The 922,746-nt window shown below is 59.3% G+C and carries 832 protein-coding genes, 17 tRNA genes, 3 rRNA genes, 1 other RNA gene, 3 pseudogenes and 1 riboswitch (2 of these 857 cut by a window edge); of the genes and pseudogenes, 482 read left to right on the top strand and 374 right to left on the bottom strand.

Annotation, left to right across the window (positions count from 1 at the left end):
• The 4 genes in view from UL81_RS08590 to UL81_RS08575 are tightly spaced (at most 28 nt apart) and all read left to right on the top strand, a layout consistent with a single transcriptional unit that may run on beyond the window.
• On the top strand, positions 1–8 hold the final stretch of the coding sequence (locus UL81_RS08590; RefSeq protein ID WP_035107366.1) for a ComEC/Rec2 family competence protein. The gene continues 1,411 nt to the left of window position 1, outside the view; 8 of the gene's 1,419 nt are visible here — the last part of the coding sequence; its start codon lies beyond the left edge, outside the window; the stop codon is at positions 6–8.
• Between the two features lies 1 nt (position 9).
• Positions 10–978, top strand: coding sequence for a DNA polymerase III subunit delta (gene holA, locus UL81_RS08585; protein WP_035107365.1), 969 nt, complete (start codon positions 10–12; stop codon positions 976–978).
• Positions 979–988: 10 nt separating this feature from the next.
• Positions 989–1,369: an ankyrin repeat domain-containing protein gene (locus UL81_RS08580; protein WP_035107364.1), complete on the top strand. Its 381-nt coding sequence runs from the start codon at positions 989–991 to the stop codon at positions 1,367–1,369.
• A 28-nt stretch (positions 1,370–1,397) separates the two neighbouring features.
• A complete protein-coding gene (locus UL81_RS08575) occupies positions 1,398–2,039 on the top strand; it encodes a LysE family translocator (protein WP_035107363.1) in 642 nt (213 codons plus the stop codon).
• On the opposite strand, the gene UL81_RS08570 is transcribed toward UL81_RS08575, so the two are convergent.
• The 3 genes from UL81_RS08570 to UL81_RS08560 all read right to left on the bottom strand — a co-directional run bounded on the left by UL81_RS08570 (position 2,010) and on the right by UL81_RS08560 (position 4,526).
• A complete protein-coding gene (locus UL81_RS08570) occupies positions 2,010–3,326 on the bottom strand; it encodes a type II restriction enzyme (protein ID WP_046453489.1) in 1,317 nt (438 codons plus the stop codon). The genes UL81_RS08575 and UL81_RS08570 overlap by 30 nt on opposite strands.
• Complete coding sequence (locus UL81_RS08565) at positions 3,316–4,146, bottom strand: DNA adenine methylase (protein ID WP_046453488.1); 831 nt, start codon at positions 4,144–4,146, stop codon at positions 3,316–3,318. Before UL81_RS08565 ends, UL81_RS08570 begins: the two co-directional genes overlap by 11 nt.
• A gap of 98 nt (positions 4,147–4,244) precedes the next feature.
• The gene (locus UL81_RS08560; RefSeq protein WP_035107361.1) at positions 4,245–4,526 is read right to left on the bottom strand and encodes a hypothetical protein; all 282 of its coding nucleotides are present in this window, start codon (positions 4,524–4,526) and stop codon (positions 4,245–4,247) included.
• 138 nt (positions 4,527–4,664) lie between these two features.
• Here UL81_RS08560 and UL81_RS08555 point away from each other — a divergent pair, with 138 nt between their 5' ends.
• Entirely contained in the window at positions 4,665–4,880 is a 216-nt protein-coding gene (locus UL81_RS08555) for a hypothetical protein (RefSeq protein ID WP_035107358.1), read from the top strand.
• Between the two features lie 80 nt (positions 4,881–4,960).
• On the opposite strand, the gene rpsT is transcribed toward UL81_RS08555, so the two are convergent.
• Complete coding sequence (gene rpsT / locus UL81_RS08550) at positions 4,961–5,224, bottom strand: 30S ribosomal protein S20 (protein ID WP_035107356.1); 264 nt, start codon at positions 5,222–5,224, stop codon at positions 4,961–4,963.
• A gap of 195 nt (positions 5,225–5,419) precedes the next feature.
• A complete protein-coding gene (locus UL81_RS08545) occupies positions 5,420–5,965 on the bottom strand; it encodes a type II toxin-antitoxin system PemK/MazF family toxin (protein ID WP_035107354.1) in 546 nt (181 codons plus the stop codon).
• 18 nt (positions 5,966–5,983) lie between these two features.
• On the opposite strand from UL81_RS08545, the gene lepA reads away from it, so the two are divergent.
• From lepA to UL81_RS12060, 5 genes are all read left to right on the top strand, one after another.
• Positions 5,984–7,834, top strand: a complete 1,851-nt coding sequence (lepA, locus tag UL81_RS08540; protein ID WP_035107353.1) for a translation elongation factor 4 — start codon at positions 5,984–5,986, stop codon at positions 7,832–7,834.
• 73 nt (positions 7,835–7,907) lie between these two features.
• A complete protein-coding gene (locus tag UL81_RS08535) occupies positions 7,908–9,257 on the top strand; it encodes a M20 metallopeptidase family protein (protein WP_035107351.1) in 1,350 nt (449 codons plus the stop codon).
• A 106-nt stretch (positions 9,258–9,363) separates the two neighbouring features.
• Positions 9,364–10,545 carry a histidine kinase gene (locus UL81_RS11675; protein WP_035107350.1) on the top strand — a complete coding sequence of 394 codons (1,182 nt, stop codon included), beginning with the start codon at positions 9,364–9,366 and terminating at the stop codon, positions 10,543–10,545.
• On the top strand, positions 10,546–11,043 hold the full coding sequence (locus UL81_RS08525; RefSeq protein ID WP_236684460.1) for a response regulator: 498 nt from the start codon (positions 10,546–10,548) through the stop codon (positions 11,041–11,043). It begins immediately after the preceding gene.
• Positions 11,040–11,219 carry a response regulator transcription factor gene (locus tag UL81_RS12060; protein ID WP_236684459.1) on the top strand — a complete coding sequence of 60 codons (180 nt, stop codon included), beginning with the start codon at positions 11,040–11,042 and terminating at the stop codon, positions 11,217–11,219. Before UL81_RS08525 ends, UL81_RS12060 begins: the two co-directional genes overlap by 4 nt.
• Here UL81_RS12060 and UL81_RS08520 read toward each other — a convergent pair.
• Together UL81_RS08520 and UL81_RS08515 are read right to left on the bottom strand one after the other, a co-directional pair.
• Complete coding sequence (locus UL81_RS08520) at positions 11,216–11,581, bottom strand: hypothetical protein (RefSeq protein WP_035107347.1); 366 nt, start codon at positions 11,579–11,581, stop codon at positions 11,216–11,218. The genes UL81_RS12060 and UL81_RS08520 overlap by 4 nt on opposite strands.
• Before the next feature lie 11 nt (positions 11,582–11,592).
• Positions 11,593–13,446, bottom strand: coding sequence for a BCCT family transporter (locus tag UL81_RS08515; RefSeq protein ID WP_046453487.1), 1,854 nt, complete (start codon positions 13,444–13,446; stop codon positions 11,593–11,595).
• 186 nt (positions 13,447–13,632) lie between these two features.
• Between UL81_RS08515 and UL81_RS08510 the strand changes: the two genes are divergently transcribed.
• Positions 13,633–15,063, top strand: a complete 1,431-nt coding sequence (locus tag UL81_RS08510) for a YeeE/YedE thiosulfate transporter family protein (protein WP_035107345.1) — start codon at positions 13,633–13,635, stop codon at positions 15,061–15,063.
• Between the two features lie 210 nt (positions 15,064–15,273).
• Here UL81_RS08510 and UL81_RS08505 read toward each other — a convergent pair whose 3' ends face one another.
• The 10 genes from UL81_RS08505 to UL81_RS08460 all read right to left on the bottom strand — a co-directional run bounded on the left by UL81_RS08505 (position 15,274) and on the right by UL81_RS08460 (position 28,752).
• Positions 15,274–16,956 carry an FUSC family protein gene (locus UL81_RS08505; protein ID WP_035107342.1) on the bottom strand — a complete coding sequence of 561 codons (1,683 nt, stop codon included), beginning with the start codon at positions 16,954–16,956 and terminating at the stop codon, positions 15,274–15,276.
• Positions 16,957–17,041: 85 nt separating this feature from the next.
• Positions 17,042–18,475, bottom strand: a complete 1,434-nt coding sequence (locus tag UL81_RS08500; RefSeq protein WP_035107340.1) for an ATP-binding cassette domain-containing protein — start codon at positions 18,473–18,475, stop codon at positions 17,042–17,044.
• A complete protein-coding gene (locus UL81_RS08495; protein ID WP_035107338.1) occupies positions 18,472–19,308 on the bottom strand; it encodes an ABC transporter permease in 837 nt (278 codons plus the stop codon). The genes UL81_RS08500 and UL81_RS08495 overlap by 4 nt, the downstream gene beginning before the upstream one ends.
• The gene (locus tag UL81_RS08490) at positions 19,305–20,249 is read right to left on the bottom strand and encodes an ABC transporter permease (RefSeq protein WP_035107337.1); all 945 of its coding nucleotides are present in this window, start codon (positions 20,247–20,249) and stop codon (positions 19,305–19,307) included. Before UL81_RS08490 ends, UL81_RS08495 begins: the two co-directional genes overlap by 4 nt.
• Before the next feature lie 2 nt (positions 20,250–20,251).
• Positions 20,252–21,760 carry an ABC transporter substrate-binding protein gene (locus tag UL81_RS08485; protein WP_035107335.1) on the bottom strand — a complete coding sequence of 503 codons (1,509 nt, stop codon included), beginning with the start codon at positions 21,758–21,760 and terminating at the stop codon, positions 20,252–20,254.
• A 44-nt stretch (positions 21,761–21,804) separates the two neighbouring features.
• The gene (locus tag UL81_RS08480; protein ID WP_046453486.1) at positions 21,805–22,566 is read right to left on the bottom strand and encodes a GntR family transcriptional regulator; all 762 of its coding nucleotides are present in this window, start codon (positions 22,564–22,566) and stop codon (positions 21,805–21,807) included.
• A 275-nt stretch (positions 22,567–22,841) separates the two neighbouring features.
• On the bottom strand, positions 22,842–23,840 hold the full coding sequence (locus tag UL81_RS08475; protein WP_035107333.1) for an LLM class flavin-dependent oxidoreductase: 999 nt from the start codon (positions 23,838–23,840) through the stop codon (positions 22,842–22,844).
• Between the two features lie 204 nt (positions 23,841–24,044).
• Positions 24,045–25,472: a branched-chain amino acid transport system II carrier protein gene (gene brnQ, locus UL81_RS08470; RefSeq protein ID WP_035107331.1), complete on the bottom strand. Its 1,428-nt coding sequence runs from the start codon at positions 25,470–25,472 to the stop codon at positions 24,045–24,047.
• Between the two features lie 214 nt (positions 25,473–25,686).
• Positions 25,687–26,808 carry a MalY/PatB family protein gene (locus UL81_RS08465; RefSeq protein ID WP_035107434.1) on the bottom strand — a complete coding sequence of 374 codons (1,122 nt, stop codon included), beginning with the start codon at positions 26,806–26,808 and terminating at the stop codon, positions 25,687–25,689.
• A 51-nt stretch (positions 26,809–26,859) separates the two neighbouring features.
• A complete protein-coding gene (locus UL81_RS08460) occupies positions 26,860–28,752 on the bottom strand; it encodes an ABC transporter ATP-binding protein (protein WP_035107431.1) in 1,893 nt (630 codons plus the stop codon).
• Positions 28,753–28,927: 175 nt separating this feature from the next.
• Between UL81_RS08460 and UL81_RS08455 the strand changes: the two genes are divergently transcribed.
• Together UL81_RS08455 and idi are read left to right on the top strand one after the other, a co-directional pair.
• Positions 28,928–29,476, top strand: coding sequence for a hypothetical protein (locus UL81_RS08455; RefSeq protein ID WP_035107328.1), 549 nt, complete (start codon positions 28,928–28,930; stop codon positions 29,474–29,476).
• On the top strand, positions 29,473–30,042 hold the full coding sequence (gene idi / locus UL81_RS08450) for an isopentenyl-diphosphate Delta-isomerase (RefSeq protein WP_046453484.1): 570 nt from the start codon (positions 29,473–29,475) through the stop codon (positions 30,040–30,042). Before UL81_RS08455 ends, idi begins: the two co-directional genes overlap by 4 nt.
• A gap of 54 nt (positions 30,043–30,096) precedes the next feature.
• Here idi and UL81_RS08445 read toward each other — a convergent pair whose 3' ends face one another.
• Positions 30,097–31,365, bottom strand: coding sequence for a carboxylesterase family protein (locus UL81_RS08445; RefSeq protein ID WP_035107324.1), 1,269 nt, complete (start codon positions 31,363–31,365; stop codon positions 30,097–30,099).
• A 53-nt stretch (positions 31,366–31,418) separates the two neighbouring features.
• Between UL81_RS08445 and UL81_RS08440 the strand changes: the two genes are divergently transcribed.
• Positions 31,419–31,628: a hypothetical protein gene (locus UL81_RS08440; RefSeq protein ID WP_035107323.1), complete on the top strand. Its 210-nt coding sequence runs from the start codon at positions 31,419–31,421 to the stop codon at positions 31,626–31,628.
• Between the two features lie 178 nt (positions 31,629–31,806).
• On the opposite strand, the gene malQ is transcribed toward UL81_RS08440, so the two are convergent.
• A complete protein-coding gene (gene malQ / locus UL81_RS08435) occupies positions 31,807–33,882 on the bottom strand; it encodes a 4-alpha-glucanotransferase (RefSeq protein WP_236684458.1) in 2,076 nt (691 codons plus the stop codon).
• A gap of 94 nt (positions 33,883–33,976) precedes the next feature.
• Here malQ and UL81_RS08430 point away from each other — a divergent pair, with 94 nt between their 5' ends.
• Positions 33,977–35,818: an AMP-dependent synthetase/ligase gene (locus UL81_RS08430; protein ID WP_035107321.1), complete on the top strand. Its 1,842-nt coding sequence runs from the start codon at positions 33,977–33,979 to the stop codon at positions 35,816–35,818.
• A 187-nt stretch (positions 35,819–36,005) separates the two neighbouring features.
• Entirely contained in the window at positions 36,006–36,692 is a 687-nt protein-coding gene (locus UL81_RS08425; RefSeq protein ID WP_035107320.1) for a hypothetical protein, read from the top strand.
• A gap of 260 nt (positions 36,693–36,952) precedes the next feature.
• On the opposite strand, the gene UL81_RS08420 is transcribed toward UL81_RS08425, so the two are convergent.
• Both UL81_RS08420 and UL81_RS08415 read right to left on the bottom strand, forming a co-directional pair.
• Complete coding sequence (locus tag UL81_RS08420; RefSeq protein ID WP_035107319.1) at positions 36,953–38,020, bottom strand: CNNM domain-containing protein; 1,068 nt, start codon at positions 38,018–38,020, stop codon at positions 36,953–36,955.
• Complete coding sequence (locus tag UL81_RS08415) at positions 38,020–39,408, bottom strand: hemolysin family protein (protein ID WP_035107318.1); 1,389 nt, start codon at positions 39,406–39,408, stop codon at positions 38,020–38,022. The genes UL81_RS08420 and UL81_RS08415 overlap by 1 nt, the downstream gene beginning before the upstream one ends.
• Positions 39,409–39,555: 147 nt before the next feature.
• On the opposite strand from UL81_RS08415, the gene hemW reads away from it, so the two are divergent.
• The 10 genes from hemW (at position 39,556) to UL81_RS08365 (ending at position 49,135) form a co-directional block, all read left to right on the top strand.
• A complete protein-coding gene (gene hemW, locus UL81_RS08410) occupies positions 39,556–40,695 on the top strand; it encodes a radical SAM family heme chaperone HemW (protein ID WP_035107317.1) in 1,140 nt (379 codons plus the stop codon).
• Between the two features lie 31 nt (positions 40,696–40,726).
• Positions 40,727–41,755 (top strand): heat-inducible transcriptional repressor HrcA, encoded by a 1,029-nt coding sequence (gene hrcA / locus UL81_RS08405; RefSeq protein WP_035107316.1) that lies wholly within the window; start codon positions 40,727–40,729, stop codon positions 41,753–41,755.
• An 84-nt stretch (positions 41,756–41,839) separates the two neighbouring features.
• Positions 41,840–42,985 carry a molecular chaperone DnaJ gene (gene dnaJ / locus UL81_RS08400; RefSeq protein ID WP_035107315.1) on the top strand — a complete coding sequence of 382 codons (1,146 nt, stop codon included), beginning with the start codon at positions 41,840–41,842 and terminating at the stop codon, positions 42,983–42,985.
• Entirely contained in the window at positions 42,986–43,726 is a 741-nt protein-coding gene (locus tag UL81_RS08395; protein WP_035107314.1) for a 16S rRNA (uracil(1498)-N(3))-methyltransferase, read from the top strand. It begins immediately after the preceding gene.
• A 9-nt stretch (positions 43,727–43,735) separates the two neighbouring features.
• Entirely contained in the window at positions 43,736–44,722 is a 987-nt protein-coding gene (locus tag UL81_RS08390; protein WP_046453697.1) for a PhoH family protein, read from the top strand.
• A 2-nt stretch (positions 44,723–44,724) separates the two neighbouring features.
• Positions 44,725–45,330 carry an rRNA maturation RNase YbeY gene (gene ybeY, locus UL81_RS08385; protein WP_035107312.1) on the top strand — a complete coding sequence of 202 codons (606 nt, stop codon included), beginning with the start codon at positions 44,725–44,727 and terminating at the stop codon, positions 45,328–45,330.
• 45 nt (positions 45,331–45,375) lie between these two features.
• Positions 45,376–46,224: a pyridoxal kinase PdxY gene (pdxY, locus tag UL81_RS08380; RefSeq protein WP_035107310.1), complete on the top strand. Its 849-nt coding sequence runs from the start codon at positions 45,376–45,378 to the stop codon at positions 46,222–46,224.
• Complete coding sequence (gene pdxY / locus UL81_RS08375) at positions 46,224–47,060, top strand: pyridoxal kinase PdxY (protein ID WP_035107309.1); 837 nt, start codon at positions 46,224–46,226, stop codon at positions 47,058–47,060. Before pdxY (UL81_RS08380) ends, pdxY (UL81_RS08375) begins: the two co-directional genes overlap by 1 nt.
• 180 nt (positions 47,061–47,240) lie before the next feature.
• A complete protein-coding gene (locus tag UL81_RS08370; protein WP_046453482.1) occupies positions 47,241–48,155 on the top strand; it encodes a DUF559 domain-containing protein in 915 nt (304 codons plus the stop codon).
• 71 nt (positions 48,156–48,226) lie between these two features.
• A complete protein-coding gene (locus UL81_RS08365) occupies positions 48,227–49,135 on the top strand; it encodes an IS982 family transposase (RefSeq protein WP_035105500.1) in 909 nt (302 codons plus the stop codon).
• Between the two features lie 29 nt (positions 49,136–49,164).
• On the opposite strand, the gene UL81_RS11810 is transcribed toward UL81_RS08365, so the two are convergent.
• A complete protein-coding gene (locus UL81_RS11810; protein ID WP_144407176.1) occupies positions 49,165–49,380 on the bottom strand; it encodes a hypothetical protein in 216 nt (71 codons plus the stop codon).
• Positions 49,381–49,477: 97 nt separating this feature from the next.
• On the opposite strand from UL81_RS11810, the gene UL81_RS08360 reads away from it, so the two are divergent.
• The 5 genes from UL81_RS08360 to UL81_RS08340 all read left to right on the top strand — a co-directional run bounded on the left by UL81_RS08360 (position 49,478) and on the right by UL81_RS08340 (position 53,374).
• Positions 49,478–49,666: a hypothetical protein gene (locus UL81_RS08360; protein WP_035105410.1), complete on the top strand. Its 189-nt coding sequence runs from the start codon at positions 49,478–49,480 to the stop codon at positions 49,664–49,666.
• 141 nt (positions 49,667–49,807) lie between these two features.
• A complete protein-coding gene (locus UL81_RS08355; RefSeq protein WP_035105408.1) occupies positions 49,808–50,827 on the top strand; it encodes a formamidase in 1,020 nt (339 codons plus the stop codon).
• 72 nt (positions 50,828–50,899) lie between these two features.
• Positions 50,900–51,889 (top strand): GTPase Era, encoded by a 990-nt coding sequence (era, locus tag UL81_RS08350; protein WP_046453481.1) that lies wholly within the window; start codon positions 50,900–50,902, stop codon positions 51,887–51,889.
• Between the two features lie 3 nt (positions 51,890–51,892).
• Positions 51,893–52,612 carry a DNA repair protein RecO gene (gene recO / locus UL81_RS08345; protein WP_046453480.1) on the top strand — a complete coding sequence of 240 codons (720 nt, stop codon included), beginning with the start codon at positions 51,893–51,895 and terminating at the stop codon, positions 52,610–52,612.
• 9 nt (positions 52,613–52,621) lie between these two features.
• On the top strand, positions 52,622–53,374 hold the full coding sequence (locus UL81_RS08340; RefSeq protein ID WP_081961412.1) for an isoprenyl transferase: 753 nt from the start codon (positions 52,622–52,624) through the stop codon (positions 53,372–53,374).
• On the opposite strand, the gene UL81_RS08335 is transcribed toward UL81_RS08340, so the two are convergent.
• Positions 53,367–53,780: a Fur family transcriptional regulator gene (locus tag UL81_RS08335; RefSeq protein WP_035105406.1), complete on the bottom strand. Its 414-nt coding sequence runs from the start codon at positions 53,778–53,780 to the stop codon at positions 53,367–53,369. The two genes, UL81_RS08340 and UL81_RS08335, sit on opposite strands and share 8 nt — an antisense overlap.
• A gap of 44 nt (positions 53,781–53,824) precedes the next feature.
• Positions 53,825–54,142, bottom strand: a complete 318-nt coding sequence (locus UL81_RS08330) for an ArsR/SmtB family transcription factor (RefSeq protein WP_035105404.1) — start codon at positions 54,140–54,142, stop codon at positions 53,825–53,827.
• 308 nt (positions 54,143–54,450) lie between these two features.
• Between UL81_RS08330 and UL81_RS08325 the strand changes: the two genes are divergently transcribed.
• From UL81_RS08325 to UL81_RS08315, 3 genes are read left to right on the top strand one after another with little or no spacing between them, the layout of a single operon-like run.
• Positions 54,451–55,830 carry a glycine--tRNA ligase gene (locus tag UL81_RS08325; RefSeq protein WP_035105403.1) on the top strand — a complete coding sequence of 460 codons (1,380 nt, stop codon included), beginning with the start codon at positions 54,451–54,453 and terminating at the stop codon, positions 55,828–55,830.
• Between the two features lie 2 nt (positions 55,831–55,832).
• Positions 55,833–56,342: a hypothetical protein gene (locus tag UL81_RS08320; protein ID WP_035105401.1), complete on the top strand. Its 510-nt coding sequence runs from the start codon at positions 55,833–55,835 to the stop codon at positions 56,340–56,342.
• Positions 56,343–56,386: 44 nt separating this feature from the next.
• Positions 56,387–56,860, top strand: a complete 474-nt coding sequence (locus UL81_RS08315) for a hypothetical protein (RefSeq protein WP_052097722.1) — start codon at positions 56,387–56,389, stop codon at positions 56,858–56,860.
• Positions 56,861–56,863: 3 nt separating this feature from the next.
• Here the strand turns inward: UL81_RS08315 and UL81_RS08310 are convergent, their stop codons facing one another.
• The gene (locus UL81_RS08310; RefSeq protein ID WP_035105399.1) at positions 56,864–58,882 is read right to left on the bottom strand and encodes a TPM domain-containing protein; all 2,019 of its coding nucleotides are present in this window, start codon (positions 58,880–58,882) and stop codon (positions 56,864–56,866) included.
• Positions 58,883–58,933: 51 nt separating this feature from the next.
• Here UL81_RS08310 and UL81_RS08305 point away from each other — a divergent pair, with 51 nt between their 5' ends.
• Together UL81_RS08305 and UL81_RS08300 are read left to right on the top strand one after the other, a co-directional pair.
• Positions 58,934–59,527, top strand: a complete 594-nt coding sequence (locus UL81_RS08305) for a YdcF family protein (RefSeq protein WP_035105397.1) — start codon at positions 58,934–58,936, stop codon at positions 59,525–59,527.
• A gap of 362 nt (positions 59,528–59,889) precedes the next feature.
• On the top strand, positions 59,890–61,173 hold the full coding sequence (locus UL81_RS08300; RefSeq protein ID WP_046453696.1) for a deoxyguanosinetriphosphate triphosphohydrolase: 1,284 nt from the start codon (positions 59,890–59,892) through the stop codon (positions 61,171–61,173).
• 10 nt (positions 61,174–61,183) lie between these two features.
• On the opposite strand, the gene UL81_RS08295 is transcribed toward UL81_RS08300, so the two are convergent.
• Positions 61,184–61,441 (bottom strand): hypothetical protein, encoded by a 258-nt coding sequence (locus tag UL81_RS08295; protein WP_035105395.1) that lies wholly within the window; start codon positions 61,439–61,441, stop codon positions 61,184–61,186.
• Positions 61,431–61,892: a ribonuclease domain-containing protein gene (locus UL81_RS08290; RefSeq protein ID WP_035105393.1), complete on the bottom strand. Its 462-nt coding sequence runs from the start codon at positions 61,890–61,892 to the stop codon at positions 61,431–61,433. The genes UL81_RS08295 and UL81_RS08290 overlap by 11 nt, the downstream gene beginning before the upstream one ends.
• Positions 61,893–62,001: 109 nt before the next feature.
• Here UL81_RS08290 and dnaG point away from each other — a divergent pair, with 109 nt between their 5' ends.
• A complete protein-coding gene (gene dnaG, locus UL81_RS08285; protein ID WP_035105391.1) occupies positions 62,002–63,924 on the top strand; it encodes a DNA primase in 1,923 nt (640 codons plus the stop codon).
• 20 nt (positions 63,925–63,944) lie between these two features.
• Here the strand turns inward: dnaG and UL81_RS08280 are convergent, their stop codons facing one another.
• Positions 63,945–64,214: a hypothetical protein gene (locus tag UL81_RS08280; RefSeq protein ID WP_035105389.1), complete on the bottom strand. Its 270-nt coding sequence runs from the start codon at positions 64,212–64,214 to the stop codon at positions 63,945–63,947.
• A 226-nt stretch (positions 64,215–64,440) separates the two neighbouring features.
• On the opposite strand from UL81_RS08280, the gene wecB reads away from it, so the two are divergent.
• Positions 64,441–65,592: a non-hydrolyzing UDP-N-acetylglucosamine 2-epimerase gene (wecB, locus tag UL81_RS08275; protein ID WP_035105387.1), complete on the top strand. Its 1,152-nt coding sequence runs from the start codon at positions 64,441–64,443 to the stop codon at positions 65,590–65,592.
• Positions 65,593–65,668: 76 nt separating this feature from the next.
• Here wecB and UL81_RS08270 read toward each other — a convergent pair.
• A tRNA-Asn gene (locus UL81_RS08270) sits at positions 65,669–65,741 on the bottom strand.
• Positions 65,742–66,588: 847 nt separating this feature from the next.
• Between UL81_RS08270 and UL81_RS11515 the strand changes: the two genes are divergently transcribed.
• The 13 genes from UL81_RS11515 to UL81_RS08200 all read left to right on the top strand — a co-directional run bounded on the left by UL81_RS11515 (position 66,589) and on the right by UL81_RS08200 (position 79,703).
• Complete coding sequence (locus tag UL81_RS11515; protein WP_052097721.1) at positions 66,589–67,362, top strand: CatB-related O-acetyltransferase; 774 nt, start codon at positions 66,589–66,591, stop codon at positions 67,360–67,362.
• A 44-nt stretch (positions 67,363–67,406) separates the two neighbouring features.
• Positions 67,407–67,480: transfer RNA gene (locus tag UL81_RS08255), tRNA-Ile, on the top strand.
• A 136-nt stretch (positions 67,481–67,616) separates the two neighbouring features.
• Positions 67,617–68,186 carry a Panacea domain-containing protein gene (locus UL81_RS08250; RefSeq protein ID WP_035105386.1) on the top strand — a complete coding sequence of 190 codons (570 nt, stop codon included), beginning with the start codon at positions 67,617–67,619 and terminating at the stop codon, positions 68,184–68,186.
• A gap of 106 nt (positions 68,187–68,292) precedes the next feature.
• Complete coding sequence (gene uriT, locus UL81_RS08245; RefSeq protein WP_035105385.1) at positions 68,293–69,714, top strand: uridine transporter UriT; 1,422 nt, start codon at positions 68,293–68,295, stop codon at positions 69,712–69,714.
• A 3-nt stretch (positions 69,715–69,717) separates the two neighbouring features.
• Positions 69,718–70,656 carry a uridine-preferring nucleoside hydrolase UriH gene (gene uriH / locus UL81_RS08240; RefSeq protein WP_035105383.1) on the top strand — a complete coding sequence of 313 codons (939 nt, stop codon included), beginning with the start codon at positions 69,718–69,720 and terminating at the stop codon, positions 70,654–70,656.
• A gap of 24 nt (positions 70,657–70,680) precedes the next feature.
• Positions 70,681–71,622, top strand: coding sequence for a sugar-binding transcriptional regulator (locus tag UL81_RS08235; protein WP_035105381.1), 942 nt, complete (start codon positions 70,681–70,683; stop codon positions 71,620–71,622).
• 133 nt (positions 71,623–71,755) lie between these two features.
• Entirely contained in the window at positions 71,756–72,481 is a 726-nt protein-coding gene (gene deoD / locus UL81_RS08230; RefSeq protein WP_035105379.1) for a purine-nucleoside phosphorylase, read from the top strand.
• Positions 72,482–72,496: 15 nt separating this feature from the next.
• Positions 72,497–73,852 carry an MFS transporter gene (locus UL81_RS08225; protein WP_046453477.1) on the top strand — a complete coding sequence of 452 codons (1,356 nt, stop codon included), beginning with the start codon at positions 72,497–72,499 and terminating at the stop codon, positions 73,850–73,852.
• Positions 73,853–73,859: 7 nt separating this feature from the next.
• Positions 73,860–74,495, top strand: coding sequence for a deoxyribose-phosphate aldolase (gene deoC / locus UL81_RS08220; protein ID WP_035105377.1), 636 nt, complete (start codon positions 73,860–73,862; stop codon positions 74,493–74,495).
• Positions 74,492–76,063, top strand: coding sequence for a phospho-sugar mutase (locus UL81_RS08215; RefSeq protein WP_035105375.1), 1,572 nt, complete (start codon positions 74,492–74,494; stop codon positions 76,061–76,063). The genes deoC and UL81_RS08215 overlap by 4 nt, the downstream gene beginning before the upstream one ends.
• 48 nt (positions 76,064–76,111) lie before the next feature.
• Positions 76,112–77,545, top strand: a complete 1,434-nt coding sequence (locus UL81_RS08210; protein WP_046453476.1) for a mechanosensitive ion channel family protein — start codon at positions 76,112–76,114, stop codon at positions 77,543–77,545.
• Between the two features lie 169 nt (positions 77,546–77,714).
• A complete protein-coding gene (locus tag UL81_RS08205) occupies positions 77,715–78,674 on the top strand; it encodes an HNH endonuclease signature motif containing protein (protein WP_035105374.1) in 960 nt (319 codons plus the stop codon).
• Positions 78,675–78,902: 228 nt separating this feature from the next.
• A complete protein-coding gene (locus tag UL81_RS08200) occupies positions 78,903–79,703 on the top strand; it encodes a serine hydrolase domain-containing protein (RefSeq protein WP_046453475.1) in 801 nt (266 codons plus the stop codon).
• On the opposite strand, the gene UL81_RS08195 is transcribed toward UL81_RS08200, so the two are convergent.
• Entirely contained in the window at positions 79,700–80,614 is a 915-nt protein-coding gene (locus UL81_RS08195) for an alpha/beta hydrolase family esterase (protein WP_035105372.1), read from the bottom strand. The two genes, UL81_RS08200 and UL81_RS08195, sit on opposite strands and share 4 nt — an antisense overlap.
• Before the next feature lie 193 nt (positions 80,615–80,807).
• Here UL81_RS08195 and UL81_RS08190 point away from each other — a divergent pair, with 193 nt between their 5' ends.
• Entirely contained in the window at positions 80,808–81,155 is a 348-nt protein-coding gene (locus UL81_RS08190) for a hypothetical protein (protein ID WP_052097720.1), read from the top strand.
• Here the strand turns inward: UL81_RS08190 and UL81_RS08185 are convergent.
• On the bottom strand, positions 81,133–81,423 hold the full coding sequence (locus tag UL81_RS08185; protein ID WP_035105370.1) for an acyl carrier protein: 291 nt from the start codon (positions 81,421–81,423) through the stop codon (positions 81,133–81,135). The genes UL81_RS08190 and UL81_RS08185 overlap by 23 nt on opposite strands.
• A 27-nt stretch (positions 81,424–81,450) precedes the next feature.
• Between UL81_RS08185 and UL81_RS08180 the strand changes: the two genes are divergently transcribed.
• Positions 81,451–82,452, top strand: a complete 1,002-nt coding sequence (locus UL81_RS08180; protein ID WP_035105369.1) for an alpha/beta fold hydrolase — start codon at positions 81,451–81,453, stop codon at positions 82,450–82,452.
• Here UL81_RS08180 and aceE read toward each other — a convergent pair.
• Positions 82,439–85,189, bottom strand: coding sequence for a pyruvate dehydrogenase (acetyl-transferring), homodimeric type (aceE, locus tag UL81_RS08175; RefSeq protein WP_046453474.1), 2,751 nt, complete (start codon positions 85,187–85,189; stop codon positions 82,439–82,441). The two genes, UL81_RS08180 and aceE, sit on opposite strands and share 14 nt — an antisense overlap.
• 220 nt (positions 85,190–85,409) lie before the next feature.
• Between aceE and UL81_RS08170 the strand changes: the two genes are divergently transcribed.
• Both UL81_RS08170 and UL81_RS08165 read left to right on the top strand, forming a co-directional pair.
• Positions 85,410–85,808 (top strand): DUF3052 domain-containing protein, encoded by a 399-nt coding sequence (locus tag UL81_RS08170; RefSeq protein WP_035105367.1) that lies wholly within the window; start codon positions 85,410–85,412, stop codon positions 85,806–85,808.
• Positions 85,809–85,870: 62 nt separating this feature from the next.
• A tRNA-Val gene (locus UL81_RS08165) sits at positions 85,871–85,943 on the top strand.
• A gap of 51 nt (positions 85,944–85,994) precedes the next feature.
• On the opposite strand, the gene UL81_RS08160 is transcribed toward UL81_RS08165, so the two are convergent.
• The 3 genes from UL81_RS08160 to UL81_RS08150 are packed head-to-tail and all read right to left on the bottom strand — an operon-like array spanning position 85,995 to position 87,983.
• On the bottom strand, positions 85,995–86,489 hold the full coding sequence (locus UL81_RS08160; protein ID WP_046453473.1) for a TspO/MBR family protein: 495 nt from the start codon (positions 86,487–86,489) through the stop codon (positions 85,995–85,997).
• 21 nt (positions 86,490–86,510) lie between these two features.
• Complete coding sequence (locus UL81_RS08155; protein WP_035105365.1) at positions 86,511–87,485, bottom strand: SURF1 family cytochrome oxidase biogenesis protein; 975 nt, start codon at positions 87,483–87,485, stop codon at positions 86,511–86,513.
• Positions 87,486–87,494: 9 nt separating this feature from the next.
• Entirely contained in the window at positions 87,495–87,983 is a 489-nt protein-coding gene (locus tag UL81_RS08150; RefSeq protein WP_035105363.1) for a low molecular weight protein-tyrosine-phosphatase, read from the bottom strand.
• 82 nt (positions 87,984–88,065) lie between these two features.
• Here UL81_RS08150 and UL81_RS08145 point away from each other — a divergent pair, with 82 nt between their 5' ends.
• The 4 genes from UL81_RS08145 (at position 88,066) to rnpB (ending at position 91,469) form a co-directional block, all read left to right on the top strand.
• Positions 88,066–89,205: a Nif3-like dinuclear metal center hexameric protein gene (locus UL81_RS08145; protein ID WP_035105361.1), complete on the top strand. Its 1,140-nt coding sequence runs from the start codon at positions 88,066–88,068 to the stop codon at positions 89,203–89,205.
• A complete protein-coding gene (locus UL81_RS08140) occupies positions 89,206–89,901 on the top strand; it encodes a zinc ribbon domain-containing protein (protein WP_035105359.1) in 696 nt (231 codons plus the stop codon).
• Positions 89,901–91,073 carry a bifunctional RNase H/acid phosphatase gene (locus UL81_RS08135; RefSeq protein ID WP_035105356.1) on the top strand — a complete coding sequence of 391 codons (1,173 nt, stop codon included), beginning with the start codon at positions 89,901–89,903 and terminating at the stop codon, positions 91,071–91,073. Before UL81_RS08140 ends, UL81_RS08135 begins: the two co-directional genes overlap by 1 nt.
• Before the next feature lie 8 nt (positions 91,074–91,081).
• An RNA gene (gene rnpB / locus UL81_RS11565) (RNase P RNA component class A) lies at positions 91,082–91,469 on the top strand.
• Between the two features lie 68 nt (positions 91,470–91,537).
• On the opposite strand, the gene UL81_RS08130 is transcribed toward rnpB, so the two are convergent.
• Positions 91,538–92,776 carry a galactokinase family protein gene (locus UL81_RS08130; RefSeq protein ID WP_035105355.1) on the bottom strand — a complete coding sequence of 413 codons (1,239 nt, stop codon included), beginning with the start codon at positions 92,774–92,776 and terminating at the stop codon, positions 91,538–91,540.
• Positions 92,777–92,876: 100 nt separating this feature from the next.
• Between UL81_RS08130 and UL81_RS08125 the strand changes: the two genes are divergently transcribed.
• Entirely contained in the window at positions 92,877–93,074 is a 198-nt protein-coding gene (locus UL81_RS08125) for an SPOR domain-containing protein (RefSeq protein ID WP_035105353.1), read from the top strand.
• Here the strand turns inward: UL81_RS08125 and UL81_RS08120 are convergent, their stop codons facing one another.
• Together UL81_RS08120 and UL81_RS08115 are read right to left on the bottom strand one after the other, a co-directional pair.
• Positions 93,075–94,781 carry a CYTH and CHAD domain-containing protein gene (locus UL81_RS08120; RefSeq protein ID WP_035105351.1) on the bottom strand — a complete coding sequence of 569 codons (1,707 nt, stop codon included), beginning with the start codon at positions 94,779–94,781 and terminating at the stop codon, positions 93,075–93,077.
• A 34-nt stretch (positions 94,782–94,815) separates the two neighbouring features.
• Entirely contained in the window at positions 94,816–95,925 is a 1,110-nt protein-coding gene (locus UL81_RS08115; RefSeq protein WP_035105349.1) for a DUF2786 domain-containing protein, read from the bottom strand.
• A gap of 173 nt (positions 95,926–96,098) precedes the next feature.
• On the opposite strand from UL81_RS08115, the gene UL81_RS08110 reads away from it, so the two are divergent.
• Genes UL81_RS08110 through UL81_RS11670 form a run of 5 tightly spaced genes read left to right on the top strand, consistent with a single transcriptional unit; the run spans position 96,099 to position 102,146 of the window.
• The gene (locus tag UL81_RS08110) at positions 96,099–97,436 is read left to right on the top strand and encodes a glutamine synthetase family protein (RefSeq protein ID WP_035105347.1); all 1,338 of its coding nucleotides are present in this window, start codon (positions 96,099–96,101) and stop codon (positions 97,434–97,436) included.
• Between the two features lie 12 nt (positions 97,437–97,448).
• Positions 97,449–100,517, top strand: coding sequence for a bifunctional [glutamine synthetase] adenylyltransferase/[glutamine synthetase]-adenylyl-L-tyrosine phosphorylase (locus UL81_RS08105; protein WP_046453472.1), 3,069 nt, complete (start codon positions 97,449–97,451; stop codon positions 100,515–100,517).
• Between the two features lie 9 nt (positions 100,518–100,526).
• Positions 100,527–100,823, top strand: a complete 297-nt coding sequence (locus UL81_RS08100; RefSeq protein WP_035105345.1) for a hypothetical protein — start codon at positions 100,527–100,529, stop codon at positions 100,821–100,823.
• 9 nt (positions 100,824–100,832) lie between these two features.
• Positions 100,833–101,258, top strand: a complete 426-nt coding sequence (locus UL81_RS08095) for a hypothetical protein (protein ID WP_035105343.1) — start codon at positions 100,833–100,835, stop codon at positions 101,256–101,258.
• A gap of 6 nt (positions 101,259–101,264) precedes the next feature.
• Positions 101,265–102,146, top strand: a complete 882-nt coding sequence (locus UL81_RS11670) for an AAA family ATPase (RefSeq protein ID WP_144407175.1) — start codon at positions 101,265–101,267, stop codon at positions 102,144–102,146.
• Here the strand turns inward: UL81_RS11670 and UL81_RS08090 are convergent.
• Positions 102,029–103,309: an MFS transporter gene (locus UL81_RS08090; RefSeq protein WP_035105341.1), complete on the bottom strand. Its 1,281-nt coding sequence runs from the start codon at positions 103,307–103,309 to the stop codon at positions 102,029–102,031. The genes UL81_RS11670 and UL81_RS08090 overlap by 118 nt on opposite strands.
• Positions 103,310–103,347: 38 nt before the next feature.
• Here UL81_RS08090 and thrC point away from each other — a divergent pair, with 38 nt between their 5' ends.
• The 4 genes from thrC to UL81_RS08075 are packed head-to-tail and all read left to right on the top strand — an operon-like array spanning position 103,348 to position 106,447.
• Positions 103,348–104,793 (top strand): threonine synthase, encoded by a 1,446-nt coding sequence (thrC, locus tag UL81_RS08085; RefSeq protein WP_035105494.1) that lies wholly within the window; start codon positions 103,348–103,350, stop codon positions 104,791–104,793.
• A 3-nt stretch (positions 104,794–104,796) separates the two neighbouring features.
• Positions 104,797–104,949: a hypothetical protein gene (locus UL81_RS11965; RefSeq protein ID WP_169746059.1), complete on the top strand. Its 153-nt coding sequence runs from the start codon at positions 104,797–104,799 to the stop codon at positions 104,947–104,949.
• On the top strand, positions 104,933–105,850 hold the full coding sequence (locus UL81_RS08080; protein ID WP_236684457.1) for a S1 family peptidase: 918 nt from the start codon (positions 104,933–104,935) through the stop codon (positions 105,848–105,850). Before UL81_RS11965 ends, UL81_RS08080 begins: the two co-directional genes overlap by 17 nt.
• A 51-nt stretch (positions 105,851–105,901) precedes the next feature.
• Positions 105,902–106,447, top strand: coding sequence for an NUDIX hydrolase (locus UL81_RS08075; protein WP_035105339.1), 546 nt, complete (start codon positions 105,902–105,904; stop codon positions 106,445–106,447).
• 3 nt (positions 106,448–106,450) lie between these two features.
• On the opposite strand, the gene UL81_RS08070 is transcribed toward UL81_RS08075, so the two are convergent.
• From UL81_RS08070 to UL81_RS08040, 7 genes are all read right to left on the bottom strand, one after another.
• A complete protein-coding gene (locus UL81_RS08070) occupies positions 106,451–106,789 on the bottom strand; it encodes a hypothetical protein (RefSeq protein WP_052097719.1) in 339 nt (112 codons plus the stop codon).
• Entirely contained in the window at positions 106,790–107,161 is a 372-nt protein-coding gene (locus UL81_RS08065) for a zinc ribbon domain-containing protein YjdM (protein WP_035105337.1), read from the bottom strand.
• A gap of 16 nt (positions 107,162–107,177) precedes the next feature.
• Complete coding sequence (locus tag UL81_RS08060; protein WP_144407174.1) at positions 107,178–110,579, bottom strand: UvrD-helicase domain-containing protein; 3,402 nt, start codon at positions 110,577–110,579, stop codon at positions 107,178–107,180.
• Entirely contained in the window at positions 110,576–113,302 is a 2,727-nt protein-coding gene (locus tag UL81_RS08055) for a PD-(D/E)XK nuclease family protein (RefSeq protein WP_082099202.1), read from the bottom strand. The genes UL81_RS08060 and UL81_RS08055 overlap by 4 nt, the downstream gene beginning before the upstream one ends.
• 108 nt (positions 113,303–113,410) lie before the next feature.
• The gene (locus UL81_RS08050) at positions 113,411–113,635 is read right to left on the bottom strand and encodes a helix-turn-helix transcriptional regulator (RefSeq protein WP_035105328.1); all 225 of its coding nucleotides are present in this window, start codon (positions 113,633–113,635) and stop codon (positions 113,411–113,413) included.
• Positions 113,636–114,457 carry an ABC transporter permease gene (locus UL81_RS08045; protein WP_046453469.1) on the bottom strand — a complete coding sequence of 274 codons (822 nt, stop codon included), beginning with the start codon at positions 114,455–114,457 and terminating at the stop codon, positions 113,636–113,638.
• Positions 114,454–115,320 (bottom strand): ABC transporter ATP-binding protein, encoded by an 867-nt coding sequence (locus tag UL81_RS08040; RefSeq protein ID WP_035105326.1) that lies wholly within the window; start codon positions 115,318–115,320, stop codon positions 114,454–114,456. The genes UL81_RS08045 and UL81_RS08040 overlap by 4 nt, the downstream gene beginning before the upstream one ends.
• 237 nt (positions 115,321–115,557) lie before the next feature.
• Between UL81_RS08040 and UL81_RS08035 the strand changes: the two genes are divergently transcribed.
• Positions 115,558–116,805, top strand: a complete 1,248-nt coding sequence (locus tag UL81_RS08035) for an alpha/beta hydrolase (RefSeq protein WP_052737450.1) — start codon at positions 115,558–115,560, stop codon at positions 116,803–116,805.
• Positions 116,806–116,991: 186 nt separating this feature from the next.
• On the opposite strand, the gene UL81_RS12125 is transcribed toward UL81_RS08035, so the two are convergent.
• Together UL81_RS12125 and UL81_RS08030 are read right to left on the bottom strand one after the other, a co-directional pair.
• Positions 116,992–117,126: a hypothetical protein gene (locus UL81_RS12125; RefSeq protein WP_269078719.1), complete on the bottom strand. Its 135-nt coding sequence runs from the start codon at positions 117,124–117,126 to the stop codon at positions 116,992–116,994.
• A 12-nt stretch (positions 117,127–117,138) separates the two neighbouring features.
• Complete coding sequence (locus UL81_RS08030; RefSeq protein ID WP_052097716.1) at positions 117,139–117,681, bottom strand: hypothetical protein; 543 nt, start codon at positions 117,679–117,681, stop codon at positions 117,139–117,141.
• A gap of 595 nt (positions 117,682–118,276) precedes the next feature.
• Here UL81_RS08030 and UL81_RS08025 point away from each other — a divergent pair.
• Entirely contained in the window at positions 118,277–118,945 is a 669-nt protein-coding gene (locus UL81_RS08025; protein WP_035105322.1) for a hypothetical protein, read from the top strand.
• Between the two features lie 133 nt (positions 118,946–119,078).
• Here the strand turns inward: UL81_RS08025 and UL81_RS08020 are convergent, their stop codons facing one another.
• From UL81_RS08020 to UL81_RS08005, 4 genes are all read right to left on the bottom strand, one after another.
• Positions 119,079–119,876: a TIGR02391 family protein gene (locus UL81_RS08020; protein ID WP_035105320.1), complete on the bottom strand. Its 798-nt coding sequence runs from the start codon at positions 119,874–119,876 to the stop codon at positions 119,079–119,081.
• 127 nt (positions 119,877–120,003) lie between these two features.
• Entirely contained in the window at positions 120,004–122,607 is a 2,604-nt protein-coding gene (locus tag UL81_RS08015) for a DEAD/DEAH box helicase (protein WP_046453468.1), read from the bottom strand.
• A 3-nt stretch (positions 122,608–122,610) separates the two neighbouring features.
• A complete protein-coding gene (locus UL81_RS08010; RefSeq protein ID WP_035105309.1) occupies positions 122,611–124,611 on the bottom strand; it encodes a site-specific DNA-methyltransferase in 2,001 nt (666 codons plus the stop codon).
• 112 nt (positions 124,612–124,723) lie between these two features.
• Positions 124,724–125,293 carry a hypothetical protein gene (locus UL81_RS08005; RefSeq protein WP_144407173.1) on the bottom strand — a complete coding sequence of 190 codons (570 nt, stop codon included), beginning with the start codon at positions 125,291–125,293 and terminating at the stop codon, positions 124,724–124,726.
• A 402-nt stretch (positions 125,294–125,695) separates the two neighbouring features.
• On the opposite strand from UL81_RS08005, the gene UL81_RS08000 reads away from it, so the two are divergent.
• Entirely contained in the window at positions 125,696–127,093 is a 1,398-nt protein-coding gene (locus UL81_RS08000) for a hypothetical protein (RefSeq protein WP_035105304.1), read from the top strand.
• 501 nt (positions 127,094–127,594) lie between these two features.
• On the opposite strand, the gene UL81_RS07995 is transcribed toward UL81_RS08000, so the two are convergent.
• The 5 genes from UL81_RS07995 to UL81_RS12180 form a co-directional block, all read right to left on the bottom strand.
• Positions 127,595–128,455 (bottom strand): hypothetical protein, encoded by an 861-nt coding sequence (locus UL81_RS07995; RefSeq protein WP_035105302.1) that lies wholly within the window; start codon positions 128,453–128,455, stop codon positions 127,595–127,597.
• A gap of 257 nt (positions 128,456–128,712) precedes the next feature.
• Entirely contained in the window at positions 128,713–129,672 is a 960-nt protein-coding gene (locus UL81_RS07985) for an Abi family protein (RefSeq protein ID WP_236684456.1), read from the bottom strand.
• A 198-nt stretch (positions 129,673–129,870) separates the two neighbouring features.
• On the bottom strand, positions 129,871–130,563 hold the full coding sequence (locus UL81_RS07980) for a hypothetical protein (protein ID WP_046453467.1): 693 nt from the start codon (positions 130,561–130,563) through the stop codon (positions 129,871–129,873).
• Between the two features lie 178 nt (positions 130,564–130,741).
• Entirely contained in the window at positions 130,742–131,062 is a 321-nt protein-coding gene (locus UL81_RS07975; RefSeq protein ID WP_035105293.1) for a helix-turn-helix domain-containing protein, read from the bottom strand.
• 214 nt (positions 131,063–131,276) lie between these two features.
• Positions 131,277–131,495, bottom strand: a complete 219-nt coding sequence (locus tag UL81_RS12180; RefSeq protein ID WP_407921719.1) for a helix-turn-helix domain-containing protein — start codon at positions 131,493–131,495, stop codon at positions 131,277–131,279.
• 164 nt (positions 131,496–131,659) lie between these two features.
• Here UL81_RS12180 and UL81_RS07970 point away from each other — a divergent pair, with 164 nt between their 5' ends.
• The 4 genes from UL81_RS07970 to UL81_RS07955 all read left to right on the top strand — a co-directional run bounded on the left by UL81_RS07970 (position 131,660) and on the right by UL81_RS07955 (position 135,726).
• Positions 131,660–132,682: a hypothetical protein gene (locus tag UL81_RS07970; RefSeq protein WP_035105291.1), complete on the top strand. Its 1,023-nt coding sequence runs from the start codon at positions 131,660–131,662 to the stop codon at positions 132,680–132,682.
• 193 nt (positions 132,683–132,875) lie between these two features.
• Positions 132,876–133,841: a tyrosine-type recombinase/integrase gene (locus UL81_RS07965; RefSeq protein WP_035105289.1), complete on the top strand. Its 966-nt coding sequence runs from the start codon at positions 132,876–132,878 to the stop codon at positions 133,839–133,841.
• Positions 133,842–133,900: 59 nt separating this feature from the next.
• Positions 133,901–135,019 (top strand): hypothetical protein, encoded by a 1,119-nt coding sequence (locus tag UL81_RS07960; protein WP_046453466.1) that lies wholly within the window; start codon positions 133,901–133,903, stop codon positions 135,017–135,019.
• A 212-nt stretch (positions 135,020–135,231) separates the two neighbouring features.
• Positions 135,232–135,726, top strand: a complete 495-nt coding sequence (locus UL81_RS07955) for a hypothetical protein (RefSeq protein ID WP_144407171.1) — start codon at positions 135,232–135,234, stop codon at positions 135,724–135,726.
• 202 nt (positions 135,727–135,928) lie between these two features.
• Here UL81_RS07955 and glnA (UL81_RS07950) read toward each other — a convergent pair whose 3' ends face one another.
• Positions 135,929–137,362, bottom strand: a complete 1,434-nt coding sequence (gene glnA / locus UL81_RS07950) for a type I glutamate--ammonia ligase (RefSeq protein ID WP_035105284.1) — start codon at positions 137,360–137,362, stop codon at positions 135,929–135,931.
• Between the two features lie 118 nt (positions 137,363–137,480).
• Between glnA (UL81_RS07950) and UL81_RS07945 the strand changes: the two genes are divergently transcribed.
• Positions 137,481–137,954, top strand: a complete 474-nt coding sequence (locus UL81_RS07945; protein ID WP_035105490.1) for an RDD family protein — start codon at positions 137,481–137,483, stop codon at positions 137,952–137,954.
• 146 nt (positions 137,955–138,100) lie between these two features.
• Here the strand turns inward: UL81_RS07945 and UL81_RS07940 are convergent, their stop codons facing one another.
• The 7 genes from UL81_RS07940 to sucB all read right to left on the bottom strand — a co-directional run bounded on the left by UL81_RS07940 (position 138,101) and on the right by sucB (position 147,894).
• The gene (locus UL81_RS07940; protein WP_035105282.1) at positions 138,101–138,880 is read right to left on the bottom strand and encodes a DUF4191 domain-containing protein; all 780 of its coding nucleotides are present in this window, start codon (positions 138,878–138,880) and stop codon (positions 138,101–138,103) included.
• A gap of 85 nt (positions 138,881–138,965) precedes the next feature.
• Positions 138,966–140,030: a lipoyl synthase gene (lipA, locus tag UL81_RS07935; protein ID WP_035105280.1), complete on the bottom strand. Its 1,065-nt coding sequence runs from the start codon at positions 140,028–140,030 to the stop codon at positions 138,966–138,968.
• 69 nt (positions 140,031–140,099) lie between these two features.
• Entirely contained in the window at positions 140,100–140,903 is an 804-nt protein-coding gene (gene lipB / locus UL81_RS07930) for a lipoyl(octanoyl) transferase LipB (protein WP_035105278.1), read from the bottom strand.
• A gap of 124 nt (positions 140,904–141,027) precedes the next feature.
• Positions 141,028–141,420, bottom strand: coding sequence for a glycine cleavage system protein GcvH (gene gcvH / locus UL81_RS07925; protein WP_035105277.1), 393 nt, complete (start codon positions 141,418–141,420; stop codon positions 141,028–141,030).
• Between the two features lie 48 nt (positions 141,421–141,468).
• Complete coding sequence (gene gcvT / locus UL81_RS07920) at positions 141,469–142,581, bottom strand: glycine cleavage system aminomethyltransferase GcvT (RefSeq protein ID WP_046453464.1); 1,113 nt, start codon at positions 142,579–142,581, stop codon at positions 141,469–141,471.
• A gap of 31 nt (positions 142,582–142,612) precedes the next feature.
• Positions 142,613–145,447: an aminomethyl-transferring glycine dehydrogenase gene (gene gcvP / locus UL81_RS07915; protein ID WP_035105276.1), complete on the bottom strand. Its 2,835-nt coding sequence runs from the start codon at positions 145,445–145,447 to the stop codon at positions 142,613–142,615.
• A 239-nt stretch (positions 145,448–145,686) separates the two neighbouring features.
• A complete protein-coding gene (gene sucB, locus UL81_RS07910) occupies positions 145,687–147,894 on the bottom strand; it encodes a 2-oxoglutarate dehydrogenase, E2 component, dihydrolipoamide succinyltransferase (protein ID WP_052097715.1) in 2,208 nt (735 codons plus the stop codon).
• Positions 147,895–148,019: 125 nt separating this feature from the next.
• Between sucB and UL81_RS07905 the strand changes: the two genes are divergently transcribed.
• Positions 148,020–148,430, top strand: coding sequence for a hypothetical protein (locus UL81_RS07905; protein ID WP_035105275.1), 411 nt, complete (start codon positions 148,020–148,022; stop codon positions 148,428–148,430).
• A 120-nt stretch (positions 148,431–148,550) separates the two neighbouring features.
• On the opposite strand, the gene UL81_RS07900 is transcribed toward UL81_RS07905, so the two are convergent.
• A complete protein-coding gene (locus UL81_RS07900) occupies positions 148,551–150,062 on the bottom strand; it encodes a leucyl aminopeptidase (RefSeq protein ID WP_035105274.1) in 1,512 nt (503 codons plus the stop codon).
• Between the two features lie 105 nt (positions 150,063–150,167).
• On the opposite strand from UL81_RS07900, the gene UL81_RS07895 reads away from it, so the two are divergent.
• A complete protein-coding gene (locus UL81_RS07895; RefSeq protein WP_035105273.1) occupies positions 150,168–151,265 on the top strand; it encodes a branched-chain amino acid aminotransferase in 1,098 nt (365 codons plus the stop codon).
• A gap of 93 nt (positions 151,266–151,358) precedes the next feature.
• On the opposite strand, the gene UL81_RS07890 is transcribed toward UL81_RS07895, so the two are convergent.
• Entirely contained in the window at positions 151,359–152,384 is a 1,026-nt protein-coding gene (locus UL81_RS07890; protein ID WP_046453463.1) for a nicotinate-nucleotide--dimethylbenzimidazole phosphoribosyltransferase, read from the bottom strand.
• A gap of 9 nt (positions 152,385–152,393) precedes the next feature.
• Positions 152,394–153,092: a DUF3043 domain-containing protein gene (locus UL81_RS07885; protein WP_046453462.1), complete on the bottom strand. Its 699-nt coding sequence runs from the start codon at positions 153,090–153,092 to the stop codon at positions 152,394–152,396.
• A gap of 161 nt (positions 153,093–153,253) precedes the next feature.
• Here UL81_RS07885 and UL81_RS07880 point away from each other — a divergent pair, with 161 nt between their 5' ends.
• Positions 153,254–153,598 (top strand): HesB/IscA family protein, encoded by a 345-nt coding sequence (locus tag UL81_RS07880; RefSeq protein ID WP_035105271.1) that lies wholly within the window; start codon positions 153,254–153,256, stop codon positions 153,596–153,598.
• A 154-nt stretch (positions 153,599–153,752) separates the two neighbouring features.
• Here UL81_RS07880 and asnB read toward each other — a convergent pair whose 3' ends face one another.
• Positions 153,753–155,675, bottom strand: a complete 1,923-nt coding sequence (asnB, locus tag UL81_RS07875; RefSeq protein WP_046453461.1) for an asparagine synthase (glutamine-hydrolyzing) — start codon at positions 155,673–155,675, stop codon at positions 153,753–153,755.
• Positions 155,676–156,134: 459 nt separating this feature from the next.
• On the opposite strand from asnB, the gene ctaC reads away from it, so the two are divergent.
• From ctaC to UL81_RS07805, 14 genes are all read left to right on the top strand, one after another.
• Positions 156,135–157,217, top strand: coding sequence for an aa3-type cytochrome oxidase subunit II (gene ctaC, locus UL81_RS07870; RefSeq protein ID WP_035105269.1), 1,083 nt, complete (start codon positions 156,135–156,137; stop codon positions 157,215–157,217).
• A 17-nt stretch (positions 157,218–157,234) separates the two neighbouring features.
• Complete coding sequence (gene ctaF / locus UL81_RS07865; protein WP_035105268.1) at positions 157,235–157,666, top strand: aa3-type cytochrome oxidase subunit IV; 432 nt, start codon at positions 157,235–157,237, stop codon at positions 157,664–157,666.
• 552 nt (positions 157,667–158,218) lie between these two features.
• Positions 158,219–158,830 carry an aa3-type cytochrome oxidase subunit III gene (gene ctaE / locus UL81_RS07860; RefSeq protein WP_179944087.1) on the top strand — a complete coding sequence of 204 codons (612 nt, stop codon included), beginning with the start codon at positions 158,219–158,221 and terminating at the stop codon, positions 158,828–158,830.
• 70 nt (positions 158,831–158,900) lie between these two features.
• Positions 158,901–159,794: a cytochrome bc1 complex diheme cytochrome c subunit gene (qcrC, locus tag UL81_RS07855; RefSeq protein ID WP_035105266.1), complete on the top strand. Its 894-nt coding sequence runs from the start codon at positions 158,901–158,903 to the stop codon at positions 159,792–159,794.
• Complete coding sequence (gene qcrA / locus UL81_RS07850; RefSeq protein WP_035105264.1) at positions 159,791–161,011, top strand: cytochrome bc1 complex Rieske iron-sulfur subunit; 1,221 nt, start codon at positions 159,791–159,793, stop codon at positions 161,009–161,011. Before qcrC ends, qcrA begins: the two co-directional genes overlap by 4 nt.
• A complete protein-coding gene (qcrB, locus tag UL81_RS07845) occupies positions 161,011–162,633 on the top strand; it encodes a cytochrome bc1 complex cytochrome b subunit (protein ID WP_035105262.1) in 1,623 nt (540 codons plus the stop codon). Before qcrA ends, qcrB begins: the two co-directional genes overlap by 1 nt.
• A gap of 805 nt (positions 162,634–163,438) precedes the next feature.
• Positions 163,439–164,062: a C40 family peptidase gene (locus UL81_RS07840; RefSeq protein ID WP_035105260.1), complete on the top strand. Its 624-nt coding sequence runs from the start codon at positions 163,439–163,441 to the stop codon at positions 164,060–164,062.
• A gap of 193 nt (positions 164,063–164,255) precedes the next feature.
• The gene (locus tag UL81_RS07835; protein WP_046453460.1) at positions 164,256–165,326 is read left to right on the top strand and encodes a C40 family peptidase; all 1,071 of its coding nucleotides are present in this window, start codon (positions 164,256–164,258) and stop codon (positions 165,324–165,326) included.
• 21 nt (positions 165,327–165,347) lie between these two features.
• The gene (locus tag UL81_RS07830; RefSeq protein ID WP_035105258.1) at positions 165,348–166,478 is read left to right on the top strand and encodes a glycosyltransferase family 4 protein; all 1,131 of its coding nucleotides are present in this window, start codon (positions 165,348–165,350) and stop codon (positions 166,476–166,478) included.
• Between the two features lie 38 nt (positions 166,479–166,516).
• Positions 166,517–167,470 carry an ROK family protein gene (locus UL81_RS07825; RefSeq protein ID WP_035105256.1) on the top strand — a complete coding sequence of 318 codons (954 nt, stop codon included), beginning with the start codon at positions 166,517–166,519 and terminating at the stop codon, positions 167,468–167,470.
• A gap of 44 nt (positions 167,471–167,514) precedes the next feature.
• Entirely contained in the window at positions 167,515–168,246 is a 732-nt protein-coding gene (locus tag UL81_RS07820) for a lysophospholipid acyltransferase family protein (RefSeq protein ID WP_046453459.1), read from the top strand.
• Between the two features lie 2 nt (positions 168,247–168,248).
• Complete coding sequence (locus tag UL81_RS07815) at positions 168,249–169,430, top strand: acyltransferase family protein (protein ID WP_082099197.1); 1,182 nt, start codon at positions 168,249–168,251, stop codon at positions 169,428–169,430.
• Between the two features lie 11 nt (positions 169,431–169,441).
• Positions 169,442–169,960, top strand: a complete 519-nt coding sequence (locus tag UL81_RS07810; protein ID WP_046453458.1) for a polyadenylate-specific 3'-exoribonuclease AS — start codon at positions 169,442–169,444, stop codon at positions 169,958–169,960.
• Positions 169,961–169,993: 33 nt separating this feature from the next.
• On the top strand, positions 169,994–171,382 hold the full coding sequence (locus UL81_RS07805) for a class II 3-deoxy-7-phosphoheptulonate synthase (RefSeq protein WP_035105254.1): 1,389 nt from the start codon (positions 169,994–169,996) through the stop codon (positions 171,380–171,382).
• On the opposite strand, the gene UL81_RS07800 is transcribed toward UL81_RS07805, so the two are convergent.
• A complete protein-coding gene (locus tag UL81_RS07800; protein WP_035105252.1) occupies positions 171,379–172,695 on the bottom strand; it encodes a protein kinase domain-containing protein in 1,317 nt (438 codons plus the stop codon). The genes UL81_RS07805 and UL81_RS07800 overlap by 4 nt on opposite strands.
• A 50-nt stretch (positions 172,696–172,745) precedes the next feature.
• On the opposite strand from UL81_RS07800, the gene UL81_RS07795 reads away from it, so the two are divergent.
• The gene (locus UL81_RS07795; protein WP_046453691.1) at positions 172,746–173,123 is read left to right on the top strand and encodes an Rv2175c family DNA-binding protein; all 378 of its coding nucleotides are present in this window, start codon (positions 172,746–172,748) and stop codon (positions 173,121–173,123) included.
• On the opposite strand, the gene UL81_RS07790 is transcribed toward UL81_RS07795, so the two are convergent.
• From UL81_RS07790 to UL81_RS07780, 3 genes are read right to left on the bottom strand one after another with little or no spacing between them, the layout of a single operon-like run.
• On the bottom strand, positions 173,092–174,612 hold the full coding sequence (locus UL81_RS07790; protein WP_046453457.1) for an alpha-(1->6)-mannopyranosyltransferase A: 1,521 nt from the start codon (positions 174,610–174,612) through the stop codon (positions 173,092–173,094). The two genes, UL81_RS07795 and UL81_RS07790, sit on opposite strands and share 32 nt — an antisense overlap.
• A 6-nt stretch (positions 174,613–174,618) precedes the next feature.
• Positions 174,619–175,710, bottom strand: a complete 1,092-nt coding sequence (locus UL81_RS07785; RefSeq protein WP_035105251.1) for a polyprenyl synthetase family protein — start codon at positions 175,708–175,710, stop codon at positions 174,619–174,621.
• Between the two features lie 17 nt (positions 175,711–175,727).
• Entirely contained in the window at positions 175,728–176,312 is a 585-nt protein-coding gene (locus UL81_RS07780) for a GNAT family N-acetyltransferase (protein WP_035105249.1), read from the bottom strand.
• A 148-nt stretch (positions 176,313–176,460) separates the two neighbouring features.
• Between UL81_RS07780 and UL81_RS07775 the strand changes: the two genes are divergently transcribed.
• Both UL81_RS07775 and UL81_RS07770 read left to right on the top strand, forming a co-directional pair.
• Complete coding sequence (locus UL81_RS07775) at positions 176,461–176,889, top strand: SAV_6107 family HEPN domain-containing protein (protein WP_035105247.1); 429 nt, start codon at positions 176,461–176,463, stop codon at positions 176,887–176,889.
• 119 nt (positions 176,890–177,008) lie between these two features.
• Positions 177,009–177,422 (top strand): DUF3040 domain-containing protein, encoded by a 414-nt coding sequence (locus tag UL81_RS07770; protein WP_035105245.1) that lies wholly within the window; start codon positions 177,009–177,011, stop codon positions 177,420–177,422.
• 60 nt (positions 177,423–177,482) lie between these two features.
• Here UL81_RS07770 and UL81_RS07765 read toward each other — a convergent pair whose 3' ends face one another.
• Positions 177,483–178,607, bottom strand: coding sequence for an HNH endonuclease signature motif containing protein (locus UL81_RS07765; protein ID WP_052097714.1), 1,125 nt, complete (start codon positions 178,605–178,607; stop codon positions 177,483–177,485).
• A gap of 433 nt (positions 178,608–179,040) precedes the next feature.
• Here UL81_RS07765 and mraZ point away from each other — a divergent pair, with 433 nt between their 5' ends.
• The 21 genes from mraZ (at position 179,041) to UL81_RS07660 (ending at position 204,847) form a co-directional block, all read left to right on the top strand.
• Positions 179,041–179,475: a division/cell wall cluster transcriptional repressor MraZ gene (gene mraZ / locus UL81_RS07760; protein ID WP_035105243.1), complete on the top strand. Its 435-nt coding sequence runs from the start codon at positions 179,041–179,043 to the stop codon at positions 179,473–179,475.
• Between the two features lie 145 nt (positions 179,476–179,620).
• Positions 179,621–180,649, top strand: a complete 1,029-nt coding sequence (gene rsmH, locus UL81_RS07755; RefSeq protein ID WP_035105241.1) for a 16S rRNA (cytosine(1402)-N(4))-methyltransferase RsmH — start codon at positions 179,621–179,623, stop codon at positions 180,647–180,649.
• Positions 180,650–180,708: 59 nt separating this feature from the next.
• Positions 180,709–181,446 carry a hypothetical protein gene (locus tag UL81_RS07750; protein WP_035105239.1) on the top strand — a complete coding sequence of 246 codons (738 nt, stop codon included), beginning with the start codon at positions 180,709–180,711 and terminating at the stop codon, positions 181,444–181,446.
• A gap of 223 nt (positions 181,447–181,669) precedes the next feature.
• Positions 181,670–183,535: a peptidoglycan D,D-transpeptidase FtsI family protein gene (locus UL81_RS07745; protein ID WP_035105238.1), complete on the top strand. Its 1,866-nt coding sequence runs from the start codon at positions 181,670–181,672 to the stop codon at positions 183,533–183,535.
• 13 nt (positions 183,536–183,548) lie between these two features.
• Complete coding sequence (locus UL81_RS07740; protein WP_046453454.1) at positions 183,549–185,075, top strand: UDP-N-acetylmuramoyl-L-alanyl-D-glutamate--2,6-diaminopimelate ligase; 1,527 nt, start codon at positions 183,549–183,551, stop codon at positions 185,073–185,075.
• Positions 185,076–185,079: 4 nt separating this feature from the next.
• Positions 185,080–186,624 carry a UDP-N-acetylmuramoyl-tripeptide--D-alanyl-D-alanine ligase gene (locus tag UL81_RS07735; protein WP_035105236.1) on the top strand — a complete coding sequence of 515 codons (1,545 nt, stop codon included), beginning with the start codon at positions 185,080–185,082 and terminating at the stop codon, positions 186,622–186,624.
• Between the two features lie 15 nt (positions 186,625–186,639).
• Positions 186,640–187,749 carry a phospho-N-acetylmuramoyl-pentapeptide-transferase gene (gene mraY / locus UL81_RS07730; RefSeq protein ID WP_035105233.1) on the top strand — a complete coding sequence of 370 codons (1,110 nt, stop codon included), beginning with the start codon at positions 186,640–186,642 and terminating at the stop codon, positions 187,747–187,749.
• Positions 187,750–187,758: 9 nt separating this feature from the next.
• Positions 187,759–189,198, top strand: coding sequence for a UDP-N-acetylmuramoyl-L-alanine--D-glutamate ligase (gene murD / locus UL81_RS07725; RefSeq protein ID WP_035105231.1), 1,440 nt, complete (start codon positions 187,759–187,761; stop codon positions 189,196–189,198).
• A 10-nt stretch (positions 189,199–189,208) separates the two neighbouring features.
• Entirely contained in the window at positions 189,209–190,798 is a 1,590-nt protein-coding gene (locus tag UL81_RS07720; protein WP_081961400.1) for an FtsW/RodA/SpoVE family cell cycle protein, read from the top strand.
• A 31-nt stretch (positions 190,799–190,829) separates the two neighbouring features.
• Complete coding sequence (murG, locus tag UL81_RS07715) at positions 190,830–191,912, top strand: undecaprenyldiphospho-muramoylpentapeptide beta-N-acetylglucosaminyltransferase (protein WP_035105230.1); 1,083 nt, start codon at positions 190,830–190,832, stop codon at positions 191,910–191,912.
• The gene (murC, locus tag UL81_RS07710) at positions 191,913–193,370 is read left to right on the top strand and encodes a UDP-N-acetylmuramate--L-alanine ligase (protein WP_046453453.1); all 1,458 of its coding nucleotides are present in this window, start codon (positions 191,913–191,915) and stop codon (positions 193,368–193,370) included.
• Positions 193,371–193,375: 5 nt separating this feature from the next.
• Positions 193,376–194,044, top strand: coding sequence for a cell division protein FtsQ/DivIB (locus UL81_RS07705; RefSeq protein WP_035105228.1), 669 nt, complete (start codon positions 193,376–193,378; stop codon positions 194,042–194,044).
• Between the two features lie 260 nt (positions 194,045–194,304).
• Positions 194,305–195,618, top strand: a complete 1,314-nt coding sequence (gene ftsZ / locus UL81_RS07700; protein ID WP_035105226.1) for a cell division protein FtsZ — start codon at positions 194,305–194,307, stop codon at positions 195,616–195,618.
• A 23-nt stretch (positions 195,619–195,641) separates the two neighbouring features.
• Positions 195,642–196,397 carry a peptidoglycan editing factor PgeF gene (gene pgeF, locus UL81_RS11800; RefSeq protein WP_035105224.1) on the top strand — a complete coding sequence of 252 codons (756 nt, stop codon included), beginning with the start codon at positions 195,642–195,644 and terminating at the stop codon, positions 196,395–196,397.
• 3 nt (positions 196,398–196,400) lie between these two features.
• The gene (locus UL81_RS11795; protein ID WP_046453452.1) at positions 196,401–197,099 is read left to right on the top strand and encodes a YggS family pyridoxal phosphate-dependent enzyme; all 699 of its coding nucleotides are present in this window, start codon (positions 196,401–196,403) and stop codon (positions 197,097–197,099) included.
• 106 nt (positions 197,100–197,205) lie between these two features.
• Complete coding sequence (locus UL81_RS07685; protein WP_046453451.1) at positions 197,206–197,655, top strand: cell division protein SepF; 450 nt, start codon at positions 197,206–197,208, stop codon at positions 197,653–197,655.
• A gap of 139 nt (positions 197,656–197,794) precedes the next feature.
• The gene (locus tag UL81_RS07680; RefSeq protein ID WP_035105485.1) at positions 197,795–198,085 is read left to right on the top strand and encodes a YggT family protein; all 291 of its coding nucleotides are present in this window, start codon (positions 197,795–197,797) and stop codon (positions 198,083–198,085) included.
• A gap of 229 nt (positions 198,086–198,314) precedes the next feature.
• Complete coding sequence (locus UL81_RS07675) at positions 198,315–199,448, top strand: DivIVA domain-containing protein (protein ID WP_035105222.1); 1,134 nt, start codon at positions 198,315–198,317, stop codon at positions 199,446–199,448.
• 186 nt (positions 199,449–199,634) lie between these two features.
• Positions 199,635–199,814 (top strand): hypothetical protein, encoded by a 180-nt coding sequence (locus UL81_RS07670; RefSeq protein ID WP_035105220.1) that lies wholly within the window; start codon positions 199,635–199,637, stop codon positions 199,812–199,814.
• A 272-nt stretch (positions 199,815–200,086) separates the two neighbouring features.
• Positions 200,087–203,266: an isoleucine--tRNA ligase gene (gene ileS / locus UL81_RS07665; protein WP_046453450.1), complete on the top strand. Its 3,180-nt coding sequence runs from the start codon at positions 200,087–200,089 to the stop codon at positions 203,264–203,266.
• A gap of 129 nt (positions 203,267–203,395) precedes the next feature.
• The gene (locus UL81_RS07660) at positions 203,396–204,847 is read left to right on the top strand and encodes a DNA polymerase IV (RefSeq protein ID WP_035105218.1); all 1,452 of its coding nucleotides are present in this window, start codon (positions 203,396–203,398) and stop codon (positions 204,845–204,847) included.
• Here the strand turns inward: UL81_RS07660 and UL81_RS07655 are convergent.
• A complete protein-coding gene (locus UL81_RS07655; protein ID WP_035105216.1) occupies positions 204,844–205,764 on the bottom strand; it encodes an asparaginase in 921 nt (306 codons plus the stop codon). The genes UL81_RS07660 and UL81_RS07655 overlap by 4 nt on opposite strands.
• 177 nt (positions 205,765–205,941) lie before the next feature.
• Here UL81_RS07655 and UL81_RS07650 point away from each other — a divergent pair, with 177 nt between their 5' ends.
• On the top strand, positions 205,942–206,541 hold the full coding sequence (locus tag UL81_RS07650; RefSeq protein ID WP_035105214.1) for a hypothetical protein: 600 nt from the start codon (positions 205,942–205,944) through the stop codon (positions 206,539–206,541).
• A gap of 648 nt (positions 206,542–207,189) precedes the next feature.
• Here the strand turns inward: UL81_RS07650 and UL81_RS11895 are convergent.
• Together UL81_RS11895 and UL81_RS07640 are read right to left on the bottom strand one after the other, a co-directional pair.
• Positions 207,190–207,633 (bottom strand): hypothetical protein, encoded by a 444-nt coding sequence (locus UL81_RS11895; RefSeq protein WP_158407907.1) that lies wholly within the window; start codon positions 207,631–207,633, stop codon positions 207,190–207,192.
• A gap of 384 nt (positions 207,634–208,017) precedes the next feature.
• A complete protein-coding gene (locus UL81_RS07640; RefSeq protein WP_035105210.1) occupies positions 208,018–208,965 on the bottom strand; it encodes a hypothetical protein in 948 nt (315 codons plus the stop codon).
• A gap of 32 nt (positions 208,966–208,997) precedes the next feature.
• Here UL81_RS07640 and lspA point away from each other — a divergent pair, with 32 nt between their 5' ends.
• The 7 genes from lspA (at position 208,998) to UL81_RS07605 (ending at position 214,205) form a co-directional block, all read left to right on the top strand.
• Positions 208,998–209,489 carry a signal peptidase II gene (gene lspA / locus UL81_RS07635; RefSeq protein WP_035105208.1) on the top strand — a complete coding sequence of 164 codons (492 nt, stop codon included), beginning with the start codon at positions 208,998–209,000 and terminating at the stop codon, positions 209,487–209,489.
• The gene (locus UL81_RS07630; protein ID WP_035105205.1) at positions 209,489–210,415 is read left to right on the top strand and encodes an RluA family pseudouridine synthase; all 927 of its coding nucleotides are present in this window, start codon (positions 209,489–209,491) and stop codon (positions 210,413–210,415) included. Before lspA ends, UL81_RS07630 begins: the two co-directional genes overlap by 1 nt.
• Entirely contained in the window at positions 210,412–210,981 is a 570-nt protein-coding gene (locus UL81_RS07625; RefSeq protein WP_035105202.1) for a hypothetical protein, read from the top strand. Before UL81_RS07630 ends, UL81_RS07625 begins: the two co-directional genes overlap by 4 nt.
• A 17-nt stretch (positions 210,982–210,998) precedes the next feature.
• Positions 210,999–211,505, top strand: a complete 507-nt coding sequence (locus UL81_RS07620; RefSeq protein WP_046453449.1) for a mycothiol transferase — start codon at positions 210,999–211,001, stop codon at positions 211,503–211,505.
• Positions 211,506–211,550: 45 nt separating this feature from the next.
• On the top strand, positions 211,551–213,323 hold the full coding sequence (locus UL81_RS07615; RefSeq protein WP_035105196.1) for an ABC transporter ATP-binding protein: 1,773 nt from the start codon (positions 211,551–211,553) through the stop codon (positions 213,321–213,323).
• Positions 213,324–213,484: 161 nt separating this feature from the next.
• Positions 213,485–213,877, top strand: coding sequence for a hypothetical protein (locus UL81_RS07610; RefSeq protein WP_236684455.1), 393 nt, complete (start codon positions 213,485–213,487; stop codon positions 213,875–213,877).
• A 61-nt stretch (positions 213,878–213,938) separates the two neighbouring features.
• Positions 213,939–214,205 (top strand): hypothetical protein, encoded by a 267-nt coding sequence (locus UL81_RS07605; protein ID WP_035105190.1) that lies wholly within the window; start codon positions 213,939–213,941, stop codon positions 214,203–214,205.
• Here UL81_RS07605 and rarD read toward each other — a convergent pair.
• On the bottom strand, positions 214,202–215,116 hold the full coding sequence (rarD, locus tag UL81_RS07600) for an EamA family transporter RarD (RefSeq protein WP_046453448.1): 915 nt from the start codon (positions 215,114–215,116) through the stop codon (positions 214,202–214,204). The genes UL81_RS07605 and rarD overlap by 4 nt on opposite strands.
• Positions 215,117–215,190: 74 nt before the next feature.
• Between rarD and dnaE the strand changes: the two genes are divergently transcribed.
• Together dnaE and UL81_RS07590 are read left to right on the top strand one after the other, a co-directional pair.
• Positions 215,191–218,763, top strand: a complete 3,573-nt coding sequence (dnaE, locus tag UL81_RS07595; RefSeq protein ID WP_046453447.1) for a DNA polymerase III subunit alpha — start codon at positions 215,191–215,193, stop codon at positions 218,761–218,763.
• Positions 218,764–218,853: 90 nt separating this feature from the next.
• Entirely contained in the window at positions 218,854–220,056 is a 1,203-nt protein-coding gene (locus tag UL81_RS07590; protein WP_035105187.1) for a cobalamin-independent methionine synthase II family protein, read from the top strand.
• Positions 220,057–220,197: 141 nt separating this feature from the next.
• On the opposite strand, the gene UL81_RS07585 is transcribed toward UL81_RS07590, so the two are convergent.
• Positions 220,198–220,839, bottom strand: coding sequence for a hypothetical protein (locus UL81_RS07585; protein ID WP_035105185.1), 642 nt, complete (start codon positions 220,837–220,839; stop codon positions 220,198–220,200).
• A 61-nt stretch (positions 220,840–220,900) separates the two neighbouring features.
• Positions 220,901–222,805 carry a choice-of-anchor I family protein gene (locus tag UL81_RS07580; RefSeq protein ID WP_046453446.1) on the bottom strand — a complete coding sequence of 635 codons (1,905 nt, stop codon included), beginning with the start codon at positions 222,803–222,805 and terminating at the stop codon, positions 220,901–220,903.
• Positions 222,806–222,999: 194 nt separating this feature from the next.
• Here UL81_RS07580 and ilvA point away from each other — a divergent pair, with 194 nt between their 5' ends.
• From ilvA to UL81_RS07560, 4 genes are read left to right on the top strand one after another with little or no spacing between them, the layout of a single operon-like run.
• Entirely contained in the window at positions 223,000–224,283 is a 1,284-nt protein-coding gene (gene ilvA / locus UL81_RS07575) for a threonine ammonia-lyase IlvA (RefSeq protein WP_035105183.1), read from the top strand.
• Positions 224,283–224,924: a YigZ family protein gene (locus UL81_RS07570; protein ID WP_035105180.1), complete on the top strand. Its 642-nt coding sequence runs from the start codon at positions 224,283–224,285 to the stop codon at positions 224,922–224,924. The genes ilvA and UL81_RS07570 overlap by 1 nt, the downstream gene beginning before the upstream one ends.
• Positions 224,925–224,934: 10 nt before the next feature.
• Positions 224,935–225,174: a hypothetical protein gene (locus UL81_RS07565; protein WP_035105178.1), complete on the top strand. Its 240-nt coding sequence runs from the start codon at positions 224,935–224,937 to the stop codon at positions 225,172–225,174.
• Positions 225,175–225,567 (top strand): RNA-binding S4 domain-containing protein, encoded by a 393-nt coding sequence (locus UL81_RS07560; protein WP_035105175.1) that lies wholly within the window; start codon positions 225,175–225,177, stop codon positions 225,565–225,567.
• A 13-nt stretch (positions 225,568–225,580) separates the two neighbouring features.
• Here the strand turns inward: UL81_RS07560 and UL81_RS07555 are convergent, their stop codons facing one another.
• From UL81_RS07555 to UL81_RS07535, 5 genes are all read right to left on the bottom strand, one after another.
• On the bottom strand, positions 225,581–226,567 hold the full coding sequence (locus UL81_RS07555) for a GTP pyrophosphokinase (RefSeq protein WP_035105172.1): 987 nt from the start codon (positions 226,565–226,567) through the stop codon (positions 225,581–225,583).
• A 137-nt stretch (positions 226,568–226,704) separates the two neighbouring features.
• Positions 226,705–227,409: a hypothetical protein gene (locus tag UL81_RS07550; protein ID WP_144407170.1), complete on the bottom strand. Its 705-nt coding sequence runs from the start codon at positions 227,407–227,409 to the stop codon at positions 226,705–226,707.
• Between the two features lie 153 nt (positions 227,410–227,562).
• A complete protein-coding gene (locus tag UL81_RS07545) occupies positions 227,563–228,942 on the bottom strand; it encodes an exonuclease domain-containing protein (protein WP_035105170.1) in 1,380 nt (459 codons plus the stop codon).
• Between the two features lie 25 nt (positions 228,943–228,967).
• Positions 228,968–231,157, bottom strand: coding sequence for a glycogen debranching protein GlgX (glgX, locus tag UL81_RS07540; RefSeq protein WP_035105168.1), 2,190 nt, complete (start codon positions 231,155–231,157; stop codon positions 228,968–228,970).
• Between the two features lie 28 nt (positions 231,158–231,185).
• Positions 231,186–231,779, bottom strand: a complete 594-nt coding sequence (locus tag UL81_RS07535; RefSeq protein WP_035105167.1) for a TetR family transcriptional regulator — start codon at positions 231,777–231,779, stop codon at positions 231,186–231,188.
• A 255-nt stretch (positions 231,780–232,034) separates the two neighbouring features.
• Here UL81_RS07535 and UL81_RS07530 point away from each other — a divergent pair, with 255 nt between their 5' ends.
• A complete protein-coding gene (locus tag UL81_RS07530) occupies positions 232,035–232,817 on the top strand; it encodes a hypothetical protein (protein WP_144407169.1) in 783 nt (260 codons plus the stop codon).
• A gap of 8 nt (positions 232,818–232,825) precedes the next feature.
• Entirely contained in the window at positions 232,826–233,389 is a 564-nt protein-coding gene (locus UL81_RS07525) for a hypothetical protein (RefSeq protein ID WP_179944086.1), read from the top strand.
• Here the strand turns inward: UL81_RS07525 and UL81_RS07520 are convergent.
• Positions 233,386–234,297 carry a YbjN domain-containing protein gene (locus UL81_RS07520; protein WP_035105165.1) on the bottom strand — a complete coding sequence of 304 codons (912 nt, stop codon included), beginning with the start codon at positions 234,295–234,297 and terminating at the stop codon, positions 233,386–233,388. The genes UL81_RS07525 and UL81_RS07520 overlap by 4 nt on opposite strands.
• A gap of 240 nt (positions 234,298–234,537) precedes the next feature.
• Here UL81_RS07520 and hisD point away from each other — a divergent pair, with 240 nt between their 5' ends.
• The 14 genes from hisD to pyk all read left to right on the top strand — a co-directional run bounded on the left by hisD (position 234,538) and on the right by pyk (position 246,838).
• Positions 234,538–235,857, top strand: coding sequence for a histidinol dehydrogenase (hisD, locus tag UL81_RS07515; protein ID WP_046453445.1), 1,320 nt, complete (start codon positions 234,538–234,540; stop codon positions 235,855–235,857).
• A complete protein-coding gene (locus tag UL81_RS07510; RefSeq protein ID WP_046453444.1) occupies positions 235,850–236,950 on the top strand; it encodes a histidinol-phosphate transaminase in 1,101 nt (366 codons plus the stop codon). The genes hisD and UL81_RS07510 overlap by 8 nt, the downstream gene beginning before the upstream one ends.
• Before the next feature lie 49 nt (positions 236,951–236,999).
• Entirely contained in the window at positions 237,000–237,602 is a 603-nt protein-coding gene (hisB, locus tag UL81_RS07505) for an imidazoleglycerol-phosphate dehydratase HisB (RefSeq protein WP_035105163.1), read from the top strand.
• A gap of 5 nt (positions 237,603–237,607) precedes the next feature.
• Positions 237,608–237,775: a hypothetical protein gene (locus UL81_RS11955; RefSeq protein WP_035105160.1), complete on the top strand. Its 168-nt coding sequence runs from the start codon at positions 237,608–237,610 to the stop codon at positions 237,773–237,775.
• A 47-nt stretch (positions 237,776–237,822) separates the two neighbouring features.
• Positions 237,823–239,016: an MFS transporter gene (locus UL81_RS07495; protein WP_179944127.1), complete on the top strand. Its 1,194-nt coding sequence runs from the start codon at positions 237,823–237,825 to the stop codon at positions 239,014–239,016.
• A 6-nt stretch (positions 239,017–239,022) separates the two neighbouring features.
• The gene (gene hisH / locus UL81_RS07490) at positions 239,023–239,667 is read left to right on the top strand and encodes an imidazole glycerol phosphate synthase subunit HisH (protein ID WP_046453443.1); all 645 of its coding nucleotides are present in this window, start codon (positions 239,023–239,025) and stop codon (positions 239,665–239,667) included.
• A gap of 30 nt (positions 239,668–239,697) precedes the next feature.
• The gene (priA, locus tag UL81_RS07485; protein ID WP_035105156.1) at positions 239,698–240,465 is read left to right on the top strand and encodes a bifunctional 1-(5-phosphoribosyl)-5-((5-phosphoribosylamino)methylideneamino)imidazole-4-carboxamide isomerase/phosphoribosylanthranilate isomerase PriA; all 768 of its coding nucleotides are present in this window, start codon (positions 239,698–239,700) and stop codon (positions 240,463–240,465) included.
• A 46-nt stretch (positions 240,466–240,511) separates the two neighbouring features.
• Positions 240,512–241,288: an inositol monophosphatase family protein gene (locus tag UL81_RS07480; protein ID WP_035105152.1), complete on the top strand. Its 777-nt coding sequence runs from the start codon at positions 240,512–240,514 to the stop codon at positions 241,286–241,288.
• Between the two features lie 81 nt (positions 241,289–241,369).
• Positions 241,370–242,140: an imidazole glycerol phosphate synthase subunit HisF gene (gene hisF, locus UL81_RS07475; RefSeq protein ID WP_035105150.1), complete on the top strand. Its 771-nt coding sequence runs from the start codon at positions 241,370–241,372 to the stop codon at positions 242,138–242,140.
• Positions 242,137–242,508 (top strand): phosphoribosyl-AMP cyclohydrolase, encoded by a 372-nt coding sequence (hisI, locus tag UL81_RS07470; RefSeq protein ID WP_169746058.1) that lies wholly within the window; start codon positions 242,137–242,139, stop codon positions 242,506–242,508. The genes hisF and hisI overlap by 4 nt, the downstream gene beginning before the upstream one ends.
• A 3-nt stretch (positions 242,509–242,511) precedes the next feature.
• Complete coding sequence (locus UL81_RS07465) at positions 242,512–243,186, top strand: TIGR02234 family membrane protein (RefSeq protein ID WP_046453442.1); 675 nt, start codon at positions 242,512–242,514, stop codon at positions 243,184–243,186.
• 121 nt (positions 243,187–243,307) lie between these two features.
• Positions 243,308–244,138 carry an indole-3-glycerol phosphate synthase TrpC gene (locus UL81_RS07460; protein WP_035105144.1) on the top strand — a complete coding sequence of 277 codons (831 nt, stop codon included), beginning with the start codon at positions 243,308–243,310 and terminating at the stop codon, positions 244,136–244,138.
• A gap of 60 nt (positions 244,139–244,198) precedes the next feature.
• Positions 244,199–245,221, top strand: a complete 1,023-nt coding sequence (lgt, locus tag UL81_RS07455) for a prolipoprotein diacylglyceryl transferase (protein WP_046453441.1) — start codon at positions 244,199–244,201, stop codon at positions 245,219–245,221.
• Between the two features lie 192 nt (positions 245,222–245,413).
• Positions 245,414–246,838, top strand: a complete 1,425-nt coding sequence (gene pyk / locus UL81_RS07450) for a pyruvate kinase (RefSeq protein ID WP_179944126.1) — start codon at positions 245,414–245,416, stop codon at positions 246,836–246,838.
• Between the two features lie 114 nt (positions 246,839–246,952).
• Here pyk and UL81_RS07445 read toward each other — a convergent pair whose 3' ends face one another.
• Both UL81_RS07445 and UL81_RS07440 read right to left on the bottom strand, forming a co-directional pair.
• Positions 246,953–249,349 carry a glycogen/starch/alpha-glucan phosphorylase gene (locus UL81_RS07445; protein WP_035105139.1) on the bottom strand — a complete coding sequence of 799 codons (2,397 nt, stop codon included), beginning with the start codon at positions 249,347–249,349 and terminating at the stop codon, positions 246,953–246,955.
• A 137-nt stretch (positions 249,350–249,486) separates the two neighbouring features.
• On the bottom strand, positions 249,487–250,692 hold the full coding sequence (locus UL81_RS07440; protein ID WP_035105136.1) for an amidohydrolase: 1,206 nt from the start codon (positions 250,690–250,692) through the stop codon (positions 249,487–249,489).
• 35 nt (positions 250,693–250,727) lie between these two features.
• Here UL81_RS07440 and UL81_RS07435 point away from each other — a divergent pair, with 35 nt between their 5' ends.
• Positions 250,728–251,126: a hypothetical protein gene (locus UL81_RS07435; protein ID WP_035105133.1), complete on the top strand. Its 399-nt coding sequence runs from the start codon at positions 250,728–250,730 to the stop codon at positions 251,124–251,126.
• A gap of 35 nt (positions 251,127–251,161) precedes the next feature.
• On the opposite strand, the gene UL81_RS07430 is transcribed toward UL81_RS07435, so the two are convergent.
• Positions 251,162–252,259, bottom strand: a complete 1,098-nt coding sequence (locus UL81_RS07430; protein ID WP_035105130.1) for a glycerate kinase — start codon at positions 252,257–252,259, stop codon at positions 251,162–251,164.
• A gap of 205 nt (positions 252,260–252,464) precedes the next feature.
• Between UL81_RS07430 and gdhA the strand changes: the two genes are divergently transcribed.
• Positions 252,465–253,808 (top strand): NADP-specific glutamate dehydrogenase, encoded by a 1,344-nt coding sequence (gene gdhA / locus UL81_RS07425; RefSeq protein WP_035105127.1) that lies wholly within the window; start codon positions 252,465–252,467, stop codon positions 253,806–253,808.
• A gap of 133 nt (positions 253,809–253,941) precedes the next feature.
• Positions 253,942–254,700 (top strand): DivIVA domain-containing protein, encoded by a 759-nt coding sequence (locus tag UL81_RS07420; protein WP_035105124.1) that lies wholly within the window; start codon positions 253,942–253,944, stop codon positions 254,698–254,700.
• Positions 254,701–254,706: 6 nt separating this feature from the next.
• On the opposite strand, the gene UL81_RS07415 is transcribed toward UL81_RS07420, so the two are convergent.
• The gene (locus UL81_RS07415) at positions 254,707–255,243 is read right to left on the bottom strand and encodes a hypothetical protein (protein ID WP_035105121.1); all 537 of its coding nucleotides are present in this window, start codon (positions 255,241–255,243) and stop codon (positions 254,707–254,709) included.
• 134 nt (positions 255,244–255,377) lie between these two features.
• Between UL81_RS07415 and UL81_RS07410 the strand changes: the two genes are divergently transcribed.
• The 16 genes from UL81_RS07410 (at position 255,378) to ffh (ending at position 275,573) form a co-directional block, all read left to right on the top strand.
• Positions 255,378–255,920, top strand: a complete 543-nt coding sequence (locus UL81_RS07410; RefSeq protein ID WP_046453440.1) for a YceD family protein — start codon at positions 255,378–255,380, stop codon at positions 255,918–255,920.
• Complete coding sequence (gene rnc / locus UL81_RS07405; RefSeq protein ID WP_035105118.1) at positions 255,917–256,687, top strand: ribonuclease III; 771 nt, start codon at positions 255,917–255,919, stop codon at positions 256,685–256,687. Before UL81_RS07410 ends, rnc begins: the two co-directional genes overlap by 4 nt.
• Positions 256,687–257,502, top strand: coding sequence for a bifunctional DNA-formamidopyrimidine glycosylase/DNA-(apurinic or apyrimidinic site) lyase (gene mutM, locus UL81_RS07400; RefSeq protein WP_035105115.1), 816 nt, complete (start codon positions 256,687–256,689; stop codon positions 257,500–257,502). The genes rnc and mutM overlap by 1 nt, the downstream gene beginning before the upstream one ends.
• Positions 257,503–257,543: 41 nt before the next feature.
• Positions 257,544–259,028 carry an alanine/glycine:cation symporter family protein gene (locus UL81_RS07395; protein ID WP_035105113.1) on the top strand — a complete coding sequence of 495 codons (1,485 nt, stop codon included), beginning with the start codon at positions 257,544–257,546 and terminating at the stop codon, positions 259,026–259,028.
• Positions 259,029–259,038: 10 nt separating this feature from the next.
• Positions 259,039–259,323: an acylphosphatase gene (locus UL81_RS07390; RefSeq protein ID WP_035105111.1), complete on the top strand. Its 285-nt coding sequence runs from the start codon at positions 259,039–259,041 to the stop codon at positions 259,321–259,323.
• 17 nt (positions 259,324–259,340) lie between these two features.
• Positions 259,341–262,847, top strand: coding sequence for a chromosome segregation protein SMC (gene smc, locus UL81_RS07385; protein WP_035105108.1), 3,507 nt, complete (start codon positions 259,341–259,343; stop codon positions 262,845–262,847).
• A 39-nt stretch (positions 262,848–262,886) separates the two neighbouring features.
• Positions 262,887–264,860 (top strand): signal recognition particle-docking protein FtsY, encoded by a 1,974-nt coding sequence (gene ftsY / locus UL81_RS07380; RefSeq protein ID WP_046453439.1) that lies wholly within the window; start codon positions 262,887–262,889, stop codon positions 264,858–264,860.
• A 324-nt stretch (positions 264,861–265,184) separates the two neighbouring features.
• Complete coding sequence (locus tag UL81_RS07375) at positions 265,185–268,160, top strand: DUF4040 family protein (RefSeq protein ID WP_035105105.1); 2,976 nt, start codon at positions 265,185–265,187, stop codon at positions 268,158–268,160.
• Positions 268,161–268,163: 3 nt separating this feature from the next.
• Entirely contained in the window at positions 268,164–268,625 is a 462-nt protein-coding gene (locus UL81_RS07370) for a sodium:proton antiporter (RefSeq protein ID WP_035105102.1), read from the top strand.
• Positions 268,626–270,167 carry a monovalent cation/H+ antiporter subunit D family protein gene (locus UL81_RS07365; RefSeq protein ID WP_046453438.1) on the top strand — a complete coding sequence of 514 codons (1,542 nt, stop codon included), beginning with the start codon at positions 268,626–268,628 and terminating at the stop codon, positions 270,165–270,167.
• Positions 270,168–270,692: a monovalent cation/H+ antiporter subunit E gene (locus tag UL81_RS07360; protein WP_035105099.1), complete on the top strand. Its 525-nt coding sequence runs from the start codon at positions 270,168–270,170 to the stop codon at positions 270,690–270,692.
• Positions 270,693–270,697: 5 nt separating this feature from the next.
• Positions 270,698–270,988, top strand: coding sequence for a cation:proton antiporter (locus tag UL81_RS07355; RefSeq protein WP_046453437.1), 291 nt, complete (start codon positions 270,698–270,700; stop codon positions 270,986–270,988).
• Between the two features lie 2 nt (positions 270,989–270,990).
• Positions 270,991–271,359, top strand: a complete 369-nt coding sequence (locus tag UL81_RS07350; RefSeq protein WP_035105098.1) for a Na+/H+ antiporter subunit G — start codon at positions 270,991–270,993, stop codon at positions 271,357–271,359.
• Positions 271,360–271,419: 60 nt separating this feature from the next.
• Positions 271,420–271,758, top strand: a complete 339-nt coding sequence (locus UL81_RS07345; RefSeq protein ID WP_035105096.1) for a P-II family nitrogen regulator — start codon at positions 271,420–271,422, stop codon at positions 271,756–271,758.
• Between the two features lie 3 nt (positions 271,759–271,761).
• Positions 271,762–273,876: a [protein-PII] uridylyltransferase gene (locus UL81_RS07340; RefSeq protein ID WP_035105094.1), complete on the top strand. Its 2,115-nt coding sequence runs from the start codon at positions 271,762–271,764 to the stop codon at positions 273,874–273,876.
• Between the two features lie 50 nt (positions 273,877–273,926).
• Positions 273,927–275,573: a signal recognition particle protein gene (gene ffh / locus UL81_RS07335; protein ID WP_035105093.1), complete on the top strand. Its 1,647-nt coding sequence runs from the start codon at positions 273,927–273,929 to the stop codon at positions 275,571–275,573.
• Between the two features lie 53 nt (positions 275,574–275,626).
• Here the strand turns inward: ffh and UL81_RS07330 are convergent, their stop codons facing one another.
• Entirely contained in the window at positions 275,627–276,718 is a 1,092-nt protein-coding gene (locus UL81_RS07330; RefSeq protein WP_052097711.1) for an HNH endonuclease signature motif containing protein, read from the bottom strand.
• Between the two features lie 115 nt (positions 276,719–276,833).
• Positions 276,834–279,098 (bottom strand): acyltransferase family protein, encoded by a 2,265-nt coding sequence (locus UL81_RS07325; protein WP_035105091.1) that lies wholly within the window; start codon positions 279,096–279,098, stop codon positions 276,834–276,836.
• Between the two features lie 314 nt (positions 279,099–279,412).
• Between UL81_RS07325 and rpsP the strand changes: the two genes are divergently transcribed.
• The 13 genes from rpsP to UL81_RS07260 all read left to right on the top strand — a co-directional run bounded on the left by rpsP (position 279,413) and on the right by UL81_RS07260 (position 290,994).
• The gene (gene rpsP, locus UL81_RS07320; protein ID WP_035105089.1) at positions 279,413–279,904 is read left to right on the top strand and encodes a 30S ribosomal protein S16; all 492 of its coding nucleotides are present in this window, start codon (positions 279,413–279,415) and stop codon (positions 279,902–279,904) included.
• Between the two features lie 91 nt (positions 279,905–279,995).
• Entirely contained in the window at positions 279,996–280,496 is a 501-nt protein-coding gene (gene rimM / locus UL81_RS07315) for a ribosome maturation factor RimM (protein ID WP_046453436.1), read from the top strand.
• Positions 280,493–281,335 carry a tRNA (guanosine(37)-N1)-methyltransferase TrmD gene (gene trmD, locus UL81_RS07310; RefSeq protein WP_035105087.1) on the top strand — a complete coding sequence of 281 codons (843 nt, stop codon included), beginning with the start codon at positions 280,493–280,495 and terminating at the stop codon, positions 281,333–281,335. The genes rimM and trmD overlap by 4 nt, the downstream gene beginning before the upstream one ends.
• A gap of 64 nt (positions 281,336–281,399) precedes the next feature.
• Complete coding sequence (locus tag UL81_RS07305; protein ID WP_046453435.1) at positions 281,400–283,673, top strand: Tex family protein; 2,274 nt, start codon at positions 281,400–281,402, stop codon at positions 283,671–283,673.
• A gap of 117 nt (positions 283,674–283,790) precedes the next feature.
• A complete protein-coding gene (gene rplS / locus UL81_RS07300) occupies positions 283,791–284,135 on the top strand; it encodes a 50S ribosomal protein L19 (protein WP_035105085.1) in 345 nt (114 codons plus the stop codon).
• Positions 284,136–284,332: 197 nt separating this feature from the next.
• Positions 284,333–285,025 carry a signal peptidase I gene (gene lepB / locus UL81_RS07295; RefSeq protein ID WP_046453684.1) on the top strand — a complete coding sequence of 231 codons (693 nt, stop codon included), beginning with the start codon at positions 284,333–284,335 and terminating at the stop codon, positions 285,023–285,025.
• Positions 285,003–285,722, top strand: coding sequence for a signal peptidase I (lepB, locus tag UL81_RS07290; RefSeq protein WP_035105078.1), 720 nt, complete (start codon positions 285,003–285,005; stop codon positions 285,720–285,722). Before lepB (UL81_RS07295) ends, lepB (UL81_RS07290) begins: the two co-directional genes overlap by 23 nt.
• Positions 285,723–286,364 carry a ribonuclease HII gene (locus UL81_RS07285; protein WP_035105076.1) on the top strand — a complete coding sequence of 214 codons (642 nt, stop codon included), beginning with the start codon at positions 285,723–285,725 and terminating at the stop codon, positions 286,362–286,364.
• Between the two features lie 65 nt (positions 286,365–286,429).
• Positions 286,430–286,735, top strand: a complete 306-nt coding sequence (locus UL81_RS07280; protein ID WP_035105073.1) for a DUF2469 domain-containing protein — start codon at positions 286,430–286,432, stop codon at positions 286,733–286,735.
• Positions 286,736–286,940: 205 nt separating this feature from the next.
• Positions 286,941–287,312 (top strand): YraN family protein, encoded by a 372-nt coding sequence (locus UL81_RS07275; protein WP_035105070.1) that lies wholly within the window; start codon positions 286,941–286,943, stop codon positions 287,310–287,312.
• Entirely contained in the window at positions 287,299–288,885 is a 1,587-nt protein-coding gene (locus tag UL81_RS07270; RefSeq protein WP_035105067.1) for a YifB family Mg chelatase-like AAA ATPase, read from the top strand. Before UL81_RS07275 ends, UL81_RS07270 begins: the two co-directional genes overlap by 14 nt.
• Positions 288,882–290,069 carry a DNA-processing protein DprA gene (dprA, locus tag UL81_RS07265; protein ID WP_035105064.1) on the top strand — a complete coding sequence of 396 codons (1,188 nt, stop codon included), beginning with the start codon at positions 288,882–288,884 and terminating at the stop codon, positions 290,067–290,069. Before UL81_RS07270 ends, dprA begins: the two co-directional genes overlap by 4 nt.
• Positions 290,070–290,094: 25 nt before the next feature.
• The gene (locus tag UL81_RS07260) at positions 290,095–290,994 is read left to right on the top strand and encodes a tyrosine recombinase XerC (RefSeq protein WP_035105062.1); all 900 of its coding nucleotides are present in this window, start codon (positions 290,095–290,097) and stop codon (positions 290,992–290,994) included.
• Here the strand turns inward: UL81_RS07260 and UL81_RS07255 are convergent.
• Entirely contained in the window at positions 290,991–291,497 is a 507-nt protein-coding gene (locus UL81_RS07255) for a M23 family metallopeptidase (protein WP_035105059.1), read from the bottom strand. The genes UL81_RS07260 and UL81_RS07255 overlap by 4 nt on opposite strands.
• A 375-nt stretch (positions 291,498–291,872) precedes the next feature.
• Between UL81_RS07255 and rpsB the strand changes: the two genes are divergently transcribed.
• The 5 genes from rpsB (at position 291,873) to UL81_RS07230 (ending at position 296,205) form a co-directional block, all read left to right on the top strand.
• On the top strand, positions 291,873–292,679 hold the full coding sequence (gene rpsB / locus UL81_RS07250; protein WP_035105057.1) for a 30S ribosomal protein S2: 807 nt from the start codon (positions 291,873–291,875) through the stop codon (positions 292,677–292,679).
• Positions 292,680–292,900: 221 nt separating this feature from the next.
• Positions 292,901–293,713, top strand: a complete 813-nt coding sequence (tsf, locus tag UL81_RS07245) for a translation elongation factor Ts (RefSeq protein WP_035105054.1) — start codon at positions 292,901–292,903, stop codon at positions 293,711–293,713.
• A gap of 199 nt (positions 293,714–293,912) precedes the next feature.
• The gene (gene pyrH, locus UL81_RS07240; protein WP_046453682.1) at positions 293,913–294,611 is read left to right on the top strand and encodes a UMP kinase; all 699 of its coding nucleotides are present in this window, start codon (positions 293,913–293,915) and stop codon (positions 294,609–294,611) included.
• A gap of 56 nt (positions 294,612–294,667) precedes the next feature.
• On the top strand, positions 294,668–295,225 hold the full coding sequence (frr, locus tag UL81_RS07235) for a ribosome recycling factor (protein WP_035105048.1): 558 nt from the start codon (positions 294,668–294,670) through the stop codon (positions 295,223–295,225).
• A gap of 89 nt (positions 295,226–295,314) precedes the next feature.
• Complete coding sequence (locus tag UL81_RS07230; RefSeq protein ID WP_179944085.1) at positions 295,315–296,205, top strand: phosphatidate cytidylyltransferase; 891 nt, start codon at positions 295,315–295,317, stop codon at positions 296,203–296,205.
• A gap of 77 nt (positions 296,206–296,282) precedes the next feature.
• On the opposite strand, the gene UL81_RS07225 is transcribed toward UL81_RS07230, so the two are convergent.
• On the bottom strand, positions 296,283–296,711 hold the full coding sequence (locus tag UL81_RS07225) for a LapA family protein (RefSeq protein WP_035105046.1): 429 nt from the start codon (positions 296,709–296,711) through the stop codon (positions 296,283–296,285).
• A 93-nt stretch (positions 296,712–296,804) separates the two neighbouring features.
• Here UL81_RS07225 and rlmN point away from each other — a divergent pair, with 93 nt between their 5' ends.
• The 3 genes from rlmN to UL81_RS07210 are packed head-to-tail and all read left to right on the top strand — an operon-like array spanning position 296,805 to position 300,400.
• Positions 296,805–297,917 (top strand): 23S rRNA (adenine(2503)-C(2))-methyltransferase RlmN, encoded by a 1,113-nt coding sequence (gene rlmN, locus UL81_RS07220; protein WP_035105477.1) that lies wholly within the window; start codon positions 296,805–296,807, stop codon positions 297,915–297,917.
• A 49-nt stretch (positions 297,918–297,966) separates the two neighbouring features.
• A complete protein-coding gene (locus tag UL81_RS07215) occupies positions 297,967–298,821 on the top strand; it encodes an ABC transporter ATP-binding protein (RefSeq protein WP_035105043.1) in 855 nt (284 codons plus the stop codon).
• Positions 298,814–300,400 carry a hypothetical protein gene (locus UL81_RS07210; RefSeq protein WP_035105041.1) on the top strand — a complete coding sequence of 529 codons (1,587 nt, stop codon included), beginning with the start codon at positions 298,814–298,816 and terminating at the stop codon, positions 300,398–300,400. Before UL81_RS07215 ends, UL81_RS07210 begins: the two co-directional genes overlap by 8 nt.
• Positions 300,401–300,467: 67 nt before the next feature.
• Here UL81_RS07210 and UL81_RS07205 read toward each other — a convergent pair whose 3' ends face one another.
• A complete protein-coding gene (locus tag UL81_RS07205) occupies positions 300,468–300,923 on the bottom strand; it encodes a DUF2631 domain-containing protein (protein WP_035105039.1) in 456 nt (151 codons plus the stop codon).
• A 179-nt stretch (positions 300,924–301,102) separates the two neighbouring features.
• Here UL81_RS07205 and dxr point away from each other — a divergent pair, with 179 nt between their 5' ends.
• The 5 genes from dxr (at position 301,103) to map (ending at position 307,648) form a co-directional block, all read left to right on the top strand.
• On the top strand, positions 301,103–302,269 hold the full coding sequence (dxr, locus tag UL81_RS07200) for a 1-deoxy-D-xylulose-5-phosphate reductoisomerase (RefSeq protein ID WP_046453434.1): 1,167 nt from the start codon (positions 301,103–301,105) through the stop codon (positions 302,267–302,269).
• 13 nt (positions 302,270–302,282) lie between these two features.
• Positions 302,283–303,491: a M50 family metallopeptidase gene (locus tag UL81_RS07195; RefSeq protein WP_035105036.1), complete on the top strand. Its 1,209-nt coding sequence runs from the start codon at positions 302,283–302,285 to the stop codon at positions 303,489–303,491.
• Between the two features lie 103 nt (positions 303,492–303,594).
• Positions 303,595–304,755 carry a flavodoxin-dependent (E)-4-hydroxy-3-methylbut-2-enyl-diphosphate synthase gene (gene ispG / locus UL81_RS07190; protein ID WP_035105033.1) on the top strand — a complete coding sequence of 387 codons (1,161 nt, stop codon included), beginning with the start codon at positions 303,595–303,597 and terminating at the stop codon, positions 304,753–304,755.
• 136 nt (positions 304,756–304,891) lie between these two features.
• Positions 304,892–306,751, top strand: a complete 1,860-nt coding sequence (locus tag UL81_RS07185; RefSeq protein WP_035105476.1) for a penicillin-binding transpeptidase domain-containing protein — start codon at positions 304,892–304,894, stop codon at positions 306,749–306,751.
• Between the two features lie 27 nt (positions 306,752–306,778).
• Positions 306,779–307,648, top strand: a complete 870-nt coding sequence (gene map, locus UL81_RS07180; RefSeq protein ID WP_035105031.1) for a type I methionyl aminopeptidase — start codon at positions 306,779–306,781, stop codon at positions 307,646–307,648.
• Between the two features lie 404 nt (positions 307,649–308,052).
• On the opposite strand, the gene UL81_RS12055 is transcribed toward map, so the two are convergent.
• The 4 genes from UL81_RS12055 to UL81_RS07160 form a co-directional block, all read right to left on the bottom strand.
• Positions 308,053–308,202: a hypothetical protein gene (locus UL81_RS12055; RefSeq protein ID WP_236684453.1), complete on the bottom strand. Its 150-nt coding sequence runs from the start codon at positions 308,200–308,202 to the stop codon at positions 308,053–308,055.
• 39 nt (positions 308,203–308,241) lie between these two features.
• The gene (locus UL81_RS07170; protein ID WP_035105029.1) at positions 308,242–308,619 is read right to left on the bottom strand and encodes a hypothetical protein; all 378 of its coding nucleotides are present in this window, start codon (positions 308,617–308,619) and stop codon (positions 308,242–308,244) included.
• Between the two features lie 340 nt (positions 308,620–308,959).
• The gene (gene mtr / locus UL81_RS07165) at positions 308,960–310,351 is read right to left on the bottom strand and encodes a mycothione reductase (protein ID WP_035105028.1); all 1,392 of its coding nucleotides are present in this window, start codon (positions 310,349–310,351) and stop codon (positions 308,960–308,962) included.
• An 82-nt stretch (positions 310,352–310,433) separates the two neighbouring features.
• Complete coding sequence (locus tag UL81_RS07160; protein WP_035105026.1) at positions 310,434–311,435, bottom strand: alpha/beta hydrolase; 1,002 nt, start codon at positions 311,433–311,435, stop codon at positions 310,434–310,436.
• A gap of 269 nt (positions 311,436–311,704) precedes the next feature.
• On the opposite strand from UL81_RS07160, the gene mqo reads away from it, so the two are divergent.
• Positions 311,705–313,216: a malate dehydrogenase (quinone) gene (mqo, locus tag UL81_RS07155; protein ID WP_035105023.1), complete on the top strand. Its 1,512-nt coding sequence runs from the start codon at positions 311,705–311,707 to the stop codon at positions 313,214–313,216.
• 116 nt (positions 313,217–313,332) lie between these two features.
• Here mqo and UL81_RS07150 read toward each other — a convergent pair whose 3' ends face one another.
• Positions 313,333–314,667, bottom strand: coding sequence for a protein adenylyltransferase SelO family protein (locus UL81_RS07150; protein WP_035105020.1), 1,335 nt, complete (start codon positions 314,665–314,667; stop codon positions 313,333–313,335).
• Positions 314,664–315,461: a PhzF family phenazine biosynthesis protein gene (locus tag UL81_RS07145; protein WP_035105018.1), complete on the bottom strand. Its 798-nt coding sequence runs from the start codon at positions 315,459–315,461 to the stop codon at positions 314,664–314,666. Before UL81_RS07145 ends, UL81_RS07150 begins: the two co-directional genes overlap by 4 nt.
• An 82-nt stretch (positions 315,462–315,543) precedes the next feature.
• Between UL81_RS07145 and UL81_RS07140 the strand changes: the two genes are divergently transcribed.
• Positions 315,544–316,851, top strand: coding sequence for a DUF4921 family protein (locus UL81_RS07140; protein WP_046453433.1), 1,308 nt, complete (start codon positions 315,544–315,546; stop codon positions 316,849–316,851).
• A 23-nt stretch (positions 316,852–316,874) separates the two neighbouring features.
• Here the strand turns inward: UL81_RS07140 and yaaA are convergent, their stop codons facing one another.
• Positions 316,875–317,630 carry a peroxide stress protein YaaA gene (gene yaaA / locus UL81_RS07135; protein WP_035105016.1) on the bottom strand — a complete coding sequence of 252 codons (756 nt, stop codon included), beginning with the start codon at positions 317,628–317,630 and terminating at the stop codon, positions 316,875–316,877.
• Between the two features lie 31 nt (positions 317,631–317,661).
• Here yaaA and UL81_RS07130 point away from each other — a divergent pair, with 31 nt between their 5' ends.
• Positions 317,662–319,443: a proline--tRNA ligase gene (locus tag UL81_RS07130; protein WP_035105014.1), complete on the top strand. Its 1,782-nt coding sequence runs from the start codon at positions 317,662–317,664 to the stop codon at positions 319,441–319,443.
• 123 nt (positions 319,444–319,566) lie between these two features.
• Positions 319,567–320,316, top strand: a complete 750-nt coding sequence (locus UL81_RS07125; protein WP_035105012.1) for a DUF998 domain-containing protein — start codon at positions 319,567–319,569, stop codon at positions 320,314–320,316.
• 107 nt (positions 320,317–320,423) lie between these two features.
• On the opposite strand, the gene UL81_RS07120 is transcribed toward UL81_RS07125, so the two are convergent.
• The 3 genes from UL81_RS07120 to UL81_RS07110 form a co-directional block, all read right to left on the bottom strand.
• Positions 320,424–320,753: a transglycosylase family protein gene (locus UL81_RS07120; protein ID WP_035105011.1), complete on the bottom strand. Its 330-nt coding sequence runs from the start codon at positions 320,751–320,753 to the stop codon at positions 320,424–320,426.
• Between the two features lie 271 nt (positions 320,754–321,024).
• On the bottom strand, positions 321,025–323,046 hold the full coding sequence (locus UL81_RS07115; RefSeq protein WP_046453432.1) for an MMPL family transporter: 2,022 nt from the start codon (positions 323,044–323,046) through the stop codon (positions 321,025–321,027).
• Positions 323,047–323,166: 120 nt separating this feature from the next.
• Positions 323,167–324,000: a DUF4439 domain-containing protein gene (locus UL81_RS07110; RefSeq protein ID WP_035105009.1), complete on the bottom strand. Its 834-nt coding sequence runs from the start codon at positions 323,998–324,000 to the stop codon at positions 323,167–323,169.
• A gap of 37 nt (positions 324,001–324,037) precedes the next feature.
• On the opposite strand from UL81_RS07110, the gene rimP reads away from it, so the two are divergent.
• From rimP to UL81_RS07065, 9 genes are all read left to right on the top strand, one after another.
• Positions 324,038–324,598, top strand: coding sequence for a ribosome maturation factor RimP (gene rimP / locus UL81_RS07105; RefSeq protein WP_046453431.1), 561 nt, complete (start codon positions 324,038–324,040; stop codon positions 324,596–324,598).
• Positions 324,599–324,601: 3 nt separating this feature from the next.
• Complete coding sequence (gene nusA / locus UL81_RS07100) at positions 324,602–325,621, top strand: transcription termination factor NusA (RefSeq protein ID WP_035105007.1); 1,020 nt, start codon at positions 324,602–324,604, stop codon at positions 325,619–325,621.
• A 76-nt stretch (positions 325,622–325,697) separates the two neighbouring features.
• Entirely contained in the window at positions 325,698–326,045 is a 348-nt protein-coding gene (locus UL81_RS07095) for a YlxR family protein (protein WP_179944084.1), read from the top strand.
• A gap of 88 nt (positions 326,046–326,133) precedes the next feature.
• Positions 326,134–328,965, top strand: a complete 2,832-nt coding sequence (infB, locus tag UL81_RS07090) for a translation initiation factor IF-2 (protein WP_046453430.1) — start codon at positions 326,134–326,136, stop codon at positions 328,963–328,965.
• Positions 328,966–329,137: 172 nt separating this feature from the next.
• On the top strand, positions 329,138–329,569 hold the full coding sequence (rbfA, locus tag UL81_RS07085) for a 30S ribosome-binding factor RbfA (protein ID WP_035104998.1): 432 nt from the start codon (positions 329,138–329,140) through the stop codon (positions 329,567–329,569).
• A complete protein-coding gene (locus tag UL81_RS07080; RefSeq protein ID WP_046453429.1) occupies positions 329,570–330,526 on the top strand; it encodes a DHH family phosphoesterase in 957 nt (318 codons plus the stop codon).
• Complete coding sequence (locus UL81_RS07075) at positions 330,523–331,815, top strand: MATE family efflux transporter (RefSeq protein WP_035104994.1); 1,293 nt, start codon at positions 330,523–330,525, stop codon at positions 331,813–331,815. The genes UL81_RS07080 and UL81_RS07075 overlap by 4 nt, the downstream gene beginning before the upstream one ends.
• 15 nt (positions 331,816–331,830) lie before the next feature.
• Positions 331,831–332,643: a metallophosphoesterase family protein gene (locus tag UL81_RS07070; protein WP_035104990.1), complete on the top strand. Its 813-nt coding sequence runs from the start codon at positions 331,831–331,833 to the stop codon at positions 332,641–332,643.
• A complete protein-coding gene (locus tag UL81_RS07065; RefSeq protein WP_035104987.1) occupies positions 332,637–333,299 on the top strand; it encodes a 4'-phosphopantetheinyl transferase family protein in 663 nt (220 codons plus the stop codon). The genes UL81_RS07070 and UL81_RS07065 overlap by 7 nt, the downstream gene beginning before the upstream one ends.
• Before the next feature lie 10 nt (positions 333,300–333,309).
• Here UL81_RS07065 and truB read toward each other — a convergent pair whose 3' ends face one another.
• Positions 333,310–334,197 carry a tRNA pseudouridine(55) synthase TruB gene (gene truB, locus UL81_RS07060; RefSeq protein WP_035104984.1) on the bottom strand — a complete coding sequence of 296 codons (888 nt, stop codon included), beginning with the start codon at positions 334,195–334,197 and terminating at the stop codon, positions 333,310–333,312.
• Positions 334,198–334,220: 23 nt separating this feature from the next.
• Between truB and UL81_RS07055 the strand changes: the two genes are divergently transcribed.
• The 4 genes from UL81_RS07055 (at position 334,221) to UL81_RS07040 (ending at position 339,027) form a co-directional block, all read left to right on the top strand.
• Positions 334,221–335,234, top strand: a complete 1,014-nt coding sequence (locus UL81_RS07055; RefSeq protein ID WP_035104981.1) for a bifunctional riboflavin kinase/FAD synthetase — start codon at positions 334,221–334,223, stop codon at positions 335,232–335,234.
• Between the two features lie 2 nt (positions 335,235–335,236).
• A complete protein-coding gene (locus tag UL81_RS07050) occupies positions 335,237–336,172 on the top strand; it encodes a nucleoside hydrolase (RefSeq protein WP_046453428.1) in 936 nt (311 codons plus the stop codon).
• Positions 336,173–336,327: 155 nt separating this feature from the next.
• Positions 336,328–336,597: a 30S ribosomal protein S15 gene (gene rpsO, locus UL81_RS07045; RefSeq protein WP_035104978.1), complete on the top strand. Its 270-nt coding sequence runs from the start codon at positions 336,328–336,330 to the stop codon at positions 336,595–336,597.
• Positions 336,598–336,777: 180 nt separating this feature from the next.
• Positions 336,778–339,027, top strand: a complete 2,250-nt coding sequence (locus UL81_RS07040; protein WP_046453427.1) for a polyribonucleotide nucleotidyltransferase — start codon at positions 336,778–336,780, stop codon at positions 339,025–339,027.
• Between the two features lie 120 nt (positions 339,028–339,147).
• Here UL81_RS07040 and UL81_RS07035 read toward each other — a convergent pair whose 3' ends face one another.
• Positions 339,148–339,798, bottom strand: a complete 651-nt coding sequence (locus tag UL81_RS07035) for an AMIN-like domain-containing (lipo)protein (protein ID WP_035104975.1) — start codon at positions 339,796–339,798, stop codon at positions 339,148–339,150.
• A 151-nt stretch (positions 339,799–339,949) separates the two neighbouring features.
• Between UL81_RS07035 and dapB the strand changes: the two genes are divergently transcribed.
• The 7 genes from dapB (at position 339,950) to UL81_RS07000 (ending at position 349,910) form a co-directional block, all read left to right on the top strand.
• Positions 339,950–340,696: a 4-hydroxy-tetrahydrodipicolinate reductase gene (gene dapB, locus UL81_RS07030; RefSeq protein WP_035104973.1), complete on the top strand. Its 747-nt coding sequence runs from the start codon at positions 339,950–339,952 to the stop codon at positions 340,694–340,696.
• A 3-nt stretch (positions 340,697–340,699) separates the two neighbouring features.
• Entirely contained in the window at positions 340,700–341,449 is a 750-nt protein-coding gene (gene thyX / locus UL81_RS07025) for an FAD-dependent thymidylate synthase (RefSeq protein ID WP_046453426.1), read from the top strand.
• A gap of 57 nt (positions 341,450–341,506) precedes the next feature.
• Positions 341,507–342,421, top strand: a complete 915-nt coding sequence (gene dapA, locus UL81_RS07020) for a 4-hydroxy-tetrahydrodipicolinate synthase (RefSeq protein WP_035104970.1) — start codon at positions 341,507–341,509, stop codon at positions 342,419–342,421.
• A complete protein-coding gene (locus UL81_RS07015; RefSeq protein WP_082099190.1) occupies positions 342,418–344,520 on the top strand; it encodes a ribonuclease J in 2,103 nt (700 codons plus the stop codon). Before dapA ends, UL81_RS07015 begins: the two co-directional genes overlap by 4 nt.
• A 49-nt stretch (positions 344,521–344,569) precedes the next feature.
• Positions 344,570–345,196 carry a TIGR03085 family metal-binding protein gene (locus tag UL81_RS07010; RefSeq protein WP_082099186.1) on the top strand — a complete coding sequence of 209 codons (627 nt, stop codon included), beginning with the start codon at positions 344,570–344,572 and terminating at the stop codon, positions 345,194–345,196.
• Between the two features lie 87 nt (positions 345,197–345,283).
• The gene (locus tag UL81_RS07005) at positions 345,284–348,586 is read left to right on the top strand and encodes an FtsK/SpoIIIE family DNA translocase (protein ID WP_035104967.1); all 3,303 of its coding nucleotides are present in this window, start codon (positions 345,284–345,286) and stop codon (positions 348,584–348,586) included.
• A 217-nt stretch (positions 348,587–348,803) separates the two neighbouring features.
• A complete protein-coding gene (locus UL81_RS07000) occupies positions 348,804–349,910 on the top strand; it encodes a TerC family protein (RefSeq protein ID WP_035104963.1) in 1,107 nt (368 codons plus the stop codon).
• Positions 349,911–350,017: 107 nt separating this feature from the next.
• Here UL81_RS07000 and UL81_RS06995 read toward each other — a convergent pair whose 3' ends face one another.
• The gene (locus UL81_RS06995; RefSeq protein ID WP_035104960.1) at positions 350,018–350,317 is read right to left on the bottom strand and encodes a YciI family protein; all 300 of its coding nucleotides are present in this window, start codon (positions 350,315–350,317) and stop codon (positions 350,018–350,020) included.
• Between the two features lie 56 nt (positions 350,318–350,373).
• Here UL81_RS06995 and pgsA (UL81_RS06990) point away from each other — a divergent pair, with 56 nt between their 5' ends.
• From pgsA (UL81_RS06990) to UL81_RS06975, 4 genes are all read left to right on the top strand, one after another.
• Positions 350,374–350,955 carry a CDP-diacylglycerol--glycerol-3-phosphate 3-phosphatidyltransferase gene (gene pgsA / locus UL81_RS06990; protein WP_144407167.1) on the top strand — a complete coding sequence of 194 codons (582 nt, stop codon included), beginning with the start codon at positions 350,374–350,376 and terminating at the stop codon, positions 350,953–350,955.
• Positions 350,952–351,449 (top strand): CinA family protein, encoded by a 498-nt coding sequence (locus UL81_RS06985; protein ID WP_035104959.1) that lies wholly within the window; start codon positions 350,952–350,954, stop codon positions 351,447–351,449. The genes pgsA (UL81_RS06990) and UL81_RS06985 overlap by 4 nt, the downstream gene beginning before the upstream one ends.
• Before the next feature lie 20 nt (positions 351,450–351,469).
• Positions 351,470–351,817 (top strand): helix-turn-helix domain-containing protein, encoded by a 348-nt coding sequence (locus tag UL81_RS06980; RefSeq protein ID WP_035104955.1) that lies wholly within the window; start codon positions 351,470–351,472, stop codon positions 351,815–351,817.
• A 150-nt stretch (positions 351,818–351,967) separates the two neighbouring features.
• A complete protein-coding gene (locus tag UL81_RS06975; RefSeq protein WP_035104954.1) occupies positions 351,968–352,831 on the top strand; it encodes a PspA/IM30 family protein in 864 nt (287 codons plus the stop codon).
• Positions 352,832–352,905: 74 nt separating this feature from the next.
• Here the strand turns inward: UL81_RS06975 and UL81_RS06970 are convergent, their stop codons facing one another.
• From UL81_RS06970 to UL81_RS06960, 3 genes are read right to left on the bottom strand one after another with little or no spacing between them, the layout of a single operon-like run.
• A complete protein-coding gene (locus tag UL81_RS06970; protein ID WP_035104952.1) occupies positions 352,906–353,529 on the bottom strand; it encodes an energy-coupling factor transporter transmembrane component T family protein in 624 nt (207 codons plus the stop codon).
• Between the two features lie 8 nt (positions 353,530–353,537).
• Positions 353,538–354,230: an energy-coupling factor ABC transporter ATP-binding protein gene (locus UL81_RS06965; RefSeq protein ID WP_035104948.1), complete on the bottom strand. Its 693-nt coding sequence runs from the start codon at positions 354,228–354,230 to the stop codon at positions 353,538–353,540.
• Positions 354,217–354,792 carry a biotin transporter BioY gene (locus UL81_RS06960; protein ID WP_046453423.1) on the bottom strand — a complete coding sequence of 192 codons (576 nt, stop codon included), beginning with the start codon at positions 354,790–354,792 and terminating at the stop codon, positions 354,217–354,219. Before UL81_RS06960 ends, UL81_RS06965 begins: the two co-directional genes overlap by 14 nt.
• 109 nt (positions 354,793–354,901) lie before the next feature.
• On the opposite strand from UL81_RS06960, the gene UL81_RS06955 reads away from it, so the two are divergent.
• The 3 genes from UL81_RS06955 to recX all read left to right on the top strand — a co-directional run bounded on the left by UL81_RS06955 (position 354,902) and on the right by recX (position 357,041).
• Positions 354,902–355,117 carry a DUF3046 domain-containing protein gene (locus tag UL81_RS06955; protein ID WP_035105474.1) on the top strand — a complete coding sequence of 72 codons (216 nt, stop codon included), beginning with the start codon at positions 354,902–354,904 and terminating at the stop codon, positions 355,115–355,117.
• 180 nt (positions 355,118–355,297) lie between these two features.
• Positions 355,298–356,431 (top strand): recombinase RecA, encoded by a 1,134-nt coding sequence (gene recA, locus UL81_RS06950; RefSeq protein WP_035104946.1) that lies wholly within the window; start codon positions 355,298–355,300, stop codon positions 356,429–356,431.
• Between the two features lie 10 nt (positions 356,432–356,441).
• Complete coding sequence (recX, locus tag UL81_RS06945) at positions 356,442–357,041, top strand: recombination regulator RecX (protein ID WP_035104944.1); 600 nt, start codon at positions 356,442–356,444, stop codon at positions 357,039–357,041.
• A 49-nt stretch (positions 357,042–357,090) separates the two neighbouring features.
• Here the strand turns inward: recX and UL81_RS06940 are convergent, their stop codons facing one another.
• The 4 genes from UL81_RS06940 to gluA form a co-directional block, all read right to left on the bottom strand.
• Positions 357,091–358,029 (bottom strand): amino acid ABC transporter permease, encoded by a 939-nt coding sequence (locus UL81_RS06940; RefSeq protein WP_035104942.1) that lies wholly within the window; start codon positions 358,027–358,029, stop codon positions 357,091–357,093.
• Positions 358,029–358,715, bottom strand: coding sequence for a glutamate ABC transporter permease GluC (gene gluC / locus UL81_RS06935; RefSeq protein WP_035104940.1), 687 nt, complete (start codon positions 358,713–358,715; stop codon positions 358,029–358,031). Before gluC ends, UL81_RS06940 begins: the two co-directional genes overlap by 1 nt.
• 99 nt (positions 358,716–358,814) lie before the next feature.
• Positions 358,815–359,684, bottom strand: a complete 870-nt coding sequence (locus tag UL81_RS06930; RefSeq protein WP_046453422.1) for a glutamate ABC transporter substrate-binding protein — start codon at positions 359,682–359,684, stop codon at positions 358,815–358,817.
• Between the two features lie 46 nt (positions 359,685–359,730).
• On the bottom strand, positions 359,731–360,459 hold the full coding sequence (gene gluA / locus UL81_RS06925) for a glutamate ABC transporter ATP-binding protein GluA (protein ID WP_035104936.1): 729 nt from the start codon (positions 360,457–360,459) through the stop codon (positions 359,731–359,733).
• A 177-nt stretch (positions 360,460–360,636) separates the two neighbouring features.
• Here gluA and miaB point away from each other — a divergent pair, with 177 nt between their 5' ends.
• Together miaB and UL81_RS06915 are read left to right on the top strand one after the other, a co-directional pair.
• Positions 360,637–362,163, top strand: coding sequence for a tRNA (N6-isopentenyl adenosine(37)-C2)-methylthiotransferase MiaB (gene miaB, locus UL81_RS06920; protein WP_081961391.1), 1,527 nt, complete (start codon positions 360,637–360,639; stop codon positions 362,161–362,163).
• Positions 362,164–362,200: 37 nt separating this feature from the next.
• Positions 362,201–362,812, top strand: coding sequence for an Rv2732c family membrane protein (locus UL81_RS06915; RefSeq protein ID WP_035104934.1), 612 nt, complete (start codon positions 362,201–362,203; stop codon positions 362,810–362,812).
• On the opposite strand, the gene UL81_RS06910 is transcribed toward UL81_RS06915, so the two are convergent.
• Complete coding sequence (locus UL81_RS06910; protein WP_179944082.1) at positions 362,809–363,984, bottom strand: GNAT family N-acetyltransferase; 1,176 nt, start codon at positions 363,982–363,984, stop codon at positions 362,809–362,811. The genes UL81_RS06915 and UL81_RS06910 overlap by 4 nt on opposite strands.
• Positions 363,984–365,252 (bottom strand): DUF349 domain-containing protein, encoded by a 1,269-nt coding sequence (locus UL81_RS06905; RefSeq protein WP_179944124.1) that lies wholly within the window; start codon positions 365,250–365,252, stop codon positions 363,984–363,986. Before UL81_RS06905 ends, UL81_RS06910 begins: the two co-directional genes overlap by 1 nt.
• Before the next feature lie 153 nt (positions 365,253–365,405).
• Here UL81_RS06905 and UL81_RS06900 point away from each other — a divergent pair, with 153 nt between their 5' ends.
• Genes UL81_RS06900 through dapF form a run of 3 tightly spaced genes read left to right on the top strand, consistent with a single transcriptional unit; the run spans position 365,406 to position 367,798 of the window.
• Positions 365,406–366,008 carry a hypothetical protein gene (locus UL81_RS06900; protein ID WP_046453421.1) on the top strand — a complete coding sequence of 201 codons (603 nt, stop codon included), beginning with the start codon at positions 365,406–365,408 and terminating at the stop codon, positions 366,006–366,008.
• 3 nt (positions 366,009–366,011) lie between these two features.
• A complete protein-coding gene (gene miaA / locus UL81_RS06895; RefSeq protein WP_035104932.1) occupies positions 366,012–366,911 on the top strand; it encodes a tRNA (adenosine(37)-N6)-dimethylallyltransferase MiaA in 900 nt (299 codons plus the stop codon).
• Positions 366,912–366,952: 41 nt separating this feature from the next.
• Positions 366,953–367,798, top strand: coding sequence for a diaminopimelate epimerase (dapF, locus tag UL81_RS06890; protein ID WP_035104930.1), 846 nt, complete (start codon positions 366,953–366,955; stop codon positions 367,796–367,798).
• Between the two features lie 17 nt (positions 367,799–367,815).
• Here dapF and UL81_RS06885 read toward each other — a convergent pair whose 3' ends face one another.
• Positions 367,816–368,361, bottom strand: a complete 546-nt coding sequence (locus UL81_RS06885; RefSeq protein WP_035104928.1) for a hypothetical protein — start codon at positions 368,359–368,361, stop codon at positions 367,816–367,818.
• A gap of 82 nt (positions 368,362–368,443) precedes the next feature.
• Positions 368,444–369,247 carry a hypothetical protein gene (locus UL81_RS06880; RefSeq protein ID WP_046453420.1) on the bottom strand — a complete coding sequence of 268 codons (804 nt, stop codon included), beginning with the start codon at positions 369,245–369,247 and terminating at the stop codon, positions 368,444–368,446.
• A 69-nt stretch (positions 369,248–369,316) separates the two neighbouring features.
• Here UL81_RS06880 and hflX point away from each other — a divergent pair, with 69 nt between their 5' ends.
• Positions 369,317–370,825, top strand: a complete 1,509-nt coding sequence (gene hflX / locus UL81_RS06875; RefSeq protein WP_035104927.1) for a GTPase HflX — start codon at positions 369,317–369,319, stop codon at positions 370,823–370,825.
• 49 nt (positions 370,826–370,874) lie between these two features.
• A complete protein-coding gene (locus UL81_RS06870; protein WP_407921708.1) occupies positions 370,875–372,155 on the top strand; it encodes a uracil-xanthine permease family protein in 1,281 nt (426 codons plus the stop codon).
• Between the two features lie 99 nt (positions 372,156–372,254).
• On the opposite strand, the gene UL81_RS06865 is transcribed toward UL81_RS06870, so the two are convergent.
• The 3 genes from UL81_RS06865 to UL81_RS06855 are packed head-to-tail and all read right to left on the bottom strand — an operon-like array spanning position 372,255 to position 375,718.
• A complete protein-coding gene (locus UL81_RS06865) occupies positions 372,255–372,521 on the bottom strand; it encodes an HPr family phosphocarrier protein (RefSeq protein ID WP_035104926.1) in 267 nt (88 codons plus the stop codon).
• A 54-nt stretch (positions 372,522–372,575) separates the two neighbouring features.
• The gene (locus UL81_RS06860; protein ID WP_046453418.1) at positions 372,576–374,735 is read right to left on the bottom strand and encodes a PTS fructose transporter subunit IIABC; all 2,160 of its coding nucleotides are present in this window, start codon (positions 374,733–374,735) and stop codon (positions 372,576–372,578) included.
• Positions 374,736–374,755: 20 nt separating this feature from the next.
• The gene (locus UL81_RS06855; RefSeq protein ID WP_035104925.1) at positions 374,756–375,718 is read right to left on the bottom strand and encodes a 1-phosphofructokinase family hexose kinase; all 963 of its coding nucleotides are present in this window, start codon (positions 375,716–375,718) and stop codon (positions 374,756–374,758) included.
• A 175-nt stretch (positions 375,719–375,893) separates the two neighbouring features.
• Between UL81_RS06855 and ptsP the strand changes: the two genes are divergently transcribed.
• A complete protein-coding gene (ptsP, locus tag UL81_RS06850) occupies positions 375,894–377,585 on the top strand; it encodes a phosphoenolpyruvate--protein phosphotransferase (protein WP_035104924.1) in 1,692 nt (563 codons plus the stop codon).
• Here the strand turns inward: ptsP and UL81_RS06845 are convergent.
• Entirely contained in the window at positions 377,582–378,367 is a 786-nt protein-coding gene (locus tag UL81_RS06845; RefSeq protein WP_046453417.1) for a DeoR/GlpR family DNA-binding transcription regulator, read from the bottom strand. The two genes, ptsP and UL81_RS06845, sit on opposite strands and share 4 nt — an antisense overlap.
• A 266-nt stretch (positions 378,368–378,633) precedes the next feature.
• Positions 378,634–379,341, bottom strand: a complete 708-nt coding sequence (gene lexA / locus UL81_RS06840) for a transcriptional repressor LexA (RefSeq protein ID WP_046453416.1) — start codon at positions 379,339–379,341, stop codon at positions 378,634–378,636.
• Between the two features lie 211 nt (positions 379,342–379,552).
• Here lexA and UL81_RS06835 point away from each other — a divergent pair, with 211 nt between their 5' ends.
• Positions 379,553–379,939, top strand: coding sequence for a hypothetical protein (locus UL81_RS06835; RefSeq protein ID WP_035104918.1), 387 nt, complete (start codon positions 379,553–379,555; stop codon positions 379,937–379,939).
• A 42-nt stretch (positions 379,940–379,981) separates the two neighbouring features.
• Entirely contained in the window at positions 379,982–380,440 is a 459-nt protein-coding gene (nrdR, locus tag UL81_RS06830; RefSeq protein ID WP_035104917.1) for a transcriptional regulator NrdR, read from the top strand.
• Here nrdR and hrpA read toward each other — a convergent pair.
• Complete coding sequence (gene hrpA, locus UL81_RS06825) at positions 380,437–384,342, bottom strand: ATP-dependent RNA helicase HrpA (RefSeq protein ID WP_035104915.1); 3,906 nt, start codon at positions 384,340–384,342, stop codon at positions 380,437–380,439. The genes nrdR and hrpA overlap by 4 nt on opposite strands.
• 122 nt (positions 384,343–384,464) lie before the next feature.
• Here hrpA and UL81_RS06820 point away from each other — a divergent pair, with 122 nt between their 5' ends.
• Positions 384,465–385,568 (top strand): hypothetical protein, encoded by a 1,104-nt coding sequence (locus UL81_RS06820; RefSeq protein ID WP_035104913.1) that lies wholly within the window; start codon positions 384,465–384,467, stop codon positions 385,566–385,568.
• A gap of 84 nt (positions 385,569–385,652) precedes the next feature.
• Here UL81_RS06820 and UL81_RS06815 read toward each other — a convergent pair whose 3' ends face one another.
• A complete protein-coding gene (locus tag UL81_RS06815; protein ID WP_035104909.1) occupies positions 385,653–386,600 on the bottom strand; it encodes a hydrogen peroxide-inducible genes activator in 948 nt (315 codons plus the stop codon).
• A gap of 62 nt (positions 386,601–386,662) precedes the next feature.
• On the opposite strand from UL81_RS06815, the gene UL81_RS06810 reads away from it, so the two are divergent.
• On the top strand, positions 386,663–387,175 hold the full coding sequence (locus UL81_RS06810; protein WP_035104908.1) for a carboxymuconolactone decarboxylase family protein: 513 nt from the start codon (positions 386,663–386,665) through the stop codon (positions 387,173–387,175).
• Here the strand turns inward: UL81_RS06810 and UL81_RS06805 are convergent.
• Positions 387,172–389,700: a DEAD/DEAH box helicase gene (locus tag UL81_RS06805; protein ID WP_035104905.1), complete on the bottom strand. Its 2,529-nt coding sequence runs from the start codon at positions 389,698–389,700 to the stop codon at positions 387,172–387,174. The genes UL81_RS06810 and UL81_RS06805 overlap by 4 nt on opposite strands.
• Positions 389,701–389,755: 55 nt before the next feature.
• Entirely contained in the window at positions 389,756–390,721 is a 966-nt protein-coding gene (locus UL81_RS06800; protein ID WP_035104904.1) for a proteasome assembly chaperone family protein, read from the bottom strand.
• A gap of 247 nt (positions 390,722–390,968) precedes the next feature.
• Here UL81_RS06800 and UL81_RS06795 point away from each other — a divergent pair, with 247 nt between their 5' ends.
• Positions 390,969–392,198, top strand: a complete 1,230-nt coding sequence (locus UL81_RS06795) for a DUF4192 domain-containing protein (RefSeq protein ID WP_035104901.1) — start codon at positions 390,969–390,971, stop codon at positions 392,196–392,198.
• Here UL81_RS06795 and galE read toward each other — a convergent pair.
• From galE to UL81_RS06765, 6 genes are all read right to left on the bottom strand, one after another.
• On the bottom strand, positions 392,195–393,181 hold the full coding sequence (gene galE, locus UL81_RS06790) for a UDP-glucose 4-epimerase GalE (RefSeq protein WP_035104898.1): 987 nt from the start codon (positions 393,179–393,181) through the stop codon (positions 392,195–392,197). The genes UL81_RS06795 and galE overlap by 4 nt on opposite strands.
• A gap of 5 nt (positions 393,182–393,186) precedes the next feature.
• Positions 393,187–393,867, bottom strand: a complete 681-nt coding sequence (locus UL81_RS06785; protein ID WP_035104895.1) for a metal-dependent transcriptional regulator — start codon at positions 393,865–393,867, stop codon at positions 393,187–393,189.
• A 204-nt stretch (positions 393,868–394,071) separates the two neighbouring features.
• Positions 394,072–395,073 (bottom strand): sigma-70 family RNA polymerase sigma factor, encoded by a 1,002-nt coding sequence (locus tag UL81_RS06780; RefSeq protein WP_035104890.1) that lies wholly within the window; start codon positions 395,071–395,073, stop codon positions 394,072–394,074.
• Between the two features lie 134 nt (positions 395,074–395,207).
• The gene (dtd, locus tag UL81_RS06775; RefSeq protein WP_035104888.1) at positions 395,208–395,651 is read right to left on the bottom strand and encodes a D-aminoacyl-tRNA deacylase; all 444 of its coding nucleotides are present in this window, start codon (positions 395,649–395,651) and stop codon (positions 395,208–395,210) included.
• A gap of 28 nt (positions 395,652–395,679) precedes the next feature.
• Positions 395,680–397,227, bottom strand: a complete 1,548-nt coding sequence (locus tag UL81_RS06770; protein WP_046453415.1) for a DUF7782 domain-containing protein — start codon at positions 397,225–397,227, stop codon at positions 395,680–395,682.
• Positions 397,224–397,682 carry a DUF3099 domain-containing protein gene (locus tag UL81_RS06765; protein ID WP_035105470.1) on the bottom strand — a complete coding sequence of 153 codons (459 nt, stop codon included), beginning with the start codon at positions 397,680–397,682 and terminating at the stop codon, positions 397,224–397,226. The genes UL81_RS06770 and UL81_RS06765 overlap by 4 nt, the downstream gene beginning before the upstream one ends.
• Positions 397,683–397,733: 51 nt before the next feature.
• On the opposite strand from UL81_RS06765, the gene UL81_RS06760 reads away from it, so the two are divergent.
• Genes UL81_RS06760 through UL81_RS06750 form a run of 3 tightly spaced genes read left to right on the top strand, consistent with a single transcriptional unit; the run spans position 397,734 to position 400,533 of the window.
• Positions 397,734–397,985, top strand: coding sequence for a DUF3039 domain-containing protein (locus UL81_RS06760; RefSeq protein WP_035104885.1), 252 nt, complete (start codon positions 397,734–397,736; stop codon positions 397,983–397,985).
• On the top strand, positions 397,982–399,736 hold the full coding sequence (locus UL81_RS06755; protein WP_035104883.1) for a DEAD/DEAH box helicase: 1,755 nt from the start codon (positions 397,982–397,984) through the stop codon (positions 399,734–399,736). The genes UL81_RS06760 and UL81_RS06755 overlap by 4 nt, the downstream gene beginning before the upstream one ends.
• 50 nt (positions 399,737–399,786) lie before the next feature.
• Complete coding sequence (locus tag UL81_RS06750) at positions 399,787–400,533, top strand: DUF4190 domain-containing protein (RefSeq protein ID WP_052737447.1); 747 nt, start codon at positions 399,787–399,789, stop codon at positions 400,531–400,533.
• Positions 400,534–400,607: 74 nt separating this feature from the next.
• Here the strand turns inward: UL81_RS06750 and UL81_RS06745 are convergent, their stop codons facing one another.
• The 3 genes from UL81_RS06745 to ppgK all read right to left on the bottom strand — a co-directional run bounded on the left by UL81_RS06745 (position 400,608) and on the right by ppgK (position 406,260).
• Entirely contained in the window at positions 400,608–403,781 is a 3,174-nt protein-coding gene (locus tag UL81_RS06745; RefSeq protein ID WP_052097706.1) for a hypothetical protein, read from the bottom strand.
• 93 nt (positions 403,782–403,874) lie between these two features.
• Positions 403,875–405,308: an RNA polymerase sigma factor gene (locus UL81_RS06740; RefSeq protein WP_035104880.1), complete on the bottom strand. Its 1,434-nt coding sequence runs from the start codon at positions 405,306–405,308 to the stop codon at positions 403,875–403,877.
• Positions 405,309–405,510: 202 nt separating this feature from the next.
• Entirely contained in the window at positions 405,511–406,260 is a 750-nt protein-coding gene (gene ppgK / locus UL81_RS06735; protein WP_035104878.1) for a polyphosphate--glucose phosphotransferase, read from the bottom strand.
• A gap of 34 nt (positions 406,261–406,294) precedes the next feature.
• Between ppgK and UL81_RS06730 the strand changes: the two genes are divergently transcribed.
• A complete protein-coding gene (locus tag UL81_RS06730) occupies positions 406,295–407,122 on the top strand; it encodes an inositol monophosphatase family protein (RefSeq protein WP_179944081.1) in 828 nt (275 codons plus the stop codon).
• An 80-nt stretch (positions 407,123–407,202) separates the two neighbouring features.
• Positions 407,203–407,493, top strand: a complete 291-nt coding sequence (locus UL81_RS06725; RefSeq protein ID WP_035104876.1) for a DUF4193 domain-containing protein — start codon at positions 407,203–407,205, stop codon at positions 407,491–407,493.
• Positions 407,494–407,545: 52 nt separating this feature from the next.
• On the opposite strand, the gene UL81_RS06720 is transcribed toward UL81_RS06725, so the two are convergent.
• Complete coding sequence (locus tag UL81_RS06720) at positions 407,546–408,046, bottom strand: DUF3093 domain-containing protein (RefSeq protein WP_035104873.1); 501 nt, start codon at positions 408,044–408,046, stop codon at positions 407,546–407,548.
• 82 nt (positions 408,047–408,128) lie between these two features.
• Here UL81_RS06720 and dut point away from each other — a divergent pair, with 82 nt between their 5' ends.
• The 5 genes from dut (at position 408,129) to dxs (ending at position 413,219) form a co-directional block, all read left to right on the top strand.
• Positions 408,129–408,599, top strand: a complete 471-nt coding sequence (dut, locus tag UL81_RS06715; protein WP_035104870.1) for a dUTP diphosphatase — start codon at positions 408,129–408,131, stop codon at positions 408,597–408,599.
• A 5-nt stretch (positions 408,600–408,604) separates the two neighbouring features.
• Positions 408,605–409,480 carry a DUF3710 domain-containing protein gene (locus UL81_RS06710; RefSeq protein ID WP_035104867.1) on the top strand — a complete coding sequence of 292 codons (876 nt, stop codon included), beginning with the start codon at positions 408,605–408,607 and terminating at the stop codon, positions 409,478–409,480.
• Positions 409,481–409,548: 68 nt separating this feature from the next.
• Entirely contained in the window at positions 409,549–410,130 is a 582-nt protein-coding gene (locus tag UL81_RS06705) for a DUF3159 domain-containing protein (protein WP_081961428.1), read from the top strand.
• Positions 410,123–411,274 carry a class I SAM-dependent RNA methyltransferase gene (locus UL81_RS06700; protein ID WP_105360333.1) on the top strand — a complete coding sequence of 384 codons (1,152 nt, stop codon included), beginning with the start codon at positions 410,123–410,125 and terminating at the stop codon, positions 411,272–411,274. Before UL81_RS06705 ends, UL81_RS06700 begins: the two co-directional genes overlap by 8 nt.
• Before the next feature lie 61 nt (positions 411,275–411,335).
• Positions 411,336–413,219 (top strand): 1-deoxy-D-xylulose-5-phosphate synthase, encoded by a 1,884-nt coding sequence (gene dxs / locus UL81_RS06695; RefSeq protein ID WP_035104863.1) that lies wholly within the window; start codon positions 411,336–411,338, stop codon positions 413,217–413,219.
• Positions 413,220–413,222: 3 nt separating this feature from the next.
• Here dxs and UL81_RS06690 read toward each other — a convergent pair whose 3' ends face one another.
• Both UL81_RS06690 and UL81_RS06685 read right to left on the bottom strand, forming a co-directional pair.
• Positions 413,223–414,386, bottom strand: a complete 1,164-nt coding sequence (locus UL81_RS06690) for an HRDC domain-containing protein (protein ID WP_046453412.1) — start codon at positions 414,384–414,386, stop codon at positions 413,223–413,225.
• Positions 414,386–414,970, bottom strand: a complete 585-nt coding sequence (locus UL81_RS06685) for a DUF3000 domain-containing protein (RefSeq protein WP_035104862.1) — start codon at positions 414,968–414,970, stop codon at positions 414,386–414,388. Before UL81_RS06685 ends, UL81_RS06690 begins: the two co-directional genes overlap by 1 nt.
• Positions 414,971–415,089: 119 nt before the next feature.
• Between UL81_RS06685 and hemQ the strand changes: the two genes are divergently transcribed.
• Positions 415,090–415,791, top strand: a complete 702-nt coding sequence (gene hemQ / locus UL81_RS06680) for a hydrogen peroxide-dependent heme synthase (RefSeq protein ID WP_035104860.1) — start codon at positions 415,090–415,092, stop codon at positions 415,789–415,791.
• Positions 415,792–415,858: 67 nt separating this feature from the next.
• Here the strand turns inward: hemQ and msrB are convergent, their stop codons facing one another.
• The 4 genes from msrB to UL81_RS06660 all read right to left on the bottom strand — a co-directional run bounded on the left by msrB (position 415,859) and on the right by UL81_RS06660 (position 418,243).
• Positions 415,859–416,275: a peptide-methionine (R)-S-oxide reductase MsrB gene (msrB, locus tag UL81_RS06675; protein ID WP_035104858.1), complete on the bottom strand. Its 417-nt coding sequence runs from the start codon at positions 416,273–416,275 to the stop codon at positions 415,859–415,861.
• Positions 416,268–417,422 carry a glycosyltransferase family 87 protein gene (locus UL81_RS06670; protein ID WP_035104856.1) on the bottom strand — a complete coding sequence of 385 codons (1,155 nt, stop codon included), beginning with the start codon at positions 417,420–417,422 and terminating at the stop codon, positions 416,268–416,270. Before UL81_RS06670 ends, msrB begins: the two co-directional genes overlap by 8 nt.
• 11 nt (positions 417,423–417,433) lie before the next feature.
• Positions 417,434–418,123, bottom strand: coding sequence for a dihydrofolate reductase family protein (locus tag UL81_RS06665; RefSeq protein ID WP_046453411.1), 690 nt, complete (start codon positions 418,121–418,123; stop codon positions 417,434–417,436).
• Positions 418,124–418,168: 45 nt separating this feature from the next.
• A tRNA-Val gene (locus UL81_RS06660) sits at positions 418,169–418,243 on the bottom strand.
• Positions 418,244–418,434: 191 nt separating this feature from the next.
• On the opposite strand from UL81_RS06660, the gene UL81_RS06655 reads away from it, so the two are divergent.
• The 6 genes from UL81_RS06655 to UL81_RS06630 all read left to right on the top strand — a co-directional run bounded on the left by UL81_RS06655 (position 418,435) and on the right by UL81_RS06630 (position 419,035).
• Positions 418,435–418,510: transfer RNA gene (locus UL81_RS06655), tRNA-Gly, on the top strand.
• A gap of 24 nt (positions 418,511–418,534) precedes the next feature.
• Positions 418,535–418,606 (top strand) — tRNA-Val (locus tag UL81_RS06650).
• A gap of 40 nt (positions 418,607–418,646) precedes the next feature.
• A tRNA-Gly gene (locus UL81_RS06645) sits at positions 418,647–418,722 on the top strand.
• Between the two features lie 30 nt (positions 418,723–418,752).
• Positions 418,753–418,823 (top strand) — tRNA-Cys (locus UL81_RS06640).
• A gap of 30 nt (positions 418,824–418,853) precedes the next feature.
• Positions 418,854–418,925, top strand: a tRNA-Val gene (locus UL81_RS06635).
• Positions 418,926–418,962: 37 nt separating this feature from the next.
• Positions 418,963–419,035, top strand: a tRNA-Gly gene (locus UL81_RS06630).
• 155 nt (positions 419,036–419,190) lie between these two features.
• On the opposite strand, the gene UL81_RS06625 is transcribed toward UL81_RS06630, so the two are convergent.
• Entirely contained in the window at positions 419,191–420,150 is a 960-nt protein-coding gene (locus UL81_RS06625) for an HNH endonuclease signature motif containing protein (protein WP_035104854.1), read from the bottom strand.
• A gap of 299 nt (positions 420,151–420,449) precedes the next feature.
• Between UL81_RS06625 and UL81_RS06620 the strand changes: the two genes are divergently transcribed.
• The 9 genes from UL81_RS06620 (at position 420,450) to UL81_RS06580 (ending at position 428,466) form a co-directional block, all read left to right on the top strand.
• On the top strand, positions 420,450–421,016 hold the full coding sequence (locus UL81_RS06620; protein WP_035104853.1) for a copper resistance CopC family protein: 567 nt from the start codon (positions 420,450–420,452) through the stop codon (positions 421,014–421,016).
• Positions 421,009–421,569 carry a copper chaperone PCu(A)C gene (locus tag UL81_RS06615; RefSeq protein WP_035104851.1) on the top strand — a complete coding sequence of 187 codons (561 nt, stop codon included), beginning with the start codon at positions 421,009–421,011 and terminating at the stop codon, positions 421,567–421,569. Before UL81_RS06620 ends, UL81_RS06615 begins: the two co-directional genes overlap by 8 nt.
• A gap of 2 nt (positions 421,570–421,571) precedes the next feature.
• Positions 421,572–422,798 (top strand): Dyp-type peroxidase, encoded by a 1,227-nt coding sequence (locus UL81_RS06610; RefSeq protein ID WP_035104849.1) that lies wholly within the window; start codon positions 421,572–421,574, stop codon positions 422,796–422,798.
• A 75-nt stretch (positions 422,799–422,873) separates the two neighbouring features.
• On the top strand, positions 422,874–424,937 hold the full coding sequence (gene thrS, locus UL81_RS06605) for a threonine--tRNA ligase (protein ID WP_046453410.1): 2,064 nt from the start codon (positions 422,874–422,876) through the stop codon (positions 424,935–424,937).
• Entirely contained in the window at positions 424,924–425,463 is a 540-nt protein-coding gene (locus UL81_RS06600) for an HIT family protein (protein WP_035104847.1), read from the top strand. Before thrS ends, UL81_RS06600 begins: the two co-directional genes overlap by 14 nt.
• Positions 425,456–426,061 (top strand): phosphatidylinositol phosphate synthase, encoded by a 606-nt coding sequence (gene pgsA / locus UL81_RS06595; protein WP_035104845.1) that lies wholly within the window; start codon positions 425,456–425,458, stop codon positions 426,059–426,061. Before UL81_RS06600 ends, pgsA (UL81_RS06595) begins: the two co-directional genes overlap by 8 nt.
• Positions 426,062–426,949 (top strand): phosphatidylinositol mannoside acyltransferase, encoded by an 888-nt coding sequence (locus UL81_RS06590; protein WP_035104843.1) that lies wholly within the window; start codon positions 426,062–426,064, stop codon positions 426,947–426,949.
• On the top strand, positions 426,949–428,034 hold the full coding sequence (locus UL81_RS06585; RefSeq protein ID WP_035104840.1) for a glycosyltransferase family 4 protein: 1,086 nt from the start codon (positions 426,949–426,951) through the stop codon (positions 428,032–428,034). The genes UL81_RS06590 and UL81_RS06585 overlap by 1 nt, the downstream gene beginning before the upstream one ends.
• Positions 428,035–428,466, top strand: a complete 432-nt coding sequence (locus UL81_RS06580; RefSeq protein ID WP_035104837.1) for a LemA family protein — start codon at positions 428,035–428,037, stop codon at positions 428,464–428,466.
• Here UL81_RS06580 and UL81_RS06575 read toward each other — a convergent pair.
• Both UL81_RS06575 and UL81_RS06570 read right to left on the bottom strand, forming a co-directional pair.
• The gene (locus tag UL81_RS06575) at positions 428,392–429,645 is read right to left on the bottom strand and encodes a glycosyltransferase 87 family protein (protein ID WP_035104834.1); all 1,254 of its coding nucleotides are present in this window, start codon (positions 429,643–429,645) and stop codon (positions 428,392–428,394) included. The genes UL81_RS06580 and UL81_RS06575 overlap by 75 nt on opposite strands.
• 3 nt (positions 429,646–429,648) lie before the next feature.
• Complete coding sequence (locus tag UL81_RS06570) at positions 429,649–430,125, bottom strand: DUF3817 domain-containing protein (RefSeq protein WP_035104832.1); 477 nt, start codon at positions 430,123–430,125, stop codon at positions 429,649–429,651.
• Between the two features lie 95 nt (positions 430,126–430,220).
• On the opposite strand from UL81_RS06570, the gene UL81_RS06565 reads away from it, so the two are divergent.
• The 14 genes from UL81_RS06565 to UL81_RS06500 all read left to right on the top strand — a co-directional run bounded on the left by UL81_RS06565 (position 430,221) and on the right by UL81_RS06500 (position 446,666).
• A complete protein-coding gene (locus UL81_RS06565; protein ID WP_035104829.1) occupies positions 430,221–431,072 on the top strand; it encodes an acyl-CoA thioesterase in 852 nt (283 codons plus the stop codon).
• A gap of 72 nt (positions 431,073–431,144) precedes the next feature.
• On the top strand, positions 431,145–431,897 hold the full coding sequence (locus tag UL81_RS06560; protein WP_035104826.1) for a YebC/PmpR family DNA-binding transcriptional regulator: 753 nt from the start codon (positions 431,145–431,147) through the stop codon (positions 431,895–431,897).
• A gap of 105 nt (positions 431,898–432,002) precedes the next feature.
• Positions 432,003–432,533, top strand: a complete 531-nt coding sequence (gene ruvC / locus UL81_RS06555; RefSeq protein WP_035104823.1) for a crossover junction endodeoxyribonuclease RuvC — start codon at positions 432,003–432,005, stop codon at positions 432,531–432,533.
• Between the two features lie 41 nt (positions 432,534–432,574).
• Complete coding sequence (ruvA, locus tag UL81_RS06550; RefSeq protein WP_035104821.1) at positions 432,575–433,180, top strand: Holliday junction branch migration protein RuvA; 606 nt, start codon at positions 432,575–432,577, stop codon at positions 433,178–433,180.
• A 30-nt stretch (positions 433,181–433,210) separates the two neighbouring features.
• Positions 433,211–434,290 carry a Holliday junction branch migration DNA helicase RuvB gene (gene ruvB, locus UL81_RS06545; RefSeq protein ID WP_035104818.1) on the top strand — a complete coding sequence of 360 codons (1,080 nt, stop codon included), beginning with the start codon at positions 433,211–433,213 and terminating at the stop codon, positions 434,288–434,290.
• A gap of 47 nt (positions 434,291–434,337) precedes the next feature.
• Entirely contained in the window at positions 434,338–434,790 is a 453-nt protein-coding gene (gene yajC / locus UL81_RS11660) for a preprotein translocase subunit YajC (protein ID WP_081961387.1), read from the top strand.
• Positions 434,791–435,018: 228 nt separating this feature from the next.
• Entirely contained in the window at positions 435,019–436,956 is a 1,938-nt protein-coding gene (gene secD / locus UL81_RS06535; protein WP_081961385.1) for a protein translocase subunit SecD, read from the top strand.
• A gap of 3 nt (positions 436,957–436,959) precedes the next feature.
• Positions 436,960–438,105, top strand: coding sequence for a protein translocase subunit SecF (gene secF, locus UL81_RS06530; RefSeq protein WP_046453409.1), 1,146 nt, complete (start codon positions 436,960–436,962; stop codon positions 438,103–438,105).
• A gap of 8 nt (positions 438,106–438,113) precedes the next feature.
• Positions 438,114–439,739 (top strand): ABC transporter substrate-binding protein, encoded by a 1,626-nt coding sequence (locus UL81_RS06525; protein ID WP_035104815.1) that lies wholly within the window; start codon positions 438,114–438,116, stop codon positions 439,737–439,739.
• Between the two features lie 19 nt (positions 439,740–439,758).
• A complete protein-coding gene (locus tag UL81_RS06520) occupies positions 439,759–440,304 on the top strand; it encodes an adenine phosphoribosyltransferase (RefSeq protein ID WP_046453408.1) in 546 nt (181 codons plus the stop codon).
• A gap of 88 nt (positions 440,305–440,392) precedes the next feature.
• On the top strand, positions 440,393–442,687 hold the full coding sequence (locus UL81_RS06515) for a RelA/SpoT family protein (RefSeq protein WP_035104812.1): 2,295 nt from the start codon (positions 440,393–440,395) through the stop codon (positions 442,685–442,687).
• Between the two features lie 143 nt (positions 442,688–442,830).
• A complete protein-coding gene (locus UL81_RS06510; RefSeq protein ID WP_035105464.1) occupies positions 442,831–443,736 on the top strand; it encodes a DUF3800 domain-containing protein in 906 nt (301 codons plus the stop codon).
• Between the two features lie 191 nt (positions 443,737–443,927).
• Positions 443,928–446,051 (top strand): bifunctional metallophosphatase/5'-nucleotidase, encoded by a 2,124-nt coding sequence (locus UL81_RS06505; RefSeq protein WP_144407166.1) that lies wholly within the window; start codon positions 443,928–443,930, stop codon positions 446,049–446,051.
• Between the two features lie 45 nt (positions 446,052–446,096).
• Positions 446,097–446,666 carry a DUF421 domain-containing protein gene (locus UL81_RS06500; RefSeq protein WP_236684452.1) on the top strand — a complete coding sequence of 190 codons (570 nt, stop codon included), beginning with the start codon at positions 446,097–446,099 and terminating at the stop codon, positions 446,664–446,666.
• Positions 446,667–446,697: 31 nt separating this feature from the next.
• Here the strand turns inward: UL81_RS06500 and UL81_RS06495 are convergent, their stop codons facing one another.
• Positions 446,698–447,687, bottom strand: a complete 990-nt coding sequence (locus UL81_RS06495; RefSeq protein WP_035105462.1) for a LacI family DNA-binding transcriptional regulator — start codon at positions 447,685–447,687, stop codon at positions 446,698–446,700.
• 213 nt (positions 447,688–447,900) lie between these two features.
• On the opposite strand from UL81_RS06495, the gene UL81_RS06490 reads away from it, so the two are divergent.
• The 5 genes from UL81_RS06490 to galK are packed head-to-tail and all read left to right on the top strand — an operon-like array spanning position 447,901 to position 452,944.
• On the top strand, positions 447,901–448,737 hold the full coding sequence (locus UL81_RS06490) for an aldose epimerase family protein (RefSeq protein WP_035104810.1): 837 nt from the start codon (positions 447,901–447,903) through the stop codon (positions 448,735–448,737).
• 19 nt (positions 448,738–448,756) lie between these two features.
• Complete coding sequence (locus UL81_RS06485; protein WP_046453406.1) at positions 448,757–450,412, top strand: sodium:solute symporter family protein; 1,656 nt, start codon at positions 448,757–448,759, stop codon at positions 450,410–450,412.
• A gap of 24 nt (positions 450,413–450,436) precedes the next feature.
• Complete coding sequence (locus UL81_RS06480; RefSeq protein WP_035104807.1) at positions 450,437–450,697, top strand: hypothetical protein; 261 nt, start codon at positions 450,437–450,439, stop codon at positions 450,695–450,697.
• A complete protein-coding gene (galT, locus tag UL81_RS06475) occupies positions 450,697–451,776 on the top strand; it encodes a galactose-1-phosphate uridylyltransferase (protein ID WP_407712987.1) in 1,080 nt (359 codons plus the stop codon). Before UL81_RS06480 ends, galT begins: the two co-directional genes overlap by 1 nt.
• On the top strand, positions 451,769–452,944 hold the full coding sequence (gene galK / locus UL81_RS06470; RefSeq protein ID WP_035104801.1) for a galactokinase: 1,176 nt from the start codon (positions 451,769–451,771) through the stop codon (positions 452,942–452,944). Before galT ends, galK begins: the two co-directional genes overlap by 8 nt.
• Before the next feature lie 125 nt (positions 452,945–453,069).
• On the opposite strand, the gene UL81_RS06465 is transcribed toward galK, so the two are convergent.
• Together UL81_RS06465 and UL81_RS06460 are read right to left on the bottom strand one after the other, a co-directional pair.
• Positions 453,070–453,387 (bottom strand): hypothetical protein, encoded by a 318-nt coding sequence (locus UL81_RS06465; RefSeq protein WP_035104799.1) that lies wholly within the window; start codon positions 453,385–453,387, stop codon positions 453,070–453,072.
• A gap of 312 nt (positions 453,388–453,699) precedes the next feature.
• Positions 453,700–454,560: a peptidylprolyl isomerase gene (locus UL81_RS06460; RefSeq protein WP_035104795.1), complete on the bottom strand. Its 861-nt coding sequence runs from the start codon at positions 454,558–454,560 to the stop codon at positions 453,700–453,702.
• 127 nt (positions 454,561–454,687) lie between these two features.
• Here UL81_RS06460 and tpx point away from each other — a divergent pair, with 127 nt between their 5' ends.
• From tpx to hisS, 3 genes are all read left to right on the top strand, one after another.
• Positions 454,688–455,185, top strand: coding sequence for a thiol peroxidase (tpx, locus tag UL81_RS06455; RefSeq protein WP_046453405.1), 498 nt, complete (start codon positions 454,688–454,690; stop codon positions 455,183–455,185).
• Positions 455,186–455,330: 145 nt separating this feature from the next.
• Positions 455,331–455,978 (top strand): MBL fold metallo-hydrolase, encoded by a 648-nt coding sequence (locus UL81_RS06450; RefSeq protein ID WP_035105461.1) that lies wholly within the window; start codon positions 455,331–455,333, stop codon positions 455,976–455,978.
• Between the two features lie 5 nt (positions 455,979–455,983).
• Positions 455,984–457,264 (top strand): histidine--tRNA ligase, encoded by a 1,281-nt coding sequence (gene hisS / locus UL81_RS06445; RefSeq protein WP_046453676.1) that lies wholly within the window; start codon positions 455,984–455,986, stop codon positions 457,262–457,264.
• A gap of 105 nt (positions 457,265–457,369) precedes the next feature.
• Here hisS and UL81_RS06440 read toward each other — a convergent pair whose 3' ends face one another.
• The 4 genes from UL81_RS06440 to UL81_RS06425 all read right to left on the bottom strand — a co-directional run bounded on the left by UL81_RS06440 (position 457,370) and on the right by UL81_RS06425 (position 462,502).
• The gene (locus UL81_RS06440) at positions 457,370–458,779 is read right to left on the bottom strand and encodes an L-serine ammonia-lyase (protein ID WP_035104792.1); all 1,410 of its coding nucleotides are present in this window, start codon (positions 458,777–458,779) and stop codon (positions 457,370–457,372) included.
• A 115-nt stretch (positions 458,780–458,894) separates the two neighbouring features.
• Positions 458,895–459,560, bottom strand: a complete 666-nt coding sequence (locus tag UL81_RS06435; protein ID WP_035104790.1) for an FMN reductase — start codon at positions 459,558–459,560, stop codon at positions 458,895–458,897.
• 10 nt (positions 459,561–459,570) lie between these two features.
• Positions 459,571–460,677 carry an LLM class flavin-dependent oxidoreductase gene (locus tag UL81_RS06430; protein ID WP_046453404.1) on the bottom strand — a complete coding sequence of 369 codons (1,107 nt, stop codon included), beginning with the start codon at positions 460,675–460,677 and terminating at the stop codon, positions 459,571–459,573.
• A 211-nt stretch (positions 460,678–460,888) separates the two neighbouring features.
• A complete protein-coding gene (locus UL81_RS06425) occupies positions 460,889–462,502 on the bottom strand; it encodes an inorganic phosphate transporter (protein ID WP_035104788.1) in 1,614 nt (537 codons plus the stop codon).
• A 423-nt stretch (positions 462,503–462,925) separates the two neighbouring features.
• On the opposite strand from UL81_RS06425, the gene aspS reads away from it, so the two are divergent.
• The 15 genes from aspS (at position 462,926) to nusB (ending at position 479,662) form a co-directional block, all read left to right on the top strand.
• Positions 462,926–464,737, top strand: coding sequence for an aspartate--tRNA ligase (aspS, locus tag UL81_RS06420; protein ID WP_035104785.1), 1,812 nt, complete (start codon positions 462,926–462,928; stop codon positions 464,735–464,737).
• A gap of 138 nt (positions 464,738–464,875) precedes the next feature.
• The gene (locus tag UL81_RS06415) at positions 464,876–466,087 is read left to right on the top strand and encodes an aminoglycoside phosphotransferase family protein (RefSeq protein ID WP_236684451.1); all 1,212 of its coding nucleotides are present in this window, start codon (positions 464,876–464,878) and stop codon (positions 466,085–466,087) included.
• Between the two features lie 15 nt (positions 466,088–466,102).
• Complete coding sequence (locus UL81_RS06410) at positions 466,103–467,500, top strand: replication-associated recombination protein A (RefSeq protein ID WP_035104780.1); 1,398 nt, start codon at positions 466,103–466,105, stop codon at positions 467,498–467,500.
• A 155-nt stretch (positions 467,501–467,655) separates the two neighbouring features.
• Entirely contained in the window at positions 467,656–470,340 is a 2,685-nt protein-coding gene (alaS, locus tag UL81_RS06405) for an alanine--tRNA ligase (RefSeq protein ID WP_035104777.1), read from the top strand.
• A gap of 5 nt (positions 470,341–470,345) precedes the next feature.
• Entirely contained in the window at positions 470,346–470,909 is a 564-nt protein-coding gene (gene ruvX / locus UL81_RS06400) for a Holliday junction resolvase RuvX (RefSeq protein WP_035104775.1), read from the top strand.
• 22 nt (positions 470,910–470,931) lie between these two features.
• The gene (gene mltG / locus UL81_RS06395) at positions 470,932–472,134 is read left to right on the top strand and encodes an endolytic transglycosylase MltG (protein WP_035105459.1); all 1,203 of its coding nucleotides are present in this window, start codon (positions 470,932–470,934) and stop codon (positions 472,132–472,134) included.
• 15 nt (positions 472,135–472,149) lie between these two features.
• Positions 472,150–472,983: a shikimate dehydrogenase gene (locus UL81_RS06390; protein WP_035104773.1), complete on the top strand. Its 834-nt coding sequence runs from the start codon at positions 472,150–472,152 to the stop codon at positions 472,981–472,983.
• A 56-nt stretch (positions 472,984–473,039) separates the two neighbouring features.
• Positions 473,040–473,588 carry a prepilin peptidase gene (locus tag UL81_RS12175; protein ID WP_081961425.1) on the top strand — a complete coding sequence of 183 codons (549 nt, stop codon included), beginning with the start codon at positions 473,040–473,042 and terminating at the stop codon, positions 473,586–473,588.
• Positions 473,589–473,651: 63 nt separating this feature from the next.
• Positions 473,652–474,863 carry a chorismate synthase gene (aroC, locus tag UL81_RS06380; protein WP_035104770.1) on the top strand — a complete coding sequence of 404 codons (1,212 nt, stop codon included), beginning with the start codon at positions 473,652–473,654 and terminating at the stop codon, positions 474,861–474,863.
• Between the two features lie 3 nt (positions 474,864–474,866).
• On the top strand, positions 474,867–475,403 hold the full coding sequence (locus UL81_RS06375) for a shikimate kinase (RefSeq protein WP_035104768.1): 537 nt from the start codon (positions 474,867–474,869) through the stop codon (positions 475,401–475,403).
• A 12-nt stretch (positions 475,404–475,415) separates the two neighbouring features.
• Entirely contained in the window at positions 475,416–476,492 is a 1,077-nt protein-coding gene (gene aroB / locus UL81_RS06370; RefSeq protein ID WP_046453403.1) for a 3-dehydroquinate synthase, read from the top strand.
• Between the two features lie 46 nt (positions 476,493–476,538).
• Positions 476,539–476,991 carry a type II 3-dehydroquinate dehydratase gene (gene aroQ, locus UL81_RS06365; RefSeq protein WP_046453402.1) on the top strand — a complete coding sequence of 151 codons (453 nt, stop codon included), beginning with the start codon at positions 476,539–476,541 and terminating at the stop codon, positions 476,989–476,991.
• A gap of 163 nt (positions 476,992–477,154) precedes the next feature.
• Complete coding sequence (locus UL81_RS06360; protein ID WP_035104765.1) at positions 477,155–478,246, top strand: M24 family metallopeptidase; 1,092 nt, start codon at positions 477,155–477,157, stop codon at positions 478,244–478,246.
• A gap of 187 nt (positions 478,247–478,433) precedes the next feature.
• Positions 478,434–478,997, top strand: coding sequence for an elongation factor P (efp, locus tag UL81_RS06355; protein ID WP_035104762.1), 564 nt, complete (start codon positions 478,434–478,436; stop codon positions 478,995–478,997).
• Positions 478,998–479,005: 8 nt separating this feature from the next.
• Complete coding sequence (gene nusB / locus UL81_RS06350; protein WP_046453401.1) at positions 479,006–479,662, top strand: transcription antitermination factor NusB; 657 nt, start codon at positions 479,006–479,008, stop codon at positions 479,660–479,662.
• A 115-nt stretch (positions 479,663–479,777) separates the two neighbouring features.
• Here nusB and UL81_RS06345 read toward each other — a convergent pair whose 3' ends face one another.
• The 3 genes from UL81_RS06345 to UL81_RS06335 all read right to left on the bottom strand — a co-directional run bounded on the left by UL81_RS06345 (position 479,778) and on the right by UL81_RS06335 (position 482,185).
• The gene (locus tag UL81_RS06345; protein ID WP_035104759.1) at positions 479,778–480,257 is read right to left on the bottom strand and encodes a YbjN domain-containing protein; all 480 of its coding nucleotides are present in this window, start codon (positions 480,255–480,257) and stop codon (positions 479,778–479,780) included.
• Positions 480,247–480,741 carry a YbjN domain-containing protein gene (locus tag UL81_RS06340; RefSeq protein WP_035104756.1) on the bottom strand — a complete coding sequence of 165 codons (495 nt, stop codon included), beginning with the start codon at positions 480,739–480,741 and terminating at the stop codon, positions 480,247–480,249. Before UL81_RS06340 ends, UL81_RS06345 begins: the two co-directional genes overlap by 11 nt.
• 97 nt (positions 480,742–480,838) lie before the next feature.
• Positions 480,839–482,185, bottom strand: coding sequence for a TIGR01777 family oxidoreductase (locus UL81_RS06335; RefSeq protein ID WP_035104753.1), 1,347 nt, complete (start codon positions 482,183–482,185; stop codon positions 480,839–480,841).
• Between the two features lie 140 nt (positions 482,186–482,325).
• On the opposite strand from UL81_RS06335, the gene pyrR reads away from it, so the two are divergent.
• From pyrR to secG, 29 genes are all read left to right on the top strand, one after another.
• Positions 482,326–482,904, top strand: coding sequence for a bifunctional pyr operon transcriptional regulator/uracil phosphoribosyltransferase PyrR (gene pyrR, locus UL81_RS06330; RefSeq protein ID WP_035104749.1), 579 nt, complete (start codon positions 482,326–482,328; stop codon positions 482,902–482,904).
• 2 nt (positions 482,905–482,906) lie between these two features.
• A complete protein-coding gene (locus UL81_RS06325) occupies positions 482,907–483,863 on the top strand; it encodes an aspartate carbamoyltransferase catalytic subunit (protein ID WP_035104746.1) in 957 nt (318 codons plus the stop codon).
• 9 nt (positions 483,864–483,872) lie between these two features.
• Positions 483,873–485,213, top strand: a complete 1,341-nt coding sequence (locus UL81_RS06320) for a dihydroorotase (protein ID WP_035104744.1) — start codon at positions 483,873–483,875, stop codon at positions 485,211–485,213.
• A gap of 93 nt (positions 485,214–485,306) precedes the next feature.
• The gene (gene carA, locus UL81_RS06315; protein WP_035104741.1) at positions 485,307–486,464 is read left to right on the top strand and encodes a glutamine-hydrolyzing carbamoyl-phosphate synthase small subunit; all 1,158 of its coding nucleotides are present in this window, start codon (positions 485,307–485,309) and stop codon (positions 486,462–486,464) included.
• A gap of 25 nt (positions 486,465–486,489) precedes the next feature.
• Positions 486,490–489,825 (top strand): carbamoyl-phosphate synthase large subunit, encoded by a 3,336-nt coding sequence (gene carB, locus UL81_RS06310; RefSeq protein ID WP_046453400.1) that lies wholly within the window; start codon positions 486,490–486,492, stop codon positions 489,823–489,825.
• Positions 489,809–490,648 (top strand): orotidine-5'-phosphate decarboxylase, encoded by an 840-nt coding sequence (pyrF, locus tag UL81_RS06305; RefSeq protein ID WP_035104738.1) that lies wholly within the window; start codon positions 489,809–489,811, stop codon positions 490,646–490,648. The genes carB and pyrF overlap by 17 nt, the downstream gene beginning before the upstream one ends.
• Before the next feature lie 261 nt (positions 490,649–490,909).
• Entirely contained in the window at positions 490,910–491,230 is a 321-nt protein-coding gene (gene mihF, locus UL81_RS06300) for an integration host factor, actinobacterial type (RefSeq protein WP_046453399.1), read from the top strand.
• Between the two features lie 6 nt (positions 491,231–491,236).
• The gene (gmk, locus tag UL81_RS06295; protein ID WP_035104736.1) at positions 491,237–491,806 is read left to right on the top strand and encodes a guanylate kinase; all 570 of its coding nucleotides are present in this window, start codon (positions 491,237–491,239) and stop codon (positions 491,804–491,806) included.
• A 41-nt stretch (positions 491,807–491,847) separates the two neighbouring features.
• Positions 491,848–492,150, top strand: a complete 303-nt coding sequence (gene rpoZ, locus UL81_RS06290) for a DNA-directed RNA polymerase subunit omega (protein WP_035104733.1) — start codon at positions 491,848–491,850, stop codon at positions 492,148–492,150.
• Between the two features lie 120 nt (positions 492,151–492,270).
• On the top strand, positions 492,271–493,521 hold the full coding sequence (gene coaBC, locus UL81_RS06285; RefSeq protein ID WP_046453398.1) for a bifunctional phosphopantothenoylcysteine decarboxylase/phosphopantothenate--cysteine ligase CoaBC: 1,251 nt from the start codon (positions 492,271–492,273) through the stop codon (positions 493,519–493,521).
• Positions 493,522–493,630: 109 nt separating this feature from the next.
• Entirely contained in the window at positions 493,631–494,863 is a 1,233-nt protein-coding gene (metK, locus tag UL81_RS06280) for a methionine adenosyltransferase (protein WP_046453397.1), read from the top strand.
• Between the two features lie 11 nt (positions 494,864–494,874).
• Positions 494,875–496,908: a primosomal protein N' gene (locus UL81_RS06275; protein WP_035104731.1), complete on the top strand. Its 2,034-nt coding sequence runs from the start codon at positions 494,875–494,877 to the stop codon at positions 496,906–496,908.
• 109 nt (positions 496,909–497,017) lie between these two features.
• Positions 497,018–497,539, top strand: coding sequence for a peptide deformylase (def, locus tag UL81_RS06270; RefSeq protein WP_035104727.1), 522 nt, complete (start codon positions 497,018–497,020; stop codon positions 497,537–497,539).
• A gap of 51 nt (positions 497,540–497,590) precedes the next feature.
• Positions 497,591–498,547 (top strand): methionyl-tRNA formyltransferase, encoded by a 957-nt coding sequence (fmt, locus tag UL81_RS06265; RefSeq protein WP_046453396.1) that lies wholly within the window; start codon positions 497,591–497,593, stop codon positions 498,545–498,547.
• A complete protein-coding gene (locus UL81_RS06260) occupies positions 498,544–500,133 on the top strand; it encodes an RsmB/NOP family class I SAM-dependent RNA methyltransferase (protein ID WP_035104725.1) in 1,590 nt (529 codons plus the stop codon). The genes fmt and UL81_RS06260 overlap by 4 nt, the downstream gene beginning before the upstream one ends.
• A 46-nt stretch (positions 500,134–500,179) precedes the next feature.
• Positions 500,180–500,857, top strand: a complete 678-nt coding sequence (gene rpe / locus UL81_RS06255) for a ribulose-phosphate 3-epimerase (RefSeq protein ID WP_035104723.1) — start codon at positions 500,180–500,182, stop codon at positions 500,855–500,857.
• Between the two features lie 10 nt (positions 500,858–500,867).
• Positions 500,868–501,887, top strand: coding sequence for a bifunctional diaminohydroxyphosphoribosylaminopyrimidine deaminase/5-amino-6-(5-phosphoribosylamino)uracil reductase RibD (ribD, locus tag UL81_RS06250; protein WP_035104721.1), 1,020 nt, complete (start codon positions 500,868–500,870; stop codon positions 501,885–501,887).
• A 37-nt stretch (positions 501,888–501,924) separates the two neighbouring features.
• Entirely contained in the window at positions 501,925–502,521 is a 597-nt protein-coding gene (locus tag UL81_RS06245) for a riboflavin synthase (RefSeq protein ID WP_035104720.1), read from the top strand.
• Between the two features lie 29 nt (positions 502,522–502,550).
• The gene (locus UL81_RS06240; RefSeq protein WP_035104719.1) at positions 502,551–503,810 is read left to right on the top strand and encodes a bifunctional 3,4-dihydroxy-2-butanone-4-phosphate synthase/GTP cyclohydrolase II; all 1,260 of its coding nucleotides are present in this window, start codon (positions 502,551–502,553) and stop codon (positions 503,808–503,810) included.
• A 39-nt stretch (positions 503,811–503,849) separates the two neighbouring features.
• Positions 503,850–504,317, top strand: a complete 468-nt coding sequence (gene ribH / locus UL81_RS06235; protein ID WP_046453395.1) for a 6,7-dimethyl-8-ribityllumazine synthase — start codon at positions 503,850–503,852, stop codon at positions 504,315–504,317.
• Positions 504,318–504,353: 36 nt separating this feature from the next.
• Positions 504,354–504,890, top strand: a complete 537-nt coding sequence (locus UL81_RS06230) for a PH domain-containing protein (RefSeq protein ID WP_035104717.1) — start codon at positions 504,354–504,356, stop codon at positions 504,888–504,890.
• 8 nt (positions 504,891–504,898) lie between these two features.
• A complete protein-coding gene (gene uvrC, locus UL81_RS06225; RefSeq protein ID WP_035104716.1) occupies positions 504,899–506,974 on the top strand; it encodes an excinuclease ABC subunit UvrC in 2,076 nt (691 codons plus the stop codon).
• Between the two features lie 39 nt (positions 506,975–507,013).
• Positions 507,014–507,895: an RNase adapter RapZ gene (rapZ, locus tag UL81_RS06220; protein WP_035104714.1), complete on the top strand. Its 882-nt coding sequence runs from the start codon at positions 507,014–507,016 to the stop codon at positions 507,893–507,895.
• 30 nt (positions 507,896–507,925) lie between these two features.
• Positions 507,926–508,915, top strand: a complete 990-nt coding sequence (locus UL81_RS06215) for a gluconeogenesis factor YvcK family protein (protein ID WP_035104712.1) — start codon at positions 507,926–507,928, stop codon at positions 508,913–508,915.
• A gap of 51 nt (positions 508,916–508,966) precedes the next feature.
• Positions 508,967–509,959, top strand: coding sequence for a DNA-binding protein WhiA (whiA, locus tag UL81_RS06210; RefSeq protein WP_035104709.1), 993 nt, complete (start codon positions 508,967–508,969; stop codon positions 509,957–509,959).
• A gap of 360 nt (positions 509,960–510,319) precedes the next feature.
• On the top strand, positions 510,320–511,327 hold the full coding sequence (gene gap / locus UL81_RS06205; RefSeq protein WP_035104707.1) for a type I glyceraldehyde-3-phosphate dehydrogenase: 1,008 nt from the start codon (positions 510,320–510,322) through the stop codon (positions 511,325–511,327).
• Between the two features lie 118 nt (positions 511,328–511,445).
• Entirely contained in the window at positions 511,446–512,663 is a 1,218-nt protein-coding gene (locus UL81_RS06200) for a phosphoglycerate kinase (protein ID WP_035104705.1), read from the top strand.
• A 30-nt stretch (positions 512,664–512,693) separates the two neighbouring features.
• A complete protein-coding gene (gene tpiA, locus UL81_RS06195) occupies positions 512,694–513,473 on the top strand; it encodes a triose-phosphate isomerase (RefSeq protein ID WP_035104702.1) in 780 nt (259 codons plus the stop codon).
• 124 nt (positions 513,474–513,597) lie between these two features.
• On the top strand, positions 513,598–513,834 hold the full coding sequence (gene secG / locus UL81_RS06190) for a preprotein translocase subunit SecG (protein WP_035104700.1): 237 nt from the start codon (positions 513,598–513,600) through the stop codon (positions 513,832–513,834).
• Positions 513,835–513,905: 71 nt separating this feature from the next.
• Here secG and pgl read toward each other — a convergent pair whose 3' ends face one another.
• From pgl to tkt, 5 genes are all read right to left on the bottom strand, one after another.
• A complete protein-coding gene (gene pgl, locus UL81_RS06185; protein WP_046453394.1) occupies positions 513,906–514,667 on the bottom strand; it encodes a 6-phosphogluconolactonase in 762 nt (253 codons plus the stop codon).
• A gap of 47 nt (positions 514,668–514,714) precedes the next feature.
• On the bottom strand, positions 514,715–515,650 hold the full coding sequence (locus UL81_RS06180; RefSeq protein WP_035104698.1) for a glucose-6-phosphate dehydrogenase assembly protein OpcA: 936 nt from the start codon (positions 515,648–515,650) through the stop codon (positions 514,715–514,717).
• 18 nt (positions 515,651–515,668) lie between these two features.
• Positions 515,669–517,201: a glucose-6-phosphate dehydrogenase gene (gene zwf / locus UL81_RS06175; RefSeq protein ID WP_035104697.1), complete on the bottom strand. Its 1,533-nt coding sequence runs from the start codon at positions 517,199–517,201 to the stop codon at positions 515,669–515,671.
• An 84-nt stretch (positions 517,202–517,285) separates the two neighbouring features.
• Positions 517,286–518,371 carry a transaldolase gene (gene tal / locus UL81_RS06170; RefSeq protein ID WP_046453393.1) on the bottom strand — a complete coding sequence of 362 codons (1,086 nt, stop codon included), beginning with the start codon at positions 518,369–518,371 and terminating at the stop codon, positions 517,286–517,288.
• Between the two features lie 27 nt (positions 518,372–518,398).
• On the bottom strand, positions 518,399–520,468 hold the full coding sequence (tkt, locus tag UL81_RS06165) for a transketolase (protein WP_179944080.1): 2,070 nt from the start codon (positions 520,466–520,468) through the stop codon (positions 518,399–518,401).
• Positions 520,469–520,746: 278 nt separating this feature from the next.
• Between tkt and UL81_RS06160 the strand changes: the two are divergent.
• Positions 520,747–521,721: pseudogene (locus tag UL81_RS06160) on the top strand (heme o synthase); the annotation flags it as partial.
• Positions 521,722–521,843: 122 nt separating this feature from the next.
• On the opposite strand, the gene UL81_RS06155 reads toward UL81_RS06160, so the two are convergent.
• From UL81_RS06155 to mptB, 5 genes are all read right to left on the bottom strand, one after another.
• Positions 521,844–522,821 carry a quinone oxidoreductase family protein gene (locus UL81_RS06155; protein ID WP_046453392.1) on the bottom strand — a complete coding sequence of 326 codons (978 nt, stop codon included), beginning with the start codon at positions 522,819–522,821 and terminating at the stop codon, positions 521,844–521,846.
• A 146-nt stretch (positions 522,822–522,967) separates the two neighbouring features.
• Positions 522,968–523,969 (bottom strand): COX15/CtaA family protein, encoded by a 1,002-nt coding sequence (locus tag UL81_RS06150; protein ID WP_035104689.1) that lies wholly within the window; start codon positions 523,967–523,969, stop codon positions 522,968–522,970.
• Between the two features lie 62 nt (positions 523,970–524,031).
• Positions 524,032–524,796, bottom strand: a complete 765-nt coding sequence (locus UL81_RS06145; RefSeq protein ID WP_035104687.1) for an ABC transporter permease — start codon at positions 524,794–524,796, stop codon at positions 524,032–524,034.
• Positions 524,797–524,815: 19 nt separating this feature from the next.
• On the bottom strand, positions 524,816–525,742 hold the full coding sequence (locus UL81_RS06140; RefSeq protein WP_035104686.1) for an ABC transporter ATP-binding protein: 927 nt from the start codon (positions 525,740–525,742) through the stop codon (positions 524,816–524,818).
• Between the two features lie 6 nt (positions 525,743–525,748).
• Positions 525,749–527,446 (bottom strand): polyprenol phosphomannose-dependent alpha 1,6 mannosyltransferase MptB, encoded by a 1,698-nt coding sequence (gene mptB / locus UL81_RS06135; protein ID WP_046453391.1) that lies wholly within the window; start codon positions 527,444–527,446, stop codon positions 525,749–525,751.
• Between the two features lie 257 nt (positions 527,447–527,703).
• Here mptB and UL81_RS06130 point away from each other — a divergent pair, with 257 nt between their 5' ends.
• The 9 genes from UL81_RS06130 (at position 527,704) to UL81_RS06090 (ending at position 535,986) form a co-directional block, all read left to right on the top strand.
• The gene (locus UL81_RS06130) at positions 527,704–528,372 is read left to right on the top strand and encodes a helix-turn-helix transcriptional regulator (protein WP_236684529.1); all 669 of its coding nucleotides are present in this window, start codon (positions 527,704–527,706) and stop codon (positions 528,370–528,372) included.
• Complete coding sequence (gene sufB, locus UL81_RS06125) at positions 528,369–529,808, top strand: Fe-S cluster assembly protein SufB (protein ID WP_035104684.1); 1,440 nt, start codon at positions 528,369–528,371, stop codon at positions 529,806–529,808. The genes UL81_RS06130 and sufB overlap by 4 nt, the downstream gene beginning before the upstream one ends.
• A 3-nt stretch (positions 529,809–529,811) precedes the next feature.
• On the top strand, positions 529,812–530,984 hold the full coding sequence (gene sufD, locus UL81_RS06120) for a Fe-S cluster assembly protein SufD (RefSeq protein WP_035104683.1): 1,173 nt from the start codon (positions 529,812–529,814) through the stop codon (positions 530,982–530,984).
• 31 nt (positions 530,985–531,015) lie between these two features.
• A complete protein-coding gene (sufC, locus tag UL81_RS06115; protein WP_035104682.1) occupies positions 531,016–531,774 on the top strand; it encodes a Fe-S cluster assembly ATPase SufC in 759 nt (252 codons plus the stop codon).
• 22 nt (positions 531,775–531,796) lie between these two features.
• Positions 531,797–533,044: a cysteine desulfurase gene (locus UL81_RS06110; RefSeq protein ID WP_035104680.1), complete on the top strand. Its 1,248-nt coding sequence runs from the start codon at positions 531,797–531,799 to the stop codon at positions 533,042–533,044.
• A complete protein-coding gene (sufU, locus tag UL81_RS06105; RefSeq protein WP_035104678.1) occupies positions 533,044–533,493 on the top strand; it encodes a Fe-S cluster assembly sulfur transfer protein SufU in 450 nt (149 codons plus the stop codon). Before UL81_RS06110 ends, sufU begins: the two co-directional genes overlap by 1 nt.
• Positions 533,494–533,901 (top strand): metal-sulfur cluster assembly factor, encoded by a 408-nt coding sequence (locus UL81_RS06100; RefSeq protein WP_035104677.1) that lies wholly within the window; start codon positions 533,494–533,496, stop codon positions 533,899–533,901.
• A 165-nt stretch (positions 533,902–534,066) separates the two neighbouring features.
• Positions 534,067–534,282, top strand: a complete 216-nt coding sequence (locus UL81_RS06095) for a hypothetical protein (RefSeq protein WP_035104675.1) — start codon at positions 534,067–534,069, stop codon at positions 534,280–534,282.
• 72 nt (positions 534,283–534,354) lie between these two features.
• Complete coding sequence (locus UL81_RS06090) at positions 534,355–535,986, top strand: ABC-F family ATP-binding cassette domain-containing protein (protein WP_046453390.1); 1,632 nt, start codon at positions 534,355–534,357, stop codon at positions 535,984–535,986.
• Here the strand turns inward: UL81_RS06090 and UL81_RS06085 are convergent.
• Positions 535,983–536,333 carry a DUF2200 domain-containing protein gene (locus UL81_RS06085; protein ID WP_035104672.1) on the bottom strand — a complete coding sequence of 117 codons (351 nt, stop codon included), beginning with the start codon at positions 536,331–536,333 and terminating at the stop codon, positions 535,983–535,985. The genes UL81_RS06090 and UL81_RS06085 overlap by 4 nt on opposite strands.
• 35 nt (positions 536,334–536,368) lie before the next feature.
• Here UL81_RS06085 and UL81_RS06080 point away from each other — a divergent pair, with 35 nt between their 5' ends.
• Positions 536,369–536,611, top strand: coding sequence for a hypothetical protein (locus UL81_RS06080; protein WP_046453389.1), 243 nt, complete (start codon positions 536,369–536,371; stop codon positions 536,609–536,611).
• Positions 536,612–536,723: 112 nt separating this feature from the next.
• Here the strand turns inward: UL81_RS06080 and UL81_RS06075 are convergent, their stop codons facing one another.
• Both UL81_RS06075 and UL81_RS06070 read right to left on the bottom strand, forming a co-directional pair.
• Positions 536,724–538,088, bottom strand: a complete 1,365-nt coding sequence (locus UL81_RS06075; RefSeq protein WP_035104671.1) for a PFL family protein — start codon at positions 538,086–538,088, stop codon at positions 536,724–536,726.
• Positions 538,089–538,091: 3 nt separating this feature from the next.
• Positions 538,092–538,361 (bottom strand): ACT domain-containing protein, encoded by a 270-nt coding sequence (locus UL81_RS06070; protein WP_035104669.1) that lies wholly within the window; start codon positions 538,359–538,361, stop codon positions 538,092–538,094.
• 68 nt (positions 538,362–538,429) lie between these two features.
• Between UL81_RS06070 and UL81_RS06065 the strand changes: the two genes are divergently transcribed.
• On the top strand, positions 538,430–539,101 hold the full coding sequence (locus UL81_RS06065) for an NAD(P)H-binding protein (protein WP_035104667.1): 672 nt from the start codon (positions 538,430–538,432) through the stop codon (positions 539,099–539,101).
• A 146-nt stretch (positions 539,102–539,247) separates the two neighbouring features.
• On the opposite strand, the gene UL81_RS06060 is transcribed toward UL81_RS06065, so the two are convergent.
• Positions 539,248–539,805 carry a TetR/AcrR family transcriptional regulator gene (locus UL81_RS06060; protein ID WP_035104665.1) on the bottom strand — a complete coding sequence of 186 codons (558 nt, stop codon included), beginning with the start codon at positions 539,803–539,805 and terminating at the stop codon, positions 539,248–539,250.
• A gap of 110 nt (positions 539,806–539,915) precedes the next feature.
• Positions 539,916–542,732 (bottom strand): aconitate hydratase, encoded by a 2,817-nt coding sequence (gene can, locus UL81_RS06055; RefSeq protein WP_236684450.1) that lies wholly within the window; start codon positions 542,730–542,732, stop codon positions 539,916–539,918.
• Between the two features lie 80 nt (positions 542,733–542,812).
• On the opposite strand from can, the gene UL81_RS06050 reads away from it, so the two are divergent.
• The 4 genes from UL81_RS06050 (at position 542,813) to UL81_RS06035 (ending at position 548,099) form a co-directional block, all read left to right on the top strand.
• Complete coding sequence (locus UL81_RS06050; RefSeq protein WP_035104664.1) at positions 542,813–543,004, top strand: hypothetical protein; 192 nt, start codon at positions 542,813–542,815, stop codon at positions 543,002–543,004.
• Positions 543,005–543,023: 19 nt separating this feature from the next.
• Positions 543,024–543,575 (top strand): Rv1476 family membrane protein, encoded by a 552-nt coding sequence (locus UL81_RS06045; protein WP_179944079.1) that lies wholly within the window; start codon positions 543,024–543,026, stop codon positions 543,573–543,575.
• 1,560 nt (positions 543,576–545,135) lie between these two features.
• Positions 545,136–546,971 carry a DIP1281 family NlpC/P60 protein gene (locus tag UL81_RS06040; RefSeq protein WP_046453387.1) on the top strand — a complete coding sequence of 612 codons (1,836 nt, stop codon included), beginning with the start codon at positions 545,136–545,138 and terminating at the stop codon, positions 546,969–546,971.
• Positions 546,972–547,001: 30 nt separating this feature from the next.
• Entirely contained in the window at positions 547,002–548,099 is a 1,098-nt protein-coding gene (locus tag UL81_RS06035; RefSeq protein ID WP_035104662.1) for a ferrochelatase, read from the top strand.
• On the opposite strand, the gene UL81_RS06030 is transcribed toward UL81_RS06035, so the two are convergent.
• Positions 548,072–548,839, bottom strand: a complete 768-nt coding sequence (locus tag UL81_RS06030) for a hypothetical protein (RefSeq protein WP_035104661.1) — start codon at positions 548,837–548,839, stop codon at positions 548,072–548,074. The genes UL81_RS06035 and UL81_RS06030 overlap by 28 nt on opposite strands.
• Before the next feature lie 33 nt (positions 548,840–548,872).
• Between UL81_RS06030 and UL81_RS06025 the strand changes: the two genes are divergently transcribed.
• Complete coding sequence (locus UL81_RS06025; protein ID WP_046453386.1) at positions 548,873–549,712, top strand: DUF3097 domain-containing protein; 840 nt, start codon at positions 548,873–548,875, stop codon at positions 549,710–549,712.
• A 13-nt stretch (positions 549,713–549,725) separates the two neighbouring features.
• Here UL81_RS06025 and UL81_RS06020 read toward each other — a convergent pair whose 3' ends face one another.
• From UL81_RS06020 to UL81_RS06010, 3 genes are all read right to left on the bottom strand, one after another.
• Entirely contained in the window at positions 549,726–550,301 is a 576-nt protein-coding gene (locus tag UL81_RS06020) for a hypothetical protein (protein ID WP_035104658.1), read from the bottom strand.
• Between the two features lie 28 nt (positions 550,302–550,329).
• The gene (locus UL81_RS06015; protein ID WP_035104656.1) at positions 550,330–551,073 is read right to left on the bottom strand and encodes a TVP38/TMEM64 family protein; all 744 of its coding nucleotides are present in this window, start codon (positions 551,071–551,073) and stop codon (positions 550,330–550,332) included.
• 76 nt (positions 551,074–551,149) lie between these two features.
• A tRNA-Leu gene (locus tag UL81_RS06010) sits at positions 551,150–551,235 on the bottom strand.
• Between the two features lie 210 nt (positions 551,236–551,445).
• Between UL81_RS06010 and UL81_RS06005 the strand changes: the two genes are divergently transcribed.
• Both UL81_RS06005 and UL81_RS06000 read left to right on the top strand, forming a co-directional pair.
• Positions 551,446–551,982 carry a YbhB/YbcL family Raf kinase inhibitor-like protein gene (locus tag UL81_RS06005; protein WP_035104655.1) on the top strand — a complete coding sequence of 179 codons (537 nt, stop codon included), beginning with the start codon at positions 551,446–551,448 and terminating at the stop codon, positions 551,980–551,982.
• A 21-nt stretch (positions 551,983–552,003) separates the two neighbouring features.
• A complete protein-coding gene (locus tag UL81_RS06000) occupies positions 552,004–552,390 on the top strand; it encodes a hypothetical protein (RefSeq protein ID WP_035104653.1) in 387 nt (128 codons plus the stop codon).
• A gap of 69 nt (positions 552,391–552,459) precedes the next feature.
• Here the strand turns inward: UL81_RS06000 and UL81_RS05995 are convergent, their stop codons facing one another.
• Together UL81_RS05995 and UL81_RS05990 are read right to left on the bottom strand one after the other, a co-directional pair.
• Entirely contained in the window at positions 552,460–553,575 is a 1,116-nt protein-coding gene (locus UL81_RS05995) for a quinone-dependent dihydroorotate dehydrogenase (RefSeq protein WP_035104652.1), read from the bottom strand.
• A gap of 3 nt (positions 553,576–553,578) precedes the next feature.
• On the bottom strand, positions 553,579–554,658 hold the full coding sequence (locus UL81_RS05990) for a hypothetical protein (protein ID WP_035104649.1): 1,080 nt from the start codon (positions 554,656–554,658) through the stop codon (positions 553,579–553,581).
• A gap of 120 nt (positions 554,659–554,778) precedes the next feature.
• On the opposite strand from UL81_RS05990, the gene UL81_RS05985 reads away from it, so the two are divergent.
• The 11 genes from UL81_RS05985 (at position 554,779) to UL81_RS05940 (ending at position 565,976) form a co-directional block, all read left to right on the top strand.
• Positions 554,779–555,603, top strand: coding sequence for an undecaprenyl-diphosphate phosphatase (locus tag UL81_RS05985; protein WP_035104646.1), 825 nt, complete (start codon positions 554,779–554,781; stop codon positions 555,601–555,603).
• Between the two features lie 49 nt (positions 555,604–555,652).
• Positions 555,653–556,900, top strand: a complete 1,248-nt coding sequence (gene mshC, locus UL81_RS05980) for a cysteine--1-D-myo-inosityl 2-amino-2-deoxy-alpha-D-glucopyranoside ligase (protein ID WP_035104645.1) — start codon at positions 555,653–555,655, stop codon at positions 556,898–556,900.
• Positions 556,901–556,915: 15 nt separating this feature from the next.
• Positions 556,916–557,299 carry a hypothetical protein gene (locus UL81_RS05975; protein WP_046453385.1) on the top strand — a complete coding sequence of 128 codons (384 nt, stop codon included), beginning with the start codon at positions 556,916–556,918 and terminating at the stop codon, positions 557,297–557,299.
• Between the two features lie 28 nt (positions 557,300–557,327).
• Positions 557,328–558,026 carry an HAD family hydrolase gene (locus UL81_RS05970; protein ID WP_035105453.1) on the top strand — a complete coding sequence of 233 codons (699 nt, stop codon included), beginning with the start codon at positions 557,328–557,330 and terminating at the stop codon, positions 558,024–558,026.
• 57 nt (positions 558,027–558,083) lie between these two features.
• Positions 558,084–558,347 carry a phosphoribosyl-ATP diphosphatase gene (locus UL81_RS11985; RefSeq protein WP_046453384.1) on the top strand — a complete coding sequence of 88 codons (264 nt, stop codon included), beginning with the start codon at positions 558,084–558,086 and terminating at the stop codon, positions 558,345–558,347.
• 13 nt (positions 558,348–558,360) lie between these two features.
• Positions 558,361–559,206 (top strand): ATP phosphoribosyltransferase, encoded by an 846-nt coding sequence (gene hisG, locus UL81_RS05960; RefSeq protein ID WP_046453383.1) that lies wholly within the window; start codon positions 558,361–558,363, stop codon positions 559,204–559,206.
• 116 nt (positions 559,207–559,322) lie between these two features.
• Entirely contained in the window at positions 559,323–560,897 is a 1,575-nt protein-coding gene (gene aspA / locus UL81_RS05955) for an aspartate ammonia-lyase (RefSeq protein WP_035104644.1), read from the top strand.
• 371 nt (positions 560,898–561,268) lie between these two features.
• The gene (locus UL81_RS05950) at positions 561,269–562,576 is read left to right on the top strand and encodes an anaerobic C4-dicarboxylate transporter (RefSeq protein ID WP_035104643.1); all 1,308 of its coding nucleotides are present in this window, start codon (positions 561,269–561,271) and stop codon (positions 562,574–562,576) included.
• Between the two features lie 262 nt (positions 562,577–562,838).
• Positions 562,839–563,015, top strand: a complete 177-nt coding sequence (locus UL81_RS11950) for a hypothetical protein (RefSeq protein ID WP_169746057.1) — start codon at positions 562,839–562,841, stop codon at positions 563,013–563,015.
• 2 nt (positions 563,016–563,017) lie between these two features.
• The gene (locus UL81_RS05945) at positions 563,018–564,205 is read left to right on the top strand and encodes a YeiH family protein (RefSeq protein ID WP_035104642.1); all 1,188 of its coding nucleotides are present in this window, start codon (positions 563,018–563,020) and stop codon (positions 564,203–564,205) included.
• Between the two features lie 106 nt (positions 564,206–564,311).
• Positions 564,312–565,976, top strand: a complete 1,665-nt coding sequence (locus UL81_RS05940; protein WP_035104641.1) for a formate--tetrahydrofolate ligase — start codon at positions 564,312–564,314, stop codon at positions 565,974–565,976.
• A gap of 61 nt (positions 565,977–566,037) precedes the next feature.
• Here UL81_RS05940 and UL81_RS05935 read toward each other — a convergent pair whose 3' ends face one another.
• Entirely contained in the window at positions 566,038–566,865 is an 828-nt protein-coding gene (locus tag UL81_RS05935; protein ID WP_035104640.1) for a RecB family exonuclease, read from the bottom strand.
• A gap of 45 nt (positions 566,866–566,910) precedes the next feature.
• On the opposite strand from UL81_RS05935, the gene UL81_RS05930 reads away from it, so the two are divergent.
• The 13 genes from UL81_RS05930 (at position 566,911) to UL81_RS05870 (ending at position 582,144) form a co-directional block, all read left to right on the top strand.
• Positions 566,911–568,164 (top strand): M18 family aminopeptidase, encoded by a 1,254-nt coding sequence (locus UL81_RS05930; protein ID WP_035104638.1) that lies wholly within the window; start codon positions 566,911–566,913, stop codon positions 568,162–568,164.
• Between the two features lie 33 nt (positions 568,165–568,197).
• The gene (locus tag UL81_RS05925; protein WP_035104637.1) at positions 568,198–569,034 is read left to right on the top strand and encodes a tRNA (adenine-N1)-methyltransferase; all 837 of its coding nucleotides are present in this window, start codon (positions 568,198–568,200) and stop codon (positions 569,032–569,034) included.
• A 51-nt stretch (positions 569,035–569,085) separates the two neighbouring features.
• On the top strand, positions 569,086–570,627 hold the full coding sequence (gene arc, locus UL81_RS05920; protein WP_046453382.1) for a proteasome ATPase: 1,542 nt from the start codon (positions 569,086–569,088) through the stop codon (positions 570,625–570,627).
• Entirely contained in the window at positions 570,612–572,129 is a 1,518-nt protein-coding gene (gene dop, locus UL81_RS05915) for a depupylase/deamidase Dop (RefSeq protein WP_035104636.1), read from the top strand. The genes arc and dop overlap by 16 nt, the downstream gene beginning before the upstream one ends.
• A 33-nt stretch (positions 572,130–572,162) precedes the next feature.
• Complete coding sequence (locus tag UL81_RS05910; protein WP_035104634.1) at positions 572,163–572,354, top strand: ubiquitin-like protein Pup; 192 nt, start codon at positions 572,163–572,165, stop codon at positions 572,352–572,354.
• 38 nt (positions 572,355–572,392) lie between these two features.
• Positions 572,393–573,784 carry a Pup--protein ligase gene (pafA, locus tag UL81_RS05905; RefSeq protein ID WP_046453675.1) on the top strand — a complete coding sequence of 464 codons (1,392 nt, stop codon included), beginning with the start codon at positions 572,393–572,395 and terminating at the stop codon, positions 573,782–573,784.
• Positions 573,785–573,843: 59 nt separating this feature from the next.
• Positions 573,844–574,797 (top strand): helix-turn-helix transcriptional regulator, encoded by a 954-nt coding sequence (locus UL81_RS05900; RefSeq protein WP_046453381.1) that lies wholly within the window; start codon positions 573,844–573,846, stop codon positions 574,795–574,797.
• A gap of 3 nt (positions 574,798–574,800) precedes the next feature.
• Complete coding sequence (locus UL81_RS05895) at positions 574,801–575,808, top strand: helix-turn-helix transcriptional regulator (protein ID WP_035104633.1); 1,008 nt, start codon at positions 574,801–574,803, stop codon at positions 575,806–575,808.
• Between the two features lie 128 nt (positions 575,809–575,936).
• On the top strand, positions 575,937–576,218 hold the full coding sequence (gene tatA / locus UL81_RS05890) for a Sec-independent protein translocase subunit TatA (RefSeq protein ID WP_035104632.1): 282 nt from the start codon (positions 575,937–575,939) through the stop codon (positions 576,216–576,218).
• A 119-nt stretch (positions 576,219–576,337) separates the two neighbouring features.
• A complete protein-coding gene (tatC, locus tag UL81_RS05885; RefSeq protein ID WP_236684449.1) occupies positions 576,338–577,441 on the top strand; it encodes a twin-arginine translocase subunit TatC in 1,104 nt (367 codons plus the stop codon).
• A 21-nt stretch (positions 577,442–577,462) separates the two neighbouring features.
• On the top strand, positions 577,463–580,264 hold the full coding sequence (locus tag UL81_RS05880) for a DEAD/DEAH box helicase (RefSeq protein ID WP_046453380.1): 2,802 nt from the start codon (positions 577,463–577,465) through the stop codon (positions 580,262–580,264).
• A gap of 15 nt (positions 580,265–580,279) precedes the next feature.
• Positions 580,280–581,404, top strand: a complete 1,125-nt coding sequence (locus UL81_RS05875) for a M24 family metallopeptidase (protein WP_035104630.1) — start codon at positions 580,280–580,282, stop codon at positions 581,402–581,404.
• Positions 581,404–582,144, top strand: coding sequence for an SDR family oxidoreductase (locus UL81_RS05870; protein ID WP_035104628.1), 741 nt, complete (start codon positions 581,404–581,406; stop codon positions 582,142–582,144). Before UL81_RS05875 ends, UL81_RS05870 begins: the two co-directional genes overlap by 1 nt.
• Positions 582,145–582,172: 28 nt before the next feature.
• Here UL81_RS05870 and UL81_RS05865 read toward each other — a convergent pair whose 3' ends face one another.
• On the bottom strand, positions 582,173–582,976 hold the full coding sequence (locus tag UL81_RS05865; protein ID WP_052097693.1) for a hypothetical protein: 804 nt from the start codon (positions 582,974–582,976) through the stop codon (positions 582,173–582,175).
• 71 nt (positions 582,977–583,047) lie between these two features.
• Here UL81_RS05865 and UL81_RS05860 point away from each other — a divergent pair, with 71 nt between their 5' ends.
• Genes UL81_RS05860 through UL81_RS05850 form a run of 3 tightly spaced genes read left to right on the top strand, consistent with a single transcriptional unit; the run spans position 583,048 to position 586,157 of the window.
• Positions 583,048–583,722 (top strand): FxsA family protein, encoded by a 675-nt coding sequence (locus tag UL81_RS05860; protein ID WP_046453674.1) that lies wholly within the window; start codon positions 583,048–583,050, stop codon positions 583,720–583,722.
• Complete coding sequence (lnt, locus tag UL81_RS05855) at positions 583,703–585,244, top strand: apolipoprotein N-acyltransferase (RefSeq protein ID WP_035104626.1); 1,542 nt, start codon at positions 583,703–583,705, stop codon at positions 585,242–585,244. Before UL81_RS05860 ends, lnt begins: the two co-directional genes overlap by 20 nt.
• A gap of 16 nt (positions 585,245–585,260) precedes the next feature.
• Positions 585,261–586,157, top strand: coding sequence for a polyprenol monophosphomannose synthase (locus UL81_RS05850; protein ID WP_035104624.1), 897 nt, complete (start codon positions 585,261–585,263; stop codon positions 586,155–586,157).
• 151 nt (positions 586,158–586,308) lie between these two features.
• Here UL81_RS05850 and UL81_RS05845 read toward each other — a convergent pair whose 3' ends face one another.
• Positions 586,309–586,689 (bottom strand): RNA polymerase-binding protein RbpA, encoded by a 381-nt coding sequence (locus UL81_RS05845; RefSeq protein ID WP_035104623.1) that lies wholly within the window; start codon positions 586,687–586,689, stop codon positions 586,309–586,311.
• Positions 586,690–587,175: 486 nt separating this feature from the next.
• On the opposite strand from UL81_RS05845, the gene UL81_RS05835 reads away from it, so the two are divergent.
• Together UL81_RS05835 and UL81_RS05830 are read left to right on the top strand one after the other, a co-directional pair.
• Complete coding sequence (locus tag UL81_RS05835) at positions 587,176–587,877, top strand: YceI family protein (protein WP_035104621.1); 702 nt, start codon at positions 587,176–587,178, stop codon at positions 587,875–587,877.
• Positions 587,877–588,059, top strand: a complete 183-nt coding sequence (locus UL81_RS05830) for a hypothetical protein (protein ID WP_035104619.1) — start codon at positions 587,877–587,879, stop codon at positions 588,057–588,059. The genes UL81_RS05835 and UL81_RS05830 overlap by 1 nt, the downstream gene beginning before the upstream one ends.
• A 548-nt stretch (positions 588,060–588,607) precedes the next feature.
• On the opposite strand, the gene UL81_RS05825 is transcribed toward UL81_RS05830, so the two are convergent.
• On the bottom strand, positions 588,608–589,117 hold the full coding sequence (locus tag UL81_RS05825) for an SRPBCC domain-containing protein (RefSeq protein ID WP_035104618.1): 510 nt from the start codon (positions 589,115–589,117) through the stop codon (positions 588,608–588,610).
• 133 nt (positions 589,118–589,250) lie between these two features.
• On the opposite strand from UL81_RS05825, the gene UL81_RS05820 reads away from it, so the two are divergent.
• Positions 589,251–592,172: an FAD-binding and (Fe-S)-binding domain-containing protein gene (locus UL81_RS05820; protein ID WP_035104616.1), complete on the top strand. Its 2,922-nt coding sequence runs from the start codon at positions 589,251–589,253 to the stop codon at positions 592,170–592,172.
• 25 nt (positions 592,173–592,197) lie between these two features.
• Here UL81_RS05820 and UL81_RS05815 read toward each other — a convergent pair whose 3' ends face one another.
• On the bottom strand, positions 592,198–593,496 hold the full coding sequence (locus tag UL81_RS05815) for an SAM-dependent methyltransferase (protein ID WP_035104614.1): 1,299 nt from the start codon (positions 593,494–593,496) through the stop codon (positions 592,198–592,200).
• A gap of 183 nt (positions 593,497–593,679) precedes the next feature.
• On the opposite strand from UL81_RS05815, the gene UL81_RS05810 reads away from it, so the two are divergent.
• From UL81_RS05810 to UL81_RS05795, 3 genes and pseudogenes are all read left to right on the top strand, one after another.
• Positions 593,680–595,026: an NAD(P)/FAD-dependent oxidoreductase gene (locus tag UL81_RS05810; RefSeq protein ID WP_035104612.1), complete on the top strand. Its 1,347-nt coding sequence runs from the start codon at positions 593,680–593,682 to the stop codon at positions 595,024–595,026.
• Positions 595,027–595,156: 130 nt separating this feature from the next.
• Positions 595,157–595,253: riboswitch (TPP riboswitch) on the top strand.
• Entirely contained in the window at positions 595,235–596,017 is a 783-nt protein-coding gene (gene thiM / locus UL81_RS05805) for a hydroxyethylthiazole kinase (protein ID WP_035105449.1), read from the top strand. Its footprint overlaps the riboswitch before it by 19 nt.
• Positions 596,014–598,225, top strand: a pseudogene (locus UL81_RS05795) (bifunctional hydroxymethylpyrimidine kinase/phosphomethylpyrimidine kinase). Before thiM ends, UL81_RS05795 begins: the two are co-directional and overlap by 4 nt.
• Before the next feature lie 82 nt (positions 598,226–598,307).
• On the opposite strand, the gene UL81_RS05790 reads toward UL81_RS05795, so the two are convergent.
• Positions 598,308–598,910 (bottom strand): class I SAM-dependent DNA methyltransferase, encoded by a 603-nt coding sequence (locus tag UL81_RS05790; RefSeq protein WP_035104605.1) that lies wholly within the window; start codon positions 598,908–598,910, stop codon positions 598,308–598,310.
• Between the two features lie 72 nt (positions 598,911–598,982).
• On the opposite strand from UL81_RS05790, the gene corA reads away from it, so the two are divergent.
• Positions 598,983–600,053, top strand: coding sequence for a magnesium/cobalt transporter CorA (gene corA / locus UL81_RS05785; RefSeq protein WP_046453379.1), 1,071 nt, complete (start codon positions 598,983–598,985; stop codon positions 600,051–600,053).
• On the opposite strand, the gene UL81_RS05780 is transcribed toward corA, so the two are convergent.
• Positions 600,050–600,499 (bottom strand): PaaI family thioesterase, encoded by a 450-nt coding sequence (locus tag UL81_RS05780; protein WP_035104603.1) that lies wholly within the window; start codon positions 600,497–600,499, stop codon positions 600,050–600,052. The two genes, corA and UL81_RS05780, sit on opposite strands and share 4 nt — an antisense overlap.
• Positions 600,500–600,536: 37 nt before the next feature.
• On the opposite strand from UL81_RS05780, the gene gndA reads away from it, so the two are divergent.
• From gndA to UL81_RS05760, 4 genes are read left to right on the top strand one after another with little or no spacing between them, the layout of a single operon-like run.
• Positions 600,537–601,985 (top strand): NADP-dependent phosphogluconate dehydrogenase, encoded by a 1,449-nt coding sequence (gene gndA, locus UL81_RS05775; RefSeq protein ID WP_035105448.1) that lies wholly within the window; start codon positions 600,537–600,539, stop codon positions 601,983–601,985.
• 1 nt (position 601,986) lies between these two features.
• Positions 601,987–603,420 carry a DEAD/DEAH box helicase gene (locus tag UL81_RS05770; RefSeq protein ID WP_081961378.1) on the top strand — a complete coding sequence of 478 codons (1,434 nt, stop codon included), beginning with the start codon at positions 601,987–601,989 and terminating at the stop codon, positions 603,418–603,420.
• A 2-nt stretch (positions 603,421–603,422) separates the two neighbouring features.
• Entirely contained in the window at positions 603,423–604,280 is an 858-nt protein-coding gene (locus tag UL81_RS05765; RefSeq protein WP_046453378.1) for a hypothetical protein, read from the top strand.
• A 30-nt stretch (positions 604,281–604,310) separates the two neighbouring features.
• The gene (locus UL81_RS05760) at positions 604,311–605,147 is read left to right on the top strand and encodes a hypothetical protein (protein WP_046453377.1); all 837 of its coding nucleotides are present in this window, start codon (positions 604,311–604,313) and stop codon (positions 605,145–605,147) included.
• A 178-nt stretch (positions 605,148–605,325) separates the two neighbouring features.
• On the opposite strand, the gene UL81_RS05755 is transcribed toward UL81_RS05760, so the two are convergent.
• The 5 genes from UL81_RS05755 to secA2 form a co-directional block, all read right to left on the bottom strand.
• The gene (locus tag UL81_RS05755) at positions 605,326–605,883 is read right to left on the bottom strand and encodes a MerR family transcriptional regulator (RefSeq protein ID WP_035104601.1); all 558 of its coding nucleotides are present in this window, start codon (positions 605,881–605,883) and stop codon (positions 605,326–605,328) included.
• Between the two features lie 240 nt (positions 605,884–606,123).
• A complete protein-coding gene (locus UL81_RS05750; protein WP_046453376.1) occupies positions 606,124–606,777 on the bottom strand; it encodes a bifunctional nuclease domain-containing protein in 654 nt (217 codons plus the stop codon).
• Positions 606,778–606,816: 39 nt separating this feature from the next.
• Positions 606,817–607,494, bottom strand: a complete 678-nt coding sequence (ftsR, locus tag UL81_RS05745) for a transcriptional regulator FtsR (RefSeq protein WP_081961423.1) — start codon at positions 607,492–607,494, stop codon at positions 606,817–606,819.
• A 167-nt stretch (positions 607,495–607,661) separates the two neighbouring features.
• On the bottom strand, positions 607,662–608,096 hold the full coding sequence (gene odhI / locus UL81_RS05740; RefSeq protein ID WP_035104595.1) for an oxoglutarate dehydrogenase inhibitor Odhl: 435 nt from the start codon (positions 608,094–608,096) through the stop codon (positions 607,662–607,664).
• An 87-nt stretch (positions 608,097–608,183) separates the two neighbouring features.
• Entirely contained in the window at positions 608,184–610,475 is a 2,292-nt protein-coding gene (secA2, locus tag UL81_RS05735) for an accessory Sec system translocase SecA2 (RefSeq protein ID WP_035104592.1), read from the bottom strand.
• Positions 610,476–610,565: 90 nt separating this feature from the next.
• Here secA2 and UL81_RS05730 point away from each other — a divergent pair, with 90 nt between their 5' ends.
• From UL81_RS05730 to UL81_RS05700, 7 genes are all read left to right on the top strand, one after another.
• A complete protein-coding gene (locus tag UL81_RS05730) occupies positions 610,566–611,723 on the top strand; it encodes a bifunctional alpha/beta hydrolase/OsmC family protein (protein WP_046453375.1) in 1,158 nt (385 codons plus the stop codon).
• On the top strand, positions 611,720–612,124 hold the full coding sequence (locus tag UL81_RS05725) for a YchJ family protein (protein ID WP_035104590.1): 405 nt from the start codon (positions 611,720–611,722) through the stop codon (positions 612,122–612,124). The genes UL81_RS05730 and UL81_RS05725 overlap by 4 nt, the downstream gene beginning before the upstream one ends.
• 69 nt (positions 612,125–612,193) lie before the next feature.
• Positions 612,194–612,270: transfer RNA gene (locus UL81_RS05720), tRNA-Pro, on the top strand.
• Positions 612,271–612,718: 448 nt separating this feature from the next.
• Positions 612,719–614,155 carry a type I glutamate--ammonia ligase gene (gene glnA / locus UL81_RS05715; RefSeq protein WP_046453374.1) on the top strand — a complete coding sequence of 479 codons (1,437 nt, stop codon included), beginning with the start codon at positions 612,719–612,721 and terminating at the stop codon, positions 614,153–614,155.
• 155 nt (positions 614,156–614,310) lie between these two features.
• Positions 614,311–614,922 carry a GNAT family N-acetyltransferase gene (locus UL81_RS05710; RefSeq protein ID WP_052097687.1) on the top strand — a complete coding sequence of 204 codons (612 nt, stop codon included), beginning with the start codon at positions 614,311–614,313 and terminating at the stop codon, positions 614,920–614,922.
• 258 nt (positions 614,923–615,180) lie between these two features.
• Positions 615,181–619,758, top strand: a complete 4,578-nt coding sequence (gene gltB, locus UL81_RS05705; RefSeq protein WP_046453673.1) for a glutamate synthase large subunit — start codon at positions 615,181–615,183, stop codon at positions 619,756–619,758.
• Complete coding sequence (locus tag UL81_RS05700; RefSeq protein ID WP_035104588.1) at positions 619,758–621,299, top strand: glutamate synthase subunit beta; 1,542 nt, start codon at positions 619,758–619,760, stop codon at positions 621,297–621,299. The genes gltB and UL81_RS05700 overlap by 1 nt, the downstream gene beginning before the upstream one ends.
• A gap of 93 nt (positions 621,300–621,392) precedes the next feature.
• Here UL81_RS05700 and UL81_RS05695 read toward each other — a convergent pair whose 3' ends face one another.
• A complete protein-coding gene (locus tag UL81_RS05695) occupies positions 621,393–621,584 on the bottom strand; it encodes an antitoxin (RefSeq protein ID WP_035104585.1) in 192 nt (63 codons plus the stop codon).
• A 176-nt stretch (positions 621,585–621,760) separates the two neighbouring features.
• On the opposite strand from UL81_RS05695, the gene UL81_RS05690 reads away from it, so the two are divergent.
• Positions 621,761–623,008, top strand: coding sequence for a site-specific DNA-methyltransferase (locus UL81_RS05690; RefSeq protein ID WP_035104583.1), 1,248 nt, complete (start codon positions 621,761–621,763; stop codon positions 623,006–623,008).
• Positions 623,009–623,052: 44 nt separating this feature from the next.
• Here UL81_RS05690 and UL81_RS05685 read toward each other — a convergent pair whose 3' ends face one another.
• From UL81_RS05685 to UL81_RS05675, 3 genes are read right to left on the bottom strand one after another with little or no spacing between them, the layout of a single operon-like run.
• On the bottom strand, positions 623,053–623,964 hold the full coding sequence (locus UL81_RS05685) for an alpha/beta hydrolase family esterase (RefSeq protein ID WP_081961377.1): 912 nt from the start codon (positions 623,962–623,964) through the stop codon (positions 623,053–623,055).
• A 32-nt stretch (positions 623,965–623,996) separates the two neighbouring features.
• Positions 623,997–625,742 (bottom strand): ABC transporter ATP-binding protein, encoded by a 1,746-nt coding sequence (locus UL81_RS05680; RefSeq protein WP_035104580.1) that lies wholly within the window; start codon positions 625,740–625,742, stop codon positions 623,997–623,999.
• A 1-nt stretch (position 625,743) separates the two neighbouring features.
• Complete coding sequence (locus UL81_RS05675) at positions 625,744–627,174, bottom strand: ABC transporter transmembrane domain-containing protein (protein WP_035104578.1); 1,431 nt, start codon at positions 627,172–627,174, stop codon at positions 625,744–625,746.
• Positions 627,175–627,211: 37 nt separating this feature from the next.
• On the opposite strand from UL81_RS05675, the gene UL81_RS05670 reads away from it, so the two are divergent.
• Positions 627,212–628,012 (top strand): class I SAM-dependent methyltransferase, encoded by an 801-nt coding sequence (locus UL81_RS05670; protein ID WP_035104575.1) that lies wholly within the window; start codon positions 627,212–627,214, stop codon positions 628,010–628,012.
• Here UL81_RS05670 and UL81_RS05665 read toward each other — a convergent pair.
• The 5 genes from UL81_RS05665 to scpB all read right to left on the bottom strand — a co-directional run bounded on the left by UL81_RS05665 (position 628,009) and on the right by scpB (position 633,318).
• A complete protein-coding gene (locus tag UL81_RS05665) occupies positions 628,009–629,394 on the bottom strand; it encodes an anaerobic C4-dicarboxylate transporter (protein ID WP_046453373.1) in 1,386 nt (461 codons plus the stop codon). The genes UL81_RS05670 and UL81_RS05665 overlap by 4 nt on opposite strands.
• 158 nt (positions 629,395–629,552) lie before the next feature.
• The gene (gene der, locus UL81_RS05660; protein WP_035104573.1) at positions 629,553–631,109 is read right to left on the bottom strand and encodes a ribosome biogenesis GTPase Der; all 1,557 of its coding nucleotides are present in this window, start codon (positions 631,107–631,109) and stop codon (positions 629,553–629,555) included.
• Entirely contained in the window at positions 631,102–631,797 is a 696-nt protein-coding gene (gene cmk, locus UL81_RS05655; RefSeq protein ID WP_035104571.1) for a (d)CMP kinase, read from the bottom strand. The genes der and cmk overlap by 8 nt, the downstream gene beginning before the upstream one ends.
• Positions 631,797–632,711, bottom strand: coding sequence for a pseudouridine synthase (locus UL81_RS05650; protein WP_035104569.1), 915 nt, complete (start codon positions 632,709–632,711; stop codon positions 631,797–631,799). Before UL81_RS05650 ends, cmk begins: the two co-directional genes overlap by 1 nt.
• A gap of 55 nt (positions 632,712–632,766) precedes the next feature.
• Entirely contained in the window at positions 632,767–633,318 is a 552-nt protein-coding gene (scpB, locus tag UL81_RS05645; protein WP_035104566.1) for an SMC-Scp complex subunit ScpB, read from the bottom strand.
• 109 nt (positions 633,319–633,427) lie between these two features.
• Here scpB and UL81_RS05640 point away from each other — a divergent pair, with 109 nt between their 5' ends.
• Positions 633,428–633,994, top strand: coding sequence for a GNAT family N-acetyltransferase (locus UL81_RS05640; protein WP_035104564.1), 567 nt, complete (start codon positions 633,428–633,430; stop codon positions 633,992–633,994).
• Here UL81_RS05640 and UL81_RS05635 read toward each other — a convergent pair.
• The 31 genes from UL81_RS05635 to UL81_RS05490 all read right to left on the bottom strand — a co-directional run bounded on the left by UL81_RS05635 (position 633,991) and on the right by UL81_RS05490 (position 668,830).
• Positions 633,991–634,788, bottom strand: a complete 798-nt coding sequence (locus tag UL81_RS05635; RefSeq protein WP_046453372.1) for a segregation and condensation protein A — start codon at positions 634,786–634,788, stop codon at positions 633,991–633,993. The genes UL81_RS05640 and UL81_RS05635 overlap by 4 nt on opposite strands.
• Positions 634,789–634,794: 6 nt before the next feature.
• On the bottom strand, positions 634,795–635,667 hold the full coding sequence (locus UL81_RS05630; RefSeq protein WP_046453672.1) for a ParA family protein: 873 nt from the start codon (positions 635,665–635,667) through the stop codon (positions 634,795–634,797).
• A gap of 144 nt (positions 635,668–635,811) precedes the next feature.
• On the bottom strand, positions 635,812–636,711 hold the full coding sequence (gene xerD / locus UL81_RS05625; RefSeq protein ID WP_035104561.1) for a site-specific tyrosine recombinase XerD: 900 nt from the start codon (positions 636,709–636,711) through the stop codon (positions 635,812–635,814).
• Entirely contained in the window at positions 636,708–637,340 is a 633-nt protein-coding gene (locus tag UL81_RS05620) for an NUDIX domain-containing protein (protein WP_046453371.1), read from the bottom strand. Before UL81_RS05620 ends, xerD begins: the two co-directional genes overlap by 4 nt.
• Before the next feature lie 3 nt (positions 637,341–637,343).
• Positions 637,344–638,255: a copper transporter gene (locus tag UL81_RS05615; RefSeq protein ID WP_046453370.1), complete on the bottom strand. Its 912-nt coding sequence runs from the start codon at positions 638,253–638,255 to the stop codon at positions 637,344–637,346.
• Complete coding sequence (gene steA, locus UL81_RS05610; RefSeq protein WP_035104558.1) at positions 638,255–639,439, bottom strand: putative cytokinetic ring protein SteA; 1,185 nt, start codon at positions 639,437–639,439, stop codon at positions 638,255–638,257. Before steA ends, UL81_RS05615 begins: the two co-directional genes overlap by 1 nt.
• Positions 639,440–639,465: 26 nt before the next feature.
• Complete coding sequence (gene recN / locus UL81_RS05605; protein WP_035104556.1) at positions 639,466–641,142, bottom strand: DNA repair protein RecN; 1,677 nt, start codon at positions 641,140–641,142, stop codon at positions 639,466–639,468.
• A gap of 11 nt (positions 641,143–641,153) precedes the next feature.
• Positions 641,154–642,035: an NAD kinase gene (locus UL81_RS05600; protein WP_035104553.1), complete on the bottom strand. Its 882-nt coding sequence runs from the start codon at positions 642,033–642,035 to the stop codon at positions 641,154–641,156.
• A complete protein-coding gene (locus UL81_RS05595) occupies positions 642,032–642,841 on the bottom strand; it encodes a TlyA family RNA methyltransferase (protein ID WP_035104550.1) in 810 nt (269 codons plus the stop codon). Before UL81_RS05595 ends, UL81_RS05600 begins: the two co-directional genes overlap by 4 nt.
• The gene (locus UL81_RS11945; protein ID WP_169746056.1) at positions 642,841–643,002 is read right to left on the bottom strand and encodes a hypothetical protein; all 162 of its coding nucleotides are present in this window, start codon (positions 643,000–643,002) and stop codon (positions 642,841–642,843) included. The genes UL81_RS05595 and UL81_RS11945 overlap by 1 nt, the downstream gene beginning before the upstream one ends.
• Positions 642,993–643,976: an HAD-IIA family hydrolase gene (locus UL81_RS05590; RefSeq protein ID WP_046453369.1), complete on the bottom strand. Its 984-nt coding sequence runs from the start codon at positions 643,974–643,976 to the stop codon at positions 642,993–642,995. Before UL81_RS05590 ends, UL81_RS11945 begins: the two co-directional genes overlap by 10 nt.
• A complete protein-coding gene (locus tag UL81_RS05585; RefSeq protein ID WP_046453368.1) occupies positions 643,973–644,842 on the bottom strand; it encodes a hypothetical protein in 870 nt (289 codons plus the stop codon). The genes UL81_RS05590 and UL81_RS05585 overlap by 4 nt, the downstream gene beginning before the upstream one ends.
• Positions 644,843–645,140: 298 nt before the next feature.
• Positions 645,141–645,260: ribosomal RNA gene (gene rrf, locus UL81_RS05580) — 5S ribosomal RNA — on the bottom strand.
• 150 nt (positions 645,261–645,410) lie between these two features.
• Positions 645,411–648,483, bottom strand: a 23S ribosomal RNA gene (locus UL81_RS05575).
• 457 nt (positions 648,484–648,940) lie between these two features.
• Positions 648,941–650,463, bottom strand: a 16S ribosomal RNA gene (locus UL81_RS05570).
• Together the 16S, 23S and 5S rRNA genes form the textbook arrangement of a ribosomal RNA operon.
• A gap of 630 nt (positions 650,464–651,093) precedes the next feature.
• Entirely contained in the window at positions 651,094–652,353 is a 1,260-nt protein-coding gene (gene tyrS / locus UL81_RS05565; protein ID WP_035105512.1) for a tyrosine--tRNA ligase, read from the bottom strand.
• A gap of 23 nt (positions 652,354–652,376) precedes the next feature.
• On the bottom strand, positions 652,377–652,553 hold the full coding sequence (locus tag UL81_RS05560) for a Trm112 family protein (RefSeq protein ID WP_035105514.1): 177 nt from the start codon (positions 652,551–652,553) through the stop codon (positions 652,377–652,379).
• Between the two features lie 113 nt (positions 652,554–652,666).
• Positions 652,667–653,695, bottom strand: a complete 1,029-nt coding sequence (locus tag UL81_RS05555; RefSeq protein WP_035105516.1) for an ornithine cyclodeaminase — start codon at positions 653,693–653,695, stop codon at positions 652,667–652,669.
• Between the two features lie 54 nt (positions 653,696–653,749).
• On the bottom strand, positions 653,750–655,252 hold the full coding sequence (locus UL81_RS05550; RefSeq protein WP_035105517.1) for an amino acid permease: 1,503 nt from the start codon (positions 655,250–655,252) through the stop codon (positions 653,750–653,752).
• Between the two features lie 339 nt (positions 655,253–655,591).
• A complete protein-coding gene (gene argH / locus UL81_RS05545; protein ID WP_035105519.1) occupies positions 655,592–657,025 on the bottom strand; it encodes an argininosuccinate lyase in 1,434 nt (477 codons plus the stop codon).
• On the bottom strand, positions 657,026–658,246 hold the full coding sequence (locus UL81_RS05540) for an argininosuccinate synthase (RefSeq protein WP_046453367.1): 1,221 nt from the start codon (positions 658,244–658,246) through the stop codon (positions 657,026–657,028).
• 69 nt (positions 658,247–658,315) lie between these two features.
• Positions 658,316–658,798 (bottom strand): arginine repressor, encoded by a 483-nt coding sequence (locus UL81_RS05535; RefSeq protein ID WP_035105520.1) that lies wholly within the window; start codon positions 658,796–658,798, stop codon positions 658,316–658,318.
• Positions 658,799–658,801: 3 nt separating this feature from the next.
• Positions 658,802–659,716, bottom strand: a complete 915-nt coding sequence (gene argF, locus UL81_RS05530) for an ornithine carbamoyltransferase (protein WP_035105522.1) — start codon at positions 659,714–659,716, stop codon at positions 658,802–658,804.
• Complete coding sequence (locus UL81_RS05525) at positions 659,716–660,885, bottom strand: acetylornithine transaminase (RefSeq protein WP_035105523.1); 1,170 nt, start codon at positions 660,883–660,885, stop codon at positions 659,716–659,718. The genes argF and UL81_RS05525 overlap by 1 nt, the downstream gene beginning before the upstream one ends.
• On the bottom strand, positions 660,882–661,817 hold the full coding sequence (argB, locus tag UL81_RS05520; protein WP_035105525.1) for an acetylglutamate kinase: 936 nt from the start codon (positions 661,815–661,817) through the stop codon (positions 660,882–660,884). The genes UL81_RS05525 and argB overlap by 4 nt, the downstream gene beginning before the upstream one ends.
• Positions 661,818–661,829: 12 nt before the next feature.
• Positions 661,830–662,996: a bifunctional glutamate N-acetyltransferase/amino-acid acetyltransferase ArgJ gene (gene argJ, locus UL81_RS05515; RefSeq protein ID WP_035105527.1), complete on the bottom strand. Its 1,167-nt coding sequence runs from the start codon at positions 662,994–662,996 to the stop codon at positions 661,830–661,832.
• 14 nt (positions 662,997–663,010) lie between these two features.
• Positions 663,011–664,051, bottom strand: a complete 1,041-nt coding sequence (gene argC, locus UL81_RS05510) for an N-acetyl-gamma-glutamyl-phosphate reductase (protein ID WP_035105529.1) — start codon at positions 664,049–664,051, stop codon at positions 663,011–663,013.
• A gap of 66 nt (positions 664,052–664,117) precedes the next feature.
• Positions 664,118–666,598: a phenylalanine--tRNA ligase subunit beta gene (gene pheT / locus UL81_RS05505; RefSeq protein ID WP_035105530.1), complete on the bottom strand. Its 2,481-nt coding sequence runs from the start codon at positions 666,596–666,598 to the stop codon at positions 664,118–664,120.
• A 25-nt stretch (positions 666,599–666,623) separates the two neighbouring features.
• Positions 666,624–667,679: a phenylalanine--tRNA ligase subunit alpha gene (gene pheS / locus UL81_RS05500; protein WP_105360319.1), complete on the bottom strand. Its 1,056-nt coding sequence runs from the start codon at positions 667,677–667,679 to the stop codon at positions 666,624–666,626.
• Positions 667,680–667,724: 45 nt separating this feature from the next.
• Positions 667,725–668,522, bottom strand: coding sequence for a TrmH family RNA methyltransferase (locus tag UL81_RS05495; protein ID WP_035105534.1), 798 nt, complete (start codon positions 668,520–668,522; stop codon positions 667,725–667,727).
• A 17-nt stretch (positions 668,523–668,539) separates the two neighbouring features.
• Positions 668,540–668,830 (bottom strand): TM2 domain-containing protein, encoded by a 291-nt coding sequence (locus UL81_RS05490; RefSeq protein ID WP_046453366.1) that lies wholly within the window; start codon positions 668,828–668,830, stop codon positions 668,540–668,542.
• Positions 668,831–669,053: 223 nt separating this feature from the next.
• On the opposite strand from UL81_RS05490, the gene UL81_RS05485 reads away from it, so the two are divergent.
• On the top strand, positions 669,054–670,013 hold the full coding sequence (locus UL81_RS05485) for an HNH endonuclease signature motif containing protein (protein ID WP_035105535.1): 960 nt from the start codon (positions 669,054–669,056) through the stop codon (positions 670,011–670,013).
• A 99-nt stretch (positions 670,014–670,112) separates the two neighbouring features.
• Here UL81_RS05485 and UL81_RS05480 read toward each other — a convergent pair whose 3' ends face one another.
• Positions 670,113–670,601 carry a TM2 domain-containing protein gene (locus UL81_RS05480; protein ID WP_035105537.1) on the bottom strand — a complete coding sequence of 163 codons (489 nt, stop codon included), beginning with the start codon at positions 670,599–670,601 and terminating at the stop codon, positions 670,113–670,115.
• Positions 670,602–670,732: 131 nt separating this feature from the next.
• On the opposite strand from UL81_RS05480, the gene UL81_RS11650 reads away from it, so the two are divergent.
• Entirely contained in the window at positions 670,733–671,230 is a 498-nt protein-coding gene (locus tag UL81_RS11650; protein ID WP_046453365.1) for a hypothetical protein, read from the top strand.
• Positions 671,231–671,285: 55 nt separating this feature from the next.
• On the opposite strand, the gene rplT is transcribed toward UL81_RS11650, so the two are convergent.
• The 5 genes from rplT to uvrA form a co-directional block, all read right to left on the bottom strand.
• A complete protein-coding gene (rplT, locus tag UL81_RS05470) occupies positions 671,286–671,669 on the bottom strand; it encodes a 50S ribosomal protein L20 (RefSeq protein WP_005323264.1) in 384 nt (127 codons plus the stop codon).
• A 53-nt stretch (positions 671,670–671,722) separates the two neighbouring features.
• Positions 671,723–671,917 carry a 50S ribosomal protein L35 gene (gene rpmI, locus UL81_RS05465; protein ID WP_035105539.1) on the bottom strand — a complete coding sequence of 65 codons (195 nt, stop codon included), beginning with the start codon at positions 671,915–671,917 and terminating at the stop codon, positions 671,723–671,725.
• A 33-nt stretch (positions 671,918–671,950) separates the two neighbouring features.
• A complete protein-coding gene (infC, locus tag UL81_RS05460; RefSeq protein WP_081961434.1) occupies positions 671,951–672,472 on the bottom strand; it encodes a translation initiation factor IF-3 in 522 nt (173 codons plus the stop codon).
• A gap of 260 nt (positions 672,473–672,732) precedes the next feature.
• On the bottom strand, positions 672,733–673,521 hold the full coding sequence (locus tag UL81_RS05455) for a hypothetical protein (protein WP_046453364.1): 789 nt from the start codon (positions 673,519–673,521) through the stop codon (positions 672,733–672,735).
• Between the two features lie 35 nt (positions 673,522–673,556).
• A complete protein-coding gene (gene uvrA, locus UL81_RS05450) occupies positions 673,557–676,400 on the bottom strand; it encodes an excinuclease ABC subunit UvrA (RefSeq protein WP_035105542.1) in 2,844 nt (947 codons plus the stop codon).
• A 63-nt stretch (positions 676,401–676,463) separates the two neighbouring features.
• Here uvrA and UL81_RS05445 point away from each other — a divergent pair, with 63 nt between their 5' ends.
• From UL81_RS05445 to UL81_RS05430, 4 genes are all read left to right on the top strand, one after another.
• Positions 676,464–677,066, top strand: a complete 603-nt coding sequence (locus UL81_RS05445) for an MBL fold metallo-hydrolase (RefSeq protein ID WP_035105544.1) — start codon at positions 676,464–676,466, stop codon at positions 677,064–677,066.
• Positions 677,067–677,139: 73 nt separating this feature from the next.
• Positions 677,140–678,057: a DoxX family membrane protein gene (locus UL81_RS05440; RefSeq protein ID WP_035105545.1), complete on the top strand. Its 918-nt coding sequence runs from the start codon at positions 677,140–677,142 to the stop codon at positions 678,055–678,057.
• 59 nt (positions 678,058–678,116) lie between these two features.
• A complete protein-coding gene (locus tag UL81_RS05435) occupies positions 678,117–680,303 on the top strand; it encodes a HelD family protein (RefSeq protein WP_236684520.1) in 2,187 nt (728 codons plus the stop codon).
• Positions 680,290–681,312, top strand: a complete 1,023-nt coding sequence (locus UL81_RS05430) for an App1 family protein (RefSeq protein WP_035105546.1) — start codon at positions 680,290–680,292, stop codon at positions 681,310–681,312. Before UL81_RS05435 ends, UL81_RS05430 begins: the two co-directional genes overlap by 14 nt.
• 43 nt (positions 681,313–681,355) lie before the next feature.
• Here UL81_RS05430 and UL81_RS05425 read toward each other — a convergent pair whose 3' ends face one another.
• From UL81_RS05425 to rpsA, 5 genes are all read right to left on the bottom strand, one after another.
• Positions 681,356–681,796 carry a universal stress protein gene (locus UL81_RS05425; RefSeq protein ID WP_035105547.1) on the bottom strand — a complete coding sequence of 147 codons (441 nt, stop codon included), beginning with the start codon at positions 681,794–681,796 and terminating at the stop codon, positions 681,356–681,358.
• Positions 681,797–681,845: 49 nt separating this feature from the next.
• A complete protein-coding gene (locus UL81_RS05420; protein ID WP_035105550.1) occupies positions 681,846–682,298 on the bottom strand; it encodes a universal stress protein in 453 nt (150 codons plus the stop codon).
• Between the two features lie 61 nt (positions 682,299–682,359).
• The gene (gene uvrB, locus UL81_RS05415; RefSeq protein WP_035105889.1) at positions 682,360–684,447 is read right to left on the bottom strand and encodes an excinuclease ABC subunit UvrB; all 2,088 of its coding nucleotides are present in this window, start codon (positions 684,445–684,447) and stop codon (positions 682,360–682,362) included.
• A gap of 24 nt (positions 684,448–684,471) precedes the next feature.
• A complete protein-coding gene (gene coaE, locus UL81_RS05410; protein ID WP_035105551.1) occupies positions 684,472–685,065 on the bottom strand; it encodes a dephospho-CoA kinase in 594 nt (197 codons plus the stop codon).
• Positions 685,066–685,131: 66 nt separating this feature from the next.
• The gene (gene rpsA, locus UL81_RS05405; RefSeq protein WP_046453362.1) at positions 685,132–686,589 is read right to left on the bottom strand and encodes a 30S ribosomal protein S1; all 1,458 of its coding nucleotides are present in this window, start codon (positions 686,587–686,589) and stop codon (positions 685,132–685,134) included.
• A 234-nt stretch (positions 686,590–686,823) separates the two neighbouring features.
• Here rpsA and UL81_RS05400 point away from each other — a divergent pair, with 234 nt between their 5' ends.
• Both UL81_RS05400 and UL81_RS05395 read left to right on the top strand, forming a co-directional pair.
• The gene (locus tag UL81_RS05400; RefSeq protein WP_035105552.1) at positions 686,824–687,555 is read left to right on the top strand and encodes a class I SAM-dependent methyltransferase; all 732 of its coding nucleotides are present in this window, start codon (positions 686,824–686,826) and stop codon (positions 687,553–687,555) included.
• Between the two features lie 11 nt (positions 687,556–687,566).
• On the top strand, positions 687,567–688,016 hold the full coding sequence (locus tag UL81_RS05395) for an RDD family protein (protein ID WP_046453361.1): 450 nt from the start codon (positions 687,567–687,569) through the stop codon (positions 688,014–688,016).
• A 9-nt stretch (positions 688,017–688,025) separates the two neighbouring features.
• Here UL81_RS05395 and polA read toward each other — a convergent pair whose 3' ends face one another.
• Positions 688,026–690,671, bottom strand: a complete 2,646-nt coding sequence (polA, locus tag UL81_RS05390; protein ID WP_035105554.1) for a DNA polymerase I — start codon at positions 690,669–690,671, stop codon at positions 688,026–688,028.
• Positions 690,672–690,766: 95 nt separating this feature from the next.
• Between polA and UL81_RS05385 the strand changes: the two genes are divergently transcribed.
• The 5 genes from UL81_RS05385 to UL81_RS05365 all read left to right on the top strand — a co-directional run bounded on the left by UL81_RS05385 (position 690,767) and on the right by UL81_RS05365 (position 694,723).
• Positions 690,767–690,843: transfer RNA gene (locus tag UL81_RS05385), tRNA-Leu, on the top strand.
• Between the two features lie 465 nt (positions 690,844–691,308).
• The gene (locus UL81_RS05380; RefSeq protein ID WP_035105556.1) at positions 691,309–692,142 is read left to right on the top strand and encodes a DUF368 domain-containing protein; all 834 of its coding nucleotides are present in this window, start codon (positions 691,309–691,311) and stop codon (positions 692,140–692,142) included.
• Positions 692,143–693,030 (top strand): ABC transporter substrate-binding protein, encoded by an 888-nt coding sequence (locus UL81_RS05375; RefSeq protein ID WP_046453360.1) that lies wholly within the window; start codon positions 692,143–692,145, stop codon positions 693,028–693,030. It abuts the gene before it with no gap.
• On the top strand, positions 693,023–693,958 hold the full coding sequence (locus tag UL81_RS05370; RefSeq protein WP_035105557.1) for an amino acid ABC transporter permease: 936 nt from the start codon (positions 693,023–693,025) through the stop codon (positions 693,956–693,958). Before UL81_RS05375 ends, UL81_RS05370 begins: the two co-directional genes overlap by 8 nt.
• Complete coding sequence (locus UL81_RS05365) at positions 693,959–694,723, top strand: amino acid ABC transporter ATP-binding protein (RefSeq protein ID WP_035105559.1); 765 nt, start codon at positions 693,959–693,961, stop codon at positions 694,721–694,723.
• On the opposite strand, the gene UL81_RS05360 is transcribed toward UL81_RS05365, so the two are convergent.
• From UL81_RS05360 to UL81_RS05330, 7 genes are read right to left on the bottom strand one after another with little or no spacing between them, the layout of a single operon-like run.
• On the bottom strand, positions 694,720–695,457 hold the full coding sequence (locus UL81_RS05360) for a sulfite exporter TauE/SafE family protein (protein ID WP_035105560.1): 738 nt from the start codon (positions 695,455–695,457) through the stop codon (positions 694,720–694,722). The genes UL81_RS05365 and UL81_RS05360 overlap by 4 nt on opposite strands.
• Positions 695,454–695,927, bottom strand: a complete 474-nt coding sequence (coaD, locus tag UL81_RS05355) for a pantetheine-phosphate adenylyltransferase (RefSeq protein WP_035105562.1) — start codon at positions 695,925–695,927, stop codon at positions 695,454–695,456. Before coaD ends, UL81_RS05360 begins: the two co-directional genes overlap by 4 nt.
• Before the next feature lie 2 nt (positions 695,928–695,929).
• Complete coding sequence (rsmD, locus tag UL81_RS05350; protein ID WP_035105563.1) at positions 695,930–696,508, bottom strand: 16S rRNA (guanine(966)-N(2))-methyltransferase RsmD; 579 nt, start codon at positions 696,506–696,508, stop codon at positions 695,930–695,932.
• 56 nt (positions 696,509–696,564) lie between these two features.
• Positions 696,565–698,640, bottom strand: a complete 2,076-nt coding sequence (locus tag UL81_RS05345) for an ATP-dependent DNA helicase RecG (protein WP_035105565.1) — start codon at positions 698,638–698,640, stop codon at positions 696,565–696,567.
• A gap of 3 nt (positions 698,641–698,643) precedes the next feature.
• The gene (locus tag UL81_RS05340; RefSeq protein ID WP_035105566.1) at positions 698,644–699,993 is read right to left on the bottom strand and encodes a DAK2 domain-containing protein; all 1,350 of its coding nucleotides are present in this window, start codon (positions 699,991–699,993) and stop codon (positions 698,644–698,646) included.
• A 10-nt stretch (positions 699,994–700,003) separates the two neighbouring features.
• Positions 700,004–700,642, bottom strand: a complete 639-nt coding sequence (locus UL81_RS05335) for a uracil-DNA glycosylase (RefSeq protein WP_035105567.1) — start codon at positions 700,640–700,642, stop codon at positions 700,004–700,006.
• A 1-nt stretch (position 700,643) separates the two neighbouring features.
• Positions 700,644–701,600 (bottom strand): thiamine-phosphate kinase, encoded by a 957-nt coding sequence (locus tag UL81_RS05330; protein WP_169746055.1) that lies wholly within the window; start codon positions 701,598–701,600, stop codon positions 700,644–700,646.
• 28 nt (positions 701,601–701,628) lie between these two features.
• Here UL81_RS05330 and UL81_RS05325 point away from each other — a divergent pair, with 28 nt between their 5' ends.
• A complete protein-coding gene (locus tag UL81_RS05325) occupies positions 701,629–702,528 on the top strand; it encodes a DUF3515 domain-containing protein (RefSeq protein ID WP_035105568.1) in 900 nt (299 codons plus the stop codon).
• Positions 702,529–702,558: 30 nt separating this feature from the next.
• On the opposite strand, the gene UL81_RS05320 is transcribed toward UL81_RS05325, so the two are convergent.
• Positions 702,559–703,620, bottom strand: a complete 1,062-nt coding sequence (locus UL81_RS05320; RefSeq protein ID WP_035105569.1) for a D-alanine--D-alanine ligase family protein — start codon at positions 703,618–703,620, stop codon at positions 702,559–702,561.
• A gap of 21 nt (positions 703,621–703,641) precedes the next feature.
• A complete protein-coding gene (locus tag UL81_RS05315) occupies positions 703,642–704,640 on the bottom strand; it encodes an NAD(P)H-dependent glycerol-3-phosphate dehydrogenase (RefSeq protein WP_035105570.1) in 999 nt (332 codons plus the stop codon).
• Positions 704,641–704,775: 135 nt separating this feature from the next.
• On the opposite strand from UL81_RS05315, the gene UL81_RS05310 reads away from it, so the two are divergent.
• The gene (locus tag UL81_RS05310; protein WP_046453358.1) at positions 704,776–705,774 is read left to right on the top strand and encodes an NUDIX hydrolase; all 999 of its coding nucleotides are present in this window, start codon (positions 704,776–704,778) and stop codon (positions 705,772–705,774) included.
• Here the strand turns inward: UL81_RS05310 and leuD are convergent.
• Together leuD and leuC are read right to left on the bottom strand one after the other, a co-directional pair.
• Positions 705,771–706,355, bottom strand: coding sequence for a 3-isopropylmalate dehydratase small subunit (leuD, locus tag UL81_RS05305; RefSeq protein WP_035105571.1), 585 nt, complete (start codon positions 706,353–706,355; stop codon positions 705,771–705,773). The two genes, UL81_RS05310 and leuD, sit on opposite strands and share 4 nt — an antisense overlap.
• Before the next feature lie 24 nt (positions 706,356–706,379).
• Complete coding sequence (leuC, locus tag UL81_RS05300) at positions 706,380–707,792, bottom strand: 3-isopropylmalate dehydratase large subunit (RefSeq protein ID WP_179944112.1); 1,413 nt, start codon at positions 707,790–707,792, stop codon at positions 706,380–706,382.
• A gap of 50 nt (positions 707,793–707,842) precedes the next feature.
• Here leuC and UL81_RS05295 point away from each other — a divergent pair, with 50 nt between their 5' ends.
• The 4 genes from UL81_RS05295 to UL81_RS05280 all read left to right on the top strand — a co-directional run bounded on the left by UL81_RS05295 (position 707,843) and on the right by UL81_RS05280 (position 714,415).
• Positions 707,843–708,526, top strand: a complete 684-nt coding sequence (locus tag UL81_RS05295; protein ID WP_046453356.1) for an IclR family transcriptional regulator — start codon at positions 707,843–707,845, stop codon at positions 708,524–708,526.
• Positions 708,527–708,581: 55 nt separating this feature from the next.
• Complete coding sequence (locus UL81_RS05290) at positions 708,582–711,185, top strand: YhgE/Pip domain-containing protein (protein WP_035105572.1); 2,604 nt, start codon at positions 708,582–708,584, stop codon at positions 711,183–711,185.
• Entirely contained in the window at positions 711,182–713,338 is a 2,157-nt protein-coding gene (locus UL81_RS05285; RefSeq protein ID WP_035105574.1) for a YhgE/Pip domain-containing protein, read from the top strand. Before UL81_RS05290 ends, UL81_RS05285 begins: the two co-directional genes overlap by 4 nt.
• 117 nt (positions 713,339–713,455) lie before the next feature.
• Positions 713,456–714,415 carry an HNH endonuclease signature motif containing protein gene (locus UL81_RS05280; protein WP_035105575.1) on the top strand — a complete coding sequence of 320 codons (960 nt, stop codon included), beginning with the start codon at positions 713,456–713,458 and terminating at the stop codon, positions 714,413–714,415.
• 104 nt (positions 714,416–714,519) lie between these two features.
• On the opposite strand, the gene UL81_RS05275 is transcribed toward UL81_RS05280, so the two are convergent.
• The 6 genes from UL81_RS05275 to UL81_RS12035 all read right to left on the bottom strand — a co-directional run bounded on the left by UL81_RS05275 (position 714,520) and on the right by UL81_RS12035 (position 718,105).
• Positions 714,520–714,592, bottom strand: a tRNA-Glu gene (locus UL81_RS05275).
• 571 nt (positions 714,593–715,163) lie between these two features.
• Positions 715,164–715,236, bottom strand: a tRNA-Glu gene (locus UL81_RS05270).
• A gap of 39 nt (positions 715,237–715,275) precedes the next feature.
• Positions 715,276–715,347 (bottom strand) — tRNA-Gln (locus UL81_RS05265).
• Positions 715,348–715,574: 227 nt separating this feature from the next.
• Positions 715,575–717,071, bottom strand: a complete 1,497-nt coding sequence (gene gltX, locus UL81_RS05260; protein WP_081961435.1) for a glutamate--tRNA ligase — start codon at positions 717,069–717,071, stop codon at positions 715,575–715,577.
• Between the two features lie 38 nt (positions 717,072–717,109).
• Complete coding sequence (locus UL81_RS12040) at positions 717,110–717,457, bottom strand: hypothetical protein (RefSeq protein ID WP_236684519.1); 348 nt, start codon at positions 717,455–717,457, stop codon at positions 717,110–717,112.
• Between the two features lie 21 nt (positions 717,458–717,478).
• Positions 717,479–718,105: an alpha/beta hydrolase family esterase gene (locus UL81_RS12035; protein ID WP_236684518.1), complete on the bottom strand. Its 627-nt coding sequence runs from the start codon at positions 718,103–718,105 to the stop codon at positions 717,479–717,481.
• 110 nt (positions 718,106–718,215) lie between these two features.
• Between UL81_RS12035 and UL81_RS05250 the strand changes: the two genes are divergently transcribed.
• Positions 718,216–719,319 carry an isochorismate synthase gene (locus UL81_RS05250; protein WP_046453355.1) on the top strand — a complete coding sequence of 368 codons (1,104 nt, stop codon included), beginning with the start codon at positions 718,216–718,218 and terminating at the stop codon, positions 719,317–719,319.
• Positions 719,320–719,397: 78 nt separating this feature from the next.
• Here UL81_RS05250 and UL81_RS05245 read toward each other — a convergent pair whose 3' ends face one another.
• The 18 genes from UL81_RS05245 to UL81_RS05160 all read right to left on the bottom strand — a co-directional run bounded on the left by UL81_RS05245 (position 719,398) and on the right by UL81_RS05160 (position 742,321).
• Positions 719,398–720,195, bottom strand: a complete 798-nt coding sequence (locus tag UL81_RS05245; protein WP_179944111.1) for a fumarylacetoacetate hydrolase family protein — start codon at positions 720,193–720,195, stop codon at positions 719,398–719,400.
• Between the two features lie 78 nt (positions 720,196–720,273).
• Positions 720,274–720,882 carry an exonuclease domain-containing protein gene (locus UL81_RS05240; RefSeq protein WP_046453353.1) on the bottom strand — a complete coding sequence of 203 codons (609 nt, stop codon included), beginning with the start codon at positions 720,880–720,882 and terminating at the stop codon, positions 720,274–720,276.
• A 2-nt stretch (positions 720,883–720,884) separates the two neighbouring features.
• Positions 720,885–722,756, bottom strand: coding sequence for a DUF294 nucleotidyltransferase-like domain-containing protein (locus UL81_RS05235; protein ID WP_046453352.1), 1,872 nt, complete (start codon positions 722,754–722,756; stop codon positions 720,885–720,887).
• A gap of 11 nt (positions 722,757–722,767) precedes the next feature.
• Positions 722,768–724,228 (bottom strand): hypothetical protein, encoded by a 1,461-nt coding sequence (locus tag UL81_RS05230; RefSeq protein ID WP_035105577.1) that lies wholly within the window; start codon positions 724,226–724,228, stop codon positions 722,768–722,770.
• A gap of 27 nt (positions 724,229–724,255) precedes the next feature.
• Positions 724,256–725,275 (bottom strand): 3-isopropylmalate dehydrogenase, encoded by a 1,020-nt coding sequence (locus UL81_RS05225; RefSeq protein WP_035105578.1) that lies wholly within the window; start codon positions 725,273–725,275, stop codon positions 724,256–724,258.
• A 124-nt stretch (positions 725,276–725,399) separates the two neighbouring features.
• On the bottom strand, positions 725,400–726,986 hold the full coding sequence (serA, locus tag UL81_RS05220) for a phosphoglycerate dehydrogenase (protein ID WP_035105580.1): 1,587 nt from the start codon (positions 726,984–726,986) through the stop codon (positions 725,400–725,402).
• 63 nt (positions 726,987–727,049) lie between these two features.
• Positions 727,050–727,922 (bottom strand): hypothetical protein, encoded by an 873-nt coding sequence (locus UL81_RS05215; protein ID WP_081961467.1) that lies wholly within the window; start codon positions 727,920–727,922, stop codon positions 727,050–727,052.
• A gap of 25 nt (positions 727,923–727,947) precedes the next feature.
• Positions 727,948–729,741 carry a GmrSD restriction endonuclease domain-containing protein gene (locus UL81_RS05210; protein ID WP_035105582.1) on the bottom strand — a complete coding sequence of 598 codons (1,794 nt, stop codon included), beginning with the start codon at positions 729,739–729,741 and terminating at the stop codon, positions 727,948–727,950.
• Between the two features lie 46 nt (positions 729,742–729,787).
• Positions 729,788–731,116 (bottom strand): UDP-glucose dehydrogenase family protein, encoded by a 1,329-nt coding sequence (locus UL81_RS05205; protein ID WP_035105584.1) that lies wholly within the window; start codon positions 731,114–731,116, stop codon positions 729,788–729,790.
• Positions 731,113–732,117, bottom strand: coding sequence for an aminoglycoside phosphotransferase/kinase family protein (locus UL81_RS05200; protein WP_046453351.1), 1,005 nt, complete (start codon positions 732,115–732,117; stop codon positions 731,113–731,115). Before UL81_RS05200 ends, UL81_RS05205 begins: the two co-directional genes overlap by 4 nt.
• Positions 732,114–733,229 (bottom strand): phosphotransferase family protein, encoded by a 1,116-nt coding sequence (locus UL81_RS05195; RefSeq protein ID WP_046453350.1) that lies wholly within the window; start codon positions 733,227–733,229, stop codon positions 732,114–732,116. The genes UL81_RS05200 and UL81_RS05195 overlap by 4 nt, the downstream gene beginning before the upstream one ends.
• Positions 733,219–735,021: an ABC transporter ATP-binding protein gene (locus UL81_RS05190; RefSeq protein WP_035105586.1), complete on the bottom strand. Its 1,803-nt coding sequence runs from the start codon at positions 735,019–735,021 to the stop codon at positions 733,219–733,221. Before UL81_RS05190 ends, UL81_RS05195 begins: the two co-directional genes overlap by 11 nt.
• A complete protein-coding gene (locus tag UL81_RS05185; protein WP_035105587.1) occupies positions 735,014–736,162 on the bottom strand; it encodes a glycosyltransferase family 4 protein in 1,149 nt (382 codons plus the stop codon). The genes UL81_RS05190 and UL81_RS05185 overlap by 8 nt, the downstream gene beginning before the upstream one ends.
• Positions 736,138–737,376, bottom strand: a complete 1,239-nt coding sequence (locus UL81_RS05180) for a glycosyltransferase family 4 protein (RefSeq protein WP_046453349.1) — start codon at positions 737,374–737,376, stop codon at positions 736,138–736,140. Before UL81_RS05180 ends, UL81_RS05185 begins: the two co-directional genes overlap by 25 nt.
• A complete protein-coding gene (locus tag UL81_RS05175) occupies positions 737,373–738,596 on the bottom strand; it encodes a glycosyltransferase family protein (protein ID WP_046453348.1) in 1,224 nt (407 codons plus the stop codon). Before UL81_RS05175 ends, UL81_RS05180 begins: the two co-directional genes overlap by 4 nt.
• A 239-nt stretch (positions 738,597–738,835) precedes the next feature.
• Positions 738,836–739,849: a ketol-acid reductoisomerase gene (gene ilvC / locus UL81_RS05170; protein WP_035105588.1), complete on the bottom strand. Its 1,014-nt coding sequence runs from the start codon at positions 739,847–739,849 to the stop codon at positions 738,836–738,838.
• Between the two features lie 104 nt (positions 739,850–739,953).
• Positions 739,954–740,469, bottom strand: a complete 516-nt coding sequence (gene ilvN, locus UL81_RS05165) for an acetolactate synthase small subunit (protein WP_035105589.1) — start codon at positions 740,467–740,469, stop codon at positions 739,954–739,956.
• Positions 740,470–740,473: 4 nt separating this feature from the next.
• The gene (locus UL81_RS05160; protein WP_082099178.1) at positions 740,474–742,321 is read right to left on the bottom strand and encodes an acetolactate synthase large subunit; all 1,848 of its coding nucleotides are present in this window, start codon (positions 742,319–742,321) and stop codon (positions 740,474–740,476) included.
• Between the two features lie 353 nt (positions 742,322–742,674).
• Between UL81_RS05160 and UL81_RS05155 the strand changes: the two genes are divergently transcribed.
• From UL81_RS05155 to UL81_RS05145, 3 genes are all read left to right on the top strand, one after another.
• Positions 742,675–743,283 (top strand): PH domain-containing protein, encoded by a 609-nt coding sequence (locus tag UL81_RS05155; RefSeq protein ID WP_046453347.1) that lies wholly within the window; start codon positions 742,675–742,677, stop codon positions 743,281–743,283.
• 5 nt (positions 743,284–743,288) lie between these two features.
• On the top strand, positions 743,289–745,142 hold the full coding sequence (gene ilvD / locus UL81_RS05150) for a dihydroxy-acid dehydratase (RefSeq protein ID WP_035105590.1): 1,854 nt from the start codon (positions 743,289–743,291) through the stop codon (positions 745,140–745,142).
• A 136-nt stretch (positions 745,143–745,278) separates the two neighbouring features.
• Positions 745,279–746,577, top strand: coding sequence for a glycosyltransferase family 87 protein (locus tag UL81_RS05145; protein WP_046453346.1), 1,299 nt, complete (start codon positions 745,279–745,281; stop codon positions 746,575–746,577).
• A 39-nt stretch (positions 746,578–746,616) separates the two neighbouring features.
• Here UL81_RS05145 and UL81_RS05140 read toward each other — a convergent pair whose 3' ends face one another.
• The 3 genes from UL81_RS05140 to UL81_RS05130 all read right to left on the bottom strand — a co-directional run bounded on the left by UL81_RS05140 (position 746,617) and on the right by UL81_RS05130 (position 748,815).
• Entirely contained in the window at positions 746,617–746,940 is a 324-nt protein-coding gene (locus tag UL81_RS05140) for a transcriptional regulator (RefSeq protein ID WP_035105592.1), read from the bottom strand.
• Positions 746,940–747,377: a hypothetical protein gene (locus UL81_RS05135; RefSeq protein ID WP_035105593.1), complete on the bottom strand. Its 438-nt coding sequence runs from the start codon at positions 747,375–747,377 to the stop codon at positions 746,940–746,942. The genes UL81_RS05140 and UL81_RS05135 overlap by 1 nt, the downstream gene beginning before the upstream one ends.
• A 163-nt stretch (positions 747,378–747,540) precedes the next feature.
• The gene (locus UL81_RS05130; RefSeq protein ID WP_046453345.1) at positions 747,541–748,815 is read right to left on the bottom strand and encodes a DoxX family protein; all 1,275 of its coding nucleotides are present in this window, start codon (positions 748,813–748,815) and stop codon (positions 747,541–747,543) included.
• A gap of 161 nt (positions 748,816–748,976) precedes the next feature.
• Here UL81_RS05130 and UL81_RS05125 point away from each other — a divergent pair, with 161 nt between their 5' ends.
• On the top strand, positions 748,977–750,053 hold the full coding sequence (locus tag UL81_RS05125) for a glutathione S-transferase family protein (protein ID WP_035105594.1): 1,077 nt from the start codon (positions 748,977–748,979) through the stop codon (positions 750,051–750,053).
• On the opposite strand, the gene UL81_RS05120 is transcribed toward UL81_RS05125, so the two are convergent.
• Entirely contained in the window at positions 750,050–750,922 is an 873-nt protein-coding gene (locus UL81_RS05120; RefSeq protein ID WP_046453343.1) for a LysR family transcriptional regulator ArgP, read from the bottom strand. The two genes, UL81_RS05125 and UL81_RS05120, sit on opposite strands and share 4 nt — an antisense overlap.
• Before the next feature lie 70 nt (positions 750,923–750,992).
• Here UL81_RS05120 and UL81_RS05115 point away from each other — a divergent pair, with 70 nt between their 5' ends.
• Positions 750,993–751,679 (top strand): LysE/ArgO family amino acid transporter, encoded by a 687-nt coding sequence (locus UL81_RS05115; protein WP_035105596.1) that lies wholly within the window; start codon positions 750,993–750,995, stop codon positions 751,677–751,679.
• Between the two features lie 9 nt (positions 751,680–751,688).
• On the opposite strand, the gene UL81_RS05110 is transcribed toward UL81_RS05115, so the two are convergent.
• The 7 genes from UL81_RS05110 to UL81_RS05080 all read right to left on the bottom strand — a co-directional run bounded on the left by UL81_RS05110 (position 751,689) and on the right by UL81_RS05080 (position 760,638).
• Positions 751,689–753,125, bottom strand: a complete 1,437-nt coding sequence (locus UL81_RS05110) for a YkvI family membrane protein (RefSeq protein ID WP_046453342.1) — start codon at positions 753,123–753,125, stop codon at positions 751,689–751,691.
• 188 nt (positions 753,126–753,313) lie between these two features.
• Positions 753,314–754,375 carry an NAD(P)-dependent alcohol dehydrogenase gene (locus UL81_RS05105; protein ID WP_035105597.1) on the bottom strand — a complete coding sequence of 354 codons (1,062 nt, stop codon included), beginning with the start codon at positions 754,373–754,375 and terminating at the stop codon, positions 753,314–753,316.
• An 81-nt stretch (positions 754,376–754,456) separates the two neighbouring features.
• Positions 754,457–755,974 carry an Asp-tRNA(Asn)/Glu-tRNA(Gln) amidotransferase subunit GatB gene (gatB, locus tag UL81_RS05100; protein WP_179944110.1) on the bottom strand — a complete coding sequence of 506 codons (1,518 nt, stop codon included), beginning with the start codon at positions 755,972–755,974 and terminating at the stop codon, positions 754,457–754,459.
• A gap of 41 nt (positions 755,975–756,015) precedes the next feature.
• A complete protein-coding gene (locus UL81_RS05095) occupies positions 756,016–757,026 on the bottom strand; it encodes a bile acid:sodium symporter family protein (protein ID WP_046453341.1) in 1,011 nt (336 codons plus the stop codon).
• A gap of 74 nt (positions 757,027–757,100) precedes the next feature.
• Positions 757,101–758,063 (bottom strand): bile acid:sodium symporter family protein, encoded by a 963-nt coding sequence (locus tag UL81_RS05090; RefSeq protein ID WP_035105598.1) that lies wholly within the window; start codon positions 758,061–758,063, stop codon positions 757,101–757,103.
• A 127-nt stretch (positions 758,064–758,190) separates the two neighbouring features.
• Positions 758,191–759,222, bottom strand: a complete 1,032-nt coding sequence (locus UL81_RS05085) for an ATP-dependent 6-phosphofructokinase (protein WP_035105599.1) — start codon at positions 759,220–759,222, stop codon at positions 758,191–758,193.
• Positions 759,223–759,246: 24 nt separating this feature from the next.
• On the bottom strand, positions 759,247–760,638 hold the full coding sequence (locus tag UL81_RS05080; RefSeq protein ID WP_046453340.1) for a DHA2 family efflux MFS transporter permease subunit: 1,392 nt from the start codon (positions 760,636–760,638) through the stop codon (positions 759,247–759,249).
• Positions 760,639–760,686: 48 nt separating this feature from the next.
• Here UL81_RS05080 and UL81_RS05075 point away from each other — a divergent pair, with 48 nt between their 5' ends.
• From UL81_RS05075 to UL81_RS05060, 4 genes are all read left to right on the top strand, one after another.
• Positions 760,687–761,010, top strand: a complete 324-nt coding sequence (locus tag UL81_RS05075; RefSeq protein ID WP_046453339.1) for a hypothetical protein — start codon at positions 760,687–760,689, stop codon at positions 761,008–761,010.
• 92 nt (positions 761,011–761,102) lie between these two features.
• On the top strand, positions 761,103–762,110 hold the full coding sequence (locus tag UL81_RS05070; RefSeq protein WP_035105600.1) for an ABC transporter substrate-binding protein: 1,008 nt from the start codon (positions 761,103–761,105) through the stop codon (positions 762,108–762,110).
• 40 nt (positions 762,111–762,150) lie between these two features.
• Positions 762,151–763,716 carry an ABC transporter permease gene (locus tag UL81_RS05065; RefSeq protein WP_081961437.1) on the top strand — a complete coding sequence of 522 codons (1,566 nt, stop codon included), beginning with the start codon at positions 762,151–762,153 and terminating at the stop codon, positions 763,714–763,716.
• Positions 763,713–764,762 (top strand): ABC transporter ATP-binding protein, encoded by a 1,050-nt coding sequence (locus tag UL81_RS05060; protein WP_035105603.1) that lies wholly within the window; start codon positions 763,713–763,715, stop codon positions 764,760–764,762. The genes UL81_RS05065 and UL81_RS05060 overlap by 4 nt, the downstream gene beginning before the upstream one ends.
• A 63-nt stretch (positions 764,763–764,825) precedes the next feature.
• Here UL81_RS05060 and UL81_RS11500 read toward each other — a convergent pair whose 3' ends face one another.
• The 4 genes from UL81_RS11500 to gatC form a co-directional block, all read right to left on the bottom strand.
• On the bottom strand, positions 764,826–765,383 hold the full coding sequence (locus tag UL81_RS11500; protein ID WP_052737446.1) for an META domain-containing protein: 558 nt from the start codon (positions 765,381–765,383) through the stop codon (positions 764,826–764,828).
• Between the two features lie 67 nt (positions 765,384–765,450).
• Positions 765,451–766,476 carry a siderophore-interacting protein gene (locus UL81_RS05050; protein ID WP_407921718.1) on the bottom strand — a complete coding sequence of 342 codons (1,026 nt, stop codon included), beginning with the start codon at positions 766,474–766,476 and terminating at the stop codon, positions 765,451–765,453.
• 123 nt (positions 766,477–766,599) lie between these two features.
• On the bottom strand, positions 766,600–768,087 hold the full coding sequence (gatA, locus tag UL81_RS05045; RefSeq protein WP_035105605.1) for an Asp-tRNA(Asn)/Glu-tRNA(Gln) amidotransferase subunit GatA: 1,488 nt from the start codon (positions 768,085–768,087) through the stop codon (positions 766,600–766,602).
• Positions 768,088–768,384: an Asp-tRNA(Asn)/Glu-tRNA(Gln) amidotransferase subunit GatC gene (gene gatC / locus UL81_RS05040; RefSeq protein WP_035105606.1), complete on the bottom strand. Its 297-nt coding sequence runs from the start codon at positions 768,382–768,384 to the stop codon at positions 768,088–768,090. It abuts the gene before it with no gap.
• A 216-nt stretch (positions 768,385–768,600) separates the two neighbouring features.
• On the opposite strand from gatC, the gene UL81_RS05035 reads away from it, so the two are divergent.
• On the top strand, positions 768,601–769,266 hold the full coding sequence (locus tag UL81_RS05035) for an ACT domain-containing protein (protein ID WP_035105607.1): 666 nt from the start codon (positions 768,601–768,603) through the stop codon (positions 769,264–769,266).
• Here the strand turns inward: UL81_RS05035 and UL81_RS11495 are convergent.
• Genes UL81_RS11495 through ligA form a run of 3 tightly spaced genes read right to left on the bottom strand, consistent with a single transcriptional unit; the run spans position 769,263 to position 772,083 of the window.
• Positions 769,263–769,721, bottom strand: a complete 459-nt coding sequence (locus tag UL81_RS11495; RefSeq protein WP_052097732.1) for an HAD family hydrolase — start codon at positions 769,719–769,721, stop codon at positions 769,263–769,265. The genes UL81_RS05035 and UL81_RS11495 overlap by 4 nt on opposite strands.
• Positions 769,722–769,738: 17 nt before the next feature.
• Positions 769,739–770,038 (bottom strand): HAD family hydrolase, encoded by a 300-nt coding sequence (locus tag UL81_RS11490; RefSeq protein ID WP_052097733.1) that lies wholly within the window; start codon positions 770,036–770,038, stop codon positions 769,739–769,741.
• 2 nt (positions 770,039–770,040) lie between these two features.
• A complete protein-coding gene (gene ligA / locus UL81_RS05025) occupies positions 770,041–772,083 on the bottom strand; it encodes an NAD-dependent DNA ligase LigA (protein ID WP_035105608.1) in 2,043 nt (680 codons plus the stop codon).
• A 50-nt stretch (positions 772,084–772,133) separates the two neighbouring features.
• On the opposite strand from ligA, the gene UL81_RS05020 reads away from it, so the two are divergent.
• Positions 772,134–772,805 (top strand): 3'-5' exonuclease, encoded by a 672-nt coding sequence (locus tag UL81_RS05020; protein WP_035105609.1) that lies wholly within the window; start codon positions 772,134–772,136, stop codon positions 772,803–772,805.
• Here the strand turns inward: UL81_RS05020 and UL81_RS05015 are convergent.
• A complete protein-coding gene (locus UL81_RS05015; RefSeq protein WP_035105611.1) occupies positions 772,802–773,713 on the bottom strand; it encodes a uroporphyrinogen decarboxylase/cobalamine-independent methonine synthase family protein in 912 nt (303 codons plus the stop codon). The two genes, UL81_RS05020 and UL81_RS05015, sit on opposite strands and share 4 nt — an antisense overlap.
• Before the next feature lie 162 nt (positions 773,714–773,875).
• On the opposite strand from UL81_RS05015, the gene UL81_RS05010 reads away from it, so the two are divergent.
• The gene (locus UL81_RS05010) at positions 773,876–774,940 is read left to right on the top strand and encodes an HNH endonuclease signature motif containing protein (protein WP_046453338.1); all 1,065 of its coding nucleotides are present in this window, start codon (positions 773,876–773,878) and stop codon (positions 774,938–774,940) included.
• Here the strand turns inward: UL81_RS05010 and mnmA are convergent.
• The gene (gene mnmA, locus UL81_RS05005) at positions 774,937–776,022 is read right to left on the bottom strand and encodes a tRNA 2-thiouridine(34) synthase MnmA (protein WP_035105612.1); all 1,086 of its coding nucleotides are present in this window, start codon (positions 776,020–776,022) and stop codon (positions 774,937–774,939) included. The genes UL81_RS05010 and mnmA overlap by 4 nt on opposite strands.
• A gap of 76 nt (positions 776,023–776,098) precedes the next feature.
• Here mnmA and UL81_RS05000 point away from each other — a divergent pair, with 76 nt between their 5' ends.
• Positions 776,099–776,947 carry a spermidine synthase gene (locus tag UL81_RS05000; RefSeq protein WP_035105614.1) on the top strand — a complete coding sequence of 283 codons (849 nt, stop codon included), beginning with the start codon at positions 776,099–776,101 and terminating at the stop codon, positions 776,945–776,947.
• On the opposite strand, the gene UL81_RS04995 is transcribed toward UL81_RS05000, so the two are convergent.
• Genes UL81_RS04995 through UL81_RS04970 form a run of 6 tightly spaced genes read right to left on the bottom strand, consistent with a single transcriptional unit; the run spans position 776,925 to position 782,598 of the window.
• A complete protein-coding gene (locus UL81_RS04995; protein ID WP_046453337.1) occupies positions 776,925–778,028 on the bottom strand; it encodes a cysteine desulfurase family protein in 1,104 nt (367 codons plus the stop codon). The genes UL81_RS05000 and UL81_RS04995 overlap by 23 nt on opposite strands.
• On the bottom strand, positions 778,029–778,973 hold the full coding sequence (locus UL81_RS04990) for an electron transfer flavoprotein subunit alpha/FixB family protein (protein ID WP_035105616.1): 945 nt from the start codon (positions 778,971–778,973) through the stop codon (positions 778,029–778,031). It lies immediately after the preceding gene.
• Positions 778,974–778,987: 14 nt separating this feature from the next.
• Complete coding sequence (locus tag UL81_RS04985; protein ID WP_035105617.1) at positions 778,988–779,770, bottom strand: electron transfer flavoprotein subunit beta/FixA family protein; 783 nt, start codon at positions 779,768–779,770, stop codon at positions 778,988–778,990.
• A 24-nt stretch (positions 779,771–779,794) separates the two neighbouring features.
• On the bottom strand, positions 779,795–780,931 hold the full coding sequence (locus tag UL81_RS04980) for a THUMP-like domain-containing protein (RefSeq protein WP_046453336.1): 1,137 nt from the start codon (positions 780,929–780,931) through the stop codon (positions 779,795–779,797).
• The gene (locus UL81_RS04975; protein WP_035105618.1) at positions 780,932–781,759 is read right to left on the bottom strand and encodes an NUDIX hydrolase; all 828 of its coding nucleotides are present in this window, start codon (positions 781,757–781,759) and stop codon (positions 780,932–780,934) included.
• Positions 781,760–781,797: 38 nt separating this feature from the next.
• Positions 781,798–782,598, bottom strand: coding sequence for an ABC transporter ATP-binding protein (locus UL81_RS04970; protein ID WP_046453335.1), 801 nt, complete (start codon positions 782,596–782,598; stop codon positions 781,798–781,800).
• A gap of 75 nt (positions 782,599–782,673) precedes the next feature.
• On the opposite strand from UL81_RS04970, the gene UL81_RS04965 reads away from it, so the two are divergent.
• Together UL81_RS04965 and glgB are read left to right on the top strand one after the other, a co-directional pair.
• Positions 782,674–784,683: a maltotransferase domain-containing protein gene (locus UL81_RS04965; protein ID WP_035105619.1), complete on the top strand. Its 2,010-nt coding sequence runs from the start codon at positions 782,674–782,676 to the stop codon at positions 784,681–784,683.
• A gap of 40 nt (positions 784,684–784,723) precedes the next feature.
• Positions 784,724–786,841: a 1,4-alpha-glucan branching protein GlgB gene (gene glgB / locus UL81_RS04960; RefSeq protein WP_035105621.1), complete on the top strand. Its 2,118-nt coding sequence runs from the start codon at positions 784,724–784,726 to the stop codon at positions 786,839–786,841.
• 52 nt (positions 786,842–786,893) lie between these two features.
• Here glgB and UL81_RS04955 read toward each other — a convergent pair whose 3' ends face one another.
• The 19 genes from UL81_RS04955 to rho all read right to left on the bottom strand — a co-directional run bounded on the left by UL81_RS04955 (position 786,894) and on the right by rho (position 803,701).
• Complete coding sequence (locus UL81_RS04955) at positions 786,894–787,778, bottom strand: tetratricopeptide repeat protein (protein ID WP_035105623.1); 885 nt, start codon at positions 787,776–787,778, stop codon at positions 786,894–786,896.
• Entirely contained in the window at positions 787,779–788,093 is a 315-nt protein-coding gene (locus UL81_RS04950) for a thiamine-binding protein (protein WP_035105624.1), read from the bottom strand.
• A 10-nt stretch (positions 788,094–788,103) separates the two neighbouring features.
• Positions 788,104–788,388 carry a hypothetical protein gene (locus UL81_RS11645; protein WP_081961439.1) on the bottom strand — a complete coding sequence of 95 codons (285 nt, stop codon included), beginning with the start codon at positions 788,386–788,388 and terminating at the stop codon, positions 788,104–788,106.
• Positions 788,388–789,080 (bottom strand): endonuclease NucS, encoded by a 693-nt coding sequence (gene nucS / locus UL81_RS04945; protein ID WP_035105625.1) that lies wholly within the window; start codon positions 789,078–789,080, stop codon positions 788,388–788,390. Before nucS ends, UL81_RS11645 begins: the two co-directional genes overlap by 1 nt.
• 19 nt (positions 789,081–789,099) lie before the next feature.
• The gene (locus tag UL81_RS04940; RefSeq protein WP_035105626.1) at positions 789,100–789,573 is read right to left on the bottom strand and encodes a DUF2550 domain-containing protein; all 474 of its coding nucleotides are present in this window, start codon (positions 789,571–789,573) and stop codon (positions 789,100–789,102) included.
• A 245-nt stretch (positions 789,574–789,818) separates the two neighbouring features.
• Positions 789,819–790,187 (bottom strand): F0F1 ATP synthase subunit epsilon, encoded by a 369-nt coding sequence (locus UL81_RS04935; protein WP_035105628.1) that lies wholly within the window; start codon positions 790,185–790,187, stop codon positions 789,819–789,821.
• A 10-nt stretch (positions 790,188–790,197) separates the two neighbouring features.
• Entirely contained in the window at positions 790,198–791,643 is a 1,446-nt protein-coding gene (gene atpD, locus UL81_RS04930; RefSeq protein WP_035105630.1) for a F0F1 ATP synthase subunit beta, read from the bottom strand.
• Positions 791,644–791,646: 3 nt separating this feature from the next.
• Positions 791,647–792,633 (bottom strand): F0F1 ATP synthase subunit gamma, encoded by a 987-nt coding sequence (locus UL81_RS04925; RefSeq protein WP_046453334.1) that lies wholly within the window; start codon positions 792,631–792,633, stop codon positions 791,647–791,649.
• 53 nt (positions 792,634–792,686) lie between these two features.
• Complete coding sequence (gene atpA, locus UL81_RS04920) at positions 792,687–794,327, bottom strand: F0F1 ATP synthase subunit alpha (protein ID WP_046453333.1); 1,641 nt, start codon at positions 794,325–794,327, stop codon at positions 792,687–792,689.
• Positions 794,328–794,387: 60 nt separating this feature from the next.
• A complete protein-coding gene (locus tag UL81_RS04915) occupies positions 794,388–795,203 on the bottom strand; it encodes a F0F1 ATP synthase subunit delta (protein ID WP_035105632.1) in 816 nt (271 codons plus the stop codon).
• A 6-nt stretch (positions 795,204–795,209) separates the two neighbouring features.
• Positions 795,210–795,782, bottom strand: a complete 573-nt coding sequence (locus UL81_RS04910) for a F0F1 ATP synthase subunit B (RefSeq protein ID WP_035105633.1) — start codon at positions 795,780–795,782, stop codon at positions 795,210–795,212.
• Between the two features lie 49 nt (positions 795,783–795,831).
• Positions 795,832–796,071 carry an ATP synthase F0 subunit C gene (locus tag UL81_RS04905; RefSeq protein WP_018295782.1) on the bottom strand — a complete coding sequence of 80 codons (240 nt, stop codon included), beginning with the start codon at positions 796,069–796,071 and terminating at the stop codon, positions 795,832–795,834.
• 102 nt (positions 796,072–796,173) lie between these two features.
• The gene (atpB, locus tag UL81_RS04900; protein WP_046453332.1) at positions 796,174–796,971 is read right to left on the bottom strand and encodes a F0F1 ATP synthase subunit A; all 798 of its coding nucleotides are present in this window, start codon (positions 796,969–796,971) and stop codon (positions 796,174–796,176) included.
• Between the two features lie 454 nt (positions 796,972–797,425).
• Complete coding sequence (locus UL81_RS04895) at positions 797,426–797,851, bottom strand: hypothetical protein (protein ID WP_035105634.1); 426 nt, start codon at positions 797,849–797,851, stop codon at positions 797,426–797,428.
• Positions 797,852–797,867: 16 nt separating this feature from the next.
• On the bottom strand, positions 797,868–799,043 hold the full coding sequence (locus UL81_RS04890) for an MraY family glycosyltransferase (RefSeq protein ID WP_035105636.1): 1,176 nt from the start codon (positions 799,041–799,043) through the stop codon (positions 797,868–797,870).
• Positions 799,044–799,051: 8 nt separating this feature from the next.
• Positions 799,052–799,720, bottom strand: a complete 669-nt coding sequence (locus UL81_RS04885) for an L-threonylcarbamoyladenylate synthase (RefSeq protein WP_035105637.1) — start codon at positions 799,718–799,720, stop codon at positions 799,052–799,054.
• 37 nt (positions 799,721–799,757) lie between these two features.
• A complete protein-coding gene (gene prmC / locus UL81_RS04880; protein WP_046453331.1) occupies positions 799,758–800,615 on the bottom strand; it encodes a peptide chain release factor N(5)-glutamine methyltransferase in 858 nt (285 codons plus the stop codon).
• A gap of 9 nt (positions 800,616–800,624) precedes the next feature.
• Positions 800,625–801,701: a peptide chain release factor 1 gene (gene prfA, locus UL81_RS04875; RefSeq protein ID WP_035105639.1), complete on the bottom strand. Its 1,077-nt coding sequence runs from the start codon at positions 801,699–801,701 to the stop codon at positions 800,625–800,627.
• Positions 801,701–803,701: a transcription termination factor Rho gene (gene rho, locus UL81_RS04870; RefSeq protein WP_046453330.1), complete on the bottom strand. Its 2,001-nt coding sequence runs from the start codon at positions 803,699–803,701 to the stop codon at positions 801,701–801,703. The genes prfA and rho overlap by 1 nt, the downstream gene beginning before the upstream one ends.
• 343 nt (positions 803,702–804,044) lie before the next feature.
• Between rho and UL81_RS04865 the strand changes: the two genes are divergently transcribed.
• Genes UL81_RS04865 through mobA form a run of 5 tightly spaced genes read left to right on the top strand, consistent with a single transcriptional unit; the run spans position 804,045 to position 809,319 of the window.
• The gene (locus UL81_RS04865) at positions 804,045–805,859 is read left to right on the top strand and encodes a long-chain fatty-acid--CoA ligase (protein ID WP_035105641.1); all 1,815 of its coding nucleotides are present in this window, start codon (positions 804,045–804,047) and stop codon (positions 805,857–805,859) included.
• Between the two features lie 54 nt (positions 805,860–805,913).
• A complete protein-coding gene (moaA, locus tag UL81_RS04860; protein ID WP_035105642.1) occupies positions 805,914–807,032 on the top strand; it encodes a GTP 3',8-cyclase MoaA in 1,119 nt (372 codons plus the stop codon).
• Positions 807,033–807,042: 10 nt separating this feature from the next.
• Positions 807,043–808,290: a molybdopterin molybdotransferase MoeA gene (locus UL81_RS04855; RefSeq protein ID WP_046453329.1), complete on the top strand. Its 1,248-nt coding sequence runs from the start codon at positions 807,043–807,045 to the stop codon at positions 808,288–808,290.
• A gap of 10 nt (positions 808,291–808,300) precedes the next feature.
• The gene (moaC, locus tag UL81_RS04850) at positions 808,301–808,777 is read left to right on the top strand and encodes a cyclic pyranopterin monophosphate synthase MoaC (RefSeq protein WP_035105645.1); all 477 of its coding nucleotides are present in this window, start codon (positions 808,301–808,303) and stop codon (positions 808,775–808,777) included.
• Positions 808,771–809,319: a molybdenum cofactor guanylyltransferase gene (gene mobA / locus UL81_RS04845; protein WP_035105647.1), complete on the top strand. Its 549-nt coding sequence runs from the start codon at positions 808,771–808,773 to the stop codon at positions 809,317–809,319. The genes moaC and mobA overlap by 7 nt, the downstream gene beginning before the upstream one ends.
• Before the next feature lie 36 nt (positions 809,320–809,355).
• Here mobA and UL81_RS04840 read toward each other — a convergent pair whose 3' ends face one another.
• Positions 809,356–809,832, bottom strand: a complete 477-nt coding sequence (locus tag UL81_RS04840) for a molybdopterin-binding protein (protein ID WP_035105648.1) — start codon at positions 809,830–809,832, stop codon at positions 809,356–809,358.
• A gap of 242 nt (positions 809,833–810,074) precedes the next feature.
• Here UL81_RS04840 and UL81_RS04835 point away from each other — a divergent pair.
• The 5 genes and pseudogenes from UL81_RS04835 to narI all read left to right on the top strand — a co-directional run bounded on the left by UL81_RS04835 (position 810,075) and on the right by narI (position 818,369).
• Positions 810,075–811,409 (top strand): annotated as a pseudogene (locus UL81_RS04835) (nitrate/nitrite transporter).
• A 16-nt stretch (positions 811,410–811,425) separates the two neighbouring features.
• Positions 811,426–815,166, top strand: a complete 3,741-nt coding sequence (locus UL81_RS04830) for a nitrate reductase subunit alpha (RefSeq protein WP_035105649.1) — start codon at positions 811,426–811,428, stop codon at positions 815,164–815,166.
• Positions 815,166–816,758, top strand: coding sequence for a nitrate reductase subunit beta (gene narH / locus UL81_RS04825; RefSeq protein ID WP_035105651.1), 1,593 nt, complete (start codon positions 815,166–815,168; stop codon positions 816,756–816,758). Before UL81_RS04830 ends, narH begins: the two co-directional genes overlap by 1 nt.
• A gap of 3 nt (positions 816,759–816,761) precedes the next feature.
• Positions 816,762–817,577 carry a nitrate reductase molybdenum cofactor assembly chaperone gene (narJ, locus tag UL81_RS04820; RefSeq protein WP_081961441.1) on the top strand — a complete coding sequence of 272 codons (816 nt, stop codon included), beginning with the start codon at positions 816,762–816,764 and terminating at the stop codon, positions 817,575–817,577.
• Between the two features lie 9 nt (positions 817,578–817,586).
• The gene (gene narI / locus UL81_RS04815; protein ID WP_035105652.1) at positions 817,587–818,369 is read left to right on the top strand and encodes a respiratory nitrate reductase subunit gamma; all 783 of its coding nucleotides are present in this window, start codon (positions 817,587–817,589) and stop codon (positions 818,367–818,369) included.
• Positions 818,370–818,451: 82 nt separating this feature from the next.
• Here narI and UL81_RS04810 read toward each other — a convergent pair whose 3' ends face one another.
• Both UL81_RS04810 and UL81_RS04805 read right to left on the bottom strand, forming a co-directional pair.
• Complete coding sequence (locus tag UL81_RS04810; RefSeq protein ID WP_035105654.1) at positions 818,452–819,807, bottom strand: multicopper oxidase domain-containing protein; 1,356 nt, start codon at positions 819,805–819,807, stop codon at positions 818,452–818,454.
• Positions 819,808–819,821: 14 nt separating this feature from the next.
• The gene (locus UL81_RS04805) at positions 819,822–820,982 is read right to left on the bottom strand and encodes a beta-carotene 15,15'-monooxygenase (protein WP_158407906.1); all 1,161 of its coding nucleotides are present in this window, start codon (positions 820,980–820,982) and stop codon (positions 819,822–819,824) included.
• A 109-nt stretch (positions 820,983–821,091) separates the two neighbouring features.
• On the opposite strand from UL81_RS04805, the gene modA reads away from it, so the two are divergent.
• The 4 genes from modA (at position 821,092) to UL81_RS11485 (ending at position 825,177) form a co-directional block, all read left to right on the top strand.
• On the top strand, positions 821,092–821,856 hold the full coding sequence (modA, locus tag UL81_RS04800) for a molybdate ABC transporter substrate-binding protein (RefSeq protein ID WP_035105658.1): 765 nt from the start codon (positions 821,092–821,094) through the stop codon (positions 821,854–821,856).
• Positions 821,831–823,714 carry an ATP-binding cassette domain-containing protein gene (locus UL81_RS04795; RefSeq protein ID WP_236684517.1) on the top strand — a complete coding sequence of 628 codons (1,884 nt, stop codon included), beginning with the start codon at positions 821,831–821,833 and terminating at the stop codon, positions 823,712–823,714. The genes modA and UL81_RS04795 overlap by 26 nt, the downstream gene beginning before the upstream one ends.
• Positions 823,715–823,729: 15 nt before the next feature.
• Positions 823,730–824,440, top strand: coding sequence for a helix-turn-helix domain-containing protein (locus UL81_RS04790; protein WP_035105660.1), 711 nt, complete (start codon positions 823,730–823,732; stop codon positions 824,438–824,440).
• 137 nt (positions 824,441–824,577) lie between these two features.
• Positions 824,578–825,177 (top strand): hypothetical protein, encoded by a 600-nt coding sequence (locus UL81_RS11485; protein WP_052737444.1) that lies wholly within the window; start codon positions 824,578–824,580, stop codon positions 825,175–825,177.
• A gap of 88 nt (positions 825,178–825,265) precedes the next feature.
• On the opposite strand, the gene thrB is transcribed toward UL81_RS11485, so the two are convergent.
• From thrB to argS, 4 genes are all read right to left on the bottom strand, one after another.
• The gene (gene thrB, locus UL81_RS04780) at positions 825,266–826,195 is read right to left on the bottom strand and encodes a homoserine kinase (protein WP_035105662.1); all 930 of its coding nucleotides are present in this window, start codon (positions 826,193–826,195) and stop codon (positions 825,266–825,268) included.
• A 73-nt stretch (positions 826,196–826,268) separates the two neighbouring features.
• Positions 826,269–827,606, bottom strand: a complete 1,338-nt coding sequence (locus tag UL81_RS04775) for a homoserine dehydrogenase (RefSeq protein ID WP_407921717.1) — start codon at positions 827,604–827,606, stop codon at positions 826,269–826,271.
• A 103-nt stretch (positions 827,607–827,709) separates the two neighbouring features.
• Positions 827,710–829,047, bottom strand: a complete 1,338-nt coding sequence (gene lysA, locus UL81_RS04770; protein WP_035105664.1) for a diaminopimelate decarboxylase — start codon at positions 829,045–829,047, stop codon at positions 827,710–827,712.
• Entirely contained in the window at positions 829,047–830,699 is a 1,653-nt protein-coding gene (argS, locus tag UL81_RS04765) for an arginine--tRNA ligase (protein WP_035105666.1), read from the bottom strand. Before argS ends, lysA begins: the two co-directional genes overlap by 1 nt.
• 153 nt (positions 830,700–830,852) lie before the next feature.
• On the opposite strand from argS, the gene UL81_RS04760 reads away from it, so the two are divergent.
• The 7 genes from UL81_RS04760 (at position 830,853) to UL81_RS04730 (ending at position 837,953) form a co-directional block, all read left to right on the top strand.
• Positions 830,853–832,505, top strand: coding sequence for an L-lactate permease (locus UL81_RS04760; protein ID WP_046453327.1), 1,653 nt, complete (start codon positions 830,853–830,855; stop codon positions 832,503–832,505).
• Positions 832,506–832,649: 144 nt separating this feature from the next.
• Positions 832,650–833,435: a (Fe-S)-binding protein gene (locus tag UL81_RS04755; RefSeq protein ID WP_046453326.1), complete on the top strand. Its 786-nt coding sequence runs from the start codon at positions 832,650–832,652 to the stop codon at positions 833,433–833,435.
• Positions 833,435–834,931, top strand: a complete 1,497-nt coding sequence (locus UL81_RS04750) for a LutB/LldF family L-lactate oxidation iron-sulfur protein (RefSeq protein ID WP_035105668.1) — start codon at positions 833,435–833,437, stop codon at positions 834,929–834,931. Before UL81_RS04755 ends, UL81_RS04750 begins: the two co-directional genes overlap by 1 nt.
• Positions 834,928–835,545, top strand: a complete 618-nt coding sequence (locus UL81_RS04745) for a LutC/YkgG family protein (RefSeq protein WP_035105670.1) — start codon at positions 834,928–834,930, stop codon at positions 835,543–835,545. The genes UL81_RS04750 and UL81_RS04745 overlap by 4 nt, the downstream gene beginning before the upstream one ends.
• A gap of 108 nt (positions 835,546–835,653) precedes the next feature.
• On the top strand, positions 835,654–837,258 hold the full coding sequence (locus UL81_RS04740) for an alpha/beta fold hydrolase (protein ID WP_236684516.1): 1,605 nt from the start codon (positions 835,654–835,656) through the stop codon (positions 837,256–837,258).
• Positions 837,259–837,319: 61 nt separating this feature from the next.
• Positions 837,320–837,393 (top strand) — tRNA-Arg (locus UL81_RS04735).
• A 230-nt stretch (positions 837,394–837,623) separates the two neighbouring features.
• A complete protein-coding gene (locus tag UL81_RS04730; RefSeq protein ID WP_052097736.1) occupies positions 837,624–837,953 on the top strand; it encodes a TM2 domain-containing protein in 330 nt (109 codons plus the stop codon).
• Positions 837,954–838,054: 101 nt separating this feature from the next.
• Here the strand turns inward: UL81_RS04730 and UL81_RS04725 are convergent, their stop codons facing one another.
• The 7 genes from UL81_RS04725 to UL81_RS04695 all read right to left on the bottom strand — a co-directional run bounded on the left by UL81_RS04725 (position 838,055) and on the right by UL81_RS04695 (position 846,882).
• Positions 838,055–838,270, bottom strand: a complete 216-nt coding sequence (locus tag UL81_RS04725; protein ID WP_035105672.1) for a hypothetical protein — start codon at positions 838,268–838,270, stop codon at positions 838,055–838,057.
• Between the two features lie 94 nt (positions 838,271–838,364).
• Positions 838,365–838,661, bottom strand: a complete 297-nt coding sequence (locus UL81_RS04720) for a hypothetical protein (RefSeq protein WP_035105674.1) — start codon at positions 838,659–838,661, stop codon at positions 838,365–838,367.
• 30 nt (positions 838,662–838,691) lie between these two features.
• Entirely contained in the window at positions 838,692–839,201 is a 510-nt protein-coding gene (locus UL81_RS04715; protein ID WP_035105676.1) for a MarR family winged helix-turn-helix transcriptional regulator, read from the bottom strand.
• Positions 839,202–839,246: 45 nt separating this feature from the next.
• Complete coding sequence (locus UL81_RS04710; RefSeq protein ID WP_035105677.1) at positions 839,247–841,865, bottom strand: AAA family ATPase; 2,619 nt, start codon at positions 841,863–841,865, stop codon at positions 839,247–839,249.
• A gap of 1 nt (position 841,866) precedes the next feature.
• Positions 841,867–842,991: a metallophosphoesterase family protein gene (locus tag UL81_RS04705; protein WP_035105679.1), complete on the bottom strand. Its 1,125-nt coding sequence runs from the start codon at positions 842,989–842,991 to the stop codon at positions 841,867–841,869.
• An 18-nt stretch (positions 842,992–843,009) separates the two neighbouring features.
• Positions 843,010–843,828: an SWIM zinc finger family protein gene (locus tag UL81_RS04700; protein ID WP_046453325.1), complete on the bottom strand. Its 819-nt coding sequence runs from the start codon at positions 843,826–843,828 to the stop codon at positions 843,010–843,012.
• 3 nt (positions 843,829–843,831) lie between these two features.
• Positions 843,832–846,882, bottom strand: coding sequence for a DEAD/DEAH box helicase (locus UL81_RS04695; protein ID WP_035105918.1), 3,051 nt, complete (start codon positions 846,880–846,882; stop codon positions 843,832–843,834).
• 186 nt (positions 846,883–847,068) lie between these two features.
• On the opposite strand from UL81_RS04695, the gene putP reads away from it, so the two are divergent.
• From putP to UL81_RS04680, 3 genes are read left to right on the top strand one after another with little or no spacing between them, the layout of a single operon-like run.
• On the top strand, positions 847,069–848,634 hold the full coding sequence (gene putP, locus UL81_RS04690) for a sodium/proline symporter PutP (RefSeq protein ID WP_035105681.1): 1,566 nt from the start codon (positions 847,069–847,071) through the stop codon (positions 848,632–848,634).
• A 40-nt stretch (positions 848,635–848,674) separates the two neighbouring features.
• Positions 848,675–849,238, top strand: a complete 564-nt coding sequence (locus tag UL81_RS04685) for an HNH endonuclease family protein (RefSeq protein WP_035105683.1) — start codon at positions 848,675–848,677, stop codon at positions 849,236–849,238.
• A 19-nt stretch (positions 849,239–849,257) separates the two neighbouring features.
• Positions 849,258–849,701: a hypothetical protein gene (locus UL81_RS04680; protein WP_035105920.1), complete on the top strand. Its 444-nt coding sequence runs from the start codon at positions 849,258–849,260 to the stop codon at positions 849,699–849,701.
• Positions 849,702–850,262: 561 nt separating this feature from the next.
• Here UL81_RS04680 and UL81_RS04675 read toward each other — a convergent pair.
• From UL81_RS04675 to UL81_RS04665, 3 genes are all read right to left on the bottom strand, one after another.
• The gene (locus UL81_RS04675) at positions 850,263–852,227 is read right to left on the bottom strand and encodes a DEAD/DEAH box helicase (protein ID WP_035105685.1); all 1,965 of its coding nucleotides are present in this window, start codon (positions 852,225–852,227) and stop codon (positions 850,263–850,265) included.
• A 92-nt stretch (positions 852,228–852,319) separates the two neighbouring features.
• A complete protein-coding gene (gene hutI / locus UL81_RS04670; RefSeq protein ID WP_035105687.1) occupies positions 852,320–853,513 on the bottom strand; it encodes an imidazolonepropionase in 1,194 nt (397 codons plus the stop codon).
• Positions 853,514–853,588: 75 nt separating this feature from the next.
• The gene (locus UL81_RS04665) at positions 853,589–855,265 is read right to left on the bottom strand and encodes a urocanate hydratase (protein ID WP_046453324.1); all 1,677 of its coding nucleotides are present in this window, start codon (positions 855,263–855,265) and stop codon (positions 853,589–853,591) included.
• A 244-nt stretch (positions 855,266–855,509) separates the two neighbouring features.
• Between UL81_RS04665 and UL81_RS04660 the strand changes: the two genes are divergently transcribed.
• A complete protein-coding gene (locus UL81_RS04660) occupies positions 855,510–856,340 on the top strand; it encodes an SGNH/GDSL hydrolase family protein (protein WP_236684515.1) in 831 nt (276 codons plus the stop codon).
• On the opposite strand, the gene hutH is transcribed toward UL81_RS04660, so the two are convergent.
• Positions 856,337–857,890 (bottom strand): histidine ammonia-lyase, encoded by a 1,554-nt coding sequence (gene hutH / locus UL81_RS04655; RefSeq protein ID WP_046453323.1) that lies wholly within the window; start codon positions 857,888–857,890, stop codon positions 856,337–856,339. The genes UL81_RS04660 and hutH overlap by 4 nt on opposite strands.
• 9 nt (positions 857,891–857,899) lie before the next feature.
• Positions 857,900–858,649 carry an IclR family transcriptional regulator gene (locus UL81_RS04650; protein WP_046453322.1) on the bottom strand — a complete coding sequence of 250 codons (750 nt, stop codon included), beginning with the start codon at positions 858,647–858,649 and terminating at the stop codon, positions 857,900–857,902.
• Between the two features lie 292 nt (positions 858,650–858,941).
• Between UL81_RS04650 and UL81_RS04645 the strand changes: the two genes are divergently transcribed.
• From UL81_RS04645 to hutG, 4 genes are read left to right on the top strand one after another with little or no spacing between them, the layout of a single operon-like run.
• Positions 858,942–860,108 carry an acyl-CoA dehydrogenase family protein gene (locus UL81_RS04645; RefSeq protein WP_035105692.1) on the top strand — a complete coding sequence of 389 codons (1,167 nt, stop codon included), beginning with the start codon at positions 858,942–858,944 and terminating at the stop codon, positions 860,106–860,108.
• A 50-nt stretch (positions 860,109–860,158) separates the two neighbouring features.
• Entirely contained in the window at positions 860,159–861,313 is a 1,155-nt protein-coding gene (locus UL81_RS04640; RefSeq protein ID WP_035105694.1) for a CaiB/BaiF CoA transferase family protein, read from the top strand.
• A gap of 15 nt (positions 861,314–861,328) precedes the next feature.
• Positions 861,329–862,678, top strand: coding sequence for a YjiH family protein (locus tag UL81_RS04635; protein WP_035105695.1), 1,350 nt, complete (start codon positions 861,329–861,331; stop codon positions 862,676–862,678).
• Positions 862,679–862,696: 18 nt separating this feature from the next.
• Positions 862,697–863,632, top strand: a complete 936-nt coding sequence (hutG, locus tag UL81_RS04630) for a formimidoylglutamase (RefSeq protein ID WP_035105697.1) — start codon at positions 862,697–862,699, stop codon at positions 863,630–863,632.
• A 98-nt stretch (positions 863,633–863,730) separates the two neighbouring features.
• On the opposite strand, the gene UL81_RS04625 is transcribed toward hutG, so the two are convergent.
• Complete coding sequence (locus UL81_RS04625) at positions 863,731–865,077, bottom strand: YjiH family protein (protein WP_035105924.1); 1,347 nt, start codon at positions 865,075–865,077, stop codon at positions 863,731–863,733.
• 278 nt (positions 865,078–865,355) lie between these two features.
• Here UL81_RS04625 and UL81_RS04620 point away from each other — a divergent pair, with 278 nt between their 5' ends.
• Both UL81_RS04620 and UL81_RS04615 read left to right on the top strand, forming a co-directional pair.
• On the top strand, positions 865,356–866,393 hold the full coding sequence (locus UL81_RS04620; protein WP_035105698.1) for a DNA cytosine methyltransferase: 1,038 nt from the start codon (positions 865,356–865,358) through the stop codon (positions 866,391–866,393).
• Positions 866,394–866,405: 12 nt separating this feature from the next.
• Entirely contained in the window at positions 866,406–867,326 is a 921-nt protein-coding gene (locus UL81_RS04615) for a NaeI family type II restriction endonuclease (RefSeq protein WP_082099173.1), read from the top strand.
• Here UL81_RS04615 and UL81_RS04610 read toward each other — a convergent pair.
• Together UL81_RS04610 and UL81_RS04605 are read right to left on the bottom strand one after the other, a co-directional pair.
• On the bottom strand, positions 867,323–868,576 hold the full coding sequence (locus UL81_RS04610; protein WP_035105700.1) for an NAD(P)/FAD-dependent oxidoreductase: 1,254 nt from the start codon (positions 868,574–868,576) through the stop codon (positions 867,323–867,325). The genes UL81_RS04615 and UL81_RS04610 overlap by 4 nt on opposite strands.
• Positions 868,576–869,514, bottom strand: coding sequence for an ornithine cyclodeaminase family protein (locus UL81_RS04605; RefSeq protein ID WP_046453320.1), 939 nt, complete (start codon positions 869,512–869,514; stop codon positions 868,576–868,578). The genes UL81_RS04610 and UL81_RS04605 overlap by 1 nt, the downstream gene beginning before the upstream one ends.
• Before the next feature lie 252 nt (positions 869,515–869,766).
• Between UL81_RS04605 and UL81_RS04600 the strand changes: the two genes are divergently transcribed.
• The 4 genes from UL81_RS04600 to UL81_RS04585 all read left to right on the top strand — a co-directional run bounded on the left by UL81_RS04600 (position 869,767) and on the right by UL81_RS04585 (position 873,733).
• A complete protein-coding gene (locus UL81_RS04600; RefSeq protein ID WP_046453319.1) occupies positions 869,767–871,056 on the top strand; it encodes an Nramp family divalent metal transporter in 1,290 nt (429 codons plus the stop codon).
• Positions 871,057–871,260: 204 nt separating this feature from the next.
• Entirely contained in the window at positions 871,261–872,388 is a 1,128-nt protein-coding gene (locus tag UL81_RS04595) for an ABC transporter permease (protein WP_144407165.1), read from the top strand.
• The gene (locus UL81_RS04590; protein WP_035105701.1) at positions 872,385–873,074 is read left to right on the top strand and encodes an ABC transporter ATP-binding protein; all 690 of its coding nucleotides are present in this window, start codon (positions 872,385–872,387) and stop codon (positions 873,072–873,074) included. Before UL81_RS04595 ends, UL81_RS04590 begins: the two co-directional genes overlap by 4 nt.
• A 77-nt stretch (positions 873,075–873,151) precedes the next feature.
• The gene (locus UL81_RS04585; protein WP_035105702.1) at positions 873,152–873,733 is read left to right on the top strand and encodes a TetR/AcrR family transcriptional regulator; all 582 of its coding nucleotides are present in this window, start codon (positions 873,152–873,154) and stop codon (positions 873,731–873,733) included.
• On the opposite strand, the gene UL81_RS04580 is transcribed toward UL81_RS04585, so the two are convergent.
• Positions 873,730–874,971, bottom strand: a complete 1,242-nt coding sequence (locus UL81_RS04580) for an MFS transporter (RefSeq protein WP_046453318.1) — start codon at positions 874,969–874,971, stop codon at positions 873,730–873,732. The two genes, UL81_RS04585 and UL81_RS04580, sit on opposite strands and share 4 nt — an antisense overlap.
• A 92-nt stretch (positions 874,972–875,063) precedes the next feature.
• Between UL81_RS04580 and UL81_RS04575 the strand changes: the two genes are divergently transcribed.
• Entirely contained in the window at positions 875,064–875,594 is a 531-nt protein-coding gene (locus UL81_RS04575) for a hypothetical protein (protein ID WP_236684514.1), read from the top strand.
• Between the two features lie 15 nt (positions 875,595–875,609).
• On the opposite strand, the gene UL81_RS04570 is transcribed toward UL81_RS04575, so the two are convergent.
• The 3 genes from UL81_RS04570 to UL81_RS04560 form a co-directional block, all read right to left on the bottom strand.
• Complete coding sequence (locus UL81_RS04570; protein WP_035105703.1) at positions 875,610–876,401, bottom strand: hypothetical protein; 792 nt, start codon at positions 876,399–876,401, stop codon at positions 875,610–875,612.
• Between the two features lie 220 nt (positions 876,402–876,621).
• Positions 876,622–877,422, bottom strand: coding sequence for a hypothetical protein (locus UL81_RS04565; RefSeq protein WP_035105705.1), 801 nt, complete (start codon positions 877,420–877,422; stop codon positions 876,622–876,624).
• A 137-nt stretch (positions 877,423–877,559) separates the two neighbouring features.
• Positions 877,560–879,122, bottom strand: a complete 1,563-nt coding sequence (locus tag UL81_RS04560) for a carboxylesterase/lipase family protein (RefSeq protein ID WP_046453317.1) — start codon at positions 879,120–879,122, stop codon at positions 877,560–877,562.
• Positions 879,123–879,257: 135 nt separating this feature from the next.
• Between UL81_RS04560 and UL81_RS04555 the strand changes: the two genes are divergently transcribed.
• Both UL81_RS04555 and UL81_RS04550 read left to right on the top strand, forming a co-directional pair.
• Positions 879,258–880,073, top strand: coding sequence for a hypothetical protein (locus UL81_RS04555; protein ID WP_236684513.1), 816 nt, complete (start codon positions 879,258–879,260; stop codon positions 880,071–880,073).
• A gap of 247 nt (positions 880,074–880,320) precedes the next feature.
• Positions 880,321–884,040 carry a multifunctional oxoglutarate decarboxylase/oxoglutarate dehydrogenase thiamine pyrophosphate-binding subunit/dihydrolipoyllysine-residue succinyltransferase subunit gene (locus UL81_RS04550; protein WP_236684512.1) on the top strand — a complete coding sequence of 1,240 codons (3,720 nt, stop codon included), beginning with the start codon at positions 880,321–880,323 and terminating at the stop codon, positions 884,038–884,040.
• Positions 884,041–884,162: 122 nt separating this feature from the next.
• Here the strand turns inward: UL81_RS04550 and UL81_RS04545 are convergent, their stop codons facing one another.
• Positions 884,163–884,879 carry a hypothetical protein gene (locus UL81_RS04545; protein WP_052097738.1) on the bottom strand — a complete coding sequence of 239 codons (717 nt, stop codon included), beginning with the start codon at positions 884,877–884,879 and terminating at the stop codon, positions 884,163–884,165.
• A gap of 117 nt (positions 884,880–884,996) precedes the next feature.
• On the opposite strand from UL81_RS04545, the gene UL81_RS04540 reads away from it, so the two are divergent.
• Entirely contained in the window at positions 884,997–886,133 is a 1,137-nt protein-coding gene (locus UL81_RS04540) for an Mrp/NBP35 family ATP-binding protein (protein WP_035105708.1), read from the top strand.
• Between the two features lie 5 nt (positions 886,134–886,138).
• Here UL81_RS04540 and UL81_RS04535 read toward each other — a convergent pair whose 3' ends face one another.
• The 3 genes from UL81_RS04535 to sigE form a co-directional block, all read right to left on the bottom strand.
• The gene (locus tag UL81_RS04535) at positions 886,139–886,771 is read right to left on the bottom strand and encodes a Sec-independent protein translocase family protein (protein WP_035105710.1); all 633 of its coding nucleotides are present in this window, start codon (positions 886,769–886,771) and stop codon (positions 886,139–886,141) included.
• A 23-nt stretch (positions 886,772–886,794) separates the two neighbouring features.
• The gene (locus tag UL81_RS04530; protein WP_236684511.1) at positions 886,795–887,265 is read right to left on the bottom strand and encodes an anti-sigma factor family protein; all 471 of its coding nucleotides are present in this window, start codon (positions 887,263–887,265) and stop codon (positions 886,795–886,797) included.
• Between the two features lie 103 nt (positions 887,266–887,368).
• A complete protein-coding gene (gene sigE / locus UL81_RS04525) occupies positions 887,369–887,998 on the bottom strand; it encodes an RNA polymerase sigma factor SigE (protein WP_035105712.1) in 630 nt (209 codons plus the stop codon).
• Positions 887,999–888,172: 174 nt separating this feature from the next.
• Between sigE and UL81_RS04520 the strand changes: the two genes are divergently transcribed.
• Positions 888,173–888,823 (top strand): O-methyltransferase, encoded by a 651-nt coding sequence (locus UL81_RS04520; RefSeq protein ID WP_035105714.1) that lies wholly within the window; start codon positions 888,173–888,175, stop codon positions 888,821–888,823.
• Between the two features lie 62 nt (positions 888,824–888,885).
• Here UL81_RS04520 and glgC read toward each other — a convergent pair whose 3' ends face one another.
• Positions 888,886–890,112 carry a glucose-1-phosphate adenylyltransferase gene (gene glgC / locus UL81_RS04515; RefSeq protein ID WP_035105716.1) on the bottom strand — a complete coding sequence of 409 codons (1,227 nt, stop codon included), beginning with the start codon at positions 890,110–890,112 and terminating at the stop codon, positions 888,886–888,888.
• A gap of 108 nt (positions 890,113–890,220) precedes the next feature.
• Between glgC and glgA the strand changes: the two genes are divergently transcribed.
• Both glgA and UL81_RS04505 read left to right on the top strand, forming a co-directional pair.
• The gene (gene glgA / locus UL81_RS04510) at positions 890,221–891,375 is read left to right on the top strand and encodes a glycogen synthase (RefSeq protein WP_035105718.1); all 1,155 of its coding nucleotides are present in this window, start codon (positions 890,221–890,223) and stop codon (positions 891,373–891,375) included.
• Positions 891,376–891,390: 15 nt separating this feature from the next.
• Positions 891,391–892,827 (top strand): GH32 C-terminal domain-containing protein, encoded by a 1,437-nt coding sequence (locus UL81_RS04505; RefSeq protein WP_046453314.1) that lies wholly within the window; start codon positions 891,391–891,393, stop codon positions 892,825–892,827.
• 380 nt (positions 892,828–893,207) lie between these two features.
• Here UL81_RS04505 and UL81_RS04500 read toward each other — a convergent pair whose 3' ends face one another.
• From UL81_RS04500 to dapE, 7 genes are read right to left on the bottom strand one after another with little or no spacing between them, the layout of a single operon-like run.
• Positions 893,208–894,062: a methyltransferase domain-containing protein gene (locus UL81_RS04500; protein ID WP_035105719.1), complete on the bottom strand. Its 855-nt coding sequence runs from the start codon at positions 894,060–894,062 to the stop codon at positions 893,208–893,210.
• Positions 894,063–894,071: 9 nt separating this feature from the next.
• Positions 894,072–894,239 carry a DUF3117 domain-containing protein gene (locus UL81_RS11640; RefSeq protein WP_081961444.1) on the bottom strand — a complete coding sequence of 56 codons (168 nt, stop codon included), beginning with the start codon at positions 894,237–894,239 and terminating at the stop codon, positions 894,072–894,074.
• A gap of 45 nt (positions 894,240–894,284) precedes the next feature.
• Entirely contained in the window at positions 894,285–894,560 is a 276-nt protein-coding gene (locus UL81_RS04495) for a DivIVA domain-containing protein (protein WP_046453313.1), read from the bottom strand.
• 3 nt (positions 894,561–894,563) lie between these two features.
• A complete protein-coding gene (locus UL81_RS04490; RefSeq protein ID WP_035105721.1) occupies positions 894,564–895,286 on the bottom strand; it encodes a glucosyl-3-phosphoglycerate synthase in 723 nt (240 codons plus the stop codon).
• Positions 895,283–896,095 carry a dihydropteroate synthase gene (gene folP / locus UL81_RS04485; protein ID WP_035105723.1) on the bottom strand — a complete coding sequence of 271 codons (813 nt, stop codon included), beginning with the start codon at positions 896,093–896,095 and terminating at the stop codon, positions 895,283–895,285. Before folP ends, UL81_RS04490 begins: the two co-directional genes overlap by 4 nt.
• Before the next feature lie 14 nt (positions 896,096–896,109).
• A complete protein-coding gene (locus UL81_RS04480) occupies positions 896,110–896,877 on the bottom strand; it encodes an LOG family protein (RefSeq protein WP_035105725.1) in 768 nt (255 codons plus the stop codon).
• A 3-nt stretch (positions 896,878–896,880) separates the two neighbouring features.
• Positions 896,881–897,954, bottom strand: coding sequence for a succinyl-diaminopimelate desuccinylase (dapE, locus tag UL81_RS04475; protein ID WP_046453312.1), 1,074 nt, complete (start codon positions 897,952–897,954; stop codon positions 896,881–896,883).
• A gap of 87 nt (positions 897,955–898,041) precedes the next feature.
• Here dapE and UL81_RS04470 point away from each other — a divergent pair, with 87 nt between their 5' ends.
• From UL81_RS04470 to UL81_RS04460, 3 genes are all read left to right on the top strand, one after another.
• Positions 898,042–899,397, top strand: a complete 1,356-nt coding sequence (locus UL81_RS04470) for an amino acid permease (RefSeq protein ID WP_046453311.1) — start codon at positions 898,042–898,044, stop codon at positions 899,395–899,397.
• A 55-nt stretch (positions 899,398–899,452) separates the two neighbouring features.
• On the top strand, positions 899,453–900,424 hold the full coding sequence (dapD, locus tag UL81_RS04465; protein WP_046453310.1) for a 2,3,4,5-tetrahydropyridine-2,6-dicarboxylate N-succinyltransferase: 972 nt from the start codon (positions 899,453–899,455) through the stop codon (positions 900,422–900,424).
• Between the two features lie 91 nt (positions 900,425–900,515).
• Positions 900,516–901,862: an amino acid permease gene (locus tag UL81_RS04460; RefSeq protein ID WP_081961446.1), complete on the top strand. Its 1,347-nt coding sequence runs from the start codon at positions 900,516–900,518 to the stop codon at positions 901,860–901,862.
• 85 nt (positions 901,863–901,947) lie between these two features.
• Here the strand turns inward: UL81_RS04460 and UL81_RS04455 are convergent, their stop codons facing one another.
• Both UL81_RS04455 and UL81_RS04450 read right to left on the bottom strand, forming a co-directional pair.
• Entirely contained in the window at positions 901,948–902,562 is a 615-nt protein-coding gene (locus UL81_RS04455; protein ID WP_035105729.1) for a hypothetical protein, read from the bottom strand.
• A gap of 125 nt (positions 902,563–902,687) precedes the next feature.
• Positions 902,688–903,338 (bottom strand): hypothetical protein, encoded by a 651-nt coding sequence (locus UL81_RS04450; protein WP_144407164.1) that lies wholly within the window; start codon positions 903,336–903,338, stop codon positions 902,688–902,690.
• A 280-nt stretch (positions 903,339–903,618) separates the two neighbouring features.
• Here UL81_RS04450 and UL81_RS04445 point away from each other — a divergent pair, with 280 nt between their 5' ends.
• On the top strand, positions 903,619–904,482 hold the full coding sequence (locus tag UL81_RS04445) for a type IV toxin-antitoxin system AbiEi family antitoxin domain-containing protein (RefSeq protein WP_046453309.1): 864 nt from the start codon (positions 903,619–903,621) through the stop codon (positions 904,480–904,482).
• 82 nt (positions 904,483–904,564) lie between these two features.
• On the opposite strand, the gene UL81_RS04440 is transcribed toward UL81_RS04445, so the two are convergent.
• The 8 genes from UL81_RS04440 to typA all read right to left on the bottom strand — a co-directional run bounded on the left by UL81_RS04440 (position 904,565) and on the right by typA (position 912,331).
• Entirely contained in the window at positions 904,565–905,128 is a 564-nt protein-coding gene (locus UL81_RS04440; RefSeq protein WP_046453308.1) for a GtrA family protein, read from the bottom strand.
• A 41-nt stretch (positions 905,129–905,169) separates the two neighbouring features.
• Entirely contained in the window at positions 905,170–905,946 is a 777-nt protein-coding gene (locus UL81_RS04435) for a pseudouridine synthase (protein WP_236684510.1), read from the bottom strand.
• Positions 905,947–905,997: 51 nt separating this feature from the next.
• Complete coding sequence (gene dapC, locus UL81_RS04430; protein ID WP_035105735.1) at positions 905,998–907,083, bottom strand: succinyldiaminopimelate transaminase; 1,086 nt, start codon at positions 907,081–907,083, stop codon at positions 905,998–906,000.
• Positions 907,084–907,088: 5 nt separating this feature from the next.
• Positions 907,089–907,412 (bottom strand): ferredoxin, encoded by a 324-nt coding sequence (fdxA, locus tag UL81_RS04425; protein WP_035105737.1) that lies wholly within the window; start codon positions 907,410–907,412, stop codon positions 907,089–907,091.
• A gap of 48 nt (positions 907,413–907,460) precedes the next feature.
• Positions 907,461–907,841: a hypothetical protein gene (locus tag UL81_RS04420; RefSeq protein WP_035105739.1), complete on the bottom strand. Its 381-nt coding sequence runs from the start codon at positions 907,839–907,841 to the stop codon at positions 907,461–907,463.
• Complete coding sequence (locus UL81_RS04415; RefSeq protein WP_035105935.1) at positions 907,838–908,704, bottom strand: PIG-L family deacetylase; 867 nt, start codon at positions 908,702–908,704, stop codon at positions 907,838–907,840. The genes UL81_RS04420 and UL81_RS04415 overlap by 4 nt, the downstream gene beginning before the upstream one ends.
• Positions 908,694–910,283, bottom strand: a complete 1,590-nt coding sequence (locus tag UL81_RS04410; RefSeq protein WP_046453307.1) for an ABC transporter family substrate-binding protein — start codon at positions 910,281–910,283, stop codon at positions 908,694–908,696. The genes UL81_RS04415 and UL81_RS04410 overlap by 11 nt, the downstream gene beginning before the upstream one ends.
• A 137-nt stretch (positions 910,284–910,420) precedes the next feature.
• Positions 910,421–912,331 carry a translational GTPase TypA gene (typA, locus tag UL81_RS04405; RefSeq protein ID WP_046453306.1) on the bottom strand — a complete coding sequence of 637 codons (1,911 nt, stop codon included), beginning with the start codon at positions 912,329–912,331 and terminating at the stop codon, positions 910,421–910,423.
• A gap of 316 nt (positions 912,332–912,647) precedes the next feature.
• Between typA and UL81_RS04400 the strand changes: the two genes are divergently transcribed.
• The 3 genes from UL81_RS04400 to UL81_RS04390 are packed head-to-tail and all read left to right on the top strand — an operon-like array spanning position 912,648 to position 914,885.
• Entirely contained in the window at positions 912,648–913,391 is a 744-nt protein-coding gene (locus UL81_RS04400) for an Rv1157c family protein (RefSeq protein ID WP_035105740.1), read from the top strand.
• A complete protein-coding gene (locus tag UL81_RS04395; protein WP_035105742.1) occupies positions 913,392–913,928 on the top strand; it encodes a DUF402 domain-containing protein in 537 nt (178 codons plus the stop codon).
• A gap of 24 nt (positions 913,929–913,952) precedes the next feature.
• Positions 913,953–914,885, top strand: a complete 933-nt coding sequence (locus tag UL81_RS04390) for a DUF808 domain-containing protein (RefSeq protein WP_035105744.1) — start codon at positions 913,953–913,955, stop codon at positions 914,883–914,885.
• Here the strand turns inward: UL81_RS04390 and zupT are convergent.
• On the bottom strand, positions 914,863–915,660 hold the full coding sequence (zupT, locus tag UL81_RS04385) for a zinc transporter ZupT (RefSeq protein ID WP_035105746.1): 798 nt from the start codon (positions 915,658–915,660) through the stop codon (positions 914,863–914,865). The two genes, UL81_RS04390 and zupT, sit on opposite strands and share 23 nt — an antisense overlap.
• A 34-nt stretch (positions 915,661–915,694) precedes the next feature.
• Positions 915,695–917,680, bottom strand: coding sequence for a BCCT family transporter (locus tag UL81_RS04380; protein WP_046453305.1), 1,986 nt, complete (start codon positions 917,678–917,680; stop codon positions 915,695–915,697).
• Between the two features lie 178 nt (positions 917,681–917,858).
• Between UL81_RS04380 and UL81_RS04375 the strand changes: the two genes are divergently transcribed.
• Both UL81_RS04375 and UL81_RS04370 read left to right on the top strand, forming a co-directional pair.
• Positions 917,859–918,803 carry a hypothetical protein gene (locus UL81_RS04375; RefSeq protein ID WP_052737442.1) on the top strand — a complete coding sequence of 315 codons (945 nt, stop codon included), beginning with the start codon at positions 917,859–917,861 and terminating at the stop codon, positions 918,801–918,803.
• 412 nt (positions 918,804–919,215) lie between these two features.
• Entirely contained in the window at positions 919,216–920,583 is a 1,368-nt protein-coding gene (locus UL81_RS04370; protein WP_035105747.1) for a dicarboxylate/amino acid:cation symporter, read from the top strand.
• 53 nt (positions 920,584–920,636) lie between these two features.
• Here the strand turns inward: UL81_RS04370 and UL81_RS04365 are convergent, their stop codons facing one another.
• Both UL81_RS04365 and UL81_RS04360 read right to left on the bottom strand, forming a co-directional pair.
• A complete protein-coding gene (locus UL81_RS04365; RefSeq protein WP_035105749.1) occupies positions 920,637–921,530 on the bottom strand; it encodes a PRC and DUF2382 domain-containing protein in 894 nt (297 codons plus the stop codon).
• Between the two features lie 261 nt (positions 921,531–921,791).
• Positions 921,792–922,746, bottom strand: the 3' portion of a protein-coding gene (locus tag UL81_RS04360) for a D-arabinono-1,4-lactone oxidase (RefSeq protein ID WP_236684509.1). It continues 332 nt past the right edge of the window; only the last 955 of its 1,287 coding nucleotides appear in the window; the start codon falls outside the window, past its right edge; its stop codon occupies positions 921,792–921,794.

Raw genomic sequence — 922,746 nt, 5'->3', positions numbered from 1 at the left:
GTGCCTAGAATGTATGGCATGCCTACAGCCCCGGTTCACTTGATTCTCGGCGATGACGAATTCCTCACCGAGCGCGCACGCTTAAGCGTGCAAAAAGCTGCTGCAGAAGAATCCACTCCGGAGCTTAAAAGGCTGAAGGCCTCCGAGGTCAGCGAGGCAGAGCTTGCTGAGGCAACCAGTCCTTCGTTGTTTGGGGACAACCGCGTCATCGTCATTAGTGAAGTTGAGCGCGCGGGCAAGGAAGTCATCAAGCTGATTCTGGAAGCCTGCGTGAACCCCATGCCGGGGATGACCATGGTTGTCATTTACAAAGTCAGTGCGAAGACGCTGAAAGGTAAGAAGAAGCCTCCGGAGCTTGTCGCAAAGCTGCAAAAGATTGCAGAAGTCCACGAGGCCTTTGCGCTGTACCCGAATGAGCTGGGCCCGTGGGCAACGCGCGAATTTTCCTCCCATGGGGTGCGCCCTACGCCGGATGTCGTCCAGGCAGTGCTGGAAGGTGTCGGTTCCGATCTGCGCGAGCTGGCGTCGGCGATTTCGCAGTTGGTCTTTGATACCAACGGCAATGTCACCCGTGAGGCAGTCAATAACTACTACATGGGTGTCGCGGAAGTAGAGAACTGGGACATCGCTGATGCGGCGGTAGCAGGGCGATTGGAAGCAGCCGTATCGACCTGTCGACGCGCACTGCAGTTGGGCGCATCGCCAGTAGCGATTGCCGCAGCCTTAGCGAACAAGGTCGGTGCGATTGCCCGGCTGTATTCGGCACGCGGTGATCAATTCAGCGTCGCAAAGCAGACTGGCTTAAACCCCTACGTGGTGAAAATTACCCAGCCGGTCGCACGCCGGTGGACTGGAGACAACATCAGCAAGGCCGTTATTTTGGTCGCGGAGCTGGATGCGGCGGTTAAAGGCCGGGGTGGCGATGAGGAATTCGCTATCGAATCTGCAGTGCGCAGAATCGCAGAACTAGCACGCTAAACTAGGTGTTATGACTGAATCGGATCCGCAGCTAGAAGAATTTGCAGGCAAGCTTTTTGATATGGCTCGTCAAGGTGATGTCACCTTGATTGAGTACATCAAGCAGGGCGTGAACCCGAACCTGGTGAACCAGAACGGTGAGTCCTTTTTAATGTTGGCATCCTACAACGGACACGTGGAACTCACCCGTGCACTTATTGAGGTGGGCGCGGATGTGGACCTGCTCAACGACCGCAAGCAGTCGCCGTTGGGTGGAGTGATTTTTAAGAAAGAAGAGCAGCTCATTGAGGTGCTTCTGGAGGCCGGTGCTGACCCGCATGCCGGTAGCCCGAGCGCATTAGATATTGCGCAGATGTTTGAGCGTCCGGACCTAGTGGAGCGATTCTCCTAAATCGACATTTCATGACTATAGTGTCGATGTGACTTTAAGTGCCTACCTGACCGTAATTGTCGCCAATGTTATTGGTGCACTGTCTCCGGGACCTGATCTCATCTTGGTGACCCGTATGGCCACCAAGTCCCGCAGGCACGCAATTGCCTCAGTGCTAGGCATCCAATTCGGGGTTTTATTTTGGTGCTCGCTGACCGTGCTCGGTGCAGCGGCACTTTTGACTGCCTTCCCACAACTGCTGGGTTTTGTTCAGCTCATCGGTGGTTCCTGGCTGGTGTGGATGGGCTTTAACATGTTCCGTGGCGGCTGGATTGCGCGCAAGTATCCGCCACCCGGTCTCGAGGACGTCGAAGCCTCGCTGGGCCGAATGCGTCAATCCTTTGCGATGGGCCTTACGACGAACCTGGCCAACCCGAAGATCGTGCTGTTCCTGGCCGCACTGGTCGCACCCATGCTGCCAGCGAACCCGTCTTTCTTTACTGCCTCAGCATTGATTCTGGGCCTGTGGTTGGCGCCAGTGCTGTTGTTCTTGCTCATCGGCGTGGTGGTCTCCACCCCGCGTGTGCGGCGCAAGATGTTGTCGGCAGGCCCGTGGATTGACCTGTTTGCCGGTGGCTTCTTTATGGTCGCTGGTGTCGCCCTAGTGATCTCTGGCATCGGCGAGATCTAGCTGCAGGCTGAGTAACTCATAAACCCACAGCGCCCACGCGGCGACGGTGCTGGCGCGCCGGGGGAGCGTGCTACCGGACAAGCCCAGCTGCGCTGCTTCCATGAGTTCTAGGGACTCCGCTTTGCCCGGGCTGCGGTCGTGGTCGAGGATGAACTCGATGGCGCTGCGGAAGACCTGGCGTTTAGCTAGAAGTTCTACGAAGGCTAAGTTGCGGGTATCGCGGGTGCCTGCGTCGAGGACATAGCGGCCGGTCGGGGTCAGCTGCACCGTGGTGTCATCTAGTTCGATAAGCCCCAAGTAGCGCCCGGCGTTGACGTAGTAATCGGCTTGGCGGGGTGCAAAGCCGAAGTGCTCGGCAATGAAGGGCTTGTCGATGGTGTTCGGTGGGGCATCGTCAAGTAATTCGCACAAGCTAATCAGGCGGGCAAAAGAATCTGCCTGTGGGAAGGGAATCTTGGGCGGTTCCTCCTCGACAGTCGTGCGGTTGAGTACCGCGCGCAGCTCCGCGCTGGTGATGGTGGAATTGCCCAGGATGTAGCGCGCGGAGTCTTCCAGACGGATGCTGCGGAAGTCTAGCGGGTCAGCAAAGCTGTAGCGGTGCAGGTGGAATACGCCGTTGGAATAGACCACGAAGATAGGTATGACCGGCTTGGTGACCGCGTCCTGGAAGCGCCGGTACGGGAAGTAGAGCTGCCGGATGTTGAAGTCTTCGGGCAGGTGATTTTTCGCCTCCACGAGGACGAGATAGTCGGCGGATTCGTAGCCGCCGTCGATTTCCATCTGCGCGTTGGTGATAGAAAAATCCCGGTTGAGCGCGGCGATGTGCAGGTCAATCTGCTTGGTCGACATGCGGCCTGCCACGGTGCCGTGCAGTGGGGAAGAGGCCACGAAATCCTCAATGACCCCGGCAAGGCTGGCAGCACTCAGTGCGAGTGCCTCGGAGGACAGATGGTGAAAGTCCAGGCTTTCGATGTCCGTGGGCACAGGACGCACGCGCAGAGGCGCATCCAGGTCCGGGAAAGGTTCGTAAAGGTCAAACGCGCCGACGAGGTAGGTATCGCGGCTTAAGGGCAGCACGCTTAAGTTTCGCTCGGCAAGTGGCTGTGGGCGGGAGCGCGAGTAGTCGTGCTTGCACATCAACCGCGGTTCGCGGCCAGAGATTTCTTTGAGCTTCGATGCGGTGATGGTGAAGTAGCCACGGTCGTCGATAGCTTCCTGGTAGCCAGGGGTATCGAAGATCTTTTGCCAGCCAACGTCGTTGACGCGTGCTTTTTGTTTAGGAGTCATAGTTGCGCACGAGGACTTCGTCGACTTTGCCGCGCTTGGAGGCCACGGAGTTAATGGCGCGCTTGGCACCAACGATGCTGACGTTGTAGTCGGCGTACAGCTCCCGAATGAACTCAGTGGCGGAGTTTGACAGTAAGAACTTCACGCCACGGGAATCGAGGTCGTCGCAGACTTCCTTGAGACGAATCTGGTCATCGCGGGTAAAGCCACCGGATTGGTAGCCGGTGAAATTACTCGTCGGATTGACCGGGTCATAAGGCGGGTCGAAGTAGACCAGGTCGCCGGCTGTGGCGTGCTCAGTAATCGTCGCGTAGTCGCCGTTATGGAACTGCACATCGGAGTTGTTGAGGTACTCCGAGACCGCGCGCAACGTCGGTTCATCGCAGATAACAGGATTGCTGTAGCGACCAAAAGGCGCGTTGAACTGACCTGCATTGTTGACGCGGTAGAGGCCGTTGTAGCAAGTCTTGTTCAAATACACCGTGCGGGCGGCGCGCTCCACCGCAGTAAGCTGCGCGTATTCCGGCGCGCGGTCGAGCCCACGCATCTCGTAGAAGAACTCTTCTTCGTTGCGGTAGCCGCGCAGCAGCGCAATGAGTTCGTCGACATCGTCGCGCACCACACGGTAGAGATTAATCAACTCACTGTTGAGGTCATTTACTGTGGCTTGCTCCGGTGCCAGCGAAAACAAGACAGCACCGCCGCCTAAGAAAGGCTCAAAGTAACGGTTAAAGCCATCCTGGGGCAGGGCGGCATGAATTTGCGGGAGGAGCTGGCGCTTTCCGCCGACCCATTTCACCAGTGGCTTAAGTTCGTTCATAATGACTCTTCATCTTAGTGGCCCAGCAGACACGCACCCACACGGGGTGTAGAAAACATGTTCGAATTAGGGTTAGATGTCGTGGATTAGAGGATTGCTCATTGAGTGCGAGCCTTGTCTCGGAATGCGGTGATGAAGCTCAGGAGGCATCCGGCTAAGAGAAAGCCGCTGATTTGTAGGTGGGTGGCCCAGTTTCCACCGCCGCCGGATGTGACGAGAAAAAGAGTAAATGCGATAGCGGCCAGGCAATGGATGGCGAGACGGCTATGGGCGCGCAGCCGGAAATTCTTGGGCCAGACTTCTTCGGTAAACCAGTTCACCACGGTGAGGAAAAGATAAAAGATTATCCCCGCTAGTATTCCGGGCACTATGTAGAGCATGTTTTCCCTTCCTTAGCAGGGGATCCTGGTGACTAGTGTACAAAGTTTGGAACCCTCAATCCGGCTTGAGGTGGGGCCTGCGCGGAGGCGGGAGTCGTGTTAGCATCCATTCGACATCAATTATGAAAGGTATGGTTTATGCAACAGAAGTCAGTTCCGCTTACCTCAGTAATCGGCATTGTGGTCGCTTTGGTTTCCTTGCAGGCATTAAGGAGTACTACTGACTGGAGCACGATTGCCCTTGTCGCAGCAGCCATCGCTATCGCGTTTGTGGTCACTGCCGTCATCGTTTTCTTCGCCGGGGCGCTGGGGTTGTCGGAGGAACCCTCTGCTGAAGATGAACAGCGGAGTTAGATAAATAGATTAGGTACCTAGGTAAAGAAGAAGCCTGCGCCCCGAAAGGGGAGCAGGCTTGCTGTCTTTAATGATGGGGATTAGTCCATCTGGTTGAAGGCCTGGGCCATGCCGGACTTCTTGTTAGCGGCGTTGTTGCGGTGGAACACGCCCTTGGAGACGGACTTGTCCAGAGCGCGGGATGCAACGCGCAGCTGCTTCTCAGCAGCAGCCTTGTCGCCCTCAGCAACGGCTGCACGGAACTTGCGGATCTCGGTGCGGACTGCGGAGCGAACGGACTTGTTGCGCTGACGAGCCTTCTCGTTGGTGATAACGCGCTTCTGCTTGGACTTGATATTTGCCATCTGAAAAATACCTCTTGGAATCGAAAATGATTACTTGCGGAAACGATCCCGGTGGACGGCTCGAACATCGTAAAGCATGTGCTCGGCGCCGGTATTCCAAGGACGAACCCAAGGTCCTGCCCGTCCCGACCGACGCACCCGCCGAGAAAGTAACTTGTCAACAATAGCAACAAGGCGCGCAGGACACCAAATATTTTAGGCCCAGTGGTAGCGCGAGCGTAGGCGGTTGGCGATGCGCTGGAATCGACGCTCCGGAAACAGCGTGCCCTGGCGACGGACTTCCTCCTCGGAGACCTCCAGGATGCGGTCGAGGCGAATCCAACACTGGCGGCCGGATTCATCCCACTCACCAGCACCGATTTCCAGCCAGTTGTCTTCCTCACCGTGCTCGGGATTGGCAGAAATCAGCAGACCCAGCACCGTCGTATGCGTGCGGCCAATCAGCAGGACGGCACGCTCGCGGGGTGGGGCCTGCTTGCCATCGGACGGCGCCCAGACCCAGACGACCTCACCGGAATCGGCCTGGCCATCAATATCCGGAGCAAAGAAGAGGGAACGGGGATGAGAGTCGGTGCGCTCAACGTGGATATCGGCAGGCTTGCGGGTTTCGTAGTCGCGCTGGCTGCGGTTGAGTCCGAGCCTTTCGTTAATGCGCGTTAGTCCTTGGTCCACCGGGGCAGTGTCGCCGAGTCCGAGTGCGTCACGAATCCGGGTGAACACGGTTGGGTTGCCGCTACTCATGTCGACTAGTCTAGACCCATGTCTAAAAACTTTGCGGCAACTACCTTTACGGATCCGTCCCAGATCCGTAATTTTTGCATCATTGCTCACATCGACCACGGCAAGTCGACGCTAGCGGATCGCATTTTGCAGTTGTCCAAGGTTGTCGAGGACCGCGATATGCGCGATCAGTACCTGGACAACATGGATATTGAGCGCGAGCGCGGCATCACCATTAAGGCCCAGAACGTCCGCCTGCCGTGGATTCCGCAAAGCGGTGAGCACAAGGGTGAAGAAATCGTCATGCAGATGATTGACACCCCCGGTCACGTGGACTTTACCTACGAGGTCTCCCGTGCGTTGGAAGCCTGTGAAGGCGCCATCTTGCTTGTCGATGCCGCCCAGGGCATCGAAGCCCAAACCCTGGCCAACCTGTATCTGGCTATGGAAAACGACCTGGAAATCATCCCGGTCCTGAACAAGATTGACCTGCCTGCCGCAGACCCGGAGAAGTTCGCACTCGAGATTGCCCACATCATTGGCTGCGAGCCCGAAGAGGTCCTGCGTGTTTCCGGTAAGACCGGCGAGGGCGTGCCGGAGCTCATGGACAAAGTCTGCGAGCTGGTTCCGCCACCGTCGACGGACAAGCCTGACGACGCGCCAGCGCGCGCGATGATCTTCGACTCCGTCTACGACACCTACCGCGGCGTGGTCACCTACATTCGTATGGTCGACGGCAAGCTCACCCCGCGCCAGAAGGTCACCATGATGTCCACTGGCGCGAACCACGAGTTGCTGGAAATCGGCATCGTTAGCCCGACCATGCAAAAGTGCGAAGGCTTAGGCCCCGGCGAGGTCGGCTACCTGATTACTGGCGTGAAGGACGTGCGTGAGACCAAGGTTGGCGATACCGTCACCTGGACCCACAAGGGTGCTGAGGAGCCGCTGAAGGGCTACAAGGACCCGGACCCGATGGTCTACTCCGGCCTGTTCCCAATTTCCCAGGCTGACTTCCCGGACCTGCGTGACGCACTGGAGAAGCTGCAGCTTAACGATGCCTCCCTGACCTTCGAGCCCGAAACCTCCGTCGCCTTGGGCTTTGGCTTCCGTTGTGGCTTCTTGGGCCTGCTGCACATGGAAATTACCCGCGACCGTTTGGAGCGCGAGTTCGACCTCGACCTGATTTCGACTGCACCGTCGGTAACCTACGAGGTTATTGCCGAAGACGGCACCGAAGTCCAGGTCCACAACCCTTCGGACTGGCCGTCGGGCAAGCTCAGCGAAGTCTACGAGCCGATCGTGGATATGACCGTCCTGGTGCCGGAAGAATTCGTCGGCCCAACCATGGAGCTGTGCCAGTCCAAGCGCGGTCAGATGAAGGGCATGAACTACCTCTCGGAAGACCGTGTGGAGCTGCGCTACATCATGCCGTTGGGTGAAATCATCTTCGACTTCTTCGACATGCTGAAGTCGCGCACCAAGGGCTATGCTTCGCTGAATTACGAGGAAGCCGGCCGCCAGCAGTCCGACTTGGTGAAGGTCGACATCCTGCTCAACGGCGACCCGGTCGATGCCTTCTCCGCAATCGTGCACCGCGATTCTGCCCAGTGGTACGGCAACAAGATGACCAAGAAGCTCAAAGAGCTTATTCCTCGTCAGCAGTTCGAGGTTCCGGTCCAGGCGGCCATTGGTTCGAAGATCATCGCCCGTGAGAATATCCGTGCGATGCGCAAGGACGTGCTGGCGAAGTGCTACGGCGGCGATATTTCCCGTAAGCGCAAACTGCTGGAAAAGCAGAAGGCCGGTAAGAAGCGCATGAAGACTCTCGGCTCGGTATCCGTGCCCCAGGAAGCCTTCGTCGCAGCATTGTCGACCGATGGTGACGACTAAAACCCACAAGTAGACGTTTGTGCATCCTAAATTCCGGTAGGGTCGGTTAACGACTTTCCCGGAAGGATGATGCATGACCACCCCGAACCACCGTCCCGCCCCGCGCCAAGGCCAGCAGCTTCCACCGCTGCCCGTCACAGCAGCACAGATTGGTGGTCGCCCGGCCAGCAGTGTTTTCATCGAAGAAGGCCGGGAGATGGTGGCCGACTTGCAAGAGATTCGTCGCGACTTGCACAAGCACCCCGAGATTGGCCTGCACCTGCCGCGCACCCAGCAGCGCGTGCTCGATGAACTCCGCGGTCTGCCACTAGAGATTCACTTAGGCCACGACCTGTCTTCCGTCGTTGCCGTTCTGCGCGGCGGCCTGCGCGGTGAGCGCCCCGTCTCCGTCCTGCTGCGCGCGGATATGGATGCCCTCGCAGTGCGCGAACAAACCGGTGATCCTTTCGCCTCCACCAACGAGTACATGCACTCCTGCGGCCACGACCTGCACACCGCCGGTCTCATTGGTGCTGCACGCTTGCTGTGCGCTCACCAGGAAGAAATCCATGGCGACATCATTTTCATGTTCCAGCCCGGTGAGGAAGGCCCCGGTGGCGCGCAGCGCATGATTGAAGAAGGCGTGCTTGATGCTGCGGGCCGTCGCCCCATCGCCGCTTACGGCATCCACGTCGGCCCGCAGGATGCCGGCACCTTCCACTACATCTCCGGCCCACTGATGGCATCCTCGTCCAACCTGACGATTACGGTCCTGGGCAAGGGCGGCCACGGCTCCCGCCCGCACGATGCCATTGACCCAGTCGCCGCCATTGCGGAAATCCAGATGGCCCTGCAAACCGCGCTGACCCGCCGCTTCGATGCGCTAGAGCCCATCGTCATTACCGTGACCAACCTGCACGCCGGCGATGGTGCCTACAACGCCATCCCGGACCGCGCCAAGCTGGGTGCGACGGTGCGCGTGCTTCGCGATGAACAAATCGACGCCGTACGCCAAATGATCATCGAAGTCGCCGGCAATGTCGCCGCCTCCCATCGCTGCACCGCCCAGGTTGATTTCGAGGTCCTTTACCCAACAACGAAGACCAACCACCGCGAGAATCAATTCGCGGCCACCTTGTGGTCGCACATGTTCGGTGCGAAAAACGTCATGCCTTTCGCTGCACCCATGATGGCCTCTGAAGACTTCGGCTACGTCCTCGCCCAAATCCCGGGCACCTTCATCTGGATGGGCACTGCCAACCCGAATACCCCGGAACATCAGCGCGAGTGGAACCACTCACCACTGGCTCGCTTCGACGACTCTCTGCTCGGCGACCAAGCAGCCGCCCTGGCAGCGCTAGCTTTTGAACGCCTTGCCACCGAAGACGCCCACCCGTCCGCACCGACCAAGGCCATGCGCGAAGCCGCTGGCGTTCGCCGCTAACCAAACACCACACCACCTGGCATCCTCCACCAGGAGGATATTCACGAATCAAGAATCATCCCCGCGCAGGATGCCACCGCATAGGCGCAGCCATAGACTGCGTCTTATGACTCAACACAAGAAGAAAAAGAATCTCGACGTCGGCGGCGTCATCCCACAGCGTAAGTGGTGGCAAACCGCCCTGATTGTTGTTGCTCTATCTGCACTTGGTTTCGTGCTGGTTACGGTTCTAAGCATCCCCGCGGATCGTGAGGTCACGGAAGAACAAATTGAAGGCATGATGATGTCGCTATTGCTGATGGTGGGACTGCTCGTTCTCACCCCGGTAGCGCTGCATCATGATAAGCGCGAAGCAGCACTTGAACCACGCTACGTGGGACACCCCGCTAGTTTGATCGCTGGCTTGATCATCATTGCCCTGGGTTTCAATATTTCCACTTTGCCTATTTTCATCGTGGTGTTCATTTCGGTGTGCTCGCGTGGTTCCTGGCGCTGGTCATTGTCAGCGGTTGCGGTGGCGATTTCGGCGTACACCGTATTTTTGTTGCTGCCACCCGATGCTGGTCCGACTGAACTGGAGGATCAGCCGTATTGGGCTGAGTGGCTCATGACCTACATTGTGTTCTTCGTCCTGCTGGTAATTCTGTTCCTGATCGGTCACTACCGTGGTGCTCTTCGTCAGCAACGCCGCGAGGGAGTGCACAACGCACAGGAGGCAGAACGCGACCGCATTGCTCGTGATATCCACGATGGTTTGTCGCACCGTTTGAGCCTGATTTCGGTGTACTCGGGTGCGCTGAACTACCGCGATGATTTAAGCGAAGAAGAGCGGAAGAAGATTGGTTCGACCATCCAGAACGAAGCTGAGGCAGCTGTCGATGAGATGCGAGGCGTACTCGCTACGGTTCGTTCCACGGATACGACCACGGCAACAGTCGAAGAACTTGTTGCTGAGGCACGTGCTGCTGGCGACGATGTCCACGCTGAGAACCTCGAACTGCCACCGCTGAAACAGCAAACCCAGCAAGCCGTGACTCGTTGTGTGCGTGAAGGATTTACCAATGCCCGCAAGCACGCGCCGGGCAAGCCCGTGACGGTCACTGTTGAACAGGAAACTGACGATGAAGCATGCATCGTCATGTCCAACCCCAATCCCGGTCAGTCGGGCAAGGGCAGTGGCCAGGGACTAGTCAGCATCGCACAGCGTTTGGAATCCGTTGGTGGCGCAGTAAGCGTAGAAAAGAAGGATCCGTTTGTTCTGCGACTGTATGTTCCCGTGGAGGCATAAATGCTGCGACTAGTACTCGTTGATGATGAAGACCTCATGCGCAATGGTCTGCGCCTGGTCTTAGACGGCGCACCCGCTATCGACATCGTCGGGGAAGCCTCCAACGGCCGCGATGCGGTCGCTGTCATTGAAAAGACCGACCCGGATGTCGTGCTCATGGATATCCGCATGCCGGTCATGGATGGCATTACTGCGCTGCGCACGCTGTATTCGGCACAGCCACTCGACCGGCGCACGCCCGTGGTTATACTGACGGCTTTCGATACCGACGCATTCATCTTGGACGCACTGCGTGCCGGTGCCATTGGATTCTTGCTGAAGACGACCAAGCCGGAAGCGCTGGTTGCTGCCGTGCGGGCTGGTGCTGCAGGCCAACAAATCTTAAGCCCGCAAGTCCTGCCGAAACTCATGGCAGCAGAATCAGCAGGCGACCAGGAAGAACCGCTTCGAAAGAAGCAGAATCCACGGGCACAAAGAAAACTGCGCTGGCTTGTTTGAGCCAGCGCGAAAAAGAAATTGCTCAGTTAGTTGCTGAGGGATTAAACAACTCCGAGATTGCCCAGCGGCTTTATATCTCCACCACCACGGTGAAAACCCATATCAAGCACATCATGGACAAACTCGAAGTCACTAACCGCATTCACATTGCGATTGCGGTGCTGGAAGCGCGCTAACGGCGCACAAAGATGGCGATCACACCCACAATCGCCATCACGGCGACGATAAGGGTCTCCATCGCCCAGAACGTCGGATAGTAGCGCAGCGTGTAACCGAAGACCTGGAAGTCATCGAATTGCTGCCACAGGGAAATCGGCATCCACCAGATCTTGTGCAGCACCATGACCACACCGGCGATGCCCGCAATGGGCGCGCCGGGCATGTAGAACAGCCGGCACAGCACTGCGAGACCAATCAGACCCATGCCGAGAATGGCAATGATGGACAATGGCGAGCCTTGCATGAGGAACTCGTGGTCAATCGCGTGCTGTTCGGACAAGGTGTAGCCATCAAGAACAGCTTCGTTAGGAAGGCTCATACCTTTAAATCTTAGTTGTCCTTGTCTTTGTCCTCGTCGTAGCCATCCGCCCAGGTCTTGGTTTCGAAGTCATAGCCGACGTCGCGGCCTTCTTCGTCGGTGCGCTGATACCACTCGGTGTAGCGGTCGGCTGCGGAATCAAAGTCTTCACCTGCACCGCGGCCCTTATGGGCGTGCTCAATGGAGAGCTCGAAGTCATCGCCGTGTTCTTCGATACCGCGCAGCACTGCATTTTCCACAGCAGTACGGGCGTAGGTGCGGCGGATAAACATCGGGTCAGAATGCAGGTCCTTAATCAAGGCAATCATCATAACGATCAAGACCACACTGAATGGAAGTGCTGCGAGGATGGTGAGGTTCTGCAAGCCAGACAGGACTTCTTCGCCACCGGTAAGCAGCATGACGATGGCAATGCCCATCATGCACAGGCCCCAGAAGATGACTACGAGCTTGTTCGGTGACGGATCGCCCTTTGCGGACATCGTGCCCATGATGACGGAGGCGGAGTCCGCAGAGGTGATGAAGAACACTGCGAGGACGAAGATGAGAATGAATGGGGTAATCGAGCCCAGCGGCAGGTTACCGAACATGCTGAACAGGATTTCTTCATTCGACGCGCTGCCATCAAATCCGTCGAGGCCTTCCTGATTGAAGGTAATGGCGGTGCCACCGAAGATGGTGAAAGCCAGAATCAGGATAAGCGTTGGTGCAAAGACAGTGACCATGGTGTATTCACGCAGGGTGCGACCGCGCGAGATGCGTGCCACGAACATGCCGACGAACGGGGTCCAGGCAATCCACCATGCCCAGTAGAACGCGGTCCAGTAGGACTGGAATTCGATGGTCTCATCGCCCCAGGACAGAGATTTCGCCATCATCGGCAGCAGCTCATCGAGGTAGACCAAGATGCCAGACGGAATCAGGTTGAGTAGGAAGAGCGTCGGGCCAACGATAAAGACAAACGCGATCAGGCTCAGCGTCAGGGTGATATTGAGGTTCGACAGGTAGCGAATGCCGCGGGCCACACCGGTGGTGGCAGATACCACGAAACCGCAGCCCAGAACGGCGATGATCATGATGAGTACGTTATTGCCGAGCTCACCGATGCCAGCAACGATGCTCACGCCCTCACCGATCTGAATGGCAGAAATACCCAAAGTGGCGGCGGTGCCGAAGAGTGTGGCGACCAGGGCGAGCATATCGATGAGCTTGCCCAGTGGGCCGTCAGTGTCCTTGGAGCCAAACAAGGGCTTGAATACGGACGAGATCAGGGGAACGCGGCCGCGTCGGTAAGCAGAGTAGGCAATCGCTGCACCCACCATGGAGTAGGCAGCCCACGGGGAAATACCCCAGTGGTAGTTGGACTGAGCAGCTGCTTGGTGAATGGCTTCGGCCGTTTCCGCTTCCACGGTATTCGGTGGTGGAGTGACGTAGTGGGAGAGCGGCTCAGAAGGACCATAGAAGAAAATGCCCACGCCGATGCCGGCGCCGAACATCATGGCGACCCAACTGAAAAGTCCGAATTCTGGTTCTTCGTCATCGCGGCCTAGCTTGATGCGGCCTAAGCGGGAGAAGCCAATGTAGGCCATCGTGATGATAGCCATGATCATTGCGATGTTGAGCAACCAGCCGGCGTTGGTCATTGCCCAGTCAAAAGCGGTGTCAGACGCCGCAGCGACACCATCGGGGTTGATGATGCCCCACGTGATGAACGCGACGATGGCCACTGCGGTGATGAAAAAGAGTGGCTTGTCCAGGCCGTATTTGTTGCGTTGCTCGTCAACGCCGATACCAGGGACTAAGCCAGGGTGCATGTTATGCGGGTATAAGCCCACAGTGCGCGAATTCTTAGAGGGTTTCGCCATGGGAATCCTTGGGATCGAAAGGGTAGAGACTTTGCCTATCTTTCCCGATACTTAGATAATTGCAAATGTTTGCGGTCGAAATCACCCACAGAACGCTATGTTCACTGTTACTAGACAAGTTGGTATGTAAACGGCTAGAGTCAAGGCCTCAAATACTTCTCTTTCAGTAAAGGTGCATGTGATTCCATGATTGCTACCGGCTTAGCCGTGGGTGTCGTATTCGGTGCCGTCCTGCAGCGCGGACGCTTCTGCGTCACGGGCATGCTGCGCGACATTTTCATGAACAAGACCTGGCGCGGCTTTACCGCGTTGATGATCCTTATCTCCGTCCATGCTTTCGGTCTGACTTTGCTGACCCAACTGGGAATCATCTCCCCAGAAATCAGCAACTTCACTCCGGCGGCCATCATGATCGGCGGTTTCATCTTCGGTATGGGCATCATCTTGTCGGGTGGTTGTGCCTCCGGTACCTGGTACCGCTCCGCAGAGGGCCTGGTGGGTTCCTGGATTGCACTGCTGTTCTACGGCCTGTCTGCTGCGGCCATGAAGTCCGGCCCGCTGGAAAGCTTTGATGGCTGGTTCAAGCAGTGGGAGACCGACCTGACCACCATTCACGGCTTCTTGGGCATCTCGCCGTGGATGCTGGTGGCCGTGGTCTGGGTTATTACCTTCTTCCTGTGGCGCCACTACCGCCTGAAGGACGCCGGTCGCCAGACCTTCGACTTAGGTCAGCCCTGGTACTCCAAGCCACTGCCGATGTACACCGCCGCCATCCTGGTCGGCATCATCGGCACCATTGCCTTCCCGCTCTCGGCAGCTACCGGCCGTAACTCTGGCCTGGGTATCACCACCCCGTCTGCTGACGTGATGCGCTGGTCGACTACCGGCGATGACTCCTACATGAACTGGGGCACCATGCTGGTCATCGGCCTGTTCATCGGTGCATTCATCGCCGCCAAGGTTGCCGGCGAGTTCCGCGTTCGCGTTCCCGATGCACAGACCGCGTACCGCTCCATCGGTGGCGGCATCATGATGGGCGTTGGCGCCTCCCTGGCCGGTGGCTGCACCGTCGGTAACGGCATGGTGGAGACCTCCCTGTTCAGCTTCAAGGGCTGGATTGCACTGCTGTTCATCGCCCTTGGCGTGGGCTTCGGCGCCAAACTGTGGCTCAAGCCGCGCAAGGCCAACTCCGGCCAGCCGACCGCGAACTACAACACCACCGATGCCATGGACAACGCACCGGTCAATACCGGTGGCGAGTCCGCACAGAACCGCGCAGCTAACGACGACAACGTCTCCGTTCCGCAGCTGAACCTGGTTAACGCCACTAGCGCAGTCTCCTTGGCTACCAAGCCGAAGACTCCAGAGAAGGCTCGCCCACTGGGCAATGGCCGCTACGCACTGGACACTCTTGGCGCGGTCTGCCCCTTCCCGCTGATCGAAGCCAAGCAGGTCATGGCTGAACTTCAGCCGGGCGAAGCCCTGGTCATCGACTTCGACTGCACCCAGGCCACCGATTCCATTCCGGCCTGGGCTGCCGATGAAGGCCACACCGTCGAAGACTTTAAGCGGGTCAGCGATGCCGGCTGGCAGATGACGGTGGTGAAGGGAGGCTAAAACCATCCCAGTGGGCTAATATCGAATCCAGCTTTGTGGTTTATCTAGCTACGCCTGAAAGGTTGGATTCGATGCCTCCAGTGCCTAACGCCGAACTACCGGCCTTCGCAGTCTTTGATATCGAAGAAGAGCACCTGCTCGATAGCTCGCTGCTATTCAACGTCACCACGCACTAAGCACTTACTTGCGGTAAGCGCTTAGTGCGTTTCTTTATGCCTCTCGAATCTTCGTCACGAGAACGTTGAGCTCGCTGCGGGTGGCAGCGCGGTCGGGGTGGGCGGAGCAGAAGTCCAGCAGGAAGTAGCCGGTTTGCTGCAACGCTATGTGGCGGTGCCAGAATTGGCTGACTTCTTTTTGATTGTCGATGGCAAGTGAGACCATCGCGCGGCGTTCAGACAGCAGCTCGTATTGCAGGTCACGGCGTGCAGCCAGTGCTTCTTCCGGAGTGCGGATGTGCAGTGCACCCAGCAGGGTGGACATCGATTCGATAACGCGTTCTTGCAGGCGGTAGTGGTTGTTGACCACAGCACGCGGTTTGAAGAACCACAGCACCAGCATGGCCACGGCCACGGAGATGAAAATCTCGGCGAAGCGGGCGGTGACGATATCGCCCAGTGCGCGTCCCGCGGAGTTGCCCATCAGTAGAGCCAGTGGGGTAGAAAAGACCAGGCAGAGCGCGTAGTTACGAGCGATGAAGATCTCCGCGCAGAACTGGCAGATTGCCAGCACGATAAGCAGCGACCAGCCCTGCACGCCAAAGAAGTGAATTAGGGTAAACAGGCCGACACCCAGGATCGAGCCAATCATGCGCTGAATGCCTTTGACCGTGCCCGGGATGTGGTCTGGTCCCCACTGCAGCACCAGCAGGGCGGAGACAGCACCCCAGTCGGGACGGTCGAAACCAAGGCTCACACTGATAATGACGGTGATGATGCTGGCAATCGCGACCTTTTCACCCGTTACCACCGCATGGGAGTTGCGCACGGCAGAGCGATACAAACGGTAGCGGCCCGTCGGGCGGGTGTGCGGGATGGCGGTGCGGCGTGGGTCGAAGGCGATGCCGTCGTCGTTCAGCATTTCTGACTTGGCACCTAAGTTGAGCTCCAAGTTGTGCTGGACGATGCGCTGCTGTGCATCCTGGGCACGCTGCACCAGGCCTTCCGGGTCGGTGGAGACGACGCGGCCGCCGCGGATATGCCCGGCATCGGCAAGTGCTTGCCACGCATTCGAGGTAGCAGTTTGGGCCTGGTGGTGCTTGGTGAGGATGTCATCGTCAGCCGTGCAGAAGGATTCTGCGGTCTTCTCGACAGCCTCCACCGCAGAGCGTTCCGGACCGCGCTTATCTAACAGCGCAGGGAACATACCGATGATGCAGGCGACCACGGCGGAAAACAGCGTCCAGCCCAAGACCTCCCATACGGCGGTATCGGTACGCGCCAGCATGGTTGAACCACCGCCGACCATGACGATGAAGAAACAGCCCGGCACTGGCAAGCGCAGGCCGTTCTGCAAGGTTGCACCGATGACGCCAATGGCAGCGGTATAAAAGCCGGCGAGCAACAACCACCAATGCCCGTGGCCAGGAGCAAAGACGAGTTTGCCGACCAAGATGCCGCCAGTCGATGCCAAAGTAATCAGCGTGGCCGCAGACACCATGACGCGCAATCGGGTGCGGAAAGGATGGCCCTCACCGTAAATCACGGCAAAAGCACCGGCAGCACACAACAAGATGGCCTTGTCGTTGCCGCTGGCAACCGCGAAAGCGCCGGGGATGAGGATGGCCAACATGGCACGCAGCGCGCCGGGCCAGCGCCGCACATTGGTGTTGTAGGTGAATAGAAGCTGCCGGGGATTCGGCTTGGCAGGAAGCGGGTAGGCAGCTTCGGCATTCACTTGTGGAGCGCTCCTTTCCGGCGGTTAATTAAGGCACCGGAAGAGTCTACTCCGCTGGGCAAATTTAGCTAGTTGAGGAAAGTACTTATTCCTTAGTAGCAGCAGCGAGCAGCTGCTGCGTATAGCTGTCATGCGGGTTGTTCCAAATCTCTTCAGTTGGACCGGTCTCCACCACGTGACCGGCATGGACGACGACAAGACTGTGGCAGACCTGCCGCACCACAGCCAAATCGTGGGAGATAAACACCAAGGTCAACCCGTGGGCTTCCACCAAGCGGGTCAGCAAATCAAGGACTTGTGCGCGCACGGACACATCCAAGGCGGAGACGGCTTCATCGGCAAGGAGGATGTTGGGCTCAGCAATCACCGCACGCGCGATAGAGATGCGCTGGCGCTGGCCACCAGAAAACTCATGTGGGAAGCGGTCCATCGCGTCCGCCGGGATACCTACTTCCTCGAGAATGGCAGCGACTTTACGACGAGCCTCTCCGCTGGGCGTCCCGCCCAGCGGTTCGGCGATGGACTTCCAAATCGGCAGGCGGGGGTTGAGTGAGCCTTGGGGGTCTTGGAAGACCATTTGCACGCGACCGTTGACGGTGATGTCGCCGCTGGTGGGTGTTTCTAGTCCGGCGATGAGTTTGAGCAGGGTGGTCTTACCGGAGCCGGAGCTGCCGACGATGCCCAGGCGGGCGCCTTGGGGGATATCGAGGGTTAGTGGTTCTAAGGCGGTGGTGTTGCCGAAGGTTTTGCTGACCTCGCGCAGCCTTATGATGGCATCGCTAGTCTGCGGCGCAGCGGCGGGGTCCTTGGCGCGGGAGGCAGCGACGAGTTTCTGGGTGTAGTCGTGCTGCGGGTTATGCAGGATGTCGTCGGTAGATCCTGCTTCGACGATGTGGCCGTTTTGCATGACCAGGACTTCTGGGCACATCTGGTGGATAACGCGTAAGTCGTGGGAGATAAACAGTAAGGCGGTGCCATGGTTAGCGGTGACTTGCTTGAGTACGCGTAGGATCTCGGCCTGGGTTGTGGCATCGAGGGCGGTGGTGGGTTCGTCGCAGATGAGTAGTTCCGGACGACGCGCCATCGCCATGGCAATGAGCACGCGTTGACGTTGGCCACCGGATAGCTCATGCGGAAAACGACGGCGCAGCTTCGGATTGAGGTCGACTTCCTCGAGTGCGGCGGTGATGTCTTTGACCCCGGCGTAGCGCAATTGCTTATCGATGCGCATTAGCGGATCCAACGCCGTCATCGGCTCTTGGAAGACCATAGCCATGTGCGTGCCACGGCGGGTGCGAGCCTGCTTGTCAGACATCCCGATGAGTTCTTCATCCTGGAAGAGGATGGAACCTTCCGCGTGTAGGTTCTGTGGCAAAAGCCCCATGGCAGAAAGCGCAGTGAGTGTCTTACCGGAGCCGGATTCGCCAATAATGCCCAGGGATTCCCCGGCGTCGAGTTTGAAGCTCAGCGGACCAAGCAGGTCCGGGATGTGGAGGTCGGTGACGTTGAGCAGGCTCATCGCTTTTCTCCCTTCAGGCGAGGGTCGAGAAGGTCGCGGATGCCATCTCCAAGCAAGTTAAAGCCCAGCACGGTCAAGCCAATGGCCAGGCCGGGCCAGAAGGCTTGCATCGGTGCGACGCCGAGCAGGGACTGCGAATCCTGCAGCATCCGGCCCCAGGAGGCCGTCGGTGGGGCAGTGCCCAGACCTAAGTAGGACAGGGCGGCTTCGGCGAGGACTGCCAGGGCGAAGTAGACCGAAGCCTGCACGATAAGCAGGCTGCTGATATTCGGCAGGACGTGGCGCAGTGAAATACGCAGGTTGGAGACCCGGGACACGCGCGCGGCGGCGACGTAGTCCTGGGTGACGATCTGCAAGGTGCCTGAGCGTGCGACGCGGGCAAAGGACGGGATGCCCGCGATGCCGATGGCAATCATGGCTGTCAGCGTCGATGGACCCCAGATAGCACCGGCAATAATAGCCAGCAATAGTGCCGGGAATGCCAGGAGTAAGTCCGCACCGCGCACGATGAGCGCATCGAGCCACGTGCCCCGGCGCATGCCCGCTGCAATGCCGAGGGGCACGCCAATGATTGCGGCAATGCCGACGGCAATCACGCCGACGAACAAGGTGATCTGTGCACCGACCAGCAGGCGGGAGAGCGTATCGCGACCAAAGCGGTCGGTGCCGAGCAGGTGCTCGCCGCTCGGACCGGACAGGCGCGCGGCTGGGTCAGCGACATCCGGGTGGTACGGGGTCCACAGCAGAGAAATCACCGCGATAACAGCGACAAGGGCAACCAGAATGAAACCGGCCTTGCCGCTGGTGCTGAGATTCTTCCAGGCGTTTTTCATCGCACACCTGCCTTTAGTCGCGGGTCAATCAGGCGATAAGCCAGCTCGGTGAGCAGGTTGACCGTCAGGGTAAACGTCACCAGCAACATGACCAAGGTTTGGACGGTGGTGAGATCGCGGGTGGAGACGGCATCGAGAAGCATCGAGCCTAAGCCCGGAATCACAAAGACCGATTCAATGACCACCGCGCCGACAATCAGCGTGGTCAGCTGCACGCCCGTCACCGTGAGCACGGGCAGGGCAGCGTTGCGCAGACCGTGGCGCAGCAGCGCCTGGGCACGAGAGATACCCAGTGAGCGCGCAGTGCGGATGTAGTCAGCATCAGCGACATCCAGCATGGCCGAGCGCACATAGCGAGTCAGCATGGCAGCTTGCACCAAACTCAGCGCGAGCACCGGCAAGATGAGGTGGGATAAGAACCCACCGAAGGACTGGTTAGGCGGAATCCAGCCATTGGCCGGCAGCCAGCCGGCACCGCTGGCAAAGATAGCGATGAGCAAAATACCGACGAGGAAGCTCGGTACCGCAATGCCTAGCTGCGTACCTGCGGAGACTGCCGTGGCGGCCGGGCGGCCATGGGCATGCGCCAACCACATGCCCACTGGGATCGCGATGGCCAGAGCCAAGACAATGGCCAGGCCGACCAGGATGAGGGAGACCTGCGCGCGGTCGAGCACCAGCGGGGTGATGTCCTGTTGGGAGGACAAAGACTGACCAAAATCGCCTTGCAGTAGCCCGCCGATCCACTCGCCGTATTGCACGATGAGTGGTCGGTCCAGGCCGAGTGTGGAGCTAAGCTCCGCCACGGCTTCTTCAGTGGCGTTAATGCCTAAGGCCACGCGCGCCGGGTTGCCGGGAACAGCTCGCATGAGCAGGAAAATCGCCACGGAGGCGACAAATAAAGTCACGATAAAGCGCAGCAGGGCGCGCAGAATACTCATTGCTAGCGCTCCTCCTTTAAGTCCCGCAGCTCAATCGCGTCGGTGACCATATCGGCGGAAATGCCACTAATTCCGGGGCGGGTGAGCACTACATTTGGCATGTTCATCAGCGTCACGGCGGCGGCATCATCCATGATTTGGTCGACAGCTTCACCCATGAGCTCCGGGTAGTCTTCCGGGATGGCGGAATCAGCCTGAGCAAGCAATTCGCGTGCGCGTTCGTTGTCGTAGCCCAAGTAATAATCCGGATCCCCAAACAGTGTTGGGATATCGCGCGGCTCGACGTGTGCGACCAAGGACGCCTGATAATCATGGGCGCCCATGACTTGACCCAACCACACGGCGGGGAACTCGGCGGACTCCAAGGTCACGTCGAAGCCAATCTCGGTCAGCTGCGAATACAACTGCTCCGACAGCGTCTGCGTATACGGCAGCGTTGGCGCGGTAATGGTCACCGGGGCAGCCTCGGCACCAGCCTCGCGCAACAACTGCTGGGCCTTGGCCATGTCATGCGGGTAGTAGTCCTGTTCCGGGAACCACGGGTCAGTCGGCGGTACCGGGGCACCACCAGTATCGGTGGCCATGCCCTCCCACAAAATCGCATTAGCCGCATCCCGGTCCACGCCGTAGGCCACCGCCTGGCGCACGCGTGGGTCATCAAAAGGCGCTTCATCATTGTTGAGAGAGAACAAAATCTCACCATTGGTCGTGCCCACGGTGATGTTGATGTCCTCATCCAGACCGTCGAGCAGCTCCGGATTCTGCATCGCCCACACCACATCGGCACCGCCTGTTTCCAGGGCATTCACAGCGCTCAGCGGGTTCGGGAAGTAACGAATGGTCACGTCCTGCTCAGCTGGTTCACCCCAATAATCCGGGCGGACAGCAAGGGCAACGAACTCATTTGGGGAGAAACGCGCGACCTCAAAAGGCCCGGTACCCACCGGCTCACTAGCCAGATTGTCCATGCCCGTCGGCGTCATCATCGCACCAATGGCAGTACCCATCAGCCACAGCCAGCCATTCGACCGGCGCTCCAGCTCCACCACGAGTGTGTGCTCACCTTGGGCTTCGGCACGCTTGACGATGTCCATCTGCGCCGCCAACCCATTCGTCCACGTATCTTTCACGTAATTAATGGAAAAGGCCGCGGACTCCGCATTAAAAGGCGCACCATTGCTAAAGCTCACGCCCTCGCGCAGCTGGAATTCATAGCGCGTGCCGTCGGAAGAGACTTCCCAGGATTCCGCGAGCCCCGGCACGATGTCACCGTCGTCGTCGATGCGCACCAACGTTTCGTAGACGTTGCCCATGACCGCTGCCGGAATCGCCGCGCCACCCACGGATGTGAGATCCAGCGAGTTGGCCGGGGACGTAGTGGCTACTACTAGGCCAGTCTGGCTGCTGGTGTCTACCACCGCAGTAGACCCAGCAGAACATGCGCTGACAGTGCTTATCGATGCCACCAGGGCAAGTACTGCCAGCGAACGCGACAGGCGGTCTCTGATCATGTATGCAGGTTATACCCTAGGCGAGCTTTGAAAAAGTTCGAAGCCTAGTCTTCGTTCTTCAGCAGCAGGACCTCTAGCGGGGAGTTGCCGCCGCGCACAGTAGTCATCGACAGCTGCAGGCGGTCCGGGCGGTAGAGATATTCCGCGTACTCGACCGGCAGGCCAGCCTGGTTGGAGATATCCAGGTTCAACGCCATCAGCGGGGTGCCGGTCTGTACTTCCAGGGCATCGGCGTCTTCTGGCGCAGCCATCTCTAGCGACAGGGTGCGGTGCACGTTGTCGATGTCTACACCATTGTCATGCAAGAAGGCGTGGATGGAACCGTTGTCGGCATCGAAGTCCAGCAGCTTGCGGCCCACCGACAGTGGGAAATACTGGCGCTCAATCATCACCGGGGCGCCATTGGCATAGCGAATGCGGTGGACGAAGATGAGTGGTTCGCCTTCCTCCAAGCGCAGCGAACGAGCCGCGTTGGCCGGGGCCGGGCGACGGGCCAGCCACAGGGTTTGCTGACCTGGCTTTACACCTTGAGCGCGCAGCCACTCAGTAACGCAGTAGGTCGCTTCGAAAGACTCCGCGTTGTAGTTACCTAACACGACAGAACGGCGTCCGCGGCCAGAAGAGATTGCGCCTTCGGTACGCAAAGTCGCCATGGCCTGGCGCACGGGGCCACGGGAGGAATCAAAACGCTCACACAGCTCAGCTTCGCTGGGGAGCAGGTCACCGGGGCTGAGCGCGCCGGAACTGATCAGCTCTCGCAGGTAACGAGCGATCTTCGCATGCTGTTGCGTTACACGTGCAGCCACTTCTACTTCCTTCGGTTCCTTTAATGGTCTATATCGGGAGGTGGAGTGAGGGTGATAGGGAGAATGGTCTATCTGTGAAATAGTAACGTGTACGCGATAGGTGACATAAAAACTTTAAATTGACTATACAACCGCACTAAAAACCTTAAGGTGCGATTTAACTCTTATGTCGCGCAAACCGGCCTAGGCAGGGGAGTTTAAAGGAATTTCTTGGGAAACTCTTGGGAAACAGGGGAGGGGTGGATTCCACCCCCGCCAAAAATACATCTATACAACTATTGTTCAACAGTCAGCCAGGTATCGGCAAGAATTCCCATGTTTTCCATGACTTTTTCGTGTGACGTGGACTGCAAAGAGATCATCAATTCATCGGCTTGTGCAGTCTTTTGGAAGTTCTCCAGATATTCGTGAACCTCTGGAGCGGTGCCCACCGCAGAGTACTTGAGCATTTCCAGAATCTGCTGGCCTTGGTAGGAGCCAACGATTTGGGCTACCTGTTCATCAGTCAGGTTCTTACCGCGACCGGCAAATGCCTTCACACGGTTAAAGCAGACCTTCTCGTACTCCTCTTCGGCTTCTTCCTTGGTCGGTGCCGCAGTAACGTTCACACCCGCAATGACATAAGGCTCCGGGTGGGCCTCGGAAGGTTCGTAATTCTCGCGGTAGTAGCTAACCGCCTGCTCCAAATGTTGCGGCGCGAAGTGGGAAGCAAAGGCGTAGGGCAGGCCGTACTTGGCTGCCAGCGATGCACCGAACATCGACGAGCCCAGGATGTAGATCGGGACATTGGTGTTCTTGCCTGGGATGGCCTGCACACCTGGAATCAGCGACTTGCCCGACAGGTAGCCCTGCAGCTCGCGGATGTCTTCTGGGAAGCGCTCTGCGGCATGGCCATCGCGACGCAGCGCGCGACCCAAGGTGTGCATATCAGTACCTGGCGCACGACCCAGTCCCAGATCAATGCGATCCGGGTAAAGTTCAGCCAGGGTGCCGAACTGCTCGGCGACGACATAAGGAGCGTGGTTTGGCAGCATCACGCCACCAGAGCCCAGGCGAATCGAGTTGGTCTTAGCACCAATGTGGGCAATCAGGACTGCCGGGGAAGAAGAGGTAATCGTTTCCATGTTGTGGTGCTCGGTGTACCACATGCGCGAGTAGCCGAGCTTTTCTGCCTGCTGGGCGAGTTCTACCGAACGTGCCATGGATTCAGAAGGCTTTTCACCTTCATAAATGGTGCAAAAGTCAAGGATGGACAGTGCGGCACGAGAAGTCACGAAATCAAGTCCTTAATCGTCATTAGGGGGTCTACAAGTCTTTCCAGTTCCTTTCCAACAGTCTAGGGGCGCGCACTATTCCGTGCGGCGCCCGAACGAGGCGGGCGCCGTGCTGACGCACCGCGCGTGGGAAATGAAAAAAGGGCATCCCCGAAGCAGGGATGCCCTTGGTTGAGTTACTGGAACCCTACCTGTTGTGAAACCTTAAGCGGTTGGTGCGGTGGTGGTTTCGGCGTTGGCGGATGCCTTAGCATCGGCCTCGGCAGCAGCCTTGCGCTCCTCGTACTTTTCGCCTGCCTTGGTAGCAGCGTCGATGATGACACCGATGACTGCGGCGATAGCGGTCGGTACTGCCCAGCCCAGATCCAGTGCCTGGCCTGGCGAGAGAGCCAGGAAGTTCTCCAGGAACGGGGTCCAGCCCTGGTTGGTGATAACGGTCAGTGCGGACCAGATAACCGAGACCCACAGGGCCAGGCGGAAGGTCCAGTAGAAGACCACGGCGTTCTTCACCAGCGGCTGAATCAGGGTCAGCAGAATCAGGGTGATAGCTGGTGGGTACAGGAAGGTGATGAACGGAACCGCAATGGACAGCACGGTGTCCAGGCCCTGGAAGGCGAACAGGATGGACATCGCGGTAAACAGGCAAGCCCACAGGTGGTAGTTGGTCTTCGGAACCAGCATCGCGAAGAACTCAGAGGTTGCAGTGATCAGGCCGACTGCGGTGGTCAGGCAGGCCAGGATAACGATGGCGGAGAAGACCGACTGGCCGACGGTGCCCATGGTGAGGTTTGCGGCATCGGCAAGCAGGGTGGCACCAGAGTCATACTCCTGGCCACCCGGCAGGGTCTGGGAAATCCAGGCCAGACCCAGGTAGATTGCAGCCAGCAGGGCACCAGCAATCAGGGAAGCGGTGATGGTGGAACGCACCTGTGCGCCCTTGGTCTTAAAGCCCTTTTCGCGCAGGGAGGTAACGATAACGATGGAGAATGCCAGACCTGCGATGGCGTCCATGGTGTTGTAGCCCTCAAACAGGCCGGTGACCATCGGTGCATCCATGTAGTCCTCAGTCGGGGTGCCCGGGTTACGGCCATTGGCGAAGGCAGCCAGGGTAATCAGGATGACCAGCAGGATGACCAGCGCCGGGGTCAGGAAACGGCCCAGGGTGTCAATAATGGTGGTCGGGCGCCAGGACAGCGCCAGCGCAATCAGGAAGAACACGGCGTTGAACAGGCCATTGGCCATCGTGCCTTCCCAGCCAAACAGCGGGGTAATGGCGGTCTCCATGGAGACTGCACCAGTACGCGGCAGAGCGTAGAACGCACCGATGGACAGGTAAGCCATCACGGCGAAGACGACGCCGAAGAAGGCACCACCGTTAGCGCCCAGGTCGCGCACGGAACGGCCGGAAATGGCCACTGCGACAATTGCCAGCACTGGCAGCAGCACGCCTGCTGCCAAAAAGCCGATGACGGCTGGCCAGAAGTTCGTGCCGGAGGAGACGCCAACCATCGGTGGGAAAATCAGGTTGCCGGCGCCGAAGAACATGGAAAACAGCATCAGTGACGCCGCGATGACGGTCAGGATGCCGCCCTTCTTGTTTGGCGCACCTACTGCGGTAGAAGACGATGCCATGGTTTATAAGGCCCCTTTGGGTATGTCCAGTAATTTATTGCTTGTGACCAGCAGCTTTTCCTCGGCGGGTGGTGCGAAGTCAAGCTGTAGAAATGGTGGATTACACCTTTTCGTTTTATGAGACACTAATGCCCATAGAGTGAGATCGCAAAGGCAGTGGGCGTCCCAAGGGGTGAAACGGGGGTCTTAAAGGGGGTAGCCGCTAATGAAACGCCTACTTAAAAGCAGCCTCCAAGCGGTCCAAAGCTTGCTCCAAAATCTCCCTTGAGGTGGAGAAATTCAACCGCGCGTGGTGTAGACCACCAGTGCCAAAGGTCTCGCCTTCGTTGAAAGCAACCTTGGCGTTCTCGCGCACCCACTGGGCAGGATGCGGGTTATCCCCAATCTTGGTCTCGGAGAAATCCAGCCACAGCAGATAGGTCGCATCCGGGTGCGTGGTCTTTAGCCCCGGTACGCGGCGGGGGAGTTCCTCGACGAGCCAGTCGCGGGTCTCACGCAGGTACTCGACTTCCTCGTCCAGGAAGTCCACGCCATCGCGGTAGGCGGCTTCGGCTGCCAGCACACCGAGCGTGCCAGTGCCATCCTTGGTGACACCGTCGAGGGATTTCCAGATGCGGTCGTCCTCAGCGTTGGACAGCACCACTTGGGCGCACTTTAGGCCCGCGGTATTCCACGCCTTGGAGGTCGCGGTGACGGTAAAGACGCGCTCGGCGGCGGTATCGCTTAAGCCTGCAACAGGGATGTGCTTGCCATCAAAGACGAGTGGGGCGTGGATTTCGTCGACTAGGATGCGGGCATCGTACTTATCGGCCAGCTCCACCAGCTTGTTGAGGTAGTCAGCGTCAAAGACGATGCCGAGCGGGTTATAAGGATTGGCCAACAGGATGGAGCCGGCGCCATCGGCAAATGCGCGCTCAATGTCGTCGAGCTCCAGGCTGGTCTCGACTTTCTCTCGTCCTGCTGCACCCGGCAGTGCAAGCAGCGGCGGATACGACGGCACCGGCACAATCACCGGGGAATCCGGGCGGGTGAAGTACTGCACGCCGAGCAAAAGACCGCGCACGACGTCGCCAATCCAGTACACACGCCGCGGGTTTGGGCGCCAGCCGTAGCGCTGCTCGTAGAAGTCCGCCAGGGAGTCCATCAGCCCGCTAGCGCGCGGTGCAGGGGTGTATCCAAAGGTCTCGTTGTCCACCATCTGCTGCAGGACTTCCTTGACCGCCGGGGCGGTAGGAAAGTCCGACTCCGCGATCCACAGCGGTAGGACATCGTCGTCGTAGACGGTCCACTTGCGGGTGCCGCGGGCTTGCAAACGCTCAAGACTAGGAAATTTCATGCCGTCCACCCTAGCGATTTCCACCCGCGGCATTCGGGCAAAGAAAGCTATTTATTCAGCATCTGGTGTGGACGCCTCTACTTCGTCCTCGGTGCGCGGCACGTAGAAGCCATAGCGGCGCAGGCGCTCACGGTCGGCCTTCGACGAGGATTCGGTCAGCTCCAAAAGCTGGGCGTAAATACCACCGGACTGGGACAGTTCTGCTGGCGAGCCAATCTCATCAATGCGGCCGGAATCCAAGGTGATGATCGTATCGACATCGGCGATGGTGGACAGGCGGTGAGCAATGATTAGGGTGGTGCGGTCCTTCATCAGCTCATCTAGGCCAGCCTGGACGGTGCGCTCGGACTTAGTATCCAGCGCGGAGGTCGCCTCATCGAGGACCAGAATCGGGGCGTCTTTGAGCATCGCACGCGCGACAGCCACGCGCTGTTTCTGACCACCCGACAACTTCAGGCCACGCTCACCGACGACGGTGTCGTAGCCATCCGGGAAGGCAGTGATGAAGTCGTGGGCATTCGCACGATGGGCCACCGCTTCGATTTTCTCGTCGCTGGCACCGGGCTTGCCGTAGGCGATGTTTTCGCGAATCGTGCCGGAGAACAAGAACGGCTCCTGGAAGACCACACCAACCGAGGCACGCAGGCGCGCGGCAGTGAAATCATCCATCTCATGGCCGAGCACATTCAACGAACCATCGGTGGGGTGGTACAGGCCAAGCAGCAGGTTGACCAGGGTGGATTTACCGCCACCGGATTCACCGACTAAGGCGATCTTCTGGCCTTGGTCGGCGTGGAAGGAGACATCGGCAAGCACTGGCTTGTTCTCCTCATAAGCAAAGCTGACGTTGGAGAACTCAAAGATAGGTGCGCCTGGGGTGGGCTCGAGCGGAGCAACCGGTGTGGTATCCAACTCCGGCAGATGCGATGCCGAGGTCGCTGCCACCAGAGCCGGGTTCGCGGTTGGTTCGACGTCTTCTTCCATGACCTTGAAGTAGTCCTTGGAACCAGCCACTGCGCGCTGGGCGATATCGACCATAAAGCTCATCATGAACACCGGCTGTTTAGCCATGGTGACCATCTGCAGCAGCATAACCATGTCACCAATGGAGAAATAGCCTTCCAGCGTGCGCCAGAAAATCACGGCGTAGATGCCGAAGAACAGCGCGGCCATCGTCCAGCCACGCAGGGTATCCATGCTGTGCCACCAGCGGGACTGCGGGCGGGTGATTTGCACTGTCGAGTCGTAGTGGCCGCCGAACTTCTTGAGCTCACGAGTCTCCGACACGAAGGACTTGGCCACCTTGACCTGGCCAATGACCTCCGCGAAACGGCCATTGCCTTCATCGATGTGGCGGTTCTTCTCTGCTTCCAGGCGCTGCCACTTCTTTGAGGTCAGGGCAGTGAGCCACATGTAGACAGGGAAGAGGAGTGCCAGCAGGACAGCTAGTGGCCAGTAGTAGATAGCCGTAATCACCAAGATGGCGATCGTTTGAATGATCGTGGTGAAAAAGTTATTCGCAAAAGACTGCACGAACTGCGTGACATTGGCAATCGAGCGGTCCAGGCGCGCGATGATGGTGCCGGTGACCTGATTGTCGTAGTAGCTCTGCGGGATGGCCAGCAGCTTGGCAAAATAGCGCGTCGACAAAATCTCGCGCAGGCGCGCCACCATCACGTCACCGATATAGCCGCCGACGTTTCTAAACAGTGCGTTGAGCACATCGACGACAAACAACGCGGCTGCCAGCAACAACACGGTGCGCAGCACCGCATCGGTGGCACTATCGCCAGAGACACCAGCAACAATGGTGTCGGTTGCTTCACGGACAATGAACGGGGAGGTCAGCGTCAACACAGCCGTGACCGTCGCCGTGGCTAAAACACCAAGGTAAAACGGCCACAGGGCAGAAGCGCTACGGGCAATACGGATAAGGGAATGCACGGGGGGCAAGTATGCCACCAACCGTGAAGGACGTGCACCTTTAGTAATGCACACCACGCGCAAGCAGACAAAGATAACGGTATTACAGCCAAGTCAGTTAAGGTGAAATACGAACTTTCTAGTCTGTTTACTATCCAAGTGAAACAGCGCAAACCATAGAGGGAAGTCATTCAAGGTGAAGTACAACTACGTAGCCAGCGTGAGCGTGATGGTCGCAGCAGCGCTCAGCGTGTCGGCCTGCAGTATCCTAAGCCCCGATGAGTCGGAGCTCAGCGCCGATAACATCGAGGTCAGCAGCTCTGAAGCCCCCAGCTTTGAGGCCGAAGACGTCCAGCAAAAAGAGGTCACCTCTAACTTAGGTGCGCCGCAAAAGGACGAAGGCCTAGGCGTTACTTGGCAGCTGCAAGGCCTGTTTGCCGACAACGTGCAGGGCACCGTGGTGACCATCCTGGTCAAAAACGACAACGACAAGCCCGTCCCGCCAGAAGCTATCGAGGAGCCCACCTTGGAGCGTGCCGATGGCAACGGCGGCTGGGCTGACGTGGAGCTTTTGCCTTACGACGAAAACACCAACGCCGATGTCGCCTCCCCCGGCCTGGATGCCCCACTGGGTGAAAACGGTGCCACCAACCTGCAGTACCGCTTCGATGTCGCGCCGGGCAATCTGTGGAATGCGCGCTTGAGCATCGGCAACGTTACCTGGTCTGGAGATTTGAATATATGACGGAATTGGTAGTCCTGGCCGATGACCAGGGCAAGCCCGCGGGAACCGCCGACAAAGCGAAGGTACATACCGCGGACACCCCGCTGCACTTTGCCTTCTCCGCCTGGGTGCGCAGCGGGAACAAGATCTTGCTCACCCGCCGCGCCTTAAGCAAAAGGACTTGGCCCGGCGTATGGACCAATGCCTTCTGCGGGCATCCTGGCCCCGGCGAAGCAACTGCCGACACCGTCATCCGCCGCGCCGACTTCGAGCTCAACCTGGACATCCCAACCCCACAGCTCATCCTCCCGGACTTTTCCTACCGCGCCGTGGATTCCTCCGGCATCGTCGAATACGAAATCTGCCCCGTTTACCTCGTCGACCTCGATGCCTCGGTCGCCGAAAACGCCTCCAACGGTTCAGCCGACAGGCTGAACCTGAGCCCCAACCCGGACGAAGTCGACTCCTACGCCTGGGTTGATGCCGAGGAGCTCATCACAGCTGCCGACGCGACACCTTTCGCGTTTAGCCCGTGGCTGGTTGAGGAACTGTCGCACTCCGAACTCCGCGAAGCGCTACGGAAGTAGCGCGGCTGGCCTGGCGCTACTTTCCCATGGAACGGTGTTGCCGGAAGGCAACACCTAGATGACGACGTTGAAGGCGGCGTCGACGTAGTCGAGGCTGCCGTAGGTCACGCGGCCTTCGGCTTTGTCGAGGTCGTATTCCCACACGGTGTGGTCCGGGTGGTAGGTCGGGAAGCCGGTGTCACCCGTGCGGGCGAAGGTGTGCAGCCAGCCGTTGAGTTCGGCGGCGGCAGGAGTATCGATGGTGCCGAAGAAGTGGGGGAGATCGTCGCAGTGCAGCGCGGGGCGCTTGGAGCTGCGGTAGAGCTCCATCATGTAGGTCTCACCGGGTGCTTCAGCCGCAACGGCAGCGACCCAGCGGCGGATGAGTCCGTCGCCAATCATGCGGCCGACGATGCGCTCGGAATCGAGGTGCTTGGCAAACTGCAGCCACTCCGGATAGGTGTTGTGCGAGAAGTCGAACTTCGGTGCCAAGTAACGGCCGATGATGCTGCGCAGTCCAGTGTTGTCGGCCTTTTTGCCGGCGGGGATGTCGTAGAACTCATCGCGGGTGGACAAGGTGACGATGGGGACATCGGCAAGCTCAGCGCACTCCAGCGGTGCCGGGCCTAAAGCCAATCCGTAGCGGAACTTCTTGCGGAAATTCGCGTAAGCCTTATCGACCTTCTCCTGCGGCAGCGACTCGAGGCTGCGGCGGGTGACTGGCTTGCCCAGTGCTTGGCGCAAGGTGGCTTTGCGGGCATCGAAAGGCTCTGCGGGAAAGGCCGGGGAGTTGGCCAACACGCGGCGGAAGGCACCGCGGTAGTGGTCGCGGCGGGCCAGCCACAGCGCAATCGTCGCACCGGCGGATTGACCGACCAGGGTGACATTGGTCGGGTCACCGCCGAAGGAATCGATGTTCTTTTGCACCCATTCCAGGGCGAGTAGGCAGTCATCAATGCCGCGGAAGTGCGCGTAGTCGTCCTCGCTGAACTGGGCAAAGCCTGCCAGACCGGTGCGATAACCGATGCTGACCTGTACGAAACCGGCACGCGAATTAGCGGTACCCTCCGTGCGGGCATCCTCGTGGGAACCTTCCTCGAAACCGCCGCCATGCACGTAGACAATGACCGGGTTGTCCCTGCTTTCAGCTGGGGTGGTGATGGTCAGCGCGACCTTGTCCGGCTGCGGGGTGGTGGCATCTTGATCCACAGCGTGCGGCAAAGGCTCAGCATCCGCATACAAGCTGGGAAAATGCGCGTAGTCCACGGAGTGAAAGTAGTTCACGCCCGCCTTTTCTACGCCGGTAATCCGACCGGCCGGACAAGTGATAGTGACAGTCGACATACCCGCTAGGTTACCCGGCTGCCAGTGCGCGGTGGTGACTAAGATGGGTGCCCATGGAATGGATTACCTCGATGAGCTCTACGGTGACTCAAAGTCTGGCGCAAGCACCGCTGTGGGCGCAGATTATCATCTTGGTAATCGTGTTTGTCCCACTGCTCAGCATCGGTTCTTGGATGCTGATGTGGGCTATTGATGCCGTGACGCGGCGGGTTGCCACTTTACGTTCGCCCCGGTCTAATATGGACGATTATGCCGAAGCCTGAGCCACAGAAAGATCCCCGCGAGGGCCTGTGGGATCCCGAACGCAAACAAGCTCCCCGCAAGCGCGCACTCCCGAAATCCCGGGTGTCGAGCACCCTGTGGATCATGATCGCCTTGGTCGTAATTGCAGCGATCCTGGGAGCGTTGTTCTAAGCGGCTTCCTTTTACCGCGACGCAGCTTTAGCTGCGTCGCGCGGCGCGGGCGACCCGCTGATAGAGCGGGAGGTCGGCCAGGTCTTCGATGAGGACGGGGTTGCCCTCGGAGTCGCATAGGGGGATGCACCAGTTGGGGTAAAGCTCGTGCGTGGTGCCGGGCTGGTTTTGGGCGCGGATGTCGCCGACCATGTCGACCAGGCTGGTGCACGTGAGTGCTGACGGGGTACCGGCGATGAACTCGTGCAGGGCGACGAGCATGTCTTCTTCGGAGGCGTTCTCGTCGACGCCGAGTGCCTCCCGCACGGCGGCTTGCCACTGGCGGTCGTCTTCGAATTCTTCGTTGACAGAGCGGTTGAGCAGGCCAAGACGTGCGCGCAGGGCGACGTGTTCGCCGCGCAGGTAACCCAGCGTTGGTGGCAGGTCGTGAGTGTTAACCGAGGACAAGGCGAGTTTTCGGTACTCGTGTTGTGGCAAGGGAGTCTCGTTGTCGTCGGCGCGCTCAAACCACAGGATGGACGTGCCCAGCACGCCCTTGCCGGCCAGGACCTCCTGGACCCAGGGCTCTAAGGTGCCCAGATCCTCGCCCACGAGGACGGCACCGGCGCGTTCGGCTTCCAGGAGCAAAATGCCTAGCATGGCTTCGAAGTCATAAGTGATGTAGGTGCCATCGAGGGGATCGGACATGCGCGGAATCCAGAACAGGCGGAACAGGCCCAGGATGTGGTCAACGCGCAGGCCGCCGGAATCGCGCAGGGCAGCAGCGACCAGGTCGCGCCAAGGCTGGTAGCCGACCTCCGCCAGGCGGACCGGGTGCCACGGTGGCTGCGACCAATCCTGGCCTTGCTGGTTGTAATCATCCGGTGGGGCGCCCACAGAACACTGCGGAGCCAGGTAATCGGCGAGGTTCTCCGCATCGGCACCACCCGGGTGCACGCCCACGGCCAGGTCAGTCATGATGCCAATGCGCATGCCGGCATCGCGGGCGGCCTGCTGGGCATCGGCAAGCTGCTCGTGGCAGAGGAACTGCAGCCAGCTATAAAAGCGCATCAGGGTTTCTGGATCTAGGTCCTCGCGGTGCCGCTGACCAGTATGCATAGCTACTTCGGCACGCGCGCACCAGCGGGCAAAGTCATCCAGGCCACGGCCTTGTTCACGGCAAAAGGCGATGAATTTGTCCCGGCGTTCCTTTTCAAAGGGCAGGCGATAGAGCTCACGCAGGACCTGCAGCTTGGCAGCGAAAATATCGTTGCGGTTGATTTCCTCGGCAGAGTGGTTGCGCTCCTGGAATTCTGCGGCCAGCTCTGCGACATCGTCCTGCAGGTCCGGATCCAGGAGTTTCAGCTCCGGAATGGATTCAATGTTGAGGTAGATCGGGTTGATGAACCGGCGGGTCGTCGGCAAGTACGGCGAATCCTCCACCGGCGGCAGCGGCTCGGCAGCATGAAGCGGGTTAATGAGCAGGAAATCGTTGTCCGGTGCCACCGTGCGAGCCAAGTCAGCCAGGTCGGCGAAATCGCCCATGCCCCAAGAACGGGCCGAGCGCACCGAATACAGCTGCGCCATCACACCCGAGACCGGACTGTTGATGAACTTCCGCGAGGTAGTCAGCGTGGCCGGGGTGATAATCAGGTGAGCAGTGTGCTTTCCGATGCCCGGTGACTCCAGCACCAACTTATGGAAACCTAAAGGCAGGTCGCCGGGGATGTGGAAGGTGGCAGTGCCCCAGAGTTGGCCGTCGACATCGGCAGGCGCTGCATCGTTGGGGTCCTGGTAGACCTCGCGGGTGCCGCCGTCTTCGAGCTCGATGTGGACATCGGCAGGCTCGCCGTGGTGGACGTGCACATCGAAGGACTTCTCGATGCCCGCGGGGGAGACCACAGATGGGGGGAGGGGCTGGCTGGAGCGTGTCAGGTAATCCTCGTAGAGGAGCTGGGTGAGCTTGTCGACGTCCGGAGCGTCATCAACTGCCACCCCCAGTGCACGCAAGGTATAGGTAATTGTGGCGTCGCTCACCTGCAGCAACTCCCCGGCTTGGGAAGTGTATGAGGTGGCGACACCATGGCGTTGTGCGAGCTGTTCCAGTAAATCCCGTTCGTTCACAGCACACATTCTGCCATGTTGTTCCTGCGCGCGCGGCCGAGAATGGTTGGTAGGGTTGTTAAAAAATTATCCTTCTGTATGAAAGGACAAGACGTTGACCTTACAAGAAGTTCATACGCCTGCTGAATTCGAGATCAAGGACGGGGAAACCTGTCTGACCGCCATGCTGGATACCGCCCGTGCACGGCCGCACGGCGTGATGTTTACCCGACCTGCCAACTACGAGTGGGTCAACGTCACCGCCCGCGAGTTCGTCGAGCAGGTCTACGCCGTGGCCAAGGGACTCATTGCCTCCGGCGTGCAGCAAGGCGACCGCGTGGCATTGCTGTCAGCCACCCGTTACGAGTGGTCCCTGTTGGACTTTGCTATCTGGGCTGCCGGTGCTGCTTCGGTGCCGATTTACCCGTCTTCCTCGCTCAGCCAGGTCCAATGGATCGTCGAGGATTCTGGTTGCGTGCTGGCTATCACTGAGTCCCGTGAGCACTCGGAACTGGTGGAGCACCTCGTGCTTGGCGATGACGGCGAGCCCGGCCTCAAGGGTTCTTCGTCCCAGCTACGCCGCGTGCTGGAAATCAATTCCTCTGCGATTGACTCGCTGATGTTTGAAGGCCGTGGCATCTCTGATGACGAGGTCGATGAGCGCATCGCGAATACCAAGACCGACGACCTGGCCTCGCTGGTCTACACCTCGGGTACCACTGGTCGCCCGAAGGGCTGCATCATCACCCACCGCAACTGGCTGGCTGAGGTCCGCGGCCTGCTGACCAACCCGATTGGTGCCCTTGCCATTCCGGGCACCCACGTGCTGACCTTCCTGCCGCTGGCCCACGTGCTGGCCCGTGCAGTCTCCCTGGCCGTGGTCATCGGTGGTGCGTCCCAGAACCACTGGTCAGACTTTGCCACCATTTCCATTGAGTTCCAGCGCTCCCGTCCGAACATGATTCTGGGTGTGCCGCGCGTGTTTGAAAAGGTGCGTAACTCCGCTGCGGCCAAGGCACAGTCGGGCTCGCCCATCAAGCGCGTGCTGTTCGATCAGTCCGAAAAGGTCGCCATTGAGTACTCCAAAGCACTGGATACCGAGGAAGGCCCGGACAAGCTGCTCAAGGCCAAGCACAAGGCCTTTGACCGCCTGGTCTACTCCAAGATCCGCGCTGGCGTGGGCGGCTCGGTGAAGTACTGCATCACCGGTGGTTCTGCGATGAGCCACGACCTGTTGCACTGGTTCCGCGGCATTGGCGTAACCATTTACGAAGGCTACGGCCTCACCGAGGTTGCGGCTGCTGCTGCCGTGGACTTTGAAGACCAGAAGATCGGTACCGTCGGCAAGCCACTGGGTGGTGTCAACATCCGCGTGAACGAAGACGGCGAAATTTGCATCAAGGGCGACATCGTCTTTGACGGCTACTGGCAAAACGAAGAAGCCACCGAAAAGTCGCTGCATGACGGCTGGTACAACACCGGTGACCTCGGTGAGATCCTCGATTCCGGTCACATCGTGATTACCGGCCGTAAGAAGGACCTCATCGTCACCGCAGGTGGCAAGAACGTTTCCCCGGGACCGATGGAAGACGCCTTGCGTGCCCACCCGCTGATTTCGCAGACCATGGTCGTCGGCGACGGCAAGCCATTTGTCGGCCTGCTGCTTACCCTGGACGAAGAGGCCCTGCACCGCTGGCGCTTGGACCACAACATTCCGTCCTCGCGCTCGATGAAGGAAGTCACCGCCGACCCGACGCTGCGTGCCGAAATCCAGGACGCTATCAACCAGGTCAACTCCACGGTGTCTCATGCAGAAGGCATCAAGAAGTTCTACATCCTGGAATCCGACCTGTCTGAGGAAGAAAACGAGCTCACCCCCACAATGAAGGTGAAGCGCAATGTGGTTGCTCGTCGCTACGCGGATGCGATTGACCACATCTACCAGGGCAAAAACTAACCTGGGCGCGAAATTTTAGACTCTGCGCGGCACGACGAATTCTGAGACATTTACAAGTCTGGGAAAACATTCGGAGTGTCGCGCAGACTCTTCACAGAAACTCGCATAAAGTCAGCATTCGTCAAGCAGAAGTCTCAACCTCTACTCGAGGTACACCAGGGTTTGCGGAAAGGAATGGCACAGCCACATGCATAAAATCGCCGCCGAGTTGCGCCACCGCGAGCTAACCCAAGAGATCTACAACATCGGTGACGAGGTCGCCCAGTACATCGAAAACCTCATTGAGGCCATCGAGGACTGGGACGATGAACTCTCTCTGGACTGCTTGGCTGAACTAGGCGATATCATCGACGACGCCCGCGTGGATTCCGGCCGTTGCGTCGGTGAACTCATCGGTCTGCGCCAGGCACTCGTCTCCGGCGTGAAGTCCGGCACCATTTCTGCCGCCGCATCTGGTGAACACTCCGTCGACGAACCTGAACAGGTCACCGCCCGCAATCTGGAAGAGCTCTTCCCGATTTCCGGCCCACCCATCGTCGTCCACGAACTGGCCGCCGCGCTGCGTTCGCGCACCGAAGGCGTTATCGACTACCTGCGTGAGCTGGTCGACTACGTCCTGGCCGAAACCGATGCCGTGGCCCGCAACCTGGATATGGTCTCGCTGCCGCACCTGTACAACCGCGTTGGCCAGTCCACCCTGATTGCCGTCCAAGCCTGGCGCCACACCGTGGTGGAAACCCACCCAGCCTACGTGCGCACCATGCGTGGCAACAACCCACCGCAGTTCTTGGAAGAGCGCACCCGCATCAACGCGATTGTCGCCCGTGTCCGCGCCAAGCGCGAAGCCGCCCGCCGCGCCGCCACGACCGCCTAGCTTCTACCACAAGACTTCCCGCGCCCGCCGAGACTCCCTCTCTCGACGGGCGCGGGTATTTGTATTGCCTACAATGGTCGAGCGTTATACTGCGCGGCCGTCATCGGCATTGGGAGAAGAAACAAGAGAGCTAGCTACTGGGGCCTTCGCTCCTGGATGAGTTGTGCATGAGAAAGCTCCCCGTCAGAAGAGTTCTGCTGGTGCAGTCCTTCTGGTGGGGAGCTCTTTGTGGTTAGTGGTGAGTTGGATTTATCGACTTACTACTTGTCCATGGCTGGGTGAGCGGGGGCGACCTTGTCGAGTTTCTCCTCGATTTGTGGCCAGAGTTGGCCCATGATGTCGTCCCAGGTCAGGATCCAGACGGCCTTGTCCTTGTCGGCCTTGCCGACGATGACGAGCTGCTCGTTGCGGGCACGCATGTGGTCCAAGGTGTGCTGGACGGTGGTGGAGCCAGACACCGACAGTGCTGGGCGGGAGTAGTCCAGGGCGGGCTCGCTCGGGTCGGCCAGCATGGTATCGCGAACGTGCACGATGCGGGGGACACGCGAGTCGCGCGGGAAGACCAGCACACGCATGAACTTGCGGCGGGTGACTAGCTCTTGCAGGTCGGCGACGGTGGCATCGGAAGGCAGTGGGATGACCTCCGCGCCGTGCTCACGGGCCAGGGCAGCGACCGAGGATGCCTCCAGCTCAATGACGCTGGTGATCTGGTCGGCGGACATATCGTCCATGGCACCGGTAGCGCGGGAGTGCTCCACCAGGTGGCGCAGGGTATCGGCGTCGTAGCCGGCAGCACCGGCTCGATCGACGGGTTCCTCGCCAGCCCAGCGCACCATCTTGTTCGCCATGTGGTTAATCCACAGCAGCAGCGGGCGGAAGACCCAGATGAAGCCACGGGCAGGCACCGCGATGAGCTGCAGGGCAGTCTCGGGGTGGGTAATAGCCCAGGACTTCGGAGCCATCTCACCAATCACCAGGTGGAGGAAGGTCACGATGAACAGCGCCAGGATGAAGCTGGCGACATCGGCAATCTGCAGCGGCAGGCCCAGAGACTCCAGCGGGCCAACCAGCAGGTGGTGGACCCAGGGCTTGGTGATAGCACCTAGCAGGAAGGTCGCAGCGGTAATACCCAGCTGCGCACCGGCCAGCATGACGGTCAGCTCATTGAGCGAGCGCAGACCCGCACGCGAGGCACGGGAGGAATCTGCGGTTTCTTCCAAGCGGTTGCGGCGCGCACCCAGCAAGGAGAACTCAATGATGACGAAGAAGCCAGATGCGGCCACCAGCAGCACGGTAATGAGAATGTTGAACCACCAGGAATCAAGCATTACTTCTCACCTTCTTCCGCATCGTCGGCATCGGCGAACTCTTCGACCAGCTCCAAGGCCAGTTCCGAAGGCACATGCCTATCGATGTCTTCAACACGCACATGCAGCTTGCGCTGCGGTGCGTAGTCAGAATCGACGTAGTCTTCCGGCTCGGCTTCCAGCTCAATGGTGTGGGTCTCGCCAATTTCCGGCAGGGTGCCGGTGTGCGCGATGAGCAGACCAGAGATAGTCTCAAAATCGCCTTCCGGCAGGTCGTGGCCAATGGCGCGCTCAATTTCATCGAGTGGGGTATCGCCGTCGACAAGCCAGTGGCTGTCGTCTTGCTCGGTGATTTCCTCAGATTCGTCGATGTCGTGCTCGTCAGTGACATCACCCAGGATTTCTTCTGCGAGGTCTTCCAAGGTGACCACGCCGACGAAGCCGCCGTACTCGTCAATAGCACACGCCAGCTTTTGTTCGGTGGTGCGCAGTTCGGAGACGACATCGGGAAGCGGCATCAGCTCCGGCACGACTAGCGGCTCGCGCATGATCTCCATTGCTTTCGCATTGGCCGGCAACGTGGTCTCGAGAACGTCGTAGAGATGCACCACGCCAATCGGGTTGTGGTCTTCGTCGATGACCGGGTAGCGAGTGTGGTTCGAGGCCATCATCTCGCGGACCTCACCAATGGTGGTCTCATCATCGATGACATCGACGCGAGAACGCGGAATCATGGCGTGTTCCACGTCGTGCTCCGGGAAATCCAGCAGGCGATCCAGCACCATGTAGGTGTTTTCATCTAAGTCGCCGGCCTCATGGGAGGACTCCACGATGGATTCCAGGTCTTCCGTGGTCGCAGAGGAATCCACATCCTCGACCGGCTCAATCTTGAATGCCTTGAGAATGGCGTTCGAAGAGAACTCGAAGAAGCGAATGATCCAGCCGAAAAGCTTGAGATAGACCTGGGTCGAGGTCGCCAAAAACAGCGCCGACTTCATCGGCGCTGCAATGGTGTAGTTCTTCGGGAAAAGCTCAGCAAACAGCATCGACGCAATAGTCGAGACAATCAGCGCGACAACGGTACCGATACCAATTGCCAGCGCCGGGCTAATACCGGTCTCACCCAGGATCTTGCCCAGGCCCTCACCGACCAGCGGCTCTGCCGCATAACCGATAAGCAGGCCCGTGACAGTAATGCCCAGCTGTGCACCAGAGAGCATAAAGGACGTCTTCTTGGTAATTCCCAGGGCGCGCTCTGCTGTTTTATCGCCTTCCGCGGCACGTGCACGCAGCTGCGTGCGGTCCACGGACATGTAAGCAAATTCCTGGGCCACGAAAAATCCGTTGGCCACAATGATGATGCCGATTACCACGATTCCGGCAATCAGAAGCAAAATTCCAGAAATCATGGTTTACTCCACCGCCTTAGACAGTGGAGACATCGACTGGGAGGTTCCATCTACGTAGCCTTTCTTTTAACTCGGGAAACTGCTGACAGGATACATGTATAACCCCTGGCGTGACTATTTTGTTCCCGCCCTAATAGGGTATGGGGCATGACCGTTCCTTTTGGGCTCTACATTCATGTGCCTTTTTGCTCCTCACGCTGCGGATATTGCGACTTCAACACCTATACTCCCGGTGAGTTGGGCAGCCCCCGCGATCTGACCGGGCCTTACCTGGATGCTCTCGATAAGGAACTCGAGATGGCAGCCGCGCAGGTGGGCCGCAAGGCCGAGACCGTCTTCATCGGCGGTGGCACGCCCTCGCTGTTGGGTGCGAAGGGCCTTACCCGCATCCTGGATAAGGTCAGAGCAACTTTCGGGCTTGACGATGCCGCCGAGGTCACCACCGAGTCCAACCCTGAATCCACCAACCCTGAGTACTTCGCAGGCCTGCGCGAGGCTGGGTTTAATCGGATTAGTTTGGGGATGCAGTCGGCATCGGCAAGCGTGCTGCAAGTATTGGAACGCGCCCACACCCCCGGCCGTGCCTTCGCCGCTGCCAGGGAGGCTCAGGACGCCGGATTCGAGCACGTCAACCTGGACATGATTTATGGCACGCCGACCGAAACCGACGACAATGTCCGCGAGACTCTCGAGCGGGTTTTAGAAACCGGAGTCGACCACGTCTCCGCGTACTCGCTCATCGTCGAAGACGGCACGCGCATGGCCCGCAAGGTCAACAAGGGCATCCTGCCCGCCCCGGATGAAGACGTCCTGGCGCGCCGCTACGAGCTCATCTCCGTCGCGTTAGAGGACGCCGGCATGGAGTGGTACGAGGTCTCCAACTGGGCGCGTCCGGGCGGGGAGTGCCAGCACAACCGCATCTATTGGCAGGACGGCGATTGGTGGGGCGCGGGCCCGGGTGCCCACTCGCACTTGGGCGATAGGCGTTTCTACAACGTCAAACATCCTGCGCGCTACACCCAAGTCATCGCTGATGGTCAGCTCCCCATCAAGGACGAAGAAATTCTCGGCCCCGAGGAACACCACACTGAGAAAATCATGCTGGGTATGCGCCTGCGCGAAGGCATCCCCGAATCCTGGCTCTCCGCGGCTGCCCAGCCGGTGCTGGAGGGCTTCATCGACCGTGGACTGCTGGAGCGCATCGATAAGCGCATTCGCCTGACCAAGCCGGGCCGCCTGCTTGCCGATGGCATGGTCACCGACCTGCTGGTTGCCGAAGAAGAGTAGGCTGGCAACTTATATAAGGAGGGATGAAGTCATGTCGAGTGCAACGGAAAGCCGCCGCCGGGAGGTCCTGCGCGCCATCGTGGCCGACTACATTGCCTCCCAAGAACCCGTCGGTTCCAAGTCTCTGTTGGAGCGCTACCAGCTGGGTGTCTCCTCGGCGACGATTCGCAATGACATGGCCGTGTTAGAAAACGCCGGCCTCATCGCCCAAGAACACACCAGCTCCGGGCGCGTGCCCACCCAGAAGGGCTACCGCGTCTTTGTCGATTCCTTGCACGAGGTCAAGCCACTCTCGCGTGCCGAGCGCCGCGCCATGCTTACCTTTTTGGAAGGGGGAGTGGACCTCGAGGACGTGCTGCGTCGTTCGGTGCAGCTGCTCGCTCAGGTGACCAAGCAGGCCGCCGTGGTGCAGATGCCCAACCTCAAGGTCTCCCGCGTCAAGCACTGCGAGGTCGTCGCCTTATCGCCCGTGCGCCTGCTGCTGGTGCTCATTACCGACAACGGCCGCGTCGACCAGCGCAACGCCGAGCTCGATTTTCCCATCGACCCGGAGCAGACCCTGCGCATGCGCGACATCCTCAACAATGCCTTGGCAGGGCGCACGCTTTCCGATGCCTCCGTCGAACTCAGCATGCTCATCGACTCCGCTCCACCGGATATCCGCCCGCACCTGCTCAAGGCTGCGACCACGCTCATTGAAACGCTGGTGGACCAACCCTCGGATCGCCTCATTATGGCCGGTGCCTCGAACCTCACCCGCGTCGCGCGCGACTTCCCCGACGGTCTGCCCGCCATTATTGAAGCTCTGGAAGAGCAGGTCGTCGTGCTAAAACTCCTGGCCAGCGTCCCGGACCTGGGCAACGTCTCCGTCGTGATTGGCGAGGAAAACGACGACGACCAACTGCACCAAGTCTCAGTGGTGGCTGCCGGTTATGGCTCCGAAGGCGCTACACTGGGCGGCCTTGGCGTGGTGGGTCCGACATTTATGGACTATTCGGGAACAATTTCGAAGGTTTCTGCTGTTGCACGCTATGTCAGCGACATCGTCGGCGGCGAGTAGACTAGCCTGCTTGGCGCTGCTTTAAGCTCGCTTTAAAGTCAAGACAAAAGATTACTCAACAAGTAGCTAAGGATTTTTCGCACTGTGGCTCGTGATTACTACGGCATCCTGGGAGTAGATAAGTCCGCCTCGGACTCCGAGATTAAGAAGGCCTACCGCAAGCTGGCGCGTAAGTATCACCCGGACGTCAACCCGGGCGATGAGGAAGCCGCGGAGAAGTTCCGCGAGGCTTCCCTGGCACAGGAAGTGCTCTTAGATCCGCAAAAGCGCCAGGTCGTCGACATGGGTGGCGACCCGATGGAGCGCTCCGCGCAGGGCGGCGGCGCCGACTTTGGCGGCTTCGGCGGCGGCAACCTCGGCGATATCTTTGCCGAGTTCTTTGGCGGCGGCACCAGCGGCCGTGGCCCGCGTTCCCGCGTCCAGCCGGGCAACGACGCCCTCCTGCGCACCCAGATCACCCTCGCGGAGGCCTACTCCGGTCTGAAGAAGACCGTCACCGTCGATACCGCTGTGCTGTGTGACAAGTGCTCCGGCTCCGGTTCCGAGTCCAAGTCCAAGCCGGTGACCTGTGAAGGCTGTGGCGGCGCTGGTGAAATCCAGGAGATGCAGCGCAGCTTCCTCGGCAACGTCATGACCACCCGCCCCTGCCCGCAGTGCCAGGGCTTCGGCGAAATCATCAAAGACCCCTGCAACCACTGTGGTGGCGATGGCCGCGTGAAGAAGCGCCGCGATCTGACCGTCAACATCCCCGCCGGCATTGGCGATGGCATGCGCATCCGCATGGGCTCCCAGGGCGAGGTCGGCCACGGCGGCGGCCCGGCCGGCGACCTCTACGTTGAGGTCCACACCGAACCGCACCCCGTCTTCGAGCGCAACGCCGACGACCTCAACCTCACCGTCCGCGTGCCGATGGTCGACGCCGCCCTCGGCACCACCTTCAGCATCGAGCATCTCGACGGCGAAAAGCTCGACATCGAAATCGAACCCGGCACCCAGCCTGGCGAGTCCATCCGCGTCGAAGGCAAAGGCATGCCACGCCTGCGCACCGACGGCTTCGGTTCCCTCTACGCGCATGTCGATGTCGTCGTCCCCCGCGAACTCGACCGCCGCACCCGCGAGCAACTCGAGAAGATCCGCGACCACCGCAGCGAGGACACCAAGGTCCGCGAAGCAGGCGACAACCAGGAAGAATCCTTCTTCTCCCGCATCCGCGATAGGTTCCGCCGCTAAATGTCGCTTCCCGTTTTCGTTCACGATGATCTCTCCTCGGCTGCGGCGGGAGAGATCGTCGAGCTCAGTGGCCCCGAAGGTCGCCACGCCGTCACCGTCAAACGCATGACGGCAGGTGAGGAGCTCATGCTTATCGATGGCTCCGGCACCCACCTGCGCGCCACCATCACCCAGACTTCGGGCAAGGACACCTTGCAGGCCACCGTCGACGCGGTCGACGTCGCACCCGAGCCCACCCCACGCGTGACCATTGTGCAGGCCATCCCGAAATCTGAGCGCGCCGAACTCGCCGTCGACCTGGCCACCCAGGCTGGCGCGGATGAAATCATCGCTTGGCAAGCCGACCGCTGCGTGGCGAAGTGGGACGCCAAGAAAGCCCCGAAGGCCCTGCGCCGCTGGCAAGATGCCGCCACCGCCGCGGCCAAGCAATCCCGCCGCGTGCGCATCCCCAACGTCGCGGGTCCGCTGACGACGGGCGAGCTCGTCGCCAAGCTCAAGAAAGAACCGGATGCCCAGGTCCTCGTCCTACACGAGGAGGCTTCCGTATCTCTTAAGAACATAGATTTGGGGACTCAAATCTATGTTCTGGTGGGGCCGGAAGGGGGCATCGGCAAGCAGGAGCTGGAGAAGCTGCAGGAAGTAGGTGCCGAGGCTCTGAAGTTGGGGCCGGAGGTGCTGCGTACGGCGAGTGCGGCGATGGTGGCGCTGGCGGGCATCGGCATGCGTACGGCGCGCTGGTAGCCTATGAGCGTGCCTATTATTACCGAAAAGTTCGAGCTTGACCCTGCGTTCGCGCCGCAGATTCTGGGGAATGCGGATACGAACCTGCGGGTGCTCAATGACCAGTTGGATGCCGATGTGTTTGCCCGCGGGACGACCGTGACGGTCACGGGCCCGGATTATGAGGTCGCACGTGCGTCCAAGATTATTGAGGAAATTTCCGCGATTGCGCAGCGCGGTAATCCGTTGAGCACCGATACGGTCAAGCACACCATTGAGATGGTCGCCGTTGACGCACCGCAGTCTGTCTCGGCTGCTCTGGCTGCGGACATCGTGAGCCGCCGCGGCAAGACCATCCGCCCGAAGACCGTCGGTCAGTCCGACTACGTGCGCGCCATTGATGACAATACGATTGTCTTCGGTATTGGTCCTGCCGGTTCCGGCAAAACCTATTTGGCAGTCGCCAAGGCAGTACAAGCCCTGCAATCCAAGCAGGTCAGCCGTATTATCTTGACCCGCCCCGCGGTTGAGGCAGGCGAGAAGCTCGGCTTCCTGCCGGGCACCCTCAACGACAAGATTGACCCTTATCTGCGCCCGCTTTACGATGCCCTCCGCGACATGCTGGACCCCGAGATGATTCCGAAGCTCATGGAAGCCAGCATCATTGAGGTCGCGCCGCTGGCGTACATGCGTGGTCGTACGCTCAACGATGCCTTTGTCATTCTCGACGAGGCCCAAAACACCACCGCCGCGCAGATGAAAATGTTCCTCACTCGTCTGGGATTTGGCTCCAAGATCGTGGTCACCGGCGATATTTCCCAGGTCGACCTCCCGCGCGGTGAGGTCTCCGGCCTGCGCCTGGTTCGCCGCATTCTCGAAGGCGTGGACGATATTCACTTTGCTAACTTGGGCGCGCAAGACGTGGTGCGTCACCAGCTGGTCGGCCGCATCGTGGCCGCCTACGATCGCGCGGATGCCGAACGCGAAGCCCGCGCCGCACGGGAAGGGAAGGCCTAGAAATGAGCATTGAGTTTCTCAACGAATCCGGCTTCGATGGCGTGAACGAAGAAATGCTTATCGATGTCGCCACCTTCGCCTTTGGCGCCATGGACATCCACCCCGACGCTGAGTGCACCATCACCGCCGTCGACTTAGATACCATCGCTGACCTGCACGTGCGCTGGATGGACCTAGATGGTCCCACCGATGTCATGAGCTTTCCGATGGACGAACTCACCCCCGGCGCCACCGGCGGCCGCCCCGATTCCCCGGACCCCGGTCCCGCGATGCTCGGCGATATCGTCCTCTGTCCGGAGTTCGCCCTGCGCCAAGCCGAAGCCGCCGACCACTCGCTCGGCCACGAGCTCGCCCTGTTGACCGTCCACGGGTGCCTCCACTTGCTCGGCTACGACCACCGCACCCCAGCAGAAGAAAAAGAGATGTTCGGCCTGCAGAACGAACTACTTGCCGATTGGTACGACAACCTCGCCGAACGCAACCTCACCTTCCACCCCAAACCTTCCGGCCCCAAGGCCTTCCCGGACGCCGCCGAGCGCGCCGCCCTGGATAAGGAAGTCCCCGGTGGCGGAATCCCACCCATCGCAGAACCTTCCGAAAATAACTAGTGTCAAAGCTTGCTTCTCTAGTGGGGAGGAGCACAATTAGGTGTCATGAATATCCTGTCTATCCAATCGCACGTCACGTACGGTCACGTCGGTAACTCCGCGGCCGTCTTTCCGCTGCAGCGCTGCGGCCACGAGGTCTGGCCGATTCATACCGTTAACTTCTCCAACCACACCGGTTATGGCGACTGGGGCGGACCGCTCCTTCCGGCAGAGGAGATTACGTCGATTGTGGATGGCATCGAAAAGCGTGGTGCTTTCCCGCAGGTAGATGCTATTTTGTCCGGCTACCAGGGCGGCCCCGATATCGCTGAGGTCATTATCGAGACCGTCCAGCGCATCAAGGCTGAGAACCCGCAAGCGCTTTATGCCTGCGACCCAGTGATGGGCAATGAGAAGTCCGGATGCTTCGTCTCCGATGAAATCCCGCCGCTCCTGCGCGACAAGGTCGTGCCCGTCGCCGACATCATTGCTCCGAACCAGTTCGAGCTCGGCTACCTTACTGGTCACGAGGTCGGCACCTTAGAGCAGACCCTCGGCGCCGTCCGTGCTGCCCAAGATATTGGACCGCGCACCGTGCTGGTGACCTCCGTCCAGCGCCCCGATGCCCCCGAAGACCGCATCGAGATGCTTGCCGTCGATGGCGACCGTGCCTTCCTGGTGAGCACCCCGTACCTGCCGTTCAAGCGCAATGGCTCCGGCGATGTCACCGCCGCGCTGTTTACCGGCCACTACACCGAAACTCGCGACGCCAAGCTCGCCCTCGAGCGCACCGCCTCCTCCGTGTTTGGCCTGCTCGAAGCTACCTACGAGGCCGACACCCAGGAACTGCAGCTCATCCAAGCTCAGGACGTCTTCGCGAACCCGCCGCTGCAATTTAGCGCCGAAGAACTCTAGTGGCAGTTCTGTCCATTCAGTCCCACGTGACCTATGGCCATGTGGGTAATTCCGCTGCCGTCTTCCCGCTGCAGCGCGCTGGCCTGGAAGTATGGCCCGTCAACACGGTGAACTTCTCTAATCACACCGAATGCCCCGACTGGGGCGGGCCCGCGTTCCCAGCCTCCACCGTCCGGGACATCATCGACGCAACTTTCGCCCGCCAGCCTGACATCGACGCAGTGCTCACCGGCTACCTCGGCACCCCGGAACTTGCCGACGTGGTCATCGATACCGTCTCCCGCGTCAAAGACTCCTCCGACGCACTCTTTGCCTGCGACCCCGTCATCGGCAACGCAATCTACGGCTCCTTCGTCGCCGACGACATCCCCGGCGTCTTCCGCGATGAGCTCATCCCACTTGCCGATGTCATCACCCCCAACCAATGGGAAGTCGCCCTACTCTCCGGCATGCCCTGCACCGACCTGGAATCCACCATCGCCGCAGCGCGCTCGCTGTGCTCCACGGTGTTGGTCACGTCTGTCGACACGGGCGATGCAAACATCGGCATGCTCGCTGTTGACCCCGATAACGCCTACTTCCTCACCACCCCGCGCGTGCCCGGCCAGCAGGTCGCCGGCGGCAAGGTCGTCGGCGCCGGGGACCTGACCACCTCGCTGTTTACCAGCCACCTCCTGCGCGGCGCCTCGCTTCCCGATGCCCTCGAAGCAACCGCCAGCGCTGTCTTCGACGTCATCTACGCCTCGCACGCCGCCGGCTCGGACGAGCTCCAGCTCGTTCAGAACCAGGACGTCTTCGTCCACCCGCGCCGCCAATTCCGCGCCTACCCCTGCTAACTCAGGACCTCCCCTGGGAAATCCCCACACCTGATCCCCGAATCCTCCAAGAGCGCATCCGAGCACGCTTTCCGATGCCCAAATCCTCATCGCGAGCTCTCGCCTTCCAGGTGTGGGGAAATACAGGCAAGCAGGTGCACTCGCCGCGCGAGAACGCGTGACCTGGGCTACAAAAAGGGCATGCCTAATACAAATCTCTTCAATTACATCGACGAACATCTCATAGATTTCCGCAAGCTCCCGAACTCCGACCCGCTCTGGGAGAAATTACACAACGACAAGCTGGCACAACTTGCATGGTGCTTTGCGATGCGCCGCCTCGACTGGAACCGGCTCAAACCCTGGGAGAAGACAATCGCCAGAGTGTACGCGCACGGTCGCGCGGCCCCGCGCGCCGTGCTCATAGATAAAGCAGCCGCATTAATCCACGGAATCCCTCTTACTAGCTATCCGAACCAGTACCACGCAACCGTGCCCTCAAATTCCATCCCGGCAAAAGGGAAGGGGCACTTCTTTCGTTACAAGCAGACCGACTTAAAGAACCAGGTAGAAGAAATACACGGCGTGAGGGTAAGCACCCTCGCGCGCACAGCTTTAGATATCTCTCGCTTTTACGGCTTCGAACAAGGCATCGTCGCAGTAGACAGTATCCGCAGCCGGTATGTGGGTATGAACAAACTGAACCACGTGCTGGGCTCGATGGGCCGAGTAAAAGGAATCGCGAAAGCTCGTCAGGCACTGAAACATAGCGTCTGCGACTCCGAATCGCCCTGGGAGTCCTACGCACGAGCACTGATTATCAACGCGAATATCCCCGGGCTTCGAACCATCAAAGCGCAGCGCAGTATCATGCAGTATCGCGCCGACATCCTCATCAACGACTGGCTAGTTATCGAAATCGACGGCAACGTCAAATACGAATTCCGCCCTGACGAAGTCATCCGCGCCGAACACCGCCGCCAAAAAGCCCTGCTCAATCGTGGTTACGCAGTCCTGCGCTACGCACCGAACGAACTCAGCGCTGACCCCGATGGCTTTCTCAGCGACATCCGCTGGCACATCGAAAACGGCCACGAAAAACTCCGCGAGGCCTAGATGATTGAGTCCAAGGGTCCCCAGTGCGTGGCTACCGCTAAAAAAGGGCGAGAGTGCCCATGATTGAATTTGTGGAAAACAACATAGACACTCTCGCAACAGCACTCTATACCACCTGCGATGACTACCTCAACGCCCATCCCGAACTCCTCCCACCACGCCCGAAGATCGGGATCCAACCACAGATCACCGATGCTGAAATCATCACCCTGGCCGTGATGGAATCCCTTCAGGGATACACCTCCCAACGCCACTTCATCCGCCACGCCAGAAAACGCTTCACCAGCACATTTCCCTACATCCCACAGCAATCCGGTTACAACAAACGACTCCGGAAACTCACCACCGTGATGCAGCACGTGATGACCCACCTGGCCACCTCGACTGGCCTGCTCAATGATGATGTCTGGGTCGTGGACTCCACCCCGGTTGAATGCGGCCGGTCCCGGGAAACAGTGAAACGCTCCGACCTGGCCGGCTACGCCGAGTACGGCTATTGCGCCTCGCACTCACGGTTTTTCTGGGGATGCCGACTCCACCTGATTAGTACTTTGCATGGGCTGCCGGTTGGCTACGCACTCACTGGTGCCAAAGCCGATGAACGCGCCACACTGCTGGCGATACTGGAGACTGTTCCGGTGATTGTGTCGACCGGGCAGGTCATCATGGCGGATAAGGGCTATAACGGTGCCTGGCTGGAAGACGAGCTGACAACTGGTGGCGTTGAGTTGCTTCGCCCGGCCCGGAAAGGGGAAAAACCCAGGCCAGGAAAACAATTCTTGAAACCATTGCGGCAGACTATCGAGTCGGTGTTCAACACGATGAAAAGCCAGCTCCATCTTGAACAACACGGCAGCCGCACTGCCGGTGGGTTGGTCTGCCAGGTCGTTAAACGCCTGCTGGCATTAACCGCAGCGATCTGGCATAACCACGCCACCGGCCAACCTGCCCTGCGATCACTGATCGCCTATGACCACTAAACCCCCAGCACACCCTTGGACTCAATCATCTAGTAGGAAGTGGCTGCTTCCCCTGAGTTAGCGTCGCGCTGCTCGACGTAGTCCAGCAGTTCTTGGGATGGAGGCTCTCCACCCAAGCAGAGGTCAATGTATTCCTGAGTGATGCCGTCGCTGATGCCACCGCACAGCGATTCCATGCGTCCTGCTTCACGGTGTTCCGGGGTGTCACATGCAGGCGTGAGTCGCCTCTGCCCATCCGAGAACATGCCGTGAGTCGTAAGCCCGCCCTCGCAGTAGAGCAGGGTGGGCTCCGCAGCAGGCTGAGCAGCAGGTTCAGCCTGCTCTACGGGTTCTGCCGGAGCAATGCTTTCCGATGCCTGCGTCTCCGAAACCGAAGACTCAGCAGATGAAGACGTCGAAGACGGCGAAGTAGCTGACGAGGACGACGAGGTCTCAGAAGAACTACTCGAGCTCGACGCTGGTTCCGAGTCGGGGTTAGAACAACCGACCAGTAGGAGAGCGGCGGCGAGAAGTGGAAAGCTGAGCGCATAGCAATCTTTCTGCGAGAGAGTGAGTCCTCAAAGCGTAATACAAGAAGACTCTCAGTGAGTCAGAATGAGAGCGCCTGCGATGTGCTGTGGATCACGCTATCCTGGCGGTGGTCCTGACGACTAGACCTAAAGAGGAGTTAATATGTCGAGTACAGGAAGTATTAGTGCTTCGCCAGACGGGCTGCTGATGGCACTGATTCAGTATCCGGTCCCGGTAGTGACCTCGCCGGAGGATGTGCAGGCAAATGTAGATGAAATTTGCCGCATGGTTGGTAGCACGAAGACTGGCTATCCAGACCTGGACCTTATTGTCTTCCCGGAGTATTCGTCCTCGGGACTGAACACGGAGATCTGGTCCTACGATGAGTTCCTCATTGGCCTGGATGATCCGAAGGTGGACCAGTTCAAGCAGGCGTGCCGCGACAATGATGTCTGGGGTGTCTTTTCCATCATGGAGCCGAACCATGAGGAAGGAAAACCACCTTTCAACACTGCGATCATCATCAACAATGAGGGCGAGATTGCTCTGCACTACCGCAAGCTGCAGCCCTGGACTCCCATCGAGCCGTGGTACCCGGGTGACCTGGGCATGCCGGTATGCGATGGCCCGAAGGGGTCGAAGCTGGCAGTGAATATCTGTCACGACGGTATGTTCCCTGAGCTCGCACGCGAGGCGGCTTACAAGGGCGCAAACGTCTATATTCGCATCTCGGGTTACTCCACGCAGGTCTCTGACCAGTGGATCATGACCAACCGGACGAATGCTTTCCAGAATCTGATGTACACCGCATCGGTGAACCTGGCTGGCTACGACAACACCTTCTACTACTTCGGTGAAGGTAACGTCTGCAATTACGACGGCGGCATGATTTCCGAAGGTCACCGTAACCCGGGCGAGATTGTCACTGCTGAAATCTTCCCGGAGCTGGCCGATAAGGCACGTAAGAACTGGGGCTTGGAAAACAACATCTACAACCTGGGCAATCGTGGCTACGTGGGCTACCCGGGCGGCAAGAAGGAAAACTATCTGACCTGGGTAGAAGACCTGGCTAAGGGCGAGTACAAGCTGCCATGGGACGACGAAGTTCGCATCAAGGACGGCTGGAAGTACTACCCGGATGGCCCACAGCTTGGCCCGCTGCCGGATAAGTACAATAAGTAACCAACATCCCTGCGTAACAGGCATCTCTTCATAGCCCATCGCTGTTATGGCGGTGGGCTATGATGTCAGTTAATGAGTACAGATTTTGATGCCGCGTTTGAGAACCTCCCGGATGATGGTGAGGCGCTGGATTACACCCAATACACAGACACCCCGGAGGGGTTCCGCTCGGGCTTTGTGTCCTTTGTGGGCCGCCCGAATACGGGTAAGTCGACGCTGACGAATGCGCTGGTGGGGCACAAGATTGCTATTACGGCGGACCAGCCGGAGACGACTCGTCATCCGATTCGCGGTCTGGTGCATCGCGAGGATGCGCAGGTCATCGTGGTTGATACCCCGGGTCTGCACCGCCCGCGCACGCTGCTGGGCGAGCGCCTGAACGAGGTCGTGAAGGACACCTACGCGGACGTCGACGTCATCGGTCTGACTATCCCGGCGGATGAGAAGATCGGCCCAGGTGACAAGTGGATTCTGGAGAACGTGCGCAAGGTGGCGCCGAAGACTCCGATTATTGGTATCGTCACCAAGCTCGACAAGGCATCGAAGGACCAGGTCGGCGCACAGCTGCTCGCCCTGCACCAGCTGCTGACAGAGGAAAACCCGGACGCAGTGGTCATCCCGGTCAGTTCCAAGGAAGGGGTGCAGCTCGACGAGCTTATCGATGTCATCGTCGACCACCTCCCCGAAGGCCCGAAGTTCTACCCGGACGACCACATCACTGATGAGCAGCAGGAAAAGCGCATCGCGGAGCTCATTCGCGAAGCAGCGCTCGCGGGCTTGAAGGACGAGCTGCCGCACTCGGTGGCAGTCGAGGTCGATGAGATGCTGCCCTCGCAAACCAGGGAAGGCGTGCTCGATGTGCATGCCGTGCTCTATCTGGAGCGCCCGGGCCAAAAGCGCATCATCGAAGGCAAGGACGGTCGTCGCTTTACGCGCATCGTCGGTACTGCGCGCAAGGAGATTATCCAGCTACTGGGCCAAAATGTGTACCTGGACCTGCGCATTAAGGTGCTGAAGAACTGGCAGTCTGACCCGAAGTCGCTGGGCCGTTTGGGGTTCTAACTCATGCGCCGGGAGAATTTCCGGGACCGCGCGGTCGTGATTCGCTCATACGATTTTGGCGAAGCCGACCGCGTTATTGTCCTGCTCACCAAGCAGCACGGCCTGGTGCGCGGTGTCGCCAAGGGTGTCAGGAGAGCGAAGTCGCGCTTCGGGTCGCGTCTGCAGCTCTTCGTCAATCTGGACGTGCAGCTTTACGCAGGTCGTTCGCTGTATTCGATTACCCAGGCCGACACAGTGGCCTACTACGGCGCGCAGATTATCGACGACTACGAGCGCTACACCGCCGCCTGCGCAGCACTCGAAGCAGCAGAGCGGCTCGCGCAAAATGACGCGCCAGGCGACCCGTACCTTTACAACGCGATTACCCAGACCCTGGAGCGCCTGCAGCACGCCGAGCCTATCGACGCCCTCAACGCCTTCCTGCTCCAAGCCATGGCGCACGCCGGGTGGTCGCCGAGCTTGTTTGATTGCGCGCAATGCCAGCGGCCCGGCCCGCACCACGCGTTCCACCCGGCAGTGGGTGGGGCAGCGTGCCACCAGTGCCGCCCGCCAGGAGCTGCAGAGGTGGATCCGGAAACCCTGCACCACATGTGGTTATTGGCACACGGTTACGAGTCCAATCCGACGAATGCGCAGCGCCAGGAAGCCCACCGGTTAACCCGCGCGTACTTGCAGTGGCATCTGGAGCGGAAGGTCTCCGCACTCGGCGTGATGGAACAGTAGGATATAGACGTGATTACGCCAGATCCGAATCGGAAATTAACCCCGCCCGAGATTGCCGCTGAGTTCCTCCCGCGCCACATTGCGCTGGTCATGGACGGTAACGGCCGTTGGGCGCAAGAACGTGGCATGCCGCGCACCGAGGGCCATAAGCGCGGTGAAGCAGTGCTTCTCGATGCCGTCGACGCCTGTCTCGCCATGGGCGTGCCATACCTGTCGGCCTATGCCTTCTCGACGGAGAATTGGCGCCGTAGCCCCGAAGAGGTGCGCTTTTTGATGGGCTTTAACCGCGACGTGCTGCGTCGGCAGCGCCAGTGGCTGCACGAGCGCGGTGTGCGCGTGGTGTGGGCGGGTCGTCGCCCGCGCCTGTGGCGCTCGGTTATCAAGGAGCTGGAGGCCGCCGAGGAGCTGACTAAGGACAACACGCGCATGACCTTGGCAATGTGTGTGAATTACGGCGGTAGGGCAGAGCTTGTCGATGCCGTCCGCGACATCGCAAAGCAAGCCGCCAAGGGTGAGCTGCGCCCCAGCGCGATTAATGATGATGTCATCGCGGAGCATCTTTATGACCCGACGATGCCGGATGTGGATTTGTTCCTGCGCCCGTCTGGTGAGAAGCGCACGTCGAACTTCCTGCTGTGGCAGTCGGCGTATGCCGAGATGATTTACCAGGACAAACTGTTCCCGGACTTTACCCCCGAAGATATGTTTGCGGCGGTGGAGGAATACGCACGCCGCGATCGCCGATTCGGCGGAACTAAGTAGCGCACTTGGCACAGATGCCGAAGATTTCGGCATCGTGGCCAGTTAACTGGAAGCCGTGTTCTTTGGCGGTTTCAGCTGCCCACTGCTCGATGGGGCCGCCGTCGATTTCTTCGGTGCGCCCGCACTCGGTGCACACCAGGTGATGGTGGTGTGCATCGGTGTCGCAGTGGCGATAGAGGGTCTCGCCTGACGGCATGTGCAGCGAATCGACTGCATCGATCTCAGAAAGGGATTGCAGGGTGCGGTAGACAGTGGTCAGGCCAACTTTTTCCGAGCGCTCCTGGAGAGCTTGGTAGATATCCTTGGCGGAGGCGAACTTATCGAGTTCGCGCAGCACCTCCACAACGGCAGTGCGTTGCTTGGTGTTGCGGGCGCCCAGCTTCGGGATGCTGTTATGGATTGACATGCCACCACCATACCGAGGGTGCACAGCAGGTGCTGTGCACCGCTTTAGCTCACACTCACCTGAGGGGCGGTGCGGTGGGCAATGGTGGAAGCATCGGCAAGCAGGTTCAGCACCTCAGGGGCAGCCAGGCGGTAGGAGACCTGGCGGCCGCGACGGGTGGCGTCGACGATGCCGGCTTCCTTGAGTACGCGCAGGTGCTGGGAGATCAGCGGCTGGGACTTCTCGGTGGTAGCGACCAGCTCGTGAACGTAGTGGTCACGCTGAGCCAGCAGGGTGACGATCTGGATGCGCAGGGGAGAATCCAGAGCTCCGATGATGGTTGCGGCGGCAGGGGCGTCGAAAGCGATGTAGGTCTTCTGCATGAGACGGGCTCCTCAGATGGTTGGTGCTTAGGGGAGGGAATTATTTTAGCTGGGGGGCATATGAACTTCTAATCTTACATGCCTTTAACCTGTTGTACCAGGTTAAGGGAAGAGTAAGATTATTTTCTATAGCACGTCAGTTACTATAGTCTACATAAAATATTGCACACATGTGTATAAAATGCACATTATTGCCGTGAGCTGCTCATTTTCCCAAATGCCTAGGCGATTTGAGCAGGGGAGTAAGGGGCAAGCTAGACTAGTCGGCATTGTCAACGGCTGTCCCCTACCAGAGGAGTCTTTCAACCATGGCGTCCGTCATCGATACCGTAGTTAACCTGTGCAAGCGTCGCGGCTTGGTCTACCAGGCAGGTGAGATCTACGGAGGTTCGCGCTCGGCATGGGACTACGGTCCGCTGGGTGTGGAGCTGAAGGAAAACATCAAGCGCCAGTGGTGGCGCCACATGGTGCAATCCCGCCCGGACGTTGTGGGTGTGGATACTTCTGTCATTCAGCCGCGTCAGGTGTGGGTGTCCTCCGGTCACGTCGAGGTCTTTACGGACCCGCTGGTCGAGTCCCGCCACACCGGTAAGCGCTACCGCGCAGACCACCTGATTGAGGCCTACGAGGAAAAGCACGGCCATGAGCCAGAAAACGGTCTGGCAGATATCAACGACCCGGAGACTGGCCAGCCGGGCGACTGGACTGAGCCGAAGGCTTTCTCCGGTCTGCTCAAGACCTTCCTGGGCCCAGTCGACGACGAGCAGGGTCTGCACTACCTGCGCCCGGAGACTGCGCAGGGTATCTTCGTCAACTTCAAGAACGTGATGACCTCGGCGCGTATGAAGCCGCCGTTTGGTATTGCGAACATCGGTAAGTCTTTCCGCAACGAAATCACCCCGGGTAACTTCATCTTCCGTACCCGTGAGTTCGAGCAGATGGAGATGGAGTTCTTCGTCAAGCCGGGCGAGGACGAAGAGTGGCACCAGTACTGGATCGACGACCGCTACAACTGGTACGTCGACCTGGGCATCAAGGAAGAAAACCTGCGCCTCTACGAGCACCCGCAGGAAAAGCTCTCCCACTACTCCAAGCGCACCGTGGACGTCGAGTACGCCTTCGGTTTCAAGGGCTCCAAGTGGGGCGAGCTCGAGGGCGTGGCAAACCGCACCGACTACGACCTGGGCGTGCACGCGAAGGGCTCTGGCGAGGATCTGTCCTACTATGACCAGACCACCGAAGAGCGCTGGATTCCGTACGTTATCGAGCCGGCCGCTGGTCTGGGCCGTTCCATGATGGCCTTCCTGGTCGACGCATACGACGAGGAAGAAGTACCGAACGCCAAGGGTGGTACCGACAAGCGCGTCGTGCTGCGCCTGGACCGCCGCCTGGCACCGGTCAAGGTTGCCGTGCTGCCGCTGTCCAAGAAGGAAGAGCTGTCCGCACCGGCCCGCGAGCTGGCCGACAAGCTGCGCGCTAACTGGAACATCGACTTCGACGTCTCCGGTGCTATTGGTCGCCGCTACCGCCGTCAGGATGAAATCGGTACCCCGTTCTGCGTGACCTTCGACTTCGACACCCTTGAAGACAACGCTGTCACCGTCCGCGAGCGCGACACCATGGAGCAGGAGCGCGTCTCCCTCGACGAGCTCGAGTCCTACCTCGCCGCCCGCCTGATTGGGTGCTAAGCATGCACTACACCAGCTGGGATCGCAGCGATAACAGCCATCCTGTCCTGCTTGTCGAGGAAGGCCCGGAAACCCTGGGTACCTTCTCGGAGCATTCCGCGGACATTGATGGCGAGTTCTGGCGCCTGGACAACGATCCCAAGCTCGGTGCCTCTGCAACGCTTCCCGATGACCGCGTCTTCCGCATCGCCGGCAACCTCGGCAAGGATAGGCGCCTCGAGATTTCCCTCGATGGCCGTACTTTCGCCTTCGTCATGGAAAACTCCGGCGAGTGGATTGTCGACGATGTCAACGAGCACAAGGTCGCGCAGTTCTCCACCAAGAACCGCGGCCTGCGCCAGGCCATCTTGGAATTCGACGAGGACACCGAGGGCCTGACCCAAGACGAGGTCATCGCGCTGAGCTGGTTCTCCCGCCTGGTGCAAGAAGAACGCACCAAGGGCACTGCGGCACCGATTATTATTTCGCTGGTTCTGGCCTCCATCGTGGCTGTTGCCGCACTGTTTACCTAAAACATCAGTTGCATATTCGCGGTGGCGCAGTAGGGTAGTAAAACATGTCTGAAATGGTGTGGTTTTGGCAGGAAGGCAAGCTTTACGATGCCTCCGGCAACCCCCTGGCCACCACCTCCACCGGCACCTCCCTCGAGACTGCCCTGGAGACCACCGAGCACCTAGGCCAGGCCGCGCATCAGCGCATCCTGCTCGAGCGTGCCCCCGGCTCGCGGTTCTCCCTGCGTGCCACCACGGCCACGGGTGAAGTTTTCCGCTGCCGCCAAACCGGCCTATCGATTACCCGCTTGCGCGCCGTTTGTGGTGACCGCGAGTATCTCCTGGACCGCATCAACCCCTTCCGCCGCGCACGCGACATCCACGACTTCGACGGCCACACCCTGGCCCGCACCGAACCACAACAGCGCAATCGCCTCGATATCAGCCCCATCGACGGCGAACTGCCTGCCCTCGACGCAGTGTTTATCACCTACGCCTGTTTCCAGGTGGACATCCTGCAGAAGCTCATGCTGTCTTAGGTTCTAGAAGGCGCTGCCGTGGGTGGAGCCGCCGCCACCGCCGAAGCCGCCGCCTCCGAAACCACCGCCGCTGCCAAAGCCGCCACCGAAGCCGCCGCGGCTGGAGCCGCCGAGCATCTGACCAATGACCATGCCGGTCAGGATGTTGCCGGCAGAAGAGGCGGATTGCTGGCGGCGCTGCTGGCGTCGGTAGTTATCGATGTCGTTCTGGGCCCGACGCACTGCCGTCTGGGCGGCGTTGGCGGCCTGACGGGAGATTTCTAGTGCGCGGCGGATGTCGCGGTCGCGGGTGTAGCGTGCTTCGGCATGCAGGCGTTGGGCATCGGCAAGTGCGGTGCGCGCCTGGGAACCGACGAGGCGACCACGGGAGGACACCAGGTCCTCAGCGGCCTGAATGTTGGATTCGGCGACGTTCATCTGCTGGCTAAACAGCTGCAGCTGACGGCTATGGGTGGCGGTGACTTCGCGGACGCGGTCGAGGCGCTCGTCGAGTTCAGTATCAATCGCTGTTAGCGCGGTGTACTGGCCCAGCGGGTCGTTGGAGCCTTCCGCACGAGCGGATTCGACAGCAGTGCGCGAGCGGGTGAGCAGGTCTTCGAGAGAGTCCCAATCGCCCTGAGTGCCCTGGGCTTTGCCCTGGTTGGCGAGTTCTTCGGCTTCGGCGATTTCACCTTCGACTTCCTCGATAAGTGGCTGCAGGCTGTCTTCTGCTTCACGAATGTTGCTATCGGCGTTTTCCACACCGCGCAGCAGGCGGTCGGTGACCTCAAGGGCGTGCTCGGCTTCGCGGATATTCGCTACCAGGCCGCCTTGCTCGCCGGCGGGTTTGGCAGCGAGGTCGCGGCCGGCATCGATAAGCTTTTCAGCTTCAGAAATGGTGACCTCAGCCATCTCGGGGTTCTCGTGAATGGAGTCGAGCACCTCGGCGGAGTAGCGCTCCTGGAGCTGCTGCAGGGTCTCGGTCGAACGCGGCAGGCGAGCGCGCAGGTCAACGCTGCGCTGGGTAAGCTCGTCGAGCTTGTTATCGGCGTTCATGAGCAACGCGCGCATGTCAGCGAAGTCCTTGGCCTGGGCGTCGAGGGCGTCGTCGGCCTGGCCGCAAGAGCTGACAATCTCCACGAGCATCTGACGACGCTGCGAATCCGGGATAGTGCGCGACTGCTGCTCGAGCTTTTGGTGCATAGCAAAAGCCTTCTGCAGCGTCGTGGTCGAGTGGTTCATCGCCTTGGTAAACGGGCGGGTGCGGTCCGGGCCGAATTCCGCGGTGGCGATGTCGAGTTCTTCCTTGCCGCGGCGGATGGACTCATCGGTAGACACAAGCTCTTCGTGGGCCAGCGTCTCGAGAGTCTCCAACGGCAGACGGGAGAGCTCATCGGTAGCAGCAGGCTCGATTTCGCGGGCTTCGCTGAGGGTTTCCGCGCTGTCTTTCTTGTTCTTCCGGCGAGTGGCGTACCAGATACCACCACCGGCTACGGCAATAGCGCCTGCACCACCGGCCAGCCAGGCTGCGCCTGAGCCAGAGCCGCCAGAAGTGCCGTCGATAACGGCATCGACAAAGGCGTTGGCAGCCCCGACGTAGTCCTCGTTGGCCAGGTAGCTGTAGGCGGCATCGTCAAGCGATTCTGCATCCGACGAAATATCTGCGCCCACAGACACGCCGGTCTGGCGGGTTTCCAGGTCAATGACGTAGACCGCGGAGTTGGAACCGCGGGAGTTGCGAATCTGCTCAGCTAAATCGGTCGCACTGCCAGAGCTATCCGTAATGACGATCTGGATAAGTTCGCCAGTTTCTTGCTGGTGCTCGGTGATCTTGTTTTCTAACTCAGAAACGGTGCCGGGATCGAGTACGCCGACGTCATCGGTGACCTTCGCGGTCACCGTAGCCTGCGCGAGGACGGTTTCGTCGTTTCCGGTGAGCGCGAAGGGCGCCTCACTAGCACCAGCTACCGCAATGCCTGCCGACGAGTAGCTGATAAACAACGCGGCCAGCGCCGCACGACCAATACGAGCAGAATTTTTCATGCCCACCACCTTACCGCCGCTATCAGTATCTAGGCAGGTAGGCTAGCCCGGGTGAATAGTAATCAGTGCGAAGCAATCGTCGTGCTGGGCGCGGCGCAATACAACGGGCGACCGAGCCGAATCTTAAGCCGTCGCCTCGATGGAGCAGTAGAGGTACTGCGCAACCTGGACAAGCCAGTCCCGATTATCACCGTCGGTGGAAAGCTCGAGGGCGACAACTACACCGAAGCCGGCGTAGCCCGCGACTACCTCCACAAAAATCACGGGGAAGACCTGGAAGTCTATGCCATCGAAGAAGGCTTAGACACCGAAGAAAGCCTGAATGCCATCAAAGACGCACTCGGCTACCGCGACATCCTCATTGCCACCGACCCGCTGCACTGCCTGCGCGCCGGGCTCATTGGCCGCCGGGCCGGATTCCATGCGCACACCGTCGGCGTTCCAGGCCACAACCCAAAGAAGTTCAGCAAGGCGTGGTGTAAGTACCTCGCCCACGAAGCAGGCGGCCTCGTTGTGCTTGCAGTCGCGGCTATCGCGGGGGATAGCATTGCCAATAACCTAAAAAGCCCCCTGCATCGCATAGAAGAAATCTTGCGTCCGAATCAGAAGAATCGGCACTATAACCAGCGAAAACGCTTGCAATAAATGCGAAAATCTGAAGTTTTGTTCAACAAATAATACCCCCGGTCGGGGTGGCGAGAATATTTTTGTTGCGCTAAGTTCTTGCAATTGAAATATGCGTGACTATGGTTATGTTTTGTAAGCAAAAGCCAAGAGAAGGGAAACCCCCATGCTTGACATCATTTCCAACGTATTCGACTTCCTGCTCGGCACCCTGCAGGACCTGGTCAACCTGCCATTCGGCGTTGTTGAGGGGCTGTCCTCTGCACTGGGGCTGTAATCTACACTGCGGTTTTGCCCATTAGGGGAAAATCTCTAGCGCCTTTCCTGCCCACTTGGGCGGGTAAGGCGCTTTTTGCAGCGCAGAGCGCGTTAACATGCAGGTTGTGACTTATCCCTACTCCGCGCACGACTCCGCCCGCCGTATCGAGGAAGCCCCGAAAGGCTCCGGCATGGGCGGTAAGGACCATCGCGGCGCTTTTGCCCGCGACCGTGCCCGCGTGCTGCACTCTGCGGCCCTGCGCCGCCTCGCGGATAAGACCCAAGTCGTCGGCCCCCGCGATGGCGATACCCCGCGCACGCGCCTCACTCACTCCCTGGAGGTCGCCCAGATTGCCCGCGGCATCGGCAGCGGCCTAGGACTCGACCCGGATCTGTGTGAGATGGCCGGGCTCACCCACGACATCGGCCACCCGCCCTACGGCCACAACGGCGAAAATGCACTCAACGATGTCGCCGATACCTGCGGCGGCTTTGAGGGCAATGCCCAAACCCTGCGCATCCTTACTCGCTTAGAGCCCAAAGTCATCGACGACGAGGACAACTCCTACGGGCTTAACCTCAGCCGCGCCGCACTCGATGCCGCGTGCAAGTACCCCAAGCTGCCCACCAACCCCGATGGCACCCGCAATCGCAAGTACGGCTGCTACGCCGAGGACGCCGCTATCCTGGACTGGCTGCGCGAAGGCCACACCGATACCCGCCCCAGCATGGAAGCCCAAGCTATGGACTGGTCCGATGACATCGCCTATTCGGTCCACGATGTCGAAGATGGCATCGTCAGCGGCCGCGTGTCCCTTACTGTCCTCTGGGACCTGGTTGAGCTTGCCGCCCTGGCCGAAAAAGGCGCCCAGGCCTTCGGCAGTACCGCCGAGCAGCTTCTCGATGCCGCCGACTCCCTGCGCCAACTACCCATCGTCGGTGCTGCCAGCGAGTTCAACTACACCCTGCGGGACTACACGACGCTCAAAAAGATGACCTCTGAACTGGTCGGCCGCTATGTCGGCGCCACCATCGACGCCACCCGCAGCGCTAACGCAGAGCTTGTCGATGCCCACCAGCTCGGCCGCCAACACGGCAACCTCGTCGTGCCACCCCTGGCCGAAGCCGAAGTCAAACTCTTAAAGACCATCGCAGTCATCTACGTCATGGACGAACCCGTCCACCTAGCGCGCCAGGACCGCCAGCGCGAACGCATCTACCGCGTCTTCGACTACCTCAGTGCCGGCGCACCCGGCTCCTTAGACCCGATGTTCCGCCTCTGGTACAACCGCGCCAACACCGACGCCGAGAAACAACGCGTCATCGTCGACCAGATCGCCTCGATGACCGAATCCCGCCTCGAACGCATTGCGCGCGACACCGCAGAATTCAGCGGTTTCCTGGGGTAACCCAGGAAACCTACCTCAACAAACGAACACCCGCGTCAGTGAAGACCTGCGCGATTTCCTCGCCCTCTGGCTCGGGCAGCTTCCATTGGGAGACCACAATGGAGGCGACTTCGTGCTCACGGAGGAAGTCCGCGAGGTCGTCAAGGTTGTGCGGGGCACGGCACACGGACTTGTCGCGCACGGCGCCGAGTGCGTGGAAGAACTCAGAACGCGATTGCAGGGGTTGGGTAATCAGGATGCGGGCAGCAGGGGTCTTCTTATTCGGCATCTGGGATCTCGCAGAAAGATTCGTAGTGGTCGTCGGTGTAGTACCAGACATCGGGGTCGGTCTCGCTGCCGCCACCGGTAACGATGCGCAGCGGACCGCGGTGGTTTAGCCCCGGAGTCTCCACCGTGTATTCGCGGTAATAATCATTGTCTTGTTGTGGCAACACGCCTTCGTAGTTGCCAAAGTGCTGGTTGTCGTTTTCCGGATAGTCATAAGGCCCGCCTGCCAAGATGTCATCGGCAGTCTCAGAGGCCTCCTCCGGCAGCGTATCGATGGAACAAGATTCCATCTGCGCACTGCTCCCACCGGCGTTCGCATGACGCGTGGGATCAGAAGAACCACCATTATCACTGGTCAGTTCAACTCCGAAGTACCCAGCTACAGCTACCGCAACGACGCTGAGCACAGTCACCCACAGGGGCTTTTTGGATGACGAGGAGGGAGAGGACATAGTCCCATGATGACAGTAAGGGGCAGAAAAATAAAAACAACTCGCCTGCGTACAAGGAAAGGAGCAGGCTGGCTTAGCTGAACATCGTTAGGCGCGGTAGTCTCTAGGCATGGTAAAAGGCAGAATCCCGGACAGCGATATTCAGGCTATCCGTGAACGCGCGCCTTTAGACGAGATCGTCGGCGAGTACGTCCAGCTCAAACCCGCCGGCCACGACTCACTGAAGGGCTTAAGCCCCTTCAAGGATGAAAAGACCCCGTCCTTCCACGTACGTCCGCAGCGCGGCTATTATCACTGCTTTTCGACGGGCAAAGGCGGCGACGTCTTCAGCTTCCTGATGGAAATGGAGCAGGTCTCCTTCCCGGAAGCAGTCGAAGCTGTGGCACAGAAAATCGGCTACCACATCACCTACCAAGGCGGTACAGCTGGTGCGCGCGATGAAAAGCCCGGCACCCGCCGCCGATTGATTCAGGCCAACCAGGCAGCCTATGAGTTCTACCGCGAGCAACTCGAAACCCCGCAGGCCGCACCCGCTCGCGAGTTCCTGTTGGAGCGCGGCTTTTCCAAAGAAATCATCTACGACTTCGAGTGCGGCTACGCCCCAGAAGGCTGGGACACGCTGACCAAGATGCTGCTGCGCAAGGGCTTTTCCTTCGAAGAGCTCGAAGGCGCTGGCCTGTCCAAGATGGGCAAGCGCGGTCCCATTGACCGCTTCCACCGTCGCTTGCTGTGGCCCATTAAAGACCTATCGGGCAATGTGATTGGCTTTGGTGCACGCAAGCTTTTCGATGACGACAAGCTGGGCAAGTACATGAACACCCCAGAGACCATGCTCTATCACAAATCCAAGGTGCTCTTTGGCCTGGATTTGGCCAAGCGCAACATCAGCGAGCAGCACCAAGCTGTCGTGGTGGAAGGCTACACCGATGTCATGGCCATGTACGCCGCCGGCGTGAAGACCGCCGTGGCCTCTTGTGGCACCGCCTTTGGTGGGGAGCACCTGCAGGTGCTGCGCCGATTGATGCTGGATGATTCCTACTTCAATGGTGAGCTCATCTACACCTTCGACGGCGATGAGGCCGGCCAGAAAGCCGCCATGCGTGCTTTCGAAGGCGAGCAGAAGTTCACCGGCCAGTCCTTCGTCTCCGTTGCCCCAGACGGCATGGACCCCTGCGATCTCCGCTTGGAGCGCGGCGATGTCGCCGTGCGCGACCTGGTTGCCGACCGCATCCCGATGTTTGAGTTCGTCATCCAGTCCGTCATCTCCGACTACCGCATCGATACTGCTGAAGGGCGCCTGCAAGCTTTGCGACGCGCCGTCCCCGTCGTCGCCGACATCCGCGACGCCCCATTACGTCGCGAGTACGCCCGCCGCCTGGCCGGCTGGGTCGGCTGGCCTAATCCGGAAGAAGTCCTCCAGCAGGTCCAAAACGCTGCGCGCCGTCCGAAGAAGGAAGACAAGCGCATCCCCCTGCAGCGCTTCGACAATCAAAAGCAGCAGCCTGCCCAACAAGACGCACCCGTCATTCGACCGCCGAGCCCCAAAGAAACCCACCTGTGGCCACAGCGCGAGGCCCTCAAACTCGCCCTGCAATACCCGGACGTTGTGGGCAGCTACTTCGACGGCATCCCGGAGGATGCCTACACCAACGACGCATACCGGCATGTCCGTAAAGCAATTAGCGCTGTCGGCGGTGCCGCCCAAGGCGCGCAACTCGCCAGCGTCGACTGGATCGCCGCCGTGACAGGGGAGATGCTCGATCTCACCGGCCGCAACTTCGTCTCCGAGTTAGCAGTCGAACCCATCCTGCCCACGGACTTAACCCCCGACGTCTACGCCGACTCCGTGCTCTCCCGCCTGCAGGAAACCCGCGTCGGCGACCAAATCGCCCAACTCAAAGCCCAACTCGGCCGCATGCGTCCATCCGACGACGAATCCAGCTACAACTCCCTATTTGCCGACCTCGTCGCACTCGAACAAGCCCGCCGCGAACTCAACGACCGCGCCTTCCGCGGCACCCCCAACATGTAAGCAACTAAAACAACGAGAGATTAATCCTCATCGGGCTCGTAAATCCGGTCCGGATTGTCTACCTGCTTGCCTTTGTTTTTACGACCACGGGAGAGATCCTTGACCTCACGCATGCGCGGTTCCGGATCGAGGCGATTAGCAACCGCACGACGTGCAGAATTTACAGCGGACTTAGTAACAGGGGAGTTGATCGCCTTCTCGTAGGCGCCCTTGAGCTGGTGGTAACGCTTGCGGCCCGCCTTGGTGCCAAAGACGTAACCTGCGGCAGCGCCGACGACAAACTGGATCATGAGCTTTACAGTCCCCTTAATTTCGCGATCAGACTAACTTTTGACCAGCCTACCTACATTGCGCCAATCAAGCAGCCTGCGTGAGCCTACCACCGTCGGCAACGACGATAGCGCTGTGCAATCGACGAATTGATTAGACACCTCCCTCTAGTGGGGTTAAACGGCAGAAATCTGCCTGGCTTCATGCTTCAATTAATCTTGAAATTTTTAAAGCTAAGGAATTGACGTGGCACAGCCCAAAATTATGACCGTCTATGGAACTCGACCAGAGGCGATCAAAGTTGCTCCAGTGATCAAGGCACTGGAGACCGATGATCGCTTTGAGTCCATTGCAGTCTCTACTGGGCAGCACAAGGAAATGCTTGCGCAGGTCAACACGATGTTTGGCATTTCTCCTAAGCACGACCTGTCGCTGATGAAACCAGGGCAAAGCCTTAATGAGCTTGTAGCGCGTGCAATTACGGGCCTGGACGCCATTATTGAAGAAGAAGGGCCAGACCTCGTTATCGCCCAAGGTGATACTTCGACAGCGATGGCAGCTGCATTGGCTGCATTTCACCGGGGTGTACAAATTGTTCATCTTGAGGCTGGATTGCGTACCGGTGGTATTCACTCGCCATTTCCGGAAGAAGCTAACCGAAAGATAATTGGTCAGGTTGCTTCGTTGCATCTAGCGCCTACAGAAGGTGCGTTAGAAAATCTACGTAAAGAAGATTTCCGTTCTAAAGACATCGTGGTTACCGGCAACACGGTTATCGATGCACTCTTGGAAGCAGCATCGTGGGATACGAAGTTTGATGATGTACGCCTACAGGCCGCCGCAGATACTGATCACCGATTCGTAGTGGTAACGACGCATCGTCGCGAGAATTTTGAAGCTATGAAAGGAATCGGTGGCGCAGTACAAGACTTAGCTGTTAGCTACCCGCAATCCTTTTTTGTGCTTCCGCTTCACCTCAACCCAAAGGTGCGAGAAGCCGTGTTTCCCCAGGTGGAAGGGCTGCGCAATGTCATCATCACGGATCCTCTTCCTTTCGATCAGTTCACAAAGCTCCAACGCCGCGCCGATATCATTCTGACGGATTCTGGCGGTGTGCAAGAAGAAGCGCCGGCTTTAGGAAAGCCTGTTCTTGTCTTGCGTGCTAACACCGAGCGCCCCGAAGCTGTAGTGGCAGGAACCGTGAAGCTGGTGGGGACGAATAGGGATCTCATCGTGGCCCAATCCAAACTCCTGCTAGACGACGATGCGGTATATGAATCGATGGCTAAAGCCGCTAATCCCTATGGCGACGGAAAGGCAGCAGCACGTGCAAGTGCCGCTATCGCAGAATTGCTCGGAATGGGTGAGCGCTTGCCGGATTTTGTTGCTGGTGCATAAGCAGAGTCGAGCGCCTAAATAACCTTCGACGGCAAAGAACTCCGCAAGGACATGAGGACCTTGCGGAGTATAAGTGCTCCTCCAACTGGGCTCGAACCAGTGACCCTTCGATTAACAGTCGAATGCTCTGCCAACTGAGCTATGGAGGAATATGTTGTTTTGAGCTGTGCTCGCTGCAACGAGACTTAACTATATAGAGCCCCCGGCTTACTAAGCAAATCCCCTGGTAAAAAGGCACTTTTAGCCGCCTGGGTTAAGTGTACGGCGATCGCCAATTGATGAATTTGAGGAGAAAATCGCAGCGTCGCCGGTATGATAATTGGATGGTCTTGCCCACCTACGTTAACCGAGGAATGTGTAAATGAAAGTGCTCTTCATCTCTCAATACTGGGCTCCAGAACAAGGGGTTCCACAAAGGCGATGGGCGTGGCTTACTCAGGAACTCCATAAGATCGGTGCTTCGGTAACTGTTATTGCCCCACAACCTCATTACCTTGGTGTACCTCAGGGGAGAACCAGACAGGGCGTAGGGGCTCGGTCTTATATGAGGACTGGTGAAGTGGAGTATGGAGCTGGCGGTGAGAAGATTATTCGCACGGGTTACTTGCCATCGGGTGACTCGCTGACTTCTCGGGTGTTAAACCAACTGTCAGTGAGTTTTGGCCAAGCCGTAGCCCTGATTCAGCTGGCGTTGAGAGGGGATCTTTCTAAATTCAACCTCGTTATTGGAACCGTCCCCGCGCTGTAGTTACTAGCACGAAAGCTTGGAATTCAGATGATCTCTTGCCTTTACAGCTCGCTAGTATGGAAATCGATATAATGCCTGGCCAGGGTCACGTGGAGGTAGGGGGAATCATGATCTAATGCCTGCCAGAAGCAGAACTAGCCCAGGGGAAGGTTCTACGGGAATAAGAAATCAAGGGGCGGTCCACTGGATGGTGGGGAGTCGGTTGCCATGGCAACGAGGTTTTTCCACTCTAGTGGAAGTGACCGATTATGATTTCCCATATAGCTAAATTCAAACCACCAGTTTTCACTGATCCCTCTGAAGGAAAGTGGCTCATTTTCGCTGAAGATGAGGTATCCATCACCAACGCCGAAATCCTTGGAACCTCTTTCTTTGGTTTCGGATCGGGATTCCGTGGGGGATTGATTCGCTCCTATGTAGAAGTTGGTCGCTACACCAGGATCGGGCGCGGTGTATCGCTGGGTTTAGGAAATCACGACATCCACAACACTTCAATCGCTGGGTTCTTCAAATTCCCACCTTCAGGTAAAGGCAAGCGATTTGCGTCTAGCGACCCTAAGCGCCGGGTAATCCTGGGTAATGATGTGTGGGTTGGGGATGGCGTTCGGATTAATACCGGCGTCACCGTTGGAGATGGGGCGGTCATCGGCGCTGGTGCTTTCGTTAATAAAGATGTTGAGCCGTACTCTATCGTCGGTGGACTCCCAGCAAAGCATATTCGCTGGCGTTTTGATGAAGACGTCCGGAAGGCCCTTTTAGAGATTCAGTGGTGGCAGTATGACCCTGAGTTCCTGCAGAGATTTATGCGCGCTAACCCGTTGGAGACAATCGAGGCGTTCCGCAGTTTGGAGTTCACACCTCCTGTGTTCTCGGGTAAGCGAAATCGGGTTACCCCTGACTCCAGATTCGTATTCCGGACTGGGTTGGGGGGGGCTCTAGGTATGTATGTTCTAGGGCGTGAGCAGCTACTGCGGTTGACACGTAATTTGGTGGGTTTTCTTAGTAGGCGGCAGGTTCGGTAAAGTGTGGAAAGGATTTGCAGGTTATGCCTGCTTGTCTTTATCCAGGGGCTATAGCTCAGTCGGTTAGAGCCGCGGACTCATAATCCGCTGGTCGCGGGTTCGAGCCCCGCTGGCCCCACGTTTACCCCGTGAACTGTGTTGATGCAGTTTGCGGGGTTATTTGTGTTGTGGTGCTGGGGTGTCTTTTCTGTCGGTGTTGGTTCTGGTGTGCTGTATCCTTTTGTCTTGAGTGGTTGCGTGGGTAGGAGGTCGTCGTGGGTACTTCGGTGGCTGTTGCGCAGGCAATTTGTGACCGGCTTGGGTTGGTTGATGCGGGGAGGCTGCAGAAGCTGACGTATTACTGCCAGGCGTGGTCTTTGGGGTGGTTTGGGCGTCCGCTTTTTGCGCAAGATTTTCGGGCGGGGCAGGACGGGCCGGTGGAGCCTGGTTTGTTTGAGGAGTGTTTAGCTGGGCGGTCTGGTTGGTTTTCGCCGCGGGCGTTTGGGGCTGTTGATGATAGTTTGGATGCCCGGGATGTTGCGGTAGTTGATGCGGTTGTGGATTTTTATGGTGGCATGACTCATCGTGAGCTTATGGGATGGGTTTGTGCGGACCAGCCGTGGATTTCGGCACGGGCAGGTGTGGGTTGTGAAGTGGGCTTGGGTGGTGTTGTGTCGCAGCGTGCTATGAAGAGGTTTTATGGCTTGGCTGAGGCGCGGCATATGGATGGTCCGCGGCGTCCGTTTGTGCAGGTGCGTGAGGTTTCTGGTGGGGAGTTGCAGGCGAGGTTGGATGCGACGACTGAGCGGTGGGGTGGTGTGCTGGAGGGGCTGGCGCGTCGTTAAGCGGGTTTGTTCGGTGAGTGAATTGTGGGGGAGGTTGTTGTGTTGCTGGGGTGGGTTTGGCTTTAGAATCATTCCTAACTGATTGTTTGGTTGGGAAGGTGTGTTCATGACTGCGGTGGTGGAGCCGAAGAAGTTGCCGGTTGCGGCGGTGGTGCCGTTGATGGTGGCGCTTTTGACGGCGGTGTTTGCGTTTCAGTTGAATGCGTCGATGCTCTCGCCGGCGTTGGCGACGATGGAATCGGAGCTTGGTGCATCCTCGGCGGCGATTGGGTTGACGCAGTCGGCGTTTTTTACTGCCGCCGCCTTGTTTTCGTTGTTCTTGCCGCGCTGGGGTGATCTGATTGGGCGTCGTAAGGTGCTCGTCGGGATGATGGCCGTGACTGGCATTGGTTGTGTGATTGCGGCGCTGGCGCCGAATGTGGCGGTGTTATTGGTCGGTCGTGTGATTCAGGGTGTGGCTGGTCCGACGGTGCCGCTGACGCTGATTATGTTGCGCCAGCAGGTGGCCAATGAAAAGCAGTACGCGCTGCTGTTGGGTGTGTTGACCTCAGTAAATGGTGGTATTGCGGGTGTGGATGCCCTGGCCGGTGGTTGGCTGGCGGGCAATTTTGGTTTCCGCTCCGTGTCTTGGGTGATGGCGGCGTTTTGCTTAGCAGCAGTGGTGGGCGTGCAGTTGATGACCAAGGAGTCGCAGGCTGAGTCGGATGTGCCGATGGACTGGAAGGGTCTGCTGCCGTTGGCGATTGCGCTGGGAGCGGTGCTGACTGCCTTTAATGAGGCAGGCAAACTTGCCGATGCCAACTGGGTCCTCGTCATCTTCCTCTTTGCCGTGACTGCCGTGGCAGTGGTGGTGTTTTGGAAGATGGAAAAGACCGTGCGCCACCCATTGGTCAGTGTGGAGTACATGAAGCAGCGGCGCACCTGGGCGTTGTTGTCGACAACGCTGTTGACCATGACGGGTGTCTTTGCGGTGATGAATGGTTTGATTCCGAACTTGGGCCAGGATGACTCGGTGGGTGCGGGTCTTAGCGCAGATGTGATTTCCTGGTACACGTTGACGCCGTATGCGCTGGCAGGGTTGGTCTTTGGTCCGATTGCGGGCTGGCTGGCAGCGCGTCTTGGTTATCGCTTTGTGTTGCAGACAGGCTTGGTCGGCACGGTGATTGGTCTGCTCATTGCGGTATTCATTGTCGGCGAGCCGGGTAAGGCTTCCTTGTTGTTTGTCTCCATTTTCATTGGTGTGACTTACGCCGGTATTTCCAACATCATGCTCAACGGGCTGGGTATTGTGCTCTCCCCAGAAGATAACCAGGGCTACCTGCCGGGTATGAACGCCGGTGCGTTCAACTTGGGCGCAGGAGTGTCTTTTGCCATTTTGTTTGCTGTGGCAGGTGCCTTCGAGCAGGGCTACCGCGCAGGATTGCTCACCGGCTGTGTCATTTTGCTGGCAGCATTGGCCATGAGCTTGTTTATCCCGAAGCCAGAAAACGTGGCCGATACCGTGGCCGCCCGCAACTTAAAGGAGTAAGACATGACCAAGATTATTCTCGACTGCGATCCGGGGCACGATGATGCCGTAGCGCTGCTGTTGGCGCTGGGTAACCCAGACATTGAGGTACTTGGCGTGACGACGGTCGGTGGCAATAACAGTCTGGAGAAGGTTGCTCGTAATGCCCGGGTGGTGCTGGAGGTGGCAGGTCGTACAGACGTTCCTGTGTATGCCGGCTGCGGGCGCCCGTTGTTGCGGGAGCCAGAAATTGCTGACGATGTCCACGGTGATACCGGCATGGATGTCGCAGGCGTTGAGTTGCCTTCGCCTAGTGCAGCGCTTGCCGATGGCCACGCCGTCGATTTCCTCATCAACACCATCATGGAAGCTGAACCGGGAACGATTACGCTCGTGCCGACGGGTCCGCTGACCAATATTGCGATGGCGGTACGTAAGGAACCGCGCATCGTGGAGCGCGTGAAGGAAGTTGTGCTCATGGGTGGCGGTTACCACGAGGGCAATTGGTCTGCTGTCGCAGAGTTCAATATCAAAATTGACCCGGAGGCCGCCCACATCGTTTTCGAAGAGCTCTGGCCGGTGACCATGGTGGGCCTGGATTTGACCCACCAGGCCTTGGCGACGGATGAAGTGGAGGCGTCGATTAAGGAACTCGGAACGCCAGTGGCGGACTTTGTTGTCGGCCTGTTTGGTTTCTTCCGTGAGGCTTATCGTGAGAACCAGGGCTTTGAGCACCCGCCGGTCCATGACCCGTGCACGATTGCGTACCTCATCGACCCGTCGGTGGTGCAGACCGTGAAGGCGCCGGTACATGTGGAGCTAACCGGTACGCACACCACGGGTATGACCGTCACGGACTTCCGCGCGCCCGCCCCGGCGGATTGTCATACCCAGGTCGCGACGAAGCTAGACCACGCGGGATTTTGGAATCTGGTGGTCGACGCACTGCGTCGCCTGGGGTAGAAATCTTATGCGAAGATGGAAGGCATGTTGGATGATCGCGACTGCCAGGCCATTGATGCTGCCAAGCTCTACTACCACGGTGGGCTGTCCCAAGCGCAGGTGGCAGCGCGGCTGAAGGTTTCGCGTCCAACGGTGTCCAAGCTGTTGCAGCACGCGCAGAATGCCGGCTTTGTCACCATCAGCATTGATGATCCCCGTGAGCGCACCGACGATTTGGTCGCGCAGTTGCGCTCCCGCTTTATGCTTTCCGATGCCCGCGTTGTCTCCGTTCCCACCCGCGACGACGTCCTGCCCGAACTCGGCCGCGCCGGGGCTGCGCTGCTTGAAGAACTGGTCACCGATGATATGAGCGTAGGGGTCTCCTGGGGTGCGACGATGCGCTCGATTGCCGAACACCTGCGCCACCTGTCTTTAAGTGGGGTAGAGGTAGTCCAACTCAAAGGTGGGCACTCGCATTCCGAGCGCTCCACCCAGGATGCTGAGACCCTGCAGGGCTTCTCGCACGCCTTCAATGCCCGCACGCACATGCTGCCGCTGCCGGTGATTTTCGATACCGCGGAGGCGAAAAGTTGGGTGGTCAAAGACCGACATATTGCTCATATCTTAGAGCTTGGCCGCAGCGTCGACGTCGCCGTATTCACCGCCGGCGCTGCCGCCGAGGAGTCCCTGGCGCTGAATCTGGGCTACCTCGCACCAGAAGAAACCGAGCAGATCCTCAACCGTGCGGTCGGAGATGTGTGTTCTCGTTTTTATACCGACACTGGCGAAGTCGCCGTGCCAGCTGTCGATGAGCGCACCGTCGGCATCGAACTTTCCGATCTCGCCACTCGTCCTACTCGCGTCCTTGTCGCAGGTGGGTCCAGTAAAGCGCGCGCCATCGCCGTCGCTTTGCGCATGGGGCTGGCCACTCATCTGGTCATCGACCGCGATACCGCCCAGCGCGTTGTAGACCTCTCAGCGGAGTAGAAGCACATAAATAAGTGATATTGGGCACCCTTGCCCCCGATTGTTGAACATTTGACAACTTCGGTGTTGACATTTGTTCGCGCGGGCTTAGGCTTATAAGTAGCTGTTAAGTTTTCGACTACAGGAGCCGAATATGTCCAACGACATCGCAACCCCGCACATCAACCCCAAGGGCGTCGACATCGCCGAGACCATCCTGCTGCCTGGCGACCCACTGCGCGCCAAGTTCATCGCTGAAAACTTCCTCGACGACGCCGTCCAGTTCAACGAAGTCCGCAACATGCTCGGCTTCACCGGTACCTATAAGGGCAACCCCATCTCCGTGATGGGCACCGGCATGGGCATGCCGTCCATCGGTATCTATTCCTGGGAGCTCATTCACAACTACGGCGTGAAGAACCTCATCCGCGTCGGTTCCATCGGCGCCATGCAGGAGGACATCGACCTGCACGACGTCATCGTCGCCTCTGCCGCCTCGACCGACTCCCGCTTCCTCGAGCAGTACAACCTGCCGGGCACTCTCGCTCCGACCGCGTCCTGGAAGCTGCTCAAAGCACTTGTCGATGAATCCGAGCGCCAAGGCGCCCACATCCACGTCGGCAATGTCTTAAGCTCCGATATCTTCTACAACTTCGACGAGACCGTAAACTCCCGCTGGGCGCATATGGGTGTCCTCGGCGTCGAGATGGAATCCGCCGCCCTGTACGCCACCGCTGCCGAAGCAGGCGTCAACGCCCTGGGCCTATTCACCGTCTCCGACAACCTGGTTGCCGATACCCACCTCACCGCCGAAGAGCGCCAAACCGCTTTCCGCAAGATGATTGAGCTGACCCTCCCGCTGGCCGGCCTGGATAAGTAATAAGGAATCCCCGCCATGTCCTCTTCTGCAACCCGCGCCCAGCAGGGCACCACCACCGGTGGCATTAACCCCAAGGCCGCTGTGCCGATCCTGCTGTTCGTCTTCATTTTCTCCCTGGTCATCGACAACGGCTTTAAGACGATGACCATGCCCATTGCCGAGGGCCTCAACATCGACGATACGACTGCCTCGCTGCAGGCATCGTTAGCTGGTGTGCTCATCGGTATCGGCGGCGTTGTCTACGCCGCACTTGCGGACTCGATTTCCATCCGCAAGCTCATGCTCACCGGCATCGGCCTGATTGCCATAGGCTCCCTGCTGGGCTTTATCTTCTCCGGATCCTGGGCCATGGTGCTGACCGGCCGCCTCATTCAGACTGCCGGCCTGGCCGCCGCAGAGACCCTGTATGTCATCTACGTCACCAAGCACCTTTCGGAAGCTGACCAGAAGACCTACCTCGGCTTTTCTACCGCCGCCTTCCAGGCTGGCCTGCTCATCGGCGCGCTGACGTCTGGCTTCGTGTCCACCTACATCTCCTGGACCGCGATGTTCCTCATCCCGCTGATTCTGGTGCTTACCGTGCCAGCAATCGTGAAGATGGTCCCGGAAGACGAAGCCGTCGAAGGCCACCTCGATGCCCTCGGCCTCTTCCTCGTCGCAGTGATTGCCACCTCGCTGATTATGTTCATGCAGGCATTCAACTGGGCGTGGATCGTGCTCACCGTCCTGGGCATCGCCGCGTTTACCTACCACGTGCGCAACGCCAAGCGCCCCGTCGTCAAAGCGGAATTTTTCACCAACGGCCGCTACGTGTGGACCCTGGTCATGGTCTTCTTCGTCTATTCGACGCAAATGGGCTTCATTTTTATGCTTCCGTACGCCGCCAACGAGCTGCACGGCATGACTCTCGATCGCGCCAGCATGCTGATGATCCCTGGCTACGTCTGCGCCATTATCGTCGGCGCCTCCTCGGGCAAGATTGGTAACTACTTAAGCTCGCGTGTGACCGTGTATATCGGCATGGGCATGATTGCCGGCTCCCTGCTGGTCTGCGCCCTGTTCGTTACCCTGCACGTCGCCGTCCTCGCCGTTGCGATTATCGCCTTCGCTTCCGGTTTCGCGCTGATGTACGCCCCGCTGGTCAACACCGCACTATCCAAGATCACCGCCGCCAAGTCCGGTATCGCCATCGGTTTCTACAACCTGACCATCAACATCGCCATCCCGCTGGGCATTGCGTACAGCGCCAAGCTTCTCGATGCCACCAGCGGCTACAACACCACCCTGTGGGTCCTGACCATCGTCGCCGCCGTCGGCGCCTTCCTCTACGTCGTCAGCGACCTGTCCATGGCCCGCCACGAAGCTAAATAGGAGAGACATGAACAACCTGGCCGACATCATCGACCACACCCTGCTCAAGCCCGAATCCACTGCCGCCGACGTGCAAGCGCTTATCGATGAAGCCACCGAACTCGGCGTCTACGCCATCTGCATCTCACCTTCGCAGTTGCCTGTCGATGCCCCCATGCACGTCGCCACCGTCGTCGGCTTCCCCTCCGGTGCCGTCAAGCCCGAGATCAAGGCCGCCGAGGCCCGCCAAGCCGTTGCCGATGGCGCCGAAGAAGTCGACATGGTCATCAACATCGCCCTGGCCCGCGAAGGCCGCTTCGACGAGCTGCAGGCTGAAATCCAGGCCGTCCGCGACGCCACCTCCGGTGCAGTGCTCAAGGTGATCCTCGAGACCGCCGCGCTTGACGATGACACCATCACCGCCGCCTGCCACGCCGCCGAAGCCGCCGGCGCCGACTTCGTCAAGACCTCCACCGGTTTCCACCCGGCCGGCGGTGCCTCCGTCCACGCCATCGAGCTCATGCACGCGGCGGTCGGCGGCCGCCTCGGAATCAAAGCCTCCGGTGGCATCCGTACTGCTGCCGATGCCCAAGCCATGGTCGATGCCGGCGCCACCCGCCTCGGCCTCTCGGCCTCCGCGGCCATCTTGAAGGAGCTGGCATGAACTACGACTACGCCCTTAAGTGGACCGACCACGACCCCGACCCCGTAACCGCTCAGCAGGTTCGCGACTGGATCGACGCTGACGACACTGCCGCCCTCGACGCCGCCTTCGCCGGCCCACTTGCCTTCGGCACCGCCGGCTTGCGCGCCGCTGTTGGCGCTGGCGAATCCCGCATGAACCGCGCCGTCGTCATCCGCACCACCTTCGGCCTCATCTCTTGGCTCAAACAGCAGACTTCTGAGCCCGTCGTCGTCATCGGCTGCGATGCCCGCCACGGCTCCGCGCAATTCCAGCGCGATGCCGCCGAAGTCATCTCCGCTGCCGGCGGCCGCGCCCTGCTGCTGCCCGCGCAAAACCCCACGCCGCTGACTGCGTTCGCGGTCAAGCACTATGACGCCGACTGCGGCATCATGGTCACCGCCTCGCACAACCCACCTGCCGACAACGGCTACAAGGTCTACCTCGGCGGCCGCGTCGCCACCGGCGATGCTGCAGGCGTCCAACTCGTCGCACCTGCCGATGCCGAAATCGCCGCCTCCATCGCCCGCGCCCCCTTCGCCGACGAAATCGCCCGCGACGACACTCGCATCGAGGACATCGACCCCCGCGCCGACTACCTCAACTGCGCAAAAGCGCTAGTAGGGGAGAACACCGACCTGCGCATTGCACTGACCGCCATGCACGGCGTCGGCGCCGCTCTCGGCGCCCAACTACTTTCCGATGCCGGCTTCGACACCTCCCTCGTCCCCGAACAAGCCGACCCCGACCCGGATTTCCCAACCGTCTCCTTCCCGAACCCCGAAGAACCCGGCGCCCTCGACCTCGGCAAAGCACACGCCGCCAAAATCGACGCCGATATCCTTATCGCTTACGACCCCGACGCGGATCGCTGCGCCGCGGCCGTGCCTGTCGGCACGGCCGGGGACCAGAAGGACTTCCGACAGCTCTCGGGCGACGAAACCGGCGCCCTGCTCGGCGACTACCTCGCCCGCCGCGGCGCCACCGGCACCTTCGCCAACTCGCTGGTCAGCTCGCGGTTGCTAGGCCGCATCGCAAAGCATTACGGCCTCGAGCACGCCGAAACCCTGACCGGCTTCAAGTGGATTGCCCGCACCCCGAACTTGAGCTTTGGCTATGAGGAAGCCATCGGCTTTTGCCCCGACCCGCAGCACGTCCGCGACAAAGACGGCATCGCCACCTCGCTCGTGCTGGCCAGCCTGGCTGCCGAGTGCAAAGCCCAAGGCATCACCCTGCTCGACCGGCTCGAGGACATCTACGCCACCGTCGGCCGCCTGGCTACCCAGCCGCTGACCTTCCGCGTCGAAGACTTGAGCATCATCACCAACTCGATGAAGAAGATCCGCACCACCCCGCCAACCACCCTGGCTGGCGAGGACGTACGTGCAGAAGAATTCGAGCAAGGCGTGAAGCTGTATACGAAGGCTGATGACCGGGTCATCGTCAGGCCTTCTGGCACCGAACCGAAACTGAAGTGCTACCTGGAATCCCCAGATCCCGCACGTCTGGACCGAATCGCTGCAGACCTGCACGAGTACTTCGGCATCTAAGATCTCTTTTTCAGAGTTCTGACAGCTGCGCGGCTTAGGCTGTAGGCCATGAGTTTGTTCAACTATTATCTCCTTCGCCTGTGGGAGATCCTTGTTGGCCATGGCCTGCCGCTGCTCGCGCTGCTGCTTTTGGCCATCCTCGTTCCCCGTATCGGGCGCTTGGTCCTGCGGGTGATCGAATCCCGGCTTGACGAAGAGGAAGAGGCCACCAAAGCGCGCCTGGCTATCGCCGGTGCGCTCGTCTACGTTTTCGAAGCGATTGCGTACTTCCTCATCATCATCGCCGCGCTCTCGAACCTCGGCGTCCCACCGCTCGGCGCCGCCATCCCGGCAACCATTGTGTCGGCCGCAGTTGGTTTCGGCGCACAATCCATCATCGCCGATTTCATGGCCGGTTTCTTCGTGCTGTCGGAGAAACAATACGGCGTCGGCGACTACGTCAGCTTCGATGCGCTCAATGGGGTAGAAGGCACTGTTGTCGCCCTGACCCTGCGCACCACCAAGGTCCGCACGCCTTCCGGTGAGGTCGTCACCATCCCCAACGGTTCGGCCGGTGTGGTCACGAACTTCTCCCAGGACTGGTCCCGCGCCGTGGTCAACTTTGCCGTGCCCGTCCAACGCGGCGAGAATCTCCCAGATATCACCAGCCGTGTCGAGTCCATCTCGCGCGAGGCCATCGAAGACCCCACCATTGCTAGCGATGTCAACGGCACCGTCGAAGTTCTGCCCGCCACCGATATCGTCGCCCCCACTGCCGCGGGCCACCCTTGGCAGGTCACTTTCCGCATACTTGTCGATGTCAACCCCGCCCGCCAGTGGGCCGTCGAACGCAGCATCCGCTCCGCCTTGCTGGCTGAGTTCTGGAGCCACTACAACGCCGGCGCGTTGCTGCCAGAGCCTGACGATGCCGCCGAGACCGAAGTAATAGAGCGCGACGTCGAGCCCGAAGAGGTCACCGAAGACGCCCTTGCCGATACCCCCGAAAACGACGGTCCGGCACCCACCACCGAAATCCCACTTGTCGATGAAGACGAGTACGAAGAACCCCGCAACGGCATCTGGCGCGACGAGGATCCCAAGACCCGCTGGGGCAAGGTCATGAGCTTCGGCGGCCGCGTCCGCGCCTCGACCACTGGCTTGATTCTCGCCTTCCTGGTCACCGGCGGCCTGGTACTTGCTTCCTCCAACCCGGACGATGCCAACGCCGGCTGGCTCAACCCAGCCTACTGGACTGATCGCGACAACGACGAAGAGGTTGCCACCTCCGAAGAGCCCGCCGCGGACGATGCCACCCCAACCGAGGAGGACTCCACCTACTACGAGGAAGAGCCCACCGACGCCGAGGCCCCCACCAACGATGTCCCAGCCGACACCGGCACCTCGGATGCCACCTACGAGGAAGTCCCAACTACCGCCCCCACCGAGACCGAACAACCCACCACCGACGCGCCCACCGCCGTCGAGGAAGCCCCCACGAGCTAGTAGTCTCGTTCGACAGTCCCCTGCAAAGCCTCTCTTTGATGCGCAACCAGGGGTCCTGTGCATTCTACGGGGGTTCGAATGGTCAATGAAGTGCGAAAACGCCGAGTTATCCAAAGGTTGAAAAATTTCCCCTAGCGGGGCTTGACATAGTTCTCTTAGCGTTAGAGGCATGAGCAAGTTAGATGCCTTAACCGAAGCGTTCACCGCGCCTATGGAAACCCTTTCCGAGGTCGCGGCGCTGACTAATGCGCATCTACAGAATCTGGGACTCCCGCGGAAGTTCTCCCGCGAACTCCTTACTCTTTCCGATATCTACTTCGGTGAGACGCCCTACACCCAGCTCCAGGCCAAGTCCCGCAACACCCCACATGACTTGTCCACGCTGCTGGAGATGGAAAAGAAAGCGTCTCGGATAAAGAAGCATGTGGATCGCTACAAGTTCCGCATCGCCTGTGCTGACGTGCCGGCCAGCAAGATCGGTCAGGTGGCCAAGGAATTCATGGACCCGCCTAAGCCACCTGAAGACGGGACCGCTTTGACTCGGTCCAAGACGGATAAGTGGACCTACCGCCTAACGGGCGATTCTGAGTTGATTGCCCAAGTTCGCGATATGTTCCCCACCATCGACTCGGTCAGGGAATTCTTGCGTACCGGCAAAGTCAACGGCACTGCTGTGACTACCCATGTGGTTATTAACCTCGACGAGCTGGACAAGATCGTGGATGGACAGGGCGATGACATCGTGCTGCAGATGACCAACGGCGCCAAGATCACCGGTGCGCAGTTGGTGCAGAAAATGTTTACCGATCACGGCTACGCCACGCTTATCCACCCGGTCGAGGGGCCGGTGAACCTCTACCGGACGCAGCGAAGCGCTAGTTTCAAGCAAAGAACCATGGCGAAGGCCGAAAACCCGGTCTGCCCGTGGATTCACTGTTTGAAAGGTGCTGATGAGTGCCAAGTCCACCACATAGTGGCCTGGAAATACGGCGGTGAGACAAACCAATCAAACTTGACCACCGCGTGTGACCATCACAACGGCAGAAACGATGATGGAAACGAACGAAGAAACGGCAAACTTCTAAGAATCAGAGGCAAAGTCGAATGGGTCCCGCCTTGGGCGTACTAACGCACGCCCAAGGCGCCGAAAGCAGACCCACTTCCACCTAGTGAAACAACAGCCGCCATCCCAGCTGGGACGGCGGCTAGTAGGGGCTGCGCGTGAGCGATAGGCGAAACAATCGTTTCATTAGTTAAATCGTGAACGACCCGTTTGTTGTTACATCACCTTTTATTCGTGCCACAGTGTCATGCTGCGCGCAACCGGTAGGAGAGCACCGCTGTTAACCTGGTGCTCATGAGCGCATTCACCGACATCACCGACTGGCCCGCCGACAACGTGGCAGGAGCACTCCTCAAAGACGGATCCGTTGCCGACACTGTGGGCGAGACCGACAAGCAATTTCCCATCGCCTCGGTGACTAAGCCGGTGGTTGCCTACGCCATCATGCTGGCGGTAGAAGAAGGCGCGGTCGAACTCGACCAGGACGCTGGCCCCGAAGGATCCACCCTGCGCCACCTACTGGCGCACGCCTCGGGTGTAGCTTTCGATGATCGTAAGCCCCAAAAGCCTGTCGAAGACCGACGCATTTATTCCTCAGCGGGTTATGAGTGGGCAGCAGAAATTGTCGAGGAGGCCACCGGAATGGACTTCCCCGACTATCTCAAAGAAGGTGTGCTCGAGCCGCTGGGAATGAAGGACACTTACCTTGACGGCTCGGCAGGTCACGGGCTGGTTTCCAGCGTGGACGACCTCGTCCGCTTCGCGGCCGAAGTGTTGGATCCGCAGTTGCTGCACCCGTCCAGCGTGAAGGAGATGCGTAGCGTGCAGTTTGAAGGCCTGCGCGGAATCGTGCCGGGTTACGGCAACTTCAAAGAATGCAGCTGGGGCCTAGGCTTTGAAATCCACGGCGACAAAGAGCACTGGATGGGGGCCAAACTGCCTGCCGAAGCCATTGGCCACTTCGGCTTGTCCGGCACCTACCTGTGGATCGCAGACGGTAACGCCATGGTGGCGCTGACCGACCACGATTTTGGCGACTGGGCCAAGCCCTTGTGGGGCGAGGCCAACGACGCCATCTGGGACGAACTCAATTAGTGAGCGCGGAAGAAGTTCCAGGCTTCTTGCGTGGCATCCACGCCATGGGCTGCGTCCTGGAACCAGGTGTGCCCACCACCGTTAAGGCGAAGCATCTTGGTATCAGCAGCACAACGGTTCATGGAGAACACGTCATAAGAACCGTGTGAGGTCATCGCGGGGTTGTTGGTATCGCACAGGTTGCGCTCGCCAACCCTGCGGAAAGACTCACGGGTGGAGTAGTATCCGCCGCCATGGCCGTTGGAGCCGTTGCGGTTAAAAGGCGCGATGTCATCGTTGGTGCCGTGGATAAACATCGTCGGCACGAAGCCGTGGCAGCCCTGGTAGATGCGGTGGTAGTTGGCGGTGGCGACGCCGACGACGGCATCGAAAAGCTCTGGTGCCTGGCACGCAGCAGCCATGACCATGCCGCCACCATTAGACAGGCCCGCACCGTAGCTCTTGCCCACGGTGTACTTCGCACGCAATTGCTTATCGATGGCCTGAAGGAAACCCACATCCTGACCACGCGAGGTCGAAGCGTAGTTCGGGCCCTCCCACGCCAGCTGGCCGTTCCTGCCCATGGTCGGCTCCGGGTAGACAATGATGGCCTGGCCGCGGGTGACCTTATCGAACTGCATGTAGGACTCAGCCCACTCGGAGTCGTGGCCCATGCCGCCAAATCCGTAGACGAGGTCAACTCGACCATTGAGGTTGGCCGGCACCTGCACCTTGTAGCTGCGCACGCCCTGGCCAGGAACGGAGACACTTTCGTAGCTTTCTACGACACCGGGGTTCGTGACAACGGAATCGAGAATCCCCGGCAATGCGGAGGACAACGCGGACGATAAATTCTGGGCCGAAGCCACGGGCGCGCCACACAGCGCTACGGTGGCCGCCGCTAAAGCCACCACAGACTTTTTAATTTTCATGAGTTGGAAGCTTACTCGCTTTCGCTGAGAAAGCATATAGCTCAAGTTGAGGTTGAATAAAAGGGGGATTCAAGTAGTTGTTGAGGGTTGTTGAGGCGGCTGTGGCGGGGGAGAATCGTGAAGCAGAACGCGCAGACAGTTCGTAGGGGAAGACGAAGCTCGTCTGAATTTAGCGTCGAAGGAGAAATCGACAATGAATAGCGTTCAGTCTCAGCCGACCGCGCTGTCGGTTGATCCCTGGCCGGAAGCCCCGGTCGCAGAGCCAGTCGTATCTGGCGTTTTGCACATCGAAGGCATGCCGCGCACGTTGCGGCCGGTTATCGAGCGTGCGATGTATCGGTGCATTGCCACCGAGTCTGTATTCGTCGTGCCCAATGACGATCCTTTAACGGCGCAGTGGTGTACCCGCTGGTACCGCGAAGGGGCAGGTATAGGCTGCCGTCAGGTGCTCACGGGCACGGCGGCTGAGTTACGCGCGCTCAATTCTGCTGTGAGCGTCCTTGCGGGCGAGTACGGCTTTAGCGGGAAGGTGGAGCACTGAGGTAGTCGGCGGCATCGCCAAGCGTGTGCCAGCTGAAAAACAGCTCCTCGTCGATGCGGACGCCAAACTTCTCTTCGCAACGCACCGCGATTTCTAGGCGGTCCAGCGACGAGAACGAGTCCATGCGGGTGTCGCGCTCCGGTTCTTCGAAGCCAGTGACCTTGGTGATAATGCGCGCGAGCTCGCCAAAACTATCCGTTGCGGCGGGCTTATCGTCCTGCTCAACGTTGAAGCGGGCTGCTAACTGGGCACTGAGGTCGTTCGACATAGCCACCAGTCTAGTATTGATCCCGTTATGAACTTACTACGCACGACGGTGGCGATTGCGCGCGCTTGGCGGCGCCGGCTGACCCCTTCCGGACGACGGAAACTGCGTACCCAGTACGAAGCCCTCCACGATGGTGAGACGGAACCGGGATTAACGCGCCTTAGTGACAAGGGAGTAGCCCACAACGGCGAGGTAGATGTTGCTTGGTATGCCGTCGGGCCTGCCGATGCCGATGTCACCGTCGTTTTCATCCACGGCTACGCCCTGGGCGCAGAAAGCTTTTATGACCAGGTCAATGCGCTACGCGATGAGAATGTGCGCTGCATACTTATCGATGTCCGCGGCCACGGCCAATCCAGCACCGTCAGCCCCTGGCTGTGCACTGTTGACGATGCCGCCCGCGATGTGCTGAGCGTGCTGGACGAGGTGCAGCCGCAAGGCAAAATCATGCTGGTCGGTCACTCTCTGGGTGGGATGATTTCGCTGGCGGTGATTCGTCTAGCACCCTCGGAGCTTTTTGCGCAGTTTGAGTCCGCGATTTTGATCGGTGCGTCGATGCGTCGTTTTGCGGCTAAGGGATTGGCGCGCATTTTGGAAACCCAGCTCATTAACTTGATTTACCGGATTGCGGAGCGGCTTCCGGAGCGAGTAAATAAGGCGCGCTACGAGTTTGCCCAATTTGTTGCGCCTTTGTTGGCGGCGGTGGTGACAGAGATTCCGTCGATGGCGAAGGTGCAGTTCCACGCCGCGATGTTGTTGGATACGCCGTTGCCGTCCTTCTTGGGCTTTTTTGACGACCTGTTGGACCACTCGGAGTTCGGCGCGGCGGAGCGCCTGGCGCAGCTGCGCGGCAGAATCGTGGTGGGCAGTCTAGATATGATTACCCCGGCCAGTCAGTCGCAGTTAATTAGCGCTCACTGGCCGGGGGCAGACCTCATAGAGGTCGAGGGCTCCGGGCACATGGTGGTGCTCGAAGACCCCGAGGCAATCTCCGCCATTATTGGCGAAGAATTGCTTACTCTTCGCTAGTCGACTCAGTCTTCGTCGGGTCGTCGAGGTTCAGCTCCTCGGCGGCCTTTTCGGCTACCTCGCGGTCGATCTTGCCATCGGTAGCAAGTGCCGACAGGGTGGCCACGACGATGGACTCAGCGTCGTTGTTGAAGTAGCGACGTGCACCTTCGCGGGTATCGGAGAAGCCGAAGCCGTCCGCACCCAAGGTGACGTAGGTGCCCGGAACGTACGGGCGAATCTGCTCCTGCAGGTCGGTGGCGAAGTCGGAGACGCCAACGAACGGGCCGTCGAAGTCCTCGAGCTGGGAGGTAGCGAATGCCTTCTCCGGCTCGTCGCCCTTGCGCAGAGCAGCCTTGTTCTTGGCAGCGCCATCGCGAGCCAGCTCGACCCAGGAAGTCACGGAGAACAGCGACGCCTTGACGTCGTAGTCCTCAGCCAGCATCTTCTGCGCGCGCAGCGCCTCGTGCACGCCGACACCGGAGGCCAGCAGGTTGGCCGGGATGGAGCCTTCTTCGGCGGTGTTGAAGTGGTAGATACCGCGGTGCAGGCCCTCGACGTCGAGGTCTTCTGGCTCAGCAGGCTGCTTGACCGGCTCGTTGTAGACGGTCAGGTAGTACATGACGGATTCCGGATCGTCGCCGTACATGCGGTCGATACCACGGGTGACCAGGTGCGCAATCTCGTACGCGAAGGCCGGGTCGTAGGTGATGACCGATGGGTTGGTCGACGCCAGAATCGGGGAGTGACCGTCCATGTGCTGCAGGCCCTCACCGGTCAGGGTGGTACGACCTGCGGTTGCACCGATGATGAAGCCGCGGGCCATCTGGTCAGCAGCAGCCCAGAAGGCATCGCCAGTGCGCTGGAAGCCAAACATCGAGTAGAAGATGTACAGCGGAATCATGGCCTCGCCCTGGGTGGCATACGAGGTTGCAGCAGCAGTGAAGGAGGCGGCTGCGCCGGCCTCGGAGATGCCCTCGTGCATGATCTGGCCATCGGTAGCTTCGCGGTAGGACAGCATCAGGTCATGATCGACCGGGACGTAGTTCTGGCCGCGCGGGTTCCAGATCTTCAGAGTCGGGAACCAGGAGTCCATGCCGAAGGTGCGGGCCTCGTCTGGAATGATCGGCACGATGCGCTTGCCCAGCTCCTTATCGCGCATGATCTCCTTGAAGGTACGGACCAGCGCCATGGTGGTCGCCACGTTCTGCTTGCCCGAGCCCTTGCGCACGGTGCGCAGCTTATCCAGCTCAGGGGCGTGCAGGTGCTCGTACTCTTCGCGGCGCTCCGGGAGGAAGCCGCCGAGTTCTTTACGACGCTCCAGCATGTACTTAATCTCCGGAGCATCCTTACCCGGGTGGTAGTACGGCGGGGAGTACGGATCCTCTTCCAACTCTTCGTCGCTGAACGGGATGTCCTGCTTGTCGCGGAAGAGCTTCAGGTCCTCCAGCGTCAGCTTCTTCATCTGGTGGGTCGCGTTGCGGCCCTCGAAGTTGTGGCCGAGACCGTAGCCCTTAATGGTGTGCGCCAGGATGACGGTCGGCTTGCCGGAACCCTTGTATTCCAGGGCCTTGGCGTAAGCAGCGTAGATCTTGCGGTAGTCGTGGCCACCGCGACGCAGAGCCCAGATTTCCTCATCGGAGAAGTCCTCGACCAGCTTGGCGGTGCGCTCGTCGCGGCCGAAGAAGTGCTCGCGGACATAGGCGCCGTCGTTGGCCTTGAAGGTCTGGTAGTCACCATCGGAGGTGGTGTTCATGATGTTGACCAGCGCGCCGTCGGTGTCCTTTTCCAGCAGCTTGTCCCAGCCGCGGCCCCAAACAACCTTGATGACGTTCCAGCCAGCGCCGCGGAAGAAGGACTCCAGCTCCTGAATGATCTGGGTGTTACCGCGCACCGGACCATCGAGACGCTGCAGGTTGCAGTTGACGATGAAGGTCAGGTTATCCAGCTCGTACAGCGATGCGGTCTGCAGCATGCCGCGGGATTCCGGCTCGTCCATCTCGCCGTCGCCCAGGAAGGCCCAGACGTGCTGGTCGGAGGTGTCCTTGATGCCGCGGGTCTCCAGATACTTGTTAAAGCGTGCCTGGTAGATGGCGTTGATTGGGCCCAGACCCATCGACACGGTCGGGAACTCCCAGAACCATGGCATACCGTGCGGGTGCGGGTAGGACGGAAGGCCCTTGCCCTCACCACGGGTGACTTCCTGGCGGAAGCCGTCGAGGTCGTCCTCAGACAGACGGCCTTCCAGGTACGCACGGGCGTAGATACCCGGGGAAGCGTGGCCCTGGAAGAAGACCTGGTCGCCACCGGACGGGTCGTCCTTGCCCTTGAAGAAGTGGTTGAAGCCGACCTCGTAAATCGGGGCGGCACCTGCGTAGGTGGAGATGTGGCCGCCGACGCCAATGCCCGGGCGCTGTGCACGGTGAACCATGATTGCAGCGTTCCAGCGAATCCAGCGGCGGTAGCGCTTCTCCAGTTCCTCATCACCTGGGAACTCCGGCTCCAGGGAGGTCGGAATGGTGTTGACGAAGTCCGTGGAGGTCAACGACGGCAGCGGCACACGCTTTGCCGTTGCGCGCTCCAGCAGGCGCAGCATCAGGTAACGAGCACGCTCAGTATCGGTGTCCTCGAGCAGTCCGTCGAGGGAATCCATCCACTCGCGAGTCTCCTCCGGATCACTGTCATGCAGATATGAAGCCACTCCATCCCTGATGAGCGGGAAATTGGAATCGCTCTTTACAGCGTCCTGGTCGGCCATTTAAACCTCCTGAAAATGGGTTTACACAGTTTGCACACTAGGATACGCGTACCCAATTCCTAAATGGGTGTGAAGTCATACATCATCCTAAAGTTCCCGCTCAGGGGAGGGTGGCGCGAAGTTCGCAAAGATAACCAACGAGACGAACATGCGAAATCGTGCGTTAAAGGCGTTATGATGCCTGTAGTACTGTAATCCAACTCATGGAAGGACATTGATAGTGGCGGATGCTGCCAGCAAGCTCGGAGTCGAAGAAGGATTCATTGGCTTGGAGCTTGGATGGGACGAAGATTGCGACCCGGCAATTTCCGAGTCCATCGAAGAAATCCTCGGGGATGATTTCCTGGAGGAAGAAACTGATGAGTTGTGCGATATCGTGCTGCTGTGGTGGCGCCAGGAAGACGGCGATTTGGTCGACGGCCTAGTCGATGCCACCCGCCCGCTGGCCGATAACGGCAGCATCTGGCTGCTGACCCCAGGTGCCGGTAAGCCTGGCAACCTGGAACCCGGTGAGATTTCCGAGTCCGCTCAGCTAGCCGGCCTGGTGCAAACCAAGGCAGAGCGCCTGGGTGAGTGGCAAGGATCCTGCCTGGTCGCACGCGGTTATACCAAGAAGTAAGCGGGGAGTTTGGCATTTGTAAATGCCTTAAGCTACTATCTAACAAGCGCTTAACGCGCACTGCGGCTTTAGCTCAGCTGGAAGAGCAATTGGTTTACACCCAATAGGTCGGGGGTTCGATCCCCTCAGGCCGCACAACAACACAGGCCAGACCCACATTTTAGGGTCTGGCCTGTAGTCGTTTTCTTAGTTCTTCTTCCAGATCGCAGCTGATAGTGCCGTTGCGAACGCGCACCACGCTGGATAGGGAAGCAGCCACGCACCGCGGGTGGAATCGACATCCATGCAGCGGCGGGCCAGGTCTGCACTCGAGGCGGTCAGTGCTGCGGAGGTGAAGGTGGCCAACGCAGGGTTCTTGCCGCGGAAAAAGACCGCGGACCAGCTGGCATTCAAGCCCAGATTGAGTGCGAGGGCGCCGGTGAGTTCGGTGCGCTTGCGGGTATTACCGCGGGCATCGAGATCTGCCAGCGACAAACCAGTCACGGCAGCGATGTCGGCATAGAGCGCAGTCCAGGCAACCGGGAAAGTCCACTTCGGCGGCTGGAAGGAAGGCTTGCGGCGGGTGACATACCACCAGGAATCCGGCTTAGTGGCGGCCGAACCAGCAACAGCGGTAGCGGTCACTGCGGCAGCAGCGCCGCCGATGATGCGCCATTTACGAGGAATATCTGTGATAGCCATACAGACCATCGTAGATAAGGTCTAGCGTTCGCGTCGGCGCTCGCGCATCTTGGCGTAGTAGTCCGGCTTGGAATCGCCGTAGCGGGAACGCTGGCGACGGCTCGGTGCGGCAGTGGCCACGGAGCTGGTCTGCTGGGACGCGGAGTCTGCGGATTCACTGGAGTCCGTGGTGCTGGTGGCCTGGCCAGCAGCGCCGGCGGTGTCGGTGGAATCGGAGTCGGCGCTCGCATCGTGCGCGGTGGCGCTAAGTTCCGCTTCCTCGTTGCGGGCGCGGCGGCGTTCGCGGATTTCGGACCAGATGAAGTAGGCAAAGCCCATCGGCGCCATAAAGCCAAAGGCGATCCACTGGTAGCCATAGGACAGGTGATTGCCGCGCTCCAGCTGCGGGATCGGCATTGGGTTGAGGACGCCGGGTTCGTTGTCGTCGGAAAGCTGGAAGTAGTCGGTGCCCAAGTCGGTGCCGGTCAGTTCCGAAACCTGTGGGGTATTTACCGAGTAGACCTGCTGGAAGCCTTCTTCCTCAATGGGAGGATTCGGGTGGGTGGCCTCGCCGCGGCGGACCATACCAACCAAGGTGACCTCGCCGGTAGGGGCGGGTTCGATATCGGGTACGGCGTTGTTTTCTTCCGCCGGCAACCAGCCGCGGTTAATCAACAGCTGCTGGCCATCGGTGGTCTCAAAAGGAACCAGGGACTGGTAGGACGGGCCGGAGGCGACGGGACGCAGGCGGAGTAGGACTTCGTCGTCAGGCAAGTAATGCCCGGTAATCAGCGCGCGGGACCATTCGTGGTCGCGTATGCGGCCTTCCTCATCGACGATCTGGTCGACAGGTTCCGGGTCGGCCTCGTAGGCGGCGGTGATTTGCTCGTTGCGTTCGACGATGTCGTCATCTTTGCCCAGCTGCCACGGCGCGAAGACCGTGAAACACAGCCAGGAAAACACGATGACGAAAATCAGCATCAGTACCCAACCGGGCTTGAGGAACGTCTTGAGCATATGCCCAGTCTAGCCGCGTTGTTCGCGAATCCAATCCAGCAGGCCAGGCACGGCTGCCTCAATATCGCGGCGGGCTTTGGTGAAGTCCTTCTCGGTGCCGTAGTAGGGGTCTTCGACACTGGCGTCTTCAGGCGCAGAAGGATCGAAGCTGCGCATCAGGCGTACGCGCTCCGGCTCGATGCCCTTTTCAATAAGCGCATCGCGGTGGCCAGTGTCGAGGGCGATGAAGAGGTCGGCGTCCATGTGTTCATCGCCAAGCTGTGCGGCCCGGTGAGAACCGCCGTCGTGTCCTGCGCGACGCAACTCAGCGATGGCGCGCTCATCGGCGCCCTGGCCGACGTGCCATCCGCCCAAGCCGCAGGAGGATACGCGGGCGAGAAAGTCGAGGAGGTTGGCTTCCATCTCATCGCGGACGATGATTTCTGCCATCGGGGAGCGACAGATGTTGCCGGTGCACACGAATACTAGGTGCAGGGAGGAATCTTCGGAGGTGCTCATTAAAAATCTTTCTCGAGACGAAGTTGCACGGAAGCTAGGATATAGCAGGACTAGCTTCCAACCAGAATTAGGAGTTACTGCCATGCCGGTTACTGTTGGCGACATCCGCCGCACGTTAGAGACTGCTTATCCACCTCATTTGGCAGAAAAGTGGGATGCCGTGGGATTGATTTGTGGCGACCCGGCAGCCGAGGTGAACAAGGTAGCCTTCGCGTTGGATTGCACCCAGCAGGTGGCAGAAGCAGCCGTAGAAGCTGGCGCCGATATGTTAGTAGTCCACCATCCATTGCTGATGCTCGGGGTCAATTCTGTTGCCGCGGATACCCCAAAGGGCAAGGCCATCCACACTCTGGTCCGCGGTGGGGTGGCGCTGTTTGCCGCTCATACCAACGCCGATAAGGCGCGTCCGGGCGTTAACGACAAGCTCGCGGAGCTAGTCGGTATTAAGCCGGGCCGTCCGATTGTTCCGGTGGACCCCGCGGTGATTGATAAGTGGGGCGTGCACGTGCCCGCTGCCAGTGTTGATTCCGTCAAGCAGGCAGTCTTTGCCGCAGGTGCAGGCAGCATTGGCAATTACGCGGAGTGCTCCTTCGATATCGAGGGCACCGGCCAGTTCATTCCGCAAGAAGGCGCGGACCCCACCGATGGGCAGGTTGGGGAGCTCTACCGCGACGCCGAGGTCCGCGTGGAATTCGTTGCCCCCTCCACCGTCCGTAAGGACGTGGAGCAGGCGCTTATCGATGCCCACCCCTACGAAGTTCCCGCCTACGACATCGTCGAAACTGCAGGCTCTAGGCCTATCGATGATGCGCTCGGCCTGGGTCGCGTCGGCGAGCTCGAGCAGGAGATGACCCTGGCGGAGTTTACTCAGCAGGTCGCCGACGCCCTGCCGGAGACCGTGTGGGGAGTGCGTGCGGCGGGTGACCCAGAGGGCATCGTTAAGCGTGTGGCGGTATCCTCTGGCTCGGGTGATAGCTTCCTGGATGCCGCGGCGAAGCTGGGGGTGGATGTGTATGTCACTTCCGACCTGCGGCATCACCCCGTTGATGAGCACCTGCGCGCCGGGGGTCCTGCGGTGATTGATACCGCCCATTGGGCCAGCGAGTTTCCGTGGACGCAGCAGGCGCGCGATATCGTGAAGGAAGAATGTGGCGTAGATACTGAAATCATTGAGCTACGCACTGATCCGTGGACTATTTCTGCTCACCCGAAGGAGTCTTAAATGAAACTTTCTACCGAACTGCAACCGGTACTGCTCGAGCTGGCGAACATCCAGCGCTCGGAGGGGCACGAGAAGGAAAACCCGGAGCAGAAGGAACTGGAAAAGGCCCAGGCACAGCACACCCGGCTTATCGATGCCGCCGGTTCCGCCCAGATGGCCGTCGACGACATGGAAGCTGAAATCCTGCGCATCCAGTCCGATGAGCGCAAACTGCGCAAGCGCGTCCGCGACGACAAGGCCCAGCTGGGCGCGGCGACCGATAAGGAAACCCGTCGCGATCTGGAGCACGATATGTATGCGGCCAAGTCGCGCATTGCGGATCTCATGAGTGAGCTGCAAGAAGCCCACAACGAAATCCATGCGCTGCGTTCCAACGTTGATGTCTGCGGTGCGCGTGTCTCGGAATCTGAGCGCCAGATTGAAAAGCTGCGCCGTGCTGCCGAAGCCGTTCCGGAACCAGAGGATCTCACCCAGCGCGTGGTTGACCTGCGTGGGCAATTGCCTGACGATGTCCTCGACGAATTCGACGCCCAGCGCAACGAAAACGGCGTCGGCGCTGCCGCTCTGAAGGGCAAGGCCTGCGGTGGTTGTTTCATCGTGTTGCCGCCGGCTGAACTGAATGCTGCCCGTGGCGCTGCTGCTGAGGAACTCCCGCAGTGCGTCGAGTGCGGCTCCTACCTCATCCGGGCGGTCTAATGAAGCTGGTCATCTACGCCGACGGCGGCTCGCGCGGCAACCCCGGCATCGCCGGGTCCGGCACCGTCGTCTACGACGCGGATGGTAAGACCATCCTGCGCGAAATCGTCTACGTGGTGGGGCAAAAATCCACCAACAACGTCGCCGAATACCACGGCCTGCTGCGTGGCCTCGAAGCCGCCGTCGAACTGGGTGCCGACGAGGTGGAGTTCCACATGGACTCCAAACTGGTCGTCGAGCAAATGAACGGCCGCTGGAAAATCAAGCACCCCGACATGCAAAAGCTGGCCATTAAAGCCCGCAAGCTGGTCAGCCAACTAAACTCCTTCCAGCTCGACTGGGTCCCGCGCGCGAAGAATAAAGTCGCCGACACGCTCTCCAACGACGCGATGGATGCGGCCGCTGCCGGCCATGCCCCAGGGGTTGTCGACAATTCGACAACCGTGGATGTTGAAACTCCCGCTAGCCAAACGGAAAGCGCGCCGACGTCCTCTCGGACTCCTGCGCAGCAGGAGACCACTGGCAATAAGGACTCTGCCGGATGGCTCGGTGATCGCGGCCCGGTTACCCGTTTCGTGCTGCTGCGCCATGGTGAAACTGAGATGTCCGTGGCACATCAGTACTCCGGGCATTCGGATCCGGCGCTTACTGAGCGCGGACAGAAGCAAGCCTTGGCTGCTGCACAAGCACTGGCTGAGGTCGAGTTCGATGCGATTGTCAGCTCGCCGCTGCACCGCTGCCAACAGACTGCGGCGGCGGTCGCGCGTGGTCGTGACGTAGCTGTAGAGACTCTCGATGACCTCATCGAAATGGACTTCGGTGACTGGGAGGGCAAGAACTTCGACGATGCTCGCCAGTCCGATCCGGAGCTGCATGCGAAGTGGATGGAGGATGCCAGCGTCGCCTGCCCGAGTGGTGAATCACTGGTGGCGGTACATAAGCGCACTCGCAAAGCGCGACGGGAGCTAGAAAAGCGCTATGCCGGCAAGACTGTGTTGGTGGTCAGCCACGTCAATCCGATTAAGTGCTTCCTGCGCCAAGGATTAGGCGCAGGGGCAAGCGTGTGCCACCGGATGCATATTGACCTGGCATCGATTTCTACCGTGGAGTTTTGGCCGGAAGGCTCTGTAGTGCGCGGATTCAACGACGCGTCGCATTGCGCTACACTATAGAGCGCGAATGAGCAGGCCGGGTGAACGCGGCTAACGAACCAGCACCTTTTTGTGGTGCTAGGCGAAGGCCGAGGAAAGTCCGGACTCCACAGAGCACGGTGGTTGCTAACGGCAACCCGGGGTGACCCGCGGGCAAGTGCAACAGAAAGTAGACCGCCTCAGTTTTCTGGGGTAAGGGTGAAACGGTGCGTTAAGAGCGCACCAGCGTCGTCAGTGATGGCGGCGGCTGGGTAAACCCCACCGGGAGCAAGGCATCATGGCCCGCGCGTGCGCGGGCTTGATCAGGCGGGCTGCTCGTCCAAGCCTGAAGGTAGCTGCTTGAGGCCGATTGGCAACAGTCGGTCCAGATGGATGTTCATCCTTCGACAGAATCCGGCTTATAGGCCAGCTCATTCGCCCCTATTTTTGTAGGCCCTTGTGGCCTTTGGTTGGCGAGCTTCCGAACCTTACGGCGCACCGGAACGTCAGTGGAGGTGTGCCGGGGAGCCGCTGTGCAGGGGGAGGACGGTCAGGCCGTCGGCGTCGAGATCAGCAGCGAAATTCGTGGCGTGCTTGGTGGGTACGTATGCGATGGTGGCGTTGGCGAGGCCGGCGTGTGCGGCGCGGGCGGTGACTGCACCGCGGACGTGTGCGAGCTGCGAGAGCTGCGAGCCAGATTCCATGCCGTATTCGTGCACCAAGGCGGCTTGGGATTGCTCGATCAGTGGGAAGAGTTCAGTGCCGCGACGGGAGCGCAGTGCGCGGGCGAAGTCCTGGGAGCGCTGGGTTTCCGATTCGTAGAAGCTCAGCCACTGACGTGCTTCATCGACAGTCGGCTGGTTCTCGGTGCCGTAGACCTTGTGGACTGCGGTGAGCCAGTCGAGGACGCGCGGGGTGGCATCGGGAAGCAAGCGCAGCGATTCGGTGCCAAAAGCGTGGCAGGCATCGTCAAGGAAGTGCTCGCGACGACGGATGTCAGCAGCGGCGGTGTCTTCCGGGGTGCCGGGGACGGCGACGAGGAAGGCGGAGAGGTCATCGTTAAGCAGGTGCGGTGCCGGGGTGACCGAGTGGTCGGCGTAATCAATCAAGGTGATGGACTCGCCGCCGCGCAGGGCCGCCGAGTGGCGAGCGCGCAGGGCAGGGACCTTCGAGAAGAGCGTGACTGCTTGGGTGCAAACTTCCGCCAGGCGTGCGCGCAGTGGGGCATCGTCGGCGTCGTCGCCGTGCAGCGCCAGAGCGGTGGCCACATCCATAGCGGACAGCTCGCCGAGGCCGGCGTTGGCGGGAATATCGCTGGCGACGGTGATGGTCACGCCGGTGGTCTCGCGCGACAGCAGCTGGCGGTTGATCAGCGAGTGCACGATGCCGGCCAGGCGCAGGGAGGTGCTGCCTGTGGGGGCATCGGGAAGTACGGGCTGGCCTTCGGCATCCACGGTGGGCTGCTGTGCGGAAGCGAGTTCGGACAGCTCTTGCAGGCTGGTGTATTCGACCTCGTTGCCTTCGACCTGCACGGCGATTTTGCCGTCATCACGCGTGCTGACCGCGGCAGCTGCGCGCAGGGAGCTTAAACCGACAATGGCCATGCCGCCGAAGTGGTCGATGTGCTCGCCTAGTAGAACCCAGGTTGCCGGGGCGCTGGCCACGTGCTGTGCGGGAGCACCCGCCAGCTCCTCGTGCGCGGCGCGGGCGCGGTCGGCAACGGGGGTTGAAGGCGGGTTCCACATGGTGGCGGTGCTCCTTTTGCGGTTGGGTAACTAACTCTCACAGTCTAACTGGGTACTCGGTAGGGTGGGAGATACCGTCTAACAGAGAAGGAGTTTCCGCATGCAGTGGTACTACAGCCCCTCTACCGGCAAGGTCAGCCAGGGCAAGGAAGCCAGCTGGAATGATCGTCTCGGCCCGTATGCTACCCGCGAGGAAGCAGAGCAGGCACTCGAGAAGGCCCAAAAACGCAACGAGCAGGCCGACGCCGCAGAAGCCGCGGAGGACGACTGGGGCGAGCCTGCTTCGTGGGAGAAGTAATTACTTCAGTTTCTTTGCCAATGGCTTAAACGCACTACGGATGCCCTTGTAGGACTTTGAATAGTCCTCGAGGGCTTCGAGTCCGATGGCACGCTCACGCTGGTAGAGCAAGCCATAGCCAAAGGTATCTTCATGACGAGCACGTGCCCGAGATGCCAACTTGAGCAGACGGTCACGTGAGGTCACCGAATCCTGGAAGTCACCCAGGACTGACTGCATCTTCTTGCAGGCCTTGTACAAAGGCTTGGTCTTGAGCTTGGTGGACTTGCCAGCAGCTTCAGCTGCATAACGCAGCTTCTTAGCTGCCTTGCGCATGTCGTGGAAGTATTCCTCGCGCTCGTGCAGCGTCAACTCGGGGTTATCCCAATTCTCAACTGCCTTCTTATGGCGCTTCACCAGCTTCTTGTAGGCCTTGTTCAGATGGTTAGCCATGACGGTTTCCATGTCTTGGGGCTCGTCATGGTCATCCTTCGCAGGCTCTGCTGGCTGCTGCTCGGAGGCCTGCTGGGCCTCCGTTTCTTCACTGGAGGAGGCGGTTTCGCCTTCCTCCAGGCGGTGGCGGCCGGCTGCTTCTTCCTCTTCAGCGTTGCCAACGGGTGGGTTGGCGAGGAACTCGTCGAGGGTTTCAAGCAGATCGAGGTAGCGGTCAGAGTTAAGAGCGTTGACCACGCGGCGGTGGGCGCGGGCATAGTCGCGACCCATGTCCTTGGATAGGTGCTCGCGGGTGGCGGCATCCAAGGTGTCGGAATCTTCGGCGGCCAGTAGATCCTGCCAGCGTTCTTCGACAACTTCGGCGTCGCGTGCCTGGCCAAGCATGCCGGCCAGTGCCTTGAGTTCGGATTCGATGTACTCAACTTCCGGGCCGGTGACGATGCCGTGGAAGGTCTGCAGGTGGCTGCGCAGCTCACGGGTGGCCACGCGCATCTGGTGGACCGAATCCCATTCGTCGCGGCGCACGCGCGGGTCATACTCGACGAGCTTGTCGCGGTTTTCGCGCAGGGCGTTGACCACAGCGAGTGCAGGGGAGTCTTCTGGAACATCCGGGGTCTGCTGGGACAGCGGAAGTGGGGCGTTGTTGATGGACTTGCCCAGGGCGCTCTTCAGCTTCGATGGCGAGCTGGAAACGCGGGCACCGGAGCTAATAAACAGCGAGGTCGCGCGGCGAATGAGGTCGCTGCCTTCATCGGTGCCAGCAAGTGGTTCGGCTAATTCGATTTCCCATTCACGCCAGCTGTTTTCCTCACCACCTGACAGGAAGGAAAAGGCGGTGACGTGATCGTCGCAGAATTCGGCGACGGGGTTGCCGGCTTCATCGGCAAGCAGGATTTCGGTGCGCTGGTTATCTACCTGCGCAATCGGTTCCAGCGGGCGGTTGCGAATAAGGGAGCGCACCTCGTACAGCAGTTCTGCTGGTACTTCGTACTTGCCGTCGGTCGGTTCCGAAAGCTCGGCGCGAAGTTCCGTGCGGCCTTGCTCGGCAGGGATCTTGATGTGCCAGCCATCGTCGTTGCCACCGGTGCGGCGGCGAAGTGTCACCTTGGCCCGAGTAAGCCGCAAGTCAGCGGTGTCGTAGTAAATGGCAGAAAGATTATGCTCACGCGTTTCGGCGAGCTGATCGACTGCTTCTAATTTGGTTAGCTCTGGCAGCTGCGTGTGCTCTGCCACGGCAAACTTTGCTTCGACTTCTAGGAAGGCTTTCGGAGACATGCACTCACCCTCAATGAACTGGATTTTTCGCGTACTATGCCCCGATCCTACCTTGGGTCAAGCTTGCTTGTGGGCCATTGCCAACCCCGGCAGAATCCCCGCGGAGGTGCGAGTTTTCTGCTGCAATGATGCCGTCATTGACGCCCAGCATGCTATTCATCGACAGCGTTGATTCCTTCAAATTAGGGAAGATGCGGTCACGAGTTTCCTCGGCACGCAGGGCGCGTTGCTGCAGGGCAGGCAGGAAGTCCTTGCTTTGGTTGACGCTGTTCTCGTCAGCGCCGTCATCGAAGGAAGGTTCATCTTTGGCGGTAGTGGAGGACTTGGTCCCCGCTTCGGCGGTGGCTTCCTGGACGGCCTCAGCGTTAGCTTCTTGGAGGAGTTCGGCGATGCGGCCGGCATAAGCGAGACGGAAGCTGCGGCGATAGGAGCTGGTGCTGCGGGTAAAGCGGGCGACCTCGGCCCCTTCGCCGTGGCGCATGTACCAGTCGCACTGGCGGTTGAGGGAGGCAAACAGGTCGATGGTGTGCTCGACATCGTCAGGTGCGCCAATGACGGTGGCCAGGCCTTGGTCGTGCATGAGTAGGGAAGTGCATGCGTTGGCATCGGCGACGACGGACAGCAGCAGGGTTTGGTGTTTGATGTACGGCGCGCTGATATGCACGCGGCGGGCGATGACGTCTGGGGCATCGTCGTTGAGTACGTCGTCGATGCGGTAGCGCTGCTGGAGTAGCTGGGCTTTGGCAATGAGGCTGTCGGCTTCGTCGGAGAATTGGGTGGATTCAGCCTTGGCCAGCAGGTTGCGGATTTTCTTGTGGTACTTGCTCTTTTCCGGCGCAGAGTCATTCTGCACACCAGAGAGTAATTCCGTATCGCGCAGGACAGCCATGTTGCGCAGTGCTTTGCCGACTACGCGGGCATCGGCACGCGTCATGCTCGTATTGGTTGGCGGTGGGAAAGAGATCCAGGCTTTGCGCAGGAATGGTGAGGTAATGCGTGCTGGCACCCGGGGTGAGGCGCGGAATATAAAAGGAGCGGCTTTCGGGCCGACTACGTGCAGGATATCTTGTGGGGTCCACCCGATGCGGGCGCAATAAATAACGGTATCGATAACGGCGCTATAAAGAGCATGTGTGCTGGTCATGGCTGATCCTTTGGTGATGTTCTAACTTCTGTGGAACTAGCTAAACACTCCTGGCGGACATAGTTTTCGGCCATAACCCCCATGACATACCCCCGAGATACTCTGCCGAGCTGGGCAAATTGGGGTGGGTAGTTGGGCACACTGCAGTGTGCAACGTCGCTAAGCTTTAAGGCATGAACAGCCAACACGAATTCGTCCTGCGCACCGTCGAAGAGCGCGACATCCGCTTTATTCGCCTGTGGTTTACTGACATCCTCGGCGCACTGAAGTCCGTGGTGATGAGCCCCTCCGAACTGGAATCCGCCTTCGAAGAAGGTGTTGGTTTTGATGGCTCGTCCGTCGAAGGCTTCTCGCGTATCTCGGAGTCGGACACCATCGCCCTGCCAGACCCGTCGACCTTCCAAATCATGCCCTTTGACCAGGACGAGCCGGACCTGCAATCCGCGCGTATGTTCTGCGATATCGCACAGCCGGATGGTCAGCCGTCCTTGGTGGACCCGCGTCATATTCTGCGTCGTCAGGTGACTGAGGCTGCCAGCGAAGGCTTTACGTGTATGGCTGCGCCGGAAATTGAGTTCTACCTGCTCAAGCGCACTCAAGACATCACGGATCTGCAGCCGACTGACAATGGCGGCTACTTTGACCAGGCCACCCACGACACGGCGCCGCGTTTCCGTCGTATGGCGATGTTGTCGCTGGAATCGATGGGCATTGCCACCGAGTTCAGTCACCATGAAACCGCGCCGGGCCAGCAGGAGATTGACCTGCGCCACGCAGACGTGCTGACCATGGCAGACCACGTGATGACCTTCCGCTACATGGTCAAGCAGGTCGCTAGCCAGCAGGGCGTGCGCGCGACCTTTATGCCCAAGCCTTTCGAGGACCGCCCCGGTTCCGGCATGCACACCCACTTGAGCCTGTTTGAAGGCGAATCCAATGCCTTCCACGACCCGGATGATGAGTTCTCCCTGTCGCAGACGGCTAAGCACTTCATCGCGGGCATCATCGAGCACTCGCACGAGATGACCGCGATTACGAATCAGTGGATTAACTCCTACAAGCGTTTGATGTTTGGCAATGAGGCACCGGGCTCCGCTACCTGGGGTGTGTCCAACCGTTCTGCGCTGGTGCGCGTGCCGACCTACCGCCTGAACAAGGAAGAATCCCGCCGCGTCGAGATCCGCTCCGTCGATGCAGGCGTGAATCCTTACCTGAGCTACGCCGTGCTGTTGGCTGCCGGCCTGAAGGGTATTCGTGAGGAATACGAGCTCGCCGACCCGGCTGAGGATGACGTCTACCAGCTCACCCGCCGTGAGCGCCGCGCCATGGGCTACAAGGACCTGCCAGCCAGCCTGGACCAGGCACTGCGCGAGTTTGAGCAGTCGGAGTTTATGGCAGAAGTACTCGGCGAGCATGTCTTTGAGTACTTCCTGCGCTCCAAGTGGGAAGAATGGCACGACTACCAGCGCCAGATCACCACGGTGGAACTGCGCAACAACCTCGACTTTTAAAAGGGAGATTAGATGCGAAGCCCCGTACCTTCCCCGGCCGCGCTGGGCCTGGGGCGCTCGTCGGCAGGCAAAGATTTAGCTCAGCTGGGCTGGGATAACCCGGATTCTTTGCACCTGTTGTGGACCCTGGCGTCTACCGGTGACCCCGACTTAGCGCTGAACAATCTCATCCGCGTGTGCGAAGCGGCACCTGAGCTTAACGATGCCCTGCGCGACAACGAAGCCTTGCGCGTACGCACCCTGGCTTTGCTGGGTGGTTCTACTGCCTTTGGCGACCACCTGGCTGCCAACCCGGAGCTGTGGCATGAGCTGGATAAGCCCCTACCGACTGAAACGGAGATGCTGCAGACCCTGCTGGGCACCGTGGAGGCAGTCCCGGCGACCTACGAGGAACAGCCCGAACGCCCCGATACCGCGAAGGACGACCTGTCCACCCCGGGTACCTATCGCGCCGGGGAGGGCGACTATAAAGCCCAGTTGCGCGCGGATTATCGCACGCTGATGATGCGCGTTGCCGCCCATGATTTGGCCGGTACGTTCCACTCCCGCAAGGGCCAGACCGAGCCACAGCCGGAGATTCCTTTTACGACGGTTACCCGGCTGACCACCGCGCTTGCCGATGCCGCACTGACCGCCGCCCTGGCCATGGCCGTACGCCACGTCTACGGCGATAAGGACATGGACGTCCAGCTGGCCGTCATGGCGATGGGCAAGTGTGGTGCAGGCGAGCTGAACTATATCTCTGACGTCGACGTCATCTTCATCACCACTGATGCCAACGCTAAGGCCACCCGCTTGGCAGCAGAATTTAACAAGATTGGTTCGACCACCTTCTTCGAAGTCGATGCCAACCTACGCCCCGAAGGCAAGTCCGGCGCGTTGGTGCGCACCCTGGATTCGCACGTGGCCTACTACAAGCGCTGGGCGGAGACGTGGGAATTCCAGGCGTTGCTCAAAGCCCGTGCACAGACAGGTTACATCCCACTGGGTGAGGACTACCTGGCCCAGATTCGACCGATGGTGTGGACGGCCTCGCAGCGTGAATCCTTCGTCGAAGATGTCCAGGCCATGCGCCGTCGCGTGCTGGAAAATGTCCCAGATGAGCTGAAGTATCGCGAGCTCAAGCTGGGCGAGGGTGGTCTGCGCGACGTAGAGTTCGCAGTCCAGCTTTTGCAGTTGGTTCACGGTCGTTCCGATGAGTCGCTGCGAGTGCTCTCTACGGTCGAGGCGCTCTCCGCCTTGGTGGATGCCGGTTACGTCGGCCGCGAAGACGGCCACCAGCTTATTGAGGCCTATGAGTTCTTGCGCTTGCTGGAGCATCGCCTGCAGATTGAGCGCTTCCGCCGCACGCATACCCTGCCGAAACAAGACGACGAGCAGTCACAAAAGTGGCTGGCGATCATTTCTGGTTTCTACCCAACCAGCAATAAATCTGCTGCGCAGATGATGAATCAGCACCTGCGCAAGATTCGTCTGCAAATCTCGGAGCTGCACTCGCGCCTGTTCTACCGTCCGCTGCTGAACTCTGTGGTGGGCATGTCTGCCGACGCACTCAAGCTCACCCCGGAAGCTGCAAAGCTGCAGCTGGCCGCCCTGGGCTACGGCGCACCGGATCGCGCTTTCGAGCACCTCACCTCCCTGGCTGCCGGCAGCACCCGCAAGGCACGCATCCAGGCGATCTTGCTGCCGACCCTTATGGGTTGGCTGGCCGATACCGCCGACCCGGATATGGGCCTGCTCAACTACCGCAAGCTGTCGGAAGCAGCCCATGATCGCACGTGGTTCCTGCGCATGCTGCGCGATGAAGGCATCGTCGGCCAGCGCCTCATGCGCATCCTGGGTACCTCGCCCTTTGCTTCCGACCTCATCATCAAGGTGCCCGAGGTGGTCAAGCAGCTTTCCGATGGCGCCACCGGCCCGAAGCTGCTGGAAACCAAACCAGAACAGGTCTCTAAGGCCTTGGTCAATTCCACCAAGCGCCACCGCGATCCGGATAAGGCTGTGTCGGTGGCACGTGCTTTGCGACGCACCGAGCTCGCCCGCATCGCCGCCGCCGACCTATTGGGCTTTATGCCAGTGCGGCAGGTGTGTCACGAACTATCGACCATCTGGGATGCCGTACTCGAAGCCGCCCTGCGCGCGGAGGTGCGTGCCTGGTTGCTGGACAAGCGCGAAGAAGACCCCGAGGCCGAACCGCCAGCGCGCATCGCCGTGATTGGCATGGGCCGCCTGGGAGGCATGGAGCTGGGCTTCGGCTCTGACGCGGACGTCATGTTCGTTGCCGAACCTGCCGACCCCGAGGAAGAAAATGAGGCTCTGCGCTGGGCGATTGGTATCGTCGATAAGCTGCGTAGGCGCCTGTCCAAGCCGAGCGGTGACCCGCCACTCGAAGTCGACCTGGGCCTGCGCCCGGAGGGTCGTTCCGGTGCCGTCGTGCGCACCATTGCCTCCTATAAGCGCTACTACGAGCGCTGGGGTGAAGCCTGGGAGATGCAAGCACTCCTGCGCGCAGCCTTCGTGGCGGGCAGCAAGGAAGTCGGCGACAAGTTCATGGAGATGATCGACGAGTTCCGCTACCCGAAGGAAGGCGTCAGCGAGAAAACTATCCGCGAGATTCGCCGTATGAAGGCGCGCGTCGACAACGAGCGTCTGCCGCGTGGTGCGGATCGCAATACCCACACCAAGCTGGGCCGCGGCGCACTGACCGATATTGAGTGGACCGTACAGCTGCTAACGATGATGCACGCCCACGAATACGAGGATCTGCACAGTGCGTCCACGCTGGAAGTCCTCGACGCGCTGGAAGAACATGAGCTGCTGCGCAAAGACCAGGTCACGGACCTTCGCGATGCGTGGCTGATGGCTACCGATGCCCGCAACGCCCTGGTGTTAGTCCGCGGCAAGCGCGTGGACCAACTGCCCACACCAGGACCGCAGTTGGCGCAGGTTGCCGGTGCTGCAGGTTGGGCTCCGGAAGAAAACCAGGAGTTCTTAGATGCGTACCTCAAGGCCACGCGTCACGCGCGCAAGGTTGTCGATGAAGTGTTCTGGGGTGAAGCAGAATCCTTCGAGCATGATTAGGCTAGGGATATGTCTTTGAATCTTTCCCTGGATCTGAACACCGCTAGCATCGCCGACTTGGAGGCGCTGCTGGCGGCTGCGCGTGCTGCCGGTGTACCAGAGACCGCTGCGTTGCGCCTGGAAGGAGAGGTCTTACACGTCGATATCGATAGCCCGCGTAGGACCCAGAACGATCACCCCGCCCCGCGTTCGCCTAAGGGATTAGATAACACTGCCTCGTCGGTTCTCGATGCCATTGGTAAGTATCTAGAAAATTCGCGCAACAACAACGACGGCCGCGGGGATACCTTTGGCCACTTTGGGTAGGGATCTTTTGTGAAGCATCGCAACATAGTCGTGGTGTGGATTGTCGTTGCCATCGGTGTTGTAGGCGCACTCGTCGCCGGCTGGTGGTTAACCCAGCGCGAGGAATTGCCAGCACACGCCCGCACAGTGCAAGAAGCTGTCGATGGCGGCGTGCAACAAAACAACACCACCCCACTGGATCCGGCACGCGCTGAAAGGCTTGCGCGTCTGGCTGAAGCTCTGGGTATCCCGGAAGAATCCATGCCTAGTGGTTTCGTCTATTCTGAACAGCGCTCACTGCAAAGCCGCGAAGAGCTTAAGCAAATTCTGCAGCATGCGATCGATGCCGATCAGATTGAAGAAGACGATGCGGAAACCGTCCTCGAAGCTTTCGACTTAGGCCTTATCGCACCAGCTAGCGATGCCATCTTCGCCGAATCTAATCCTGCGAGCTAAACCAGCATGATTATCGACCAGTTCTCCATCGCAGATCCAGTGGAAGAGGACTGGGTCCGCGAACTACCTGCTGCGGACTACCTTATTGACCTGCCATACTTCGCACTGCGCGCACCAGTAACCATCCTGGTCGGCGATAACGGCATTGGTAAATCCACCATTTTGGAAGCACTCGCCGCTGCTTTTAACTTCCCGGCAGAAGGCGGCGCACTCGGATTTAGTGAGAGCCCTGTACATTCTTCGTTACCACTGAAAATCAAAGGCAACGAGACACCGCGGCGCGGCTTTTATCTCACCGCAGAAACCCACGCGGCACTTATCGCGCAATCCGATGCACCGGAAATCCGCGGCGGACGCAGCATTTTAGATACCACGCAAATGCTGGGACGTCGTTCCCACGGCCAATCGCTTTTCGACTTAGTCGAAGAGCATGTCCACGGCAGCGGCCTCTATATCTTCGATGAGCCTGAAGCCGGCCTGACTCCGATTAGCCAGCTTGCCCTATCCGCCCAGATTGCTCTGGCAGCCGGTCGCGGTGCGCAATTTATCATCGCCACGCATTCGCCCATCCTGGTTGGCTGCCCAGATGCAGACATCGTCGAGCTTAACGATGTAGGCTTCGAGCGCATCGACTTCGACCACGCCGAATCAGTCGCCGCCACCCGCGAGTTCTTAGAAGACCCCAAGGCACGATGTCCTTTATCCTGCGGAACTTGGGGTAACCCAAGTTCCGTGACTCCGGAGTCGTTTCGTAGAGCGAGGCATTGGCTCTACGAGACTGACACAATTTTCGCACTCGGGCCCTTGTTGCCGCGGCGCAGGAAGTGGGTAACCAGGACGCCGGTGATGCCGACGAGCCAGACGGCGAGCACGCCGAGGGCGGCGTAGCGGAAGTCGGCGAATTCGAAGTTGGGGGAATGGCCGGTTTGGGAGAGCATGATGCCCATGATTTGGGCTGCGACCATGGTGGATAAGAACCCGCCCATGTTGCCCAGGCCAGTGGCAGTGGCCACGACGCGGTGGTCGAGGTTGTCGCGGACGATGTCGAAGCCGTAGTTGGCAGCTGGTCCGCACATGGCCATGATAAGTCCCATAATCAGCATGGAGACGAAGTTGTCGGCTAGCCAGAAGAACACGAACCAGGCAGCGAGGTGGAAAAGGACGAAGCCGAGGGCGGCGAAGTCGCGGCCATCGCGGGCGCGGGCGGAGATGCGGCCGTGGAGGGGGCCGATGAAAATCAGTGCGATGGTGTTAATTGTCAGCAAGGTGCCGGCTTGGGCTTCAGACAGACCTAAGCCTTCGACCATGAGCGGCATGCCCCACAACAAGATGAAAACGTTGACGGGCATGAGACCGGAGAAGTGGACGAAGAATGCCTGCCAAGCGACAGGGGAGCGCAGCACCGTGGAGAGTTGCTCAGAGATTTTGTAGCGCTGGGAGTTGGGTTGTTCGCTAGCGAAACCTTCCGGGGCATCGGCAACCGCAACTGCCGAGGCGATAGCGATGAGAATGCCCACGGCACCGAGGGTGATGAAGGCGGGTGCCCAGCCGACGAAGTTGAGCATCGCTAAGAATGGCACAGCGGAAACGAACTGGCCCAGTTGTCCCAGCGAGGAAGTGACCTGGGTAAACATCGGGGTGCGATGCAGCGGGAACCAATAGGGCAGGATGCGCATCACCGAGAGGAATGCGGTGGCATCGCCGGCGCCAATCAGTACGCGGGCACCGATGGCGACCCAATAGGTCGTCGTCAAGCCAAGTATCAGCTGGCCAACCCCCATGATGATGGCGCCAATGACCAACAGGCGGCGCGGGCCGAAGCGATCGATAAGCAGGCCGGTGGGGATTTGCGCGGCAGCATAGACGCCGACCTGCACAGTGGTGAACACGGCGATGCTGGCGGCATCGACACCGAAGCGTTCCATGGCAGGTAGTCCGGCCACACCGAAAGAGGTGCGGCCAGTAATGGCGACGATGTAGACCGCCACGGCGGCAACCCACACGCCTAAGGCCTTGGTCGTGATGACCTCCCGGGGATTTGGCTGAGACATGGCTGATACTTTACGCGCTAACAGATAGAATGCAGGGCGTGAAGTTTCTTTCGACGCGCGATAACACCCAGACCCCGGCCGACTTCTGCGACATTTTGCTTGGCGGCCTCGCCCCGGACGGTGGACTCTACCTGCCTGAGTCCTACCCGCAGATTGATGACGCCACCCTAAATAACTGGCGTAACCTGCTGGCTGAGCAGGGGTACCCGGCCTTGGCGGCAGAAGTCCTCAAGCTGTTTGTGGATGATATTCCGGATGAGGATCTGGAGGGCATCGCTCAGCGTGCGTACACTACCCCGAAGTTTGCCAGCGAAGAAATCGTCCCGGTGACCAAGCTGGGGGAGAACCTCTTTATCGGTCACCTGTCCGAAGGCCCGACTGCGGCGTTTAAGGACATGGCCATGCAGATGCTCGGCGAGCTCTTCGAGTACGAGCTGGCGCGCCGGGATGAGACCCTGAATATTTTGGGTGCGACCTCGGGCGATACTGGTTCCTCGGCCGAGTACGCGATGCGCGGTCGCAAGGGCATCCGCGTGTTCATGCTGACCCCGGCCGGACGCATGACCCCGTTCCAGCAGGCGCAGATGTTTGGTCTGGATGACCCGAATATCTTCAACATTGCTCTCGATGGCGTCTTTGATGACTGCCAGGACGTGGTCAAGGCGGTTTCGGCTGATGCTGAATTTAAGGCGGAGCACCGCATCGGTGCGGTCAATTCCATCAACTGGGCGCGCTTGATGGCGCAGGTCGTGTACTACATCAGCTGCTACCTCAAGGTCACTAGCGAGAACACCGAGAAGGTGTCCTTCTCCGTGCCGACCGGCAACTTTGGTGACATTTGTGCTGGCCACATCGCCCGCCAGATGGGCCTGCCGATTGACCGTCTCATCGTTGCGACCAACGAAAACGACGTGCTGGATGAGTTCTTCCGCACCGGCAACTACCGCCCGCGTCCGTCCTCAGAAACCATGGCGACTTCTTCGCCGTCGATGGATATCTCCCGTGCGTCTAACTTTGAGCGCTTCATCTTTGACCTGACCGGTCGCGACGCCGAGCGCACTACCGATCTCTTTGGCACCCAGGTCAAGGAGGGTGGATTCACGGTGGAGCAAGAGCTGCTTAACGATGCCCAAGTGAAGTTCGGCTTTGCCTCTGCCAGCTCCACCCACGCCAACCGCCTGGAGACCATCAAGGATATCTACGAGGCGTACGACTACCTGCTGGATCCCCACACCGCCGATGGTGTGCGTGCTGCCCGCATTGCGCGCGACGAGCACGACATCGACACCCCGATCATCTGCCTGGAGACCGCACTGCCGGTGAAGTTCTCCGAGACTATCCAGGAAGCTATTGGCAAGGAGCCAGAGGTTCCGGAGCGTTTTGCAGATATCTTGGATGCGGAGCGCATCGTCAAGGACTTGCCTAACGATGTCGCCGCCGTCAAGGACTACATCACCTCTTCGATTAAGAACAGCGAGGTCTAAGGCATGGCTTTGGAAAATTTCGCCGGCCCGGAGCACTACACCGAGTTCGATCCGGAAAAGTTCATCCGCGATCTCAAGGCTCAGGCAGAAGCCGAGAAGAACGATGAAGACAACGCCGCTGGCAACGAAGACGGCTCTGGTGAGCAGTCTGAATAACCGCCGCTGGCGGATGCTGCAGTGTGGTGGCGCCATCTTGGGCGCTGCTGCACTGCTTGTCGGCTGTGGCAGCATCCCACAGCTTTCCGATGCAACCGACAACCTCGAAGACCGCATCGCCGAGGCGTGGAACAACGCCGAAGAAACCGATGCCGAACACGAGGCTTTAAGTAGCGAAGCCGCACCGGAACCAGACCCCATCGACATCAACGTCGCACCCCTGCCACCGGGGACCGCGCTGGATATCTCCGCCCACGAACCCACTCCGGGCTCGAGCTTCAATTTCCAGATCTGTACCGCTGCCTGGTCTTTTCAGCTTGAAGATGGCCGCACTATCGCCGTGACTGCTTCGCACTGCGCCCAAGAAGGCGAAACTGTGTGGGCTGGTAATCAGGACGGTCGCTTTGAATACCCTTCCGAGCCCATCGGCAAGGTCATCTACTCTGACCTCTACGCTGAAGATTCCCACGGTCTCGATGTTGCCTTCGTGGAGCTCTACCGCGATGAGGCCTACTACACTCCACGGTGGATGGAAACGACCGTGGATGCCAGCGGCGCCTTGCCTGACGATGTCTGCAAATTCGGCCGGGTCACCGGCGAAACCTGCGGTCCTTTAACCTCCGAAGCCGTGACCGCGCGCCTACACGCCGGCGACCAAGAAATCGATGCCTTCGGTGCCCGCGCGGAAGTCTGCGGCACCCGTGGCGATTCCGGCGGTGCCGTCTTTGCCGACATCAACGGCAAGGAAACCATCGTCGGGCTGGTCTCCGGCACCACCGAACTGCTCGGCGAAGGCGAAAGCTGCGCCCACCACCCCGACATGGAAATGTCCTTTACTGTAGCCAGCGACGTTCTTGCCATCGTCCCGGTGGTCTTAGGGTCTAACGTCGTGCGGACGTAGCCCGCGGGCCGCAAGGGTTTCCCGCGCGTCGCCCGCGCTAGAGTAGGGGACATGCCAACTCCGAAGTTCATCACCGACCTGCGCGAAAAGATCGGCCACGACGAGCTGTACCTTCCCGCCTGCAGCGCGATTATTATCCGCCCTGTGCCGGAAGGCGCTCCCATTTGGGAAGTACCGACTGTGCTGCTGGTACAGCGCGCTGACAACGACAAGTGGACGCCCATCGATGGCATCTGCGAACCTGGTGAAGAAATCAGCATGACCGCCGTGCGGGAGGTCAAAGAAGAAGTAGGCCTGGACGCTCGTGTCGAGGCACTCCTTGGCGTTGGCACGAATGGCCCCATCACCTACCCCAACGGGGATCAGTGTCGCTTCATGACCACCGTCATGCGTCTTAGCGTGCCTGACGATGCCGAACCGGTCATCTCCGATGATGAAAACGTCGCCGCCAAGTGGTTTAGCGTTGCGCATCTGCCCAGCTCTGTGCCTGCCCGCTCGCGCCTGATGATTGGCGATGCCGTGGCACAGATGAAACACCCACAAGGATTTAAACCACGCATGGGCTTTATGAAGCGCTCGGAAATGCCCGGACGCTAAGCACTACGCTCGCGGATAAAGATGCTCAGCTAATTGTTCAGCTGAGCGCACCGTAATCCATTCCTCATCCGGTTCGAACGCGCAGTTGAGGATGCGCTCATCCTGGGTAATCAGCAGCCCGCCCTGGCGGGCAAGCTTAAAGAACAGCGGGATATCGTCAGCCCCGAAACGCCAGGCAGTGCCGTAGAAATCCTCTCCGCCTAACCACGAGGTTTCCAGTACTAACTCATTGCGCTGCAAGTACACACCACTGCGCTCAAAAGGCCCGTGGGCAGAAAGAACCGCGCGGACTGCATCCATGTCCGCGCGTTCCCAGGCAATAAAGGTTGCCGGTTCCGGCATCTAGCTCTTCTTCACGACCGCGGGTTTAAGCGTCATGGCACCAAAGCCATCAATCTTGCAGTCAATGTTGTGGTCTTCCGGGCCAGTACCTGCGTCGTAGTTCAGGCGAATGCCACGCACCTTCGTGCCGGACTTCAGCGGCTTCTGTGTGCCTTTGACCTTGACGGTGGTGGTGACGGTGACTGAGTCGCCATCGGAAAGCACGTTGCCTACCGAATCCTTAATCACAGCCTCGGACTCAGCTTCAGCCGCATCGCTGGCTGCCTCCGGCGACCACTCGTGGGCGCATTCCGGGCACACCAACAGCGGTGGCATCTCGTAGGTAAATTCGCTCTCGCACTCAGGACAAGGTGGCAAAGTATCAGCGCTCATGCGCACAATTCTAGACTTAGTCGCTCAAGCTCACCTCGTAGACCTCACCGCGCAAAGACATATGGATAAACAATCCGCCAAGCCTGTGCCCAGCAGCACGCGCTGCTGCTTGGTAGGTAGCCATCTGGCCTAAATAGTTGTCGCGGATATGCTGTTCCGGTTCACTTCCGGGATAGGTCTTGTGGTCGACGATGAACCACGTGCCGTCGGCATCGACAACAATGGCATCCATCCAACCCTGGGCGTGCGCACCACCATCACCACGGAAGGCGAAAGGAACCTCCGTGCGCACCTCAGCATCGTCACCAAAGCGTTGGGTAACCCACTGATTCCACGCCTCGCCTGCAGCAAGCAGTTGCTCAGGCGTTAGCTGCTCTTCCACCCGCCACCGGCGAAGCAGGTCAGCAGCGAGGTCTTCGCGAGTCTGTGCATCCAGAGCCGTGGTGTTTACCCCTAAGTAGCCGTGCACGGCATCACCGACGGCGTCCCAACCAGCAGCGCCCTTTTCGACGAGGACCTTACCGATGGTGGCAACCTTCTTTACCGCCGCAGGAGTTTCGGGTGCCAGTGCTTGGGAAGGAACAAAGCGGGCGGCAGGGAACTCACGGTGCTGGGTGACTGCTTCCGAACCATCACCAAAAATCCACGCCAGTGGTTCTTCCGGTTCGCTCAATTCCTTTGGGCTTGTTTCTTCGGGTGGCTCGACTGGCCACCAGAACTGCGTGATGTCCAACTCGGCGCGCAGACACTTCTCACAGCCCGGACACGTGCGCGGCCCGCCAGTGGCACCATCGATGACTTGGTGCGGGTTGTGAATCAACATTGTGTTGTCTTGGGGTTCACCTAGCTGACCTTCGGGAATGCTGCTGACTGCAACAAGGCCGTCGTTGTCAGCAAGTTTGAGTGCGCGATTCGTCGCAATTGGAGCCAACGACTTTTGCACACTGTGGTGGCTGGCGATGATGGTCTCTTGCCGAGAACGCGTCAACGCCACGTAAAGAACTCGCTTCTTTTCTTCAGCATCGGCTTCAACTTGGGTCTGCTGAAGTGAGGTATCGAGAAGCTCCGGACCGGCTTTCGCCGTGAGAAGGGTGGCGGGCCAGTAGTAGAGGGTGCGTCCCGACAGCGGATTGAACACATCGAATTCTTCAGCCGGATTCACCCACAGACCAACGGGGGAGTGGGCCTTTTCCACGCTGCAGCGCGGGATGATGACGCTGTCCCACTCCAAGCCTTTGGCCTTCCAGATGGTCATGACCTTCACCGCATCGGAGCGGGCTGCAGCGCGTGCATGCGGTCCTTCCTCGAAGAAAGTGCCCTGCAGATAATGCAAAAACTCCGTGATGGAGAAAGCAGCCGCTTCACCGGAAACTGTGGACGCGTACTCCTCGGCAATCTCGCACAACGACTGCAGATTGGTCATGCGCTGTTTCGGCTGTGACCAATGACGGATACGACGGGGCAGGCCAAGGGCAGTAATCACGGTGCTGACGAGCTCTGCGAGACCCATGGCGCCGGTGGCGCCGCGGGCATCGAAAAGCGCGGCCAAGGACTCGTCGTTCCGCCAGGCCTGGAAGAGCTTATTGCGGCCTTTCTTGTCCGTGCTAGTAAGCTGCTCAAACCAATTGGTGTGCGCAGGATGATCATCCAGGATGGTCACGAGCTCCAGCAGCGCTTGGGTGTCGGTCGGGTCGAGCAACAACGACAAGCCCGCTGCGACTGCGGTTCCCTCACGAGTGTCAATGACTGGGCTTGCAGTACCTTCGCAGTCGATGCCGAAGTCGTTGAGGAATTCAATGATTTCCTGCGCTTGGGAATTGGTGCGGGTGAGCACCGCACGACCGCGCTCAAGCGGACCATCAACGCTAATCGCGGTGTGAAGGCCGTAAGCGATAGCCCGGTAAGTGTCCTCATTTTTGAACTTCATCCTGGTATTTCCTGGGGTTGCTCCAGGACTCCACCACTGAATGGAACCACCGGTGTGCTCTTCGCGTTTGGCCTCCGGAATCGACAACGTGGCTGCAACATCGTTGGGAAACAGTGGCACGAACAGGTGGTTGCTGAGCTCCAGTGGAACCTCGTGGGTACGCCAGGAATGCTTGAGAACATTAGCGTCATCATCCTGGTCGTGGATTAAGGCATCGACAGCTGCGGCCATCAGCTGTGGGTCAGCACCACGGAAGCCGTAGATGGATTGTTTTGGGTCACCTACCCAAATGACCTGCTCAACATACTTGGACAACTCCATGAAGAAAGCCAGCTGGATCGGGGAGGTGTCCTGAAACTCATCGACAATGAGCACCTTGAACTGCTCCTGCAGCTCCCGCTGGACGCGCGGGTTGGTGGAAATGAGCTCGAGAGCAAGGCGTTCCTGGTCAACGAAGTCAATCTGGCTCAGCGCCCGCTTGTAGTCCGCGTACTGCTGCATGCATTCTGCGGCGGCTTCAAAAGTGATTGCGATGAGCTGGTCAACGTCAGCGCGGAATTCGGCGTCCTCGTAAGCAATGACGCCGTCCATGATGCCGTCGATTGCCTTTTTGATAAATGCCGGCGGATTCTTGCCAAACATGGTGCGCTTGTCGCTGCAAAGGCTCATCCAGGTACGCCATGGCTCATCAGGACTATTCACCTGCAGACGCGGCAGCTTCGTATCGAGCTGTTCTTTTAAGTCGACGAGATTGCGGGCATTGTTGCCCGACGGCTTGTATTTCTCCGCCACGAGCTGGCTGGCTAGCTGCATTGATTGCCATGCGGATTCCCGGAGGTGGGAAGTGGCGGTGGGGCCTAGGGCATCGGCAAGTGCGTTCTGGGAATGGGCGGCTAACGCACTGACCTCGGCAGGGGAGAGGTTTTCCGCGCGGGCTTTGGTGACGATTGCTTTGACCTCATCACTCCACACGCGAGATTTTCCGAAGCTGGTTCTTCCCGGCAGGTCGTCATATTCCATCCGGGATAGAAGATTGGAGTACTGACGTTGGTAGCGAGAAATAATAGGCGCAGTGGCGGTATCGAAAGCGCGCTGCTCAGTTTCTTCCGACAGGATGGACAGCTCGGGGCTCATTCCTGCATCGACAGCGTAGCGGCGCAGCAAGTGGTCAGTAATGGAGTTGACCGTGCCAATCAGTGCGCTGGGTAGTGCGAGGATCTGCTGCTGCAAGCGGGTCTTATTCGCCTTGTCAGCTTTGGAGGCTTCGTTGAGAAGACGCTGCTGAATGCGTTGAGACAGCTCGCCGGCGGCCTTACGAGTAAAAGTCGTGGCGATAATCTGGGATGGCTCCAGCCCATCGTCGGGATCGCTGAGGCGTTCCGCGAGAATCTCCATCAGCCGATACGTCTTTCCCGAACCAGCCGAGGCGCGGATGATGGTGAAACGAGACGTGTCGTAGGTGTCCTGTGGGTTGGTCATAGTCGTACTCACTCGAAGTCTCCTGCCAGGCCGGTAAGGAAGTCGAAATCGGTATAGGTGTTCGGCGATTGGGTGGTAAAGCCCCTAGTTTCGTAGAGCATGGCGGTTTCAGTCCATGGGTTGGTGACCGGGTCGATGAGGCCTGCATCTATGCAGTTGCGGTAGTTATCGACGTCAAAGACTTCACCCACACTGAGCCGTTCCAAGAAAAGCCGGATGTGGTTAGAAACGTCCATCCACAGGCTTTCCAGTGCCAACGGGTCATTGGTATTCACTGGCGCGCCAACAGGTGGGTAAAAGCTTTGTTGAGCTAGGTCGTAGTAGCTGACCGCAAAACGGTCGAGACCAGTCTGATTCTCAGCGAAAGAGCGTGCGTACACGGCAAGCTGTACGGCTTCACCGCGCGCGATGAGTTGCCAGAACTTGTGCTTGCTTGCGGTGTACTTCAAATCCACGACGCCAGGATTGCCAGCAGAGGTGATATCGACGTCGCGGTAACCAGAAAGAGAAATGGGTTGCCGGGTGTCATCGTCAAGCTCAGGCAGCGGTACGTCGAAGTATTCTTCCCGGCCGGTGACCTTGACATTGTGAGTGCGTAGCTGGCGGTCAAATTCCACGAGTGCACGCACAGTCGTTGCGCGATGGCGCTCATACAGAGCCTGCTTTTCGGCCTGGCTTAAGTCGGTGTAGAACTCCGGCACCAGCTCATTGAAGGTGGCTTCGATGGAGTCGCGAGTAATTGCGCCGTCGCCAAGGTTTTCGTGAACCGCGTGCATGAGCGTGCCCAGCATGGCACTGGTATTCGGCATCGCACGAACCGCGCTAGGACGGATACCCAGGGCGTAGGCAAAGAGCCACTCCATGGGGTGGTGGAGAATCTTGTCGATCTGCGAGAACGACAGCTTGGTCGGCAACAGTGAAGGATTGAACTCGAAAGTGCGCTCAATAGGGTTGCCCCGGGGTAAAGAGCGTTGCTCGACGGGCAACAACGACGGAGTCCACTGGCGTGAGTGGACTAGCTCGTCGGAGGTCGTGCTCATCTCGTCGAAGGCATCCTCGACGCTGAGTTCGGCAAGTGCTGGCGTGGACGCGCGGACCTCGTCACTCAGCAGATTCAGCAGCGGGTGCGGGCGAGTGGCTTCACCTGCGTAGTACTCCGGGATAATCGCGATGATGTTGCTGAACTGGTTGAGCTTGGATAACTGACTAGCCGTCGACAGCGTGGCCAAATCCCGTGCAGTAGGCACCTCGACTCCAGCTGCGTGCAGTGCCTGGACTTCCAGCTCAGTTAGGGGATAAGAAGAGCGCCCGCCATCAGCGATGGGGACCCACCACAACAACACAGCATTAATATCCTGCGTAAACGGCAATTGAGAAGCAGTAGTGGAGACGGTCCACTTTTCACTCGCCTCCGCAGGAGCAAATGTGTCATGCGTGGTGATGGACTCAAGCAGGGACGTGAACTCGGTTCGGCGAATAGGGCCGGTGAGTTCGAGCAGTTCGAGAAGCTGGCGGATATCTTCGCGTGCTTGCGGGACCAGCGCGCCTTGCGCCGATAACGACTTCAGGTGTTCGTCTAGCCAGAGCAAAGGGCCAGCGATATCGCTGGCTTCAATGGTTTCGGAGGAAGAATCAAGCTCTTCAAGACGAAGGACCCGGTCTAGCTCTAGGGCGAAGGTATAGGAGCTGGGGTCGTCGTCAGTGTGCAGCGACTCGATAGCTTCTTTCCACATCTGAGATGGACGAGAGACAGTGCCGATTCCGGGGCTGCGATTGAGCGCGGAGAGAAGAGGTTTGCTGACTCGCGCCGGGATGAGTGGAACGGAGCCCAGCTCGCCGGGGAGAGTCATCGTGAGCACACTCAGCAAGCTATTAAGCGTGTGCGGGGCAGAGATTGCCTCGAGGAAGACAGGAAGTAGCGGGTGCTGCGTTTGGGCACCCACGCCAAGACGCGGCATGCCGCGCTTAGATAGTTCGTCATCGAGGACGGAAGTGGGTGCATCAGCAAGAATGTGGGTGGGTTCGAAACCACCCGCACCACTAAGGAAACGCGCTGCAGTAAGGACTGATTCGTAGATGTTCTGACTACTAATCAGATTGACGCTGCGGACTTCCGGCAGCGAAGGATTGCTCTCGAGCGTGACACCGAAGTGGTCTTGCAACATCTGAAAGAGCTCCCGCCACACCCCGGGAAGTTCATCAAGGGATAATGCGTGCAAGTTAATAGCGGAGATCCCCAACTCCCACTGCGCGCCGCGTCCGATTAGCACGCGTAGCCGGGAGCGAACATCGGCTAAAGAATCGGTCCAGCCCGGTTGCCAGCTAGGGACATCGGAAAGCTGTTGCTCCACCGCAGCCAAAGCATGCAGACGCTGGAAAGCCTGCTGCTGAATATCGACGGCAACACCTGTTAGCTCCAATGACGCATTAGCCTGCGGCGTCCACCCGTACTCAATGAGGAAGTCCCGCCAGCGCAGCATCGTGGACGCTATCGCCCAAGAATTCAACTCAAAAGAATCTGCAAACCAGTCACCCTGCCCGGCCTCGATGGCGCGCCGGGCTGCCGCACGATAAGACGCAATGCGCAGCGCCGGCGTGGGCGACGGACCAGCAACACCCAAACGGGTTGCCAGCAACTGGGTTAACTCCCGCGGTCCGCACACCAACCGACCGAAAGAATCCCCCGAACTATCCCAGGCAGTTCCGTCGAACTCCCAGCCAAAATCAATTCTCATCGGCCCTCCCAAACCGTTTCTGTATGAGTACGGCCAAGCTTAGTGGGAGGCCCGGACATCGCATCCCGAACAGCGTTCGAACTGCATTAGCCAGGGATTTTATGCTGATTAAGTAAGGCGGGGGAATTCTTCTAAGGAGAAGACGGATTCGACTGGGACGTCGAAGTAGCGGGCGATGCGCAGTGCGAGGTGCAGGGAAGGCGAGGACTCGCCGCGCTCGAGGTAACCCACGGTTTGGTAGTGGATTCCGAGCGCTTCAGCGAACTGCCGGCGACTGACCTTGCGGTCGGTGCGCAGCAACGCGATGCGGTTGTGAACGATATCCTCTGACATTTAAACGCCTGCCTGTGAACGAGTCTTTTCCTGAAGGGAAGCCAGTGAACCCATGGATTCTTGGCGGAAGCTTCGCCGAATAATCAGCGGCAGGAGGGCGAAGCCGACAACGAGCCAGATAGTTAGGATACCAAAGGCCAACAGGGGAGTGAACTGTCCGCTGAGCTCGAAGGATGTGTCATCGACAAGCGCCCAGCGAGTCAGATGGCCGGACCAGTAGCCAGGGAGAACCTGATGAATCAACTGCGCCCACCGTGGCAATACATCCAACGGGAAGAACAGTCCGGAGGTGGCCATATAAAGAATAATGACGAAATATGCCAATAGCTGTGTATACGTACCGCGCAGGAAAGCGCCGATGATGAAGCCGAGCGGTGTGGAAGCCACACAGGCAAAGAATGCAATCAGTGCTGCCAGGAGGACGGACCCGAGTGAGAAAGGGGAGTTGGGGATAAAAATCGCACTGAGTATAAGGAGCATCAGCTGCGGGGTAAACGTGATAATCAGAGTCGAGATAGTCTTGCCAAGCGTCCAGACCTTCGGCCCGTTCGGGAGGGTGCGTACTCGCAGCAGCGCGCCGCCGATGCGGTCGACGTAATACTCGGAGGCAATTTGCATGACGATGAATGAACAGTAACCGCCGACAAGGCCTGCAAGAACGATCTGGCCCGCAGGGACCTGAGCGAAATCATTGAGGGTGTTATTGCGGAAAACGAAGATGAAGAAAATTACCGGGGCAATGACCAATAAGACGCTGACACCTAAAAAGATTGGGCGCAGGTCACCGCGGGCTTGGGTTAGCGCTGCGTGGAGGGTTTTCATGCTGCTTCCTCTTCCTTCTGAGCGAACTTCTGAACGATTTGGAGGTAGGCGTCTTCCAAGGAAGAGCGCGTCACCGTGAGGTTGCTAATGCTGTTGAGGTCCAACGCCTGCAGGAATGCCTCGGGGCTTTCGGTGCTGTGGACGAAAGCCTGACCGTCTTGAGTCCAGGAGACCTCCGCACCGTGGTCGTATTCGCTGCGCAGCTGGCGCGGGGTGCCATTGGCGACGATGCGACCGTTGTCCATAATCACCACGCGGTCGGCAATCTTTTCTGCTTCTGCCAGGTCATGCGTGGTCATCAGAACCGTGGTCTGCTTGTCTTGCAGCATGCTGATGCGGTCATGGATGCGTGCTTTGGAACGAGGGTCCAGGCCAGTGGTCGGCTCGTCGAGAACCAACAGCTGCGGGTTGGGGAGTAGTGCTGCTGCAAAATCGATGCTGCGACGCTGACCACCGGAAAGGCGTGACATCTTGCTCTTTGCCTTTTCTGGCAGGCCAACTAAGTCGAGTGCTTCATCGACGCTCAAGACATCATCGGTCTGTGTTGCATAGGTTGCGCGAATCCATTCCAGCTGGTCGCGAACAGTCCATTTCTTGTGGTCGGCCCAATTCTGCTGAACCAAGCTCACCTTGGCCCAGAAGTCATTACTGGCACTCATCGGATCTTCGCCGAGAACCCGGATGGAGCCCTCGTTGGGTTTAAGTGAGCCGAAGAGGTTTTCAATTAGTGTCGTCTTGCCCACACCGTTAGGTCCTAGAAGGCAGACGATTTCGCCTTGGTCGATGTTGAGGTCAACGCCTTTGAGCACAGAATTCTTGCCGTAGGCGAAGTGGAGTTGCTCCACTGCTACTACAGGTTTCATATACAGTTCCTTTCTCGTGCACTACCGAATGTAGTACATATACTACAATCGATCAACGGTTAACGACAGTTTGTAGCCTTGGAAAGTGAGAGCAACTACATAAAAATGCCGTTCTTCCTCCGGGAATGGAAGCGCGTAACTGCAGAAATTTGAATGCGCAGGATGCTAGGAAATTACAGCTAAGGGGGTAAGATCTAAAGGATTGTGTTTTCTTCCCTTCTCTCCCGAAAGAACTGAATGAAGTTTCCTCGTTTGCTCATGAAGGCAGCGTCGGCAGCAGCTGTCGTTGCGCTTGCGTCGTCGACTCCTGCGGTAGCGCAGAACTACGCGCCATCCTCTACGTCCTCGGCAGCCCTGGGGTCCTCCACTTATGACGGTCTGCCGTTGTCATCTATGGACCCGGCTTACGACATTCCGGCATCTTTGCTGGTGGAGCTGTCCAAGCAGCCGGGCAACATCCATCATCTGAACAACCTTTACCGCGCATTCCATAAACTCAGCCCGGATGCGCGCCTGCCGATTCCGAATATCTGGGGCACGCAGACTCCGTACACCCAGGACAAGGAACGCGATATCGCAGAACCTAAGCTCATCAAGCGTGAGCCGGACGAGCGCTTCGATGTGGAGCGTCTCTACATCGAGTCGCCAGCCATGCGCAGGACTGTGCAGGTACAGATCCAGTACCCGAAGGACCGCACCACTCCAGCGCCGATGCTGTACATGCTCGACGGTGTCTCCGCACCGCGTCAGTCTGGCTGGCTGCGCGAAGGTGACATCCAAGGTGCACTTGCTAACGAGCATGTCACCGCGGTCATGCCAGGTGAAGCCATGGGTACTAACTACACCGACTGGGTCAAGACTCACCCGTACATCGGTCGCTCCATGTGGGAAACCTTCATGACGCAGGAATTGCCGCAGGTTCTGGAAACCCAAACCGGCATTCCGTTCAACGGTGAGCGCTACATCGGTGGTCTGTCCATGGGCGGTTCTGGTGCCGCACGCCTGGCAAACCTGCACCCCGATCTGTACTCCGGTGTGTTCTCCGTGTCGGGTTGCTATTCCACCACCAGCACCGTGGGACGCGAGTTCTTTAACTTCACCGTCATGGCTACTGGCGGCGATCCGGATTACATGTGGGGCCGTGGCGATACTCCAGAGCGCCTGCGTGCTGACATCGTCCGCAACCCACAGGGCATTGCCTCTATGCCGGCGTACTTCTTTGCTTCCGATGGCGCGATCAATCCGGATGACTACAACGATTACCGCGAAGATGGAGCCATCAGCCTGATGGGCGGATCTGTACTGGAAATCATGAGCGGCCAGTGCACCAAGGACCTGGAGAATTCCATCAAGTCCAAGGGCCTGATGACCGACCAGATCGAGTTCGATTTCCAACCAGGCAACGTCCACGACTGGCCGTACTACAAGCGCCAGATGCCCGTAGGTTGGCAGTCCATTACCCAGGGCAAGTACACCTACCAGTAAAACCCTTTACTGAGCTTTAACCCACTGCACTGACTTGTGCAGTGGGTATTGCTTTCTTATTCATCCTGGTTCGTGACGGAATTCGCAGCTTGCCGTTCGTTGTACTTGTTCTGCATGTGAGTCCAGAACTCGCTTTCGTAACCGGTGATGTCCTCAAGCCATTCGCTGGGGTAGACACCCGGAGGTTTATTTCTTGGTGAACAAAACCCGAAGGCCTTTTCCTTGGAGCTCTGGGTTATCTTCCATACGCTTTTTAAGGCCCATGGCGTAGCCGAAGCTACCTCCGGCAAGAACTATAACTGCAATGATCCACAGTGGCATTACGTACTCCTTTTAGCAGTGGGTGGATACCCAGGTCCAGAATATGGATTCACCAGCAAGTGCTAGTACCGCGATCGCGGGATTAACAGCGGCTAGAGCTAGTACTTTCCCCCAAGCTGCGGCATGTCCTGCGCCGACTAAGCCAACAACGTAAGGACACACCTGTTCTTTGGAAATGCGTGCTTCCATGGAGGCTTGCAGGCTGGCGACTTGTTCCGGGGTTGCCTCGTTAAGAAGATTTTGTAGTGCTTGCGCACTTTCTTCAACGGTGACTGTCTTAATCGAACCGTCAGGGTAAGTGCTAGTTACCTCTCCGGTGTCATTGTTGATGGTTGCGGTAATGTCACCGTGGCTATCGATTGACAAGGTTTGAGTGGTGAGTCCGTGAAGTTCACCGCCAAGAAAAGCGGGGATCTCGGAAGGAGTTTGGCTTACTGGACGTGTGCCAGTGAGTGTTTGCGATGGTGGGGCCTGGACTGCGATCGCTGGTGTTTGGGTCAGCGATATGGATAGGGCAATGATAGCTGCTGCCAGGCTCTTTGCTGCTGTATGCATCTTGTGCTCCTAGGTAAATGGTGGTGGAAGTATTTCCAACACCTCAAGGATAAGTCACTCCGCATATAAATATATAGGCATTCACCTTTGGTATTTATCACAATTCCAGCAGTAACCAAAGGGCGTGTTGGTGGATAAGATTAAATGCTTGAATATGTCGAGGGGTGGGGCAGAAGGGGATCGAGTCAGTGGGTGTGAGGCATTGAAGAGTGCGGCAACGGCGAAGCCGCCTGGCCTCAACTGAGACCAGGCGGCTTGGCTTAGTGGTGTGTTCTCCAGCTAACGCGTGGTTAGCAGGAGGGTACTGCTTTGGGACATTTGCGTTTCTCTTTGACCAGCGCGAACACACACCCACCTAGTGGCTCTTCACGACGAAACCCCCTCTGATTTCACGGCGCCGGAGCTTTACGCAGGTCAACCAGGTTAAGTTCACGCAGTTACCCCAACCGAAAGTGCTCACGCTGCAAGCGTCAGAAGGGCGAGTCAGGTTAGTGTCGCACGGTGTCGCTGCGTTTCTATTTGGCGTGCAAGCGAACGGGGCATCAAGGAAAACCTTCCCGAAAGACCGCGTGGCTTTCCCGCTGAAACTGATTAGATGGGAAATGTGGAACATCTACCATTCGATACTCTTTCATTACTCGTCGCAGCAGCGGCGCTGTTTGTTTCGCTTGTTGCGCTGCTTCTGTCCTGGCGCCAGCTTCACGAAGCGACAACTTCCAACGGCGGTCGTGGAATGAATATCAGTGTTAAGCACATCTCTCGTGAAGATGTCAGCCCAGAAGATGCCGTGAAAATAGACGAGGCGCTCGCGGGAATGAGGCACGAGTATGTTCCGTTCATGGTGTCCTTCGAGGTTACGGGGCCAGCCGAGTACTACCAGGTGATTCCATACACTTGGGGGAAGGACGGAGTGAGTGATCGGACTGGATTGGAAGAGCCCATCCCTAAGCTCACATGTGAAGATAGGAGGGTCAGTGTAGTTTCAATGATCCAGAAGGAACTCATTGATGGGATCAGGTTTGGTGTGGCGTGGCTCCAACCTGATGGGGTCGGTCTGAAACCTGGAGCCATCCGCTTCGACTTGAACGGGGACTTAGAGGAGTGGGTGTGGAGGAATCGTTTTGTTTCCAAACTGCCGTTCGTCAATCCAGGGCGATGGAAACCACGCAAAACCCCAAGACCATCCGTTGGTCCGCTGACTCAGCCATGGGAACTTCGACAAGCTCGTAGGCTAAGTTTCATCGGCAAGAAGCGACTGCAATAACAGAAAAACTGAACACGGACCCCGCTGGGCATTTATAAATCGCTTCCTGAACTGTGCTAATGCAGGCCCCGAGCCTCAGTTTCCCACGAAAATGTTCCACTAATTCCCATTGCGAAATCGACTGTGTCCGTGGCTAAGCTCTTAAAGTAGCGTCGTCGAGGCGCCGGTGAACATACGACAGCAGCGACAATGCCTCGTAGAGTTCCGTTTCTGTCACTATTCGGTTCAGTCTCGGGTCGTGTGCGGTCGGGTTTCGATACAAGCCACCAATCGACTTCACGAGATTACACAGCCCATTTTGTTCGTTTTGCTCAGTCTCGGTGTTAAGACTGTTGATGGCTAAGATGCCACTCTTTGTAGACAGTGCCGCGTCTGCTAATGCCGAACCGTCGATGCCCAACCCCGTCATGTCCCGCAAGCGCTGAAACACGGACTTTGAGGCTTCCAAGACCGCGTGAAGGTAACCGTGGCGCAGAATCTCTTCCTCGCAGTAGGCCAGGACCTCCTTGTGAGTACCACGTCGGTTTAGCTCCTCCCGCACTGTGTTGGTGAGTCGCTGGACTTCCATTAGGGTCGACGCGCCCTTTGTCCGTGCTATTCCACCCTCATCGTTTACCTTGAGACCGTGGAGCACGAGAACTGGGTTGATGAGGCGTCGCCTGATGTCAAACAGTTCTGGGTTGTGGACGTAGCGGGCCGGAGCGAAGGCGCGTGCGAGGAACGTGATTACGCGGTCGGCGTTGCCGCGGGTGCGTTGGGAGTGGTCAAAAGCGGCTACCAGTCGCTTCCACTTTGTAATTTCGCCAGGGTCGTACATGTTGAGCTGGTGAAGGAGTTGCTCGATCTCGCCGCCGGTGAGACCATTTTCCGTGTCGCCAATAGCTTTGGCTAGTGAGATAAGCGTTGCAGATGGGAATGACGGTGTGCTCATAGACTTAGAGTCTATTTCCTTGATTACGTTGGCAGGACACCTCACGGGAGGACGGCACAACCCCTGCTGCACGAGTGCCTGAGTGGGCGCTCATGCAGCAGGGGCCGATACCTAGGCGACTTGATTCTTAACTCGGCAGCATCCTCTCCACGCAGCCAATACTAATGAGCTCTGCAAACGAGTCGCTGTTGCGAATGTCGCTCTCGAACGCAATCAGGTACGCCCAGGTGGCGTCCTGGTAGTCCGGGTGAGCCACCAGGGAACGTAATAGACGCTCGGTGGCTTCACGCTTGCGTAAAACGATCTCGTCCTCGCGCTTGTCGTCGGCCTTACCTTCAACAATCCAATAGGTTCCGTCTGTGCCCAGCACGACGAAATCAGGAATATAGTCGTTGCGCGTGGTGTAGGCGACCTTCGCCCCGTTGTCCTCATAGATACGTGTCCACCACGTCACGTTCGGGTCGAAGTTGAGTAGCCGGGCGAGTTGGTACTCGGCAGTAAACGAGTCGAAGGCGGCGGCGTCGAACAAGCCTTTGTCCCATGGTCCGTAGTACTGCTTGGCTGCAAACCCAGCGTCCTTGGTGCGCGTCTTCTGGTTCACGTTCTCCAGCGGTTTCTGTACCGTCCGGCCAACGGGAAGGATGTAGGAGGTCTGCACCGGCAGAGTTACTGGGTGGACAGTGACCTCAGTGAACGTGTTCTTCGCAACCGCAGCCTTCGCTTCCTGCTTTACCATGTCCAGCAGACTCACCACTGCGGACTCCTTGGCCTTGACAGTCCACTTCTCAACCCCGGAGGCTTTCATAAACGTTGGGACAATGCTACGGCGCAGCACCGAGTCATTTTCTTTCGTCGCCTGGAAAAGCCCCGTTCGCATGAGCCTATTCGTCAGCTCACTCTCCACCTTGCTTGTCGATTCCCTGAAACTCGGCACAGACTGGCGTTCCATGTGCTTCACGCCCAGTTTGTCGGCGGCTTCTTCGACGATGATCTTTGCGCGGTCAAGAAGTTCCCCGTGGTCAGTGACTTTCTTCGCGGCCTCGACGATCACCGAGGTGGGAATATCCACCAAGCTGAACGGGCGCTGTGTCTCAGTCATTGTCGAGGAGGGGAACGTAAATGTCTGCCCCTCAAACGCCTCGTTCACTTTTACGACAACCGGCGCGACAATCTCGACACCAGTGGTGATCTCCTCGTCATCGCCCACGTTTCGCGCCCCGATAGGAAGACCCGAACCGGCAGACGGTACGCCAGTTGTTGAATGGTCCTGATCTCCGGTGGTCGCGCCGGCTCCATTGCCATCTCCAGTATTGTCGTCAGCTTCGGTACCCGTCCCAATCTCGCCGCCGGTCACACCAGGATCAACAACAGGGGATACGCTGCCGCCGCTCGGTGGCAAGACCAATTCCGGCTTTACGCCTGGAATGTCTTCCTCGATACCGAACTCACGCAGCACGTTCTCCGACGTCAATAAGTCAACGAATGACTTGTGGGAGATAATATCAAGCTCGTCGATGGCGGGAACTTTCGTGAGCTTGCCAAAGGGCAAGCGAAGGCCACGGCCCATTACCTGCTGGGTGAGTACTTCCGAGCCCATTGCACGCAGAGTACACATCACCGCGATACGCTTCGTGTCCCACCCTTCGCGCAGTTTATTTACGGACACGATGACCCGTACAGGGGAGTTCGGTTCGTCAAGGTTTCGTAGCAGGGTTTGCGTTGTCGCGTCATCGTGCTGGTTATCGACCTGGAGGACGGCATGGACGGCGTTCGGGTCTGGGAAGTACGTGTTTCGCAACGTCGTCGCGGTTTCCGTCGCGTGGTTGACATCGGTACACACGACGAAAAGAAGTGGCTTCGTTTGCTTGCCGTCAGGGTGTGCTTCTCGGTGCAGACGGTATGCTTCCTCCTTCAAAGCCAAAAGAGACATAGCGTCCTGGAGCTGGCGCTCCGCCTCGCCCTTTTTGTAGCCCTTGTTGCGGTAGACCAAGACGGGTTGTTTGACGAACCCGTGGGAGATCGCCTTCCATAACGGGTAGCGGAAAACAACGTCATCGTCCTTAGACGATGAAGCAGTAAGTCCCACTGTCGCAGCAGGATGGAACGCCTTCAACGATTCTTGGAAACGCGCAGCAGTAGAACCAAACAAGTGAGCTTCGTCGACGATCACCACTAGGTCGTCCAGTTCGATAAGACGTTCTGCGAGGATGCCCGTCTCCTCCTGGAAACGCCACGTCTTGCGACGCTGAGCTTCCACACCATTCGCCTTGTTTTTATCTTCGTCTTTTGGTGGGAACAACTGCTGGACGTTAAAAATGTAGACCGTGGACGCACCCTCACCGGCGAACAGGTGGTACCACGACTCACCCAAGCGCAGCTTATGCACGTCGTCTGGAGTGACCAAGGCAGGTGGGATGTCAAAACCACCGATGTAGCGGTTCGAACCCTGCGAGAAGTCAGCTACCGTCTTGTTCTGCACAACAGTGTTCGGGGTAACTAGCATCACATTCATCACGCCTTGGCGGCGCAGGTATTCCACTAGCGACGCCATGATGTACGTCTTGCCGACACCAGTGGCAAGGTCGAGGAGCAACTGCTTCTGCGGGTCAAAATCGCCACTTTCCAGGCGTCGAACAATGGCCTTGAGCGCTTCAACATTCGGCTGACGCAAGTCGAACTTGGCCTCCATCTGAGCGATCAAATTCTCGTCGTAGGAGATATTTAGCGGCATGGTCTAGTTCTCCTCTTCTTCGCCAAATGGGAACAAGTCAAGTGGGACGTGGACTACACGGGAGCCATTCTTGTAGGAACGGACCACATCGCGCACCCCCTCGTCCAGGTTGGTTGCAGCAAACAAAATCGAATGGCCCTCCGGCAGGTGCGCCATAAGGTCACCCACCTTGGCCTCGGTGAGTACACCCTCCACTACGGCTAGATGCTCGTTGTTACGGCGGCCGTCGAAGTGTGGGTCACTTGCCGACAGATGGAAACCCAGGTTTGCCGCCACCGAAGCGATCAGCGTTTCGCCTGTCGCTTCGGAGGTCAGGACTGTATACCCAGTGTCAGGTGAGTAGTCGTAGCACGTCGGTCCGAGCATTGCGACGGTGAACCCGCCACCGCCCAGCCAGTGAACTTCCTTTAATGGGCGGGTTGAAATCAGCTTTTCGACTTCTTTGACGGCAGCAAGCTGAGCTTCAGTTAAACCAAGGCGGTTAGAAGGAAGTGAGCGAATCAATTTAGCCGCTGTTTCCATTTCTGAGATCGTGAACTCGGCTGGTACATGGTTGTCTCCGTTTACTTGCCTTTCGCGACTGTGAGAGCTGGAAATCCCGCCTAAGTCTTCACCCAAAACCACCTTTTTCAATCGGGTCAGGACGTATTCTTGGAAGTTGCCTTCACTGAGTTCGCATGTAACCCAGCGTCGGCCAAGTTTTTGGGCAACTGCCGCAGTTGTTCCCGATCCTGCAAAGAAGTCAGCCACAAGGTCCCCTGGATCAGTCGATAATTCGATGATTTTGCGTAATAGTCGCTCTGGCTTTGGAGTATCGAATTTTGCCGAATCCGGGAAAAGTAGTTTGATTTCGGACTTAGCTTCACGATTGTGACCTACTTCGGTATTTTTCCAAAGAGTACGCGGGGTTAGACCGTCACTAGGGATATAAGACTTCCGCCCAAATCCTTTGTCACCCCGAAGAAACGATTCTGGCAGAGGAAACTGATTCATCCGCTTTCGGGCAGTTGCTTGTGCATCTTCGAGAGAGCAATCCAGGACCAAGTCTGGAATTTCAGGGTTCACGGCAGTCTCGGGAAGTCGCATTCTTTTCATGCGTTCTTCGATATTTGGTGAAACTTTTTTGTACGGTGCGAATTGCTGCAAAGATTCAAGGAGTCGGTCAGCTCGGCACCACCACTGTCTTCCAGCTGCTGGGTATAGCATATTCCCGGTCAAAGGATGTTGAATGGCAAAAACTGCCTGAACTTGCTTGCCACTGCTGTTAATCGAGTGCGGAGCAGAAAAGTTGTCATCCCACCAGGCCCCATTGGGGTCATTGTCGGGGTTCGAGAACCGACGATTATCTTCTTCTGTGCGCTTACTCAAATTTAGTTTCGCGATTTCGGACCGCCCGTACACGAGGATATGGTCGTGATCCGACGACATTTTCCCGCCAGATCGCGGACTATCGGCCTTTTCCCAAATGACGTTTCCGATAAAGTTTTGAGACCCGAAAACTTCATCGAGTAGCACTCGCATCCGGTGGTTTTCTGCATCGTCGAGATGTACCCATAAGGTTCCGTCTTCCCGCAAAAGTGATCGGAAATGTACCAGTCGGTCGCGCATCATTGACAACCAAACGGAATGTTCGAGGTTGTCCTCGTACCTATCAAAAGTCTCGCCAGTATTAAATGGCGGGTCAATGTACACGCATTTAACCTTGCCGACATACTTGTCCCGAAGCTCCGGCACGCGCGTCAGTGCCTCCAGTACATCGCCGGATTCTCCCTGAATGAGCAAGTTGTCGCTCTGTGGCTCCAAATCGGCACGTTCCCCGTATTGCACCCCGTCCCACTTCTCGTTTCGCCGACCCGTCACTGTTTCGAGAACCGTCAAGGTGTGCGTTTCGCAGTACCGCGGGTCGCGGGGGTCGACCCAGGTGTACCCATATTTTCCGGCTTCTGTGGGAATGAGTGCCTTGTCTTTATTGAACCAGGTCAGCTCAAGTTTTGTGGGGGGCATGGTTCCTTCTGATATTCGTGACTGGATGTTTGCTGAAAAGTCTTTTTCAATGGTAGCAATTAGGCGGATAGACCCCATTGCTTTTAGTGGCATAGGGTCGCAGTCGGAGGGGCTACTGCGTGCTGGTGAGGATGCCAAGCATCGCGGTGGCGAACTTCCCGTAGCTATCGAGCGCCGGACCAATGGCTGTGAACGCTCCCAGCAGTCGCCCAGGCTGTTTTCCGTTTTCAGTTGCTGCGAGCACCGTGTCGGCTTCCGCGACGTGGCCGTCGTGACGGAGCGCTTCGGCAAGGGCAAGGACCTGTGCTTCGGACACTGTGAGGGTGACATTCTGTGTGTTGCCGGAGCCGATAATTCCCGCGTTTACAGGGGCATTGAAGTTGAAGACTGGGGCCGGAGTTGGCGTTGGTTCGGGGCGAGTGGTGGCAAGACCCGCGGCGACTTCTTCACCGTCGGCGGTCAACATGCCGCACCTCATGACGTGGTTCATGTCGGAATGGGATTGCTTGGTCATGTAGCCGTTGTCGATACACCAATGACCGACTTTGACAATGCTTTCGGCAGCAACGCCGTGGCGCTCGCCTAGGGCGGTGGCGTTGAGGTCGCGTAGTGGGTGCTGTCCAACTTCGCGGATCAGGTCGTCGGCGATGGTGTATTTATCGGACTGGGACATTGAGGGCATCTCCTTTGTTTATGGGGGATTGGTGTTATTGCTACCTTATTCCGTTGCCTGGACAGCTCCCCTGGAGCTGTCGTACGCATGTTCGATATCTGCATTTGGTGGCTGTTTACTGTGGTCGCGTTAGTCGCTGCGTCCCAATCAGTGGCAGAAGTAAATTTGTGGTGCTTATCCGGAGGATAGGGGATTCGGAAACCTCCCTCCCAGCACCTACCCGGCTATAGAAAACCAGCTACCACGTCGTATCAAACTCAATACCACGACCAGTTCGCAGTGACTAGATGTTTCGCTGTAGCCCACGAACTCTAGGTGCCACCGGGTCGCATTCCCAAGCTGGGGCAACCCACCGCACCCCTAAGGACTTCCGGGCTGCGCCACCGGGCTTACCTATTCGATAATGAACCTATGGCTGCGAAGACTCTCAACGAGCGTCAAAAGGAAGTCCTGCTCTGGATCAACGACGGTTGCCCGGCGGACTCGGTTCCACAAGGTAACTATAAGATTTCCGCTCGTACCCTAGAGGGCCACGGTCTCGTGAAAATCAAGGGCCATGGACAGACCTGGAAAGCCACGGTGACTGCGCGTGGTAAACGAGTCCTCGCCGGCACCGAACCGTTGGTGAAACAACGCAAGCGCACTGCAGTCTTTCCACCCCGGCCAATCGAACGCCCGGCACCCGTTCCTCCGCCACCTCCAAAGCCCAGTGATGAAGTGGTCGAGGAGCTGTACAAGCGCCTGCGCAACCCGAAAGGTGTGGCGTACCGCGCCCTGTGCTCCGAAGAAGGTTTCAAGACCATCTGGGAGCCAAGGCTCAAAGCCCTAGCGGACCGCGAGGACCTTATTGGCGAAGACATGGTTTTGCATTACGAGTTTGCCCCGCGGCATTACCTGCGTGAACCGGCGTCGCACGTCTGGGTTGGTCTTGTGAAGAAGGTCATCTTTGACCCCTGCAATCTCGACATTGCAACAGGGGAGAAACGAGTCAACAAGTTTCACCCCATGGTCGGCAAGTTCTCCGAGGGTAAGCACTTCAAGGTCTCTCCCCAGACGCAACCCCGTGCCCGCCGTTTACTGCACGCCCTGTTCAAAGAAGTCGAACGTCTTGGCTGGACAGTGGAGTACGAGAGAGATGAACGGTACTACAGCTATGCCCACAACGTTCCCAGCTATGTGAAAGTGAAGACGAAACACCGAAGCTATGAAGTCAAGGTGGTGGAAGCCCACGACTCCTTCCAGCGCGAGCCTACGAAACAGGAAATTGAAGAGCACAGGAGGTGGACTGGAAGCTCTGACATGCCTACACGGAAGTTCTACACCCAAGTCAAAAACGGGCGGCTGAGCATTGAGGTTGGGTTTCGTTCCGTCAGAGACACCAAGCGCAAGCCCGAACGGCTGGACACAGAACTTTCTGACCTCCTTGACGCGCTAGTCGAGATCGAATTGGCCGACAGTGTACGGGCGGAAATGAAGGAGATTCAAGACTCCGCTTGGCAGCGCCGTCTCGACACCGCAGCGAAGCTCGTAGCGCAGCGCGTTCAGGAAGACCATGAGTGGAAAACCCTGACCGAGCAGGCGTCTAGGTGGCATGAGTATGTCTCAGTGCAGCAGTTCTTGGCAGCGGCGCGGGAGGGTGGTGTGGACCCTGACTACCTAGCGTGGAGTGCTCGGGTCGCGGGGCGAGCGAAGCCCCTGTCGGATGTGGAGATTCCAGCTCCCGCAAAGTTCGACCGCTACGACCACCGAGCCGAGATCGAAGCGGTGGCGGGACGGCTGGCAGACGACTTTCAGTGGTGGGACGAGTGACGGTAACCGCCGAGTCCTAAGGGTTCGTGGCCTCGGGTTATGGCTCCACCTGCGATTGTCTCTGGTTGCGCGGGAGTAAAGCCAATGTAAGTTTGGGCCGTCCAGTGACGAAAGCACCCTCTCGGCAGGGGAGAGGGTGCTGTTTCGCTGTCTGGCTAGGGACTGGGGTTTTTAGCCTTACGCCTCAGAGCCAGGGAGAGTCCGGCGAGAGTCAGGAGCACTAGGGCTAGTGCGGAAACGGAGTTGGTGTTAGTTCCCGGGACTTTTGGAAAACATCTTGACCTAGGAGAACTCCGCTCGGTTCCATCCCCGGTTCCACCGCAAAACCGTTTTGGTTCCACCCGACACTGCTTCCAACGGCTTTCCCAAAGGTCGGAAACCGACCCCTTACCACTAATTCCTTGGGGGATTCAGGAAGCCTCCCTGCCAGCAATTAAGTACCTGTAGAAAACTAACTACCACGCTGTAGCAAAGTCGATACGACGAAAGGCTTCGCAGTGTCTATGGGTTTCTGCTGGAGTCCACGGATTCTAGGTAGTGCTCGATCGCAGTTCCAAGCTGGAGCATTCGCTGAGTCTTGTCGTTGAGGAGCTCTCGAAGTTCGGCGGTTTGGGTTCGCTCGCGGTAACGGAGAAGTGAGAATGCGGCGCCGGCTAGTGCAAGTGCTGCCTTTTGCGTGAAGAAGAGGGAGTCCACCTCCAGAGCTCTTGGGTTTTCGTTCGCGGCTACGAATTGGTAGAAGGCTTTCCATGTGTTGTGGTGCGTATAGCTGCACAAGTCGCTGTAGAAACTGTCGCCAACTAGTTCTCCCAGCGTTAGTTGAACCATAGTTGTGTAGTCGAAGTCCTCGTGTTTGAGTTCGGGGATGACATTTTTTTTCGTGTAGCGAGTAACTAGCTTGTTGAGGTTGTCGTACATTCCCTCCAACTCTTTGAGGTTGTGGACATTGTCTCTGTTCATCCCCACGCGAATGGCACGGGCCGCACGAACTGTCCGAAATTCGGGTGACTCGTCGCGGGTGAGGAAGATCAGCAGCGCCGTGTGTTCGACAGCACTTCGAGCGATAGGTGCAACCGTTGCAGGAGTGGTGAACTCGTCCTGCATGAACCTGCCAAGGGTGTGAACATGGGCGCCGGTGACCTGCATAACCGCCCGAGCTAATTCATCTGGGAGTCTCGCAGCGTTCGACTCTGCAAAGCTGAATCGGGCGTTGACGGGCTTAGTAATTTCGGGTCCCCATGCAGGGTAGGCGCATCCAATTGCGTTGGCGACGTTTGCAATGCCTGTGCAAAGTAGAAACATTTCTTTCTTGAACTGTGCAATAGCAGGGTCAAGATTGCTGCTCTCGTAAGTTGTCGTCATGCTCCCAGTATTGCAGTCCGACTGGTTTTCTCAGCCCCCAGAGGTGATAGCGAATGCGAGGGACTTTTCGTCGCAATCCACTGTCTCCCTAACGATCTTTGAGCTGAGCTACCGGGACATTTTAGTGTTGTCGGAGCCGATAATTCCTGCGTTCACAGGGGCGTTGAAGTTGAAGACTGGGAATGGAGTTTGGCATGGATTCGGGGCGAGTTGTGGCGCACACGAACAGCTCCGAGTGATTATGTGACGCAGATTTGCTAAATCCTTGTTTTGTTCCAATTGGCTGGGATTCCAAGACTTAGCGGTTGGACAATAGGGTTTGGAAGGAAATCTTCTACAATGATTCTTAATACCTTATCCGGCCAAGTTGTTCCGGGAGATACTGCTCGAAGAAGATGGGACATCAAAACAAGTGTTCCGAAAATGCGTTCGCTTTGCCCCTCTGGAAGGAGATCGAGATTTCCGTTCGTGCGAAGGGCTGACGTAGACGCGGGGGCAAAGGATTTGTTCCAGAGGCGGCTGTGGTGAGCGCATGTATTTCGGACAATGGTTAACTGTTCCAACCAGCTAGCAAGCGGGTGACCCTTCCTGAGCTTTTGCTTTTGTGCCTCGGTGAGATTTGAAATTTCGATCTTCAAATCAAGGTTTTCGGTAATCTTCCTTTGATCGGCGTTGCTAAGTCCTGAATAAAGGTGGGACATGTCGGAAAAATCCATAAATTCCGCAACCACCCAAAGGGGGAATCGTCCACTGTATGTCTTTAAATAGTGCTTAATTGAGTCGCTTTTCTTGGCTCTGGCAAGTCTCCCGTAGATTGTTGAAATCCAGTTGACATGGTCAAATTTCTCTCGGAATAAATCCGAGTTTAGGTAACCCGCTGGGTCTGCTGGGTTTTGAAGGCAAAGCAACTCGGTAGTCTGAGTGCGCATTGCAATCTCAATTCGCTCAATACCATCATGGATGAGAGTGCGAAGTTTGCGATCAGCTTCATATAGCTGAACTACTTGCGAAAATGAAGTTCCGCTCACGAAATTGTCTGAGGGGTCCGATGCTCCAGGAGCTACTATCCGAGCCGGGTACCAATATGCAGAAAGACGATAGTAGCTGACGTTACTTAGCCACTGTGTAGCTTCGAGTGAATCTACTTCCATGCCACGTCCAACCAGTCGTACTATGTGATCTTCAATTGTTGTGGCTGGTTTGAGTGGATTGACCAAAACGTGAAACTCCAGGGATAAAAAAGATCCAGCCCACTCTTGGATTCCTCCCGGAGAAGGCGGTCCAAGGCGGGCTGAACGATTACCTAAATGCTATCACGCTTGCTGGTGAAGATTGGTCATTGAAGATAAGTGGGTGCTAGAAAGTTACCCCCGAGAAGTCGACTAAGATTGCCCCAGCCCAGCCCAGCCCTTCTCTTAACACCTCTCCCAGTTTACGACATACACCGCCCCGACCTCGCCACGCGCCACGAGACGCCGAACGTCGCGGTCGGCGTCAACCCTGTATCGGTAAAGGCCAACCAACGCGCCGGTGACGTCTCGAACCTCGTAGCGGTAGAGCCAGGTCGGGAGGGGACTGGCTTTGTCGGCCTTCTGAGCCTGGCTTTCCAGCACACCTGACTCACCGACCATGCCAAGGTTTTCGGTCTGCCTGGCATAGCGACTGGAGCCGTAGTACACAGCGTCGGGGAACACATACTCGTCCGGCTCTTCTACCTCTCGGCTGGCAAACTCGCTGGGCGCGTCCTCTAGTCGAAGTAGGTCTTGGAACTCGGCGAAGTCTTCGGAAAGCAGTTTCAGGTCCTCACGGTGGGGTTTTACCGGGTCGATGTCTGCCTCGACGGTGACGAAACCTCGCTCGTCCAGCCCGCGGAACAGCGCGAACAAAATGCCGGCAGGGGAGGACTCGTTCACTCCCAGGTTGTCGCCGTCTTGCCCGAGGACGCGGTAGTTGTCGCGGTGGCGGCCAATGAAGCTGGCAAGTCGACGCAGTTCGCTTCGGTTGAAATGTGCCCGGAACTGTAGTGGTCTGGTGGGGCGAGTGGTGGTTTCATTGCTTTGTGCTGGGACATTCTCGTCCCTTCTGTGTGAGGTGTGGTGGGTACTCATACCCGACAGCGTTGCCGGCAGGTGAGGGCTTAGTCTAGCTCGGGGGCTCGGGGTTCCAGGTCGGAGTGCGCACCGAAGAAATGCACTGACCTGGGCCTTCCTGAAAACAACCAGCGGTGAACGTGGGCTTTCAAGGGGCCATGGTTCGTCCCTCGCGGGTCAAGTAAACGGCGACCTCTTAGGCCCCCGCCGGTTTTGGCCCCACCCACAGCCTCCGACCCGCCAGCGTCTCGAATTTCGCCACGGTTAGCGAGTCGGGCCATACGTCGCCGTGGAGCACTTTAGTCAGAACCGACTTCGTCACCCCAGCCTGGCGACAGAGCTCGGCTTGGGAGGCACCCGCTTCGGCTTGCGATTCGACAAACGCTGCGAGGTTCGAGACGAAGGCGCGGACGAGTTCGTCCGGCCCCTCGGCGGTGCCGTGAGGCCACGTTGGATACACCTCGCGGGGAGCGGGCCGCGTGGCACGTCCTCGGCGGGTGGTGTTGTCGGTGGTCATAAGAGTCAGGCTAATCCAAAGTGGCAACTCATGGGGCGTTGGGGGTTGGGAGTTGCGATTCCAACACCAGGGAGCGCGTGTGGAGGTGACTTGAGCGATCCGGCTTACCGGACTAGTTGGCCATGCCGCGATTCCACGGTAAACCAGTTGAATTGGTTTCGCCGGGACAGCCCGGCGACATACCTGCGCAGGCGAAACTTTTGCCAGTTTTCATTCACAGGTGCGTCACGGTAGAGCCATGACTAGATGTAGTGGGATTCATTCGTGGCCACACTGGCTGTCCCAAGCCGACCTCGATTTTTGCCAACGTCTCCACGGTGGGCCAAGACGTTCCCTTGGTGAGGTCGGAAATTGTGGACGAGTTAAGGCCACACCGCTCGGCAATGCCGCCGACCGTGGCGCGAAACGTCAGTTCAAGAACGTTGCGAGCCATTTTCTGCACCAAGGCATGTGCTCGATTGGCCTTGATCTCGCTGTGGTTCAGTGGCCAGCCGGGATACAGATTGCGTGGGGAATTGGGACTTTCGGGCATAGGCGAAGCCTATCTGGTTTCACCTGGTCAGGGGCTGAAACAGGCCGTCAGGGGGTGGCGACGAAATGAGGAAATTACCTGCGCAGCAAGACCGTTCAGCACTCCTTGAAAAGGCGAGGGTCTATAGCCCAACGTGGCACCCGGTAACCGAGCCCATTGCGGAGGTGATCCGCACGGTGCTAGTTCGTGGTGTTCAGTGTCATGGGCAGGGCAGCATCGTGGCCGGGATTCCCACTTACCGCGTCCTGTGTGAAGTGGGAAGCCTTCTCGCCCAGTTCCTGCCCGAGGTTCTTGCCTTAGGTGTAGACATCAGCGAACCGCAGGAATGGCTCACGCCGGAATGGGCGTCGTGGTGGGAGACGGGTGACCCGGCTGCTCGCACCGACACCAGGAGGAGGCAAGCAAGACTTCTGGAACTTGTGCGTGTGTGGATGTCCAGCGACCCAGTGGCGGCGTACCTGGAGGACGCGCTCACCCCGAAGCGACGAGCGTATCGTTTTCGGACCGAACCGCCGCCGCCGTACACGCTGCATGAACTGGCTCGAATTTTCGCATGGCCGGAGCAATTGCCGACCGACCTTGCTAGGCACAGGGCAACAGTGGTGGTGGCGCTGGCGTTCGGCGCTGGCCTTAACGCTTCGGAAATCCGAGCCGTAAAGCCCTCGTCCATTTCTCCTTCCGCAGACACAGTGAGCCTGGACGGTGCCACATTGCCGGTTCGCCCGGAGGTACGGCTTGCCTTGGACGAGGTTCGCTCTTGTGGGCTTTTCCCGTTCAACTGTCTTGGTTATGTGAGCCATCTACCTCCGCCGGCGGGCGTGAAGGTGACCACTAGTCGATTGCGGCTGACGTGGGCCTTGGCGGAATTTTCTGAGGATGCAACGTTTGAGGACGTCTCGCAACGGGTCGGCGCAGCGGTGGCGAAACGGGCGGCGATTCGACTTCCGCAATTTCGGTCATGGCCTGATGGGCGGGAATTGCAACCACTGGTGAAGCCTGCACAGCGGTCGGGCGAGGAAAACGAGGTAGGTCGCCAGGGGCAGTCACCGAACCGGCCTGCGTTTCGGCTGATCCAAGGGGGTATGTGATGTGCTACGGCCCCCGAAGGTGCCTGCTGTTGAGTATAGGGCCTAGTCAAACCCTATATGGGCCTGATAGCGTTTCTTTTAAGAAGCGACAGGATTTTCTGCCCGCTCGGTTCGGACACCACCTTTTCTTCCAGGTCCCACCACCCTGGCTGAGAATGCCGAAACGTCGGGCACTCACAAGGAGTGTTTTGTCATGCCCGCAACCGGCCATGATTTTGTCCATCTCGCCACCGCTTACTCCCCACGCTCAATTTCGATGGGGCAGTGGAGCCAGGTACAGGACTACGTCGTCGACGTTACCGTCCAACAGGTCGTCCCGACCGTTACGTCCCGCGAGGCGCTGCGCGTTGCGGTGCTCGCTATTGCTCGCGCTGCGGTGACCGCGCTGGAACTCGGGCGAGCTCTCACCCATGAGGACGTGTTCGACCCCGATGTGATCGAATACTCCGTTAACACAGACAGCGTCTCAGACCGAGTCAAAGGAGCCCGACGTTCCGTGCTCATTAGCCTCGGCCAAGCACTGAACACCGCGTGGCCATTTTCTGATACCCACATCCGCTACGGCTACAAAGCGCCGGACGAGCCGTACACCGAAGCGGAAGTTCGTCAGCTTAGGTTCTGGGCCAACAGCCACTCCACCGACTACCAACGAGACAACGCTCGGCTGCTGCTCGCCCTGGGACTCGGAGCAGGTTTGAGGATATGCGAAATGGCTACGCTTCGTGCCCGCGGCGTGACCACCGAGTCGGGGTTCGTGACGGTCACCGCTTCGGGCTTCCGAGGCGCTGGGGCGAGGCGGGTTCCGATACGGGCGGAGTGGGAGGAAGAAGTGGCGGAGCTTGTTGCCAACCTCGACCTGGACCACCTAGCGCTTTTCCCCAACCGTCAGCAGGCCACCACAGCGTCGGTCGCTGCGATTATCTCCCGCGTCGGCAAGCCCGCCACGGTGCAGCTCGACAGCCGACGACTGCGCACCACCTGGGTCGTGACGCTCATGAACGAGCAAGTCCCCGAATCTGTTGTGGCCACGGCTGCCGGTCTTGCAAGCCTCCAGCATTACAAGAAGTGGCTTAGTCCTCGGACGGTCAGCGAAGAAACGGCGCGGGTGCTCCTGCGTGGCGGCACCCCGTACAAGAACTCAGGGCTGCGACTGATCTAGTAACCAACCCGGCAATCTCGACTCAGGCAACAACACCGCGAAGGACGGAGGTGACCACCATGAGCCAGCCAATTACTGTAACCAGCGCGATTATCAACCAGGCGCTACGGCCAATGACCGCGTGGAATCTGGAGCCGACAACACTTGATTCTCAAGGGCCGATCAGCCTCGACTTAATCACCACTGCCGCTCGCGTGGTGGACACCTCTGGCGTCATTGAAATCTTGGAGTCCTGGGATAAGGCGGACAACCCGAACCGCTACCGAGGCGGGCGCCCGGCACAGGTTTCGGCGCGGAGCGCACTGATTCTCCTCATTGTGGCCGGACTGGACGACAAACCCCTCAACATCACCGAGGCTGTGGAGATTCTTCGCTATCGACTCGACGGCAAAGCATGGGCCGCTGCCGGGCTCGACCTTAATCTGTTTACCGACAGGAGGAACCCTCAGTGGTACAGCCGTATCTACAGGACCATCAGGAATAGGGCGCGAGCGCTTATCGACCCGTACCCCGAGACGAAAAAGGGGCGACGGTACGACAAGGACGTCTTTGCGGCGCTCAAAGCTACCCGGTCGCCGGCACTGATCGAGCAGCGGAAGAAGCGAATTGCTATTTTCGATTCCGCCTTGGCTCTCGGCTCGGCGCGACTAGCTGGCGACGACGTGTTTAAGCGGCACATCGGCGACTATGCTTCTGACGCCACGATGTATGCAACCTCGACCACAATGCCGCGGTCAGGCAGTAAGCTCACGTCCTCGGAGCCGGATGCAGGAAGCTATGTGCGAGAAGGCAACCACCACCCCGGCGAAAACAAGGGCGCGATTAAAGTCAAACACGGCTTTGACCCGACCTTGGCGGTCGCTGTTGGTGGCGCTTTTGGCGAGAGTGTCCCGGACCTCATTGTTGGCGTGTCCGTCGATAAGCCTGGACACCGTCCCGGTCAGAACGTGCTGCAAGCCGTTGCGATGCTGGAACGCACGGGCTTCCCACGCCGGTACATGATCGGTGACATGGCGTACTCGCCGGGGTCGAAGCCCGAGTACTACCAAGCCCCCATGCGTAAGAACGGCTGGAAGATAGTGGGCGACATTCCTAACAAGGAAGAAGCTCGGGGGATCGCAGCCACCTACGTAGGCATGGTCCTTTCCGATGGAAAATGCACTGCCCAGCTCTTTTGACGCTCCAGCAGGCCCATGACCCAGTAGCCGACTACCGGCAAGGCAAAATCGACGAAAGGGAGTTCCGCCGCCTCATGGCGCTGCGGGAACGACTCGAAATGCGGGTTCATTCTGTCGAGGAAGATGGTTCGGTTCGCGTTGCGTGTCCAGCTTTGGACGGGCGGGTGAGTTGTCCACTTCGTCGTTCAGACCTCAAGGCGAAAAAGGCTGGAATGAAAAAGGTCAGGGGCGGCAGAGCGCCGCTGCCACTGTCCCCGAAGCAGACGCCGAAGAAGGTCGACGCTGGACGCTGCTGTACTCAGCAGACGGTTACGATTCCCCTCGACACCGAGGACAAGACCTTGGGCCGCGTCAACAAGTACTTGCAGCAGGGGCCAACGCCGTACACCCCGCAGTGGTACGACATCTACAAGGCAGGTCGCGCCAACAATGAGGGGTGCAATGCTTCGCTGAAATACGACGCCCCTTTGGGAGACGGTGACCGCTCTAAGAAGGGTATGCGCGGAATCTGTGGCTTCGCGGTCAAACTCGCGGTGCAAGTTGTTGTCTCGAATGCCAAGCGTATTCGTGGCTATCTTCGCCGTCAGCGGGAGGAAGAACTGAACCCGACCCCTCCACGGGGCGGTCGTCCTCGGAAAAAGAGGCAACTGGACATCTTCGAGATTGCTTGGTCGAACGCTCCGCCAGAGGAAACCCAGGCTGCATAGCAGACCACGAGACCCAACCCTGGGCCGTGGTCTACAGGTCGTGCGTAGGCACCAGTTTCAGCCAGAATTGACTCAAGATAACAATTAAAAGTCCGCCCAAAAAAGAAATCCCAGGCTCCTCAAGAGGGAAGTCTGGGATTTCTTTTAAGTTTGGGAGATTCGCAAATAACTGCTGGTCAGAAACGCAAATGTCCCGCTTTCTTTAGCAGTCGTAGTACATCTCGAACTCCTGCGGGGTTGGGCGCAGGCGGTTCGGCTCGATTTCGTTGTCGTTCTTGTACTGGATGTAGGTCTCGATGAGATCCTCGGTGAAGACGTCGCCCTCGGTGAGGAAGTCCATGTCGTTCTCGAGAGCCTCGAGGGAAGCTTCCAGGGAAGTCGGTGCCTGTGGGATGGAGGCAGCCTCTGCCGGCGGCAGCTCGTAGAGGTCCTTGTCGACCGGAGCGTGCGGCTCAATGCGGTTCTTCACGCCATCCAGGCCAGCCAGCATCATCGCAGCGAAACCCAGGTATGGGTTACCGGATGGGTCCGGTGCGCGGAACTCGATGCGCTTGGCCTTCGGGTTGGAACCGGTGATCGGGATGCGGATTGCAGCCGAACGGTTACGCTGCGAGTATACGAGGTTGATTGGTGCCTCGAAGCCCGGGACCAGGCGGTGGTAGGAGTTCAGGGTTGGGTTGGTGAACGCCAGCACAGCACCAGCGTGGTGGAGGATGCCGCCGATGTAGTAGCGGGCGGTATCGGACAGGCCGGCGTAGCCAGACTCATCGTGGAACAGCGGCTTGCCGTCCTGCCACAGGGACATATGCGCGTGCATGCCGGAACCGTTGTCGCCAGCCAGTGGCTTCGGCATGAAGGTTGCGGACTTGCCCAGCTGGGACGCGGTGTTCTTGATGATGTACTTGAAGGTCTGAATATCATCAGCCGCGTGCAGCAGGGAGTTGAAGCGGTAGTTGATCTCATGCTGACCGCCGCCGACCTCATGGTGGAAACGCTCTACATCAAAGCCAACGCGCTGCAGGTTGGACACCATCGCATCGCGGACTTCGCCGTCCTTATCGATGGGCGCGGTAGGGAAGTAGCCGCCCTTGATGCGGGTCTTGTAGCCGGTGTTCGGGGTGCCATCGAAGTTGGTTGGCTCGCCGCGGTTCCACCAGCCTTCGTTGGTGTCTACTTCGTAGAAACCGGTGTGGGTCTCAGCGCCGTAGCGCACGGAGTCGAAGAGGTAGAACTCAGCTTCTGCGCCGAAGTTACAGGTATCAGCGATGCCGGTGGACGCCAGGTACTCCTCAGCCTTGCGCGCGATGTTACGCGGGTCACGGGAGAACGGCTCCAGGGTGAAGGGGTCGTGGACAAAGCACTTGACGTTGATGGTTTTGCTGCTGCGGAAAGGGTCGACCATTGCGGTCGCCGGATCCGGAAGCAGCGTCATGTCAGATTCGTCGATGGACGTGAAACCACGAATCGACGAGCCGTCGAATGCTAGGCCTTCTTCAGCAGCTTCTTCAGTAAACTCGCTGGCTGGGATGGAAAAGTGGTGCTCACTGCCAGGAACATCGGTGAAGCGGATGTCCACAAACTGGACGTCTTCATCCTTAATGTATTTAACGATGTCCTGCACTGATTCGAAAGACAATTGTGTCTCCTCGGGTAGACCTAGATTTTCTACCAATAGCCTACTAGGTTTTGCATAAATGAGTCCGCGGCCTCCCCCTGTTTCTCTTTTGTCCACTAGGGCCATTAAATTGGGTGGCATGGAAGAAAAGCGCACATGGCTGGATGGACCCAACATCCCCGGCGAGTTTGATGATTCCGAAGGCCCCGGCAAGTGGCCCGGCGAGAAGCTTGGCCTCCCCGAAAACGGATCCGGCTCCCTTGCTCCTGTGGCACGTCGTGCCGTAGCCGTTCTTATCGACTGGCTGCTGTGCATGCTGGCAGCCAACCTCATTGAAACCTTCACCGGTGCCTTCGGCGGCATCGCCTTCCTGGGCTACGCCCTGTGGGTTGCCCTGGGTATCATCAGCGGCTGGCTGTTCGCCCGCACCCCAGGCATGGCAGTCCTCGGCATGGGCGTTGCCCGCCTGGACGCCCCGGGCGAGCGCGTTGGCCTTTGGCGCGCTGCACTGCGCACCGTGCTCACCGGCTTCCTCTTCCCAGCAGCCATGGTCGATACCGACGGCCGCGGCATCCACGACCGCGCAACCGGTACGGTCGTCATCCGCGCGTAAAGCGTGCCGTGCGCCTAAAGCGCACCGCACGGTTTTGCGGTGGTTAAAGAACTTTAGGGTGAGCCCAAACGAAAAGAAGCGCGCCGCCTTCCCCGAATGAGTAGGGAGGCGGCGCGCTTTGTTGTCGATAAGGCAGCGTGGAAGCTTTACTTCTTACGCTCCTGCATGCGGCGCATGCGACGGTTCATGCCAGCCATGTTTTGTGCCTGCTTGGGTATTGGGCCCTTCGGCATGCCTGGCATGGAACCTGGCATAGAATCCATGGCCTCAATCTTGCGGATGTTGGCATAGGTTTCGTTCTTGTTGAAGTTACGCGGCATGCGCATGATGTGGTTGCGCAGCTTGCCGACGGGTACTTCGCCCTCGCCCTTGCCTACGTGCACCTCGTAAATCGGCACGCCGGCAGCAAGCTTATCGATGCGCTTTTTCATCTGGTTGACCGTCGGCTGCACGCGCTTGTGGTTGCCCTCGGTCACCAGAACAACACCCGGGTTACCGATCACGCGGTGGACGATGTCCTGCTGACGGGTCGCAGCCACAGCGGTCTTGACCTTCCAGACCACACCCATGGTGTTGCGCAGCTGCTGCTCCAGTGCCCAGCCGCCAGCACCAGGCTGGTCTTCAACCTGCTTGTACATATCGCGCTCGAGGCGACGGGTGAAGATGAACATGGCCACCACGGCACCGATACCCAGGCCGAGGATGAGCATGAACCACTGGCCGTTAAACAGCAGGCCGATAAGGAAGAACAGCAGGCCAATGCCCAAGAAGGCCAGCAGCATCAGCGGGATAAGCGCCTTATCCTGCTTGCGCTGCATCTGGAAGGCCTGCCACATCTGTGAACGGGTCTGCTTCCGCTTTTCGCGCTTCTGTGCGCGCTCTTGCTTCTTTGCAGCCTTGAGAGCTGCCTTATCAGTTTGTGCCATGGCTCCTACTTTAAGGTCAAGGGAGATAAATGTTAAAACGACCCCGCGCTTATCCAAGCAACGGGGTCGAAATTCGCTGAAATTTTTAGCGAACGGTGGCAGCAGCCGAGTTGGCGTTAGCCGGAGTCTTCGCCATGCGGGTGGTCACCGGAGTTTCTTCCGAAGGACCGTACTTATCCAGCAGGGTGGAAGCTTCCTGAGCGGTAGCGCCCTTGGAGGTTTCCGCCAGGTGCTTGAGGTGATCCGGCAGTTCCAGACCGCGGGCTTCCATAGCCTGGACGTAAAGACGACCAGCGCGGTAGGAAGAACGCACCAGCGGGCCAGACATAACGCCGCCGAAGCCGAGCTCCTTAGCCAGCTTGGAGTGCTCCACGAACTCCTCTGGGCGCACCCAGCGCTCAATCGGGTGGAAGCGCGGGCCCGGGCGCAGGTACTGGGTAATGGTGATGATGTCGCAGCCGACCTCACGCAGGTCGCGCAGGGCCTCTTCGATTTCTTCTGCGGTTTCACCCATGCCCAGAATCAGGTTGGACTTGGTAATCAGACCGTACTCGTGGGCCTGGCGGATAACGTCCAGGGAGCGCTCGTAGCGGAAGGCCGGGCGGATGCGCTTGAAAATACGCGGCACGGTTTCCAGGTTGTGCGCGAAGACCTCCGGGCGGGCCTCAAAGACCTCTTCTAACAGGTCCGGCTTACCGGAGAAGTCCGGGGTGAGGTTCTCGACACCGGTGTGCGGGTTGAGCTCGTGAATCTTGCGCACGATTTCCGCATACAGCCACGCGCCCTCATCCGGCAGATCGTCACGGGTAACACCAGTAATGGTGGTGTAGTTCAGATCCATCTCGCGGATGTTCTCAGCCACACGGCGCGGCTCATCGCGGTCGAGTGGCTCCGGCTTACCGGTAGCGATATCGCAGAAGTCGCAACGACGGGTGCACTTGTCACCGCCGATGAGGAAGGTGGCCTCACGGGATTCCCAGCACTCGTGGATGTTGGGGCAGCCCGCCTCCTGGCACACGGTGTGCAGCGAAGCGCCGGACACACGCGACTTCATATCCTCATAGCCGGGGCCAGTGCGCACCTGGTTACGAATCCAGCGCGGCTTCTGTTCGATGGGGGATTCCGCATTCTTCTTTTCAATGCGGAGCATCTTGCGTCCTTCAGGCTTAACAGTCACAAAAACTCACTCTACGTATTCATTTGGGATCTGGCTAATAGATTATTCGCCACGTGCTTTACGGGCTGCACGGGCCTGCTCAGCGGCTGCTTTTCCGGGATCTGGCGCGGAACCAAAGGTGTGATCGGCAACCACCATGCGGCCAGAGAGGGCATCGTCAAGCGCTTGCAGCAGCGGCTGCGTGGCATCGTCGATGGTGACATCCTTGCCCAGCTCCAGCGACAGGGTGGTCACGTCCGCATCATCAATGCCGCAGGCGACAATGTGGTCATAGTATTCCAGCGTGTTATCGCAGTTCAGCGCCAGACCATGCATGGTCACCCCGCGGGTAATGCGAATACCCAATGCGGCAATCTTGCGGTCGCGGTGCGGTGCGGCCGAGTCCTTCGGTTCAGTAGTCGACGGCACCCACACGCCCGAGCGGCCATCGATGCGGCCCGCAGAGGCAACGCCCATCTGACGCACGGTGTGGATGATGGCTTCTTCCAGGCGGCGCACGTAATCGACAACATCGACAGGTTCTGCCAGCTTAATAATCGGATAGACCACCAGTTGGCCCTCACCGTGCCAGGTAATGCGCCCGCCGCGGTCGACATCAATGACTGGCAGCCCGTTGGTTGGACGGTCCGAGTCCAAGGTGCGCTTGCCCGCGGTGTAGATGTTGGGGTGCTCGACCACCAGCACCACATCATTGACGTCACCTGCGGCGCGCTGCTTTGCGATGTCCGCCTGCAGATCCCACGCCTCTTGATAATCCATCCGGCCTAAATACCTGACTTCGAAGGGTTCTTCGGAGGCACGGATGGAGCGTTCGGCGGGGAAAAATGGTTCGCGTGGTGCGGTCATAATCCTCCAGTGTTGTCCTTTGTCTAACGCAACGCAAAAAGGGGAGAACGCATTCCACGTTCTCCCATTTTCGTTCCGGTTACCTCAGCTCAGCGTGAACTTAGAGGTAGCGGTAGCGCTGCCTCTAGTTCACGCCGTTGGCAGCAGCGTATTCTTCAGCGGTCTGCAGCTCGCCAGCTTCGGAGACCTCGACCTCGAAGAGCCAGCCTTCGCCGAAAGGATCGTTGTTGATGGTGGCGTAGTCATCGTGCACAGCGTCGTTGACGGCAGTCACGGTGCCGGTGACTGGGCTGTAGAGGTCGGAGACGGACTTGGTGGACTCGACCTCACCACAGGTCTCGCCAGCGGTGACGTCGTCGCCTACCTCCGGCAGCTCGGCGAAGACGACCTCGCCCAGGCGGTCAGCAGCAACAGAGGTGATACCAATGCGGACGGTTTCGCCTTCGACCTTGTCGGCCGGGGCGTTGATCCACTCGTGATCTTCGGAGTAGGAAAAATCTGCAGGAAGGTTAGACATGGTGCTTTCCTTTCGGAGAATTAGTTTTGATTGAATCCTAGTTGGTTCTTAGCGCTCGCGCTTGTAGAACGGCATTGCGGTTACGGTGAAGGGGTAGCGCTTGCCGCGGATGTCCACCTCGACGGCGTCGCCATCGGAAAGCTCTGCGGAGGTATCCAGCAGCGCAATCGCGACCGGGTGGCCCAGGGTGGGCGAGGGCTGACCCGAGGTGACGGTGCCGACCTTGGTATCGCCGACGTAGACCTCAGCACCCGCACGAGCAGCACGACGCTGGTCGGAGGTCAGGCCGGTGATAGCGACCTGCGGGCCTTCCTCGGCGCGCTTGCGCATGACGTCAGCACCGACGAAGTCAGCTTCCTTCTTGGCAAAGGCACGTGCCATGCCTGCCTCGACTGGGGTGATATCGCGGGAGAGCTCGTTGCCATACAGTGGCATGCCAGCTTCCAGGCGCAGCGAGTCGCGTGCAGCCAGACCACACGGGCGCAGGTCGTATTCTTCGCCAGCCTTGAGCAGTTCTTCCCAGAGCGCTGGGGCATCGGCGTTGTAGACGATGATCTCGAAGCCATCCTCGCCGGTGTAGCCGGTACGAGCAACGATGGCGAAGGTACGAGCGACTTTAGCCATGGTGGCGGCGTAGTAACCGAGCTCGTGGACGTCTTCCTGCTTGTTGTCCTCAACCAGCGGGACCAGGATTTCTGCAGCCTTCGGGCCCTGCACAGCAATCATGGCAACGTCGCGGGACTCATTTTCCAGCTCCACGTCGAAGCCCTCAGCGCGCTTGTTGAGCTCTTCCCACACAATCTCCGCATTGCCTGCATTCGGCACGACGAGGAACTTCTCGTCTTCGAAGCGGTAGGAAATCAGGTCATCGATGATGCCGCCATCTTCTGCAGCAATCATGGAGTACTTCGCCTTGCCCACCTTCAGCGGCTCCAGGTTGGAGATGAAGGAATAGGACAAGAACTTGCCGGCATCCGGGCCCTTGACCCAGATTTCGCCCATGTGCGACAGGTCGAAAATACCGGCAGCGTTGCGCACGGCGCGGTGCTCTTCGAGCTCGTTGTCGTACTTCAGCGGCATATTCCACGGACCGAAGGCGGTAAAGGTAGCGCCCAGCTTCTCATGCTCGGCATTGAGAGGAGAGGTTAGCAATTCGCTCATAGTGGTTCCTTTCTCTGAGGGTGTACTTGACTTAGTCTTCGATGTCGAAGGCCTCAGGCGGCGGGCAAGAGCACACCAGGTTGCGGTCGCCGTAGGCCTCATCCAGGCGACGTACCGGCGGGAAGTACTTGTTCAACCGCAGCGAGTTGACCGGGTAAGCAGCCTTCTCGCGGTCGAACTTGTAATCCCAGTCCTCGTTGATGAGCGATACTGCCGTAAACGGTGCGTGGTGGACCACGGAATCCTCATACGCAACGTCGCCGTCGATGATTTCCTGAATCTCTGCGCGAATGGTGCGCATTGCTTCGATGAAGCGGTCCAGCTCGCCCAGGTCTTCGGACTCGGTCGGCTCCACCATGAGGGTGCCGGCGACCGGGAAGGCCAGGGTCGGTGCGTGGAAGCCGAAGTCAATCAGGCGCTTTGCGACGTCCGCCGCAGTCACCCCGGACTTATCAGTCAGCTCGCGCAGGTCCAGGATGCACTCGTGGGCAACCAGGCCCTTATTGCCGGTATACAGCACCGGGAAGGAATCGTTGAGCTCGTGCGCGACGTAGTTGGCACCCAAGATGGCGTGGCTGGAGGCATCGGCAAGCCCGTTAGCACCGGCCATCGCCAGGTATGCCCACGAAATAGGCAGTACGCCGGCCGAACCGTACTGGGTATTGGTAATCGGAACACCCTGGCCGACCGGGGTAGCCTCCGTTGCATCCAGCTCCGGATCTGCTGCGTTGGTCGGCAGGAAAGGAATGAGGTGCTCAGCTACACCGACCGGGCCGACACCCGGGCCGCCGCCACCGTGCGGGATGGTGAAGGTCTTGTGCAGGTTCAGGTGGGAGACATCGCCGCCGAACTGGCCCGGGCGTGCCCAGCCAGTCAGCGCGTTCATGTTCGCACCATCGATGTAGACCTGACCACCAGCGGCATGGATCTTGTCGCAGACGTCGCGGACCTCCGGGTCGAACACGCCGTGGGTGGAGGGGTAGGTGATCATGATGCCGGCGATGTGCTCGTTGTACTGCTCAATCTTGGCATCCAGATCAGCCAGGTCAATAGAACCATCATCGGCAGTCTTGACGACGGCCACACGCAGGTTCGCCAGCGTTGCCGACGCCGCATTGGTGCCGTGAGCAGAAGCCGGAATGAGCACGACGTCACGGCCGTTATCACCGTTGGCCACGTGGTAGCGGCGGATAGCCAGCAGGCCAGCCAGCTCACCCTGGGAACCAGCATTCGGCTGGATGGAGACCTTGGCGTAGCCGGTTAGTTCAGCCAGCCAGCCCTCGAGCTCATCGATAAGCTCGCGCCAACCAGCGGTGGTCTCCTCTGGTGCATAAGGGTGAATGTTGGCGAACTCCGGCCAGGAAATCGGCTCCATGGCCGCAGTTGGATTGAGCTTCATGGTGCAGGAACCCAGCGGAATCATGGTGCGGTCCAGCGCGAGATCCTTGTCTGCCAGCTTTCGCAGGTAGCGCATCATCTGGGTTTCAGAGTGGATGGTGTTAAAGATTTCGTGCTGCAGCGGCTGCTCGCTACGCTGCACGCCCTCCGGGAATGCGAAGTCGGCCTCATCGCCAGCCTTGGCGCCGAAAGCATCGGCCAGCACGTGGACATCGCCCTGGGTTGCGGACTCACCAAAGGAGACCGAAACCTTGTCGTCGCCAATGGTGCGCACCAGGTAGCCCGCCTCCTGCAGCGCGGACTTAATGGCTGCTGCATCCACGCCAGCCACGGTGACGGTATCGAAGAATTCTTCGCTGACCAGTTCCTTACCGGCATCCTTGACTGCCTGGGCAAAGGAGGAAGCCAGGGTGTGTACACGCTTTGCGATGTCCTCCAGTCCCTGCGGACCGTGGTACACGGCGTACATGGAAGCCACATTAGCCAGTAGTGCCTGTGCAGTACAGATGTTGGAGGTCGCACGCTCGCGGCGGATGTGCTGCTCACGGGTCTGCAGTGCCAAACGATAAGCCGGGCGACCATCAGCGTCCTTGGAGACACCGACGATACGACCCGGCATCTGACGCTTGAGCTTTTCGCTGACAGCCATGAAGGCAGCGTGCGGACCACCGAAGAAGAGCGGAACACCGAAGCGCTGGGAAGAGCCCAGCACGATGTCGGCACCCATCTCGCCCGGTGCTTCCAGCAGCATCAGCGACAGCGGGTCAGCAACAACCGCGGCCTTCGCGCCACGGGTCTGCAGCTCCTCAATGACCGAACGCGGGTCAAAGATGTCGCCTTCAGTACCGGTGTAAGCAATCACGGCACCGACGAGGTCCTCACCGACAATGCCATCGCGTACATCAGTGATTTCTACTTCAAGCTCAATCGCACGGGCGCGCTCTGCAGCCACGGTGAGCACCTGCGGGTGCAGGCGGGAATCCAGCACCACGCGACGGCCCTTCTTTACCGCACGGGACATCAGCCCCACAGCCTCAGCGGTCGCGGAAGCTTCATCCAGCAGGGAAGCGTTAGCAATGGGCAGACCAGTCAGGGACTGAATCATGGTCTGGAAGTTCAACAGTGCTTCCAGGCGGCCCTGGGAAATTTCTGGCTGGTACGGAGTGTAGGCGGTGTACCAACCGGCATCCTCGAGCATGCCGCGGCGAATAACCGCAGGGGTCAGGGTATCGGAGAAGCCTTGTCCGTAGAAGGACTTAAGCACCTGGTTGTGCTGTGCGTAGGAGCGCAGCTTGGCCTGAGCATCATCCTCGCTCAGTGGCTCCGGCAACTGCAGGGATTCCTCCGCGCGAATCTTTTGCGGGATAGCGGCATCGACTAGGTCTTCGACGGAGTCGTACCCGAGCTTAGCGAGCATCTGCTCGCGTTCTGTTGCGTCGGGGCCAAGGTGGCGGGAGATAAAGTTCATGGAATTATGCACTCCTTGGGATCTGCGGGCAGATAACTTGCCACAAGTATAAGAGTTCTAAAACACATTGGTTGTGGTCACCCCTGTCAATTTATGCGATGTGAGCCACAGTCGAGCTAGGAACGAATAATTGTTCAACATTCGGTCTACCCAACGGGGGTAGTGGCGAAAAACGCGAAACCGCCGCAGCGGCTGATTATCAGCTACTGCGGCGGGAAACGCTTGCGGTCATCTAGACCTTAGATGTCGAGGTCAGCCTCGAAATCTGCGGTCTCGAGACGATCCCTGATGGTGGTGATGAAGCGACCTGCATCTGCACCATCGACGACCTGGTGGTCGTAGGTGAATGGCAGGTAGCACATCTGGCGAATAGCGATGGCGTCCTGGCCGTCCTCGGTGACGACAACTGCACGCTTGGTGATAGCGGCAGTGCCCAGGATGCCTGCCTGCGGCGGAACCAGAATCGGGGTATCCAGCAGGGCACCTTCGGAACCGATGTTGGTCACGGTGAAGGTAGCACCGGTCAGGTCGTTCGGCTTCAGCTTGTTGTTGCGGGCCTTGTCAGCCAGCTCAGCGATAGCCTGTGCGATCTCCGGCAGGGTCTTTTCCTGTGCCTTGTGGATGACCGGGGTCAGCAGACCACGTGGGGTGTCCACGGCAATCGCGACGTTGACGTCCTCGTGGTAGGTCATCTCCTTGGACTTCGGGTCGTAGGAGGCGTTGACGTTCGGGTGGTAGACCAGAGCCTCAACGGTGGCCTTCACGATGAACGGCAGGAAGGACAGGTTTGCACCGTGCTTATCGATGAATGCCTGCTTGGACTTCTTGCGCAGGTCCCAGATGGCAGTCATATCGACTTCCTGAACGTGGGTGAGCTGTGCAGAAATCTGCAGGGCTTCCACCATCTTGGTAGCCGTGATCTCGCGGATACGGTTGACCTTCTGGGTGGTGCCGATGAGCTCCTGCTTGTCCAGGTCCACGGACTTGGTGGACCAGTTAGCGCGCGGATCGGAAGAACCGGAGTCCTTGTCTTCAACCGGCTTCTCGCCCTCTTCAGCAGCAGCCAGCACGTCCTGCTTGCGGATGCGGCCACCAACACCGGTGCCCTCAACCTGCTTCAGGTCTACACCGTGCTTTTCAGCCAGCTTGCGCACCAGCGGGGTGACGTAAGGAACGTCATCGCCGGAGTTGACCTTCTTATCGTCGGACTTCTTCTCATCCTTGGGCTCGGACTTCTTGTCGTCCTTATCCTCCGAAGAGTCGTCAGACTCTTCCTTCTCCTTGGCCTTCTTCTTGGCGTCGTCAGAGTCTGCGGAGTCGTCCTTCTGCTCCTCATCAGAGTCAGCGGACTTCTTCTCGTTCTCTTCGTCCTTGGACTCGTCTTCGTCATCCGAATCATCGTCAGAGTCGCCAGACTCTGCCGCGTCTTCGTCACCGATGCGTGCGATAACGGCGCCCACCTCGATGGTGTCGTCCTCCTCAGCCAGGATTTCAACCAGGGTGCCGGCTACCGGGGAAGGAATCTCGGTGTCGACCTTGTCGGTGGAGACCTCGAGCAGTGGCTCGTCGACCTCGACTTCGTCGCCGACGGACTTCAGCCACTGGGTAATGGTGCCTTCGGTAACGGACTCGCCGAGCTCAGGCATCTCCACGTCGGATGCCTCGCCGGAGCCGCCCTTGGACTCCTTCTTGTCCTTCTTCTCGGACTTCTCGTCCTTGTCATCCGAAGAGTCGTCAGAGTCTTCCTTGGACTCTTCCTTCTCCTCGTCCTTGGAGTCGTCTTCGTCCTCGTCGTCATCATCGCCAGAGGAGCCTGCGGCGTCTTCGTCACCCACGCGAGCGATGACTTCGCCGACCTCAACGGTGTCGTCTTCCTCGGCGAGGATCTCGATCAGGGTGCCAGCGACAGGGGAAGGAATCTCGGTGTCGACCTTGTCGGTGGAGACCTCGAGCAGTGGCTCGTCGACCTCGACCTCGTCGCCGACGGACTTCAGCCACTGAGTAATGGTGCCTTCGGTAACGGACTCGCCGAGCTCTGGCATCTCTACGTCAGATGCGTCGCCGGAGCCGCCCTTGGACTTCTTTTCCTTCTTTTCGTCCTTGTCATCCGAAGAGTCGTCAGACTCTTCGTCGTCCTTATCCTCGGAGGAGTCGTCGGACTCGTCCTTGGAGTCTTCGTCGTCATCGTCGGAATCGTTAGCAGACTCATCCTCGTCACCGATGATGGCGATGACTTCGCCGACCTCGATGGTGTCGTCTTCCTCGGCCTTAATTTCCAGAATGGTGCCGGCTACCGGGGAAGGAATTTCGGTATCGACCTTGTCGGTGGAGACCTCGAGCAGGGCCTCGTCGACCTCGACGGTATCGCCGACGGACTTCAGCCACTGGGAGATCGTGCCTTCGGTTACGGATTCGCCCAGTTCGGGCATCTCAACGGAGTGCGCCATGAGAAATAAGACTCCTCGAAAGTTGGAAGTAAATATCGCTGTTGCCCAATCCTACAGCTTGATTGCAACGGGCGCGTGTAAGTGGGTGCTATTAGCTACCCTCCTTGCGGGTAAGGTGTTAAATCATGTTCAACCTCTTCCGTCGCAACAAGTCAGGATCCCCGCTGCGACCACCCCGTGGTCCAGGAGAAACGATCCGTGAAGAAGACGCGGCGGAACTGCAAAAATGGGTTGCAGGACGTGCGTTCATCGAGGCCTTTATTGAGCCCGAGACCGTCGTCAACGAGATGTCTGTCGTCGTCGTAGACGAAAACGGGGAATTCATTCGCCGTCGCATTGGTGGACCAAAAGGTATCGACGCCGTCGCCAAGCTACTGCAGTGCCCGGTCTACGACGTCGAAGACACCGGTTACCCGCAGCGGATGCGCGAGCGCATGGAGCGCGAGCGGATTCTGCGTAAGCGTGAAGAACAACGCGAGCGTCGCGCCCGCTTTGAAAAGGGCCAAAACCCAGACACTGGAGACAGTGTCGGTTGATGGTCAGCGTCGTAGACGCACCATCAAGCTAAAAGTAAAGGTGGCTAGCTCATAGAGCCAGCCACCTTCTCTGTGTTTTTAGCGTTGCAGCGTTTTCACGCTGCAGCTTAACGCAGCGCTTTACTTCTTCTTTTTCTGCTGCGAAATCTCAGTCAGTGCAGCGATGATGGTGCGTACCGGAACGCCGGTAGCCTGCTTCGGGGTGTAGCCCCAGGCACTGCCGCCGTTCATGGATGGGCCAGCGATATCGATGTGAGCCCACTCGATGCCTTCGCCCACGAACTGCTTGAGGTAGGTACCAGCAAATTCCATGCCGCCCTCGCGCTTGACGTGGATGTTGCGCATATCGGCGTTGCCGGACTTCAGCTGCTCGTCGTGCTCTTCCAGCAGCGGCATAGCCCAGGCGTTCTCACCTACGGAGCGGCCCAGCTCAGCCAGGTGGTCGCGCAGCTCATCCGAGCCCATGATGCCGGCGGTGCGGTCGCCGAGAGCAACCATCTGTGCACCGGTCAGGGTAGCGGTCTCCAGCAGGTAGTCCGGGTTGTCTTCGCTGGCGCGTGCGATGGCATCGGCAAGCACCAGGCGGCCCTCAGCGTCAGTGTTGAGAACCTCAGAGGTCTTGCCGCCGTAGTGGGTGATGACATCGCCTGGGCGGGTGGCAGAACCGGAAGGCATGTTTTCTGCCAGCGGCAGGGTAGCGGTGACTTTGACCGGTAGTTCGAGCTTGGCTGCAGCGATGATGGAGGCAGCCATGGCAGCAGAACCACCCATGTCAGAAATCATGTCCCACATGCCAGAACCTGGCTTCAAAGAAATTCCGCCGGTATCGAAGGTAATACCCTTGCCAACCAGTGCGACAGAGCGCTTAGCCTTGCGCGGGGCCCAGGTCAGGCGAACCAGGCGCGGTGGGCGAGCAGAACCCTGGCCAACAGACAGGATGCCGCCGAAGCCCTGCTTCTTCAGCTCCTTCTCATCCAGGATTTCCACGTCCAGGCCGACTTCTTCGCCCTGGGCGCGCAGGAACTCTGCGTAGGACTCCGGGTAGAGGAAGTTCGACGGGGTGTTGACCAGGTCGCGGGCCAGCAGGACGGACTCAGCGCCAATCTTGGCTGCCTCGAACTCCTTGGCCTTGGACTTATCGTCAGCGAAGACGACGGTAGCTGGTGCTTCCTTATCGGCAAGCTCAGAAGAGCGGATGCCGCGGTGGTTGTAGCCGCCTAGGATGATGCCCTCGACAGCAGCGGCCAGACCGAAATCACCCAGGGAGGTTGCAACAGTGCCCACGCCCTTGAGTGCACGTGCGGCGGTGCCGGCGGCGCGGCGCATGGTTTCATCGTCAAGCTCATCGGCATCGCCCAAGCCCACAGCGATAACTGAGGCCACACCAGCCTTCGCCGGAGCCGGCACGCGGGTGACCTCGTTGGCCTTACCGGTAGCACCAACGGCAGTCAGGGATTCGTAGAGCGCACGGGTAGCAGAACCGCCCAGCAGGGAGCTAGCAGGAAGCTCCAGGCCTTCCTCGCCCTTAAATGCTACAACCAGCAGGGCATCAGCCTTCTTTGGAGCCTTCTTTGCCAGCTTCACCTCCGGAAAGCTGCCGCGTGCGGGTAGGTCAACAGTCGATGCTGCCACTGAATCCTCCTTTAATTGGGAATACTTTTATGACCTACCACCATACGCGTTTGTGAATGCACCCCTATTCCTGCCTCCCAATAGTTAAAGGAGTACATTAAGGTCATGCTGAACTACACCGTGACTCGCACTGACAATCCAACCTCCCCGGAGGAGTTGGACAAGATTCTGGCCAACCCAGGTTTTGGCAAGTACTTTAGCGACCACATGGTCACCATCGACTGGAGCGAAGCCGATGGTTGGCACAACGCACAGGTCGTGCCGTACCAGCCACTAATCATGGACCCGGCCTCCAACGTCTTCCACTACGGACAGGCCATTTTCGAGGGCCTGAAGGTCTACCGTCAGCCCAACGGTGAGCTGGTTTCTTTCCGTCCGGAACAAAACGGTGAGCGCCTGGCTAACTCCGCTCGACGCATGGCGATGCCGGAGCTGCCTGTCGATGAATTCGTCGAGTCCATCCGCCAGCTGCTAGCTGTCGATGGCGACTGGGTCCCGGCCGCCGGTGGCGAAGAGTCCCTCTACATCCGCCCGTACATGATCTCCACTGAGGTCTCCCTAGGCGTGCACCCGGCTAACTCCTACCGTTACATCGTGCTAGCTTCTCCGGCGGGCGCCTACTTCAAGGGCGGCGTCAAGCCGGTCTCTGTCTGGCTGTCTACCGACTACGTCCGTGCCGCTCCGGGCGGTACCGGCGCTGCGAAGTTCGCCGGTAATTATGCTGCCTCCTTACTGGCTCAGTCCCAGGCCGAGGAAAAGGGCTGCGAGCAGGTCGTCTGGCTCGATGCCATCGAGCGCAAGTACATCGAGGAAATGGGCGGCATGAACCTCATGTTTGTCTACGGCAGTGGCGACGACGTCACCATCGTCACCCCGTCCCTGTCCGGTTCTTTGCTGCCAGGCATTACCCGCGACTCCTTGCTGCAGGTCGCTAAAGATATGGGCTACAAGGTCGAAGAGCGCCGCATCTCCGCTGAGGACTGGCGTAACGATGCCGAGTCCGGCAAGATGACCGAAGCTTTCGCCTGCGGCACCGCCGCGGTTATCACCCCCGTTGGCCGCATCCTGGGCAACAACGGCGAATTCGTTGTCAACAACAACGAAGCCGGCGACGTCACCATGGCCATGCGCGAGCGCCTCACCGGCATCCAACGCGGCACCGTGGAAGACAACCACGGCTGGCTCACCAAGGTTTCGCGCTAAAGCGCGTCCCGCGCTCGGCGCGCGACACGACGCCTAAACGATAAGGCCGCGGAGGGTGTCCTCCGCGGCCTTTGTGTTGCCTAAATTAATTATTTAGTCCTGAGCGTCATCGCGCGGCGCTGGCTCGTGTGGCTCGTCGGCGCTGTCGGTGACAGCAACCTGGTCGGCGGCAAGCTCGACGCCGGAGGCAATCAGCGGCAGGGCGCTTAGAGCACCGAGACCAAGGCCGTTGCGCATTTCGAGCGAGAGCAGCGGGATGAGCTCCAAGTCCTGTAGAGCGAGAACGTGGGCAGGTTCAGCGCTCACGCTGGTGGCGTACAGCCACTCGCGGGTACCCGGTGCGATGCGTTCGGCGAGGGCGGCTGCGGTGGCGGCAAACGGGCCATCGATAAGCACAGGCGTTCGGCGCACCGCACACTGCGCGATAAAGCCCAGCATGGCAACAAAACTCGGGGAGGAGGCCGCCTGGGCAAGCTCTAGCATGTCGAGATTGCGGGCGCGGAACATCGCGTCGCGAATCACGCCGACTTTGGTCTTCCACATCGCATCGGTGGTGCCCGAACCCGGGCCGACAATGGCGACAGGTTCAGTAGAGCTGAGCAGACCCATCATGACCGCGGCAATGGTCGTACCGCCGACACCATGTTCGGCGGGGATGGCTAGGTCCACACCGGCATCGGCAGCTTTATCTGCGGCAGCTTGGCCCGCTTCCAAGGAAGCGGTGAAGACTTCAGAGCTCATGGCATCGGTTTCATCGATAGGCGCCGATGCTTCACAGTGCAGAGTGTCCACTCGCGCGCCGTAGCGCTGCGCAAGGGACTGCACGGGGCCGAAACCGCGGGCGATTTCTTCTGCTTGCTCGGCGTCAGCCTCCGGGGCATAAGCTGACAGGCCGACTTCTTCAAAGGTGCGCTGAGCGATGCCATGCTCACCCTCAAAGACCATCACCTGCACATTTTGTGGGGTGCTGGCAGGCACAGCCGACTGGCAACCCGCCAGCCACACTGCGGGTTCCGTTAAACGGCCAAAAGAGGCCCCGCGCGGGGTGGCAGCAAGCGCAGCGGTAACCGCCTTACGCGCTTGGTTATCCGGGCGGGGCACAGCAGAAAACTCAGCCATGCGAGTCTCCTAGACGGTAGCTCCGCGTTCCACGCGCGGGCGCGGGGTGCGCCACTTACGCGGCTGCGTGGAGCGGGAATAAGCGTAAAAGCCCAGACCGAAGCCTGCCTCAGCAGTGCCCGGGAACTTCATGCGCACGGCGTTGTTGCACTTACGTGCCAACCAGACGCCCTCAATCGCGAAGAGAATAATGAAGCCCATTGCTACCAGGGAGGCCCAGTTAGCAAACGCTGGTGCAAACACGCCGACGAACATGATGAACAGCATGATGATTGCTGCAGGCATCACGAACTCGTTGATAAAGCGGCGGGAGTCCACCCAGTCGCGCACGTAGGCACGAACCTCGCCCTTATCGCGGGGCAGGAGGTAGCGCTCATCGCCAGCAGCCATGCGCTCCTGGGTCTCGCGGTTACGCTCGCGGCGCTCGGCACGCTCCTGGCGCTTATATTCTTTCCACTCCTCCTTGGACATGGACTTCTTCAGCTCCTTGCGGTGCTGATAGCGCTGCGCGTCGGAGACACCATTGGGGTCGCGAATAACACCGCGGGCGATCTCTTGATCCTGCCGCTTCGGGGTCGGGCGACCCTTCGGTGGGGTATATCCCTTCGGGTACTTCGGCTCCGCCTCGGCCTGCTCCGGTTCCGGATCAGCAGCCTGGGATACAGGCACAGCCTTGGACTGTTCATCTTTTTGCCACGGAAGTTTCACGTTGCTTAGGTTACAAGGTTGGACGTCAATAATGGGAATTACCTCGCGGTGGGAATAAACCGATAGGGTGCGATGGTTAAGTAAGTTGAACCTTTCCTCACCGCGCCAACGCGAGTAGGGTGGGGTCAGAAAAAATTCGTATTAAATAGAGGAGAATCCAAATGACCGCTCCAGCTTCCGCTACCGGCGTCATCCTGACTGATGCCGCTGCCGCCAAGGCCAAGTCTCTGCTCGAGCAGGAAGGCCGTGACGATCTCTCCCTGCGCATTGCCGTTCAGCCCGGCGGCTGCGCGGGCCTGCGCTACCAGCTTTACTTCGACGACCGCACCCTGGACGGCGACAAGGTCGACCACGTCGGCGGCGTCAACCTGGTCGTAGACAAGATGTCCATCCCCTACCTGACCGGCGCCAAGATCGACTTCGCCGACACCATCGAGCAGCAGGGCTTCACCATCGACAACCCGAATGCCGGCGGCTCCTGCGCTTGCGGTGACTCCTTCAACTAAGCGCTTTGCGTACTAAACGCAAAGCGGTGATAATTCACCGTTAAACACGACAACGCCCCGTTCCGAGTGGAGCGGGGCGTTTGGTGATCTCTGGGGCGACGGACCCTGTTATTTGTTGACGGAACCCGGTTCCGTCAACGTGACGAAAGGGGCCTTAGAGCTTGACTGGGTAGTCGCGTTCTTCGATTTGGGGATCGATGCGCTTTTCGACGAAGATGCCGTGCCAGATCATAAAGGACAGGACGGTCCACAGGCGGCGGGAGTGGTCACTGACGCCGTCGCGGTGTTCCTTGAGCATCTCCAGAACTTCTGGCTTGTTGAAGATGTCCTCGGTCTGCGAGGCGTTGATCTGGTCCTGGGCCCAGCCGTAGAGTTCATCGCCAGCCAGCCAGTGACGCATCGGTACTGGGAAGCCGAGCTTGCGGCGGTGCAGTACGTGCGGCGGAACGATTTGCTCCATGGCCTTGCGCAGGGCGTACTTGGTGGTGCCGTTGGCAATCTTCAAATCATGCGGAATGGTTTCGGCAACCTTGAAGACTTCCTTGTCCAGGAATGGCACGCGCAGCTCCAGCGAGTTGGCCATATTCATCTTGTCGGCCTTGACCAGGATGTCACCGCGCATCCAAGTAAACAGGTCGAGGTGCTGCATGCGGGCGACGACGTCCATGTCCTCAGACTGGGCGTAAATCGGGGCGGTGACCTCACGGTGGTCCCACTCGCGCTTGGCCCATGGCAGAACGCGCTGGAGCTGCTCGAAGTTAAAGGAACGAGCGTTGCCGTAGTAGCGCTCTTCCATAGTCATCGAGCCGCGCTCCAGCAGGGACTTGCCCTTCATGCCATCGGGAAGTACGCGCGAGAGCTTGCCCAGACCCTGACGCAGTGGGGAAGGGATCTTCTCAAATGGGGCCAGGGAGAGTGGCTCCTTATAAATGGTGTAGCCGCCGAAGAGCTCATCGGCGCCCTCACCAGAGAGCACTACCTTGACGTGCTTGCGGGCTTCCTGGGCCACGAAGTACAGCGGCACCAGCGACGGGTCAGCCACTGGGTTGTCCAGGTACCACATGATCTTCGGAACGGCGTCGGCGTACTCCTCCGGGGAGACGACCTTGACGATGTGCTCGACGCCAATGGCGGCAGCCGACTCAGCAGCGACATCGACCTCGGAGTAGCCCTCGCGCTCAAAGCCGGTGGTAAAGGTCAGCAGGTTCGGGTTATGGCGCTTTGCCAAAGCTGCAATAGCGGTGGAGTCGATGCCGCCAGACAGGAAGGAACCGACGGTCACATCGGCACGCATGTGCTTTTCGACGGAATCCTCTAGTGCGGCCGCAATACGGTCGAAGAGTTGCTGTTCCTCGCCCTTCGGTACTGACTGTGCCGGGAAGGTCGGGCGGAAGTAGCGATCGGACTTAACCTCACCGCCCGGCTTGAGAGTGACGGTGCAGCCGGACTCCACGCGACGGATGTTGGCGTGCAGGGACTCTGGTTCCGGCACATACTGCAGGTCCACGTAGTGCTCAATGGTGCGCTTGTCCAGGCTGAGGTCTAGACCGATGGCATCGGCCATCTCCAGGATGCACTTCATCTCGGAGGCGAAGACGGTGCCGGCCTCGGTGGTGGCGTAGTACAGCGGCTTGATGCCGAACTGGTCGCGCGCGGCAAACATGGTGCGGGTCTCGGTATCCCAGATAACGATGCCGAACATGCCGCGCAGGTGCTCTACGACGTCCTTGCCCCAGTGGTGGTAGCCGACGACGATAGGTTCGCCATCGCCTTCGGTATTGAACTCGTAGCCGGCAGCCTGCAGTTCCTCGCGCAGCTCAATGTAGTTGTAAATCTCGCCATTAAAGGTCATGGCGTAGCGCTCTGGGTTCTCCTTCGGACCCCAGCGCAGCGGCTGGTGGGAGTGCTCCAGGTCGATGATGGACAGGCGATTAAAGCCGAAGGCTGCATCGGCATCGTGCCAGGTGCCAGCGGCATCAGGGCCGCGGTGGCGCATGCAGGGCAGTGCGCCTTCAACCGCGGTGACAAACTCTTCCGCATTAGCGTTAGCGGCGAGCATGCTCAACAAACCGCACATGTGGTGATTGCTCCTTATAAATAGGCAGTCCTTAGACGCTCTACTTTACGGCCCCGGATATACATCGGCGATCTCGCCACGGCCCAGCCAAGCAAACAGTGTGGTGAGGCAGGGGAGGCATCGTAAAGCTGTGCGTCGCCTGTGAGAAATGGACCGGCCGAATTTTAGTTATTCCTGCAAAGTTCGGATGCTTCCCCTTTAGGGGCGAACTTTCGGATGATGGACCCCCATGGGTGTTGTGAAATAACCCACAGGGTTGGTGGCCGAAATGGGGGAGGTATTCGGCTTGAGTGCAGGTGGAGCGGTAACATACCGAACAACCGCATTTACAGAGCGGCTAAGTGGGCTAATCCAGGGGCAGAAAACCTCTATGAGCCCGCCTGGATCCACTATCCTGATTGGATAGGAATGCTCTGTGAGTGTTCGAGAAGTTTGTGTGGACAGAAAGGCAGAACACACGTGGGACAGCGTAAGGAGCGCAGCTTCACCCGGAAAGCGGGTCTAGCAGGCGCAATCGCTTTAGGCGGACTGGCTTTGGCTGGCTGCGATGTTGCAGCGCCAAACGCGGTCGAGAATATTGTGGGCATGGGCTGGCCAAAGGGTATTACCCCGGAGGCAGAGGCCATGTACAACTTCTGGATTTGGGTCTGGGTAGTTGCCTGGATCATCGGCATCATCATGTGGGGCCTGTTCCTCACCGCGATCTTCAAGTGGAGCGCGAAGAAGGCTAAGAAGGCTGGCAAGGGCGAGTTCCCGCGCCAGACCCAGTACAACATCCCTCTTGAGATGGTCATGACGATCGTTCCGATCATCATCATTATGGGCCTGTTCTTCTTCACCGTGCAGTCCCAGCAGAAGGTCACTGCACTGGATAAGAACCCAGAGGTCGTAGTTGACGTTACCGGTTACCAGTGGAACTGGAAGTTCGGTTACGCCGCTAACACCATGGACGGCCGTAACTACGACGGCACCGATGAGGAGCGCAACGCTCTGGCTGAGGAATCTTCCGTAGACCCGGAGGGCCAGAAGAACGGCAATCCGATTCACGGTAAGTCCAAGGGTGACATCTCTTACCTGAACTTCAACGACGTCGAGACCGTTGGCTCCACCGAAGAGGTTCCGGTTCTGGTCCTGCCGACCGGTACTCCGATTGAGTTCCGTCTGGCATCCGGCGATGTTTCCCACTCCTTCTGGGTTCCGGAGTTCCTGTTCAAGCGCGACGTCTACGCACACCCGGAGAGCAACTCCCAGGAGCGTCGCTTCCAGGTTGAAGAAATCAACCAGGAAGGTGCCTTCGTCGGACGCTGTGCTGAGATGTGCGGTACCTACCACGCAATGATGAACTTCGAGATTCGCGTTGTCTCCCCGGAGGCCTTCAACGAGTACCTCGACTTCCGTATCGAGAACCCGGATGCCACCAACGCTCAGGCACTGGAGCAGATCGGTGAGGATCCATACGCAGTATCCACCCAGCCGTTCAACTCCCAGCGCGACACCCGCGATGGCGACAACTGGGTTGACGCCAACAACGCGGCGGCATAAGGAGAAGGAGATAAACAATGCGTTCAAGTTCTAAGGTCTTCTACTCAATCGCGACCTACCTGATTGTCTCCCTGGTCGTCTACATCCTGGGCGTAAACCTGGTGCAGGACGACGGCTACCTCTACGGTCCGGAGTGGGTTGGCTTCGTCGGCCTGGTCCTGGCAACCCTGCTGTGCCTGATGCTCGGCGGCTACCTGCACTTCACTGACTCCCGCGTGGACGTTGCTCCGGAAGACTGGGAAGAGGCAGAAACTGAAGACGGCCAGGGCATCCTGGGCTTCTTCTCCCCGCACTCCATCTGGCCGCTGGCCATGACCGGTGCGATTGCCATACTGGGTCTGGGTGTCATCTTCGTCTACTACTGGATGATTGCACTCGGCGCCGCCATGCTGGTGTGGGCAGTTACCATGCTCTCCCTGCAGTACGGTCTCCCGAAGGAAAAGCACTAAGCGGCAACGGATAACGCTGCCACAAACTTCTCGCAGTCCCCATCACCTTCTCGGTGGTGGGGACTGCTTTGATCTGTAGGCGTCGTAAAGCGTGGCAAAAAGTTCCCCGGGGTCCGAAAATTTTTGGAAAGTTCACCCGGGCGGTGGGGGAGCAGCGCTTATCGACGCACTGTCGGCCAAGGCTAAAGCCAGAAACGGGCCAGTAAAGCCTGCTAAGTCCGGGGGTCAACCGAAAGTTGGAAGTTGCTCAAATTCGGGGGTTTCAAAATGTGATTTATCTCTCTGGCGGATCTCGGCAAATTGGTTGCAACTACCGGGGAAGTTGTTCCACTAAATGGCCGCTGAGCATGAGGAATTCTCGGGATCTGCAAACGCGTGCGATCTACCTGCATTAATGAGTGGTCGGATAGAAATCGAAAAAGTTCCCGAGTTTCCGAAAAAAGATCTTTGCGAACTTTGGCAGGGAAGTGCCTGTGAATGCCCTGAAGAAAGTTAAAAGAAAGCGGGGGGTTTGGGGTGACTTCAGGGCTTATACGGGTCATACTAATAGGCGTGACGAGCGTAATTTCTAACCAAGGTACGACAGCACCACGTGCTGCCGCGTTGAACCGACCCAACATGGTCAGCGTCGGCACCATCGTGTTCCTGTCTCAGGAATTGATGTTCTTTGCTGGACTGTTCGCGATGTGGTTCACCTCGCGTGCGAATGGCCAGGAAGGCAACTGGGCTGAGCAGACTGCTCATATCAACCTGCCCATGGGTTTCCTTATTACGGCAATCCTGGTGTCTTCCTCCTTCACTTCGCAGTTCGGCGTGTTTGCTGCAGAAAGGGGTGACGTATACAAGCTTCGACTCTGGTACTCGATTACCATCGCGTTGGGTGTTGTCTTCCTGGGCATCATGGCATTCGAGTGGTACGAGTTGATCATCCACGGTGTGACCGTACAGGCCAGCGTCTTTGGCTCGGTCTTCTACATCATCACCGGTTTCCACGCCGCGCACGTGACTGCCGGTCTGATTGCATTTGCGATCATTCTGGCTCGCTTGGCTAAGACCAAGTTCACGCCGGCACAGGCAACCGCCGCAATGGCAGTGTCCTACTACTGGCACTTCGTTGACGTTGTGTGGATCGGCGTCTTCGTAGTCATCTACCTGATTCAGTAGGCCGTAGACAGCCGAGAGACTTTCTTGGCCTACAGCCATTCATTTCCGTGTACGAGTTATCTAAAGGAAAATGATGGATAACAATCCCCAGACTGCAGCAGCGGAGAACAACTCCACTGCGAGCGCGGCGAAGAAGACCCGTCGCCGCCGTCAGGCAAAGCGCACCCTCGCTGGTGCCTTCGCTTTGACGATCGGCCTGACCGGTGCCGGTGTTCTGGCTTCGGCCCTGACCCCGGACGCTCAGGTCGCAACCGCCCAGAAGGATGACCAGGCCCTCATTCAAGAGGGTAAGGACATCTACGACGTCGCCTGCATCACCTGCCACGGTGCCAACCTGCAGGGTATTGATGGCCGCGGCCCGTCCCTCGTTGGAATCGGTGCCGGTTCCACCTACTTCCAGGTGCACTCCGGCCGTATGCCGATGATGTCGAACGACGCACAGGCAGAGCGCAAGACCCCGCGTTACACCGAGCAGCAAACCCTGGCACTGGCTGCCTACGTCGCTGCTAACGGTGGCGGCCCGGACATCGTCTACAACGAAGACGGTTCCGTGGCGCAGGAATCCCTGCGCGGCGCTAACTACAACGGCCAGATTCAGCCGGAAGACGTCGCCAAGGGCTCTGAGCTCTTCCGTATGAACTGCGCATCGTGCCACAACTTCACCGGCCAGGGCGGCGCACTGTCCTCCGGTAAGTACGCACCGCCACTGGCTCCGGCTAACGAGCAGGAGATCTACCAGGCGATGCTCACCGGCCCGCAGAACATGCCGAAGTTCTCTGAGCGTCAGCTGACCGCCGACGAGAAGAAGGACATCATCGCCTACATCAAGTCTGCAGGCGAGACTCCTTCCCCGGCTGGTTGGGACCTCGGTGGCCTCGGCCCAGTGGCTGAAGGCTTGGCAATGTGGATCATCGGCATCACCGCCCTGTGCGGTGCGGCAATGTGGATTGGATCGCGCTCATGAGCAAAGTAAACAAGAACTACACTGACGCTCAGCTTGATGCAATGAGCGAAAGCGAGCTGGCTGCCCTCGGTACCCAGCTTGACGATGTCACCGTTGCCTTCCGCAAGGAACGCTACGAGGTAGATGGTGACCCGGAGGAGAAGCGTGCTGCCACCAACATCACCGTGTGGCTCATCATCTCCGTCCTGATGGGTATCGCCTTCCTGGCTGTATACCTGTTCTGGCCGTGGGAGTTCCGTACTCACGGTGACGAGGGCCTGGTCTGGCACCTCTTCTACACCCCGCTGCTGGGTCTGACCTCCGGTGTGGCTATCTGTGCGCTGGGTATCGCCATCGTGCAGTACGTCAAGAAGATCATTCCGGAAGAGGTTTCGGTACAGCGTCGTCACGACGGTCCTTCCGATGAGATTGACCGTCGCACCCTGACTGCTCTGCTGAACGACTCCTGGAAGACCTCCACCCTGGGTCGTCGTAAGACCATCATGGGTCTGCTCGGCGGTGCCGGCGTTCTGTTCGGCCTGACCGTCATTGCCCCGCTGGGCGGTGCAGTGAAGAACCCGTGGAAGGTTCGCCACGCACTGGACTACACCGGCGACGGCACCCTGTGGACCTCCGGCTGGACCCTGCACGATGAGGGCGTGAAGCTCTACCTCGCACGTGATACCGGTACCATCGCTGAGATGCACCACGGTGAGTCCGGTTCTCACTACACCACCGCTGGCGTTGCCCGCCTGGTGCGTGTTCGCCCGGAGGACATCGACGCTGGCGGTATGGAGACCGTGTTCCCGCTTGCTGAGGAAGACGTTCTCGACGGCGACAAGTACGACCCGCAGAAGGATGTCTACACCAACCAGATGCACTCGATTCACGGCAACCGCAACGCGGTTATGCTGATTCGTCTGCGCCATGAGGACGCAAACAACGCAATCGAGCGCGAGGGTCAGGAAGACTTCCGTCACGGCGACTACTACGCCTACTCCAAGATTTGTACTCACATCGGTTGCCCAACCTCTCTGTACGAGGCACAGACCAACCGAATCCTGTGCCCGTGCCACCAGTCGCAGTTCGACGCGATGCAGTACGGCAAGCCGGTCTTCGGCCCGGCAGCCCGTGCACTGCCGCAGCTGCCGATCACCGTGGACGACGAGGGCTACTTCGTTGCACAGGGCAACTTCATTGAGCCTGTTGGCCCGGCATTCTGGGAGCGTAAGTCATAATGAGCAATAAACTCGCCGACATCGGCAACAACATCGATTCGCGGTACACTGCCTCGGGCATGATCCGTACCCAGATCAACAAGGTCTTCCCGACCCACTGGTCCTTCATGCTCGGTGAGATGGCGCTGTACAGCTTCATCATCCTTCTTCTGACCGGTATCTACCTGGCACTGTTCTTCGATCCTTCGATAACGAAGGTCATCTACGACGGTGCTTACACTCCGCTGAACGGCGTGGAGATGTCCCGTGCCTACGCAACCGCACTGGATATTTCCTTCGAGGTTCGCGGCGGCCTGTTTGTTCGCCAGATGCACCACTGGGGTGCACTGATGTTCATGATGGCCATGATTGCCCACATGCTGCGCATCTTCTTCACCGGTGCGTTCCGTCGCCCGCGTGAGGCTAACTGGATTATTGGTTGCGCCCTGATTCTGCTGGGTATGGTCGAGGGCTTCCTTGGCTACTCCCTGCCGGACGACCTGCTGTCCGGTGTTGGTCTGCGAATCATGTCCGCCATCATCCTGGGTCTGCCGATTATCGGTACCTGGTTGCACTGGGCCATCTTCGGCGGCGACTTCCCGTCCGACCTGATGCTGGACCGCTTCTACATCCTGCACGTGCTGGTTATCCCGGGCATCATCCTGGGCCTCATCGCAGCCCACCTGATTCTGGTCTGGTACCAGAAGCACACCCAGTTCCCTGGACCGGGCCGCGCTGAGAACAACGTCGTTGGCGTCCGCATCATGCCGGTCTTCGCCACCAAGGCAATCGGTATGGGCATGCTGACCGCAGGTGTCCTGGCTCTGATGTCCGGTCTGCTGACCATTAACGCCATTTGGAACCTGGGACCATACAACCCATCGCAGGTGTCCGCTGGTTCTCAGCCGGATATCTACATGCTGTGGACTGACGGTGTGGCTCGTGTCTTCCCGGCATGGGAGCTGTACCTGGGCAACTACACCATTCCTTCCGCATTCTGGGTCGCCCTGCTCTGTGGTGTGATGGTTATCCTGCTCTTCGCCTACCCATTCTTGGAGAAGAAGTTCACCGGCGATGACGCTCACCACAACCTGCTGCAGCGACCGCGCGACGTCCCTGTTCGCTCCGGTATCGGCGCCATGGCGATTACCTTCTTCTTGCTGGTGACCATGTCCGGCGGTAACGACCACGTGGCTCACTTCTTCCAGATCTCGCTGAACGCCATGACCTGGATTGGTCGTATCGGCCTCATCGTCCTGCCGCCGCTGGCCTACTTCATCACCTACCGCATCTGCGTTGGCCTCCAGCGCTCTGACCGCGAGGTGCTGGAGCACGGCATCGAGACCGGTATCATCAAGCAGCTGCCAAACGGTGCCTTCATCGAGGTCCACCAGCCGCTGGGCCCGGTCGACGAGCACGGCCACGCTGTTCCGCTCGAGTACGCAGGTGCTCGCGTTCCGAAGCAGCTCAACCACCTTGGTCTCGCCGACAGCGAAACCCAGGGCATCTTCTCCCCGGATGATCCGGAGACCATGCGTCGTATCCACGAGATTCACGAAGACAACCATGGTGAAGAGGCAGAGATGCTGCGTCGTCTGAACGAGGCTAACCGCCGCGAAGACGAAGACAACGGCCGCATCTAAGCCGACACCCTAGAAATTCGCTCCACAAGCCCGCTGGACTTCCCCGGAAGCCCCCAGCGGGCTTTGTGTTGCCTTAATGCGCCCACGCTTTGCGATGCCCGCTCATCCCACACACGCACAGCCCCTAGGCCGGTCCTAAAGCCCTTAGACGGCCCTAGAAGGCCTCTTGCGCTACTGCGCTTTCTCCTTACTTATAGGGGAGTACCTAAACGCGCTCAGCAGGCGTATGAACCCTTCACTACCGCATCTCTGTAAGCGCCAAATTCCACTTCCTAACCGTCCTAAAAACCGCCCTCAAACCCTGGTAATTGTGGGGTGTTTGTTGCGATTGTGAGTACGTCAACGAAGATGTGTGCAAGGTCACAATTTATTTTTCCGTTGTCAATTCGGTGATGTGGGGCAGTGTGCGATAGTGTGTGAGTCGGCTTTTGTGAAGGGGTAAACCCCCTGGCCATACGGCTGATTGTCACTTTCCTGGGGTGGGGAAGTGGCCAGCCTTGGCTTTAGTCTCATTTTCGCTAACGAAGTGTAACGGGACGGTAACAACGTTCCTTTTTCGTTTTCGATTCGACATCTTCCGTGATGGTTTCGTAACCTGTTTGAGACATTGAGTTGCTCATCCGAGCGGTCAATATGAACTGAAAGATTTAAAGCGCTGTATCTGGCCCTTCCTGATGTGTGGGGCCGGCGGAGATTTCTTCCCAGTGGGGAAGGGGTCGAAGACGCTAGGCCCGAATCGGGCCAGAACCTATGAGTCGCCTTTAGCGGCCGTGGGTAAGCGCACAGGAAGATTTGGAGTTTATTCGTGGCAAAGCATCGTCGCCAGGGCGCACTGAACACTCGCCGTGTTGCGTCCACCGCAGCAATTGCAGCAACCGCAGCCGTCGCCGTACCGGGCGTGGCACAGGGCGCGGAGGTCGTTGTACCGAACACCGACATCCGCTTTGAGGTTCAGGGCCTGGAAAACGTACCTAACATCGAGAAGGTTCCGAACGTTGGCTACTACGTTCCGGAACTGCAGCAGGACAAGGCAACCTACGCAACCAACGCTTCTGCACCAGCACCGGCAGCAGCAGCGGCACAGTCCGTTGGCCAGAAGGTCGTTGACGCCGTTCGTTCCAAGGTTGGCGCACCGTACGTCTACGGCGCTAACGGCCCGGACGCATTCGACTGCTCCGGCCTGACCTCCTGGGCTTACCGCCAGGCAGGCGTTGAGATCCCGCGCACCTCCCAGGCGCAGGCAAACGGTGGCACCCCGGTGTCCATCGACAACCTGCAGCCAGGTGACATCGTCGCTTACTACGGCGGCGCATCCCACGTCGGCATCTACGTCGGCGGCGGCAAGATCATCGACGCGCTGAACTCCGGCACCCCGGTTCAGGAGCGTTCCCTGCACTACATGCCGATCCACTCTGCAGTTCGCTTCTAAGCACTGCTAGTGATTAGCTTTAAGCCCTCTCTCATCCTCACCTCCTCTGAGGATTGAGTAGAGGGCTTTTTGCGTACCGCAAAAGCGGTTTTACCTCATTGGTCACATCTTTTGTGTTCAACTACCGCATTGTTGAACGGCGCTCTATAGTTAGTCGAGTTAATGCTATTTGCTCAGTAAGGGACAAGAAAAAGTGCTTAAGTCATCCTCGCGGGTTGCTGTTCTAGCCCGCCGCCAGACTATTGCTGTGGCTTCTGCCGCCGTCATCGCTATTACCGGTTGCACCGTTGCCACCAACGCTTTCGCGCAGGACGCGGTCCAGGAGCAGCCTGCCGATGATGTGCAGGCGCTTATCGATGAAGTCAGCGAAGTCGCCCAGCGCGTCTCCGCCAAGAACGAAGAAGTCAAAGAAGCCGAAAACCGCCTGGCTGAGGCTGAGGCAGAACTCGGTGACTTCAACGCTAAGGCTGAGGCTGCACAGCGCGAAGCTGACGATGCCGCCGTGGCCGTCGCTGGGCAGCAGCAGCGCGTCAACGAAATCGCCCAGTCACGTTACCGTGGCGACAACACCAACCCGGTTCTCGCCGCACTGGCAGCAGAGGACCCAGCCACCGCCGTCGAGCGTCTGGGCTACCTCGGTGCGCTGTCCCGCAACGCCCAAGAGAACTTGAGCACCATGGCGGATAACGCCGCTGCCGCCCGCGACAAGCACGACCGCGCCGGGGAGGCCGTCACTACCGCCGAGGACAAAGCCCGTGCCCTCAACGAGCAGCGCGAGCAACTCGTCGCTGAAAAGGAAGCCCTCGAGCAGCAGCAAGCTGAGATCGAAGCCCGCGTCGACGCCCTGAACCCGGAGCAGCGTGCTGCCTGGGAAGGCCAGTTCGGCGGCATCGAGGACATCGACTTCTCCAAGCTGGGCGAGGGCAGCTCCGCCGTCGCCGAGGCCGCCCTGACCCGCATCGGCGCTCCTTATGGCTGGGGTGCAACCGGCCCGGACGCTTTCGACTGCTCGGGTCTGATGGTCTGGGCCTACCAGCAGCAGGGCAAGTCCATCCCGCGCACTTCCCAGGCACAGATTTCCGGCGGCACTTCCGTCCCGATTGACCAGCTGCAGCCTGGCGACATCGTCGGCTACTACCCAGGTGTGACTCACGTGGGCATGTACATCGGCAACGGCCAGATTGTTCACGCCTCCACCTACGGCGTGCCGGTCCAGGTCGTCCCGGTTGACTCCATGCCGATCCAGGGTGCATCCCGCTACTAGCACTCCGCTAGGGTAGTGCCCATGGCGCGCACTCTACTTGTCACCAATGACTTCCCACCGACTATCGGTGGGATTCAGTCATACTTACGGGATTTCCTCGCCACCCTGCCCGCCGACGATGTCATCGTCTTCGCCTCCACGCAGGACACTAAAGCAGCAGCGCTTTACGATGCCTCCTCACCCCAGCACATCATCCGCTGGCCACGGTCCGTCATGCTGCCTACTCCCGCAACCATCTGCCGCATGCAGGAGATTATCCGTGCAGAAAACATCGACGTCGTCTGGTTCGGCGCCGCCGCACCGCTAGCGCTGATGGGCACAGCCGCCAAAGCCGCCGGCGCCCGCAAAGTCGTTGCCACCACCCATGGCCACGAAGTCGGCTGGTCCATGCTGCCCGGTTCCCGCCAAGCCCTCCGCGCCATCGGCAACAGCGCTGACGTCATCACCTACATCTCCGACTACACGCTGTCTCGCCTGCGTCGCCCCTTCGGCCCACACCCTGAGTGGGAGCACCTGCCTTCCGCGGTCAACCTCGACGACTTCACTCCAGCAGATACCGCCACCAAAGCAGCAGCCCGCCAGCACTTTGCGCTTTCCGCTGCCCCCGTCATCACCTGCATCTCCCGCCTCGTCCCCCGCAAAGGTCAAGACCAACTCCTGCGCGCGATGCCAGAACTCCGCAAACACCACCCCGACGCACAGTTACTCATCATCGGCCGCGGCCGCTACCACGACGCGCTCGTTGAACTCGCCGAGATGTACTGTCCCGACGCGACTATCACCAGCGCCGCCGACACCGACGAACTCCGCCTGGCTCTGCACGCCGCCGACATTTTCGCCATGCCGGCACGCACCCGAGGCAAAGGGCTCGACGTCGAAGGCTTAGGCATCGTCTACCTCGAAGCCCAAGCCTGCGGCCTGCCCGTTATCGCCGGCGATTCCGGCGGCGCCCCCGAAACCGTTACTCCAGAGACCGGCATCGTCGTTGAAGGCAATAACCTCGACCAACTCACCCAGGCCCTCGACGAACTCTGCTCCGATCCCCAACGCCGCCAGACCATGGGCCAGGCCGGTCGCAAGCACGTCGAGGAGAACTGGACCTGGGAGGTCATGGGCGCGCGTTTACGCCGTATTTTGGAGCTCGAACCTTAATGTGACCGGATACCGGGTGCCGGTATATCCTTTAATTCATGTCTGAACTCAGTGCGCCTTATGACACCACCGCGCGCGAAGGCCTGACCATCGGTTTTGATATCGGTGGCACCAACCTGCGCGGTGGTGTTGTCGACGCTTCCGGGCAGGTTATCGACACCCGCAGCCTGCCGACGTCGCACAGCACCGCACAACTCGAAGACGACATCGTCCGCATCGTCGACGAACTCAACGCCGACCACGACATCTCCGCTGTCGGCCTCGCCATCGCCGGATTCATCGATCCGGACTGCGAGCGCGTCCGCTTTGCCCCGCACTTGCCCTGGCGCGATGCGCCCGTGCGCCAGATTCTCCAAGACCGCCTCGAAGTGCCCGTCCGCGTCGAACACGACGCCAACTCCGCCGCCTGGGGCGAGTGGCGCTTTGGAGCCGGCCGCGGCGCCCGAGACTGGGTCTTCTTCGCTGTCGGCACCGGTATCGGCGCAACGCTGATGACTCACGACACCATCTACCGCGGCGCCTTCGGCACCGCCCCCGAGTTCGGCCACCTCGTTGCCGTCCCCAATGGTCGCCAGTGCCCCTGCGGCAAACGCGGCTGCCTCGAGCGCTACGCCTCCGGTACCGCCTTGCCCGATACGTGCGCCGAACTGCGCCCACACTTCGAGACCACCTTGCCCGAATGCCCCAGCGGCGAAGCCATCGCCCAAGCCGCCCGCAACAACGACCCCCTGGCCGTTGCCGTCATGGAGGACTTCGGCACTTGGCTGGGCCAAGGCCTGTCCATCGTCGCCGATGTGCTCGACCCCGAACTCATCGTCGTCGGCGGGGGAGTGTCCAAAGACGCCGACGTCTTCTTAGATACCGCACGCCGCGGCATGGCCGACAACATCGTCGGAGCGGGCCATCGCCCCCTTGCCCGTGTGGCCACCGCGGAATTGGGATCGGCGGCGGGTATGATTGGCGTCGCTGACCTAGCGCGCCACAGCGCGTAGAAGGCCTCCGAGCACGAGCACAACTCCGGCAAAGGACATAGGCGATGAAAAACAAGTGGTACTGGGCTTTCAAATACATCTTCTTTGGCCCAGCCCTGCGGGTATGGAACCGTCCCTGGTCGAAAGGGATGGACAACATCCCCGAGGAAGGCCCAGCCATTTTGGCCTCTAACCACCAGGCCGTGATGGACTCGTTCTACTTCCCGCTGCTGTGTCCGCGCCAGATCACCTTCCTGGCCAAGTCGGAATACTTCACCACCCCCGGCCTCGTCGGTCGCATGCAAAAGTGGTTCTTTAGCTCCGTGGGCCAAGAACCCATCGAGCGCGATACCAGCACAGCTGGCGATGCCATGCTCACCACCGCCCAAAAAGTCCTAAAGCGCGGCGATCTCTTCGGCATCTACCCCGAAGGCACCCGCTCCCCGGACGGCCGCGTTTACAAGGGCCGCTCCGGCATGGCACGTATCGCCATGCTTACCGGCGAAAAAGTCATTCCCGTCGCCATGCACGATTCCCGCAAGGCCAACCCCATCGGTTCCTGGATTCCGCGCCCCACCCGCGTCGGCGTGGTCATCGGCGAGCCCATCGACCCGCACGCCTGGGCCGCTGAGCACAACATGAACCCCGAAGATCACGACACCGCCCGCGCATTTACCGATTACTTCATGCGGCACCTCGCCGATCTTGCGGACAAGCCCTACGTTGACGTCTACGCCTCCGATGTGAAGGCCTCCCTGGCTGCTGGCCACGGGTACCCGGAAGGAGCCGAATACTAACCGTGCCTTCCCCTAAGGAACGGCTGGCATGGCCAGATATCGCCAAGGGCATTTCCATCCTTGGCGTCGTGCTATTGCACATCACCCTGGCTGTGCCGGAATCCCAAGAAACCTGGCTTTTCGACCTCAACGTCTGGCTCGATCCCCTACGCATGCCGCTGTTCTTCCTCGTCAGCGGTTATTTTTCCGCGAAGGTCTTCCGTTTTAGCCTGCGTGAGCTCTTCACCCGCCGCCTGTGGTTCTTCCTCGTGCCCTACATCGTCTGGGTCACCGTCGAGCTGTGGACCAAGAAACTGCAGTGGCACTGGGACCTAGGCACCCCGCTGCTGGGTTGGCAAGAACTGCTCTACAACCTCTTTTTCGGCCACACGATGGGCTGGTTCATCCATGCCCTGATTGTCTTCAACCTTTTCCTCTGGGCCGTACGCAAGCTGCCCGCCTGGGCCGCCATCATTTTGAGCTTCTGGCCCATCATCGTCTTTGCCTGGCAAGACCAGTTCTACTTCATCGGCAAAGCCATGATGTTCCTGCCTATCTTCGTTGGCGCTGCCTACCTGCGCGGTCCCATCACCAAGTTCGCCGCAGCTGCCGATGCCCCCTTCAAAGGCCAGTGGACACCCCTGACCATCATCGCCTACGCCTCTGCAGTCTTAAGCTACCTGGCAGGCTTCCTCATCCGCCGCGCCTGGGACAACAACCCCGGCGATGTCGCCATCCCATGGATTTTTCCCGGCGCAGACTTCCTCGACCGCGGCGACGCCCACATCCTCGTCCGCTTCGTCGAGCAAACCCTAGAAACCCCCGCCGGCATCGTCGGCGCCGTGCTCATCGCACACATCCCAGGCCTATCGCACATGCTGCGTTTTATCGGCCGCCACACCCTGCCGATTTATCTTGGCCACCCCATTGGCCTGACCGTCGGCTACGGCTACATCATGTCCTTTACCGACTTCGAGATCAGCCTCAACGGCGCCTGGCCACTCGAAAACACCTGGTTCTGGCTCATCGCCTGCTTCTTCTTCGCTGGATTGGCCTCGCTGGTGCTGTGGGTCATCGGCAAGCTGCCCTATGTGGGCTGGACACTTAACCCGCCGCCGCTGGGCAAGATCCGACGTTTTGCTGAACCTTTTGTCACCGGCCATCCACAGCCGGGCGATGACAAACCCACAAAAGGCGCCGACTAGGCTGGTTTTCTGTGCGCTACTTCTATGACACCGAATTCATCGAGGATGGAAACACCATTGAACTGGTTTCCATCGGCATCGTTGGTGAAGACGGTAGCGAATACTACGCCGTATCCACCGACTTCGATCCCGCCCGTGCCAATGCCTGGGTCCGCGACAACGTGCTCGACAAGCTTCCGAGCCCGCGTGACCCAGTGTGGAAGTCGCGCGCCCGCATCCGTGACGAACTCCTAGAATTTCTTACCCGCGGCTCCGGCCCCGTCGAGCTGTGGGCATGGGTCGGCGCCTACGACCACGTCGTCCTGGCACAACTCTGGGGCGATATGGCCGGCCTGCCCAAGCAGCTGCCGCGCTTTACCCGCGAGCTCAAACAGTACTGGGAATTCGCCGGGCGCCCGCAGCTTCCGGCCATTCCAGACGGCAACCACGATGCGCTTATCGATGCCCGCCACAACCTTCGCAAATTCCGCACCTGCCAGGAAAAACTCCCACTATCGCGATCATCACAGGTCAAAAAGTCGATTAACTAACGCTCGACAGGCAACCAATGGTTTAATGGCAGTGTGAGTTGGACAGTAGATATTCCGAAAGAAGTACTCCCCGATCTTCCTCCGCTGCCGGATGGCATCGAGGAGAAGTTCCGGGATGTTATTAGCCGTGACGCAAAGCAGCAGCCGAGCTGGGATCAAGGACAGGCTGACCAGGTGCGCAAGATTCTCGAGTCGGTACCGCCGATTGTGGTCGCTGCCGAAATCGAGGCTTTAAAGGCCAAGCTTGCCGATGTCGCCCTGGGCAAAGCCTTCCTCCTGCAGGGTGGCGATTGCGCCGAGACTTTTGAGTCGAACACCGAGCCGCACATCCGCGGCAACGTCAAGACTCTGCTGCAGATGGCTGTCGTGCTGACCTACGGCGCGTCCACCCCAGTGGTCAAGCTCGGCCGTATTGCTGGCCAGTACGCCAAGCCGCGTTCTTCAGATACGGATGCCAACGGCCTGCTTAATTACCGCGGCGACATCGTCAACGGTGTCGAGCCCACCGAGGAGGCCCGCCGCCACGATCCGGCGCGCATGATTCGTGCTTACGCGAACTCCTCGGCTGCGATGAACCTGGTGCGCTCCCTGACCTCGTCGGGTACCGCGGACCTGTACCGCCTGCACGAGTGGAACCGCGAATTCGTCGCGAACTCCCGCGCAGGTGCCCGTTACCAGGCGCTGGCCAACGAGATTGAGAACGGCCTGGCCTTCATGAACGCCTGTGGCGTGTCCGATGAGACCCTGCGCTCTGCAGAGATTTACTGCTCGCACGAGGCCCTGCTCAAGGACTACGAGCGTTCCATGCTGCGCCTGGCCAAGGATTCCCACGGCCAGACCAAGCTTTACGATCTCTCCGCCCACCAGGTTTGGATCGGTGAGCGCACCCGCGGCCTGGAGGACTTCCACGTCAACTTCGCCGCCCTGATTGGCAACCCGATCGGCATCAAGCTGGGACCGGGCGTGACCCCGGAGCAGGCCGTCGAGTACGCCGAGCGCCTCGATCCGAACCGGGAGCCGGGACGCTTGACGATGATCATCCGCATGGGCCACGACAAAGTCCGCTCCGTGCTGCCTCCAGTGGTCAAGGCCGTCGAGGAATCTGGCCACAAGGTCGTCTGGCAGTGCGATCCGATGCACGGCAACACTGTTACGGCATCGAATGGCTACAAGACCCGTCACTTCGACAAGATCATCGACGAGGTCCAGGGCTTCTTCGAGGTTCACCGCTCCCTGGGCACCCACCCAGGTGGCGTGCACCTGGAGTTCACCGGCGAGGACGTCACCGAGTGCCTGGGCGGCGCAGAGGACATCACCGATGTCGACCTGCCGGGCCGCTACGAGTCCGCCGTGGACCCGCGCCTGAACACCCAACAGTCCCTCGAGCTGGCCTTCCTGGTTGCGGAGATGCTGCGTAACTAGCGCCAGAGTGCCGGCGTCGCGCCGTACCAGGTCGACCCGAACCACCAGGCGCCCAGGCCTACCACGTAGGCCAGCAGCACCGCGACCGCCAGGTACGCCACCAAGCTGAGCACGCTTCGGTTGGTCACTGGCTTTTCTGCAGGCTCTTCCTCCGCAGTAGGAGGGAGGGCCTGTTCGCGTTGTGCAGGAAGACCCGCATTGGGCGCCCGCCACTCCTGCGCAGGCGCCGGCATCGGTGCCGGGGCCGCCGCCGGAGGATCAAAACGCGTCTCAAAGCTCAACGCCTCGCGTTGCGGCTCCTCTTGCGCAAAAACTTCTGTCTCGCCCTCATCGAGAATGTCTGTCGGCGCCTCATCAGGTGCTGCCGGAATCGCTGTCGTGGCGTTAAAGACCTCCGTATTGCCCACACCGGCAAAGTTCGTCGGACGCGCAGCCGTCCTCGCCGCCGCGGCGTTCTGCGGTACCGGGACGGTGAAATCTGGCAGGTGGAGGGCAACCGCGACATCGTTCAGCGCTTCCAAAAACTCTCCGGCATCGGCAAAGCGCATCTCCGGATCCCGCGCTGTTGCCGTGGCCACCAACTCATCCACCAGCGGCGGAACACCGTCAATGCGTGACGATGCCGTCGGCACATCCTCTTCCAAACGCGCCTTCGCATGCTCCAGCGGTGTATCGCCTCTAAAAGGCACCGTTCCCGTCAGCAACTCGAAGAGCACAATGCCGGCGGAATACACATCGGCAGCCGGCGTGATTTCCTCACCGGTAACCTGCTCCGGGGCCAAATAGGACACCGTGCCCACGATGTGGTCGGAGTTGACGTGCGCATTGCTCACACGCACCAAACCAAAATCGCCGACCTTCACCCGGCTACCAGAAGTAATCAGCACGTTGTCAGGCTTGATATCTCTATGCACTAAGCCTGTGCGGTGCACTTCGTCCAAACCAGCCAGCACCGAGCGCATCACGCCGATGGCCGCATACGGAGGCAGGGGACCTTCTTCGGCGAGCAACTCGCGGAGGGTGCCGCCATCGATAAGTTCCATGATGAGATAAATCGGCTCGCCGTCTGCAGAAAAGTCATGCACGCCGACCAGATTCGGGTGCTGCAGACGCGCCATCGCCCTGGCCTCGCGCTCGAAACGCTGGACGAAGACCGGGTCGTCTTCGAACTCTTCATGCATGACCTTCGCGGCCACGGCACGACCTAAACGCATATCTACGCAGCGATACACCGTGGACATGCCACCCTTTGCGATTGGGGAGTCCACCCGATAGCGGCCTTCGAGAATATCGCCTACGTCCAACCTTGTCATGCACCCCAGTATGGCTGATTCCAGCGCGAAGGGAAATCAGGGTTAAGGTGGTGTCTGTGACTACTAGCGAGAAAAACTTAGAAGAACTGCTGGCCGGCGAGCAGATGCTCACGCTTGCCGATGTCGCCGAGAAACTCGACCTGCCCATTACCCGCGTCCATGACTTGATGCATGCGCGCAAGTTCATCGCCTGGCGCAACCCGGAGGGCACCCGCTTGGTCCCGGCGTTGTTTTTCAACGACAAGGGCGTCATTTCCAAGCACGTTACCGGGGTTATCACAGTGCTTAGCGATGGCGGCTACGACGACGAAGCCATCCTGGCCCACCTGTTTACCGAGGACGATTCCTTGCCTGGCCGCCCGATTGACGGCCTGCACGGGCATTTGGCGCGCGAGGTTATTCGGCGCGCGCAGGCGATGGCTTTTTAGTTTTTTCGTCTTCCTTTTCTCCCGCTTGCGGCCACCCCGCAAGCGCCCACTGGGTGATAAACCACGTAGCGATCGCCATGCCGAGGACCCACCACCAGTTGTAGAGCTGGTGGTTGCCGTCGCTGGCAAAGGCCAGGCCGATAAAGACCGAGGCGCCGGTGGCCAGCTTAATCAGCCAGGATGGCGGGCGGAAGGTACCCAGCAGCGTCAACACCGAGACGTAGTACCAGGGCAGGGTGACCGAGTTGAAAATAAACGCCACTTGGTAGGCCGCCGCGGTGCCCATAATCGCTGTCCGCGCGTTGTGGCGGCTCAGCCACCACACAGCCACCAGGCCCACCAGCATGAAGACCGTGGCGATGGTGCGCAGGACCTCCAGGACCGCGTTGTAGCTAATATCCGGGTTAATCACCTGCAGCAGCGGCGCGATGATGTCTGTCAGCAGCGTCGGACCGGCCAGCGGGTTAATGACCTTCGAGTTGCCGGTAATCTCGGATAGCCAACCCCACGTGAGCCCCGAGGCCCATGTGATCACCGCCAGCGCAATGACAATCTCCACCACGGCCACGATGCCGGAGACCACAAACACACCTGCCTGCTTGGCAAACGACGCCTTGCCCGCATAGTGCTGGACCATCAACCAGACGATAAACGGCATCGCAATCAGTGCCGTCGCCTTCATTGCCACGGCAATACCGACCAGAATCAGTGCGATGTGGAAGCGCTGGTGCAGTGCAGCCAGCAGGCCAATAGAAACCAACGCGACCATCGTGGATTCGTTGTGCATGCCACCAATCAAGTGCAGCACAACCACCGGATTGGCCACGCCCAGCCACAGCGCTAATGCCGCATTACCGCCGAGCTTCCGCGCAATGCGTGTGACCGCCCACGCAATACCCACAAAGCCCAGCACCGAGATGACCTTGTAGACAATCATTCCGGCAGCAACATTGTCGCCCACCAGGCGCGTCACCCCTTCGCCCATCCATAAGTGCAGCGGGCCATAAGGAGTCGTCGTATTACGCCAGTCCGGGGAGACCTCCAACAGGAACGGTCCCGGATTAACTGCCGGGCCTTCCGTATAGGGGTCGAAGCCATCGCGGACCATCGCACCTTGCATCAGGTACGAGTACACATCGCGCGAGGCCAGCGGTGCAGCCAGCAGCAGGGGAGCAGTCCAGGCGATGAGCATGGTGCGGATGCGTCGATAAGCATCGGGCATCTCACCGCGCAGATGCGGCACAATCACCTGACGTGCCGCCAGCACCCACGCCAGCACCAGCGCAATCAGGCCAATCCAATAGGCCAGCATGCCCAGGTTGCGCCCGTGGCCATAGGCCAAAAAGCCAATGTTGAGAGCTTCTAAAAGCCCGCCCTGGTTACGCGTCGCGCCCCCCGAAAAGGACGCGAACAACAGCACCACTGAGCCGAACACGCCCAGCGGCAGCGCGCCGGGGACTGTGAAGCTATACGTCTTGCGTTTATCCATGACGTTCTACGCGCGCCGCGCCGTGGCCTTGTGGGCAAGTTCTTCCAGCGTCGCCGTGACCTCATCGGAGACGTCCGCTGCGCGCAGATGGTTCAGCCCCGACTCAGTCAACCGAGCAATACGCTTTTCGATGAGCCCAGGAGCCCCCGAATCCTCAATAATCTGCGACAACTTCGCCAATTCTTCTGGCTCGCTCACATTGCCCACACCAGCGCGCAACGTCGCAGCCGCAGACGGGTCCTTCTCGTCGAGTTCCTGTAACGCGAGTGCTAGCAGCACGGTACGCTTGCCTTCGCGCAGGTCATCGCCAGCTGGCTTGCCGGTAACAGAAGGGTCACCGAACACGCCAAGCTGGTCGTCGCGGAGCTGGAAAGCAATGCCGATATCGCGCCCATAGCCGCGGAAGGCGTCGATGAGGTGGGAGGGGGCATCGGCAAGCGCGGCTCCAATGTGTAGCGGGCGCTCGATGGTGTAGGCGGCAGTCTTGTAGCGGTTGACCGCATCGGCCAGCTCAACGGACTCCGAGCCCTGAGCTTCCAAAGTGATGTCGAGCAGCTGGCCGCCGATAACCTCGGTGCGCATGGCACGCCACGGCTCGCGCACGCGTTGGAGCGCAGCAGCCGAGAGACCGGAATCCTGCAGCATGTCCTCACTCCAGGCCAAAGCCAGGTCACCGACCAAAATTGCCACCGACTGGCCGAAAAACTCCGGCGAACCCTGATAGCCGGCCTCCCAGTGCAGCGCAGCCACCCCGCGGTGCACGGTCGGATTTCCGCGGCGGGTATCGGAGGCGTCGATGATGTCGTCGTGAATCAGCGCGCAAGCTTGGATGAACTCCAGGGATGCCGCAGCACGCAACACGGCCTGCGGGTCCTCGTCGCCATCGAGACCGTCGGCGCCAATGAAACCTGCCCAGGCATACAGCGGACGAATGCGCTTGCCGCCGCCGAGTACGAAATCTTCCAGAAACTGCGTTGCCTGCGTAACCGGCTGCCCAATCTCGGCGACCTGAGGACGCCGGGCCTCCAAGAACTCAGATAAGAGCTCCTGGGTGGTGGAGGGGACATCGGCAAGCGAGGGCACATTCGGGAAAGTCACAGTAGCTACGATACCGTCTAGCTTTCCGGAGATTGCTCAACCCTCGGGTGTAGTGGCAGCGTGGCGACTAAAATGGCGAAACCGCGCGTATCGGCCGGGTAGCGCAGATTGCGCAGAAAATCGACGAAACCTAAATGCCGGTAGAGCCCGAAAGCGTTGTTCTGCTCGCCGTCGACTTCCGGGGTGGACAGCAGGCAATGCCGCGCGGGGGCATTCCACAGCAGGTTCTGTGCTAATTGCTTGCCGATGCCCCGTCCCTGACACCTGGGCAGCACATGAATCTCGGCGAGCTCAAAGTAGTTTTGGAGCACTTTGGCCTGGGCGGCAGTAGGGCCGCCTTCTTTGACTAATCCGCGGCGCAGTTGCTGATCCCACCAGGTATCAGGGGAGCCGATAAAGCCATAGGCCATGCCGACCACGCCGGTGTCGTCTTCGGCGATGACAGTCTGGAAGCCGGCGCGTTGCATGTCGTTGCGCCAGCCGCGCACACTTTTGGCGTGGATGCTGGGGGAGTAGTCCATGGCTTCGATGTAGATATCGACAAGCTGGGGAGCCAGCAGTGAAAACTCCCGGGGGGTTAAGCGGCGGATTGCGTAAGTCACAGTATCTATCACAGCAAAAACTGAAAGGTGCCGCAATAAGTTCTGTGCGCAGGATTTTCGAAGAAATATTCGAACACATGAGCTAAAATGAAGTTAGGATGTCCGGATCGGCTTTTAGGTTGTAAGTCAGAAGAAAAGGAGGCAGGTCATGGCACAGATTATTTCCGCACAGTCCAAGTTCACGGGTGGTCCGGCAGGCAAGCGCGATCGTTTCTTGTTCCAGGCCCAGGACCTCCTGCGCCGGGCACAAGGTTGTGCTGCTGAGGCCAAGTGGGATGAGGCGTTGGAATATGCCTACCAGGCGGGTCTGCGCACTGCGGGTGCGCGCGTGGCGGTTTCTGCTGTGGCGAAGCGTCGCCGGCTGCCGTCGAGTGCTTGGGAGCGTTTGGCTTTGGTTTCTGCCACAGACAAAGAGTGGGCGAAAGAATTTAAGGCTTATTCTCGTCCGCGTTCGCGTGTGGCGACCGGCCTGGATGATATGCCTGATGAAGCGCTGGTGTGGTCGCTGTTAGACCTGGTGGCGCGCTTTATCGATGCCACGGAAGCCGAGATTGGTTTCGGCTCGCTGGTTGCTTAAATCCTTGCGAGTGCACCTGATTTTTAGGATAGCTGTATTTACGGGAACTAAGTGATTACTCTGGGCGTTGTATAGGTGTAAACCCTCATCTCTGTGCCCGACCCTAAGTTGGAGGAACAATGTCCCTTTCCGAGCAGGAGCAGCGCGCTCTCCGAGAAATTGAGCGGTCATTGCTTGCCGATGACCCCAAGTTTGGCGCCTCCGTATCCGAATCCTCCTCGAGTTTTGGCGGCGACGGCGGCGGAGCAATCACGCTGCGCGGTGTGGCACTGGTTGTGCTGGGCCTGGTCGTCATGATTGGCGGCGTGGCGCTTGCGCAGCAAAGCCTGTGGTTTGTCGCACTGTCCGTACTCGGCTTCTTGCTGATGTTCGGCGCTGGCGTATGGATGCTGCGCGGGGATTCTTCCTCGTCTAAGTCCAACAAGTCCGCCAAGTCGTCGAAGAAGAGCAACAAGCAGCGCTCCTCCTCCAAGCAGGGTGGAGTCAGCTCCAAGATGGAAGAGAATTTCCGTCGTCGCTTTGAAGAGCGTTAAAAGCTCGCACGTTTAGCCCCGCACCTTTGTTAGGTGTGGGGCTTTGTTGTGCTTTGAAGGCTAGATGAGGTGCATCGCGCCGAGCTGGCTGACCGGATGCGGGTTGGTCCGCGGCGGTTTTCTGCCCGGTGGGTGGTAGACCACGTGGCCGTTTTCTCTACTTATCCACCCGCGGTGCGGATAGTTCGGCGCGCCGGGATGTTTCGGCAGGTTATTGGGGTCGATGCTGCCGATAAGCCCGTTGTGGTAGCGGCATAACATCGTCAGGTTGGTCGGGGTGGTCTCTCCGCCGCGGTTGTGGGCGACGATGTGGTGGACCTCGCAGTTATCGCCGGGTTCTTTGCAGTCCTCCCAGGCGCAGACGAGCTGTTCGGAAATGGCCATGAGGCGCTGTTTGAAACTCGCCGAGCGCGTCCGGTAGAGATTCACCGGCCCGGCCACCGGGTGGAAAAGTCCGGCGAAGATGTCCTCGCCCAAGTGCCCTGCTAGGTGGTGGGCGAGCCAGTCCGCACCGGTCATAATCGTGCCATCAGAGCAGCCGAGCTTTACCTCATCGCCCTTGCCGGCGATGATCTGGAAGAACTCCTCTAGTCCGATAGCAATGACCGTGCGATAGGCCGGCTCGACCAACGTGGACTGGCTGTTGACCAGTTCCCAAAAGGCGTCGGCGCGGCGGCGAGCACGCGGAATGGACTCGTCCTTCGGTGCTGCAGCATCCAGCGTCTTGCGCAGCTGCGCAATGCGAGAGGCCTCATCGCGAATGTGCAGGCTCCAGATGTTCTCGTCGTGCTGGGTGATACTCACGCCGCGCTCGGGGGAGCGGGGCTCGACATAATTCTCCTGACGAGTCTTGGCATAAGTAATCATCTCGTCCACGCTGCCGGAAAAGCGCAACAGCTCTAAGCGAAATTCCCACTGGCGCGCAGGGGTGGCAGCACGCCGGGCAAAGCGGTCGATGTGGACCAGTCGAGAGATGGAGTAGCCCTCGGCAGCCAGCCGGGCATCGTCTTGTTTGCGGGTGAACTTCGTCGCGCCGAAATAGACGTGCGCGAGGGTGGCCCAGCGCTTGACTTCGCGCAGGGATAAATCGAGCACCTCCGCAACCATGCCGGGCGAGCGCAGGCTATCGCGCAGCATGTCGAGCCCGGTGTGCCGGGCTGCGGTGGGGGATGCAAACTGTGTCATGCCCGTCACAGTAGCCGCGTTTCCGCAGGTAGGCAACGGTTTGTGGGATTGTTCTCATTTTCGAAATTTTCGGATCCTTTTGGCCATTTCGGCAGTCTAACCAGAGAGGGGATCTACTCATCTAAAAATTCCCCACTTTCCCCCACCACGGCACCCCCGGCACTGTGCGTTAGTAACAGAAGACATCCCAAATCTCAGCTAAGTTACTAAAATCGCCTCACAATTCACCCCTTGTCAAGACCTGCCGGGGAATTTCCCCCACCGCAATTTCGAGGCTCTACCAGGGTTTTCAAAAATTACATCAACGTAACACGCCGCGCTAAGTGTCCCCGGTGGGGGAAAGTGGGGTAGAGTGGGGCGCAGCGGAGAGGTGTGGTGCCTGTTCGCTTCCGAGGAATCCGGATGTCGCAAGTTGAGGAAAGGTGGTCCCGGGATGTTTCTGGGAACCTACACTCCAAAACTTGATGACAAAGGACGCCTCACGCTCCCGGCGAAGTTTCGTGACGAACTAGCTGGCGGCCTGATGGTCACCAAAGGGCAGGACCACTCGTTGGCGGTGTATCCGCGCGAGGAGTTCGCTCAAAGGGCCAGAAAGGCGGCGGCTGTCTCGCGTACGAATCCGGAGGCTCGTGCGTTTATTCGTAACTTGGCAGCAAGTGCGGATGAGCAAAGGCCGGATGGCAATGGTCGTATTACGTTGTCGGCAGGTCATCGCGAGTATGCGGGTTTGTCGAAGGAGTGCGTGGTGGTCGGCTCAGTCGACTTTTTGGAGATTTGGGACGCAGCCGCCTGGGCTGAATACCAGTCACAAACTGAAGATGCTTACTCGGCAGCAGATGCCGATGACGTACTTGCTGGGCTGCTTTAGGGCGGCATCGTTAAGCGAAGAGTGCGTGTACGGACTCTGCCCGAGGTGGATGCTCTGGTGTACTTCCCCGACATCAGAAACCTGCCTCGGACAGGGCTCTATACGCACTCAATTTTTATCTCTAGCGGAAGGGGGCGTGGTCCTCATGGTCAACTATAACGTTGCAGCTAACCATGGCCATGTCCCTGTCATGCGCGAACGCATGGCAGATTTGCTTTCTGCACCCGTGCACATGCTTGCCGATGCCGCCATCATCATCGACGGCACCCTCGGCGCCGGCGGGCACACCGAGTATTTCTTGAATGAGTTCCCGCAGGCGCGCGTGATTGGCATTGACCGCGATAAGGCAGCGCTGAAGCAGGCAACTAAGCGCCTGGAGAAATTCGGTGAGCGCTTTACACCGGTCAATGCCCGTTTCGACGATTTGGGGGTCGCCATCACGCAAGGTGATGGAGACGTTTTTGAGGTAGCGCGCGAGCACGGAATCGCTGGCGCGCTTTTTGATCTCGGTGTCTCGTCGATGCAGCTGGACCAGGCAGAGCGCGGGTTTGCGTATGCGCAGGATGCGCCGCTGGATATGCGCATGGATCCGAGCAAGGGCATTACTGCAGCAGAGGTGCTGAATACCTACTCGCATGGTGACTTGGCACGCGTGCTCAAGGTCTATGGCGATGAGCGTTTCGCCGGCAAGATTGCTTCTGCGGTTCTCAAAGAGCGCGAGAAGGAGCCTTTTGAGAATTCCGCGCGCTTGGTGGAGTTGCTCTACGCGACGATTCCGGCTGCGGCACGCCGTACCGGAGGACACCCGGCAAAGCGCACCTTCCAGGCGCTGCGCGTCGAGGTCAACCGCGAGCTCGAGGCGATTGAACAGGTCCTCCCCGTCATCGCCAACGCGCTGAGCGTTGGCGGTCGTGCGGTGTTTATGAGTTATCAGTCGTTGGAGGATCGCATCGTTAAGCGTGCGTTCAAGGAACTGACCACCTCGAAGACTCCTGCAGGCCTGCCGATGGATCTGCCGGGTACCGCTGCGCAGTTTAAGACCGTGACTCGTGGGTCGGAAAAGGCCAGCGAGGAAGAAATCGCAGAGAATTCGCGTGCGGCGTCGGTGCGCGTGCGCGCTATCGAAAGACTCGACGGCGACGTGGAGTTTCGCCCACCGGGAGGTGCGCGATGAGTCCGACATCAACTTTTGACACCACCAATCGAAATCGCGACAGAGAGGGCAAACGCAGCATGGGCGCCAGCCGAGATTTCACCACCGGAGCAGACGGCGGAGCAGGCACTGGTCTGCTGGAGCGTCCGCGTCGCGGTGCGCAGTCGACGACTCCGACGCGTCCTAGCCGCAGGGTTCATCGCCCGGAGGTCCCGCAGCGCCGCAACAAGCGTTTAGGTTCCAAGCAGGTTGTCAGCTACCGCGGTCGCCGGATGGGCCCGCCGCGCAAGGACCCGGCGATTTTCCGCCTGGCGGTCATCGCGATTGGCATGGTCATCGCTGGTGTGGCCGTCGCGATGTGGCTATCTGGTCTGTCCACGGCACAGACCTTCAAGATTCAGCAGCTCACTGTCCAGGAATCCCAGCTGAGCAACCAGGTCGAAACGCTCAATCGCGATTTGGAGAACGTGCGTTCTTCGGCTGATGTCGCGCGCCGCGCCAATGACATGAACATGGCCGTTCCGGTGCAGCCCGGCGTGGTGGAAGTTAATGAAAATGGCGACATTAACGAACAGCGCCCGGCGGATGGAGCTACAGAATCTATCATCGATGTGAATGGAGAACCCGTCCGCCCGGGACGAGCATCCAGTGACCCGAACGAGACCTCGGACGTGTCCGATTCGCTGTCTGCGGTACCGCAGGGCCAGCAGAACGCGCGACAGTCTGACGACGAGGACCGTGAGGGCAGCACTGACGATGCCGACGCGGCTGACGATGCCGCACCGGCCCAGCCGTTGCAGGCTCCGTACTCCAACTAGGCGGTGTAGAACCTACATGGCCTTTACCTGACACGATGTTCTAGAAAGGTGACCTAGCTCAGTGACACCACCGAATCGCGGCGGAGGGCGTAATCCGCGCGGATCCCGGCCACAGCGCGCCGGCGTGGCTGGTTCTGCTAGGGCGGGGCACCAGGGGCATCGTCAAGCAGCAGCTCCGAAGCCTGCCAGCAGGGTCAAGGCCAACCCGCGGCAGAAGGAATTGATGGCCCAGCGCATCAACATTGTTGTGGCGATCCTGGGCGTGATTTTGCTGGTTCTCGTCGGCCGTTTGGCATGGGTGCAGCTCGCCTGGGGCCCGGACCTGGCCGCTAAGGCGGAAGCGCAGCGATCCCGCGTGTACATCGAACCTGCCCGCCGCGGTGAGGTCGTCGACCGCGAAGGCCAGCGCCTGGCCTACACCATGCAGGCCCGCTCCCTGACTGTGTCGCCGACGCGCCTGCGTTCGGAGCTGCGCGAGCAAGCCGAACTCGAAGCCCGCTCCGAAGGTATCTGGGGCGGCAAGTCCGAAGATGAGCGCAAGGACTACCTCGACGACGAGCTGGACAAGCGCCTGGAAGCAATGGCCGATGGCATCCCGCGCATAATGAAGGACGCGGGAGTGGATACCGACGACGTCGACGACGACCAGATCATGGACAAGCTCAACGCCGATACCGAATACGAGGTGCTCGTGCGCAACCTCGACCCGGATGTTGCCGTGGAGATTTCCCAGGAATTCCACGGTCTCGCTGCCGACCACCAGGATATTCGCCAGTATCCGAATGGTGCGATTGCTGAAAACGTGATCGGCAAGGTCTCCATGGACGGCCAGGGCCAGTTCGGTTTTGAAGCATCTGGCGACGGTTCGCTCACCGGCATCGATGGCCGCTCCACCGAGGATGTTTCCACCGACGGCCAGCCCATCCCGGGCACGCTTCGAGATGAGGTGCCAGCGGTCGATGGCAAGAACGTCACCTTGACTCTGGACCTGGACCTGCAGACCTACGTGCAGCAGAAGATCGAAAAGGCCGTGGCCAACTCTAAGGCAGAAAACGGCGAGGCAGTCGTCCTCGACGTTGCCACCGGCGAGGTACTGGCGATGGCGAACTCGGGCACCATTGACCCGAACAAGGACATCGAAAAGCAGCTCGAAGACGGCAAGGATTTCGAAAACCCCTCGATTTCCCACCCCTATGAGCCAGGCTCGGTGGCCAAGGTCATTACCGCTGCCGCCGCGCTTGAAGAAGGCGCAACCACCCCAGATGAAGTCCACCAGGTGCCCGGTTCCATTGACATGGCTGGGGTTACCGTCAACGACGCGTGGGCACACGGTGTGGAGCCGTACACGACCACCGGTATCTTCGGTAAGTCTTCCAACGTCGGCACGCTGATGATTGCGGAGAAGCTCGGCCAGGAAAAGTACTCCGAGTACCTGGAGAAGTTCGGCCTGGGTTCTGCCACCGGCATTGAGCTGCCGAACGAATCCACCGGCCTGGTGCCCGCATTAGAGCAGTGGTCTGGCGGTACGTTCGCGAACCTCCCGATTGGCCAGGGCCAGTCCTGGACCACCCTGCAGATGGCAAGTGTCTACCAGGCACTGGCCAACGGTGGTGAGCGCATCGAGCCGCGCATCATCGACAAGGTCGAAGGCGCTAACGGCGAAGAAGAAAAGCAAGAAGAACCAAAGACCACCCGCGTGGTCTCGGAAAAGACTGCGAAGACTACCGTGGATATGTTCCGCAGTGTCTTCCAGGACGACCCCGCGGGAATCCAGAACGGTACCGCAGCCGGTAACAACATCGAAGGCTACGAGCTTTCCGGCAAGACCGGTACCGCGCAGAAGGTAGACCCGAATACCGGCGGTTATTCCAACTCCGCGTACTGGATTACCTTTGCTGGTATCGCCCCGGCTAATGACCCGCGTTTCGTGGTCGCGGTCATGCTGGATGAACCAGAAACCGGCGTCAACGATGACGGTTCTGGTGGACAGTCGGCAGCCCCGGTGTTTAAGGACATCGCTAGCTGGCTGCTCAACCGCGACAACATCCCGACCACCGACCCAGCCCCGCGCCTGACCCTGCGCGAGTAAGGAGAGCAGAGAAATGGCAACGACTATTCGACAGCTTGCAGAACTCGCCGGCGGCCGGGTCATCGGTGACGGCGATATTACGGTCAGCGACTGCGGCCTGGATTCCAAGAAACTTCCCGAAGGCGCGCTTTTTGCCGCCCTTCCGGGCACCCGCGTGCATGGCGCACAGTTTGCCGGGGATACTCCAGCAAGAGCAATACTTTCCGATGTCGCCGGCGTCGAAATCCTGCAGTCTTCCGGCGAGACCCGCCCCATCATTGAAGTTGAAGACATCCGCGCAGTACTCGGCCTGATTGCCGCTGAAATCTACGGTCACTCCACCAAGGACCTCACCGTCATCGCGATTACCGGTACTTCCGGTAAGACCACGACCAGCTACTTGCTCGAAGCAGGTTTGCTGCACGCCGGCTACTCGGTCGGCCTGATTGGCACGACCGGTACCCGCATTAACCGCGAGCCGGTCCCGACGACGCTCACCACGCCTGAAGCGCCGACCCTGCAGCAGCTGTTCGCGCAGATGAAAGACGAAGGTGTCACCCACGTGGTCATGGAAGTCTCCTCCCACGCACTCGAACTGGGCCGTGTGCAGGGCACCCGCTTTGCTGTTGGTGGATTTAGCAACTTAAGCCAGGACCACCTGGACTTCCACCCGACGATGGAAGAGTACTTCGCTGCCAAGGCACGTCTATTCCGCGGCGAGCAAGCCGCGGAAGCTGCGGTCATCTGTGTGGATGATGACTGGGGTGGCCGCATGGTGGACATCGTTAAGCAGGAAGGCTTGCCGATGCAGCGCGTGCGCACCGGAAGCACCCAAGCTGAGGCGGAGATTTCCGCACACCAGCTGGATACCGAAGTCACCGGCGCCCAGCATGTGGAGCTGACCCTGGCGGATAAAAACTACACCTTCCGCCTGCCGATGCCCGGCGAGTTCAACATCGCCAACGCCGCGCTCGCGACCGGGTTGGCTGCCAGCGTCGGCGTGGACACCCAGACTTTCTTAGAAGGCATCGAAAAGGTCGCCGTGCCAGGACGCATGGAACGCGTTGACCGCGGCCAGGATTTCGTGGCAGTGGTGGATTACGCGCACAAGCCGGCGGCAGTGACTGCTGTGCTGGAGACCCTGCGTGAGCAACTTGGGGAGGACGGTGGCCGCATTGGCATCGTCGTCGGTGCCGGTGGTGATCGTGATTCCAGCAAGCGTCCGCTGATGGGTGCTGCGGCAGCTGAAGGTGCGGACTTTGTGGTGGTCACCGACGACAACCCGCGCACTGAGGACCCCGCGCAAATTCGCGCCGCAGTCCGCAAGGGTGCCGAGGAAGCCGACAGCAGCGCCGAAGTCCGCGAGGAAGGTTCGCGCGCGGCAGCTATCGATGCTGCTGTCGAGTGGGCACGACCAGGTGATGCGATTATCGTCGTGGGCAAGGGCCACGAGGTAGGCCAGCTAGTCGGAACAGAAACACACCATTTTGATGACCACGAGGAATTAGCTCGCGCGCTGGAGGCACGCGGGTACACCACAAGCGCAGGGACGAAGGACTAACTACATGATCGCTGTGACTTTAGAAGATATTGCACGTATTACCGGCGGCACACTAGATAGCGTCGAGGACCCGCAGCAGCAGGTCACCGGCGGGGTGGAGTTTGACTCCCGCAAGGTCGGCAACGGCGGGCTGTTCGTGGCATTACCCGGTGCCCGCGTCGACGGCCATGACTTCGCGGAAACCGCCATCGAGCAGGGCGCAGTAGCGGTACTCGCTGCGCGCCCGGTCGGCGTTCCTGCGATTGTCGTCAGCCCGAAGGGCCGCCTGGAAGGCGAGGGCGCAAACGCGGATATTTATGCAAACGATGGCGACGGCTCGGCTGCCGCAGTCGTGGGTGCTTTGTCGGATCTTGCCCGGGCGGTCACCCAGCGCCTGGTAGAAGAAGACGGCCTGCAGATCGTCGGTGTCACCGGTTCGGCCGGCAAGACCTCGACCAAAGACCTGATTGCCACCATCTTCCGCGCAGCAGGGGAGACCGTGGCACCCGCTGGTTCTTTCAACAACGAAATCGGTCTGCCGCATACCGCGCTGCGCTGTACGGAAGACACCCAGTACCTGGTCGCGGAGATGTCCGCACGCGGTATTGGGCACATCCGTCACCTGACTGACATCACCGCCCCGCGCATTGGCGTGGTGCTCAACGTAGGTACGGCGCACTTAGGTGAGTTCGGCTCGCGTGAGAACATCGCGCAGGCCAAGGGCGAGCTCGTCGAGGCGCTGCCGTCGGAAGCAGACGGTGGCGTGGCAGTGCTTAATGCTGACGATGCCTTCGTCGCTGCGATGTCCACGCGCGCCCAGGCCAAGGTGGTCTACTACTCGGCCGCACCGACCCCGGCACCGCAGGCGCAGTACTATGCGACGAACATCCAGCTTGACGATGTCGCCCGCGCTTCCTTCCAACTGCACACCCCACACGCGGACCCGGAGCCGGTCCAGCTGCAGGTTTTCGGCGCCCACCAGGTCTCTAATGCGCTGGCGGCAGCCGCTGCAGCGATTGAGTCTGGTCTGTCGGTCAAGCAGGTTGCCCAGGCGCTGTCGGGGCATCGGAATTGCTCTGAGCACCGCATGGATGTGCTCAGCCGACGCGATGGTGTGACGGTTATTGACGATACGTACAATGCCAATCCGGAATCGATGCGTGCAGCCATCGCAGCACTGGCCTATACCCGTGCTGCGCGTCCGGATGCGCGTGCGATTGCTGTGCTCGGTGAAATGGGCGAACTGGGTGCTGATGCCCAGGGCGCGCATAGTGAACTCGGTGCAGAGCTGTCGAAGTACCACGTCGATCACTTAATCGCTTTTGGCGACAGTGCTAATACCCGGGCGATGGCTAACGCAGCACAAGCACGGGGTATAACTACAACGGTTGCTCACTCCACGGCAGAAGCTGCAGCGCAGGTCGAAGACATCCTGCGCCACGCACCTGCTGGGGTAGAGGACTGGGCACAGCGCACGCTGCGCGATGTCGTTCTGGTGAAAGCCTCTAATGCCCAGCGCCTCTGGGAGGTTGCCGAGCAATTAACCGAAACCCACAACCCTAGAAAGTAGAAGGATCTCCGCAAAGTGACTCAGATTATTGTTTCCGGAGTCGTGAGTTTCCTCGTCGCTATCTTCACGACCCCGATGCTCATCCGCTACTTCTCCAGCGTGGGCAAGGGACAGGAAATCCGCGAGGACGGTCCGAAGTCGCACCTGCGTAAGCGGGGTACCCCGACGATGGGCGGGTTGTCGATCCTGCTGGGTATCACGGTGGCCTACATCGTGGTGGGCATCTACGGAACCATTGCCGGCACCGGCGGCTTTTCCGCTTCCGGCCTGTTGGTCCTCGGCCTGACTCTGGGCCTGGGTGGTCTGGGCTTTGCCGATGACTTCATCAAGCTGTTTAAGGCACGCAACCTCGGTCTGAACAAGACCGCGAAGCTGCTGGGGCAGCTGGCCCTCGCACTGGCGTTTGCTCTGCTGGTGCTGCAGTTCCCGGACGAAGATGGTCTGACTCCGGCGTCGACCAACCTGTCGTTTATTCGTGATCTGGAGACCTTCGACATCGCTGTCGGCGGTGCGGTCATCGGTACGATTATCTTCCTAATTTTCATGTACCTGCTGATCGCCGCCTGGTCGAACGCGGTCAACCTCACCGACGGCCTGGATGGCCTGGCTGCAGGTACTACCGCATTCGTTATGGGTGCTTACACCCTGATTACCTTCTGGCAGTTCCGTAACTCCTGCCAGCCGGGTGACTTCGTCGCTGGCTGCTACGAGGTCCGCGACCCGCTCGACTTGTCCGTGCTGGCCGCTGCTGGTCTGGGCGGCTGCCTGGGCTTCCTGTGGTGGAATGCCGCACCGGCGAAAATCTTCATGGGCGATACCGGCTCCCTCGCACTCGGCGGTCTGGTGGCCGGTCTGTCGGTGACGACCCGCACTGAGCTGCTGATGATCATCATCGGTGCCATCTTCGTGATGGAAACCGTCTCTGTCGTTATTCAGATTGTCGTCTTCCGCAGCACCGGCAAGCGCTTCTTCCGCATGGCGCCAATTCACCACCACTTCGAAAATGGCGGCTGGCCAGAAACCGCCGTCGTCGTGCGCTTCTGGCTGCTGGCCGGCATGGCCGCTATCGCTGGTGTTGCACTCTTCTACGGTGACTGGCTCGTCCAGTCAGGTATTGGAATTTAAGGACTTGTCATGACCTCCCAGAATCTTCCCTCGCAACTTCGCCGCGGCGCAGTACTAGTCGCCGGTGCAGGTGTCTCCGGCCTCGGTGCCGCGCGCGTGCTGGCAGAACTGGGAGTACCGGTCACCGTCGCCGACGACAACGCGGCAGCACTCGACAAGGTCCGCGAAGCAACAGGGGAGAAGGCTACCTGCATCTCGGTTGCCGAGGCACAGCAGAAGGCCGCCGACTGGGGCCTGGTTGTGACCTCGCCCGGCTGGCGCCCCGACGCACCGTTGCTGACTACGGCGCAGGACGCAGGCGTCGAAGTTATCGGCGACGTCGAGTTGGCCTACCTGCTCGACCGCGCTGAGGTCTTCGGTAAGCCACGTACCTGGTTGGTGGTCACCGGCACCAACGGCAAGACCACGGCGACTGGCATGCTCGCGGCCATCATGGACGCCGATTCGGCCCGGTCCGGCAAGCGCGCCCAGGCAGTGGGCAATATTGGTATCTCGCTTTACGATGCCCTGTCCGCCACCCCACGCATCGACATCCTGGTCGCAGAACTATCCTCCTTCCAATTGCACTGGTCGGAAGAGCTGACTCCAGATGTCGGCGCGGTGCTGAACCTGGCCGAAGACCACATTGACTGGCACGGCAGCTTTGATGCTTATGCCGCGGACAAAGCTAAAGCTTTGTCCGGTGAGAATGCGGTGATTGGGCTGGGCGACGAACACGTCCGAGAGATTGCACAGAAGCTCCGCGACGAGGGAACCCTCGCCAAAAACACCTATGGCTTTAGCGCCGAGGCGCCCAAGGACGGCGAAGTCGGTGTCTTGGAAGGCCAGTTGGTGGCTGAGGGCATCGGCAAGCAAGGCTCTGTTGACCTAGCTAGTGCTGAAGGAATTCAGCCAGTCGGGCTGGCAGGCGTGCTGGATGCGGCAGCCGCGGCGACGGTTGCGTTGGTAGCTGGAGCGGCACCGGAATCGATTGCTGAAGGACTGGCGGCCTATACGGTGTCGGGCCATCGCGGTGCAGTGGTGCACAGCGCTAACGGCATTGACTTTATTGACAATTCCAAGGCCACGAACCCGCATGCTGCTGATGCGGCGCTGCGCGGTGTCGATAGCGTCGTGTGGGTGGCCGGTGGTCAGCTCAAGGGCGCGGAGGTCGACGATCTGGTGCGTGCCCATGCGCCGAAGTTGCGTGCGGTGGTGCTGTTGGGCATCGATAGGCAGCTGCTTGCCGATGCCCTTGCCCAGCACGCCCCGCATGTTCCTGTCACGGTGATTGATAGCACTGACCCGCAGGAAGCGATGGATGCGGCTGTGGCTGCGGCGGTGCAACACGCCGTGGCTGGCGATACCGTGCTTTTGGCCCCGGCTGCGGCATCGTTGGATATGTATACCGGAATGGCACAGCGTGGCGACATGTTCGCTGCGGCTGCTAAGAACGTGCAAGTGCGCTGAGGAGTAACACATGACTGCGACTAAGCCCTCTTCAGATAAGAAGAAGAACTCCAGCGTGCGCGAAAACCTCAAGACCATTCGGGGTATCGCGGGACTGGATTACTTTGCCCTGCGCACGATTATTTTCTCGCTGATTGGTATCGGCGTGGTCATGGCGTTTTCGGCGTCCATGGCGACCTCGCTGACTGAAACCGGTGGCGTATGGCAGGAAGCCATCCGCCAGTGCATCATGGTCGGCGCAGGTTTGTTCCTGTTCTGGGTGATGCTCAAGATTTCGCCGCACTCGCTGCGCAAACTTGTGCCGTGGTTGCTGTTGGCATCAGTGATCTTGCTGATTTTGGTGCTGATTCCAGGCATCGGTGCGGGTCGCGATGAGGTCGGCTCGCAGTCCTGGATCCTCATTGGCCCGCTGTCAATTCAGCCATCAGAGCTCGCCCGCGTGTCCGTGGGTTTGTACGGTGCGACGGCGCTGGCGGATAAGCAGCACAAGTCTTTCCGGATTAGCGATCCGTTCATGATGTACTCGCTGGTCGCGGGTGCGATGTTCCTGCTCATCGTCGCTCAGGGCGACTTGGGCATGGCGATGTCGTTCGCACTGGTTGTGGTCATCACCTTGATTTTCGCGGGCGTGAACTGGCGCGTGCCAGCAGTCGTTGCGGTCTTGGCGGCACTCGGCCTGGTCGCAGTCTTTGTTGGCGGCGGCTTCCGTTCGCACCGCTTCCACACCTACTTTGATGCCCTGCGCGGCAACATCGAAGACACCCAGGGCACCGGCTTCCAGGCCTACCAGGGCTTCTTATCGCTTGCCGATGGCGGCGCCACCGGCGTTGGTCTCGGCCAGTCGCGTGCGAAGTGGTTCTACCTGCCGGAGGCGAAAAACGACTTCGTCTTCGCCATCGTCGGTGAGGAGCTCGGCCTGTGGGGCGGCGCATTGGTCATCCTGCTGTTCGCAGCGCTCGGCTACTTCGGTCTGCGTACCGCACGCAACGCCCAGAACCAATTCCAGGCCCTGCTGGCTGCCACCCTGTCCTTTGGTGTTGTCACCCAGGCCTTCTTCAACATCGGCTACGTCGTCGGCCTGCTGCCGGTGACTGGTATTCAGCTGCCGATGATTTCCGCCGGTGGTACCGCAGCGATTATCACGATTGCCTCGATGGGTATCCTGTGTAACGTCGCCCGCCACGAACCAGAAAACATCTCCGCCATGCAGAACTACGGCCGCCCGTTCATGGACCGCATCCTGGGCATCGGCGAGCCGACTGCCACCGCCGCACCAAAGCAGACCGGCAAGCACTCCGCCCCAGCCGGCGCACGTACCGCCACCCGCAGCGGCCAGAACCGCGGCTACGACCGCGAGCGACGCTTCGGCCAGCCGGTTACCGGTCGACGACCGGTAACCGAACGAAACGCGGCCACCGAAAGTAGGGGAGAGCGCACGTCGTCGAGGCGTAGCTCTGCAGCTGGTGCTGGACGCGGGGAAAGCCGAGACCCTTCGCGACGCGCGGGTGGACCACGTCGTGCACCGCGTCCGGATTACCGTGCGGGAGGCCGTAGCGGATCGGGTGCAGCGCGTTCGCAGCGCAGGCGCGGCGAGCGCTAGCTACAGCGGTTGCGCTGGTAGCCTGTAGTGCATGAATTCGACCCCCATTTCTGTCGTCATCGCAGGTGGCGGCACCGCCGGACATATTGAACCCGCACTCGCAGTAGGCGAGGCACTGCGCAATCGTCATGCTGCGCAGGTCATCGCCCTAGGCACCCCGAAGGGCTTAGAAAGCGATATCATCCCGGCCCGCGGGGTGGAGCTGAAACTTATTACTCCGGTTCCAGTACCGCGCAAGATTAATCTGGATTTGTTTAAGCTGCCTTTTCGCATCTTGAAGTCGGTGCGCGAGAGCCGCAAGGTCATCAAGGAGGCCAAGGCCGATGTCGTCTTCGGTACCGGTGGCTATGTGGCAGCCTCTGCATACTTGGCAGCCCGCTCGCTGGGAGTGCCTTATTACGTACTGGAAACCAACGCGCTGGCTGGCATGGCCAACAAGTTGGGCGTGCGCATGGGCGGTATTGGTCTGAATGCCCAGCAGGATTCCGGTATGCCCGGCGACGTCGTGGGTATTCCGGTGCGTCCCGGTTTGGGTGAAGACCCGGATGGAACCGTAGCGGCCAAGGCCAAGGAAAAGTGGGGACTGGGTGACCGCCCGACCATTTTGGTCACTGGTGGATCCCAGGGTGCGGCAAGTATTAATGCGGCGGTTGCTGGGGGCATCGATAAGCTCTGCGAAAAATACCAGGTACTGCATGCCTACGGTAAGAAGAATGCTGCCCCGGAAGCCCACGAGCACTACGTGCCGCTGCCATACATTGATGACATGGCATCGGCGCTGGCGGTCGCTGACTTGGTGATTTGCCGTTCGGGTGCGATGACCGTGGCAGAAGTCAGTGCCGCGGGCGTGCCGGCGATTTATGTGCCGCTGCCGCATGGCAACGGTGAGCAGGCGCTGAACTCCCGGGAAGTGGTCAAGCATGGCGCGGCCGTGCAGGTAGCCGACGGTGATTTTGATTCCCAGCGTCTGCTGGACGAAGTCGACGGCATTCTGGGCAATACTGAGCGTTACCAAGATATGAGCATTGCCGCGCAGCATAGCCCGGCTGGTGATGTGGCCGAGCGTTTGGCAGACCGCATCGCAAAGCGCATTAAAGAGGCAGAGGAGAAGTAAATGAACGCTGCACAATCCTATGACCTGTCCCGAGTCCACATGGTGGGCATTGGTGGCGCTGGCATGTCGGGTCTCGCGCGTATTCTGGTCGCGCGCGGAAGCACGGTGACTGGCTCGGATGTGAAGGAATCCACCCCGGTGGAGGTCCTGCGTGCCATGGGTGCGCACATCGCGATTGGGCATGCCGCGGAGAACCTACAGCAGGCTGGCGAGGCACCGACTGTCGTGGTGACGTCCTTTGCGGCGATTCCGCAGGATAACCCGGAGTTGGCCGCTGCGCGTGAGCAGGATATTCCGGTGATTCGTCGCTCGGACCTGCTGGCTGAACTCATGGCGGGCAAGCAGCAGATTCTGCTGGCTGGAACTCACGGTAAGACCTCGACGACTTCGATGACGGTGGCTGCCCTGCAGCAGGCCGGTGTGGATCCGTCCTTTGCGATTGGTGGCCAGCTCAACCGTGCGGGCACGAATGCGCATCACGGCACCGGCCCGGCCTTTGTGGCTGAAGCTGACGAGTCGGATGCGTCCTTGCTGCGCTATAGCCCGGATATTGCGGTGCTGACCAACGCCGAGCCAGATCACTTGGATTACTTCGGCAGTGCGGAGGCCTACTTTAAGGTCTTTGCGGATTTTGCTGACCGCATTACACCGGAGACTGGTTACCTGGTGGTGTGCTTGGAAGATGAGCATGCTGCAGAAATTGGTGCTGAGGCGGCTCAGCGCGGAGTGCAGGTGTTGGGCTACGGCAGCCATGAGCACACCGATATTCCAGTCGCAGCGCAGCTACTGGGCGAGGAAATCTCTGGGGAGAACACTTCGGTGCGCGTGCGTTTGGCCCTGCCGGGGCAGGATGCGCAGGAGATTTCCTATGAGCTGCAGATCCCAGGCCACCACATGGTGCTCAACTCGCTGGCGGCGTTGCTGGCGGGTGCTTTGAGCGGTGCGGATGTCGACGAACTGGCTGCGGGCCTGAGCGATTTCAACGGCGTGCGCCGTCGTTTTGAGTACCGCGGTGCCGTGGAGATCAACGGTGGTCCGGCGGTGCGTGTCTACGACGACTACGCCCACCACCCAACTGAGGTCAGCGCGGTGCTGCGAGCGGCACAGGATAAGGCTGCCGCAGAGGGCAAGGGTGCGCGCGTGATTGCGTGCTTCCAGCCGCACCTGTACTCCCGCACCATGGAGTTCGACAAGGAGTTTGCGCAGGCGCTCTCGCTTGCCGATGCCGCCGTGGTCCTCGACATCTACGGTGCTCGTGAGCAACCAGTCGAAGGCATTACCTCGCGGATTATTACCGACAAGATGCCAGAGGACATGCCAGTGCGCTTTGAGCCGGACTTCTCTGCGGCACCAAGCACTGTCGTGGAGCTGGTCAAACCCGGCGATATTGTGCTGACCATTGGCGCTGGCTCGGTGACGATGCTGGCCGCTGAAATCCTCGACGAGCTAAGGGCTTAAGCACTGTGCCAGGGTCGAAGAAGCTATGGATCTCCATCATCGGTGTCATCCTCGGTATCGCAGTCGTTGCTGTGGCCGTGGTGTGGGCAACGCCTGTCTTTAAGGTCAACCAGTTCGACGTACGCGGTAACCAGCACTTGGCGGTCGAAGAAGTCGAAGAGATGACCGGCGTGGAGCTGGAGAGCAACCTCGTGCGCGTCGATGTGCATGACGCCGCCACTGGGGTAGCGCAGCACCCGTGGGTGGCCTCGGCAACGGTGTCGCGTTCGCTGCCCAACACTCTCGTGGTGGAGCTGCAGGAGCGCGAAGCAGTGGCCTTCCGTAAGGACCGCGATGGTGATCACCTCATCGATGCTTCCGGCAATGAGTTCGTCATTGACACTCCGCCAGAAGACTCGGTGGAGCTGACTGGTGATCTGGAATCTGGTTCGGAAGAAATGGCCGATGCCGTCGAAGCCGTGGCTGCGTTGCCGCCGGAGATTCGTGCCCAAGTCCGCGAGCTCGAAGTCGAGGGCAAAGACGCGTTGAACTTCCATCTCAACGATGACCGCACGGTCTTTTGGGGAAGTTCCAATGAGGACAATGAGAACAAAGCATTGGCCTTCGAAACGGTGCTGAAAATGGAAGGCCAGCACTGGAATATCAGCAACCCAGACCTGGTGACTTCGCGGTAATTTTGACCACGGCACAAGCCGCGGGAACACCGCTGAAACATGGCGGGAACACTGGGGCCGGTGGGGTGGTTGTGACTTGCAAAAGCCCACGTCAGTAACCCTAAAGTAGAACTTGAGGGTACCGACACGCGGCGAAATGAACGCTAAAATTACAAGTTGGTCATTCAAGATAGAAGGCAACGGCTTGCCGCGTACAGTGGCAAGCAAAATCCTCGTTTACGCACATCCCAAATCTTTAGCGAAAGGTGAGTCACCCTCACATGATTTCTACTAGCAACAATCTCGCGGACATCAAGGTCGTGGGCGTCGGCGGTGGCGGCGTCAACGCCGTTAACCGCATGATCGAAGAGGGCCTGAAGGGCGTTCAGTTCGTCGCTATCAACACTGACTCCCAGGCGCTGATTTTCTCCGATGCTGACACCAAGCTGGAGATTGGTCGCGACGCCACCCGTGGTCTGGGTGCCGGCGCCAACCCGGAGGTCGGCAAGGCCTCCGCAGAAGACAACAAGACTGAAATCGAAGATGCACTGCAGGGTGCCGACATGGTCTTCGTGACCGCTGGCGAGGGCGGCGGCACCGGTACTGGTGCGGCTCCGGTGGTCGCATCCATCGCCAAGAAGATGGGTGCACTGACCGTCGGTGTTGTTACCCGTCCGTTCAAGTTTGAGGGCGCACGTCGTACCCGCCAGGCTATGGCCGGTATCGAGGAACTGCGTGAGGTCTGCGATACCCTCATCGTCATTCCGAACGACCGCCTGATGCAGCTCGGTGGCGAGGAACTGTCCATCGTTGAAGCTTTCCGCGCAGCCGATGAAATCCTCCACAACGGTGTTCAGGGTATTACCAACCTGATCACCATCCCGGGCATGATCAACGTCGACTTTGCTGACGTTCGCTCCGTCATGGCAGACGCTGGTTCTGCACTGATGGGCATTGGCTTCTCCCGGGGCGATAACCGCGCCCTGGCTGCTGCCGAGCAGGCTATTAACTCCCCGCTGCTCGAATCCAGCATGGAAGGAGCCAAGGGCGTGCTGCTGTCTATCGCTGGTGGCTCCGACCTGGGGCTGCACGAGGTCAACGCCGCTGCCTCCATGGTCGAGGAGCGCGCTGACGAAGACGCCAACATCATCTTCGGCACCATCATCGACGACACCCTGGGTGATGAGGTCCGCGTGACCATCATTGCTACCGGCTTCGACCCGCAGGCAAACATGACCAACGGTCAGCAGCAGGGCGGCAACCAGGGCCAGCAGCAGGCGCAGCAGCAGGAAGAGCGTAAGCCAGGCTCCCTGTTCGACAACCGCGACCGCGAGCCGTCCACCCCGACTCCGGCACCGGCACAGCCAGTCCAGCAGGAGCAGCAGCGTCAGCCAGAGCGCGAGGAAGACTACACCCCGCGCCACTCCTACCGCGATGAGCACCGCGCTGGCGAGAACTCCGGTGGCGGCCTGTTCACCAACTCTGACCGCTTCCAGCGCGAGGAGCGCAACGACGATTACCGCCTGTCCCGTCCTTCTGATCGTCGCGATGGCGACGGCGACGACGACCTCGACGTGCCCTCCTTCATGCGTTAATTTTTAGCGCTAACCTGGAGTGCATGCCAGTAAACGAGGAAACCCACTCCGCCGCACCTAACGTGCGCAACCGCCCCGTCCGCATGGTGTTTACCACCCGTGCGGGCGGGGTTTCTGCTGCTCCCTACAACGGATTCAACCTCGCTGAACACGTCGGCGATGATCCAGAAGCAGTCGCTAAGAATCGCCAGCGTCTGCTCGACGCCGTGGGACTAGAGCACATCGTATGGATGGAACAACTGCACACCAACACCGTCACGGTGGTAGAGGACCCCAGCGATGAACCCATTGAAGCGACCGACGCGCTGGTGACCACGACCAAGCGTCTGGCACTGGGCGTGTTAGTCGCTGACTGCACCCCGGTATTACTTGCTGAGCCGGAAGCAGGCGTTGCTGCCGCCGTACACGCTGGCCGCCGGGGTGCCCGCAACGGCATCGTGGTCAAGACCATCGAAAAGATGCAGGAACTCGGCGCTGAGCCGGCACGCATTCAGGCCTTGTTAGGTCCTGCTGCCTCGGGGCGTAATTATGAGGTGCCGGAGCAGATGGCTGCGGACGTCGATAAGCATTTGCCTGGTGCCAAAACCCGCACGGCGAAAGGCACCTGTGGCATTGACGTGCGCCAGGGCCTCGTTCGGCAGCTGCTGTCCCTGGGTGTGACGGCGATTGAGGCTGACCCGCGTTGCACGATTGAAGATGAAGACTTTTTCTCCTACCGCCGGGAGGGGACAACCGGGCGGCAAGCAGGAGTGATTTGGCTGGAAGGGAAGGAAACCTAGAACATGGGGCGCAAAGAAGAACTGCAAGCAGGTTTGGAAAAGACCCGCGCCAAGATTGCGGAATTGTGTGAAAAGGCCGGACGTGAGACCGAACCACAGCTGCTGCCGGTGACCAAGTTCCACCCAGCAGAAGACATCGCGTTGCTGGCAGAACTCGGCGTAACCGACGTAGCCGAGAACCGCGAACAAGAAGCACGCGCGAAAGCTGAGGAACTGCCGGAGCTGAACTTCCACATGATTGGCCAGATTCAAACCAAAAAGGCCAACCATGTCGCACGCTGGGCAAGTAGTGTGCACTCCGTTGACTCGGAGAAACTCGCCCGCGCCCTAGACCGCGGTGTGGGCCTGGCCCAAGAACGCGAGCAGCGCAGCACCGAATTGCCGGTGTTTATTCAGGTCTCCCACGACTCTGATTCCGCACGCGGTGGTGTCGGCTGGGACGAGGTCAATGAACTCGTCGACATCGTCGAAGAACTAGAGCACCTCCAACTCCAGGGCTTCATGGTTGTCCCACCGTTGGATGCCGACCCAGAACCAGTGTTTGCGCAGGTCCGCGAGCTCTGCGACGACACTTCGAAGAGGCTTGGCAGAGATCTGAAACTCTCTGCAGGAATGAGTGCAGATCTAGAAGCAGCGATTGTTTCGGGCACGGATATTGTGCGTGTCGGAACCGGGATTATGGGACCCCGGCCAGTAGGTTGAAAAGCAACTTGAAACCGCAGTTCAGAGGGTAAATCACACCAATCACACTGGTAACATTTAGTCACTGTTTTAACGCACAGATTTAGGTCAGAGGGAGACTTAAAACATGTCATTCATTGATAAGACGAAGGACTTTTTCGGTCTGGGTCCAGCCGAGCTGGAAGCCGACGACGCCTACTACAACGATGAGCCGCGCTACGCCACCAACGGCTCTTCTGCTTACGAGCCACGCCCGAGCCGCTCCTACGAGCCAGCTCCGGTGGAGCACGAGTTTGCACCGACCATCGTTGCTATTTCCCTGACTTCTTTCAATGATGCAGCCAAGGTCGGCGAGCCTTTCCGCGAGGGCGACGCCGTCGTCTTCGAGCTGACCGATGCTGACCGCACCAACGCCAAGCGCTTCGTCGACTTCGCAGCCGGCCTGTGCTTCGGCCTGGAAGGGCGCATGCTCAACCTGACCAAGGGTATGAACACCGACCGCAAGGTCTTCGCCATCGTCCCGAAGCGCGCCGACATCAACACCTCCGAGCTGGAGCGTGCCGCAGGGCTGCGCTAGGTCGTAACCTAGCGCAGCGAAGAAATCCGAAAGGATTAACGCCTTACCCTTTGGGTGAGGCGCTTTTTGCGGCCATGGGGTAAGTGTTGTGGCCTGGCGGTTCCCCATAGGCCCGGTAATTCAGATAGGCTCAAACATCGTGAGTGGAATCGGTTTAGCTTTAGTTCTCGTACTGCGCCTTTACACGTTTTTGTTAATTGCGCGCATCATCATCGAGATGATCCAATCCTTCTCGCGGCAATTTAATCCGCCGCGTTGGTTCATCCTGCTCGCCGAGCCTCTCTTCGTGGTAACGGATCCACCGGTTAGAGCATTGCGCAAAGTCATTCCGCCCCTGCGTATGGGTGGGGTAGCGCTGGATATTTCAGTTATCGTTCTGTTCCTGTTGCTGAATCTGCTGACCTCTATCGTTGCCATGACGATGCTCTAAAAGGGGCTAAATTTTGCTACCTGAAACCTCTTCTAGACGTTGAAGCTTGTGCCAGCGTCGGTTAATGTGAGCTTTTAGGTACAATAATCAGGACAATCCGTATTATTAACCGCACAAGATTGTTGTGGCCCGGAGATTGCGTCGTAGATGCGGCGGGATTGAAGGTCTACACCTCCCACAGGCCCCGGACCCTCCGGGGTGCGCCGAGTTGTAAAGGGAAGATAAGTCTATGCTGCTGTCACCAGCTGATGTACACAACGTTGCGTTTAGCAAGCCGCCAATTGGCAAGCGTGGTTACAACGAGGACGAGGTAGACCAGTTCCTGGACCTCGTCGAAGACACCCTTGCGCAGCTACAGGATGAAAACGATGACCTGCAGTCGCAGGTAGAAGAGCTGAACTCTGGCAAGGGTGCAGGTGCATCGGCAGGTGCTGGCGCCGCTGCTGGTGCAGGCGCTAAGTCTGTGGACGAGGCAGCTCTGCGCAAGGAGATTGAATCCAAGCTCCGTGCGGAGTACGAGACCAAGCTGAGCAACTCCAAGAACGACGTTGCTAAGGCTCAGGAAGAAACCAAGCGCGCACAGGCTGAGCTCAAGCAGGCTAAGGAAGCTTCCGCTAAGGCACCGGAGAAGGCATCTGCTGACTCCAACGCTGAGCTGAAGTCTGCTCGCGATGAGGCTTCCAAGGCTAAGACCGAGGCTGAGGCAGCACGCAACGAGCTGAACCAGCTGAAGAAGGAACTGGAGGCTGCCAAGAAGGAGTCTGCAGACCTGAAGAAGTCTTCCGCTGCTGCACCGGCTGCTTCCACCGAGAAGAAGTCCGCAGAGGGCATGGCTACCCCGGATACCCACATGCAGGCTGCTCGCGTGCTGGGCCTGGCACAGGAGATGGCAGACCGCCTTACCTCCGAGGCCCAGGCAGAGTCCGAGTCCATGCTGTCCGAGGCACGCACCGCTGCAGAAAAGCAGCTTGCCGATGCTGACTCCCGCTCCAAGAACCAGCTGGCTGAGGCTCAGAAGAAGGCTGACGAGCAGATCGCTGCCGCTGACTCCCGCTCCCAGCAGCTGGTTGCTGACGCTGAGCAGAAGGCACAGCAGACCGAATCTGATGCAACTTCCCGCGCCGAGGCTCAGATCCGCCAGGCTGAGGAGAAGGCAGCTGCCCTGCAGGCAGATGCTGAGAAGAAGCACACCGAGGTCATGAACACCGTCAAGTCCCAGCAGACCGCACTCGAGGCACGTATCTCCGAGCTGCGCACCTTCGAGCGTGAGTACCGCACCCGCCTGAAGACCCTGCTGGAGTCCCAGCTGGAAGAGCTCGAAACCCGCGGCACCGCTGCACCAAACGGCGAGGCTGGCAAGTAAATCTTTAACAAGATTTACGTAGGTGGATAAAGCGCCTACTTAGATTTCGAAGCGCTCCGTGTTTCCCTGGAGTAGGGAAGCCGGGGCGCTTTTTCATGCGCTGCTGAGCCAGCCTGCTTCCCAGGGGGAGAAATCTTTGTAGGATTGTAAAAGGTACGCATCCTTGACGGAAAGGTCTTTAAAACGATGCTTATTGCAGCGCTGGTTCTAGCTTTTGTGGCATTCGTGGCCTTTGTCTTCTACATCCTCAATGCTGCGACCTGGATGTTGGTTATCGTCTTTATCAGCGCAGGACTAGGAATCGTGCTGTTTATCATTGACTCTGTATCCAAGATGCGACGCGGGAAAGACCTGCATAAACACTAGATTCGCCCCGGATCGCTTCCGAGCAAGCAAGGGACTATACTATGACCGGTATGCACTGATCCGGCCATCACCGGGGAGCATTTCGGAAGAACAGCGACTCGCTTAAACGAGGCGCCCAGTAGAACCGAACGGGTGGGACCGTCATCTCCTTCACTATCAACGAAGCGGGCGCTTAAATCGGCGTCAAGCAGGGTGGTACCGCGAGCTTTGAAAAGCGCGTCCCTGCACACGAAGAAATTAGAACAGCTCGTGTAGTGAAGGAAGAGTGACTCATGACTGACGCGCAGGTAGGCGGTGTCTATCCCAAGGTCGATATGACCGGTGGATCCAACCGTTTCCCGGATATGGAAGAAATCGTTCAGAAGTTCTGGAAGGAAGACGACACCTTCCAGGCCTCGCTGGATAAGACCAAGGACTGCCCGGAGTACATCTTCTACGATGGCCCTCCTTTTGCTAATGGTCTGCCGCACTACGGCCACCTGCTGACCGGCTACGTCAAGGACATCGTTCCGCGCTACCGCACCATGGCTGGCTACTACGTCCCGCGTGTCTTCGGCTGGGACACCCACGGTCTGCCGGCGGAGCTGGAGGCCGAAAAGCAGCTGAACATCACCGACAAGGCTCAGATCGAAGAGATGGGCCTGGAGAAGTTCAACGAGTACTGCGCGAAGTCGGTGCTGGAATACACCGATGAGTGGGAAGAGTACGTTAACCGCCAGGCCCGCTGGGTGGACTTCGAAAACGGCTACAAGACCATGGACATCAACTTCATGGAATCGGTCATGTGGGCGTTTAAGGAGCTCTACGACAAGGGTCTTATCTACCAGGGCTTCCGCGTCCTGCCATACTCCTGGGCTGAGCACACCTCCCTGTCTAACCAGGAAACTCGCCTGGATGACTCCTACAAGATGCGCCAGGATCCAACCCTGACCGTGACCTTCCCGGTCACCGGTACCCGTGAGGGCACCCAGGCAGAAAAGACTTTGGCTGAGCACCCAGAGCTTTCCGATGCCGCATTCCTCGCCTGGACCACCACCCCGTGGACCCTGCCATCCAACGCGGCGCTGGCCGTCCACCCAGAGGTTACTTATGTCCTGGTCAAGGCCACCGAAGGCGACTTCGAGGGCCGTACCTTCATCCTGGCAGAAGCGCTGTCGCAGAGCCTGAACAAGGAACTCGGCGAGGTCGAAACGCTGAAGACCTTTAGCGGTGCTGACCTGGCAGGCTTTACCTACCAGCCGATCTTCGATTTCTTCCCGGACCTGCGCAATGCGTACCAGGTCATCGAGGCTGACTACGTCACCACCGAAGACGGTACCGGTGTCGTCCACCAGGCCCCGGCCTTTGGTGAAGACGATATGAACACCTGTGCCGACTACGACATCGAGCTGGTCATCCCAGTCGATGAAGACGGCGAATTCACCTCCCAGGTCCCGCCATACGAAGGCCAGCTGGTCTTCGATGCCAACAAGCACATCATCCGCGACCTGAAGGAAGCAGGCCGCGTGGTCCGCCACGTGACCATCGAGCACTCCTACCCGCACTCCTGGCGCTCCGGTGAGCCGCTCATCTACAAGGCCCTGCCGGCCTGGTTCGTCAAGGTCACCGAGTTCCGCGATCGCATGGTGGAGCTCAACCACAACGAAATCGAGTGGCTGCCTGAGCACATCCGCGATGGCCAGTTCGGTAAGTGGCTGGAAGGCGCACGCGACTGGAACATCTCCCGTACCCGCTACTGGGGCGCACCGATTCCGGCATGGGTTTCCGACAACCCGGAGTACCCACGCGTGGATGTCTACGGCTCCCTAGATGAGCTCGAGGCAGACTTCGGCACCCGTCCGACCAGCCTGCACCGCCCGCACATCGATGAGCTGACCCGCCCGAACCCGGACGATCCGACCGGCAAGTCGATGATGGTGCGCGTGCCAGACGTCCTGGACTGCTGGTTTGAGTCCGGCTCCATGCCGTTTGCGCAGAAGCACTATCCATTTGAGAACAAGGAATGGTTCGAGACCCACTCGCCATCCGACTTCATTGTGGAGTACTCCGGCCAGACCCGTGGTTGGTTCTACGTCATGCACGTGCTGTCCACCGCGCTGTTTGACCGCCCGGCCTACAAGAAGGTCGTCGCCCACGGCATCGTGTTGGGCAACGATGGTCTGAAGATGTCCAAGTCCAAGGGCAACTACCCAGACGTCAACGAGGTCTTCGACCGTGATGGCTCGGATGCTATGCGTTGGTTCCTCATGTCCAGCCCAATCCTGCGCGGCGGCAACCTTGTCGTGACTGAGCAGGGCATTCGTGAAGGCGTACGCCAGGCTATCTTGCCAATCTGGAATGCGTATACCTTCCTGCAGCTCTACGCTGGCAAGGAAGCCAAGTTCGACACCAGCTCCACCCACGTGCTGGACCGCTACATCCTGGCTAAGACCCACGACCTGGTCGATGAGGTCAACACCGCGCTGTCGAACACCGACATCGCAACTGCTACGGAGAAGGTCCGCTACTTCGCTGATGCGCTGACCAACTGGTACGTCCGCCGTTCCCGCGATCGTTTCTGGTCCGGCGATGAGCAGCACCCAGAGGCCTTCAACACGCTTTACACCGTGCTGCACACCGTCACCCGCGTCGTGGCACCGCTGCTGCCGCACGTCGCCGAGGTCATCTACCGTGGCCTGACCGGTGAGCGTTCCGTGCACCTGGCTGACTTCCCGCAGGCTTCCGACTACCCGGCTGACGATGCCCTGGTCGCTTCCATGGATGCCACCCGCGCTGTGGCATCTGCTGCGTCCTCGGTTCGTAAGTCCAACAAGCTGCGCAACCGCCTGCCACTGCCGAAGCTGACCGTGGCCATGGCTGATTCTGCACAGCTGGCCGACTTCGCCGACATCATCCGCGATGAGGTCAACGTCAAGGAAGTCGAGCTTACCGACGACGTCGACAGCGTCGGCCGCTTCGAGGTTGTCTGCAACGCCAAGGTTGCCGGCCCGCGCCTGGGCAAGGACGTTCAGCGTGCGATTAAGAACCTCAAGGCTGGCAATTACGAGCGCCAGGGCGATGAGGTTGTCGTCGATGGCGATATCGTGCTGGGCTCTGATGAGTACACCGAGCGCCTGCAGGCTGCCAACCCGGCATCCACCGCACGCATCGACGGCATCGACGGCCTGGTTGTTCTCGACACCGAGGTCACCGAAGAACTCGAAGCCGAAGGCTGGGCTGCCGACGTCATCCGTGGCATCCAGGACGCCCGCAAGGCATCCGGCTTCGCCGTGAGCGACCGCATCTCCGCAACCCTGTCCGTTCCTGCGGACAAGGAGGAGTGGGCAAACCGCCACGCCGACCACATCGCCAAGGAAGTCTTGGCCACCGAGTTCACCGTCACCACCGATGAACTCTCCGGCGAGGTCCACGATGTCGTGAAGAACGTCACCGTGACTGTCGCCAAGAAGTAACGCGCGACAGGTAACCGTCGCTCGGCGTAGACCCTGGTTTACGTTGTCTTAAGGGCTCGTACCGACACTGTTCGGTACGAGCCCTTTCGCTGATTTGGCCCATACAGATCAATGCCTAGACTATGAAACATGCAGCGCTGGGTCCTACACATCGATATGGATGCGTTCTACGCATCCTGCGAGCAGTTGACCCGGCCTACCTTGCAAGGCCGACCCGTACTCGTTGGCGGTTTGGGCGGTCGAGGTGTGGTCGCTGGTGCCTCTTATGAGGCACGTAAGTTCGGTGCGCACTCGGCGATGCCGATGTATCGCGCGCAGCAGCTCGTCGGCAATCGGGGAGTGGTCGTTCGCCCGCGCCGGGCGGTCTATTCCGCGGTATCACGCCGAGTCTTTCAACTTATCGGCCAGCACGTCGAGGTCATTGAGAACCTCTCTATCGATGAGGCCTTCATGGAACCCGAGGCATTGGTGGGCGCCACCGCCGACGAAGTCTTCGAGTGGGCAGAAGAACTCCGTGCACTTATCCGCAAAGAAACGGGCTTGCCGTGTTCGATTGGTGCAGGTTCGGGTAAGCAATTCGCCAAGATTGGCTCTGGTGAGGCCAAACCCGATGGCACGTTTGTCATCCCCGTCGATAAGCAGATTGAGCTGTTGCATCCACTGCCCGCGAACAAGTTGTGGGGCGTAGGTCCGGTCACCGCGTCGAAGCTGCGTGCCATTGGCGTAGAGACTATCGGTCAGCTGGCTGCCATGACGCGCAAGGAAGTAGAAATCTCGCTTGGCGGTGTGGTGGGGCTACAGCTGTGGCAGCTAGCCCAAGGCATTGATGATCGGGAAGTGGCTCCTAGGGCCATCGCGAAGCAGATTTCTGCCGAGCACACCTATAACCAGGACTTAACCACGGTGGAGGAAGTCGACGCTGCCATCGTGCGCGCAGCCAAGGGTGCGCACCGGCGCCTGCGCAAGGACGGCCGCGGTGCCCGAACGGTGACGGTGAAACTGCGCATGGCGGATTTCCATATTGAATCCCGCTCGACCACGCTGCCTTATGCCACCGATGATCTGGATGTACTGAAGGCTGCTGCGTTCCGGTTGGCGCGCTACCCAAGTGAGCTCGGCCCGATTCGCCTGGTGGGCGTGGGCTATTCGGGATTAGAGACTGCTCGCCAAGACGTGCTCTTCCCGGAACTCGACCGGGAAATCGTGCGTCCTGCACTGCCGGATTCGGATTTTGAAACTGGTGTCAGCGATAGCCGGGCAGCTGGCCCGCCGGTCGACGTCAATATCAGCGATACTGCCGATACCGGCTGGGTGGCCACCCAGGATGTGTATCACCCCGACTACGGGCACGGCTGGGTGCAAGGTGCTGGTCACGGCGTGGTCAGCGTGCGCTTTGAAACGCGTGCGACAGGACCTGGTCGCACGAAGTCTTTTGCAGAAGACGACCCGCAACTAGAAATTGCTGATCCGCTGGATTCTTTGGCGTGGGAGGACTGGTTTGCCGAACAAGATAGGGAAGACCTCGTCGAAGAAACTGAGGTCGAACTACCCGGCGATAGTGCAGACCACCAAGCTGATTAGTCTTCGGATTCGAAGAGTTCCGCGAAAGGCACACCCGTTGCTAGCGAGGCGGCAAGCGCAATGCGCGCCGGGCCCGGGCGCAGCATGCCTGCGGCATCGGCACCTTTATCACCCAACGTGGAACCGCCACCAGCACCGCCATAGGCCAAAGTGGTTGGGCCATTCGGTACGCGGGTACTAATCACGACGGGCACTCCAGCATCCAGGGCGCGGGCAAGGGCAGTGCCCATCTCTTCGCTGGTGTTGCCCGAGCCTAAAGCCTCGACGATGATGCCGGCGAAGGAGTGGGCGGCGGCATCGACAAGCGTGGCTTCGGCACCCGGGTACGCAGCCAGAATCGTCACCGGGTGCTTAGCCAAAGGTCGCAGCGGCAACGTGCGCGCGGGTGCTGGTACATCGAGTTCTTCAAAGCCTTGCAGGTTAGAAGTGTGTTGCTTGCGCACCGCGTGACCAGGGATAGTCATCCCGCCAAATTGGACGAAGACACCCGGCTGGGAACCGGCGGCAAGTTCCACTGCTGCGCGCAGGTTCGCCGGGCCATCGCCGTGCGGATGATCAAAGGCACGTTGTGCACCGGTCAGCACCACGGGCTTCGTGCCAGGACTGAACAAGCTAAGCGCGAGTGCGGTTTCTTCCATCGAGTCCGTGCCATGGGTAGTGACCACGCCGTTGATGTCTGTGCGCTCAAGCTGGCGATGGACTTCAGCCAACAGGTCATCCAAGTCGCTTAAGGTGATGGAGCTGGAATCGAGCTGGCGGAACTCCACGACCTCGATGTCCACGGCCGCGCTCGACTCATCGGTTGCATCGGATACCGATGCGGCCAGCTGCGCACCGGAAACGGTCGGGACCAGGGAACCATCGTCAGCAGCAGTACAGGCAATGGTGCCGCCGGTAGCAATCAGCGCAATAGTCATGCGCCCATCCTAAACCAGGAGAACACGTGGGCTCTCAGCAGGGAAGGCCGGCTTAGCGCCGGTCTAAGTTCATATCAGCGACGCTTTTAGTTAGCTGCGCGCGTGCTGTGAGGTATTGCCAGGATGGCACGCTAAGCTTTACTGCTAGACAAAAGTGCACCCTATTAAGGAGAAATCGTGAATTTCACCAAGTTCAGCGCTGCGCTGCTGGCGGTAAGCACTGCTACCGCACTGGCTGCCTGCTCCTCCGATGAAGAGGAACAGCCAGCTGAGGAGACCACCGCTGCGGAATCTTCTGCCTCCGCAGACCAGGCAGCACCGGAGCTGCCGACCGCCGCTGACCTCAACGGCATCCTGGCCAAGGCAACCGACCCGAATGTCCCGATTGAGGAAAAGACCGCCACCGTCCAGGGCGGCGAGACCGCACCTGAGCTGTTTGACACCATGGCACAGTCCCAGGCTGAGTCTGGCGCAGTCTTCGAGGTCGTCGACCCGATCCTGCCTGGCCCGGCACCGGATTCCGCACTGGCTACCGTGAACTTCTCCACCCCAGAAGGCCAGGACCAGACTGCTGACTCCGTGGAATTCGTCAACGAGGACGGCAACTGGAAGCTGTCCCAGGCATGGGCCTGCACCCTGATTACCAACATCGTTCCGCCGGAAGAGGTTCCGGAGATGTGTGGTGACGCCAGCGGCGACCCAGCTGCCGGCGATGCTGCCGACCCAGCCGCAGAGCAGGCACCTGCCGATGCCCCAGTAGAAGCACCAGCACAGTAAGAGCAGCACTTACGCATATCGCCCCAGTTCACATTGATGAGCTGGGGCAATTTTTCGTGTTAAGCAAAAAGTGTATCTGCCCAACGTGTTGAGTTTAGGTCATGTCCCAGCCTTTTGGGATTCCCAAATTCTGGTCGTTAACAGGAGCACAACCAGCTCGGCGCAGCCTGATGAGTCGTCAATCACTAATATTTTCACTAGTTCTCCGTGTTCCCAATATTGCTTGGCTTATGGTTATTGCCACAATGAGCAGCAATAGAGTCAACTGAATAGGTTCGACCTGAGAGCGTAATGCGATCTCGGTGGCCATCACCACGGCCGGAAGGGTCGCGATGATCAGCGCCGAGGTGAGAGGCAGCGTTAAGGCGATTCCCCACTGCAAAAGCAGGATAGGAAACGTAATGCACATCACCGACAGTAGAACGATTGGCAGGGTAGAGCCTTTAAGCCTCTCTGCCTCCACGGAAAAGAAAGCCACTAGACCACTGATAATCCAAGCTAAGTGAAACCTCACTGCCGCAATTGTGAGAACGCTGTTGCCTTGTTCGGTGGCCCAGCGAGAGGAATACAGCACTCCTACCGCCGAAATTCCTGCACCGACAGCCAGAGCGAAACCCAAGTAGGACCGCGCTGAGGTACTTTCCGTTCCTAGGAAGTAAAAAATAGAGCCAGCACCACTACCGCGGTTGCCGACACTAACGAACTGCTGAACCTTCTGGCCGAGCAGGCGATTATCACTGCAGCAATAAATGGGCCAACCCCTGTTTCTATGACGCTTGCCGCAGTGGGCTGCATCAAAGTTGTGGAAATGTAAAACAAACAAAAAGCACCGGCAGTAAATAAGTTCAAGCTTGCTGCAGTTGCCATTTTCATACGAGGCCGCTGCATTTTCGCATCGCGTGATCTTTTTCGATGGAGCACTAAGAATATCGATGTAGATATAACTGCTGCGATGAGAAAAGCTGAAAACGTAGTAAAAGTAGATAACTCTGGGTCTACTTTGGCTCCGACTATCGCAGTGCCGATTCCTTGCCATAGGACAGCTATGGCTACGATAATCGCCCCTGCGCCTGCCGTATTTGACTCAACCATTAAATCTTACTTCCGAACACTTAAAGTTAGATCAATTAATAATGCAGAAGCTATATTACATATGGGGTGTCTCTCGCCTCCTTATTTTCATCTAGTCCAGATTTTCACGGGTGCGTATCTAAGTGTTCGTCGCGGGAGGCTGGTTAGTTTCGGGATCGCTGGGGAACCGGACGGTGCTGGGGCTGTTTGTGCTTATTGTCTAAGCACAGCAGCGCCTGCTTAGTTCAACTTCGGCGACATCACGGTATTGAGTGAATTTTGGCCGCGAATAGCTCCTGCGGAGCTATTATTAGCCCCAATCGCCCTGCCTGTTAGGGGACTAACCGGTAGTGTGGACACACAATTCTTTACTTGACCCGAACTTTCTGTATCCCGGGCCCGTGCCTACTCCTGTGCTTCGCTGAATTCCATCTCGGTGGAGGAGGACTGTACGACACGCAGGTCGGAGTCGGTGGTTCCGTAGGTGACTTTGGTGTTGAAGGTGACGTCGCCAGCCACGGGGAGCGGTTGGGTGAGGTCGATGGTGATTTCGCCTTCGGACTCGGTGCTGGAGTCGAGGACTTCGAGTTCTTTTCCTTCGAGGTCGGTGCCTTCGGCTTGGCCGTCGAAGCTGAGTGCGCCAAGGGAAGGGCGCTGATCGATGTCGACGGAGAGTGTCACGGTATCGTCGTTAAGCGCAGTGACGGTGTAGGTGGTGGTCTGCAGCATGGTGGACTCACCGGTTACGCGGGATTCGACGGTCCAGCGTCCGCCTTCGCCGATTTCTTCTTCAGGGAAGACAATAGGCAGGGCAGTCAGCTTCATGACGGACTGCTCGGCGATGCCGCGGGCTTCATCGGAAGCATCACGCGGGGCAGCCAAGCGCAGCGAGGACATCTGGCCAGAATCTACGGCGCGCCAGCCGAACTGGAAGCCTTCGGCGGAATCGACGTTGCCGTCGCCATCAAACTGCGGGTTGCCCACGGTGGCAAAGACATTGCGGGTGGCAGGCTGTTGGCCCTCGGCAGGTTCAGATGCCTCGTCGACTTCGGCATCGAGTGGCAGGGTAGTAGTCGCGGTGTCGATGTCGGAGGCCTGAAAAGTCTCAGCGGCCTGGGCTTCGAGCAGTTCCTGGTTGAAACCTTCGGTGACCGTGTAGGTCAGGTTCTGCTCATTGCCGACGTCAGTGAATTCCAGCACGCGGCGTTCCCCGCTGCCAGGCTCTTCGACGGTGACGCGTGGGGCATCGACAGCTAGGCCGACTGGTTCTTCCACGGCCGGGCCGGGAGCTTCATAGCTGCAACCGGCAAGGGCGAGGACGGACAGGAGGGCTAAAGCTTTAACACGAAACACGCATTCTAAATTACCGTACTGCTGCGTTTACAATGATTCAGGTGAGTCAAAAACGGAGGAGTTATATCGCGACCATGGCCGCAGTGATCCTCACTGTTGCCGCCGTGGACCAAGCCACCAAGCAATTTATGCTGTCCTGGCTAACGGAAGGTGAACCCGTCTACGTCATTGGTGACTGGTTCCGCTTCTACCTCCTCTTCAATCCGGGTGCTGCATTCTCCATGGGTGGTGAGGGCTCTACCTGGCTGTTTACCACCATTCAGTTGGCCTTTGTGGTGGGTGTGGCCATTGCCGCTCCCCGTATCCATGACCGCGGTCAAGCAATTGGCTTAGCGATGATCGCCGGCGGCGCCTTGGGCAACCTCATCGACCGCCTCTTCCGCGAGCCAGGTTTCTGGTTTGGCCATGTGGTCGATTTCATTTCCGTGGGTGATTTCGCCGTGTTCAACCTGGCAGATGTCTCGATTACCTGCGGTGTGGTTGTGTTCATCATCTTTATGTTCCGCGAGGAGGTGAAGAAGTAATGTCGCGCGAAGTCAGAAGTTTCCTCATCCCTGAAGGCTTAGAGGGCATGCGTGCCGATGCCGCCTTGGCCAAGCTGCTGGGCTTATCGCGCAGCGCAGTTTCCGAGCTGTGTGCCGACGGTGAAGTCGTTATCGATTCCCAGCAGGTCCGCAAGTCTGATCGTCTTGTCTCTGGTGCATTATTAGAGGTCACCCTGCCGGAACCAGAAAAGCCGTTGCTGCCGAAAGAAGAGCTCGTCGAAGGCATGGACGTGCTCTATCACGACGCCGATATTATCTGCGTGCACAAGCCAGTTGGTGTGGCAGCACACCCCTCGGTCGGCTGGGATGGTCCGACGGTCATTGGTGGCCTGGCTGCTGCGGGCTATACCGTCGCCTCCTCCGGTCCACCGGAGCGCAAAGGCATTGTGCACCGACTCGACGTCGGAACCTCGGGTGCGATGGTGGTCGCCTCCAGCGAGCGCGCCTACTCTGCCCTGAAGGCTGCGTTTAAAGAGCGCACCGTGAAAAAGACCTACCACGCCATCGTGCAGGGCCTGCCTGACCCGATTGAGGGAACCATCGACGCACCGATTGGTCGTCACCCTTCCTCCGGCTGGAAGTTTGCCGTGGTCGATGACGGCAAACCAGCTGTGACCCACTACGAACTCATGGAAGCCTTCCGCGAGGCCAGCCTGCTCGAAGTCCACCTCGAAACCGGACGCACCCACCAGATCCGCGTACACATGTCGGCCACCGGTCATCCGTGTGTGGGCGACCCGATGTACGGCAGCGACCCTAACCTGGCCAAGCGGCTGGGCCTTATTCGCCAGTGGCTGCACGCCTACACCTTGGGCTTTACCCACCCGGGTACCGGCAAGTGGTTTGAAGTCTCCGCACCGTATCCGGATGACCTTAAGCACGCCCTAGAGGAGCTGCGCGGATGAGTCCGACTAGGGAGCAGATCTATCGACGCCGCCGCATCGCTGCAGTCATTGCCGGTGCGGTTGCGTTGCTGCTCATCATCATCGCCTTAGGTCTGTTTGGCACCCAACCTGCCACGACAATCCAAGGCGACCAGCTCGGTCCAGACAACGACGAGTCCGCTACTGCGTACCAAGCCCGCGCCGAGGAATCACTCGCTGCGGCTGAGGATCCCACGTACGCACTCGTCGCCTTTGACGAACCCCAAAGCGCTGAAGCCGCTGCCGCCTCCGTCGAGGACGCCCAGCGCATGAGCGCGATCATCGTCGGCAATTCCGCGCACATCGCTGTGCCTGAGCCTATCGATGGCGAAACACGCGTCGATGTCATCAACACCGTCTTCGAGCGCGCCGGTGAAGCATTATCGGGCATTGGCGATATTCCTGCGCCCGATACTGTCAGTGCTGTGGTGATCTGGGACGATCCCGATACTTTGCGCGCAATTGCCGAAAAACCACACGTGACCACGGTGGAGCCCGCACCAGCCGATGCCGCCTGGGGCTCATTTAGCGTCCGCGTTCCGCATTAACTGGTAAACCGGAAGGCATGAGTACTTCCTACAAAGACCTTCTTGTCGAATCTTTTGACCGCATCAACGACGAACTACCCGAACAGCTCAGCAACCTCATTGGCGAGCAGCTGCTGTGGCGACCGACTGCCGATGCCAACTCCATTGGCTGGTTAGTCTGGCACATCGCCCGTTGCGAAGACGCCCAGATGGCAGCACTGACCGGTACTGATGAGGTGTACAGCAACGGTTGGCAGGAGAAACTCGACCTGCCCTATGACAAGGCTGATATCGGTTACGGCCATAGCTCTGAACAGGTCGACGCCTTCGACGTCATGGATTCCCAGGTGCTGCTGGACTACTACGCCGCGGTGTACAAGCAGACCAAGCAGATTCTTGACGGTCTGAGCGAAGAGGACCTCGGCAAGGTCATCCCGAATGACCCCTATGAGGCCACCGTGGGTGTGCGCATCGTGTCGATTCTCAACGACATCACTCAGCACTTCGGCCAAATCGCCTACGTACGCGGCATGCAGGCTGCTTAAGCTAGCCCAAAAATCTTAATTTTGCATCGGTTGTAGACTTCTCGCATGACTATGACCGAGGGAGTAGAACTGCCTCCTATTAAGAACAAGGCTGGAGCGTTTCGTGCGCTGTTGGGCATGCTGGCTTTCCATAAGGGAGCCCTGGCCCTGGCCATCGTGTTGGCGCTGGTCGGTGCTGCCGCAGGCTTGCTGCAGCCGATGCTCGTCAACGACATCATCAGCAAAGTCGGTCAAGACCCAATTGCTGATGTCGTGGTCTGGCTGGTCGTGATTTTGCTTATTGGCTCTGTTGCCCAGGCATTCCAGATGTACGTGCTCTCGCGTACAGCGGAGTCAGCAGTCTTTCATACGCGCAGCCAGCTCATTGGTCGTATGCTGCGCCTACCGATTGCGACCTTCGACCGCATGCGCACCGGTGACCTGGTTACCCGCTTGGGCTCGGATACGACCGTGATTCGCAGCGCCTTTATGGGCGGACTTGTCGATGCCGTCGCCGGCATCGTGACCATCATCGGCGCCATCGTGCTCATGGCCACGATCGATGTGGTGATGCTCGGCATCGTCGTGGCCGTGATGACGCTGCTGCTGGTGATCGTCATTAGTGTTTCCAGCAAGATTCAGCGCCATACGAAGCTGCTGCAAAAGCACGTTGGCCTGCTGGGCGCTGGCATGGACCGTGCCCTGGTAGCTGTGCGCACAATTCGCGCGGCTAATGCCCAAGACCGTGTCGAAAAGGACCTCGTCGATGAAGCCGACCGTGCATTCTCGGAAGGCAAGCGCATCGCGCTTATTGAAGGCACACTCTACCCGGCCAGTGGCCTAGCGATACAGGGCAGCTTCCTGCTCGTCCTGGGCATCGGTGGTGCCCGCGTGGCCACCGGCGATATCAGCATTGGTGACCTGGTTGCTTTCGTGCTCTACCTGTTCATGGTGGCATCCCCGCTGGGCATGATCTTTAGCTCGTTGACCACCATCCGCTCTGCGATGGGTGCTATCGAACGCATTCAGGAAGTCATGGAGATTCCTGCCGAAAGCAACCACGGCAAAGCCGCTAAGCCTGCGTCCTCGTTGGCATTCCGTGACGTGAAGTTCTCCTACACCAGTGTCGACGACTCCGACAACGAGGAAAAAGAAACCCGCACTGAGGTCCTCCACGGTGTGAGCTTCGATATCCCCGCGGGCAAGACCACCGCGTTCGTCGGTCCGAGCGGCTCCGGTAAGTCCACCACGCTGTCGCTTATCCAGCGCTTCTACGATCCCGACTCCGGCACATTGCTGTTAGGTGATCAGGACATGGAAGGCCTCTCCCGTGAGACCGTGCGCCACTCCGTCGGTTACGTCGAACAGGAAGCCGCCGTACTGGCCGGTACCGTACGCGACAACCTGCGCTTGGCCTCTGCACAAGCAACCGACGAAAAATGCTGGGAAGCACTCCGCAAAGTCGGCATGGCTGAAAGATTCGAATCCGCACAAGGCCTCGATACCGTCATCGGCGATAGGGGAGTCAGCCTCTCTGGTGGCCAGCGCCAACGCCTGGCCTTGGCGCGCATGCTGCTGATGGAATCGCCGATTCTGCTTCTCGACGAGCCGACGTCTGCTGTCGACTCCCGCAACGAACAGCTCATCCTCGATGCCATCGAAGACACCGCCGAGGGCCGCACCCTCGTCGTAGTCGCCCACCGCCTATCGACGGTCACCGACGCCGACCAAATCATCGTCATGGACGACGGTCGCGTCGCCGCCACCGGCACCCACGAAGAGCTGCTGGAAACCAGCCCGCTCTACCAAGACCTCGCAAGCCGCCAGCTGCTGGGTTAACCTGTGTCTAATTAATTTGAGTTTCAACATAGGAAAGCTGAGGACTTTTGTGGGTTCAGTTTTTTGGAGTGCTCCTCGCTGAAATAACCTTTTGGGCTTGTCTGCTCTTAGGGTTTGCCTTCCGGTACTTCTTTAAGCTGCCGCGAGCGGGTATCGCGCTGTTGATTGCCACACCGGTAATTGACCTGGTGTTGTTGGGCTTTACCTATTACACGTTGAGCCAGGAGAACCAGGCTAGCTTCATGCATGGCTTTGCGGCGTTTTATATTTCTTTCTCCGTAGTCTTTGGTCGCGATGTGATTGCTGCTGTGGACCGGAAGCTCAACGGCAGTACTGAAATCTCGGTAGGCACGAGTAGTGCTGATGGGCTGAAGAAGTGCGTGGTGGCCAGTGCCATTACGGCAGTGCTGCTGGCTATTGGCATTGCGATTACCGGTTGGCACATCGGGAGTTTCTGGTTGATGTACTGGTTGATTGCGGTGCTGTTTACGCCGCTGGGATGGTGGGGCATCGACACGTTTCTGCAACGTCGCGAGCAGAAGAAGTCCGCCTAATCGCTGCAGCGTCTTAGTCATGCGCAACGACTGTGATGCGTTGCATTGCTAAGGTGGCGGCATGAAGAATTTCTCGTCCTGGTTGCCCAACTATAAGTTTGGCTACATTGCTGCGTGGGCGGCGTTGTTGCTGTGCGTGATTGCGATTGTGTTCATGTTGGTCACGGGTGAGGGAAGTGGAACCTCGATGTTCTTTGCTGGGTTCATGGTGGTCAACGCAGCTATTTTGGTGGTGATGATGCCGCGCTGGGCGTTAGATGGTGAGCTGGAGCAGGAGCGGCGTCGTAAAGCGCAGCAGGCACGGGAGGAACTGCGCGGCCGTCGCTAAGTATCGGGGACTTGTTCGGGGTTGATTTTGCGGATTTCTACTGGTCCGCGGGCTTGTTTCTTTGCTTTGCGGTGTTGGCGCAGTAGGTCGGCCAGGTAGATGATGACGGCGACCCAGATGATGCCGAAGCCGATCCAGCGTTCGGCAGGCATGTGCTCTTGGGTGACATAGACGGCCCAGAGGACCTGCAGGATTGGGGTGGTGTATTGCAGCATGCCGACAGTAGCCAGGGGGATGAGTTTGGCGCCCTTGGCAAAGCACAGCAGCGGTAGTGCGGTGACTAGACCGGAGCAGATCATCAGCACGGTGTGAGTGGCACCTTCGTTGCCGAAGGTGGATTCGCCCTGGATGGTGAGGTAGCCGATGTAGCCCAATGCGATGGGCAGCATGACGATGGTTTCGGCAGCCACAGAGGCAGTGGAGGAGACATTGGTTTGTTTCTTCAGCAGGCCGTAAATGCCGAAGCTGAAGGCCAGCGCAAGGGAGATGTACGGGGCCTGGCCGTTGGCAAACGTGAGCCAGAGGACGGCAATGAAAGCGATGCCGATGGAGGTCATCTGGGCTTTGTTGAGTGCTTCTTTGAGCACGATGACACCCAGTGCGACGGAGACTAACGGGTTGATGAAGTAACCCAATGCGGCATCGGCAACGTGGTCGTTGTTGACCGCGACGACGTAAGTACCCCAGTTGATGGTGACTGCCATACCACAAGCCAGCATCCATGCCCAGGTGCGCGCAGGCATGGCACGCAATTCGCGCCAGCCGCCAGTAAGAAACAGGAAACCGGTGACTAGTACCGCGGTCCAGAGGATGCGGTGAGCCAGGATTTCTAGCGGGGATGCTGGCAGCAGCAGCGGAAAGAACGCAGGGAAAAGCCCCCACATCAAGTAGGCGGCCAGGGTGTAGAGCATGGGAAACACCCTAACGCTTTCGCCGTCACGGTGGGCCTTTTTGGGGGTTTGACGCAGGCGCTAATATTTAGCCCATGGCCAAAAAATCCTCCTTCGTCCACCTGCACAACCACACCGAGTTTTCCATGCTGGACGGCATGGCCAAGGTGGACATGCTGGCTGATGAGGTGGTCCGCCAGGGCATGCCCGCTGTCGGCATGACTGACCACGGCAATATGTATGGCTCCGATGCGTTCTACAAGCGCATGACCTCAGCGGGCGTAAAACCAATTATTGGTATTGAGGCCTACATGGCGCCGGGCTCGCGTTTTAATAAAAAGCGTCAGCTGTGGGGTAACCCGGACCAAAAGCGTGACGATGTCTCCGCATCCGGTGCATATTTGCACCAGACGATGTTGGCGGAAAACGCTACGGGCTTGAGGAACCTGTTCACGTTGTCTTCGCTGGCGTCGTATGAAGGCCAGCTGGGTAAGTGGCCGCGTATGGATGCCGAGCTTATTGCTGAGCACGCCGAAGGCATCATTGCGACGACTGGTTGCCCGTCCGGTGATGTGCAAACTCGCCTGCGTCTGGGCCAATTCGATGAGGCGCTGGAAGCAGCGGCGATGTGGCAGGACATCTACGGCAAGGACAACTTCTTCTTAGAGTTGATGGACCACGGTTTGGACATCGAAAAGCGTACGCGCGATGGCCTGCTGGAAATTGGTCGCAAGCTGGACCTGCCGCCTTTGGTGACCAATGACTGCCACTACGTGCTGGAATCCCAGGCGCCGTCGCACGAGGCGATGCTGTGTGTGCAGACCGGTAAGACCTTCATGGACCCGGACCGCTTTAAGTTTGATGGCACGGGTTACTACATCAAGACTGCGGAACAGATGCGTGAAATCTGGGATGACACCGTTCCGGATGGTTGCGATAACACGTTGTGGATTGCCGAGCGCGTGCAGGACTACGGCGAGATTTGGGAAGAGCACACCCACGACCGCATGCCGATTGCGGATGTGCCGGAAGGTTACACTCCAACCTCGTGGCTGACCCATGAGGTGATGGCTGGTCTGCAGGATCGCTTCCCGGGCCAGGAGGTGCCGCGCGAATACATTGAGCGTGCGGAATACGAAATCAGCGTTATTGATATGAAGGGCTACCCGTCCTACTTCCTGATCGTGGCAGAGCTGATTAAGTACGCTCGCTCGGTAGGCATTTGGGTTGGTCCGGGCCGTGGTTCGGCAGCAGGTGCGCTGGTGGCTTACGCGCTGACCATTACGAATATTGACCCTATTGAGCACGACCTGCTCTTCGAGCGCTTCTTGAACCCGGAGCGTCCCTCCGCACCGGATATCGATATCGACTTCGATGACCGCCGCCGCAACGAAATGATTGCTTATGCCGCGGATCGCTGGGGCGAGGACAAGGTCGCCCAGGTGATTACCTTCGGCACGGTGAAGACCAAGCAGGCCATTAAGGACTCGGCGAAGGTGCACTTTGGTCAGCCTGGTTTCCAGATGGCTGACCGCATCAACGGTGCACTCCCGCCGGCGATTATGGCGAAGGATATTCCGCTAAAGGGCATTACTGATCCAGAGCACGAGCGTTATTCTGAGGCCACCGAGGTCCGTCAGATGATTGAGACGGATCCGGATGTGCGCAAGATTTATGAGACCGCCCGTGGTCTCGAGGGCGTGGTCCGCCAGGCCGGCGTGCACGCTTGTGCAGTGATTATGGCGTCGGTCCGCTTGATGGACCACATCCCGATGTGGAAGCGCCCTGCCGATGGTGCGTACATCACCGGCTGGGATTACCCGGCGTGTGAGGCCATTGGACTGCTGAAGATGGACTTCCTGGGCCTGCGTAACCTCACCGTCATTGGCGATGCGCTGGCCAACATCAAGAAAAACCGCGGCGAGGAAATCGAGCTGGAGAACTTGCATGCCGATGACCCGAGCGTGTCCAAGGTCTACGACCTGCTCTCGCGCGGCGATACCCTGGGCGTGTTCCAGCTGGACTCCGGCGGTATGCAGGAGCTGCTCAAGCGCATGAAGCCAACCGGTTTTAAAGACATCGTCGCATCGCTGGCGCTCTACCGTCCGGGCCCGATGGGTGTGAACGCCCACTGGGACTACGCCGATCGTAAGAACGGGCGTAAAGAAATTACGCCTATTCACCCGGAGCTGGAAGAACCACTCAAGGAAATCCTGGACGAGACCTATGGTCTTATCGTGTACCAGGAGCAGATCATGCGTATCTCGCAGAAGGTCGCCAACTACACCGCTGGTGAGGCAGATGGCTTCCGTAAGGCCATGGGTAAAAAGAAGCCGGAAGTTCTCGCCCAGCAGTACGACAAGTTCTGGTCCGGCATGCAGGAAAACGGCTACTCCAAATCCGCCATGGATGCACTTTGGGGCACGATTGAGCCTTTCGCATCGTACGCGTTTAACAAGTCCCACGCCGCCGGCTACGGCTTGGTGTCCTTCTGGACTGCGTACCTGAAGGCCTACTACGCCCCGGAATACATGGCCGCACTGCTGACCTCGGTGGGCGATAAGAAGGACAAGTCCGCCATCTACCTGTCTGACTGCCGCCACTTAGGTATCCGCGTGCTCTCTCCGGATGTCAACGAATCCCAGGAGACCTTCCAGGCAGTCGGCGACGACATCCGCTTTGGCATGGGCGCAATCCGCAACGTGGGCTCGGAAGTCGTGGAATCGATTGTGAAGACGCGCCGGGAAAAGGGTGCGTACACCTCCTTCTCGGATTACTTGGACAAAATTGAGCTGGCTGCGTGCTCGAAGCGCGTCACGGAATCGCTGATTAAGGCCGGTGCTTTCGACTCCCTGGGTCATCCGCGCAAGGGACTGATGCTCATCCACGAAGATGCCGTGGATGCAGTCCAGACCACCAAGAAGGCAGCCGATAAGGGTCAGTTCGATCTCTTTGCCGGACTTGGTGGCGATGACGGCGGGGAATCCAACAACGCCTTTGCCATCGACATCCCGGATGAGAACTTCGACCGCAAGCATGAGCTGGCACTCGAGCGCGAAATGCTCGGCTTGTACGTCTCTGGTCACCCACTCGATGGCTTCGAGGAAGCTCTCGGTATGCAAACGGATACCCCGCTGACCAAGATCCTCAACGGCGAAATCCACAATGGCCAAGAACTCATCATCGGCGGCATCATCTCCGGTGTGGACCGTCGCTTCTCCAAGCGCGACGGCTCGCCGTGGGCCATTGTGAACATGGAAGACCACAACGGCGCGCAGGTCGACATCCTGGTCTTCAACCAGGTCTACTCGCTGGTGGCACCGCAGATTGTCGAAGACAACATCATCCTGGCCAAGGTGCAGGTGAAAATCCGTGACGAGCGCACGTCGTTGTTCTGCTCTGACATCCGTGTCCCTGACCTCGGCCCGGGCGGCGGTGCGGGCTTGCCGCTGCGCCTGACGATGCGCACCGACCAGTGCACCATGGACAACATCCACAAGCTCAAGCAGGTCCTGGTCAACAACAAGGGTGAATCGGATGTGTACCTCACCCTGGTTGATGGCGATGAAACGACCATGATGGTCTTGGGCGAACACCTGCGCGTGGAACGCTCCGGCAACCTCATGGGTGACCTGAAGGCGACGATGGGTGCCGGAATCTTAGGCTAGGCCATTTGGATAAAAGCTCTCCCGAGCGACTGATTTCCCCTAAGGCAGACCGCACAGTCTATCTAGGGAAACAGTTTCGAAGGAGAGCACATGGCCAACAAGATTCGTACCACCCACGTCGGCTCACTGCCGCGTACTCCAGAACTCCTGGAGGCCAACCAGCGTCGCGCCGCCGGCACTATTGAGAGCTCCGAATTCCATGACATCCTGCAGCGTTCCGTTGCCGATGTGGTCAAGCGTCAGCTCGATTTAGGCATCGACATCATCAACGAAGGAGAGTACGGCCACATCACCTCCGGTGCCGTCGACTACGGCGCGTGGTGGAACTACTCCTTTACCCGCTTGGGCGGGCTGACCATGACGGATAAGGATCGCTGGGAAATCGGCGATGAAGTCCGTTCCGAGCCCGGCAAGGTCCGCTTGTCGTCGATGAAGGATCGCCGCGACCGCAAGCTTTTTGCCGATGCCTACAACGACCCCAACTCCGGCATCTTCACCGGCCGTAACAAGGTCGCCAACCCGGAATTTACCGGCCCTGTCACCTACATCGGCCAGGACCAGGTCAACGCTGATGTGCAATTGCTTCGCGATGCCCTCGACAACGCCGGTGCCAAGGACGGCTTCGTCGCCGCATTGTCCCCGGGTGCTGCCGCACGCCTTCCCAACAAGTACTACGACAACGACATCGACGTCGTCCGTGCCTGCGGTGAAGCACTCAAGACCGAATACCAGACCATCACCGATGCCGGGCTGACCGTCCAATTCGATGCCCCGGACCTGGCCGAAGCCTGGGACAGCGTCGTTCCCGAACCTACCGTCGAGGACTTCCAAGCCTTCCTGCGTGAGCGCATCGACGTGCTCAACGACTCCATTGCTGACCTGCCGCGTGAACAAACCCGTCTGCACATCTGCTGGGGTTCCTGGCATGGCCCGCACGTCACCGACGTGCCTTTCAAGGACATCATTGATGAAATCCTGCGCGCCAAGGTCGGCGGCTTTTCCTTCGAAGGCGCCTCCCCACGCCACGCGCATGAGTGGCGCGTGTGGCAAAACCGCGACCTGCCAGAGAACACCGTCATTTACCCAGGCGTCGTATCGCACTCCACCAATGCCGTGGAGCACCCACGCCTGGTGGCCGACCGCATCATCCAGTTCGCCGAACTGGTGGGCCCGGACAAAGTCATCGCCTCCACCGACTGCGGCCTCGGCGGCCGCCTGCACCACCAGATTGCTTGGGCCAAACTGCAGTCCCTGGTTGAAGGTGCCGACATCGCCACCAAGGAACTGTTCTAAATAAAACTCCCCAAGTCCAATAAGGACTGGGCGAGCGTTAGCTCGCCTGCATACGCAAAGACCGGGCCGTCCCCAGTAGGGGAGACCCGGTCCTTTTCTTAGCGACTAGTCACTGCGTTCGCACTTGCTGCGAACGCGTGATTAGAACTCGAAGCCAACGCTGCGCAGGAAGTCCTCCAGCGGCTTCAGTGCCGGCGGGTATGCGGCAGCGACGCCAGCGTAGACATTGATCAGAACACCAACGGCACCGAGAACTGCCCAGACGATGCGCAGTACGTCGTAGGTCTCATCCGGAGTGGAAGAAGCCCAGATGAACTCCGGGGTCCAGCGCTCCATCAGGTCGACGATTTCCTTGCGCTGCTGCTCGTCTAGCTCGTCAGCAACACAGTCCGGCTGCTCCGGCATTCCGGAAGAGCCGTAGCCGTTGACCAGGCCGTTGAGGAACTCCTGCGGCAGCATGATGGAGGAACCACCGTTGCCGTCCTGGATGTTCTTCTTGTGCTCTTCAACAGCTGCGTCGACCTGAGCCTTGCACTCCTCAGACAGCTCGCCCTTCTTTGGCTGGGTCGGAGTGGTGTCTTCGCCTTCGCCCTCTTCACCCTCGCCAGCCGGGTCAGTCTCTTCACCTGGTGCTGGGTTCTCAGCAGCGCTGCTGGCCTGCTCAACCGCAGGAATGGAAGAACCATTGGACGAAGAGTCATCGGCGGTAGCAACAGGGGACACCATGCCGAAGGCAAGGGCGGTAGCTGCAACGATTGCAGTACGAGTGCGAGTCAAACGCATGGGAGCTGGCTCCTTCATGAGAGAATAGACTTTTACTGGAATTAAGCTAGCAGGCTAACTACTAGAAAGGTAGTGCCTTCTCGAGCTCTACCCGCAATTGGGGCGGGAGCATGTCCAGAACACGATCCATAAGGCCTGGAACAAAGGCGAGCGCACCGCCGATAGCTGCTGCTAGACCCGCAATTGCGGCAACAATTCCCAGTCCTGCAGAAGATCCCGAGGAACTGTTGGACGAACCATCCGAGGAACCAGAGGATCCATTAGAGGAACCATTGTCTTCTGGCTTATCAGTTGCCAGCAGATCGTTGACCTGGAAGATGGTGGTCGTACCGGAGACCTCACTGCCGACGACGAGCAGGGCTTCGCCGTTCGGGGAGTCTTCAGCGCTGACGAAGGCCAGGCCCTCTGGGCCCAGGTCGCCGGCTGCCTGGGTGGCAGCAACGTTGTCCTCGTCGTATTCGACGGAGAAGTCGCGGTTGTTGACGTAGGTGACGTACTCAGCGTCAGCTGGGTTGGAGACGTCGTAGACGAAGACGCCGCCGACGCGTTCAATACCGATGAAGGCGTAGGTGCGGTCGCCGACCTGACCGATGGTGACAGCTTCTGGCTCGGGGCCCTTGTTGTCGGAACGGTCGTCCATGTCCGGGTCTTCGTTATCGGCGTTGAAGTTCAAGCCGTCGATCTGGGAGGTGATTTCCTCGAAGTCAGAGGCGGAATCAAAGATGACGTTGCCAGCAGCGTCGTAGATGCTAAACGAGCGAGAACCGTAGGCGTAGAGCTCTTCGAAGCACTCACCATTGTAGCCAGAGGCGCGGGAGACCTTCAGGTTGCCGGCGAATTCCTGCTCGCCGAAGCCTTCGGGCATCTCAAAGCTGTCGCAGACCTCGCCGTTCTCGATGAGCTCACCGATTTCAGCTTCGTCGGTGTAGACGCCGCTGCCGTCCTCATCGCCCCACTCGCGGGCATCGCCCTCGTTGGCGGTGGCGAAGTAGGCCTCACCGTCGATGGTGAAGGCGTGGATGGCATCCGGCATTGACAAGCCCTTGACCGGCAGGGTACGCAGCTCTGCCTTGCCGTCCTTGTTGGAAGGATCGATCGGGGTGACGCTGTGGTCAGCGATGTGCGCCGGGATGACCTTTTCGACGGTGGCAGATTCGATATCGATGATGGCTAGGGCGTTGTTTTCCTGCAGGGTAGCCCAGGCCTTGCCGTTGGCAGAAGCAACGTACTCTGGCTCAAAATCGCGGGATGGAAGGTTGTGGTGGTCTTCCGGACCAAAGACTCGGATGTCTGGGTGCAGCTCAGCGTTGTCGAAAGCGCGGAAGTCAGCCACGCGGGCATCGGCCTCGGTCGGTGCGGCGACATCGTCAGGCAGCTTAATGACAGAGACGCTGCCTTCTGGGTCTTCTACGTAGGCAGTGCCCTCGGCGTTGAGCTCATCGGAAGGCTCGCCCTCGTTGGCCAGCAGCGCGTAGTCGCCCTCTTCGGTGATGTGGACGTTATCCGGCAGGGCACCGACGCCCACGCGGCCGAGTTCTTCACCGGTGGAAGCGTCGAAGAACAGCGCCTCGCCCGGATCGGTCTTCACGGCAGGCTGCACGGCAGCGACACCCAGGCCGTCCTCACGCACGGCAACAGAGTTGATCTCGTTGTCGCCACCGGCAGAGATAGCCCCGATGTGCTGTGGGTTCGTCGGATCGGAAGCATCGAGGATGTCGACTTCACCAGAACGGGCGTTAACGGTCAGGATGCGCTCGGATTCAGCGTGGAAGGCGACAATCTCAGCGGCAGACTCGCCGAGGATACCCGAGTCATAAGCACCGATTGCCTCCAGTGAGACGCTGGCATTCGGTGCGGAATCTTCGAGGACGTTGTCCACGATGACGGCCTGGGCGGGAGTAACAGCCAGTGCCGTGGAGCAGGCCAGCGCAGTGCACAGCGCAAGACCACGAGTACGCATAGACATGAGTTAGGAAAACTCCTTGCAGATAGAGATAAAGAGAAGAATCACAAGTCCCTGTAAAAGGGATCGGTTAAGTGTGACTAGTGCAGGTAAGCAGAGTGCTAACTGCAGGTTGTGCTTACGTAAATTCTTCGTTAATCGGTCGAACGGCAGGTAATGTTCACGCAGCCAAGGCAAGGGGACTAGAATGTGCCCTCATGAGTACCGAAATCGCCCTTTCTGAGCCCGTGCACGCGTCTGATATCCAGCTGGCACAAGCCCGAATTAGCTCGGAAATTGCGCCTACCCCGCTGCAATACTGTCCACGTCTGTCCCAAGAGACCGGCGCTGAGATTTACCTCAAGCGGGAGGATCTGCAGGATGTGCGCTCCTACAAGATCCGTGGCGCTCTCTACGGCATTTCGAATCTGCCGCCGGAGCTGCAGGAACGCGGCATCGTGACGGCATCGGCAGGCAACCATGCCCAAGGTGTCGCTTATGCCTGCCGCACCAAGGGAATCCCCGGCAAGATCTTCGTGCCAGAACCCACCCCGAAGCAGAAGCGTGACCGCATCATGGTCCACGGTGGCGACATGGTGGAACTGGTCGTAACCGGCGACAACTTCGATGAGGCAGCTGCCGCCGCGCATGCCGATGCCGAAGAGCGCAACGCTATCTTCATCGAGCCTTTCGATGCCCGCGACACCGTCACCGGCCAGGGCACCGTGGCTGCTGAGGTCGTTTCCCAGCTATCTGCCATGGGCAAGTCGTTGGATACCATCGTCGTTCCTGTCGGTGGTGGCGGACTGGCTGCCGGCATCATCTCCTACCTGGCGGATATGTCGCCGAATACCAAGGTCGCGGCCATTGAGCCGAAGGGTGCGGCATCCCTGACCGCTGCTTTCGCTGAAGGTGAGCCAGTCACCCTGGAAACCGTCGATCCTTTCGTCGACGGCGCAGCGGTCAAGCGCATCGGTGCGGTGCCGTTTAGCATCCTGCAGAGCAACCGCGATCGTCTGAGCTGGGACACCGTGTCCGAAGGTGCAGTCTGCACCGCGCTGTTGAACCTGTACCAAAACGAAGGCATCATCGCCGAGCCGGCCGGCGCGCTTGCCGTCACTGGTTTGAGCAAGCTGAACCTGCAGCCAGGACAGGTCGTTGTCTGCGTGGTCTCCGGTGGTAACAACGACGTGCTGCGCTATAGCGAGATTATGGAGCGCTCCCTGGTCCACCGTGGCCTGAAGCACTACTTCCTGGTGAACTTCCGTCAGGAGCCAGGCCAGCTGCGTCACTTCTTGGCTGACATCCTGGGCCCGGATGATGACATCACCTTGTTCGAGTACCTCAAGCGCAACAACCGTGAAACCGGCACCGCGCTGGTCGGCCTGGAACTGGGTGAAGCTGAAGGTCTGGACGGACTTCTCAAGCGCATGGAGGAATCCCGCATCAAGATTCAGCACCTGCACCCAGGTACGCCTGAGTACGACTTCATCGTTTCCTAATGTCAGAAAGCTATAAGCGTCCGGTTGCCGACGATGTCGTCGAGACCGAAATCGAAATCAAACGCTCGCGCTTTATCACCCTGCTTGGTCGTGTGACCGATGCGCAGGAAGCGCGTGCGTTTATCGATGCTGCCCGCGACCGTTTCCCGGATGCCCGCCACCATTGCTCGGCGTATATCTACCACGTCGACGACGCTAACCCAGTCGAGCGTTCCTCCGACGACGGCGAACCGTCAGGCACTGCCGGCAAGCCCATGCTGGATGTGCTCAAAGGCTCGGGCATGCTCGATGCCTGTGCCGTCGTCGTGCGCTATTTCGGTGGCGTCAAGCTGGGTGCCGGTGGACTAGTCCACGCCTACGGCGGTGCAGTCTCAGAAGCCTTGCCTCTGGTTAAGCAAGTAACCCGCGCCCCGAAAGAGCTCTACGCGGTTGATTTTGACCACGCCGACGCTGGCCGTCTGGAAGCCGAACTGCGCAACCGTGGCGTGCACATCACCGATACTGAGTACGCAGCGAAAGTTACCTACACAGTCGCTGTGGATCCGGGTGGAAAAGAAGACTTAGACGAGCTCATCGCTGCTTTGACACAGGGGAGTGTAGAACCCCGGTCGGTCGGTAGTCAGTGGGTCGAACTGCGGTAGACTATTCGCCATGACTATGCAGCCTAGGCCGAATAATCCCATCGAAGTAAAGAAGCAAGCTGTCCGCAAGCACGCGCGCAATGGCGTGATTAGCGTTGCCGGTGGCCTCGGTGGTGGCGCATTGCTGTGGTTCGTCATGTCGGGCGGTTTCCCGTTTATGATTCTCGGCCTCATCGTCGCCGTCGTTGGTGGCGTCTACAACTGGTCGAAGATTCAGAAGATCGTCAACGAAAACCACAACCAGTACTAAATGAACTCCCCGACGCAACCGGATGGCCGTCCGGTCCGCATCGATGCATGGGTGTGGGCCGTGCGCATGTTCAAAACCCGCAGTGATGCTGCCACTGCGGTCAAAGCAGGGCACGTAAAACTCAACGGCAATGCCGTAAAACCTGCCCAACAAGTCGTCCCGGGCGACCGCGTGCGCGTATGGCGCAACCACCACGAACACGACTTAGAAGTCCTGGCCACCGTGCGCAAACGTGTCGGCGCACCCATCGCGCGGACCTGCTACACCGACCATGCCCCGCCACCGCCACCGAAGGAATTCATGCCCTCGGTACCAGTGCGTGAACGCGGTGCCGGTCGCCCCACCAAGAAGGAACGCCGCGAGATGGAAAAGTTCCGCCGCGGATTCCGCTGAGCCACTTTTACATTTAACGAGCGTTGTTCAGCGCCTTCAGGCGCATATTCAACCGGCGCTTACGGCCTGGTCGTTCACCCGCATGTGCGGTGGCATCGATATGCGACTTGCCGAACTTGTTGAGCAACAAGTCATCAATCAAGCGCACCTGTCCCGGGCGGAAGCGGTAGCGCATCACGTCGTGGACAAAAGTAATATCCGCAGTGTTGAGCAGGTCGCGCAGCTGGGACACGGACGTAATCGAGTTAGCTTCCAGCAGCTCTGCGAGGAAGCGGTAGTGCTCTGAACGTGAACGTGGGAAGCGCGAACCCAACAGCAATGCCAATACACCTGGCAGGTTCTCTGCGTTGAGATCCACATCTTCTTCCGGATCGGTACCCGGGTCTTTCAGTGCTGCAATCTCATCGAATTGCTGGTCAGCCAGCTCAATCAAACCTGCCGCCAGGGTAAACAGCCGGTCGACCTGCGGTGAGGGCGGATGCGGGCCCTGCTTGTAGCGAATATCGTGCTCAAACTCCGCCCACGCATGCTGCAGCACCGTGCGAATCTGAACCTCGAAAGTCCACCCCTTAAACTCTGCAAGGTCTTCCATGTCATCAGTGACCTGCAAAATCAGGTGGTGGGAGCCATAGCCAAAACCACCAGAAATACGGGTCTCCGCCGCCTTGTCGACAGAGCGAATCACTTTAAAAGACTCACCCAGCACGGCAATAGCTTCAGGAATCTCGGTGGAGTGAAACACCGTCACGCGTACACCGAGTACGTCGTGAATATCGTTCCACGGGTCGGGGTAGACCGGATCACCATTGTCGCGCTTTTTCTTTGCCTTAGCCTTCAGTGACGGCCAGCCCTTCACGCGGCAGCTCACGCGATCGAAGATGACACCTGCGTCATTGAGCAGGTCTTCAATAGAGTCACCGAATTCCGCCGCTGCATCCGGGTGGTTACGAACCCAGTCATGGTACTGGTTCCCCAAACGCGACATGGCGCTTTCAGGCATAGTGACAAACCTCAACTTTCAAAGCAGTTCAGAAGGCCAGTCCATTGTAGTCAAGAAACAAACTCATTGCCGTATGCCTATGGTGCGGGCTTAACACTGCCATTGCGCTTTCGCTGTTGAGCTCCAATCGTGGTGGCTTAGGTTGCTTGGTCAGCAGTCAGTGGAAATCCGCGCACGAACTTCAATGGCTCATTCAGCAGCGGGGTGCGGTGAGGTGGGCGAGAACAATAAGCGACGTTTGCCCATTCGTTGGTTTCTGCTGGGGAGCAGTCAGCTAACACGTAGAGAGTAAAGCGGTCCGGGGCAAGGTAAGTAAGCTCAGCTGCGCGAGTGAGGTTGAGCAGGTGCTCGTTTAAAGCGCTAAAGGTACGCGGGTGGGCAAGCCATGCAGTGGCCAGACCACCTTGGATGCGTACTTCCCAGCCGGGTGGGCAATCGTTGCCTAACGTGCGCGTGGCAGGTCGAGTCCACAGCCTTAATCCTTGTGGGGTAAGGGCTTGCATCTGCAGGTTGTGTGCCGCGGTATCCCACGCATCGCGGATGGTCCAACCACGCGAGTCCAGTTCCCGGTGGCTTAAGTGAGTAGTGCTCCCCGGAGCGGTCAAACTAAACCCTGCAGACAGCGAAGGTGATAGCGCTAAAGTAGCGAGTTCTTTGCCGAAGCTGTCCTTGACACTGCGCGTGGCCCTCGTGGTGGGGTGCAGCTCCGGAAACAGAATTGGCTCAGTCGTACTGGCCAAACGCGGACGGCGTAAAGCACTAGGTTTCGGGCGCGGTGCAGGACGCGGAGCTGGGCTCACTGGAGCCGGTGGAGCAGGACGGGTACGCAGGGCAGTAGTCACGGTAATTCATCCTCATTAGCTGGTGATGTCTTACCCTTATTGGACTGCTGAAAACCCCAATCGGTTCCCGACGAAACAAGATTTTTCGTCGGGGCTAGTGCGCTCCGGGGATTCGCGCGAGGTCGATGTTGATCTCCGTTCTAGGAGGAATTCTTAGAACGGCGGTTGTTCGTCTAGCCCCAGTTCTTCGAGGAGCTGCTGGGCAGACCAGATGGTGATGTCTTGGCCCTTTTCGTTGAGCTCTTCGGCGCGCTTTTCTTTGGAGGTCTTCTTGCCCCATTCACCGACGACCAGCATGGTGGTCTTCTTGGTGACGTTCTTGGCTACCTGACCGCCGCACTCGGCAATGCCGGACCAGAGTTGTCCTTTATCAAAAGGAGCGAACTCGCCGGTGAGAGTGACGTTTTGGCCATAGAGCTTGCCGGTTGGGTCGGCATCTTCGTTGGGCTCCGGGATGGTATCCGGGGTAGCCACGGCCTGCCAAGGTGCAGGGCCAGAAGACTTCTTGGACTGCGACTTGCTGGACTTCTTTGGTGATTCGTCGCTTTCCCATGCAGAGCGCTTCGGGTCGCGGAAGTCGGTACCAGCGCCCAGGTCGCGGCCCGAGAGGGGAGCGGTATGTGCGCGCAGGACTGGCAGAACCGCATCGGCGGTGATTTTGCCTAAGGAAAATTCCCGGTTGGTGAAGAGATCTTCGATGCTGCCGGTATGGCCGTATCGTTGCGCCAGGCCAGAGATGATGATGCCAGCGGCACGGGCATCGGCAGTTGCTTCGTGGTGCTGGAAATCCTCGTCGGAAAAGACCTTGGTGACAGTCGGCAGTTTGTGGTTGGCGACATCGATAAGCTTGGCTTTCGATGCATCACGCGACAGCGCAAGGGAGCAGGCGCAGGTGACCTCTGGGACATCGGCGCCCGCGGTGCGCAGAGCAGAGCGCAGCGCAGTGGCATCGAACTGCGCGTTGTGCGCGACCATGATGTCATCGCCCAAGAAGACGAAAAGCTCAGCTGCACAGGTGGCAAAGTCCGGGGCATCGGCGACATCGTCAGCCGTAATGCCATGGATGGAGATGTTGACCTCAGCAAAGTCCTCGAGACCTGGAGGCGGGGTACACAGCCAGGTGCGGGCGTCGACTTCTTCACCGTCGCGGAAACGCACGGCACCAATCTGGCAGATCGAGCCCCAGTTGTCGTTGGCGGTTTCCACATCGACAGCAGTGAAGTCCAGGCCGGTGACGTGCAGGCTATCCGGTGTCGGTGGGGCCTCACCGCGCAGGGCGGCGTTAATGGCATCCGCACACGCCTTCGCCGCAACTTCCTGGTGCGGTGCGAAACGTAGACGGCGGTCAATGCCTTCGAGGTAGATCTCGCCGAAGCTGCGTGTAGAAGGTGCGTGTACCTCAACCCCGGTGATGTCGGAAACGGGGAGGGACTCCCGCGCCGGTTGTCCTAAAGACGTGGCCAGCAGCGTGCGTTCTAACACGATGGCCTCGCCAGTGACATCGATGCGGGCGCCGTGAGCGTGATAAGGCACAAGCAGCCTTTCTACTTAGTCGGGGTCAGTCGAAAATGGGCGGCTCCACTTGGTGCAGCACCAGAGTCGAGCGCGGTTGTACGTTGATCGTACCCTTTGCCGCGATGATGGTTTCCTCAGCGGGGTAGCCGCCAGAATCGGCAGTGTCGACCAGCATCTTCCACCCGGCACCCAAATCCTTGTCCGGCAAGGTGAACTCGATGGTTTCGTGGTGGGCGTTGAAAATCATGATGAAGGAATCATCCACGATCTCCTCACCGCGGTCGGTGGTCTCCGTAATGGCATTGCCGTTGAGGTAGACCATCAGTGCCTTACCGAAGTCCTTTTCCCAGTCATCCTGGGTCATCAGTCGTCCCGATGGCACCAGCCACGCGATGTCGCGGTCTTGTACATCGGCACCCAGTGGGCCACCGGCGAGGAAGCGCTCGCGACGGAAGACCGGGTGGCGGCGACGAATATCGATGACGCGCTTGGTAAAGCCGTACATCGCCTGGTGCTTTTCCTGATCCAGCAGCGACCAATCCATCCAGGCAACTTCGTTGTCCTGGCAGTAGGCGTTGTTGTTACCGCCCTGGGTACGACCCATTTCATCGCCGTGGCTAATCATCGGAATGCCCTGCGACAGCAACAATGTGGTCAGGAAGTTACGCACCTGACGACGACGCAGGCCCTTAATCTCTTCATCATCGGTTGGGCCTTCGACACCGTGGTTCCACGAGCGGTTGAAAGACTCACCATCGCGGTTGTCTTCCTTGTTTTCCTCGTTGTGCTTTTCGTTGTAGCTGACTAGGTCCCGCAGGGTGAAACCGTCGTGGGCGGTGATGAAGTTAATCGAGGCAGTAGGACGGCGACCGTTGTTGGCATATAGGTCCGATGAACCCGTAATACGGGAAGCAAACTCACCGAGGGTGGCCGGCTCGCCGCGCCAGAAGTCACGCACGGTATCGCGGTACTTGCCGTTCCACTCCGCCCAGATCGGTGGGAAGTTACCCACCTGGTAGCCGTTGTGGCCGACATCCCAGGGCTCAGCAATGAGCTTGACCTGGGAGACCACCGGGTCCTGCTGGACGAGATCGAAGAAGGTGGCGAGCTTATCGACATCGTCAAGCTCACGCGCCAGCGTCGAGGCCAAGTCGAAGCGGAAGCCATCGACACGCATCTCAGTAACCCAGTAGCGCAGCGAATCCATAATCAGCTGCAGCGAGTGCGGATGGCGCACATTCAGCGAGTTACCGGTGCCGGTGTAGTCCATGTAGTGCTCCGGGTTGTCATCGACCAGCCGGTAGTAGGCGTGATTGTCGATGCCGCGGAACGCAATCGTTGGGCCCAAATGGTTGCCCTCAGCAGTGTGGTTGTAGACCACATCCAAGATGACCTCGATGCCTGCTTCGTGGAAAGCGCGCACCATGGCCTTGAACTCAGCAACCGCATCGCCGGGCTTCTGGGAGAAGGCATAGTCCTGATGCGGGGCAAAGAAACCAAAGGTGTTGTAACCCCAGTAGTTGCGGAGACCCAGATTGCGCAGGCGATCATCTTGTAGGAACTGATGAATCGGCAGCAGCTCCACAGCGGTAATACCCAAATCCTTGAAGTATTCAATGATTGCTGGGTGCGCCATACCGGCATACGTACCGCGCAGTTCCTCCGGGACATCCGGATGGGTCATCGTCATGCCCTTGACGTGGGTTTCGTAGATGACCGTCTGGTTAATCGGGGTGTGCGGACGGCGATCACCCTGCCAATCAAAGAAGGGGTTAATGACCACCGAGAGCATCGTGTGCCCCAGCGAGTCTTCTTCGTTGCGTCCTGCGCCCGGCTCATCGGCGTGGATGTCATAGGAATACAGCGACGCATCACCATCGAATTCGCCATCGAAGGCGCGCGCATAAGGATCAACCAGCAGCTTCGACGGATCGCAACGCAGGCCCTCCTCCGGACGGTAGGGGCCATGGATGCGGTAGCCATAACGCTGACCCGGGCCCACATTAGGCAAGTAGACGTGCCATACGTGAGCAGAAATTTCCTCTAAGCGAATGCGCTCTTCGTTGCCTTCGCGGTCAATCAAGCACAGGTCGACGGCCTCAGCCACGTCGGAAAAGATAGCAAAATTGGTACCTGCGCCATCAAAGGTAGAACCCAACGGGTAAGGGCTGCCCGGCCACACCAGGCGCGGGAATTCAGAATCGGTGTGCGAAGAATTCATGCTGGCCAGCATATCCAACCTTGCACCCAATAGGTGACACCTAGTCCCGGTTAGGGGAAAGACCAGCCAGAATAAGGTCCACGCCTGCCACCAACTGCGATTGGGATTGCGCAGCTAATCGATCTGCCTTCTCCGTGCCTGAAGACTCAACCGATGCCGCAGATTCAGCCGCCAACATCTGCACCTGGGACTGCTCCAACAGCGTTGCGCCTAAGACAATGTGCACAATCGCCTCTGCCGCAGCACGAAGCTGCGCAGCCGAAGCTTCAGGGACTTGGTGGGCACAGGTGGCATCGACAAGCTCAATCAGCTCAGCACGCACCTCAGAATCAGGCTGCGACAAACCAGCACTGACCACCTCAGCACCATCACGCCAACGCAACAACTCCGTGCGCAGGGACAGCGCCAACCCCACAGCGTCGGAGGATGGTGCATCTTCCGACGTGAGGATGGGGGAGAGGATCTCCTCGGCTAGCGCTGCGATGAGGTCTTGTTTGTTGGATACGTGCCAGTACAGCGCGCCGGGTGCTGCGTTAAGAGAGGTGGCGACTCGGCGCATGGTGACATCGCCCAGGCCGTACTGGTTAAGCAGCTTCAGGGCAGCAGTGACGATGGCGGGGCGATTTAAGTGCACGGGTGTCCATCTTAGTCGTGCGCGCGGCCAGGTGGTGCGCTGTGCGAACAGTGGGTGGGGAAGAAGAAAACATGGAGTGAATGCGACACGAACGCGCGGCGAACAAAACCCCAACGCAACACGAATAACGAGGAGCGATAGGGTTCACAGGCATTTTTGAGGTGTATTACATGGTTTGCTGAATCTGTGCCTGTTAGCATGACGAAGTCCTAGAAGTAATGGTGGCTTAGTGTGCTGTGCATTTTCAGGCGCGACATGCAAGCTGCTGACGTGTCCCTAAACGTCACTACTACGTCTTTCGAATACTCCCAGGAGGAGTCCTTGTCCCTCAACACCCCTGTTAAGAAGTCGATTATCGCTATGGCCATGGTGCTGCCGCTGTCGCTGGCTGCTTGTGGCAATGACGATGAAGAGGCTGAGAACAACCAGACCACCTCCTCCTCGGCTGAGTCCTCCTCTTCTTCGGCTACCTCGAGCTCGAAGGAATCCAGCTCCAGCAAGCCGGCTGAAGAAGATGAGAACGATGATGAGGGCAACGACCAGGAGCCTGAGCCACAGGGTGATGAGGCTGCTGCTGGCGCCGGTGCCGGTGCTGCCGGTGGCGCCGCTGGTGCTGACGCAATGGCACAGGCCCAGAACCCGCTGGGTGAAGGCGCTCAGCCACAGCCACCAGTTGAGGGCGGCCACGCTGCCAGCCCAGAGGATGCCGCAGCTATCGATGGCCTGGTCAATGGCATTTACGATTCCACCAACTTCCGCCAGTTCGTGACCTACATTCCGGACAACACCTGCCAGAAGGTTCTGCAGGAGCAGGGCAGTGAGCTCAACGCAGCTGACTTCAACCAGATCCCAGAAATCCCCATGGCTGAGGTTGCTGGCCCGGAGTGGAACACCGTCGGTGTGCAGTCCATCGATGACCTGCAGGTCAACGGCGATCAGGCTTCCGCAGTGGTCAACGTCGAAACCGGTGAAGGCATCGACTCGTCCATGATGCGCTTCCAGCGTGAGAACGGAAAGTGGACCTTCTGCGCCGCATAAGTTAAGCCTTGCCCACGATTTTTAAACGCGTACCCCGCACCGTTGGATTCGGTGCGGGGCTACTCGCGTTGGTACTCATTGTCTATTCCCTCGCCGGTGCCTTGTGGGGCTTCTGGCGCCCAGAACTGCACGGCACACAGGTTGAAGAAGGCGGCTACTCCATCGACAATGTCGCCGACGTGCAGTTCTCCTCGTATATAACCTTCGCCCTGATTACCGGCGTCCTCTCCCTCATCCTGGGACTAGGCGTCTACAGCCGCGCCAACCACTACCGCGGTCTTCGAACCCTGCTCTGGATTGGCGTGTGTGCTCTCGCCGGTGCCTTCGCCTTCTACATCGCAGGCGGCATCACCGCCACCGGCCTGCCTAACGAAGCAGCAGAAAACATCTCCTTCGTCCCACCCTTTAACCCCGGCGTTACCTGGGCAGTAGGGCCTTTCATCGCCATGTTCGCCTACTGGTCCGCAATCTTTGTAGGCGGCGAAGAACAGTACGCGGAATCGGAGCATTCCGCGTACGTGGGTAAGGACTCCGCGGTATCTGCTGATGCAGATACCGCTAAGCGAGATTAAGGCCACCAGACGGGGGAGGTGCCTAGGGTTTCTAGGGCGATGTCGTCGATGCCGTGCAGGATCGTCTTCATGCCTAAGCCCAGGGCGACGCGGAGTTGGGTATCGCTTAAGCCGGCGACGGCGTTGACGGGGTAGTCGATTTTGACTTGGACTTCGTCCTCATCGGGGGAGCAGTAGGCGGTACCGGCGTGGTGGGTGCGGTTCCAGTCGTTGCAGATAAGGAACACGCGGGTGAAATCCTGCGGTGGCAGTTCGGGTTGCCAGTGGCCTTTGATGTTGAGGGTGGGGCCATTTTCGACGTAGAAGGAAAAGAACACGTCGTTGACCCAGGCATAGATGGGGCCTTCGTCCGACAGGTGGAGTTTTTCAATGCCGATGCTCGGCAGGAACTCCGCGATGCGTTCCGGGGTGAGTTCTTCTTCGTGGGTGTCGATATCCCAGTTTGGTTTGGTTGCGGTGAGCGTTTCGGGAAACTTTAATGCGAGTTGTTCGAGAAAAGTATCGGCATTGGTGACTGAGGACAGCAGGGCGCCGGAGAGCTGGGCATCGGAAAGCTCAGGTTGCAGCGGTACGGTGGTGCGCCCGCACACGGTGACCTCATCGGGGCTGGAGTAATCCAGGATGGCCGTGGGGCTTAGGCAGTTGAAGTTCCAGTCATTGACAAAGTCATTGAGCGCAGGGAGATCGGAAAAGCCCAGTACGCCGCGGTGGATGGTATAAAAGCGCAGGAAATGTGGGTTTTCTGGGTCCAAGAAAGCGCGGGTTTCACCGGCGGGGAAGTGCGGGAGAATCAGCTGCCCGTTGCCGCCGTCGATGTATTCGATGCGGTGGTGATCGGCAGCCAAACGCATGCGGGTCAGCACGTTGGAGGAAGGCTCCGGGGCAAAGGGATCTGAGGAGTCAGTCATGTCGCTCACCCTTCCTGTGCTGCTTTCGGCATCGCCCCACCGTGGGCGCTAGAGCGGAGACTGTCGATAGCGTAAGTGGTGGGGTTGTGTCACATGCGGTACTTAGCGTTGCGATTGATTTTATAGTGCAGACCCGCTTGCCCGCTGGAAAACGAAAAGCGGTATATTAGTCCTGTTATAGAAAACCCTGGTGGGGTACACCGCCGCGAGTAATTGTCGATACAGACTGAGGGGGCAGAAATGCTGCAAAGGATCGATCTGCGAGGCAAGGAGCTGAGTGCGTCGCATCTGCGTAGGGTGCTACCGCGCGGTGGCGATGATGTGACTTCGGTGCTGCCCCAGGTCACCCCGATTGTGGATGCCGTTCGCGAGGGCGGTGCTTCCGCGGCGCTGGATTATGGCGAGCGTTTCGATGGTGTGCGCCCTAAGGCCGTGCGCGTGCCGGCAGGCGAGCTTGCCGATGCCGCTAAGAATCTTGATGCCGATGTGCGTGCAGCCATGGAAGAAGCCATCGTGCGCGTGCGCAAGGTGCATGCAGAACAGAAGCCTTCCGCGCACACGACGACCCTGGCAGAAGGTGCGACGGTCACCGAGCGTTTCCACCCGATTGAGCGCGTGGGCCTGTACGTCCCAGGTGGCCAGGCGGTTTACCCGTCGTCGGTGATTATGAATGTCGTGCCGGCGCAGGAAGCTGGTGCCGAGTCGTTGATTGTGGCCACCCCGCCACAAAAGGAGTTCGGCGGCTTGCCGCACCCGACGATTCTGGCGGCTTGCTATCTGTTGGGCGTCGATGAAATCTGGGCTGTCGGTGGCGGCCAGGCAGTGGCGCTGATGGCTTATGGCGACGACGAGGCTGACCTCGAGCCAGTCGACATCATTACCGGCCCGGGCAATGTGTATGTGGCTGCGGCCAAGAACGTCGTGCGTGGCGTGGTGGGCATTGACGCCGTGGCTGGCCCGACCGAGATTGCCGTCGTGGCCGATGACACTGCTGATGCCGTGCTGGTTGCCTACGACCTGATTTCCCAGGCAGAGCACGATCCGATGGCAGCGTCCGTGCTGATTACGGACTCGGAAGAGATGGCTGCAGCGGTCGATGCAGAAATCGAGAAGCGCTACCAGGTCACCGCGAATGCCGAGCGCGCCGAGGAGGCCCTGCGTGGTCAGCAGTCGGGCATCGTGCTTGTCGATGACCTCGATGCCGCCATCCGTGTCGCCGATGCGTATGCAGCAGAGCACCTCGAAGTCCATACCCGCGATGCCCGTGCGGTCGCAGAGCGCGTCAAGCACGCCGGTGCGATCTTCGTCGGCGATTACTCGCCGGTGCCGTTGGGCGATTACGCTGCTGGTTCCAACCACGTGCTGCCGACTGCGGGTACCGCACGTTACTCGGCAGGGCTGTCCACCCACACCTTCCTGCGCCCGGTGAACATCATCGAATACAACGAGGCAGCCCTGCGCGATATTGCCGCACACGTGATTGCCTTTGCTGATGCTGAACAGCTACCCGCTCACGGTGAAGCCATCCGTGCTCGTTTCGAGGAGGACCTCAATGACTAGTCTCAACGACCTGCCACTGCGCGATGAACTGCGCGGCAAGAGCGCGTATGGTGCACCGCAGCTGAAGGTGACCTACCAGCTCAACACCAATGAGAACCCTTATGCGCCCAGCGATGAGCTGATTTCTGAGCTTGTTCGCGAAGTAGAAGAGACCGCCAAGACTCTCAACCGCTACCCGGACCGCGACGCAGTCGAGCTGCGCACCGCGCTGGCTGAGTACATCACCAAGCAGACCGGTGTTGAGGTCAGCGTGGATCAGCTCTGGGCTGCTAACGGCTCCAACGAGGTCCTCCAGCAGCTGCTGCAGGCTTTCGCCGGTCCGGGGCGTAGCGCCTTGGGCTTTAACCCGTCTTACTCGATGCACCCGATTTTGTCCTCGGGCACCCAGACGGAGTTCATCGACTGCCCGCGCGGTGCGGACTTCCGCATTGATATGGATGCGGCGTTGCAGGCAATCGATAAGCACCAGCCCGCCGTTGTCTTTGTCACCACCCCGAATAACCCGACCGGTGATGTAACGCCACTAGAAGACATCGAAAAGCTCCTGCAGGCAGCACCGGGCATCGTGATTGTCGATGAAGCCTATGCGGAATTCTCTGATTTGCCGTCGGCGACGACTTTGCTGTCGAAGTACCCGACCAAGCTGGTGGTCTCCCGCACAATGTCGAAGGCCTTCGACTTTGCCGGCGGACGTCTGGGCTACTTCGTTGCTGACCCGGCCTTTGTGGAAGCTGTCATGCTGGTGCGCTTGCCGTACCACCTGCCGGCACTGTCGCAGGCAGCAGCCCTGGTGGCACTGCGCCACAGCGAGACCACTCTGGCAACCGTGGCTATCTTGTCGAAGGAACGCGATCGCGTCAGCGCCAGGCTGGAAGAGCTGGGTTACTCGGTCGTACCAAGTGAGTCGAACTTCTTGTTCTTCGGTGACTTTGCTGACCAGCACGCCGTGTGGCAGGCCTTCTTGGACCGCGACATTCTCATCCGCGATGTCGGAGTCGACGGTCACCTGCGTGTGACCATCGGCAAGCCGGAAGAAAACGATGCCTTCCTGCGCGCTGCTGAGGAACTGGCCGCAACCGGTATTCGTGCCTAAGCTATCTGTACTTTCATTTATTTCTCTGCCGAATAGGACTGTGTAATCCATGAGCTCCCGCATCGGTCGCGCAGAACGCGTTACCTCTGAGTCTTCCATCGTTGTGGAAATCAACCTGGATGGAACTGGTAAGTCGAATATTGCGACTGGCCTGCCTTTCTTCGACCACATGCTCACCGCTTTCGCCACCCATGGCTGCGTTGACTTGGACGTCCAAGCCAACGGCGACATTGAGGTCGATGCCCACCACACCGTCGAAGACACTGCCATCGTGCTGGGCCGTGCCATCCTGGACGCGGTAGGGGACAAGAAGGGTATTACCCGCTTTGGCTCCCAGCTGCTGCCGATGGATGAAACCCTCGTTGAGGCCGTTGTTGATATTTCTGGCCGCGCCTACTTTGTCATGAATGGCGAGCCAGAAAACATGGACTGGCAGATCATCGGCGGTCACTACGCCACCGTGATCAACCGCCACTTCTTTGAAACCCTGGCCACCCACGCGCAGGTCACCCTGCATGTCAATGTCCGTTACGGCCGCGACCCGCACCACATCACCGAGGCGGAGTACAAGGCCGTGGCACGTGCGCTGCGTGCGGCAGTGTCTGCTGATCCGCGCGTAACTGGCATTCCGTCGACTAAGGGCGCATTGTAAAACTTATGAACATTGCAGTTTTGATGTTGTTTCTCGTCGCTGGCCTGCTGGTCGGCGGGGCATGGTCGGCGTATCAAAATGGGTCTAAATTCATGACCGTGGCCGCGGGGGTGTTGGCAGCCATCACCACCGCAGCAGCGATCGCGTGGATGTTAGGGATGGTTAATTCGTGAGCAAGAAGGCTGAAAGCATGTGGGCCATTCCGGGCTACCGGCCGACGATGGTGGCTATCGCCGCAGCCTTCGGCGCCTGGTCCATCCTGCTTCCTGTTATTCCGCTAGCCGTTATCGACAGCGGCGGTTCGGCAACCCTGGCCGGTGCCACCACCGGTATCTTCATGGCCGCCACCGTGGTCACCCAGATCTTTTCCCCATGGCTACTACGCATGTGGGGCTACCGCCGCGTCATGGCACTAGCTGCGATGACCCTGGGCGTGCCCGCGTTTGGTCACCTGTTGGGCACTGACGCCTGGGTCGCGCTGACCTTCTCCGCACTACGTGGCGTGGGCTTTGGCGCACTGACCGTGGCCCAATCTGCCCTGATTGCAGAACTGGTCCCGCCGCGTTTCCTCGGCAAGGCCACCGGCATGATTGGTGTGTTTACCGGCGTTGGTCAGATGCTCTTCTTGCCGCTCGGCTTGGCGATGGCGGAGACCATCGGCTTTGCCTCTATCTACATTACCGCCGGCATCATTGGCTTTATTGGCTTTGCGATGTGCCTGCGCATCCCAAAGATCAAGGTCAACCTGGAAGCCAGCGAAGATGAAGCCAACGTCATCCGCGTGCCCACCTGGAAACTCGTCGCCGTACCGGCCCTGGCACTGACGACCTTTTCCATGAGCTACGGCGCGGTGTCGTCCTTCCTGCCGCCCGCCGTGCGTGAGCTCGATGCCGAAACTGGCGCCATCCTGGCCGGCATCATGTTGTCCATCGTCGGTGGTGCGGCGATGATCTTCCGCTACTTTGCCGGCATGGTCGCTGACCGCACCGGCCGCCCGGGTGGCTTGTACATCCCGGGCCAAATCCTCGGCATCGTTGGTGTCGCGCTCATCGCTTTGGCCCTGCACCAGCAGTGGTCGGTGTGGTGGATCGTCGTCGGCGCCTTCGCCTTTGGTGGTGCCTTCGGTATCGCCCAAAACGAAGCTTTGCTGTCGATGTTCGACCGCCTGCCGCGCGAGCGCGTCTCGGAAGCCTCGGCCATCTGGAACATTTTCTACGATTCCGGAACTGGTTTGGGATCCACCCTGCTCGGCGCCATGGTGGCAGGCTATGGTTATGCTGGTGCCTTCGGCGCGGGCGCAGCCGTGTTGCTGGCCGGTCTGGTCATGACCGTGGCCGACTTCTTGTTGGGCCGTACCCGCGTGAGCGAGACCAACGATATTCGAACCCGACTGCGTCGAATGAGGAGAATTTAGCTTTCCATGACTCAACCCAAGCACGTGGCGCTGTTGGATTACGGCGCTGGCAATATTCGTTCCGCCCAGCGCTGCCTCGAGCGCGTCGGTGCTGATGTCACCGTCACCGCTGACCCCAAGATTGCTGTGGAAGCCGATGGTCTCCTGGTCCCGGGTGTGGGCGCATTCGCTGCCTGCATGGAAGGCCTGCAGGAGATTCAGGGCCCGCGCATTATTGGCCAGCGCCTTGCTGGCGGTCGTCCGGTGATGGGCATTTGCGTCGGCATGCAAGTGCTTTTCGATGCCGGCGTCGAGCACGGCATCCACGCCACCGGCTGCGGGGAGTGGCCGGGCACCGTCGAAAAGCTGCACTCCGATGTCCTGCCGCACATGGGCTGGAACACCGTCGAGATCGACGACGAGCGCGGCTCCCAGATGTTCGCCGGCCTGAGCCCAGAAGAGCGTTTCTACTTCGTGCACTCCTACGGCGTGCGCACCTGGGAGTTAGAAACTGAAATCACCACACCACCTCTGGTCGCCTGGTCGGAGCACGGCGGCGACCGTTTCGTGGCCGCTGTGGAAAATGGCGCGCTGTGGGCTACCCAGTTCCACCCGGAGAAGTCCGGTGATGCCGGTGCGCAGCTGATGGAAAATTGGATGAAGACCCTCTAGGGATCGTCGCAGGTAGGTAGGATAAACCCCATGACTTTTACTTTGTTGCCCGCAGTCGACGTCGTTAATGGCCAGGCAGTACGCCTGGATAAAGGAGAAGCCGGAACGGAAAAGTCCTACGGCGAGCCTTTGGAAGCCGCACTGAAGTGGCAAGAACAAGGCGCAGAGTGGCTGCACTTCGTCGACCTCGATGCCGCCTTTAACCGCGGCAGCAACCACGAGCTGATGGCCGATATTACTGCCAAGCTCGACATTCAGGTCGAACTCACCGGCGGCATCCGCGACGATGAGTCCCTCGAGCGCGCCCTCGGTACCGGTGCCCGCCGCGTCAACATTGGTACTGCAGCCTTAGAAAACCCGGAGTGGATCGAGAAGGTATTGGAAAGCCACGGCGATTCCATCGCTGTGGACCTTGCGGTTCGTCTGGAAGATGGCCAGTGGCGCACCAAGGGCAACGGCTGGGTCTCCGATGGCGGTGACCTCTGGGAGGTCCTCGAACGCCTCGATGCTGCCGGCTGCACCCGTTTCGTGGTCACTGACGTGTCCAAGGACGGCACCCTGGAAGGGCCAAACGTAGAACTGCTGCGCGAAGTCGCCATGGCTACCGACGCGAAGGTCACCGCCTCGGGCGGTATCTCCACGCTGGACGATGTCCGCGAACTCGCTCGCTATCAAAACCAGGGAATCGATTCGGCTATCATTGGCAAAGCTTTGTACGAAGGCCGTTTCACCTTAGAAGAAGCCTTTGCGGCTGTGGCTGAGGTAGAACCCCTGCCCGCCGAAGAGCCCATCGATTAATCATCGATAGCTACACCAACCGGAAACTTAAAGGAGCTCGTGCCCAATGACGCAACCGCTCGAATTGCTGGCCTTTGCTGAGGCCGCCGTCGACCAGGTCGAGCCCGTCTTCAAGGCCGGCATTGGTGCTGAGCCGGTACGCGTAAAAGGAGCTGGCGACTTCGCCACTGAAGTCGACCTGCAGATTGAGGCCACCCTGCGCAGCACGCTCACGCAAATGACCGGCATTCCGGTCTACGGCGAAGAATCCGGCGGCGATTTGGGCGAAACCACCTGGGTTGTCGACCCGGTCGATGGCACCGCGAATTACTCCGCCGGCAATCCTCTTTGTGGCGTGCTCATCGCATTAGTCCACCACGGCGAGCCCATCGTCGCTGTCGCCGACTTCCCGCTGCTGGGCCGTCGCCTGGCGTGCGCGGAAGGTACCGAACTGCGTTCTGTCGGCGGAGCGGCTACCGGCTTTGGCGGTGGCATGAGCTCCTTTGGATTCGACGAAGCCCGCGGCCATGTCGGCTGCTCTTCGCACCTAGCCACCGGAATTTTCAACGAGCTGCGCGAAACCGGCCTGCGCCCGCGCATGACCGGCTCGGTTGGCTTAGATAACGCCTTCGTCGCCCAAGGCGTCTTCGACGGCGCGGTGAATTTCTCCCCGCACCCGTGGGACAACGCCGCAGGTGCTTTGCTCATTCGCGCCACCGGTGGCGTGGTCACCGACCCGCACGGTAACGACTGGACCGTCGAATCCAAAGGCATGGTCGCAGGTACCACCCAAGTCCATGCGACCATCGTGGAAGCCATCCGCCACCACGAGGCGAGTGCTTAAAAGGCACTGAACGCACACAATTCAACTCACTCGCACAGATACTTAAGACGCAGGAGATTACCTGCGTGAAGGAGATAAGCCATGGCTGTAGCCGTCCGCGTGATTCCTTGCTTGGACGTTGACAACGGTCGCGTCGTCAAAGGCGTGAACTTTGAAAACCTCCGCGATGCCGGCGACCCGGTGGAGCTGGCCGCACGCTACGACCAGCTCGGCGCCGACGAGCTGACCTTCCTGGATGTCTCCGCCTCCACACAGGGCCGCAGCACCATGCTGGAGGTCGTGCGCCGCACTGCAGACCAGGTCTTTATTCCCCTGACCGTGGGCGGGGGAGTGCGCAGCGTCGACGACGTACGCCAGCTCCTGCGTGCTGGTGCCGACAAGGTTTCCGTCAACACCGCAGCGATTGCCAATCCGCAGCTGCTGCGCGAGCTTGCCGATGTCTTCGGCTCCCAGTGCATCGTCTTATCCGTCGACGCCCGCCGTGCCGAAGGTGATCATTGCCCTTCCGGCTACGAGGTGACCACCCATGGTGGTACTCGTTCCGCAGGCATCGATGCCATCGAGTGGGCCCGTACCGGTGCCGAGCTAGGCGTCGGTGAGATTCTGCTCAACTCCATGGACGGCGACGGCACCCGCGCCGGCTTTGATGTGGAGATGACCCGCGCTGTCCGCGAAGCAGTCAAACTACCGCTGATTGCATCGGGTGGCGCCGGTGCCGCCGAGCACTTCCCACCCGCCGTGGAAGCAGGCGCTGATGCGGTCTTGGCCGCATCCATTTTCCACTTCGGCGATGTGGAAATTTCAGCAGTCAAGGAAGAACTAGCCCAAGCAGGATACGAGGTGCGACAGTGAGCCAGCAGGAGACGAACCCGGCAGACTTTGAGTTGGACGGGGACATCGCAAAGCAGCTCAAACGCAACGATGCAGGATTAGTACCGGCCATTGCCCAATCCGAGCGCGGCGAAGTGCTCATGATGGCCTGGATGGATGACCACGCCCTGGCACACACCCTGGCTACCCGAAAGGCCACGTATTACTCGCGTTCGCGCAAGGAATACTGGATTAAGGGACTGACCTCTGGCCATACCCAATACGTGCGTTCAGTACGATTGGATTGCGATGGCGATACCATTTTGCTGACCGTCGAGCAGCAAGGCGGTGCTTGCCATACTGGCGATCGCACCTGCTTTGATGCCAACCTATTGCTGGGAGAGGAGTAATTGATGGGCAGAAAAATTGGTCCTTTGCTCTTTGCAGTAGCTGCACTGCTGGCGTGGTTTGCCACGCGGATGAGCTGGGTAAGCGTTGTTGCCAACGACGATAAGTCCGGCATGACCGAAGTTGAGATCACCGGCAGCATGTGGGCACTAGAGCTCACCGCCGTTGCTCTGCTCTTCCTGGCGGGTGCTGTTGCTGGTCTGGCACTGCGTAAGACTGGTCGCCGCATTGTGGGCGTCGTGTGTGCGGTGGCTGCTGCTGCCGCTGCCTGGCGTCCACTGACCCTGATTACTGGTGGCGCAGACCCGATGCGTGCCCAGGAGCTGCTGCAGGGCGCACAGGCGAATGAGAATGCCGTGGATTCTGCCAGCATCGCGCAGTGGGCCGTGGTCAATACTGCCGATGCCAACGTGGCTGGCCCGCTGGTGGCCATCCTGGCGAGCGCCCTGGTCATCTTCGGCGGTGTGCTGCTGGTGATGCGTCCTGGTGAGGATAAGAAGAAGCAGGCGTCGCGCTACGAAACCCCAGCGGCACGTCAAGAAAAGCTCTCTGAAGATTTGGAGACCACCCCGGATTCTGGCCGCGTGATGTGGGAGGCTCTCGATGCAGATATCGACCCCACCGACTTGCCGGAAGATGACACCTCCGGCCCTAAGGCACGGCCTGCGTCCGAGTCCTAAATCGCGCTTTATCGCCCTGGTTAACTGACCCCAAGAGGGGGCCGATACCAGGGCGATTACCTTTTGTTCGCGTATTCGCGCTAGCCTAAGTGTGATATTTATCGCAGCGCGGGAGGTGATGATGTCTACTCCGATTTCCGTGGATCACTTAGTGGCCAGCGTGGTCGCTCGGGTCGCTGCGCGCGAGGAAAAGGTGTCTTTTCAAGATGTCAAAGCCCGCTCCCGCGACATGGAACCACCCCGGGATGCGTGCAAGGCACTGTTGAGTCCCGGCTGCTCCGTCATCCCTGAACTTAAGCGCGCGGTGCCGTATCACGGCGAATTAGGGCAATGGAAGTCCTCGGAAGAACTCGCTCGCCTGGCAGTCAGCCTCGAAGAAGTCGGCGTGCAGCTGATGGCCTGCCAGACCAACCCCGCGCGCTTTGATTCTTCGCTCGAGGACATGCAGGTCATCCGCGAGGCCATCTCGGTGCCGATGATGTGCCGCGACATCATCGTCGACCCGTATCAAATTCACGAGGCTCGCTGCTACGGTGCCGACGCCGTCCCACTCCAGGTGCAACTGCTGGAACAAGCCCGCCTGGAAGCACTGTTGGACCGCATTGAATCGCTTGGCATGACTGCCGTATTGGAAGTCCGCTCGTGTGGGGAAGTAGACCGCGTCCTCAAAGCCGGCGGCAGCGTCGTCGCCATTAATGCCTGGTCTATTGACTCCGATGAGATGGACCGCCACGCCTTTGCGGAAATCTCTCCTGGCCTGCCGGAATCCGTGCTGCGCATTGCGGCCGGTGGCATTTATTCCCCGCGCAATCTCCTCAGCCTCGCCTCGCATGGCGCCGATGCCGTGCTGGTTGGCGAATCCGTCATGGGCGCCACCGACCCCAGCGCCCTGGCACGCTCCCTGGTCGCCGCCGGCCAGCACCCCGCCTGCCCATCCCGCAAGGACTGTTAAGTTTCGACTTTCCGCGGGCTAAGTTTCCACGCCCAAAGCCAATAAGGCACACTGTGTAACGTGGACACTCAGATTCTCGCGAATATTCCGTCTCCGCCGCAGGGCGTATGGCACCTCGGCCCGATCCCCATTCGCGCCTATGCGCTGTGCATCATCGCCGGCATCCTAGTCGCGATGTGGATGACCCACCGCCGCTACGTGGCCCGCGGTGGCGACCCCGATACGGTCTGGGATGCTGCCATCGTCATCATCCCCGCCGGCATCATCGGCGGCCGTCTTTACCACGTGGCTACCGATTACGATAAGTACTTCTGTGCCGACTGCAATCCCGTCGATGCCTTAAAGATCACCAATGGTGGCCTCGGCATTTGGGGCGCAGTCGCCTTAGGCACCTTCGCCATCTGGGTGATGTTCAAAATCAAAAAGATCCCGATGGCACCGTTTGCCGATGCCGTCGCACCAGGCCTTGTCCTCGCCCAAGCCATTGGGCGTTTGGGAAATTGGTTCAACCAGGAGCTCTACGGCCGCGAAACTGATGTGCCGTGGGCACTGGATATCTACTACCGCGTCAACGACGCCGGCCAGTACGCACCCGTGTCCGGCCAGTCCACCGGTGAAGTCGTAGCCTCTGTCCACCCGACCTTCCTGTATGAGCTCATCTGGAACGTCCTGGTCTGCCTGTTCCTGCTCTGGGCACAAAAGGCATGGAAGCTCGGCCACGGCCGCGTCTTCGCCCTGTACGTTGCCGGCTACACCTTAGGCCGCTTCTTCATCGAGAACATGCGCGCCGACGAAGCCACCATGGTCTTCGGCATGCGCATCAACGCGATCGTATCCATCGTGCTGTTCATCATCGCCCTCATCATCTTCTTCCGCCTCCCACGCGGCCAAGAAACCCCCGAGGAAGTAGACCCCAAGTACCAAAGGGAAGTTTCCCAAGAGGAGACTTCCGTAGGAGACGGAGAAACTTCCGAAAAGGCAATGAAGACTTCCGGAAAGAACTCCGCACAACGCGAGACGGGTTCGACGGCTACGGCGACGAAGAAACCTAATGGTCCCAACGAGCGTGGGGGACAGGTCTAGTACTGCTCCCACTGAATATCCAGAAATCCGCCCGGTTGCTTTTGAAAAGTGGCCGGGTGTGTTCTGTTTTGTTGGGATAACAATAGGGTGATCTGTGTTTCCTTTTGCCTGGCTTCAGTAGCAGGTGGGAGGAAACGGGGGTAGTTTGGGAGACGTTAGACGAAACGACGCTGATATTAGGGTTAGGTAATGCTGGATAGAAGAACCAAGATCGTCTGTACGCTCGGCCCCGCTGTGGCTGATGCGGACTCCATCTTGCGCCTGGTGCAAGATGGTATGAATGTTGCTCGCTTGAACATGTCGCACGGTGAGCACTCCGATCACGAGCAGAACTACCGCTGGGTCCGCGAAGCAACCGACAAGACCGGTAACGCCGTGGGCGTGCTGGCTGACCTGCAGGGCCCAAAGATTCGCCTGGGTCGCTTCATCAACACCGAAGAGCAGTGGGACGAAGGCGAAGTCGTACGCATCACCGTCGATGACGTCGACGGCACCCACGACCGCGTATCCACCACCTACAAGGGCTTGGCACGCGATGCGAAGCCAGGCGACCGCCTGCTTATCGATGACGGCAAAGTCGCCGTGGTCTGCGAAGAAGTCGACGGCAACGACGTGGTCTGCCGCGTGACTGAGGGTGGCCCGGTCTCCAACAACAAGGGTGTCTCCCTGCCAGGCATGGACATCTCCGTGCCGGCGCTGTCTGAGAAGGACATCGATGACCTGCGCTTCGCACTGCGCCTCGGCGTGGACTTCATTGCGCTGTCCTTTGTGCGCTCGCCTGCCGATGTCGACTTGGTCCACGCCATCATGGACGAAGAAGGCCGTCGCATCCCGGTGATTGCCAAGCTGGAAAAGCCAGAAGCTGTCGACGCCCTCGAATCCATCGTTTTGGCTTTCGACGCCATCATGATTGCCCGCGGCGACCTCGGCGTCGAGGTTCCACTCGAGCAGGTTCCGCTGTTCCAGAAGCGCGCCATCCAGATCGCACGCGAGAACGCCAAGCCGGTCATCGTCGCCACCCAGATGCTGGATTCGATGATTTCCAACCTGCGTCCTACCCGTGCGGAAGCTTCCGACGTCGCCAACGCCGTCCTCGATGGTGCCGACGCCGTCATGCTCTCTGGTGAGACCTCCGTTGGTATCGACCCGCACAACGTTGTGCGCACCATGTCGCGCATCGTGCAAAACGCCGAGTCCGAAGGCCACTTCCCACCGCTGTCGCATGTTCCGCGCACCAAGCGTGGCGTGATTTCTTACTCCGCTCGCGATATCGCCGAGCGCCTCAACGCCAAGGCCATCGTGGCGTTTACGACCTCCGGTGATACCGCTCGCCGCGTGGCCCGTTTGCACTCCGGCCTGCCACTGCTGGTGTTTACTCCGGTTCAGGCGGTTCGCTCCCAGCTCGCACTGACCTGGGGCGCCCAGACCTTCCTCAGCACGGATGTGGATACCACCGACGAGATGATGCGCGCACTCGACGAAGCCCTGCTGGAAATGGACGACTACAACGAAGGCGACCTCATGGTCGTCGTTGCTGGTACCCCTCCGGGAATCTCCGGCAACACCAACATGATTCAGTGCCACATGCTGGGCGAGAATCATCACGCAAACCGTTAGACGTAGCTGCTTATAAAGCATCTACAACAGCACAAACGAAAGCGGCGGTGCCACCTCCTTGTGAAGGTGACACCGCCGTCGCGTTGTTTTGCAACGCAACCTTGAACTAAGGATTTAGTCCTCTACTGGGCGAGCCGGGGTTGGCTCGAGCTTCCAAACCTCGTTGGCGTAATCCTCGATGGTGCGATCCGAGGAGAAGCGACCGGAGTAGCAAATGTTCAGCCAGGCCATGCGGTCCCAGCCTTCTGGGTCATTGACGTAGTCATCGGCCATGCGGTCGCGGGTCTCGCGGTAATCAGCGAAGTCGCCCAGCACGTAGTAGGTATCCTGTGCGTGCTCGCCGTAGCCGTCGAGCAGGGAGGAACGAAGGTCGCCGAACATGCCGTTGTTTTCTGCGCCCAAGGTTCCATCGGTGAGCGCATCCAGCACGCGGGACAAGCCCGGCACCTGGTTGTAGAGCTCACCTGGGTTGTAGCCCTTGCGCAGCTTAGGTAGCTCTTCGTTGCGAGCGCCGAAGATGTAGGCGTTTTCCTCACCGACGGCTTCGACGATTTCGACGTTGGCGCCGTCCATGGTGCCCAGCGTCAGTGCGCCGTTCATCATGAACTTCATGTTCGAAGTACCCGAGGCCTCCTTGCCGGCTACAGAAATCTGCTCGGAGACATCGGCAGCCGGGATGATGTGCTCAGCAGGGGAGACGTTGTAGTTCTCCACGAAGACCACGCGCAGGATGTCCTTGGTATCCGGGTCGTTGTTGACCAGGTCGCCAATGGTGTTGATCAGCTTGATGATCGCCTTCGCGCGCACGTAACCCGGGGCGGCCTTCGCTCCGAAGATGAAGGTGCGCTTCGGCACGGACTCGCCATCTTCCTTGATGCGGAAGTACAGGTCCAGGATGTAGAGGCCATTGAGCAGCTGACGCTTGTACTCGTGCAGGCGCTTGATCTGAACATCGAAGATGGAATCCGGATCGACTTCAGCACCCTGGTGGTCGTTAATCCACTCAGCGAAAGCCTGCTTGTTGGCGGTCTTGACCTCGCGCAGTTGCTTGCGGATGTCAGCATCATCGGCAAGCGGTGCCAGCTTGGCCAAGTCAGTTAAGTTGGTAACCCAAGAATCCGAGCCCAAAGCCTCAGTCAGCAGATCAGCCAGGCGCGAGTTGCACATCTTCAGCCAACGACGCGGGGTCACACCGTTGGTCTTGTTGTTGAACTTCTCCGGCCACAGGTCGTACCAATCACGCAGGGTATCGGCCTTGATGATTTCGGTGTGCAGGGCAGCGACACCATTAACCGAGTAGGCGGCGTAGCAGGCAATCCAGGCCATGTGGACCTTGCCGTTGGATACCGGTGCCATGTAGTCGATGCGCGCAGAATCCAGACCGCGGCCAATCATGTCTTCGCGGAAGCGGCGATCGATTTCCTCGATAAGCTCCCAGATGCGCCAGAAGAGCTTCTGGATAATGGAAATTTCCCAGCTCTCCAGGGCCTCAGCCAGCACGGTGTGGTTGGTATACGCGAAGGTCTCGGTGACGATCTTCCAGGCTTCATCCCAGCCCATGCCGTGCTCGTCGAGAAGAATGCGCAGCAGCTCCGGAATAGCGAGTACCGGGTGGGTGTCGTTGAGCTGGATGCAGTTGTACTTGGCAAAATCGCTCAAGTCCTCGCCGTGGTGGGCGATGTAGTTATCCACCATGTTCTGCAGCGAGGCAGAAACGAAGAAGTACTGCTGGCGAACGCGCAGGACCTTGCCTTCATAGGTGGTGTCGTTCGGGTAGAGCACGCGGCAGATATCCATGACGCGCTCGCGGTCGACAATCGCCTCGGTAAAGCGCTGGGAGTTAAATGCATCGTAGTCGAACTCATCGATCGGCTCGGACTTCCACAGGCGCAGCGTGCCGACGTTGTCGGTGCCGTAGCCAGTAATCGGCATGTCATAAGGAATGGCACGCACGTCCATGTCGTCGAAGTGGACGATGCGCTGCTCAGAAGCACGGCGAATGACGAAGTCGTAGCCGTTTTCCATCCATGCATCCGGTGCTTCGTGCTGGTAGCCATTGTCGAAGCTCTGGCGGAATAGACCGTAGCGGTAGAGCAGGCCGTAGCCGGTCACCGGGTAATCCTGGGTGACAGCCGAATCCAGGAAGCAAGCTGCCAGACGGCCCAGACCACCATTGCCCAAAGCGGCGTCGTGTTCGGCTTCGAGGATGTCGCTGAGCTCGCGACCGCTGGCCTTCGCAGCAACCTGTGCGTCGTCGACGAGGTCTAAGTTGGTGAGGTTATTCAGCAGCGCGCGACCCTGCAGGAACTCTGCAGAGAAGTAATGCTGCTGGCGGCCAGCAGCGTAGGTGCGCCGGGTTGCTTCCCAATTATCGGCAATCTGCTCCATCACGGCAGCCGACAGGCCCGACCAGTACTTGCGGTCGGTGGCTTTCTGCGGGGATACACCGCTAGCTGCGCGCACATGCGAAGGGATAGCCGCTTGGAAAGCGGAGTGCTGGGGTTGGCTCACGTAATTTCACCCAATCTTGGCGGAACCGGCACCACGGTGGTGCCGGTTGAAGGGAACAACAAACGTTGACCAGCCTAATGGGATTTACCCCGGATCGCAGATGCCAAGCCGTATCGATGCCTCGTTGCTCACGCGCTTTAGTTGTTGCCCAGGAAGGTCAGCACACCTGCTGCGGCAGCCAGGGTCGAGGCACGCACCGTCGGTGCGTAGTCGGGCAGGAAATTCGACTGGTGATTGACCGGCGGGTTGTCCATCAACTCCTTCGGCGTACAGCCGATGTGCCAGAAGAAATAGGGCACGCCCCAAGCCTGTGGGAGATAGCAGAAGTCCTCCGAAGCAGTGGACCTATCGGCATCGACAGAGTCTTCACCAAAGGTGGCATCGAAGACCTCGCGCACCGGGGTATAGGTGGCCACGTCGTTGTCGGTGACTTCGCCGTGGGCGTAGTACTCGAAACTGGGCTCTTCCGGGCTACCAGACGCCACACACTCGGCACGCACCATGCGCTCTAAGGATTCATAGACGCGCTCGGCCAGCGCCGGATCGTAGTAGCGGGTATTGAGCACCAACTCCGCACTATCGGGGATGATGTTGTTCTTATCGCCGGAATGCAGCTCACCGACAGAGATAACGAAGAACTGGTGCGGGGCGACCTCCCGGCCCACGATTGCCTGCAAGCGGGTGACAATCATCGCGGCAATGTAGGTCGGATCAATCGCGTTATGCGGCATTGACGCATGCGCTGAACGACCCGCCACGCGGATACGCAGGGAATCACAACCAGCCATAATCGCGCCGGACTTGGACATCACATGCCCAGCGGGACCAGCAACAACGTGCTGGCCTAAACACACGTCCGGACGCGGGACGCGGTCCAGCAGGTCATCGGCAAGCATGTATTTAGCACCCAGTGAGGATTCCTCAGCAGGCTGAAACAGTGCCATAAAGGTACCGGTCCAGCTGTCGCGGTGGGCATCGATAAGCGCACAGGCACCCAGCGCTGCCGTGGTGTGCATGTCATGGCCGCAGGCGTGCATGCAGCCATTGGTCGAGGCATAGTCCACCCCGGTCTGCTCCTTAACGGGCAGGCCATCAAAATCCGCGCGGAATAACGTGGTCGGGCCTTCGCCGTTGCGGAAAATGGCCACCATCCCGTGCCCGCCGATGTTGTCGACGAGCTCGCAATCAAACTTTGCCAGCTGCCCTTTAATCTTGGCCGCGGTGCGATCTTCTTCGTGGGACAGCTCCGGGTGCTGATGCAGATCACGGTAAAAATCCTGCTGCCAATCCAGGTTCACACCATGGTTGGCCAGCAGCTTTGCGATGTGTGTGGGATGTCCCATAGCTGTCCTCCTAGGAGTATGGGTAGGGTAGCCTTATGCCAATTATCCAATTCGATGTCTTGGTCCCAGATGCCCAGGCCCGCCGCGTGGCGGAAATCTTTGAAACCGCAACCGGCAAGCTTGTAGACAATGGTTCTTTGACTTCTGCAGAGGTTACCCAAGTCGAAAACGCCGCTTTCGCACAGGGCCTGGAAGACCAACTGCGCCAGACCTACCGCGACGAACACGAAGAGCGCGATCTGGAAGACGCCAACGTGCGTCGCTACCACATCAAAGTCGACGGTGTTAAGGGCTCCGTCAACCAGCTGGCAATGGTCTTAGCCCGCCTGCTGACCCCACACGCGGGCCTGCCGAAGGACCACGTTCTCCTCGAAGATGAGCGCGCCCACGAGCGCCCCGCCATCTTCCCGTGGTCGTTGCACATCATCCCGTAACAGCGGAACGAGTCCGCTGTTACGGGAAGTGGAAGCTATTTTAGAGCTTCCGCGAGCTTCTTTCCGGCCTCGCGTAGCTGCTCGGGCAGTGGGCCTTCGCCGCTGAGTTCGGCTGCGTGGGTGCCTTCGGGGGCGGGCTCGTCGATGCGCCCGGCGACGATACCCAGTGGGACGTTTGCCTCGGCGCAGAGTTCTGCGATCGTGCCGACGGCTTTGCCGGTTAAGGACTGCTCGTCGAAGGCGCCTTCGCCGGTGATGACGAGGTCGGCGTCGGGGATTTTCTGGCTTAGGCCAATTTGTTCGGCAACGAACTTGCCGCCAGGCACGATGCGGAAGTGGGACTCGTCGCCCCACAGGGACATCGAGAGCCAGCGCAGCGCGATGGGAATGCCGCCGGCGGCACCGAAGTAAGGCTGCTCGGGGTCTTGTTCGGTGACCTTGGCCAGCTGCAATAGCGCGCCGGCAAGAAGCGCAATCTGTTCACCTTCCGCGCCTTTTTGGGGTGCGTACATCGTGGCGGCCTGGACGACGGTGGCGCGGGTATCGGCCACCAGGGTGTAGTCCAGCAGCGCGGCTTTGATGTTCAGCTGCGCGGTATCGATGGTGTCGAGTTGGACCAGCGGTGCGCCACCTTTGGGCAGGGCGTAGCCGCGCTCGTCGTGAACTGCGGCACCCAGCGCACTGAGGATGCCCACGCCGCCATCGACAGTTGCGGAACCGCCTAAGCCCAGCACGATGTGGGTGGCACCGCGGGCTTCCGCATCAGCAATCAGCACGCCGGTGCCATAGGTATCGGCATGCAGCGGGTCGAGGCTGTCAGCGACCGCCGGTAGGCCGGATGCCGCGGCGACATCGATGTAGGCGGTGTGGTTGGTGGTGTCGAAAGCATAGGAAGCCTCGGTGAGCCTGCCGATGGCGTCAGTCGTCGGCAGCGTAATCCGTTCTACCTTCGCACCGCGCAGGGCAGCAGCACTGGCAAGGACGTCAGCGGTTTCTTCACCGCCATCGGCCATGGGGGCGGATAGCACGGTGGCATCGGGAAGTACTTCGCGCACTCCGCTGGCGATGGCAGCAGCAGCCGTTTGGGCACTAGCGGTGCCTTTGAACGAGTCCGGGGCAACAATAACGAGCATGGGGATGAGTATATCGGCAGTGCTTTTTGCGAAGGACACGTTAACAGCTTTGGAAACTGTCATGTAACAGAAATTAACGAAGCTATCGGTGCTGGTCGCAGGGGTTAGGAAAGTTTGGGCGGGGGAGAAGTTGCAAAAAGGAGTGTGGCGGTGAAAACTATAGGACGTTAGTTATTGGCTGAGCCACACCAAAAGGAGAATCATCGTGTCAGTTGACCAGCAGATTTCTGAGTATTACGACAAGCTGCTCAAGCGCAACGCCGGTGAACCAGAATTTCACCAGGCGGTGTCGGAAGTACTCGACTCGCTGAAGATCGTCCTCGGCAAGGACCCGCACTACGCCGATTACGGTCTCGTTGATCGTCTCTGCGAGCCGGAGCGTCAGATCATCTTCCGTGTCCCGTGGACCGATGATGAGGGCCAAATCCAGGTCAACCGTGGTTTCCGCGTCCAGTTCAATTCCGCTCTTGGTCCGTACAAGGGCGGTCTGCGTTTCCACCCGTCGGTGAACCTGGGCATCATCAAGTTCCTAGGCTTTGAGCAGATCTTTAAGAACTCGCTGACTGGCCTGCCTATCGGTGGCGGCAAGGGTGGCTCCGACTTCGACCCGAAGGGCAAGTCCGACCGCGAGGTCATGCGTTTCTGCCAGTCCTTTATGACTGAGCTGCATCGCCACATCGGTGAGTACCGCGACGTTCCGGCCGGTGACATCGGTGTCGGTGCCCGCGAGGTCGGCTACCTGTTCGGCCAGTACCGTCGCCTGTCCAACCAGCACGAGTCCGGTGTCCTGACCGGTAAGGGCCTAAGCTGGGGCGGTTCCCTGGTGCGCACCGAGGCCACCGGCTACGGCCTGGTCTACCTGACCCAGGAGATGCTCAAGACCCACAACGAGTCCCTGGATGGCGCCAAGGTTATCGTCTCTGGCTCCGGCAACGTGGCCACCTATGCTGCGCAGAAGGTCCAGCAGTTCGGCGGCACCGTCGTGGCCATGTCTGACTCCTCCGGCTACATCACGACCCCGAACGGTGTGGACCTGGAGCTGCTGCGCGACATCAAGGAAAACCGTCGCGAGCGCATTCACGTCTACGCCGAAGAGTGCGACGGCGTGGAGTTCGTCGAGCGCGGCAACATCTGGGAAGTCCCGGCCGACGTCGCACTGCCGTGTGCCACCCAGAACGAGCTCGATGGCGATTCCGCGAAGCTGCTGGCCGACAACGGCGTGCGCTACGTCGCTGAGGGTGCGAACATGCCCTGCACCCCGGAAGCCATCCACTTCTTCCAGGATTCCAAGATCAACTTCGCACCGGGCAAGGCTGCGAACGCTGGTGGCGTGGCAACCTCCGCGCTGGAGATGCAGCAGAACGCCTCCCGTGACTCCTGGTCCTTCGACTACACCGATGAGCGTCTGCACGCGATTATGTCCAACATCTTCAAGAACGTGGAGAAGACCGCCAAGGAATACGACCGCGAAGGCGACTACGTTGCCGGCGCAAATATCGCAGGCTTCAAGAAGGTTGCTGACGCGATGCTCGCCCAGGGTGTCATCTAAGCCTTAAAACGCTTAACCGTAACCGTCGATTTCCCCGGGGATGAACTAGGTTTCGTCCCCGGATTTCGCGGTTTTACAGCGCCTACCGCGTGGGAGACGAAACGCAGGTGGCTCGTCGTTTAACCTCAGTGGCATGTACCGCGTTTTTGAATCCTTAGATGAACTAGTCCGCCACTTAGAGCAGGGTTACTCGGTCCCGATGACCTCCAACTGCATGGTGCCGCGCAACGAGATGCTCGCGCTTCTCGATGACCTGCGCAACGCCCTGCCCGTCGAAATCGACGACGCCCAAGACGTTCTAGACAACAAGGATGAAATCATTCGCGGGGCAGAAGAGCGCGCCTCCCAGACAGTCAACGATGCCACCGCGGAAGCCGATGGCATCATGTCCCGCGCGCAGGCTGATTCCGACGACATGCTTAACGATGCCCAGCACCGCGCCACCACCATGGTTGCCCAGGCTGAGGACGAGGCTAACTCTCTCGTCGAAGGTGCCCGCGCCGAGGCTGAGCGCATTGTCGCTAAGGGTAATTCCGAATACGAGCGCTCGGTCAACGAAGGCCGCGCCGAGCAGGAGCGCCTGGTCAGCGAATCTGAGGTCGTACGCCGCGCCAACGACGAAGCACACCGCATCGTCGAAAGCGCCCACAGCGAATCCAACCGTCTGCGCACCGAGTGCGACGAGTTCGTCGACAACAAGCTTGGCGAGTTCGAATCTTCTCTGTCGGGTCTGCTGCGCACCGTCAACTCCGACCGTGCAGCCCTGCGCCGCGGTGCAGGTGTGCGTTCCCCTCGCAGCGAAGGCTACGAGCGCGGTGCCGACCAGGGCGACTACGATTCCGAGCGCCGGTACGAGCGCCCACAGCGCAGCGAACGCCGCTACGAACGCTAATTCCCGCTAGGTGCGGGAACGCGTAGCCCGCTCGGATTGGATGGTCAAAAACGCGGCTATCCCCGCAGTCACTAGGGCCGGTAGTGCGAATGCTGGCCACAGCCCCAACAGATTGATGCGCAGCTGATCGAGTAGTTGCGTATCGATGGTGGGGGAGAGGCCAAGGCGCATCGCTAAGTATGCGCTGCTAGAGCCCAGCATCAGACCCGCAGCGGAGAGGAATACTGCGGAAATGCATTCGCGCGCACCCCAGGTCAGCTGTGCGGCAGCAATGCCAAAGCCCAGTGCACCGACGATGATCTTGGTTTCGTAAGTGAGCAGCGGTTGCGCCAGACCCACGCCGACCACAATGCCCACGGCCAGTGACCAGCCCACCACATGGCGCAAGCGGTACCCGGATTCGCCATAAAATCCCTGGTGGCGCGTGCCGACGATATGGTGGCACAACAGCCCAATGAGGCACAGCACCACAATCGGTAGGGCGCAGTAGGTGACAAACCCCTGGGCGGCTTCCTGCAAAGCCATAGTCTGTGCGTCATCCATGCCTAAAGCCTAGAGACGCAACGCTTTCCAATGTCGCCCAAATTGGCCTTTCACGTCGAGCTATGCTGAAGAATTCAGCCTGTGTTCAGCGAAGGTGAAACAGCCCCGGGCCACGGGGTAGGCTGGTATGCGCTATGACATCACCTTTGAAGTTTAATGTGGCCGAGCTGCTGCGTGCCCAGGGCACGGAAGCAATGCCGGAGCAGCGTACCCAGACCGGTCCGGCCCCAGAGCGCATCGGCGTGGAAATGATTGCCGTGCCGAAAGGCTCCGAACTAAACGTTGAGGCAACCTTGACCCCGCTGGGTTCGGGCGTTCTTGTCGATGCCGACATTACCGGCACCCTCGAAGGCGAATGCGCCCGCTGCCTCAAGCCGTTGGCCCCACCGCTGGACCTGCACGTATCCCAGGTTTTTGCCGCTGATGAGGACTTTGTCAGTGGCGATGCAGCCGACCCGGAAGATGAGGGCTCAGGCGATGAGGTGCCAGAAATCGTCGACGATGAACTCGACCTGCTGCAGTCGGTCATCGATGAAGCAGGACTGAACCTGCCTTTTGCGCCGACCTGCGAAGGCGAGTGCGACATCGAAACCCCCGAAGGCGTCAATGCTGGTGTCTCCGGTGAGGAAGAAGATAAAGTCGACCCCCGTTGGGCAGGTCTGGAGAAGTTCCTATGAGCCGGCGCAAAAAGCTCACCGGCGAAGAAGCACTCAATGCTGCCTTCAACGCCATTGACCATAAGCCTTTGCTTAAGCAGCTAGGCATCGAGCTTGACGACGAGCACCTTTGCCTCGCCCTAACCCATCGTTCCTTTGCCAACGAAAACGGGCACCTGCCGAACAACGAGCGCCTGGAGTTTCTGGGCGATGCCGTGCTGGGCCTGTCCATCGCGGCGAAGCTCTACGAGCAGTACCCGTCGCGCCCGGAGTCGGATATTTCCAAGATGCGCGCCTCGATTGTCTCGCGCTACGGGCTTGCCGATGTCGCCCGCGAAATCGAACTCGGTCAGCACATCCTGCTGGGCAAGGGCGAACAATCCACCGGTGGTCGCGACAAGGAATCCATCCTCGCCGATACCACCGAGGCACTACTGGGCGCGATTTACCGCCAGCACGGATTTGAGCCTGCCCGCGAGGTCATCCTGCGTCTGTTTGCTAAGAAAATCGACAACGCTACCGTTTCTGGTCGCCACCTCGATTGGAAGACCACGCTGCAGGAGCGTTGCGCGGAACTGAAGGCCGCGATGCCCTCCTATAGCGCGACCTCGACTGGCCCGGAACACGACCAGACGTTTACCGCTGTGGCCAAGGTCGCCGGCCTGACCGTCGGCACCGGTGTCGGCCACAACAAGAAGCTGGCCGAACAGCAAGCAGCGCGCGAGGCCTGCCAAGTACTGCAGGAAACCCCGCTGCTTGTCCAAGGCACTGCCGGTTCTGAACTCTAATGCCGGAGCTGCCTGAAGTAGAGGTGGTCCGGCGCGGCGTCGATAAGCACCTGCGCGGGCGCACCTTCGAATCCGTCGACGTGCGCCATCCGCGCGCCAATAGGGGACAAGAAGCCCCACTGGATCAGCTGCTGCGTGGGCGCACCATCGCCAAGGTTGCCCGCCGCGGCAAGTTCATGTGGCTGGAATTCGCCGACGAAGACCTCACCGACCCGGGCCGCGACGTGCTCTTTGTGCACCTCGGCATGTCCGGGCAGATGCGCGTCGGTGAGCAAAACTCTAAACACGTCCGCATCGTCGCCACATTTGACGATGGCACCGAAGTCTCCTTTATCGACCAGCGCACCTTCGGCTACTGGTTGCTTGCGCCTTGGCTAAAAATTGCGCACATCGCGGTCGATCCGCTCGAGTCCGGCTTCGACTTAGTGGCCACCGCACGCGCTTTGCGACGTAAAAAGACCGCCGTGAAAACCGCCCTCCTCGACCAAACCGTCGTATCGGGAGTAGGTAATATTTACGCCGACGAAAGCTTGTGGGCAGCCCAGATCAAACCCACCAAGCGCGCCTCGACGCTGTTGCAGCGCGACGCCGTCGCCCTGTTGGAGGCGGCCGCAGCTGTCATGGAGCGTGCCCTGGAAGTCGGCGGTACCAGCTTTGATGAGCTCTACGTCAACGTCAATGGCGAGTCCGGCTACTTCGCGCGCAGCCTCAACGCCTACGGCCAAGCCGGCCAGCCTTGTCCACGCTGTGGGACAGAGATCGAACGCATCGTGCTAGGCGGACGTTCGACGCATTATTGCCCCCATTGTCAGTGAGTTAATTAACAACTGGGCCAATTCACGATAGGTTATTTCGCATGGATGTGATCGAGAACCTCGTGACTACAGGAAACGACTTCCTGTGGACCTATATTTTGCCTATTGTGCTCGTTGGCGCGGGCCTCTTTTTTGGTTTCCGCACCGTAGTTGTCCAGCTGCGCATGGTGCCGGACATGTTCAAAGCCGTCGTCGAACGCCCCAAGGGTGTCGGCCGCGACGAAGATGAAGACTACGGCGGAATCTCCGCGTTCAAGGCCTTTACTATTTCTGCAGCCTCCCGCGTGGGTACCGGTAACATCGCCGGTGTCGCGGTGGCGATTTCTGTTGGTGGTCCCGGTGCAGTGTTCTGGATGTGGATCATCGCCATCTTGGGTGGTGCGACCTCGTTCGTGGAGTCCACCTTGGCACAGCTGTGGAAGGTCCGCGACGGCGATGCCTACCGCGGCGGCCCGGCCTACTACATGAAGCGCGGTCTGAAGTGGACCCCGCTGAGCATTGCGTTTTCTATCGCTTTAGTGTTTACCTTCGGCCTGGTCTACAACGCATTCCAGACCAACGCAATTGCCGATGCCGTCTCCTTCTCCTTCGACCAGGATTCCTGGACCTTCCGCGCAATCATCGGTGCTGTCATCGCCGTGGCTTCCGGCTTCATCATCTTCGGTGGCGTCCAGCGCATCGCGAACATCACCCAGATCGTCGTGCCATTTATGGCCGGTGCCTACCTGCTGGTCGGTGCCTTTGTCGTCATCACCAACTTCGATCGCGTCCCGGACATGGTCTCCAGCATCGTCGGCCACGCACTCGGCTTTAAGGAAATCGCTGGTGCCACCATCGGCTCGGCCATGATGCTGGGTATCCAGCGTGGCCTGTTCTCCAACGAGGCCGGCGAGGGTTCTGCACCAAACGCCGCCGCGACCGCGACCGTGTCCCACCCGGTCAAGCAGGGCCTGGTCCAGACCCTCGGCGTCTACTTCGACACCCTGGTCGTCTGTACCATTACCGCCTTTATCATCCTGCTCGGCCAGGACGTCGTCTACGGCCAGGAAGCCGAAGGCGTTCCGTTGACCCAGGCCGCATTGGCCTCCGAGGTCGGCGATTGGGGCATCCACTTCGTCAGCTTCATCTTGTTCTTCCTGGCGTTTTCGTCCATCTTGGGCAACTACTACCTGGCCGAGTCCAACGTGGAATACCTCAGCGGCAGCAAGACCGTGCTCAACATCTTCCGTTGCGCAGTGCTCTTCTTCGTCTGGTTCGGCGCCGTGGGCTCCCTGCCGCTGGTCTTCGCACTGGCCGATACCGGTGCTGCCACCATGGTGCTGCTCAACGTTGCGGCCATCGTCCCGCTATCCGGTGTTGCCATTAAGCTGTTGAAGAACTACTCCCAACAGCGCGCTAACGGCGTCGACCCGGTCTTCCACCGCGATATGCTCCCTGAGCTCGACAACGTCGAGTGCTGGGACGGTTCTGACCCAGTCACCCGCCGCAGCGCCGAAGACCGCCAGACCCTGCGCGACCAGGATTAAGGAAGACCCCATGGCTGATACCCGCATGACCGCTTTTGTCCACGGCACCGTCCAAGGCGTTGGCTTTCGCTGGTGGACCCGTTCCCGCGCACTCGAGCTCGGCCTCGCAGGACACGCCACCAACCTGCGCGATGGCCGCGTCCAGGTCGTTGCCGAAGGCACGCAGGAGGATTGCGAGAAACTGCTCGAACTACTGAAAGAACAGCCGTCGACCACGAAGCGCCCCGGCGAGGTCACCACGGTCGTCGAGCAGTGGGCGAAGCCTAAAGGGGAAACCGATTTCGTTGAGCGCTGATTGCTAGAATTGCACGAATGCATCTGAAATCGCTTACGCTCAAAGGCTTTAAATCCTTCGCGTCCGCGACGTCGCTCAAGTTCGAGCCCGGCATCTGTGCTGTGGTGGGCCCTAATGGCTCGGGCAAATCCAACGTCGTGGACGCTTTGGCGTGGGTGATGGGCGAGGGCAGCGCCAAGACGCTGCGCGGCGGCAAGATGCAAGACGTCATCTTCGCCGGTGCAGGTGACCGTAAGGCCTTAGGCCGCGCAGAGGTCACTTTGAGCATCGATAACTCCGATGGCGCGCTGCCCATTGAGTACTCCGAGGTCTCAGTTACTCGCCGCATGTACCGCGACGGTGCCAGTGAGTACGAAATCAACGGCGCCAAGGCCCGCCTCATGGACGTCCAGGAGCTGCTGTCGGATTCCGGTATCGGCCGCGAAATGCACATCATCGTCGGCCAGGGCAAGCTCGCTGAGATTCTCGAGTCCCGGCCTGAGGACCGCCGCGCCTACATCGAAGAAGCAGCCGGCGTGCTCAAACACCGCCGCCGCAAGGAAAAGGCCCAGCGCAAGCTCAACGGCATGCAGGCCAACTTAGATCGCCTCCAGGATCTCACCGATGAGCTCGGCAAACAGCTCAAACCTTTGGCCCGGCAGGCTGAGGCCGCCCAGCGCGCCGCCACCGTCCAGGCTGACCTGCGCGACGCCCGCCTGCGCCTGGCAGGTGACCAAATCCTTAGGCTCAAGCAGAAGCTTAACGATGCCCACTCCAATCTCACCCGCTTGAAACTCCAGGTGGAAGAACTTGCCGAACAAGTAGAGGAAGCCACCGAGCAGCAATCCGAGATTGAAGCCCAACTCGCCGAAATCGAACCGCAAGCCGAGGCGGCCCAAAAGCTCTGGTTCGACCTGTCGACTTTGAGCGAGCGCATCTCCGCCACCCAGCGCATCGCCGCCGAACGCGCCGCCAACGCTGGATCCCAGGTCGCCTATGCCGGCCAAGACCCCGACGATCTTGAAGCACGCGCGAACATCGCCGACGAAGAATACTCCGAGCTGCTCGAACAAGCCGAAGAGGCCGCCGCCAACCTGGAGATGATCCGCGAGGAAGTCGCCGAATACCGCGCGGCCTACGAAGAAGCCGAACACGAGCACATGGCCCAACTGCGCGCCATTGCCGATCGCCGCGAAGGCGTCGTGCGCATCATCGCCGCCGAAGAATCGCTGGCTGGCCAAGTCACCTCCGCCGAGGAAGAACTCGCACGCCAGGAAGAAACCCTCGCCTCGACCAAGGAGCGCACCCGATCTGCTGCCGCTGAGGTCAAGGAGGTTGCTGAGAAACTCGACAACTTCGCCACCGAACGCGAACCGCTGGAGGAAGCCCACGTGCGCGCCGCCAGCGAATCCGGTGCTGCCGACAAGCGCCTCGACCAACTGCGCGATGCCCAGCGCGAACGCGAAAGGGCAGTGTATACCCTGCGCTCGCGCATCGACACGCTTGCCCAAACCCTGCCCGACAAGCTCGAACTTGGCGATGCCTTCCACCCCCTCACCGACTACCTCAGCACCGAGCAGGGCACCGCACTCGCCGCAGCACTTGGCAGCTTCTCCGAAGCCCAAGCAGGCCAGGTCGGCGCAGACATCATCGACTCCATCGCCACATCTGAGCGCACCGTGCTTATCGATGCCGCCAGCACCCCCACCTCCAATTGGCGCCTCGACGCAACCTTGCCCTCTGGCACCAGCTGGCTACTCGACAACGTCGACCTCAAACCCGAAGTCGCTGCAGCGCTGACCCGCCTGCTTGCCGATGTCGTCCTCGTCCCCAACTACGCCACCGCCCGCAGCGTCATTGCCGACGACCCGCGCCTGCGTGCTGTGACCGAAGACGGCATCTTGGTCGGTGAAGGATGGGTCGAGGTTGGCACTGGGGCATCGTCAAGCGTGGAGGTCAGCGCCAAAGTTGCCGAAGCCGAAGAAGAACTGGCCAGCGCTACCCACGAACTGGAAGAACTCTCCGGCACGCTTGAAGGCGCCAAGCTGGCCGCGGAAGATGCCCGCGTGACCGCCGCATCCGCCAAAGCCGCCCTGCGCGAACACGACGCGGAAGTCGAGGCCTGGCAACGCGATCACCGCCGCCTCGAACAACAGCACGCGGCCAATAAAAAGGAACACGAAAAAGTCGCCGCCCGCGCCACTGACCTAGAAGCCAAGCTCGCGGATCTGCGCACCCAACTTGCCGATGCCCGTGACCGACTCGCCCGCGTCGACACCGACGAACAACCCGACGAGCCATCCTCTGCCCAGCGCGACGCCGCCAACGCCGCCTTGGAAAGCGCCAAGGAACGCGAAATGGAAGCCCAGCTCGCCGCCCGCAGCGCCCAAGACCGCGCCGCCCAGGTCGCCGGCAAAGGTGACGCCTTGCGCCGCCAAGCCCAGCACGAACGCCAGGCCAAAGCCCGCCACGAACAGGCCATGGCACGCCGGCGTGCCCAGGCGGAGCTAGCCCGGGCTGTCGACAAGCATGCCCAGGACTTAGCCGCCCGCACAGCCGATGCCCTCGACCGTGCGACCGCCCAGCGCGATAGCCTGCTCGAACAGCGCAGCACCGCCACCACCCAGCTGCAGACCGCTAAGCAGGCCCTGTCCGCGGTGCGCCAGCAGTTCGATCGCCAGCAAGCCAGCCTGCACGAAGCAGACATCACCGCTTCCCAGGCCCAGGTCCGCGTCGATGAGGCCGAAGCCAAGGTCGTCGAACAGCTCGGCATCGCCATCCCGGACCTCCTGCGCGACTACGCCCCAGCCGAGGACTTCGACCGCAAAGCCGAAAAGGCCCGCCTTAACCAGGCCGAAAAGGATCTGAACTCCCTGGGCAAGGTCAACCCGCTGGCACTGGAGGAGTACAAAGCACTCGAAGAGCGCTATTCTTTCTTATCCACCCAGCTCGACGACGTCATCCAAGCCCGCAAGGATCTCATCGGCGTTATCGAAGACGTCGACGCCCAAATCCTGCAACTGTTCACCGATGCCTGGCACGACGTCGAAGCCGAATTCCCCAAAGTCTTCCAAACCCTCTTCCCAGGTGGCGAGGGACGCCTTATCCTTACCGAACCCGATTCGATGCTCACCACCGGCATCGAGGTCGAAGCCCGCCCACCGGGCAAGAAGGTCAAGCGCCTGTCCTTGCTTTCTGGTGGTGAGAAATCCCTGACCGCACTGGCGATGCTCGTGGCCATCTTCCGCGCCCGGCCTTCGCCCTTCTACGTCATGGACGAGGTCGAAGCAGCTTTGGACGATGTCAACCTCCGCCGCCTTATCGCCCTCTTCGAAGAACTGCGCAAAGACTCGCAGCTTATCGTCATCACGCACCAAAAGCCCACCATGGACGTGGCCAACGTGCTCTACGGTGTGACCATGCGCGGCGACGGCATTACCCGCGTGATCTCCCAGCGCATGAACCGCGCCGGTGCCGCCCCGGGGTCGGAGCAAGCAGCTGCCGATGCCACCCGCTTGGGCGTCGACGCGCCCGCACGCGACTAAGGTGTGCTTGCCCGCGGCAATGCTGGCACTATAGAAGGCATGAATTCTACTGTTGTGATTGGCATTGTTATTGCCGTCGTGGTCATCCTGGCCATCATCTTGTTGGTGGTGCTGGGCAAGAAGCGCGGCGAGTCCAAGCAAGTTTCTTTTGAAAAGAAGGAAGAGCCCAAAGAGCTCACCCGCGAGGAGAAGTCCGGCAACTACCAAGCAAAGTCCGGCTTCAACTTCGCCGCAGCCGGCAGCGACAAAGAAAAGGTCCCCGCCGACCAGCCAAAGCAGACAGACAAGCCTGCCGATGCCCCCAAGCAAGCCCCGCCTAGCGATGGCCCCCGCGATGCCACCGCAGTAGCCAACGCTCAGCTCTCCGGCCAGGACCCCGCCGACGTTCCAGCTGCCAAGCAGCAGGAGGAAACCGATAAACCGGTTTCCGAGGAGCCCAAGGCCGACAAGTCGGACGCACCGATCGCCCCGCAGTCCCCGGACCAGCTCAACGCTGACAAGCCAGCTTCCGAGGAGTCGGAAGCCCCGGAAGCTCCGCAGTCTGTCGACCAGATCAAGGCCGAAGAGCCTAAGGTCACCGAGCCCAAGACCGAGGCACCGAAGGCTGAAGAGCTCAAGACCGAGGAACCAAAGGTAGAAGAGACCGAGGTCGACGAGCCTAAGGTTGAAGAGCCTAAGGCTGACGACTCCGACAAGCACCCGGGCAGCGTCGCTGCAGCCGGTACCGCAGCCGCAGGTGCTGTTGCCGGTGGTGCCGCAGCTGCTGCGTCTTCTGATCAGGCTCCGGACGACACGATCGAAGACGAGACGGTCGACGACAACAAGGTCGCCGACGAAGTAGGGGAGAGCCCTGCAGCAGGCGACACTCCGGCGGATCCGGCGGAAGACTCCCCGCTGTTTGATGAGGTCGTCGACGACCACGATGCTGATGAGGTCGAAGACCGCATCGCAGATAATGAGGAAGAAGTACAAGAGGCTGCGGCTGCTGCGGAGGCGCAGGCCAGCTCGGCTGAGGCAGCGCTCGAGCAGACCCCGGTTCCGGAAGGTGAGCCGGAGCCGCAGAAAAAGCCGACTGAGGATATTGCACCGGCAGGTGGCCGTCTGGGTCGTCTGCGTGGTCGACTGTCTCGTTCCCAAAACGCTATCGGCCAGGGCCTGATGGGCATTTTGTCCGCAGGTGACCTCGACGAGGACGCCTGGGAGGAAATCGAAGACACGCTGATCATGGCTGACTTGGGCACCAAGTCGACCATGAAGGTCACCGATGCGCTGCGCGACAAGATCGCCGAGCGCGGTGTGGAAAGCGAAGAGCAGGCCCGCGCGATGCTGCGCGAGGCACTCATCGAGGCCGCACAGCCAGAGATGGATCGTTCCATTAAGGCCATGCCTAACGATGGCAAGCCGGCCATCGTCATGGTCGTCGGCGTCAACGGCACCGGCAAGACCACCACGACCGGCAAACTGGCCCGTGTGCTGGTGTCCATGGGCCACCGCGTCTTGCTGGGTGCAGCGGATACCTTCCGTGCGGCCGCCGCGGACCAGCTCGAGACCTGGGGTCGCCGTGTCGGCGCGGATACCATCCGTGGCAAGGAAGGCGCAGACCCGGCATCGGTGGCCTTCGATGCCGTGGCAGCAGGTGTCGAGCAGCAGGTCGACGTCGTCCTGGTCGATACCGCAGGCCGCCTGCACACCTCGGTCGACTTGATGGATCAGCTGGGCAAGGTCAAGCGCGTGGTCGAAAAGAAGACTGCCGTCGACGAGGTCCTGCTCGTCTTGGATGCCACCGTCGGCCAGAACGGTCTGGCCCAGGCACGTATCTTCCGCGAGGTCGTCGACATCACCGGTGTCGTACTGACCAAGCTGGATGGCACCGCCAAGGGCGGCATCGTCTTCCAGGTCCAAGAAGAACTCGGCGTGCCGGTCAAGCTGGTGGGCCTAGGCGAGGGCGCAGACGACCTCGCACCTTTCGAGGTAGAAAGCTTTGTGGATGCGCTGCTGGGGGAGAGTAAGTAGGCATCGGAAAGCATAGGCTCCTCATCACCTGGTGTGGTGGGGAGCCTTTTTGTGCGGTGGCTAACAAAAGGGGGAAGACTGCGGGGGTAAACGGGCAGGGCAGGGGCGAAAAGGTTGAGAAACCCCTTAGAGGCAGCGGAATAAGTGGATATCGGCCTATTGGGCTGAGCACTAGCCGTAGATTGCCAGGGTATTGGCTGTATTAGGTCTTGTAGGTCATACATTTAGATGTGCTTAGACCTTAGTCACAGTGCTAGTCTAAAAAAGCTGTACTGAGCGCGAATGCGCATAGTGATCTGACCATAATTGTGAGGCTAGTTTCCTGTGACACTTCTTTATGTTGTCCTCCTCGCAGCTGCGGCAGTAGTACTGTCACCAATTTCAGTCAAAGTCTTAGACCGCAAGGCCGGCTGGCCTCTAGCCGGCCTCTTTGTTATTGGTGCGGTATTACTCGTGCGGCAATTCCCCGTGCTGAACGCGGGGGAGGAGCTGAATTATCACGCGGTATGGGTGCGCGATTTCGTAGCGCCCGGTATGGACGTAAGTTTCTCGCTGCGCGGTGACGCGCTGAGCATCTTCTTTGCCATGCTGGCGCTGGTCATGGGTGCTGTGGTGTTTATCTACTCGGCGGCATATCTGCCAAAGAACCAGGGAAACACCAGTTTCTACACCATCATGACCGCCTTCACCATGTCTATCTTGCTTCTGGTGCTGGCTGACGATGTCGTCGTGCTCTTCCTGGCTTGGGAGCTGGTCTCCCTGGCATCGTTTATGCTCATTGCGCGCTCCGGTTCGGGCGGCGAGGCCGGCTCCCAGCGCACCTTGATTTTGACCTTCATTGGTGGTCTGACCCTGCTCACCGCACTGGCGATTGCCGCCACGTTTGCAGGCACGACCAACCTGGAGGCCATCCTTGCTTCGGATATTTGGTCGCAGGAGCCTGGCTTGACGATGGCCGTCGCCGTCCTCATCGCCGTCTCTGCGTTTACCAAGTCCGCACAGTTCCCATTCCACTTCTGGCTGCCGGAAGCAATGGCGGCAGCCACCCCGGTCTCGGCCTTCCTGCACGCAGCAGCCGTGGTTAAGGCTGGTATCTACCTGCTGGTGCGCTTTACGACGATCTTCCACGACGTCGCGGTCTGGAATTGGTTGCTCATTGTCGTCGGTATGGGTACTGCGCTGATGTCGGCTATCTTTGCGGTCCAAAAGACCGACCTGAAGAAGCTGACCGCGTACTCCACCGTGTCCCACCTGGGTTGGATTGTTGCCACCATCGGTGTGGGCACGCCTTTTGCTATCGCCGCAGCACTCTTCCACACCCTGGCGCACGCGCTGTTTAAGTCCTCGCTGTTTATGCTCATCGGCGTTATCGACCACGAGGCTGGCTCGCGCGATATCCGCCGCCTGGGCGTGCTGTGGAACAAGATGCCGTGGACGTTTGGCTCCGTCGTCATTGGTGCTGCCTCCATGGCTGCCGTTCCGCCGCTGCTGGGCTTTGTCTCCAAGGAAGGCATGCTCACCGCCTTCCAAGACGCCCCGATTGGTGGCGCAGGTCAGATCATCTTGCTGATTGCAGCAGGCATCGGCGCCGTGTTCACCTTTACTTACTCCGCCAAGATCGTCTTCGGTGCCTTCTTGGACGGCAAGCGCGACATGTCCGGCGTGCACGAGGCCCCGGTTTCGCTGTGGCTGCCAGCCGCCCTGCCGGGTGTCATGTCCTTGCCGCTGGTCTTTTTCCTGGGCATCTTCGACCGCCCGATGGACCTGGCCACCGCCGCAGTCGGCCTGGATCACGAGTCTCACCTGGCCCTGTGGCACGGCATTAACGTTCCGTTGATTATCTCCGTTGCCGTGCTTATCGTCGGCATCCTTGGTGTCGTGGCGCGCAAGAAGATTTGGCCGGCCATGGAGTCCCGCGACCTTCTGCCGCGCAACGGCAACCAGCTGCTGCACAGCCTGCAGGAAGGCTGCACCGCAATGGGGCGATTCGTCGGCAAGATGTCCGATACCCACAACCCATCGCGCCTGCTGCTGCCGATTGTCCTGTTGGTCATTGCGTTGGCCGCTGCAACATTGCTTTCCGATGGCCTCGACGGCGTCGCCATCCCAGACCGCATCGAAGGCCTGGACAACCCGTGGGACATCCTCCCGCTGGGCATTATCACCCTGTCGATGATCGGCCTGGTGCGCACCCAGAACCGCCTGACCGGTGCAGTGCTGATCGGTACCGCCGGTGTCGGCGTGACCCTGCAGATGTTCCTGCTGGGCGCACCGGACGTGGCACTGACCCAGTTCATGGTCGAGGCCCTGGCTGTCATCGTGATGATGATGGTGCTGCGCTACCTGCCAGAAACCTTCCACCCGGTTCAGTCCGCAGTGCGCAAGAACGGCTCCATCGTGGTCGCCGTGCTGGCCGGTGTGGCCGCCTTCCTGGGTGTGTGGACCATGATTGGCCGCCGCGACCGCTCCGAGCTGGCCGAGTGGTACCTGGACACCGCACCAGATATCACCGGCGGCGATAACGTCGTGGCCACCATCATCGTTGAGTTCCGTGCACTCGATACCTTGGGCGAGCTCTCCGTGCTGGGTATGGCCGCTGTCGTTATCGCAGCGGTCACCACCACGCTGCCGCGCTTCCCGTTTGCTTCTGGTACCCGCCCGGCACCGTTTGGTCAGTCGCAGCTGAACTCTGTGCCGCTGCGCAAGGCGATCAACATCGCCATCCCGTTCCTGATCATCATGTCCGTCATCATCTTCTACCGCGGACACCAGGAATCCGGCGGCGGCTTCCCGGCCGCACTGATCATGGGTGCAGCTATCGGCTTGACCTACCTCTCGCGCGGTTCGGACGAAATCGTCTTCGGCCGCATGACCCCGATTCACCTGACCGGCCTGGGCATTATCATCGCCCTGCTGGCTGGCTTCGTCGGCTACTGGAGCCACGGCTTCGGCAACGGCGGCTTCCTGACCGCCATCCACTGGGAGGCCATCGGTCAGCACTGGTCCACCTCGCTGATTTTCGACCTCGGTATCTACCTCGCGGTGCTGGGCATGCTCACTATGGCCATCAATGCCCTGGGCGGTTACCTGCGACCCGGTACCGAACGCGACTACCTGCCGTGGGTCCACGGCGTGGATTCCTCGCTGCCGACCACCCCGCAGGCCACCGTCGACGATGCGGCCGACCCGTATCCGGAACCCATCAACCCCTCGTCGGATCCCTTAGCCCTGCTCAATAGCAGCGAGGCCAAAACCAAGCGTGAGGCCCCGCGTGCGACCGGACGAAAGGGTGAGAGCTAAAACATGTTTCTTGCACTAACCATCGGCATCCTTATCGGTTCCGCCGTCTACCTCATCCAACAGCGCGGTCTGGTGCGCATCGTGTTGGGCATGATGGCCTTTGGTCACGGCGCCAACCTGACCCTGCTGGCTACCGGCGTGTACTCCTACCGCGGCGAGGCCTTCCCCTCGGTCAACGACGCATCCGAGATGGCCGACCCGCTGCCGCAGGCATTCGTCCTGACCGCCGTGGTTATCGCCATGGCAACCTCGACCATCCTGCTGACACTGGCTGCTATGGGGCCTAACGATGACACCGACGTTGTCGAGCCTGTCGACGACAACACCGTCGACCACGCCTTTTCCACCCTGGGCCGCGACGCCCAGAACCGCCATATCCGCCAGCGCTCCGAGGACCAGCTGGACCACATCAAGCGCATCGAGGGCAAGAAGTCGGCCGCGCATACTGAGGAAGGGGAGAAGTAAATGCAGTCTGTCGTTGAACAACTCCTTCCGCTGTTCGCCGGTGTCCCGCTGGTCGCAGCGGCCCTGGCCCTGCTTGCTCCGTGGCGCGCAGTTCGCGATGCCATCATGCTCATCATCCCGGGCGCAGGCATTTTCGCCTCCCTGGCGCTGATGATCTACACCATCGAACACGGCGTGGTCGCCCACACCGTCGGTGGCTACCTGGGCAACGTCGGTATCCCGTTTGTGGCCGATACCTTCTCCGCCTTAATGCTGATCACCACGATGATCGTGGCCTTTGGCGCGAACTGGTTCGCCATCGTCGGTGGCGAGACGAAATCGCGCTACTACGCCTCGCTGACGCTGATTCTTATCACCGGTGTCTGCGGTGCACTGCTCACAGCCGACCTCTTTAACTTCTTCGTGTTCATCGAGGTCATGCTGCTGCCGTCCTACGGCCTTATCACCATGTCCGGTACCTGGTCCCGCCTGGCTGCCGGTCGTGCCTTCGTGCTGGTGAATCTGTTCGCCTCCACGCTGCTGGTGGTCGGTGTCGGCTACATGTACTCCGTGGCAGGCGCAGTGAACATCGCCGCCCTGCAGGGTATTGCCGCCGGTAACGGCCCGGGCACTGTCGCCGCAGGCCTGATTGTTATCGCGATTGCCGCCAAGGCCGGTGTCTTCCCGGTCCAGTCCTGGCTGCCGCGCACCTACCCGGGCACCTCGGCTGCCGTGATGGGCCTGTTCTCCGGCCTGCACACCAAGGTCGCGGTGTACATGCTCTACCGCATCTACGTCCACCTCTTCGACATGGACACCCGCTGGGGCGTGCTGATCATCATCACGATGATCCTCTCCATGGTCGTTGGTGCCTTCGGTGGGCTGGCTGAAAACTCCATCCGCCGCGTGCTCGGCTACCAGATGCTCAACGGCATGCCGTTTATCCTGGTCATGCTCGCCTTTACTGGCGATGACCCGCAGCGCGCCCTGGCAGCCGGCATCCTGTACACCATCCACCACATGCTCACCGTCGGCTCGCTCATTCTGGCCTCCGGTGCCATCGAAGAAACCTACGGCACCGGCCGCCTGGCCAAGCTTTCCGGTCTGGCACGGCGCGACCCGATCATCGCCTGGATTTTTGCCGCCGGCGCCTTCTCCGTCGTGGGCTTCCCGCCATTTTCCGGCATGTGGGGCAAGGTCATGATGGTCTTCGAAATCGCGCGAACTGGTTCCGGCTGGGCCTGGGTGGTCATCGCGTTTATCGTCATTGCCTCCTTCGCTGCCTTCCTCGCCATGCTGCGTGTGTGGCGCGAAGTCTTCTGGGGCAAGCCACTGCCGGCCAACAAGGTCCCGGACGAGCTGATCATCCGCAAGAAGCTCATGGCCCCATCGGCGGCACTGATTATGGGCTCGCTGCTGATGTTCTTCATCGCCGGCCCCGTTATCGACATCACGCTCACCGCCTCGGCTGACCTGCTGGATACCGGCGCGTACGCTGACGCAGTGCTTGGCGATGACCCCGTCGCCGTCCCCGACGTCAACTCCATCCAGGAGGGCCGTTAAATGCATTACATCACCTACGCACTCTGGCTGATTAAAGAAATCTACGTCGCAGGTTTCGGCTTGGCTTTCTCCGCGTTCAAAAAAGACCCGGAGTACAATCCCGTTATCCTGCGCTACCCGCTGCGCGTGAACACGGCGTGGGAAATCTTCTGGTTTACCTCGTCGATCACCGCCACCCCTGGCACGCTGTCGCTGGGCCTGCGCGAACCTCCGCGCGAAGGCCTGCCGCGCATCGTGATCGTCCAGGCCGCCCAGGGCTCTGACCCGGCATCCGTCATGGAAGACCTCGCCGATATGGAAGAGCGCTTGGCACCGAAGGTCAAGGGCATCGACTATGGCGTGCCAGGCCAAGGCGACTACGACGAGCTGGACGAGGCCTTCTACGAGTACCCACTCGAGACCGTCGGCCGCCAGATCCGCGCACCCGAAATCGCACAGCAGGAAGATACCGCGCTGAACGCAGACGAGGTCGCCAAACCTAGGCCCGCGCTGCGCAAGCAGCCGCGCAGCAAGGACAAGGAGTAAACGCCATGTTAGATTTCGGCACTATGACCCCTTTTGGCTGGATCGTCTTCGTCTGTGTGTTCATCATGGGCGCAGCCGCCATGTCTGGCCTGCTGCTGGCCTTGCGCACCCGCGACGAACTCACCCGCACGGTGATGTCGGACGTGGTCTTCTACGGCATGATCTGTATGTATCTGACCTGGTCGGTCACCAACGCCGCGCCGATGTCCTGGGACATCGCACTGCTGGCCGCAATTGCCTGCGGTGTGCTTCCGACCTTCTCCATGGCGCGCATCATCTCGAAGGGCAGGCGATAACAATGGCTATCTACGAAATCGTAGCCGCAGTACTCATTGTCATTGCAACATTCTTGGTCGTTGCCACCGCAGTATCGGTCTGGCGCGCCCCGGACGCATTGACCCGAGTCAACCTGCTAGGCCCGACCATCGGCCTGGCCGTCCCGCTGCTTCTGTTGGCAAAGATCATCGTCGAATACGGCGCCGAGGGCTTTTCCTTCGGCCCGCTCTGGCGCATCATCGTTGCCTGCCTGGGCGTCTGGATCATCGGCTCGGTCGGCTCGTTCTACATGGGCCGTTCCATCTACGGTGTGACAGTCACCGACGTCAAGCATGCTCGCCGCGATCGCGAACACGGTGCGTCTGTCATCTCCGACCCGGATGCGAACTAAGCAATACTATGGGTTAAAAAGATTTAACTTGGACGCGAATACAAGCAAAGGGAAACGAACATGAAGCTGATTACCGCCGTCGTCAAGCCTTTCACCCTGCCGGAGGTCCGCGAGGCCCTCGAGCAGCAGGAGGTCTTCGGCTTGACCGTGACCGAAATCCAGGGCTTTGGTCAGCAGCGCGGCCACAGCGAGGTCTACCGCGGTGCCGAATACGCCACCGATTTCGTGCCTAAGGTCAAACTCGAAATCCTCTCGACCGACGAGCGCGCCGAAGAAATCATCTCCGCAGTCGTCGAAGCTGCCTACACCGGCAAGATCGGCGATGGCAAGATTTGGGTCAGCCCCGTCGAAGATGTCATCCGAGTCCGCACCGGCGAGCGTGGCGAAACCGCTATCTAGCACGTGACTAGCCCCGCTGAGATTAGGGCCGCCTCCTATGAGGCGGCCCTTGCCGTTATCCACCAACTCGACCTTCCACCCGGCACCGCGCTAGCCGCCACCGGCTCTTTTGCCCGCCGGGAGATGACCCCGCGCTCCGACCTCGACCTCATCCTGCTCCACGGCGCTGATACGGAGCTCGACCCCGAACTGGTCTCCAACCTTTGGTACCCGGTCTGGGAGGCGAAGTACCACCTCGACTACGCCGTGCGCACCCCGCAAGAATGCGCCGCGATCGCCGAACAGGACGCCTCCGCCGGATTCGCCCAGCTCGACTTAGGCTATGTCGCCGGAAGCAAAAAGCTTGTCGATGTCGCCCGCGCCCAACTGCTTGCCGCCTGGCGCCGCCAACTCCAGCGCAGCTTCGACAGCTTCATCGACACCGCCATTGCCCGCTGGCGCCGCTCCGGCGCCGTGGCAACCATGACCAACCCAGATCTCAAGAACGGCCGCGGTGGCCTGCGCGATATCCAACTCCTCCGCGCGCTGTCGCTGGGCAACCTCTGCGACAACCCGGACTTATCCGAGCAAAAGAACCTGCTTCTCGATGTCCGCACCCTTCTCCACGTCCAAGCCCGGCGCCACCGCGACACTCTTGACCCCGAATTCGCCGCCGACATCGCCCACGATCTAGGCTTTGCCGACCGCTACGAACTCAACGCCGAACTGGTCCGTGCTGCCACGGCCATCGATAGGGCGCTGGAGCGCGGGCTGGCGGTGGCCCGAGGGGTCATCGGCAAGCGCAGCGTGACCGATACCCGCCGCCCCTTGGACGTCGATGTCGTCGATGCCGCCGGGCAGATTATGCTCTCGCGCAAACCCAACCTGGACGACCCCTGGTTGCTCACCCGCGTCGCCGCCGCTGCCGCGCGTACCGGTCGTCCCATCGCACCGGTGACCTGGGAGCAGCTCCAACAACTGCCCGACCCACCCGAGCGCTGGCCCAAGGCCGCCGTCGATGACTTCTACGCCGCCATCTCCTCGCCCGAGGACACCCCGCGTCTTATCCGCCAGCTCGACCAGTACGGGCTGTGGGAAAAACTCGTACCCGACTGGGCACACATCCGCGGCCTGCTCCCGCGCGAGCGCACCCACATTCATTCGGTCGACTCCCACACCATTGCCACCGTCGCTAGCTGCGCCCAGCAGCGCACCACCGTTGCCCGCCCCGACCTGCTGCTGCTTGCCGCGCTTTTCCACGACATCGGCAAGGGCTACAACCGCCCGCACGAACAGGTCGGCGCCGAGCTAGTCACCCGCCAAGCCGCGCGCATGCGTTTCGATGTCGCCGACCGCTCGCGCGTACAAACCATCGTTGCCGAGCACACCACGCTTGCCCGCCTGGCCGCGCGCATGGACCCGCGCAGCGACGAAGCCCGCGAAGCGCTTCTTGATGCCGCCCACTACGACCCACTGATTATCAACCTGTTGGCCGTCTTGGCCCGCTCCGATGCCGAATCCACCGGGCCTGGTGTCTGGACCACCCGCCTGGCTTCTGCCGTGGAAATCATGACCAGCCGCGCCCTGGAAGCCTTGCAGCCAGGCCCCGTCCTGCGACCCGTCGTCGGTGTCCCGCGCGATATCGATGGGGTAGGCCTGCGCGTGGACTGGGAAGAAGACCAACTTAGCGTGCTGTGGCGTGGAAACAGCCAAGCTGAGGCCGGGCCCGTCCTTGCCCTGATTGCCGCCCTGGGCTGGACCGTGGTGCGCTCGCGCATGGTCCGCGGCGACGACGGTGGCTTCGCCGCCGAATTCGACATCCGCACCGTGCAGCAAACGCTTGCCGATGCCGCCGACGAAGCCCGTTTCATCCAATCCTTTAAGTCCGGCACGTACTCGAGGTTGCCCGAGATTTCCTCGGAACCGACCACCGCGGAATTTCAGCACGGAGGCATCCTGGTCGTGCGCACCGTCGAACGCATCGGCGCACTCGGCCACCTGATTGCCGCACTGCCGGAGATGGACTGGATGAGCCACGAAATCATGGGCGCGACGATGATCGTTCATATCCAACTGCGCGGGCCGATAAACCGCGCCGCAGTGGTCGGAAATGTGACCGCAGCACTAGTCAACGACTAGGCTGAGATAGTTGAACTTAACTTATCTAATCCAAGGGGAGCGACGAAGTAGTGTTTGAGTCTCTATCAGACCGCCTGCAATCCGCCCTGTCTGGCTTGCGCGGAAAAGGCAAGCTGACCGAAGCCGACATTAACGCCACCGCGCGTGAAATCCGCCTGGCCCTGCTCGAAGCCGACGTCTCGCTGACCGTGGTGCGCGGCTTTATCAAGCGCATCAAGCAGCGGGCGGCCGGCGCTGAAGTTTCTGAGGCGTTGAACCCGGCCCAGCAGGTTATCAAGATCGTCAACGAGGAGCTCATCGACATCCTCGGTGGCGAAACCCGCCGAATCAACCTGGCCAAGAACCCGCCGACCGTCATCATGCTGGCTGGTCTGCAAGGTGCCGGTAAGACCACCCTGGCCGGCAAGCTGGCCAAGCACCTCGCCAAGCAGGGCCATACCCCAATGCTGGTCGCCTGTGACCTGCAGCGTCCAGGTGCGGTGCAGCAGCTGGAAATCGTCGGCAAGCGTGCCGACGTCACCACGTTTGCCCCAGACCCGGGCACCTCGCTGGATTCCCACGAGCACGAGATGGGCACCTCGCATGGTGACCCGGTGGCGGTGGCCCAGCAGGGTATCGAGGAAGCCAAGCGCAGCCAGCACGACGTGGTCATTATCGATACCGCAGGTCGCCTCGGTATTGACGAGACCCTGATGACCCAGGCGCGCAACATTCGCGATGCGGTCAACCCGGACGAGGTCTTCTTCGTCATCGACTCCATGATCGGCCAGGACGCCGTCCAGACCGCCGAGGCCTTCCGCGATGGCGTCGACTTCACCGGCGTCGTCCTGACCAAGCTGGATGGCGATGCCCGCGGTGGCGCCGCGCTGTCCATCCGTGAGGTCACCGGCAAGCCGATCATGTACGCCTCCTCTGGCGAGAAGCTCGAAGACTTCGATGTTTTCCACCCAGAGCGCATGGCCAGCCGCATCCTCGGCATGGGCGATATGCTCTCGCTCATCGAGCAGGCCGAGGCCACCTTAGATCAGGAAAAGGCCCAGGCTGCTGCCACCAAGATTTCTTCGGGCGAGATGACCCTGAATGACTTCTTGGATCAGATGCTGATGATCCGCAAGATGGGTCCTATCGGCAACCTTCTGAAGATGATGCCCGGCGGCAAGCAGATGAACGACATGGCCGCCATGGTCGACGAAAAGCAGCTCGACCGCATCCAGGCCATTATCCGCGGTATGACCCCTGCGGAGCGCGAGAACCCGAAGATTCTCAATGCTTCCCGACGCAAGCGCATCGCCAACGGCTCCGGCGTCACCGTCTCCGATGTCAACCAGCTCATCGAGCGCTTCAACGAAGCCAAGAAGATGATGTCCAAGATGGCCGGCCAATTCGGCATGGGTGGTGGCCGCAAGGCGACCAAGAAGAAGCCTAAAGGTCGCAAGGGCAAAAACGGCAAGCGCAAGAAGGGCAAGGGCCGCGGCGGTAACCGCGGACCACAAATGCCCGGCGGCGGCATGCCAGGTATGCCAGGAGGCATGCCGGGGATGCCAGGCGGTATGCCATCCATGGAAGATCTACAGAAGATGCAGCAGCAAATGGGCGGTGGCGGCGGAATGCCGGGCATGCCAGGCGGCATGAAGATGCCTCCGGGTATGGAGAACATCGACCTGGATAACCTGAACTTCGGTAAGGGTAAGAAGTAAAAACCCACGACGAGTAGCCGGCCAACAGGCCGGCTACTCGGGGTTTTGGGAGTTTACACTAACGCCATCGCGCCCAACTTCGCCGCGGGGCGCGGGTTGGTTCTGGGCGGTTCCTTACCCGGTGGCTGGTAGACCACCCGACCATCATCCCGTCGCACATATCCGCGTTTGGGCCGCGGGCCGTGCATGTCAGTGGGGTCGGTACTGCCTATCACTCCGTTGTGGTACTTACACAACATCGTCAGGTTCGTCGGCTTGGTCTGACCACCCATCTTGTGGCCCACGATGTGGTGAACCTCGCAGTGATCCGACGGAGTCGGGCAGTTATCCCACGCACAGGCCAACTGCTCCGAGATAGCCAGGATGCGCTGCTTGAAGCTCGCCGCACGGCACTCGTACAGGTTCACCGGGCCCTCACACGGGTGGTAGAGCCCTGCAAACATGTCTTGGCCTATCCGGCCTGCCAGAAGGTGCGCCAAGTATTCGGCGCCGGTCATGGTGGTACCATCCGAACAGCCCAGCACCACGTCATCACCCTGGCCGCCAATGACCTTCATAAAGTCATCCAGCCCAATAGCAATAACGCTGCGATAGGCAGGCTCGGCCAGCTGACCGCCGTCAGAAAGCATTGACCAGATTTTGTCCAGGCGTTCCTCAGAACCCGTCACGCCCAGTGACTTCAGCAGCTGTGCGATGCGCGCTGGTTCATCACGCATCGTGAAACTCCAGGTGTTCTCACTGTGCTGAATCACGTTCGTGCCACGTTTGGGCTCCACCGGTGGGATGGATTTCTCTTCCGTCTCGGACTTGAGGTAGCGGCACAGCTCGTCCGCAGTACCATCAAACGCCAGGGCATCGAGACGGAAGCGCCAGCGTTCTGATTCATCCTCAACGCGCTTGGCAAAGCGCTCAATGCGCAGCAGACGGGAAATCGAGTAGCCGTCAGCCAAGCGGACGGCTTCTTTTTGCTTACTAGTAAAGCGGGTCGGGCCGAAGTAGATGCGGGCGGCGTGCTTCCAGGCAGAGACTTCCTGGTAGGTCATGTCCAACCCACGCGCGAGCGCGCCCGGGCGCTCCAGCGAGTGCTGGAGCAGAGTCAACCCGGGCTGGCGGTATACGCTCAGTGCGTCTTCTTCGGTGGTCATGCCACCCAAGTTAAAGGACAAAACCCCTGGTTATCAAGCAAAAGTGAGATTGTCCCCATTTTCGAAATTTTCGGAACCGATCGCCCAAAACTTCAGTCTAAAAGGGGATGGGGTTTTATACCGCAGTACCGGCCGCCACGCCCGGATACGGCACCGGGTTGCCGACTTCCGGGGCCTCCTCGACCACTGGTGGGGCGGCAGGTTCGGAGGTGGGCAGCGGGGCTTCATCGGGAAGCGCAGGCATTTGTTGCTGGACGCGCTCGCCCTCGAGGAAGGGACGCATGGCATCAGCAATCAAAGGCTTGGCGGAATCAGCCAACGCATTCGAGATGTGGTGCATATCGCGGTACGCCATGATGTTGCCAATCACGACCGGGCACTCGCCTTCAGCGTTGCAGAACCACGGCGCGGTATCGATAGCGAGCATGTTTTCGTAGTTCGCCAGCATCACCGAACCTGGGTCGACAGGTTCGTAGACCTGCTCGGCACGCATGCCACAACCGACGGCATCCTCGGTACCGATGTAGCACTCGTCGAATTCGACCGGTGCACCTTCGCCGTCAAAGCCCCACGGATTATCGCGGAAGCCCATAAACGGAATATCATTTTCGGCCAGTACGTCCCAGAAGGCCACATAGCCAGCCGGCACCAGGTCCGGGCCATGGCCAAAGGCACCCTGCGGACGGGTGGTATTCGACACCACCAAATCCGGCTTTTCTTCGACGATGCGGTCGGTGACCAGCTGACCCCACTCGGCGCACTCCGGGGTGACGGTTGCTTCCGGGCCCAGCTCAATCGGGCAGGCCTGACGCAGCATCGGCACGAGCTTAAAGCCCATTTCCTTGCCCAACTTATCCAGCGGCGACGCCCACTGTTCCGCGTGCGAGCCACCAACCAGATAGACGGTCTTCTCTGCATCCGGGTCGCCGAAGATACACGGATTGCCGTCCTTATCCAGCTCGGGGATGAAGTCAGCAGGCAGGCCTTCAGCCACGAAACAGTGCTGGGTGGCCACCGGCGGCATGATGCCACCAACCAGAATCGGATCCGGTTTGACCTCCATGCCCTCAGGCGCCTCGAGGTCGTCGACAAAAGCCATCACGCCAGGGTACTGCTGCGGATCCAGGTTCTGGCCCTCTGCCGAGGTCACCTGGTTCGCGCGCAGCGGCTGAATCGCTAGCACCGCAATCACGCAGATACCCACCAGCACACCACCGGCAGCACGGAAGGCACCGGCTGGCTGGCGCATGGAAGACAGCGCGCGGTTGACCGGCAGGTCATCGGCAAGCGGGCGCTTGCGGTGCTGGCGCAAAGGCTTTTCGATGAACCGGTGCGTCAAGTCCGCCAGCACCAGTGAGACCAGCACAATGATGATGCCCAACCACCAGGTGGGCTGTTCCATCTCGAGCGCCACGGTAGAGACAATGAGCAGTGGCCAGTGCCACAGGTACAGCGGGTAGGCGATATCACCCAGCCAGCGGGCCTGCTTGGAGGCCATCGCCTTCGAAATTCGGCCACCGCCGCCCAGAATAATCAGTACGGCGCCACCCAGCGGCAGTAGGGACAGCGGGCCCGGGTAGGCGGTGGAATCAGCAATCAGTGCGCCGGTAAAAATCAGGCACAGCATACCAAAGCCGGTAGCGACATCGGCCAGGCGGGAAGGTAGTACCAGCTTGGCACCATAAATCGCCAGGACCGCGCCTAAGGTCAACTCCCACGCACGAGAGAAGGTGGAGTAGTAGTTATCCGGAGTGCCGTACAGACCAAAGCGCGAAGCATAAATAAACGACGCAATGGTCACCACGATCAAAATCGGTCCGGCGATCTGGTGGACCGTCGGAAAGCGTCGCGCTGCCATCTTCGGCGTGGACGGGCGCAGGCGCATCACCGCAGCCAAAATCAAGGCAAACACGATGGCCGCCAGGTAGAACTGGCCCTGCACCGACATCGACCACAGGTGCTGCAAAGGCGAGGTGCTTGCCGATGCCGCCGCGTAATCCGCATCCTGCGACGCTAACTCCCAGTTCTGGAAGTACAACAATGAGGCAGTGATTTGGCTGGTGAACTCATCGCGCATCTGCTGCGGGGTAATAAAACGCACCAGCAGATAGGTCACGCCGACGGTGAGGACCAGGGCGGGGACGAGGCGTCGTAAAGTACGCCAAATGGGCCACCAAGGATTCAGCGACGCATTAGGTTTGCCCGCATAACGCAGCTGCGAGCCTAAGAAGAAATAGCCAGAAAGCAGCAGGAAGACGTCCACGCCGCCGGAGACGCGGCCGACGAAGACGTGGTAGATGACCACAAGTCCGATAGCGATGCCGCGGAGACCGTCGAGGTCATAACGGTAACGAAAATTTCGGGGAGATTCTTTAGTCATATACGTCTTTCACAACGCTGGCGAGGGCCGGATTGAACGAAAAGCGACTCATAGGTTACTCCGCAACCAACTGGTATTCCTAAAGGCGACGCCGACAAGGTGCCCAATTTCTCTTTTTCCACCCCAACCGCTAAGATTTTGGGGGTTATTCGCACATAGTGCGTCTAACAGTACAACTTAATCTGCGTAACACCGCCACCGACTACGGTCGGCCGGTACGTCACACGCAGGCTAAATCCAAGGGTTGAACCGGCGCGCCGCACGATAAGGCGCGTGTCATAAGAACTGCCCAGTGACTAGAAAAGGAGCCAATCATGGCCGTTAAGATCAAGCTGCAGCGTATGGGTAAGATCCGTAACGCTGAGTACCGCGTTGTCATCGCTGATGCCCGCACCCGTCGTGCAGGCCGCGTCATCGAGAACATCGGCATCTACCAGCCGAAGCAGGAGCCATCCCTCATCCAGATCGATTCCGAGCGCGCACAGTACTGGCTGGGCGTTGGCGCACAGCCGACCGAGCCGGTTCTCGCACTGCTGAAGGTCACTGGCGACTGGCAGAAGCACAAGGGCCTGCCGGGCGCTGAGGGCACCCTGAAGGTGGCCGAGGAGAAGCCGTCCAAGCTGGACCTGTTCAACGCTGCTCTGGCTGAGGCCAACGAGGGCCCGTCCATCGAGGCTATTACCCAGAAGAAGCAGAAGGCCAAGGAAGAAGCTGAGGCCAAGAAGGCTAAGGAAGAAGCAGAGGCTGCTGCCGCTGCTGAGGCCGAGGCTGACGCTGAGGAGAAGGCTGAAGAGTCCGCCGAGTAATTCCTCGCGCGTACCAATAAAGCTCGCACTGCCCATCATGGCAGGGGCGAGCTTTCGCCGTTTTATCACCCGCCTGGTTATTCTATGGGGCATGGATTTACACATTGGGCGGGTTATCAAATCCCACGGTATTAAAGGCGAAGTGGTCATCGAACCGACCACGGATGAGCCAGAGGTGCGTTTCGCAGTCGGTGAGGTGCTCACAGGCCAGCAGGCCGGCAAGGAGCACCAGCTCACCATTACTGCCGCCCGCCCGCACAAGGGCCGCCTGCTGGTGCGTTTTGAAGAAATCCCGGACCGTACCGCCGCTGATAGCCTGCGCGGTACCAAGTTCTTCGCCCCACCGTTAGACCACGACGACGATGAGGGCTTCTACGACCATGAGCTGGAAGGTTTGCACGCGCTTATCGATGGCTCCGTCGTCGGCACCATCACCGGCATCACTCACGGCCCCACCCAATCCTTGTTGGAAGTTCGCTTAGATAGCGGCAAGGAGGCCCTGGTGCCGTTCGTGGAAGAAATCGTGCCCGAGGTCGACCTGGAGGCCGGCACGCTCACGATGGATCCGCCGGAAGGACTACTGGACCTGTGAGACTCGATGTCATCACCATTTTCCCCGAGTACCTCGACCCGCTGCGCCACGCGCTGTTAGGCAAGGCCATCGAACAGGGCAAGCTCGCCGTCGGCGTACACGACCTGCGCCAGTGGGCCACCGACCGGCACAAATCCGTCGATGACACTCCCTTTGGCGGCGGGCCCGGCATGGTCATGAAGCCTGAGGTCTGGGGCCCTGCGCTTGACGATGTTGCCACCGGCAGCACTTCCACCCCCGACCTGGAAAGTTCCTTACCGCACCTGAACAAGCCGCGTCGCGACGATGTGGCAGGGGTGACCCCGCAAGGATATGGTGGGGGAGAAGAAGGCATCGATAAGCCATTGCTCATCGTGCCGACTCCTGCGGGAAAGCCTTTTACCCAGGCCGATGCACAGGCGTGGTCGGCGGAGCAGCACATCGTGTTTGCGTGCGGGCGTTATGAGGGCATTGACCAGCGCGTGGTCGAGGACGCCGAGAAGCGCTACCGCGTGCGCGAGGTCTCCATTGGCGATTACGTGCTTATCGGTGGCGAGGTCGCCACGCTCGTGATCGCCGAGGCCGTCGTGCGCCTCGTCCCCGGCGTGCTGGGCAATCAGCGCTCGCACGAGGAGGATTCCTTCTCCGACGGCCTGCTGGAAGGCCCGAGCTACACCAAACCGCGTCAGTGGCGCGGGCTGGAGGTCCCGGAGGTGTTGACCTCGGGCAATCACGCCAAGGTGGACCGCTGGCGTCGCGAGCAATCCCTGCTGCGTACCTGGCAGCACCGTCCCGAACTGCTCGACGACGTCGAGCTGAGCAAGGCTGACCGCGCGTTCCTGGACAGCCTGCGCGACTAGCCCGGCAATTCGTGCGGTAGGTTTGGTGAGTTAGAAAATCGAACCTACCGGAAGAAGGTTGTGCATGATCGCTTCGACGATCGCTGCTGAACTGAACCTGCCCCAGTCGGGCGTCCAGGCGGCGTTGGACCTGCTTGAGCAGGGTAATACGGTGCCGTTTATTGCCCGTTATCGCAAGGAAGCAACGGGTGGGCTGGATGATACCCAGCTGCGCCAGATTGAAGAGCGCGCCACCTACCTGCGCGAGCTGGAGGAGCGCAAGCAGACGGTGTTGGCGGCCATCGAGGAGCAGGGCAAGCTTGACGATGCACTCCGCGCCCGCATCGAAGCCTGCGAGACCAAAGCACGCCTCGAAGACCTCTGCCTGCCGTATAAGAAGCGCCGCAAGACCAAGGCGGATACCGCACGCGAGGCGGGCCTGGAGCCGCTGACTGACGCGCTTATCGACGACCCTGCCGCGGACCCGGAGGCGCTGGCAGGGGAGTACCTGAGTGAAGGATTCCCTGAAGCCAAGAAGGCACTGGAGGGCGCCCGCGCGATTCTCATTGACCGCTTTGCACTGGATGCAGACCTGGTGGGCCAGGTGCGCGAGAAGATGTTTAACGAGGGCACCATGCGCGCTGGCGTGGTTGCCGGCAAGGAAAACGAAGGCGCGAAGTACAAGGACTACTTTGATTTCTCCGAGCCTTTTGCCTCCCTGCCCTCGCACCGCATCCTGGCGCTGCTGCGCGGTGAGAGCGAAGGCGTACTGCAGCTCCACCTCGATGCCGGTGAGGACGCGGAGTACCAGGACCTGATTGCCCGTCGCTTCGACCTGGCCACGGACCGCTCGGCATGGCTTTCCGATGCCGTGCGCTGGGGCTGGCGCACCAAACTCTATGTCTCCTCCGGACTGGATACCCGCATGCGCCTCAAAGAAATCGCCGAAGAGGGCGCATTGCAGGTCTTCGCGAAGAACCTGCGCGACGTGCTGCTGGCAGCACCTGCAGGCCAGCGCGCCACCTTGGGTCTGGACCCGGGCTATCGCAATGGCGTGAAGTGCGCGGTTATCGATCCGACCGGCAAGGTGCTCGATACCGCGATTGTGTATCCGCACCAGCCGCAGAACCGGTGGTCGCAGGCTGTCGAGAAGCTCTCCACGCTGGCAGCGCAGTATTCGATCGATCTGATTGCGGTGGGCAACGGTACGGCCTCGCGCGAGTCGGAAAAACTTGCCGGCGAAGTCGCGGACTGGATTGTCAAGGCGGGCGGGAAGCGCCCGACGCCGGTGGTGGTCTCGGAATCGGGTGCGTCGGTGTACTCGGCATCCCCGCTGGCCGAAGAGGAATTCCCGGATATGGATGTTTCCCTGCGCGGTGCGGTCTCGATTGCGCGTCGCCTGCAGGACCCGCTGGCCGAATTGGTCAAGATCGACCCGAAGGCGATCGGTGTCGGCCAGTACCAGCACGACGTTAACCAGTCTGCGCTGGCTCGTACCCTGGACGGTGTCGTGGAAGACGCCGTCAACGGTGTCGGCGTGGATCTGAATACTGCCTCGGCACCCCTGCTCGAGCGCGTCGCCGGCGTCAACGCCACCATTGCCGGCAACATCGTGGCCTACCGCGACGAACACGGCAGCTTTCACTCCCGCAAGGAGCTCAAGAAGGTTCCACGTCTGGGACCGAAGGCTTTCGAGCAATCCGCAGGCTTCCTGCGCATCAACGCCGGTTCCGATCCGTTGGACGCCTCGGCAGTCCACCCGGAGGCCTACCCGGTGGTCGCGCGCATTGCTGATTCCACGGGCTTGAGCGTTAAGGAGCTCATCGGCAACACCCGTGTGCTGCAGAAGCTGCGCCCGGCTGATTTTGCTGATGACACCTTCGGTGAGCCGACCGTGGTCGATATCATCGCCGAGCTGGACAAGCCCGGCCGCGACCCGCGCCCGGAGTTTAAGACCGCCACCTTCAAAGAAGGTGTGAACAAGGTATCCGACTTGACCCCTGGCATGATTTTGGAGGGCACGGTCACCAACGTCGCGGCCTTCGGCGCCTTCGTCGACGTCGGAGTCCACCAGGACGGCCTGGTGCACGTCTCGGCCATGAGCCACAAGTACGTCTCCGACCCGCACGAGGTCGTGCGCTCTGGCGAAGTGGTCAAGGTCAAAGTCATGGATGTCGATGTCGAGCGCCAGCGCATCGGATTGTCGCTGCGCCTCGACGATGAGCCCGGGCAGGACCGGGCTCATCGGAAAAACAAGGAAAAGCGCCGCGCCCCGCGGAAGAAGGAGAAGGGCGGACAACGAGGCATCGCAAAGCAAGGCTCCATGGCCGACGCGCTGAAGAAGGCTGGTCTGGCCTAGTTTGTGCCCAGGGTAGAAGGTGTGGAATGATGGAACATCGTTCTATGTAACAGGCACGAACCGGTTAGGCCGCATGGCCGCTAGGGTCCTCTGTCTTAAACTGAAAAGGAAACTGCTATGAGCAACATTCTTGACAAGGTCGATGCAGCACAGCTGCGCGATGACATCCCGTCCTTCCGCCCGGGCGACACCCTCGACGTAGACGTCAAGGTCATCGAGGGCAACACCGAGCGTACACAGCTGTTCAAGGGCGTGTGCATCCGCCGCCAGGGTTCCGGCATCCGCGAGACCTTCACCGTCCGCAAGGTCTCCTTCGGCATCGGTGTGGAGCGTACCTTCCCGGTTCACTCCCCGAACATCGATACCATCAAGGTCTCCCGCCGTGGCCGCGTACGCCGCGCGAAGCTGTACTACCTGCGCGACCTGCGTGGTAAGAAGGCTCGTATTAAGGAGCGTCGCTAAGCGATTGCGCCTTGGTCCCCGTCACCAGCTGTGGTGGCGGGGATTTCGCCGTTTTGTTGGCATGCCGGGCGGCGATAGTAGCGATAGGGGGCGCGGTTGCTAGGATTTAGCGCGTGACTTATGACAACGCCGCCGCGCAACCAGAAAAAGGACACGCCCGCAAGGCTGACGATGCCGAGCAGGGCGAGAAGAAGCAGATGCACTGGCTGCTGGAAACCCTGCTGGTCATCGTTGCGGTGTTGGTGGTCGTCGGGTTGTTCCAGAACTTCATCGGCAGGCAATACGTCATCCCGTCCGGGTCGATGGAGCCGACGCTGCACGGTTGTGAGGGCTGTACCAACGACCGCATCTTCACTGAGAAGATTAGCTACTACGGCTCGGACCCGGAGCCTGGCGATGTCATCGTCTTCGAAGGCACCGAAGACTGGAACATGATGTATACCTCGCCGCGCTCGGATAACCCGGTGCTGCACACCATCCAGGACGTGTTGAGCTTTGTCTCGCTGGCTCCGCCGGACGAGAACACCTTGGTCAAGCGTGTGATTGCTACCGGTGGTCAGACCGTGTCCTGCCAGGCAGGCGACCCGGCAGTGATGGTGGACGGCAAGCCGATCGACCAGTCTTACATCCAGCAGCCGGCGACCTACCCGGTCGACCCGTCTACGGGGTCTGAGGAATGCGGTGGCCAGTACTTCGGCCCGATCACCGTGCCGGAAGACCACCTGTGGATGATGGGCGATAACCGCACCGCGTCGGCCGATTCGCGCTACCACATCGACGATGCCTACCAGGGCACCATCCCGGTGGAGAACGTGCGCGGCAAGGTGATGTTCGTCTTCTTCCCGTTCGGGCGTATCGGCGGTATTGATGACCCCGACATCCAAGGCTAATCCCGAACCGCGGCTGCGCACCCGGGACTTTCTGTGGCCAGTGCTGATTGGCTTTGTCCTGTTGGTGGCGTTTCAGGCCATCGTGGGGCGGATGTATATCATCCCGTCCGGTTCGATGGAGCCCACGTTGCACGGGTGTCAAGGCTGTAGCAATGACCGCATCGCGGTGCAAAAGCTTAGCTACTACTTCGCTGAGCCTGCACCTGGCGATGTCGTCGTCTTCGAAGGCCCGGACGCCTGGAACACCGGCTTTGAGGTGCCGCGCTCTGACAACGTCGTAGCGCGCGGGGTGCAAAACCTAGCCTCCGCGGTGGGGCTGTACCCGAACGGCGAAAACATTCTGGTCAAGCGCGTCATTGCCACCGGTGGGCAGACGGTGTCCTGCCAGCCCGGTGACCCGGCGGTGATGGTCGATGGCCAGCCCACCAACCAGGACTTCATCCAGACCCCCGCGGAAGTCCCTGTGGATCCGGAAACCGGGTCCGATGCCTGCGGTGGCGAGTATTTCGGGCCCATCCAGGTCCCGGCCGATCACTTGTGGATGATGGGCGATAACCGCACCAACTCCGTTGACTCCCGCGGGCATATCGGCGACGTCTTGCAGGGCACCGTGCCAGTCGACAACGTGCGCGGCAAGGTCGAGGCCGTCGTGTTGCCATTAAGCCGCATCGGGTCGGTTGAGCACGTGGAGCTTTAAGTGCGACGCTTAAAGCAACTTCGCACCTATGAAGTCGCCTTGTCGAAGGCGGGCTTAGGTCCGGTGGCAGGGGTGGATGAGGCCGGCCGCGGGGCGTGTGCGGGGCCTATCACGATGGCTGCGTGCATTCTGCCCGACCGCATCATTCCGGAGCTCGACAAGCTTACGGATTCCAAGAAGCTCTCCCCGGCGCGCAGGGAGCAACTTTTCCCCATCATTATGGACCGCGCGCTTGCGTGGTCCATCGTGCATGTGGGGCCTGCGGACATCGATAAGTTTGGCATCCAGCGCGCCAATACTTCCGGCATGCGTAGGGCAGTGGCCCAGCTGGAGCACCGTCCACGCTACGTGCTTTCCGATGCCCTCTTCATCCCCGGCCTGACCTGCCCGCAACTGCCCATGATTGGCGGGGATGCTGCCGCGCGGTGCATTGCCGCAGCAAGCGTGCTGGCCAAAGTATCCCGGGACCACCTGATGGAGGAACTCGACCAGCAATACCCCGGCTACGGGTTGGCGGGTCATAAGGGTTATGGGACCAAGGTGCACCAGGAGGGCATCGAAAAGCTGGGCGCGAGCCCGGTGCATCGGCACAGTTATGCCAATGTGGCGCGTGCCCATGCGGTGTTTCTCGCGCGCGCCTAGCCGGATTTGGGCTCGCGGCGGGTTAAGCTGTGGCGAGTAAAAATCGACATCGTTGGGAGGCCGCCGTGAGCGCTGAGGAACTCGATAACTACGAGGCAGAAGTCGAGCTGTCTTTATACCGCGAGTACCGGGATGTCGTCAGCCAGTTTTCTTATGTGGTAGAAACCGAGCGTCGTTTCTACCTGGCTAATGCGGTCGAACTCATCCCGCATACGACGGGTTCGGACGTCTACTACGAGGTGCGCATGTCCGATGCGTGGGTGTGGGATATGTACCGTTCCGCCCGTTTCGTTCGCTACGTGCGCGTGATTACGTACAAAGACGTCAACATCGAAGAGTTGGACAAGCCAGAGTTCGTCATGCCGGACTAGCCGGTGAATCTGGGGAATCTTATGGTTCCCGTCGCACTTAAAGGGCCAGCGTGCCCGCGCCCTAGTTGTGGATAAAAAGCGCTCAAACGTGCCGTTTTCTTCCACAGCTAGGGCGCTGTGTTTTTCTTCCCTGTTGCAGCGTGTGTAACTCCGGTGGGCTGGAAGGTGCATGTGTACATCTTCTAGCTGATACGGAGAATTTTTAGTGATTACCCGGACTCGAAAACGCACTGCTTTAGGCAAAAGGGGAGAAGCCTTTGCCGCGCAGTATTTCCGCGAGCGTGGTGCCACGATCGTGGCGGCCAACGTTCATTACGCCTGTGGCGAATTAGACCTGATTGTCAAAGAACCTGACGGCATGATTGCGTTCGTCGAGGTCAAAACCCGCTCGACAGCGGCCTTTGGGGTGGCAGAGGCAGTCACCCCGCGGAAGCTGAAACGGATGCGCAAGGCGGCAGCACAGTGGCTGAACGGTAAGCCGTTATCCACGGTGCGCTTTGACGTGATTGCCCTGGTGGTTAATGGCCAGGGCTTTGACGTGGAGTATTTCCCGGGGGTGGGCAATGGCGCTGGGTAAATGCCACACTGTGGCTTTAGAAGGCGTGATAGCGCACCCGGTAGCGGTTGAGGCTTACGTCGGCGCGGGCCTGCCCGGTATCCAAGTAGTGGGGCTTGCGGATACCGCGATTTCGGAATCCCGCGACCGCATCCGCACCGCGGTGGCCAATTCGCAGCTGGCTTGGCCGAAGACCAAGATTGTGGTCTCGATGTCGCCGGCCTCCCTGCCGAAGTCTGGCTCGCATTTCGACCTGCCCATGGCGCTGGCGGTTCTGTGTGCGGGGTTGGCCCGGGAGAAGGGCTTGTTGTCCCCGGTGGGCGGGGGTTTCGATACTTTCCAAGGCGAGCATCCCTGCGCACAGCTTTCCGATGCCCTCGTCCTCGGCGAATTAGGCCTCGATGGCAGCGTCAAACCGGTCGCTGGCATTATCCCTGCGCTGCTGACAGCACGCGCTGCAGGCTACGACACGATTGTCATCCCGCCGGGCAATGCACAGGAGGCCACGCTGGTCTCCGACATGCGGGTGCTGGTGGCACCGACGCTGCAGGATGCGTTTGCGTGGGCGTGTGGGCATCGCAAGCTACCGCCTGTCAGTAGTGTGAGCGCACCGACGGCGTTGCCCACCCAGCGCAGTGACTTGGATTTTGCCGATATCGCAGGCCAGCACCACGCGAAGTGGGCCGCCGAGGTGGCTGCGGCAGGTGGGCATCATCTGCTGATGATTGGCCCGCCGGGCAGTGGCAAGTCGATGATTGCTGCGCGCTTGCCGTCGATTTTGCCCACGTTGGATACTGACAAGTCCGTCGAGGCGACCGCGATTCACTCCATTGCGGGCAAACCTGGACAGGTGGTCGACCAAGCACCGTTTATTGCCCCGCACGCTTCGGTCACCAGGGCGGCACTGCTTGGTGGCGGTTCCGGCAATCCGCGCCCTGGGGCAGTAAGCCTGGCCCATCACGGTGTGCTGTTTCTCGACGAGGTCTCCGAAGTGCCAGCCACTATCCTGGATGGCTTGCGCGCACCACTGGAGGAAGGCCAGGTGCGCTTGGCCCGGGCGCGCCGGGAGGTTGCTTACCCGGCGCGTTTCCAGCTGGTGATGGCAGCGAACCCGTGTCGGTGTGCTGCCGAAGACCCTAGCCAGTGCCGGTGCAAGGCGACTGCGCGGCAGAACTATCTGTCGAATCTGTCTGGTCCGCTACGCGATCGCTTGGACATGATTGTGGAGCTCAAAGGCCAATCGGCTGCCTTGCACGCAGCAGACGAAGAGCCTTCCATCGCGATTGCCCAGCGTGTGCAAGTAGCCCGTGAGCGCGCGCAGGAACGCTGGGCGAAAGCAGGTCTGGAGGCCAGCCACAATGGGGAGGTCTCGGGTGCGTATTTAAGGAGGCATCGTCCGGCATCGGAAGATTCCATGCTCATGTTGGGTGCATACCTTGCCCAAGGTGAGTTGAGTCAACGAGGGGTGGACCGCGTGCTGCGCATGGCGTGGACCCTGGCGGACCTAGCGGGAGCAGAGCAGCCTGACCTGGAGCACGTCGGCCAGGCGCTGGAGCTGCGCGGTGGCGCGGGGCTGGAAAGGCTGGCGGCATGAGTGAGCTGAAACTAACCACGCCGCTGCATGCGTGGGTGTATCTCAATCGAGTGATTGAAGGGCCCTCGCATACCCTGCACGCGCTGTTGGAGGAGTACCCGGTCGATGAGATTGCGCACGGCATTTACCACCAGGCTGACTGGATTGGTGCGCTACGGGAGGAGACCGCGGCGCGCCGGGATTGGTTGCGTCAGGATGAAGACATCGCCTCAGCCGAAAAGGTCGGCGCGCGGTTGATTACGCCGGAGTCGCCTGAGTGGCCTGCCGAGGAGTTCTCCCGCAGCTTTGGCTTCTTTGGGCATGGCGGTGTTGATGCGCCGTCGACCTTCGGCTCCCAAGCCGTCCCACCGCATGCGTTGTGGGTACGCGGTGGGGACTTGAGAGGGCTGGTGGCGCAGTCCGTCGCGGTGGTGGGCACGCGGGCGATTACGCGCTATGGCAGGGAGGCCACGCGTATGTTTGCTGCTGATTTTGCGCAGAACCACTGGACGGTGGTCTCTGGTGGTGCGTTGGGTGTGGATTCGGCAGCTCACGAGATGGCGATGGAGGCCGGCGGGCAAACCGTGGCGATTAACTCCTGTGGCATCGACTATGTCTACCCGGCGCGCAACGAGAAAATGTTCGACGAGATTGCCCAGGCAGGCGCAATTGTGGCGGAATTTCCTCCCGGCACAACGCCGCAGCGGCATCGTTTCTTATCGCGTAATCGTCTCACCGCGGCGCTAACTGCTGGCACGGTCGTGGTGGAAGCAGCATTCCGCTCGGGCGCACTGAACACGATGAATTGGGCAGAAGCATTCGGTCGGGTGACGATGGCTGTACCGGGCCCGGTGACGACCACTGGGTCGTTGGGCTGTCATCTGCGCATCCAGGATGGGCGCGCGCAGTTGGTGACCTCCGGGGAGGAGGCACGCGCGCTGATGAGCAAGGTCGGCACGGTGGATCCGGGCGGGCAATACGAGCTGGAGTTTAGCGCGAGCACCTCGCAGCGACTGTCGCGGAATGAACTGCGGATTTTTGATGCCACACCACCCACGCATGCGGAGTGTGGGGTGAGTGCGGAAGAGATTGCCCGGGATGCGGGTATGCGGCTGCCGCTGTGCATTCACATTCTGGTGGCGTTGGAAAAGCAGGGGATTGTGACGAGGCAGGGGAGGGTCTGGCAACGCGCTATCGACGAGTAATGTGACACGAGTAAACTAACGGGGCATGACCCCGAACAACGCCCCAGTATCTGGACAGCTGGCTGAAGCCATTGCGGACTTCGCCGAGTACCAACTCCAGGTGCTGGGGCGTTCGCCTGCCACGGTGAAGGGATATACCTCGGATTTAAAGAATCTGGCAGGCGAGATTGCCACGTTTGCGGAGTTTGACTTGAGCGCACTGCGCGCGTGGTTGGGCAAGGCTGTCGATGAAGGCAAGTCGCGGGCGACGCTGGCTCGGCGTACTGCGGCGGCGCGGGCGTTTTCGACGTGGGCGTGCCGCGAAGGCTACCTGGACAAAGATGTGGCAGCGCGGCTAAGCAGTCCGAAGGTCGGCCAGCACCTGCCGACGGTGTTGAGTGAAAAGGATGCTGGCGAGCTGATGGGGAATGCGGCATCGGAAAGCGAAGAGGAGTTCCTGCGTGACTCGGCGATGCTGGAGCTGCTCTATGCCACGGGTATGCGCGTAGCAGAGCTCGTCGGCCTCAACGTGGTGGACGTGGACCTGCAGCGCCGCACGGCACGGGTGACCGGTAAGGGTAATAAGCAGCGCGTGGTGCCTTTTGGGCAGGCTGCCGCAGACGCGCTTGCCGAATGGATTGACAAGGCACGTCCGGAGATGGCGAAGGATGAGCAGGCGTTGTTCGTCGGCAAGCGAGGCGCGCGCATTGACCCGCGTCAGGTGCGCAGGATTGTGGAGAAGGCAGCACAAGTCACCGGCGCGCCGGGATTAAGCCCGCACGGTCTGCGTCACAGCGCGGCGACACACCTACTGGAAGGCGGGGCGGACCTGCGCGTGGTGCAAGAAGTACTGGGACACTCCTCACTGCAGACCACGCAGATTTATACGCACGTCTCGGCGCAAAGGCTCAAAGATGTCTACAGTCAGGCGCACCCGCGGGCTTAGGCGGCGTCTAAGGGTTTGAGGCGGATGATGGGGGCATCGAGAAGCTCGAGCGGATCGATGTAGTCATCTTTGTCCACCCGGGCGCCCCAGTGCAGGCCGGGGTAGCCGTCGAAGGGATGGCCAAGCGTGCCAATCACGTCGCCTTCGAAGACCATGTCGCCGCGACTTACGCGCGCGTGGACGGGTTGGTAGGTGGTGCGGATGCCGTCGGGATGATCAATGGAAATGGTTGGTGTGCCGGCCACGCTGCCGGCGAAAGCGATGACACCGGAACCGGCGGCAAGAACTTCCTCGCCGACGTTTAAGTCCAGGTCGACGCCGCGGTGGCCGGCGAGCCATTTCTGCTCCGGTGGGTCAAAGCCGCGTAAGACCCGGTTGGGGAGCGGCTCGCCACTGGTGGGATCGACATACGCATCGGCCTCGTGCAGGCCTGCGCTTAAAGCCGCGGCTAAAGGAAGAGCAATGAGTAGGGACAGGGGACGAAAATGAGTTAAAGGTTTCATACCTGCTATGTTTCGGGCCCCACAGGTCAAGCGGAAGGGTCAATTGCTCAGCCTGTGGATAACTCCCGCGCGCTGGGACAGGTGAGGTGGAAGTGACGCCGGTGAGGTGGGGCATCGTCAAGCGTGTCTTAGTTTTGAAAACATGCCAGCGCAACGCTATTATTTAGCGCAGCAGTGTGTCTGGGTTTCAGATGCGCTGACTACGCGCGACGAAGAAGTTGCTTCCTGCTTTTTAAGGTTGCGACAGTCCGCGCCGACGTGGTCCCCATAGTAATTGGGGTGTTGGCCTGGGCCTTCGTTGCTAGGGTGCGGAATAAAACACCGCACATTTTCTTTGTTCAAAACCTAAATTCGAAAACAGAAAGCGAGCGAATCATGGCAGTTGTAACCATGCGCGAGCTCCTCGACGCTGGTGTGCACTTTGGCCACCAGACCCGTCGCTGGAATCCGAAGATGCGTCGTTTCATCTTCACCGACCGTAACGGCATCTACATCATCGACCTGCAGCAGACTCTGACCTACATCGATGAGGCATACGAGTTTGTCAAGGAAACCGTTGCACACGGCGGCACCATCCTGTTCGTCGGCACCAAGAAGCAGGCTCAGGAAGCCGTTGCTGAAGAGGCCGAGCGCGTTGGTATGCCGTACGTTAACCACCGCTGGCTCGGTGGCATGCTGACCAACTTCCAGACCGTTTCCAAGCGCCTGAAGCGCATGAAGGAACTGCAGGCAATGGATGCCGCAGAGGACGGCTACAAGGGCCGTACCAAGAAGGAAGTTCTGATGCTCAACCGCGAGCGCACCAAGCTGGAGCGCGTTCTCGGCGGCATCTCCGATATGACCAAGGCTCCGTCCGCACTGTGGATCGTTGACACCAACAAGGAGCACATCGCGGTCAAGGAAGCTCACAAGCTCAACATCCCGGTTGTTGCCATCCTGGACACCAACTGCGATCCGGACGAGGTCGACTTCCCGATCCCGGGCAACGACGACGCTATCCGCTCCACCAAGCTGCTGACCGGCATCGTTGCCTCCGCAGTGGACGAGGGCAAGAAGGCTCGCGAGGAGCGCCAGCTGGCCGCAGCTAAGGAAGCTGCCGGCGATTCTGCTGAGAAGGACGCACGCGATGCTAAGGAAGCAGCCGCTGCATCCGATCCGGCATCCGCTGAATCCGCAGAGTAAATAGTCACAACATTCTGGCTGTTTCCTGCTCTAGCAGGAAACAGAGTGTGACTTTAAACTATTAGCCCCCGCGCTCGTGGATACACGACGACGGGGGCTTGGTTTTCACGTAGGCTGGGCGGGGCTGAAAATACATCCACCCCGCAACGGGCACGATAAGTGCTCGTCGGCTACGCTATTTCAACGAATACTGTTTGAACCCAAGGAGGATCGCCCCAACTATGGCGAACTACACTGCTGCAGACGTTAAGGCACTGCGCGAATCTACCGGCTCCGGCATGCTCGATTGCAAGAAGGCCCTGGAAGAGGCCAACGGCGACTACGACAAGGCTGTTGAGATCCTGCGCATCAAGGGCGCTAAGAACGTCTCCAAGCGCGCTGAGCGTGAGGCTACCGAGGGCCTGGTTGCTGTCTCCGGCAACACCATGGTCGAGATCAACTGCGAGACCGACTTCGTTGCTAAGAACGACGCTTTCAAGTCCTTCGCAGCCAAGATTGCTGAAGCTGCAGGCGAGGCAAAGGTCAACTCCGGCGAAGAGCTCAACGCTCTGGAGCTGGACGGCAAGCCGGTTTCTGAGGTCGTTGCGGAAGAGTCCGCTAAGACCGGTGAGAAGCTGCAGGCACGCCGTGCAGTCACCATCGAAGGCGACAACGTTGAGGTTTACCTGCACCAGCGTTCCGCTGACCTGCCGCCGGCAGTGGGCGTTCTGGTCTCCTACGAGGGCAACGCAGAAGGCGCACACGCTGCCGCAATGCAGATTGCTGCGATGAAGGCTGAGTACCTCACCCGCGATGAGGTTCCGGCTGAGGTTGTCGAGAAGGAGCGCGAAATCGCTGAGGCTACCACCCGCGAGGAGGGCAAGCCGGAGGCTGCACTGCCGAAGATCGTGGAAGGCCGCCTGAACGGCTTCTTCAAGTCCATTGTTCTGCTGGAGCAGGCTTCCCTGTCTGACTCCAAGAAGACCGTCAAGCAGGTCGCAGAAGAGGCTGGCACCACCATCAAGGGCTTCGTCCGCTACGAGGTCGGCGCTTAAACCCCACCTTTTAACCTTCACCCCCACGTCGTCAGAATGCACTTTCTGACCGTGGGGGTGTCGGCGTTTTAGCAGGTCCTCGCGGATGTGAGTCAACGCCTTAGTTGTGGGTAAGATGGAACGGACCTACACGACGCGTTAAGGAGACGATGAGGGCGTGACTACTGCCGAGAGCAAGCGAACCGGATACAAGCGAGTAATGCTTAAGCTAGGCGGTGAAATGTTCGGCGGCGGCAAGGTCGGCATCGACCCGGATGTGGTGGAAAATGTCGCCCGCCAGATCGCTGAAGTTGCCTCCACTGGCACCGAAGTCGCCGTGGTTATTGGCGGCGGTAACTTCTTCCGCGGTGCTGAGCTGTCTCAGCGTGGCATGGACCGCGCCCGTTCGGACTACATGGGCATGCTGGGCACCGTGATGAACTCCCTGGCGCTGCAGGACTTCCTCAAGCAGCAGGGCATCGACTGCCGCGTGCAGACTTCTATCAACATGGCTCAGATTGCCGAGCCTTACCTGCCGCTGCGCGCTGACCGCCACCTGGAAAAGGGCCGCGTGGTCATCTTCGGCGCAGGCATGGGCATGCCGTACTTCTCCACTGACACCACCGCCGCACAGCGCGCGCTGGAAATCGGTGCAGAGGTGCTCTTCTTGGCCAAGGGCGTCGATGGCGTGTACTCCGATGACCCGCGCACCAACCCGGACGCGGAGCTTTTCGATGAAATCACGCCCCGCGAGGTCATCGAAAAGGGCCTCAAGGTCGCCGATGCCACCGCTTTCAGCCTGTGCATGGACAACGACATGCCAATTCTGGTCTTCAACCTGTTGACCGAGGGCAACATTGCACGCGCTGTGGCGGGCGAACAAATCGGCACGCTGGTTCAGTCCTCACAAGCTGACTAGATAACCTGCTAGATTCAACACAGTTACACCCACAAACTTAGGGAGAATTAACCCGCATGATCGACGAGATTCAGCTCGACGCCGAAGAGCACATGACCGCTTCCGTAGAGCACACCCGCGAGCAGCTGGTCACCATCCGCACCGGCCGCGCCAACCCTTCGATGTTCAACGGCTTGGTTGCTGAATACTACGGTGTTCCGACTCCGATTACTCAGATGGCTACCGTCTCGGTTCCGGAACCGCGCATGCTGCTGATTAAGCCTTATGAGCAGTCCATGATCCACGAGATCGAAAATGCTATCCGTAACTCGGACCTGGGCGTTAACCCGACTAACGATGGTCAGGTGCTGCGCGTGACCGTGCCGCAGCTGACCGAGGAACGTCGTAAGGAAATGGTCAAGCTGGCCAAGTCCAAGGGCGAGGACGGAAAGATTGCTATCCGCAACATCCGCCGCAAGGCCATGGAGCAGCTGAAGAAGCTGCAAAAAGATGGCGACGCCGGTGAGGACGAGGTCATCGCAGCCGAGAAGGAAATGGAAAAGATTACCTCCGGCTACATCGACCAGGTTGATGAACTGGTCGAAAACAAAGAAAACGAATTGATGGAGGTTTAAACTTCCACACAGTAGCCGCCGCGCCTTAGGCCGGCGGCACTTTTCTAGCCCAGCCCCCGCACGCTATAGCCGCATAAGAAGGAATACCAGTGAGCGAACCTAGCAGTCGATTGCGCAGCAGCCATCGTTTGCCACGGCCGAAAAACTCTGCCGGTCGTAACTTGCCTGCTGCCATCGGCGTCGGCGTGGGGCTGGGTGCCATCGTCGTTCTGGCGATCTGGATTGGTGTGCCGGCGTGGTACCTCGTGGTTGCCACCGCCATTGGCGTGGGCATGTGGGAAGTGCTCACCCGCCTGCGCGAGCACTCCTACTACGTCCCGCGCACGCTGCTGATTATTCTCGGCCAAGCGATGGTCTGGGTGTCTTGGCCTTTCGGCGCACCCGGCCTGGTCGCGGTCTATGTCACCGCAGTGCTGGTGTTAATGTTCGGCCGGTTATTCCACAACGGCCGCCACCGCCCACCGATTAACTATCTGCGCGATATGTCGGTTGGCATCTTCGTGCTGACCTGGGTGCCACTGTTCGGTTCTTTTGCCGCGATGTTGTCGCTGACGACGACTCCTTTTGCCTCCGGCACCGCATCGATCATTACGTTTATGCTGTGCGTGGTTGCTTCCGATGTCGGCGGCTACGTCTTCGGCGTCATGTTCGGCTCGCACCCCATGGCACCAGCTGTCAGCCCCAAGAAGTCCTGGGAAGGCTTCGGCGGCTCTATCCTCTTTGGCGTTGTCACCGGTGCACTGTCGGTGAAGCTGCTACTGCATCACGATGCTTGGGTTGGCGCACTCATGGGCTTAATCTTCGTCTTCTGTGCCACCCTCGGCGACCTGGTGGAATCCCAGTTCAAGCGCGAGCTCGGCATTAAAGACATGTCGAACATCCTGCCTGGCCACGGCGGCCTCATGGATCGCCTCGATGGCATGCTGCCCTCGGCGATGGTCACCTGGGTGGCGTTTAGCTTCCTCGGCACGTTCGGCTAACAAGTAGCCGAACGCAGACCTGACGCCTTAACCGAACAGGGGAGGGCGGAAGCCTAACCTAACCCGCGTAAAAAATCCTATTTTTTACGCGCTTGGCGGCGCAGCTCAAACATGCGCCAGCCACCGACCAGCGCCATGATGAGCGCGCCGAAGATGGTGCAGATCAGGTAAGCGATACCGGCGGGGAAGGTGCCGGACCAGCCGAGGAAATTAATCGGAACCTGCTGCTGGTTCTGCATGATGAACACAATGAGCAAGATAAGCAGCAGGAAGCCAATAATCAGCCCGGCCCAGGTGCTGGCTGCCAGGGTGCGGCCTTTGTCCTGGGTGCCCTTGTTGTTGGACTCCGGGAAGGTAGTCGGGGTGGTGTAGTCCGGGGCATCGTCAGGCGTGCGGGTAGGCTCCGGTGCAGTCTCTGGCGCTGGTTCCGGAGCGGTGGTCTCCGTGGGCTCGAAGTCAGGCAGCTCGTTGGAATTGTTGCGGGCTGTATTATTGGGCTCAGTCATATCCCCATTTAATCGCGAATATCGTCGTTTGTGCCACTTGAACCGACTAGGAATTGGGGAAAGGTGGCTGAAGGTGGAAAAATAGGCGAAACCATGGCTGAACCAATTAAACTGAATTTCTCTGCACCGCGCCGCGGACTCCCGCCGAAGCATTTTGCGGATTTGTCTGTAGATGAGCGCATCGACAAGCTGGCTGAGATTGGCCTGCCGAAGTTTCGGGCCAAGCAGCTAGCCAAGCACTACTACGAGCACTACACCGCGGATGTCGAGAAGATGACTGACATCCCGGCGGGCAAGCGGGAGGCAGTGCAAGAAGCACTCTTCCCAACGTTGATGCAGCCGCTGCGTCACACCTCCACTGATGATGGGGAGACCACCAAGTCTCTGTGGCGCCTGCACGATGGCACCCTGCTCGAATCGGTGCTCATGCGCTACCCGGGACGAGCAACGCTGTGTATTTCTTCCCAGGCCGGCTGCGGTATGGCCTGTCCTTTTTGCGCTACTGGCCAGGGTGGACTGGACCGCAACCTGTCGACGGCGGAAATCGTCGAGCAATTCCGCAACGCCGCCGCGGAGATGGAAGCTGAAGGCTCCCGTCTGACCAATGTGGTGTTTATGGGCATGGGCGAGCCGCTGGCCAACTACAAGCGCGTGGTCCAGGCCGTGCGCCAGATTGTCGGCCAGGACGGCGAAGGCTTTGGCCTGTCCCAGCGCAACGTGACCATCTCCACGGTTGGTTTGGCACCAGCTATCCGCAAGCTTGCCGATGAAGACCTCTCCTGCACCCTCGCCGTCTCCCTGCACACCCCAGATGATGAGCTGCGCGATAACCTCGTGCCGGTCAACAACCGATGGCCGGTGGAAGAGGTCCTCGATGCTGCGCGCTACTACGCCGATTCTTCTGGTCGCCGCGTCTCCATTGAGTACGCGCTGATTCGCGATAAGAACGACCAGGACTTCCGCGCGGACATGCTCGGTAGGAAGCTGCACGCGGCACTGGGCTCGAAGGTGCACGTCAACGTTATTCCGCTGAACCCGACCCCGGGTTCGGAGTGGGATGCGGCACCGAAGGATCGCCAAGACGAGTTCGTTCGTCGCGTGCAGGCCCAGGGCGTGCCGTGTACGGTGCGCGATACCAAGGGCGATGAGATTGCCGCGGCCTGTGGCCAGCTGGCTGCTGATGAGCTGGAAGGCCAGTCCGCGTAACCATTCCCCAAGGCTGCGGCTGCAAAGTGCATCATGTAAGTTATGGTGCATGAATGCACAGCAGCCACAGAATGTCACCAGCGATTCGCGTACTCAAGCCATGGCGGTGCGCGGATTGTCGAAAAGGTTTGGCTCCCAGATGGCCGTTCAGGATTTACACCTGGACGTGCCCAAGGGAGCCATTTTTGGCATTGTGGGCCCGAATGGTGCAGGTAAGACCACGATGCTGACCATGGCTTGTGGTCTGCAGCGCCCTGATGCGGGCGTGGCCTTTGTCGGCGGGCACAACGTGTGGGAAGACCCTATCCCCGCCAAACGCGCGATGGGGCTGCTCATGGATGGCGCGCCAGTCTTCGACCGCCTGACTGGTGCGGAATACCTCTACTACTTAGGTGCGCTGCGCAAACTGGATCCAGTCGAGGTAGAGCAGCGCACACGTGAGCTTCTCGATGCACTTGACCTCAACCAAGTCCCCGACAAGCGGATTAGCGACTACTCCGCCGGCATGACCAAAAAGATTTTGCTGGCCGGTGCGCTGCTGCACGACCCGGACGTGCTGGTACTGGATGAGCCCTTGGAGGCCGTTGACCCAGTCAGCGGTGAGCTGATTCAGCAACTGCTGCGCACCTTCGCCAGGCGCGGCGGCACGGTGATCTTGTCTTCCCACGTCATGCAGCTCGTCGAGGGCCTGTGCGACCACGTCGCACTCATTACCGAAGGCCACGCCGTGCGTGCCGGCCACGTCGACGAGGTACGCCAGGGCCGCAGCCTTACCGACGTCTTTATTGAGACCGTCGGCGGGGGCGACTTACAAGAAGGCTCCTTCGGCTGGCTAGGCGCGAAGCGCGGTGCAGAAGACCCGCGCATCGCCGGGGAACAGGAAGGGGAGGAGCACCGTGGCTAAGACGCTGTTTCAACTCCACAAGGTGTTGTGGAAGCGCATGTTCTCTGAGAACAAAGCCATGCTGGCTTCCACCATCTTGATTGGCATATACGCGCTTTTGGGTCTGCTGTCGTTGTGCTCGCTGGTGTGGCTGGACTTGTCCTTTAATGGCGGGCACTACCAATCCATTACTGTGCCGGTAGCGCTGGGCTTGGTTGCCTACGTCATGGTCGGGTTGGTCATGCCCGCGGGTGAGAACCAGCTGCGCGTCAAAGATCTCAGCGCATTACCGCTGGAGTTTAAAGAACTACGCGGGGGCTTAGCGCTGGCATCGTTATTTAGCACCCGCGTGTGGCTGTCTGCTGTGACCACGGTTATCTACACCGTGGTTGCGAGCCTGCAGCTGGTCAGCAGTGGCATTCCTCTAGCGATTCTTGCCTTCATTCCCGCGATGGTGCTGGCCTTTGTGACCACGATTATCGCGGGTGAACTCGTCACGCAGCTGGGCGCGAACTCTGATTCGATGCGCAAAGAAACCAAGATGGCGCTAACAACCGTCGGTGTGTTCTTGCTGATCATCGCAGTCATTCAGCTTCCGCGTCTGGAAGACCTCGGTGTTCCGCTCGACAGCATCGGCACCGTACTGGCGTGGACTCCGGTTGGCGCGTGCGTGGGCTGGGCGATGTCACTGGCTAATGGTGCGTACTTTGCTGCGGTGGCGCAGCTGCTTATCGCAGTGGCCACGGTGGTGGGGTTGGCCTGGGGATGGCAGCGCAGCATCGTCAAGCAATGGATGAACCCTGTTGCCGTGCAGTCTAAGGAGAAGAAGGAACGCAACAACGGGGCGAAGGCCCTGCGTGTGCCGAAGGGGATTTATGGTCCCGCGGCGCTGGAGTTTCGACGGTCGTTGCTGTATTTCTTCCGCGATGGACGGTTTCTGGCCACGGTGGCGATGTTCCCCATCCTGATGGTGTTCATGCTCTGGCAGTCGGAGGGCGACATGATGTTCTCGGCTTACTTGGGCATCGTGATGCTGGGTGTGCTGGGTGGCATTGCTGCGTCGAATGACTTTGGCTACGACGGACCTTCGCTGTGGCTGAAGATGTCTGCGCCGGTGAAACCACACGTGTTCTTGCTGGCTCGTCATGCCGCGCAGCTGCTGCTGCCAGTGATTGCGGTGTCGGTGATGGGCATCGGCATCGTGGTCATGGCTAACGACAAGCAAGTCGCGTTCGCAGTCTGGTTGGCCAGCTATGGCGTGCTGGCCTCTGGTGCTGCCTTCGCTTTGGCGTTAACGACGTTTAACCCTTACCCGATGTCGCGACCAGGTACGAACCCGTGGTCGGACAAGGCTGGCTATTCTTCGGCAGCACTGATGACGAGCATCATCGCGATTCTGTTTGGCTGGTTGCCCGCGGTTCCTGGCGGCATCATGATGATTCTCTTCGCTGGTTCCAGCACCGTCGGACTCTTTGCCGGTGCAGCAGTTGCTGTCGCAGTCCCGGCCGTTATCTACGCGATTACCATCGTGGTCAGCATCGAACGCGTAGATAAGCGCATGCCGGAGATTTACGACAAGGTCAAGACCTGGGTGTCCTAAAGCTTCGGCGCGCAAAACACAACAATGCCCGGTCACAAGGACCAGGCATTGGGGAAGCTAAAAGCTCTTAGAGAGCGTGGCGCGGAGACTCAGAAACCGGCTGAGCAGCACCCTCGCCGCGCAGGTGAGCAACGCGGGAAGGTTCGATGTTCAGGGCGCGCAGCTCAGCATCGTTAAGCTCGGCGTAAGCACCAGTGGAAGTCTTCTGCAGGTAGATCCAGTCCGGCTCCACGTGGCCTTCCGGCTGGTTGTGGGAGGTCACGGTGCGAACCTGGCTCAGCTTCGGCTGGAAACCGTGGATCAGCAGGCCCAGGGCCAGGACCACTGCCAGGGCGATCAGCCAGATGGTCTCCACATGGCCATTGTGGTTACCAAAGTTGTAGGCCAGCAGGATGAAAACGCTTACCCAGCCAGCAACCTGGATGCCGCCACGGCTCAGTGCGGACCAACCAAAAGCTGCGGATGGGACGTCGTCGGTGGATACTCCGTTGTACACCTGCGGTTCCGACTTGTGGGCAGACACGTGCTCTCCTTCGCTAATGCCGCATGCTCTTGGTCAATCACCCAGTGTCCTGGGGTGGTAGAGCATACGAAAATGCCATTTATCTGTATGACATTCTAAATCATTTGCCTGCCCGTCGCGATTAAATACCCCCGGATTCTTCTATACGACTTAATTCCGTACCGACTAGGCTGGGTCGGGTGAATATCAAGCGTGTACTTATTCTCGGTTCAACCGGTTCGATTGGCACTCAGGCCCTGGAGGTCATCGCTGACAACCCGGACAAGTTTGCAGTGGTAGGCATTGCGGCTGGTGGGTCGGATCCGCAGGCCATCGTGAAACAAGCGCGTGAGCTCAACCTTTCGTTTGACCACGTTGCCGTGGCCGATCCCACAGCGGCCAAGGAAGTATCTGAGGCCTTAGGTGGCACGGTGCGCAGCGGAAAGCAGGCCGCAGCGGAGCTGACCAAGGACGTCGAGTGCGACACGGTGCTTAACGCCTTGGTGGGTTCGTTGGGTCTGCAGTCGACGCTGGCAGCACTGGAGGGTGGACGCACCCTGGCGCTGGCCAATAAGGAGTCCCTGGTTGCCGGTGGTGCCATCGTGATGGATAAGGCACAACCTGGCCAGCTGGTGCCGGTGGATTCGGAGCACTCGGCGATGGCGCAGTGCCTGTGGGGTGGCACGCGCGAGGAACTGGACAAGCTGGTGCTGACTGCCTCGGGTGGTCCTTTCCGCGGGCAGACGCGTGAGCAGATGTGGGATGTCACCCCGGAGCAGGCAGCGCAGCATCCGACGTGGTCGATGGGGCAGATGAACACCCTGAATTCCGCGACGCTGATTAATAAGGGCTTGGAGCTGATCGAGGCCAGCTTGCTCTTTGACCTGTCGCCGGAGCGTATCGATGTCACCGTGCACCCGCAGTCGGTCATTCACTCCATGGCCACGTTTGTCGATGGCTGCACTATTGCGCAAGCCTCGCCGCCGTCGATGAAGCTGCCGATTTCCCTGGCGCTGGATTGGCCGCATCGCGTGCCGAAGGCGCAGCCGGCGCTGGACTTTAGACAAGCACACACCTGGGAGTTTGAGCCGCTGGATGATAAGGCCTTCCCGGCAGTGCAGCTGGCACGCGACGCTGCAGCAGCAGGGGGTAGTGCGGGTGCGGTCTACAACGCCGCGAATGAGGAGGCTGCCGTGGCCTTTTTGGCAGGTCGTATCCACTTCCCAGAAATCGTCGATGTGGTTGGCCAAGTACTGGGTGCTTCCTCCCAGTTTGCTGGTGTACCCTCAACCGTCGACGATGTTCTCGCAGTAGAAAGCGAGGCACGCCGCCGCGCGAACGCGCTGGTGGATACCCTGGCAAACTAGAAAGTTCGTTTCGATGGCAAACCTCCTGGGCATTATCCTTTTTGCCTTGGGGATCGGCATTACCGTGGCCCTGCACGAAGCAGGGCACATGGTGGCAGCTCGTTCCTTTGGCATGCGCGTGCGCCGCTACTACATTGGCTTCGGCCCACGTGTGGCGTCTTTTCAGCGCGGGCATACCGAATACGGCCTTGCCGCTTTGCCGGTCGGTGGCTTTTGTGACATCGCGGGCATGACCCCACAAGATGAGTTCGTCACAGAAGAAGAACGCCCCCATGTGATGTATGAAAAGCCCTGGTGGCAGCGCATTATCGTGCTGGCCGCCGGTGTGGCAGTCAACCTGCTGCTGGGCTTTATTATCTTGCTGCTCGTCGCAATGAGCTCTGGTTTGCCCGACCCGAATGCGGATGTGCGCCCGCGCGTAGGCGAGGTGACCTGTTCGGCGGACCAGCGCCCGGACCAGACCCTGGAATCCTGCGTCGGTGAAGGCCCGGCAGGAGCTGCCGGTGTTGAAGTCGGCGACATTATTCTCTCGCTGGACAACGAGCCGATTGAGGACTTCACCCAGCTACGAGATGAGGTCATCGCCCGCCCGGGTGAAACCGTCGAGCTCGGCGTGGAGCGCGATGGTCAGCAGCGCGAGTTCACCGTGCACTTAGATACCGTCAAGCGCCTTAACCCCCAGGGTGAGCTGGTGGATGCCGGTTCGATTGGTTTGACCAATCAGGTGCTGGATATCGTCGAAAAGCATGACTTTGTCAGTGCTTTCCCGGCGACCTGGGAGTACTCCTGGTTCATGCTCGATGCCACGGTGCAAGGCATTAAGGAATTCCCCTCCAAGATTCCAGGGGTCGTCGCCTCCATCTTTGGCCAAGAGCGCGACGTCAACGGCCCAATGTCGGTCGTCGGTGCCTCCCGTGTTGGTGGCGAGTTGGTCGAGCGCAACCTGTGGGCGACGTTCTTTATGATGCTGGCGACGCTGAACTTCTTCCTTGCGTTGTTCAATCTCATCCCTCTGCCACCTTTTGATGGCGGTCACATCGCAGTGATCATCTACGAAAAGATCCGCGACTTCATCCGCCGCCTGATGGGCAAGAAACCTGCAGGTCCTGCCGACTACACACGCCTGATTCCGATCACCTATGCCATCGCAGCACTGCTGCTGACACTGGGCGTGGTCATCATCATTGCCGATGTGGTTAACCCGATTAGATTGTTTGGTTAGCCAGCCAACCTCGGAACGCGGCGGGGACAAAGCGTAGAACTTCTGCAGTGCTAAAGTAGTGCCGTACATCCCCATGCAGTCTTGATGCAAGCAAGGAGCGTTCATGTCGACTATTGGTCTTGGAATTCCAGATGGCCCACCACCCACGTTGGCGCCGCGCCGGAAGACGCGACAGCTCTTCGTCGGACCAGTAGGTGTGGGCTCGGATCATCCGATCTCTGTGCAGTCGATGACCACGACCAAAACCCACGATGTGAATGCCACGCTGCAGCAGATTGCCCAGCTGACCGCTAGTGGCTGCGACATCGTGCGCGTGGCCTGCCCGAAGCCTATCGATGCTGAGGCACTCCCGGCGATTGCGAAGAAGTCGCCGATTCCGGTTATTGCGGATATTCACTTCCAGCCGAAGTACATCTTCCAGGCGATTGATGCTGGTTGCGCTGCGGTTCGTGTGAATCCGGGCAACATCAAGGAGTTCGACGGCCGCGTCAAGGAAGTGGCGAAGGCTGCCGGCGATGCGGGCATCCCGATCCGTATTGGTGTCAACGGCGGTTCGCTGGATAAGCGCCTGCTGGAAAAGTACGGCAAGGCTACCCCGGAAGCACTGGTGGAGTCCGCTATCTGGGAAGCAGGTCTGTTCGAGGAGCATGGCTATGGCGACATTGCTATCTCCGTGAAGCACTCTGACCCGGTCCTCATGGTCGAGGCTTACCGCCAGCTGGCTGAAAAGACTGACTACCCGTTGCACCTCGGTGTGACTGAGGCGGGCCCGAAGTTCATGGGCACCATCAAGTCTTCCGTTGCTTTCGGCGCACTGCTGGCAGAGGGCATTGGCGATACCATTCGCGTGTCCCTGTCTGCTGACCCGGTCGAAGAGGTCAAGGTCGGCGACCAGATTCTGCAGGCGATGAACCTGCGCCCACGCAAGCTGGAGATCGTCTCCTGCCCGTCCTGTGGCCGTGCACAGGTGGACGTCTACAAGCTGGCCGAAGAGGTCACCGCTGGCCTGGAGGGCATGGAGTTCCCACTGCGTGTGGCCGTCATGGGCTGCGTTGTCAACGGCCCGGGCGAGGCTCGCGATGCCGACCTCGGTGTGGCATCCGGTAACGGTAAGGGCCAGATCTTCGTCAAGGGTGAGGTCATCAAGACCGTGCCTGAGTCCAAGATTGTGGAAACGCTGATTGAGGAAGCAACCCGCATCGCCGACGAACAAGGCCTCGAGGCCGTCGAAGGTGCTAAGGCGGAAGTTCGCGTGACTCAGTAGCCCAAACACAGCGGCTAGCACTAACACAGCGGTGAGGACGACGGTCTAGTCACTGCACTTGAGCGCCCTGCATGGAGGTATGACACTCCGTGTGGGGCGCTTAATTATGCCTGCTGGCCTGCTAATATTTTTGGTCATGAAGAAACTGGTTGCTGTGCTGTGCACTCTTCCTTTAACGCTGTCTACAGCAGTTGCCTGCACGCCCAAACCAGTTTCCGCCGAGCCGGTCGTCGAGGACTTCATCGAAGCAATGGAGACCCAAGACACCGATGCGTTTGGCGAGCTTGTCGATGACGCTGCCGATGCCACGCGCATCTATGACGCAACCTATGCGGGCCTGCAGGCCGAAGGCGTCGACTTCGAACTCCAGGACGTCCAACAGGATGATTCACTGGCCACGGCACACTACACCGTCTCCTGGGACTTACCACGCGAGCGTGAGCTGACCTATGACGCATCCATGACGCTCAGTCAGCTCGGCGGGGAAGAGTGGACCGTGCGCTGGCAGCCAAGCTTGCTGCACCCAGACCTTGGCGCACACCAGCACCTGGAGCTGCGCGCTATTGAGGCTAAGAAGGCTAGCGTGGTTTCCTCCGATGGTGTGGAGCTGATGTCGCCAGGGCTGCAGTACCGCTTGGTGGTCGATACCGACAACATGGGCGACCCGCGTGCTACGGCAGGGGAGATTACCGCTGCGCTGAACTCCGCACGCAGCCAGGACGACTCCTTGCCGGATATCGACCGCGGCGAGCTTGCCGATTCCCTCGAGAAGGCCGAGGGCAGCTACTCGGTCACCATGCTGAATGAGCAGCAAGCCAAGCCATTAAAGAACACCCTCAACGGTCTGCAGAACGTTCGCCTGAATGAAGAACCAGCGTTGATCACCCGCGACAAGGGCCTGGCACCGGATATCTTGTCGCGCGTGCGCTCCCTGGTCTTCGATGACATCGATGGCGCCTCTGGCTGGTCGGTCTCCGTGGTCAACCAAAATGGCGCGGCACTGTCTGACGTAGAGCGCAGCGAGCCATCCGCCGCACCAGCCATCCGCGTCGGCCTGGACTACGACGTGCAGCGCGCCGCACAAGAGGCAGTCAACCAGCGCGCTGACTCCGAAGCCATGCTGGTGGCGATTCGCCCGTCGACCGGGGAAATCCTCGCCGTTGCACAAACCGAGGAAGCCGACAAGAACGGCGATGTGGCCCTACAAGGCCAGTATCCGCCGGGCTCGGTATTTAAGATCATTACTGCTGCTGCTGGTGTGGATAGGCAAGGGCTCAATGGTGATTCCATCGTGCCATGCCCGGGCACCATGGATATCTATGGCCGCACCGTGACTAACTACAACGGTTTTTCACTGGGCTCAGTGCCGTTGAATCAGGCTTTTGCTCAATCCTGTAACACCACCTTTGCGGACATGTCGGTGAATTTGGACCAGGGTGAGCTCAAGGACATCGGAAAGCATTTTGGCTTAGGACTCGACTACGAAATCCCGGGCTTATCCACGATTACTGGCCAGATTCCAGAAGGCGAAACCCCACTGGAAAAGACCGAAGCCGGCTACGGTCAGGGCCTGGACCTGGCGAGCCCGTTTGGCATGGCGCTGGTGTCTGCCACCGTGGCCAACGGCAAGACTCCAGTGCCGCAGCTGGTCTCGACGGAAGAAACCGAAGTCTCAGAAGACGTCGAACCACTGCCACCACACGTACTCGACAACCTCCGCGGCATGATGCGCCAGGTGGTCACCTCCGGTACCGCTGCGGGCATGCAGGCCGGTGGTGAAATCTACGGCAAGACCGGTGAGGCCGAAATTAACGAAGGCTCGCACGCCTGGTTTACTGGCTTCCGCGACGATGACATTGCCTTTGCCACCCTGGTGGTCCTGGGTGGTGGCTCGGAAGTTTCGGTCGCCATTACCGATAGCTTCTTCCAAAAGCTCGATGAACACCGCGCTGAACCATCACCGGAAGACGGTGCTGCGCCCCTAGCAGAGGAATAAATTAGGGGAGGACTACCATGGTTGAACATGAGCAATCGAGGAAAACTTCAACCAGGTAAGCCAACTCCGATCCGCAAGGTTCCTAACTCCATCCCGCGCCCGGAATACGCGTGGAAGGACAGCGTGAAGGAAGCTCAAGGCGAGCCCTTCGTGCAGACCCCTGAAGTTATTGAGGCCATGCGTGAGTCCTCCCGCATCGCAGCCAACGCCCTGCAGGCCGCCGGTGCCGCTGTGGAGCCCGGCAAGACCACCGATGAGATCGACGCCATTGCACACGAGTACATGCTCGACCACGGCGCTTACCCATCCACCCTGGGCTACATGGGGTATCCAAAGTCCTGCTGTATCTCGCTGAACGAGATTATCTGCCACGGCATCCCGGATACCACCGTCATTGAGGACGGAGACATCGTCAACATTGACGTTACCGCCTACAAAAACGGCGTCCACGGTGATACGAATGCCACCTTCTTAGCCGGCAACGTCTCCGAAGAACACCGCCTGCTGGTGGAGCGCACCAAGGAAGCAACTATGCGCGGCATCAAGGCCGCCAAGCCCGGCCGCGAAATCAACGTCATCGGCCGCGTGATTGAGTCTTATGCCAACCGCTTTGGCTACAACGTCGTCCGCGACTTCACCGGCCATGGTGTTGGTCCCACCTTCCACAACGGCTTGGTCGTCCTGCACTACGATTCCACGACCTACCGCAACGTTCTGGAACCTGGCATGACTCTCACCATCGAGCCGATGATCAACCTCGGCTCCCTCGATTACGAAATCTGGGACGACGACTGGACCGTCCAAAACACCGACGGCAAGTTCACCGCCCAGTTCGAGCACACCATCGTCATCACCAACGACGGCAACGAGATCCTCACCCTGCCAGACGAGCAGTAAAGCGGAGCGCGCAATTACACGCGCACCAGATAGATGAAGGGAGGGCACCGCACTGGTGCCCTCCCTTTTAACGCACCAAAAAGCCGGTTGCCTCCCAGTGGGAAGCAACCGGCTTGAGCGTCTTCGCAAAAAGACTTAGAGCCTAGTTTTCCTTAGCGGAAAATCGGGTCCAGGATGTGCTGCGGAACGATGCCGGTGTAGACAGCGTAGTTGTAAGCAGCGATCACAGCGCCAGCTGCAGCGGTGCCCAGCAGAGCGTAGGTGCCATCGCGCCAGATCTTGGACCACAGCGGGTTGCTCTCGTCATGGGTGCGCTCACCGAGCAGGTTGCCGCCGATGACCTAGCGGTCAGCCTCGGTAGCTGCGCCCCACTTGGAGGACAGGGTTTCGAATTCGCCGTCCAGCTACTTGTAGTTATCGAAAGCGGAGGACAGGTTGGAGGACAGGTTCTCCTCCTTGACCGGAGCATCCTCAGCGGAAGCGGCGGCAGCGCCACCGAAAGCAACGGCGACAGCGGTGGAAGCAGCTACTGCTGCAGTGCGGAAGTTACGCATGATGTTTTACTTTTCTGAAAAGTAGCCAGTAGCTGGTGATTAGTTGGACAGCGGGCCGTGAACGATGAAGTTGTAGACCGGGCCGATAACGCCGCCGACAACAGCGCCCAGGCCGCCACCGATGGTCAGAGCGTAGAGAACCTTAGCCCAAGCCGGCTGGCCAGCGAAGGTGTCCTGGCCGTCCTTCTCAGTCTTGGAGGAGCCGAAGATGGCCTGGCCGTTAGCAGCCTCGCCAGCGCCGAGCTGAGCACCAATCTTGGAAGACAGGGTGCCGCCGTCCTTCTTGGCTGGATCATCAGTTGGCTGGTTCGGAGCTGAGAAGTCCGGCTGCTCGGCCTGAGCGGTAGCAACGGTGGTGCCGCCGAAAGCAACTGCAAGAGCGGTTGCGCCGACGATGGCTGCATTGCGAATACGCATGTCAAAAGTCCTTTGGTAATCGTATGTGAGTGTCTCGAGAGAGATACCTGGCAAAGGGAACTTCCTTAAGGCCCTCAGAAAGCCTGTGAGTCTTAGGAACTTCCGCAGCACACGGCCGCCGGGAGTTGGCTTGTACCGGTGTGTGTACTCAAGTTCGTAAAGATATCCTGACAATGCACCCCGATATCTTGGGATTTGCGCAATATGGCCTGCACATACCCCTGGATCGAGGTGTTTGTCAGATTTTCTTAAAAGGCAAAACGACCTGTTTATTAGGCACAACACACTGTCGTGTGACTGGTGTGACTAACCTGTGATGTTTGTCACGTAACGGTCGAATTTAATCCCATTCCAGGCCCAAAACGGCGTTTTCGATCAACTCTGGCAGCGCCGGATGGATCCAATATTGTTGTTGAGCAAAATCCCTCATGTCCAGGGAATAAGACATCGCTGTAATCAGCGGATGGATGACCGTGGCGGCGTCGGGGCCGATGATGTGGGCACCTAGAAGCTTGCCGGTTTTCTTATCGGCGACGAGTTTGGCGAAGCCAGTGGTGTCTTCCATCGCCCAGCCGTAGGCGACATCGCCGTAATTCTGAATTTTTACTGTGATGTCAAAACCGGCGTCGAGGGCTTGTTGTTCAGACAATCCAATAGTGGCGATTTGTGGGTGGGTAAAGATCGCCGAAGGGACATTGTCAAGCGGCATGCTGCGCAGGTCCTCTGGGTGCAGCAGGTTGTGCTGTACGGCACGGGTTTCGGCGTTGGCAACGTGCTTGAGCATGTAAGGCGAGCTGACATCGCCGAGTGCCCAGACGCCTTCCGCGGTGGTGTGGCCGTACTCGTCGACTTTCACGCGGCCGTCCTCGCGCATCTCCACGCCAGCTTTGTCGAGGTCCATCTGGTCGCCGTTGGGGATGCGGCCGGTGGCAACGAGGACGGCGTCGGCTTCGACGGTTTCGCCGCTATCGAGGTGGAGGCGGACGCCTCCGCTTTCAGTCTGTTCCACCGACTCGGTGGAACCTTGGACGAAGGGGAAGCGCTTTTTGGCTAGTTCGGTAAAGCGGTCGGAAACGTCCTTGTCAAGGAAGCGCAGGAGCTGCTCGCGGCGGTGAACGATGGTGACCTCAGTTCCCAAGCCATCAAAGACGTGGGCGAACTCCATGGCGATAAAGCCACCGCCGACGACGATGAGCTTCTTCGGCTGGGTATCCATGCGCATGACGTCTTCGTTGGTGTAGAAGCGCACGCCGGAGTTGCTGAAGACTTCCGGGACCTGTGGGCGGGAGCCGGTGGCAATGACGATTTCTTCGCCGGAGATAACACTGTCGCCGATCTGCAGCGTCTTCGGTGCGATAAAGCGGGCGTGCTGGTCGTAGACAGTAATGTTTGGGGTTTCGTCGCCGCGGCGGTAGGCCTCGCCACCGTCGGCGATCTGGTCGATGCGGTTGTGGAAGACGCGCTCGACAATCGAGTCCCAGTCGACGCTGTTGACTTGTGCGTCCAGCCCTAGGCGACCGGCCTCGCGAGCAGCCAGGGCAACGTCGGCGGCGTAGACGTACATCTTGGTCGGAATGCAGCCGACATTCAGGCAGGTGCCACCGAAGCGGCCCTTTTCCACGATGGCGATCTTTTTGTCGTCAAAGTCCGGGGAGGGAATGGAGTTGCCGGAACCGGTGCCAATGATGATGAGGTCGTAGTGCTCGTCGACCTGAGGGGTGTTATCTGACATAGATATATGCCTTTCTAGGTTTTGTGCGCTGCGGCTTTGTGCCGTTTTAGTGGTGTCTCGGTGCGTTTATGCGCCGGCGCGTTTAGCGCGCTGGCGCGTGGTCTTCGAGCCATTGATCAGCGAGGCGGAAGGCTTCGTCGCGGGCGGGTTTGAGGGAGAGGAAGAGGTCGTGGCGGCCGCCGAGGATGGGGCAGATGGTGATGTCGTCGCCAAGCTTGGGTGCTTGGCGTTGGGTTTGGTGTACGTCGATGACGGTATCGGCGGTATCTGATTCCGGGGAGTAGGGCTTGCCCAGGTGGGAGTGCGCTGAGCAGAGGGTGAGCAGTGGTCGGCCGACGTTGATTTTGCCAGTGTGGACGGTGTCAAAGCCGATGAGGATAGCGCGCAGCCAGCCTAAGTACTTCGGGTGGCCGCCCATGGGCTTGAGCTTGAGGTCGTAGTCCCACTCGCCGTGCTCAGTGGAGTGGATGGACTCGCCAAAGGCGGTGAGGTTGCCGCCGGGGAAGCGGATGCCAGGCAGGATTTTGCCGGCCCACTTTAGGATGGGGTTGGCAGCCTTCATGACTGGTTCGGGAATCGACATCATGTCCAGCCAGGGGCTGTTGAGGATGGCAGTCGGTACGCGCTTGTTGGCAGGGGCGTTGGTACGGCGCAGGTAGTCCAGCCACAGCGGGACAATAAGGCCGCCGGTGGAGTGTGCGATCGGGACGATTTGATCGTTGGGGATAGCGGCGGTGGCGGCATCGAGGTCGTCGAAGTAGAACTCGACGTCGGAGACGTAGTGCCAGGTCTGATCGCCTTGGCGGGAACGGCCGCACTTGCGCAAGTCAATGGCATAGAAGTCGTAGCCGTTGTTGTAGAAGTGCTCAGCCACATGGCGGTGGAAGAAATAGTCAGTCATGCCATGCACCCACAGCACGGCGGGGCGGGAGTTATCGGCCGGGGCGGCATCGTCAGGCTGGTAGCGCACCAGCGTTGCCAATACGTCGCTTTCGCCGTCAGGGTCGGGGCCTAAATTTAAGGATTGGGCTTGGAAATCGGGGCCTAATATATCGGGGGTCCACGTTGCTTCAGCAGAATTCATAACCTCGACTCTAGGCAATTTCCCTGGGGTGTGGCTAAGAAGATTCTGTGTGCTGGCAAGCGGGAGGCTATGACCCAATTAGGGGAGGAAGTGGGGTAGTGGTCCCCAAATGAGTGCGCACGGCGTAAACTGATTGGGCAATGCGTGGCAAGCCTCGCTGGAATGGCGGGGCCTGACGGCGTTAACGGGTTGCTTCCGCCAGTAGTGTGCAGGAGAGTTGGGAAGCAATCCGCGAAAACAGTGAATCCAAGTGAAGAGGTAATAGTTAAGTGTTCTCCGCGAAGAAAACAGCACAGGTTGTAGATGAGGTCGATGTAGCACTTATCGGTGCCGGCATCATGAGCGCCACCCTGGGCGCTATGCTGCGTGAACTCGAGCCTAGCTGGACCCAGATGATCTTCGAGCGTCTCGATGGCCCGGCCATGGAATCCTCCTCTCCCTGGAACAATGCAGGTACCGGCCACTCCGCACTGTGCGAGTTGAACTACACCCCGGAGAGGAACGGCCGAATTGATATCACCAAGGCTCTGGGCGTTAACGAGAAGTTCCAGAAGTCCCGCCAGTTCTGGTCCCACCAGCTCAACAACGGCATCCTGACCGATCCGAAGGAATTCATTAACCCGGTTCCGCACGTCTCCTTCGCTCAGGGTGAAATCCAGGTGGACTACCTGCAGCGTCGCTTCGACGCGCTGAAGGACAACCACCTGTTTCCGGAGATGGAAATCTCCACCGACGATGACGTCTTCGCTGAGAAGCTGCCGCTGATGGCAGAAGGCCGCGACTTCAAGCGCAACAAGGTTGCTATCTCCTGGACCGAGCGCGGTACCGACGTCAACTTCGGCGCCCTGACCAAGCAGTTCCTCACCGCTGCCAAGGCTTCCGGTACCGAGATCCGCTACGGCCACGAGGTCATCGACCTCAAGCGCGTGGGCGATGGTTGGAAGGTCTACACCAAGAACCTGCACACCGGCGACATCACCGTTGTTAAGGCTAAGTTCGTCTTCGTCGGTGCTGGCGGCTACGCCCTGGACCTGCTGCGCAAGGCGGGCGTCCGCGAGGTCGCAGGTTACGCTGGCTTCCCGGTTTCTGGTCTGTGGCTGCGCGCCAAGAACCAGGATCTCATCGACCAGCACCACGCCAAGGTCTACGGCAAGGCTTCCGTGGGTGCACCGCCAATGTCCGTGCCGCACCTGGATACCCGCGTTATCGACGGCGAGCGCGGCCTGCTGTTCGGCCCGTACGGTGGCTGGAGCCCGAAGTTCCTGAAGAAGGGTTCCTACCTGGACCTGTTCAAGTCCATCCGCCCGCACAACGTTCCGTCCTACCTGGGCGTTGCCGTACAGGAGTTCGGCCTGACCAAGTACCTGGTCGACGAGGTCCGCAAGTCCTTCTCCGACCGCGTCGAGGCTCTGCGCGACTACGTGCCTTCCGCTAACGAGGATGACTGGGAGACCGTCATCGCTGGTCAGCGCGTACAGGTCATCAAGCCTGCTGGCCCGCCGCAGTTCGGCACCCTCGAGTTCGGCACCACCCTGGTCAACAACCAGGACGGCACCATCGCCGGCCTGCTGGGCGCATCCCCGGGTGCTTCGATCACCCCGGCGGTCATGCTGGAGCTGCTGGAGCGTTGCTTCGGCGAGCACATGATCCAGTGGAGCGAGAAGATCCAGGAATTGGTTCCGTCCTACGGCATCAAGCTGGCCAAGGACCAGAAGCTCTACGACGAGATGTGGGAGTACACCCAGAAGACCCTCAAGCTCGACGAGCCGCGGCAGTTCTAAGTGAACTGCCACTGTGCAGTTCACGCTTCGCGCGAATCGCGTTAGCTAAAGCAAGGCCCGCCAGGTATCCATTGTCTGGCGGGCTTTGTTGTACCTGGGTGTACCTGCTGGCGGTGTTAGGTACCGCAGTAGGTGAGATAATCATCGAGGTTGCCGGGCTCCTCATACTCAGGGCACGCATCATAAGGGTGGGTAACTGCGTGGAGGAAACGCTCGTATTCCTCTAAGTCCAGCAGTGCGGCTTCGACGTTCCGGGGGCGCGGGATAACGCGTGGCACGTGCGGGACTTCTGGATTGGAATCCAGGAACTGCTCAACGAAGGGCTCATTGGGCATGAGCTTATCGATAGCACTGCGATCTCCTTGTGCAGCATCTCTTAGTGCGAGATGGGCGTGGGTGATATCGGGTGCGTGGGTTTCCATCGCGTGGCGGTAAGCCGGGGCGAGTTTCTCGTCGATGCCGAGGCGCTCTTTCAGCATCTTGCGGTAAGCGGCATCGAAGGTGTGCGGGTAGTCATTGATGCAGTCCTGGGCGAATTCGATGGCTGAGTTGGGGTTGTCATCGAAAAGCGGCAGCATGGATTCTGCGGCACGAACTAGGTTCCAGGCGAGGATATCCGGCTGGTTGCCAAAGCGGTAGCGACTATGAGTATCGATGCTGGAAAAGCAGGTATCCGGGCTATAGCTTTCCATGAACGCACACGGGCCAAAGTCGATGGTCTGTCCGGACAAGGTGGTGTTGTCGGTGTTCATCACCCCGTGGATAAAGCCGGTGGCTTGCCACGCGGCCACAGTGGAAGCTTGGCGCTGCAGCAGTGCGCGGTAGAAGCCCTGGTAGTCCAGTGGGTCGAGGTCAGGGTAGTGGCGCTCTATGGCCCAGCGCACCACGGACGCGACATCGCCGGTCTGTGCGGCTAGGTGTAGCGTGCCGACGCGCAGGTGGCTAGCCGCCACGCGCACGACTACGCCGGCTTCTTCTTGGTACTGACGTTGGATGATGCGGCCGGTAGAAATGACTGCCAGGGAACGAGTAGTGGGGATACCTAAAGCGTGGAGGGATTCGGAGAAGAGGCACTCGCGCAGCATGGAACGCAGTGTGCCGCGGCCATCGGACCCCCAGCGGGAATAAGGGGTGAGCCCGGTACCTTTGGATTGCAAGTCCCACAGCTGCCCGTTGGCTTCGACTTCCCCGAGTAGGAGTGCGCGGCCATCGCCCATCTGTGGGTTGTATTGGCCGAATTGGAAGCCGGCATAGGCTAGCGCATGCGCGGGTTCATCGCTGCGGCCGAGTAGGAAGTTGATGCCGTCGTCGCTGCGCAGCCAGTCCGGATCCAGGCCGAGTTCTGTAGCCAGTTCTTCGTTGAGTTGGACCAGCTGCGGATGGGGTTGTGCTTCGCCTTCCGCACGGGCGCACAGCTGGGGTAAGCGCTTGTCGAACTCGTGGGAAATCATAGGTTGAGGCTGCCTTCCACCAGGATGTTGACGTGGCCACCAACCCAGATGTCCTCGCCGTCGTCGTGGATGTGGACTTCGCCATTACGCCCGACTTGGGAACCTTGGTAGGCGATATAGGAAGCTGGCACAGCACCTTTAGCGCGCATGAATTCCGCGGCACCGCCATTAAAGGAACCGGTGACGGGGTCTTCGAAGCGGGGAGTAAAAGCACGGACTTCGTAGCTATCGCCCTCCATGCCCACAACACCAACCTTGAGCGCGGGAGTGCCGGTGGGCTGCAGATTGCGGACGCTGGCGGCATCGGCAAGCTGCACCAAGCGCCAGCCAGGACCGTTGTCCACCCAAGCGGCATCGACGACGGCATCTTTATCGACGCCTAAGAAAGAACAAGAGTCCTGCAGCTCAGCAGCAGATAGCGGGCCGGACTTGCGCAGGGCAGGAGTGGCAAAGGAGAACACCCCGCCTTCCTCGCGCACGGTGACCAGTCCGACGTTGCACTCCTGGACCACAGTGCCTTCGGTGCCGTGGAGTTCCTTAAAGACCCGGGCGGTGCCCAAGGTGGGGTGCCCGGCGAAGTCGAATTCTTCCTGCGGGGTAAAAATACGCACCCGGTAATCCGCTTGCGGGTTCGTTGGTTTCAGCAGGAACGTGGTTTCAGAGAAATTAGTCCACGCCGCAATAGACTGCATTTGCTCAGTGCTTAAATCATCCGCATTGGCGATGACAGCGAGCGGATTGCCGGAAAATGCAGTGGTGGCAAAGACATCTACTTCGAAAAAGGGATGGGACATATCCGCCCACTGTAGTAGAAGCACGCAGTAGTACTACAGTACTACCGCAGGGGCTGTCGGGGGAAGGGTTAGGCTAAAGAACATGAGTTTTGATCTCACCGATTCCCCAGCGCCGCTGCGTGTGCTTCCCGATGGCACCGTCAAACAGCTCAACCCATTTTCACTCACGGAGGTCTGGACTTCCCCGGGGAGAGCGAATCGGCCCTTTAGCCATCCGGTGACGGACACGGTGGAGCTCACTGAAGAAGACAAGCATTCCCGCTGTGCGTTTTGTGCGAAGCGCAAGCGGGAAACCCCGCCGGAGAAGGCGCGCATTCTGGATAACGGTGAGATTCTTCGCAACCTGCCTATTAGCGAGTACGACGCGACTGAGCCGCTGTTTCGGCGCGTGTCTAACCTCTTTGAAATCCTGCCTTTTAGCTACTGGCAGGCCAACCACGATCACCAGCTCTCGCCGCAGATTGCCCAGCGCATGGATGCCTACTTGGCAGACCGGGAAGGCATAGAGCATGTCCGCAGCATTGTGCACACCAAGCGCAAGGCAGCAGGGCTTGACGATGTCCCCAGCGACCAACTCGCCGACGCCGCCGCAGGCTTTTTCGGCGGTGGGCACGACTTGATTATCAGCGGTCGGCACTACCGTCCCGGCGCGCAGCACACTGACCAGTTGCAGTCTTCGGGCACGATGACGGTGGACGAACACGAGCAGTTTATTCGTCTCACCGTAGCTGCGATGGAGGATCTCTATGCCACGGTGCCTGCAGCGAATTACGTGGTTGCTTTCCAGAACTGGTTGAAGGATGCTGGTGCGTCTTTTGAGCATCTGCACAAACAGCTCGTCGCGGTAGACGAATTGGGCCAAGCCATTGAACGCGAGCGTGCACTGCTGGCGGAGCATCCCAACATGTACAACGACTGGGCGCTCAACTACGCCCGCAAACACGACCTACTGGTTGCTGAGAACGACTATGCAGTCGCGTTTGCTGGTTTCGGGCATCGCTATCCGACACTCGAGGTCTTCGCCGTGGAGCCGGGTCGTCCCTTTGAACACAGCCCGCAGTCGCTGCGTGGGGTCTCGGATATCGTGCACGCCATTCATGCTGCCGTCGGCGACCGCGTGGCCTGCAATGAAGAATGGCACCACCAACCTCAGGGTGAAGAGCTCGCGGAGCCCTGGCGCATCATGATCAAGCTGCGCGTTTCTACCCTGGCGGGGTTTGAAGGTGGGACGAAGATTTACATCAACACCACCTCGCCCTGGCAGCTCCGTGACCGTGTGCGCGCCGGGCTTATCCAGCAACGCGAGCAAGGACACCTCGCCGACGGAATCCGTATAGGCGAGAAATGCCGCATTGCGGATAATGGTCTGCGCTACCAGGAAGCCAATTAGTACGTGTATGCGACTAAGCGCGCTTAGTCGCCCTTGTTTGGGTCGACCACCATCGTGAGTTCCTGCTTGCCGTGCTGGGGTTCTTCGATGTTAAAGCCGGCTGCTTGGCCGATGGCTGCAACATCCTCGATGGAGTAGGCGTCGGCAGGCGATAGTGCGAGCACACGTGCCAGCTGACCTTTGTAGAACTTGTTGAAGTGGCTGACCACCTTGCGTGAGCCATCCGGCTGGATGGCTTCGACACGGACGGTCACCGCGGTCTTGAGCCGGCCCAGCTGCTGATACGTACCGGAGCGTAAGTCGATGACGAGCTCATCGACGTTCTCGAGTGCCTGAGTAATGGACTTACCCCAACGCGCCTTCATGGTGGGGGTGCTGCCATCGGGACGCGGCAGCTTGGTGCCACCAGAAAGCCGGTAGTGCGGAATCTGATCCTGTGCGCGCACCACGCCAAACAACGCGGAGCCGATGGCGAGACGTTCCAGGGCCGAATCGGACAGGGTGGAGGCATCGAGGGCATCGTAAAGCACCCCCGTGTAGCGGTGAATTGCGGGAAGAGTAGGGGTGGTATCCAGCTGCCTATTGGATTCAGCTTCCTCGCGCAGCTTCTCAGAAATGCCTAATACGCCAAGTGCTTCCTCGACATCGAGTGCTTGCAGGTCAGCTGCATTCTCAGCACGGATTTCATTCAATTCCGGAAAAGAAAGTGTCCCCAAATCGAGGGGGTCACCGGACCCGCCGTGCGCTTTGGTTTCAGAAGGAGGGAGGATAATAAGCATAGACCTAGCCTAGCGGGGTATATTTTTCACCATGATCACCCGTCTTTCCGAACTCTTCCTCCGCACCCTGCGTGAGGATCCCGCAGATGCCGAAGTCCCCAGCCACAAGCTTCTGGTGCGCGCCGGCTATGTGCGCCGTGCCGCGCCGGGAATTTACACCTGGTTGCCGCTAGGACTGCGAACCGTACGCAACATCGAAAATGTAGTCCGTGAAGAGATGGACGCCATTGGCGGCCAGGAGATGCTCTTCCCGGCACTGCTGCCACGTGAGCCTTATGAAGCTTCGGATCGCTGGACGGAATACGGTGACAACCTTTTCCGCTTGAAGGACCGCAAGGGCGCAGACATGCTGCTGGGCCCAACGCACGAGGAGATGTTCACCCAAGCAGTCAAGGACATGTACTCCTCCTACAAGGACTTCCCGGTCACCTTGTACCAGATTCAGACTAAGTACCGTGACGAAGAGCGCCCGCGCGCAGGTGTGCTGCGTGGCCGTGAGTTCACGATGAAGGATTCTTACTCCTTCGATATGACCGATGAAGGCCTGGACGAGTCTTATGCCCGCCACCGCAAGGCGTACCAGCGCATCTTTGACCGTCTGGGCATTGATTACACCATTTGCCAGGCCACCTCTGGTGCGATGGGCGGTTCTGCTTCCGAGGAGTTCCTGGCTATCTCTGAGGTCGGCGAGGACACCTTCGTGCGCGCCACCGACGGTGACTACGCTGCCAACGTTGAGGCAGTCGTGACCCAGGTGCCAGAAGAGCGTTCCATTGAGGACCAGCCGGAAGCACAGGTGCACTCCACTCCGGAATCGCCGACGATTGACACCCTGGTCGAGTGGGCGAACGAAGCTGGCATGGAAGTCGATGGCCGTAAGGTCGAGGCTTCTGACACCTTGAAGTGCATGGTGATCAAGACCGCTCAACCTGTCGCAGACGCCGAAGACGAAGAGCGCGAGTGGGAGCTGGCCGCCGTGCTCATCCCAGGCGATCGCGCCCTGGACGAAAAGCGTCTGGAAGCCTCCCTGGAGCCAGTCGAATTTGAGCTGGCTAGCGACGAAGACTTCGAGCGCAACGGTTTCCTCGTCAAGGGCTACGTTGGCCCGAAGGCACTGAACACTAATGGCGTGAAGGTCTACGCCGACCCACGAGTGGTCAAGGGCAGTGCCTGGATCACCGGCGCTGATGCCCCGAACCAGCACGTCACTAACCTGGTGGCTGGCCGCGACTTTGAAGTCGACGAGTACATCGAAGCCGCCGAAATCAAGGAAGGCGACCCGGCTCCCGAAGGCCAGGGCACGCTGACCCTGGAGCGCGGTATTGAGCTGGGCCATATCTTCCAGCTGGGCCGCAAATACACCGAGGCTTTCAACGTGCAGATCCTCGACGAAAACGGCAAGCGCGCCGTCCCAACCATGGGTTCCTACGGCATCGGCGTCACCCGCTTGCTGGCCGTTCTGGCTGAGCAGCGTCACGACGACAAGGGCCTGCGCTGGCCAGTCGAGGTCGCACCTTTCAAGGTGCACGTCGCTGTGGCCAACAAGGATGCCGCTGCCATGGAAGCCGGTAAGAAGCTGGTCGACGAACTCGACGACGCCGGCCTGGAAGTACTTTTCGATGACCGCCCGAAGGTCTCTCCCGGCGTGAAGTTCAAGGATGCCGAACTCCTCGGTATGCCATTCGCTGCCATCCTGGGCCGCGCCTTCAAGGACGGCAAGATCGAACTGCGCATCCGCGGCGGCGAAACCTTCGAGGTCCCAGCCGACCAAGCCGTGGACAAGCTTCTCGAGCTCGTCCGCGAAGGTAAGTAAGCTGGCGCGACTAAAGCTCGTGAGCCTACTTACGTAAGGCGATACGCCCACCGGCTTCCTTTCCACCCCAAAGCGGGTAGAACAGGGAAGCGGTGGGTTTTTTATGTCGTAGAAAGGCAAGTCATGACACAACGCAAGACCGCCGGATTCCTCTTTATCTGTAGCGCCCTGCTGGCCTTTATCGGCCAAGCCATCGCCATTGCACAGTGGGACGGCATGTATCAGCTGTCTGCAAACCTCACCAGCGACCTTGGCGTGACCGAGTGCGTTCTTAGCGACGATCAGTTCATCTCCCGCTACATCTGCAGCCCTGGCCATCTGTGGTTCAACGTAGGCCTCGGCGCTTCTGCTGTGATTCTGGCAGTTGCGGGTGCACTGCTGATTGCCGCACAACGCTACAACCAAGCCCGTGGCGGCATGCGCACCGGCGCCATTGCCATTGTGCAGGCTATCTCCATGGGCGTTGCCGCGGCCGTTCCGGCTAACGTGCAGTCCACCGTGCACGGTGGAGCAGTAATCGTGTCCATGGTGCTGGGCCTTGCTCTTATGGCCTCTGCAGCGTTGGCTTCCCGCGATGTTCTCACCAACGACAACCAGCGCCCGATGCTCAACAGCGCTGCTCGCGGATTGACGTGGGTACTAATGGTCATCGTCGCTATTGGCTTTGTGGCGTTCTTGTTCATGACCGACCGCCCTGGCCTGTGGGAGCGCATGAGCAGCGACGTACAGACCGTCTGGACACTGCTACTGGGTGTTTCCCTGCTCAACACCAAGGGCAACCGCAAACCCGATCCCAAGCGCGCCCAAGCAGAACTCGACAAACGCAATGCCGTTATCGCCGCTGCCAAAGCCCAGCAAGAGAGCAACGACTAGCTACAGCGCAGTGCTTAAAACACACAAATGCAGACCTGCCTCGTGCAGGTCTGCATTTTCTCTGTTTAGCGGTTAGACAGCGTGTGCTGTCCGCTTACGAGGCCTTCTTAGCCTGCGACTGGGCCGCCGCAGTTAGGCCATGCGCCAGCACCCTGGTTGGCCAGGACGTTTTCGGCGATTTCGATCTGCTGAGCCTTGGTTGCTTGGTCAGCGGTAGCTGCGTACTGGGTGCCACCGTGAGCAGCCCAGGTCTGTGGGTTGAACTGCAGGCCACCGTGGTAGCCATTGCCGGTGTTGATGTGCCAGTCGCCACCGGACTCACATGCGGCGACCTGGTCCCAGGCGGACTCGGGTGCTGCGCTGGCAACCGGTGCGGCAAGACCAGCACCAGCAATGGCGGTGGCAGCGGCAACGGTAAAGAACTTCTTCGAACGCATCTTAAAGTGTCCTCCTAGCTAAATTCCGTGTCTAACTTCTCTTAGAGGCCTTTGGGTGGTCTCTGTCGAGCCACGGTGCTGTGGCTCGGTCTCGTGCTGTCGTGAGCACATGACGAACCAACATAGGGGCTGTCGCGAGGACGATGCAATCGATAAATGCGAATAATTCGCTGAAAGTCTGCTGGTCAGTTATGCGGCTATGTGCAGAAAAACAAAGATGCGCAGCCCTGGTGCAGGGCTGCGCAGTCAGTGTCTTTTTAAGTTCGGGCGTTTATGAGTCAGCCTTTACCGGGGTAGCAGTGGATTCTGCATCCGGATTTTCCTTCAAGCTGGCTTGGTATTTTGCCTCGCCGTCCTTGAATGGGTTGGCTGGCCACCAGAACTTCTCGCCGATGACCTGGACCACGGAAGGTACCAGGATGGTACGGACGATGAGGGTATCGAGCAGCACACCGATAAACACGGTGACACCCAGCTGCGCCAGAACCACCAGCGGGAGCACGCCCAGGGCAGAGAAGACTGCTGCCAGGACGATGCCGGCAGAGGTAATCACGCCACCGGTTGACGACAGTGCGGTGAGAATGCCGCGGCGTGTACCGACTTCTCTTGCGTCCTCCCGGGCACGGGTAATCAGGAAGATGGTGTAGTCCACGCCCAGGGCAACCAGGAAGACGAAGGCGTACAGCGGGGTAGAGGAATCGAAGCTGTCGAAGCCCAGGATGTAGTGGGAGACCCACCAGCCCAGACCGATAGCTGCGACGTTGGTCAGAAGCACCGAGGCCACCATGATGATTGGGGCCACGAGGGAACGCAGCATCACAATCAGGGCCAGGAAGATAAGGCCCAGCACCAGCGGGAAGATGAGCATGCGGTCGTCCGCGGCGGCTTCCTCACCATCAGCCAAGTCCGCAGCCGGGCCGCCGACCAGTACGTCATCGCCAGGGAACTCAGCGCGCAGCTCTTCGAACTCAGCACCGGAGACCTGCATTAAGGTCCAGTCATCCGCGCTGCCTTGCTCAGTCACGGTAGCGCCCATGCCTTCAATGGTGGCGGTGGTCGATTCAGGATCCTGGGTTGCCACCAGCGGCGGGGTAGCGGACTGGTCCGGGAATTCTTCTTCCAGTTCTTCACCAGCAGCAATGGATTCTGGAGTATCGATGAACTGTTCAGCCTGGGTCAGACCAGTAGAGGTCTGGAAGTAGCCGATGCAGCATACCAGCAGGCTGATGAAGGCAACGCCACCGATAACGCGTGGGCGAGACTTCACGACGTTACCGATGCGGTCCCAGACCTTAGCCTTTTGCTTGTCGCCGTACTGCGGCTTGCGTGGCCAGAAGATCCAGCGACCGAAGAGAACCAGCACGCCTGGCAGGGCGAAGAGTGCAAAAATCCAGGCGATGGAGACGCCAATGGCAGCAGCAACGCCCAGGCCTTGGGTGGTTGGAACAGAAGACAGCAGCAGGCAGAGCACGCCCAGAATCACGGTGCCTGCAGAGGCGGAAACCGTCTTCAGAGTTGGAATCCAGGCCTTGGCCATGGCTTCGAAGCGGTCTTCGTGCAATGTGAGTTCATCGCGATAACGCGAAATCAACAGCAGGGCGTAGTTGGTACCGGCACCGAAGACCAGCACGGAGAGAATACCTGCGACGGATTCGTCCCAGGCAAAGTCCATGGCGTCGAGCAGGTAGGTAAATACTGTGTTGGTTGCACGGTCAGCAACCGCGATAACCAGCAACGGCAGTAGCCACAGGATGGGGCTACGGTAGGTGATAATCAGCAAGACAGCCACGATGCCGGCGGTAACGGCCAGCAGCAGGAAGTTAGCGCCCTGGAAGACTTCAGCGAGGTCCGCGCGGACAGCGGCCGGGCCGGTGACCTGGGACTCGACGCCTTCCGGCAGCTCAGCGGCGATGTCATCGCGGAGCTGGAGAACTTCTTCGTTGTTCTCAGTAGCGGTACCGGCCTCGATGGAGACAGGCACCATGGCGGCGCGTCCGCTTTCTGCAGGAATCAGCGGTCCGCCGAGCTGCTCTGCAATGGGACTTAAGGCAGGGATATCCAGCTCGTCGTCAGAGGTTAAAAAGACGATGGCGGTACTGGATTGATCGCCGTCATTTTCTTGTTCGGAGATCTTTTCCTGCAACTTCGCAACTTCGGTTGCCTCCACCCCTTCTGGGGCAGTGGCGGTAGCAGACTCTGGTTGGTCTACTCCGCCCAGGGACATGACTCCGATACCGATGGCAATTAATAAAAGCGCCAACCAACGGAAGGCGCGCATTGTCTTAGCACTCACCTAAGCGATTGTACGGTTTAGCAAACTAAATGTATAGCGGCCTGCCAATTTGTATCCAGGCAGTTGCAATTTTTGGTGTAGTGGTTCGTCTTTCTGTGGTGTAGGCGCCGCTTGCGGTGGTTACACCGCGCGGGATTGGGCAGCAGTAATGATGAGCCAGTCGCGCCAAGCGGTGGAGTCGTCGCGGCTGTGCAGCGATTCGGCGTGGGTGGTGGCGGCGTTTGCCCATTCGACGGTGTCGGCCCAGGCAAGGTCGTTGATGAACTGCTCGGCGCTGGTGGCATCATGCGGTAGTTCGTATTCGTCGCTGGTGTAGGCCGGTTTGGGCTGGGGGATATCGCCGACGGCGTGGAGTACTTCTTGGAGTTGTTGGATGCGCTCTTCGTGCATGGTGATGCGCGCATCGACGGTGTTTTCGAGGCTGGGGTCGACGAAAGCGCGGGCGACATCAAGGCCGTAGACCTGGCGGTATTCCCATTCCAGCAACTCACGGGCTTGGGTGGTTTCGTCTTCTCCGAGTTGCTCCAGCGGTGGAAGAACCGGGTTGGTACGGGCTGCGAGATCGATGGCCTGGTCAACGACGAGGGCACGGGATTCCATGCTGACTTCACCGACGCCATCAAGGGTGCTGCGCAGCGATGCTTCGAGGTCGTCTTGGCCGGTGACCTCAGAGGTGTCGTTGGGGTCGACTTCGCAAGACTCCGGGACTTCGCCGTTTTCAGTACCGCACAGGCGGGTGATTTCGGCATAAAGTGCGTCGGCTTGTTCTTGGCGCAGGGAGGATGCGTCGGCATCGTCAAGCGTTGCGGCATCGGCAGTTGCTTGCTGCGCCAGAGTTTCTAACGTCTCGTCCGGGCGGGGGCCGAAGTAAGTAACCACGGAATCGACGGCCTGGCAGCCAGTCAGTGCGGGCAGCACGGCGAGCGCGGGGAGAAGCGATAGTCGGTGGTTCACGCAAAAGACTGTACTACTACCGCGTAGTCTAGGGCGCATGGCTTTCCCAGATGCAGAACAATTGACGCAGCTACTTACCCCGAAGGTGGAAGAGTTCGGTTTTGATATCGAGCACATCAAGACCACCAAGGCTGGCAAGAAATCCCAGGTCATCATCAAGGTGGACGGGGATGAACGCCCCACTTCCGATGATTTGGAGAAGCTGTCGACTGCTATCTCCGAATACTTCGATGCCGCCGAGGATGCCGGCGAGCTGAACTTTGGTGCCGGCTACACCTTGGAAGTTTCCACCCCGGGTGTGGACTTGCCGCTGACTGCACCGCGCCACTGGCGACGCAACCGTGGCCGCCTGGTTGCGTATGAGTTCGAAGACGGCAAGACCCATCGTGGACGCGTGGGTGCGCTGAATGACGATGAGACTGCTGTGGTGCTGGTTTCTACTGAGAAAAAGCAGGTGGTTACTCGTATCGAGCGATTGGAAAACATCCAACGCGCAGTGGTAGAAATTGAGTTTGCGAAAGTTCCAGCCGCGGAGCTGGAAGCCACGCAAGAAGCATTCGTCGACGCCGAGGAGAACTCGGCACCCCGAGAGGATTAACAAGTGAATATCGACCTAGCGGCACTACGCACCATCGAAAAGCAACGCGGTGTGCCAGTGCGCGATCTGCTGGATGCAATCGGCAACGCCCTGCTGTTTTCCTACCTGGACTACCGCAATGACGGCGTGCGCCCGGCAGAAGATGAAGTGTCGAAGACGAAGTCACGCGTGAACATCGACCCAGATACTGGCGAGGTCAGCGTGATCGTCAGCGAGCTGGACCCAGAATCCGGCGACGTCATGACGGAATACGACGATACCCCGGAAAACTTTGGTCGAACCGGCGCACGGGCCGTACGTGATGCCATTTTGCGCAAACTCCGCGAGGCCGAAGCCGAGGTTGCTTTCGATTCCTACTCCCAGCTGACCGGCCAGGTTGTCTCTGGTGTGGTTCAGCGTGACGTGCGTGCCAACGAGCGCGGCATCGTCATCGTGCAGCTGGGCAGCGAATTAGATTCGCAAGACGCAGTCCTGCTGCCAGCTGAGCAGATTCCAGGTGAGAAGCTGGAGCACGGCGACCGCATCAAGGCTTATGTTGTCGGCGTGAACCGCAATGGCGCACACGTGCAGGTCAACCTGTCGCGTACCCACCCGGAACTGGTCCGTGGCCTGTTTGAGCTGGAAGTTCCAGAAGTCGAAGAAGGCTCGGTAGAAATCGTCGCGATTGCCCGCGAGGCTGGTCACCGCTCCAAGGTTGCGGTTATCGGCCGTGCCAAGGGCCTGAACGCCAAGGGCGCCTGCATTGGTCCGCGTGGCCAGCGTGTGAACAACATCATGCGTGGCCTTGGTGGCGAGAAGATCGACATCATTGACTACAAGGACGACCCGGCTGAGTACGTTGGCAACGCTTTGGCACCGTCCAAGGTTGTTCGCGTGGAGATCGTCGATCCGGAAGCCCAGGTCGCACGCGTGACCGTGCCGGACTACCAGCTGTCGCTGGCGATTGGTAAGGAAGGCCAGAACGCGCGTCTGGCTGCACGTCTGACCGGTTGGAAAATCGACATCCATTCGGACGCGGATTAAGAGCCTGATTAAAAATCTGTGGGTTTTTCGTCTAAGCTTGTCAATGGCCCACACGTAGCAAGCACGAAGGAGATGGATGACGCAACAGCCCATCCGTTACCGTACGTGTATTGCTACGCGCGAACGCTATCCCGACACGCAACTACTGCGGATCGTCATTGATCCAGCAGATGACCAGCGTCGCCGGGTTCTAGCGGATCCACGCCGCCGCCTGCCTGGCAGGGGAGCATGGATCACGCCAGACCTTGATGCGCTGGAGCGTGCCCAGCAGCGTCGCGCAATCGGACGCGCACTACGCGCGTCTAAGGATGTGGACACAGGTCACGTACGTGAGTACCTGGAACTACAGGTGCAGATGGCGGAAGACTCCGCCCGGCCCAGAGATTGTAAGGAAGACCGAACACTGATGAGCGCACAACGATGAAGCATCAGCGATGAAAGTCATACGCAAGCTCTAGAGGTTAAGGCCGCTTGACGGGCCTTGGCCTCTAGAAAACATTAAGAGGAGACAAGTGCCCGGAAAGCTACGTGTTCACGAGTTAGCAAAGCAGCTCGGAGTAACCAGCAAGGAACTGCTCGCCACGCTGAAGGAACAAGGCGAGTTTGTAAAGACCGCGTCTTCGACCATCGAACCACCGGTGGTCAAGAAGATGCGCGCGCACTACGAAGCGCAAAACGGCGGCGACGACGCTGCCGCAGCGGAGGATAAGTCCGCACAGAAGAAGAAGTCTGCTGCCCCGAAGCCGGGCGCACCTAAGCCAGGTGCCGCTCCGAAGCCGGGTGCACAGACAAACGCACCGAAGTCCGGCGGCGCCAAGCCGGGTGCTGGTGCACCGAAGCCAGGCGCAGCTAAGCCTGGTGCTAACGCCCCGAAGCCGGGTGCTGGTGCACCGAAGCCAGGTGGCGCTAAGCCAGGCGCTAACGCCCCGAAGCCAGGTGCTGGTGCACCTAAGCCGGGCGGCGCAAAGCCGGGTGCCAATGCCCCGAAGCCAGGTGGCAAGAAGCAGGGCGAGCGCCCGACCCCGGGCAACGCAATGCCGCGCCCGATGCCGAAGCCAGGCGGTACTCGCCGTGTGGCCAACAACCCATTTTCGACCGGTGGTGGCGAGCGCCCAGGCCCACGCCCAGGTGGCACCAAGGGCCAGCGCTCCGGCAAGCCGGGCGATAACCGCGGCAAGGGTCGCGGTGGCGATAACCGTGGCCAGGGCGGTAACCGTCAAGGCGGCGGCAACCGCGGTGGCCAGGGTGGCGGCGGCGGTCGTCGTCCGTCCCCAGCAATGATGCCTGCCCACCCAACTCCGGCATCGATGCCTTCCAAGGGCTCCGGTGGCGGCGGTGGCGGCGGCCGCGGTGGCGGACGTCGTGGACCAGGCGGTCCAGGCGGCCCAGGTGGCTTCCGCGGCGGCCGCGGCGGACGTCGCGGCGGTACCGCTGGTGCATTCGGCCGTCCAGGTGGCGCACCCCGCAAGGGCAAGAAGTCGAAGCGTCAGAAGAGGCATGAGTTTGAAGAGCAGCAGAAGCATGAGGTAGGCGGCGTACGCCTGCCTGACGGCAAGGGCGCTAAGGTGCGTCTGCGTCGTGGTGCTTCGCTGGCTGACTTCGCCGAGAAGATCGGTGCAGATCCAGCCTCCCTGGTTCAGGCACTGTTCAACCTGGGCGAGATGGTTACCGCTACCGCCTCTGTTTCCGAAGACACCCTGCAGCTGCTGGGTTCGGAGATCAACTACGAGGTCGAGGTCGTCTCCCCAGAGGACGAGGACCGCGAGCTGCTCGAGTCCTTCGACCTGCAGTTCGGTGAGGACGAAGGTGGCGAGGAAGCCCTCGAAAACCGTCCTCCAGTCGTGACCGTCATGGGTCACGTCGACCACGGTAAGACCCGCCTGTTGGACTCCATCCGTAAGACCAACGAGCGTGTCGGCGAGGCCGGCGGCATCACCCAGGGCATCGGCGCATACCAGACCCGCGTCGACGTCGGCGGTGGCGAGCGCGCCATCACCTTCCTGGATACCCCGGGTCACGAGGCTTTTACCGCCATGCGTGCCCGTGGTGCTGAGTCCACCGACTTGGCCATCCTGGTCGTCGCAGCTGACGATGGCGTCATGCCGCAGACCGTCGAGGCGATCAACCACGCCAAGGCAGCCGATATCCCGGTCGTCGTGGCAGTGAACAAGATCGATAAGCCAGAGGCTCAGCCGGATAAGATCCGTGGCCAGCTCACCGAGTACGGCCTGATTCCGGAAGAGTATGGCGGCGACACTATGTTCGTCGACATCTCCGCGAAGGCTAACCAGAACATCGACGAGCTGCTCGAGGCTGTCGTGCTGACTGCCGATGCTGCACTGGAGCTGACCGCAAACCCGGACATGGATGCCCAGGGTGTGGCCATCGAAGCCCACCTGGACCGTGGCCGTGGCCCGGTTGCCACCGTCATCGTCCAGCGCGGTACCCTGCGCGTCGGCGACTCCATCGTGGTCGGCGACTCGCACGGTCGTGTCCGTCGCATGTTCGATGAGTTCGGCGACGACGTCGAAGAGGCAGGTCCGTCCCGTCCGGTACAGGTCCAGGGCCTTAACGGCGTCCCGGGTGCCGGCGACAACCTGCTGGTAGTCGAAGATGACCGTGTGGCACGTCAGATTGCTGCACAGCGCGATGCCCGCAAGCGTTCTGCTCTGCAGGCCAAGGCACGCAAGCGCGTCAGCCTGGAGGATCTGGATGCGGTGCTGAAGGAAACTTCCACCCTCAACCTCATCCTCAAGGGCGACAACGCTGGTTCTGTCGAGGCCCTGGAAGATGCGTTGCTGGACATCAACGTCGACGACGAGGTCGAGCTGAACATCATCGACCGTGGCGTCGGTGCGGTTACCCAGACCAACGTCTCCCTGGCAGCAGCTTCCGATGCCGTCATCATCGCCTTCAACGTTCGCGCTGAGGGCAAGGCAACTGAGGAAGCCAACGCCGAGGGCGTCGACATCCGCTACTACACCATCATCTACCGCGCTATCGAAGAGATCGAGGCAGCTCTCAAGGGCATGCTCAAGCCAATCTACGAAGAGCGCGACACCGGTGTGGCAGAGATCCGTGCACTGTTCAAGTCCTCCGCAGTCGGCACCATCGCCGGTTGCATGGTTACCGAGGGCTCGGTCAAGCGCAACGGCAAGGTTCGCCTGGTCCGTGACGGCAACGTCATCACCTCCGATGCCAAGATCGAATCGCTGCGTCACGAAAAGGACGACGCAACCGAGATCAAGGCCGGTTACGAGTGCGGTATGGTGCTGTCCTACCCAGACATCCAGGTCGGCGACACCATCCAGGCCTACGAAGAGGTCGAGGTCCCACGCACGTAAAAGCGTTCACGCTTTACGTGGTAAGGAGAACGTGTTTACCCCGTCAGTGGAGAAATCCCTGGCGGGGTTTCGCGTGTGCAAGTTTTCTCCGACTTCTGTGCTGGTCTAAAATTGGACTACATTCTTTCAACCCGAATGTCGGGCAGATGAAGAAAACAAGGAGGCAGCCGGGATGGCAGACCACGCACGCGCGGCACGTATGGCCAAGCGCATCCAAGCAATTGTGGCGAACGCGATCGAACGAGAGGTCAAGGATCGCCGCCTGGAGTTGGTGACCATCACCGACACCCGAGTCACAGGCGACCTGCATGACGCCACGGTGTTCTACACCGTTCGCGGAAAGGACATTGACTCCGAGCCAGATACCGACCAGGCTGCTGAAGCGCTCAACCGTGCCAAGGGTCAGCTGCGCAAGATTGTCGGCGACCAGCTGTCGGTCCGCTTTACTCCGACCCTGAGCTTCGAGCTGGATACCGTGCCTGAGGCATCGGCACACATGGAAGAACTGCTGGCGCGTGCGCGCGCACGCGATGCAGAACTAGCAAAGCTAAAGGAAGGCGCGAAGCCGGCTGGTGAGGCCGATCCGTACAAGGAGCAGGGATAAGTGGCAGCATATCGGCATGCCGTCAACGCCCTGAGCGAAGCCAGCAGCATTTGCGTAATTACGCACCTTCGCCCGGACGCTGACGCAATTGGTTCCGCAGCATCCCTGCTTTTGGCACTGCGCCAGCGGGGCAAGGAAGTCTGCGCAGTCATTGGTCAGGACCGGCAAATCTCCCGCAACCTCAAGTCCATTCCAACCGCTGGGGAAGTAGCGCTCGTGCGCGAACTGCCCAAAGGCTATGACCTTTATGTGACGGTGGATTGCGGCTCGATTGACCGTACTGGTTTCTTGGCCGGTGAGCTTAAGGAAGTTGCCGAGGCAGGTCGTTTGCTGTGCATCGACCACCATGCGTCCAACCCGGGCTTTGGCTCGATGAACTTAGTCGATAAAGACGCTGAGTCCACCACGATGGTGCTCATGGACGTCTTCGACATGATGTCGGTGCAGATTGACCGCGTGATCGCGCATTGCCTCTACGCCGGACTGATGACCGATACCGGTAGCTTCCGCTGGGGTCGTCCGGTCATGCATGATGCCGCCGCGCGCCTGATGCAATACGGCTTGGATACCAAGAAGATTGCCGAGCAACTGCTGGATTCCACGACGTCCCACGACCTGCAGATGGTCGGCCGCGTGCTGTCTGGACTGCAGATTGTCGAAGCCGGCAAGATCCGCATGGGCGTGCTCATCGGTCATCTCGACATCATCGGTGGACATTCCGATTCTGCTGTGGAGTCCCTCGTTGACTTCGTCCGTGCCCTCGAAGGCACCGATATGGGCGTGGTCTTTAAAGAACAAGCACCGGGCATCTGGGCAGTCTCGCTGCGTTCTTCCGCCATTGACTGCTCGGAAATCGCGCTGTCCATGGGTGGTGGCGGCCACGTGCCTGCCGCAGGTTACACCGCGCAGGGCACCCCGGAGGAAATCGTCGAGCAGTTGGTAGAAGCTGTTCGATGAACGTCGGGGCACGTGATGTCTTCCGGCTGGCCTTCCCAGCACTTGGTGTGCTGGCGGCCATGCCGGCTTATTTGCTTTTCGATACCGCCGTGGTCGGTCGTCTCGGCGCTCAAGAGCTGGCATCGCTAGGTGCAGCCGCCTCCATCCACTCGGTGGTCACCACCCAGCTGACCTTCCTGTCTTATGGCACCACCGCGCGCTCGTCGCGTCTCTTTGGTGCAGGCAAGAGAGAAAAGGCTGTCGCTGAAGGCGTCCAAGCTACCTACGTCGCACTTGGTGTTGGTGGCTTCCTTGCCGTCATCATGTGTATCTTCGCCGGTACGTTTACTAACTGGCTCACCGGCGATCCCGTCACCGCGGCCGGTGCCGCACAATGGCTGCGCATCGCAGCTATCGCCATCCCGCTGACCCTGATCGTTATGGCGGGTAACGGCTGGATGCGTGGTGTTCAAAACACCCGCACACCACTGCACTTCACGTTGTGCGGTGTCATCCCCGGTGCGATTTTCGTGCCCTTGTTCGTGTATTGGTGGGGCCTGCCAGGCTCAGCGATTGCGACCGTACTGGGCATGGGCATTACCGCGGCACTTTTTATCCGCCAGCTACGCAAGGAACACACCGGCGACTGGCAGGTGAACTTCCGAATCATCCGCCGCCAGCTAATTCTGGGTCGCGACCTTATCTTGCGCTCTGCTAGCTTCCAGGTCGCCTTCTTGTCCGCTGCCGCAGTGGCCGCACGCTTTGGCACGGCCTCGCTGGCAGCTCACCAGGTGCTGCTGCAGCTGTGGAACTTCCAGACCTTGGTTCTCGATTCACTTGCTATTGCCGCGCAGACGCTGACCGGTGCCGCGCTGGGTAAGGGCTCTGCCGATTTAGCCCGCAAGGTCGGCTGGAAGATTACCGGTTACTCCACGATTTTCGCCGGCATCCTCGCTTTGATTCCGATTCTGGGTAACAGCCTCATCCCACGACTGTTCACTGACTCGGATGCAGTGCTGGAAGCCATGAGTGTCCCGTGGTGGATCATGGTCGGCATGGTCATTGCCGGTGGCGTGGTCTTCGCACTCGATGGCGTGCTGCTGGGTGCTGGCGATGCCGCCTTCCTGCGTACCATCACCATTGGCTCAGTCCTCTTCGGCTTCTTGCCAGGCGTGCTGCTGGCCTATGTCCTCGATGCCGGCTTGGTGGGTATTTGGTGTGGATTGGCTGCCTTTATCCTGCTTCGTCTTATCGCCGTGGTCTTGCGCTTCCGGTCCATGAAGTGGGCTGTGATAGAAGTAGAGGACTAGGGAAAGGAGCCTGGCATGCCAACCTTGTGGGCGGTTTCAGACTTGCACGCCGCAGTGAAATCCAATAGTCCGCGCATTGCGGAATTGGTTCCACCCGACCCAGCTGACTGGCTCATTGTCGCCGGTGACGTGGCAGAACGCTCCAGCCTGGTCCTGAAAGTCCTAAGCGTGCTCGCCGAGCGTTACGCCCAAGTTATTTGGGTGCCCGGCAACCACGAGTTGTTTAGCCGCTCCCAAGATCGCTACCGCGGCCGCGACAAGTACGAAGAACTCGTCGTTGGCTGCCGTGAGCGCGGCATTATTACTCCTGAAGATCCTTTCCCTGTCTTTGCGGGAGTGACCATTGTGCCGCTGTTTACCCTCTACGACTACAGCTTCCGTCCGCAGGGCACCACCGTGGAACAAGCCCTCGAGGCAGCCCAAGATCGCCAGATCGTGCTTACCGACGAATACGCCATTGCACCTTTTGTCGACGTGCGTGCCTGGTGCTGGGACCGCCTGGCTTATTCCATCAAACGCCTCTCGCGAGTTAGCGGCCCGACGATTCTCATCAACCACTGGCCGTTGGTTCAAGAGCCCACACTCCACATGCGCTGGTCGGAAATCGCACTGTGGTGCGGTACCCGCCATACCCGTTCCTGGGCTTCCCGTTACAACGCCCAAGAAGTCATCTACGGCCATCTCCACATGCCTAATTCGATGGAAGTCGACGGCGTGCGGCACACAGAAGTGTCCTTGGGTTATCCGCGGGAATGGGAAGGACGAGAACACCAAGTCTGGCCCTACCCGGTGTTGCGCACTGAAGAAGGGGAGGAGACGTCATGGTAAAAGACCTTTTCCCGAACGAGGCACGTTTTTGCTACGTGCGCACTCAATCCGAGTACGCCAACCTGTTTAACTACGAACTGCTTTCGGCCGAAGAGCAGTCTTTAGTCGCTAAGGCAGTCGATTCCCGCAAGGCCGAATTTGGCGATGCCCGCTGGTGTGCACACCAAGCACTTCAAGACCTGGGTGCTTATGGCGACGGCCCCATCTTGCGCGGGGAACGCGGCATGCCGTTATGGCCCGAAGGCTTTACCGGTTCTATGACCCACACCGAAGGCCTGCGCGCCGCCGTCGTCGCACCCACCACCGCTGTCCGCGCGATGGGCTTGGATGCCGAACCAGCAGGACCACTGCCGGAAAACGTACTCAACATGATCGCCCGCGCTGGCGAGCTTGCCCAGCTGGAAAAGCTCCGCGAAGCCGGCGTGACCTGTCCGGACCGCCTGTTGTTCTGCGCCAAGGAAGCCACCTACAAAGCCTGGTTCCCGATGACGCGGCGCTGGTTGGACTTCGACCAAGCAGAAATCGACTTGCGCGAAGACGGCACCTTAATTTCCTACATCCTCGCCCGACCCACCCCAGTGCCGTTTATCTGCGGCAACTGGGCCATCAAGGACGGCTTTGTAATGGTCTCGACTGTGGTCCCTCCGTTGCGCTAAAAGCAGAGCTTTACAACGTGGATGGTCTTGCGACGAAGACCGTGGCGAGGCGCTTGCCCTTTTCCTTAATCAGTGCGATGGCTTGGCCGTCGGGGTCGACGGCGGCGTGGACGCCTTTAAGGCCCCGTGGCTCGAGCCATTTGCCCATGGCCAGGGCTTTGCCTTCGTCTTCGGTGACGTTGAGGACGGGATAGGAACGGATCAGTGCTTCGTCCAGATTGAGCGACAGTTGCGCGTTGTCCTCGAGTTCGTCGAGGGTGCGGGCATCATCCAGGGTGAAAGGGCCGACTGCGGTACGGCGTAGGCGGGTCAGGTGTCCGCCGACGCCGAGTGCTTCGCCCAAGTCGCGGGCTAGCGAGCGGATATAAGTGCCCGATGAGCAGTCGACTTCGACATCTAAATCGATGTACTCGTTGTTGCGTTCGGCATTGATGACATCGAAACGAGTGACGGTGACCGGGCGGGCAGGAATGTCGACTTTCTCGCCGTCGCGGACGCGCTGGTGAGCGCGCTTGCCATCGATTTTGATGGCCGATACTGCCGCGGGGCGCTGCATGATATCGCCGGTGAGCTCGGTGATGGCTGAGGTGATGGCGGCATCGTCAAGCGATGCTGCCGAGGAACCACCGGTGACTTCACCCTCGGCGTCATCGGTAGTGGTGGATTGGCCTAAGCGGATGGTGCCGGAATAAGACTTGGTGGAGGCGACCATGTGGGCTAGGAACTTGGTGCCGCGCTCAATGCCGGCGACCAGCACACCGGTGGCCATGGGGTCGAGCGTGCCGGCATGGCCGACTTTGCGGGTGCCGAAGTAGCGGCGCAGGCGGCCGACCACGTCGTGGGAGGTCATCCCGGCGGGCTTGTCAACGACAACGAGTCCAGAGTTGGCAACAGTCATGGCCCTAAAGTTTATGCTCTACGATAGTTTGCGTGGATATTTGGTATGGAATTGACGACATTCCCGCGCAGTTAGGCCCTACCGCGGTCACCATCGGTGTCTTTGATGGTTTGCACCGCGGTCACCAGCAGTTGGTGGAAGCCACCGTGGCACAGGACGCGCTGCCGGTCATGGTTACTTTCGACCCGCACCCGGTCTCTGTCTTTTTGCCGGAGCGCGCGCCGCTGTCAGTCATTAGCTTTGAGCGCCGCCTGCAGCTCGCGGAAGAGATGGGCATTAAGGCCGTCGCGGTTATCGACTTCACCAAGGACCTGGTGGGGCTTTCTGCCCGCGATTATGTCTCTACGCTGCTGGTAGACAAGCTGCATGCCCAGCACGTCGTAGTTGGCTCTAACTTCACCTTTGGCGCTGGTGCCAGTGGTACTGCGGAGGCCATGCAGGACTTCGGCAAGGAGTTTGGCTTTGGCGTCGATGTGATTCCGCTGCTGGATATCAATGGCGAGCGGATTTGTTCCACCAACATCCGTAAGGCTCTCGAGCGTGGCGACATTAAGTCCGCCAACTGGGCACTGGGCAGGCACTTCACCGTGACCGGTCCGGTGGTGCGTGGTGCCGGGCGCGGCGGTAAGGAGCTGGGCTTTCCGACGGCCAATCAGTACTTCCCGGATTCTTTAGCCCTGCCTACCGATGGCGTCTATGCCGGCTGGTTCATCGTGGATTCGCCAGTGCATATCGATGGCGACATGCGCCCGGGCGTAGCTTATGCCGCAGCGATTTCGGTGGGCACCAACCCGACCTTTGGCGATGAGGAACGCTCCGTCGAGTCCTTCGTGCTGGATCGCGATGCGGATCTGTATGGATATGAGGCCACCGTGCAGTTCGTCGACCACATCCGTGACATGGTGAAGTTCACCTCCGTCGATGAGTTGCTCGAGGCCATGGCTGCCGATGTTGCTGCCACCCGCGAAGTCTTAGCCGAGGATGCCCAGTCGCACGGCTGGTCGGCCGATGAGTACTTCCTGCTGCGAGGAAAATAAACATGCGGATGCTGCTTGACCTGGATACCGGCATCGATGATGCGCTGGCGCTTGCTTTTGCCTTAGCCCACCCGGATATTGAGCTGGTTGCGGTTACTGGCACCTACGGCAACGTCACGGTCGAACAGGGTGTAGCCAACACGACGGCGCTGCTGAAACTTCTCGGTGCTGAGGACATCCCGGTCTATGCCGGACCGCAGCGTGAGGACTTCCACGTCAAAGACATCTCCCAATTCGTCCACGGTGCTAATGGCCTGGGTGGGGTAGAGGTATCCTTCGGTGCACCACCTGCGCAAGGCGATGCAGTGGAGATCATGAAGCAGGCCGCCCGCGATGGTGCGATCATCGTGGCCACCGGACCGTCCACCACCGTGGCCAAGGCGTGTGACGACGACGACTTCGCCCGTAACGCAAAGATCATCATGATGGGCGGCGCGTTGACCGTGGCCGGCAATGTTGCGCCCTGGGCGGAGGCGAATGTCTCCCAAGACCCGGCAGCAACTGATTTCTTGTTGCGTACCGCGCAGGACGTCACCGTCGTCGGTTTGGATGTCACCCTGCGCACGGTGCTGACCCGCGAGCAGGTCCAGCAGTGGCGCGATACTGGTTCTGAATCGGGCAAGACTTTCGCTGAGATCGCTGATTACTACGTCGATGCTTATGCTGAGCTGTCCCCGCAGCTTGGTGGTTGCGGCCTGCACGACCCACTAGCTGTGGCTGTTGCCATTGACCCCAGCCTGGTTGAGTGCTTGCCAATCAATCTCAAAGTCGAAACGGGCGAGCCTACTCCTGGCCGCCTGATTGGTGATCCAGACCGCATTCAAGAACCAGCGGAAACGACCCGTGTGGCCATTGGCGTGGATGCGCAGCGTTTCACTGCGGACTTCGTCGCCCGCCTGGAAGGTCTGTTTGGCGAGTTAGGCCAGCGCACGTTATAGTTGTTCCTTGGCTTGTCGACTGCGGTTCACAGCAGTTGCAGCTCACCCAAGTGGAACTTGGCTCTAAGTAGCGAAAACCGCATGGCGCGGAACTTCGCTAGCGAAGTTCCGGGTGGAATTTTATGTGGACTGAAACATTATAGGAGCAATATCTCATGGCACTGAGCGCTGAGAAGAAGGCTGAAATCCTCAAGGAGTACGGCCTGCACGAGACCGATACCGGTTCTCCGGAGGCACAGGTTGCACTGCTGACCTCCCGTATCAACACTCTGACCGAGCACCTGAAGACCCACAAGCACGATCACCACTCCCGTCGTGGTCTGCTGCTGATGGTTGGTCGTCGTCGTGGCCTGCTGAAGTACCTGGCAGCTAACAACGTTGACCGCTACCGCGATCTGATTGCTCGCCTGGGTCTGCGCCGCTAATAGCCAACTAGGCTTTTTCACAAGCTCTGTTTCTTCTTTTCCACTTCGCTGTGGTGAGGAGAGCAGGGCTTTAGTGCGTTTTGGGTGCAAAAACCTGCTAGGATGGTTCACCGTTGTCAGAATTCAATCTATTTGTGGCGGCAGCGACGATCGCCACGTACGACAAGGAGAATCTTCTAGATGAAGCCTAAGAACACCGTTGAACTAAATGTTGATGAGGAATACGGCATCCACGAGGCGATTGCCACTCTCGACAACGGTGACTTCGGAACCCGTACCATTCGTTTCGAAACTGGCGAGCTGGCTCGCCAAGCCGGTGGTTCTGTAACCACCTACCTGGACGAGGACACCATGCTGCTGTCCACGACCACTGCCTCCAACCAGCCCCGTGAGGGCTTTGACTTCTTCCCGCTGACCGTGGACGTGGAAGAGCGTTCCTACGCAGCAGGCAAGATCCCTGGTTCTTTCTTCCGCCGTGAAGGTCGCCCGTCGACCGAGGCCATCCTGGCCTGCCGCCTGATTGACCGTCCGCTGCGCCCGACCTTTGTTAAGGGCTTGCGCAACGAGGTCCAGGTCGTCGTTACCGTGATGTCCATGGACCCGGAAGAGTACTACGACGTCGTTGCTATCAATGGCGCATCGGCGTCCACTCAGCTTTCCGGCCTGCCGGTTTCCGGTGCCGTCGGCGGTGTCCGCATGGCATTCATTGCTGATGACAAGCACCCGGAAGGCACCTGGATTGCTTTCCCGAACCACGAGCAGCACGACCAGGCTCTGTTCGAGATGGTCGTGGCTGGCCGCATGGTGGAAAAGGACGGCAAGGAAGATGTCGCCATCATGATGGTCGAGGCCGGTGCTGGTAACTCTGTTATCGAGCGCGTTGGCAAGGGTGCTCCGGCACCGCAGGAGTCCACCGTGGCTGCTGGTTTGGAAGCTGCCAAGCCGTACATCGAGACTCTGTGCAAGGCCCAGGCTGGCCTGGCAGATATGGCTGCCAAGGAAACCCAGGAGTTCCCGGTCTTCCCGGCCTACGAAGACGAGGTCTACAAGGAAGTTAAGGACGAGGCCGCCAAGAAGCTGGAGAAGCTGCTGCAGATTCCGGGCAAGCAGGAGCGCGACGACGCTACCAACGCCCTGATGGAGAAGGTCGAAGAAGAGCTTCTCGACGATGATGACTTTGAGGACCTCAAGGATGCCTCCAAGCAGATTCGTGCAGCCTTCAACGCCCTGATGAAGGAAATCGTGCGCAAGAAGATCCTCAACGAGGGCTTCCGCATCGATGGCCGTGGCGTTGCCGATATTCGTGACCTGTCTGTGGGCGTGGGCCTTATCCCGCGTGCACACGGTTCTTCGCTCTTCGAGCGTGGCGAGACCCAGATTCTGGGCGTGACGACCCTGGACATGCTGAAGATGGAGCAGCAGATCGACTCCCTGACCCCAGTGGAGTCCAAGCGCTACCTGCACCACTACAACTTCCCGCCATACTCCACCGGTGAGACCGGTCGCGTTGGCTCCCCGAAGCGTCGCGAAATCGGCCACGGTGCACTGGCTGAGCGCGCACTGCTGCCGGTGATTCCTTCCCGTGAGGAGTTCCCGTACGCCATCCGTCAGGTCTCTGAGGCTCTGGGCTCCAACGGCTCGACCTCCATGGGCTCTGTCTGCGCATCGACCCTGTCGCTGTACAACGCTGGTGTCCCGCTGAAGGCACCGGTTGCCGGTATTGCCATGGGCCTGGTCTCCGGTGAGGTTAAGGGCAAGGAGAAGTTCGTTGCTCTGACCGACATCCTGGGTGCTGAAGATGCCTTTGGTGATATGGACTTCAAGGTCGCAGGTACCTCTGAGTTCATCACCGCACTGCAGCTGGACACCAAGCTGGACGGCATCCCGTCCAAGGTCCTGGCTGATGCTCTGGAGCAGGCTCGCGATGCTCGCGTGACCATCCTGGAGACCATGGAAGAAATCATCGACGGCCCAGACGAGATGTCCCCGCTGGCACCGAAGATTACTTCTGTGAAGATCCCGGTCAACAAGATTGGTGAGCTCATCGGCCCGAAGGGCAAGACCATCAACAACATCACCGAGGAAACCGGTGCGGATGTCTCCATCGAAGACGATGGCACCGTGTACGTCTCCGCTGCATCTGGCGAGGCTGCTGATGCTGCTATCGAGCAGGTCAATGCTATTGCGAACCCGCAGCTGCCGCAGGTCGGCGAGCGCTTCCTGGGCACTGTTGTGAAGACCGTTGCCTTCGGCGCATTCGTGAACCTGCTGCCGAACCGCGATGGCCTCATCCACATCTCGAAGCTCGGCGGCGACGAGCGCATCGAGAAGGTCGAGGACGTCGTCAACGTCGGTGACAAGATTCAGGTCGAAATTGCCGACATCGACAACCGCGGCAAGATCTCCCTGGTCCCAGTCGAAGAGGACTAATCACACGACATAGAAGCAGCGCCTGCCCCGAAACCTACGGGGCAGGCGCTGCTTTTCGTTGCTAGGCGTACTGTCGTCGATTCTCCGCGCGATTCCCCGCGGAAGCGTGTGGCGCTTTCCCTACTTCTTGAAGTCGATCACCAGGCGGGTGGGGTTGTCTAGCACGGTGACAGAGTGTGCCATCTTCTCGTTCAAACCAATGATGAACTGCGACTGGGCTTCGAAGGTGGAGTGGTATTCCACGCCAGCCACGAGATCCGCGCCCGGGTAGGAACCGGTATCGAGGAATTGCTCTTCGAGTTCTGGGGTAGAAGGCCAGGGGGTGCCTTCCACGCCGACAACGAGTGCGATGTTGCCCGGGTAGTCCACAGAGTGGCCAGAGCCTTGGGCCTTCGGGTCATCGGTGTACTGGGTGTACCAGCTTGGTTTACCTTCACCGGTAAATTCGATGACCACGCGGTCAAAGCCATCGTGGGCACCACTGCGCACTGAAATCGGAACCAAGTTAGCCGGTTCACCCATCTCCAGTGGCTGGTCTTCCATCTTCGGCTCACCCAGCATGCCTGCCGGGGCAATGGTCGGGTTCTTAGATTGAGCCAGCGCAGTCTTTTCAGACTGGGTATCCGTGGCGGTGGACTCCGGGTTCTCCGAGGTCACCGTGGTGGTCGGAGTGGTCTGCTCCGCAGCATTGTCATCGGAGGCATCGTTAGAGCAGCCCACCAGCAGCGCGCCAGTGGCAGTTAAAGCAAGGACAGTACGTAGTGCTCTCATACCTCCAGCATACTTACCTGTTAACTAGTGTGCCTGATGTTACGCACAAGAGGCGCGGGTGGACGCTTTGTGGGAAGCGAAGCGAGTAGACTGTGTTATTCGAGTTGTTAATCGAGTACTGAATCGCTTTTTAAGTAAAGGAGATGCGTGTATGTCCATCAAGGTAGGCGTGCTGGGAGCCAAGGGGCGAGTGGGTCAAGCGATTGTTGAAGGTGTTAATGGCGCTGACGATCTAGACCTGGTTGCTGCCGTCGACCGCGGTGATGACCTGCAGGTGCTGGTGGACAATGGCGCTGAGGTCATTGTTGATTTCACCCAGCCAGGTGTGGTCATGGACAACTTGGAATTCTGCATTGGCCACGGCATTCACTGCGTGGTGGGCACCACCGGCTTTGATGACGAGCGCCTGGCCAAAGTTGAGGAGTGGACCAAGCAAGACGGTGCCGGCCACGTGCTGATTGCGCCGAACTTTGCTATCTCTGCTGTGCTGACCATGGTGCTGTCCAAGCAGGCAGCGAAGTTCTTCGAAACCGCTGAGGTTGTCGAATACCACCACCCGACGAAGCTGGATGCACCTTCTGGTACCGCTATTCACACCGCACAGGGCATTGCGGCAGCACGCAAGGATGCCGGCCTGGGAGAGATGCCGGATGCCACCGAGCAGTCCCTGGACGGCGCACGCGGTGCCGACGTCGATGGCGTGCCGGTCCACGCCGTGCGTACCCGCGGCATGGTTGCCCACGAAGAGGTCATCTTCGGCGCACAGGGTCAGTCCCTGACCATCCGCCAGGATTCCTACGACCGTTCTTCCTTTACCCCAGGCGTGCTGGTTGGTGTGCGCGAGATTGCAGAGCACCCGGGCCTGGTCGTCGGCCTTGAGAACTACCTGGGTCTGTAATTTATGGCTAGCGTAAGTGAACTGGATGTCCAGCTCATCGCAGCAACGAAGTTCCAACCCCCAGTGGGAGTGGACTGGCAGGCGGATGAGGAGGCATCGTCAAGCGAGGCTCTCGTAGAATTTGCCGGGCGGGCGTGTTATGAATCCTTTGACAAGCCCAACCCGCGCACGGCGAAGAACTCGGCCTACCTGCGCCACATCCTGGAGGTAGGCCACGACGCGCTGTTAGAGCATGCCACGGCGACGCTGTATATCCGAGGGCTGTCGCGCTCAGCTAGCCATGAGCTGGTGCGCCATCGTAACTTTTCTTTCTCCCAGCTCTCGCAACGCTATGTCCACCCGGAGGAAACCCAGGTGGTGCTGCCGCAGATGATTGCAGAAGATGAGCAGCTTAAGCGGCTGATGATGCAGGCAGTCGATGAGACCCGCTTTGTCTACGATGAATTGCTCAATGCGCTGGAAGAAAAGCTCGGCGATGAGCCCAATGCTTTGTTGCGTAAGAAGCAGGCGCGGCAGGCAGCGCGTGCGGTGTTGCCCAATTCCACGGAAACCCGCATTGTGGTCACCGGCAATTACCGTGCGTGGCGGCACTTTATCGGTGCCCGTGCCACCGAGCAGGCCGATGAGGAGATGCGCGGGTTGGCCATTGCGTGTCTGCGTTTGCTGCAGCAGGAAGCGCCCGTGCTTTTCGATGATTTCCATATCTCTACCCTCGCCGACGGCAGCGAGATGGCCTCGAGTCCCTACGCATAGCCGCCACACGCGCCCCGATGTCCCGAAATGGGGGCAAAGCGGGTAACCTTGACGGCTATGAGCACAGGTATGACAGCAAAGACTGGTGTCGAAACTTTCGGGCGCGTCGGCGTCGCTATGGTCACCCCGTTTGACCGCGATGGCGAACTCGACGTGGCCGCAGGTCGTCGCTTGGCAGCTCACTTCGTTGACGAAGGCGTAGATTCGCTCATCCTGGGAGGAACCACGGGTGAGGCGCCAACTACGACGTTGGATGAAAAGCTGCAGCTTCTGCAGGCCGTCAAAGAGGAGGTAGGGGACCGCGCGAAGATTTGCGCCGGTGCCGGCACCAACAACACGAAGGCATCCATCGAGGTTGCCAAGGCATCGGTAGCCGCAGGCGCCGACAGCCTGTTGGTTGTCACCCCGTACTACTCGAAGCCTTCTCAGGAGGGCGTGTACGCGCACTTCAAGGCAATTGCCGATGCTGTTGACGCGCCGATTTGCGCTTACGACATCCCTGGCCGCTCGGGCATCCCGATTGCGGAGGATACGATCCGCCGCCTCGCGGAACTGCCGAACATTCAGGCTGTAAAGGACGCCAAGGGCGACCTTGCTACCGCAGCCACACTTATCCGGGACACCGACCTGGCGTGGTACTCCGGTGATGATCCTTTGAACCTGCCGTGGCTGAGCCTCGGTGCTAGTGGTTTCATCTCCGTTATTGGCCACGCTGCGCCACGTGCCCTGGCTGACCTATATACTTGTTTTGAAAATGGCGATCTGGTGCAAGCACGCCAGATTAACGCCGACATTCTCGCTCCATTGGCCCACGCCCAAGCGCGTTTGGGTGGAGTAACCCTTGCAAAGGCCGCACTGCGCCTGCAGGGTATTGAAGTTGGAGATCCTCGTTTGCCCGTCACTGCTGCAGATGACGCGGAAATTGAGGAACTTCGTCGTGATATGGAAAAGGCTGGAGTCCTTAAAGAATGACTGAATCTCGTAACCGTTCCCGCAAGGTAGTTCGCAAGGCCGGACCGCCAGCGGAAACCGATACCGCCTCCAACGAGGCGGCTTCGCCCGTTTTCCAGGCACCTAGCCAGGAACCGAAGTCAGACAACAAGTCGGACAAGGACAACAACGGTGGACACAACCGCGGCGGCAACAATGACACCCAGAACGACAACAAGGGCGATAACAAGGGCGGCGGAAACAACCGTCGTTCCCGCGGTTCCCGCGGAGGCCGTGGCAGGGGCCGCGGCAACAACAACGGTGGCGGAAACAACGGCGGCAAGAACAACCGCAACAACCGCGGTCGCCGCAACGTACCGAAGTCGATGCAGGGCGCGGACCTGACCAAGCGTCTGCCGGAGCCGCCAAAGCAGCCGAAGGATGCGCTGCGTATCTACGCTCTCGGTGGCATTTCCGAAATTGGCCGCAACATGACCGTCTTTGAGTACGGCGATGAGCTGCTGATCATCGACAGCGGTGTGCTCTTCCCGTCCTCCGGCGAGCCGGGCGTGGACCTGATCCTGCCGGACTTCGGTCCGATTGAAAAGAAGATCCATAAGGTCAAGGCCCTGGTTGTCACCCACGCCCACGAGGACCACATCGGTGCTATCCCGTGGCTGCTGAAGCTGCGTCCGGACCTGCCAGTGGTTGCTTCCCGTTTCACCATCGCGCTGATTGCTGCGAAGTGTAAGGAACACCGCCAGAAGCCGAAGTTCGTTGAGGTCAACGAGAAGTCCGATGTGAACTACGGCGTCTTCCGCGTCCGTTTCTGGGCTGTGAACCACTCCGTGCCGGATGCACTGGGCATCATGCTGGGCACCCCGGCCGGCAATGTCATCCACACCGGTGACATCAAGCTGGACCAGACCCCGCTGGATAACCGTCCGACCGACCTGCCGGCACTGTCTCGCTACGGTGACGAAGGCGTCGACCTGATGCTGTGCGATTCCACCAACGCCAACATCCCGGGTGTCTCCGCATCTGAGGGTGACATCCCGGCGACCTTCAAGCGCCTGGTTGGCCGTGCGAAGCAGCGCGTCATCATCGCTTCCTTCGCTTCCAACGTCTACCGCGTGCAGGCAGCTATCGATGCCGCTGTGGCCAACAACCGCAAGGTTGCCTTCAACGGCCGTTCGATGATGCGCAACATGGAAATTGCCGAGAAGATGGGCTTTTTGAAGGTCCCACGCGGCACGATCATTCCTATCGAGGAAGCCGCCAAGATGGCTCCGCACAAGACCCTGCTGATTACCACCGGTACTCAGGGTGAGCCGATGGCCGCACTGTCGCGCATGGCACGTCGTGAGCACCGTCAGATCACCGTCCGTGATGGCGACATGATTGTCTTCTCCTCCTCGCTCATCCCGGGCAACGAGGAAGCAGTCTTCGGCGTCATCAACATGCTTTCTCAGATTGGTGCTGAGGTCATCACCAACAAGGAAGCTAAGGTTCACTCCTCGGGCCACGGCTACGGTGGCGAGCTGCTCTTCCTGTACAACGCCGCACGCCCGCGCAACGCCATGCCGGTCCACGGCGAGTGGCGCCACCTGCGTGCCAACAAAGAACTGGCCATCTCCACTGGTGTCGACCGTGACCGCGTGGTCCTGGCCCAGAACGGCGTCGTTGTGGACCTGCACAAGGGTCGCGCACGCGTCGTTGGTCAGATTCCGGTCGGTAACCTCTACGTCGATGGTGTCTCCATGGGCGATGTCGATGCCGACACCCTGGCTGACCGCACCAACCTGGGCTCTGGCGGCGTGGTCTCGATTACTTGTGTGATCGACAACCGCACCTCCCGTCTCCTGGAACGCCCGGCCGTATCCACCACCGGTTTCTCCGATGACGACCGCGGTGTCATTCCGGAGGTCGCCGACATGGTTGAAAACACCATGAACGACCTGGCTGCCGAAGGTGAGAACGACACCTACCGCATGGTCCAGAAGCTGCGTCGCAAGATCGGCAAGCTGATGAGCTCCAAGTACAAGCGTGAGCCAGTCATTCTGCCGACCATCGTGCCGACCAACTCCACGACCATCATTGCTGATGACGACGAGGTCCACGCCTCCCGTGAGTCGCTGTAAGGATAAATCCCTCACAGCCATGTGCCCCAGCTTCGCTAAGCTGGGGCACATGTCGTTTTCTTCATCAGAACGTTCCAAGCTTGCCCAGCTCCTACATGACCTGGGCCCGGATGCCCCAACCCTGTGTGAGGGCTGGACCACCCGCGATATGGCCGCACACTTGTGGACCCGCGAGAACCAATTCGTCGCTACAGCGGGTGTCTTCGTTCCCGCGTTATCGGATCGCGCTGAGCAAGCACACGCAGAAACTGCTCAACGTGACTACGACAAGGTCGTTGACGAGTGGGGGAGGGGACCGACAGGTCTTAACCCCTGGCGCGTGCTGGATTCGAAGGGCAACTTTGCCGAGCACTTCATTCATCATGAAGATGTGCGCCGCGCCAACGGCCAGGATGAGCCGCGTGATTTCTCCCGGGTAGTGAACAAGCAGATGCACAGCACTTTGGAGAAACTCGCCAAGGCGATGCTGCGTAAGTCCAAGCAACCCGTGGTGTTATATCCGGAAGGTTTTTCGCGGATTGTTGCTGCTGATAGCAACGGAGTTAGCGAAAATGGATCTGCTGTAGTCGCTGTTCATGGCGAGGTCGGCGAGTTGCTGTTGTGGGTCTATGGCCGCGATGCTGCGCACGTAAAGATCGAAGGCGATGAGTCCCAGGTAGTTAAATCTAGCCTTTAGTCTTGACAAGGTTGTCCACCGCAAAAACTCAGCGAAACACGAGTTTCTAATGTGAATAGTGGGGCTGCAGCGGTTAAAGTTACAACCATGTCTGTCAAAAATGCCCCGTCACGCGGCACGCGCCGCGGTGCCCGTAAAGGCACGGCTAATCGCTCGCGGCCTTCCGGTCGTAGCGCATCAGAGGTTAAGGTGACTAAGTCGAACCGCGCTGTCGAGTCTTCCCCAGAAAGGACCGGCAGCGCCTTTCGTGCTGTAGGCAAGGGCATTGGTGCTGCGTTTGGGGCGACCGCTCGGGGAGTGGGCAGCCTGACTCGCGGTGTTGGACAAGGAATGGCGAACCTGCGGCCCGCAGAGGAACCGCTACTGGAAGAAACGGAGCCGAAAGAAATTTCCGCACGTGAGAATAAGAAGAGCAAGGTGACTCGCGCACGCGACGTTGCCAAGGAGGAGCCTGCGGAGGCTACCGACGCATCTGAGGAGATGCAGCAGCAAGAAGAGCGCACCTTCTCCATCGGTAACCCGGATGCCGTCGCGCTCGTACTCATCGGCCTGGCTGTCATTTTGGCTGCCGCCGTGTGGTTCGGCGTCGCCGGTTCCGTTGGTGAGGCCGTCGCCTATGGCGTCAAGGTCATCATTGGCGCGGGCGCCTGGGTTCTGCCGATCGGCCTGCTGGGCCTAGCCATCGTGCTGATGATGGAACTGACCGGCCCCGCGGGTCAGTTCAAGCCCCGAACCGTCGTGGGCACAGTCGTCATCATCGTCTCCATGTTGGGACTCATCCACATCTTCGCCGGTCTGCCGGAAACCTGGCCTGCCCGCGGTGAAGCTGGTGGTGCCATCGGTTTTGTGGCCGGCGGACTGCTATCTGTTGCCTTCTCCAAGTACGTGGCAGCACCACTGCTGATTCTGTGCATTGTCTATGGTGGACTCAACGTCACGGGTATTACCCTGCGCGAAGCTTACGATGCCGCCGCAGCAGGACTATCCAACCTCTTCTCCAGCCTGCGTCCAAAGAGTGAAGAGGAAGTTGCCGCTGAGGAAGCCGCTGCTGACGATGATGATCTCTACGGCTACGTCGATGACGACCTGGAAGACATTGCCGAAGGCCGTGAGCGCAAGCCACGCCCAACCCCGACTGCACAGCCGACACCAAAGCAGCGTGCCGCTGCGTGGAAGCGTAAGCCACGTCCGAAGGCTGCTCCGATTCAGCAGCCAACTGAGCCAGCCGATGTTGAGCCAACTGATGTTGGGTCTGGTGCTAACCAGACCCAGCAGCTGTCCTTTGACCAGGTAGCCCCGGAGCAGACCCAGTCGCTGGGTGCTGCGCAGCCTGCGTCCCCGAAGGCCACCGGCGATACCGATGAGTTCCCGGTCGTACCTGACGATGCCGCCCCGGCACCGAAGCCGCAGAAGAAGGCACAGCCGCGCAAGGCTGACAAGCCAGAGTCCACTCAGGTTCTGCCTGCACAGTCGGGTTCGTCGAATGCTGGCAAGGCTGCCGGTGGCGCCGCTGCCGCAGCAGCAGGTGCAGCAGGTGCAGCCGCGGGTGCTGCTGCCGCGTCGGCTGCCCAGCAGGGCAATGCTGCAGGCGATGCAGTATCCGCCGCCCACGAGCGCGCCCGCCAGCTTTTCCGCGAGCGTTCCGGTCGTGATGCCACCTCCGGCCAGTCGGTCGACGAGCCTGCATCCCAGGAGGTAGCCCCGGCAGCAGAGACCGCACCGGCGCAGTTCGGCAATGAGGATTACGCTGTGCCGACTACTGATCTGCTCACCGCAGGTACTCCGGCCAAGGTGCGCACTGAGGCCAACGATCGCATCATCGATGCGATTACTGATGTCTTCGCAGAATTCAAGGTCGACGCACAGGTCACCGGTTTTAGCCGTGGCCCGACAGTCACCCGCTACGAAATTGAGCTGGGCCCTGGTGTGAAGGTCTCGAAGATTACGAACCTGCAGTCCAACCTGGCTTATGCCGTGGCCACCGATAACCTGCGTTTGCTGACTCCGATTCCGGGCAAGTCCGCAGTCGGTATTGAGGTACCGAACGCCGATCGCGAGATGGTGCGCCTGCGTGAGGTGCTCGACGCTCCGGCGATTGCCTCGTCGGCTGATCCGATGCTGGTTGGTCTGGGCAAGGATATTGAAGGCCAGTACACCTCGTACTCGATTCAAAAGATGCCGCACCTGCTGGTTGCTGGTGCCACCGGTTCCGGTAAATCGGCATTCGTGAACTCGATGCTGGTCTCGCTGCTTACCCGTGCCACGCCTGACGATGTCCGCCTCATCCTCGTCGACCCGAAGATGGTGGAGCTGACTCCGTACGAGGGCATCCCGCACCTGATTACTCCAATCATCACCCAGCCGAAGAAGGCCGCTGCTGCACTGCAGTGGTTGGTGGAGGAGATGGAGCAGCGCTACATGGATATGAAGGCTGCTCGCGTCCGCAAGATTGAGGACTTCAACCGCAAGGTCCGCTCCGGTGAGCACCAAGCTCCGGCTGGTTCCGAGCGCGAGATGCGCCCGTACCCGTACATCGTCTGTGTTGTCGACGAGTTGGCAGACCTGATGATGACCGCACCGAAGGAGATTGAGGACTCCATCGTGCGCATCACGCAGAAGGCTCGTGCTGCCGGTATCCACCTGGTGCTGGCAACCCAGCGCCCGTCCGTCGACGTTGTGACCGGTCTGATTAAGACCAACGTCCCATCCCGCCTGGCGTTCGCTACCTCCTCGCTGACTGACTCCCGCGTCATCCTGGACCAGGGCGGTGCGGAGAAGCTCATCGGTATGGGCGATGCACTGTTCATCCCGCAGGGCGGTCGCCCGGTACGTATGCAGGGTGCCTTCGTCTCTGACGATGAGGTCATGGCCGTCGTGGATGCCGCCAAGGAGCAGGCGGACCCGAACTACACCGAGGGTGTGACCGAAGAAAAGGTTTCTGAGTCGAAGAAGGAAATCGACGAAGAAATCGGCAAGGACATGGACGACCTCCTCGAGGCCGTCGAACTGGTGGTCACCGCACAGCTGGGCTCGACGTCCATGCTGCAGCGCAAGCTGCGCATTGGCTTTGCGAAGGCCGGCCGCCTGATGGACCTCATGGAATCCCGCGGTGTCGTGGGCCCATCGGAAGGCTCCAAGGCCCGTGAGGTCCTGGTCAAGCCTGAAGAGCTCGACACCATCATCTGGATGATCAAGGGCGCTGATCCCAAGGACGCCCCGAAGGAAATCCAGGAGGAAATGGCCCAGGAGCAAGCCGGCTCCGAGGGTGACTCCGCAAGCGCCGAGTCGTTTAATGACGACTCGAATGGCCCTGACGCATCCAACGATGGTTCCGGTAACGACACCCGCACGGTGCAGGCGACCTACAACCCGTCGTCAGGTGCTTTCTAGCGGTTAAGAAAAAATACACGCATAGTTGCCTCTGCCACAGAGGCGCTGTGTCGTGTAAACTTAGCCGAGTCCAGGAGGGGAGTACCCCACCTTCACGGCATTGATCGTCAACACGGCAGCTTTAATTAGCTCCCGGTCATGTCGGTCCAGCTTCTAGCTGGGCGGGGGAGACCTCCGGTCATGTTGTTGTTTCTACGACCGGAGGGACTATCCGCACATGGGTGTACCAGTTTGGATTTGGGTCATCACCATCGTGGTGATCCTTGGCTTCTTCATCTTCGATTTTTATTCGCATGTGCGTACCCCGCACGAGCCCACCCTGAAAGAATCAGGGTTCTGGACGCTGTTCTACGTCATCTTCGCATTAGTCTTTGGCCTGGGCGTCTGGATTATTTGGGACCAAGAGCATGCGCTGCAGTACTACACAGGTTATGTGACAGAAAAAGCACTCTCTGTCGATAACCTCTTCGTCTTCGCCCTGATTATGGGCGCATTTAAGATTCCGCGTAAGTACCAGCAAAAAGTACTTCTTATCGGCATTGTGATCGCGCTGGTCTGCCGCTTGGTCTTCATCCTGCTGGGCGCAGCAGTCATCGCTGCTTGGTCGGATGTGTTCTACCTCTTCGCTATCTTCCTGCTGTTTACCGCAGTCAAGCTGATTATCGACGAGATCCGCGACGCACCGGAGACCGACCCGAACGACATGCTGATCATCCGCGTGCTGCGCAAGGTCATGCACGTGACCCCGCACTACCACGGTGACAAGCTGCGTGCTCGCGATAAGAGCGGCAAGAAGGGCTTTACTCCGCTGTTTATCGCCCTGGTTGCTATCGGCCTGGTGGACGTCATGTTCGCCTTCGACTCGATTCCAGCCATCTACGGCATTACTTCTGAGCCGTTCCTGGTCTTTACCACCAACGCGTTCTCCCTGATGGGTCTGCGCCAGATGTACTTCCTGCTCGACGGCCTGCTGGACCGCCTGGTGTACCTGCCTTACGGCCTGGGCATCATTCTGGGCTTCATCGGTGTCAAGCTGCTGCTGCACGCTCTGCACGAGAACAACCTGCCATTCATCAATGGTGGCGAGGACGTTACCGGGGCTCCAGAAATCTCCACCGAGGGCTCCCTGGTGGTCATCGTCGGTGTCTTGGTGGTCACGGTCGTGGCCTCCATCATCAAGAACAAGCGCGACGAAGCCCAGGGTGGTATTCGCGTCTCCCACAACCACTACGACTGGGATGACGAGGGCAACAAGATTGTCCGTAACAAGAAGGGCGACTACGTCGGTCTGGCTTCTGAGGTGGACCGCTCGGAGCTGCCATAGCTCAGCGTGAAGCAAAGCTTGACCGCATGATTTAAGCCGGTGCCTACTGCAACAATCGCAGGGCACCGGCTGTGGTGTGTTTTAAGGTCTTCGGACTGGGGTGGGTCTTAGGAGGTCGCAACAGCGGAACCAATAACCGGGTTCCAGGCGCGGAAGGTGCGGCCAGTAATACAGCCGTTGGCGAAGAATGGATCTTCATCCATGATGGTCATGACCTCAGAGACAGGTAGTTCCTTTTCGAACTTCAGCACAATGAGCGCGCCACCCTTGGAGTCAGTGTGAGGACCAGAGCCCAACACACAGCCGCGGTTGTCGAGGCGGGAGATGAACCTGCGGTGTGCGGGACGGTTCTTTTCAATCTCCGGATTGTTCGGATTGTATTCATAGCTGACGGCGTAGTAGTACATGTGCTCATTTTACTGATTGGGGGAGCCGACACAGCGCGAATAGTTTCACAGGTAAGATATTGGTCGTGAGCAATCCAGCACCGAAGTCAGAGGACGCAGCCGCATCCACGCAGGTATCGAATTGGAACCTGCCCAATGTGTTGACGAGTCTGCGCATTTTATTTATTCCCGTCTTCGCTTGGCTGGTGTTAGCAGGGCATCAGTGGTGGGCCTTTGGTCTTTTCGTAGCGCTGATGATTACTGACAAGCTCGACGGTGATATCGCTCGTGCGCGTGGTCTGGTGACCAACTTTGGCAAGATTGCCGACCCGATTGCTGACAAGGCACTCATGGCCACCGCCTTCATCAGCTTGAACCTGCTGGGCGTGCTGCCGTGGTGGATTACTTTCTTGATTCTCTTCCGCGAATTCGGCATCACTATCTGGCGCATGGTGCTGTTGCGTCAGGGCAAGGTGGTTCCGGCGTCCAAGGGTGGCAAGCTCAAGACCGTTCTGCAGTCGCTGGCTGTGGCGATGTATCTGTGCCCGCTGCCGGAGTGGATGAACGTGCCAACCTACGTGGTCATGCTGCTGGCCCTGGCAGTCACGCTGGTTACTGGCGTGCAGTACCTCATTGACGGAAAGAAGCAGAATCAGTGACTCCGGCGCAGCTCGTCCGCGAGCTCACCAGCCGTGGCGAGACCATTGCGACCTGTGAGTCTTTAACTGCGGGTTTAGTTGCTGCAACGCTTGCCGATGTCCCCGGCGCCTCCGCCGTCCTCCGCGGCGGTTTGGTCACCTACGCCACCGAACTCAAAGCGCACTTCATTGATTGCAGTGTTGAGCACCTCGAAGAACAAGGCGTTGTCTCCGAAGCCACTGCGTGTGAGATGGCTACTGCCGCGGGGCAGGAGTGCGGTTCGACGTGGGCACTGGGGCTTACTGGTGTTGCCGGCCCTGACTTACAAGAAGGCCACGCACCCGGAACTGTGTGCATTGGTCTGTGGCATGAATCCGGCTTTGTGGAATCGGAGACCGTGACGGGTCTGCCGGGTGAGCGCAACGAGATTCGTTCGGGCGCCGTCACCGCCGCATTGAGTCTGTTAGGCTCAAGTTTGGAAAGTTTTTCTCCCAATCGGGAACAATCTGACTAAGAGAGCCGTTGGAAGGGGTAATGGACACTACAACCGCACTTCTGGAACAGACTGCCACCGCCCCGGCAAGTACTCGCCGCGCGCCGGAACCGCTGCTGCGTGAGGCCCTCGGTATCACTCTGCGCGCTTTCCGCGCTGACAAGGGTGTGACCCTGCGTGAGCTCGCTGCCGTGGCCCGAGTATCCCCTGGCTACCTCTCCGAACTGGAACGCGGCCGCAAGGAAGTTTCCTCCGAGCTGCTGGCAGCTGTCTGCCACGGCCTGCAGGTCAGCGTTTCTGACGTTCTCATCGAAGCCGCCGGCTACATGGCGCTGCCTTCCGTCGACGAAGAACTCGCCTCGACTGCTCCGGCAGCATCCGAAATCTAAAGTCCGAATCAAGTTTCGGACGTTGGTAAATAGCGCTGGGAAACACAGCGTATTTCATAGTTGATGGCACCCGCTTCGGGTGCCTCTTCGCTACGATGTACAACGTAGATTAATTAACAAACTCACTATTGAGGAAGGCTTCCTTTCACTATGGCTAACCCGTTTACTAAGGCGTGGAAGTACTTTATGGCGCTGTTCGATTCCAAGATCGAAGAGCATGCAGACCCGAAGGTGCAGATCGAGCAGGCCATCGAGGAAGCACAGCGCCAGCATCAGGAGCTTTCCCAGCAGGCTGCCGCCGTCGTGGGCAACCAGCGTCAGCTGGAAATGCAGCTGAACCGTCGCCTCAGCGAGATCGAGAAGCTGCAGGGTAATACCCGTCAGGCTCTCGAGCTGGCCGATAAGGCACGCGCCAACGGCGACAACGACAAGGCTGTCGAGTACGAAAACGCCGCTGAGGCTTTCGCCGCACAGCTGGTGACCGCCGAGCAGTCCGTCGAAGACACCAAGAAGCTGCACGACCAGGCTCTCCAGCAGGCTGAGTCCGCAAAGAAGGCAGTGGAACGTAACTCCCTGGCTCTGCGTGAGAAGGTCAATGAGCGTTCCAAGCTGCTGTCCCAGTTGGAGCAGGCCAAGATGCAGGAGAAGGTCTCCGAGTCGCTGTCCAGCATGAACGAGCTGACCTCCAACGGCAACACTCCGTCGTTGGATTCCGTGCGAGACAAGATCGAGCGCCGTTACTCCAAGGCTCTGGGCCAGGCTGAGCTGGCTGAGAACTCCGTCGATGCCCGTATGCGCGAGGTCGAGCAGGCCGGTGTCCAGATGGCTGGCCACTCCCGCCTGGAGCAGATCCGCTCTGAGATGAACCAGGGCAAGGCTGTCGAGTCTGGTCAGAACAAGAACCAGGCCATCGAGTCTGGTGCTCAGAACAACAACGAGCAGCCGAACGTCCAGCCAACTGACGTCTCCAACGACGCAGTGCAGGCTCGTCTGCGTGAGCTGCGCGGCGAGTAATTCTCGCAGTAGCTAGAAGGCTTATGAAGGACCCGGGTTTCTCGGCTCCTTTCGTCGTTTTGTCACCCGCTGGTTTAGTCGCCCACGCCGCGAGCACGCAGTGCTTCGGCAAGTGCCTCGGCTCGACGTAGCGAGCGAATGATGACCGGGGTGCCGAAAGCGCTGAGTGAGAATCCCAGGCCGCGGGCCTTGCGTGCATCTAGTACGTCATAGACGGTTTCAAACATCAGTGGAATAAGCCGGATGGTCAGTGACATCGCCAAGCTAATGGTTTCTACCGGTAGTCCCAGCTTGCCTAGCGGGCGCAGTGCGCGCTCCAAAGAATCCATGATGGATTCCACCGTGGAAGTTAGCGTGAGCAGGAATGCCGCCAGGATGGTCGACAGCAAACTGATAACGAGTACTGCGGCAAACTCTGCGCCCTTGGCCCACCATTGGAAAAGCCCCAGCGGCACGAGGATGAACAGTGGTGCGACCAGTTGAGGGAGCGCGACCTTCGGTGGGATATGCGCGATGACATAAAGAATGACCACGAGCACTAAGCCCGCGAGAGCGCGAGGAATAGTGGTGGCAAAGATACTCATGACCAGAATGAAGATGATGAGCAATCCGATTTTGAGCGCAGGTGCCGCCCGGTGGACAAGGGTGTTCCCGGGTACGTAGGCAGCAAAGGGGATGGTGCGCTGACGATTCTGCATGGCTGGTCCTAGTCCGCAGAATTGCTCATGAGGTTGCGGTAGAAATCAATGACCTCAGCTGGGCGACCATCGGCCACGATCTGACCCTGGTCGATGCACAGCACGCGGTCGAAGTCATCCAAGAATTCTAGGTCGTGAGTCACCACGATGACTTGCTGGTCGAGCTGCGCGAATTCCTTTTTGATGCGGTCGCGGTTGCGTAGGTCCAGCAAGGTGGTTGGCTCATCGGCAATGATGAGTTGCGGGTCGAGAACTGTTACGGCAGCCAGTGCCAGTAACTGCTTTTGTCCGCCGGACAGCGTGTGCGGGGACTGGTCGGCGTGGTCGTACAGGCCAAAGCGGTGCAAGGAGGCATCGACAAGCTTCTGCACCTTCTCCTTGCCCAACTTGAAGCGCTTGAGCGAAAAGGCGATGTCCTGCCGCACGGTCGGCATGACGATCTGGTTTTCGGCATCGGAGAAGACGAAGCCGACCTTGCGGCGAATATCGGAACCATGCTTGGCCACGTCCTGGCCATCGACAGTAACGGTGCCGCTGGTTGCCTCACCCAGGCCGTTGATAAGCCGCACGAAGGTTGACTTACCGCCGCCGTTGGCGCCGATGATGCCGATGCGGTTCTCCGTCAGCAAGACGTTGATGTCGCGGAGAATAGTGGCGTTCTCGTAGGCGACGGAGACGTTCTGGAAGTTAATCTCCGGCACGGGCGACCCCCTTGCGGCGCAGCTGCGGGAAGGCTTGGTGGACGGCGAGTGCGATGATGACGGCAAAGATGAGCTTGCCGGTATCCGGTAACACGAAGGCGAGCTGCGCACCGAAGGCAGCGAGCGTGTCCATGCCAGCGCGCAGCATCAGGCCGATGGCACCGCAGGCGTACTGGACGAGCAGGCCCACGATGGCGGCGAAGGCAAAGACAATCGTCATGCCGGACTTGGTACGCGGTGCGCGGTAGGCCAAGGCGCCTGCAATGGCAGGGGAGAGCACGTAGCCGATGATGTAGCCGGCGGTTGGACCTGCCAAGGAACGCAAGGTGGTGCCGCCACCAGCCAGGACTGGCAGCGCCAGGCCTAGTAACAGGAAGAGCAGGCCAACATAAAGGCCACGGCGCGGGCCTAAGACTAAGCCGGCGAGAATGAGCGCGGCATTTTGCAGCACAATGGGAACACCCGCGGCACCAACGGGGATGGTGACGAAGGCAAGCACGATGACAATCGCGGTAAAGACCGCCACATAAGCCACATCGCTGGCTACGTTGTTCTTGGACATGCGAATGACAGTAGCAGAATTGGTTATAGGTGCTGGATGAAACGTTATTGAACACCGTTCATTTGGGGGTAGCGGCACAAGAAAAATGCAAGTGGGTAGGGTGGCAGGCATGCGATTGACGGAGTTTCATCAACTGGTAGTCGATGAGTTTGGCGATGCTAAAGGAAACTGGATTAGCCACTCGCACGTATTGGCGAAGTTGGGTGATACGCCGAATGCTCTGATTGATTCTGGAGTCGATCCACGGCACGTATGGGAAGAGCTGTGCGATGATTTTGACGTGCCAGAAGAGCGCCGTTTAGGTATCGACTACCCGGGTAAATAACGCGCCGGTGCGCGAAGTCGAAATTCGAACACATGTGTGTGTAAGGTAGTGGATGTCGTCGCGGCACGATAATGTTTCTCCTCGCATGGGAACCGAAGCCGCGAAAAAGCAGTCTAAAAGGTTAAGGCGCCTTATTCCCATAGGTTAGGCGCACTCACCAACAACGTTAGGGATTAAAACATGGCAGCAAAGAAGAAGGGCACCTCCAAGGCCTCGCAAGGAGATGACCGCCAAAAGGCACTCGACGCCGCAATGTCGATGATTGAAAAGGACTTCGGCAAGGGCGCTGTGATGCGCCTGGGCGATGACAACCGCCCGCCGATTAAGGCCATTTCTTCCGGTAACACTGCAATCGATATTGCGCTGGGCATCGGCGGTTTCCCGCGCGGTCGTGTCGTGGAGATTTACGGTCCTGAATCTTCCGGTAAGACCACTGTCGCACTGCACGCTGTGGCACAGGCGCAGAAGGACGGCGGCATTGCCGCGTTTATCGATGCTGAGCACGCCCTGGACCCGGAATACGCGCGTCTGCTGGGCGTAGATACCGATAACCTGCTGGTCTCTCAGCCAGATACTGGTGAGCAGGCCCTGGAAATCGCCGACATGCTGGTCCGCTCCGGTGCTATCGATATCATCGTCGTCGACTCCGTGGCAGCGTTGACCCCGAAGGCGGAAATCGAAGGCGAGATGGGTGACAGCCACGTGGGTCTGCAGGCCCGCCTGATGTCGCAGGCACTGCGTAAGATGACCGGCGCGCTGTACAGCTCTGGTACGACCGCCATCTTTATTAACCAGCTGCGTGAGAAGATCGGCGTAATGTTCGGCTCCCCGGAGACCACCACCGGTGGTAAGGCACTGAAGTTCTATGCTTCCGTGCGCTGCGATATCCGTCGTATCCAGACTCTCAAGGACGGCCAGGACGCTATTGGTAATCGCACCAAGCTCAAGGTTGTGAAGAACAAGGTTTCCCCGCCGTTCAAGATTGCTGAGTTCGACATCCTTTACGGCGAAGGCATCTCCCGTGAGTCGTCGATTATTGACCTTGGTGTCCAGCACGGCTTTATCAAGAAGTCCGGTTCCTGGTTTACCTACGAAGGCGACCAACTGGGACAGGGCAAGGAAAAGGCCCGCAAGTTCCTCAAGGACAACCAGGACCTGGCCAACGAGATCGAGCAGAAGATCTTTAAGAAGCTGGGCATTGGCGAGCAGTCCGCCGAGGACGAAGAAGCAGCCATGGATGTGCCCGGTGCTGATGATCCGTTGACCGATGAGGCAGTGGACCTGGTGCCGAACGTAGACTTCGACGACGAGTAGGAGTTAATCCATGCAGCAGCCTTCTGCAGAGAAGGTCGAGAAGCTGCGCCAGGCGCTGGCAGAGTACGAGTCCGGTGAACATGCCGGGGAACTTTTTGACGAAGCCGCCGAAGAAGACAAGGCCCGAGTGCGCAAGCGTGCACTCGGCCTTTTAGATCAGCGCTCGCGTTCTCGACATGAACTCAAAGAGCGTCTCCTGCGCGCGGAGTTTCCCGAGTCAGTTATCGACGAAGTCCTCGATGATTTAGCTCGGGTGGGCTTGCTCAATGACGCGGCCTTTGCCCACGAGTGGGTGCGCCAACGTCATGGCCGGCGTGGTAAGTCCGCGCGCGTGCTGGACCGGGAGTTGCAGCGCAAGGGTGTCGGTCAAGAGGAGCGTGCTGACGCACTGGAGCAAATCGATGAAGCCGATGAAGAAGCCATGGCGCGGAAGTTCGCCGAGAAGAAAGCGCGAAGTGTGAAATCGGTTCCTGCCGATAGGGCAGAGCGCGACAAAGCACTGCGCCGTATCGTCGGCGTGCTTGCCCGCCGTGGCTACAACGAAGGCATGTCGTTGCGCCTAGCTAAAGAGGCATTAGAAAACCGCTGCGCGGAGTTGGAAGAATCCTAAACTCGCGCGCAGCGGGGAGCCGCGGTGGCGGCTCGGTGAGCCTGAATGATTACTCGGCTGGGTTGCGGATTCCCTTGTAACCCGGGGCGTGCCAGTCGGCGTTGACCTGGTCCTTGGTTTCCAGACCCTGGTCGCGGTGGTGCGGGACGTTCGCGACGATGTTCTTGCGGGCACGTCCGGCACGCAGCTGGTGCTCGACGCGCTCGGCCAGGGTGGTCAGGCCCCAGTTGATAAGAATCATGATGATAGCGACCACGACCAGCGATGCCAGGTAGTTCTGGTTGAAGGATGCAGACTGGATACCGGAGCGAACCACTTCGATGTAGCCAATCTGGTAGCCCAGCGCGGAGTCCTTCAGAGCAATGACCATCTGTGCAATCAGAGCCGGCAGCATGGACGCGACTGCCTGCGGCAGGAGCACCTTCCACATCGTCAGCTGGTGCGACAGGCCCAGTGCTTGGGCGGCTTCGGTCTGGCCCTTAGGTAGGGAACGGATACCGGAGCGGAGAATCTCTGCAATCACGGAGCCGTTGTACAAAGTCAGCGCGAAGACCACTGCAGCAAAAGCCAGGTAGCGGGATGGTACTAGGCCGTAGACCGCGAAGAGCTGGTAGGCGAAGATCATCAGCAACAGCACCGGGATGGCGCGGAAGAACTCCACGACCACACCGCAGAACCAGCGAATAGGGGCGATTTGGCTTAGACGTCCCAGGCCGAAGACCACACCAAAGACGATGGCCAACAGGATGGACGCAAATGCTGAGAGCAAGGTACCGCGCAGACCAGGCAGCAGGTAGGTGGTCCAGGTCTGGGAATTAAGGAACGGTGTCCACAGGTCAGCTTCCAGCTGACCGCGCTCGTTAAGCGTGTAGAGAATCCAGCCGAAGATGGCCAGGGCCACGATTGCAGAGATAATCGTGTAGATGACGTTGTTACGGCGGCCCTTAGGTCCCGGGGCGTCGTACAGAACGGTTGCGCGTACTGACATTATTTCTTCACCGCCAGCTTCTCAGAAAGCTTGCCCAGGCCTAAGCCCATCGGCAAGGTAAGGATGATAAAGCCAGCAGCGAAGATGAGGAAGATGACAAAGAGCTGATTAGCGTGCATCTCAATGGTCGACTTCATCAGCAACGATGCTTCCGCGACACCGATGGCCGAGGCAATCGTGGTGTTCTTCGTCAGCGCGATAAGCGTATTGCCCAGCGGAACAATCGCGGCACGAACTGCCTGCGGGAAGATGATGGTGCGGAAGGTCTGACCGAAGCCCAAGCCGAGAGAACGAGCGGCTTCGGCTTGACCAAAGTCCACGGTGTTAATGCCAGAGCGCAGCGATTCTGCCACAAACGCACTGGTGTAGAGAATGAAACCGACAATCGCGAGGCGGAAGTTGTTATCCACCAGGAAGGTATCCGAATCGCGGCTCGCTAATGCCAAGCCGAGGTTCTGATACAGACCGAAGGAACAGAACAGAATAATCAGCGTCAGTGGCGTATTGCGCACAATGGTGATGTACGTCGTAGCCATCCAGCGCAGGATTCCGACCGGGGAGACACGCATGGCGGTCAACACGGTTCCTAAGATCATGGCGCCCAGTGCTGACCAGAACGTCAGCTGGATAGTAATCCAGAACGCCGGCCACAGCCCTGGACCAAGCTGGTCCCACATGGCACTCATGGGGTCCTCCTCGTCGAGTGTCGGTGTGCCCTATTAGCTAGGGCACCAATGATGAGTGCGCACTCCTTAAGGAGTGCGCGTGATTAATCTTCGGGGAGATTAATCCAGGAAGGACAGGTCACCCGGGGTGCCTGGCTGGATGGCGTCGCCTTCGCCCAGGTTGGCGGAGATGAAGTTGTCGAACTCGCCGGAGTCGATCATCTCTTCCAGGGCGGCGTTGATGGCGTCGGTAGCCTCCTGGTCATCCTTGGTGATGCCGATGCCGTAGTACTCATCGGTGAAAGGTTCACCGTCTTCTTCCAGCTCCACGACCTTGAACTCGCCCTCATGCTGCGCGGCGTAGCCATTCAGGATGGTCGCGTCGGTGGTCATGGCATCGACGTTGCCCTGGGACAGTGCCTCAACACAGGAGGAGTAGGTGTCGTACTCCTGCAGCTGCACGGACGGCAGTGCTTCCTTCACGGTCTGAGCCGGGGTAGAGCCGGTCACAGAGCAGAGAATCTTGCCGTCCAGGCCTTCCAGGCCGGTGATTTCGGTGTTGTCTTCGCTCACCAGCAGTGCCTGGTGGGTCAGCAGGTACGGGCCACCGAAGTTTACGGACTCAGCGCGGGAGGCGTTGATGGAGTAGGTAGCGGCAATGCCGTCGACCTCACCGTTCTGGATGAGGGTTTCACGCTGTGCGGATGGAGCCTCACGCCACTCGATTTCCGGGTGCTCCCAGCCGTTTTCATCGGCGATGTGGTTGACCACGTAGGTAAAGACGTCCACGTCCAGACCGGTCAGGGAGCCATCGCCCTCACGCAGGCCCAGGCCTGGCTGGTCGAACTTGGTACCCAGGGTCACGTTGCCGGACTCGATGCTAGCCAGCAGGCCGCCCTCGCCGCCTTCACCGTCGCCGCCACAGGCAGCGAGCAGAACACCAGAGAGAGCAACAGTGGAAATGGTGGCGGACATACGCTTGAAAGACATTGGATTCTCCTTTTGAGAGTAGAAATTTAGGTGGATAGGGGAATGGTTAGTGCTGGAGGATCTTGCCCAGGAAGTCCTTGGCACGATCCGATTGCGGGTTGGTGAAGAAGGACTCCGGGTCGGTGTCCTCGACGACCTCGCCGTCGGCCATGAACAAGATGCGATCGGCAGCTCTGCGGGCAAAGCCCATCTCGTGGGTAACCACGACCATGGTCATGCCTTCGCGAGCAAGGTCCGTCATAACGTCGAGGACCTCGTTGACCATCTCCGGGTCAAGGGCGGAGGTGGGCTCATCGAAAAGCATGATCTTTGGCTGCATGGCCAACGCACGGGCGATGGCCACACGCTGTTGCTGACCACCGGAGAGCTGTGCCGGGTACTTGCTGGCCTGGTTGGCAATGCCCACTCGGTCCAGCAGCTTTTCCGCGAGCTCGTTGGCCTCAGCGTTTTTCAGCTTGCGCACCTCGGTCGGGCCCAAGGTGACGTTGTCTTTGATGGTCAGGTGCGGAAACAGGTTGAACTGCTGGAAGACCATGCCGACGTTGGAACGCAGCTTGGCCAGGTCTTTGCCTTCCTCTGGCAGCTTTTCACCGTCGATGGTGATGGTGCCTTCCTCGATGGTTTCGAGGCGGTTGATGGTGCGGCAGAGGGTGGATTTGCCGGAGCCGGACGGGCCCAAGACCACGACGACCTCACCGCGGGCGACCTCAATATTGATGTCGCGCAGAGCCTGGAAGTCATCGAAGTACTTGTTGACGCCGGACATCTGGATCATGGGCGTAGATGAAGTGTCTGCCATGTCACCAATCCTTCGGTCTGTGATGTCAATTACTTGAGTTGATAATAGATGTTTGCAAATTCACACGTTGGCAAGTTTGCAAAAATTCCCACCCGCGGGGGTGGCCAAGAGTTGGTTAGGTGATGGCCTTATACATCGATAGAATGTCCCGACGTGGAGCAGACGATTTCAAACCCTAGGACCTACGAAGTTCGCACCTTTGGCTGCCAGATGAATGTGCACGATTCCGAGCGCATTTCCGGCCTGCTGGAGGAGGCGGGCTACGCCGCCGTGCCGGAAGGCGATGAGCCGGACCTGGTGGTGTTCAACACCTGTGCGGTGCGTGAAAACGCCGACAAGCGTCTCTACGGCACCCTGGGTGCACTGAAGAAGACCAAGGAAAACCACCCGGGCATGCAGATTGCCGTCGGCGGCTGCCTGGCGCAGAAGGATAAAGACACTGTCCTTGACAATGCCCCCTGGGTCGATGCGGTCTTTGGCACCCACAACATGTCGGCGCTGCCTACGCTGTTAGAGCGCGCCCGCCACAACGACGAAGCTCAGGTCGAAATCGTCGACGCACTCGAGGCTTTCCCGTCCGTCCTGCCGGCCAAGCGTGAGTCGGCCTATGCCGGTTGGGTGTCTGTGTCTGTGGGTTGTAACAACACCTGCACCTTCTGCATCGTGCCTTCGTTGCGCGGTAAGGAAGAAGACCGTCGCCCCGGCGACATCATCGCGGAGGTTCAGGCTCTCGTTGACCAGGGTGTCTCTGAGGTGACCCTGCTGGGCCAGAACGTCAACGCTTATGGCGTGCACTTTGCCGACCCGGATCTGCCGCGTGACCGCTTTGCTTTTTCCAAGCTGCTGCGCGAGGTCGGCAAGATCGACGGCCTGGAGCGCCTGCGTTTTACCTCCCCGCACCCGGCAGAATTCACTTCCGATGTCATCGACGCTATGGCTGAGACCCCGGCGGTCTGCCCGCAGCTGCACATGCCGCTGCAGTCCGGTTCCGACCGCATCCTGAAGCTGATGCGCCGTTCCTACCGCACCAAGAAATTCCTGGGCATCCTGGATGAGGTGCGCGAGAAGATGCCGCACGCTGCGATTACCACCGACATCATCGTTGGTTTCCCAGGCGAGACCGAAGAGGACTTCCAGGAGACCATGGAAGTCGTCGAGAAGGCACGCTTTAGCTCGGCCTTTACCTTCCAGTACTCGCCGCGCCCGGGCACCCCGGCAGCGGAAATGGAAGACCAGATCCCGAAGGACGTCGTCCAGGATCGCTTTGAGCGCCTCGTCGCCTTGCAGGACCGCATCCAGGCCGAAGAAAACGCCAAGCTGGTCGGCGCCGACGTCGAATTGCTGGTGCAGGCCGAAGGCGGCCGCAAGAATGACCAGACCCACCGTATGACTGGTCGCGCCCGCGATGGCCGCCTGGTGCACTTTGCGCCTATCGACGCCGCCGGCAACGACATCTCCGCCGACATTCGCCCGGGCGACGTCGTCCACGGAACCGTGACCAGTGCGGGTTCCTTCTTCCTGGTCGTCGACGGTGGCGTTACCGAGCACCGCCGCACCAAGGCCGGTGATATGTCTGCTGCCGGTCAAACCCCGACCACCGCACCTATTGGCGTGGGCCTGGGTCTGCCACAGGTGGGCAAGCCTTCCCAGCCTGCAGCTAACGATGCCTGCGGGTGCTAAAGCACAAAGCCACGCGATAAGCCTAAGCTAGGAAAACATGACGAAGAATAACGCTGCTGCACAACGCGAACGCCAGGCTGCCAAGTACATGGACCTGCGCGGTCAAAAGATCACCTTGATGGTCGCGCTCGTAGCGTTCGTCGGCTTCCTCTTCCTGCCTTATGCCGGCGGTATTCCCGGTTGGCAGGCACTCGTGTCGCCTGGCGATGTCCAAGTCGGCTTGATGGAGAAAATCCCCATGGTTCTTTCCGTCGTGGGCCTGGGCATTCTCACCACGCTGACGCTTATCACCCGCCGCGCCGTCTTCGGCTTGGTCGGCTGGATGATGGTCACCGTCGCTTTCTTCGGTTCCTTGTGGGCCTTCTGGTTCCGCGGCAGCACTGCCGATGCCGCACAAATCGGCATGTGGCTACTCCTACTGGGCAACGGCCTGGCCTTCCTGGCCTACTGCCTGGTCGCCCTGCGCCGTAGCCCAGAGCAGGAAAAGGCTTATGCTGCTGCCCGCCAAGAGGCGAGCCAGCTCGATGAGGTCGGCCAGATGCAGTCTGAGGCCACCATCAAGGAAGAAGAAAACCCACTGCTTATCGATGACCGCCGCGCCCGCGCCGCCCGCCGTCATCGCGGCGAAGACGAGGACGCCACCGACTAAAGCGCCAACTCCCAGGCGGAGCTGCGCGAAATAGCGCGTGCTCCCAGTCGCTCGTAGAGCGCATTCATTCCCGGGTCGTCGTCAGCGACTGAACAGTAGATTCGCCGCACATCCGGCCAATAACCATTGACCTCATGCAACGCGGTCAGCTTGGCCAGCATGCCCAACCCGGCGCGCCTGCGCCCACGGGCAGTGACAGTCAAGGTCCATTCACAGACTTCCGGGTCTGCTGCTTCGTGCCGCGACAGCTCTGTCAGCGCCACAATCCGCGGAGCGTCCTTGCTTTCGCTGTTTCCGATGTCTGCGCTGTTGTCGTTTGAATCGCTGTTAGTGCCGCTGTGCTCGCACAGGGCGACTAACAGCGTGTGGGAGCGGCGTTGCCTCAGGCGTGCGTGTGCTTCGGCGAGGCGTTGTCGGGTCCATTGGATGGGTTCGACGTGTAGTTTGCCGTAGTGGGCGTCGGTGGAGGCGATGGTGAGTAGTTCGAGGACTTGGTCGAGGTACTCATCGGGGATGGAGTAGTCCGGCCAGATTTCTGCACGCAGAGGTTGTGGCAGTAGTGGTGCGGCAGGGGAGTCGGGGATGTCCATCTGCAGCTGGGTTTCGGAATGCTTGCGTTGAAAACCGAGTTCTGTGTACACCCGTGACATCGCGTCGTAGCTGGGGTCGGCTTCGGGAGGATGCAGAAGGCCGACTTGGGCGATGCTGCGGCCCAGTTTCTGGGCTTGCTCGAGTGCGGCGCGTGCCATCCAGTTGGCGACCTCGTAGCCGTCGTCATCAAGGGCTTGCCCGGGCAGCGGCAAGAATTGAGCGTCAAGAACGCATTCGATATCGGCGTTCTCGCGTTCTTCTAATAGAGGTAGCGAGAGATGAATGAAGCCGAGGTAGTCCATCTCCGGGCTAGGTTCGATGGCAGGAATGGTGGGCAGGCCAAGTTCGCCGACCTCAGCGAGTGGTGCGTCATCGTCGTCAATGACGGCGAAGAGGTAGGTATGGGATTCCGTGGAGCCTTGCAGGCGTTGGACGACACGTTGTGGGGAGGTGGAGGCAGCAGCATCCCCGCAGGCTTCCTGGGCTGCCAGATTGGCCATGAACACGAAGGTGCGCACGGCATCGGCAGGTTCCCAGTCAGTCCCGGAAAGCTGCGGGGTGGCGATTTCTACTAGTTGCACTACTGGTCGTCGACAGCTGCTGCGGCGGTATCGGCCCACTGTTGCCACTGTGCGGCCTGCTCGCGCAGCTGCTGTGCCTTCTTAGCGTTGCCCTTGGACTCAGCTTCTTCAGCCTGCGCGGTGAACTCGTCGGCGCGGTCCTGGAACTGCGCGACGCGTGCCTGGGCCTCCGGATCGGTGCGACGCCACTGGGATTCTTCCGCGGCAGCCACACGCCTTTCCACAGCAGCAATCTTGTCTTCGTACTCGCGTACCTGATTGCGCGGAACGAAGCCGATTTCTTCCCACTTTTCCTGCAGCTCACGCAGCTTTTCCTGCGCAGCGTGCAGGTTCTTATCCGGGTCAATCTGCGCGTCGTATTCGGCCAGCAGTGCGTCCTTGGCTTCTGCGTTGGCAGCAAATTCCTTATCGCGCTGGTCATTGACCGCATTGCGGGCGTTGAAGAAGTGATCCTGAGCGGCGCGGAACTGTGCCCACAGCTTGTCATCGATATCGCGCTGCGCACGACCAGCGGCCTTCCACTCAGCCATCAGGTCGCGGTAGGCACGAGCCGTTGGACCCCAGTCGGTGGAGTTCTGCAGGGCCTCAGCGCGGACGATGATGTCTTCTTTCTTCTTGCGTGCTGCCGCACGGTTGCGGTCGAGCTCAGCAAAGTGCGAACCACGACGGCGGTTGAAAGAATCACGTGCACGGGAGTAGCGCTTCCACAGCTGGTCATCGGTCTTGCGATCGATACCGCGAATCTGCTTCCACTCTTCCAAGATGGCGCGAATGCGATCGCCAGCTGCCTTCCACTCGGTGGAGTTCTCCGCGATCTCTTCTGCTTCTTCTGCCAGCTTTTCCTTCTTGGCAATAGCTTCGGCACGACGACGCTGCTTATCAGCCTGGGCCTGCTCACCAGCGGTCACGGAGTGATCCATGACGGTCTGCAGACGCTTATCCAAAGCAGGAATATCACCAATGACTGCAGCAGTCGGCAGGGTCTCGCGCAGTTCCGCAGCAGTCTGCTTGATGGATTCTGCCTCACCTGGGTTAGCCTTCAGGCGAGCTTCCAGCAGCTCAATCTCGGTGGACAGATCGTCGTAACGCGCACCGTAGTGGGCCAGGCCTTCCGCCGGGGTACCTGCCTGCCACTGGCCAATCAGGCGCTCACCATTGGCATCGGTGACGTAGACATTGCCCTCATCATCGACGCGACCAAACTTAGAAGGGTCATTTTTCGGCGGCTGCTGCATGGCAACGGGCTTTTTAGCGCCCTTCCGTGGCATCGCACCAGGATTAGGGATAGGAGACAAGACAGACACCGTCCTTTGTGTAACTTAGCCGCGCGTCACGGCTGCCAAACAATACTGCTTAAACAGTACCGCCTAAGCATTAGCCGTGCGGGTAACCTGCAAAACTTTTACTAGGATAAACAGGTGATGAAAAAACTTGTGGTCATGCCCGCTAGCCCGGCGTTGGCAGTCGAGCTTGCCCCCGGCGATGCAGCCTCGCGGGAATTGCTGGACTCTTTATGTAAAATCCTGCAATCGGCAGTCACAAAGCACACCACAGGCATCGATATCGTTGCCTCCCGCAACTCCCGCTGGCATACCGTTCATACCGGTAGCCTGCGCGCCTGGGGAGCACCACACGTACAGCTCGGCGCCGGTAACTACCTGCCAGAAATCATGGCCCACTACGCACTACGCGCCGCAGGCCTAGAGCATCTGCCAGTCCATGAGTCCCGGGAGCACATGGGCACGCTTGACGATGCCTCCCTCACCATCCTCGTCATCGACGGCAGTGCCGGACTCACCCCGCGCGCCCCGTTGGCGCTGCTAGACGATGGTCCCGCAGCTGATGAGTGGTGCCAAAAGCTATTGAAGGGTGAGATGCCTCAGCCATTTCCGCTTCAGGACGCGGGCGTCGTGGAACCTGAGCTGTGGCTCGAACTGGCAGAGATTCAACCGCAGTCTGTGCGCCTCGTTGCTGCTGATAGCAGCCTGGGCGTGGGACGCTACATCGCAGAATGGGAGGTTTAAATCATGCCTACTCCTATTGCCGTGGTCGGCCCGACTGCGTCGGGTAAATCCGCACTCGGTTTGGCTCTGGCCCATCACCTCGATGGGGAAGTCGTCAACGTCGATTCCATGCAGCTGTACAAGGGCATGGACATCGGCACAGCGAAGCTAAGCGTAGAAGAACGCGAAGGCATCCCACACCACCAGTTGGACGTGTGGGAACTGACCGATACTGCATCCGTGGCGCGCTACCAGCGCGATGCCGTGGCAGATGTAGAAGACATCATGTCCCGGGGCAAGACGCCCATCCTGGTCGGCGGGTCGATGCTATACGTGCAATCACTCGTCGATGACTGGCAGTTTCCACCGACCGACCCGGAAGTTCGCGCGAAGTATGAGCAGCGCCGGAAAGAGATTGGCATCGATAAGCTGCATGCCGAATTAGCCGAGATCGACCCGGCAGCAGCCAGCATCATCGAAGACAAAGACCCCCGCCGTACCGTGCGTGCACTCGAGGTCATTGAATTAACCGGCAAGCCTTTCCAAGCCAGCCAACCGCCGAAGAATGCCGCACCGCGTTGGGGCACGCGCCTTTTGGGCCTGAAGACGAATGCAGAGTGGCTCAACCCGCGCATCGAAAAGCGAACACACCAGATGTTTGAACGCGGCCTGGTCGACGAAGTAGAAGACCTACAGGCCAAGGGCTTGCGCGAAGATTCCACCGCGGGACGTGCGATTGGCTACGCACAGGTTTTCCAAGCCCAACGCGGTGAGCTGACCTGGGATGAGGCCGTTGAGCGCACGATTACCGGCACGCGTCGCTATGTGCGCCGCCAGCGTTCCTGGTTTAACCGGGATAAGCGCATTACCTGGTTGGATGCTGCCGGCGATACCTTCGCCCAAGCCCGCGAGCACCTGGAGTAGTTCACAGTAGTTTCCAGTGCTTTAGGGGTAGGATGGCGCGCATGAAGTTTGCCAAAGGCCATGGAACCGAAAACGACTTTGTCATCATCCCCGACGAAAACGCGGAGCTTGATCTCAATGAGCAGCGCGTTGCCCGACTGTGCGATCGCCAGGCCGGAATCGGCGGCGATGGCCTTTTGCGCGTGGTGCGCGCCGGGGCATTAGTCAACGCTGGTGATATCGACGGTCTTCCTGAAGGTGTTGATGCCCAGGACTGGTTCATGGACTACCGCAACGCCGATGGCTCCATTGCGGAGATGTGCGGCAACGGCACTCGCGTCTTCGCCCACTGGGTGCGTTCCCGTGGCCTGGTGGATAGCGATGAGTTCGTCATCGGCACGCGCGCCGGGGCCAAGCAGGTTGTCGTCAGCGACTGCGATGACAACGACGCTCACGTCAGCGTGGAGATGGGTGAACCAGAAGTCACCGGCATTTCCACCGTTCGCATCGCCGGTCAGTCTTTCGCCGGCCTGGGCGTGGATATGGGCAACCCGCACCTGGCTGCAGTGGTTCCGGGCCTGGATGCTGAAGCACTCGCAAACCTAGACTTGCAGCAACCAGAATTCGATCCGGAGTTCTTCCCGGCAGGTGTCAACGTCGAAATCGTGACCCCACTCGACGATGGCAAGGTCAACATGCGCGTTTACGAGCGCGGAGTAGGAGAGACCCGTTCCTGCGGCACCGGCACTGTTGCCGCAGCACGCGCCGCATTGGCTGATGCAGAACAAGCCACCGGCAGCATCAATGTGAAGGTCCCTGGCGGCACGGTGACCGTCGAAATCTTTGAAGGCGGCTCACGCCTTATTGGCCCGTCGAAGATCGTTGCCGAAGGGACGACAGTTTTGTAAAACTGTCGTCCGTGAAATTAGGCGGCCGATTCGTCGCCGTAGCCGGGGCCGAGTTGGGCCGCGGAGCGGCGGGCTTTGAGCCAGGCTTCTTGGAGTGCTTCGACGCGTTCGTCGGTGACTCGAAGCAGGGTTTCTAGTTCGGCGGTTTCGGCGTCGCTGCGGTATAGGCGCGGGCCTAGTCGGCGCAGGAAGCGCTGGGCGCTGTTCTTTTCGTAGTGGAAAGCGGAGATGTCCGGGTCGGTGCAGTCGGCATCGGCAAGCGCGGGGCGTTGCAGCATGCGATCGGCAACGATATTGGGGTCTTCTGAACTACAGAAGGTGTTGAACTCGTCGAGGACATCTTGGAGGTCCTCGGCAGAAAGTTCGATGGAGGTGCGCAGGCTGGCGAGGTCGGAGGCATCCGGGCGGGAGCTGACCATGATGTAGGCAGCCAGCGCAAGCAGGGCAGAAATTAACAGCCCTGGAAGTTTGAGGGTAGCCACGAGCGCTAAGCAGGCGACTAGGGAGAGCACCATGGCGAGGATGCGGCGCTGAGCATTATTGCCCACGAATGGGATATGCATGCGGCCTCCTCGCCTGGCTCTTAGTGCAATACGGTGTGCGTATAAGTGTATAGCTTAGCGCGTTAATTGATAAGAGGGGACTTTAGTGGCCAGCGCAGCCGCCGGAACCACAAGAACAACCGCCACCGGAGCCGCAGCCGCCGGTCGGAAGTTCCACAGAAGCAGTCACCAGAGCAGTACCGGCCAGGATGGAATCCTTGGCAGGCAAGTCGCCGAAGGATGCCGGCAGGCATAGGTCGAAGGGGAAGACTCCATCCATGACCAGGTGCATGAACTTTTCACCGGTTAGTTCCGTGGTGCGCCATTCGGCTTCCATCACGCGGGCAGCAAAGGTGCAGCCAGGTCCTGGGGCAGCAGCACCGGAGCCAGAGTTGACGATGTCAGCGCCCTCCGAATGGAAGGTGGCCGGGTATTCGCCTTCTTGTTCTTCGTAAGCGTCAGCGTTGTCGTAGCCCTTGACGGCCAGGCCAAGAGCCGTAATGCCGATCTGCTGCCAGGGCTGGGTGCCTTCTTCGGCCAGCAGCGGGCCCTGTGCCAGGTTGGCGGTGGCCTGCGCAATGCTGTTGCCGAAAGGATCGACAATGTCCAGGTGCGCCAGGACGTCGTTGACCATGCTCACGTGAGCAAAGCCCTGGGTAACACCGTTGAAGCCGACGTAGGTAGAAAATGGCTCCACAGCCAGGATGTGTAACAGCGCGCCAGCAGGGTCGGCAAACTCGATGAGCTGGCCGCCGCGCACCTCACCAGTCACGCTGAGGCGATCGGTGGAAATAGCCGCCTCCACGGCCTCTTGCCAGCGTTCGAAGTTCAGGCCCAAAGCCTGCATTTCCGCATGTTCTTTCAAAGCCGCCGCAGTCGATGCGGCATCGGTCGCGTTGGTGGTCATGCGAATTATTGTAGTCTGCTCCGGATTAATTCAGCTATTGGCTCCTATCGTGCAAGAATAGGAAGCAATATGACGTCATCTTCTGAAAAGAACCCTTCCCACGACGAACTGCTTGCTCAAGCATTTCGCGACAACGCTCCGCAGCCAGACATTGCGGAGCCTTCCGATGAACCCACCACCGGCGAGCTCGATCTCGCCGAGCGCAATGCCTTCCGCCGGGTTACTAAAGACACCAACATCCGTGCTGAAGACACCACTGATGGCTATGAGGTCGAGTACCGAAAGCTGCGTCTCGAGCAGGTCATCTTGGTTGGTGTGTGGACCGAAGGCACTGTCGCTGAGGTCGAAGCCACCATGGCAGAACTTGCCGCGCTGACCGAGACCGCGGGTGCTGATGTGGTTGAGATGCTCTACCAGAAGCGCGACCGACCCGACCCAGGTACTTATATCGGTTCCGGTAAGGTCCGCGAGCTTGCCGACATCGTCCAGGCCACTGGCGCCGATACGGTCGTTTGCGATGGTGAGCTCAACCCCGGTCAGCTCAGCGCGCTAGAGCGTGCGCTGAACACCAAGGTCATTGACCGCACCATGCTGATTCTGGATATCTTCGCCCAGCACGCGAAGTCCAAAGAGGGTAAAGCCCAGGTCTCCTTGGCACAGCTGGAATACCTCTACACCCATACCCGTGGTTGGGGTGGCAACCTGTCGCGTCAGGCCGGCGGTCGTGCCGGTTCCAACGGCGGTGTGGGCCTGCGTGGTCCGGGTGAGACCAAGATTGAGACCGACCGTCGCCGCATCCGCACCGAGATGGCTCGGCTGCGCAAGGAACTGAAATCCATGAAGACCGCGCGTGAAGTCAAGCGCTCGCGCCGTCAGGAATCGGTCATCCCGCAGATTGCTATCGCTGGTTATACCAACGCCGGTAAGTCCTCGCTGATTAATGCCATGACCGGTGCTGGCGTGCTGGTCGAGGACGCATTGTTCGCAACCCTGGATCCGACCACCCGTAAAGCAGAGCTTTCCGATGGCCGCCAGGTCGTCTTCACCGACACCGTTGGCTTCGTGCGTCACCTGCCCACCCAGCTGGTCGAGGCGTTTAAGTCCACCCTGGAAGAAGTCCTGGCAGCAGATATCATGCTGCACGTTGTCGATGGCTCCGATCCTTTCCCGCTCAAGCAGATTGAAGCGGTCAACAAGGTCATCTACGACATCGTGAAGGAAACCGGGGAAGAGGCCCCGCCAGAAATCATCGTGATCAACAAGATCGACCAGGCGGACCCGTTGGTGCTGGCGGAGCTGCGCCACGTCCTCGATCGCGACAACGTTGTATACGTCTCGGCAAAAACTGGTGAGGGAATTAAAGAACTCACCGCCCGTGTGGAGTTGTTCCTCAACTCCCAGGATGCCCACGTCCGCATGCTGGTGCCGTTTACACGCGGTGACGTCGTGGCCCGCGCCCACGCCCAGGGCACAGTCCGCGAAGAGGAGTACACCTCCGAAGGCACCGTGCTGGATGTACGCTTGCCGCAGGTGGTTGCCCGTGAACTCGATGAATTCGTCACCGAGCACGTCTCCTAAGACTCTGGAGTTTTCCTTCAGCGTTATGTGATGGGCATAATAAATGCCCGTGAGTACTTTAGGATGGCGCCTGCACGGCGACGGCAAACATGTAAAGCCCGGTGCGGTAGTCGCACCGGATGAGCGGTTGGATTGGCCGCGCACCATCGGCATCGGAATGCAGCACGTAGTCGCCATGTTCGGCGCTACCTTGCTGGTGCCCACTTTGACCGGTTTCCCGGTGAACACCACGTTGTTGTTCTCCGGTATCGGCACGATGCTTTTCTTGCTGATTACTCGTAATCGGTTGCCTTCCTACCTGGGCTCTTCTTTCGCCTTTATTGCCCCGCTGACTGCGTCGCAGCAGCACGGCATTGCGGCACAGACCGGTTCCATCCTGGTCACCGGTCTAGCGCTGATGGTTATCGGCTTTATCGTCAAAGCCGCAGGCCGCAAAGTTATCGACGCCATCATGCCACCGGCTGTTACCGGCGCCATCGTGGCTCTTATCGGCCTGAACCTGGCACCGACCGCCACGGACAACTTCAGCAGCCAGCCACTGGTTGCCACCGTCACTTTGTTTGTGATTCTGGCCGGCACCGTTGGTTCCCGCGGAATGTTTTCCCGCCTGTCCATCCTCATCGGCGTGGTTGTCGGCTGGATCTTCGCCGCGCTTACCGGCAATCTTCAGGAGGGCGCTGCCGACAGCATTCGCGAAGCCGCTTGGATCGGTCTGCCGGACTTCCATACGCCAGAATTCAACATGTCTGCCATCGCCGTGGCCCTGCCGGTACTCGTCGTCTTGGTGGCGGAGAACGTCGGCCACGTCAAGGCTGTCTCCGAAATGACCAAGCGCAACATGGACAACTTGGCTGGCGATGCCCTTATCGCCGACGGCCTGGCGACCTCTCTGGCCGGTGGCTTCGGTGGTTCTGCAACGACTACCTACGCTGAAAACATCGGCGTGATGGCCGCAACCCGTGTGTATTCCACCGCTGCGTACTGGGTGGCTGCCGCTACCGCTGTCGCCCTGGCGTTCATCCCGAAGTTCGGCGCACTGATCTTCACCATCCCAACCGGCGTACTGGGAGGTGCCTGCCTGGTGCTCTACGGGCTTATCGGCATGCTGGGCGTGCGCATCTGGATTGATAACAAGGTCAACTTCAACAACCCGGTCAACCTGACCACCGCTGCCGTCGCTCTGGTCGCCGGTATCGGCAACCTGACCTTAAGCGTCTTCGGCGTCGAGCTGGAAGGCATTGCCTGGGGCTCGGTCGGCATCATCCTGGCCTACCCAGCCCTGAAGTGGCTCTACCACAATGTTGGCGAAGGCCAGCCGCTGGCCAAGTAGGCATAAAAATCTCCCCGGCTGAACCATAGTGAGTTCAATCGGGGAGAGGCGGTTCGCACGCGAGCCGTGAGGTAAGAACTATGCCTCGAAGTCGAAAGACTAAGAGTCGAGGTCCTGCTCAATCAGGGAGGCAATCTTTTCTACTGCCTCTTCGTTCTCGGAAGTGACGACAACCTCGTCGCCCTGCTCTGCGCCCAGAGCCATAATCATCAGGGAGGAAGCTGCATCAGTTTCCTCATCTTCTTCCTCGCCAGCCAGGTTCAGGAAGATGTCCTCGTCGAATTCGCTGGCAGCATCGGCGATGATGGAAGCAGGACGTGCGTGCAGGCCTACCGAGGAGCCGACCTTAACGGTTTTGGAAGCCATGATAATTTCCTTTCATGATGTGCGTTAGCACTTACGAGTGTACGAGTAATTAGATCATGCCGCTACGTTGCGCTGACCTGCGGCCTCTTCAATAGCGCGGTTTGGCCAGAACTGCTTCACAGCAATCACCGTGACGGCAGAGACTGCAACACCTGCAGCGATAGCCAGCAGGTAGCCCCATGCCGGGGAAATAGCGAAGAGCACGAAGATACCACCATGCGGGGCATGCGAACCGACACTGAGAGCCATCGAGATGGCACCGGTGACAGCACCACCAGCCATCATCGATGGGATGACGCGGAATGGGTCAGCAGCAGCAAACGGGATAGCACCTTCGGAGACAAACGACAGACCCAGCAGCCACGCGGACTTGCCGTTTTCTTGCTCAGCCGGAGTAAACAGGCTCTTGCGCAGGAAGGTCGCCAGCGACAACGCAATTGGTGGAACCATACCGGCGGCCATGACGGCAGCCATGATTTCCATCGACGCCTGGTCGCCCGTGGACAGACCCGCAGTCGCGAACAAGTACGCCGCTTTGTTGACTGGGCCGCCGAGGTCGAAGCACATCATCAGGCCCAAAATGATGCCCAGCAGTACGGCAGAAGAACCAGACATCGACGACAGCCAGTTCTGCAGGCCTTCCATGATGGCAGCCAGTGGGGCGCCGAGCAGCAGGTACATCGCCAAGCCCACGACCAGCGAGGCTAGCAGCGGAATAATAACGACTGGCATCAGTGAGCCCAGCCAGCGCGGGACCTTCCACTGACCAATCCACATCGCGACCAGACCAGCCAGCAAACCGGTGACCAGACCACCGATGAAGCCAGCATCCAAAGTCACAGCAATCGCGCCACCGACAAAGCCCGGTGCAATACCCGGACGGCCGGCCAGAGCAAAGGCAATAAAGCCGGAGAGTGCCGCGACGATAAAGCTCATCGCTGCTTGGCCAATGGCAAAGAGCACCGCACCGAAGTACAACATGAATCCGGCGCGTTCAAAGCTCATCATTGTGCCATCAACATCGACCTCATGGCCCGGCAGGTTGGTCAACGAGTAATTCGTCGTAATGGCCTGCCAACCATTGGCCATGTCGGCGCCACCAAACAGGAAGCCCAAAGCCAGCAGCAAACCACCAGCAGCGACGAATGGCACCATGTAAGAGACGCCAGTCATCACTGCCTGCTGGATGCGCTTGCCCCAGCCCAGGCCAGCGTCTGCTTCAGCATCCGCTGAAGCAGACGGAGTCGAGTTGGACTTCGTGCCGGAAACCTTGCGGGCATTCGGGTTATTCGCTGCAGCAACTGCTTCATCCAGCATGACGGACGGCTCATTGATTGCGCGTTTCACACCAGATTCAATGACCGGCTTGCCGGCGAAACGCTCCTTATCGCGCACGCCAACATCCGTGGCAAAGATGACCGCATCAGCAGCATCGATATCAGCGTCAGCCAGAGGTTCGTTATTCGACGAGCCTTGGGTTTCGACTAACAACTCGATGTCATCGCGTTTGTCAGCAGTCTGCGTTAGCGCATCTGCGGCCATGTAGGTATGCGCAATACCCGTCGGGCAGGCCGTGACTGCCACGATGCGGGTGCGCTTGCCCGAAGACTGCTGTTCAGTCGCTGCCTTCGGGTCAGTGTCGGCATCACTGGTGGATGCGCTGCTTTGCGATGCCGCCGCTGCGGTTCCTGCTGCCGCGGTTGCGGTACCTGCTGAGGTCGTGGTCGATTTATCGGCCGGCTTCTTCTTGCGTGGCTTTTCTGCGTTGATGACCTCCATGACTGCGGTGACGATTTCGTCGGCAGTGGTTGCTTCGCGCAGGGTGTTGAGGAAGTCGTCGCGAACAAGTGCGCGGGCAAGCTTGGACAGGATGCGCAGGTGGGCTTTGCCGCCATCGGCAGGGGCGGCGATGAGGAAGACGAGTTCGGCATCGCCGTCAGGGCCAGAGAAATCGACTGGCTTGGCCAGGCGGGCAAAAGCGAGGGTGGGTTCGCTGACGGCTTCCGAACGGCAGTGCGGGATGGCAACTTTGCCGGGTACGCCAGTGCCAGCCTTGTTTTCGCGTTCGATGGCAGGTTGGGCAAGACCGTCGATGTCGCTGGCGCGACCGGTGTTGTGAACCAGCGTGGCAAGTTCGGTGATAACAGTGTCGACGCTGCTGCCAAAGTCAGCGTCCAAGGCCACCAGGTCGGTGGTGATAATCGGGGAAGACATGGGCACAAAGTCCTTTGGCCTTATTCAGGTGTAACGACGGTTCCTGCAATATCCAGGCCGTCGGGGGAGGGGAATTGGGTTCCAGGCAAGGCGGTGGCGGCGGTGCCGTAGGCCACCGAGCGCGCCAGTGCGGCTGGGTAGTCTTCGTTGCTGCTACGCGCCAGTATATAGCCAGCTAAAGCGGCATCGCCGGCACCAACAGTCGAGCGCACCTCACTAGGAGGTGGGGTGGCGATCCAGGCGTTGTCGGCGGTCACCAATACCGCGCCGGCAGCGCCTAAGGTGACGAGTACTTCCGGAATACCGCGGGCGACGACGAGGCGTGCGGCGGAAATAACCGGTTCATAATCGCCGGTAGCGGCGGCGTGCTCTAAGGCGAGGCCGTCGACACCGGCAAGCTGGCCAAGTTCCATGCCGTTGGGCTTAATGACATCGGGAGCAGCTCGATGCAGTTCATTGGCCACAGCGCGCATCGGACCATCGGAAGTATCGAGTGCGATGCGAACGTCGGGGACCTCCGCACGCAGGGCGGCGATGAGGTCGGAGTACCAGGATTCGGACACCCCACCTGGTAGGGAACCGGCAAGGACGACCCAGGAGGCATCGTGGGCTTTGTTGACTAAGGTGCGCTTGAGCTCATCGGCGAGCTCAGGCTTCAGTTGTGGGCCCGGGCCGTTGAGCTTGGTCGTGACACCCTCGGGGTCAGTGACGGTGGTGTTGACGCGCACGCCTTCTGACATGGGCAGGTTGTGGAAAGGAAGGCCGGATTCTTTGACGAGGTGCAAGAAGATGTCGTTGTCATTAGCCGGGAAGAGCGCCAAGGTGGGGCGTTGAGCCAAATGCACGGCTGCGGCAACGTTGACGCCTTTGCCGCCGGGCTGCTGAATCACCCGGCAGGCGCGGTGCACGTTGCCCGGCTGGACCGCTTCGCTGAGCTCGATTGTGGAATCGATGCTGGGGTTGGGAGTGAACGTCAAAATCATTGTCAGGGCGTCACCTTCGCTAAATCCGTTTCCACACAGAAACTTTGTGTTTGTTTCTGATTGTTGTCTGTTTGTGTTGGTTTGTCAATCACTTTTTGTGGTTTTCGTTGCATTTTGGACGCTTTTGTGATGATCTTGAGATAGAGATCCCTCGTTGATGAAAGAAGCGAAAACTATGAGTTCTGCTGAGGAAACCACCATCTCCGGAACCGGCGTGGTAGCCGGTATTGCGTATGCCGAAGCCGTGTGGGTCCGCCCCCGCCCGGAGCTTCCCGGAGCATCGACGCCCGTGCCCGAAGAACAGCGCGATGCAGAATTCGATCGCTTTGTCGAAGCTGCTGACCTGGTCGCATCCCGTCTGGAGCAGCGCGCCAATGGTGCCGATGGTCAGGCCGCTGAGGTCCTTGATGCGACCTCGCGTATGGCCAAGGACCGCGGTTGGCACAAGGCGGTGCGCAAGGGTGTGCGTACTGGCAAGACTGCGGAGTACGCCGTGGTTGGTGCAACTGACAAGTTTGTCACCATGTTTGAAGCTGCCGGCGGCATCATGGCAGAGCGCACCACAGACTTAAAAGATGTCCGTGACCGCGTGATTGCGCAGCTGCGCGGTGAGCCGGAACCAGGCCTGCCAGCAGTCGAGGGCGAAGCAGTATTGCTTGCCGATGACCTCGCACCCGCCGACACCGCCACCTTGGACACCGCACACATTAAGGCATTGGTGACTGAGCTCGGCGGCCCAACCAGCCACACCGCGATTATCGCGCGCCAGCTCGATATTCCGTGCATCGTGGCGATGGGCGCGAGCCTGCGTGATATTGAAGCCGGCACGGTGCTCTATGTCGACGGTGCGGTTGGCAACGTGACCATTGGTGCCGACGAGGAAACCTCCAAGCAGGCGGTTGCCGAGTACCGCGAGCGTGCCGAAAAGGTCGCCCAGTGGACTGGCCCGGCAGAAACTGCCGATGGTCACCGTGTACAGCTGCTCGCCAACGTCGCTGACGGCAATGCCGCCCGTATCGCTTCTGATTCTGTGGCTGAGGGTATTGGCCTCTACCGCACGGAGCTGTCCTTCCTCTCCGCCAGCGAAGAACCGACCGTGGAAGAACAGGCTCGCATCTATGCCAAGGTCTTCAATGCCTATCCCGAATCCAAGGTGGTCGTTCGTACCCTGGATGCAGGTTCGGACAAGCCGATTTCTTATGCCACCATGTCGGATGAAGAAAACCCGGCACTTGGTGTCCGTGGCCTGCGTGTTGCCCGCGACAACGAGGCTTTGCTGACCCGTCAGCTAGACGCGATTGCTCTGGCCGCAGAAAACCGCGACGACAATGCGCCGACGTGGGTGATGGCGCCGATGGTGGCCACCGCAGCTGAAGCGCAGTGGTTCGCGGGCCTGTGCCGGGAGCGCAACCTGGTTGCTGGAGCGATGATTGAGGTGCCTGCCGCAGCGCTCATGGCCGATACCATCATGCCGCACCTGGACTTTGTCTCCATCGGTACCAATGACCTGACCCAGTACACGATGGCCGCCGATCGTCTGTCCTCGCAGCTGGCCTATCTCACTGACCCGTGGCAGCCAGCCGTGCTGCGCCTGATTCAGCACACCTGCGTCGTGGGCCATGACAACAACGTCCCCGTGGGCGTCTGTGGTGAGGCCGCCGCCGATCCGATGCTGGCCTGCGTGCTCACCGGTCTGGGCGTGAACTCGCTGTCCGCAGCCTCGACTGCCTTGGCTGGCGTGGGCGCACAGGTCAGCGAGCTGACCTTGGAGCAGTGCCAAAAGCTTGCCGATGTCGCCCTAGCCTCCAGCGGTCCGAGCGAAGCCCGCGAAGCAGTGCGCGAGCTGATTGAAAAGTACCGTGACTAGTCATCTTCGGCGATAATGACCTCAATTTCATGCTTCCGCAGTTCCTCGACGAAAGTCTCAGGGGCTGCGGAATCTGTGATCACAACGTCAATATCGCGAATAGAGGCGAAGCTAACCAGGTAGTCATTACCCAGCTTCGACGAGTCACACAACACCACAACCTTGTGGGCATTGGTGATAAACGCCGACTTGATGGCTGCTTCCTGCGAATCCGCAGTCGACAGTCCATGGTCAATGGTCAAGGCATTGGTGCCGACGAAAGCGACATCCGCGCGCAGCAGCGCCATGGTGCGCAGCGCAGTATCACCGACGACAGCCTGGGTAATTGCACGCACCGTACCGCCGAGCAGTTGTACCTCGGGAAGTCCAGCAGTTGCCAGGGAGAGTGCTACCGGCAGCGAGTTGGTCACGATAGTGCACGGCGAGGTGTTGTGCTGCTGACTGATAAGGTCGGCCATCGCGTTAATGGTGGAACCGGCATCCAGGAAGATGCTGCCGGATTCCTGGGGCAAAAAGTCCATGGCCGCACGGGCAATGGAAGCCTTGGCACCAATGGCGGAGCGCTGACGAGCATCTAAGGTTAGCTCTGCAGTCTGGAAGGTCTGCGATGCGACCGCACCGCCGTGCACGCGGTGGACGACACCTTCGCGGTCTAGGACCGCCAAGTCACGACGAATCGTTTCAGCTGTGACTTCGAAACGCTCCGAAAGCTCGGTGACGTTAACGCGGCCTTCCACTGCGGTCAGGGAAGCAATTTGGCGGCGCCGCTCTTCGGCGTACATCGGCCCCTCCTGTAGGACGTGTGGCGGGGGTGTCGGTAACTGTTATGTCCGAACTAGTAACTCCCGGTTTATTTTGCTTTCTGGGTCTATTGTTCCAGAAACCCCGCACACAACCACTGCTTTCGGGCATGAATAAACATCAAGCAAAAAGTTTCGCAGCGGGAGTAACCCCAAAAGCCAAGGTAGACGCCAATAATCGGCGGTGGGGGTACAGGGGTAAGAAAAAGGCAGCCCACATCCGTGGAGTGCCCGATAAAGGGGGAGGATTAAAGCTTGCGGAAGACAGAGACGACCTTGCCCATGATTTCTGCTTCATCGCCCTTGATAGGCGAGTAGGCGTCATTGTGCGGCAGCAGCCACACACCGGAGGAGTCGCGGTGGAATTCCTTGACCGTAGCCTCTTCGCCATCGAGCAGTGCCGCGACGAATTCGCCTTCCTCAGCAACGGCCTGGGAGCGCACAATAACCCAGTCGCCATCGAAGATGCCCGCATCATGCATGGAGTCACCGACCACCTGCAGCATGTACAGCTCGCCACCGCCGAGGATGTCGCCCGGCATAGGGAAGTAGGTGTCGATGTTTTCTTCTGCAGTAATTGGGGAACCCGCTGCAATGCGACCAACGACCGGAATGTAAGAAGCAGCCTCAGAATCCTCCGGTGGGGTGTCCTCAGTGGTTGCCACTGGCTTGCGGGAGTTCTTTCGCGGAGCTTCCTCATTGTTGTAATTGCGCAGATCCACCGCACGTGGCTTGTTCGGGTCGCGGCGCAGGAAGCCCTTTTCTTCTAACTGCTTGAGCTGGTACGCCACCGAGGAGGTCGACTGCAGGCCTGCCGCATCACCGATCTCACGGATGCTTGGCGGGTAACCGCGCAGCATCACGGCATCCCGAATCACATCCAGAATGCGCCGTTGGCGATCGGAGAGTGAATCTTCGTTGGGCTTGCCGGTCGGTTTGACGGGTTTGCGAGCCATGGTGCCTCCTCAGGCGGGGGTCAAGTGCTTTCTTACATTTCTATCACGTTCTGGACAAATGTTCGACTATTTCGTTCTAGGACTAGACAAATTTTCGAACGCCTGTTATAACTCGAACATACCAGCTAATTCGAACAGTTTGGCGAATGACTTGGCCGGCCGTGTCAGGGAAGTTTCTTATCATCACGGCAGGCTCAGAAAGGAAATAGAAATGACTCTCGCACTTGACCCGCAAAACCGCCGCTCCGCACGTCGTTCTCCGCAGGCATCTGTCGTTCCTCCTGCAGCCGTGTGGGATATCCGTCCTGGGGCTTCTTACACCTCGCGTTACTCGCATCCTGCATCCAGTGTTCGCACACTGCGCATCGGTGAGGCCCGTTCGAATCGAACAGAGTTACCAGGTGTACAGAAATCGGCTAATCGCGTAAACCAGCGTCGTACTTCTTCGAACATAGGTAACTATCTTCTGGGTGCCGTTTTTGGTGGTGCAGTATTCTTCGGCACTGTAGCTGCCGGTTTGGGTGGCGCTAGCGAACCAGCCGACGTTCCGGCAACGGGTGCCTCCGTCGGGGCAGTGGTTTCTGCCGACGTACACTAAAGCTGACAGTTATTTCCGTCAGCTTGTGAGGTAGCCTCCGCCGTGTATTGCCCCTTTTGTCACAATGAACAATCACGCGTTATTGATTCGCGCGTAGTCGATGCAGGCACCTCGATTCGCCGCCGCCGTGAATGCGCATCGTGCAAGGGACGCTTCACCACGGTGGAAAAGGCCGTGCTTCTCGTCGTCAAACGCAACGGCCTGGCGGAACCTTTCAGCCGCGACAAACTCATTCGCGGTGTCCGCCGTGCCTGCCAGGGCCGCGATGTCTCCGATGACTCGCTGAAAAAGCTTGCCCAGCAGGTCGAAGAAACTGTTCGCCATCATGGCTCCTCGCAGGTCAATGCCAATGACATTGGCCTAGCTATTCTGGAGCCACTGCGCGACCTCGATGAGGTTGCCTACCTGCGCTTTGCTTCTGTGTATAAGTCCTTCGAAAGCGCCGACGACTTCGAATCTGAGATTCGCCTTATGCGCCGACGCGATCGCGAAGACTTTTAGCGCAGCTTATCTACTGCCTTTTGTACGCGCCGTAGGGACACTGCGTGCGCGGTGCCCAGTCGCTGTGCGAACAGTGAGACGCGTAGTTCTTCAGTCATCCAGTAGATGTCCTTGACCTGACGGGTCTTTTCTCGTCCTGATGGAAGGCCACGCAGGCGATTTTTCAGATACGCCTTTGCCTCATCGACTTCTGCCTGGCGGTCAGCGTCGCGATCCGGGTCGGTGGCCATCTCATCGAGACGGATGCTCATTGCCTGCAGGTAACGGGGGAGATGCCGCAGGTGAGCCATACCGTGCACGGTAATCGCATTGCGGGGGAGCAGGAAGTCCAGTTGTGCGTTCATATCGTCGATAGCTGGGCCTTCCCACTTGGCAAGCTCCGCCTTGAGGTTGGAGTACTCCACCAGTCCTGGTGCAATGGCCACGATTGCTTGGCGTACAGCACCGGGAACAGCGGGCTTGACCTTGTTCTTGAGTGCTTCGAACTCTTCGGGGGAACGCACCGGCCCGCCTGCTTCCATCATTTGGTCGCGGATTGCGGCAATGCGTGCGTCGTTGACCAGGCCCTGCACACCACCGTGTGGATAGGAGTCCACCGCCACGCGTTGCTGGAGTGGAAGGCCTTTGACCATCTGTTGTGCGTTGACGGAGATGTCCTTCATCAACAGCGTCAGCGTGGTGGTGATCATGGATGCTTCGGCAGCAGCCTTGGTCGGGTGAACCTTCAGTTCCACGCCTTCTTCGGTCGCCACGAGCGCCGGATAGGCGGTGACCTCGTGACCGTCGACGACCGTGGTGACTTCCTCGTCGATGGTGCCGAGGTTCTCCTTGGTCCATTCCTTGACCGCAGGTGCTTCAGACTTGCTGCCCACACGCGAGACCGAGGACTTGATGTGTCCTGCTTGGCGCTCGACAAGAGCGGCAAGGTCGCGATCGGAGTCGATGATCTTGCCCTTCTTGTTTACCGCCGCAAAGTTCATCTGCAGATGCGGCGGCAGTGCGGAAGGACGGAAGTCGCTGGCGTTGATGCCATGACCACCAAGCTCACGTAAGACATCGGCAAGCTGCTGCGCCAAAGAACCCTGGTAAGGAATAAGGCGCTCCAGCGCACGGTCGGCGAACTCCGGTGCCGGAACTACGCTGCGGCGCAGGGCCTTTGGCAGCGAGCGAATCATCTCCGTGACTAATTCCTGGCGCAGACCCGGGACGAGCCAGTCGGTGCCTTCGGGATCCAGGCCGGCAAGCAGTGGGACAGGAACGAGCATGGTGACACCATCGAGCGGGTCGCCAGGTTCGAACTTGTACTGCAGGTCGTAGTCGATGGAACCAGACAGCCAGCGGTCCGGGAAAGCTTCTTCAGTGATGTCCTGGGTGTCTTCCACCAGGTTGGAAGGATCAAAGTCGAGCAAGTCAGGTTGTTGCTTGCGCTTTTTCTTCCACCAGGAATCGAAGTGGCGTCCGGTAGTGATTTTCTCCGGCAGGCGCTGGTCGTAGAAGTCGAAGAGAACGTCTTCATCGACCACGAGACCGCGGCGACGGGCTTTGTCCTCAAACTCGCCGGCTTCTTCTAGTTTTTGAGCATTGTCGTGGAAGAAGTGGTGGTGGGTGTTCCAGTCACCTTCGATGAGTGCGTGGCGAATAAACATCTCGCGTGCCGCAACCGGATCCACACGGTGATAAGGCACTTGACGGTCCGCGACCACGGTCACGCCGTAGAGCGTGGAGCGTTGCGTCACCAGAGCGGAGGAACGCTTCCGCGACCAGATGGGGTCGGAGTAGTTGTGCTTGAGCAGGTTAGCGCCCAGCTTTTCTACCCAGGTCGGATCGATGGCAGCAACATCGCGTGCCCATAGGCGGGAGGTCTCCACGAGTTCGGCAGCCATGACGAACTCCGGGGGCTTTTTCGATAGCGAGGATCCGGGGAAGATGAGGAAACGCGTATTGCGCGCACCCTGAAATTCCTTGGAATTGCCATCGCGGGCACCGATGTTCGACAGCAAGCCATAGAGCAGGCTTAAGTGAATATCGTCTGGGCGGCGCTCGGTGGCTTCCTTATCGCGGGTGGTCCAGCCGAGTTGCTTGGCAACATCGCGCAGCTGGCGCACCAGGTCGAACCACTCGCGGATACGCATGTAGTGCAGGAACTCAGCCTTCATCAGTTTGCGGAAGGCATTACCGCTTTTCTCATTGCGGGTTTCTTGCACGTAGTCCCACAGCTTGAGCATCGACAAAAAGTCCGACGTCTTGTCCTTGAAGCGGGCGTGCTTCTGGTCGGCTTGAGCCTGGAATTCCAGGGGGCGCTCACGCACGTCCTGAATGGTCATAGCAGCCACGATGACGATGACATCGTCCAAGCAACCGGAACGGGCAGCCTCAACCAGCATGCGAGCCATGCGTGGGTCGACTGGGATGCGGGCTAAGTCTTTGCCCACCTTGGTCAGTACCGGCAGGCCGTGCTTTTCACTGCCATCCAAGGCACCCAGTTCATGCAGCAGCAACAGACCATCGCGCACAGCCTTCTGCGCAGGTGGCTGGATGAAGGGGAAGTCGGAAATATCGCCCAAGCGCAGCGAGACCATTTGCAAGATGACGCTCGCGAGGTTAGTGCGCAGGATTTCCGGGTCAGTAAATTCCGGGCGGGATTCGAAGTCCTGCTCCGAATACAGGCGGATAGCAATGCCGTCGGCGACACGACCGCAACGACCCGAGCGCTGGTTGGCGCTAGCCTGCGAAATCGGCTCAATCGGCAGGCGCTGGACCTTGGTGCGGGTGGAATAACGCGAGATACGAGCAGTACCAGTATCGATGACGTAGTGAATGCCGGGAACCGTCAGAGAGGTCTCTGCAATATTGGTCGACAACACGATGCGACGGCCGGAGTGCGGACGGAAAGCCCGGTGCTGTTCAGCATTGGAGAGGCGACCAAACAGGGGAGTGACCTCCACGCCTTTCCACTTGCGGCCTTCGATTGCTTCCATGGCATCGCGAATATCGCGCTCGCCGGGAAAGAAACACAAAATATCGCCGGAGCCTTCGGCCATGAGTTCCTCAATGGCTTCACACAGACCATCCAGCGGGTCCTGGTTGACCAGCTTGCCGCCGGCTTCAAATTCCAGTGGACGATAGCGCACCTCGACTGGGTAGGTACGGCCAGAGACCTCAATAATCGGTGCGGGCTCACCCTTGGCATCGCTGAAGTGCTTGGCAAAGCTTTCCGGGTCAATAGTCGCCGAGGTAATAATCACCTTTAAGTCCGGACGCTTAGGAAGCAAGCGCTTGAGGTAACCCAGCAGGAAGTCAATGTTGAGCGAACGCTCGTGAGCCTCATCGATGATGATGGTGTCATAGGCGTTGAGGAAACGGTCGCGCTGCATCTCCGCGAGCAAAATACCGTCGGTCATCAGCTTGACCGCCGTGGATTCAGAGACCTTGTCGTCGAAACGAATCGCATAGCCCACAGACTCGCCAATGTCTTGGCCCAGCTCGTCGGCAATGCGCTCTGCCACGGTGCGCGCTGCCAGACGACGCGGCTGCGTATGACCAATCAGACCACGACGGCCACGGCCTAATTCCAAACAAATCTTTGGGATCTGCGTGGTCTTACCGGAACCAGTTTCACCGGCGATAATAACGACCTGATTATCCCGAATTGCTTCAGCAATATCGTCCTTGCGGGCGCTAACCGGCAAAGAATCCGGGTACTCAATGTCGGGCACACGCTTATCGATGCCTTCTACCCGCGCAATTGCTTTATCAATATCTGCACTAATTGCTGCTAATGCCTTCGGCGAGCGGGCCTTTTTCAGGCGGCGTCGAAAGCTACGCTCTGCGCTTAAAGAAACGTTAGCGAGCGCGTTATAGAGCTGGGGCTTATCCTGTGTGGCAGTGCGTTTTGTGTTCATGGCTGATCGCACAGCTTACTAGCCTTGCCAACTCAGCGTTAATGCGAAAAGTACTGTTAAACTGTCTCACGCATAACTTTTATAGGGATTACTAAACACGGCGGAAAGTAGGTGCGAAGATCGTGACGAATCCTTTCGACGATTCCAATAGGGACGCCAACAACGGCCAAGGCCCTAACGACAACGGCCAGGGTTCCAACAACTCAGGTTCGGAGAACAATCCGTACCAGCCCACCAACCATCCGGAAGATCGTCCGGGGTACGGGCAGGGCCAGAACCAGGGCGGTGGCCTGCCGTCCTATGGTGACTACTCCTCCCAGCAGAACCAGGGCGGCTTTGGCGACAACGGTTACGGCCAAGGTGGCTATGGCCAAGTTGGTTACGGCCAGGGCGGTTATGGTGCCGCTGGCTACCAGGAAGGCGCACCAGGCTACGGCGGTTACGCCGGCTACGACCAGCAGCCACCGGCCTATCAGCCGACCAAGCCCAGTGCGATTGATGCACTGAAGTGGGGCTTTAAGGCGACGTTTTCCAACGCTAAGCTGTGGATTCTGGGTGCTTTGGCTTTCTTCGCTGTCTCCTTCGGTGTTGCCATGCTCATGGGTGTCCCGGCGGCCATCCAAGAAAACAACGGTCAGGCCGGCGCGGCGGTAAGTGTGCTGAACATTTTGTCCATGATCGTGTCCATGGTGCTTGCGCTGCTGGTCATGCGTCTGGCTCTGTTTCAGGTGGATGACCCGCGTACAGGCTGGAACTACCTGGGCAAGAACATCCCGTGGCTACCTACCATCGGTGTCGAAATCGTCATCAGCATTATCGGCGCTGCGGTAGTGATGGTTCCGATGATGGGTATTCTCGCCGCTACCGTCGGAATGGGCGCAGGCGGTGCTGAGCCCACAGAAGAAGACGTCTTTGCTGCAGTGGGAACCGTCTTCGGCATTCTGTTCGTGATGATGCTCATCATGTTCTTCATTCAGCCGCTGATCATGTTCATGAGCTGGGCTGCTATCGATGGCAAGGGCTTTACTGGCGCCTTCAAGGTCGGCTTTAACATCGGCAAGAACAACTACGGCCAGCTGCTGGTCTTCCTGCTGCTCAACTTTGTGTGTGGCATCGGCATTCTGATCACCCTGGGTTTGGGCGCGATTGTGATTGGCCCGGCCTTGATGCTGGGACAGGCGCACTTGTACCGCCAGTGCACCGGTGGTCCAGTACCGGCTGCTTAAAAACAGATAAATCCTCCGTTCCCGGCGATGTGCTGGGACGGAGGATTTCTTTGTGCTTTGCTGGCTCTGCGTGAGCAGAGCCAGTTAGAATTCGCGGGCGCGCTCGATGGCGTGGTTGTAGGAGTCCACGATGAGTTCGCTGAACTTGCGGAACTCTTCGCCGCGGGCGGCAGAGGCGCGGTAGACCAGGCCGATTTCGCGTTCGGCGGTGACGTTCTTGTTAAAGCGAGACACTGCCAGACCCGGGTGGTGGCACTCGGTCGAGATAGCCGATTCCGGAATCAGGGTGGCACCCAGGCCGCCGACGACGAGCTGGATGATGGTGGTCAGCGACGACGCGCGGGTTACAGCGTTGCTGGCTTCCGATGGATTGACCAACGCATTGCGGCACAGGTCGAGGATCTGGTCGCGGAGGCAGTGGCCATCGTCAAGCAGGAGCAAATTCAGCTTGTCGAGGTCCTTGATGCTCAAATCATCGCGGCCTGCCAGCTTGTGGTCCTTCGGGGTGACCACGGCGAATTTCTCGGTATACAGCGGAACCTCCACCACACCGACGGACTCGGTCGGCAGTGCGGCAACCACCAGGTCAATCTGGCCATTGCGCAACTTATCCATCAGGTACTGGGTTTGTTCTTCCACAATGCGCGGTTCGAGCTCCGGGTATTCTTCCTCAATCGCGGACAACAGGTCGGGAAGAATGTATGGTGCCACGGTCGGGATGATGCCGATGGTCACCGGGCCAGACAGAGTACCGGTGGCACCGCGGGCATTGGCCACGAAAGTATCGGCGGCCTCCAAGGTGGCCTTGGCGTAGGGGAGAAGAGTTTCGCCCGCCGGGGTGACAATGACTTTGCGGGTCGAGCGCTCAATGAGCTGAATGCCCAGACCCTGCTCCAGTGCCACGAGTGCCTGGGACAGCGAGGGCTGGGAAATCTCCAGCTTCTGGGCTGCAGTACCAAAGTGCTTGTTCTCGGCAATCGTCACAAAAGTTCGCAGCTGAGCAAGGGTAGGGCGGTACTCTTTATTGTGCATACTTATCACTTTAACATTTTAGCTAAGCTGTGACTATTAAGACCGGCAGATTGGACTTGGGGATGTCGCTGATAGACCTTCTAGAAACCTTGCCTACCTCCGCCCGTGACCAGGTGCGCAATCTGGAGAAGGTGCTGGGCTCTAAGACGCTGGATTTGCAGCAGCGCTGGAGTGCCTTCATCGGCGCGGCAGTCGCCATTCGGGATGAGCGTTTCTTGCGTGCAGTACTTGACGATGCCGCCGCGCACGTCCCGGCAGAAACCATCGATCATGCAAGCCAGGCGGCTGTAGCCATGGCAACGAGCAACATCGCCTTCCGCGCTAAAGAGTGGTTGGACACCGAGGTCCGCACGGGCTTGCGCACCGGTATGGCGAGACTGCCGCGCGATCCGGCAGTGGAGCTGAGTGCCGTCGCGGCGTCGGCCATCAACGGTTGCAAGGACTGCCTGCGCGCGCATGCTGCGACCGCGCAGGAGCTAGGCCTTAACCCAGAACAAGTGTGGGAGGCGGTGCGTATCGCTGCGGCTTGTCACGGGGTCACGCACGCACTCCTGCTTTCCGATGCCCGCAGCTAGTACTCCAGATTCAACTCCGCCAAGCGCACCTCACCGGCCTCATCGGAGGCATCCAAGTCGACAATGGCGCTGAACTGGTAGCCGTGGTCGCCGACCGGGTCCTTGACGACCTGGCGGACCTTCCATTGGCGGTCTGAGTCGTCTTCGACGCGGTAGAACTCCGGACCGCGGGCCTCGGGACCGGTGTCCATGTCGTCGTATTCTTCGAAGTACTCATCGAGAGCCGCACCGAAGTCCGGAACGTCATCGAGGTACTCGAGCATGAACTCGAGCTGTTCTTCCTTCTCCAGTGCGAACAGCTGGACGATGCGGAACATGTAGTTGCGCACCATAATGCCGAAAACACGACGGTTGGCGGTAAGAGCCGTGGGGTCGTCGACGCCGAAGGCGAGCTCGCGGTTGAGGGTTTCTTCGTCGATAGGCGAGTCCTCACCGGTCATCTCTGCCCACTCGTCGACCAGGGAGGAATCAACCTGGCGGATGAGCTCGCCCAGCCACTCGATGATGTCTTCCAGCTCATCGGTCATGTACTCGCTCGGCACGGACTGCTTCAGCGTGCGCCACACGTCGGTCAGGTAGCGCAGCACAACGCCCTCAGAACGTGCCAGGCGATAGGTGGCAATGAGATCGGAGAACGTCATCGCGTTTTCCAACATGTCGCGCAGTACCGACTTCGGGCGTAGCTCGAAATCCTTGGCCCAAGAATTGCCCTCACAGAAGGTGTCGTAGGCCTGCTCCAGCAGCTCTTCGAGCGGCTTGGGCCAGGTGATGTCTTCGACGATGTTCATGCGGTCGGTGTAGTCCACACCTTCCGCCTTGAGCGCTGCGATTTCCTCACCGCGGCGCTGCGACTGCTGCGCCTGGAGTACCTGACGCGGGTCATCGAGAATCGACTCAAAGACCGTGATGATATCCAGGGTGTAGGTATCTTCCTCCGGATCCAGCAGCGTGAGCGCTGCCAGCGCGAATGGTCCGAGAGGCTGGTTCAGCGCGAAGTCGCGCGGAAGCTCGCGCACCAAGTGGTAGGGGCGACCGTAGATATCCAAGCCCTTGGTGGATTTTTGCACCACCCCCGAAGTCAGCAAGCCGCGGAAGAGCTCAATCGTGGTGAGGATATCCGCATTCTGCTTAGCGCGAGTGTCGTGGTTATCGCGCAGCAGGTGCTTCATGTGGTCGTAGCCATTGCCGTGGCGAGCCAGCACGTTAAGCAGCATCGAGTTCGACACTCGGAACTGGGAGGTCAGCTGCTCGGGTTCGGCATCGATAAGCCGTGCGTAGGTCTTTTCGGACCAGGTGACCTCACCGGTGCGCGCGGACTTTTTCTTGAGCTTCTTCAGTCGCTTCGGGTCATCGCCAATGCGGCGGCGGGCCTTGGCATTTTCGATTTCGTGCTCCGGGGCCTCAATTACGACGGTGCCCTCGGTGTCGTAGCCGGCACGGCCTGCACGGCCCGCAATCTGGTGGAATTCACGCGACTTCAGAATGCGCTGGCGGGTGCCATCGAACTTCGCCAGACCCGTCATGAGCACGGTGCGAATCGGCACGTTAATGCCCACACCCAGGGTGTCTGTGCCACAGATGATTTTCAGCAGACCCTTCTGGGCCAGCCTTTCGACGACGCGACGGTACTTCGGCAGCATGCCCGCGTGGTGGATACCAATGCCTTTGCGCAGTAGGCGGGAAAGATCCTTGCCGAAGGTCGTCGTAAAGCGGAAATCGCCCAGTTCATTGGCGATAGCTTCCTTTTCTTCCTTGGTAATAACCCCAGACAGTGAGGTCAGCGCCTGTGCGCGCTCGGCGGCTTCGCGCTGGGAGAAGTGGACCACGTACACCGGTGCCTTTTTGTTCTCCAGCAATTCTTCCAGAGTCTCGTGGACTGCGCTGAAGACATAAGAGAAATCCAGCGGGACGGGGCGCTCAGAACCAGCTACCAGGTTGGTGTCCCGGCCGGTGCGCTTGGTCAGGTCGTCTTCCAACCACTTGGTATCGCCTAAGGTGGCGGACATGAGCAAGAACTGGGCATCGGGAAGCTCTAGCAGTGGAACCTGCCAGGCCCAGCCGCGCTCTGGCTCGGAGTAGTAGTGGAACTCATCCATGACCACCTGGTCGATGTCAGCATCAGCACCATCGCGTAGCGCAATATTCGCCACGATCTCCGCGGTGGCGGCAATAATGGGGGCCTTGCCGTTGACGGTGGCATCGCCAGTCATCATGCCGACGTTCTCGGGGCCGAAAATCTCACAGAGCGCAAAGAACTTCTCGCTCACCAGTGCCTTAATCGGCGCGGTGTAGAAGCTGCGCTGGCCTCGGGCGAGTGCAATAAAGTGCGCGGCATTAGCCACCATGGACTTACCCGAACCGGTCGGGGTGGCCAGAATGACGTTGTCACCTGCCAGAATTCCTAAGGAAGCTTCCTCCTGTGCCGGATACAGCGAAATGCCACGCTGCTCCGTCCAGTTGGTGAAGGTATCCCATACGGCTTCATCGATCAGCGAGGATGGGACTTCGGCAAGATCTGGCAACATCTGAGAAAGGTTCACCCCCACCACCTTAGGTGATGGGGGCGTAGGAGGGCGAAGACTATTGGTCGTCGCCTAAATCTCCAGGATGCTCATCTGGGTCATCCAAGTCCGCAAGGAACTGCTGGAATTCTGCGCTGAGTTCCTCACCCGTCGGCAGCGATTCCTCACCCGGCATGATCGCCTGCGGGTTTTCGTTACGGTAGCGCTCCATAAACTCGTCGTATTGCTCTTCGAGCTGGTGGACTACCTGGGTAACGCTGTCGGAATCCAGGACCTGCTCCTCGAGCTGCTGATTGACGCGCTCAATGTCGCCTTCCAGCGCGCCGAGGGGCACGTTGAGGTGTGCGGAATTAACCACCGAATCCAGCAGGCGGTAGGTCGCATGCGGGAAAGGCGACGACGCCAAGTAGTGCGGCACGTGCGCGGTATAACCTGCTACGTTGCGGCCCTTTTCATCCAGAGCTTTCTCAATAGACAGCGAGGCAGAACCCGGCACCATCATCTTCGAATCCAGCTTGAACATGTGCTGGACTAACTCCGGGTTATTGCCGTGTGCAGACACCACCAGCGGGCGGGTGTGCGGCACCGGCATCGGCGCGGCGTAGAGGCAGATGGTGTTGGACACGTCGAACTTCTCGACGAGGTTAACCACCGCATCACTAAACGCCTCCCAACGCAGGTCCGGCTCGGGACCAGAGAGCAGCAGGAAGGACTTGCCCGAGTTATCGCGCAACACCTTAATGCCCAGCTCGGCTGGTTCGACATCAATCACCCGCTCGTTGTCGAGGGTGACCGCAGGACGGCGCGAGCGATAGTCAATGAGCTCATCGTTGTTAAAGGAGACAACCTGGCGTGACTCGAGTGCTGCCTTGAGGTGATCCGCACTGGCCTCAACTGCCAAACCGGCATCCGCGTAGCCATGCATGGCCACAATCAGCGTTGGGCCCGATCCCTCGGGAGACTCGTCTTTAACTGCAGGTACTGGATATTCCAGCTCATACATGCGCCGTGCATCATCGTGCATGTTGTAAACCTCCTTTGGATATACCCCAATCAACAGTGTTACCGCGCTCAATATTCCCGACTGGGCGCTACACGGTTTTAGGGAGTAACCAATTCTGCCGGAAATCTCACCGGCCTGCCACCCGCCATGCCGCGGCAGCTGTGGATAACTTCCACTTTGGCGAGAATTCGGGGAGTTATCCACAGATTTGGCCCTTTTTGAAAATTCTCCCTTGGCGCGCCGGGGCAGGCTGGCAGACAGTGAAGTCATGACACACACAACACAGACCCCAAGTCCCATCGATACACCCGGCCACATCCTGGCCAACGTCCCTGGAATCCTAGGATTCTATCCCGCCAACTCCGTCCTGTTCATCACCGTCGAAAACACCGACAAGGGCACCTGTCTGGGCCCGCTCATCCGCGTCAACGCTGAAGAAACCGAAGAACTCCTCGACCACATCGCCACTCCGCTGCAAACCCCTAACTGCGAAGCCATCTTCGCCTTCGTCATTGGCAGCTACTGCCACCACCACACCGAACACCTCATCGACGTATTGATGGGACTGACCACCGAACACGAAACGATTGACATCACCGCTGCCTGGATCACCCCAGAAATCTCTGTGGGCGCGCCCTACTCGATGCTCTTCGGTCCCTTCCACAACCAGACCGGCGAAGGCCTCATGCGCGACTGGGCACGCGGCACCATCCCAAACATCACTGACTCTGAGACCATGCGCCGCTGCATCGCGGAAGGAAACCTGCCCGATCTGGATCGCGACGAACACTTCAGCATCTTCTTTGAAAAGAACCCCTTCCTCAGTGCCGACGAAATCAAGTCAATGGACCGCGAGGCTTACGAGATTGCCTCGGATATGCGCATGCAGTCTCCCGATGGCCCCTCCATTGGCTGCGGTGTCACTCCCTATGAGTTCATCGAGACCGTCCCGGTCATCTTGGATAAGACCCGCAAGAGCGTCGATATCCGTACCGATTCCAGCGTGCTAACCGTTATCGGCAGCTGGTTGGCCACCACCTGGAGCCGTGACCTCATCATCCGCGAGCTGCTTGAGGAACCAGAGGTTGCCGCAGATGCCCTGCTTGCTGCGGCACAGACCTTTACCGGCACCATTCGTGCCAATGCGCTCTGCCTGTTCGCCGGGGTGAGCATGGCCGGGGAGAATTCCAAGTACGCCAACCCGGCGTTGAATACTGCGCTGGAAGAGTTTCCGGAGCACAACCTAACTAAGCTGCTGCATGAAAGCTACAAAGCAGGGCTTATCGACGAAACCGTCGCCAACCTCAAAAGCGGCAGCATTACCGCACAAAAGCAGGTCCTCGACGACCACGAGGACGCCGACTACTGGGAGGATGACGATATCGAAGAAGGCATCGACGTTTGGGAAGAAGAATATCCGGACACGGAATCCTTCTTTGAACACGAATTCGCCGACATCACAGCGGATGCCGGCGAAGAAGAAAAGAAGTCAGCTTAAACGCGCTTTGCGGAATGCGCCTTGTCGCCCATATTGCGGGTGAACTCCCACGCATCGGTGACGATGGTTTCTAAGTCCGTGCGGGTTGGGTTCCAGCCCAGCTCCGCGCGGATTTTATCCGACGACGCAATCAAGGTAGCCGGGTCGCCGGCGCGACGCGGGGCCACTTCAGCGGGAATCTCGTGTCCGGTGACCTTACGGCACATCTCAATGACCTGCTTGACCGAGTAGCCATCGCCGGAGCCGAGATTGTAGATGCGGTGCTGACCGGATGTATTGCTTTCCAGGGCAAGCACATGTGCATCGGCCAGGTCACGGATGTGGATGTAGTCGCGCACCGGGGTGCCATCGATGGTGTCCCAGTCATCGCCAAACATCATGATCTTGTCGCGATGGCCCAAGGCAACCTGCAACACGATGGGGATGAGGTGAGTTTCGACCTCACGGTTTTCACCAATGGAGCCATAAGCGCCAGCAACGTTGAAGTAGCGCAGGGACGTCGCGCCCAGACCATAAGCCTTGGCGTAGCTAGAAATCATGTAATCGATAGCCAGCTTGGTTGCACCATATGGGTTCGTCGGCTGGGTGGGCATGTCCTCCGTAATCGGGACCTGGTCCGGCTCGCCATAGGTGGCAGCAGTAGAGGAGAACACCAGGTTCTGCACACCGTTATCGCGCATGGCGTTGAGTAGCTGCAGGGTGGTGACCACGTTGTGCTGCCAGTACTCTTCGGGCTTTTCGACGGATTCGCCCACCAGCGAGCGCGCCGCAAAGTGAATGACACCGTCGAAGGAATCAGATCCCAAGACTTCGGCGGCCTTGTCGGCGACATCGCCTTCCACGAGCGTGGCCTGCGGGTGCACGGCCTCGCGGTTGCCGGTGCTGAAGTTATCGATGATGGTGACGTCGTGACCGGCTTCGATGAGCACGGCTGCGCAGACGCTGCCTACATAGCCAGCGCCGCCAGTAACTAGGAGTTTCATGTCCTTTACTTCTTCTCGATTCGAATTGCGTGAGCCAAATCGTCGAGCAGCTCCACCTGCGCGCCCGAATCAGTCTTCAAAGTAATAGCGCCATTGTGGTTGACCACGGTGACCTCCGCGCCCACCTGAATGCCGGCGGTATGCAGTTCGCGGAAGGTATCGGCATCGACCTGCAGAATCTCGTTGATCTGCACGATGGTAGCCGGGGTTTCCACGCCGTCCTGTAAGTCAATAGCGCGGGTGCCAAACTCCTGTGGGGAGGTCTTCACACCAAGTTCATCGAGAGCCGGAATCGGGTTACCGAAAGGGGAGCGGGAAGGATCTTCCAACACAGTAACCATGCGCTTTTCGACCTCTTCGCTCATCACGTGCTCCCAGCGGCAGGCCTCATCGTGGACCTTATGGATGTCCAAGCCTAGGACATCGGTAAGCAGGCGCTCTGCCAGGCGATGCTTGCGCATCACCGCAGTCGCCAGCTTGCGGCCGTGCTCAGTCAGATCCAGGCTGCGGTCGGTACGAACGTGCAGCAAGCCATCGCGCTCCATGCGGGCCACCGTCTGCGACACTGTCGGACCGGACTGCTCCAGCCGCTCGGCAATACGAGCACGCAGAGGGGTAATTCCTTCCTCCTCCAGCTCGTAGATGGTCCGCAGATACATCTCGGTGGTATCGACTAGGTCTCGCACGTGGCACACCTTTCTGCAACTTCACAAGCACTAACGCCGCGCACCAGGCGGCGGCACAATTAACACCTAACATTAGCGCACATTAACCCCGTTGTGCGGAGGGGAGGGGGAACTAAAGGAGGACTCCACCCAAAATGGCTTTTAAAACGACAAGGTCCCCGGGACCTCGTTTCCAAAGTCGTCCCGGGGATAAGCAGCGACAAATTACAAAGCGTACTCGCGCAGACGATCCGCACGGTTGCCATCGCGCAGCTTGGCCATGACTTCGCGTTCAATCTGGCGTACGCGCTCACGCGATAGACCAAAGCGACGACCGATCTGGTCCAGGGTGCGCGGGACACCATCGTCAAGGCCGTAGCGTAGACGAATCACGTCCTGCTCGCGCTCTTCCAGCGAGTCGATGACGCTGCGGATATCGGAGTGGCGCATGGATGCCACGACGGCAGTTTCTGCATCGGTAGCCTCTGCATCCTCGATGAAGTCACCCAGCGGGGCCTCCTCATCGGTGCCGACTGGCATATCCAGCGAGACTGGGTCGCGGGACTGGCGCAGCAGCATCTCGATCTTGGCCTCTTCGATGCCGGATTCCTCCGACAGCTCCTCGTTGGTCGCCTCACGGCCCAGCGACTGGTACATCTCGCGCTTGATGCGAGAGAGCTTGTTGACCTGCTCAACCAGGTGGACAGGCAGGCGGATGGTGCGGGACTGATCGGCCATACCGCGGGTAATAGCCTGGCGAATCCACCAGGTGGCATAAGTGGAGAACTTAAAGCCCTTGGCGTAGTCGAACTTCTCCATAGCGCGGATAAGGCCCAGGTTGCCTTCCTGAATCAAGTCCAGCAGCGGCATGCCGCGGCCGGTGTAGCGCTTAGCCAGGGAGACCACCAGGCGCAGGTTTGCCTCCAGCAGGTGGGAGCGAGCCTTCTTGCCGTCGCGGGCCAGAATCTTCAAATCGCGCTTCTCAGCGCGGGTGAGCTTTTCTGCGTTCTTGAGCTTGTACTCCGCATAAAGGCCAACCTCGATGCGCTGGGCGAGTTCCACTTCGTCTTCAGCGCTCAACAGGGCGGTTTTGCCGATGCCGTTGAGGTAGACGCGCACCAGGTCAGCCGAAGGGTTGTCGTTGGTCTGATTGCGGCGTGATCCGCGGTCGACTTCCTGTTCGGAGTCGTCCTTGGTCTGGGCGTTGCGGGCAGATGCTTTGGTCATCTAGAGCCTCCTGAAATTGTCGCCTGTATGCACCCTGTACAACGGCGCTCCCAATCAGTTAGTTCCCCGCTTGACGGTTTTGATTCACTTTATCGTTAAGGCCGTGAAAAACCTCACCTTTTTGGGGGTGAGACCTAGGTCTCTACCAGCACAGTAAAGGGGCCTTCGTTGACTGAAGCGACCTTCATCATCGCGCCAAAGCGGCCCTGCTCGACCTGGATGCCACGCTCGCGCAATTGCTTTGCGATGTCTTCAATCAACGGCTCCGCAACCGACCCCGGCGCCGCATCGGACCAGGAAGGGCGACGGCCCTTCGCAGTGCGGCCATAGAGAGTGAACTGGCTGACCAAGAGCACCGGCGCGCCGGCTTCTTCGACGCTGACTTCACCGTCCAGGATGCGCAGCTCTGCAATCTTGCGCGCCATCTTTTCTACCTTGGGCGCTGGGTCGTCAGCATCGGCAGTGGCGATGCCTACCAGGGCCAGGAGGCCACCGGTGTCCGGGCAGTTAATCTCGCCGACGACCTCACCGTCGACGGTCACTGATGCTTCCGAGACACGGGTAAGAACAGCCTTCATGAATTACTCCTTTATTTCGGTCGTTTGCCTAGTTGTCTTCGAGCAGGTTTGCCGGGATGATCATGCCGTGGCGCACCAGGTCGACGATGAGCGGCTTAGCTGCTTCGAGCAGTTCCTCTTCATCGAAACCGTGCGCGGCGGCATACAGCCCAATGGTGTCTTCCAAATCCAGCCCATGGGGATTAAGTCCTGCCACGATGGCGGCCAGGTGCTCATCGACTTCGTGTTGCCAGCGCGGTCCCTCAGTACGGGTAAGGCGTAAGACTTCGCGGTCGAAGCCTTGCGCATCGGCAGCTAGTGCAATGTCTTCGCGTGCCAGGCCGGGGCGGACCTGGAAGCGAGTCTTTTCAATCGGCAGGGCGGAGTTATCGCGCAACCAGGCCACGCGGGCGAAGTATTCGTCGACTTCCGGGCCCAGCGGGTCGTCGATGGGCTGGGGCATGTACTCGGCCAACACATCGGAAGGCTCGTCGTCGCCGATGCGCTGGATGGCCACGAAGCCAAAGCCAATGCCGGTGACATCGTTGGCGCGGAAATGTTCCAGCCAAGCACGAGAGCGTGCGCGGCCTTCTTCCGAGCGCACATCGAGAGACTCGTCCTTGAGCCAGGTCGAGACGTAGAGCGCAGGATCGGCAACATCGCGCTGGATAATCCAGGCAGCCACGCCGGTATCGGGCAACCAGCTGGCCACGCGCTGCTGCCAGGATTCTTCGCCCTGGTGCACCCAGGCGGCGAGCAGGTGCGCGGTGCCGCCGGGGTTGAGGTGCTCGGCGGCCTCAGAAATCACCAGCTGGCTCGCGGCATCGAGGTCCAGACCGGAGTCGCGGTAGACGTGGTTGACCTCCGGCAGACCGACCACGAAAGGCGGGTTGGCCACGATGCGGTCAAAGCGGCGGTCAGCAACTGGTTCAAACCAGGAACCTTCCAACAGCTCCACGCGGTCGCTGGCACCCGCACCCGCGACGGTGGCACGGGCCAAGTCGAGGGCACGCGGATGCACATCGGTGGCGGTGATGTGCTGGGCGCTCTTTAGCTGACCCAGCAGCTGCACACCAGAACCAGTGCCCAAGTCCAGGGCGGTCTCTACGGGAGTACACGGTGTGGACTGCAGCAGCGACAAGCTGGCAGCACCGACACCGAGGACGTGGTCGGGGCCTGGCACATGGGGGATGAGAGAGGCATCCACATCGGAGAAGACCCAGCGGTTTTCGCCGACGATGATGTGCGGGCGAATATCGAGTGCGATGTAGACGGTGCCGTGGGAATCGGTGTGGGCTACGTGGGCATCGACAAGCTGCGTGGCCAAACGCGCACCCACCGCCGCAGCCAACTGCGTGGCCGGGACATGCTCGTGGAGGAGGAAGATGCGAATCAGCATCTCCAGCTGACTATCCCCACGCGCGCCCAAGGCCACGGCTTCCGGCTCGCCGCGGTAAAGGGCCTCGGTGTACTCCGGGCCCAACTGGGCGGCAATGCCATCGGCGTCGAAACCCGCCTCTTGAAAGACGGCAATGAGGTCAGCAGCAAAATCTGCGACCGGGTGCTCCGGAGAAAATTCGGGGCCAAATGGGCTCATGGATTAGGGCCTTCCTCATGGTCAATGGTCACGGACTCACCAGCGTCGAGCTCAGATTGGCGCTGCTGTTCCAAACGCGATGCCTCTTCGCGCTGCGCCATCTGGCGGGCGAGTCCGGGTTTATAAATATTCTTCTCGCGCTTGTCTTTCTTCTGCCCGCGGCCGTTGCCAATCACCACCGCAAACCACGGCAGTGGGAACGTCACACCGACAATGATGGCGGGCAAAAACCACATGTCATAAGCCGCAATCAACCAACCAGCAATCAGCAGGGAAGGAAGACGCAGAAACTGCAAAATGGAGTACTGAATCTCCCGGCGTTTCCGGTCTTGCCCTGGGGCAACTTTCGCATCTGTGATCAGGTAGGTCTCTTTACGGCCAAAACGCGTCCGGCGCTTGTGCTGCCCCGAATGTGGGGACGCGGAGGCGCCATCGCGCGAGTTCGTGGAGTCCATGCCCATAAGGGTAGACCTGCAACTCGCAATCTTCGACATCTATGGGGCATTATGGGTGCCGTGAGTACGACGACTAAGACCATCGAACGCCCAGATATCCGCGAAGACACCTCCACCTCGGATGGTGATACCCCTAAGTTCTTCCACTACGTCAAAAAGGACAAGATCCTCGACTCCGCAGTCAACGGCAAGTACGTCGTTGCCCTGTGTGGCGAGACCTTCCCCGTAACCAAACAGGCAAAGCCCGGCTCGCCGGTATGCCCCGACTGCGAGCGCGTTTATAAGGGACTGCGCCGCAAGTGAGAACATTCAAGAAAGGAAGGCTGCGCGCCTGGCAACAATCCGCGCTAGATAAATTTCTAGCCCACAAGCCCCAGGACTTCATGGCGGTGGCAACCCCAGGAGCAGGTAAGACTACCTTCGCCCTGCGGGTTGCTGCGGAGCTGCTCGAAGATCGTACGGTCGAGCGCGTCATCGTTGTCGTCCCGACGGAGCACCTGAAGACCCAGTGGTCGGAGGCTGCTGCGCGCGTCGGCATTGCCCTGGACCCGAATTTCACCAACTCCTCGGCGGTTAATCCGGCGATGGACGGGGTGACGGTGACCTATGCCCAGGTGGGCATGCACCCGTTTAAGCACCGCGCTATTGCTTCTGCTCGCCGCACGCTGGTGATTTTGGATGAGATCCACCACGCCGGTGATGCCAAGAGCTGGGGCGACGGCGTCAAGGAAGCCTACGACGACGCCACCCACCGCCTCGCGCTCACGGGTACGCCTTTCCGCTCGGATGACTCGCAGATTCCTTTCGTTCGTTATGAAGAAGACGGCGAGGGCCACCTGGTGTCTCGCTCTGATCACACCTATGGCTATGGCGATGCGCTTGCCGATGGCGTCGTGCGCCCCGTGGTCTTTCTTTCTTACTCTGGCGAGTCCCGCTGGCGCGATAGTGCCGGCGAAGAACATGCCGCCCGGTTAGGTGACATCCTCAACCCGGAGCAGACTGCACGGGCGTGGCGCACGGCACTCGACCCGAAGGGCGAGTGGATTCCGGCCGTGCTGCAGGCTGCGCACACCCGCTTGATGCAGATGCGCCGCAACATGCCCGATGCTGGCGGGTTGGTGCTCGCTACCGATACCCAAACCGCGCGTGCGTACGCGAAAATCCTCAAGCAGATTTCCAACACTCCGGTCGCGGTCATTTTGTCCGATGACCCGGGCTCGTCGGATCGCATTGAGGAGTTCTCCCAGAGCCAAGACGAGTGGATGGTCGCTGTCCGCATGGTCTCTGAGGGCGTCGACGTTCCGCGTCTGGCAGTCGGCGTATATGCGACCTCGTCGTCGACACCGCTGTTCTTTGCCCAGGCCATTGGCCGTTTTGTGCGCTCGCGTATGCCGGGTGAGACCGCTTCCGTGTTCTTGCCTTCCGTGCCGGTCCTGCTGGGCCTGGCCGAGAATATGGAAAAGCAGCGCGACCACGTCCTGGGCGCGGAAAAGGGCCCGGAGAAAGAAGGCTGGGACGACGACCTGCTCGAGGCTGCCAACCAGAAGAAGTCCGAACCGGACATGCTGGAAAAGTCCTACGAGTCCCTCGGCGCGGAAGCTGAGTTCTCCGGCCTGCTCTACAACGGCTCGCAGTTCAACACCGGCGATATGACCGCCGATGAAGAAGCCGACTTCCTGGGTATCCCCGGTCTGCTTGATGCTGACCAGGTCAAAGACCTGCTGCGGAAGAAGCAGGCGGAAGAGATGGATCGTCGCGAAGCAGAAGAAAAGGCGCAGCGCGCCGCCGAGCAAGCCGAGGAGCAGCGTCGCAAGCTCTACGGCATGGAGCATGCGCCGAAGAAGAAGCAAGAGCCTGACGATGTCGGCGTCGTCGACGAAATCTCTGAACTGCGCAAAGAGCTCAACACCGTCGTGTCCATCTCCGCGCAGCGCTCTGGCCGTCCGCACGGTGCTATCCACACCGAGGCTCGCAAGGCCTGCGGTGGTCCACCGACTGCCCTGTGCACCGCGGATCAGCTTCGCGAACGCATTAACTATCTGCGTAAGTGGTAAGAGTGTAACCTCGTAGAAACTACTGCTCTCAACTTCTTAGAAAGGCTCTCGTGTCTTCACCTTTCGATCCGCAGGACGACAAGCCCAACGGTAACTTGCCCAAGTACGGCGACGGCGCCAACCGCAACCTGCCGTCTTATGGTGAGGGCACCCGCCGGAGCAATCCTTTCGCTGACTCCAACAACTCCGGCAGCGACAACAACGCCGGCAATAGCGGCGCCGATAATTACGGCTCCGGAAACTACGGCCGCGGCGATAGCTATGGCAGCGCTGGCAGCTACGGCAGCGTCGACGGCTACGGTTCCGGCACTCCTGGCAGCTACAGCGCCCCGGACTCTGGCGCTGCGGGCTACGGCGGTGATGCAGGCTACGGCGCTGGTGCTCCGGACCAGCAGGGCTACAATCAGCAGCCGGTGTACGACCAGCAGCCGGGCTACGAGGAGCCAGTCCAGAAATCGAAGCTGGCGGTGGCCGCCTTCATCTTCGGCCTGCTGTGCATCGTCGCTGGCTTTGCCGTGATGTCGTTTATCCCGGGCATCATCGGTGTCATCCTGGCGATCGTTGCCCTGGTGCGTAACCGTAAGAAGCCGCGCGAGGCCCGCCGTACCTGGATGTCTGTGACCGGCTTGGTCCTGTCGATTATGGGTATCCTGTGGTCGATTGTCGCTCTGTTCATTATTGGTGTGCTCTTGGAGGATATGGGCGCACTGGAGTGCTTGCAGTTGGAAGACCCAGCAGCTCAGCAGGCTTGCATGGAGGAAGCCGTTAGTGGCTCGACCACCAGCGAAAGCGTGTAAGTCGCTGCCGCTACTTACACAACAGGTAGAGAAAATGCCCGCTCTGATGTGAGCGGGCATTTCGCGTATCTGGACTAGTTGTCGAAGACGCAGGCGTCCACGGCACCGTTGGCGCGGATGAGCTGGCGGGCTTCTTCGCGCACGATTTCGTACGTGGTCAGCGACGGTGCCAGCTGCGCTACGGCAGCCCAGGTGTCCAGGTGCTGCGACTGCAGCGGGATGTAGTAGGACTTCGCCCCCTTGAGCTCCGCGGCGGCAGCACGTGAGATGTGCGCGGCCATCGCGGTCAGGTACGGCACCCACGCCCAGCGGTTCTTCTGGCGCTGGCCGTAGGTCATTCCGAAGCGGCGCAGCAGCTGCAGATGCATGCGCAGGCGGTCGCCGATGACGTTGGCCTCCTGCTTGAACATCTCATCGCGGAAGGCAGCAAAGCCAGCGATGTCCTCGAACTTCTTGCGACGACGTAGAATCTCCGCCCAGCCGTGGCGCAAGGCGGCCTCATCGGCAACACCGCGGCTGGCATCGATATCGTGCAGGGTTTCAATCGCGCGGTTAAGCGCATTGTCCTTTGCCGCGGTGACGACATCCTTCATGATCTGCTGCGTGGCAGGGGTTGCCGGCTGGTCGCGATCCTGCAGGATTTCAATTAGGTCGGCAGCACCAGCGCGGCCGATGAAGTCGGTGGCATCGGCAAGCTCGGCGTCGGTTTGCAAACGCTTATCGACGAGGTCATTGAGCTGCTCAACCACACGAATCCACGGCACCGCACGGAAGTCGACCTCGCGCGGGCCGTTGGCGTGGAAGTCGTAGTTGACCAGACCGTGGGCGACCGCCAAGGCGGGTTGGTCGCCGGCACGCACGTTGGAGCGTCCCAGTGCCTCGAGCATGTGGCGCGGGTCGGCATCGATGGTCTTGCGGATAGCAGGGGAGAGCTCCCGCAACGCCGACAAGTCCAGGTGGCGCAGTGCGTAGAGATGACGCCACAGCGTCGGCTGGGCTTCCTTGCTGATGGTGCTGCGCTTATTCGCCGCAGACAGCTTCCACCCCAAGTCGGAATCCGGGGCCTCGAAGTGGCCATCTTGGGTGACGACGAATGCGTGCGCGGTCGGGCGACCCGGCGCCTTGGCGTGGTAGCCAGGCTGGGTCTCTAAGACATCGACAAGCAGTGGGCCCGCACCGGCAAGCTCGGAGGGAAGTTCGGCGCTGCCGGAGGCATCGAAAAGCACTGGCCACGCGGCAGTATCAGGCCAGGTCAATGGCCACAGGAAGCCGCTGAGTTCCTTCGCGCCCTTGATGCCGGATAGGCGCAGGCGGTCGCCGACGATGTTGCCGGTAGCCTCCGAAACAGCCTCGTTGAGGCGCAGCAGGGTAGCTAGCTGAATATCGCCAGAAGCGTGCGCCTCGTAGGCCTTCTCAAACTCCAGGCGGGAGGCGTAATCCGCGCCGTACTCTGCGAAGGTGTCTTCCTCATTGGCTGGGTGCCAGGCCGCGGACAGCACGAGGTTGGCGTGCGCGTCCGGGAAGGCCTTGCGGATGACCGAGTTCGGCAGCGTAAAGACTTCACCGTAGCGGCGACGCTTCAGCGGCAGGACCTTGACCTTGTGGGAGACTTCGTGGGTCAGCAGCAGGGCAGCGGTACCGGCAATCGGGACCGGGAAGTGCACCTTGAGCTCGCCGTTTTTCGATAGCATGTCCTGGGCGATAGCGGCTGGCTGGGTATCCCAGTCCGGCTGCTCGCCGCGCAGGTCGAGGCTGTAGCGCAGCGCCTTCGGCAGCACCACGACATCCAGGGAGTAGTCCACGGCGTTGGTGATGCGGAAAGACTCCGAATCCGCGGTGCGCGCGACGGACTGAGTGCGCTCGAAAGGCACCTCGATGAACTTCTCTGGCTCGCGACGCAGCGTGTAGTAGGCCTTGGTGTAGGCGTTCTCGTCGGCCTTTTGGTCTGGGTGGCGGAAGTTCGCACCGTTGTAGGTCACGCGCAGATGAAAGCCCTCAGCCAGGTTGAAGCTGCGGCGCTCCATGAGCACGTCGTTGCGCAGTACATCGATGTGATAGTGGCCGACCCAGGCGTCTTCGTAGACGTCGTTAAACAGTGCCAGGGGAGAGCCAGCGAACTCTTCGAGTTCTAAGAGCTGTTCGACCAGTTCGCGCTCGCCATCGGGGCTGACGTAGTAGAGTTCGACGAGCCACTCGGCAGAACCATCGACAGGCAGGCGCAGCTGTGGGGAGACTTCAAAGATAGGCTCGCCATCAGCACCGGCGACATCCGGAATCTGGCCTTCCGCGTCCAGCCACTCCGGCAGGCGGGCGTGGCGGTCCTCCTTGGTGCTCACGCGTACCTGGCGGGTGGTCAGCTTGTCCGGGTTGGACAGCTGCAAAGTCAGCGAGGTCATCTCAGACGCGGCCAAGTCGCGGAATTCAAAGAGTGACCACTCATCCCAGGAAGTAAAGCGCAGCTCGTCGGCGGCCTGGATGTGGGCTTCATCGGCAGGCGCGCCATTGCAGAACTTCGTACGCGTTGGTGCCAGCACGAAGACCGAATCCTGCGTCAGACGTTGTGGATTGGCCAGCGGGCGCAGGTCCGGGCCGAAGAACATGACGGGGAAGTCGCGGTCGATCACCGGCAGACGGTACTTCTTGCCGGTCTCGGTATTAGTAGCGGTGATCTTCGCCGTCGGGCGCACGATGCTAATGCGCGTCGGGCGCTGGTGGGGCGCGTCGGTATGGGTGCTGGTGGTAACGCGGAAGGTGTCGAAGCCGGCATCGACAAGCCAGGTGGTCTCACCATAAGGCAGGCTCAACAGCAGCTTGCCGGAGACCGGATCCAGAAGCAACGAAGGCGCATCCGGGTCGGTCTCGACAGCCTCACGCGGGGCGGGATCGGTCGGGTAGCCCTGCTTGTCCACCAGTTCTTGCAGGTCCGTGTGGAAGGACTCATCGACACCGAGCTGGCTAGCAAGGGTGGCCACGAAGTCCTCTTCGACCTGGGTAGCCGCATTCGCTGCGGCAGCCTGGGTAAGCAGCGGGTACTGCAGGAGCAATTCCTGGGCGGAGTTTTCCAAGAAGTCCGACTGCAGCGCGCGGCCGAGCTCAGTCGAAATCCAATCCAGCTGCTCGACGCTTAAACCCTGCGGGTTGGTGCCATCTAGAGCCTGCTCCGCGGTGCGCAGACGGTCGCTGAGCAGGGGATGGCGCTGTGCCGCGGCAACGATGTCAAGGTCAAAGTCACAAGAAAATGCAGACAAGTGAAATGCTTCCTGATAGGGGTGGAAAGAACAAAAGACGCCCCACACCACATCGGGTGCCGGGCGCCTGCGCTAGTCACAATCTCTTAAGCGCTAGTCAAGGTAGTCGCGCAGCACCTGAGAACGCGACGGGTGGCGCAGCTTCGACATGGTCTTGGACTCGATCTGTCGAATGCGCTCGCGGGTAACGCCATAGACCTGGCCGATTTCGTCTAAAGTGCGCGGCATGCCATCGGTCAGACCGAAGCGCAAACGCACCACGCCGGCCTCACGCTCGGACAGGGTGGTCAGCACGTCCTGGAGCTGATCCTGCAGCAGGGTAAAGGAGACCGCGTCGACCGCAATGACGGCCTCGGAGTCCTCAATGAAGTCACCCAGCTGGGAATCGCCCTCATCGCCGATGGTCTGGTCCAGGGAAATCGGCTCGCGAGCGTACTGCTGGATCTCCATCACCTTTTCTTCGGTGATGTCCATTTCCTTGGCCAGCTCCTGCGGGGTGGGCTCGCGGCCCAGGTCCTGCAGCAGCTCGCGCTGGATACGGCCCAGCTTGTTGATGACCTCGACCATGTGCACCGGAATACGAATGGTGCGGGCCTGGTCCGCCATCGCGCGGGTAATGGCCTGACGGATCCACCAGGTGGCGTAGGTGGAGAACTTGTAGCCCTTGGTGTAGTCGAACTTCTCGACTGCACGAATAAGGCCCAAGTTGCCTTCCTGAATCAGGTCCAAGAAAGCCATGCCGCGGCCGGTGTAGCGCTTAGCCAGGGAGACCACCAGACGCAGGTTTGCTTCCAGCAGGTGGTTCTTAGCCTTGCGGCCATCGCGAGCAATGGAGCGCAGGTCACGCTTGTCGGAAGGGGAGAGCTTCACAGCAGACTCGCCGTCCTGTGGTTTGGTCAGCTGCTCCATGCGGTACTGGGCGTACAGGCCAGCCTCAATGCGCTTAGCCAGGGTGACCTCTTGTTCCGCGTTCAGCAGGGCCACGCGGCCAATCTGCTTCAGGTACGCACGCACGGAGTCAGCCGATGCGGTCAGCTCGGCATCCTTACGGGCCTGGCGCAGGGCAGCAGACTCATCTTCGTCCCAGACAGAAGAGCCGTCGTCTTCTTCCTCGTCGGCCTCTTCGTCGTCTTCTTCGAGCTCGTCGTCGGCAACGAAGTCTTCGTCGTCCTCCAACGCATCGTTGGTCGGGTCGAAGTCGGCGTCGTCGTCCTGCAGCTCGGAATCCTCTTCGTCTTCCGCGCTGGTCTCAGGGGTCGCCTGTTTCGGCTCTTCAGTCTTCTTTGCCGCAGACTTGCGAACCGTCTTCTTTGCAGACTTCTTCGTCGTCTTTTTCGCAGTCTTTTTAGCGGTCTTCTTGGCGGTCTTTTTCGTCGTCTTCTTCGCAGTCTTTTTGGCGGTCTTCTTGGCCGTTTTCTTTGCGGTCTTCTTCGCCGTTTTCTTGGCGGTCTTTTTTGCAGGCGCAGCTTCCTCAGCTGCGTCTACGCCTTCGCTGAGTACCTGGTCTGAAGATTCAGTGGCTGCCACAAACGCCCTTTCGCCTCGAACTTGCGTGCATCTACGTGGTATTTGGGTATACCCCGGATGTTAGCCAGCCTTGCGCGGCCGATGTGCGACCATCGCGCAAGTTGCTGACCTTGTCAATTTATGATCGACCGCCAAGTATAGAGGATATTACGCAGCAGGCGGCGGCCGGGTCCCGCGTGTGTACTCAAATCAACCTTTTTGTCTAGGGTTTAATTCCCGACTCCACAGCCATCGCCGCACCGACAATGCCCGCGCGATTGCGCAGCTGTGCAGGAATGACCGGGGTTTTAATCTGGATATGCGGTCCCCAGCTATCAAATTTGCGAGAAATACCGCCGCCAATAATGAAGGTCTGCGGGTGAAACAGCTTCTCGTATTCATACAGCGCACGGTTGAGTCGTTTCGCCCACTGCTTGTGCTTCAGCCCGTCGCGGTCTTTCGCAGCTGACGATGCCCGCTTCTCCGCAATCTCACCATCCACCATCAGGTGGCCAAGTTCAGTGTTGGGAAACAGCTTGCCATCGAGCAAGAATGCCGAGCCAATGCCGGTGCCCAAGGTAAGGAAAATGGCAGTGCCCGTCCGGGCCAAAGGATCACCGTGGGCGGATTCTGCCAGGCCGGCAGCGTCGGCATCGTTAAGCACGGTCAGCTCCCGGCCGGGGAAATGGCGCCCGAATAGCTCCTGCACATCGGTGCCAATCCAGGACTTATCAATGTTGGCAGCGCTGAGCACCGTCTGGTCTTTAACAACAGAAGGCAAGGTCAGCCCCACCGGGCCATCCCATCCAGCTTGCCTAACGATGTCCGCCGCCACCTCAGCCACCGCATCCGGAGTCGAGGGACGCGGAGTAGCGATCTTGGTGCGCTCGCCGACGAACTCGCCCGTGTCGAGGTCAACGAGTGCGCCTTTGACGCCGGAACCACCGATATCAATGCCGAAGGAATAACTCATGTGCACAAGTCTAAGCAAGGGCACAATAGATAGCATGTATGCATCTGAGATTCCCGCCCAATTACGCGACTTTGCCGCCGAGACTGTCCAGGCGGCAGCACAGCTGATTCGCCAACGTCGCGGTGAGTTAATCGAGGTCAACACCAAATCTTCCAACGTCGACCCGGTCACGGAAGTCGATACCGCGGCTGAAGAATTCATCGCCCAAAGAATTCGCGAAGCCCGCCCGCAGGACGGGATTTTAGGTGAGGAAGGTGCCGATAAGGCGTCGGAAAGCGGTGTGCAATGGATTGTCGATCCCATCGATGGCACCGTGAATTTCCTCTACGGCATCCCGGAGTATGCTGTATCCATTGGCGCGGCCATTGACGGCGAGTTGGTCGCCGGTGCCGTCATTAATGTCGCCCGCGACCGGCTCTACATGGCAGCACTTGGTCACGGCGCCGAAGTCCGTCAAGGCAACGACGCCCATGCTTTGCGATGCCGCACCAACCCCGACCCCGCTACCTGCCTGGTGGCCACGGGCTTTAGTTACCTTGCTTCTCGACGCGTTCAGCAGGCCCAACTGTTAGTGGAGTTGTTGCCGCAGGTTCGCGATATCCGCCGCATGGGTGCCGCTGCGCTGGACCTGTGCCGTGTGGCAGAGGGCAGCGTGGATATCTACTACGAACATGGCATTAACCCCTGGGATTTCGCGGCCGGTGCGGTCATCGCCCGCGAAGCTGGTGCGGAGGTCTCTCATCCTGGTTTTGACTCGCGTGCAGCAGATGGGGACTTGGTGTGGGCGGCATCGGCAGCTGCGTCTTCGCGCTGGCAGGAGGTCATGACGGGGGTAGATCTTTTAACCCCGTTGCGCAGCTAGTATGACATTGCGGCGGATGTGCTTTACTATGCGCGATCGAAAACAACGTCAACCGTTATTTGAACCAAAGGGCGTGCATTATGGCCACCGATTATGACGCACCGCGCCGTCGCGCAGAGGACGAGCTGGAGACTGACTCCCTGGAGGGTCTCAAGGCTGCAGAAACCGAGTCTAATGGCATGGACGACGACGGAGAAATCGTCGAAGCCTTCCAGCCGCCGACACCGGATCTCACCGGTGAGGAGCTCAACGTGAAGGTTGTTCCTCGTCAGGAAGACGAGTTCACCTGCTCGGCCTGCTTCCTCGTGCAGTCGAACAAGCGTTACTCGCACGACGAAGATGGCGAGCCCATCTGCATGGACTGCGCTTAAAACGCATCAACCCCGAACCTTTTAAAGAAGGCTCGGGGTTAATTTTTTGCTTTTAGCTGCTGTGGGCAGTCTTGACGAGGTTCGGCACGAACGCATCGAGGACTGCTTGCGGATTCTTCGAGCAAATCAGCCAGTAAGGCGTGGGGTCCTCAGGGTCGTCGAGAACTAACATCACGTGCTTTTTTACCCAGCCGTGGGTGACCAGGAAGGCCGCCGGGTCCAGCTGCGGGCCGAGTGCGTTGCGGCGGGCCGACTCGGGCACGGCCATGCAGCGGGAGACGACATCGTGCGGCAGCTGTGCGTCTTTGACCAGCAGCCAGCGGGTGCCATCGGTATCTTGCTCCACGGTGACTGTGGTACTCGACCAGGACAGCAGCACCCAGATAGCAATCGCACTTAAGAGCACGCCGGGGACGATGGTCCACCAGATACCGCGATTGAAGCTAACGGTGGCCGTGGCGATGATGACCGCAGCAGCAGCCAGCAGCCAGAAATACCACGGAACCCACTGGCGTTCTTGGTAGAGAACCTTTGGAGCAGATGAATCAGTCACGAGTAGCCAGTCTAGTCGATTATTCTTGAACTCCCCACCAGGGCGGGTGGTCTCTGCAGTGCTGGGCGGTAGGCTAGGGCGAGTGAATATTGACAACCCTGACAACACGTACAGCTCTTTTCCTGCCGTGGCGGTAAAGAAGCTTGATCCGGATATGCCGCTGCCGCATCGCGCCCACCCCAGTGATGCTGGTGCAGACCTGCATGCCGCCGAAGACGTCGTGCTGCAGCCGGGCGAGCGCGCCCTGGTCGGCACCGGTCTCGCACTGGCTTTGCCGGTGGGCACAGTCGGCCTGATTCACCCGCGCTCGGGCCTGGCGGCGAAGCAAGGACTGTCTGTGGTCAATACGCCAGGTACTGTCGATGCTGACTATCGTGGCGAGATCAAAGTCTGTCTCATTAACCACGATCGCGAAAAGCCGATTGAAATCACCCGCGGCATGCGCATTGCGCAGCTGCTTATTCAGCGCGTGGAACTACTAGACTTCCGCGAAGTAGAAGATTTAGATGACACCGAACGCGGAGCCGGCGGCTATGGCTCCACCGGAGTGTAGGAGATATAGATATGTGGCCTTTTGGAAAGAAAAAGAAGCAGCAGGCTGACGACGCCGTTGCTGACGATGCACAGACCACCCAGGAGACTTCTCCTGAGTCCCTAGCGGATGCCCCTGCCGATTCGGCTGCAGATGCCCCTGCGGCTGATTCTTCTGCCTCTTCTGCGGACGCGGAGCTGTCTGCACCGGCACACGATGCCATCAACGGTGAGACCGGTCCTTTCGATGGTGATAGCGTAAACATCGAGGATTTCGATTTCAGTGAGTTCTCCACCGGTGTGCTGGATTTGGGCTCAATGCGTATTCCGCTGCCGAAGAAGTCCCAGGTGCAGGTCGAGATGGGCGAGAAGGGCCCGAAGATGCTGCACATCGTGACCGTGCACGGTCGCATGACCCCGGTGGCTTTCGCTGCACCGCGCAAGGCAGGGCAGTGGCTGGAATCCATCGATGCCATCAAGCAGGGCATGACTCGCGATGGCCTCGAAGTCCACATGGAAGACGGCCCGTGGGGCCCAGAGGTCGTCGGCGAAAGCGACAACGGCCAGGTCCGCGTCATTGGTGTGGATGGCCCGCGCTGGATGCTGCGCATGACCACTGCGGCACCGAAGGGCAAGGAAGCTGACCTGCTCGAGCACAGCCACGAGGTCATTGCGCGTACCTTCGTCTACCGCGGCGAAGACCCGATTCTGGCGGGCAACTCCCTGCCGGTGGTTATGCCGAAGCAGCTGGTCCAGCAGGTCCAAAAGGCGATGGAAGAGCGCAAGAAGCAGGCCGCGCAGCAGAACTCCGCACAGCACCCCGAAAATTCCGGTCAGGCTAAAAACGCACAGGACAACGAGGCGGCCAAGAAGCTGCTCGACGACCTCGACTCGGAGAAGTAGTGGCAGACAACCAAGAACCCGCCAACATCGTTGAGGCCCCGGAAGAAACCCCTACGCTGCTAGAGCAAATGGGTGGTCTGACCGGTTTGGTCTCTGCCACCTTGCCGGTCGTTGTCCTCATTCCGGTCAACAACCAGTGGGGCCTTGGCCCGGCGTTGGGCGCTGCGATTGGCGTAGCCGCACTGATTGCGGTGTGGCGTTTAATCCGTAAAGAATCCCTGCAGCCAGCACTATCTGGTCTGCTGGGCGTGGCCTTTTGCGCGCTCATCGCCTGGTTTACTGGCGATGCCAAAGGCTACTTCCTCTACGGCATCTGGGCGTCGTTGGTCTTCTTTATCGTCGCTGCAATTTCCATCCTGGTGCGCTGGCCGATAGTCGGCGTCATCTGGAAGGGCCTCAACGGCTCCGACATGAAGTGGCGGGAAGTGGCGAAATCTCGCCGCGCGTACGCGATTGCCACTGCTGGTTGGGCAGTAATTTTCCTCGCCCGCTTCGTTGTCCAAAACACCATTTACAACGCTGATGAGACCACCGCTTTGGGTATCGCGCGCATTCTTATGGGCTGGCCGCTGACCGGCGTGGTCACGCTGTTGACATTTTTCATGGTCCGCCGCGCCAATGCGGCAGAGGAAGAAGCACGCAATGACTGACACTTTCACTTGCCGCATCGACCGTATGGCACACGGCGGTGCGGGAATTGGCCATGCCCCGGACGGCCGCGTGGTCTTTGTTACCGGCGCTTTCCCCGGCGACACCGTGGTCGCCCGCCCCACGAAGGTCAAGAAATCCTTCATTAAAGCGGAGCTTGACGATGTCACCTCGCCCAGCCCACTGCGCGTGGCCCCAGCCTGTGAAGCTGCTGCCGCAGGAGCAGGCTGCTGTGATTTCACCGCCTTGGATCCGGCCAAAGAGCTGGACTTAAAGGCGGAGATTTTGGTGGATCAGTTGCGTGGTGGGGACATCGCAAAGCATGATCTTGCCCCGCACCAGGGCTGGCGTACCCGCGTGCGCTTTGGTGTGGACAAGCAGGGACGTGCGGGTCTGCGCAAGCGCGGCTCGCATGAGTTGGTCACTGGTTTGCCCTGTGCGCAGTTGCCGGATGAGCTTAACGATGCCCTGCTCAACCACACTTACACCCCCGGCTCGGAAGTTATCGCCGTGATTGATTCGCGCGGGCAGCGCCACATCGTGGAATCCCGCAAGGTAGGCCGCGGCAAGCGCGTGGAGAAGATCGACAAGGTACTCGAGGGCGGCACGGTGCATGCACGTGCCGATGGCCACGAGTTTCAGTTTCCCGCCACCGCCTTTTGGCAAGCCCACGTGGCTGCCCCGGATGCGTACACGCAGCTGCTGCGCGAGTGGTTAGCTGACTATTCCGGGGATGTGGCCTGGGACCTCTACGGTGGTGTCGGTTTGTTTGTTCCGGCGCTCTCGGAGTCGCTGGGTGGGGCAAAGGTCTATTCGGTCGATTATTCTCCTGCGGCGAATGCGGCCTCGGACTTGGACAACGTTGAGTTCCGCCAGGCGCGCGTGGAAAAAGTCGCTGACCAGCTGCCCGCACCGACCGTCGTGGTGCTGGACCCGCCGCGTAAAGGCGCAGGCAAGGACGTGATTGCTGCAACTGCGGGGGCTCACCCGGAAGCAGTGGTGCACATCGGCTGCGACCCGGCGACTTTTGCCCGCGATATTGGATTGTGGGCAGAGCACGGGTATAGCGTCGACAAGCTAGCGGTGTTCAATGCCTTCCCCGGCACGCATCACTTTGAGACCATCGCACTACTGCAACATTCCTAGTTGCCATGCGAGTACGGTAGTAAAAAAGACTTTTTAAGTAGAAGGAGAAGAAGGCAGCTTCATGACCATTTTGGATTCCATTGGCTCGCCACGCGACCTTAAAGCGCTCTCCAAGGAACAGCTTCCGGTATTAGCAGCGGAAATTCGCCAGCGTTTGATCGATAAGGTCTCTGTCACTGGTGGCCACCTGGGCCCGAACTTGGGCGTGGTGGAGCTGACCATGGCGCTGCACCGCGTGTTTGATTCTCCGCGGGACCCCATTGTCTTCGATACCTCGCATCAGTCCTACGTGCACAAGATGCTCACCGGGCGCCTGGATAAGTTCGATACCCTGCGCCAGAAGGGCGGTCTGTCCGGCTACACCGACCGCGGTGAGTCTGAGCATGATTGGACTGAGTCCTCGCATGCCTCGGCTGCGCTGTCTGTGATTGATGGCCTGAGCAAGGGCTTTAAGATTCGCGGCGACTCCGATCGCAATGCCGTTGCCGTTGTCGGCGATGGTGCGCTGACGGGCGGTATGTGCTGGGAGGCGCTGAATAACATCTCGGCGGATAAGTCCCGCAACGCCGTCATTGTGGTCAATGACAATGGCCGTAGTTACTCGCCAACCATTGGTGGCCTGTCGGAGAACCTCGGCCGTATTCGTGCCCAGCACGGCTACGACGAGCTCATGGAGCAGGGCAAAAAGCACCTCAAATCGCTGGGTTGGGTCGGCGAGCGCGCCTTCGATGCCCTGCACGCGATGAAGGAGGGCGTGAAGTCCACCGTCTTGCCGATGGAGCTTTTCCCCGAACTGGGCATGAAGTACATCGGCCCCATTAACGGCCACGACATCGAAGCGCTGCTGCATGCCTTCAGCTATGCCCGCGACTACGAAGGCCCGATTATCGTCCACGTGGTCACCGAAAAGGGCCACGGCTTTGCCCCGGCAGTCAACGAGCCGAAGGACCAGATGCACTCCACCGGCGCGATTGACCCGGTCACTGGCGTGGCCAAGGGCAAGAAGCAGCCGGGCTGGACGGCGGCCTTTTCCGAAGAATTGGTCAAGGCGATGGACAAGCGCAACGACATCGTCGCCATCACCGCGGCGATGGCGGGCCCGACTGGCCTAGCGCCCATCGAGGAGAAGTACCCGGACCGTTTCTTCGACGTCGGCATTGCTGAGCAGCACGCCCTGGCTTCTGCTTCGGGTCTGGCATTGGCGGGTATGCACCCGGTCGTGGCGATTTACTCGACCTTCCTCAACCGCGCGATTGACCAGCTCATCATGGACGTTGCGCTGCTCAAGCTGCCGGTGACCATTGTGCTCGACCGCGCCGGCGTGACCGGTACGGATGGCCCCTCGCACAACGGCGTGTGGGATATGGCGCTGACCAGTCTGGTTCCAGGCCTGCACCTGGCGGCACCGCGCGATGGCAAGCGTCTGCGCGAGCAGTTCAACGAGGCACTCGAGATTTCCGAGGGGCCGTCGGTGGTGCGCTTCCCGAAGGGCAACTTGCTCGATGACATCGAAGCAGTCGACAGGCTTTCCGATGGCGTCGACGTCCTGCACTACAGCGACCACGACACCGAAGGGCCGGACGTGCTCATCGTGAGTGTGGGCGCGATGTCCACGCGTTCGATGAACGCGACCAAGGAACTGGAAAAAGACGGCATCAACGTCACCGTGGTCGACCCGCGTTGGGTTGCTCCGGTGCCAGGATCGCTTATCGGTTTGGCCGCTGACCACGACCTGGTGGTTACCGTCGAGGACGGCATCATGCGCGGCGGCATTGGCTCGCTGCTGTCGGAGGCGCTGTCCTCGGCAGAGGTGGACACCCCGCTGCGTCGCCTGGCGTTCCCGAATAAGTTCCCGGTGCATTCCTCCCGCGGCGAGCTGCTCGAAGAGGTCGGACTTGCACCGGCGGAAATCGCCGAGCAGATTAAACAGTGGCTGGATAATTAAGGGCTAGCCCAACAGGCGCGGGGCAATAATCGGCACGGCGATGTCGATTTGCCACGGCCGGGCTTCATCCAGCACGTCAACGAGCTGTGGGGTGTTGTGGACGGTTTCATCGCCGATGACACTCCACACCGCCTTGCGCAGCGTCGCCGGCTTGAGCAGGGTTTCCGGATCCATGTGCAGCTCCGCGGCAAGTTCGGCGAAGTCAGCCCTGATAGCTTGATATACACCCCATTGGTCCCGCGACCACAGCGGGCGCGAGGGCACGCCACCTTTCTTTTTGCGCGGCAGCTTAGCGATGCCCGCCTTCTTCACCACAGCCATCCCCGCCCGCGCCCTACGCTGGGGAAAGCCCTTGACCCGGGCGAGTTCCTGCTCGTTGCGCGGCTGTTGGCGGGCTACTTCCACGATGACTTTGTTGGGCAGCAGTCGGCTCGGCGCGATATCGCGCTTGCGGGCGATGTTGTCGCGGTGCGTCCACAGCGCTTTGGCGATACCCAGCTGGTGAGGCGACTTCAAGGTGTGGATGCCGCGCAGGTCCTGCCAGTGCTGTTCGGGAGGGGCAGTGATATCGGCATGCTTGTCGACGATCGCCGCGAACTCCTCGTACGCCCAATCCAGCTTGTTCTCCTCGGCGAGGATGTCACGGAGGATTTCCGCGAGCTCAATGAGCAGCTCGACGTCCAAGGCGGCATAGGCCAGCCACTGGTGCGGCAGGGGAGTCTTCGACCAGTCGGAGTCGCCGTAGCCTTTTTCCAGCTCGACGCCGAGGAGTTCTTCGACCATGCCGCCTAAGTTCGGATGGGCGAACCCCGCCATGCGGGAGGCCAGTTCTGTGTCGAAAAGTGTGCCCGGATACAGCCCGAGCCAGGCGAGGGAAGGCAGGTCGGAGGGGGCGGCGTGGATGATCCAGGGGGCATCGTTAAGCACGGGTGCTAAGGCTGCGTGCAATTCCGGGCGCAGGCCTTCGGGTGCCAACAAAAAGGTGCCGGCCCCGCGACGGCGAATCTGGACCAAAAACGCGCGGTCGTCGTAGCGATAGCTGGACGCGCGTTCGGTGTCGATGGCAAAAGGGCCAGTACCTGCCGCCAACTGTGCAGCGGCATCCTGGAAGTCCTGCGGGGTGTTTAAGACCGCAGGAATGCCATCAGCAGGGGTGCTGCGCAGCATTAGCGGCCGAGCTCGGTTACGCCCTCCGGTGGCAGACCAGCGACGTTAGCCAGCACGTGCGCGAAGGCCTCCACGTGGGGAGCCAAGTTCAAATCCGCAGCGGTCCAGGAAGCGCGCATCTCCAGCTGATAAGCGCGCGGTGGGCCGCCGATTTCACCAAAGCGTACCGATGCCGTCGAGGTCACCGTGCCACCCAAGTTGGTGTGGGTGGCCTGCTCGAGGCCTTCGTTGAGCCATTCCCAGGCGACATCGGGAAGCATAGGATCGCCAGCCACGGCGTCGTCCATGTCGGCCTGAATATAGGCCACCAGACGCATAGCGCCCTCCCAGGATTCTTCCGCACCCGGGTCGTGGAGCAGGATGAGGCGGCCAAAAGCATCGCCCTGGGCGTCAGTGGGCACGATGTCCGCAGGGTCATTATCGCCGACCTCTAAGCCGACGGCATGGCTAAACGGCGCCAAGCGCTGCGGAGGGCGAATGCTGCCCAAAGAAATCTCCGGGCGCAGCTGCGCGGCGTGCATGGACTCGACCGCCTGGGTGAAAGCAGACGGTGGGGTTACATCGGAATTGCTCACGAGGATCAAGCTATATTTTTCCCCGCCCGCGCGGGGGGAGGCGCGCCGAAAGAGGAAATGGCATCTGCGCCGTATCCAACTTATGATGGATATGTATTTTCCGCCCCGATGTCGAAGGAGCCTATTTCATGGCGAAGCTTAACTACGAAGAGCTCAACAAGGTACAGCAGTACTCCCAGCACGCGGTATTCCAGGTCATCCCTGGCGCTTTGGGCACCGAGCGCGACGAGGCCATCGCGCAGGCGCAGGAGTTCTTCGCTGCGCTGGCCGACGAAGGCAAGGTCACCGTCCGCGGCATCTACGATCTTTCCGGCATGCGCGATAGCGCCGACTACATGATCTGGTGGCACGCCGAGGAGTTCGCTGACATCCAGGCTGCTTTTGCCAAGTTCCGTCGCGAGACCACCCTGGGCCAGGTCTCCGAGGTCACCTGGGTCGGCAACGCACTGCACCGTCCGGCGGAGTTCAACAAGTCGCACCTGCCGTCCTTCATCATGGGCGAGGAGCCAGGCGACTGGATTTCCGTTTACCCGTTCGTGCGTTCCTACGACTGGTACACCATGGACGAGCAGAAGCGTCGCCGCATTCTTGCCGAGCACGGCATGCAGGGCCGCGACTACCCGGACGTGCGCGCTAACACCGTCCCGGCTTTCGCGCTGGGCGATTACGAGTGGATCCTGGCCTTTGAGGCTCCGGAGCTGCACCGTATCGTCGACCTGATGTACCTGATGCGCTACACCGAGGCCCGCCACCACGTGCGCGAGGAGATTCCTTTCCATACCGGCCGTCGCGTCAAGGACGTTGCCGAGTTGATGGCGATTCTGCCTTAATTCTGTGTGACTTTAAGCGCCTGGTTTCGGCCAGGCGCTTTCGTCGTTTTATACGGCGGCTTAGTCCCTAGGCGCCGTCGACTGGCTTTTCCTCGAGGTCGAGGCAAATGGAGTTGATGCAGTAGCGCAGGTCGGTTGGGGTGTCGTAGCCTTCGCCTTCAAAGACGTGGCCTAGGTGTGACTCGCAGTTGGCGCACAGCACCTCGGTGCGGCGCATGCCATGCGAGGTGTCTTCGCGCTCGATGATTTTGTCGCCTGCGAGTGGGGAGAAGAAGGACGGCCAACCGCAGTGGGAGGCGAACTTCTCAGTGGAACGGAAGAGCTCGGCACCGCAGGCGCGGCAGGAGTAGACACCTTCGGTGGTGGTGTTGGTGTATTCGCCCACGTGCGGCGGTTCGGTGCCGCCTTCGCGCAGCACGTAGTACTCCTCGGCGCTGAGTCGCTCGCGCCATTCGGTATCCGCCATCAGCTTGAAATCAGTCATGCAGCGCAGTGTAATCGCCTCGGCGCTGGGTTAGCCACCATCCGGCGATGGTCACGGTGCTGACAATCAGCAGCAGCGCCCAGCCCAGCGTAGGCATATAGGTGTTGAGCCAGCGGTCGTCCCAATCCAGTGGCGCCAAGAATAAAAAGGCAGCCAGCCATGCGCCCCAGGAGTGGAAGACCGAACGCGCCATAACGACGCTGAACATCATGGGGAAGAGCCACATCGAGTAGTACTGCTGGCCAAGCGAGGACAGGAAGAAAATACCTGCCATGAGGATGCCCGTGGTGTGCAGCGCCCAGAAGGTGGGCTCGGTTGTGCGCCAGCGCAGCAGCAGGAGGATGCCGGCGGCGATGACTGCGGCCATCGCTAGCCAGACGGCCCAATACAGCACCGAGGGGGCGTCGAAGTAGGCGCGCACGCCGGGCCAGGAGGAGTTGGCGTAGTCGCGGGTGGTGCCTAGATAGGGCACGAGGTTCTCCAGATAGCCGCCGGCACCTGGGACGAGCGGCCAGGCGACGAGGTTGAGGCCGACGGGGATGCCCAGGCCGACAAGGATGGAGCGCCACTCCAGGCGCACTAGTGGCAGGAAGAGCAGCGGGGCGAACTGCGGCTTGACGACGATCGCCAACCCAATCGCCACACCCGCCATCCACAGCAATGCGGTGCGGTTGGTCTCTAGTCCGCGGAGGAAACCCCACAAGAAGATGGCCAAGGCGAGCAGGAGTAGGCCGTTGATGTTGGTAAAGGCCAGGGTGTTGGTGACGGCTTCGGAGGCGAAGGCGAGGGCTAGGGACATCGGAAAGAGCACGCCCGATAAGCGATGGCCCACGATGCGGGTAAGGAGCGCCAGTGCGCCAATGATGGCTGCGGCGTTGAGCAGGATGAAGCCCTCGCGGGCGCCGGATCCGATGAGGCCGAGCGGGGAGAGGAGGAGAGTCGCACCCGGGTTGTAGAGGTAGAGCGGGTCGACGTGGTGGTAGGCCTGCTCGTAGACCGGAACGCCTTCCCAGAATCGGCGCAGGGCAGAGTAGACGGTGGTGAAGTCGTCGGTGCCGGTTGCCGGGAAGGCGCTAAAGAATACGCGATGGACAATAAGCACTATGGCGATAGGCCAGAGTGCTGTGCGTACTAGGTCGTGTTTCACGAAGCCACAGTCTATTGGTCTTTATCGCGCCCGTAGCGCAGAAACACCGTGCCGTCGTCGTCGGCGGCGACGTTTTCGAGATTCATCCGGAAAGTCTTCGGGTCCTTCTCGGTCGGTGCCAGGGTGGTCTGGATGGCAGTGCCGATATGCGCGTCGATGGTGTGGTAGAGCTGGTCGAGCTGTCCGGAGGCGATGACCTGGCCATAAAGCTTCGGACCACCCTCACAGAGAATCTTTGTCCAGCCCTGTGCGCGCAGGGTGTCCATGCAGGCCTCGACGGTTCCATCGCCGGAATCGAGGATGATGGCGCCGACGTCCTTTTGGGCCTGGATGTATTCCTGGGCCTCGTCGGACTCCAACACGTGGTGGGGGATAAGCAGGTAGGGCGGGGTGTCGATGTTTTCCCACATCCGGTAGTTGATCTCGAAGCTCAGCTTCGTCGTCGGGATGGCCAGGGGTGCAGGATCAGGGCGCGCCTCGGTGGGCTTGGGGCTGGAATACTGCTCTTTCATGAACGTGCCCGCGCCGACCATGACGACATCGGCCCAATCGCGCAGGGCCTGCATGAGTTTGGTGTCGTTGTCGTTGCCCAGCGGACCGGAGGTGCCATCGATGGTGGCTGAGCCATTAATCGTGCCCACGGATACCGCGCGCACGCCTTCGTCTAGGTCGGGGCCAACGAGTTCTGCAATGCTAACCATGTGACCAGGGTATTAAAAAAGTCGGCCGCGGGGGCCGACTAATCGTGGTGGTCCTTACTGGGATTGAACCAGTGACCTCTTCGGTGTGAACGAAGCGCTCTCCCACTGAGCTAAAGGACCGCGTGTTGCACTAAGGAAACTTACACCTATGGGGCATCGGAAAGCCAATTGCCTGCTCAGGCTGAAATTACATCTGTGTCGTTTGGCTCGTGGGCCGTGCGGGTGGATTCTTGGGGTAAGCAGGGGATTTGGAATCTGCGGCGGGGCAAGATAAAGTTTGTTCTCGCACCGCACCGAGTGTGGTTGTGAATGCGGATGTAGCGCAGTTGGTAGCGCATCACCTTGCCAAGGTGAGGGTCGCGAGTTCGAGTCTCGTCATCCGCTCCAAGACTTTCTTTGGAAAGTCTTCCCGCGCGATTAGCTCAGCGGGAGAGCGCTTCCCTGACACGGAAGAGGTCACTGGTTCAATCCCAGTATCGCGCACAAGGACTTCTAGTCCTAGAAACCGGGCCTGGTTTCGAATGCGGATGTAGCGCAGTTGGTAGCGCATCACCTTGCCAAGGTGAGGGTCGCGAGTTCGAGTCTCGTCATCCGCTCCAACACACTTGTGTGTGAGGCGGTATCGCCACGGTGGAATGGCCGAGTGGTGAGGCAACGGTCTGCAAAACCGTGCACACGGGTTCGATTCCCGTTTCCACCTCAATGTCTTAACGCCCTATTGCGGCGTTGGGCGCGATTAGCTCAGCGGGAGAGCGCTTCCCTGACACGGAAGAGGTCACTGGTTCAATCCCAGTATCGCGCACAGGCGTCTTTCGACTGCAAGGTCGGAGATTTCCAATGCGGATGTAGCGCAGTTGGTAGCGCATCACCTTGCCAAGGTGAGGGTCGCGAGTTCGAGTCTCGTCATCCGCTCAACTAAGCGGCGTCCTTCGGAACGTCGCTTTTCGCATGTCCAGGTGGCGTTGTGGTTTGGGATCACCAAAGGACCCGGTGGTTACCGGGCTTTCGGCGTTTCTGGGGGCGGACAGGTTTTCCTTGTGGCAGGTTGAACGTAGTAGGGTTTCGCCCTAGTACGCCCACGGTGGGACCCATTCGACTTTGCCTCTGATTCTTAGCAGTTTGCCGTTTCTTCGTTCGTTGCCATCATCGTTTCTTCCATTGTGATGGTCACACGCTGTGGTCAGATTCGATGGGTTGGTCTCGCCGCCGTATTTCCAGGCCACTATGTGGTGGACCTGACACTCATCGGCACCTTTGAGGCAATGTATCCACGGACAGACCGGGTTTTCGGCCTTCGCCATGGTTCTTTGTTTGAAACTTGCGGTTCGTTGAGTGCGGTAGAGGTTAACCGGGCCTTCGACCGGGTGGATGAGGGTGGCGTAGCCGTGGTCGGTAAACATCTGCTGCACTAACTGAGCACCGGTGATCTTGGCGCCATTGGTCATTTGCAGCACGATGTCGTCGCCTTGGCCATCGACAATCTTGTCCAGCTCGTCGAGGTTGATGACCACATGGGTGGTCACACCGGTTCCTTGCACTTTGCCGCTGCGCAAGAATTCTCTCACGGACTCGATGGTGGGGAACATATCGCGAAGCTGGGCGATCAACTCTGAGTCGCCGGTGAGGCGGTAGGTCCACTTATCCGTCTTGGAGCGGGTCAAAGCGGTCCCGTCTTCCGGTGGCTTAGGCGGATCGATAAACCGCTTGGCCACAGTGCCGATTTTGCTGGCTGGCACATCGGCACACGCGATGCGGAACTTGTAACGGTCCACGTGCTTCTTGATACGCCGGGCCTTCTTTTCAATCTCTTGCAGGGTGGACAGGTCGTGCGGAGTGTTGCGGGACTTGGCTTGAAGCTGGGTATACGGGGTCTCTCCGAAATAAATGTCCGAGAGCGTGAGGAGCTCGCGGGAGAATTTCCGTGGGAAACCTAGATTCTGTAGATGCGCATTGGTCAGCGCCGCGACCTCGGAGAGAGTCTCCATAGGCGCGGTGAAAGCTTGAGCAAGTGCATCTAATTTGTTCATGCCTCTAACGCTAAAGGGACGTTGTCAAGGCCCGCTAGAGGAAATTTTCAGCCTGTGGATAACTGCGAAATTTCGCGAAAAATTGGCCGATCTTGGTGACGTGTCAACGAAAATTCTGTGGATAACTCCCGGTAGGACACAATTTGTTGGGCCGTGGCGCTATGAATAAAAAGTGAGAAAGTTCATGTTCGGGAACTGTTATCGGTGAGGCGACGACTAATTGGGCAACATCCTAAGTGGGCGATGGTCCACGCTAAGATGTTCGTTAATTCATCTGCACGACAACCCAAGGAGAGCGAATGTCCGCACGTGTCCGCGGTATTGGTCTGGCACTCGGCGCAAGCGCGATGCTCGCAGTAGCACCGCCAGCTTTTGCCCATGACGTGGTGGTGGGAGGAAATGTCGAAGAAGGACAGACCCTCGATGCCTTCCCGGAAGAGATCACGCTAGAGTTCTCCGCTATCCCGCGTGAGGATTTCAATACTTTTGCGGTGACGGACACCTCGACCGAAGAGGTGTTATTTACCCAAGAGCCAGAGGTTGATGGTCGCGATCTGACTATTGAGACCCCGGCTGATGTGAATCCGGGCCCGGGCGACTACCAGGTCGGTTTCCAGATCACCTCTTCTGATGGTCACGCCACTCGTGGTGGAGTGACTTTTAGTGTCGCCGGCGCGGAAGATTCAGATGCAGCTTCCGCGGAAGGTGATGAGGCAGAAAACACCGAAGCGACCACGGATGAAATTCCAGCTGGTCTGAAGTGGATTCTGGCAATCGGTGCGGTCTTTGCTCTGTTGGCTGTTGTTGCGATGTTGTTTTTCAAAAGCCGTAATTACGGCTCGAAAGGACTAGAAGACAATGAATAAGTTCGCACTTGGTACCGCAGCAGTTCTGGCGGGACTGTCCCTGACGGCATGCTCGCCGAATGAGGAGCCGGCTGAGGAGACGGTGGCATCGGAAAGCGCTGCGGCACCGGAGTTGAGCTTTGAAAACGCTGTGGTGCGCGCGGCTGAAGAAGGCAAGGAAATGACTGCTATCTTCGGCGAGCTGGTCAACGATGGTGAAGAGGATGTCGCTATCACTGGCTTTAGCAGCAACGCGGATGCGGATAGCAACGAAATTCATGAGACCGTCGATGGTCAGATGCGCGAGATGACCGAGCCGCTGGTGGTACCGGCAGGCGAGACGGTGACTCTGGAACCAGGTGGCGCGCACTTCATGCTCATGGGCCTGCATACCCCAATTCAGGCAGGTGAGACCGTCGAGCTGACCCTGCAACTGGAAGATGACCAGGAGCTGGACCTGGGCGAGATTGAGGCCCGCACCATGGGCGCCGGTGATGAAAACTACGGTGACCTCGAGGGTGGCGAGATGGACCACGGCGACATGGACCATGGCGAGATGGAGCACGAAAGCTAAACATGACTGGAGTAAGCAGGCGCGGATTCCTAGGCGGGGCGACCATTGCGGCAGGTGCAGCGGCGGTAGCTGGCTGTTCCAACGCCGAAGAGGACGCGCCTGCAGTCTCCGCAGCGGAAACTGATAACCCGGTTCTCAAAGATGCCATCGTGCCTTTCGATGGCGAACACCAAGCAGGAATTTCCACCCCGGTGCAGGCCAATTTGCAGTTGGTGGGTTTTGATTTGCAGGAAGGCGTCGATAAGCAGGGCCTTGCCAACCTGCTGCGGCTGTGGACTGCAGATGCCCGGAACCTCTGCACGGGGGAGACGCCGCTGGGCAGCCTGGAGCCGGAGATGGTGCAGGCGCCGTCGAATCTGACGATTACGTGCGGTTTGGGTGAGCCCGTGTTTGAGCTGTTGGACGTCGATAAGCCGGAGTGGCTGGGCGACGTTCGCGAGTTTGAACGCGATGAGCTGGACCCGCAGTGGGGGCAAACAGACTTAGTGCTGCAGATTTGCTGCGATGACCCGGTGATGGGTTCGCATGCGCTGCGCCATATGGTGCGTGCGGGTTCGTCGTATGCGGACGTGGTGTGGCTGCAGTCGGGCTTTTCTGATGCCTTTGGCGCGCGCGAGAAGTCCGAGACGCCGCGTAACCTTTTTGGCCAGATTGATGGCACGGTGAACCCGCGCGAGCCGCAGGAATTCGCCGACCAGGTGTGGATTGATGAGGGCCCGGAGTGGGCCCAGGGCGGCAGCGCGATGGTGGTGCGCCGCATCCGTATGAACCTGGATACGTGGGAGGAGTTGGACCGTCCTAGCCGTGAGGATTCGGTGGGGCGCAAGCTTTCCGATGGCGCACCGCTGACCGGCAACGACGAACACGACGAGCCGGACCTGGAGGCCACCGATAAGTATGGCCTGCCCGTGATTAATCCGAACTCGCACATGGCACTATCGCGCCCGCCGGCAGATAAGCCGAACCAAAAGCTGTTGCGCAGGCCGTATAACTACGACTTGCCGCCGGATCCGCAGACCCCGGACCAGCTGTCTAATGCGGGTTTGATCTTTATTTGCTACCAGAAGGACCCCACGGAGCAGTTCGAGCCAATTCAGGCACGCCTGGATGAATCGGACATCCTCAACACCTGGATTAGCCATATCGGATCGGCGATGTATTTCTGCCCGCCGGGTACGGAAGGCGAATCTTGGTGGGCGGAGTCGCTAGTTGATAGCGCGAAACTGTAGGATAGTTGCCTGGAAATTTAAATAGTGCAAGCGGCCAGGTATGCCGCCTGCACGTGAGCGCAAAGGAGCGCAACAGTGGCGGAAGTTATTCCAGCAGTACCGGTTAACTACGAGTCCTTCACGGTCCCAGCGGGCACCGCGATTGGTGCGGCGATGCGGGAACTCGAGTTGCCGAATAAGGGCCCGGAGGCCGTAGTCGTCGCACGTGACGGGGAAGGCACGCTGCTTGACCTCTCGCACGTACCGGAGGCAGACCTGGTGGTCACCCCGGTTGCCGCGTGTGAGGAAGACGGTCGCGCGGTTGTTCGCCACTCGTGTGCCCACGTGCTGGCACAGGCTGTGCAGGCAGAATTCCCGGGCACCAAGCTGGGTATCGGTCCGGCCATTGAAAACGGCTTCTACTACGACTTCCAGGTCGATGAGCCGTTTACGCCGGAGGCTTTGAAGGCCATCGAAAAGCGTATGAAGAAGATCATCAAGACTGGTCAGCGCTTTGAACGTGGCGTGTACGCCGATGCCGATGAGGCAGCGGAAAAGCTTGCCGATGAACCCTTCAAGCTCGAGCTCATCCAGGACAAGGCCAACGTCGACCCGGATTCGGATGAGGCCACCGAGGTTGGTGCGGGCGAGCTGACCTACTACGACAACGTCAACCCGCGCACCAAGGAAGTCGAGTGGTTTGACCTCTGCCGTGGTCCGCACCTGCCGACGACCAAGTACATCCCGGCCTTTAGCCTGACCCGTTCCTCGGCAGCCTACTGGCGCGGTGACCAGTCCAAGGCGGACTTGCAGCGCATCTACGGCACCGCCTGGGAGTCCAAGGAGGCTCTGCAGGCGTACCAGACCATGATGGAAGAAGCTGAAAAGCGCGACCACCGTCGTCTTGGTGCGGAGCTGGACCTGTTTAGCTTCCCGGACGAGATTGGCTCGGGCTTCCCGGTCTTCCATCCGAATGGTGCAACGGTGCGCATGGAGATGGAAAACCACTCCCGCAATCGCCACCTGGCCGATGGCTACTCCTTTGTGAACACCCCGCACATCACCAAGGGTGAGCTGTTTGAGAAGTCTGGCCACCTGGACTTCTACGCTGAGGGCATGTTCCCACCGATGCAGCTTGACGGCGAGACCGACGCTGAGGGCAACGTCACTAAGCAGGCGCAGGACTACTACGCCAAGCCGATGAACTGCCCGATGCACAACCTGATCTTCGCCTCGCGTGGTCGCTCCTACCGTGAGCTGCCGCTGCGCCTGTTCGAGTTCGGTACCGTGTACCGCTATGAGAAGTCCGGTGTGGTCCATGGCCTGACCCGTGCCCGCGGCTTTACCCAGGATGACGCCCACATCTACTGCACCGAGGACCAGCTCGAAGAAGAGCTCAGCAAGGTTCTGGACTTCATCATCTCCCTGCTGCAAGACTACGGTCTGAGCGATTTCTACCTGGAGCTGTCCACCAAGGACCCGAACAAGTTTGTTGGCTCCGATGAGATCTGGGATCGCTCCACCGAGATTCTGGAGCGCGTGGCACATAACTCCGGTTTGGAACTGGTTCCGGACCCGGCAGGTGCTGCGTTCTACGGCCCGAAGATTTCCGTGCAGGCCCGCGATGCGATTGGTCGTACCTGGCAGATGTCCACCGTGCAGCTGGACTTCAACCTGCCGGAGCGCTTTGAGTTGGAATACACCGCACCGGATGGTTCCAAGCAGCGCCCGATCATGATCCACCGTGCACTCTTCGGCTCCATTGAGCGCTTCTTCGGCGTGCTGCTGGAGCACTATGCCGGTGCATTCCCAGCATGGCTGGCTCCGCACCAGGTCATTGGTATCCCGGTGGCGGATGATTTCGCGCCGCATCTGGAGGGCATCGCAAAGCAGCTGCGTGAACGCGGCATCCGCGCTGAGGTGGATACCTCGGATGACCGCATGCAGAAAAAGATTCGCAACCACACCACCGGCAAGGTGCCATTCATGCTGCTGGCCGGTGCGCGCGATGTGGACGCGGATGCGGTGTCCTTCCGCTTCCTCGATGGCAGCCAGGTCAACGGCGTGCCTGTCGATGAAGCCATCAACCTGATCGACACCTGGGTTAAGGCACGTCGCAACGAGCAGCCGAGCGAGGAGCTCATCAGTGCCGAGCGATAGGGAAGAATACGTCGACTCTGGCGCGGGGGACCCGGACCGCCTGCAAAGGCTCTGGGCCCCGTACCGGATGGCGTATATCTCCGAGCGCAAGGAAGACCCCTTCGTCGAAGCGCCAAAAGGCAGCGACGAGGACGGACTGATCATTGCGCGCGGTAAGAAGGTCTACGCCCTGCTGAATCTCTTCCCCTACAATGCAGGGCATCTGATGATTGTGCCCTATCGCAAGGAATCAGAACTCGAAAACCTCACCGGCGAGGAAACCGCTGAGCTCATGGAATTTGCACAGAAAGCTGTGCGGGTTCTCAAACACGTCTCCCACCCGGAGGCTATCAACGTGGGCTTTAATTTAGGGCGTGCCTCCGGCGGCTCGGTGGGCGATCACCTGCACATGCATGTGGTGCCGCGCTGGCCTGGGGATAGTAACTTTATGACCATCCTGGATGGCACCAAGGTTCTGCCGCAGTTGCTGCAGGACACCCGCGCGTTGCTCGCGCAGGGTTGGAAGGAGATTGATTCGCATGCTTAGCGTGCACGGGCGTAAACCCGCCGCTGTGGTGGTGGAGCCGATCGCCAAAATCTTCTTGAAAATGGGCCTGACCCCCAACGCGGTGACGGTCGTGGGCACCTTGGTCACCATCGGCATTGCCGTGAGCCTGATTCCGACCGGCCACCTGGTGTGGGCTGCGGTCCTATCGGGTCTGTTTGCAGCCTTTGACATGCTCGATGGCACGATGGCGCGCATGACCCGCGGTGGGTCGAAGTTCGGCGCGATTCTGGATGCGTCCTGTGACCGCATCACCGACGGCGCGCTTTTTTGCGCCATCGCTTGGTGGCTGATTTTCACCGACAACGCGCATGCCTCCACCGTGGTGGCTTGCATGATCACCCTGGTCTCCTCGCAGGTCATTTCCTACGTTAAGGCCAAGGGTGAGGCGCAAGGCTTCACGATGGTCGGCGGCCTCGTCGAGCGCCCCGAACGCCTCATCGTCGGCCTGGTCGGCATCGGCTTGGAGGGCCTGGGTCTGCCGTGGGCGATTGAAATCGCGCTGTGGGCACTGGCCATTGGTTCGATTTTTACCGTCTACCAGCGGCTGATGATTGCCGCGCGTCAGGATGAATCCTAGATGTTTTCTCGCGAAGACCTCTCCGCCGCAGCCTATATGGCCGGCTGGAAACTCATTCGTCTGCTACCGGAGTCTGTTGCGCAGTGGCTGTTTCGCACCATCGCGGACAAGGTCAGCGACGACGGGCGCGGCATGGAGCAGCTACGCCGCAACCTCACGCGTGTGGTGGGGGCAGAAAACGTCACCCGTGAGCTGGTGCGCGATTCGATGCGTTCGTACATGCGCTATTGGCTCGAGGCCTTCCGCCTGCCGAGCATCCACAGCGACCCGCGCCTGCATGAGATTTTGGAAGCCAACGTCGAGGGCATCCCGGAATTCGACCGCATCATTAAGACTGGCCGCGGCATGATTTTGGCACTGCCGCATTGCGGCAACTGGGACATGGCAGGGGTCTTCCTCGTCGGTCACTTCGGCCAGTTCACCACGGTGGCCGAGCGACTCAAGCCTGAGAGCCTTTTCGATGCCTTCGTCGCCTACCGCGAGGAACTTGGATTTGAGGTACTCGCGCACAAGGGAGGGGAGACCCCGCCTTTCGGCAGGCTGAAGGAAGTGCTCGAAGCAGGTGGCGTGGTCTGCTTGCTGGCTGAGCGCGACCTGACGCGCACGGGCGTGACCGTGGATTTCTTCGGCGAGGAAGCCAACATGGCGGCTGGTCCAGCGCGTTTGGCCCAAGAAACTGGTGCCTCGCTCCACGCGGTCGATGCGTGGTTCGAAGGCGACGCCTGGGGCCTGGCTCTGGGCCCGGAAATTGAGGTCGACAACGTCCAGGACACCACCCAAAGGATGGCGGATCAGTTCGCGGACAACATCGCGAAGCATCCGCAGGACTGGCACATGCTGCAGCCGCAGTGGAATGTAGATATTGCCAAGCGCCGGAGGAAGCGTTAATGCGGATTGGGATTATCTGCCCTTATTCTTTCGACGAGCCCGGTGGTGTGCAGGCGCACATCATCGATTTGGCGACCGTGCTCATCGAGCAAGGCCACTTCGTGCAGGTCCTCGGCCCGGCCGCACCGGATACGCCACTACCGGACTTTGTCGTTCGCGGTGGGCGCTCCCTGCCGATTTCTTATAACGGCTCCGTCGCACGCCTGGCCATTGGCCCGCAGGTGGGCCGGCGCGTCAAGCGCTTTATTCGCCGCGGCAACTTCGACGTTTTGCACATCCATGAGCCGAACTCGCCCAGCTTTTCGATGGCGGCACTTGCCATCGCACAGGGCCCCATCGTGGCCACGTACCATGCGTCTGCGGCAAGCTCGCTGGTGTTGAAGCTGGCCAAGCCCTTCTTGTCGCCGATTCTGGAGAAGATCCGCGGCGGCATTGCCGTATCCGAGATGGCCCGGCGTTGGCAGGTTGAACAGCTTGGCGGCGACCCGGTGCTCATTCCGAATGGTGTGGATACGTCCGTCTACGCTAAGGCGCGGCGGGAGCCGACTAAGCCGCCAGAGATTGTGTTCTTGGGCCGCCTCGATGAGCCGCGCAAGGGCCTGGATATCCTGCTTGAAGCCTTGACTATGGTGGATTCGGAGGTACGTGTGACCGTCATGGGCGGCGGGCGTGCCCGGGAAATTGAAGGCATTGACTTCCGCGGTCGCGTCAGTGATGCAGAAAAGGCCGAGACTCTAGGCCGGGCGGATATCTACGTCGCGCCGAATACGGGCGGCGAGAGCTTCGGCATCGTGCTTGTGGAGGCCATGGCGGCTGGCTGCGCGGTGGTGGCGTCGGACTTGGAGGCTTTCGCCGCGGTCGGTGATGCCGATTCGGAGACGCCAGCGGCGGCGCTGTTTAGCAACGGCAGCGCGAAGGACTTGGCGCGCGTGCTCAATCAGTTGCTGGAGAATCCGCAGGATCGAGCCGCGCTTATCGATGCCGGCATCGCCCGCGCCCGCACCTACGACTGGGACCACGTCGTAGCCGCGGTCCTGCAGGTCTACGAGACGGTGCAAGATGGCACCGTGGTGAGGACGAAGTAAATGGCTTTTGAAGCAGTAGTTGTTCTCATCATCGTCGTCCTGGCGTTGGCCTGGGCCTATTTCACCGCGCAGCGGCTCAACACCTTGCACATTCGCACTGATGCCGCGCGAGCACAGCTGACAGCGACATTGGATAGGCGAGCAGCAGTCGTCGCAGTACTGGATCCGGAACTCGAAGAGCTGGCACAGCGCGCGGAGATGACCACGGATTTGGCTGAGCGCATTGAGGTCGAACAGGAAATGTCGAACGCGATTGCGCAGGCATTCCCCGACAAGCCTGCACAGCTTGCCGATGCCGAAGCCCGCGTCCAGCTAGCCCACCGCTTCTACAACGAAGCGGTCAGCGATACCCGCGCGCTACGCTTGCGCCCGCTGGTACGTATTTTCCGACTCGGCGGGACGGCCCCGTTGCCTGAATTTTTTGAATACTAACGTCTCGCGCACCAGCCACACCACGGAGAGCACCGCCATCACGACGATGATGCCGTTGCGAGCTGCCAGCGCATAAGCCGGAGCAAGGTCGGCTAGGTTCATAATCCCTTCGTAGTTGAAGGGGAAGACGTAGGTTCCTAGCGCGGCGGCGATAACGCACAGGACCGATAGAATCCAGGCAAAGGTGTTGCGACCTTCCTGGCACAAGAAGACCGCCAGGACTGGGCCGAGCCAGACGATGTACTGCGGGGAAAAGACCTTGTTGGCCACCAGCAGCAGCAAGATGATGGTGATGAAAAAGACCATGGTCTTGCGCGGATTCCAACCGCCCATGAGGAAATGCCCAATGGCCCAGGCCAGGGCAAAGACGATGGCTACGACCATCGCAACAGAGGAAATCTGCTGTGCAAACTCCACGCCCGGGCCGGTGATTTCGAAGCTCTTTGACGCGGCATAAGAAACGTCGAAAGAGGCCGGATCGTGGTGGCCTTGGAGCATGGCGATGGTGGCAGGAATCGATTCGACCTGCAGACCACGATCGTCCTGATAGGTCAGCGGGGAGATAAGGCGGTCGAATCCGCTGGTGGCCACGGTAAACAGACACAGGGCAACGAGGGTGCCGAAGAAGGCCGCCAGGCGAGTCCAGGTGCCGCGGTGGTTGAAACGGCCCACCAGACCTGCGGCCAGGACACCCGGCCAGAGCTTCATGGTGGTCGCAAAAGCTAGGCAGGCGGCTGCCCAGTGCGGACGTGTTGCCAACAGCGCAGCGGCTGCCGCGACGGCAACGCCGGGGAAGAGGTCGAGGCGCCAGACAAACACGTGGCCAGCCGCGGTGCCGAAAAGGACCCAGAACCAACCTGCCAGGAAGACCTGCGAACGCCCATCGTGGTGGCGCAGCAGGAAGGCGAGGAAGAGGGCATCGATAAGCAGCATCATGACCGTAAAGGCAATGTAGTAAGCATCGATGCGATCGCCGACAATCCAGCCCAAAATCAGCGTGGGCCAGACACCGGCGTGTGGGTACTCGGTCATCATCGTCGGGTCATCGCCGAAGATGCCATAGAAGTAGTAGGCGACATCGCCACGCGCGCTGTGGTTTTGCAGGATGAAATAGCCTAACAGCAGGCGGAATGCGACCCAGCCGGCCCAAACGCCGGGGACAGAGAGAATCTTATGCATGATTTACAGGTTGGACTCGATGGCGGATTCCACATCGACCGGCGGGCCGAGATACAGCAGAATGCCGAAGACCACGGCGATGAGGATAAGCACAATAATGATAGTGCGCACCGGGTGGCGCACCAACTGGGCTAGACCTTTATCGGGCAGGGTGCGGGGTTCTTCAGAAGCATCGCTAAAGCGCCAGCCACCCTTTAGGTATCCGCGGTTTGCGGCCCAGATAGCAAAGGGGAGGGCGGCGAAAGGAATGGCAGAAACAATCAGGCCTAGAATGCCGATACCTGCGGGCCAGCGGTTATTGATCCACACTGCAATCGTCATGACGACGAAGCAGAGAAAGCCGAAGCCGTGGATGCCGCCGGCAATCGGCGTGAGTGCATCGGTGGTGCCGGAATACTTCAAAATCATGGCCAGGATGAGAAAAGCCCAGGTAAACATCTCAAGCCAGGCAGCACTACGGTGCAAAGAGTGTGGCGTCATGCGGGCAATGCTATCTAAAGATCTCTTATAAAGTGCAGCCAGGTACAGTACGAAAGAGCATAAAGTGACGCGGTTCATAGAACGAGGAGGACACGATGGCGACGATCGCCGAGGTATTTGATCTGCAAGGCGAAGGCACTAAGTGGCATGCGCCGATGGTTCCATCGCAGATTGCGCGTACTTTTGGCGGACAGGTCGTCGCCCAGTGCTTCGCCGCGGCCACTCGCACGGTCGAGGACAAGGTAGCCAATTCCTTGCACGGCTACTTTGTAGGCCCGGGGGATTCGACGAAGGGGATGGAATTGGTCGTCGATAAGCTGCGCGACGGCGGTTCTTTTTCCCACCGTGAGGTGCGTGGCTATCAGGATGAACGTCTGATTTTCGTCCTCAACGCGAGCTTCCACCGTAAAGGCGACCAAGGCCCGGAGCATTACGATGAGATGCCGCAGGTGCCTAGCCCAGACGAGCTCGAGGGTATTGATGGCACGACGCCGGATTCCACCCGTATTTTCCTCCAGGAGTGGGCCGAGTGGGACGTGCGCTTGGTGCCGCAGGAGCGTAGCCCGGAGTCGGAAGCTAATGGCAGTGGCTATACACATATCTGGTTCCGCAATACCAGCGAAGTGCCTGACGATGAGCATTACCACCAGTCTGGGCTGACCTACTTAAGTGACATGACGCTGCTGCGCTCGACGCTGATTGATCACCCAGGCCACAAGGTGCAGATGGCCAGCCTGGATCACAGCGTGTGGTTCTTTAAGCCAGTGCGTGTCGATGAGTGGCTGCTCTATGAACAGACCTCGCCGGCTGCTGGTCAGGGCGTGGCATTGGCCCAGGGCAAGGTGTTTAACCGCGAGGGACAATTGGTTGCGCTGGTCATGCAGCAAGGGCTGGCCCGCAACCTGCGCGAGGACATCGGAGGAAACAGCAAGAACGGCAATTGGTAGTCCGTTGTCATTCCTGGCATACGGTTCCGTATAATCGTTGCCAGTCACACCGCCGAAAAGGAAGGGACGTTCATGGCTGGCCATTCAAAATGGGCTACGACCAAGCACAAGAAGGCTGCTAACGATGCCAAGCGCGGCAAGGAGTTTGCCAAGCTCATCAAGAATATTGAGGTGGCAGCTCGTACCGGTGGCGGCGACCCGGCGGCTAACCCAACCCTCGATGACATGATCAAGAAGGCCAAGAAGGCCTCTGTACCGAATGACAACATCGAGCGTGCCCGCAAGCGCGGTTCCGGCGAAGAAGCTGGTGGCGCTGACTGGGAAAACATTATGTACGAAGGCTATGGCCCCAACGGCGTTGCCATGCTGATTGAGTGTCTGACCGACAACCGCAACCGCGCGGCTACTGAGGTCCGCACCGCCATGACCAAAAACGGCGGCAACATGGGTGAGTCCGGTTCCGTGGCGTACATGTTCACCCGTACCGGCGTCGTTGTGGTGGAAAAGGGCGACCTGACTGAGGACGACGTGCTTATGGCCGTGCTGGAAGCAGGCGCTGAAGAGGTCAACGACTTGGGCGAGCGCTTCGAAATCGTCTGCGCACCGACCGATATCCAGGCAGTCAAGGAAGCGCTGCAGGAAGCCGACATCACCGTCGATGACTCCGACCAGGATTTCCGCGCTTCTGTCGAGGTGCCGCTCGAGGCAAACGACGCGAAGAAGATCTTCCGTCTGATTGACGCTCTGGAAGAATCCGATGACGTGCAAAACGTCTACACCAACATGGATCTTTCCGACGAGGTCCTTGCTGAGCTCGACGCTTAAAACGTCTACGCGCAGGCCGTGATCCACAGCGGGTCACGGCCTTTTTGTGTGGCCGGGTGTCCAGGTTGTGTGATAGAACATATGTGTGGATAAGGCGGTGATGGCGTGAATTTGGAAGGCCTGCGAGTAATGGGCATTGACCCAGGGCTTACTCGCTGTGGCTTGTCCGTGGTCCAAGCAGGCCGCGGGCGCGCCATTATCCCAGTATCTGTCGGGGTTGTGCGCACCCCCAGCGGGCATGAGCTCACCGAACGTCTGCTGCGTTTGTCCAAGGCCGCGCAGGAATGGATGGACGACTACAACCCGGACGTCGTGGCAATCGAGCGCGTTTTCGAACGCGGCAATGTCTCAACCGTCATCCAAACCGCCCACGCTGTGGGTGTGCTCATGCTGGCTGCCGCGGAGCGCAACGTGCCGGTGTATAGCTACACTCCGTCTGAAGTAAAAAAGGCCATCTCCGGCAACGGGCGCGCTGATAAGAAGCAGATGACCGCGATGATTACCCGCATTTTGGGCCTTAGTGAGGCTCCTAAGCCTGCCGATGCCGCCGACGCCTTAGCCTTGGCAGTCTGTCACTGCTGGCGCGCCCCGGCTTTAGCTCGTACACAACAACAAGGTGCCTGGCCTAGCTCTTAGACTGGCTAAGTCACAACAATGCAGAAGGAGGAAGCCGAGACATGATTGCGGCTTTACGTGGAGAGGTGCTCAGCATCGGATTAGATCACGCAGTGATCGATTGCGCCGGTGTGGGCTATAAATTCTTAGCCACTCCACCGACCCTGGGCTCATTGCAGCGCGGCGAGCAAGCCAGCGTGCTGACCACCCTGGTGGTCAAGGAAGACTCCATGACTCTGTATGGCTTCCGCGACACTGCTGACCGGGAGATGTTCCACACCCTGCAGGGCGTATCCGGCCTGGGCCCGAAGCTGGCGCTCGCCGCACTCTCGGTCATGGGTGCGTCCGAGCTGGCACAGGCTATCTCGAGTGGCGACTCGAAGACCTTGCAGTCCATCCCCGGTGTGGGCAAGCGCATGGCAGAACGCCTCGCACTTGAGCTCAAGGACAAAGTGGCAGGTTTTGCCCCGGCACCTGCGCAATCGGCAGGGGAGCAGGCCACTGCTTCCGGCCCAGTCGTCGAAGAAGTCACCGAAGCACTGCTTGGCCTGGGCTTTACCGAAAAGGCCGCACGTCCTGTCGTTGCAGCCATGGCTGCAGAAAACCCAGATGCAGAGAACTCCACGCTGCTGCGCGCAGCCTTGGCCCAGTTGGGTAAAAAGAAGTAGAGAAGGCCAGACAAGGAATTAGGGATAGCGATGTCAGATATTGAGCGCACAGAATTCTCCCTCCCAGAGGGAATGGAACAGCCTGCGCCCACGCAGCGCAACGAGGATGTTGATAGCAACGTCCAAGAAGGCGAGCGTGACATTGAGCGATCCCTGCGCCCGAAATCCCTCGATGAGTTCATCGGTCAGCCCAAGGTACGCGAGCAGCTCTCGCTGGTGCTTACCGGTGCGAAAAACCGTGGGGTTACTCCTGACCACGTTTTGCTGTCTGGTCCTCCCGGTCTGGGTAAGACCACCATGGCGATGATTATCGCCCAGGAACTCGGCACGTCGTTGCGCATGACTTCTGGTCCGGCGCTGGAGCGCGCCGGCGATCTGGCAGCAATGTTGTCGAATCTCATGGAAGGCGATGTCCTCTTTATCGACGAGATTCACCGCATCGCCCGCCCTGCGGAAGAAATGCTGTACATGGCCATGGAGGATTTCCGCATCGACGTCATCGTAGGCAAGGGCCCGGGTGCGACTTCTATTCCGCTGGAGATTCCACCGTTTACTTTGGTGGGCGCGACCACCCGTGCCGGTATGCTGACCGGTCCGCTGCGCGACCGCTTCGGCTTTACTGCCCAGATGGAGTACTACGAAACGGCGGATCTGACCCGCGTGATTAAGCGCGCCGCGCGCATCTTGGAAGTAGACATCGCTGAGGATGCTGCGGTCGAAATTGGCTCTCGTTCCCGTGGCACCCCACGCATTGCTAACCGTCTTTTGCGCCGCGTGCGTGACTACGCCGAAGTCAACGGTGACGGCACCATTGACTTGGCTGCTGCACAGGGTGCGCTTGAAGTCTTCGATGTGGATGAACTCGGGCTGGACCGTTTGGACCGCGCGGTGCTCAGTGCCTTGATTAAGGGCCACGGTGGTGGCCCGGTCGGTGTGAACACTCTGGCCATTGCAGTAGGTGAGGAGCCCTCCACGGTGGAAGAGGTCTGTGAGCCTTACTTGGTGCGTGCCGGAATGGTTGCGCGTACCGGCCGCGGACGTGTGGCAACCGCGGCTGCGTGGCAGCATCTGGGACTTACTCCACCGGATGGGGCATTGGGACTGTTCTAAAAAACTCATTGGCCAATTAGCGGATTTATCTGGCACAATGATGATCTATGGAAATTCTATTTATTGTCCTTATCTTTATCCTGTTGGTGCTGCCACCGTTCTTTACCATGCGCAAGCAGCGCCAGCGTCAGAACGAAATGGTCAGCCTGCAGAACTCCCTGGTTCCCGGCCAGGAAGTTGTGACCGCTGGTGGCGTCCACGGCGTGGTTGCAGCTACCCGCGAGGCTGAGATCGACCTGGAGGTCGGCAACGGCGTAGTCATCACCTTCGAAAAGATGGCTATCGTCCGCAGCAAGGAGCAGGCTCAGGCTGAAGCTGCACGTCTGCAGCAGCAGACCAAGAAGCAGCAGGCCCAGCCGCAGGCTCACCCGGAGCAGGCTCACCCGGAGCAGCAGCCTAACGCGGACCAGGTGCGTCCGGAAGAGGGTGCACTGCCGGAGCAGGAGATCCGCCCGGAGGACTTCCAGAACGACCCGAAGCGTCGCCCGGAAGCTGAATAAGCTTTAGTCGCTGCGGCTGATAGCTACGGAATATATTTCAGGCGTCACCGTGACAACGTAGTTCTTGTCACAGTGGCGCCTTTAATGCTGGGTAGGTTAAGTCATTCTCAGGTTCATGCCGTACAGTGTCTTTTTGTGTTCGTGACTCTAGTTGAGTTGCGTTTTCTTATCTTTAACCCTGGTTGTCAATAGCAGGAGAAGCTTTTGTCCGCATCAAACCGAGGCGCTATGAACAACAGCAGCCGGAACTGGCCGAAGCGTGCGCTCGCACTCTTCGTGCTGATTCTGGTGGTGCTGTATGCGCTCATGCTGTTTACCGGTAACCGTTCCGCCACCCCGAAGCTGGGTATTGACCTGCAGGGCGGCACGCGCGTGACTTTGGCCCCGCAAGGCGAGGAACCAACTCAAGACCAGCTGCAGCAGGCCCGCGACATTCTGGAACAGCGTGTCAACGGCATGGGCGTGTCTGGTTCAGAAGTTGTGATTAACGGCTCGACCCTGGTTATTACTGTCCCGGGCGAGGACGCCTCCGAGGCACAGGCCGTGGGCCAGACCTCTCAGCTGCTCTTCCGCCCGGTGGCACAGCCGCCGACACCGGATATGACGCAGCTTCCCGATGAACTCCTCGACATGGCAAACCGCTGGGTCGAGTACGACGTCATCAGCGAAGAAGACGCCAATAATGCTCTGCAGCAGGTCGAAGATGCCGTGCAGCAGCAGTCCGGCAATGAGGCCGGCGAGGTAGAAGCCGAAAAGGTGACGGCCACTCCGCTGCCTGAACCGGCTAACTCCATTGAGCAGGGCGAGCGTCGCGACGAGATGACCGCGATGCTGCTGGAAGACCGTCAGTCCGATGACCCGACCACGCTCTCGGCTGCCTCGGCGCTGATGACCTGTACTGGCGACCAGGATCCGCTCACCGGTACCGACGACCCGGCCAAGCCTTTCGTGACCTGTGACTACGCACAGGGCACCCCGTACATCCTGGAGCCCGCACCGCTGCTCAACGGCGTTGAGGACCCGGAGGGTACCCGCCTGACCGGTAACGAGATCGATACCGATTCTCCGATTAACGGTGGTCTGAACGCCCAGACCGGCCAGATGGAAATCAGCTTTGCTTTCCAGACCGGCGATGGCCCGAATGGTTCCCAGACTTGGGCAGAGCTGACCCAGGAGCGCCTGCAGCAGCAGATCGCTATCACCCTGGACTCCGCAGTGATTTCCGCACCGGTTATCCAGAGCCCGACCCCGGTTGGTTCGGCTACCTCCATTACCGGTGACTTCACCCAGGAAGAGGCAACCAGTCTGGCGAACAACCTGCGCTACGGCGCACTGCCGCTGTCCTTTACCGGTGAAAACGGCGAGCCGGGCGGCACCGTCGAGACCGTTCCTCCGTCGCTGGGCCAGGCCGCACTGCAAGCCGGTCTTATCGCCGGCATCGTCGGCCTCATCCTGGTTGCGCTGTACTCGCTGTACTACTTCCGCGCACTGGCGGGTATCTCGCTGCTGACCCTGTTGGGTGCAGGCCTGCTGACCTACGGCGCCCTGGTGCTGCTGGGCCGCTGGATCGGCTACTCGCTGGACCTGTCCGGTATCGCCGGTCTGGTCATTGGTGTCGGTGCTACCGCTGACTCCTTCGTTGTCTACTACGAGCGCATCAAGGATGAGCTGCTCGAAGGCCGCACCTTCCGTTCCGCCGCCACCAAGGCATGGGAGCGAGCTCGTACCACCATCGTTACCGGTAACGCCGTGACCTTGATTGGTGCAGTCATCGTTTACTTCCTGGCTATCGGTGAGGTCAAGGGCTTCGCGTTCACCCTGGGTCTGACCACCGTGTTCGACCTGGTCGTATCCTTCCTGATTACCGCACCGCTGATGCAGCTGGCAGCACGCAAGCCGGCCTTTGCGAAGCCGTCGATGAACGGCCTGGGCGGTATCTACGGCCTGATTGAGGAACGTCGCGAGCGCGGCTACTACGCGCCGAAGACCAACCGCACCCAGCACACCGTCACCCCGGAGGACGAGACTGCTGAGAACCTCGAGGCAGAGACCCCGGAGGAGTCTTCCGACAACCAGCGCCAGGGCGGTGGTACCGCCACCAAGGTGCGCAAGCCGAAATCCCCGAATGACCCGGAGGCTGACGCACCGGCCGAGGAGGAGAAGTAAGTCATGACTTCCACCAATAAGGCAAAGTACAAGATCTCGCGGATGGACCGTCTCTACGAAGACGGCAAGGGCTTCGACTTCATCGGTCGTTCCAAGACCTGGTACGGCATCACCGCCGTGCTGGTGATTGCCTCCATCCTGTTCATCGCCATCCGTGGCTTCAGCCTCTCGCTGGACTTTGAAGGCGGCACGAAGCTGTCGATGCCCGCAGGCGACCTGGTTGCCGAAGAAGTAGGCGAGACCTTCGAAGAAGCCATCGATGTTGAACCAGAGATGGTCCAGATCGTCGGCGCCGGCGATTCCGAGACCCTGGAAATTACCTCTGAGCGCCTGAGCCAGGACCAGGTCAACGAGGCCCGCACGGCAATCTATGAGGAATACCAGCCGGTCGACGAAAATGGCGAGCCGACCCCGGACGCCATCGGTTCCTCGACGGTCTCTGAGTCCTGGGGTTCGTCGATTACCTCCCGCATGCTGCTGGCCATGGGTGTCTTCCTCGTGGTCGCTACCGCGTACGTCGCCATTCGTTTGCAGCGCAACATGGCCTTTGCTGCCATCCTGGCGCTGATTATCGACGGCATCATCATCGCCGGTATCTACGCTGCCTTCGGCTTTGAGGTATCCCCGGCTGTGATTATCGGTCTGCTGACCGTGCTGACCTTCTCCATCTATGACTCGGTCATCGTCTTCGACAAGGTCAACGAAAACACCACGGGTCTGCGCGGACAACGAAAACACACCTATGCCGAACAAGCGAACTTAGCGGTCAACCAAACCGTGATGCGTTCGATCTCGACCTCGGTGATTTCCGCACTGCCGATTATCGCGCTGTTTATCGTCGCCGTCTGGCTGATGGGTATCGGCACCCTGCGCGACCTGGCGCTGATTCAGCTCATCGGCGTTATCGAAGGTATTTTCTCCTCGCTGTTCCTGGCTACGCCACTGGTCGTCAGCTTTGCTAATCGCACCAAGAACGTGAAGGAACACAACAAGGAAGTTGCGGAATACCGCGAAAAGCACGGTGAAAACGCCGAGGCAGACGCTGAGGTAGAAGCAGAGGCCAAGCGCACGGTGGCATCGCCAAGCAAGCCGGAACCGCAGCAGAAGAACCAGGCAAGTTCGGGTGCCACCTGGCGCCCGGGTCGCTAGGAGGCAGTGTGTCATCACGCTTGAAGATCGTGGCGGCACTACTGAGTGCCACCGCACTGCTGGCCACCGCCTGCTCCAACGATGACGGCGGGGACAACGCCGCTGAGCAGGGCCCGGTGCCCAGTACCGATTACTTTGGCTACCAGGTCAACACGCGCTTAGCGACGACCAATGCCGGCACCGCTTTTGGCGACGCCACCGGCGCAGCCTTGCTATCGAATCGCCTGTACCCAGCAACCTTCGTGCCTGGCCCTGGCGGACAGATGATCCCTAACTCGGACCTGGTAGAAACCGAGGTCATCTCCCCGCAAAACGACAACGACCCGCTCAAGGTCGTCTATACGCTGTCTGAGGAGGCGAACTTCTCCGACGGCGCTCCGGTGGTCTGCGATGACTACCTGCTTGCCTACAAGGCCGGCAAGCTCAGCGCACAGTTCGGCTCCCATATGCCGCTGGCGAAATCCATTGAGGAATTCCACTGCGGCACTGGACAGAAGCGTTTCATGGTGGTCTTCAAACCAGATTCTGGTGACCGCTGGCGCTACCTCTTTGGCCCTGGCACCGTGATGCCGTCGCACAAGATTGCTGAGAAGGCCGGTATGAACAGCGAGGAGCTGTTCTCCGCGTTGTATAACGAGGACGAAGCAGCGCTTGAACCAGTCAAACAGGTGTGGCGCTATGGTTTTGCCACCGCCAAGGAAGATTTCGATCCGGAGCTCCAGGTCAGCTACGGCCCGTTTGTCATCGATCGCATCGGTGATAGCGGGGAAGTAGTACTCAAGCGCAACAACGAATACTACGGCGATGCCGCCAACCTGGAACACGTCGTGGTCTGGCCCAGCACCGCGAATACCGCTGAGCTGGTAGCTCAAGACGCATTGCAGGTTATCGATGCCGACTCCCAAGACCCGGAGTGGCTCGACCGCGATGCCGAGGACAATCCTTTCGAGCTCTACCAGGATATTGGCGTTCAAACCGAGACCCTGACGCTGTCGCAGGCAGGTGTGTTTACCGAAGACTGGGCACGTCATGCTTTCGCAGCGTGCATCGACCAAAACCGCATCGCGGAGGTCTCGTCCCGCGAGTCGGGTCTGGATGTCCCGCCGGTGTATCTGCGCACCTTGCGCCATGATGATCCGATTAATGCGCACTTTGAATCCGTCGCAAAGCCGCACCAGCAAACTGAGCCGGATAAGGCTCAGCAACTGGGTGGCAACACGGTGCGCATTGGTTACCTGGGCCCGAACGAGCGCTACGCAGCCATGGTCGAAGAAATTCGTAGCATGTGCGAGCCTTTCGGCATTAACGTCGAAGACCAGTCTGCGGAGTACATGTCCCAGAATTATCTGGAGATGGACCCGGCGACCTGGATGCCAACTATCGATGCCTTCCTAGGCCCAGTCGAGCCGCTGCGTGAGTACAGCGCACCGGAGGCCGATATCGCCAATATCGAGAACATTAAGAGGGCCGAAGAAGACCTCTGGGAATCGGTGCCATCTATTCCGCTATCGGCGCAGCCGCGTGTGTTTGTAGTCGATAAGCAGGTGACTGGCAGCGTGCCTTACACTAACGTCTCGGGTATTGGTTGGAATATGGACCGCTGGGCCTACCCGGTAGACACCGACGATAACTAGCTTTTTAAGGATTCAAGCTGTGGCGAATAAGTACGCAAGCGCTGCGGAGGCGCTCAAAGACAAAGTACGCATGGTTCCGGATTTCCCCGAAGAAGGGGTGATCTTTGAAGACCTCACCCCGGTGCTCGCGGATCCGGATGCTTTCCAGGCAGTCGTCGACGGTTTGGCTGATGCTTGTGAGGAGCTTGGCGCCGACATGATTGGGGGCCTGGATGCTCGCGGCTTCCTGCTGGGTTCTGCTGTGGCCTACAAGATGGGCTTAGGCATTCTGGCTATTCGCAAGAAGGGCAAGCTGCCGCCGCCGGTGATCTCCCAGGAATACGAGCTGGAGTACGGCAAGGCCGCCTTGGAAATCCCGGAAGATGGCGTGGATATCCGCGGCAAACGCATCGCGCTTGTCGATGACGTCCTGGCCACCGGCGGCACCTTGTATGGCGCAAAGCAGCTGCTAGAGTCCGCCGGCGCAGAGGTTGCTGGCAACGTCGTGGTCCTCGAGGTCGAGGGTTTGACTGGTCGTGAGCGCTTGAACGGGGCGCCGTTGGTTGTGTTGAACGCCACAGACTAAGATAAGGTCTAGGAGTTCGGTACCGGAGCATTCCCACAGTTGAGGGGGTGTTCTAGGGGCCGACAGGCTAGTACTGGAAGGGTGCATCATGACAACCGAGAAGCCAGTTAAACGCCCCAGCAGCGGCGGTATGCGAAGCATGTCCGCGCGCCTAGCCCGGTCGCTAACGGGTGGGCGGACCAAGATTAATCCGGTCTTGGATCCGTTGATGTCCATCCACCGTGAGTTCCACCCGCGCGCCGACGCGGAATTACTCAACAACGCCTACAACGTCGCCGAGCGCCTGCACCAAGGCGTGTACCGCAAGTCCGGTGAGCCTTATATTTCCCACCCGCTGGCCGTAGCCACCATTGCCGCAGAAATCGGCATGGACACCACGACCATCGTCGCAGCGTTGCTGCACGACACGGTGGAAGATACCGACTACAGCCTCGATGATTTGGAGCGCGACTTTGGCCAAGAAGTCGCCCGGCTTGTCGATGGGGTCACGAAACTCGACAAAGTTGCCTTAGGTTCGGCTGCCGAGGCCGAGACCATCCGCAAGATGATCGTCGCTATGGCTACTGACCCGCGCGTGCTGGTCATCAAGGTTGCCGACCGCCTGCACAACATGCGCACCATGCGCTTCCTACCACCGGAAAAGCAGGCGAAGAAGGCACGTCAGACCCTCGATGTCATCGCCCCTCTGGCACACCGCCTGGGTATGGCGAGCGTGAAGTGGGAGCTCGAGGATCTCTCCTTCGCGATTTTGTATCCGAAGAAGTACGACGAAATCGTGCGCATGGTCGCCGATCGTGCGCCGTCCCGTGACCGTGCACTCAAGGACATCAAGTCCCAGGTGTCCAAGGCACTCAAGGACAACGGTATCCAAGCCGAAGTCATGGGCCGTCCGAAGCACTACTGGTCCATCTACCAAAAGATGATGGTCCGCGGCCGCGACTTCGCCGAAATCTTCGACCTGGTCGGCATCCGCATCCTGGTCGATGACATCAACTCGTGCTATGCCGCCATTGGCGTCGTGCACGCCATCTACCAGGCACTACCGGGCCGTTTTAAGGACTACATCTCTTCACCGCGCTTTGGCGTTTACCAGTCGCTGCACACCACCGTGCTGGCTGAAGGCGGCTCGACCCTGGAAGTCCAGGTCCGCACCCACGAGATGCACTACAACGCCGAGTTCGGCGTGGCCGCGCACTGGCGCTACAAGGAAACCAAGGGTAAGAACTCTGGTCACCAGGACGAAGTCGACCAGATGGCGTGGATGCGTCAGCTGCTCGACTGGCAAAAGGAAGCAGCTGATCCGAACGAGTTCCTCGATTCGCTGCGTTATGACCTCACTGCCAAGCAGATCTTCGCGTTTACCCCGAAGGGTGACGTCATCAACCTGCCTGCGGGCTCGACGCCTGTGGACTTCGCCTACGCCGTGCACACGGAGGTCGGTCACCGCTGCATTGGTGCGAAGGTCAACGGCAAACTCGTCGCCCTGGAATCGGAGCTGAAGTCCGGTGACAAGGTTGAGATCTTTACTTCCAAGGATTCCAACGCCGGTCCGTCCCGCGACTGGCAAGACTTCTTGGTCTCACCACGTGCGAAGACCAAGGTGCGTCAGTGGTTTGCCAAGGAACGCCGCGAAGAGCACCTCGAGGCCGGCCGAGACGCCCTTGCCCTGGAAGTCCAGCGCGGCGGCTTGCCGATGCACCGACTGTTCACCGCCACCTCCATGAAGCAGGTGGCTGACCAGCTGCATTACCCGGACGTTGATGCGCTCTATACCGCCATCGGTGCTGGCCATGTGTCTGCCCAGCACGTCGCGAACCAGCTCATGGCGCTGTTTGGCGACCAGGACGACGCCGTCGACGCCCTCGCCTCGCGCACCCCGTTCAGCGAGATTGAGCACTCCCGCGCACAGCACACCCAGGACTCTGAGTCTGGCACCGGCATCCTCGTGGAGGGTAGTCCGGATGTCATGGCCAAGCTGGCTAAGTGCTGTCAGCCCGTGCCTGGCGATGCCATCTTCGGCTTCGTCACCCGCGGCGGCGGAGTCTCCGTCCACCGTGCCGACTGCACCAACGCCGAAAAGCTCAAGGCTGAGCCTGAGCGCATGATGGAAGTGCAGTGGTCCGGCGGCAAGAGCGCCTCTGGTGCTTTCTCTGCCACCCTGCAGCTAGAAGCACTTGATCGCCAGGGCCTGCTCTTTGAACTGACCCGCATCATGAGCGAGCAGAGCCTGAACGTGTTGAACATGAACTCCAACCGCGGCGACGACCACATCGCCACCGTGCGTTTCACGTTCTCCGTCTCCGACACCAAGCAGCTCGGCCAACTGATGACCACCCTGCGCAACACCGAAGGCGTCTTCGACGTCTACCGCGTCACTGCATAAGTTCGATAGCGGTTGATCTTTTTCACTCGAGTTGGAATAATTCGTCGTGTGAGCCAGGGTTGAGGCTAACGCCAAGAAGACCCCGGGCAGCAACCCGGCGTCCATGCTATTGTGTGGGCGCCGTTATTCTATCTGAGGTAGTTATGCTCCTTGCGTATCTGAATGAAATCGGCTCGCCAGGAGCGTTTGTTCATCCCACCCATCCACGTTATGCAGATAGTCCTGCCTTCGGCTACGGAGGACTCGTCTTGGAACAATCTGCTGTCCGTGAATTCGGTGCGTACTTTGCCCATTTGAAAAGCACATATTTCCGGTCTGAAATTCCTGACAATATTGACTCCGGACGGTGGGAGAAAAAGGGTGCAAATCTTCTTTATGCACGCGTCCGCGACGAGCGAACGATGAACTTGCGCGCTTTAGGGTCAGTCTTGAAGAAGATCCGCGAACTGGAAGGGCATCTCTTTTTCTATGCGGATGAAAAGCCGCGGGGGACACCGAAAGAAACCTCTACAGGAAGCAGTGAAATCGCTCAAAGAGAGCAAAGTGCAATGAGCGAAACGCTAAACCGTTTAGCCAGACATGCGGACCGCCAGGATAAATCAATTTTGATCCTTATGGACCAAATAAACGAAAAGTCGCGTAAACAGCGCCTTCCACAAATGTATGCTCATATTTTTGGTAGGTCTAAGGAGCACCCAGAGATGCGTCGTATCTTAGAACTGCCAATGCACATCGACAGTGAACTCTCTTCAAACATCCAAGCCGCTGATTGGATTTGTGCGTTAATAAAACGTGCTATTGATTATCAACTAATTGAAGACTCTCGTTATAATTGGCTGCCAGAGTCACCTGAAGTGCAAGAGGCAAAAGGTATTTTCACCTTTGAGTCAAATCTTCATCTTTATCAACGGAGTATCCAAGACATTCATAATGCGCAGATCCTTTATGGTGCGCGCCCGGTCTTGGATGCTCCAGAAACAGGTCCACTGTCGGATGCGAACAGAAAGAAACTCGAACTCGTGCGCAGAGCAGCCGAGCGGAAACACTGAGATGAATTTGTGGGGCTTGTCTTTTGAGGCTATTAATCATCATGATTGGTAACGGGGAAGTGAAACTGTCATGAACTTTGTGGGGCGTTGCGGTAAAGCCGCAGGACAGTGGGGGGATGTGCGGTTTTACCGGGTGTGAGTTAGCGCTATAACAGCGGTAGTCCTTCTCTCTCATACCTAGGAGTACCGCTGTGAAGCTTCGACGCTTAGGCCAGTTTGTGGCCGCCACAACCGTAACCGCGATGGCGACTGCTGGTCTGCCTGCTATTGCTCAGGAAGGTAACGGCAACACCGTTACGTTCTCGGTTTCTAACATCACTGACTTCCACGGCCATTTGGAAAATGGTTTGACCAGCGCTGAAGAGGGCGGTCCGGAAGCTGGCGACGAAATGGGTGCCGCACTGCTGCAGGCTCTCATTCAGTCCGTCAACGAAGGCCAGGAGTACAACCTGACCACCTCCGGCGACAATGTCGGTGGTTCGGCGTACATCTCCGCAATCTCGGAAGACAAGTACACCCTGGAAGCTCTCAACGCTATGGGGGTTGTGGCTTCTGCTGTGGGTAACCACGAGTTCGACAAGGGCACTGAAGACCTGACTGGTCGCATCACCGATGCTTCGAACTACCCGATCCTGGGCGCCAACGTGCTGCAAAATGGCCAGCCGCTGCTCGAGGCTTCCCACGTGGAGGAAATCGATGGCGTGAAGGTCGGCTACGTCGGTACTGTCACTGAGAACACTGAGGCCAAGGTCGCCCCGGCTCTTATCCCGGGTGTGGAGTTTACCGACCCGGTTGCTGCCACCAACGAAGAGGCAAAGCGCCTGAAGGAATCCGGCGAGGCAGATGTCGTCGTGGCTTTGATGCATGAAGATGCTGCTGCATTCGCTGATGACATGAGCAACGACGTGGACGTTCTCTTCGGTGGCGATACCCACCAGAAGACCAAGGGCGAGGTTGCCCGCGAGGGTGCACAGCCACTGCAGTGGGCACAGGGCCACGAGTACGGCAAGCTGCTTAATGATGTCGACATCACCTTCGACAAAGATGCGGGCGAAATCACCGACATTGAACTGACCCAGTATGATGCCACCCACGCCGCAGAGCTGACCGAGGATGCAGAGCTGGCTGAGATCGTTGCTCAGGCTGCGGAAGAAGCAGCTGTGCTGGGCCAGGAAGTCGTTGGCACCATGGACCAGGCACTGTTCCGCGGTTCCGATGAGGGCAAGGAGTCCGGTTCCAACCGTGGTGTGGAATCCACCCTGAATAACTTCATTGCAGATGGCCAGCGCTACTCGATGGCCAAGGCTACCGACCGCACCATCGACATCGCTGTGATGAATGCCGGCGGCGTGCGTGCTGACCTGCCAGCCGGTGAGGTCACCTACGAAGATATCTTTACCGTCCAGCCTTTCGGCAACTCCGTGGCATACGGCACCATCAGCGGTGCTGACTTCATCCAGGCACTGGAGAACCAGTGGCAGCCAGGCAACTCCCGTCCACGCCTGGCACTGGGCCTGTCCAACAACGTCCAGGTGGTCTACGACCAGGAAGCTGAAGACGGCAACCGCATTCAGTCCGTGACCGTCAACGGCGAGCAGCTCGACCCAGAGCAGGACTACACCATCGCGCTGTCGACCTTCCTGATTGGTGCCGGTGACGGTTACTTCGCAGAAGGCGTTATCAAGGACGTTCAGGATGTTGGTTACATGGACACCCAGGCGATGATTGATTACATCGCTTCTGGTGAGTCCGAGGTTCGTACTGGCCAGGCACAGATTGGTGTCAACGTCGATGGCGAGTTCGCTGAAGGTGAGACTGTCACCTTAAACCTGTCCTCGCTCAACTACACCACTGAGGGTGAGCCACTGGCTGAGACCGTCACGGTCAAGCTGGGGGACGAGGAAGTTACCGCGGACATCGATAACACCGCCAAGCCGGAGGATGCACAGTTCGGCGAGCGTGGCCGCGCCACCGTGGAGCTGACCGTGCCGGAGAACCTGCCGGAGGATGCGCAGCTGGAAATCACCACTGATGCTGGCACCGAAGCCGTCCTGCCTATCGAGGTCGCGTCCACTGGCGGCGGCAATGACGATGATGACGACGACAACGGTAGTTCCAATGGCTCCAGCGGTTCTAGCGAGGGAAGCTCTGGTTCCAGCAACGGTAGCTCCGCCGCCGGTATCGCACTGGGCATTTCTGCATCCATCGCGCTGGCTATTGCTGGCATCATCGGTGCACTGGGTATGAACCCACAGTTCCTGCCAGCACCAGTGCGCAAGATCTTCGAGGACTTCTTCAAGCAGCTGCCTTTCTAAGCAGTTCTGGCAAGCACATAATTCGCGCCGGGTAAGGTCGTGAGGGTGGACACCTTCATGATCTTCCTGCGCGAATTGGCTTATCAGCTCGGAATCGATTGGCACCGTATCCCGGTGGTGGTGATTGCCACCATCGGTATTTATCTAGCCTTTATGGGCTTGGTAAAGATCTTCGGTTCCCGAGTTCTTTCCTCTATGACCGCCTCTGATGCGGTCATCATTATTATGTTCGGCGCAGTAGCTGGTCGTGTCATCGTTGGTACTCCACCGACGCTGGCTGCAGGCGTTATCGGTCTGGCCACATTGATGATCCTGGAGGCTACCTTCGGTACTATTCGCCGTTTTACGGGTGTTTCCCGCTACCTGGATCGTCATCCCGTACTGCTTATTGCACACGGGAAGACGATTCAAAGGAATGTGCGCTATGCACATGTCAGCGATAGCGATATCAACTCTGCAGTGCGCAAAGCAGGGCTTGGTCGCCGTGAAGACGTCCAGCTGTTGATTCTCGAACCAACAGGTCAGCTATCGGTAATCAAGGCAGGCCAAGCAGTCGACCCAGCGTTGTTTAAGGATGTCCACGGAGCAGAACACATCGCTGAAGCAGGCAAGTAGGCGCTTGTGGCTTAGTGAGCTCAGTAGCTCGTTAACGGTGTGCCAAGCCTTTCGGTGCGCTGGCAGTGGAGAGCCGGGGATAGAAGTACGTCGGTAGGCGAATACCTTCCGGGGTGGAATTGGTATCAATTGCTTTGAGCAGTTGCCTGGTGGCTACGCGGCCGAGTGCTGGCATGTCTTGGTCGACGACAGAGATGGGCGTGGGCTGTAGCCGGAAGATGTCCAAGTCATCAAAGCCGATGAAAGCCAAGTCGGTGCCGATTCCGACCCCGCTGTTGTAGCAGGCATCCATGGCACCGGCAGCCATCATGGAATCACCGGCAACTAGGGCGGTCATATCAGTAAAAAAGAGCTGCATTGCGGAGGAATAGCCGGCCTCACGGGTGGAACCGCCTTTGGCAACGTGTAAGTCGAAGTCGGTGGCGGCTTTGCGCATGAACGCCAGGCGCGAGATACCCGTGGAGGAATCGGCGGGGCCGGGGATGTATCCAATGCTGGTGTGCCCACGGGCTTTGAGGTGCTCAAGTGCGGCACCCATGCCGGGGCTGGGGTCAGAGACCACAGAGGGGAGACCGGCGGCTTCGCGGTCGATAAGGATGAGCGGGCAATGCTGCGCGGTGTAGGTGAGTGGATGGTCGGCACCGGCAACAGGCACGGCAATAATGCCATCGACGCGGCGACGATTGAGGGTCTCCAACGCATCGGCCAGGCGCGCCGGGTTCTCTGAACTCGCCGTCATGACGGTGGAGACACCTGCTTGCTCGGCTTCTTTTTCAATGGCAGCACCGATGAGAGCGAAGTAGGGGTCGCTCAAGTTGGGGATGACCACACCGATGGTGTCAGTGCGGGAGTTACGCAGCGCTCGGGCATGGGCGTTAGGACGGTAGCCGAGTTCGTGGGCAGCTCTTTGGATGGTGGTGCGGGTGGCTTCGGAAATGCGCGGATGGCCAGATAGTGCGCGCGAGATAGTCGAGATAGAAAACCCAGTTGCCTGCGCAATGTCTTTTAACGTAGCTGCCATGACTGCGCCCTTCATGAAGTGAACTGGATATATCTGCAGTCATTGTAACTGCCTGCAGGGGGTAGGGCAGGCGTTGTTCGTGGCGCTAGATAAATTAGCTCTCGTTCATTCGGGGGTAGCGTGTGCAAATCTGTGCAAACGATTGTTTGGCCTGTGACCTGGATTTTAGGCTCAAGTATAGATTCCAACTACCGGTCATAAGGAGGAGCAAAAATGTGTTCCTTTCACCTCCACTGTGGTGATTACGCAGCAGAAATTGTTGCGCAGGGAGCAGGCATTAAAGCACTGTCTTTCCGTAATGAACCACTCGTGGAGACCTACACATCCACCCCGCCCATGACGGCGGGTTTGGTGCTGGCACCCTGGCCGAATCGCACCGAAGATGGCGAGTTTTCTTTTGACGGTCAGCACTATCAGCTGCCCATTAATGAGCCTTCCCGGAACAACGCACTGCATGGCCTAGTCCATGAACGCGAGTGGGAACTCGTACAGCGCAGCGAAGACGCAGTGACGTTGTCCTGTGTGATTTCCGAGCACTGGGTCGCCGAGATGACGCTTATGGCGACCTACCAACTCCACGAGGGTGGTCTGCGGGTGCGCTACTCGGTGAGCTCCCAGGAGCCCGCACCTTTTGCGCTGGGTCTGCATACCTACCTCAACGCTCGTGGTGCTGACTGCGATGACAGTGAGCTGACCTTGAACGTTACTGAACACCACCTGCTAGATGAGCGGAATTTGCTGACTGGCGAGGTGGAGCTGGAAGGCATCGCAAAGCATGTGCTCAAAGGCACTGTCTGGGATGACCTGTACCGGGCACCTGAACCCTTAAAAGCCCAGTTCACTGCCGTCGGTAAGGGCGTGCAGATGCGCTGTGGTGCCGGGTGGCAGTGGGTGCAGTTGTACACGCCTGATGATTACCCCGGACGCGGGCGTGCGCTGGCGGTCGAACCCATGACCGCACCCATAAATGCGCTGCGCAGTGGCACTGACCTGGTGACTGTGGGGCCGGATGAATCTTGTGTCTTCGAGCTGGAGCTCGCAGCAATCTAATTGAAGAAAGGTAAAAGCAATGGAACCCTCCGTGCTGAGGCTGGATGCCTCGTGGGTGGATTACGCACTCGTTGCTGTGTACTTCGTATTCGTACTGGGCATCGGCTGGGCCGCAAAGGCCAAGGTGTCGAGCTCAATTGACTTCTTCCTCTCCGGTAGAGGATTGCCCGCCTGGGTCACTGGCTTGGCATTCGTGTCAGCCAACCTAGGTGCGGTGGAAATTATCGGCCAGTCCGCTAATGGTGTGCAGTATGGCTTCCAGACCATGCACTACTTCTGGATTGGTGCTGTTCCTGCCATGGTGTTCTTAGGTATCGTGATGATGCCTTTCTACTACGGCTCCAAGGTTCGCTCGGTGCCGGAGTTTATGCGCAAGCGCTTCGGTAATGGCGCGCACTTGGTCAACGCCATTTCCTTCGCCCTGGCGCAGCTGCTTATCGCTGGTGTGAACCTCTTCCTGCTGGCCACGATTGTGGAAGCCCTGCTGGGCTGGCCGCTGTGGGTGGCATTGCTGGTTGCCGGAATCATCGTGCTGTCGTATATCACTCTCGGTGGTCTGTCGGCTGCGATTTACAACGAGGTGCTGCAGTTCTTCGTCATCGTGGCAGCACTGGCACCGCTGACCATTATTGGTCTTAACCGCGTCGGCGGCTGGGACGGCCTAAAGGAAGCCGTGGCCGTTGAGTCGCACTTCCACACCTGGCCGGGTACGGAAATTTCTGGCTTTGAAAACCCGGTGTGGTCCGTGGTCGGTATCGTGCTGGGCTTGGGCTTCGTGCTGTCCTTTGGTTACTGGACCACCAACTTCGTCGAGGTGCAGCGCGCTATGGCCTCGGATTCCATTACTGCGGCCCGCAAGACGCCGATTATCGGCGCTTTCCCGAAGATGTTCATCCCCTTCGTGGTGGTCATCCCGGGCATGGTCGCTTCCGTCCTGGTTGCTGACCTCGCTGAGGGCAGGGCAGAGCCTAACGATGCCATCTTGTTGCTCATGCGCGACCTGCTGCCGAATGGTCTGCTGGGTGTAGCCATCGCTGGCCTGCTGGCGGCGTTTATGGCCGGTATGGCTGCCAACATCTCGGCATTTAACACCGTGATTTCCTACGACATTTGGCAAACCTACGTGGTCAAGGATCGCGACGATGACTACTACCTGCGCTTTGGTCGTTGGGCCACCGTGGGTGCCACCGTCATCGCCATCTTTACCGCCCTGCTGGCGCAGAACTTCTCCAACGTCATGGACTATCTGCAAACGCTCTTCGGCTTCTTCAACGCCCCGCTGTTTGCCACCTTCATCCTGGGTATGTTCTGGAAGAAGATGACCCCGCATGCCGGTTGGTCCGGCCTGGTTGCCGGTACTGCCTCGGCGGTTCTGTACTGGTACATCGCCACCTTCACCGATGCCACCGCCTCGATCTTCAACCTGCCGGGCCAGGGCACCGCATTCGTTGCTGCCGGTGTGGCCTTTGCCGTCGACATCCTCGTCAGCGTCGTTGTCACCATGTTCACCACCCCGAAGCCCGACCACGAGCTCGTCGGTTTCGTCTCCTCGCTTACCCCGAAGGGGCATTTCGACGACTACACCGAAAAGTCCCTGCCGTGGTACCAGCGCACCGTCCCACTGGGCTGTATCTGCCTAGCGATGGCCGTCGGACTCAACGTCGTATTCGCCTAAAACACCAGACAATCGGAGTTGATCATGAACACACAACAATCAGCAGGCACCAAGAAAGTGTCCGCGTTTGACCTAAGAAACGTCATCAGCGCCTTGCTGGGTATCTACGGCATCGTGCTCATTGGCTGCTACTTCTTCCTAGACCCAGGCATTAATCCAGATACCGGGATTGTCAAAGACCCCATTGATAATCTGTGGGCAGGTGCCGCCATGCTGGTAGTGGCCATCATCTTTGCCCTCTGGGCCAAGCTACGCCCAGTGGTAATTACCGAGGAGGAGAAATGATTTCCGTCGATAGGAAACGCTTGGCCGACGGCCGCGAAATCCTGTACTTCGACGAATCCCCACACAGCGACCGGGTGGCGGAGGACCCCCGCGACCTACCGCACGTCGCTCCGGCCTCGGAAATGCGCAAAGACCCGCTGACCGGCGACTGGGTGGCCTTCGCCGCCCACCGCATGAACCGCACGTTCATGCCGCCGGCCAACGAAAACCCTTTGGCACCGAGTACACCAGGGGAGTTGCCCACCGAGGTCCCCAGCCCGAGCTATGACGTAGTGGTCTTTGAAAACCGCTTCCCGTCTTTCGCCATGAATGCTGAAATCGAGGGTCCGGACGAACTGCTCGACATGGTCCCGCGCCTGCCTGCCCGTGCTCGCTGTGAGGTCCTGTGCTTTACCAGCGACCCGCAGGCCAGCTTCAAAGACCTGCCCGTGAGCCGTATCCGCACCGTCATCGACGCCTGGGCCCACCGCACCGCGGAACTATCTGAACTCCCGGGCGTCAAGCAGGTCTTTCCCTTTGAAAACCGTGGCGAAGAAATCGGCGTGACCCTCCAGCACCCGCACGGCCAGATCTACTCTTATCCCTTTTACTCACCGCGCCTGGCTGCCATTCTGCACAGCTCCCAGGCTTACGACGGTGACTTATTCCAGGCCATCCTGGATAGGGAAGTAGCTGCCGACGAGCGCATCATCGCCCGCACTGCGCACTTCACCGCCTTCGTACCGGCTGCCGCCAAGTGGCCCCTGGAAGCCATGGTCATGCCCAATGCGCATGCACCTAACTTTGCCGCACTTAACGATGACCAGCGCAACGACTTAGCTAACCTGCTCAAGCAGCTCTACGCCGCAGTTGATCGCTTCTTCGACGGTGTGGACAAGACCCCATACATCGCCGGCTGGACCCAAGCACCCGTCGACCACCCCGAGGATGTACGCATGCACCTGCAACTGTTTTCACTTATGCGCTCACCCAACCGCATGAAGTTCCTCGCTGGCAGTGAGTCCTCCCAAGCAGTGTGGATTAACGACACCACCCCGGAGCGCATCGCCGCCCGCTTTAGGGAGGTTTGGAATGTGTAAGTGGGCTACTACCCGCAGTGACGACAAACTCGCTGACGATGCCACACAGCTCTTCCAGGAGCACTTCGGGGCTGAACCACAAGGCGTCTGGGCCGCACCAGGACGCGTAAACCTCATCGGCGAACACATTGACTACGCCGGTGGTATTTCCATCCCCTTTGCCCTGGAACAAAACACCGCCGTGGCTGCCAGCACCCGCACTGACAACATGCTCCACATCGTCTCTGTCTACGACGGCGATACCGTCAGCACAACTGTTGCTCTCGACGACATCACACCCGGTCACCCCAACGACTGGTCTGGTTACGTCGCCGGTTCCATTTGGGCCGCACAACAAGCCGGCATCCTGGACTGCCAGGGCATGAACCTGGCTATCGTCTCCGACGTTCCCCTGGGCGCCGGCCTGTCCTCCTCGGCCGCATTAGAGTGCGCCACCGCCATTGCCGCCTTCGAACTCGACCACCATCGTCACCCCAGCACCAACGAACGCAAGCAACTTGTCGATGCCTGCATCCGCGCCGAAAACGACGTCGTCGGTGCCTCGACCGGTGGCCTGGACCAAAATGCCAGCCTCTTTGGCAGCCAAGCCCACGCTCTCGTCGTGGACTTCCAAACCAACGAAGTCCGCGAAGTCCCCTTCGACCTCGAAGGCCACGACATGGCACTACTGATTGCCAACACCAATGCCCCGCACGTCCTCAACGACGGCCAGTATGCCTCCCGCCGCGGTGTCATCGACAAAGTCCAGCACGCACACCATAAAACAATCCGCGAGCTCGACAACGCCGAAAACTACGGTGAGACCCCATTAGAAAGGCAACGCATCCGCCACGTCGTGGAAGAAACCGCACGCACCATCGATGCAGCCAAAGCCCTCGACAACGAGGATTTCGCGACCTTCAAAGAACTGATGAAGGACAGCCACATCTCCTTGCGGGACCTCTACGAAGTCACGACTGCCGAGTTAGATAGCGCCTTCGATGCCGCAGGCCAACTTGGCGCCCGCATGACCGGCGGCGGCTTTGGTGGCGCAGTAATCGCCCTAGTAAACAACCAGGATGTCGACACCGTCGCCCACAACATCGCCCACGCAGCACAAGACCATGGCTTCCCCGAGCCAACCTTCTTGCTTGCACGTCCAGGGCAGGGCGCTCGACGACTTCGTTAGTCATCTGACGCAAAAGCGCAGACTAGTGAAGAACACTGCGCTCAAAGCATAGAAGCTAGACATGAAAAATGCCTGGCCGAAAGACCAGGCATTAAAACTGTGTCACCCGTAGGCGATTATGCGACTTAGAAGAGGTCGAAGTACTTGTTCAGGAAGCCGAACAGGACGCCCAGCGCGCCGATAACCGCGGTGAAGACGCCGATCCAAGCGGTGATGTCCTCTGGGTCAATATCGCCGGTGGAGGAACCCTCTTCCTTCGGATCCTCGGTTAGCTTCGGATCCTCGGTTAGCTTCGGATCCTCGGTTAGCTTCGGATCGTTGGTTGGATCCACAGCCGCAGCAGCTGCAGCGTTTTCTTCAGCGGTAGCAACGGTGGTGCCGGCGAAGGAAACAGCAACTGCGGTAGCGCCTGCAACGAGGGCCTTACGAGAGAAGAGCTTCATGTTCGATCCTTAAGAGGTCGTAGGGGTCTAGCAACACAGGTGATGTTAGTGAGCTTTTCAGCAAGGTGCAATAGATAACAGTAATCCTGGGAGAAAGCTAAGAAGCCTTAACGTTACGTATGTAACTGGTGGGTTTAGCTTTTTAGTCCTTTAGTGCGTTTTGGTCTATTTTCCCAGGTCGCTGGATCGGTTCAATTTCCTGTGAAGATGGTTAAATCGAAAAATTGTGACGAAAATTAATAAAGCCCCTGTCCCGAATTATCTAGCCAAATTCGGGGGTACAGGGGCTAATTAATAAGCTGCAGTTTTGATTTAAGCGCTAACTTCTGCGCTTTCAATCTTCACTTCTTCAGCTGGTGTGCCGTCTGGCTGGCCGCCTTCGACGCCTGCTTCAGCAATCTTGTCGAGGGTCTCTAAGCCGTCGGCAGTCACGGTGCCGAAGTAGGTGTAGTTCGGTGCCAGCTGGGAATCGGCGTAGTTCAAGAAGAACTGGGAGCCGTTGGTATCCGGGCCGGAGTTAGCCATAGCGACAGCACCGCGCGGGTAGGTGACCGGGTTCTGCAGGTTTGCTTCGTCGGTCTCGTCGGTTGGGTACTCGTCAGCGAACTGGAAGCCTGGGCCGCCAGCACCGCTACCGGTCGGGTCACCACACTGCAGGACGTTGAGTCCACCGGTGGTCATACGGTGGCAGATGGTGTCGTTGTAGAAGCCAGAGTCAGCCAGCTCAGTGATGGCGTTGACGGTACATGGTGCCAACTCGCGGTCGAGTTCCATCGGGATATCGCCCTGGTTGGTCTGGAAGTTCACAGTCACAGTGCCACGAGCGGAGATGTCATCGCCGTTCGGGACCTCAGCGCCGTTGGCGTCCTCACCGTTTTCGTCGTAGGTACAGGTGACGGTCTCATCCAGCTGGTTTTCGCGCTGGGCAGCCAGCACGGTTGCCTCCGGTGCTTCCTCCGGGGAAGTCTCGGTAGCGGTCTCCTCAGCCTGGATTTCTTCGTCGTCGCCGTCTCGGGTGGTCATGAACCAGATACCGCCCACGAGGGCGAGAATGACGACTACCGAAGCAGCAACCACACCGAGCGGGCGGGCTTTTTCCTTACGGTCACGGGAATTGAGCTCACGATCCAACTTGGAGAGAGCTTCTTCACCGCGCTTTTGGTTATTTGGCACCTGTTACGTCCTTGTCGTTGTAGACGGTTGGGTCTTATCCGCATTGAGTCTAGTACTTTGAATTGCCGATGCGGTGGCAAGGTCGATGCCGTGGCGCAGGTCTCACAAGATAAGTATGGTCGGGTGCATGGCTGAAACTAAGTTTAAAGATTCCCCCGTCCACACCAATGGCGATCTGCCCGCCAAGGGCGACGCCTTCCCAGATTTCACTCTGGTAGGTACCAACCTGGCAGAGGTTAAGAAGGAAGACTTCGCAGGCAAGCGCCTGGTTGTCTCCCTGTTCCCATCCGTTGACACCGGCGTGTGCGCTGCACAGCTGCGTGCCTTCAACGAAAAGGCTGCAGGTCTGGATAATACCGTCGTACTGTCGGTCTCCCGTGACCTGCCTTTCGCACAGGAGCGCTTCTGCGCAGCTGAAGGCATCGACAACGTTGTCTCCGCATCGGACTTCCGTTCCGACCTGGGCGACAAGCTCGGCGTTGCACTGGAAGATTCCCCGATGAAGGGCCTTCTGTCCCGTGCGGTCATCGTCACCGATGCTGACCACAACGTCGTCTACACCGAGCTGGTCCCAGAAATCGGCACCGAGCCGGATTACGACGCAGCACTGGCTGCACTGAACTAAAGCGCTGCACGCAGCGCCGTGAGATAGGGAGTGGACTTCGGTCCGCTCCTTTTTCTTATGCCCTCCTGCGGAGGACGCGGTGTGGTGGGAGGGTGGCATCGCAAAGCAGCAGGCAATGTCTGGTGCCTAGGTTAGGGTGGAGGGCATGGAAATTTTAGGTTTTGCCGCCGGTCCTTACCGGACGAACACGTATGTTGTTGCCGATGCTGGACGTGCCTTTGTCGTTGACCCGGGAATGCATGCCAAGCAGCAGGTTCTCAAACTTTCAGAAGAACACAACCTGCAATTAGAAGCCATCGTGTTAACCCATGGTCACCTAGACCACACGCGAGAAGCCGGTGACTTGGCAGCGGAGCTTAACCTGCCGGTGTATATCCACCCGGATGATGCATTCATGCTCAAAGATGGCTCTGGTGTCTCGCCGGAATCCCAACAGCTTTTTGGTGCCAAGGACATGCTGCCCATTGCTGATCTGCGGGACCTCGAAGGCGATACCGAGCTGGAATTGATTGGGCATACTTTTAAGCTCTCCCACGCACCTGGCCACTCGCCGGGCTGCGTGATGATTATCAGCGATGATTTTGCACTGACCGGTGACGTGCTTTTCCGCGGCTCGATTGGGCGTACTGACTTAGAGCACTCCGATCCGAAGGCCATGGATGCCTCCTTGCGCGGTCCGGTGTGGGCGCTAGCAGATGAGTTGCAGCTTCTGCCTGGTCACGGGCCTGTGACCACGATGCGTCAAGAGCGCAGGACCAATCCGTTCCTCATTGCAGCAGGGGAGGTACTCTAATGGGCGTGAGTGATAAGAAGCAGTTCAAGGCCCTGTCCGCCCCCAAAGGCGTCCCGGATTACTATCCGCCGCAGTCCGCAGCCTTTGCCAAGGTCCGTGAGACCATGGTCCATCAGGCTCGACTCTCCGGCTTTCAGCATATTGAGCTGCCGATCTTCGAAGACACCGCACTGTTTGCCCGCGGTGTTGGTGAGTCCACCGACGTGGTCAGCAAGGAGATGTACACCTTCGCCGACCGCGGTGACCGTTCTGTCACCCTGCGTCCGGAAGGTACCGCAGGTGTTATGCGTGCCGTTATCGAGCACAACCTCGACCGCGGCCAGCTGCCGGTCAAACTGAACTACTACGGTCCTTTCTTCCGCTACGAGCGCCCACAGGCAGGCCGTTACCGCCAGCTGCAGCAGGTAGGCGTGGAAGCAATCGGCGTCGACGACCCGGCACTGGATGCTGAGGTCGTCGCACTGGCAGATCGTTGCTTCCGTTCGCTGGGCCTGACCGGTTTCCGCCTGGAACTGACCAGCCTGGGCGATGCCGATTGCCGCCCGGCATACCGGGAGAAGCTGCAGGAGTTCCTCTTCAAGCTGGACCTGGATGAAGAAACCCGTCGTCGTGCAGAGATCAACCCGCTGCGAGTACTCGATGACAAGCGTCCGGAGATGCAGGAAAAGCTCGTCGATGCACCGCTGATGCTGGATCACCTGGATGACAAGTGCCGCGAGCACTTCGAGACCGTCACCGGCATGCTCGACGACATGGGTGTCGAGTACACCATCAACCCGCGCATGGTCCGCGGTCTGGATTACTACACCAAGACCTGCTTCGAGTTCGTCCACGACGGCTTGGGCGCACAGTCCGGTATCGGTGGCGGTGGCCGCTATGACGGCCTGATGGCACAGCTGGGTGGCCAGGACCTATCCGGCATCGGCTTCGGCCTGGGTGTGGACCGCGCCATGCTGGCTCTGGAAGCAGAAGGCATCGAACTCGACGGCACGGACTCCCGCGTCGATGTCTATGGCGTAGCAATGGGGTCTGCTGCCAAGCACCGCATGACCGTGCTCGTCGATGAGCTGCGCAAGGCAGGCATTTCCACCGACATGTCCTTTGGCGACCGCGGTCTTAAGGGCGCGATGAAGGGCGCTAACCGCGCAGGTGCTCGCTTCGCCCTCGTCCTAGGCGACCAGGAACTCGAAAACGGCACCGTTGCCGTCAAGGACCTGGAAGCCCACGAGCAGCACGACGTTGCACTCGAGGAGCTGACAACACACCTGGCGCAGCGCTTGGGCTAAATAGCCCAAGGGGGCTCGACGTAGCGAGCTTTGTCCATAACGAAAGGCCAACACCGTTGATGGTGTTGGCCTTTACTCGTGCGCGCTGGTTTGTTTACTGGCGTGCTAGCACTCGACCTGGGAGACGCTAAAGCCCATGGTCTTGGCAAGACCGCCGATGGAAGTCTCTTTGTACTTCGACAGCATGTCGCGGCCGGTTTCTGCCATGGTCTGTACGGCATTGTCCAGGGTGACGTGGTGGGTGCCTTCGCCCATCAGCGCCATGCGGGCGGCGTTGATGGATTTGACCGCACCAATGGCGTTGCGCTCGATGCACGGAATCTGCACCAGGCCGCCCACTGGGTCGCAGGTAAGACCCAGGTTGTGCTCGAGTGCGATTTCGGCGGCGTTTTCGATTTGGGCCGGGGTGCCACCAAGCAAAGCTGCCATGCCGGCTGCAGCCATGGAAGAGGCAGAGCCGACCTCACCCTGGCAGCCGACCTCAGCACCAGAGATAGACGCGTTCTGCTTGATAATCATGCCGACGGCACCAGCAGTCAGCAGGTAGCGGCGGGCACTCTCACGGGTGAAGTGCGACTGGAAATCGCGCGCGTAGTGCAGCACAGCCGGGATGATGCCGCAGGCACCGTTGGTCGGTGCGGTAATCACGCGACCGCCAGCGGCGTTTTGTTCGTTGACAGCCAAGGCGTAGAGATTGACCCATTCCATGGCGGAAAAGCCACAGTAGGGATCTTCCTGCTTGGTGAGTAGCTGCTGGTACATCTGCGGCGCGCGGCGTGGCACGCGCAGTCCACCAGGCAGTAGGCCCTTGGTGGAAATGCCGTCGGTGACGCACTCGCGCATGATGTCCCAGACCAAGTCCAGGTGCTTGAGCACTGCTTCCTCGCCGCCATCGTTGCGGTGTAGGGCTGCTTCGTTGGCGAGGACGATTTCCCAGATTTCCTTGTCGTGGGCCGCGCACTGGTGCAGCAGTTGCTCACCAGTTTCGAAGTCATAAGGCACGAGGTCTTCGACCTGTGCGGCAGCAGCACCAGCGGGGACTTCCTGGGATTGCTTCATCTCAGCATCGAGCTGCTCGCGAGAAAGGATGAAACCACCACCGACGGAGAAGTACTCTGCGTTGGTGGCCAACTCGTTGCCCTCGGCATCCCAGGCGCTAAAGATGACGCAGTTGGGGTGTTCAGGTACTGGCTGGTTGTTGAATTCGATCTCAAAATCGACTTCGCCTGCCGGGCCGGAGATGTGTCCGGTAGACGGAATGGGCAGGTTCGGGTTGGGTTCGGCATCGACGGGGACGGTCAGTGGCTCCCAGCCGGCCAGGCCCAGGATCACTGCGCGGTCGGTGGCGTGCCCGCGGCCGGTGGCAGACAGCGAGCCGCGAAGCTCGGTGTGCACGCGGGCAGGGAACTCGGGTAGCGATTCACAGAATGCTTTCGCCGCCCGCATGGGCCCAACGGTGTGCGAGGACGACGGGCCGATGCCGATGGAAAAGATATCCGTGACACTAATCGTCATAGAAAGTACTGCCTTTCTGCGAGGGAAGGGACTAATCCCGCATTGTACGCATAACCTGCGTCACATGTAGCAGCCAGTGGTGACGGGCTTGGATTAAGCCGTTGGCGTCTTTGTTTTAGTCTTTGGTCTCACCATTGTGGCCATGCAGCAGCTGGTTGAAGGGGACGAAGTCTTCTTCCACATCGAGTCCGGTGCGGCGGGGCTGTTCGTCGGCGCCGTTCATTCCGGCGACGCGATCGGTGGGGGTGACCATGCCATCGGCAAGCTGGCGTGCAGCACGGGTGATGCGCTGGCGAGTGCGCTCGCCTTCGACGGTGCCAAAGTCTTCGGTTGCCTGAAAGATGCCGGTCGGAACCACGACGGCATGCAGGTAGCTGAGGAGAGGCCGTAGCGCATAGTCGAGCACGAGTGCGTGACGGCTCGAACCACCGGTGGCAGCAATCATGGTGGGCAGCTCGTCAAGCGCGTCGGGCTCTAGGGTGTCGAAGAACATCTTGAATAGTCCGGAGTAGCTGCCCTGGAAGACCGGGGTGACTGCAATAAGACCATCGGCAGTCGATAGTGCGCGTTTGGCGGCATCCAGCTGCGGGGTGGCGGCAGTCCAGTTGGTCATGGCATCGGCAAGCTCTGCTGCTAAGTCACGCAGTTCGATGACGGTGACGTCCACACCTTCGCCGCGGGCGCTGATGTGTGCGGTGGTGGCGTCCACGAGGGCATCGCCAAGCTGGCGCGTGGTCGACGGAGTGGACAAACCGGCAGTAACTAATACGAGTGAGCGCACGGTTTACTCCTTATTCTCCGGGGTCGATGGAAAAGTGTGGGGACTGGCGATTGTCGCGCAGGCTGGCATGGGTGGGCGGATCTGAAGGTACGTGGTCTGGGCGACGCTCGGCAAAACGACGCCGCAGCTCCGGAACGACCTGTGTGCCAAGGATTTCAATCTGATTGAGTACTACGTCCTGTGGCAGGCCCGCGTGATCGATGAGGAAGAGCTGGCGCTGATAATCACCAACCCAGTCTGCGAATTGCAGGGTGCGTTCGATGACTTGCTCCACGGTACCCACCGTCAGCGGTGTCTGTGCGGTGAATTCTTCGAGGGAAGGGCCATGACCATAGACCGGGGCATTGTCGAAGTAGGGACGGTAGAAGTCTTTTGCTTCCTGCTCAGTATCAGCAATAAAGACGTGTCCACCTAAGCCTACGATGGCTTGGTCGGCGCGGCCGTGGCCGTATTTTTCAAAGCGGCGGCGATAGAGTTCCACCATCTGTGCGGTGTGTTCTTTGTTCCAGAAGATGTTGTTGTTGAAGAAACCGTCGCCGTAGTAGGCAGCTTGTTCGGCTATCTGGGGTGAGCGGATGGACCCATGCCACACAAATGGTGGGACATCGTCGAGCGGTGCCGGAGTGGAGGTATAGCCCTGCAGTGGGGTGCGGAACTTACCGGACCAGTTGACGACCTTTTCCCGCCACAGCCGGCGCAGCAGGTGGTAGTTCTCCACTGCCAATGGAATGCCTTGGCGGATGTCTTTGCCAAACCAGGGATAGACCGGACCGGTATTACCGCGGCCGAGCATCAGATCCACGCGGCCGCTGGATAGATGCTGCAAGAAGGCGTAGTCTTCAGCGATCTTGACCGGGTCGTTGGTGGTAATCAGCGTGGTGGCCGTCGACAGCTGCAGCCGCTCAGTCTGTGCAGCGATATAAGCCAGAAGCGTCGTCGGGGAGCTGGGCACGAAAGGCGGGTTGTGGTGCTCGCCGGTAGCGAAGACATCCAAACCGACCTCTTCAGCCTTGAGGGCAATCTGCGTCATGTTCTGGATGCGCTCAGCCTCAGAAGGAGTCGTGCCCGTTGTGGGATCGGGTGTGACGTCACCGATGCTGAATACACCGAACTGCATACTGGCTCCTTGTAGGCGATAGGGACCTTCGATTGTCAGGCTTTAAGCTCAAAGCTTAAAGCGCCTCTATGACGCACTAACCATACTTTGGGGCTGAGTATTCCTATCCCGGGGTGCTGTAAGTAAGAGACAACGCTGGTAGGGCTTAGCCCACCAGCGTTGTGTGATGTGTCGTGTGAAGCGGTATGCGGTTAAGCGGGGCGCGCCGGGGTTAGAGCACGACGCGCAGGATGGAGACGGTGACTGCGGCGATGCCAGCAGAAGCAGGCAGGGTGATGACCCAGGCCATGGCGATAGGTCGCATGAGCTTCCAGTTAGCAGCGCGGTTAACAATGCCGACACCTAAGACGGCACCGATGAGGATGTGGGTGGAGGAGACTGGCAGGCCGAGGACGGAAGCCAGCATGACCACGCCGGCGGCGGCGAGCTCAGCGGCGAAGCCGGAAGAAGGGTGGATTTCGGTGAGGTTGGTACCGACAGTCTTAATGACGTAGCGGCCGACGAACCAGAGGCCGGAAATCAAGGCGATGCCCATGGCGACCATGACGGCAATCGGGACTTCGGCTTCGTCGGAAATCTCACCAGTCTTCAGCACGTCCAGGATGGCGATGAAAGGACCAATGGCGTTCGCGATGTCATTGGAGCCGTGGGAGAACGCGAATGCAGAAGCGGTAAAGACCTGCATCCAGGAAAAGAGCAAGAAGGTCGAGCGGTTCAGCGAATGCTTCTTTAAGGTCTTGGCAAAGATGAATACGGCCATCCACACCACAGCACCGACCATGCCCATCACGAGTACGGACTGCAGGGTAGAGAAGCTGACGTCGATGTTGCTTAAGCCCTTAAAGAGCATCATCGCCGAGATGATGATGGCACCTAACGCGGCAAGCAGTGGGACCCAGTGCTCAAGTGCGCGGTGGGCATCCACGTCATCCATTTCTTTGTTGAGCTCATAGAGCTCCTGGTAGTAATCCGACTCGAATTGATCAGGTTCGACGTCATCTTCGGACGCCAAGGCGGCGTCGCGGGCCATCGCGTTGGTATAGGAGATCTGCTGGATCTCATTAAGACGCTGGAAGCTTTGCTTGTGCTCTTCGCGCAGCTCGGCGCGCCGGGTCTTGATGTCGCGAATGTGTGCATCGGCGGACTCGTTGTAGACCAGGATGGAGTTCTTAATCCAGCGGAAGAGCAGATACGCAGCCAGACCGCCCAGCGCAGGGGAGAGCACCCAGGAGATAGCAATGGTGCCAATCTCGGACCACTGGACCATCGACCAGCCGCCCTTGTTGGTAATGAAGCCCACGGTCAATGCCGCACCGACGATACCGCCGACAATTGAGTGGGTAGTAGAGACTGGCCAGCCCATGCGGGTTGCCAGCAACAGCCAGATAGCTGCACCCAGTAGGGCCGACATCATGATGTAGACAAACTCCATCGGGTCCAAGCCATCGATGGCTTCCAAATCCACGATGCCGGAGCGCACCGTATCGGTGACCTGACCGCCAGCCAGGACTGCGCCGGAGACCTCAAAAATGGCGGCGACAATCAGTGCCTGTTTCAACGAGAGCGTGCCTGCACCGACTGAGGTACCAAAAGAGTTCGCAACGTCGTTGCCGCCGATATTGAACGCCATAAACAGCGCAAAGATAATGGCTGTAATCAAAATAATGTTGCTGGAGCCATCCGCAATGTAGTCAGTGCCCCAGAAAATAAAGAGCACCAGCGTTGCAGCGGTCAAAATGCCAAAGCCCATATGCCAGGCCCAGTCATTGCCTTTGCCATTCGCGGCTTCCAAATCAATGGGCGAAGCTTGTGTCTTCGTACTCAAATGCTTACATCCTTTCGCGGTTAGCAGCGAGCCCGCAGAAACCACCAGCCCAGTAAGGAATAGGGGAAAGCGCCCGGTAGCGCGCCGAGGCGGGCTGCGGCCTTAAAGGCGAAAATTAGGCCGTGAAAGTGACCTTTAAGTTAAAACGAGTTTTTCTTTTCGTTACTAACCTTTAAAGATTTGTCTAAATGTCCAAGAGTGTGACCAGGGCAGCGCGTTAGTTAAGGGAAGAGGTCGGCGTAGGGAAAGGAGGAGGCCGGTGTTGGGTAAGGGGATAGGCTCGTGGGAGCTGGAGGTGATGGCCCCGAAGGAGGGGCCGGGCTGTATGCTTGGGACGTTGACGTTCTTGGCGGGGACCCGCGCGCGCTGTTTACGCGGGGCGGGACACGCCAGGTAAGTAAAGAAAGAAGGGACTGAACAACAGTGCTGCGTACCCATTTGGCAGGGGAACTGCGTGCCTCCCAGGCAGGCGAGACCGTAACTTTGACGGGCTGGGTTTCCCGCCGCCGCGACCATGGTGGTGTCATCTTCATCGACCTGCGCGACCGCTCTGGTATTGCCCAGGTTGTCTTCCGCGAGTCGGAAGTTGCAGAGCGCGCTCACGACCTGCGCTCTGAGTACTGCGTGAAGGTAACCGGTGTCGTCGAGCCGCGTCCGGAAGGCTCGGAGAACCCGAATCTGCCGTCCGGTGATATTGAGGTCAACGTCGCAGAACTTGAGGTGCTCAATAAGTCTGCTGCGCTGCCTTTCCAGATCGACGATCCGTCGACGTCTGGTGAGGTCGGCGAGGAAGCGCGTCTGCGCTACCGCTACCTGGACCTGCGCCGTAAGTCCCAGGGTGATGCACTGCGTCTGCGCTCTGCTGCCAACCGTGCAGCCCGCAGCGTTCTCGATCGCCACGAGTTCACCGAGATCGAGACCCCAACCCTGACCCGTTCCACCCCGGAAGGTGCACGTGACTTCCTGGTACCGGCTCGTTTGAAGCCGGGCTCCTGGTACGCACTGCCGCAGTCCCCGCAGCTGTTCAAGCAGCTGCTCATGGTTGCTGGCATGGAGCGCTACTACCAGATTGCTCGTTGCTACCGTGACGAGGACTTCCGCGCTGACCGCCAGCCGGAGTTCACCCAGCTGGACGTCGAGATGTCCTTCGTCGATCAGGACGATGTTATTGCCCTGGCCGAGGAAATCCTGGTCGAGCTGTGGAAGCTCATCGGTTACGAGATCACCACCCCGATTCCGCGTATGACCTACGCCGATGCCATGAAGTACTATGGCTCCGATAAGCCGGACCTGCGCTTCGACATCAAGATCGTGGAATGCACCGACTTCTTCAAGGACACCACCTTCCGCGTGTTCCAGAACGACTACGTCGGCGCAGTCGTCATGGAAGGCGGCGCTTCCCAGCCGCGTCGTCAGCTCGACGCATGGCAGGAGTGGGCAAAGCAGCGCGGCGCTAAGGGCCTGGCTTACATCTTGGTCGGCGAAGACGGCGAGCTGTCCGGTCCGGTGGCTAAGAACATCACCGATGAAGAGCGCGCTGGTATTGCTGAGCACGTCGGCGCCAACCCGGGCGACTGCATCTTCTTCGCTGCTGGTGACACCAAGTCCTCCCGCGCACTGCTGGGCGCTGCCCGCGGAGAGATCGCGAAGAAGCTGGGCCTTATCAAGGAAGGCGACTGGGCCTTTACCTGGGTCGTCGATGCACCGCTGTTTGAGCCGGCTGCCGATGCCACCGCATCCGGCGATGTCGCACTGGGTAACTCCAAGTGGACTGCCGTGCACCATGCCTTCACCTCCCCGAAGCCGGAGTGGCTCGATAGCTTCGATCAGAACCCGGGCGAGGCCACCGCATACGCCTACGACATTGTCTGCAACGGCAACGAAATCGGCGGCGGTTCCATCCGTATCCACGACCAGGACGTCCAGAAGCGCGTCTTCGACGTCATGGGTATCGGCGATGAGGAAGCACAGGAGAAGTTCGGCTTCCTGCTGGATGCTTTCTCCTACGGTGCACCGCCACACGGCGGCATCGCTTTCGGCTGGGATCGTATCGTCTCCCTGCTGGGCGGCTTTGAGTCCATCCGCGATGTCATTGCCTTCCCGAAGTCCGGTGGCGGCGTTGATCCGCTGACCGATGCTCCTGCGCCTATCCCTGCGGCGCAGCGCAAGGAGACCGGCGTGGACTTCAAGCCGGAAAAGAAGAAGCAGGCTGATAAGCCGGAGAACAAGGAGTAAAAACTTCTTTTCAGCCCGCCGCCAGCAAACTGGTGGCCAAATAGCGGGGCAGCAGACCACCAACACGTTAAGCTGTAGGTTGGTTCGCGGCAGCCCCGCTTTTGCATGTGGGCTGAAAGAACACAAGGAAGGATGCGAGTGAGTACTCAAGAGTGGCTCAGCGAGAAGGCCGTTATTGACATTGCGGCTGAGCTGTTATCCCGTCGCTACGGCGGGAGCCCGGAGCTTAGCGATGCCGAGGTGCTCGGCGGCTCCGGTAATGCGCTAGTACTGCGCGTGCATACCTCACCCAGCGCCTTCCTTCCGCATCGCAGCTTGGTCATCAAGTACAACCCGATGACTGGGCATGCCATTGACGATGCCGCCATGTTGCGCGAAGTTGTCGCCTACCAGTTCACCACCTCGCTAGCCGAGGATGTCCGCCCTGGCCCGGTGTTGCTGGCTTATGACCTGGATCGTCGTGTGCTCATTTTGAGCGATATCGGCGAAGGCGACACCTTGGCTGACGCCCTGGCTAATGGCCATGAAGAAGAACGCCTGCACCTCCTGCGCTCGTTGGGTATTTCTCTCGGCCAGATGCACGCGGGCACCGCCGTGCGAGAAGACGACTACCAGGTACTGCTCAACCGCATCCTGCGTCAGCACCCGGATTATGCCGATCACCAGTCCATTCGTGATGAGTCCCTGCAGGACTCCATCAATATCGGCATGCAGATTCTCCGCGAAGCCGGCGTGGAACTGCCAGAGCGCATCGAGCTGTATGCCACCGAAGCGGCAAAGAACCTGCGCTCGGGCAAGGACCGTGCCTTTACGCCTTTCGATCTGTCGCCAGATAACGTCATCGTCTCCAACGGCCTGCACTTCCTGGATTATGAGTGGGCGGGTTTCCGCAACGTCGGCTTTGACGTGGCCTGCGTGATTGCTGGTTTCCCACAGTTCCTTTTCGCACGTCCGATTAGTGATGAGGAAGCAGAAGTCTTTACCAACGCCTGGATGCGTGAGGTCAAAGGCATCTGGCCACGCTTTGGCGATGACGATGAAGTCCACCGCCTGTTGGTCTACTCGTTGGTCGGCTGGGCACTATCGAGTGTCACCACCATGTACGCCGGCGGCATCGAAGGCGTTGTCGCCCTGGCACAAGGCGAGATGGACATCAGCTACGACCCCAAGACCTCGCTGTTGCGTCCAGCATCCAGCAAGAACTTCACCGACGACGAATTGCTGATTCGCCGCGACCTTTTTGAGACCTTCGACGCCGTGCGTCGTTTCTCCGCTAACTGCGATGACCCACGTTGCGTCCCCGTCGTCGAGTTCGGCGACATGGTCTGTGAACGCGTCAAAGACAAATAGGGTTTTAAGCACTGTATGAGTCAAGACTCGCTATTCCCGGATCCCGCCGGTCCAGGGAGCGGAAATGCTTCCACTCCCCGTGGAACCGGCCCTGGTGCCGGTTCCGGAGCTTCGTTATTTGAAACGCACGCGAACTCGCCGCTGGCTGCGCGCATGCGCCCGCGGAGTTTGGATGAGGTGGTAGGCCAGGAGCATTTGCTGCAAGAGGGCAAGCCGCTGCGTCGTTTGGTGGAGGGCTCCGGTGAGGCTTCGGTCATTCTCTATGGTCCGCCCGGTACGGGTAAGACGACTGTTGCATCGCTGATTGCGCAGACGATGGGCCAGAACTTCGTGGGCCTGTCGGCGCTGGATTCTGGTGTCAAGCAGGTCCGTGAGGTCATCAATCGTGCCCGGCAGGACCTGATTCACGGTGTGCGTACGGTGCTGTTTATTGATGAGGTGCACCGCTTTTCCAAGACTCAGCAGGATGCGCTGTTGGCGGCAGTAGAAAACCGCACGGTGTTGTTGGTTGCTGCGACTACGGAAAACCCTTCCTTTTCGGTGGTCTCGCCACTGTTGTCGCGGTCGTTGCTGTTGCAGCTGAAACCACTGGAGAATGAGGATCTCAAGCTCGTCGCCAAGCGTGCGCTCGAAGATGAGCGCGGTCTGGGTGGGCGTATTGGTGCCACTGATGAAGCCATTGAGCAGTTAGTGCTGCTGGCAGGCGGTGATGCGCGACGTATCTTGACCTATCTGGAAGCAGCAGCAGAAGCTGTACCGGACGGGGAGAAACTCACTCCGCAGATTATTAAGGACAACGTCAATCGTGCGGTGGTGCGCTACGACCGCGATGGTGACCAGCACTATGACGTGGTCTCGGCGTTTATTAAGTCGATTCGTGGGTCTGATGTCGATGCTGCTTTGCACTACTTAGCGCGCATGGTCGAGGCAGGGGAGGACCCGCGCTTTATTGCGCGCAGGCTCATCGTGCATGCTTCCGAAGATATTGGCATGGCGGATCCGACCGCGTTGCCAACAGCAGTGGCGGCCGCACAGGCAGCACAGCTGATTGGTTTGCCGGAAGCACGTATTCCGCTGGCCCAGGCAACGATTCACTTGGCTACAGCACCGAAATCGAACTCGGTGATTAGCGCTATTGGCAAGGCTGAGGAAGACGTGCGTGCCGGACACATTGGTCACGTGCCGCCGCATTTGCGCGATGGACATTATTCCGGCGCCAAGGACATGGGCCATGGTGTGGGGTACAAGTACCCGCACGATGACCCACGCGGTGTGGTGGCCCAGCAGTACCTGCCGGATGAACTGGTTGACCGGATTTACTATGAGCCCACCGAGCACGGTGCAGAGCGCCGCATCTTTGATTACCTGGGGCGATTGCGCAACCTTATTCGCGGTAAGAAGCGCCGTTCCTAGTTGACGGCGGCCGGATTGGGCTTTGGGTGTGGGACTATCGCGGCAGAGCGCGGTAGAAATTGTGACCTCCTCGCGCGAGAAAAATAACAGGAGGGTAAAGTTGGGCGCTATCGTAACCTTGAACCTAAACGTTTCAACAGTAAGGACAACAACTCGTGAAGACGCATGAGATTCGGGAGCGCTTTACCCAGCACTTCGTTAACTCTGGTCACACCGCGGTGCCCAGCGCATCGCTGATCCTCGACGACCCGGATCTGCTTTTCGTCAACGCTGGCATGGTGCCCTTCAAGCCTTTCTTCCTCGGCCAGCAGAACCCCCCTTACCCGAACGGTACTGCGACCTCCATCCAGAAGTGTGTGCGCACCCTGGATATTGAGGAAGTGGGTATTACCACCCGCCACAACACCTTCTTCCAGATGGCCGGTAACTTCTCCTTTGGCCAGTACTTCAAGGAAGGTGCCATTAAGAACGCGTGGTCGCTGTTGACCAAGTCCGTCGACGACGGCGGCTTTGGCCTGGACCCGGAGCGTTTGTGGGTCACGGTCTACCTCGACGACGATGAGGCAGCCGAGATTTGGCGCGACGTTATTGGTGTGCCTGCTGAGCGCATCCAGCGCCTGGGCATGGAAGATAACTACTGGTCCATGGGCGTGCCTGGTCCGTGTGGTCCGTGCTCGGAGATTTACTACGACCGCGGTCGGGAATACGGCGAAGAGGGCGGCCCGATTGTCGACGACAACCGCTACATGGAGATCTGGAACCTGGTCTTCATGCAGAACGAGCGCGGTGAAGGCATCGGCAAGGGCAACTTCGAAATCATCGGTGAGCTGCCGAAGAAGAACATCGATACCGGTCTCGGCATCGAGCGCGTGGCCTGCATCCTGCAGGGTGTCGACAACGTCTACGAAACCGACTTGTTGCGTCCGGTCATTGACGTGACTGAGGAACTCACCGGCGCTACGTACGGTGATAGGGCCTCCGACCAGGACAACGTGCGTTTCCGCGTGGTTGCTGACCACTCCCGCACCGCAATGATGCTCATCCTGGACGGCGTGACCCCAGGCAATGAGGGTCGCGGCTACATCCTGCGTCGTCTGCTGCGCCGCATTATCCGTTCTGCACGTCTGCTGGGCGCACAGGGCAAGACCATGGAACGCCTGATGAACACCATCATGGACACCATGACTCCGTCGTATCCGGAGATTGCTGATAACCGCGAGCGCATCCTGCGCGTGGCTACCAACGAGGAAAAGGCCTTCCTCAAGACCCTGGAGTCGGGCACCAAGCTTTTCGACGAAGCCGTGCATGAACTGAAGACCACCTCGCGTGCTGCGACCACCAAGGTGCTCTCCGGTGCCAAGGCTTTCGAGCTGCATGACACTTATGGCTTCCCGATTGACCTGACCCTGGAGATGGCCAACGAGGCAGGCCTTGAGGTCGACATGGCAGGCTTCAACGATGCGATGGGCGAGCAGCGCCGTCGTGCCAAGGCTGATAACCAGGCCAAGAAGCACGGTCACACTGACCTGTCGCTCTACCGCGATTGGGTGGACAACCACCCGACCGTGTTTACCGGCTACGAGGAGCTGTCGAGCTCCGCAAAGGTGCTCGGACTGGTTCGCAACGGCGAGTCCGTCACTGAGGTCAACGAAGGCGATGAGGTCGAGGTCATCTTGGACCAGACCCCGCTGTATGCCGAGTCTGGTGGTCAGACCGCTGACCGCGGCCGCATCTTCGCTGGCGAATCCCTGCTGGAGGTCGGCGATGTCCAGAAGATCGGCAAGAAGCTGTGGGTCCACAAGGCAACCGTGACCGCTGGTGGTCTGGACCTGGGCTCTACCGTCAACGCTGAGGTTGATGAGCAGTGGCGCCACGGTGCTACCCAGGCGCACTCGGCTACCCACCTCATCCACGCAGCGCTGCGTCAGGTGCTTGGCCCAACAGCAGTCCAGGCTGGTTCCTTGAACCGCCCGGGTTACCTGCGCTTCGACTTCAACTACACCGAGCAGCTGACCCCAGCACAGCTGGAAGAAATCGCCCTGATTACCAACCAGGCCATCGACAGCAATTTCGCTGTTAACACCATTGAGACCTCCCTGGAGGAGGCCAAGGCCATGGGCGCTATGGCACTGTTCGGTGAGAACTACGGTGACCAGGTCCGCGTTGTGGAAATCGGTGGTCCTTTCTCCATCGAGCTCTGCGGTGGTACCCACGTCGGCCAGTCTTCTCAGATTGGTCCGGTCTCCGTGCTGGGTGAGTCCTCCGTGGGCTCTGGTGCACGCCGTATTGAGGCGTACTCCGGTATGGATGCCTTCCGTTACTACTCCAAGGAAACCGCCCTGGTTGAAGGTGTTTCTCGTGAGCTGAAGGTACAGACCGAGGACCTGCCAGAGCGCATTGCGCAGCTGACTGAGAAGCTGCGCGCAGCAGAAAAGGAAATCGCTGGTTTGCGCAAGGCACAGCTGGCATCCCGCGCAGGGGAGATGGCTAACCAGGCCGTCGACGTCAATGGCTTCAAGGTCCTGACTCTCAACCTGCCGGACGGTACCTCCGGTGGTGACCTGCGTACCGTGGCAACGGACCTGCGCAACCGCCTGAAGAACGAAGACGCCGTGCTGGTGCTGGGCGCCCGCGATGGTGCCAAGTACCCATTCATCGCAGCTGCTACCGATGGTGCAGTTAACCGCGGTGTGAAGTCCGGCGACATCGTCAAGCGCTTCGGCGAGTACGTCTCCGGTCGCGGCGGCGGTAAGCCAGATATGGCACAGGGTTCTGGTTCCCAGCCAGACGGTGCCGAGCAAGGATTTGCAGCAGTCAAGGAGCTGCTGCAGGAGCTCTAAGCGTCATGGCGAAGGTGGAACCAGATACCCCCGGCGTGGACGACCCTGGCCCGGGTCGCCGCATTGGTCTTGACGTCGGAACAGTGCGCATTGGCGTGGCTGTCTCCGACCGGGACGCCCGCCTAGCAACCCCGGTGGAAACGGTGAAGCGTGAAACCGGGTTTAAGGACCGGGATCAAGGCGACATTGACCGTTTATTGGAACTGATTTCAGAGTTTCAGGCGGTAGAAGTAGTCGTCGGACTTCCGCGCGATTTGCAGGGCAATGGCTCCAAAAGTGTGAAACACGCCAAAGAAATCGCGTTTCGTATTCGTCGTCGGCTGAAAAATGATGCAAATATGGGGGAGAATCTGCCGCCTGTTCGCATGGCTGACGAGCGCCTGACGACCGTAGTTGCCACCACGGCGCTGCGTGCGTCGGGGGTAAGTGAGAAAAAGGGCCGTAAGGTAATTGACCAAGCAGCAGCGGTAGAGATTCTGCAGTCCTGGTTGGATGCGCGCCAGCGTGCATTGACTGAGGATTCAGACTCGCAGCCTTCAACAGCAGGAGACTTCACACGTGAGCCGTAATAAGAAACGCATCGGAAAATCGATGGACCCGAAGTACGTCAAGCGTCGCCAGCGCGGCCTCGCCGTCCTCGTTGCCTCCATCGTCTTGCTCGTCGGTGCGCTCGGATACATCGGATTCCAGATGTTCAGCGGCGGCAATTCCAACGACTACGAGGGAACCGGTAACGGCGTGAACCAACTCGTTGAGGTCCCCGAGGGTTCCTCCATGTCGGAGTTGGGCCCGGGACTAGTAGAAAAGAACATCGTTAAGACCAACGAGGCTTTCCAAACTGCCGCAGCAAATAACACCTCTGCCGGCAGCATCCAGCCAGGTTTTTACCGCCTGGAAGAGGAGATGAGCGCCCAGTCCGCAGTCGAGGCACTGCTGGATGAAGAGCGCAAGGTCGACCTTCTGGAAGTCCAGGGCGGCTCCACGCTCTCCGATGTCGTCGTGGTCGGCGGTGACGTCCGCTACGGCATCTACTCCATGATTTCCCAGGTCTCCTGTAGCGATGGCGCCTGCGTCAGCAAGGAAGAGCTAGAAGACGTCGCAGCCAATACCGACCCGGCGGAGCTGGGTGCACCGGACTGGGCTATCGATGCCGTTAACGCACGTGGCGATGACCCACGGCGTCTGGAAGGCCTGATTGCTCCGGGCCAGTACGTGCTGGACCCGAACATGGGCGCCAAGGAAATCCTGACCGACCTGATTACTCGTTCCACCGACCTGTACAACTCCACCAACATCGTGGAGCGTGCCCAGGCCATTGGCCTAAGACCGTACGAGCTGCTGGTTGCGTCCTCGCTGATTGAGCGCGAGGCACCGGCTGGTGAGTTCGACAAGGTCGCCCGCGTTATCTTGAACCGCCTGGATGAGCCGATGCGCCTGGAGTTCGACTCCACCGTGAACTACGGCCTGCCGGATGTCGAGTTGGCTACCACCGATGAGGCGCGTGCCGAGGAGACCCCGTGGAACACCTACGCCATGGATGGTCTGCCTGAGACTCCGATTGCATCGCCTTCTGAGGAAGCCATCACCGCAATGGAGAACCCGGCTGACGGTAACTGGAAGTTCTTCGTCACCATCGACGAGCAGGGCACCACCGTGTTCACCGATACCTTCGAAGAGCATCTGGACCGCGTCGACGATGCCATCAACTCCGGCATCCTGGACTCCCAGCGCGAAGCTGAGGGTGCAGGCGCCGGTGGCGAGGACCCAGCTACTGAACAGCCAGCCGGCGAGTAATCACAAGGAGCATTCATGGCAGGGCACCGCGCTGCAGTACTAGGCCAACCCATCGCACACTCGTTGTCGCCGCTGCTGCACAACGTCGGCTACAAGGCACTCGAGCTCAACGGCTGGGACTACACCCGCTTTGAGGTTGATGCGGAGGGCCTGCCGGAACTTGTTAGCAATGCTGGTGATGAGTTCGTCGGTTTCTCGGTGACCATGCCGTGTAAGTTCGCAGCCCTAGAATTCGCCGATACTGCCACCGAGCGCGCTCAGCTCATCGGCTCGGCCAACACCTTGGTGCGTACTGCTGAAGGCTGGCGTGCCGACAACACCGATACTGAAGGCGTGCTTGGCGCTTTGGGCGAGCTGCTTGACGATGACGCCGAGCCCACCCGCGCACTGCTTATCGGCTCCGGCGGTACCGCTCGCCCCGCGCTCTGGGCACTGGCACAGCGCGGCGTTCGCGATGTCACCGTGCTCAACCGCAGCGACCGCCTGGCCGAACTGCAACCGCTTGCCGATGCCTTAGGCATCAACATCCACGGCGCTAACTTCAACGACGACTTGCGTGAGTTGTCCGTTTCGGCCGACGTCATGATCTCCACCGTGCCTTCTGCCGCCGTGGAAGATCACCTGCAGGAACTAACCCACGCACACACCCTCGATGTCATCTACGACCCGTGGCCAACCCCGCTGGTCGTGCACGCTGCTGCCGATGGCTACCGCACCGTGGGCGGGCACGTCATGCTGGCGCATCAAGCCTTTAGCCAGTTCCAGCAATTCACCGGCCACCCCGCACCGCGTGCGGAGATGTTCGAAGCCCTCGAAGCGGAAATCAAAAAGCCGACGCAAGACTCCTAACGCGATTGCGCTTTTCTCCGAATGCCAGATATGTGGGATTCGCGTAATCTGCGGGCATGGACATGGAAATGGACATGCTCGGGGCGGGGGCGTGGCTGTTATGGGCCGCGGTCTTAAGTTTTTTCGATCTTCGTTACCGGCGCTTGCCGGATCTACTGACACTGCCTGCCGCGGTTATTGCGTGCATTTGGTGGTGGGATTTCGCAGGCCTGCTGTGGCCAGCACTATATTTCGTACTCGGCATCCGCAAAGGCGGCATTGGCGGCGGCGATATCAAGCTCGCAATTTCACTAGGAATGTGGACAGCACACGCCGCCGGTACCTGGGGAGTACTCCTAGCGATTATTGCGGCGTCCTGGATTACTTTGCTTGTCGACATAGCCAGCAGGCTTGCCAACAGGGGTAAGCAACCAAAGAAACCAGAAGCGAACCTGGCAGCACAGCCGTCGTGGCCAGAAGCGGGGCAGCCGCAGACTGAAACGTCGCAAAGCGAGGCAAAGCCGTTGAGCCTGGGGGAGCGGACAGCTCCGCATGGACCGCCAATGTTGCTGGCTACGGCACTGGTGTGGGGCTTCGCGACTGGTGGAGCGGAACTATTTAGCTAAACGTGGACTACAACACACACCCTTTGCGCACAGAGGAATCCCTGTCATGCGATAATTGGCGGCATGCTTCGATGGACTACCGCTGGCGAATCTCACGGCCAGGCACTGATTTCCCTGATTGAACACATGCCTGCAGGCGTTCCGATCTCTCAGGACGATATCGCGCTGCAGCTTTCTCGTCGCCGCCTCGGCTATGGCCGAGGTGCCCGCATGAAGTTTGAAGCCGACGACCTGACCCTGCTTTCTGGCATTCGCCACGGCGAAACTCTAGGCAGCCCGATTGCCATCATGATTGGCAATACCGAGTGGCCGAAGTGGACCACGATCATGTCCCCGGATGCTCTCGATATGGATGACCCGGAGGTCGCCAAGGCAATGGCCTCTGGCCGTGGTGCTGCGCTGACTCGTCCGCGCCCGGGCCATGCTGACTTTGCCGGCATGATTAAGTACGACCAGGATGAGGCACGTCCGATTCTGGAGCGTTCTTCTGCGCGTGAGACCGCAGCCCGTGTAGCAGCAGCGACCGTGGCGCGTAACTTCCTGCGTGAGACCCTCGGCGTGGAGGTGATCTCCCATGTGATTTCCATTGGTGCTTCTGAGCCTTACCAGGGCCCGGCTCCAGCGTTTGCGGATTTGGAGAAGATCGATGAGTCCCCAGTGCGCGCTTATAACGGCGATGCTGAGCAGTCGATGATCACCGAGATTGAGACCGCTAAGAAGCAAGGCGATACTCTCGGCGGCATCGTGGAGGTTGTCGTCGATGGCCTGCCGATTGGTCTGGGCTCGCACATTTCTGGCGACGACCGCCTGGATGCACAGCTGGCCGCAGCGTTGATGGGTATTCAGGCCATCAAGGGCGTTGAGGTCGGCGATGGCTTTGAAGAAGCACGTCGCCGTGGCTCGGAAGCCCACGATGAGATGGTGCGCACCGACGACGGCGTCGACCGTTTGACCAACCGCGCCGGTGGCCTGGAAGGTGGCATGACCAATGGTCAGCAGCTGCGCCTGCGTGCAGCAATGAAGCCAATTTCCACCGTGCCGCGTGCGCTGAAGACCGTGGATATGGCCACCGGTGATGCGGCTACTGCTATTCACCAGCGCTCCGATGTGTGTGCGGTTCCGGCTGCTGGCGTTGTTGCAGAAGCTATGGTGGCCCTCGTACTGGCACGCGCAGTGCTAGAAAAATTCGGCGGCGATAACATTGCCGAGACTAAGCGCAACATTGACGCTTACAATGAGTATGTTTCGCAGCGTCTGGACTTTAATCAGGAGTAAGTCATGACCAACCCGTGCCCGCCCACTGGCCAACCCAGCCCTCGTGCTGTTCTCGTCGGCCCGCCTGGTGCAGGGAAATCGACTATTGGGCGTCGTCTCTCCAATGCCCTGAACTTGCCGCTCATTGATACTGACGAGCTTATTGCTGACACTGTCGGCAAGCCCTGCGGCGAGTACTTCGCTGAAGTCGGTGAGCCGAAGTTCCGCGAACTCGAAGAAGAAATCGTGGCAGCCGCTTTGGAAAACGACGGCATCATCAGCCTCGGTGGCGGTGCGGTGCTCAGTGATGCCACCCGCGACCTTCTGGATCGCCACACCGTTATCTTCATCGACGTCAGTGTCGAAGAAGGCGTGCGCCGTACCTCCGGCGATGACTCGCGTCCGGTGCTGCAGGCAGAGGACCCCGAAGCCCACTACCGCGCGTTGCTTGACAAGCGCCGCCCGCTTTACGACGAGGTTGCCGACTTCCGTGCGCGTACGGATAACCGCAGCCCGCAGCAAATCGTCGGCGCGATTTTGAGTTTCCTCGATACCCTCTAAGGACCTATTTCCATGAGCACCCAGATTTCTGTCAACGGCCCTAGCCCTTATGACGTGCACATCGGCCACAGCCTGAATGATGACATCGCCGAGTTCGCTAAGGACACTGGCGCAGCCCAGGTCGGCATTGTCTATCAGCCACCGGTTGCACCGGCTGCCCGGGAAATTGGTGCTGCTTTGGAAGAACGCGGCCTGACTGTCACCTTCTTGGACGTTCCGGATGCGGAAGCCTCCAAGCAACTCGACGTTGTTGGCGGCCTCTGGGATCGTCTGGGTGAACAGGGCTTTAGCCGCCGCGACTTGATCGTCGGTGTCGGCGGTGGCGCCACGACTGACCTGGCTGGTTTCGTGGCTGCTACCTGGATGCGTGGCATCAAGGTGATTCAGGTGCCAACGACCCTGCTGGCCATGGTGGATGCAGCCGTCGGTGGCAAGACCGGCATCAACACTGCTGCTGGTAAGAACCTGGTGGGTTCTTTCCACGAGCCAGCCGCAGTCTTCATTGACATCGATCGCCTCAGCACGCTGCCGGCCTCGGAAATCATCGCTGGCTCAGCAGAAATCGTGAAGACCGGCTTCATCCATGACCCGGTCATCATCGAGCGCTACCTCGATGACCCGCGCGCATGCTTGGAGCCGACTGGTCTGTTGCCAGAACTTATCGAGCGTTCCGTTCAGGTCAAGGCCACCGTGGTGGGCCAGGACCTCAAGGAATCTGGTCTGCGTGAAACCTTGAACTACGGCCACACCTTTGGCCACGCCATCGAGCTGGTTGAGGACTACACCTGGCGCCACGGCAACGCAGTAGCAGTAGGCATGATGTTCATCGCGAACCTGGCGCACCAGCGCGGACTCATCGATGAAGAACTCGTGGAAACCCACCGCAAGATTCTCGAGTCGATCAACCTGCCGACTACCTACGAGGTAGGGCATTTCGACAAACTTTATGCTGCTATGACCCGCGATAAGAAAAACCGCGATGGCAACATCCGCTTCGTCGCACTCACCGACATCGGGGAGACCACCCGCATTGCCGGACCGAGCATGGACGAACTGCGTGCGGCCTACGCCGCCATCAGCGCGAACTAGCAACAGCAGAACTCACACACCGAACCTGTAGGAAGGTGACAACACCATGCCGACTACTCCAACAAAGATTTTGGTGCTCAACGGCCCGAACCTAAATCGCTTGGGCAAGCGCCAACCGGAGGTGTACGGCACGACGACGCTAACGGACATCGAAAAGCGTGTGCGTGCCCACGCCGCACCGCACAACATCGATGCAGAGTTCTTCCAGTCCAACCACGAAGGCGAGCTCATCGACAAAGTGCATGAAGCTGCCGACGAAGGCTGGCCCGTCATTATCAACCCAGGTGGCTTTACCCATACCTCGGTCGCCCTGCGCGACGCACTGGCAGAAATCGCCGACGGTGCAGGCTTTGTCGAAGTACACATCTCGAATGTGCACGCACGCGAGCCTTTCCGCGCGCACTCCTACTTAAGCCCCATCGCCCGCGGCGTAATCGCAGGCCTGGGAGTCTACGGCTACATCGCAGCGGTCGATTACTTCATCGACGCGGCAGCCTAACCGGCAGCAGCGGTAGCCTAGCCGGCTACTGCAGTGTCTGAAAGGACATTTCCGACAATGGTCTTGCCCTCTTCAGGGGCAGGGCCTTCGTCGTGTGTGCGCCCAGGTGAGTAAACTGGGGTCTTTAGTTTTGGCCCTGTAAAAGCAAAGGATGATTCAGCGAATGGCAATGGCAGATACTCGTTTCAGCAACCGCCGTCGTAAGCTCGCCGCAGAGCTTGCGGGGCAGCGCATCGATGCAATGCTGGTGACCAACCTGATTCATGTGCGCTACCTGTCGGGCTTTTCTGGCTCTAACGGTGGCCTGTTGCTGCGCAAGGATTTGAGTGCGCTGATGGCTACCGATGGACGCTACACCACCCAGATTGCTGAAGAGGTCCCAGATATCGAGGCCATCATTAAGCGTGCCGTCGGTCCGACACTGCTGGGCGAAGTCGAAGGCCCGACCCGCGTGGGATACGAGGCTGACTATGTGTCCGTGTCGGAGCTGCGCAAGCTGGAAGAAGCTGCACCGGAGGACGTCACGCTGGTGCCTGTTAGCGGTGTGATTGAAAAGGTGCGCCTGGTCAAGGACTCCACTGAACTGCAGCGTCTGGAAGAAATCGCTTTGCTGGCTGATAAGGCTTTGGCTGAACTGCTGGAGGCAGGGGAGTTGGCTGCTGGTCGTACCGAGCGTCAGGTCGCTGCTGACCTGGAATACCGCATGCGTATGGCCGGTTCGGAGCGCGTATCTTTCGACACCATCGTCGCCTCTGGTCCAAACTCTGCGAAGCCGCACCACGGTGCTGATGACCGCGTGATTGAAGAAGGCGACCTGGTCACCATTGACTTTGGTGCGCACCTGCATGGCTTTAACTCTGATTGCACGCGTACCTTTGGCATAGGAAAGCTGGGCGATTTCGAACGTGAAATCTACGACCTGGTTCTGCGCGCCCAGGAAGCAGGCGTGAAGGCTGCTGTGCCAGGTGCCAAGCTGGTCGATATTGATGCTGCATGCCGCGACATCATCGAAGAAGCAGGCTACGGCGAGTACTTTGTGCACTCCACCGGCCACGGTGTGGGCCTGGAAGTCCACGAAGGTCCGTCCGCGGCCAAGACCGGCAAGGGTGAGCTGGAACCGGGCATGACCTTGACCATTGAGCCAGGCGTCTACGTCCCAGGCAAGGGTGGCGTCCGCATCGAAGACACCCTGATTATCACCCAGGGTGCACCGAAGATCATCACCCCGATGAGCAAGGAACTGCGCATCCTTTAAAGGCGACCGTAAAAGGCAACAGGTGCTGATGCTATGTCAGCGATGATGACCGGCTCGCTGTGCGCGAGTCGGTTTCGCATATATGCGGGGAGTTTTGACCGACCCTGCTGACACAATGAGCAGTCCATACGGTAGGCTTAAGCATTGTTTTCAACTTTCACCCTCAACTTTTAAGGGAGTTTGATTTATGGCTGATACCACCGACTTTAAGAACGGCCTTGTGCTCAGGATCGACAACAAGCTGCAGCAGATTGTTGAGTTCCAGCACGTGAAGCCGGGCAAGGGCCCTGCCTTTGTGCGCACCAAGCTCAAGGACGTCCTCTCCGGCAAGGTCACCGATAAGACCTTCAATGCCGGCGTGAAGGTGGAGACCGCTACCGTCGACCGTCGCGACATGACCTACCTGTACAACGACGGCACCAGCTACGTTGTCATGGACGACAAGACCTTCGAGCAGTACGAGCTGTCCGCTGACAAGTTCGGCGACGCTGCACGTTTCTTGCTGGAGAACATGCGCGTGCAGGTGTCCTTCCACGATGGTGAAGCTCTTTTCGGTGAGCTGCCGATCTCCGTGGACCTGAAGGTCGAGCATACCGAGCCAGGCCTGCAGGGCGACCGTTCCTCCGGTGGCACCAAGCCGGCCACCCTGGAAACCGGTGCTGAGGTCCAGGTTCCGCTGTTCATTGAGACCGGCAACGTGCTGAAGATCGACACCCGTACCGGTGAGTACCTCTCCCGCGTTAACAACTAGGTCGCACATTGACTGAGAAGAACAAGTACAAGCGGCATACCGCGCGCTACAAGGCGCGTCGCCGCGCGGCGGATATTCTCTACGAAGCAGAAAACCGCGACATGGACCCAGTCGCTATCGTGGCTGACCGCGTGGAATTAGCCCGCAAGGACAACCAGCTGGTTGCTCCTGTTGCGGAGTACACCCAGGTCATCGTGAAGGGCGCTGCTGAGGAACTCGACGAAATCGACGAGACCATCGCGCGCTACCTTTCTGACGACTGGGAGTTCCACCGCCTGCCAGCGGTCGACCGCGCCATCATGCGCGTTGCCGTCTGGGAACTGCTGTTTAACCCTGACGTGCCGGTAGCCACCGCCGTGGTTGAAGGCGTAGAGCTGGCCTCGGAGTACTCCAACGAACAGGCCGCACCGTACATCCACGCCGTCCTGGACGATGTCGCACAGTCCCGCCGCGCCGACAACCCCATGGCGCAGCAGGATGACGCCGACTCGGCGGAATTCGGCGACATTGAGGATGCCGCTGAATCTGAGAACGTAGATTCCGCAGAAGAGCCTAAGTCTGAAGAGTCCACGGCAGCGGCAGCGCAGCCGTTGGAGCCTTCGCAGCTGGATGCAGGCGATGCGCAGGCAGCTGAAGCAGAGAAGCGCGCTGACGAAGAGAACTAGTTATTCAACTAGTTCGTCGACATTTTGTCGATAGATCGAAGAAATCCGGGTGGATATCCACCCGGATTTTTGCGTTTGTTGGTGCGTAGTGACGCACGTTGAGTAAAGCGTTGCTTTACTCAGTGCTTTCGCCGGCTTGCTTGGCGGAGTCGGAGCCGAGCTTCGCCATTTCTTCGGCGGCAGAGACCATGGCGTCCTGGGCACCGATGACACCATCGACAGCGCCCTGGATGGCGGTGGCCAGCTGCTCGTCGTTCATACCAGCGGCAATCGGGACGTCGCGCTCGCTGCGGACGACCAGGTTGTTCTCGTGCTCGGTGATAACGGCGCGGGCGCCGAAGGAGACCGAGTTGATCTGGTTAGCAGCCAGGAAGAGTCCAGCATCAGCCTGGGTGTAGACGGCGTCGGTAGGCACGTCGCAACGCACGATGAGGACAGAGTCCAGCAGTGCGAACAGGCAAGGCAGGCCGTTGAGGTTCGCCGTAGCGGCATCGTAGCGGCCCTCGACTGGGGTGAGCTCAATATCGAAGGTGCGCATTGCCTCGATCACGCGGTCGAGGGTTACCTGTGGCAGATTGTTGTCGTTATTGCTCATGGTTGTGCTCCTCCCAGGTCACCAGCTGCGGGTACTGCTCTTCGATGTAGGCGAAGGACTGCAGAATGGAATCTAAAGTCGACATAATAAAGGCGCCGATCTGGTTGCGGGATGCACCGTGGGCGAAGTTCATCTCACGCACACCGGATACGGCAAGCACCTGGTCCTGGCTTTCAAAGAAGCGCAGGGTCGGGGCGAAGTGCTGCTGATTCCACTGGTTCAGCGTCATCAGCAGGGCAGGGCCCTCAGACGCTGGCACGTTGCCGCGCCATACGGAGTCGACCACGAGGGTCTTTTCACGAACCTGCATTGCAATAGCGGTATTGGAAAAGCCGGTGCGCAGGATACGCACGGTTTCTTCTTCGCTGACCTGCTGGTCTTCAATGCGAAATTCCAGGTTCTCGGATTCGAAGATCTCACCGATGCGTTCGAGCGTTACCGGCTCTACCGGGGTATCCGGGATGAGTTCTGGTTGTTCAGACACTTAAGTCAACATCCATTCCTGATCGGGGTTGTAAGTTTAGCCTCAACCAGCCTACCTACCCGCCAACAACTTTTCTGGAGGTGGGTAGGGAACGGCGTTAGGAGTCTTGGCGTAGTTCTTCGCCACCGAGTTCGTGTGCTAGGGCAGGTTCTAAGTCGGGGTAGCGGAAGTGGTGGTTGAGGTCGTTAAGTGCAGTTGGCATGACTTTTTGGTCGGCCAGGGCGAGCTCGCGTGCGCCTTGCTTGCCCAGCAGTAGGGCCGGGCCGAAGGCCGGGATGGGCAAGAAGGCAGGGCGCTTGATTTCTTTGGCCAGTGCTTTGACGAAGTCCCGGTGCAGCAGCGGGTTGGGGGCTACAGCGTTGATGGGGCCGGTGTAGCGCTTATCGACGATCGCCCGGTAGTAGATATCAGACAAGTCGTCTAGTGCGATCCAGCTAAACCAGAACTCACCGTCGGAAATCGGGCCGCCAAGGCCTGTGGAAAAGAGGGTGCGCAGGATGGGCATCATGCCACCGTTGCCAGAGAGCACCACGCCGGTGCGTACGTTGGCTACGCGTAGGCCAGCCTTGCGTGCGGGTTCGCAGGCGCCTTCCCATTCGCTGACAACATCGGCGAGGAAGTCGTCACCAACGGAGGTGTCTTCGTGCAGTTCTTCTTCGCCGCGGTTAGAGCCGTAGAAGCCGATGGCGGAGGCACAGATAAACGCTTCGACGCCGTCGGTGCGGGCAGCTAGTTCGGCAAGCTTGCGCGTGGGTTCCACACGGGAGTCGCGGATTTCTTGTTTGTGCGAGTCATTAAAGCGGCCGAAGATGGGCTCGCCCGCAAGATGGACGACGACATCGACGCCGTCGAGCAGTCCCGGACGCGGGCCGTTGGGGTGCCACTGGCGTTGGCCATCCTTCGGAGTCTTGCGGACGAGCTGAATGACCTTGTGGCCGCCGGTTGTTAGTTGTGCAGTCAGGGCGCGACCAACGGTGCCGCGCGAGCCCGTAATAGCAACTGTCAGCTTGCGGTCGTTGAGATCGCCGAGGCGCTGCAGAAAGCCGAAGTCCTCGCGCAGCTGGTGCTGGCGGTAGGCAAACATGGACTGCAGTGGGCCATCGGGAAGGCGAGTGTCGACCTCATCGGTAATCAGGGTGCCTTCGTCATGATCGGCGAAGTGGTGGTCATGGCGCCAGTGCGCCAGACGACGCATTGGGGCATTCGTGCAGACATCGGCGAAGCTGTAGCCGCTGCGATAGCGGGAAAGATCGTGGCGCGCGATCCACTTCAGGCCACCGGGTAGGCCCAAAATGGTGGTGCCATCAGCCAGGCTGTCGGCCTGCTGTAGCGGGGTCATAAAGGAAAATGGTGGGGTGAGTCGAGTAATCGCACCAGGGCGGGTATGCCACTCCCACACCTCGGTGCGGGGTGCGGGGACGATGTGCTGTGCTCTTAAACTCACCTGGCAAAGAACCTTTCTGATGGGGTCACGCGCGGGTGGCGACAGTGCTAAAATGATTGCTGTCTTTCAATCATAGACACTTCGAACCATTTACCGGCATCCTTTAAAGACCGCACTGTGAGGCGGGGAAGGAGGTCACGATGAGTGGAACGCACAAGGACGTAGAAACAACTGAGCTGCTTAGCGCAGACGATGTTTCGCGTACTGTCGCACGCATCGCGCACCAGATCATTGAGAAAACGGCGCTAGATTCGCAGGACGCCTCCCGGGTGTTGCTGCTGGGAATCCCTTCTGGGGGAGTACCGCTGGCGCGACAATTGGCAGCAAAGATCTCAGAATTTTCCGGCGTGGATGTCCCCTGGGGGTCACTGGACATCACCTTGTACCGCGACGATCTGCGCAACAAACCACATCGCGCACTACAGCCCACCCGCCTGCCTGAAGGTGGCATCGATGGAGCAACGGTAGTGCTGGTCGATGATGTGCTGTATTCCGGCCGCACCATTCGCGCGGCCCTGGATGCACTTTCTGACATCGGCCGCCCCGACATCATCCAACTGGCAGTTCTAGTTGACCGCGGTCATCGTCAGCTGCCCATCCGCGCTGATTACGTAGGTAAGAACCTGCCTACCGCGCGCGAAGAAGACGTCATGGTTTATAACGCCGAGCTGGATGGTCGCGACGCGGTTGTCCTCACCCGCCCGGCGGAGGAGGAGTAAACATGAAGCACCTACTAGACATGGCGGATCTCTCGCGCGACGAGATTATCGGCCTGCTCGATGAGGCTGACCGCTTCCGCGAAGCCCTGCTGGGCCGCGAGGTCAAAAAGCTGCCGACCCTGCGCGGGCGCACGATTTATACCCTGTTCTATGAAAACTCCACCCGTACCCGCTCGTCTTTTGAGACCGCGGGCAAGTGGATGTCTGCTGATGTTATTAACCTCTCGGCATCGAGCTCGTCGGTGAAGAAGGGCGAGTCCCTCAAAGACACTGGCCTGACCCTGGCTGCGATTGGTGCAGATGCGATTATCATGCGCCACCCATCGTCAGGCGCTGCACAGCAGCTGGCACAGTGGGTCTGCCCGGACGGTCAGGGCCCGTCGGTTATCAACGCCGGCGACGGCTCACACCAACACCCGACCCAGGCCCTGCTGGATGCAGTGACCATGCGCCAGCGGCTGGACCTCTACGGTGACAATGCTTTTGAAGGCCTCAAGGTCAAGATTGTCGGTGACTGCCTGCACTCGCGTGTGGTCCGTTCCAACGTTGACCTGCTGAGCACCCTCGGCGCAGAGGTCACTCTGGTCGCCCCGGCCACCCTCATGCCGACTGGTGTGGAGCATTGGCCAGTGCGGATTAACTATGACTTTGACGCCGAGCTTGGCGATGCTGACGTGGTCATGATGCTGCGTGTCCAGCAAGAGCGCATGCAGGGCGGTTTCTTCCCGTCGCATCGCGAATACGCCAACCTCTTTGGCTTGTCCAAGGACCGTGCGGCGGCGATGCGCAAGGATGCCATGGTCATGCACCCGGGCCCGATGCTGCGCGGTATGGAAATCAACTACGCGGTCGCAGACTACGACAACACGGCAGTACTCCAGCAGGTCAACAACGGTGTGCACGCCCGTATGGCCACCCTGTTTACCCTGCTGACCAACGGCGAGAACGCCGGAATCTAGGAGGCAATAATGAGCAATTACCCAGAGACCGGTCGCCTCAGCGCCCCGGCGGATACCACCTTGCGCATCGACAACATTCGCCCTTATGGCGAAGGAGATCCCGTCTCCGTTCTCATCGAAGACGGTTGCATTGCTGCCATCGGCCCAGAGGTCGCCGAGCAGTCTGCCGACGACGTCATTGACGGCCAGGGCAACGTCCTGCTGCCAGGATTGGTCGATATGCACGTGCACCTGCGCGAGCCGGGCCGTGAGGATACTGAGACCATCGCTACGGGTTCCGCAGCCGCTGCCAAGGGTGGCTTTACCGCAGTGTTTACCATGGCTAACACCAACCCGGTCACTGACCAGCCGGTTATTGCAGAGTCGGTCTGGGCGAAGGCCCAGGCACTGGGGCTGTGCGATGTTCACCCGGTTGGCTCTATCACCAAGGGCCTGGCGGGTAAGGAACTGACCGAGTTCGGCATGATGGCACGTTCTGATGCCAAGGTGCGCATGTTCTCCGATGACGGCAAGTGCGTTGCTGACCCGCAACTGATGCGCCGCGCCCTGGAATACGCCAAGGGCTTAGACGTCCTGTTGGCACAGCACGCTGAAGAACCTCGACTGACCGAAGGTGCGGTGGCCCACGAAGGTGAAACCGCAGCACGCCTGGGCCTGCGCGGCTGGCCGCGTGTGGCTGAGGAATCCATCGTTGCTCGCGATGCACTGCTGGCCCGTGACTACGGCAACCGCGTGCACATCTGCCACGCCTCGACCACCGGCACCGTGGAGCTGCTGAAGTGGGCCAAGGAGCAGGATATTCCGCTCACCGCAGAGGTCACCCCGCACCACCTGCTGCTGACCGATGAAAAGCTGCGCACCTACGACGGCATCTTCCGCGTGAACCCGCCGCTGCGCGAAGAGCACGACACCTTGGCGCTGCGCCAGGCACTGCTCGATGGCCTCATTGACTGTGTTGCTACCGACCACGCCCCGCATGGCTCGGAAGACAAGTGCGTGGAGTTCGAAAACGCCAAGCCCGGGATGCTGGGGCTGGAATCCTCGCTGGCAATCATCGCCAAGCTCTTTGTGGCCTCCGGCCTGGCTGACTGGCGCTTTGTTGCCCGCGTGATGTCGGAGAACCCGGCGAAGATCACCCGCCTGCCCGAACACGGTCGCCCGGTTGCTGTTGGTGAGCCTGCCAACCTGACCATCGTCGACCCGGAGCACCCGTGGGTCTCTGATTCGACGCAGCTGGCGTCCAAGTCGGAAAACAACCCCTTTGAGGGCGAAGAGTTTGGCGCACGCGTTACCCATACGATTCTGCGCGGCCGTCGCACCTTCGACTTGCAGACTGATTCCGATAAGTAAGCGAATTCGGCTTTGGCATAGTCGCTGAGAGCGGCTGAGAACTTGATTAACCTAGCTCTATAGAGAACCAACGTCACCAAGAAAGGCCACGACGTGACTGACAATATCCCAGCAATTCTCGTGCTCGCTGACGGTCGTACCTTCCACGGCTACGGCTTCGGCGCTACCGGCACGACTCTGGGCGAGGCCGTCTTTACCACCGGTATGACGGGCTACCAAGAGACCATGACCGACCCGTCCTACCACCGCCAGCTAGTCGTTACTGCTGCACCGCAGATTGGCAACACCGGCTGGAACGATGAGGACAACGAGTCCCACGACAACCAGATTTGGGTCGCTGGTCTGATTATCCGCGACCTGGCTAAGCGCGTCTCTAACTGGCGTGCTGCTCGCTCCCTGCCAGAAGAGATGGAAAAGCAGGGCATCATCGGTATCCGCGGCATCGATACCCGTACCCTGGTGCGCCACCTGCGCAACGACGGCTCCATTGCCGCTGGCATCTTTAGCGGTGAGGCTGCCGAGCGCCCGGTCGAGGAACTTATCGAAGAAGTAAAGGGCCAGGAGTCCATGAAGGGTGCTGACCTGTCCGCACAGGTTTCTACCCAGGACAACTACACCGTCCCGGCAGAGGGCGAGAAGAAGTACACCGTAGTTGCTTACGACATGGGTATTAAGACTGCGACCCCGCGCAACTTTGCCAAGTACGGCATTGAGACCATCGTCGTTCCGGCAGGTACTTCCTTCGAGAAGATTCAGGAACTGAACCCGGATGGCGTCTTCGTCTCCAACGGCCCGGGTGACCCGGCAACTGCCGATGAGATGGTCAACGTCGTCCGCGACGTGCTGGCCGCCAAGATTCCTTTCTTCGGCATCTGCTTCGGCAACCAGATTCTGGGCCGCGCACTGGGTCTGGATACCTACAAGATGAAGTTCGGCCACCGCGGCATTAACGTCCCGGTCCGCAACCAACTGACCGGCAAGATTGACATCACCTCCCAGAACCACGGCTTCGCCCTGGCCAGCCCGTCGGGTAAGGAAAACCCAGCAGGGGAGAAGTTCGACTCTGACTTCGGCCCGGCTGTGGTGACCCACACCTGCTTGAACGACAACACCATCGAAGGTGTCGCACTGGAAAGTGGTCTGGCCTACTCGGTGCAGTACCACCCGGAATCTGCTGCCGGCCCGCACGATGCCAACCCGCTGTTCGAGCAGTTCGTGGAACTGATGGACGCGAACCCGCAGAACAAGTAACGACCAGGAAAAGGAAGAAAAACTTATGCCAAAGCGCAACGACATCAACCACGTCCTGGTTATCGGCTCCGGCCCGATTGTGATCGGCCAGGCCTGCGAGTTCGACTACTCCGGTACCCAGGCATGCCGCGTGCTCAAGGAAGAAGGCCTGCGCGTCACGCTGGTCAACTCCAACCCGGCAACGATTATGACCGACCCGGAATTCGCCGACCACACCTACGTCGAGCCGATTGATCCGGAATACATTGAAAAGATTCTGCAGAAGGAAATTGAGGAGGGCCATCCGATTGACGCGGTGCTGGCAACACTCGGTGGCCAAACTGCACTGAATGCTGCTGTCCAGCTGGACCGTTTGGGCGTGCTGGATAAGTACGACATCGAGCTCATTGGTGCTGACATCGACGCTATTGAGCGCGGTGAGGACCGCCAGAAGTTCAAGGACATCGTCGAATCCATCGGCGGTTCCTCGGCACGTTCTCGCGTGTGCCACAACATGGACGAAGTCCACGAGACCGTCGAAGAACTCGGCCTGCCGGTCGTGGTTCGCCCATCCTTCACTATGGGCGGCCTGGGCTCTGGTCTGGCCTTCGACAACGAGGACCTCGACCGTATTGCCGGTGGCGGCCTGGCAGCTTCGCCGGAAGCTAACGTCCTGATTGAAGAATCCATCCTCGGCTGGAAGGAATTTGAGCTCGAGCTCATGCGCGACGGCGACGACAACGTCGTGGTCATTGCGTCTATCGAAAACGTCGACGCCCTGGGCGTGCACACCGGTGACTCGGTGACTGTCGCACCGGCACTGACCCTGACCGACCGCGAGTTCCAGGAGATGCGTGACCTGGGTATTGCGATTATTCGCGAGGTCGGCGTCGATACCGGTGGCTGTAACATCCAGTTCGCCGTGAACCCGGATGACGGCCGCATCATCGTTATTGAGATGAACCCGCGTGTGTCCCGTTCCTCGGCACTGGCTTCGAAGGCAACTGGCTTCCCAATTGCGAAGCTTGCTGCCAAGTTGGCCATTGGCTACACCCTGGACGAGGTTCAAAACGACATCACCGGTGTCACCCCGGCGGCTTTCGAGCCGACCCTGGACTACGTCATCGTCAAGGCTCCGCGCTTTGCCTTTGAGAAGTTCCCGGGTGCCGATGACACCTTGACCACCACCATGAAGTCCGTTGGTGAGGCCATGGGCATTGGCCGCAACTACATCGCCGCTCTGAACAAGGTACTGCGTTCCTTGGAAAACAAGCCAAATGGTTTCTGGACCAAGCCGGATGAGTACTTCGCAGGCGAGCGTGCCACCGATGTCGATGCTGTGCTGGAGGACCTCAAGCGTCCGACCGAAGGCCGTATCTACGACATGGAGCTGGCACTGCGCCTGGGTGCGACTATCGAGCAGCTCCACGAGGCCTCCGAGGTCGACCCGTGGTTCCTGGCAGAGCTCAAGGCTCTGGTCGATTTCCGCGAGAAGCTGGCTTCTGCACCAGTCCTGGATGCAGAACTGCTGCGCGAGGCGAAGATCTTCGGGCTGTCCGATGCCCAGATTGCCGCCGTGCGCACCGAGTTCGACGGTGAGAATGGCGTGCGCTCTCTGCGCTGGTCGCTGGGTATCCGCCCGGTCTACAAGACTGTTGATACCTGTGCTGGTGAGTTCGAGGCACAGACCCCGTACCACTACTCGGCTTATGAGCTGGACCCGAACGCAGAGTCCGAGGTCGCTGAGCAGAAGGACCGCGAGAAGGTCATCATCTTGGGCTCTGGTCCGAACCGCATCGGCCAGGGCATCGAGTTCGACTACTCCTGTGTCCACGCTGCACTCGAGCTGTCCGAGCAGGGCTATGAGACCGTTATGGTCAACTGCAACCCAGAGACCGTGTCCACTGACTACGACACCGCAGATCGCCTGTACTTTGAGCCGCTGACTTTCGAAGACGTCATGGAGATCTACCACGCTGAGTCGGTCTCAGGCACTGTTGCTGGTGTCATCGTCCAGCTGGGCGGTCAGACCCCGCTGGGCCTGGCAGAGCGCCTCGAAGCAGCTGGCGTTCCAGTCGTCGGTACCACCCCAGGTGCTATCAACCTGGCTGAGGACCGCGGCGAATTCGGCAAGGTCCTGGAAGAAGCCAAGCTGCCGGCACCGGACTTCGGTACCGCTACCTCGTTTGCTGAGGCACGCGAGGTCGCAGTCAAGATTGGTTACCCGGTCCTGGTGCGCCCGTCCTACGTCCTGGGCGGTCGCGGCATGGAAATTGTCTACGACGAGACTGCACTCGAGGACTACATCGAGCGCGCCACCGAGCTCTCCCCAGAGCACCCGGTGCTGGTGGATCGATTCCTGGACTCCGCACTGGAGATCGACGTCGACGCACTCTGCGATGGCGAGGATGTCTACTTGGGCGGCGTGATGGAGCACATCGAGGAAGCCGGTATTCACTCCGGTGACTCCGCGTGTGCACTGCCGCCGATGACTCTGGGACCAGAGGACATCGACAAGGTACGTGAGGCTACCCGCAAGCTGGCCGAAGGCATTGGCGTTAAGGGCCTGATGAACGTGCAGTACGCACTCAAGGACGACACATTGTATGTCATTGAGGCCAACCCGCGTGCATCTCGTACCGTGCCGTTTGTCTCCAAGGCCACTGGCGTGCCGCTGGCGAAGGCTGCATCGCGTGTGATGTTCGGCGATTCGATTGCCCACCTGCAAGAAGAAGGCATGCTGCCAACCGATTACGACGGTGGCTCGCTGCCGATTGAGCACCCGATTGCGGTCAAGGAAGCAGTGTTGCCGTTTAACCGCTTCCGCCGCCCAGACGGCAAGCTGCTGGATACTCTGCTCTCGCCAGAGATGAAGTCCACCGGTGAGGTCATGGGCCTGGCAAGCAACTTCGGTGCCGCTTATGCCAAGGCAGAAACCGCTGCCTTTGGTGAGCTGCCGGTGGAGGGCACGGTGTTCGTCTCGGTAGCTAACCGCGACAAGCGCACCCTGATCTTCCCGATTCAGCGCCTGGCACGCATGGGCTACAACCTGGTTGCTACCTCCGGTACCGCACAGATGTTGCGTCGCAACGGCATCGACTGCGAGGTTGCCGTGAAGGTGTCTGAGGCAACTGAGGACCAGGAATCCATCGTCGATCAGATTCTGGCCGGCAAGGTCGACCTGATTCTGAACACCCCGGCTGGTTCGGCAGGTGCACGACATGATGGCTACGAGATTCGCTCTGCTGCCGTGAACGTCGGCATTCCGCTGGTGACCACCGTGCAGGGTGTTACCGCTGCCGTACAGGGCATTGAGGCTCTGCGCGCAGGTAACCTGACTGTCCGTTCGCTGCAGGAGCTTGAGCATGGCCCCAACGCCTAAAGGATTCGGTCAGCGCCTTCTAGAGGCAGGCCAGGAGCGCGGCAGGCTGTGTGTGGGCATCGACCCGCACCCGCACCTGCTGCAAGCCTGGGGCTTGAGCAATGACGCTGCAGGCCTGCGTGAATTCAGCCGTATCTGTGTGGAAGCCTTTGCGGATACTGCCGCATTGGTGAAGCCACAAGTGGCCTTTTTTGAGCGCTATGGTTCTCAAGGCTTCGCCGTACTGGAAGAGACGCTGGAGGACCTGCGCTCGGCAGGATGTCTGACGGTTGCTGATGCGAAGCGGGGCGATATCGGCTCGACTATGGCTGGCTACGCTGATGCCTGGTTGGCTGAGGACTCGCCGCTGCGTGCTGATGCAGTGACGGTCTCGCCTTATCTGGGTGTCGGTGCCTTAGGTCCGGTCTTCCAGGTCGCTAAGGCAACCGGCAGGGGAGTCTTCGTCCTCGCGGCGACCTCCAACCCGGAAGCCATTGAGTTGCAGTCGACTAAGCGTGAGGACTCGCGCAGCATTGCACAGTGGATCGTCGATGAGTGTGCGCAATATAACTCTGCGCTTTCTGATGTCGGTTCGGTGGGCAATGTCGGTGTTGTCGTCGGTGCTACTTTGACGCAACCACCCGTACTTAATCAGCTCCATGGTCCGGTGCTGTTGCCGGGCGTGGGCGCGCAAGGTGCTAGCGCACAAGACGTAGAAAAGATCACTGAAAGTGCGCCTGAGCTGGGCTTTGCTAACGTGTCTCGGGCAGTGTTGAACGCTGGTCCGAACGTTGCTGACCTGCAAAAAGCTGTGCGTGAAACCGCAGCAGAATTCACTAATTAATACTGGGGGCGAGCCTAATTAACGGGCACGCCACTTACCTGGTATTTTGTTTAAGGCAGTGCGATGACGTGCTGAAATAGGCCGGGCAAAACCCGAAGTCATCGCCATGTCTTATGCACCAGTGCTAGGATTGCCAGAAGTCGGTTCGCTCCGCGTTTTATACGCGTGTGAGAGGGAAATTTTTATTCCTTTTCTGAGCTGCCGGAATCTGGTACTTAGTTGCTAGACGTAAATATCCATCTAATGAATCGGAGGAAACCCGTGGCCCTTCCACAGTTGACTGATGAGCAGCGCAAGGAAGCTCTCGCAAAGGCCGCTGAGGCCCGCAAGGCTCGTGCTGAGCTCAAGGCTGCGCTCAAGCGCGGCGAGACCAACCTGAAGGACGTGCTGGACAAGGCAGAGTCCGACGAGATCATCGGCAAGACCAAGGTCTCTGCTCTGCTCGAGGCTCTGCCGAAGGTTGGCAAGGTCAAGGCTAAGGAGATCATGGAAGACCTGGAGATCGCTCAGACCCGTCGTCTGCGCGGCCTGGGTGACCGTCAGCGTCGCGCTCTGCTGGAGCGCTTCGGTTACGGCGAGTAAAGCGCGATGTCTGGCGCATCTGCACGCGGTCGGTTAGTCGTTTTGGCTGGCCCGTCCGCGGTGGGCAAGTCCACGGTAGTATCGCGCCTGCGCTCTGACGTTGAAAACCTGTATTTCAGCGTCTCTATGACAACCCGTCAGCCCCGTCCTGGTGAACAGGACGGTGTCGACTACTTCTTCGTGACACCCGAGGATTTCCAAAAGCGTATTGATGCTGGCGAAATGCTCGAATGGGCCGAAATTCATGGCGGCCTGCAGCGCTCCGGAACCCCGGCTGCGCCGGTAGAAGAAGCAATGGCTGCTGGCCGCCCTGTACTGGTCGAGGTTGACCTCGCCGGTGCACGTGCGGTCAAGGAAGCGTTGCCGGAGGCTGACACTGTGTTCCTCGCACCGCCGTCGTGGGAGGAGCTCGTGCAGCGCCTCACCGGGCGTGGCACGGAGCCGCAGGAGGTCATCGACCGCAGGTTGAATACTGCCCGCGAGGAACTTGCTGCAAAAGACGAGTTCGACCACATCGTCGTGAACGAAGTTCTCGATGACGCTGTGGCATCTATCAGTGCTATCCTGCAGGGATAGACCTGGATTTTTGACCACTTTCAATTTGAGTAAAGGTGCATGTGACTAACGTGACCACCCCTGCTAATGCGGAAACCACCAAGCCAGAGGCAGTATTCGACGTGCCGGAGGGCATTACCTCCCCGGCCATCGACGGCCTGCTGGACAAAGTTTCCTCGAAGTACGCCTTGGTGATCTTCGCCGCTAAGCGCGCGCGTCAGATCAACAGCTACTACCAGGAGCAGGACGAGGGAGTCTTCGAGTTCATTGGCCCACTGGTAACCCCAGAGCCAGGCGAGAAGCCTCTGTCTATTGCGTTGCGCGAGATCGACGCAGGCCTCCTGGATCACGAGGAAGGCAAGTAAAGCTTTCAAAGCTTCACCCCGCTGCCAGTAGAGCTAGTTCATCACTAGCTTGTAGACCTGGCAGCGGGGTTTTCTCATGCCCAGGTGGGCATCGTAAAGCGCTCGCGTATTATCGGACGGGTGACTGACCAAGCTAAGCAACCGAGCAATATCGTCGTCGGCGTATGCGGAGGCATCGCGGCGTACAAGGCGTGTCATCTCATCCGGAACTTCACCGAAGCAGGGGACAACGTCCGCGTCGTGCCTACCCAGGCAGCCTTAAACTTCGTCGGCGCAGCCACCTTTGAAGCACTATCTGGCAATCCGGTATCCACGACTGTCTTTGATGCCGTGGATGAGGTCCAGCATGTTCGCGTCGGCCAGGAAGCTGATGCGTTGGTGATTGCGCCAGCTACCGCGGATGCCATCGCCCGTTTGGTTGCAGGGCGTGCCGATGATTTGCTCATGGCCACCGCTTTGGTGGCTACTTGCCCGGTCATTGTCGTGCCAGCGATGCACACCGAGATGTGGTTGAACCCGGCCACCCAGGACAACGTGGCTACTCTGCGTCGCCGCGGTATCACCGTGATGGAACCAGCGCATGGTCGCCTTACCGGTAAGGACACGGGCCCGGGCCGTTTGCCGGATGCGGAACAGATCGCTGAGCTCGTGCGCACAGAGCTGGCGGGCTATCGCTCCCAGCATGACTGGGTGGGCAAGAAGGTCGTGATTTCTGCCGGTGGTACCCAGGAGGATATGGATCCGGTGCGCTACATCGGCAATCGTTCTTCTGGTCGCCAGGGCTTTGCTTTGGCAGAGATTGCTTCCCAGCGCGGCGCTGAGGTTGTGCTGGTTGCCGGTAATACTGAGCAGTTACCGACGCCTTCCGGGGCGCGGGTCCGCAACATCGGTTCGACGGTGGAGCTGGAAACAGCGATGCAGGAAGAAGCTGCCGATGCCGACATCGTCATCATGGCTGCTGCCGTGTCTGATTACCGTCCGGCGAAGGCTGCGACGTCGAAGATGAAGAAGGGGCAGGCCGACGAGGAGCTGTCTCGTATTGAGCTGGTTGAAAACCCGGATATTCTGCGCGGGCTTGTCGATGCGCGCGAGGCAGGCAAGCTCAAAGATGATGTGGTCATCGTGGGTTTTGCTGCAGAAACTGGCGATGAAAACGGCGACGCGCTGGATTACGCCAAGCAGAAGTTCGTGCGCAAAGGCTGCGATGTGCTCATGGCCAATGAAGTGGGCAAGGGCAAAGTCTTTGGGCAAAAGTCCAATGAGGGTTGGATCCTGCGCAAGGACGTCGAGCCTCAGGTGGTGGAGTCTGGTTCGAAACAGGTGGTGGCAGCGCAGATTCTCGCGGCCGTGAATGAAATTCTGCCTAGCTAGCCTGGTTTATTGCCAATGTAGACCGCTTGGTCTATGGTTGTTTGATGATGAATCCCGGGTGCTGAGAAGCCCCGGCACTAATTGACCTATGTTGTAGTAAGGAAGCTCCGTGACTAATAACGCTGCAGCGGCAACGCGTCTTTTTACCAGCGAGTCCGTAACCGAAGGACATCCAGATAAGATCTGTGATGCCATCTCTGACACCATTTTGGATGCGCTCTTAGAGGCCGACCCTGCCGCACGCGTGGCCGTGGAAACCTTGGTGACCACCGGCCAGGTTCACGTCGTCGGTGAGGTGAGCACCACCGGTTACGTGGAAATCCCGCAGCTGGTGCGCAAGACCTTAGTGGATATCGGATTTACCTCCTCTGAGGTCGGTTTCGATGGCCAGACCTGTGGCGTGAACGTCTCCATTGGCGAGCAGTCCAAGGAGATTGGCGATGGAGTGTCCGTCTCCACTGAGGCTCGTGACCGCAGCGAGGATTACGACGAGCTCAACGACACTGCTGGTGCCGGCGACCAGGGCCTGATGTTCGGCTACGCCTCCAACGAGACAGCTGAATTTATGCCGCTGCCGATTGCGCTGGCGCATCGCCTGTCGCGTCGTTTGGCCCAGGTGCGCAAGGAGAACATCGTTCCGCACCTGCGTCCGGACGGTAAGACCCAGGTGACCTTGGGCTACAACGCTGAAGGTGAGCCGGAGTACCTCGATACCGTGGTTATCTCCACCCAGCACGACCCGGAGGTCACCCAGGAGTGGCTGGCACAGCAGCTGCGCGAGCAGGTGGTCGAGTGGGTTATCAAGGACGCTGGACTGGACAGCTTCTACCGCGAGGACACCAAGTTCTTGTCGAACCCTTCTGGTTCCTTTACCCTCGGCGGCCCCATGGGCGATGCGGGTCTGACCGGCCGCAAGATTATCGTCGATACCTACGGCGGCATGGCTCGCCACGGCGGCGGTGCTTTCTCCGGTAAGGACCCGAGCAAGGTCGACCGTTCTGCTGCTTACGCAATGCGCTGGGTAGCCAAGAACGTCGTCGCTGCCGGCCTGGCAGACCGCGCGGAAGTCCAGGTTGCCTACGCCATTGGTCGCGCTAAGCCAGTCGGTCTGTACGTCGAGACCTTCGGCACCGCCAAGGAAGGCTTGAGCGATGAGCAGATTCAGGCTGCCGTGAATCAGGTCTTTGACCTGCGCCCAGCTGCAATTATTCGCGACCTGGACCTGCTGCGCCCGATTTACAAGAAGACTGCAGTCTACGGTCACTTTGGCCGCACCGATATCGATTTGCCGTGGGAGGCCACCAACCGGGTAGAAGAGCTACGCGCTGCATTAGGGCTGTAGAATAAGGCGCTATGCCACCCAAGACACCCGCCGCACACAAGCCGATCGCGCGGGTGTTACCCCTACTAGGAATATCCCACCTGGACAGGCCATTTGATTACCTCGTGGAGGAATCCATGGCCGAGACCGCGCAACCCGGAGTCCGGGTGCGCATTCGTTTTAGTGGCCGCCTTGTTGACGCCATCGTGTTAGAGCGTGCCGCCGACGCGGAGTTCTCCGGCAAGCTGCGCTACATCGAAAGAGTGATTTCACCTTTTCAGGTCTATCCGGAGCGCCTCGCCGCAGTCATCGAGTCACTCGCGCAGCGCTACGGCGGTGTGCGCTCCGATATCATTCGCTCTGCGATTCCGCCGCGCCACGCCAAGGCCGAGGAAGCCGACTTCGATACTCCCTGGGAAGAACTCGGTAACTCGGAAGAACCAGATCTCTCTGCCTGGTCGGCTTATGAGCACGGCGAGTCCTTCGTCGACACCATCATTGGCGGGGATATTGCGCGTGCTGCCTGGCAGATTGCGCCTGGCGATGACTGGGCGGGTGCCTTAGCAGCACTCGGCGGGAAAATAGCCCGCGAAGGCTGCGGCGTCATCATGGTCGTGCCCGACCAACGCGACGTCGACGTGCTGGAAGCCGCATTCCGCAAAGTAGTCGGCGCCAAACAGGTCGTGGTGCTCAACAACAGCCAGGGTCCGCAGGCACGCTACCGCCGCTACTTGGCTGCGCTGGAAGGCCAAGCCCGCATCGTCATCGGCACGCGTTCTGCCGCCTTTGCACCAGTACAGAACCTGCAGCTGGCCGTCATCTACAACGACGGCGATGACAACCTCGTCGACAACCTCAAGCCTTACGTGCATGCTCGCGAAGTGCTGACGACACGTGTGGCACAGGAATCTGCCTCGCTGATTATTGCCGGACATTCCCGCACGGCGGAGACCCAATTGCTTGTCGAATCCGGCTGGGTCCATGACTTGCTGCCCACCGAAGGTGCGCTAAAGAATCGGCGCCCCACGATTACCCCGATTGGCACCTACGGTTTCAACATCTCGCGCGAAACCCAAGGCGGCACCACCTCCTTGTCGGGTCCTGCTTTCCAGGCGGTCAAGCGTGCACTGGATGAAGAATTACCCGTGCTGGTGCAGATGCCGCGCAAGGGTTACGCACCGATTTTGGCCTGCGGAAAGTGCCGTAGCCCTGCCCGGTGCCGTCACTGCAACGGTCCTATTGGCCTTCCCGCTGTGGGGGATTCCTCCAGTGGCGAAGCCGCTATTCCGACCTGTCGTTGGTGCGGGCGTGTGGATTCGCGTTTCCGCTGTACCCAGTGTGGCTCGCCGCGTCTGCGGGCTATCACGTTGGGGTCGGAAAAGACTGCGGAGGAACTCGGCCGCGTCTTCCCGCGCACCCGGGTGATTGTCTCTGGTGGCAATAAGGTGCTGGATTCGATTCCAGATGCCCCGGCGGTGGTGATTGCCACCCCTGGTGCGGAGCCGCTTATCGATGGCGGCGGGCACTACGGCGCCGCATTACTGCTGGAAACCGGTGCATTGCTCAATCGCCAGGACTTGCGTGCCAACGAAGATACGTTGGCGAAGTGGGCGCAGGCCGCCACGATGGTGATTCCTGCTGCTAAAGGCGGGGAAGTTGTGGTGGCGGCTGAAGAACAGTTGCCGTTGATGAGCTATTTCCAGCAATGGGACATGGTGGGTGCGGCTGCTGCTGAGTTGGCGGCACGTCGTGAAGTACGCTTCCCGCCGGCAGTGCACATGGCAGCAATCGATGGTGCCGATGCCGCACTCGATAGCTTCTTGGAGCTCGTCGAGTTACCAGAGCACGTCGACATTCTCGGCCCGGTGGACCTGCCCAACAACGTCAATCTGCCAGGCGAGTACGACACCGATCGTTTCGGTCCACCGCAGCGCGTCCTGGTGCGCATTCCTTTAGGTCCACGCGCGGAGTTAGGCTCGGCATTGCGTGCGGCGAATGCGGTGCGCTCGGCGCGGAAAGATGAGTTGCCGTTGCGCATCCAAGTCGATCCGATCCGGATTGGCTAACACCCACCGTCGCGGCAGGGGCGTGGGGTTGCCAAGTAAACTATGGGGACGGTTTAATCTCTGAACTTTTCTCGTCTGAATCCTCGATGCGCCAAGGAGTACATACGTCGTGAGTATTCGCCCCATTCGCCTCTACGGCGACCCCGTGCTGACATCGCGTGCAGCAGAAATCGATACTTTCGATGAGTCCTTGCAGCGCCTGGCCGCCGACATGATTGAAACCATGCATGATGCCGGGGGAGTAGGCCTGGCAGGAAGCCAGATTGGCATTCTCAAGCGCATCTTTGTCTTTGATTGCTCGCATACGCAGTCGGCATTAGCCGGTGCCATCATCAATCCCGTCTGGGAGCCCATCGGCGAAAACATGCAGCGTGGCTCCGAAGGATGTTTGTCCATCCCGGAGATCAGCGCGCCCACGGAGCGCTACAACACGGTATTTGTTCGCGGTCAGGACGTGTATGGTCGCCCTATTTCCATGGTGGCCAGTGGTTTGCTGGCACGCTGTATTCAGCACGAGACTGACCACTTAGACGGTGTGCTTTTCTTGCAGCGCCTGGAGCCGGAGCTGCGCAAGGAAGCAATGCAGTTGGTACGAGAATCCACGTGGTTTAACTCTGACCACACGCAATAAGCTGGACTCGATAGAGAACCTACATAGAATTCATTAGAGGAGAAGCCTGCAATGCGCCTAATTTTTGCCGGAACCCCGGAACCTGCTGTGGTGGCTTTAGAAAAGCTGCTGGAATCCGACCACGAGGTCGTGGCAGTCATTACCCGCCCTGATGCCCGCAAGGGCCGTGGACGTACGTTGCATCCGAGCCCGGTGAAGGCCTTGGCCCAAGAACACGACATTGAGGTGGTTACGCCGACGAGCCTGCGCCCTGATACTGAGGATGGCCAGGAGCTGCGAAAGCGCTTGGAAGAACTTAAGCCCGATGCCATCCCGGTGGTTGCTTATGGCAACTTGATTACCGAAGATCTCCTGGATGTGCCCACCCACGGGTGGGTGAACCTGCACTTTTCCTTGCTACCGCAGTGGCGCGGTGCTGCACCGGTGCAAGCTGCTATTGCCGCTGGCGATGACATCACTGGCGCTTCTACCTTCCGCATCGATAAGGGCTTAGATACCGGCCCGGTACTGGGCACGGTCACCGAAGAAATCCAGGCCAGCGACAACGCCGACGACCTGCTGACCCGCCTGGCGTATACCGGCGCGGACTTGCTGCGCGCAACGATGGACGGCCTTGAATCTGGCGCCATCGTTCCGAAGGAACAACAAGGTGAGGCCAGCTACGCGCCAAAAATTAGCACTGCCGATGCACAGATTGATTGGTCCAAGCCTGCCTTCGCCGTCGACCGTCACATCCGCGCCCACAACCCGGGCCCAGGTGCCTGGACGACCTGGGAGGACAATCGCCTCAAAGTCGGCGAGGCTAAGCCTGTCGATGCCAATGCTGCCGAACAAGCAGGACAGCTGGAGCCCGGTCAGGTGCGCGTGACCAAGAAGGAAGTGTTTGTTGGCACGGCCACGGAGCCACTGCAGGTCACCCGGATTCAACCACCGGGGAAGAAGATGATGAATGCCGCTGATTGGGGTCGCGGCTTAGGAGATAGTGCCAACGAAGTGAGGTTTGTATGAGTGGCGGATTCCGTTCCCGGGCCATGTCGGGCGATAAGAACAACCGGGACCACAAGCGCGACGGCAAGCAGGGCAAGAAGCCGTGGGAAGGCCCAAAGCCAAAGAACAACCGGCGTGATCACCGCGATCGACGCGACGATAATGGCCGCCCACAGCGTGGTCGACCGGGTGACCGCCGTGCCCGGGATTCCCGGAATGATGCCCGGGGTCAGCGGAGCAATCGCGCAGGTGGGTTCGTTGCGGCAGCCCGTAAGGCGGGTGTCGATGTCCCGCGTGCGGTTGCCTATTCGGTGATTCGGCGTGTGCATTCTGATGATGCATTTGCCAACCTGACTTTGCCGAAGGCACTGCGTGAGCAGAAGCTGCAGGGTCGGGATGCTGCGTTTGCCACGGAGATTACCTACGGTGCGTTGCGTACTGAAGGGGTGCTTGACGCGGTCATCGATAAGTGTGCCTCGCGTCCGCTGGCAGATATCTCCCCGGAGGTCCTCGACGCACTGCGCCTTGGCGTGTACCAGGTGCTGTATACCCGCGTGGAGCCGCACGCCGCGGTTGATACCACGGTGCGCCTGGTGGAAGCCGCAGGTCAGGAAAAGGCTAAAGGCTTTAGCAATGGCATCATGCGTAGCGTGACTCGTACGTCAGTAGAGAAGTGGTTTGCCGACCTTGCACCAGACGACGAGTTGGCAGCACTGGCCTTCCGCCATGCGCACCCGGAGTGGATTGCGCGTTCTTTTGCGGAGGTACTTGGCCCAGAGGAACTCGAAGATGCCCTGGAAGCAGATTCGCAGCGTCCCATCGTGCACCTGGTGGCACGCCCCGGTGAGATTAGCGCTGAAGAACTAGCGCTGATTACCGGTTTTGAGGAGGGTAAGTACTCGCCTTATGCGGTCTACATGGACCACGGTGACCCGGCCGATATTGAGCCGATCAAACAAGGCCTGGCCGGTGTGCAGGACGAAGGCTCGCAGCTTATCGCCCGTGCGGTAGCTGAGGCGGACGTCGACGGTACCGATACTGGTCGCTGGCTGGACTTGTGTGCCGGCCCCGGTGGCAAGGCAGCGCTGTTGGGCTCTTTGGCACGGATTGATCGCGCGACCGTGGATGCGGTGGAAGTCTCCAAGCACCGTGCGGAGCTCATCGACAAGGCCGTGCGTGACCTGCCAGTTACCGTGCACGTGGCTGATGGCCGCAAGCCTGGTTTGGATGCAGGTTTCGACCGCATTCTGGTCGATGCCCCGTGTTCTGGCCTGGGTGCCCTGCGTCGTCGTCCGGAGGCGCGCTGGCGGAAGTCGGAATCCGATATCGCGGAGCTGACCACACTGCAGTTTGAGTTGCTCAACTCTGCTGTGGACCTGGTTCGCCCCGGTGGCGTGGTGGTCTATTCCACCTGTTCGCCGGATCTGCGCGAAACCCGCGGCATCGTCGACCGTGCGCTGGAGGAACTAAACGTCGAAGAGATGGACGCCCATGCACTGATTTCGGATATGCGTGATGTCGGTAGCGAGAAATCAGTGCAGATGTGGCCGCATCGCCATGGCACCGATGCGATGTTCTTCGCTGTTCTTCGCAAGCCTGCTGTCTAGTGAATCTTGACCAGGAGTGGGTAAGAAGCGGGTAGAATCATCAATTATGCACGCACCAATTATTTCTCCTTCCATCCTGGCCGCTGACTTCTCTAAGTTGGGTGATGAAGTCCGTGCGGTCGCCAACGGTGACTGGATCCATGTCGACATCATGGACGGCCACTTCGTGCCGAACCTGTCTTTTGGCCCGGATATCACCAAGACGGTCGATAAGGTCACTGACCAGGTACTCGATGTGCACCTGATGATTGAAAACCCGGAGAAGTGGGTAGAAAACTACCGTGATGCAGGTGCAGACTGCATCATCTTCCACGTCGAAGCAGTTGCCGATGAGCAGGCTGCCATTGACCTGGCCGAAAAGATTCGCGGCATGGGCGTGCGCGCTGGCTTTTCCATTAAGCCAGGCACCCCGATTGAGCCGTGGTTGGATAAGCTGAAGCACTTTGACCTGGCCCTGGTGATGTCCGTGGAGCCGGGCTTTGGTGGCCAGAAGTTTATGCCGGACATGCTGGATAAGGTCCGCGCCCTGCGCAAGGCTATCGACGAGCAAGGCCTGGATACTCTGATCGAAATTGATGGTGGTATTTCTGCTTCCACGATTGAAGAATCAGCTGCCGCAGGTTGCGATGCCTTCGTGGCAGGTTCGGCAGTCTTTGGCAAGGATGACAAGGCAGCTGCCGTAGAAGAGCTGCGCACCCTGGCCACTAAGGCCCTGGCGCACTAAGTAAGGATTTATGAACCAGAACCTAGATAAGGCAGTCCATGATGCGATGGCTGCCGGTGCTGCCGTGCGCGGTACCACCAGCCCCAACCCGCCGGTCGGCGCGGTGATTCTCAACGACGCAGGCGAGACCGTCGGTGTCGGTGCGACCCAGCCCGTAGGCGGCGCGCACGCTGAAGTCATGGCTCTGCAGGCAGCCGGTGAGGCAGCCCGCGGTGGCACCGCAGTGGTCACCTTGGAGCCTTGCGACCACACCGGGAATACCGGTCCGTGTACGCAAGCGCTTATCGATGCCGGCATCAAGCACGTCTTCTACTTACATGCCGATCCGAATCCGGATGCTGCCGGTGGAGCAGACACCCTGCGCGCAGCAGGGGTCGAGGTCACCCAGCTTGAAGTACCGCACGGTGTCGAAGACGCGCTGATTCCCTGGCTGAGTGCATTGCGTTGGGGTCGCCCGCACGTGACGTTGAAGTTCGCGCAGACCCTCGATGGCTTTACCGCGGCCGTAGATGGCAGCAGCAAGTGGATCACCGGTGAGCGCGCCCGCGAGTGGGTGCATCAGGACCGCAGCCATCGCGATGCAATCGTCATTGGTACCGGTACCGCACTGGCAGATAATCCATCGCTGACTGCCCGCCGTCCTGACGGTGAGCTTTTCGATGCCCAGCCGCGTCGTGTGGTCATCGGCAAGCGTGATGTGTCTGCCGGACCGGCCACAGAAAATCTGCAGAACTTAGGCTTTGAGCAGTACCACAGCATCGAAGAGGCACTCGGTGTTCTCTACGATTCTGGTGCCCGCGACATCCTGGTCGAAGGTGGAGCCGGATTGGCTAGTGCGTTTATCAATGCCGGGTATGTAGATCTCATTCAGGCGTATATCGCACCGGTGCTGCTGGGCGAGGGGCGTTCGGTGCTGGCGCATCCTTTGGCGCAAACACTTAACGATGCCCCCAGGTTCCGCCGCGTGCGTGCGCTCGAGTTGGGCGATGACATCCTAGTCGAATACGTGCACGCGCCAGAAGAGTCTTAAGACAGAGAAAACCCTTGAGATAGAGGTAGGGAAGCGATTGTTTACTGGATTGGTTGAGGAAATCGGGGTCGTCGACAAGCTCGAAGACTGCGGGGATTCGCTGCGCATTGGTATCGCCGCACCGCTGGTGACCTCGGATGCGGCACTGGGTGATTCCATCGCAGTCAATGGTGTGTGCCTGACTGTGACGGATCTGCAAGACGGCAGCTTTGCCGCCGACGTGATGCAGGAATCGCTCAACCGCACCGCATTGGCGCAGCTGCAGGAAGGTTCCAAGGTGAACCTGGAGCGCGCGCTGCTGCCGACCACGCGCCTGGGAGGCCACATCGTCCAAGGCCACGTTGACGCCACGGTGCAGTTGCTTAAGCGCACGCCGTCGGAGAACTGGGAAGTGCTGCGCTTTAGCCTGCCGGAGGCGGTGGACCGCTACGTCGTTGAGAAGGGCTCGGTCACGTTGAATGGCACGTCGCTGACGGTAAGTGCAGTGGATAAGGGCTGGTTTGAGGTCTCGCTGATTCCGGCCACCCTGCGCGAGACCACCCATGGTCAGTTGGCTGAAGGTGAGGAGGTCAATCTGGAAGTTGATGTGCTGGCGAAGTACGTCGAGAAGATGACTAACCCTCACGTGAACTAGCGGATCCGGAGAGGCTAGAGTAGTCATTTATGATCGTCCAGGAAGATTCCATTCGCTTCGATAGTATCGAGCAGGCTGTAGCTGACATTGCGGCAGGTAAAGCCGTGGTTGTCGTCGACAATGAAGACCGCGAAAACGAAGGTGACCTCATCTTCGCTGCGGAAAAGGCGACCCCGGAATTAGTGGCGTTCATGGTGCGCTATAGTTCCGGCTATATCTGCACGCCGCTGTTGCCAGAAGACTGCGAGCGCTTGCACCTGCCGCCGATGATGGCGATCAACGAGGATGTGCGCTCTACTGCGTACACCGTGACCGTCGATGCTGCGACCGGTACGACTGGTATTTCGGCTGCGTCGCGTGCGGAGACCATGCGTCGTTTGGCTAATCCTTCCTCGACGGAGGCTGACTTCACCCGCCCGGGCCACGTGGTGCCGCTGTGCGCCCGCCCGGGTGGCGTTTTGGAACGCGACGGCCATACTGAAGCTTCCATTGACTTAGCTCGCCTGGCTGGCCTGCGCCCGGCCGGTGTGCTCTGTGAGATTGTCTCTGAGGAAGACCCAACGGACATGGCTCGTTCGCCGGAGCTGCGTCGCTTTGCAGATGAGCATGGCTTGTCGATGATTTCCATCGACCAGCTCATCGAGTGGCGCCGTCACAACGAGATGCAGATTCAGCGTCAGGTGGAAACCCGCCTGCCGACTGCGTATGGCGATTTCCGCATGCTGGGCTACCGCCACATCATCGACGGCATGGAACACGTCGCCCTGGTGGCTGGCGATGTCGCTGACCTCAAGGGTGCAGAAAACGTTCCTGTCCGCGTCCACTCGGAGTGCTTGACTGGTGATGTGTTTGGGTCGCTGCGCTGTGATTGCGGCGAGCAGCTCAAAGAATCCCTGCGCATCGTGCAAGAACAAGGCTCTGGTGTGGTGATTTACCTGCGTGGCCAAGAAGGCCGCGGTATCGGTCTCATCCACAAGCTGCAGGCTTATCGCCTACAGGATGAGGGCCTGGACACCGTCGATGCCAACCTGGAACAGGGCTTGCCTGAGGATGCCCGCGAGTACTCCGTGGCGGGACAAATCTTGCGTGATTTGGGCATTAAGTCCGTCGAGCTGCTGACGAATAACCCGCACAAGGGTGAGGGTATGTCCGGTTTCGGCGTGGATGCCTCGCAGCATCGTCCGCTTCCGGTGGAAGCAAACGCAGAGAACATCAATTACCTGCGCACCAAGCGTGACCGCATGGGCCATGAACTGCCACAGGTCGCCCAATGGGACGCGGCGCACTAGTAGACTTTCCCCAACATTCCCTACGCTGAGGAGCACATCATGAGCAAAGAAGGCCTGCCCCAGATTGAGACCGTCGATGCCGCTGGGCTGGCAGTCGCCGTGGTGACCGCCACCTGGAATGAAAAGATCTGCGACCAGCTCCACCAGCGCGCCATCGACACCGCCCAGCAGTGCGGTGCTGAGGTCAAGGACGTCCGCGTCGTCGGCGCACTGGAACTGCCAGTGGTAGTCCAGGCAGCTGCCCGCAAGTACGACGCGGTGGTGGCACTTGGCTGCGTTATCCGCGGTGGCACCCCGCACTTTGACTACGTCTGCGACTCGGTGACTCAGGGGCTTACCCGCATCGCTTTGGATGAGTCCACCCCGGTGGCTAATGGTGTGCTGACCGTGAACGATGAGCAGCAGGCCATCGATCGCGCGGGCTTTGAGGGCTCGGTGGAAGACAAGGGTGCTGAGGCCATGATCGCGGCTTTAGATACTGCCGTGAAATTGCGTACACTGGCCTAGTTAACACCCGCGCGCAGAAAAGAAGGATTTTCTGAAATGAGTAACTCAACCCCAGGGCAGAAGCGAACGCTCAGCGAAGCGGAAATGCTGGCCTACACCAGCGCGGATCCCTTCGCCATGACTTCTGAGAAGCCATGGGAAATGGAACTATCGTCGAAGTTCCTGCGCAATATTGCCATTGGCTGGGTCATCTTGGTGATGATCATCCATATCTTCATGGGCATCACCCTGGATATTGAGTTCACCGGTGCGTCTGTGACGGGCATCGATAAGTTTGCATTCCCGGGCGTGGGTGTAGTCGTGTCGATTCTGTCGTGGATTGCGCTGAACCGTCCGCGTCTGCGCGCGAATGAAGATGGCGTGGAAATCCGCAACATCATCGGCACGCGCTTTTACCCGTGGTTCGTGATTTACGGCCTGTCCTTCCCTGAGGGTGCGCGCATGGCTCGTCTGGAGCTGCCGGAGTTCGAGTACGTGCCTATCTGGGCCATCCAGTCGGGTGACAAGGAAAAGGCGATTGACGCCGTCCGCGAGTTCCGCAAGCTTGAGGCGCGCTACATGCCGGAGGACTAACAGGACTAATGGCAGATCCGACCACATATCGCCCGGCTCCAGGGACTATCCCTACGGAACCGGGTGTTTATAAATTTCGGGATGAAAACTCCCGCGTCATCTACGTAGGCAAAGCCAAAAACCTGCGGGCGCGGTTGTCGAACTACTTCCAGGACATCACCCAGCTGCACCCGCGCACCCGGCAGATGGTGCTGACGGCAGCCCACGTCGAGTGGACCGTGGTGGCCAGCGAGGTCGAAGCCCTGCAGCTGGAGTACACCTGGATTAAGCGTTTTGACCCGCGCTTTAACGTCAAATACCGCGACGATAAGACCTACCCCATGCTCGCAGTCTCGGTCGGGGAGACCGTCCCGCGTGCGTTCTTCTACCGCGGTCCGCGCCGCAAGGGCGTGCGCTATTTTGGCCCCTACTCGCATGCCTGGGCAGTGCGCGAGACCCTCGATCTGCTTACCCGGGTATTTCCCATGCGCACCTGCTCGAAGGGTGTGTACAACCGTCATACTGCGCTGGGACGTCCTTGCTTGCTGGGTTATATCGGCAAATGCGATGCACCCTGTATTGGTCGGGTAAGCACTGAAGAACACCGCGAGACGGTTAATTCGCTGATTTCTTTTATGAACGGCAAGACGGCTCCGGTTACGCGCAAGCTGACCAAGGAGATGGAAGAGGCATCCGAGAACCTCGAGTTCGAGCGCGCTGCGCGACTGCGCGATGACTTGGAAGCCATCCACAAGATTATGGAGCAGCAGTCGGTCGTGCTTTCCGATGGCACCGATGCCGACCTGATTGCCTTTTCCACTGATGAACTGGAAGCAGCAGTCCAAATCTTCCATGTCCGCGAGGGTCGTATCCGCGGCCAGCGCGGTTGGGTCGTGGAGAAGGTCGGCGACCAAGCTACGGAGAGCGAATGGGAAGAAGGACAGCCCGACCCGGCACTGCCTGCGTTGGTGCAGAACTTCCTCATTCAGTTCTATTCCGATGCCGTCGAGCGCGCGAACCAGGAAGCTGCGGAGGATGCAGCCATCCAAGCGGATGTCCCGCGGCGCGGTGTGGATCAGGAATCCCATGCCGAAGAACGCAAGGTCCGCGTCGTTCCGCGAGAGATTCTGGTTCAGCAGCTGCCAGAGGAACTTTCCGAAGTCACTGAGCTGCTAGGGGAGCTGCGAGGGGCACAGGTGGACCTGCGCGTGCCGCAGCGCGGCGACAAGCGCGCACTGATGGAGACAGTGGAGCGCAACGCCAAAGAACATCTGCGACAGCACAAGCTCAAGCGTGTAGGCGACCTGACTGCGCGTTCGGCTGCACTGCAGGATATCCAGGACGCCCTGGGCATGGACCAGGCGCCACTGCGTATCGAATGTACAGATATCTCGCACATCCAGGGTACCGACGTGGTGGCATCGCTGGTGGTCTTCGAAGACGGGCTGCCCCGCAAGGCGGATTACCGCCGCTACCGCATCAAGGAAGCAGCAGGCGAGGGGCGCTCCGATGACGTCGGCTCCATTGCCGAGATCACGCGCCGTCGTTTCCGCCGCCACAATGAAGACAAACTGGCGAACCCGGATGAGGAAGTCGAGGAGTCGACCTTCCAAGACGAACAGGTCTCCGAGGAAGCCAGCGAAGCCGGCCGCCGCTTTGCTTATCCACCGCAGCTCTTCATCGTTGATGGTGGTGCACCGCAGGTTGCTGCCGCACAGGAAGTCTTCGATGAGCTTGGCATCGTCGATGTCACCCTGGTGGGGCTAGCGAAGCGCTTGGAGGAAATCTGGGTACCGGGTGATGATGAACCGGTCATCTTGCCGCGTAACTCCCAAGCGCTGTTCTTGCTGCAGCAGATCCGCGACGAAGCACACCGCTTTGCCATTAACTATCACCGGCAGCAGCGCTCGAAGAGGATGCGTTCTTCCGCGCTCGATGCAGTGCCTGGTTTGGGACCACAGCGACGTACCGATTTGGTGAAACATTTCGGCTCTGTGAAGAAGCTGAAAGAAGCCGATGTGGACGAGATTGCCGAGGTCAAAGGCTTTGGTCCGAAGTTGGCGCAGACGGTCTACGACCACCTGCACACCGAGTCTTCTTCCTGAGACCTACCGCACTGACACCGGTAGCCCGGGCGGGCTAGAATGGCCGTCATGACGCACCTCGAAACCCCGCCCATCCTGCTGACCGGCATGTCCGGTGGCGGATTGAGCTCAGCGGCGAAAGTGCTGGAGGACAAAGGCTACTACGTAGCGCACAACATCCCGCCACGCAGCATCGTTGAGCTGTTTTCCTCCTGCAATCAGGACGATAGCCCAGTCACCAAGGTGGCGGCTGTAACTGATGTGCGTTCACGCATGTTCCCTGGCTCTGTCGAAGAGATCGTCGCGGAGCTTAAAGGTACCGAACTTGAGCCAACCGTGCTCTTCCTGGACGCCCGCGATGATGTGTTGATTCGTCGCTTCGATTCCGTTCGCCGCACACATCCGCTACAAGCAGGCGATAGCCTCAAAATGGGCATCCAGCGAGAGCGTGCTGCCATTGCCAATATGCGCAGCAAGGCCGACATCATTATTGATACAACCAACCTGTCGATTCACGACCTACGGCGTGCCATCGAGGCATCCTTTGGCAGCATGCAGCACGATGCGCAGCATGTGACCATTGAGTCTTTCGGCTTCAAACACGGCATTCCGCGCGATGCTGACGTGGTTATGGACGTGCGTTTTCTCCCTAACCCTTATTGGATTCCGGAACTGCGTGCCTACCGTGGCACGGATGCGCCGGTGGCCGATTATGTGCTGAGCCAACCAGCAGCAGAAGAATTCATCACTAGTTTCCAAACGTTGTTGGGCACGATGCTGGAAGGCTATCGCCACGAGGGTAAAAACTTCATCACCGTAGGAATTGGGTGTACTGGCGGTCATCACCGCTCAGTGGCCGTGTCGGAAGAACTTGCCCGCCGTTTGCGGGAGAACACGGACTTAGACGTCAACACCCTGCATCGAGATTTCCACCGCGACTAGTCGGCTTTAGAAGGAGATATTCAGTACATAATGAATAAACCCCAACACATGGCCTGCCTAGGCGGTGGCCATGGTCTTTACCAGACCCTCTTAGCTGCACGGCAGTGCGAGCCAGAAGACATCTCTGCCATTGTGACCGTTGCCGATGACGGAGGCTCTTCCGGTCGTCTGCGCCGCGAGCTAGACATTATTCCTCCCGGTGACCTGCGTATGGCCTTGGCAGCGTTGTCGCGTGACGATGCCGACGGAGATCTGTGGGCAGCAACCCTGCAGCATCGCTTCGGCGGCACTGGTGCAATGGCCGGCCACGCGCTGGGCAACCTACTCATCGTGGCGTTGACGGAGATCCTCGAAAGCCCGCAGGAAGCCCTCGATACGATCGCGCGCCTGACCCGGTCTTATGGTCGAGTGCTTCCCGCAGCCAACCAGGCTTTGGATATTGAAGCTGAGGTTGCTGGCCTCGACGAAGACCCGTGCGTCATGCGTCCTGTGCGCGGCCAAGTAGCCGTTGCGTCAACGCCGGGCCAGGTCCGTCGCGTGCGCCTGATTCCGGACAAGCCCGATGCCAATCCAGAAGCCATCGCAGCCCTGGAGAAGGCGGACATCATCACCATTGGCCCGGGCTCGTGGTTTAGCTCCGTGCTGCCGCACGTGCTCGTGCCGCAGGTCGTCGATGCCATTAACGAATCCGACGCACTGTGCGTCGTCGTTTTAAACCTGACTGCTGAGCCAGGGGAGACCCCCGGTTTTTCCGCAGAGCGTCACGTCCACGTGTTGGCACAGCATGCCCCGGGACTCAAGGTCGATTACATCCTGGTTGACTCCGATACCTTGCCAGAAGGTTCGGAGCGGCAATACCTGCAGCGTGCTGCTGATTCTTTGGGCGCGCAGGTCGTGTTCAATCGTGTGGCGATGTGCGATGGCCAGGGCGGCACGTTAGAAAAGCATGACCCGGATAAGTTGTCCCAGGTCTTTTTGGATATCTACAGCGAGTTCCACGCAACTGACAGCGCGCGCTAGACTATGAGCCGCAATAGCTTTGGCAGCGAAGGTACAACAGAAAGGGGCCGAATGGTGCAGTCATCGTTGACCGACTTGGTCAAGGAGGAACTAACCAGCGTTCCAGTTACCCGGCAAAGTGCCCGCGCTGCAGAGGTAGCAGCGATGCTGCGTTTCGCTGGTGAACTGCAGGTTCACGGCGACCAGATGGCCTATGAGGTCGAGGTCGACAATGAAGCCATCGCGCAGCGTCTCGTCGATGCCATTGAAGAGCTCTACGGCATTGAAGCCACCATTCACTCCGTGGGTCCGGCCGCAGCGTCGAAGAAGTCCCGCCTGCAGGTACGCATCAACGACGGCGCTAAGGAACTAACTCGTCGCCTCGGCCTGATTACCCGTTCCGGCCACGCCGTGGTCGGTTTGCCACCGCAGGTTATTTCCGGCGATATCGCTGATAACGAAGCCGCCTGGCGCGGTGCTTTCCTGGCTCAAGGCACGCTGACTGAGCCGGGTCGTTCTTCTGCATTGGAAGTAACCTGCCCCTGTCCGGAGGCCGCCCTGGCTTTGGTGGGCTGTGCACGCCGCCTGGGCATTTCCGCTAAGACCAAGGAAACCCGTGGTGCTGACCGCGTGGTCATCCGTGATGGCGATGCCATTGGCGCGCTGCTGACTCGCCTGGGTGCGCAGGTAACCCGCCTGTCGTGGGAGAAGAAGCGCGTCAAGCGTGAGGCCCGGGCAACCGAGAAGCGCCTGGATAACTTTGATGACGCCAACCTGCGTCGTTCTGCTCGCGCAGCTGTCACCGCGGCAGCACGTGTGGAACGCGCCATGGAGATTCTTGGCGACGATGTCCCAGAGCATCTGGCTGATGCTGGTCGTCTGCGCGTCCAACATCGCGAAGCTTCCCTGGAGGAGCTCGGCCGTCTGGCTGACCCACCGATGACCAAGGACGCCGTTGCAGGCCGTATCCGTCGCTTGCTGTCGATGGCGGACAAGCGCGCCGAAGAACTGGGTGTGCCCGATACCAACGACTCGATTACGGAAGAACTCTTCGACGAGTCCTAAAGGAGAACGAGACTAACTGCTCTCGGTGGAGGCCCTGTACTGGTAGAAGTCCGGTACAGGGTCCGCTTTTGTCCGACTGTGATTGATCCCATATATGCGGAAATATTCCCACATAAACGGAAAGAAGCGGGCGGGTGCTGGGCGTTTTATATTCCGTTTAAAATTAGGGCTATAAATTATACTCTTCCGCAGTGTGTTTGGAAGAGTTTGTGATCTGGCTAGCTCATTGAGCGCTGCAGGCTCAGCAATTCGGGGGTAGTATCAACCTTGTTGGTTCAAGCGAAGGAGCTGCCACACGGCATATTCCCGCTTACTTCGCACCTACACGCCTTTTACTCTATTAACTGAGGAGCAACCACAGTGACCATTCGTGTTGGTATTAACGGCTTCGGTCGTATCGGACGTAACTTCTTCCGCGCCGTTGCGCAGAGCGACAATGACCTGGAGATCGTTGCGGTTAATGACCTCACCGACAACGAGACCCTGGCAAACCTGCTCAAGTACGACTCCGTGCTGGGCCGCTTCGACGGTGAAATCACCCACGACGACCACTCCCTGACGGTCAACGGCCACCGCGTCGAGGTGACCGCTGAGCACGAGCCTAAGGACATCAACTGGGGCGAGAACAACGTGGACATCGTCATCGAGTCCACCGGTAAGTTCACCAAGGGTGCAGACGCAAAGGGCCACATCGAAGGTGGCGCTAAGAAGGTCATCATCTCCGCACCGGGCAAGGAAGTTGACGCTACTTTCGTCTACGGCGTGAACTCCGAGGACTACAACCCGGATGAGCACGACGTCATCTCCGCTGCATCCTGCACCACCAACTGCCTGGCTCCGATGGCCAAGGTTCTGGATGAGAAGTTCGGCATCGAAAAGGGTCTGATGACCACCATCCACGCCTACACCGGTGACCAGCGCATCCAGGACGCACCGCACAAGGACCTGCGTCGTGCACGTGCTGCTGCAGTGAACATGGTTCCGACCTCCACCGGCGCTGCTAAGGCAGTTGCCCTGGTGCTGCCGCACCTGGAAGGCAAGCTGGACGGCTACGCAATGCGCGTTCCGACCATTACCGGCTCCGCTACTGACCTGACCTTCACCGCTTCCCGCGACGTGACCGTTGAGGAAATCAACGAAGCAATCAAGGAAGCCTCCACCGGCGAGTTCGGTGACACCCTGGGCTACACCGAAGACCCGATTGTCTCCACCGACATCATCACCGATGGCCACGGCGTTATCTTCGACTCCGGTATGACCAAGGTATCCAATGGCAACTTGGTCAAGGTTCTGGGTTGGTACGACAACGAGTGGGGCTACACCTGCCAGCTGCTGCGTCTGACCAACCAGGTCGCTGAAGCGCTGTAAAAACTTTCCTAGCACCCTGTAAGAACTCAGGAGCTTTACTGCCGACCTTGTGGATGTGCCACCGCATTTCCGCAAGGTCGGTATTGTTTTTAGTGGAACTACAACTAAGGAGATGACAATGACGTTTAAGACTTTGGATGACCTGCTCGCAGAGGGTGTGGAATCCCGCCACATCCTGGTCCGTTCCGACTTCAACGTGCCCCTCGACGACGAGGGCAACATCACTGACCCGGGCCGTATCAACGCCTCCCTGCCAACCATTAAGGCTCTGGTAGACGGTGGTGCAAAGGTTATCCTGTCTGCGCACCTGGGCCGCCCGAAGGGCGAGGCCAACCCGAAGTTCTCCCTCGCACCGGTTGCGGAGGCTCTGTCTGAGGCACTTGACCAGTACGTGGCACTGGCTACCGACGTTACCGGTGAGGACGCACACGAGCGTGCCAACGGCCTCAACGATGGCGATGTCATGCTGATTGAAAACGTTCGCTACGACGCTCGTGAGACCTCCAAGGATGAGGCAGAGCGCGGCGCATTCGCTGACGAGCTGGTCGCCCTGGCTGCTGACAACGGTGCTTTCGTCTCCGACGGCTTCGGCGTTGTTCACCGTGCACAGGCTTCCGTGTACGACGTTGCGAAGCGTCTGCCGGCCTACGCTGGCAAGCTGGTCCAGAACGAGCTGGAAGTTCTTTCCACTGTGGCTAAGACCCCGAAGAACCCGTACGTGGTGGTGCTTGGCGGCGCCAAGGTCTCTGACAAGCTCGCTGTGATTGAGGCTCTGGCTGGCAAGGCCGACAAGGTCATCATCGGCGGCGGCATGTGCTACACCCTGCTGGCTGCACAGGGCTACAACGTGCAAGGCTCCCTGCTGCAGGAAGACCAGATCGATAACTGCAAGGAGCTGCTGGAGCGCTTCGGCGATAAGATTGTCCTCCCGGTTGATCTGATTGCTGCAACCGAGTTCAAGGCAGATGCTGAGAACAAGGTCGTGGAGCTCGACGGCATTCCGGAAGGCTGGATGTCCCTGGACATCGGACCGGAGTCCGTGAAGAAATTCGCTGACATCATCGCTGAGTCCAAGACCGTGTTCTGGAACGGCCCGATGGGTGTCTTCGAGATGGAAGCATTCTCCAAGGGCACCGAGGGCGTGGCACAGGCAATCATCGATGCCACCGCCAACAATGACTCGTTTACCGTGGTCGGCGGCGGCGATTCTGCTGCATCTGTGCGCCTGCTGGGCCTGGATGAGGATGGCTTCAGCCACATCTCCACTGGCGGCGGCGCCTCCCTCGAGTACCTTGAGGGCAAGGAACTGCCGGGCGTATCCGTTCTGGAATCCTAGAGCACTCTACACCTAAAGAAGGAAGATATTATGGCTCGTACTCCGCTTATTGCTGGTAACTGGAAGATGAACCTCGACCACATCGAGGCCATCGGTTCCGTGCAGAAGTTCACCTTCGCATTACCGAAGGAATACTACGAGAAGGTCGACGTTGCCTACCTGGTTCCGTTTACTGACCTGCGCACCATCCAGACCTTGGTCAATGGCGATCAGCTGAAGGTCACCTACGGTGCTCAGGACATCTCCCAGTACGAATCCGGCGCATACACCGGTGATATCTCCGGCAAGATGCTGTCCAAGCTGGGCTGCGACTGGGTTATCGTTGGCCACTCCGAGCGTCGCGACTACCACGGTGAGACCGACCAGGTCGTTGCTGAAAAGGCCGCTGCTGCGCTGGAGAACGGCATCAAGCCAATCGTGTGCGTGGGCGAGCCTCTCGATGTCCGTGAGAAGGGCACCCACGTGGACTACGTGGTCAACCAGACTCGTGACTCCCTGGCTGACTTGAGCGCTGAGCAGCTGAGCAACGTCGTCATCGCCTATGAGCCGGTCTGGGCTATCGGCACTGGCAAGGTTGCTTCTGCTGACGATGCACAGGAAGTATGTGCAGCCATCCGCGACCTGGTGCGCGAGCTTGCCGACGACGAAACCGCCGACAACATCCGCATCCTCTACGGTGGTTCGGTCAAGATCGACTCCGTGGCCGAGATCGTCTCCAAGCCGGACGTCGATGGCGGCCTGATTGGTGGCGCTTCCTTGGTGGGCGAGGACTTCGCCAAGCTGGCTGCGAACGCTGCCAACGCAGTATAAGAATTTTCTACAACGCACCGGCGGGGTGCAATTAGATAGCCCCCGACCGGTGTTGTAGAGTTGCACGAAGAACCAGGCGCTAGCTAGCGCTGTAGTAATTGCTTTAAGCGAGGAATCCTAAACTATGGTCTTGGCCCTAGAAATCATCTTGGTGATCGCCGCTGTGCTGATGTCCATCTTCGTGCTGCTGCACAAGGGCAAGGGCGGTGGCCTGTCCAGCCTCTTCGGTGGCGGCGTGCAGTCGAACCTGTCCGGCTCGACCGTCGTGGAGAAGAACCTGGACCGCGTCACCATCGTGATGGTAATCATTTGGCTGGCCTGCATCATCGGCCTGAACCTGATTCAGGCTTACGCGGCCTAAGCAGCCAAAACTTTTAAAGCGCCTTCCCAGTGCTCATCGTGAGCAGGGAAGGCGCTTTAGCTATGTGCGCTTTAGGTCTCGGAAGCAGCATCCTCGGTGACAAAGAGCAGGGTTTCCTGCTTGCCCTGGGCGCCGGCAGCAGGCCATTCCTCGGCGGGGGCACCTTCGACGACGTGTGAGACGGCAGTGGCCTTTTCCTCGCCGGAGACTAGCAGCCAGACACGTTCTGCGCGTGCGATGGCGGGGAAGGTCAAGGTGATGCGCTCTGATGGTGGCTTCGGGGAATCGTGCACCGGGACGGCAAGCTTTTCTTGTTCGGCGGTAGCTTCGCTGTGTGGGAACAGCGAGTTAATGTGGCCTTCACCGCCCATGCCGAGTAAGTGAATGTCGAAGCCTTTGGGAGCAAAGTCCTTGATTTCTGGGCCGTAGGCGTCGGCAGCTGCCTCCATGGAGACCGCACCCAGGTCGAAACCATGGATGTTGCGCGGCGGGACGGCAACGCGATCCAGCAGTGCCTCTTTGGCTTGGCCTTCGTTGGAATCCGGGTCAGAGATCGGAACGTTGCGCTCATCACCGAAAAAGACGTGGACACGCGACCAGTCGATGCGCAGGGCAGGGAAGTCCTCACCCTGCTGTTCGGCGGCGAAGTCGAGGCGTGCGAGCTCACGCAGGGTCGCGATACCAGCGGTGCCGCCGGTGAGTACGACGCGGGCCACACCGTCGCCGTGGACGCCGCCGCCAGAAGCCTGAATTCCGGCTACGGTTTCTAAAAAGCGAGTTGCGGCAGCCGAGACAAGTTCGTCGAGGTCGCGGTGGCGATGAACGGTCACCATAGTGGAGTAATCAGTCCTTAAACGAAGGTCGAATGTAGGGGCGCTAGCTACTCACTGTAGCCCACGCGGTCCAATGCACGGAGAGCATGGGCATAGGTTTTATCCGCGTCGAGGTGACGCAGCTCTTCAGACAGGATTTCCGCCTGCGAACGCTTGCTCAACGACACCAAGGATTCCGGTGAACCAGGTACCTGTACGCGCAGGGTGGACTTATCAACCACAGCAACTTCGACGTAAGAATCGGCGCGGTGGAAACGCAGGCTCGTGATCGGGAAGGCTTCGTCGTCAGCTGCCGGTTCGGTACGCCGGACGACGGGAACAGCCAGGGCATCGAGAAGCCAACCGGCGGCAAAGTCAGCAGCCGGGTTGCCTTCCGGAGCGGTGATTTCCACGGACTCCACTGGCTCATGCGGTGGGCGATCCAGCGCGGAGGCAACAACACCGCGCCACAAGGTCAACGCAGCCCACGTCATATCGGAATCGCCAGGTGCGTAGCCTTCAGAAAGCTTCTGCAGGTCTTGCGGGGTGATGTGGCCATCGGCAGCGATATTGGTGATGCGGCGCTGAGCGATAACGCCAATGGGGTGCTGTGCTGGTGCCGGTGGGCACTTGGAAGGCCACCACGCAACGATAGGGGTATCTGGCAACAGCAGTGGCGTGACTACAGCCTCGGCATGGTCAGTGAGGTCGCCGTGCAGATGCATCACGACCATCTCGGAAGCGCCAGCTTCGCCACCGACACGGAGTTCGGCATCCAGGCGGGTTTCTTCTTCCGGATCACCAGAGCGCACCACCAGCAAACGCGAAGGGTGCTCGTGGGAGGCATCACGCACAGCGTCGAGCAGGGACTCCAGGTTCTCGTCGGCATGCGCCATGACGATGAGGGTGAGCACGCGACCAGTGGTCAGGGTGTAGTGCTCCTGCGCCTCAATCAGCTGCGCTGCGATGTGACGCGTGGTCGTATTCTCCAAAGGGATAATCATTGGCAAGCTCCTCGCAGTCTATGGGCGGCGCCAGGTATGGCCCCGGCGGCGCAGCATCTTGTCGGCGGACTCAGGACCCCAAGTACCAGCGGCGTATTTTTCCGGCTGGCCGCTCTTGGCCCAGTACTCAATAATCGGGTCCAGGATTTCCCAGGACAGCTCAACTTCTTCGTTAGTGGGGAAGAGCGAGGACTCATCCAGCAACGCATCGAGAATGAGGCGCTCATAGGCCTCAGGGGATTCTTCGTTGAAGGCCTGCGCATAAGCGAAGTCCATGTTCACGTCGCGGACTTCCATGGTGGAACCTGGAACCTTAGAACCAAAGCGCATGGTCACGCCTTCATCGGGCTGGACGCGGATAACAACGGCATTTTGGCCGAGATCATCGGTCTGGCCACCATCGAGAGGCTGGTGCGGTGCCGCTTTGAAGACCAGGGCAATCTCGGTCACGCGGCGGCCCAGGCGCTTGCCGGTACGCAGGTAGAAAGGCACGCCGCCCCAACGACGAGAGTTCACCTCGAGAGTGCAGGCCGCGTAGGTTTCCGTGGTGGATTCGGGATCGAAGCCCTCTTCCTCGCGCAAGCCCTTGACGTATTGAGAGCCCTGCCAGCCAGCAGAGTACTGGCCACGCGCGGTGGTCTTGCCCAGTGGATGCATCGGGTGCGTGGCGCGCAGGACCTTAATCTTTTCTGCCTGCAGCGCTGCTGGTTCGAAGGAAGATGGCTCTTCCATGGCGACTAGGGCGAGTAGCTGCAGCAGGTGGTTCTGGATAACGTCGCGGGCAGCGCCAATGCCGTCGTAGTAACCGGCGCGACCGCCCAGGCCGATATCTTCGGCCATGGTGATCTGCACGTGGTCGATGTAGTGCGCGTTCCACATCGGCTCAAAAATCTGGTTGGCAAAGCGCAGCGCCATGATGTTTTGCACGGTCTCTTTGCCCAGGTAGTGGTCGATACGAAAGACCGAAGACTCCGGGAAGACCGCGTTGACGATCTCGTTGAGCTCGTGTGCGGACTTCTGGTCGTGGCCAAAAGGCTTTTCGATGATCACACGGCGCCAGGCTTCTTCATCACTTGCTGCCATGCCGACGCGCTCGAGCTGGTGGCAGATGTTAGAGAAGAACTCCGGTGGCACAGACAGGTAGTAAGCCCAGTTGCCACCGGTACCGCGTGCAGTATCGAGTTCCTGCAGGCGGGCAGAGAGGTGATCAAAGCCGGCGTCGTCGAAGGCACCTTCGACGAACTCAATGCCTTGGGCAAGGTGCTGCCAGACATGCTCGTTGAACTTGGTTCGGGCGCGCTGCTGGACTGCCTCTTTGACGTACTCGCCGAACTGGGCTTTGTCCCAGTCACGGCGGCCGTAGCCAACGAGGGTAAAACCAGCAGGCAGCAATCCGCGGTTAGCGAGATCGTAAATAGCCGGAAGCAGTTTCTTCCGGGCGAGGTCGCCGGTGACACCAAAGATCACCATGCCCGAAGGACCTGCGATTCGCGGGAGTCGCTTGTCCTTCGGGTTGCGCAACGGATTGCGCCATGCGCTGGTTTGTTCCATGGAAAGTCCTTTCGCGGGTTCCACTTAACGTCGTTCAGCGCATTATTCTATCCGTTGCTCATTGGTTTTGGCGGCAAAACCTGACTACTTGAGGCGAGCAGCCATAGATTCGAGCAGTTCCTCCCAGGCAGCGACGAATTTATCGACACCTTCGCGTTCCAGCTGTGCGAACACATCCGGGAAATCAATGCCGACCTTCTCCAGTGCGGCGAAGGTTTCATTGGCTTCATCAGCAGAGTTGCTCAGGGTATCGCCGTGCAGGGAGTCAGACTCCAGCACTGCATCGATGGTGGACTCCGGCATGGTGTTGACGGTGTCCGGACCAGCCAGCTCGCTGACGTAGAGCGTTGCCGGGTAATCCGGGTTCTTCACGCCAGTCGATGCCCACAGTGGACGCTGCGGGTTGGTGCCCTGCGGCACGTCCTCGGCCTCAGCCAGCTCCTTCTGGAACAGTGCGTACGCACGCTGTGCGTTAGCCACACCAGCCTCGCCACGCAGTGCGAGTGCCTCATCAGACCCGATGGCCTCCAGGCGCTTGTCTACTTCGGTATCCAGGCGGGAAACGAAGAAGGACGCTACGGAGTGAATAGAACGCACATCGAGGCCGTTGTCCTCGGCACGGCGCACACCTTCCTTGAAGGCGTCGATGACCTCGGCGTAGCGCTCCACGGAGAAAATCAGGGTGACATTGACCGAGATGCCTTCTGCCAGGGCATCGGTGATAGCCGGCAGGGAACCGGTGGTTGCCGGAATCTTAATCAGCAGATTCGGGCGGTCGACCTGCTGCCACAGCTCGCGTGCCTGCTTCAAGGTCGCATCTGCATCATCGGAGATGCGTGGGTCGACCTCGATGGACACGCGGCCATCGCGGCCCTGCGTGGAGGTGTAGACCTCAGCAAAGAGGTCACAGGCGTTGCGCACATCGTCGATAGCCAGGGAGTACACGGCGGAATCGACATCGGCTCCGGCATCGCGCAGCTTAGCGATGTCTGCATCGTAAGCAGTGCCCTGCGACATGGCGGTGGCGAAGATAGCTGGGTTGGTGGTCACACCAACAATCGACTTGGAGTCGATGATTTCTTCTAAGTTGCCGGACTCGAGGCGCTGGCGAGACAGGTCGTCGAGCCAGGTTGCGGTGCCCAGTTGGGCGAGATCATCAATAGTGCTCATGGGATTGTCCTTTCTGCCCAAAGCTTCTTACTTGGACTCCGCCAGGGATTCCTGAGCGGCGTTGACGACGGCATCGACAGTAAAGCCGAAGCGCTCGAAGAGCTCTTCTGCCGGAGCGGAGGCACCGTAGTGCTCCAGGGAGATGTTGCGACCGTAGCTGCCGGTGTACTTGTACCACGGCATCGCCAGGCCAGCCTCGACGGAGACGCGGGCGGTCACGGCAGAAGGCAGCACGGACTCGCGGTAGTCAGCATCCTGCTCGTCGAACCACTCGAGGCACGGTGCGGATACCACGCGGGTTGGGGTACCAGCCTTCTCGAGCTCTGCAGCGGCATCGACAGCAATCTGGACCTCAGAACCGGTAGCCAGCAGAATGACCTCTGGGGTCTCCGCAGAAGACTCAACTAGGGTGTAAGCGCCACGGCGAACGCCCTCGGCTGCCTTCTCCTTGGTGCCTTCCAGCACTGGCAGGTTCTGACGCGACAGGGCAATGCCCTTCGGGCCAGCCTGGTACTCGAGTGCAGCAGCCCAGGCCTGTGCGGTCTCGTTAGCATCTGCCGGGCGGATGACCGACAGGTTCGGAATGGCGCGCAGAGCGGTCAGGGTCTCGACCGGCTGGTGGGTCGGGCCGTCCTCGCCCAGACCAATGGAGTCGTGGGTCCAGACGTAGTAGGTATCGGTACCCATCAGCGCACCCAGGCGAACTGCCGGGTACTGGTACTCGGAGAAGATGAGGAAGGTACCGCCGTAGACACGGGTATTACCGTGCAGAGCCACACCGTTCATGATGGCGGACATGGCGTGCTCGCGAATACCGAAGTGCAGGTTGCGGCCATAAGGCTGTGCGTTCCACTCGCCGGTGGTAATCGATTCCGGACCGAAGGAGTCCGCACCGTTGATCACGGTGTTGTTGGAACCAGCCAGGTCCGCAGAACCGCCCCACAGCTCTGGCAGGGTAGCAGCCAGTGCCTGGATAGCAGCAGACGATGCCTTACGGGTAGCAATCGACTCGCCGGCATCCCAGGTTGGCAGTTCAGCAGCGAAGTTCTCTGGCAGTTCACGAGCCTGCAGACGATCGAAGAGCTCCTTAGCCTCGGAGTTCTTCTCTGCCCAGGCGTCGAACTTCTTTTGCCATTCGGCGTGCTTGTCCGCACCGCGGTCGACCAGCTTGCGGGTGTGTGCGATGACCTCGTCGTCGATGTGGAAGTGCTGCTCCGGATCGAAGCCGAGGATTTCCTTGGTGGCTGCGACTTCTTCATCGCCAAGCGCGGCACCGTGGACACCGCCGGTGTTCATCTTGTTTGGTGCCGGGTAGCCAATGACGGTCTTGACACGAATGAAGGAAGGACGGCCGGTTTCAGCCTGTGCGTTCTTCACGGCCTCTTCAATGGCCACGACGTCTTCGCCGGAATCGACGGTCTGGGTGTGCCAGCCATAAGCCTCGTAGCGAGCAACGACGTCTTCGTTGAAGGCAATGTTGGTGTCATCTTCGATGGAGATGCGGTTGTCATCCCAGAAGACAATGAGGTTGCCCAGCTGCTGGGTACCTGCCAGGGAGGACGCCTCAGAGGTGACACCCTCCTGCAGGTCGCCGTCGGAAGCGATGACGTAGATGTAGTGGTCGAAAGGCGACTCACCTGGAGCAGCGTCCGGGTCCAGCAGGCCGCGCTCCTTGCGGGCAGCCATCGCCATACCGACAGAGGATGCTAGGCCCTGGCCGAGCGGGCCGGTGGTGATTTCCACACCCTTGGTGTGGTTGACCTCCGGGTGGCCTGGGGTCTTGGACTCCCAGGTACGCAGCGCCTCCAGGTCTTCCATCTCCAGACCGAAGCCACCCAGGTAGAGCTGGATGTACTGGGTCAGCGAGGAGTGACCAACGGAGAGAACAAAGCGGTCGCGACCTGCCCAGTTCACGTCAGCCGGATCATGGTTGAGAACGCGCTGGTACAGGGTGTATGCCAGCGGTGCGAGGGACATAGCCGTACCCGGGTGGCCGGAGCCGCACTTCTGGACGGCATCGGCAGCCAGCACGCGGACGGTGTCCACAGCACGGGTGTCGGTGTCAGTCCAGTCAGAAGGATAGCGGCGCTCAGTCATAGCCTGAAGTTCTGGGGACAACTTGCTTTGCGACACTGTGGAAAGCCTCACTTACGTCTTTCGGAGTAACTTGACTCCATCAGTCTAGTGGCTTTTTCGTATGCGGCGGGAGATTATTCAAACACGCGCCGAAACTGTAGGCTGGCATGGTTAGCTTTTGTCGCAGTGACAATTAATTAGGTCACCCTGGGAACTTTTAAGGGCCCCTATGCGACTAGTTGCTTAGGGCGTAACGCTAGCTCGCGTGGCCAGGCGTTACAGCTCAAGTAAAGACACCTAATCGTGCTCGTAAAACGGAGGAATCGTCCTTGGAGACCATCAAAGCCTATTTTGCGCTTACGAAGCCGAGGATCATTGAGCTCCTCCTCGTCGCCGCAATTCCGGCAATGCTCCAGGCACAGCGTGGTGTGGAGGCAGTCACTGACAACATCTGGCTGATTATCTCCACCATCTTCGGCGGCTGGATGGGTGCGGCTGCCGCGCACACCTTCAACAACGTGGTCGACTACGAAATCGACCAGAAAATGCAACGCACCCGCGCCCGCCCGCTGGTCCGCCACAGCATCTCTAAAAAGAACGCCACCATCTTCGCGTGGATCATGCTGGCGCTTTCCATTTTCTGGCTGGGCGTTATCGCCAATTCCTGGCTGGCAGCATTCTTCGTGCTGCTGACCAACTTCTTCTATGTCTTCGTCTACACGAAGTTCTTGAAGATGCGTAACTCCCAAAACATCGTTTGGGGCGGCCTAGCCGGTTGTATGCCCGCCATGGTGGGCTGGGCAGTTATTCGCGACAACGCCCCGGCAGGGGAGCCGGACAAGTGGTGGCAGGCCATCGTGTTGTTCCTCATCATCTTCTTCTGGACCCCGCCACACACTTGGGCGCTGGCCATGAAGTACAAGGAGGACTACCGCAAGGCTGGCGTACCAATGCTTCCGGTCGTTGCCAGCGAGCAGGAAGTCACCCGCCAGATTGTCTGGTACACCATCGGCACCCTGGTCGTGACCTTCCTGATCATCCCAGCCGCTTCCTGGATCTACCTGGCAGCAGCACTAATTTCCGGCGGCATCTTCCTCTTCCTCGCCGTCAAACTCCACATCGGCGTCAAGAACGGCGCCAAGGTCAAGCCCATGCGCTTGTTCATCTACTCGAACAACTACCTTTCCCTGCTATTTATCGGCCTGTCCATCGACGCCATCCTGGGCTGGGAGACCATCGGCCAGATGCTCGGCTGGTCGCCGGCGCTGTTCTAGCGAAATCGCCGGCGGAAAGCGCCGACACAGACACGACGAACCCCTGGGAAGCAGACAAATGAACTGCTTCACCAGGGGTTTGCGCCGTCAGAGCGTCGAATCGCGTTGTGCGATGAATCGAACTAGTTCGATTCATCCTCGCGGACGCGGAGGATGATGGAGCCGGTGGTCTTGCGCTCTTGGAGGTCGCGGTGGGCTTGCTCGGCGTCTTTGAGTGGGTAGCTGGCAGTGACGTTGAAGGTGATGTCGCCATCGAGAAGCATTTGCACGACTGCTTGGGCACGCATCTGGAACTCGCCTTCCTGGGAGGTCCAGGCGCCCAAGGAGGGGCGGGTGAGGAAGATGGAGCCGTGGCTGTTGAGGATCTGTGGATCGATGGGTTCCACGGCGCCAGAGGCCGCGCCAAAGAGTGCGACGGTGCCGCGCGGGCGGACGGCTTCTAAGGACTCCTGGAAGGTGTCTTTGCCCACGCCGTCGTAAACGACGTCGACGCCGCGGCCGCCGTTGTAGCGGCGTACGCGCTCAGCCAGACCGCTGTCGTAGAAGAAGACTTGGTCGGCACCAGCTTCGTAGGCGAGCTTTTCTTTCTCTGGCGACGAAACCACGGAGTAGACGGTGGCACCCAGTGCCTTGGCCATCTGGGTAAGGATGAGGCCGACGCCACCGGCACCGGCGGTGACGAGGCAGCTAGCGCCTTCACCGAGCTGGTAGACGCCGTGGGTGAGGTAATGGGCGGTCATGCCTTGTAAGAGCATGGAGCCGGCGACGTCGGAAGAAATCTCCTCCGGCACGGCAACCAGGCGGTCGCGGCTCACGCAGACCTGTTCGGCATAAGAGCCAAAGGCGTGGTCCCAGGCGACCATGGTGCCCGGGGCAATCTCGCCCTTGGGGTCGTGCACGACGCGTCCGGTGCCTTCCAGACCCGCGATAAAGGGCGTAGCGGCGTTGTAGATGCCTTCGCGGTAGTAGGTGTCAATGTAGTTGACACCAGCAACGATGACGTCCACTAAGACTTCATGGGACTGCGGCTGTGGGGAGTCTACCTCCGCGTAGCGCAGGACCTCGGGGCCGCCGGTTTCTGTGACCTGAATAGCATGCATTCTTCCAGGTTAACTGAGTTCACTTGCACTATGTGTAGATCCATCACATCGGGGGCGGGGCAGGCCTGGTCTAGCAATAGAAAAATCCGCCCTCTTCGTGGGATTCGACGAAGCGGGCGGATGATGAATGAAAGCCTTTCTTGGCTTTAAGCGTGAACGACCTCGCGGTGTTTGTTGTCGCCCTCGACAGAGCCAGAGCGCAGGTCCTCAGAGCCACCTTCGCGGCGCAAACCGTGTGCCCACAGCAGGGCGGTAAAGGCGGTCACTACCGAGGACATACCGATGTGAACCGGAACGGTCCAGCGCGGGATGGACAGGTAGAACTGGATAACGCCGATTGCCCACTGGATAAGGATGCAGACAATCAGAACCCAGGCGGCCTGCTTGGTGACCTTCGGTGCGTTGGAGCGGTAGAGCATGACCGTGACAATCAGGGTGAAGCCCAGGTAGACGTACATGCAGATGGCGTGAATAACGGCCATGATTTCAGTATCGACATCCAGGCGGCCTTCCATGCCCACACCGGAGTCACCGGAGTGGACACCGGAGCCGGTGACCATGGTGCCGGTAATCAGCACGACGGCAAGCGCGATAGCGGCAATGACGGCAAGCATGCGGATCTGCTCCGGGAACTTGCGGGTTTTGACACCATCGTCAGCCTCGCGGATGCGGGAGAAGAGCATTGCGGCGATCCAGACCAGCACCATCGACGGCAGGAAGTGCAGTGCGACTGCCCACCAGCGCAGCTCCAGGAAGACCGAAGCAGCGCCAATCAGTGCCTGCAGAACCACACCGCCAAAGGACAGCCAGGCATAGACCTTCAGTTCCTTGCGGCGGCGGGCCATGTACATCGCGACGATCGCGGCGACGGCAGCAGCGCCCACCACGAAGGTCAGCAGGCGGTTGCCGAACTCAATGACCTGGTGGATAAGCGGTGCAGCGCCTTCCAGCGGCACCAGGGAGCCGGGGTGGCAGTTCGGCCAGGTGATACAACCCAGGCCGGAGCCGGTCACGCGCACGATGGAGCCAGATACGGTAATACCGCCCTGGCACAGCAGCAGGATCATGGCGATGACCCGCTGGGTCTTCACTGAGGGCACGGAGTCGCGGAAAAAGTTTCGAGTCTTAGTCCAAGGGTTCACGGTCATATAGATTACCTGGGTTTTTCGTCAATCTGAAAATAAAATTACATACTTGTTAAAAGTCACATTTAGACGTCAAAGCGGAACCATTTGGTCGCCAAATACGACGCAACGACAGCCCAGCCGGCAAGCACGGCGATTTCTAAGCCGGGGAAGTGGCCCGAAAAGGCATCGGCAAATCCGCCTGCCAAGGCAACAGTCGGGATGAGTGTGACGAGGCCGTTATCGCCCAAGCCCTGGCTATATAGCGCCCAACCGGCAGCACCCAGCAGCAGGAACCACAGCAGGTTCGCCAGTGCCAGAACCGCTTCGGAATTCAGCGTTCCGCCCAGTAGCAGGCCCAGTGCGGTAAACGATGTCACGCCCAAGATGAGCAGTAGTGCGCCCAGAGCTAAGCCAGATAGCGGAATGCGCAGGCCCATGATTGCCGCGGCAGTGCCAAGAATGACCACCTGCACAATCACCATGGAGCAGACCGCCATGACTTTGCCGGCGATAATCGTCCACGCCGGCACACCGGAGGCGCCCGTGCGTTTGAGAGCGCCATAGCGCCGGTCAAAGGCCACGGAGATGGCCTGGCCAGTAAAGCCGGCAGAGGTCGCCGCAATCGCCAGAATCAACGGGAAGACCTCGTCCAGGGTCAAGCCCGAGATATCCTGCATGCGGTCGGCGCCAAAAAGCAGGGCGAGCGGGATGATGATGCTCAGCAGGAGCTGTTCGCCATGCCGCAGCATGAGCTTGGATTCGATCACGCCCTGCGCCCAGGCCATCTGGCCGATGCTGGCGCGCTTTGGGCGGGGAGTAAAGGTCCCGGGAGCGAAAGTTTTGTCCATGTTCTATCCTCCTGGTTGCCTAACTACGCAGCTCGCGGCCGGTGAGCTCTAAGAAAATGTCTTCGAGGTTGCCGTGTGCGGCATCCAGATGCTGCAGCTGCACACCCTGGCGGGCCAGTTCGTGCGTGAGCTTTGCGATGTCCTCCGGGCCCGGCTTACCCGCCACCCGGTAGCGCAGCGGCCGAGAACTGGTTGCTTCAACCCCAGCCTTTGCCAAGGCTGCAAGGTCGACTTGGGTAGCGGTATCGAAAGTCAGGCCAGAATTGCTTCCGGCAGCAATCAGTTCCTTCGGCGAGCCCTTCGTGACCAATTCGCCGTGGTCAATGATGATGACGTGGTCGGCGAGCGCTTGGGCTTCATCCATCAGGTGCGTGGTCAACACGATGGTTACCCCGTCGGCACGCAGTGCAGAAATTAAGTCCCAGACCGCCAGGCGGGACTGGGCATCCAAGCCGGCGGTGGGCTCATCCAGGAAGACGAGCTCCGGCCTGCCGATGATGGCTTGGGCCAGCGACAGGCGTTGCTGCTGGCCACCGGAGAGGCGGCGGTAGGTGGTCTTAGCGACACCTTCTAGACCCAAAGTCTTCAGCAACCAGTCCGGGTCGATGGGATCGGCGTTGTAGCGGGCAGCCAGGTGCAGCATTTCGCGTACGCGAATACCGGAGTAGGCACCTCCGCCTTGGAGCATGATGCCGATGCGCGAGCGCAGTTTGTCAGGCTCTGCTGCCGGGTTGAGGCCTAAGACGCGTACGTCACCAGAGGTGGGCTTGAGAAAGCCTTCGCACATTTCGATGGTGGTGGTCTTACCAGCGCCATTAGGGCCGAGCAGGCAGACTACTTGGCCCCGCGGGACGGAAATACTCAGGTTCGAGACAGCGGTCTTGGAACCAAAGCGCTTCGTCACATCGCGAAGTTCGAGAGCTAGTCCATCAAAAGTTGCAGTCACAACCTTTTAGTCTAGGATACGAATGCCCGAACGGCGTAACAATACCCACCAGATTCCCATCACCGCCAGATAAGAACCAATGGCAGCTAAGTAAATTGCCAGCACGGTCAGCGGGGGTAGTCCTAATCCGCGTGGCAGGACAAAGAAGCTCATCGCGCCGGAATACAGCATCACGGCGACACGGAAGATAAAGCGGTTTGCCCATGCTGCCAGCGGGAATACAGCCCATAGAATATACCAGGGGTGTACTACCGGAAAGAGCACGACCAGCATCAGGGAAGAGATTCCCAGCCCGCCAATGGGGTGGATGGAACCTCGGAATGTCGCAAAGAGCATGCGGACCATAAACGCTGCGGCGATGGTTACCCCCACGGTGCGGGTTACAGTCAGCACGGCATCCGTATGGTCGCCCAAGCCCAGCAGCATGCCTAAAAAGCCACTGGCAACGCCCAAGGCAGTCGAGACCGAGAGCCAGGAGCGAATCGTCGCCGCGCCACCCTGGCCGGTAATCCAGCCCAAGCCGATGCCGGTGAGCAGGGTGACCAGAGCAATGGTGGCTACCAGGATGGCAAGGTGCAGCAATGCTGCCAACACGATGGCAACCCAGGCTTTCTGTTCTTTCTTCTCCACCAGGGCGCGGGCGAGTGCCATGCCCACGAAGCCAAGTCCGATAAAGCCGGTGACCTTGACCATGCCGGCGCAAGAAATCAGTGCGCCTGATGCACAGAGCAGTGGTAGCCAGCGCTCATCGGCGCGCAGCTTTGCGATGCCGCGCAGGCCCAACTCCACACCCACTAGGGCTAAGCCCAACATGATGGACTCGTTGTGGATACCGCCAATCAGGTGCAGGATGGTCAGCGGATTGAGGATGCCGAGCCATAGTGCGACGGCGGGGGAGACGCGGCATCGTTGAGCTAGATGCGTCAGTGCCCAGCCGGCAGCAATGACGCCTAAGACAGAGACGACGCGGTGGAGCAGCACGCCGATGACGATGGTGTCTGAGCTAATGATGCTGATAAGCCCGGCAAGGGCGAGTGCGACGGGGCCATAAGGAGAAGGGGAGTTGGCCCAGATAAAGGGAACCGAGCGTGCGAGCTCATTTTCCGCACCCAGCAACTGAACTGGTCCGGCGGCATAAGGGTCCATGCCCTGGGCGACGATGGAGCCTTGGGCGAGATAGGAATAGATGTCTTGGGTAAAAAGCGGTGCGGTAAACACCAGCGGCAGAATCCAGCCGACCCAGGTGCGCCAGAGCTGAGACGTGCTTACCCAGCGGGAACCGGAATTGCCGCGGTAGGGCGTGCCGACGAATCTCGCCATGAGCACCCAGGCGGTCACCAGCATGCCCACGCCGAGCATCACTAGAGCTGACGATGCCTGCAGCATGCGCGACATCAGTGAGCCCAGCGGCAGATTGTCATAGGGATTGCCGACGACCGGGAGAGCGCCGGCACCGAGTGCGCCTACTGCAATAAACAGCGAGCCAATGGTGCCCATCCAGCGCAGGATGAAGAAGCGTCGGAGCTGGGCAATGGTGCCGCGGGCAACGCCCTGGGCATCGCGGGGGCCGAAGTCGAATCGGGAGCTAGGGGTAGCAGCGGTCGGGTCGTCAGCATGCAGCAATGCCGAACGCGAACCCGCAGTACCGATGCGCGGTAGCTCTTGTGTGACTCCCTGGAGGAAGCCCCCGAAAGGAAACTTCATGGGTATAAACCATACGCGTTAGGAGATAAAAAGTGCCTGTGGCGTGCCATGGTGGCATTCCGCGCGGAATTAAGGAACACTAGTGTTGTCTAAAAGGTAGACGCTTGCCACAGCAAGAAGCTTTCAAACTTCGAGGAGGTGTTTTCTCGGTGACGACCTCGCGCACCAATGCCCGCGTGCACCAGCGCGGTAGTGACCGAGATCCTTCCCACGCGAAGGAAACTCGTACGACCGAGGGGGATACCCGTCGGCAGATCATGTTGATGTTGCTCAAAGACGGTCCCGTGACTGCTTCTGCTGTGGCTGAGCGTTTAGGCCTGTCGGCCGCCGGCATTCGTCGGCACCTAGACATTTTGTTGGAGGAAGGACTTACTGAGATTGTCCAACGCCGCCGGGTGGGCCCCAATGGGGCATCGGCTGGCCGCGGGCGACCAGCCAAGCACTTCCGTCTTACTGACCGGGGACGCGCCCACTTCGGGCATGCCTATGACGAGTTGGCTGCTGAAGCTTTGCAAGCCCTGCGTGAAGCAGGAGGTAGTGAGGCTGTCAAGCACTTTGCCAAGGCTCGTTTCGAGCGCTTAGTGGCCGACGTCAAGCCTTTAGCGCAGGAGGGTGAATCGCCCGAAAAGGTAGCGCGTAAACTGGCGGAGGTTCTGGACGAACATGGATATGCCGCAACGGTGTCGAACGCCGGTGGCGGTGTCCAGATCTGCCAGCATCATTGCCCCATCGCCCATGTGGCGGAGGAGCACCCGGAGCTGTGTGAGGCGGAACAGGAAGTCTTTTCCGCCCTATTAGGCAAACACGTACAGCCCTTGGCCTCTATTGCTAGTGGCCACGGAATCTGTACTACAAACATCCCCCTGACGGCGGTGGAAGCCTCCATCGCCACTGACCACACCAACACCGAAAGGAGCGGGTCATGACCCAGGCACAACCAGCGCCCGGTACCAAGATGACCGATGATGAAATCATCGACTCTATTGGCGCCTATGAGTACGGCTGGCACGACTCGGATGCGGCAGGTGCTTCTGCACGCCGCGGCCTCAACGAGGACGTTGTCCGCGATATTTCCGCCAAGAAGGGTGAGCCGGAATGGATGCTGAACCAGCGTCTGAAGGCCCTGAATATCTTCGATAAGAAGCCTTTGCCTACCTGGGGTGCAGACCTCTCCGGCATCGACTTCGACAACATTAAGTACTACGTGAAGTCGACCGAGGAACAGGCTCAGACCTGGGACGATCTGCCTGACGACATTAAGGAAACCTACGACAAGCTGGGTATTCCGGAGGCAGAGAAGCAGCGTCTGGTCGCCGGTGTGGCAGCCCAGTACGAGTCCGAGGTGGTCTACCACCAGATTCGTGAGGACCTGGAGCGTCAGGGCGTTATCTTCGTCGATACCGATACCGCACTGCGTGAGCACGAAGAGCTGTTCAAGGAGCACTTCGGCACCGTCATTCCGGCTGGTGACAACAAGTTTTCCGCACTGAACTCCGCTGTGTGGTCCGGTGGCTCCTTCATCTACGTTCCGCCGGGAGTCCACGTGGACATCCCGCTGCAGGCCTACTTCCGCATTAACACCGAGAACATGGGCCAGTTCGAGCGCACCCTCATCATCGTGGATGAGGACGCTTACGTGCACTACGTCGAGGGCTGCACTGCTCCGATTTACAAGTCGGACTCCCTGCACTCCGCCGTGGTGGAAATCGTGGTCAAGAAGGGCGGCCGCTGCCGCTACACCACCATCCAGAACTGGTCTAACAATGTCTACAACTTGGTGACCAAGCGCACCAAGGTGGACGAGGGCGGCACCATGGAATGGGTCGATGGCAACATCGGCTCCAAGGTGACCATGAAGTACCCGGCAGTCTGGATGACCGGTCCGCACGCTAAGGGTGAGGTTCTGTCCGTGGCTTTCGCAGGTGAAGGCCAGTTCCAGGACACCGGTGCGAAGATGACCCACATGGCTCCGCACACCTCCTCCAACATCGTGTCCAAGTCCGTTGCACGCGCCGGCGGCCGCGCTGCTTACCGCGGCCTGGTGCAGATCAACAAGGATGCGCATCACTCCACCTCGAATGTGGAATGTGACGCCTTGCTGGTCGATAACATCTCGCGTTCGGACACATACCCGTACAACGACATCCGTAACGACCATGTGACCCTGGGCCACGAGGCAACCGTCTCGCAGGTCTCGGAGGAGCAGTTGTTCTACCTGATGTCGCGTGGACTGGAAGAGGAAGAGGCAATGGCGATGATCGTCCGCGGCTTCGTCGAGCCCATCGCCAAGGAGCTGCCGATGGAGTACGCACTGGAGCTCAACCGCCTCATCGAACTGCAAATGGAAGGATCGGTCGGCTAAATAATGGTCGCTTCGAACGAATTCAACCCGGATAAGGTCACCAAGGGCGATGTTTTCACCTCGACCAACGTGGAAGACTTCGCTATCCCGCAGGGCCGCGACGAGGTCTGGCGCTTTATCTCCCTGCGCAAGCTGCGCGGACTCCACAACGGCGAGTTTGCTGAGGCAGTTGCGCAGGACATCCAGGTGACCGAGCACCCCGGCGTCACCAGCGAAACTGTTGCTGCTGACGATGAGCGCCTGGGTCGCGTCGGCAAGCCTGCCGACCGCGTGGCTGCTCAGGCTTGGACCTCCATGCCGGAGGGCCAGGTTGTCACCATCGAGCCAGACACCAAGGTCGAAGAGCCGGTGGTTATCACCATCACTGGTAAGGGCGAGGGCGTGACCTCCTTTGGCGCTACCTCCATCGAGGTCGGCCGCCACGCTGAGGCCACCGTCGTGCTGAAGTACGTTGGTTCCGGCACCCACGCAGATAACGTGGAGTTCCTGCTTAACGATGGCGCTAACCTCACCGTGGTCGTCGACGTTGACTGGGAGAACGACGCTGTTCACCTGTCCAACCAGGTCGCTATGGTCGGCCGCGACGCCGTCCTGCGCCACAACTCCGCCATCTTCGGTGGCGAAGTTGTCCGCATCGTCCCGCGCGTGAACTTCAACGCACCGGGCGGCGACGCAGAACTGCTTGGCGTCTACTTCGCAGACCGCGGTCAGTACTTTGAAAACCGCATGCTGGTTGACCACTCCGTACCGAACTGCCGCTCTAACGTCATGTACAAGGGCGCACTGCAGGGTACGCAGGGTGCTGAAGAAGGCAGCCGCCAGGAAGCTCGCACCTGCTGGGTGGGTGACGTGCTCATCCGCGCTAACGCACAGGGTACCGACACCTACGAGACCAACAACAACCTCATCCTTACTGAAGGCGCACGCGCCGATGCGATCCCGAACCTCGAGATCGAAACCGGCGAAATCGTGGGCGCAGGCCACGCTGCTACCGTGGGCCGCTTCGACGACATCGAGTTGTTCTACCTCATGTCCCGCGGCATCCCGGAGGTCGAGGCACGCCGCCTGATCATCCGTGGCTTCTTCAACGAGGTAATCCACCGCATTCCGGTCGAGTCCCTGCAGAATGAGCTCGAAGAGCGCATCGCCGAGGAACTCGAAAAGATCTCCGCCTAACGCACCCCTTCAACGAAGTAAGGAAATAAATATGTCTACTTTGGAAATCAAGAACCTCCACGCGCAGGTCCTGCCCTCCGACGACAACGCAGAGCCGAAGGAAATCCTCAAGGGCGTCAACCTGACCATCAACTCCGGTGAGACCCATGCCGTGATGGGTCCGAACGGCTCCGGCAAGTCCACCTTGGCTTACACCCTGGCTGGCCACCCGAAGTACGAAGTCACCTCCGGTGAAGTACTGCTGGATGGCGAAAACGTCCTGGAGATGGAAGTTGACGAGCGCGCACGCGCTGGCCTCTTCCTGGCTATGCAGTACCCGACCGAGGTGCCGGGCGTGAAGGTTTCCCAGTTCATGCGCTCTGCTGTTACCGCTGTCCGCGGTGAGGCACCGAAGCTGCGTGAGTGGAACAAGGAGCTGACCGAGGCTCGCGAGGCACTGGCCATCGACAAGTCTTTCGCTTCCCGTTCCGTGAACGAGGGCTTCTCCGGTGGTGAGAAGAAGCGCCACGAGGTTATGCAGCTCGACATCATGAAGCCGAAGTTCGCCGTCATGGATGAGACCGACTCCGGCCTGGACGTCGACGCCCTGCGCATCGTTTCTGACGGCATCAACCGCTACCAGGACGAGACCAACGGCGGCATCCTGATGATTACCCACTACAAGCGCATCCTGAACTACGTGAAGCCGGACTACGTCCACGTCTTCGCAAACGGCAAGATCGTCGAAACCGGCGGCGCTGAGCTGGCTGACCAGCTCGAGGCTGGCGGCTACGACCAGTTCCTGAAGTAATTTAAGGAAAAGAAGAGGACTGATGTCGAACCTCAATGTTCATGCGATCCGGGAGCAGTTCCCGATCCTGAGCCGCACCGTACGCGGTGATAAGCCGCTGGTGTACCTCGACTCGGGTGCTACTTCCCAACGACCCCAACCAGTGTGGCAAGCTGAGCAGGACTTTGTGCTTGGCACCAACGCCCCGGTTCACCGTGGCGCGTACCAGCTGGCTGAGGAAGCTACCGACGCCTACGAAGATGCCCGCGCAGCTATTGCGGACTTCGTCGGTGCTGAGGAAGAAGAGATCGCGTTCACCAAGAATGCGACCGAGGCACTCAACGAGGTGGCTTACACACTCGGTGATCCCCGCGCAGGGGACCTGCAGGTCGGCGAAGGCGACACCGTCGTCATCACCGAGCTGGAGCACCACGCGAACTTGGTTCCGTGGCAGGAGCTGTGTCAGCGTACTGGTGCGACCTTGAAGTGGTACACCACCACTGAGGATGGTCGAATCGACATGGACTCGCTTGAACTTGATGACTCCGTCAAGGTCGTTGCGTTTACGCATCAGTCCAACGTCACCGGTGCCGTGGCCGACGTCGAGGAACTCGTTCGTCGCGCCCGTGCCGTCGACGCCCTGGTCGTCCTCGATGCTTGCCAGTCCGTGCCGCACATGCCGGTCGACTTCCACGCCCTCGACGTCGATTTCGCCGCCTTTTCCGGTCACAAGATGTGTGGCCCGAGTGGCGTCGGCGTGCTCTACGGCAAGGCTGAGCACCTCGCGAAGCTGCCACCATTTTTGACCGGTGGCTCGATGATCGAGGTAGTCAAGATGGAAGGCACGACCTATGCGGAACCGCCCCAGCGTTTCGAGGCCGGCACCCAGATGACCTCCCAGGTCGTCGGTTTGGGCGCCGCAGTGAAGTTCCTCAACGAAATCGGCATGGAAAACATCCACGCCCACGAGCAGGAACTAACTGGCTACGCCTTGGAACTGCTGCAGGATATCCCGGGCGTGCACATCTACGGCCCAACCGACTCCACCGATCGTGGCGGTGCCATCGCGTTTAGTGTTGAAGGCATTCACCCGCACGATCTGGGGCAGGTTCTCGATGATCAGGGCGTATGCATTCGCGTCGGCCACCACTGCGCGTGGCCCGCACACCGTGCGATGGGTGCTCAGTCCACCGCACGTGCCAGCTTCTACCTCTACAACACCCGCGAAGAGGTCGAAGCACTCGCGAACGCCATTGCTTACGCACGCAAGTTCTTTAGGGTTGATGAGTAATGAATCTTGATTCCATGTACCAGGACGTGATCCTGGATCACTATAAGCACCCGCAGTACGCGGGCCTGCGCGAAGGCCAGGCCGAGGTTCATCACGTGAACCCTTCTTGCGGCGACGAGCTGACTTTGCGCGTCAAGCTCAGCGACGACGGCAACACCGTAGAAGACGTGTCCTACGACGCTGAAGGCTGCTCCATTTCCCAGGCTTCAACCTCCGTGATGGCCGAAGAGATTATCGGTCAGTCCTTGGAGGATGCCGGAAAGAAGATCGAAGAGTTCGAAAAGATGGTCACCTCCCGTGGCAAGCTGGAAGGCGATGAAGACCTCATCGGCGACGGCGTTGCCTTCGCTGGAGTGTCCCAGTACCCCGCCCGCGTGAAGTGCGCCCTGTTGGGCTGGAAGGCTTTCCAGGCTGCTTCCGCCGAGGCACTGAAAGATTTGGAGAAGTAAATGTCCGAACCTCAAGACCCATACCAGAACGAAAATTCTAACTTCGACGGCCAAAAGACCCGTCCGGAGCAAACCGAAGAGCAGATCTCCAAGGCCTACGACGTCACCGAGTTCATGCGTGACGTTATTGACCCGGAGCTCGGCATCAACGTCGTTGACCTCGGCCTGGTCTACGACGTGTGGATCGAAGAGCAGGACGGCAAGCAGGTCGCTGAGGTCAACATGACCCTGACCTCGCCTGCCTGCCCGCTCACCGATGTCATCGCAGAGCAGATTGACGACGCCGTCGTGGGCAACAAGGTCTGCGACGCCGTCAACGTCAACTGGGTCTGGATGCCGCCGTGGGGCCCGCACATGATTACCGAGGAAGGCCGCGAACAGCTGCAGGCTCTGGGCTTCGCAGTCTAAGTCTTCCCACCGATTGAGCCTCCGATATCACCCAGATGTCGGAGGTTTTTCTCTACCCATTTCCATGTCAGTCGTCTGTTTCGGTTAGGGTAGCTAAGAGATTTTGCACAGCTTTATCCTCTTTCCATCGGCGATGCGACATTAGGCAAAGGCGGTATAGATTTCGTGACACAAACAGCACAACCAACAAAGAGGATCGTCGGCATTGTTGTGGCGACAATCCTCATAGTGGCCTGCGGACTGGTTATTGCTTTCAATCGCCTTAATGCCCAGGAGATTAGAAACCTCCAACAAAAGGCTGAGGAACAGGGTGTTGACTATGAACTGATAATCCACAACGAGATACTCAACACCTATTCTTTTCTCCCACAGGAGAACTAGGAACGGCCAAGGCAAAAGCCTCACCTCCGCCGAAAATTGGACTTAGACGGGGAATTGATACACTAATCCCTTGTGATTGTCACCAATGATTTTGAGGTCCGAGTCGGTTCCCGCACGCTTCTTGATGCGCCGGGACAGCACCTGCGCGTGCAGGCAGGCGACCGTATTGGTCTGGTCGGCCGCAATGGTGCGGGCAAGACGACGACCATGCGCATCCTGGCAGGGGAGACCGAGCCTTATGGCGGTTCGGTGACCCGTTCGGGCCCCATTGGTTACCTTCCGCAGGACTCGCGTGAGGGCAACATCGAGCAGACCGCGCGTGACCGCGTGCTTTCTGCACGTGGCCTGGATGAGATTAAGCGCTCGATGCTTAAGCAGCAGAAGATCATGGAGTCTGATGTTGACGACAATAAGCGCGATAAGGCCATCAATAAGTTCTCTCGGCTAGAAGAGCGCTTCGAAGCACTTGGCGGCTATGAAGCTGATGCCGAATGTGCACAGATCTGCGACAACCTCGGCCTGCCCCAGCGCGTGCTGGACCAGCAACTGAAGACTTTGTCCGGTGGTCAGCGCCGCCGTGTGGAGCTTGCCCAGATTCTCTTCGCCGCCACGGAAGGCTCCGGCAAGTCCCAGACCACCTTGCTTCTCGATGAGCCCACCAACCACCTGGATGCCGATTCCATTACCTGGTTGCGTGGATTCCTCGCCAAGCACGAAGGCGGCCTCGTCCTGATTTCTCACGACGTGGACCTGCTGGAAGCAGTCTGCAACAAGATTTGGTTCCTCGATGCCGTGCGTGCCGAGGCTGACGTCTACAACATGGGCTTTAAGAAGTACCTCGACGCCCGTGCCACAGACGAAGCCCGTCGTCGCCGCGAGCGCGCCAATGCAGAGAAGAAAGCCTCCGCACTGCAAAAGCAGGCTGCCAAGCTGGGTGCAAAGGCTACTAAGGCGGCTGCTGCCAAGCAGATGCTGGCTCGTGCTGACCGCATGATGAACGAGCTCGATGAAGTACGCGTTGCCGACAAGGTCGCCCACATCAAGTTCCCGGAACCAGCACCGTGCGGCAAGACCCCGATGAACGCCACCGGACTGACCAAGATGTATGGCTCGCTGGAAGTCTTCGCCGGTGTTGACCTCGCCATCGACAAGGGCTCGCGCGTAGTCGTTCTGGGCTACAACGGTGCCGGCAAGACTACCTTGCTCAAACTTCTTGCCGGTGTGGAACGCACCGATGGTGAAGGCGGCATCGTCAGCGGTCACGGCCTACGCATTGGCTACTTCGCACAGGAACACGACAACATCGACCCGGATCAAAGCGTCTGGGAAAACACCATTGCCGCCTGCCCGGATGCCGGTCAGCAGGACCTACGCGGCCTTCTCGGTGCGTTTATGTTCTCCGGCGACAAGCTGGAACAGCCCGCTGGCACGCTGTCGGGTGGTGAGAAGACTCGTTTGTCCCTGGCTACGTTGGTGTCCTCGCGTGCGAACGTGCTGCTTCTCGACGAGCCAACCAACAACTTGGACCCCATCTCGCGTGAGCAGGTGCTTGACGCACTTAAGACCTACACCGGGGCAGTGGTACTCGTGACCCACGACCCGGGCGCAGTGAAGGCACTGGATCCAGAACGCGTCATCATCATGCCCGATGGCGATGAGGACCTCTGGTCCGACGAGTACATGGAGATCGTCGAGCTCGCCTAGGAGCGCTTAGTCTTCTCCATGGCTTTGCCCTTGGCAAGCTCATCAATGAGCTTGTCGAGGAAGCGAATCTCGCGCATAAGCGGATCGCTGACTTCCTGAACCTTCACACCGCACACGCTGCCGGTAATCAACTCCCGATTGGGGTTTAGGGCAGGAGCTTGCTCAAAGAACTCCCGCATGGTCCGGCGATCCTCGACAGCGGAAGATAGCTCTTCTTCAGATGCACCGGTGTACCAGCGCAGGATTTCATCGACCTCATCCTTGGTGCGGTCTTTGCGCTCTGCTTTGTTGACGTAAGCGTCGTAGATATCAGCAAAGGCCATGTTGAAGATTTTGTGTTCAGCCATGGATCCGAGTGTAACCAGCGGGCTAGACTTTCAGCATGAACAATACAGATATCCTGGACCAAGCACGTAAATCCTGGGACCAGCTGAGCACCGAAAACAAGGTTGCCGTTGGTGTTGCCGCCGCAGTCGAGGTCGGCCTAGTTCTTACCGCATGGCATAAGATTTACCACCTGCCCGCACGCCGCATCCGCGGCAAGAAGTGGGTCTGGAGCGCCGTAACCACTCTCTTCGGTGGCTTGGGCTCGATTATCTTCCTCGCCAAAGGGGTGAAGCGCTAGTTCCTAGCGCTTCACCGATAAGTAGCGGAGCGCTTGATCCGCAGAAATACGAAGCGCTTCACCGAGAGGTTCCGAAAGGAAAAGCCGACTGGATAACCAGTCGGCTTTTGTCTTAGTTGCGGAACCCGTGCACCGGCGCGGGGATAAAGCCGCCGCGTTCGATGAAGGTCGAATTACCCACGGTGTTTACCGGAATGACTGGGGCGTAGCCCAGGAGGCCACCGAAGCTGACCTCGTCGCCAACGTCCTTGCCCGGAACCGGGATGACGCGCACGGCGGTGGTCTTATGATTCATCACGCCGATGGCTGCTTCATCGGCAATCATGCCAGCGATGGTGGCAGCCGAGGTATCGCCCGGCAGGGCAATCATGTCGAAGCCAACCGAGCAGATAGCGGTCATGGCTTCCAGCTTGTCCATGGAAATGGAGCCAGAGCGTACCGCGTCAATCATGCCCTTGTCTTCAGAGACCGGGATGAAGGAACCCGACAGACCACCAACACGCGAGCAAGCCATCATGCCGCCCTTCTTCACGGCATCGTTAAGCAGTGCCAACGCCGCGGTGGTGCCGTGGGTACCGACCTGGTCCAAGCCCATGTGCTCCAGAATGTGGGCGACAGAATCGCCGAGTTCTGCAGTCGGAGCCAGCGACAGGTCGATGATGCCGAAAGGCACGCCGAGGCGTTCGGAAGCCATGTTGCCGACGAGCTGACCAGCACGGGTGATCTTGAAGGCGGCCTTCTTGACCTCTTCAGCAACCTGGTCGAGAGTGGCACCCTCCAGCGAACCCAGAGCGCGGTCAACAACGCCTGGGCCGGACACGCCAACGGAGACGACGCAGTCAGGCTCTTCAACGCCATGGAAAGCGCCGGCCATGAACGGGTTGTCGCCGACAGAATTGGCGAAGACCACCAGCTTGGCACAGGCAATAGCGGATTCTTCGGCAGTGAGGTCTGCTGCTTCCTTGATGATTTCGCCCATGCGCTTAGCAGCATTCATGTTGATGCCGGCACGCGAAGATGCGATGTTGACCGAGGAGCAGACCACGTCGGTGGAAGACAGTGCCTCTGGAATGGAGTTGATGAGCTTCTTTTCCGCGGTGGTCGCACCCTTTTCGACGAGAGCGGAGTAGCCGCCGACGAAGTTAACGCCGACTTCCTTAGCGGCGCGGTCCAGGGCCTTGGCAGCATCGACTGGGTTGCCGTCGACACCGGCAACGACCAGGGAGATTGGGGTAACCGAGATACGCTTGTTGACGATCGGGATACCGAGTTCGGCTTCGATGCCTTCGCAGACCTCAACCAGATGAGCAGCTTGCGTGGAGACGCGATCGTAGATCGCCTGGCAGGTCTCCTCCATGGTGGTGCGGGTGCAACCCATCAGGGAGATGCCCATGGTGACGGTGCGGATGTCGAGACGATACTTATCGATCATCTCGATGGTGTCGAGAATGCTCGTGGTGTTAAAGCGGTTAATCATGCTCTAAATCTCATTCATCGCGGTGAACAGGGACTCCGACTGGATGCGGATGGACTGCTGAGTCTCCTTGGAGACCGGGCCCATCTTTTCCTGGATTTCTTGGATGGAAGTCTTGTTCTCGTCGAACTCCACGCGCAGGATCATGGTGAAGTAACCGGACATCAGGGTTTGCGAAACATCGACGATATTGACTTCGAGTTCAGCAAGGGCAGTGGTTACAGCGGCGATGATGCCGGTGCTGTCGGCACCGGTGACGGTCATGATGGCAAACATACTTACTAGTGTATCTGGCCTGCGCTGGGCTTCTGCACCGGGGCGCAGTCGCTGTTAGGGTGGCGAATATGACTGATACAAAGAAGAAGGTTCTGTACATCGGCGGACACGGCAAGGTTGGCCTGCTGGCTGCTCCCAAGCTGGTCAAGGCCGGTCATACCTTGGATTCTTTGGTCCGCAAGGAAGAGCAGTTTGATGACATCAAGGAGCTTGGCGCAAACCCGGTGCTTGCAGATGTCACTGAACTGACTGTTTCCCAGTGGGAAGAATTGCTCCGCGGCTATGACGTTGTCGTGTGGGGCGCAGGCAACGGTGGCCGTGCCGGTGCCGACGCCACCTGGGCAGTCGACCGCGATGCAGCACTGAAGAACATCGACGCACTGGAAAACCTCCACAAAGAGGGCAACGCCCCTGCTTATGTGATGATTTCTTACCTGGGTGCTACCACCAACACCACCGATCCGGATGAGGCAAGCTGGTACGCCTACGTCGAGTCCAAGAAGGCCGTTGATAAGCGACTGCTGGATACCGACTTGGACTTCGTCATCCTCGGCCCATCCACTCTGACCGAGGAGCCGTCCCAGGGCATCAAGGTTGTTCCGGATGACTCGAAGAACATCACCACTAAGACTTCCCGTGAGCTCGTCGCCGAGGTTGTCACTGAAGTCGTCGGTCGCGACAAGTTCCCAGCTAGCCCGCTGGCTTTCGTCGACGGTGAGGATGCCGTCAACAGCATTTAGTTTCTTTTTACCCGATGAGCGCTCGCGAGAAAGCTCGTGCTCATCGTGGGTGAGTGAGACATAGCTAAAGGGGCTTGGACACCAATTGTGGTGCCAAGCCCCTTTGTCGATCTGTGGGTGCTTGCTCTCCGCTGTGCTTGCCGCGGTTAGCGGCGGATGGATTGCTCCACTAAGTGCAGGACTTCTTCGAGTCCTTCAATGTCACCGAGTGCCAAACGGTTGATGAATCCATCCATGAAGGTCTCCAAGTAAAGCACGAGGGTGTCAATGGAGACGTCTTCGCGCAGGCGGCCTTTTTCAGCGTTGGATTCCAAGCGGGCGCGCACTGCTTCATCCAGGATCGCCTGGTGATCTTTCCAGCGTGCTGCAAACGACGGGTCGGTGCGCAGCAGGGAAGTAATTTCCAGGCGGGTGGCAAGCCAGTCATGCCTTTCGGGATGCCGCAGCATCTCGTTCATGACTTCGACCAGGCCGTTGTTCGCTACGACCTCTGCTTGGCGGGCAGCGTCCTCGCGGGCCAGTGCAAGAAACAGTGACTCTTTGTCACCGAAGTGATGAAAGATTGCACCACGGGATTTGCCCGTGGCCTCTTCCAACAGTCGCACCGTCGCGCCTTCGTAGCCATGCTCGGCAAAGCACTTGCGTGCGCCGATCAGAATCTCCGTGCGGCGTCGTTGCAGCTCAGAGTCGCTGACGATGGGCATCAGGCTCCTTAAAAGTAGTAGGAAAGGAAAGAGCGGGGCCGCAGGCAATGTTATTGCTCGCGACCCCGCGCTTGGTCGTGGCTAGGTTTTACCTAGCTACAGCGATGGACTTAGCTCTTAACCATCTGGCGCAGCACGTACTGCAGAATTCCGCCGTGGCGGTAGTAGTCAGCCTCACCTGGGGTGTCGATGCGGACCTTGGCGTCGAACTCAACGTCCTCGCCGTCTTCCTTGTGTGCGACAACCTTGACGGAGGACGGAATCTTACCGTCGTTGAGCTCCTCGATACCGGTGATATCGAAGGTCTCGGTGCCGTCCAGGCCGAGGGAGCCGTGGGACTCGCCCTCCGGGAACTGCAGCGGGATAACGCCCATACCGATCAGGTTCGAGCGGTGAATACGCTCGAAGGACTCGGTGATAACTGCGCGAACGCCCAGCAGGTTGGTGCCCTTTGCAGCCCAGTCACGGGAAGAACCGGTGCCGTATTCCTTACCAGCGATAACGACCAGCGGAATGTCGGCTTCCTTGTAGTTCTGGCATGCATCGAAGATGTATGCCTGCGGGCCGCCCTCCTGGGTGAAGTCACGGGTGTAGCCACCGGTGACGTCAACCAGCTCGTTGGCCAGACGGATGTTGGCGAAGGTACCGCGCATCATGACCTCGTGGTTACCACGACGGGAACCCAGCGAGTTGTAGTCGTTGCGCTCCACGCCGTTCTCATCGAGGTACTGAGCAGCAGGGGTGCCCGGCTTAATGGAGGAAGCAGGGGAGATGTGGTCGGTGGTGACCGAGTCGCCCAGCTTCGCCAGAACGCGAGCGCCCTTGATGTCGGAGACCGGCTCCGGCTCGACAGGCATGCCGTCGAAGTAAGGAGCCTTGCGGATGTAGGTGGACTCCTCGTCCCACTCGAAGGTCTCGCCTTCCGGAACGTCCAGTGCGCGCCATGCGTCGTCGCCCTTGAAGACGTCAGCGTAGTCAGCCTCGTACAGCTCGCGGGAGATAGCGGACTGGATGGTGTCCTCGATCTCCTCCGGAGAAGGCCAGATGTCCTTCAGGTAGACATCGTTGCCATCCTGATCCTGGCCCAGCGGCTGCTCGTCGAAGTCGAAGTCCATGGTGCCGGCAATAGCGTAAGCGATCACCATGATTGGGGACGCCAGGTAGTTCATCTTGACGTCCGGGGAGATGCGACCCTCGAAGTTGCGGTTACCGGACAGAACAGCGGTTGCTGCCAGGTCGTACTCGTTGATGGCATCGGAGACCTCGTCCGGCAGCGGGCCGGAGTTACCGATACAGCTGGTGCAGCCGAAGCCGGAGAGGTAGAAGCCGAGGGCCTCCAGGTCCTTCCACAGGTCTGCACGCTGGAAGTAGCCGTCCACAACCTGGGAGCCCGGAGCACAAATGGTCTTAACCCATGGCTTGGACTTCAGGCCCTTTTCGGCTGCCTTGCGGGCAATCAGGCCGGCACCGACCATGACGGACGGGTTCGAGGTGTTGGTACAGGAGGTGATGGAAGCGATAGCAACCATGCCGTGGTCCAGGGTGTACTCGCCACCGTTCGGGGAGGTAACGGTAACCGGGTTGGACTGACGGCCGGAGGAGCCCTTAGCTGCAGACTCGCCCTCACCGGAGCGGGACTGGTTCAGGCCGCCGGTGACATCGCCATCCTCATCCACGGTGCCACCCTCAGCGGTCATGCGGGCAGCTTCTTTGGTGGACTCGTCAGCAACGACCTCGTCGGAGGTGTAGGTGCCCAGGTCCTTACGGAACTGCTCCTTAGCCTCGGTCAGCAGGATGCGGTCCTGCGGACGCTTCGGGCCAGCGATGGACGGAACCACGGTGGACAGGTCCAGCTCGAGGTACTCGGAGTACTTAGCCTCCGGAGCATCCTGCTCGAGCCACATGCCCTGAGCCTTGGCGTAAGCCTCGACGCGGTCGATCTGCTCCTGCGGACGGCCGGTCAGCTCGAGGTACTTGATGGTCTCTTCGTCGATCGGGAAGATCGCAGCGGTGGAACCGAACTCTGGCGACATGTTGCCGATGGTTGCACGGTTTGCCAGCGGCACGGACTTCACACCGTTGCCGTAGAACTCGACGAACTTCTGAACCACGCCGTGCTCACGCAGCATCTCGGTAATGGTCAGCACCACGTCGGTTGCGGTAACGCCGGTCGGGATCTCGCCGGTCAGCTTGAAGCCGACAACCTTCGGGATGAGCATGGAGACCGGCTGGCCCAGCATGGCAGCCTCTGCCTCGATGCCGCCAACGCCCCAGCCCAGGATACCCAGGCCGTTTTCCATGGTGGTGTGGGAGTCGGTACCGATACAGGTATCCGGGTATGCCAGGCCCTCGTTGTCGAAGACGACGCGGGACAGGTACTCGATGTTGACCTGGTGGACAATACCGGTTCCTGGAGGCACAACGCGGAAGTTAGAGAAGTTCTCTGCACCCCAGCGCAGGAACTGGTAGCGCTCTTCGTTGCGCTGGTACTCAATTTCAACGTTCTTCTCGAGTGCGTCGGCAGAACCGAAGGCCTCGGTAATAACGGAGTGGTCAATGACCATCTCGGCCGGGTTCAGCGGGTTAACCTGCTCCGGCTTGCCACCCAGTGCGGAGATTGCCTCACGCATGGTTGCCAGGTCGACGACACAGGGAACACCGGTGAAGTCCTGCATCAGCACACGTGCCGGGGTGAACTGGATTTCGGTGTCTGGCTCTGCTTCCGGATCCCAGTTAGCCAGGGCGTTGATGTGATCCTTGGTTACGTTCGAGCCGTCCTCGTAGCGCAGCTGGTTCTCAGCAAGCACCTTGAGGGAGTAGGGCAGCTTCTCCAGGCCTTCGACAGCGTTGATGTCAAAGTAGTCGTAGGACTTACCGTTGACGTCAAGAGTCTTCTTGGCATTGAAGGAGTTCAAGCTTTCAGTCACAGGGAGCTCCATTCCTTGTTGGTAGAACTAAAGTTCACAGCCACTGAAGCGCCGCGTGCATAGTCCTTATATAAGGAGTCATGGGGAACGACGCCAGGGGCGAGAAGAACGCGATGGTTCATTTCTCCATTGTAGAGAACAGAACCAACGACTGCTGGGATTATAACAGTACGAGCGTTCTGTTTTCACCTTTTGCAACATTCGGCGCGCCGCCAGTGTGGGATTCCGGCAGGGCTATACCCTATGTGGGCAATGTGCCTATAGAGATCTAAGGAAAGTGACGTTCAACGCATGGTCCCGGACAGTGTCGATATTGATGCCCTCGGGGCACAGCTTGCCGATGACGGCGTGGCGTACTCCAATCCTGAGTTGGCTAATAATCAAGACGTCCAGCAACCAGTTATCGATGCGTTGCAGCCCGGGCACGGGGTAGCGGTAGTCGACGTCCAATTAGACAGCCTCGCCGACGCCCGCGATATCGCCACTGATTTACAGAATGCTTCCGGACTCGACACCGTTATCGTCCAAGTCCCGGGGCGCGTCTCTGCGGTGAGTGACTCACTGAGTCGCGCCGAAATCGAGACCGCACAACAAGCCGTCCCACCCGGAGCCGACCAAGTCACTCTTCTCGAGACCTTCTATGGCGAACTCGACAGCTTCTGTATTCCGTGGATCTGGGTAAGCCTCGCCGTCCTGATTCTCATCGCGGCGGTGTCCGTGAGTGCGTGGCGCAGCTCCCAACGAGGCGTCCAGTCGACGACTCTGGCCGACACTCAGCGAGTCTCAAAACAGGCTCCGCGAGACTCCCGTCGCGGGTCTGGAGTGACGAAAAATCGGGCCTAAAAATTTACCTTTGTTCGAAAAACTGTAGGCGAAATTCGATCGCCGAACGGCGCTCGGCGACGGCTCTACGAGCGCTCTGGCGGGGCCGATCTGAGTCCAAATTTCATCCCAAATAGACAGTCTCGACGCGTCAAAGTGACGCGAAATTGTGACCTTGAAACCGGTCTAAAAAGTCGGTTCCAGGCGCCGTGGGAATAAATCTGGACGCTCACGGCAGTGTGTTTTCTCCCTTCCTGGCGGCAGTGGGGAAGGGGCGAGTCAACCACCCTGCCTTTACTTTGGCAGTGGGGAAGTGGTTGTGAAAGTGACGTGCGCCCGGTGGGCAGACGGCGCGACACACCTCAAAACGATAAATGTGACAAAGGTTACAGTAACGGCTAGGTAACAAAATCGTTGCAGGTGAACAGGTCGCATTAACGCATGAGGTTTAGCCCAACCAATGTGAATTATGTGGAAGGCGTGCAATGCGTGGTGGCAGTGGCGTATGGTTCGAGTATCGACTCACAGGTTGATTCTTGTTCCATTAGTTCATGGGCCAAGCCTTGACTCTCAATCGATATGACGCACGGGTATGTGGGGAAGCACGCCGCGAGCGCCACGAAGAAGGATTGAGGTTCACCGTCTGGCACGTGACCGACTTGCTCGCCGAGAGGCAGAGCGGGGGAGCATTCGAATTGGAATGTGGTCGATGATAATGTTCGAAATTTTTAAAGAGACTTAAACATCCACTTTTCTCGAAAGGGATGAGGCGTCGTTGCGTGCCTTCGGTGTCTTTTCGGACAGGCCCTCCTAGGGGGCGTGTCCGGAGAGGTATCGGTGGGGCGGAATTCATATCGTTGAGACGCCTCCGTGTGAGGGTTCACTGAGTGTGGACCGCACCTGCGTCGTGGAAGTGCGGTTAGGCCCGCCGGCACCATGCGTGCTGTCGCTGTGGCCGCCGTCCCGCGGTGTTGAGTGTGGATCGCAGGAAGGCCCGGGTTGCCAGATTGTGGCGTAGTGGACGTTGAGTCCATGACTTCGCTGCGAGCGCTAGTAGTGGTCCAGACGTCGATAGGCAGTACTTCAGGTACTCCGTTGATGCGGGACGCTATTGATTGGGAAGTAGTGCTCGTCCGTACGAAGCAAACGCCGCCATGGTGGTGGATAGAGTTCCAGCGTGACCTGACTTTGGCCAGTTCTGCGCGAAGAACAGCTGACTCATGTTGATGTTTATTGGCGTTAGTAGAGCTGTCTTTGCTGCAGCTACAGCATCGTGAAGCCGTAGATTGGCTCGGTCGAAGTGTAGGGAGACCGCTGTAGGTACCTGTGTGTCTATTGCAGGTGCAGGCTCTAGAACCGTCGTGGCTCGACTCAAGCGCGCCTTGAGTAGGAGGTCGGCAGCAGCATGCACAAAATCCCGGCTGTGTAGGTGGGCCAGAATAAGGACATGGGTCGTCGTTTGTGCGAAATTGATGGTCCATGGCCCGGGCATTCCTATGCCTGGCTAGCCTTTTTAGCGGCCCGATGTAGTGCCTACACGGTTGGTAATGGGGAAGAAGTGGGTTCTAGGAGAGAATCCTCGTGGCCACCAATAAGAAGAAGCGCGGCAACCGACTGCGCAAGATCTACGCTGCAGTCGCATCGACCGCAGCACTGTCCCTCGTCAGCACTACCACTCCGATGGTTGCCAGCGCGCAGCCGCTCGACAATATCGATGAAGTTCTGTCGTCCAGCAGCACTGGTGTTGCGGACCTCGCCGGCCTCGTTGCCGACGTGCAGGCAGAAGTCCAGCGCGTGGAAGGCGAAATCGGTTACTACCGAGAGCTCGTCAACCAGGCACTGATGAACCTCAACGACGCTCGTACTGAGGCAGCCCAGGCTCGCCGCGGTGCAGAGAAGGCTCGTGAAGACCTCAATGGTGCCCAGTCTGATCTGGAAACCGCACAGGGCAAGCTCGATGATCTGTCGCAGACCGCATACCGCCGTGCGAATACCTCGCAGGCAATCACTGCCGCCTCGGGTGCAGAAGCACGCGAGATTCAGCTGGAGCGTCAGGCATACCTACGCACCGAGACTGAAAAGCAGCAAGGCGTTGTCGATGATCTCGAGCGCGTGCGTACCCAGAAGGCCAACCAGGAGTCGACTCTGCGAAAGGCGCAGCAGCTTGCCGATGCCCGCGAAGAGCGTGCCGTCAACGCTGAAGCTGAAGCACGTCGCACCCTGGATGAGAGCCTGACTCAGGTCGAAGAGCGCAACGCTGAGCGTGAGCGTCTCGTCGAAGAGCAGGAGCGTGTCCAAACTCGCCTAAATCAAGAGCGAGGACTAGACGAACCTGCCGATGACAAGTCTAATGCCTTGTCTAATAACGAGAACGATCGCAGTTCACGTCAGGCCTCTAACGTTGACTCAGCGAACACTGAGCGCACCTCTGAGCGCTCTGCATCGCAGTCTCGTGAGGTAAGCGAGCAGGCTTTGACTCCGCGTGAGTCGACCTCTCGTGAGCCTGAAAGCGTGACTGTCGATGCTGAGGACGCAACCGAATCGCGGTCTCAGTCCACCTCGTCGGAGGAGACTTCTGAGGCTAGCTCCGAGGCTGCTGCAACGAGCTCCGAGGCATCCGAGTCTGGTTCTTCGGTTGACGCATCGACAGTCGAGGACGCTTCTTCTACCGCATCGGATATGGCCGAGACTTCGTCTCAGGTCGCATCCGAGTTGGCAAGCAACGACGATCTCCAGCAGTTGGCTGTGCCGGCACTTGGTGCGGCAGCTGCCATCGTCGGAAGCTCCCAGCCGGATCATGCCGGCAGCCTGGGTGACTGGGATTTCGATGCTATGGCAGAGACTTCTTCTCAGCTGATGGCTCTGCAGGGTGAAGGCTCTGAGGTATCGGAGGAAGAATCCGAACTCGCCGGCTCCCTGGATGGTGTCCTGGAAGGTCTGGAAGATTCGAACTCGGTGACTGAAGAAGCTTCTGAAGAAGTCAGCGACATGGGTCGCGATCAGCTCATCGAATCCGTGATTGCTCGCGCCGAGTCCCAGATTGGCGTTCCTTACGCCTGGGGTGGCGGCGATGCTAACGGCCCGACCAAGGGCATCCGTGATGGCGGCACTGCCGACAGCCACGGTGACTACAACAAGGTCGGTTTCGACTGCTCCGGTCTGGTGCTCTACGCCTTTGCTGCAGCAGGTATCTCCCTGCCGCACTACACCGGCTCCCAGTACCAGCACGGTGAGAAGATTAGCCCGGATGAGATGCAGCGTGGTGATCTCATCTTCTACGGCCCGAGCGGTAACCACCACGTAGCTATCTATCTTGGCGACGGCATGATGCTAGAAGCCCCGCAGTCCGGACAGAATGTCCAAAAGACTCCGGTGCGCTACTCGGGTATGTCCCCGCACGCCGTGCGCCTCCTCTAAGCCGCAACCTCTGGTTGCTAGAATCAGGGCATGACTGACGCACAACAGCCTGCCCGTGATTATGACGCCCTCCTCGTTCTTTCCTTCGGTGGTCCGGAAGGAAACGAGGAGGTCGTCCCATTTTTGGAGAACGTCACCCGCGGACGTGGAATCCCGCGTGAACGCCTCGTGGAAGTAGGTGAGCACTATTTCCACTTCGATGGTAAGAGCCCGCTGAATGAGCAGAACCGTGCACTGATCGACAACGTCAATGCGGAACTGAAAAAACGCGGACATAATCTACCGATCTATTTCGGTAACCGTAACTGGCATCCTTTCGGCGCAGAAGCCGTGGAGCAGATGGCTAACGATGGCGTTCGCAACGCACTCGTGTTTGCCACGTCGGCTTGGGGTGGTTACTCCGCGTGCCGGCAGTACGACGAAGACATCACCAATCTGCGCGCTCATCTGGAAGAGAAGGGGCTGCCGCAGATTGATTTCACCAAGCTGCGTCACTTCTACGATCATCCGAAGTTCATTGCGGAGAACGCACGCTCGTTGCGAGAGGCTATCGCAAAGCTGCCTGAAGGCCGCAACACCCGCGTGCTCTTTACTGCGCACTCGGTGCCGGATGCACACGATGAGGTTGGTGGCGCCGAGGGGGATAAGCACATCTACTCCCGCCAGGTTGCTGACGCCGCCAAGTTGGTAGCGAAGGAAGCTGGCATCGAAGACTACGACTTGGTCTGGCAGTCCCGTTCTGGTGACCCGCGCGTGCCGTGGCTCGAGCCGGACATCGTCGACCACACTGAGGAAATTCACGAATCCGATGGCGTGGACGCGGTCGCTGTGTGTGCAATCGGTTTCATCACCGACCACATGGAGGTCGTCTGGGATCTGGATACTGAGCTGAAGCAGGCTGCCGATGAAAAGGGCATTGCCGTGGAGCGTGCCGTGACCGTTGGTCTGTCTGAGGTCTTCGCTTCCATGGTCGCGGATCTGATTGAAGAGCAGATCTACGACAAGGAGTGGGAGAGCACCGGCAACGTGACAATTCAGGGCTGCACCGTCAACGGTGAGCCGTGTGCTGAGGGCTGCTGCGATATTTGGTCGCTGCGTCGTCAGCGCGCAAAGTCGGCAAGTGCGTAACTAACACCTGCCACGCGGGCGGCACGGATGTGTCGTCCCAACATAAGGAGCTGCGGATCGAAACGATGGTCCGCGGCTCTTTCCTTTACAGTCTCAATGATGGCGGCCACGCGGTCAGCGCGGGCAAAAAGCTTTGCCGCGCGTCCCGGAATGCTGCTGGGGAGGCCTGGGGTGTCATAGAAGTCGCTAAGCGTACCGACGGTGAGGCGCGGGTCGGGGAGTTTCTCTGACTTCATGCCCGTTGCTTCGATGAGTAACGCGGATTGCTCGGTAGCTTGGGCGAGTAGTCGATCGGCATCGCCGGGGCTCAACCAGGCGGGAGCGGGGAGTGGACCTTCCTGATAAATCGCCTCCCACACGGTTGAGTTGGGGCGTAAGTGGGGAATGAGAATAAAGTGACTATCGGGATCGTTGGTGCGAGCTATGATTGCGCCGGCGTTGTTATCCGCAGCAACTGCCGCAGCACGAGAGCCAGCGGGCAATGCCGGCGGATCACCCGGCCCTGCAAGGACGAGGCGCAGCAGAGGTTGGGTAAACGGGGCATCGATAAGCTCTGCGGTATTAGCCCGCAACTCGCTGAACAGATCGATAAAGGGTGCCTCGTCGTGGGTTTCGGGGCGCCCGCCTAGCTCAGTGAGAGCCTGCAGGAGATCGTCAGTCGACTCGTGCCCGTAGAGCCACGCGCCGAGCCAGACGGCGCAGTTTTGGACGGGTGACCACACCTCGGCGCGCATATCCATGGCGGGACAGTCTAGTAGATAAGATCAGCGCCCATGAGTATTGATCCCTACGCTGGTGATATTTTTTCCGGCCACGCCCGTTCCAAACCAAAGGAGTACCCGGTGGTGCCCGCCAAGCCAGGCATGGTCGTGGAAGTGCGCGGCGATGACTTCGTCGGCGCGGTTATGGGAGTAGATAAGACTGTCTATGGCGAGGTCGTGCGCCTAGAAGACCGCCATGGTGTCGAGCGCGTGTTCAACCTGGTGAAAGGTGGATTCCTGCTAGAAGGTAAGCCAGTCACGCTAACCCGTTACGTGGAGAAGCAAGCACCGCGGAAGTCGAACTCGGGCTCGCGTCGTGTCGAAAACGTCCAGGCGAAGGTCGCAGCGCCCTCGCGTATCTGGGTCGAAGGTATCCACGACGCAGCGATTGTGGAGAAGGTCTGGGGACATGACCTGCGCGTGGAAGGTGTCGTGGTCGAATACCTCGAAGGCCTAGACAACCTAAAAGAACGCATTGCCGAATTTAAGCCGGAACCCGGCCGCCGCGTGGGCGTGTTGGCTGACCACCTGGTGGAAGGCTCCAAGGAAACCCGCATGACCCAGCGGCTCGGCGAGTCCGTGCTGGTGACCGGTCACCCCTTCATTGATATCTGGGCAGCTGTAAAACCCGAACGAGTCGGTCTAAAAGAATGGCCGGACGTGCCTTATGGCGAGGATTGGAAGACCGGAATCTGCAAACGAGTGGGCTGGTCCGATCCGAAGGAGGGCTGGAGCCGTGTCTACAACGCCGTGAATTCTTTCAGGGATCTGGATTCTAGCCTCATTGGTGCCGTGGAGCGTCTCGTCGACTTCGTCACGACACCAGAACTGAGCAAAGAAGACTTACTCTAGTTGTCCGAAGTTTCTAAACTTCGGCGTTGGCGCGGTCGAGCAGGTTAACTGCAAGTTGCCAGCCGGCGGTTTCAGCTGCCCAGCCTGCTGCGTGCAGGCGCTGGGACATGGCCTGCTTGGAAATGCCGAGCTCGGCGGCTGCTTCATTCTGATTCATGCCGGAACGCACCAGCGAGGTTGCTTCGCGGCCTTCCATCGAACGCTTGTTGAGCACAAAGCCTAAGAGTGCGAAGGCGGCGGCGATGTCCTGGGCTTCACTAGCGCGACCGCGCTGATTGGTCTTGGCATACACGTTGCCCGGGCGCGCGGACTTCTTCAGTGCGGCGGTAGCAACCGAGCGGATAGTATCAGCGCTGCGTGGGTGGCCGGGGCTGACGCCGATGCCGATGGCCCAGTCGCCATCGGCAAGCAATGCCATGGCCAAGTCGCACACTGCAGTAGGTGAGTCCACGACGGCACAAATATCTTCCACGCCAAGGACCTGGAACTCGCCGACACCTTCCAGGGTGGACAGGGCTTCTGCGGAACGCTGGACGAGTTCTGCGCGACGCACCGAACGTCCCCGGTAACGGGCATGAACAGCAAACATGCTTTATTCCTCCTTGGCCTTGGTCAACTTAATCGAGTCTACCTTTCTTCCTTGACTGCACGCGAGTGGGCACCTTGCTATCCAGATACAAGCCCACCAGACCAAGTGCTGCGAAGAAGACGATGGCTGCAATCAATGCGGGATGCGGTTCGCCGGCAAGGGCATCGCCAAAGAAAACACCCAGTGCGGTGGTCGGGATGGATCCAATTGTGGTGGCAACGACAAAGTGCGCGAAGGGGATAGGGGTCAGTGCGGCGACGTAATTGAGGATGGAGAAGGGCACGCCGGCGACCATGCGCAGCGAGCCGACGGCCAACCAGCCACGGCGCTCTAAGTGGGCGTTGATTTTGAATACGGCGGGGTGGGCCAGGTGGGGCCGAATCCAATCGCCCAACAGCCACCGCACGATAGTCAGTGACAGTGCTGCCGAAATGGTCAGCGAGACCAATGCGACGCTCAGGCCTAGCCAAGGGCCAAAGAGAACACCCGCGGCAACCGTCCACACCGTGCGGGGCAGTGGAAACTGCGTAAAGATGACATAACATACGATGAAGCCGACGATAAACCAGGGCCCTAAGCGTTCCGCCCACTCGCGTAGGAGGTTGAGGTCGGGGATATCGACCCAGATAAGAAGGCTAACGACAGCGACGATTGCTGCAATGGTTAGGCACCAGCGGGCCACCGACCAGCCGCGCATGGTTGCCCACGCCGAACTGGCCAAGCTGCGGAGGAAATCCGCAAAGCCTTGTAGTGCCGTCTTTAACGAGTGCATGCACCCTCCACGAGTGGGTGAGTTATAACCAATGCAAAAAGACCCGGAAACAATAAGTTTCCAGGCCTTGCGTTTGTGCCCGGAGGGGGACTTGAACCCCCACGTCCGTTAATAGGACACTAGCACCTCAAGCTAGCGCGTCTGCCATTCCGCCACCCGGGCAGGGTGTTTGTTTACAGCCTCTCGGCTGGGCACTCGAATACTCTAGCGCGAATTGAACTTTTAGGACAAATCTCCAGGTGGGGCATAAATTCCAGGGGTGTAAGTAGGAAACCTTCGGTGCAATGCGTGTCGATGACTGCCTAGCCCACCACTGCAAATGAGATCGGCGTTGCATCGACAGTAGTGTGTGATGTCCGGTACAAAGGAAGCATGACTGATTTCAATGATTCTCGTTTCCCTGGCCCTGACCCATACGCACCGCTGCGCGACCTGCCTTCCTTCCCGCTGTCCTCTGCTGACCTGGTAGATGGTGACGAACTGGAAGAGAAGCTGCGTGCTCCGCAGTCCGTTTCCCCGCAGCTGGAGTGGTCCAACCTTCCGGAGGGCACCAAGTCCCTGGCTGTTACCTGCTTTGACCCGGATGCACCGACTGCGTCTGGTTTCTGGCACTGGGCTGCCTTTAACATCCCAGCCGATGTCAGCGAGCTGCCTTCCGATGCAGGCGCTGCTGAGGACCTCGGCATCGAAGGTGTGGTCTCCCTGCGCAACGACTCCGGTGAGCGCACCTACTACGGTGCACAGCCACCGGCAGGTCACGCACCGCACCGCTACATCTACGCTGTTCACGCAGTCGATGAGGAGAAGCTGGACATCGATCCGGATTCTTCCCCGACCGTCCTGGGCTTTAACCTTCACTTCCACGCCCTGGGTCGTGCGATCCTGTGGGGCTGGTACGAAGAGAAGTAAGCACCTTTTAGAAAGAAGCTGATGTCGAATACTCAAGATTCGGCGCCAGGCGCCACCATCCCGCTCGCACTGCGGGTCGGTGGCGCTTTTATGGCGCTTGCCTCTGTTCTTTTCCTTTTTGCCGTCCTGTCTGTCTTTCAAGACGGATGGGGAGCACCTTTTGAGTGGACCTACTCGAAGCTGGCACTCTGTCTAGCCGCATTGATCCTCGGTGGCTTCGCTACCGTCAGCAAGAATCAAAGCGCAAGCAAGGTCCAGGTCATCGCTCTGGTTATTTCAGTCTTGCTGGTCATCTTCAGCCAATTCCTGTCCCGGGAGGCATTGATGATCCAAGAGCAATACTGGGTAGTCATGTACGCCGGTGCAGCAGTACTGTGCTCGCTGATTTTGCGTCGCACCCTGATGTAATAACCGCGAGCGAAACAGGCAAAAGAAAAGCGACCTCACTGTTTCAGTGAGGTCGCTTTAGTAGTTTTCTTAGAGCTTCTTCCACTCCAGGCCGGAGCCAACAGCTTGGCTGATGTTGCCCAGGCCGTGGGCGCGGACCTGGGCCGCGATGCCTTGGTGGATGTGCTGGATCCAGTCTGGACCGCCGTAAATCAGGCCAGTGTAGCCCTGCAGCAGGCTAGCGCCGCTGGTGATGCGCTCCCAGGCCTGTTCTGGGGTGCTAATGCCTCCGACGGAGATGATCACGAGCTGGTCACCGACGCGGTCATGTAGGCGGCGCAGGACTTCCAGGGAACGTGCGGCAACGGGTGGGCCTGATACACCGCCAGCTCCCATGGCTTCGACCTCGTTGGCTGGGGTCTGCAGGTTTTCGCGGGAGATAGTGGTATTCGTGGCCACGATGCCGGCCAGGTTGAGCTCGAGTGCGAGGTCGGCCACGGCGTCGACGTCGTCGTCGGACAGGTCCGGGGCAATCTTCACCAAGACTGGGCGGGTGGTGCATTCCTGAACTGCGGAGAGAATCGGGCGCAGGGATTCGACTGCCTGCAGGTCACGCAGACCCGGGGTGTTGGGAGAAGACACGTTGACCACGAGGTAGTCGGCTAGCTCGCCGAGTACGGAAGCCGAGCGACGGTAGTCGTCAATGGCTTTTTCAGCCGGGGTGACCTTGGTCTTGCCGATGTTGATACCGATGGGGTCGTGGTAGCGGCGCTTGCGCAGGTTTTCTGCAGCATTCAGGGCGCCTTCGTTGTTAAAGCCCATGCGGTTCAAAATGGCCTTGTCCGCCTTAAGGCGGAACAAGCGCGGAGTCGGGTTACCAGGCTGGCCCTCGGCGGTGACGGTGCCTAATTCGGCGTAGCCAAAGCCAATCGGGCCCCAGGCATCGGCAGCAGCGGCATTCTTATCAAAGCCAGCAGCCAAGCCGAGCGGGCGTGGGAAGGACACGCCAAAGACTTCTTGGTGGAGGACCGGATCATTGACCGGCCACACGCGGTTGAGTGCACGGTTCAGCGGGCCAGCAGAGTGCAGCAAACCAATCGCGCGGTTCATCACCACGTGGATTTGTTCCGGATCCATGCGGAACATGCCTTTCAGGGCGAGCTGATAGGCCTTGTCGCGGACCTGCATACCAAGGGTCTTTTTCATTGTTTATTCTCCAGACTCAGAATCGGTAGCTGCATCGTCGGCAGAATCCAGGTCAGGATCGCTGACAAATTGCAGGCCATCACCGGTGGCAGAGGCGGTGACCACGGTGCCATCGTCAAGCACTGCCATGCTTTGTGCATCCGCGACAGTGTTGATGGTGCCAACGGACTTCGGTGCGCCGGAGGAAATCTCGAAAGCCTCCGCCTGGTTGTTGTCGGTGGTGGCAGCCCAGGCCAGGTTGCGGGAGTTATCCCAGGCCACAGCCCACGGAATACCCTCGGTGTTGCCGTACTGATGCAGGCGGACAACGTCGCGGCTGGTGTAGATGGCAATGCGCTCACCAGCGGTATCGGCCGCTACAACGACGCCATTGTCACCAACGGCGATTTCGCCTACGCCCTGGCCAACACGCAGGCGACCGCCAGCGCGGTTTTCGGTCCAGTCGACGTTTTGAATGGTGGAATCGGCACGCAGAATGCGCACGACGCCATCTTCGACATCGTCGTTCGGCACGGCCAGCATCTGGTCGGAGCCTTCCTCGACCTCGATTTCCTCATCGCGCTCGCCATCGCGGTAGATGCCGACGATAGGAGAGTTGGCGGAGCCGACGAAGACGGCGCCATCGGAAAGCTGCGTAGCTACAGTGACTGGCTCTTCTTCATCGACTGCCAGCTCTTCTGGGGAATCCGGGGAGTCAGGGTTGAAGAACAGGACCTTATCGCCGCAGGCGAGGACGAACTTATCTGCAGTAGCGGAGAGATCGCCGCAGGCAGCATCGATGGAGACCTCAGTCGCATCGTCGCCTGCAAAGTCGGCCTGGGTGCCAATGAAAAGGGACTCGCCGCTGCGCACAGAAATGGTGTCGGCAACGGCATCCATGTCCTCGACGTCATGAGCGAACTCGACGTGCTCACCGTCCGGGCTGGCATCCTGTGGGGAGTCCGCCGGGGTTGCGTTGGCTTGAACTGCGGTCTCGGGGTCGCCACCGACACCGACTTCCGGTTGGCAGGCGCTTAACACCAGGGCAGTCGCGCTGAGAGCGGCAGCGGGCAGTACTTTTTTCAAACCAAGCTGTGATTTCACGCTTGTTAATCCTAGCAGCGCGTGTTGTTGAATCCCTAAGTCCGACGTGGTCGTTGTAGGCTGTTCCGAGTGAATGACGTATCGACTCTTGCTCAAGCGGTAGAGCCCGCCGCTGAGCCGATGTCCTGGGTGCAGGTCATCGTTTTGTCTATCGTGCAGGGCCTAACGGAATTTCTGCCTGTCAGCTCCTCGGGACACCTGCGTATTGTCTCTGAGCTTTTCTGGGGGCAAGACGCTGGTGCCTCCTTTACCGCGGTGATTCAGCTGGGTACTGAGCTGGCCGTGGTGGTCTACTTCGCCAAGATGATTTGGCAGATTCTCACCGGCTGGTGCCGCGGTTGGGTCAAGCCCGAGACCCGCGGCCAGGACTGGAAGATGGGCTGGATGGTTATCGTCGGCTCCATCCCGATCGGTGTCATTGGCCTGCTGGGCAAGGATCTGATTCGCGATAACCTGCGCAACCTGTGGATTACCGCCTCCATGCTGGTGCTGTTCTCCTTTGTCTTCATTGCAGCCGAGAAGGTGGGCAAGAAGAACCGTGGCTTTGATGAGCTGAACATGAAAGATGCCATCGTCATGGGCTTTTGCCAGTGTCTCGCGCTGATTCCGGGCGTATCTCGCTCCGGCGGCACCATCTCCGGTGGTTTGTTCTTAGGCCTCGACCGTGAGGTGGCCACTCGTTTTAGCTTCTTGCTTGCGATTCCCGCTGTGCTGGCTTCGGGGCTGTTCTCGCTTCCCGATGCCTTCGGTCCCACCGTGGGCCAGTCCGCGTCGGGTCTGCAGCTCTTCGTTGGCACCGCGCTGGCCTTCGTCGTTGGTTATGCCGCCATTGCGTGGTTGCTGAGGTTCGTCTCCAACCACTCCTTCGCATGGTTCGCCGCCTACCGCATCCCGGTCGGCTTGCTGGTCATGCTCCTGCTGGGCATTGGAGTGCTTCAGCCTTAAAGTGATGCGGTGATGCGCCTGCCGGGAGAGGCGGGCTACGATAGTCAGCATGAAATCATGGCCAGTACCTGACTTCGCACCTGTACCCGGTAAGGCGCATTCGCTGTCTTTATATGACTCTGCGGACCAACGCCTACGACCGGTGGAGATCGCAGGGGATACCGCGACCATGTATGTCTGCGGCATCACCCCTTATGACTCAACGCATCTGGGGCATGCTGCTACTTACTTGACCTTTGACCTGATTTACCGGCAGCTGCTGGACCAGGGCAAGCAGGTCCATTACGTCCAAAACATCACCGACGTCGACGACCCGCTCTTCGAGCGTGCAGAGCGCGACGGCGTGGACTGGCGCGAGCTGGGCGACTCCCAGATTGATTTGTTCCGCTCCGATATGGAGCTGCTGTCTGTCTTCCCGCCGCAGGACTACATCGGCGCGATGGAGTCTGTCGACGAAGTTATTGAGATGGTCGGCAAGCTGTTGGACAACGGTGCGGCTTACGTCGTCGACGATGAGGAGTACCCGGACGTCTACGCCTCTGTCGATGCCACACAGCAGTTTGGCTACGAGTCCAACTACAACGACGAGCAGATGGCGGAGTTCTTTGCCGAGCGTGGCGGCGACCCGGATCGCAAGGGTAAGCGCAACCCGTTGGACGCACTGATCTGGAAAGCTGAGCGCCCCGGTGAGCCTTCCTGGGATTCTCCCTTCGGTCCGGGCCGTCCGGGCTGGCACGTGGAGTGTTCTGCGATTGCCACCAACCGTTTGGGCAAGTCCTTTGACATTCAAGGCGGCGGCAGCGACTTAAAGTTCCCGCACCACGAGTTCTCTGCAGCACACGCCGAGGCAGCACTCGGTGTAGAGCGCATGGCGAACTTCTACGTCCATACCGGCATGATTGGCCTGGATGGTACCAAAATGTCGAAGTCCTTGGGCAACCTGGTCTTCGTCCACAAGCTCGTCGAACAGGGTGAAGACCCGTCGGCTATTCGTTTGGGCATTTTCGCCGGTCACTACCGCGCTGAGCGCGACTGGTCGGACGAGGTCCTCGACAAGGCCAAGCAGCAGCTTGCTGCGTGGACTGAAGCCGTGGAAAACCCAGGTGATATGGCGCATGCCGAGCAGGTCGTCGATAAGCTGCGCGCCAGCTTGGCCAACGACGTCGATACCCCGGCCGCACTGGCAGCTGTCGATGAGTGGGCCGCCGGCGACCGCGGGGAGAACGACCCACAGGCCGGTGAGTTGGTTGCCCTCGCATTAGATTCGCTGTTGGGCGTGCAGGTAAGCCGCAAGTAAGGCAATATCAAGGGCATGAGCATTCGCGCAGAGTTCCAGCCCACCATCGACGAGTTCATCGACAACCTGCATTCCTTCGCTACCGGCGATTACCTCAAAGAAGACGAAAAGGAATTCTGGGAGCAGCCTTTTGACCCAGGCGTGCTCCCAGAGCTGAAGAAGATTCTGGAGGCCCTGCTGCAGGATCTCGACTCCTTGCCCGATGATCCGGATGGCTCTGCGCTATCGAAGCTGCTGCAGCCGCACATCGCAAAGCTGGCGAAGTTCAACCGCAAGCATGCCGACGCCGTCCTGGAGCCGGAAGAAAAGGACGAGCTGAGCGAAATCATCTACAACGCCTCGGCCTCGACCGGTGCGGATGATGAAGCCCTCAACCAGATTCCAGAACTCGATTTCTAAGGCGTTTGTACAGGAGAACTACTTTTTGATGACACCTGTGGCACCAGCGGCCATCTTTTGGGACATGGATGGCACGCTGACTGACTCTGAGCCGCTCTGGGGCCAGGCGACCTACCAGCTGTCGGAAAAGCTGGGCAAGCGGTTGACCCCGGAATTGCGCCAGCAAACCGTCGGCGCGACTTTTTCGAAGACACTGGGCATTTGTGCACGACATGCCGGGGTGCAGCTGCAGCCGGGCGATGAAGAGCACTACCGCCAGGTGATGTTTAGCACGGTGCGCGGGCTTTTTGCTGAGCAGTTGGATGTCTTCCCGGGCGTGCGTCCGCTACTGCAGCAGTTGCACGGTGATGGCATCCCGATGCTGGTCACGACCAATACGGAGCGCTACGTCGCTGACCCGGCGATTGATGCCATTGGCCGGGACTTCTTCGTCGATACCATCTGCGGTGATGAGGTTAGCGTCGGCAAGCCAGCACCAGAGATGTATCTGGAAGCAGCGCGACGTGTGGACAAAGCACCGGAGGAGTGCTTGGTCTTTGAAGACTCCTACAACGGCATGCGCGCTGCCCGCGATGCGGGTTGTCAGGTCATCGGTCTGCCAGAAACTGAGTCGATGCCGATTCCAGATGGGGTAGTGCCCATCGCCACTCTGCATTCTGGCTCGCACATCGCTGGCGCCACAGCCGATGATGTGTATGCATGGTTTGCAACATTAGCAAGCCGTTAAAACTCGGACGGGGTGAATGCCTGCACATTAGAGGTTTCTGTGGAACAATTGGTTCCCGTGAAGAATTTCGAGACCCTTTTTGCAGAACTATCCACTAAAGCCAAAGAACGCCCCGAGGGCTCTGGCACGGTAGAAGCCCTGGATGCCGGGGCCCATCATATTGGCAAGAAGGTCATCGAAGAAGCCGGTGAGGTATGGATGGCCGCCGAGTACCAGTCCGATGATGAGCTGGCTGAAGAAATGTCGCAGCTTATCTACTGGACCCAGGTCATGATGATCAAGCGGGGGCTGACCCCGGAAGACATTTACAAGTATCTCTAGGAGGTCACCCCACATGATTAAGTGCGCTGTGCCCAACAAGGGCTCACTGTCTGAAGCTGCCACTGAAATCCTCAAGGAAGCCGGCTACAAGGGACGTGGCCACTCCAAGGCTCTGAACATTGTCGACAACGACAATGGTGTGGAGTTTTTCTTCCTGCGCCCGAAGGACATTGCCATCTACGTCGCCCAGGGTGTGCTCGACATCGGCATTACTGGCCGCGACCTGGCAAAGGATTCCCGCACCAAGTTCAACGAGGTACTCCCGTTGGGCTTTGGTTCCTCCACCTTCCGTTACGCGGCACCGGCAGGCGAGAACTGGTCCATCGACAAGCTCGAAGGCAAGCGCGTGGCCACCTCGTACCCGAACCTGGTGCGTGAGGACCTGGCAGCGCGTGGAATCAACGCAGAAGTTATCCGCCTGGATGGTGCGGTAGAGATTTCCATCCACTTGGGCGTGGCCGATGCGATTGCCGATGTGGTGTCGACGGGTGCAACCCTGCGCCAGCAAGGATTGGAGCCTTTCGGTGAGCCGGTTTGCGTGTCCGAGGCTGTCGTCATCAAGCGTGAAGGCGAAGAAGCCAACGCTGAAGAAAAGGTGCTGCTGGACCGCATCCAGGGCATTCTGCACGCTCGAACTTATTTGATGATTGATTACAACATCAATAAGGACAATCTCGACGATGCCTCTGCGGTGACCCCGGGCCTGACCGGACCGACCGTGTCGCCACTGGCGCGTGAGAACTGGGTGGCTGTGCGCGCGATGGTGCCAAAGTCCTCTGCGAACCAGGTCATGGACCGTTTGGCACAGCTGGGCGCCGAGGCAATCCTGGCCTCGGATCTGCGGATCGCCCGCTTTTAGGGGTAGACAAATAGGCTCTGCGGAGCCTATCTCGCGGCGGTAGTTACCATGGGCGGGGAGTTCAATCAATCATTGATCGACCTTTAATTCACCGATTGTTAAGGAGCCCCGCCACCATGGCAAAAAACTCCAAGAAGGACGCTTCCTCCGACAAGAAGAATGAGGAGAAGAAGAAGTCTGAAGCTACCGCTCCGGTAAACAAGGCGGATAAGGACACGGCCAAGCAGCAGGCCGAAACCGCTGAGAAGAAGGCTGCAAAGACCAACGCCAAGACCCGCACGGAAACCGACCTGCTGGGTTCCATGGAAGTTCCGGCTGACGCCTACTACGGTGTGCACACCCTGCGCGCCATGGACAACTTCCAGATTTCCTACGTGACCATCAACACCATCCCGGACTTCATCCGTGGCATGGTGCAGGTCAAGAAGGCCACCGCGATGGCAAACCGCCGTCTGCACGTGCTGCCGAAGAAGAAGGCCGAAGCCATCATCTGGGCATGTGACCAGATCCTCGAAGAGGGTCGCTGCATGGACCAGTTCCCGCTGGACGTCTTCCAGGGTGGCGCTGGTACCTCGCTGAACATGAACACCAACGAGGTTGTTGCCAACCTGGCCCTGGAATACCTGGGTGAGGAAAAGGGCGCATACGACGTCATCAACCCGAACGATGATGTCAACATGTCTCAGTCCACCAACGACGCATACCCGACCGGTTTCCGCCTGGGCCTGTACGCGTCGCTGAACAACCTGATTGAGCGCATGGACGCCCTGCAGTCCGCCTTCCACAAGAAGGGCAACGAGTTCCAGGACATCCTGAAGATGGGCCGTACCCAGCTGCAGGACGCAGTCCCGATGACTCTGGGTGACGAGTTCAAGGCTTTCGCTCACAACCTTGCTGAAGAGCAGGCTGTGCTGCGTGACGCTCAGTCCCGACTGCTGGAAATCAACCTTGGCGCTACCGCAATTGGTACCGGCGTGAACACCCCGGCTGGCTACCGCCACCAGGTCACTGCTGCACTGTCTGAGGTCACCGGCCTGGAGATGAAGACCGCACGTGACCTCATCGAGGCCACCTCCGACTGCGGTGCCTACGTCCACCTGCACTCCTCGATCAAGCGTGCAGCAATGAAGCTGTCCAAGATCTCCAACGACCTGCGCCTGCTGTCCTCTGGTCCGCGCGCTGGTCTGGGCGAGATCAACCTGCCGCCGCGTCAGGCTGGCTCCTCGATCATGCCGGGCAAGGTGAACCCGGTTATCCCAGAGGTTGTTAACCAGACTTGCTTCAAGATCTTCGGCAACGACCACGTGGTCACCATGGCTGCCGAGGCCGGCCAGCTGCAGCTCAACGTCATGGAGCCAGTCATCGGCGAGGCACTGTTCCAGTCCATCCGCATCATGGGCAACGCCGTGGATACCCTGCGCGACAAGTGCGTCACCGGCATCACCGCTAACGCTGATGTCTGCCGCGCCTACGTGGAGAACTCCATCGGTATCGTGACCTACCTGAACCCGTTCATTGGCCACCACAACGGCGACTTGATCGCCAAGGAGTCCCTCGAGACCGGCAAGGGCGTCAAGGACCTGGTCCTGGAAAAGGGCCTGCTCGACGAAGAAACCCTCAGCCGTGTCCTGTCCGCTGAGAATCTGATGCACCCAGAGTTCCGCGGCCAGCTCTACCTCGACGAGGACTAATCTCCTCAAGGGAGATTAGTAGCCCAAGGGTAGATGAACTCCCTTAAGCGGCTCTTAAACCTGAGTTGAGTACAAACCCGCATCCACACTTCTCGCTTAATACGAGGGGAGTGGGTGCGGGTTTTCTTTGTGTCACCAAACACACAGAAACTGTCCAGTTAGTTGGTTTCTGTCAGTTGATAGGTCTTATTCGGGGGTAAATGAACAAAATTAGGTGTGGGTGCCAACACAATCGGACATTTCAAGTCGCACATCACGCATATGTTCCGGCACAATGGAACATAAGAAGCGGGCGCTAGAAACGGGGCGTGTATGTAGAGCCCAACGCGCTGGCAAGCCTGCTAACGCCACTTCAAGTATTTGGAGAATCCATGGTTGTTCTACACATCCTCATAGTCTTGGGCGCGATTTTCTTAGGCGCCCGCATTGGTTCCATCGGTATCGGTATGGCAGGTGGCCTAGGCGTTCTCGTCCTCGGCCTGACTGGCGTCCCGGTTACCCGTGAAGATATTCCTTTCGACGTTATCGGCATCATCATGACGGTGATCGCCGCCATCGCCGCAATGCAGCGCGCGGGCGGTATGGATTACCTGGTCAACTTGGCCGAGCGTTTCCTGCGCAAGAACCCCAAGCGCGTCACCTACTACGCACCAATTGTCACCTGGCTGATGACCGTTCTGGCCGGTACTGGCCACACTGCTTTCTCGACCCTGCCGGTTATCGTCGAGGTCGCTAAGGAAGGCGACGTTCGTCCGTCCCGTCCGCTGTCCATCTCGGTTGTTGCTTCGCAGATGGCTATTGTGGCCTCGCCAATTTCTGCAGCCGTCGTGCTCATGGCCGCCCTGCTGGAGCCCATGGGCGTCGGTTACCTGCAGGTCCTCGCTGTCCTGATTCCGGCCACCTTCCTGGCTATCTTCCCGGCAGCCTGGCTGGCTAACCGCGAAGGCAAAGAGCTTGCCGATGACCCGGTCTACCAAGAGCGCATGGCCGCTGGTCTGGTGAAGAAGCCAGTTGCTGGCACTGATTTCACCCCGCCAAAGGGTGCGAAGGCTTCCGTCATCATCTTCATTATCGCCATCCTCGTGGTGATGATCTGGGCTACCCTGACCTCCGAGCAGATCGGCCTGATTGCTGAGCCGACCCTGCCGCGCAACGAAGCCATCATGACGGTCATGCTGACCGCCGCGACCGTCATCGTGATGATGACCAAGATTCCGGCTGCTGACGTGCTGAATACCCAGGTGTTCAAGTCCGGTATGTCTGCCTCGATGTGTGTGCTGGGTGTTGCCTGGCTGGGCACCACGCTGATTAACCACTACATGGACGACATTGAGCACCTGGCTGGCGACGTTATCGAGTCCACCCCGTGGCTGCTGGCAGTGGTCCTCTTCTTCGCTGCTGCACTGCTCTACTCGCAGGCTGCTACCACCAAGGCGCTTATGCCTGCCGCACTGGCACTCGGTGTCAGCCCGCTTACCGCTCTGGCTGCATTCCCGGCAGTCTCCGCACTGTTCGTGCTGCCGACCTACCCGACGCTGCTGGCTGCAGTCGAGATGGACGACACCGGCTCCACCCGTATCGGCAAGGCCGTGTTCAACCACCCATTCCTCATTCCGGGCGTGGTCAGTATCGTGGTCTCGGTGCTCCTCAGCTACGCCATCGGTGCACTCATCATCTAGCTTCCCCACGGGAACTACTAGTAGCTGCACCAAGCTCAGCTACTAGGTGAGTGTCACACTCCCCATTAGTTTGACTGGGAAACCAGTTGATCACTGATGGGGAGTGTTTTATGAGAAGATATAGCCGCTTGATTTTTATCAATATGAATATTTTGGTTGTCGTACATCACTGCTGTGTTGTCTAATCTTTACAGACAAAGTTGTCTACGAAATTAAGCGAATAATTATACCTAGCGGTCTAGTACTTCTCAGGAAGGTCCTCATGACTAATACATCTCAGCCCGTGGCTGATGTGCAACCACCCGGCGTGGAGCAAGAAAGCCCGGATGCACACGGCAAGTTCTCGCTCAACGAGGACTGGTTAGCAACCATTGCGGGTCTGATCCTGCTTGTCGCTTGCTTGAGCGGCATCGTGCCGGACATCGGGGAGTGGTTTTAGCAATGACTCGCGCAACGACGACTGACAACGCAGTCGAGCAACAGGCCCAGCAGGACAACACACCTGCTGCGGAGAAGACCAGCCCGGCATGGACTATCGCAGGCCTTATGCTGGTGTTCGGTCTGGCAATCTTAGTATCCGTCCTCGTCTCCCGCGTCCCGGAGTGGACTGAGGACACCTGGTTTGGCCCGATGGCTAAAAGCGTGGAGTTCCCGGTCTATGCCATCATCTTGGGCTTTGCCTTCAACGGCATCCTGACCGTGCTGGGCGTGGCGGACAAGATGGCTGCTGCCTTCCGCACGGAGTTCTTTATCAAGACTGGCCTGGTGTTGCTGGGTTCCACGGTGAACCTGGGTGTGATTGTGTCTGCTGCAGCACCTGCAATTCTGCAGGCCATCGCCCTGATTAGCTGTGTCTTCCTGCTGACCTGGTGGTTCGCCGGCGTACTGGGTGTGGAACAGCACCTGCGTGCCCTGCTGGCCTCCGCGCTGAGTATCTGTGGTGTCTCTGCTGCAGTGGCTGCCGCTGGTGCAGTCCACGCCAAGAAGGAGCAGCTGGCCTATACCGCAGGTCTGGTTATCCTCTTCGCAGTCCCCAGCATCTTCCTGTTGCCGTGGCTGGCAAGCCTCATGGGATTGTCTGCACCAGTCACTGGCGCTTGGATTGGTGGCAACATCGATACCACCGCCGCCGTGACCGCTGCGGGCGCGGTCGCTGGTGAAGAAGTACTTGAGTACGCAGCCATCGTGAAGATGACCCAGAATGCACTTATCGGCTTCGTCGCAGTGGCCCTGTCGCTGTACTTCACCCTCAAGGTCGACCGTGGCGCCGCCACCGCTGGCACCGCGACCGCAAAGCCAGGCTGGGCAGAAGTATGGAATCGCTTCCCGAAGTTTGTCCTCGGCTTTATCGGTGCGTCTATTCTGGTCACCATCCTGGCGTCGGTATTCCCGGCAGCTGCCGACGGCGGCTGGCTGGATAACGGCCTGGATGCTGCCAAGGCCCTGCAGACTTTCCTGTTCACCCTGGCGTTTGTGTCCATCGGTTTGGAGTTCCGCTTTGGCTCCCTGCGTGAGGCCGGCTGGAAGCCTCTGGCAGTCTTCGCCTTCGGTACCGTGGTCAACCTGGTTATCGGTCTGGCCCTAGCATGGGCCCTGTTTGGCTGGATTTTCTCCGGGCTGTTCGTCTAGACCGCGTCTATCATTTCACCTTTACCCCAATGGGTGTGTTGGATTACACACCCATTGGGGTTTCAACGTTGATTACTCCGTTCATTAGGTCAGTACCATGGCGGGTATGAGTACTCAGCCTTCTGATGTTGAAATTGCCCAAGCCCACAAGCTCAAGCCCATTACCGAAATTGCCCAAAAGGCTGGAATCCCGGATGAAGCCTTGATTCCTTTCGGTAACACCAAAGCCAAGGTGGATATCTCCGCCCTCGATCCCAACGCCAAGAAGGGCAAGCTCGTCCTTGTCACCGGCGTTTCGCCCACACCTGCAGGCGAAGGAAAATCCACGGTACTGATCGGCCTAACGGATGCTCTCGATCTTTTGGGTGAGAAGGCTATCGTCGCCCTGCGTGAGCCCTCCCAGGGCCCTGTCATGGGCATCAAGGGCGGTGCTGCTGGCGGCGGCTACTCCCAGATCGTTCCGATGGAAGACATCAACCTGCACTTCACCGGTGACTTCCACGCGATCACCGCAGCAACCAACACCCTGGCATCCATCATCGACAACCACATCCACCAGGGCAACGACCTCAACATTGACCCGCGACGTGTGACCTGGCAGCGCTGCATGGACGTCAACGACCGCGCACTGCGCAACGTCGTCACTGGCCTCGGCGGTCCGGCACACGGTGTACCAGCAGAAACTGGCTTCACCATTACCGCAGCCTCTGAAATCATGGCCATCCTGGGACTGGCCACCGACCTGGCGGACCTGCGCAAGCGCCTCGGTGACATCACCGTCGGCTATACCTACGACCAAAAGCCTGTCACCGCACGTGAGCTCAAGGCCGAAGGCGCACTGACGGCCCTGATGAAGGACGCGCTAAACCCGAACCTGGTGCAGACCCTCGGCGGTGTCCCAGCACTGGTGCACGGTGGTCCTTTCGCCAACATCGCCCACGGCTGCAACACTTTGCTGGCTACCCAGACCGCACTGCAGTACGGCGACATCGTTCTTTCTGAGGCCGGCTTCGGTGCTGACCTGGGTGGTGAGAAGTTCATCGACATCAAGGCTCGCTTCGGTGACCTCAACGTCGATGGCGCAGTGGTTGTCGCCACGATTCGCTCCCAGAAATACAACGGTGGCCAGGCACGCGAGGACCTCACCAACGAAAACCTTGAGGCTCTCGAAAAGGGCATCGTCAACCTGGAGCGCCATGTCGAGAACCTGCGCAAGTTCGGCGTAAAGCCGGTCGTGGCACTCAACCTCTTCTACAGCGATACCGAAGCTGAACGTGAGTTCATGCGTAAGTGGGCCGATGACTTTGGCGTAGCACTGGCGGAAGCCAACGTCTGGGAAAAGGGCGGCGAGGGCGCCAAGGAACTCGCTGAGACCCTCCTGGAGAACCTCGACGGTTCTGCTGAGCCTCTCTATGACCCGGAAGATGGCATCGAAGCATCCATCGAGAAGGTCGCCACCGAGATCTACCGCGCTGACAAGGTTGAGTACAGCTCCCAGGCACGCAAGGACCTTAAGTACATCAAGGACAACGGCTGGGACACCCTGCCAGTGGTTATCTCTAAGACCCAGTACTCGTTTAGCGATGATCCTTCGCAGCTGGGCGCCCCAGAAGGCCACACCCTGCACGTGCGTCAACTTCAGCCACGCACCGGCGCTGGATTCGTCGTGGTGCTTACCGGCGATGTCATGACCATGCCAGGCCTGCCGAAGAAACCTGCCGCCAACAACATCGACGTTGATGGTGACGGCACCATCTCAGGCCTGTTCTAAAAGCGAACTACTAAAGGCCGGAACACCCAGTTCATAAGGTGTTCCGGCCTTTAGTGATCGCCTAAGCGTCTGCGGCAGAACCTGGCCAGCCGGGGTAGTCCGGTGGGGTGCCGCCGAATGCAGGACAGATGTCTTGGTGAGCGCACCAGCCACACAGTTTCGAAGTCTTCGGGCGAAAGTCCCCAGCGCGCCCGTCGGCTTCAATCTTGGCCCAGAGTTCGCCTAAGTCGCGTTCGAAGTACTCGAGTTCTTCCCGGTTGGGAGCGAGGAACATCGAATCGAAGACCTTGAGGTACATCAGGCGCAGCTGGGTGGGGATGGTGCCGAGCAAGCGCCAGTAGACCAGGGCATAAAACCGCATCTGGAACTCCGCGCTCTGGCTAAATCGGGGAGCGGGTTTCTTGCCGGTCTTGTAGTCGACGACGCGGACTTCGCCGGTGGGTGCGACATCGACGCGGTCGATAAAACCGCGGACTGGTACGCCGTTAGGAAGGACGGTGTTGACGAACATTTCGGTTTCTTTGCAGTCGAAACCCTGTGGGTTTTCCATTTGGAAATAGCCCTTGACGAGCTCACGCGCGGCGACGAAGAAGTCGTATTCTTCCTCAGCTGGTACGAGCTCGTCGAGTTCGCCTTCTTTGTCTTTTTCTTTGAGCTTGGCCCATTCCGGCTTAATCATTTTGACTGCCGCAGCGTAGGTGCGCTCTTCCCGCGGGAGTTTGTGCATTTCTTCTAGCACTGCGTGGACGAGGGTTCCCTTGATTTGGGCCAGGGTGGTGGGCTCAGGCAGCTTATCGATGGCCCGGAAGCGGTACAGCAGGGGACACTGCTGGTAGTCGGAGGCGCGGGAAGGCGAAAGCGCGAGAGGTCGAGCGGCAGGGGAGTTCATGGCTAACCAGCCTATCGCGTGGGATTTCATGGCAAGGTAGTAGGTATGAGCACTACTGAAGATTTCCTGGATTTCATTGCCGCGAGCCCGTCATCTTATCACGCAGCAGAAAACGTTGCTGCACGTTTGGAGAAGGCAGGCTTTACGCGGCAGGACGAAACCACTGAGTGGGATGCCACCCCGGGTGGTCACGTGATGATTCGCGTGGGTGCGGTCATGGCGTGGTTCGTGCCAGAAGGTGCGGATGAAAACTCTGGTTTCCGCATCATCGGTTCCCATACCGACTCGCCAGGTCTGGCCGTCAAGCCGTCGCCGGATTTCGATAGCGCTGGGTGGCAGCAAGTCGGCGTGGAGATCTACGGCGGTGCGCTGCTGCACACCTGGTTTGACCGTGAGCTTGCCGTTGCAGGTCAGGTCGTGACCAAGGACGGCACTCAGCACCTGGTTAATACTGGTCCGCTGTTGCGCCTGCCGTCGCTGGCCATTCACCTGTACCGCCAGGATGAGTTCAAGCCGGATCGTCAGCAGCACATGCAGCCGGTACTCAGCGTGGGCGATCCGGATGCGTCGGTGCTCGGTGTCATCGGAAAGCAGCTGGGTATTGACCCGGACGATATTGCCGCGTTTAACCTGATTACCGCCGATGCCGCACGTGGTGCTGTCTTCGGCAGCGGCGAGCGCTTCATCGCCGCAGGTCGTATGGATAACCTGTCGTCGGTTTATGCCAGCCTAGTGGCTTTGGAAAAGGCCGCTGAGGATTATCAGGGCAACGACGTACTGGTTATGGCTGCTTTCGACCACGAGGAAGTGGGCTCGTCGTCGCGTTTCGGTGCCGGCGGTCCGATCCTGGTCGATGTGCTTACTCGAACTGGTCGGGCACTTGGTGCCAATGAGGAGCAGCGACACCAAATGTTTGCCCGTTCTTCCTGCGTATCGGCAGATGCTGCGCACTCTGTGCACCCTAACTACGCCGAGAAGCACGACCCGCATCACCATCCGATTATTGGTAAGGGTCCGGTGACCAAGATCAACGGCAACCAGCGCTATGCCTCCAACGCACAGACTGTGGCGCTGTGGGAAAACGCGTGTAATCGTGCCGGTGTGCCGGTGCAGCGCTTCGTCGGTAAGAACGTGGTGCCCTGTGGCTCCACCATTGGTCCGATTACCGCCACCCGCTTGGGTATTGACACTGTCGATGTGGGCGTGCCGATGCTGTCGATGCACTCTGCCCGCGAGATGGTGGGCGAGCGCGATCAGCTATGGCTTGCCGATGCCATTGAGGCATACTTGAAGGGTTAGTCGATACTCGCCTTCGTAAAGGAGCACTGCCTTATGCCTTATTCCGGTCCGTTTCAGCTCGGTGACCGCGTCCAGTTAACGGATGCCAAGCGTCGCCACTACACGATCGTGCTGGAAGAAGGCGGGAAGTTCCACTCCCACAAAGGCATCATCTACCACGATGATGTCGTCGGCTTAGATGAAGGCTCAGTTATCCGTTCGACTCTGGGCTCGGACTTTCTGCTCTTCCGCCACTTGATGGTGGACCACGTGCTGTCCATGCCACGTGGTGCAGCAGTGATTTACCCGAAGGATTCTGCCCAGATTCTGGTCGAGGGCGATATCTTCATGGGCGCACGCGTACTGGAAGCCGGCGCAGGCTCCGGTGCGCTGTCGATGTCCCTGCTGCGTGCCGTAGGCCCAGAAGGCAAGGTCTTTTCCTACGAAGTACGCGATGATCACCTCGAGTATGCCGTGGATAACGTCAAGGAGTACTTCGGTCAGCAGCCGGAGTGGTGGGAGCCGCGTCTGGGTGACCTGGCCGATGTCGACATCGAAGACCTAGACGGTCCGGTCGACCGCGTCATTCTGGATATGCTCTCGCCCTGGGAGCACCTGGAGAAGGTCCGTGACCTGCTGATCCCAGGTGGAGTATTCATGACCTATGTGGCCACCGTGCCGCAGCTGATGAAGGTCATGGAAGGAATTCGTGAGCTCAAGTGCTTTACCGAGCCGCGCGCTTGGGAGTCGTTGGTCCGTGACTGGAAGGTTGAGGGCCTGGCTACTCGTCCGGAACACCGCATGAATGCGCACACCGCATTTTTGATCTGGACGCGTCGCTTGGCTGACGGGGTTACTCCGCCGCGCCCGCAGCGTCGCGCACGCAAGTAGGGCTTATACCCAGTTACCCGGCGCGCAGCTTATGCGCGCTAGGGTGGAGATATGAACGACGTCACGCAACTGCGGCGACAAGTCACGCAGCTTGCCGAGCGCAACACTAAGTTGGCCGCGCTTTTGCAGGAATCCCGCGACAAGCTGCAGCAACTTTTCGCCGAAGTAAAGCAACTTGCCGAACCCGCCTCCACCTATGGAGTCTTCCTAGGCTATGCCGCTGAGAAGTCCGACGGCGTGGAACACGTTGAGGTCTACACCAATGGCCGTCGCATGCGGCTGAAGGTCTCACCCCAGCTAGAACCGGGCAGCCTCCAGGTAGGCCAGCTCGTTCGCTTAGGCGATGGCTTCGTCGTGGTGGAAGGCTGCGATTTCGAACCCACCGGCACCGTGATGATGCTGCTAGAGCGCATCGACGACGACCGTGGTCTGGTCACCAATAACTCCGGCGAAGAGCAGGTCGTTGTGCTGTCCCAGCTGGTACGTGAGCATGTTCGCGCGGGCGATAACTTACTGGTCGATGCCAAAGCTGGCATTGCCCTAGAGCGCGTCGTCAAGGCAGAAGTCGCACAGCTGTCCTTGGAAGAAGTCCCGGACGTTACCTTCGAAGACATCGGCGGTCTAAGCGCCCAGATTTCCCAGATCCGCGACTCAGTCGAGCTGCCTTTCTTGCACCCGGACCTGTATCGATCTTATGACTTGGCCCCGCCGAAAGGTGTGCTGCTCTATGGCCCGCCGGGTTGCGGCAAGACTTTAATTGCGAAGGCCGTGGCGAATTCCTTGTCCGAGCGTATGGATAGTGCCGCACCGAGCTACTTCATCAACGTCAAAGGCCCGGAGCTACTCAATAAGTACGTCGGTGAAACCGAGCGCCGCATCCGCTTAATCTTCGAGCGCGCCCGCGAGCTCGCTGCCAAGAGCGCAGATCGCCCGGTCATCATCTTCTTCGATGAGATGGAATCCATCTTCCGCACCCGCGGTTCCGGTATTTCTTCCGATATGGAGACTACCGTCGTTCCGCAGCTGCTTACTGAGCTTGACGGCGTGGAGAACCTGCGCAACGTCATCGTTATTGGTGCAACCAACCGCGAAGAACTCATCGACCCGGCAATCATGCGCCCGGGCCGCCTGGACATCAAGATTCGCATCAACCGCCCGAACCAGCAGGGCGCACGCGAAATCTTTGCCCGGCACCTAGGCGAAAGCGTACCGCACGCAGGCGAACTGCAGGATCTTATCGACAAGGCCGTCGACGAACTATATTCCGAGCGGCCCTTTGTGCGCCTGCACTACAACAACGGTGAGGCGAAAACGCTGTTCTACCGGGACTTTGTCTCCGGTGCGATGATTGCCAACATCATTGCCCGTGCCAAGAAAATGGCAATCAAGGAATCCCTCAACGGCGCCAGTGAAGGTATAAGCATTGCCCACTTACAGCAAGCAATTGCGGCTGAACAAGCAGAATCCGAGCACATTCCAACCGCGGCTAATCCGGAGGAATGGACCAAGATTGTCGCAGGCTCCCAGGCAGGAGCCGCAGTGGAGCAAGTAGAGCTTTTAGGTTATAGGAGTACAACATGGCACGCGTCCTAGGAACTGAGACCGAATACGGCATTGCCACGCCGACTTATCCGGCGGCCTCACCGATTGTGACCTCCACGCATGCTGTGGTGGCTTACGCTGCGCTGCATACCGGGGCGCGCTCCCGCTGGGACTTCGCTGAAGAACACCCGCTGCGTGATACCCGCGGCTTCGACTTGAAGCGCTACCAAACCGTCCCGGTCGTGGACCCGAACGCCATCGGCGTGGCCAATCTGGTCACCGCCAACGGCGCACGTTTTTATGTCGATCACGCGCACCCGGAGTACTCCAGCCCGGAGTGCACCAACGCCTGGGACGCCATGCTTTACGATGCCGCCGGTGACATCATTCTCAAACGCGCCGTTGATGCGGTTGCTCAGCTCACCGAGCAGGACACCTCCGTACTGGCCAACCACGAGCCTTGCCCGCCGCTGAAGATCTACAAAAACAACGTCGACGGCAAGGGCGCGTCCTACGGTTCCCATGAGAACTATCAGTACAGTCGCGAGACCAACTTCGACGACATCGCAGCTGGCCTGATTCCTTTCTTCGTCGCCCGCCAGGTGCTTATCGGTGCCGGTCGCGTGGGCAGGGGAGCAGACGGTTCCGAACCGGGCTTCCAGATTTCCCAGCGCGCCGACTACATCGAGCAGGAAATCTCGCTGGAGACCACCCTGAACCGCGGCATCATTAACACCCGCGACGAACCGCACGCGCCGGCCGAAGACTACGGACGCCTGCACGTCATCATTGGCGACGCCAACATGTCGCAGGTCTCCAACCTGCTCAAACTGGGTGTTACCTCGCTGGTCTTGGATGCCATCGAGGATGGCGTGGATTTCAGCGACCTCAAGCTCGACGATGCCGTCGCGGAAGTCGCCAAGGTCAGCTACGACCTGGAACTAACCCACCAGCTCACGCTGCGCGATGGCCGCAAGCTCACCGCTCTGGAATTGCTTGCCGAGTATCGCCAGCGCGTGACCGCCAAGACCGCCGAGGAGGAAAAGGTCCTTAAGGTCTGGGATGAGGTCACCGCAGCGCTTGCCGATGGTCCCTTGGCAGCCGCACACTTGCTGGATTGGGCTGCGAAGTATCAGCTGTACAAGGCTTATACCAGCCGCGGTGTGGCTGAAGATGATCCAAAGCTGGCTCTGATTGACCTGCAGTACACCGACATCGATCCGAATAAGTCGCTGTATCACGCCCTAGTCCGCAAGGGCCGGATGCGCACGCTTGTCGATGCCGCAGACATCGAACGCGCAGCCGACCAACCACCGGTCGATACCCGCGCGTACTTCCGTGGTCGCGTGAGCGAACGCTTTGCCGATGACCTCATCTCGGTCAGCTGGCAGTCGCTGACGTTTAAGACCGAGCAGGGAAGTGCCACTATCCACCTCGATGACACCCTCGGCTTTACCCGGGACAAAGTCGGGCAGGCCGTGGAGGAAGCAACGGATGGCAAGGACTTGCTTGACCGGCTGTCCCAACTCGGTATTCAGCCCGAGTATCGTTGATCGAAGCATCCTAATTTAAGGAAGGATAACCTCATGTCTGCGAAGCAAAACCAAGTCAGCGGAGGCAACGGAGATAACTCCGGCGAGGACACTGGCGAGTTTGCCGCTGGCCAGGTCAGCATCAACTCTGCTGGTACCGACGACCTGCTCGATGAAATCGACGGCCTGCTAGAAAGTAACGCCGAAGAGTTCGTGCGCTCCTACGTGCAGAAGGGCGGACAGTGATCTCCACTGAGTCGCAGCCTGTCTTTACCCGCCGCATCATGGGTATTGAGACCGAATACGGTCTCAGCTCCACGGGCTTGCCTGCCGAACGCGCACTGAGCCCCGATGAGGTCGCACGCGTTCTCTTTCGTCCCATCGTGGAGGAGTACTCGTCGTCGAACATTTTTAGCGAAAACGCTTCGCGTCTGTACCTCGATGTTGGCTCCCACCCGGAAATTGCTACTGCAGAATGCGATAGCTTAAGCCAGCTGTTGGCTTATGAGCGGGCAGGCGATGTGATCGTCGATAAGCTCGGCCAACAGGCCGAAGAAACCCTGCGCGAACAGGGCAAAGCTCAGGCAGTCTACCTGTTTAAAAACAACGTGGACTCCGTTGGCAACTCCTATGGTTGCCACGAGAATTACCTCATTAGCCGGCACATGGTGCTCAAAGACTTGGGCAAGGCGCTGCTGCCTTTCTTGATTACCCGGCAGCTTATCTGCGGTGCCGGCATGATTGCCCCGGCCAAGGGCGATAAGCCCGCACAGTTCGTGCTTTCCCAACGCGCTGACCAGGTGTGGGAAGGCGTGTCCTCGGCAACCACCCGTTCACGGCCGATCATCAACACCCGCGACGAACCGCACGGTGATTCCAAGCGCTTCCGCCGCATGCACGTCATCGTTGGCGATTCGAATATGGCTGAGCCCACCTTTGCGCTCAAGGTCGGTTCCACCCAGCTGGTCCTGGAGATGCTGGAAGCTGGTTTCCCGATGCCGGAGATCGACATCGTTGACCCGATTAAGGAAATCCGCAACATCGCCCGCGATATCACCGGTCAAACTGAACTTCCCCTGACAGAGGGCGGTTCCATGACAGCGCTGGAAGTTCAACGCCGAATCTATGAGGCCGCAGCTCAGTGGCTGGAGCAGCGCGAAGAAGACGGTACGGGCACCTCCAATGCGGAAATGGAGCGCGTGCTGGACTTGTGGGCGCGTACCCTCGACGGCATCGCTAAGCAGGATTTCTCCGGCATCGACCGCGAAATCGACTGGGTGATTAAGCGCAGCCTCTTTGAGCGCTACCGCGATCGCCTGGGCGGGGACTGGGGTCACCCGAAGCTGGCGCAGCTCGACTTGGCCTACCACGACATCCGACCAGGGCGCGGGCTTTACGATGTCTTGCTTAGCAAGAGCATGATCGCCCGCTGGATTGATGATGAGCAGATTGCCGCTGCTATGCACACCCCACCAGCGACGACTCGTGCAGCGATGCGTGGTGAGTTTTTGCGCACTGCACGCGAGCTTGGTGCCAATGTCACCGTCGACTGGACGCGCATGAAGGTCAACCGTCCGGACCCGCATTCTGCGGAGTTTGGTGATCCGTTTGCTACCTCTGATGAGCGTTGCCAAGAATTGCTCGACTACATGCACGAGCATCGCCCACAGGGATAGGTCAGCATCTATAATTTTGCTGAGTATCTGTATATCGATGGCCCAGTAAAGGAGCACGCATGGCCGCTGATGCCGCGATTGAGAGGCTGACGAACCTAGCCTTCGCCTTGCAGGGCGCAGCCCATGGCCCGGGCAGTCCCGATCGCAGCGCCGCGTGGATTCGCACCCACGTGGAGGGTTATCAAAACCGCAGTGATGAAGCTTTTCTGAAGCAGATTCACCGCGATGTCGCCACACTGCAGCGTGCCGGTGTGCCGATTGCGCAACGCTCTGATGAGAACGGCTCAGTTTTCCGCCTCGACCCGGAGCAATACCAACTACCCGAGGTGGACTTCACCCCGGAAGAAGCCATGGTCTTAGGCGTTGCCGGTGGCATTGGTACCCCGGGAGGGTTGAGTGAGTACTCGTTGTCCGGGTGGACCAAGATTGCCGCGGGTGGCGCCTCCCGCGACTTGGCTGGTGCTCCGGCCTATACAGCGATTAATGACTTAACGCAGCTGGAACCGCGCACGGCTACGGCTATTCTGACAGCGGTGCGCAATCGCCTACGTATCCGCTTTGATTACCGGCCAGCACCGGGCAGCGATCCACAGCGCCGCACGATGGATCCCTGGGGCCTGGTCAACCACAACTCAAGGGTGTATTTGGTCGGTTACGACATCGATAGAAAAGCACCGCGTTCTTTCCGCATGCGCAATGTCAGCCAGGTCAATCGGTCTCGCTCGGAGGCGGAGTTCTTAGAGTCCACCGCGCCCCTGAATACCTTGGTGGAACAGACTTTAGAGCGCGGCGAACGCGTGGATGCTGTCGTGCGTATTCCTGAACACAGCGCGTGGGAGCTACGCGAAGTAGGCACAGTAAACGCAGAAGGCAATGTGGAATTACACCAGGTCGATCGGGACTGGTTGGTCCGCACCGTTGCCGGTTATGCACCGGAGGTCGAACTGTTAGAACCTGCCGACTTGCGCGACGACATCGCGGCCCTGCTCCAGCGTTCAATGAGGAGGTCTTAAGCCATGGCTGAAGGTAGCAACAAGCTGCACGCGCTGGTGCGCTCGCTAAATCTCTTGCCTTACTTCCGCAATCATCCTGGCACCAGCCCGATGGAAGCAGCGACCGACCTGGGCATGACGCCGGAAGAACTGCGCGATAGTATCAACCGCCTGTTTTGTTCTGGTGTTGGTCGCAACACCGAGGACCTCATCGACTTGTCTTTTAGCTACCGCGATGGCGTGGAAATCTACAACGACCAAGGTCTTAACCAGGCTTTGCGTCTGACTCCCACTGAGGCCGGCGCGCTGCTGTTGACCCTGGAGTCACTCGAGGACATGCCAGGACTCATCGATACCACCGCCGTTCATTCCGCAGCAGCCAAGCTGCGCGCGATTATGGACGATAAGACCGCAGCCATTTACGACTCGCTGTCCCAAGGCGAGCAGGCCGACACCGTAAATGGTGTTGCCGGTTCGGGGCAGCACGAAGAATCAGCCACGCAGAAGTTGCTGGCGCAGGCAGTGGAACAACGCCGTCGCGTAGAGTTCGATTACTGGAGTGCCTCCCGTAATGCGGAAAGCCATCGCATGGTGGATCCAGCCCGCATCTTCATTGTGGAAGACGAGCCCTATCTGGTGGCGTGGGACGATGAGGTCTCCGATCACCGCCGTTTCCGCATCGACCGCATGCGCAACGTGGAAATGCGCGAGGACAAAGCGCAGCCACGGCTGCGCCAGCTGCAGTTTGATGCCAATGACCCCTTCGGTTTGGGGAAGGGCCAACGCGTGCAACTAGAGATTCACCCAGAATTCATGTGGCTGGCTAACGTCTACAACATTGAGTTGGGAGAAACCCTCGACAATGGCTGTGTAGCTGCGGAAATGCCCATTGGATCTGAAGAGTGGTTTATTCGCTTTGCGTTAAGCCAGGCCGATCGCCTGCGCGTAGTGGGGCCGGAATCATTAGTTAACGCCGTTGCGGATAGGGGTGCTCGTGGCTATGAGCGCTATACTCGGGAAGACCGTTTATAACCGTTTACCCTAAGTGCAGTACGGTTGTGCTTGTGGCCTTGTAGGCCAGGTCGTGGGCTTTATTCCGCGCCTGACTATGGGTAGAGTGCAGCACATAGTAGAGCACCGACTAGAAAGAGGAGCCCTCCATGCCGGGACCTTGGGAAATCGCCATCATTCTGCTGATCATCGTCTTGCTCTTCGGCGCGCGTAAGCTGCCTGAGCTGGCACGTTCGGTCGGCCGTTCCATGCGTATTTTCAAGTCTGAGGTCAAGGAAATGGGCAACGACGATCAGCAGTCCGCCCAGCAGCCTCAGCAGGGACAAATTACGCAGGGCAACCAGAAGCAGTCCGACGAGGAATTCTGGAACAGCCCGGATATGCAGCCGCGCACCAATCAGCAGCAGCCGGGTAACAACCCGCAGCAGTAAGCGTCAGGGGAGTTCTACTCCCTTGATTTCACGTGCACAATCCTGACCGATTACCCGGTTGGGACTAGTCGTGTTTATGACTAGATGTGTTTGAAAAGGTGTGAAGGAAACATCCGCTCATGAGCAACGCACAGGCAGGAAAGCCCGCACGCCGCGGGCGTAAGCCGCAGCGCGCCAAAAGGCCCAGCGTGTGGCAGAAGATCCAGGCTAAGCGTCGGTCGAAGGCGAATCCGACCGGTGAGATGACTCTGGTCGAGCACCTGCAAGAGCTGCGTCGTCGCGTGATGATTTCTTTGGCCGCAGTCATTGTGGCCTCCATCGTGGGCTTTATTTGGTACCAATGGGCACCGTTTGGCATACCACCACTCGGTGAGATCCTGCGCGGGCCGTACTGTGAACTGCCTGCGGAAAAGCGTGCGATGTTCTCTCCAGACGGGGAGTGTCGCCTCCTGGCAGTCTCGCCATTTGAGATGCTCATGCTGCGTTTGAAGGTCGGTGGCTTGGCCGGCGTTGTTCTCTCCTCACCAATCTGGCTGTACCAGATGTGGGCCTTTATCGTGCCTGGTCTGCACAAGAACGAAAAGCGCGCCACCTTCGCTTTCGTGACCCTGGCAGTCACCCTGTTCGTATCCGGTGCAGTTCTGGCCTACGTCATCCTGTCTGTCGGCCTGGAATTCCTGATGTCGATGGGTGATGAGTTCCAGACCACCGCCTTGACTGGTGAACGCTACTTCACGTTCTTGTTGCAATTGCTGGTGATCTTCGGTGTCAGCTTTGAAATTCCGCTGGTGATCATCATGCTGAACATCGCCGGCATCTTGGAATACGAAGCGGTCAAGGACAAGCGCCGCATCATCATCGTCGTCATCTCTATCTTCGCCGCACTGATGACTCCGGGCCAGGATCCTTTCTCCATGGTCGCCCTGGGTTCGGCGATTACGTTGCTGGTGGAGCTGGCCTTCCAGTTCTGCCGTATCAACGACAAGCGCCAAAAGCGCAGCCGCCCGGACTGGATGGAATTGGACGATGAATCCGCCTCCGGCATTGATAGCGCTCAACCGGTTGGTGCACCAACCCCCGTGGGTAGCAGCACTCCCGTCAATAGCTCACCAGTACAGCCACCGGCGCCTAGCCCGCGTCCGCAGTCGGCACCGCCGGCACAGCCGCAACAGCAGACCCCGCCGCCTGCTGCGGGCACGAGCTACTTCGACGACGTGCTCTAAGAGCAGGTAGTCTGGCACATTATGACCCAGACGCATGTGGAGGAATTTACAAGCTCCCTACCGTACGAACTCGATGACTTTCAGCTGCAAGGCTGCCGCGCCGTGGAAGACGACCACGGCGTTTTGGTCTGTGCACCTACTGGTGCCGGTAAGACTGTTGTCGGTGAGTTCGCGGTATCGCTTGCACTATCGCGCGGCACGAAGTGTTTTTACACCACGCCGATTAAAGCGCTGAGCAATCAGAAGTACCACGACCTCGTCGCCGCACACGGTGAGGATGCCGTAGGTCTACTCACCGGTGATGTCTCCATCAATGGCGATGCTGAAATCGTCGTAATGACCACTGAGGTCTTGCGCAACATGATCTACGCCGAATCCCCGGCACTCGATCGTCTCAGCCACGTTGTCATGGACGAAATCCACTTCCTGGCCGATGCCTCTCGTGGTGCGGTGTGGGAAGAAGTCATCCTCAATCTGGATGAGCACGTCTCCATCATTGGCCTGTCTGCCACTGTGTCGAACTCGGAGGAGTTCGGTGATTGGCTCAGCACCGTGCGTGGCGACACCAAGGTGATTTTAACCAACCATCGTCCGGTTCCGTTGGACCAGTGGATGATGATCGGCCGCAATGTCTACCCGCTCTTTGAGCCGAATTCAGGCGGCCAGGTCAATACTGAGCTAGTTCGCCGCATTCACCGCATCGAAAGTGGCCAGCACGACAATGACCGCGCCGATTACTCTTCCGGCAAGGGATTCCGCTCCCGTGCGCGTCACAAGGGAGGTGACCGCGGCAAGGGTGGTCGCTCAGGTGCGGAGCGTCAACAGGACCGCTACCGTCCTTTAGGTCGTCCGGAAACACTGAAGTCCCTGCAAGGGATGAATATGCTGCCGGCGATTACGTTTATCTTCTCCCGCGCGGGCTGCGACGGTGCGTTGTATCAGTGCCTGCGCAGCCGCATGGTGCTCACCGACAAAGATGAGCAAGCACAAATCAAAGAAATCATCGACGCAGGTGTAGAAGGCATTCCGGAAGAAGACCTCAAGGTGCTCGACTTCCGTCGTTGGCGCGAGGCACTGTCCCGTGGCTTTGCCGCTCACCACGCAGGCATGCTGCCGGCCTTCCGCCACATCGTCGAAGACCTTTTCGTACGCGGACTCGTTCGCGCAGTCTTTGCGACGGAAACCCTGGCACTGGGCATCAACATGCCAGCGCGCACAGTCATCCTGGAAAAGCTGGTGAAGTTCAACGGCGAGGCACATGTGGACCTCACCCCGGGCCAGTACACGCAGCTGACCGGTCGTGCCGGTCGCCGTGGCATCGATACCATCGGCAACGCCGTTGTTCAGTGGTCACCTGCCATGGACCCACACGCCGTGGCAGGGCTTGCGTCCACTCGTACCTACCCGCTGATTTCCACCTTTGAGCCTGGCTACAACATGGCCATTAACCTGCTCGGCATGCTGGGCTTCGATGACTCGCTGCGTCTGCTGGAGAAGTCTTTTGCCCAATATCAGGCAGACGGCTCGGTCGTGCAAGAAACCCGCGAGATCGAGCGCGCTGAGCACCGTGTTCGCGAGCTGCAACAGCAGATGCAAGACGCCGTGGATTCGCTGTCGCCACCTGCAGAAGATGGCAGCGATGCAGCGGCGGAGTTGATGGACTACATTCACCTGCGCCGGGAGCTGAACCAGGCAGAAAAGACCGCGAAGGCAGAAGCTGTTACCCAGCGCAGCAAGGAAGTCGCAGCAGTGCTGGCACGGTTGCAGCTTGGTGATGTCATCGCGATTGCTAGCAAGAAAAAGCCCATCTTGGCAGTGGTCAATACCCCGGCTAATCAGACTGCCGACCCGCGTCCGTGGGTGACCACTGAATCCGGCTGGTCCGGTCGCATCGATGCGCAAGGCATTAACAACCCACCAATTCTGGTGGGGCATATGCGCCTGCCACGCCAGGTGCAGAAGAACCCGCGGCGCAACACCAAGTTCGTCCAGGACAACTTCCGACGCAATCGCTATGACCGTCCGAAGAAGATGAAGGTCAATCCGCGTCAGAAGCCGAACCAGAAGGTCAAGAAGCTGCGCCGCGCCATGTACGAACATCCCGTGCATTCTTGGCCAGCAACCGACCGCGAGCAGTTGGCCGGTATTGCGAACAAGTTGGCCCGTCGTGAAGCAGAGCTCAAGCGCCTGAACAAGAAGGTCGAGCGCGCCACCGACACGCTGGGCACCACTTTCGAGCACATCGTCGCGTTGCTGGAAGAGATGAACTACGTCGAGTTCGAAGGGTACGGCGAAGACCGCACACCTGTGATCACCGAAGAAGGCGAGCGCCTGTCCAAGATTCACAACGAATCTGACCTTTTGGTTGCGCAATGCCTGAAGCGCGGTATCTGGGATGGTCTGGATCCAGCGGAACTTGCCGGTGTGGTTTCTACTTGCACTTTCGAAAACCGCAAGGCAACCGGGGGATCGCCAGAAGCCGCTACTGATCGCATGGCTGCGGCCATGGACGATACCTGGCGTATTTACACCGAACTCATCGCCGATGAGAAGCGCCACCGCCTGCCGATTACTCGCGAACCGGAAGGTGGATTCGCCCTGGCGATCCATCAGTGGGCTGCCGGCGCACCGCTGGGTTACTGCATGGGTGCAGCCGCTGAGTCTGGCGCGGAGCTCACCCCAGGTGACTTCGTTCGCTGGTGCCGCCAGGTCATCGACCTGCTCCAGCAGGTGGCGAAGACCGGTTACAACCCGGAAACCTGCGCGAATGCCCGGCGCGCCATCGATGCCATCCAACGCGGTGTCGTCGCGATTGGCGCGTAACCTAAGATTGAGTGCATGAGTAACAATGCACCATTTTCCGCAGAAGTTTATTCCGCGCGTGTGCAGCGTGCACAGCAGCTGCTTAACGATGCCGACGTCAGCGTCGCTGTGCTCGGCACCGGAGCGGACTTTGCGTATCTGACCGGCTCGTGGATTTCCTCCCACGAGCGGCTCACCGCGCTGCTGGTCACCCCGGAAGCAGCGCATGTCATCGCACCAGCAACCGACATTCTGGAGCTGGAATCCAGCCCCGTGGCCGAGATGGACATCGAAGTCCACGGCTGGCAGGACGGTGATAATCCTTATCAGCTCATGACCGAAGTGCTGGGTAAGAAGCCACAGAAGTTCGCTTTGGGCGCAAGCCTGACTGCCGACCACGTCCTGCGGATGCTGGATGAGTGGGCAGGCGCAGAATTCCTGGCAGCCCCAGAGGTCTTGGGCACTTTGCTCTATGCCAAGGACGACAAGGAGATCGAGCAGCTGCGTCTGGCTGGCCAAGCCATCGACCGCGTGCACGCTGCTGTTCCAGAACTGCTGCGCGCTGGCCGCACTGAGGCTGAGGTCGCTGCAGAACTCACCGAACTCATCCTGCGCGAGCATGACTCCGTGGACTTCGTCATCGTTGGTTCTGGCCCGAATGGCGCCAACCCACACCATGACTATTCCGACCGCGTGATGGAGGAAGGCGAACCAGTCGTCGTGGACATCGGAGGCACCCTGCCTTCTGGCTACCACTCCGATTGCACCCGCACCTACGTGGTTGGCGGTGACATCACCAAGGCACCAGAAGACTTCCAGAAGGCCTACGAGGTGCTGGAAGCTGCACAGCGCGCCGGCCGCGAAGCATCCCACAAGGGCTTTACCGCCGCCAAAGTTGATGCCGCAGTGCGTGAGCCTATCGCTGAAGCTGGCTGGGGTGAGTACTACGTCCACCGCACCGGTCATGGCATTGGCTTGTCGACGCATGAGGAGCCATTCATCATGGCAGGCAACGACCTAGACATCGAACCGGGCATGGCCTTTTCTATCGAGCCGGGTATCTATCTCACCGGCCAGTGGGGCATGCGCCTAGAGGACATCGTTGTTGCTGGCGAAACCGAGTGTGAAAGCCTCAACAACGGCCCTCGCGAGGTGCGCTAATGCTAGGCGCTGTGCTCATCCTCGGCGGCCGCAGCGACATCGGCGGCGATATCGCTCGTCGCCTCGCCCCTGGCCGCCCAGTGGTGCTGGCCGCACGCGGTACCGACGGGATGGAGGATCGCCGTGCTGAGCTCCTGCAAGCCGGTGCCACCGCGGTACATCTGGTCGATTTTGATGCTGCCGATGTCTCCACTCACCGTGACATCGTGCACCAGGCAGAAGAACTTGCCGGCGAAATCACGACCGCTGTCGTGGCCTTCGGCATCCTGGGTGACCAGGATCGCGCGGAGCAAGATGAGAAACACGCCTTCGACATCGCGCTGATCGATTACGCCGCGCAGGTCTCCATGCTGACTGTGCTCGCCGATCACATGGTGCGCGGCCACATCGTCGCGTTCTCGTCGATTGCTGGTTGGCGCGCTCGCCGCGCGAACTATGTCTATGGCTCCACGAAGGCTGGTCTCGACGCGTTCTGCCAAGGCCTGGCTGACCGTTTGCAGGGCGGACCACTGGCTCTCATCACAGCGCGTCCCGGCTTCGTCATCGGTTCGATGACCAAGGGCATGAAACCTGCACCGCTGTCAGTGCGTCCTCGCGCTGTTGGTGAAGCAGTCGTCGAAGCCATGGACTCAGGCAAGCATCCACGCAGTAAGACCCTGTGGATCCCGCGCAGCCTGCGCCTGCTGGCCTACGTCATGAAAATCGTGCCACGTCCTATCTGGCGGCACATGCCGCGCTAGTGCGCAGCACTAGCGCGGGTTTCGGGCTCTAGAGCAGTGGGGAGTTGACGTCGAAGATAAATCCGCGTGGTGCGAGCACGCGCAGGACGACGTCAGCATCCCCGTCGGCAATGTCGTGGAAGATAACGCCTTGCCACGGGGTGACCGTGATATCGACTTCGAGACGGCCAATAAGCTCAGCGAAGTCAGCAGGCAGGATGCCACGGTGCAGACCTGCGCCCAGGTCCACACGCCCTGCTGGCAGGTGATCAGCAAGCCAGCCAATCGGCGGGTTCTGTACAGCAGCTGATTCACCGTTTGCCGCCTCTTCGGCATTGTCGGAGTCGGTCTTTTCCGACTCTTCGTCGATGGCTTCGCGGAGTGCTTCCACGGCAGCGTCGTCGCTTAAGTCAGCAGACTGGGCTTGACCGTGGATATGCAGCTGCGCGCCTGTATCGCCAAGCAGCAAAGCGATATCCGGGTGCTGGGCAAGGATGTCGCCGTCGCCAGCATCAATGCCGATGCGGAAGGGGAGAGCACTCTCCGCCGCACTCCACTGGCTAGCCAGCGTGCGCGCTAGCTGTCGCGCATGGGTGGACAGTGGGGAAGCCAGAATTGGAGTTGGTGCGCTGAGCAGTGGGGCATCGTCAAGAGCGTCGGCTGCATCCTCAGGTGAGTGCACACCGTGCAGCTCAATGGCACCGTGGGCCGCCAGGTAGACGTTGCCGTCGGCATGCGTGCGCGCGGCATGGGAAAGCGCTAACCAATCGGCGCTTTCGGTGGCACCACCTGCGGGGAAAAGACGCAGGGTGGAACCAGAATCAGCGCGGTGCAGAAAGTGCTTGTGAGTCATGGCCAACGATTCTACCGCCGTAGGCGACGCCATCCTTACATTCCCTTCCTTGTTGGGTACGCTGGGTGATTATGCCACTACTGCTGTTTTTCGCCTACGTCTTCCTAGAAACACTTGCCTTTTTCGCCCTGGCCCAATGGATTGGCCTGGGATGGACTCTGGCATTGCTGTTTGGCGCCATGCTCTTCGGTATGGCCATTGCTAGCTTCGAGGTACGCCGCATCATGAATAGCCGCGTTACCCAGGGCAAAGACGGCGTGTACTACATGGAAACTGCCGGTGCCGGTAAGGCTGCGGGCAACATCGGCCTCACCTTGGCCGGTGGCGTCATGCTGTCGGTTCCTGGTCTCGTGACCACGGTGCTGGGCGCACTGCTGATTTTCCCGCCAACTCGTGCGGTATTCCGCGTGCTGCTCACCGCATCGCTGTTCCGCAAGGTCGAGCAGTTCGGCACCCGTATGTACGAGCAGTCACCGATGGGCCAGCACACCGAAAGCTACGGCAACTTCGGCCCGGCCATGGGGCAGCAGCACCCCGCTTCCGGACAGTCCGGTACCTACCAGCAGGATTCCCCGGAAGTCATCGATGAAGCAGAGTTTGAATCCGAGTTAGACGAGTGGTCGAAGAACCTGCGCCCTGAGGATTTCAATGACAGCGGACGCACCACCGATAGCACAGACAACGCAGACAACACGGGCAAGACCGACAACCCAGGCGATTCCGACAATGGCGGGGACAAGAAGTAGGGTCGTGTTCTTTCTTCGCTTGATTCTTGCCGCCATCTCCGGCGGCATTACTTTTTTGGCTGTCCAGCCCATCGGCTTCTGGCCGGCGGGCATCGTTGGCGTGGGCTTGCTCTTTGCGGTCTTAAGTCCCTTCGGTGCTTCCACGCGTGGAAGCGCTGCGCTCAGGAAAAGGGAAGGGGCCGCCTATGGCTTTGTCCATGGGTTGGTGCTCTACCTGCTCATGTTGCCGTGGATTGGTGAGCTCGTCGGTGCGTTTCCGTATATTGCGCTCGCGTTTAGCTTGTCGCTCTATGCCATCTTGACCGGTATCGGTGGCGTACTGATTGCGCGATTGCGCTATGGGTTTATTCTCTTCCCGTTCTTTTACCTCGCAGTCGAGTTGCTGCGATCTTCTGCTCCGTTTGGCGGCTTTTCTTGGGTACGCCTGGCGTGGGGACAGATTGATGGACCACTGGCAAACCTGGCACCCTGGGGTGGTCCTGCGCTGATTACTGTGGCCACCGTCGCGATGGGCTGTGGTCTCGTAGGCCTTGCTTCGCCGACGTGGCGTCTGCGGGGCACAGCTGTGGGCATGATTGTGCTGCCGTTGGTGTTGGGCCTGGTGGCAAGTACTGGCATCAACAATGACAAGCACACCACCGACACAGTGCGGGTGGCAGCCATTCAAGGCAACGTGCCTCGTCTGGGCTTAGACTTTGCCGCACAGCGTCGGGCAGTACTGGAAAACCACGTCAATGTCACTAAGGAAGCTGCCGACAAGTACCCGGATCTTGACCTGGTGTTCTGGCCGGAAAATTCTTCCGATGTGAATCCCTTTGAAGATCCACTAGCGGGCCACCTGATTCAGGAAGCAGTCGATGCTGTCGATGCACCGCTGATGGTGGGCACGCTGACCCGCGATGCGATGGGCTCGCGTAACACTATGCAGGTGTTTTATCCCGGTGGTGAGGTAGGCGAGCACCACCACAAGAAGTACTTGCAGCCTTTCGGTGAAACGATGCCGATGCGTGAGTTCTTCTCCATCTTCTCCGAATACGTTGACCGTGCTGGTGACTTCAAACCAGGTAACGGTCCAGGCGTCGTCGATATGGGTGGGGTAGCCGTCGGTGTGGCGACCTGTTACGAAGTCTCTTTCGATGCGGCGTTCCGCGACTCCATCAAGAACGGTGCGCAGATTCTTGCCACACCAACCAACAACGCGACCTTCGGTTTTTCCGATATGACCTATCAGCAGCTGGCGATGAGCCGCCTGCGCGCCATGGAAACTGACCGTGCCGTCGTCGTTCCGGCCACCTCAGGTGTGTCGGCGATTGTGCATCCTGATGGCTCAGTTAGCCAGACAACCGAGATTTTCGAGCCCGGAATTCTGGTCGAAGACCTGCCTTTGCGCGACAACACGACCTTCGCAGTGAGGTTTGGTTCCCTCGTGCAATGGGTGATGGTTATTATTGGATTAGTTTCCGTGCTTATTGCTGTGCGCACATCGCGAAGCACTACACGATCCACCCAAGGCACCACCTAAAGGAGCTTGTCCGACTGTGACCGCTATTGATTCTTCCACCCTGGTCATCATCCCGACCTACAACGAAATCGAGAACCTGCCGCTGATTACCGGTCGCGTGCGGGAAGCTACTCCTGAGGTCGACATCCTGATCGTCGACGACAACTCGCCAGACGGTACGGGTGACGCCGCCGACGAGCTGGCCGCTAAGGATGAGCACCTGCATGTCCTGCACCGTGAGGGCAAGGGTGGACTGCTCGGCGCCTACATCGCTGGTTTTAAGTGGGGCCTGGAGCGCGACTACGAAGTCCTGTGCGAGATGGACGCCGACGGCTCGCATGCCCCAGAGCAGCTGCACCTGCTGCTCGAAGAAATCGAAGACGGCGCTGACCTGGTCATTGGTTCCCGCTACGTACCAGGTGGCGAGACCGTCAACTGGCCGGCCTCGCGTGAGTACCTGTCTCGCCTGGGCAATGTCTACATCTCCCTGGCACTGGGTGCTGGCCTGTCCGACATGACCGCAGGCTACCGCGCATTCCGCCGCGAACTGCTGGAATCCATCGACTTCGATGAGCTTTCCGATGCCGGATACATCTTCCAGGTGGACCTGGCCTTCCGTGCTGTCAAGGACGGCTACGACGTCCGCGAGGTTCCGATTACCTTCACTGAGCGCACCTACGGCGAATCCAAGCTGGACGGCTCCTTCGTTAAGGACTCTCTGTTTGAGGTCACCAAGTGGGGCGTTGCCCACCGTGCTAAGCAGGCCAGCGACTTCGCTGAAGACGTCAGCGCCCTGGTCACCCGCCAGGCACGCACCCTGGGTCTAGACGAAAAGATCAACAAGGGTGCTAAGGAAGCCGGCCAGGTATTCGAAGACGTAAAGAACCTGGTCACCAAGCAGATCAAGGTGCTTAAGGACTCCAAGAAGAAGTAGTAGGAAGGCTTTACAGCCTTCCTACGGGGAAGGTCTTACTACCGGGCGTTGACAAGTTCAACGCCCATGACAAACGCCGCCGGCGAAGCCCTGAAAATCAGGGTGATTCGCACGGCGGCGTTCGTTTATAAAAAGTAGGGAAGAAGGGGATTTACTTCTTTTCCTTTTCTTCCTTTTGCTCCTTGAGCAGGCGAGCAGCAGCATTGCGGCGGGCACGCAGGCTCTTAATACGCTCCTCGAGAAGCTCATCCAGCTCCTCCATGGAACGGCGCTCGCACAGCATGTCCCAGTGGGTACGCGGCGGCTTGACCGGCTTGGACTCTACGCCCTCGCCCTCGACGAGGTGACCGAGCTTGCCGTTCTTGCACATCCACTCCTCAGGAATTTCAGCGTCGTCAGCGAACGGAACCTCATAGATCTCGCCGTCATCGGTGCGGTACTTGACCATCTGACGAGGAGCGAGGTCGTGGTCGCGGTCAGTCTCGTAGCTGACGGCGCCCATGCGGCTACCCCGAAGTACGCGATCTGCCATGCAATATCATCCTTTGACTCGAGAAACTAAACTAAGGCAGGTAAACTTCTGCCTTTGCAGAACTATAAGTATAACGAACACAACCGCGCGTTTGTTCCCTGGCTCGGCCTATTCCTACTAAGGTGAGGTGCGTGAATCTTTCGACTAGCCGTCAGAGGAAAACGGCCACGTGTCAATGGTGCGGTAAGGAGCTACCACCAGGCGGGCGGGGAAGGCCCCGAAAGTTCTGTAGCCCCTCCTGCAAACAGCGGGCATATGAGCAGCGCAACAACGTTGTTGGTACACAAATCCCGAGCGATGCAGTGATTCTCAGCCCCTCCAAGGCTGCTAGCCTGCGCGATGGTCTGTTTGAATTGCGCTGTTCAGCTGAGGATGTTGCCACAGCAGTGTCTGAAGGGGCAGAATCAAGCGAGATAGATAATTTGTGCGCTGAGCTTATCCAGCTCGCGCGCAGGTTGGAAGAAATAAGGTAAAGGACGACAGATAGTGAAGAGCCTGTTTTACAACCGCAAGCTTGTGGTGAGCATCTTCGTCATCTTAATCGTGGCCGCCACTGCGTTTGCATTTGGCCCGATGGTGTACTCAATGTTCGCAGGTTCCGGTGTGAAGACCGAACCAGTCAATGCAGATGGCACCGATGCCGCAAGCACCGATGTCAACGGCAACTGGAACATTGTGCATGGCCCGCCGGACAATCACACCTCGGCCGGCTTTACCTTCGATGAAATTCTTCCTGCTGAGCGCACCACAACCTCTGGTTCAACCAATGAGGTCACCGGTATGGTCACCGTGGATGCTGAGACCCTCACGGACGCTGAAGTAACCGTCAACATGACCGAGCTGAGCACCGACAAGCAGGTTCGTGACCAGAACATGAAGGCCAAGCTTTTTGAGACCGATAAGTTCCCAGAAGCTACCTTCAAGCTCACTGAGCCAGCTGATCTTTCCGCAGTGCCTGACGATGGCACCATGGGCACCGTGGAGCTCACCGGTGATTTGACCATCAAGGGTGAGACCAACGAGATCGTCCAGGAATTCGATGTTCTGCGCACTGGTGAGAATGTCGTTATCGGCGGCAACGTCCCGATCAACCGTCTCGACTACGGCGTGGAGTCTCCAGAACTCATCGCCGCTGAAATCGATGAACACGGCTACGTAGACATCCGCCTGTTCCTGGAGAAGAACTAATGCTTTCTAGCCACGTCATTCCGATCCTGTGGTTTCGATTGGTCGTCCTCATCGGATTTACCATCTTCGCCGTCTGGCAGTCCATGGGCATCCTGACCGTTATGACGCTGTTGTTCATCGGCCTGACCATCTGGCAGATGTTTACCGCGTACCGTAATCGGGCCTTAGGCCGCGAAGGCTAAAGCAGTAATCAAGCACTAGGAAAGACCCCGTTTAACGTAACAGTGACGTTAAACGGGGTGTACTCATATAGGTAGAGAAGCCTGGAGTAGAGCCCTAAAACGCCCATGTTGGCCACGAACCGGAAAACGAGCTATCTGCCGTCAATTAACTGAAGTGACCGAAGTGACTCAGCCGTTGTGATGGACTCTGCCTGGCGTGTAGAAGTTGTGCGTAACTGAAGTCGAGGGCTGCATCGTAAAGCGCGTGCAAGCGCGTGGCGCTCAGTATTGAGTGTGCGGAGTGCGCGCGGTGCAGTCTGCGATGAAGTCGCCGATGGAAGTTGCTGCGCCTCGCGGTCGGTGGATGTGTGGCTGGAGCATGTGTCAACAGCATTCAGCTTCAAAGCTCTAAAAGTGGAAAAGCGGAATGAGTACGGAGCGGTAATTATGGAGCATGCCGTTGTCCAGGATATTTAACGTTATTGTCCGATAATGTACATTATGTCATTTTAGATCTGGGGCTGCACCACCCTGGTGCTGAGTATGTGTGGGTGTGGCTGCCCTGTTGTCTAGAGTTGGTAATGCTCTTTTTGGTGTGGCAGGTAGTTATCGAGTACGACGCTGTTGACGTCGTCGCCTGCCAGCACGAGCATGAGGCGGTCTAAGAGGAACTCCCACCGTGGGCCGAGTTCGGCGATGGCTTCTTCATCGTTGTGGAACTGATGATGGAACTCCATATCGCAGCCGCCATCTGCTTCCGGTTCGAAAAAGACTTTCAGCTCAGATTCACGGCCGGATTCGGTCTTGACGTTTAAGTGCAGATATTTTGGCTTCTCTGCTTCCACGGCGACCGCATCCGCGCTGTCTTTACCATCCCAGGTTTCCAAGTGATACGTGGTTTCATTGATGCGCTTCCACCGTCCGTACCACCGCTCAAAGTCGTCGCGGCCGGTGAGGTAATCCCAGACCAACTCAGCAGACTGCGGGAAGGAACGAACAATGATGATTTCCGGGCCGTTATCTCCCCTGACAACTTCGCCGGTTGGCTCAAATTCCTCAACTGGTTCACTGTGCTCCATTGCCCTGACGTTACCTGCTTGGAGCACTATTTGTGCAGTTGAGGGGTACTTCTCCCCCTAAACAGGGCGGGTGAAAATAGACATTAAAGGAAAAAGACTGTCGCGCAATAGATTCTATCCTACATTTAAAATCATGCGTAAGCTTTTGACTCCTAACCCACAGAGAATCCAGCGTCCAGAAGGTGCTGTTGCCCAATCGGATGCTGTGCCAGAAAGCCGTGCGAATGGCTCTCCTGCTGAGCTCATCCAGGATATGGAAACCATTGTCGGTGCGGACAATGTGCATGGTCGCCTTACCGACCTGGTGCGCTGGGCCGCTGATGCAGGTGCCTACCGCTCCGTGCCGCAGATTGTGGTCTCCCCACGAAGCGCTAGTGATCTGGCGAAGATTATGCGCTACTGCCGAGAAAATGGTCGGCACATGACCTTCCGTGCCGCGGGTACGTCCCTGTGTGGTCAGGCGACCTCGGACGATATTTTGGTCGATGTCCAAACCCATTTCGGTGGTATGGAAATCCGCGATGAGGGCGCTACCCTATGGTCGCGTCCAGGCACGATTTTGGGTGATGCGCAGGCAGTATTGGGCCGTTACAACTACATGCTGGGCCCGGATCCAGGATCGACCTCGGTGTGCACCATCGGCGGTGTCCTAGCGGATAACTCCGGCGGTATGCGTTGTGCGCTCGAGCGCGACAGCTACCACTGCATTAAGGAACTGGTTTTCGTCCTGCCTTCGGGCACCGTGGTCGATACTAAGCACGGTGATGCGGCATTCCAGAAGCAAGAACCAGAACTTCACGCACGCTTGATTGAGTTCCGTGACCGTCTGCGTGCAGATACGGAAACGGTGGAGTTCCTGCGTAAGAAGTTCTCCATCCGCAATACCAATGGTCTGCGCTTGGATGCTTTCTTGGATGAAGATGAGCCAGTACAGATCCTCAAGCGCCTGCTCATTGGCTCGGAAGGCATTTTTGGTGCGATTGTCGAGTCGGAGATTGCCGCTGTTCCCCTGCCCAAGGTGAAGGCAACGACCTGGGTGGAGCTGCACAATCTGCGCGATGCGGCGAACTTCGTGCACCCGATTATGGAAGCGGGCGCAGAAGCCTGCGAGTTGCTGGTGGCACCAGTGATGCGTCGTTCGGCAGACCATTACGACCACGCCCCGCAGTCCTGGCGCGATATCGATGACGATACCTGTGCCCTGCTGGTTGAGGTCGGCGGTCGCGATGAAGCAGAGCTTGACGATGCCATTGCTCGCCTCAAGGATGTCCTCAAGGATGCCGAGCTGGTTCGCCCACTCGAGTTTGAGACCTCCCCAGAAGGCATGCGCGGTGCGTGGCAGCTGCGCAATGGCCTGTACGGCCTGCTGGGTGCGGACCGCCCAGAAGGTGCTAGCTACATCACCGAAGATGTCTGCTTCCCTCCTGCTGAAGTCGGTCCTGCCGCCGCAGATCTGATGGACCTGCAGGCCAAGTACGGCTACCCAGAATCCGTGATGGGACACGCTGCTTTCGGTAACCTGCACTTCTTCCTCACCCCGAAGCTGGATGATGAGGAAGAAAAGCAGAACTACTCTGACTTCCTTGATGAGCTAAGCGTGCTGGTCATCGATAAGTATGCCGGCTCGCTCAAGGCCGAGCACGGCACGGGTGTGAACATGGCACCTTTCGTCGAACACGAATGGGGCAGCCACGTCTTCGAGCTGTTCTGGGAAGTCAAGGACATGCTGGATCCGGATGGCATCCTGGCACCGAATGTGAAGCTCACCCGCGATAAGCAGGTGCACATGCGCAACTTCAAGACCTTCCCGAAGGTCGAAGACACCATCAACCAGTGTGTTGAGTGTGGTTTCTGTGAAGCTGTGTGCCCTTCCCGCCACATCACTTTGACCCCGCGTGAACGCATCGCGGTACGCCGTGAGATGGCACGTCAACCGGAAGGTTCTGCTGTGCTCAAGCAGCTGAACAAGGAATTCCAGTACGACGGCATCGACATGTGTGCCGCTGATGGCACCTGCTCTATCCCCTGCCCAATCAGTATTGATACCGGCAAAGTCATGAAGCAGCTGCGTGCCCAGCAGGTCACCCCGCAAGCCGGTAAGGTCGCGCTGCAGACTGCTGAGAAGTGGAAGGTCGTCGAAAAGCTGGCGCGTGCTGGTGTTATCTCCGCCAACAAGGTCGGCCACAAGCCAGCGCAGCTCGGTGCCAACCTGGCTCGTAACGTCTTTAGTCCTGATTTGTTACCGACGATTCCAGGCCCACTGCCGCAGGCTGCCACTGCCCTGCCAGAAACCACTCGGGAGGGCGCAGCAGCGGTCTACTTCCCTGCGTGTATCAACCGCATCTTTGGTCGCCCGCATGGTGCAGCTGATGACACGGTCGACCTGCCGCATGCCGTAGTCGAGTTGGGTCGTCGTGCTGGTTGCCCGGTGTGGATTCCTGAGGACGTCGCTGGTACCTGCTGTGGTACTCCGTGGTCGTCGAAGGGTTATCAGGAAGGCTACAAGTATCAGGCAGAGAAAATCTGTGCTGACCTGTGGCGTTGGTCGGAAGAAGGTACTTTGCCAGTCATTATTGACGCAGCTAGCTGTACCCACGGCCTGCTCGATGGCATCGAAGAGGTGCTTTCTGCTGAGGACCAGGCGAAGCTGAAGTCGATTGAAATCCTCGACATCGTGGATTGGATTGACCGTGAGGTCATCGAGCACCTGCCGATCGTCGAAAGCCTTGGCCGGATTGCCGTGCACCCAACCTGCTCGACTGAGCACATGGGCTTAAGTGCCAAGCTCGTGGAGCTGGCCAACTACTGCGGTGATGCGTCCGTGCCAGACGGTGCTGCCTGCTGTGGTACCGCTGGTGACCGCGCGATGTTGCACCCGGAGCTGCTGGAATCGGCAACGCGTGAAGAGCGCGCAGGCATCGAAGCCGGCAACTACGATGCATTCGTCTCTGACAACCGCACCTGTGAGATGGGCCTGGAGATGATTACCGGGCGTGCGTATGACTCCATTGCGGTGCTGCTGGAGCGCGCATCCCGACCGGTGCTGACGCCTTAAGGAGGCATTGCTCCTTAAGGTCGCCTTAACGGCGACCGCCGCGGTTGCGGTGGGTGGCGGTAAAGGTCACGGCATCCACCATCTCCGCGTTGAGCAGTGCTTCGCGCAGTGCGAATTGGAAGGTCCACAGTCGGCGGAAGACTTGGTCGAAACCGGCTGCGGCTGCTTCACGCAGGTGCCCGTCGAAGAAGGAACGCTGCTGCTTAATTGATGCTGCGTAGTGGGCACCGAAGTGGGTCTCGGCGATGACTCGCAGGCTGGAGTGCTTATCGATGACCGAGTGCACATCCTTCGTCGTCGGATAGTCCAGACCCGGCCAGACGTAGGCGCGCAGGACATCGGTGGCATCGCGGGCAGCGGAGCTTAGGTTCTCGGTGGCCACCAAGCTTTGGAATACCGCTCGCCCACCGTTGCTGAGCAAACGATCGAGCAGGCCTACGAAGGCGCGGCGCTCCGAACCGGAGGTTGTTTCCAGCTTGTCGATGCTGATGATCGCATCGTATCGACCGCGCCACTGAGAAGGTCCGGGAACAGGATCGTCGACGAGTGCGACGTGCGTGGAATCCTCCGCGCCTTCCAGCACCAAGGTTTCTTCCAGGTCGGAGTATTGCTCGGAATCGCTGGTGAGGATATCGACAGTCGCACGCCGCTGGGTGGCTTGGATGGCGGCCTGCAAACCGTTAGCTGGGTAGACCAACAGATGTGTGCCGTGGTTGACGCCGGCGGCATCGAGAAGCCAGCCGGCAGCACGGCGCTGCGCATCGGCTAAGTCATCGCGGGTGACCTCACCTGGTTCACTGACTGAGGTGTAGTCGACGAAGTGGGTCTTTGGCTCACCGCGGCCGGTGGAATAGCTTTCGACAGATTCGCGAACAGTCGTCGGCACACCGGAGGCAAAAATACCGCCGCTGTGGCTTAACCCATCGCCGGAATACAGGCGCACCAGATCGACAGGAAGCTCACCCGGCAAGGAAGCACTCGGCTTAAGCCGCTTGGCACGCGGGGCGTAGCCGACATCGATAAGCTTCTGCAACACCTGGACCAAGCGGGAAGAATCCGGGGTGGACCACTCTCCTGCCATATAGGATTCCGCCAGTCCCAACCAGCCAGAATCAGCAATGCGTAGGAACAACGCATCGTATTGGATGCGCAGATCCGGATCCTCGCAGTCGAGTTCAATGCCGGCGCGGTGGCAGGCACGGGCGAAGTTGGCCTCGGCACGACGGGCCATGGCTTTGAGCAGCGTGCCTTCGGGAACACGGGCGACCCCGGGCCAGGCCTCGGCATCTACAGATCGCAGATGCGGATAAGGATCGCGCGCCATATTCTTCGATGTCTCCTTCCGATGACAGATCTTCATACCACTCTAATTCGCGTGGTGGCGTGGAAGATGCCGACTGGCCGGAGAACCCAAAAGTAACTGGGTATAACGTATGCGTGTACGGTTTCTAGCGACTAGACTGAATCAGTACTCTGAATTGACTTTCTTAGGAAGGTATCCCTCAACATGACTAACACCCCGTACCGTCCGAGCGATGATCGCCACCATGTGGTCATTATCGGCGCCGGATTCGGCGGCCTGAATGCTGTTAAGCAGCTCAAGGGCGCTGACGTTGATGTCACCCTGATCGATAAGAAGAACCACCACCTGTTCCAGCCGATGCTGTACCAGGTAGCAACCGGCATGATCTCCTCCGGTGAGATCGCACCGTCTACCCGTCAGCTGCTGCGCCATCAGGACAACGTCAACTTCGTCAACGGCGAAGTCACCGACGTTGATATCAAGGCACAGACCGTGACCGCGGAGCTGGGCGAGTACTCCCGTACCTTCGCTTATGACTCCATCATTGTCGCTGCTGGTTCCGGCCAGTCCTACTTCGGCAACGATCACTTCGCTGAGTTCGCACCGGGCATGAAGACCCTGGATGACGCACTCGAGCTACGCTCCCGCATCGTTTCTGCCTTCGAAGAAGCAGAGCTTACCGATGACCCGGAGGAGCGCGAGCGCCTGCTGACCTTCATCATCGTTGGTGCTGGCCCGACCGGTGTGGAGCTGACCGGCCAGATCGTGGAGATGGCTCACCGCACCCTGGCGGATCTCTACAACCACTACTCCCCGATGGCTGCCAAGATTTACCTGCTGGACGGTGCTCCGCAGGTTCTGCCGCCGTTCGGCAAGCGTCTGGGCCGCAAGGCAAAGCGTGCTCTGGAAAAGCAGGGCGTTATCGTTCGCCTGAACGCTATGGTTACCGACGTCACCGAGGACGCCGTGACCTACAAGAACATGAAGACCGAAGAAAACGTCACCATCGAGGGCGCAACCAAGATCTGGTCCGCTGGTGTGGCTGCTTCCCCGCTGGGCAAGTCCATTGCTGAGCAGGCTGGTGTCGAGGCTGACCGCGCTGGTCGCGTTCCGGTCAACAAGGACCTGACCGTTGGCAACTACGACAACGTCTACGTCATCGGCGACATGATGGGTCTGGACCGCTTGCCGGGTCTGGCACAGGTCGCAATTCAGACCGGTGGCCACGCTGCCAAGCTGATTGAGGCCAAGGTCGACGAGGAGTCGACTGCCGACGAGAACGAGGCATTCGACTACTTCGACAAGGGCTCCATGGCGATCATCTCCCGCTTCAAGGCCGTCGTGAAGCTGGGCAAGACCGAAATCACCGGCTTCCCGGCATGGGTCATGTGGATGGCACTGCACTTCACCTACGTCACCGGCCTGCGCTCCCGCCTGGCTGTGACCGTCAACTGGCTGACCAACCTGGTTTCCCGCAACCGCGGCAACCTGGAAATCACCCAGCAGCAGCGCCACGCACGCAACATCATCGGCAAGAAGCAGGGCGAGTAATCCCCTAAGCGCCGTCTGAACGAAGACCATCTGCAACATGCAGGTGGTCTTCTTGCTGTTTTCACACCTTCGGGGGTACGCGAGTAAAAAGTTGCTGCGATAGTCGACGAATGATTGCTAGCCTCGGGACTTATACAACATGGGGTGCCCCGCCAGCGGGGCTGAGAAATACCCATTGAACCTGCTCTCAGTTAGAACTAGCGAAGGAATTGTTGTGGATTTTGCTGATGCGCATGCCTGCCTTCAGAAGGTAGAACCGCTCGTACAATGCTTGACCAACAAGGTCGTCACCAACTTCACCGCCAATGCACTATTGGCCGCGGGCGCTAGCCCAGCGATGTTGGATACTCCAGAAGAATCAGAAGAGTTCGCCCAGATCGCCCATGGTGTGCTGATCAACATCGGAACCCCCTCCACTGAGCAATACGGCGGTATGCGTGCTGCCATCGCCGGTGCACAGGGCCACACGCCATGGGTGCTCGACCCGGTGGCCATGGGTGGACCGAAACTCCGCAGCGACTTTGCCCGCGAGGTCGTCCAACAGCACCCGGCAGCCATTCGCGGTAATGCCTCGGAAATCATCGCGCTCAATGGTGGCGCCGGCGGCCGCGGTACCGAATCCACTGCCAACGTCAACGATGCACTGGCTGCCGCTCAAGAACTAGCCAAGAAAACTGGCGCTGTTGTCGGTGTATCGGGCCCGAAGGACCTCATCGTGGATGCCAACCAACACGTGCTCATTGAAGGCGGGCATCCCCTGCTGCAGAAAGTCACCGGCACCGGTTGTGCGCTTGGTGCTCTGTGCGCGGCCTACCTGGGTGCCTACGACGACCCATTCGTCGCAGTAGCTACCGCACACGCACACGCCTCTGCTGCGGGCAGCGTCGCCGTCCGCAGCGCTAGCGCCCCTGGCTCTTTCGCCGTGGCCTGGTTGGATGCGCTCTATGAACTAGACGGTGCTGCTATCGCAAACGAGGTGACCATCAAGTGATTGACTACTCGCTTTATCTCATTACCGACCCAGACTTAGCTGGTGGTCGCGACAACGTCGTTCCCACAGTGCTCAAAGCCGTCGAGGGTGGCGTGACCGTCGTGCAGCTGCGCGACAAGACCGCCAGCGACGAAGAGATCGAAGCCATGGGACGCGAACTTCTCGACCAGCTCGGCGATATCCCGCTGTTTATCAACGACCGCGTCGAGGTCGCCGCACGCCTTGGCTGCCATGCCCATGTGGGCCAATCCGATATGGCCATGGAAAAGGCCCGCGAGCTCCTCGGACCTGACCAGCTGCTCGGCGTATCCGCATCTACACCAGAAGAAATCAAGGCCGCTGCGAGTGCTGACGTGGTCGGTATTGGACCTGTCTTTTCGACTGCCACCAAAGCCGACGCCCCCGAAGGAATGGGCGTGGAGGCTGCTGCCAAGCTAGCCACTCATGCACGCGAGGTCGGCACTACTCCAGTAGCTATCGGTGGCATTAAAGGCCACAACGCAGCTGATTTCACCCAGACTGACTTCGCAGGAATCTGCGTGGTCAGCGACATCATGGCAGCCGACGACCCTGCTGCTGCCGCACGCGAACTCAAGGAGGCCTACCGTGGCTAAGACCCAGCAACCCGCACGTGTTCTCTCGATTGCCGGTACTGACCCCACCGGTGGCGCCGGTATCCAAGCAGACCTGAAAGCCATTGCCGCTGCCGATGGTTTCGGCATGAGCGTGGTCACCGCTCTGGTTGCCCAAAACACTCAAGGCGTGCGCAGCATCCATCTGCCACCCGTGGAGTTCCTGCGCGAGCAGCTCGATGCCGTCCTCGACGATGTTGACGTCGACGCAGTGAAAATCGGCATGCTCTCCAACACCGCCATCGCCGACGTTGTACGCGAATACCTCCCCCGCTTCGGCGACGTCCCAGTCGTCCTCGATCCCGTCATGGTGGCCTCGTCCAATGATCGCCTGCTCGACGCTGAAGCCGAAGATGCTGTGCGTGAGCTTTGCCAACACGCCACGGTCATTACACCCAACCTGAAAGAGCTTGCCGTTCTCACCCAAAACGATGAAGCCGACGACTTCGACGTGGCTATCGAACAAGCCCAGGCCTGGGCCGACAAGCACAACACCGCCATCATCGTAAAAGGCGGTCACTTGCGCAGCGACATCGCCGATAACGCGGTCGTGCGCCCGAACCAAGAACCTTTCCGCGTTCCCAGCCCCCGCGTCGACACCAACAACACCCACGGCACAGGATGTTCGTTGTCCTCAGCCCTTGCCACCCGTCTGGGCGCTGGCGATGACCTGGAGCGTGCACTGACCTGGTCGACTAATTGGCTGCACGAAGCCATCGCGAATGCCGATGCACTTCACGTCGGCAAGGGCAACGGCCCAGTCGACCACTTCCACCGCAGCCGTCGTCTGCAAGGCGGTGCGGAGCTCTTCCCCGTCGCTGTCGTTACCGATGAGAACAACGACGGCGTCGCCGCGTCGAGGAATATCTCCGCGGAGGCAGAGACCAGCGAACTACCTGCACCGAAGCTAGAAGCTCCTGGTCCGCACACCCAGCGCATGTGGGACGTTGGTGCACAGTACTTCGCTGACATCCAGGACTTAAGCTTCATCCAGCAGTTGGGTCAAGGAACGCTTAATCGCGAGGACTTCCGTTTCTACCTGCAGCAGGATTCCTTCTACTTGGACCTGTACTCCAAGTCCCTGGCACGTCTGGCTGGCATGGCCCGTAACCAAAAGGATCAGCTGCACTGGGCACAGGGTGCTGCGGAGTGCATCAGCGTCGAAGCTGACCTGCACCGCACTGAGCTTAACGATGACTCTCGTGGTTCACACGTTGAGTCTGACACTGCAGCGATTTTGCCCTCGCGTGTTACCCGCGCATATACGGACTTCCTGAGTGCTACCACGCACACTGATGACTATGTCGTCGGCATTGGTGCGGTTCTCCCCTGCTACTGGCTCTACGCCGAAGTCGGCCTGCACCTGTTTGAGCAAAACCACCCGGGCCACCCCTTCGAGGAATGGCTGGACATGTACGGCGGCCAGGACTTCCTGGATGACACCCGTCGTGTACTAGACATCGCAGAGCGCGCACTGGCCGACGCTAGCCCAGAAACCCGCCGTCGTGCTGAGCAGGCCTACGCCCAAGCTGCGTTCTACGAGGTCGAATTCTTCGACCAAGCGCATCGTCGTTAACGCGCGTCGTCGGTAAAGCGACGGCGCGGGGACGAAAGACTAAAGGCTGAAGCCTTTGTTAGCGGGCGTAAGCCCGCTGACGCTAATCCAAGAGCGAGGAGCCGGGCTTCGATAAGACGGCGACGAGGAAGGTCGAGTTCGGGTGGAAGACCTTCAGGTCCCAGGAGGAGAACTTAAAGTCGACGCGAAAGCCGACCTCCTTGGCCATCTGCATGAAGTCGTCGAATTCCCAGCCGCGGCCTTCGCCGAAGCCGGTAACAAAGCGGCCGCCGGGGTGCAGGCTGTCGAAGATGTTGCGCAGCGCGGCGGTGCGACCTTCGACGGCGAGAAAGCCCATGACGTTACCGGCAGCAACGGCGAGGTCGAAGTTCTCGCCCGGAATGGTGTCTTCGGATAGATCGCCTACTTCCCAGGTGCCTTCTGGGTGATCGGCTTCGGCGTGCTGGATAAGAATCGGATCCACATCGACGCCGACGACCTCGTGGCCCCGGCGAAGGAGTTCGCCGCCTAAGCGGCCGGTACCGCAGCCGGCGTCAAGGATGCGGGAATTGCGTTCCACCATGGCATCGACAAGCCGTGCTTCGCCGTGGATGTCTTTACCCTGGGCTTCTAAGACCTTCCACTTTCGTGCAAAGTTGTGCGAATGCTCCGGGTTTGCGCTCGTAACTTCTTTCCAGGTGGGCATGCGCTCAATTATAAGCTCTTGCGCAGTGTAGGCTTTACCCGCTACCGAAAACTCCGAAGGAGGCACACTCGCATGGCTGTCGTACCCTCTCCATTTAGGCCGCGCAAAAAGGGCGAAAACTCGACCCCGTCGCGGCTTGCGGTGCCTGCTGAACGCGCAATTGAGCACTGCCGCGTCTTCGTCGACGGTGAAGCCCTGCCGGGCGAATACACCCCGCATTCGGCACAAGACGCGGTGAAAGAATACGGCCGCGGCTTTGTGTGGGTGGGTTTGCATGAGCCTTTGGAATCCCAGATGACGAAGGTGGCCTCGGAGTTTAATATTCACGAACTGATCGTCGAAGACGCAGTCCAAGCACACCAGCGCCCTAAGCTGGAGCGTTACGACGACCAGTTGTTCATGGTGGCTCGCTCGGTCAATTACCGTGACCACGATGAGGTGCTAGATAAGCGCCAGATCATCTCCACTGGTGAGGTGCAGATGATTATGGGCGCAGACTTCCTCATTACCGTCCGCCACGGTGCGAAGCTGCCGAACCTGGCCTACGTGGTCGATGGTGAGCAGGACCTAGTCGAGCTGGGTCCAGTGGCGATGGCCTGGAAGATTCTGGATATGATGGTCGACCGTTACTCGGAAATTGCCCAGCTTATTTCCGATGAGGTCGATGAAATTGAAGAAGAAGTCTTCACCCCACGACAGAAGTTCAACATCGACCGTATTTACACCTTCAAGCGTGAGATCTTGGAGATGAAGCACGCGATTAACCCGTTGTCGGTCGCGCTCAAGCACATGATTTCCGACCACAAGGATCTCATCTCCAAACAGATTCGTTCTTACCTGCGTGACGTCCACGACCACGAGCTGGTCGTTAAAGACCAGGTGGCCAACTTCGATGAGCGCCTAACCTCGCTTATCGATGCCTCCGTGGCCAAGGTGACCATGCAGCAAAACTCTGACATGCGCACCATTTCTGCAGTCGTTGGCATGTGGGCAGCACCCACCCTGGTAGCAGGTATCTACGGCATGAACTTTGACCGCATGCCGGAGCTGCACTGGACGCTTGGCTACCCGATGGCGATTCTCATCATGGTCGGCGTGGTGACGGGTCTGTTTATCTGGTTCCGCAAGAACGACTGGCTTTAGGCATCGAGAAGCATGGTGCGCAGCGTACTGCGTGCCAAAAGGGTCTCACCCTGGGTGATGTCGATGTTCCACAGGTGGGTACGACGACCCAGCTGAATCGGGGTGGCCACGGCCTCTACTTCGCCTTCGCTGGTGGACTTGATGAAGTCCGTGGAGTTATTCACGCCCACTGCAGGCTTACCGCCGGCGACCACGCTGGCAATCGAAGCAACGGACTCGGCCAAGGATGCATAAAATCCACCGTTAGCCACGCCCCAAGGCTGGTGCGTGTCCGGAGTAACCGGCGCGACCAAGCGGGCTTCCTTCGGCCCCAGGTAGGTAAAACGCATGCCGAGGGTCTTGCCCAAACCCATGTTGTGCTTTTCTAATTCGGCGAGATCTTCTTCACTCAGAGGGGCTTTCCGGGCGCGGGCGAGCATCTCTTCTAAAACCTGCAAATGTTTCATAGGAGACAACCATAGTGCGTGTTCTAAGATGGTTGCCATGACTGAAAAGACAGATCTCGCGCAGATTGGCGTAGTTGGACTAGCCGTGATGGGCTCGAACCTGGCCCGTAACTTTGCTCGCAATGGCAACACTGTTGCTGTGTACAACCGTAGCCCGGAAAAGACCCAGGCTCTTATTGCCGATCACGGTGAGGAAGGAAACTTCCTGCCCGCCGAGACGGTCGAAGACTTCGTTGCTTCCCTGGAGCGCCCCCGCAAGGCGATCATCATGGTGCAGGCTGGCAAGGCTACCGATGCTGTGATTGACCAGCTGGCTGAGGCCATGGATGAAGGCGACATCATCATCGATGGTGGCAACGCGCTCTACACCGACACCATGCGTCGTGAAAAGGAGGTCGCAGCCTGCGGCCGTCACTTCGTCGGTGCTGGTATCTCCGGTGGCGAAGAAGGCGCACTGAATGGCCCATCCATCATGCCTGGTGGCCCGGCTGAGTCCTGGGAAACCCTGGGCCCAATTCTGGAGTCCATTGCGGCCAACGTTGACGGCACCCCGTGTGTCACCCACATCGGTCCGGATGGTGCTGGCCACTTCGTGAAGATGGTCCACAACGGCATCGAGTACGCCGACATGCAGGTCATCGGCGAGGCTTACCAGCTGCTGCGCTACGGCGCGGGTATGGAGCCAGCGGAAATCGCGGAGGTCTTCCGCGAGTGGAACTCCGGCGACCTGGATTCCTACCTCATTGAAATCACCGCTGAGGTCCTGGCTCAGACCGACCCGGATACGGGCGCACCACTTGTCGATGTCATCGTCGACGAAGCCGGCCAGAAGGGCACCGGCCGCTGGACCGCGATTAACGGTCTGGATCTGGGCGTGCCGATCACCGCTATTGCCGAGGCCGTCTTTGCCCGTGCACTCTCCTCCTCCACTGACCAGCGCGCTGCTGCTCAGGAAGGTCAGCTGCCTGCTGGCGTTGACACGGACGCGGATATCTCCAAGGACGAGTTCATCGAGGACGTCCGCCGTGCCCTCTACGCATCCAAGCTGATTGCGTACTCTCAGGGCTTTGATGAAATCAAGGCCGGTTCCAAGGAATACGGCTGGGAAGTCGACCCACGCGACCTGGCCACCATCTGGCGTGGCGGCTGCATCATCCGTGCGAAGTTCCTGGATCGTATCCGCGAGGCCTACGACACCAACCCGGATCTGCCAGCACTGATTCTGGATCCGTACTTCAAGTCTGAGCTGGAAGACCTCATCGCCCCGTGGCGTCGTGTGGTCGTCAAGGCCACCCAGCTGGGTCTGCCGGTTCCGGTCTTTGCTTCTTCCCTGTCCTACTACGACAGCCTGCGTGCCAAGCGCCTGCCGGCTGCTCTGATTCAGGGCCAGCGTGACTTCTTCGGCGCGCACACCTTCAAGCGCACCGACCGCGAGGGCACCTTCCACATCGAGTGGTCCGGCGACCGCAGCCAGACTGAAAGCTAGTATGACCGACTTTTCTTCCCTGGGCCTGCCACGTGACATCGTGCAGGTCCTCGCCCAACAGGGCATCACTGAACCTTTCCCCATCCAAGCCGCAGCTATCCCAGATGCGGTGGCGGGAAAGGATGTCTTAGGGCGCGGCCCGACTGGTTCGGGCAAGACTTTTACCTTTGGCCTGCCGATGATTACCCGGCTGGCCGAGGCCGGCGCCTCGCGCCCCGGTCATCCCCGCGGTCTAGTGCTTGCACCTACCCGCGAACTTGCCACGCAGATTCACGAGCGCCTCGACGAACCTGCCAACGCCATGGGCTTGCGCGTGCTTTCTGTCGTCGGTGGCGTGAACATCAACCGCCACATCCGCTCGCTGGCTAGGCCCGTCGACCTCCTGGTGGCCACCCCGGGTCGTGCACAAGACCTCATCAACCAAGGTCACTTAACCCTGGATGAAGTCCGCATTACCACTTTGGATGAAGCCGATCAGATGGCGGACATGGGCTTTTTGCCACAGGTGCGCAAGCTCCTGCGCGCTACCCCACAGGATGGTCAGCGACTGCTCTTTTCTGCCACCTTGGATGGTGAGGTGCAAAAGCTGGTCAAGGAGTTCCTCCATAACCCAGTCACGCACTCCACCGCCCCGGCGGAAGCATCCGTGGACACGATGAGTCACCACCTGGTCTTCGTTGGGAAGCGCGAGCAGCGCAACGCCGTGGTGCTGCGCATCGGCGCACGCGAAGGCAAGACGATCATGTTCATGCGCACCAAACACGGCGTGGATCGCCAAGCTAAGAAGCTGCGCCGTGTCGGCATCAACGCTTACCCATTGCATGGCGATAAGGGACAAGGCTCGCGCACCGCAGCTATCGATGGTTTCCGCGACGGCTCCATCCCAGTTCTCGTGGCCACCGATATCGCTGCACGCGGCATCGACATCGCCGACGTTGACCTCGTCGTCCACGTCGATCCCCCAGCTGAGCACAAGGCCTACCTGCACCGCGCTGGCCGTACTGCCCGCGGTGGTGCCACAGGCAAGGTAGTCACACTATGCATGAACGAGCAACGCGACGAAGTAGCCAAGCTATTAAACAAAGCTGGCGTCGACGCCGCCGAGCTCGACTTAAGCGACATGGACACCCCGGAGCGTTCCCCACAACTGGCGCAGCTCACCGGTGCCCGTAAACCTGCGGGCACTACCCTGCCTCCGCCCGGCGCAGCACAGCAAAGCCAGCGCACCAAGCGTGGCGAAGCCGCGCAGGGCAAGGGCAAGCAGGGCAATCGAAGCTCGAATTCGCGCGGCCGTAACAACGCCAAGGATGCGAAACAGAGCCCCTGGGGTAAGCCGAAAAGGAAGTCCCGTTATCGTGGTGCCGGGCAAGATCATCCACGACAGGGCCAAGGTAAGAAGAACTCTTCGACTCGAAGGAAGCGACAAGGACGATAGCGTTGACGGAGATTTATTCGGAGCAGATCTGGCAGGAAAAGCAGGCCGCTCACGAAGCACGTGCGGAAGACCGCCTGCAGCGATTCCGCCATCCCGGCAGCTACCATCCAGTCCACGACTTTCTGTTCTCCTACTACCCGGTTCGCCCCTCGCACTTGCGCAAATGGCATCCGGGTATCGGGGTGGCCCTCGAAGGTAACCCACCGCATGAGCAGTGGCGCGACTACACCCGGACTAACGACGGTGTGACAGTCAACCTGGACACGCTGTGGCCACGTCGCGGGGATTCCTTCCTTTATATCCGGAAGCTGCTGGCGAATACTCGGCAGCGTCCTGCGCAGTTTGATTGCTTTGGCCTGCATGAATGGGCCATGTGCTACAAGACGGACCAGCCACGCCACGACTTGCCGCTGCGCTTAGGCGCGGAAGGCACCAACGAGGTCGTGGAGACCCACAAGATCCGGTGTAGCCACTACGATGCTTTTCGTTTCTTTACTCCACCTGCGCGTCCGTTGAATCTGCGGGTACTAACCCGTGAGGATCAGCCTGACACCGAACAAGCAGGCTGCGTGCACGCGACGATGGATCTGTATAAGTGGGCCTGGAAGCTAGGCCCGCTGGTCCCCGGTGATGTCTTCCTTGATTGCCTGGACTTAGCTATCGATGCACGCACGTTGGATATGGAAGCATCCCCTTATGACTGCCGGGACTGGGGTTATGGTGTCGTCGCCATTGAAACCCCGGAAGGTAAGGCGGAATATGTGCGTCGGCAGCGTGAGCTGTCCGAGCGTGGCGATCCGCTAAGGCAGCGGCTTGTTGGCCTCATCGACGCGGCTGACCCAGCTACAATTAAGCGATAAAAGTTCTACTTTCAAGCGGAAGGACTGTCCATGGGGCGACACGCGAACGGCAAGAACACCTATTCGCTCGCAGGGTGGGTAATCGCCGTCATCGTTGCGATCATCGCTGTGATCGCATTGGTGCTGTGGCTGATGCTCGGAAACAATGACGACGGTGATGACTCCACTGCTGCGCAGGAAGACACACAGGTCACCTCAGAGGAACAGACCGCTGAGGAGACCACTGAAGAGTCTTCTGCTGAAGAAGAGTCGGCGGAGGAAACCACGTCGGAAGAAGAATCCTCTGAGCCTTCCACCCCGGCTGCACCTGCTGGTCTGGAGTTCGCACCGAACACGCTGTTCCTGCTGGATACCTCCGATGCCTTAGCACCGAACTTCGATGCTGTGACCGGCGCTATGGTCGATGCCGCTAATGAGCTGGGTGGCCAGGATGGCGCGGTGGCACTGTGGAACTACTCTTCCCCACTGTCGGAGACCGCCACTGTTGGCTACCGCCAGAACGTCAGCTTCGGTCCGGCTAACAACGTCACTGAAGCACTGCCCCGCTTTGGCACTGGTGGTGTTCCACAGACCCGCAGCGCTGTGACTGCAGCACTGGGCAACGCCATTGACCAAGCCAACGACACCGGCGACAAGGTCAACGTCGTTCTGGTGACCACCGGCACCGCACAGGACATGGACGACAACGCCTTCCGCGCACAGCTAGGCGAGCTTAACAACGACAACGTCTCACTCGCAGTCGTCCACTTGGGCGACGGCGACACCGACGCTGTTCTTGAAGATTCCGCTGATTACTTCGGCACTGTCTCCAACCCCGGCGACCAGGCCGCTGTAGCCCAGGAACTGAACGAAGCTGCTGGCATCTAGCCTTCCTTCTAGCTGACTTCGCCAAGCACTAGACCTCGGATTATTCCGAGGGCTTTAGTCATGCGTGGCTGCAGTCCGAGTGGATACTCGAGCACACGGCTGCAGATACACTACACCCCCTTATCCTGCCGGGAGTTGCCAGGATAAGGGGGTGTAGCTCTCTCTACTAGGAGGGGTCTTAGGAAGTCTTGCGCTGACGGCGAGCTGCCAGCTCGTCCAGGCCGATGACGGTGGCTTCGTCGTCGGTGTTGTCCACACGCTCTGCCGGGAAGTTGGAGATGGTGCCGGAAAGTTCCTTCATGATGCCTGGAACTGCAATGCCGAATACGCCCTGGCCGCCGGCCAGAAGGTCGATTACCTCTTCGTTGGAGCGGCACTCGTAGACGGTGGTGCCATCAGAAACGAGAGTGAGCTCAGCCAAGTCATTAACACCACGGTCACGTAGGGATTCGACTGCCAGGCGGATGTTCTGCAGAGAAATGCCGGTGTCCAGCAGGCGCTTGACAATCTTGAGAACCAGGACGTCCTTGAAGGAGTACAGGCGCTGGGAACCAGAGCCGCGTGCGTTGCGGATGGAAGGCTTGACCAGGTTGGTGCGTGCCCAGTAGTCGAGCTGGCGGTAGGTGATGCCGGCGACCTGGCATGCGATCGGTACGCGGTAGCCGACCTCCTCGTCTGGTCCGACGTCGAAGAGGGATTCCTGCACGTACTCGTCGTGGGTGGTGCCCTTGTTCATAGTCACGTAATTACTCCCGTGGGTTTTGTTCTAAAGACTTATTTAAGTGCACTGCCAAAGACTCGTCAAGAGTGGAGTGTCACTTAACTCTCTAGTACAACTTTAGACTCTGTAGGAACAATACTATCAGTAATCACACGCGTGTCATTATTTTCTTTTTTCACACGAGTAAACCCCCGTCTCGCCTGAAACGGGGGTTAGAGGAATTAGCTATTTGATTTATATTGCGTTTCGATCGATTTAGCGATCCTCGGCAGGGTTGTTGCCGTCGCCGCCGTCGCTGTCGGTGCCGCTTCCCTGCTCGCCTTCGTCGTCGTTGCTGACGGTGTTGTCAGAGTTGCTGTTGTCTTCGCCGAGGAGTTCTTCTTCGGACATGCCGAGTGAGCGCATCATTTCGGCGAAGTCTTCGTCCTTGGCGGCATCGTGGGGTTGATCGTCGTCTTCGTGGGTCTCGGCGGGTTCGAACTGCAGTTGGAAGTATTCCTCGAGGTCTTCTGGGGTGAGAAAGACTGCGGTGGACTGCAGGACGTCCGGGTCGATCTGAATTTGCTGGTCGAAGTAGTCGGCCACGATGAGAGCATCGCTCATGCGGGAGTCGAGTACTTGGCCAGAGGCGACGGTGATGTCCACCATGAAGGCGCCTTCATATTGGTGGACGATGCGGATGGAGGTAACGCCGCCGAGTTCTTCGATGAGGTCGATGAGCACATCGATGGCAGCAGGACGCTTGGAGTTGTAGCCCTGCAGTTTGGCTTGGGTGTAGGCGCCATCATCCGGGGAGAGCCAGATGGGCAGGATGCGATCGCCTTCGACCCAGCGAAACAGTGCGCACAGGTCGCCTTCGGGCGGCATGTCGTGGATGCCGTGAAACTCTAGGGAAACGTCATCGCTCATGGGTACTACCCTCCCATAGTCGGCGGGGATGTGTGTGCTTTAAGCCTCGTACTCGTTGCGCAGCTCAGTCTTGAGCAGTGTGCCCTGTAAAGAGACAACCAGGGCGGTCATCTGCTGGGACAGCTCAGCTGCTTGCTGAGTTGCGGTATCGGACTTGGAGTTAGCAACCGGGTCAGCAACCTGCGAAATCAAATCAGCCTGACGGCGTGCGTAGTTGCGCAGCGACTTCAGGTGACGGGTTTCAAAGCCGAAAGCGCGCAGTGCCACGGCGTTGGAGACCACAGCGACATCGTCAGTGTTAAAGAATCCGGAAGAATCCGGAGAGATAAGTCCGATGCGGGTTAGTTCCGCAACGTCGTCGATGGTGCACTCAGCTTGCTTGGCTACTTCCTCATCGGTGAGACGAGACAGAGTTGGTGCGCGGAATTTCTCCGGCGAGACCATGGGCTCTGCCTTAGAAGCAGTCACGATGGCGGTGACCTGACCGGAATCCATAGCTTCGAGCTGCTCACGGATGACCTTCAGCGGAGTGTAGTTGTCGCGCTGCGTGGTCAGGATGTAGCGGAGACGATCGACGTCCTGCTGAGTAAAGCGGCGGTAGCCCGAGGCGGTGCGCTGTGGGCTGACCAGGCCCTCAGATTCCAGGAAGCGAATCTTCGACACCGTTACTTCCGGAAACTCCTTGTGGAGTTGATCCAACACCACGCCAATGGACATGGTCTTGGCCTTCTTCTTGGAAGACTTGGGGCGGTAGGCCGCTGAAGATTGTGCTGCGTTCACTGTGTCTCTAAAAGTTTCTGCTCGCTGGTGTTAAGGCTATAGAAGGTGCAAAAGAAACGGGCCGCACAGCAGCGCGGCCCGTCTGCTTCAAATCCTAGTTCCGCTTACTGCTGGTTAGCAATGAAGACCAGACGGAACTTACCGATCTGGATCTCGTCGCCGACCTCAAGCTCCTGAGAGTTGCGTGGCTCGCGGTTGACGTAGGTGCCGTTCAGGGATCCCACGTCGACGACCTCGAACTTGCCGTCGTTCTGACGGAACTCTGCATGACGACGGGACACGGTCACGTCATCGAGGAAGATGTCTGCCTCCGGGTGGCGGCCAGCCGTGGTGGTTGGCTGATCCAGCAGGAAGCGGGCACCGGCATTCGGACCACGCTTGACCACCAGGAGAGCCTGGCCCTCTGGCAGGTTGTCGACGCCAGAAACGGAGCTGTCAGCGCCAGCAGAAGCGCCGTTTTCCATTTCCTTCAGGAGATCCGCACGAAAGACCGAAGTGGTCTCGACCTGTGGCTCCGGGGTTCCGGTGTTCTCACTCATTGTTACCTCCGAGAGGATTAATCTAGTTTGTCTTATTCCAATGATAGCTACTCCCCGGCCCGTTGGTGGCCAGGGGAGGAATAATACTTACCTGAACATGTTACCAATTCCCCGCAGTGCTGAGTTGCCAGAACCGGCCAAAGGATTGTCTGAAACCATGTAAGTCCAGGTAGCAGACGGTCGAGCCAGACCATTTTCATCCAGGTGGGCGCCCTCGGAGTCGATAGAGACTTCAGCAAAAGTATTAAATGCCTCACTCTTAGCTCGGTGTGCCAATTCCTTGAACTCACGCACCGCAATGCGGTGGTACTCGTCGATGGGCGTCTCCCGTGCAATAGCACGCAGGTGAATGGACTCACGCACATCATCCATGAGCTCCAGGTGATCCGCCCAGGCCAGATCCAGGTGGTAGAGCATGATTTCGCGGGCGGCTGCTTCCTTTACCTCGGCAGGCAGGTCCTCAAGCTCAGCGGCACGCTGCGGGTTGTGCTCAGCCAATTCCTGCCAGGCAGTATCGGTGTCCAGTAGTGCGTCGCGGCGCTTATCGATGCTTACTCGCTGGTCCGCCAGCAACTGATTGTATTTCCAGGTCTGCGCATGGATTTCCAGCAGCTGGCCTTCGGTGACACGCTGGCAATGTTCGACGAAGTCAGAGACTCGCTTGGACTGGATTCGGCCGGACTCATCCGGCTGGGCAGCAAGCGACTCGTCTTCCCCACCCTGGCGCACAATGTCGTCTTCCAAGGACACGAAGAACAGGCTCAAACCGGGGTCGCCCTGGCGACCCGCACGGCCGCGGAGCTGGTTATCCAGACGTGCAGTGCGATAACGGGAGGTGCCATAGACTGCCAGGCCGCCGAGTTCCGCCACGGCGTCGTGGTCGGATTCGTCAGCGCCACCGAGTTTGATGTCGGTACCGCGGCCAGCCATCTGGGTAGAAACAGTCACACGGCCAATATCGCCGGCTTCGGCAATGATCTTGGCTTCCTCGGCATCGTTCTTTGCGTTCAGCACGTTGACCTCAATGCCACGTTCTTGGAGAGCCTCAGCGAGTTCCTCGGACTCTGCGACATCGTGAGTACCGACCAGGATGGGTTGGCCGGTGGCATGGACCTGCGAGATTTCGTCGACGATGGCCTGGTTCTTGTCCTCCAGCGTGGCGTAGATGCGGTCAGCTTCGTCAAAGCGCTGCAGTTCCTTATGCCGGTCAATGACTGAGACGTGCAGGTCGTAGAACTGACGCAGCTGATCAGTCGCCTCGACTGCCGTGCCGGTCATGCCACACACCAGTGGATAGCGGCGCATGAGTTCCTGCAAGGTAATGGTGTCGAGGATCCGACCGCCCTCGGATACTTCGAGGCCTTCCTTGGCCTCGACTGCGGCCTGCAACCCATCGGGCCAGCGCTGGAGGTCGGCTACGCGGCCGCGGGAGGCATCGATAAGCTGCAGCTTCCCGTCCACAACTAGATAGTGGATATCGCGAATCAATAGCGCTTTAGCGTGAAGCGCTAGGTTGACTTTGACCAGGATGGTGCCGATGTTTTCTTCCGAATACAGCGAATCAATGCCCAACGCACGCTCAACGCGGTGGGCGCCATCGTCGGTTAGCGCAACGGTGCGGCCATCCTCGCCCAAGGTGTAGTCGATATCTTCGCGCAGGCGGGAGACCACATTGGTGATATGCCCTGTGGGAGCTTCACCCGGACGGTTGCCGGCGAGGACGAGTGGCACCAGGGCTTCATCGACAAGCACGGAGTCTGCCTCATCGACCAAGGCGACATCGGCGTGCGCCTGCACCGTCTGGGAACGGTCGGTGATTTGGTTATCGCGCAGCACGTCAAAGCCCAGCTCGTTGACGGGAGCGTAAATAATGTCGCTGCGGTAGGCCGCACGGCGGGCATCGGCATCCATCTTCTCGGTCACCGCTGCCACACTAAGGCCAAAGAACTCGACGAGCGGGCGCATCCAATCGGCGTCACGACCGGCCAAGTAATTGTTGACCGTCACCAGGTGGACGCGTTTGCCGCTTAAGGCAAAGCCGGTGGCTGCCATGGCACCAACCAAGGTCTTGCCCTCACCGGTAGCCATCTGGATAACGTCGCCTTCCAGCAGGCGCAGCACGGCCTGGGACTGCACGGTAAAAGGCGACATGCCAAGGCGGCGCTCGCTGGCGACAGCTAATGCGGCGAGGAAGGTTTCCTTATCGGCAATCGCCCCATTTTTCACCGCATTGCGCGCGGCATCAGCCACGGCGGCGTCATCGAGTTCGGCTAAAGAGGACTGAGCCTGGGCGGCGTTGTCGACGATGGCTTTGGATTTCTTATTATTGCGCTCCGATCGCGCTCCCATCGCCTTCCAAAACCAACCAAATGCACCCATGGACAGACCTTTCTTAGAAACCGTTGAGTATTGACGATTTTAGCGGCCCGAGTGTGGCTAGTGCACAGGCGCCTATATATCCTGGTACGCATGCAATCAGTGAATGTAAAGCTCCCCTCGAGCACCGGCACTGCAATGGCAGGAACAATCGACTTTCCTGACTCCCCACCTAGGGCTTTTGCGATCTTCGCGCACTGCTTTGCGGGCTCGCGTCATACCCCGGGCGCAGCGCGTACATCTAAGCAATTAACCACATATGGCATTGCGACGCTGCGCTTTGATTTCCCGGGCCTGGGCCAATCGGAAGGTGAATTTGCCGATCAGAGCTTTAGCCAGAACGTCGACGACATCGTAGCCGCCGCAGAATGGCTGACTGAAAACTACGCCGCACCGCAGCTGCTTATGGGCCACTCCCTGGGCGGTGCTGCATCCCTGGCGGCCGGTAGCCGCATTCGCTCGCTCAAGGCCGTCGCTACCATTGGCGCGCCTTTCGATCCGGCTCACTCCGTGCTGCACTACGCCGACAAGATTGGTGAAGTCGATGAAAAGGGCGCTGTCGAGGTCACCCTGGGTGGACGTAGCCTGGTTATCTCGCGCAAGTTCCTCGAGGACCTGGCGGAGACCAACCCGGAGTCCTACCTGGGCAAGCTACGCAAGCCGCTGATGCTGCTGCACTCTCCTATTGACCAGACTGTCGGCATCGACAACGCTCAGAACATCTTCCGCCGTACCCGCTACCCGAAGTCGCTGGTTGCCCTGGATAAGGCTGACCACTTGGTCACCAAGCAAGGGGCTGCTGCGCGCGCTGCTGATCTCATCGGCGCATGGTCGGAGCAATTTATCGTGCCGATCAACAACCCAGGTGAAGTCGGTCCGGATACCGCTGTTGCTCGTCCGGCTGTCGGTACGAAGTTCGGCGTGGTGGTCCGCAACAACGATCGGGAGCTCACCGCGGACCGCACGAAGAAGAATGGCGGCAAAGGCAATGGCTTTACCCCGACTGGTCTGCTGATGTCGGCGTTGGCCTCGGCCAGCACGCAGGCCATCAAGGAAGCCGGCAAGCGCATGCCGCTTGACGATGTCCACGTGCAAATCACCCAGACCAACGAGACCACCTTCGAACGCCACATCACCTTGGAAGGCGAACTCGACGCAGCGGACAAGGCCACACTGCTGGAGGCAGCTGCTAACAACGAAGTCGAAGCCCTCCTGCGCGGCGACATCACAATCCAGGACATTGCTGAATGAGTAGCGCTCCACTGCATCCGCTCGACCCGTCGAAGCGCTGCCCGTGTGGCAGCGGCCTAACCTTTGGCGAATGCTGCAAGAAGTACCACGACGGCGACAACGCACCGACTGCAGAGGCACTGATGCGCTCGCCCTTTAGTGCCTTTGTCACCGGTGACAGCGAGTACTTGCTGCGCAGTTGGGACGATCACACCCGCCCGGAGAACCTCGACCTGCGCGATGCCGAGATTCGCTTCTATCGCCTAGATATCCTCGATACTGAAGGCGGAGGCATCTTCGATAACACCGGTGTAGTGGAGTTTGAAGCCTTCTACAAAGGCGCTGCAGTTGGCTCGCAGAAGGAGCGCTCCACTTTCCGCAAACAAGGCGGTAAGTGGGTCTACTCCACCGGCGAACTCTAACCCGACAACGAATTTTTCTCTTCTAGTAACAGTGGTGTAATCTAAGGCAGCTGCTTCTTCAGGCAGCGGCGGACTATGGCGCAGTTTGGTAGCGCACTACACTGGGGGTGTAGGGGTCGCAGGTTCAAATCCTGTTAGTCCGACCATTCACAGACCGTCAGCGACAATGTTGACGGTCTGTTTCTCTGTTTTCGCCATCGGTTGAACAGCTCGGTACACGCCTACGTATCGCGATGAACAAAAATAATTAATCAAATTCCGCTGCTAAAACAGGACCGCGTCACAGGCAACAAGTGACTGTCCTCAGTAGTTGTAGTCTCAGGCATTCCCTGTTCCCAGAATCCCCGTGTAGCAGTGTAGTTAGAGGCAGATTCTAGGGACATCGTCAAGCGTGCTGTGCTTAAGAAGTGCGAAGCCAAACCATAATTATTAGCGCAAACAAATCTTTTTGTGCAGGTCGTAGCACCGACACAAAGTAGACCGAATATCTAACTGTCGACAGGTAATCTGTTAGGCTACAGATACTCTAGCGAAATCTAGAGCACGCAAGCTACTAGCGAAGACCATCTACGCTTATCTTTTAAGGAGAACCACATGGCCTTTGAAACTGTGCAGGACATCGTCGACTTCATTAAGGAAGAAGACGTCAAGTTCGTCGATATCCGCTTTACCGACCTGCCGGGTACCGAGAACCACTTCACCATTCCGGCGTCCATGTTTGATGAGGAGGTCGCCGAAGAAGGTCTCGCATTCGATGGTTCTTCCATTCGTGGCTTTACCACCATTGACGAGTCGGACATGAACCTGAAGCCGGACGTTAAGACCGCCTTCGTGGACCCGTTCCGTACCGAAAAGACCCTGAACATTAAGTTCTTCGTCCACGATCCGTTTACCTCTGAGCCTTTCTCCCGCGACCCGCGCAACATTGCACGTAAGGCTGAGGAGTACCTGGCTTCCACCGGCATTGCTGATACCTGCTTCTTCGGTGCTGAGGCTGAGTTCTTCATCTTCGACTCCGTGCGCTACGGCACCGAGACCAACACCGGTTTCTACGAGGTCGACTCCAACGAGGGCTGGTGGAACCGCGGTGAGCCAACCAACTTCGATGGCACCCCGAACACCGGCTTCAAGACCCGTCCGAAGGGTGGCTACTTCCCTACCCCTCCTTACGACAAGACTGAGGGCGTTCGTGACGCCATGGTCCGTAACCTGCAGAACGCTGGTTTCGATATCGAGCGCTTCCACCACGAGGTGGCTTCCGGTGGTCAGAACGAGATCAACTACAAGTTCGACTCCCTGCTGCACGCGGCTGATGACATTCAGACCTTCAAGTACATCGTGAAGAACACCGCCGCACAGTTCGGTAAGTCCGCCACCTTCATGCCGAAGCCACTGGCTAACGACAATGGCTCCGGTATGCACGCTCACCAGTCGCTGTGGAAGGACGGCAAGCCGCTGTTCCACGACGAGGAAGGCTACGCAGGTCTGTCCGATGTTGCTCGCTACTACATTGGCGGCATCCTGGCGCACGCTGGCTCTGTTCTGGCGTTTACCAACCCAACCCTGAACTCCTACCACCGTCTGGTGCCGGGCTTTGAGGCGCCGATCAACCTGGTGTACTCCCAGCGCAACCGCTCTGCCGCAGTGCGTATCCCGATCACCGGTTCCAACCCGAAGGCCAAGCGTATTGAGTTCCGCGCTCCGGACCCTTCGGGCAACCCGTACCTGGGCTTTGCCGCAATGATGCTGGCTGGTCTGGACGGTGTGAAGAACCGTATCGAGCCACACGCTCCGGTCGACAAGGACCTCTACGAGCTCCCGCCAGCAGAGGCCGCGTCCATCCCGCAGGCTCCGACCTCTCTCGAGGCTTCCCTGGATGCGCTCGAAAACGATATGGACTTCCTCACCGAGGGCGACGTCTTCACCGAGGATCTCATCGAGACCTACATCGAGTACAAGCGCGAAAACGAAATCGCACCGGCACGCCTGCGCCCGACCCCGCAGGAATTCGAGATGTACTACGACTGCTAAATGCGCAGCGCGCTTACCGCGCAGTCGGCATTTAGCGTAGAGGAGATTGCACAGTCAATCTCCGCACTGAGTCATAGCTAAATGGGCTCGCCTCTTTTCCTGGGGCGAGCCCTTCGCTTTGTCTAAAACAGGCAGCATTACCTAGAGGAGAATCCATGTATATCACCAGCGCTACTACTGATGACATTCCTGCCTGCGCGGACTTGTTGGCGGAAGTCTTTAGCGAAGATGGTGTTACGCGTGCCTTCTATCCGGGTGATGTGGATATCGAGTACCACCTGCGCTTCCACGAAGAAGCTATGTTGCGTTCTCATCTGCCCGAAGCGGCTGTGGTGGACATGGCGATTGATGCTGAGACCAAGGACCTGCTCGGCGTCGCATTCTGGATTAAACCCGATGCGAAACCGCGCCTTTTAAAGAAAATCCAAGCCCTTCCCTTGTGGTGGAAGGCGCTGCCCTCGTTTAGCGCACTGCCACAGATTCGCAAGCTGTCGAAGAAGTTCGATGATGCGAAGCCCGATGCACCGCATTGGGCATTAGCTGAAATCGGTGTGAGCTCTGCTGCCCGCGGGCGTGGTGTGGGTGGTGCGTTGCTGCGCCACCGCCTTGAGCGCATCGACCGCGAACACGACGCGGCGTACCTCGAAGCAACATCGAAGAAGGCTGCGCAACTCTACGGCCGCCACGGCTTCCAGCCGCATATCACCTTAGATATCGACGGTATTCCCTGTTACACGATGCTGCGCCCGACTAAGCCTTACCTGTAGTCCGCGAGGCTGCGTAGAGCAACGCTAAGGTCCACATTCCGCAATGTGAGATATTTCTGCATTTTTAGCCATGCAACGGTCATAAAAATGGGATCTGAGCTACCTCGTCAGGTAAGCTATCTATTGAACGATAGATAAATATTGGAATCTAGCTTAAAAAGTTGCCGCACGCTGGGACTTTATCCCACGTGCGGCGTGAACTTCTTTAAAGCGGGTTACTTTAACGACTACTTTGTGAGGTGAGCCCTTTCGATGGCCGTGAAAGCACAAGGACTATACAGTCCGGATTATGAACATGATGCTTGTGGCGTGGCCTTTGTAGCCGATATGCATGGGCGTGCCTCCCGCGACATTGTTGACAAAGGCATTCAGGCATTAATCAATTTGGACCACCGCGGCGCAGCAGGTGCTGAGCCCAACACCGGCGATGGTGCCGGCATTCTCATCCAGATTCCAGATGCATTCTGCCGCGCAGTTGCTGCCGAAAACGGCTTTGATCTGCCTGAGGCTGGTGCTTATGCCACCGGCATCGCCTTCTTGCCGCGCATGCGCATGGCGATGTTGGATGCCAAGCGTGAGATCGAAGCTATTGCTGAAGAAGAGGGCGCGAAGGTCCTCGGCTGGCGTGAGGTCCCGGTGGATCCCAGCGACTTAGGCGAGATGTCCAAAGGCGCGATGCCGACCTTCCAGCAGATCTTTTTAAGCGCTGAAGGCAAGACCGGCATTGACCTCGACCGCGTGATGTTCTTCGTCCGTAAGCGTTGCGAGCGTGAGCTGGGCACCAAGAATGGCGAAGACACTATCTACTTCCCTTCCCTGTCGTCGCGCACCATGATCTACAAGGGCATGCTGACGACCCCACAGCTGGGTAACTTCTACGCTGACCTGCAGGACCCGCGTCTGGAATCTGCGCTCGCCATTGTGCACTCGCGCTTTTCGACGAATACTTTCCCGTCCTGGCCACTGGCGCACCCATTCCGCATGGTGGCGCACAACGGTGAGATCAACACCGTCAAGGGCAACGAGAACTGGATGCGTGCCCGTGAGGCGCTCATTGAGTCCGAGTTGCTCGGCCCACTCGACCGTGTCCTGCCGGTCTGCGACTCCTCCGGTTCTGATACCGCGCTTTTCGATGAGGCCTTGGAGCTACTCCACCTAGGCGGTCGCAGCCTGCCGCACGCGGTCATGATGATGATCCCGCAGGCCTGGGAGCACCAGGACAATATTGATCCGGACCTGCGTGACTTCTACGAGTACCACTCCTGCCTCATGGAGCCCTGGGATGGCCCGGCAGCAGTGGCCTTTACCGACGGCACGCTCATCGGCGCTGTCCTGGATCGCAATGGTCTGCGCCCGGGGCGTATCTGGATCACCGAAGACGGCCTGGTCGTCATGGCTTCTGAGACCGGCGTGCTGGATATCGAGCCATCCAAGATCGTCAAGCGCACTCGTGTGCAGCCAGGCCGTATGTTCCTGGTTGATACTGAACACGGCCGCATCGTCGAAGACGACGAAATCAAGCAGCGCCTGGCCCACGCCCAGCCTTATGGCGAATGGATTCGCGACAACTTCGTGCATATCGAAGACCTGCCGCAAACTGAGTACAAGTACATGCCGCACAACCGAGCGGTGCTGCGCCAGCGCACCTTCGGTATCACCGAAGAAGACGTCGACCTCATCATCCGCCCGATGGCGCTGACTGGCGCTGAGGCGATCGGTTCGATGGGTTCGGATACCCCGATTGCGGCACTTTCGGCACGGCCACGCATGATCTATGACTTCTTCGCCCAGCGCTTCGCGCAGGTGACCAACCCGCCGCTGGACTCGATTCGCGAGAAGAACATCACCTCGATGTTCACGCTCATGGGCGCACAATCCGACGTGCTTAACCCAGATGCAGCGGCAGCACGTCGTTTGCATCTCGACGGCCCGGTCATCGACAACCACCAGCTGGCGACCCTGATTCACGCTAATGATGAAGGCAAGGCCGAACACTTCGGTGCCGCAGTTATCTCTGGTCTCTACCCTGTCGCACACCACGGTCGTGGTCTGCGTGAGGCCATTGACCGCGTGCGTCGTGAAGTATCTGCCGCTATTGCTGAGGGCAAAACCCTGATTGTCCTGTCTGACCGCGAGTCGGACGAACGCTTCGCTCCTATTCCCTCCCTGCTGCTGACCTCCGCTGTCCACCAGCATCTGGTCGCAGAACGCACCCGCACCCGCGCATCCCTGGTCATCGAGTCCGGTGACGCTCGCGAGGTACACCACCTGGCTATGCTCATTAGCTTTGGTGCCGACGCTATTAACCCCTACATGGCGTTTGAGACCATCGATGAGCTGCGCATGAAGGGCCAACTCGGTGAGCTGACCCTGGATGAAGCCTGTGGCAACTACATCTCGGCTGCTACCACCGGCATTTTGAAGGTCATGTCCAAGATGGGCATTGCGGCTGTCAGTTCCTACCGTGGTGCGCAGCTGGCTGACTGTACTGGTCTGCACCAGGACCTGCTGGAGGATTACTTCGGCGGCATCTCTTCGCCGATTTCCGGTATGGGTCTCGAAGATATCGCTGCCGATGTCGAGGCGCGTCACCGCTCGGCCTTCCTGCCTCGTCCGGAAGAAAACGCCCACCGCGACCTGGAACTGGGCGGCGAGTACAAGTGGCGTCGCGAAGGTGAGTTCCACCTGTTTAACCCGGAGACGATCTTCAAGCTCCAGCACGCCACGAAGACGGGCCAGTACAAGATCTTCAAAGACTACACTCGCGCGGTCGATGACCAGTCCAAGCGCCTGGCTACCATCCGCGGCATGTTTGAGTTCGTTCCGGATCGTGAGCCCATCTCCATTGATGAGGTGGAGTCGGTGGCCGACATCGTTAAGCGCTTCTCTACCGGCGCGATGTCCTATGGTTCCATTTCTGCGGAAGCCCATGAGGTCCTGGCGATTGCCATGAACCGCCTGGGTGGCATGTCGAACTCCGGTGAGGGCGGCGAGGACCCGAAGCGCTTCGAGGTCGAGTCCAATGGTGACTGGAAGCGCTCTGCCATCAAGCAGGTCGCCTCAGGCCGCTTTGGTGTGACCAGCCACTACCTGAACAACTGCACCGACATTCAGATCAAGATGGCCCAGGGTGCAAAGCCGGGTGAAGGTGGCCAGCTGCCACCGCACAAGGTCTACCCGTGGGTTGCTGAGGTGCGTATTACCACCCCAGGTGTGGGACTGATTTCCCCGCCGCCGCACCACGATATCTACTCGATTGAGGACCTTGCCCAGCTCATCCACGATCTGAAAAGTGCTAACCCGGATGCGCGCATCCACGTCAAGCTGGTGGCTGAGCGCGGCATTGGTGCTGTGGCTGCTGGTGTGTCCAAGGCGCATGCCGACGTCGTGCTGGTCTCCGGCCACGATGGCGGTACCGGTGCATCGCCGCTGACTTCGCTGAAGCATGCCGGTGGTCCGTGGGAGCTCGGCCTGGCTGAGACCCAGCAGACCCTGCTGCTCAACGGTTTGCGTGACCGTATTCGCGTGCAGGCTGACGGTCAGCTCAAGACTGGTCGCGACGTCATCATTGCCGCGCTGCTAGGCGCGGAAGAGTACGGCTTCGCCACCGCCCCACTGGTGGTTGAAGGCTGCATTATGATGCGCGTGTGCCACCTGGATACCTGCCCGGTAGGTATTGCGACCCAGAATCCGGAGCTGCGTAAGAAGTTCACCGGCCGTGCTGACCACGTGGTTAACTTCTTTACCTTCATTGCTGAAGAGGTGCGCGAGTACCTGGCTCAGCTGGGCTTCCGCTCCCTGGATGAGGCCATTGGTCAGGCACAGGTGCTGCGTCAGAACAAGGAAGTCGGCCACGACCGCGCACAGAACCTGGATCTCTCCCCGATTTTCGAGCGCATCGAGTCCCCACACTTCCGTAACCAGAATCTGCGCTGCACCAAGACCCAAAACCACAGCCTGGATGAGGCACTGGATAACCAGATCATCACTGCTTCCCAGCTAACTATCGATGCCGCTGCGGCGAAGAACTCGGCGAACGCGCCGTCCTGGATGACTGGTGGCGAAGACCCCTCGATTTCCTTGGAGTACCCGATCAGCAACGTCGACCGCTCTGTCGGTACGATGCTGGGCTCCCGTCTGACCCGTGCTGCCGGTGTCAATGGTTTGCCGTCGGACACGCTGAACCTGACCTTCCGCGGTTCGGCTGGTAACTCCTTTGGTGCTTTCGTACCGCGTGGTATCACGATGAACCTGGTCGGTGATGCCAACGATTTCGTGGGCAAGGGCCTATCTGGTGGCCGCATCGTGGTTCGCCCGGATGACAACGAGCCGGAGCAGCTCGAGCACAACCCGGATATCATCGCCGGCAACGTGACTGCTTATGGTGCAACCTCCGGTGAACTATTTATCCGCGGCACTGTTGGTGAGCGCTTCTGCGTGCGAAACTCTGGTGCCACCGCCGTAGTTGAGGGCGTTGGCAACCACGGCTGTGAGTACATGACCGGCGGCAAGGTCGTCATCTTAGGCGAGATTGGTGAGAACTTCGGTGCCGGTATGTCCGGTGGTATCGCCTACATCCAAAACTCCCCGGAGTTGGAATCGCGTCTGAACAAGGACGTGGCCAATGGCATTGAAGAACTCGACGATGACGATATCGAGTTCCTGTCCAAGACCATTGCCGAACACATCACGCGCACTGGTTCAAAGACGAAGGCACGACCTACAGACATGGTCAAGATTGTTCCTGCACCCTACCGCCGCGTCCTCGACGTCATTGAGGAAGCACGCAAGGACAACCGCGACGAAAACGAAGCAATCATGGAGGCAGTGAAGTAATGGCTGATCCACAGGGATTTTTAAAATACGACCGCGAAGAACCAGCCCACCGCCCGGTGCCGCTGCGTTTGATGGACTACCGGGAAGTCTACGAGGCTGCCCCAGAAGGCCAACTAGAGCAACAAGCAACCCGCTGTATGGACTGTGGTGTGCCCTTCTGCCACGAAGGTTGCCCACTGGGCAACATCATCCCGGAGTGGAACGACCTGGTCCGTCAGGATCGCTGGGAAGAAGCCTTCGACCGCTTGCATGCGACGAATAACTTCCCGGAGTTCACCGGCCGTCTGTGCCCCGCTCCTTGTGAAGGCGCCTGCGTGCTGGGCATCAACGACGACGCAGTGACCATCAAGAACATCGAGCTGGCCATCGCTGAGCGTTCCTTCGAGGAAGGCTGGGTCAAGCCGATTAAGCCTTCGCTGGATACCGGCATGACTGTGGCAGTCGTCGGTTCCGGTCCGGCCGGCATGGCTGCCGCACAACAGCTCACCCGCGCTGGTCACCGCGTGACCGTCTTCGAGCGCGACGACCGCATCGGTGGCCTGATGCGCTATGGCGTGCCGGAATACAAAATGGAAAAGAAGTGGATTAACCGCCGCATCGAGCAGATGGAAGCCGAAGGCACCGAGTTCCGTACTGGCGTATCCCCGACTGCTACGGATCTGAACTCCTTCGACGCCGTCGTGCTCGCCACCGGCACCCCGGTCCCGCGTGACCTGGAAGTCGATGGCCGTGAGCTCGAGGGCATCTACCCGGCCATGGAGTACCTCACCTGGCAAAACCGCGTTAATGAAGGCGACTATGACGAGCCAGCCATTAGCGCCAAGGACAAAAAGGTAGTCATTATTGGCGGCGGTGACACCGGCACTGACTGCTTCGGTACCGCACTGCGCCAGGGCGCTGCCTCTGTCACCCAGTTCGACATTCGCCCGCGTGCACCGAAGAACCGTGCGGCGTCTACCCCGTGGCCGATGTACCCCCTGCTGTATCGCACGGCTACTGCCCACGAGGAAGGCGAGTACGTCATCACTGGTGATGAGTCCGCAGAAGAGATTGAGGCACTTGGCCTGGCCCGTCGCGGCGAAGGCGATACCTTAGGCGTTCGTGTCTACAACGCGAACACCGTCTCCTTCCATGGCGCCAATGGCAAGGTCGAATCTCTGCGCGGCAACGAGGTCAAGGTCGTTGATGGACGTCGCGTACCGATGGAAGATACCGACTTCGAACTCGACGCTGACCTCGTGCTCATCGCTTTGGGCTTCCAGGGCTCTGAGCGCGGCGGTGTCACCCATGAGCTGGGGGTTTCCTTCGACGAGCGCGGCCGCATGGTTCGCGACGAGCAGTACCGCGCTGAAACCAAGCCGCTGTTCCCTGGCTTTAAGCCGCAGGTATACGTCGCTGGCGATAACGGCCGCGGCCAGTCCCTGATCGTCTGGGCCATTGCGGAAGGCCGCGCGTGCGCCGCAGCTGTCGATGCTGACCTCATGGGTGAAACTGCCCTGCCAGTTGCTGTCACCCCACGCACCAGCCCGCTGGGATTGTAAAGCAGACGGGCCACTAAAGCTGGCATAGCAAAGCCCTCCCAAAAAGTAGCTTCATCGTCGAGCTACCCGGGAGGGCTTTTCTAAGTTCAGGACTTACTTCTTGCCCTGGCCAGCGTCATTGTTGAGCTTCTCGCCGACCTTGTCGCGAGCCTGATCAACCTTGTCAGCCTTGTCGTCGCCGACCTTGTCCTTGGCGAAGTCAGCTGCCTTGTCCAGACCCTCGTTAGCCTTCTGCTGGCCCTTCTCAGAGTTCAGTGCGTCCTTAGCCTTGTCTGCAATACCCATTGCTAAAATCCTTTCTCCATACGATTCATCTAACTATCGCCATCCCTAACGGGTGGCTACGGGCGCCCACCCTACGTACGTCCAATCAAGCACACCAGGTTCAGCCAAGAAATCAGGCGGAACGTTATATAATCGAAACCTAGATCTATCGGCCGCGGAAAGGGTTTTATTCCTCTATGACCTCTACTCCTGACGCCGCCAACAGCTTCTTCGGGCTGGTCTGGCCCGGTAAGGAGCACGCCCGCCAGGAAGCCTCCGCTCCGCTGAACAAGTCCTTTCATCCCGGCGCAGTCCTCGGCGACCAAGCACGGCTTAACGATGCCCCGAGCAATCGCTTCTACATCGGTGACAACCTCGACGTGCTCAAACAGCTTGTCGACGAGGGCTTCTGCGCCGATGTCATCTACATCGACCCGCCCTATAACACCGGCAAGTCTTTCACCTACCGGGATAACTACCGCGCCCGTCGCAAAGGCCCTGCCGGTGACTATGGCCAATGGCATGCGCAGTGGCTGTCGATGATGCTGCCGCGGTTGATTCTGGCCAAGCAGGTCCTTGCCGATACCGGCTTTATCTTCATTTCCATTGGCGAGGATGAAGCAGCCAATGTACGCAAGGTTGCCGACGAAGTCTTCGGCGAGCACTGCTATGCTGGCCAATTCATCTGGAAGAAAGCAGGCACCGGTAAAAACGACTCCAAGTACGCCATCATCGAACACGAATACGTACTCGTCTATGCCGGTTCCCCGCAGAACCCCGGTTTCCTACCTGATCGCTCTGCACGCACGACGACCAACTACAACTACGAAGACGAACACGGTCGCTACTCGTTAGTGCGCCTAGACTCGAAGACTCTGGGTTACCTGCCCACCTTGGATTTCCCCATTGCTGATCCTGACGGCCGCGAATACTGGCCGCATCAGCCTGCTGGCCACGACAAAGTTGCTCGTTGGCGTTGGGGCAAAGAGAAGGTCGAGAAAAACTACGATCAGCTGGTTTTTCGCCGCGGGTTTGTCTACACCAAAAACTACGAAAAGATCGGTGCTCGCCCCCGTTCCATCCTGGATGGCGAACGCTTCGGTGTCACCCGCACTGGCCGCAAGGATGCCGAAGACGCCGTCGGTGTCTCCGGTGTCTTTGATTTCCCTAAACCGGTGCGCCTTATCAAGCACCTAATTTCCATCGCTGCGGGCCCCGATGCAGTAGTCCTCGACTTCTTTGCCGGTTCTGGCACCACCGCTCAGGCAGTTGCTGAACTCAACGCCGAAGACGACGGCAACCGCACCTTCTGCCTCGTACAACTGCCGGAACCCACAGAACCACGCAGCGCCGCTGCACGCGCAGGTTATAAGAGCATTGCGGAGATCTGCCAAGCCCGCATTGCCGCTGTCACCGACGGAACTGTCCAGGTCTTTAGGGCCTAGGAGGCCTAAGACCAGGCCGTAGCGCTGATGTAGATATTGGCGCTCTAGACGTCTGGGGTACCCGCCGGACGGCCGGGGATGGCGAAGAAGTCAAGCACGCTATCGGTAGCGAACCAGGCGCCGACTTCCTGGCTGGCATCATGAGCTCCGCCAGGCCAGATATGCCTACCGCCACCGATACGGATGTGCTCGAGTGGCTCAGCACAGCCAATCCAGTCTTGTTTGATGGCTTGGTTAGCAAGGCGGCTGGTGGCGACTTGGTTGCTGCACTCGTTGCGCTCAGCGTCACGATCGAGGACAGATTCCACTGAGGAGTACGGGCGGCCATGGCGCTTGCCACCCCAGTAGCCGACGATTGGATCGTCAGTGCCATGGATGTCGAGTCGGCCGACCGGCTCATTCGAGCATCCTTCGTGGATGCCGTAGTAGTACGCAGCAGAAATCGACGCGATGGAGTTGAAGGTCTCGGGCATCTGGCAGCCCAAGTACGCCGCGAAGCCACCGCCATTCGACATACCCGTGGCGAAAATGCGCGAGTCGTCAATCGAGTAGGTCGCGCGCAGGGTATCAATGACTTGCTCAACGAATTCTTGGTCCTCGTCTGCAGTGGTGTCCGCATACGGCGCCGGTGCCCAGGCTTTGTCTTCACCAGTCGGGAAAGCCACGATGGCTTCTGCTTCATTAAAAGCGGAATACTGCAGGAACTTCAGTGGGGTTTCACCCCAGCCGTGGAAGGCCAGCACGAGTGGCCATTGCTGATCCCCGTTGTAGTCATCCGGAACTGACAGGAGGTAGCTGCGACCAGAAGGCAGGTTGATGGTCTTGATGTTCCCCGGTTCTGGTCCCGCGATAGGAGCAGACATCGGAATGCCCAGATCCGTCTTTTCTTCCTGCTGCTCCCGAGGTGGTTCTTCGGGTTGTGCGCACGCTCCCAACAGCAGCACGCTGCTGGCCATAAGTGCGCCAAAGATGCTGCGTATCAAGGTATTTAAGAGCGTCCTTTCTGCCAAGCGGCCCAGAGTCGCGCGTATTGACCCTCATAATCTAGCAGCTGCTGGTGCGAGCCTCGTTCTACCACTCGGCCAGAATCCATGACGAGGATCTCATCTGCCGCCGCAGCCTGATCCAGGCGGTGTGCGACCACGAGGCTGGCGCGGCCTTCGGTGACTTCCCGGGCGGCATCCTCGAGTGCGCCGGCACCCACGGAACCTGCCTCTGCGGTGGCCTCATCCATGACGACGACCTTCGGGTCCAACAGCAGGATGCGCGCCAGTGCAAGCTGTTGTGCCTCCACGGGTTCCAGTTGCACCCCTTGGGCACCGACTTCGGTATCCAGGCCGTCGGCAAGTTTGAAGAACCAGTCTGCCTGCACCCGTTCAAGTGCAGCGATCATCTCTTCATCGCTGGCATCCGGGCGGGCCAATTGGAGGTCTTCACGCAGGGTGCCGGAGAAGACATAGACGTCCTGGGAGACCATCGCTAAGCGGGTGACGCGTTCGGCATCAGAAAGCTGGGAGACTTCTACCCCATCGATGCGCACAGACCCGGCATCCGGAACGCGGAGACCTGCCAACAAGGCAGCAACGGTCGTCTTACCGGCGCCGGAGGCGCCAACGAGGGCCAAGGTCTGGCCAGGTTTAAGCTCAGCGCTGACGTCCTCGACAGCCCAGCCGCCGTCATCGTAAGCAAAGGAGACATGCTCCATGTCGACATCGCCACGCGGTGCTGGTGCACCTGAATCTGGCACGGGCTGCGGTGGATCAGCGACCACACCGACAATGCGTGCCAGTGAGGCGTAGCCGGACTGCACGGTATCGAGCACGCGCATCAGGCCAATGAGTGGTCCGCGTAGGCGGATGAGCATCAAGATGGCACCAGTAACCGCACCGACGGTGAGGTTGCCTTGAGAGACTGCCCAAAAGCCGACCAGCAAACCAGTACACAGCATGACCAGTTCCACGGTGGAAATCCAGACTTGCAACACCATCATGGTCCGGCGTGCGGCATATCCGTGCTCGACGACGTTGCGGCTGGATTCATGAATGCGGTCGTGCATCTGCTGTTCCATGCCGAAAGCGCGCACGGTTGCACGACCGCGGATAGCTTCCAACACACGCAGGGCACGATCTGCCATGGAGGCACGTTCGTTGGCGTAGCGCTGCGGGGCAACCTTGAGATAGGAACGTGCCGCCAATGCATAGATGGGTGCAGCACACAGCACGACAAGCAAGAATTGCCAGTCCATGGTGACTAGCGCAATGGCGGTGGCTGCAATGGAAAACAGCGAGCTAGCCAGCACTGGCAAAGTCTCAGTCACCGCAGCGGATAGCTCTGACACGTCGTCCGTCGAGCGGGAAACCAAGTCACCACTGCCGGCTTCTTCGACGCGGTGGACCGGCAAGCCCAAGGCAGTGCCCACCATGTCTTCACGCAGGTTAGCGATAGCGCGTTCGCTAAGCCGAGACAGCAGATAGAAACCGGCGGCAGACAACCCAGCTGACGCCGCGGCTGCACCAACGAGTGCCAAGGCAATCTGCAGTAGTGTCCAGGTGCTTTCACCGGTGATGATGTCGACGATCTTGCCGAGTAGCACTGGCACCAGGATGTGGGCGGCAGCACCACCGGCCAGCAAGATAATCGACAAGATGAAGTAGCCGCGCGCGCCGGGCACATGTTTGAGAGTGGCACCGAGTGCGCTGCGAACCTGCGGCCAGGTAGCAGTTGGGAAACGCATGTTAGGAGCTCACCTCCTGTGCCGACCACGCAGGGGCTGTGGTGTAGATGATCGTGGGCTTATCGCGGCGGAAGTCAGCCACGCGGCTAGCGATGCGCTGTTCGGTCACCGAGTCCACCGCCGTGGTGGGGTCTTGGAGGATGAGGATGTCGGCATCGGCAGCAATCGCACGGGCCAAAGCAACGCGCTGACGTTGACCGCCAGATAGGTTGCCGCCGTTCTCGCCTACCTCACGGTCCCAACCGCCGGGGATGTCGTCGGCTGCAGCCACCCACAGGGCTTGTTCGGCTTTCTCTCGATCCGAGTGGACATTGTCTAGAATCGTGCCGGCAAACAAGTCCGCCTGGTGCGGGGTGACCAGGTAGCGCTCACGCGGGAGAAACTCGATGCCCTCTGGCGCGTGGTCGGCTACCACATGGATACCGGGACCAACTGCTGGTTCGGCAGGAGCAGTATCGTCCACGCCATCAGCGTTAAGCAGCGTGGTGATACGGCGTCCGGAGGCTTGTGCCGCAGCCCAGCGAGACGCAATATTCTTACCCAACATCGTCATCGGGGTGATGATGAACTGAGTCAGACCAATGACAGTGATGAGCTCACCGATACTGATCGCACCGTTGATAGCCATAAAGCCCGCAGCCAATGCCACACCGATGACGTAGATGGCACCGACGGTCTCCGTAATCGCATCGAGCCGTGCACGCGCACCATTGGCATCCACGGTGCGCTCGTAAGCTTCATCAGACACCACCTGGTAGCGCTTGCGCACGGTGTTGATAGAGCCTAGGCCCTTCAGAATACGCAGTCCCTGTACAACGTCAGTGGCAGTCGCCGATGCTTGTGCAAGGGCTGCCTGACGAGTACTCGAACGACGCCGCAAGGGCTTCGCCGCGCGCAGGGAAATCCACACCATGGTGGGACCGCCCAACAGCACCACCAAGCCCAACGGGACGTTGACTAAAGCCACCATGACGGCGACGTAGATAATCGAGGCAATCTCCGCGACCGGGAAGACGGTCATGATGACCGCATCGGCCACACGCTTGGTATCCGACGACGCAATGGCTAGCAGCTCACCAGCAGTGCGCCTTGGGCCACCAATACCGCGTGGGTGCTGAATGCGGTCAGTGACTTCCATACGCAGGTCGTGGCCAATTTCCAGCATCGCCCGGTTAAACATGCCACGGGCAAACCAAGCAACCACGATGTTAAAGAGGAACACGGCTGCCAAGACGCCGATCCAGAATCCCAACGAGCGCACAGACCCTTGCGCAATCGCATCATCAATTGCCCGGCCCACAATCACAGGCGTGAGACCATTCGACAGGAAAGACAACGCCATCAGAATGGATGCTGGCGCGGACAATCGGTATTGGGAAAAGACCGTCTTGAGCAACCAGCGCGGATCGGAAGGTGCTGGAAGTGTCGACATAACCTTGCATTGTATTTCACGGTAGGTTAATCACGTTATGTCGACTCACCACCCTGACCCGTCGCACTACCCCAGCTACCGCAAGCCCTCCTCAGCGACCGCGCCGCGCTTTCATAGCACCGACGCGCGCGATACGTCCGCCCGGGCTTTCAGCACCGGCGCATCCACCTATCATGACGTCCGCCCCGGTTACCCGGACGAGGTCGTCGCTCTTGCAGGTAACACCGGCACAGTCGTCGACATTGGCGCCGGCACAGGCAAACTCACTCAAGCACTGCCCCACCCACACGTGCTGGCCTGCGATCCTTCCGCCGACATGGCCCGCCAACTCCACCAGAACCTGCGCATCCCCACCTGGCGTGCCACGGCAGAAAACACTGCGCTTTCCGATGCCTCCATCGACACCATCACCTGCGCCCAAACGTGGCACTGGGTCGACGTCGAAGCCGCCAGCGCAGAGTTCGACCGCATCCTCCGTCCCGGCGGCACCGTCGTCCTAGCCTGGAACACCATCGACGTCGAAGCCGACCCCTGGATTCTGCGTCTTACCCGCATCATGCACTCCGGCGACATCCTGCGCGCCGGGTTCACCCCAAAGCTCGCAACACCCTGGCAAATCGACGAAGAAGTACGCACCCACTGGGTGCAACGCTTAACCATCCCGGAAGTCCACCAGTTGATGCACACCCGTTCTTACTGGTTACGCAGCAAAGCGGCCATCCGCGAACGGATGACCGCTAACTTGAACTGGTATCTCCACGAACACCTCGGCTTTGCAGCTGACGATATCGTAGAGATTACCTACCGCAGCGACGCATTCTTAGTGCGTCGGGCTTAGAGCAGAATCTGCGCCAAAATCGAGCCGACAATACAGGAGGTCAGCACCGAGATACTGCCCGGGATGAGGAAGGAGTGGTTGATCACGAACTTGCCAATACGGGTGGTGCCGGTGCGGTCGAAGCCGATACAAGCTAGGTCGGATGGGTAGGTCGGCAGAATGAAGTAGCCATAGGCTGCGCCGTAGAAGCCGACGATGACGGCTGGGTCGATGCCCAGTTGCAGACCAATTGGGGCGATAGCCACCAGCGCGGCCGCCTGGGAATTGACCAGCTTGGACACAATCAGCAGCACGATTGCATAAGCCCACGGTGCGCTGGCAACGACATCGCCAAGTTCGGCTTCGAGTGCATCGACGTGAGTCTGGAAGAAGGTATCTGCCATCCAGGCAACACCGAAGACGGAGAACACCGCGGTCATGCCGGCCTTGAACACAGGGGTGCCAGCAATCTTCTTATTGTCGACATTGCAGGTCAGCAGGATAAGTGCACCGGCAACCAGCATGACCATCTGAATAACGAGGTTCATCGACAACGGCGTCAAATCGCCGTCTTCATTGGGAAAACTCGGGCGCAGGGCATCGAACGCACCCAGAACAACCACGGTGGCAATAGCAACGAGGAAGATCACCACGGAGCGCTTAGCGGTAGCCGGGAAGACCTCATCGAGCAGCGAGTGGCTGGACTCCGTCAGGGATCGAGCAAACTCAGGATCTTCCATGCGCTTTTGGAACACCGGGTCTTTGTCCAGGTCCTTACCGCGACGCAGTGACCACAAGGCTGCAAGCAGGACACCACTCAAGGATGCTGGGATGGCGACCATGAGGATTTGTGGGATGGAGTAAGCCTGGTCGATGACACCGGCGTTTTCAGCGAGAATGGAGGCCAAAGAAACAGTTGCCACAGAAACTGGTGAGGCCGTGATACCCATCTGCGCTGAGGTTGAAGACACTGCCATGGGACGCTCCGGGCGGATGCCCTTCTTCAACGCGATGTCTTCGATGATCGGAAACATCGTGTAAACCACATGTCCGGTACCGCACAACACGGTAAGGAACCAGGTCGTAATCGGTGCGAGGATGGTGATGCGTTCAGGGTGGGCGCGCAAGATGCGCTCGGCAAACTGCATCATCACTTCCAGTCCCCTGGCCTGTTGCAGCGTAGCCGCACAGCCAATGACTGCGATGATAGTCAGCATGACGTCGATGGGCGGCTCACCTGGAGCTAGGCCGAAGACGAAGACCATGAGCATCAGGCCGATGCCTGAAATCAAGCCCAGGCCGAGGCCACCGTAGCGAGTGCCCAACAACAGTGCACTCAGGATGACCACGAGCTGCAAAATGATGGCTAAAACTGAATCTGGCGCAAGCACTGATGCGAGCATAGCTTCCCCTTTTCTTATTAGGTTCCGCTGCTCAGTTTATCCGTACGGACATAAACTGGCAGAATCAGAAAGGCGAGCCATTTCTCACACCGTTTGGTGTAGGGAAATGGCTCGCCTCAGTGCTAGAATTATTGCATTATCCCAGCGTAACGCCCGTACTATTTCTTTTTGGAGCGGCGCTCACGCACACGCACTGCGATACGGACCGGGGTTCCTTCGAAGCCGAAGCGCTCGCGGAACTTACGCTCGAGGTAGCGGCGGTAGCCGGCATCCAAGAAGCCAGTGGTAAACAGCACGATGGTCGGTGGCTGCGTCGATGCCTGGGTGGCGAACAGCACGCGCGGGAGGCGGTTGTTCTTCATCGGCGGAGGGTTAGCCGCGATGGCCTCACGCATCCAAGTGTTCAGCTGACCAGTCGAGACGCGCTGATCCCAGCTTTCGAGAGCCTCCAGCATGGCTGGCTCGAGCTTTTGGAGTGCACGGCCAGTATGAGCGGAGATGTTCACGCGCTTAGCCCACGGCAGGTGCGCTAGCTGCTGGTCGATTTCGCGGTCCAAGTAGTAGCGGCGGTCTTCGGTGACCAGGTCCCACTTGTTAAACGCGATGACTAGTGCCTTACCGGCTTCTAGCACCATGTTGAGCACGCGCTGGTCCTGCTCGGAGATTTCCTCGGAGGCATCGATAAGCATGACGCACACCTCAGCGGCATCAATGCTGCCGCGGGTACGCAGGGACGCGTAGTACTCATGGCCCTGGGCGTTTTTAACCTTCTTGCGCAGACCGGCAGTGTCAATGAACTTCCACAGGTTCTGGTCGAGCTGCACCAGCGAGTCGACAGGGTCGACGGTGGTACCCGCGACGTTGTCGACTACGGAGCGCTCTTCGCCGACGAACTTGTTGAGCAGCGAGGACTTGCCCACGTTCGGCTTGCCGACTAGTGCCACGCGGCGCGGGCCGGAGGTAATCGAGGTATCGCGCGGTTCTTCCGGGAACACACGCAGGATCTCATCGAGAACGTCAGCGCCACCGCGGCCGTGCTGTGCGGAGACTGGCCACGGATCGCCCAGCCCCAGTGCGTAGAACTCCGCCATGTCGGCGGACTGGTTGTCCGAATCGAACTTGTTGGCAATCAGCAACACCGGCACGTCAGACTTCTGCAGGCGACGAGCCATCACTGAGTCAGTCTCCGTGATGCCGACCTTGGTGTCGACGACGAAGACGATGACGTCAGCAGTTTCCATGGCCTGCTCGGCCTGGCGCGCAATCGCAGCGTGAATGCCCTTGACGTTCGGGTCCCAACCACCGGTGTCCTGGACCAGGAAACGCTGGCCATTCCACTCCGCGAGGTAGGAAATACGGTCGCGGGTAACGCCGGGGTGGTCTTCCACCACTGCTTCACGACGTCCCAGGAAACGGTTCACCAGCGAAGACTTACCGACGTTTGGGCGGCCGACCACTGCGACAGTGCACAGGGCTTCTTCGGTGTGCTCAGCTGCAACACCGAAAGCACGGTCGAGTTCTTCCCACTCTTCTTCGGTTAACGCTTCCTGCTCTTCATCGAAGTCAAAGTCGAAGTGCTCTTCATCGAACTCAGCTGAGGCCCAGCCGCCGTGTTCGTCGCGTACGAGTTCTTCGTCGAAATTGCCTTGTGGGTAATGGAACTCGGTCTCGAAGTCCTCGGAAGGATCGAGATTCTGAGGATCTTGATCAGTCATTGCTGGACTCCTTCAGGATGGAAATGAGCTTGTCGAGAACCTCTTCGCGGTCCAGCTCGGAGGTATCAACGATTTCTGCGTCATCAGCTGGACGCAGCGGCGAAGTTGCGCGAGAGGAATCGGCGGCGTCGCGACGCTGGACATCGGCAAGCACTGCGTCGAAATCCGACTCAATGCCTGCGGCAACGTTCTGGTCGTGGCGGCGCTGGGCGCGTACCTCAGCGCTAGCGGTCAAAAAGACCTTAGCTGGGGCGTCCTGGAGCACGACAGTGCCGATGTCGCGGCCTTCCACGATGGCGCGGTGAGCATCAGCGGCGAGGCGACGCTGCAGAGCCACGAGGTTTTCACGCACCTCCGGAATGGCCGAGACGGCCGAGACGTGGCGGGTGACCTCATCGCCGCGGATGACGCCGGAGACATCCTCGCCGTCGAAAAGCACGGCGGTGGAATCCGGATCGTCGCTGACCTCCAACGGAAGGTTGTCCGTGGCCTTGATGACCGCTGCGGAATCCTCCGGGTCGACGTCAGCGCGCAGAACTGCCAGAGTGGCCACACGGTACATCGCACCAGTGTCGACATACTTGGCATCCAGACGCTTAGCCAGCTCACGACAGGTCGTGGACTTGCCGGTGCCAGAAGGTCCGTCGACAGCCAGAATCAGGCCTTCATTAGGCATATTGGATAGCATTACATCCCCACCGCCTTGTACAGACTCGTTAGTTCGGCATCGTTTAGCGCGCGCATGGAACCAGGCTTCATATCGCCCAGCTGCACAGTGTGCATCTTGGTGCGCACCAGGCGCTGGACCGGGAAACCGGCTTCCTTGAGCATGCGGCGCACGATGTGCTTGCGGCCTTCGTGCAGCTCCACGCGGACCAGGGAGAAGCCCTGATTCTTATCGACGACCTGAACAAAGTCAGCCTTCGCCAAACCATCGTCGAGCTCAATGCCTTCCTTGAGCTGCTTGACCAGGCGGTTATCGGCCTCGCCAAGAACTTCAGCCAGGTAGGTCTTGGTGATCTCGTACTTCGGGTGCATCAGACGGTTGGCCAGTTCACCGTCGTTGGTGAGGATCAGCAGACCTTCGGTATCAGCATCCAGACGACCGACGTGGAACAAGCGCTTACCGGCGGCAACGCGCTCTGCGATGACATCGCCCACGCACGGACGCCCCATCTCATCGGACATGGTGGACTGCATACCGCGCGGCTTGTTGAGGATGAAGTATTCCTGCTCCTCATTGACGTTGACGCGCACACCATCGACGCGGATGACATCCACGCTGGGGTTTACGCGCACGCCTTGCTTAACGATGATGTTGCCGTTGACCTCAACACGACCTTGGTCGATGAGGATTTCTGCGTGGCGGCGGGAGGCCACACCGGCCTTAGCGAGCACCTTCTGCAGGCGCTCTCCCTTACGGTTGCCTTGTTCGTCGACCAACCAGTCCGCGCCTAGTTCCTTGGCGACGGAATCAGCGGTGGCCTTTTGCTTTTTCTTACTGACGTGCTGGTGACGGGCCGGCTTGGCGTTCGACAGCAGCATGTCGCTGTCGCGCCTCTTCTTATCCGGTGTGCCGTCACGGCGAGCGGGTGGGGTCACTTGAAAGTGTCCTTTTCACTTGAAGTTATGCAATTACCTGGGCGATTCTACCACGCTAATACTCTTCGTCGATTGCCTCGACATCGGGAAGCAGCGGCGCCAAATCTGGCAAGCGCTCTAGTGAGTCAATGCCAAGCAATTCCAAGAAGAGCTCCGTGGTCTCATAGCGGTGCGCGGTGCCTTCAAATTCCCCGGCAACCTCGCGGACCAGTCCACGGAGATTCAGAGTGCGCATCACACCATCGACGTTCACGCCACGCACGGCAGCGACCTGCGCACGCGTGACTGGCTGGCGATAAGCCACCACTGCCAGGGTCTCTAGGGCCGCACGCGAGAGCTTGGTCTGTGCACCATCCAGCAAAAAGCCTTCAACGGCATCAGCATTGGCTTGAGCCGTATAAAAGCGCCAGCCCTCCTTGGTTTCCCGCAGTTCGATACCCGAGCCGCGCTCGGAATATTCGCGCTGGATTTCGCGCAGAGTATCGCTGATGATGCTGGGCTCAACTTCGAGCGAACGCGCGATGGACTCCACACTCGCCGGGGCATCAATCACCAGCAGGATTGATTCGACACGGGAGCGCAATTGCGAAATCAGCGGCAAATCCATGCCCGCGATATTACCCGCCGGTTAATCCCAGCCAGCAACCGGAAAACTCTTAGATACTTTTAACACGAAACACACTTGACTAACTTTGTGACGTCTGTAACATGACTATATGGAAACTATTACACGTACAGACAGACTGATTCTCATTCCTTTGTCCGCCGCCAATGTGGAAGAGGCGCACAAGGTCTACAGCGACGGCCGCATTTGGGATCACCGCCCTAATGGCCGCTTCGCGGACATCCGCACTACTAAAGGCATGGTCGACGAGGCCCAGAAGTCCTGGTCCGAGCACGGCTTTGGCCCCTGGGCGGCCTACCTTCGCGAGCGCCCCAGCGAGTTCATCGGTGTCGGCGGTGCCATTTACGTCGACGGCGGTAACTTCTGGGACATCAAGTACCGCCTGCGCCCAGCGCACTGGGGCAGCGGCTATGCATCGGAGATCTCCAAGAAGGCGGTGCAGGCTATTCGCTCTTTCGACAAGGAGACCCCGATTAGCGCCCGCGTGACCACCAACCACCCGGCTGCAATCCGCATTCTGGAAAAGCTGGAACTGGAGCCAGTATGGGAAGGCCGCCGCATCAACACTGCGGACAACCCTGACGAGCCAGACGTACGCGTCTACTCCGACCAGATCCTGGCGCCAGAAACCCTCGAGTTCATCCAGCAGCGACCTTAATCCCAGTTGGCGGCCGCCACGACGGCCGGATCCACATCTAAACCAGTCCAGCTAATGGACAACGGGCCGAGCGACTCCGGTTGCTCGGCCTCTACTGCTTTCGCCTTGTACAACTCCAGCAGGGCCAAGAAGCGCCCGACGATCTCCATTGAGACCGTGCAGTCCTTCGTCAGCGACTGAAAGCTCAGCTGCTGGTTCTGCCCCACCAGCTTGAGCATCTCTAAAATCTTGCCGGCTTGTTCCGGCACCGACACCGCCACTGAGTGCACGTGTCCGGTCGCAACTTCCTCTGGCGGCTTCGCCCGAAAGACTCCCGCAGCCATCTCCGCGAAGGTCGCTGGTGTATGCCCCAGCGATACTGGCGGCAACAAGTCCGCAAATTGCTCTTCCATACCCACCGCACGCGGGTAGCTGCGCTGGGCCTCACGCTGCCATCGCGCGAAAAGATCGGCTACCTGTTTGTATGCGCGATACTGCAACAGACGCGCGAAGAGCAGGTCGCGGGTTTCCAGCAGCTCCAAATCTTCAAGGTCTTCGACTTCACCACGTGGCAACAGGCGTGCCGCCTTCAAGTCGAGCAGTGTCGCGGCAATGAGTAGGAACTCGGTGACCTCATCGAGGTCCGCAGTCTGGCCTAAGTGCCGGGCATAGGCGACGAACTCGTCGGTAACCTCGTGCAGCGCAACGTCCGTCACGTCCATCTTCTTGGACTGGATGAGCTGCAAAAGCAGGTCAAACGGCCCCTCGAAGTTCTGGAGTGCGACACGGAAGCCGGTAATCTCCGGTTGGGTCACGAAGGCCTAGACCTGGGAGCGCTCGATAACCTCTTTGGCGAGGTCGCGGTACTGCTTTGCAGCCTGGGAGCTAGGCGCCCAGCTGGTAATCGGTTCACCGGCCACGGATGTTTCCGGGAAACGCACAGTCCGCGTAATCACGGTGTCAAAGACCTTCTCACCGAAGAAGTCGACTACACGGTCCATGACTTCACGGGCGTGCTTGGTGCGGCGATCAAACATGGTGACAAGAATGCCCATGATTTCCAGGTCGAAGTTAATGCGGTCGGAGACCTTCTCCACGGTATCGGTCAGCAACGCCAGACCACGCAGGGAGAAGAACTCACACTCCATCGGGATGATGACGCCCTGGGAGCACGCCAATGCGTTGACCGTGAGCAGGCCCAGCGAAGGCTGGCAGTCAATGATGATGAAGTCGTAGTCGCGGCGTACCGGACGCAGCGAACGCGCCAGGGTGTGCTCACGACCGACTTCGTTGACCATCTGGATTTCGGCTGCGGACAGGTCAATGTTGGCCGGGACGACGTCAAGGTTGGCAACCGGAGTCGACTTAATCGCGGAGTGAATAGAGGTTTGATTATCTAGCATGACGTCGTAGATGGTGTCTTCGATTTCGTCATGGGACAGGCCCAAACCAGCAGACAATGCGCCCTGCGGATCAAGGTCGATGAGCAGCACCTTGCGGCCTAGCTCAGCCAGGCAGGCGCCCAGGTTGATAGTTGACGTGGTCTTACCCACGCCACCTTTCTGGTTACACATCGAGATGATGGTCGCCGGCCCGTGCTTATCTAGCTCCGGGGGTTCAGGTATCTCGCGGATGGGACGACCGGTCAGCCCAACCTGCGGTTCCGAGGCTTCAAACAGTCCCTCTTCCTTCACAGTCATACCTGCTTCCTTGACTATGGCTCGGCTCTCAGGTCCCCAACTTAGCAGGAGAACCCGACTTACAACGTTGTTATTACAGAGTACCCCTTCCCCTCCATAGGGACTAGCCTAAAGCAATATCAACGCTTAAACCTTGACTTAGGCGCGCGGGTGCGCAGTGCGCCAAACCTGGCGCAGCGACTCGGCGGAGACGTGAGTGTAAATCTGGGTTGTGGTCACCGACGAGTGGCCTAGTAGTTCTTGGACGACGCGGACATCGGCGCCGCCTTCGAGCAGGTGCGTGGCGAAGGAGTGGCGCAGGGTGTGCGGGGAGATCTTCACACCGAGTTGTGCGCGTTCGGCGGCTGCTTGAAGCGCGGCCCAGGCGGTCTGCCGGGACATGGCGCCGCCGCGGGTGTTAAGAAACAGCGCGTGCGTCTTGCCCTTAGACAGCACCGGACGGGCGCGCACCAGGTAATCATCGACAGCTTTGCGGGCTTTCGTGCCGACTGGAACTAGGCGTTCTTTATTGCCTTTGCCGCGTAGGCGAAGGATATCGTCGTCACCGCTGACATCGTCGACGTTAAGTCCAGTCAATTCCGAGATACGCGCCCCAGTGCCATAGAGCATCTCCAGCATGGCGCGGTCGCGCAGATCCAACGGTGAGGCACTCTCCCCTGTCGGGATGGCTTCAATGAGTTGGGTGACCTGCTCGACGGTCAGGGTTTCTGGCAGGTGCTGCGGGATGGCAGGTGGTGATACTTCGCTGGCGACATCGACGTCGACTGCACCGTCAGTCACGGCAAACTTGTGCAAGCCGCGTGCCACGATCAGAGCCCTGCTTGCTGATGACGCCGCCATCGTCTCCCGCAGATGCTTCAAGTACTCTTCGACGTGCTGGCGTTGGACATCGCTGAGCTTATCGATGCCTACCTCTTCCAACCAACCCACATAACGGCGTAAGTCCCGGCGGTAGTTGGAGATAGTGTTTTTCGACGCGCCCTTTTCTACTGCCAGGTGATTAATCCAGGACGCGGCGAGGTTGTCGAGTGCGCTCACTGCTTTTTCAGGTCCGGACCTTTACGGCGAGCAGCCATCGACTGCGGGCGCAGCTCGAAAGGCTCATCGGTGCTGCGCAGGTTCTGGCCCGCGCGTTGTGCGGCGGCGAGAATGCCGGTGCACGCAATCGAGTTGTTCACCTTGCCAGCAAACACACCGGCAACGGCCTCATCCAGTGGCACCCATGCGAAGTCCATATCGGCTTCTTCGTCGCCCTCAGCATCGAGCTTCTCAGTCTCGCTTAGCCCCTGTGCAAGATAGATGCGGACGGACTCTTCGCAAAAGCCGGGTGAAGAGACGACGTCGGCAAGCACCTGCCACTCTTCGGCTGCCAAGCCAGCCTCTTCGGCCAGCTCACGCTTCGCACCGGTGAGCTCATCTTCATCCTTGACGTCGAGTAGACCTGCGGGCAGCTCCCACAGGCGGCGATCGACGCTGCGGCGGTATTGGTGAATCATCGCCACACGATCGTTCTCGTCGAGTGCGACGATAGCGACAGCGCCGAAGTGCTCGACGACCTCGCGATAAGCCGTGCTGCCACCGGGCATGCGCACCTCGTCGCGGCGCACTGCGATAATTGGGGCGTCGATCAGTAGTTCACTAGAAACCGTGGTGAACTCGTGAGCCATGAATTAATCCTCCAAAGCTGGTGCTGCTGCATCTGCCGATGCTGCCGAACCATAAGCTCCAGAACCACCGGCAAGCTGCTCTTCGACTGCCATGATAACCGCCAACTGCGAAGAGCTGCGGTTAATGGAATCGACGGTGCTGACCTCCGGGAAATCCTTGCGCACCTGATCGATCGTGCGGTCCTCGGCAGCCTGCTGCACACGAGCAGCCAACACGGTCGAGCCGCCAGCTTCCTTCATCTGCTCAGCAAAGTGCGCCAGGTTGTCCGCGTAGTAGCCGCGGTAGCCACCGCCGCCAATGATGACGACAGCCTGGGCGGGCAAGATAGTGCCGGACTCGTACTCGATGTAGCCTTCCTGGCGCAGTGCCTGCAGCAAGGTAGCGCGGTCGTCAACACTGGCGAGCGGTTCCGTGGTGTCCGGATCCAGCAGTAGCGCCGTAGCCAGTGCCTGGCCAGCATGGGTGCCGACGTCGCGCTGTTCCTCATCCAGTTCCGCACCAGCGGGCAGCGTGTTGGCCACGATAGACAGCAGCTTGTCTGCCTTCTCCGGGGCCAAGAAATCGTTGGTCATAGTGATCTGGCCAGCATCGATAGCATCAGCATCGTCGAGCAAGTTCTTCACGGAGCTGACGTCACCGTCGCGGGCATCAGAGGTAGCAATCACCAGCACCGGGCGATCGGAGAGGCTGCCATCGACAACATCGCTTGCCAGGTCATCGATGATGGAGTCATTCGAGTCTGTCTGTGCCTGCAGAGTCTGGTTGTCCTGCAGCAGCTTGCGATGCTCCTCGCGAATCGGGTCATCGCCAGCCGCGCCGCCGCTCATATTCGGGGCGAGCACCAGGGCACCCAGTGCCACGCCAATCGCGGTGCCGAAACCTAAGCCTGCAACCAGTAGTCCACCTTTAGCCATTAGGAAAACCACCCTTGTACGGTCAAAGCGATGTTGTTCCAGGTATCAATCAGGTTCTGGGTAAAGCCAGCATCGCCGCCGAAACCGACGATGAGCACGATGGCAGCAAGTGCAACCAGGATGCCGAAGATAGCCCACAGCCAACCAGCACCACCGGAGCTCGGCGCGGTGTAGAGGTTGATCACGGACTCAGCATCCACCAGGCGGGTGCCAGCCTTCAGACGCGCCAGCATGGCTGGCGGAGTCGCGTGCGGCTCGTTGGCGAAGATATCGTCGAGAACCACTGCACCGCCGACCTGCACGATCATCTGTGCGCCGTGGTAATCAGCCAGCAGCAGCGCCAGGTCGGTCGGCGATTCGAGTGCGGACGGGAAGGTCATCGCACCAATGCCAAGGTCCTGGATGCGCTCTAAGCCTTCAGCCTGACCATCCGGGGTAGCCGGCAGAATCACCTTGGCACCGCAGCGCAGGGTTTCTGCATCAACACTTGCCGGGTTGCCGATGATGTAATCGGGCTTGTAGCCCATCTCCAGAATGCTGTCTGCTGCTTCCTCCACACCGATAACAACCGGCTCGTACTCGCGGATGAAGTTGCGCAAAAGCTTAATCTGCTGACGATGATCCGTCGTCGGCGAGACCAGCAGCACCTTGCGGTCCTTCATCTCGGCGCCGGAGTCAGGAACGCCGAGGCCATCGATAAGCAGCGGGCCCTCAGAGTGGATGAACTGGATGGAGTTACCGAAGTAGGCCTCCATATGGTCAATAAGTTCCTGCTGCGCGGAAGAAAAGTTCTCCTCTGCACGATCGCGGTCGAGGAACTTGCCTGCACCCACGGCAGTCTCACCTACATAGACGGTGCCGTCGTCAGTAATGCGGGCCTTCTTGCCGTCCTTGAAACCGGAAGAAAACTCCTCGCCTACGCCCTCCAGCAGGGTGACGTCGGCATCCAGCAGCATGTGCGGGCCGTAATTCGGGATGGAACCGGTGCTAAATTCTGCGACGTTGATAACGGCGGCCGGCTGCACGTCGACTAAGGCCTGGGCCTCCTGGCGAGAGATATTAGCGGCATCGATCACCGCGAAGTCACCGGCGGAAAACTTCTTAAAACCCTTTCCACCCGGGGTGCAATCGCGCAGGGCGCCGTGCTCGCCGGGAAGATCGGAAGTGCGGGAAAACAGACTCATGGGGCCTATTGTCTATGCTAAAGCGCCTAAAGTGGGGATGACGCGCGGAAACCTTCCACTTCGGTCTGTGCGCGGTCGAAAAGTTCCTGCGCATGAGCCCGACCCGTCGCGGTGTCATCCAAGCCTGCCAGCATGCGTGCCAGCTCCTCGACGCGCTCTTCCTCACTCAAATCAGACACGCCCGAGGTGAACTTGTCCTTGGCCACGTGCAGGTGGCTATCGGCATAGGCAGCCACCTGCGGCAGGTGCGTGACGACGATGACCTGGTTGTGCACCGCCAGCCGTGCTAGACGACGCCCAATCTCGACCGCCGCACGTCCACCGACGCCAGCATCGACCTCGTCGAAGACCATCGTGGCACCACCCGCGTGCGCGAGCACGACCTCCAGCGCCAGCATCACACGCGACAACTCACCACCCGAGGCCGCTGAGGCCAAAGGCTTGCCGTTGAGCTGGAATTCGACCTCATCCGCGCCGGTCTTGGAGTACTTCGTCTCATTGAGCGCGACGGTCAGCTCGGAGTTCGGCATTGCCAGGCCGTGCAGCTCATCAGTGACGGAAGCACCCAGCTTTTCCGCTGCTTTGCGACGCGCCTTCGTCAACGCCGCAGCCTTCCCTACCGCTTCCTTCTCGGCTTCCTTGACCTTCTTCTTGAGCTCTTCTAGAGCCTCGGCAGAAGTATCCATGGTCTCCAGCTTGGCTGCGGCATCATCGCGCCAGGCCAGCACACCGTCGATGTCTTCGGCGTACTTGCGAGTTAGCGACTTCAAGTCCTGTTGACGACGCAGCGAGTGCTCCAACTGGTTTGGATCAGCAGGCAGGTCGCTTAAGAACATGCCCAACTCACCGGAAATGTCCCCGAGCTGCGAGGTAATCTCCCCCAGCTGTGCACCAAGTCGGGCGAGGTCTTTGTCTTCCGAGCTTTGCAGCGCCGCAGTGGCTTGGCCCAACAGCGTGGAGGCTGGTTCGTCCTCGGCATAGCCTTCCGCGCCGTCAATGGCTGCCAGAGCGGTGGCTGCCGACTCACGCAAGGTATCGACGTCCTGGAGCCTCTTAATCTGTTCTTGCAGCTCCACGTCCTCACCGGGCTGCGGGTCGACCTCGGAGATCTCTCGCAGGGCGAACTGCAGGCGGTCGACTTCCTGTGCCAGCTCACGACGCGCCTCGGTACGACGACGATAGTCCTTGGCCAGGTCGCGCCAGGTGCGGAAGCTGGCCTGGTAGTCATCGAGAAGCGGTGCAATCATCCCATCGGAGCGATCCACCGCACTGAGCTGCTGGTCAGGCGCCAACAGGCGCAGTTGATCATTTTGGCCGTGCACGGTAATCAGCTCACTGGCAAAGGTGCTCAAGGTTGCCGCCGGAACCGCACGACCGCCTAAGTAAGCCTTGGAACGACCACCGGCGGCCAAAGAACGCGCTGCGATGTATTCGCCATTTTCATCAGCGTTGCCACCTGCTTCTTCCACGATGTCGGCGACTGCCTGGGCATCGCTAGCAAAGCGGCCCTCGACGACGGCCTTCTTCGCACCATCACGAACACGGGAGGCATCCGCACGACCGCCAGCTAACAAGCGCAGGCCAGTAACCACCATGGTCTTACCAGCACCGGTTTCACCCGTCAGCACCGTGAGACCAGTGGAGAATTCAGCGGTTGAGCGGCGGATGACGCCTAAGTCTTCGATGGTGATATCAACGAGCACGCACGCGCCTCCTAACGCTTTGGTCCACGCCAACCTTCAACCGGGAGGCGCAATTTAGAAACGAGTCGATCAGTAAAGGGCTGATCATCCAAACGAACCCAGCGTACGGGATAGCGTCCCCGGACGACTTCTACGCGGGCGCCAGCAGGCATGGAAATCTCGCGGAAACCGTCCATGATGACCACTGCAGGCGTGGTTGCCGATGCCGACTCCACCGCCACCGTCGAATCCGGCGAGACCACCAGCGGCTTAGTAAACAACGCGTGGGCGTTGTTGAGCACAACCAGGATCGCATCCAACGACGGCCACAGCACCGGACCACCCGCGGAAAACGCATAGGCAGTCGACCCGGTCGGCGTGGAAATCAGCACGCCATCACAGCCGAAAGACGACACTGGTCGTCCATCGACTTCCAGGATGGCATCGAGCACGCCAGAGCGGTTTAGGTTCTCCACGGACGCTTCATTCAGCGCCCATCCGGAATCCAGCAGGCGACCGCGGGAGTCCCACACGGTCACATCGATGGTGAGACGATTTTCGACCTCGTAAGTCTTATCAATGACCCGCACCAGTGCGCGATCCAGCGATTCTGCTTCCCACTCCGCCAGGAAGCCTACGTGGCCCAAGTTAATACCCAGGACCGGGATATCGACGGCACGGGCCATATCGGCTGCGCGCAAGAACGTGCCATCGCCGCCAAGCACCAACACCAGCTCGCAGCCTTTCGCTGCTTCCAGCGAATGCTGGACGTGCTCGAAGCCAGGAACGACTTCTTTCGCCGCACAGACTCGTACCGTGATGCCAGATTGCTGCAGCAGTTCTGCTGCGCGCACGGCCGCCGCGACGTTGTTGGCACGCCCGGTGTGCGGCACCAGGAGAATTCGTCGCGTCATTGTGGCCCCTTAGCGATAGCGGAGGTAATCATCTCCTCCAACTGCTCTGGAGGAGTTACCAGCTGGTCTTTTACCAGCCATAAGAAGTACTCTACATTCCCGCTTGGACCCGGCAGCGGCGAGGCCGCCACCCCACGCACGCTCAAGCCCAACGTCTGGGCAAAATCTGCCACATCACGCGTGACTTCCTTGCGCAGCTCCGGGGACTTCACGACGCCGCCGTGTCCCAGCCTTTCCTTACCGACCTCAAACTGCGGCTTGACCATTGGCAGCAAGAACGCGCCTTCGGCCATACACTCCGCAATCGCAGGCAGGACAAGCTTCAGTGAGATAAAGGAGAGGTCGCCGACCATGGCATCGCAAAGCCCGTTGCACATCTCCGGAGTCAGGTGACGGATGTTGGTGCGATCCATGACCGTGACGCGCTCGTCGTTTTGCAGGCGCCACAGCAACTGGCCATAGCCGACATCCACGCTCAGCACTTCACGTGCGCCGTGCTGCAGACAAACGTCGGTGAATCCGCCGGTCGACGCACCGCCGTCCAGGACCTTCTTGCCCTCTAAGGACACATCGAAAGCCTCGAGCGCCCCGAGTAGTTTGTGCGCACCTCGCGATGCCCACTTATCCTCCTCGGATTCTTCCACCCGAATGGAAACTTCTGGCTCCACCACAGTGGCCGGCTTGCGCGCAGGGAAGCCTCCCACGGTCACGCGTCCAGCCTTAATCATCTCTACGGCTTGCTCGCGGGAGCGTGCAATCTTGCGACGCACCAACTCCGCGTCGAGACGACGTCGTTGTGGGGGCATTAGTTCTCCTGTAAAGCTGCGCGCAGCACCGCATGGGCGCGCTCGAGTTGCTCTGCTTCTGCTGCTAGATCCTCTGCATCTTCGTTGAGGATCTCCGCGAGGTCCTGTTCTACCTTTTCCGGCTTGACGACCGCGCGGGGATCATGGGGCTTTACCGCCATGTGCTCAGCACCTTTTCTGCGAGCTCAGTACGTGGCTGAATGTAGCGCGGGGTCTTCGGCAGTGCCCACGCGACCTCCAGGACGGTGCGCAACGCCTGCACCGAGGTCGCACCCGGGTCGCCGCCTTCGAGCAGAATGTCGTAGCCATCAAAGCGGGCGGTAAAACCACCCTGTGCACCCGGCTTGGCCTGCGAGACCGGCAGCGCCAACTCGTGCAGACCACTACCGATGAAGTCAGGGCGGTATTCCTTCGGTGCCTCGATCAGCTCCAACTCACCGGAAACACCCGTGAGCACGTGGAAGGTATCCATCGCTGCGGCATTGCCACCAGCAATATCAGTATCCAAACGATCGCCAACTGCCAATGGCTTCTCCGCATTAAGCAGACCTGCTGCCTGGGTGAACATGTCTGGCTCAGGCTTGCCTGCCGATGTCGGCTGCACACCCGTCGCATTGACCACCGCAGCAACCAACGAGCCATTACCCACTGCGAAACCACGCTCCGTGGGCAAAGACGCATCCAGGTTAGATGCGAAGTAGCGCGCACCATTGTTGATGGCATATGCAGCTTCGCTCAGCTGCTTCCAGCCAATGTCCTTCGACATGCCCTGCAGAACTGCAGTCGGCTTCTCCTCTGCGGATTCGACGAGTTCGAAACCAGCATTACGGGCTAAGTCACGGAAGGAATCAGATCCGACAACGAGAACCTTGCTGCCTTCCTTGACCTCTTGCTTCGCCAACGTAATAGCTGCCTGGGCAGAAGTCAGCACCTTGGACTTACCGACCTCAATACCGATGCCCTCCAGCATGCCCAGCACCGATTCTGGTGCACGGGAGGCATTATTGGTCACATAGATGGTCGGCAGACCGCAGGAATTAATCACGTCCACCGCGTGGGGGATAGGCGTTCCGCCTTCCCATACAGTGCCGTCCAGATCCAGCAGCAGTCCGTCGTGTTGGGTCAGAACAGTCACTTAAACTCCTCGAGTCGTTCCTTGGCATCGGTCCAGTCGCCTTCATCAATGGCGGCGGCGTGCTCGAACCAGTCCTTGGCCTCATCCATACGCTTGGCTGCCTGCAGTGCATTTGCATAGGCATAGCTCAAACGGCACGCACTTACTCCACGTTGGGACTTATCCGGCTGGGCGCGCTGGATAGTCACGACGGCGGATTCTGCCTGATCCAAGTCCAAACGTGCACCGGCAACCACGATAGCCAGCTCGATCTCGGACTCGCGGTCGAGTTCCTGGGCTTCATCACTACGACCAAGCTCGATAGCCTTCTGCGGGCGATCCATACCGCGCTCACAGTCAGCCATTACTGCCAGCAGACCCGGACCACCGGAAATACGACGCGCGGTGCGCAGCTCCGCCAGTGCTTCCTTCCACTCACCTGCACGGTAAGCAGCAATGCCGTTAACCTCACGTGCCACAGCCACACGACCAGCACGGTCCTTTGCTGCGCGTGCATGACGCAAAGCAAGCTGCGGATCATCATCCATCCACTGCGCTGCCATGATCATATGCTTTGCGACGGTCTCCGCATTCTCCTTCGACAGCGACTCCAAGTCACGCAGCACCGAAGGATCCAAATCCTTGACATCAATATCATTCGGCAGGTCCGGCTCAGTCAGACGACGATTCAGTCGTTCCTCACGGTAACCAGAGCGCTGCGGGCTAAAGCTCTTCTTCCTATCCTTCTTCTTATCGAAGTCGCGCTGCTTGTCGTCCCTGCGACGACCACGCTTGTCCTGCGGTCGGCCCTTGTGGTCAGACTTCTTATAGGAGCCTTGACCCCGTTTGCCCCCATCGCGGCGTCCGTAGTCTTTGCGTTCAGACATGCAGTACAAACTCTTTCTATTAAATCGAGCAATCGTAGACGGCCATTCTACCGCGAGTAGCCCTCATAACCACAAGCAGCGCCCCGTAAACGCCATCCAGCAACGCGAGTTTGATCTAGTTATGCAAGTTCCTGACGACTAGCGACGGTTAATGGACTATGAAGGATAAGGAACCGTCAGGAACTTGCACAGTACCGTCAGCGCTCAAGGTCTAAAACTGCGAAAAGAGGCAGCCGGTTTTAGTCTCTAGGACTAGGCCGGCTGCCTCTTGAGTGTATTGAGTTATGTGTGTGTTTAGTGTCGGCGGTAACTTACTCTCCCACACCCTCCCGAGTGCAGTACCATCAGCGCGACGCAGGCTTAGCTTCCGGGTTCGGAATGGGTACCGGGCGTTTCCCTGCCGCTATGAACCACCGACAAACTTCTGAGACATCCTAGTCTCGCACCCTTGTGTTGGGTGTTGTGTCAGATACTGCATAGTGGACGCGACAACCATGAACCCTTGAATGGTTACAGACGATTGTTATCTTGTTGTGTTTGTTTACCTTCGCATGCAGGTTGGGTGTTTTGGTGTTTGTTTTGGTCTATTAGTACCAGTAAACTACACAGCTTGCGCTGCTTCCATATCTGGCCTATCAACCCCATAGTCTTTAGGGGACCTCAAATGAAACCTCATCTTAAAACAGGCTTCCCGCTTAGATGCTTTCAGCGGTTATCCCTTCCGTACGTAGCCAACCAGCCATGCCACGGGCGTGACAACTGGCACACTAGAGGTACGTCCGTCCCGGTCCTCTCGTACTAGGGACAGCCTTTTTCAAGTTTCAACGCGCGCGGCGGATAGAGACCGAACTGTCTCACGACGTTCTGAACCCAGCTCGCGTGCCGCTTTAATGGGCGAACAGCCCAACCCTTGGGACCTACTCCAGCCCCAGGATGCGACGAGCCGACATCGAGGTGCCAAACCATCCCGTCGATATGGACTCTTGGGGAAGATCAGCCTGTTATCCCCGGGGTACCTTTTATCCGTTGAGCGACACCACATCCACAAGTAGGTGCCGGATCACTAGTCCCGACTTTCGTCCCTGCTCGACTTGTAAGTCTCACAGTCAAGCTCCCTTGTGCACTTACACTCACCACCTGATTGCCAACCAGGCTGAGGGAACCTTTGGGCGCCTCCGTTACATTTTGGGAGGCAACCGCCCCAGTTAAACTACCCACCAGGCACTGTCCCCAACCCAGATCATGGGCCAAGGTTAAGGTGCTCAATCCGATCAGAGTGGTATTTCAACAACGACTCCACCACCACTAGCGTGATAGTTTCATAGTCTCCCACCTATCCTACACAAACCGAACCAAACACCAATACCAAGCTATAGTGAAGGTCCCGGGGTCTTTTCGTCCTGCCGCGCGTAACGAGCATCTTTACTCGTAGTGCAATTTCACCGGGCCTGTGGTTGAGACAGCAGAGAAGTCGTTACGCCATTCGTGCAGGTCGGAACTTACCCGACAAGGAATTTCGCTACCTTAGGATGGTTATAGTTACCACCGCCGTTTACTGGGGCTTAAATTCTCAGCTTCGCCACAAAGTGACTAACCGGTCCTCTTAACCTTCCAGCACCGGGCAGGCGTCAGTCCATATACATCAACTTAAAAGTCTTCGCATGGACCTGTGTTTTTGATAAACAGTCGCTTCTCTCTATTCTCTGCGACCCCACAACGCAACAACTACCGAATGGTAGAGCACGTCGTGTGGTCCCCCTTCTCCCGAAGTTACGGGGGCATTTTGCCGAGTTCCTTAACCACAGTTCACCCGAACGCCTTAGTATKTTCAACCTGACTACCTGTGTCGGTTTAGGGTACGGGCCATATACACACATCGCTAGAGGCTTTTCTTGACAGTACAGGATCACCAACTTCRCYCSCATRGRGCTACGCRTCACGCCTCGATGTCATGTGGTGCGGATTTACCTACACCACCATCTGCACGCTTACACCAACAATCCAATAAGTGGCATGGCTACCAACCTGTGTCACCCCATCGCTTGAACCACACATCAGGCCCCACGACATCAACCACAACATCACTCAAAGAGTGATACTAARGTATCCGCGGTGGTTAGTATCAGTGCTTTATCAGGGGCGCGTGTATACGGGTACCAGAATATCAACTGGTTGTCCATCGACTACGCCTGTCGGCCTCGCCTTAGGTCCCGACTCACCCTGGGAAGACGAACTTGACCCAGGAACCCTTAGTCATCCGGCGGTAAGGATTCTCACCTTACAATTCGTTACTCATGCCTGCATTCTCACTCGCACACACTCCACGCCTCCTCACGGTAACGCTTCAACGCATGTACGACGCTCCCCTACCCAACAACAAAAGTTGTTGCCGCGGCTTCGGCGGTGTGCTTGAGCCCCACTACATTGTCGGCGCAGAACCACTCGACCAGTGAGCTATTACGCACTCTTTCAAGGATGGCTGCTTCTAAGCCAACCTCCTGGCTGTCTTCGCGATCCCACATCCTTTTCCACTTAGCACACCCTTAGGGGCCTTAACCGGCGATCTGGGCTGTTTCCCTTTCGACTATGAAGCTTATCCCCCACAGTCTCACTGCCGTAGAACACAAATTAGTGGCATTCGGAGTTTGGCTGATGTTGCTAAGATTGTAGTCCCGCTCAACCAACCAGTCGCTCTACCTCCACCAAGCTACTACGACGCTGCACCTAAATGCATTTCGGGGAGAACCAGCTATCACGGAGTTTGATTGGCCTTTCACCCCTACCCACAACTCATCCCCGCAGTTTTCAACCTACGTGGGTTCGCGCCTCCACGACGTCTTACCATCGCTTCACACTGGCCATGGGTAGATCACCCCGCTTCGGGTCCAGGACATGCCACTAAYWACACCCCATTAGGATTCGGTTTCCCTACGGCTACCCCACACGGGTTAACCTCGCGACATGCCGCTGACTCGCAGGCTCATTCTTCAAAAGGCACGCCATCAGCCACAAAAGRGCCTCTGACGGATTGTAAGCACATGGTTTCAGGAACTATTTCACTCCCCTCCCGGGGTACTTTTCACCATTCCCTCACGGTACTATCCACTATCGGTCAGTATAAGTATTTAGGCTTACCGGGTGGTCCCGGCAGATTCACAGCAGATTCCACGAGCCCGCTGCTACTCGGGCAACCCAACAACCAGTATGCATTAGCCTTCAACTACAGGACTCTCACCTTCTCCGGTAGACCATTCCAAGCCTTTTCATCTAACCAACACACAAACCAGCAACGCAGTGGTAGCTACGTAACATCAAGCGCCCACAACACCGCACACACAACCCCTACCAAGTATCACATGCATACGGTTTAGCCTCATCCACGTTCGCTCGCCGCTACTAGCAGAATCATTATTATTTTCTCTTCCTACGGGTACTAAGATGTTTCACTTCCCCGCGTCAACCCCCACACAGCTATGAATTCACCATGTAGTAACCACCCATAACGATGGCCAGGTTTCCCCATTCGGACATCCTCGGATCAACGCTTAATTGACAACTCCCCGAGGCTTAACGCAGCCTTTCACGTCCTTCATCGGCTCACACTGCCAAGGCATCCACCATGCGCCCTTTGTAACGAACACACAAAACACCTACAACAAAGAATAAACACAAAAAATAAACACCCAGAACAAACAAGCTCTGAGCATCTATAGAGATAAAATCACACAACCAACAACACATACATACTGCACGGCAACATGTAAATGKTGCTGGTCGATGCTCGCGTCCACTATACAGTTCTCACACAACACACCCACCAACCAAACAACCACCACCATGTACGTGGTTATCCGTGTTTGTGGGGTWACACAAGGAGCGATGATGCCCCAGACACCCAACAATGCACCAATACCGCCCAACTGACAAACAGTTGAACACTYTATTTCTTTKWATCGTTGTGGTCCGTGAGTGGACTTGTTTGTGTTTGTTGGTCTTGTGGTATGTCTCCACCCGATTAACTATGCGGTGGCAGTACCACGTGCGGGTACATCAACCAACCAATGCCCACAACTGTGRGACTTTTTTAATGCTCCTTAGAAAGGAGGTGATCCAGCCGCACCTTCCGGTACGGCTACCTTGTTACGACTTCGTCCCAATCGCCGATCCCACCTTCGACAGCTCCCTAAACGAGTTTGGGCCACTGGCTTCGGGTGTTACCAACTTTCATGACGTGACGGGCGGTGTGTACAAGGCCCGGGAACGTATTCACCGCAGCATTGCTGATCTGCGATTACTAGCGACTCCGACTTCATGGGGTCGAGTTGCAGACCCCAATCCGAACTAAGGCCGGCTTTCAGCGATTCGCTTAACCTCACAGTCTCGCTGCGCGTTGTACCGACCATTGTAGCATGTGTGAAGCCCTGGACATAAGGGGCATGATGATTTGACGTCATCCCCACCTTCCTCCGAGTTGACCCCGGCAGTCTCTCATGAGTCCCCACCACTACGTGCTGGCAACATAAGATAAGGGTTGCGCTCGTTGCGGGACTTAACCCAACATCTCACGACACGAGCTGACGACAACCATGCACCACCTGTGAACCAGCCACAAGGGAARCSAYATCTCTRYSGCGRTCTGGTACATGTCAAGCCCAGGTAAGGTTCTTCGCGTTGCATCGAATTAATCCACATGCTCCGCCGCTTGTGCGGGCCCCCGTCAATTCCTTTGAGTTTTAGCCTTGCGGCCGTACTCCCCAGGCGGGGCGCTTAATGCGTTAGCTACGGCACGAACCCCGTGGAAGGGACTCACACCTAGCGCCCACCGTTTACGGCATGGACTACCAGGGTATCTAATCCTGTTCGCTACCCATGCTTTCGCTCCTCAGCGTCAGTTACTGCCCAGAGACCTGCCTTCGCCATCGGTGTTCCTCCTGATATCTGCGCATTTCACCGCTACACCAGGAATTCCAGTCTCCCCTACAGCACTCAAGTTATGCCCGTATCGCCTGCACGCCCGAAGTTAAGCCCCGGGATTTCACAGACGACGCGACAAACCACCTACGAGCTCTTTACGCCCAGTAATTCCGGACAACGCTCGCACCCTACGTATTACCGCGGCTGCTGGCACGTAGTTAGCCGGTGCTTCTTATCCAGGTACCGTCACAAAACGCTTCGTCCCTGGCGAAAGGAGTTTACAACCCGAAGGCCGTCATCCCCCACGCGGCGTCGCTGCATCAGGCTTGCGCCCATTGTGCAATATTCCCCACTGCTGCCTCCCGTAGGAGTCTGGGCCGTATCTCAGTCCCAATGTGGCCGTACACCCTCTCAGGCCGGCTACCCGTCGACGCCTTGGTAGGCCATTACCCCACCAACAAGCTGATAGGCCGCAGGCTCATCCTACACCGAAAAAACTTTCCAACCATCACACCAAAGATGGCTCCTATCCGGTATTAGACCCAGTTTCCCAGGCTTATCCCGAAGTGCAGGGCAGATCACCCACGTGTTACTCACCCGTTCGCCACTCGAGCACCCCTTGCAAGCAAGGGGCCTTTCCGTTCGACTTGCATGTGTTAAGCACGCCGCCAGCGTTCGTCCTGAGCCAGGATCAAACTCTCCACAAAAAATCCACACACGAAAAGCAAAGCCTTCCGTGAATCAGAAAAATAAAGGCCGTGAAAAGCCCAAACCTAGACAAACAAACCAAACACGCAGAACACAAAGTGTTCTACATATACTGGCTTAAATAAAATTACTACATAAAGAATAAACTCTAAACCAGCCTCCTACCCGACGGGGCAAAAGCAAGGCTGGCACATGACCTACTGATAAACAGTAAAACCCATGCTGGTTAACCCTTAGTATGTAGCCGGTAAAGAAAATTATTAATTCTATTTCAATGACACCCTCAAAACCGAAAGGCGCCATCCGGCACACACCAACACCACCACCCATATGAGATGATGGCACCAACACAAGTCCACCTACAGCAGACCACAACAAAAAATAAGTATTGGCACACTATTGAGTTCTCAAACATCATACGCACACTGATTAGAAAGTCTCTTTCGAGCTTCCCTCTCAAGTGGCTGGAATCAACACTGTATACCTTCCGTTAACTTCGAGTCAACCTTGGTAAGCCGTTGATTTCTTGTCGACTGTCTCTCACAGCGACTCGCACTAATTTACACACCCCGCCTATCTCCTACAAATCAGCAGGTGATGGCGGGTTTAGTATCTTTTAAAGCGGCGATTTAGCTCAGCTTGGCACCGGCGAAATTTTTCTTGCCGCGGCGCAGCACTAGCCACGTGCCGTGCAGCAGGTCATCGTCAGATGGCTCCCACTCGTTATCGGAGATGCGCTCGTTGTTCACGTACGCGCCACCTTCCTTAATGGTGCGGCGGGCAGCACCCTTGGAATCAGCAAGACCGGACGCAACCAGCAGGTCGACGATGGAGCGCGGTTCATCGGCAGCAATCTCAGCGACTTCGGTCTCAGAAAGAGCGCCGGCGAGGGTGGCTTCATCCAGGTCGGTCAGCTCGGCCTTGCCGAAGAGTGCCTGGGCAGCAAGCTCGACTGCCTTGGTGGCCTCCGGACCGTGGACCAGGTCGGTCATCTCCTGTGCAAGGCGACGCTGTGCAGCGCGCTTGTACGGCTCTTCCTCGACAGCCTTTTCGTACTCAGCGATTTCTTCCTGGTTGAGGAAGGTGAACCATCGCAGGTAATCGATAACCACGGAGTCACCCGCATTGAGGAAGTACTGGTACCAGGAGTAAGCCGATGTCTGTTCCGGATCCAGCCACAGCTTGCCACCGCCGGTGGACTTGCCGAACTTCTGACCAAATGCGTCGGTTACCAGCGGAACGGTCAGGCCATGCACCTTGGCGCCGTCAACACGACGGTTGAGGTCGACACCGGAGACGATGTTGCCCCACTGATCGCCGCCACCGATTTCCAGCACGCAGTCGTACTCGCGGCGCAGGTGCACGAAGTCATTGGCCTGCAGCAGCATGTAGGAGAACTCAGTGTAGGAAATGCCGTCGGATTCCAGACGACGCTTCACGGTGTCGCGATCCAACATGGTGTTCAGCGAGAAGTTCTTACCCACATCACGCAGGAAGCTGATGACGGACATGTTCATCGTCCAGTCTGCATTGTTGACCAGGGTTGCGGCGTTCTCACCATCGAAGCGGATGAAGCGACGCAGCTGGTTCTTAATTGCCTCAATGTTGGTGGCGAGCTGTTCTTCGGAAAGCATGGAGCGCTCACCCACATCGCGCGGGTCGCCAATAAAACCGGTAGCACCGCCAGCCAGTGCCAGCGGGTGGTGGCCAGCTTCCTGGAAACGGCGCAGCATAATCAGCGGCACCAGGTGTCCGGCATGCAAGGAATCACCGGTCGGGTCGAAACCGCAGTACAAGGTAATGGGCTCTTCGCATGCCTCGCGCAGTGCGTCGATATCCGTGGACTGGTTAATGAGGCCGCGCCATTGCAGCTCGTCAATAATGTTCATCGTTGCTCCTATCTGGGAAAAGATTATTTTGCTGGCCAGTCGATGGCTTCATCGACCAGCATGACCGGGATTCCATCCTCGATAGGATAGGCAATTCCCTTGCGTTCGTTGACCAACACCTGCTCTTTTTCCAGATACTCCAAAGGCCCTTTGTCTTGCGGACAAACCAGGACCTCCAGCAACTTCGGATCGACACTCATAGCGGCAATACTACCTTGCATACTTGACGATGCCGCACTGCACCCTCTCCCCTTCCAGCACAACAATGCGCCCACCACCTGACGGTGATGAGCGCAGCTGTACTTGGGTTCTACTAGAGCAGTGAAGGCACGTCCGAAGTCATAGAGAACAGGTCCTTCGGGTCCTCTGGGTCGGCGACCAGATCGATCTGGGTTTCCAGGTCGGTGCCCTTCACGGCATCGCGGCAGTAGCGCAGGGCCGAGAAGTCGTTAATGGCGAATCCGACGTCATCGAAAAGCGTGACCTGCTCCTCGCTATCGCGACCGGTTTCTGCACCGGTAAGGACCTTCCAGAACTCTACGACGGGGAAATCTTCCGGCTTTTGCTGAATCTCGCCCTCGACGCGGGTCTGCGGCGGGAACTCCACGAAGACCTTGGCATCGTCGAGAATCTCTGCTTCCAGCTCGGTCTTGCCTGGGCAGTCACCACCGACAGCGTTGAGGTGCACACCTGGTGCGACGTGGCGGGTCGCCAGAATCTGGTTCTGAGCCTTGTCTGCAGTACAGGTGGTGATAATGTCCGCGCCGATGACTGCCTCGTCCACACCAGAGCAGACAGTGATGTTAAAGCCGAGTGGTTCCATGTTGCGGCGGAACTTTTCCACGGCCTTCGGGTCCACGTCGTAGATCGTGATGTCTTCGATACCCACGACGCCGCGGAAACCAAGTGCCTGAAACTCGGACTGCGAACCGGCACCGATCATCGCCATGCGCTTGGAATCCTTTCGGGCGACGTGCTTGGCCACCATCGCAGAGGTCGCCGCAGTGCGCAGCGCGGTCAGCAGGGTCATCTCTGCTTGGAAGGTGGGATAGCCATTGTCGACGTCAGCCAACACGCCAAAGGCAGTGACCGTCTGGAAACCGCGAGCCGGGTTCGACGGGTGGCCGTTGACGTACTTAAAGGAGTATTCCTCACCATCGGACGTCGGCATCAGCTCAATAACGCCAAAAGGAGTATGCGATGCCACGCGGGCAATCTTGTCGAAGCGCTCCCAGCGACGGAAATCGTGCTCGAGGTAGTCGACCATGCCGGTGATGATGTTTTCTACGCCGTCGCGCTGAATCCAGCGGACCATGTTGTTGACATCTACGAATGAAACCATAATTTTCCTTTCTACAGTACGACGTAACTATGTGCAGAGTTACTTATGTCCGTGTTAGCGCTCGCGCAGCTCTTCGTGTGGATCTGCGTTGAAACGGAAGCTTGGCAAATGAGTTTTCTTGCGTTCTTCAGCAATGGCATTGATGCGATCTCGCCACATGTACCACAGGCCCACGAAGATCGGGATAAGGCCAATGGTGGCCAGCAGTGAGTAGGAACCGATCGGGTAATCAAAGGCCATGAGGACCAGAACGATGCCGACGAAGATGACGGTGGCCCAGTCACCCCAGATACCGAACGGTGAGCGATACCCAGGCCGGGTGAAGTGTCCGCGATCAGCCAGGCGGAGGAACTTCTGGTGCGCCAAGACAATGGCGACCCACGAGGCCAAAGTGCCCAGTGCCGCGAGGTTCAGCACGATTTCAAACGCCATTTCCGGCACCACGTAGTTGAGGAACACGCCGGCAAGCCCGACGATGACCGCCATGACGATGCCGCCATAAGGCACACCGCTATCGGACATGCGAGCACCGAACTTCGGGCCCGAGCCAGCAACCGACATGTTGTACATGATGCGGCCGGTGGAATACAGGCCAGCGTTGAGCGAGGAGATCGCTGCGGTAATCACGACTAGCTGGAAGATTGGTGCGGCAGCTGGGATTCCCAGTGATTCGAAGAAAACGACGAACGGAGACACGTCCGAGGCGTAAGCGGTATACGGCAGCACAAGCGTCAGCAGCAGGATGGAGCCGAAGTAGAACACCACGATGCGGAACAGCACGCTGTTGACTGCGGACGGGATGTGCTTTTCGACGTCCTTGGTCTCACCGGAGGTAGTGCCGACTAACTCAATACCGGCGTAGGCGAAGACGACGCCCTGGATGACGATCATCGCTGGGATGAGGCCGTTCGGTAGCCAGCCGCCGGCATCGCTAATCAGCGTAAAGCCGGTCGGGTCGCCGTTGGGATGGCCGAAGATGACCACGCCGATGGCCACCACCATGAAGATGAGCAGGGCGACGACCTTGATCATCGAGAACCAGTACTCCAGGTGACCGAAGATGGACACCGAGAGCATATTGAAGAAGAAGATGAAGCCGACGACCGTAAGGGCCAGTACCCACTGCGGAATGGCGTCGAGCCAGGTGGTGTATTGGGCGAACCACTTGATGTAAATGGCCACTGCGGTGGCGTCAGCCACAAGTGTCATGGCCCAGTTTCCCCAGTACAACCATCCGGTGATGAAGGCGGCCTTTTCGCCGTAGAACTCACGGGCATAGGAAACAAAAGACCCCGAGCTAGGGCGATAGACGATGAGCTCGCCTAGTGCTCGGAGAATGATATAGCCGAAAAAGCCACAAATGAGATAGAGAATGGCCAGCGAGGGACCTGCGGTTTGCAGGCGCGCACCGGAACCCAGCAGCAGGCCGGTGCCGATTGCAGAGCCGATGGCAATCATCTGCAACTGCCGTTTGCTCATCCCCTTTTGCAAGCCGTGGTCTTCTGAAGCAAAGACCTCGCGCTCGTCCTCATGAGGCAACTGTGCGGATTGCGTCATTGCGAACTCTTCCTGATAAGCGAACAAGTATTAGTTGAAGATCTTCTGGAGAGTCACAGTACACAAAGAAATATTTAAGTGGTTCGCGTCACTTAATTCAAAGTCTCGCATGTGAGACTTGCGAGCTAGACATAGCTAACAAGCCACCCATCCACACAGTTTGGCTACCCTCTAGCGGGTGTAAGCAGGAGTAATAACTGGGCGCTAAATCTGCCGTAATGCAATTCGCATAATAATTACGCTACTGAATAGCATGCATAGATAAAGCCCCACCGGCACTCCCACTGATGTGAGATAAGCCGATGGGGCGTAATCACCAATTAGCTGGAAGCTAATTACTTAGTCGCGGACTGGGGTTTCTGCCCACTTCTTGAAGTTGGCGTTAGCTTCGGCTACGCGCTCGCGTTGTTCGGCAACGCGAACGCCGGCGGTACCGCCGCGGGTGTCGCGGGAAGCAACTGCGCCATCGATGGTGAGCACCTCGCGGACCTCAGGGGTCAGGCGCTCATCGACGCTTTGCATCTCCTCGTCGGTCAAGTCTATAAGGTCGACGCCGCGGGATTCGGCGATGCGGACGCACGCACCGGAGGCCTCGTGTGCTTCACGGAACGGTACGCCCTGGCGCACCATCCACTCGGCCAGGTCGGTGGCCAGGGTGAAGCCAGCTGGTGCCAGTTCACGCATGCGCTCTTCGTTGAACTTCAGCGTGGAGACCAGGCCGGTCATCGCTGGCAACAGCAGGCGCAGCTGGGAAACGGAGTCCACGATGGGCTCCTTGTCTTCCTGCAGGTCGCGGTTGTATGCCAGCGGCTGTGCCTTCAGGGTGGCCATGAGGCCAGCCAGGTTGCCGATCAGGCGGCCGGTCTTGCCGCGGGCGAGTTCCGGAACGTCCGGGTTCTTCTTCTGCGGCATGATCGACGAGCCGGTGGACCAGGCATCGTGAAGAACGACGTAGTTGAACTCCGGTGTCGACCAGGCGATGATTTCCTCGGCTAGGCGGGACATGTCCACGGCAATCTGTGCCAGGACGAAAGCTGCCTCGGAGGCGAAGTCGCGAGACGCGGTGCCATCCAGAGAGTTGTCGGTCGCAGAGTCGAAGCCGAGTTCCTTCGCGATAGCCTCCGGGTCAAGGTGCAGCGAAGAGCCAGCCAGAGCGCCGGAGCCATAAGGAGAGACCGCGAGGCGCTTGTCCAGGTCCTGGATGCGATCCAGATCGCGCAACAGCGGCTGGGCGTGAGCCAGCAGCGAGTGCGCAAGCAGGATCGGCTGGGCAGCCTGGAAGTGAGTCTTGCCCGGCATGATAGCATCCGGGTGCTCCTTGGCCTGCTGCACGAGTGCATCGATCAGGTCAGAAACATCGAGGGCGACATCGCGAAGCGCATCGCGGACCCACATGCGGAACATGGCTGCGACCTGGTCGTTGCGGGAACGACCCGCGCGCAGGCGACCGCCTACTTCCGGGCCGACGCGCTCAATCAGGCCACGCTCCATCGCACCGTGGACATCTTCGTCGCTCGGCGCCGGCTTAAACGAGCCATCGGCGACGTCCTTGCCCAGCTGCTCGAGGCCATCGAGCATGGTGTTCAGGTCGTCATCGGAAAGCAGACCTGCCTTGTGCAGCACCTTGGCGTGTGCCTGGGAGGCCAGGACATCATACGGTGCTAGCACCCAGTCAAAGTGCGTCGACACCGAGAGTGCGAACATGGCCTCGGAAGGGCCGCCGGAAAAGCGGCCGCCCCACAAAGCGCCTTCGTTGGTCTTGTGTTGCTCCATTTACTTCTGTGCTCCGGTCGGGAAGCCGCCGTCGCGATCGCGCTGGTTAGCGATCTGGGTGGACAGACCGTGCAGCTGCACGAAGCCCTTGGCGGCCGTCTGGTCAAAGGTATCGCCAGTATCGTAGGTCGCCAGGTCGAAGGAGTAGAGCGACTCGCCGGAGCGGCGGCCATTGACCACAGCCTTACCGGCGTGCAGCAGCAGGCGGATGTCGCCGGAGACGTTTTCCTGAGACTTCTCGATGAAGGCATCCAGAGACTTCTTCAGCGGGCTGTACCAGAGGCCGTCGTAGACCTCCTCGGACCAGCGAGCATCGGTCAGACGCTTATAGCGAGCCAGCTCGCGCTCGACGGTGACGTCTTCCAGGGCCTCGTGGGCCTTGATGAGTACCTCAGCGCCCGGTGCCTCGTAGACCTCGCGGGACTTGATGCCCACCAGGCGGTCCTCGACCATGTCCAGGCGGCCGATGCCCTGGGCACCTGCGCGCTGGTTCAGCTCCTCGATAGCCTGCAGGACGGTGACCGGCTTGCCATCGATAGCTACTGGCTTACCCTGCTCGAAGGAGATAACGACCTCATCCGGGGCGTTGCCCAGTGCCGGATCCTCGGTGTAAGCGTAAAGGTCCTTTGTCGGCGGGTTCCACAGATCCTCCAGGAAGCCGGTCTCGACTGCGCGGCCCCAGACGTTCTGGTCAATGGAGAATGGAGAGGAAGCAGACTGCTCGATAGGCAGGTTGATTTCCTCTGCGAAGGCAATCGCCTTGTCGCGGGTCCAGGCGTAGTCACGAGCCGGGGCAATGATCTCCAGGGAAGGATCCAGAGCGCGGAAGGAGCACTCGAAACGGACCTGGTCGTTGCCCTTGCCGGTGCAGCCGTGGGAGACGTGGGTGCCGCCGTGTTCCTGCGCGGCCTCGACGAGGTGCTTGGTAATCAGCGGACGGGAAATAGCAGAGACCAGCGGGTACTGCTTCATGTACATGCCATTGGCCTTGATGGTAGGCAGGCAGTACTCCTCAGCGAACTCATCCTTGGCGTCAATGACGATGGACTCCACAGCGCCGCAGTCGAGTGCGCGCTGGCGGACGGACTCCATGTCCTCGCCGCCCTGGCCTAGATCGAGCGACACAGCAACGACGTCGCCGCCGGTCATCTTAGCCAGGTAAGGGATGGCGACCGAGGTATCGAGGCCGCCGGAGTATGCGAGCACAACGCGTGCAGACAATTGAAGCTCCTTGAAATAGGTTATAGAAGGTTTCTCTTAATTTATAATATACGACGTAGCGTATAAAAGCTACTCGCCTTCGCGGGTGAGTCGCTCTGCCAGCTTCTTTCCCGTGTAAGGCTCCCGTGCAAGGACGAAGATGGTGTCGTCACCAGCGATGCAGCCGGCGACGTCGTTAAGCCCCACGCGGTCGATGAAGCTGGCCAAATATTGTGCGGCACCGGCCGGGGTGCGCAGCATAGCAATGTTGCCCGAGTGGTCATGGGAAACAACCAGCTCGTCGAGCATACGGCGCAGCTTCTCGCGCGGACCGTTGAGCTGATCGTCGAACTGCTCGAGCTCGCCGACCACCATGTAGAAGGAACGCTCGCCATCCTTTTTGACCTTGCGCGCGCCCAGCTCATCGAGGTCGCGCGACAACGTCGCCTGCGTGATGTCGATGCCTTCTTGTAGCAACAGCTCTGAGAGCTGTACCTGACTAGTCACCCGCTGGCGGTCTAAGATCTCTAGAATCTTTGCCTGCCGCGCATTCCGAGTAGCCGGGATACTCATGGCCTAATGGTTCTCCTTCTTCTGCCCTAGCAGCCACACCAGCACGGCCTTTTGCGCATGCAAGCGGTTTTCTGCTTCGTCGAAGACTCGCGACTGCGGACCGTCAATGACCTCAGCCGTTACTTCGCTTCCCCGATATGCGGGAAGACAATGTAAAAAGATAGCACTACTAGATGCCATGTCCATCACCCGGTCATTGACCTGATAAGGCAGGAAAGGTGTACGGCGATCCTTGCCGTCTTCCTCCTGGCCCATCGAGACCCACGTATCGGTGACGACGACATCTGCACCACGTACCGCCTCAATGTCATCGGTGACATGGACGGTGCCACGTTTGCGGGCGCGCTCCACGAACTCTTCCTTCGGCTGGAAGCCTTCCGGCGCGATGATGGTGACCTCCATGCCCGCGGTAGTGCAGCCAATCATGTAGGAGTTCGCCATGTTGTTATCGCCATCGCCTAAGTAGACTAGCTTGCGGCCTTCCAGGTCGCCGAAGTTCTCCTTGCAAGTCACCAGGTCGGCGAGAATCTGGCAGGGGTGCAGGTCATCGGAAAGCGCATTGACCAGCGGCACCGTGGTGGTCTCTGCCATCTCGTGGAAGTTCGAATGCGCATACGTACGCCACACAATCGCCTCCACGTAGCGCGACAATACCGCCGCGGTGTCCTGCAAGGTCTCACCCTTGCCAATCTGAGTGGCCTTCGCATCGGTCACGATGGCATGTCCGCCCAGGTGCGCAATACCTGCCTCAAAGGAGAAACGGGTGCGCGTGGAGGTCTTATCAAACAGCACCGCCACGGACTTCGGACCCTCCAACGGGCGCTGGGAGAAAGGCTCTTCCTTCAGCTTCAGCGCCAGGTCAAGGACATCCTTTTGCTCCTTGGGGCTGAGATCATCGTCAGCTAAAAAGTGCCGCATTACTTCACTACCTCCTTCAAGGTCTGCGCAATCTTGTCAATTGCTTCTTGCACGTCCGCCTCACCAATAATCAGTGGCGGGGTCAGGCGAATCACGTTCTCTGCCGGGGCGTTCAGGATGACGCCATGCTTAAAGCCTGCTTGTACCGCCTGCTTTGCGATGTCCTCTTCCAGCACCACACCCAGCATGAGGCCCTCACCGCGCACCTCGGTGACCTGCGGGAGCTTGGCGATGCCCGCACGCAGCTTCTCCCCCATCTCATTGACGTTGACCAGGAAGTCTTCGTCCATGGTGTCGAGCACGACGTTTGCTGCAGCACACGCCACCGGGTTGCCACCGAAGGTGGTGCCGTGGCTGCCTGGGGTAAACAGGTCACGAGCCGCACCGCGGACGATGGTCGCACCAATCGGCAGGCCCGCGCCTAAGCCCTTGGCCATGGAGATGACATCAGGCAGCACGCCGGACTTTTCAAAAGCAAAGAAACTGCCCGTACGGCCAGCACCGGTCTGGACTTCATCGACGATCATGAGAATGCCGTGCTCATCACAGAGCTCACGGATGCCCTTGAGGAATCCTTCCGGTGCCGGGATAACACCGGTTTCGCCCTGAATAGGCTCGAGGATGATAGCGGCGGTGTCGTGAGGGTTCTGCTCAACGAGTGCACGCAGATAGTCCAGGTCGCCATAGGGGTAAAATTCGACTCCACCAGGGAGCGGGGAAAAGGGGCGACGCTTCGGCGGCTGACCCGTCATGGCCAGCGAGCCCATGGTGCGACCGTGGAAACCATCAACTGCAGCGAGGATGCGCGGGCGACCAGTCAAGCGTGCCAGCTTGAAAGCAGCCTCGTTGGCCTCAGCACCGGAGTTGGAGAAGAACACGCGAGCATCCTCATCACCGACGCGGGCAATGAGCTTCTCTGCCACCTCCGTTACCGGGCGGCTGGCAAAGAGGTTCGACACGTGTGCCAGGGCGCCTGCCTGCTTTGCGACGGCCTCCTGCACACCAGCGTGTCCATGTCCCAACGAGCTCACCGCAATACCGGCCAGCAGGTCGAGGTACTCGTTGCCGTCCTCGTCCTTGACGTGGGTGCCAGTACCTTCCACCAGTGCGACCGGCGGGGTGCCATAGGTATTGGTCAGGACCGAAGTCCAGGTGCTTAGTACGCTCATTTCTTATCGTCCTTCCTAAAGACGGTGCCGTCTGGGTAGTTGGCATCGTCGTAATCGTCTGGGAGCACCATCGTGCCGATACCACCGGCAGTCATCAGCTCCAGCAGCACCGCGTGTGCGATGCGGCCATCGATGACGTGGGCGGCACTGACACCCTTTTGCACTGCGCGCAGGCAGGATTCCATCTTCGGGATCATGCCCGAGTCTAGACCGCCTAAGATGTTCGCGAGCTGCGTGCATTCAATCTTGGACACCAGCGAGTCGCGATTCGGCCAGTCGGTGTACAGGCCTTCAACGTTGGTGAGAATCACCAGACGTTCAGCACCAATAGCCGAGGCCAGCGCACCCGCCGCCGTATCGGCGTTGATGTTGTAAATCTCGCCGTTATCGCCAGGCGCAATCGTGGAGACGACCGGAATGCGGCCTGCTTCGACGATGTCCATGACCGCACCCGGGTTCACATCGACAATGTTGCCCACCAGCCCAATATCGGTCGGTGCGCCATCGACCTCCACGAGGCGCTTGGTGGCGCGGAAGAGTCCGGCGTCCTCGCCGGAGGTACCCACGGCGTAGGGTCCGTGGGAGTTAATCAGGTTCACCAGGCCGCGACCGACCTGGCCGAAGAGCACCATGCGGACGACATCCATGACCTCCGGGGTGGTCACGCGGAATCCACCCTTGAACTCGCCCTCAATACCGAGGCGACCCAGCATGGAGTTAATCTGCGGACCCCCGCCGTGCACCACGACCGGCTTAGCACCCACGGTGCGCAGGAACACCATGTCCGCGGCAAACGCGGCTTTGAGGTCTTCGTCGACCATGGCGTTGCCGCCGTACTTCACGACGACAATCTTGTCGCGGTAGTGCTGCAGCCACGGCAGTGCCTCAGCAAGGACTGCTGCCCTATCCTTATCGGTTAAATCAGGAATCATGCTGCCCTCCTTCTACGAGCTGTACGCCGAGTTGATTTCCACGTACGAGTGCGACAGGTCGGTGGTGCGCACAAAGGCCGTGCCCGGGCCGCCGGTGCCAAGATCGACGCGGACATCGATATCTGCACCGCTCAAATCCACCTCACGGGCACCTGGTGCACCTGTGGAGTTCTCACAGACCGGCTGGTCGTTGAAGTACACGGAAATCTTGTCCGGATCCATCTCCGCATCTGCCATGCCAACTGCTGCCAGCACGCGGCCCCAGTTCGGGTCAGAGCCGAACATCGCGCACTTAAACAGGTTGTCGCGACCCAGCGTGCGCGCAGCATTGAGCGCCTGCTCATCGGTGGCGGTGCCTTCGATGGTGATCTTCACGCGCTTGGTCACACCCTCGGCATCGGCCTGCAGCTGGTCTGCCAAGTCAGCACACGCCGTCAGCACAGCCGCATCGAGCTCGTCCTGGCTCGGCGTCACACCAGAAGCACCATTAGCCATGAGGATGACGGTGTCATTGGTCGAGGTGGAGCCATCGATATCAAGGGTGTTGAAGGTCTTATCGCAGGCCGCCTTGAGCGCTTTGTCGAGGGCTTCCGGGGAGGCCGAGGCATCCGTCGTTAAGCACACCAACATCGTGGCCAGCGACGGCGCCATCATGCCAACACCCTTGCCCATGCCACCGAGCACCCAGCCATCGCCGGTCTGCTCGGTCTGCTTTTCGACGGTATCGGTGGTCATAATCGCCGCTGCAGCCTCTGGACCTGCATTCTCAGTCAAAGAGCCAGAAAGCTTATCGATGCCCGCCTGCACCTTCTCCATCGGCAGCAGCTCACCAATCAGGCCAGTCGAGCACGCCGCAACCTCGGCAGGCTCCAGCCCAATCTGTTGTGCCACAGCAGCAACTGCAGCGCGCGCATCCGCATCGCCCTGGGTGCCGTTGCAGGCATTGGCATTGCCGGAGTTAAAGAGCACGGCTTTGAGTTGGCCATCGGCAAGCGCTTCGCGGCTGACCTTCACCGGCGAGGCCACCACGCGGTTACGGGTGAATACGCCCGCGGCGTTAAATTCCGGGCCCTGGTTGACCACCAATGCCATATCCGATTTGCCCGAGGGCTTAATGCCCGCGGTGGTCGCGGCAGCGCTAAATCCTGCTGCAGCAGTTACACCTTGCAGTGTCGTCATGATGAATCCTTCTGTTAAGGGGCCACAGCCGCTTGCGGCAGACCCAGGGTTTCGTCGAAATCAAGGGCGAGGTTCATGCACTGCACTGCAGCGCCAGCCGTGCCCTTGGTGAGATTGTCGATAGCGCAGGTAATGACCAATCGTCGTGCACGCTCATCGACGTGGGCCTGCATATGCGCCATATTCGAACCCACCACGTTCTGAGTCTGCGGCTGCTGACCTGCCGGAAGCACATGGCAGAAAGCTTCTTCGGCGTAGAAGTCCTGGTACGCGGCATCGACGTCTGCCTGAGTAACGCCGTCTTGGAGCGGCGCGCTAATCGTGGCAAGAATGCCACGCGGCAACGGAGCCAGCACCGGGGTAAAGCTCACGGAAACCTCACCATCGGCGAAAGGCTCGAGGTTCTGCACGACCTCCGGGGTATGGCGGTGCGTGCCACCCGGGCTATATGCACGCAGGTTCGCCATGGTTTCTGCACCACTAAACGGCACCGCGGCCTTCTTGCCCGCACCAGAAACACCGGTAACAGCGACAACATCCAGGTCCGGAGCAATCAATTGCTTTGCGATAGCCGGCAGCGCCCCCAACGTAATCGCCGTCGGGAAACAACCCGGCACCGCTACCCTTTTCGCACCGCGCAGATTTTCGCGGTTGCCCGGCAGCTCCGGGATGCCATAAGGCCAGGATCCGAAGTACTCACCCCCGTAGTACTCATCCCAGGCCTTTTCGGATCGCAGCCGGAAATCCGCAGCACAGTCAATCACGATGGCATCCTCGACCTGCTTGCCGATTTCCGCCGAGTGACCATGCGGCAACGCCAAAAACACCACGTCGTGACCGCGCAGGTTCTCGATCGTGGTGTCTTCAATGGTGCGCTGCGCCAGCTGTGGCAGGTGCGGCATCAATGCGCCGACCTGCTGTCCCGCATTGGAGTGGGCGGTCAACGCCCCAATCTCAAGATCCCCTGCAAGGTATGCAGGGTGCGAGAGCAGCAGGCGCAGAATTTCCGAGCCGGCGTAACCGGTAGCGCCAGCAATTGCTACAGATAGTGTCATACACACCACAGTAGCAATTATGCGCTCGGATGTAAATTATTCATCCGAGGATTTTAATCACCTGTATTAGTCACGCATCTTGGCGCCGACCAGCTCCTCTGCCGACTTCACTGCCGCCATGCGGTAGTCGTTGACCTCTTCATCAGTCAGCGTGCGATCCGCAGCGCGGAAAGCCAGCTGGAAGGCCAGCGACTTCTTGTTCTCGCCGAGCTGCTCGCCGCGGAAGACATCGAAAAGCTCAACGCTTTCCAGCAGCTCGCCCGCGCCCTCTTCAACGGCACGGCGGACCTGCTCAGCCGGGGTGTCTTCATCGACAACCAGCGCCAGGTCCTGGTGCAGCGCCGGGAAGGAGCTCAACACCGGAGCCGGGAAACGCTCATCCAGCGGCAGTGCGGTCACGTCCAGCTCCATCGCGCAGGTACGTGCCGGCAGGTTCAGTGCCTTGAGCACCTGCGGATGCAGCTCACCGGCGTGGCCAACGACCTCATCGTTGACGATGAGCTCTGCACAACGGCCCGGGTGCCACGGCAGCTCCTCAGATGCACGGACCTCCAGGTCCACACCCGCTGCGCGAGCGACCAGGCGGGCGGACTCAATCGCATCCGCGTAGGTGTAGCCTCGACCAGCACCCCACGGACCAGCGTGCTCAATGTGACCAGTAGCCACGGTGGCGACGTGCAGTGGCTGGTACGGCAGCGAATCCACCAGCTCAGTGATCTCTTCTGCGGCCGGACGGGCCTTCACCGACGGCATCGGCGAGGTCTCAGCGCGCTGGAAGCTCACCTGCTGCAGACCGTAGAGCGCCAGGTCATTGCGACCGCGCGCCACGTTGCGAGCAAGCGCCTCGAGCATGTTCGGCAGCAGCGTGGTGCCCAGAATGGCCTTGTCGGCCTCCAGTGGGTTCTGCACCGGGACGGTCTTGCGGCGCTCGTCGTCCGCTGCCAGGTCCCACACATCAAAGGTGTCATTGGCGATAAACGGGCTCGGCAGCACCTCTGCATAACCTGCATAAGCCAGACCATGACCAATCGCGCGACGACGCTTCTGCGCCGGGGTCAGACCGCGACCGCCCACCGGAGTCGGCAGGATGGTTGGGATATCCTCCAGGCCCTCCAGGCGCAGGATTTCCTCAATGAGGTCGACATCTTCTGCAATGTCCGTACGCCAGGTCGCCGGGGTCACCAGCAGGGTCTCGCCCTTGTCCTCGACCTCGCAGCCCACTTCCTGCAAACGCTTGACGACGGTCTCTCGCGAGTACTCCACACCCGCGTACTCCGCCGGCTTCGCCGTACGCATCTCGATGGCTGCACGTGCCGGAACCTCACCGACTAGGGTGCGTCCATCCTCGATGGTGCCGCCAGCGATCTCGACGAGCAGCTTGGCTGCATAGTCAAGCGCTACCTCGACGATGGCCGGGTCCACACCGCGCTCGAAGCGACGAGATGCCTCCGAGCTCAGCTTGTGACGACGCGAGGTGCGCGCCACGGTAATCGGGTCCCAGATAGCGGACTCGAAGTAGACATCCACGGTGTCATCAGCAATTTCGGACTTGGTACCACCCATGACACCCGCCAGGGACTGAATGCCGTTGTCATCGCAGATGACGACATCTTCACCCGACAGGGTGCGCTTCACATGGTCCAGGGTCTCGAACTCGGTGCCCTCGTCAGCATTGCGCACAACCAGATTGCCGCTGATCCTGTTCGCGTCGAAGGCGTGCATCGGGGCCCCCAGCAGCAGCATGACGTAGTTGGTCACATCAGTTGCTGGGTTGACCGGGCGCTGACCAGACAGCATCAACTCGCGCTGCAGCCAGAACGGGCTGCGTGCATCCGGGTCGATGCCAGTGACCTTCTTCAGGCCAAAGCGCAGGGCTTTGGTTTCCTCGCGCAGGTCGACATCGATAAGCGCTGCATTAGGCTCGGTGACCCCCTGGTCAGCCAGGTCGCGGTAGTCCAGGTCAAAAGCCGAGGCAATCTCGCGGGTCAGACCGCGTGCGGAGAGTGCATAGCCGCGGTCCGGGGTGATGTTGACGTCGAAGACGGTGTCATCCATACCGATGAGCGGACGAGCGTCCTCGCCGATGTGGTAGGCGAATTCGTCGCCAAGCGCAATAATGCCGTCGGACTTGTCAGCCATGCCGATCTCGGCGGCAGAGCACATCATGCCGTTGGAGATATGGTCGTAGGTCTCGCGCGCAGAAATCTTGAATCCGCCCGGCAGCTCACAGCCCGGCAATGCGACGACAACGTAGTCATTCAGGCGGAAGTTGCGCGCGCCGCAGATGATGCCCTGCAGCTCGCCAGTGCCGTTAGCATCGCCGACGTTGACCTGGCAGTAGCGAATTGGCTTCTTAAATTGGGTGAGCTCTTCAATCTCGACGACCTGGCCGATGACCAGCGGACCGTCGATCTCCGGCAGCGACTCGTAGCCTTCGGTTTCGAAGCCCACGCGGACGTAACCGGCGTCCAGCTCCTCGGCGCTGACTTTCCACCCCGGATTGTTCTCGGAGAGAAGACGGGTAACCCAGTTCTGGGAAATAAGCATGTTCTTGAATCCTTTCTGGGTCTGCTTAAGCCTGCACGCCAAACGGCAGGGTGAATCGGACATCGCCTTCGACCATGTCGCGCATGTCGGTCAGGCCATTGCGGAACTGCAGGGTGCGCTCCAAGCCCATGCCGAATGCGAAACCGGTGTACTCCTCTGGGTCCAGGCCCACGGCACGCAGGACGTTCGGGTTGACCATGCCGCAGCCGCCCCACTCGATCCAGCCGGCGCCGCCCTTCTTGTTCGGGAACCAGACGTCGACCTCAGCGGAAGGCTCGGTGAACGGGAAGTAGTTAGTACGCATGCGGGTGCGAGTCTCCGGGCCAAAGAGCACCTTCGCGAGGTGGTCCAGGGTGCCGCGCAGGTGGGCCATCGTCAGGCCCTTGTCCACGGCCAAACCCTCCACCTGGTGGAAGACCGGAGTATGGGTGGCATCGAGTTCATCGGTGCGGAACACACGGCCTGGGCAGGCAATGTACAGCGGCACGTCGCGCTCGAGCATGGTGCGCACCTGCACCGGGGAGGTGTGCGTACGCAGCACCTGCTTAGAGCTTTCCGACGACACGTGGAACGTATCCTGCAGCGTACGAGCCGGGTGGTCGGGGAGGAAATTCAGTGCATCGAAGTTGAAGTACTCTGCTTCGACCTCGGGGCCTTCGGCGATTTCCCAGCCCATGCCGATAAAGATGTCGGCAATGCGCTCAGACAGCGCAGTAATCGGGTGCAGGGCGCCGGTCTGTGCGCGGGTGGTCGGCACGGTGACATCGACAGTTTCTGCACGCAGCTGCTCCTGACGAGCCTTCTCCTCCAGCTCACGCTGTACCTGCGCGAAGCACTTCTCAGCCTTACCGCGGGCCATATTCACCGCACGGCCGGCGTCCTTGCGCTCGGCCTTCGGCAGCTGGCCTAAGGACTGGCGGGCCTGCGGGATGTAGCCCTTATCGCCTAAGTGCTCACGGCGGGCAGCGCCCAGTTCCTCGAGATTGGTGGCCGCATTAAACGCGGCGATGGCCTTGTCGGCGGCTGCACTCAGGGCGGCTTCGGTCAATTCGATTTCAGGGGTATCTGACACGTGCCTCATACCTTCTACTCGCGCGAAAACTAACGCGAGTTATCTTAGCAGGGCCTATTGACTCTGCGCCTGAGCGGAGGCATACAAGCAGATGCTAGCCGCCGTGGCCAAGTTCAGCGACTCCGCACGGCCCCGAATCGGGATGCGAACCCGCAGGTCAGCCTCCCCCAACAGCTCCTCACCCAGCCCGTGGGCTTCGTTGCCAAACAACCATGCCGTGGGCTGGCTCAAATCCACCTCGGAGAGGTCTACTTCCCCATCGGGTGCGGTGGCCAAAACCTGCAGTTTCGCCGCGCGCAGCTGTCCCAGCACATCCTTAATGTTGCGTTCTCTCGCCACGGGCACATGGAACAGCGAGCCTGCCGATGCCCGCACCACCTTCGCCCCCAGCGGATCCACCGTATCGCCGGCAAAGATAACGCCATCTGCGCCCATCGCATCCGAGGTTCGAATCAAAGTACCGGCGTTGCCCGGTTCACTGGTGAGCACCGGCACTGAGACCAACGACGGCTTACCGGCCAAAATCTTGCCTGGACTCCACAACACCGGCTTGCACACAGCAAACAGCCCAGTGGTGGTATTGGTATCCGACAGCGACTTCGCCGCCTTGTCAGTAATCGGATGGACGTACGCATCCATCATCTCAGCGACGTTGAGAATCTCCCCGAAACGTTCCGCCGCCTTTTCGGTAGCAAACACGTCGGTGGTCGCCCCCGTCGACACCGCCGCGTCTACCGCGTTTTCCCCCTCAATGAGAAAGCGATCCGTTTTCTTACGCGCATTGGCTCGATGCAGCTTAGCCGCATTAACAATGCGCGGTGTGCGTTCAGTAAAGGCAGCAGAAAAATCCATGCCTCTACCCTACCCAGCTAGCGCAGCGGCACGCCGTCCGAGTCCGAACCGTAGCCACCAGTGCGCAGAATAATCAGCACAAACTCCACCAGGACCCATGCCCAGAGCAGCCACAGCATTGGGTATCCAATCAGAATGAAGCTAAACAGCCAACCCACACCATTGAGCACCAGCTGGCAAATACCGCGCAGACGGTTACCCAGATAGAAGTTGTGGATACCGAAAGTACCCAGGAAGAAACACAGCAGCATCGTCGCAATCCACGACTTCGACTGCTGGTATTGCGGGACAGTATTTTGATAGCTCATTAGTTCTCCTTCAATCCCAATGTCGGCACTAATCTACCAGACAGCCCGCAGCGCACAACCGCACCAAACAACCCACACGTTGTACCGAAACCCATAGTTATCCACAGCCTTTCGTTGACGTGTCACCCACTTGCGTCACTCCTCTTTCACGCCGGACGAGTTATCCACAGGCTGGAAAATTTACTCTAGCGAACCTTGACAACGTCCCTTTAGCGTTAGAGGCATGAACAAATTAGATGCACTTGCTCAAGCGTTCACCGCGCCTATGGAGACTCTCTCCGAGGTCGCGGCGCTGACTAATGCGCATCTACAGAATCTAGGTTTCCCACGGAAATTCTCCCGCGAGCTCCTCACCCTCTCGGACATTTATTTCGGAGAGACCCCGTATACCCAGCTTCAAGCCAAGTCCCGCAACACTCCACACGACCTGTCCACCCTGCAAGAGATTGAAAAGAAGGCCCGGCGTATCAAGAAGCACGTGGACCGTTACAAGTTCCGCATTGCCTGCGCCGATGTGCCAGCCAGCAAGATCGGCACCGTGGCCAAGCGGTTCATTGACCCGCCGAAGCCACCAGAAGACGGGACTGCTTTAACCCGCTCCAAGACCGACAAGTGGACCTACCGCCTCACCGGCGATTCAGAGTTGATTGCCCAGCTTCGCGATATGTTCCCCACCATCGAGTCCGTGAGAGAATTCTTGCGCAGCGGCAAAGTACAAGGCACCGGTGTGACCACCCATGTGGTCATCAACCTCGACGAGCTCGACAAGATCGTGGACGGCCAGGGCGATGACATCGTCCTCCAGATGACCAATGGCGCCAAAATCACCGGCGCCCAGCTTGTGCAGCAGATGTTTACCGACCACGGCTACGCCACCCTCATCCACCCGGTCGAAGGCCCGGTCAACTTGTATCGCACTCAAAGAACGGCAAGTTTCAAACAAAGAACCATGGCGAAGGCCGAAAACCCGGTCTGTCCGTGGATACATTGCCTCAAAGGTGCCGATGAGTGTCAGGTCCACCACATAGTGGCCTGGAAATACGGCGGAGAAACCAACGCCTCAAACTTAACCACAGCCTGTGACCATCACAACGGAAGAAACGATGATGGAAACGAACGAAGAAACGGCAAACTCTTAAGAATCAGAGGCAAGGTCGAATGGGTCCCACCGTGGGCCTACTGAAGTAAGCCCAAGACGTGAAGACGCCTACCCCACCTCAAGACACAAATCAGCCGCCAGCCCGTATCGGGTGGCGGCTAGAAGTCGTTGGGTTGCGCTGAATTAGCGGGAAAGCGGGATACCGCGAGCGTCGCGGTCGTAGCCATTGGCACCAACGATGAGCATGATGAACTCGACGATAACCCAGATGTAGAGCGGGAAAAGAAGCAGAGCTCCGACGATGAACCAGACGGTAAGCATGCCAAGGATCCACATCACGAGCTGGACAACACCCTTAGTGGTATTACCCAGGTAGAAGTTGTGCACGCCCCAAGAACCGAGGAAGAAGCACAGCAGCAAAGCAGCGATCCAGGACTTCTGCTGAGCATTGCCGTAGTTCTGCTGCTGGTACTGCTGCTGACCCTGTTGCTGGTAGGGCTGCATAGCCTGCTGATTCTGCGGGTTCTGCTGGTACTGCGGGTAAGGCTGCTGATTTTGCTGGAACGGAGAACCCCCCTGCTGGTTGCCCTGGTAGGACGAGTTCCAGTCGTTCGAGAGAGAATCGTCGCTGCCGTAAGGCTGGCTATTGCCGTTGTTTTCGGGGTTCGTCATGAAAACTCCAAATAGATAGGAAAAGAACGACCCTTAAGCTAGCACAAACATGATACTTGTATCACAATAGTGATCATTTTTAACCAAAAGATCACCGAACCTTAACACCTCTCGTCGGAAGAAGTACGTCATTGAAACGCATCCTGCTTACCCTGCCCGCGCTGGCCTTGGCGCGTTCAGCTTGTGGCGCGGAGGAAGAGACCACTCCCAGCACATTTACCTCCGCGACTTCTTCGAGTGCGCAGCCTTCTTCGGAGAGTTCAGAGCCCACGTCGAGTAGCACTCAAGCCACACAACCTACGTTTGAAGAAGCAGAACCTGCGGCAGAACCCGCCGAGCCTTACGTCGTGGAATGCTTGGAAGGCACGCCCGGTCCAGCGCTGTGGTCCGATGGCTCGAAGGAGTTTAGCCAATACTGCTTTGACCAGCTCGGTGGCGAAGAGGTCCTTGAACACGAATCCAACGCCGGATGCCCGGCGGCAATCTGTGGCTACGGTACCGATGAGCACGGCAACCCGAACCCCACCTCGGGCGAGATTCAGACCATGCACGGGTGCGAGGCCGGCTACATCACCGACGAGGAACTGTGCCAGGCAGTAGCCGAAAAGCTAGGTGACTACACCCCCTAAAGATCCAAAAAGCCTCCGTACCACTCGGGTACGGAGGTCAATTCAATTATGCAGCTTAGGCAGCCTTCGGAGCGTTGACGTCCTCCGGCAGTGCAGCCTTGGCGGCCTCGCACAGTGCGGAGAATGCTTCGAAGTCGTTAACGGCCAGCTCAGCCAGGATCTTACGGTCGACCTCGATCTCAGCCAGGCGCAGGCCGTGGATGAGGCGGTTGTAAGTGATGTCGTTCATGCGGGCAGCGGCGTTGATGCGCTGGATCCACAGCTTGCGGAACTCCGACTTGCGAGCGCGACGATCGCGGTACGCATAGGTCATGGAGTGCAGCCACTGCTCCTTGGCCTTGCGGTACAGGCGGGAACGCTGGCCGCGGTAACCCTTGGCGGACTTCAGAATCGCGCGGCGCTTCTTCTTGGCGTTAACTGAGCGCTTTACTCGTGCCACAGTAGTACTTCCTTAAATCTAGTAGTTGTTGTTGTGGGTTGAATCGGCGCGAATTAAGAGCGGCCGAGCAGGCGGTTGACGCGCTTGACGTCAGCCTGAGCAACAGAGGCGTCGCCCTTCAGGTTGCGACGACGCTTGGAGGTCATGGACTCGTTCAGGTGGCGCTTGCCGGCCTGGTTGCGCAGCAGCTTGCCGGAGCCACTGACCTTGATGCGCTTAGCGGTGCCCTTGTGGGTCTTCTGCTTCATGTGAATTAAGTCCTTAAAATCCCTGTGTCTGGTCTACTTCTTGCCCTTGCGGACTGGTCCCAAAACCATGGTCATGTTGCGACCATCCTGCTTGGGGCGCGACTCGACGGTGCCGACCTCGGCGACATCGTCTGCCAAACGCTCCAGCAGGCGGAAACCCAGCTCCGGACGCGACTGCTCGCGGCCGCGGAACATGATGGTTACCTTGACCTTGGAACCCTTCTCCAGGAAGCGAACTACGTTGCCCTTTTTGGTTTCATAATCGTGGTCGTCGATCTTCGGACGGAACTTCTGTTCCTTGACCACAGTCTGCTGCTGGTTCTTACGAGCCTCACGGGCTTTCTGGGCTTGTTCGTACTTGAACTTGCCGTAGTCCATGATTTTGGCTACCGGAGGCTTGGCCTTCGGAGCAACCTCGACTAGGTCCAGGTCGGCCTCGTAAGCCAGCTTGCGAGCGTCATCCGTGCGGACGATACCCACCTGTTCACCACCCGGGCCTACAAGACGGACCTCGGGTACTCGGATACGCTCATTGATGCGAGCTTCAGAAGCGATTGTGGTTCTCCTCGATTATTAGGGCTAATAGGTCGCCTACCGAGTCCACAAACGGAAAATACCCGGCGTACCATATGGCAGCCGGGAGTTCTCTCAAGTTCCACACCCATATGTCTGGGTGGGTACCTTTTTACCTTTATCCTTCCGGATTAACCGGCGGCATCGGGTGGGAGAAACTCCGCTTGCAACCCGCGTTCCCTGGAGAAGGACTACGGGCGGTAGTGCGCATAACTATAACAGCATCCTACGCAGCCACCAAATCAGCACTCGGTGCGCTGCTTAACGATGCCCTCTTCCACCGCCACCGCAGCCACCTCAACCACACCTTCTGCCAGGTCATTAAGGGCGTCGCGGGATTCTTCTTCCTCGGTACCTTCGATAGTAATCGCCAGGCCAATATCGCCACCATCGATGGTCATTTCACCTACTTGACGGTCGGTGTAGATGTCATCGACCTCGGATAGACCCCACCCACCTTTGGCGCGAGTATTCGGTTGTGCGGAGAGGCCTTCTTTTTGCCAATCGACGACATCGTCAAGTGCTTCGTAGACGTATTCCGCCTCCGGGATGCACTCGATCTGACGGCCAAAGTTGGCCTGCTGCTTTAACGGCCACTCCGAGTAGCCAAACGCCGCGGTATTGATATCAGCTTCGGCGTCGTAATGCTTGAGCATGTCGTTGATGACTTCAGCTGGATCACCCTCGGTCCACACGACCTGCGACCACAGCGCCGAGGCTGCATCGTTGTCGGATTCCTTAATGGCCAGGTCCACCAGGGACTCATCGGCGCCACCGCGAAGTGCGGCAATCGCAATCGGGACCTTAATGGTCGACCATGCCGGCGACATGCCTTCCACACCAGCGGTCAGCACGCGGTTCTCGCCCGAGATAGCCAGGCCAGCTTTCACGTCGCGCTCATTTTCGACCTCTTCGATGAGCTCATCGAGATCTGCCTGGATATCGGACTTCTCCACTGCGGTATCGCGCAGCTGCGGCTCCGCGTCCTGCTGGTTCGGCGGGGTGCAGCCTGCCAGCAAAGTCGCGGCCATTAATAGGGATATGAGCTTTCTCACATCAGCCTAGCTTACACGTCGAGCATGTCCTTCAAGAACTGGCCTGTATACGAGCCTTCTACCTTCGCTACGTCCTCCGGGGTGCCCTCGGCCACGACGGTGCCACCACCGGAACCGCCTTCCGGGCCCATGTCGACGATCCAGTCCGCAGCCTTGATGACATCGAGGTTGTGCTCAATAATCAGCACCGTATTGCCCTTATCCACCAGACCCTGGATCACCAGCATGAGCTTGCGGATGTCCTCAAAGTGCAGACCCGTGGTCGGCTCATCCAGGATGTAAATCGTGCGACCATTGGTGCGCTTTTGCAGCTCCGCCGACAGCTTCACGCGCTGTGCCTCACCACCGGACAAGGTGGTGGCTGCCTGGCCGAGTCGGACGTAGCCGAGGCCAACATCGACAAGCGTTGCCAGGTAGCGGTGAATCGAAGTGATCGGTTCGAAGAACTCCGCAGCCTCAGTAATGGGCATGTTGAGGACTTCGGCGATGTTCTTGCCCTTGTAGTGGACCTCCAAGGTCTCGCGGTTGTAGCGCGCGCCCTCGCAGACCTCACAGGGAACGTAGACGTCCGGCAGGAAGTTCATCTCAATCTTCAGCGTGCCGTCGCCGCGGCAGGCCTCACAGCGACCGCCCTTGACATTGAAGGAGAAACGACCCGGCTTGTAACCGCGGACCTTCGCCTCCTGCGTTTCCGCAAACAGGTTACGAATCTTGTCGAACACACCGGTGTACGTCGCCGGGTTCGAACGCGGGGTACGGCCAATCGGGCTCTGGTCGACCTGGACGAGCTTGTCCAGGTGTTCCACGCCGTCGACACGCTTGACGCGACCCGGAACCTGACGCGCGCGGTTGAGCTTATTCGCCAGCGTCTTCGCCAAAATCTGGTTGACCACGGTGGACTTACCGGAGCCGGACACGCCGGTCACGCACACCAGCACGCCCAGTGGGATCTCCACATCGACGTTCTGCAGGTTGTTCTCGCGCGCGCCGACGACCTTCAGGGTGCGCTGCTTATCGATGGCCCGTCGCTCATCCGGCACACCGAGGACCTTCTTGCCCGACAGGTACTGCCCCGTCAGCGACTCATCGACCTTCTCCACACCTTCCGGTGGGCCCTGATAGACGACCTCGCCGCCGTACTCGCCAGCCTTCGGTCCGATATCGACCAGCCAGTCGGAGGTACGAATGGTCTCCTCGTCGTGCTCGACCACAATCAAGGTGTTGCCGATATCGCGCAGGCGCTGCAGCGTGGCAATCAGGCGCTGGTTATCGCGCTGGTGCAGACCAATGGAAGGCTCATCCAGGACGTAGAGGACGCCGGCGAGGCCGGAGCCGATTTGCGTCGCCAAGCGGATGCGCTGCGCCTCACCACCGGACAAGGTGGAAGCACCGCGGTCCAAGGTGAGGTAATCCAGGCCGACATCCAGCAGGAAGCGCAGGCGGGCCTGGATTTCCTTAAGCACCGCACCGGCGATGATTTCTTCGCGGTGGCCGAGCACCAGGCTGTCGAGGAACTCGCTGGCCTCAGCAATAGACAGCGCGGTCAGCCCCGCAATGGATTGCTCACCGTGTGCCTCCGAGGCCAAACGCACAGCCAAAATCTCTGGCTTCAGTCGGGTGCCGTTACAGGTCGGGCACGGCACCTGGCGCATGTACTGCAGCAGGCGGTCCTTCGCCGACTCGGAATCGGTATTGTCCAGCTTGCGCATGAGATAACCCACGGCGCCTTCAAAGGGCGCGGTCCAGTTGCGCTGGCGACCGTAGCGATTCTTGTAGCGAACGTTGACCTCGACCGGCGAGCCGTTAATGAGGGCATCGCACTGTTCTTCGGTGAGCTCGGAGACCGGGGTCTTCGGGTCGAAGCCCAGGGCCTTGCCCAGACCCTCCACGAGCTTGACGAAGTAGCGGGAATTAGGACTGGAGTGCCAGGGCTGGATGGCATCGACAGCTGGTGCATCCGGGTCCGGAATCAGCAGGTCCACGTCGACCTCGAGGCGGGTACCCAGACCGTCACATTCCGGGCAGGAACCAAACGGCGCGTTAAAGGAAAAGGCACGCGGCTCGTACTCCTGAACGGTCAGGGCGTGACCATTCGGGCAGGCTGCCTTCTCCGAATAGGTGTGGGTGAGCTCGGGCTTGTCGACGAAGTCCAGGGTCACGAGGCCATCGGCAAGCCGTAGCGCGGTTTCCACCGAATCCGTGAGGCGCTGCTTCTGGGAGGCCTTGACCTGCAGACGGTCAACGATGACGTCGATGTCGTGCTTGATCTGCTTCTTCAGCTTCGGTGGGTCGGAGAGCTGGTAGATTTCGCCATCGACACGCATGCGGGAGTAACCCTGCGCAGCCAGGTCCTCGAAGAAGTCAACGAACTCGCCTTTCCGCTTGCGCACCACCGGGGCGAGCACCTGAAACTTCAGCTTCTCCTCGTGCTCGAGCACGCCATCGACGATCTGCTGCGGGGTCTGGCGCTCAATAACGGCGTCACACTTCGGGCAGTGGGGCGTACCGGCACGCGAGAACAGCAGACGCAGGTAGTCATAAATCTCGGTAATCGTGCCGACCGTGGAGCGCGGGTTGTGGTTGGTCGACTTCTGGTCAATGGAGACCGCCGGAGATAGACCATCAATAAATTCCACGTCCGGTTTGTCCATCTGCCCTAAGAACATACGGGCATAGGAGCTCAACGATTCGACGTAGCGGCGCTGTCCTTCTGCGAAAATGGTATCGAAGGCCAACGAGGATTTACCCGAACCCGACAGGCCGGTAAAGACCACCATTTTGTCGCGCGGCAAGTCGATGTCCACGCCTTTTAGGTTGTGCTCGCGGGCGCCACGTACGACCAGACGGTCAGCCACAGTATCTAGCCTCCAAATTTTTGAGAAATGTCTTCTTCAGAATCTACCCGTAGGCTGGGTGCCATGACGAACCCGATTACTTTGCATCAGATTTCCGTTAGTGAGATGGACAATAACTGCTACCTGTTGTGCTGCGATGGGCAAGGCTTGCTTATCGATGCCGCCGACAAGCCCAACGAGATCTTCTCCATGGCACAAGAAGCCGGCGTGGAGATCACCCACGTGCTGACCACCCACCGCCACTGGGACCACGTGCGCGCGCTGCCGGAGGTACTGAAGAAGACCGGCGCGAAGCACTACGCACCTTTCCTGGACTCCCCTGCCATTCCCGCTGAGGTGGATGTGGAGCTGCGCCACGGCGACGTGATTGAGTTCGCCGGCCACGAAATCCCGGTTATTATTCTGCGCGGCCACACCCCAGGTGGCGCGGCGATTGCTGTGGAAATTGACGGGGTCACCAACTTGTTCGTCGGCGATTCGCTCTTCCCAGGTGGTGTGGGAAAGACGACCTCAGAGGGCGATTTCGTGCGTTTGTACAAGGACGTCACCGAGCGCATCTTTGATCTCTACCCTGATTCTGCGATTGTTCGCCCTGGTCACGGCGAGTCCACCACGCTTGACGACGAACGCCCACACCTCGGCGAATGGTGGGACCGCCGGTGGTAGTTGCCACCCGCAACTAAAACTTTGCGTACACTGGTTAGCTAGCAAATAATTTCTAATGAAGGAGAATGCTTCCATGATCCGTAAGATTGCTCGCCCGATGCTGGCGTCCGTATTCGTCCTGGACGGTGTTGACACTCTCCGCAATACCTCCGATCACGTCAAAGAGACCGAGACTGTGCTGAAGCACACCCGCAAGGTGCTGCCGAAGCAGTACGCAGGCTACGTCCCGAACGACGCTGAGCTGGTTGCTCGCGGTGTCGGCGGCGTGAAGGTAGGCGCTGGTTCCCTGCTGGCTATCGGCAAGGCTCCGCGTACCTCCGCTGCTCTGCTGGCTCTGTCCATGGTTCCGAACCTGGTCGGCCGCAATGCTTTCTGGGAAGCCGAGAACGACGAAGATAAGCAGAACCGTCGCAACGGCTTTTTGACCAGCACCGCCCTGCTGGGTGGCCTGTTCATTACCACCCAGGACACCGAGGGCAAGCCTTCCCTGGCATGGCGTGCACAGAAGGCTGGTCAGCGCACCAACAAGAAGATTCAGAAGGCGCTGCCGACCAAAACCGAGTCGCAGAAGTTCGCGGATGACCTGTCGGATCGCGCATCCGACTTCGGCAACAAGGCTTCCGATTGGTTCGAGGAGACCTCCCAGAAGGCCCAGGACTTCGTAGACGACAACAAGGACGATTGGCAGAAGACCGGCCGTAACCTGCTGGATACCGCTAAGTCCTACGTTGATGACGCTGTCAGCTTCGTCGATGACAACAAGGATGACTGGCTGGCACAGGCTCAGGACAACGCTGCTACCGCCCGCAAGCGCGCCGTGAAGGCTGCTGGCAAGGCGCAGAAGCGCGCCGAGAAGGCTGCCAAGAAGGCACAGGATGTCGACGGCAAGCGTCTGGCAAAGCGTGCCAACAAGCAGGCTGAGAAGCTGCAGAAGGATGCCACCAAGGCTCTGGATCGCGCCTACAAGAAGTACGGCGATAAGCTCGCTTAAGCACTAATCGCACCGCGGCCCAGCATTTTCGCTGGGCCGTTTCTTGTTTGAGGAGTGTAGTGAATCACGACCCACAAATTGCTGCTGAGCAAGAATACGTCGACGGCCTTTTCGAACGCCTCGATGCCGAAGTTGCCGCGGCAAACGAACGCCTCAACGAAGTTCAAGCTGCCGTTGACCCGGCCACCCCTGACCCGGATGCCCTCGTGCGCCGTGAAACCGAGTACCACGGGCTACAAAGCAAGCTCGACCGCCTGAATATCGCCCAGCTGGGTCTAGTCTTTGGGCGCATTGATGTCGATGCCCCCGGCGATAATCCAACTGAAGAAGGCCTCGACCGCCGCTACATCGGCCGCATGGGACTCGATGCCCGCGAAGAGGACTACCGCACCCTGCTGCTGGACTGGCGCGCACCGATGGCGCGGCCTTTCTACCTGGCCACCACCGCGCAGCCGGAAGGCGTGGAGGTCCGCCGCCACATTCGCACCTCCGGTCGCACGGTGACAGATGTCCAGGATGAGGTCTTGTCCGGTTCCCATACCACGCAGGAGCGTTCCGGTGTGGCCAGCGAGTCGGCTCTGCATCACGCGATGCAGCAGCCCCGCACCGGGCACATGGCTTCTATCGTGGAGACCATCCAGCGCGAACAAGACGAGATCATCCGCGACAACAACCGCGGCGTGATGGTCGTCGAGGGCGGTCCGGGCACCGGTAAGACCGCGGTCGCGCTACACCGCGTGGCGTATTTGCTCTACAACCACCGCGAGCGACTGTCGTCGACCGGTGTGCTGATTGTGGGTCCGAATAGCTCCTTCCTCGACTACATCTCCCGTGTGCTGCCCGAACTCGGCGAGACCGGCGTGGTCCTTTCCACCGTCGGTGAGCTCTTCCCTGGTGTGACACCCGTGGCGCAGGATTCTTTGGCTGCGCGCGAGGTCAAGGGATCGGCGGCGATGGTGGAAATTCTCAAAGAAGCCGTCAAGGCGTATCAGGTGCTACCGGAGGCAACCCGCAGGATTCGCATCGAGTCGCTGGAGCTGAAGGTCACCGCGGATATGGTCAAGGCGGCCCGCACGCGTGCTCGCCGTTCGCGCAAGCCGCATAACGATGCCCGCGGTGCGTTCGCAGAACACCTCATCGATGCATTGGCACGCCAGATGGCGCATCTTATCGGCAGTGATCCGCTCGGTGGTGAGAATCTGCTCTCGCAGGCAGACGTGGACCAGCTCCACGATGATCTTGCTGAAGAACCAGCCGTCACGGGGTTGTTGGCGGAGTTTTGGCCAGAGATTAGCCCGCAGCAGGTGTTGGCGGACTTGCTCGGTGATCGGGGTTTCATCGCTCTTGCCGCGCACGCCTACGACGAGGAAACCCAGGAGGCGCTCTACCGCGAGGAGGGCGCGGCCTGGACTGCGGCGGATGCAGCGCTTCTCGATGAACTCGCCCAACTCATCGGAATGCCCGATCCCGACTCAGCGCGCGATAAGGAAGATGCTGCGTGGCGCGAACAGGTCGCCGAGGCCGAGGACGCGCTGGATATTCTGACTTCCTCAGATTCGACGGACAACGATGACGACATGTTCGAAGCCGAGATTCTTTCCGCACACGATGTGATTGATGCGGAGACGTTGGCGCGTCGTCAGGAAGTGCGCGACCAACGCACCACCGCGGAGCGCGCACGCCAGGACCACACGTGGGCCTATGGTCACGTGGTCATTGATGAGGCACAGGAGCTTAGCCCCATGGAGTGGCGCATGGTGTTTCGCCGCTGCCCGTCGCGCTGGATGACCATCGTCGGTGACCCCGCTCAGACCAGTGCGCCAAATGGTGTGGATGTGTGGGCGGATGCGCTGGAGGAGTTCGTCGGAAAGCGTTTCAGCCAGCACTCGCTGACGGTCAACTACCGCACGCCACAGCCGATTGCGGAGGTGGCGGATCAGATTCTCGAAGAAATCAACCCGGATGCCGAACCGGCAACGGCGATTCGCGAAGGCGAGCCAGTGCGCTTTGTCGAAAACCTGGACGAGGTCCCGGAGGTCGAGGATGGGCGCTTGTCAGCGGTGATTACTGCCGAGAACGTCGAAGAAGCAAAGGGCTTGGAATACGACCACGTCACGGTGGTGGAACCGCAAGAGATTATCGACGCCTCGCCGCAGGGTCTGCAGAACCTTTACGTGGCGATTACCCGCGCGACCCAAACGCTCACCATTGTCTCTAGGTATCCTCTACCCTATGGCCCTTTCTGATATTGCCCGCAAAGTAGAAAAAACCATCAACCGCGTCGGTGTAAAGCGCAGCACGAGTAAAGGCTGGAAGCCGCAGTTCACCGGCTACGCCGGCTACGGCACCACCGAGCACGTCCACGTGCTGGGGCGTGTGTTGATGCAAGACCCAGACAGCGAAAACACCGATAACTGGGCACAACGCGGCTACAAGCAATTCTTCACCATCCAGGTCGGTGGCCACCCGGTCACCGCGCAGGCTGGCAAGCAGACCATTTCTGGCACCACCAACGCCAATGGCTACTTCGACCTGCTCATCTACGACCACGGCCTGGAGCCGGGTTGGCAGGAAGTCACCATCTCCTCTGAAGGCATGGAGACCATCACCACCGACGTTCTCATCGTGGACCCGGCAACCAAGACGGGCATTATCAGCGATATTGACGACACCATCATGGTCACCTGGCTGCCGCGCGTTATGACTGCGGCGTGGAACTCTTGGGTCAAGCGCACCAACACTCGCCAGCCAGTCGAGGGTATGACGGCGTTCTTCCACGAACTGCACGAGCACTACCCGGACGCACCGGTGTTTTACCTGTCGACGGGCGCCTGGAACACCTACCCCACCTTAAAGAGCTTCATGGCCCAGAACGGCTACCCGCGTGGACCGATGCTGCTCACCGACTGGGGTCCCACGCCAACCGGTTTGTTCCGCAGCGGCCAGGAGCACAAGAAAGTCCAGCTGCGCAATCTGTTTATCAACTACCCCGACATGAACTGGATTCTCATCGGCGATGACGGTCAGCACGACCCATTGACCTACGGCAATGCGGCCAACGACCACCCGAACCGCATTCACTCCGTTGCCATCCGCAACTTGAGTCCGCAGGAGCAGCTGCTTTCCCACGGCAGTATGAAACCGCTGGCTGAAGCCAACGAGGAAGGCCAAATCACCGTCCCGCTCATTCAGGGCGCCACGGGACATCAGTTGGCAAAGAAGTTCCGCCAGATTCTGCACAAGGTGCGGGCATAAAAATAAGGCCGGGTCGAAAGACCCGGCCTTCATCGTCAAGCGTTTAGCTCACGGTGTGGACGATCATGACGTCGCAGTCGGACTGACGGGCGACATCGGCAGGCACGGAGCCCAGCAGGCGACCAGTCAGCGAGTTGATGCCACGGTTACCAACGATGAGCAGGTCAGCCTGATTGTCGTTAACAATGGACATCAGAGCCTGCACCGGGGTACCCGGGCGAACAGCGGTCTCGACCTTGGAGACACCGAACTTCTCAGCGTGCTCCTTGCCCGAAGCCAGGTTAGCCTGCGCCTTCTCGTCGCCCAGAATGGTAACAGAATCCTGACGCAGGGTCTTGGAAGCCTCTTCCTGGTTCTCGTAGTATGCGCAGCCAATAATGAGAGTGGCGTCGAATGCAGCAGCAATCTTAGCGGCGCGCTCTACGGCGAGCAGAGAAGACTTCGAGCCGTCGGTGCCGACGACAATCTTGGAGTAATCGCTCATGGTGACCTTTCTATTGGACGGTTATCGACCAGTCTAACAACGTTCTGGCTTATCGTTCTTCTGAAGTGTTGACTACCACAACATCAACCTTGGCCTTGCGAGTCAACTCAGTCGGAACAGAACCGAATACGCGACCGCGCACGGAGTTCATTCCCTTGTTGCCCACAACGAAAATGTCGACGTCATAGTCAGAGCCTACCTCTAGCAGGGCCTTCACCGGGTCGCCCGACTTCGCGATGACCTCGATGTGCTTGGCACCTTCTGCCTGGGATAACTCCGCTGCCTTACTGAGGAAGGATTCCGCCATGTCCTCGCTGACTACCGGCAAGCGTGCATCTTCTGAGCTGGGTGCACCCAACATCGATGCGGAGTGATTGTAGAAGGCCGACACGATGTACAGCTTGGCATCATATGCCCGTGCCATCGACGCGGCGGTGCGTACCGCACGCAGGGACGTTTCCGATCCGTCGGTGCCCACGGCGATCGCATTATAGGTAAGCATTGCTCTCCTTCACGCAAAAACAAAAAGGGATGAATTCGACGCTGCCATTATAGACGCGCGCCTAAATCCCGGCTTCCTTCAGGCCGCGGGCTTCCTTCTTGAGGTCCTGGATTTCATCGCGCAAACGGCCGGCGAGCTCGAATTTGAGATCGCGGGCGGCTTCTTTCATTTGGGCGGTGAGGTCATCGATAAGCTTTTGCACCTCATCGGCAGCCATGTTGGCCACGTCGGGGCGCTCGACCATGGCGGCTGGGTCGGCGTCGTGCTCGTCTTCGCCCTCGTAGACCTGGTCGAGGATATCGGCAATCTTCTTGCGCAGCGGCTGCGGGTCGATACCGTGTTCTTTGTTGTACGCGATCTGCTTTTCGCGGCGGCGCTCGGTCTCGTCGATGGCTTGCTGCATCGAGTCGGTGATCTTGTCGGCGTACATGATGACCTCGCCAGAAACATTACGCGCAGCACGACCAATGGTCTGGATAAGCGAGGTGGTCGAACGCAGGAAGCCTTCCTTGTCCGCATCGAGGATAGCCACCAGGGACACCTCCGGCAGGTCGAGGCCTTCGCGCAGGAGGTTAATGCCGACCAGGACGTCGAACTCGCCCATGCGCAGCTGGCGCAGCAACTCCACGCGCTGCAGCGTATCGATGTCCGAGTGCAAGTAGCGGACCTTAATGCCGTTTTCGAGCAAGTAGTCGGTCAAATCCTCGGCCATGCGCTTGGTCAACGTGGTGACCAAGACTCGTTCCTTGTTGCCGACGCGCTTGCGCACCTGCTCGATAAGGTCATCGATCTGACCCTTGGTCGGGCTGACCGTGACCTTCGGGTCGACCAGGCCGGTCGGGCGAATGACCTGCTCAACAAACTCGCCTCCGGAGGCGGCCAGCTCGTAGTCACCCGGCGTTGCCGACAAATAAACGGATTGGCCCACGCGCTCTTCGAACTCATCAAAAGTCAGCGGGCGGTTATCCACCGCAGAAGGCAGGCGGAAACCAAATTCGACGAGGTTGCGCTTACGCGACATATCGCCTTCGTACATGCCGCCAATCTGCGGGACGGTCACGTGGGACTCGTCGATAATGGTGAGGAAGTCTTCCGGGAAATAGTCCAGCAGGGTTGCCGGTGCACTGCCGGCCGGGCGGCCGTCGATGTGGCGCGAATAGTTCTCAATACCGGAACAGAATCCAACCTGCTCGATCATCTCTAGGTCGTATTCGGTGCGCATGCGCAGACGCTGTGCCTCAAGCAGCTTGCCGCGGTTCTCCAGGTCGGCCAGGCGGTCGGCGAGCTCCGCCTTGATGTCCGCGACGGCCTTTTCCATGCGCTCCGGGCCCGCCACGTAGTGGGTCGCCGGGAAGATACGGACCTCGTCGACCTGTTCCAACACGTTGCCGGTCACCGGGTGGATGTAATAAAGCTCGTCGACCTCATCGCCGAAGAACTCGATGCGAACCGCGCGCTCCTCGTAGGCCGGAATGATGTCCACGGTGTCACCCTTGACGCGGAAAGCGCCGCGGGTAAAGCCGACGTCGTTGCGCTCGTACTGGATATCGACCAGCAGGCGCAGGAAGCGGTCACGGTCAATCTCTTCGCCCACGCCCAGCACCACAGAGCGGTCCAGATAAGACTGCGGCGTACCCAGGCCGTAGATGCAGGATACGGAAGACACCACGACGACATCGCGACGCGACAGCAGCGCCGAGGTCGCTGAGTGGCGCAGACGCTCCACGTCCTCGTTAATCGAGGAATCCTTCTCAATGTAGGTATCGGTCTGCGCGATATACGCCTCTGGTTGGTAGTAGTCGTAGTAGGACACGAAGTACTCGACCGCGTTATTCGGCAGCAGCTGGCGCAGCTCGTTGGCCAGCTGGGCAGCCAGGGTCTTATTCGGCGCCATCACCAGCGTCGGGCGCTGCTGCTTTTCGATGAGCCACGCCGCCGTCGCCGACTTACCCGTACCAGTCGCACCCATGAGCACGACATCGCGCTCCCCACGGGAGAGGCGTTCATCCAGCTCCGCAATCGCGGTGGGCTGGTCACCAGCCGGTTGGTATTCGGAAACGACCTCGAATTCTTTCGAGCGACGCTCCACCTCGCCTACTGGGCGGTGTTCGGACTGGGGCAATAAGGGATGTTCAGCTGCAAAAGCCATGCCACCCAGCATAGCCGCAAAGGTTTAGTCCTCAATCGCGCGGGCGATCTCTGCGACCTTGCCTTCCAATTCGGACTCCGGACCATTATTGTCGACGACATAATCGGCAGCAGCCAGGCGCTTGTCATCAGAGATTTGGGCCTTGATGCGACGGCGGGCATCGTCAGCATCCAGACCCCGGTATTCCACCAGGCGGCGCACGCGTTCTTCCACCTCAACGTCGACGACAATGGTGACGTCCATGTCCTTGTGCAGGCCCTTGTCCACCAACAACGGCATGTCATAGACGACGAAGTCTTCGCCGGCCTCACGCGCAGCATCGAAGCGCCGCTGCGTTTCTTCATTAATCCGCGGATGCGTAATCGAGTTCAACAGCTCGGTCTTCTCCGGCGAACTAAACGCGCGGGAGGCAAGCTCACCGCGGTTTAAGGTGCCATCGGCTTGCAGGATGTCGGAGCCAAAGGCATCGGAAAGCTCTGCCAAGGCAGGTTCCCCGGGGGCGACGATGTCACGGGCGATCTGGTCGGCATCGACAAGCTCCCAGCCCCGGGCGGCCAAAAGCTTAGCCAGCGTGGATTTACCGCTACCGATACCGCCTGTAAGACCAATGAGTTTCATGCCCACACCTTACGCGAAAAGGCCGCGCCCCAATGAAGGGAACGCGGCCTTAGTAGTAACTAAAGATTAGTTACCAGCGAGCTTGTCGCGCAGTGCGGCGAGCTGCTCGTCGGATGCCAGGGAACCAGAGGTGCTCTCCGGTGCAGATGCCGGAGCTGCATCTGCGGACTCGGAAGAGTAGTTGGAAGCCTGTGCATTTTCTGCAGCCTCGGCAGCAGCGGCGCGGTTGCGCTCGATCTGCTGGGTGTGCAGGTTGAAGCGACGCTCGGACTCGGCGTAGCGAGCCTCCCAAGCCTGGCGCTGCTCGTCGTAGCCCTCGAGCCACTCGTTGGTCTCCGGGTCGAAGCCCTCCGGGAACACGTAGTTGCCCTGCTCGTCGTAGGAGTCAGCCATGCCGTACTTGGACGGATCGAACTCTTCGGTGTAGTCCTCATCTGCCTGCTTAACGGACAGGGAGATACGACGACGCTCGAGATCGATGTCGATGACCTTGACCATAACTTCCTGGCCAACGGTAACAACCTGGTCCGGAACCTCGACGTGGCGCTGAGCCAGCTCGGAGATGTGAACCAGGCCCTCGATACCCTCTTCGACGCGGACGAACGCACCGAACGGAACCAACTTGGTGACCTTGCCCGGAACGATCTGGCCCACAGCGTGGGTGCGGGCGAAGACGCGCCACGGATCTTCCTGGGTTGCCTTCAGGGACAGGGACACGCGCTCGCGGTCCAGGTCGACGTCGAGAACCTCAACGGTGACCTCATCGCCCACGGTGACAACCTCAGACGGGTGGTCGATGTGCTTCCAGGACAGCTCGGAAACGTGAACCAGGCCGTCGACACCGCCGAGATCGACGAAGGCGCCGAAGTTGACGATGGAAGAGACAACGCCCTTGCGGACCTGGCCCTTCTGCAGCTGGTGCAGGAACTCGGAACGGACCTCGGACTGGGTCTGCTCCAGGTATGCACGGCGGGACAGAACAACGTTGTTGCGCTGCTTGTCCAGCTCAATGATCTTGGCCTCGAGCTCCTGGCCGATGTACGGCTCCAGGTCGCGGACGCGGCGCATCTCGACCAGGGAAGCCGGCAGGAAGCCGCGCAGGCCGATGTCCAGGATCAGGCCGCCCTTGACGACCTCGATGACGGTGCCGGTAACCGGCTCTTCCTTGGCCTGCAGCTCCTCGATGGCGCCCCAAGCACGCTCGTACTGTGCGCGCTTCTTGGACAGGATGAGGCGGCCTTCCTTGTCCTCCTTGGTGAGAACCAGGGCGTCGATCTCGTCGCCGACCTCAACAACCTCGTCCGGGTTGACGTCGTGCTTGATGGACAGCTCGCGGGAAGGGATTACACCTTCGGTCTTGTATCCGATGTCCAGCAGGACCTCGTCGTGATCGACCTTGACGACGGTGCCCTCGACGATGTCACCATCGTTGAAGTACTTGATGGTGGCGTCAACTGCTGCGAGGAAGTCCTCTGCGGTTCCGATATCGTTGATCGCAACCTGAGGGGTGTTAGTAGATGGCATATTTATAAAATGCTCCGAATTGCAGTAGGAGATCGAAATTGGACAGTTACGTGTCTCTCGCACCCTGAAATTAGCCGCCTGAGCAGTAAAGATTAGGGAGGATGCGATCCCGCCCGCGATTGTTTAAGGCCCTCCTACTGCGACCAAGAACAACCCGAGGCATAGACACGCCCGCTTAACTCTACATCCTTGCAGCTAACCGGGCAAATTCAACACACAAAGGAGTTTTCGGCTATGCAGACCCCATCCCAAGCCAACCGCCACCACTGGGACGCCGATGCCGCGAACTATCACTCTAGTCATCCTGAGTATCTTGAGTCCTTCTACTGGTGCCCGGAAATGCTCCATGAGGAACAAGCACACTTGCTTGGCGATGTCTCCTCCGACTCCATACTCGAAATCGGCTGCGGCTCGGCACCCTGTACACAGTGGCTTCAGGAGCGTGCAGCTTTTGCCACCGGCTTCGACATCTCCCGCGGCATGCTGCAACGCGCACAACCTGGCCAACCACTCGTGCAAGCCGATGCGCTGACTCTCCCCTACGCCGATGACAGCTTCGATAAGTCTTTCTCCGCCTTCGGTGCGCTTCCATTCATCGGCGATATTGACGACGCCCTGGCTGAAATCTCTCGCGTCACCAAACCCGGGGGCACCTTCGTCTTCTCGACCACCCACCCCATGCGCTGGGTCTTCCCTGATGATCCGAACGACCTGCAGGCCGAAATCTCCTACTTCGAAGAGGGTTACGCCGAATTCACCGAAGACGGCGAGATGACGTACGTCGAATTCCATCGCAGCATCAGCGAATGGATCCAAGCACTACAGGTCCGCGGTAACTTCCTCATCCAGAACTGCCTCGAACCCGAGTGGCCGGAAGATCTCAATGTCACCTGGGGCCAGTGGTCACCGAAACGCGGCAGGCTATTTCCCGGCACCATTATTTTTAGCTGCCTGAACGTGAAGTAGGCTTGGCAACCATGTTCATGGAGCGACTCGGTATTTTCGGCCGCCGCGCAGTGGCCTGGTGGATCGACGCCTTCTTGGCTGCAGCCATCATCATCGTGGTCCGCTGGACCATCAACGCCATAGCTGCCACCCCACCCCTGGTTGGTCAGAGCGGAGCCATCTACGACATCGCTGCACTTGCGCTGGTGTTCTACATCTACCGCGTCATCGTCGAAGCCCGCTGGTCCACCTCACTCGGCAAATGGTCGCTGGGCCTTATCGTCGTCTCCGAACACCCTGGCTGGTGGGGCGCGGCCATCCGCAACTCCTGGCTACTACTCACCTTGCTGGCACTCACCGGCTGGCCCAACGTCGAAGCCATCCTGCTGGCAATCATGGGCATCTCCGTACTGGCCATCGGCCAGACACCCTTCGACGTACTGGCCGGCCGCCTCGTCGAACGGCGGCCGACCGCAGATTAACGCGCGAAGTTAATGCGCCGCTTCGTCCCAGTTCTTGCCCTTACCGGCAGAAACCTCGAGCGGTACGCGCAGCTTAATGGCTGAATCCATCTCGCGCTGCAGAATCTCTTCGACCTGCTCGGCTTCGCCCGGGGCGACCTCGACGACCAATTCGTCGTGGACCTGTAGAAGGACGCGAGACTTCAGGTCAGCAAAAGCGCGGTCCACGCGAATCATGGCGACCTTAATGATGTCGGCAGCGCTGCCCTGGATCGGAGCATTGAGCGCTGCGCGCTCGGCATTCTCGCGGGCCATGCGGTTATCGGAGTTCAGCTCAGGCAAGTAGCGGCGACGACCAAACAGAGTTGAGGTATAGCCATCCTGGCGAGCCTTGACGACGACCTCGTCGAGGTAGCGCTTTACGCCACCGAAACGCTGGAAGTAGCTTTCCATGATGCTCTTTGCTTCACCAGCGGGGATGTTGAGCTGCTGGGACAGGCCAAAGGCGGACAGGCCGTAGACGAGACCATAGGACATGGCCTTGACGCGACGGCGCAGTTCCGGAGTGACCTCGTTGACCGGCACGTCAAAGACCTTGGAACCGACGTAGTTGTGCAGGTCCTCGCCTTCTTTGTAGGCCTCGATCAGGCCCGGGTCCTCGGAGAGGTGTGCCATCACGCGCATTTCAATCTGCGAGTAGTCAGCGGTGATGAGTTCTTCGAAGCCTTCGCCGACGACGAACGCGGAACGGATCTGGCGACCGGCTTCGGTACGCACTGGGATGTTCTGCAGGTTCGGTTCGGTCGAAGAAAGACGACCGGTTGATGCCACCGTCTGGTTGAAGGTGGTGTGAATACGGCCGTCAGCCTGGACAGTCTTGATGAGGCCCTCAAGCGTGGTCTTCATCTTCTGGTACTCGCGGTGTGCGAGCAGGTGGTCTAAGAACGGGTGCGGATTCTTAGCAGCGAGCTGCTCAATTTCCTTAGCCGCAGTGGAATAGCCGGTCTTGGTCTTCTTCGTCTTCGGCAGATCGAAGGTCTCAAAGAGTACGGACTGCAGTTGCTTCGGAGAATTCAGGTTGAGCTTGTCATCGCCAGCCAGTTCGCGGGCGGCCTGCTCCTGCTCGTCGACCTTATTGATGAAGGCATCGCGCTGGGTTTCCAGCACGTCGATATCGACTGCGATACCGGTGGCTTCCATCTGCGCGAGGATGGACACCAAGGGCAGTTCGAGGTCGGTGTAGAGCTCGAAGGCGTCGATCTCCTGTAGGTCCTCAGTGAGCTTTTCGGTCAACTCCATGATGGCGGCAGCTTGAGTAACCAGGGAGTTGTCGTCGAGAAGCGACATCTGCTCCCCTGGTGCGCTCAAGGTTTTCTGCAGGTGGCGCTGGTAGACATCGGAAAGCTCGTAGGTGCGCTGGCCCGGACGCAGCAAGTAGGCAGCGATGGCCGTATCGTGTGCGATGCCACGAAGCTTGATGCCGCGGCCGGCAAGCATGTGGAAGACTGCCTTTGCCTCGTGCAGGTATTTCTCTGCATCCGATTCGAGCCACTCGGCCAGCGCCTTGTCGTCGTCGGCAGATAGCTCGCTGAGCTCTACTTGGAGGCCGTGGTAGGAGTCATCGATAAGCGCGAGCGCCGATGCATCGCCCTGGTAAGGAGTGCCGGTGCCCTGTACATAGACAGCAACGCCGGACTTGCCGTCGAGCCACTGCGCGAGCGGCTCATCATCGATGGCGATCTCCACGGCGGGCTTGGCCTCTTCTTCGGGGACCTCGCCACCATCGTTCGGGAATGCAGCCAGCACGCGGTCGCGCAGGTTGGCGCCGAACTCCAGCTCATCGAAACGCGCGGCAACATCAGCAACCTTGGCGTTGTGAAAGTCCAGATCCTTGACCTTGACCGGTAGATCCATGTCAGTGATCATCTGGGTGAGCTTCCGGTTCATCTGCACCTGCTCAATGCGATCGCGGAAGTTCTGGCCGGCGACGCCCTTGATTTCGTCGGCGTGGTCAATGAGATCCTGCAGGCTGCCGTACTGCACAATCCATTTGGTGGCGGTCTTCTCGCCCACCTTCGGTACGTTCGGTAGGTTATCCGACGGGTCGCCGCGCAGTGCCGCGAAATCCGGGTACTGCTCCGGGGTCAGGCCGTACTTTTCCTCCACGGCTGCCGGGGTAAAGCGGTGCAGCGTCGACACGCCCTTCTTCGGGTACAACACCGTCGTGGTGCCGTTGACCAGCTGCAGGTAATCGCGGTCGCCGGTGACAATCAGCGTGTCGTGGTCCGTGGCCTCGGTAGCCAGAGTGGCCAGAATGTCGTCGGCCTCGTAGTTCTCCTCCGACAGCGTCGTAACACCCAGGATGTCCAAGGTCTGGCGAATAAGCTCGACCTGGCCCTTGAATTCCTCGGGCGCGGACTCGCGCTGGGCCTTGTACTCCGGGAACATATCCGTGCGGAAGGTCTTGCGGCCGACATCGAAAGCTACTGCAATACGGTCGGGCTTTTCCTCGTTGACGATGTTGGACAACATCGACAAAAACCCATACACGGCATTCGTATGTTGCCCACCCGTGGTCGAGAAATTCGCGGCCGGCAGGGCGTAAAAGGCACGAAATGCCATCGAGTGGCCATCAACAAGCAATAAACGCGGTTTCGAAGAAGTCACCCGCCCCATCTTAGAGAACCTGCCCGACACACGACACCAACCACCCAATTAGGCCGCAGCAAAAACTGTGCGCTATGATTTCATCTCAGTCAGGCAGAAGCTTGGCCCCTGTAGCCCAATTGGCAGAGGCAACGGATTCAAAACCCGTTCAGTGTGAGTTCGAGTCTCACCAGGGGCACCAAACACCCAGACCAGAAAGACATTCACTCCTTCTGGTCTTTTTCTATTCCCGCAACGAGTCCATTAATTGACTATTTATTAGGCGTAATGGGTCGGGCGGTATGCATTGGCCTAGGGTCACCCTGGCCTGCTTTCAAAGGCATTCCTCAGGCTTGCAGCCGAGCGTTCGATAAACCCACCATCAGCCCCCGCGACTGTGGCGCGTCACACGTTGGACGTTTGCTTAATAATTGTTCGCGCTGCGCATATTTTTCAACACTCCGGCTGGGCGCGGGGGTTTCGCTGATTCGGGGCGTAACCTTAGTGAATATCGTCTAATTGTTCCACAATCGGTGTTATGGTTAGAATCAGTCCATGAATGTTATGCAAGCAAGTGTTGTTTGGCTAACATTCCCTGACCGAGAAACCCGCGTTGTACCGGCTTGGCAACCTGTGCTGCGGTGGGCTTCCCATTAATTTTTCTTCTATGCAATATCTACTTAACGTCCTGCGTGGCGCACTCATTGGTTCGGCTGAGCTCGTCCCGGGTATCTCCGGCGGCACAATTGCTCTGATCGTCGGTATCTACGAGCGCGCGCTCGAAAACGGCAATGACCTGATTTCGGGCCGCTTCAAGAAGGTCGACTGGGCCTTCCTGGCCACTGTGGCCATCGGTATGTTCGTAGCCATTTTTGGCCTGTCGACCATCCTGTCCAACTTCGTTGAAAACCAGGTCTCGATTTCGAGCGCCCTGTTTATGGGCATGGTGGCTATTTCCATCTTCGTGCCGATTGCGATGATGGATAAGTCTGCCCGCCTGACGGGTAAGTCCATCATCACTTTTCTGATTGCGGCAGCAGTCATCTTCATCGTTACTGGTTTTACTTCTGAACCTGTCGATGATCCGAGCCTCATCGTCGTCTTCTTCGCCGCAGCCATTGCGGTCTGCGCGTTGATTCTGCCGGGCGTGTCCGGTTCCCTGATCCTGCTGACCATGGGTCTTTACCAGCCGATCATTGGCGCGGTCTCGGATCGTGAAATGGGTACTGTCGCCGTCTTCGCTCTGGGCGCACTGTGTGGCCTGGCGGCGTTTGTGAAGCTGCTGAACTGGCTGCTGCACCACCACCGCAACGTCACCCTGGCTGCGATGGCCGGTTTCATGCTCGGCTCCCTGCGCGCACTGTGGCCGTTTGGTGAGGGCCAGGACGCCGGCACTCTCCCGATCATTGGTGTGTTCTTCCTGGGCGTGATCATCGTGGGCTTCTTTATCTGGATTGATGCCCAGCAGGCTAAGAAATACAAAGCAAAGGCTGATAGTTAAATGATTTTCCCCGTCGGACGTCGCCGGGCGTGTGGTGCTGTCCTACTCAGCGCCGCAATGCTGAGCGGCTGTGTTACCAACACAGAAGAATCCGTGCCGGAGGGTTGGCAAGAACCAACCATCGATGAGGTACCGGAGATTGCCGCGCTTTACGACGACGCCGACGGAGTCCTTACGGTGGGCACCAACCCACCTTTTGCGCCTTTCGAATTGAAGGACAGCCACGGCAACATCGTCGGTGCCGAGATGGACCTGGCGAATGCTGTGGCAGATGTCTTAGGCCTGGAGTTTCGTCCAGTAGAGCAAGACTTTGCGATGATCCTTCCCGCCGTCGAAGCCGGCCAGCTGGATATGGGCGGCTCCGGCTTTACCGATACTGAGGAACGCCGCGAGAACTTTGACTTCGTCAATCACCTCTACGCCGGCATCCAGTGGGCAGAACGTACCGATGGCCCCCGCGACGTCGACCCGGATAATCCCTGCGGTCTGACCGTCGCCGTCCAGCGCACGACCGTTTCTGAAACTGATGACGTGCGCCCCAAGCAGGAAGCCTGCGACGGCGACTTGACCGTCCTGTCCTATGACACCAGCGACAACGCCGCGCTAGCGGTGTTGATGGGCCGCGCCGATGCACTATCGGCTGACTCCCCGGTCACTGGCTGGGCGGTCAACCGCTCTGACGACAAGCTCCAGCAAGTCGGTGAGATGTTCGACGCCGCTCCCTACGGCTTTGCCGTTCCCAAAGACTCTGAGTTGGGCCCGGCACTGGCCGCAGCGTTGCAGCACCTGATTGACACCGGTGATTACGCAAAGATCCTCGCCCAGTGGGGCATCGAAGACGGACTAATCGATGAAGCCATGATTAACGAAAGGCCGATCAATGACTAATACCGCTACCCCAGCCGGGGATTCCAAGCCCGGCAAGATTGAAGCGAAACCATTGCGCCACCCGTGGCGGTGGGTCTGCGCAGGCATCGTGGTCCTGCTGGCCATCTGGTTCGTGATTAGCTCCGCTCGCAACGAGGCCTTCGGCTGGTCTACTTACTTCCAGTACCTGCTGGATACCCGCATCGCTATTGCGGCGCTGCACACCATCGCTATTACTCTGCTGGCGATGATTATCGGCGTCGTCGGCGGCGTGCTGCTTGCCGTGATGCGCATGTCGCCCAACCCAATCTTCCGGGCGGTGTCCTGGATTTTCCTCTGGGTATTCCGTGGCACCCCAATTTACGTCCAGCTGGTCTTCTGGGGCCTGCTGTCTGCGATTTACCAGACCATCAACTTAGGCTTCACGGAGGTCTCACTCGAGGCCGTGCTCACCAACGCCTTCCTGCTCGCCGTGCTTGGTCTGGGCATGAACGAGGCCGCCTACATGGCCGAAATTGTCCGCTCCGGTATCTCTGCGGTTCCTGAAGGCCAGAAGGAAGCCTCCGTTGCGCTGGGCATGGGCTGGTGGATGACCATGCGCCGTACGGTGCTGCCGCAGGCGATGCGTATTATCATCCCGCCCACCGGCAACGAGTTCATTTCTTTGCTGAAGACCTCCTCCCTGGTGGTCGCTATTCCCTACACTCACGAAATCTTCGGCCGTGCCACCGATATCTCCGCCGCGCTCTTCGAACCGATTCCGCTGCTGCTGGTGGCTGCTACTTGGTACCTGGCGATTACCTCGCTGCTCATGGTTGGCCAGCACTTCCTGGAAAAGCGCTTCGAACGCGGCGCTACCCGTGAACTCACCGCCCGCCAGCTGGCTTCCCTGGCTGATGCTGAGGGCAACATCCCGCGCAACGTCAACGTCGTCCAGGAGGACAAGTAGATGACTACCCCGATGATTTCTGCTCAAAACGTCCACAAGTCCTTCGGTCGCCTCGAGGTGCTTAAAGGCATCGACCTAGAGGTCGCCCCGGGCGAGGTCACCTGTTTGCTGGGCCCGTCAGGTTCCGGTAAGTCGACCTTCCTGCGTTGCGTCAACCACCTGGAAACCATCAATGCCGGACGCATCTATGTCGATGGCACCCTGATTGGCTACGAGGAAAAGAACGGCACCCTCTACGAGATCACCGAAAAGCAGGCCGCTCAGCAGCGCTCTGACATCGGCATGGTCTTCCAGTCCTTCAACCTTTTCTCCCACCGCACCGTGCTCGAGAACATCATCGAGGCTCCCATCCAGGTGAAAAAGGTCCCGGCCGATAAGGCCAAGAAGAAGGCCATGGAACTACTCGAGCAGGTCGGCTTGGCGCACAAGGCAGATGCTTATCCGGTGCAGCTTTCTGGTGGCCAGCAGCAGCGCGTGGCCATTGCCCGCGCGGTTGCCATGGAGCCAAAGCTCATGCTTTTCGATGAGCCCACCTCCGCCCTCGACCCCGAGCTGGTCGGCGAAGTACTCCGCGTCATGAAGCAGCTGGCTGCCGATGGCATGACCATGCTGGTGGTTACCCACGAGATGGGCTTTGCGCGCGAGGTAGCCGACAAGATCGTCTTCATGGACGGCGGCCAGATCGTCGAGGTCGGTACTCCCGAAGAGGTGCTGGAAAACCCCCAGCACCAGCGCACCCAGGACTTCCTGGCCTCGCTGCTTTAGCTAACGATGCCGCGGATGAGCGCACTCGCGGCACCACCGAAGGCCACAATCAGCGACAACCGATGCGCCAAAGTGCGCGAGACCTTGCCCGCCAGCAGGTTGCCGAGTGTGACACCAATGACCATGCCAGCAATACCTGCCGGCCAAATCAGCCAGTCAGTGCTAAAGCCACCACCGGCACCGGCCAGGCCCTTCACGATGAAGGACACCGCACCGCCGACCATAAAGATCGGCTGCAAGGTCGCGGCATACATCTGCTGCGGCCAGCGCGCTGCCTGCGCATAGACGGTAATCACCGGGCCAGCAATACCAGCCAAGGTGTTGGTGAAACCACCAATCACGCCTGCCACCACGGCAGGCGTTTTTCCTTCTGTACGCGGGACAAAGCGATTGCCGAACACGACGATGCTCAGTGCAATCAGCAGCGAGGCGCCCACGATAATCAACAGCGTGGAGCTTTCCACGCGTGATACCAGCACCGCGGCCGGAATCGAGCCGATGACCATGACGGAGGAAATCAGCGCGAACTTTTTCCAGTCCACCCATTCGCGCACGGTATAGGTCGTCAGCGCGGCGTTGAGGCACGCCAGCACATTGATGACCATGATGCCCTGCACAGGGCCCAACAACAGAGTGAGAATCGGTCCGCCCACGAGCCCTAGGCCCATGCCGGAGATGCGCTGAAGACTAGAGCCGAAGGCCACCGTAAGCATGATGGCTACGGCTGTCATCATGACTGGTACTTCTCCATCACGGCAGCGCCGACGTTCGGCGGGAACATTCCGGTGATATCGCCGCCGAAGCGTGCGACCTCCTTGCACAGCGAGGAGCTGATGTAGCCGTACTTTTCATCAGTCAGCAAGAACACGGTATCGATGCCGGAAAGGCGTCGGTTCATCTGCGCCATGGGCAGTTCGTACTCGTAGTCGAGCGAGGAACGCAGGCCCTTGACCAGGGTGTCGATGTTGTGCTCGGTGGTGTAATCAACCAACAGGCCGGCACAGAAGTCGACCTTGATGGACGGATCCACTGCGCCACGGATGAGTTCCATGCGCTCTTCAACGGTGAACAGGCCTGAGGGCTTATCGGGGTTGCCGGTGACCAGGACGGTGACTTCGTCGAAAAGCTCGCTGGCACGGGTGAAGATATCCAGGTGACCCAACGTGATGGGGTCGAAGGAACCAGGGCATACAGCTTTAGTCATGACTAATCTTCCTCCTTGGAACCGGGACGGGTATATATTGCCATGTCCATCCGGGCAATACCGAAGGTTCGCTTCTTTAATTTTTGTTTCGTTGGTTCAAAGCCTTCCGGCCACTGGGTTTCGGCGGCTTCGCGGGGGCGTTCGATGACGACCATGGCGGCATCGGCAAGCGTGGGCTCTAAGGCTTCTAACAACCCATCGATGTCGTCGAAAGAATAGGGCGGATCGGCGAGCACCAAGTCAAAGTAACCCTTCGGTGCGCCGGCCAAGAAGGTGCCAACTTTGGTCTCGCGAACGGTCAAGCGCGGATGCTTGACGACGCCAATGTTGTGCTCAATCACCTTCACCGCCGCCGGATTATCTTCGACGAGGACAACCTCCTCCGCCCCGCGGCTGGCGGCCTCTAAGCCCAGCGCGCCGGAACCGGCAAAGAGGTCTAAGACCTTGGAGCCTTGGAAACCCCAGCGCACGTCCAGGGAAGAAAAAAGACCCTCGCGGGCGCGATCTGCTGTGGGCCGGGTGCCGCTGGCAGGTACTTTGATGGTGCGACCACGGGCCTCGCCCGCAATGATGCGCGTCATTGTATTTTCAGCTCCCTTTCGTCTCTTAACCTCCTTACCCTAGCGCGTGGGTTAGCTTAGGTCTTTTCCAGGTACTCCTGTTCGGATTCGGTGAGGTCAACCACGAGCTCCACAGCGAGTTCAGGATTGCGACGCACCAGCGCGAAAGCATCGTCGTGGGTGCGCTCGATGATGTCGCGATCTTCGGCCAGATGCAGCAGCTGCAGCGTGCGGCGGGTACCAGACTGCGAGGTACCCAAAATGTCGCCTTCCTGGCGGGTCTCCAGGTCCAGTTCGGCCAAGTCGAAACCACTGGTGGTCGCAGCGATCTTTTGGATGCGCTCGAACGCCGGGTGGTCTTCGGCGACCAGGGTGTGGAAAAGACACAGCGAGGCATTACCGCCACGACCGACGCGACCGCGCAACTGGTGCAGCTGGGAAACGCCGAAACTCTCGGACTCGCGGATGAGCATCACCGTCGCATTCGGCACGTCGACACCGACCTCAATGACCGTGGTGGAGACCAGAACATCGGTCTCTCCCCTGCTAAACGCGGCCATGACGTCGTCTTTATCTTTCATGCGACCATGCAAGATATCGACATTAAGGCCCTGCAGCGGTCCGGCCTCTAGCTGTGCGGCAAGTTCTAATACGCCGCCTTCGCCATCAATGCGTGGGCATACGACGTAGGCCTGGTGTCCTTTATCGACTTCTTCGCGAATGCGTTCCCACGCACGCTGCGTCCACGACGGCGCCCACTCCGGCACCACCGAGGATTGGATAGGCCGACGCCCACCGGGCAGCTCCTTCAACGTGGACACAGCCAAATCGCCGAAAACGGTCATCGCGATGGTGCGTGGAATCGGCGTTGCGGTCATGACCAGCACGTGTGGGCTCATGCCTTCTGGGGTCTTGGAGCGCAAGCTATCGCGTTGCTCGACGCCGAAGCGGTGTTGCTCGTCAACGACCACGAGGCCCAGTTCAAAGAACTCAACGGTTTCTTGAATGATGGCGTGGGTACCGATGACGATGTCCGCAGTACCGCTGACGATATCGAGGAGAGCCTGGCGCTTTTCGGCCACGCGCATCGAACCGGTCAGCAAGGTGACCTTGACGCCTTCGGGCACGCTCAGACTAATCGAGGATGCGTGCTGCGAGGCCAGCACTTCTGTCGGGGCGAGTAGGGCTGCTTGTTTGCCGGCATCGACAGCTTGCAGCATCGCGCACGTGGCCACCATGGTCTTACCCGAACCGACTTCGCCTTGGAGCAGGCGCATCATTGGCAGGGTCTCTTCTAGGTCTGCTTCGATTTCGGTGATGACCTGCCTTTGGCCATCGGTAAGTTCAAAGGGCAGGTGGTTCAGCAAGTGTGCACGGAAGCCATCGCGACGAGCGGGCAAGGCGTCGGCGGTGTGCGATTCGGCATCGCGTTGGCGCAGCGCCATCACCAAACCGATGGCGAGAGCCTCGTTGTATTTGAGGCGATGAATCGCGCGGTATGGGCCGTCCGGCCCTGGTTCGTGAACGCTACGGATGGCCTCATCCATGCTGGTAAGCATCTTGACATCGAGCGGCTCAGGGATGTGCGGGGTTTCCGCCAAGACCTTGTGAATGGCACCCATGATGTACCAAGACGTCAGCTTCGCGGTGGCTGGGTAGATGGGAATCCACTCGCGGTTGACCAGTAGTTCTTCAATGTCGCCGAATTGCGACAGACTGCGCAGCGACCCGGTCGAAGGCGCGTTGCCGCCATAGTTATCGATGACTACGAAATCCGGGTGCTGCAACTGTGGCCGACTGCGGAACCACTTCAGCTTGCCCGACAACATCACGCGCACGCCCGGAAAAAGCACCTTCTGGATCCAGTGGGCGTTAAAGAAGCTGGCGCTGATGCCATTCTGGAGGTTGAGCTGGTAAATCGTGGTGTTGCGGGCACGCTTCGTGTTGATGCCACCCACGATGCCGGTGACCGTGACGATTTCACCTTCTTCTGCAGTGTGCAGGCCGACGTCTTTGTTATGGCGGACGTAGTCACGCGGATAATGGCGCAGCAGCTCACCGCAGGTTGTATAGCCAAGGTAGCGAGTGATCTTCTTTGCGTCCTTTTTATCCAGGACAGCATCCAAGGGTCGGTCGTCTCGCCACCCGAGCATGGCTTATTCCACTCCTACTTCCGTTGCGATATTCGCCATCGTTACTGCACCTACCTGCACGCCGAGTTCTTCTTCGAGTGCTGCGGTATCTACTGGCAGTGAGGTTAGCAGCGAGACTTGTTCGCCGCCTTCTTTAAGCAGCTGCTGGGCGGTCTCGCGCACAGAATCCAGAGTTTCTTCTGCCGGATGGGCAACGCGCATGGAGCGTTCCACATCGCGCATGGTCTCCACCATCGCTGCGGTATCGGGATGGCCTACCTCGTAAACCGACAAGGCAGCCAGCCCGGAAATGAACGAGGCATTGTCGATGATCTGTGCAGCACCGGCCTCGATATCCAGTCCGTTGGTAATCACGATGTCATCAGCGCTGGGGTCATCAAGACTGGTTCCTGGACGCAGAACGGTTGCTCCCACCGAGGAGAACAACTCCGACATCCCGCCTTCCGGCACCACGACGACGACGCGACGCACGGGCTGCTCAGATTGAATCTCGGCGACGTGCTCGGGAAGGACTTCCAGGCGCAGCTGGCTGACGTCGCCGAGCGCATAGGCCTTCTCGATAACCGGGCCGGCAACGCGGGAGTGAATGTGCACGCTGCCGCTGTCATCGCTAGCTCGCGCAATGACCAGGCTATTGCCCATAGGGCGCAGTTCTTCTTCGAGCCCTTCCAGGTCGCCGTGGTAGAAGAACATAATCTCTAGTTCTGGGCCCTGCTCGTCAGGTACGTGCATATCGACGTTTGCTACGTCAGTGCCTTCGATTTCTGCGAGCAAGCATTCCAACAGAATGACCAGGCCGGCGCCACCGGCATCGACAACGCCTGCTTCGCGCAGCACGGCCAACTGCGAAGGCGTATCGCGCAGCGCACGACGGGCCGCAGTGACCGTTGCTGCCACGGTGGGGTGCAGTGGTTGTTCGGTATCCACGGCATCGCGCGAGGCAGCAGCCGCAGCACGCAGCACGGAAATAACGGTGCCTTCGACAGGTTCAGCAATGGCGCGGTCGACCAGTTCCACAGCGAGATCCATGGCTTGGGCGAAGATGGGGGCATCGACAAGCGAATCGCTCGTGGAATCAGCTACTGCGCGCAGGACCTGCGAGAGCACCATGCCGGAGTTGCCGCGGGCGCCACGGACAGAGCCCAGCGCTAGGGCTGCTGCGACATCGCCACCCTTATCGGCTTCAGCAAGGGCGGCTTCCATGGTGTGGGCCATGTTGGAGCCAGTATCCGAGTCCGGGACCGGGAAGACGTTGAGTGCGTTAATCTCCGCGCGGCGCTGGTTTAATTCGCCGACGGCGCGGGTGGCCCAACCGTAGAGGCCTGTCGAATCCAACGCACTGGGAAATGTCATGGCGGTAATTCTACAGTTGCCAATCCACCGGCGGCACACCCTGTTGCTCTAAAAGTTCATTGGCTTTCGAAAAAGGCCTAGAGCCGAAGAATCCACGCCGGGCTGACAACGGCGACGGGTGCGGCGAGGTAATGCACGGCACGTTGGGAATAAACTGCTGGCAGCCTTGGGCATCCTTGCCCCACAAAATAGCCACGATGGGCCGACCATCAAGCGCGCGAATGGCAGCTTCAGTAATGGCCTGCCACCCTAACTTGCGATGCGACCCCGCATTGCCCGGGGCGACCGTCAGCACGCGGTTGAGCAACAGCACGCCCTGGTGAAACCAGCCGGTCAGGTCGCCGTCTTGACGGGGTGCAATCCCAAGGTCGTCATGGAGTTCCTGGTAGATATTCACCAAGGAACGCGGTGGTTTTACGCCCGGCTGGGTGGAAAAGGACAGCCCCATCGCATGGCCTGGTGTCGGATACGGGTCTTGGCCCACGATGAGCACCTTGACTTCATCGAGTGGCATGTCGAAGGCACGGAAGATGTTTTCTGCAGCAGGCAGGAAATCGCCCTTTTCTAGCTCAGTCCGGATGTGTGGCCAGTGCTCCCCTAATGCGGGGGCCAAAGCCGGTGCCCAGGACGGGTGATAGGTCGGATGCACGTTAGAAACTCTCCCAACTAGCGCTATAGGCGGCAGGTCCTCCATCCACGGTGATACCTTCACCGCGGTGTACATCGCCGATGACGCGGAAACCAGAAGGCGCGTCTTTGTGCGTGGTGGCAATCAAGGTGTGGTCCTCGCCGCCGCTTAAGACCCACTCCCAGGGGTCTGTGTCTAAGACGGCACCGGCGGCCTGCAACAGCGGGTCTGGTTGCAGGGCGTCTTTGTGTAAATCGATGCGCACACCGGAGCGCTTGGCCAGCATTCCGACGTCGTGGATAAGACCATCGGAGTTATCAGTCATGGCGGTTGCCCCAGTGGAGCGGGCAATCACGCCGCGGCCGGGTTGGATCCAGGGAGCGCAGTGGGCATCGATAAGCGGCCAGAGATCCTCGTATTGTGTGGGCAGGCTGCGGCCAAAGCGCTGCAGCAACGCAAAGCCTGCGGCGGAATGCCCAATCTTGCCGTGGGCGACGACCTTTTGGCTGACACGGGCGGCATCCAGGGTCAGCGGCGGCAGACTGCCACCCAGAGAGCCAATGGCGGTCACCGTGATGACCAGCTCCGAACCGGCACTAACGTCACCGCCGACGAGTTCAGCCTGGTAATGCGCGCAGCGGCTCGCGATGCCCTCAGCAATCCCGCGGACCAAAGCCAGCGGGGTGTTCTTCGGGGCAATCACGGCGAGCAATGCCGCAGTCGGGCGGGCGCCCATGGCTTCGATGTCTGCGAAATTCGCCACAATGGCCTTTTGCCCAATCTCAGCGGGCGTGGACCAGGTGCGGGTAAAGTGCCGCCCTTCCACCATCGTGTCCGTCGAGGCCACCGTGCGGGAATTAGGTGCTGCCGGGAAGAGTACTGCGGCATCATCGCCGTTGAGATTGCTCGGCGCTGCTGCGGTGATCTCTTGGATGACGTTGGCCTCACCGACGTCGGCGAGCGTCTTGCTTAGGTGCACGAAGAGCCTTTCGATACTATTAGCGCTTATGACAACCCAATTTAACCGCACCGCAATCTACATCTCATTAGCGATCGCGATTGCAATGGTCGTGGGCGTTTTCGGCGGAGCCTACTGGGTGTATAACTCTACCGCGAAAGCGCCGGTAGCCATGTCAGATTTCCCGTCGGAAAAGGCAGACTCCGCAGAATGCCGCGCGCTTCTCGATGCCCTCCCCGACGACTTCCAGGGCCACCCGCGGGCAGAAATCGCCGAACCGGTACCGGAAGGTGCCGCCGCCTGGGCATCGAACTCGACTGAGTCCATCACACTGCGCTGCGGTGTCGACCTGCCCTTCCAGTACACCGAGTACTCCCAGACCGAAGACATCGAAGGCACCGAGTGGCTGCAGGTCAACGACATGACCCCGAACTCGAACCTGCACACCTGGTACACCACCGACCGCGAACCAGTCGTCGCGGTGACCTTCTTTGATGATTCCCGCCCGGAAGGCCTCAAGGACGCCCTGGGCACCTTGGAACAGGACAAGCACGACCCGCACCCGGCACCGCTATCGCAGCTGGAAGCCGGCCCGGATGAGATGTGCCGCGGACTGGAAGCAGAGCTTCCCGATGAACTCGCCGAAGGCTACGAACGCCGCGACATCGACGAAGAAAACACCTACGTCTGGGGCGCACCGGGACGCGAGGAAATCGTCATGCGCTGTGGCGTTGCCCCACCCGAGAACTACGAAGCCGGCGCACAGCTACAGCAAATCAACGACGTCCCCTGGTTCGAAGACACCACCCTGGCAGGTGGCACCACCGCTGGCTCCTGGTTCGCCTTAGGCCGCGAAAACGACCTCGCCGTCCACTCCCCACAAGACGTTTCCGGCGACGTACTAGTCACCATGAGCAACCTGCTCGCCGAACACACGGAAGAGCAGTAACTTCCGTTTCCCCGGAGCCTTGTGGCCCCGCTACTTTGCCAGCGCCTGCTGGACCAGGGTGTCCAGCAGCGTCGGGTAATCCACACCGGAAGCGGCGAGGACCTGCGGGTACATGGAGATGGGGGTAAAGCCCGGCAGGGTGTTGACCTCATTGATGCGCAGGCCGTCGTCGGTGACGAAGAAGTCCACGCGGGTCAGTCCCTCACAACCCAGGGCCTTGAAGGCGTGGATGGACATTTCTTGTAGCTGCGCGGTGACCTCCGGCTCAAAAGGTGCCGGGATCTTCGCGGAGACCACGTTGTCGAGGTACTTGGTTTCAAAGCCATAGAAACCCTCCTCGGATTCTTCGATGCCAGTCAGCAGGGAGGGCACGGAGGCTTCAATGCGGCCGTCCGGATACTCCAGGACACCGACCTCGACCTCATCGCCGACCATTTCTGCTTCGACGAGCACCTTGGTGTCAGACTCGTGGGCTTGTTTGACCGCGGCCGGGAAATCGGCCCAGTCGCTGACCTTGGAGACACCAATCGAGGAACCACCGCGGGCAGGCTTGACGAAGACCGGCAGGCCCAGCTTGTCCTTCTCTTCCTCGGTCAGCTCAGTGCGGTCGCGCAGGATGACCTCTTCGGCCACGGGCAGGCCTTCGGCCACGAGCAGCTTCTTGGTGAACTCTTTGTCCATACCGGCTGCAGACGCCAGAACACCCGGGCCAACGTACGGGATACCGGAGAGTTCAAACAGACCTTGGACGGTGCCGTCTTCGCCGAAAGGACCGTGCAGGACCGGGAAGATGACGTCGGCTTCGACTTCGTGGCGATGCTGGCTCACATTGTGGAAACGACCCTTGGTCGCCGGGTTGAGCGAAAGTGCAAGCTCGTCGCGCAGTTCCACGACGGGCAGTTTGCCATCGACGATTTCTAGCCCCTCAGTCGTGCCCTGAGTCCAGGCGCCGTCCTGGGTAATGCCAATCGGGATGACCTCGTATTTCTCCGGATCAAGATTGTGCATGATAGCCCCTGCCGAGACGCAGGACACGGAGTGTTCAGAGCTGCGGCCGCCGTAGACGACGGCGACGCGGATTTTTTCAGTCATGAGGAAAGATCCTACTGCCTTTTATTCCGACTTCTTTGTACGACCCATCAGGGCAACGACCATGTCGTCGACGTTGACGCCGCGGTGGCACACGCCGTAAACAGCTTCGGTCAGCGGCATTTCCACACCGGCATCCTGGGCCAGGCGGTAAATCGACTCCGAGGAGTACACGCCCTCCGCCACCTGGCCATTGGTCGCAGCCTTGGCTTCTTCCAGTGTGCCGCCCTGGCCCAAGCGGTAACCGAAGGTGCGGTTACGCGACAGCGTCGAGTTGCAGGTAGCCACCAAGTCGCCCAGGCCAGCCAGGCCGGAGAAGGTAAACGGGTCGGCGCCCAAAGCGGTGCCCAGGCGGGTAATTTCTGCCAGACCGCGGGTAATCAGCGTGGCAATCGTGTTGTTACCCAGTCCCTTACCAGAGGCCATACCGCAGGCCAGCGCGATGACGTTCTTACACGCACCGCCAATCTCCGCACCGATGACATCGGTGTTGGTGTACGGGCGCAGGTACGGAGTGGCCACGGCAGCCTGCACGCGCTTGGCGCGCTCTTCATCCGAGCAGGCAATAACGGTGGCAGCAGCTTGCTCGTCGGCGATTTCCTTCGCCAGGTTCGGACCAGAAAGCACGGCAACGTGGTCGGGGCTGACATCGGCAGCTGCCGCAATGACTTCGCTCATGCGTTGCAAGGTGGAGGTCTCGACACCTTTGGAGATGGAGACCAAGGTGGCATCGTCAGGCAAATGCTTCGCCCAGGCCTCAACGTTGCTGCGCAGAGTCTGCGAAGGCACACCGAAGACCACGATCGCGGCGTCCTCCAAAGCTTCCGCCGGGTCGGTGGTCGTCACGATGGATTCGGGCAGCGCGACCTCAGGCAGGTAATCCATGTTGCGGTGCTGGGAATTGATGGTCTCGGCCATCTCGGGGCGGCGGGCCCACAGCCGGACTTTCTGACCTGCGTCGGCAAAGACTTTCGCCAGGGTCGTACCCCACGAACCTGCGCCCATCACAGCGACGTTGACCATTGTTATGACCACCTTCCCAGACTGAACTTTCCTCAACAACAGTAATGCATATTACGAAACTGACAGGATGAAAATGCATTCTCGGCAGTTTTAGAGGAAAATACGGGGTTGATAGATCGTCTAATGAGGAGAGTCATGCCGAAACCGAAAAACTTCCACGAAACGGATAAGGACATCCAGTCGGAGGTCTTTATGTCGGGTCGCCTGCAAGAAATCCCGGTCGACCCAGCTGCGGAGTTTAAGCGCACCACTCTCGCCGCCGGTGCGGTGTTGTGGCGCGGCGATCCCCACGATCCGGAAGTCGCTGTCATCCACCGCCCGCATTACGACGATTGGTCCCTGGCCAAGGGCAAGGTCGACCCAGGCGAGTCCCTGCCGGTGACCGCCGTGCGCGAAATTACTGAGGAAACTGGTTTTGAGGTCAAGCTCGGCAAGCTAATTGGCAAGGTTACCTACCCCGTCCAGGGCCGTACCAAGGTCGTCTACTACTGGGTAGCCAAGGTCACCAGCGGCAAGTTCAAGAAAAACAGCGAGGTCGATGAGATTCGCTGGCTGCCTATCGATGAAGCCAAGAAGCTGCTGACCTACGAACTCGACTCGGAGGTACTCACCAAGGCTAAGAAGCGCCTGCGCCTGGCACCGACCACCCGCGTGCTCTACGTCCGCCATGCCCGTGCGCATGCCCGCCACAAGTGGGACGGTGATGATGATTTGCGCCCGCTGGATAAGAAGGGGCGTCGTCAAGCAGAAATGCTCGTGCCGCTGCTGTCTGCCTACCACCCCACGGCTATTTATTCTGCGCAGCCGCACCGTTGCCAGCAGACTGCCGCACCGCTTGCCGATGAACTAGGCTTCGACCTGGCAGTCAACCGCAACTTTGGCGATGAGGTCACCTCTTCGAACTTTAAGGCAGCAAAAAAGGCCTTCTATCGCGTCGTCGAGCGCGGCGGTGTGCCAGTCATTGTCAGCCAGGGTGAGACGATTCCGGCCATTATTGCCGATGCCGCCCCGAAGTTCCTGAAAGACAAGCTCGAGGACCTGCGGTTTAAGAAGGCCTCTGTGTGGGTGCTGTCCTTTAACGAAGGTGAGCTGACCGGTGCAGATTACCTGGCCAGCCCCCTTCCTGTGCGCTAGCTGACGGCCGGCTTGAAGGCCGGTCGCTTGGCCTCGTAGGCATCGATGGCACCCTCATCGCGCAGGGTCAGCCCGATGTCATCGAGGCCTTCCATCAGGCGCCAGCGGGTGTAGTCGTCGATGTCGAAGCTGTAGTCGTTGCCGCCCACGGTAACCTTGCGGGCCTCGAGGTCGACGGTAACCTCGGTCTCGCCTGTTTCGAGCTGCTTCCAAATCAGCTCAATATCTTCTTGCTCCATCAGGCCGGTCAGCAGGCCTGCCTTACCGGAGTTGCCGCGGAAGATATCCGCGAAGCGGGAAGAAAAGACGGCCTTGAAGCCGAATTCGGCAAGAGCCCACACGGCGTGCTCACGGGAGGATCCGGTGCCGAAGTCCTCGCCGGCAAAGAGCACGGAGCCGTTGTTGAAAGGCTCCTGGTTCAGGATGAAGTTCTCATCGCTGCGCCAGTTGGAGAACAGGCCGTCAGAAAAGCCGGTGCGCTTGACCGACTTGAGGTAGCGAGCCGGGATGATCTGGTCCGTGTCGACGTTGGTGGCACGCAGCGGAACGCCGATGCCGGTGTGCGTGGTGAATTTTTCCATGACGTTGGTTCCTTTCTGCGTGGTCTACAGGTCGGCCGGGGAGCTCAAGTAGCCGGTGACCGCGGTGGCGGCGGCAACTGGCGGGGAGACCAGGTGGGTACGGCCACCCGGGCCCTGGCGGCCTTCGAAGTTACGGTTCGAGGTCGAGGCGGAGCGCTCACCCGGGCGCAGCTGGTCTGGGTTCATGCCCAGGCACATCGAGCAACCAGCGGTGCGCCACTCAGCGCCGAAGTCCTGAAAGACCTTGTCCAGTCCTTCTTCTTCGGCCTGCAGCTTCACCGCAGCTGACGATGGCACCACCATCATGCGGGTATCCGGTGCGATGCTGCGGCCGCGGACGACATCGGCTGCTGCACGCAGGTCCTCGATGCGGGCGTTGGTGCAGGAACCAACGAAGACAGTGTCGATCTTGATATCGCGCAGCGGAGTACCCGGCTTGAGATCCATGTACTCCAGTGCCTTCTGGACGGAGGCCTTCTGGTTCTCGTCGCCGAAATCCTCTGGGTTCGGGACGGACTCTGCCAACGGCAAGCCTTGGCCCGGGTTAGTACCCCAGGTAACGAATGGGGTCAGCGCGGAGCCATCGATTTCGACGACGGTGTCGAACTCAGCACCCTCGTCGGTAGGCAGGGTCTTCCAGTACTCGACGGCTTCGTCCCAGTCCTTGCCCTTTGGCGCGAACTCGCGGCCTTCAACGTAATCGAAGGTGGTCTGGTCCGGGGCGACCATGCCGGCGCGGGCGCCAGCCTCAATCGACATGTTGCAGATGGTCATGCGTGCTTCCATCGACATCTTGCGGATAGCTTCGCCGCGATATTCGATGATGTGGCCCTGGCCGCCGCCGGTGCCAATCTTGGCGATGATCGCCAGAATCAAGTCCTTTGCAGTCACGCCCTCGCGCAGCTCACCGGTGACCTCAATGGCCATGGTCTTAAAAGGCTTGAGCGACAGGGTCTGGGTCGCCATGACATGCTCAACCTCAGAGGTACCAATGCCCATCGCGATGGAGCCGAATGCACCGTGAGTCGAGGTATGGGAGTCACCACAGACAATGGTCATACCCGGCTGAGTAATACCCAGCTGCGGTCCCACGGTGTGGACAATGCCCTGCTGTTCATCGCCCATGGCGTGCAGGCGCACACCGAACTCTTCACAATTCTTACGCAGCGTAGAGACCTGGGTGCGCGAAATCTCGTCCTTAATCTCCAACAGGTTGCCGGTCTTGATACCGACGGTCGGGACGTTATGGTCCTCGGTTGCCAGGTGCTGCTCCGGGTGGCGCATCTTGCGACCGGACAGACGCAGGCCGTCGAATGCCTGCGGGCTGGTCACTTCGTGCAGCAGCTGGAAATCGATGTAGATCAGGTCCGGTGCCCCAGCATCACCTTCGGTGACGATATGATCACGCCAGACCTTCTCGGCCAAAGTTAACTTCATTTCAATCACTCCACTTGAAATCTCATAAATTGGAACGTAGATTTCACTATATGGGAGAGTATAGCGCAGTATCTGGAATCAAGGTACTTGATCGGGCCGTCGCCATCATGATGGCTGCGGCCAACCGGCCATCCAGCCTCAATGAGTTGTGCGAAACTACTGGCCTGCCCCGCGCGACGGCGCATCGTTTAGCAACTGCTCTAGAGGCCCACCGCATCCTCACGCGTACCGAGGACGGCAAATGGGGCGCGGGCCCTGCCCTGCCCGGCAATCGCGACCACCTCTTGGAAGCCGCGGGCCCCGTCATGGACGAGCTGCTGGAGGCCACCGGCGAATCGGTGCAGCTGTATGAGCTCTCCGGCAACACGCGTACCTGCATTGCCACCCGCGAGCCGGAATCTGGACTGCACAACGTGGTGCCGGTGGGTCGGCAGCTGCCTTTAAATTCGGGTTCTGCTGCGCGCGTGATTGCCGCCTTCGCGGATGTCTCTGTCCCCGATGCGCTGTACACCGCCGAGGATGTCGCCGCGGCCAAAAAGCAGGGCTACTCCGAATCCATTGAGGAACGTGAAGCGGGCTTGGCTTCTATTTCTGCCCCGGTTGTGGACTCGCAGGGCACTTTCTTAGCCGTGCTTTCTATTTCTGGTTCGGCTGAGCGCTTCCGCCCCTCCCCTGCGGAAAAGTACGCGGACCTGCTTCTCGATGCCGCCACCCGCCTGCGCGCCCGCCTCTAAATTCACCGAAAGTTGAACTACCTAACTAATCCCTCTGGATGATACCGTCACTGGGGTGAGAACTAGTTGGAAAATCTACTGCCGGGATATAAAGCGCCTGCTGCGCACACCGCAGATTTGGATCATCCTCATCGGCATCATGATTACTCCAGCGTTGTACTCGTGGGTCAACGTATCCGCCTTCTGGGATCCTTATGAAAACACCGACCAGATTCGGGTTGCAGTTACCAACCAAGATGAAGGTACGAACTCGGATCTGACCGGGGAAATAGATGTCGGCGGTGAGCTGGTCGACCAACTAGACGAGGCCGGCGGGCTCGGCTGGCAGTTCATGAACGAACAAGACGCCGAAGACGCGTTAAGAAGCGGCGACGTCTTCGCCACTATCCTTATTCCGCCGGATTTTTCTTCTGACTTCATCAGTATTTTTGAAGGCGAGTATTCGCAGCCGACCATTGACTACGCCGTTAATGAAAAGCTCAACGCGATTTCGCCGAAGATTACTGACCAGGGCGCATCCACGCTCGACAGCGTGATTAGCTCAACTTTTAACAAGCAGGTCTCGGAGGCCGTTGCTACTGAGCTGCGCGATTCCGGCACTGATTTGTCCAACCGTATCGCCAACGCGGCGGGCGACTCGGCTGATTCTTTTACCGAGACTGCCGATACTGTCGCTGGTTCGCGGGAGCGCCTGAACAACCTCCAACAGCGCATTGAGGACTACCGTCCGGCGGTCTCCCAGGCGCAGTCGACTCTGGACTCGGTCAACGGGACCATTGAGTCCTCCCAGGACGCGCTGCGCCAGGTCGAAGACACCACGACCAGCGTGCAGAATCTGATTACCGAGTTTACTGCCGATGCCTCCGAGGCTTACGTCGCGGGTACTACCGCCCTGGCCGAAGGTGCGGCGTCAGCGAACGCTTCCGTCAATGAGGCTACCGGTCAGCTCCAGGGCGCGCTGGGTCGCGTCGATGCTGCCACCTCTGGTGCTGAGCGCGTAGCCGAGCAGTCCGATGAGGCCATCGCAGACCTACGCCGCGTGGTGGACAACCCGGTGCTGCCCTCGGAGATCACCGCGCCGCTGCGCCAAGCCCTCGATGACTTGGCTGACCGCAATGCGCAGAACCAGGAAGTAATTGGCAATCTCTCGCAGCTGCAGTCTGACTCTGCTGCCACTTTGGAGCAGCTAGAAAATACTGCTGCAGCGCTTGCCGATGCCACCTCCAACACCCGCGAGAACTCCCAGCAGCTGCGTGACTCGCTGAATAACGATGCCCCGGCGTTGACTTCGGCGGTCAACACTCTGGGCTCGACTGCAGGACGCTTGGCGGCGTCGCTGGAAACACAGAAGACCCTGCTCGGTGAAACCCGCGGTCTGCTCGATGGCGTGGACCAGCAGCTTGTCGATGCCCAAGGCGTCGTCAGCAGCTTCCAAGGCGACCTGTCCGGCATCGAAGATGGCCTGCGCACCGCACGCACCGACGTGCTCGCCGTGGCCAACTCCGTGACCGATACTCCCCTGCTCACGACCGTGGAGGACCTCGACCCGGATGAGGTCTCCAGCTTCCTGGCCTCGCCTGCGACGATGGAATCCAACGCCATCTTCCCCGTCGATAGCTATGGCTCGGGCATGTCCTCGCTGTTTACGTCCCTGACGCTGTGGATTGGCGCGTTCATGTTGATGATCATCTTCCGCGCCGAAGTTGAGCCCAAGGGCATACGCAACATCACCGTCGCCAACGCCTACCTCGGCCGATTCTTGCTGCTGGCCACCTTCGCCATTGGCCAGGCCCTCATCGTGTCCATTGGCAACCTGGTCATTGGCGTGGAGAACATCAACCCGCTGCTCTACGTCGGCACAACCGTATTTATTGGCCTGTGCTACTTGAGTATCGTCTACGGACTTGTCTCCATCTTTGGCCATGTCGGCAGAGTCATCGCCGTGGTACTGGCGTTTATCCAGATTCCTGGTGCCTCGGGCCTCTACCCCATTGAGATGACCCCGGATTTCTTCCGGGCCATCCACCCCTTCTTGCCTTTCACGTACGGCATCGGTGCTATGCGTGAGACCGTCGGCGGTTTCTACGACACGCACTACTGGGGCAACCTGGGCGCGCTGCTGTTTATGGCGGCAGTCGCCTTCCTCATGGGTACGTTCCTACGCCGCGGGCTCTCGAACGTCAACATGCTGGTCAACGACGAGCTGGCCAAGGGCAAGCTCATCATCAATGAGCAAGTACACCTCGTCGGCAGCCGTTACCGCGTCACGGATATCCTGCAGGCCCTGCAGGACCGCGAGGGCTACCAGGAGAACATGGAATCGCGCTGGAGTTCGCTGCGCGGCCGTTTCCCGCTGTTTATGAAGATTGCGGTCGCCGTCGGCACGGTACTGCTGTTGGGCTTGGGTATTTTCGCCCAAATCCGCCCCGAGGAAAAAGCCCTCGCGTTCGGCCTGGCCTGCCTGGTCACGCTGATTACCATCGGCGTGATTGCCTTCCTCGAGTACATCAAGCAGTCCCTGGCCAACGATGAACGCCTGGCGGATCTGAGCGAGGATGAGCTGAGCGAGCACCTCAAGCAACAAAGCAGCCAGACGAACCGCTTAGCAGACGACGACACTAAAGAAATGCCCGTGCAGGCGGAAGGAGAAAAGTCATGAAAAACATCCTGACGATTCTCCGCAATGACCTGCGCTCGGTGCGCAACAACGTGATGACCGCGATCATCTTATTCGGCATCGCGATTATCCCGCTGCTGTTTACCGCGTTTAACGTCCTGGCTAGCTGGGATCCTTTCGGCAACACCGACCAGCTAGAAATCGCCGTTGCTAGCGACGACGAAGGCTACGAAAGCGACCTCGCTCCCCTAGAACTCAACTTGGGCGATGAGGTGTTATCGCAGCTCAGCCGCAATGAGAACATCGATTGGGTGCTCACCAACACCGATGACGCCATCGAAGGCACGCGCTCTGGTGAGTACTACGCCGGCATCGTCCTGCCTCCGGACTTCAGCCAGGACCTGCTGACCTTCTATTTCGAGGGCACTGAGCCGACCAAGCTGCAGCTGTATACCAATGAGAAGAAGAACGCGCTGTCGACCACGATTACCCAGCAGGGTGCCATGGGCGTGGTGCAAAGCATCGACGAAAGCTTCACGCAGGTCGTCGCCAGCGTTGGTATTGGCGCTGTGTCCAATCTGGAGGACTTCCTTAACGACGACGAAACTCAGTCGGCGTTTGGCACCATCGAGCAACGCATGGACACCACGGCCACCCGCCTTAACGGTGCTTCCGATACCGTGCGTTCACTCTCTAGCCTGCTGGATGGCACGATTCCGCTCGCCCAGGCTGCCGATAACATCCTGACTGCTGCCGGCAACCAGACCGCTGACAGCAACGTTCCGGAGGTCGACAACACGGTCTCTGGCTCCACAGGCTCGCTGGGTGGTGCGCTGGAGGCGACCGTCGGCAGCTACTCCGCGGTAGAAGATGAGCTCAGTGAGCTGCTCGACCGCGCGGATGCCACCCGCTCCCAGGCCGCGGAGTCCTACCGTTCGGCTGCAGAGCGCGTCGACCAGCAGACCGCTGCGATGCGCGAGCTTCGCGATGCCGTCAACTCCCAGGCCGACAACACCGCCCTACCCGGCCCAGCACGATCCGCTCTGGCTGGGTTCAACGCACAGCTGGATGCTGCGATTGGTCAAAGCGATGCGCTGCACACTGCGCTTAGCGATGCCGCCGACGACATCGCCTCCGGCCAACGCAACTCCGCCGATGCCGCGTCCGATAGCCGTAACGCTTTAGCTGAGGCCCGGCAGGCCGTCGAGAATGCCCGCACGAACTTCGAGCAAGACGTCCAACCGCAGCTGCAGGAGCTGGGTCGTAACGTCGGCATTGTCGCCGATGGCATCCGCTCGGTTAAGGGCGAGGTCGACCAACTGCGAGCCATGCTGGATACCGGTGACGGTTCGAGCTTGGTCACCATGCGCGATGCTGCCAACGGGCTTGCCGACGAGCTACAAGAGCAGGCTCGCGACTTCCAGGAGCTGCAGGTCAAGATCGCTGAAGCCCGCGATACCGGTGACCTGTCACAGCTTGCCGATATCGTCGGCAACGACCCTGAGCTACTCGCCTCGCGTCTTTCTGCACCTGTTGCCGTGGACCGTGAACCGGTCTATGAGGTCTCTTCCTTCGGTGTAGGCATGGCGCCGTTCTACGCCACGCTGGCGCTCTGGATTGGTGCACTGATTGCCTCGGTGCTGATGAAGACCAACGTCGAGGACGAATATCTTGGCGAGGACAGCGACTTCACCCGCAACCAGGCCTACTTGGGCCGCTACGCCACCATGGCGCTGCTGGGGCTCGCGCAGTCCACATTCCTGGTGCTGTGCCTGATTTTCTTCCTGGAAATCAACCCTGCGCATCCGTTCTTGTTGATGGGCGCAGCGTGGGTCATCTCGCTGGTGTTCATGCTGATTATCTACACGCTGGTGATATCTTTCGACAGCGCCGGCAAGGCAATCTCGGTGTTGCTGTTGGTCTTCCAGGTCTCAAGTGCAGGTGGCGCCTATCCGCTGCCACTGCTGCCTGAGTGGTTCCAAAGCATCAGTCCCTGGTTGCCTGCCACCTACGCCATCGATGCGCTGCGAAGCGCCATTGCGGGCGTCTACGAAGGCGATATCTTCAAGAACCTCGGCATGCTGTTGCTGTTTACCATCCCGATTCTCATCTTGGGACTGTGGGGACGTCGTCTCCTGGACAGCTACATCAACCGCGTGCAGACCGGCATGGCCAAAACCGGCGTCATGCAATAGGTTATCCACAGTCCGTAACCAGGGCAAATACCAACTTTTGCGAAAAAGGGGCAGTTATCCACAGGTTTGGAAATTTCCTCTAGCGGGTCTTGACACATCTCTTTTAGCTTTAGAGGTATGAAAGCAGTCAAGGCATACGCAGCATCGCTTGCCACCCCGATGGACATCCTGTCCGAGGTGGCCATGCTGACGCGTGCCCACTTGCAACTCGAAGGACTGCCGCAAAAAGAAATCACCGCCCTGATGTCCCTGGCTGACGTCTACTTCGGCCAGACGCCCTACACCCGCCTCCAAGCCACGGCCCGCAACACCCCACACTCCCTCCTCGTCCTGAAGGACATCGAAAACAAAGCTCGTCGCATCAAGGACCCCGTCCAGCGCTATAAGTTCCGCATCGCCTGCGCCGAGGTCCACGAAGACGACATCAACGCCGTAGCAAAGGAATTCCTGCCTCCACCGCCGGAGCCCAAAGAGGGCACCAAGATGAAACGATCCAAGACCGATAAGTGGTCCTGGAGTGTCACTGGCCGTTCGGAGCTGATTTCTAAGCTCAACGATGCCTTCCCCGATACCGAAGCCGTCGATGAATTCCTGCAGACCGGTACGACCAAGGGCACTGCTGTGACCACCAACGTGGTGATCAAGCTCGACGAGCTGGACAAGATCGTTGACGGCGAGGGCGATGACGTCGTGCTGCAGATGACCAACGGTGCCAAGCTAACTGGTGCCCAATTAGTGCAGCAGATGTTTACCGATCACGGCTACGCCACGTTGATCCACCCTGTCGAGGGACCGGTGAACCTCTACCGGACGCAGCGACAGGCCAGCTGGAAGCAAAGAATGATGGCAGCGGCTGAAAATCCGGTCTGTCCGTGGAAAGACTGCCTGAAAGGCGCTGATGAGTGTCAGGTTCACCACATAGTGGCCTGGAAATACGGCGGCGAGACCAATCAAAGCAACCTCACCACCGCCTGTAAGTTCCACAACGGCAGAAACGATGACGATGGGGTTCCCAGATATGGGTGCCTGTTAAGAATTAGAGGCGAAGTCCAATGGGTCCCGCCGTCGTTCTATTGACGAGCTCTTGGAGCGAAACAACCCAGCCGCCCGGAAGTACCCGGGTTAGCTAGGGCTGCCTGGAAAAGAAAAAGACCAAGCTTTAAAGCTTGGTCTTATCGTTGTACCCCGTACGGGATTTGAACCCGTGTTACCGGCGTGAGAGGCCGGCGTCCTAGGCCGCTAGACGAACGGGGCGCGTTCCGTTGCGGACTCGTTAAGCCTAAACTACGTGCAGATAATTCTACAAATCCGCACTACACAGCTAATTTTCAGGGGTTTTTGAGCATAAAAATCCGGTCACCATGTCTCTGAAGGTGTGGGTGCGGATCGAATCAGTGGTTATTCCGCGAGCAATCTGTAGATAGCAAGGTCCTAGAGATTCATGGTGCCCGGATATCGCTGTGCATCCATCTGCATCCGCTTCAGGCTCCTTTGCTTCGCTCAAAAGTTGGTCTTGGGAAGTCAGGATTAATGCTATGCGGGCCTAGAGCTACAGGATGCGGGAAGATACTTTGGACTTGCGTTCATCTAATCTCCTGTCTGCTGACTATGAGGTGTTACCTGCAGTGTAGGCCCGGAACATACACACTGGAAGCACCTTGGCCAATCTAGTAGTGGTCACTCCCCTGGTCATATGAACCGAATGCTTCGGTTCAGGAACAATGTCGAACCGGTGAGGGGTGGAAATAAGACCAGTGAACGCAAAATTGCGCCTGCCGAAACGGCAGACGCAATGAAAAACCCTCCGCGTTGCGGAGGAATTTTGTACCCCGTACGGGATTTGAACCCGTGTTACCGGCGTGAGAGGCCGGCGTCCTAGGCCGCTAGACGAACGGGGCATAGAACTGTGACTTCTGCTTTACTAGCAGTTATCACTGCTGGCCTACCAGGACTCGAACCTAGAATGACGGTACCAGAAACCGTTGTGTTGCCAATTACACCATAGGCCATCATCGCTAGCTGCAATTTTGCTTCACGCTGTTCGCGCTTGCTCCCTTGCTCGCTGCAACGGTTTATAACTATAACCACCTACCCTTAAACCAAGCAAATCGCGAGGTTATCTCATATTTTTAGTGAGTTTTAGTGGTGGTTTTAGACAGTGATAAAGCGGTCGAACTACACGGATGTACTTCGACCGCTTTCCTGCCGGGTTGTCTCGCGCTAGAGCGCGTGGCTTTTAGGCGTTGTCAGTTTGCCACGGGGTCTGCTCGCGGGCGGCGCGCAGACGGTTAAGGGTGGATTCCTTGCCCAGCAGCTCCATGGACTCAAACAGCGGCGGGGATACCTGCTTGCCGGAGATACCCACGCGCAATGCGCCGTAGGCCTTGCGCGGCTTCAACTCGAGGTCCTCGATGAGGGCCTTGGACAGGGCTGCTTCGATGTTGTCAGTCTTCCACTCATCGACAGCTTCCAGGGCCTTGATGCCCTCCTCCAGCGGCTGGATCGCCTCTTCCTTGAGGTTCTTGCGCGCTGGCTTTTCTTCCAGTTCCAGTTCGTTATCTGGGGTGACGAGGAAGCTCATGAGGTCGTAGGCATCGGAAAGCGTCTTGATGCGGGTCTGGACCAAGTCTGCCGCAAACGCGAACTTCTCCGGTTCGTAGTCAGCCGGGAAGTCGGTGTATTCGGTCAGGTAGTTGCGCAGACGGAACGCGAACTCTTCTGGCTCCAGCAGACGGATGTGGTCAGCATTGATGGCTTCGAGCTTCTTCTGGTCGAAACGAGCCGGGTTGCCGAGTACGTCCTTAACGTCGAAGTTCTCGATGAGCTCGTCGACGGAGAAGATGTCCTGGTCAGCAGACAGGGACCAGCCCAGCAGCGACAGGTAGTTGAGCATGCCCTCGGGGATGATGCCCTTGTCGCGGTGGTTGAACAGGTTGGACTGCGGGTCACGCTTGGACAGCTTCTTGTTGCCCTCGCCCATTACGAAAGGCAGGTGACCGAACTGCGGGGTGAAGTCGGTGATGCCGATTTGCTGCAGGGCATCGTAAAGCGCGAGCTGACGCGGGGTCGAGGACAGCAGGTCCTCGCCGCGCAGGACGTGGGTGATGCCCATAAGGGCGTCGTCGACCGGGTTGACCAGCGTGTAGAGCGGTGCACCGTTGGAACGGGCGACGACGTAGTCCGGCTGAGTCTCGGCCTTGAAAGTCATTTCGCCGCGGACCAGGTCGGTCCAGGTCCAGTCCTTTTCCGGCATGCGCAGACGCCAGACCGGTTTGCGGCCCTCGGCCTCGAAAACGGCGATTTGGTCATCGGTGAGCTCGCGGTCGTAGTTGTCGTAGCCCAGCTTCGGGTCGCGGCCAGCTGCCTTGTGGCGCTCCTCGACCTCCTGCGCGGTGGAGTAAGCCGGGTAGACCAGACCGGCTTCCTTGAGCTTTTCCAGGACATCGGCGTAGATGTCCATGCGCTGGGACTGACGGTAAGGCTCGTGCGGGCCGCCGACGTTTACGCCCTCATCCCAGCCGAGGCCCAGCCAGTCCAGGGAGTCGATGATCGCCTGGTAAGACTCCTCGGAGTCACGCTGGGCGTCGGTATCTTCGATGCGGAATATCAGCTTGCCACCGGTGTGTCGGGCGTAGGCCCAGTTAAACAACGCGGTGCGAACCATGCCGACGTGCGGGGTGCCGGTCGGCGACGGACAAAAACGTACGCGGGTGCTTGAAGTCATGGACTTCATGGTAGTTCAGCACGCGCGCTCGCGGATCACCAGGCGGGTTACTTGTTCTGGCGGGACAGGAAGTCCCAGACCTCGTTGGCGGCATCGGGTGCCCAGAACCAGGTGTGGATGTCTGGAACCTTCAGCAGCTGGGTTTCGCGCTGGCAGTTGTTGAAGTGCAGACGCTCGGAGCCACCCGGGGCCGGCTCGGCGCGGAAGCTCATGTCGCACTTGTTGCGGTTAAGGTAGCCGCCCAGCACGGTGCGCACGGGCAGGAACTCCGCCTTGTGGCGGGTGCCGCCTTCGTACATCATCATCTCGTCGTTGACGCCGTGCATGATGAAGGTGGCAATAGGCTTGTCGCCGCAGCCGTTTTCGACCGGCTTGTAGAAGGCCGCAGAGACCATCGCTACCGCGGCAAAGGTGTCTTAGGCGTGGCAGCCCAACACGGAAGTAAAGCCGCCACCGTTGGAGATGCCCATGGCGTAAATGCGGTTGCGGTCGATGTGGTAGTCGGCATCGACGGCATCGATAATGCGCTTGATAAAGCGGATGTCCTCACCCGGGCCGGTCTTGGCATAAGGTGCTGCTTCCCAGGCGCGCTCGTAGCCTTCGGGGTAAATAATAATGGCGTCGCGATGCGCATTCGTCGTCCACATGCGAGCATAGGAAGAGAAGTTCTCGGGGCTATCCTGCCAGCCGCCGAAGCCGAAGAGAATCGGTGCGGGGTGCTGCGGGTTGTAGTTGTCCGGCACGCGCATGAGGTAACGACGCATCTTGCCCTCGTGCTCCCATTGGACATTCACGGTCTGACCGTTGCCCACGGGCGGGTTCGGGTTAATGGTCTCGTCGACCTGCGGTTCCGGTTCCGGATGCATTTCCGGGTCGGTTTCCGGTGCCGGGGCGCCTTCCGGGGTGGACTCGTGGGCGCCTTCGGGCACGAGGTGGGAGCCATCGGCAGGCGGTGCAGGTGGAGCTTCTTGCGCGGCCGCAGGGGCAGCGATGCCCGCGCTAAGGATAAGACCAGCTGCGAGAGCGGATAGGGAACGTTTCATAGCAGCACTGAGTAATTTCACAGGAAACACACTAGTCACATAATTCACTCAGATAACAGGTAACACACGCGATTCTGACGAAAACGCCTTAACAACTAAGGTGTTTGCTTATGCATGAAACCCGACCTTCCACCGCGCCAGACTTTTTGCTCTCTCGAGCAAACGGTTCTGTGCGCACTCAGGGAGCGTTGCGCACCTTCGACAACGCCGACGCTGCCATCGATGCGCTGCGGGGCGGCGAAGCTGAGATGGTGGTCGGTGCCATTCCTTTCGATGCGGACACCCCCGCTGCCCTGACGGTTCCGCGCAGCATCATTCGCGAGGACGGACCGCTAGAGCCTCCCGCCTACTACCGCAATGGCACGCTGAATGCGCGCATCACTGGCTTTGATCCGGAGCCAGAAGAGCATCTGCGCCGCATTGAGGCGGCCATCGCCACGATTGATAACTCGAAGCTCAGCAAGGTTGTCCTGGCTCGTGCGGTGGACATTGAGTTCTTCGCGCCTGTCGACCCACGTTTGGTGGCAGCGCGTTTGATTGATTTGTCGGCCAACCGCGACGGCTTCATTGCCGATTTGAGCCCTGCGGGGCGTCCCGGTTCGATGCTGGTGGGTTCTTCGCCGGAGGTGCTAGTCAAGCGTCAAGGCTCGACTGTGTCAGCTTTTCCGCTGGCTGGTTCGGCACCTCGTCAGGCAAATGCTGCCCACGACCAGATCGCCGGCCAGGACTTGCTGCACTCGACGAAGGATATGCAGGAGCACGCCTTCGTCGTCGATCACCTGCGGCAGGCGTTGGAACCACTGTGCGAGCGCCTCGATGTGCCGGAACGCCCGCAGTTGGTAAGCACGAACGAGATGTGGCACCTCGGCACCCCGATTGTCGGCACTCTCAAGGATTCTGACTTGACCGCGCTGGAGCTGGCGCTGGCGGTGCATCCGACACCCGCTATCTGCGGCACGCCTACCGATGCCGCCCGCGCCCTCATCGAGACCGCCGAAACCGACCGCGGCTTCTACTCCGGAGCCGTTGGCTGGTGCGACGCCACCGGAGACGGCGAGTACATGGTCGCAATTCGCTGTGCGGAAGTCAGCGGCGATGGCCTATCGGCACGCGCGTGGGCCGGCGGCGGCATCGTAATCGACTCCGACCCGAGCGCGGAGTTGGCAGAGACGACGGCGAAGTTGCGGACCATGCTCCGAGCGCTGAACCTTTGACAGGTTCAGCGTGGGGTCAGGAAGCAAAAACTAGAAACGCCCCGCGGGGTGCGTGGGGCGATGTTTGGCGGCGAAGAGTTAGGCGCGCTCGATGGGGTTGTTCAGCGAGCCGATGCCTGGGATTTCGATTTCGATGTGGTCGCCAGGAACCATCGGTGCGGTGCCGGCTGGGGAGCCGGTGGTGACGACATCGCCAGGCAGCAGAGTGTAGGAAGCCGAGATTTCAGCCAAGATGCCGCCCATCTTGACGATCATCTGATCGGTGTTGGAATCCTGCTTCTGCTCACGCTTGCCATCGTGAGTGAGGTAGGCGTTGATCTTCTGGTCATCCAGGTTCAGCTTGTCCAGGTCAGTGTCGATCCACGGACCCAGCGGGCAGAAGGTATCGATGCCCTTCGCGCGGGCCCACTGGCCGTCCTGGAACTGCAGGTCACGGGAAGAGACGTCGTTGCAAATGGTAAAGCCGAGAACGTGATCCTTCCAGTTCTCCGGCTGGATGTTCTTCGACGGCTTGGAAATGACCACGGCCAGCTCGCCTTCGAACTCAACGTTGGTGGCGAAGTCCGGAATCTTAATCGGGGCGTCCGGGCCGATAACGGAGGTGGACGGCTTAATGAAGATGGTCGGCGGCAGGTGCTCAGCGGATTCCTTGAAGACCTCCGCAACGTGGTCGGCGTAGTTACGGCCAAGAGCCACAACCTTGGTGGGCAGAGTCGGTGCGAGGAGGCGGAACTGGCCCTCTTCAAACTCACGGCCGGTGGGCTCCGGCGGAGTAAATGGGGTGCCAGCAATCTCCTTGGCAACTAGCGATCCAGGTTCGCCCTCGATGATCGCAAAACACAGTCCTTCTGGGTGAGCAATTCGTCCTAAACGCATAGCGGACATACTACCCGCTGACAGATTTGCAGCATTGTTAACCCCACCTTGGCATCATTAGCGCAGCTGCATACACCGCTAGGTGAGCAAATCCGCCAGCGTACGGGCCTTGGTGCGGGTCTGTTGGGCTAGGAATAATTCGGCACACGCCAGGGCATCGCCAGCTGCGTTGTGGGCGCCGTGTTTGGGCAGGCCATAGCGTTCACAGACCCTTTGCAGACGCAGGTCTTCACCGCGCGGATAGGTGCCCATGCGTTCCATGTGGCGACGCTCCAACGCGAAGGTATCGACAGCACGCAGCTGCAGTTTCTTATTGTGTACCTCGTCGACAGCTTTGCGTAAAAAGCCCAATTCCAAGCCTGCAAAGTGTGCCAAGAGGATGCGGCCATCCAGTGCGGCCAGCAGTTCGTCGAGGCCTTCTTCGAGGCTCACGCCACTGGCGACGTCGGTATCGGTCAGGCCGTGGATGAGCGCGGACTCTCCTACCGCAGCACCTTTGATGACGTGATAACCCGCACCGCCGAGATGAATCTCGGAGCCTTGCAGCGGTATCCAACCCATGGACACGATATGGTCGCGGCGCGGGTCCGTGCCGGTGGTCTCAAAATCGACGGCGAGAAAAGGCACGTCTGCCACGGGGGTGTTTTTCGCGGGCTGGTCAATGACCAGTTTCTTGGAAAAGAACATGGCTAGATATTGCGGACCGGGTACTTGGTGGCCAGAGCACTTTGCATACCTTTGATGATGCGGAAGGCATCGCGTAGGTGCTCGCGTTCCATGCGCGAGAGCGTGCGTGGGTCGACCTGATAGTCCGGGTCGAGGCCTTGACGCACCTGGTTGGCCTGGTGGCGAAGGGTAAGGCTGCGGAGGTAGGTGTGGGCATCGCCAAGCTCGGCGGCACCTTGCTTGCTCAAGGTATCCCCTGCTGCTTCTGCCAGGCGGGCATCAGACTCGGTGTCGGTGTAGCCGCCGGCCAGGGCGTAGAGGCGGGCAATCTGGACGATGGCCGCAGTACCGCCCTTCTTTATGTTGAGGGTATTGACGTGCTCACCGTTGCGCTCAACCACCAGGCCGCGGAAGAAGGTCAGTGGCGGCTCGCGACGGGCAGCCAGGCTGGCCATGTGGGCTTGGGCGCGGTTGGAGGCCTTCGCAGCACGCACTGCATGACGATGCACGCGGTCACCCAAGCTGGCCTCACCAGCGACGGTGCGCAGGTCGAAGAAGACCTGAGTGTGCAGCAGGGCGTCGGGCTGTGGGGCGGCAACCCAGTTGCTGAAGGTTTCCTCCCATTGGCTCACGGTCATGCGCCATTCGGGGTTCGAGGCCATCATGTCACCTGGGCACAGTACCTGGCCGCCCTGGTCGAGGCCGACGCAGACGAAGTCGCTAAGTTGCTGGAAATAGTCGCCGTGCTGGGTTTCGTCGTAGGCATCGTCCAGCACAAGTGCGTTGTCCTGGTCGGAGGCCAGACCCATCTCGCGGCGGCCTTGGGAGCCAACGACGACGAAGGCGTATGGCACGGGCGGCGGTCCGAGCTTTTCTTCGGCCAGGGTGCACAGGCGGCGTGCCAGCGCGTCGGCGACCATGGTGATGATGTTGGCGACCTCCTGTGGGGAGGAACCGCGGTCGATGTAGCGCACGGCCACCTGGGCGGCTTGGCTGAAGGCGCCGCGCAGGTCTTCGACGCTGTTTTTGGAGCGGAGGTCGGCGGCGATGAAGATGGGGTCATCGTGAAGCAGGCGTGCAATATCGGACTGGCTGACGATGCCTAGCACCTCTGCCCCGTCGACTACTGGCACGTGGTGGAAGCCGCGCTCGGTCATCAGCAGCATGACCTCCATGGCCATGGTGTGCGGGGCGACGGTGACCGGTTGGGAGGTCATAATCTCAGTCACGGGCGACTGCGGGTCGAGGCCGGCAGCCAGGACGCGGGCGCGCAGGTCGCGGTCGGTGACGATGCCGCGGAGGTCGTCGTCAAGCACGAGCGCGGAAGACCTTCCCTGCTCCGTCATGGCTTGGGCAGCTTCAGCGATGGTGCTGGTGCTGCTGATGGTCAGTGCAGGCGCCAGGGACATCTCGCCGACTGGGCTGCGCAGTAACTCGGTGGAGTCTTCTTCCAACTCGCGGACGGCGGCAGAGGTACGGCGGGTCTCGGTGGAGAAAAAGCGCGCGAGGTCGTCGTGTTCTTCGCAGGCCTGGGTGAAAGGCTCGCGGGCAAGCACGAGCACGAGACTGTCCTCGACGACCTCCATGCGGTAGTTACTCTCGTGGTGCCCGACGAGAGTGGAATAGCCCAGGGTGGAGCCGGTGCCACGGCGGTCGACCAGTGTGCCTTCGGGGCTTAAGACGTCGACGGCGCCGGATCGGATGATGAACAGCTCGTCGTTGATGTCGTCGACATCGAAAAGTACATCCCCGCGGCGCACATAGCGGATGACCATTTCGGCCACCAGCGTGCTTAACACGGGCTCGGGCAGGTGCGAAAAGGGCTCGTGCTGCTCGAGGAAGCTGTGGATTTCTTCGAGCTCGACGGTAGAACCGCGGGAATTAGGGGCGCTCATAGTGAGCTACGTTACTGGTAGCTGACAAACCATGGGCGAGGTTCGACAGAATAAGTCTGCTCTGGGTTGAGCATGGGGGTATCTTCATCGATGAAGTTCTTCCATGCCATGAAGTAGTCATCGCTCAAGTCCTGCTGCATGACGTTCCAGGTATCCATCTTCACGTCCGTTGGGCCGTGGCCGTCGGCATGCAGGATGAAGGAGAGCTCTGGGTGGTCGGTGTTGATCTGCTCGCGGTCGCGAATCATCTGCAGCTGGAACTGGTGCAAGATCAAGCCCTTTTGCGGGATGTTGTTGTCGCGGACCAGCTGCGCCAGCCAATCGGCGACTTCGTCGACCTCGTGGGCTTCGACGTGGCCGATGTTGGTCATAGGCTGCTCGTCTGGGCCGATCTTCCACTCTGGGTCCAGTGCTAGGCCGACGTTCGGACGCTTGAGCAGGTCTTCGTAGATCTTTGCCTGATCCAGCAGGGATGCGCGGCCCGGCTGCAGGTCGAGGAAGGCGTAACCGCCGGCATCGACGATGGCGTCGATATAAGGCTCCAGCTCTGCCGGGTCTGCTTCGTTGGAGTAGTCGCCGTCCGGGCCTGGTGCGTCGGAGGCTACCGTGGCGATGATTTCAAACGCCGGGATGATCTTTTGGTCGGAGTACTGCTGGTACTCCTCCACCAGCTTGTTCACGCGATCGACGGCGGCTTCTGGGTCCTGCTCGCCCATCACGCCGAGTGCAGGTCCGGAAGGATGTCCGTAGAGCGCAATCATGCGACGGCCCGGGAAGACCAGTCCGCCACCGCCTGGCAGCTCGCCGTTGCCAGCCAGTTCCACGCGCTCGTTGAAGTCCTCGGCGCTGCCAAAGTCCGGGCCGGCAGCCAGGACGTTGCCGGCCTCGACGGCGGCAATGGATTCAGAGGTCGCACGCGGGTCGCCTACGGGCAGGATTTCGACGGGGGCTCCTGCGGCGCGGGCGGAGGCGACATCGTAAAGCGGGGTGTTTTCGGTGGCCAGCAGGGTAAAGCTGCTCTCGGCGTCGGTGTCCTTCTCCGCGATGTCCTGGTAGACGGACTCGACCGGGTGCTCTTCGGTCATCTCGCCTTCGGTGACCTCGGCATCGCCCAGTGCTTCTGCGTCCACAGAACCAAAGGTGGTCACCTGAGATACCGAGCTTTCTGCCAGCGCGTCAACGGGCAAGAAGGGAATACCATTTTCTACTGCATAGTGGGCGGCAGCGACCTGGGCGGCTTCGTCGTCAGCTGCGACTACTGCCTGCTCCGGGTTATCGAAATAGCGGCCCGGAACATCGTTGACCAGCTCGGGGTCAGCGGGCGGATTCTCAGCAGCCTGTTGCTCCTGGGCAGAGCCGCCGGAATCGGAATCGTTGCCGCAAGCAACGGCGAGGCTAGCAGTCAAAGCCACGCCCGTAGCAAGGGCAACGACGCGGCGGGTGGCAGAAAGTTTGGTACGCGGAGAAATCATTGCACCATGGTAACCCGCCTGAAAGCACTAGGCCTTTAATGCGGCCGCGATTCTCTCGCCTACTTCGACGGTCTTGATTTGCTCGTCACCGCGGTTGGAAACATCGTCGGATACAGCTTGCTCGATGCGCTGGGCATTGTCGTCATCGCCAAGGTGGCGCAGCAGCATGGCAGCAGACAAAATTGCCGCGGTCGGGTCGGCGATACCCTTACCCGCGATATCGGGTGCAGAGCCGTGGACTGGCTCGAACATCGACGGGTTGGTGTTGGAGGCATCGATGTTACCCGAGGCTGCCAGACCAATACCGCCGGTAACAGCGCCAGCCAGGTCGGTGAGGATGTCGCCGAAGAGGTTGTCGGTAACAATCACGTCGTACTGGCTTGGGTCGGTCACCATGTAGATGGTGGCGGCATCGATGTGCTGGTAGTTCACGGAAACCTCCGGGTACTCCTCAGCCACCTCGTTGACGGTGCGCTCCCACAGGCCGCCAGCGTTGACCAGCACGTTGGTCTTGTGGACCAGGGTGAGCTTCTTGCGACGGTTATTCGCACGGTCGAAAGCATCGCGGACAACGCGCTCGATACCAAAGCGGGTGTTTTGGGAGACCTCGCTGGCGACCTCATGCGGGGTGTTCTCGCGCAGGACACCACCGTTGCCGCAGTACAGGCCCTCGGTGCCTTCGCGGACGACGACGAAGTCAATCTCGCCCGGGTTGACCAGCGGCGAAGTCGAGGTCGGGTACAGCTTCGACGGACGCAGGTTGACGTGGTGGTCCAATGCGAAGCGCATCTTCAGCAGCAAGCCGCGCTCCAGCACACCTGGTGGTACTTCACCCGGGGCGCCAATCGCGCCGAGCAGGATCGCGTCGTGCTCGCGCAGGGAATCTAGGTCTGCCTGCGGCAGCAGCTCGCCATTGCGCAGGTAGCGACGCGCGCCCAGGTCGTACTCGGTGGTCTCGATATCATCGCGTACAGCACGCAGAACCTTAATTGCCTCTGCGGTGACCTCTGGGCCAATGCCGTCTCCGCCAATCACTGCCAGTCTCATGTTACGAAACACCTTTCTCATATAGTGGTCACTTTAAGTCTAGCATTAATCGCAGGCGCAAAAGGCATAACAAAAGCCCGGCCGAAGCCGGGCTCAAGTTATGCGCTAAATGCGGGCGGAAACCTTAGGCGTCCAGGTCCAGCTGCTGGCAGGTAGCGTTCAGCGAGTCGTTGATCTGCTCGATGAGGTGGTCTGGGACCTCGTGGTCGACGCGCAGAATCAGCACGGCATCGGAATCCTGCTTGCCCTGGGTCAAAGCAGCAGCGGAGATGTTGATGCCTGCTGCGCCCAGCTTGGTGCCGACGGTGCCCAGTGCGCCTGGGGTATCGGCGTAGCTGAAGAAGAGGTTGCGGCCGGTAGCGCGCATATCCACACCGCGCTTGTTGATGCGGATGATCTTCTCCACGCCATCGACACCGATACGGGCACCGGTCACGGAGAAGACATTGCCGTCGCTGCCAATCACGTTAACGCGCAGGGAGGAACGGTGGCCCTTGGAGTTGACGTCGGTGTCGACGCGCACCTCAACACCGCGGGACTCAGCAAACTGCATAGCGTTCACGAAAGTCACCGGCTGGGAGGTCACACCGGAGAATAGACCGCGTACTGCGGACAGGCCGAGTGCGGAAGGATCCTCAGAGGACAGCTCGCCGAGGGCTACGACCTCGATGGCAACGGGAGCTTGCTCCAGCAGCTTGCCGGCGGTCAGGCCCAGCTTGCGGGCCAGATCCAGCCATGCGGCAACTTCTTCGCCCACGCGGCCGCCGGAGACGTTCACGGCATCGGCAACGAACTCGCCGTTAAGAGCCTTGAGCACGGACTCTGCAACGTCGGTACCAGCGCGGTCCTGCGCCTCGACGGTGGATGCACCCAAGTGCGGGGAGACGGTAACCTGCGGCAGATCGAACAGCGGCGAATCGGTGCATGGCTCGGTCTCGTAGACGTCGAAACCAGCGCCACGGTGGTGACCGGACTTGATGGACTCAGCCAGCGCAGCCTCATCGACCAGACCGCCGCGGGCAGCGTTGATGAGAATCTGACCTTCCTTAGCCTTGGCCAGCAGCTCCGCATCGAACATGCCGGCGGTCTCGGAGGTCTTCGGCAGGTGGATGGTCACGAAGTCGGACTTCGCCATGAGCTCTTCCAGCTCAACCAGCTCAACGCCCAGTGCCGCGGCGCGTGCCGGGTTGGCATAAGGGTCATAAGCAATAACGGTGGTCTCGAAAGCCTGCAGACGCTTAGCAAAGAGCTGGCCAATGTGGCCAAAGCCGACGATGCCGATGGTCTTGCCAAAGATTTCCACACCCTTGAAGGAGGAGCGCTTCCACTCCCCTTCGCGCAGGGACTGATCTGCTGCCGGAACCTGGCGGGCAGTAGCCAGCAACAGTGCGATGGCCTGCTCACAAGCAGAGTGAATATTCGAGGTAGGCGCGTTGACTACCATGACACCGCGGTCGGTGGCGGCGGGGATGTTGACGTTGTCCAGACCAACGCCGGCACGACCGACGATCTTCAGGTTGGGCGCAGCCTCCAAAACCTCTTCATCCACAGTGGTGGCAGAGCGCACCAGGAGTGCATCAGCATCCTTGACGGCTTCCAACAGTTCTGGACGGTTCGGGCCATCCACCCAGCGCACCTCAACGGTCTCCCCCAGAGCCTCCACAGTGGAGGGGGCCAGCTTATCCGCAATGAGCACGATTGGCTTAGACATCTTTTCCTTCAAACTACTACTACACGAGGGTAAACATCTGAATACCTATCGAGCGATAGTACGTTATTCAGCGTCAGCTTGGGCAATCTTCTCAGAAATTTCTTTCACGGAACCGAATTCGGGGCCCAAGGCGACCAATGGGCCGTCGGAAAGCCCAGCCACCATCGCGTGTGAAACTTCATCGTGCCGCGGGTCAGCATTGGGCATGACCAGCACTTCTGCACCATAGGACCGGGCATTGATGAGGTTCGGCAGTGGGGTGTGTGCAGTCGCTACCATGTTTGGCGCAACTTCGCCATCACGACGGGACTGCGCGGGGATGGCAGGCATCTTGTCGTGTTCGGTATTCACGGTCGGATTTTCCCACGCTGGTTTCAGCTCAACCTTGCCACCGGGCTCCAGCGAGACGATATCAGCAAACATATCCGAAGGCTTGGCCACCACCTTGGATTCAAAGACAAAGGCGGTGTAATCGCCCAAGGCTTTCGTCGAACCTGGGTCGCGGATAACGTTGAGTTCACCTTCCTGCTCGGCCCAGCGGACATCGCCGACCACCAGCAGACGAGTAACCCCTAAATCAGCAATCAAGCTCTGTACTTCCAGGCGTTCTTCCGGGTTGAAGACCACCATGGGGATGTGTTGGCTCACCGCAATAGACGCACCGCGCAAAATGGCTGAGTCGGTGTCATCGGTAAGCACCAACGATCCGCTGTCACTAAATAGCTCGCGCGCGCTTTCAATACCGGAGGCATCATTCATCACCACGATGCGTCCTTCGAATTCCGGGTCGAAAATGCGGTTGGTGTTTTCCGCGCGCGCTTCGGCAATATCAATCTCGTCTGCCGACAAGTCGCGCAGCTGGTTGCTCACCACGTTTTCATCGCCCCACGCCGCGCAGGCGCTTAAGACTACTGCGCTTGCTACTACCAGCGCCATCCCGCCGATTCGGGATGCATTCTCGCTAACGCGCAAATGCCTCCGGACCTTCCTCGCCGCCACTGAAGTTCTTCTCGTCTACATCACGCAGCACTTGCTTGCCGATGGCATGCTGGATCACCTTGACCAACCGCGCCCGGCGATCTGCAAAGAAATCCGCTGCCCGGGCCTCGTGCAAGGCCTCGACATCCAAGTTGTGCGTGGCTAAGACGGCGTCGAACTCGCTGTCTTCCATGAGTGACTTTGACTGTACCCGACCCAGGTAACGCTCTGGCGAATAGCCATCGAGAACCACCTCGGTGCGCTTGCCCAACGGGGTGTGGTTCAACACCGAGTTCGCTACCTCTGCGCCAAGCCCCTTCCGCTGGCACCAGGCGACCGGGAAAATCCGGTGGAATCCGGGTTTAAGTTCTTCATAGGATTCCTCGTTGAACTTGCGTGCAGTACGCCAATCCTTCGCACCTTGGGCCATCAGCAGTGCATACAGGCCATGCCAGACGCCGGACGTCTCATCGACCGACAACAACCTAGACTCGCGGAAGTTCGCATCCTCCACGGTCTTCGGCACCTTCTTCGTCTCGCCCTTGACCCAGTCGGTGACTTCGACGACATCGCGCGCCGCGCGCAGCTTGACCGCCGAGGAACCATAGAGCTCACCAAACACGCCACACCAGAACCACTGGTGCAGGCGATCCCAAGCCTTCTGCGAATCCAGCGCACCCGGGGATTGCTCAAGGCGCGCCAGGATGACTGCCAGGGGAATAATCTGCGCGGTATAAGGGACCTGCTCCAGTGCGAAGACGCAGCGCTCGGCCAAGAATTCCGCCACCGTGCCCAGTGCCTTGCACACCACCGGTGCTGCCTGCTGATAGTCAGCCAGGCTCAAACTCAAAATATCCTCGCGCTGACCACCCGGGTTGCCCTTCTCCGCTGTGACCAGCAGCGAGACCGCCGAGAGAAACTGCGTACGCCCAATCCCATCCAAGGCCGGGTGCTCGCGCAGCTGAGATTCATACTCAGCCCAGCTCTCCGACAAGTGGAAATCCGGGTCTTCAGACGCAAAGACCGCAGTAAGCAGATCAAAGACATCCATCTGCAGGCCCGCCGAGTTGGCCTGGACGAAAATCGAACCCAGCCCGGCGCGATGGGTATCGCGGAACACCCGCATGATTGGCACGTCGTAGCCGGCCAGGGGTCGCAAGACGCGGTTGTTGAAGGCTGCGAGGTCGCGTTGGGTTTCCGCATCGGCATTGGCAACCATGGCGAAGAGCATGGCCGTGCCTTCTTCTTGCAGCAGGCTGGCTACGGGCAGGCAGTAGTTAGCGATGGCATCGTCACGCGTGAGCAGCGGCCCATCGATAGCAGGGCCGAAGTGGGAGCGAATCTCGCCGGAACGGTTAACGGCAAAGACGGCTTCATCCGGCACGATCTCTTCGGACACCGCGGTGCGAATATCGATGTAGAAGGTCCTTTCGATCTTCTTGGATCGAAAATCGCGGGTCTTAACCCACCCTTCCCCTGCCAGACACTGGTACATCGTCGTAAGCCGCTGCTGCCCATCGAGAAGCAACATGCCCGGGTTAACTCCCCTATCCGGCGCACCTTCCAACGGACGGGGCCGAAAGCGCATGTGCTCATCACGGGTATCAAGCGCCATGAGCGCACCCACCGGGTATCCGCGCAGGACTGTCACCACCAGCGAACGGATGCGGTCTTCATCCCAGGAGTAGGCGCGTTGGAAGTCGGGCAGTTGGATATCGCCGCGGTTAATCCGGGCGAAAAGGTCGGATAAGGAATAGCTCGGCGTGGTAAAACCCATGGCCCGAATCCTACCCGGCCTCCTTCCCCGGCGCGCGGCGAAAAATCTAGGCCCGCCCCATGCCGGTATAGCTCCAACCAGCATCCTTCCACTCGGCTGGGTCTAAAATGTTGCGCCCGTCCAGAATCCGCCTGCGTGCACCATGCTTTGCGATGTCCGCAGGACTCAGCTCCCGAAACTCCTTCCACTCGGTCAGCACTAACGTCATGTCTGCTCCCGTCACAGCCTCGTCTAGCGAGTCCACGACGTTAAGCGCCGGGTACTTGGCGGCGATGTTGGAACCTGCCTGTGGGTCGTAGATACTCACTCTCGCACCACGGGCGGCCAGCTCGCTGGCAATCAGGAGGGCTGGGGATTCGCGAATGTCATCGGAGTTCGCCTTAAACGCCCCGCCGAGGATTCCGATGTGGGTGCTGTGGACATCGCCAAGCTCGCGCTCACAGGCAGCGACCACCCGGCGCATTGCCTGATGGTTAATCGCATCCACGGTGTGCAGCAGGTCCACCACTTCTGCGATGTCTAACTGCCCTGCGCGCGCGGCGAAAGCACGGATGTCTTTGGGCAAACAGCCTCCGCCAAAGCCAATGCCGGCACCCAGGAAATGCTTGCCGATGCGCTTATCATGCCCAATCGCTTCCGCCAGCTGCGTGACATCACCACCGGTGGCCTCACACAACTGCGCCATAGCGTTGATAAAGCTGATCTTGGTCGCAAGAAACGAATTCGCCGCTACCTTCACCAACTCTGCCGTGGCGAAGTCGGTCAGCACCTGCGGTATACCTGCCGACAGTGCCTCAGCGTAGACCTCATCGAGTACTCTGCGCGCTACTTCCCCGCCCTTGTCCGGCAGACCGTAAACAATCCGGTCCGGGCACAAGGTATCAGCAACCGCATGCCCTTCCCGCAGGAACTCCGGGTTCCACACCAACAGTGCACCAACGGCATCCAGGCGCGTCTGCAGACGCGCTGCGGTTCCCACCGGAACTGTCGACTTACCGACGACCACCGGTGGCGTGGACCTATCACGAGTGCTGTGCTTAATAGCTTCCATAATGAAGTCCACCGCCGCATCGACGTAGGAGACATCAGCTGCTTCACCATCCGAGGATTGTGGCGTACCAACAGCGATAAAGTGCACGTCTGCATCGGCGATAACGCCCGGGTCAGTGTTCATCGCAAAGCGTAGGCGCCCCGTAGCTAGGGCTTCACCAAGTACCTCCGGAAATCCCGGTTCATAGAACGGCGGGCGCCCCGCATTCAGTGCCGCAACGCGGCTCGCATCGACATCGATACCTATGACCTCGTGTCCCAAGCTTGCCATACATGCTGCGTGTACCGCGCCGAGGTAGCCGCAGCCAATCACCGAAATCTTCATTGTGCTTGTCCTTCATCGAGTAGTTCATCCAATACGCGCAGTGTCCATTGCTTCCACCAGCTCGCCGCAGTGGGCCGGAAGGCATACACACACGCAAGTCGCAGTGCCGCCGAGTCGGCATAGACCTTCGTTCGCTCCTGTGGCGCTAAGGCCTCTAAGCCATCTAGCACCTGCTTCGCGCAGTCGGGACTCAGCACTCCTTGGAGCGCTCGCAAGCGCACATGCGTCGTGAGGTTCCCAATATCCAGTGCCACCTCGCCATAGGCTGCCGTATCGACATCGAGAACACTCAAAGCCTCGCCATCCCACAGCAGTTGCTTGTCGTGCAGGTCCCGGTGCAACAAACCATGCCCCGGCGCGCCGGGTTCGGGCATGTCACGGATGAGGCGATCGCAGACAATCTCGGCAGCTTCTTCAATCTCGTCGCTATAGGTGACCTCGTGCTGCACGGCATGTCCTACCCAGGTCCGTAGAGTCTCGGCTTCATCCAAGGCGCTAAACATCGGCAAGTCTGCCACGTTGAGCTCCTGCCACTTTGGCCACAGCTCCAGAAACTGCTGCCAGGCAGGAAGCGCATCATCGCCTAGAGTGTGCACGCTGCGTCCTGGCAACAGCGCAAAGGTCACCGAGGAATCATCGTGGTCGACGACTTGTGCCGCACCGAGACCGATGCGACGGCAGGCACTGCGGATTTGAATGGACTTCTCCGCTACTGCGTGTGCCTTGCCCGGACGCAGGTGCTTAGTGATCACGTCGCCGCTACGAACTACCGCGCGCTTGCCATAACGGTGTACGAGTAGCTCACCAGTATCTACCTGGAACGACGGGAGCTTTCTGTCTTCACCGAACTGCGCCCAAGTGATATCGCCATCAGCGCCTATCTTCCCGGCGCGCAGGCGGTGTTGGTTATCGAATGCCTCGACCAGGATGGAGCCAGCCTTGCCCGGCCATCCCCGTCGCACCAGTGGCAGTTGGTTGAGTACCTCGAGTGCCTTACTCATGACAGCACCTCTTCCATTTCATCCAGGCGCGTTGTGATGTCGCTGCGCCAGGTGGAGTGTGCTTGCCGCAGCGGGGTCAGCAGGCGTGCTGCCAGGGAATGCGCACGGGCGATGCGAAGTTCAGACTCAGTCGGCAGCGGGCGCTGTTCCTCGTAGCCTTGCAAGAAGGAATCGCCAGCTGCATCGGAGCACTCAGAAAGATAGGAACCTAAGTCGAGTGCAGCTGGTCCTAGAGCGAGGCGGTCGAAGTCAGTCATCCAGACCTCGCCGGTTGCTGAGTAAAGGAACTGATCGGGTGAGGCATCGCCATGCACGGTAACCGGCTCGCCCACCACCAACGGCAGGTGTGCGGCGACCGTGCGAACGCGCTGGGCAAGCTCACTATCTAGGTGGTCGAGAACAGTTGCATGAGCGTAGAGCTGTTTAAGCCCGGAGCATGCCTGCCTGTGCCCGTGTGCTGGCAAGCACACGTTATGAAGCTGTGCGAGTTGGCGACCGGCCTCGGCATGCAGCTGATGCTCCCTGCTGGTACCAGCAGTGCCTGCATAATTACTGAGGTCGCCACAGCCGACACGCTTCGCACGGCTTTTCAGCCCATCGCGGGAATTGCTCAGCATTTCCGGCACGTTGACTGCCTGGCTAATAAGCCGGTAGGTCTCTGCCGGTAGCTGCAAGTGGGTACTAATCCGGTAGACCGTATCCGCGGTGGCCAGTACAACGCGGCGCAGCGGGTTATAGCGTAGGACCTCCACGTCATCCAGCAAGTGCGCATGGCGGATGTGCTTGCTCAGTTTCGGATCGGCACACAGGTCGCCGGCTTGGAACAAGATGTCATCATCAAGCCAGCAACCGGTGAGTCGCTGCCCTGCCTTGCGGGCATGGTCCACGGCCTTAGCGGCTTTGGCTTGCGCGCCGGGCCACAGCATCCGCGCCCACCCATACCTTTCGCTGCCCGGGCTGCCTGGATTGGCTGCCCAGGCAACAACCAGGCTGGTGTGTGGTTTGATACGCAGATATGTCGGGGCGACTTCGGAGCCGACGTGCTCGCTAAGCCACTCGCTATCGAGTGCGTTGTTCAGGTGCTTGTGCAGGGATGTGGGGTTAAGCGTCATCAAGGAGTCTCACCTCTTCGGCAGTAGTGGATTGTGCGACCCAGCGCTGGAAGGTGTCGTTGTTCTCGAGTAGGTCGTTGGGTGGGGCATCGAAAAGCACTTGGCCTGCTTCCAGCCACACCACGCGGCTTGCACGCAGGGCGACCTCGGCGTCATGGGTGACCGAAAGCGTGGTGCGACCGTTGACCAGCTTGTCGATGCCCTTGAGCACCCCACGCGCCGATGCCGGATCCAGTCCGGTGGTCGGTTCGTCGAGGATGACGATAGGGCTATTGCGCAGCAGGGCTCGAGCAATCGCGATGCGTTGGCGCTGGCCACCAGAAAGCGTGCCGCCGCGTTCGCCGACGACGGTGTCATAGCCGTCGGGCAGATCCTGGATGAAGGCATGCGCCCCGGCGGCTGCAGCAGCTTCTTCAATCTCGAAATCCGTGGCATCGAAGCGCCCTAAGCGGATGTTGTCGGCCACGGTTCCGGTAAACAGCACTGCTTCCTGATGCAACAAAGAGATGTTGTGGCGCAGTTGGCTTAACTCCAGGTCCTCTAACGGGTGGCCGTCGATGGTGACTTCACCCCAGGCGGGGTCCTGGGCACGCACGAGTAGGGACACCAGCGTGGACTTGCCCGCACCCGAAGGGCCGATGACGGCGACGTGTTCACCGGGGCGGATAAATAGGTCCACGCCGTGAAGGACCTTCTGGCGTCCATACATGGTGCTGACGTTGTTGAACTCCACATAGCCTAAGTAGCGGTCGTGGATATGCGGGTCGGCAGGGCTGCGCACGTCGGAGACTTTGTCCATCAAATCGGCAACGCGTTCACCCGAGGCTGCAGCGCGCGCGATGCGTCCGGTGTACTTCGCTAAGTCGCGCAGGGGCTTCATGGTGGTCTTGAGGTAGGTCGTAAACAGCACCAAGTCACCAATGGTCATCACGCCGTCGAGAACCCGGTAGGCACCGCCAATTAGGATGGCAGCGGTTGCCAGACCGACAATGACATCGGTGCCGCGCTCCAAACGCGCTGCCAGGCGACGTGCCTTCACTCCATCTTTCAGCGATTTCTTGTTTGCGAAGGTAAAGCGCTCACCCAAGTGCTCTTCCAGGCCATAAGCCTGCACGACGGTAATCGAACTGAGTGCTTCTTGGGCGGTGTTGGCCAGCTGTCCTTCGGCTTTGCGAGTCTTACGTGAGGCCTTCGTGATCCGCTTCGTCGTCGTCAGCGATAACAGCGGAAAGATGCACAGGGCAGCAACGACGATCATCGCTAGCCACGCGTCCATCACCAGCATCACAATCAGCATGACCACCAAGGTGACCACGTTCGCCAACAACGGCAGACCCGCGGTGACAGCAACTTCTTGCAGCTTGCCCACATCGCCCACAATGCGTTGGACCGTATCCGCCGAGCGATTCTTCGCGTGATACTGCATGCTCAGGCCCTGAACATGCTGGAAGACCCGCGCACGCAAACGCGTGGATGCCCTTGAGCCCACGAGGGCAAAAGCCACCGTGGCCAGGTAATTCGACAGTGCGCGCAGTCCAACAAAGAGGATCACTGCAACGCCACAAGCCAGTAGCAAACCGGTCGTCGCCGGACGGCCCTCCTGATCCACGCCCATTGAGACAGACACCGCGTCCACGACGAACTTCAACGGCCAGGGCTCTAACACGCGGAAGGCAACCTCAAACAGCAGTGCCACCACACCACCCATTGCCAAGGTGCGATGGGGTTTCACATCCGGCCACACCAACGACACCGTGCGTTGCACCGCACGCTTTTCCAACTTCTTAGCCATGAGCCAGCTCCCACATCTGGGATACAACTCCTGCCCAACTGTGCTGGGACACCGCCAACTCACGCGCGCGTGCGCCCGTTGTGGCACGCAGATGCGCATCTGTTACGAGGTAGTCAATAGCCTGCGCCAACGCCTCTGGGGAGGAACCTTCCACGATGACCCCGGCTTCGCGGACCTCTAGGTGATCGGAATCCTCCTGCTTGACGACGCCGCCGAGCGCGCCGGGAACCTGCCCCACACGTGTAGCCACAACTGGCAGTCCCGCAGCTAGGTATTCGTAGACTTTTAGGGGTGAAAAGTAATGTGCATCGTTAGTTTTCGGTGCAGGATAAGGCGCAACACCAACAGCAGAACCTGCCAGCTGTGCCGGCATATCTTCTGGTGGAACGGCACCACAAAAGTCGACTTCGAGGCCGAGGCCGCGTGCTAAGAACTCGAGGTGCTCGCGCTCAGGACCATCACCAATGATGCGCAAACGCCACTGCTGCTGCGCGTGTGCCGCCGCGCGGATGAGGTATTCAGTGCCATGCCAGGGCTTGAGCGTTCCAACGAAGGTGACAACTGGCACGCCCGGTGTTTCTGGCTGTGGTCGAATGCGATCGGTGTTCACGCCATTGGCAATCGCGTGCACGTTGTCTGTGTTCGGGACAGAAGCACGCACCCAATTGGCTACGGCTTCAGAAACACAGATGGCCGCGCGTGCGGCGCGCACCTGTACCTGCAGTGCGCGCTGTGCAGCTAAGTCGTTGATGAGTACGCGGTGGGTGCGTTGTTCATCGATAAGCGGTGCATTGACTTCCAGGATTCCGGGCAGACCAGAATCTGCCAACGCCGTGGAGAACAACGAGTAGCGCTCGTAAACAAACTCCGCACCATCATCGGTCAAGGCTGCAACGATGTCAGCACTGGCTTGAATTTGGGCGTTCTCACGAGCTTCCGGTTCCTTCGTACCCAACTTGAAGCGGGTGACAGGAATATCCTGCAAGTCCGCCGGGACATCGGTGCCCACGCGGGTGGCATAGACATGTACGTCGTGGCCTGCTTTGCGCAACTCTCGGATAACTTCTTGAACGTGGACGGAAGCGCCTTTGGTCCCGAAAATGGGAATGCCGGGATCTACGCAGATGTAAGCGATACGCATGAGCTTCCCACCTCCAGTTCATACAGGGCTTGGGCTTGCAGGCGGTTGTCGAAGTTGTCCTCGATAAGCCTGCGCGCATTACGAGTCAAGGTTTCGGTGTCGGGATCGCCGTTGCTGAAGGATTCGAGGGCATCGGCAAGCGCTGTGGCCAAGTCCGGTTCCACCTCATCAAGCGTGATAAGCACGCCGGTGTCGTTATTGATGACGACTTCTGGCAAGCCCGTGACGTCGGTGGCAAGGACTGGAGTGCCTAAGGCCATTGCTTCCAGCACCACCGTGGGCAAGCCATCGAGATTGCCGTCGGCAGCTGGCACACACGGTGCAGCGAAGACGTCCGATTGTTGAAGTAAGTCAATGACTTCTGCTTGATTAAGTGCACCGGGCATCGTGACGTGCTCGTCGAGGCCTAAGTCGTGAACCTCTTGATCTAGTTGCTCCTGCAGTTCGCCTTCGCCTACCAAGGTCAGGTGTGCTTCTACCCCACGATCGGTGAGCTGACGTAGGGCCTGCAGCAGGTGACTAAAGCCCTTCTTCGGGACCAGTCGTCCCACCGCGATAATGCGTAGAGCGGAGCTGGATGCGCTACGCGGTGTGAACGGAAAGCGTTCGAGTTCTAATGCGTTGTAGCGCTGCACGATGTTGGCGCCGGTGCCTTCGAGTTCAGCACGCAGGTAGTTTTCGTTGAATCGAGAAATCGCGATGACGTTGTCGGCGTCTGCGCAGATGCGGCGCAGCCAGGTCTTATCGACGTCGTCGTGGAAGATGTCCTTGGCATGCGTGGTCAGGGTGTATCCAATGCCGGTGAGCTGCGAGGCAATCCATGCCATTCGCCCGGATAGCGATGCGAAGTGAGCGTGTAGGTGGGTGATGCCATCGGCACGCACGCGCTGGGCTAAAGCCACGCCTTGAGCGACATCGGAGGCAGCAAGTTGGGACAGCTCCGGGAGAATCTGGGCGAAACGGGCTGCCATGTCAGGGTCAGTGAGACTTTCAGAGACTTGGCTCCAAAAGCGCCGTGCATTGTGCGGCCGTGGAATCCAGGACACCGGGGCTTTGACTCGGGATAGTTCCGGATGGAATCGGGTATCCGTGGTCGGACGCATGGCGTAAATACTGATGTCTTCGCCTTGTGCTTCGCGGCCAAGAATTTCGGTGACGATGAAGGTTTCTGAAAAGCGTGGGTAAACCTTCACGATATAAGCGATCTTGTTCATGATTGTGCTCCTACGAGTTGCGCTAATTCGGCGGTGAGTTCTTCCCCGCGCAGCAGCTCAGCAGCGAGTTGTCCTACGTGCTGAAGACCAGCGCGTTCAATGCGGGTGCGGTTCACCTTCTTGCCGGCGTTGGCCTGTGCCCAGTCAGCGAGTGCTTCTGGGGTCAACGAGTAAGGCCGTAAGACATCGAGTGCGGCGTGCTTTTGCAGAGCTAATGCGCGGATGAGTTGTTCTAAGCGTGGGTACTCCCGCGGGACGATGAGCGCTGGGGTTTCAGTGGCAAGGATTTCTGCGACGGTGTTGTAGCCGCCCATGGAAATCACCGCGGCGGCCTCCCCCATGACAGCGGCTAAACCAGGCCACATGCGGTAGACGGTCGTGTGTGGACTTGCAGCGTCGTTGAGTTCATCAAACTCTGCTTGGCTTAGGTGCGGGCCGGTGACCACGATGTGGCGGTGTCCGGCAGGGACCTCCATGGCTACTGCGGCACTGAGTAGTTGGTGGCCATCGGCGCCACCACCGGCAGTAGTCAGTATGAAGGGTTTGTCCCAGGGCTGTTCGGTGGGTGCTTCGGATTCGGCACGGCCTAAAGACAGGTAACCGGTATAGCGCGCCTTTTCGGCTAAGTAGCTGGGAAGCTCGCCGGTGCGAACTGGATCATGGATGCGGCTATCGCCGTAGATCCAGACTTCATCGATAAGCGCATCGACTTCGCACGGTGCGCCCAGCTGGTCCCACTCTTGTTGCGCGATAAGTGGTGAGTCGAGAACCTCGCGCATGCCCAGGACGATCTTGGTCTCTGGATTGTGCTGGCGCAGTTTCTGCAGCGGGATGCGCAGCTCGTGGTCGACGCCGTAGATGTGGCGGTCCACGATGACCAGGTCTGGGTTAAAGCCACGCAACGCACCCGATATTGCACGCGAGCGCACTGCCCGGAGGGTATTCCAGTCGGCATCCAGATTGCGAGGAATATAGCCTTTCGGGCTTTTGGCGATGCTGGGGATAAAGAACCAGTCAAAGCCTTCCGGCAGCCCAAAGACTTGGGCGTTGACCGCACCGGAAATTAGAAGTCCGGAGACTTTCTTGCCGCTAAGCTCCGGCAACGTGCGTGCTAGTTCATGGGCGATGGCTAAGTTGCGGCGGACATGCCCCATGCCTTGGGAGTCGTGGCTATACAACACCACGCGGATGGTGTCGTGTGCGTCGGCGCTAAAGTTCATGTTCCCTGCTCCTGCCAGATGGTCACCGTTGGTGGTGGACGTGTTTTTCTGTTCCTAATTCGCAGGTTAAACGCCAAATTGCAGGAATTTTCCGCTATGAAAGCTTCTTCATCTTGGGCCCAGGGAAAATGAAAGTTCTCTCACGAAAGCAGGTCTAGGCATGCAAAAAGGTGGGCTCCCGGTTGGGAGCCCACCTTGAGGAGATGTAGGGGTGCTGGGCGCTCCTACGCCGCTATTTATTAAGCGGTCTGGTCGAGCGGGTTCTTAACCCAGCTCATCAGGTCACGCAGCTTGGAGCCGGTGGTCTCGATTTCGTGCTTGGCGAAGTCCTCGCGCAGGCCCTCGAGCTCCTTGTTGCCGTCCTCGACGTTGGCGATGAGGCGCTTGGTGAAGGTGCCGTCCTGGATGTCGGAGAGGATGTCCTTCATGCGCTTCTTGGTGTCAGCATCGATAACGCGCGGGCCGGAGATGTAGCCGCCGAACTCTGCGGTGTCGGACACGGAGTAGTTCATGTTGGCGATGCCGCCTTCGAACATCAGGTCCACGATGAGCTTGAGCTCGTGCAGGCACTCGAAGTAAGCCATCTCTGGCTCGTAGCCAGCCTCAACCAGAACCTCAAAGCCGGTCTTGACCAGGAACTCGGTACCACCACACAGGACAGCCTGCTCACCGAAGAGGTCGGTGACGGTCTCAGCCTCGAAGGTGGTCGGGATAACGCCGGCGCGTGCGCCGCCGATGGCTGCAGCGTAAGACAGAGCCAGGTCGTGGCCCTCGTTCTTCGGATCCTGCTCAACAGCGATCAGGCACGGAACGCCCTTGCCGTCAACGAACTGGCGGCGAACCAGGTGGCCCGGGCCCTTCGGAGCAACCATACCGACGGTGATGTTCTCAGCCGGCTCGATGAGCTTGAAGTGGATGTTCAGGCCGTGGCCGAAGAACAGAGCGTTGCCGTCCTCCAGGTTCGGAGCGATGTGCTTTTCGAAGATTTCCTTCTGGGAGGTATCCGGTGCCAGCACCATAACGACGTCAGCCCATGCAGCAGCATCAGCAACGGTCTTGACGTCGAAGCCAGCCTCTTCTGCCTTAGCAGCAGACTTGGAACCCTCGCGCAGGCCGATGACGACCTCCACACCGGAGTCACGCAGGTTCTGTGCGTGAGCGTGGCCCTGGGAGCCGTAGCCGACGATGGCTACCTTGCGGCCCTGGATGATGGACAGGTCGGCGTCGTCATCGTAGAAAGTCTCGATTGCCATTGTGTTCTCCTCTTTAACAAGTTGGGATGGAACGTTGAGATTGAATCTGCAGTTATACCTTCAGTTATACCACAGTGCGAGATGAAACGTTCACATTGTGAGATTTATTTGGTCGGTGCCATGGACTTCGGACCGCGCGCCAACGCGACGTGGCCAGACTGGACCAGTTCCTTGATGCCGAAGGGTTCCAGCACTGCTAGCAAAGCCTTGAGCTTGCCCGGCGTACCGGTGGCCTCCACCACCACGGATTCTTGTGCCACATCGACGATGCGGGCACGGAAGATGTTGACGGCATCGACAACCTGCGGGCGGTTGCTGTTGTCAGCTGCCACCTTCACCAACATAATCGCGCGGGCGACAGTGGTGCTTTCATCCAGCTCGACGACCTTGATGACCGGGATGATCTTGTTGAGCTGCTTGGTGACCTGCTCGATGATGACGTCAGAAGCGTCGATGACGATGGTCAGGCGGTTAATACCTTTGACCTCAGTGCGTGCGGACACCAGAGAAATAAGGTTGTAGCCGCGGCGGGTAAACATACCGGCCACGCGGGAGATGATGCCCTCGATGTCCTCGACGAGTACAGAAAGCGTGTGGCGGGTGATTTCTTGCTCAGCCATTGTTTTAGGCCTCCTCGATGGCATCGTGGATTTCAGCCGGTTCTTCGGCTGCGGACTCGGATTCGTCGAAAAGCGGGCGCAGACCCAGTGCGTACTGGATTTCCTCATTGGAGGCGCCGCCGCCAATCATCGGCCACACCTGTGCGTCCTCATCGACGATGAAGTCGATGACAACTGGGCGGTCGTTGATTTCGCGGGCACGCTCAATAGCCGGTACGACTTCTTCCTCGGTGCGCACGCGGATGGCTTCACAGCCGAGTGCTTCTGCCAGGCCAACGAAGTCCGGAACGAAGACGTCCTTCTCGCGCAGCTTGGTATTCGAGTAGTGCTTGTCGAAGAACAGGGTCTGCCACTGGCGAACCATGCCCAGGTTGCCGTTGTTAATGACAGCAACCTTGAACGGGAAGCCTTCGAGTGCAGCAGTAGTCAGCTCCTGGTTGGTCATCTGGAAGCAACCATCGCCGTCGATGGCCCAGACTTCCTTGTCCGGCATCGCAGCCTTGGCACCGAGTGCTGCCGGAACGGCATAGCCCATGGTGCCGGCACCGCCGGAGTTGATCCAGGAACGTGGCTTTTCAAAGTCAATGAACTGTGCAGACCACATCTGGTGCTGGCCCACGCCTGCACAGTAGATGGCATCCGGGCCGACGGTTTCGCTGAGCTTTTCCAGCACGAACTGCGGGTTGAGCAGGCCGTCATCGGTAGGCGTGTAGCCCCGCGGGAAACGATCCTGCAGGTCGCCCAGGTAGTGCATCCAGTCATCGAGACGCGGCGGGTTGAGATCGGAGTTGCGCTCGTAGTTCTTGGTCAGCTGCAGCAGCACCTCGCGTGCATCGCCGACGATAGGGACATTGACTTCGCGAATCTTGCCGATTTCTGCCGGGTCGACATCGGCGTGGATGACCTTAGCCTTCGGCGCGAAGGTCTCGGTGTCACCGGTGACGCGGTCATCGAAACGCGCGCCCACAGCAATAATGAGGTCCGCGCGCTGCAGTGCAGCCACTGCCGGGACGGTGCCGTGCATACCTGGCATACCCATGAACTGTGGGTGAGATTCTGGGAAAGCGCCCAGGGCCATGAGGGTGGTGACCACTGGGATGCCGGTGTACTCAGCAAATTCCAGCAACTCGCGGTGTGCGTTGGCCTTGATAACGCCGCCGCCCACGTAGAGAACTGGCTTCTTGGATTTAGCAATCAGCTTGACTGCCTGGTTGATCTGACGACGATGCGGGGTGGTCGTCGGCTTGTAACCTGGCAGGTTCAGCTTTGGCGGGAAGTGATACTCCAGCGTGGAGTTCTGCACGTCTTTCGGAATATCCACCAAGACTGGGCCCGGACGGCCAGTCGAGGCCAGGTGGAATGCCGCAGCAATCGCGCCCGGGATGTCATTCGGGTCAGTGACGATGTAGTTGTGCTTAGTAATCGGCATCGTCACGCCGCGGATATCTGCTTCCTGGAAGGCGTCAGTGCCCAAGAGGCTACGGCCCACCTGGCCGGTAATGGCGACGACCGGAACAGAATCCAGGTTGGCATCGGCCAACGGGGTCACCAGGTTGGTTGCGCCCGGACCGGAGGTCGCGATGCACACGCCTACCTTTCCGGAGGCGAGGGCGTAACCCTCAGCCGCGTGGCCAGCACCCTGCTCGTGGCGGGTGAGCACGTGGCGCAGCTTGTCGGACTCATGCAGTGCGTCATAAAGCGGGAGCACTGCGCCGCCCGGAATGCCGAATACCAAGTCGGTACCAAGGTCTTCGAGGGTGCGAACAATTGCTTCTGCGCCGGTCATGCGCTCAGGGCCCTGCTTTTTCGCAGGGGCCACCGAAGCCGGTGTGGGCTGTGAAGGTGCTGCCACGGTGGTTGCTCCTTGGGGTAAATCACTTAACTTTTACTTCGATCCCGGGGGTGGTGGGACCAGATCAGGCATGCAATGGGTAATCGCATATAGCAAAGCCCCCGTCTCAGCTTGGGTAGAAGCTGAGCGAGGGCGCTTGCAATATCGACAACAACTGGGGTGTCGCTACGGCAAGCGCCGCGCTACTACTACCGGAAGCTGAAGTCGAATAATGATCATGAGACGAACTATACACTGACAGAAAAGAGCGCGCGACATTACACCCCCATTTTTGGGATATTGATCTCAAATAATGAAATGTCGGTGGTGGGGCGGTTCGCAGTAGCTGAAGTACTTCCATTAACATTGCCGTCATGACGTCACCTCGTTCCTCTAAGTCCGCCAAGAACACAGCCGCTACCCCGGCTGGAAATGCAATCGAGACTGAGGTTTTCAAGCCCGCCCGTGACCATATCCTGGCCATTGCGCTGCTTTCTGCCATCGTGTTGTTGATGGTGGGCTGGGCACCGCAATATCTGGTGTGGCTGCTCATCATTCCGGTTCTTGCAGTGTGGTGGGTGCTCAAAGCCCGCACCCGCGTTAGTGAGGAAGGCATTGCCATTACATATGCCTTCCGCGGCAACAAGTCCATCGCCTGGAAAGACCTTGCGGGCATCGGTTTCCGCAAGGCCCACGCCTTCGCCCGGACCCAGTCCGGCGAGGAATTCAAGCTTCCCGGCGTGACCTTTAACAGCCTTCCTCGTCTGGAAGGCGCCTCCCGCGGCCGCATTCCGGATGCTTTGACTGCAGGTCAGGAAGCTGCCGATGACAAGGTCGCCATCATTCACCGCGATGGCCAGCAGATTCTGCTGACCAAGGAAGAATACGAAGAGTATCTCCAGGAGCACCCGGAGCTCGCTGCCCAGCAGGACAAGCCGGCATCGGAAAGCAAGGCCCCTAAACCCACCGACTCTAAGGAATAACCACCATGTACCCACTGCGTTCTAAAGTCACTACCGTTGGCCGTCAGGCATCCGGTGCGCGTGCCCTGTGGCGTGCAACCGGTACCCGCGAAAATGAGTTCGGTAAGCCAATCGTGGCTATCGCTAACTCTTATACCCAGTTCGTTCCGGGCCATGTGCACCTGAAGAATGTAGGCGACATCGTTGCTGATGCCGTCCGCGAAGCCGGTGGCGTGCCGAAGGAATTCAACACCATTGCTGTCGATGACGGCATCGCCATGGGCCACGGCGGCATGCTGTACTCGCTGCCTTCGCGTGAAATCATCTCCGATTCCATCGAGTACATGGCCAATGCGCACACCGCCGATGCCCTGGTGTGTATCTCTAACTGCGACAAGATCACCCCGGGCATGCTCAATGCTGCGCTGCGTTTGAACATCCCGACCATCTTCGTCTCCGGTGGTCCGATGGAGGCCGGTAAGGCTGTCGTAGTCGATGGTGTTGCCCACGCCCCGACTGACCTGATTACTGCAATTACCGCGTCGGCTTCCGATGCAGTGTCCGATGAAGACCTGCTCACCGTCGAAGAGTCTGCCTGCCCGACCTGTGGTTCCTGCTCCGGTATGTTCACCGCAAACTCCATGAACTGCCTGACTGAGGCCATGGGCCTGGCCTTGCCGGGCAACGGCACCACTCTGGCTACCCACAGCGCTCGCCGCGATCTGTTCGTCCAGGCTGGTCAGACCATCGTCGATATGTGCCGCCGCTACTACGGCGAAGAAGACGACGCCGTGCTGCCGCGTTCCATCGCAACCAAGGAGGCGTTCTCCAACGCGATGGCACTGGATATGGCCATGGGTGGTTCGACCAATACCATCCTGCACACCCTGGCTGCGGCCCAGGAAGGCGAGGTTGACTTCACACTGGAGGACATCAACGAAATCTCCTACCGCGTGCCATGCCTGTCCAAGGTTGCCCCGAATGGCACCTACCACATCGAAGATGTCCACCGCGCCGGTGGCATCCCGGCCATCCTGGGTGAGCTGCGCCGCGCTGGCCACCTCAACCTGAAGGTACACACCGCGCTGTACGACAACGCTGAGCAGTGGCTTGACGACTGGGATATCCGTTCTGGCCACACCACCGATGAGGCGCGCGAGCTCTTCTACGCTGCCCCGGGTGGTAAGCGCACCACTGAGCCTTTCTCCCAGTCCAACCGCTGGGATGAACTGGATACCGACCAGGAAAACGGCTGCATCCACTCTGCTGAACACGCTTTCTCCTCCGATGGTGGCCTGGTGGTCCTGCGCGGCAACCTGGCTCCGGACGGCGCCATCGTTAAGGCTGCCGGCGTGGAAGAAAACCTGTGGACCTTCTCCGGCCCAGCCCGCGTGGTCGAGTCCCAGGAAGAAGCCGTCTCCATCATTCTGAACAAGGAAGTCCAGCCGGGCGATGTCATCGTCATTCGCTACGAAGGCCCCGCCGGCGGCCCGGGCATGCAGGAGATGCTGCACCCGACCTCCTTCCTCAAGGGCTCCGGCCTGGGCAAGGCTTGTGCCTTGATTACCGATGGTCGCTTCTCCGGCGGTACCTCCGGCCTATCGATCGGCCACATCTCCCCGGAGGCCGCCCACGGCGGTCTCATCGGCCTGGTCGAAAACGGCGACACCATCCGCATCGACATCCGCAACCGCGAATTAAGCCTGGATGTTAGCGACGAAACCATCGCTGAGCGCCGCACCGAGCAGCTCAAGCGCGACAAGCCCTGGACCCCGAAGGAGCGCAACCGCCCGATCACCAAGGCACTGCGCGCCTACGCCGCCCTGACCACCTCCGCTGACCGCGGTGCTGTCCGCGTCGTCGACGGCTACGTCAACTAGGCGTCGCTCCACCACGCCACACTAAGCAGCGTTGACTAACTTTTGGGCTAGTCAACCCAACTCACAGCCTCTACCGAATTTCTCCCGGTAGGGGCTGCATGGGTTTTTAAGCTCCATGCCTTAAAGTATGGAAACGATGAAAACTACGCAGTCGCAGCCGCTACGCATTCTTCTTACTGTCGCCGGGCTCCTTCTAGGACTCCTGGGAGTTATTTCCCATACCCGGATTACGGACTTCCCTGTCGACATGGTCGTCTACCGGGAGGGTGTGCAGGCTTTCCTCGATGGCCGCTCCGTCTACTCGGAGCCAATGCTGGCTGGTGATATCTTACTGCCGTTTATCTACCCTCCTTTCGGCGCACTGATTATGGTTCCGCTCACGGCCTTTGACTGGATGGACCACAACATGGCCGGCGACATCATGATCGTGCTCTCCGATCTCTTGGTGCTGGTCTGCCTGTACTTCGTCCTACGCGCCATCATGAAGAATCAGCGCTGGCTGCTGCCTGCCACTGCCCTGGTGTGGGCGGGCACCATGTTGTTTGAGCCCATCCACCTCAACAATGGCTTTGCGCAGATCAACATCGTCATTATGGCGCTGGTGGTTCTAGACCTCGTCCCCCGCAAGCGTTTCCTTCCCCAAGGCGTGCTCATCGGCCTGGCTGCTGCCATCAAAATCACCCCACTGGCGATGCTGCTGTACTTCCTGCTGCGCAAGGAAATCAAGCCCATTCTCATCGCTATTGGCTCGGCTATCGCCGCAACCCTGGTGGCCGCCGCATTCCGCTGGCAGGCCTTCGTGGAGTTCTTCTCCGAAAAGCTGCTCAACATGGGCCGCGGCGACGACATCGGCGTGGCGACCGAGTATCAGTCCAACTCCTCCATCAAGGGCGTAATCCAGCGCATGTTCACCTCTAAGGAGGCCATGGAGGACTACGGCACCTGGATTAACGTCGCATGGATCATTCTTGCCCTGGTCACCGTGGTGCTGGGCTCCATGCTGATTCTGGCGCTACTCAAGCGTAACATGCTTATCGATGCCCAACTGACCACCGCCGTCGTCATGCTGCTGATCTCGCCGGTCTCCTGGTCGCACCACTGGGTCTGGCTGGCCCTTATCATCCCAGTGCTCTTCTACCGCGCCTGGACCTGGCGCCACCACACCTGGATTGCCGGTTCCCTGCTCGCCGTACTCACCGCCTGGACTGCCATGCTGGTCACCACCCCACCGAAGTGGTGGTTCGGCGACCAAATCGACGTCTTCACCCTGGAAAGCTACCAAAAGTTCCTAGTCAGCGATTTCGTCTGGCTGGCAGTCATCACCTTCGCGCTCTTCGCCCTCTGCCTGCGGTTTATCCCTAAACCCAACACCGAAGGCGTCGCGCTTAACGATGAAAACGCCGCTGCCAAGACCGAAACTGCGACCAAGGCCTAATACTGCATGCCATGTAGCAGCCTCTCAGTGCTGCTTCAGCTAGAAGCTGCCCCCGGCAGCTTCCTTGAGTGCCGCTAGGTGTTCCTCAAAGGCCTTGACACCTTGCTCGCTGAGCATTACCCAAACTTTGTCCTTGCTGCGGGTGGATCCATACTCGCGGAAGCGCTCGATGTAGCCAGCGTCTTCCAGGACGTTGAGCTGCTTCGACAGCGAGGCTGCCGACATGTCTACTTCCTTGCGCAGCACCGCAAACTGCATCTCACGGCGCACTGACTCCCCTGCGCCCACAGCGTGATAGGCGTTGAGCACCGCACAGATTTTGAAGCGCGGTAGTGGGTGAATGATCGGATCTAACTGAGCCATCAGGCTCGCCCCAACAACGCATCGCTACCGAAAGCCCAGTACGTATGCACAAAGCACAGCACCGCGATCACAGCTATCAACCACACTGGATCAGCGAAATCCGTAATGATCCCTGCCACCATCGGCCAGAACATCACAGCTAAAGCAGCGACGTACCTCCTGGAAAACTTGGGGTCCCCATCGCGAGGATCCTGGCGAAGTGCCGGACGTGACTTCATCCGACGCGACTCATACACCCCCACCCCAATTGCGAAGAGACCAAAGCCGATGATCCACAGCAGCAGCCACCCAGTGCTGAGCTGAAACGTTGTGAGCACCACCAACACCGTAAACACGGTTGCAATCAAAGCTACCAACCAGCGGGGTCGACGCACTTCCTTCTGCGAACGCGCCTGCACATCCTGGTGGAAGCGCAGGGCCTCATTTACTTCGTCCATGGCGATACTCTCCTACTCCAGCTCGTGCCACGGCGTGGTTTCCTCTACGGAAAACAATACAGTTTCCAGGCTGGAAATCAAGGGAGCAAGAAGAAAGCCGCGCAATCTGCGCGGCTTAGTTAGGCAATTTCGTTGCCTATGGCTTCGTCTTGAGACGAGGCTTTTAAGGAAGCGGGTTAACGGCTGCTCCGAACCACCACAGGGCGACTAGGACGGCTACACCGACGATGATGAAGATCCAGGAGCTGGCCAGTGGGCGGCGTGCCCAGGACTGTTTGAAGTCCAGTGCGATAAAGCCAGGGCCGCTAAACTGCAGGGCTACTGCGATAACGAAGAGGACAACCGAGAGCCAGACGCTTTCTGGCCAGGCGAAGATGTCGAGTCCTGCACCGGAGATGAAGAGCTCGTGCAGTGCGGTAAAGCCGGTCACGACCAGGCCGACCATGGCGGCGACCGGGGTTAGCAGACCCAGGATAAGGAATGCACCGGCGACCAGCTGCATCACTGGTACTGCGATGGCGAGCTGTGTTGCCCAGGCATAGGCGCCGAACTCTGCTTCCAGACCAGAAACACCTTCGCCACCACCGAGAGTGAAGAAGGTAGCCAGGCCGGCCAGCAACAGGTAAATACCAGCGCCAAGGCGTACCAGCAGCAAGCCGAAGTCCAAGGTGCCGCGGCGACCGTAGTTGCGGTAGCCTTCCTTTTCTTCAGCCAGGCGCTGTTCTTCCGCCAAGCGTGCTTCGCGCTCTTCTTCGGTTTCTACCGGCTCGTCTTGCAGTGCTGGATCCTGTGCGTAGGCCGGATCCATCTGTGCGCGGTTGGCGTCGGCGGAAGCATACGCGGCAGCGCCGCCAGTAGCGGCACCGGCGGTTGCCGCACCCGCACGCGGTGCGAAGTCAGCATCCGCGTTGTCGCTCGGGGTGTCGAATTGCGTGGTCTGCGCAGAACCGTAGTCGCGTTGCGGTGCATCGGAGTACTGCTCGGTCCGAGCGTTATCCGAACCAGCAGACATGACCTCGGTCGGTTCTGGTTTTGCACTTGGCTTTGGTGCGCTGGGCTTAATCTCCTGCGGCTGTGCACGTCCAGCACGCTCGAAAATGCTGGTCTTCGCCTCTGCCGGATCTGCCTTATCCTTCTTAGCAGCAGTGCCCGCCGCAGCGGCTTTGTCTGCCTTCTTAACGGACGTGGTGTCGGCCTTGTCCGCCTCGGCAACGCTGCCCGTGGCAGCGGCTTTGTCTGCCTTCTTAGCAGATTCCGGTTTGGCTACCTTGCGGGCCTTGGAGGGCTTGGCAAAAGAGACAGTTTCGTTGTTGCTGTTGTCCTTAGCGGTGCCTGCCGTGTCGCGCCCCTTCGGCGTGGCAGCGTCGCCACGATAGGTGGGAACGTCTAGTTCATCATCAAAATCAGTGGCTTTATCAGGTACATTTCGCTTGCTCATGCTTTCAAACTAGGTCACTTTGGTCCCACGCTGCGCTAATGAACTCGGCGCGGCGTGCAACACAGTCCAAAAGGTGCACACTTGGCACCAATTTTTGCAGCTTGGTAGTTTTGGATATCAGATAACGTCTATTTCGATTACTTTGCGAGGGGATTGCCACCGTGTCCGTTAGCCCAGAACATCCCGACTGGGAAGGTGCACCCCAAAACGCTGACCCGGATGGCGAATTCGTTCGCGATACCGACTACATCAACGACCGAATCTCACCGTCGGTAACGGACGTGACTGAGCAGCCTGATGGAACCTACCTGTGGCCGATGGAGGCAGGCCGCTACCGCTTAGCCGCCGCCCGTGCCTGCCCGTGGGCGCATCGTGCGGTGATTGCTCGTCGTTTATTAGGACTGGAAGACGCCGTCTCCTTGGCACTGGCTGGTCCCACACACGATAAGCGTTCCTGGACTTTTGATCTTGACCCCGGTGAGGTTGACCCGGTGCTTGGCATTAAGCGTTTGCAGGATGCGTACTTTAATCGCTACCCCGACTACCCGCGCGGAATTACGGTGCCAGCACTAGTCGAGGAATCATCCGTACGCGTAGTCACCAATGACTTCCCTTCCATCGTGCGCGACTTCATCACCGAATGGACTGACTTCCACCGTGAAGGTGCACCGAATCTCTACCCGGCAGAGTATGCCGAGGAGATCGATGAGATTAACCCCTATATCTTCCGCGCCATCAACAATGGCGTGTACCGCTGCGGTTTCGCCGGTTCGCAAGATGCTTATGACGAAGCCTATGAGGAACTCTGGGAAGCCCTCGACTGGGTAGAAGAGCGCTTAGGCAAGCAGCGCTACATGGTCGGCCCGCACATCACGGAAACCGATATCCGCTTGTTTGTCACGCTGATTCGTTTCGACCCGGTCTACTACTCGCACTTCAAGTGCTCGCGACACAAGATGGCGGAGCTACCGAATATCCGCGGTTACCTCCAGGAGCTTTTCCAGCTGCCTGGTTTCGGTGACACCACCGACTTTGCAGAAATCAAGCAGCACTACTTCATCACTCACCAGGAGATTAATCCCACCCAAGTCGTACCCATCGGCCCTGCGCTGGATTGGTTGGCACAGCCGCACGACCGCGACCGCTTCGGTGGCACGCCTTTTGCAGAAGGCACTACCCTGCCCGGCGCAATCCCGGCTGGCGAAGAGGTCAAGAACCCACTGCCCTTCCAGCGCTAACGCGGCGCGAGCGTCTTCGCCGCACGCAGAACTGCCTCAGTGAGCTGACCTAACATCGGTGATTCCAGCTGCCAACGCTGCCAATACAGGTCAATACGCAGTGGTTTTTCATCGAGCACTGCCAGTTCGCCACTCGCAATGAGCCCACCGGCTTGGGCTTGGGAGACTAGTCCCCACCCCAGTCCGACGCGTACGGCATCCAGATAACCTTCCGAGGACGGAATCTGCGACACACGCGCACGTGCACTTTGCGGGTCGACGAAGCGGTCCCGAATCGCATCATCGAGAATCTGGTCGTTAGGACCATAGCCAATCAGCGGCATCGTTTCCCAGGTGCTTTCACCGGCATGAAAAGCCGCAGCAATGTCTGGTGTGGCCACTGCCTTATAAAGCATCGTGCCGACAAAGGTGGACTCACAGCCTGCCACCGGGGTGCTTTCACGCGTAATCGCGCCCAGGACGTCACCACGGCGCAGCAGGGCTAGGGAACGCGCTTCATCCTCAATGCGGATGCGTAGTGCGGCGGAGCGTTGCTTTGCGATATCAGCAATCACCGGCTTAAACCACGTCGCCAACGAGTCGTCGTTAATCGCAATTGTCAGCGGAACACGGGTGAGACTATCACCCAACTGCGCAAGCGTTTCCGCTTGCACCAACGCCATACGACGCGCAGCCTGCACGAGAACCTCACCGGCTTCAGTGGCAGTCACAGGGCTAGCCCTGCGTAGCAGGACACGGCCGGTTTTCGATTCCAGCGCTTTGATGCGCTGACTGACAGCAGAAGGTGAGATTCCCAGGACCGCAGCGGCAACTTCGAAGCTGCCTTCATCAACAATCGTGAGCAGAGTTTCCAGGTGTACAGGGTTCATGAAGCAATTTTAAACCAAATGAAGAATCATCAAATGGACTTCATCGGGCATCGGGTTCATAGTAGAAGCTATGTCGATTGTGATTGCAGGATTCGCGCTGGGTCTTTCCCTCATTGTTGCCATTGGTCCACAAAACGTCATGCTCATAAAGCAGGGCATTCGCCGCAGCTATGTCACTTTGGTGATTGCAGTCTGCTTGCTTTCCGATGTCATCTTGATCTTCGCCGGTACCGCCGGCGTCGGCGTCTTAGTCGATCGCTTTCCGACGGCACTGACCATCCTCAAATACGTCGGTGCCGCTTATCTTGCTTACTTCACGTTCCTAAGCTTTCGCGATGCCTCCCGCTCCGGCGGACAATCCCTGGGAGTGGAAAGCACCGAACCGCGTCCAGTAGAACAGGTCGCTGAATTCGACGGTTCGGGCAATGTGATCACGAAAGCCCCCGTACGTCAACGCATCAAGCAGCGCAGCTGGGTCAAGCCGTTGCTCACGGCTTTGGCGCTTACCTGGTTGAACCCGGGGGCTTATGTGGATGTTCTCGTCATGCTGGGTGGTATTGCCAACCAGTACGGAGAACAAGGCCGGTGGCTGTTTGCCACCGGCGCGGTGCTGGCCAGCGCGGTGTGGTTCCCCACCGTCGGCTATGGTGCCGCTCGTTATTCCCGCATCCTGGCCAAGCCAGTTGTGTGGAAGTGGATCAACATCGGTATCGGCTGCATCATGGCAGGCCTGACCATCAAGCTATTGCTCCACTAAGAAATTCACTTACTTCTTATCGGCAGCATCTTTGCTGCCGTCGGCGTCCTCGTCATCCTTTTCCGGATCACCAGTGACGTCGTTTTCTTCCATCCACTCGTGGCTTTCTTCCTGGCTACGATCCTTCTTCACGTTGTCACGCTCGGTGTAGTAGGACGCATCATTGTGGTCCTTGTCGTGCTTTTCCTTGCTGAAGTCGACGTCGTCGTCCTTGTCCAGCTTGGTAGCAACCTCAGAGCTTAGATCCTCGTAGAGCTCTTCATCCTCCATGTTGGAGTCAGCGATGTGCTGGCCAAGTTCGTCGTCGTAACGGTCTTCGTCGTAACGCATCTCTGGATGCAGCTTCAGCGTCATCAGGGAGCGGATACGCTCACGACGCTTAGCTTCATCCTGAATCTGAGAGGTACTGCGTAACCAGGCAAAGACCAAGATGGCAACCATTGCCATGCCCATATAGCCCAGAACCGGGTAGACGTACTCCATCAGGGTGGTAAAGCCAACGAAGGAGACACCAAAGCCCAGTACACAGGCGGTCAGGAAGATGACCTTGTAGCGACCCTCATGACCGGAAGACAGGCGCTTGCCCAGTGCATAGAACATACCGATGGCGGTGTTGAAAATCATCAGGAAGATGACGACCACCATGATGTAGCCCAGAATCGGGCTGATGTCGTTAAACATCTCCAGCATCGGGATATCAGAATCACCGACGGTCTCAGCGTTCATCAGCAGTGCAAAACCTGCCAGCGCCATCATGATGGCGTAGATGATGCCGCCGACAATGCCGCCCCAGCCTGCTTCACGCGGGCTGATGTTGTCGCCGCCGATGACCAAGGTCATGGACACAGCCAGCATCAAAGCCAGGCCGTTGTAGTTCACTGCGGAGACCAGCCAGTGGCCAATCGGGGAATCCAGCTGGGCGGATGCCTCCATGGTGGCGGAGACATCGTCAGGCATGTTGAATGCAGTGTAGATAGCAGCGAAGATCACTGCGATGATGATGGTCGGGGTCAGGTAACCGATAACCTTGGAGACCTTATCCACATCGAGCATGCCTGCCAGCATCACCAGAATCAGCATGGCCAGCGAGCCAATCCAGGCCGGCCAACCGAACTGCTGCTCCAGGTTGGAACCAGCACCTGCCAGCATCACGAAGCCGATGCAGAACAGGGTCAGGATGACCGCGATGTCCAACAACTTAGAGACAACCGGGTGTGCAATTGAACGGAAAACCTGGTTGTGTTCCCGGGCGTGGAAGTAGCTGCCGAGCTGCAAAAAGACCGTGCCGGCCAGCGTCATCACGATGGCGGCAACGATGATGCCTGGAATTGCCCAGCCGCCGAAGGAAGTGAAGTACTGAACAACCTCCTGGCCGGTGGCAAAGCCCGCGCCGACCAGAAGGCCCACGAAGGATAGCGAAATACCAATAATATTTTTTGTAGACACAGTAACCTATCGTCGAGGAAACAGTTTTAGCGTGCTGTAGTCGTTTCAACGTCGTTTTAGACACGCGCCTCTATCTACGTTACGCCGTATGCTCGCCCATTACCGAATTGGCTTAGCGCTACTCCACTCACACTTAAGTCCTCCTTGCATTCACATCACAAGCAAGGAGGGCTAAGAGAGTCCGTAGGCTATCTGTTATGCTTATCGAAGGTTTCGGTGTCAATAACAAATCGGAAGCGAACATCACCTTCGACCACGCGGTCGTATGCTTCATCAACGTCGTCGACGCCAATCTTTTCAATGACGGCGCCGATCTTGTGCTTAGCACAGAAGTCCAACATTTCCTGGGTTTCACGGATACCGCCGATGTTGCTGCCGGTAAGCACCTTGCCACCGCCAACCAGGTGGCGCATGTAGATGCCCATCTGCTCTGGCGGTAGGCCAACCACCGACATCACGCCGCGCGGCTTGAGCAGCTTCAAGTAATCGCCTAAGTCGTAGCTGGCAGAAATCGTCGACAAGATGAAGTCGAATTCACCGCGGTGGTTCTTAAAGAAGTCCGGGTCCTCCGCGGTTGCCAGCGTGCGGTCCGCGCCAAGCTTCTTGGCTTCATCAGCCTTGCGCATCGAACGCGACAGCACGGTCACCTCAGCGCCCTTGGCCGCAGCAATCTGCACGCCCATGTGTCCCAGACCGCCCAGACCAACGACGGCAACCTTGTCGCCTTCCTTGACATCCCAGCGCGCCAGTGGGACATACGTAGTAATACCGGCACACAGCAGCGGTGCGGCAACATCAAAGTCGATGCCTTCTGGAATGCGCAAGACGAAATTCTTATTCACCACGACCTTTTGCGCATAACCACCCTGGGTAATGGTGCCGTCCACGTCCGGGGAGTTGTACGTGCCGACGTTGCCATTGAGGCAGTCCTGCTCCTGGCCGTTGCGGCACTGCTCGCATTCACCGCAGGAATTAACCATGCAGCCGACACCGACGCGGTCGCCGACCTTGAATTCGGTGACCTCATCGCCCACGGCTTCCACCACACCGGCGATCTCATGTCCCACGGTCAGTGGGAAGTGCGCCTCACCCCACTCATTGCGGATGGTGTGGATATCGGAGTGACAGATACCGGCTGCCTTAATATCGATGACCACATCATCAGCACGCGGGTCGCGGCGCTCAATCGTGGCAACCTCGAAAGGCTCAGTCGGTCCGGTCTTGCGAAGAACTTTAGTACTAATTGGCATGCCGCAGATTCTACGCGTGATAGCAATAACGCCGCTTAATGGAAATTTCTTCCATAAGCGGCGTTCTCACTTCTGTGCGACTTACTCGCTGAGCTTCTTGGCAATCAGCTTGTTGACCTGACCTGGGTCAGCCTTGCCCTGGGTGGCCTTCATGACGGCACCGACGATAGCGCCGGTGACCTTCTTGTTGCCTGCGCGGTACTTTTCGACGATATCCGGGTTCGCAGCCAGCGCATCATCGACAGCCTTCTCGATGGCGCCGTCGTCACGCACGACCTCCAGGCCACGGGATTTCACGACTTCATCGACATCGCCTTCGCCGGCCAGCACGCCGTCGACAGCCTGGCGAGCCAGCTTGGTGGTCAGTTTGCCCTCGCCGACCAGCTCGGCAATGCGGGCAACCTGTGCCGGAGTGATCTCGAGCTCGCGCAGCTCCACGCCCTGCTCGTTAGCCTTACCGGAAAGGTAGGACACCCACCAGGAACGAGCCTCGGAAGGCTTCGCTCCTGCCTCAACGGTATCCACGATCAAGTCGAGCGCGCCCGCGTTGACGATGTCGCGCATCTCCTTATCCTTAATGCCCCACTCTTCCTGAATGCGGGCACGACGGATCCACGGCATCTCCGGCAGGGTCTGGCGGATTTCCTCAACCCACTCGCGCGGTGCGATAACCGGCGGCAGGTCCGGGTCGTTGAAGTAACGGTAATCCTCAGCGGTCTCCTTCGGACGACCCTTGGAGGTCGAACCGTCGGTCTCCTGGTAATGGCGGGTCTCCTGGACAATCTCGCCACCGTCTTCGATGACCTGCGCCTGGCGCTGCATCTCAAAGCGCACGGCCTGCTCAACAGAGCGCAGAGAGTTAATGTTCTTGGTCTCGGTACGGGTGCCGAATTCTTCCTGACCAATCGGGCGCAGCGAGACGTTGGAGTCCACACGCATCGAACCCTGGTCCATGCGGGCATCGGAAACACCGAGTGCTGCGACCAGCTCACGCAGTGCGGAGACATAAGCCTTGGCGACCTCCGGTGCGCGCTCACCAGCGCCGATAATCGGCTTGGTAACAATTTCAATCAGCGGAATACCAGCGCGGTTGCAGTCCACCAGTGACGCAGTTGCACCGTGAATACGACCATCGGCACCACCCAGGTGGGCCAGCTTACCGGTGTCTTCCTCCATGTGGGCGCGCTCAATTTCCACGCGCCACTCGGTGCCGTCTTCCAGAACAACGTCGAGGTAGCCGTCGTAAGCAATCGGCTCGTCGTACTGCGAAATCTGGTAGTTCTTCGGCTGGTCCGGGTAGAAGTAATTCTTACGCGCAAAGCGGGAAGATTCAGCAATGGAGCAGTTCAGCGCCAGGCCGATTTTGATAGCGCCTTCCACGCCTTTGGAATTTACTACCGGCAGTGCACCCGGCAGACCCAGCGAGACTGGGTCCACGTTCGAGTTCGGGGCTGCGTTGAAGTTCGTCGGCGAGGTCGAAAACATCTTGGTTTCGGTGTCCAGCTCGACGTGGACCTCCATGCCCATCACCGGCTCGTACTTTTCAAGGACCTCATCAAAGTCCATCAGGTCATAAATCGCAGCAGTCATGCGTGCCATCTTAATACGTAGCTTTGTCCCTGGGGCAACGTGCCACCCACCTAGGCGGTGGGCAGTTCTTCGCCCTGCTCAGCAGTGCTTGACGATGCCCGCTCTGCCGCCTTGCGGTCCACATACCTACAGCCTGCTGCCAGCACAGCACCAGACAGGCAGTGCCAAATCGAGAACAGTGCGCCCGGCAGGGCTGCCAGTGGGTTCAGGTGGGTCGTCGCAAGTGCGGTTGCCAGACCGGAGTTCTGCATGCCGACCTCGACAGCAATGGTGCGGCGCACCGGCACCGGCTGCTTGAAGACGAGACCGGTAATGTAGCCCAGCAGGTAACCCAGACCGTTGTGCAGGGCCACCGCTGCCAACACCAGTGCACCAGCAATCGCGATGCTGTCACGCGCACCGCCAACCACAATGCCGACGATGGTGGAAATTGCCACCACCGAAATCCACGGCAGGATAGGCAGAATTTTATCCACGAAACGCGGCAGCAGCGTACGGAAGACCAGACCGCCAATCACCGGGATGAGCACCATCAACACGATGTCCCACATCATCGATGCGGCGTCGATTTCCATGTAGGCACCAGCCAGCCACAGCGTGAGGAAGGGCGTAATAAACGGTGCGAGAATCGTCGAAATCGAGGTCATGCACACCGACAGCGCGACGTCACCGCGCGAGAGGTACGCCACCACATTCGAGGTCGTACCGCCTGGTGCACAACCCACCAGAATCACGCCGACCGTGATTTCTGCCGGCAGGTCCAGCAGAGTGACCACGAGCAGTGCCAGCAGCGGCATGATGACGAACTGCGCCACCACACCAATGAGCACTGGGAGCGGGCGCTTTGCGACGAGCGCAAAATCCACCGGACGCAGCGTCAACGCCATCGCAAACATCACCATACCCAGCAGCGGGGTCACGCTGGGTGCGATGGCCGCTGCTACATCGGTGAAGGAAAAGCCTAGCCCGCCACCGATGAGCACTAAGACCGGAAATCCGAGTGCAGCAATGAACGCAGCCCGGTCCTGCTGCGCCTGTGCATTTTTACTCACCTCAACCATGGAATGAGATTAACATTTCATTCAGTGAGACAAGAATCTAATTAGGTAGACACGTTGGGTTCGGGGGGCACCCACTACTTGTCCGCCGTCTTGCGGGAATCGATGTAGCGGCAACCTGCAGCCAACAGCGCACCGGACAGGTTGTGCCAGACCGAAAAGATCGCACCCGGCAGCGCCGCCAACGGATTCAGGTGGGTCGTAGCCAAGGTGCTGGCCAGACCAGAGTTCTGCATACCGACCTCGACGGACATCGTGCGGCGCACCGGCACCGGCTGCCCCGTCACTACACCGGTCAGGTAGCCCAGCAGGTAACCAATGCCGTTGTGCAGCACCACTGCTGCCAGCACCAGCGCACCTGCGGTCGCGATATTCTCGTGCGCACCGCCAACAACAATGCAGACAATCGCCGAAATCGCCAGCACCGAAATCCACGGCAGAACCACGGTGATCTTCTCCACCGCCTTCGGCAGCAGCATGCGCACCACCAGACCACCAACGACTGGAATCAGCACGACCTTCAACACGTCCATGGCCATGGCGGCGGCATCGACAGGCATGTACGCACCTGCCAACCACAGGGTCAGCAGCGGAGTCAGCAGTGGTGCCAACAGGGTGGAAATAGAGGTCATCGTCACCGACAGCGCCACGTCACCGCGCGACAGATAAGTCACCACGTTCGAGCTTGTACCGCCTGGCGCACAACCGACCAGGATGACACCAGCTGCAATTTCTGCTGGCAGGTTCAAAATCGTGACCACAAGCAGTGCGACCAGCGGCATGATGACGAACTGTGCCACCACGCCAATTAACACTGGCAGCGGCCGCTTGGCCACCAGCGCGAAATCAATTGGTCGCAACGTCAAACCCATGCCGAACATCACGATGCCCAGCAGTACCGAGACATAAGAGGAAAAGGAACTTGCCGTTTCCGGAGCAACGTAGCCGGTAATACCAGCGATAATCACCAGCACCGGGAAGCCTAACGCTGCAATGAGCGCCGCCCGGTCCTGCTTCTTCGTTTCATTAACTGTATCCATGTGGTGAGATTATCATCTCAGCCTACGAACTCAACACGGTGTATTCTCCCGAATACACCGCGCAGGATATAGAAAACGACAACAGCGGAGCCTTCTTTTACGAAGACTCCGCCGAATGTTTTTAGTTCTAGCCGAACAGGGCTTGTGCGTTTTGGTAACGCTTTTCCGGTACGACCTTGAGCTTGCCGACAGCATCCTCCAGCGGAACCAGCTCAATATCCTCACCGTGCAGTGCCACACACTGGCCGGACTTACCCTCGTGAGCAGCACGGGCAGCATGCACGCCATAGCGAGTAGCCAACACGCGGTCATACGCAGTCGGAGTACCGCCGCGCTGGATATGGCCCAGCACCGTGGTGCGCACGTCGTAGCCGGTGCGCTCCTTAATCTCATCACCAATGGCCTGGCCGATGCCGTTGAAGCTCTTGTGGCCGAACTGGTCAGTATCACCCTCAGAGAAGTTCATGGTGCCTTCCTTCGGCAGCGCACCCTCGGCCACACAAACGATGCCGTACTTCTCCCCCATCTGGAAGCGACGCTCCATGGCCTTGCAGATATCGGCGACATCGAAAGGCACTTCCGGCACCACGGTGTAATGCGCACCGCCAGCCATACCGGCATGCAGGGCAATCCAACCGACGTGACGGCCCATGACCTCCACAATCAAGATGCGGTTGTGCGATTCCGCAGTGGTATGCAGACGGTCAATCGCGTCCGTGGCCACAGATACCGCAGTATCAAAACCGAAGGTGTAGTCGGTGGCGTTGACGTCATTGTCGATGGTCTTCGGAACACCAACAACCGGCACCCCATTGTCGGCCAGCCACTTCGCACCCTTGAGCGTGCCCTCACCGCCAATAGCAATCAGGGCATCGACCTGGGCATCTTCCATATTGGCCTTGATCTGGTCCAGACCCGCTTTGAACTTATCGGGGTGCAAACGACCCGTGCCCAAAATCGTGCCACCGCGCAACAGGATGCGGTCGATTTCCGCATCATCGTAAAGATCGCGACGGCGGTCTTCCATGAGGCCTACCCAACCGTCCTCGTAGCCCAGCACAGTATCGCCGAACTCATTGGACGCGGTACGCACCACGGCACGGATAACAGCATTCAGTCCGGGGCAGTCGCCACCGGAGGTCAAAACAGCAAGACGCATGCTAACCAATCTAGCGCGGCAGCCTTAAGAATGCAGAGTGTCCCTAAACATCAGCGAGGCACCTAAGCCCACAATCAGCATCACGACGATCACCAGAAGCGAGTTAGCGATGCCGCCCGCACCCGCACCAGTCTGCATCGCCGCCGACACTGCAGCCACACCGATAACCGAGCCGACCTGACGCGAGGTGTTGTACACACCCGAGGCCGCACCCATCAGCGTTGGCGAGACATCACGCATCGTCGTAGCGGCATTACTACCCCAGACGAACGACTGGCCAACACCAATCACCGCCATCGGCAGTGCCAGCCACCACCCTGCAGCACCAGCGCTCATGACTGTCCACGCCAACACGAAAGCCACGAGCAACGTGCCAAAGCCGGCACCGGCCATCACACGCGGGTCCAGCTTGTCCGCCAGAATGCCCGCTACTGGTGAAAATACAAAGGACACAATCGCCATCGGTGCCACCACCAGCCCGACAGTCCCGGCATCCATGCCTTGGACGGTTTGCAGCCACAACATCACTGGCAGCATGAGCGATGCCGCCATAAAGCCCATCGTCACAATCGCCGCAGAACCAGCCGAGTAGTTCCTATCTTTAAACAGCCGCAGCGGCACCATGGCCTCTACCCCGCGTGCCGCAGCACGCGCCTGCAAGCGGACGAAGACGACACCGGCTACGATGCCGACGGCCAGCAGCGCCCAAATCCACCAGGTCCAACCAACCTCCGGGCCCTGCTGGATGGCAAAGACCACCGCGCCGACCGCCAGCAAGGACACCACAACAGAAAGGTAGTCGATGGAACGAGCGGTCGTCGGCAGCTGCGGGACCCACAGGCCTGCCAGAATCACTGCCGCAAAAGCGAAGGGCACGTGCACCCAGAACACCGCGTACCAGCCAAACATGCCGACCACAGCACCACCGACGATCGGGCCGGCTAGTGCTGCCACGGAACCAATAATTCCCCACACGCCGAGCGCACGACCGCGGCGGGTGCGGTCAAAGACTCGGTTAATCACCGCCATGGACTGCGGCATTTCCATCGCCGCACCTATGCCCTGCACAGCACGGGCCAGGATAAGTATTTCAATCGTGGGGGCCAGCGCACACGCCACCGCGGCAAGGCCGAAGATAGCCATGCCGATGCGGAACATGCGGCGTTGGCCGAAGACATCGCCAAGCCTGCCTGTTAGCAGCAACGGGACCACGACAGCCAGCAAATAAATCGCCGATACCCACATCACCTGATTCAGCGATGCACCCAACTCACGTTGAATGTCACTGAGTGCGACAGCCACCATCGACTGGTCCAGCAAAGAGACGAAAAAGCCCAACGACAGGGCAAACATCGCCTTCCACGCGTCCTTTTCTGGAGGCAGCTGAAAACTTTCCTGTGTCGTGGGCTGACTCATGCCTGCAAAGTCTAGCCCCGTTGCCGCAATCAGCCTAAGATCCCAGATATGTCTGCAATCGAAATTAAAAAGCCCGAAGCCGTCTCCACCGCCACCACCGTCAGCGTAGGCCTCATCGGTGGCTGGCTCACCGCCCGCGAAACCGGCATCCGTCCCCTTGGCGGTGTCCTGCTGGCAGCCGCTGGTATCTGGGCTGGCCGCAGCTGGGCCGCCAAGACCGACATCCCCACTACCGCCGGCCTAACCGCCCTCTACGTCGGCGCGTTCGGCGCCTCCCACCCACTGGCCAAGAAGATCGGCTCCTGGCCTTCCGTCCTGGCTGTTACCGGAGTTACTGCGGGTGCTGCCTACGCACTTTCGGACGCCAAATAACGGGAATTTACCCAACTTTAACTACAGGGACTCCTTTCGTTCACTAAGTTCAGAGACTATGAAATTTCTTGCACTCTGCGAAAGGATCTCTCATGCGCCGTCTTACTCTCACGGCAGTAATGTCCCTGACCGCTGCAGGTCTGGTGGCCTGCAGCGAACCCACCACTGGCTCCGATAACGCGGCCGATAATGGCTCCGGTGAGACCCAAACCATTACCGTCTACACCTCTGAGCCGGAGGAAAAGGTCGACGAAATCAACGCTGCTTTCAACGAGCAGCACCCCGATATCGAGGTCGAGGTCTACCGCGCAGGTACCGGCGACTTGAACGCCCGCATTGAGTCCGAGAAGAGCACCGGCGAGGTGGAAGCTGACATTCTCTGGGCCGCAGATGCCGCTACCTTTGAAGGCTACAGCGACGACCTCATTGAGCTTGACCTGGACACCGATGCGCTTATCGACGAAGTTAAGGACGAAGAAAACAAGTACATCGGTACCCGCATCATCCCGACGGTGATTGCCTACAACACCAACGAAATCGATGAGGCTCCAGAATCCTGGGCAGAGCTTACCGATGAAAAGTACGCCGACCAGCTCATCATGCCGGACCCGGCAGTTTCTGGTGCTGCAGCCTTCAACGCAGCAGTCTGGGACGAAGAGCTTGACGATGACTGGATGGAAAAGCTCGGCGAAAACCAGCCCATGATCGCCCAGTCCAACGGCCCGACCTCCCAGGAGATTGCTTCTGGTGCCCGCCCGGTGGGTGTGGTCGTTGACTACCTCATCCGCGACCTCGAGGCTGATGGCTCCCCGGTTGCTCTGTCCTACCCGACCGAGGGCGTTCCTTACGTCTCTGAGCCTGCGGGTATCTTCGAAAGCTCCGATGCCCAGGATGCAGCGCTGAAGTACATCGAGTTCCTCATTAGCGAAGAAGGCCAGAAGCTTGCCGTCGAGCAGGCTTACCTGCCAGTACGCGAGGACGTCGATACTCCAGAAGACACCCCGGCTCTGTCCGAGATTGAGCTGATGGACCCGGATCTGGATACGATCACCGAAAACATGGACGCTGCAGTCGCGAAGTTCCAGGACGCCGTTAAATAACGTGCGTCTTAAAACTCCCCAACGACCTAGCGTCCGGCTCTTGGGGCTGGGAACCTGGCTGATTGTCATCGGCCTGTTCACCATCCCTTTGGGTCTAGTCGTTAGCCTTGCCCTAGGCGGCAACCAGGTTCCCACGCTGCTTGATAGCGGCTTAGGCACAGCAGTCTGGAATTCCTTTTACACCACGTTCCTCTCTGCTATTGGTGCAGTCCTGTTCGGATTGCTCATTGCCATTGCGGTGGACCGCACCAACATTGCTGGTTCTGGTGTCTTGCGCCTGTTTCTGCTTTCTCCCCTGCTGGTACCGCCGTTTATTGGTGCTATCGCCTGGATTCAGCTTTTCGGCCCCGCCCAAGGATTTAGCCGTGGCGGCGAGGTCTGGAACATCTACGGCGCCGACGGCGTCATCCTACTGTTGACCATCCACTCCTACCCGACGGTCTACATCATTCTCTCGGCCGCGCTGCGCTCTATCCCTTCGGACTTGGAACACGCCGCACGCATTTCCGGTTCCTCCCCCTGGACTGTCATCCGTACGGTGACTATTCCCCTGCTCAAGCCTGCGTTGCTCTCGGCATTTACGCTGACTGCGGTGGCTAACCTCGCGGACTTCGGAATCCCGGCGCTGATTGGTTCCCCGGAACGCTTCGAGACGCTAGCGACGATGATCTATCGATTCATGGATTCCGGCACCGTGGATAATCCACTGCAGGTGGTTTCCACCATCGGCGTGGTTCTGCTCTTCCTCGGTATTGGCGCAGTTATTGCTGACTACGTCGTCTCCGCCTTCGCAGCCTCCAAGCTTCAGGATGCCGGCAGCACCGTACGCTTCGACTTAGGCGCTGCGCGCATGCCTACCACCATCGTGATTTGGGTCGTGGGCCTGGTCATCACGCTGGCTCCCCTGCTGGGCTTGGCCTATCGCTCACTGCTTCCTGCACCGGGTGTGCCCTTTACTTGGGAGACCATCACCTTCGATAATTTCATCAACGCCGTAAACAACCCGCGCGTAATCGACGGCTTCCAAAACTCCGTGTTCCTCGCTGTCATGGCCGCACTGCTGTGCGGTGTGCTGGGCTGGCTCATCGGCCTACTGGTCACCCGCACCAAGCTGTTTGGCAACACCGTGCTCACCCTGCAGGTGCTTCTGCCCACTGCACTACCGGGACTTATCATCGGTGTTGCCTGGCTGATTTTCGGCCGCTACACCGGAATCTATAACTCCATCTGGGTTATCCTCGGCGCCTACGTGTGTGCGTTCACCGCGCTGGTTCTCCAGGCAGTACGCGCACCTTTGGCAAATTCTCCCCTCGCACTCGAAGAAGCAGCCCGCGTCTCCGGTGCCGGTCCCGTCCACGCGTTGTTCAGCACCACCGGCCGCATGGCCATCCCCGCCGCCATCTCGGGTGCAGTTCTCGTGGCCGTGACAGCAGTCCGCGAGCTAACCGTGTCTATCCTGCTCGTTGCCCCTGGCACCACCACACTTGGCGTGCAAGTATTCAACCTCCAGCAGGCCGGTGACTACAACGCCGCCTCCGCGCTTTCGCTGATGTTTACAGCCGTGGGCATCATCGCTCTTGCTCTGACAGTCAGGACAAAGAAATGATCGATATCAAAGAACTCGGCGTCGTCTTCCCCGACGGCACCGTTGGCCTGGAAAACATCAACCTCTCTGTGGACCAGGGTGAATTCATCGCGCTGGTGGGCCCGTCTGGTTCCGGTAAGACCACCCTGCTGCGCACCATCGCCGGTTTCGTCCAGCCCAGCTCCGGAAGCTTAAGCCTCGGCGGCAAGGATGTCACCGGTACTGCGCCTGAAACCCGCCAGATTGGCATGGTCTTCCAGCAGCACGCGGTCTGGCCCCACATGTCGGTGTTCAAAAACGTTGAGTACCCGCTCGCCCGCCGCAAGGTGGCTAAGGCTGAGCGCAAACAACTTGTCGCGGACGTTCTTAAAACCGTTGGCCTCGCAGGATTCGAAAACCGCAAACCCGACAGCCTTTCTGGTGGTCAGCGCCAACGCGTCGCCCTTGCCCGCGCCATCGTGGCCAACCCGCAGGTAGTACTTCTCGATGAAGCTCTCTCCGCCCTCGACGAACCCTTACGCGATAACCTCCGCCGCGAACTCGTCGCGCTATCCCGGCACGAGCACTTAACGACGATCCATGTCACCCACGACCGCAAGGAAGCCTTGGCCATCGCCGATCGCATCGTCGTACTTGTCGATGGCCACATCCAGCACATCGCCACCCCACACGAACTCATCAACCGTCCTGCCAGCCCTACTGTGGCTACGTTTATGAACGATGCAACGCTTCTCGATGCCCACATCGATTCAACCGGCACCATCACCTGCACCGACCTCGGAGTGTCCTGGCAGCCCGGCGAATACGTTCCTATGGACGACAACCTCGCAGGCGAAGTCACCGTGGCAGCCCTACCGAAGAACACCCACGTCGTCGACACCGATAGCGGATTCCACGCAAAGGTGCTGTCCTCGCTCTATGAGTCCGATGCCTTCAGCATTACCGCGAAGGCTTCCACCACCGATAAAGCGCTAAGCTTCCGCGCCACAGTCCCCGACCGACCCAACATCGGCGACAACGTCACCCTGGCAATCAGCGAACCCCTGGTGTACTCCCGCAACCGCTAGCCCAGACAGAGGTAAAGGCCCGCTTATCAGCGGGCCGTGACTTCGTTCTAGTGATCTTGGTTCTTAGGCGTCAGCCTGCTGTGCCGCCACGAATTCGATGGCACCTTCCGGGCTGCCCAGCATCAGGGTCTGGCCATCGACACGGTAAAAGTGCGGGTTCGAGGTCAAGATGGAGGTAAACGCGTCGACATCAGCCTGGGTGTCTTCATCGCAGGCCATTCGGGTGGTCGCCAGCTCGCCGACCTGCAACGCGCCGTCTTCGGTGAACTCGTAGGTGGTGAAACCACTGTTACAACCATCGTTGAAGTTCAGGTTGCCGTCTTCGCTAAACGTCATGGTGACATTCGGATTCACAGATGATTCGAGGCTGCCAGCGATGCCGTTGGCACTGCCTTTGAGCTGTTGCTGCTGAGCGTCTTCCGGCAGTGGAACGATCATGGTCTGGTCCTCACTTACCTGTGGCGCGTCTTGCACCTCAGGCTGTACTGCAGTCTCCCCGGCAGTGCTTTGTGCTGCCGGTTCTTCGGGGATGGTCTGAGCCTGCGCAATGCCGGCCATGGTGAATGCGGCTACCGCGGCAGCCGATGCGGACAAGGTCTTAGCAAACAAAGTGGAAGCCATATCCACTAACCTAGTATGCACAATCGCCAATGCAACTGGCTCAAGGAAGAAAATAACCTATAGCTATTTAACCGACAGTTTCTTTTAAGTTTTTAGTCTCTTCCTGCTCCATCGCTGCGACAAACTCACCCTTGGACGCTTGCCATTCGTCCTCGGTCATCTTCAGTCGCCAGTAGCCAGAAATCGACACATCCTGCTTTGCGATGCCCCTTTCTACAAACAAACACCTGCGCAACTTCTTGACCATCTCTGCCACACCATGGATAAACCACGAGGTGTTCTCGGTAGGTGGGGTGTAGGTGCTTAAGGCATTGGACAGCTTAGCTCCGGGCATGGCACCCTCGCGGTATATAAAGCGCACCTCAATGCCTTTGCCTTCCGGCATCGGAATTTCATGGCCGCTTGCTTCCACCTCCACGAAAGCAACCGCAGTAGCGTTAGCAGGCAGCTGCTCCAGTCCCGCAGCAATCGCCGGTGCTGCCGACTCATCGCCACCAAAGACAAAGTGGTCAAAGCGTGCCTCCGGTGCCCATTTGCCACCAGGACCTGCGAATCCGAACTTCTCTCCTACCTCAACATCGCGTGCCCAGGGGCCGGCCAGACCGCTATCGCCATGCAAGACGAAATCGATATCCATCTCACCAGTGCGCGTATCCACCCGGCGCAGCGTGTAGGTGCGCTTGACCGGCTGCAGATTACGCGGCTGAGTTTCCCGGATGCCGGCAAGGTCAAAAGGCCAGGAATAATCCGCACCTTCTGGCACGAAGAAAATCTTGATGTAGTGGTCGGTCTTATCCAGTTCCTTGCCGATAATCTCCGGTGCCTGCACGTACAAGCGCACCATATCCGGCGAGATCTGCTCCTTGCCGACCACCGTGGCCTCCATGGCCTTGCGCGCCTTCTTATGCGGCTTGGCCTCCTGCTTGGCCTGATACTTGCGCTGCTTTGCTTCGTACTTAGCCTGCTTATACGCCGCCTTGGCATCGGCGTAGGTTTCCGCGCGTCCGACAGCCAGGCCTTCCTGGTAGCCATCGCCAAAGCCAGCAGCAAAGCCAGCCTTGAAGCCTTCAGTCCAATCTTTCGGAGTCTGCATGCTTGTCCTCCCGCGCGTTGATGATTTCTAGCAAGGCTACCCTAACTCCGCCTGGATACGACAAACGCCGCGGTGTCTTCCCCGGTGAAGGGAAAACCCGCGGCGTTGAAAAGCTGGAAACCCCTAAGCGTTTCGGCCAGCTTCGTAGGCTGCACCGACCTTGTACAGGCGGTCATCGGCAAATGCAGGTGCCATGATCTGCAGGCCGGTCGGCAGGTTGGAGTCCTTAGCCATGCCAGATGGCACCGACATACCGCACAGACCCGCCAGGTTCAGAGGCAGGGTGCACAGGTCGAAGTTGTACATCGCCATCGGATCCTCAGCCTTCTCGCCCAGCTTGAAGGCCGTAGTCGGGGTGGTCGGGGTGACCAGCACGTCGACCTGCTCGAAAGCCTTGGCAAAATCCTGCGCAATCAGGGTACGCACGCGCTGTGCCTGCAGGTAGTAGGCATCGTAGTAGCCCACGGACAGTGCATAGGTACCCAGCATGATGCGGCGCTTAACCTCCGGGCCAAAACCAGCGGCACGCGAAAGCGACATGACCTCTTCGGCCGAATGCGATCCGTCGTCGCCTTCGCGCAGGCCGTAACGCATGCCGTCGAAACGCGCCAGGTTGGACGAGACCTCACACGGCATAATCAGGTAGTACGCGGCGAGTGCATCGTTGAAGTGCGGGCAGTCAACCTCGACGGTCTCAGCACCCTGGGACTTCAGCTGCTCGATGGCCGCATGGTAGGCATCCATGACGCCGTCCTGCCAGCCATCGCGCTCAAATTGCTTAACGATGCCCACCTTCACACCGCTCAAATCACCCTTGGCGCCCTCCTTGGCAGCTTCTACCACCGGAGCAACTGGGCGATCCACAGAGGTGGCATCGAAGGCATCGTGGCCTGCGATGACCTCGTGCAGCAGTGCGGTATCCAGCACGGTGCGTGCACAGGGGCCGGCCTGGTCCAGCGAGCTGGCCGCAGCAATCAGGCCATAGCGCGAGACGGTGCCGTAGGTCGGCTTCACGCCGACGGTGTTGGTCAGCGCGGCTGGCTGGCGAATAGAACCGCCAGTATCGGTACCAATGCCCAGCGGTGCCTGGCCCGACGCCAGTGCTGCGGCAGTACCGCCGCCGGAACCGCCCGGGGTGCGCTCGGTGTCATAAGGGTTCTTCGCCGGACCATACGCGGAGTTCTCATTCGACGAACCCATCGCGAACTCATCCAGGTTGGTCTTGCCCAGAATCGGGATGCCGGCTTCGCGCAGACGCTTGGTGACGGTGGCATCGTAAGGCGCCATGTAGCCTTCGAGCATATTCGATGCCGCGGTGGTCGGGGCATCGGTGGTCACCAGCAGGTCCTTCAGCGCCAGCGGCACACCGGCCAGCGCGGAAGCAGGCTTCTCGCCGGCATCGAGGGAGGCATCGACGGCATCGGCAGCTGCCAGTGCTTCCTCAGCACCAACGTGCAGGAAGGAGTTCAGCTCTCCGTTAGTTTCTGCGATGCGGTCTAAGAAAGCCTGGGTGACCTCACGGGAGGTCAGCTCGCGGGAGTGAATCTTGTCTGCCAGTTCGGCAGCAGTAAGCGACAGTACGCCTTCAGCAGGAGCAACAAAGTTCGACATTTATTCTCCTCCCAGAATCTGCGGAACTACGAAACGATCATCTTCAGCAGCCGGAGCCTGGTCGAGGGCCTGCTCGGCGGTGAGGGTGCGGACGATGACGTCCTCGCGCATCGGGGCATCTACCGAGTGCGGGTGGCTCATAGGCTCCACGCCTTCGGCATCCACGTTTCCGACAGCGGACACAGCGTCCACAATTTCGTCGATTTGCTCGGCGAACTGCGACAATTCTTCGTCGTCAAGTGCCAAGCGAGAAAGCTTAGCGAGGTGGGCGACCTCTTCACGCGAAATCTCAGACACGCGATCTCCATCCTTTTTCTTTGTGCATAAATGTCACGTTAATGGCTATCGCACCATGCTACTGCACGGCATGCTTCCGCTCCACGGTGGCCCTAATCTCACGAGGCGTGCTCCATACTCCAGCAGGGCGCGGCACTTTAGACGCGCCCTGTTGAGGTCTCTGCCGAGCAATAGGTATCATGGGCCGGACTACCCGCTAATGGAAGAAACTTCGACATGTCCTTTTTGATTCGCGTACTCCTGCCCGATAGCCCTGGCAGCTTAGGCCAGCTTGCCGACGCATTCGGACTCGTCGAAGGCAACATCCAATCCGTGGACATCGTGGAGGTCTTCCCCGATGGCACCGTGATGGATGACATCGTCATTGAGCTGCCGGCCGAGGTCATGGCCGATTCGCTGATTACTGCCGCAAACGCTGTTCCGGGCGTAGAAGTCGATTCCATCCGCCCGTTTTCCGGCCGGGTCGATCGCCGCGGCCAGATCGAGCTGCTGGCGAAGGTGGCCTCCAAGGTCAATGATGTTCCTGCCGCGATGCAGGAGGTTGCTTCCGCTATCCCGAAGGCCTTGACGTCGACCTGGGCCATTGTCGTGGACAACAACGAGCCGATTCATCGCCTGGCGTCCTCGTCGGCTGCCCCGGAAGATGACGGCACTGTTCCTGCGGACATCAAGGTCGACCGCGCGCGCAGCCTGCGCCCCGAAGATGAAGCCTGGATTCCAGAGTCCTGGTCGCTGCTCGACTCCGCGCTGGCGGCAGCCCCGCTGGGTGATACCGGCCTGGTTATCGTCATGGGCCGTACCGGCGGCCCTGACTACCTTGCCTCTGAGGTTGAGCACCTGGGCAACATCAGCACCATTTTGGGTGCATTCCTGCGCGACTAAACCTTCCCGCTCAGCAAAGCCTGCAGTCCTGCCGGCACATCATCAATCACATGCGTGACTTGGCTCTGCATGTCGTTGGGTGCCCAGGGGAAGCTGAAGGAGGCATCGGCAAGCATGTGCATGGGCAGGTCATTGTAGGAATCACCAAAGGTATATAGCTCCACCTGGTCCCGGGTTAAGTTCAGGTGAGCCAAAAGCTTTCCGATGCCCACACCCTTATCATTGCCCGGCGGCATCATATCCAGCAGCCCGCTGTTAAAAGAGATCTCCAAGTGGTAGTTGTTCTGTGCCCACTGAGCGATCTCCTCCAATAGGGCTTGTTTCCCGGGCGCCCAAAGTGCCAAGAGGACGACTTTGGACATGCGGACGTCGGTGAGCGGGACTTCCTGGACGTGCGGGATGAAGGGATGCGCGCCGTCGATGCCGCGCCATAGCAACCGGTCGGGGCGGTCCATGCTGGCGACGTAGATGTTTAAGCCCTTGGTGCCCGCGTAGGTGTCGAGGAGTCGGTAACCAGCTGGTCTGGCACGTGCTGCTCGATGAGGATGTCGAAGTTGCGATCAGTAAGCACCGTGCCGTTGTTGAGCAGGTGGAAATCCATGGTGAGGTTGCCGCTGCGCAGGGCGTTCCGGCACGGATCCAGCGACTTGCCGGTAGCAGCGATGGCGAGGTTGCCCGCGGCCTGCCAGTCCTTGATGGCCTGAGCGGTGGCCGGGGCAATCTGGTGGTCGATATAGATGGTGCCATCCATATCGAAAGCGGCAATCCGCATTCCTAGTCCCCTACTTCACCGGTATCGAGCAGCTGCTTGAAGCCTGCTTCATCGAGAATGCGCACACCGAGGTCGCGGGCTTTGTCTTCCTTGGATCCGGCGTTGTCGCCTGCCACGACATAGTCGGTCTTCTTCGATACTGAGCCGGTGGCTTTGCCGCCGCGGGAGATAATCGCTTCCTTGGCGGAATCGCGGGTGAAATCCTCTAGGGTGCCGGTGACGACGATAGTGAGGCCTTCTAAGACCTGTTTGGGTTTGTCTTCGGCGGCGATCTCCATGGTCACGCCAGCTTCGGTCCACTTCTCGACGATTGCTTGGTGCCAGTCGACTTCAAACCAGTTTTTGAAGGATTCGGCGATGATGCTGCCGACGCCATCGGTTTCGGCGAGGTCTTCTACGGCAGCGGCGCGCAGGGCTTCCATGGATCCGTAGCGGGATGCCAGGGCGCGGGCGGCGATCGGGCCGACGTGGCGAATCGATAGCGCAACGAGTACGCGCCAGAAATCGGTGTTGCGGGCGGTCTCTAGGTTGTTCAGCAGCTTTTTACCTTGGGCGTTGAGCGTGCCCTTCTTGGTGGTAAAGGCCTTGGTTTGGGTGAGTTTTTCCTCATCGAGTTCGAACAGCCCGGATTCGTCTTGCAGCACACCGGATTCGATGAGATCGATAGCGGCTTTTTCGCCCAGGACCTCGATGTCGAGTGCCTTGCGGGAAGCCAAGTATTCCAGGCGCGCGGCTAGCTGTGCTGGACAGGACTGGGTATTCGGGCAGCGCCAGTCTTGGTCGCCTTCTTTTTGCGGTGCGAGCGTGGTTCCGCACGCGGGGCAGTTGTCGGGAAAGACCCATTCTTTTTCGCTGCCATCGCGAAGCTCGAGCACCGGGCCTAGGACCTCCGGGATGATTTCGCCGGCCTTGCGGATGATCACCGTATCGCCGATGAGCACGTTTTTGCGCTTGACCTCGTACTGGTTGTGCAGGGTGGCCATCGACACCGTGGAACCAGAGACAAACACCGGCTCCATGACGGCATAGGGAGTCACACGTCCGGTACGGCCGACGCCGACTTCGATGTCGATAAGTTTCGTGGTGACTTCCTCCGGCGGGTACTTGTACGCAATCGCCCAGCGCGGTGCACGGCTAGTAGCACCCAGGGCGCGCTGGGAACCAAGGTCGTCGACCTTGACTACCAGGCCGTCCATTTCGAAGTAGGCGTCGTGGCGGTGTTCGGCCCAGTACGCGACCTGCTCTAAGACCTCTTCGGCTGAGTCCACGCGCTTGGTATAGGGCGATACCGGCAGGCCCCAGGCTTCCAGGGCGGAGTAGGCATCGTATTGCGAGGTCGGCGAAAAGCCTTCGCGGGCACCAATGCCGTGGCAGACCATGTGCAGGCGTCGGCGCTTGACCTCTTCCGGGTCCTTCATCCGCAGACCACCGGCGGCAGCGTTGCGGGGGTTGGCAAACGCCGGTTTACCGTCCTCGCGGCGCGCGGCGTTGATCTCTTCGAACTCGTCCGGGCGCATGTAGACCTCGCCGCGAATTTCCACCAATCCTGGAACTGGATAGTCCTCGGTGCCGGTGAGCTCATGCGGGATGTCGGGAATCACCCGGGCGTTGTTGGTGATGTCCTCGCCGACGCGGCCATCGCCACGCGTCGCAGCCGTTGCAAGCCTGCCCTCGCGGTAGACCAAGTCGATGGACAACCCATCGATTTTGAGCTCGGTGAGATACGTCTTGGCCGGAGTGCGCTCGAGCCAGTCGCGCATCTCGTCGTTGCTAAAGACGTTATCCAGGCTCATCAGCCGCTCGAGGTGCTCAATGTCCGCAGCACCCTCCGGGGCGGCACCGACCTGCTGGGTCGGTGAATCCGGGGTGGCTAGCTCCGGGTGCTCTTTTTCGAGCTGCAGGAGTTTCTGGAATAACTCATCGAAGTCCGCATCCGGAATCGCGGGCTCACCGTTGTAATACAGCTCCCGATGCCGCCGGACTTCCTGGGCCAATTCTGCCCAGTCGCGTTGCCATTGCTGTGGATCATTTCCCGAATTGCTCACAGGATCACAGTACCGAACGCGTGTCCGGGCTAGCTACTAGAGTAAGGGGCATGACTTTCGACGCCTCCCGCATGCTCTCCTTCGATTTGGAAACGACCTCGACGAATCCGAAGGAGGCTAAGATCGTGACCTCTGCGCTAGTGCGTATCGATGGCCGCGATGTGCAGTCCCAGGAAATGCTCGCCGACCCAGGCGTCGAGATCCCCGAGGCCGCCGCAGCTATCCACGGCATTAGCACCGAGAAAGCCCGCGCGGAAGGCCGCCCGCACGATGAGGTCTTAGATGACACCGTCAAAGCCATCAAGAACGCCTGGGACGAGGGTCTGACGTTGGTGGTCTACAACGCCGCTTATGATCTCTCCGTGCTGCGGGCGCTCACGGGCGATTTCACCGTTACTGGCCCCGTCTATGATCCCTTCGTCATCGACCGCGTGATGGACAAATGGCGCAAGGGCAAGCGCACCTTGGGCGAGGTCTCCAAGCACTATGGCGTCGAACTCACCAACGCCCACGAAGCAACGGCCGATGCCCTTGCCGCCGCCCGCGTGGCCTGGAAGCAAGTCCGCCAGTACTATCCCGAACTTGCGCAAAAGGACGACGATGAGCTCATGGAGTTCCAAGCTGTGCGCTGGTTCGAAGACCGCGAGGCGTTCAAGAAGTACCTCGAAGGCCGCGGCCGCGATGCCAGCGATGTCTCTACCGCCTGGCCAATGATTTCCTAAAGGTCGCCTGCGTCCCTGCCTAAAATCTCTGCCACTTCCGCTACGTAGGCATAGTCCTTGGCGCCCTCGACCTCCACGGGGTAGACATCCACCGCCGTGGCGAGTAACTCCTTCTGCAAGCCCAGTCGGTCCATGTGCCGCGCCAGCTCAATCGCGGCCTCCCGCGCCGATGCTTTCCGATGCAGCCCCAACCCCACTCGGTTACCCGCATCCAACCACTGCCCCAGCCCATCTAGGTGTTCCGGGGTATCCAGCCCCGCAAACTCCAGCAGCGGCGTGCCTACAGGAATCTCCCACAGCGGAGTTCCAAGATGAAGGTAATCCGGTTCGAATCGCTCCAACGTATCCAAAGCTACCTCAGCTGGCACTGGTCGCACCGGGTCGAAGTCGGTGGTGCCGGGAAGACCGCGTAGGGCATCGGCAAGCATGGGCTCATCTAGTTGGAGGATCACCTCAGCATTAAAGCGCCGGGCGACATCCTGGCAATGCTTGGCGATGCCCACCTGCAACTCCCCGTGCACATCCCGCACCGCACCATAATCGGTGAGCACCCGGTGCCCATTGGGCAGCTCGAGGGCGGCAGCCATCGTCCACGGGCCAACCACCTGGACCTTGACTCGCTCAAGGTCCTCACCCCAGACTTCCTGAACGGCATCTAAGTCGCGTTCTAGTTGGTCGCGCAGCTGGTGGGTAATTAGTTGCGGGCGGTCGGTGATGCGCCAGGAGCGGGGTCCGCGGTCTAAGGGGACATCGGAAAGCACTGCAGCAGTACGGCCGACCAAGTCGGAGCCTAGGCCCCGGTCGGGAAACTGCGGCAAGTGCGGCAGCCCGCCGGTTTCGCTGAGGATGATATCTGCTGCCTCAGCGACGTTGCTGCCAGGATAAGGTCCGATGCCGAATGCGACCACGTAGCCTCCTTAAGAATTTGTCTGCCCACAGTCTAGTTTTTGGCGTACCCCTAAACCCTTATTGGACTGAAGTTTTAGGCTTATGGTTCCGAAAAATTCGATTTTGGGAGACATTACACAATCGCTGGTCAGAAGGGATTTTCTTTCGCTACTGTGGCGCACATGACAGTTTCGCACACGCTTTCCGATGCCCGCCTCGTCGGGCTCGATGTGCTGCGCGAAGCATTTGTCTCCGCCTACCGCTTGGCCGAATACCTCGATATTGACCCGGCGAAGACGAAGTCCTGGGCGCGAATGGCCAAGGTGTATTACGACAAGACGAAGTTCACCGCGAAACAGCGCGAGGCCGTCGACGCTGCGGAGGGTTATTCGATTCACCGGTTAGAACTCATTGAAAGCTATGCCCGCCGGATTAAGGACGTAGGCCAGCAGTGGGAGTTTCGCTTGCGACTGCTGCGTGCGGGTGGTTCCTTTGCGGAGGTCAAGCAGCAGGCCAAAGAGCAGATTTCGGAGTTCGTGGAACCGCCCAGCCCGAAGCGCGGTTTGCGGATGAACCAGGACAGCGAGAAGCAGTGGAGCATGCACATCCGCGATACCCCGGATAAGATTTCCACGCTGCGCAAGACGCTAGAGGAAATGGTCGAAGACCACGGTGATGAGCGCTCGCTTGCCGATGCCTTCTGGCAACTCTTAAACGACGGCGGCAATCTGGTCACCCCGACTTATCGCACGGTGGTGGCCATTGGCTTGCCGGAGTACGTGCGTATTTTGCGCGGGCATGGCGATGACGTCGTGCTGGGGTGTTCGGATGGCACGACGATGACCGGTGCGCAGTGGTTGGGCACCGCGCAAGACGATGAGGTCTTTGCCGGGTTGTTTCACCCGGTGCATGGCCCGGTGAATTTGTACCAGACGCGCTTTGCGTCGTTTAAGCAGCGCGTGCTCGCTATGGCTGAGCAGCTCGTCTGTCCCTGGCCGGGCTGTCGTGTGCCTGCGGATCGCTGCCAGGTCCACCACATGCACGCCCATTCTCAAGGTGGTGGGACGCATCCGGAGAATCTGACCATGTTGTGTGGCTATCACAACTCCGTGGTGGGCAAAGGCGATGGTTATCGGGGCAATATCATCCGCGAGGACGGTGAGATTGTCTACAAACCACCAGGTAAGGCCCCTCCTCGAAAGAACCCGCATCCCACGAGGGATTTGGGCGCGATGAGTTTAATTTAGCTCGTTGCGCAGATAGTTCCCGACCCCAGCACGATATCGCCCAGGTCATCGGGGCTGGGAAGATACAACACCGCGGCTTGTCCCCGGGCTACTCCTTGTAGTGGCTCGCTGAGGGACAACGTCATGGTGTCGTTGTCGCGATCAATGATTGCCTGACACGGCACCACGGAGCCATGCGCGCGGACTTGGACTTCGCAGTCGACTTCGCCATCCATGGCCGGGTGGAGGTACTTCAGGCGGTCTGCCTGAATCTCGGTGACTTTAAGGTCCTCGCGTGCGCCGACGGTCACGGTGCCGGTCTCAGCGTTGATGTCGGTGACGTAGCGCGGTCGGCCATCGGCAGCTGGTGCCTTGATATCAAGTCCCTTGCGCTGGCCGATGGTGTAGTTCCACGCGCCGTCGTGGCTTTTGAGCTCCTGGCCTTCCTGGTCAACAATCATGCCTGGGCGCAAACCGATGTGCTTTCCCAAGAACGCTTGGGTGTTGCCATCGGGGATAAAGCAGATGTCGTAGGAATCGGGCTTAGAGGCCGTCGAAAAGCCATGCTTGGCGGCTTCTTCCCGGATTTGTGGCTTCGGGGTATCGCCAATGGGGAAAAAGCAGTGCTCTAATTCCTCCGCGGAAATCACACCCAGCACATACGACTGGTCCTTGTTCTCGTCCTTGGAGCGTCGCATGTAGCCCTCGGAGTCAATGGTGGCGTAGTGGCCGGTGGCCACCGCGTCGAAGCCAAGAGCCATGCCCTTTTGCAGCAGGGCACGGAACTTGATTTTTTCGTTGCAGCGCAAACACGGGTTCGGGGTTTCACCACGAGCGTAGGAGTCGACGAAATCGCCGATGACTTCTTGTTTGAACTCATCGGAGAAATCCCAGACATAAAACGGGATACCGAGCTTGTCGCAGATACGCCGGGCATCCGCGGAATCCTCCAGCGAGCAGCAACCACGGGCTTTTTCACGGGTTTGCTGGGCGTCCTGGTGTAGTGCTAAGTGCACGCCGACGACGTCGTGTCCGGCTTCCACGGCACGGGCTGCGGCCACAGAGGAATCCACACCGCCGCTCATGGCTACCAATACACGCATTGTTTCCCTCCGTTTGACTTCCAACTTGCCGGGTCAGTCTACTCGCAATACCTCCTGGTGCCTAAAGTGGAGTTTTATGGGCAGAAAGCGTGAGTCTTCGATTACTGGCACCTACGAGATTTCCACTGGCACCGCCGAGGTCATCGCGGATAATTACTACGACGATGGTTTTCTCCTCCACGTCAACGGTGTGCCCAGCTCGCATATTGTTTTAGGCCAACCAGAACTCCTTGATTTTGAGTACATGCGCTGGATTGCGGCTGCCATCGAGAAGCTTCTGCCGGTAGCTCCGGACGAGCTGCGGATGACGCACTTAGGTGGTGCGGGCTGTTCGCTCCCGCGCTATTTTGCGCACTTGTGGCCCAAATCCCGCCACACTGTCGTCGAACTGGATGGCAAGTTGGCTGATTTAACGCGCGAGCTTTTCGATGTCCCCCGCTCCCCGACCGTCAAAATCCGCGTCGGCGAAGCCCGTGCAGTCACCGAGACTTTTCAGCCGGCAAGCCGCGACGTAATCATTCGTGACGTCTTTGCAGGTGATACCACTCCCCATTCGTTGACAACACAGGAGTTTTTCCAGGCTGCCTATAACTCTCTTGGCCCGCAAGGGTTATTCGTGGCTAATTGCGGCGACCACTCGGATCTGCAGGGAGCGAAAGCCGAGATTGCTGGGCTCAACGCTGTGTTTAGCAACGTCGCAGTGATTGCGGATCCGCCGATGCTCAAAGGCCGGCGCTACGGCAACATCATCCTTATTGCCTCTGATGGCGAGCTACCAAAGTTGAATACTCCAGAGGCTGCCGGACTGGCCAAAGCACTACTCGGTGGCGCTGTGCCTGCGCATTACAAAGACCCCGCCTGGACTACCAAGTTCCAGGGCGGGGCCACACCTCGTAGGGACGCTACACCAGACGCGCACGCTTAACGATGTCCGGGAGTTTATCCAGAATAAACTCCACGTCCTCGTCGGTCGTATCGCGGCCAAGGGTAAAGCGCAGTGCGCCGCGGGCAACCTCATCGCTTGCGCCCATCGCTTCCAAGACGTGGGAAATCCGCTGCACGCCTGCCGAGCACGCCGACCCGGCAGAAGCCTCGATGCCCTGCTGATCCAGCAGCAACAGCAAGGAATCGCTATCGGTACCGGGGAAGGAAAACTGCACATGCGAGCTCAACGCCGGTTCCTGGGTATGGACGGCGACGTCATCGATGCTGCCCAGAACCCCATCGCGCAACCTATCGCGCAGGGCTCCAAGCCGCTTGTTTTCTGCCTCCATCTCGGCGCAGGATTCTTTTAAGGCTGCGGCAAGTCCTGCCGCGGAGGCAACATCGATGGTGCCGGGGCGAATGCCGCGCTGCTGGCCACCGCCAAGCATCAGCGGCTGCGGTGCCGGGGTGCGCTTGGCCAACAACAAACCGATTCCGCGCGGACCGCCGAACTTGTGTGCACTGGCAGCCAGGGTCGTGGCACCGAGCTCGGAAAAGTTTACGGGCAGCTTACCGATGACCTGCACCGCATCGACATGCACCGGCCCCTGCGCGTGCTCACAAATCTCGCGCACGGGTTGCAGCGTGCCAGTTTCGTTGTTGGCCCACATACACGCAATCACATCGGCAGGCGTATCCAGCGCGGACAAGTCAGAGACGTGGCCATCGGAACCAACGGGCAACAGGTCGACATCGGCGCCGCGCTTGCCCAACGCACTGACAACCTCACGGACTGCCGGGTGCTCAATATCAGTCGAGACAATCCGGTTCGTCGACCCTGCGTTATAGAGTCCTTGGACCGCAATATTGTTGGACTCCGTGCCCGAGGCGGTGAAAATGACCTCGATGGGCTCGCAGCCAAGGAGCTGGGCGATGGTCTCGCGGGCATCGTCAAGCACGGAGCGTGCTTTGCGCCCGGAGGCATACTGCGCGCCGGAGTTTAGGCACCCGGCGGCGTCGACCCAGGCATCGATAGCCGCCTGGCGCATCGGCTGCGTGGCGGCATAGTCGACGTAGGGCATTTACTGCTTCCTCTTGTCCAGCTCAGCCACGAGTGCCGGGGCAATCTCGTGCAGGTCGCCGACGACGCCAAGATCTGCAATCTGGAAGAAAGGCTCATCCTGATCCTGGTTGACCACGATGATGGTACCGGCGGTCTGCATGCCGGAGGTGTGCTGGATGGCACCGGAAATGCCCAGGCCGATGTAGAGGTCTGGCGAGACGGTCACTCCAGTCTGGCCGACCTGGTGGGCCGGGTCGTAGAACCCTTCGTCGACGGCATCGCGGGTGGCACCGACAGCGCCGCCGAGTGCGTCGGCAAGCGGTTCGACCACGGAAGCGAATTCGTCGCCTACGCCGCGACCGCCGGCGACCACGACCTTGGCAGCAGTCAGCTCTGGGCGAGCGGACTTCTCAGCCGGGGTAAACGCGGTCACGGTAGCGTCCTTCGCGGTGGCTGCCGGCAGTGGCATGGGAGCTGCAGCGCCCTCGGCAGGCTGTGGATCCGCGGCCACCGCGCCCGGGCGCAGGGTGTAAATCGGGCTTGGGCCGGTGGCCTTGGTGTGGGTTTCGTAAGAACCGCCGAAAATCGTCTGGGTCGCAACCCCCTCGGCGTTGACGGAATCAACATTGACCAGTGCGCCGGAAGCCAGGCGTGCCGACAAACGACCGGCAATCTCATTGCCCGCCGGAGTGGCAGCCAGCAGAATCGGTGCCGGATTGGCCTTGGCCAGCGCCTCGAGGGCGTCGACCTCCGGGGTAATCAAACGCTGGTCGTAATCGGCAGCGCTGGCCTGGACGACCTGGGCTGCACCCAGCTGGGCAAGCTCCGCGTCGAACTGGTCAGCCTGCGCGCCGACAACAACCGCGGAAACCACGCCCAAGGGACGTGCGGCAGTGATGAGTTCTCCGGTTACCTCGGCAAGTTCACCTGCGGAGTGTTCTACCAATACGTATACGTGCGACATGAAAGAATTTCCTCCTAAATCAGGTTCTTAGCAACCAGGTAATCGGCAATCTTGGTGGCAGCCACAGCCGCATCCGGCTCGGAGATAACCTCTCCGGCCTCACGCGGCGGGCGCTGGGCAGCAGACAAGACCTCAGTCGTCGGTGCGACAGCCTCAATGCCCAAAGCAGCAACATCCAAAGTCGTAATCTCTGCCTTCTTCGCTGCCATCAGTCCCTTGAAGTTCGGGAAGCGCGGCTTGTCGGCCTTATCGGTGACGCTAATCAGAGCCGGCAAGGATGCTTCCAGCTCAAAGTGGCCGCGGGAATCCTCACGAGTACCGCGCACCGTGCCTTCAGACAACGACGCCGCACGCAGCTCCGTAAGCGCCGGAAGCTGACGGTACTCCGCCAGCAGGCCAGCCAGCAGGCCGGTAGAGGCATCGGAAGCTGCATTGCCCAACGTAATCAGCTGGACATCGTCAATAGTGTTCAGCGCAGCATTCAACGTCCACGCCGTAGACAACCCGTCGGCACCGGCGAGGGAATCATCAACGACATGCACCGCATCGTCAGCACCCATGGCCAAGGCCTTGCGCAGTGCTTCATCGGCAGCTGCAGGGCCCATGGTCAGCGCCACGACGCGGTAACCGGCATCCGGGTTCTCATCGCGCAGACGCAGTGCCTGTTCGACGGAGTACTCGTTGATTTCATCGATGACGTTATCCACGCTGCCGCGGTCCAAGCGGTGGTCCGCCTGCAGCGTCTTCGTCGACCAGGTATCCGGTACGTGTTTGACCAAAGCCACAATTGCGGGCATGAGTCACATCCCTTTCCGCTAGATTTATGTTGCGTAATTATTCTCGGACGATACTACTCGGGGATGGCACACAAGGGCGATTCCCTTCGTGCCAATTCGGGTCAAAATCACAGCCCGAGCATTACTCCCCTTGAGTTTGAGCTTCTTGCGCAAGTTATCCGGGTCCACATTCAGCCCGCGCACAAGGATTTCCACCCGGCCTACGCCTGCGGCCTGCAGAGCGGATTTCAGCCTTTTCACCGGCACGGCCTCGATGAATTCAAATCCGGAAGTACCTGCGGGAATCCGGTCGCCAGTAAGGTAGGCAATCCGCGGGTCGAGCTGGTGCAAGCCTTCGCGCGCGGCGTAGTGCCGGACCAGTCCTGCGCGCACGATTGCTCCATCGGGGTCGAGCACATACTTTCCGATGCCGCCTGCCTCCGGCAAGTCCGTTTCCTCATCCGTGACCTCATCCCGGCTGCCGTCGCTGCGCAGGAGCACAGCTTTGCGGCCGGTGCCGAGTCCTGGGGTATACAGGCAGGCTTCCTTGACTCCCCCATCCAGGCTGGTGACAGTCACCAGCCCTTCCCAGTCGCTAAAGTCCAGACCCGGCGCGCACTTGACGGCTAGCTCGCGGCCTTGGTGTGCCTCTAGGAGGTCTGGCAAGGGTGGCAAGAGCTTGGAAGGGTCGGTGATGCGTCGGCCTCCGCTGCGGCGGGCAGGATCCGCGACGACGACATCGGCGCGCGAGGTCACCGTGGTGGCATCGGCTCGCAGCAGCCAGGCATCCTCACCTAGGTTGTGCCGGGCCATGACGAGGCGCACGGGGTCGAGGTCGCTGCCGAGGGTGGTCAGGTGGGCATCGGCAAGCGTGTGCATTTCTGTACCGATAGAACAGGTGACGTCGTGGACCAGGCCGACGCCAGCAGCAGAGAGGAAGCGGGCGCGCTCGGCGGCTACGGGCAGCGGGGTGGCCTGCTGGGCAGAATCACTATCGGCCAGCCACCTAGCAGGCAGCTTTCCGATGCCCCGAGCCTTCAGCAACTCCGCCACCGCGCGACCGTGGTCACCGAAGCGATCGCGTAAGAACTCCGCGGCCTTTAAGGGGTCGTTCGGGAATTCCAATTGGAAGTCTCCGGCGTGGGCGCGGAAGAAGTCGATATCGGACAGGCTAAAGCTCATTTAGATTCGATCCACAGGGTGGGTGGTGAAGTATTCGCGGTAGGTCTCATCGTCGCGCGGGTCGCCGATGATGGGGCGAAGATCGGAATACGAGACATTGTCGAGGACTTCCTGGGTGCTGTTGTAGCGCGATAAGCGCTTGAGCTGCGCCCAGGTCGGAGCGACGAGACGGACCAGTCCTGCGCGCCAGCCGTCGAGGACGAGCTGGGGTGGGAACCAACCGGCATCGTCAGCTTCTGTGGTGGTGCCATCAGGTGCCTGGCCCTCCGGCAGCTTGGCGACGAAGAAGAACGTATCGAACCACTGGCCTTTCTCCACGCCAGCCCAGCGGGCCCAGGGCTCAAGCATGTCGGCATCGACGCGCATTCCGTTGTCGCTGAGGAACTCAGTAAAGGATATGTCGTGAGATTCCAGCAGGTAACGGTCATCGTGGTAGCGGCGGGCGTTGCGGACGATATCGCCGTCTTGCAAGGTCAGCAGCGTGCCTGCTTCCTCAAAGAGTTCGCGGGCGGCAGCAAAAACCAAGGCGTGGGCTTTGTACTTGGTCACGCCCATCCGCCGGGCCATGGACACCACGGAGCGGCCGGCCCACAGGTCACCGGAGTCCCACTGCCTAGGTGGAAAGTCGCGGACGTCGACGCCACCTCCGGGAAACACGGCGTGCCCGGGGTAGTTTTTCATCGTCGAGACGCGCTCTTGGACCCAGACTTCCAGGCCCTCGGCGCCATCGCGAAGCAACAGCACGGTAGCGGCCATCCGTCCGCCGTTGAACCCGCGGGTATCACCCGGGTCAATGGCGTCGAGGCGGTCGTGGATATGCTGCGTCATCTACCTATAGTGCACGAGGTCGAGGGGAATACTCGAGTCTAGCGCAGACGGCGGGCGAAGTAGCGCTCTCCGATGCGGTCGACCTGGATGGGCTGCCCGAAAGCCTTGCTGAGGTTTTCCGAGGTCAGCACCGAGTTGATGAGTCCTTTGGCCACGACCTTACCCTCATCGAGAAGCATGGCGTGCGTAAACCCGTACGGGATTTCCTCCACATGGTGGGTGATCATGACAATGGCCGGGGCATCAGCATCCAAGGCCAGGTCACCGAGGTAGCCGACAAGGTCCTCGCGACCGCCGAGATCCATACCTGCGGAAGGCTCATCGAGGATGAGCAGCTCGGGGTTAATCATCAGCGCGCGGGCTAGAATGACGCGCTTTTTCTCACCCTCAGACAGGGTGCCCCAGGTGCGCTTCTTCAAATGCGTCGCACCGACCTGGGCCAGGATGTCATCGGCACGGGAGAAATCCATGTCCTGGTATTCCTCACGCCAACGGCCCAGCACGGCGTAGCCGGCAGAAATAACCAAGTCATCGACGCGCTCCTGGTCTGGGATGCGCTGCTGGACTGCGGCAGAAGAAATACCAATCTGGGCGCGCAGGTCACGCATATCGGTCTTACCCAGACGCTCGCCCATGAGGTACGCCACGCCCTTGGAGGGGAATTCTTCAGCAGCAGCCATGCGGACCAGCGAGGTCTTGCCCGCACCATTAGGCCCGATGATGACCCAGCGCTCGTCGAGCTCAACTTGCCAGTCCACAGGCCCCACTAAGGTCTTGCCGCCACGGCGTAATTCGACGTCGCGGAAATCGATCAGCCAGTCTTCGTCAGTAGGTGTCATATCCTTCACACCACCATTGTGACCGATTTCTGTGTTGTCGGGTGAAACTGACACAGCTGCACTACCCTAAAGGGTATGACTTCCCGGCTAGGCATTGATGATGTTCGCCCCGTCGTTTCCGGCGGGACCCTTCCTTCGAAGGCAGTTGTAGGAGAGGTAGTTCCGGTCACCGCACTGGTGTGGCGCGAAGGCCACGACGCAGTGGCAGCTACCCTATCGGCCTGGCCAGCAGGGGCCTCGTCGGTAGCTTCTGCCACCATGCAGGTAGACCCTCATGACCAGGACCGCGTGCACGGTACGTTTAGCCCGGGCACGCAGGGCCGTTGGTTCTACCGCGTGGATGCCTGGGCGGACCCTGTGGCTACCTGGCGCGATGCGGTGCAAAAGAAGATGGCTGCCGGCCAGGGCGCGAAGGAGCTCGACAACGACCTGCGCATCGGTGAGGATTTGTTCTCCCGCGCAGCACTGCAGACCCCAACCGAGCTGGCTGCCCCGCTGATGGAGGCTGCCCGCAAGCTGATTGATACCGAGCTGTCTGTGCCCGAGCGCGTCGAGGATGCCTTTAGCGCCGAGGTCACCCACATCCTGCGCAGCCACCCGCTGCGGGAGAATCTGGTCGAAGGCCCCATCCGTGAGGTCTACGTTGAGCGCAAGGACGCGCTGTTTAACTCCTGGTATGAGCTCTTTCCGCGCTCGACCGGTGGTGTCGATGCCAACGGTGAGCCGGTGCATGGCACCTTTGCCACCACTGCCGATGCCTTGGAGCGCGTGGCTGCCATGGGCTTTGACACCGTGTACTTCCCGCCGATTCACCCGATTGGCAAGGTCCACCGCAAGGGCAAGAACAACTCCGTGACCGCAGAGCCTGACGATGTCGGCTCGCCCTGGGCCATCCAGGACCACACGGCCACCCACCCGGAGTTGGGCACGATGGAGGACTTCGAGAAACTGGTCGAGCGCGCTGAGGAACTTGGCCTGGAGGTCGCACTCGATTTGGCCCTGCAGGCTTCCCCGGATCACCCCTGGGCGAAATCCCACCCGGAGTTTTTCACCGTGCTTCCCGATGGCACCATTGCCTACGCCGAAAACCCACCGAAGAAGTACCAGGACATCTACCCGCTGAACTTCGACAATGCCCCGGATACGATCTATGAAGAGATCTACCGCGTGGTCATTGGCTGGGTCGAAGCTGGTGTTACCACCTTCCGCGTGGATAACCCGCATACCAAGCCGGCGAACTTCTGGTCCTGGCTCATTGCCAAAGTGCATGCCACCTACCCGGATGTCATCTTCTTAGCGGAGGCCTTTACTCGCGCCCCGCGCCTGTTTGGTCTGGCAAAGTCCGGCTTTAGCCAGTCTTATACCTACTTCACATGGAAGACTTCCAAGCCGGAGCTGACGGAGTTTATGGAGATGCACCGCGAGCAGGCTGATATTTGCCGCCCGAATCTCTTCGTCAACACCCCGGATATTCTGCACGAGTCGCTGCAGACTGGCGGTCGTGCGATGTTTGCCATCCGCGCGGTGCTGGCCTCTACCCTCTCACCACTGTGGGGTGTCTACTCCGGCTTTGAGCTCTACGAGCACCAGGCCGTCAAGCCCGGCAGTGAGGAATACCTGGATTCGGAGAAGTACGAGCTGCGCCCGCGTGATTTCCAGGCAGCGGTCAACTCCGGGGATTCGCTGGAGTCCTTCATCCGACTGCTCAACACGATTCGTCGCGAGAACCCAGCGCTGCAGCAGCTGCGCAATCTGCACTTCCACAACGTCGATAACTCGAATATCATCGCCTACTCCAAGGTCGATACCGTTTCTGGCAACGTCGTGCTCGTCGTGGTCAGCCTGGATCCGCGCAATCCGCAGGAAGCCACCGTGGATATCGATATGGCTGCCATTGGACGCAACCCCGGTGAGGTCTACACCGTCCAGGACGTCATTACCGGTGCTGCGTATTCCTGGTCGAACCGTAACTTCGTGCGTTTGGAGCCGCTGCGCGATGTCGCTCACGTGTTCATCTTGCCGGATGCCGACGCCGAACTGCGCGAGCAGATAGCCTGGCGAGAAGTCACCGACTACCGGCCATAATTTTCTTTCCTACCGATTTTTCTAAGGACATCTCATTCCGATGACTATCCCCGCTGCAGACCTTGCGCGACTGAATAACTGCCAACACCATGCCCCGCATGATTTCTATGGCTGGCACGACGGCGTGGTGCGCACCCGCCGCCCGAATGCGGAAGCAATCGAGGTCCGCACTGCCGATGCCACCATTCCGATGGAACCTGTGGGCGACGACATCTGGGAAGCCCCGCTTCCTGAGGAGCAGGACTACCGCCTGGCCATTACCTACCCGGGCCAGCCTGCCCGCGAGGTCGCTTGTGGCTACCACTTCCTGCCCACGCTGACGAGCTTCGACCAGCACCTCATTGGTGAAGGCCGCCACGAGCGCCTCTGGGAGGTCTTAGGTGCGCACGTGCGTCACTACGAGACGGATCTCGGCCCAGTTGATGGCGTGTCCTTTGCGGTGTGGGCGCCGAATGCCCGCGGTGTCGCTGTGGTGGGTCACTTCTGTGGTTGGAACCCAACCCAGTACCCGATGCGTTCGCTGGGCTCGACTGGTATCTGGGAAGTCTTCATCCCGGGCATTGGTGCTGGTGAGCAGTACAAGTTTGCGATTCAGACGGCGCACGGTCAGCGCATCGATAAGTCTGATCCCATGGCGCGCAAAACCTTGGCCCCGCCGGAGACTGCCTCGGTGGTCGTGGATGAAGACTACGAGTGGAATGACTCGGAGTGGATGGAAGCTCGCAATGAGGACCTCAATGTCCCGATGAGCATCTACGAGCTGCATGTCGGTTCCTGGAAGCAGGGTTCGAACTATGCCTCGCTGCGCGCGGAACTCATTGATTACCTGTTGGAGCACAACTTCACCCACGTGGAGTTCCTACCGGTGGCTGAGCACCCCTTCGGCGGGTCCTGGGGTTACCAGGTGTCTGGTTACTATGCTCCGTCGGCTCGCTGGGGAGACCCGGATGAGCTGCGCGCGCTTATCGATGACCTGCACAACGCCGGCATCGGCGTCATCGTCGACTGGGTGCCTGCCCACTTCCCGAAGGATGAGTTCGCGTTGGGTCGCTTTGATGGTTCAGCACTCTATGAGCACCCGGACTGGCGTCGCGGTGAACAGTCGGATTGGGGAACCTACGTCTTCGACTTTGGCCGCAATGAGGTCCGTAACTTCCTGGTGGCCAATGCGTTGTATTGGGCGGAGGAATTCCACATCGATGGTCTGCGCGTGGATGCCGTCGCCTCGATGCTGTATCTGGATTACTCGCGTGATGAGTGGCTGCCTAATCAGTACGGCGGTCGCGAGAACCTCGAGGCTGTCGCCTTCTTGCAGGAGACGAATGCGACGGTGCATCGCCACTTCCCTGGCCTGCTCACCATTGCTGAGGAATCTACCTCCTGGCCAGGGGTGACCGCACCGACTTCTGAGGGTGGTCTGGGCTTTAGCCTGAAGTGGAACATGGGCTGGATGAACGACACTTTGGAGTACTTCCAAAAGGATCCGATTTATCGCAGTCACCACCACGATGGTTTGACTTTCTCGCTGGTCTACGCATTCTCGGAGCGCTACGTGCTGCCCTTTAGCCACGACGAGGTCGTCCACGGCAAGGGTTCGCTGTGGACGCGCATTCCGGGCGATAACTGGAACAAGGCCGCCGGCCTGCGCTCGTTGTTTGGCTACATGTTCTCCCACCCGGGCAAGAAGTTGCTGTTTATGGGCCAGGAGTTCGGCCAGGAAACTGAGTGGGCGGAGGGCTTCTCCGTGGATTGGTCCAACCTGGAAGGTTGGGGCAGCGAATTCCACCACGGCATCAAGCGCCTAGTCCGCGACCTGAATACCGTCTACAAGGATCAGCCTGCCCTGTGGTCGCAGGACTTTACTGGTGAGGGCTTCCAGTGGACCAAGGCCGATGACTACAACAACAGCGTGCTGGGCTATGTGCGCTACGGCAGCAACGGTGAAACGCTACTGGCAGTGTGCAACTTCTCCGGCAATGCCATCGACAACTACCAGATGTGGGTGCCCAAGGACGGAAACTGGAAGATGGTCATCAACACCGATGACGCTGTCTACTGTGGCGCAGGCACCGACCTGCCGCAGCAGGTGACCTCACAGGACAACGCGATGCAGCTGCAGATGCCTGCGCACTCCGTTCAATGGTACGAGCTTGCCTAGCGCGCTCGTACCATCGAACGAATAAGAAAAGGGTGCGGCTTAGGCCGCACCCTTAGTAGAGAGCGCTGGCGAGGCGCGTGCGGGCGTCGAGCACGCGGGGGTCAGCGGCATCGTAAAGCTTAAATAGCTCCAACAGGCGGTCTTTGGCCGCCTGTTTGTCGTCTCCGGCATGGGTCTGGATGAAGTCCAGGAGACGATCGAAGGCCTTCTCGGGCGTGCCGGCTACGACTTCGGAGTCGGCGGCGACGAGTTGGGCGTTGACATCGTCAGGCGCGGCGTCTGCGGCACCCAATGGATCGGTGCCAGTGCCCTGCAGGCGACGCAACAACTGGACGGTATCGCGGGCCTGCTTGATTTCGGCGTTGTCCGGCTCGGAGGCGAGAATCTCGTCATAGGTGGCAGTGGCGGCATCGAAGTCGCCGCGGTTGAGCGCTTCTTCGGCAGCGAGCAGGCGCGGATCGGTAGGTTCTTCTTCCTCTTCCTGTGGCTGCTCAGAAGCGCCGGAAAGCTGAGGTCCAAGCTTTTGAGCCAACATGTCGGTCCACTGCTGCAGGGCCTCACGCGGCTGGGCGCCTTCAAAGTTGGTGACCGGCTGACCGGCGGCGAGGGCCACGGTGGTCGGCAGGTTCTTCACGCCGAAGACCTGGGCGATCTGTGGGGTCTTATCGGCATCGACGTAGCCGACGACGAACTTGCCGCCGCCCTGCTTGGCCAGGTCGGCGAAGTCCTTGCGCAGTTCCTCCGAGGCGCTGGAACGAGAGCTACCGATCAGTGCTACGACAGGGACCTCAGCAGAACGACGTACGAGGTCTTGTTCGAAGTTCTCCTCAGTAACGGTAAAGAAGGAAGCGCTGTCGGCGACTTCTTGCTGCGAGGTTTCTTTAAGCTGGCTTAGGTCAAAAGCACCGCCGGTAAATCCGGCATTAGGGTTCGTCATTTACTTCTCCTTGTCGGTGTTCAGACGGCGGTTGACGGCCTCTACTTTGTCGTGCAGCTGGCCGGTAACCCCTTCGCGGATATCGGCCTTAATCACCAGCGAGGTACGCGGCGATACTGCGCGCACGGCGTCGGTGGCCTTCTTGATGACGGAAAAGACCTCGTCCCACTCGCCTTCGATGAGCGTGAACATGGCGTTGGTCTCGTTCGGCAGGCCGGATTCGCGGACCACGCGCACGGCCTCGGAGACCGCCTCGGACATCTCTGCGTCCGGGGTCTCGACCACGACTGGGGCAACAGAAAATGCAACAATCATGGCCGCTATCCTACCTGCGTTCCCAGCAGTGGCGATGCCAGTGGCGGCGGTCATCGCCTTGGCCGGCGAAGTCCCGAGGCCAGGCCACGATGTGGGCAACGCCAGGCGGGATGTTTTGGTTACAGCCTGGGCAGATGTAGTACTTGGTGGCCCGGGAGGCACCGATATGCCGCATGATGAAAGGCTCACCGTTCGTCCAGCTAGGGCCAGGCACGGTTTGGGAGCCTAGGAAGGCGGCGCCATCGCGAGGCAGTGGCCTGGTCTCGGGGCGGATGCGTCGGTTGCGCCTAGGCATTAAAACAGCCGCAATTCGTTGGACTCGATGCCACGCAGTTCCTGGTAGTCCAGGATGACGCAGCGGATGCCGCGATCTTCGGCCAGGGTGCGAGCCTGCGGCTTGAGTTCCTGGGCGGCAATAACGCCTTGGACAGGTGCGAGGAGTTCGTCGCGGTTAAGCAGTTCCAGGTAGCGGGTGAGCTGTTCGACGCCATCGATGCCACCGCGGCGCTTGACCTCGACGGCGACATGCTTGCCGTCGGCGTCCTTGGCCATGATGTCTACTGGGCCAATGGCTGTGGGGTACTCGCGGCGCACCAGGGTGTAGTTTTCGCCGAGGGTGTCGATGTGCTCGGCGAGGAGTTCCTGGAGGTGGGCTTCGACGCCGTCTTTGACGAGTCCTGGGTCTTCGCCGAGATCAAAGCTGATGTCCTGGTGGATTTCGGCCAGGGTGATTCGCAGCTGTTCGCCCTTGGGGTTTTCGACTAGCCAGAGGGTTTCGCCGGTGTCTTCGCCGTCGATGTCTTCGATGGTGGATTCTTCAATCGTGCACGGCGGGGTCATCCAATTCAGGGGCTTGTAGGCGCGGTCGTCGGCATGCACCGAGACAGAGCCATCGGCTTTGACGAGGATGAGCCTATCGGCAAGTGGAAGGTGGGCGTCGAGGCGACCGACGTAATCTACTGAGCAACGAGCGATGACTAAGCGCATCCCTCTACCCTATAAGGTTCTATTCTGGTTTCGACGTGCGGGTGGCCCGTTGCTGCAGGCGCTTGAAATCGACCTTTTCTTGACGCCTCGAAGGCGCTGCTTCAATCCAAGCGCAGAATGCCATCATTCCGTGTTGGTCGGAGGCGATTTCGTATTCCTTGTCGCCAGTGCGGAAATGCACAACATCGCTGGCTTCGGACATAAAAGTAGCTTCGACATCGTCAATCTGGCGGGTGCCAAGAATCTCGATATCGAAGCGTGGGAACTTGAGGTCACAGGTTGGCCATACGGAGCGGAGCATAAAGTACTGAGCAGTCTCGCCCTTATAGCGCAGGATGCCGTGACGCCAGGAATGGCTGTCTTTCGCGGGCATCGGGCGCAGGAGCACTGTGGTGCCGCGAGAGCGCAGCGTGAAGAAGCGAAGCGCAGCAAGACACACACAAATCAGGACGAAGCCGGCCAGCAGCCAGCCAAGGATGCTCCAAATGCTCAAGGAAACCGCTCCATTCCCCAGGGTTGTTTAGATATAGCTGAGATTTTAATCCCTACAACCCTTGTAGTGTCAACAATTTCTGTGTGGTTTTCGACATCTTTTGCTCATGTGTAAAGGGCTCCAAAACGACGTGTGGCCCCTGGCCTTTCCACTGTGGGAAAGAACCAGGGGCCGCACGTTTGAGAGCGGAAGGGCGGAATTGCTGCCCTTGAATCTCCTCAGCCCGTAACTGAGTTGGAAGAAACCTAGCGCTCGGAACGACGCACGGCGCGGCGTGCAGCGTCAGCGCGGGACTTATCCTGATCGGAACCAGACTCAGCGTCTGCTTCCAATGCCTTGTCGTCGACCTCGTCGGACCACTGAGCCCACTCAGCCAAGACGGTGATCTTGTCCTGGGTTACGGAGAGGAACCCACCCTGGACGGCGGCAACCTTGCGGTCGCCGTCGACTGGATGGATGGTCACGACACCGTTTTCGGCCAGCTGGCCAACCATCGGCTCGTGTCCAGGAAGCACGCCGATCTCACCCTCGGTGGTCTCAGCCGTCACCATAGTGGCCTTACCGGTCCACAGCAGGCGCTCGACGGCAACCAGTTCGGCAGTGATTTCAGCCATGTGCCTCTCCCTACTTCTCGGTCATCTTCTTGTACGCAGCCTCGACGTCGTCCAGGCCACCCAGGCCGTTGAAGGCCTGCTCTGGGTAGTGGTCGAATTCGCCGTTGCAGATGCGCTCGAAGGCGTCGATGGTGTCTGCCAGCGGGACGTAGGAGCCCGGCAGGCCGGTGAACTTCTCAGCAACGAAGAAGTTCTGGCCCAGGAAGCGCTCGATACGACGTGCACGCTGCACGGTAACCTTGTCTTCCTCAGACAGCTCGTCCATACCCAGGATGGCGATGATGTCCTGCAGTTCCTTGTTCTTCTGCAGAATACCGATGACGCGCTGGGCAACTTCGTAGTGACGCTCGCCGACGATGCCTGGCTCGAGAATACGAGAGGTCGAGGTCAGCGGGTTCACTGCTGGGTAAATACCCTTCGAAGCAATGCCACGGTCAAGCTCGGTGGTTGCATCCAGGTGGGCGAAGGTGGTTGCCGGAGCCGGGTCGGTGTAGTCGTCGGCAGGCACGTAAACGGCCTGCAGCGAGGTAATCGACTTGCCCTTGGTCGAGGTAATGCGCTCCTGGAGCACACCCATCTCGTCGGCCAGGGTCGGCTGGTAACCCACTGCGGAAGGCATACGACCCAGCAGGGTCGAAACCTCAGAACCGGCCTGGGTGAAGCGGAAGATGTTGTCGATGAACAGCAGCACGTCCTGGTTCTGCACATCGCGGAAGTACTCCGCCATGGTCAGGCCGGACAGGGCCACGCGCATACGAACTCCCGGAGGCTCGTCCATCTGGCCGAACACGAGGGCGGTGTCCTGGAGAACGCCCATCTCTTCCATTTCCAGGAAGAGGTCGGTGCCCTCACGGGTACGCTCGCCGACGCCGGCGAAGACAGAGGTACCGGAAAACTCGCGTGCAATACGAGTAATCATCTCCTGGATAAGAACGGTCTTACCCACACCTGCGCCGCCGAAGAGGCCAATCTTGCCGCCCTTAACGTAAGGGGTCAGCAGGTCGATGACCTTAATGCCGGTCTCAAGGATCTCGGTCTTGCCCTCGAGCTGGTCGAATGCCGGCGGCTCGCGGTGGATGCCCCACTGCTCACCGTCGCGGCCCAGACCCGGCTCGTCCAGGCAGTCGCCCAGAGCGTTGAAGACGTGGCCCTTGACGACATCGCCAACGGGAACGGAAATCGGCTTGCCGGTGTCGGTTACCTCGGCGCCGCGGACAAGGCCGTCGGTCGGCGCCATGGAAACGGCACGGACAAGGTTGTCACCGAGGTGCTGAGCGACCTCGAGGGTGACAGTCTTTGCAACAGCCTCGAGGTCAACCTCGACGGTCAGTGCGTTATACAGTGCCGGCAGTCCGTCACGCGGGAATTCCACGTCGACGACCGGACCGATGACACGCACCACACGGCCGGCGACTGCCGACGACTGTGTGTTCTGCTCTTGCAGAGCTGAAGTCATAATCTAGTCACTTTCTGCGCTTTCGGCGAGCGCACCAGCGCCACCGACGATCTCTGTAATTTCCTGGGTAATCTGCGCCTGACGGGCCTGGTTGGCCACGCGCGACAGGTCCTTGACCAAGTCGGTTGCGTTGTCAGTTGCAGACTTCATTGCGGTACGGCGTGCAGCGGACTCGGAAGCAGAAGCCTCCAAGAACATAGCAAACAGGATACGGGAGACGTACTGCGGAAGCAGAGCTTCCAGCAGGGTGTCTGCATCCGGCTCGAAATCGAAGTCCGGTGCAACCTCAGTGGAGTTATCGTCCGACAGTGCGGACTCACCAAGGTGGTATTCCTCATCCTGAATAACTGGCTCCACCGGCAGCAGCTGCTGCGCACGTGCGGTCTGAGTCAGCATGGACTCAAACTCCGTGTAGACCACGTGAACCTGGTCGAAGCCGCGGATACCTTCGCCCTCGCCTTCGGTATGCAGGCCCTCGCGGGCTGGGGTGGTGCCGTTGGAACCGGCGATGAAGCCCTCAATCATGTGACGGCGGACATCGTGAGTTGCCTCCCAGGACGGATCCTGAGAGAAACCGGTCCAGCTACCCGCGACCTCGGCTTCACGGAACTTGTAGAAGCCGACGCCCTTGCTGCCCGTGACGTAACGGACAACCTCATAGCCTTCCTTCTTCAGCAGAGCTTCTAGAGAAGCTGCCTTCTTGAAGACGTTGTTGTTGTAGCCACCGCACATACCGCGGTCAGAGGTGACCACGAGAATCGCGGCAACACGCGAGTCCTCAGACTGACGCAGCATCGGGTGGTCTAGCGAGCTAGCCGCCGCGAGCTTGTTCATAACGTTGGACAACTCGTGTGCGTAAGGCTGAGAAGCCTCGACCCTGGCCTGCGCCTTGGTAATGCGCGAGGTAGCAATGAGCTCCTGTGCCTTGGTGATCTTCTTGGTCGAATTGACGGACCTGATGCGGTCGCGTAGTTCGCGAAGATTAGCCATGGTTTCGCTCCTCCCTTCTTCTATCTAGACGGTGTTTGTAGAGTGTGCGAACTCTAGTTGGCCGTCTTGCGGGAGACGTTGAGCTCGGTCTTCTGGACTTCGCTTTCGTCGAGCGGTTCAGCCGGAGCCTCAGAGCCAATGTTGTTGCCCTCGGAGGTACGGAAGCTCGGAGTGAAGTCCTTAGCGGCCGAAACAAGAGCGTCCTTGGACTCATCGGTCAAGGCGACGCCACCAGCAATCTGCTCGAAGACCTCAGGGGTGTTCGCGTTGAGGTGCTCATGCAGCTCAACCTCGAATCGACGGACATCTTCAACGGGAACGACGTCGAAGATTCCCTGGTCTGCGAGGAAGATGGAGACCATCTGGTACTCCACCGGCTGCGGCGAAGACTCAGACTGCTTCAGCAGCTCGACCAGGCGTGCACCACGGTCCAGCTGGGACTTGGACGCAGCGTCCAGGTCAGAAGCGAAGGCTGCGAAGGCCTGCAGGTCACGGTAGGAAGCCAGGTCCAGACGCAGGTTACCGGCGACCTTCTTCATACCCTTGGTTTGTGCAGCGCCACCCACACGGGAGACGGACACACCGACGTTAATTGCCGGACGGACGCCCTGGTTGAACAGGTCGGACTCCAGGAAGACCTGGCCGTCGGTAATAGAAATAACGTTGGTCGGGATGAAGGCAGAGACGTCGTTAGCCTTGGTCTCAATGATCGGCAGTGCGGTCATCGAGCCGGCGCCCATGTCATCGGAAAGCTTCGCTGCACGCTCCAGCAGACGGGAGTGCAGGTAGAAGACGTCACCCGGGTAAGCCTCGCGGCCCGGCGGACGACGCAGCAGCAGCGAGATGGCGCGGTAGGCCTCAGCCTGCTTGGTCAGATCATCGTAAATGATGAGGACGTGGTTGCCCTGGTACATCCAGTGCTGGCCCAGTGCTGCACCGGAGAACGGTGCCAGCCACTTGAAGCCTGCGGAATCGGATGCAGGTGCGGCAACGATGGTGGTGTAATCCAGCGCACCGTGCTCTTCGAGGGTGCGGCGAACACCAGCAATGGTGGAACCCTTCTGGCCAATCGCGACGTAGATGCAGCGTACCTGCTTGTTCTTATCGCCGGATTCCCAGTTCGCCTTCTGGTTCAAAATAGTGTCGATACAAACCGCGGTCTTACCGGTCTTACGGTCGCCAATGATCAGCTGACGCTGACCACGGCCGATCGGGGTCATTGCATCGATAGCCTTGATGCCGGTCTGCATCGGCTCTTCCACTGGCTGACGCTGCAGCACGGAAGGTGCCTGCAGCTCGAGGACGCGGTCCTCTTCGCCTTCAATCGGGCCCATGCCGTCAATCGGCTGGCCCAGTGGGTTGATAACGCGGCCGAGGAAGTCCTCGCCCACAGGGATAGAGAGAACCTCGCCGGTCCTCTTGACCTCGTCGCCCTCCTTGAGGGACTCGAAGTTACCCAGGACCACGACACCGATGGAGTTGGTGTCAAGGTTCTGTGCAACGCCAATCACGCCGCCTGGGAACTCGAGCAGCTCATTCGCCATAACGGATGGCAGGCCCGAAACCTGCGCAATACCGTCAGCTGCCGAAATGACCACGCCGACCTCCTCACGGGAGGCCTCCGCGGAGTAGCTCGAGGTGTAGTTCGCAATCGCGCTACGGATCTCATCGGAGGAGATCGTCAGCTCCGCCATGTTCTTCCTGCTCTCGGTAGTTTCTTCCAGCACTTACTTAAATCACTTCTGTCGTTTCGGCTAGGCCATCTGGGCACGCAGGCGTGCAATCTTGCCCGCAGTAGAACCGTCGATTACCTCATCGCCGACGCGGATGGTCATACCACCGAGGAGGCTGGTGTCAACCTCAGAATGGATGGACATCGCACGACCATAAATTTTGCCCAGCTTTTCGGCGAGTACTGCCTGCTGGCCTTCGTTTAACTCACCCGCGGTAGTTACGCGCGCAATGGTGCGGCCCTGCAGCTTCGCTGCGGAGTCTGCCAACGCGGCAACATCGTCGATCGGGTTATGCTCCGGGCGGCCGATGGCCTGAAGCGCCAGGGCCTCAGTAAACATCGTGACCTTGCCGTAGAGCACGTTTGCCAGCAATCCGCGCTTGTGTGCGGATGCAGCAGTACGGTCGGAAAGCAGCTGGGTAAGCTCACCCTCACGGTCAAGGATGCGGGATAGACGGAAGAGTTCGTCTTCCACCTGTCCCAGCTGACCCTGAGCCTCAGCACCGCGCAGCAGTGCGCGGCGGCCGAGCTGTACCAGGCCCTTGACCAGGTCACGCGGAGTAGACCAGTGTGCGGCTGCAGCTTCTTCCAAGACTGCCAAAGCAACCTCGGAAATCTGCTTGCCGAACAGGTCGTCCACTAAGGACTTGCGGGCCTGCTCCGGTGCACCGGTATCGGTGAGAGAAACTCGCAGTTCGCGGTCGCCGTCCAGAACGGTGACGACCTCGAAGAGGTCCAGGCCGGCCTGAGCGGCAGCGGCAACGTCGTTGCCACCAGCCAGCTTCTCATCCAGCTTGGTCTCTACGTGTGCGAGTGCTTCGCGGCTAGCTGCCTTCATAGTTGCCTACTTTCCGGCCGGTGCCACAGTGTCGAGCTCGGACAGGAAGCTATCAATCGTGGAGGACTGCTTGGTGGAGTTAGAAAGCTCGCCACCGAGCAGCTTCTCAGCCAGGTTGATGGAGTTCTGTCCGATGTCGGAACGCAGCTCGGTGATGACCTGAGCACGGGAAGCCTCCAGCTGCTTGTTGCCGTTTTCGACAATGCGCTTGGACTCTTCCTCGGCTGCGGCCTTCGCCTCAGACTCAATCTGCTTACCGCGCTCGCGAGCGGCTTCGCGGATTTCAGCGGCTTCCGCACGGGCGTCAGCAAGCTGTGCGTTGTACTTCTCAAGAGCGGCCTTCGCCTCAGCCTGCTGAGCCTCAGCGCGCTTGAGGCCACCCTCAATCCGGTCTTCGCGCTCCTGCAGCATCTTGTTGTATCGCGGAAGCACGAACTTCACGAATACGAACAGGATGAACAGGAACGGAATGAGAGACCAGACGATGTCGTATGCCTTGGGCAGAAGGATGGAGTTACCGCCTTCCAAAGGCAGCGTCTCCCCTCCCTCTGCAGCAAGGTAATAAATGACGTTGTTCATGGGTCTCCAGTCTTAAAAAGGTCGGTTTACTTTGTGTAAAGCGCTCTTATTAGAACAGGAAGCCTGCGACCAGGCCGATCAGGGCCAGGGCCTCAACGAAGGCGATACCCAGGAACATGGTGGTACGCAGCTGGCCAGCCATCTCCGGCTGACGTGCCATGCCCTCGACGGTCTTGCCGACGAGGATGCCGATGCCCAGGCCCGGGCCGATGGTGGCGATGCCGTAGCCGATGGCGCCGAGGCCGGTGATGGAGGACTCTGCTGCCTGAGCCAGGATGATCTCGTTCATGTGAAAGTCGTTCCCTTTCAATATTCTCCCGTGGTGGTCACCACGGGTCGGTGTGGTTTGATGTTTGGGTGTATTCAGTTGGCCGCGAGGTTCGCGTTGTTGTTAGTGCGAATCTGCGTGTAGCGATAGCTCGATGTACACCGACGTCAGCAGAGCAAAGATGTATGCCTGCAGGAAGATGATGATGATCTCGTATACCGTAAACAGAATCGCTGCTACGAGGGTCAGGCCACCAACTGCAGTCCAAGCGTTGAACTGGAAGACGAAGAAGTTCGTCGCCGAGAACAGAAGGACCAGAATGATGTGGCCGGCCAGGAAGTTCGCCATAAGACGAAGAGCCAGGGTGACCGGACGTAGGACGAACGTCGAGAAGAACTCAATCGGCACAACGAGCAAGTGCAAAGCCGGCGGCAGGTTAGGGATAACCACCGAGGACTTGATGAACTTGCCGAAGCCATAACGCTTGGAACCGGCGTAAATCATCGCGATGTACGCGGTCAGCGCCAGCACGATCGGCATACCGATACGTGCATTCGGGGAAATGTTCAGGGCCGGCACAATAGTCGTGACGTTCCAGAACAGCACTGCGAAGAAGATGGTCGCAATAACTGGAAGAAAGCGACGTCCCTCCTTCTTACCCAGAATGTCTTCTGCAATGTGGACGCGCACGAAATCAATCGCGTGCTCCGCGACGTTCTGAATTCCTTTCGGAACCAGCTTCGGGTTCCGGAAAGCAACAACAAAAAGGACCACAAGCACAACCGCCATCAACAGGCGGATGAGCATAATGCGGTCCAGTGCGAACCATCCGTTAGCGAAGTCGCTAAAGATCTGATGGCCGTAGTATTCACCCGGGAAAAATTCTGGATCCAGTTCGGGTACGTGGAACGTACCCTTCATGGCCAATGTTGTAACGCTCAGCGTTCTCTCCCGTGTTCGGGCCACACAGCTTGTTGAAGGCTATGTGGTGCGATGGACGTCTCAAACTCTCTGCCACGACAACGGACTCCGTCGCACATCAGCGAAGCCGTGGCAGGGATTCACCGTAACGGTGGAAGCTTGGCGCCTCCACGCGGTAACCCGAAGGGAATACTATCAGGTAAAAGTGCCTTTTTCGCCCTCGGGGGCGCGTCGATTGTTCACAAGTTCCACAAAGACGGCAAAACCTGTGTAAAAGGCCCGATTTCCTTGGAAAACCCCCGTGAGTGCAGTTGGTCACACCGGCGTGATTTTCCTCCAATTGGGGGTAGTTTTTCAGACCAATCGCGCACCTTCCCCACCCGTGTTATGAACCCCAAAACGGCCGCTGACCCCGAATCAAGAGGAAACGGGGTCAGCAACGGGGGCAAAGTACCTAGCTTACATAAGTTACGCGCGAAGTAATGACCGCCCAGACCTCGGCGGCCAGGGTCGTCAGTAGGGCGAGCACGACGGTAATAAACATCGCCAAGTTGTCGTAGAAGGTTAAATCGCGAATAAAAAGCAGCACGATAATCAACAACACGATCTTAAGCAGCCAGCCGCCGAGCACGACAGCCATGGTCGTCGACGGCGAGGTACCAGAAGTCAGCAGCACCGAGAGAGCGGTCAGCAGCACGAAGCCGCCACCGATGCCGGCACCAATTAGCACGGCCCAGATACCGGGCAGGTCACGCAGCCAGCCCCAGATCACCAAAGACAGCACCGTAATGACTGCTAGTGCCAGCGCACCAATGCGCACGGCTCTTTGGAGTGGGCGGCGCGGATCGTCGTATTCCGAAGGGCTTTGGGTAGTACTCACGGAAAATCACCCTACCTTAGGAGGGCTCAGTCTCCGATATCACTTGGACTTGGGGTCGCTTGCGGCCAATCTTGCCCTGACGCAGCGGGATGAGCGTGACGACGAAGGCCGCCAAGAACAACACCACCGTAAAGACGATGGCGGCAATGGGCGGGAAAATCGAAAAGGACACCGCACCAAAGGCCACAGCAGACACCCACAAGTAAAGCACCAGGACGGTGCGGCGGTGGGTATGGCCGAGTGAGAGTAAGCGGTGGTGGATATGCGCCTTGTCCGCAGAGAAGGGCGAACGGCCCTGGGATAGGCGGCGAACCACGGCCCAGACAAGGTCCAGGACTGGAATAAACACTGCAGCGGCCACCACGATGAAGGGCGACATCAGCGCGATGACATCCACTGTGCCGTACAGCGACATGTTGATCTTGCCGGAAGCTGAGGTCGACGCAGCCGCCAGAAGCAGGCCAATAAGCATCGACCCGGAGTCACCCATAAAGATGCGGGAGGGCTCAAAGTTGTGGGGCAGGAAGCCGGCACAGATACCGACCAGACCCGCCGCGATGATGGCCGGCGGGTAGGCGGCCACTGCCCCGCCCTGGTCGTGCAGGACGGTCAGCGAGAAAATCAGAATGGCACCGCCGGCGATAAGGCCCAGGCCGGCAGCGAGCCCATCGAGGCCATCAACGAAGTTCATTGCGTTAATCAGCAGCACCGTAATGAACGCAGTCAAGACTGTGCCCTGGAATTGGTCGAGAAGCACGGTGGTGCCATCGCCAATAGGGATGAAGAACAGCGTCCAAGTCAGGCCCAGACCACTCATGAGTACTGCAGCGAAGAGCTGGCCGAGCAGCTTCACGATGGCACCCATCTCCAGCAGGTCATCCACCACGCCAACTAGCACGATGGCGAGCGCTGCCCAGATAACGGCATTCATCTCTGGTGTTACGGGCATAAACCCGCGGGTCAATGCGGGCAGCTGCATGGCCAGGAAGATGGCACAGGCGAAGCCGGTGAACATCGCCACGCCGCCCATCTGCGGGGTGGGTTGGGAGTGGCTATCGCGCAAGCGAATCTCAGCCACGCGGCCTGTGCGAACCAGATAGGAACGCACCAGTCCGGTGGCTAAGTAAGTAAAAGCTGCGGCCACTAGGATGACGAGTCCTAGCTCGCGCAGCGGGACGCCTGCTCCGCTCACATATTCTCCTAATGCTGAGGACGGGTTCGCAGAGTCTCAGCTGATACGCCGAGTACTTCGCCGATGCGTTCGGCAGAAATAGCACCCTCGCGCAGCAGGTACGGGTGTGCCTGAGAGAGATCGATGATTGTGGAAGGCTTGCCGATAGCTGCTTCCCCACCATCTAAGTAAACCGTGACGGCTTTACCCAGCTGCTGTTTGGCAGCCAGAGCAGTCGTCGGAGGCTTCTGGCCAGAGATATTCGCACTCGAAACAGCCATGGGTCCGACCTCGCGGAGTAGCTCAATGGCAATCGGGTGCAGCGGCATGCGAAGCATCACCGTTCCGCGGGTATCGCCGAGGTTCCACGGCAGCGAAGGCGCCTGCGGAACGACGATGGACAGCCCACCTGGCCAGAAAGCCTCCACGAGAGTCTTGGTGCTATCCGGGTAGCTGGCCACCAGGCCGCGGACGGTATCCCACGAGCCGACGAGCACCGGCACCGGCATATCCGGGCCGCGCTGCTTGGTGGCAAGAAGGTTAGCGACAGCATCGTTGTCGAAGGCGTCGCAGCCCAGTCCGTAGAGGGTATCGGTAGGCATGACCACGAGACGGCCCGATTTGGCAGCTTTGACTGCAATCGCAAGGCCGTCTTCCCTTTGCTGGGCGTCGGCGCAGTTAAAAATCTTTCCCTGCATGTTTGAAGCTCCTGGCAGATATGTGAATGGTTATAGACTACCCGGCTGGGCTCTCGCTAACGCGGCGGGCGGTGACAAAGCGCGCCGTTCCGGTGAGATCCTTCAGCACTGCGATGTCAGCAAAGCCGCCGTGGTCGCGCAAGGCGTCCTGGACGAGTTCGGAGGTGGCATCGTCATGCTCGATGCCGACCAGGCCTCCAGGTTTCAGCAGACGTGCGATGGTGGGCACAAGCTTCACGATGACGCTCATCCCATCATCGCCACCAAACACAGCCTCGTGCGGGTCCTGGTAGACCTCCGGGTCAAGGTCATCGGTTTCGGGCACATAGGGCGGATTGGTGACCACCATGTCGATGCTGCCGTTGAGTTCAGCCAAGGTGGAGGCCGAGGTGGCATCGTCAAGCACTGCTTCTACCCTGCTGCCTGAGGTGTTGCGCTGGGTGTAGGTAAAGGCGGCATCGGAAAGCTCGACGGCCCAGACCTGCGCGGGCAGATAATGGGCGATGTAGAGCGCCAAAGCGCCGGTACCGGTGCACAAATCCACGATGCGAGGCGATGGGATGCCTTGCATCTGCCCCACGGCCCAATCAGCCAGCACCTCAGTTTCCGGGCGCGGAATAAAGACCCCAGGACCAACGGCAAGCTCAAGCGGGCCGAAGTAGGCCTCGCCAAGGATGTGCTGGAGGGGTTCGCGCTGGCTGCGGCGCTGAATGAGAGGATCACAGGCTAAGGCAAAGCCGGGCATGGGCTCTTCGCGCAGCGGAATGTCGAGGTGACCGCAATGCAGAAGGTGTGCCATGAGCACCCGGGCATCAAACTCGGGGCTGGGCACACCTGCTGCCTGCAGCTTTGCGATGGCTGCCTGCAGATAATCCTGATAGGTCTGGCTGCTCACCGGCTGGAGCTAGCCTTCCGACTCAAGGCGCTCGGCACGCTCCTGGGTCTGCAGGGCATCGATAAGATCCTGCATATCGCCGTTGAGCACCGCATCCAGGTTGTTGGCCTTGTAACCGATGCGGTGATCGGTGATCCGGTTTTCGGGCCAGTTGTAGGTGCGGATGCGCTCGGAACGGTCCATGGTGCGCACCTGGGAGGCTCGCTGCTCGCCGGCTTCTGCCTCGCGGGCGTCGCGCTCCATCTGGTCCAGGCGGGCCTGCAACACCTGCAGTGCACGGGCCTTGTTCTGGATCTGGGAACGCTCCTTCTGACAGGTCACTACCAGGCCGGTTGGCAGGTGGGTGATACGCACTGCCGAGTCGGTGGTGTTCACGCCCTGGCCGCCTTTACCGGAGGAACGGTAGACGTCGACGCGGATGTCCTTGTCATCGATCTGAACGGCTTCGACCTCGTCGGGTTCTGGGTAGACCAGCACACCTGCGGCAGAGGTCTGGATGCGGCCCTGGGACTCGGTGACCGGAACGCGCTGGACGCGATGAACGCCACCTTCGAACTTGAAGACAGACCAGGCACCATCACGGGACGGGGTCTTGGACTTGAAGGAAATGGACATATCCTTCACGCCACCCAGGTCAGACTCGTTCAGGCCGAGAACTTCCCAGGTAAAGCCGGTCTTATCGGCATAGCGCTCGTACATGCGCGCCAGCTCGCCTGCGAACAGGGCAGCTTCCTCGCCGCCGGCACCTGCCTTGATCTCCATGATGATATCTTCGGAGTCCTGCTCATCGCGCGGGGCAAGCAGGTCAGCCAGCTGTTCTTCAAGCTCGACAACGAGTGGCTCGAGGCGGTCGACCTCGGACTGGAACTCGTGGTCTTCGTAGGCCATCTCCTTGGCGTCCTCTAGGTCCGCCTTGGCCTGCTCCAGTTTTTCGTTGACCTGGATGATAGGACGCAGTTCGGCGTAGCGCTTCGACAGCTTGCGGAAGGCCGACTGATCGCCGGCGACCTCCGGGTCACCCATCTGCATTTCGATGCCCTGGTACTCCGAAACAATGTCGTCGACCAGGGAAACCTGGCTAGCCATTACTGGTAATCCTCCTCGTCCTTATCCGCCGCCATCGGCGCCGAGGATGCCACCTGCATCAGGAATTCGCCATTGGAGCGGGTCTTCTTCAGCTGCTTAATCAGCAGGTCAATCGCCTGGTGGGAATCCAGTGCCGACAGGATGCGACGCAGCTTAGTCATGATGCGTGCTTCTTCCGGAACCAGCAGCAGCTCATCCTTACGGGTACCGGACGGGTTGACGTCGACGGCCGGGAAGACGCGGCGTTCGGAAATGCCGCGGTCCAGTTTCAGCTCGGCGTTGCCGGTGCCCTTGAACTCCTCGAAAATCACGGTGTCGCCGGTCGAGCCGGTCTCCACCATGGCGGTCGCGATGATGGTCAGCGAGCCGCCATTTTCGATGTTGCGGGCTGCACCCAGGAAGCGCTTCGGCGGGTACAGCGCGTTGGAGTCCACACCACCGGACAGGATTCGGCCGGATGCCGGGGAGGAGTTGTTGTACGCACGGCCCAGACGGGTAATGGAGTCCAGCAGGACGACAACGTCCTTGCCCTGCTCCACCAGGCGCTTGGCACGCTCAATGGCCAACTCTGCGACAGCGGTGTGCTCTGACGGCGGGCGGTCGAAAGTGGAAGCAATCACTTCACCCTTGACGGAGCGCTGCATGTCGGTGACTTCCTCCGGGCGCTCGTCGACGAGGACGACCATGAGGTAGCACTCCGGGTTGTTTGCGGAAATCGCATTTGCGATGTTCTGCAAAATGGTGGTCTTACCAGCCTTCGGCGGGGAGACAATCAGCGCACGCTGGCCCTTACCAATCGGCATAATCAGGTCGATGACACGCGTGGTGAGAATCTTCGGATCCGTTTCCAAGCGCAGACGCTGATTCGGGTACAGCGGAGTCAGCTTGGAGAACTGCGGACGGTCACGGGTCTCTGCCGGCTCCATGCCGTTAACGGTGTCCACGCGGACCAGCTGGTTGTACTTACGACGGTTACGACCATTGCCGTGGGTATGGGTCGGACCTGCGACCTTGACCTGGCCAATAATCGCATCACCGGAGCGCAGGCCTAGGCTGCGGACCAGCTTGTTGTTGACAAAGACATCGGAGCTAGCCGCACGGTAACCGGTGGTGCGCAGGAACGCGACGTTGTTGTCGACAACCTCGAGGATGCCTGCCACTGCCTGCAGCTCATCGCCCTCGCGAATCTGCAGGTCATTGTGGTTACCACCATTGTCATTGCCACGACCACGACGGTTACGGCGCCCACGACGACCCCGGCGTCCACCGCGCTCATCATTGTCATTGTCATCCCGACGGTTATCGCGACCCTTACGGTTGTTATCGCGATTGCCACGGTCGTTCTTATTACCGCGGTCGTTGCGGTCATTGCGATCGTCACGGTTGCCACGATCATCATTCTGACCGTCATTGTTGCCGCCGTTACCGCCGTGGTTGTTGTCGTTTTTCTCGTTGTTGTCGTGGGAGTTATCCGAACCGCCCTGGTTCTCGCGCTCCTGACGGCGAGCACGGTTACGACGAGCACGACGTGCCTGGGAACGGGACTCGTAGCGCGGTCCGTCCTGGTTGTTGTCGTCGTTGTTGTTATCAGACTTATCGGACTGCTTGGACTGGTTGTCCTGATCCTGCTTCTTGCGAGAATCCTTGTCGGACTTGTCCTTCTGGCCGTCGCGGTTCTTGTTATCGTCGCGGTTCTGCTCTTGAGCAGAACCACCCTTGGACTTGGCAGGGCCGGAGGACTTGCGCACGCGGCGTGGCTTGTCCTGCTTGGCCGACTTGTTGTCCCCCTGGTCGTCGGCAGGCTTGTTTTCTGCCTTTGCGACAGCCTTGGCGGCCTTGGCAGCGCGCGGTGGTACTTCGCCAGTCTTGATGGCGGTAATCAGATCGCCTTTACGCAATCCGGAGACTCCGCGTAGGCCCTTCTCGGCAGCCATTTTGCGCAGTTCTGGCAGTCGCAGGGAGGAGAGATCCTGTGCTGCGTTCTGGTCCGTTTCGCTCACGGATGTCCTTTCGTCGCTTTGACAGCTTGACCAGTCTCCGGCGGTACATCGCGTACGCGGGAGGAATGAAAGCTGGAAGCCATTGTGTAATTTGTGGTCACACCGCCCTTTATCCGAGCAACCTCGGCGGGCAGTTTAAGTATGAAAAAGACCCTCTCCCTAGTTTTGGGGTGAAACCGTTTTCACGCCGCCAGCGGGAGGGAAAGCTTTCGAAGAACGACTGCGAGCTTTAAAAGTTAAAAGCGCTCGTTACACGTAGGAAATGTGACTATTCCTACCAGTCGCCAACAAGTATAGCGCATAGCGTCTTCACACCTGCAGCGACGTGGCTAAAGTAGGTTGCATGCTTTCCACAATGCAGGACATCCCCCTGTCAGTCTCACGCATCCTGGAATACGGAGCCAGTGTGCACGGACAAACCAAGGTCACCACCTGGCATGGCGAAAACAACGCGCAAGACACCCCACCGGCTGAAGAAGCTACCTTCGCCGATATTGGCGCACGTGCCGCAGCATTCGCACATGCGCTGCACAACGACTTGGGTGTGGATTCTGACCAGCGCGTGGGCTCTTTCATGTGGAATTGCGCTGAGCACCTCGAGGTTATGTTTGCTGCGTCCTGCAAGGGTGCAGTCTTTACTCCGCTGAATAAGCAGCTGATGAATGACCAGATTCGGCACATCGTGAACCACGCTGAGATTGAAGTCATCGTCGCCGATCCCCGTCTGGCACAGCAGCTGGGCAAGGTACTCGCCGGTGTGGAATGCGTGCGCGCGGTCGTCTTTACCGGCACCGGACATGTCTCCCACTTGTCCTCCTACTTCCCACGTGGGGTTGAGGTCTACTCCTATGAGCAGCTTCTCGACGGCAAGTCGACGGTCTACAACTGGCCGGTTCTCGACGAGAACACCGCTGCCGCGCTCTGCTACTCCACCGGCACTACGGGCGCGCCGAAGGGCGTGGTCTATTCGCATCGCTCCATCTACTTGGAAGCAATGCACTTGCGCGCCTCGGATTCACTGGCCGTGACGCACGGTGAGACTTTCCTGTGCTGCATTCCGATTTATCACGTGCTCAGCTGGGGCGTTCCCTTTGCGGCATTCATGACGGGCACCCCGCTGGTGCTTCCCGATGCCGACGTTTCCGCACCCACGCTTGCCAAGGCGATTGCGGCGACCTCCCCACGTGTTGCCCACGGCGTGCCAACCATTTGGATCCAGCTGTTCGTCCACTACCTCAACTCCCCGCCAGAGCGCATGACGCTCACCGAAATCTTCGCGGGTGGCTCCCCTGTCCCACCGCAGCTGATACGTCTGTGGGAGGAACGCTACGGCGTCGATGTCGTCCACGTTTGGGGTATGGCGGAAACTTCTACTGTCGGCACGGTTGCCCGCCCACCACAGGGTGCATCTGGCGATGCCCGCTGGGCCTACCGCATTTCCCAGGGCCGCTTCCCTGCCTCGCTGCAATACCGCGTGGTCAACGACGGCCAAGTGGTCAACAGTTCTGACCGCAACGCTGGTGAAATTCAAGTTCGCGGCAACCTGGTCACCGGTGCCTACTACGATTCCCCGAATGCCCACGAGGGCGGTTCGGCCTCCGAATTCCGTGGCAAAGCTGTCGAAGCAGCCGAATCTAAGTTCACCGCAGACGGCTGGCTGCGCACCGGCGATGTCGGTTCGGTGACCGAGGACGGCTACCTGACTGTCTCCGACCGTGCCCGCGACGTTATTCGTTCCGGTGGCGAGTGGATTTACTCCGTGCAGCTGGAAAACCTCATCATGGCGGATGAGCTTGTGGTCGAAGCTGCCGTTATCGGTTACCCGGATAAGCAGTGGGTGGAACGCCCACTGGCCGTTACGGTGCTGCGTGCGGGCGTGAGCCCAACTATCGATACCGCTGAGCAAATCCGCGATGGCATGCGCAAAGAGCTACCTGCCTGGATGCTGCCGGAGTACTGGACCTTTGTGAAGTCCATTGATAAAACCTCTGTCGGTAAGTTCGACAAGAAGGACTTGCGCTCCCACTTGGCCGAGGGCGAGTACAACATCATCCGACTTAAAGGCCCAGGTGAATCCCAGCGTGAGGACTACGCCGCGTCGCTGCGTGACGACGACGCTGACGATGCCACCGCCGCGAGCCAAGGCATCGAGCATTAATTTCTACGGGTGTAGTTAGCTTTAATGAACTGTGCCCTTTAAGGTGGAGGGCACATGTTGACAGATTCTCAATCCGGCGGCCAGATGACTTTGGGCCTGCCCAGCGTCCCCGGCTCTGCCAGCCCGGCTTCTGACCTGCCCGCAGCAGCTGCTGATGGCAGTCGTCAGCTCATCGATCGCTACGGCCGCGTGGCCCGCGATCTGCGTGTCTCGCTGACCGATCGCTGCAACCTGCGCTGTACCTACTGCATGCCGGCTGAAGGTCTGGACTGGATGCCTACCGAGCAGACCTTGAGTGATGATGAGGTCAACCGGCTGATTCGCATTGCCGTCGATAAGCTCGGCATCCGCCAGGTGCGTTTCACCGGCGGCGAGCCACTGCTGCGCAAGTCTTTGGAAGAGATCATCGCCACGACCAAGGCACTGCGTACCGATGAGGGCAACTCCCCCACCGTGGCACTGACCACCAACGGCCTGGGCTTGGAAAAGCGTGCCGCAAATCTTGCCGATGCCGGCCTCGACCGCGTCAATATCTCCCTCGATACCATCGACCCGGAGCGCTACCTCAAGCTGACGCGCCGTGACCGCCTGCACCACGTGCTCGAAGCCATTGGCGCTGCAGCCGAAGCAGGCCTGTCCCCGGTGAAAATCAACGCCGTGGTCATGCCAGGGGTCAACGAAGAAGACATCCCCACCCTGGCCGATTATGCGCTCCACCAGGGCGCACAGCTGCGCTTTATCGAGCAGATGCCGCTGGGCCCACGCGAGCAGTGGCGCCGCGAGGACATGGTGACTGCCGATGACATCCTGGCCCGTCTGCGCGAGGACATCGAACTCACTCCAGCGCGTGCCCCGCGTGGTTCGGCCCCGGCGGCACTCTGGGATGCCGTTGCTGCCGATGGCACTCGCGGCCAGATTGGCATCATTGCTTCAGTCACGCACCCGTTCTGTGGTGACTGCGACCGCACCCGTCTGACCACTGACGGCGCTATCCGCAACTGCCTGTTTGGCAATTCGGAGACCCCACTACGTGACCTCATGCGCGATGGCGCCAGCGACGATGAGCTCGCCACCGCATGGGCGGGTGAGATGTGGCGCAAGAAGCCTGGCCATGGCATTGACGATGAAGGCTTCTTGCAGCCAGATCGTCCGATGTCTGCAATCGGTGGCTAAACTCGGGACAATGCGCAGTATCTCCGAGCATTTCGATGCCGTCATGGCTTATGCAAGCCCTGTTCTGACTCCAGGTTCTCCTGAGACCACCCCGGTTGACCAGGGGCTTATCGGCACAGTGCTCGCCGCCGATATCACTGCAACTCTTCCGGTGCCACCGTGGGATAACTCCGCCATGGATGGCTTCATCCTCCACCGCGCTGACCTACAGGACACCCCATTTACTCTCCCGGTTTCTGGTGACGTCGCTGCCGGGGATACCCCACAGGACCTACCCGCTGGCACGGCCCTGCGGATTATGACAGGTGCGACCGTTCCGGCTGAAGGCGACCTCCTCGTTGTCCCTGTCGAAGACACCAACATCAAACCGGGGCCACAAGAGCTACCCGATACTGTCACCATCAACCGCACTACCGAGCGCGCCCATATCCGTCGCGCCGGTGAAAACGTACAACCTGGCGATATCGTCGCCCACGAAGGCACCCGCGTTGATGCTGCCGTCCTAGCTTCGCTGATTTCCGCCGGTGTCACAGACGTCACCACCCACCGTCCGGTCCTCGTTGGCTTGGTGTCTTCTGGTGATGAGCTCGTCGATAGCAACGAGCTTCAGCCTGGTCAGCTACCTAACTCCAATGGCCCGATGCTCGAAGCCTTAGTGTGCGCAACCTGCCCCGGTGCCGTGGTCACTCATAAGCATTGTGCGGATTCCCCGGAGGAGGTCCGCCGCACCTTCAAGCAGCTTGCTGCTAACCATGAGCTCATCATTACCTCCGGTGGTGTTTCTGCTGGTGCCTACGATGCTGTTCGTGCCGTGCTCACTGAGAATGCCCAGCAGAACGAGTCCGACACGGCCTGGTTTGAGCATGTGGCACAAAAGCCCGGCGCGCCCCAGGGCTTGTCGACATTCCAAGACCGTCCGGTCTTTAGCCTGCCTGGCAATCCAGTAGCAGCTTTTATGTCCTTTCACCTCTACCTCGCACCGCTGTTGCGTGCGAAGGCGGGACTCCCGGCTGCCCCAAATCCATGGGCGCGCCCGCAGCTGCAGGCAGTAGCTGCCGATGACTTCCCCGACCCGCGCGATCGTACTGGATTAGTGCCAGTCTCACTGGACTACAGCTCTTACCCGCCAAAGGCGGTGCCTTTTGCGCGCAGGTTGGGCAGTCACTTGGTGACCTCGCTGGCGGGCACTGAAGGCTTTGCCGCTTATGACGAACCCGTTGCAGCTGGGGATAGCGTCAACGTTTATTACTACTTTTAAAGGAGCAGACATGAAGTTCACTCACCTTAACGAGGCCGGTTCGGCTTACATGGTCGATGTCACCGAGAAGAAGCCCACGGTGCGTTCTGCGACCGCTCAGGGCGAAGTAGCCTGCTCGCCGGAGGTACTCGAGGCACTGCGCGATGGCACTGTTCCTAAGGGTGACGTGCTCGCAGTCGCGCGCATCGCTGGTATTTCTGCTGCCAAGAAGGTCCCCGACCTACTTCCGTTGGCTCACACCATTGGCGTGCACGGTGCCGCTGTCGACCTGGAAATCCGCGACGACCACGTCTTTATCGAAGCCACCGTCCGCACCGCCGATCGCACCGGCGTAGAGATGGAAGCACTTACTGCTGTCTCCGTGGCCGCCCTGTCTGTGATCGACATGGTTAAGGGCGTCGATCGCTCCGCTTACATCCGCCGCAGCGGCATTACCGCAAAGTCCGGTGGTCGTTCTGGCGATTGGTCCCGGGACCTGCCGTGCTAGGAGTCATCGTCCTCGGCGGTGGCAAAGGCACCCGCATGGGTGGTGTCGACAAAGCAGGAGTCACCGCCCACGGTGAAGCTCTCATTGATCGCCTCTACGACCAGCTACCTGATAACGCACAACCACTGCTGGTCTCGCCCTACCCACACAACCGCCCACAGGTCGTAGAAGACCCACCCTTCGGCGGCCCCGTCGCAGGCATCGCCGCCGCCGTTCCCCACTTAGACACCGAGCACATTGCAGTGCTGGCTGTCGATGCCCCGGATAGCCCGCGGATGCTGCCGAGGTTAGTCGAAGCATTAACCGAACAGGACGCGGATGTCGCGGTGACCGTATCCGATGATTACCTCCAGCCCTTGTGCGCGGTCTGGAACGCTGACTCCCTCCGGGCAGCGTTGGAACGTATCGGTGACCCACAGAATGTCGCGGCGAAAAGACTGTTGAGAGCAGCTGCCTCATGCGTAGAAGTCGACGGCAATGGCTATGAGAATGACGTCGACACCCCAGAAGAGCTCGCGCAGTTACCAGCACGCGAGTCTTAACGCGGCTCGCTGAGGGCAGCCGCGCTAGGAACAATGTCAGAAGATATCTCCTAGCAGCGGCAGTACGACGCCGAGCGTGTCTTTAACACCTCCCTTAGAAGAGGCGGAGTTAATGATTAAGCTACCGCCGCCGTGCTGCGTGAGTCCGATGATTCCGCGGCACAGTCCCGCCTTCGGCGAGTTCTTCAGACCTTCGAGCAGTACTTGGGTCTCCAGGCCGTAGAGGCGGGCATCGATAAGCTCTGCACTGATTTCCGGGGTGTAGTTGCCCACCCCAACTCCGGTCGAACCCACGACAGCAATGACGTCGATACCGTCGTCGACGCAAGCTTTGAGCAACTGTCGTAGCGGCTCTTGGCCTTCCGGGATGACCTCCGTTCGAGATACATGAACGTCATGGTGAGACAACAAATGCGCGGCGAGGTCACCGGAGATGTTGTCGCGTTGCTTTTCATAAACCCGGTCTGAGGCGACGATGACTGCGCCGGTGTAGCGCGCGGGGGTAGTTAGCATGGCTGCTCCTTCAAGTAGCGACCTCTTCGTTTGGCCACTATGACCAATTCCACACACAAGAGGTTGGTGCCGTTGGGAAAAATATTCAGCTTTCCTACCAGCAGAAACTGTTCCAATGATGATTTCCGCAACACAAATGTTTCTTATTTGCGCAGGTAGATCCATATTTTTCGGGACGCGTTTTACGTTATCGCCCTGTAGATTGGTAACTGTTGTATTTTCTACGGATTTAATGAGGAAAAATGACCTCTCTCGATACCTCAGGCAAGGTCCTGCAAGGTTGGGATCCTGAAGACCCCGACCACTAGGACTCTAAGATTGCCTGGCGCACACTCACTGTCTCCACCGCGACCCTCATCATTGGTTTTGCGGCCTGGTACCTAGTCTCGGCCATTGCCCCCATGCTCAATGAGATCGGTTTCGATCTCAGCGCCGGTCAGCTGTATGCACTTACTGCTGTGTCTGGTCTGGCGTGCGGCTTGCTCCGCCTCGTCTTCATGTTCTTGCCGCCCATCCTGGGCACCCGCAAGCTCGTCACGCTGTCTGCGCTGCTCTTCCTGCTGCCTATGTTTGGTTGGTTCTCCGTTGTGCAGCGTCCCGACGCTTCCTTTGCAGAACTGCTCGCCATCTCCTTTGCCTCCGGCATCGGCGGTGGCGTCTTTTCTGGACTGATGCCTTCTACCGGCTACTTCTTCCCCAAGCGCATGTCCGGTACTGCACTGGGTCTGCAAGCCGGAATCGGTAACTTCGGCATCTCCTGCATCCAGCTGGTCGCACCGTGGCTAATGGGCTTTAGCCTCATCGGCATCGGCTTCGTTGCACCGCAGCGCATGGACGATGGCAGCGAAATCTTCGTCCACAACCCGGCTATCTTCTTCGTGACGTGGACCATCCTGATGGCAATCTTGGCATGGACGATGTTGAAAGATGTCCCGGTCAAGGCGAACTTCCGCCAGCAGATCGACATCTTCGGCAACAAGAACACCTGGATTCTCACCATCGTCTACCTGATGACCTTCGGTGCATTCTCCGGCTTTGCCGCCCAATTCGCGCTGATGATTAACGACCTTTATGGTCAAACCTCCGATTTCGCACAGACCATGGACACATCCTCCCTGCCTAATGGTGCAGCTTATGCCTTCCTCGGCCCACTGATCGGTGCCTTGGTTCGTGCACTGTGGGGACCGCTGTGCGATAAGTTCGGCGGCGCTATCTGGACTTTCATTGGTTGTTTGGGCATGACCATCTTCACCGCGGTCGCTGCCCTCTTCCTTAACCCGTCCTCGCCGGATCAGTTCTGGTGGTTCCTCGGTTCCATGCTGGTGATGTTCTTCTTCACCGGTCTCGGCAACGCCGGCACCTTCAAGCAGATGCCAATGATTCTGCCGAAGCGTCAAGCTGGCGGCGTCGTCGGCTGGACCGGCGCGATTGGCGCCTTTGGCCCCTTCATCGTCGGCATGCTGCTGTCCTTTGTCTCCATGCCTGTCTTCTTCTGGGGCTGTGTCGTCTACTTCGCCCTGACCACCGTGCTGGTGTGGATCTACTACGCCCGCCCGAACGCTCCCTTCCCCGGCTAATTTTTAGGAGTTTCCCATGACTACCCACGTTGAGCCTGAGAACGGCAAACTCAATCCCCTCTTCAAACTCGGCGCGTACCTCCGCAAGGGCGAGGCCAGCGACTCCGGTCAGCAGCTCTTCCTCAAAGGCGGCCGCCAAGCCGATGTCTTCTACCGTGACCGCTGGGCCTTCGACAAGATGGTGCGTTCCACCCACGGTGTGAACTGCACTGGTTCCTGTTCCTGGAAGGTCTACGTCAAAGACGGTGTCATCACCTGGGAATCCCAGGCGGTTGACTACCCGACCACGGGCCCTGACATGCCAGAATACGAGCCACGTGGCTGTCCGCGTGGTGCGTCCTTTTCCTGGTACACCTACTCGCCCACCCGCATCCGCTACCCCTATGCCCGTGGCGTCTTGGTCGATATGTTCCGCGAGGAAAAGGCCAAGCACGACGGCGATTCTGTACTGGCATGGCGTGCCATCCAGGAAGATCCGGAAAAGCGTCGCGCTTATGTCTCCCAGCGCGGCAAGGGCGGTTTGATCCGCATCAGCTATGCCGAGGCCATCGACATGGCAGCTGCTGCTCACGTATATACCGTGCGCAAGTACGGCCCTGACCGCATCTTTGGCTTCACAGTCATTCCTGCAATGTCCCAGGTGTCTTATGGCGCCGGCATGCGCTTCCTGCAGAGCATCGGTGGCGTTGGCCTGTCCTTCTACGACTGGTACGCCGACCTTCCACCAGCATCACCGCAGACCTTTGGCGACCAGACTGACGTCCCGGAATCTGGCGACTGGTACAACTCCTCCTACCTGATGATGTGGGGTTCCAACATCCCGGTCACCCGTACTCCGGACGCGCACTTTATGGTGGAGGCTCGCTACAAGGGCACCAAGGTCGTCGTGGTCTCCCCAGACTTCGCCGACAACACCAAGTTCGCCGACGAGTGGGCACGCGTGGAGCCAGGCATGGACGCCGCTTTGGCGTTCTCCATGGGACACGTGATCTTGAAGAAGTTCCACGTCGATAAGCAGGAGCCGTACTTCCTGAACTACATGCGCAAATACACCGACTCGCCATTCCTGGTGGAGCTGGAAGAACGCGCTGATGGCACCTACACCCCAGGTAAGTTCCTTACCGCTGACAAGCTTTCCGATGCCGCTTTGTCTGGCTCTGCCAATGCCTCCTCCCGTGGCCTGGTCATGGAAGAAGACGGCCGTGTCGTTGACCCGGGCGGAACCATGGCAGACCGCTGGGATACCGAGTCATCCAAGTGGAACCTCTCCCTGGATAACGCCGACCCAGTGATGTCGATGGCAGAAACTGACGGCTTTGATACCGCGGAAGTGCTCTTCCCACGTTTCGACCTCGACGGCGCACCCGATGCCGAGGGCGAACACGGCCCCATTGGCGCCGGTGTCACCCATCGCGGTGTGCCTGTTCGCGACGTCGAAGGACGTAAGGTCACGACCGTCTTCGACATTCTGCTCGCCCACTATGGTGTCAACCGCGAGGAGCTCAACCTGCCTGGAGAGTGGCCAGCGGACTTCTTCGATGCATCTGCGATCGGCACCCCGGCATGGCAGGAAGAACTCACCGGCGTACCGGCTGAGCAAGCCATCCGCATTGGTACTGAATTCGCGCAGAACGCTGCTGATTCCCAGGGCCGTTCCCAGATCATCATGGGCGCAGGCGTTAACCACTACTTCCACGCCGACACCATCTACCGCACCTTCTTGGCGTTGACCTCCATGTGTAGCACCCAGGGTGTCAATGGTGGCGGTTGGGCTCACTACGTGGGTCAGGAAAAGCTGCGCCCGATGAACGGCTGGTCCCAGTGGGCCATGTCTGCGGACTGGCAGCGCCCACCGCGCCACATGATCACCACGGGCTTCTACTACTTCGCCACCGAGCAGTACCGCTATGACAATTCGCGCGCGTCCCACTTGGGCTCGCCGCTGGCGTCGCGCAACAGCATCGGTGACAAGATGGTTTCTGACACCATGGCGGAGTCCATGCGTCGTGGCTGGATGCCTGCGTACCCGCAGTTCAACCGTAATAACCTCATCGTTGCGCAGGAAGCTCAAGACAAGGGCGTTGATATCAACGACTACGTCGTGGATCAGCTTTCCAAGGGTGAGCTGGAGTTCTCCTACGACAATCCTTCCGCGGAGGAAAACTGGCCGCGCATCCTGCTCAACTGGCGTACCAACCTCATGGGCTCGTCCGCCAAGGGCACCGAGTTCTTCCTCCGTCACCTGCTGGGTGTGGACTCCGATGCAACAGCAGAGGAACTGGCTGAAGAGGATCGTCCGCGCACCATCAAATGGGTCGATGAAGCCCCTGAGGGCAAGCTCGACCTGATGCTGACGACTGATTTCCGCAACACCTCGACGACGTTGGTCTCCGACATCATCCTGCCTGCTGCTACCTGGTACGAAAAGCAGGACATGTCGTCGACAGACATGCACCCCTTCCTCCACTCCTTTAACGCGGCTATCAACCCGCCGTGGGAGGCACGCTCTGACTTCGAGGTCTTCCGCGACCTGGCCGCCAGCTTCTCGTCCAAGGCCGCCAAGTGGCTCGGCGTACAGACTGACATTGTCACCCAGCCCAGCCACCACGACTCCCCAGATGAGATGGGCATGCCCAACGGCATCGTTCCTGACGTGGAGGAAGTTGGCTACGTCCCGGGTAAGACGATGCCGAAGCTGCATGTCATCGAGCGCGACTACACCAAGATCTACGAAAAGTGGTCGCACCTGGGTCCGCTTCCAGCCAAGGCTGGCACCGCTACCCACGGCACGAAGTTCGATGTCTCCGAGCAGGTGGAAGAGCTACGCCTGATGAACGGCACGTCCGAAACCTCGATGGGTGAGCTTATCGACCTCACCAAGGAATCGAAGGTCATCGACGCCATCTTGCTGATGTCTGGTGTGTCCAACGGCAAGCTAGCCAAGCAAGGCTTTGAGTTCCTCTCCCAACGCACGGGCAAGGACCTCACGCCTTTGGGCAATGCTGATGAAGACGTCCGCATCACCTGGGATGCCATCAAGGAAAGGCCCACCGAGGTCATCACGTCTCCAGAGTGGACTGCGGACAAGCGCAACAAGCGCCGCTACACCGCATTTTCCATCAACGTGGAATTCGACAAGCCGTGGCATACCGCCACCGGTCGTATGCAGTATTACGTCGACCACGACTGGTACCTCGACTACGGCGAAACGCTCCCGATCTTCCGTCCTCCTCTGGATCACCTGCGCATGCACGGTGAGTTCCTGCCGGGACAGACCTTGGAAAACGAACGCGGTGAAGTTGAAGTCACGCTGCGCTATCTCACCACCCACAACAAGTGGTCGATTCACTCGCAGTACTTCGACAACCTGCACGTACTCTCGATTTCTCGTGGTGGCCAGGTCGTCTGGATGTCGGACAAGGACGCCCAGAAGATTGGCGTGAAGGACAACGAGTGGGTGGAAGTCTACAACCGCAACGGTGTGGTCTCTGCTCGCGCAATCGTCTCGCACCGCATCCCGGAAGGCACGATGATCTGTAACCACGCCCAGGAGCGCACAGTGGGCACCCCTATCAACGAGCACACCGGTCGCCGCGGCGGTACGCACAACTCGTTGACCCGTATTTCGATTAAGCCCGTGCACATTGCTGGCGGTTATGGCCAGCTGACTTACCACTTCAACTACATCGGCCCTACCGGCAATAACCGCGACGAAGTCACGCGCGTTCGCCGCCGTTCCCAGGAGGTTTCCTACTAATGAAGGTCATGGCCCAGATCTCAATGATCATGAACTTGGACAAGTGCATTGGTTGCCACACTTGTTCTGTCACCTGTAAGCAGGCGTGGACCAACCGTGAGGGTGCCGAATACGTCTGGTTCAACAACGTCGAAACCCGTCCCGGCGTCGGCTACCCGCGCTCCTGGGAAGACCAGGAGAAGTGGAAGGGCGGTTGGGAGCGCACGTCTTCTGGCAAGCTCAAGCCACGCGCTGGTGGACGCGTACGCAAGTTGTTCACGCTCTTCCACAACCCCAACCTTCCTACTATCCAGGACTACTACGAGCCCTGGAGCTACCAGTACGAAGACCTGATGAGCGCTGGCAAGAACCAAAAGACCCAACCGACGGCGCGTCCGGTCTCCCAGATCGATGGCCGCGTCATCAACAAAGTCGAGTGGTCTTCGAACTGGGATGACAACCTGGGTGGTTCGACTGCCACGATGGACGAAGATCCGATTCTCCACGAGATGTACCTCGAGGTGAAAAAGGAGATCGAAGACTCGTTCATGTTCTATCTGCCGCGTATTTGCGAGCACTGCATGAACCCGACCTGTGTGTCTTCCTGCCCTTCCGGTGCGATGTACAAGCGCACCGAAGACGGCATCGTACTCGTTGACCAGGACTCTTGCCGCGGCTGGCGCATGTGCGTTTCTGGTTGCCCTTACAAGAAGGTCTACTTCAACCACAAGACCGGCAAGGCTGAAAAATGTACGCTGTGCTACCCGCGTCTGGAAGTCGGACAGCCCACCGTTTGCTCTGAAACCTGTGTGGGCCGCCTGCGCTACCTCGGCGTCATTCTCTACGACGCTGACCGCGTGGCTGAGGCTGCAGCGACCGAGAACGAGCAGGATCTCTTCGAAGCCCAGAAGTCAATCATGCTGGACCCGAATGACCCAGAGGTTGTTCGCGCTGCTGAGGCTGAGGGCATCCCGCACTCCTGGATTGATGCTGCACAGAACTCGCCCATATACGACTTGATTTTCAAGTACGACCTGGCGCTTCCACTGCACCCGGAATACCGCACCTTGCCGATGGTCTGGTACATCCCGCCGCTGTCCCCCATCGTTGACCAAGTCACCGCTTCCGGTAACGACGGCGAGGACCACCGCATCCTCTTCAGTGCCTTGTCCAACATGCGCATTCCGCTGGTATACCTTGCCGGACTCTTCACTGCTGGCGACACTGTGCCGGTGGAAAAGTCACTGCGTCGTCTGGTTGCCATGCGCTCTTACATGCGCGACATCAACTTGGGCCGTGAGCCGCAAGAAGAAATCGCTGCTGCAGTGGGCATGACGGGACGCGATATGCAGGACATGTACCGCCTGCTGTCGATTGCTAAGTACGACGACCGCTACGTCATCCCGACGGCCTCCCCGGAAAGCCCGCGTGGCATTAAGAACCTGGATCCGTTTGGTGATGTCGACCCGGCGCGCGCGTCCGAGGATGTCTTCCATGACCTCGGTATGGGAGCTCCCGAAGCGTGTACCTCCGGTTCCCAGGGCTCCGGCAAGGTCAACTTGCTCTCCTGGACCGGTGACCGTCCTGATTCCATGTTCCCGGATAGCAGGTAGGCCATGAATATCTTTGATAAGTTGCGCTCTCGCCAGGCGCAGGTGTCTTCGACACCGCCTGACGATGCAGTCGCTGGCTTCGGCACTCCCGCCGGTGTGGCCAGCAAGGGTTCAGCCAAGGATTTGCAGCGTACTCAGCGGACGCATACTGGTCCTCTGCCAGAGCATTTTGTTGAGTCCGTCCCGGTTACTGAACAGCAGCGTCGCATAGTCGCAATGGCTGCGTCGGTGTTGTTGGCCTATCCAGAAGAAGACTTCTTTGACCGCCTAGAAATCGTCGAGGAACAGGTAGCTCAACTACCTGCTCCTATCGCTTCTGATTTCGGGCGCTTTGCCGACTGGCTGCATGCTGCTGGACTCCGTGGAGTCGAAGAGCACTACGTAGAAACCTTCGACCAACGCCGCCGGTGCTCGTTGTTCTTGTCCTACTTTGCCGTGGGCGATACTCGCCAACGAGGAATGGCTATCTTGTCCTTCCGCCAACAGCTAGAAAGCTTAGGCTTTGAAGTTCCCGACGATGAACTCGCGGATCACCTCTGCGTCGTCTTGGAAGCTGTTGGCTTAACCGAAGGCGAGACCCATGAGCGTGCCGTAGAAATGCTGGGCAGCTACCGCGAAGGCATTGAAGTTCTCCGCGCGGCTCTAACGGCGTTGAACTCTCCTTATGCCCTCGTGATTACTGCACTGTGTAAGGCACTTCCAGAAATCAGCAAGGACACCGCGCAAAAGTACATCGACCTCATCCGCACTAGCCCGCCCGCCGAAATGGTTGGTATTGCGGATCTTCCTTTCCCGACCGCCCAGCCCTCTCATATCTAAAGGACCACCATGTTTAACAACTTTCTCTTTGGTGCTTTTCCCTGGTTGGCCATCGCCGCTTTCGCCATCGGTATGTTCTGGCGCTGGCGTACTGACCAATTCGGATGGAACACCCACTCCACTCAGATCTATGAGTCGAAGCTGCTTCGCCTCTCCTCCCCGCTGTTTCACTGGGCGATGGTCTTCGTCATCATCGGCCACCTCATGGGCTTGGCATTCCCGAAGGAATGGACACGCGCAGTAGGTATCAGCGATACCGCCTATCACTGGATCGCCACCATCCCCGGCACGATTGCCGGAATCGCAGCGCTTCTGGGATTTGCCGGTCTGCTCTACCGCCGCTTGGTCAAGCGCTCTGTCTTCCTCGCAACGTCGACCTCCGACAAAGTGATGTACGTCTTGCTAGGCTTGTCCCTGCTATCTGGTTTCATCGCGACGTTCTCGTTGCAGTTGCTCGATATTCACGGCACCCATGGTTACGACTACCGTGAGACCATCTCGCCGTGGATTCGCCAGTTGTTGATCTTCAACGTACAACCAGAACTGATGGCAGACGTCCCGTGGCAGTTTAAGGTGCACGTCATTGCCGGCTTCACCATCATCGCCGTCTGGCCGTTTACCCACCTGGTCCATGCGTTCTCCGCGCCAGTTGGTTACACCACGCGTCCATACGTGGTCTACCGCTCCCGCGATCAGCGCACCACCAGCATGCAGTCCCACACTGCTTGGGAGCCGATTCGTTCCCACAGACAACAGCTAGATGACAACGAGACTCCTTCCCACGGTGCTTAACCTCCAGGGCACCTAGGAAGTAGGAAGGCCTCGCGGCTACTAACAACTAGTAACGCGAGGCCTTTAGTATGCCCAGGTTCGCTTATTCAGTGACCACAATCTGGCCTTGTTGGCCCTTTTCTGCACTGGTCATCACGTGATTGACGAAGGTGTAGGTGCCTGGCTCATCGAAGGTCATCTCGACGAAACCTCCCTGTGCGGGCAGCAGGCTGAGTGCCTGCGAACCGGTGTCGGTTTCATCTTGGATGAGGTAGCGGCCTTCGCTGTAGACAGTGTCGAAGACTTCGCCGACCACGTGGAAGCTCAGCGGCTCGTCTGGACCAACGTTAAGAACCCAGAAGCGCACCGTATCGCCCACCTTGGCCTCTAGTGGGTCGCGCACGTATTGGCCTGGGTTGTAGTTAAAGGCCATCAGATCATTTCGGCCATCGGCGACTCGTTGTGGGTCAGCGCCGTCGTTTTGCTCACCGATAAAGAAGCCGGAGGCAACCAAGGCGTACTCGTCATCGACATCGGAAAGCTCCGGCGGATCAATGATGACTGCACTGGCCATGCCGTTCGCAATGTGCAGGCTCATCGGCGCGGTGGCGCAGTGATACATCCAGATACCAGAGCGCTTAGCGGTGAACTCATAGGTCAGTTCTTCACCCGGTTGGATAGTTTTCATGTTCTCATCCGGGTTGACCTCACCGGCGTGGAAATCCACCGAGTGACCCATCGTGCCTTCGTTCTTCAAGGTAATGCGGAAGGTATCGCCCACCTTGCCTCGCAGTGTCGGACCTGGTGCTTGGCCGTTGAACATCCACTGCATCTGCTTAACCCCTGGTGCAACCTCGCGGATTTCTTCGGTCATCGTCCAGGTTTCTTCATGCACGGTTCCGTTAGCGGAAGTCAGCTTCGGGTCGAAGGCTTCGAAGTCATCGTCAGGCGCGGTTAAATCTGCAGCGGTAGGTACTTCGCGGATGGGTTCATCACCGCTGGCATCGGCACCGCCTGCGGCAGCGGCGTCCCCTTCACCGACATTGACCATGAACTTCATGCCCTGGATGGAGTGTCCCGCGATCGTGCACAGGCCCTCAATGGATTCATTGATGACACCGGCATCCAACGCCACGGTGTCACCCGGATCGACGCGACCGGTTTCGGCATCGCCAATCTTCAAGTCGTGGACCTGGTCACCGGTGTTGGTGAAGTTCACAACCAGATGACTGCCCTGCGGCACATCCACCGAGTCGGGCACGAAGGCCATGCCTTCCACACTGACGTCGACGGTAACGGTATCGCCACTAGTCACCGGCTGGTTATCAGTTGCGGTGGCATTACCACCATCGGCACGGAGGTTAAGCACCGCCAACAAACTCACCGCAATGATGGCCAGCACGATAATCAGCCATGCTTGCCATTCAGAACGCGTCGAGCGGGTATCGGATTCAGTCATGAGTTCTTCTCCGTTTAAACAGGTCGCAGCACCATGCTCGCCAGCGCCACCATGTGCGCGGCAAGGCCAGCTGCGAGAAAAGCTATACCAAGTTTAGTAGGACCAACCAGCGTCAAAAATGCACCTAGGTTAAGCACTCCTACGCGGATCCAGCCCGGCTTGTTTGCTGGCTGTCTGCGTCGTGCAAGCGTAGGCACCAAGTGCTGCAAAGCACCTGCCACCAACTGCAATACGCCACCACCCACGAGTGCCGGAAGCAACACAGTGGTCAGTTCCCGCGGGGCGACGCCAAGAGCAATGGCGATACCATCGGCAGCCTGCACAGCCAGCACCCACAGGACTCCTGCACAGACGGAAAGGCTGGGCGTCGTCAGACGCGGGCTCGCACCCAAAACCGAGCTCAAGACCGGCTGCAGCAGGTACACCGCCGCGCAAACGCAGAGCACTTGCCCAATGGCAGCAAGCACGTGCCACTGCTCTACTAAACCGATGAGTGCGAGCAGTAGACCTAAGCAGTGAACGAGCAGCGTGCGCGGTGCGCGTTGCCGGGCACGTGGGGAAATTGGTGCGCCAGCCAAGGTTGGCAGGAAGGTTACGACCGTTCCCAGCACGGTCAGCCAAGCAAGGCCCCATAGTGTCGCGCGGGAGTGGGCGGCGATCAGCGCGTCGTAATTACTCCACTGCGCCCCGGCGGCAAGTGCCAGGCCAATGGCAACGACCATGAATGCAGCAGCACCCACGTAGAAAGGCACAGTAACGGCAAAAGCCCCGGACAACGCGCCTTTCCACGCAAGGAAAATGGCCACGCTATGCCAGATGAACACTGCGAGGATGCACACGGTGGCGAGGTAAAAAGCCACGCTCCACAGCGGTACGAATAGTAGAACCAACACGCTGGCGTTAAGAAGCCCTACGCGGGTGGCCACTGCGCGATGGTTTGGCGTGGGACGACGCGTTAGAGCTTCGGTGAAATGCGTGGAGTAGACAAGAATGGCTGTGCTTAAAGCACCCAGAGTTAGGACATGGATACGCTGCCACCAGGTCAGCTCCGCACCGAGTAACGCTGCGATGTTGACGCTAATGCCGACGAGCAGCCAGAAGCTCACGATGCCGCCGGCCCATGCGTGCCAGGCACTACCCCGCCCCAAGGGCGCCGGTGTCTGACTAGCTCGCATTATTTCCACGAATTTAATCGTACTAATTGCCTGTTGCTCCTGCTAATCCCTCGCGAAGCATGAGTCCTAATTCACCCATGCACAGGATTTGTTCGCTACAGTTTCTGACATGAAGAAAAACACCACCCGTGTTGCTACGGCCCTGGGAACGATGGCAGCGGCAACCTCGCTTGCTGCTTGTGCCCCTGATACTTCCGTGGACAATGACAACCAAGGCGCTGCATTAAACGTTCATGCGGCATCGTCCACACGCGTTCTCAACGATGCGTTGAGCGAAGACTTCGCGGATAAGGACATTTCTTTTAGCTTCCACAATGCTGGTTCCTCTGACTTGGTGACTCAGCTGGCTGAAGGCGCACCTTCTGACCTGCTAGTCACTGCATCGCGCAAGACGATGGATGATGCAGTTGAGAATGGCTCGGTCGAAGAGCCAGAGGTGCTCGCCACTAACCAGCTGGTGATGGTTGTTCCGAAGGGCAACCCGGCAGGTATTAACAGCGTGGAGGATCTCACCGACGAGCACCGCTTGGTGCTGTGTGATCCGCAGGTACCGTGTGGTGATTTGTCGCAGCAGATCATCGAAAAGCAGGGCCTGGACCTGACCCCTGTGTCCCAGGAGCACCAGGTTGCTGACGTGCTGGGCAAGGTAACCTCCGGTGAAGCTGACGCTGGTTGGGTCTACTCCACTGACGCGCAGTCTGCTGGCGATGACGTGGAGGTCATTGAGATTGCAGGCTCCGATGAGTTCACCAATGAGCTACTGGGCGCAGTGACAAAGAACTCTGAGCATCCTGAGCAAGCAGCCGAGGTGCTCGACCACCTGGCTGATGATTTCGATGAGACGTGGCGTGACTTTGGCTTCAAGCCAGCTTAAAAGGGTAACTCCCCCGCTTCCAGCCCTGATTGGCGTACTTGGCATCGCCGCAGGGCTGGTCATCGTTGTACCCGTTATCGCCTTAGGAATCCGCGTGCCCTGGGGCCGCCTGGGTGAAATCCTTGCCCGCCCGGCCACCACTGACATGCTGCTGCTGTCGTTGGCTTCAGCAGCCCAAGCAACCATTTTTGCCGTGGTCTTGGGCACTGGTTTGGCTTTGTGGCTTAACCGCCTGGGCAAAGGTGCGTTCCTCGTTCGCTTGCTGGTCTATTTGCCCTTGGCGTTGCCACCGGTGGTAGCCGGTCTTGCGTTAAGTGCCGCGCTAGGCAGGCGTGGATTACTAGCTCCGCTGTTTGATTGGACCGGCATCCAATTCGCCTTCGCATTCCCCGGCGTGGTCGTGGCTCAGACCTTTGTGGCACTCCCCTTCGTTGTTGCCGCCGTGGATGCCGCCTTGCGCCAGATCGATTCGGAAGTCCTCGACTCCGCCCGTGGCGTGGGGTTAAAGCCTTGGGAAGTGCTCACCAAGGTCACGCTTCCCACCTTGGCACCAGCCATTGCCTCAGGTGCCGGCCTGGCTTTCGCGCGTGCGCTCGGTGAGTTCGGCACCACGTTGACCTTCGCTGGCTCCCAACCAGGGGTTACCCGCACGATGCCGTTGGGCATTTACTTGGAGCGCGAAGTCGACTTTGAAGCTGCGTATGGCTTGTCGGCACTACTCATCGGCTTAGCAGTTATCTGCTTGATCATCGCGGTGCTGCCCAGCCTGTTTGCCCGTAAGCCTGCACCGCAAGCCCGCAGCATCGGCACCATGGACACCGCCAAGCTCGTGGAACTGTGCACCCCGCAGGACAAGGTTGACCTGCACGTTGTTGTTGATGGGCAGGACATCACCTTCCCCTCCGGTACTGTCACAGCACTCGTCGGTGCGAATGGCTCTGGCAAGACCACGCTGTGCAAGCGCATTGCAGGACGCCTTACCGGTGCGTCCCTAAAACCGGAGAACGCGACCATCACGTTGCTAACCCAGAAACCTGGCCTTCCTCCTCGTGCCACTGCGGGTCAGGCGCTCACCATGGTCACGCGGGATAAAGAGCGCACGAAGGAGCTTTTTGCTGCTGCTGGTTTGCAGGAGCTTATCGATGTCCCCGTGCCCTCCCTCTCCGGTGGCCAAGCTGCCCAAGTAGCGTTGCTGCGCGTACTGGCGGCCCGGCCGTCGATCTTGCTTCTCGATGAACCTTTTGCCGCACTCGATATCGCTGCAGCAGCACGCTGGCGAAACGTCTTCCAGGCATCCCACCACACCCGCACCACGGTTCTTGTCACCCACAATCCTTTAGATATCCGCGGTTTGAGTTCGCGCATGCTGGTCTTAGAAAAGGGCCGGGTGGTTACCGAGGGTAAAACGCTTAAGCTTTTGGACTTTCCTCCCACAGCTTTCGTGGCGGATTTGTCCGGTAAGAACCGCCTCTACGGCCAACTCGAAGCAGGCGAACATGCAACGGTTTTTACGTTCGACAACAATCGCATTGCGCTTGCCGGGCAACTCCCCCGCGATGTCCACGGTCAATCAGCAATGTTGGTCTTTGATCCCGAAGCCATCGAAGTGGATACTTTTTCTACTGAATTAGCTACCCCGGAATTGGGGCAACCTCCATCACATAAAGCAAAGCTGCAGGGTACGGTCTTAGGCGCAGAAGCAGTAGGCCCACAAACGATGTATTTACGCATTGAAGTGGGAGGTTGCGCGCTCCGTGTGCCGGCAACTGTTGAACAAGCCCTCCAGTTTAGCGGCGGTGAGCCGGTAACCTGCCTGCTGGATACGCAAAATTTAACTTGCCACTTGCTTGAAGATTAGCCAAGCTTAATAGTCATGGAAGCAGCACCACCCCCGCGTTCGTCCACCGAGCTTTTCCCAGACGCACTGCGCCTGTCACCAAAGCAACGGCTGGTGCTCAACACCTTGCAAGAATTCCCGCAAGGCGCCCGTGCACAAGAAGTCGCTAAGAAACTCGACATGCACGTCAACACTGCGCGCGGGCACTTAGACGAACTCGTCAAAACTGGCGCGGTTCGCGTAACCCGCGCCCCGGCCAAAGGACGCGGTCGTCCCTCGCTCATCTTCCAAGTCCGCGTCCCAGATAACCGGGTGGTTGCCGAAGAATACATCGCGCTCATCGCTGTCATGTCAGAGCTTTTCGCCGACAATGCTGAGCTCAATGACTTTCACAGCGCTAAAGCGCGCGACATCGGCAAGCAGTGGGCTAATCAGGTCCACCAGCCCACCTATATTCCTGGCACTGATGCCTTCCGCACCGTCTTCCACGCCCTGCGCGAACTAGGCTTTGACCCCACTGCCGATAACTCTGAGGAAGACGAGAAATCTATTGAGGCGAAGAAGCAATGCATCGAGCTCAACGCCTGCCCGTTTGTGGCCGCAGGTGTAAAGCCCTCTCCTTTCGTCTGCGCCATCCATGACGGCTATCTGGAGACCACCGCAAAGAGGCTTCCTGGTGATGTCTCGCTGTCACTGACACCTAAATCTGGCAACGGCGTATGCAAGGTAGAGCTAGAAAAGCTCTAGGCTTCGTTTAATGCCGATCTGGCTATACATTAATTCCATTGCAACATAAGTGTGGCTAGGAATACTCCCGCTCAATAATGTGAGTCGAAACACATGCTTGAAAATGCAAGCCGTGCTCAACGTTTACCGACTCTCGAATGGAGGATGCAGCGCCTACGCGCTCCCACACCCTCATGGAATACTTCGCTAAGCCTACGAAGCCGGACCTCATCATTCACGTCGTTATCTGGGCGTGGATCCTCATCGTCAATGTGGCTGCCCACGCCATGCACTTAGAAGCATGGCCGATGTACTTCATCCCACTATTCTTCTTCCTGCTGGATGCTGACGTGAAGAAGATCGTGATGATCTTTGCCAGCTCCGCCATCGGCATCATCCTGGCATTCTGCCTGCGCAGCGGAATGATGCTTCTGGCACCAGCATTCGGTGAGATGCCTGCTTTCATCATGGTCATCGCGGCTGTGCTGGGCATCCTGCTCATCGGTGGAACCTATGCCCCAGGCTTTTTAAACAACATCGCGTTTGCTTACCTGATTGCCGCATCCATCATGATCACTGACCTGGATGCCGGCAAGCTCTTCAACCACCTAGCGGTGCTATTTATCGGCGGCGGCATCATGTTGGGCGGCTGTATCCTGCTAGCTACCTTCGCGATGAAGAAGCTGGGCGTCGAAGAAGGCGCGAAAGACAACGCTGATAAGGACGACCCGGAACCAGAAAAGGTGTCCGTGCGGTAAGGATGGAGAAAAGCAAGAAAGGTTGTCGCCTGTGTGGCGACAACCTTTCGCTTTGTCTGTTTTCTTCCGTGCTTAAAGGCTTTGCCTTTTAAGCACGGGTTACTTTGGTTTCTACCGGGCCGGCTACTTCGAGTTCAAGGACGCGCAGGCCTGCTTCGCGGGCTTCGTCGAGGACGGCGTCCTCGATGGGTTCGGTGTGCAGCACCATGGCGGTGGGGCCGGCACCGGACAGATAAGCCGGGTATCCGCGGTTGCGCAGGCGGTTGACCCATTCGGCGGTAACAGGCAGAACGTCGGAACGGTACGGCTGGTGCAGGCGGTCACGGGTGCCCTCCCAGAGCAATTCCGGGTAGTTCTGCAGTGCGGCAACCTGGACTGCGGTGCGCGAGACGTTGAAGGTGGCGTCGGTGTGCGTGACGTGCGAAGGAAGCACGCGGCGCACTGCCTGGGTAGATGCGTGGAAGTCCGGGACCAGTGCGGTCGCGCGGATATCCGGGTGAACCTGAATCTGTGCGGCTTTGTACTCCGGGAGGGAGCGGCCATCGACAGGCACGGTGGTCCAGGATACGACTGCCTGGCCCAGGACGGAGGCAGCGGCGTTGTCCGGGTGGCCTTCGAAAGCAGAAGACAACTGTACCAGCTGATCGTTGCTCAACGGGCTGCCAGCCAGAGCGTTGCCGGCAGCAACGCCGGCCACGGCAGCAGAAGCCGAGCTACCCAGACCGCGGGAGTGCGGAATGGAGTTATGGCAGACCACGCGTAGGCCCGGCGCAGTCATATCGGCTGCCTGCAGACCAGAGCGAATGGCTTTGACCACCAGGTGGGAGTCGTCGAGAGGAACCTCGTCGGCGCCTTCACCGAAGACTTCGACCTCCAAGCCGGAGTTGGTGACTTCGACCTCGACGGTGTCGTAGAGGCTCAGCGCAATGCCAAGCGTGTCATAGCCAGGGCCCAGGTTGGCCGAGGAGGCCGGAACCCGCACGTTAACCTTCGTGCCGACTTCTACTTCAGTGCTCATTGCTCTTCTCTTTAGGTAGTCGCTTGCTGCCGGTGGGCCGTTGTCTTTGGGTGCCGCCTTCGGGCGTCGCCCTTTAAGCGCCCAGGCGGATGACGGAGTTGACGGCCTTGACGTCGTCGAGTTCGCCCAGCTTGGTGACGATGGCATCCAGGACGCGCTCCTGTGCGGAGTGGGTCACCACGATAAGGCGAGCGGTGGACTCGCCGTCCTCCTGGCGCACGGTGCGCAGGGAGACGTCGTGGTCAGCAAAGACATTGGAGATAGCGGCCAGCACGCCGGTGCGGTCGGCGACTTCCATGTTGATGTGGAAGCAGGTGCGCACATCACCGAAGTCAGCCAGCGGCAGGTTAGCGTATGCGTTCTCCCCTGGTGCGCGGCCGCCGTGGATGATGTTGCGGGATGCACCGACCAGGTCACCCAGGACGGCGGAAGCGGTTGGGTTACCGCCGGCACCGTTGCCATAGAACATCAGCTCGCCAGCGGCTTCTGCCTCCACGAAGATGGCGTTGAAGGACTTGTTGACCGAAGCCAGCGGGTGCTCCTGCGGAACCAGGGTCGGGTGCACGCGGGCGTTGACGGATTCCTCACCGGTTTCTTCGTTGACCAGGTGCTCACAGATAGCCAGCAGCTTGATGGAGTAGCCAGCTTCCTGGGCAGCTTCGATGTCGTCGGCGGTGATCGTGGAAATGCCCTCGCAGTGGACGTCCTCGAACTTCACGCGGGTGTGGAAGCCCAGGGAAGCCATAATCGCAGCCTTGGAGGCAGCGTCGTGTCCTTCGACGTCAGCGGTCGGGTCAGCCTCGGCGTAACCCAAGCGGGTGGCCTCAGCCAAGGCGTCTTCGTAGGAAGCACCGGTGGACTCCATCGCGTCCAGGATGAAGTTGGTGGTGCCGTTGACGATGCCGGAGATGCGCTGGATCTGGTCACCAGCCAGGGAACGGCGCAGCATGCCGACGACCGGGATTGCGGCAGCAACGGCGGCCTCGAAGTAGAGGTCCACTGCGGAATTCTCTGCTGCTTCTGCCAGCTCATCAGCATGTGCGGCAACCAGTGCCTTGTTAGCGGTCACGACGGACTTACCAGCATTCAGTGCGGTGAGTACGAGCTCACGTGGGTAATCGATACCACCGATAACCTCGACGACCAGGTCGATGTCGTCACGCAGGACGAGAGACTTGGCGTCATCGGTAAGCAGCTCTGCCGGAACGCCCGGGCGCTGCTTGTTCTTGTTATGGACGGCAATGCCGCGGATTTCTGCCGGGCCACCGATGCGGTGGGTAAAAGCCTCAGAGTTTTCTCCGAGCAGGCGGTAGACCTCAGCACCCACGGTGCCAAAGCCCAGCAATGCAACACCTACGGTCTCGCCTTCGCCCTTACCGGTACGTACCTGTGCCTGAGAAGTCATGAGCATGTCTCCATAGAACTGTTTGGGGGGTGATTGTCTTAAATTACTGCTAGCTCGCCACTATACCGAGCAGATTCGTCCTCCCCTGGAAGTGGGGGTGACGTGCGAACTAGTCCACCTCGAGAGATAGCAGATCCTCGATGGTCTCGCGACGCAACATCGGCTTGGTATTGCCCACGCGGGTAGCCACCACGGCCGGGCGGACTGCACCGTTGTAGCGCGAGGACATCATGTACTGATATCCGCCAGAGGCTGCAAAAGCCACCAAGTCACCGGTCTGAATATCGTCCGGGAGCTTGCGTTCGTCGACCAAGATGTCGCCAGATTCGCAGTGGAAACCGACGATACGAGAGTCGACCATCTTGCCTTCGGTGTAGCCAGAAACCACGCGCACGTCGTATTCAGATTCGTAGAGAGCCGGGCGAATATTATCTGACATGCCACCATCCACCGAGAGGTAACGACGGATAGGCAACTCGTTGTGGCCGGTCTCGACATCCTTGACGGTGCCCACGCGGTAGAGCGCCACTGCAGAACCAGCGACGAGAGCACGGCCAGGCTCGACCAGCACGAATGGCGGGGTGATATCGAGTTCTTCCGCGGTGCGATCAACTGCGGAGAGCAGGTCGCGCGCCACGGCGTCGACGTCGAGGGCTTCTTCGTATTCCATGTACGGGATACCGAAGCCACCGCCGAGGTCGAGTTCTGGCAGTGCGACGCCCAGTTCGGCGTGGATGCGCTTGTACAGCGAGAGCACGCGCTCGGCCGCCAGCTTGAAACCTTCAGCGTTAAAGACCTGGGAACCGACGTGGCAGTGCAGGCCCACCAGGCGCAGGCCGGTAGCTTCCAGGCACTCCTTGGCGGCATCGAATGCCGCGCCAGTAGCCAGGGAGATACCGAACTTCTGGTCCTCGTGGCTGGTCGCGACGAACTCGTGGGTGTGTGCGTCAACACCCGGCTTCACACGAATCATGACCGGCTGCACAGCGTCGTGCGCGCGAGCAATCTCGTCGAGCTGGCGCAGCTCGTTTTCGTTATCGAGTACGACGTGACCGACGCCCTGCTCCACGCAGAGGGTCAGGTAGTCGGCGTCCTTGTTGTTGCCGTGTGCGGTAATGCGCTTAGCCGGGAAATCCGCAGCCAGGGCAATCTTGAGTTCGTTAATGGAGGCGACGTCGAGGCAGAGGCCTTCTTCGTTGACCCAGTTGACGATCTTTTTGCAGATAAACGCCTTGGATGCGTAGTGCACGTGGTCCGGGCCGCCGAAGGCACGAGCCATGTCCTGGCAGCGCGAGCGGAAGTCGTCTTCATCGAAGACGTAGAGTGGAGTGTCGAATTCCTCTGCGAGTTCCGGCAGCGGGACACCGGCGATGGTGACCACGCCGTCTTCTTCGCGCTTCGCGTTACGCGGCCAGACGTGCGCGGGAAGGTCGTTGAAGTCTTTCATTACATCCTCTCCGGAGCACTCACGCCGACCATGGTCAAGGCATTGGCCATGACGGTGCGGGCGGCATCGGCAAGCGCGAGGCGTGCGCTGTGGATAGGCTGCGCCTCCTCATCAGCCTTCGGCAGCACCTGGCACTGGTCGTAGAAACGGTGGAAGACCGCAGCGAGATCCTCTGCGTAACGAGCAATACGGTGCGGCTCGCGCAGCTGCGCAGCCTCGGCCACGACAGCCGGGAACTCACCCAAGGTGCGGATGAGATCACCTTCGCGCTCGTGGGTCAGCAGGGAGAAGTCTGCACCCTCAGCGCTAACGCCGATTTCCTTGGCCTTACGAGCAATCGAGCACAGGCGGGCGTGGCCGTACTGCACGTAGTAGACCGGGTTATCAGCGGACTGGGAAGCCCACAGGCCCAGGTCAATATCGATCGACTGGTCCACAGAAGAACGCACCAGCGAGTAGCGGGACGCGTCCACGCCAATGGCAGCGACCAGATCCTCAATGGTGATCACGGTGCCGGCGCGCTTGGACATACGTACTGGCTTGCCGTCGCGCAGCAGGTTGACCATCTGGCCGATGAGCACCTCTACGCCATCGGCGTCGTAGCCTAGTGCCGCAGCAGCAGCCTTCAAGCGCGGGACATAGCCGTGGTGATCGGCGCCCAGCATGTAGATGTTGAGGTTATGGCCGCGGTCGAACTTGTCGGCCACGTACGCAATATCACCGGCGATGTAAGCGGCATCGCCGTCCGATTTCACCACGACGCGGTCCTTGGAATCGCCGTACTCGGTGGACTTCAGCCACCAGGCATTCTCAGCCTCGTAGAGCTTGCCATTCTCCTTCAAGTAATCCAGGGCCTTGTCCACAGCGCCGGACTCAAAGAGCGAGTTCTCGTGGAAGTAGACATCGAAGTCCACGCCGAACTCGTGCAGGGACTGCTTAATCTGGGCGAACATCATCTCCACACCAGAAGCACGGAAGTTCTCCTGTACTTCTGCGTCATCGCCCTCGAGTGCCTGCGGGTTTTCCTTCAGCACAGCCTGGGCAATGTCATCGATGTAGGCGCCGCCGTAGCCGTCCTCTGGGGTTGGCTCGCCCTTAGCGGAGGCCGCCAAGGACTTAGAAAAGCGGTCGATCTGACGGCCATGGTCATTGAAGTAGTACTCGCGGGTAACGTCTGCACCGCTTGCTTCCAATACGCGACCCAGGGAGTCACCGACGGCAGCCCAGCGGGTACCGCCCAGGTGAATCGGACCGGTCGGGTTCGCGGAAACGAACTCCAGGTTAATCTTCTGACCTGCGTAAGTAGCGTTGTTGCCGTACGTGGAACCGGCCTTGAGCACCTGCTCCACGATGGCGCCCTGTGCGGCCGCAGCCAGGCGAATATTCAAAAATCCAGGACCCGCAATGCTGGCTTCGTCGATGGCAGGGTTATCCGAGAGGGCATCGGCAAGCCACTGCCCCAGCTCGCGGGGATTAGCCCCAGCCTTCTTGGCCACCTGCAGGGCCAAGTTGGTGGCGTAGTCGCCGTGCTCCGGGTTGCGCGGACGCTCGACGGTCACCGTGTGCGGCAGCACGGTTACGTCCAGGTCATGCTCGCTGAGCACAGTAACAGCAGTTTCTTTAATGAGTACGGCTAGATCTTCTGGATTCATAACGTCAGAGTCTATCGCCCCTTTCGCCATCTGCCACCATCAGCCCATCGTCAGCAGCCAAATGCAAAAAATATTGGGAAATAATGTGCAGGTGCGAAAATCAGATTATGCTACGGATCACAAACTAGTGTTCGTGAGAAATGCGAGAATCTAATGACCGAATTTCACATCACCACTGACGCTATCGCCGACAATTTGGCCTTAAGCGCAGCCGTGGCAACACTTCCCTTAGTCGCCTTCTTCATCATGTTGTTAGGCGTTAAGGCCCGCGCCCACACCTCAGGTGCGGTGGCTTTGGTGGTTGCACTACTTATTTCCGTGCTGGGCTTTGCGATGCCCATTGACATGGCCATTTCTTCCGCCTTCCGCGGCGCATTATTTGGCCTCTTCCCCATTGTCTGGGTGATTATTACCGCCATTTGGTTCTACGAAGTCACCGTGTCTGCCGGGCGTTTTGATGACCTGCGCAAGACCTTTGATCTGCTTGGCGATGGCGATATTCGCATCCAGGCCATCCTCATTGCCTTTTGTTTCGGCGGCCTGCTCGAGGCACTCGCTGGCTTCGGCGCACCGGTGGCCATTACCGCGACGATGCTGCTGGCACTGGGTATTAAGCCGCTGAAGGCTGCTACGACCGTTCTGATTGCGAACACTGCCCCGGTGGCCTTTGGCGCTGTCGGCATTCCGGTGACCACGGCCGGTGAGGTCGGCGGTCGTACCGTGGAACAGACTGCTGATATCGCAAGCCTGATTTCGCTACAGGTCCTGCTCATCGCTGCAGCGGTTCCTTTCTTTATTCTGTTCATCCTGGATGGCTGGCGCGGTGTACGCGAAGCCGCCCCGGCAGCCGCGGTCATCGGCATTTCCTTTGCCATTTCCCAGTGGGCCGCAGCCACCTTCTTCGCTTACCAGCTCACCAACGTCATTGCGTGTATCGTCTCGCTGGGCTGTGCATTCGTCTTCCTGCGCGTCTGGAAGCCCAAGGGCGTTGCCGAACTGCGGGAGCGCATGGGCATCCCCGCCCCGGAGCAAGACTCCCACCTCAACGGCCGTCGCATCTGGATGGCCCTGCTGCCTTATGCGGTGGTCGTCGCAGTCTTTGCCATCGCGACTGCCTTCCCGCGTCTGCTGGGATTCTTGGAAGTCCACTTCGAGTGGCCACTGCTGTCTGGCACGGTTATCGATACCTCCGGTGAAGCAATGGATACCTCCTTTAGCTTCAACATCTTTGGCAACCCCGGTTCTCTGCTGTTGCTCTCGGGCATCATCGTCTCGATTGTCTACATGGTCTTCAACGAAAACGGCACCTATCCCCTGCCTGCCTCTGCGCCAGTCGCCAAGTTTGGCGAAGTACTCAACCGCATGAAGTTCTCCGCACTGACCATCGTGTTCGTGCTCTCTCTGGCCTACACCATGAACTACTCCGGTCAGACCATCGCCATTGGCGAGTTCGTCGCCTCGGCCGGCGCTATCTTCGCACTCTTCGCCCCAGTCCTCGGCTGGGTCGGCACCGCCGTGACCGGTTCCGACACCTCCGCCAATGCCCTATTTGCCAACCTGCAGGTCACCGCCGCCGATCGCATCGATGTCAACCCGGACCTCATGCTGGCTGCTAATACGGCTGGCGGTGTGGTCGGCAAGATGATCTCGCCGCAGTCGCTGGCCATTGCCGCAACCGCAGTGAAGATGGAAGGCGAAGAATCCCGCATCCTCAAGGCTGTCGTGGGCTATTCCGCACTCTTCCTCGTGATCGTCTGCATCACGGTCTTCCTGATGACCAACGTCTTGGGATTCCTGGTTCCCTAAGCCTTCCTCCTAGGCATCGCGGTCCTTAGTTTTCTAAGGACCGCCTTTCTAGAAAACCTTATCTTTTAGGACTAAAATTACATATAACGTCATACCAGCAATTTCTCTTATTTTCTGCTGGTCAGCACATCACGAGGAGCACACATGCGTATTGCGCTTTTCGCCACTTGTATTGGTGACGGACTATTTCCCGATGTACATAAAGCCACCGCGTTAATCCTGTCGCGTTTGGGCCACGAGGTCATCTTCCCGGAGCAACAAACCTGCTGCGGACAGATGCACATCAACACCGGTTATCAGGAACAAGCCTTCAACATCATCCGTACCTATATCGACGCCTTCGCCGATCCATCCATCGATTACGTCGTTGCTGCCTCTGGTTCCTGTGTGGGTGCCGTTCGCGAGCAGCACGTCCGCCTGGCTGAGCGCTTTGGCACGCTTGCCGATGTCGACGGCGCCAAGCAGGCAGCCAACAAGACTGTGGACTTGCCGGAGTTCCTCGTGGACATCGAAAAGCGCGTGGACTTAGGCGCTTTCTTTCCACACAAGGTCACCTATCACCCGTCCTGCCATGGTCTGCGCTTCCTCGAGTTAGGCGATAAGCCCTATCAGCTCCTCAACGCCGTGGAAGGCATTGAGCTGGTCACCCTCGACAACGCTGAAGAATGCTGTGGCTTCGGCGGCACCTTCGCACTAAAGAATGCGGAAGTTTCCCAGGCGATGGTCAACGACAAGACCCGCCACGTCAAAGACACCGGCGCGGAATACGTCACCGGTGGCGACTCCTCTTGCCTGATGAACATCGGGGGTGCTCTTTCCCGCCAGCGCAGCGGCATTCGCGCGATCCACCTGGCAGAAATTCTTGCCTCCACGAAGGAACACCCCTGGAGTCCAGAGTCGGCTGCTTATAGCAAGGAGAAGATGCTCTAATGACGACTGCAACCCCACCCCATGCCCCAGAAAACTACGGCAACCTACGCGGTGAGAAGGCCTTCGTCCCGCTGGCCCATGTGGGTTTGAATAACTCCACGCAGCGCCGCAATCTTCACCACGCGACCACCACCATTCGTGCCAAGCGCGCCAAGGCCGTTGAAGAACTGGACGACTGGCAGGAGCTGCGCAATGCAGGTTCTGCACTCAAAGAAGACGTCGCTGCCCGCATGCCGGAACTCCTCGAGCAATTCGAAAAGGAAGTCACCGCCCGCGGCGGCATCGTCCACTGGGCCCGCGATGCCAAGGAAGCCAACGAGATCATCACCGATCTTATTAAAGACACCGGTGAAACCAACGTGGTCAAGGTCAAGTCCATGGCTACCCAGGAAATCGGCCTGAACGAACACCTGGAAGAACAAGGCATCACCGCCCGCGAGACCGACCTGGCCGAGCTGATTGTCCAACTCGGCGAGGACAAGCCCTCCCACATCCTGGTGCCTGCCATCCACCGCAACCGCGCGGAAATCCAGGAAATCTTCTCCAAGAAGATGCCGCATACCGATGCCTCCCTCCCTGCCGAGCCAGCCGCCCTGGCCGAGGCATCCCGTACTTTCCTGCGCGAGCAATTCATGCAGGCCAAGGTCGCTATCTCCGGTGCTAACTTCGGCGTGGCCGAAACCGGCACCATCAGCATCGTCGAATCCGAAGGCAACGGGCGTATGTGCCTGACCTTGCCGGAAACGCTGATTACGGTCATGGGCATCGAAAAGCTCGTGCCGACCTACCAAGACCTCGAGGTCTTCCTGCAGCTTCTGCCCCGTTCCTCGACCGCTGAGCGCATGAACCCGTACACCTCACTGTGGTCCGGCGTCACTGAGGGCGATGGCCCACAGAACTTCCACGTGGTCCTCCTCGACAACGGCCGCACCGCCGCACTGTCGTCTGAGATCGGCCACCAGGCGCTCAAGTGCATTCGCTGTTCTGCCTGCCTGAATGTCTGCCCGGTCTACGAGCGCGCCGGTGGCCACGCTTATGGCTCTGTCTACCCCGGCCCGATTGGTATTTCACTGACTCCGCAGCTCACCGGCATGAAAGACCACAATGACCCATCGGCAAGCCTGCCTTATGCCTGCTCGCTGTGCGGTCGCTGCGATGAGGTCTGCCCGGTCAAGATTCCGCTGTCCGATGTCATCTTGGAAAACCGCTACCAGAAGGTCACCCACGCCACCCCGCCGGTAGAAAAGCGCCTCTTCCAGGCCGCTGAGTTGCTCTGGGCGCACCCGAAGTTGTGGGGCAACCTCACCCACCTCGTCGTTCTCGGCCGCGTACTGGGCGGCCGCAACGCCACCATCGAGTCCCTGCCGCTGTTTATGTCCGGCTGGTCCACCGGCCGCGATACTGCGGTGCCACCGAAAAAATCCTTCCGCGATTGGTTTGCCTCGGATGAAGCGAAGCAGTTGCTTAACGATGCCCGCAAGGAGGCTAACCAATGAGCGCCAAGACCGAAATCCTAAGCCGCATCCGCAGCGCGCAGAAGCAAGCCGGACTGCCCAAGTCAGTGGAAGTTCCCCGCGACTACCGCCGCGAGAGCGACTTAGGCGCCGATGAATTACGCGAACTGCTCATCGACCGGCTCGAGGACTACAAAGCCACCGTCAAAATCACGGAGGAAGGAAACCTCGCTAGCCTGCTTCAGGAGCTGCTCGGCAACTACAACGAGGTGGTCTACGCCGAGGGCATGGACGCCCAGCTTTTCGATGGCATCTCCGGCGCCCGCCCCGACGATCGCAACTCCGATCCGCGTGAGCTCAACAGTGCTGATGCCGTGGTCACCGAATCACTCGTCGCCTGTGCGCAGACTGGCACCATCGTCATTGAAGCCAATGAGCTCTGCGGCCGCCGTGCACTGACTCTGGTTCCGGACCGTCACGTCTGCATCGTGCGCGGCGACAACACCGTCTACGGCATCCCGGAAGTCATCTCTGCTATGCACCCGGATCGCCCCACGACCTGGATTTCTGGTCCTTCTGCGACCTCCGATATTGAGCTCTCCCGCGTCGAAGGTGTGCATGGTCCCCGTGAACTGACCGTGGTGATTGTTAAATAGTGTGACCACTGTTGCGACCTAGGGCCCCGCTTAGACCAAATCTCTGCGGGGGCTTAAAAGATCCCCTATACTTTGCGGCATAGAAATATTAAGCAAAGGATTATAACTGTGCTCAATCGTTCTCGCTCTACTTCCGTACTCTCTACTATCACTGGTGCCACCGCTACCTTCGCAACCGTGGTAGCCCTCGGCGCAGGCCTAGCCTCTGCGAACCCCGCGCCTGCCGCAGCACCCACTGCCTCGGATATCACCTGGGAAGAATGCCCGCCGAGCGTCGATATCGTCGGCGCTGAGTGTGGCCGACTGGAGGTCCCCACCTACTACGACAACCCGGATGCTGGCAGCATCAGCGTCGGTTTCGTTCGCGTGAAGGCTGCCAATCCGGATGCCCGCCGCGGCGCACTGTTTACCAACCCAGGCGGCCCGGGCGGCGACGCTTACTCCTGGGCTGGTAGCAACAACATTGCCCAGTGGCCGGAAGAAATCCGCAACGAGTGGGACGTCATCGGTGTCCAGCCCCGCGGCTTGCCGGGCTCCACCCCAATTTCCTGTGACCCAGCCGCACCACAGGGCATCATTGAGTTCCTCACCCAGTACGGCGCCCTTACCCGCGCTGGCTGTGAGAAGAACCAGCCGGGCTACAGCAACTCCCTGACCACTGAGAACACCACCCACGACTGGGAAGCTGTCCGCCAGGCTCTCGGCGAGGATCGCATCTCGATTCTCGGCCTGTCCTACGGCACCTTCTTAGCTTCTGCCTACTCGACGTTCTACCCGCAGAACACCGACAAGGTCATCCTGGATTCCGGCGTGGATCCGAAGCAGGCCTGGGGTGGCATTCTTCGTTCCCAGATTGATGGCTACCACGATGGCCTCCACGAGTTCATGGGCTATGTTGCCGACCGCAACGACACCTACGGCATGGGCACTACCCCACTGCAGGTTTATGAGAACTGGTCCCGCAAGGTTGCCTCCGAAGCGGGCGTCCGCCCCACTGCTCTGCCACCGAACGCCGAAATCGGTGACCTGCCACCAGGACTCGAATTCGCCGGCCAACCTGGTGCGGACATCATGACCGCTACTGGTGAGCTGCGCGTCCAGGTCGAGCACCTCCAGGACCGCACCCAGAAGCCAATGAACTACCAGGTCACCTCCCCGACTCTGAATGCCACCCGCCAACTTGTTCCGATGGCTGCATCCTGGGAAGAACTCGCCCAGTTCATCTCCGGCCAAGCCCCGGAAGGAATTCCAGAGCTTTCTGAAGAAGAAACCCAGGCCATCCTCGAATCCCAAGCACAGACGATGGCAATGCAAAGCATCGTCGTTTGCAACGAACACCAGACCCCACCGGAGTACCGCGACCTGCCACCATTCCTGTGGTCGAACTACTTCACCGCTGACCCCTTCATTCAGTTCAGCACCCTGTACTCCAGCGGCGTCGGCTGTGCCGGCCGCGGTCCGGTGACCTCCCTGCCGAACTTCGATGGCTCTGCGCTAGAGACCAAGCCACTGCAGATCCAGGGCACCCGCGACCCGCAGACTCCATACCACCTGCACACCGGCATCTCTCGTCCGATGCAGTCCCACGTTGTCACCGTCCAGGGCCCAGGCCACGGACACGTTGCTATGGGCAACAAGGCTGTCGATGATATCGCCGTAGAGTTCCTGCGCAGCGGCCATGTCGGCACCTCCGACGCACCGGGGTTAAATTAGTTTCTCCCGCAGCGATGCGTTAGAATCACATCGTTGGTTTTCCACCTGGATCTCCAACAATGTCTCCGTAGCTCAGCGGATTAGAGCATCGGTTTCCGGTACCGAAGGTCGCAGGTTCGATCCCTGTCGGGGACACACTTTTTCACCCTCCATCTGAACCAGATAACACTGGTCGATGGAGGGTTTCGTGTATCCAACACGCGGGTCAATGCCCAGTGACAGCGCGACAACGCAGCAACGAGGCGACGCTGCAACCAAGGCAGGATGTCAGCACCGATTCCACAGGCGACTTTTAAAACTAGACCATAGAGTGGTTTTGCGATTAAAGAAGTTAGTCAGATTCTCGCCTGTGAAAGGAAAGATCCATGAACAGTCCGTATCAGTATCTTCCCGATCCACAACCGACACCGAGCGAAGCAGAGTTATTCGCTATTCAGCAAGCCCAATACGATTATGAAGACCGCAAGAAGTCCAACATCGTGATGTGGCTGCTATGGCTTTTTACCGGGCTCTTTGGCGGGCACCGTTACTACATCGGCAACATTGGCTACGGCGTTGCCATGACGTTCACGCTGGGTGGGTTGGGTATCTGGACGCTTCTCGATGCCTTAGTGCTTTCCCAAGCCCGTGCCAGGAGGAACCGGGAGATTAAGCTCAGCTGCTACGCGCTACGTGGAGTCCCGCAATACGTATAGGCACCCAAATGCGTGCTTATACGAGGCAACTGCCCCGCTTGAGCGGGGCATGAAGAAACCGCAGTGAGTTCATCTCACTGCGGTTGAAGGTGTCGCGTCTATTAGGCTGCGAACGGGCTGGTGATATCGATACCGATATTCAGGGTGCCGTGCTCAATCCAGAACATGCCCAGCATCATCAGGGCGCACACGACGAAGGAAATGATTCCCATTGGGATCCAGGCGACGAATACCTTTACCCAGCCGTTGTCCTTGTCACGAGCTTCTGCTTCCTTGCGGTCCTGCTCTTCACGAGCGGCCAGAGCCTGGTTCGACATATACTCCCTTGCCTTTCACTGTTGCCCGCGGGCCTGCGGGCGATGCTGGACAATATCTTAGCACTTCCCCACCCGTGTCGGGGTAAGACTACCCCTAGATTCCGGGGTCTTGATTGTTCTCCAAAGCGTCCAAGAATTCTTCGCGGTCATCGAGCATCTGATTGATGTCTTCTTCTGCGCCGCGAATCCACAAACCAGCAGCTTCGTCGAAGGTCACGGCGGCCGATGGGACATCGTCAAGCGCTGCTTCTATTGCCTCAACCTGCTCCTCGGTGGGGTCATCTTCTAAGACCTCCGGGGAGGAAATGAGCTTGGTTAGCTCCGTTAGCGGAGTGATGTTGTATGTACGGTACTGGCGCTTGGGGTGCTCGAAAAGCTCTTGTCCCATCATGGTATTTACTCCTTGTGGGGTGGGTGCCAATTAGCGTTCCGGTAAAACGTTAAGGAAAGAATCCGGGATGTAGTCAGGGTACCCCGGAAGGTTGTTGGCGTTGAGGATGCCAGTAAAGAAACGACGTAGCGCCGGCACGTCTTCGGGGTGCATGTGGTCAAAGACTAAGCGACGAACTGATTCAACGTGTTCCGGAACAGCGTTTTTGAGTCGCTGCATGCCCATGTCGGTAATTCCTACGACAACGCCACGCTTGTCGTTTTCGAACTTGGTCTTCGAGACCAAACCGCGTCGCGCCATGCGGGTGACCTGATGGGAAGTGCGCGAGCGGTCCCATTCTAGTTCTTCACAAAGTTCGCGAAGTCGCAGTTGCTGACCGTGCGCTTCAGACAGTGACACCAACACCGAGTATTCGGGAAAGGTCACCTCCCCGCCGGCTGTCAGGGTTTCTTCAACAGCGTGAGTAAGTTTGCGGCTGGCTGCTAGATAGAGTCGCCACAGGTCTTGCTCATCGTCGTTGAGCCACCGGGTTTCAGTCATGCATACAACATTACTATGCAGCGCACAGGGGGTATTTATCGGCTCTTAATCCATTAAGTTGGCTATGTCGTAGCTCACTTTTCCGGGCACGCTGGAGTAGCGCTGCGGCATACATGTCAATACAATTACCTGAGATTTTCGCCCGGCATCCGCAAAGAGCGTGGCCATCAATTGCAGACGTGGCGAGTCCGTCGACCCCAAGGCATCGTCCACGATGACCGGCACATCTTCGCTGCTCCCCTTTCCGACCAGCTCAGCAATGGCAAAGCGGGTGATAATCGCCAGCTGCTCGCGGGCACCCCCGGAGAGATGTTCCAGCCCCACGCTGGTTCCATCCTGAGTACGAGCGGCAATCTCGAGGTTCTCATCCAGGTCAAAGCTCACATCATTGCCGTAGACCACCCGGGAGAGCTCCGCGAGCTTCGTCACGAAAGGCTCGCTGTAGCGTGCGCGCGCTTCGTCGCGGTGGCGGTGCAGAAGGTTCAACAGATACTTTGCAGCATTCGCACGACGCTCCAAAGACGTATGAATCTCGCGGGCTGCTTCCTGGCGCGCCTGGGCTTGCTCGAGTTCCTCTGCAACACCGGCATGCTGTTCGATGCGGCTTGATAGGCGAATGAGCTCTTTTTCGGTGTTGTGCACGGTATCGCGCGCATCCTGCAGGTTGGCCTTCGCGCCTTCGTAGAGTTTCTGTGCCATGGCGGCATCAGACGCTTCGAGTTCTTTCGCGGCAGCCTCGTGTGCAGCAACGAGTTCCTGCTCGGTGGCCTCTGCCTTCTCGGCGGCAGCCTTGAGGTCCTCGTCGCTGGATTCTTGGCGAGTCTGGTCGAGCTCTTGGGCGATACGCTCTGCTTGCGCCGTTGCTGCTTCGGCCAGCGATTCTGCACGGGCAAGTGCGTTGGCTGCGCTGCGCTCTTTGTACGGAAGCAGAGCGGTTTCTGCTAGCTCCACGTCATCGCGAGCTTTATCTTCCGCCTTTTCTGCCTCCTGCAGTTGCTTCTTCGCGCCCTGGGCATCCAAGCCCTCAACAGCGCTGAAGTCCTTGGACTTTAGCGCCTCGTGCTGCGCTTTGAGTTCTGCGTGGTCGTCCTTGCCCAACAGGGACGTCCATTCGGCTTCGAGCTGTTTCAATTCAGCATCCGCGCTGCTGTGGGCGGCGGCTAATTCGCGCAGTTGCTCGACGCTTTCTACATCCAGCGAGTCGAGTACTTCCGCCAGCTTATTCTCGGCATCGCGGAGTGCTTCGTCAGTGGGTGAATCCTGTGCTTCGTAGCGAGCACGCAGACCGGCGATGGTCAGTTCGGTGCCGTTCCTTAAGTTCACGGATGTTTCTGTATCAACGGAAACATCCTCGCCGTCGACGGTGATGGTGGTCTGTTCATCAGCATTGAGGATCAGCTTGGCGGCACTGGCTTCTGCCAGACGCTTCGCGATAACCAATTCAGTCTCCGCCTTAGCAGCCTTCTCCACATCAGCATCCGTAATCGTGCGGCTGCGCTCGGCACGCTGCGCGCGGGAAGCCTGGAGTTTCTCTGACAGGGCGTCAAGTTTCTCCACGCGCTCGGCTAGTCCATCCAGACGGTCGCGGTCAGCGATGGCATCGGCCCGTAGGCGTGCCTGCTTGACTGCCTCACGCGCGGTGGCGTGCGCTTCCTTGGCAGCATTGAGCTCTGCTTCCTTCTTCTCCCGTGCGCTGCCTTCTTCCTCGGCGGCTTCCTTAGCCTGCGCGGCTTGGGCAGCAGTGGACTCTGCTTCCTGCTTTGCTTTGTCGACCTCCGCAATGAGCTTGTCGCGGCTAGCGATGGCTTCGCGGGCACGCAGGGTTGCAGCGGTCGCGGCGTCAGCAGCTTCCTTCTGTTGTTCCACTCGCTGTTGTGCCTGCTGTGCTTTTTCGGCAGCGACCTGGGTTTCTTCGAGGTTGCGCTCGGCCTCTGGAATGCGGGCCTCAGCATCGCTGAGTTGCTGTTCTAAGGATTCGTGACGCTCGACGACATCGTCAAGCTCTTGCAATTGACGGTCAGCGAGGGTGGCAGCCTCTTCTGCCTCCTCGAGTTCCTTGATGGCCGCTTTGTACTCACCGGTGGGGTTGCCCTGCTTGAGCGTGAAGTAGCGTTCGTATTCTTCCTCGACGCGAGTCAGTAGCTCAGTATCTTCGCTCAGGTCAGCGCTGTCGCCACCGCTTTGCTCATCCAGCACGCCGGTAAGACTCGGAATACCCACAGCCGCGATGCCTTCGCCCAAGTCGTCTTGGGCCAGGAACAGCGCGCTGAGCAGGTCTTGGTCGAGGTAGTCGTTAAGGATTTCTTGGAGTTTGTCCTCTGCTTCCCCACCGGTATAGCTGGCCGACTTGGGGCTTAAGATGGTGAGCTCCGCCTTACGTGTGCGCAACCAGCGTTTGAAGATACGAAAACGCACTGGACCAACGGTGGCTTCCAGCGTGACCTCGGGCCCGACGTCCTGGCCGGAAGGCTGCAGCGGCTTGATGTTCTTTTTCGACATGCCGGTGTGCTTTTCGTTGAGCACCTTGTCAATGGCCTCAGCAATCGTCGACTTGCCCGACTCGTTGGGGCCATGGATGACGACGACGCCGGTGTCGGGGAGATCATCGATAAGCAGGTGCTCCACACCGCGGACGTTGCGCAGCTCTAAAGAATGAATCCGCATCTTAGGCCTCCTTCATGTGCAGGCGGAACAGCAGGTTCGCAGCATCCCTGCCCACTTCTGTGTCGAGCTCATCCAACAAATCCTGCAGCGCGGCCGCCGCATAGCCGTGCATATCCATACCGGCCAGCTCTTCTTCGGAAGGCTCCAAATACAAGTCCGTGGTCCTATCGCGCACCTTCAGCGAGGCAAAGACTTCTTCCAGCTCACCCAGGCGTTGCTGCAGCTTGGCCTGGGCATTCAGTCCCACCGTGCCGCGCAGACCATATTTAATAGCCGTGCGAATCTTGTCCGGGTAGTCCTCTAATTCCTTGAGGAACCTGTCGACGTCCTCTTCACTGTTGACTTCCCTATCCAGCGCCTCAAAGCGCCAGCGGCCCACCGCACGCTTGTCGATGTCCACATCCTCACCATCCACAGTCACCACCAGCACGTTGCCGGAGTCAACCTCACCGGTATTGGCCGGCACGCCATGGAAATCGGTTGTTTCCGGTGCGCCCGAAAACCACACCCGGCCAGTATTGCCCAGCGACATCGTGGAGTGCGTGTCGCCCAAAGCCAGGTAGTCAATGACCCCGGCGCGAATCTTGTCTTCTACGTAACTGAGATCGATGACGTCGGCATCGTCTTCCGCACCGCGGGAATCCACCTGGCCGTGACCAACGGCGATGCGGATGCCATCGGTGGGTTCGAGGCGCTCCAGTGCTGCGCGGACCAGGTCGTGGTTAGCACGCTTGGAGGTATAAGGAGCGCCGACGATTTCTACGCCCTCTTTGATCTGGATGGGCTCGGAGTCCGCGATGACGTGAACGTTATCGGCCGTTGCCTTGTAAAACACCGAATCTGCCACCAAAGGATCGTGATTGCCGGGTAGCAAATACACCGGCACGGGAAGACGCTTGAACATCTCCTGCGCGCGCAACAAGGTGCGCTTGGCCAGGGAATTATGCTCGAAAACGTCGCCTGCCACGACGATGAATTCCGCACCTGTTTCCGTGGCTATCTCGCCGAGTTTGAGCACGGCGGCTTCGCGGTCATCGGCAAAGCGGGCGCCGCCTTCCTCGCCGAGGAACCAGCGGGTCATCCCTAACTGGAAATCAGAGGTGTGAATGAACGTGGTGGCAGTCATACGCCCCACTATTACCACCTACTTGTGGGTTAAGTGGTGATACATATCCTCAATATCTGACACTGCACGCAGCAAGTCGATATTGGTATGCGAGACCGCGCGCATCGCCTTGCGCAACAAGTCCGGATCCGAGTCATCCAACGCTGGTGCAACTTTCGGGCGTGGCAGGTCAGGCAATTCGCGTCCTTCCCAAAAAAGCTGGTGGCGCTGTTCTGGTTTGAGGCTGTCATCGCTAATGCTGTCATGAGCAGCGGTGTGCGCTTCGGTCATCACCATTTCTTCTAAGCGGGCAAAGCTCATACCGCGCATGCTGAAGATGACGGCCGGGTCGGCATCGATACGCGCTGCCAAACGATCCGCTACGGCCACGACATGCTTGCAGACGTACTCCCCATCCGGGCACGTGCACGAAAAGCGGATGTCCTCGAGCTTTTCGGCAAAAAGTAAGTCGATAACGTGATCGCTGAGCACACCATCGCGAGCATTCGCCATCGAATTCGGCGTGCGCGCAAAAGTACGCGAGAGCTCTTCAATATCTTCCTTGGTACGGAAGGGCAGCTGAATAAGAACGGTAAAAGGTTCAATTTGTGAGCCGGCGACCTGACCGTGCACGGCACCATCGCGCACATCCAAGCTCACTACGTGACCGCCGGCCGCATACTGGCGACCGCGCGTAATACGGCCAGAATCCGTACCACTATTAATAAGGTCAACCACGCGGGTTGCTGCCGGCGAAAGCGCGCCGTTGCGCTGGACATGCTTGACTTCTTCCGGCGAGGACACGCGCTTGCGCTGGCCGAAGTTCGCGTAAATGACGTTGTCTTTTTCTACCGCCATTTCTTACTCCTTCCCGTCCCCGCTGTTGCGGTAACTCATCAAGCTGGTCAGCTGCTCCGAATTCAGCTCGGTCAGCCAGCCCTCGCCTTCACCGACGATGGCACCAGCCAGTTCCGTCTTACCATCCAAGATGTCCTGGATGGATTCTTCCAGCGTGCCAGCGGTAATCATCTTATAGACCTGCACGTTTCGACGCTGTCCGATGCGGAACGCACGGTCGGTAGCCTGATTTTCTACTGCCGGGTTCCACCAGCGGTCCATGTGCACCACGATGTTGGCAGCTGTCAGGTTCAGACCCGTACCGCCCGCCTTCAACGACAACAGCATCGCCGGCGGGCCATCCTCGGATTGGAAGTCTTCGACCATGCGGTCGCGCTTCGTCTTGGTCACGCCACCGTGCAGGAAAGGAATCTCCTCGCCCAGCTGCTGGGACAGATACGGCTGCAAGATATCGCCGAACGCACGGTACTGGGTAAAGATCAGCACGCGCTCGCCTGCTTCTAACGCGGTGTCGAGAATGCGCATGAGCTCTTCGACCTTGCCCGAGCGATGCTTGCCCTTAATCGTGACCGGGCTGCCATCGCCTTGGTAGTGCGCCGGGTGGTTACAGATTTGCTTAATACGCGTCAGCGACGCCAACACGAGTCCACGACGGGCCATGCCTTCTTTTTGCTCGAGTATCTTTTCTAAGTTGTCGACCAAGGCCTTATATAACGCCGCCTGCTCCGTGGTCATCGATACTGTAATAATCTGCTCGGATTTCTCCGGCAGATCGTCGATGATGTTCGGGTCTGTCTTCAAACGACGCAGAATAAACGGCGCGGTCAGCGTACGCAGGCGCTCCTGCATTTCCTCATTGCCTTCACGCTCGATGGCCTTGGCAAAGTGGTTGCGAAAAAACGACGCTGAACCCAACACGCCCGGATTACAAAAGTCTAGGATAGAGCGCATCTCCGACAGGCGATTTTCCACCGGCGTACCGGTCAGCGCTATACGATGCCGCGATGGCAGAGAGCGCACCGCCTTCGACGAACGCGTCGCTGAGTTCTTAATCGCCTGGGCCTCATCGAGTACCACGCGATCCCAATCCACTTTTCCTAGGTCTTGGAAATCACGGCCGACAGTGCCATAAGAAGTAATGACGACATCGGCTTTTTCTGCGGCTTCCCTTAGGCGCTTACCACGTAAGCGCCCCGTGCCATGCTGGACGATGACGTTAAAGTCCGGCACAAAGCGCTTCGCCTCGCGCGCCCAGTTACCAACAACCGAGGTCGGTGCCACCACCAGCGTCAATCCGCCTTCACCGCGCGACTTTTCAACCGCCAACAGGCTAAGCAGCTGCAGGGTTTTGCCTAAGCCCATGTCATCGGCAAGCACTGCTCCGATGTTGTTGCGCGACATCCAATACAGCCAATCGACGCCGCGGTGCTGGTACTCACGCAGCTCCGCGTGGACGGTATCGGGAATCTCCACTCGCTGCGGCGCGGGTGAATCCATGCCACCTAGCAAGGAAGCATGCCAGGTCGAGCCAGTAAATTCGATCGGTTCTTCTGCCAGCGACTGCAGTGCCAGCTCACGCAGTTCCTGCACGCTAACGACATCTTCGCCACCGGCGTTGTATTCCTCCACCAGCTTTTCGGCCTTGGCCTGCAGCTCTGGCCACTCTTCCCAACCCAGTTGCTTCGCGCGCTCAGCTTCGGACACAGCCTGCTCCATGGCTTTCTTCTTGCGCTTGCGGGCGGCATCGGAAAGCTGCTCCATGTACTCCGAAATCTTGGAAATGGCCGCAGTATCAGCCATGACCCACTCACCGCGCAGGCGAATCAGCCCAGACTTGGAATGCACGAGCTGCTGCATCTCTTCATCGGTCAGCTGCACATCGCCGATGGACATCCGCCAGTCATAGGCCACCAGCTTCTCCATGCCCAGGTGTGTCTTCGTCGCACCCTCAGCAGGGTCTTTGAGCTCACGCGTTTCGACCACGGCCTTGGTTTCCATGTTCGCCCAGGCCTTCGGCAGCAACACCGTATAACCGCGCTTGCGCAGCGCCGCGGCTTCCTGCCCAATGAAATTCAGCAGGTCATCGGTCTTTAAGAAGGCATCCCAGTCACCGCCGTCAGCATCACCATAATCTAAGGAACGCTGCAGCGACGGTGCGATGTCCAAGGCTTTGCGGCGGGCATCGCCAAGCTTTTCGATGCTCCCCCTATCCAACTGGTGCTCCTTGACCGGCTGTGGGGAATCCATACCCGAGCGGACCTGAACGCGGACCGGCCAGACTGACTCCATGGCGTCTTCCTCCTCATCGGGCTCTTCCACGATGAAGACCAGCTGCAAGTCGACAGAAGTAATGGAGTCTTTCCACTCGTTGAGCGCGCGAAGTAGTTGCGCGCGTCCCCTCTTAATAGGGGTGGTCTCCAGCAGCGCTTGGGAGAAAGGATGCCAGGGATAAGGCCGCGGGGCCTGGGCATATTCCCGTAGCTCCATAAAGGTAATCCAATGCGTAAGCTCATCGGCCAGATCATCGGACAACGAGCGGTTATTAACAGTCAGGATTCCTGGGGCCGCGGCAATCATTTCTGCCAGCCAGCCGCGCTCGCCTAACCCGGAGGCTAACTGCCACATCGGGTACCACTCGCCCGCCTGGTAGGCCAGGCGCATCGTCACGCGGCCGGCGCGCACGAAACGAGTAAGGCCTCTATATACACGGAGCAACCAATATAAATCGGGCGCAATCGCCGCTCGCTGTTCCTGTGTAGCAGCTGGGGACCTGCTGTCTAGAAATTCCAGCTGGCTCAGCGTTGTAATCGCCTCATCTGGGGCAAACATTGCCACCGGCGCCATCAAAGAGACGTCTTTACCCTTCGGGGTGCGCAAGGAAACTCGGGCTCGGTTGCGGAAAGACTTCTTGGCCAGAATTGTGTCCACTACCTCGGGGAATGTGCCATCGGGAACGTTGGCGGGCAACACAATCTTGTGGCCGTCAACCTGCTCGATCCACAAACTCAGACCGGATACGGGCAACCAGAGTCCGTGCAGAAGGTAAGAAGCCATAACCGCCAGCATAGCAGTACACAGCCAATCGTTATATTCTCGTTATAAAATGCCGTTTCCCCAGTAGAGTAGCTGGTTTCAGCTGTGTACACCCTGGGTTTTCACTGCTTCTAATTTGGGGGACCTTTATTTGGTCGTTACCGTTTACGTGTTCACTTTGAAGCAAATCACAATTAGGAGCATTTCATGGACACTACGACGTGGTACGTCATAGCCATGATCATCTACCTGGCGGCCATGGCGGCCATCGGGTTCTGGAGCTATAAGCAAACTGACCAATACGACGACTACGTTCTTGGCGGCCGTGGCCTGCACCCGTTCGTTGCCGCACTGTCGGCCGGCGCATCGGATATGTCCGGCTGGCTGCTGATGGGCCTTCCGGGCGCGCTGTTCCTCAGCGGCTTCTCCGAGATCTGGATGGCCGCAGGTCTGCTCGTCGGTTGCTGGTGCAACTGGAAGTGGGTCGCACCTCGTCTGCGCGCCTACTCTGAGGTTGCCGGCAACTCCATCACGATTCCGTCCTTCTTCGAGAATCGTCTGGGCGACAAGTCCCGCGCACTGCGCGTCATTGCTGCCGCCATCATCATCTTCTTCTTCACCTTCTACGTGTCCTCCGGCATGGTCTCCGGCGGCCGCTACTTCGAGTCTTCCTTCGGTGGCGACTACCTGACCGGCATGCTGATCATCGCCGCAGTGACCGTGTTCTACACCTTCGTTGGTGGCTTCCTGGCTGTGTCCTACACCGACGTGGTGCAGGGCCTGCTGATGTTCGTCTCCCTGCTAATTGTTCCAATCATGGCAATCATTGCCCTGGACAACCCGGGCGACATCTTCTCCTTCGCAGCTAACAACCCGTACGGCACCGACGGTGTCATCGACAACCCGGACTACTTCAACCTGGTTGCTGGTGTTTCTGCTGGTGTCATCATCGGTAACTTCGCATGGGGCCTCGGCTACTTCGGCCAGCCGCACATCATCATCCGCTTCATGGCGCTGCGTAAGCCTTCCGATGCAACCCAGGGCCGCCGCTACGGCATCACCTGGATGTTCCTGTCCATCCTGGGCGCAGTCTTCGTTGCCCTGTCCGGTACCGTGTTCTTCACCCAGGAGAACTACTCCATTACCGACCAGGAGTCCTTCGAGACCATCTTCCTGGATATGGCACAGGTCATGTTCCACCCACTGCCTGCCGGCCTGGTTCTGACCGCCGTTCTGGCAGCAATCATGTCCACCATGTCCTCCCAGCTGCTGGTGGTTTCCACCTCGCTCATCGAGGACCTGTTCATGATCTTCGCAAAGCGCAAGCCTTCCGAGCACGTGCTGATCAACCTGTCCCGTACCGCCATCGTTGCCGTCGCAGTTATCGCGGCCATCCTGGCAATCAACCCATCCGACTCCATTCTGGGTCTGGTTGGCTTCGCTTGGGCTGGCTTCGGTGCAGCCTTCGGCCCGCTGGTTCTGCTGGCTCTGTACTGGAAGCGCCTCAACGCTGCTGGTGCAATCGCCGGTATGGTCACCGGTGCAGTCGTCACCGTTGCATGGGGCATGTCCCCGCTGGCCGACGTTCTCTACGAGATCGTCCCAGGCTTCTTCCTGGCACTGCTGGTCACCATCGTTGTCTCCAAGGTCACCAAGGAGCCTTCCGCAGAAATCCAGTCCCAGTTCGACGAGGCAACCCGCCTAGCTACCCTGGCGGACAAGGAAGACGTCGACTTCGAGGAAGCCGGCCAGATGGCAAAGAAGGAAGCTTAACTCCGGGAACCTTTACCAAGGTTCTAGAGTCTAATAGGACATGAAGTCCTATTACCTGGCCACGCTCAGTGCACTCACCATTCTGGTGCTGTTGCACGAGGCGTGGCCATTTCCTCGTTTTGGGGTCTCGACAGTTGCCTCGCGCCCTGACGTTGCCGACTACGACCGCGATGCATTCACACACTGGGAACCTGCCGATGCCTGCACCACCCGCGAACTCGCCCTCTCCGCCCAAACGACTCTGTCTGGCTGCGACGTCGTCGCCGACGTCTACGACCCCTACTCTGACGAGATGCTCGCTGCGACTGAGTCCATCCACATCGACCACGTCTTTGCTCTCTCTGCCGCCTGGGACTTAGGCGCGCACTCCTGGTCCGACGAACGCCGCACCGAATTCGCTAACGACCCGCTCAATCTCATTGCGACGAGCGCTTCTTTAAACCAAGAAAAGTCGGATTCCTTGCCCTCGGAGTGGCTACCACCTAAGAACCGTTGCGGCTATGCCAAAAGACTTGCCGAAGTCGCCAAAAAATACGAATTACCGCTGCCACATTCAGACCTTCGGATGATGCGCAAGGAGTGTCGATTCGCTATACCAACGTAGTGTCGTTAAGATGGCCTCCATGACCCCATTTCTTATCTTTTTACACGTCATTTCAGCTATCTTGCTGCTTGGCCCGGTAACCGTGTCCGTTTCGACCTACCAGGCGCAGATGCTCAAGGCAGCGCAGGGTGATAAGAGCGCGCTGGGTGCTTCTCGTGTTCTGCACAAGATCACCAACTCCTACGGCTACATCTCCGCTCTGGTCCCGATCCTCGGTATTGGCGTCTTCCTGTCCGACCTGGACACCTACGCCTCCATGGGTCAGTTCCACGCCTCCATCCTGCTCGCCGTGATTGCATGGGTCATCCTGTTCGCAATCATCATCCCGCGTCAGAAGAAGGCACAGACTGCCCTCGAGAGCGGCGCACAGCATGACTTCAACGATTCGAAGAAGAAGCTGTCCATGTTCTCCGGCATCTTCTGCCTGCTGTGGCTCATCACCGCAATCCTGATGTTCATGTAAGACATCAACTTTTTCGAAGCGGCTCTTCGGAGCCGCTTTTTCTTTGCCCTTTTTCTTCCTATTCCTCTATATCTTCTTCCCCTGTTACCTCGCAGCGACAACCGGCAGCTGCGCCCCTCAACACCGCCCCACCGCCCCGCACCCTTCGCGCTCACCAGAAACCCAATTCAGCCGTTTTAAGCCATTCCCGTGACCGCGAAGGGTTCGCTTCTTCTCTGCCCCTTCCCCACGCGCCCTTCACGCTCACCAGAATCAGGTTTTCAGCCAAAAGCACAGTTTCGGTGAGCGCCAAAGGTTCCTTTCTATCCCGGCACTCCCAGCGCTCCCTTCGCGCTCACCGAAAGCGACCAAATAGCTGATTTTCCGATTTCCGTGAGCGCGAAGGGTTCGGCCGGAAAGGTTTGAGGTTAAGGGGCCCTTCGCGGTCACCGGGATGAGCGAAAACTCGGAAATGGCAGTTTCGGTGAGCGCGAAGGGAGCGGGGCAAGCAAGAAAGAGAAGAAAACAGAGAGAAGACCTCAGAGAACTGAACTCCTCTGAGGTCTTCTGTGCTTTTAGCGACTAGTCGCGCCAGCGGCGGTCTTTGCGGCCACGGCGGTCGCCGCGACGATCGTCACGACGGTCACGGCGGTCGCGGTAGCCACCGCGGTCGTTGCGGCGGTTGTCGCGTCCGCCATTGCGGCGCGGCGGCTTGCCGGTGTCCTTCTGGATGTTGATGAGCTGGCCCGAAATGCGGGTGTCCTTCAAGCGATCCAGGACGGCGCGGTCGAGGTTCTTTGGCAGGTCGACCAGAGTGTGGCCGACGGCGATGGTGATGCGACCGAAGTCCTTCGAAGTCAGGCCACCTTCGTTAGCCAGAGCACCGACGATGGCACCCGGGCGAACGTTTTGACGCTTGCCTACGTCGAGGCGGTAGGTCTCGAAATCGCCATCCGGGCGGCGCGGGCCCCGGTCACGACGGCGGTCGCCGCGGTCGCGGTCACGACGATCATCGCGCTGGAAGCGCTCACGGTCACGGCGGTCCTTCTTGGAGACAGGGCGTTCCTTCATGAGGAAGTCGCTACCCTGCTGCAGTTGAACAGCCAGTGCAGCGGCGATGTCGTCCATAGCGACGTTGTTAGTCTCAGAGTACTTGCGCACCAGACCGCGGAAGAGCTCCATCTGGGAATCGCCCAGGCTAGCCGTGATGGACTCAGCAAACTTTTCCTTGCGCTTGTCGTTGACCTCGTCGACGGTCGGCAAGTCCATTTCTTCGAGGCGTGCGTTGGTAACGCGCTCGATGGAACGGAGCATGCGACGCTCACGCGGGGTAACGAACAGAATCGCTTCGCCGGTACGACCTGCACGACCGGTACGGCCGATGCGGTGGACGTAGGACTCGGTGTCGTTCGGGATGTCGAAGTTCACCACGTGGGTGATGCGCTCGACGTCGAGGCCGCGAGCGGCAACGTCGGTAGCCACCAAGATGTCCAGGCGGCCATCCTTGAGCTGGTCGACGGTGCGCTCACGCTGCTGCTGGGCAATATCGCCGTTAATGGCAGCGGCGTTGAAGCCACGATCACGCAGGCCCTGCGCGACTTCTTCGGTCTCGTGCTTGGTACGGCAGAAGACGATGATGGCATCGTGAGTGATGACCTCGAGGATGCGGGTGAACGCATCCATCTTCTGGCGATGCGGAGTCAGCAGGTAGCGCTGCTTGATGTTGTCGTTGGTACGACGCTCCGACTTAACGGTGACCTCAGCTGGATCGTTCAGATACTGCTTGGACAGGCGACGAATACCGTTAGGCATCGTCGCGGAGAACAAAGCGACCTGCTTTTCATCCGGAGTATCGGCCAGGATGCGCTCGACGTCCTCTTGGAAGCCCATGTTCAGCATCTCGTCGGCCTCATCGAGGACCAGGTAGCGCAGCTGGGAGATATCCAGCGAGCCCTTTTCCAGGTGGTCGATGATACGACCCGGGGTGCCCACGATGACGTGAGCGCCACGACGCAGACCCGACAGCTGAATGCCGTAGGCCTGACCACCGTAAATCGGCAGCACCTCAATGCGGCCCAAGTGGTCAGCAAAAGACTGGAAGGAGTCAGCAACCTGCAGTGCGAGCTCGCGGGTTGGTGCGAGCACGAGCGCCTGCGGATGCTTGGCAGCAGTATCAATCTGCGCCAGGACAGGCAGTGCGAATGCAGCGGTCTTGCCGGTACCCGTTTGGGCCAGGCCGACCACGTCGCGACCTTCCATCAAAATGGGAATGGTTTGTTCTTGAATAGGGGAAGGCTGAGTGAATCCGACCTTTGCGACTGCTTCTTGCACGTCGTCTGGCAGGCCGAGATGGGCAAACCCCTGGGAATTGTCGTTGGCCGAATCTTGAGATTCAGCGCCGGTGTCCTCAGAAGTTGCCGCAGCCCCGGTGGCGTCATTGTTCGAAGCCTGTGCTTCGCCACCTTGCGAGTTTTCCTGAGATTCCGACTGATTGAAATTATCTTCCGGCTCGTTCACGCCGCCGGTGGCGTTATCGGTAATGCTCATTGCTCGCTCTACCCTACGCGAGAAAGAACAAAGACACCATTGGACAGGAAAATACCGTGCAAATGGTGTCTATAAACACAAAGCGCTAGTTTTTAACCGAAAACACGCTGGCCAGCCACATAAGTCTGGTAGGTCATCGGCATACCTGGGCGATAAGCCAGGTGAATTGCGCTCGGGGCATCCAATACGTGCAGGTCAGCAGCAGCGCCCGGAACCAAAGTACCCTTGGCGGGGCGGCCCTGTGGGTCCTTACCTTCGCCGACGTTGTGGCGTCGCAAAGCTTTCGCACCACCGGCAGTAGCTGCTTCGAGTGCCTCATCCAGCGAGAGGTGCTGCTGCAGCACGGCGGTGGTCACGCAGAAATTCATCGCCGAGGTATACGAGGTACCCGGGTTCAGGTTGGACGCAATCGCGACGGTCGCACCAGCATCCAGCAGGCGACGTCCCGGAGCGAGTGGCTCGCGCGTGGACAAATCGCAGGCCGGCAGCATGGTCGCGACGGTCTCCGATGCGGCAAGCTTTTCGACGTCCTCATCACTCAAGTAGTTCACATGGTCAACCGACGCCGCACCGAGTTCGACTGCCAGCGAGACACCTGGGCCTTCACCCAGCTGGTTGCCGTGTACGCGCACGCCCAGACCCTTATCGATACCAGCCTGCAGCACGCGACGGGACTGCTCCTCGTCAAAGGCACCGCGCTCGCAGAAGACGTCAATCCACTGCACATGCTTTGCGATGCCCTCCAGCATCGGCCCCACTACCTCTTCCAGGTACTCCTCCGCGTCGGCTCCTGGGGGAACCAGGTGGGCGCCGAGGAAGGTCACGTCATCAACGTGGCGGGCAGCGACCTTGGCGGCCTCGATTTCAGATTCGGTGTTCAGACCGTAGCCGGTCTTGGTTTCAAAGGTGGTGGTACCGCCAGCACGAGCTGCTGCGATGCGCTCCTGCAGGAGCTGCTCGAGTCGCTGCTCGCCTGCACTGCGGGTTGCTTCCATGGTCACCGCGATGCCGCCGGCCTGGTAGCTCTCGCCTGCCATGCGAGCCTCGAATTCGGCGGAACGGTCGCCGTCGAAAATCATGTGGGTATGCGAGTCGACCCAGCCTGGAAGCACAGTGCGGCCTTCGAGGTCGATGGTCTCGTCGATGTTGTAGTCATCGGGAAGCTCATCAGCTTGGCCTACCCAATCGATGATGCCGTCGGTGGTGATCAGGGCGGCATCGGAAAGCGTGCCTGCGTCAGATACGGTGCGCAGTTCAGCGATACCGGTAAAAAGTGTCGTGGTCATGTTCAACTCCTAAAACGCCCAAAGGGCTGCCAGGGTGTGTATGCCACAGATCCTGACAGCTTTGGGTTGATGGTGCTAGTCGCGAGCCTTGAATTCCATCGGGATGCGCACGCCGCGCTCGTCGGCGACTTCCTTGGCGCGGGTGTAGCCAGCATCGACGTGGCGGATAACACCCATGCCCGGGTCGTTGGTCAGCACGGCGCGCAGCTTCGCTTCGGCGAGCTCGGTGCCGTCAGCAACGGTGACCTGACCAGCGTGGATGGAACGGCCCATGCCGACGCCACCACCGTGGTGGATGGATACCCAGGTAGCACCGGAAGACACAGCGGTCATGGCGTTGAGCAGCGGCCAGTCAGCAACTGCGTCGGTGCCATCGAGCATGGCCTCGGTCTCGCGGTAAGGCGAGGCAACGGAACCGGAGTCGAGGTGGTCGCGGCCGATAACGATCGGGGCCTTGATCTTGCCCTCGCGGACCAGGTCGTTGAACAGCATGCCGGCCTTGTGGCGCTCGTTGTAGCCCAGCCAGCAAATACGTGCCGGCAGGCCCTCGAACTCGACGTACTCTTCAGCGGCATCGAGCCAGGTGTGCAGGTGCTCGTTGTCTGGGAAGAGCTCCTTGAGTGCCTGGTCGGTGACCTTGATGTCTTCCGGGTCGCCAGACAGTGCGGCCCAACGGAATGGGCCGAGGCCCTCGCAGAACAGCGGGCGGATGTAGGCCGGAACGAAGCCCGGGAACTCGAATGCGCGCTGGTAGCCCGCGTGGCGGGCCTCGTCGCGGATAGAGTTGCCGTAGTCGAAGACCTCAGCGCCTTCGTCCTGGAACTCGACCATGGCCTGGACCTGTGCGGCCATGGAATCGCGGGCCTTCTTGGTAAAGGTGGTCGGGTCGGCCTTGGCCTCGTTGTGCCAGTCTTCGACGGAAATCTCGGTCGGCAGGTAGCTCAGCGGGTCGTGTGCGGAGGTCTGGTCGGTAACCACGTCAACGGTCAGTTCGCCGGCGCGCTGGCGACGCAGGATCTCCGGGAATACCTCAGCGGCGTTGCCCACCAGGCCGACAGACAGCGGCTCGCGCTTTTCCTTAGCCTCGAGTACCTTGCGCAGGGCCTCGTCCAGGTCGGTTTCGACCTCATCGAGGTAACGCTTGGACTGACGACGCTTCAGACGGTTCTCATCAACATCAACGATGAGCACGGCACCACCGTTGAGGGTGACAGACAGTGGCTGTGCACCACCCATGCCGCCGCAACCGCCGGTCAGGGTCAAAGTACCGGCGAGGGTGCCGTTGAAACGCTTCTTTGCCACTGCGGCGAAGGTCTCGTAGGTGCCCTGAAGGATGCCCTGGGTAGCGATGTAAATCCAGGAACCAGCAGTCATCTGGCCGTACATCATCAGGCCTTCGGCCTCGAGCTCACGGAAGTGCTCCCAGTTTGCCCAGTCGCCGACCAGGTTGGAGTTTGCGATGATAACGCGCGGTGCCCACTCGTTGGTCTTCCAGATACCGACCGGCTTACCGGACTGAACCAGCAGGGTCTCATCGGCTTCGAGGTCCTTGAGGGACTCAACAATGGCGTCGAAAGCTTCCCAGCTACGTGCTGCCTTGCCGGTGCCGCCGTAAACCACGAGGTCTTCAGGACGCTCGGCAACCTCTGGGTCGAGGTTGTTCATCAGCATGCGCAGCGGGGCTTCGGTCTGCCAGGACTTGGCGTTGAGATCGGTGCCGCGCGGCGACCGAATTTCGCGAGAGGTCGTCATATCCGTTCCTTTCATTAAGGCCACCGGTAGTTTGCAAAGCAGCGGGGTTCAGGGCCGGTAAACCGGGGCTGTCCCCACACTTCCCGCTGCTGGGTGCAATCCGACTGGTGTGCCGTGGATTATTCCCACTCATGAAGGTAGGAAACGTCACAATGGACCGGTAGGCATTTTTGACCCCGAGTGTCTCAGATTCAAGACTCCCCAGGTAGGAACCCTTAAAGATAACGGGCGTAAGATAGCCGCTATGCGTCGAATCGCTTTTCTTGCACCCCTGATGGCTCTTTCTGCCTGCTCACCTATTCCCGAGTCCGCTCCCCCGAGCGAAACCGTCGAGCCGCAGCACATCGCCGAATACGTCGCGTTGGGTGATTCCTATGCCGCCATGGGTTCGACCACACTGCCGCTGCAACCGGCTGATAACTGCGCCAAGGCCGAAGATTCCTACCCGGAATTGCTCAATTCGGAAGAAGACTTCGACATCTTCCGCAACGCCACCTGCCAGGGCGCGACCACCATGGATGTCCTCGCTGGCAGTGGCCGTCCCCCACAAGTCGATGCCGTCGGTGAAGGCACGCAACTTATCACGTTGTCTATCGGCGGCAACGACACTAGCTTTGGCATGCTCACCCGCTGTTTCAGCCAGCCCGACCCCAACCAGTCCTGCGAGCAAGCACGCTCCGGACAGGCAGAATTAGAGCTCCAAGGACTCCCCGAACGCCTGGATAAAGTCTATGCCGAACTCCAGCAGCGCGCCCCCGATGCACGCATCATCGCCACTGGTTACCTGCCTTTAATCGTCGAGGGAGAAACCTGCGCCGAAGTTGAGCACGTCACCGCCAGCGACCGCGATTGGTTGGCTGGCATCATCACCCGCATCAACGACGAAGTCCGCGAGGCAGCTGAGCGCCACGACGCAGAATTCGTCCTGCCTGACGATGCCGCCAGCCACACCGGCTGCAGTCCCGAGCCTTGGGCAGATTTCACCGGTCAGGACACCGACTCCTTCCCGATGCATCCCACCCACGCGGGCCAGGTGGCGATGACTGAAGCCATCGTCAAGCAATTGCGCAGCTAGCGCAGCTTTCCGACGACTTCTTCCACCGCATCTACCAGCGCACCCGACTGGGCCAGTTCCACAGTCTTTTCAATCTCTGGCGACAAGAAACGGTCGGTGCCAGGACCTTCGACATGCTCGCGCAGCTTCGCGATGACCGCACCAGTCCCCTTGCCCGGCACGCCCTCACGCATATCGACTGCACGAGCGGCGGTAAGAACCTCAATGGCCAACACGCGTTGGAGACCATCGACGGACTTGCGCAGCTGACGTGCCGCGGACCAGCCCATGGAAACATGGTCTTCTTGCATCGCCGAGGACGGAATCGAATCCACCGACGCTGGGCTGGCCAGGCGCTTGAGCTCCGACACAATGCCTGCCTGGGAGTACTGGGCGATCATGTGGCCAGAGTCGACGCCCGGGTCATTGGCAAGAAATGCGTTCAGACCACGGTTGCGCGCAACATCAAGGAAGCGATCGGTGCGGCGCTCAGAAATGGAGGCCAAGTCCGCGGTGACAATCTTGAGGAAGTCCAGTGCGTAGGCCACCGGTGCGCCATGGAAGTTGCCGTTGGACACGACCCGGCCGTCGAGTGCTACGACCGGGTTATCGATTGCGGAGGCCAACTCGCGCTCTGCGACCTGCGTGGCATGCTGCAGCGTATCGCGGAAACCACCTGCGACCTGCGGCGCACAGCGTACCGAGTAGGCGTCCTGAACCTGCTTTTGCTTGAACTCCTCTGCTGCCACGGCCAAGATTTCCGAGTCCGCCGCCACGGTGCGGATATTCGCTGCCGCATCCGCTTGACCCGGGTGCGGGCGCAGCTGCTGCAGGTCATAGGCAAACACGGTGAGTGTGCCCTTCAGGCCTTCGACGGTGAGGGCGGTGGCGACATCGACAAGCTTTGCTGCTTCGCGCAGGTCCGCAATGGCCAAGCAGAGCTGCCCCAGCATGCCATCAGTGCCGTTAATAAGCGCCAGGCCTTCCTTTTCGCGCAACTGCAACGGCTGAATTCCGGCTGCTGCCAGCGCCGCTGCCGCCGGGACCTTCTCCCCGTCAGCGTTACGGACCTCTCCTTCACCCAGCAGCGCCAGCGCACAGTGCGCCAGCGGCGCCAAGTCACCCGAACAGCCCAGCGAACCGTACTCGTGGACTACCGGATGAATCTTCGCGTTAAGCGTATCCGCATAGGTCTGCGCCACCACCGGGCGAACACCGGTACGCCCCGTGCACAGCGTGGACAAGCGCAACAACATCAGCGCGCGGACGACCTCGGTCTCCACTTCAGGACCAGTACCAGCTGCATGCGAGCGCACCAGCGACAACTGCAACTGCGCACGCTTATCTTCTGGAATATGGCGACGAGCCAAAGCACCAAAGCCGGTGGAAATGCCATAGACCGGCGTCGGATCTTGGGCGAGTTCCTCAATATGCGAACGAGTTGCAGCAACCTCCTCCAAAGCCGAAGGATCAATCTCCACCTTCGCACCGAAGCGCGCTACCGCAACAACCTCGTCCACACTCAACGCACCCACACCAACGGTGACCAGGTCCGGATACTGAACTGCCATGGGTTCTCCTTAGTTCGATCGGTACATCTTGACCGAAATCGTTTCGGCCAGACGTGTAATTTCTTGCAATACCTGCTCTACGGCGGCCTTCGATAGTGAGACCGGATGGGTCACGGCCAGCGCAGCAGCCGGTCGATCGAGGTGATCGAGTACCGGAACTGCCACAGTTGCTTGGCCGCGCGCGATTTCTTCGCTTTCTAATTCCCAACCGCGAGCACGAACTTCGGCTAGACGGAGTTTGAGTTTGCGATATTCGCCTACTTCACCAGACGTCGAATATGCAGCACGGGCTTCGTGTTCTGGAAGGTGCGCCAGCATGACGCGACCAGAAGCTGTGCGGTGTGCCTGCAAACGCACGCCCTTATCGGTCACCAATGATGGTGCACCCGGGGCGCGAACTTCCTGCAAGTACACAACTTCAGAGCCGGCGAGTCGGGACAAGTGACCGGAACCTCCGACCGAGGTTGCGGCTTTTTCCAGTGGACGTGTTGCCAAACGCACCAGTGGTTGCTGCGAGGAATAAGCAGCAGCCATGTCATAGGCAGCGAATCCTAGGCCATAGGTGCGATGTTCTGGCAAGTGCATGACAAATCCAGCCTCGACCATCTCGTTGAGCAAGTGATAGGTCGTCGAACGAGGTAGGTCGAGTTCAGCACGAATACGGCTCGCCGAAATCGGCGTTTCGATGTTCGATAAAAGCTGCAAAATCGCTAGGACGTTGCGTGCAGCTGGGACTTGCGATCTGGACACACTCGACATCCTAAAGCCTGAATTTCTCCAAAGGGCGATGTTTCCATAAAGACTTTTGCTTAAGAACAGCTTAAGCAAGGTCAGTATTGGTTATTTGGGGCGACTACCTGGCACTTTTATGCCGCCATCATTCATTCCACTCACCCTAATGAGTCTGGTATTTCAGACAGATCCGCCGAAAAAGTGAGTGATAAGTTACAAGCTCAAACTTAATGTGATGTCAACAACTCGCATAAGCGATGTTGGTCACAACCGAATCCGCTGCACTTTCCATGCAGCTCAACCCAGTTAAGGAGACATCATGGCAGGACGTTACCCCGAGGGAGACTTCTACGGATTCGAAAAGGACCTGAGTTCTGAAGAGCTCGACATCTTGCTCAAGGTCCGACGTTGGACCCACGAGAAGGTTCGCCCGGTAGCTACCGATTACTGGAACCGCTCCGAGTTCCCCTTCGAGTTGCTCGATTCCATTCGTGAGCTCGATATCATCAGCTTGGTCCGCCACCAGGGGCGCTCTCACCTTCTCGCAGGCCTGGTTACTGCTGAGATTCACCGTGCTGACGCTTCCGTCGGCACGTTTTTCAGTGGTCAGGATGGCCTGTTCACCGGCAGCATCGAGCTGCTTGCCTCCGAAGAACAAAAGGAACGCTGGCTGCCGGATATCTACGCAGTCAACAAGACCGGCGTCTTCGCTATTACTGAGCCAGACGCGGGCTCTGACGTTGCACAGGACATGTCCACCACTGCCAAGCGCGTTGACGGCGGCTGGGTACTGAACGGTGCAAAGCGTTGGATCGGTAACGCTACCTGGTCCGATTACGTCATCGTCTGGGCACGCGACGAAGAGGACAACCACGTCAAGGGCTTCCTCGTCGACACCAGCTGGGAAGGCTACAGCGCCACCCTGATGGAAAACCGTATTGCCCTACGCGCTGTGCAGAACGCCGATATTCACCTCAAGGACGTCTTTGTCCCAGAGGACTACAAGCTGGCACACGCCAACACCTTCAAGGACACCAACAAGGTGCTGAAGTCTGCACGTTCCACCGTGGGCTGGCAGGCAGTTGGCCTGCAGATGGGTGTTCTGGACACCGCACTGCAGTACACCGATGAGCGTTTGCAGTTCGGTAAGAAGCTCTCCAGCTTCCAGATCAACCAGTCCAAGCTGTCCACCATCCTCGGCAACCTGGTTGCTTCCGAGTCCATGATGGCCGCACTTGCCCGCCTCGAGGCACGCGGTGAAACCCACGGTGAGCACTCCGCTCTCGCTAAGGCTCACGTATCCCGCATGATGCGTGAATCCGCAGCCCTGGGTCGCGAACTGCTCGGCGGCAACGGCATCATCGCTGACTACACCGCCGCAAAGCACTTCTGCGATGCCGAGGCCATCTACTCCTACGAGGGCACCTACGACATCAACCAACTGGTGGCAGCACGTTCTATCACCGGTGAATCCGCTTTCGTCTAAAGCTTCTCTCGACTTCGTTGGATGAGCTTTTCATCCAGAAAGGAACCACAATGACCGAGTCCTCTAAGCAAGGTTCTCTCGCCGGTATCCGCGTTCTCGATATGTCCCGCGTGCTGGCAGGTCCGTTCTGCTCCATGATTCTCGCTGACCTCGGCGCTGAGGTCATCAAGATTGAGACTCCATGGGGTGACGATTCCCGTACTTTCGGCCCGGACTACAACGGCGATTCTGCGTACTACCGCCTGTTTAACCGCTCTAAGAAGGGCATCACGCTCAACCTCAAGGAAGAAGCCGACGTCGAAGTGCTGAAGTCTTTGGCCCAGCGCGCCGACGTCATCGTCGAAAACTTCCGCCCCGGCGTGATGGAAAAGCTGGGTATCTCCCCGGATACGCTGCGTGAGCTCAACCCTGAGCTCATCGTCACCAGCATTAGCGGTTTTGGTCAAACCGGTTCCATGAGCAAGGCCCCTGCCTACGACCTCGTTGCCCAGGCCATGTCCGGCATCATGTCCGTAACGGGCTGGCCGGGCGGTCGCCCAACCCGCGTGGGTGTTAGCCTCGGTGACCTCGTGCCTGGTCTCTACGGAGCTATCGGCACGTTGGCCGCGCTGCAAGAACGCAACCGTACCAATGTCGGTCAGCACGTTGACCTCGCAATGTATGACTCCCTGGTGTCCATCCTGGAATCTGTCGCCATGCGTGAGCTCTACGAAGAGGAAACTCCTACCGCTGTCGGCAGCGACCACGCCATGACCGTGCCTTTCAGCACCTACAAGGTCAGCGACGGTGAAGTTGTCATCGCAGTGCTCAACGAGAAGCTCTTTGCCTGCATGGCTCAGGCACTCAACCTCGAGTACATGCTTGACGATGAGCGTTACAACACCAACGAAGCACGCCGTGCTCGCCGTGAGGAAGTCCGCGGCATCATAGAAGCCGCTCTGAGCGACTACACCGTCGAATCTGCTCTCAAACTTTTCCAAGAACATGGTGTCCCGACTGCCCCAGTGCATGACCTTAAGGAAGCACTGCATGGTGACGTCGGCACGGAACGTGAGGTCCTGTTCACCGAATCCGACGGGTTCCAGACTTTGCGCTCCCCTCTCCGGCTGACCGGATCGGTTGATCCGCAGCCGGCGCCCCAACTCGGCGAGCACAACTCGCTGATTAGCGACTGGCTCGAGGAGCCAGCTCGCAACCAGACCTAAAGAATTGGAGATGCCATGACCGGCTCCACATCCCCTACGCAAGCACCACAGCAACGGCAGAGTTCCTCCGCCCCGCATCCCTGGCGCTTCTTCGTCTACAGCGGTATCGGCATCTTTGCCTTCTTCGTCCCCATCCCCATCGCCGGTGAAACCACCATTCTGCTTGACCACCTGGTCGGGTGGATCACCGCGCTGTTGGGCGACAACGCCAAGTACGTTGTCTTTGCCATCATCATCGCAGGCGCCATCGCGCCTTTCTATACAGGTAGATGGAAATCATCTGCTGCCCGCATGGTGTTCGCTTTCTTAAACATCTTCGCCGTCTTACTGGCAGCCATGCTCATCTTCGGTTTCGGCCCGGAATTCATCTTCGATGAAGACCTCGGACCGTTCCTGATGAACTCGCTCGTTATCCCCGTTGGCCTGCTGATTCCAACCGGCGCTATCTTCCTAGCCCTCCTGGTTGGTTTCGGCCTCATGGAATACATCGGCGTCTGGGTTCAGCCCGTCATGCGCCCGCTGTATAAGACTCCAGGTCGCTCCGCGATCGATGCCGTCGCATCTTTCGTTGGTAGCTACTCTCTAGGCTTGCTCGTGACCAACCGCGTGTACAAAGCAGGCGGCTATACCGGCAAAGAAGCTGCGATTATCGCCGCAGGCCTCTCTACTGCATCAGCCACCTTCATGGTGGTTATCGCTCGTACCTTGGACCTGATGAGTGTCTGGGGCCTCTACTTCGGTGCCACCCTCATCGTGGCCTTCCTGGTCACCGTGGTCATGGTCCGACTGCCACCAATCTCTCGCATTCCGGACGATTACCACCCTGATGCAGAGCCAAATCCGGAAAAGAAGGTCACTGGCGCCCGCGCTCACCAAGCGTGGGAAGAAGCAAAGGCTGTTCTGCGCGTAACCCCAAACATCTGGAAGGTTATCTGGCATAACTTCCGCGACGGTCTGCTGATGACCATGCAGGTGCTCCCAGGCATCCTCTCCGTTGGTTTCATCGGCCTGACCATTGCGTTCTACACGCCGATTTTCACCTGGTTCGGTTACCTCTTCTACCCAGTCGTTTGGATTATCGGTATCGATGACCCAGGTTTGGCATCTGAGGCTCTCGCCATCGGCTTGTCCGAACTGTTCTTGCCAGCAACCCTGGTTGCAGGTGCAGAATCCGATGTGCTGCGCATCCTGATCGCTATCGTGTCGGTGTCCCAGGTGTTCTTCTTCTCCTCGATGGTGCCTTCTGTCTTGGCTACAGAAATTCCTCTGGACATTAAGACCATGGTGATTATTTGGTTCGAGCGCGTAATTCTGTCCACCCTTATCGCAGCACCGTTCGCGTACGGTATCGCGGCATTGATGTAGAAAGTACACTCGCACACTATGAACACCGTCGAAGCTGAACTGTTTACCCCCGCTCCTGAGTGGACTGGTCGCAACGATGGCCCTGGCCCGGAGCACGCGCGCTGGCACTCCACGGTGCAGCCTGCACAGGAAACCCCGGACAATGCGGTAGCGCTGCTGGGCTTTGCCTCGGATGAAGGCGTGCTGCGCAACGGTGGTCGCCAGGGTGCCGCCGCCGGTCCGGAGGCCCTGCGCACGGCGTTGGGTTCGCTGGCTATTCATCATGAGCATCCGCTTTACGATGCCGGCACCATCACCACCCAGGGCGACAACCTTGAGCAAGCCCACGACGCACTGTCGGACAAAGTCGAAGAGCTCACCGCAAAAAACAACCTGGTCATCGTCCTAGGCGGCGGCCACGAGACCGCGTTTGGTTCCCACCGCGGTGCGTACCAGACTCACGGTCCACTGAAGATTATGAACCTGGATGCGCACTTCGACCTGCGCCAAGCAGACCAGCCGACCTCCGGTACGCCGTTCAAGCAGATTTCGGAGCTCAGCGATGACTTCGACTACTCCGTCTTTGGCATCTCCAAGCCGAATAACACCCCGGTCCTCTTCCAGGAGGCTGAGGACCTCGGCGTGGAGGTAGTACTCGATGAAGAGTTGCTCAACCTCACCCCGGAGCAGGCCGGCGAGCTGGCCGCCAAGGCCGTAGAGAACAAGGACAAAGTCCACCTCTCCATCGACTTGGACGTGCTGCCCGCGCACACCGCACCAGGTGTGTCCGCCCCGGCAGCCCTGGGCGTTTCCCTGCCCCACATCCACGCCATGGCTACCGCCATCACACGCACGGGCAAGCTCGCACTTGTCGATGTCGTCGAGCTCAACCCCGACTTCGACATCGATAACCGCACCGCTAAGGCAGCCGCACGGCTTATCGATGACATCGTCACCGCCCATGTAAGTTCCTAACGGAACTTACATGGAAAGAAGCCCGTCACCTGGATCAGTTCCAGGCGGCGGGCTTCTTCTTGTCTATGTGATTATGTGAGTTCGATGCGTGCAGCGAATCACAAAATCAGGTGAGCAATCGGGGTGGCAATCAAGATGGTCAGTGCGACGCGCTCAAACCAGATGATGACCAGGTGCGACAGCTTCATCGGAACCTTGGTGGCCAGAATGCACGGCACCAGTGCGGAGAAGAAGATAATCGCGGAAACCGCGACGACACCGATAACGAACTTCAGGACCATCTCGTCAGAGCCAGCAACAGCGGTAGCCGGCAGGAACATCTCGGCAATACCCATAGCAGCAGCCTTGCCAGCCAGCAGTGGCTCAGGTAGCTGCACAATCCAGGCGAATGGGTAGAACAGGTAGCCAATCCAGTCGAAGATTGGGGTAAAGCGTGCCAGCAGCAGGCCAATCAGTCCGACCGACATGATGGACGGAACGATGGCACCAACCAGACGCACACCGTCGCGCAGGTTCTCCCACACCAGCTTCGGCAGGCTCGGCGCACGGTCGAGGGCGAGCTTCGCTTCGCGCCATGCTTCCTTGAAACGATTGCCCTGCACCGGCTTTTCTGGGTCCGGCTCAGCGTGCTCGTAGTACTCGTCCGGGATGCTGCGCAGCGGCGGAATGTGCACGGTAATCGCGGTAACCGCGAAGGTCACCAGCAGGGTGACGATGAAGTAGGTACCCCAGATTTCCATCAGGTCGAGCTGCTTGGCCACAATCACCATGAACGCGGCAGACACCGTCGAGAAGCCCGTGGCAATAATCGCTGCCTCGCGGGCGGTGTAGCCACCGCGCTGGTAGACACGGTCGGTGACCAAAATGCCCAGGGAGTAAGAACCGACGAAGGACGCGACGGCATCGATGGCCGAGCGGCCCGGGGTGCGCCACAGCGGGCGCATGATCGGCTGCATCAGCACGCCAACGAATTCCAGCAGGCCAAAGCCGATGAGGAAGGCCAAGAAAGCACCACCGATAGGCACAATCAGGCCCACTGGAGTCGCGATGGAATTCCAGAGGAAGGGGACGAGGTCTTCATCGCCAAGCACCCACGGCAAAGAATCAATGACCATCAGGAAGCTGATAACCAAACCAGCCACGTTGAGCACCATAAAGGTGGCCTGTAGTGCGCCTTCCTGCCAGTTTTTAATAACGAATCCGCGTATCGTGCCGTACAAAGCCAGTGCCAAGATAATCCAAAGCACAACCGTCGGGATGGTATCGCGGATGAAGGTGACCATATGGTCGAGCGGAATCGAGTTCGCGCCCTTGTAGGTCACAGGGAAGAAGAATACGAATGCACCAATGGCGCTGTAGAGAAACAGCCGCCAGATCCCTTTGTTTTCAGGGACTTCTTCATCGTGGCGCTGATGTGAAGAATAAACTGCATCGGTTGAGGTCATGGTGAACTCCGCCTCCGAGTCGAGGGTCAACTAAGCGAAGATCGCGCCACAGCCATGCACGAACTTGTTGAACAATGTAATCCATCCAACATATTCGTGTCCAGTGTTACACCCAACACATTTCCCCACCCTTCTAAATGACCAGGTAGCGCAACCCGACTCCAGCAAATCGAATATATGTTCACATTGCCTACCCTTGTTGTCCGGTAAACGGCTATGCTGCAGACATAAAGAATTTGCCCAGATTCCATGAAACAACTGCGGAAGGACTGCCCTGCATGGCGAACGAGCGCTTCACATCCTTAGAGATCTGCGCTGGTGCTGGCGGCCAGGCGCTAGGCCTGGAACAGGCCGGTTTTCACCATGCCGCAGTGGTAGAGATCGACAACTGGGCTTCGCAAACCCTTCGCGATAATCGTGGTGAAGACGGCCCATTGGGACCGTGGGATGTCATGGAGATGGACGTCCACGACCTGGACGGCTACCAGTGGCGGGATGAGATTGACTTGTTCGCCGGTGGCGTTCCCTGCCCTCCTTTCTCGATTGCAGGCAAGCAACTGGGCGCAGACGATGAACGCGACCTCTTCCCACAGGCATTGCGTCTCGTCGACGAAATCAATCCAAAAGCCGTGATGCTCGAAAACGTCAAGGGCTTGGGCCAGAAGCGCTTTGATAGCTACCGCAATCAAATCATCGAGCAGCTCGAGGGCATGGGCTACACCGCGTTCTGGAAGCTTTTACAAGCAGCTGATTTCGGAGTCCCACAGCTGCGTCCTCGCTTCATTCTGGTGGCGGTAAAGCATGAATACGAAGAGTTCTTTACCTGGCCACAACACGTCCCTGAGCGCACCACTGTTGGCGAAGCGCTCGGTGAACTGATGGCGGAGAACGGCTGGCCAGGCGCGAAGGCTTGGGCAAAGCAGGCTAACGATATTGGACCAACTCTGGTCGGCGGCAGCAAGAAACACGGCGGTCCCGACGTTGGCCCAACACGCGCCCGTGAAGCCTGGAAGAAGCTCGGCGTGAAAGGCAGCTCTATTGCTCCCGAAGCTCCAAGCGCAGACTTCCCCACCGATCCTGCTGAGGAGATGCCTCGCCTGACCGTCAAGATGGGCGGAGTAATTCAAGGTTTCCCACAGGACTGGCAATGGGCTGGTGGCAAAACCGCCCAGTGGCGCCAAGTGGGCAACGCATTCCCGCCACCTGTCGCACGAGCTATCGGTGCCCAAATTAAGAAGGCGATCTGCAAGCAACCACTGCGTGCAGGCGAAGAACCCGCCCAACCAACCGTGGTCTTGCAACCACAGCTTCTCTAGGAGAATTTACTCGTGGACATCGTTCATGAACCAGCAAACGGCCCTCAGGTACTCATCAAAGCCTTTCGGGAAGAAGACCCAGATGGTACTCGCCTAGCTCGAGTCTTTCGTGAGTCCTTTGACCAGATTAATGACGGACAAAACACTGGACGCTATTCAATCTCACAGTTGAGCAAGACTGAATCCGCCCACCTTGGTTCCATCGTGGAGATCAATATTCGACGCGAATTCGATGGCTTCATCAACGATGGCAAGTGGATGGACTACGAAATTGCTGGCTACGAGGTTGACTGCAAGTACTCGAAAATGCCTTTCGGTTGGATGATCCCGATGGAGGCCATTGGCCACCACGGGATGCTCTGCCATGCCAACGATGAGTCAGCGACATTTCGTGTTGGGTTCGCTCGCCTGACCGATGAAATTCTGACTAAGGGCGGCAATCGCGATCGCAAGAGATCGATTTCTGCAGCTGGGCGTTCCTCGATTTCGTGGCTGCATTACGATGCACCACTTCCACCCAACACATTGCTGCAATTGTCCAAAGAAACCCGAGATCGAGTACTCGACCAAAAGTCCGGGCAGAAACGCTTGAACGAGCTATTCCGTGTTGCCCAGGGCGAGATTATTCCTCGCGGCATCGTCGCAACCGTAGCCCAGCAAAAGGACTACATGAAGAGAGTCCGCTCCAATGGTGGATCACGCTCTATTCTTCGACCAGAAGGCATTATCATCTTGGGCGACTACAAGATGCATCAGCTCATAGCTGAAGACCTTGATCTTCCGATTCCGCACGACGGTGATTCTGTTGCCGTACGAATCGTCCCTTGGGAACCCACAGATGAAGCACCGTTCACTCTCATCGACGGTCAACCCTATCGGCGCGCGACGCCGGAGGACCCAGTCATCGCTGCGCCAAATGTTCCTAACCGCTAAAACCTAAACCGGTTCGGAGAAATGAGTTTAAGCCGATCATCACTTAATCGGGTCTTTCTTCCGGCAATCATGTCGGCGAGGATTTTGCCGGTGCCCGGTCCCATGGTCAGGCCCAGCATGCCGTGGCCGCCGCCGACATAGACATTGGGAACCTTCTTGAGTTGGCCGATGATTGGCACGCCGTCGGCGGTCATGGGTCGGGAGCCTGCCCACTGGCGGAACTCGCCTTCCCTTCCGGAGGGCCAGTCCTTAATGAAAAGACGCGCGCCGCGGCGCAGGGCATCAATACGCACTGGGTTCAGTGAGTTGTCTTTCGCACCGAATTCCATGGTGCCGGCAACACGAATGAAGTCGTCGAGCTGAGTGAGCACCATATGTGGTTCGGCGAGCGTGATAGTCCGGGATAGCTCAACGTCATCGAGTCGGTAATCCACGCTGTAGCCTTTACCGGAAAAGACCGGCACCCGCTGCCCTGCTTTGGAGGACAGTTCGGTCAGCGCTAAGCCCGGGGCAAGCACGACGGCATCGACAGATATTTCCTCCGTCGTCGTTACCACGGCGGAGACCTTGTTGTCGGTGTGCTTGAAGCCGGTGACTGGTGAGTGCTCTTTGATGGTGCCGCCACGCTTTGCGATGCCCTTGCGCAACGCCGCCGTCAACGTATCCGGGTGTAGCTGACGATCCTCCGGCGAATAGACCGCATACTCGGCGCGTGTGGCCAGTGCAGGTTCGACCTCGAAGACCTCATCGCCAGTGAGCACACGTGGTTCGTAGCCGAACTTCTCCCAGACCGGCAGGATGTCCTTTTGAGTCTGGAGATGTTCTTCATCCTCGAAGACAGTAATGAGACCACGGGAGTGCATCTCGAAGTCCATACCTTCGGACTGGTAGTTGTCCAGGCTTTCGCAGGCGTCACTGACTAGGTCGAGGTGAAGCTCAAGACCGCGTCGGAAAGCGCGGTTATTGCAGGCCAACGCCATGCGCGCGAGGAACTTCAGATAGGAAGGGCTAAAGCGCGGGTGGATGGCCAGCGGGGAATCTTCTTGGGTCATCCACTTCAAGCCTTGGAGGACCACGCCCGGCGCGGGGACCGGGGCGCACTCGCCTAGCGCAATCTTGGCGGCGTTTCCGTGGGTGGCTTCTTGGCCCAGCTCGCCGGCTTCGAGCAGGGTGACCTCGTGGCCATCGCCAAGCAATTCATATGCGGTGGCCATGCCGATGATGCCACCGCCGACTACTGCAACATGCATTAGTTGTTCTCCTCGCGCGCCTGGTAAGCAGCGTAGGCCAGCGCAAGGTCTTCCCACGGCATGCCGGTGGTTTTGAAGATGATGCGCTTGTTCAGATCCAGATCGACCTTGTCAGCAGCAACGTCTTTGAAGAGGTAGGTGTCGTCGAAGCTCAACAGGCCTTCTTCAACTGCCATGACGACGTCACCGGCTTCACGCTCGGCGGCACCGCGGTCTTCGATGATGACCTGTGCGCTGGCAACCAGTTCGCCGGAAAGCTCACGTGCATCTGGGTAATGGGAGCCCAGCGCCACGATGATGGCGTCCTCGGCCACGTCATCTGCGCCAAGGATCGGCTCCGGTGCGGTGGTGGCGCACAGGATGAGGTCGGCATCGGCAAGCGCTGCCTTGGCATCATCGGAGCCAGCCTCCGCCCAATTGTCCAAGCCTTCCGGCTGGGTGCGGCTGATGAAGGTAAAAGTAGGCTCAGCATAGTCTTTGAGCACGTCACGCACGGTGTGCTCGTGATACTGCCCCTGCGGACCAGTGCCGAAGATAGCGACCTTGAGGCCCTCGTTCTTCTTTTCCGCACGCGCAATCAACGGACCGTAGATGCCCGCCAGCGACAGCGCCGGGGTGCGCAGATTAGTCATGGCTGCACCGTCGATAATGGCAATTGGTGCGGAGGTCGGGCCATCGAAAAGCAAGTATTGGCCCTGGATTCGCGGCAGCTCACGGCCCGGCTCATCCGGTGCAACAGTCAGGACCTTGACGCCGGAAGCCTGCGGCAACGACGAAGGCATCAGCAGCATCTCGCCCTTGTGCAGAGGAACCGAGGACCGCTCACTGTCTTCTGCAGGGTCAAAGCCTTCCCGCAGCGCATCACGCAACGCCTGCACCGCCTGCGCAGGCGATACCAACTCAAACAGTTCGTCAGCTCCAATTGTGTGCAAGGTCATCTGGTTACTCCTCGTGGTCGACGGAACCTTGAGAAAGGTTCCGATTCGGCTCGTGTTCGATACCTAACACGCTACGGCACCCGAGGACGCCAGTAGTGACAGGGCACATATCCCTCTGCAACTTGTGCGGTCAGCGTAATTAGAACGGATATCAATCCACTCTCCTGGTGTTTTCTGTTCTTTTGTAGAAATAGCTACATTCAGCTACTTTCCGGAGTAAAGTGACCTGCATTACATACTAAGGAGGCGACAATGTCAGGAGAGAATGTACAACCTGCCTCTACTGCGTCGGATGCGGTTCCGGTGGAGGAAGGTCAGAAGAAGATTCGTTGGACGCTGGTGGGTCCGGGTTTGGTGGCGGCGGCTACTGGTGTGGGTGCCGCCGACCTGGTTGCAACGATGATTGCGGGCCAGCGCTTTGGCTACACGTTGTTGTGGGCGGTCATCGTTGGCACGATTATGAAGATTGTGTTGGTGGAAGGTGCGGGTCGCTACTCGTTGGCGACTGGGCACACGATGTTCCACGGTTGGCGCCAGTTGGGTAAGTGGACGACGTGGTATTTCGCCCCGTACATCGTGATTTGGGGACTGGTTTATGGTGCCGCGGCGATGTCCGGTACGGGTTTGGCGCTCAGCGCCCTCTTCCCTGGCACCAGCTTGAACATGTGGGCCATTCTGACTGGCCTGACAGTGTTCACCGTGACGTGGTTGGGGCGTTATCGCCTGTTTGAGAAGCTCACTGCCATTTTGGTGGGCGTCATGTTTGTCACCGTGGTGGGTATTGCGGCGATTACGGCGCCGAATCTGCCGGAGATCATTAACGGTCTCGTGCCGCGGGTGCCGGATGGTTCTTTTGTGTATGTACTGTCCATTGCCGGTGGCGTTGGTGGCACGATTACGCTGGCCGCCTACGGTTACTGGTTGCGCGAGAAGAACTGGTACGCACCGAAATGGATGCGCGTGATGCGACTGGACAATTCCGTGGCGTACATCGTGACCGGCATTTTTGTGGTTTCCACTCTGATTTTGGGCGCTGAGTTGCTTTATACCGCTAACGTCACAGTGTCGGATAATGACCAGGGCCTGGTTGACATGGCAGACGTGCTGGAAGCCCGTTATGGAACCTGGTTGTCGAAGGCCTTTATTGTCGGCTTCTTTGCCGCAGCATTCTCTTCCTGCTTGGGCGTGTGGAATGGCGTGAGCTTGATGTTCGCGGACTACTTGGGCCACCTGCGCAACCTGCCAGAAAACGATCCGAAGACTGAGGTCGGTGGCACCTACTACCGCTTCTACCTTTTGTGGTTGACCTTCCCACCGATGTTGCTGCTTCTGCTGGGGCGTCCGACCGGTTTGATTATCGCTTATGGTGTGCTCGGCGCATTCTTCATGCCCTTCTTGGGCCTGACACTGTTGGTTCTACTCAACACCAAACACACGCCCAAGAAGTGGCGCAACGGTTGGGTCGTCAACACTCTTATGGGCATTATTTCTGTTGCTTTTGTATATCTCTGCGTCACAGAATTGATTGGAGCAGTGACCTAAAACACCTGAACACCCCCTAAGAAGACCCTGATTAGAACTTATCGACGCGGCGTTGCTAACATAACGACGTTGCGTCGATAAGCGTGTGCCCGGTGAGGTTTCCAGGCCACCTCGACGCCTGATGGAGTGCACAAACTAGTGTCTGGGAGAACTCATGTTCCTAGCTTGGCGCGAAATGATTTTCGCCAAACCCGATTCCTGTTGATGGGAATCGTGCTTGCCCTGATGTCCATTTTGATCGTGATGATCTCGGGCCTGACCGCAGGCCTGATTAACGACGGTGTTTCTGGCCTGAAGGCTATGAACGCACAGGGTATCGCCTTCGAAGAAGGCACTAAAACTGATTCTGCTTTTACCCGTTCTATCGTTGATGAATCCAAGATCAACGAAGTTGCTAACGCCGAGGGCGTGGCTGAGGCCACCGGTATGGACCTGACCATTGCTAACGCCAAGAACCAGGACGGCGCCCCGGTCGACCTGACTCTGGTCGGCGTGGATCCGGATTCCTTCCTGGCACCGGGTGCTGAGGGCGACGCCATCGAGGGCGACACCCTGCCGGCAATGCAGGAGCGCACCCCGGGCCAACCAACCCCGACCCCGGGTGAGGTTGTCCTGTCCGGCGACCTAGCAGATGAGGGCATCGCCATTGGCGACGTCATCACCATGGATCGCCTAGAAACTGAACTAACCGTCGCTGGTTTCGCTGATGGCCAGCGTTCCTTCGGCCACGTCGACATCGCATACCTGCCGATGGATGTCTGGCAGGAAATCCACGCCGGCGCACGTGCGGGCGAGGCAGCTGCCGATGAAAACTACAACGAAGTCTCCGTCGTCGTCTTCAATGGCAAAGACGGCAATGAACCGGACATGGAAAAGGTCTCCGCACAGTCCGGCACTGATGCCCGCACCCTGGAAGAGTCCTTCCAGTCCTCCCCGGGCTACGGTCCGGAGACCATGACCCTGGCCATGATTGAGTGGTTCCTCTACATCATCTCCGCTCTGGTGACCGGTGCATTCTTCCTGGTCTGGACCATTCAGCGCTCCGGTGACATCGCGGTGATGCGCGCTATGGGTGCAACCAAGGGCTTCCTGCTGCGCGACAGCCTGGGTCAGGCCGTCGTCATGCTGATCATCTCCATCGCCATCGGTGTAGCTATCGCTCTGGCAGTCGGTGCTGGCCTGGGGGCATCCCCGATGCCATACTCCACTGAGCTCATGCCAGTGGTTACTGGTTCGCTGATGCTCTTTGTCTTCGGCCTCATCGGCGCCACCGTCGCCACCATCCGTGTTACCCGTACTAACCCGCTGACCGCGCTGGGAGAAAACCGATGAACAACCACGCACAACCTGCATTGCACCTCGAGGACGTCAACGTCACTTTCGGCGACGGCGACTCCACCGTCCGCGCGCTCGACAACGTCAACCTGCGCATCGAGCCAGGCGAGTTCGTAGCCATCGTTGGTCCTTCCGGTTCCGGTAAGTCCACTCTGCTGGCTGTCGCGGGCGCATTGACTACCCCGCAGTCCGGCAACGTCACCTTGGGTGGCGAGGACCTGACCCGCATGAACGACAAGGAACTTGCCCGCGTGCGTCGTGAGCACATCGGCTTTGTCTTCCAGTCCGGTAACCTACCTTCCTCGTTGAAGGCTCGTGACCAGCTCGAACTGGCTGCTCGCCTGCTGGGCCAGCGCGGCCGCAAGTCCAACGATGAGCTGCTCGAAGCAGTGGGCATGTCGCACCGCGCCAACCACCGCCCGGGCAAGCTGTCCGGTGGTGAGCGTCAGCGCATCGGCATCGCCCGCGCCCTGGTCAGTGGCCCGGACGTGCTGCTTGTCGATGAGCCAACCGCCGCCCTGGATTCCAACCGCTCGCAGGAAATCGTCAAACTGCTGGCGAAGGAATCCCACGAAGAAGGCGTGGCCACCGTCATGGTCAGCCACGATATGGCCATCCTGGAGCACTGTGATCGTGTTCTCCAAATGGAAGATGGCAAACTTACCGCCTTCCAGGCGGACTAAAATAGGTCTTATGCAGTCCGATAGTTAAACTATGGGAATTCCTGCAGTGTTCGTCTCTTAAAAACTAAGGAGCTGTCATGCCCAAAATTACCGGCGCTTCGATTGAGGAACACCGCGCGTCCCAACATCGTGCACTGCTAGACGCCGCCGAGGAGCTCATTAACTCCTCTGGCGGAACCCTTCCCACGCTGGCTGAAGTGGGCGAAGCCATCGGCCTGGCCCGCTCCAGCGTGTATCTCTACGTAAAATCCCGCAAGGATCTCATCGTTCAGCTGCTGCTCGACATCATCCCGAAGTGGATTGAGCAGATTAATAGCGGCATCGACGCAGCCGGTGATGACAACGTCGAACGCCTGCTGGCTTATGTCAATGAAACAGTAGATCTCTTTGCCGAGGGGACTCACGGCCCGCTCATGATTGCCGCACAGCATGTCCCGGAAGCATTCCAAGACCCACGCGTGCGCGAGGCCCACGATGCCCTAGCCCCTATCGCTCGCAATTTGCTTGTCGAGGCCGGCTGCCAGCACCCCGCCGCTGCCCTACCGATCATTGATTCGGCTATCCAGCGCGGCGCGGACCTGATTAGCTCCGGCCGAGCCGACCGCGACACCGTGCGCACCGTACTGCATGCCATGGTGCGCGGTGCGGTAAATTCCTAAGCTTTCTTTCTGCGCGGAAGACGACGCAGCCGCGCCGTCTTTCCCTCCAGCGGCTCACGTCCAAAGAACCAAGCGACAATGCCGATAAGCGCAATCGCACCACAGACGCCAAAGGCCACGCGGAAGCCAAAGAGATCCGCCAACACACCAATGATGATCGGTCCACAGATCTGACCGAAATCACCGCCCATCTGGAAAGTCGACAAGACCTTGCCACCGGAGCGTTCATTACCGATGACATCGGCAATCGCTGCCTGCTGCGCCGGGTTAATCAAACCAGAGGCAGCCCCCGCCAGTGCGGAGACCAGCAGCAACGACCACACTGCATCGGCAAAGCCCAGCAAGCCCATAAAGATAGCGGTGCCCGTCAGGCCAATCATGATGAGCGGACGGCGCCCAAAGGTATCTGCCCAGCGACCAGAGAACTGCAGTACGACCGCATTACCTGCTGCGAAAATCGCCAGCGCGAAACCAGCAGCTGCTGCACCGTTGTGAAAGACCGCGGCAGCAAACAACGGCAGAACCGACACACGCACGCCCATATTGATCCAGCCCTGGGCGAAGTTCGAGGTCAACGCCGCACGGAAAGCAGTATCATTCCAGGCCTCCGCCAACTTCATCGGTGGTTGCTGGCTCTTCTTCTGAACTGCGGAATCATCGCGCGGCATCAACAGCCACACCACGAATGCGGCAAGCGCAACACCAACACCGTAAATGACAAAAGGCGGCCTAAAGCCCAAGAATGCCAACGACGCACCCAGTACCGGACCTGCGACGTTACCCAGCAAGAATGCTGTGGCATAGGTGGCCGAACAACGACCGCGAATCGTCGGCGGGGCCATCCGCACGATAAGGCCCATGGCAGAGACAGTAAACATCGTCGAGCCAATGCCCGCCAGCGCACGCAGGGCAACAATGTGCCAATACTCTTGTGCTGCTGCCACCAAGCCCGTGGTAATAGCCACGGTCATAAGACCGGTGAGATAAACGCGCCGTGAGCCCAGCCTATCGATGAGCGAACCTGACGCCGGGGCGAAGATCAGTCGGCTGGCAGAAAAGATAGAGACCACCAGGCCGGCGGCGGCAACGGAAACATCAAAGCTGACGACGAACTGCGGCAGCAAAGGCGCGATAATGCCGTAGCCCAACGCGATGATGAACGCGGCGGTGACCATCACCCAGATTTCCCTAGGAATCTTTGGGGCATCCTCTTGTTCACGCAACCGTTGTTCAGCCATAGATCTAGAAACTCTAATCCTCTCCAAAGAAAACAGCCATTTTGGGTGTTTCACGACACCGTTCGAAATAGCGTTCGAATACCATCAGGGGTGTGTCCACCCCGCCCGCTAGCTTTAAGACCATGCAAAACCACATCGATAACCCCAGCACCGTTTCTTCCATCAACCCGACCGAGCTCGCCGCTGACATCAGCTTCCACGAGCACGCCAGCATTGAAGCTCTGCAAACCATCCTGCGTCACCCGCGCTCCCTGGCCCGGCCCACACCGCACTGGCGACCACCACAGAAAAAGTTGCCTGGCATCAACGGCAATCCCCCACTGGTCGCTGCGATTACTCGTCACCGCGTCGGCGCACGCGCCAAGGCCCGTATACGCGGCTTTGGCGAGAAGCGCACCCCGGCCTACCTGATTTCCCTTCGTATTACCGACCCGACTGGCGCAGCAGTCGAGCCAGGACTTGCTGAAGCATGGACCCGCGCACTACTTCCCGCACAAGAAATCGACGCGGTACACGAAATCGGTACCGGCTACGCCAGCACCTTCCTGTGGCTCGTCGATAGCGACTATCAGCCAGTCCACTCGCCTATTTCGTTGTTCAGTGGATTCAGCGAAGCGGCCTAACTCGCACCGCTCCGTTTAGTGGCGAGTGTCATAAAAGATCCCCGCTAGTTGGTCCCTATTCCCTTCGTAGGTGATGAGCACCCGGAGCGCTGAGGGGCCATAGCGGATGGCAAGGCATACAATGAGCAGGGCGAAGATCTTGTCCAGAGGGTCGGACAGCAAGGCCTGAATGATCAGTGCCAGCTGTCGGTTTTGGACCATGAGATCCAAGAATTCGATAAGAGCGTGGACACCAGAATTGACGTCGCCGGAGAGCGATAGCGTGGTGGAATACACCGAGACGATGCCGGAGGACACACCGACAAATAATCCGGTAAGAAGGATTCTTCCCATGTTGCCCAGCACGCGTGCGCGCGCAGCGGCAGCGGTCAAGTAAGCAATCAACACGCCAATTGGCGCGTAGGCCATGTTGGTGGGCACGAACATGCCTGTTAACAGCGCTGTCAGCAGTGCGGTTGAGGTTCCCATGCTTGCCCCGGCGATAACGGAGATGAACATTGTGCCGAGAGCATCGAAATAAAATGGCAGCGACAGTGATACTGCGATGCTTCCCAATCCCGAGTTGATAAGAACTGCCACGAGAACCAGGAGATACATCCGCTTCGGGATTATGCCTGCTCGGGAAGCCCAGCACAGAACGACCGCGGCGAACAGCAGGAGCCGGATGATGTTGGTCACCGGTGAGCCGAAGTCGTTGCTTAAGGGATCTGCAGGCAGCAGGAAGGTAATTGCCCAGCTGACAAAGACCAAAATGATGCCGACGGTGGATAGGCCTTGGCGCCACAATGCGGGGTGCTCACCTGGCATGCGCGTGGTCCTTTCCGTCTGTCGGCTAGAGCGGTCACGACAGCGGAAAGTGGGACCGTTTCAAGTTTTTACTGCTGCATAGCAAAAGCTGTTGTACGCAGCATTTTGCCGCGTACAACAGCTCCTAGAACATCGATGTCGATGAAGGTGCTACAAAGCCCGACTAGGGGCCTTATCTCCGCACCCGCTATCCGGTTTCTTGGATATTTTTCATGAAACCTTAAGAGTTTTCAACATCGTCGTCCGAGTCGTCGTCATCGTCATCGATGTCGTCGAAGTCGATGTCCTCATCATCAGCGTCCTCGCCGTAGATGTCGTAGACGTCCGGCTCTTCATAGTGGCCGTCGTCGAAGGAGATGAGTTGCTGCTCCCAGTCCTCGGCCTGTTCAGAAACGAGGCCCAGAACATCGAAGAGGCGGTCGAAGTCGGTGTAGGTGCCCAGTTCGAGGGTTTCGGCAGGAACCTCAATGACTGGGGCGCCTGATTCACCGGTTTCGTCTTCGGCTTCTTCGTCCCAGAGCATGACGATGTCTTCGTCGGTAAGCTCATCGAGCTCATCTTCATCGAAGTCAAAGGCCAAGAAGCGAACGACTGCAGAAGGAATACCATCGATAGCTTCGACGAGCACGCGCAGTTCGGAGTCTTGGGCAACTTCAGCGATGACCAGATTCGGGTTGAACTCATCCTGGCTAAACTGCAGCTCAGCGATGCGTTCGTCGGTGCCTTCCAGCAGATCGCGCAGCACGGTAACTACCTGGTCGGTAGCAATGTGCTTGGAGACTGCTTCGACTGCATCCTCCACGGAGAACGCAACTGAGACCAGAACGGCCTCAAACTCCTCGTCATCTTCATCCACATCAGCTGCTGCGATGTAAACATTCGCAGCAGGCAACAGCGGATCGATTTCCACAAATTGAATTTCTAGGTCCGAGGTAATCGGCACAAAGAGCACGTCATCATTAACACGGGACTCAATGCCCTCGGCATCCAAGGCAGAAGCAATATCTTCAAAAAAGCTCATGGCGCACAATCCGTCCTTGTGGTCTCGCAATAGGTGCCGCAGCGGTCCTGCCGCAGCTATGGCAAGCCTACCGCGTCCCGGCCATCGTCGGCAGGCACCTGTACTACGCTGCAGTAATTCAGGATGAAGCTGCCAGGCTATTCGAAACTCAAGGCGGCATAACCTAGGCGATCTAGCAGGTCAGTGCTGCCATTGCCCCATTCGTGCATGTCGTAATCCGCCCATGCTTCACGACGTTCCGCATACGGATCTTCAACCACGTGCGGTTCCACGTCGAAGATTAAGGTCTTGCGGTCGTGTGCAGCATCGTACAGCGGCCAGGAATCCAGCGGTCTGCCTTCGTGCATGAATGCGGCCCAATGCTGTTGCATGGTCACCGTGAGATTCTCCATGTCCGAGGAATTGCCCATGGTGGTCAGCATCTTTAATCGGGAGGTAGAGGCATCGCCGAAGATGTTGGATAGTTCCAACGAATGCATCGCACCCAAGCCCAGCCAACGCAGTGCCGCCGGGGCAAAGTCGAAGCGATACATCCAGGTCGGCTGGGTCCTGCTGTGCTTTTCGGCGATGCGGACAGTCGGTGCCCAGAACAAGGCGTCGGCAAGCAATGCAGCGAAATCAGCACGTGCATGGGAGCCGCCGTACGCTGCAACGACCTCTGGGGCGTGCTCCTGGTCGAAGGAGGCGAGCAAACGATGCCCGGCGCGGGCGCGGGCACTGGAACGCTGCAGGATGTACTTGCTGAAGCTCGCCTCATCAGAGTTGGTGCCCAACAAAAGCGGAACCTGGTGCTGCTTGCCTTGTTTGAAGACTTCGAAGGGATGGTCCGGGATGAGTTCACCATCAACCGTGGGTGCGTAACAGCTATTGAGACGGCGCAGTTCCCCGGCGCGCCACATCATGGACTGCCCCGCGCGCACGATGTCGGCGAAGGGCTCCTCGCGCAGGGTGTCGATAGTCGTTGCACGCGGCAAGGCGAGGCGGTTGACCAGTTCGCGTGCCCAGAACGTCGACTGGCGGCGGGAGTGAATCATCGCAATCGGCGGTGATTGCGCGATGGCGCGGTGGAAGAGCCCTTCGGCTTGGGGAACGGCCATTAGGGTCAGCACTGCAGCGCCGCCGGCGGATTCGCCCATAAGCGTGATGTTGTCGGGGTCGCCGCCGAAAGCCGCGATGTTTTTCTTCACCCATTGCAGGGCGAGGAGTTGATCGGTGACCGCAGGGTTGGCGGAACACTCCCCGTCCAAGCTGCGGAGATCGAGATAGCCTAGCGCGCCGAGGCGGAAGTTAATGGAGACGTAAACGACGTCCATTTGTTCGGCGAGCTGGAAACCGCGCAGCATGAGCATGTGGGAAGAACCGACGATAAAACTGCCGCCGTGGATGTAGACCACCACGGGCAGTTGCTTATCGGTATCAGGCCGCACGACGTCGAGATGTAGACAGTCTTCGTCACCATCGATGCGGTCGGTCCACGAGTAGGTCGGCTGTGGGGCTACTGCGCCAAACTCCGTGCAGTCGCGTACGCCGTCCCAGCTAGGTACTGGTTCAGCGGCACGGAAACGGCGGGCACCGGCTGTCGATGCGCCAAAAGGCACGCCGCGCCAACTGCGTACTTTTTCTTCCCGGGTACCCCGAATCCACCCACTATCGGTGCGTACCACGAGCGGGTCAGTACCGGGCGAATCCGAGTCATTCATAGTGATTAAGTTTAGCGGCGCTGCGCGTAATTAGCTTGGCCAGAATGTAGCTCACAGTGGCCATACAGGAATTTTTACTATGCTGGTGCGTTCTTGAGATTTAAGGAACCAAATTAGTCAGGATGCTTAGCAACCATGTTTAACTTCCGCGATAAGAAATCCTCGGCACCTGCAAATTCGGATGCAGAAGGTGCAGACGTCGATAAGTACGAGCTGGATGAGGACAAGGTAGACCGTTTTAGCAATGCGTTGATTAACACCTTGGACAAGGTTGTCTCCATGCAGTCCGGGGTGATTATCAAGTACGTCGATGGGCTCAAGAAGCGCAACCCGGATGCGACCCCGGAGCAGATTCAGGCGATCATCGATAAGCATTTGATCAACATTGCTGGTGGCTCTGGTGCTGCCGCGGGTGCCTCTGCCTCCATCCCAGGCATTGGTCTGGTTACCGGTGCGGCCGCCATTGGTGCAGAATCGATTCTCTTCCTGGAGGCTGCGGCCTGGTACATCCTGGCCTCTGCTTACCTGCGTGGCGATGACATCCGCGATGAGCAACGTCGTCGTGCACTGGTGCTAGTCGTGCTGACCGGTTCGAAGGGTGTGGCCATTGTCGATACGCTCGTCGGCGATATGGGAACCGTCTCTGGTGTTACCTCTGCTGCGACCCTGTCGCGCTTTTCCTCCCCTACCCTGTCGGGCCTTAATGGCCGTTTGGTGCGACTGTTTTCCAAGCAGGTCACCAAGCGTCTGCGTCGAGCATGGATGAGCAAGCTGCTGCCGATGGGCATTGGTGCAGTGCTGGGCAACTCTGCCAACCGCAAGCTGGCTAAGCAGGTCATCACCCATGCCGGCGAGCAACTCTCCCCGCTGCCCTCCGGCAAGGACATCGTGACGACCTTCGATGATGACTCCGCTGACGACGAAGCCGAGTCCGAATCGGCAAAGGCCTAAAATTTTACCTTTCACCTGGGCAAAAGATACAAAGGTTTGCAGGTGTAAGGTGGGCTGTCGGACGGAGCCCGGAACAACTGATGCAAGAGGTACCCCTCACCTGTTATTAGTCCGGCGTGGCCCGTATCATAAATAGAGACACTTTCTAGGGCGACGCGTGCACCGGTACGTGCACCTTCGGAAATGCCCAAGTAAAGTCGGATAAACGACCCCGCAATAAAGCAAGGAAATGAGGCGAATACCTGCCGTGAGCACCCCGAAGATCTTCGGCCCCAACGCGTGGCTGATAGATGAGCAGTTCCAGCAGTACTCCAAAGACCCAAGCTCCGTTGACAAGGAGTGGCGCGAGTTCTTCGAAGCCAACGGTGCCCCGCAATCCGACGCTGCCAAGAAGGGCCAGGATTCGGCTGCCGCTGTAAAGCAGTCCGAAGGCTCTCCTGCCGAGGTGAAGCAGGACGTTCGCGAAACCACTGTCAGCCAGTCCGCTGTCAAGGCCCGCGAGGCCACCCAGAAGGCCAAGCCTTCCAAGCGCAAGAAGCCAGAATCCCCGCTGGATAAGATCGGCGAGGCTCCAGAGGCTGGCGAAAAGCAGCTCAAGGGCATGTTCAAGGCTATCGCTAAGAACATGGAGCAGTCCCTGGAAATCCCGACTGCAACCACCGTGCGCGATATGCCGGTGAAGCTGATGTGGGAAAACCGCACCATGATCAACGACCACCTCAAGCGCACCCGCGGTGGCAAGATCTCCTTTACCCACATCATTGGTTACGCCCTGGTCAAGGCTGTACAGCTGCACCCGGACATGAACGTCCGCTACGAGGTCATCAACGACAAGCCGCACGTCGTCCAACCTGAGCACATCAACGTTGGCCTGGCTATTGACCTGCCACAGAAGAACGGCGACCGCGCCCTGGTGGTTGCTGCCATCAAGGAGTGCGAGAACAAGACCTTCGCTGAGTTCGTCGAGGCTTACGAGGACATCGTTGCTCGTTCCCGCAAGAACAAGCTGACGATGGATGACTTCTCCGGCGTCACCATCAACCTGACCAACCCGGGTGGCATTGGTACCCGCCACTCCATTGCTCGCCTGACCAAGGGCGCTGGTTCCATCATCGGTGTCGGCTCCATGGACTTCCCGGCTGAGTTCGCTGGTACCTCCGCTGACCGCCTGGCTGACATGGGCGTCGGCCGCCTGGTCACCATGACCTCCACCTACGACCACCGCGTCATCCAGGGTGCTGAGTCCGGTGACTTCCTGCGCACCATGTCGCAGCTGCTTATCGATGACAAGTTCTGGGACGAACTCTTCGAGTCCATGGAGGTTCCTTACTCCCCGTACCGCTGGGCTCAGGACGTGCCGAACTCCGGCATCGACAAGAACACCCGCGTCATGCAGTTCATCGAGGCCTACCGCTCCCGCGGCCACCTGCTGGCGAACATCAACCCGCTGGGTTGGAAGCAGCCAGGTCTGCCTTGGCCGGATCACCGCGACCTGGACATGGCTACCCACGGCCTTACCATCTGGGACCTGGACCGCGTATTCAACGTCGGTGGTTTCGGTGGCAAGGAGCAGATGACCCTGCGTGAGGTCATCGGCCGCCTGCGTTCTGCTTACACCCTCAAGGTTGGTTCCGAGTACACCCACATTCTCGACCGCGACGAGCGCTCCTGGCTGCAGGACCGCCTCGAAGCCGGTATGCCGAAGCCGACCAACGCTGAGCAGAAGTACATCCTGCAGAAGGTCAACGCCGCAGAGGCATTCGAGAACTTCCTGCAGACCAAGTACGTCGGCCAGAAGCGCTTCTCCCTGGAGGGTGCTGAGTCCCTGATTCCACTGATGGACTCCATCATCGACACCGCTGCCGGCCAGGGCCTGGACGAGGTCGTTATTGGTATGCCGCACCGCGGTCGCCTGAACGTCCTGTTCAACATCGTCGGCAAGCCGCTGTCTGACCTCTTCAGTGAGTTCGACGGCAACTTCAAGGGCGGCCAGCTGGGTGGCTCCGGTGACGTGAAGTACCACCTCGGCTCCGAGGGCGAGCACATCCAGATGTTCGGCGATGGCGACATCAAGATCACCTTGACCGCCAACCCGTCTCACCTCGAGGCAGTTAACCCGGTCATGGAAGGTATTGCCCGCGCTAAGCAGGACATTCTGGAAAAGACCCCGGAAGAGTACTCCGTGGTTCCGATCCAGCTGCACGGCGATGCATCCTTCGCTGGTCTGGGCGTGGTCCAGGAGACCATCAACCTCTCCCAGCTCAAGGGCTACAAGACCGGCGGCACTGTCCACATCGTGGTCAACAACCAGGTGGGCTTTACCACCACCCCGGATTCCGCTCGTTCGACCTACTACGCCACCGACCTGGCCAAGGGCTTCGACTGCCCGGTCTTCCACGTCAATGGCGATGACCCAGAGGCTGTCTTCTGGGTTGGTCAGCTCGCTACCGAGTACCGCCGTGAGTTCGGCAAGGACGTCTTCATCGACCTGGTCTGCTACCGCCTGCGCGGCCACAACGAGGCCGACGATCCGTCCATGACCCAGCCGCGTATGTACTCGCTGATTGACTCCCACAAGGGTGTCCGTGAGCGCTACACCGAAGAGCTGGTTGGCCGTGGCGACCTGTCCGCTGAGGACGCTGAGGCTGCAGCACGCGACTTCCACGACCAGATGGAATCCGTGTTCACCGAGCACAAGGAAGCCGAAAAGGCTGGTCCTTCCGAGCAGACCGGTATCACCTCTTCCCAGGAGCTCACCCGTGGTCTGGATACCTCCATCACCGCTGATGAGATCGCCGAGATCGGTGAGGCTTACGCCAACGGTCCGGAAGGCTTCGAGTTCCACAAGCGCGTGGCCAAGGTTGCCAAGGAGCGCCTGAAGTCCTCCAAGGAAGGCGGCATCGACTGGGGCTGGGGCGAGCTCATCGCCTTCGGTTCCCTGGCCAACGAGGGCACCGTTGTCCGTCTGGCCGGCGAGGATTCCCGCCGCGGTACCTTCACCCAGCGTCACGCCATTCCGATCGACCCGGCAAGCGGCACCGAGTACAACCCGCTGAACTCCCTGGCTGCTGAAAAGGGCAACGGCGGCAAGTTCATGGTGTACAACTCCGCTCTGACCGAGTTCGCCGGCATGGGCTTCGAGTACGGCTACTCCGTCGGTAACCAGGACGCCCTGGTTGCTTGGGAGGCACAGTTCGGTGACTTCGCCAACGGTGCTCAGACCATCATCGACGAGTACGTTGCTTCCGGTGAGGCCAAGTGGGGCCAGCTCTCCCGCCTCGTGCTGCTGCTGCCGCACGGCTACGAGGGCCAGGGCCCGGACCACTCCTCCGCCCGCATCGAGCGTTACCTGCAGCTGTGTGCTGAGGGTTCCATGACCGTGGCTCAGCCTTCTACCCCGGCTAACCACTTCCACCTGCTGCGTCGTCAGGCAATGGGTGAAATGAAGCGTCCACTGGTGGTCTTCACCCCGAAGTCCATGCTGCGTAACAAGGCCGCTTACTCCTCCATCGAGGAATTCACCGAGGTCAAGAAGTTCCGTTCGGTCATCAACGACCCGTACTTCTTCGATGCCAACGACAAGCCGGCTGACGGTGACCCGGAGAAGGTCAAGACCATCATGCTGGTCTCCGGCAAGCTCTACTACGACCTGGCTAAGAAGCGCGTTTCTGACAAGCGTGACGACGTCGCCATCGTCCGCGTGGAGATGCTGCACCCGATTCCGTTCAACCGTCTGCGTGAGGCCTTCGAGGCTTACCCGAACGCCGAGCAGGTTCGCTTCGTCCAGGACGAGCCGGCCAACCAGGGCCCATGGCCGTTCTACAACGAGCACCTGCGCGACCTGATTCCGGACATGCCGGAAATGGTTCGCATCTCTCGCCGTTCCCAGTCCTCGACTGCAACCGGTATCGCCAAGGTGCACCAGCTGGAGCAGAAGAAGCTGCTGGAAGAAGCCTTCGACTGCTAAGCGCTAGCCCACCAGCTGCGTAAAGCCCAAGAAACGGGCCCTACCACTTGAAAAGGTAGGGCCCGTTTCGACGTTTTAAATAGCGCGTAGTCACAACGATGACTACGCAGTTACGAAACTTCTTAGTCGTCGTCGCTTAGCTGCGAGCCACCGGAAGAATCGTCGTCACTTTGCTCGTTGACCTTTTGGGCTGCGTCGCTTGGTTCGTACCAGGCGCGTACGGCGGTAAAGAGGTCTTCGCCGCCTTCTACTTCTTCCTGGATTTCTTTTAGGTCCTGGTCGGTGACAAATTTGGTCAGGCCGGTAAGCATCTGGCGCTCTTCCCTATCCAGAGCGACCTTTTCGTAGGTCGCGACGAAGTTCTGCGGAAGCTCTGGCTCGGCGTCCTCACAGCCTTTCGCACTACCGGCTGGTTCCACGACGCTGTAGGCCGGGTCCATGACACTCATGAGCTCAACGTGGGTCTTCGCGAGGTAGTCCTCACCAGTAGGGTCTTCCTGGGATTCCACGTACTCTTCGGAAACTGCTTGGGCTTTTTGCGGTGCGTAATAATTCAGCAGCGCACCCGTGCAGCCCACCATGAGGTTGGCGCGGGATTCGAGGTGCTTGTTAGCGCCTTCGTCATCGCGGTCGTCGTCGATGACGACTGCATCGCGGCCTTCGTCTTCGAAAGCTACCTGGTAGATGGCAGCAAAAATCTGCTGCTTTTCTTCTTCGGAGCTGACCATAATCACTACTGGCTCAGAAAGCTGCGGGTTTTCCGGAGCAGTCGGTTCAGCCTGCGCACAAGCGCTCAGCGTAGCTAACGATGCCCCCATAGCCAGCAGCGAAGCCTTCACACGTGTGGTGCGGAAAGTAGAAATGCTAAAGCTCCTTGGGTAGTAATTTTCGTCCTAACGATTCTACACCGGGCGACGTTTAACATCTGATCTGCGATGACTAAGATAGGGCGTGTTATGTCTAGCGCTATTACTGAATCCGCCGTAAACTCCGCGCTCGCGCGCGTTGAGGATCCCGAAATCGGCCGCCCTATCACTGAGCTTGGCATGGTCAAGTCCGTCAACGTTGATGGCAATGACGTGGACGTCGAGATTTACCTGACCATCGCGGGCTGCCCGATGAAAAACACCATCCAGACCAACACCCGTGCTGCGATTGAAGACATCGAAGGCGTGGGCAACGTGAATGTCACCTTGGATGTCATGAGCGATGAGCAGCGTCTGGAATTGAAGAAGAAGCTGCGCGGCGGCAAGGCTGAGCCAGAGATTCCTTTTGCTAACCCGAACTCCACCACCCGTGTGTTCGCGGTTGCATCCGGTAAGGGCGGCGTCGGCAAGTCCTCCGTGACGGTCAACCTCGCTAAGGCCTTAGTTGATAAGGGTATGAAGGTCGGCATCGTCGATGCGGATATCTACGGCCACTCGGTGCCGAACCTGCTGGGGTCTACCGCAGCACCCACCGTGCTTGACGATGAAATGCTGCTGCCACCCATCTCCCATGGCATCAAGCACATCTCCATTGGCCAGTTCGTCGAGGGCAATGCCCCGGTCGTCTGGCGTGGCCCGATGCTGCACCGCGCACTGCAGCAGTTCTTAGCTGACGTGTTCTGGGGCGACCTGGACTTCCTGCTGCTCGACCTGCCTCCGGGAACTGGCGATGTCGCACTCTCTGTCGCCCAGCTCATCCCGAACGCTGAGCTGCTCGTTGTCACCACCCCACAGGCTGCTGCCGCCGAGGTAGCTGAGCGCGCCGGTTCCATTTCCCAGCAGACCCGTCAGCGCGTCGCCGGTGTCATTGAGAACATGGGTGCCATGGTGCTTCCCGATGGCTCCACGATGGACGTCTTCGGTTCCGGCGGCGGCCAGGTCGTTGCCGATCGCTTAAGCGCAATCCTGGGCCACGATGTCCCACTGCTGGCCCAGATTCCACTGGAGCCTGCCCTGCGCACCGGCGGTGACGCGGGCATTCCGATTACTGAGCAGGCCCCGGAATCCGCAGCTGCCGATGCCCTGCGCAAGCTCGCCGACAAGCTAGCTATCCGTTCTGATTCGCTGGTCGGAAAGACCCTCGGTTTGGGCGTTACCCGCAGCTAAGACAGCTAGGTAACGTCTTCCCAGTTAAAACCTCCGCCTGGGTTTTCTTGTGCCTTAGCCTGCCGGCCACGCGGCGGCTGCATATACGGCTGTGGCTGGTCCTGCGGGCGCACCTGCTGCGGCTGCGGTGCTTCCTGCGCGGACTTTTCTTGCGTCGGAGCAGCTTGTTGCTCCGGCGCCTGCTCGGCGTAGATCTGGGAATAATCAAAGCCTGGCTGCTGCTGACCAGCCTGGTTGGCGCTGACGGGCTGGGCATTGCCCTGCTGCCCGTTGTGGTCAGTGGTGTTGTGTTGGGAAGCTAAGTCCGGCTTGCCAAGGTCACCGACCATCTTCTTCGGGTTGAAGTCATCCCAGGCGGAGTCGTCGCCGTCGAAAAGTGCTTTGGTAATCGCGCCCCGCGGGCCAAGTCGGCCCCACTCAGCAGCTTGCGAGATGGGTCCGCGGAGTTGCTCGAATTCCGCGCCCAGGCCGCTCATTTCTCCATTCAGTTCCGCTTTGGCGTTGTTGATCGCCTTGCGGGCAGCATAAATCGCCGCGCGGACGTCCATGATGACACCGGGCAGGCGTTCCGGTCCGATAACGATGACGCCAATGATGATGACGACAAAGATCTCGACCCAACCGATTGAAGAAAACACGTAACTATCTTAGCCCTTCGGTTCTAGCCGCGTTGATTGTGCTTAATCGCGCGAAACACCATCTCTACTTTGTCGAGAAAATCCCGCTCACCGGTGTAGGGAGCGTCTTCATCGGCAGGCGCTGGCTCTGGTTGCGGGGTCGTCGCAATGCTCGTCAGCTTGTGGAAGAGGTCCTGCGGGATATGAATATCGGCATCTTCATCGCAGTGGCGCACCCATTCCGAAGCACCACGTTGGGTGTGGACTTCCCTGCGGCATTCCGGGCAGTGCACCAAGTGTACGCGCACGCGGTGGGTGGACTTGCAGTCCAGTTCCCCATCAACAAAAGCCACGACAGCTTCCGGGCCTAAGTGCCCAATAGCATCGTGGCGGCGTGCCTTCGATTGTGCCTTTTTGCGGATGCGCTTGCGCGCTTCATCGCTTAACCCGGCGGGTGCCCCGTCGGCAGGAGTTACAGCGCGTCGCATGTGAAAGCCCATTGGACTTCGTGCCATGACTGCATTCTCCTTTCCACGGGATAGAAGCGGGTGATATATCCCCACCCTAGTCATCTTCCGGCCGGGAGTGTGTGCAGCCGGGCGTGTTTTAGACGCGGGCTTAGCGCACGCGCAGCAAGCGACGGGCGTCGGCGTCTTCGCGGGCGGCCTTTTCGAGTGCAGCGCGCAGCTGCGAACGGCCGCGGTGAATACGCGAGCGCACGGTACCCATCTTCACACCGAGGGTTTCGGCGATTTCGTCATAGCTCATACCCACGACGTCACAAAGCACAACTGCAACGCGGAAATCCGGGCCCAACTCATCGAGAGCCGTCTGCAGCGCCGGATCCAGATTCGATACCGCGTAGACCTGCTCCGGGGTCATCTCGTTGCCCGGGACGCGCTCGTAGTCTTCCGGCAGCGCCTCCATGCGGATCTTGTTGCGGTGGCGGACCATATCCAAAAAGAGGTTGGTCGTAATGCGGTGCAACCAGCCTTCAAAAGTACCGGCCTGGTAGCGGTCCAAAGAACGGAAGACGCGCATGAAGGTTTCCTGGGTTAAGTCCTCTGCATCATGCGGGTTACCCGAAAGGCGGTACGCCAGGCGGTAGACGCCATCGGCATGCTCGGCGACCAGCTCTTCCCACGAAGGCATGTCAGCCTGCCCGGCGTCGAACGCGGCGGTGCCCGTCAGCTCCTGATCATCGTCGTGTTGATCAGGCAGAACGGCGTCGCGCTTCATCTTTGTCATGTCACATATTGTTCTACATCAGTCTTCTAAACTCCAGTCTGGAAGCTAAAAGATTCCTGTATACCTTTTGCCTTTTAATTCCCTTTGCACAACAGGTTTCCCACACGTCACTAATCGCTGCTTTTGGTGGCGTTGTAGACACGCAGGCTCCGGTTTTTCTTTAAAGTTGCGGTTGTGAGTACTACGGCATTTGACGCACTGCGTTCCTACATCGAATCCACCACCGAGGCTTCCGAGGCGCTGCAAGCTGCCCGCGCGCACGCTGCGGAGTTCGGCCTGCCCGCTCCCGATGAGGCCACCGGCCAGTTGCTTTCCACCCTGGCCAACGCCTCCACTTCCGGCGAGCGCGCCCAAGCCGTAGCCATTAGCCCCGCTGCCTCCGTCGTGGGCCTATACCTGCTGCAGGGTCTGCCCGACAATGGCATTTTGACCTGCATTGACCCAGAAGCTGAGCACCAGGCCAATGCCAAGCAGGCTTTCCGCACCGCCGGCTACCCCACCACTCGCGTGCGCTTCCTGCCTGCCCGCCCGCTCGACGTTGTGGGCCGTCTGGCAAACGATGCCTACCAGGTCATCTACGCGGAAGTCTCCGCCCTCGACATGCTCGCCTTGGTCAAGGCCACCTGGCCCCTGCTCGCCCCACACGGCACCCTGGTCCTGGCTAATTCGCTTCTCGATGGCACGCTTGCCGACGACACCCGCAACGACCGCGACACCGCAGCCGCCCGCGAAGCCGACGAGTACGTGCGCGAGCTTTCCGATGCCACCGTCACCCGCCTCCCACTGGGCGGCGGCCTGACCCTGATCACCAAAAAATCGGCCTAGCCTCCTGCTTCCAGGAAACTAGACCGATAGCGGCGTGCCCTTCCGGCACGCCGTTGGTGGTTTTAAGCGCGCTTGACGGTTTCGTTCTTACCGACGGTCACCACGCCACCATCGGAGACACGGAAGCGTTCTGCGTCGCGCTCGCGGTCCACGCCAATAGTGGCGCCATCTTCCACGACGACGTTCTTATCCAGAATCGCCTGACGCACCACCGCGCCGCGTCCAATGCGCACACCTGGCAGCAAGACCGAGCCTTCCACGGTCGCGCCGTCGGCGACGTGGACATCGGAAGCCAGCACCGAGTTGCGCACCGTGCCACCAGAGATGATGCAGCCTGGGGCCACCATCGACGACTGTGCAATACCGTTTTGCACGAACTTCGCCGGCGGGAAGTTCGAGTCATCGGTCGAGTGAATCGGCCACGCACGGTTGTAGAGGTTGAAAATCGGGTGCACCGAAATCATGTCCATGTGCGCTTCGTAGAAGGAATCCACGGTACCCACATCGCGCCAGTAACCGTGGTCGCGCTCAGTGGCACCTGGCACCTTGTTTTCCATGAAGTCATAGACGTGCGCCTGGCCCTTGCTGACGAAGTAAGGGATGATGTCGCCACCCATGTCATGGGAGGATTCTTCGTTCTCTTCGTCTTCCAACAAAGCATCGATAAGCGCGTCTGCGGTGAACACGTAGTTACCCATCGACGCATAGGTCATGTTCGGATCATCCGGGGTCGCCGGCGGGTCAGCAGGCTTTTCCAGGAACTCCGTAATCGTGCCCATGCCGTCAGCCTGGATACAACCGAAAGCCGTGGCTTCTTCACGCGGCACGCGAATACCCGCTACGGAACAATCCAGACCGGTCGCGATATGCTCTTCGACCATCTGCTGCGGATCCATACGGTAGACGTGGTCGGCGCCGAAGACGATGACGTAATCCGGCTTCTCGTCGTAAATCAGGTTCAACGACTGGACAATCGCATCGGCGGAACCGCTGTACCAACGCTTACCGCGACGCTGCTGCGCCGGAACCGAAGCGATGTACTGCGGGGTCGGACCAGACAGGTTCCAGGCCTGCGAAATATGACGGTCCAAAGAGTGGGACTTGTACTGGGTCAGCACCGCAATCTTCAGGTAACCCGCGTTAACGAGATTGGACAGAACGAAGTCAATCAGACGGTAGGAACCGCCGAAGGGAACGGCGGGCTTCGCGCGATCTTCTGTCAGCGGAAACAGGCGCTTGCCTTCTCCGCCGGCTAGGACAATTGCAAGGACATTGGGCTGGCTACTCACAGTTCCCAACCTATAGGCAGACAGGGATTTTCGCAGCGGATCCCACCGTTTTATACCCCCGTTGCAAAATTCTGCACGGCCCGGAGTTTCTCTCTATTCTGGGAGGGTATGAGAGCTGGAATCTTCTCCAAAGAATATCCGCCGGAGATTTACGGTGGCGCCGGAGTCCATGTGGCAGAGTTGACGCGTTTTATGCGCGAGCTTATCGATGTTTCCGTGCACTGCACCGGAGCACCACGCCAAGAGCGCGACGTTTTTGTTCACGGCGTAGATCCCGAATTACAAGACGCTAACGCGTCCCTGCAGACTCTGTCCACTGGTTTGCGTATGGCGAATGCCGCCTCCGACCTCGATGTCGCCCACTCGCATACCTGGTACACCGGCCTGGCCGGACACCTGGCGAAGAACCTCTACGACATCCCCCATATCGTGACCGCGCACTCGCTTGAGCCGCACCGCCCCTGGAAGCGCGAGCAACTTGGCGGCGGCTACAACGTCTCCTCCTGGTCCGAGCGCAACGCTATCGAGAACGCCGATGGTGTCATCGCTGTGTCTTCGGGCATGCGCGATGCGATTCTGGATGCTTACCCGAACGTGGATGCGGACAAGATTCACGTCATTCTCAACGGCATCGATACTGAACTGTGGAAGCCGGTGCCGACGGACTTTTTGGATGAGTTGGGCGTCGATAAGCAGCGCCCCATCGTGGCTTTCGTGGGCCGCATCACCCGCCAAAAGGGTGTGCCCCACCTGCTGAAGGCAGCAGCTGACCTGGACCCGGATATCCAGCTCGTCCTGTGTGCAGGTGCCCCGGATACCCCAGAAATTGCTGCGGAAACCAAGGCTCTCATCGAGCAGCTGCAAGCTGACCGTGACGGCGTATACTGGGCGGCCGACATGCTCAGCCGCGAACAGATTCAGCAGGTCTACTCGGGTGCGGACGTGTTTGCGTGTCCGTCGATTTATGAGCCGCTGGGCATCGTCAATTTGGAGGCTATGGCCTGCAATACTGCCGTTGTCGCGTCTAACGTGGGCGGCATTCCGGAGGTCGTCGTCGATGGCGAAACCGGAACGTTAGTCAACTACGACGCCAACGACCCGCAGGCTTTCGAAGCTGACCTGGCTGCTGCCATCAATGAGCTGGCTGGCGACCCGGACCGCTGCCGCGCTTATGGTGAGGCCGGTCGCGCAAGGGCCATCGACAAGTTCTCCTGGGCCACCATCGCCCAGCAGACCGTCGATGTCTACAAGTCTTTGATTTAGTAAGGAACATCCACAGTGACTACCCATCGTCCAGAACTGCACTTCGCCCCCGAAGCGGGCATTCTCGACGCACCTGCCGGTGTTCTCCTCGACGGCGAAACCTGGCATCTGTTTACCCAGTATCATCCAGATGCCGAATCCCCCGCACGCTGGGGACATAGCTACTCCGAGGAACTGCCCTTCGATTGGTTAGAATGCGACGACGCTCTAGCCCCTGTTGGCGGCGAGATGTCCCTGCGTGCCGGTTCTGTCGCGGAAGGCCCAGAAGCCGTCCACCTGTACTTCACCTCGGTGACCAACACGGGTACCTCGGTGCGCCTGGCTACCTACACCGATATCGCTGATATCTGCGAAGTCGACGACGACCCGCTGGCCCTGGACCCTGCCGTCATGCGCCACGGTCAGGCTGCATCCGCGGTGAAGAACTACCGCAATTTCCGCTCCCCTTGCGTCGTTCCGGACTGGACCGCCGAAGACCGCGACGAGGGCCACACCGGCTACCTCATGCTCGCGCTGTCCGGTAACTCTGAAGAGCCTGTTCCGGTTATTCTGCACAGCCCCGATGGTGAGAACTGGGACTTTTCCGGTCCGCTGACCTTCGACGGCGACCCGGGCTTCCGCCAGGGCGAAGTCGCCCCGGGTTCCCCGCTTCCACCAGTAGTTTCTCCGCGCATCATTCGCCTGCGCGACGAAGTCGACGAGCAAATCTACGACATCCTGCTCGTGACCTTGGAGCGCGAGGGCCGCGACATCTCCGGCTACCTGGTTGGCCGTCTGGAAGAGACCACCTTCCACATCGTTTCTGGTTTCCAGCGCATCGATTACGGCCACGACTTCACCCGTCCGCGTAACACCAACGTCACCACTGGCACCATCAACCCGGATCGCCAGTACGACGAAGCTCGCGTGTTCGGCCTGCTCAACGGCACCGGTCGCGGTGACGACGCCACCAAGCATCCCTCCTACGAGGCAGAGGGCTGGGCCAACGCCTTGTCACTGCCTCGTCACCTGACCCTGCAGGGGGGAGTCATCTACCAGACACCAGCCCCCGGGCTTCCCGATGCCGTCCGCATGTCCGACAACGCCCGTTCCTGGACCGGCATCCTCGAAGTTCCGTCCGGTTCTTCTGTGACCGTCACCTTGCTCGACGGCAACGGCGATCCAGCTGCGGTCGTCTCCCACAACGGCGACACCATCACCCTCGACCGTTCCATGGGCAAGGCCTTTAACGGCTACTACTCGGATTCCGAAGCAGCCGAGGCAACTCTTGCCGAAGGCGACTCCGACTCCCTAACCGTCGTCGTCGACGGTTCCACTGTTGAGGTCTACGCCGATGGCGGCCAGGTCGCCATGGCATCCCGCGTCTACTTCGACGGCGGTTGCTCCGACATCGACGTCGACGCCTCCGGCGACGCCGTCATCGAGCAGTCCTGGAGCCGCTCCGGATCCTAAGCTTTCAAGCTTCTCAGCTTTCAGCTCCGGCTTCCAGCTTTCCGCGCACCCTTCGCGCTCACCAGAATTCACATCTGGCCCGAAACGACCGTTTCGGTGAGCGCGAAGGGTGCGTCAGTTTTCAGACCCGTCACTTCTCCCCTCCCCGTGCCCTTCGCGGTCACCAGAATCAAGATTTGAACGGAATCAGTAGTTTCGGTGAGCGCGAAGGGTTCGGGGGTCGGTCAAAAGGGTCGGCGAATGGGCCCGAAAGCGAAAGGAGCCCTTCGCGGTCACGGGAATTAAGAAAAGGCAGAAAAATATCCCGCCGGTAAGCGCGAAGGGTTCGGTGTTAGACGAAGAGGGCGCGGGCGGCGGGATAGTCGAAGAGCTTAAGAGCTTTAAACGGCGCGGAGACGATCCAGACGAGCCTTGGCGGTGACCTGGACGGTCTCGGGAAGTTTGGACATGCGCTCGTTGAGCTCTTCAGCGGAGATGTGGCGAGCGGACGGGCTCATTCCGACCTGGGCGGCAATGGAAGCTTTGTCGAGCAGAATCGGGAAAGTGATTTCTTCGGGCTCGGCGGCTTGCTCGAGGTAGCCTTCGGCCTGCTCGTACATGCGATCGACCTTGCCTTCTTCGACGCCTAAGATGCCGAGCGGTTCGCGCAGCTCATCGAGGTGACCAACGTCTGGAGTCAAGACGACGACCTCGCCGCCGGGGGCGAGAATACGACGGAATTCCGCAGGGTTGCGCGGGGCGAAGACGACGGAGATGGCGTGGACGGAGTCATCGCGAAGCGGCAGGCGCTCCCAGACGTCAGCGACGATCGCGCCAACGCGGGAATGGCTCTTAGCCAGGTGCTTGGCCGCGTGCGGAGAAATGTCTAAGCCGATACCCCGGGAATCTTCGATGGAGTCCAGGGTATGGGCAAGGTAATAGCCGGTACCGGCGCCGACTTCCAGGAGGGTCGGGTCTGCGTCAACGTCAGCGACGACATCCTGAATAGCGCTGGTCACGGCTTCAACGAAGGGCGCGAAATGGCCCATAGAAAGGTAAGTCTCACGGGCGTTGACCATGTCCATGTCATCGCCTTTGTGCTTGAGTCCGGCTCCTACCGGCAAAGTAACGTAACCCTGTTTGGCTACGTCATAGCTGCGTCCCGATTCGGAAACGAGGCGACGAAAATCGTCCTCGCCGTGCAGTAGCGTTCCGTCGTTGGGATCGGCCAGAACATCAATAATGTGAGAAAGCATGTTCCTAGACTAGCTGGAAACTTCCTGCAGCAAAGAACCCAACTCGGCAGCTTCTTCCTTGGATAGCTCAATCACGATGCGCCCGCCGCCATCCGAGGGGATTCGCATGACGATCTTGCGGGATTCTTCGACAGCTTCCATCTCGCCGCCAGTGGTACGAGGCTTCATTGCTGCCATAGCAACCAGCTCCTTAGGCTCTAAAAATTATGTACCCTTACCAGCTTAGTCCTTTTTCAGATTCTCGGGCTGGTTCTGGGCATCACGCAGGGCGTTTAGCAGATCATCGACCTGCTCCTGGCGGTAACCATGCGGTACAACGTCGAAAGCAATTGCGTTGATATCCCCTCGTGCGAGCGCTGCGCGGTTGGCGGCGGGTACGTCGGTTTCTAGGGAGGCATCGGTGGGCACGGGCTTATGCCCAAACATGCTGCCCCACGCCCACGTACCAATGACGATCAGCGCAGCCAGAACAACAATCAGCGCAATCCAGGAAAGCATGAGTTACATAATATCGCGCAGGGCAGGGCGCTGCCCGGTGGTGTCGCGCCGGAGCAAAGTTGCTGCAACCACATCCGCCATGGGCGCGAGTTCTTCCAGTGGCCGGTTCCGGTGCTTTCTGGTGCCTAAGTCCACTTCAGCGATGGCATCACGCCCGCACTGCTTTCCGATGTCCACCAGCAGCCCCGCCTCAACCCCATAACCATCCACAAAGGGCAGGTCTAAAGCGGTCTCGCGGCGGATGGCGTATTCGCCGCCGAGGGGCTGGGCGATATCGGCAAGTTCGGGGTAGAGCAAGCGCAATAGCGGTTTAGCGGTCAGTTCGGTGACGCGGCCCCCACCGGTCGGGGCACCGTGAAAGCTGCGCGCGTAGCGAGGCTTGACCAGTTGAATCTGCGGGTCCTGGAAAGGCTCGGCCATAGCGTTGACCATTCCAGGACGGGCGGATTCTAGGTCGGCGTCGACGAAGACCACGACTTCCCCTCGAGCAGCGGCGACACCGCGCCACAGCGATTCGCCCTTCCCGGGGCGCGGCTCGATATCTGGGAGAACCTCGCGCCAGTTGAGAACGGTAGCGCCGGCGGCACTCGCCACAGAGGCGGTCTCGTCACTGGAATCGGCGTCGATGACCAGGACTTCGAGTGGATTGTCGGCCAGGCAGGCACGGACGACGTCGGCGATGGTGGCTTCTTCGTTCAGTGCCGGGATTACTACGCTTATTCTCATGCGAGTCCACGGGTGGTTGCTAGTGGTGCGGCGGTACCGGCAATGGCAGCGGTCATGCGCAGAACGTCGACGGTGGGGCGCACCTCGTGGACACGGAAGGCGGCCACACCGCGGGCGGCGGCCCAGGCGGTTGCTGCCAGAGTTCCGGCAACGCGCTCTCCTACTGGCTGATCGACGGTCTCGCCGACAAAATCTTTATTCGACAACGCCATGAGTACTGGCCAGCCGGTGGCGACGACCTCGTCGATGCGGCGCAGGAGTTCCAGGCCGTGGAAGGTGTTCTTGCCAAAATCGTGCGTGGGGTCGATGAAGGTGAGCTCAGGTGGGCAACCGAGGTCGGCGGCGCGCTCGGCAAGCTGGGTGGTCTCTGCAATCACGTCGGCGACGACATCATCGAAATGCACGCGGTGCGGACGGGTACGCGGGGTAATCCCGCCGGTATGCGAGCAGACGTAGCCGACGCGGTGATGTCCGGCAACGGCGACGAGCTCGGGATCCCAGCCAGCCCAGGTGTCGTTGATAAGGCCAGCGCCAGCCTCAATGGCGGCTTCGGCGACGGAGGCACGCCAGGTGTCGACAGAGATGATGACCTCCGGATGACGTTCGTGGAGCTTGGCAATCAAAGGTACGACGCGGTCGATTTCTTCAGCTGCATCGACATCTTCGCCAGGACCAGCTTTGACCCCGCCAACGTCGATGATGTCTGCGCCTTCGGCCACGACGGCATCGCCACGCAACAGCGCGGCATCCATGGCGTAGGTAGCGCCTTGGTCATAGAAGGAGTCTGGGGTGCGATTCACGATCGCCATGATGCGGGCCAGACTCAACGCTCCTCCCGGATGCGCTTGTCGGTCATGATTTCGTGGGCTTCGACGATATGCGCGATGGCTTCATCGACGTCATCGGTCAGCAGGAAGAGATCGGTGTCGGTTTCATTGATGTAACCACCGGAGACCAGCGCCTTAGTCATCCAGTCAACCAAGCCCGACCAGTATTCAGTGCCCAGCAACACGATTGGGTAATTGGTGACCTTGCCGGTCTGGACCATGCACATGACCTCGAAGAACTCGTCCATGGTGCCCATTCCACCCGGAAGGCAGATAAAGGCCTGGGAGTACTTCAAAAACATCGTCTTGCGCGCGAAGAAGTAGCGGAAGTTCAGACCTAAGTCGACGTAGCTATTCAGGCCCTGCTCGAAAGGCAGCTCGATGCCTAGACCAACGGACTTGCCGTCGGCTTCGTGTGCGCCCTTGTTCGCTGCTTCCATAATGCCGGGGCCGCCGCCGGTGATAACGGCATAGTCGGCATCGACAAGCTTGCGTCCGACCTCTTCGGCCATCTGATAGTAGGGGTCTTCAGGAGTGGTGCGCGCAGAACCGAAGACGGTCACGGCCTTCGGCAGCTTCGCCAAAGCATCAAAGCCGGCGACGAACTCGCCCTGAATGCGCAACACGCGCCAGGGGTCGGCGTGCTGCCACTCGTGGTCCGCGCCCGACTGCAGGAGTCGCTGGTCGAAGGTGGATGCTTGCTGTTCGCCCTCAGAACGCAACAGCAACGGGCCGCGCAGCATGCGCAATTGATCCGGAGTCATTACTTATCCTTTCAGGTAGGCCAGCAGAGCATCGGATACTTCGGTGATCTGCGAGATGTCGACTTGTTCGTCCTTCTTATGGGCAAAGCCCGGGTCGCCACAGCCGAAGTTGACCGCTGGGGTGCCCATTTCGGAGAAGCGGGCCACGTCGGTCCAGCCGTACTTGGCGCGGAAGTTGCCGCCGACGGCATCGACAAGCGCGCGTGCTGCCGGCTGACCCAAACCTGGCAAAGCGGCACCGGCCACGTCGTCGACTTCGATGGTGATGTCCTCGTGCTCACCGATAACCTCAAGCAGATGTTCCATCGCTTCATCGGTGCTGCGATCCGGTGCGAAGCGGAAATTCACAAACATCCACGCTTCATCCGGGATGGTGTTCGTTGCTACCCCCGATTCGAGGTGAACAATATTAATACCCTCTTTGTAGGTACATTCATCGATGGTGACATCGCGCGGGGAATAGTCTGCAATCCGGGTCATCACGGGGGCTAATTTGTGCGCGGCATTAGAACCGAGCCAAGCGCGAGCGGAGTGCGCGCGGGTGCCATGCGCGGTAACACGAAGGCGAATCGTGCCCTGGCAACCAGCCTCAATCATGGCGCCAGAAGGCTCACCGAGAAGTGCTAAATCGCCCTCCAGCCACTTCGGATTATCCTGCTGCAGATGGTTCAAACCGTTGTATTTCGTGGCGACTTCTTCGCCCTCATAAGCGATGAGGGTGAGGTCGTGGGAGAGCGAAGGATCATCGTAAAGCGTGGCAAATGCATGCAGGTAAACGGCCATGCCGGACTTCATGTCCACGGTGCCACAGCCCCACATCGTGTCACCCTCCATGTGGTGCGGGACGTTGTCGGCAAGCGGAACGGTATCGATGTGGCCGGCCAGGACCACGCGGGAGGTCAGGCCGCGGTTGGTGCGGGCGCAGACCGTGTTGCCGTAACGGGCGACCTCCACGTCGAGTGCGCGGAGGGCTTCTTCGACGGCATCGGCAATTACTTGCTCGTGGTGCGAGGGACTGGGGATGTCCACGAGCGCCTTGGTCAGTTCAATGGGGTCAGCAAGCAGATCTAATTTCACAAAAAGCCATGCTACCTTGCCCTTAGAGTTAATGCGGTGTGTAAAGTACCTGCCTATACAAACTTTGCAACGTCGAAAGCGAACACTATGGCTGAATCAACAAAACAACTGAAAACCCGTCACTTGACGATGATGGGTCTCGGGTCTGCCGTGGGCGCCGGTCTGTTCCTGGGCGTGGGCCTGGGTATTCAGATTTCCGGTACTTCGGTGCTCTTCTCCTACGCCATTGCAGGCACCCTCGTCGCGCTGATTATGTGGATGCTCGGCGAGATGGCCTCCGCACGCCCGTCCCTGGGTTCCTTTTCCACCTACGCCGGCCAGGCCATGGGCCCGTGGGCACGCTTTACGATGGGCTGGATCTACTGGTTCATGCTGGTGATGGTCATGGGCGCGGAAATCACCGGTGCCGCCGCCATTGTCAGCGGCTGGTTCGACATCGCGCCGTGGATTCCTGCTCTGATCGCAGTGACCTTCTTCGCAGTGATTAACTTCGCTGCGGTGCGTGGCTTTGGTGAGTTCGAGTTCTGGTTCGCCATCATCAAGGTCGTTGTCATCATTGGCTTCCTTATCGTCGGCATTTTGATGCTGCTGGGCATCCTGCCGGGTATGAACCTGGAGCTGGCCGGAAGCAACTTCACTGAGAACTTCATGCCGAACGGCATCGCCGGTTTCGCCGCTGGTTTGTTGGCTGTGGCCTTCGCCTTCGGCGGTATCGAGCTGGTGACCATTGCTGCTGCCGAGTCCGAGGACCCCGCGCATAACGTCGCTACTGCGGTCCGCGCCATCATCGTGCGCATCATGATCTTCTACATCGGCTCCATCCTGGTGATCACCATGGCGCTGCCGTTCAGCGATATCCAGGACGCCGACGTCGCTGCGAACTCGCCGTTCACCCTAGTTCTGGCCGCCGCGCAGATTCCTTTTGCAGCTGGCTTCATGGAGCTCATCATTGCCCTGGCGCTGCTGTCTGCGTTCAACGCGCAGATTTACGCCACCTCCCGCCTGGTCTACGACATGGCCGGCGACCACTGCGCACCGAAGTTCTTCCTGCGCACCAACGCTGCCGGTTCCCCGGTTCCTGCGGTTGTGCTGTCGATGATCTTCGCCTTCGGTTCGGTGCTGCTGCAGTACTGGAACCCGCCGGGACTGCTTGCCTTCCTCTTCAACGCGGTCGGCGGCTGCCTGCTGGTTATCTGGGTCTTCGTCGTCATCTCCTACCTGCGTCTGCACCCGGAGATGAAGCGCAACGGCGAACTGACCACTGTTCGCCTGGGTGGATTCCCAACAGTGCCCTATCTCACGTTGGTGGCCATCGGCGGTCTGACCATCCTCATGCTCTTCGATCCTGCTGCCCGTAACCAGGTCATTTCCGTTCTGGTCTTGGTTGCAGTCCTGATTGGCTTAGCCTTCCTGACCGGCAACGGCAAGCGCGCCACCGTGTAGGATGCCTTAAGAGATCACGTTTCCTATTTAGAACTACAAAGAGGTTTCACGCTTCATGACTTCCACTTCCGCACGCGGTCTAGCCACCCTGACCCACGATGGCACCGTCCTGGACGTTTGGTTCCCGGCTGTTTCCCTGGATAACGCTACTGGCGAAACCGGCACCACTCGCCTGGAGAACACTCCCCAGCAGTTCGCAGAGCTGGTTGGCCCGGACGAGGAGCGCGGCGTTGCTCGCGTTGCTGTGGAGACCACCATCGCCGATCTGGATGAAGCTCCTGTCGATGCTTACGACGCCTACCTGCGTCTGCACCTGCTCTCCCACCGCGCGGTCAAGCCGCACGGTCTGAACATGGACGGCATCTTCGGCCACCTGGCTAACGTCGTGTGGACCAACTACGGTCCGTGCGCAGTTGCCGATTTCCAGATGGTCCGCGGCCGCCTGGCCTCCCGTGGCCCGGTTGTGGTCTACTCCGTCGACAAGTTCCCGCGCATGGTGGACTACGTCGTGCCGACCGGCGTGCGTATCGGCGACGCCGACCGCGTTCGCCTGGGAGCTCACCTGGCTGAGGGCACCACCGTCATGCACGAGGGCTTTGTGAACTTCAACGCCGGCACCCTGGGCTCCTCCATGGTTGAGGGCCGTATTTCCGCTGGTGTCGTCGTGGGCGATGGCTCTGATGTCGGCGGCGGCGCATCCATCATGGGCACCCTGTCCGGTGGCGGCAAGGAAGTCATCTCCGTCGGCGAGCGCTGCTTGCTCGGTGCTAACTCTGGTGTGGGCATTTCGCTTGGCGATGACTGCGTCGTCGAAGCCGGCCTGTATGTCACCGCTGGCACCAAGGTCACCGTCTTTGGCGCGGTTGCCGATGCCCTCGGTGTCAAGGAAGGCAATTCCCTCAAGGCTGCTGAACTCTCCGGCGCATCCGGCATGCTGCTTCGCCGCAACTCGGTCACTGGTTCTGTGGAAGCTACCGAGTGGAAGGCTGAAGCAGTTGCTCTCAACGAAGAGCTGCACAAGAACTAGACCCCAGTGCTCACCCTAGATTGCATAGTCCTATAGTTATCGGGTGAGCAATTCAAATCTGGGCAACGGACTGAAGGTCCGTCACTTACGTATGATGGGTCTTGGCTCCACCATTGGAGCCGGGCTCTTTTTAGGTACCGGCGTCGGAATCTCCGCCGCCGGTCCTGCCGTTTTGCTGGCTTATTTCATCGCCGGTTTCCTCGCCATCCTGGTGATGCAAATGCTCGGCGAAATGGGCACCGTCATTCCCGCCTCCGGTTCCTTTTCCGAATACGCTGAGCACGGCATTGGCCGCTGGGCCGGTTTCACGCAGGGCTGGATTTATTGGCTTGCCACCGTCGCCGTTCTGGGCGCGGAAATCACCGGTGCTTCTGCTTTCATCGGCTCCTGGTTCGATGTCTCCCCGTGGATCCCGGCGGCAATCTGCGTTGCCTTCTTCGGTATTGTGAACCTGCTGCACGTGCGCAGCTTCGGCGAATTTGAGTACTGGTTCGCTGCCATTAAGGTGCTTGCGATTATTGCGTTCCTCGTTATCGGCGCCCTGCTTATTTTCGGATTTCTTCCCGGTCACACCTTCATTGGTACTGAGGTCTTTTTAAACGATGGCTTCATGCCTAACGGCCTCGGCGGCGTCGCCGCCGGTCTCCTGGCTGTCGCCTTTGCCTTCGGCGGAATTGAGGTCGTCGCCATCGCTGCCGCCGAATCCGACGACCCGGAAAAGTCACTCATCGACGCCGTGCGCACCACCATCCTGCGCATCTCCGTGTTCTACCTCGGCTCCGTTCTCGTCATTACTTTCCTGCTGCCCTACTCGATGCTGGGCGCTGCCGAGTCCGCCGCCGAGTCTCCCTTCACCATGGTCTTAGAACGCGCCGGCATCCCCGGCGCGGCCGGGCTGATGGAAGTCATCATCGTCCTAGCACTGCTTTCTGCCTTCAATGCACAGATCTACGCCTCTTCGCGCATGATGCATTCCCTGGCTAACCGCAAGGAAGCCCCACACATCTTCGCCCACCCCAATGCCAAGGGCGTTCCCACCGCCGCCATCGCTCTATCCATCACTCTCTCGGTCGTGATGGTGATTCTGAACTACGCCGATACCGGCTGGCTTTTGACCTTCATGCTGAATTCCGCCGGCGCTTCCCTGCTCATCGTCTGGATTTTCATCGCCGTCTCGCAGCTGCGCCTCCGCCCACAGCTCGAGGCCATCCACCCCCTCCCGATTCGCATGTGGGCCTATCCTTACCTCACCTGGTTCGCCCTTTTACTCTTCGCCGCCATCGCAATTCTCATGCTTTCCGATGCCACCGCCCGCACCCAACTGCTCTCCGCCGCCGTGATGTTTAGCGTTCTCGCCATCGCCGGCGTCATCAACGCCAAAGTCCGCGGCATCTCCCCGACGTCCAAGCTTCCGCTTCCTACAGCTGCTACTGCCTAGTCCCCTAGCCCCGCACCCTTCGCGCTCACCAGAATCACCATTCCGGCTAATTCCGGCCTCCCGGTGAGCGCGAAGGGTTCTTTTGTTAGTTAATCTCCGAGCGCCCATCCGGATAGAACACGAATTCCTCCGTATCCGACTTCAGTCGCAGTACCCGATCCTTCGAATACGACACCTCTACCCCATGAATGTCAGTTTTCGTTCCCGGCTCAAAGTTCTTCGGTTCTTTTACGTCTGGACCACCCGAAGGAAAGCCACTGCTCATTGTCACTTCATATTCGAATTCGCCATAAGTGAAATTGATGGAATCAGCCTCAGAAGGTCCGTCTGGCGAATCCAGAACCGGGGCATCAGTAAACGGTAAATCGCAGCTCTCATAATCCGGTTGCGGCTTGAAAATACAGTAACCGTCGTTATCCAGCGTAAAGAGTCCAGCGTAGTCACTCACCATGAACTCCGAGGCGTCTACCTCCGTAAACTCCTCTTTCTTGGCCTCCGTCGTCGTTGTCTCGTCGGCCTCTTCTTCCTCGGACACATCCTCAGCACTAGCTGCGTCTTCGGTAGTTTCCTCTGCAGTATTGTCCGCTTCGGCTTCTTGGGTAAAGGAGGGCTCGTAAGCCTCTGGTTCCGCATCGTCGCTTGAACATGCACTTAAACCGAGAACTGCAAGTGCTGAAAAGAATACGAGAGATTTCTTCATGAAACTAAGGTTAAGGCATTAACTGCCATCTATCTTGTTCTTATTCAATCGCGCGCCCTTCGCGCTCACCGGAATCGTAGTTTTTGGGTTCGTAGCCGTTTACGGTGAGCGCGAAGGGTTCGTCCCTAATTGATTTCAGAAGTGCCGTCCGGATAGAGCACGAACTCCGAGTTGCCGTGCTTACCGCGCAGGACGCCATCTTTGGAATAGGAGAACTCAGTAGCAATGACGAGGGACTTCGTCCCTGGTTCAATGAACTCTGCCTCTGGCGGCCCTTCCACCCCACCACGCGGGACGCCAATGGGAGTGGCTACGTATTCGAACTTGCCGCTATTAAGCGCAATCGCGTTCGCAGGGTTGTAGTCCTGACCCGTGCCCATTTCCGGACTATAGACCTCCGGGCCATCTTTCAGAGGTAAGAAGCAGGTCGCATATACGCCATGTCCCTTGGTAAAGCAGTTATAGGGCTGCTCGCCAACCCAGAACATTGACATGTTTTCACCGACTGAGAAGTGTGAGCCTTCTACTTCCCGGAACTCCGGTTCGTCGGATTCTGCAGCGACCTCAGTGGTTTCCTCCGGGGCATCGTCATCTGCGGAAGCGTCCTCCTCTTCAGGAGGGTTGTCTTCAGCACTTTCTTCAACGGTGTCTTCGGTGTCGGCTTCGGCGGCTTTGGAGAAAGTCGGTTCTTGGTCCACAGCTTCCTCTTCAGCATTCGAGCAAGCGCTCAAGCCTAGAACGGCTACGGCGGAGAATAGGGCTAGGGATTTCTTCATGCCATACAGGTTAGGACAAAACGACCTAAATGTTTTGCAAACCTCACTATTTCCCGCGCCCTTCGCGGTCACCGTAATTGAGATTTCGGGCTTTGGTGCCTTTCCGGTGAGCGCGAAGGGTGCGCATTCTACGGGAGAGAAGAAATACCCGCAGAAGTTTATCCACAGCCCCGAATGTCAGAAGCTGTCATGTGGGTAGAGAAAGACATACCGAAAAGTTATCCACAGGTTGGAAAATTGACCCTGCTATTTCGTTGCGTTCTTCGCTTGGCTCGAAGTCATGAGTATTTTCACTACGACAGAGCTAAAAGAACAAGGTATTGGGAAAAAGAGGATCCGCACGCTGATTAAGGAGGGGAAGCTGCACAGGGTTCATCGGGGGATTTACGTTGATGTCTACGACCCAAAGGATGTTGCGCGTGCGCTGCAGCGTGAGATGAAGAATCTCGTGTTGACGGGCAAATCGGCCATTGAGCTACGCAACATGAAAGCGCTGACGTTTCCATTGCGATTTGAAGGTCCGCGCACCATTCAAGGCAAGGACTTTCAGGTGACTCATGGTCGGTATAGGGCGTTTGAGATGTTGGATGGGTTGCGCGTCGTTAAGCCACTGTGGGCGGTGAGACAAGACGGTGATGACAGCTGGCGCACGGGTGATTTTCTCTCCAAGCAGTACAGAGGATATAAGGGCCTGCAGAAGTTCGACAAAGACCTCAGAGAGCTAGGGCGAGTGCCGAAGTGGCTGAAGAACAGGATTCATCATTCTTCAATCGGGGCGGACTCGGTAGGTGAAAAGGACCTTGCAACGGAGCTATGCTTTCGCGGAATGCACTTCAAACACAACCAGATGGTGGCTGGTTATCGCTTCGATTTAATGCTGGACGACGTGCTCGTGGAAGTCGACAGTCACAAATACCACTCCACGGAAAGGCAGTTCATCATCGATCGCTTCAAGGACAACGCGGCGGTACTCCATGGATATAAGCTGCTGCGCTTTAACTACTACTGCATCAAGGAGAACCTTGAAGAGGTGCTCGACAGTATCGAGTACGCCGTGCGTGGTGGCAAGGAGCCGCTCACATATACGACACCGGTATGGAAGTGGCATCCGGTAATCTCGTCGGACCTTTGGCGCTCACCGTAATCGCGAAATGAGTGAAAAAGAGCCCGCCGGTGAGCGCGAAGGGCGCGCGGTGGCGGGCTGTGGCGGTCTCAACGGCTGGAGATTAGACCGGGTCCATCTCGTTAACGACTCGGACGTCGGTGGGCTTGGAGCGGAAAGTCCAGAGCTTGTTGATGACGAAGTTAATCGGCATCGCGACGATAATCGAGATTGCCTGTGCCCAGTAGGACTTGGTGCGCAGGCCGGTGGAGTCATCGAAGATGTGCTCGGGCAAGCCGATGGGTGAGGTCGGATTCATCAGCAAGGTCAGCACTGCCTGGCTAACCAGGAAGGCGCCGACGCCGGTAAGCAGGAAGGGGAAGAAACCGCGAATCCAGGAGACCTTCTGCACCGAGCGGAAGGTCCAGAGGCGATTGAGCTGGTAATTCCAGGTATTTGCGACTAAGAACGCGATAGTCGCGAAGACGTGGTACCAACGGATGTTGAAGTCGGTACCGAAGAGATTCATGAAGGCTTCGCGTTCGTTGATACCGGCAGTCCACTCAGCAATCTTCTTCGATAGATAGAAAACCAGCAGGTTGACCGCGGTACCGGAACCGCCGACGAGCCCAAACTTGAAAAATTGCCCGAAGTTATTCGCCACTCGGGCAAGGCTTAAGTCTGCCATCGGCGTCCCTTCCAAGTTATGGTTCGTTTAACTATTCGAGCTTACTCCTGCACCCCGCGAGAAGAAGAAAATCGACGTCGGGCGCCGCTAATTGGGTCTGTGAAACTGATCTGGTGATGCTGTAATGCAAGCGGCTCGGAGAAATCATAGAGATCTAGGCCGCGATCTTCGGGGTAGGTGTCATCGCCAAGCAACGGCGCACCAAGGTGATTAAGTAGAACACGCAGCTGGTGGGTATGTCCGGTTCGCGGCGACATCGAGACGTCAACGCCAGAGGCCTTGACGAAGGTATGGGTCATCACGCCCGCAGAATCAACACACACTTGGCGCTGTCCAGGAACTTTGAGCATGGGCAGCGAGACCCAATCGTCGATGTCCAGTGGCGCAGAAGCAATCCCGCGGTACCACTTCTCAGCGGTGCCTTCCAAGAAGATACGCTGGTAGGCAGCACGGGTATCAGGAGAACGCGAGCAGAGCACTACCCCACTGGTCAGGCGGTCGAGGCGATGAAGTGGGACGATATCGTCTTCGCCGAAATCGCGGCGCAGGCGAGTCTGTAGGGTTTCGCGGACCAGTCGCCCGTTGGACGTGGTGGGAAGAAAGTGTGGTTTATCGACGACAATGAGGTCGTCATCGACGTGCAGTACCGAGTAGTCGAAGGGAATGGGTTCCTCGTCAGGCACATCGGGGTGATACCAAGCCAGAACAGGGCGAGACAGCGCCGTTCCCGGAGGAATCACCGTGCCAAACGAGAACGGCGAATCCCCTGCCCGACCAGCATAAAACTGCGGATGCGCCGGGACAATACCGCGCAGCATGGTTTTGCGCGGTGAGATACCGTCCCGGCAGCCTATCGGGGCGCGCGTCATTTAAGCGCGCAGGCGCTCCACGGCGGCGGCAACGCGCTCATCAGTGCCATTCAAACCGATACGCACGTGCTGCTGACCAGCAGGGCCGTAGAAATCGCCCGGAGCGGCCAGGATGCCGCGTTCGGCAAGCCAGTCGATGGTCTCGCGGCAATCTTCGCCGCGCGTAGCCCACAGGTAGAGGCCGGCGTCGGAGTGGTCGATTCGGAAGCTGGCATCGACAAGCGCGCGCACCAACTGCGCACGGCGGGTGGCGTAGCGCTGCTTCTGCAAAGTTTCGGAGGCGTCGTCATTCAGGCCTTCGACCATGGCGGCCTGGATGGGGCCGGGAACGATAAGGCCAGCGTGCTTGCGGACCTCCAGCAGCTCCGCAATAAGGGCCGGGTCGCCGGCGAAGAAACCAGCGCGGTAAGAGGCCATGTTTGCTGACTTCGACAGCGAGTGCATCGCAATCAAACCGGTGTTGTCGCCGTCGCTGACGCGCGGATCCAGAATCGAGACCGGCGGATTCTCGTCGTCCCAGCTCAGGCCCATGTAGCACTCATCGGAAGCAACGATGGCGTTATTCTCGCGTGCCCAGGCAACGATAGAGCGCAGCTCCTCAACGTTCGCCACGCGACCAGTCGGATTCGATGGGGAGTTAATAAAGACCAAGGCGGCGTCTTCGAAATCCTTATCGGCACGCAGGGGCTTCGCACCAGCCAGCAAGGCGCCGACTTCGTAGGTCGGGTAAGCCACGGTCGGGAATGCAACGGTCTGACCGCGCATGCCCAACAAAGTAGGCAGCCAAGCGATAGCTTCCTTCGTGCCAATGACCGGCAGGACACCGCCGGGCTGCATGTTGTAGCGCCGCTCCAAAGCGCTAGCGATGGCCTCACGCAGCTCCGGAGTACCGGCAGTCTGCGGATAGCCGGGGGCCTCGGCAGCAGAGCTCAAGGCCAGCTGCACGCCAGGGGCAACCGGGTCGACCGGATTGCCAACAGACAAATCAACGATACCGTCCGGATGCGACTGGGCCTTCTTCTTCGCATCAGCGAGAGAGTCCCAAGGAAAGTCCGGAAGGATGCTGCCAAGCGGCGTGCGAGCCATTGTTTTTACTCCTGATTTTGCGGCGGAAGAGCCTTGATCATCGGTGCATCGAAGTCCTGCGGACCCAGGGCTGCAGCACCGCCAGGCGAGCCCAGGTCGTCGAAGAAGGCGGCGTTCGCCTCGTTGTAGTCAAACCACTCATCCGGGACGTCATCTTCGTAGAAGATTGCCTCCACTGGGCAAGCTGGTTCACAAGCGCCGCAGTCCACACACTCGTCCGGGTGGATGTAGAGCATGCGCTTGCCCTCGTAGATGCAGTCAACCGGGCATTCTTCAACGCAGCCACGGTCCAGCACATCGACGCAGGGCTGTGCGATGGTGTAAGTCATGGGTTAAATCTTCCTCAAAACTTCGGGTGTTGAATGAGTAATAGTATGTCACTTCGCGCGGAAGAATGGCCAAACGCCCCCGGCTACGCCAGCGAAGAGCAAGAGCACCGAGCGAATATTATTGGCCAGCATCTGATCTCCTGTAATTTCCACGCCCAATAGCAGCAGAAAATACCCCAGCAACCAGACCGCGAGCGGGATGCAGGCAACCGCCATATGGGTCGTCCATAGCTTGGCAGTACGGGTAAGCACCCAGTTAAACCAGCCAGCAATCAGGATGGTGATGGGAAAGGCGATGGAGCCATCGCCAGGCAGTGGCAGACGCGCACCAAGGTAGACGACTTCCAGCACCAACGACGTCAGCGCAGCCAAGCTGAGCCAAATCAGGCCCATCACGGCCTCACCGCGAGTGAAATCCGAACGAATCATGGCGCCACCAGGCTTTCTGTACCGCTTCCCTGCCCCAGCTGGAAATGCTCTTTACGCAGCAACGGCATCAGGTAGCGATTCGACATCACCCATCCGGTCGGGGCAAGCTCCGGCTTTGCGACGCCCACCTGCCGCGCCTCCGGGTTCACCTCACTGAGGCTTCCATCACCCAGCCACAGCTGCGTGGCGTGGGCATACATGGCACAACGCTTTGCGATGATCGCGTCATCATCCAGCGCAACCTCCAGGTCACAGCCTTCGTTGGTGAAGTTATCGAGGTAGTCCCGAGATGGCTTCTCCCAATCCGCTGGTGGTGTGAGCGTTTCCAGGGCGGCGTAGTGAGCAGCGCGCTCGAAGACCGGCCACCAGATGCGCTGATCGGGACCAGCTGCCGCATGGACTGCCTGGTGAACTGCGATGTGATCAGGGTGGCCGTAGCCGCCGTCGGGCCCGTAGGTCAGGATGACGTCTGGTTTCAAGTCCCGGAGGTTAATCTCAAGGAGATTCACCGCTTCATCGATGCGGTTGACCAGCGCGCGGGGGTTTTCGTGCGAGGGCGAGCCGGCCATGCCGGAATCGCGGAAGTGGCCGAAGCCGCCGAGTTGGATGCCGCGGGCGCCCAATGCGCGAAGGGAGTCGGCGAGTTCGCGTGCGCGGAAGCCACCGAGCTGATCGTGATCGGCTAAGCCTTGGTAGGGCTCGCCGATGATTTCGCCGTCTTCGCCGAGCGTGGCGGTGATGACGACGACGTCGGCACCGCGGGCAGCGCAATCCGCGAGAGTGCCGCCGCCGAAGAGCACCTCATCATCCGGGTGCGCGTGCACGGCAAGAATGCGCTTGCCGGACAAGTCCTTAGTCTTCATCAGCCCTCCAATACGGTGCGGTGGTCAGCCCGCCGCGCCAACCGTCCATGCTCTGGCCCGGGCCTACAATACCCTTGCCCAGGGCTTGCACGCGGCTTTCATCCATCAGAGGAATATACAACGCCTCTTCCCTATTGAGTGCACGGGTCTGGCTGAGAGCATCGCGTGGGGAAAGCTCACCGGACAGGATGGCTTTTAGGGTTTCTTCGTGGTCTTCTGGGCAGTATCCGGACAGGTCGCCTGCAAGTGGGGTCTCTTCGTCGCAAAGATAGATATTTGCAGCCGAGAAGGAATTGAGCTGAATATTCTCCCAGGTAATCACGGCATCGACGTCGCCTTCTGGGAGGAGTTCGTCGGTAATCGTGGTGAGGCGATCTGTGACGACCTCAGTAGGGATGCCGTTGCCGTTGAGAGTATCGCCGATGACATGCGCGGCGGCCAGTGCGGTGGCGTCAGTGGGATCGACACCAATCTTCAATGGCTTGCGGCTGGCGCGTTCGCGCAGCGGCAGGAGGTTCTCCCCTTCTGGAATCGGGTTGATGGCCGGTTCGAGCTGGGATGCGCGACCAGAAGCCAGGCGGGAGACCTGCTCGGTGTTGATAAGCGAGGCAAAGCCGCGGCGGGCGGCGACATCGTCAAGCGCGCCCTCCATGGTGGATAGATGCACGCGCAACTGCCGGGCTGGCGAGACAACCGCAGTGTTGACGCCGCTAAGCAGGTTGAGCGATTCCAGGGAGGTCTGCTGCGGGATGAAGTCGGCAAAACCGATTTGGCCGGAACGCAGCATGTTGACCGCCTGGCCGGTCGAGCGGATGAAGTGCAGCTCGATGACATCGACAAGCGCAGGGTTTTCGCCCCAGAAACGGTCGTTGCGGTTGAGCGTAATGACACCGCGGCCGCGGTCGACGGAATCGACCTGGAAGACACCTGCCGAGGCCGGAATGTCACTGGACAACGCATTCGGGAAATCGTCATCTTGCAGCAGATGCGATGGCAGCAGGTGCTGGAAAAGCAGGCGCCAGTCGCGGACTCGCTCGGAGAAGTCCACGGTGATCACGCGGCCACCTGCGGTGGTGTTGATGGCAGAAATCGCGTGATAGCCCGCAGGTGAGTTCGTGCCCGGGGTAGAAATCATCGACTGCCACAGGTAGGTAAAGTCCGCGCCGGTCAGGGGCGTGCCATCGGACCACTGCGCGGGCGAGGCAATGGTGTAGCGCACGCGTTGTGCAACACCTTCGGGCGCCTCGACCTCTTCAGCGGCTTCGAGGATATCCGTATCCATCTGCCCGCGGTGGAAAGGCGAAGGCAGCACGAGGTCAGCGATATCCGAGACCAGCTGGGAATTATTCGCCACCAAATGCGGATTGAGACCACCTTGCAAAGGATCAACACCAATGGCGACAGTGGAGCGCTCCGTGCTAGGAGCCTCATCTTCTTCCGGCGGCGGGGTCTCCTCCGGGGTGCTGGACTGAGTTTCCTCAGCCGGTTCTTCGACGACAGGCGGTGGTCCAGGATTAGCAGCGCAGCCGGAGACAACCAGCAAGCAGGTCGCGCCCAGCGCACCGATTAACCGCTTCACCGTCAATCTCCTTTTGAAAGCTCTTCGAGTCTGGAAATAGTGTAGTCGCCTTTTGCTTATATCCCTGCAAAGACATAAGGCCCCGCACCCGCTGCGAATAACAGCGAGACGCGGAGCCTTAAAAAGCTTCTTGGGCTTTACTTGTTGCGCTGCTTAGCGCGGGAAGCGGCGCGCTTACGCTCGGTGGCAGACAGCTCGACCTTGCGCACGCGCAGGGCGTTCGGGGCAACTTCGACGCACTCGTCGTTGCCACAGAACTCCAGAGCCTCTTCCAGGGACAGGTTGCGGGCCTTCGCCAAGGTGACGGTGGCATCGGCAGTGGCCGAGCGCATATTCGTCAGCTTCTTTTCCTTGGTGATGTTGATGTCCATATCCTCGTCGCGGTTGTTCGCGCCGACGACCATGCCCTCGTAGGCTTCGGCACCTGGCTCGACGAAGAAGTCGCCGCGGTCAGCCAGCTGCATCAGCGCGTAAGCGGTGACCTGGCCGGTGCGGTCAGCAACCAGGGAGCCAGTCGGACGGGACTTGATCTCGCCTGCCCAGACATCCAGGCCATCGGAGATGGAGTTCGCGATACCGGAACCACGGGTCTCGGTCATGAACTGGGTACGGAAACCAATCAGACCACGAGCTGGGATACGGAAGACCATACGAACCCAGTCGCCTTCGCGGACGTCCATGGACTGCATCTGGCCCTTACGGGTAGCCATCAGCTGGGTGATAGCGCCCTGGAACTCGGATGGGGAGTCAATGGTGACTTCCTCATAAGGCTCGTGCACCTTGCCATCGATTTCCTGGGTGACAACCTGCGGCTTACCGACGGTCAGCTCAAAGCCCTCACGGCGCATCGACTCAATGAGCACGGACAGTGCCATCTCGCCACGGCCCTGGACTTCCCAAGCATCTGGGCGCTCGGTCGGCAGTACGCGCAGCGACACGTTACCGATCAGCTCCTGCTCGAGACGGGCCTTGACCAGACGTGCGGTCAGCTTGTCACCGCCGCCCTGGCCTGCCATCGGGGAGGTGTTGACACCGATGGTCATGGAGATGGCCGGCTCATCGACGGTGATGCGCGGCAGTGCTTCTGGGTTCTCCGGATCGGCGATGGTATCGCCAATCATGATGTCGGAGATACCGGAAATTGCGACGATGTCGCCTGCGATAGCCTCTTCAGCAGGCTGGCGCTCGAAGCCAACGGTGCGCAGCAGCTCTGCGACCTTGACGGTCTTGGTGTGCTGGTTGCCCTCGTCGTCGTAGTGAATCCAGGCGACCTGCTGGCCCTTCTTGATCTTGCCGGCGTAAATACGCAGCAGCGCAATACGGCCTAGGAAGTCAGAGGAGTCCAGGTTGGTCACGTGCGCCTGCAGCGGGGCATCGACGGTAGCGGAAGGCTCTGGCAGGACGTCGTAGATGACGTCGAAAAGCGGCTGCAGATCCTCGCCCTCTGGTACGTTGCCGTTGCCCGGGTTCTCGGTGGAGGCAACGCCTGCGCGACCGGACGCGTACAGCACCGGCAGGTCCAGCAATTCTTCTGCGGCCTCAGCGGCCTCCGGGTCATCCAGGCCAGCAGCGATTTCCAGCAGCAGGTCCTGGGACTCAGCGACGACCTCGTCGATACGGGCGTCTGGACGGTCGGTCTTGTTCACCGCAATGATGACCGGCAACTTGGCTTCGAGGGCCTTCGACAGAACGAAGCGGGTCTGCGGGAGTGGGCCCTCGGAGGCATCGACAAGCAGCACGACGCCATCAACCATGGAAATGCCGCGCTCGACCTCGCCGCCGAAGTCAGCGTGACCCGGGGTGTCGATGACGTTGATAATCAGGTCTCCGCCATCCTTACCCAGGCCCTTGCGGTGAATAGCGGTGTTCTTGGCCAGAATCGTAATGCCGCGCTCGCGCTCCTGATCATTGGAGTCCATGACGCGGTCCGTGTGCTCGCCATGGTCACCAAAGGCGCCGGACTGCTCCAGCATGCCGTTGACGAGGGTCGTCTTGCCGTGGTCAACGTGGGCGACGATGGCTACGTTACGGAACTCGGTATTAGTCACTAGTGGAATGCTCCTTAAAAGAGGACAAAGCAGCGGCGCTTTCACCCGCGCGCGTAGAAGATTATGAACGGGGTACAACACTACCCTTATTCAGCCGTTAGTGCAGCATCGACGTCTTTCGGGCAAGGCCGGAGGACGACCTTTATACAGCCTTAAGTGCAGGGCGTAACACTTTCAATCCGAGGCACGAAACTAACAATAGAAACTTCTCCCCAGGATTTTTCTTAAATAACTGTTGCGTATGTGACAATTGTGACTATTGTTGTCTAAGAGATTTCTGCAGAACTCTACTGTCTACCCTGAGGACCTGATTTAAGTGAGCACCGCACACACTGCCGAGCACCCCTCCGGCCGTCGCTTAAAGCGCGCCGGTGTTCTTGCTGCCGCCACCGCGGCGTTGCTCGGACTCGTAACCCCGATGATGTCCCCTGCTCAGGCCCAGGCGCCAGACCTGTCTTCACTGCAGCAGCAGTTCGCAGCCAGCAGCCCGCTCGATGAGCTAGGCCGCCCTACCCCGGAAACCGCTGAGCGCATCCGCGCCTTCGCAGCACAGCCGTGGGTTCCGGAAGACGCCCGCAACGCAATCCTCACCGCGTTGAACTTCACCACCGGCGGCAGCAACGGCGAGCCGGGTGGCCCTGCCCTGCCAGAAGGCAATAACCCGGAGTTCCGCCAGTTCTACTGGCCAACCGTGTCCGCGAAGTGCATCAACGGCGAAGGCAACTCCGTCGGTTCCGCTATTGCTGTTTCGGGCCCAACCAAGATGCCTGCCCCGGGTGCAGGCGAAGGCGAAACCGTCTTCCTCTTTACCGCTTTGGGCACCGCTACTGCAGCGCAGAACCAGGGCGGCATGCACGTCCAGTGGTTCAACATCGATACCTTCCAGACCGGCAGCACCCCGCTGCACAACAACGGCATCAACGAAGACGGCCCGACCACTGTGTCCGGCCGCGCTGCTACCGGCAAGGGCACCGTCCTCGCGCTGCTGCACGGCTCCGTGAATACCGCCAACGGCCCCTGCAGCTTCGCCCCTACTGCCGCCATCCTTGAGGTGCGCTAAATGTCCGTCGACTTGCATCCTGTAAAGCAGGAAACTTTCGACGCTTCCGCGGACGTCAACATTGACCCGAAGGGTTTCGAGCGAGACGTCGACGTCTACGAAGAGCACGACTTTGGTCTCTATATGGCCCGTGGCGCCAACCATCCGCGCTTTGGCTACCTCGAGTCCTGGCTACTGCCGGAGCTGGGTCTGCGCTTTAACATCTTCCATTTCCGCGAAGGCTGCGAGAAGCGTCAAGACTACTACATTGACGTAGCGCAGATCTCCCGTTCCGGTGAGGTCTGGACCACCCGCGATCTCTACGTTGACCTGGTCACCAACACCGGCGAACCCATTGAAGTGTTAGACATCGATGAGCTCTCCGCTGCCACTTCCGCCGGCCTGATTAGCGCCGAAGATGCAGAATATGCCATCGAAACGACCCTGCGTGCGGTCGAAGGAATTACCCGCCACGGCGACGATGCGCAGGCATGGCTGCGCAGTCTGGGCATTAAGCTAAACTGGGCTGATTCCGTTCAGCTTATTCCTGCTGAATAAAGTCCTACTTCAAAGGAGCCCGCCATGGCCGGTGGCCTTTTAGCATTGCTTGACGATGTCGCCCTCATCGCCCGTTCCGCCGCCTCCAGCGCCGACGACGTCGCTGCACTAGCTGGCAAAACCTCTCTGAAGGCAGCTGGTGTCGTTATTGACGATGCTGCCGTTACCCCGCAATACGTCACCGGCGTGGACCCAAAGCGGGAACTGCCGATGATCTGGCGTATCACCAAAGGCTCGCTTGTCAACAAGCTGGTCATTATCTTGCCGATCATCTTGTTGTTGTCCTGGCTCGCGCCGTGGGCTCTCACGCCCATCTTGATGTGCGGTGGTGCCTATCTCTGCTACGAAGGCACACACAAGATTTGGCATAAGCTACTTCCCCACCAAGAAGAACACTCCGAACCCGTCGTGGAGCAAGGCCCAAAAGCCGAAGACAAGCTAGTCAAGTCCGCCATTACGACTGACCTGATTTTGTCCGCAGAAATCATGGTCATCTCGCTCAACGAAATCATCGACGAGTCCTTCGGGCTGCGCTTAGCCACCCTCATCGTCGTCGGTGTACTCATTACCGTCGTGGTCTACGGTGCGGTGGCCATCCTGGTCAAAATGGATGACGTTGGCCTAGCGATGATCAAGCGCAACGACGGAAAATCCACCCTCGGCAACGCCCTGGTCAAAGGCATGCCGGTCGTACTCAATGTCATTGGCATCATTGGTACCGCTGCGATGCTCTGGGTCGGCGGCCATATCCTGCTGGTGGGCCTGGAGGAATTTGGTCTGGACCAGCTCTACGGTTTCGTGCATGCGGCCGCTACCTCGGTTGATAACGGCTTTGTCTCCTGGCTTATCGATACCGTCCTGGCCATGATCTTCGGTTTCCTGGTCGGCACCGTGCTTGCCGGCATCGTCTCTGGGATCAAGAAGGTCCTTCCTGCTAAAGAAGCAGCAGCGAAATAGCCATCACGGCCATACCGGCAATCAGGCCATAAATGGCGTGGTGGTGCTTACCGGTAGCTTCCGCTGTCGGTAGCAGCTCATCCAGTGACACAAAGACCATGATGCCGGCGATAGCAGCGAAGCTAATACCCATCGCCGTCGGCCCCAGCAGCGGCAGCAAGAGTGCAAAGCCAATCAACGCACCCAGCGGCTCCGCCAGACCGGACACCGTTGCCCACCAGAAAGCCTTCTGGCGCGACCCAGTCGCTTCCCGCAACGGCACGGCCACAGCGATGCCTTCCGGGATATTGTGAATCGCAATCGCGACTGCCACCGGAATTGCCACAGAGGGCGCCTCTAGGCCGGCGAGGAACGTCGCAAAGCCTTCCGGAAAGTTGTGCAACGCCAGCGCGCCTGCGGTGAACATGCCCGTCTTCATCAGCCGCGCCCGGCGCGCTGCCTCATTGTTGTTTAGCGGCTCGTGGGGGTTAATTTCCTCTGGCACGAGGCGGTCGATTATCGCAATGATTGCGATTCCACCAAAGAAGGCCACCACGCCCCAGAACGTAGCGGACTTCTCCCCCATGGTTACTTCCTGCAATTCCTCGATGCCTTTGGGCAGGATTTCCAGGAAGGACACGTACAGCATCACACCAGCAGAAAAACCCAGGGATACCGCCATGAAGGCGGGCCCTGGGTTGCGCCTGCTCACCGCAATGGCGCCACCAATGGCCGTCGACAAGCCAGCAGCAAGCGTCAGGCCAAAGGCGAAGGCAATGGTGCTGAGAGTGTACATAGTTAGACTCTAAAACACCGGCTTGAGTTATGCCTTAACGGGTAGTCTCGTCGTCCTCCAGCGCGGCACGGGCCTGCGCAATTTCCTCCGACGTGGTGACCTTAAACTCACCATTGACAACCGTCGGATCATCTTCGATGTACTCGCCAGCCTCGTAGTCATAACCGATGGCCTTGCCCTCTTCGTCAGTACGCGAATACCACTCGGTGTATTCCTCGGCAGTCGAATCGAAGTCGGCGCCCACTGCGTATTGAGAGGTCACATCGGTACCTTCGACGGTAATTGCCCAGTCATCGCCATGCTCGCGCACGCCCTGCAGCACAGCGTTCTCCAGCGCTTGCTCACCAAAGTCGTGGCGAATCGTGGCCGGATCATGGTGCAGCTCGCGTACCAACGAGATACACATCAAAACGATGATGACCGCGAAAGGCAATGCAGTAATCGTAATGAGGTTCTGCAGGCCCTGCAGTGCGTTCTCACCACCTGCCAGAAGAATCACCACTGCGATACCTGCCATACACAGGACCCAGAAAATAGTGACGCCTGGTCGCGGGTACGGGTTACCCTTTTGCGTCAGCTGCGAATTCACAATCGAAGCAGAGTCAGCCGTAGTCACGAAGAAAACCATCAGAATACCGATAACCATCGGTGCCAGGATGCCTGCGCCTGGTAACTGCTCCAGGATGATGAAGAAGATTTCTTCGGCAGCCGGTAGCGAATCCGCAGTGCCGTCGGGCGCAATGACCTGTGACTGCTCCTGGAACCAGATAGCAGTTCCACCCAGAACCGTAAAGGCAACCACAATGATCGCGGAAGGAATAAAGAGCACGCCCAGCACGAACTGGCGAATGGTACGACCACGTGAAATCTTTGCGACGAACACGCCCACGAACGGTGCCCAGGAAACCCACCACGCCCAGTAGAAAGTAGTCCAGGACGACAGGTAGGCCACAGTGTCTTCGTTCTGCCCCATGTTGGCTGAAAGCATATCGCCCATCTCGGTGACGTACTCCACGATGACCGCCGGCAGCATGTTGATCAAGAACGCCGTAGGCCCCAGCACGAAGAAGAACAACGCCAAACCAATGGAGAGCACGAGGTTCACATTCGACAACATGCGGATGCCCTTAGCGACACCCGAGACAGCAGAAGCGATCGTCGCGATGGACAAAATCACGATGATGCCGATAGCCAGCGCATTGCCCTCAGTTGACCAACCGGAGACAACCTCCACGCCACGGCCAATCTGCAGTGCACCAATGCCTAGCGATGCTGCGGTACCAAACAGAGTCGCAATAATCGCCAAACTATCGATGATGCGTGCTGGTGCCGAATCAGTCGAACGGTTACCAAACAGCGGCATCAGGATAGAACTCATCAGCGGCACACGGCCGCGGCGGAAAGACGCATAGGCCACAGCCAGGCCGACAATGGCATAGATGGCCCAAGCGTTAATTCCCCAGTGCATGGCAGTTTGTGCAAGCGCACCCATGACTGCTTCATCACTAGCTGCCTCATATGCGCCTGGTCGCGGGCTCAGGTAATGACTCAGCGGCTCATAAGGGCCAAAGAAGATGATCGCAATACCAATACCCGCGGCGAAGAGCATCGCGGCCCAACTTAGTGTTGAGTATTCCGGTTCTTCATCGTCCAAGCCCAATGGAATCTTGCCGTACTTCGAAAAGGCCAGGGCCAGCAGGACGAACATCAGGGAAATAGCCAGAACGGTAAAGATCCAGCCCAGGTTGCGCATGACCCAGTCGAGTGCAACGGAAGAAACATCGAACACCTGCTGCGGGGCGAACACGCCCCAGATTACAAAGGCAACGATCAGCGTACCTACGACCGCCAAAATCGGCTTATCGATGCCGTACTTAACCTTCTGGGACTCAATCGACACACCTGGCACCAGTGCCGGGTGCGTATTGTGCGGATAGGTAATGTCCGCAAGAATCTTACGGGCATTGCGAACTCTTTCGCGTGACTTGGCAGTATTGTTGACTTTCTTCTCGTCACTCATACCTAGACCTTCGTTCTAGTTTTGTGTGATTGGAACCCCTCAACAGTAACCGGAATCTCATTAAGAATCAGCTTAAATACCAGCGCACAGCGTTTTTAACACCTATCGCACTGATTAATTCCCCACTGAATGCTTTTCCGTGGCAAGCTAGGATCAATTCGGGAAGGAGATTTTTGAAGTGCCCCAGTATCCCCTAGCGACCAGCTACTTTGGCGTCGAGCACGCCGTGGTTCTCGAGCACACTTTGCCCCATGCTGCGCTGACAATTCCCGGCATTTCTTCCGGCCCAGTCGAAGTCGCAGTCGTCTTGCAGCCGCGCGCCCAAATGGGGGGATGGCGCATCGTTTCTGACTTCGGAACGATAGGAATCCTCACCGCCGACGAAGCCGCGGACTTCCCAGCCCTTGATACCTTGCGCAGCGCACACTTCGATCCAACCACCATTGCGACCGTCGAAATCGTCGACTCCGAACTCGAAATCGCCGTCATGCTCGGCCTCAATCCATGGATGCTTCCCCAGAATTCTCAACCTGCCGGCGCCGCTCTCCTTAACGGTGGGTTCGGCGCAACCGTCGATCTCAGCTCCGGCGACTCCCCTTCATTGGCCGAGCCTGCAGCCTGGATAGTCAGCATCTCCCAGCTTGACGATGCCCTCGTTGCCTCCACCGATAACCACGTCTTAGGCTCTTTCGGCACGGCTGAGTCCCTTCCGCATATCGCTACTATCTACAATACCGCAGCCCGACAAGGCGCTTCCCTGTGCGCCCGCGCCTACACCGCCGACGGTCGACTCGCTGTTGATCTGCCACTTCCTGACTCCCAAGTCCCTTTCGCCCCAGTCATTCCCCCACTACCCCAACCAGACAAGTCCGAACCTCAAGAGCAGTCCTCCGACTGGGCTGTCGACTTCGACGACACCGATTTCTCCGAGGCGATGCCGTCTGGCAAGCGCACCGTTACCAGCCCCTCGAATCTCCAGCCAGCTCCAACGGCTGCCGCAGTCCCAACTTCGGCACCGGAGCCAGCCGTCGAGATCCCCACCGAAGAACCCGAGTCCGACTTTTCTTCTCAAGACGCTCAGATGTACTGGCAGGATTGGCCAACTGCCCGCAAAGAACGCTAGCCCACTTTTCCTTCGTCCCCGCGCCCTTCGCGCTCACCGAAATCACTCTTTGCGCTGATTTCCCCATCCCCGTGAGCGCGAAGGGTTCTTTGTGTGTTAACTGTTTCCCGCGCCCTTCGCAGCCACCGAAACCGAGATTTCCGCATATTTCGCTCTCTCGGTAAGCGCGAAGGGACCATCGAGTGTACGAATAATTCGAGCGCGCCCTTCGCGGTCACGGAAATGTCTTTTCGCAGCCAAATCCCGCTTTCGGTGAGCGCGAAGGGTTCGGCCTAGGCCGAACCGTGAATATAGGAATTTGCATATGCAAAAAAGAGGAATAGATTCTATACGTTACGTGCTGAACTGATTGGTCTGTAGTTTATGGCCCGACTGGTTCATAATTTTTCGAATCGTGCAAAGGAATCCTCTCATGACCTCTACTGACAAGCGCACCTCCAGGTTGCCCAGCTGGGCAACAGGATTCGGCGCACAGATTATTGCTGGTCTTATCATCGGCCTGATTCTGGGCTTTATCGCTGCGGGCATGGACTCTGGCCTGCCTGCTGATAACGAAGACGGTGGTTGGCTGACCCAGCTGCTGAGCGGCGTCGGCGATGCGTACGTGCAGCTACTCAAGGTGATGGTCCCACCATTGATTTTCGCAGCGGTGGTCACCTCGGTGGCGAACTTGCGAAAGGTAGCCAATGCAGCATCGCTAGCTATTTCGACGCTGGTGTGGTTCGCCATTACTGCGTTCTTCTCGGTACTGATGGGTATCGCGGTGGGCGTGATTATGCGTCCGGGCGATACTTCCACGGTCGATGCTGCGGAAGCTGCTGACCCGAGCCGCGTTGGTTCGTGGACAGGCTTTCTGCAATCGCTGCTGCCAGAAAACTTCATTGGTTTGTCGGCATCATTCAGCGAAGACAGCGTCGATTTGAGCTTCGGTGCACTGCAGATTCTAGTGATTTCACTGGCCCTTGGTATTGCCGCGATGAAGGCTGGCAAGGCTGCCGAGCCTTTCCTGGAATTTACCGAGTCCTTCCTCAACGTCATCCAGATCGTGCTGTGGTGGATTATTCGGTTAGCCCCGATTGGCACGGCTGCGCTGATTGGTAAGGCCGTTGCTTCTTATGGCTGGGACGCGTTGGGGTCGCTGGGCATGTTCGTGCTCGCGATGTACATCGGCTTGGCCCTGGTCATCGGCGTTGTCTACCCGCTAGTGCTGAAGTACAACAACATTCCGGTACTAGGCTTCTACAAGCGCGTGTGGCCAGTATTCTCTTTGGGCTTTGTCACCCGCTCGTCGATGGGCGTTATGCCTGTCACCCAGCGCTTCAGTGAACAGGCAATGGGCGTGCCGCGCTCCTACGCGTCCTTCGCGATTCCACTGGGTGCGACGACAAAGATGGACGGCTGCGCATCCGTATACCCAGCGATCGCAGCGCTGTTCGTGGCACAGTTCTTCGACATTGATTTGAATCTGACGCACTACCTGCTCATCATCTTTGTCTCTGTTATTGGTTCGGCGGCAACGGCAGGCACGACCGGTGCGACTGTGATGCTAACCCTGATGCTCTCGACGTTGGGCCTGCCGCTATCCGGTGTTGGCCTACTTCTCGCTATCGAGCCGATCATCGATATGGGCCGTACCGCAGTAAACGTCACTGGTCAGGTGCTGGTTGCTACAGTCGTCGCAAAGCGTGCCGGCATTCAAGACCAACAGGTCTGGGATGAAGCCGAACATGGCGTCAACCACCTGCTGAAGCAGGGTGCACCGGCCGAAGAAAAAATATAAATCCGCACGAGAAAAGCCCCGTCACCAGGTGACGGGGCTAATTCTATGCGATTTTACTGCTGCTTCGGGTCAACACCATCGGTGTCGATCTGCTCCTTGCGCAGCTCCTCGGTGTGCTTCTCGGTCTCGGTAACCTGCTGCTTGTTCAGGTTAACCTTCTCGACCGGAACGGTCTTCTTGTCGACGTTCACGCGCTCCTCGTGCAGGGTCACGGAGGTCTCGGAATCATCGTCGGAAATCTCGCCCTTGTAGTTAGCGGCGTCTTCCTCGGAGATTGGGGTGCGCTCAACGCGAACCTCTTCGCGGGTAACCGGAACCTCAACGGTCTCGTTCTCGGTCACGGTGTACTTGCGGAGGCGAGCCTCGCCGGTCTTGACCTGCTCCTTAGCAACGTCCAGCTGCTCCTCGGAACGGATAACCTCGTTGTCAGCGCCTGCCGGAGCCTTGTCAGCAGCCGGCTTCTCAGCGGCGCGCTCTTCAGCAACGCGCTTCTCAGCGTCAACATCCTGCTGGTCAGCAGCGTTCTTTCCAGCAACACCAGCACCAACGCCTGCGCCTGCACCAGCACCAGCACCTGCGGTCAGGTTCTCGTCGCGGCGGTCCTCAACCTTGCCATTGTCGTAGGATGCGGTGTCCTTAGCCTCGTCGACACCGTAGTGGCGGAAGAGCTCCTGCTGCTGCTCTGGGGTCAGAGCCTTGTCGCCGTCGAAGTCCGGAGCATCCTTGATGCGGTCCTTGGAGAATGCCAGGGTGAGGTCCTCACCATTGAAGTCGTGGCCACGCAGCGGGACCAGGGAGGAGCTCATACCGAACATGCCGTGGTTAACCTCGATGAAGGTCGGCTGGCCGGACTGGTCGTCTACGAATACCTCGGAAACGCTGCCCAGCTTGTCGCCATCCTTATCGAAAGCGGTTGCGTTGAAAAGATCCTTAATGTTCTTACCCATGGTCTTAAACCCTCCGTGTGTAAGTTTTGTTGGTAGTTCTGTCAGTTCCTTACCCCTAAGAGCGTGTAGCGATTTGCTTGTAGGAACAACCAAGGCGTAATCTTTAAACTTTTTCGCTCTGTCGTTGGGTACAAGGACCACCATACGTACCTCGCCAGATCTTTAAAGCGCTAGAGCCCCAAACCCATAGACCATTCGAGCATTTGTCGATCCTTTGTGCAGGTCAGAACATATTGTCACGAATTGATTACAACTAGAATATTAAGCAAAAAGGCGCTTCAGATACGGCGTTCTTAGTCGCCACTGCGGGTCGAATTGCTCCCGTAAGGAGCAAAAGTCATCAAAGCGCGGATAAAGCTCCGCCAAGTCATCGCGTTGCAAAGTGCGCATCTTGCCCCAGTGCGGGCGTCCCCCCCCACCAGCGCGGAAGATAGCTTCAATATCCGGGAAGAACTCCCACGGTTTCTGGAACTGCGGCACATGCACGGCGATGTACATCGACTCGCGCCCGTAAGCAGTAGACAATGCAACATCGTCAGCTGCGGTGGTGCGCATCTCGATGGGGAAACCAAAATGCCAACCCCGATTGTCGATGAGCTGACGGATCTCTTTGACGATGGACGGGCCATCGGCAAGCGGCACCGCGTATTCCATCTCATGGAAACGCACCCGGCGCGAGGTCACAAAGACCTCATGAGCTGGTGCGCGGTAACGGTTGTTGGAAATCGCGGCGGTAGCAGCACGGTTGAGCGTGGGAATCGCAGAAGGCAACACGCGACCCAACTGCAGCACACCCGCGAAAGCACCGTTGCCGAGCATCTCGTCGGTAATGAACTTCTTCACCTTGCCCTGCCCCGCCGGGGTTTCGGCAGGAAGGCGCGTGTTCTCCTTCGTCATCGCACGCTTGGCACCCGGGAACCAGAAACACTCAAAGTGATCCACCGCGCGGGCACGTTCTTCGAAAGTGTTCAGAATGTCTGTGAAGTCATCGCCAGATTCCACCGCTTGCAGGTCGAAGGCGTCCACGCACTGCATTTCCACCTCAACGACAATGCCTAAGGTGCCAATAGATACCGTCGCTAAGCGCAGCGTCTCGGGATCTTCATCAATGTTGAGATGGCGGAGTTCTCCGCTGACATCGAAGAACGTCAGCGCGGTAACCGTTCCTGCGAAACCGGTGTAGTCCACACCGGTGCCATGAGTCGAGGTCGACACC

The organism is Corynebacterium camporealensis, from assembly GCF_000980815.1.
In the GTDB taxonomy this organism is placed as follows: Bacteria; Actinomycetota; Actinomycetes; order Mycobacteriales; family Mycobacteriaceae; genus Corynebacterium; species Corynebacterium camporealense.
This window is presented reverse-complemented; position numbering and strand designations above follow the sequence as displayed.

Excerpts from the sequence above, each read along its gene's own strand:
- rsmH (WP_035105241.1), top strand. The coding sequence starts at position 179,621 with ATGGTCAACTATAACGTTGCAGCTAACCATGGCCATGTCCCTGTCATG.
- UL81_RS05780 (WP_035104603.1), bottom strand. The coding sequence starts at position 600,499 with ATGAAACATTTGCAGGTTTTAGAAGAGATGCTCGCCCGCGCCCGGAAA.
- UL81_RS05865 (WP_052097693.1), bottom strand. The coding sequence starts at position 582,976 with ATGACTCACAAGCACTTTCTGCACCGCGCTGATTCTGGTTCCACCCTG.
- UL81_RS05020 (WP_035105609.1), top strand. The coding sequence starts at position 772,134 with ATGACTTTCGACGCCTCCCGCATGCTCTCCTTCGATTTGGAAACGACC.
- fdxA (WP_035105737.1), bottom strand. The coding sequence starts at position 907,412 with ATGACTTACACCATCGCACAGCCCTGCGTCGATGTGCTGGACCGTGGC.
- UL81_RS05815 (WP_035104614.1), bottom strand. The coding sequence starts at position 593,496 with ATGGCGCGCGATCCTTATCCGCATCTGCGATCTGTAGATGCCGAGGCC.
- UL81_RS07460 (WP_035105144.1), top strand. The coding sequence starts at position 243,308 with ATGTCTACTCCGATTTCCGTGGATCACTTAGTGGCCAGCGTGGTCGCT.
- UL81_RS07955 (WP_144407171.1), top strand. The coding sequence starts at position 135,232 with ATGAAAAAGGTCAGGGGCGGCAGAGCGCCGCTGCCACTGTCCCCGAAG.
- UL81_RS04980 (WP_046453336.1), bottom strand. The coding sequence starts at position 780,931 with ATGAGCTTTAGCCTGTCCGATATCGACTTCTTCCGCGCCCACGCCGGA.
- hisH (WP_046453443.1), top strand. The coding sequence starts at position 239,023 with ATGACTCAACCCAAGCACGTGGCGCTGTTGGATTACGGCGCTGGCAAT.
- pafA (WP_046453675.1), top strand. The coding sequence starts at position 572,393 with ATGGGTATTGAGACCGAATACGGTCTCAGCTCCACGGGCTTGCCTGCC.
- UL81_RS05395 (WP_046453361.1), top strand. The coding sequence starts at position 687,567 with ATGTTCATGGAGCGACTCGGTATTTTCGGCCGCCGCGCAGTGGCCTGG.
- mutM (WP_035105115.1), top strand. The coding sequence starts at position 256,687 with ATGCCGGAGCTGCCTGAAGTAGAGGTGGTCCGGCGCGGCGTCGATAAG.
- UL81_RS06075 (WP_035104671.1), bottom strand. The coding sequence starts at position 538,088 with ATGATTAACCGCTTTAACACCACGAGCATTCTCGACACCATCGAGATG.
- UL81_RS05010 (WP_046453338.1), top strand. The coding sequence starts at position 773,876 with ATGACAGTTTCGCACACGCTTTCCGATGCCCGCCTCGTCGGGCTCGAT.
- UL81_RS08195 (WP_035105372.1), bottom strand. The coding sequence starts at position 80,614 with ATGAAAATTAAAAAGTCTGTGGTGGCTTTAGCGGCGGCCACCGTAGCG.
- UL81_RS05145 (WP_046453346.1), top strand. The coding sequence starts at position 745,279 with ATGAAAACTACGCAGTCGCAGCCGCTACGCATTCTTCTTACTGTCGCC.
- dnaE (WP_046453447.1), top strand. The coding sequence starts at position 215,191 with ATGGCCAAAAAATCCTCCTTCGTCCACCTGCACAACCACACCGAGTTT.
- narH (WP_035105651.1), top strand. The coding sequence starts at position 815,166 with ATGAAGGTCATGGCCCAGATCTCAATGATCATGAACTTGGACAAGTGC.
- rimM (WP_046453436.1), top strand. The coding sequence starts at position 279,996 with ATGGATTTACACATTGGGCGGGTTATCAAATCCCACGGTATTAAAGGC.
- rpsP (WP_035105089.1), top strand. The coding sequence starts at position 279,413 with ATGGCCGTTAAGATCAAGCTGCAGCGTATGGGTAAGATCCGTAACGCT.
- UL81_RS05105 (WP_035105597.1), bottom strand. The coding sequence starts at position 754,375 with ATGCCAATTAGTACTAAAGTTCTTCGCAAGACCGGACCGACTGAGCCT.
- UL81_RS06325 (WP_035104746.1), top strand. The coding sequence starts at position 482,907 with ATGAAGCACCTACTAGACATGGCGGATCTCTCGCGCGACGAGATTATC.
- hisF (WP_035105150.1), top strand. The coding sequence starts at position 241,370 with ATGGCTGTAGCCGTCCGCGTGATTCCTTGCTTGGACGTTGACAACGGT.
- UL81_RS05425 (WP_035105547.1), bottom strand. The coding sequence starts at position 681,796 with ATGAGCGATTACTCCAAGATTGTCGTCGGCACCGACGGCTCGAAGTCT.
- UL81_RS05455 (WP_046453364.1), bottom strand. The coding sequence starts at position 673,521 with ATGGCCGCGACTTTGCTGGCAGGCTGCACCCCGCCGAACCAGCAGGAC.
- UL81_RS07590 (WP_035105187.1), top strand. The coding sequence starts at position 218,854 with ATGGCCAACAAGATTCGTACCACCCACGTCGGCTCACTGCCGCGTACT.
- UL81_RS05930 (WP_035104638.1), top strand. The coding sequence starts at position 566,911 with ATGAGCACTACTGAAGATTTCCTGGATTTCATTGCCGCGAGCCCGTCA.
- yajC (WP_081961387.1), top strand. The coding sequence starts at position 434,338 with ATGGAAATTCTATTTATTGTCCTTATCTTTATCCTGTTGGTGCTGCCA.
- UL81_RS05225 (WP_035105578.1), bottom strand. The coding sequence starts at position 725,275 with ATGAGACTGGCAGTGATTGGCGGAGACGGCATTGGCCCAGAGGTCACC.
- UL81_RS07960 (WP_046453466.1), top strand. The coding sequence starts at position 133,901 with ATGAGCCAGCCAATTACTGTAACCAGCGCGATTATCAACCAGGCGCTA.
- argC (WP_035105529.1), bottom strand. The coding sequence starts at position 664,051 with ATGACACTATCTGTAGCAATTGCTGGCGCTACCGGTTACGCCGGCTCG.
- UL81_RS07465 (WP_046453442.1), top strand. The coding sequence starts at position 242,512 with ATGGGCAGAAAAATTGGTCCTTTGCTCTTTGCAGTAGCTGCACTGCTG.
- UL81_RS04650 (WP_046453322.1), bottom strand. The coding sequence starts at position 858,649 with ATGTCGAGTGTGTCCAGATCGCAAGTCCCAGCTGCACGCAACGTCCTA.
- UL81_RS06005 (WP_035104655.1), top strand. The coding sequence starts at position 551,446 with ATGACTGATTTCAATGATTCTCGTTTCCCTGGCCCTGACCCATACGCA.
- gcvH (WP_035105277.1), bottom strand. The coding sequence starts at position 141,420 with ATGTCTAACCTTCCTGCAGATTTTTCCTACTCCGAAGATCACGAGTGG.
- UL81_RS06800 (WP_035104904.1), bottom strand. The coding sequence starts at position 390,721 with ATGCACGATGATGCACGGCGCATGTATGAGCTGGAATATCCAGTACCT.
- UL81_RS06100 (WP_035104677.1), top strand. The coding sequence starts at position 533,494 with ATGTCCGAACCTCAAGACCCATACCAGAACGAAAATTCTAACTTCGAC.
- UL81_RS07675 (WP_035105222.1), top strand. The coding sequence starts at position 198,315 with ATGCTGCTGTCACCAGCTGATGTACACAACGTTGCGTTTAGCAAGCCG.
- UL81_RS06515 (WP_035104812.1), top strand. The coding sequence starts at position 440,393 with ATGACAACCGAGAAGCCAGTTAAACGCCCCAGCAGCGGCGGTATGCGA.
- ruvB (WP_035104818.1), top strand. The coding sequence starts at position 433,211 with ATGTCAGATATTGAGCGCACAGAATTCTCCCTCCCAGAGGGAATGGAA.
- UL81_RS05050 (WP_407921718.1), bottom strand. The coding sequence starts at position 766,476 with ATGCAGACTCCGAAAGATTGGACTGAAGGCTTCAAGGCTGGCTTTGCT.
- UL81_RS05710 (WP_052097687.1), top strand. The coding sequence starts at position 614,311 with ATGTATATCACCAGCGCTACTACTGATGACATTCCTGCCTGCGCGGAC.
- UL81_RS11485 (WP_052737444.1), top strand. The coding sequence starts at position 824,578 with ATGGAGGATGCAGCGCCTACGCGCTCCCACACCCTCATGGAATACTTC.
- sigE (WP_035105712.1), bottom strand. The coding sequence starts at position 887,998 with ATGACAAAGATGAAGCGCGACGCCGTTCTGCCTGATCAACACGACGAT.
- narJ (WP_081961441.1), top strand. The coding sequence starts at position 816,762 with ATGAATATCTTTGATAAGTTGCGCTCTCGCCAGGCGCAGGTGTCTTCG.
- UL81_RS06375 (WP_035104768.1), top strand. The coding sequence starts at position 474,867 with ATGACCAACCCGTGCCCGCCCACTGGCCAACCCAGCCCTCGTGCTGTT.
- UL81_RS05525 (WP_035105523.1), bottom strand. The coding sequence starts at position 660,885 with ATGAGCGTACTAAGCACCTGGACTTCGGTCCTGACCAATACCTATGGC.
- era (WP_046453481.1), top strand. The coding sequence starts at position 50,900 with ATGAGTACAGATTTTGATGCCGCGTTTGAGAACCTCCCGGATGATGGT.
- tyrS (WP_035105512.1), bottom strand. The coding sequence starts at position 652,353 with ATGAACATTATTGACGAGCTGCAATGGCGCGGCCTCATTAACCAGTCC.
- UL81_RS08155 (WP_035105365.1), bottom strand. The coding sequence starts at position 87,485 with ATGCTCAAGACGTTCCTCAAGCCCGGTTGGGTACTGATGCTGATTTTC.
- ptsP (WP_035104924.1), top strand. The coding sequence starts at position 375,894 with ATGAGTTCTGCTGAGGAAACCACCATCTCCGGAACCGGCGTGGTAGCC.
- UL81_RS04565 (WP_035105705.1), bottom strand. The coding sequence starts at position 877,422 with ATGAGCTTTTTTGAAGATATTGCTTCTGCCTTGGATGCCGAGGGCATT.
- ppgK (WP_035104878.1), bottom strand. The coding sequence starts at position 406,260 with ATGAGTTATTCCTTCGGCATTGATATCGGTGGTTCCGGCGTCAAAGGC.
- truB (WP_035104984.1), bottom strand. The coding sequence starts at position 334,197 with ATGACTGTTGCCAACTCTGGACTCGTTGTCGTTGACAAGCCCGCCGGG.
- UL81_RS08120 (WP_035105351.1), bottom strand. The coding sequence starts at position 94,781 with ATGTCTCCGAAAGCCTTCCTAGAAGTCGAAGCAAAGTTTGCCGTGGCA.
- dapF (WP_035104930.1), top strand. The coding sequence starts at position 366,953 with ATGAAGTTTGCCAAAGGCCATGGAACCGAAAACGACTTTGTCATCATC.
- priA (WP_035105156.1), top strand. The coding sequence starts at position 239,698 with ATGACTTTTACTTTGTTGCCCGCAGTCGACGTCGTTAATGGCCAGGCA.
- UL81_RS04640 (WP_035105694.1), top strand. The coding sequence starts at position 860,159 with ATGACCGAGTCCTCTAAGCAAGGTTCTCTCGCCGGTATCCGCGTTCTC.
- UL81_RS06200 (WP_035104705.1), top strand. The coding sequence starts at position 511,446 with ATGACGTTTAAGACTTTGGATGACCTGCTCGCAGAGGGTGTGGAATCC.
- UL81_RS08130 (WP_035105355.1), bottom strand. The coding sequence starts at position 92,776 with ATGTGGAACCCGCCTTCAACCCCCGTTGCCGACCGCGCCCGCGCCGCG.
- UL81_RS04680 (WP_035105920.1), top strand. The coding sequence starts at position 849,258 with ATGACCCCATTTCTTATCTTTTTACACGTCATTTCAGCTATCTTGCTG.
- UL81_RS05615 (WP_046453370.1), bottom strand. The coding sequence starts at position 638,255 with ATGGCTAAAGGTGGACTACTGGTTGCAGGCTTAGGTTTCGGCACCGCG.
- UL81_RS07770 (WP_035105245.1), top strand. The coding sequence starts at position 177,009 with ATGTCCCTTTCCGAGCAGGAGCAGCGCGCTCTCCGAGAAATTGAGCGG.
- UL81_RS07615 (WP_035105196.1), top strand. The coding sequence starts at position 211,551 with ATGACTATGACCGAGGGAGTAGAACTGCCTCCTATTAAGAACAAGGCT.
- UL81_RS06665 (WP_046453411.1), bottom strand. The coding sequence starts at position 418,123 with ATGGTTAGCATTGCAGAACTCGTTGGCCCCGACCTAGACGAAGGCGTG.
- UL81_RS08310 (WP_035105399.1), bottom strand. The coding sequence starts at position 58,882 with ATGAAAAATTCTGCTCGTATTGGTCGTGCGGCGCTGGCCGCGTTGTTT.
- UL81_RS04645 (WP_035105692.1), top strand. The coding sequence starts at position 858,942 with ATGGCAGGACGTTACCCCGAGGGAGACTTCTACGGATTCGAAAAGGAC.
- UL81_RS07580 (WP_046453446.1), bottom strand. The coding sequence starts at position 222,805 with ATGTCTATGCGTACTCGTGGTCTTGCGCTGTGCACTGCGCTGGCCTGC.
- UL81_RS05310 (WP_046453358.1), top strand. The coding sequence starts at position 704,776 with ATGCCGAAACCGAAAAACTTCCACGAAACGGATAAGGACATCCAGTCG.
- UL81_RS07125 (WP_035105012.1), top strand. The coding sequence starts at position 319,567 with ATGACACAACGCAAGACCGCCGGATTCCTCTTTATCTGTAGCGCCCTG.
- aspA (WP_035104644.1), top strand. The coding sequence starts at position 559,323 with ATGGCAAAAAACTCCAAGAAGGACGCTTCCTCCGACAAGAAGAATGAG.
- UL81_RS07605 (WP_035105190.1), top strand. The coding sequence starts at position 213,939 with ATGAAGAATTTCTCGTCCTGGTTGCCCAACTATAAGTTTGGCTACATT.
- UL81_RS05880 (WP_046453380.1), top strand. The coding sequence starts at position 577,463 with ATGACCCAGACGCATGTGGAGGAATTTACAAGCTCCCTACCGTACGAA.
- UL81_RS06430 (WP_046453404.1), bottom strand. The coding sequence starts at position 460,677 with ATGCAGTTCGGTGTATTCAGCATCGGTGACGTCACACCCGATCCCACA.
- UL81_RS06570 (WP_035104832.1), bottom strand. The coding sequence starts at position 430,125 with ATGACGCCACACTCTTTGCACCGTAGTGCTGCCTGGCTTGAGATGTTT.
- dapA (WP_035104970.1), top strand. The coding sequence starts at position 341,507 with ATGAGCACAGGTATGACAGCAAAGACTGGTGTCGAAACTTTCGGGCGC.
- UL81_RS06410 (WP_035104780.1), top strand. The coding sequence starts at position 466,103 with ATGAGTCAAGACTCGCTATTCCCGGATCCCGCCGGTCCAGGGAGCGGA.
- UL81_RS08205 (WP_035105374.1), top strand. The coding sequence starts at position 77,715 with ATGAGCAAGTTAGATGCCTTAACCGAAGCGTTCACCGCGCCTATGGAA.
- zwf (WP_035104697.1), bottom strand. The coding sequence starts at position 517,201 with ATGGAACAAACCAGCGCATGGCGCAATCCGTTGCGCAACCCGAAGGAC.
- tkt (WP_179944080.1), bottom strand. The coding sequence starts at position 520,468 with ATGACTGAGCGCCGCTATCCTTCTGACTGGACTGACACCGACACCCGT.
- mptB (WP_046453391.1), bottom strand. The coding sequence starts at position 527,446 with ATGAAGTTTCCTTTCGGGGGCTTCCTCCAGGGAGTCACACAAGAGCTA.
- UL81_RS12035 (WP_236684518.1), bottom strand. The coding sequence starts at position 718,105 with ATGAAACGTTCCCTATCCGCTCTCGCAGCTGGTCTTATCCTTAGCGCG.
- UL81_RS04395 (WP_035105742.1), top strand. The coding sequence starts at position 913,392 with ATGTCCGTCGACTTGCATCCTGTAAAGCAGGAAACTTTCGACGCTTCC.
- UL81_RS06145 (WP_035104687.1), bottom strand. The coding sequence starts at position 524,796 with ATGGACAAAACTTTCGCTCCCGGGACCTTTACTCCCCGCCCAAAGCGC.
- UL81_RS06020 (WP_035104658.1), bottom strand. The coding sequence starts at position 550,301 with ATGTTTGCTGTTCATGCCCGTTACCGGGGACGTTCGGTGCGTCGCGCA.
- UL81_RS05180 (WP_046453349.1), bottom strand. The coding sequence starts at position 737,376 with ATGAACAAGATCGCTTATATCGTGAAGGTTTACCCACGCTTTTCAGAA.
- UL81_RS05210 (WP_035105582.1), bottom strand. The coding sequence starts at position 729,741 with ATGGGTTTTACCACGCCGAGCTATTCCTTATCCGACCTTTTCGCCCGG.
- ftsR (WP_081961423.1), bottom strand. The coding sequence starts at position 607,494 with ATGTCCATTGGCGTGGTGTTGGATCAACTCCACAAGGAGTTTCCGGAA.
- ribH (WP_046453395.1), top strand. The coding sequence starts at position 503,850 with ATGAGCAAAGAAGGCCTGCCCCAGATTGAGACCGTCGATGCCGCTGGG.
- UL81_RS08565 (WP_046453488.1), bottom strand. The coding sequence starts at position 4,146 with ATGAACGAACTTAAGCCACTGGTGAAATGGGTCGGCGGAAAGCGCCAG.
- UL81_RS08295 (WP_035105395.1), bottom strand. The coding sequence starts at position 61,441 with ATGCCGAATAAGAAGACCCCTGCTGCCCGCATCCTGATTACCCAACCC.
- rpsA (WP_046453362.1), bottom strand. The coding sequence starts at position 686,589 with ATGCCATCTACTAACACCCCTCAGGTTGCGATCAACGATATCGGAACC.
- UL81_RS05120 (WP_046453343.1), bottom strand. The coding sequence starts at position 750,922 with ATGAACCCTGTACACCTGGAAACTCTGCTCACGATTGTTGATGAAGGC.
- UL81_RS07940 (WP_035105282.1), bottom strand. The coding sequence starts at position 138,880 with ATGGCACAAACTGATAAGGCAGCTCTCAAGGCTGCAAAGAAGCAAGAG.
- arc (WP_046453382.1), top strand. The coding sequence starts at position 569,086 with ATGAACGACGTCACGCAACTGCGGCGACAAGTCACGCAGCTTGCCGAG.
- ilvA (WP_035105183.1), top strand. The coding sequence starts at position 223,000 with ATGAGTACCGAAATCGCCCTTTCTGAGCCCGTGCACGCGTCTGATATC.
- UL81_RS05445 (WP_035105544.1), top strand. The coding sequence starts at position 676,464 with ATGACGAACCCGATTACTTTGCATCAGATTTCCGTTAGTGAGATGGAC.
- UL81_RS08110 (WP_035105347.1), top strand. The coding sequence starts at position 96,099 with ATGAACAGCCAACACGAATTCGTCCTGCGCACCGTCGAAGAGCGCGAC.
- map (WP_035105031.1), top strand. The coding sequence starts at position 306,779 with ATGAGCAATCGAGGAAAACTTCAACCAGGTAAGCCAACTCCGATCCGC.
- UL81_RS05000 (WP_035105614.1), top strand. The coding sequence starts at position 776,099 with ATGGGCAGAAAGCGTGAGTCTTCGATTACTGGCACCTACGAGATTTCC.
- UL81_RS08335 (WP_035105406.1), bottom strand. The coding sequence starts at position 53,780 with ATGTCAATCCATAACAGCATCCCGAAGCTGGGCGCCCGCAACACCAAG.
- deoD (WP_035105379.1), top strand. The coding sequence starts at position 71,756 with ATGTCCAACGACATCGCAACCCCGCACATCAACCCCAAGGGCGTCGAC.
- UL81_RS06795 (WP_035104901.1), top strand. The coding sequence starts at position 390,969 with ATGACACACACAACACAGACCCCAAGTCCCATCGATACACCCGGCCAC.
- UL81_RS05900 (WP_046453381.1), top strand. The coding sequence starts at position 573,844 with ATGGCCGCTGATGCCGCGATTGAGAGGCTGACGAACCTAGCCTTCGCC.
- UL81_RS05825 (WP_035104618.1), bottom strand. The coding sequence starts at position 589,117 with ATGGAGCACAGTGAACCAGTTGAGGAATTTGAGCCAACCGGCGAAGTT.
- UL81_RS07000 (WP_035104963.1), top strand. The coding sequence starts at position 348,804 with ATGGGTGTACCAGTTTGGATTTGGGTCATCACCATCGTGGTGATCCTT.
- UL81_RS07945 (WP_035105490.1), top strand. The coding sequence starts at position 137,481 with ATGGAAGAAAAGCGCACATGGCTGGATGGACCCAACATCCCCGGCGAG.
- UL81_RS08555 (WP_035107358.1), top strand. The coding sequence starts at position 4,665 with ATGCAACAGAAGTCAGTTCCGCTTACCTCAGTAATCGGCATTGTGGTC.
- UL81_RS07570 (WP_035105180.1), top strand. The coding sequence starts at position 224,283 with ATGTCAGAAAGCTATAAGCGTCCGGTTGCCGACGATGTCGTCGAGACC.
- UL81_RS05240 (WP_046453353.1), bottom strand. The coding sequence starts at position 720,882 with ATGTTCTTTTCCAAGAAACTGGTCATTGACCAGCCCGCGAAAAACACC.
- gluC (WP_035104940.1), bottom strand. The coding sequence starts at position 358,715 with ATGAGTGCCATGTGGGACCAGCTTGGTCCAGGGCTGTGGCCGGCGTTC.
- gcvP (WP_035105276.1), bottom strand. The coding sequence starts at position 145,447 with ATGAACTTTATCTCCCGCCACCTTGGCCCCGACGCAACAGAACGCGAG.
- UL81_RS11645 (WP_081961439.1), bottom strand. The coding sequence starts at position 788,388 with ATGCCTAGGCGCAACCGACGCATCCGCCCCGAGACCAGGCCACTGCCT.
- UL81_RS06885 (WP_035104928.1), bottom strand. The coding sequence starts at position 368,361 with ATGCATATCCCATTCGTGGGCAATAATGCTCAGCGCCGCATCCTCGCC.
- der (WP_035104573.1), bottom strand. The coding sequence starts at position 631,109 with ATGACTGATCAAGATCCTCAGAATCTCGATCCTTCCGAGGACTTCGAG.
- UL81_RS05400 (WP_035105552.1), top strand. The coding sequence starts at position 686,824 with ATGCAGACCCCATCCCAAGCCAACCGCCACCACTGGGACGCCGATGCC.
- UL81_RS06915 (WP_035104934.1), top strand. The coding sequence starts at position 362,201 with ATGACGAAGAATAACGCTGCTGCACAACGCGAACGCCAGGCTGCCAAG.
- UL81_RS07350 (WP_035105098.1), top strand. The coding sequence starts at position 270,991 with ATGGCTATCTACGAAATCGTAGCCGCAGTACTCATTGTCATTGCAACA.
- UL81_RS04455 (WP_035105729.1), bottom strand. The coding sequence starts at position 902,562 with ATGAAGAAATCTCTCGTATTCTTTTCAGCACTTGCAGTTCTCGGTTTA.
- UL81_RS04975 (WP_035105618.1), bottom strand. The coding sequence starts at position 781,759 with ATGACGCAGCATATCCACGACCGCCTCGACGCCATTGACCCGGGTGAT.
- recA (WP_035104946.1), top strand. The coding sequence starts at position 355,298 with ATGGCAGCAAAGAAGAAGGGCACCTCCAAGGCCTCGCAAGGAGATGAC.
- UL81_RS08145 (WP_035105361.1), top strand. The coding sequence starts at position 88,066 with ATGCCGGTTACTGTTGGCGACATCCGCCGCACGTTAGAGACTGCTTAT.
- UL81_RS06150 (WP_035104689.1), bottom strand. The coding sequence starts at position 523,969 with ATGACCGTGAACCCTTGGACTAAGACTCGAAACTTTTTCCGCGACTCC.
- UL81_RS04970 (WP_046453335.1), bottom strand. The coding sequence starts at position 782,598 with ATGACACCTACTGACGAAGACTGGCTGATCGATTTCCGCGACGTCGAA.
- odhI (WP_035104595.1), bottom strand. The coding sequence starts at position 608,096 with ATGAGTGAGAACACCGGAACCCCGGAGCCACAGGTCGAGACCACTTCG.
- hutG (WP_035105697.1), top strand. The coding sequence starts at position 862,697 with ATGAACACCGTCGAAGCTGAACTGTTTACCCCCGCTCCTGAGTGGACT.
- modA (WP_035105658.1), top strand. The coding sequence starts at position 821,092 with ATGAAGAAAAACACCACCCGTGTTGCTACGGCCCTGGGAACGATGGCA.
- UL81_RS07015 (WP_082099190.1), top strand. The coding sequence starts at position 342,418 with ATGACTGAATCTCGTAACCGTTCCCGCAAGGTAGTTCGCAAGGCCGGA.
- idi (WP_046453484.1), top strand. The coding sequence starts at position 29,473 with ATGACGGAATTGGTAGTCCTGGCCGATGACCAGGGCAAGCCCGCGGGA.
- mtr (WP_035105028.1), bottom strand. The coding sequence starts at position 310,351 with ATGTCAGATAACACCCCTCAGGTCGACGAGCACTACGACCTCATCATC.
- UL81_RS05205 (WP_035105584.1), bottom strand. The coding sequence starts at position 731,116 with ATGAAGATTTCGGTGATTGGCTGCGGCTACCTCGGCGCGGTACACGCA.
- UL81_RS05295 (WP_046453356.1), top strand. The coding sequence starts at position 707,843 with ATGGGAGAGTATAGCGCAGTATCTGGAATCAAGGTACTTGATCGGGCC.
- UL81_RS07980 (WP_046453467.1), bottom strand. The coding sequence starts at position 130,563 with ATGAGTACCCACCACACCTCACACAGAAGGGACGAGAATGTCCCAGCA.
- uvrB (WP_035105889.1), bottom strand. The coding sequence starts at position 684,447 with ATGGCTTTTGCAGCTGAACATCCCTTATTGCCCCAGTCCGAACACCGC.
- UL81_RS06625 (WP_035104854.1), bottom strand. The coding sequence starts at position 420,150 with ATGAACAAATTAGATGCACTTGCTCAAGCTTTCACCGCGCCTATGGAG.
- UL81_RS04415 (WP_035105935.1), bottom strand. The coding sequence starts at position 908,704 with ATGAAGACTAAGGACTTGTCCGGCAAGCGCATTCTTGCCGTGCACGCG.
- UL81_RS08135 (WP_035105356.1), top strand. The coding sequence starts at position 89,901 with ATGAAGCTGGTCATCTACGCCGACGGCGGCTCGCGCGGCAACCCCGGC.
- UL81_RS08500 (WP_035107340.1), bottom strand. The coding sequence starts at position 18,475 with ATGAGCCTGCTCAACGTCACCGACCTCCACATCCCGGACCTGCTTGGT.
- UL81_RS08045 (WP_046453469.1), bottom strand. The coding sequence starts at position 114,457 with ATGAAAACCCTCCACGCAGCGCTAACCCAAGCCCGCGGTGACCTGCGC.
- UL81_RS06725 (WP_035104876.1), top strand. The coding sequence starts at position 407,203 with ATGGCCACCGATTATGACGCACCGCGCCGTCGCGCAGAGGACGAGCTG.
- UL81_RS04440 (WP_046453308.1), bottom strand. The coding sequence starts at position 905,128 with ATGGCAGACTTAAGCCTTGCCCGAGTGGCGAATAACTTCGGGCAATTT.
- UL81_RS05430 (WP_035105546.1), top strand. The coding sequence starts at position 680,290 with ATGGCCCTTTCTGATATTGCCCGCAAAGTAGAAAAAACCATCAACCGC.
- UL81_RS04450 (WP_144407164.1), bottom strand. The coding sequence starts at position 903,338 with ATGAAGAAATCCCTAGCCCTATTCTCCGCCGTAGCCGTTCTAGGCTTG.
- UL81_RS07365 (WP_046453438.1), top strand. The coding sequence starts at position 268,626 with ATGCAGTCTGTCGTTGAACAACTCCTTCCGCTGTTCGCCGGTGTCCCG.
- UL81_RS04495 (WP_046453313.1), bottom strand. The coding sequence starts at position 894,560 with ATGCTTTCCTGGATTGCGCTGATTGTTGTTCTGGCTGCGCTGATCGTC.
- UL81_RS04435 (WP_236684510.1), bottom strand. The coding sequence starts at position 905,946 with ATGCTGCGCGGTATTGTCCCGGCGCATCCGCAGTTTTATGCTGGTCGG.
- UL81_RS06855 (WP_035104925.1), bottom strand. The coding sequence starts at position 375,718 with ATGATTTTGACGTTCACTCCCAACCCCAGCATCGATTCCACAATCGAG.
- pgl (WP_046453394.1), bottom strand. The coding sequence starts at position 514,667 with ATGGTGACCGTTCATCGCCACCGCGACCTCGACGAACTTGTCTCGGCT.
- UL81_RS04365 (WP_035105749.1), bottom strand. The coding sequence starts at position 921,530 with ATGGGTAAGAACATTAAGGATCTTTTCAACGCAACCGCTTTCGATAAG.
- secD (WP_081961385.1), top strand. The coding sequence starts at position 435,019 with ATGAACAACAGCAGCCGGAACTGGCCGAAGCGTGCGCTCGCACTCTTC.
- gcvT (WP_046453464.1), bottom strand. The coding sequence starts at position 142,581 with ATGAGCGAATTGCTAACCTCTCCTCTCAATGCCGAGCATGAGAAGCTG.
- UL81_RS07395 (WP_035105113.1), top strand. The coding sequence starts at position 257,544 with ATGGATGTGATCGAGAACCTCGTGACTACAGGAAACGACTTCCTGTGG.
- UL81_RS12040 (WP_236684519.1), bottom strand. The coding sequence starts at position 717,457 with ATGGTCTCTGCGGCCTTCTACAAGCCGGTCGAAAACGGCTGCGGCGAC.
- rpmI (WP_035105539.1), bottom strand. The coding sequence starts at position 671,917 with ATGAAGCAGAAGACCCACAAGGGCACCGCTAAGCGCATCAAGGTCAGT.
- UL81_RS05230 (WP_035105577.1), bottom strand. The coding sequence starts at position 724,228 with ATGATTTCTCCGCGTACCAAACTTTCTGCCACCCGCCGCGTCGTTGCC.
- UL81_RS06900 (WP_046453421.1), top strand. The coding sequence starts at position 365,406 with ATGAAAAAACTTGTGGTCATGCCCGCTAGCCCGGCGTTGGCAGTCGAG.
- UL81_RS05085 (WP_035105599.1), bottom strand. The coding sequence starts at position 759,222 with ATGCGTCTTGCTGTTTTGACCTCCGGTGGCGACTGCCCCGGACTGAAT.
- UL81_RS06905 (WP_179944124.1), bottom strand. The coding sequence starts at position 365,252 with ATGCCACGGAAGGGCGCTAAAAAGCCCGTTGCCATGCAGCAGCCGCCG.
- hutI (WP_035105687.1), bottom strand. The coding sequence starts at position 853,513 with ATGACCACGACACTTTTTACCGGTATCGCTGAACTGCGCACCGTATCT.
- asnB (WP_046453461.1), bottom strand. The coding sequence starts at position 155,675 with ATGTGCGGTTTGTTGAGCATGCTCGCCGCTAACGCTAATGCGGAAGAG.
- glgB (WP_035105621.1), top strand. The coding sequence starts at position 784,724 with ATGACTATCCCCGCTGCAGACCTTGCGCGACTGAATAACTGCCAACAC.
- UL81_RS05760 (WP_046453377.1), top strand. The coding sequence starts at position 604,311 with ATGGGGCGACACGCGAACGGCAAGAACACCTATTCGCTCGCAGGGTGG.
- rapZ (WP_035104714.1), top strand. The coding sequence starts at position 507,014 with ATGGCCGTCATGACGCACCTCGAAACCCCGCCCATCCTGCTGACCGGC.
- UL81_RS05940 (WP_035104641.1), top strand. The coding sequence starts at position 564,312 with ATGAGTACTCAGCCTTCTGATGTTGAAATTGCCCAAGCCCACAAGCTC.
- pgsA (WP_035104845.1), top strand. The coding sequence starts at position 425,456 with ATGCTTAGCGTGCACGGGCGTAAACCCGCCGCTGTGGTGGTGGAGCCG.
- gluA (WP_035104936.1), bottom strand. The coding sequence starts at position 360,459 with ATGATCCAGATGTCCGGCGTCAACAAGTACTTCGATGACTTCCAGGCT.
- aceE (WP_046453474.1), bottom strand. The coding sequence starts at position 85,189 with ATGGCCGACCAGGACGCTGTAAAGAGCGATTCCAATTTCCCGCTCATC.
- serA (WP_035105580.1), bottom strand. The coding sequence starts at position 726,986 with ATGTCTAAGCCAATCGTGCTCATTGCGGATAAGCTGGCCCCCTCCACT.
- UL81_RS12125 (WP_269078719.1), bottom strand. The coding sequence starts at position 117,126 with ATGCCACTGTGGATCATTGCAGTTATAGTTCTTGCCGGAGGTAGCTTC.
- UL81_RS06215 (WP_035104712.1), top strand. The coding sequence starts at position 507,926 with ATGAATAAACCCCAACACATGGCCTGCCTAGGCGGTGGCCATGGTCTT.
- frr (WP_035105048.1), top strand. The coding sequence starts at position 294,668 with ATGATCGACGAGATTCAGCTCGACGCCGAAGAGCACATGACCGCTTCC.
- murG (WP_035105230.1), top strand. The coding sequence starts at position 190,830 with ATGAATTCGACCCCCATTTCTGTCGTCATCGCAGGTGGCGGCACCGCC.
- UL81_RS08440 (WP_035107323.1), top strand. The coding sequence starts at position 31,419 with ATGGAATGGATTACCTCGATGAGCTCTACGGTGACTCAAAGTCTGGCG.
- UL81_RS06465 (WP_035104799.1), bottom strand. The coding sequence starts at position 453,387 with ATGAAGCTCTTCTCTCGTAAGGCCCTCGTTGCAGGCGCTACCGCAGTT.
- UL81_RS11670 (WP_144407175.1), top strand. The coding sequence starts at position 101,265 with ATGATTATCGACCAGTTCTCCATCGCAGATCCAGTGGAAGAGGACTGG.
- hemQ (WP_035104860.1), top strand. The coding sequence starts at position 415,090 with ATGGCGAAGCTTAACTACGAAGAGCTCAACAAGGTACAGCAGTACTCC.
- UL81_RS05080 (WP_046453340.1), bottom strand. The coding sequence starts at position 760,638 with ATGAGTCAGCCCACGACACAGGAAAGTTTTCAGCTGCCTCCAGAAAAG.
- UL81_RS06575 (WP_035104834.1), bottom strand. The coding sequence starts at position 429,645 with ATGCATAAGATTCTCTCTGTCCCCGGCGTTTGGGCCGGCTGGGTCGCA.
- ispG (WP_035105033.1), top strand. The coding sequence starts at position 303,595 with ATGTCGACTATTGGTCTTGGAATTCCAGATGGCCCACCACCCACGTTG.
- UL81_RS04675 (WP_035105685.1), bottom strand. The coding sequence starts at position 852,227 with ATGAGCATTACCGATAACGCCACCGGCGGCGTGAACGAGCCGGAAGAT.
- UL81_RS05975 (WP_046453385.1), top strand. The coding sequence starts at position 556,916 with ATGAGCATTCGCGCAGAGTTCCAGCCCACCATCGACGAGTTCATCGAC.
- UL81_RS08535 (WP_035107351.1), top strand. The coding sequence starts at position 7,908 with ATGACCACCCCGAACCACCGTCCCGCCCCGCGCCAAGGCCAGCAGCTT.
- UL81_RS06590 (WP_035104843.1), top strand. The coding sequence starts at position 426,062 with ATGTTTTCTCGCGAAGACCTCTCCGCCGCAGCCTATATGGCCGGCTGG.
- ftsY (WP_046453439.1), top strand. The coding sequence starts at position 262,887 with ATGAATTCTACTGTTGTGATTGGCATTGTTATTGCCGTCGTGGTCATC.
- dapC (WP_035105735.1), bottom strand. The coding sequence starts at position 907,083 with ATGGCTCGCACGCCGCTTGGCAGCATCCTTCCGGACTTTCCTTGGGAC.
- dprA (WP_035105064.1), top strand. The coding sequence starts at position 288,882 with ATGAGTGAGCTGAAACTAACCACGCCGCTGCATGCGTGGGTGTATCTC.
- UL81_RS11945 (WP_169746056.1), bottom strand. The coding sequence starts at position 643,002 with ATGGCGGTAAAGCCCCATGATCCCCGCGCGGTCGTCAAGCCGGAAAAG.
- UL81_RS05790 (WP_035104605.1), bottom strand. The coding sequence starts at position 598,910 with ATGCCCACCTGGAAAGAAGTTACGAGCGCAAACCCGGAGCATTCGCAC.
- rnc (WP_035105118.1), top strand. The coding sequence starts at position 255,917 with ATGAGCCGGCGCAAAAAGCTCACCGGCGAAGAAGCACTCAATGCTGCC.
- UL81_RS07270 (WP_035105067.1), top strand. The coding sequence starts at position 287,299 with ATGGCGCTGGGTAAATGCCACACTGTGGCTTTAGAAGGCGTGATAGCG.
- UL81_RS04620 (WP_035105698.1), top strand. The coding sequence starts at position 865,356 with ATGGCGAACGAGCGCTTCACATCCTTAGAGATCTGCGCTGGTGCTGGC.
- UL81_RS07430 (WP_035105130.1), bottom strand. The coding sequence starts at position 252,259 with ATGCTCGTTATTGTTGCCCCGGACTCGTTCAAAGGCACCGCTAGTGCC.
- UL81_RS07255 (WP_035105059.1), bottom strand. The coding sequence starts at position 291,497 with ATGAAACCTTTAACTCATTTTCGTCCCCTGTCCCTACTCATTGCTCTT.
- UL81_RS06810 (WP_035104908.1), top strand. The coding sequence starts at position 386,663 with ATGTCGCTGATAGACCTTCTAGAAACCTTGCCTACCTCCGCCCGTGAC.
- UL81_RS07035 (WP_035104975.1), bottom strand. The coding sequence starts at position 339,798 with ATGAGAGCACTACGTACTGTCCTTGCTTTAACTGCCACTGGCGCGCTG.
- UL81_RS04625 (WP_035105924.1), bottom strand. The coding sequence starts at position 865,077 with ATGACCTCAACCGATGCAGTTTATTCTTCACATCAGCGCCACGATGAA.
- UL81_RS06690 (WP_046453412.1), bottom strand. The coding sequence starts at position 414,386 with ATGCTGCGCAGCACCCCTGCTGATGGCATTCCTGCGGTCTTAAACACC.
- pheT (WP_035105530.1), bottom strand. The coding sequence starts at position 666,598 with ATGCTTATTTCCCAGAACTGGGTTACCCGTCTTCTCTCCGAGAACAAT.
- UL81_RS05810 (WP_035104612.1), top strand. The coding sequence starts at position 593,680 with ATGACTAACACCCCGTACCGTCCGAGCGATGATCGCCACCATGTGGTC.
- UL81_RS04380 (WP_046453305.1), bottom strand. The coding sequence starts at position 917,680 with ATGAGTGACGAGAAGAAAGTCAACAATACTGCCAAGTCACGCGAAAGA.
- UL81_RS05315 (WP_035105570.1), bottom strand. The coding sequence starts at position 704,640 with ATGGTCAACGTCGCTGTGATGGGCGCAGGTTCGTGGGGTACGACCCTG.
- UL81_RS06865 (WP_035104926.1), bottom strand. The coding sequence starts at position 372,521 with ATGGCTTCCAAAACCGTTAAGGTCGGCTCCTCGGTAGGCCTGCACGCA.
- mraZ (WP_035105243.1), top strand. The coding sequence starts at position 179,041 with ATGTTTCTGGGAACCTACACTCCAAAACTTGATGACAAAGGACGCCTC.
- UL81_RS07260 (WP_035105062.1), top strand. The coding sequence starts at position 290,095 with ATGACCCCGAACAACGCCCCAGTATCTGGACAGCTGGCTGAAGCCATT.
- UL81_RS05725 (WP_035104590.1), top strand. The coding sequence starts at position 611,720 with ATGAGTAGCGCTCCACTGCATCCGCTCGACCCGTCGAAGCGCTGCCCG.
- UL81_RS04840 (WP_035105648.1), bottom strand. The coding sequence starts at position 809,832 with ATGCTAACTACCCCCGCGCGCTACACCGGCGCAGTCATCGTCGCCTCA.
- UL81_RS04830 (WP_035105649.1), top strand. The coding sequence starts at position 811,426 with ATGACTACCCACGTTGAGCCTGAGAACGGCAAACTCAATCCCCTCTTC.
- UL81_RS04685 (WP_035105683.1), top strand. The coding sequence starts at position 848,675 with ATGAAGTCCTATTACCTGGCCACGCTCAGTGCACTCACCATTCTGGTG.
- UL81_RS07825 (WP_035105256.1), top strand. The coding sequence starts at position 166,517 with ATGTCTGAACTCAGTGCGCCTTATGACACCACCGCGCGCGAAGGCCTG.
- UL81_RS04695 (WP_035105918.1), bottom strand. The coding sequence starts at position 846,882 with ATGGCTTCTTACCTTCTGCACGGACTCTGGTTGCCCGTATCCGGTCTG.
- UL81_RS05665 (WP_046453373.1), bottom strand. The coding sequence starts at position 629,394 with ATGCTCGCATCAGTGCTTGCGCCAGATTCAGTTTTAGCCATCATTTTG.
- coaD (WP_035105562.1), bottom strand. The coding sequence starts at position 695,927 with ATGACTAAAGCTGTATGCCCTGGTTCCTTCGACCCCATCACGTTGGGT.
- sucB (WP_052097715.1), bottom strand. The coding sequence starts at position 147,894 with ATGGCGCACTCCGTTGAGATGCCCGAACTGGGCGAATCCGTAACCGAA.
- UL81_RS07330 (WP_052097711.1), bottom strand. The coding sequence starts at position 276,718 with ATGACCACCGAAGAAGACGCACTGAGCGTATACCGCCAGCCCGGGTTG.
- UL81_RS07905 (WP_035105275.1), top strand. The coding sequence starts at position 148,020 with ATGTTCAACCTCTTCCGTCGCAACAAGTCAGGATCCCCGCTGCGACCA.
- UL81_RS05155 (WP_046453347.1), top strand. The coding sequence starts at position 742,675 with ATGACGTCACCTCGTTCCTCTAAGTCCGCCAAGAACACAGCCGCTACC.
- UL81_RS11640 (WP_081961444.1), bottom strand. The coding sequence starts at position 894,239 with ATGGCAGCAATGAAGCCTCGTACCACTGGCGGCGAGATGGAAGCTGTC.
- UL81_RS06860 (WP_046453418.1), bottom strand. The coding sequence starts at position 374,735 with ATGTCTTCCCCGATTATCACCACCGACCTGGTGGCCTTGGACGCTGAC.
- UL81_RS08280 (WP_035105389.1), bottom strand. The coding sequence starts at position 64,214 with ATGATCCAGTTTGTCGTCGGCGCTGCCGCAGGTTACGTCTTTGGCACC.
- UL81_RS04810 (WP_035105654.1), bottom strand. The coding sequence starts at position 819,807 with ATGACTGAATCCGATACCCGCTCGACGCGTTCTGAATGGCAAGCATGG.
- rimP (WP_046453431.1), top strand. The coding sequence starts at position 324,038 with ATGGCTTTCCCAGATGCAGAACAATTGACGCAGCTACTTACCCCGAAG.
- UL81_RS07325 (WP_035105091.1), bottom strand. The coding sequence starts at position 279,098 with ATGACTAAAGAATCTCCCCGAAATTTTCGTTACCGTTATGACCTCGAC.
- UL81_RS05130 (WP_046453345.1), bottom strand. The coding sequence starts at position 748,815 with ATGAGCAAGCGAAATGTACCTGATAAAGCCACTGATTTTGATGATGAA.
- UL81_RS04460 (WP_081961446.1), top strand. The coding sequence starts at position 900,516 with ATGATGGGTCTTGGCTCCACCATTGGAGCCGGGCTCTTTTTAGGTACC.
- UL81_RS08425 (WP_035107320.1), top strand. The coding sequence starts at position 36,006 with ATGCATAAAATCGCCGCCGAGTTGCGCCACCGCGAGCTAACCCAAGAG.
- UL81_RS05550 (WP_035105517.1), bottom strand. The coding sequence starts at position 655,252 with ATGACGCAATCCGCACAGTTGCCTCATGAGGACGAGCGCGAGGTCTTT.
- hisG (WP_046453383.1), top strand. The coding sequence starts at position 558,361 with ATGATTAAGTGCGCTGTGCCCAACAAGGGCTCACTGTCTGAAGCTGCC.
- recX (WP_035104944.1), top strand. The coding sequence starts at position 356,442 with ATGCAGCAGCCTTCTGCAGAGAAGGTCGAGAAGCTGCGCCAGGCGCTG.
- UL81_RS08325 (WP_035105403.1), top strand. The coding sequence starts at position 54,451 with ATGGCGTCCGTCATCGATACCGTAGTTAACCTGTGCAAGCGTCGCGGC.
- UL81_RS05345 (WP_035105565.1), bottom strand. The coding sequence starts at position 698,640 with ATGCTCGGGTGGCGAGACGACCGACCCTTGGATGCTGTCCTGGATAAA.
- ftsZ (WP_035105226.1), top strand. The coding sequence starts at position 194,305 with ATGATTTCTACTAGCAACAATCTCGCGGACATCAAGGTCGTGGGCGTC.
- UL81_RS07215 (WP_035105043.1), top strand. The coding sequence starts at position 297,967 with ATGAATGCACAGCAGCCACAGAATGTCACCAGCGATTCGCGTACTCAA.
- msrB (WP_035104858.1), bottom strand. The coding sequence starts at position 416,275 with ATGACTGATTTCAAGCTGATGGCGGATACCGAATGGCGCGAGCGACTC.
- fmt (WP_046453396.1), top strand. The coding sequence starts at position 497,591 with ATGCGCCTAATTTTTGCCGGAACCCCGGAACCTGCTGTGGTGGCTTTA.
- ilvN (WP_035105589.1), bottom strand. The coding sequence starts at position 740,469 with ATGGCTGAGCAAGAAATCACCCGCCACACGCTTTCTGTACTCGTCGAG.
- UL81_RS04790 (WP_035105660.1), top strand. The coding sequence starts at position 823,730 with ATGGAAGCAGCACCACCCCCGCGTTCGTCCACCGAGCTTTTCCCAGAC.
- UL81_RS04925 (WP_046453334.1), bottom strand. The coding sequence starts at position 792,633 with ATGGCTAATCTTCGCGAACTACGCGACCGCATCAGGTCCGTCAATTCG.
- UL81_RS08035 (WP_052737450.1), top strand. The coding sequence starts at position 115,558 with ATGAAGTTTCCTCGTTTGCTCATGAAGGCAGCGTCGGCAGCAGCTGTC.
- UL81_RS07750 (WP_035105239.1), top strand. The coding sequence starts at position 180,709 with ATGGGCGCCAGCCGAGATTTCACCACCGGAGCAGACGGCGGAGCAGGC.
- UL81_RS05935 (WP_035104640.1), bottom strand. The coding sequence starts at position 566,865 with ATGAACTCCCCTGCCGCTCGACCTCTCGCGCTTTCGCCTTCCCGCGCC.
- UL81_RS07010 (WP_082099186.1), top strand. The coding sequence starts at position 344,570 with ATGTCGTTTTCTTCATCAGAACGTTCCAAGCTTGCCCAGCTCCTACAT.
- UL81_RS07370 (WP_035105102.1), top strand. The coding sequence starts at position 268,164 with ATGTTTCTTGCACTAACCATCGGCATCCTTATCGGTTCCGCCGTCTAC.
- putP (WP_035105681.1), top strand. The coding sequence starts at position 847,069 with ATGGACACTACGACGTGGTACGTCATAGCCATGATCATCTACCTGGCG.
- ileS (WP_046453450.1), top strand. The coding sequence starts at position 200,087 with ATGACTGACGCGCAGGTAGGCGGTGTCTATCCCAAGGTCGATATGACC.
- UL81_RS05670 (WP_035104575.1), top strand. The coding sequence starts at position 627,212 with ATGTCGACTCACCACCCTGACCCGTCGCACTACCCCAGCTACCGCAAG.
- UL81_RS05600 (WP_035104553.1), bottom strand. The coding sequence starts at position 642,035 with ATGACGCGACGAATTCTCCTGGTGCCGCACACCGGGCGTGCCAACAAC.
- UL81_RS08420 (WP_035107319.1), bottom strand. The coding sequence starts at position 38,020 with ATGCTTGATTCCTGGTGGTTCAACATTCTCATTACCGTGCTGCTGGTG.
- UL81_RS07555 (WP_035105172.1), bottom strand. The coding sequence starts at position 226,567 with ATGCCTGAAAGCGCCATGTCGCGTTTGGGGAACCAGTACCATGACTGG.
- UL81_RS04490 (WP_035105721.1), bottom strand. The coding sequence starts at position 895,286 with ATGAGAATAAGCGTAGTAATCCCGGCACTGAACGAAGAAGCCACCATC.
- gmk (WP_035104736.1), top strand. The coding sequence starts at position 491,237 with ATGTCTGGCGCATCTGCACGCGGTCGGTTAGTCGTTTTGGCTGGCCCG.
- UL81_RS07420 (WP_035105124.1), top strand. The coding sequence starts at position 253,942 with ATGTACCGCGTTTTTGAATCCTTAGATGAACTAGTCCGCCACTTAGAG.
- UL81_RS05970 (WP_035105453.1), top strand. The coding sequence starts at position 557,328 with ATGACACCTGTGGCACCAGCGGCCATCTTTTGGGACATGGATGGCACG.
- UL81_RS11895 (WP_158407907.1), bottom strand. The coding sequence starts at position 207,633 with ATGGTTGAGTCAAATACGGCAGGCGCAGGGGCGATTATCGTAGCCATA.
- UL81_RS05560 (WP_035105514.1), bottom strand. The coding sequence starts at position 652,553 with ATGAGTGTCGATCCGAAGTTGCTGGAGGTCCTGGTTTGTCCGCAAGAC.
- UL81_RS06760 (WP_035104885.1), top strand. The coding sequence starts at position 397,734 with ATGGGTGCCGTGAGTACGACGACTAAGACCATCGAACGCCCAGATATC.
- thyX (WP_046453426.1), top strand. The coding sequence starts at position 340,700 with ATGGCTAGCGTAAGTGAACTGGATGTCCAGCTCATCGCAGCAACGAAG.
- lepB (WP_046453684.1), top strand. The coding sequence starts at position 284,333 with ATGCACTGGCTGCTGGAAACCCTGCTGGTCATCGTTGCGGTGTTGGTG.
- UL81_RS08580 (WP_035107364.1), top strand. The coding sequence starts at position 989 with ATGACTGAATCGGATCCGCAGCTAGAAGAATTTGCAGGCAAGCTTTTT.
- UL81_RS04955 (WP_035105623.1), bottom strand. The coding sequence starts at position 787,778 with ATGACGAACCCTAATGCCGGATTTACCGGCGGTGCTTTTGACCTAAGC.
- UL81_RS06705 (WP_081961428.1), top strand. The coding sequence starts at position 409,549 with ATGGGTGGTCTGACCGGTTTGGTCTCTGCCACCTTGCCGGTCGTTGTC.
- UL81_RS06480 (WP_035104807.1), top strand. The coding sequence starts at position 450,437 with ATGAACACACAACAATCAGCAGGCACCAAGAAAGTGTCCGCGTTTGAC.
- UL81_RS07005 (WP_035104967.1), top strand. The coding sequence starts at position 345,284 with ATGTCTGTCAAAAATGCCCCGTCACGCGGCACGCGCCGCGGTGCCCGT.
- UL81_RS05070 (WP_035105600.1), top strand. The coding sequence starts at position 761,103 with ATGCGCCGTCTTACTCTCACGGCAGTAATGTCCCTGACCGCTGCAGGT.
- pyrR (WP_035104749.1), top strand. The coding sequence starts at position 482,326 with ATGAGTGGAACGCACAAGGACGTAGAAACAACTGAGCTGCTTAGCGCA.
- UL81_RS05495 (WP_035105534.1), bottom strand. The coding sequence starts at position 668,522 with ATGGATTTTTCTGCTGCCTTTACTGAACGCACACCGCGCATTGTTAAT.
- UL81_RS05485 (WP_035105535.1), top strand. The coding sequence starts at position 669,054 with ATGAACAAATTAGATGCACTTGCTCAAGCGTTCACCGCGCCTATGGAG.
- UL81_RS07620 (WP_046453449.1), top strand. The coding sequence starts at position 210,999 with ATGAGTACTTCCTACAAAGACCTTCTTGTCGAATCTTTTGACCGCATC.
- mshC (WP_035104645.1), top strand. The coding sequence starts at position 555,653 with ATGAAATCATGGCCAGTACCTGACTTCGCACCTGTACCCGGTAAGGCG.
- uriH (WP_035105383.1), top strand. The coding sequence starts at position 69,718 with ATGACCAAGATTATTCTCGACTGCGATCCGGGGCACGATGATGCCGTA.
- UL81_RS08485 (WP_035107335.1), bottom strand. The coding sequence starts at position 21,760 with ATGATCAGAGACCGCCTGTCGCGTTCGCTGGCAGTACTTGCCCTGGTG.
- UL81_RS06320 (WP_035104744.1), top strand. The coding sequence starts at position 483,873 with ATGAGCAATTACCCAGAGACCGGTCGCCTCAGCGCCCCGGCGGATACC.
- UL81_RS07495 (WP_179944127.1), top strand. The coding sequence starts at position 237,823 with ATGGTGGCTATCGCCGCAGCCTTCGGCGCCTGGTCCATCCTGCTTCCT.
- UL81_RS06240 (WP_035104719.1), top strand. The coding sequence starts at position 502,551 with ATGATCGTCCAGGAAGATTCCATTCGCTTCGATAGTATCGAGCAGGCT.
- UL81_RS06620 (WP_035104853.1), top strand. The coding sequence starts at position 420,450 with ATGTCCGCACGTGTCCGCGGTATTGGTCTGGCACTCGGCGCAAGCGCG.
- UL81_RS05140 (WP_035105592.1), bottom strand. The coding sequence starts at position 746,940 with ATGGCTCAGTTAGATCCGATCATTCACCCACTACCGCGCTTCAAAATC.
- UL81_RS06805 (WP_035104905.1), bottom strand. The coding sequence starts at position 389,700 with ATGTTGCCAGATCTTGCCGAAGTCCCATCCTCGCTGATCGATGAAGCC.
- UL81_RS06995 (WP_035104960.1), bottom strand. The coding sequence starts at position 350,317 with ATGTACTACTACGCCGTCAGCTATGAATACAATCCGAACAATCCGGAG.
- UL81_RS07820 (WP_046453459.1), top strand. The coding sequence starts at position 167,515 with ATGAAAAACAAGTGGTACTGGGCTTTCAAATACATCTTCTTTGGCCCA.
- UL81_RS11950 (WP_169746057.1), top strand. The coding sequence starts at position 562,839 with ATGACTAATACATCTCAGCCCGTGGCTGATGTGCAACCACCCGGCGTG.
- lepB (WP_035105078.1), top strand. The coding sequence starts at position 285,003 with ATGACCCCGACATCCAAGGCTAATCCCGAACCGCGGCTGCGCACCCGG.
- UL81_RS04745 (WP_035105670.1), top strand. The coding sequence starts at position 834,928 with ATGAGCGCCAAGACCGAAATCCTAAGCCGCATCCGCAGCGCGCAGAAG.
- pheS (WP_105360319.1), bottom strand. The coding sequence starts at position 667,679 with ATGAGGCACGTGTCAGATACCCCTGAAATCGAATTGACCGAAGCCGCC.
- hutH (WP_046453323.1), bottom strand. The coding sequence starts at position 857,890 with ATGGCAGTTCAGTATCCGGACCTGGTCACCGTTGGTGTGGGTGCGTTG.
- UL81_RS06000 (WP_035104653.1), top strand. The coding sequence starts at position 552,004 with ATGTCGAATACTCAAGATTCGGCGCCAGGCGCCACCATCCCGCTCGCA.
- pyrH (WP_046453682.1), top strand. The coding sequence starts at position 293,913 with ATGCTTAAGCTAGGCGGTGAAATGTTCGGCGGCGGCAAGGTCGGCATC.
- UL81_RS07170 (WP_035105029.1), bottom strand. The coding sequence starts at position 308,619 with ATGCGTATTCGCAATGCAGCCATCGTCGGCGCAACCGCTCTTGCAGTT.
- UL81_RS05280 (WP_035105575.1), top strand. The coding sequence starts at position 713,456 with ATGAAAGCAGTCAAGGCATACGCAGCATCGCTTGCCACCCCGATGGAC.
- UL81_RS07410 (WP_046453440.1), top strand. The coding sequence starts at position 255,378 with ATGACATCACCTTTGAAGTTTAATGTGGCCGAGCTGCTGCGTGCCCAG.
- glgX (WP_035105168.1), bottom strand. The coding sequence starts at position 231,157 with ATGCTGGCCAGCATGAATTCTTCGCACACCGATTCTGAATTCCCGCGC.
- UL81_RS07345 (WP_035105096.1), top strand. The coding sequence starts at position 271,420 with ATGAAGCTGATTACCGCCGTCGTCAAGCCTTTCACCCTGCCGGAGGTC.
- UL81_RS04750 (WP_035105668.1), top strand. The coding sequence starts at position 833,435 with ATGACGACTGCAACCCCACCCCATGCCCCAGAAAACTACGGCAACCTA.
- ribD (WP_035104721.1), top strand. The coding sequence starts at position 500,868 with ATGAACCAGAACCTAGATAAGGCAGTCCATGATGCGATGGCTGCCGGT.
- UL81_RS07185 (WP_035105476.1), top strand. The coding sequence starts at position 304,892 with ATGAAGAAACTGGTTGCTGTGCTGTGCACTCTTCCTTTAACGCTGTCT.
- UL81_RS04805 (WP_158407906.1), bottom strand. The coding sequence starts at position 820,982 with ATGCGAGCTAGTCAGACACCGGCGCCCTTGGGGCGGGGTAGTGCCTGG.
- UL81_RS07890 (WP_046453463.1), bottom strand. The coding sequence starts at position 152,384 with ATGGCTGAGTTTTCTGCTGTGCCCCGCCCGGATAACCAAGCGCGTAAG.
- UL81_RS05620 (WP_046453371.1), bottom strand. The coding sequence starts at position 637,340 with ATGGCTCACGAGTTCACCACGGTTTCTAGTGAACTACTGATCGACGCC.
- UL81_RS04370 (WP_035105747.1), top strand. The coding sequence starts at position 919,216 with ATGACCTCTACTGACAAGCGCACCTCCAGGTTGCCCAGCTGGGCAACA.
- deoC (WP_035105377.1), top strand. The coding sequence starts at position 73,860 with ATGAACAACCTGGCCGACATCATCGACCACACCCTGCTCAAGCCCGAA.
- UL81_RS06765 (WP_035105470.1), bottom strand. The coding sequence starts at position 397,682 with ATGGACTCCACGAACTCGCGCGATGGCGCCTCCGCGTCCCCACATTCG.
- UL81_RS04585 (WP_035105702.1), top strand. The coding sequence starts at position 873,152 with ATGCCCAAAATTACCGGCGCTTCGATTGAGGAACACCGCGCGTCCCAA.
- UL81_RS05860 (WP_046453674.1), top strand. The coding sequence starts at position 583,048 with ATGCCACTACTGCTGTTTTTCGCCTACGTCTTCCTAGAAACACTTGCC.
- leuC (WP_179944112.1), bottom strand. The coding sequence starts at position 707,792 with ATGAAGTTAACTTTGGCCGAGAAGGTCTGGCGTGATCATATCGTCACC.
- UL81_RS05420 (WP_035105550.1), bottom strand. The coding sequence starts at position 682,298 with ATGCTTACCTATAATGCGATCGCCGTGGGCACCGACGGATCGGAAACG.
- pdxY (WP_035107310.1), top strand. The coding sequence starts at position 45,376 with ATGAATATCCTGTCTATCCAATCGCACGTCACGTACGGTCACGTCGGT.
- UL81_RS07360 (WP_035105099.1), top strand. The coding sequence starts at position 270,168 with ATGCATTACATCACCTACGCACTCTGGCTGATTAAAGAAATCTACGTC.
- secF (WP_046453409.1), top strand. The coding sequence starts at position 436,960 with ATGACTTCCACCAATAAGGCAAAGTACAAGATCTCGCGGATGGACCGT.
- UL81_RS05060 (WP_035105603.1), top strand. The coding sequence starts at position 763,713 with ATGATCGATATCAAAGAACTCGGCGTCGTCTTCCCCGACGGCACCGTT.
- murC (WP_046453453.1), top strand. The coding sequence starts at position 191,913 with ATGAACGCTGCACAATCCTATGACCTGTCCCGAGTCCACATGGTGGGC.
- cmk (WP_035104571.1), bottom strand. The coding sequence starts at position 631,797 with ATGCTATCCAATATGCCTAATGAAGGCCTGATTCTGGCTGTCGACGGA.
- UL81_RS05075 (WP_046453339.1), top strand. The coding sequence starts at position 760,687 with ATGTCTGCAATCGAAATTAAAAAGCCCGAAGCCGTCTCCACCGCCACC.
- UL81_RS05675 (WP_035104578.1), bottom strand. The coding sequence starts at position 627,174 with ATGTCGACACTTCCAGCACCTTCCGATCCGCGCTGGTTGCTCAAGACG.
- UL81_RS07975 (WP_035105293.1), bottom strand. The coding sequence starts at position 131,062 with ATGACCACCGACAACACCACCCGCCGAGGACGTGCCACGCGGCCCGCT.
- UL81_RS06130 (WP_236684529.1), top strand. The coding sequence starts at position 527,704 with ATGTTGATGTTGCTCAAAGACGGTCCCGTGACTGCTTCTGCTGTGGCT.
- UL81_RS07095 (WP_179944084.1), top strand. The coding sequence starts at position 325,698 with ATGACGCAACAGCCCATCCGTTACCGTACGTGTATTGCTACGCGCGAA.
- UL81_RS07070 (WP_035104990.1), top strand. The coding sequence starts at position 331,831 with ATGCCAACCTTGTGGGCGGTTTCAGACTTGCACGCCGCAGTGAAATCC.
- argS (WP_035105666.1), bottom strand. The coding sequence starts at position 830,699 with ATGAATCCAGAAGATCTAGCCGTACTCATTAAAGAAACTGCTGTTACT.
- UL81_RS08445 (WP_035107324.1), bottom strand. The coding sequence starts at position 31,365 with ATGTCGACTGTCACTATCACTTGTCCGGCCGGTCGGATTACCGGCGTA.
- argB (WP_035105525.1), bottom strand. The coding sequence starts at position 661,817 with ATGATTCCTGATTTAACCGATAAGGATAGGGCAGCAGTCCTTGCTGAG.
- UL81_RS07050 (WP_046453428.1), top strand. The coding sequence starts at position 335,237 with ATGCGGATGCTGCTTGACCTGGATACCGGCATCGATGATGCGCTGGCG.
- UL81_RS04610 (WP_035105700.1), bottom strand. The coding sequence starts at position 868,576 with ATGCATGTTGCAGTAGTCGGCGGTGGCATCATCGGCATGGCCACCGCA.
- UL81_RS05135 (WP_035105593.1), bottom strand. The coding sequence starts at position 747,377 with ATGGACGAAGTAAATGAGGCCCTGCGCTTCCACCAGGATGTGCAGGCG.
- rpsB (WP_035105057.1), top strand. The coding sequence starts at position 291,873 with ATGGCAGTTGTAACCATGCGCGAGCTCCTCGACGCTGGTGTGCACTTT.
- UL81_RS06050 (WP_035104664.1), top strand. The coding sequence starts at position 542,813 with ATGGGGAACGACGCCAGGGGCGAGAAGAACGCGATGGTTCATTTCTCC.
- UL81_RS05195 (WP_046453350.1), bottom strand. The coding sequence starts at position 733,229 with ATGACGCTTAACCCCACATCCCTGCACAAGCACCTGAACAACGCACTC.
- UL81_RS06180 (WP_035104698.1), bottom strand. The coding sequence starts at position 515,650 with ATGATTATCCCTTTGGAGAATACGACCACGCGTCACATCGCAGCGCAG.
- UL81_RS04540 (WP_035105708.1), top strand. The coding sequence starts at position 884,997 with ATGTCTAGCGCTATTACTGAATCCGCCGTAAACTCCGCGCTCGCGCGC.
- UL81_RS06260 (WP_035104725.1), top strand. The coding sequence starts at position 498,544 with ATGAGTGGCGGATTCCGTTCCCGGGCCATGTCGGGCGATAAGAACAAC.
- UL81_RS07585 (WP_035105185.1), bottom strand. The coding sequence starts at position 220,839 with ATGCGTTTGACTCGCACTCGTACTGCAATCGTTGCAGCTACCGCCCTT.
- sufC (WP_035104682.1), top strand. The coding sequence starts at position 531,016 with ATGTCTACTTTGGAAATCAAGAACCTCCACGCGCAGGTCCTGCCCTCC.
- UL81_RS06565 (WP_035104829.1), top strand. The coding sequence starts at position 430,221 with ATGGCGACGATCGCCGAGGTATTTGATCTGCAAGGCGAAGGCACTAAG.
- UL81_RS05360 (WP_035105560.1), bottom strand. The coding sequence starts at position 695,457 with ATGATGACAGCCGTAGCCATCATGCTTACGGTGGCCTTCGGCTCTAGT.
- carB (WP_046453400.1), top strand. The coding sequence starts at position 486,490 with ATGCCAAAGCGCAACGACATCAACCACGTCCTGGTTATCGGCTCCGGC.
- UL81_RS08515 (WP_046453487.1), bottom strand. The coding sequence starts at position 13,446 with ATGGCGAAACCCTCTAAGAATTCGCGCACTGTGGGCTTATACCCGCAT.
- UL81_RS11810 (WP_144407176.1), bottom strand. The coding sequence starts at position 49,380 with ATGTTCTCGGATGGGCAGAGGCGACTCACGCCTGCATGTGACACCCCG.
- UL81_RS04950 (WP_035105624.1), bottom strand. The coding sequence starts at position 788,093 with ATGATTGTTGCATTTTCTGTTGCCCCAGTCGTGGTCGAGACCCCGGAC.
- UL81_RS06880 (WP_046453420.1), bottom strand. The coding sequence starts at position 369,247 with ATGACCACCAACGCGACCGATGCCGCATCGACTGCGGCGGCTTTGAAA.
- UL81_RS06035 (WP_035104662.1), top strand. The coding sequence starts at position 547,002 with ATGACTGACGCACAACAGCCTGCCCGTGATTATGACGCCCTCCTCGTT.
- rlmN (WP_035105477.1), top strand. The coding sequence starts at position 296,805 with ATGGCTGAACCAATTAAACTGAATTTCTCTGCACCGCGCCGCGGACTC.
- scpB (WP_035104566.1), bottom strand. The coding sequence starts at position 633,318 with ATGGATTTGCCGCTGATTTCGCAATTGCGCTCCCGTGTCGAATCAATC.
- UL81_RS05245 (WP_179944111.1), bottom strand. The coding sequence starts at position 720,195 with ATGCGTTTAGGACGAATTGCTCACCCAGAAGGACTGTGTTTTGCGATC.
- UL81_RS06980 (WP_035104955.1), top strand. The coding sequence starts at position 351,470 with ATGGACACTACAACCGCACTTCTGGAACAGACTGCCACCGCCCCGGCA.
- UL81_RS11675 (WP_035107350.1), top strand. The coding sequence starts at position 9,364 with ATGACTCAACACAAGAAGAAAAAGAATCTCGACGTCGGCGGCGTCATC.
- UL81_RS06930 (WP_046453422.1), bottom strand. The coding sequence starts at position 359,684 with ATGTCTTTCAAGCGTATGTCCGCCACCATTTCCACTGTTGCTCTCTCT.
- UL81_RS05700 (WP_035104588.1), top strand. The coding sequence starts at position 619,758 with ATGGCTGATCCACAGGGATTTTTAAAATACGACCGCGAAGAACCAGCC.
- UL81_RS05695 (WP_035104585.1), bottom strand. The coding sequence starts at position 621,584 with ATGGGTATTGCAGACAAGGCTAAGGACGCACTGAACTCTGAGAAGGGC.
- UL81_RS08355 (WP_035105408.1), top strand. The coding sequence starts at position 49,808 with ATGTCGAGTACAGGAAGTATTAGTGCTTCGCCAGACGGGCTGCTGATG.
- UL81_RS05480 (WP_035105537.1), bottom strand. The coding sequence starts at position 670,601 with ATGACGAACCCCGAAAACAACGGCAATAGCCAGCCTTACGGCAGCGAC.
- UL81_RS05950 (WP_035104643.1), top strand. The coding sequence starts at position 561,269 with ATGGTTGTTCTACACATCCTCATAGTCTTGGGCGCGATTTTCTTAGGC.
- UL81_RS04420 (WP_035105739.1), bottom strand. The coding sequence starts at position 907,841 with ATGATTCGTTCGGATTTCACTCGCGGTGAGGCCGTGATGGGCCTGATT.
- sufU (WP_035104678.1), top strand. The coding sequence starts at position 533,044 with ATGAATCTTGATTCCATGTACCAGGACGTGATCCTGGATCACTATAAG.
- UL81_RS05190 (WP_035105586.1), bottom strand. The coding sequence starts at position 735,021 with ATGGCTAAGAAGTTGGAAAAGCGTGCGGTGCAACGCACGGTGTCGTTG.
- UL81_RS08235 (WP_035105381.1), top strand. The coding sequence starts at position 70,681 with ATGTTGGATGATCGCGACTGCCAGGCCATTGATGCTGCCAAGCTCTAC.
- efp (WP_035104762.1), top strand. The coding sequence starts at position 478,434 with ATGGCTGATACCACCGACTTTAAGAACGGCCTTGTGCTCAGGATCGAC.
- UL81_RS05185 (WP_035105587.1), bottom strand. The coding sequence starts at position 736,162 with ATGCGTATCGCTTACATCTGCGTAGATCCCGGCATTCCCATTTTCGGG.
- UL81_RS11495 (WP_052097732.1), bottom strand. The coding sequence starts at position 769,721 with ATGGACCGCCCCGACCGGTTGCTATGGCGCGGCATCGACGGCGCGCAT.
- UL81_RS06360 (WP_035104765.1), top strand. The coding sequence starts at position 477,155 with ATGGCAATGGCAGATACTCGTTTCAGCAACCGCCGTCGTAAGCTCGCC.
- UL81_RS05875 (WP_035104630.1), top strand. The coding sequence starts at position 580,280 with ATGAGTAACAATGCACCATTTTCCGCAGAAGTTTATTCCGCGCGTGTG.
- UL81_RS06970 (WP_035104952.1), bottom strand. The coding sequence starts at position 353,529 with ATGCAGAATCGTCAGCGCACCATCCCCTTTGCTGCCTACGTACCCGGG.
- tpx (WP_046453405.1), top strand. The coding sequence starts at position 454,688 with ATGGCTGAAACTAAGTTTAAAGATTCCCCCGTCCACACCAATGGCGAT.
- UL81_RS06585 (WP_035104840.1), top strand. The coding sequence starts at position 426,949 with ATGCGGATTGGGATTATCTGCCCTTATTCTTTCGACGAGCCCGGTGGT.
- UL81_RS05320 (WP_035105569.1), bottom strand. The coding sequence starts at position 703,620 with ATGACTGAAAAAATCCGCGTCGCCGTCGTCTACGGCGGCCGCAGCTCT.
- gatB (WP_179944110.1), bottom strand. The coding sequence starts at position 755,974 with ATGGCACGCATGACTGCTGCGATTTATGACCTGATGGACTTTGATGAG.
- UL81_RS04885 (WP_035105637.1), bottom strand. The coding sequence starts at position 799,720 with ATGCAGGGAAAGATTTTTAACTGCGCCGACGCCCAGCAAAGGGAAGAC.
- UL81_RS06770 (WP_046453415.1), bottom strand. The coding sequence starts at position 397,227 with ATGAGCCCATTTGGCCCCGAATTTTCTCCGGAGCACCCGGTCGCAGAT.
- UL81_RS06510 (WP_035105464.1), top strand. The coding sequence starts at position 442,831 with ATGCTCCTTGCGTATCTGAATGAAATCGGCTCGCCAGGAGCGTTTGTT.
- UL81_RS06730 (WP_179944081.1), top strand. The coding sequence starts at position 406,295 with ATGTATGCATCTGAGATTCCCGCCCAATTACGCGACTTTGCCGCCGAG.
- UL81_RS08020 (WP_035105320.1), bottom strand. The coding sequence starts at position 119,876 with ATGAGCACACCGTCATTCCCATCTGCAACGCTTATCTCACTAGCCAAA.
- coaE (WP_035105551.1), bottom strand. The coding sequence starts at position 685,065 with ATGAAACTCATTGGTCTTACAGGCGGTATCGGTAGCGGTAAATCCACG.
- UL81_RS05365 (WP_035105559.1), top strand. The coding sequence starts at position 693,959 with ATGACTACCCCGATGATTTCTGCTCAAAACGTCCACAAGTCCTTCGGT.
- UL81_RS04965 (WP_035105619.1), top strand. The coding sequence starts at position 782,674 with ATGACTTCCCGGCTAGGCATTGATGATGTTCGCCCCGTCGTTTCCGGC.
- tatA (WP_035104632.1), top strand. The coding sequence starts at position 575,937 with ATGCCGGGACCTTGGGAAATCGCCATCATTCTGCTGATCATCGTCTTG.
- UL81_RS05235 (WP_046453352.1), bottom strand. The coding sequence starts at position 722,756 with ATGAGCGCCCCTAATTCCCGCGGTTCTACCGTCGAGCTCGAAGAAATC.
- UL81_RS08315 (WP_052097722.1), top strand. The coding sequence starts at position 56,387 with ATGTCTGAAATGGTGTGGTTTTGGCAGGAAGGCAAGCTTTACGATGCC.
- qcrB (WP_035105262.1), top strand. The coding sequence starts at position 161,011 with ATGAGCAATAAACTCGCCGACATCGGCAACAACATCGATTCGCGGTAC.
- UL81_RS07075 (WP_035104994.1), top strand. The coding sequence starts at position 330,523 with ATGAACGTCGGGGCACGTGATGTCTTCCGGCTGGCCTTCCCAGCACTT.
- UL81_RS06610 (WP_035104849.1), top strand. The coding sequence starts at position 421,572 with ATGACTGGAGTAAGCAGGCGCGGATTCCTAGGCGGGGCGACCATTGCG.
- steA (WP_035104558.1), bottom strand. The coding sequence starts at position 639,439 with ATGAGTCTGTTTTCCCGCACTTCCGATCTTCCCGGCGAGCACGGCGCC.
- UL81_RS08370 (WP_046453482.1), top strand. The coding sequence starts at position 47,241 with ATGCCTAATACAAATCTCTTCAATTACATCGACGAACATCTCATAGAT.
- UL81_RS05685 (WP_081961377.1), bottom strand. The coding sequence starts at position 623,964 with ATGGCCAGCAGCGTGCTGCTGTTGGGAGCGTGCGCACAACCCGAAGAA.
- dop (WP_035104636.1), top strand. The coding sequence starts at position 570,612 with ATGGCACGCGTCCTAGGAACTGAGACCGAATACGGCATTGCCACGCCG.
- rpe (WP_035104723.1), top strand. The coding sequence starts at position 500,180 with ATGCACGCACCAATTATTTCTCCTTCCATCCTGGCCGCTGACTTCTCT.
- UL81_RS04570 (WP_035105703.1), bottom strand. The coding sequence starts at position 876,401 with ATGCCAGGTGAGCACCCCGCATTGTGGCGCCAAGGCCTATCCACCGTC.
- UL81_RS06345 (WP_035104759.1), bottom strand. The coding sequence starts at position 480,257 with ATGAGCAATAACGACAACAATCTGCCACAGGTAACCCTCGACCGCGTG.
- gndA (WP_035105448.1), top strand. The coding sequence starts at position 600,537 with ATGACTGAAAAGACAGATCTCGCGCAGATTGGCGTAGTTGGACTAGCC.
- UL81_RS08005 (WP_144407173.1), bottom strand. The coding sequence starts at position 125,293 with ATGCCCTCAATGTCCCAGTCCGATAAATACACCATCGCCGACGACCTG.
- UL81_RS06780 (WP_035104890.1), bottom strand. The coding sequence starts at position 395,073 with ATGACCAAAGCATCTGCCCGCAACGCCCAGACCAAGGACGACTCCGAA.
- UL81_RS06080 (WP_046453389.1), top strand. The coding sequence starts at position 536,369 with ATGAACAATACAGATATCCTGGACCAAGCACGTAAATCCTGGGACCAG.
- UL81_RS08015 (WP_046453468.1), bottom strand. The coding sequence starts at position 122,607 with ATGCCGCTAAATATCTCCTACGACGAGAATTTGATCGCTCAGATGGAG.
- pgeF (WP_035105224.1), top strand. The coding sequence starts at position 195,642 with ATGCCAGTAAACGAGGAAACCCACTCCGCCGCACCTAACGTGCGCAAC.
- rplS (WP_035105085.1), top strand. The coding sequence starts at position 283,791 with ATGAGCAACATTCTTGACAAGGTCGATGCAGCACAGCTGCGCGATGAC.
- UL81_RS08140 (WP_035105359.1), top strand. The coding sequence starts at position 89,206 with ATGAAACTTTCTACCGAACTGCAACCGGTACTGCTCGAGCTGGCGAAC.
- UL81_RS05995 (WP_035104652.1), bottom strand. The coding sequence starts at position 553,575 with ATGAAAAAGACCCTTGGTATGCAGGTCCGCGACAAGGCCTATCAGCTC.
- UL81_RS04995 (WP_046453337.1), bottom strand. The coding sequence starts at position 778,028 with ATGCCCTACGTCGACTATGCCGCCACGCAGCCGATGCGCCAGGCGGCT.
- rbfA (WP_035104998.1), top strand. The coding sequence starts at position 329,138 with ATGGCAGACCACGCACGCGCGGCACGTATGGCCAAGCGCATCCAAGCA.
- UL81_RS08415 (WP_035107318.1), bottom strand. The coding sequence starts at position 39,408 with ATGATTTCTGGAATTTTGCTTCTGATTGCCGGAATCGTGGTAATCGGC.
- UL81_RS08495 (WP_035107338.1), bottom strand. The coding sequence starts at position 19,308 with ATGAAAAACGCCTGGAAGAATCTCAGCACCAGCGGCAAGGCCGGTTTC.
- uriT (WP_035105385.1), top strand. The coding sequence starts at position 68,293 with ATGACTGCGGTGGTGGAGCCGAAGAAGTTGCCGGTTGCGGCGGTGGTG.
- UL81_RS04865 (WP_035105641.1), top strand. The coding sequence starts at position 804,045 with ATGCTTTCCACAATGCAGGACATCCCCCTGTCAGTCTCACGCATCCTG.
- lspA (WP_035105208.1), top strand. The coding sequence starts at position 208,998 with ATGATTCAGGTGAGTCAAAAACGGAGGAGTTATATCGCGACCATGGCC.
- UL81_RS08125 (WP_035105353.1), top strand. The coding sequence starts at position 92,877 with ATGCAGTGGTACTACAGCCCCTCTACCGGCAAGGTCAGCCAGGGCAAG.
- UL81_RS05095 (WP_046453341.1), bottom strand. The coding sequence starts at position 757,026 with ATGGTTGAGGTGAGTAAAAATGCACAGGCGCAGCAGGACCGGGCTGCG.
- UL81_RS11795 (WP_046453452.1), top strand. The coding sequence starts at position 196,401 with ATGGGGCGCAAAGAAGAACTGCAAGCAGGTTTGGAAAAGACCCGCGCC.
- UL81_RS08290 (WP_035105393.1), bottom strand. The coding sequence starts at position 61,892 with ATGTCCTCTCCCTCCTCGTCATCCAAAAAGCCCCTGTGGGTGACTGTG.
- tsf (WP_035105054.1), top strand. The coding sequence starts at position 292,901 with ATGGCGAACTACACTGCTGCAGACGTTAAGGCACTGCGCGAATCTACC.
- UL81_RS04635 (WP_035105695.1), top strand. The coding sequence starts at position 861,329 with ATGACCGGCTCCACATCCCCTACGCAAGCACCACAGCAACGGCAGAGT.
- UL81_RS04725 (WP_035105672.1), bottom strand. The coding sequence starts at position 838,270 with ATGTCGAACCAGGCTCTGGCCGCTCGTGAAGAGCAGGACCGCAAGGAA.
- UL81_RS07830 (WP_035105258.1), top strand. The coding sequence starts at position 165,348 with ATGGCGCGCACTCTACTTGTCACCAATGACTTCCCACCGACTATCGGT.
- UL81_RS11965 (WP_169746059.1), top strand. The coding sequence starts at position 104,797 with ATGGCTTTGGAAAATTTCGCCGGCCCGGAGCACTACACCGAGTTCGAT.
- UL81_RS07195 (WP_035105036.1), top strand. The coding sequence starts at position 302,283 with ATGGCAAACCTCCTGGGCATTATCCTTTTTGCCTTGGGGATCGGCATT.
- UL81_RS07520 (WP_035105165.1), bottom strand. The coding sequence starts at position 234,297 with ATGACTGACTCCTCAGATCCCTTTGCCCCGGAGCCTTCCTCCAACGTG.
- folP (WP_035105723.1), bottom strand. The coding sequence starts at position 896,095 with ATGGCGATCGTGAATCGCACCCCAGACTCCTTCTATGACCAAGGCGCT.
- ruvA (WP_035104821.1), top strand. The coding sequence starts at position 432,575 with ATGATTGCGGCTTTACGTGGAGAGGTGCTCAGCATCGGATTAGATCAC.
- UL81_RS04775 (WP_407921717.1), bottom strand. The coding sequence starts at position 827,606 with ATGCTCATGACTTCTCAGGCACAGGTACGTACCGGTAAGGGCGAAGGC.
- UL81_RS07660 (WP_035105218.1), top strand. The coding sequence starts at position 203,396 with ATGCAGCGCTGGGTCCTACACATCGATATGGATGCGTTCTACGCATCC.
- argH (WP_035105519.1), bottom strand. The coding sequence starts at position 657,025 with ATGGAGCAACACAAGACCAACGAAGGCGCTTTGTGGGGCGGCCGCTTT.
- thrB (WP_035105662.1), bottom strand. The coding sequence starts at position 826,195 with ATGAGCACTGAAGTAGAAGTCGGCACGAAGGTTAACGTGCGGGTTCCG.
- UL81_RS04910 (WP_035105633.1), bottom strand. The coding sequence starts at position 795,782 with ATGAACAACGTCATTTATTACCTTGCTGCAGAGGGAGGGGAGACGCTG.
- UL81_RS05640 (WP_035104564.1), top strand. The coding sequence starts at position 633,428 with ATGGAAACTATTACACGTACAGACAGACTGATTCTCATTCCTTTGTCC.
- UL81_RS05375 (WP_046453360.1), top strand. The coding sequence starts at position 692,143 with ATGATTTTCCCCGTCGGACGTCGCCGGGCGTGTGGTGCTGTCCTACTC.
- UL81_RS05250 (WP_046453355.1), top strand. The coding sequence starts at position 718,216 with ATGCATGAAACCCGACCTTCCACCGCGCCAGACTTTTTGCTCTCTCGA.
- UL81_RS08360 (WP_035105410.1), top strand. The coding sequence starts at position 49,478 with ATGCTTTCCGATGCCTGCGTCTCCGAAACCGAAGACTCAGCAGATGAA.
- UL81_RS08190 (WP_052097720.1), top strand. The coding sequence starts at position 80,808 with ATGAATAGCGTTCAGTCTCAGCCGACCGCGCTGTCGGTTGATCCCTGG.
- UL81_RS05910 (WP_035104634.1), top strand. The coding sequence starts at position 572,163 with ATGTCTGCGAAGCAAAACCAAGTCAGCGGAGGCAACGGAGATAACTCC.
- ilvD (WP_035105590.1), top strand. The coding sequence starts at position 743,289 with ATGTACCCACTGCGTTCTAAAGTCACTACCGTTGGCCGTCAGGCATCC.
- UL81_RS07065 (WP_035104987.1), top strand. The coding sequence starts at position 332,637 with ATGGTAAAAGACCTTTTCCCGAACGAGGCACGTTTTTGCTACGTGCGC.
- UL81_RS04600 (WP_046453319.1), top strand. The coding sequence starts at position 869,767 with ATGTCAGGAGAGAATGTACAACCTGCCTCTACTGCGTCGGATGCGGTT.
- qcrC (WP_035105266.1), top strand. The coding sequence starts at position 158,901 with ATGATGGATAACAATCCCCAGACTGCAGCAGCGGAGAACAACTCCACT.
- glgA (WP_035105718.1), top strand. The coding sequence starts at position 890,221 with ATGAGAGCTGGAATCTTCTCCAAAGAATATCCGCCGGAGATTTACGGT.
- UL81_RS07560 (WP_035105175.1), top strand. The coding sequence starts at position 225,175 with ATGAACTCCCCGACGCAACCGGATGGCCGTCCGGTCCGCATCGATGCA.
- brnQ (WP_035107331.1), bottom strand. The coding sequence starts at position 25,472 with ATGGCATCGTCTTCTACCGCAGTAGGTGCGCCAAACAAGAAGGGCGGC.
- tatC (WP_236684449.1), top strand. The coding sequence starts at position 576,338 with ATGAGCAACGCACAGGCAGGAAAGCCCGCACGCCGCGGGCGTAAGCCG.
- UL81_RS06580 (WP_035104837.1), top strand. The coding sequence starts at position 428,035 with ATGGCTTTTGAAGCAGTAGTTGTTCTCATCATCGTCGTCCTGGCGTTG.
- UL81_RS08320 (WP_035105401.1), top strand. The coding sequence starts at position 55,833 with ATGCACTACACCAGCTGGGATCGCAGCGATAACAGCCATCCTGTCCTG.
- UL81_RS08025 (WP_035105322.1), top strand. The coding sequence starts at position 118,277 with ATGGGAAATGTGGAACATCTACCATTCGATACTCTTTCATTACTCGTC.
- mltG (WP_035105459.1), top strand. The coding sequence starts at position 470,932 with ATGGACCCGAAGTACGTCAAGCGTCGCCAGCGCGGCCTCGCCGTCCTC.
- UL81_RS08525 (WP_236684460.1), top strand. The coding sequence starts at position 10,546 with ATGCTGCGACTAGTACTCGTTGATGATGAAGACCTCATGCGCAATGGT.
- UL81_RS07685 (WP_046453451.1), top strand. The coding sequence starts at position 197,206 with ATGTCATTCATTGATAAGACGAAGGACTTTTTCGGTCTGGGTCCAGCC.
- UL81_RS05340 (WP_035105566.1), bottom strand. The coding sequence starts at position 699,993 with ATGACATTTCCCAGTGCGTTGGATTCGACAGGCCTCTACGGTTGGGCC.
- UL81_RS05325 (WP_035105568.1), top strand. The coding sequence starts at position 701,629 with ATGACAACCCAATTTAACCGCACCGCAATCTACATCTCATTAGCGATC.
- rarD (WP_046453448.1), bottom strand. The coding sequence starts at position 215,116 with ATGCTCTACACCCTGGCCGCCTACTTGATGTGGGGGCTTTTCCCTGCG.
- UL81_RS04855 (WP_046453329.1), top strand. The coding sequence starts at position 807,043 with ATGCGCAGTATCTCCGAGCATTTCGATGCCGTCATGGCTTATGCAAGC.
- UL81_RS04665 (WP_046453324.1), bottom strand. The coding sequence starts at position 855,265 with ATGACGACCTCTCGCGAAATTCGGTCGCCGCGCGGCACCGATCTCAAC.
- sufD (WP_035104683.1), top strand. The coding sequence starts at position 529,812 with ATGGTCGCTTCGAACGAATTCAACCCGGATAAGGTCACCAAGGGCGAT.
- dapD (WP_046453310.1), top strand. The coding sequence starts at position 899,453 with ATGACTTCCACTTCCGCACGCGGTCTAGCCACCCTGACCCACGATGGC.
- zupT (WP_035105746.1), bottom strand. The coding sequence starts at position 915,660 with ATGTACACTCTCAGCACCATTGCCTTCGCCTTTGGCCTGACGCTTGCT.
- UL81_RS08520 (WP_035107347.1), bottom strand. The coding sequence starts at position 11,581 with ATGAGCCTTCCTAACGAAGCTGTTCTTGATGGCTACACCTTGTCCGAA.
- yaaA (WP_035105016.1), bottom strand. The coding sequence starts at position 317,630 with ATGCTTATTATCCTCCCTCCTTCTGAAACCAAAGCGCACGGCGGGTCC.
- UL81_RS06450 (WP_035105461.1), top strand. The coding sequence starts at position 455,331 with ATGGAAATTTTAGGTTTTGCCGCCGGTCCTTACCGGACGAACACGTAT.
- UL81_RS08105 (WP_046453472.1), top strand. The coding sequence starts at position 97,449 with ATGCGAAGCCCCGTACCTTCCCCGGCCGCGCTGGGCCTGGGGCGCTCG.
- hisB (WP_035105163.1), top strand. The coding sequence starts at position 237,000 with ATGAGCTCCCGCATCGGTCGCGCAGAACGCGTTACCTCTGAGTCTTCC.
- recO (WP_046453480.1), top strand. The coding sequence starts at position 51,893 with ATGCGCCGGGAGAATTTCCGGGACCGCGCGGTCGTGATTCGCTCATAC.
- lipB (WP_035105278.1), bottom strand. The coding sequence starts at position 140,903 with ATGACCGCACCACGCGAACCATTTTTCCCCGCCGAACGCTCCATCCGT.
- UL81_RS06485 (WP_046453406.1), top strand. The coding sequence starts at position 448,757 with ATGGAACCCTCCGTGCTGAGGCTGGATGCCTCGTGGGTGGATTACGCA.
- UL81_RS04760 (WP_046453327.1), top strand. The coding sequence starts at position 830,853 with ATGACCGAATTTCACATCACCACTGACGCTATCGCCGACAATTTGGCC.
- UL81_RS11500 (WP_052737446.1), bottom strand. The coding sequence starts at position 765,383 with ATGGCTTCCACTTTGTTTGCTAAGACCTTGTCCGCATCGGCTGCCGCG.
- UL81_RS08000 (WP_035105304.1), top strand. The coding sequence starts at position 125,696 with ATGGCTGCGAAGACTCTCAACGAGCGTCAAAAGGAAGTCCTGCTCTGG.
- UL81_RS04590 (WP_035105701.1), top strand. The coding sequence starts at position 872,385 with ATGAACAACCACGCACAACCTGCATTGCACCTCGAGGACGTCAACGTC.
- UL81_RS08330 (WP_035105404.1), bottom strand. The coding sequence starts at position 54,142 with ATGCAGAAGACCTACATCGCTTTCGACGCCCCTGCCGCCGCAACCATC.
- UL81_RS05750 (WP_046453376.1), bottom strand. The coding sequence starts at position 606,777 with ATGAGCGATGACGTTTCCCTAGAGTTTCACGGCATCCACGACATGCCG.
- UL81_RS04480 (WP_035105725.1), bottom strand. The coding sequence starts at position 896,877 with ATGACTCCGGATCAATTGCGCATGCTGCGCGGCCCGTTGCTGTTGCGT.
- UL81_RS08185 (WP_035105370.1), bottom strand. The coding sequence starts at position 81,423 with ATGTCGAACGACCTCAGTGCCCAGTTAGCAGCCCGCTTCAACGTTGAG.
- glnA (WP_046453374.1), top strand. The coding sequence starts at position 612,719 with ATGGCCTTTGAAACTGTGCAGGACATCGTCGACTTCATTAAGGAAGAA.
- aroQ (WP_046453402.1), top strand. The coding sequence starts at position 476,539 with ATGCCGACTACTCCAACAAAGATTTTGGTGCTCAACGGCCCGAACCTA.
- UL81_RS06030 (WP_035104661.1), bottom strand. The coding sequence starts at position 548,839 with ATGGATATGCGCGCCGAGGTGTGGTCACCCGTCCAAAACTGCGCCGTC.
- leuD (WP_035105571.1), bottom strand. The coding sequence starts at position 706,355 with ATGGAAAAATTCACCACGCACACCGGCATCGGCGTTCCGCTGCGTGCC.
- UL81_RS06085 (WP_035104672.1), bottom strand. The coding sequence starts at position 536,333 with ATGGCTGAACACAAAATCTTCAACATGGCCTTTGCTGATATCTACGAC.
- UL81_RS05830 (WP_035104619.1), top strand. The coding sequence starts at position 587,877 with ATGCTTTCTAGCCACGTCATTCCGATCCTGTGGTTTCGATTGGTCGTC.
- pyrF (WP_035104738.1), top strand. The coding sequence starts at position 489,809 with ATGGCCCCAACGCCTAAAGGATTCGGTCAGCGCCTTCTAGAGGCAGGC.
- UL81_RS07995 (WP_035105302.1), bottom strand. The coding sequence starts at position 128,455 with ATGACGACAACTTACGAGAGCAGCAATCTTGACCCTGCTATTGCACAG.
- UL81_RS04530 (WP_236684511.1), bottom strand. The coding sequence starts at position 887,265 with ATGGCACGAAGTCCAATGGGCTTTCACATGCGACGCGCTGTAACTCCT.
- atpA (WP_046453333.1), bottom strand. The coding sequence starts at position 794,327 with ATGGCGGAGCTGACGATCTCCTCCGATGAGATCCGTAGCGCGATTGCG.
- UL81_RS06955 (WP_035105474.1), top strand. The coding sequence starts at position 354,902 with ATGCGATTGACGGAGTTTCATCAACTGGTAGTCGATGAGTTTGGCGAT.
- UL81_RS07480 (WP_035105152.1), top strand. The coding sequence starts at position 240,512 with ATGACGCAACCGCTCGAATTGCTGGCCTTTGCTGAGGCCGCCGTCGAC.
- UL81_RS06835 (WP_035104918.1), top strand. The coding sequence starts at position 379,553 with ATGACTCTCGCACTTGACCCGCAAAACCGCCGCTCCGCACGTCGTTCT.
- UL81_RS06155 (WP_046453392.1), bottom strand. The coding sequence starts at position 522,821 with ATGCATGCTATTCAGGTCACAGAAACCGGCGGCCCCGAGGTCCTGCGC.
- UL81_RS06960 (WP_046453423.1), bottom strand. The coding sequence starts at position 354,792 with ATGTCCAAGAACAACGTAGCCAGCGATGTGGCTTATGTGGCGGTCTTT.
- UL81_RS06940 (WP_035104942.1), bottom strand. The coding sequence starts at position 358,029 with ATGTCAGTACGCGCAACCGTTCTGTACGACGCCCCGGGACCTAAGGGC.
- UL81_RS06390 (WP_035104773.1), top strand. The coding sequence starts at position 472,150 with ATGGCAGGGCACCGCGCTGCAGTACTAGGCCAACCCATCGCACACTCG.
- UL81_RS08150 (WP_035105363.1), bottom strand. The coding sequence starts at position 87,983 with ATGAGCACCTCCGAAGATTCCTCCCTGCACCTAGTATTCGTGTGCACC.
- UL81_RS07740 (WP_046453454.1), top strand. The coding sequence starts at position 183,549 with ATGGCAACGACTATTCGACAGCTTGCAGAACTCGCCGGCGGCCGGGTC.
- atpD (WP_035105630.1), bottom strand. The coding sequence starts at position 791,643 with ATGACTTCAGCTCTGCAAGAGCAGAACACACAGTCGTCGGCAGTCGCC.
- UL81_RS05925 (WP_035104637.1), top strand. The coding sequence starts at position 568,198 with ATGCCTTATTCCGGTCCGTTTCAGCTCGGTGACCGCGTCCAGTTAACG.
- UL81_RS05115 (WP_035105596.1), top strand. The coding sequence starts at position 750,993 with ATGTCGATTGTGATTGCAGGATTCGCGCTGGGTCTTTCCCTCATTGTT.
- ruvX (WP_035104775.1), top strand. The coding sequence starts at position 470,346 with ATGGCGAAGGTGGAACCAGATACCCCCGGCGTGGACGACCCTGGCCCG.
- UL81_RS06045 (WP_179944079.1), top strand. The coding sequence starts at position 543,024 with ATGGTCCCGGACAGTGTCGATATTGATGCCCTCGGGGCACAGCTTGCC.
- ilvC (WP_035105588.1), bottom strand. The coding sequence starts at position 739,849 with ATGGCAATCGAGACTTTCTACGATGACGACGCCGACCTGTCCATCATC.
- hrcA (WP_035107316.1), top strand. The coding sequence starts at position 40,727 with ATGTCGAGTGCAACGGAAAGCCGCCGCCGGGAGGTCCTGCGCGCCATC.
- UL81_RS04390 (WP_035105744.1), top strand. The coding sequence starts at position 913,953 with ATGGCCGGTGGCCTTTTAGCATTGCTTGACGATGTCGCCCTCATCGCC.
- UL81_RS05555 (WP_035105516.1), bottom strand. The coding sequence starts at position 653,695 with ATGGTTTCATTCGTAGATGTCAACAACATGGTCCGCTGGATTCAGCGC.
- UL81_RS05035 (WP_035105607.1), top strand. The coding sequence starts at position 768,601 with ATGTCCTTTTTGATTCGCGTACTCCTGCCCGATAGCCCTGGCAGCTTA.
- hflX (WP_035104927.1), top strand. The coding sequence starts at position 369,317 with ATGACGTCATCTTCTGAAAAGAACCCTTCCCACGACGAACTGCTTGCT.
- UL81_RS08040 (WP_035105326.1), bottom strand. The coding sequence starts at position 115,320 with ATGAAACCTGTAGTAGCAGTGGAGCAACTCCACTTCGCCTACGGCAAG.
- UL81_RS08050 (WP_035105328.1), bottom strand. The coding sequence starts at position 113,635 with ATGTCAGAGGATATCGTTCACAACCGCATCGCGTTGCTGCGCACCGAC.
- UL81_RS05985 (WP_035104646.1), top strand. The coding sequence starts at position 554,779 with ATGTCCTGGGTGCAGGTCATCGTTTTGTCTATCGTGCAGGGCCTAACG.
- UL81_RS11955 (WP_035105160.1), top strand. The coding sequence starts at position 237,608 with ATGAACATTGCAGTTTTGATGTTGTTTCTCGTCGCTGGCCTGCTGGTC.
- UL81_RS07765 (WP_052097714.1), bottom strand. The coding sequence starts at position 178,607 with ATGACACAGTTTGCATCCCCCACCGCAGCCCGGCACACCGGGCTCGAC.
- miaA (WP_035104932.1), top strand. The coding sequence starts at position 366,012 with ATGCCTACTCCTATTGCCGTGGTCGGCCCGACTGCGTCGGGTAAATCC.
- sufB (WP_035104684.1), top strand. The coding sequence starts at position 528,369 with ATGACCCAGGCACAACCAGCGCCCGGTACCAAGATGACCGATGATGAA.
- UL81_RS08200 (WP_046453475.1), top strand. The coding sequence starts at position 78,903 with ATGAGCGCATTCACCGACATCACCGACTGGCCCGCCGACAACGTGGCA.
- UL81_RS07390 (WP_035105111.1), top strand. The coding sequence starts at position 259,039 with ATGGCTGATACCCGCATGACCGCTTTTGTCCACGGCACCGTCCAAGGC.
- UL81_RS07040 (WP_046453427.1), top strand. The coding sequence starts at position 336,778 with ATGAAGCCTAAGAACACCGTTGAACTAAATGTTGATGAGGAATACGGC.
- UL81_RS07140 (WP_046453433.1), top strand. The coding sequence starts at position 315,544 with ATGAGTTTTGATCTCACCGATTCCCCAGCGCCGCTGCGTGTGCTTCCC.
- narI (WP_035105652.1), top strand. The coding sequence starts at position 817,587 with ATGTTTAACAACTTTCTCTTTGGTGCTTTTCCCTGGTTGGCCATCGCC.
- UL81_RS06065 (WP_035104667.1), top strand. The coding sequence starts at position 538,430 with ATGACTGATACAAAGAAGAAGGTTCTGTACATCGGCGGACACGGCAAG.
- UL81_RS05820 (WP_035104616.1), top strand. The coding sequence starts at position 589,251 with ATGCGTAAGCTTTTGACTCCTAACCCACAGAGAATCCAGCGTCCAGAA.
- UL81_RS08100 (WP_035105345.1), top strand. The coding sequence starts at position 100,527 with ATGTCTTTGAATCTTTCCCTGGATCTGAACACCGCTAGCATCGCCGAC.
- UL81_RS07435 (WP_035105133.1), top strand. The coding sequence starts at position 250,728 with ATGCCAATTATCCAATTCGATGTCTTGGTCCCAGATGCCCAGGCCCGC.
- UL81_RS04935 (WP_035105628.1), bottom strand. The coding sequence starts at position 790,187 with ATGGCTGAAATCACTGCCGAACTGGTTGCCGTCGAGCGCCTGCTGTGG.
- hemW (WP_035107317.1), top strand. The coding sequence starts at position 39,556 with ATGACCGTTCCTTTTGGGCTCTACATTCATGTGCCTTTTTGCTCCTCA.
- UL81_RS04710 (WP_035105677.1), bottom strand. The coding sequence starts at position 841,865 with ATGCGGATTCATTCTTTAGAGCTGCGCAACGTCCGCGGTGTGGAGCAC.
- UL81_RS07415 (WP_035105121.1), bottom strand. The coding sequence starts at position 255,243 with ATGGATGACGCACAGACTATGGCTTTGCAGGAAGCCGCCCAGGGGTTT.
- UL81_RS05090 (WP_035105598.1), bottom strand. The coding sequence starts at position 758,063 with ATGGATACAGTTAATGAAACGAAGAAGCAGGACCGGGCGGCGCTCATT.
- UL81_RS05870 (WP_035104628.1), top strand. The coding sequence starts at position 581,404 with ATGCTAGGCGCTGTGCTCATCCTCGGCGGCCGCAGCGACATCGGCGGC.
- UL81_RS08490 (WP_035107337.1), bottom strand. The coding sequence starts at position 20,249 with ATGAGTATTCTGCGCGCCCTGCTGCGCTTTATCGTGACTTTATTTGTC.
- UL81_RS07225 (WP_035105046.1), bottom strand. The coding sequence starts at position 296,711 with ATGACTGAGCCCAATAATACAGCCCGCAACAATTCCAACGAGCTGCCT.
- UL81_RS06560 (WP_035104826.1), top strand. The coding sequence starts at position 431,145 with ATGGCTGGCCATTCAAAATGGGCTACGACCAAGCACAAGAAGGCTGCT.
- UL81_RS08395 (WP_035107314.1), top strand. The coding sequence starts at position 42,986 with ATGTCGCTTCCCGTTTTCGTTCACGATGATCTCTCCTCGGCTGCGGCG.
- UL81_RS05770 (WP_081961378.1), top strand. The coding sequence starts at position 601,987 with ATGACCGACTTTTCTTCCCTGGGCCTGCCACGTGACATCGTGCAGGTC.
- moaC (WP_035105645.1), top strand. The coding sequence starts at position 808,301 with ATGAAGTTCACTCACCTTAACGAGGCCGGTTCGGCTTACATGGTCGAT.
- UL81_RS06700 (WP_105360333.1), top strand. The coding sequence starts at position 410,123 with ATGACTGACACTTTCACTTGCCGCATCGACCGTATGGCACACGGCGGT.
- UL81_RS06060 (WP_035104665.1), bottom strand. The coding sequence starts at position 539,805 with ATGCCCATCGTCAGCGACTCTGAGCTGCAACGACGCCGCACGGAGATT.
- UL81_RS11490 (WP_052097733.1), bottom strand. The coding sequence starts at position 770,038 with ATGCGGATTGCCGCTTTCGATATGGATGGCACCATCTATATCGACCAC.
- dnaG (WP_035105391.1), top strand. The coding sequence starts at position 62,002 with ATGGTAAAAGGCAGAATCCCGGACAGCGATATTCAGGCTATCCGTGAA.
- nucS (WP_035105625.1), bottom strand. The coding sequence starts at position 789,080 with ATGCGCTTAGTCATCGCTCGTTGCTCAGTAGATTACGTCGGTCGCCTC.
- UL81_RS08210 (WP_046453476.1), top strand. The coding sequence starts at position 76,112 with ATGAGTTTGTTCAACTATTATCTCCTTCGCCTGTGGGAGATCCTTGTT.
- holA (WP_035107365.1), top strand. The coding sequence starts at position 10 with ATGTATGGCATGCCTACAGCCCCGGTTCACTTGATTCTCGGCGATGAC.
- rpsO (WP_035104978.1), top strand. The coding sequence starts at position 336,328 with ATGGCACTGAGCGCTGAGAAGAAGGCTGAAATCCTCAAGGAGTACGGC.
- qcrA (WP_035105264.1), top strand. The coding sequence starts at position 159,791 with ATGAGCAAAGTAAACAAGAACTACACTGACGCTCAGCTTGATGCAATG.
- UL81_RS07745 (WP_035105238.1), top strand. The coding sequence starts at position 181,670 with ATGGCCCAGCGCATCAACATTGTTGTGGCGATCCTGGGCGTGATTTTG.
- UL81_RS08070 (WP_052097719.1), bottom strand. The coding sequence starts at position 106,789 with ATGCCGGAACCGGCAACCTTTATTGCCTGGGAACGCGCGGACATGGAT.
- UL81_RS04470 (WP_046453311.1), top strand. The coding sequence starts at position 898,042 with ATGGCTGAATCAACAAAACAACTGAAAACCCGTCACTTGACGATGATG.
- dtd (WP_035104888.1), bottom strand. The coding sequence starts at position 395,651 with ATGAAGGCTGTTCTTACCCGTGTCTCGGAAGCATCAGTGACCGTCGAC.
- UL81_RS04755 (WP_046453326.1), top strand. The coding sequence starts at position 832,650 with ATGCGTATTGCGCTTTTCGCCACTTGTATTGGTGACGGACTATTTCCC.
- UL81_RS06070 (WP_035104669.1), bottom strand. The coding sequence starts at position 538,361 with ATGTTTGCCATCATGACCGTCACCGGTGCCGACAGCACCGGCATCATC.
- galK (WP_035104801.1), top strand. The coding sequence starts at position 451,769 with ATGTGTAAGTGGGCTACTACCCGCAGTGACGACAAACTCGCTGACGAT.
- UL81_RS07630 (WP_035105205.1), top strand. The coding sequence starts at position 209,489 with ATGTCGCGCGAAGTCAGAAGTTTCCTCATCCCTGAAGGCTTAGAGGGC.
- moaA (WP_035105642.1), top strand. The coding sequence starts at position 805,914 with ATGTTGACAGATTCTCAATCCGGCGGCCAGATGACTTTGGGCCTGCCC.
- UL81_RS07565 (WP_035105178.1), top strand. The coding sequence starts at position 224,935 with ATGACTATGCAGCCTAGGCCGAATAATCCCATCGAAGTAAAGAAGCAA.
- dxs (WP_035104863.1), top strand. The coding sequence starts at position 411,336 with ATGACCATTTTGGATTCCATTGGCTCGCCACGCGACCTTAAAGCGCTC.
- UL81_RS07120 (WP_035105011.1), bottom strand. The coding sequence starts at position 320,753 with ATGCGTTCGAAGAAGTTCTTTACCGTTGCCGCTGCCACCGCCATTGCT.
- UL81_RS07735 (WP_035105236.1), top strand. The coding sequence starts at position 185,080 with ATGATCGCTGTGACTTTAGAAGATATTGCACGTATTACCGGCGGCACA.
- UL81_RS08510 (WP_035107345.1), top strand. The coding sequence starts at position 13,633 with ATGATTGCTACCGGCTTAGCCGTGGGTGTCGTATTCGGTGCCGTCCTG.
- UL81_RS07895 (WP_035105273.1), top strand. The coding sequence starts at position 150,168 with ATGCTGAACTACACCGTGACTCGCACTGACAATCCAACCTCCCCGGAG.
- UL81_RS05380 (WP_035105556.1), top strand. The coding sequence starts at position 691,309 with ATGCAATATCTACTTAACGTCCTGCGTGGCGCACTCATTGGTTCGGCT.
- UL81_RS08090 (WP_035105341.1), bottom strand. The coding sequence starts at position 103,309 with ATGTCTCAGCCAAATCCCCGGGAGGTCATCACGACCAAGGCCTTAGGC.
- mnmA (WP_035105612.1), bottom strand. The coding sequence starts at position 776,022 with ATGCGTGTATTGGTAGCCATGAGCGGCGGTGTGGATTCCTCTGTGGCC.
- galE (WP_035104898.1), bottom strand. The coding sequence starts at position 393,181 with ATGAAACTCCTAGTTACTGGCGGCGCTGGCTATGTAGGCAGCGTCTGC.
- UL81_RS07790 (WP_046453457.1), bottom strand. The coding sequence starts at position 174,612 with ATGGATAAACGCAAGACGTATAGCTTCACAGTCCCCGGCGCGCTGCCG.
- tpiA (WP_035104702.1), top strand. The coding sequence starts at position 512,694 with ATGGCTCGTACTCCGCTTATTGCTGGTAACTGGAAGATGAACCTCGAC.
- argF (WP_035105522.1), bottom strand. The coding sequence starts at position 659,716 with ATGCGGCACTTTTTAGCTGACGATGATCTCAGCCCCAAGGAGCAAAAG.
- UL81_RS08225 (WP_046453477.1), top strand. The coding sequence starts at position 72,497 with ATGTCCTCTTCTGCAACCCGCGCCCAGCAGGGCACCACCACCGGTGGC.
- UL81_RS07970 (WP_035105291.1), top strand. The coding sequence starts at position 131,660 with ATGAGGAAATTACCTGCGCAGCAAGACCGTTCAGCACTCCTTGAAAAG.
- UL81_RS08075 (WP_035105339.1), top strand. The coding sequence starts at position 105,902 with ATGCCAACTCCGAAGTTCATCACCGACCTGCGCGAAAAGATCGGCCAC.
- UL81_RS04905 (WP_018295782.1), bottom strand. The coding sequence starts at position 796,071 with ATGAACGAGATCATCCTGGCTCAGGCAGCAGAGTCCTCCATCACCGGC.
- UL81_RS04705 (WP_035105679.1), bottom strand. The coding sequence starts at position 842,991 with ATGACTGCCACCACGTTCATTCACACCTCTGATTTCCAGTTAGGGATG.
- UL81_RS12175 (WP_081961425.1), top strand. The coding sequence starts at position 473,040 with ATGGACATGGAAATGGACATGCTCGGGGCGGGGGCGTGGCTGTTATGG.
- prfA (WP_035105639.1), bottom strand. The coding sequence starts at position 801,701 with ATGGCTAGCCAGGTTTCCCTGGTCGACGACATTGTTTCGGAGTACCAG.
- UL81_RS07775 (WP_035105247.1), top strand. The coding sequence starts at position 176,461 with ATGGCACAGATTATTTCCGCACAGTCCAAGTTCACGGGTGGTCCGGCA.
- UL81_RS07130 (WP_035105014.1), top strand. The coding sequence starts at position 317,662 with ATGATCACCCGTCTTTCCGAACTCTTCCTCCGCACCCTGCGTGAGGAT.
- UL81_RS11515 (WP_052097721.1), top strand. The coding sequence starts at position 66,589 with ATGATTTCCCATATAGCTAAATTCAAACCACCAGTTTTCACTGATCCC.
- UL81_RS06975 (WP_035104954.1), top strand. The coding sequence starts at position 351,968 with ATGGCTAACCCGTTTACTAAGGCGTGGAAGTACTTTATGGCGCTGTTC.
- UL81_RS04660 (WP_236684515.1), top strand. The coding sequence starts at position 855,510 with ATGCGTCGAATCGCTTTTCTTGCACCCCTGATGGCTCTTTCTGCCTGC.
- ctaF (WP_035105268.1), top strand. The coding sequence starts at position 157,235 with ATGCGTTCAAGTTCTAAGGTCTTCTACTCAATCGCGACCTACCTGATT.
- UL81_RS06440 (WP_035104792.1), bottom strand. The coding sequence starts at position 458,779 with ATGACGATTAGTGTCACGGATATCTTTTCCATCGGCATCGGCCCGTCG.
- UL81_RS05440 (WP_035105545.1), top strand. The coding sequence starts at position 677,140 with ATGATCCGTAAGATTGCTCGCCCGATGCTGGCGTCCGTATTCGTCCTG.
- ybeY (WP_035107312.1), top strand. The coding sequence starts at position 44,725 with ATGAGCATTGAGTTTCTCAACGAATCCGGCTTCGATGGCGTGAACGAA.
- rpsT (WP_035107356.1), bottom strand. The coding sequence starts at position 5,224 with ATGGCAAATATCAAGTCCAAGCAGAAGCGCGTTATCACCAACGAGAAG.
- UL81_RS08160 (WP_046453473.1), bottom strand. The coding sequence starts at position 86,489 with ATGGCTATCACAGATATTCCTCGTAAATGGCGCATCATCGGCGGCGCT.
- lnt (WP_035104626.1), top strand. The coding sequence starts at position 583,703 with ATGGCGGGGACAAGAAGTAGGGTCGTGTTCTTTCTTCGCTTGATTCTT.
- UL81_RS05895 (WP_035104633.1), top strand. The coding sequence starts at position 574,801 with ATGGCTGAAGGTAGCAACAAGCTGCACGCGCTGGTGCGCTCGCTAAAT.
- UL81_RS08115 (WP_035105349.1), bottom strand. The coding sequence starts at position 95,925 with ATGACCAGCACACATGCTCTTTATAGCGCCGTTATCGATACCGTTATT.
- UL81_RS08030 (WP_052097716.1), bottom strand. The coding sequence starts at position 117,681 with ATGCATACAGCAGCAAAGAGCCTGGCAGCAGCTATCATTGCCCTATCC.
- UL81_RS07530 (WP_144407169.1), top strand. The coding sequence starts at position 232,035 with ATGCAAGCTGCTGACGTGTCCCTAAACGTCACTACTACGTCTTTCGAA.
- UL81_RS06275 (WP_035104731.1), top strand. The coding sequence starts at position 494,875 with ATGCCACCCAAGACACCCGCCGCACACAAGCCGATCGCGCGGGTGTTA.
- UL81_RS05680 (WP_035104580.1), bottom strand. The coding sequence starts at position 625,742 with ATGCGTTTCCCAACTGCTACCTGGCCGCAGGTTCGCAGCGCACTCGGT.
- tal (WP_046453393.1), bottom strand. The coding sequence starts at position 518,371 with ATGAGCACTATTGATGATCTCGCCCAACTGGGCACCGCAACCTGGCTC.
- hrpA (WP_035104915.1), bottom strand. The coding sequence starts at position 384,342 with ATGAACACAAAACGCACTGCCACACAGGATAAGCCCCAGCTCTATAAC.
- dapB (WP_035104973.1), top strand. The coding sequence starts at position 339,950 with ATGTCCATCAAGGTAGGCGTGCTGGGAGCCAAGGGGCGAGTGGGTCAA.
- UL81_RS04560 (WP_046453317.1), bottom strand. The coding sequence starts at position 879,122 with ATGAATGACTCGGATTCGCCCGGTACTGACCCGCTCGTGGTACGCACC.
- secA2 (WP_035104592.1), bottom strand. The coding sequence starts at position 610,475 with ATGGGTGCATTTGGTTGGTTTTGGAAGGCGATGGGAGCGCGATCGGAG.
- lysA (WP_035105664.1), bottom strand. The coding sequence starts at position 829,047 with ATGAAAGACTTCAACGACCTTCCCGCGCACGTCTGGCCGCGTAACGCG.
- UL81_RS06845 (WP_046453417.1), bottom strand. The coding sequence starts at position 378,367 with ATGTACGCCGAAGAGCGGCGCCGCCAAATTGCTTCCCTGACCGCAGTG.
- UL81_RS04700 (WP_046453325.1), bottom strand. The coding sequence starts at position 843,828 with ATGGCGGTAGAAAAAGACAACGTCATTTACGCGAACTTCGGCCAGCGC.
- UL81_RS04445 (WP_046453309.1), top strand. The coding sequence starts at position 903,619 with ATGAGTATTTTCACTACGACAGAGCTAAAAGAACAAGGTATTGGGAAA.
- UL81_RS07305 (WP_046453435.1), top strand. The coding sequence starts at position 281,400 with ATGATCGCTTCGACGATCGCTGCTGAACTGAACCTGCCCCAGTCGGGC.
- UL81_RS08570 (WP_046453489.1), bottom strand. The coding sequence starts at position 3,326 with ATGACTCCTAAACAAAAAGCACGCGTCAACGACGTTGGCTGGCAAAAG.
- UL81_RS05370 (WP_035105557.1), top strand. The coding sequence starts at position 693,023 with ATGACTAATACCGCTACCCCAGCCGGGGATTCCAAGCCCGGCAAGATT.
- UL81_RS06815 (WP_035104909.1), bottom strand. The coding sequence starts at position 386,600 with ATGCACAATAAAGAGTACCGCCCTACCCTTGCTCAGCTGCGAACTTTT.
- UL81_RS07655 (WP_035105216.1), bottom strand. The coding sequence starts at position 205,764 with ATGACTATTGCGCTGATTGCTACCGGCGGCACCATTGCCTGTACTGCT.
- UL81_RS05585 (WP_046453368.1), bottom strand. The coding sequence starts at position 644,842 with ATGTCTGAACGCAAAGACTACGGACGCCGCGATGGGGGCAAACGGGGT.
- UL81_RS05945 (WP_035104642.1), top strand. The coding sequence starts at position 563,018 with ATGACTCGCGCAACGACGACTGACAACGCAGTCGAGCAACAGGCCCAG.
- UL81_RS04555 (WP_236684513.1), top strand. The coding sequence starts at position 879,258 with ATGTTTAACTTCCGCGATAAGAAATCCTCGGCACCTGCAAATTCGGAT.
- polA (WP_035105554.1), bottom strand. The coding sequence starts at position 690,671 with ATGGGGCGGGTGACTTCTTCGAAACCGCGTTTATTGCTTGTTGATGGC.
- UL81_RS07440 (WP_035105136.1), bottom strand. The coding sequence starts at position 250,692 with ATGGGACATCCCACACACATCGCAAAGCTGCTGGCCAACCATGGTGTG.
- UL81_RS04715 (WP_035105676.1), bottom strand. The coding sequence starts at position 839,201 with ATGACTGAAACCCGGTGGCTCAACGACGATGAGCAAGACCTGTGGCGA.
- UL81_RS04915 (WP_035105632.1), bottom strand. The coding sequence starts at position 795,203 with ATGAAGGCAGCTAGCCGCGAAGCACTCGCACACGTAGAGACCAAGCTG.
- lipA (WP_035105280.1), bottom strand. The coding sequence starts at position 140,030 with ATGCTCCGCATTGAAAAGAAGAATGCGGAATCCCCCATCGAACAGAAG.
- whiA (WP_035104709.1), top strand. The coding sequence starts at position 508,967 with ATGGTGCAGTCATCGTTGACCGACTTGGTCAAGGAGGAACTAACCAGC.
- UL81_RS05285 (WP_035105574.1), top strand. The coding sequence starts at position 711,182 with ATGAAAAACATCCTGACGATTCTCCGCAATGACCTGCGCTCGGTGCGC.
- aroC (WP_035104770.1), top strand. The coding sequence starts at position 473,652 with ATGCTTCGATGGACTACCGCTGGCGAATCTCACGGCCAGGCACTGATT.
- smc (WP_035105108.1), top strand. The coding sequence starts at position 259,341 with ATGCATCTGAAATCGCTTACGCTCAAAGGCTTTAAATCCTTCGCGTCC.
- UL81_RS04730 (WP_052097736.1), top strand. The coding sequence starts at position 837,624 with ATGAACAGTCCGTATCAGTATCTTCCCGATCCACAACCGACACCGAGC.
- UL81_RS07720 (WP_081961400.1), top strand. The coding sequence starts at position 189,209 with ATGACTGCGACTAAGCCCTCTTCAGATAAGAAGAAGAACTCCAGCGTG.
- UL81_RS08065 (WP_035105337.1), bottom strand. The coding sequence starts at position 107,161 with ATGAGCGCTGATACTTTGCCACCTTGTCCTGAGTGCGAGAGCGAATTT.
- argJ (WP_035105527.1), bottom strand. The coding sequence starts at position 662,996 with ATGACGACACTGCAAGGTGTAACTGCTGCAGCAGGATTTAGCGCTGCC.
- UL81_RS05690 (WP_035104583.1), top strand. The coding sequence starts at position 621,761 with ATGACCTCTACTCCTGACGCCGCCAACAGCTTCTTCGGGCTGGTCTGG.
- UL81_RS06490 (WP_035104810.1), top strand. The coding sequence starts at position 447,901 with ATGTGTTCCTTTCACCTCCACTGTGGTGATTACGCAGCAGAAATTGTT.
- UL81_RS12055 (WP_236684453.1), bottom strand. The coding sequence starts at position 308,202 with ATGCGTAACTTCCGCACTGCAGCAGTAGCTGCTTCCACCGCTGTCGCC.
- UL81_RS05730 (WP_046453375.1), top strand. The coding sequence starts at position 610,566 with ATGCAATCAGTGAATGTAAAGCTCCCCTCGAGCACCGGCACTGCAATG.
- UL81_RS04990 (WP_035105616.1), bottom strand. The coding sequence starts at position 778,973 with ATGTCGCACGTATACGTATTGGTAGAACACTCCGCAGGTGAACTTGCC.
- UL81_RS05845 (WP_035104623.1), bottom strand. The coding sequence starts at position 586,689 with ATGGCAGATCGCGTACTTCGGGGTAGCCGCATGGGCGCCGTCAGCTAC.
- UL81_RS07800 (WP_035105252.1), bottom strand. The coding sequence starts at position 172,695 with ATGACAAGGTTGGACGTAGGCGATATTCTCGAAGGCCGCTATCGGGTG.
- UL81_RS05595 (WP_035104550.1), bottom strand. The coding sequence starts at position 642,841 with ATGCCCCCACAACGACGTCGTCTCGACGCGGAGTTGGTGCGTCGCAAG.
- UL81_RS08545 (WP_035107354.1), bottom strand. The coding sequence starts at position 5,965 with ATGAGTAGCGGCAACCCAACCGTGTTCACCCGGATTCGTGACGCACTC.
- secG (WP_035104700.1), top strand. The coding sequence starts at position 513,598 with ATGGTCTTGGCCCTAGAAATCATCTTGGTGATCGCCGCTGTGCTGATG.
- UL81_RS06025 (WP_046453386.1), top strand. The coding sequence starts at position 548,873 with ATGAGTATTGATCCCTACGCTGGTGATATTTTTTCCGGCCACGCCCGT.
- rsmD (WP_035105563.1), bottom strand. The coding sequence starts at position 696,508 with ATGACGCGCATCATTGCGGGCGAGGCCCGTGGTCGCACCATCAAAGTA.
- UL81_RS08180 (WP_035105369.1), top strand. The coding sequence starts at position 81,451 with ATGAACTTACTACGCACGACGGTGGCGATTGCGCGCGCTTGGCGGCGC.
- UL81_RS07145 (WP_035105018.1), bottom strand. The coding sequence starts at position 315,461 with ATGTCCCATCCCTTTTTCGAAGTAGATGTCTTTGCCACCACTGCATTT.
- UL81_RS07670 (WP_035105220.1), top strand. The coding sequence starts at position 199,635 with ATGCTTATTGCAGCGCTGGTTCTAGCTTTTGTGGCATTCGTGGCCTTT.
- atpB (WP_046453332.1), bottom strand. The coding sequence starts at position 796,971 with ATGAAGGGTACGTTCCACGTACCCGAACTGGATCCAGAATTTTTCCCG.
- lexA (WP_046453416.1), bottom strand. The coding sequence starts at position 379,341 with ATGGCTCGCAAACCCGTCAAACCGACCGGCAAGCCCAACGAAGATTCA.
- UL81_RS05215 (WP_081961467.1), bottom strand. The coding sequence starts at position 727,922 with ATGGCGCTGGTAGTAGCAAGCGCAGTAGTCTTAAGCGCCTGCGCGGCG.
- UL81_RS12180 (WP_407921719.1), bottom strand. The coding sequence starts at position 131,495 with ATGGCTCGCAACGTTCTTGAACTGACGTTTCGCGCCACGGTCGGCGGC.
- UL81_RS06110 (WP_035104680.1), top strand. The coding sequence starts at position 531,797 with ATGTCGAACCTCAATGTTCATGCGATCCGGGAGCAGTTCCCGATCCTG.
- hisD (WP_046453445.1), top strand. The coding sequence starts at position 234,538 with ATGCTGCAAAGGATCGATCTGCGAGGCAAGGAGCTGAGTGCGTCGCAT.
- UL81_RS05200 (WP_046453351.1), bottom strand. The coding sequence starts at position 732,117 with ATGAGTAAGGCACTCGAGGTACTCAACCAACTGCCACTGGTGCGACGG.
- gltX (WP_081961435.1), bottom strand. The coding sequence starts at position 717,071 with ATGAAGTCCATGACTTCAAGCACCCGCGTACGTTTTTGTCCGTCGCCG.
- UL81_RS07625 (WP_035105202.1), top strand. The coding sequence starts at position 210,412 with ATGAGTCCGACTAGGGAGCAGATCTATCGACGCCGCCGCATCGCTGCA.
- UL81_RS06495 (WP_035105462.1), bottom strand. The coding sequence starts at position 447,687 with ATGGCAGCTACGTTAAAAGACATTGCGCAGGCAACTGGGTTTTCTATC.
- UL81_RS04720 (WP_035105674.1), bottom strand. The coding sequence starts at position 838,661 with ATGATGGGACAAGAGCTTTTCGAGCACCCCAAGCGCCAGTACCGTACA.
- UL81_RS05175 (WP_046453348.1), bottom strand. The coding sequence starts at position 738,596 with ATGAACTTTAGCGCCGACGCACACGACACCATCCGCGTGGTGTTGTAT.
- murD (WP_035105231.1), top strand. The coding sequence starts at position 187,759 with ATGACCTCCCAGAATCTTCCCTCGCAACTTCGCCGCGGCGCAGTACTA.
- UL81_RS04580 (WP_046453318.1), bottom strand. The coding sequence starts at position 874,971 with ATGGCTGAACAACGGTTGCGTGAACAAGAGGATGCCCCAAAGATTCCT.
- UL81_RS07510 (WP_046453444.1), top strand. The coding sequence starts at position 235,850 with ATGACTAGTCTCAACGACCTGCCACTGCGCGATGAACTGCGCGGCAAG.
- lepA (WP_035107353.1), top strand. The coding sequence starts at position 5,984 with ATGTCTAAAAACTTTGCGGCAACTACCTTTACGGATCCGTCCCAGATC.
- UL81_RS07355 (WP_046453437.1), top strand. The coding sequence starts at position 270,698 with ATGTTAGATTTCGGCACTATGACCCCTTTTGGCTGGATCGTCTTCGTC.
- UL81_RS08465 (WP_035107434.1), bottom strand. The coding sequence starts at position 26,808 with ATGAAATTTCCTAGTCTTGAGCGTTTGCAAGCCCGCGGCACCCGCAAG.
- UL81_RS06015 (WP_035104656.1), bottom strand. The coding sequence starts at position 551,073 with ATGCACTCGTTAAAGACGGCACTACAAGGCTTTGCGGATTTCCTCCGC.
- UL81_RS06615 (WP_035104851.1), top strand. The coding sequence starts at position 421,009 with ATGAATAAGTTCGCACTTGGTACCGCAGCAGTTCTGGCGGGACTGTCC.
- UL81_RS04500 (WP_035105719.1), bottom strand. The coding sequence starts at position 894,062 with ATGCTTTCTCACATTATTGATGTTCTGGCCGATCCCAACGACGGAACG.
- UL81_RS05535 (WP_035105520.1), bottom strand. The coding sequence starts at position 658,798 with ATGAGTATCCCGGCTACTCGGAATGCGCGGCAGGCAAAGATTCTAGAG.
- uvrC (WP_035104716.1), top strand. The coding sequence starts at position 504,899 with ATGGCAGATCCGACCACATATCGCCCGGCTCCAGGGACTATCCCTACG.
- UL81_RS07160 (WP_035105026.1), bottom strand. The coding sequence starts at position 311,435 with ATGAATTCTGCTGAAGCAACGTGGACCCCCGATATATTAGGCCCCGAT.
- UL81_RS08055 (WP_082099202.1), bottom strand. The coding sequence starts at position 113,302 with ATGAGAATTGATTTTGGCTGGGAGTTCGACGGAACTGCCTGGGATAGT.
- UL81_RS07150 (WP_035105020.1), bottom strand. The coding sequence starts at position 314,667 with ATGATTTCCCACGAGTTCGACAAGCGCTTACCCCAGCTGTGCGCCCGT.
- UL81_RS04985 (WP_035105617.1), bottom strand. The coding sequence starts at position 779,770 with ATGCCCGCAATTGTGGCTTTGGTCAAACACGTACCGGATACCTGGTCG.
- UL81_RS07880 (WP_035105271.1), top strand. The coding sequence starts at position 153,254 with ATGACCGCTCCAGCTTCCGCTACCGGCGTCATCCTGACTGATGCCGCT.
- UL81_RS08560 (WP_035107361.1), bottom strand. The coding sequence starts at position 4,526 with ATGCTCTACATAGTGCCCGGAATACTAGCGGGGATAATCTTTTATCTT.
- gatA (WP_035105605.1), bottom strand. The coding sequence starts at position 768,087 with ATGTCGAACTTTGTTGCTCCTGCTGAAGGCGTACTGTCGCTTACTGCT.
- aroB (WP_046453403.1), top strand. The coding sequence starts at position 475,416 with ATGAGCACCCAGATTTCTGTCAACGGCCCTAGCCCTTATGACGTGCAC.
- UL81_RS04605 (WP_046453320.1), bottom strand. The coding sequence starts at position 869,514 with ATGACCTTGCACACAATTGGAGCTGACGAACTGTTTGAGTTGGTATCG.
- UL81_RS05490 (WP_046453366.1), bottom strand. The coding sequence starts at position 668,830 with ATGAGCTATCAAAATACTGTCCCGCAATACCAGCAGTCGAAGTCGTGG.
- UL81_RS07965 (WP_035105289.1), top strand. The coding sequence starts at position 132,876 with ATGCCCGCAACCGGCCATGATTTTGTCCATCTCGCCACCGCTTACTCC.
- UL81_RS06230 (WP_035104717.1), top strand. The coding sequence starts at position 504,354 with ATGAGTAACTCAACCCCAGGGCAGAAGCGAACGCTCAGCGAAGCGGAA.
- corA (WP_046453379.1), top strand. The coding sequence starts at position 598,983 with ATGGCTGTCGTACCCTCTCCATTTAGGCCGCGCAAAAAGGGCGAAAAC.
- UL81_RS08010 (WP_035105309.1), bottom strand. The coding sequence starts at position 124,611 with ATGCCCCCCACAAAACTTGAGCTGACCTGGTTCAATAAAGACAAGGCA.
- UL81_RS08215 (WP_035105375.1), top strand. The coding sequence starts at position 74,492 with ATGAACTACGACTACGCCCTTAAGTGGACCGACCACGACCCCGACCCC.
- UL81_RS05755 (WP_035104601.1), bottom strand. The coding sequence starts at position 605,883 with ATGAACAAGGGCACCACCCACGACGAGTACGTGCAGGAATCCCTCTTC.
- UL81_RS04595 (WP_144407165.1), top strand. The coding sequence starts at position 871,261 with ATGGGAATCGTGCTTGCCCTGATGTCCATTTTGATCGTGATGATCTCG.